We start from the raw sequence: 922746 nt of genomic DNA, 5'->3' as shown, positions 1-922746 counted from the left end.
ATCAGCCAAGAGCTCTTGTAAGTCTTCTCCGGCTGCGGGTCTTATAATGATTTCCAGTTTGCAAAGTTTGTGTTTATATTCCATGGCAACCATGTTCTGGCTGGGTGTAATGTCATTGTTTACAGCGATCATAAAGTCGGAAAGTGATAGTCCGCCCACAGTACTTTGGTCGGTCCGTATCTGGACCTGCATTGTACTTTTGTCCGGTTCAATACCTGTTTCTTGAAAAGGATAATAACTGATGAAGTTACATTCTCCGTTTCCTTTAGGATAATAAATCGTTTCTTCCGGTTCGAAGCCGGAGGTTTGGGAACATGTGAAACGCATATTGTCAATGTATCGTTTCTGATTGATAGTTGATGGTTGTGTCAATACATACAAGCCAATGGCGTCCTTTTCTTGAAATTTGTTATCAATAACACGTGTGGGGTTGCATAAAATTTGTGTAGAAAGGCGGATAGGAATTTCTCCGGGAAGGGTTGTCGATTCTTCTGAAATTTCATTTACACAGGAAGTGCTGACAAGCAGGGGCATCATTATGAATTTTATCATAAAGGATGCAATTTTCATGTTTTTCATTGTAGTATATAGTTTAATTTGTGTTTTAGTTTCATTGTTTAACTATATGTTTAAGGAGTAACAAAGCTACTATTATTAATACAATTATTACTATGAATTATGATAATATTTTGTATTTATATAATAAATGTTTCACTACTGTTCCGTTAAAGTAAATAATAGTTCTTTGAAATGATTGAAATATAGTCGATTAAGTTATATTTTGAAATAAAACGGATTTGAATTTCTATTTTTGCAGCTGTAATGATGAATCAAGATAAATACACTTTTTCTCAACTTTTCCACTTTTTTGAACAGAACTCGGTTTAACAACTACGTTCGTAAGTACGATGTCAACCGTTATGTGAAGCATTTTACTTACTGGAACCAAATAGAAAAATCGCCAAGTTAGTATTTCTAACTTGGCGACTCTCACTTTTGCTCTTCAAGAGGGCACTGAAAAGCCATCTGTTTTTTCAGTGCCCTCGGAAATTTCCGGGCAGCTTTTTATTTTTCTCCGTTCAAACGGCGGAGTATTCTTACACAAGTTTAAAACTTACGTGTGTTCAGGTTCTTGTCGACCAAAACGCCATCAATAGCTTTCAGATCAAACTTCACGGCACGTTTCGCTTTCAGCTTCAGAATAAACAGATCGTTTGTTCCTTCAAGGGCTTCTTTAGCTCCAAGGTTAACGAATGTAGGATAGAGTGCTTTTGTACCATTGGTATGGAGTCTGTCGTAAGTCAGATTTTCCATTGCTTTAAGGTTCAAAGGTTCGACACCTACAAATTCATAATCTTGCTGATTGTATGGCAACGCAAAACTCAAGGCATTTACAGAACGGAGGTTGACACCTTTTACAAGCACTTCAACCACATCACCCTTACTGTAATTTCGTTTAGCCGTACTGATCTCAATAGTACCATCCAGTTTCTCAATCGGTTCATCACTGACACCATCTTCCAATTGTGTTGCCACAACAGAAATGTCATAAGCATCGATCAAACCATTCTGGTCGATATCACCTACGCTGATATAGCCTTCATAGTCGGAATCACCTTTTCTCAGACCGGTATAGTTGGTATACGAAGTTAAATCGTTATTATCGATCTTACCGTCGTTATTGATATCACCCTGCAAACGGCTCTCTGTTCCAGGAACTTTAAATACATACAATTCTCTACCCGAACCATAATTGTTCACACCTTCCGTTACAGCCAGTTTGATATAGCGTGCAGTCGGGCGCTCAGTAAATGTAAATACTTTCACATCACCATTACGTTTCCAGTCGATTGCTCCGGCCTCAGTCCAATTCTCTTTATCCATACTGTAATATACAGTACCTTTCAGAATCGTTCCGTTACCACCGTCGGTACGTGGCAGGTATTCGAATTTATCCAACTGGTTCACAGTTCTCAAGTCGATAATCATATCATATGGCAGCGCTTTTGCTCCATACTTCGTATGCCACATATCACCCAATTCGGCAAAGTCGAATAAACGATCAATATCAAATCCTTCCTGATTCTTCGCAGTTGTTTCACCCTTGATTCCGTGAAGAGCAAATTCCAGCGGGTTCGCTTTTGTCTTAGCGCTGAATTCAGCCCAATCCGAATAGCCATCCTTGTTTACGGCACGGATCTTGAATGCGTAGTCGGTTTCAGCAGCCAGCCCGTCAAACAGCAACTCAGTATCCTTAATTGTTGTATACAACATGCCATTGAACTCTATTTCATAGAAATCGGCATTCGGCACTTTGCTCCATGTAGGTTTCAAAGTGTAAGCTTCAATATTCTCGGCAGTAATCTGAGCTGCAGGAGCAGTCAGCGAACCGGACGTAACTCTGTAATTATCGGCAGGCGCATACTGGAAGCCTTCGATATTCATCACAACCTGATTTTTAGTAATGTCAGTAGCAGCCAACTTCACAAGAAGCTGAGGATTCTTAGTGATTACCTTCTTTTCAAATTCACTGCCTTTCGTAGCAAATTTATTCAGATTAGGAGCAGCATCATAGAAGTATACATTCTCACCTTTCTGGAAATCATCCATAGAGAGCACTTCGATCAACTTCACTTTGCTTTTGCCCACCTGAGCAGAAACTTTCTTTGGTTTGGCAGTAACGTTTACCCTAAACTCAGTAGCTTTCTCTTTTACAAAACCGTCGAAATCACCCTGTGTAGGACGAATAGAAATCTTCACATTGTTTTTCGAATCAACATTTGACTCAATGAAAGTTGTGGCACCTTTACCATCCTTATATGCTTCCGATACACCGTCATCATCATATTCAACAGTCATCATGTGCTTATACGGATAGATCTCGTAGATACGAAGTCCTTTGTTGATTTCAGCAACGTTATTGTTAGGATTGGTCATCGGGATAATAGCTCCGTTCTTCACAAATACCGGAAGTTTCCAGAGAGGAGCAGCAAAGTTGTTGAGTACACAGTTACCCTGATATTTTTCTCCGGTGAAATAATCGATCCATTCTCCTTCAGGCAGATAAATACCGTCACGGATATCATTCCCTTCAGCATCTGCTTTTGTGGCTTTATAGATAGGTGCTACCAGGAAGTCGGTACCATACATAAACTGATACTGCGTGGCTGTACCCAGAGTATAAGCATTCGGATATTCCAGGAACATAGCACGAATAAGCGGCATTCCGGTTACAGCTTCTTTCGCAAAACTATAAGTATAAGGCATCAATTCCGATTTCAGTTTCAGATACCAACGGTTGATAGAAGTGGCAGGTTCGCCCAAAGCATGCGGATATTTTTCGTTCGATCCCCATCCATCCATATTCAGCTGCATCGGAGTGAAAGTTTTCCACTGGAAGTCTCTGGTGTTGACAATCATATTCTTGCCGCCGAAGATACCATCCATATCCGAAGAGATGTTAGGCTGACCTGACAGACCTGAACCGATATAAGTCGGGATGTGGAAACGGATGTACTCCCATACACCGCCTGTCTGGTCGCCCGACCAGATTCCGGCATATCGTTGTGTACCGGCCCAACCATCGAGTGAAATAATGAACGGACGGGCATCATCTCCGTAATAAGGCATAATATGACCTACGTCTGCCACACCATTCAGTCCGAAGGAATATCCCCAGCCTACCCATGCAACGTCTGTTTTCAATACACGCACACCGGCATCTCTCACTTCCTTCACAATATCTCTTTGCAGCAATGCACTCACACCTTCTTTCGGATGCAAGTCAGACTGTGTCCACAAACCGATTTCGACACCATTCTTACGAGCATAGTCGCCCAGACTTTTCAGATTCTGGATGTTTCCGTCAAGGGTTTCGGTCTGTCCGTATCCGGCACCATATCCATCGTTTGGCAGCAACCAGCCTAAAGGCATGTCATGATTCTTATAGCGATCAATCACTGCACGGGCCGAGAACTGATAATTATTCTTTTCTCCGTTCAATGATTCCTTGATTCCACCATTATCTTTCTGGCTTTCCTTATAGCGTTTTCCGTCTTCGAACAAGATTCCTTTTTCGTCTTCCTTCCAGTAGTCACGGTTATAAGCATTCAAGTGACCCTGATAAAAACCGAACTTAGGCAACAACACCGGATTACCGGTCAATTGATAAAAGTCATTCAGAATCCCTACGGCACCATCACTAACCATATAGAATACATCAAGGTAAGGAGAATCGTGCGTAAGCTTCACTTTACCTTTTTCTTCCGCACCGAAATCATATTTACCCGGTTTGAAAGTATACCACATCATGCCATAGCCGTTAGTAGACCAATAGAAAGGTGTGGGTGAAGCTACTCCACCGTCTGTCCAGCTATTTTCGTTTACAATATTAATTGCTTTTCCTTTGTGCGAAAAACGTCCGTTCTGCACACCGCCGCCATAGAAATATTCGTTGGGGTTCTCTTTCAGAGTTACAGTAACTTTTCCTTTATCAAAAAGTACCGGTTCGGCTTCTTCAAAAGCTACGGCTTTCTTTTCCAGGTCGATCACTTTCATCAAAGAAGTATTCTTATCGATTTCCACCTTGATTTTCCCCGTAGTGATAGAAAGGAGATTGCCGCCATCATTTAAGTCGAGCGTAGAGACTGTGTTTCTGGGATTATTTACCAGAATTTGTGCTTCAGGTTTCGCTTCCGGATCACGGATGATTCCTCCATCATTGTCCTGAAATACTCTGAAGATGTTCTCTCCGTAGAAATCGAATGTCATTCTCTGGTTATTAGAGAACAGTACTTCAATCGTAGTCGGATTGATTTTCTTTGCACTAACGATCTTCAAGTTTTGTTGTGTCACCTCTCTAACGATTTCGGACCGATGCATAGCCTGCATAGGCGAACCGGAAAACATCAGAGGCAAAGCGAGAGCGAAGAGCACTGCTTTTCGCTGCTTACAATTACCAATTGCGTTCTTCATGATTTTTACTATAAAATTTCAACTAAATATTACTCCATTCTGTCAATAGATTGAATACGCAAAAATAGGCAAAAGTATTCAGAAAAGGCATATTCTATGAAAATAAATACAAGTAAATACACTTGCTTCCTATAATTCAAGAAACACCTTCACACTCTATGCCCGTTTCCTCCTAATCATCAATCGAAAAACATGAGGGTGTTTTTCGATTGATGATTAGAACATAAGACTATCCGGTCAGCAAGATAAAACACTTACCTTATTACCTAATCCAACAACCGGTTCGGAATAGCGGTACGTTACTTCCCAAAACACACATTATTTATAGAGGAAATTAGCCAATCAGAATGAAAATCTTAACTTTGCAGGACAAAAATGAAATCATATATGGAAAAGCTAAAAATGGAATCTGTGAGTATCGCAGAGGACAGCCTGAATAAAATAGCCGAACTCTTCCCGAACGTAGTCACTGAATCGATGGGTAAGGACGGACAACTACATAAAGCTATCGACTTTGATAAACTGAAATTCCTCCTTACAGCCAACCAAGCAGAAATGGGAGTGGTATATGATGACGACGAACGTTACGAATTAACATGGGTGGGCAAGAAGCAGGCGATAAGAGAGGCGGCGCATCCTATCCGCAAAACATTGCGTCCCTGCCCGGAAGAGAGCAGGAATTGGGAACAGACCCAAAACCTATACATCGAGGGAGACAATCTGGACGCAATGAAACTCCTGAAAAAGAGTTATGCAGGAAAGGTAGACGTTATCTATATCGATCCGCCTTACAACACAGGTAAAGACTTTATCTTCAATGATACATTCGCTCTTTCACAGGAAGAATCCGACGAGAAACAGGGAAGATATAATGAAGAAGGACAACGATTGTTTCAGAATACGGAGGCTAACGGAAAGTTTCACTCCGATTGGTGTAGCATGATGTATGCCCGGCTGATGCTTGCCCATACCCTGTTAAATGATAATGGCATCATTTTCATTTCCATTGATGATCACGAACTGGCAAATCTGATTAAAATAGGCAATGAAGTATTCAATGCTTCTAATTTCATCGATGTATTTAATTGGGCAAAGACGGAAACTCCGGAAAATCTCTCGAAAAAAAGCAAGCAAATCATCGAATACATCGTCTGCTATCAGAAGAAGAAAAACGACATGAAATTCCAGGGTCTGAAGAAGGAGTCGGTCAGTTCAAATGGTCTGTTGAATCAACCGAATTCCGTCGGCATTCTGACTTTCCCCGCCAACAAAGTAGTTACTTCCATCCCCGACGGAGTGATCAAAGCGGGCATGTACGGAACAGATGCGTATGACGTGGAATTACTGGAAGATACCACCGTACGTGACGGACTGTTTACAGCCCCCGTCAAGCTGAAAGCCAAATTCAAATGGAGTCAGGAAAATCTGGAGAAAGAGATAAAAAAAGGAACAACCATCAAAATACCGACTCTTAAGTTAAGTCCTTCGTACGAAAAACTGGAATATGACCCGGAAGTTCCACCCAACCTGATTAATTACAAAGTAGGAGTTGAAACTAATGAGCAGGCCGGTAACTATCAGCTACAGTTCTTTGATAAGAAAGTGTTCAACTTTCCGAAACCTGTCAGTCTGATTCAATATTTATGTGAGTTTATCGACACCAAAAACAAAGATTGTATTGTGATGGACTTCTTCTCTGGTAGTGGCACTACTGCCGAAGCGGTTATGCGGATGAACATGAAACCGCGTAAAAACAAGGTGAAGTACATTCTCGTACAACTGCCGGAAGATGTGACTGAAACAATAAAAAAGGCCAAGACTCCCAGTGAAAAAGAGATCATGCAAAATGCGATCGACTTTCTCACGGAAAAGCATAAAGCATTGAACATCTGCGAACTGTCCAAAGAGCGTATTCGACGTGCCGGAGACACGATTGAGGCGGAATGCAACCAACTTAAATTAAAGAACCGCCCGGACATCGGTTTCCGTGTTTTTCGGATTGCCGACAGCAATATGAAAGACGTATATTACAGTGCAGGGGAATATTCACAAAGTGATTTGTTTTATTTCACAGACAATATCAAAGAAGACCGTACCGGACTCGATCTGCTTTATGGTTGCCTGACCAACCTGGGACTATCCCTGTCACTCCCACACAATGAAGAGGATATAAATGGATATACGGTTTATTCTGTCGACAAGACCGAATTAATGGCATGTTTTGCAGAACAGATTCCCGAAGAAGTCTTCCGTGAAATAGCCGGTAGGCAACCACGCCGGGTCGTCTTTCGGGACGCCTCATTCCGTGATAGTGCCGATCGTATCAATATAGACGAGATATTCAAAACATTATCTCCCGGTACTACGATCGAGATTCTTTAAACAGAGAAGGAAGATATAGAAATGAAATTAAAATTCAAACATCAGAAGTTTCAGGAAGACGCAGCAAAAGCGGTATGTGATGTTTTTGCCGGGCAGCCATACAAGATGCTCGACTATCAAGTAGAGACCCGGAAGAAAGACGGACAGACCAGTTACGAAAGATTTACAGGATTCCGTAACCACCCTGTCGTACCCCAACTCACAGATGAGATGGTTCTGAGACATATCCAGGATATCCAGCGTGCCCAACAAATCAAACCGTCGGAAGCGCTGGAAGGGAAATACAACCTCACCATCGAAATGGAGACGGGTGTAGGTAAAACGTATACCTACATCAAAACCATCTTCGAACTGAATAAACGCTACGGTTGGTGCAAGTTCATCATTGTCGTACCCAGTGTTGCCATCCGCGAAGGAGTCCACAAAAGCCTGGAGATTATGAAGGAACACTTTGCCTCGGATTACAGCACCCCTCTGTCTTATTTCATCTACGACTCCAAACAGTTGGGTGAATTGAACGCATTTGTCACAGACAGCAGAATCCATGTAATGATCATCAATTCACAGAAGTTCAATGCTACGAACAAAGACGCCCGCCGCATCTACATGAAACTGGATGATTTTGGCGGCAGCTGTCCTATCGATGTGATTGCGCAGATGAATCCGATACTGATTATCGACGAACCCCAGTCGGTAGAAGGAGTCAAAACAAAAGAGGGATTGAAACGATTCAATCCCCTGTTCACACTGCGTTATTCGGCTACACACCGCGAACTCTATAACCTGGTCTATCGCCTGGACGCGATGGAAGCTTACAACCTGAAACTGGTTAAGAAGATTGCCGTCAAAGGTATTTCCATCAGTGGAACAACAGCCACTGAAGGCTTCGTCTATCTGGAAGGTTTAAACCTGTATCCGGACAAAAATCCGACTGCCAATATCGGATTCGAAGTAAAAAGAACCAAAGCAGTGAATCAGGTAGTACGGGCTCTGAAAGTAAATGATGACTTGTACGCTAAATCAAACCGTCTGGAAGAATACCGGAACGACTATGTAATTACAGATATCAACGGCGTTGAAAATTCCGTCACCTTCCGGAACGGCATCAAGCTTTATGCAGGTGACGTAACGGGTAGCGTCAACGAAACTCAACTACGACGTATCCAGATACGAGAAACCATCTTATCACATATTAAGAAAGAACAGGAACTGTTTGAGAAAGACATCAAAGTTCTCTCCCTTTTCTTCATCGATGAAGTAGCCAAATACCGCCAGTATAACCCGGACGGAAAAGGAGAATATGCCGAGATTTTCGAGCAGGAATATACCGATATCATAAAGCACTTGGACCTTTCGTTATTCAATCAGCCGGAATATATCAATTATCTAAAATCGACCGTGGCATCAAAAGCTCACGAAGGGTACTTCTCCAAAGATAGAAAAGGAAAGCTGATTGACAGTAAAACCGAGCGGGGAACCAAAGAATCAACAGATGAGGAGGCATACGATTTGATTATGAAAAATAAAGAACGCCTGCTTGACCGAAAAGAGCCGATCCGCTTTATTTTTTCACATTCCGCCCTGCGGGAAGGATGGGATAACCCGAACGTCTTTCAAATCTGTACCCTGAAACAAAGTTCGGCAGAGGTACGCAAGCGTCAGGAGGTGGGACGCGGGCTGCGCCTCTGCGTAAACGGACAGGGAGATCGCATGGACGCCAACGTTTTAGGCAAAGAAGTGCATCGTGTCAACCTACTGACCGTGATAGCCAGTGAATCGTATGAATCGTTTGCCAAAGGCTTACAGACAGAAATGGCAGAAGCCATAGCCGACCGCCCACAAAAAGTAACTATCCAATTATTCAAGGACAAGACTCTCCGATTGCCTAATGGTGAAACCATCATAGCAACCGAAGATATAGCACAAAGTATCTACGACTCTTTACTTGAAAACAAGTATATCAAGAAAGGAGAACTGACGGACAAATTCTATGATGACCGTAAACAGGGAGAAGTGATTTTCGACGATGAGCTCACCGATTATAAGGCGTCTATCATGACCATCCTAACCTCTATCTATAATCCAAGAGAGATGCAGCCGGACGATGCAAGGAAATACAACATAAATCTTCGGTTGTCGAAAGATAAACTTGAAAACAGCAAACTTCAGGAATTGCTAAAGCTACTATGCAGCAAGTCAACCTACACCGTAAAGTTTGACGAAAAAGAATTGGTAGAGAAAGCAATCGGGAGCTTAAATGAAAAGTTAAGAGTACCCCAGCTCTATCTTTCTGTCATTACAGGCCAAATGGACGAAATCAAGTCTAAAGCAACTTTGGTTTCGGGAGAGGCATTTAAAGTAGATCCCAATCAGGCGCACTATGAAAAGATAGATGCCATGGCAAACGATCAAGTAAAATATGACTTGCTCGGTAAACTCACAAACGCCACAAATCTGACCCGAAAGGCAGTTGCTCAGATTCTTGCCCGGATAAAACCGAATGTATTCGCCCAATTCAGAAATAATCCCGAAGATTTTATTATTAAGGCTTCGGAACTGATTAACGAAGAAAAAGCGCGTCTGATAGTACAACATATCGAATATAGCCCAATCGACCAGTACTATGATGTATCGGTCTTTACCCAGGCAGCTGTTCAAGGATGTTTGGGCGTAAACACAATGAAAGCAGATAAACATCTGTACGACCATGTGAGATTCGACTCTCGAAATGAAAAAACATTCATGGAAAAACTGGAAGAAAATGACGAAATAGAAGCTTATGTAAAACTACCCAACAGTTTCTATATCCCTACTCCAATGGGAAAATACCATCCGGACTGGGCCATCGTCTTCAAACAAAAGTTGTCGAAGTATCCTTATTTTATAGCCGAAACCAAAGCCAGCGATTCTTCCCTGCAAGACCGGGAAATAGAAAGGGCAAAGATAGAATGTGCCAAAAAACATTTTGCGAATGTAAACGGTGGAAAGCTTAAATATGATAAAGTAAGTTCCTTCGAGGAACTTTTGAAAATTGTCGCACAAGATCCCGTTTAAATCCAATAAAATAGCATGTTTCATTCTTTCCAGACCTCCATTGCCGGCATCGAATTGCCCCACTTGTTTACTTATCCCTTCCATTACACTCCTCATCCGTTATGTGTAATGGCAGCAGGAGAAGTACAGGCTTACATAAATAAACAGACAAGATGGAAAGAAGAATTGGACAAAGGAAAAATGTTCGGCGTATTGATAGTCCGTACTTCTAACGGACAAATGGGATATCTGGCTGCTTTCTCGGGTAACTTGTGCGGAAGCAATTCACACTCTTTCTTTGTACCACCGGTATACGATTTGTTGCAACCGGATGGTTTCTTCAAGATAGAAGAAGAACAAATCTCGGCTATCAACCGCCGAATCGGACAATTGCAAAACAGTGACCGGTATGTGAAACTCCAACAAAGGCTGGCGAAAGAAACAGCCTCATCACAACAGATATTGACCGAAGCGAGAAAGACTCTGAAAACGGCAAAAGAAAAACGGGAACAGCGCCGGCAGCAGCAACCGGATGAAGATGAACAAGCTGCCATGATACGTGAAAGCCAATATCAGAAAGCAGAATTCAAACGTCTGGAAAGATATTGGAAAGAGCGAATTTCCGAAGTGAAAGCAGAACTGGAAAGTATTTCATCGCAGATTGAATCTCTCAAAGCAGAACGCAAAAACCGTTCGGCGGCATTGCAGCAAAAGCTATTCCATCAATTCAGCTTTTTGAATGCCAGAGGAGAAAGCAAGAACTTGTGTGCTATCTTCGAACAAACCATTCAGCAGATACCACCTGCCGGAGCAGGTGAATGTGCCGCACCCAAGCTATTGCAATATGCTTACCTAAATGGATTGAAGCCCATTGCCATGGCCGAATTCTGGTGGGGAGAATCACCGAAAACAGAAATCAGGCGTCACGGTTATTACTATCCGTCCTGCAAAGGAAAATGCGGGCCCATTTTACGTCACATGTTACAAGGTCTGGATGTCGAACCGGATCCTTTGGCAACAGCCCCTGCCCCGCCAAAGGAAATAGAGATTCTCTTTGAAGACGAATGGCTTCTGGTTATCCATAAACCGGAAGGACTACTCTCCGTACCTGGAAAATCGGAGGAACTGTCCGCCTACAGTCTACTCAGAGCCCGCTATCCTGAAGCTACGGGACCGATGATCGTACATCGACTGGACATGGCAACTTCAGGATTGTTGTTGGTAGCCAAAACCAAGGAAGTACATCAGCACTTACAGGCGCAGTTTGAAAGCCACAGCATTAAAAAGCAGTATACAGCACTGCTGGAAGGTATCTTACCGACTGACGAAGGAACCATCGATCTTCCCATTTGTCCGGATCTTCTTGACAGGCCCAGACAAAAAGCAGACAGAGAATCAGGCAAAAAGGCTGTCACCCGATACTGCGTAATAGATCGCAAAAACGGACGAACCCGTATCGCTTTCTTCCCGCAAACGGGACGTACACATCAGTTACGCGTTCACTCCGCCCATCCGTCAGGTCTGAATTGCCCCATCGCAGGCGATGAACTCTACGGTAAGAGAGCGGAGAGGCTTTATTTACATGCGGAACGTCTGGAATTTACCCATCCGGTGTCCGGACAAAGAATATATATTGAAAAGAAAGCTGACTTTTAACAAATAACCAATGATAGAACAACCCCACATACACGAGTATGACGAGCTTCTTCAGGTTTGGGAGGAGGCAGTTCGCACTACCCACCACTTCCTGACCGAAACGGATATACAGTTTTATAAACCTTTGATCCGGAACGAATACTTTGCCGCAGTACAACTTTATGTCATCCGTGAAGATGCGGGAACCATCGCTGCCTTCATGGGACTGAGCACCGATTGTATCGAAATGCTATTTGTCAGTCCTAAGGCCCAGGAACAAGGCTATGGCAGTGAACTGGTTGAATTCGCCATCCGTGAAAAACACATTTATAAAGTAGACGTAAATGAACAAAACACGGCAGCATTAGGATTCTATCTACATCAAGGATTTGAAGTGACAGGCCGCGACGCGTTGGACGGAACGGGAAAGCCATTTCCTGTTTTACACCTGCAAATTCCTCCCGTCCGGCTGCGAAAAGCAAGGATCCAAGATATGGGTTTGCTGCAAACAGTGTTTACACAAAGCGTACAGAACACTTGTTCTGCCGATTATAATCACCTACAGATTCAAGCATGGATCGGACGAGGAACTCAACAACGTTGGCAGGAATTATTTCAAAGTGACTTATGTTTTCTGTTAGCAGAAGATATCAGACAATCACAAATAGCCGGATTCACCTCTATCAACCCTAAAGGGTATCTGCACAGCATGTTCGTCCATCCCCAATATCAGCATCGGGGTATCGCTTCCAGTCTGTTGAGAAAAGCTGAAGAGTATGCCCGCAATTGTCGCGCTGTATCGGTTCACTCGGAAGTAAGTATCACCGCCCGGCCTTTTTTTGAAAAACACGGATATATCACCGAAAAAGAACAAACGGTCGATGTGAACGGCATAGAAATGACTAATTTCTTGATGTATAAACGAATTTAACAGAACAGACTGAGATTTTTTTATAGCTTTGCGACAGATAACTATTTAAAATCAGCTCATGTTACAATCCAAATATCTGTTTCTTTCGCTTCTTTGCCTGCTGGCACCGCTCCGGCTTCATGCACAATTCATGGATTACGGGTCGGATCCCGCCCGGTTTAAATGGAACATAGCGAAACTGCCTCACTATGATCTGGTATACCCGCAAGGAAATGATTCAATGGCCTATCGATATGCTCTCTTTCTTGAAAATGTATATCCCCACATGTCCAAGACCATTGGAAAGCCGATCAAAGCCCGTTTCCCGGTCATTCTCCATCCGGCCAGCATGCAATCCAACGGAATGGTTTCCTGGGCACCGAGACGGATGGAACTGATTACAACTCCTTCTTCGGACCTAAGTACTCAAAGCTGGGATAAACATCTGGTATTGCACGAGTCGCGCCACGTATTCCAGACCGGAAAGGTGATGCATGGTATCTTCAAACCTCTTTATTATATAATAGGTGAACAGGCAGCCGGTGTGGCCTCCTTTTTTCTTCCGGTGTGGTTTCTCGAAGGAGATGCAGTAAGCACCGAAACTGCCATGTCAAACGGCGGACGGGGACGTCTTCCGGAATTCAACATGATCTATCGTGCCCAATTATTAGCAGGCGGAAAGCCTTATACTTTCGACAAGTGGTTAATGGGATCTTACAAAAATTATACAGGAACTTATTATGCATTGGGCTACGATATGGCTTCATATGCCCGCCAGCGTTATGGAGCTGATATCTGGGATAAAAGTACCAGCCGTTATGTCCGGAATTTATTATTTGAAGGCTCTTTCAAGCATTACACAGGAAGCAGTTTCAAACGGCTTCAGCACGACACATTCGATTTCTTGCGGAAAGAATGGGAAAAACAGGATACCTGTACACTTGTGCCCGACTACCTCTCTTCTACCTCAAAAACCTACACCTCTTATCGATATCCCCAATCGATCAATGACAGTGTAATTATTGCCGTCAAATCCGGACTGAAAGATATAAACTCTCTGGTAGCCATCAGCAACGGTAAAGAAAAGCATCTGAGTTATATCGGAAGTATCAATAGTCGTCTCAACTTCCGGAACAACCGGATTTACTGGAGTGAATTGGTTCCCGGGCTCCGTTGGACGCACGAGAACTATTCCGTTCTGAAATATTATGATTTGGATAAAAAGCAGATAAAAACAATCACCCCGCGCCAACGTTATCTGGCCCCGGCTATCGACAAGTCCGGTCGGACCATTGCGGTCTCCCGCCCCACTGTAGAAGGCAAAAACCAACTTGTATTGATAAATGCAGAAAAGGGAAAAGAGCTATCCTCTTTCGACGTACCTGACAACGCATTTATCAAAGAACTCACATTCGGAGAAGGCCTTGATATTTTCTCCATAGCCGTAACCGATTCGGGAACCAGTCTGTTGGAATTCAATCCGCAGTCCGGAGAGTGGAAGGAGTTGATAAAAACCACCTCGGCCAACATCACCTCTCCTACTTGGAAAGACGGAAAACTCTTTTTTGAGTCGGGAGCCAACGGCACAAATAATATCTACTGTCTTCATCTCTCCGACAAACAGGTTTACCGGCTGACAGCCGCTCGTTTCGGTGCATTCGATCCTTCATTTTCCCGGTCAGGCAACCATCTGCTTTTTGCTGATTATCAAGCAGACGGATACCGGATTGCTGCGTTGCCGACTGACAGTTTGCTATTTGAAAAGGCCGATTTAGCCCGTCCTGCTCCGATGCCATTCGTTGAAACATTGGCTACTCAAGAACAGTTCAACCTTGATTCTACCCGTCTGGATAGCATCGATTTCACCCCCAAACGCTATCATAAAGGTACACATACTTTCAAGATACACAGCTGGGCACCTTTCTATTATGATGTGGCCGAAGCAATGAACAGCAGTGCAAGTGATTTAAGTACAATTGTCAAGCCGGGAGCAACCATTATGTCACAAAATACACTGAACACTGCCATCATGCAGGCCGGCTGGTATTATGACGAAGGCTACCATCACGGTAAACTGTCATTCACCTATCAGGGCTGGTTCCCTATAATCAATCTTGCTGCCGACTATGGTGATAAGGCTTTCAATATCGGCTGGACCAAAGATGACAAAGGTCAGGATATCACCAAAGGATATTATCCCGGACGCAATCTACTGGAAGCGGAAGCGCGAGTTTACCTCCCTTTCAACCTGACACGTAACCAACGCATACGAGGCATACAGCCTGCTTTTACTTACTATTTCACAAACAATAAGTATCAGGAGTATCATAGTGGAAAGTATCGCAACTTCCAATACATTCTCCCGGAAATCCTATTTTATGATTACAGACGAAAAGCACAACGCGACATCCTTCCCCGAAACGGTTACCAGCTTCGGCTGCAATACTTGAAAACCCCGTTCAATAAGGAGAATTTCGGTAGTCTGTACGCTGCCCGGCTGACTACCTATTGGCCGGGTATCATCAGGAATCACGGATTGATGCTACGCTTGGGTTACCAATATCAAGACCTTGACAATAAATCACTGTATCTCCCCAAACATCTGCTGGAAAAGCCTCGCGGATATCATTTCCAATATCAAACCCGCCAACAATGGGCCTTCAAAGCAGATTATGCTTTACCCCTGCTTTCGCCCGACCTGAGCATCAGTTCACTGATTTACATACGCAGGCTGCGTGCAAATCTTTTTTATGACTTGTCACGCAACCAAGCCAGTCGCAAAAGCAACTGGAGCACACAAAGCTCTTACGGAGGCGATCTTATTTTCGATTGGAATGTGCTACGTATGAGTTATCCGCTCACGACAGGCGTACGGCTGATCCAGCCGATCGACTATGGAAAATTCCAGGTAGAAGCACTGTTTTCAATCAGCTTCTAAGATTGGGAACAAGCTACTCTACCTCAAAATCTTCCGAACTGAAGTTTCCATAACGCCTGCCGGTGATAGCGGTGAACTTCAGTACACAATAGTCCGGATCTGTAACGCCAAGCGGATAGTAGAGCGTATCGCCTTCTCTCCATATCATTTCTTTAGTGGAATTATCTGTAAGCACTTCCATCTTACCTTTCAGCATAACTCCCCTAAAAAAGCGAGAGTCACAGAAGTAGACACAAGCATGCTGGTTCTTCAGGTATTGAGTGGTACGCATAGAAGAGGTATTGGTGGTAAAATAAAGAATCCGGATACCTTCGCGCTTCCGGGGCTGTAACATTGCTTTAATATTGGGGAAGCCTTCTATATCAACAGATCCGATAAATGCGATCTTTTGCTTATCAATCAGATTCCCAATCGTTTTCTCTACATCTTTCATTGTTCTAAATTTTAATAGTTTTACACTGACACAAAGGTACAGAAAGAAAAAAGAGGGTATGTGACAGAAACAAAGGCAGAAATGACACTTTTTATGGTTTATGTCCCCTCCGGTAGCCCAAAGGAGTTTCTCCCGTATACCGGCGAAAACAACGACTGAAATAAGAAACCGTTTCATAATTCAGTTCGAAAGCTATTTCGGCAACCGGCAAATCCGTGTAAGCAAGCATCCGCTTTGCTTCTTCCATCACTTTATTCTGAATATATTGCTTGGCGCTTATCTGCATAGCGGTACTCACTATTTCATTCAGATAGTTAGGAGTAATACACAGTCTTCCGGCATAATACCGCACGGTACGGTATTCACTGAACCCACGGTCGACCAACTGTACAAACTGAACAAGATACGGACTGCGGCCTTCCTTGTTTATCCCTGCATCCGATACGGTCTGCACGTAAAAACGGTCAAGCAGCATCAACGCTTCATAAAGTTGCGCTCTCAACACATGAACGTCATTCTGTCTGAACAGATCAATCTCCTCCTTAATAGATTGCAGAAGTTGCAACATACGCAGAAAAGAGCGTTCCGGCAAATGTATTTTCAACGATTCCTTCACCGGATTGAAAAAGGAAAGATGCTGCACAAACAAAGAATCTTTAAAGAAAGAAGATAAAAACTCTTCTTCAAATATCAGAGCATATCCATTCACAATCGCATTTGTATCCCAGCTACGTATCTCTCCCGGCTTGGAGAAGAACACATCTCCCACACCGCCCCGGTAGGTATGATTATCAAGAATGAAACTTCCTTCCCCTTCGGTGATAAAGGTAATGTCATAATAAGTCAGGGTATGAACAGAACTTTTAACGACATATTTCTTTATATCTTTCAGTTCTACTATATCCACCAGCAACTCACTGCCGTACTTATTCTTTAAAAAGGTATATCGAGGGATAAGTTTTTTCATAACCTTGTCTTTCAAACTATCTGAGAGCGACAAATATACAAACTGTAAATGGATAAGCTCTGTCAGTCACTCATGAAATCATTCTGTCAGCTACAACATTATTATAAATAAGGTATAATCGTTATGTAAATACCCGTAATGATAGCCGAAGTGATTACTCCTGAAATGTTTGCACCCAGTGCATCCCCCAGGATGAAAGAGTTCGGATTATCTTTACTTACCAACTTTTGGGCAACCTTTGCCGTAGTAGGCACACAACTCACGGCAGCAATACCGATCACCGGATTATAGTTTCCTTTCTTTATGAAATACATGATGTAACCACCCATGATTCCCCCGATACCCGACAATAACAAAGCAAGCATACCCAACACCAAAAGTTTCAGAATTTTCGGATCGAGCAACAAATGGGCGTCACAGAGCACACCCAACAGTAATCCCAGCATAAAGGTAGAACCATAAAGCAACGGACCACTTACAAAATCATAGATATGCTTCATGCCGGACTCGCGTACAGCTACCCCTAAGAACAGAGAAAAGAATAGTGGAGAAGCAACCGGAAACAAGAAACACAGCACAGCACACAGAATAGCAGAAAAGGCAAGTTTCACTTTCGCGTCATAATTTTTAGGAGCTTTCTTCTCCACCATCTTGATAGCACGCAGACGTTTAGGAATCAACAGCTTTACCAAATAAGGATATCCCCCGTATGTTAATCCCAAATACAGATAAGCCACCACCGTAATAGGCACAAACAAGTGTTTGGCCAAGGCAAGCGAAGTAAACAGCACCATCGGTCCATCGGCTCCGCCGACCATTGCAACAGAAGCGCTTTCCTTTAAAGACAACCCCAGACCCGAAGCGATAGGCACTGTAAGAAAAGTCCCCAACTCAGCACAAAGGGCCAGGAAAATACTGGCAAACGGTTTCTGCAACAAGAATCCGACATCGAGCAACGTACCGATTCCCATAAACACAAAGCAGGCTATCAATCCGTTACTAAACGTCAATGTATATACCGGTTGCAGAAAGTCAATCTGCATCGTATTCATCAACGCGTCCGTATCCGATAACATAGGGTCCAGAAAAAGGTTCCCCAATGCTCCGTCGGGCATAATCAGTGTTCCGCAATTAATGGCTACCATCCCCAGTCCCATCGGAATCATAACCATCGGCTCAAGTACACCCTTCCAGCCCAGATAGATGAGCAGAAATCCCAAAGCTATTAAAAACATACGGGCACTGGCCAGAAACCATCCGCTGGCCATCATTGTTCCAAATCCCTGAAACAGGGTTCCAAAGTCTATACTTTCCATACTATCAAGATTTATTTGTTTTTATTGGTTGAAGATGCTTTCTTATTGTTCTTTTTGTCATGCTGTAACATTTGTTCTTCTTTGCGAAGAAACATGGATCTTGTATCTTCCGGATAAAAATAATCCATCAGTCCGCGTTCCGGCTCACCGGGACTGACACCGTGATAGAACCCGCGATTGTCTCCGGGATGTTTGGTGATGCCCCTGCTGAAGTCTTCACGCCCGTCACTCCCGTACTCCTCGTCGCTAAGGGCACTTTCGGTTATCAAGACAGCTACTTTCTGATGAAGTTTCCGAATACGTTTCAACCGGGCAAGCTCTTCCTGATGTGAACTGTAAAAAGCCAATGAATCAGCCGCAGAAGCAATCAGCTTTATTACTCCGGCAACGAAAAAGCCAATGACGAAGGTAAGCCCCATCATGGCAAAAGTGGATAACAATAAACTAAACATAACATGGTATGATTTTAGATTGAAAAAATAAAATGCAACGAATGCCGACTGCCGGAGGGAGACAAGACACACTTCCCCGGCATTTATCGGAACAGATAAATGGGGTTACCCAATCACTTCAATACGGAAGTGTGAAACCGAAAAGCTAAATCAGGATATGCCCTAACGAGTATACATAATACCCGCTGGAATATTTAATGAAGTTATGATTGAAATCCGGATAAGCATCTCCCTTCTCCGACTGGCGGATATGAAAGGTATTAAGCAAGCGGATGGCAGTCTGTAATTTAAGTTTTAATACTTTGGATGAACCGAGTTCCCGTGAAAAAGAACCGTGGGGAAGGATGGCATCACTCACTTTCGAGTCAGCCGTCTGGTCGTTGAATAAAGAGTGGTCTCCGGCACATTGCGATATAAAGGTTGCAGTAACTCCCGCAGGAAGTTCCGCGTTCTCTTCTGCAGGGGCTGTGCAACCGGCTCCATACATTAAGAAGATACCTATCAATATGCAGAATACGTACTTTATCATAGTGACCGCAAACGTAGTAATAAATTTGAGATAAAACAGGATTCGTTGTTTAATTAACGAATATTTTATAATGATTGTTCCCGGTACAGACAGATAAATGACAAAAAAAGCGGAGAATCATCCGATTCCCCGCTTCTTATTCATATAATATAGGTGTGTTTAATTACATGGTAACCTGCTTTGCAAGCAGTTTTTGAAGTTTGCCATTCAACAGCTGGCACATTGTTCCATTTCCCATTGCTTGGTAACGTTTGATACGGTACTGCAACATCATAATTTCATTTGCATTCTTTTTCATAATTTTGGTCCTCTTTTTTTGCTCCCCACGTTTTGAAGAGCGGTTTTACATCTTGTTTTCTTTATTAACACTGCAAAGATACGAAATGTTTTCGAAAACATGTTCTAAAACATAAGAAAAGTGTGTTATTAGTTGATTTTTCTTTTTATATGGGCAGATTTGGCAAGTGCATATTACAAATATATTGCATAACTTTGCGCTTTATCAAGAAAAACGACTATGCTAAAACGGATACCACACACATACACCATCATTTCTTCTGTCATCTTGCTCTGTGCAGTGCTTTCCTGGATCATTCCCGCAGGTGAATATGTGCGCGAGACCATTGACGTCAACGGCACTTCCCGCACAGTCATTATAGACCACTCTTTCCACCGGGTAGAACAGACGCCACAGACCTGGCAAGTGTTCAGTGCTCTTCTTGAAGGCTTCGAACGGCAAGCGGGAATCATCGCCTTCTTATTAATCATGGGAGGTGCCTTTCAGATAATGAACAGCAGCCGTGCCATCGATACCGGCATCTTTTCATTCCTGAACTTTACGAAGGGGCTTGAAAAGCACAGACTGATTAAATCATTGGGGGTAAACAATGTGGTGATTTCCTTAGTCATTATTCTCTTCAGCCTCTTCGGCTCCGTATTTGGCATGAGTGAAGAAACCCTGGCCTTTGTCATTATCATCGTCCCGTTGGCCATTTCGATGGGATATGATTCCATCACGGGGCTTTGCATGGTATATGTTGCTGCCCACATAGGTTTTTCGGGTGCCGTACTGAACCCGTTTACCATTGGCATTGCACAAGGCTTGTCCGACTTACCGCTATTTTCCGGATTTGAATATCGCATGCTTTGCTGGCTGATACTGACCACGGTCCTGATAGTCTGTGTACTCAGATATGCCGCCGTCATTAAAAAGCATCCGGAGAAATCGCCCATGTATCATGCCGATGCTTATTGGCGGAAACGGGAAGAAGAAAGCAACGGAGAGATATCCCGTGTCACGACTCGTCCGGCATGGATCGTCTACATACTGTTAATCATATCCTTGTGCCTGTTTTCCATCATTTACCCAACCAGTACTTTCGCAATAGGCGAAGCGTCTGTCACCTGCTATGCAGTGCCCGTCCTGTCTGTTTTGTTTGCCGCCTTCGGCTGGCTGGGTTTACGTAAATCCAACCAGTTCTTCATACTGACCCTGCTTGCGTTCACCATTCTTTTCCTGATTACCGGTGTCATGGGACATGGCTGGTATCTGCCGGAGATCTCCGCCATCTTCCTCGCAATGGGTATTCTCTCGGGATTTGCCAACAGTGAAAAAACAGATAACATCATCGGGCAATTCATGGACGGAGCCAAAGATATGCTATCAGCTGCCATCGTGGTAGGTCTGGCAGGAGGGATCATCCAAATACTGCAAGACGGACATATCATCGACCCGATCTTACATTCTCTGGCTTCACTGATGGGAGAAACCGGAAAAATAGTATCTTTGGGGGTGATGTACCTGATACAGACACTGATCAACCTGATTATCCCGTCCGGATCGGCCAAAGCTGCATTAACCATGCCTATCATGGCACCTTTTTCCGATGTCATCGGGCTTTCACGGCAAGCTACAGTAATGGCTTATCAGTTTGGTGACGGATTTACCAACATGATCACACCTACTTCCGCCGTATTGATGGGAGCCTTGGGCATTGCCCGCATCCCCTACGAGATATGGGTGAAATGGTTCTGGAAGGTACTTCTTTTATTCATCATTCTGGGAATGGTATTGCTGATCCCCACAGTACTCTTCCCTATGAACGGATTTTAGGAAATAAAAAAAGAAATCATAATCAAATATATAAACCAACAGCATTCACTCCTCCCCTCTCTCCGGGAGAGAAAAAGGAGCGAAGCCTTATTTAACAACAAATTGTATGAAAATCCTGACCCGCTTTCTAATTATCCCGATGTTGTCGGTTGCGTTTTTTTCATGCAGTGAGTCCCACTTCCTGAAAGATGAGACTTACCGTAGCCAAGTGACGCAAGATTTTGAAAAGAAGAAGCAACAGCTCCCTAACGGAGATCTGTTCGCAGTGTTTAATGAAAAACTCACCACTCCCGAACAGGAGGCCTTGATGTTCCTCTATGCCTATATGCCCACAGGTGACGTGACGGATTATACAGGTGACTACTATCTGGAGAATGTCAGACTCTCCGATCAGGCGCGTCGCGAAATGCCTTGGGGAAAAGAGATCCCCGATGACGTATTCCGCCATTTCGTACTCCCTATCCGGGTAAACAACGAAAATCTGGACGACTCGCGCCGGGTATTTTACAATGAACTGAAAGATCGTGTGAAGAACCTGTCGCTGCACGACGCTGTGCTTGAAGTGAACCACTGGTGCCACGAAAAGGTAGTCTACACCCCAAGCGATGCCCGTACCAGTTCCCCCCTCGCTTCGGTAAAGACCGCCTATGGCCGTTGTGGTGAAGAATCGACCTTCACTGTAGCCGCTCTCCGCTCGGTAGGCATTCCGGCACGGCAGGTTTATACTCCGCGTTGGGCGCATACCGACGATAACCATGCCTGGGTAGAAGCCTGGGTAGATGGTAAATGGTATTTCTTCGGCGCCTGCGAACCGGAACCGGTACTGAACCTGGGCTGGTTTAATGCTCCTGCCAGCCGTGGCATGCTGATGCATACCAAAGTATTCGGACGCTATGCCGGACAAGAGGAAATCATGTACGAAACTCCGAACTATACGGAAATCAATGTAATCGACAACTATGCTCCGACAGCCAAAGGCTCGGTATTGGTGACAGATGCCGAAGGGCAGCCGGTATCCGATGCCACTGTAGAGTTCAAGGTGTATAATTATGCTGAATTCTACACCGTAGCCACTAAACATACGGATAAGGCAGGACGCGCATCGCTGACTGCCGGCAAGGGCGATATGCTGGTATGGGCCTCTAAAGACGGACGGTTCGGTTATTCCAAATTGTCATTCGGCAAAGATAACGAACTGAAGATCGCACTGGACAAGAACGCCGGTGAAACCTATTCACTCCCACTGGATATTGTTCCTCCGGCCGAAGGTGCCAACCTGCCCGAAGTGACTCCGGAGCAACGTACTGAAAACGATCGCCGCATGGCACAGGAAGATTCCATCCGCAACGCTTACGTAGCCACTTTCATTACCGAAGAGCAAGCCCGGACTTTTGCCAAAGAGAACAAGCTGGATGAAACCGAAACAGTGCGCCTACTGATAGCTTCCAGAGGTAACCATCAGACTCTGACAGATTTCCTTTCTGCTGCCGTAAAAGCCGATAAAGCCGGTCAGGCCATCAGCCTGCTGAAAGTAATCTCAGCCAAGGACCTGAGAGACGTTAGTCCGGAAGTACTGAACGATCATTTGAACAACTCCGGTCTGCCCGGTTCCGAGGACTTCTACAGCAACGTACTGAACCCTCGTGTGGCCAACGAAATGATCACTCCCTACAAAGCATTCTTCCAGAAAGAGATCCCGGCAACTGAAGCGGAAGCTTTCCGAAAGAATCCACAGGCTTTGGTAGAATGGTGCAGAAAAGAGATCACTATCAACAATGAACTGAACTCACAACGTATTCCGATGTCTCCAATGGGAGTATGGAAAGCCCGGGTAGCAGACGAAAAGTCCCGTAACATTTTCTTTGTATCCATGGCACGTAGTCTGGGTATCCCCGCCTGGATAGACGAAGTGACCGGAAAAATTCAATACCGGAGTTTCAATGACAACGATCTAAAGAACGGTAAAGTCTACGACGTGGATTTTGAAGCAGCACAGCAGACACAGGCACCGACCGGAACACTCGTAGCCCGCTACCAGCCTATCCCTTCGTTGAGCGATCCGAAATACTATTCACACTTCACTCTCTCGAAATTCCGCAACGGGACTTTCCAATTGCTGAACTACGATGAAGGGGACGTAGATATGGGCGGCGGAGCCACCTGGTCGAACTTGCTGAAAAATGGCGCCCGCATGGATACCGGATACTACATGATGGTAACCGGAACCCGTATGGCAAGTGGAGCAGTGTTGGCCAACATCACTTTCTTCACCATCGAAGAGGGAAAGACAACAACTGTCGATCTGGTGATGCGCGAAAGTAAGGATCAGGTGCAGGTGATCGGTAATTTCAACTCCGAATCCACCTACCTGCCGATAGGAGCCACCGAACCGCAAAGCATTCTTCAGACTTGCGGACGGGGATATTTTGTAGTTGCCGTGTTGGGAGCCGGACAAGAACCGACAAACCATGCTCTCCGGGATATTGCGGCCCTAAGCAGCGAATTCGAAAAATGGGGCTGCAAAATGGTACTGCTTTTCCCTAATGAAGAACAATATAAGAAGTTCCGCCCGACAGAATTCCCGGGACTGCCCTCGACCATCACCTATGGTATCGATGTAAACGGAGCCATCCAGAAACAAATTGCCGAATCGATGAAATTGCCTAACAGCACCATCTTGCCGATGTTTATTATCGGTGATACGTTCAACCGGATAGTTTTTGTTTCACAAGGTTATACCATCGGACTGGGCGAACAACTGATGAAAGTGATACACGGATTGTAGCAAACAGATTCCGGCAGCTTTAAGGGCTTTTCCGGAGAAACCGGCAATTCCCCCGGATGCAACCGGGAAAAGCACCGGGAGCCGGTTGCTCCGAAAACGAATGAAGTAAGCACTTGCCGGAAACAGAGACTCTGCAGAAGCAGAACAGAGGCTCTATCCGTACCAAACAAAGGCTCTGTTTATAGCAAACAGAGCCTCTATACAGAAGGGGAGAAGTTTCGGCTTCTCCCCTTTCTTATATATCATAAAACGAGGACAGACATTCAGGCGGCTGTCCCGAGCCACCATACTATCCCCCAAATATAAATGTAGCCTTTATGGACATATCCCCCGGAGAGTAACTTGTTATTCCTATTTTCCCTTCATAAAAGGAACTCTCAACCACGACCGTTACCTTCTCCGTGTTATTTAATAACAGTGACACATCTTCTTTCCCATCAGCAGACAATTCTATATCAGGAACTATTTCCTGTCCGCGATATTCCAGAACTCCATCCGGAAGATAGCGGAAACCTGCAATATCCATCGAATATATTCCATAATAAATATATACTTTAGCATTATAATCCGGATGTATTCCGGATCCGTCGTTATATTTCACAATGAAGTTCGCGGTTCGTTCGTCGGTCGGAGGTATATCCTCCCTGTCTTCATCGTGGCAACTACAGAACAACGCAAATAGTAGCAAGAAGAGAATTGGACATCTGCTCAGGTTCATGATCTTTTATAATTTATTAGTTCTCAATGCCATATCACTCCCAAAGATAAGAAAAATAATACTAAACAGATACAATCACCCGACTATTTCACCCCCGCATCCCGATCTTTAACTATTTTCCCCAGTCACTGAACTCAAAACTCAATTGTTCCCACACTCCCCGATGCTCATTTGTCTCCTCTCTCGGATTCGACACCGAAAGCCCTATCAACCGAATGGGATGTTGCTCATACTCCACCTCTTTCAGCAACTGTTTGGCAAGAGGCAGAATTCTTTCAAGGCTCGTCAGTTCCTGAGCCTGCGTCATGCTCCGTGTGATCTGGCTAAAGTCATGAAATTTGATTTTCAGCGTCAGCGTCTTTCCCCGGAAGTCCTTCCGTTGCAACCGTTCCACAAGTTCCGTAGCTACGTGATAAAGTTCTATAATCACAGCCGATTTCACATGAATATCTTTCTCCAACGTATGTTCGCAACCGATTGATTTACGTATCCATACCGCTTCTACGGGACGGAGATCGACTCCTCGTGCAAAATCGTAATAGAGCAGTCCTACTTTACCAAACTGCCGTACCAACATTTCCGACGAACAGCCACGTAGCTGAAGGCCATTGTGAATACCCAGCAAATGCATCTTCCGGGCAGTCACCGGTCCTACTCCCCAAAATGACTCGATGGGCAGACGGGCAATGAAATCGAGCGCCTGATCGGGATGGATGGTACAGAGTCCGTCGGGCTTGCGAAAATCCGAAGCAATCTTTGCCAGGAATTTATTATAAGATACACCCGCCGATGCTACCAGGTTCAACTCTTCACGGATGCGCTGTTTAATAGCCCTGGCTATATCTACCGCCAGTAAAATTCCCTGTTTATTCTCTGTCACATCCAGGAATGCCTCGTCCAACGAAAGGGGTTCAATCAAATCGGTGTATTCATGAAAGATCTCGTGTACCCGGCGGGAAACCGATTTATATATGTCCATCCGTCCGGGAACGAAAATCAGTTGCGGACATAAGCGCTTTGCCTTCTGTGACGACATAGCCGAACGCACTCCGTACCGACGCGCTTCATAGCTTGCCGCCGCCACTACTCCCCGCTCCTCGGCATGCCCGACAGCAAGCGGTTTACCACGCAATTCCGGATGGTCTCTCTGCTCCACGGAAGCATAGAAAGCATCCATATCAATATGTATAATCTTACGTTCGCCCATTTCTGCAATAATTCTACATCGCAGTTCACATTTTGAGAAGCAAAGATAAGAGTTATTCTTTCAATCCCACTGACAGGATTAGTTAATAAAATGAAGACCGGCAAGGCACTCCCCCGGCCGGTCTCCCGTTAACTTACAAATTGCTTATATACTTTGTCGGTGAATCTCCGAAACGTTTCTTAAACACGATCCTGAAATATTTCGGATCACTGAATCCCGTCATGTCGGCAACCTCGGCTACAGTATATTTCCTACTCATCAGCAAGATCAGCGCCTTGTTAAGGCGTACACTACGAACATAGTCTGCGGGTGCATGGCCGGTTATCTCCTTAATCCTATTGTAAAAGCTCGAACGGCTCATATTCACACAATCACTCAGTTCGTCAATCGTAAACCTGGAATCGGTGAGTCTCTCTTCAATCAGGCTTCTCACCAGACTGATAAATTCCTGATCACCATCCGACAACGGCACATCGGCTTCGACGTCATCCGGAGCATCAACCCCTAATGTCAAACGGATATACCTCTTGCGGATAATCTCCCGGTTGGTAATCAGACTTTCAATCTCTGCTTTTAAGAACGAAATGGCAAAAGGCATTGTCACATAAAGATCGGCGTTCCGTTGGGTCTCCTTGCTGTCTTCGCCCGGTTTCACGAGCAATATCACAGGTACATGTGCTACCCTGTCATCCGATTTAATCCGGACAGCAAGTTCTTCCCCCGAAATTCCGACAAGGGCTGAAGAGGCCAGAACAGCATCGGGATGCTGTTCACATATAGTCGTAAAGGCCGTTTCCGCATCGCAAACCGATACAACTTCGTAATCCGGCATCAGGATTCGCACAAGATAATTACGTAATTCTTTATGGGTTTCGACCAATACCAAAGAACGTCCGTTGCGTCTCTTCTCCCGATGTTTCGGTAATGGAGTTTCCATTGCCGGCAACGTTTCGTTAGCCGGTAACAGTTCGCTGTCCTTGGTCGGAAATTCAGGTACGGAAAGCAGATCGGAAAGGTCGGAAAATTTCTCCGATTGCCGGATAGCAACAGGAAAGACTAAGATAAGAACCAGTTTATGCTCTTCTTTATAAGTAAATTTGATTTTGCCTTTATGCAAACAGATTAATTTGCGTATAAATAACCAACTCATGGTCTCGGCAGAGCCTCCCGAAACCAATCCCTTATAATTTAGAATTTTTTTTTAAGAAGTCCATTATCTTCAGACTCCAGCCTCAACTCCCAGTTTTGAGTATTGCACGATGTACTCAGAAGTATTTCCCCGCCCCTGTCTATACTGTCGGTAAAAGCCATCAAAAGGTTCCGGAGGATTGCAGCCATCTTCTCCCTATCCAGACACACGGTAACAAAAGCCGGCTCGTCCACCCAACGAAGCGTAATACATTTTTCGTTTGCGTAATCACTGAAACGGTTCACCGTCTCTTTGAGAAACATGGATAACTCATGATCGGCAAGAGACAGGCACCCGGGAGAAGCCGAAATACGGCTGATGCTTTCCAGGTCGGCCAGCAGATTGTTTACACCCTTAATCTGTTGCAATACGTTATTGACAAGTTCGGAAGACGATTTTTCATAAAGATACTCCAACGGAACCTTTATCAACGTAAGCGGCATGCAGAGGTTACGGGTAGTATTCATAAACAATTGTATCTTTTCTCTTGAAAGATTCCTGTCTTGCCAGATGAACCATGAACGAACAGCTAAAGACCCCAGCGTAATAGCCAAAACTCCATAACAAAGAAAAGCGCCATTTGTCTTCCAGAGCGGTTTACGAATCACGATATTCATATTCCTCTGTGCAAACGGACGTCCGTTGCCAATGGATATTGCCCGTACGGAGAAGACATATTCACCCGGAGCAAGGTTCGAAAAACGAATTCTATTCTCCGGCGACGGATTACTCCAGTCCGTATTATCCAGTTTCCAGCTGTAAGCTATATCCTGTATTTCATCGTAGCGGACGGCAGTAGCCGTAAACGAAAAAGTGTTTTCATCATGATCCAACTGTAAGGTAGCTGTATAATTCAGTGCTTTTTCTAACGGAGTATTTTCTGTTTCTACGGTCATATCCTTATCCAGCACCCGAAGCCCGTCCAGATAAAATCCCAGGCAGGTCTTGTGTAACGAACGAGGCTCTTGTTTGTCATAATCAATTGCTCCCTGGTATGTACCCAGTATCTGCCTGCCGTCTCCAATAAAAGCTCCCGACGTAATCCGGAGTCCTTTATTGGGAAACCGCCGAAACGAATGCTGTACAGGATCAAATGAAAAGGCAAACTGATCACTGCTTCCTATCAGCCGCTTCTTGTCATCCTCCCAAACAGCGTACACATTAGTAACTCCTGAATTTTTCACAGTATCCAGCCGGGATTGCTCCGGACGGTAGACCAGCAAACCGTTTCCTTCGGTTCCAATATACAGGCAATTGCTATCGGACTGATACAAGGCATGAATGTGCAGACCGGACAAGGATTTCACTTCTACAACACCATTATCATTGGGACAATAGAGAAACAAACCTTCATCCGTCCCAATCCACAACCGATCTTTATCCTTACGGCAAAGTGCATTGACCCCGGAAATGCGGGCATACGGAACAACCTGATTATTATTCTTCTTACGGATGATGTACAAGCCGTGTACATAGTTTCCGGCACATATCTCTCCGGGACCTGTTTCGCTAAGTGCAGTATACATCTGGCAAGGAAGATCTGTAACAATCCGTTCCCATCTGCCTGTCGACGGGTGAAAACAACTGATACCACGATCCGTCGCAAACCAGACATCCCCGTCCGAATCATGTAATACCGCATTTACCCGGTTGTTCGCCAATGAATGCGTATTTCCTGCCTGAAACCTATACCACTTATAATCATCCGGAGAATCCATATCAATCATTGATACGCCTTCCGGATAATCCGCCACCCAGATATGTTTCTGATCATCCACAAACAAATCGACAATCCGGTTCGTACGAATTGAATTACCATTCTCAAAATCGGTATGTACAAAAGACCTGATTTCCGGGTTAATAATGTCCATGCGATATAATCCCTCACCGTCCGTTGCTACTAAGACATTCCGGTCGTCCAATGTTCGCAAACTACTAATCCGGCTGTTCACAGGCCTGTCCCATGTATAAATCATCCGCTCCGACTTCGTGTCCCACACCATTAACCCTTCCGAATAGTCTGCGATAATCAGTCTGCCGCTATACGGATGAAAAAGCATTTCATGTATCCGGCGACATCTCTTCCCGGACAGTTCGCCGGATTGTTTTTCTATGGAATAACCCTTCATGGTTATCTCAGACAGGCCTTCATCCGAGCCCACGAAATACTCTCCCGGAGCTACTTCTACCATACCGGAAATCTGTTTCAGATTGTGATTCACCCGATAGAAAGTATTAGTAATTCCCCGATAAGCAATCAACCGGTTTCCAGCGGAAAACCAGATATGCCCCTGACTATCTGCACAGAGAAAGCGCACTGACGCCTTATCCTGGTTCGGCAGATGGTTTCTGCACTCAAACTTATCCAATGACGGATTATACGTCCATAAATCTCCGTTTCGGGTAACCGCCCATAACCCATTCTCTTTGTCCGTAAGCAGCCGGCAACAGCCCATATAATAATCCACAGTCTGTCCTTCGGCAGACAACTTATAGTGTTTCAGCTTCGTTCCATCAAACCGGCTTATTCCGGTATGGCTCATAAACCACATATATCCCAAGGCATCTCTCCGTATCTGATGCACTTTACGAGTATTCGTTTCACTTATTTCTACAATGTGTTTGCAAACGATGGCATGGCATAACGAACCATATATCATCATCATGAAGTATAAAATATATTTCATTCTTTTTGTTTGTTATAATTAAAATGGAGTAGTTTTATTAAAAGTGGGAACCCTATAGTAAGGTAGTCATGGGGGAAAGAAAAACACTACCTTCTGCACATCACGTGAGTAGGTGACCGGATTTGTGACGCTCCTGAACGCCTTAAATCCCTCCCTGTTGTCGTAGAGGATACTAACAAAACAATAGTAATGAGATGTTCACATCGTTTATCGGTGAGCAACAGGACATCAAGAAAGGCGACTCACATGAAAAATCAATCTGATCTACATTATAACGAGACAATATTCAGTTTGTTTCCCCAATATGGTTTTTATTAAGAAAAAGATAGATTGGCAAGGGCATTTACCGGAATATGAATAAACAATAAATATGAGCAGACAATAATTTCTTTAACCATACTTGGGATTAGACCGTTTCTCACTTGTCGACTCTCTATGACGAATTGCTCAGAAGTCAAATGTAAAGTGTTTATTTTAAAAGACAAAATAAAGTACCCGGACAAATAACAGCAGTTTAAATGCCGATAGGCAGCTACCTATCAACGACTTACGTTGAGAACGTAACAAATAACCCGGACAATCCGGATATTCTTAACAAAAAATCCCCCTGAACTTACCGGTTCAGAGGGACGTTTCTGTCATAAAGTGGAGCTGGAGGGATTCGAACCCTCGTCCAAACGAGGAAATCATAAGCTTTCTACATGCTTATCTTTGCCTAAGTTTTTCGTGCAGGAGCAGAACCAAAGCCATCAATTCCTGCCTTATCCTCTAAATTTTCATCCGAAGCGCAAGGCCACTTCTGACTATCCCCGATGTAACTGCACCACTGAACCGGAATGCTTCGGAGCAACAGCTTCCGAGTGATGTCTCGTCCTGGCACCTGGTGCCTGGATTAAGCTAATCTACTATGATTCGATTAAGCAGCAAGAGCGTAATTAGTTTCGCCAGATAAAATTTTGATAACTGAGATTAAAGTGCAAATCACCGACGCACTGCATGCTTACCCACCATTTCTGCCCGCTGTCAAAACCAGTCAACCCCTTTTGAGATGAGGAAGTGGTAACCACTTATGTGGCTGCAAAGATAGGGAATATTCATCATAAAGAAAGAAAAAGAGGATGGATTTTAGATATTTTATTCATTCCGGAAAGAAACACAGAAGATTATACTAACTTTGTGTTTTCAGAATATAACAAAGGTAACCAACAAACCCTCAAAATAACATCTATTTATTATGGTCGAAAAAATCATTAGTATCTGTGCAGTCGGCATGCTTGTAGCCAGTTGTTCTCCAAAGAAGACAACCGCACAGCCGGCAGATCCAACAACAACTGACAACGAACTGACTATGCTGGTAGGAACATATACTTCCGGCGACAGTAAAGGCATTTACACTTTCCGGTTCAACGAAGAAACCGGAGAATCGGTACCACTCAGTGATACAGAAGTTGCTAACCCATCATACCTCGTTCCGTCGGACGACGGAAAATTCGTTTATTCCGTCAATGAATTCAGCAAAGACCAGGCATCTGTGAGCGCCTTTGCTTTCGATAAAACCAAAGGAACGCTTCGCTTATTGAATACTCAGAAAACAATGGGGGCCGATCCGTGCTACCTGATCACCAACGGAAAGAATGTTATCACTGCCAACTATAGCGGAGGGAGTATCACTGTCTTTCCCATCGGAAAAGACGGTTCTCTGCTACCCGCCTCCGATGTAATCGAATTTAAAGGTTCCGGACCGGATAAAGAACGACAGACAATGCCTCATCTGCACTGCGTACGTATCACTCCGGATGGCAAATATTTACTCGCCGATGACTTAGGTACCGATCAGATACATAAATTCAATCTCAATCCGAATGCCAATGCCGATAACAAAGAGAAACTCCTGACAAAGGGTAATCCGGAAGCTTTTAAGGTTGCTCCGGGTTCCGGTCCCCGACATCTGATATTCAGTCCGGACAGCAAGTTTGCTTACCTTATTAACGAAATAGGAGGGACGGTAATAGCTTTCCGGTATACCGACGGAATGCTGGATGAAATTCAAACCATTGCAGCCGATACTGTAAATGCGCAAGGCAGTGGCGATATCCACATCAGTCCGGACGGAAAATATCTCTATGCCAGCAACCGCCTGAAAGCAGACGGAATTGCCATCTTCAAAGTCGACAAGACCAATGGTACCCTGACCAAGATAGGTTATCAGTTAACGGGAATCCATCCGCGTAACTTCATCATTACCCCCAACGGCAAATATTTGCTGGTAGCGTGCCGCGACACCAATACCATTCAGATATTTGAAAGGAACCAGACTACCGGACTATTGACCGACATCAAGAAAGATATAAAAGTAGACAAACCTGTTTGCCTGAAATTTGTAGACTAACAGAACAGGAACTTTAAGGAGAAACAGACAGTTTTACCTTGAAAAGACGAAAAGGAAGACGTTTTTTATTATTTTTGCATCACTTTTATTAACCCAAAGAGATTTCACAAATATGAAAAGACACGTCTTCCTTTTGGTAACCTTGTTTACCATGGGTACCATTACGGCCCAACAGCAACCCATTATTTCCCCAAACGACTCTATTTCTTCTGTAGTCCAACGCATCACCGGAAAAGAAAACAAAGGATTCTCCGTTCACATGAACCTGCAACTCTACACCTCATGTGCTGCTTCTTTTACCGAGAATGAATTAGAGGAGGTCGCTTTCAAACTTAATCGGTTCAAATTAGAAATTGTAGGAAATATCAACCAAAAGTTCTCTTACCATTTCCGTCAGTCTTTTAATAAATACAGCAATCCCTTTGTACTGGACAACCTGTCTTCTTCCGTAGAGTATGCTTATCTGACCTATCACCTCTCCGACCGCTTTTCCATCACCGCCGGAAAACAGTTCCTCATGCTGGGTGGCTACGAATACTATGTCAACCCGATTAAAGTGCGTGAGTTCAGTGAATTTAATAATTATGTCAACTGCTTTCTGGCAGGTGTATCTGCCACCTGGAATGTAACCCCTACTCAGGAATTGAACTTCCAGATAGTAAACAACCGTAATGGTGGGGATGAAGATACCTATCTCCACGGGCTACCGGCAAATGTAGAAGCTACCAAAGTTCCCCTGATCTCAACTATCAACTGGAACAGTTACTATCTGGATAAAGCCATCCAGTTAAGATATGCCGCTTCATGGGGACAGCAGGCCAAAGGAAGAAACATCCTGTATCTCACTGCCGGAAACGTCTATGAAAAAGGGCCATGGATCGCTTATGTAGATTTGATGTACTCCCGACAGGGGATCGACAACAAAGGCATTATCAGTGCCTTACCCCACACTGACCTGGAGAATCCACAAACGGCCCAATATACCGAATACTTCACTACCATTGCCAATGTGGACTACCGTCTCCATCCCAATTGGAATGTATACTTGAAAGGTATCTACGAAACCGGTAAGATTTATAAAACAAACGGAATCTTTGAGAAAGGCACCTATCGTCGTACCTGGTGCGGGCAAGCCTGCGTAGAATACTATCCGATGCGAAACAGCGAACTATTGATCTTCCTCCATTATCAGTACAAACGGAACGAACTCCTGAAAGCTGCCCGCCGTTTAGAAGCTATAGACCCGAATACACAGCGGATTTCGCTAGGCCTGGTATATTCCATTCCGGTTTTTTAATACCGGGCAGTTCATAAAGGAAAGGCGAAAGAGTTTTATACTTAGGGGGAACTTTTTCGCTTTTCAAAGCTTTCACAATAATCCCTTTCCCCTTCTTCGTACATTGCAGATAATCCTTGCGCAAAGTGCGTTTATCCATATCAAAAATAAGACCGGGATTAAAATGTTGCCCGTTAATCCGCGTTTCGAAATGCAGATGTTCCGTAGTAGCCCGCCCGGTACGTCCGGTCAGGGCAATAGCTTTTCCCGCTTTCACAGCATCTCCGCTTTTTACCAGATTCTTCACATTATGACTGTACACCGTTTCCAACCCATTGGGATGGCGAATCACAATCACATTGCCGTATGCACCATAAGGTTTTGCCATACGTACCACTCCGTCAAAAGCAGCGCGAATCGTATCACGGGCACAAGTTTTTATATCATCCCCACTATGTCCGCCACGGGTTCCATAACCGGAAATGACTTTACCTCCCGGCAAAGGAAAAGAGTAATTCCGAGACAGGGAATTCAGATTGAGCATGATGCAATTCTCTTTAGCAAAAAGTCCCGGTGTAGCCACCCGGACATGATTAACTTCCATATCCGAGAATTTGGTTTGTGCACTGCGTTGTGCACTCGTACACAACGAAAACAGAGATAAAATCAAAAAAGTGTGTATGTTCTTCATGGACGCTTGTTATTCAAAATAGGTGATCGTTCCTCCGTCCGATCCTGCATATCTTCGCAATAAAGTCTGTATCATCCCGGCAGCCTCCTGCAATCCTTCCTTCCCATTATAACCATTAACGATGGCTAATATATGAGTCGTTTCCAGATCCATCTTTGTCCGCTCATTATCACTGGTAGGTGTTCCTATTCCTCCCACGGCATCGCGGTATACCGGAAGTCCCTCTATGTTCAGTACTCCACGGCCAATACCTTCGAAAGGCTCTTCTTTTTTGCCTATCCCCAGCTCCAGATTGGTGCCCGCTATCTTATCCGCATCAAAACCACCTATCGAATGCCCGGTCCGGAGAGAAACCAGATTGATCAAATCGACCAGAGTATCAATCTGATACAAGGCAATTCCCCGCATTAGCCTGCGACGTAATGCTTCGGCCGATGGGCGATATCTTCCGGGGTCTTTTCCACACCGTTTGTAAGCCTCACGTGTGGCAGCTATCACTGGTTGTTTTTTAATATCTTCCAACTGGGTTGTTGTAGTGAGCTTTTCTGTAAAAGATTGAATCTCCTCCCAAAGTCCTTCACAATAAGAAGTGTTTTTCACTTCAGCATATACAGCAGCTCCTGCAAAAACAGGACATGCTTCTTTTAACTCTTTCGATATAGTAATGGTATACATAATAAATCAAAATTTTGTCCATCAGCAGTTTATCATAATACCCGATAGAATACGTCCGGACTTTATGCCTAATCTTCTCGCTGAAAAGAAATCTTCATAATGGATGTAAGTACAGATATCCGCTACTTCAATCTGAACTCCCGGCACACCAAAGTCTAATAGTTGCTGCCGGTTTGCCTCCCATAAGTCAATATGGTACTTATGGGTAACCGAATGTCGGAAAGAGATACGCGACATATCAAAACCATTCAAACGAAAAGCTTCATAAACTTCGTCCCCTACTTCGAATGATTGAATAGAAATACCCGGGCCGATACATGCAATCACATCCCGTCCCTCCGTACCAAATGCCGCCCGCATTTTCTCAAGCGTGTGTCCCACGATATACCCCACAGTTCCCCGCCATCCAGCATGTACGGCTGCTACACCCCCATGTACTTTATCATATAGCAGTACCGGAATACAATCTGCCGTTGAAATACCGATACAACAACCCGGTTCACTGGTAATCAATGCATCTATCCCGTCCAGCATTTCCTGTTGACATTCTATAGAAGTCTCCAGAAAATCCTTATTAATCAGAAGCACTTTTGTTCCATGCGTCTGGAAAGGGAGGATCAGATGTTTCGGTACTTGCGGTAGCGATTGAAACAATAAAAGCTGATTCTTTTTTACTTTTTCAAATTCATCCCCCGAGTAAGGAGAACAATTAAAAGAAGCATACGCTCCCTCACTATAACCTCCATGTCGGGTCGTCACAAAATGAGAAATGTTGGGGTATGCGCCCAACAGCCCATACCCCAACATTTTCTTATCGTCGGTGAGTGAAATCATTTATCTTCCCAATCTTCTTCTTCGTATTCGTAATCCAGATCATCTTCATCACTATCGTCCTCATACTCATAGTCGAGTTCTTCATCCTCTCCCATGTCTTTGAGTTCCTGTTGCAGTCTGCTGACATCCTTCGGACGATGCACAATAGCCTCTATTTTATTGCTCTCTTTATTCAGTTCCGTCCACAGAATATCCTTCAATACTGAGATACCCAGACCGGATACGGACGAAATGAACACATGAGGGATTCCCTCAGGCAATGTCGGCTCTATTTCATCCATCAACTCCTGATCGAGCATATCACTTTTGGTGACTGCGAGTACCCGTTGCTTATCCAGCATTTCCGGATTAAACGTTTTCAGCTCGTTTAGCAGCACTTCATAATCTTTACGGATATCGTCACTATCTGCCGGTATCATAAACAGTAATAAAGAGTTACGTTCAATGTGACGTAAGAATCGTAATCCAAGCCCTTTACCCTCACTGGCTCCCTCGATAATTCCCGGAATATCTGCCATCACGAACGACTGTCCGTCACGGTAAGACACAATACCCAGGTTAGGCTCCAAAGTAGTAAACGGATAATCAGCTATTTTGGGTTTTGCCGCAGAAATAGCCGACAATAACGTAGACTTTCCGGCATTCGGAAAACCAACCAGACCTACATCTGCCAACAGCTTCAATTCAAGGATCACTGTCATTTCTTGCATCGGTTCACCCGGCTGGGCAAAACGGGGAGCCTGACGGGTAGCTGTCTTGAAATGCCAGTTTCCCAATCCGCCTCGGCCACCCTTCAGGAGAATGACTTCCTGTCCATGTTCCGTAACATCACATACATATTCTCCCGTTTCGGCATTGTAAACTACCGTACCACAGGGGACTTCAATAATCTTATCTGCGCCGTCTTTACCAAAACTGCGGTTCTTGCTCCCCGATTCTCCATGACCGGCCATAGCATGACGGTCATACCTCAGGTGAAGCAATGTCCAGTAGTTCCGGTTACCACGCAGGATAACATGGCCTCCTCTACCACCATCTCCTCCATCGGGACCACCGTTAGGAGTATATTTTTCTCGCCTCATGTGCGTAGAGCCTCTTCCACCCTTACCCGAGCGGCAGTATATCTTTACGTAATCAACAAAATTCGATTCAGCCATAATCAATAAATTTTCAATGTGATCATGTGCCGACATACCCATAATCCATGCTATCATCTTAATGAGCACATCGGCACATATATAATTATAATGTATCTACCGCTTTACAAATATCTTCGAAGATACCTTCCATGGTTCCAAGACCATTGATATGCTGGTATTTGCCTTCGCCTTTATAATATTCTTTCAACGGTGAAGTCTGTGTATTATATACAACCAGACGCTTTTTGATAGTCTCTTCATTATCATCAGCCCGACCTGATTCCTGACCACGCTTAATCAGACGAGTCATCAACTCTTCTTCCGGAACATCCAGATCCAGCATCACAGAGATATCCTGTCCACGTTCTTTCAACATCACTTTCAACGCCTCAGCTTGCGGAATAGTTCTTGGGAAACCATCAAAAATAACCCCTTTACTATCCTTAAAGCTATCGAATACGCTTGCCAGAATGTCTACCATCAATTCATCCGGAATCAACTGTCCCTGATCAATGTAGCCTTTAGCTGTTTTACCCAGCTCTGTGCCGTTTTTAATTTCTGCACGCAATACATCTCCTGTTGAAATGTGGTTAATTCCGTATTTCTCTACAATACGTTCGCTTTGTGTTCCCTTTCCTGAACCGGGAGCACCGAAAATTACAATGTTCAGCATCTTGTTAATTTATAATTCTACATTTTACCATTACTGGTATACCTATTATTTATTTTATGTTAGTCTATAACTGTATAAATATCCGGATAATTACGCCCGAAACCGTCGTAATCGAGTCCGTATCCTACAATGAAATCATTGGGAATATTCATTGCGACATATTCAATATTCAGATCCACCTTAAGCTTATCCGGCTTTACCAGCAACGAAGCAATGTGGATTTCCTGTGGCCCGCGCGTTCCCAGTGTTTCCAGCAAACGCTGCATAGTCAGTCCCGTATCTACAATATCTTCTACGATAACAACAGTACGTCCCGCTATATCTTCATTGATACCGATCACTTCTTTAATAGTACCGGTAGACGATACTCCCTGATAAGAGGCTAACTTTACAAATGAAATTTCGCAGGGAATCGTTATATGTTTCAGCAAATCGGCAGTAAACATGAACGAACCATTCAACACACTGAGGAACAAAGGGTTCTTACCTGCCAGGTCACGATTAATTTCATTCGCCACGCGAATCACTTCTTTTTGAATCTCTTGTTCCTTGATAGAAACAGTGAATAGTTTATCTTTTATCTGAATGGTATTCATAACCGGTTATTTTAAAAAAGTTGGTTGCAAAAATACGATTTTTATTCCACTCCTTACACCATCTCCTGCAAATTCTTTAAGAGAAGCGGCAGAATCCCTCCGATATGCGAGGTGAGAAAAGCCATCCGGAAGCTGAACTAATTATTTCGATGGAATTAGTATTAATCGTCATCTGTCTTTTACCTATTTTTAGGTATTTCACACTCTTTAAGTACCCTATATCTTTGCTGCTCCAAAAACAAAGATTATGATAAGAACAAAATTTGCATTACTACTAACTTTTATAGGTGCACTCCCTTTAGCAGCACAGAATGTACGGCAAGAAAAGGATACAGTTTCTTATATGAATGATGATCCTTTCAACCTTGAACAAATTGTGGTTACAGCCACCCGAACTGAAAAAAAAACAAAAAATACACCGGTTATCACTCAGGTAATCACCGCAAAACAAATAGAAGAAAGGGGAACCGGTAACATCCAGGATCTCTTGACCCAGGAAGTACCCGGACTCAATTTTCAGGAAGTCGGTTATGGAACCAGTATCGACATACAGGGCTTGGGCTCCAAACATATCCTTTTCCTGATAGACGGTGAACGCATAGCAGGAGAAAACGGTGGCAACATTGACTATTCACGAATCAATCTTTATAATATCGACCATATCGAAATAGTCAAAGGGGCCTCTTCTGCCCTTTACGGCTCACAAGCTATGGGTGGAGTCATCAATATCATTACCCGTAAAGCCCAAAAGAAGTTTGAAGCCTCCGCAGGGATACGTTATGCGGGAAGAAACCAGCAAAATTATAAAGATACCCCCAAGGACCATTCACAATACAAGTACCGGACCCATTTAGATAAACCCAATCTGAACACCAATTTATCCCTTGGATTAAACTTAGGAAAATTCACGATGAACACCGATATACTTTATAAAAGTTTCGACGGGTATCAATTATATGACAAAAAGCCGTTGGTAAAATTCTTCCCGGCCTATAACACCACAATTACCGAAGAACTCAACACAACTCCCACCAGCATATCGGGATACGAAGACGTGCAAGTAACCCATAAAATGGATTATCGTTTCAGTAAACGACTGAAGGTCCAGTTAAAGGGAAGCTATTATATGCTAAACAAGTATGATTTTCAAGCAGATAACATTTTCGAAAAATCAGAAGACTATACTTATGGGGGCACAATAGACTATACGATTTCCGATAAATCGGCTCTGGTTGCTTCTATTCATGCCGACCATTACAATCGTTATGATAAATACGAATTGAAAAGCGGGCGTCGCCTTGAATATAAAAACAATATTATTCAGCCACGCGTCGTTTACACTACCACGGCATTGGACAAACAGACCATCACGGGCGGTTTGGAATTTTACAGAGAGTCATTGTTCAGTGATAAATTCGAAACCGGTGTAAAAGAGAACAAAAGCCAATGGTATGCTACCGCTTTCCTCCAGGACGATTGGAGTATCAACAAGCAATTCTCCGTTGTGGCGGGACTGCGATGTGACTATCATGAAAAATATGGTGCCAACGTCACTCCCAAAACTTCTGTCATGTATAAAGTATTCCCATTCACAGTCCGCTTCAATTATGCACGCGGATACCGTTCACCCAGCATTAAAGAACTCTATATGAATTGGGATCACCTGGGGATGTTCTGGATATATGGCAACAGTAAACTGAAACCTGAAACCAACAATTATATATCACTTTCAGGAGAGTACGTGAATAGTTGGATCAATATCAATACCAACATCTACAGTAACTGGTTCCGAAACAAAATAGAAGGAATGTGGAGTAATGACCAAACCGAACTCCATTATACTAATGTGGGGAAAAGTCATCTGGCAGGAGTTGAAACCATGTGCAAGGTACAGATAAACAGACACATCAATGTACACGGAGCTTACAATTACCTCTACACAAGCAAAGACGCTGACGGAGTCCGGTTAAGTTCTTCCAGTCCACATTCCGGCAACATCCGTGCCGAATACAATACACGTATCCCCCGTTATGCCACAGTTGTCAATCTGTCCGGCAATATCATGGGAAAAAAGAGATTCGACGTATTGGACGAACTCGAAATAGAGGGAAAGAAAGTAGAAGCCTACTATCAGGCTAAGGTGAACCCCTATTGTCTTTGGGATCTGACGGTGTCACAATACATCATGCAGAACCTGAGAATCACGGCAGGAATAACCAACCTGTTCGATTATACCTCAGACCGGGTAACTTTCAATACCTCTACCTCACCGGGAAGAAATTATTTTATCGCATGTAATTATACACTATAAATAAATTAAACTAAAACAAGTATGAACAACAAAAGCAAATTCAGATTCGCCATTCTATTATTTGGCGTACTATCAGCATTTATCAGCACCTCCTGCTCAGGTGACAATAACGGTTCTCTGCCCGACGATCCCTCACAGGGGGGAGGTGCTTTACCGGTAAAACAGGTAAGCCTGAGCCGGAAAACAGCATATGGGAACGACTGGATTTATTATTCACTTGAAAAAGGAAAAGAAGTAAACGTCAGTGAAGAAACCCATGCCGAAAATACAGATTGGGATATCGCATTCAACCGTTACAATGTGCGTACCAACAGCGGCGCGTCCGGTAAGGGAAAAGGCGGTGCTTTACTCACGAATATCAAAGATATGGCAGCCTGTACGACAGTTCCTCAAGGAACATTCACTGTCGATGCAGCCTATACCATTACCGCTCCCGGCACCGGATTTCCTCCTCCTACCATGGAGTCTACTGCCAACGAAGTACTTTGTAAAGCAATCACTTTTGCCGGCCCCCCTCCCACTTACACGCCAAGTGATTATGTATTTATCGTCCGCACAGCCAGTGGGAAATATGCAAAACTAAAAGCCAAAAGTTTTTATGATGACGAAGGCAATAGTGGCATTTATTCCTTTGAATACGCCATTCAGCCGAATGGCAGTACCAATTTAAACTAAGTAACAATCTCTAATGAAAAATTTCTGGAAGAAATACCATAAATGGGTAGGTCTGTTCTTTAGCTTCTTTATCCTGATGTTCTGTTTCTCAGGCATTGTACTCAATCACCGTACACTTTTTTCAAAAGTTGAAGTCAACAGAAACTGGATGCCGGAAAGCTATCACTACAGAAACTGGAATAATGGAATTATAAAAGGAACATTACGCCTTCCTGATGGGAAAATTCTGGCATATGGTAATGCAGGAGTCTGGCAAACAGACTCCTGTTTCATCACCTTTACCGATTTCAACCAAGGTCTGGTTCGGGGAATCGACAATCGCAAAATAAGTAATATCATCCGCCTTGCCAATAACGATATTTGGTGTGCCGGATTATACTCTGTCTATCTCCTGGACAAAAACAAATGGCAGGAGTATCCAATATCCGGAAACGAGGAACGAATCTCAGATATAACCCAACGCGGAGATACTCTGGTTGTGCTCACACGTTCTAATCTGTATACCAGTGTGTCTCCTTACCATCAATTCAGAAAAATAGAATTAAAAGCCCCCGAAAATTATTCACCGAAAACCTCCTTATTCCGTACCATCTGGCTCCTCCATAGCGGAGAGTTGTTCGGTACACCCGGCAAACTGGTAGTTGATTTTCTGGGAGTAGTATTAATCATTCTCAGTATAACGGGAATCATATATACTTTTCTTCCCTCATTCATTCGCCGAAGACACAGAAAAAGGCTCCCTGTCAAAACACAGGCAAAAGCCTTGAAAACTTCACTGAACTGGCACAATAAATTGGGTACATGGCTGATCGTACTGACCATATTGTTATCTGTTACGGGTATGTGTCTCCGACCGCCCTTAATGATACCTTTTGTTCTGGTGAACACGAACCCCATCCCCGGAACAACTCTTGATTCAGACAATCCGTGGCATGACAAACTCCGCAGTATCCGATGGGACGCATCAAAAAATGTCTGGTTATTGTCTTCGTCAACCGGTTTCTATCTTATAAACGACTTTACACTGCCACCGGTTAAATTAAAACGAACCCCACCGGTAAGTCCTATGGGAGTTAATGTGTTTTATCCGAAAAAACCGGACGAATGGTTAATCGGCTCTTTCAGCGGACTGTTTATCTGGAATCCATCTACAGGAAGTGTTCTCGATTATTATACAGGGCACCCCCCGGCAGCAACTTACGGGAGACCGCTCGGCGGCAGTCTCGTTAACGGATTCACCGACGATTTAATCACACGGGAGGTAATCTTCGAATACGACAATGGAGCACGCAATAAAGAGAATAATTTAGCATTGCCGGCAATGCCTGTTTTTATGCAACAGCAACCCATGTCATTATGGAATTTCTGCTTAGAACTCCATGTCGGTCGCTGCTATTCACCTCTCTTAGGTGTTTTCTCGGATCTATTCGTTTTTATCTCCGGACTTCTGCTAACGTTGATTCTCGTTTCAGGATATATCGTGTATAAAAGACACCATAGACGAAGTAAAAAAATAAGGATGCATTAATTGCATCCTTATTAAAACAGTTTATAGAAACCGGAAAAGTAAGTTATAGCTTATAGAAGGGATTATCAGACATATCCTCCAACTATGAAAGGATTAATAACGACCATATCCCCAATTATCATAAATATAATAATTATCTTTTAGGTAAAAGATGCAAGTGAAAATATTTGCTCATAAAAATAATATATATTCCACTCAGCAAGATGATACAACCCAATAAATACCAATAACCATAATCCCGGCAATATAAATACCCGATGATAATTACAAATTGCGCAATCATATACACCAACGATACTGCTACGTGCGGTATTCTCAATTCATTAGCCATAATCTGATATAAGTGTTTCCGGTGCGGCAGACCAATATTTTCGTGAAGCATCAATCGATGAATGATAGTCAACACACTATCTACTCCATATACAACAAGTAATACGAGCCAACTAAAATTCTCTGTTTTGATAATTAAACTTCCGATCAGAAAAAGGATCACAAAAGCTATACCGACCGACCCAACATCACCGGCGAAGCATCTCGCTTTCTTGCGAAAATTAAAAAAATTAAAGACCAATACTGCGCAAAGCATAGTATAAATAAAGTCCGTTTCAACAAATGGAACATATACCCTATTTATATAGGCCAATGCTATCAGAATGATCAATGAGTATCCGCCTGTTATGCCATTAATACCATCCATAAAGTTGTAAGCATTAATAATCCCAGTACAAATGATCAGGGCAACAAGGATTGTCCACCAAGGCAAGCTAAACAATCCCCATTGATAAAACATCAAAGCCATTGCCGTAAAATGAAAGACTAAACGCAATCCTTGCGAAGTAGAACGAATGTCATCTATAAAACTGATAAAAGTTATCAGACTCAAAGCCAGCATAAACCATGGATATTCAAAGTGGTTTGTGAGAAAATAGGCCAACACCCCAAAATAAAAGATGATCCCTCCCCCACGCAGTGTAATCCGGGTATGTGAACTACGTTCGTTAGGCTTATCGATAATGTTACACTTATCCGCAATACGGAAATAAAAAAGTTCTGCCAGGAATAGCAGAACTAAGATGATTAGATAGTACATAAATTATTTAGTTTCCTCAAATGAACGAATGGTCTTCATCAACCCCTCTTTGGCTGTCACAGGCATTTTATCAATCCCGAGAGCGGCTTTGATCTTAGCGTTACTTACTACATAATTCTCCGTCAGTTTACGAAGTCTTTCCGTATTCAAAGGTAAATGCAGCAGAGTACCCAAGCCGGCACATCCTTCCATAAGCCCTTTGTTCATCTTCCAGATATGCGGCTTTTTTCCCATTGCTTCACACATGATGCCAATCAGTTCATTCGTTGACAGAGCTTCATCATCTCCCATATGGTAGATGCCCGTAGGTACATCCTGATTCAAAAGCCCCTCAATCACATAACAAAGGTTATCGATTGAAGTAAACGAACGGCGATTATCAAAATCGCCAAGAGGCCAAGGGATTCCCTTCTTCACTACGTTATATAATAAATTTAAATTTCCCTTGTTTCCAGGGCCATGAATCATACAGGGACGAAGGATATATACCTGTTTATTCATAGCCGTCCTCCCCTTATCTTTCCCCAACCGCAAAGACTGATCCTCATCAATAGAAGCAGTTGGAAACATAAAATGCTCTTTTATATACTCTTCCGCCTTAATCTTGCTCTCCCCATAAGGACCAACCGGGGTCGGAATCACATCTTCAGTAAGTACGTCTCCCACTACGCTATCGGCAGCAGCTTTCACCGAACTAAAGAAAATGAATTTCTTGGCAGAAGACTCCAAAAAGAAATCGAATATCTTTTGAGTCAAACCGGTATTGATATCAAAATAAGACTGAGCAGCCGATTGGTTTTTAGTATCATGGGCCTTTCCGGCAAGATGAATAATGGCATCGAACTGGGGAAGAGTTTGAAAAGGGAAAGATGTGGGTTCAATATCTCTCCAAGAAAAAGTATTAACGACTCCATCTTTAGCAGGAAAAACAATATCAAGCCCATACAAAGTATGTTTATCTTTCAAAGCCCCAATAAAATTAGAGCCTATAAAACCATGAATTCCAGAAATAAGTATATTCATTTTTTTATAAAAATCAGTTCAAACACTTTTACTAAATATTTTAATAAAAGCAAGGGATAACAAGTCCATATTCCATTCTCCTTACATGCCCTTACTATCTCTTTATTCAATAAGATATTACTCTTAATAGAAGCTGTACTCACACCTCCTGTTCTCATTTTCATAAAATCCAAAGGCAAATATTTACTTTTTAACCGATGTACATATAAAAAACGAACAAGCAATTCATAATCAGCAGCTATTTTATAATTTGTTTTATAATAGCCAAACAGGTCAAAATATTTTCTATATGTAAAAAATGTTGGATGGGCAGGCATAAATCCGAATCGAAACAAGGATGGGACAAACCTTTTAGAAGAATAATAGCGAACTGTCCTATCCAAATTATCAGGGTTTACAAAACGTACATCTCCATAAATCGCCTCTGTTTCACCAACTTCAAACGATTGAGCAACTTTCTCTAAAACATCTTCTCTATGATAAAAATCATCCGAATTAATAATCCCGACAATATCCCCGGTAGACATTCGAATCCCTTTATTCATAGCATCATAGAGTCCCTTATCTTTCTCACTTATCCATTTCAAACGACCTTGAAATAGAGGTTCATATTCTTTAATAAGTGCAACGGTTTCATCATTAGACAAACCATCCACTATTATATATTCTATATCAGTATAAGACTGCGAAAGAACAGAATGAATCGTATCACGAAGCGTCTTAGCACTATTAAAAGTGACAGTAACAAGGGATATTTTCATAATTCAGAATAACATATCTTCTTGGTAGGTAGCAATGATCATTACACTAAAAGCTATTCTTCAATAATATAAACATATTTTTCATTACTCCAGGAATACGAGAAATTATAAACAATAAATTATATCCTTTACAATCTGAAAAATACATCTTAATATACATACCCCATAAATAAAATGTATTTTCACAAAGCTCCAATATAGATATCTTTTTTCTAGAAGCAGATCCTTTACGTATTCTCACCCAGTAAATTGACGCATTAGGACTTATCGTTAAATAAGAAACCTTATTTGTTAAGGATGTTATAAATAAAGCATCTTCTCCATTATTTATTCCAGTATTAAAACATCTATCAGAGATAATATCTTTATGAATTAGTTTGCCCCATGGAACTGATAATATGGAACGAAACCTATAAAATGAATATATATGAGTATTTTCTATAATGTTATTCAAATAATTATCAAGAAAAAATTTGGGACTTTTATCGCCGATGACAGTCAAAAATGATCGTACATTACAGATTGTTATACAGGATTTACTAGCATACTTTAATAAACCAGACAGATATTCTTGGGAAATAATATCATCGTCATCAATAAAACAGATGTACTCACCTTCTGCAATACTAAGACCTACATTTCTAGCATTAGATACCCCTTTATTCATTGAATACAAAATTCTAAAATTCAATCTATCACATTTGTCTACCAAAAATGATGATATTAAAGAATAATAAGGATCATAATCACCATTTAAAACTATAATTAGCTCAAAAAGAGACTTATCTAAAGACTGATTATATATAGAATACAAACAATCATAAATATAGTTTCCCGGATTATAGGTCGGCAAAATTATACTTACAGTATATTTAGACATCTTCTTTATATTGAATCAAGTAATCGGAAAAGCTAGAATATAAATGATACTTTTTTTTATCCAGCATCAAAAGTGAGCGAACCATATATAATTTATAGAGGCGAATAAGTTTATTTATAACTTTCTTCTTAGAAAAACCAAACTTATTGCATACGTATAAATATGACCTAAACCTCATTTTCAATTCTTCAAAAGTTTCCACACGTTCATGCATTGGGTGAATATAGCCAAGATTCCGATCATACTTAATTACATATTTTTTTAAACAGTATAATCGATAATGAATATCCATCTCTTCATTATACAAGAATATATTTTCATCAAAATACCCAATTTCATCTATTATTGATTTTTTAATAAAAAAACAAGCACCATGTATACAAAAAAGGTGAGATGAATACACATTTAACCAATGATATATCTTAAAATAAAGTAATCCTTTTATGGATGGAAAAATAGATAAAAAAGACTGTTTCCTCACTAATATAGACTCATATTGAGACATTCCCAATATACCTACATTTAAATTACTAAAATGGATAATAGCTTTTTCAAAAATAGGAAAAAACAAACTAACATCAGGATTCATAATTAATATTATAGGAGCTGTGGAGGCCTTTATACCTATATTATTACCTTGACCATATCCTCCATTCTGAGGATTACTTAATAATATCACTTTATTACCATATCGTCCGCAAATATCAGAAAACATCTGCAATTGATTCTGGCTATTATTATCCACAACAATGACCTCTATACAATCTTTAATATCATTATATTTAAAGACAGAATCTAAGCATCTAAATATAACATTTTCCGAATTGTAAGTGACAATAACAATCGATATTTTTTTTTCACCCATAAAGAACCCTATATATCAATAGAAAAGAAAAAGAAGTAGAAATAAAACTTAAAATAAAGACAGTAGATACTTTCTTGATTGAACTCATACATAAAAGAGTAAACAATAAAAAAGTTACAATAAAGAAAAAATCAGTTATCCTATATATCATTGAAATAGGGGCAAGAAAAGCACCAACTAATAACCCACAGAAGTAAATATTCAGTAATTTATAATAAGTTCTACTCTTATGAATTGGCCCTATAAGAAATAAAAGTCCCAAAACCAATTGAAAAATATATTTAAAAGACAGCTTATATTCTAATTCACTAAAAACATCCTCATAAAGAGAAAATTTACTAAATATTGTTCCAGAAAGCGTGCTCATTACTGTTAGACTACCAGTCACTAAACTCTCAACAAGAAGAACATTAATACGAGAAAAAAAAATTAAAGAACAAAAAAGCCAAACGAACAAATAGGTTCTACTAGACAATCTTACATTGAAAAATGAAACTATTATAATACAAAAGAACACGACCGATGACGTATGGAAAAAATAAGATATAAACAATACAAAAGCAAGAATAGCAAGATCGACTAATGAAATAGATTTTTTTAGAACAATGGCCAAAGCTTCTAAGTAAAGCCCCATAGCCAAAGCAGCTCTTATTGTAATAGCATTATAAAATATGCCATAGTAGGAGAAATATATAATTATCGAAAATAACAAAGGAAATTTAAGATTGATATTTTCGCAAAAAGCTCTATGAATAATTTTTCTAGTTGCATCAACTACTAAAATAGAATTAAGTAAAGCTATAGAAAAAAGATAAATTATCTTATTTCCTGAAAATAGCATTTTCAAAATATGAGTTAATAATTGAAAACCAATCTCATATGTATAATACAATACACTGGAGAAATCTCCTGGAGTAACAGTTTCATAAAAATTTAAATAACCACTTGTATCTGGGGTATTTCGACCTCTTATAGCTACACAAAAACACACTAAAAAAATATATATACTAATAAATATTTTTTCTATCTTAATCAAACGAAAGAATGACAAGAAAAGAAAAATATAAGAAACAACAAATAACAAAATAAAATTCAAAATAAATAAAAGATTTAAAAGGCTATATTAATTACAATTGAAACGCCCTTTTTAATTGTCCATAAGCTCTATCCCATGTAAATTCCTGTATCATTGTATATCCATTTCCTGCTAAATGTATTCTTAAATCATCATCCTCTATTAGTCTTATTACATTCATTGCCAACGCTTCATTATCTCCAACTGGAGATAATAATGAATTTTCTTCATGTTTACATATAACAGTATATCCTCCGATATCTGTACAAGCAATAGCACAGCCACACATCATAGCCTCAGGAGGAGTCAGACAAAAACCTTCGCTATAACTTGCGCCAATAAAAATAGCAGAATTATTATATATCTTATTAAGTAGTTCTCTATTAGGCTTTTGATAATATGTAAACCAATCTGGTAAATTCTTGGGTTTATCTGGAAAACCAAATAGATTAACATGAAGTTGTGGAATCCTATCCTTTACTCTGTTTAAAGCAGCAAAAGCGACATCACATCCTTTCAATTTACTAGTATGATAAAGCATAGAAACACAATATTTATCTTTGAACTCTATATCTTTTATCAAGCAAAAACACTTAAAATCAAAACCATTGTAAATCATAATAGCTTCTTGACCAACAGCTCTAACTTTATCCAACAGCCAAGGAGCAATAACAATCTTATTCATTTTGTATTTATATGACTCCCAAAGCCTATCCTCACATACAGCCCAAGTTTCATAACCTTGAATAAAATAATATTTTTGTGCTCTATCATTCGTATATTCATTTAAATATATAGCAGTTTCAACAGCTGTTGCAACATATACATCTGCATATGGAACATTCTTCTCTTTTAACGACCAAACATATTTCAATTGCACTCGCTTATCTAAAGGAAACCATGAATATGGCTCATATTTTTTAAATACGATATTTTTAATATAAAAAGCTAAAATACACAATTTATTAAAAAATGCATGTTTCTTAAACAATACTTGTGCTGGATAAACAATTGTCACATTATATCCATCTTGAACAAAACGATTAGCATATTCATATATAACTTTATATCCTCCAATCGGTACACTCCAAGCACCTGGAAACAAAAAAACGATGTGCTCTTTTGACATAATAATTATACTTTTTTAATATAAAATAAAAATTTAATTCTCGTAATTAAACTTCAATTTTTTGTTTTATATTTCTTATTATAATCACGATTCTTTTCAAGAGAGAAGGAAATATTACAATTTTTATTAGCATTTTTTCTTTAAAAGATAAACCACAAATACTTAAATGGCTAGGAGAATTAGCTAAATAATAAAGTTGTTTTGCTTTGGGGTTAAATACACATGCTAAATTTACAGCCAATGCAATATACAAATGATAGTTTATATACCGACATAGCATTTGGATTATGTCCTTATCGTCTGGATAAGTTGACACGATCAAAGCTGACAAAAAATATGCAACATCTAAAACACTATTTGCAGAAGATAATTGTCTTATGGAAGAGGCTCCTGTTCCATGTTTACGATACTTATAACCAACATATTCACAAAATGAAACCTTGTAATTAAACAGTAACATATTCTGAACAAAAACCAAATAATCCTCATTCATTCTAATGTCGTCCCGAGAATAAATATCATGAAAAGAAAATCTTTCACGCCTGAATAGTTTAGCACACAAACTTCCATTTCCCATCACTCTAAGGAATGATAATAATAAATCTCTCACAGAACAAACATCTTCCTTCTTAAACCATTGCTCAACTATTTCTCTATCATCGTAGTATAAAAAAATATTCGATACAACTAAATCACTTCTGCAATTATCGGAAGAATCCACTAAAGCTTGTAAAGTCAAAGGTTTAATTAAATCATCGGCATCTAAGAAAAAAAGATATTCACCAGCTGCCATATTGGCTCCAGTTTCTCTTGCCCGATTTTGCCCTTGATTTGACTGACAAATCAGCTTTATACGACTATGCAAGGAAGCATATTTAATTAATATATCTTTTGTTTGATCCTCACTCCCATCATCTACAAGAATCAATTCAAAGTTTCGATATGTTTGATCCAATACCGAGTCTATGGTTTTTGCAACATAGTTTTCTGCATTATATACAGGAACAATAACGGAAATCAAAGGGCTATAAGAACACATATAAAAATAAGTATAACAAAAAACAAACAAAGCTCAGGTCAATGATTGAGATAAAAAGGCAAAAGAATTCTTTCGTAATATTTCCAATTTTTCTCCAACGATATCATAGTTTATTATTTTTATCTGTTTATTATCAATCGCGTATTTCAATTCTTCAAATCCTAAAAACAATCTATCTTCTAATCCCAAAGATTGTAATAAAGAAGATATTCTCTCAAGACCACGTCCTTGATTAGCAATAACAAAAAATGTTTTTTTAAAAAGGATTGAAAATACCATTCCATGAAAGCTATCTGTAATCACAAGATTAGCAGACATAAAGTCTATCAACCATTCTTCTATAGATGGAACCATATAATCCTTCAAATGCAAAGAATAATATTTTATAAAATCTCTAAAATGTAAACGGCTATTTACTTTTTTCAAATTCAAGCCATACTCTTTTATAAGAATATCTACACACTTCTCTTTATTTTCATCAATATCTAGAATATATGAAATAGCCTGATTTTTATGTGATGGGGTATTTTTTATCAAATTCTGATAATCAGCTGCTGTTAATAATAAAGTGGGATCAATAACTTGCTTAGCCATTACTCCAAAGTTCTTAGCACAAATATTAATGCCAGAAAACTCACGAACAGATACAGCATCGAAACGTTGTAACAAATTAGCCAAAACAGTCTTTTTTTTAACTGTACATACGAATGAATCTATGCCAAATGAGGCTGCATAAGAAATTCTTTTTGTCGATTCTCCATTAACAAAATCCAAAAAATACCGTTCAATATCCTCTCCAACATAATCAAGTCTCCAAACTTGGTCACTACCAACAATAATAACATCGAAAGAATTTATATTATTCCACTGGATTGAACTCTTTATTTCTTTTGTTAAATTAATATGCTTTCTTGTAAATTTTCTAAAATTATATTGAGAAAAAGCTAATACAATCCTCTGCCTTAGCCCTCTATTAGAAAGACCCAATCGATGATTCAAGACCTTGGCATCATGCCCCATTCTCTGTAATATCGTTTGTAGGGCATACGCCTGAAGTAAATTACCATAATTATAGCCCAAAGGCAATGTTAATATTCCTATTTTTAAAACAATAGACATATATTTATAATCAAATTACACCTTAAACTCAAATTAGTTTTTCTTACATAAATGATATAATATACTTGCTAACCGGTATTTTATATTCTTTTTCTCAAGAGACACTGATATACATTTTTGTAAGCACTCTCCTTTGTACATTTTTGAATAAAAATATTTCATGTTGCGATGTGGAGTCACTGAAGCCAGCAGACTAGAGTTTTCCTGAAGTGCGTTTTCATATTTCTCCAACTTTCTATCTTGACAGAATTCTTCAAACCACGATTTAATTTCTTCCCTATTAATAAGTACTAAACTAACTCCTTTATCATCATCAAACGTAGGCAATATTTTATCTATCCCCCAAAAATCTCCTAATGTTATATCACTGCCACTTTTTCCACTTTTGAATTGACAACTATAGCATGAAGGTCGCAAATAGAGATTAGTTAAAAAGCCACGCATAAAAATATTTTCGTCAAGTGATTCTATTATTTTATTTTCATAAAAGGTCCCATCACGTAACGAAATAAAAAAAGAAAGAGAGAAACTAAACTTTTTCCATCCCAATAGTTTAGATCTAAATGAAATATTTTTAATACAAATATCTTTCTCACATACGGATATAGGAAATGTTTTATATTTTTTTATTTCATGATACTGCTGCAACTTTATTTCCTGTAAATATTTCCTCCAAACCAAAGGACTTGGTACGCCATGACAAATAAAATCAACAGTGAGTAAATTATCATATTTTTTCCTTAAATATTTTCTTAATCCCGCTATCTGACAAGGGGTACCTGTAAACAGAACCTTTCGTTTATTATCAAGGAAAAATTTTGCTTTTTCAAAAGCTACACCTATTTTACTTTGTACATACTTAGAACCCCGAAATAAAACAAGTTCATTTTCCCTTTCAGTATAATCATGTACAACCTCCCATTGTTCATTGAAACGAGCACCAAAAACCACCCCTCCTTCTCTCAATACTTGCTCAGCTATTAATGTAAAAATGCCTCCAGAAGAACTCTGAATACGAATCCTTTCATCTTTGTTTTTTGCTGCATATACATTTAATGGCTTTTTAGATTCGTTCTGGTTAATAATTGGACAAACCCTTTCACATAGATGACAATTAATGCAAACAGCCTCATCTACCCGAGGATACCAAAATCCACATTCATCCTCTTTCATTACTATACAACGTTGAGGACAAACTTGCGAACAAGCATCACAACCACAACAGTCTTTAGCTTCCTTTATATGAATCATTTTATAGTCTATCAATTAGCCAAATTATATACTTTTTTAGTAAACTATATCCGGGGATTCGATAACAAGTATAATCTACCACTTGAGAAAAAGAGAATGAATAATGAAAATCATTTTTTAATCTTCTTTTTAGGATATTCGCTTCTTCATTTTTTTTATATTTCAAACAAGTATCAAACTGTATAAGTAAATATTTAAGATGAATATTTTTAATATATGCCTCTTGTTTTTCTTCACATAAGAAAGTCATCGATTTTAAAGTCTGAACTAAAGTATTCTCATAAGACAAAAATTTACGACAAACATCTTCATAAGATTTATATTGACTTCGGGAGTGTGATTCTTTTCGACACAAAACATTATGTAGTTTTTCTTTTATTGTTAAACAACGATAATGGTACAATAAAGGAAGCATTAATTGCCAATTCTGCCCAGCATCTTTTTCTATATATATTTCCCTGTTTATTATACATTTATCTAAAACGACTGTTTTAACCATATAACCACCAGCCAAAAAGAAATAACCATTTCTTACATATAAACAATCTTCAAATAGATCTTCATTATAATGACTCATTATTTCAAATTCCCTAATAGTTTTTAATGTTTTATCATCTAAGTAATTAGGCAAGCATCGAACCATACCTACAGAGTCATCACTTCCCATCAATAAATCTACCATTTTAGATATAACATCATTTGTAGCATAAAAATCATCACTATCGGGCCATACCAAATAATCTCCCTTTATTTTCTTTAAGGCTCTATTGACAGCCACTGACTGCCCACTATTCTCCTGATATAAATAATGAAGGGAATACCCTTTATTATTAAATTTAGGGATATAGTTCATAATCACTTCTTTTGTATTATCTATAGAACCATCATCTACAGCATACATTTCGATAAAAGGGTAATTCTGAATTAATATAGAATCCAGTAGTCTATGTAAAAATCCACCAGAATTATAACAGGGAGTAATAATACTTACTAATTTATCCATTCTATTTAAACTTTTGCAATTTCATTTTAAAAAAAGATTGTTCTGATTTAGTCATAATAAAAAAATAAGTAATCAACAAAATGGAAACAGTAGACAATACTACTACAAAAATAAGACGCAACCACCCCTCATTAATCAGAAACATAAAAAAATAGATTGGGATAAGAATTGATAAAAAGATCAAAACACATTTACATACTACATGAATAAAAAAATATTTAAAAGAGAAAGACGGAATATATAAATGTAATGTCCAAACATTAGATAATAACCCACATATCACTGCAATTACATTATAGATATAAGCAGATTCAGGAGAGCCCCCCAATTTAAATGCAATATAAGAAATAGGAATAACAAGTATATAAAATGTACCATTAATTAAACTAGGACGCTTTATTCTCCCTGTTGCATGTATGGCACTGATAACAATTACAGATATATTTGCAAATAAATTAAATAAGAGTGTATATTGACATAATACAGCACTATATAAAGGTACCTCCTTTAACCATAATGACAACACAAAGTTCATTTCCAGTAAAAGAGGAATAGTAAAAATAAGCAGAAGCATAAAAGTATACACAGATGCTTTATTAACCAAATAAATAGTACGGGAATAATCCTTTATTGCATAGCTTTTTACTATTTGGGGACGAATTGCAGCAATAACATTATTAGCCAGTCCCATAACAGCAGATTGCACCTGTGTGGCTACACCACTAGCGGCATTTAATATAGTTCCAAAAAAAATATTTAGCAATATATTTACCCCTTGGGTACGAGCAATAACACTGGCATTTCCATATAAATCCCAACTTGAAAAACTAAGCATTGGATATATTTCTTTTTTATTAAAAGAAAAACTAAAATATGCTCCCCGTAAATTACGTACGCAATAAATACTATAGATTACAAATATTAATATTGTGACAATCAATAAAAGGACTCCATAAACAATTAATTTATCAGCTGGAATAATCACCAATAAAAATACTATTAATAATTTTAGGCATACATTTAATATCTCAACATAAGCATAAATATTCATTCTTTCATTAGCCATAATCAAGGCAGTATATGGTACTTGCAGTATAGTAATAAAACTACTAAATATCGTAATCTGATATATAATATTTGCTGCGAACATCCTATCAAAAGGAATGACTAACTTTGTTTGTAAGAACCATAAGCCAACAGTTTCTCCTAAAAGTAGTACACTTAATGCAATAATAAAATGTATAGTGATAGCCGAAGAAAAAACTTTCTGCAACTTCAAATAATTACCTTTTCCTAATTCAAAAGCTAAAAAACGAGAAGTTGCACCACTCATGGATGAATTCAAGAATGAAAACATTGAAATGACTCCTGCAACAACGTTATATATACCAAAATCTTCAATTCCCAATGTTTTTAATATAACTCTTGAAGTATATAATGCGACGCCCATATTAAAAAACATACGCACATAGAGCAGCAATGTATTTTTAGCTATACGCTTATTGTCATTCTGAGTTTTCACGATTTAATATATAATATTATTGAGATTTTATCTAAATCCAAAGAGATAATTCTCTTAAATAAAGATGATTACGATCCTTCTTTGAAAGTGAAATTTCATCTTCGCCTATTCTCCATTCGATTCCTAAATCCGGATCATTCCAAGCAATAGCTCCTTCTGCTTCCGGATGATAAAAGTTATCACACTTATACTGAAAAATCACTTCTTCGCTCAGTACACTAAAGCCATGTGCAAAGCCGCGTGGAATAAAGAACTGACAGTGGTTATCTTCTGTAAGCTCTACTGATACATGTTTTCCAAATGTAGGTGACCCTTTACGAATATCAACGGCTACATCAAGAACAGCCCCCTTAATTACCCGCACTAACTTGCTCTGAGCAAAAGGAGGTTTCTGAAAATGTAAACCACGAATAACACCATAGCTCGACTTAGATTCATTATCTTGTACAAAAGTAGTTTTACAGACTTTTTCTTCGAATTCTCTCTGATTGAAAGATTCAAAGAAATACCCACGATCATCTTTGAAGAGTCGTGGTTCAAGGATCACAAGTCCTTCAATAGCTGTTTTTATTATATTCATCGGGAAGAAGTTATTTTATAGATAGTTCATCTATGACCTTCAACAGATATCGTCCATATTGATTCTTAAGCATTGGCTGTGCCAATGCTTTCATCTTTTCCGGAGAAATCCAGCCCTTTCTTAAAGCGATCCCCTCTAAACATGCAACTTTTAAACCTTGGCGTTTCTCAATAACCTCAATAAAAGTACTTGCCTCAGATAAGGAATCGTGTGTACCTGTATCAAGCCATGCAAATCCCCGACCTAATAATTGAACCTTCAATTCCTTGTCTGATAAGAACCTCTGATTGACAGTCGTTATTTCTAACTCGCCGCGAGAAGAGGGTTTAATACTCTTTGCAACCTCAACTACCTTATTAGGATAGAAATATAGTCCTACAACGGCATAATTAGATTTAGGTTTCTGAGGTTTTTCCTCTATGCTGAAAACATTCCCATTTTTATCAAATTCTGCCACACCATAGCGTTCGGGATCACTTACCCAATAGCCAAAAACGGTTGCTTTACTTTCTGATTCTGCAATACTAACAGCCTCACTTAACATTCGCGTAAATCCTTGCCCATAAAAGATATTATCACCTAAGATCAAACAGACAGAATCATCTCCTATAAATTTTTCTCCTATGATGAATGCTTGTGCTAAACCATCAGGCGAAGGCTGTTCTGCATACTCAAACTTCACTCCAAAATCAGATCCATCACCCAATAAACGTTGAAATCCAGACAAATCATCGGGAGTAGAAATAATCAAAATCTCCCGTATACCTGCCAACATCAGTACAGAAATAGGATAATAAATCATGGGTTTATCAAAGACGGGAAGTAACTGCTTACTCACTCCTTTAGTTATAGGATATAGCCGTGTCCCTGAGCCACCTGCTAAAACAATGCCTTTCATTATCAAATAAATCCCTCTATATTTTTCTTAACCTCTCCTATCAGCTCCTCATCCCCCATCTGCTCAAAGCACTCCAACAGTAACTGACATTTCAAAACAGAGGCAGGAAGTTTTTCTAAAACAGCCATTGAACGATCCAATAACTCTTGAATAACCTGTTCATTCTCTGCGGAGACATTAAACAGCATGGTATTGTAACCCTTGAACAAAGTGACAAGTATTTCTGCTTCTTCTTCGGGAGATTCCCCCTTCCGGAGAAGAAGATCGGCACACAAATTACGGAGTTCCTGGTTTAACGCAGTAAGTTCATTCACATAGACAGGAGTACCGTCCTCACCATACTCCAGAAGCTTTTTCACAACAGAGGACACAGAGTTACACAGAGAATTTTTCATTTTAAAAAGGAATGAATTATGATTCGTCGATTCTTTCTTCGGTTTTTGACTTATATAAAAGAGAATTGTATCTAATGACGTAACGGGACATTACATATATTGTTATCACCCGTTACATATATTGTTATCGCCATTACATATAATGGCATTTTCTTTACATTTATAGTTTTTATTTATCCTTTCGGACGTAACTGGCCGGAATAGTCACCATGGCGCTACCGAACATATCGATACGCACTAAAATGTGATATTTATTATTGTAACGGACCAACTCACCACGCAAGCCCTGCAAGTCACCTTTAGCTACTACTACACGAGTTCCCTGAGGAATGGTTTCACCGGTCAGAATAACTTGATCATGGGAATAATCGAGCATATAACGAAAATCAGCCATCTGCCTATCAGGAATACAAGTGGGAGCTCCGGTAGAACGATCGCGAAGGAAATCGTATACATTCAGGGTATTTCGTACGGCAAACATTTCCTGACGAGAGATGTGAACAAAAACCATACGGGGCAAGAGAAGGCGCTCACGCTCGATGCGCTTTCCTTCACGTTCGATGACACAATTTTGAACAGGGAGAAAAGTATCTACTTCCTGTAACTGAAAATAATCCCGAACTTTACGTTCCGAATTAGTTCGTGTCAATACGACATACCAATGTTTATCGTTATCTGTTGCCTCCAACGCTGCGTCCGTAAGAATAAGTTTGAATAATGAGTAGAAATGAAAATTTGTTAAAAACAGAAATTCTCAAAAAAAGGAATCTGATTCTCAACAGTTTACAAATTAAGTTTTTTAATGATTGGATATAGAAAAAGTATTCGCATCAGATTTGAGAACCATCTGATACGTTGAATTATTTTATTTGAAATATATATTCGATTCAAAAAAGAGTATTCACACGCATATATATTTTCGGTTGCAAAGGTAAAACCTTCTTTCGAGTCTCCAAAACTTTTCACAGATTATTTTCACAAAACATGGCTATACCCATGTAAATCAAAAGTATAATTCAAATCTTCATAAAGAAGGGAAGTACTATAATATATGTATTATAGAAAAATATAAAAACAAGCATTTAATTAAGTAACAAGAAGTATTAATGCTAACTTGATAAATTGACAACTTCATATTTTAAATGTAAAAGGATGATTCTACCTGAACTAAACAACAAACATATAATCATCTGATTTCCTGCAAACAGGGTATTAATAAAATGATTATAGGAAGTTAACTTTAACACAGTGTTAAAGTTAACTTCGTAACCATAGGATATTAACTTCATAAAAATACGAAGTTAATAAGTTATCGGCAAGCAATTAAACTTCTCTTCTTACCATTAACATTGTTAATACATTCAGTAGTAAGCTAACCATCGGTATCCTTTACAACTGCATCATTTTCTTATGCCCTATTATACATAATTCCTCTTTTCTGCGGCGGTACATGGCTATATTGGTAAAACCGGCATTAACAAGAATAGTCTTCAGCTGATCATCGGAATACACCACCATTCCTTCGACACGACTGGTCCATACTTCATTCGTCGGATCACTCATTTCACAACAGATAAGAAATGCTCCGCCAGGCTTCAAGACACGTGCCACTTCAGTAAAAGTATGCTGTAAGTCACTCCAGAAGTAAATGGTCTCAAAAGCGGTGACCACATTAAAACTGTGATCGGAATATGGAAGTTGATCGACACTCCCCTGCTCTACAAAACAACGTGTACCAAGTTGCCTTCTGTTTCTTTTTCGTGCAAAAGCAACACTTTCCGGTGAAATGTCTATGCCAAAAGCCTTACCTTGCGGGCAATATTTGAGGATTTGCGCCAGGTTGGCACCACCACCGCAACCTATATCAAGCACGTTCCATCCCTGATGCCACTCCATACAAGACATTCCCCAATGAGCCAACGAAGCATGTCCCTGATTCATTCCCCAGAGTATCATTCTTCCAAAGAATCCTTCGGGTTTACGGACATTCTGCAAGATTCTGTTAATAAGGCTTTTCCTTTTCATTTATTATTTGTTTTGGTTTCACAAACAAAGTTACAGATTCCATATAAACAGGCAATACCTAAAAGTAGGGAATTTATTCGATAGAAGCACAGTATGAATTTCGTTTCTATTTCATAAATATTACATAAACATTACAACATAACTCTTTCATTATCAATATCTATTAATAATAAATATTCATATATTCAGTAACAGGTCTGTAATACGAGGGACCTATTTTTGCGCCAGAAAACAACAAGCAGATGTTATGGACAATGTACAACAAGTAAAAACTAATTCACAAAAGAAACTTTCCGATTTCCTTTTCATTCTTTGGGCAGGTGGTGCTGCATTGCTCTCCTACTCACTGGTTTATGCACTAAGAAAACCTTATACGGCTGCCGGATTCGATGGACTTGAGGCATTTGGAATGGATTATAAAGTAGTGGTCACTATCGCACAGATATTAGGATACGTACTTTCCAAGTTCATTGGGATCAAACTCATTTCAGAATTGAAACGGGAAAACCGGATGAAATTCATCCTGATCTCCATTGTACTGGCAGAAGCTTCGTTGATACTGTTCGGACTACTACCTGCACCTTATAATATAGGAGCTATGTTTCTGAACGGTCTTTCATTGGGATGTATGTGGGGAATCATTTTTAGTTTTATAGAAGGACGCCGCATGACGGACATACTCGCCAGCTTGTTGGGTGTCAGTATGGTTATCAGCTCGGGAACAGCTAAGTCCGCCGGCTTGTTTGTTATGGACACTTTAAACATAAGTGAATTCTGGATGCCGACTCTGATCGGAGGTATTGCTTTACCCATACTCGCCCTATTGGGTTATTCTCTGAACCGGCTCCCACAACCCACGGCCGAAGATATCGCCATGAAATCGAAACGGGAAACACTGAACGGCAAACAGCGTTGGGATATCTTCAAGAATTTTATGCCTTTTCTCACCCTGCTCTTCATTGCCAATGTAGTATTGACAATCTTAAGGGATATCAAAGAAGACTTCCTGGTGAAGATTATCGATGTATCCCAATACTCTTCGTGGATGTTTGCTCAGGTAGACAGCGTAGTAACTATCATTATCCTTGTCATTTTCGGGTTGATGGTTTTTGTACGAAGCAACTTGAAAGCATTATCGATATTACTGGGATTGATCATCATCAGCATGGTAGTGATGACAGTGGTTTCATTTGGCTACGAACAATTGCAATTAAACGCTATTGTCTGGTTATTCATTCAGAGCCTCTGTCTTTATCTGGCTTTTCTCACTTTTCAGACCATTTTCTTCGACCGATTCATCGCATGCTTTAAAATCCGGGGTAATGTAGGTTTCTTTATTGCCATGAATGATTTTCTCGGTTATACGGGTACGGTTATCGTATTGGCTGTCAAGGAATTCTTTTCACCTGACATTAACTGGACTACTTTCTACAACCTGATGGCCGGCTATGTAGGAGTGATTTGTTTTGTCGCTTTCGTATGTTCATTTATCTATCTGCACCAACGTTATCGTAGAGAGAACTACGGAAAAACAGGCGTATTCAGAAAAAAAGAAGAAGAAAAAGAAGTTCCTGATTTCGTATATTAATTGCTATCTTTGTGGGTCAAAAAACTTAAAATAAAAGTTCACCATGAAGATTTTTCCAAGTAGCAGCATCAAAAAACTGGATGCTTACACCATAGAACATGAACCGATTGCATCGATCGACCTGATGGAACGGGCAGCGCAGGCACTGACAAAAGCCATCACTGAACGTTGGGACATCACAACTCCTGTCACGGTATTTGCGGGACCGGGTAATAACGGCGGAGATGCCCTTGCCGTGGCCCGCATGCTGGCGGAAAAGGAATATAAGGTTGAAGCCTATCTGTTCAACCCGAAAGGAGAACTGTCAGCCGACTGTCAGACCAACAAAGAATTGGTGGAAATGATGGATAATGTGAAGTTCAGTGAAGTAAGCACACAATTTGTACCTCCTACCCTGACAATGGATCATTTGGTAGTGGACGGACTTTTTGGTTCGGGACTCAATAAACCGTTAAGCGGCGGTTTCGCGGCTGTAGTGAAATATATCAATGCATCACCTGCTACAGTGGTTGCTATCGACATCCCTTCGGGATTGATGGGAGAAGAAAACACATTTAACGTAAAAGCCAATATCATCCGTGCCCATCTGACACTGAGCCTGCAATTGCCCAAACTGGCTTTTCTCTTCGCAGAGAATGCCGAATTCGTTGGTGAATGGAAATTGCTGGATATCAACCTCAGCCATGAAGCCATCGAAGAAACAGAAAGCAATTATGCCTTATTGGAAGCAGAAGAGATACATGCTTTGATCAAACCCCGCAGCCCCTTTTCACACAAAGGAAATTTCGGACACGCCTTGCTGATTGCCGGATCGTATGGTATGGCAGGGGCTTCAGTGCTGGCGGCCCGTGCCTGTATGCGTTCGGGGGTAGGATTGCTGACTGTACACGCACCCATGCGTAACAATGACATCCTACAGATTTCCGTCCCGGAAGCAATTGTCGAACTCGATGCCAGTGATTCCTGCTTTGCTTTTCCCACGGATACAGATGACTATCAGGCGGTAGGTATCGGTCCGGGAATCGGACGCTCAGAAGAAACAGAAGCCGCATTGCTCGAGCAACTCAGTGGATGCCAGACTCCTTTGGTGCTGGATGCCGATGCACTGAATATATTAGCCAACCACCGCCATGCACTGACCACGCTCCCCAAAGGCTCCATCCTGACCCCTCACCCCAAGGAGCTGGAACGTATGGTGGGCAAATGCCAGAATTCGTACGAGCGACTAATGAAAGCTTGTGAACTGGCTCGTACCGCTAAAGTACATATTATATTAAAAGGAGCTTATTCAGCAATTATCACCCCTTCGGGCAAATGTTATTTCAACTCCACAGGTAATCCGGGCATGGCGACAGCCGGAAGTGGAGATGTGTTGACGGGTGTCGTACTGGCTTTACTGACACAGGGATACCCGGCTGAAGAAGCAGCTAAAATAGGTACTTACGTACACGGTCTGGCCGGCGATTTCGCACGCAAAAAGCAGGGCGTTATCGGTATGACAGCCGGAGATATTGTCAATTATCTGCCAATGGCCTGGCGTCTGGTAAGCGAATAAAGGTTAACAACTTATGATTTTCCAAATAACTTCATTAACTTTGTTTTTTAAACCAGTTAAAATAAACCGGAAAATGAAAAAGCTAATTATACTGACAGGACTGTTACTTTCTGCCTCGGCATATGCCCAGACAGAAGTTACAGCAGGAGTTACCCGGGGAAAAGATTACGGGGTGACCTATGCACTTCCTAAAACAGCAATCGACATTGAAGTCAAAGCCAATAAAGTGACATACACTCCGGGAGAATTCAGCAAATATGCCGACCGTTATCTGCGGCTGACCGATGTGTCGGGAGAGCCTCAGGAATATTGGGAACTGGTCAGCGTCAAAGCCAAATCTGTCGGTATCCCCGATAGTGACCATACCTATTTCGTCAAACTGAAGGATAAAACAGTGGCTCCGTTGATAGAGTTGACCGAAGACGGTATTGTTAAATCGATCAATGTACCGTTAAGTCCGAAGAAGTCTGCACCTATACAACCAGCCACTACGCTGAGAAAAAAAGTAAATCCACGTGATTTTCTGACAGAAGAGATTCTGATGGCAGGTTCTACAGCTAAAATGGCTGAATTGGTCGCCAAAGAAATCTACAACATCCGCGAAAGCAAAAACGCCTTAGTACGCGGACAGGCAGACAACATGCCTAAAGACGGAGAACAACTGAAGATAATGCTTGCCAACCTGGAAGAACAGGAAGCTGCCATGACCGAAATGTTCTCAGGTACACTGAATAAAGACGAGCGGATATTTACTATCCGCCTGAATCCGGAAAAAGAGATGGATAACGAAGTGGCCTTCCGCTTTTCCAGGAAACTGGGTATAGTTGCCAATAATGACCTGGCAGGAGAACCGGTTTACATTACTCTGAAAAATCTGAAAACAGTCAATGTACCGGAAGACGATGGCAAAAAGAAAGTAGACGGCATAGCTTATAACGTACCCGGTAAGGCACAAGTGACGCTTATAGAAGGAAAAAAAGAATGGTTTAACGGTGAACTTCCCGTTACACAGTTCGGAACAATTGAATATCTGGCTCCAGCTCTTTTCAATAAAAAATCGACCGTACAAGTTACTTTCAATCCGGCTACAGGAGGATTGATTAAAGTAGATAGGGAAGAAGGAGAATAAAACTGATAAAAAAACTCCGGCTGATCTATACAGGTCAGTCGGAGTTTTTTTATTTTCTTAAATTGTGCTTTTCAAACACCGTCAGTTCGTAACCGCTAATTTCACAAATCCGTCCTTCTGCAACTGGGTGATATAGGCAGTAATACGCGATTCGTAATTTTCTTCGTGATCGAAATGCTCTGCAAGTTCTTCAATAATCTGGCGTACGGTCCGCTTCCCGTCAATTAACTCCCATACGGCAGTACCATGTTCTTCCAGCCGGACATGAATATCCGGAGACATTCCTTTGGGCAATAAAAAACGCCGCATCCATTCATATTTAAACCGGGGGAAAGCAATGGTAACGGTACCATCGCTTCCCTTTTCGGCTGTAATATTCTCACTACGGAAAGGAATTACATCCAGAAGATTTATTTTCTCTTTCGCGTCTGCCATATTCTGTTATTTCTTAATATTCGCTTCCTGCAATCCGTATCCCTTCTTCTTATCTTCAGCTTTCAGCATCAAAGCCACAATCAGTGCCAAAACACCAAAACAAGCAAAGATAGACATAGGCAAAGTATAATCATAGGTCTGTGCACCATCTACAACGGGACCTTTGCAATAAGTATTCAGTACCCATCCGATCAACAAAGGAACACCCATCAATCCCCAGTTCTGTACCCAGAAAATCAGGGCATAGGCTGTACCCAGTTGTTTCTCCGGAATAATTTTCGGAACAGAAGGCCACATGGCCGAAGGCACCAGTGAGAAGGCAATACCCAGAATTATCATAATTACAGTGGCAAACCACCATACATTAAGGATAGGAAGCGCAAACAAAGTATGTACGCCAATCAACATAACGGCACCGATAATCATCAATGTAGCTCCCTTACCGATACGGTCATAAAGAGTACCAAACAACGGAGTCAGGAAGATGGTCCCTATCGGTAGTAATCCTGGGATATTTCCAGCCAATTTAGGATCTACGTTATACTTCTGCACCATCAAGTCGGTTGCATATTTAATAAAGGGGAAGACAGCGGAATAGAACAATACACACAATAAAGCAATCAACCAGAATCCCTTATTAGTAACAATAAGCATAACATCCTTCATACGGAACGGTTCCTCCGGTTCTTCTCCCTGAGCATCTAAAGAAGCATCAAGTTTCTTATCATAAAAGGTATAGATAAAGAAGGCGATAGTACCGATGCACAGCATAATCAGACACAACAAAATAGGCATCGGAATATTGGTATGGAAACTGCCACTTTCATCCGTATAGCCAAAATAATCGGCAATAGGAACAGTAAGTACCATTGCCAAAGTAGTACCGATACGCGCGGTTGCCATCTCAAGTCCCATGGCTAAAGCCATCTCTTTGCCCTTAAACCATTTTACAATAATCTTGGAAACCGTGATACCTGCAATCTCTACACCTACACCAAAGATAGCATATCCTAAAGCAGCCAGAAAGACCTGAGTTTTGAAGCCCATAATCAAAGCGCCTTCGGGGAAAGTTGTAGAAATAGCATAATATTTCAGTCCACAACCCAGCACCATCAGTATACAGGCTCCCATTCCGGTGAAACGAACTCCCATCTTATCGAGAATGATACCACCAAAAATCAACATCAGCAGGAATACATTAAACCACCCGTAAGCGCTGGTAAAGAATCCATAATCCAAACTATCCCAAAGGAGCTCTTTTTCGAGCATGGGTTTCAAAGGAGACATTACGTCGGTAAGGAAATAGCCGCAAAGCATAGTAAAAGCGACCAGAGCGAGCACACTCCAACGAAGTGTTTTGGAGTCACTCAGTTTGTTTCTCAATTGTTCTGTCATTGTAATATTTAAACTCAGAAGTTAGTAAAAGTGTTATAGCGAACAAAGGTAACTAAATCCGCCTTGTATGCCTAACAAAAAGATACATTTTACGGCTAAAAACAAGTGAAGCTGCAAGTTTCGGTTTGAAATTGCAGCTTCACTTATCGTTTCTTAAAAAGAATCTGTTGTTAGTTTGCCGGGGTTGCCGGAGTTTCCGTTGCAGGTGCTTCAGCCGGAGCAGCAGCATCCGTCTTCGGTGCAGTAGTACCTACAGGCAGGTTATACGGGTTGGTCTGTTCTTCCTGCTGAGCCTGTTCCATGATGACATCTTGCGTTTTAGAAGAAGAAGTCGGAACAACATAAGCAGTAGCAATGCTCATCACAACCATAAATGCAGCTAAGCCCCAAGTTGCCTTTTCCAGAAAGTCTGTAGTTTTGCGTACACCCATAATCTGGTTAGATGACGAGAACCCAGAAGCAAGACCACCGCCTTTTGAGTTCTGAATCAACACAATGAAGCACATCAGTATGGCTGCAATAACCATTAAGATAACTAATAATAAGTACATTTTGTTATTTTGATTTAGCGTTAATAATCAATTTCTCTAAAAATCTGATTTGGTCTGCAAAGTAAGCATTTTTTTTTGGATATTTCAAACTTAATTTTTTAATAATTTCAAGTGCCTTGGAATATCGGTGCTGTTTGACATATATTTTGGCTAATGTTTCGGTAAAACAGCTATCATCTTCATCTTCTTCATGATGCGCCTCCCCCTCTTCTTCCACGGGAAGCGTTTCATTGTTAGCTGCGGGCTGCAGACGAATGGATGTTTCTCCCTCACTTCTCTCGATAAAGCCATCGATCAATTCATGCCCACGAAGTTTCGGAATCTCCGACTGTTCCGGAGCGGAATCTTCTTCATCTTCCTGTAACAGATAAGTAGTATAATCCGTTGAATAGTCCAGAGTCGTCTGCCCGGAAACCTCTTCAGGCACAGTGGCCAAAAAAGCATCGATCAGGGAGAGTGTACGATCCAGACCGGGCTCTTCCTCCAACACTTCTGCTTCGGAAGGCATATTCTTTTTACGGGGCTTCAAAATATACCTCTCACCTTCAATCAGATAAAACAGCTTCCGGCGATCTGCCACATATAATATGGCTTTACGAAGCTCCGCACCGAAAGAGATATCGTGTAACAGATAAAGATTTTTAAGATAGAGTAAACGCAGCGACTGGAAATAAGGATAGCGTGTGACAAGTGTCCGCAACTCGTACAAAGTATCTTTATTCAGCGTTTCAGGATGCTGAATCCATTGTTGTAAATTAGCAGAAATCATCCCAATTACCAATTTGCTACCGTTGCATTAAATATTTGATCTGTAATCTCTTTGGTCATCTCCGCAATCAGTCCGTCCTGAACAGCTGTCAGTAACTCTCTTGAGTCGTAGACACGGAAAGCCGAGAATTGCTGTTCGAAGTCCTGCTCATGGTTCGTATTATTCACAAAACGAACATTTACCGTAATCGTCAGCTTCGTTTCAGAAGAGTATCCATCGGCCGAAACAGCTTGGTTATACTGGTTGTATCCGGTGATTTCTCCATCAATCTGAAGGTCGGCATTATTATTCACCAGCTTCAGGCGAGTCTGGCGAAGGAAGATATCTTTCAGATCTTCATTGAATTTAGTACCTAACGGTGCATAAACATAGTCCGACTTTATAGGAAAGTCGGCTATAGAAATAGTCTTTACCTTATCGTAATTGATATTACCACCATTAAATTTATAAGAAACAGTACACGAGATGCCCACTACCAGCGTGACAACCAGTAGTGAGATTCGCATTATCTTTTTATTCCAATCCATATTCTTTTATTTTTCGGTAAAGGGTACGCTCAGAGATATTGAGGTCCTTTGCCGCACTTTTTCGTTTGCCATGATGTTTCTCAAGGGCTTTACGTATCATTTCTTTCTCTACCTCGTCCAGCGAAAGAGACTCTTCAACATACTCTTCGGTATCCTGTATGTCATCGTCATCGGGACAATTAGGCTTGACCGGATGGATCAGGGCAGGTACAGAAGGCGGAGGCGTCACAACAGGAGCCGGGGCATAAAACGTACCAACATTGGAAGCTACAGCTCCGCGTTCGGACATGATTTCGTGCACAAGCTTTTTCAGTTCGGTCACATCCTGCCGCATATCAAAGAGAACCTGATATAAAATTTCACGTTCACTTTCAAAACTCTTCCCGGCTTTTACACCGAACAAAGCCGGCAGTCGTTGTGTATTCTGGGCAGGCAGATAGGTCCGCAAAATAGAAGCATTGATTTCACGATTTGTCTCAATGATAGAGATCTGTTCCGTGATATTCTTCAATTGGCGCACATTACCCGGCCATGAATATGACAATAAAACCTGTTTGGCATCTTCGGTCAGTTGTATCGCAGGCATACGATATTTCTCCGCAAAATCACTTGCAAATTTGCGGAACAGCAACAGCACGTCTTCTCCACGTTCCCGCAAAGGAGGAATCTGGATGGGTACCGTATTGAGACGGTAATACAAATCCTCACGAAAACGCCCTTCAGCAATGGCTTGTGTCAGATTGACATTGGTAGCAGCCACAATACGGACATCTGTTTTCTGCACTTTGGAAGAACCTACTTTTATAAACTCTCCGCTTTCAAGCACACGAAGCAAACGCGCCTGAGTAGGCAAAGGCAACTCCCCGACTTCATCCAGAAAGATAGTCCCGCCGTCGGCCTCGCCAAAATATCCTTTCCGCTCACCAATAGCACCTGTAAAAGCCCCTTTTTCATGCCCAAATAGTTCCGAATCAATGGTCCCCTCAGGAATAGCACCACAGTTCACGGCAATATACTGGCCATGTTTACGACGGCTATACTGATGAATAATCTGAGGAAAGCTTTCCTTGCCGACACCACTCTCTCCGGTTATTAGCACGGACAAATCGGTAGGCGCTACCTGTATGGCAACATCTATCGCACGCGTCAAGGCTTCAGTGTTACCAATAATACCGAACCTTAGTTTTACTTGTTGTATTTCCGCTTTTGTCATATTCGCACTAAACTCCCTTCCTGATTAAATATCGTCATCTACTGTATCGAGCTTCAGTTTATCACTGTCGTCTCTTTTTTCGTAATATTGTTTACGCAACGGATTGGCATGTGCTGCCTTTTCACGCTGGCGGTTACGGAATACATCAATCGCTACATAAATGGCTTGCCGGAATGAATCTTCACAAGCAACCCCTTTTCCTGCAATATCATAGGCTGTGCCGTGTGCCGGAGAAGTGCGTATCACAGGCAGACCTGCCGTATAATTCACACCTTCATCCATGGCCAATGCCTTGAAAGGTGCCAGTCCCTGATCATGATACATAGCGAGCACTCCGTCAAAATGGGTAAAATTACCCGATCCCATAAAGCCGTCAGCCGGATAAGGACCATAACATAAGATTCCTTTAGCGGCCATCTCCTGGATAGCCGGAGAAATGATCTCCTGTTCTTCCGTACCGAGCAACCCGTCATCTCCGGCATGTGGATTCAGTGCCAACACTGCAATGCGAGGTGCGCCGATTCCAAAATCCTGTTTCAACGAACGGTTGAAAATGACAAGTTTCTCCTGAATCAGCTCTTTGGTTATCGAAGAAGCTATCTCCCGAACCGGAATATGGCCGGTCACCAAAGCCACACGGAAATCCTCCTTCATCAGAATCATCAGAGATTTCGAACCGTCTCCCAAACGCTCTTCAATATATTCAGTATGTCCGGGGAAAGCGAATCCTTCGGACTGAATTGTATGCTTATTAATAGGAGCTGTCACAATGACATCAATCAACCCTTCCCTGAACTCCTCTATCGCTTTTTCAAGTGCCCCTAAAGCTGCTTTACCGGCCTCCGGATCGGGTTTTGAAAACTCGACTTTCACTTCGTCATCCGTACAATTGACTACACTCAACCGATTGTGTGCAGCTTCTGCAGCAGTATTGACAATACTGAAGTTAGTAGGCAGATCGAGTGATTTACGGTGATATGCAGCCACCTTCGGCGAACCGTAAATGACCGGTGTACAAAGTTCCAACATGACGGGGTCGGCAAAAGTCTTCAAGATTACTTCGTATCCTACCCCGTTTATGTCTCCCTGAGTGATACCAATTTTTATTTTGTTATCTTCCATTTTGTTATTTGTTAGTTTTCTCCTCCTGCTCTATGCCCATCGGAATCTGCTCCTGCTTCTTCTCAGTAGGAAGTTGCAAAGTATACAGAGATGCTTCCAACATGCGCATCAGGTTACGTTTCAATTTATCTGGTGAGTAAATAAATACCTCTACAGTGACAATACGATGGTTAGCCTTGTCCAGACGAGTGTGCGAAACAAACGGACCACCCATGAAGTCACCCTTCATACGCCAAAGCCCACGTGCTTCCATTGTATAGTCGCCATGAATATCGATTGGACGAACCTCGACTGTAGTCGAGTCTGTCGACATATACATACCTTCTTTAGCTCCCGGAATATTAGCTTTCATCACAGAATCGCGTTTATGGATGAAAAACTCTTTCGTAAACGTATCCTTATCGGTATACGGATAAGAGTAGATCACAAAATTCTGATCAGCGGAAGCTGTATTCGTACCTGCCCAGAAGAAATCCTCTCCAGTCTTTGAACTGCCCAACTCAGCCGGAAGCCAGATGTCGCTATCGAACATACTGTTAACCTTCTTCGAAATGAAATCATTGTGGTTTTTCTCTAACAAGGAAATCTGGCGATTCATCTCGGCACGGGTAAAGAAGTCGATAATTGCTTGCTTGTTTTCATTCACAAACTTTTCAAATGTGGCTTCGTCCGGAGCCTGAATAGTCAGAATCATCTGGGGAGATGCATATACATCCTTGGCATACTTAAATTTAGGCTGACTATAGATGTCCTGTATATCTACGATAATAATATTACGTACCAGCTTCAGGATAGCATCGAAATTGTTCGCAGAAGTAGACATGATTCTGAACGAACGTTCCGATTGCGGAAGTCCGGGTACATCTGTATCAAGCACATTGTACAAAGCTCTACCGGCAGGACGCTCCCACACAGGATTATCAACGACCACCAGGATTTCGTAAGCACGTCCGCTGGAAGTTGGAGTAAACACACTTTTCTTGCCGCCTTTACAAGAAAACAATACTACTGCTACAAGAGCCATACTGAGGTAAAACAGGTACTTTTTCATATGCATCAATTTTAATGTTTTCACAAAACTACGAAATCACCGTATACATATAGTCTACAAAGCTGATAATTTATATTAATTCTTGTCACTCTCTTCCTGCTTGGCAGTCGATAACATACCACAGGCAGCAAAAATATCTTCTCCCCTTGAAGCGCGAATCGTAGTAAACAATCCGTGCGACGTCAGATAATCACGAAATGCCATCATAGTCTCCATATCGGCACCTTCAAGATCCACTCCGGGAATGGCATGAAAGCGAATCAGATTCATCCGGCAATCAAGCCCACGAAGTAACTTTACCAGCTCTTTGGCATAAATCAACGAATCATTGACGCCTTTAAAAACAATGTATTCAAACGAAAGTCTGCGTTGTTTACTAAAATCATAGTTTTTTAACAGATCGACCATCTCTTTTATCGAGAAGGCTCTTTCGGCAGGCATCAACTCTGAACGCTGTGAAGGAAAGGGAGAATGCAGGCTGATGGCCAGATGGCACTCGCTTTCTTCAATAAAACGCTGTAGTCCCTTCCGTAACCCCACCGACGACAAAGTTATACGTTTTGGACTCCAACCGTATCCATACGAAGCTGTCAGGATATGCAATGCTTTTAAAACTTCATCCAAGTTGTCAAGCGGTTCACCCATCCCCATCATAACGACATTGGTCAACTTGTCCCGCTCCGGCAATGCCGCGATCTGATTTAAAATCTGATTGGCAGTCAGACTTGCTGTAAATCCTTGCTTGCCCGTCATGCAAAATTTGCAGTTCATTTTACACCCCACCTGGGAAGACACACACAGTGTCGCCCGGTCTTCATCAGGAATATATACCGCTTCAACAAAATGGTTCTCTCCCACGCGATAAAGATACTTCACCGTACCATCTATGGAGTACATAGCATCCACGGGTGCGACTACTCCCAAATCGTACTCGCCTTTCAGCAATTCTCTATGCTTCAACGACAAATTAGTCATTTCGTCAATAGAAGTCACTTTTTTATCGTACAACCAGGAAGCTATCTGTTTGGCCGCAAAAGCCGGCATCCCCAAGTCTTTGGTAACAGATTGCAATTCGGTAAGAGTCATTCCTAAAAGCGGATATTTGGGCATATTTACTACAAATATTTATTTATTCATGCAAATGTAAGGAATAAAAGTTGATTTTTGAAAAGAGAAAGGACAAAAGTTAATAAGAAGAAGGAAAGAGAGAACAAAAAGAAAAGGCCATTCCACAAGGAATGACCTTTTATCTATAAAACTATTTTTAATAAAAAACGAATCTTGTTTTTAGAAGAACAGGTAACGCTTGTCTTTTACATCACCTTTCAGATAAAGATCGTTCATGAAACGGGCAGCCAGACGGGCATGCATATTTTCCAGAGTAACCTCCTCTGCCTTGGCATCGAATGTTTCATTCAACTTATCTTTGGCATATACCTGCAATACAAATACACCGCCATTACCTTTGATAGGAGCGCTCAGTTTATTAATATCGGCTACCGATGCATAAGCACCTACCAGCGGTTCGCTACTACGCAAAGCAGCTACATAGGCAGGAGCCGCAAATGTTACGTGTTTCACAGAATCGCTCACTGCATTGGCCATTGATTTATACTGATCGAAAGAAGTTGCATTGGCAGCCTTCATGTCAGCCATAATTTTTTCAGCCTTCTTATCACGAATGATTTCTGCTCTTAACTGATCCTGAACCTGAGCCAAAGGACGATAACCTTCTTCGATCACGTTAACCAAGCCGACAACCAACATACGATCGCTCTCACCACATTCATACAAACCGGAAACTTCACCGGGTTTTGCAGCAAATGTCCATTTCAGAGCTTCTTTGGTTCCTCTGATACCACCGATTCCGTGTTCCGAGCTATACAAATCATTTCTTTCAAGCAATTTATAACCTGCTTCTTCAGCATTAGCCGCCATCTTTTCTACCGTCGGATTGGCTGCGATAAACTGACTGAAGTCATTATATGCCTTATTATAAGTTTCTTTGCTGAAGTCAACTGCGCGTTTGATTACGGCAACTTTATATTTATCTTTCACAGCTTTCTTGTCAGTAACCTGCAAAATGATGTTACCCTGTCCCAATGCTACATTAGAGAGTTCGTTCACTCCCAGGTTGTTGATCGTGGTGATAAACTTCAGGTTGTCACCATCAATCTGTGCATTTTCGTAGTTAGCAGAAGAAATCCAGTTGGATTCACCTGTCTGTCCATACTTTTTAGCCAAAGCGGTGAAGTCGGCCCCACCTTTAATTGCTGTATAAATACTATCAGCCAAAACTTTTGTTTTAGCAGCATCTTCAGCATAAACCTGAATCTGACGGAACTGTACAGAATCGGCAGCAGCCACTTTAGACAAAACCTTGAAAGAGTTAATGGTATTATCACCGGCATTATAATAAGGACCATATACCTGTCCCACTGAAGCTGAATCCATCCGTGCAACTACATCTGACGGAAAAGCTCTTTTAGTATAATACAAATCAACGTAAGGATATTCAGATCCTGTCGAACGGATGAAAGTAGTATAATCACCATTAGCAGTAGCCAACTGATTTGTATAATCAGTCACTTCCTGCTGAATAGCCGCTTTATCTTCCGCACTGGCAGTCACCTGTACGTCGATATATTTGATATTGCGTGTTTCAACATATTGTTTGAACTGTTCTTTCTTCTTATTATAGAGATCTTTCAGCTCTGACTCTTTCACTGTAATGGTAGAATCAACAATTGAAGAATAAGGCACAGCAGCCAACAGTACATCCGATTGGTTCACTCTTGCATCGAAAGCATCTTGTGCTTCAACCGGGTTAGAGAAAAGAGCCTTTGTCACCAATGCCTGATATTTTTCAGCCAGACGGCTCTGAATCAGAGTTTTTTCAACGAATGACCAAAGTTTATGCATGCCTTCATAGTATTCTACATATTGAGACGGCATCTTAGTTTTGTCCATTTTAGAATAGTCAGACAAAAATTTCTTCAACATATCTTTATCGAAAGCACCCGTTTGCGGATTGCGGAACGGAGTCTGTTGCAGCAACGGATTCACACCTTCGTTGATGATAGACTGAATTTCAGCCTTTGAAACTGTAATCCCCAGCTTCTTCGCTTCTTTTTCAATCAGTTTATTGTTCACGTAGCTACGCCATACTTCGTCTTTCACCTGATTGGTTTGTTCATCGTTCAATGAACTCATTCCGCTGGAGAACTTGATGACTTCAGTATATTCTTCTACCATATTCTGGTAGTCCTGAGCAGAAAGAGTTTCTCCGTTGACTTCGCCTACATCATGCGACTGGTGTGGCTGGAGAACTTTCCAGGCATCGCCCGCAATGAAAGCAAACAAAGCCAAACCAATAACGATCACCAACAGGGGTCCTTTGGATCTAATGTTTTGTAATGTTGCCATTTTGATTAATACGATTTATTTGTTATTATTATTTTCTTCATCTTTGGTTTTAGCGCACGAAGATACAAAAAATGCTAATATGCATCTATTTATTAGCTAAAAAATTACAGTTATCGATCATTATTCCATCACTTTCAGCCGAACAAGTTCGATTTTCGTTGCTGTAACCTTAATTATTTTAAACTGATATTTACCCACGGATACCAATTCGTGCAATTTTGGGAAACTCTGATACTGATTCAAGATTAATCCTCCCACTGTCAGATAGTCATCGGACTCCGGGAGGTCCAAATCGAAAGTTTCATTTACTTTCTCTATTTCAAGACGGGCCGAGAGCACATATTCATGCTCTCCGATTTGCTTGCAGATATAGGAAGTATTGTCATGTTCATCCTCTATGTCACCAAAAATTTCTTCAACAAGATCTTCCAGACTGACAATGCCCGAAGTTCCTCCGAACTCATCCACTACTACGGCAATAGTCTTCTTTTGCTGCATAAACAGTTTCATCAGCTTATGGGCAGCCATTGTTTCGGGCACAATAGGTACCTCTTTCACATGGTCGCGCCAGTCTTTCGGGTTACGGAACATTTCCGACGAATGAATGTACCCCACGACATTGTCTATGTTTCCGTCATAAACAATTATTTTTGATATTCCGGATTCCACAAACCGGTTTTTAAGTTCCTCAAGCGAGGTATCCAATGCAACGGCTACTACTTCCGTACGGGGAACAATGCAATCTCGTATTTTAACCGTCGAAAAATCAAGAGCATTCTGAAAGATTTTCACTTCTGTATCCAGGGTCTCTTCGCTTTCGGCATTATCTATACTCGACTGGACAAAATAATCGAGGTCTACTTTTCCAAAAGCTTTTGCCGAAGCCTCCTTATTCACTTTCATCCCGAACAGGCGAAGGAAAAGATAAGAAACTCCCGACGAGAATTTGGATATCGGATAAAGAATGATATAACAGATAAAAAGAGGAAGCGCACATACGTTCAGAACCAGATTCGGATTGATCTTAAAAAGCGTTTTTGGCAAGAACTCTCCTGTTACCAGGATAATCAATGTAGAAATAACGGTCTGTATCAATACCATCACAAAATGATTGGTAATCCACCCGGCCAGCAAATTATCACCGATAATCTGTGCCATCAATATACCATAGATAACCAAAGCAATGTTATTCCCGACCAACATGGTAGAAATAAAATCATTCGGGTTCCGGAAGAAAAGCGAAAGAATACGAGACGACACTCCCCCTTTCCGATCCATTTCAAAACGAAGTTTGTCTACCGAAACAAAAGCAATCTCCATACCGGAAAAGAAGGCGGAGAATGCCATGGTTATCAACAGGTAAATAATGATACTCATAACTAATTTACAGAATCTGTTTTTGCCTTTTCAGCATCTTGGTCAACATAAAATATACCGGCAATATTGTGAACAACCGGCTTCAGAAATCGGTCATCCGACTCAAAACCATATCCGGTTATCACCTGATCGGGCTGCTCCATCTGGACAAATTTGTCGGTATATACTTTCTTGGTGGCTTCATTCCAGTATAATAATTCGGTACTGACATGATCTCCTTTCAGACTTTTAATGTCTACATTCCCAATAAGCTTCCAAAGCCGGTCACGGTCGTAATAATAAGCCGTATCTGCCTTTATACTTGCATCTACATGAAACAAGGAGTCGAACTGCTCCAAATAAATTCCTTTCTCAAAGGCCCAATACGAGGGTTTCTTCTTGTCAAAAATCAGCCACTCTTCAGTATTGACCCGATAACGCGTAACTCCGGAATCGGATATAAGAGTCGTCACCCCTCGCGTGTCCATGACAGGCAGGGAATCCCGTTCGGTAATGGCATCGGCCATTGCCTTATTTCTTCCGCCACAGGAAGAAAATAAAAGAAGCATAACAATTGCCCCGAAGACAATTGTTATGCTCAAACTTTTATTTAATAAACTGTTACTTTGTTGTCGCAACATAAATTTATCTGATCGTTGTAGTCTCTCCAATCCAGCCACCGATAGTGATGCGGTCACCAGCTTTGTAACCCAACATGAACAAGTCTTTAGCCTGCGGAGTATAAGCGGAATATCTACCGATCATTTTGTTAGCCTCTTCTGCAACACTCGGATCTACAGATTTAGCTTTCTGCAACTTATCAATAACCACAAAATAAGTACACTTATTCAATGCTGATTCATCACTCCAATTTGGACTCATTGCATACAGGTTAGCAATAAGGATATAAGGAGCACCGTAGTTTTCATTGAAACTGATTGCTTTCTGAGCATATGATCTTGCCTGAGATAACTTCTTAGCAGTAGTTAAAACACTGGCAGCAGCATAAGCTTTTTCCGCTTTCTTCGCATTATCCGTTTCCAGATTAATCGCTTCATCAAAGAACTTCACAGAAGTTTCAATATCCCCCTTCTTATAAGCTTGGTAGGCACATCCTGTAGCAGCTTCAGCTGAAGGCTCTATTTTATACACATAGAATGAAGCTTGTTGATAGGCTTCACTATCTGTACATTTCATCATCTTCATAATGTCGATAACTTTCTTTAAATAAGCCAGATCTGTCTGATTAGCTTCTACTTTGGGAGCATAGATCGCTTGCAGTGATTCACAATCGGCTGTACCGCTATTGATGAACAGAGCTACCAGATTGTCTTTGATACCAGTAAGCGCTTTCTTTGTACTCTCTTTATCAGCAGCAGCTATGGCAGCGTCCACATATTCGGATGCACTCAGGTAATCCTGAATAAACTGTTCTTTGTGGGCAGGATCTGTTTTCAGTTTATCATGTGACATTTGCAGGAAGTAGAATATAGTAGCTCCCGAAGATTCACCTTTTACAGCATCTACCGACTTTTTCAGCCACTCATAAGCCTGGTTTACATCCATTTTAGGAGCAAAGGCAATATAATCAACAGCCTTGATCCCCAAAGCTTCGTCCTCTGATGATACTTTCACACCTTTTCCCAAAAATTCCTGAGTATACTTCATACGAAGATCATGGGTATTCATCAACTCGTCAAAATACTGTTTGTATTCAGCAGAATTTCTGTCTTTGATCTGTCCCAGCAACCCTTTCAGAATTTTATAACCGTCTGTGAAGGTATAGAAACGAAGAGTCGGACAGTTCTCCAAAACAGCTTTCCACGGAGTATAGGCATCTTTAAAGTTGCCTGCTTTCACCGCTTCGTGAGAAATACTACTGTTCGAATTACAATTAGCGTCGTCCTGTGCTACCACAGTTGTTGCTCCCGCCGAAAGAAACAACACAGCCACAAGCGTTTTAATTTTCATTGTATCTAAATTTTAGTTGTTATATAATACCGTCTATTCTTTCTGTTATTTTACTTTACGTTTGAAGAACCAGCCTTCATTAAAGGTAATTCCAAGACTCAACCGCAATGTATTTTCATCTACCATACCAGCTCTCAGTCCGTGTACTTTAATGTATTGGGCTGAAACATTGATTAGCGAACGTGACCCCGGAAGCGGTAACCCCAAACCGGCTGTCACTCCATACTCACGAGAAGCTCTCTCCCCCCCTATCTTATAGTAGGGTTCCGAATAATATCCGCCAACACGATATTTAATATGTGCCAGATAACTGCGTGAAAAACGATTCGGCATATATTCGGCACCTACTGAAATTTTCATTGCATCGCAAAAGGCGTTAGGTTGATTCATATAGGTTACATCTCCCCATTTCTGCAAATTAAAATCTGCACCAATGATCAGACGTTTGTCATATTCGTAGGTGAGTCCCACTCCAAAACTGTTTGGTGTCCCATAGGTGGCCACCGTATCGATAGTGCTCACCGCAACTGTCTGGTTACTATTGGAATTGGTAAGTGTTGCCCTTTGCACATAAGCTTCATTATGCAAATCTTTTTTAGGTGAGAACACAACTCCTAAAGTAACAGCATGTTTTCTGCCAAACTGTTGTGTATACTGTGCCCCAAAATCCAATTTATAGTCGCGAACGGACAAATAATCAACATTTTGAAAAGCAAAAGCATTTTCATTATTCGGGAAAGCAATGCGTGCCGTACGTGTTATTTCACCCCAAAAGTAAGACACGTTCGCACCGACAGACAAATTTTTAAGCACTTTCACTCCAAAACCTACATAAAGCTGATGCAACCCGCCGTCTCCGGAAAATGTAGTCACATTCTGCGCATCTTCCGACGCAACGTCTTTATCTGCTTTTGCCATGCTATAGCCGACACTCGAATAAGGCAACAAACCAATACTCATGGCTATCCATTTTTGCAAACGGAACTGCATGGCGATGTAGTCAAAACTTGAATTTTTCGCATTCAGCTTTGTTCCTTCACTACTGAAGTTGGTATTTTGCATCGAAAACCCTCCGTCGAAAAGAAAAGTCAACGAATCAATCGCTGTGTAAGAAGCAGGATTTAACGGATTAATATGTGATCCATTGCGCAACCCATAAGCAATCCCTCCCATTGCTTTACTATTTGCAAATGACTGATCAGCCAACTGACCATAACCATATCGTGTATAAGGAGAGTTTGTATTATTTTGAGCGATTGCCACTCCGGGTAATAATATCGTGAGCAGAAGCGCACAAAGTGTCTGTTTATATCCTACCATTATTATAGTTTAATATTCTATTTAATCCTTTCAACACTAAAAATCTATCTGCAAAGATGACACTTTTTAATTTCGTATCAAAAGAAAAATCATCTCCGCCCGTTAAAAAAACCAAAAGTTCAGGATATTTATGCTTCATAGCCGTAATATACCCTGCAATTTCGTATTCTATCCCTTTTTTCACTCCGGAACGAATGGCTGTTTCAGTATCTTTTCCCATATCCGGCAGGCGTCCTTCCGCATTGATCAAAGGCAAACGCCCGGTGAACTGATGAAGCGCTTTGAGACGCATCCATAATCCGGGCGAAATATTTCCACCATGATATTGCCCCAAAGAGTCAATAAATTCATAAGTGATACATGTACCCGCATCAATCACCAGAATGTCTTTACCGGGAAACTGATCGTTGGCCGCTACAACAGCAGCCATCCGGTCATAGCCGAGAGTTTCAGGTGTTTCATACAGATTCGTTACCGGAAGCGGCGTATTGCAATTCAACCATAAAATGGGTACAGGGAGCTTACCCAACTGAGCCAACACACATTCGTTTAAGTCTATAACAGTGGCAACAATTGCTTTTCGAACATTATATTTGCTGCAAACTGCCTCTAAACAATCCAGAGATTGATTAGAATCGTAAACAACTTCTACCATAGAAGTTTGGTCAAAAAGCGCTACCTTGGCTACTGTATTTCCAATATCGATAATTAAGTTCACTTTCTCTCTGTTTGAGGGTGCAAAGATAAGGGATAAAATTTATTTGCATACTGAAATAAGAAATAAAAAGCATTGGGAGGCAAAGAAAAGCCCCCAAAAGACGACTTGACGAGCTATCGAAGAAACACGTTTTAAAACAGAAAACCCGCCTGAAAAAACACACGAAAAGGAAGGCAGAAAACCCAAAACCAAACATCCAGTTTTCACCATTGATTAGCAACGCCTTACGTATGTATAAAAACCCAGAAAAACCTACAATACAATACAGAACAATACAATACAGAACATAACAATAACAGAAGAAACAAGATACCGCCGCTGCCGATGCCATCCCCGGTAAACTTATCACAAAAAGATTTGTAGCCCGGCGCTCCGGCCCCGTAGCCCGGCGGTCGGATGTATGCAGCCCGGCGCTCCGCAATCTGTAGCCCGGCGCTCCGACACAAACAGCCCGGCGGTCGGGAAAAAGTGACAGATTTATTCACTTAATCGAGTATTTTATCCCGCAAAAGCAGTATCTTTGCCACATGAACTCAAAGTTGCGACATTTGCTCCTGATATTTTTTTCTTTCTTCACCATCCTGACATGGGGAACAGAGAGTCCATCCTCGCCTGATTCTGTCCGAATCAGCCTGCTGACGTGCGCTCCGGGGGAAGAAATCTATTCGTTATTCGGACATACTGCCATCCGCTATGAAGAACCGGCACGGGGTATCGATAGGGTGTACAACTACGGCCTGTTCAGTTTCAACACCCCTAACTTTACGCTACGTTTTGCACTCGGCAATGCCGACTACCGGTTGGGAGTGGAAGATTACCGTCATTTTGCCGTCGAATATGAATACTTCGGACGCAGTGTATGGCAGCAGACGCTCAATCTGACAGCCGAAGAACAACAACAGTTAATCACCCTTCTGGAAGAAAATTACCGCCCGGAAAACCGGATATACCGCTATAATTTTTTCTACGATAATTGTGCTACCCGACCACGGGACAAAGTGGAAGAGAGCCTGCAAAAAAGTGGCAGCCAACTGCTCTTCAGCAATACATATACCGAAAATAACGAGACTAAATCTTATCGAGATATTGTTCACCAATACACGAAAGGACACCCCTGGGCACAATTCGGAATCGACTTCTGCATCGGCAGCCAGGCCGACCGCCCCATCAGCGAAAGACAAATGATGTTCTCACCATTCTATCTGATGGATGCTTTTGACAAAGCGCGCATCGTTAACGCATCCGAAAACAGACCGTTAGTGACCGCCACTCAAAAAATTATCGACTGCGAACCGGACGTATCCGCACCTGCAGAAAGTGACATCTGGGATACACTTACCCCCATCCGCCTATCTCTTCTGTTTTTTATCGGCATCGGCATAGCTACGGTCTATGGCCTGCGAAAAAAGAAAAGTCTTTGGGGACTGGATATAGCAGTATTCGCCGCAGCAGGTATCGCAGGATGCATTATTGCTTTCCTTGCTCTTTTCTCCAAGCATCCCACGGTGGGGGCGAATTACTTGTTATTTGTCTTTCACCCGGGACATCTGCTCTGCCTCCCTTTCTTCATAAACGATGAACGGAAGCAGCGCAAAAGTAGGTATCATCTGCTGAATTGCATGGTTTTAACACTTTTTATAGCGTTTTTCCCTGTAATACCACAAAATTTCGACTTAGCAGTATTACCTTTGGCACTCAGTTTGCTGATACGTTCTGCAAGCAACCTTATACTGACATACAAAAAAGCTAAATGAAAGGACTATTAACCTCCATACTGACCGTACTTACTTTTACCGGGCTGCAAGCCCAGCCACTTCCCACTACTCCGAAATTAGTGGTGGGACTTACAATCGACCAGTTACGTACGGACTATCTGGAAGCTTTTTCAACTTTGTATGGCGACAAAGGCTTCAGGCGGCTTTGGAAAGAAGGACGCGTATTCCGGAATGCCGAATATACTTTCTGTGGCACAGACCGCGCATCGGCCATCGCAGCCATTTATACAGGCACCACTCCTTCGGTCAACGGAATCATCGGTAAACGCTGGATGGATGTGTCGATCCTGCGCACCGTGAGTTGTGTAGACGATCCTTCATTTATGGGTAATTACACGAATGAAAGTTCTTCTCCTTCACATCTCCTGACCTCAACAATTGCCGACGAACTCAAAATAGCTACCCGCAACGAAGGATTAGTATATGCTATCGCCCCCTTCCGTGACGCTGCCATTCTTGCAGCCGGACATGCCGGAAATGGCGCATTCTGGCTCAACAATACTACCGGAAAATGGTGCGGAACAACTTATTATAGTGAATTTCCATGGTGGGTGAGCCAATATAACGATCGGAATGCCGTAGACTTCCGCATTGCCGATATGACGTGGACTCCTGTCCACCCCATGCAAAATTACACATTCCTACCCGAATGGAGGGACGCAGCCTTTAAATATAAATTTGACGATGACCGCATCAATAAATACAAACGGCTGATTACAAGCCCTTTTATCAACGATGAAGTTAACTTGCTGACCGAGGAGCTTCTGGACAAGAGCACAATGGGAAAAGACAATACTCCCGACATGCTCTCACTCACCTATTACGCCGGCAATTATGCCCACAAGAGTGTACAGGAATGCGCTATGGAGATGCAGGACACCTACGTTCGCCTCGACCGCAGCATTGCTTCTTTACTGGATATCATCGACAAGAAAGTAGGCTTACAGAACGTTGTCTTCTTTATCACTTCCACCGGATATACCGATACTGAATCGGCAGACCGGGGACTCTACCGGGTTCCGACCGGAGAGTTCCACCTGAACCGTTGTGCGGCCCTGTTGAACATGTATCTGATGGCTACTTACGGTCAGGGACAATACGTGGAAGCCTACTACGACCAGCAAATTTATCTCAACCATAAACTGATAGAAGAAAAACAACTGGATTTGGCAGATATTCAGGAAAAAGCCGCTGAATTCCTGATCCAGTTTAGTGGGGTAAACGAGGTTTATTCGGGTAAACGCCTGTTATTGGGGGCCTGGACACCGGACATCTCAATGATACGGAATGGTTTCCACCGTAAACGCTCGGGCGATCTGTTGATCGACGTATTGCCGGGCTGGACCATCGTCAATGAAAATACATCCGACCATAAAGTGGTCCGGAAAGCACATATTCCGTCTCCGCTTATTTTTCTGGGCAGTGGCGTAAAACCGGCCGTAATCAACACGCCCGTAACCGTCGACCACATAGCTCCTACCGTAGCTCACATCCTGAGAATACGGGCCCCGAACGCATGCACTGCAACTCCGATTACCGACATCCGGTGACACTTTCCACACAAAAAACAGTGTGCAAAGCGCAAATAAATCAGCATTTTAATGTAACTTTGCGCAGTTGAATCAATTTAGTAAATAATAAACATAAATAATAGATAATGGGATTTAATGAATTTTTAAGCTCGATTTTCGGAAACAAATCCACACGAGACATGAAAGAAATTCAACCCTGGGTAGACAAGATCAAAGCCGCTTACCCAGAGGTTGCTAAGCTTGACAATGACGGCCTCCGTGCAAAAACAGAGGAACTTAAAGAATACATCCGCAACTCGGCAAGCAAAGAACGTGCTAAAGCTGACGAACTCAGAGCAGGCATCGAAAGCGTGGAACTGGAAGACCGCGAAGAAGTATTCGCTCAGATCGACAAAATTGAAAAAGAAATATTAGAGATATACGAAAAAGCACTTGACGAAGTATTGCCGGTAGCTTTCTCCATCGTGAAAGAATCTGCCAAACGTTTCTCTGAAAACGAAGAAATAGTAGTTACAGCTACAGATTTCGACCGCACCCTGGCGGCTACCAAAGACTTCGTGCGCATCGAAGGTGACAAAGCCATCTGGCAGAATCATTGGAATGCCGGTGGAAATGACACGGTATGGAACATGGTTCACTACGACGTACAGTTGTTTGGCGGTGTAGTACTGCACAAAGGGAAAATTGCCGAAATGGCGACCGGTGAAGGTAAGACTCTTGTAGCTACGCTTCCCGTATTCCTGAATGCTCTGACCGGAAACGGCGTACATGTAGTAACCGTGAACGACTATCTGGCTAAACGTGACTCCGAATGGATGGGACCGCTTTATATGTTCCACGGACTCAGCGTGGACTGCATCGACCGTCACCAACCCAACTCTGACGCACGCCGCCAGGCTTATTTGGCAGACATCACTTTCGGAACGAACAATGAATTCGGTTTCGACTATCTGCGTGATAATATGGCTATCAGCCCGAAAGACCTTGTACAGCGCCAGCACAACTATGCCATCGTCGACGAGGTGGACTCGGTATTGATTGACGATGCCCGTACTCCGTTGATTATTTCAGGTCCCGTGCCCAAAGGCGAAGACCAACTCTTTGAGCAACTCCGCCCATTGGTAGAACGCCTTGTGGAGAAACAGAAAGAGTTAGCAACTAAATACTTATCGGAGGCTAAGAGACTTATCAACTCGAATGATAAGAAAGAGGTGGAAGAAGGATTTCTCGCTCTGTTCCGCAGCCACAAAGCACTGCCTAAAAATAAGGCATTGATCAAATTCCTCAGTGAACAGGGAATCAAAGCCGGTATGCTGAAAACGGAAGAGATCTACATGGAGCAAAACAACAAACGCATGCATGAAGCAACAGATCCATTGTACTTCGTGATTGACGAAAAGTTGAACAGCGTAGATCTGACAGATAAAGGTGTAGACCTGATCACCGGTAACTCGGAAGATCCGACTTTATTCGTATTGCCGGACATAGCCGCCCAACTTTCGGAATTGGAAAACGAACATGGATTGAGCGACGAACAAAAGCTTGAAAAGAAAGATGCCTTGCTGACCAATTATGCCATCAAGTCAGAACGTGTACACACCATCAACCAGTTGCTGAAGGCATACACCATGTTCGAAAAGGATGATGAGTATGTGGTAATCGACGGACAAGTGAAGATCGTTGACGAACAAACAGGACGTATCATGGAAGGCCGCCGTTACTCAGACGGACTGCATCAGGCCATCGAAGCGAAGGAAGGTGTGAAAGTAGAAGCTGCCACACAAACTTTTGCCACCATCACTCTGCAGAACTACTTCCGTATGTATCATAAACTCTCGGGTATGACTGGTACGGCCGAAACAGAAGCCGGTGAGTTGTGGGACATTTACAAACTGGATGTAGTCGTGATTCCGACCAATCGACCGATTGCCCGCAAAGACATGAATGACCGCGTTTATAAAACAAAACGCGAAAAGTATAAAGCCGTAATCGAAGAAATAGAACAACTGGTACAGGCAGGACGACCGGTATTGGTGGGTACTACTTCGGTAGAAATCTCCGAGATGCTGAGCAAGATGCTGACCATGCGCAAGATCGAACACAACGTATTGAATGCGAAACTTCACCAGAGGGAGGCAGACATCGTTGCTAAAGCAGGTTTGAGCGGTACGGTAACCATTGCTACAAACATGGCCGGTCGTGGTACGGACATCAAGCTGAGTCCTGAAGTAAAAGCAGCAGGCGGTTTGGCAATCATCGGTACCGAACGTCACGAGTCACGTCGTGTAGACCGTCAGTTGCGCGGACGTGCAGGACGTCAGGGTGACCCGGGTTCATCTGTCTTCTTCGTTTCACTCGAGGACGACCTGATGCGCCTCTTCTCTTCCGACCGTATCGCCAGCGTGATGGATAAACTGGGATTCCAGGAAGGTGAAATGATCGAGCACAAGATGATCTCCAACTCCATTGAGCGTGCACAGAAAAAGGTAGAAGAAAACAACTTCGGTATCCGTAAACGTCTGTTGGAGTATGACGATGTAATGAATAAGCAACGTACGGTTGTTTATACCAAACGCCGCCATGCGCTGATGGGTGAACGTATCGGAATGGATATCGTTAATATGATTTGGGACCGTTGTGCCGCCGCTATCGAGAACAATGCAGACTACGAAGAATGTAAGCTGGACTTGCTCCAAACGCTCGCAATGGAGGTTCCTTTCACAGAAGAAGAGTTCCGCAACGAGAAAAAGGATAAACTGGCAGACAAAACATTCGATGTGGCAATGGCTAACTTCAAGCGCAAGACAGAACGTCTGGCACAGATAGCCAATCCGGTGATCAAGCAAGTGTACGAGAACCAAGGACATATGTACGAAAACATCCTGATTCCGATCACGGACGGAAAACGTATGTACAATATCTCTTGCAACCTGAAAGCTGCTTACGAAAGCGAATCGAAAGAAGTAGTGAAATCATTCGAAAAATCAATCTTGCTCCATGTCATCGACGAGTCTTGGAAAGAAAACTTACGTGAACTGGACGAACTGAAACATTCGGTACAGAACGCAAGTTACGAACAGAAAGATCCGCTATTGATCTATAAACTGGAATCGGTGACTTTGTTTGATAATATGGTAAACAAGATCAATAATCAGACTGTATCCATCCTGATGCGTGGTCAGATTCCTGTAGCCGAACCAACTGAAGAACAGCAAGAAGCGGCCAGACGTGTAGAAGTACGCCAGGCAGCTCCGGAACAACGTCAGGACATGAGCAAATATCGGGAACAAAAACAAGATCTGAGTGATCCGAATCAGCAGGCCGCTGCCCAGCAAGATACGCGCGAAGCCGTGAAACGTGAACCCATCCGTGCCGAAAAAACAGTAGGACGCAATGATCCCTGCCCATGTGGAAGCGGAAAAAAATATAAAAATTGTCACGGACGGAACAGTTAAGTATATAAAAAACCCGTAACTCCTTAATAAAAGCCTTGAACGGTTAAAAACTGTTCGAGGCTTTTCTATATTCAATCAAAATCGTATTTTTGTTCTTTCAGAAAATTAAAAAACAGGCTATGACAAAATATCCGTATATTCTGCTCGTATTGCTCCTTGTGTCTTTCAGTTCCTGCCAGACTGTTGAGCAACTTTCCATTGATTATATGCTCCCTGCGGAAATCAGTTTTCCTAACGAGTTGAAACGGGTGGCAATCGTAAATAATGTCAGTGCCACACCTGATAATACCTTACCTCCCAAAGAAAATAAAATAAAAGATAAAAATGAACTCAGCCGGGCAGTATCCTATCACGACGGCCAGCCCGTGCTCACTACCGAGGCACTGGCCAAAGCCATAGCTGAGCAGAATTATTTTAACGAAGTCGTTATTTGTGATTCGGCTCTGCGCGCACGGGACTTCAGACCTCGTGAATCAACTCTCAGCCAAGAAGAGGTCCGGACCTTGACACAGACTTTAGGTGTTGATTTCATCATTTCACTTGAAAACTTGCAAATGAAATCAACACGTGTTTTCAGCTATATTCCCGAATGGAACACCTATTATGGTACATTAGATACTAAAATCTATCCTACGGTGAAGATTTATCTTCCGGGACGGAAAAGCCCGATGGTAACGATCAACAGCAACGACAGCATTTTTTGGGAAGAGTACGGAAATACCGAAGCGTTTGTCCGCTCACGTCTCCCGGATGACAAACAAATGATTCGCGAATCCTCTGAGTTTGCCGGTAGCATCCCGGTAAGCAAGATACTGCCGTACTGGAAAACAGCCTATCGTTACTACTTCATCAATGGCTCGGTAGCAATGCGCGATGCAGCCGTCTATGTGAAAGAAAATGAATGGGACAAAGCATCAAAACTTTGGGAACAAGCTTTCGAAGCAACTAAAAATGACAAAAAGAAAATGCGTGCAGCTTTCAATCTGGCCCTATACCACGAAATGAAAGATAGTGTGGAAGAAGCAGAAAAATGGGCTATCAAAGCACAGGAATTTGCACGTAAAATAGATAAAATCGATTCACTGAAGAGCAGTGATATAGACTTTAGCAGAATTCCCAACTACTACCTGACCAGCCTTTATGTGAACGAATTGAAGGAAAGGGCCGAGGGATTAGGCAAACTTAAAGGCCAAATGAGTAGATTTAATGATGATTTTTAAAGAAATCATGCAAGGGTTCTTATTTTTTTTATACCTTTGAGCTAAATAAAAAGAGCTAAAAGATATGAAACTTAGTCAGCAGTCACAAGCCATTATCGAATCTGCGATTCAAAAAGCAATTAACAAATATACCTGTGGATGCGAACAGACCATCGTCACAGATATCCATATTCAACCGAACCAAAATTCCGGTGAGCTTTTCATCTATGATGATGAAGATGAAGAATTATCCAGTGTAACCATTGATGAATGGATAGCCTACGAGGGAGATGACTTTTACGAAGATGCTGAAAGAATCTTCCGCACCATGCTCTGCCGTATGAAAGAAGGTGGAAGTTTCGATAAGTTGACTATCCTTAAACCTTATTCTTTCGTATTGGTAGACGAAGATAAAGAGACGATCTCCGACCTTTTGCTTGTAGACGATGATACACTGTTAGTAAATGATGAACTTCTGAAAGGGCTGGATAAAGAACTGGACGATTTTCTGAAAAACTTATTGGAAAAATAGTTCCGCCCCCTCCTTGTGATATAACTGAAAGAGGCTATCCGAATAATTCGAATAGCCTCTTTTGGATTGGGTTCATGACAGACATATGGATAATCAATACCTTGTCACCTTGTCCAAATGCGCCTTCAGGTATTCAAAACGATTGATTAGTTCACCCAACTTCTTAGGGTACTTCTCTGCCAGATTCTCCTGCTGACCGATATCCGATTTCAGATTATAGAGTTTATAGCCATAGCCTAAACCGATAAAGTCACCGTCTTCCTTACTATAGGGATTATAATAAGGGGGAATCAGCGCCCAGTCACCCTGACGATAAGCATAATTGAACATCCCTTCGATCACTAACTCTTTACGCCCCTTTTTACTCTTACCTAAAAAAGCATCCATCGTATTCTGACTATCCACTTCATCAGGATAACTTTGTCCCAGAAGTGAAGCAAATGAAGCTAATAGATCCATCTGGCAAACAAATACATCTGATACCTGAGGCTTCACCCTGGCCGGCCAGCGAAGCATAAATGGTATACGGGTTCCCCCATCAAACATGCTTGTTTTACCCCCGCGTAAGGGCCCGGCTATTTGGTGATCACCCACCAATTCAACAGCATCATCTTTGTAGCCATCATCAAGTACCGGACCGTTGTCACTTGTCAGAATCACGATGGTATTCTCTGCCAATCCCAGTTTATCCAATTCTTTCAGAAATTGATCTACACACCAATCAGCTTCCAGAATCACGTCGCCACGAGGCCCCATACCCGACTTCCCGACAAAACGTTCGTTAGGCACACGAGGTACATGCGGTTGATGAAGTCCATAATAGAGAAAGAAAGGTTTATCCTTGTTTTCATCAACAAATTGTTTGGCTTTATCCAGAAATAATCCTGCCATTTCTTCATCTTTCCACTGTGCCGCCTTACCGCCTTTCTGGAAACCAATACGAGGCACCCCATTCACGATGGAACCTGCATGCCCCACACTGGGGTGCATACGCAACAACTCCGGATTGTCTTTACCGGTGGGTTCGCCAGGGAAATTTTTCCGATAATCCACATAAAGAGGGTCATTCGGATCCAGCCCGACCACTTTTCCATTTTCCAGAAAAACACAAGGAACACGATCATTCGTCGCTGCCTGAATGAATGAATAATCGTAACCGATCTCGGCAGCACCGGGATGTACCTCCTTATTCCAATCTACATGCCCGTCTCCCAGACCGATATGCCATTTACCGACAGAACCGGTAGTATACCCTGCCTGCTTCATCAGCTTTGGCAATGTTATCTTCTGTGGATCAATAATCAACGCGGCATTACCCGGCAAAATCTTAGCTTCGACATTGCTCCAGGGATACTTCCCGGTCATGACCGAATAACGGCTCGGAGTGGACGTAGCCGCGGTACAGAATCCCTGTGTAAACCGAATACCTTCATTGGCTATACGGTCCATGCCCGGAGTCTGTATTCGATGGGCACCATAACAACTTAAGTCTCCGTATCCCAAGTCATCGGCAACAATCAGGATAATGTTGGGCTGTTTTTCTGTTTGTTCTTGTGCAGACTGCGGCGCTCCGGCCAAAGCAGTAGCCGGCAAAGATACCCCCGCTACCACCCCTAAGGTACAGTTTAGCAATTTCATTTTTTCGTTTGTCATATTAAATTTGTTCAAGAGTAATTTCTGATGAGGTCAATGGAGCCTGAGTACAAAGATAGGCAAGAATCTTGTTCTGTCATGAAAATAATGAAATTAAATATAAAGCACATCTAAAAAAGATGCCGCCTCAACGATATTATCATTAAGACGGCATCCTGTTTCTGCCAAGAAGTTTTCTAAGGTTTCAGATTTTTCATCCGGACATGCCTTAATATATTCTGTAATTCAAAAACCCGCTCCGGATATAAAGAAGCTTCGTTCTTCCGTTCCGCCACATCATCTGCTACATGATATAATTGGGGGGTACTCAAATTACCGGTTTCTATTTTAGGTCCCCAGGTAATCATGGCAGGTCCGTCATTCGGCTCAATATACTTCCAATCTTTGGTACGGACCGACAAAGTGTGATTTGAAGCCTGCTCTATCACCCATGGACGATCGGACTGATTCTTGCCTAACCAAGTATCCAGAAAGTTAAAACTGTCAGGTGCCGCTCCTTTGGGTAGCCCTGCTCCAACCAATGAAGCCAAAGAAGCAAACCAATCAATTTGTGAAACTAAAGCATTGGAAACCTCGGCTGAAGCAGCTCCCTTCGGCCACCGGACAATAGCGGGAATACGGGTTCCACCTTCAAAAGCACTGTACTTATTACCACGTAACGGTCCTGCGGGACTATGCCCGTTCAGCAACTCCTCTGCCCGATCCTGATAGCCATCATCAACAACCGGCCCGTTATCACTGGACAGTATAATGAGGGTATTTTCTGATAATCCCAGCTTATCAAGCGTATCCATAATCTGACCTACACTCCAGTCAAACTGGACTATTGCATCTCCGCGCAATCCCATCGGATTTTTACCACGGAAGCGATCGTGCGGAAAACGAGGGACATGAACATCGTTCGTCGCAAAATACATAAAGAACGGCTCGTCCTTATGCTCACGAATGAAACCTATGGCATGTGAAGTTATCGAATCAGCAATATTCTCGTCTTTCCACAAGGCCTTGCCTCCCCCTTTCATATATCCGATACGACCAATGCCATTGACAATAGCCATATCATGTCCATGGCTTGACTTCAGATTGAACAACAACTCCGGGTGATCCTTTCCCAATGGTTCTCCTTCAATCGGTTTACGATAACTGACCTCAATCGGAGCAGAGGGATCATAATTGGCCACCTTACCATTTTCTATAAAAACACACGGAACACGATCAGCGGTTGCAGCCATTATATAGGAATAATCAAAACCGATATCTCCTAAAGCAGTCGGCAACGGAGCATTCCAATCTTGTTCCCCATCCTTATCTCCCAATCCTAAATGCCATTTGCCGATAGCAGCAGTAGCATAACCGGCGTTTTTAAACATGTCAGCCATCGTATAACGCTCGGGGCGGATAATCATCCCTGCATTGCCTGCCGCAATATCCGTGCCCGGACGACGCCAGGCATACTCTCCGGTAAGCATGGAATAACGGGATGGGGTACTTGTAGCTGCTGTAGCATGGGCATTATTAAAGCGGATCCCCTCAGCTGCCAAACGATTTACATGGGGTGTCTGCACATTCTTTGCACCGTAACATTCCAAATCACCATAGCCGAGGTCATCAGCATAGATAAACACAACATTGGGGAGCTTCCGATCGTTAACTTTTTGTTGGGCTTTCCCTCCCTTCTGACCGGTAGCAGCCATCAGGCATGCTACCGGAGAGAGACAAGCCAATAATACATATTGTCTCATTGCTTAAGCTATTAAATTAGTCGCGTAAATTAGGATTAATATTCTGTTCAGACTGTGGAATCGGCCATGTATAATCTGTCGGATTGCGGAAAGCACGTTTTCCAACATACCAACGGCACTTCCCTGTCGGATCAACCTCCTTGGTCGTTGTTGCATACTGAGTTGAATTTGGATAGGGAGCACCCCATATTTTCTGGGACAACACTTCATGTGCAATCCCCCATCGCATGATATCCCAGTAGCGAATACCTTCCATAGCCAACTCAATGCGACGTTCGTGACGCACGATCTCACGAAGTTTAGCCGGATTCACTTCGGTAATAACAGGCATCTTCACACTGGCCCGACCTCTCACTGCATTGATTGTCTCGTCCAATGTTCCCTGAGTGATCGTTTGATTATCTTCAACCAGACATTCCAGATATCCCAACAACACTTCGGCATAACGAATAATCGGAGTCAGTCCGTTTGCGCTCTGTACATCGTTTATAGGTGTCGATTCTTCAAAATATTTCCTCATCATAAAGCCGGTTCTGGAAGCCTCGCTCGTATAATCGAGCTTCTCTTTCTTGGCTGCACTATAGTCAGGACTCATCTTATACTCTGTACCCATAAAGATGGCACCATTATAGTAAATTGTATAATCCAGACGCGGATCGCGATCCTTTCCTAAATTAGACGGGTCATATCTCGGATCATCATAGCTGAAAGGAGTTCCATCCTTAAATTCATACGATTCGTATAAATCAGCAGCCGGATTGACCAGGCTCCAGCCCCCGTCTTTGGCAGAAAGTGCATGCTGCGGCAGACCGGTACCCAGATAGTTTTCCAGATACTGGATGTAGAAAATATTCTCCTTGTTCGAAGTTCCGGTAGAAGGATAAAACAGATCCTGATAGTTGGCGTTTATCGCATTATCTCCCAATTCCATAATATCGTGGAAAGCCTTTGCTCCACTTTTCCAATCTTTCTGCAACATGCAGGTACGTCCGAGAAAAGCAAGGGCCGCCTGTTTACAAGCACGTCCTGCTTCTCCCGCCGGAATGGCGGAGAAACGGGGCAAATCGGCCGCAGCTGCAGTAAATTCGGTTACACACCATTTCAGGATATCGGCTTGTGAAGTCTTTGTCACATTGTTGGCTTCTTCACCCGTCAGCACATTCTCTACCAAAGGAACATCCTTGAAGTAGCTGGCAAGATAAAAATACTGGGTTGCACGTAAAAAGCGGGCCTCAGCAATCATCCGTGTCTTTTTTGCCGATTCGGAACTATTCTGAATGCCAACAAGAAAACGATTGCAGTAACCTATTCTCTTATAAGACGTTTCCCAATATCTTTTAATAAATGCATTATCAGCCGTCAAATTACCACTTGAAATCTTGAAGAAAGGATTATTCTCCCCCCGACGGTCAAAAGCATTATCCGAAAGATGCTCCATCATAATCATTCCGTGATAGGACCACCAATCCGAAGGGTTATACTCTACGCCGTCTGTCAGGCTTCCTCTATAAAGAGAAGTCAATGCCAGTTCCGCATTCGATTCGCTATTCCAAAAAGTCTCTTCAGACAAGTCTGTCAGTGGATAGCGCTCTAAATCACAAGCTTGAAACAGTCCTGCCGCCAATGCCAATGCTACTATATATTTTAAACTCTTCATCTTACATCAAAATTTTAAGGTTAAACCAAACGTATAAGTTGACAGAATAGGATAATAACTACCGTCTGTATTAATTTCCGGATCCCAGCCTTTACGATATCCGCTGATGGAGAATGGATTATCAAGTGATATATAAAAACGAAGGTTGGAGGAACCGAACTTCTGAGTTATATGTTTGGGCAATGTATATCCTAACTGGATATTTCTCACTTTGAGATAAGAGGCATCCAGAATCCAGAAGTCAGAACCCAGCGTATTGTTGCTACCCGCATTCGACATCACCTCGAGACGGGGATACTTAGGATACCGGTTCGACTGATTATTCGTCCAGGTCTCTTCTGCCTGCCATTTCTGGATATTACCTTCCTGGAAGAAAGCATAACCGGCATAATTAGTCAACTGTCCTTTTACTTTGGCCACTCCTTGAAGCAATATATTAAAATCGAATCCTTTGTATTCGGCACCCAATCCTAAACCAAATGTATATTGAGGTATCTTCGATCCCAAATAAGCTTTATCGGCTTCATCCACCTTTCCGTCACCGGAAATATCCACATAACGCAAATCACCCGCTTTGGAGTTAGGAGCAATCTTACTCTGATCATGCCATTCTTTTACTTCTTCATCAGTCAAGAATACGCCATCCGTCTTATAACCGTAAAACATATTCATCGGATAACCCAGGAACAGATTGCTACCATTACCTATCATTCCACTCTTTTGCTCCACATCTCCTACACCCAGACTGATCACTTTATTCTTGATAATGGAAAAGTTTCCGTTAACATGATAACTAAATTCACCAACCTTATTCTGGTGCCCTATTTCAAACTCCCATCCCTTGTTTTCAAGACTTCCCGTGTTGACTTGCGAAAGTGCAAGACCGAAAATAGAAGAATAACTTGCGCTCGGTTTATACAGGATGTCTGTTGTCTTACGATAGAAATAAGCTGCATTAAACGTCAGTTTGTTCTTCCAGAAAGCAGTCTCGATACCGACATCCGTAGTACGGGTCTTTTCCCATTTTAGAGTCGGATCAACATAGGTAGTCACTGCGGCACCCTGAGTATAAACACCCCCGAATACATAGTTCATTGCTTTTCCAAGAGCATAAGTAGACTGATAAGGATAGTTACCAATATTGTTATTACCCAGAATACCGTATGATGCTTTCAGCTTCAGATTATCAATAAAGCTCAGTGACTCTGCTTCTTTGAAAAATTGCTCCTCCGATAAACGCCATCCTGCGGCAACAGATGGAAAGAAACCAAATTTATTATCTGTCGGGAAACGGGAAGAACCATCATAGCGCATCGTGGTTTCAAACAAATAGCGTTGGTCATAATTATAAGTCAAACGTCCGAAAACAGACATAATGGCCCAATCATAGCCTCCACCGGAATTGGTTTGCCCATCAGCTCCTCCGGCGTTCAGGTAGGGGACTTCATCCGATGGGAAATTCAGGCGGCTTCCTCCTACGGTTCTCTGCGATTCATCTTCCCAAGTATAACCGACTAATACAGACAAATCATTCTTGCTGAATTTCACATTGTAATCTGCCAATGCCTGAAACGTTTTATAGACCGTTTTATACATGGTATCCGACAGAGAAGAAGGACCCAACTTTTTACCGCCTGTAATCTCCATAGCCGAACGATAGTGACGGATCTGCTGACCGGTATAATTATATCCTCCGATAGCTTTCAAAGTTAAACCTTTCACCGGTGTAAACGCCAACTCTACATTAGAACGGAATTTATCAAAGTTTTCATCATAAAAAGAACCACTATCCAACCATGCCAACGGTGTACCAAGCACCTTGGGTCCTAAACCGTACGAACCATCTTCCAATTTGGTAGCCCACAATCCTGGGAAACGAAGTGCATTGCTTGAAAAAGCTTTAAATCCTGCAGAATCCATTCCACCCGGAGTAGAAGGCTCGCTTCTTTTTGAAACGACACCGCCTAAACGTGTGGTTAATGTAAGGTTTTTAGCCAATTCTGTCGTCAGATTCACTCTGCCGTTATAACGATCATAGTGATTGTGTTTCATCAATCCGTTCTGTTTTACATAGCCAAAGGAAACCATATATTGTGTTTTATCATTGCCTCCGTTCACAGTCAGTTCATGTCCGGTTTGCAGCCCTTTGTTACCCAATAATTTGTCTAGATAGTGTTCATTAGGATAATTGTACGGATCGGAGCCATCTTTATATTTCTGAATCTCTTCTGCCGTATAAACCTCCTTGCCCATTGCTTTATTGTACAGTTCGGCATACTCCCACGAATCACACATTTCAGGTAATTCAGTAGCCTGATTAAATCCGACATAACCGTTATAACTTACGGTAACCTTACCCTTTTGACCACCCTTGGTTTTCACAAGTACAACGCCGTTCGCAGCACGCGAACCGTAAATAGCAGCAGAGGAAGCATCTTTCAAGATTGAAATACTCTCAATATCAGCTGGATTCAAATCATTCAAGCTACCGGGAAGTCCGTCAACCAGCACCAAAGGATCGGGGGTTGCTCCAAAAGAACCGACACCACGTACACGAATTGTACCTTGATCTTGTCCGGGATTACCGCTCGATTGTGTAATTGTTACTCCGGATAGTTGTCCGGTCAGCATATTCGAAACGCTGGGAGCGGTTCTGGATTCAAGTTTCTTACTATCCACCGCAGCAATCGAACCAATCACGTTCACTTTCTTCTGTGAACCATATCCAACCACGACCACCTCTTCCAAAGCCCGGGTATCTTCTTTCATCGTAACACTCAATGGTTTTCCCGAAACAACTTTCAGTTCCTGAGTCTGATATCCGATATAAGAAATCTCAATCACCGCTTTCTCCGAACTCACTGATAAGGAGAACTCTCCCTCTAAATTAGTTATGATACCGTTTGTTGTCCCTTTCTCAACGACACTGGCACCAATCACCGGTTCTCCGTTCACATCCGTCACTCTTCCCGAAACTCTTACCGTTTGTTGTTGCTTCGATGTCATTTCGGTAGATAAAATAATCTTTTTATCCAAAACGGAATACTTCACATTAGTCCCTTCAAAGATTTCATCCAGCACTTTAAATATATCACTCTTGTCAACTGAAACGGAAACCATCCTTTTCAGGTTAACATGTTTGTTATTAAAGAAAAAGCCAAAGCCCGATTGCTTTTCTATTTCTTTCAGAACTTTCTCTACAGTTTGATTATGTATATCAATACTGATCTCCACCTTTTGTGCAAAAACATCTGTGGCATGCACAAAACTCATAGAGCAAATTAGGAATAGAATAAATAGTCGCATAGTTCTTGGTATTTTATTCGAGGTCAGCCAAAGCGAAGACTTTACCACCCGCAATAATTGGATGCTAAAATAATTTTGCATAATTTTGTATTGACTTAAAGTTAAAAAAATAGTTTATCTTAGCTTGTCGCTAAACAAGCTCAAAAGGTTTACTCTTTTACGTATGGAAGGATACGCCAATATCTTTCCGTACGTTTTTAGTAGTTCAGGGAGATTTGTTTTTCATAAGCATTTCTTTTAAGGGTTAATTAATAAATTTCAATTTTACTCCGTTCATCCTGAATATCAGGACTCTCCAGGTATCTCCATTGTATCTTGGACGAAATTTTAAAATATTCCAATATGCGTTCAAGCCGTTGTTCGGTGAATGTACCCGTAAACGCATTTGTTTTTAAACGTGTATTCTTTATAATGAAAGTTACATTAAAACGTTTTTCAAGCATTCTCAACGCTACTTCCAACGGCGTATTACTGAATATGATCTTGCCATCTTTCCAGGCGGTTTCCGACAAGCCAGATGTAGCATATAGCCGCACATCACCGCTTGTCGAACTATAAACAAGCTTTTGTCCGGGTTTCATAACAACTTTCTTAACCCGATAATCTCTATCATTAAAATGAAAACAAACATGTCCTTCTACCAACGTGGTCGAGACGTCCGGTTCATCTTCATAAGCCTCCACATTAAAATGGGTACCCAATACTTCTATCTTTGATGCATGTGGAGTAGAGACGAAAAACTTCTTTTTTAAATCTTTTGCTACCGCAAAATAAGCCTCTCCCCGCAACTCCACATCTCGTGTATCACCTTCAAAAAAAGTTGGATAACGTAAAGAAGATTCCGAATTCAGATAAACAACCGTACTATCTGGTAGTACCACCGAAGTTGTCATTCCCGGATTCGTCTTAATCTCAAGCATCTGACTCAAGACAGGTTTACTATTGTTCATGTATTGCACCACAAAAGCTATAAACAAAGGAATGAATAAAACAGCAGCGGTACGTTGTATCCACTCCCACCAAGTTGTTTTCTTTACAACCATTCTACTCCTAACCTTATCCAAGGCCTTCTCCGTATCCACCTTACGCATTACGTTAACTGTATCTACAGCCAGATAAAGAGTATTCATCTGATCAACCATCTTCCGGTTCTCTTCCGATTCTCCTATCCAGGCTTCCACCTGCCTGCACTCTTCTTCCGTAGCCAGTCCTTCACAATAGCGAGGTAGTAAATGGTCTATATCTTCTTGATTCATATTTATAACTCAACTCTTTTATTAATAAGACAGGTGGGAAAATAGGATTCCTAAACTTAATTCCATTTTTTTTTTAGAAAATCTTTGTTTTAATAAGAAAAGACTATCTTTGTATATAAATTCTTAGATCTATGAAGCCAAACCGGACAAGAGAAGAGATTTTATTGCTTTCCAAACTTCAACAAGGGGATAAAAAGGCTTTTAACGCCTTGTTCAGAAAATACTATCCAACGTTATGTGCATACGCCCACCGGTTTGTGGATTTGGAGGATGCGGAGGAAATTGTACAGGATGTGATGCTTTGGCTATGGGAGAATCGTGAGATATTACTTATTGAATCATCACTAAGCCAATATCTGCTAAAAATGATATATCACCGTGCATTAAACCGCATCGCGCAGAAAGAGGTAAAATATCGCGCAGATACACTATTTTATGAAAAAAATCAGGCAATGATTTACGATGTAGACTTCTATCAGATAGAAGAATTAACAAAACGGATTCACACAGCCATAGCAGCGTTACCGGAATCTTATCGAGAAGCATTTATCATGCACCGCTTCAAGGATATGAGTTACAAAGAAATTGCAGAGCTCCTTAATATATCTACTAAGACCGTAGATTATCGTATACAACAGGCACTGAAATTACTACGCAAGGAACTCAAGGAATTCTTATCATTGGCATTAATTTTTCTGGCAGCGTAGTTCGCACAGACGAAAGATAGACATTATAAAAGGAGGCAGAGTTACCGAATAAAAAGAAGGAGTTGTGTCAAAAGTCTTTTCACCACAAAGGACACAGAGTAGCAGAGATTATTCACATTGATCATCAACGACTTAAAGACACATCTGTGTTATTCTGTGTTCTCTATGGTGAGTTTCGACACCCCCTCCTTTACACATGCACTGTTTATTCTATCGTAATATCAAACTGATCATAAGAATCTGTTCTCCACGATTTATCGCAAGTCAGAGGAGAGAGAGCAAAAAGAGGAGAGAAAGTCTTGATTTTAATCGTTTTTCCATCAGGCATAAATTCCATAATTCTCAGCCACCCGTCTCCACCGTTACCAAACCATTGTCCATCTGCTGTCTGTGCATTGAACATCATTTGAGGAACATTTTTACCGGATGCATTTTTATCAATCCGGAAACTGACATTATCCTTATAATCGGCTATCTCACATTCGTGTCCACAAATCACCATACAAATATTCTTTGAAGGATAAACCAACTTGTCCCAAATAACTTGTCCATAATTGGCAGGTGTCATTTTATAATTCTCTTTTTCAATTATTTTTCCTGTCCATGCCAGATATGAATGCGTCAACAATATCACCTTATGATCCTTATAGCGAGGTGAATCCACCACTTTCTTCGCCCACTCCAAAGCTTCATCACGAGGAGCAAACTCCAGAGAAACAACTAAAATCTTACCCCAGGTATCAGTCACGAATTCATAAGCAGCATTTTCCAGTGTTGGTATGCCCTGATAGTTATTTCCTACAGCAACCAGACTTTCTCTCCAACAAGAATTTCTCTCTGAAGGAAAGTAATCAGGAAAATGACACAAACGATTTTCTGCTTTTTGATATCCATAATCATGATTGCCGGTACAAATCACATAAGGCAGCTTTCCGTCCAAGCGCTCAAATGCACGCGAGGCGGCACGCCATTGTTCTTCACTTGTCTGATTCCCGTTCACTCCATCCGGAATACGGATTTCATTCTGCTCCACCAAATCACCGGTACAAAGCACTCCTTTTATATTCAGAGACTCAATGCTATTAGCCACCCATGCTGTCTGCAACTCAAAAAGAGGTTGGTTGGCATCGAACTTTGTATAGCTCTGTGGATCGGGCAACAGAATCATTGAAAAAGAATTTTTATCGGTAAGTTTTGCACGTACCGGATAAACTTGCGCAGAAACAAATAAAGTCTGCATACAAAGAATAAAAGCTAATAAGTAGTTTTTCCTGTTCATAAGTATTACATTTAAATATTTCAAATAAAATTAAGTAGCAAAGATATAAATACTCACTGGCAATAACCCCTGTATCCTCCTAATTATTTCAGAAGAAAAGTGGCCATTACAGCTTTATGATCCGTCGGCCACACCCCTAACGGGGTTATAAATAAATCTTTGCTTCTCTCCTCTATACGTTTACTGCGGACAATCGATTTTGAAGGTCCTACCACAGATACATCCTTCAATTTCAATTTTTTGTCAGGCCTGAAATAAATAAAATCAATACGGTCCCGTTCATCAGCGTCAGGTGCCCACGACAGCTTTTCTACAGCTATACCTTCATTATCAGACGGAAAAGTAAATCCCGGATGTGTGATCGGATTAGGATATTTTGTCCGGTAGGCATCTTTAAATCCCGCATTTTCAAGGAGAACGGAACAATCCCACCGAACTACCGTCCCGTTATGATCCCACAATTTCTTCGTATTTTCGTTCCAGTCCAAATGTGAAGGTTCATTGAAATCACCGCCTAATAAAACAATATTCCCCTTTTCTTTCCGGGCATCTTCTATCACATGACGAATCGCTTCATCACGCAAAGATTCATTATTGGCTTTCTCAATCACCGCTACATCCAGTACCGGTGCATCCAACTTTTTCCATGTAACGCCACTATATCCTCTTGGCAGATAACAGGCATAATGTGTATAATCCAAATGTGCGGAATATACAACAACATCTCTTCCATTAATGCGTATGCGGGCTTTCAGTACGGAACCGGCATCATCTTCCAAGGGACAATTAGGAGCCTGTTCTTCAATTTTATATTTAGATAAAATACCTACATCCAACTTGCTGTTTTCACCATAATATCTCTTTCCACGTTCTTCCAAAGCCTGTAGTATACGCGAAATAAATTGTTTTCCATGATAGTTTCTCACTTCACTAAACATCACGATATCCGGCTCCAGACGAGCCACCTCGTCAGCTATTGCCTCAAAGCCCCCTTTCACCATGGTACCTTCCTGCCAGATATTCATTTGGAGGACTTTAACTTCGTTTCCCTTGCCATAAGCCATTACAGTAGATAGCCATAAGACTATACTTAATAAACTATATCTCAACATCATATTAATAAATGTATTAAAAACCAGAGGAGGTGCGAACAGAAAGCATTTCTCTCCATTCTGCACACACCTCTTCTAAAACTCTATTTTATTGCAAAATCCACATCAGTTTATTAACGTCATCTACTCCCCCGAATTGACGTTGCAAAGCCTCGTTCTGATGCTCCAGATTATAATCAGACTCTGATTTCGGATACATCCAGCGCATAGGCAGTCTGTCATTCATCGTATTCCGGTTGGTTGCAGGATTAATCGGTAATATCGGATACCCTGTACGACGGTAGTCATAATAAACATCATACGGATGTTGCATGAACGATGCCAGATAACGTTGTGTCAATATCTTCTCAAGGTCTCCCTCTCTCTCACCACTTAACTGTATAGCCGGTGTTTCAAGAAAAGCCGCAATCGCTTCCTGCGTCAACGGATGTCCATGATGATAGATCTCTTCATCCGGAGTATTAGCAGCTATAAACTCCATGTGAGCTCTGATTGCCTTCTTGTAATAAGTAGTTGCATCACCCGAAATCCATCCTCTCACGGCAGCTTCTGCCAGAATGAAATTCTGTTCGGCATATCCCAATCGGACAACCGGTTCTCCGGAAGGATAATCAGTATACCGCGCATTAAATCCAGAATATTGTTCTGTGGCATAAGCCTTCTCTATCTGCTCAAAAGGCAATGACGGATCAGTCCCGATATAAGCATCCCAACTGTCAGCGGTCACTCCTGCATCAAGTTTAGCCTTTGCCGGTTTGGCATAATAGAACATACGGATATCTCCGGTTGCCTTAAACTTATCAATCAGCATAGTAGAAAGCATGGCATAACCGGCGTGTTTAGTATTTGTGTTATGGAAAGGATATACAGTATTCGCTTTATCCGCATATTTCATCTGAAGATTATCATCGTTTGATTCCATTAAGCTACCCGATGCCACGATCCGGGCAAAACGTTCTTTCACATTCAAATCTACATCACTCTCTTTCTTCGAAAGATGCATCAGAACTTTCAACTGAAATGCTGTAGTCGCTTTCTTCCATTTGCTGATACTACCTCCCAGAATCGGATCACCATCAAAATCTTTAGCTGAGGAAAATAATTCGTATGCTCTTTCCAGATCACTCAAAACAAACCCCATCACTTCCTTTTGGGTATTGTATTTAGGGCGCACCAACCCTAATTCACCTTGCAAAGCCTCCTCGTAAGGAAGGTCACCCATTTCCATCGACATATAGAATATTTTGTAGGCCTTTATAAAATGCGCCAGACCATCGTATGCATTCACATTATCATCCGTAACAGATTCGACCATCTTCTGTGCATTAATCAGTGTCGTGTATCCTCCGAAACCGGAACGTCCGAACACATTATACTGGTAATCTTCCATACTTTCGCCCCATGCCATCTGTTTGGCAAGCAGATCGTCATATATAAATGATTTACTGGCACTGGACGATGTAATATCCAAAAGTAATCCGGTCGCCAGCAGTGAAGAGGTAACCTTAGTGGTTGCATCGGGATTTGTGTTGATTTCATCGAACTTATCGCAAGAAGCCAGCAAGGTAGTTACCAATAACAACGATATGTATTTATTAATTCGTTTCATATTATTCTATCTTTTAAAAATCCAATTTTACATTAAAGCCTAAATAACGGGTGGACGGAGAACTTAGGTTATCTGAGTCACTGTCGGGATCGGTAAAGCGGAACTCTTTAGTCCATACAAACAGATTTTGTCCGACAAAAGCCAGTGTCAAACCTTTCATATGCAGTTTGTTGCAAACAGACTTAGGCATCTGATAGCTCAGCGAGAGGTCACGCAGTTTGAAGAACGTCTCGTCAAATACATTCTGACGTGTCACGGTACCTATATACGGGTTAGTACTTTTCATATACGACTCGTAAGATACTTGTACGTCGTTCGGAGCAAATACTCGATCGTCATGGATAATTTTTCCGTTCGAATCGTAATCTACACTCCCGGAAACGACTTTCACTCCGGTACCTACAAAATTGGTCTTCTTATTCACCACTTCATCATATCGCCACTGATTGTCCGAATCAATATGTGCCCCCGAGTTCCACATCGCCTGATTGGTTTTCGAGTGTGCCATACCTCCTACCCGTCCGTCAAGTGTAAAGGAGAGAGTGAAATTCTTGTAAGTTATCGTATTCGTCCAGCCCCATATCCAATCAGGATATTCATAACCGATAACCGACTGGTAATCGCTCTGTTTAGGATAACCATTGTAATTGATAATATTTCCTTGAGGATCGCGTTCCCAATCGTAAATTCCGTACCAATCCCAACGTTTACCGACAGCTACCCAAGGCTTCTGTGTAGAATATACCGGGTCTATTTTGGTATAATACCAACGGTCACGTGACCAGTTGAAAGCCGACTCCCAATTCCAGTCTCTTGTTCTGATAATATCGCCTGACAGGGTCAATTCTACCCCACGACCCACATATTCTTCATCAATGTTGATCAATGTAGACGTAAATCCGGAAGAGTTGCTGATGCCGGCACTACGAGTCAGATTGTAATAGAGCTTATTATAATAAGTAAAGTCTACTTTCAGACGATTTTTAAACATATGGACTGCCGTACCGATTTCATAAGAACGTGTAGCCGAAGGTTTCACCGCAACACCACGGATAGATGTGGGATAATATGCAGCACTCTCACCATTCCACAAATCGGTAGACACACTATAAGTATTGTTAGTATCATATACTCCCAGGTCACTCTTAGTTTGTGTCCATGCACCTCTCACTTTCCAGAAATCAATAAATTTAGGCATTGGGATAAACTGCGAAAGCACAACACTGCTGGCCACAGACGGATAGAAATAAGATCGTGTCTCCGACGGCAAGGAAGATGACCAGTCATTACGTCCCGTTACATCCAGAAATAAAGTACTCTTCCACGAAACAGAAGCTTTTGCATATACACTGGTCACCAGTTTTTTAGTAATACCACTGGTTGTTTTCAACGGGTCTACAGATGATTTCAATGAGTAATATCCCGGAATTTTCAGACCATTTTGTGTTTCAGCCAAAATATTATCACTCTTCCAGTAATAAACGTTTCCACCCACGAAACCATCGACATTGAAATTACCGAATTTATGATCGGCAGACAGTATCAAGTCATTGTTTAAACTATATCCGCCTAAGCGTTGCAGACCATAATAACCCTGTTTATGCCAACCACCCACAGCACTTACAGCATTCCGCCACTCTTTTTTCTGTGAATACGAGTCCAGCCCCGAACGCAGTGATAAGTTCAACCAAGGAGTAAAATCATAATTGGCAGAAAGATATCCGTTAATCAAATCATAATCGCTTGAACGCGTAATTTCGTTCGCAATGAAATATGGATTATCATACCATTTGGTATCCATCCAGTTCTGCTGTTCATCCTGTTTAATCCAGTAATTTTTATAGTCCCGTATATCATACTCAGCCCCTGACCATACCAACAAATTATAAAGGAAACCACTTCCACCATATCCGGCTCCCATATCGTTGGGGTAGAAACGTTTGTTATAAGTCAGACCTCCGTCAAAAGAAAATTTCTTCCATTTCATATCGCCCGATACTGAGTAAGTAATCTTATTCAATTTTTGATTCGGATACTGCCCTTTGTTATATACATGGGTCAATGAAGTACGTACGCTACCATATTTACCTTTCTGGGATACACTTACATTGTTGTTTGTCACCAAACTCAATTCTTGAAAGTTCTTTAAGTTATTTCTACCTTTCGAAACCAAAGGCATATCCACCCATTCGTGAGTATACGGATCATATTGCAATGCTGTACGTCCGATGTCCAGTTTGTCTCCCCATACATATCCTCCGGTGGAATAAGTCCCCTGCGACCCGGAACTATATGAAGTTTGTACCTCCGGCTTTCTCAGATATCCGGCTGCAAACATGGTACTGCTGTTTACAGTCACATTCAATCCTTCTTCCTTACCTTTTTTAGTGGTAATCATCACTGCACCGGCACCTCCACGGGCACCATAGAGTGCCGAAGCCGTAGCTCCTTTCAGGACATCAACCGATTCGATATCATCAGCTGCTATATCATTCAATCCCACATTACCATAAGGTACACCGTCGATAACTAACAGGGGGGCAGATGCACGCAACGAGAGTGAAGGAGCTGTATTGAACTCTGTACTGTTTTTTACATTCAATCCGGCAATCTTGCCCGTTAACGAAGTAGCAACATTCACTGTTTTTACAGCAGCCAGCCGATCTCCGTCCACTTTTTGCACGGCATACCCCAGAGCCTTCTCTTCGCGCTTGATACCTAATGCCGTTACAACAACCTCATCGAGCAGTTTCGTGTTCTCGGCCAACCGAACAGTAAGTGAAGTATTATTACCCACAGGAACTTCTTTGGTGATGTACCCGATATACGAAATGATAATTGAGCTTTTAGTTCCTACAGAAAGACTAAAGTTACCGTTGACATCTGTAATCGTCCCGTTTCCGGAATCCTTTTCTTTAATATTAGCTCCGATAATGGGTAAACCGGCCTCATCAGTAACCAGTCCCTTTATCTTTTTAGTGGTCTGCTGTTGTGCAGCAGTCGTTTCCAAAATCTGTTTAGGAGACAGGATAATACTATTCTCCAATATTTTATAACCGATATCCGTACCGGCAAACAGCTGATTCAAAACTTGGCTGATCTCTTTTTGAGTACTTTTAATAGTCACACTCCGAGAGATATCCACCTGCTTATTATTATAGAAAAAGTGGTATTCCGACTGCTTCTCTATTTCATCCAGCACTTTCTGAAGACTGCTGTTGCTGACATTCAATGTCACACGTACTGACTGGCTATAACCCTTAGCCGCAAATGCCATACTGGCAAAGACAAACAACATGATCGCTGATAGTTTCATACACAAAGGTATTTTTTTCAGAAGCGAAAAGATATTCTGCCTCCCGAAAAATTGGAAGTTTAAGTAAATTGTCATAGATTTGTAGTGATTTTGATTTAAAAAATTCTATTAACCGCACAACTTGTCGCCAAACAAGCGGACGGTGGACTTTCATACAGGAAAATACGCCAATATTTTCCTGTATGTTTTTTTGTTTTAAGGTGGACGTGTTGTCATAGGTATCAGATTTTAAAAGTTTAATATTCAAATGGTCAATATAGCTCTATTTTCATTTTCTGCTGTATTGTCTGCTGTGTGTTATGTTCCAGTTCTATAAATCTATACTGTATGCCCGAAGCAAGCCTGAAGTGTTCAAGAATCAGAGGTAAGTGCTGTTCGCTGAATACTCCGGTAAATGAATTTCCATAAAGAGTAGAATCTTTTACGATAAACTCCACATGAAACCGCTTGGTAAGTATTTTCAAAGCCTCAGACAGCGGGGTATTCCTAAATACCACCTGACCGTCTTTCCAGGCCGTATAAGTTTTCACATAAGGTTTGTCGGTCCTCACTGTACGTGTTTTCGGATTATAGATAAACTCCTCATCAGGCTTCATCACAAAGGTCCGTTGCTTGTCACCCTCACCCAGAAATGACAATTTCACAGAGCCCGATACTAAGGTAGTTCTTACCACACTGTCCGTCCGATAAGCCTCTATATTGAACTCCGTACCCAAAACCTCAGTCTGAATACGGAAAGGCGTATTAACAATAAATCGCTTACTTTTATCTCTATGCACCTCAAAGTAAGCCTCTCCATCAAGTTCTACGTTACGTATATCTCCTGTGAACCTGGTAGGATGTTTAAGTGAAGATCCCGAGTTCAGCCAAACTTTAGTTCCATCCGGCAGATTCGCTTCAGCAACCATACCGGGATTTGTCCGTATCTCCACATACTCCACGGGGGAGTTTTTCAAAATCAGATAAAGGGTGGTGGCAAGCAGCGGCAAAGCTAAACAAGCAGCAATACGCTGCCCCCACACCATCCATGAAACTCTATGTTGATGTTTGTGTATTCGGTCCTTTACCTGATGGAAAGCCCCAACAGAATCTACATGCTTCATGTAGTTCAATGTATCGGCTGCCCGGTAAAGCTGAAAAATATCCCGTGCTGTCTTCGTATTCTCCTCCGAAGTAGCGATCCACTCTTCTACCTCCTTTTGTCTGTCAGCAGGAAGCTCCCCGGCAAAATAGCTTAAAAGAATTGACTCATTTATGTAATAGAATTCATCCATAATTCGTGCTTTTATAGATAAGACGAATGAAATCAGAAATCTCCTAACCTAAAAACGTATTTTTTTTGAAAAAAATATTATTTTTGCCCAAAACGAGGGTTTACATGCACAACAATACATCGCATACAACAAGCGACGAAATTCTTTTTTATCAGATACAACAGGGAAATGAAGACGCATTTGAAGCGCTGTTTCTCCGGCACTATCCCGCCTTGTGCGCTTACGCCAAGCTGTTTGTGGAACCGGACGACGGACAGGAGATTGTATCGGATGTAATGGTCTGGCTTTGGGAAAATAAAGAGATGCAGGCATTTGAAACTTCTTTGAAAAGTTACTTGTTCAAAGCTGTTAAAAATCGTTGCCTGACTCTTATCAATCGGAACGAAGTCAAACAAAGAATCGAAAAGATGATTTTCGACAATCTCCAATCACAGTATGATGATCCCGATTTCTACGTCATGCAAGAATTAACCGAGAAAATAGAAGAAGCTTTGGCACGACTCCCGGAAAATATCCGCGAAGCATTCGAGCTCAATCGTTTCCAGAATCTGACCTACAACGAAATAGCCGAACGCTTAGGAGTATCTCCCAAAACGATAGATTACCGGATTCAGCAGGCACTGAAACAACTGCGCATCGATCTGAAAGATTATCTGCCCGTCCTGCTATCCTTCCTGCTGCGTTAAAACAGCGGAGCATTCAGCAAATACTATACAGAAGTCCGGTAGGGTAAAGTAAACCAAAAAAGAGAGCCTTTACCAACCTCGGAGGTAACCCCGATCTCACCTCCCAGTTTTTCAATAATCATCCGGCTGATAGATAGTCCCAGCCCGGTACCTTGTATAAAAGGATTATATTTGACAAAACGTTCAAACACATGCTCACACTGTTCGGTAGACATGCCACAGCCTGTATCAGACACATAAAAATATAATGTTGCGGCATCTTTCAACCGATATCCCATCCGTATCTCCCCTCCGGAAGTGAACTTAATCGCATTGGTCAACAAATTAATAATGACTTGTGTCAGCCGATTCTTATCAGTATATAAAATACATTGGGGCAATTGTTCGTCAAAAGTTAGAACGAGTTCTTCCGATTTGATACGCAGTTTACCCACTTGTTCTATCTCCGACATCATTTGATTGACATCCGCACGGGTTATATGAAAATCATACATTCCGGACTCGATCTTCGACATGTCCAGAATATCGCTGATCAGTTGAAGCAGAAGATCTGTATTGGTTTCAATGATATCGGCATATTCTTTCATCTCTTCTTTATCTTCTACCTGCGAAAGCAGGTTTGAAAAACCGACAATAGCATTCAGAGGGGTACGTATTTCATGACTCATATTCGCAAGAAAAGCTGATTTTAATTGATTAGCCTCCTCCGCTTTCAGACGTGCCTCTTCCAGGCGTTGATGAGTTTTCTTAAGAATATGAATATAAAATCCAATGGCACCTGCTACCAGAAGCACAACAAATACCGTTAGTAAAATCTCCTTTTTATACTGCTCAAAGAAACTCATAGGAAGATTGACATATACAGCCCCTTCCGGATAAAGCGAAACAGGGATTTGGTAGGACTGCAAAGCCGGATAACAAAGATAAGCGGCCGGCTCACCCCCTAATGCAGACGGAATTTCGCGGGGTTGCTCTCCTTTCAACACACGTTCAATCAGTTGCAATAATGAATCTCCGAATGACTCCACCGATACATAATACCCTCCCGCAAATGTGTTATTGGATAAATCCTCAGCAGCCAGCAAAAACAGGGGAGAGTGCACAAATCGGGTAATAATCTCTTGAATATGATCAAACAAATAGTTATTGTCGTCTTGGTTATGCGATTCAAACCACGAATAATAAATCAATCCGGTGTTTTTATCATATCCGCTCAAAGTATCGAGCAGCATTTCAGTAGAAATATTTTTGGTTGACAACTGCTCCAGACTCAGCTCCGGGAAGTATCTGCCCACAGCCTGACTGACATCACCACGAACTGCCTCACTGATATATCGGTCATCGGATATAAAAGCAACTCGTTTCATCCCGGGCATCACTTGCCGCATCAGTTCGATAGTCTCTTTTACATAATACGTTTGCCCCAATGTAGTCACATTATATCCTTTGCGCCATTCTTTAGCCGGAACGGTATTGGTATCAGTCAACGGTTCGTGAGACAGCAAAACATCAAGTGTTGCCGGCAAGCGGTCCCGGGCATTAGTAATGATGACCGGCACATCTCTCCATTCATCATCAAAAAGCTCCCGACAGACAATCCATCCCGGGTCACCTATAAAAACAACCAATCGAGGAGGTATATCATGCTTTCGACGTAACTGTTCTACAATTGCAGTTGCCTCTTTACGGCTACAAAGGGCTGGTACAGACAGAGATTCAGCCGTTACGGCAACATCTTCCTTCTGCAATTCCTGATGTACATACCAATATATACTTTTTGCCCAGGGAAGATTAAAGTTAATAGAATTCAGAAACAACACATCTCCACCGGACCTGTCCTTGTGAGCCGATAGCCGACAGTTCATTCCTCCCAACAGAATCAGAAGGAAACAGAAATATCTGAATTGCATTTGTTTCATTTGTAACGGTCGATTGCTAAAATCGGTGACAAAGGTATCATTATTATTCGTATACAGAAAAAGGCACCCTATTATTTTAGAGTGCCCTTTTATATTTATCTTCTAAAAAGATCTTCTTACGCGTTTCTCAGAGATGCAATACTCTCTTTGAGCGATTTAATGATACTTTCGGCATCAGCCTGTTTCTTGCGTTCCATTTCAATAACGGCAGCCGGCGCATTACTCACGAATTTCTCATTGCTGAGTTTCTTCAAAACGCCCTGCAAGAAGCCCTCTTTATGTTTCAGTTCGGCTTCCATACGTGCTATCTCAGCTTCCACATCGATCATATTACCCAAGGGGACTGCAAACTCAGTCGTTCCGATCATGAATGAAGAAGCTCCGTCAGCTTTTACATCCACTACCTGAATAGCAGACAAGTTACACATTTTAAAGATAACAGGGTTCATTTTCTCTACCGGGTTTACTCCTACCACTTGTAACTCAAGCGGTTCTTTCATTGCAATATTCTTTTGCAAACGGATGGCACGCACACTACTGATTATCTCTTTAGCCGTTTCAAATTGTTTCAAAAACTCCTCGTTCACTTCTCCGACTTCTGCCAACGGTTCTACCATCAGACTTGCCCCCGGCTCACGCTCACGCAACTGCTGCCACAATTCTTCCGTAATAAATGGCATGAAAGGATGGAGCATAGCCAACAGACGTTCGAAAGCACTCAAAGTCATTGAATAGATAAATCCGTTTACAGGTTGTCCATAAGCAGGTTTCACGATTTCGAGCAACCATGAAGAAAATTCATCCCAGAACAGTTTATAAATCAGCATCAACGCTTCGCTCAAACGGTACTTGCTGAATAAATCGGCTACCTCAACTGCGGCAGCATCCAGTCTTTGGTCAAACCATTGTACAGCCAGGTGTGCATCCGCCGGAATATCGATTGTTCCCATTCCATTCTCCCAACCTTTCACCAGTCGGAAAGCATTCCATATTTTATTGCAGAAATTACGTCCCTGTTCGCAAAGTGCATCATCAAAAAGAATGTCGTTTCCGGCAGGAGCCGAAAGCATCATCCCCATACGTACACCATCTGCTCCGTATTTCTCTATCAACTCCAACGGATCCGGTGAGTTGCCGAGCGACTTGGACATTTTACGTCCCAATTTGTCGCGGACAATACCCGTAAAATATACATTTTTAAACGGCATTTTACCTTCATACTCATAGCCTGCCATAATCATGCGAGCCACCCAAAAGAAGATAATATCCGGACCGGTCACCAGGTCACTGGTAGGATAGTAATAGTTAATTTCTTCGTTACCCGGATTATTGATGCCATCGAACAAAGAAATAGGCCACAGCCAAGAAGAGAACCAAGTATCCAGACAATCTTCATCCTGACGAAGGTCAGCCATTGTCAGATGATCGTTGCCTGTTTTTTCTTTAGCCAGTTTCAATGCTTCTTCGTCAGTAACGGCTACTACATATCCGCCTTCCGGAAGGAAGTAAGCCGGGATGCGGTGTCCCCACCACAACTGACGACTGATACACCAGTCTTTGATGTTCTCCATCCAATGACGATAAGTATTTTTATATTTGGCAGGATAAAACTTAATCTCATCCTTCATCACCGGCTCAAGGGCAATCTGAGCCAAATGCTCCATCTTAAGGAACCACTGCATAGAGAGTTTAGGCTCTATCACTACATTGGTACGTTCAGAATAGCCGACTTTATTGGTATATGCCTCCGTCTTTTCAAGTAATCCGGCGGCTTCAAGATCTTTCTCAATCTGTTTGCGAACTTCAAAACGGTCCATACCGATATACATACCGGCAGCTTCGCTGATAGTCCCGTTATCATTGAAAATATCAATACTTGGCAAGTTATACTTCTCACCCAGCATATAGTCATTCACGTCATGTGCCGGAGTCACTTTCAGACATCCTGTACCGAATTCGATATCTACATAATCATCCTCAATCACCGGGATGACACGGCCTACCAGCGGAACAATAACCTTCTTACCTTTCAGGTGCTGATTTTTCGGGTCATTCGGATTGATACACATAGCGGTATCGCCCATAATCGTCTCCGGACGAGTAGTCGCAACAACGGCATAACTGTCTTCACCCTCTACCTTATATCTCAGATAATACAGCTTTCCATGCTCCTCTTTGTAAATCACCTCCTCGTCAGACAAAGCTGTCAATGCCTTCGGGTCCCAGTTTACCATACGCACGCCACGGTAAATAAGTCCCTTCTTGTAAAGGTCTACAAATACTTTCAGCACACTTTCGCTACGCTTTTCGTCCATAGTAAAAGCAGTACGGTCCCAGTCACAGGATGCCCCCAACTTACGGAGCTGTTTCAGGATAATCCCACCATGTTCATCTGTCCATGCCCAAGCATGCTTCAGAAACTCGTCACGAGTCAGATCAGTCTTTTTAATACCCTGTGCAGCCAACTTATTCACCACCTTTGCTTCGGTAGCGATAGAGGCATGGTCGGTTCCCGGCACCCAACAAGCATTCTTACCTTCCATACGTGCACGACGAACGAGGATATCCTGAATGGTATTATTAAGCATGTGTCCCATATGCAGCACACCGGTGACGTTAGGCGGCGGAATAACGATGGTGTAAGGTTCACGTCCATCGGGTTTCGAACTGAATAATTTATGGTCCAGCCAATACTGATACCACTTTCCCTCCACGTCAGCAGGGCTGTACTTACTTGCTAATTCCATGTTGTATATATCTATTTTATTAGTTTATTGCGAAAGATTGGCGCAAAATTAATAAAAATAAGTAGAATATAGGGACAGGAATATGTACTTTTGTTCCTCGAAAGAAAGAAGTAGCAATGAAAAGCAAAAAGCGAGTCATACGGTACTCTGTTTTAGGAACTTTAATTATCCTTGTCTGGGTCACTCAGGCGATCCCGGCAATGGGGGAAGGATATGCACACTCGGTCTATCCTGTTATCTCGTACGTCCTGTCCGGTTTTTCCAATTTCTTTCCTTTTGCTTTGGGTGACCTGTTCATAGCATTCAGTATTACAGGGATTATTCTTTATCCGGTATACGCACGCATCCGCCAAAAGTTAAGTTGGAAAACAATCCTGAGAAGGGATACGGAATATCTGGCATGGATCTATGTATGGTTTTACCTGGCATGGGGACTCAACTATTCGCAAAGAAACTTCTACGAGCGTACAGGGATACCATATATTACCTATACTCCGGAAAATTTTGACCACTTTGTAAACCAATACATCTATTTACTGAATGAATCATACGTTCCCATAACCCGGATCGACAAGGAAACCATCTGTAAAGAGGCAGTCAGCCAGTACAGTCTGATCAGTGACAGTCTCGGCGTACACCATCCTCCACACTCCATGCCACAGGTCAAAACAATGTTGTTCACTCCACTTATTTCAATGGTAGGAGTAACAGGAAGCATGGGACCGTTTTTCTGTGAGTTCACGCTGAATGGTGACTTGTTACCTCCACAATATCCGGCAACCTATACGCATGAACTGGCCCACTTATTGGGTATAACCAGTGAAGCGGAAGCCAACTTTTACGCCTATCAGGTCTGCACACGTTCTACAAATAGAGAAATCCGCTTTAGCGGTTACTTCTCTATCCTGGGACATGTGCTTGCTAATGCCCGCAGATTGATGACAGAAAATGAATACCGGGAATTATTCAGTCGGATACGTCCGGAAATCATCGAACTCGCCCGGAAGGATCAAGAGTATTGGATGGCTAAATATAGCCCGTTGATAGGTGATATTCAAGATTGGATATATGACTTATATCTGAAAGGAAACAAAATAGAAAGCGGACGGAAAAACTATTCGGAAGTCATCGGTCTGCTGATTTCATACAACGAATGGAAAAAAGAATCAAATAAAGAATAAACATGCATACAAGAGAAGAACAGATGGAAGCCTTCGGGCGCTTCCTGGATATACTCGACGAACTTCGGGTAAAATGTCCCTGGGATCGCAAACAGACCAACGAAAGTCTGCGCCCCAATACTATCGAAGAGACTTACGAATTGTGCGACGCATTGATGCGCGATGACAAAAAAGATATTTGTAAAGAGTTGGGAGATGTATTGCTGCACGTGGCCTTTTATGCAAAAATAGGCTCAGAAACCGGTGATTTCGACATGAAAGATGTTTGTGACAAACTCTGCGAAAAACTGATTTTCCGCCATCCACATGTTTTCGGAGAAGTAAAAGCCGACACAGCCGGACAAGTATCCGAAAACTGGGAACAGCTGAAACTAAAAGAAAAGGACGGAAATAAAACTGTATTAAGCGGAGTCCCTACTGCCCTACCCTCACTTATCAAAGCTTACCGGATGCAGGACAAAGCACGTAATGTAGGATTCGATTGGGAAGAAAAAGAGCAAGTCTGGGAAAAAGTCAAAGAAGAAATTGCAGAATTTCAGGTAGAAATAGCCCATATGGACAAAGATAAGGCGGAAGCCGAATTCGGTGATGTCATGTTCAGCCTCATCAACGCTGCCCGTCTCTACAAGATCAACCCGGACAATGCCTTAGAACGTACAAACCAAAAATTCATCCGCCGATTCAACTATCTGGAAGAACACACCATTAAGGAAGGCAAAAACCTGAAAGAGATGTCTCTCGCAGAAATGGATGCAATCTGGGATGAAGCCAAAAAGAAAGGACTGTAAAAAGTCCTCTCTCCTCTAAAAGGATAATACCAAAATTCCACTGCAAACTAACGGATTGCGCAGAGTATGTAATTGACGGATCAATAAATATCCCCAATTAGTGTTTATCTGTGCAATCCGTTAAGTCTGTGGTAAATTCTCCCGCTCTTGCAGGAAAGCAATTTTTCATTCTATTTTTTCTTTCCTTTGTTATCACGAACCCCTTTCAACAACTCTCGGTGAAAACGCATTTCCGCTCGCTGTATCAGATAAATTTTCTTACACGGAAGTATCTTTTTAAACTTCTCAAAATAAGTTTTATCCAGACGGTCTGAAGCAATACGGGCATCGTATACCCCTTCCAATATTTCTCCATATTGTGCGTCAGTGGTTTTATCATCTTTGCCACTACGAAGCAACTTCCAGGCCTCGTCATTCAGTTGTTTTTTCCGGTCCTGTAATTCAAAGTAAACCGGGAAGAACTTTGCTGCCTCTTCCTTAGTCAAACCGGCTTTTTCTGTTATAAATGCTCGTTGTTTGGCCCTGAATTCTTCGGGTGACAAATGTTGGTTAGGATCTCCCATGGCATTCAGTGCCGGGATACAACTACAAACTATAATCAATAGAATAATCAGTTTCTTCATTTTGCTTTATTAAATCAGTTTAGTTTACTTATTCAGCTGTAGCATCACTGAGATAGACGTACAAAGAGTAATCGTCCAGCATCGAGCGATCCAGTGCTACATCAATATATTCATCCGAAACAACTTCGGTTCCTGCATCATTTGCAGTCAGTTGATCATCCACCGTTGCCGGCTGGTGATTTGAAGAAGCCACACGGATAATCAATGCAGCTCCTATAAACATAGCCGCCATATAGAATAAAGGTTTCACCCTAGTCCACATTGTGGGTTGCTTCACTTCTTCAAAAGCAGGCTTCTCTTTTTCCGGAAGTTTACCCATCACCTCTGAAGTCAAGTTTTCAAAGTATCCCTCAGGTACTTTAAAAGAATTCTCCCTCCCCACTTTCTTCAATATGTTATCTTCTTCTTTCATACGTTCTTCTCCTCTCTTCTTCTTAGACATTATGCATATTAAAAGGTTTAATCAGCCTCCTCCAAAAACTTCTCGATTTTTTTCACGGCATGGTGATAAGAAGCTTTCAGAGCCCCCACCGAAGTGCCGAATATCTCCGACATCTCTTCATATTTCATTTCCTGATAATATTTCAGGTTGAACACCATCCGTTGCTTTTCAGGAAGGGTCAGCAATGCCTTCTGAAGCAATAACTCTGCCCGATCCCCCGAGAAGTAAGGATCGCTCTCCAGTTTCTGAGTCACGTCGGCCTCCGGATCGTCAATGGCAATTGTATTCATAGCCCGTTGTTTATTCAGGAAAGTGATACATTCGTTCAGGGCAATACGGTAAAGCCAGGTAGACAGCTTTGCCTCAGCCCGGAAATAGTCAATGTTTATCCATGCCTTAATGAAAGTATTTTGAAGAAGGTCATTGGCATCGTCATGTGAAAGTACCATCCGCCTGATCTGCCAGTATAATTGTTCGCTATACTGCGAAACGATCTGCTCAAATCCCTGCTTCTGTGTCCTCTCATCCTGAAGGAGTGCCAAAACCTCTCGTTCATTATAAGGGTTCATAGGTTCGTTTGTAATTCGTATATGTTATTTTAGACAATTCTATTCAACAAAGGTTTAATCGATCTCCCGAAATTAAAGACTTATACACAAGTTTTCTTTTGCAAGTATAGTATCCGGAAAGATAGCCGAAGCTTCTTTCAGCAAAACATTTTCATCTTCGTAGCGGGCAGAGAAATGACCGATCACTAATCGCCGTACACCAGCTTCCACAGCTATCCGGCCGGCTTGGGCGGCTGTAGTATGGTACGTTTCTTTAGCACGTGCCAGTTCCGATTCGGCAAATGTAGCCTCATGAAAAAGCAAGTCAACACCTGAGATCTGTTCCGCAATCTCCCGCCGGAAAATCGTATCCGAGCAATAGGCATACCGTCTGGGAGGATCCGAGGGGCGGGTCAAGCGCACATTAGCAATCACTTCTCCTTCCGGAGTTATGTAGTCTGCACCGTTCTTTATCCGATTCAGTTCATAGACCGGTACTTTATAGAAATCGATCATATCACGGATAATATGGTTCGGCCGGGTCTTTTCCGCAAACAAAAAGCCACAACAGGGAATACGGTGCTGGAGCGGGATGGTGGTGACTGTCATCGAACGGTCTTCATAAATCACCGACGCTTGTCTGGTGTCAAATTCATGGAAAATGACTTTATATGCCAACGTATGGCAAAAGAAATTAAGCATAGGAGCCAATAACTCCTCCAATCCTTTTGGAGAATGGATATGTAACTCTGCCGTGCGCCCCAATAACCCGAAAGTGGAAATAAGCCCCATCAATCCGAAGCAATGATCACCATGCAGATGCGAAATGAAGATATGGTTCAGCCGCGAAAATTTCAACCGCGACTTACGCAATTGCATCTGTGCCCCTTCTCCGCAATCGATCATAAAAAGTTTATCACGCAAGTTGACTACCTGCGAAGTGGCAAAATGCCGGGTAGTAGGCAATGCGGACCCACAACCCAATATATGTAATTCAAATTTTTCCATCTTTCAAACTGTATTTGCAAAGATAGACAATTAAAGTTCAGCGCAATGATTCAACATACAAAAAAATGAAGGGTATCCCATTGAATGAGATACCCTTCTATATCAATCTATGAAAGATTTGAATTACTTCTTACCTTCCAGCTGTTCTTTCAAAGCAGCCAAAGCATCGATATCACCCAAAGTAGTAGAAGCAGCCTGATTTTGGATAGCAGGAGTTTCTTCTCTCTTAGAAGATTTCTTTGCGTTAGAAGCAGCTTTCTTCTCAGCTCTTTCTTCCGCCTTGGCAACATCTTCGAAAATGCGGCTATGAGATAGGATGATTCTCTTAGCGTCTTTGTTGAACTCGATTACTTTGAATTCCAGTTTCTCGTCCATCTGAGCCTGTGAACCGTCTTCTTTAACGAGGTGTTTCGGAGTAGCGAAACCTTCAACGCCGTAAGGAAGAGCAACTACAGCACCCTTATCCAACATTTCGATGATTGTACCTTCATGTACAGAACCTACAGTAAATACTGTTTCAAATACATCCCAAGGATTTTCCTCAAGTTGTTTGTGACCAAGGCTCAGACGACGGTTTTCTTTATCGATTTCCAGTACCTGAACTTCAATATCAGCACCAATCTGAGTAAATTCTGACGGGTGTTTAACCTTCTTAGTCCAAGACAGGTCAGAGATGTGGATCAATCCGTCAACACCTTCTTCGATTTCTACGAATACACCGAAGTTAGTGAAGTTACGAACCTTAGCAGTATGTTTAGAACCTACAGGATATTTTTCTTCGATAGTTTCCCAAGGATCTTGTTTCAGTTGTTTGATACCCAAAGACATCTTACGTTCTTCACGATCCAGAGTCAGAACTACAGCTTCTACTTCGTCACCGACTTTCATGAAGTCCTGTGCAGAACGCAGGTGCTGTGACCATGACATTTCTGATACGTGGATCAGACCTTCAACACCCGGAGCGATTTCGATAAATGCACCGTAGTCAGCCATAACCACTACTTTACCTTTCACTTTGTCACCTACCTGGAGGTTCGGATCCAAAGCATCCCATGGATGCGGAGTCAGTTGTTTCAGACCCAAAGCGATACGTTTCTTCTCGTCATCAAAGTCGAGGATAACTACGTTCAACTTCTGATCCAGCTCAACCACTTCCTTCGGATCGCTTACGCGGCCCCAAGACAGGTCAGTGATGTGGATCAATCCGTCTACGCCACCGAGGTCAATAAATACACCATAAGATGTGATATTCTTAACGGTTCCTTCAAGAACTTGTCCTTTTTCAAGTTTACCGATAATTTCTTTCTTCTGTTGTTCCAGTTCAGCTTCGATAAGAGCTTTGTGAGAAACAACCACGTTTTTGAATTCCTGGTTGATTTTAACAACTTTGAATTCCATTGTTTTGCCAACGAATACATCGTAGTCGCGGATCGGTTTCACATCGATCTGAGAACCCGGCAAGAATGCTTCGATACCGAATACGTCAACAATCATACCACCCTTAGTGCGGCACTTGATGTAACCCTTGATAATTTCTTCATTTTCCAGAGCAGCATTAACGCGATCCCAAGAACGGGTAGCGCGGGCTTTTCTGTGAGACAGAACCAACTGTCCTTTTTTGTCTTCCTGGTTTTCGATGTATACTTCTACAGTGTCACCTACTTTCAGATCAGGATTGTAGCGGAATTCATTCAAAGGAATGATACCGTCTGATTTGTAACCGATGTTCACAACAACTTCACGTTTGTTCATTGCGATTACAGTTCCGTCAACAACCTCACGGTCATTTACTTTGTTAAGCGTACCGTCGTAAGCTTTTTCAAGTTCTTCGTGGCTGGCACCAGCGAAGCTCTCGCCGTTTTCATACGCATCCCAGTTGAAGTCTTCAATAGGAGCAACGTTCTTTAAGTTTTCCATTAATAATTAATTGTTTAGTAATTCTTTAATTAAATAAGACATTATATTGATTATATAAATCGGGCGCAAAGATAGAACTATTTTCTTGAATTAGAAAAGAATAGCAAAAAAAATATCAAAAAGAGCTACAATCGGTACGTCTCACATCAAGCTCTTTAAAGCCGCGATAGAATCGGATACATATCGGTTATCCGGTTCTATGGAACGCCAGTAACACAGATTGCCCAATAAACGCTTCAGATAAACCGGATCGGTGGAGCCAATATGCTCCTGATGACTGGCCAATCCTTTTGTCAGGACGTAATGCACATTCTTACGGATCTCCCTCTTTTTAGTTTTGGGAATTGTCATCTTCGTACCCGAACTAACTGATACTCCAGTGATTATCTTACGTTTATGTTCAGGCAGAAAACGGGTTTTCTTCACATTCATCGTAAACCCTTCCTCCCTGATAACCTGATCAATCCGTGACAAGACTTTATCCTTCGGCAGAAAATCTCCCGAAAAGGTCAGGTCATCGGCATACCTCGTATAGACCAGCCCGTATTCATCAGCTAACGCCATCATTTTTTTATCCATCGGATAAGCAATAATATTGCTGAGAGCCGGACTTGTAGGCGCACCCTGCGGAAGGTACCTGTTACAGCAGCAGAGTTCCGCCAGTACTTTCGCTATAGGATGTGAATATCCCATCTCCCTGAATGTCGCCCTCACTCTGGGCGAACGTATGGAAGGGAAAAAGTCATGAAGATCTACTTTCAACACATTTTTTCGTCCCAAATGAACCCGTGCATTATCGGATACAGATTTACCAGGACAGAATCCGGTAACAGCAGGATGCACATTGGCTAACAATAAAACTCGTTGGTAAATGGTCTGCTGCATAACTCGCAACTGACCTTGGGGAGCTGTAATGATCCGGACACCTCCGCTTCTCTTCTTTATATAGAACTGGGTGTATTGCCTCGGAACATAATCCAGCACCTCTCTCAACGTGTCTTCTTTGACTCCAAGTAAACTGGCACACCAACTGACAGCTCCGGCATCGAACCGCTTTGAGCCGAAAGCCACGGCTTTCCTACCAAAAATATTCTTCAGGGACGAAACAGTTTCCTTCTTCTCTTTAGCATAAGGATTCTCACCGGCATAGTTTCCGGCTTTCCATCTTTTATATCCTTCCTGGCCTTTATTTGAACGAATGATACTAAAAACCAGCCAACCGGTAACGACAATCACAATAGCTAAAAGTAGTTCCATCCTTATACCTTAATTAATATATAGAAGCAAGTTAAAAAGAGGATGAGAGTATTTACTTTTCTTTATTATGAGTATCTTAATAAAGAAATCCAGAAAGGCCCTGAATTCACGAGGCGACTGCACCTCTTTTTTGCTAAATCTTTATCTCATCCTCTTACGGGCAAAGATAAAGGTTTTCTCCTCCCCGACAAATAATAACAAGAATAAAATTAGCGGTTGAATAACTCAAACGTAAATTTACAGCCAACCTCGGTATACCTCCAGTTCTCACTTCCTACGAAAACGCCGAAATCGAAAATGTGAGTGCCGATTCCATATCCCAGTTCAATATAAGGCTGAAGATGGGGTACCGATAATATACTTGCATACAACCGTTCGTTTTGCACATAGCGTGTATACTTGATCAGATGCTTTAGAAGTAAAAAAGGAGCTTCATAGGTGAAATGCCCCCGTATGTACTTGCGTGAAGCATTGTACCAACGTCGGTCAAGAAGCTGAAATACTCCGCCAATTTCATCATTCCAACCTTCAGGAAGATTGCTACGGGTGAAATTATTAAAGTCAACAAAATACATTTCTTTCTGGTTAGTAAACATACCGAAACCAAAACGATAATAGATATTACGCATCAGTCCCAAAGGGATATGGTGTTGCAGGTCAAACTCCAGACGTTCATATTGCCCGGTGCTGCCAAACACCCCCTTGATACCCCTCTCCCAGTCTATTGAAAAAGTGGGGTATTTAGAACGCAGGTTGATCTTACGATGGCCGTTCATATAATAGTAAAGGCAAGGGGTCCACTCCAACCGGACCCGGGGAGCAAAGCTTAAATAGGTATTCCTGATTTTTCCCTGAATATCTTCGTTGGGAAGCTCCAGGCTCTTGGTCAGTGGAACCAACCTGGAAGGTTTCACGGCTTTTCGTCTATGGGTGGAAAAGCCCACACTCAATTCCAATCCATTAATAATTTCGATACTGTGCCTGAAGTTAAAGTATAAGTCATAGAAATAATCCAGATGAATCTGGTTGAAATCGAATACACTATCCGGTATGGCCTTCAGGTCATCGAGCACATCACTGCTGTAAATCCGGTTTCCGTTACCAAAGTCCACGTGGAAGGTCCCCATTTTCTCGGGTAGATAATTAAATTCGGAATTGACAGACCAATAAAACTCCTTGCGCGTAAAGTTGTAACCCAACTTAGGCACCACACGCAACAGCCGGTCGTGCTTAAAAAGCCGGTTGTACTTAAACGATTGCCTGTAAGAAAGCCCGTTACTTCCACTGTAACTCAATAAGAAAGGATTGATTATGGGCGAGCACTTCACACTTCCCAAATTAGACAGATTCAATTTATAATCACTGATCAGCACATCTCCTACCTGTCCCCAGAACACCTGGCTCTTACTCTTTGGCTTGATATTGCGCTGAATGGTGTCTTTACGCAGCGCATCTTCCTCGTACAATTTACGCTCACTTTCCGACAAGGGAATAGGCCGTAATGTTTCAAAGTAGGCACTATCCGTATGATAAGAAGCAGTCTCACATTGCAGGTTGTAAGAGTCTGAAAGATCATATTTACTTTTTCCTTTTGTCCTTGCCCTCACTTTTTCTTTCCATTCATTCTGGTTTTCTTCAAGTACGATGTCATGGTAGTTGAGTGATGCCACATAAACCCCGTTGATACGATTACCCAAGAAATTAAACTGTCCCTCGACATTGTAGCTGACAGGCAGAAATTCATCATCTTCTCCAACTCCTCCCATCTTTATCAGACAACTGAACAGCAAAAGCTCCGACCTGCCGGAAAATCGTATCTCGCGGACACTCCATACATCACTGCTCACAATCATATACCCCCCCACCAACTGGTCGCTTTTGCTTTTGGGGATAAACCGTATCTTATACTGCCGGTTATCTGTCCCACCCATAATGGAATCAATCAGATACTTATAATACTTCCGTCCATTTTTGGCCAAGGGCGAAAGCAACCGATCATAAAGCAGCGTAGACGAATAGAGGTTGATATTGAAATACTCCAGCATACCCGGCACTCCCCGGCTATTGTGTACCGTACCTACAGAGGCTTTCACTTTTTGGTCATAAATATTAGGAGCCGTAAAATGCAGGTCACTATATGTTTCCACCATATACTGGCGCACTCCTTTCTGAAGACGGAACATGGAAGGCACATACCGGAGAATAAAATTTTTGCGTTTGATGTCCATCGTACCTTTTATATAGAGGTCGGCTCGGTAGTCGGTCACCAACTTTTCATAAAACGGGGCAAAGGTCATCACATTATTTAAAATGGAATCGGCAGAAATCGGACGTTTGGTCTGAGGATCAAGAACAACGTTAGCCACTCCCTTTTGTGAAAAAGAGAGCAAGACAAGCCCAAACACCCATATCCATATCTTGTATCTCAAATAGTAATCTCCTTTATTCAAGGCAAATATAAAAAAAATCCGATTATACGACTAATAAATTAATGATTTATACGAATCCGATCTACCTTCTTAAAACAGGGTGTCATCTTAAAAAAGAGACTAATTATAGAAAATACCCCTATAAAAATAGGGGTTATCTCAGAAAAAACACATAATTTTGCGCCCAACAACCGATAAAAAAGGCACCATTATGTCAAAAATGAGATTTTTCGCATTACAAGAGCTATCTAACAGAAAGCCCTTAGAAGTTACCACTCCCTCAAACAAACTATCCGATTATTATGCCAGCCACGTATTCGACCGCAAGAAGATGCAGGAATATCTTCCCAAGGAAGCATACAAAGCAGTGGTAGACGCTACCGAAAAAGGTACACCCATCAGCCGTGAGATGGCAGACCTGATAGCCAATGGTATGAAAAGCTGGGCTAAATCGCTCAACGTGACACACTATACACACTGGTTTCAGCCACTGACGGACGGAACTGCCGAAAAGCACGATGGCTTTATCGAGTTTGGCGAAGACGGTGAAGTCATCGAACGCTTCTCCGGAAAATTACTGATCCAGCAAGAACCGGATGCTTCTTCCTTCCCCAACGGCGGAATCCGAAATACATTCGAAGCCCGCGGATATACAGCATGGGATGTATCCTCACCGGCTTTTGTGGTAGACACCACTCTTTGTATTCCGACAATCTTTATCTCCTATACGGGCGAAGCGCTCGACTACAAAACTCCGTTACTGAAAGCATTGGCCGCCGTTGACAAAGCTGCCACCGAAGTGTGCCAGCTTTTCGACAAAAACGTAACCCGCGTATTTACCAATCTGGGTTGGGAGCAGGAATATTTCCTGGTCGACACCTCTTTATATAATGCGCGTCCTGACCTTCGACTGACCGGACGTACCCTGATGGGACACTCTTCGGCTAAGGATCAGCAATTGGAAGATCATTACTTCGGCTCCATCCCTCCACGTGTCACAGCCTTTATGAAAGAGCTTGAAATAGAATGCCACAAACTGGGCATACCGGTGAAAACCCGTCACAACGAAGTAGCTCCCAACCAGTTTGAGTTGGCCCCCATTTTCGAAAACTGCAACCTGGCAAATGACCATAACCAGCTGGTGATGGATCTGATGAAGCGCATCGCACGCAAGCATCATTTCGCCGTACTCTTCCACGAAAAGCCATACAGCGGTGTCAATGGTTCGGGTAAACATAACAACTGGTCGCTTTGTACTGACACAGGTGTCAATCTCTTTGCACCGGGCAAGAACCCAAAAGGAAACATGTTGTTCCTCACCTTTCTGGTCAACGTGCTGATGATGGTTCACAAAAATCAGGACCTGTTGCGTGCTTCGATCATGAGCGCCGGAAACAGCCACCGTTTGGGAGCCAATGAAGCCCCTCCAGCCATCTTATCCATCTTCCTGGGTTCGCAACTGTCGGCTACTCTGGACGAAATTGTCCGCCAGGTGACCAATTCCAAAATGACTCCGGAAGAGAAGACTACCCTGAAACTGGGCATCGGACGTATCCCCGAAATCTTGCTCGATACTACCGACCGTAACCGCACCTCTCCATTCGCATTCACCGGAAACCGCTTTGAGTTCCGTGCCGCAGGTTCATCGGCCAACTGTGCCGCTGCCATGATTGCCATCAACGCTGCCATGGCCAACCAGTTGAACGAATTTAAAGCATCGGTAGACAAACTGATGGAAGAAGGCATTAGCAAGGATGAAGCCATCTTCCGCATCCTGAAGGAAAATATCATCGCCTCCGAACCCATCCGTTTCGAAGGGGACGGTTATTCGGAAGAGTGGAAGCAGGAAGCAGCTCGTCGCGGACTGACAAACATCTGCCACGTACCGGAAGCCCTGATGCACTACATGGACAACCAATCGAGAGCCGTACTGATCGGTGAACGCATCTTTAACGAAACCGAACTTGCCTGCCGCCTGGAAGTGGAACTTGAAAAGTACACCATGAAAGTACAGATCGAAAGTCGTGTATTGGGTGACTTGGCCATCAACCACATTGTCCCCATTGCTGTCAGCTATCAGAACCGCTTGCTGGAAAACCTTTGCAGAATGAAAGAGATCTTCCCAGCAGAAGAATACGAAATCATGAGTGCCGACCGGAAAGAGCTTATCAAAGAAATCTCGCACCGTGTGTCTGCCATCAAGGTACTGGTACGCGACATGACAGAGGCCCGCAAAGTGGCAAACCATAAAGAGAACTTTAAGGAAAAAGCATTTGCCTACGAAGAAACCGTACGTCCCTATCTGGAAAGCATACGCGATCATATTGACCACCTGGAAATGGAAATCGACGACGAAATCTGGCCGTTACCGAAGTATAGAGAACTACTATTCACAAAGTAAGCCCTATACTTTATAGAATAGGACTCTGTCAAAAGTCTTTTCACCACAGGTTACACAGATTATCACAGATTATCAATACTGATAATCAATGACTTAAAATTCACTCTGTGTTACTCTGTGGTGAGTTTCGACACACTTTCTTTTTTTATTTATAAATGTTCCACTACAAGCACTAATTCCTTCACCTTAAAACATCCCCATGTTTTACCATAAAACATCCGGATGTTTTACACAACAACATGGGGATGTTATCATCATAAACACCCGGATGTTTTAGATATAGAGATCAAAAGGTATACAAGGAACAGCCAAAGAATGCAATACAAAAGATACAGAGTTCACAGGCTTTTAATCATTTATGAATATATCTTCAAAAATATAGTTTCACTGTGCCCTCTCTACTTCTGCAATGAAAGAAATAAACCCTGCATACATCTGTGGAATCTGCGGTATTGCAATACCAACATGGCAAACTTTTCCCAAAACTATTCCGTTTTTCATTTTTTCTTTCTACATTTGTGCTTTATAACACAGTTTTGCAGCAGTCATGGTAAAGATGAATTTGTCAGAAATAAACGTTCCCGAACGTATTGCAGAGATGTGGGCTCCTCTAAACGCAGAGCAGAGAGAGTTCCTGGCCAATAATTTCACTCTTCAGAATTACAAAAAGAACGAAACAATCTATTGCGAAGGCGAATCGCCTGCCTATCTGATGTGTCTCCTTAGCGGAAAAGTTAAAATCTACAAAGACGGTGTAGGAGGCAGAAATCAGATTATCCGCATGATAAAACCTACGGAATATTTCGGTTACCGGGCTTATTTTGCCAAAGAAGACTATGTGACCGCCGCTTCCGCATTCGAACCTTCAACTATCTGCCTGATTCCCATGAGTGCCATCATGACACTGCTCGGCCAGAACAACGACCTGGCCATGTTTTTCATTCGCCAGTTGTCTGTTGACCTCGGTATTGCTGACGAAAGAACTGTGAACCTGACCCAGAAGCATATCCGCGGACGTCTGGCCGAATCGCTACTCTTCCTTAAAGAGAGTTACGGACTGGAGGAAGACGGCTCTACCCTGAGTATCTATCTGTCCCGTGAAGACCTGGCCAATCTGTCGAATATGACAACTTCCAATGCCATACGCACGTTGTCCAACTTCGCAACCGAACGCCTGATCACCATCGACGGAAGAAAAATCAAGATCATTGACGAAGAAAAGCTTAAGAAGATCAGCAAAATCGGTTAAGACGCTTCGTCACTATTTAATAACTTAACACATATTTATCAGACCATGAAAAAAGGAATTACTCTTCTTCTTTTGTCTCTACTTTTCATCGCCCCCGGATGTAAACAGTCAAAAGAAGCCATCGTGAACGAGTACAATATCGTTCCGTTGCCCAACCAAATGATTCCCCAACAGGGGCGATTTGAAATAAGTAAAAAAGTAAGAGTCATCACTACTGCTTGCACACCGGAAGTACAGACCATTGCCGACAGCCTTATCAACCGATTGAAGTTGACGTCCGGAATCACAATGAAACAGACTTTCGAAAACATAACGGACGAGCCCGTCATCCGCTTTGTCCCCCAGGACGGAATGCCCGAAGAAGGATATAAACTCTCGGTCACACCGCAGAATATCACTCTCAGCGCCTCCACCCCCAAGGGATTTTTCTATGCATTACAGACCCTTTACCAATGCTTCCTCCCGCCGTATATGGCACAGAGAAAGTAAAAAACGCAGAATGGTCAGTGCCGGCTGTCGAGATAGAAGACGCCCCGCGCTTTGCATACCGCGGTATGATGCTGGACGTATGCCGCCACTTCTCTCCAGTGGAATATGTATATAAGTTCATTGACATGCTGGCCATGCATAAAATGAATACCTTCCACTGGCACCTGACCGATGATCAGGGATGGAGAATTGAAATCAAGAAATACCCGAAACTGACCGAGATAGGCTCCAAGCGCAAAGAGACACTGATAGACTATTATTATGTGAACTATCCGCAAATATTCGACGGCAAAGAGCATGGCGGATATTATACACAGGAACAGATCAAGGACATTGTAGACTATGCTGCCAGTAAATTCATCACTGTAATCCCTGAGATCGAAATGCCGGGACATGCAATAGCTGCCATCGCTTCTTATCCGGAGCTTTCGTGTACACCGGACAGTACATGCGATGTGACGGGAACCTGGGGCGTATTCGAAGAGGTATTCTGTCCTTCGGATACCACTTTCGAGTTCCTTGAAGGAGTGATGGACGAAGTAATGGATCTCTTCCCAAGCAAATATATCCACATAGGCGGTGACGAATGTCCGAAAACGGCCTGGATCAAAAGTGAATATTGCCAGTCACTGATTAAACAACTGGGACTGAAAGACGATGTCACTCCCAACGTTATTGACGGGAAAAAGCATACCAAAGAAGAGAAATTACAGAGTTACTTCATTACCCGCATGGAGAAATACCTGAACAGCAAAGGACGCAACATCATCGGGTGGGACGAAATCCTGGAGGGCGGGTTGGCCCCGAATGCTACCGTCATGTCCTGGCGGGGAGTAGAAGGCGGAATGAATGCAGCCCAAGCCGGTCACAACGCTATTATGACTCCGAATCCATACGCTTATCTGGATCAATATCAGGAAGAACCGGAGATAGCCCCCGTTACTATCGGTGGATATAATACACTTAAAAAGACCTACAGTTATAACCCGGTACCGGACGATGCAGACGACCTGGTAAAAAAACACATCATCGGAGTACAAGGCAACATTTGGACCGAATACATGCCGAGCGACAATAACCGCGACTATCAAGCCTTCCCGCGCGCAATAGCTATTGCCGAAACCGGTTGGACACTGAACGCAAACAAAAACTGGAATGACTTCTGCCAGCGCATGGTTGAAGATTTCCGGCGAATGGACGTGAAGAATGTAAAAGCCTGCCGTAATTTCTTCGATGTGAACATAAATACTCATGTAGACGAGAGTGATACGCTAAAAGTGATACTGGAAAGCTTTTATCCCAATGCGGAAATTCATTATACAACAGATGGAAGTACTCCAACCGTAGAATCGGCCCTCTACAATCGCCCTTTCACCCTCTCGGGCGAAATTGAAGTGAAAGCAGCCGCTTTCAAAGACGGACAGATGCTGGGCAAGGTCACCGGAAAGAAACTGTACGGCAACCTGATCAGCGGAAAGAGCTTCACAGTCACTCCGGCCATTGGAGGTGCCAAAGGCGACATCTTTGGTGAAAATGACGTTCTCGGCACGGACATAAGTACCTTCGGGCTTACCAACGGTAAACGCGGCAACACCGCCTCTATGACTCCGTGGAGCGGATTCCGGATGGATGATAACTGCAAAGAGATGGTATTCATCGTCGAATTCGATGAGCCCACTACTGTCAGCAAAGTAGTCTTCGGTTCGCTATACAACCCTGCGTCAGTTATCCTCCCTCCGAGTGTTGCCACCATCGAAACCTCTTCCGACGGACAAAAATACAGCAAAGTCGCAGAAGCTTCCTTCAAACGCAACTATCCGGAAAGAGGCAGAAAGGCATTTACAGACACCTTAGCCTTCGAACCGAGAGAAGTAACCTATCTCAAAGTCACCCTTCAGAATGGCGGTACTTTGCGAAACGGCATCGACTTCGTAAAAGACCCGGGCAGCAAAGAGGTGGTTCAGGCAAACCTGTATCTGGACGAAATTGAAGTATACTAATTTGTTTTTCCATCGATTGACGATTACATAAAAATAAATAATCCCAATTATCTTCTTCTCAATGTAATCTGTTAATCGGTGGTGAAATGAAAACTACCGGAAAAAGAACTTCATCTATCCGGATAAGTGATAAATATAAAACAGAATCAAGCCTGAGATGACTCTGATACAACATATAGAATTGAACAAGACGAATTTGTAGGGTGCCATAGGGGCTTGATCTCGCAAAATCAATAAAGAAATAAGAAGTTATAAAAAAACTACCGGACGCAACCAGCTCTCTCTTATTAAGCATGGTTGCGTCCGGTATATTAATAAACAATATCTTACGACTATCAGATCAATCCCTTCTCCGACAGATAACGCTCAGCCTCAATGGCAGCCTTACAGCCGCTTCCTGCAGCAGTAATAGCCTGGCGATAGTGTGAATCGGCTACATCGCCAGCCGCAAACACTCCGGGAACCTTGGTACGGGGACTATCACCGTCAGTGATGATATATCCCACCTCATCAGTATCCAGGTAAGGTTTGAAAATGTCCGAATTAGGCTTATGACCGATGGCAAGGAAAAATCCGTCGATAGGCAGCGAATAACGTTCTTCGTCCGGTTCTTCCCAACGTTTTACGAGATTCATACCTTCTACACCGTTATCTCCAAAGAGTCCGACTACATTATGCTCGAAAAGGACTTCAATCTTATCGTGCTTCATCACACGCTCTTGCATGATCTTTGAAGCACGAAGATAGGGCTTGCGTACAACCAAATAGACTTTAGAAGCGAGTCCGGCCAGATAGATGGCTTCTTCGCAAGCGGTATCGCCACCACCCACAACAGCAACTACCTTTTTGCGATAAAAAAATCCGTCACAAGTAGCACAAGCACTGACCCCCATACCGGCATATCTCTTTTCATCATCCAAACCTAAGTATTTGGCTGTGGCACCAGTAGCGATAATCAATGAATCGGCTTCAATTACTTTTTCACCATCAATCGTGATTTTGTAAGGAGCTTGGCCAAGGTCGGAAGCAGTAGCGATTCCAAAACGGATATCGGCACCGAATCGTTCGGCCTGTGTACGAAGATCTTCCATCAATTGCGGTCCGCTGATTCCCTGAGGATAGCCCGGGAAATTTTCTACATCGGTAGTCGTGGTCAACTGTCCACCCGGTTGTATTCCTTCGTAAAGCACCGGTGACAAATTTGCACGTCCTGCATAAATAGCGGCTGTATAGCCGGCTGGTCCTGAACCTATAATAAGGCATTTAATTCTTTCTGTTTCCATATTCCTATTTTACATTCTACGATTTATAATAAACGATCGAAGTTACTCCTCTTGACCTATCGGAGATCGATCACCTCGGCATGAGGATAGAGCTTCTTATCAAACACAAACATACTGTCGGCATATTTCAATCCTGCCTGATAGCTGGTCACCGTGATTTCGCTACGGCTCTTATCACGTTGTTCCATCAGAATGAAGAGTGGCTGGTAAGTGTCTTTACTGACATAAAGCACAATTCGTGATAAATCCCGTTTCTTGTCGGTAGCAGTCAGCACCACTTCATAAATCGATTTGCCACCAAAATTCTTCAGTGTTCCAAGCTTATAGCTGAAACCATGGCGATAAATCTGCAAAAGTGCGTACGGATTAAGACTTTGCAGTTCGACTCCGGTTGGATTGCTGATATTGACCTCGTCACTACCTGCCAGATAACTCCATTGGGTCTTGCCATCAAACCACGTGGTACCATCGTCCGTTTTCAGCACGAACTTCTCTCCCCTGAGTTCAATGACTCCGGCAGATTGTCCCGCCATCCGGCCTTTATTGAACACCGTCACGTTGAATCCCGCACGAATACCCCCTGCTTTCTCAAATGTGGCTGCCGTTTTATCAAGCACAACCTTTGCCTGCATTTGTTGTTGCGCAAACACAGGCAAAGTCAGTAAAGCTATCCAAATGCTAATTATAATCTGCTTCATTGTATACACTCATTTAACGTTTGATTATTGAATATTGTTCAAACGCATTTCAAGGTCGTTCTCGTCAACACAAAGTACGTCGCGCGCCTTGCTTCCTTGCGAAGGACCCACAATGCCGGCCTTTTCAAGCTGATCCATCAAGCGTCCGGCACGGTTGTAGCCAATGGAGAATTTACGCTGTATCAACGAAGTTGACCCTTGCTGATGAATTACGATCAGGCGGGCAGCATCTTCAAACAAAGGATCGAGGCGCCCCATATCGACATCTCCCAGATCGCTTCCGCTGTCTTCACTCACATATTCGGGCAGGAAGAAAGCGGTAGGATATCCTTGTTGGCGTGAAATATATTTGGTAATTTCTTCCACTTCCGGCGTATCGATAAAAGCACACTGCACACGCACCGGATCGGCCCCTTGCAAGAAAAGCATATCACCACGCCCAATCAGTTGATTGGCTCCCGGACGGTCAAGGATGGTACGTGAGTCCATCATGGCCGACACACGGAACGCAATACGCGCCGGGAAGTTGGCTTTGATAGTACCGGTAATGATATTTGTAGTCGGACGCTGGGTTGCAATAATCATGTGGATACCTACGGCACGTGCCAACTGCGCAATACGGGCAATCGGCAACTCGATCTCCTTGCCGGCAGTCATGATCAAGTCTCCGAACTCATCGATGACTACCACAATATAAGGCATAAATTTATGCCCTTTCTCCGGATTCAGGCGGCGGTTGATGAATTTCTCATTGTACTCTTTGATATTGCGTACATGTGCCATTTTCAACAGATCGTAACGACTGTCCATCTCTACACAGACTGAGTTGAGGGTCTGCACCACCTTGGTCACATCGGTGATGATAGCATCCTCACCATCGGGAAGCTTCGCGAGAAAATGATGCTCAATAACAGAATAAATACTGAACTCTACCTTTTTAGGATCCACCAGAACGAACTTCAGTTCGGCAGGATGCTTCTTGTAGAGCAATGAAGTGATGATGGCATTCAAACCGACAGATTTACCCTGTCCGGTAGCACCTGCCACCAGCACATGAGGCATTTTGCAAAGATCTACCATGAATACCTCGTTCGTAATGGTCTTACCAAGCGCAATGGGCAAATCGTAAGTCGATTCCTGAAACTTCTTACTGCCGATGATGGACTGCCCCGAAACAATCTTAGGATTTGAATTAGGTACCTCGATACCGATTGTACCTTTTCCCGGTATAGGAGCTATAATACGGATACCCAAGGCAGAAAGGCTTAAAGCGATATCATCTTCCAACCCACGAATCTTTGAGATGCGCACTCCCTGTTCCGGAGTGATTTCGTAAAGAGTCACCGTAGGACCTACCGTAGCTTTAATCGTACTGATTTCAATACCAAAACTACGCAATGTATTAATGATACGGTCTTTATTTGCGTTCTGTTCCTCCATATTGATGGTAGGCTCACTATTTTCATAGTGCTTCATCAAATCGATAGTAGGGAAATGATAGTTTTCCAGATCCAATTTTGGATTATAGGGTTCGGTTTCCGTTCCCTGATAACTTTCGTCATCGGCAGCAGCCTCTATTTCAAACTCAGGCCCGTTATCTGCCGACTCTGCCCGAAAAGGGGGCACAGGATCAGGAGTTGTCTGTTCGAAAGTCATGGTGACATCACCATCGGTTGCCGTATTTCTGCTTTCCGTAACTATTGGAGACTCAGAAGGAGACTCGACAAGCAGATCGGATACGGTAGGAGTTTCCACCTTCTTCACCGGTACCTCCTGACGGAAAGTGCGATTAACATCGAATTCCACTTCCTGAGGTTTCGGATTATCATATTCACGGGGATCGGAATCCTGCTTCACCTCTGAATGTTCTTCTTTTTGTTTACGTTTCAGGAAACTAAGAGTGAAAAGCTTACGCAACCAGATGACTGTGCGGGCACTCATATATATAAGAAAACAAATGCCTGTCACCAAAAGAATAAGCCAAACACCGGGAATACCGACCTGCGAAATAAGCCAGTTACTGATATTATATCCATGCAATCCACCCAGATAAATGAATGAATCCTGATAATGATCCATAAAAATAAAGCCCAGGAAAACGGAAAACCAAATGAGCAACAGCGTACATCCGATGAACCACTTCCAAAGACGCACCACACGCACACGCATCAGCTTCAATCCGGCTACAGCCAGATAAACCAAAATAAAGAAAGAGGAGACACCAAAACAGTCATTGATCAGATAACTTGCCAGCTGAGCTCCCCGGGAACCTGCATAGTTTTTTACATGATTATTTACAGCAGCAAGATCCTGGGCATTCCCGCTATCAATGATACTCTGGTCGGCTGCTCCGGTGAAAAAGAAGGAGGTAAAAGCCAGCAACAGATAGACTGAAAAGATGACCAATACCAATCCGATCACAAAGTGGATTGTTTCGTTTCTGAAGAAAGCCAAGTACTTATTTGTGGAAGCCGGCTTCTGTTCTGCTTCCTTATCTGATTTCTTTTTTGCCATGTGGATGAAGAATCTTAAGCTATATGATTAATGATGCAAAAGTAGTAAAAAAAAGAATTTCATTGGACTACCCACAACTTTTTCTTACCTTTGCGTTTCAATTCAAGCTGATATGAAAAAAGAAAGCCAAGTAATATTTGATAAGAATGTGATAGAATTCGTTACGGTAGCTGCCGAGTTCTGCGCTTTTTTGGAACGTGCCGAAGGCATGAAACGTAGTATGTTTGTTGACACCACCCTGAAAATTCTTCCTTTACTTTATCTAAAAGCGTCCATGCTTCCAAAATGCGAAATGATAGGCGACGAAGCACCGGAAACATATGTGACGGAAGAAATATACGAAGTGTTGCGCATCAACCTGGCATCCGTATTGGCGGAAAAGGACGACTATCTGGAAGTATTCCTGCCCGACATGGCTTACAGCGATGAACCCATCAAAAAGAATATTTCGGAAGACCTGGCCGATATCTATCAGGATATTAAAGATTTTATCTTTGTATTTCAACTGGGATTGAACGAGACGATGAATGACTCCCTTGCCATTTGCCAGGAAAACTTCGGACTCTTGTGGGGACAAAAACTGGTAAATACCATGCGTGCCCTGCATGACGTGAAATATAGTCCGAAGGCCCGGGGAGAAGACGAAGAGGAGGATGAATACGAACCCGAAAACAATGAAGACTGTCACTGTGAAGATGACGACTGCCATTGTCACGATCATGGCTGTCATTGCCACGACGATGAATAAACGAATATGATTTTAAAAAGAACCATAAGCAAAGAAGAGGTGAAGGAGATGCCCAAAGCGGCATTCCCCGGACGGATTCATGTAATACAAACTGAAAGTGAAGCGGAAAAAGCAGTGGCTTATCTGCAATCCCAGGCAATTCTGGGCATCGACAGCGAAACCCGTCCCTCATTCACCAAAGGACATTCCCATAAAGTAGCATTGCTCCAGATTTCATCTGACGAATGTTGCTTCCTGTTCCGCCTGAACATGACCGGGCTGACCCAACCCATCATAGAGTTGCTTGAAAATCCGGAAGTGATCAAAGTAGGACTCTCGTTGAAAGACGACTTTATGATGTTGCATAAACGGGCTCCTTTCAACCAGCAGGCATGCATCGAGTTGCAAGAGTATGTCCGTCCGTTCGGCATTCAGGATAAAAGCCTGCAAAAGATATACGGTATCTTATTCAGGGAAAAAATCTCAAAATCACAACGTCTTTCCAATTGGGAAGCAGATGTACTGACGGATGCCCAAAAGCAATATGCAGCTACAGACGCATGGGCTTGCCTCAACATATACCACCTACTGCAAGACCTAAAGCGTACGGGTAATTACGAACTGGCCCCGGAAGAAGAAACCGTAGAGACGGTGAAAGCAGGTTCGGATCAATGATAAAAATAAAAACAACATAATAAATATGCATAAAGTATATCTTAAACCCGGCAAAGAAGACTCACTGAAACGGTTCCATCCCTGGATTTTCTCCGGGGCCATTGCTCACTTCGACGGCGAACCCGAAGAAGGAGAAGTAGTGGAAGTGTATACCTCAAAAAAAGAATTCATAGCTAAAGGGCATTTCCAAATCGGAAGCATTGCCATACGTGTTCTTTCCTTTAAACAAGAAGAGATCGACCATGACTTCTGGAAACGCAAGTTGGAAGTGGCTTATGACATGCGACGCAGCATCGGCATCGCTACCAACCCGACTAACAACACTTACCGCCTGGTACACGGAGAAGGCGATAACCTGCCAGGACTTGTTATCGATGTTTATGCCCGGACCGCCGTAATGCAGGCACACTCTGCCGGCATGCACGTAGACCGCATGGCCATTGCCGAAGCATTGTCCGAAGTAATGGGCAACCAGATTGAAAACATCTACTATAAATCGGAAACGACTTTGCCATTCAAAGCGGACCTTTTTCCGGAAAACGGTTTCCTCAAAGGAGGAAGTAACGACAACATCGCTCAGGAATATGGATTAAAGTTCCATGTAGACTGGCTGAAAGGACAAAAAACGGGATTCTTCGTAGACCAACGCGAAAACCGTGCTTTGTTGGAACGTTATGCCAAAGACCGTTCGGTATTAAACATGTTCTGCTACACCGGCGGATTCTCCTTTTACGCCATGCGTGGAGGTGCCAAACAGGTACATTCGGTAGACAGTTCTGCCAAGGCCATTGATTTGACTAATAAAAATGTAGAATTAAATTTCTCGGGTGATACCCGTCATGCGGCTTTTGCAGAAGATGCTTTCAAATATCTCGACCGCATGGGCGACCAATACGATTTGATCATTCTCGATCCGCCGGCATTCGCCAAGCACAAAGACGCATTGCGCAACGCCCTCCAAGGTTATCGCAAACTTAATGCCAAAGCATTTGAGAAAATCAAACCGGGCGGTATCCTGTTCACCTTCTCTTGTTCACAGGTAGTGACCAAAGATAATTTCCGTACTGCTGTATTCACAGCAGCAGCCATGTCCGGTAGAAGTGTACGCATACTGCATCAGTTGACTCAACCAGCAGATCATCCGGTAAATATCTATCATCCGGAAGGAGAATATCTCAAAGGATTGGTACTGTATGTCGAATAATCGCCTTAATAGCATAAAAGCAGAAGCTACAAAGTTAATATGAGTTAACAAATAGAAGATTTTCACCAAATCATTATGTTCTATAACATAAAACCCTTTATCTTTGCAATGTGTTTTTCATGGTATTAGATTTAAGGTTAATAAAGATTGGCTGTCTGGGATAGATAGCCTTCTTTTTTTATATACCCTTTCCTTCTTTGCATTTCCAATTTTCTTTTGCTATTTTTCCCTTTCTTCCTCCCTTTTATCCCGTGCTTTTTCCACTCTGTCAACTAAAAATATTATATTTGCAGCTGATCTGCCATATATTGGCACGACGGGAAACACATCAATAAAGTTATGAATATAAAAAATCGTTTGATTATTATGAACTTCCTGCAATTCTTTGTATGGGGGTCGTGGTTAATTTCATTAGGTGGCTATATGGAAAGAGGCCTCCATTTCGAAGGTGGACAAATCGGAGCTATCTTCGCTACAATGGGAATCGCATCTATCATCATGCCGGGAATAACCGGTATTATTGCCGATAAATGGTTCAACGCCGAACGTCTTTATGGTATTTGTCATTTATTAGGAGCCGGCTGTTTGTTTTACGCATCCACCGCTACCGACTATAATCAAATGTATTGGGCCATGTTACTCAACCTGATGGTTTACATGCCTACCCTTTCCCTTGCCAATACAGTTTCATATAACGCACTTGAACAATATAAATGTGATTTAGTAAAGGATTTCCCGCCTATCCGCGTATGGGGAACCATCGGTTTCATCTGTGCCATGTGGGCAGTAGACCTTACAGGATTCAAGAACTCCAGTGCACAACTTTATGTAGGAGCAAGTTCAGCCTTACTTTTGGGGATATATTCTTTCACGCTGCCTCCCTGTCCACCGGCGAAGAATGAAAATAAAACTTTATTGTCTTCTTTCGGACTTGATGCCCTCAGCCTGTTCAAAAGAAAAAAGATGGCTATTTTCTTCTTTTTCTCCATGCTATTGGGTGCGGCATTGCAAATTACAAATACCTATGGTGATGCATTCCTGGGTAGTTTCGCCAAAATACCCGAATTTGCAGATTCCTTTGGTGTCAAACACTCGGTAATTCTACTATCTATCTCACAAATGTCCGAGACCCTGTTTATCCTGGCCATCCCCTTCTTCTTGAGACACTTCGGAATCAAGCGTGTCATGCTGATCAGTATGTTCGCCTGGGTATTCCGATTCGGGCTGTTTGGATTCGGTGATCCGGGTGCGGGCATCTGGATGCTGATTTTATCCATGATAGTATATGGTATGGCATTTGACTTCTTCAACATTTCCGGTTCTTTATTTGTTGAATTGGAAACAAAACCTGAGACAAGGGCCAGCGCACAAGGCTTGTTCTTCATTATGACAAATGGACTTGGAGCCGTCATCGGAGGATATGCCAGCGGTGCTGTAGTGGACGCATTCTCCGTATACGAAAACGGAATGTTGGTAAGCCGAGATTGGCCGACCATCTGGTTTATATTTGCAGCATACGCACTGGCCATCGGCATTTTATTTGCCGTTGTTTTCAGATACAAACATCAACCGGGAGAACTTAAGAAAGTGAATAATTAACAATGGATAAGAAAGTAGAACTACAGGTATTGAACATTTCTAACAGTCAGGCGCAGGTGGGTGCCTATGCAATGGTACTGGGAGAAGTAGATGGCGAACGGCAGTTACCTATCATAATAGGACCAGCCGAAGCGCAAGCCACAGCCATTTGCCTGAAAGGAATAAAAGCCCCTCGCCCGCTGACACACGATTTATTTTACTCGTGTCTGAATGTTCTGGGAGCATCTTTGCTCCGGGTACTGATTTATAAAGCAAAAGAAGGTGTCTTTTATTCGTATATCTACTTTAAAAGAGACGAAGAGATTATCCGGATAGACGCACGTACTTCGGATGCGGTAGCATTGGCCGTGAGGGCAGATTGTCCCATATTTATATACGAATCTATCCTTGAACGCGAATGCATTCGGATGACAGACGGTGCTGAACGTCCTGATTCACCGGAAGAAGATGATAACTCACGTACGGAGGCAGTCAGCATCATTTCCCTTGAAGAAGCCTTAAGCAAGGCCATTCAAGAAGAGAATTATGAACTTGCCGCCCGACTGCGTGATGAGATAAACCGACATAAATAAAAGATATGCACGTATTTTATACCCCTGATATACAAACCAATGCTGAGCTTCCGGAAGAGGAGGCACAGCATTGCGTGCGTGTGCTCCGTCTGACAGCCGGAGACGAAATCACCCTGACCGACGGTAAAGGAAACTTCTATCGGGCAGAGATCAGTGCAGCAACCAATAAACGTTGCCTGGTGAATATTAAAGAAACTATTCATCAAGAGCCTTTATGGGAGGGCCATCTGCATATTGCCATGGCACCGACCAAGAATATGGACCGTAATGAATGGCTCGCTGAAAAAGCGACAGAAATAGGTTTCGATGAATTGACGTTTCTGAACTGTCGCTTTTCCGAACGAAAAGTGATCAAGACGGAACGTATCGAAAAGATATTGGTATCGGCCATCAAACAATCATTAAAGGCACGCTTGCCCCGGTTGAACGAAATGACTGACTTCAATTCGTTCATTGAAAAAGACTTCTCAGGACAAAAATTCATAGCCCACTGTTATGAAGGAGAGAAACCTCTCCTGAAGGATGTACTGAAAAAAGGAGAAGATACATTAGTATTGATCGGGCCGGAGGGCGACTTCAGCGAAGAGGAAGTGAAAAAAGCCATCGAAAAGGGATTCATCCCGATCAGTTTAGGCAAATCACGATTACGAACAGAAACGGCGGCATTAGTGGCTTGCCATACAATGAATATGTAATTTACAGAACTAAATATATAGTAATTATGGTAAAACGAATGATTTCCCGACTTTCGGTACTGGGAGTACTGATTGTTTTCATGGCAGCCTGCTCAAAGAAAGCGGAATATATCCATGTGATTCCTGCTGACGCTTCGGCTGTTGCCTCCGTCAATCTGAACACGCTTGCCGACAAAGCCGGCCTGAATGATAAAGAAAACGAAGGAATGAAACAAAAAATGATGGAAGCCCTGAAAAGCGGAATGAATGCGGCCGCCTTCCAGCAATTGGAAAAGATAATGAAGGATCCTTCCCAATCGGGTATCGATATCAAGGCCCCCGTCTTTGTGTTTACTTCCAAAACGTTCATTACCCCCGCTATGGTTGCCAAGGTTAGCAATATCGACGACTTGCGTGCTTCTCTTGACTTAATGGCCAAAGAGGGAATCTGCCAGCCGATAGCAGAAGAAGACGGATATAGTTTCACTACTCTGCAAAAAAACAGCCTGTTGGTTTTTAATGAAAACGCAGCAGTCTTGACAGAAGCCTACGGAACTTCACAAATGGATGTTGCCAAACAAACCATCTCTACTTTATTAAAACAGACGGAAGAGAACAGTATCATGAAGAACAGCGGTTTCAAAAAGATGCAAAATCAAAAAGGGGACATTAACTTCTTTGCTTCAATGGATGCTGTTCCTAAGATATACTCGCAACAAATCAGTATGGGGCTTTCTTCACAACTCGATCTAAGCGAAGTAATGGCCGTAGGCAATCTCAACTTTGAGAAAGGAAAGATAGCTCTGCAGATTGAAACTTATTCGGATAACGCCGAAACAGACGCACTGCTAAAGAAGCAGGCTCAAGCTGTGAAAAAGCTAAATACAACTTTCCTCCAGAATTTCCCGGAATCGACTCTTGCCTTTCTAAACATAGGAGTCAACGGGGCAGCATTCTATGACCTATTGCTCAACAACGAAGAATTCCGCAGAAACGTTTCACTTGCAAAAGCCGAGGAGGTGAAAAGTTTATTCGCATCTTTCGATGGTGATATCTCTATCGGTCTGATTAACGTAACCATGAACAGTGCACCCACTTTCGCTGCTTATGCCGACGCAAAGAACGGAAATGCCTTGAAAGCATTGTACGATAAAAAGAAAGAATTGAAATTAGGTAGAAATGAAGACATCATCCAACTGGGCGAAAATGAATACGTTTATAAGTCCAACACCAATAATGTGTTCTTTGGCATCCGTAACAAACAAATGTATGCCACCAATGACGAGCTCCTCTACAAGAATATCAGTAAGCCGGTAGACAAATCAATCAAAGATGCCGGATATGTATCGGATATGAAGGGCAAAAATGTGTTCTTTGTCATCAACATGGATGCCATTTTAGATCTTCCTGTCGTGAAAATGATAACCGGTTTCGGTGGCGAAGAATACCAGACTTACTATAAACTTGCTTCACAGATTTCTTATATTGAAGCATTCAGTGACAGCGAAGGTAAGACTGAAACAGCCATTCTCCTGAAAAACAAAGATGTCAACGCTTTAAAACAGATAGTAGACTTTGCCAAGCAATTTGCCGGCATGTAACCTTCAGCGTATGAACAGCATTCACTTACAGCAAACACTTCCCCAAGTGTTTGCTGACCGTAACTCGGTCATTTCGGATGTATGGCATCAAGACCTCTTTTTCCATAAAGGAAAATCTTACTTGATCGAAGCAGCATCCGGTACCGGAAAATCATCGCTATGCAGCTATATCTATGGCTACCGAAACGACTATCAAGGAATTATCAATTTCGATGAAACCAATATAAAAGCATACTCGGTGAAGCAATGGGTTGAACTCAGGAAGCATTCACTGAGTATGCTATTTCAGGATTTGCGCATTTTCACAGAGCTGACTGCCATCGAAAATATCCGGTTAAAGAATAACCTAACCGGATATAAAACCCGGAAAGAGGTATTGGCATTGTTCGAAGCACTGGGACTTTCGGACAAGTTGAATGTAAAAGCAGGAAAACTATCTTTCGGACAACAACAAAGAGTGGCGTTCATCCGGTCACTTTGTCAACCCTTCGACTTTATTTTCCTGGATGAACCCATCAGCCATCTTGACGATGACAACGCACATATCATGGAAGAGTTAGTGACGGGAGAAGCCAAGAAACAAGGGGCGGGTATCATCGTGACGTCCATCGGAAAGCATATCGAGTTAAAGTATGACAGAATATTAAAATTATGAACAACTTAGTCTGGAAGCTGCTCCGTCAGCATATCAGCATCGGTCAGTTGACCGGTTTCTTTTTTGCCAACCTTTTCGGGATGGTCATTGTGTTGCTCAGCGCACAATTCTACAAAGATGTACTTCCCATCTTTACCGAAGGGGATAGTTTCATGAAGAAAGATTATATTATTGCTACCAAGAAAATCAGTACATTAGGGACTTTCGCAGGTAAGAATAACACCTTCTCCCCCGAAGAAATCGAGGAACTGAAACAACAGTCATTCACCCGAACAGTAGGCGCTTTCACCCCTTCGCAATTTAAAGTATCCGCCGGTCTGGGAATGCAGGAAGCAGGAGTACACCTTTCTACGGAAATGTTTTTCGAAGCCGTTCCTGACGAATTCGTAGACGTCAACCTCGACAAATGGTACTTCGATGAAAATACCCATACCCTCCCCATCATCATTCCACGCAATTATCTGAACCTGTATAACTTTGGTTTTGCCCAAAGCCGAAACCTGCCTAAACTCTCGGAAGGCCTGATGAGTCTGATCCAGATGGACATCCTGATGAAGGGGAATGGACGGGTAGAGCAATACAAGGGGAATATCGTCGGCTTTTCCAACCGGTTGAACACCATTCTGGTTCCACAATCGTTCATGGATTGGGCTAACAAGAACCTCGCACCGGATCGTCAGGCAGATCCTTCACGACTGATTGTTGAAGTAAACAACCCGGCTGACGCCTCTATCGCAAAATATTTTCAGCAGAAAGGTTATGAAACGGAAGACGGGAAACTGGATGCCGGTAAAACGACTTATTTCCTGAGACTGATTGTGGGTATCGTTCTGGCTGTGGGACTATTCATCAGCTTGCTCTCTTTCTATATATTGATGCTCAGCATTTTCTTGTTACTGCAAAAAAACACCACCAAGCTGGAAAGCCTGCTTCTGATAGGATACAGCCCTTCGAAAGTGGCACTCCCCTATCAGACCCTGACAGTAGGACTTAATATTGTAGTGATGTTATTATCCATAGGAATTGTTTCGTGGACACGTGCATCTTATCTCGAAACACTAAACTCACTTTTCCCACAGATACCCTCCGGATCACTTTGGCCCACATTCACTATCGGCATATTGCTGTTCTTACTGGTATCATTCATCAATATCATTGTTTTGAAAAAGAAGATGTTATCTATATGGATGCACAACGCATAAGAGAGATTAGGACATAAAAAAAGGAGCAACGCCTTGCTCCAACCTTTGTTAACCTTAAATCTAATACTATGAAAAACACATTGCAAAGATACGCACTCTTTGGTTATCTGCAAATAATACAAGAAAAAAAGCATGTTTTATAACACCATTTAAGAGTTTAACATCTGCTTTTCACTTCCTTTTTCATATCTTTGTCCAATCATTAATAAAGTTATGACCATGCCGGACTATGATCTGATTGCCATACTTGGCCCCACCGCTTCAGGTAAAACCCCTTTTGCTGCCGCATTAGCTGCAGACTTAGATACTGAAATCATCAGTGCCGATTCACGCCAGATTTACCGGGGAATGGACCTCGGAACAGGCAAAGATCTGGAAGATTACACCATCAACGGGCAGCAAATTCCCTATCACTTGATCGATATTGCCGACCCGGGTTATAAATACAATGTTTTTGAGTATCAACGTGATTTCCTGACAGCTTACGAGACTATTAAACAAAAAGGGCGCCTTCCCGTTCTATGTGGAGGTACGGGACTGTATCTGGAATCGGTACTGAAAGGATATCGCCTGATTCCCGTCCCCGAAAATCAAGAATTGCGCACACGTCTGGCGGAAAAATCATTGGAAGAACTGACCGGCATATTAAGCCAGTATAAGACACTTCATAACTCGACAGATGTAGATACCGTTAAACGGGCAATCCGCGCCATCGAAATTGAAGAATATTACGCAAAGACGCCGATAGAAGAAAGAGAGTTTCCACAACTGAACAGCCTGATTATCGGAGTGGACATCGACCGGGAGTTACGACGGGAAAAAATCACCCGCCGGCTGAAGCAAAGGCTGGATGACGGCATGATAGAAGAGGTACGCCGCTTATTGGCACAAGGAATCCATCCGGATGATCTGATTTATTATGGGTTGGAATACAAATACCTGACTCTGCATGTTATTGGGAAAATGACGTATAAGGAAATGTTCACGGGCTTGGAAACTGCCATTCATCAGTTTGCCAAACGGCAAATGACCTGGTTTAGGGGAATGGAGCGAAGGGGCTTTACCATTCATTGGGTAAATGCTTCACTTCCGATGGAGGAAAAGATTAACTTTGTAAAGCAGAAACTCAAAGAGTTTTAGTAACTTTGGCGAAGTTCTTAACAGCCTTTGCTTTGTTCATCAACTCGTCCCGCATATGCGGGACGAGCTAAAGGACGAGGGAAAAGCTAATAAATAACCAATGTCAGACGGTTAAAGTACGGTAAGTCCGTTGTTAATAAACGAATGATCTACCGCTTAAGCAAGAAACCGGTTCGCTGACAGAGAGATTGAATTAGAAGTACGAAATAATAAATGTAAAATCCATGAGCGTAGAACCTGGGAAATGGGGTGTAATCTACAATCCCAAAGCAGGCACACGAAAAGTGCAGAAACGATGGAAAGAAATTAAAGAGTACATGGACTCTAAAGGAGTGTCATACGACTATGTGCAGTCCGAAGGTTTCGGTTCAGTAGAACGACTTGCCGGAATTTTGGCCAACAATGGTTACCGAACCATCGTAGTTGTGGGGGGAGACGGTGCACTGAATGACGCCATCAACGGCATTATGAGCTCGAATGCAGAAAAAAAAGACGAAATAGCCATTGGTATCATCCCTAACGGAATTGGAAACGACTTTGCCAGATATTGGGAACTGAACCTGGAATATAAGCAGGCAGTGGACTGGATCATTAACAACCGCCGAAAGAAAATAGATGTAGGTTACTGCAATTTTTACGATGGCGAGAAGCATCGGCGACGTTATTTCCTGAATGCCGTTAACATAGGGTTAGGGGCACGTATCGTAAAAATCACCGATCAAACCAAACGTTTCTGGGGCGTAAAGTTCCTCTCCTACCTGGCAGCTCTTTTCCTGTTGATATTCGAACGTAAGCTATATCGCTCACATCTCAAGATTAACGACGAACATATACGCGGCCGGATCATGACAGTCTGTGTAGGAAGCGCTACCGGATACGGACAAACTCCAAGCGCTGTTCCTTATAATGGCTGGTTAGATGTATCAGTCATCTACCGTCCTGAGTTCCTGCAAATAATATCCGGACTTTGGATGCTTATCCAGGGACGTATCCTGAATCATAAAGTCGTGAAGTCTTATCGCACCCGGAAAGTAAAGGTATTGCGTGCACAAAATGCCGCAGTCGACCTTGACGGACGTCTCCTGCCACGTCATTTTCCCATCGAAATAGGAATTATTCCGGAAGCAACTACATTGATTATACCCAATTGATAAAATATAAATGTTATGATAGAACAACTGAAAAACAATAAGACGGGAAACTTCTTCCTATTGGCCGGACCATGCGTTATCGAAGGTGAAGAGATGGCCATGCGAATTGCCGAAAGAATAGTAAACATCACCGATAAACTGGGAATTCCTTATGTATTCAAAGGTTCATATCGCAAAGCTAACCGCTCACGCATGGATTCATTCATGGGAATTGGTGATGAAAAGGCATTAAAGGTTCTCGAAAAAGTGCACAAAACCTTCGGAATACCTACCGTAACAGATATTCACGCTGCCGACGAAGCGGCCATGGCGGCCAGTTATGTAGATATTCTGCAAATCCCGGCCTTCTTGTGCCGACAGACGGACTTGCTGGTGGCGGCAGCTAAAACCGGAAAAACGATTAATATCAAAAAAGGACAGTTTCTCTCCCCACTCGCCATGCAATTTGCAGCCGACAAAGTGATAGAAGCCGGAAACAAGAACGTGATGCTGACTGAACGTGGAACAACATTTGGTTATCAGGACTTGGTGATTGATTACAGGGGTATACCGGAAATGCAATCTTTTGGTTATCCGGTCATTCTGGATGTAACCCACTCATTGCAACAACCTAATCAGACAAATGGAGTAACGGGAGGAATGCCGCAATTGATTGAGACGGTGGCCAAAGCCGGTATCGCTGTCGGTGTCGACGGACTTTTCATTGAAACGCACGAAAATCCCACAGTAGCCAAAAGTGACGGTGCCAATATGCTGAAGCTTGACCTATTGGAAGGATTATTGACTAAACTGGTGAAAATTAGAGAAGCGATTATGTGATTTACTTCCCGGCAATGCGACTGATAGAAAAAACAGAAACAAGATTATTCACCACAGAACGCACTGAAAGCACAGAATCTTGTATATAAAAACATCAAAAACGAGAGTGTGATCAGTGTATGCTGCGGTAGATAGAATTCAAAAACAGTATAGCAATGAAACATTTATTCCGTGGTTTACTTTTCGTTGCAGTCATCCTGTGCTGCAACTTCCAGCAGGCCTTTGCACAGCAAATGCCGCCCATCCCTATTGACAAGAATGTACGTATCGGAAAGTTAGACAATGGTCTGACTTACTATATCCGTAAGAACAATCTGCCCGCCAACCGTGCCGACTTCTACATTGCCCAGAAAGTGGGCTCTATCCAAGAAGAAGAAAACCAACGTGGATTGGCACACTTTCTGGAACATATGTGTTTCAATGGGACCACTCACTTCCCGGGTGATGCGCTGAAACAGTATCTGGAACGTATCGGAGTAAAGTTCGGTGAGAATCTGAATGCATATACTTCCATCGACGAAACGGTTTACAACATCTCCAATGTACCGGTCAACACTCCCGGAGCAGTAGATTCTTGTTTACTGATCCTCCACGACTGGAGCAATGACCTGACCCTCGATCCGAAGGAAATTGATAAAGAACGAGGTGTCATCAATGAGGAATGGCGTACCCGTATGAGTGCCATGATGCGTATGCAAGAGAAACTTCTACCGATGATGTATCCGGGCGATAAATATGCCAACAGTTTCCCCATTGGAACCATGGACGTAGTGATGAACTTCAAGCCACAAACACTGAGAGACTACTATGAAAAGTGGTACCGTCCGGACCTACAGGGAATCGTCATTGTCGGTGATATCGACGTAGATGCCGTAGAAGCCAAGATCAAAACAATGTTCGCCGATATTCCGGCACAGCCGAATGCCGCCGAACGCATCTATTATCCGGTTGCCGATAATAAAGAACCGATCATCTGTATCCTGAAAGATAAGGAACAACCTCATGTACAGGTTCTTCTTTTCAATAAGCACGAAGCAATTCCTGACAATCAGAAAGGCAATGTGGACTACCTGATACAGCAGTATGCCAAGGATCTGATCAGCAGTATGCTGAACGCACGTTTAAATGAATTGGCACAAACGGCTAACCCGCCTTATATCTATGCCGGAACGCAAGACGGCAACTTTTTCGTATCCAAAACCAAGGATGCCTTTCTCGGAGTTGTGGTCTGCAAAGAAGACAGCATAGATAATGGTATCGCCACCCTGCTGCGCGAAATAGAACGTGCCCGCCAGTTCGGCTTTACCGAAACGGAATACAACCGTGCCCGTGCAGAATACTTACGCCAATTGGAGTCGGCTTACAACGAACGGGATAAACAGAAAAATAATAAATATGTGGACGAATATGTCCGTCACTTCCTTGATAACGAACCAATACCGGGTATTGAAAACGAATATACTTTTATCAATCAGATAGCTCCAAATATTCCGGTGGCAGCAATTAACCAATTGATGAAAGGTCTTATTACGGACAATAATCAGGTAGTAGCTCTTTTCGCTCCTGAAAAAGAAGGTCTGAAACTGCCTTCCGAAGCGACCATAAACAAACTGCTGAAAGATGCAAAAGCGGAGAAACTGACTGCTTATGTAGACAAGGTATCAGACGAACCTTTGATGGCCGAAGCTCCGAAAGGGGGGAAAATTGTTTCCGAAACGAAAGATGATATCTTTGGAACAACTACTCTGACTCTATCTAACGGGGTAAAGGTAATTATAAAAAAGACCGATTTCAAAGCAGACGAAATCCGTATGAAAGGTGTCAGTCTGGGAGGCAGTTCTTTATTCCCCGATTCGGAAATCATTAATATAAGTGGTCTGGATGCTGTCGGCGCCGGTGGCTTAGGTAACTTCAGTGCGGTAGATCTTGAGAAAGTGCTTGCCGGAAAGAAAGCATCGGTCAATTACAATATCTCACTCACGACCGAAAACGTTTCAGGAAGTTGCTCTCCCAAAGATTTTGAAACGATGATGCAACTCACTTACCTCACATTCACCGCCCCGCGCAGAGACAACGATGCATTTGCATCTTATAAAAGTCGTAGTAAAGCCACGTTAAAAAATCAGGAACTGAACCCGAATGTGGCATTCAACGACTCCATTCAGGCCGGTGTTTATATGAATCATCCGAGAGCCAGACGCATAAAAGCCGATATGGTGGATCAGATGGATTACAATAAGATTCTGTCTATGTATCAGGATCGTTTTAAAGATGCAAGCGACTTCACATTCATCTTTGTCGGTAACGTAGACGTAGAAAAGATGAAACCGGTCATTGCGGAATACCTGGGTGCACTCCCTGCCATCAATCGTCAGGAGACTTTTAAAGATAACAAAATAGAAGTGCGTCAGGGTGTTTACAAGAACGAATTCACCAAGAAACAGGAAACGCCCAAAGCTTCGGTATTCGTGTTTTATAGCGGAGACTGCAAATATGATCTGAGAAACAACCTTCTGCTCGGCATGACAAGCCAGATACTTGATCTGGTTTACACAGAAAAAGTACGTGAAGACGAGGGAGGTACCTATGGAGTATACGTAGGTGGAAGGTTACAAAAATATCCCAAAGAAAAAATATTTTTGCAGATTATCTTCGATACAGCCCCCGACAAGAAAGAGAAATTGATGAAAATCATCTTTGACGAGATAACCGACATAGCGAAAACCGGTCCGTCAGAAACCAACTTGAATAAGGTGAAAGAGTACATGCTGAAAAAGCATACCGAGGACCTGAAAGAGAATAGCTACTGGTTGGGAAGTATCGACGAATACCTGTATACCGGCGTTAACCGTGTGAATGACTACGAAAAGATAGTCAACAGCATTACGGTAAATGATATTCGGAAATTCGCAGACGACCTGTTCAAACAAAAGAACGAGGTGGAAGTGACAATGGTCAGTGCGGAAAATAAATAATCAATCCTAAAAGCAAAGAGCATCAAAAAATCTTTTCCACCACAGATTTCACAGATTAGAATCACAGTCATTCAAAATCCGAGAATGAAACTCAGACAATGAAAACCGGTGTAATCTGTGGTGGTTTTGCTCTCCCCCCCTCCCTTAAACTATAACAAACTATGCTATTCAACGAATTGCGTCGACACGGCAAACTTGCTGCCAAACGGCATCCGATGTACGAAAAGAATAAAATCGGCAAATACATCATGTATGCCTCCTTTATTTTCTGGGGTGCTTACTTTATATTTATTGGCATCGGTCTGGCAAAAGCCATCAGCACAGAAGTTCCCAATATGGAAGCCTATCATATTTTGAACAGTGGACTGATATTTGCGCTTGCCCTGGACTTTGTAATACGTTTCCCCTTCCAAAAAACTCCTACACAAGAAGTAAAACCTTACCTGCTACTTCCGGTAAAACGAAGCCGTATACTCGACTTTCTGCTTCTCCGCCACGGGCTCAGCTCTTTCAATCTTATCTGGCTGTTCCTGTTCGTGCCGTTCGCAGCACTCACAGTCTTTCCTTTTTATGGAATATCAGGAGTTCTCACTTACAGCATCGGCATTTGGTTACTGATGGTTTTCAACGGATATTGGTATCTGCTTTGCCGTACGCTGATTAACGAACATATTTGGTGGGTGTTACTTCCCATCGTTGTCTACAGTGGAATTGCCATCGCTATTTTTATTCCCAAAACGGAATTTATAAGTGACTTTTTCATGAACTTGGGAGAAGGTTATATCGAAGGAAATCTACTTGCTTACCTGGGTACATTGGCAGCCACTGTTCTGATATGGTGTATCAACCGTAAAGTGATGACCGGTTTAATATACAACGAAATCAATAAAGTAGAAGACACAAAAGTAAAAACCGTATCCGAATACCGTTTCCTGGAACGTTACGGAGAGGTGGGCGAATACATGCGCCTGGAGTTGAAAATGCTCCTACGAAACAAACGCTGTAAGGCCTCACTCCGATCGGTAGCAATGCTCGTAATCATCTTCTCCATCATACTGAGTTTCAGCAGTACGTATGACCACATGAAGAGTTTTGTCCTGGTATACTCTTTCCTTGGATTCGGTATGGTGATTCTGATACAACTTATGGGATTTGAAGGAAACTATATCGACGGACTGATGACTCGCAAAGAATCTATCAAAAGCCTGTTGACAGCCAAATATTATATCTATAGCTTGGCGGAAATCATTCCGCTGATCCTGCTGATACCGGCTTTTGTGATGGGAAAAGCCAGCCTGCTGGGTGCTGTCGCACTAATCTTTCTGACAACAGGTCCCGTCTATTGCATCTTGTTCCAACTGGCGGTATACAACCATAAAACCGTACCACTCAATGAAAGCATCACAGGCAAACAAAGCACGAATAGCGGAATGCAGATGCTAATCAGTCTTGGAGTTTTCATCGTACCAACCACACTCTATGGTACGCTCCCCATGCTGCTGGGACAAACATGGGCCTACATTGTTATATTAATCATCGGATTAGGCTTCACCCTGACCTCCCCTATGTGGATAAACAATGTATATGTCCGTTTCATGCAACGCCGCTACGAAAATATGGAAGGATTCAGAGATAGTAAATAACGATTCAATATTTATCAAACAAAAAAGAATATGATTACCATACATAACCTCCGAAAAAATTTCGGTACCCAAACAGCTATCGATATCGATAGCTACACAATCAATCAAGGAGAAATGATTGGCCTGGTAGGTAACAATGGAGCCGGAAAAACAACTTTATTCCGTTTAATGCTGGATTTGCTGAAAGCTGACTCCGGAGAGGTCATTATTAATGACATCCATGTGAATCAAAGTGAAGACTGGAAAAGTTTCACCGGTGCATTTATCGATGATGGTTTTCTGATCGGCTACCTGACTCCGGAGGAGTATTTCTATTTCATCGGCAAAATGTATGGACTGAAAAAAGAGGAGGTGGATGAACGTTTGACCGCTTTCGAACGTTTTATGAACGGAGAAGTACTGGGGCAAAAGAAGTTTATCCGTAATTTTTCCGCGGGAAATAAGCAAAAAATAGGAATCATATCGGCCATGTTGCATTATCCCAAATTGATAATTTTGGATGAACCATTCAACTTTCTCGATCCGAGTTCGCAATCCGTAATCAAGCACCTGCTGAAAAAGTATAATGAAGAACATAATGCCACAGTCATCATTTCGAGCCATAATCTGAACCACACGGTAGATGTTTGTCCCCGCATCGCAGTACTTGAACACGGAATTATCATCCGTGACATTGTGAACGAGAATAATTCGGCTGAAAAAGAACTGGAAGATTACTTTAATGTAGAAGAATAAAAACGTATGAAGAGACATCTTTTTAATCTGTTGCTCCTTACTGCTTTGGTTGTCAGCCTGAGTGCTTGCCGTACTTCTGTCCCCAGACTTGATTATAAGGCACTCGCCCGCGCTTCTGTACGCCTGGGTGTGGACATCGGAATGGAAGATAATCACAAACTTTATCTGGAGGCGGCCCAGTGGATAGGTACCCCTTACCGGGGAGGTGGGGAGACGAAACGTGGTACTGACTGCTCGGGAATGACTTGCCAGATTTATAAAAAGGTGTATCACATCAAACTGCAACGAAGTACAGACGGCCAGAAGAAAGAGAGCAGCAAAGTTGCCCGGCGGAATCTTCGGGAAGGTGATCTGGTATTTTTCAGCAGCCGGAAATCGCGCAGAAAAGTGGCCCACGTGGGCATCTATCTCAAGGATGGAAAGTTTGTTCATGCCAGCACCAGCCAAGGGGTAATTGTCAGCAGCCTCAACGAGCCCTATTACCGTACCCATTGGATATCGGGAGGCAGAGTGCGCAAATAAGCTTTATTGAAATAAAAAAATCACTATCTTTGCCGAAAATTCCGCAAATGAAATACACGGTTTATTTATTCGACTTTGACTATACGTTAGCAGACTCTTCACGCGGTATCGTAACCTGCTTCAGAAGCGTGCTCGAGAGACACGGCTACACCGGTGTCACCGATGATACCATTAAACGTACCATTGGGAAAACGCTTGAAGAATCATTCAGCATCCTTACAGGAATTACTGACGCCAGTCAACTGGAAGCATTCAGACAAGAGTATGCCAAAGAGGCAGATGTATATATGAATGCAAACACCATCCTTTTCCCGGATACTCTCCCCACGCTTACGTACCTGAAAAAACAAGGGGCCCGTATCGGAATCATTTCAACCAAATACCGGTTCCGGATACTGAGTTTCCTGAAAAATCACATGCCGGATGATTGGTTTGACATTATTATCGGAGGTGAAGATGTGACACATCATAAACCCGATCCTGAAGGTTTGTTACTTGCCATTGACCGATTGAAGGCATGCCCCGAAGAAGTATTATACATCGGTGACAGTACAGTGGATGCAGGAACGGCCGCCGCTGCCGGAGTTTCTTTTGCCGGTGTTACCAGCGGTATGACCACTGCCGAAGAGTTTCAGGCTTATCCCTACGACAGAATCATCAGTTCCCTTGGTCAGCTAATTTCCGTTCCGGACGACAAAGCCGACTGTTCGCTCTGAGCAATCAACCGGATGTTATCCATTCGCCGAATAACGGTGCAAAAAGAAAGCAAACATCTGTTTTTTATAACAGAGTCCTTGTCCGTTTCCAATGCTCGGAGAGAAGAAAAAAGCCCAACGGAGGCTTAAGGGGCCGGAGAGCCGGGCTTCCGAGGTTGAAAAGCCGGGCTTTTTGCGAAAAGAAGCAGGCATTTTAGCAGAAAGAAGTAAGCATTTACCCGGAAAGAAGTAAGCATTTACCAAAAATGTCCTTGTGTTTTGAAAATATCTCCTATTGTTTTCTCCAATATCTCCTATTGTTATTCAAAATCCGGCTTGAAAGGAAAACTCCATCTTCCGGTTGGCACCCGCAGGCAGAGCTTTCTGGAATGACAGAATAACCGGGATACGATCCCATCCGCAACACTTTCACCGCCATCAAGACATCTTTTCTTTCCTCATGCATACAATCAATCAAAAATCCAAAGAAATATGTCATCAGAAAAATCCTGTAGAACGCGTTTTTTCATTCGGGCAAGCGTCCCCGTCCGAAATAAACGATTCTGAGGAGTTCCGATTATCAAAGTGACAGAATGAATAAAGTCATATTCCATTTAGTAATCAACCTTCTAACTGCCCTTGCCTGAAAGAAGAAAAAGAGTAAAATAACATACTGCACAACAAAAAAGAAAAAGAAAAACTTGTCCGAAACAAATAAAAGCAGTAATTTTGTGCCCTGATTATTCCGCACCGGGTTTGAGCAAGTGTTTTTTAAGTGATTAAAGACCACCCGACGGAGCTAACTTACATTTATTTATATAAGATGTACGCAATTGTAGAAATCAACGGTCAGCAATTTAAAGCTGAAGCTGGCCAGAAATTGTTCGTTCACCACATTCAGAATGCAGAGAATGGTGCAACTGTAGAATTTGACAAAGTTCTTTTGGTAGACAAAGACGGAAACGTTACTGTAGGTGCTCCTACTGTAGACGGTGCAAAAGTAGTCTGCCAGATTGTTTCAAGCCTGGTTAAAGGTGACAAAGTACTTGTTTTCCACAAGAAAAGAAGAAAAGGTCACAGAAAGTTGAACGGTCACCGTCAGCAGTTCACAGAGTTAACAATTACAGAAGTAGTAGCTTAATCAATTTTTAAAAGTAAGAAGAAATGGCACATAAGAAAGGTGTCGGTAGTTCTAAGAACGGCCGCGAATCACAGAGCAAAAGATTAGGCGTTAAGATATTTGGTGGCGAAGCTTGCAAAGCAGGTAACATCATCGTTCGTCAAAGAGGTACTGAATTCCACCCGGGTGAAAACATCGGTATGGGTAAGGACCACACTCTTTTCGCTTTAGTAGACGGAACTGTAAGTTTCAAAGTAGGTAGAGAAGACAGAAGATATGTTTCTATCATCCCTGCTGAAGCAACAGAAGCATAAATTTCCGGAGTTTAAAGGAAATTGTAAGAAATTGAAGAAAGAGATGCAATCGGTTGATTGCGTCTCTTTTCTTTTTTATACAAGACGTATCCTCTTATCTTATTTTTATATATCTTTGTAAACTCAAAGAAGAAAGTTCATAAATAAAGTATAGATATGCTTACCATTAAACAAATTACAGAAAACACAGATGCGGTAATCCGCGGTCTGGAAAAGAAACACTTCAAAGGGGCCAAAGAAACAATTGCCCAAGTGATTGAAGTGAATGACAAAAGACGTAATACACAAAACCAATTAGATAAAAACCTGGCAGAGGTAAATTCGCTCTCGAAAACCATCGGCCAGCTAATGAAAGAAGGAAAAAAGGAAGAAGCCGAAGCTGCGAAAACCCGTGTAGCCGAAATAAAGGAGACCAACAAAACACTACAGGCTGACATGGATCAGGCGGCCAACGACATGCTGAATCTGCTGTATACTATTCCCAATATTCCTTATGACAGCGTACCCGAGGGTGTTGGCGCCGAGGATAATGTTGTAGAAAAAATGGGAGGCATGGAAACTCAACTCCCAACAGATGCACTTCCTCACTGGGAGCTGGCTAAGAAATACGACCTGATCGATTTCGACCTGGGTGTAAAAATCACCGGTGCAGGTTTTCCGGTATACAAAGGTAAAGGTGCTCAATTGCAGCGTGCACTGATTAACTTTTTCCTGGATGAAGCACGTAAATCGGGATATACTGAAATCATGCCCCCAACGGTTGTCAATGCAGCTTCCGGTTACGGAACGGGACAACTTCCGGACAAAGAAGGACAAATGTACCACTGCGAAGTAGACGATCTTTATTTGATCCCGACAGCCGAAGTTCCGGTAACCAACATCTACCGTGACGTGATTCTGGATGAAAAACAACTTCCTATTAAAAACTGTGCTTACACACAGTGCTTCCGCCGTGAAGCCGGTTCCTACGGTAAAGATGTACGCGGCCTGAACCGTCTCCACGAATTTTCTAAAGTAGAATTGGTACGTATAGATAAGCCTGAGCACTCCCGCCAGTCACATCAGGAAATGCTGGATCACGTTGAAGGTTTGCTCCAGAAGTTAGAACTTCCTTACCGCATTCTCCGTCTTTGTGGCGGTGATATGAGTTTTACCGCCGCTCTCTGCTTTGATTTCGAAGTATACTCCGAAGCACAGAAACGCTGGCTGGAAGTCAGCTCCGTATCCAACTTCGATACTTACCAGGCTAACCGGTTGAAATGCCGTTATCGCAGCGGAGAAAAAAAGACCGAGCTTTGCCATACACTGAACGGATCAGCGCTGGCGTTACCCCGTATCGTAGCAGCCCTGCTGGAAAATCATCAGACCCCGGAGGGCATTCGGATCCCGAAAGCATTGGTTCCTTACTGCGGATTTGACATTATCGATTAAAAACAAAACAAGATAAAAGAGCAACTCCGATACAGGGGTTGCTCTTTTTTTACCTTAAAACACATTTTTACTAACCTCAAAACTCCTATTTTATGAGCTCTACTCAAAAAAACTTTGCTCTGCCGTTAGCATTTATCGGCATCATGTTCTTTGCCATCGGATTCGCATTAGGAATTAACTCCGTTCTGATTCCGGTTTTACAAGGTTCTTTAGGCATCACTTCCGCTGAATCTTATCTTATTATCGCAGCTACTTTCGTACCTTTTCTTATTTTTGGTTATCCGGCTTCGATGACTATCAAAGCTATCGGGTACAAACGTACCATGGCACTCTCATTCGCCATGTTTGCCATTGCTTTTGGTTTGTACATTCCATCTGCCAGTCAGGAAAGTTTCGCACTTTTCCTGGTAGCATCTTTCGTTAGCGGTACGGCAAATGCATTTTTACAAGCATCTGTCAATCCGTATATCACTATCCTCGGTCCATTGGACAGTGCCGCCAAACGTATCAGCATCATGGGCATCTGCAACAAGTTAGCATGGCCGATTCCTCCATTGTTCCTGGCCTTCCTGATCGGTAAGGAAGTCAGCGACATTACCGTATCAGACTTATTTACTCCGTTTTATGTAATCATCGCCGCCTTCATCTTATTAGGAATCATCTCGCTGATGGCTCCACTGCCGGAAGTAAAAGCAGCCGGCGAAGACGACAGCGAAGGTGGTGCAGAGGCTTGTCCGTATGCAGCCGGCAAAACGTCTGTATGGCAATTCCCGCATCTGCTGTTGGGATGTCTTGCACTCTTCCTCTACGTAGGTGTAGAAACGGTTTCATTGGGTACTCTTGTTGACTACGCCAACAGCCTGCATCTGGAAAACGCAGCAGCTTATGCCTGGATTGCTCCAATCGGAATTGTAATCGGATATATCTGCGGCATCATTTTCATACCTAAATACCTCAATCAGGCTACAGCATTGAAAATCTGTTCCATTCTTGCCATTGCAGGTTCTATCCTGGTAGTATTGACTCCGGCTGATATCTCGATTTACTTCATAGCATTCATAGCATTGGGATGTTCACTGATGTGGCCTGCACTTTGGCCGCTCGCCATGGCAGACTTAGGCAAATTCACCAAGGCCGGTTCTTCTTTGTTGATAATGGCTATGGCCGGCGGTGCTGTCATTCCTACCCTGTTCGGATATATCAAAGACATAGCAGGAGCACAAAATGCTTACTGGATCTGCCTCCCCTGCTTCCTCTTTATCCTCTATTATGGAATGGCGGGGTATAAAATCAGAACAAAATAAACAAATATACTCACCTTGAGGACAAAGCCATCCCTTCAAAAGGATGGCTTTTCTTTTGTTATTTACAAATTAGCAGTATCTTTGCACACTAAGAACATTCTGATAGCAATTACGTAATAAATCCAACAAATTAATTAGATAATGAACAAAATCATTAGCAAAGAACATTTCTCGGAGAAAGTATTCAAACTTGTAATTGAAGCTCCGTTGATAGCAAAATCACGCAAGGCTGGTCATTTCGTGATTGTGCGTGTCGGTGAAAAGGGAGAACGTATGCCACTGACCATTGCAGCCGCCGACCCGGAGGCAGGAACCATCACACTGGTTGTTCAGGAGGTAGGACTCTCTTCTACCCGCCTTTGCGAACTAAACGAAGGAGACTATATCACTGACGTAGTGGGCCCGCTGGGACAGGCTACGCACATTGAAAACTTCGGAACCGTTGTATGTGCCGGAGGAGGTGTGGGAGTTGCTCCGATGCTACCGATCGTACAAGCGCTTAAAGCAGCCGGCAACCGTGTGATCACTGTATTGGCCGGACGCAGCAAAGAACTGATTATTCTTGAAAAAGAAATGCGCGAAAGTTCGGATGAAGTGATCATAATGACCGATGACGGATCATATGGCCGCAAAGGTCTGGTTACAGAAGGAGTAGAGGAAGTGATCAAGCGGGAGAAAGTGGACAAATGTTTTGCTATCGGCCCGGCTATCATGATGAAATTTGTTTGTTTGCTGACGAAAAAATACGAAATTCCGACCGAAGTATCGTTGAACACAATTATGGTGGACGGTACCGGAATGTGTGGTGCTTGCCGAATCACCATCGGAGGAAAAACCAAATTCGTATGTGTAGACGGTCCGGAGTTTGACGGTCATCAGGTGGATTTCGACGAAATGTTGAAACGCATGGGCGCTTTTAAAGCCATTGAACGTGAAGAACTGCACAAGCTCGACGAATGTGAAGCAACTAAAACCATAGACGAAAACGGACGTACCGCTCCTTGGCGCGAAGAACTCCGTAAAGCAATAAAAGCAAAAGACCGTGCAAACATCGAACGCTGCAAAATGAATGAACTCGATCCGGAGTATCGTTCACACAGCCGCAAAGAAGAAGTTAACCAGGGATTAACTAAAGAACAGGCAGTCACAGAAGCACAACGTTGTCTGGATTGTGCCAATCCAGGTTGTATGACCGGTTGTCCGGTAGGTATCGATATTCCCCGTTTCATCAAGAACATCGAACGTGGAGAAATTCTTGAAGCGGCTAAGACACTGAAAGAAACCAGTGCCCTGCCTGCCGTATGTGGCCGTGTATGTCCACAAGAAAAACAATGTGAGTCAAAGTGCATCCATTTGAAAATGGGTAAAGAAGCTGTAGCCATCGGTCATCTCGAACGGTTTGCCGCCGACTACGAACGCGAAAGCGGACAAATCTCTGTTCCGGAAATTGGTGAGAAGAACGGTATCAAAGTAGCTGTCATCGGTTCAGGTCCTGCCGGACTGTCATTTGCCGGGGATATGGCCAAATACGGATATGATGTAACTGTATTCGAAGCGCTGCACGAAATCGGCGGTGTACTTAAATACGGTATTCCTGAATTCCGTCTGCCCAACAAGATTGTAGACGTTGAAATAGAGAATCTTGCCAAAATGGGGGTTACTTTCATCAAGGATTGCATCGTAGGAAAAACAATCGGTGTGGAACAATTGGAGGAAGAAGGCTTCAAAGGCATTTTTGTAGCTTCCGGTGCCGGACTCCCTAACTTCATGAATATACCGGGAGAAAATTCTATCAATATTATGTCTTCCAACGAATATCTGACTCGCGTAAACCTGATGGATGCGGCCAGTCCCGATTCCGATACTCCGGTAGCTTTCGGTAAAAACGTTGCTGTAATTGGGGGTGGCAACACCGCTATGGACTCTGTCCGTACAGCCAAACGCCTGGGAGCAGAACGTGCCATGATTATCTACCGTCGTTCGGAAGAAGAAATGCCGGCACGTCTGGAAGAGGTGAAGCATGCTAAAGAAGAAGGGATAGAATTCCTGACCCTGCACAACCCGATCGAATATCTGGCTGATGAGCAAGGACGTGTGAAACAAGTGGTTTTACAGAAAATGGAACTGGGTGAACCGGATGCTTCAGGGCGACGCAGTCCGGTGCCCATTCAAGGAGCGACAGAAACCATCGACATCGATCTTGCCATTGTCAGCGTAGGCGTGTCACCCAATCCCATTGTTCCCAGCTCTATCAAAGGTCTGGAATTGGGACGTAAAGGTACGATTACCGTTAATGACCAGATGCAATCGTCTATCCCTACCATTTATGCAGGAGGAGACATTGTACGCGGAGGGGCTACCGTAATCCTTGCCATGGGAGACGGACGCCGTGCTGCAGCAGCGATGAACGAACAGTTAAGCTCTAAATAAAGAATCGGAAATCTGCGTTGGTAAGTAATCTACGGTTCGTGATCTCACAACCAATTGCTTACCGACCGCAAATAGACTCTTTGGGCAGAAAGTAACATCAACACGGATCTACCCAATAAAAAAATCCCTGCTAATATTCTGATATTAGCAGGGATTTTTTATATTCTTCGGTTGAACGGTTTCTTACTTCACCACACTGTTTGTAGTTGGATCTGGAAAAATCACCGTTGGTTTAAATGTCTTTGCTTCCTCAAAATCCATCAACGCATACGACATAATAATCACAATGTCATCCGGTTGTACTTTCCGGGCAGCAGCACCATTCAAGCAGATTTTACCTGATCCGCGTTCACCTTTGATAATGTAGGTCTCAAAACGCTCACCGTTATTATTATCAGCGATGTATACTTTCTCACCGGCAATCATATTGGCTGCATCCAGCAAATCCTCATCAATCGTGATACTACCCATATAATTCAGATTGGCTTCCGTAACACGGGCACAATGAATTTTCGACTTCAACACTTCAATCATCATAAGGACTTCGTCTTTTTTAGTTTAAGATTCTTTGTATTTAATATTATCAATCAGTCTGACATCTCCACAGAATACTGTAATACAGCCTACTGCATAGGATGTTTGGTCCCAATTCCCAACCTTCTGCAAAGTGTTTCCATCTACTATCTCAAAATATTCCAGGCGTAATCCCGGTGCAGCAGCAATAGCATCTTCCACAAACTTTTGCGTTTCGCTCACTGTGTGAGTGGCTGCAAAGGTACGACTTTTAAATAAGGTCTGAGATATTTTTAATGCATTTTCACGTTCTTCTGCCGACAGTCGCGCATTCCGGCTGCTCAAAGCCAGCCCGTCCTCTTCACGGACAATGGGACAACCTACAATTTCAAGATCGAACTGCATCTGGCGAACCATCTCATGGATGATGGCCAACTGCTGAAAATCTTTTTCACCAAAATATGCGCGATGTGGTTTTACTGCTTCAAACAGTTTACTTACGATCTGGCATACCCCATTAAAGTGGCCCGGACGGAAAGCCCCCTCCATCACAGTATCCAGAGGAGCATAACTGAATTGGCGAGTATCCGGTTCCGGATACATTTCTTCCACCGAAGGAGCAAAAGTATAAGTCGCTCCGCAAGCCTCGAGTAATTTGCAATCGGCATCCAACGTACGGGGATACTTTACAAGGTCATTTTTATCATTAAACTGGGTAGGGTTCACAAAAACACTCACCACCGTTACTTCATTCTCGTTTACACTACGTTTTACAAGAGATGCGTGCCCTGCATGCAAAGCACCCATAGTAGGTACCAAACCTACCTTTTTACCCTGGGCTTTCAAAACCGACAGTTCAGCCTGCAAGTCCTTGATCGTATGTATTACTTTCATTTTAATTGGTTTATGATTCTTAGTCGTTTGAAAAACGGTGCAAAATAAACCATAATTTACCATATAAAGAAGAAATATCGTAAATTAATGCAAAAGATACCGAAGTAGGAACCTTAACAACCAGACGGTTTACAACTGAAAGACAAGCACTTAACAATTCATAAGGAATTATACCGCCCGAGAACTTGCTTTAATGCCCGTTTTTTTTTATATCTTTGCAGAATATTTACGAGAACGATTGTTATTATGACAAAGGCTAACAAGGTTTTATTTATTACACAAGAGATTACTCCTTACGTTTCAGAATCCGAGATGGCCAATATAGGCAGACATCTACCACAAGCTATCCAGGAAAAAGGCAGAGAAATCAGAACATTCATGCCCAAATGGGGAAATATCAACGAACGCAGAAATCAATTGCACGAAGTGATACGACTCTCCGGTATGAACCTGATTATCGATGACACCGACCATCCTCTTATCATCAAAGTAGCTTCCATCCAGTCAGCACGTATGCAGGTTTATTTTATCGACAACGATGATTACTTCCAGAACCGGCTACAAACAGCAGACGAAAACGGAGTAGAATACGATGATAACGACAGCCGGGCTATTTTTTATGCAAGAGGAGTGTTGGAAACGGTAAAGAAACTGCGTTGGTGTCCGGATGTGATTCACTGTCACGGCTGGATGACTGCTTTGGCTCCTTTATACATCAAAAAAGCGTATAAAGACGAACCTTCGTTCCGTGATGCGAAAGTGGTATTCTCCGTATACGAGGATGATTTCAAAGGTACGTTCAACCCTGATTTCGCAACTAAACTGATGCTGAAAGGCATTAATAAAAAGGATGTGGCTACTTTGAAAGAGCCGGTAGATTACGCTACACTTTGCAAATTGGCTGTTGATTACTCAGACGGAGTAGTACAGAATAGCGAACATGTAAATGAAGAAGTCATGAACTATGCCCGTCAATCGGGTAAATTGGTTCTTGACTATCAGGCTCCCGACGCTCTTGCAGACGCTTGCAACAGCTTCTACGATCAGGTGTGGGAAACTGAACAAAAATAATAAGAACCAAGATACGACGATCATGAAAGCAAAATATGTATGGGTGGCACTGATTGCCTTGACTTTCTTCGGGTGTGATGATAATACAGGTACTCTCGGACTGGGAATGCTTCCGGAAAGCGACCAAAATATCAATGGAAGATACACCACTTACGAAGTAAGTACAAATTCTATTTTATCGGGTCCTGTTTATGCAAAAACCAGCGTAGGTTATGTCGGTAAATTCACCGATAAGGAGTTCGGAGATTACGAAGCCAGTTTCCTCGCACAATTGAATAGTCCGGATGGGATTTCCTTTCCCTCGGTTTACGATCCGGAAACCAATCCCAAAGGTGTTATGGCAGGAGACTCTATCCACACTGCTGAATTGATATTGTACTATCAAAGCTATTTTGGCGATTCTATAAGCCCGTGCCGTATGACTGTGTACGAACTGGACAAAAACCTAACCCAGAATTATTATACAAACATAAACCCATTGGAATATTATAATCCGAACAACTTACTTGCGCGGAAAGCCTACACTGCGGTCGATCAATCACTCAGTGATTCCATCAGAAAAACTGAGAATTTTTATCCCAATGTCCGTCTGACTTCTGAGGAGATTACTAATTTAGGTAAAAAGATTTATCGATTAAACAGAGATCATCCTGAATATTTCAAAAGTTCGGAAGCTTTTATCAACAATGTGTTCAAAGGTATTTATGCCAAAAATGATTATGGTAACGGAACAGTTCTTTATGTTGACCAAATCAACCTGAATGTCGTGATCAGGTGTCACGAAAAAGACAGCGTAGGAAACAACCTGAAGAAAAAAGACGGTACGGATTCTCTGTACTACACAACCCGTACTTTCGCTACAACCAAGGAAGTTATTCAAGCTAACAGTTTCAGTACTTCTCAAGAAAAGTTACAAAAGTTTATTGACGAGCATCCGGACTGTACTTATCTGAAATCTCCGGCCGGCATTTTCACTCAAGCTACATTGCCGATCAATAAGATTTATGAAGAATTAAGTAATGACACCATTAATGCAGTGAAGTTGACTTTCAATAGCTATAATCAAGTAGATAATGGGCAATTCAGCATGCAAGCACCTACATATGTGCTGTTATTGCGTGAAAAAGAACGGCAAAGTTTCTTTGAGGAGAATAAACTTACAGATAATATCACTTCTTATCTGGCGGTACACAATGCAACAATTAACAGTAAACCTACAACCAATCAGTATGTGTTTACCAATCTGACTCGTCTGATCAACACTTGTGTCAACGAAAAGCTGGAGGCCAAGAAAAAAGCTGGAGCCAGTTGGAATGAAGCAGCTTGGGAAGCTGAAAACCCGGATTGGAACAAAGTAGTACTCATTCCGGTACTTGTACAGTATGACAGTTCTTCCAACAAGAACATGATCAGTATTCAGCACGATTTACAACCGGGATATGTAAAACTGGAAGGTGGACCTGGCATAAATAATAATGGTACAAAACTGAAGTTAGAAGTGACATACACCAACTTCAACGGTAAATAATAACAAGAGATTTTCATTATATAATCAGGGCGGTGTGAATAGTTTCCCTTTACACCGCCCTGATTGTTTTCTATACGCCCCCTTCCTTTTCATTAATTCTGAGATGAGACAAAAATCTAATCATCAAATGCCCCTTCTATAAGAAAAAAGGGTGGAGAATGTAAATCCTCCGCCCTCTCTATTTGAAAAGCTTTCGCTAAAGCAAACTTGCACTATATTCAGTCTTCTTTCTTTGCAGCTGTCTTCTTTGTTGCAGGTTTCTTTGCTGCTGCCTTTTTAGGAGCAGTAGCTTTGGGTTCCGCTTTTGCTTTGGTAGCTTTTGCTGCCTTTGCTTCCAGTTTATCAACCTCCTTATGCAACTCGGCAATTTCTTCTCCCTGATTCTTGATCGTTGTCAACAATGAATTCAACTCTTCATTGTCAATATCTTCAGGATAGAGAGAATTTACACGCTTAATGAAATCACCCAAAATATTCATATAGTTGGTAAACGCATCATAAGGAGAATCATAAATACCACGATTCAACCCTACACCGGTATTCTTGGTAGTCATAAAGCGGAAGTTATTGCTGGCCTGCAGATAATCCCAATCTTGCTTGATACGGCGATCATCACAGAGATGTACACGCTCGGCCACACTATATAACTTATTGAAAGCTTCACGCTGCAGGACATTACCCAACCAGCTGCTGGTATCTCTTTCTTCATCCACCCATGACATCGGATATGGTACGTCCAATTGAGAAACTGATTTCAATTTTGAAACAATCTCCGATGGGGTAGAGAAAGTAATTCCTTTTTCTTTTGCACAATACGGAAGAGCTTTCAGGAATTCCAAGATATTGGATGATAACGGCTGAGCCAGCCCCAGTGCCTTCAGTTCCATAAAGATATTGATAACTTGTTCTTCTTGCGGCAAAGCATCGATCCAACCAATATATTTATCAGCGAATAACGGATACTCGCTCCAATCGGAATTAGAGAAGCGCAGGCTGATATCATCGGACAACTTAAAATCTCTCAACAGCAGTTTCAGGCTGGGAGCCTGATTGCAATGGTATACATAATGCGGGCTCTTCCAACCCAATATGTGTTTAGCGCCTTCAGTCAGCATACCTTTGAAACCCATGCTTGCTACCGTAGCTCCTATTTCATCCGAATAGATCAGACTGGAATTGCGGAACACTTTCGGTGCTTTACCAAACATCTGTTTCATCTTGTCGCTCTGACGCATCACTTCTTCACGGAAACAGTCTTCATTGGCCAATGATGATAACCCATGGGAATATGGCTCGGCCAAAAATTCGCAGCAGCCTGTATCGTTTAATACATGTAACAAGTCAATTACAGCAGGTGCATGAATTTCGAGTTGTTCCAATGCTACTCCCGAAATAGAAAGAGCTACTTTAAAGGCCCCCCCGGAATTCTTCACCATTTCAATCAATGCATTGAGAGCCGGAATATAAGAACGTTCGGCAACCTCATTTATACCTGTCTCATTGGCATAATCATCATAATAGTAATGATCGGCACCAATGTCGAAGAAGCGGTAACGTTTCAGATGAATAATTTGATGTATCTCAAAATAAAGACAGATTGTTCTCATATCTATATTGTTTTATTGTTTTCCATAATTTTTTATAACCTCGTCGTAGATGCCGCGAACTTTGTAGCCTACATTCTCCCACTTAATTTCATCCACCTCTTTCTTACCTTCATCACGGAGATACTCGTACATAGCCGGATAGGTACAGATAGAATAGATAGCATCCGCCATAGCATGTATATCCCAGTAATCGGTCTTAATACACTTTTCCAAAATCTCGGCACAACCGGATTGTTTGGAAATGATGCTTGGCACACTACACTGCATAGCCTCTAACGGAGAGATACCAAAAGGTTCGGATACCGAAGGCATAATGTATACATCACTGGCTTTTAGTACCTCGTATACTTGTTTTCCTTTCATAAATCCCGGGAAGTGGAAACGGTCCGCAATCCCCCTTTCAGCAGCCAGACGAATCATCTGATCCATCATATCACCGCTACCGGCCATCACAAAACGTACATTCCGCGTACGCTTCAACACCATTGCAGCTGCCTCCACAAAATATTCCGGTCCTTTCTGCATCGTGATACGTCCCAAAAAAGTGACAACCTTTTCTTTCGGATTCTTATTGGGTACAATATCTTGTATCTCTTGTGATAAAGGAGAGACTGCATTATGCACTGTCGACACTTTCTTCGGGTCTTGAAAGTATTTATGAATCACTGTCTGACGAGTCAGTTCACTCACACACATGATGTGATCGGCGTGATCCATACCATTTTTTTCGATGGCATATACAGTTGGATTCACATTGCCACGACTACGGTCGAAATCGGTAGCATGTACATGAATCACCAATGGTTTACCCGATACCTGTTTTGCATGTATTCCTGCCGGATAAGTTAACCAGTCATGTGAGTGGATGATTTCAAACTCCTGCTGGCGTGCTATTACTCCTGCCACAATCGAGTAGTTATTGATTTCTTCGTGCAGGTTATCCGGATAACGCCCAGAGAACTCAATACATCCCAGATCGTTTGCATTCAGATAATTGAAATCAGCATAAATATGATCGCGCAGGTCAAAATATAACTGGGGATCCATGTACGAACCGACACGTCCTTTCACATAATCCCAATCTACATTCCTCCACACAATCGGTGTACTATTCATACCGATTATTCTCAGGAAACTTTGGTCTTCATCCCCCCAAGGTTTGGGAATACAGAACGTAATCTCCATATCCTCTTGTTGAGACATCCCTTTCGTCAAACCATAGCTGGCAGTTCCTAAACCTCCTAAGATATGCGGGGGGAACTCCCATCCAAACATTAAAACTTTCATCTTCGTCCCTCCTCCTATAAATTATATTTAGACAACAGCTTCAAGATACGCAAAATCTCTGCCACATTCATTGCAAACGATACCGCTCCTCTACCTTTGAAAGGCGGGTTTCCATCAAACAACTCAGGCAGTGAACCAACGCAATGGCTGGTCATCTCGTCTTCAAAGCCGATTAACTGGCGTTCTACAAACGAGATACCGCTCATCTTATAGATTCGCAAATAAGCCTCCATGTAGAACCCCATCAACCACGGCCAAGCCGTACCTTGATGATAAGCATAGTCTCTCTGGATCTGAGGACCCACATAATTCGGATTATATCCGCCGCTCTTCGGACTCAATGTTCGGAGTCCCTTCGGAGTAAGTAATTCCTTCGTCACAATATCGAGTACCTGTTTTTTCTGTACCCGATCAAGAGGAGAATAATCGAAGGCAACCGTAAATATCATGTTGGGACGTACGCTCCAGTCCATCATATTTCCGTCTACATAATCCAACAGATATCCATATTCATTGCGGAATACTTCCACAAACGATTTTCCAGTTACTTCAGCCTGTGCATCCAGCGAGTCGGCCAACAGTCCGTTACCACCCTCGCGAACTAAATCGGCAATAAACCGCAAAGCATTATACCACAAAGCATTTATCTCTACAATATAACCCGTGCGTGGAATAACCGGACGCCCGTTAACCGTGGAGTTCATCCATGTGATCGCCCTATCTGCACCATTGGCATAAAGCAACCCGTTTTCGTGCAGGAACAGATTATCATGTTTACGCTGACGAATAAAATCAATGATTTCTTCTAACAAAGAACCATATTTAGCACGACATTGTTCACGACTTGTCTCCTTTGCATATTGCTGCAAGGCCCATACAGCCCACAACAATACATCCGGATCATCCATCTCGTATATCTTGCAGCCAATCGGTTCACCTTTAATATAGTTGCCAATCGCTTTACGGGCTGTCTCCATCACATCTTCAAATTCATCTGTCTCGTCCACAGCAAGCGTCAATCCCGGCAAAGCCACGAACATATCGCGGGCACGGCATTTAAACCAGGGATATCCGGCCAGAATATAATGGTCATCTTCCTGCTTATTATGGAATTGATGGGCAGAATTCTTCAAACAGTGATAGAAGCTATCACGCGGCGTACGGTCGGCCACTTCCGCATCAAAAGTTTGCTTTAGTCGACGTGGAGAAATTTCTGAAATACCGGCAGAGAAAATAATACTCTCTCCTTTCTTTATATCAACTTCGAAATATCCGGGAACATAAAGGTCTTCATTGAAGTCATATCCTCTCTCTTGTTCTTTCGGATATTCAATTCCTCTATACCAATTCGGATCAAAGTGGAATTCATTCTTCTTATTCAATTGCATGAACAGTTCCGGATATCCGGGATACATACAAGTTTTAATGCCGTTCTCTACCAATTGATAGTCACGGCTCGCCTGCGAATTCTCATGTGTATATTCGCGTACACTACGGAAAGCGAGGAACGGGCGGAAGCGAAGAGTGGTAGCAGAGTGTGCATCGACCAAGGTGTAACGGATCAGGATCCGATTCTCATGATGTACAAAGATTTTTTCTTTACGAAGTATGACTCCTCCCACACGGTAAGTTGTTGCCGGAATATGTTCGCAGTCAAACTCACGGATATACTTATGCCCATTCGGACTAAAGTGATTTCCTTGATACTTATGCAATCCCAGGTTAAACTCCGCACCGTGTTGAATTACCGTTTCATCCAAAGAAGACAGCAGCACATGATTTTCATCGTCCAGATTGGGTACGGGAATCACCAGCAATCCATGATATTTGCGTGTGTTACAATCTACAATCGTTGTACAATGATAAGCTCCTGATTTATTCGTCCGGAGAATCTCCCTTGGTAAAGATTCCTCAAGATTTATCATCAGAGTCTTGTCAAAATGTAAATAACTCATAGTTGTGCATTATTTAAAGGTTAATTATTTCGGTTATCATAGTATATAATATAAGTATGATGCCCAAAAATACGAATTAAAGGTAAAAAACAAAATAAAAAGGAACTTTATTTTTTATTTTCAAGGCAAATATTCGTAGCATTGTATAAAATTTAAAGAAATATGCCAATATGAAGTCAGATGTTCGACGAATCCTGATAGCGATGGTGCTTCCTATGTTCCTAATTTTTATCCTTTATACAATAAAAGTTTTAGAGGTGGGCATGGACTGGGACTTTACCAGATTAGGAGTATACCCATTGTCAAAAAAAGGGATGTTTGGTATTTTCGCGCATCCTCTTATACATAGTGGCTTCAAACATTTACTGGCCAACACTTTACCTCTATTCTTCCTGTCATGGTGTCTTTTTTACTTTTACAGGAACATTGCACCTCTGATTTTTTTTATCATCTGGATAGGATGCGGAACCATCACGTTCCTTATCGGTAAGCCCGGTTGGCATATCGGGGCCAGCGGCATTATTTACGGTTTGGCTTTTTTTCTTTTCTTCAGCGGACTCTTACGAAAATATGTCCCCCTGATTGCGATCTCTCTTTTAGTAACCTTCCTCTATGGTGGACTGGTGTGGAATATGCTTCCTTATTTCGCACCATCGGGTACTTCGTGGGAGGGACATCTGAGTGGAGCTGTCACCGGTACCATCTGTGCCCTTGCTTTTATGAATCATGGTCCACAAAAGCCTGAACCATTCGCAAATGAAGAGGAAGAGGAGGAGGTTGCCAATGAAGCAAATGAAACCGATAACGACGAAATCAATAGCGACGAAACGGACCAAAAAGACACAGAGTGTGAAAAAGAATAGTTTTTCACCCCGGTTTCTACAACAGATTAATGGGGATACCTATTACTTCTGTAATGCAGCAATCAATAATGTGATATTGGCGGTAAACAATCTGACAGAAATAGCCAACAGAATGATACCAAAGAATTTACGAATAATATAGATGCCTCCCTTGCCCAAAAAGCGTTCCACACGTCCTGTCATACTGACAACGAAATACACCCACAACATATTCAGGATCAAAGCGATCACAATATTGATACTGGCATATTCGGCCCGCAAAGAAAGCAATGTAGTAAATGCACCGGCACCTGCCAGCAGAGGGAATACCAAAGGTACAAGCGTAGCCTCTTTTATCGGTCCCTGGTTCTTAAAGATTTCCACATCCAGAATCATCTCCAAAGACATCAGGAAGATAACAAATGCTCCCGCCACGGCAAAGGACTCAATATCAACATGGAACAGTTTCAGCATAAAGTCACCGGCATAAAAAAAGCCAATCATTAATGCAAACGAAATAACGGTCGCTTTCGTAGCATTCACATCTTTTCCCTTCTCCTTCAGATTGATGATAATAGGAATAGAACCAATAATATCAATCACAGCAAAAAGCACGATAAACGCACTGACCATCTGTTGAAAATTAAAGTTTGCAAACATGACTTCCTCCTTTTTCCCGCAAATATACTTCATTTTTATGCATCTCGCAAGAGATTGTTTTAGGTAATCACTACCATCTTTAAGAAATAATAAAAAAAACAAAAAGAAGGGGAAGATGGTTTCAGTCAACCCCTATTATCGTTACATTTGCCTTCAAATTAGAAGATTACGATATATGGAAACCATGTTCGACACCTTGTTACAACTCCCCCTGTTTCAGGGACTTTGTCATGAGGATTTCACAAATATATTAGAAAAAGTAAAACTTCATTTCACCCGTCATAAAGCAGGAGAACCGTTGATAAAAAGTGGTGAAGTATGTGACCAGTTACTTTTTTTGCTAAAAGGTAAGCTCTCTTCCGTCACCGTATCGGAAGACGAGACACTGACTGTCATAGAGTATTTCGAAGCTCCTGCCGTATTGGAACCTTACTCCATGTTTGGAATGAACACCCGGTATATATCTACCTACATTCCTCATAATGAAGAAGCACAAATGGTAAGCATCAGCAAATCATTCGTTATGGGTGAACTGTTCAAATACGATATTTTCCGCCTCAACTATATGAATATCGTCAGCAATCGTGCACAGAACCTTTACACTCGTTTGTGGGATAGAGCTCCCAAGGACATTGAAGATAAAATAATACGTTTCATATTGGCCCATATCGAAAGAATGACAGGTGAAAAACTGTTTAAAGTGAAAATGGATGATCTGGCACACATACTGGATGATACTCGCCTGAACGTATCAAAAGCCCTCAACGGATTGCAGGAATTAAATCTGCTGGAACTCCACCGGAAAGAAATCCGCATACCCGATTTAGCACTCCTGACAGAGTGGAACGAAAAACGATAAAGAGCCGGTGCCAATCCCTCTATCAGTCGTTTGGTCCCACCTTTGTCATTATCCTCACACTATCCTTGCGAACAGTTGCTCTACAGGCATTGTGCTCCGACAAACGATAAACCACGATTTGCCTGTCGAGTCTCTGAAAAACGAGTCCCGATCCTTCTAAAACCTTCTCCATCACTCTTTGGATAGGTTCTTCCGAAACACAAATACTTATTTCCTTATGAATCTCGGTGTCTATATCGCAAGCCCACGCAAAGACAAAATCACTCTTTTGCTCGATTTCATCAAAAACCCGGATGATCGGCACACGTCTCAGATTAAAAGAAAATTTCCAGTCCGGCATCTTAACATCCTCTGACGATAAAGCTGCCCCATTACAGCACATAATGAAAATAAAGCCAAACAATACTCTATATTTTATTCTCTGTTTATCAATGTTTTCAGTTCTTACTATACGTTCTCTTTTCATGCTTTGTTCCAGTTGTTATAATACTAATTTCAGGCCATTGCATCCCTTCCCGGAGGGCATAACCATGCTTCCCGGCTCTGATATGTAGTCGTGTGTGTAAGTTAGAGGAAGGATATCACTCTATCCTTTTTGTGGGGGTTGTGTGTGTGCGTGTGTCATAGTGTTCAGTGTCATTCCATAGGCTCTACCATTTTATGGGTTCTCAGATATAAAAATAGTCCGCTCTTCTTTCCTGTAATCAGTAGAATACAGCAATGATATAGTCGTCAATACATTATCAATATTATCGGATAAATAGATCTTTCCCGAACATCTCTTACCGGTCAGTTGCTTCTTGTCACCAAAGTTAAACGACAGATTATAATATCGTCCTATCCGATTCAGTACATCCACCATATTGGCATCATCCAATTCCAGATAACCTTCCTTCCAACAGGTATATCTGGAGGCACTAACTTTTCTTTTTTCACATTGCTTCCCATCGTAGAGCACTTTTTCATTTGCTTTCATGCGTATCTCAGGACCGGACTCCGGCCGAAATCCGACTATGCCGTCCACAAGTACACACGAAGGAACCGCCTCGTCTTCATAAGCCGATACATTAAATCGGGTGCCATATACCTGCACATCGAAATGTGCCGTATGCACTATGAAAGGCTTTTTGCTATCTGCGGCTACTTCGGCATACATTTCGCCTTTCAGGCTCACTTCCCTCTTCTCTCCCGAGAAATGGGTAGGAAACTTAAGAACAGAACCGGAATTCAACCAGATTTCTGTTCCGTCCTCCAGCTTCACCTTCGACCGTTTACCGTAAGGAACCACCAACTTATTGACCTCATTCTGTTCCATCCTGATCTTTTCTTGCCCGCTGTTGGGGTGGTAGACCATGGCTGATCCATCCTTACTTAAGAGCAGGTGTACATTTTGCCGGAACGAAGTTATACTGTCGCCACTTACCAGACGGATATCTTCTGATTTCAAAGGTTGCCATACAATCTCCGCTTTTTGTTCAGTAACAGGCGTTACCGGTTCCACTCTCTCATAACGATTCAAATAAGAAATGATTCCTAATGCAATAACGATGCACACGGATATACCATAATAAGCGCCCCTCCTGATGGTTCGTTTCCGTCGCAACATGCGCAGAGAAGCATGGATCCGCTGACGAAGACGCTCATGATCATCTTTCGAGAGGCGCTCCCTGTTCATCCGAACGCTCTTGAATTTTAACCACTGGAAGAATTTCTCTTCATCTTTCAAAGGATCAATATGTCTGCTATCCCGCTTCGTTTTTTCCATTCAGAATAGGTGCTTAAAGAGTTTAATAACACTATTGTCTGCATAGAACACGAACGGGCACAGGTTTCATACCCACTTTTCCCGAATAAAATTTAAATTGGTGCCTTATTTAACCAACATTAATAGAAAGCAAGAGATAGAAGAGCACTAACGTATTATTGTGCTTCAGTTTAAGTAAGGTCCGATAGAGCAGTTTACGACAAGCAGGAACACTGATTTGCATGATCTCCGCAATTTCCTCATAGGAACATTCCTGCATGTAGCGTAAATAAATAATCTCGCGTTGGCGTTCGGTCAGCACACTCAGAATTTCATCGACTTTCTGTGACACTTCCGCCTGTTCTTCCGCCGCGATCATTTCATCCTCCACGGTGATTTTGATTCTGTATGGAAGTTCATCGGTAATCTCACCGGTAAGAACCTCCGAATAGTTTCGTTTAAGTTTATAGGTGTCAATCAATTGGTTTCGCAGGGCACGCAACAAGTAAAATTTAGGATTCTGTATCTCCTGAACATCCTTCTCACGAATACATACCCTGCAAAACACGTCATGAATGGCATCCATCGCTGCCTGTTTATCAAACCCGAATCCTAAAGCATACGAAAACAAGTCGTCGACATAGTCTTTATACAGACTATCAACCGTATGTTTCGTTCTCTCTTTTTCTTCCAGGTTTTCTTTTTTGGCAGCATTGTATAAAGTTTGTAAATGATAAATTTAGCTTTTCAGAGCCTGTATGATATCTTCCAGCAGGTCATCAGTCCGTTCCAGCCCCACCGAAAGGCGAATGGTTTTCTGACTGATGTCCATATCCCGGCGCTGCTCCTCGGTAAACGAACCGTAGATTGTGCTTGCCGGATGGATAGCTAACGTTTTATTATCAAATAAGTTCGTGGCCCTACGTATGATTCTCAACCGATTTATGAAACGAAAACATATTTCACGCGATGGAAGGTCGAACGTCAACATCGCGCCCGGAAGAGAACCAAACTGCCGGGTACTTAATTCATAAAACGGATTGGTCTCCAAGCCGGTATAATTCACCGACTCAACCTCCGGCAGTTCTTGCAAACACCGTGCCAGTTTCAAACATGTTTCCGCCTGCCGGGCAAACCGGACTTCCATTGTTTCAAGCCCGAGTGTCTGCATATAAGCTACCTGGGGAGTCATGTATGCTCCGAGATTACGATGAATCTCCCTACGGAGTTTGGCGGTAAAAGCCTCCTTCCCGGTATCTGTACTCAAAGCTGCCAACTTACCGGAATGCCCCCAATCAAAGGTGCCATAGTCAATTATCAGTCCTCCAATGCAGGTAGCACCTCCCGAAATATATTTCGTACTGGACACAATCTCAATATCGACTCCGAAATCCGCCGCACGAAACACATGGAAAGGAACCGCCGTTGTATCTGCCAGCAATGGTACTCCGGCACTATGAACAATACCGGCAAGGGCTTTCAAATCGGCCACTTCCAGCTGCGGATTGGTAATAACCTCCAGAAAAAGCGCACAAGTATTTTCATCGATCTGCCTCTCCACTTCTTCAAGGCATGTCAGGTCACAGAAACGTACTTCTACCCCAAAAGCTCCTAACGTACTTTTCAGGAATGAATAGGTATTGCCGAATAAATGCGCCGAAGTCACGATATTAGCTCCTGCACTTGCCAAAGTGATCAGAGCATTGCTGATGGCAGCCATTCCGGAATTCAACGCCGTCACGCTCAGCGCACCGGTCACAGCCTGTACACGTTGCTCGAAGTACTGCACCGTAGGGTTTGTAATTCGTGAATAAGCATGTCCGGCTGTCCGTCCACAGAAAGCAGCTTCCATCTCTTCAGCAGTTTCAAATTCATAAGCAGCAGTATGATATACCGGCATGGAAAGAGAATGATGTGCATCCTCTTTCTCAAAAGGAGTATGCAGTATTTGTGTCTCGAAACTATTTTTTTTCATCCTGAAAGTCTTTTTATATAAATTCCACAAATTATGCTATTGTGTCATGCTTCTTCCCGTATGCCTGCTTTATCTGATCCAGTGCCTGCTTCAGCACACTCCGCGGACAAGCCACGTTAAGACGCATAAATCCTTCTCCCTCTTTACCAAACATTGCACCATCGTTCAGTGCCAGATGTGCATCATCAACAAAGAAACTTACTAATTCTTTCTGCGACAGTCCCAGTTCGCGACAGTCCAGGAAAATCAAGTAAGAAGCCTGGGGACGAATCATCCGTATTGCAGGGATATTCGCTTTCAGATACTCGTCCGTAAAATCAATATTTCCCTGAATGTATTCCAACACCTGATCCAACCACTCCGTTCCATTACTATAAGCAGCGGCCACTCCAAGATAAGCAAACAAATGTCCTTCACTGAACTCACTGGCCTCCATATACGTCTGGAAACGACGACGAATGTCTTCATCCTCTATGATACAGTACGAACTGGCAAGTCCTGGCATGTTGAAAGCTTTACTGGGCGACATAAACACGAGTGAATTCCGACGGGCTTTCTCCGATACCAACGCAAAAGTGGGATGCGTATATCCGGGCAATGTCAGGTCGGCATGGATTTCGTCCGAAATGACCAAAACCTGATTATCATAACAGATTTCCGCAATCTCAGCCAACTCTTCCCGGGTCCATACACGTCCTCCCGGATTATGCGGATTACTAAGGATCAGTATTTTGCATCCTTTCACATCGGTACGGAAACGTTCGAAATCGATCTGATACTGTCCATCTTCCAAAACCAACGGGCTATAGACCACTTCCCGATGATTATGTTCCGTTACCAGAAAAAACGGATGGTAGACAGGAGGCATCACCATCACCCGATCGCCCGGAGCAGTGAAACATTGCAAAGCAAAAGCCAGTCCACGCACAATTCCCGGAGTAAATGTCAGCATCTCCCGGGTAATATTCCACCCATGGCGTTTCTTCTGCCAATTGATAATGGATGTATACCAGGCTTCGCAGGCAAAAGTGTATCCCAACACTTCATGATCCAACCGGCGACGGATAGCTTCTATCACAAAAGGTGGAGTACGGAAATCCATGTCGGCCACCCACATCGGAAGCAGGTCATTTCGTCCCCAACGTTCCGGCACTGCGTCATACTTCACCGAGTCTGTCCCCCGGCGTTCTATCACTTCATCAAAGTTATACTTCATAAGGGTTCTCTTTTTAAGTTCAGCCTGCAAATGTACAATTCATCTGTTTCATAATGAAACCAAATGAGCTATTTTAGCAGACAGCAGTTAAAATTTACCATCATTGTGCTATTCAGTTACTCTATATCAGGCTTTTTCAGTACATTTGTGCTCCATTAAAGAAAAGACGTATGATAAAAGCCCTGTTTTTTGATATAGACGGGACGTTGGTTAGTTTCAACACGCACGAAATTCCTTCGTCTGCCCTCTCGGCCATAACCGAAGCCAAAGCTAAAGGAATTAAGATTTTCATTGCTACCGGACGTCCGAAAGCGATTATTAACAACCTGTCGGCCCTCCAGAAACAAAGTTTGATAGACGGTTACATCACCATGAACGGAGGATACTGCTTTGTAGGAGATGAAGTGATTTACAAACATTCCATCCCGGCAGAAGATGTCAAGACACTTGCTGCCCTTTCGGACGAGAAAGGTTTTCCCTGCATCTTTGTCGCCGAACATACCGTAGCCGTCTGCAACCCCAACGAACTGGTAAACCAAATTTTCCACGAGTTCCTGCATGTAGACATCCTACCCGTTCAGACTACTGCCGAAGCTACCCAAACCGAGATCTTCCAGATGACCCCGTTCATCACCACCGAAGACGAAAAAAACATATTGCCTTTACTCCCGCACTGTGAGTCCGGACGCTGGTTTCCGGCATTCACAGATGTTGTGGCAAAAGGTATCCGTAAGCAAAAAGGGATAGACGAAATCATCCGCCATTTCGGCATCCGCCTGGAAGAGACAATGGCATTCGGCGACGGAGGCAACGACATCAGCATGCTGCGCCATGCAGCCATCGGAGTGGCCATGGGCAATGCAAACGACGAAGTCAAAGAGGCAGCCGATTATGTGACTGCATCGGTGGACGAAGACGGCATACAAAAAGCATTAAAACATTTCGGTATCATCTGACGTGGAATTTACTATAGACACCGGCAATAAAGAATTTCAGGATGCACTGAACCTGATTCAGTACACCCGGCAATCGGTTTTCCTCACCGGAAAAGCGGGGACGGGTAAATCGACTTTCCTGAAGTATATCTGCAAGAACACCAAGAAAAAGCATATCGTACTGGCCCCCACCGGCATCGCCGCCATTAATGCCGGTGGCAGTACTTTACACAGTTTCTTCAAGCTCCCCTTCCATCCATTGCTGCCCGACGACCCCAACCTAAGCCTGCAACGGGGACGTATCCACGAATTCTTCAAGTATACCAAGCCCCATCGGAAGCTGTTGGAACAGGTAGAGTTGGTCATTATCGACGAGATATCGATGGTGCGGGCAGATATGATTGATGCCGTAGACCGCATCCTGCGAGTATACAGCCGCAACCTGCGTGACCCATTCGGCGGGAAACAGGTTTTACTGGTGGGCGATGTATTCCAGCTGGAACCGGTGATCAAAGGAGACGAACGAGAAATTATCAACCGCTTCTATCCCACTCCTTACTTTTTTTCGGCACGGGTTTTCAACGAAATAGAGTTGGTATCCATCGAATTGCAAAAGGTATACCGGCAGTCGGACGCGGTTTTTGTCAGCGTACTCGATCACATTCGCAGCGGAGCTGCCGGAGCCGCCGACCTTCAGTTGCTCAATACCCGTTATGGCGCTCCCATCGATGCCTCGGAAGAGGATATGTACATCACCCTTGCCACCCGTCGCGATACGGTGGAAACCATCAATGACCGACGGCTTGCCGAACTCCCCGGAGATCCGGTAGTATTCGAAGGCGAAATCAACGGAGATTTTCCCGAAAGCAGCCTGCCGACATCCAAGGACCTGACTTTGAAACCCGGAGCACAGATCATCTTTATCAAGAACGATTTTGAACGCCGCTGGGTAAACGGGACCATCGGTGTAGTAAGCGGAATCGATAACGACGGTATCATCTATGTCATCACCGATGACGGTAAAGAGTGCGATGTCCACCGTGAATCATGGCGAAACATTCGCTATAAGTACAATGAAGAAAAGAAAGAGATCGAAGAAGAAGAGTTAGGCACCTTCACTCAATATCCCATTCGGCTGGCATGGGCCATCACCGTACACAAAAGTCAGGGATTGACCTTCAGTCGCGTAGTTATCGACTTCACCGGCGGAGTGTTCGCCGGAGGACAGGCATACGTAGCTCTCAGCCGTTGTACCTCGCTCGAAGGCATTCAATTAAAAAAGCCTGTCAGCCGTGCCGACATCTTTGTCCGTCCCGAAATCGTAAGTTTTTCCGGAAGGTTCAATAACCGGCAAGCTATCGACAAAGCTCTGAAACAGGCACAAGCCGATGTGCAATATGCCGCAGCTGCCCGTGCTTTCGACAAAGGAGATTTCGAAGCGTGTCTTGAACAGTTTTTCTTGGCCATCCACTCCCGTTACGACATAGAAAAGCCTACCGCCCGGAGACTGATCCGCCGGAAACTGGGTGTCATCAACCTGTTGCGTGAACAGAAAAGGAAGTTACAGGAACAAATGGCCGCACAGCAAAAAAGTCTGCAAAAGTATGCGCGGGAATATCTGCTGATGGGCAACGAATGCATCACCCAGGCACATGATACCCGGGCTGCACTGGCCAATTACGACAAAGCAATCGAACTGTATCCCGAATACACCGATGCATGGATACGGAAAGGAATCACACTTTTCAACGAGAAAGAGTTCTTTGATGCCGAGAGTTGCCTGAACCGGGCAGTCAGTCTTCGTCCGACAGATTTCAAGGCACTCTACAACCGGGGCAAACTCCGTCTGAAAACAGAGAATACGGAAGGCGCCTTGGCCGATCTCGACAAAGCAACTACCTTGAAACCGGAACATCCGGGTGCACACGAACTTTTTGGAGATGCACTGCTGAAGGTGGGGAAAGAGACAGAAGCGGCCATACAATGGCGAATCGCAGAGGAATTACGAAAAAAGAAGAAATAAGATAAGTTCATTTCTTCAATGGTCTTGAAGTCGATTCACCACAGAGTAACACGGAACTTCACAGAGTTTTAATCTTTTATTATAGGTACTTAAATTTTCTGTGAGACTCCGTGTTACTCTGTGGTGAGCTTAACTTGCTCCTATCCAAACATAATCCATCATCACCTTGGACTTCTCGTCTTTTATTATTAACTTTGTTATCACTATCAACCTAACAACCAGTGCAATTATGAAAAAAGGACTCAAAATTACAGCAATCGTCATCGGTGTCATCCTGATACTGATGTTACTCCTTCCTTTTGCCTTCCGCGGCAAAATTGAAGGTATCGTAAAAACCGAAGGAAACAAAATGCTGAACGCCCGGTTCGATTTCAGTAGCCTCGACATCAGCCTGTTCCGTAATTTCCCGAAAGCTTCCGTTACCCTAAACGATTTTTGGCTGAAAGGAACAGGAGCGTTTGAAAACGACACGCTGGTGAAAGCCGGTGAAGTTACTGCCGCCATTAACCTGTTTTCGCTCTTCGGAGACAGCGGATACGATGTTTCCAAAGTATCTGTCACAGATACCTGGCTACATGCCATCGTACTTCCTGACGGCAAAGCCAACTGGGATATCATGAAACCCGATTCAGCCACCGTCAGCGAGACATCGGAGAGCAGCGAATCTTCTCCCTTCCGGATTAAACTTCAGCGCTTTGTTATCAAGAACATGAATGTGGTGTATGACGACCGACAGTCCGCCATGTATGCCGACATACACAATTTCAATGCGCTTTGCTCGGGCGACCTGGGCAGCGACCAGACTTTGCTCAATTTAGAAGCAGAGACCGAAGCCCTGACTTATAAGATGAACGGTATTCCCTTCCTCTCACAAGCCAACATCTATGCCAAAATGGATGTGGACGCTGACCTCGTACATCACAAATTCACACTGAAAAAGAATGAATTTCGCCTCAACGCCATTAAGGCAGGCATCGACGGATGGGTAGAACTGAAAGATCCTGTCATCGACATGGACCTGAAGCTCAATACCAGCGAAGTGGGCTTTAAGGAAATTCTGTCCCTGATACCAGCCATCTACTCCAAAGAATTCAAGAATCTGAAAACAGACGGAACCGCTACCCTCGAAGCCACGGCAAAAGGAGTATTGCAAGGTGATACCGTCCCCCGGTTCGATGTGCGGTTATCAGTAAAGAATGCCATGTTCCGTTATCCGTCCCTGCCGGCAGGAGTCGACCAGATCAACATTGACGCACAAGTACGTAACCCGGGAGGTAATATCGACCTGACAGAAATCAACATTCGTCCTTTCAGCTTCCGTCTGGCAAACAACCCGTTTAGCCTGACTGCCGATATAAAGACACCGGTCAGCGATCCGAACTTTACAGCCGAAGCAAAGGGAGTGCTTAATTTAGGAATGATCAAGCAAGTATACCCGTTGGACGACATGGAACTGAATGGCACCATTCGCGCGGATATGAAGATGGGCGGACGCCTTTCGTACATCGAAAAAGAGCAATATGACCGTTTCTCCGCATCGGGTACCATCGCCCTTAGCGACATGAAACTAAAAATGAAAGAGATACCTGATGTAGAAATCAGACAATCACTGTTCACTTTCACTCCGAAATATCTGCAACTCAGCGAGACCACAGTAGTTATTGGCAAGAACGACCTTACCGCCGACAGCCGGTTCGAAAATTACACGGGTTATGCTCTGAAAGGCACTACATTGAAAGGTACATTGAATGTCCGGTCGAACCATCTCAATCTGAACGACTTTATGACAGCCTCAACCGATACTACCACCCAAGCGGCACAGGCAGTTTCGCCCGATGAAGCAGCCAGCCTGATAGAGGTTCCACGCAATATCGATTTCCAGATGGATGCCAACCTGAAAGAGGTATTGTTCGACAAGATGGCCTTTACGAATATGAATGGAAAACTGGTTGTAAAAGACGGAAAAGTGGATATGAAAAACTTGTCGATGAACACCATGGGAGGCAAGGTTATTATGAACGGATATTATTCTACCGCCGACTTAAAAAAACCGGAGATGAATGCAGGGTTCCGCCTGGAGGGACTCAGCTTTGCACAAGCCTACAAAGAATTGAATATGGTACAGCAAATGGCTCCTATTTTCGAGAATCTGAAAGGAAACTTCTCCGGCAACATGCATGTGCAGACTTTGCTCGACAACCGGATGGAGCCCGTCATGGATACGATGCAAGGCAATGGCAGCCTTTCGACCAAAGACCTTAGCCTCAGCGGTGTAAAGGTCATCGACCAGATAGCCGATGCCGTGAAGAAGCCTGAACTCAAAGAAATGAAAGTGAAGGACATGACGCTGGACTTCACCATCAAGGAGGGAAGGGTGTCTACCGAACCGTTCGACATTAAGTTAGGAGACTATGTGATGAACCTTTCAGGAAGTACGGGACTTGACCAGACCATCGACTACTCGGGAAAAATCAAGCTACCGGCATCAGCGGGTGATATTGCCAAACTGACTACACTCGACCTGAAAATAGGAGGCACTTTCTCTTCGCCCAAAGTTTCACTGGATACGAAAAGCATGACCAACCAGGCAGTGGAAGCAGTCACAGATAAGGCAATCAGCGAAATAGGGAAAAAACTGGGACTGGATTCGGCAACTACGGCCAATAAAGATTCCGTGAAGGAAGAAGTAAAGGAAAAAGCCGTAGAAAAAGCACTTGATTTCTTAAAAAAGAAGATTAAATAACGAACAATTATGATACTCAAACTTTACGAGAAAAACAATAATCCCCAGGACCTGCAACGGATTGTGGACCTGCTGAATGACGGGGGACTGATTATCTATCCCACGGATACCATGTATGCCATCGGTTGCCACGGCCTGAAGGAACGTGCCATCGAGCGCATCTGCCGGATTAAGGAAATAGACCCAAAGAAAAACAATCTCTCTATCATCTGCTACGACCTGAGCAGTATCAGCGAATATGCCAAGGTAGACAATAACATCTTCAAACTGATGAAACGCAACCTGCCCGGTCCCTTCACCTTTATTCTGAACGGAACGAACCGGTTGCCTAAAATCTTCCGTAACCGGAAGGAAGTGGGTATCCGCATGCCGGACAACCACATCATCCGGGAGATCGCGCGTCTGCTGGATGCTCCGATCATGACCACTACCCTACCTCATGACGAACACGAAGACATAGAGTATATCACTGACCCGGAGCTGATAGACGAGAAGTTCGGTGACCAGGTAGATCTTGTGATCGACGGAGGAATCGGAGGAATCGAACCTTCGACCATCGTAAACTGTACTGACGGAGAGGTAACCATCGTCCGGCAAGGCAAAGGGGAACTGGAAGAATCCTGACCCGGGCAAACAATTTTCAAATACACGGTGTTAATATATAAAACCTAAACAATAGTATTTGATTATGAAGAAAGTATTATTCCTTGCATTAGTACTGGCCATTGCCACCGCATGCAGCCAAACAAAGGAGTCGTATCTGGACGGCTTCAAGCTTTTTGTCGAAAACGTACAAAAAAACGCCCAGGACTATACAAAAGCCGACTGGGAAAAAGCTGACGAGCAATTTACGAAGCTAAAAGACAGTTATAACAAATTCAGTGAGCAAATGACCTCGAACGAAAAGGACGAGATAGTAAAACTGGAATCCACTTATGCCGCCCTGAAGCTGAAGAAAATAGGCAATGACTTGAAAGAGGGTGCCAGAGACGCTTTTGAGAAAGCCAAAGACACAGCGAAGGATGCAGCAAAAGACGTGAAAGAAGGTACCCAAAAAGCTGTGAAGAAAGGCGAGAAAGCAATGGAAGGGATCAAAGACGGTCTGAAAGATTAGCCCCGCCCAACCGGGCTTCATGTATCAGACCGATAAAAAGAAGAGGATAGGCCGAAAAAACGATTGACCTATCCTCTTCTTTATTTTTATGCTTATGTATTACTTCAGCAACGATTGCGGATCGAGATGATCTGCTTCGATGTCCTTGAAGTAACGGTAAGTACCTACTTTCAGTTCGGCAGTAGCAGCATCGTCACAAACGATGATACCCTTCTCGTGCATCTGTAACGCACTGATAGTCCACATCTGAGTAATAGCACCTTCTACGGCATGATACAATGCACGTGCTTTGTTGTGGCCGTTTACGATAATCATCACCTCACGGGCAGAAAGCACAGTACCTACTCCGACTGTCAACGAAGTTTTGGGAACCTTGTTGATATCATTATCGAAGAAGCGGGAGTTAGCGATAATCGTATCCGTAGTCAGTGTCTTCTGACGAGTGCGAGAGCTCAGTGAAGACCCCGGCTCGTTGAAAGCGATGTGACCGTCGGGACCAATACCTCCCATAAACAGGTCGATACCACCATACGATTTGATCTTCTCTTCATAACGTGCACATTCAGCATCCAGATCGGCAGCATTCCCATTCAGAATGTTCGTGTTCTCCGGTTTGATGTCGATATGGCTGAAGAAGTTGTTCCACATAAAAGAATAGTAGCTTTCCGGATGTTCCTTCGGCAGTCCCACATATTCGTCCATGTTGAAAGTAACAACATTCTGGAACGATACGATTCCTTTTTTATTCAGGTCGATCAGTGCCTTATACATACCCAGAGGAGATGATCCGGTGGGGCAACCCAATACGAAAGGTTTTTCCGGAGTAGGATTGGCAGCTTTGATCTTAGCAGCAACATAATGTGCCGCCCATTGAGAAACGGACTGATAGTCCGGCTGAATGATTAGTCTCATGTTCGATTGTTTTTATCAGGTTAATAAATTAGGGGTAACTTATACTCTGTCTTTTTTTAAACGGTCGGCCATGGCACGTGCCAGATTCTCACACTGTTGATAGGTGATATCATTCATGGCCTGTTTCATCTCTACAGGGTCACCGACCAGTTCGAATTTACTTTTTTCGGCAAACTCGGCCATGCGTTTCACGGCGGCACCGGCCCATGTGAACGAACCGAAATAGCCCAGATAACGTCCTTTCAACTCACGTACCAGTATTTTGGACAAAAGCGACTCTATTTCCGGGAAAATCTGGTTGCTGTAAGTCGGGCTACCGACAATCAATCCTTTGTAACGGAAGATATCGGCAAGGATATAAGAAGGATTGCTCTTGCTGACGTTGTGCATCACGATGTTTTTAATGCCCTGGGCCGACAGTTCGGCAGCAATGGCCTCCGCCATCTGTTCGGTATTTCCATACATGCTTCCGTAAGCAATCACCACACCTTCGTCTGCATCGTAACGGCTCAGTTTATCGTAAATGCCTACCACCTTAGTGATATTTTCGGTCCATACCGGACCGTGTGTAGAGCAAATGGTCGAAATGGGAAGTCCTCCCAGTTTTTGCAAAGCTTTCTGTACGGGCGAACCGTATTTTCCGACGATATTGGAATAATAACGCACCATTTCGCCCCAATAGTGATCGATGTTCATGCGTGTATCCACAAACCCGCCATCCAGCGTACCGAAGCAGCCGAACCCATCACCGGAGAAGAGTACACCATCCGTTTCGTCAAATGTCATCATCGTTTCCGGCCAATGCACCATCGGAGTAAGGTAAAAACGCAGTTTATGACGTCCGAGAGCAAGGAAATCACCATCTTTTATCAGATATTGCTCGCCGGTCACACCATAGAAGCCTTCGATCATTCCGAAAGTCTGCTTATTGCCAACGATTACAATGTCGGGATAGTGCTGTTTAATCAATCGGATAGAACCTGAATGGTCCGGTTCCATATGATTTATAATCAAATAGTTGATAGGACGGTCGCCTATGATACTTCTAATTTTACGAAGATATACTTCGAAATAGCAAATATCCACTGTATCGATCAGTGCCACCATTTCATCATCAATCAGATAAGAGTTATATGAAACTCCATAGGGTAAAGGCCACATTCCCTCAAAGAGGTGCCTGTTACGGTCGTTAACTCCCACATAATGAACGTTTCCTTTAATTCTTGTTTTCTGTTCCATTCTATATTTTAGTTTAATTAATTACGGGGCACGAGTAACAACACCCAACGGCACTCTAAACTTGCAACTCGTAACTCGCAACTCATTCGCTTCGCAAAAATAGTTCTTTTTTTCTAAACCCAGTATGCCTTTCCCTGATAAGCACCTCTTTCTTTCATTCTTTTTTGCACGCGGGCTGTAAATTCATAATTCTTCAATCCCCAGTCGGGTGCAATCAAGAGTTCTTTAGGTGATTGTGAAACAAAACGTTCGAGTATCAGGTCGGGACGCAGATGTTCCACATAATCGATTACCAAATCGATATACTCGTCGACACTAAAGAGATGAAAATCTTCGGGATGGAGTTCAAACTCACGTGCCATTTTCGTGCCACGTATCAGCTGCAACTGATGCATCTTGAGAGTAGTCAGGGGCAAACGTGACAACTCTGCCGCCTGGGCAATGATCTCTTCGCGGCTCTCTCCCGGAAGACCGAGAATGACGTGTCCCCCGGTTAAAATACCACACGCTGCGGTCCGGTGGACAGCTTCTACCGTATCGGCATAGGTATGCCCCCGGTTAATGCGTTTGAGTGTAGCATCCCGGGTGGTTTCAATGCCATACTCCACCAAAAGGAAAGAGTGTTTATTCAGCTCTTCCAGATAATGCAGCAGAGGATCCGGCATGCAATCGGGACGTGTACCGATGACCAATCCCACTACACCATCTACGCTCAGAGCTTCTTCGTATTTCCGTTTCAGTCCTTCAAGTTCGGCATAAGTATTGGTATAAGCCTGAAAATAGGCCAGATATTTCATATCCGGATATTTATGGGCAAAGAACTGCTTCCCCTCTTCAAGTTGCCGGGTGACGGATTTCTCCGTTTTGCAGTATTCGGGATTGAATGTCTGGTTATTACAATATGTACAGCCTCCCAGCCCCTTCGTTCCGTCCCGGTTGGGACATGTAAAACCCGCATTGAGAGATATCTTCTGCACCTTGTAAGGAAAATATTTTTTCAGAAAGAAAGTAAACTCGTTGTATAAAGGCATCGGAGCCGATTCAGTCATAGAATATTATATTTTTGCAATTAGTGCAAATATAATAAATCTATTCCGGCTACCGGTCCTTTCTCCATAAGATTTTTATGAAAGGGTGTAGCCATCCGGAGGAAAGGGTGTAGCCCCGGGCACAAAAGGGTGTAGCCATCCGCTTCGTATGGCTACACCCTTCCGTTTATTCCCAGATAGGAGTTATTATAGCTCCAGCCGTTCTTTCAGCAGCTTATATCCGGAATTACTCACTTTCAGCTTGACCCCATTTTTCAGTAAGAGTTGATAGTTCTCTTTCCCGAAGAGTTCCACCCGTGATATTTGTGTCACGTTTACTATCGTAGAGCGATGTACGCGCACAAATCCGGCCGACGGCAGATGGGCATCGAAGTACTTCATCGTCTGCTCTTTGACATATTGTCCCGAAGGGGTCACTAATGTGACGTAATCGCCACATGCCTGTATGTACAGCAATTCGTCGGTACAGATCAGGTGAATATGCGTACCGTCTTTCACCGTGATGCGGTCAATGCATTCCGCCTCTTCCGGCGACGCTTTCTCTTCGCGGCATCCGGCCTGCTTCAGTTCTTCACGAAGGGCTTCTTCTCTTGAAACAGCCTCTTCTAATATCTCCTCCTGAACAGTGCTCAACGACTGTAAACGATACCACAACATCATCACTCCCCAAGCCAATGCTCCGAACAGTATGCGGAAAGGGAGCGTCTCTCCGAAAGACGCATAGACTTGTCCCAGGTTCTGTTCCATCACATATTGCACGGCAAAGCCTCCCGCCAGCCAAAAAAGCAGCGCCAGGGCGGCTATCAGCAGATCTGTTTGCAATATGGAGACGAGGCCGATGACATACCATGCCAGATAGGCCAGGAGGCAAAGCAAACCGACGGATAAAAAGCCGTCTATTGCAGCCGGAAGCGTGTCGGCCCCGGCATAGCCCCAAAGTAATGCTGTTTGTATCCCTGCTGCGGCAACGGCCAATATCAATGCCGTCATCCACCGTCGGGAAGATTCTTGTATAGGATGTATATCCATGTTTTATTTTCAACTTTTTATTTCAATACCTCCGAATGTCAAGTCGCCCCGGATGACCAATATCCGGTTCTGGTCGATCACACCTCCACCAAAACGTTTGTCTTGACATCCGCCCAGGCAGGTGTTACACCGAAACACTACTTTCCAATCGGAAGGAACATAAATTTCTATTCCACCAAATGTACAATCAATATCGAGAAACGTTTCACCTTCGGGAAGGGTCGTACGCCGCAGGTCAATAATCGTCCCGCCAAACGAATTCTGTATCGTCCCGCCTTTAAAGAATTCATCGAGCACCACTTGTCTGATACCGCTGAAGGTATTCTCCGAGTGAAGCACTCCATCCGTAGAGTTATATTGGCTGCTGGCAAAGTTTCCCCTCCGCATCCGTTCGTGCCGGGCACGTTTCGGCCTGAATAAAAAAGCGAGTCCAATAACAATCAATATAATCGGGAAAAGAGTGATATGGACTCCCGCCGGAAACCATCCCAGATGCGGGCTTATTAAATAGGCCCCGATGCCAACCAGAATCAATCCCCGCAGAATCTGACGGCGTAGCATCAGGTATACTCCCAAGAGAATCAGAAGCATTTGCCAGGACACCAATAGGTCAAACAGGGCATAAGTAATCCATCCCAGATTACGGGCCAGTAGAAGCACTCCTGCCGTTATAAAAATAAAGGCAATAAAAAACTTACCGTATCTCCGAGCGGGAGATGAAAACTCTTTCTTTTCCATATATCATTTCATTGTTAATTATTTCATTTAATCTTCGTCCACAAAGATAGGTCATTTGCCACCACCCGGAAAGGCTTTTTCGTCAATAACGGTAGCAAAACCGATGAAAGGGGGATAACTCCCGACAAATCCGGAATCATTTCTCACCGATTGCGCACGATCTGAACTGATATATTCATATATCTTTTTTTGTTAGTATTTATTATATGGCCCACCAATCGACTTCAGTCAGTTTTTCGAACACGCTCAAACACCCATGAATAAAGGGATACAGCACTGTTTGAGAGGTGGCTCGGAGGCTGGCCCACTTTCCGTGTTTCCAACGTCCGGGACGGAGCCTCCGTTTCTGCTCTCCGGAGGCTCTGTCTGTACCCGGAAGAGCCTCTGCCCGGAGCCAACAGAGGCTCTGTTTTTTTCGTTTCCGAACGCTATTTCACAGATATTTTAACCCTCTCGTTTTGAAGGCTCACCGTTTATCCTTACCTTTGCCGGCACTATAGAAACAACCTAAAAATCATCTAAAGCCAATGAAAAGAAAATTCATTTTTCTGTTTTTCTGTCTGTGTTGCCTTGCCGGCTTCGCACAAGGAGGCAAAGCGCTCGACCTGAAAGAGATCAACTCAGGCAAGTTCAGTCCCGAAAACATCTATGGTGTGGTTCCCATGCCGGACGGCGAACACTACACACAAAGAAATGCCGAAGGCACACAAATCGTGAAATATTCCTTCCGCACGGGTGAACCGGTGGAAGTGGTATTCGATGTGGCCAAAGCTCGCGAATGTCCTTTCAAGAAATTCGACAGCTATCAGTTTTCACCGGACGGATCAAAAATTCTGATTGCAACGGAAACAACCCCTATCTACCGTCACTCTTATACGGCAGTCCACTATCTGTATCCGGTGAAACGGAACGATAAAGGGGTTACTACCAACAATATCGTAGAAAAACTCTCGGACGGCGGCCCGCAGCAAGCTCCGGTATTCTCACCGGACGGCAATCTGGTGGCATTTGTCCGCGACAATAACATCTTCCTGGTGAAGCTCCTGTATGGCAACAGTGAATCGCAGGTGACGGAAGACGGCAAACTAAACAGCGTGCTGAACGGTATTCCCGATTGGGTATATGAAGAAGAGTTCGGTTTCAACCGTGCCCTGGAGTTCAATGCCGACAATACCATGCTGGCTTATGTCCGCTTCGACGAGTCGGAAGTGCCATCATACACCTTCCCGCTGTTTGCCGGCGAGGCTCCACGCAACAATGCGTTGCAGGACTACCCGGGCGAGTATACGTACAAATATCCCAAGGCAGGTTATCCCAACTCTAAGGTATCGGTACATACGTTCGACATCAAATCAAAAGTGACCCGTCAGGTAAAACTGCCGATAGACGCCGATGGTTATATCCCACGCATCCGTTTCACACAAGATCCGAACAAACTGGCCATTATGACGCTGAACCGTCATCAAAACCGCTTCGACATGTATTTTGCCGATCCCCGCAGTACAGTATGCAAGCTGGCTTTACGTGATGAATCTCCTTATTACATCAACGAGAACGTATTCGACAACATCCGGTTCTATCCGGACAATTTCAGTTTTGTAAGCGACAAGAGCGGATATCCGCACCTGTACTGGTATAGCATGAACGGCAATCTGATTAAGCAGGTGACCAGCGGCAATTATGAAGTAAAAAGCTTCATCGGATGGAATCCGGATACCAACGAGTTCTATTACACCAGCAACGAAGAGAGTCCGATGCGCCAGGCTGTATACAAGATAGACCGTAAAGGCAAGAAGGTGAAACTGAGCAATCAGCAAGGAACCAACAGCCCGATCTTCAGCAGTTCGATGAAATATTTTATGAACAAGTTTACCAGCCTCGATACTCCGATGCTGATTACACTGAATGACAATACGGGTAAAGTATTGAAAACTCTGGTGACCAATGATAAACTGAAAGAAAAGTTAGCCGGATATGCCATACCGCAAAAGGAATTCTTCACTTTCAAGACCACAGAGGGAGTAGACCTGAACGGATGGATGATGAAACCTGTGAACTTCGATCCCTCAAAACGCTATCCGGTACTGATGTTCCAGTATAGCGGTCCGGGTTCGCAACAGGTTCTGGACAAATGGGGAATCAGCTGGGAAACATACATGGCAAGTCTTGGCTACGTAGTGGCTTGTGTGGACGGTCGCGGCACAGGAGGCCGTGGAAGCGAATTCCAGAAGTGCACCTATCTGAACCTGGGCGTAAAAGAGGCAAAAGACCAAGTGGAAGCTGCCAAATATCTGGGTGGCCTGCCTTATGTGGACAAAGGACGCATCGGCATCTGGGGATGGAGCTTCGGCGGATACATGACCATCATGAGTATGAGCGAAGGTACACCGGTATTTAAAGCCGGAGTCGCTGTTGCCGCACCTACAGACTGGAAATATTACGATACTGTATATACCGAACGCTTCATGCGTACTCCGAAAGAAAATGCCGAAGGCTACAAAGCTGCCTCAGCATTCAGCCGTGCAGACAACTTGCATGGAAACCTGCTTTTGGTACACGGTATGGCAGATGACAACGTTCACTTCCAGAACTGTACCGAATATGCCGAACACCTGGTACAGCTTGGAAAACAGTTCGACATGCAGGTATATACCAACCGGAATCACGGCATTTATGGCGGAAATACCCGAAACCATCTGTATACGAGGTTAACGAACTTTTTCCTGAACAATTTATAAGAAACCGCTTCAGGAGGCTGTATCAAAAGCCTTTTCACCACGGAGTAACACAGAGTAGCACAGAGTTTTTTTACTAATCATCAACAATTTAAAGTATACTCTGGTTACTCTGTGTCCTCTGTGGTGAGCTTTGAGACAGCCTCTCTATCATTAAACAAAACAGTACTATCATATGGGAAACGATCAACGGGTACGCAAACCCGAATGGCTTAAGATCAGTATCGGAGCCAACGAACGCTATACGGAAACCAAACGTATTGTCGAATCGCACTGCCTGCACACCATTTGCAGTAGCGGGCGCTGCCCCAACATGGGCGAGTGCTGGGGAAAAGGTACGGCCACGTTCATGATTGCCGGTGACATCTGTACCCGCAGTTGCAAATTCTGTAATACCCGGACCGGGCGTCCTTTGCCTCTGGACCCTGACGAACCGTTGCACGTTGCGGAATCGGTTGCCTTGATGAAGCTCTCACATGCAGTCATCACATCGGTGGACCGCGATGATTTACCCGACCTGGGCGCCGCCCATTGGGCGCAAACAATTCGTGAAATCAAACGCCTGAATCCGGAAACGACCACCGAAGTACTGATCCCCGACTTCCAGGGACGCAAGGAACTGGTTTCCCAAGTGATAGAAGCCGGTCCGGAAATCATTTCCCACAATATGGAAACCGTAAAACGTATCAGCCCACAAGTGCGTAGTGCGGCCAATTATCACACCAGCCTGGAGGTGATCCGTCAGATAGCCGAGAGCGGTACAACAGCCAAATCGGGTATTATGGTCGGTTTGGGCGAAACTCCTGCCGAAGTGGAGGAGTTAATGGACGACTTGATTGCCGTCGGTTGCAAAATCCTCACCATCGGACAATACCTGCAACCGACCCACAAACACTATCCGGTTGTGGCATACATTACCCCGGAACAATTCGCCATCTATAAAGAAACAGGGCTCAAAAAGGGATTCGAACAAGTAGAAAGCGCACCATTAGTACGTTCATCATATCATGCGGAAAAACATATCCGATTTAATAAGAAGTAGTAAGAACATAACAGGCTCCTTGTTTGTTTTACAAGTAAACGGCAAAATAATACAATAAAAAACATATGGGTAACAAAGGAGTACTTTCTTCCGCATTTAATATGTCATTGGGCTTTATCCCTGTTATTGTTTCCATCCTTTTATGCGAATTTATAACACAGGACATATCAATCTATATCGGTACAGGTATCGGACTTATCTTTTCATACAGGTCCCTGTCCCGTAACGGGGCGCGTATACCCAATTTTATCCTTTATATCTCTACGGGAATTTTGACACTATTGACTCTGGCAAGTCTCATTCCCGGAGATTTTGTCCCGGTAGGAGCTTTGCCCCTGACACTTGAAGTCAGTATACTGATTCCAATGGTTATTCTTTTCTTACACAGGAGAAGGTTCATTAACCACTATCTGCGCCAGAGTGCCCAGTGCAACCGCCGACTGTTTGCCCAGGGAGCGGAATCGGCTGTCGTATCGGCACGGGTTGTTTTGATTCTGGGTATTCTGCACTTTGCCGTTATCAGTCTGACTATCCTGATAGCACACCCTCTCACTCCGACTTCCACGCTGGTGCTTTACCACATATTGCCGCCTGCCATATTTATCCTCAGCATTCTGTTCAACCAGATAGGCATCCGTTATTTTAATCATGTAATGGCCCATACAGAATATGTGCCCATCGTCAACACCCGTGGCGACGTCATTGGAAAAAGCCTGGCCGTAGAAGCCATCAACTACAAGAATGCTTATATCAACCCGGTAATACGCATTGCCGTCTCTACCCATGGCATGCTGTTCCTTTGCAATCGTCCGCAAAGCTGTATTCTCGACAAGTTCAAAGTGGATATACCGATGGAATGTTATCTCCGGTACGGAGAGACGTTGACCGAAGGTGCCAACCGCTTATTGAGTAATGCTTTCCCAAAAGCATCGGATCTGAAACCTACATTTACCATCTCCTATCATTTCGAAAATGCACAGACCAACCGTCTGATTTATCTGTTTATTGTCGAAATGGAAGATGATTCTATCCTCTGCGATCCACGGTTCAAAGGAGGAAAACTGTGGACTTTCCAACAGATAGAACACAACTTAGGCACTCACTTCTTCAGCGAATGCTTTGAGTTGGAATATGAACACCTGAAACAGGTTATTGGTATAAGAGAAAAATACAAGGTATCTTAGTCAGGTCGGGCACTTTTCCCTGCCACTCTTTGATGGTCTTGGTGCGGATGTACTCACCCTCACAGGTGATATTAGCTGCAATGCAAAGACGTGTTTGCGGACGGCAGTTATGCAAAATATCCTCCACCATCTTATTATTCCGATAGGGCGTTTCTATAAACAGCTGTGTCTGATGTTCGGCATATACCCGTTGTTCAAGAGCTTTAAGCTTTTTGGCACGCTCAGCCGGCTCTATAGGCAGATATCCGTGAAAGGCAAAGCTTTGTCCGTTAAATCCCGATCCCATCACAGAAAGAATGATAGACGAAGGGCCCACCAACGGCACTACCTTCAGGTTCTTACGTTGCGCAATAGCCACGACATCGGCTCCCGGATCGGCAACGGCCGGACAACCGGCTTCCGAAATCACTCCCATAGACAATCCACCGATCAACGGTTTCAGGTAACCGGAAATATCTTCAGGAGAAGTGTGCTTGTTTAAGGGATAAAAGGTGAGCGAATCGATGTCAATCTCACGATCCACCTTTTTCAGGAAACGACGGGCCGAACGGACATCTTCGACAATAAAATGCTTGATTCCCAGAATAATTTCTTTATTGTAGGGTGGTAATACAGACTCGATGGGAGTGTCGCCCAATGTAACGGGCAAAAGATAGAGAGCGGTATCCATGAACAAGGGATTTTTATAATAAGAATTTTACGGATTAAAACGAGATTCGGTGAACATACGTTCGTAATCGTTCATTTCGAGCAATTGCCGTAAGGTTGTTTTTTTATGATGTTTCATATACGAAGTGATGATTTTTGTACCAATCCAGGTACCCACCATCGAAGGCGCATTCTCGCCCAGAGTATTAGTGAAAGGAGCCGGACGGGTATATTGGCGTACCACCATCGGATCTGTTGCATGCAGATGATCTTTTTCAAGAATATATCTCCACATCTGCTGCTGGTTCTCTTTGCACCATTCTCTCTCTACATCCGAATAGCCCAATGCTTCTTCCGAAGAGGAATAATCCAACAGGTGCTGCACCACATAATTAATTTTACCGAAGTGCATCATCACATCGAGCAGTGTACGGGAGTAATCCATCGGGAAAGGATACTGGCTCATCAGATAGTACACCAGACAATCGGGTACAATCCGGTCGGGACGCATGGTGCGTCGCTGATAACCATAATAGAAACGCTTGTAAAGCGGATAATCTTCACCCATATACTTGTCAAGGCTGATGCCCAGTACGCTGTCGGACAGAACGATGGATTCATTGAATGCCGAAATTTGTGTGTATATCATGGGGATCATAATATCCGGCACTTCCTTTTGCAGTTTCCCGAAGCCTTTGGTCAACTCTTTCTCGACAGATCCCAATTCGGGATATCTGGTTTCCACATCCTCTATCAGACGGATCAGAGTGGTGTCCGAATAGAATGTTTTCAGTCGCTGGAATATATGATCGTCACTTACCTGCCCGATGGCCAGTACATCTTCAATCAGCAGTTTAGTAGGCAGAGAATATTCCAGATTCATTTTTTGTAAAGCAGAAAAGCTGTTGAAACGAACGTATTCGTCCAACAGCTTATCATATCTGACTACGGAAATCCCCTCTTCCTCCATTGGGTCTGCGACAGGCTCTGCCTTCCCCACCCGGCAGGATGCGAAAAGCAGACTTAGCAAAACAAGGAGAATATAGTTCTTCCGTATTTTCATTGCCTTAACCGTAAATGATATTACCGTTTTCGTCTTTATATTCGTCCAGACCCTTTTCGTAAGTAGCCATCGCCCGAAGACTCATACCAACACTCGAGAAACCACCATCGTGGAACAGGTTCTGCATGGTCACCTTACGGGTAAGATCAGAGAACATTACGATGCAATAATCTGCACACTCGTCGGCAGAAGCATTGCCCAACGGAGACATGCGGTTGGCAAAATCGTACAGTTTATCCATGCCCTTCACACCGGAACCGGCTGTGGTAAAGGTAGGCGACTGAGAAATCGTATTTACACGTACATTGTGCTCACGACCATAAATGTAACCAAAGCTGCGGGCAATAGATTCAAGCAATGCCTTAGCGTCAGCCATATCGTTGTATCCATAGAAAGTACGCTGTGCAGCTACATAACTCAATGCCACGATAGAACCGTATTCGGCAATTGCGTTTTGTTTCTTGGCAGCCTGGATCATTTTATGGAATGAAACAGCTGAAACATCCAGGGTAGTGTTCAACATATTATAGTCGAGATCATCGTAAGTACGTTTCTTACGAACGTTCGGTGACATACCGATAGAGTGCAATACAAAATCAATCTGACCACCGAGAACTTCCATCGAGCGTTTAAATACGTTCTCCAAATCTTCTACGTTAGTGGCATCTGCAGCAATCACTTCGCAATTCAACTTCTCAGACAAAGCAGAAACCTGTCCCATGCGGACAGCAACAGGAGTATTTGATAATGTAATAACAGCACCTTCTTCAACGGCTCTTTCGGCTACTTTCCAGGCAATAGACTGCTCGTTTAATGCACCGAAAATAATACCTCTTTTTCCTTTCAACAAATTGTAACTCATACCTTTTAATGTTAAATTAGGTTGCAAAGATATAGATTTTCTGCATAAAAGCATGAAAAGTGTGCAAAGAAAAGACCGAAACCACAAAAAATACACTAAAATAGGGTATTTATTACATATAACAGCCACTCCTGTCACTACAAAGGCCGGATTATTAAAGCAACCGTCTGTCGCCTTAAATGACGGCAGCATTCGTCGTTAATGCCGGTTGCATTTACAGAGTCTCCTGCCCTGTCCATATCAGTAGTCCATAAGAGCAGATATATTATTCACAATTGTTTATCGGGATTGAAGATCAAAGAGATCGGTCGTGGAAACAAAGAAAGAGAAGTAAATCAAGAAAAATAAAAAAATAGCAAAGTTCTGATGGTACTTTACTATAACTGCTTTTCGCCATCAATGGGTTTTCTAATATTAAGTTAATAAACCCATTTTATTCGTAACAAATAGCTACCAACGGGACAAAGATAATAATATATTTTAATAAATCACAAACAACGCTTCTATTTTTTCAAATATATCATAAAAAAACATTTCGTCTAAGATATAATAACTCACTTATTTAAAAAAACAGGTAGACCTTTGGTAATTTAATAAATTAAAGTTATAAGGACTATTACAGGCAACCGACATTCACTATAATCAACTAATATACAACAGATAGCAGTTTTAGCGTTCAACACTTATCCGCACTCCTTTTACAGTATTTCTGTTTGTCATAATCAATTAAGTACCATCAGAACTTAATAGAAACTTGAAATTAGAAACAATTGTAAACATATGTCATAAATCACAATCAATACAACAACCCTAATAAAGAAGCTTATGAAATAAAACAGAGAAAAGACTTTAGCACAGATTCCGAAGGAACCGATTCCCCGGAAAATTTAAGAAACAAACTATTCAAAATGATGTTTAACCGAACAATTTAGTGTATGACAGAAAAAACTAACCTGTTTCCGAGCCTAATCCGGCTTCGAGAAACAAATCGCCTGAAAATGGCAATCGCTGCTTCTATCATGCTATGGTGCGCAACACCGCAGCAAGCAGCAGCCAATACTTACGAAGAACACGGAATTGAAACTGTACAGCAGGCCAACACCAAAGTGAAAGGTACAGTAGTGGACGAAACCGGAGAACCGATGATCGGTGTATCCGTTAAAGTCCTGGCAAATAACACAGGTACGATTACGAACCTGCAAGGGCAATTCTCTATCGATGCCCCCAAAGGAAGCAACATCGAAATCTCGTTCATCGGCTACAAAACCGTTACAGTAAAAGTAACCGGCGCTCCTATTAACGTTACCATGAAAGAAGACTCGCAACAACTGGATGAAGTGGTCGTTGTAGGTTATGGCTCACAGAAAAAAGTCAACGTGACAGGTGCCGTAGGTATGGTCAATTCCGAAGTGCTTGAGGCACGTCCGGTACAAAATGTATCACAAGCCCTGCAAGGTGTGGTACCGGGTTTGAACCTCTCGGTCAACAACGGTGGGGGTGCACTGGATAGTGAAATGAACATTAATATTCGTGGTACAGGTACTATCGGTGACGGTTCCGGTTCATCTCCATTAATATTAATCGACGGTATCGAAGGTAGCCTGAACACGGTAAACCCCAATGACATTGAATCTGTATCAGTGCTGAAAGATGCCGCATCAGCCTCTATCTATGGTGCACGTGCGGCATTCGGCGTGGTACTGGTAAAAACAAAAAGCGGACAGTCGGGAAAAGCAAGAGTTACCTATTCCGGTAATGTACGTTTCTCGGATGCAACCAATCTGCCTGAAATGCTGGACTCTTATACTTTTGCACAATATTTCAACCGTGCGGCATTAAATCACAATGGTGGAGCAGTTTTCAGTAAAGAGCAGCTGGAACGTATCAAGGCGTACCAGGATGGTACCCTTAAATCATCGGCGACCTTTGACGAACAGTCACGTAACTGGAACTACTATACAGGTTCAAATGCCAATACAGACTGGTTTAAGGAAGTATACGAAGACTGGGTTCCTTCCATGGATCATAACATCAGCATCAGTGGTGGTACGGATAAAACCCAATATATCGTCAGTGGAAGTTTTCTCGACCAAAAAGGCCTGATACGCCATGGGAAAGATACTTTCCAACGCTATACCCTGAATGGTAGAATAACAAGCAACATCACAGACTGGTTTACATTGGGATATTCAACAAAATGGACACGCGAAGATTTTGAACGTCCAAGTTATCTGACAGGACTGTTCTTCCACAATGTGGCACGCCGCTGGCCAACTGTACCCGTATATGATGACAACGGGTACCTGACCGGACCTTCTGAATTGATTCAACTGGAAGACGGAGGTAGGCAAATTAATCAAAAAGATCTTTTCACCCAACAATTGCAACTGACCTTCGAACCAATCAAGAATTGGAAAATTTATGTAGAAGGAAGTTTGCGTGTGACTGCCAATAACCAACATTGGGAAGTACTTCCCGTCTATCAACACAATGTAGATGGCGAACCGGTAGGTATGACTTGGGATGCAGGTGTGGGCAGTTATCCGATCGGCGGTTCAAAGGTATCTGAATACGCATATAAAGAAAATTATTACTCTACTAATATCTATTCGGATTACTTCAAGCAATTGGATAATGGGCACTACTTCAAAGCAATGGTAGGTTTCAACGCCGAATTGTACAAAGACCGTAGCGTGAATGCAGACAAATCGACCTTGATTACCCCTTCTGTACCGACTATCAACACGGCAGTAGGTGAACCCAGCGTAGCAGGCGGATACAGACACACTTCAGTAGCCGGCTTCTTCGCCCGCTTGAACTGGAACTACAAAGACCGTTATATGCTGGAAGCTAACGGACGTTATGACGGTTCTTCACGCTTCATAGGTGACAAACGCTGGGGCTTCTTCCCTTCTTTCTCCGGTGGATGGAATATCGCCCGCGAAGCATTCTTCGAAGAGGCTGCCAACAAGTTGAATATCGGAACCTTAAAACTAAGAGCATCGTGGGGACAGTTGGGTAATACCAATACCAATGATGCCTGGTATCCTTTCTACCAGACTTTACCCCAGGGACAGAATTACGGTTGGTTAGTGAACGGCACACGCCAGAACTATGCCAGCAACCCGGGTATCGTGAGCAGCGAAAAGACTTGGGAAACCATCGAGACGTGGGATGTGGGTTTAGACTGGGGATTACTCAATAACCGCCTGACAGGGTCATTCGATTATTTCGTACGTTATACTTACGACATGATTGCGACTGCTCCGGAACTTCCATCAATTTTAGGTACAGGTGTTCCTAAAATCAACAATGCCGACATGAAATCGTATGGCTTTGAGTTAGAAGTAGGATGGAGAGACAGAATCAAAAACTTCTCTTACGGAGTAAAATTCGTACTCTCGGATGCACAACAGAAGATCCTGAAATATAATAATCCGGATAAAAGCCTCAGCAATCCCTACTATGAAGGACAAAAATTAGGAGAGATCTGGGGATATAAAACGATCGGCATTGCACAAAGTGATGAAGAAATGAATCAGCACCTTGCCAACGCTAAACAACCGATGGGCCAAAAATGGGCAGCAGGTGACATCATGTATGCCGACCTCGACAACAGCGGTTCGGTAGACCAAGGCAACTACAAAGTGGGAGACTCGGGCGACTGGCAGATAATCGGTAATAACACACCTCGTTTCAACTACGGTATCACAATAGATGCCGCTTGGAAAGGTTTGGATTTCCGTGCTTTTGTGCAAGGTATCGGTAAACGTGACTACTGGCTGAATGGCCCGTACTTCTGGGGATTCTCCGGAGGCGGCGAATGGGCTTCTGCCGGATTCAAAGAGCACTGGGACTTCTGGCGTCCGGAAGGCGATCCTTTAGGAGCCAACACCAACGCTTATTTTCCACGTGTCATCCGTAATACATCAAAGAACCAACAACGTCAGACACGCTACTTACAGGATGCTTCGTATTGGCGCCTGAAAAATATCCAGATCGGATATACATTGCCCAAAGTATGGACAAAGAAAGCGGGAATGGAATCAGTACGCGTCTATGTATCAGGCGATAATTTACTGACTGTATCTGATATCACCGGAGTATTCGATCCGGAAAATCTCGGAACACAATGGACTGACCCGGGTAAAGTATATCCGTTACAGAAAGTGATTGCAATTGGTTTAACCGTAAATTTCTAAAAAACGAATCATTATGAAACTAAAAAACAGAATCATACAACTATGCGTACTGACAGGGGGAGTATTACTTTTCCCTTCGTGTAATGACTTTCTGGACAGAGAACCGCTGGATCAGGTTACGCCAGAATCTTATTTTCAGAATGCAGACCACCTGGCAGCCTACAGTATCTCACAATACCAAAGCTTGTTCTCAACACATGGCGGGTTCAATGCAGGTACCGTGAATAACGACGGAGCTACCGATAACATGGTTTCAGGTGAAAGTAGCGGAAGCGGAGTCCAAAACTACTATACCAAGGATGTATGGAAAACAGAAGCAGCCAATGGCAACTGGGATTTCTCTTTCTTCCGTTATTGCAACTACTTCTTTGAGAAAGTACTTCCCAAATATGAAGCAGGCGAAATATCGGGTAACGCCGATGACGTGAAACATTACATCGGTGAAATGTATTTTATCCGTGCATGGAAATATTTCCAGAAGCTAAGATTGTACGGAGACTATCCCATTATCACTGAAGTATTGCCGGACAACGCAGAAATACTGATAGAAAAAGGAGTGCGCCAACCACGTAATAAGGTGGCACGTTTTATTCTTGAAGATCTCGACAAAGCCGCCGAATATATGCATGACCACGGCTTTGCAGGCAATAACCGCCTGAATAAGCAGTGTGCATTGTTAATCAAATCGCGTGTAGCTCTCTATGAAGCCACTTTTGAGAAGTATCATCAAGGGACAGGACGTGTACCGGGTGATGCTAACTGGCCCGGCAAACGGGTTCATCCTGACTATAAATATGATGCTAACACAGAAATAAACTTCTTTCTGGATGAAGCCATGGCAGCTGCCGAACAAGTGGCTGATGTCGTCAAACTGACCGCTAACAGCGGTGTATTCAATCCGGCAAACGATAATGATATTTCCGGCTGGAATGATTATTTCGATATGTTCTCCGCCGAAGACATGAGCGGATTCGAAGAAGTACTCTTCTGGCGCGACTACTTCTCCGGCGATTTTACCATTGCGCACGGTGCTACAGCCTATATAGCTTCAGGAGGAAATAATGGAATGCTACGTAATTATGTTCAGTCTTTCTTAATGAAAGACGGCATGCCTTGGTATGCAGCTACTGCCGCATGCCCCTTCAAAGGTGACCAACGGGTAATGGACGAAAAAGCAAACCGAGACGAACGCCTGCAGCTCTTCCTGTTCGGCGAAGAAGATATGATACCAGCTGTATCGAATGCTACAACCAATGCAATGAAGACATATCAAGAATCGGATTATCCCAGGATAATTATAGCAGAATCAGAAGTTAGAGATTTGACTGGATACCGCATTCGTAAATGTCTCTCCTACGACCAGAAACAATACGTTTCAGGACAAGCACAATCAACAACCGGTTGCGTTATCTTCCGTGCAGTTGAAGCATACTTGAATTATTTGGAAGCCTATTGTCTGAAAAATAATGGAAATATTGCAGGCAAAGCTGCCGAATACTGGAGAGCCGTACGCATTCGTGCAGGGGTTGATCCGGATTTCAATAAAACCATTGCTGCAACAGATCTGAGCAAGGAAAACGACCTGGCTAAATATAAAGGTGAAAACGAAATGATCGATGCAACACTTTACAATATCCGCCGCGAACGCCGTTGTGAGTTTATTGGTGAAGGTATGCGTATGGACGACCTGATCCGTTGGAGATCATTAGACAGATTATTAGTTGAAAGATTCATTCCCGAAGGATTCAACTTCTGGGGAAGCGACGCTTACAAACGTTATGAAGGAGAAGATGCTAAATTTGAATACATCGAAGGTCCGGATAATGCAATGGCTAATGTTTCGTCCAGAAAGTTATCCAATTATTTACGTCCATATTCGGTTGTAAAAAAGAACAACGAAATATATGACGGCTATAGTTGGGCTAAAGCACATTATCTCTACCCGGTACCTATCCGGCAAATAGAGTTGTTATCCCCGTCAGGTGATATATCTTCGTCAGTTATCTATCAGAACCCATATTGGCCTGAAGAGAGAAATGCACAAGCTGTAGAGTAGATATATCTATTAAAAAAGTATTGATTTTTAGTATAATAATAAGATGTTGCGGTAAGAGATTTATAGCAACTACATAAGGTTTAAAAAAGGAAAAAAGGGAAGGGAGGTCCGTGAGGATGTCCCTTTTCTGTTAAATCATAATCGCATTGTACGTACATCAAAAAAGGAAAGCCGCCCGAATTTCTCCGAACGGCTGTCTTTTATATATACCATCTTCAAATGGCTTATTCCCATTCAATCGTTGCAGGTGGTTTTGAACTGATATCGTAGGTTACACGGTTTACACCTTTTACCTTATTTATAATATCATTTGACACTTTACCGAGGAATTCATAAGGCAAATGCGCCCAGTCGGCTGTCATGGCATCTGTTGAAGTCACAGCACGCAAAGCTACCGCACGCTCGTATGTACGTTCGTCTCCCATTACTCCTACAGACTGAACCGGAAGCAAGATAACACCTGCCTGCCATACCTGATCGTATAATCCCCAATCGCGTAAACCTTGAATGAAAATATCGTCAGCATCCTGCAAGATACGCACCTTTTCGGGAGTAATATCACCTAAAATACGAACCGCAAGTCCCGGCCCCGGGAAAGGATGACGGGTAATCAAGTGCTCGGGCATACCTAACTCACGGCCTACACGACGAACTTCATCCTTGAATAGCAAACGAAGCGGTTCACAAAGTTTCAGGTTCATCTTTTCAGGAAGTCCACCCACATTGTGGTGACTCTTGATAACAGTACCGGTGATGGAAAGAGACTCGATACAATCCGGATAGATAGTACCCTGAGCCAACCATTTCACATCTTTCAGTTTATGTGCCTCTTCATCGAATACATCGATAAAGCCTTTACCTATAATTTTACGTTTGCGTTCGGGCTCGGTTACACCTTCCAGTTCTGAGAAGAACTTACGGCTGGCATCTACACCGATCACATTCAGTCCGAGGCATTCGTAATCATGCATTACATTCTTGAATTCGTCTTTGCGGAGCATACCGTGGTCAACGAAAATACAAGTCAGATTCTTACCGATGGCCTTGTTGAGCAGCACAGCGGCTACTGAAGAATCAACTCCTCCGCTTAAGCCTAATACTACTTTGTCATTGCCCAACTGAGCCTTCAATTCGGCAACAGTACTTTCGATGAACGATGCCGGGCTCCAGTCCTGCTTGCATCCACATACATCGACAACGAAATTACGAAGCATCTGTGTACCGTCCTCACTGTGGAAAACTTCCGGATGGAACTGTACGCCCCACACTTGTTCACCTTCCACCTGATAAGCGGCAATAGCCACTTTGTCTGTAGACGCAATCGTTTTAAAATTCTCAGGAACAGCAGTAATGGTATCACCGTGGCTCATCCATACCTGCGTACCCTCTCTCACACCTTTGAACAACACATTGTCCTTGCAGAAAGAAGTCAGGTGAGCACGTCCATACTCACGGGTACCTGCCGGTTCTACTTTGCCACCATTGGTATACGCCATAAACTGTGCACCATAGCAGATGCCCAGAATGGGGTATTTACCTCTGATTTCGCTCAAATCAACCTTGAACGCACTCTCGTCATACACGGAGAAGGGGCTTCCCGACAGAATCACTCCCTTGACAGTTTCGTCGTCTTTGGGGAACTTGTTATAGGGGACAATCTCGCAATACGTATCCAACTCGCGCACCCGGCGACCGATAAGCTGCGTGGTCTGTGAACCGAAATCAAGTATTATAATTTTCTCTTGCATATATAGATATGTTATGAATTTGGCGCAAAATTACTGCTTTTCTTTCAATAAATCACGTATTTCAGTCAACAATATCTCTTCTTTTGTAGGTGCGGGCGGTGCAGCAGGAGCAGCAGGCGCCTCAGCTTTCTTCTGGGTCAGCTTTGTAATCAGTTTAATAAATAAGAATATAGAAAAAGCGATAATAAGAAAATCGAAAGTTGCTTGCAGAAAGTTACCATAATTCAAGGTAACAGCAGCCGCAGTTTCTTTCCCATCGGCTCCGTACTGCGCAGCTTTCATTACCCATTTCAAGTCCGTAAAGTTCACTCCCCCAATGAGTAACCCCAGGGGAGGCATAATGATATCGGCTACAACCGACGAAACGATTTTGCCAAAGGCACCACCAATAATCACACCGACAGCCATATCCACCACATTCCCTTTCATGGCGAAAGCTTTAAAGTCTTGTAAAAAAGTACTTTTTCCCATCTTTTTTTATATTTAATATGAATTTAATATGCGAATATAAAAACATTTTCTTACTTTTGCACCGCATTCTAATGAAACAAATGCGAATTTAGAAAAGTATTTGAACAAATATTATAAAACCCTTAAAAGTTTAAACAAAATGATTAAAGTAGGTATTAACGGTTTTGGCCGTATCGGACGTATGGTATTCCGTGCAGCAGTTAAGAACTTTGGTAACGACATTCAGATCGTAGGTATTAACGACTTGTTGGATGCTGAATACTTGGCATACATGCTGAAATATGATTCAGTACACGGTCGTTTTGAAGGCGAAGTTGCTGTAGAAGACGGTGCTCTGATTGTAAACGGAAACAAAATCCGTCTGACTGCAGAGATGGATCCTGCTAACTTGAAATGGAACGAAGTTGATGCTGACGTTGTAGTTGAATCAACTGGTTTCTTCCTGACTGACGAAACAGCTCGCAAACATATCCAGGCTGGTGCTAAGAAAGTTATCATGTCTGCTCCTTCTAAAGACTCTACTCCTATGTTCGTATATGGTGTAAACCACACTTCATACGCTGGACAGGACATTATCTCTAACGCTTCTTGTACTACTAACTGCTTGGCTCCTATCGCTAAAGTATTGAACGACAAGTTCGGTATCGTTAAAGGTTTGATGACTACAGTTCACGCTGCTACTGCTACTCAGAAAACAGTAGACGGTCCTTCTAAGAAAGACTGGAGAGGTGGCCGTGGTATCCTGGAAAACATCATCCCGTCTTCTACAGGTGCTGCTAAAGCTGTAGGTAAAGTATTGCCGGTATTGAACGGTAAACTGACTGGTATGGCATTCCGCGTTCCGACTTCTGACGTTTCTGTAGTTGACCTGACAGTTGTTTTGGAAAAAGCTGCTACAATGGAAGAAATCAACGCTGCTATGAAGGAAGCTTCTGAAGGCGAATTGAAGGGTATCCTGGGCTACACTGAAGATGCAGTTGTTTCAACTGACTTCCGTGGTTGCGCTAACACTTCAATCTACGACTCTAAAGCAGGTATCTCTTTGGATTCTAACTTCGCTAAAGTTGTTTCTTGGTATGACAACGAATGGGGTTACTCAAACAAAGTTTGTGAAATGGCTCGCGTTATCGCTGCTAAATAATCAAGCTAAGATACAATATATGGAAAGCTGTTTCGGGAAACCGGAACAGCTTTTTTATTTTACAGCTCACCCTAAAAGACGTACGAAGACACGGAATGCTTATTTTACAGTTCTGCACTTCTCTCCGTCTCCCATAGCAAAAACTACAGTGAAACACGTTAAATAAGAAGAAAACTATACGGAAGTCTGTGATACTCTGTGGTGAAATTTGTAATTTTGTAAATGTAACATTGATATTACTTGATATGACAAATATAGCAAATGCACAAAATCCATTCTTCGAGAAATATACAACTCCGCATGGAACCGTTCCTTTTGATAAAATAAAAACAGAACATTATGAACCGGCCATTCGCGAAGGTATCAGCCGTCAGGCAGCAGAAATAGATGCCATCGTCAACAATCCGGAAACTCCCACATTTGCTAACACCATTCTGGCCTACGAACAGTCCGGAGAATTACTCGACCGGGTAACAACCGTATTCGGCAATTTACGCAGTGCCGAAACTAATGATGACTTGCAGCAGATTGCCCAGGAAATGATGCCGCTGCTAAGTGAGCACAGCAATAACATCAGCCTGAACGAGGCACTGTTTGAACGCATCAAAGCTGTATACCTGCAGAAAGATTCTTTAGGACTGACCCCGGAACAAATGAAACTTCTGGAAAATGCCTATGACGGATTCATACGTCGCGGAGCCAACCTACAAGGCGAAGCCAAAGAAAAATACCGTGAATTAACCAGAGAGCTGAGCAAACTAACGTTGGACTTCAGCGAAAACAACCTGAAAGAGACCAATAACTATCAGCTGGCACTGACAGACAAGAGCCAACTGGACGGTCTGCCTGAAAGTGCTATAGAAGCCGCAGCCGAAACAGCACGGGAAAAAGGAGTGAATGGATGGGTATTCACACTGCATGCCCCCAGTTACATCCCCTTTATGACGTATGCCGACAACCGCGATTTACGCCGCGAACTCTATATGGCCTACAATACGAAGTGTACGCACAATAATGAATATAACAACCTGGAAATTGTAAAAAGGATAGTCAATATCCATATGGAAATCGCACAATTACTGGGTTATGACAATTATGCAGAGTATACACTGAAGAAACGCATGGCCGAAACCAGCGATGCTGTATATACCCTTCTCAACCAACTGCTGGATGCTTATACTCCCACAGCACGCAAAGAATATGAAGCAGTACAGGAGTTAGCCCGCAAAGAGCAGGGAGACGATTTTGAGATAATGCCCTGGGATTGGAGCTACTACTCCAACAAGCTGAAGGATCAGCAATTCAACATCAACGAAGAGATGCTTCGTCCCTACTTCGAACTGAACAAAGTGAAAGCGGGAGTCTTCGGATTAGCCACTCGATTATACGGAATCACATTCCACAAGAACCCCGATATTCCGGTATATCATAAGGATGTGGACGCTTATGAAGTAATGGACAAAGACGGTAATTTCCTTGCTGTGCTCTATACGGATTTTCACCCGCGTGAAGGTAAACGCTCCGGTGCCTGGATGACAGAATTCAAAGGCCAATGGATAGAAAGCACAGGCGAGAACAGTCGCCCGCACGTATCGGTAGTGATGAACTTCACCAAGCCGACAGAAAGTAAACCGGCTTTGTTGACTTATGACGAAGTAGAAACTTTCCTTCACGAGTTTGGACACGCTTTGCATGGAATGTTTGCCAACTCAACTTACCAAAGCCTGAGCGGGACGAATGTTTACTGGGATTTCGTAGAACTCCCCTCACAGATTATGGAAAACTTCGGCATCGAGAAAGAGTTTCTTCATACCTTTGCCAGCCATTATCAGACAGGAGAGCCTTTGCCCGACGAATTAATCCGGAGACTGGTAGATGCCTCTAACTTTAATGTAGCGTATGCCTGCCTCCGCCAAGTCAGCTTCGGTCTGCTGGACATGGCATGGTATACCCGCAACACTCCATTCGACGGAGACGTAAAAGAGTACGAACGCCAGGCATGGTCCAAAACACAGATACTGCCTATGGTACCGGAAACTTGTATGAGCACTCAGTTCTCACACATATTTGCCGGAGGATATTCGGCCGGATACTATAGCTACAAATGGGCGGAGGTTTTGGATGCGGATGCGTTCTCTCTGTTCAAGCAAAAAGGAATCTTCAACAAAGACGTAGCTGACTCCTTCCGAAGTAACATCTTGTCGAAAGGAGGAACAGAACACCCGATGGTACTATATAAACGTTTCCGGGGACAAGAACCTACCATCGATGCATTACTTATCAGAAACGGAATAAAAAAATAGAAAGATATGAAATATAAATACTTATTATTACTACTTTTGATGCTCCCTTTTGTATGCGGATGCAATGATTCGGACGATGTGAATGGTATCTTTACCGGAAAAGTATGGAAACTGACGTACATAACCAAAAAGAATGATCATAAACCTTATGATTTCTGGGGTGACAAAGATAAATACGAGCAGTCCATCAAGAATTATATCAATAAGGAGGGTGCATACACCATCAAGTTTGAGGGAGAAAACATAGACAATGTCATCAGCGGAAAATTTAACGGAACGCTTCTGACACATACCTATACAGGAACCTGGAGCGCCAACGGTGAAAGCAATGCCTTCTCCGCCTCAGTAAAAGGTTCTGAAAGTGATCCGTTAGGATTCAGCAACAAGTTTGTCGAAGGACTCAACAGAGCTACTTCGTATAAAGGAAATTACGACAACCTTTTCATCTATTACAAGGATGAGGGAGGCAGGGACTTATGTCTTGTATTTCATGTTGATAAATAATATAGCAGCGAATGGACACAGCAAACAGAAAACAATCAGATTTAGACAAACGTTATATCCGAATGGCTGCCATCTGGTCGGAAAATTCTTATTGTCAGCGCCGTAAGGTTGGAGCGCTGATTGTCAAAGATAAGATGATTATCTCGGACGGATACAATGGGACACCATCGGGCTTTGAGAATATTTGTGAAGATGATAACAATGTGACTAAACCCTATGTCCTGCACGCCGAGGCCAACGCCATCACCAAAATAGCACGCTCCAACAACAGCAGTGACGGAGCCACGATGTATGTTACAGCTTCGCCTTGCATCGAATGTGCTAAACTCATTATACAGGCAGGCATCAAACGAGTGGTATACTCCGAGCACTACCGCCTGGAAGACGGAATAGAATTGCTGAAACGTGCAGGTATCGAAGTCGTTTTCGTCGATACAAGTGAAAAATGAAACAACATACATAAACAACTGACTACAACACAGCTCTACCCTGCAGTTTGTCGTCTGTAGCCAATAATGATTAAAGATATGAGTACAAAGAACTCTTCACGATTTACCCCTGTCATCATTGCTATCAGTGTGGTAATCGGAATTCTGATAGGTACATTTTATGCCAAGCACTTTGCCGGCAACCGGCTCGGCATTATCAACGGATCTTCAAACAAGTTGAATGCCCTGCTACGCATTGTCGACGACCAGTACGTGGACACTGTCAACATGACCGACCTCGTGGAGAAGGCAATGCCACAGATTCTGGCAGAGTTGGATCCCCACTCCACCTACATCCCGGCACAAAATCTGGAAGAAGTGACATCGGAACTGGAAGGCAGTTTCAGCGGTATCGGTATCCAGTTCACCATCCAGGACGACACCATACACGTGAACAGCGTTATTCAGGGAGGTCCTTCGGAAAAAGTAGGACTGATGGCAGGTGACCGCATCGTAATGGTGGACGACAGTTTATTCGTAGGGAAGAAAGTGACCAATGAACGTGCCATGCGCACTCTGAAAGGCCCGAAGGGTACTCAAGTGAAACTGGGCGTGAAACGTGCTACAGAGAAAGAACTTCTGAACTTCACCATCACACGTGGTGATATTCCGCAAAACACCATCGACGCAGCTTATATGCTGACAGATGACTTCGGCTATATACAAGTCAGTAAATTCGGTCGTACCACACATGTGGAACTACTGAACGCTATTGCTCTCCTGAATCATAAGAACTGCAAAGGGCTGATTATCGACTTACGTGGCAACACAGGAGGATACATGGAAGCCGCAGTGCGCATGGTCAACGAATTCCTACCCGAAGGTAAACTGATCGTATACACAGAAGGACGCAAATATCCTCGTGCCGACGAGTTTGCCAACGGAACAGGCAGCTGCCAAAAGATGCCTATCATCGTACTGATCGACGAAGGTTCGGCTTCAGCCAGCGAAATCTTTACCGGTGCTATCCAGGATAACGACCGCGGTATGGTTGTAGGACGCCGTTCGTTCGGCAAAGGTCTGGTACAGCAACCCATCGATTTCAGCGACGGCTCAGCTATCCGCCTGACCATTGCCCGCTACTATACTCCATCCGGACGCTGTATCCAACGTCCTTACCAGAATGGCAAAGACCGCAACTACGAAATGGATTGGCTGACGCGTTATGAACATGGAGAATACTTCTCGAAAGACAGTATCAAGCTCGACGAAAATCTGCGCTACTCTACAGCTCTGGGACGTCCGGTATACGGTGGTGGCGGTATCATGCCAGATGTATTCGTTCCACAAGATACAACGGGTGTTACTTCATATCTGACCGAGGTACTGAGTAAGGGACTTACCATTCAGTTCACGTTCCACTATACGGATAACAACCGCGATAAGCTGAAGAAATATGAAGATGAAGAATCATTGTTGAACTACCTGCGCCGCCAGGGACTGGTCGAACAGTTCATACGCTATGCTGACAGCAAAGGAGTCAAACGGAGAAATATTCTGATTCAGAAATCATATAAGTTACTGGAAAAGAGCATTTACGGTAATATCATCTACAATATGCTGGGAAAAGAAGCCTATATTCAATATCTCAACCAAAGCGATCAGACTGTGAAAAAGGCTGTCGAACTACTTGAGAGCGGAGAAGCATTCCCCAAGGCTCCCGTCAGCGTAGAACCTCAAAAGGAGGAAAAGAAAGATGGAAAGAAAAAAACAACTGCGCAAGTGGATAGCACAGGAGAAGAAGAAATACTCCGACTCTACGCTTAAGGCATTGTCGGAGAAGGTGCTAACCACCCTTGAAGCATACCCTGAATTCCAAAAAGGGCATACCATACTGCTCTATCACTCAATGAAGGACGAAGTACAGACTCACGCCTTCATTGAGAAATGGAGCCGGTCAAAGAAAATTATACTTCCCGTAGTGATAGGTGACGAATTGGAACTACGTGTCTACACAGGACCTCAGGATCTTGCCATAAGTTCGTATGGCATTGCCGAACCGACAGGAACACGATTCACCGATTACCGAGCGATCGATCTGGCAGTCATTCCGGGTGTCGCTTTTGATCGGCACGGACATCGTTTAGGGCGCGGCAAAGGTTATTATGACCGTTTACTCCCTCAGATCGCGGCACCCAAAGCCGGAATTTGTTTCCCGTTTCAATTGATTGAAGAAGTTCCTGCAGAAGAATTTGACTTCCGCATGGATACCGTCATAGCACAATGAAAACGAATTATCATACACATACCACTCGCTGTATGCATGCCGTAGGAAACGACGAAGACTATGTGCGCAGCGCTATCAAAGGTGGTTTTCAGGAACTGGGCTTCTCTGACCATAGTCCGTGGAAGTATCATACGGACTTTGTATCAGATATACGTATGCTGCCAGAGGAATTACCGGAATACGTAGAAAGTATCCGCGCCTTGAAAGAAAAATACCGCAACCGGATCAGTATCAGAATCGGATTGGAATGCGAATATTTTCCCGAATACACCCATTGGCTGAAAGAAATCATTAGAGAGTACCGGTTGGACTACATCCTTTTTGGGAACCATCATTACCACACCGACGAAAAGTTTCCATACTTCGGACACCACACTACCAACCGGGACATGCTCGACCTCTATAAGGAAAGCTCTATTGAAGGAATGGAGAGCGGACTATTCGCCTATCTGGCCCACCCCGACCTCTTTATGCGCTCCTATCCGGAATTCGATACACATTGTACCAGCATTAGCCGCCACATCTGCCGGGCTGCGGCACGACTGAACATCCCGTTGGAATACAATGTCGGTTATATGGCCACCAATGAAGCCCGGGGAATAATGACCTATCCCTGTCCACAGTTTTGGCACATTGCGGCCAATGAAGGATGTACAGCCATCATCGGACTGGATGCACACAACAATCTCGATTTAGAAAATCCGGTCTATTACGACCGGGCTTGCAAAGAGCTGAAAGAGTTGAAAATGCCGGTCATAGATACCATTCCATTCCTGGAATATTAAGCAAACAACGTTTCACTGAAACAGAGGCTTTATCCACTCCGGACAGAAGCTCTGTTAACCAAGAACGAAGGCTCTGTTTGTATCAAACAGAGCCTTCGTTCTTGGTAGAGATAACGGCTGTCAGCGAAAAATAATATTAGTAATCACCGTAGCACCGACTTTCTGGTTAAGATTACGAACCAGCAGTTCCCTTCCCATCATCAACTCCTGACGAAGGGCAGCAGAAGTCAAATGCACATATAATACTTGATTACGAATATATAAATCTCTTGTATACGACATTATGGTAGGTCCCAACACTGTTTCCCAAGAATCCAGCAAACGCTGTTCGTTCAGTGGAGATTCCAGACTCTCTTGACGTAGATATTTCTGAATCAGTTTGCCAATAGGCTCCGCATCATTCCGTTTCATTGGTCTTTTTCCTCCATTTCATTAATTGCCCCGTTTTCTACACGGAACATTTTATAATCACTGCCTACCTTATATAATATACGATCCAAATGCTCACGATTTGTATCCGTTATAAAAATCTGCCCGAAATTGTCACCCGCTACCAACTTCACGATTTGTTCTACGCGCGAAGCATCCAGCTTGTCGAAAATATCATCCAACAGCAACAAAGGCACCGTGCTTCCCGTACGTTTCAGAAAATCAAACTGGGCAAGCTTCAACGCTACCAGATAAGTCTTGTTCTGCCCCTGTGAACCTTCCCTTTTAATGGGAAAGTCACCCAGTAACATATTCAACTCGTCCTTATGTATCCCCCGGAGTGAATATCCCATAATCTTATCCCGTACCCGACTCTCCTTCAAGACTTCAAGCAGAGCCCCCCCCCTTGCATGTGACTCGTAAGTCAGCCCTACCTGCTCCTTATCCTGCGAGATATACGAATAGAATGACTGGAATATAGGGATAAACTCACTGATGAATGCCTCCCGCTTCCGGAACACCACCTCACCGGCCTGTGCCATCATTTCCTCCCAAACCAAAAACAATTCTTCTTCCACCGGCTGTTCACTCTTCAGCAGCGTATTTCGTTGCACCAATGCTTTATTGTAACGGATCAAAGCATCCAGATACTCTTTGTCATACTGTGAAATAACCACATCCATAAACCGGCGCCGCTCGTCACTACCACCGGCTATCAATTCAGAATCGGCCGGCGAAACCATTACCAAGGGAATAAATCCGATGTGATCCGACAAACGGGAATATTCTTTCTTATTGCGTTTGAATTGTTTTTTCGACCTGCGCTTCATTCCACAATAAATCTCCTCAGGCGTTCCGTCCATCGCCTCGTAGAACCCCTGAATCACAAAAAAGTCCTGTTCGTGACAAATATTCTGCGAATCAATCGGATTTCCGGCACTTTTACAAAAAGACAGAAAGTAGACAGCATCGAGCAGGTTGGTTTTTCCCATCCCGTTCTGTCCGAAAAAGCAGTTCAACTTAGCCGAGAAATTCAGTTCCACCTGCTCCAGATTCTTATAATTCAGTATAGATATACGCTTCAGTATCATGTATGCACATTGAGTTTGGTTACAAAAGTAGAAAGATTTTCGGGGTTTTAGGCCGTAAAACAAAAAAAGATGCCTCTAAATTTCGTTTATATATATAAAAAAACTACTTTTGCTGACCAAAATATCCAGTTGAAAAAATAACAAAAAGAATCATATAAAAATGGCAGAACAAAAGAACCACAACAACGAACTGAATGTGGAAGATGCACTGACACAGTCGGAAGCATTTCTTGTTAAAAACAAAAAAGCAATCATTGGCGCCGTTGTAGCCGTAATCGTAATCGTAGCAGGTGCAATCCTCTACAAGAATTTCTACGCAGAACCTCGTGAAGAAAAAGCACAGGCTGCTCTTTTCAAAAGCGAACAGTACTTTGAGCAAAGTGCATACGAACAAGCACTGAACGGTGATAGCATCGGTTCTATCGGTTTCCTGAAAGTAGCCGATCAATTCAGCGGAACCAAAGCAGCCAATCTGGCAAAGGCATACGCCGGTATCTGCTACCAGAATTTAGGTAAATATGAAGAAGCCATCAAAGCACTTGACGGTTTCAGTGGAGACGACCAAATGGTAGCTCCTGCCATTCAAGGTGCCATTGGTAACTGCTACGCTCAGTTAGGTCAGCTCGATAAAGCAACTTCCGCTCTTCTGAAAGCAGCAGATCATGCAGACAACAGCACACTGAGCCCTATCTTCCTGCTCCAAGCCGGAGAAATTCTGATGAAGCAAGGCAAGAACGAAGAAGCAGTAAAAGCCTTCACCAAAATTAAGGACAAATACTTCCAGTCTTATCAGGCAATGGATATCGATAAATACATTGAGCAAGCTAAACTGCTGAAAAAATAATAACGGGGTATACACCTTATTATATAGAAAGCTACCCAAACCAATCTGGGTAGCTTTTTTTCACCAACCAAAAATATATAGATTATGGCAACAGCATATCATAACTTATCTGATTACGATTTTAATTCGGTTCCGAATGCAGAAGAAATGAAATTCGGTATCGTTGTTTCCGAATGGAATGCTAACATCACCGGTGCCCTGCTGGACGGAGCTGTGAAAACTTTGAAGAAACATGGAGCCAAAGAAGAAAATATCCTGGTAAAAACAGTCCCCGGAAGTTTCGAACTTACCTTCGGCGCTAATCAGATGATGGAAAATAGCGATATAGATGCAATTATTATCATTGGTTGCGTAATTAAAGGAGATACTCCACATTTTGACTATGTTTGCATGGGAGTGACACAAGGCGTAGCGCAACTGAACGCAACTGGCGATATACCAGTTATTTACGGATTAATTACCACCAACACTATGGAGCAGGCAGAAGACAGAGCCGGCGGCAAACTGGGTAATAAAGGAGACGAATGTGCAATTACTGCAATAAAAATGATCGATTTTGTTTGGAGTTTAAATAAATAGTTGTATCTTTGCATCGCAATTGAGAAACAAACCTACTTAAGAGAAAGCAAAGGGACTCAAAAGCAAACAAAAGGGCAAATACCAGAGTGGCCAAATGGGGCAGACTGTAAATCTGCTGTCTTTCGACTTCGGTGGTTCGAATCCATCTTTGCCCACAAAAATTGCGGAAGTAGCTCAGTTGATAGAGCATTAGCCTTCCAAGCTGAGGGTCGCGGGTTTGAGCCCCGTCTTCCGCTCTAAAGAGAATCTGAGAAATTAGATTCTCTTTTTTTATATATAACCCTAACATCCTAACCACATATGAGAACTCCTTCACAAACACATGTGCTCGGACTGGCACATCCTCCCATACCCATTGTGCGCCTTGCTTTCATTGGGCTTGGCAATAGAGGTGTATTGACTTTACAGCGTTATCTGCAAATCGAAGGAATCGAAATCAAAGCACTTTGCGAAATCAGGGAAGGTAACCTAACTAAAGCGCAGAAAATTCTCCGGGAAGCAGGCTATCCCCAACCGGATGGTTATACCGGGCCGGATGGATGGAAACAAATGTGTGAACGGAATGATATTGACCTGGTGTTTATCTGTACCGATTGGCTGACACATACTCCCATGGCAGTTTATGCTATGGAACACGGTAAACACGTAGCTATCGAAGTTCCGGCAGCCATGACCGTAGAAGAATGCTGGAAGCTGGTAGATACAGCCGAGAAGACAAGGCAACACTGTATGATGCTTGAAAACTGTTGCTACGATCCATTTGCATTGACCACACTGAATATGGCACAACAGGGTGTATTCGGAGAGATAACGCACGTAGAGGGAGCATACATACATGATCTGCGCTCTATCTACTTCGCCGACGAAAGTAAAGGAGGATTTCACAATCATTGGGGAAGGAAATATAGTATAGAGCATACCGGTAACCCCTATCCTACTCACGGCTTAGGCCCCATTTGCCAGGTACTGAATATTCATCGGGGAGACCGCATGAATTATCTCGTTTCATTATCGAGTCTGCAAGCCGGCATGACGTCGTACGCCCGTAAGACATTCGGAGAAAATTCTCCCGAAGCCCATCAAAAGTATCGGTTGGGAGATATGAACACCACCTTGATTCACACAATGAAAGGCAAGAGTATCATGGTTCAGTATAATGTCGTCACTCCACGCCCGTACAGCCGCCTCCATACAATCTGTGGTACGGAAGGCTTTGCCCAGAAGTATCCCGTTCCCTGTATCGCCCTTGAGCCCGATGCAAGTGCTCCTCTCGAAAGAAAAGCGCTTGAAGATATTATGGAACGCTACAAACACCCTTTTACAGCTACTTACGGTGCAGAAGCCCATCGGAGAAATCTGCCCAATGAAATGAATTATGTCATGGATTGCCGTTTGATTCATTGCCTGCGCAACGGGCTCCCATTGGATATGGATGTATACGATGCCGCCGAATGGTCATGCATCACAGAACTAAGCGAGCAATCGGTATTAAACGGTAGTATTCCTGTAGAAATACCGGATTTTACAAGAGGAGCATGGGAAAATAATTAAAACTATATAAAAACAAGAAAAGGGACCGGTTTTAAAACCGATCCCTTTTTTTCAACCTTTAATTAAGAGATATCTGTGTTAAATTAATATCCCGGGTTCTGATCGCCAGCCAATAGCGGATTTAAGTCAATGGCTGTTTGCGGAATTGGTTTCAGACGCATACGAGAACTCCATTTCATTGTAAGTTCCGTATCACCGTCAGGAGTCATGATGGGTACATTGTTCATGTGCTCTTTCCAGTAATCGTCACTATAACGAGTCATATCATCACCACGGAAGCCTTCACCAGCCAATTCAATACGACGTTCGTTCTGAATCAGTTTTAAACCTTCTTCTTTGCTCAAACCAGAAGGAACATCCGGCATACCACAACGGTCGCGCAACTGATTTAAAGCTGCTTCTGTTGCAGCATCATACCCAGTAGTCTGTGTATGCGCTTCAGCATAAATCAATAAAATTTCAGCATAACGGATACAAGGATAATCACCGGTTGCCTGTCCATCGCCATTAGCATCATTTTCCAATGAAAGCATTTTGCGGAAGTTAAATCCGGTCTTTGATTCGTTATTACCATTCTTTATCCATTCATACACAAACTTATCGCCATAATTAGATTCATACCAACTCTTGAATGGCATCAAGATAGAAACATACATACGGCTATCACGGTTACGGAACTCCTGAATATATTTATAATTTTTCAATGTTCCATTCTTTATCTTTTCCTGACAGAAAGCGATAAACTTAGCTTCTCCTTCGGGTTTTTGATAAGCATCCAAGTCTGCCTTAATCTCGTTGTACGCTTTAGCACGTTCTTCCGGAGTAGGCAACTGCGGTACACTGTGGCCATCAACTCCCCAATAAGCATCTACCAGATTCTGTGTCGGAGTTACAGAAGACCAACCACCCAACTGATTCGGACGCATACTTGTATAACGAGTCATATCTTGATAATCCCAACTGGAAGCAGCATATTGACGAGTCATAATGTATTCGGGATTATCCGGATTAGCATTTTCTGTATGCCACAAAGCTTCATAATTAAACATACCCTTAATGAATTCGTCTTTATCGATTCCTTTTTCTTCAAAATCAATATACAAACTCATTTCTTCTGCCTCTTTCTTCTGTGCTTCCGATAAAGAAGAAATCTTGAACAAAGAGAAACCTCCCTTATCCATCACTTCTTTGGCAGTAGTTTCTGCTAAAGCGTAGTCTCCAAAATACAGAGCCGCTCTTGCTTTCAATGACAAACAAGCATATTTTGTGATACGTCCCTTTTCATTCGGATAACCACCGGTATATTTCTCAGGCAATATTGCAGCAGCCTCAGTAAGTTCTTTCATAATAAAATCACGAATCACACTTACCTCGTCACGCGGAATATTAGGCGAGTTATAATCCAGCACCTCAGTAATCAAAGGCACTTTACCGAATGTCATAGTCATGCCCAGATAAGTCCATGCACGCATTGCACGCACCTCTGCCTTGAATCTTTCTCTTAAAGATTCATCCATCTCACAATTTCCGACTTTCTGCAAAAATAAATTCTCCTTACGAATTGTCTCAAAGTTCCAGCCTTCGTCATATAGAGGGCTAAAACCATCTTGCTGGAATATCTTTGCCTTAGACTCGTGTGCATATTGGCAATATACATCATCCGAGTAAGCATCTCCGTAAATACCGATACCCGGAATTGCTGCAGAATAAATTGAGTTCAGATTATACCAAGCATCTTTTTCAGATGTCCAATATGTCTCGGCGGCAATATTAGCAGGCGGCTCCACTTCCAAGTCGCAACTACTAACACTTACACTAACTAAAGTGCAAAGGAATATACCCTTGAATAATTTATTTATAGTTTTCATCTTTTATAATCAATAATGTTAGAATGTTAGATTTACACCAAAAGCAATCGAAGACGTACCACGAGTATTAACGCCGCGTCCTGAAGCTGTTTCAGGGTCGAAATCTTCCATACGGTGGTCAGCACGAATAGTAAACGGATTCTCGGCCGCAACATAAAGCTTCAATGCCTCCAGGCTCAACTTCTGCAATACCGGCTTCTGGAAAGAATATCCGAAAGTTATATTCTTGATGCGGAAATAATCGGCATCGAACAACCAGTAGTCAGAGAAATATTGGTTATAAGTTGAATGTTTACTTGTACGGGGATAAATGCGCGGATAAGCTGCATTCGGATTAGGATTATCTACCGTCCATCTCTTCAAATGATATTTACGCGGGCTTGCATAATCCGAGAATGCCCAAGCATTTTCCATGCTGAAGTTTACTTTTGTACCGGTAACTCCCTGACCGAACATACTTAATTCAAATCCTTTATAACGGAGATTCAAATTCACACCATAAGTAATATCAGGTACATCACAACCAATATAAGTTCTATCCTTATCGGTAAGTTTACCATCACCGTCCAAGTCTACATATTTAATATCACCAGCCTGAGGTACCAAACCATCAGTGATGTAATTACCAGCATCAATATCCTCCTGAGTCAACAAACCGTCAGAACGATATCCATAGAAGGTACCGATTGCATAACCAACCTTCTTAATCCACGGACTTTCAATAATCGGGTCATTAGCTCCCAGGTTGGTAACCTTATTCCAGTTCTTACTCATGTTAAAACCAACTGTATACGCAAAGTCACCCAGAGTTTTATTATGTGTAATGCTCAGTTCCAGACCTTTATTGCTTACCGTACCAATATTTTGTGAAACCTTGAAATCAGAGCCGATACCGATTTCTTTCGGACTCGGATATGACAACAGGATATCATCTGTCTTTTTGTTATAATAATCAGCTGTAAAGCTCAACAGGCCATTGAAAATATCAAAATCCACACCGATATCAGTGATAGTAACAGTTTCCCATCCCAAAGTCGGATTGGCTGGTTTAGATTCTACGATACCCGAAACAATGACATCCTCAAAGTTATAGTTACCCCCTTGTTGATAAGAAGAGAAATAATCATATTGACCTACGTTATTGATGTTACCCAACTGTCCCCAAGATGCACGCACCTTCAAGTTATTGATCCAGTTGATATCTTGCATGAATCCTTCCTGATTAATACGCCAACCTGCAGAGAATGAAGGGAAAACGCCCCAACGATTATCCTTATGGAAACGAGAAGAAGCATCAGCACGGATGTTGGCCTCCAATAAATAACGATCCATAAATGAATAATTTACACGACCAAAGTAAGACATCAACTTGTCTTCGTTACTTCCACCTTCAGCATAAGTATCATCCGGTGCGCTTGAACCACCATTCATGTCTGTCATACCATTAGTCGGGAATTTCAGACGATATGATTTTTGTTTCTGATATTTATAATGTTCATAAGATACACCAGCCAAAACATTCACATTATGCTTTTCGTTACTCCAAACGTAATTGGCCAATGCATTATAAGTAAGGCGACTGTTTTCTTCCCAGCTGTATTCCATCTTAGAGTTGGTTACATCTGTACCATTCAGCTCAGTACCGGTCTGAAAATCCTTAATTTTATTCTTATTTGCAGTATAAGTCTTAGATTTATAATCCCAGGCTTTATAAATCATTTCACCAGTCAATACCAATCCTTTTACAGGTTTAATATCTAAGGCCAGATTTATCAAAGTATTTTCAGTCTTGCTGTTCGACCATCCTCCTTCTTCCAAACGGCGTAAAGGGTTACGTTCCATGTTTACTGTTGCAGCAGGCTTTCCACCTTCATAACTACCCCATTCACCGTTACTATGGCGAGCAACATAAGTTGACGGGATTGTCAGCAAGTGTGTATAAATAACCCCTCCCTTGTCGTTATCAGAAGTACTTTGGATATAATTGATATTAGAACGCATTGTCAACCAAGACTTAATATCCGAAGAAATGTTGGTAGTCAAGTTATAACGTTCACTTTTTGCACCAGGAGTAAATTTATCATCATACATATATCCTAATGAAGTGAAATACTTCACTTTATTACCACCACTAAAGCTTACAGAATGTTTCGTCATGACAGCTTCATCCTTCAATACTAAATCATACCAATTCGTATTCGGGTACATATCCGGATTAGAACCATCACGGAACATTTGTATCTCCTTATCAGTATAAGGAAGCGTGCTTGTATTCGGGTTTTCATTCAGAGCAGCTTCATTGCTCAAGCGTGCGTACCATTCAGAACTCAATACATCGGGTGTATAAGTTGCCATCTTCACTGCAACCGAACCATCGTAACTGATCTTCAAATCACCTTCTTTACCACCTTTTGTTTTTACCAATACAACGCCATAAGCTGCACGAGAACCGTAAATTGCAGAAGATGCCGCATCTTTCAGAAACGAAATACTTTCTATCGAATTCGGATCAAGGCTTGAAAAGAAAGAAGCATCAGCAATTGCACCGTCAATAACAAACAAAGGAGAAGAAGTTCCCAAGTTACCGCGACCACGCATATTGATTGATGGAGTAGATCCCGGACGAGATATGATGGTTACTCCCGGAACCTGTCCTTGTACAGAAGCCAATACGTCTGTATTTACACGTTCTTTCAATTCATCTGCTCCAACAGAAGATACTGCACCTGTCAGGTTGACCTTTTTCTGAGTACCATAACCAACAACTACAACTTCATCCAAAGTTTTTGTATCTTCCTTCATTATGACATTGTAATTGTTAACTCCCGGCTTAAGTACGATGGTCTGAGGTACGTAACCGATATAAGTAATCTGAAGTTCCTTACCGGCAGTATTCAAGGTAAATTCACCTTCAATGTTAGTGATAGTACCATTAGAGGTAGTACCTTTTTCTACTACAGATGCTCCGATGATGGCTTCACCCATTGCATCTTTCACGACTCCGGTAATTTTTCTCTGCTTCTGCTGTTGAACAGCCTGCACATCCTTAGCAGCTGCAGTCACAGTAGATACTACGATCTGATTATCCACGATCTTATAAGTGTATCCCGAATTCTTGAATACTTCGTTCAGTACAGTTTCGATCGGAGCATCCGACACATTGATGGATACTTTCTTGTTCAGCTTTACCTGATTGTCATTGTAGAAGAAAGTATACTCGCTTTGTTTTTCAAGTTCACGCAGTACACTCTCGATGGATACGTTTGTCTTCGTCATTGAAATCTTTAGTACTTGAGCGAAGGCACTCACAGGTACCATAGCTATCAGGCTAACTGCCAAAGCAAAAGCCAGATGCTTTTTCATTCTTTGCGGACTAAACCACCGCATGTTGCATTTTCTCATAAATACGATTAATTATTAGATTGTAATTTTGATTGATAAAGTGAGCACAGGACACTTCTAAAGCATCGCTGCACCAGGTTAACGTCATTTACGGTTTCTCTCTCATTCTTTTCTTTATTAATTTAGGTTTAAAATTTGATGTTTGGTATAAGTTCTAAACGAACTTGGGCAGAAGAGATGTAAAACCGGTTATCACCTGAATGGCTATAAATGAGGAAATTGCAGTTCTGAATATCATAAATTGGGACATAAAAAAGCCCGCTCATGTATTACCATGAACGGGCTTTAACCCTCAATAAATAATGTGTGTTAAATTAATATCCCGGATTCTGATCGTTTTTCAACAATGGATTCAAGTCAATTGCACCTTGAGGTATAGGCATAAGCATCAAACGCTCATCCCAAACTTTGTTGATCACAACATATCCGTTTGGAGCATAAGAAGGACCATTCATAGCCTTGCTGCAATAGTCGTTTCCATAGCGGCGTATATCATCAAAACGATGGCCTTCTGCCGCTAATTCAATACGCCGTTCATTACGTACAAAAGCCAGAGCTTCTTCTTTAGAAGGCATGGAAGTCGGTACATCCGGCATACCACAACGATCGCGCAGGTCATTCAATGCTTTCTGTACTTCTGTATCCCATCCGGAGTTCTGGATACGTGCTTCTGCGTATGTCAGCAATACTTCAGCATAGCGAATCACCGGATAATCTTCTTCAGCAGTCCAAGTATCATAAGGATCGAGAGTAACCATTTTACGATAAAAATATCCCGTCCATGATTCATTACCATCTTTATTTATCAGATCCGGATCCCAACGGAAATAGAATGTGCCTTTAACAGTTTCATGCCATCCTTTGAAAGGGAACATCATAGATACATATAAACGACTGTCACGATTGCGGAATTCTTTCATATAGTCGTATTTCATAATATCCGTTTGCGGAACTTTTTCAATGAATTGAGATTGGCTCATATCTTTAAAGTCTTTCCATATTTCGGCATAACGTTCTTTACGCTGTTCCATAGTGATGTCATTACGCATTGTTTTACCATCCACATCCCAGTATGCGTCAATTAAGTCCTGCATCGGTTCATAAGAACAGTATCCGTCGTATTGAGAGAATGATTTGGGTATGAAATATGTATATCTTGTCCAATCATAGTTGTTTGCATCAGCCATGTACTCACGTGTTACAATATACTCCGGATTGGCGGGAGATGCGTTACCTTTGTGCCACAATGATTCATAACTGAACATACCTTTCACGAATTTATCTTTATCGATACCTTTGGCTGCATAATCAATATAAGCATCCATTTCATTGGCTTCTTTTTGTTGCACTGTGGTGAGTGACGACACACGGAATAGAGAATGATGTCCTTCAGAAATGATTTTTCCGGCAGATGACTCTGCTTCGGCGTAATTTCCAAAATACAAGGCGGCACGTGCACGAAGGGCCAGAGCACCGGCACGAGTGATACGTCCTGTTTCATACATGTAGCTACCGTTATAACTATCAGGAAGGATTTCCGCTATTTCTGCCAATTCGTCAAGAATGAACTTCCGGACAGTTTCCACTTCGTCACGTTTAACATTCGGTGCGTCATAAGCTAAAACGTCCGTAATTACCGGAACTTTTCCGAATTTCGTGGTCAAATCAAGATAACTTAAAGCGCGGAAAAAACGTGCTTCTGCTTTCATGCGTGTTTTTAGTTCATCACTGACTGCACATTTATCTACATTAGCAATAAAGTTATTCACTACACGAACGGTACCAAAATAGTAGCTTCCATATCCATTGGCTGTGCTTATACCGTTTTGTTGTACCATTTCGAAGTTTCCTTCCCAAGGTTTGTGGCTATGTGCATTATCTGTACACAATTCATCCCAAATGTCTACACCATCCAATGTAGAATAGCAGGTATTTAAAGCATACCATGCATCTTTTTCCGTTTGCCAAAAGTTTTCTGCTGCAATGTCAGCAGGTGGAACCACATCTAAATCGCAGGCTGTTAACGCTCCTGTGAGACATAATCCCAATGCAATTTTTCTTATATTGTTTTTCATTGTGAATTCTATTTTTTAATGAATGATTTTAGAATGATATGTTTACACCAAATGCTACCGATTTGGTTCCCAGCGTATAAATCACACCACCGGCTGTTTCCGGATCAAAGTCTTCCATCTTTTTATCAGCACGTACTGTGAACAGGTTTTCTCCTGTTACATATACCTTCAATGACTGCAATCCCCAGCTCTTCACTGTGGCAGATGGTACCGTATATCCCAATGACAAAGTCTTGAAACGGAAATAGTCCGAGTCAAACAAATGATAATCACTGAAATTACGATTATAAGTTGTGTGTACACTACTTGCCGAGTAGAGACGAGGATAAGCAGCATATGGATTTGGATTCTCTTCTGTCCATCTCTTCAGATGGTATTTTCTTGGGTTATCCTGACCATGGTAGAATGGGTGAACACCATATACGTCAAATGCTACCTTAGTTCCACTGATTCCTTGTCCAAACATACTGAATTCAAAACCTTTATATTGTAGACTTAAGTTTACACCATATGTGAAGTCGGGCACATCTTTACCAAGAATAGTACGATCTTCGTCTGTGATCTCCTGTTTGTACTCGATGTCACGTTGAGGAACAAATTTAACATCACCTGCATTAGGTACTACTCCACTTAATGTGTAGTAATGCCCGGCATCAATATCAGCTTGAGTATACAGTCCGTCTGTTTTAAATCCATAGAAAGAACCGATTGATTCCCCTTTTTTCAGGATATACTTCACGATATAACTGCTGGTCTGAATAATATTGTCCGAACCGCCTAAGTTGGTAATTTTATTTTTATTGGTAGCAATGTTAGCTCCGATGCTGTAGTTAACAGCTCCAATCTTGTTACGGTGATTCAAGGCTAATTCGAAACCTGTGTTTTTCACTTTACCAATGTTTTGTGAAGGTGCAGCTGTGATACCGGTTTCTGTAGGTACATTATATCCCAACAAAATATCACTTGTGTTTTTGATATAGTAATCAGCTGTTACACCCAGAAGTCCATTGAAAATGTCGAAATCCAAACCAATATCAGTTAAAGCAACTTTTTCCCAACCGAGCGTTTCATTAGCAGGTTTGGATTCACCGATACCGATTACGGGCGAATCACTGAAATTATAATGGTTTCCACTGCTGTAATTCTGAAAATAATCATAATTTCCTACATTGTTTATATTACCAAGAGTACCATAAGAAGCTCTGATTTTCAGATTATTGATCCACTCGATGTCTTTCATGAAGCCTTCTTCATTCATTCTCCATCCAGCCGAGAATGAAGGAAAATATCCCCAACGGTGATCTTTGTGGAAACGTGAAGATGCATCTGCACGCATGTTTACTTCCAATAAATACCGATCCATCAAAGTATAGTTAACACGAGCAAAATAAGACAACATCTTATATTCTGATGAACCTGCACCATTGGTATAGCCTGCTCCCGACGTAGAGCCGGCTTCCATATCTGTTAATGCGTCAGATGGAAACTCTTCACGTGATCCTGCCAGTCTTTCATATTTATAATGCTCGTAAGATGTACCTACCAATGCTCCTACTGAATGTTTATCATTCGACCAGTCATATCTGGCTGTCGCCGTATAAAGCATTGTATTTGTACTCTGCCAGTCCATACTCATTTTATTTTTGGTTACTCCGGTTCCAACTATTTCTTCTCCGGAAAAGTAATTTATGGCATTAGGTTGTAAGGCGGTGTAACTTTTGCTCTTATATTCATATCCTTTGAATACACCTTGTCCGCTAATAATAAGCCCTTTTACCGGTTTGATATCAAAACCGAGATCGTACATGGTATTTTCACTTTTTGATTTACTCCAATCCGATTTGCTCAATGCACGGAGTGGATTGTTTGTGATGAAGCTACTTGTTGCTGATTGACCTCCGTTCACAGTTCCCCAATCACCATTTGACTGTTTTGCAACGAATGTAACCGGTACCATTGAGAAACTGGCCAATGAAGGTGCGCCACAATCACGGTCGGAATCATTGCGGATATATTTTACTCCTGCCTTTACAGTCAGCCACTTGGTGATATCTGAACTCAGATTGGTATTCAAGTTGTAACGTTGGCTATCTTGTCCGGGGATCATGTTGTCTTTATACACATAGCCCAAACCGATAAAGTAACGTATCTTATCTGTTCCACCACTGAAATCCAAGGAATGCTGAGTGGTCAGTACATTTTTGTCTAATATCAGATCATTCCAATCTGTGTTTGGATATAAGTCTGGTTTAGAACCATCTCTGAAATAGCCAATTTCTTCCTCGGTATACCCTTGGTATTTTCCACCTTTTGGATTGGAATTGTAGAGAGCCTCATTGTACAACTCTGCATATTGGGTAGAATTGACGTACTCCGGTTTGTAAGTAGGGTTACTCAAACCTACGTAACCACTGTACGAAACGTTCATTTTATCATTTTTTCCCTGTTTGGTAGTTACCAATACTACACCATAGGCCGCACGTGAACCGTAAATGGCCGATGAAGCAGCATCTTTCAGGAAAGAAATAGATTCGATACTATTTGGATCAAGGTTAGAAAAGAATGTGGCATCCGCAATTGCACCATCGATTACGTAGAGAGGTGACGAAGTTCCTAAGTTACCACGTCCACGGAAGTTAATACTTGGTGTTTGTCCGGGACGTGAAATAACGGTTACTCCAGGTACTGTACCTTGCACAGCCGACAACACGTTCGTCTGTACGCGGTCTTTGATTTCATCAGTACTAACCGAAGCTACCGAACCGGTTAAGTTTACTTTCTTTTGTGTACCATAACCTACCACTACCACTTCGTCCAGAGTCTTGGTATCTTCCTTCATTGTGATACTATAGTTGGTTACTCCCGGATGAATTTTTACGGTCTGTGGCATATAACCAATATAGGTTATTTGCAATTCATTACCTGATACTGTTAACTTGAAACCTCCTTCCATATCAGTAATTGTACCATTACTTGCCGATCCTTTTTCTACAACAGAAGCACCAATAATCGGTTCTCCGGCAGTATCTTTCACTTGTCCCGTGATACGTACACTTTTCTGTTGTTGGAGAGAGGATGTTTTAGAAGTTTCTATCTTTGCTGCCGAAACAACAATCTGATTATCTACTATTTTATAAGTATAACCGGAGTTATTAAAAATCTGATCCAATACTTTCTCAATAGGTGCATCCGTAACATCTACAGAAACTTTCTTACTGAGTTTTACCTGATTGTCATTGTAAAAGAAGGTATACCCACTTTTTTGCTCTAATTCCCGTATCATATTTTGAATAGAGACATTAGTCCTCTTCATGGATATTTTAAGAATTTGGGCATAGGTAGTGACAGGCACCATACAAACCAGACAGATTGCCAAAACAAACGCCAGTTGTTTTTTGACTTTTTGCGGGTTAAACCACCGCAGATTGCATTTTTTCATAAATACGATTAATTATTAGATTGTAATTTTGATTGATAAAGAGGGTACATGATTCTTTTTGTACCAACGTACCTCGGCTAACTAAGTTGTCATTTTTCTTTGTGCATTTCTTTCTTTTTATTTAGGTTTAAAATGATGAATTTTCCAAGTTCCGTATGAACTTGGTATAAGGGCAATTTCAAAAAGACAACTAATAATAATCGTATTACATATAGAAAGAGGCTTATCTATTTAGTTATAGATAAGCCTCACATTTTTATTAAAAATCTATTGAAGTACGTTTCGTCAAACGCTTCTAATTACTGGTAGGATTCTGTGTTAAGGTTCCGGGATAAGAATTAATAGCACTTTGTGGAATAAAATAAATAACCCGATAGTCTGTAGCAGGAATTTCAAGCATGGCATCATGTACTCCGGGATATTTGCGAGTTAATGTTTCACAATTGCGAAATACATCATAACTACGTTCTGCTTGATAGGCCAGCTCTAATTGTCTCTCTTTTTCTATTCGCGCCTTAGCGTTGGAAGCATTTAAGTCATTATAACCTCCGCCGGGTAAAGAGCGTTCACGAATGATATTCAGATCTGCTTGTGCATGAGGATAATCACCTTTTTTGGCATATGCTTCTGCGCGATTCAAGTAAACCTCGCCTAAACGAGAGATGACAGGAGAATGTAATTGAGATTCAGCTTCTCCGCTTGCAGTTCCTTCATTCGAACATTTGAGAATATAGAATTTGGGTTGCCCGCTTGAGAGTTCTATTTCATAATCAATAACACCGTGATAGATTTGACCGTCTGAATAGCTGATTGAATATTTTTCTTCACTACTGTTTATTAATGACAATGTGTAATTAGTTTCCCCCTCTTTACAAGTTACAGTGTCACCTCTTTTAGAAACGGGCAATTGTACATATGTATATCCTGTATGTATGTTGTTTTTGTTGTATACATTCTTTATGAAACGGAATACTTCAACATATTTACCATCACTATCCGTGATGTAGCTTGGTGAAATGAAATTTGCTCGTGCATCTACAATCTTTTTCTTGTCAGGACGCCAATCGTTACGTCCCTGTTCATTTAATAAATCCATGTATTTGGCACTCGCATACATTTCTCCCCAGCCTTGCTGTCCAGCATAAGAATACATTCCACCAATAGAATTCCAATAATCCGGCTTTTCTGATGCCATGATTTTTACTACAAAAATAGATTCTTTATTATTTTCCGGCATGAATGTATTATATCGCATAAAATTTTCACGGGAGAGCAACTCATATTTCAGTCCACCTTCATCAGTGGTGCTTTCAATGACTTTAGTTGCATAATCAATGGCCAACTGGGCATTTTCACTATTGGGTGCTTCATAAGTTCCACTCATAAATAAATAAATACGAGACAACATGGCCCATGCCGCTTCTTTAGATGCATATGCAGGACCTTCTCGTTTAGTTTCTCCATTTTCCATCAATCGGGCCGCTGCTTTCAGGTCATCAATAGCTTGTTCATAAGTATCTTGAACAGTCGAACGATCAGGAAGATTAAGATTATTCACATCGTCTGGCGTACCGTTTACAATAGGGACTCCCATATGTCCTTCCGGCTTGTCCCAATAAGGACGTCCGAAAGCACGTCCAAGATAAAAATACATCATACCACGGATATAGTAGCATTCACCCAGCTGATAATCAATGGTTTTGCTTTGTCCTTCATCAATCATTTTAATAATATTCGAAGCTTGTGCAATAGCTTTGTATCCGGAGTCCCAAAAGCTTTGTAGACGATAATTATCAGCATCGCGGGAATAAGAAATAAAATCGAAAAAGGCATCCGTTGATGATTTATCTTTCGCCATATTATCACCCGCATATTCCCCTAAACGATGCATAGGATCCGACCAACTTTTTAATTGTGCATAGCATCCATTTACAAGTGACTCTAATGAAGAGGTAGGATCCTGAGTTATTTGTTCGGCTGACATTGAACCATAAGGAAGTCTGTCTATGTCACAAGCGGTTAAAGTGGCAACCGCACATAGTAGAGTTATTATTTTTTTCATATAATCGTTACTTTTAGAATGTTAAATTAAGCCCAAACATAAATTTACGTACAGTTGGATAAACCGAAGGTAATGCAGTACCTATTACAGAACCATCACTGGCCGGAATTTCCGGATCTACGCCTGAGTAATTTGTAACACAGAACAGGTTCTCTCCAGTGAAGAAAATTCTCATATTATTAATATAATATTGAGGCAATTTTAGGTTGTAACCGATTGATAATGATCTCAATTTAAGATAGTCATTTTTTTCAAGATAGCGCGAGGAAGAACTGTTCGACTTACTCGTATTACTATAAGAAGCCATCGGATGTGTAGCTATATCTCCCGGTTTTTCCCAACGATTCCATCCCTTTTGAAGTTTCATTTGATTTCGATCGTTATATGCTCCGTCTGAATCATATTCCTGGCGAGAATAATTATAGATTTGCCCTCCTACAGAGTAGCCAAATACTGCATTCAGATCAATATCTTTCCAGCGGAGTACCGTACTAAATCCTCCAAAGATGTCTGGAGATGAACTTCCACATTTCACTTGATCAGCCTCAGAATAATTACTTGTTTTCTGACGTGATAAAGTTCCATCTTCATTTTCTACGGTTTTATACCACTGAGGTGCCCCATTTTCCGGATTTACACCTGCCCATTCTTTCAGATAATAAGTATCACATGGATAACCTGGCTGTAATACTCTTTTGGCTGTACCTGCAATCGATGTTCCATCTGAAATAATAATTGGCTTTTCTACAAATTGTCCCTCAGCGTTCTTTGTCTTATAGAGTTTCTTTAATTTGTTCTTATTATGTCCCAAGTTAATTTCTATATTCCAATCCCAGTCTTTCGTACGGATAATATCACCGCCAATGGACAATTCAAATCCTTGATTTTGCATTTCACCAATATTCTTCCACATACTTGTCACTCCTACTAATCCGGAAATGGGTACTGCATATAGAATGTTACTTGTGTACTTATTATACCAGTCAAAACTTGCTCTCAACCGATTATCAAAAAAAGCTACGTCAACTCCGGTGCCTGTAGTATAAGTCTTTTCCCAAGTAAGGTCTTTATTGCCCAATTGTGATATCAAGGCTCCGGATTCTTCGTTATATTTAGAAGATACTGAATAGAGATCGTATTGGGGATAAAGTGAACTTGGTCGGTTACCCACCGAGCCATAAGATATACGTAATTTCAATACATCAACCCAAGAGGCATGAAACCATTTCTCACGATTAATGTTCCATCCGGCACTGATAGAAAAGAAATTTCCATATTTTGCATTATCTCCGAAATTAGAGGCTCCATCGCGACGGAACGATAGTTGTGCCAGATATTTATTATCAAAAGCATAGTTTGCATTAAATAAAAGAGACTGTACCGCCCACTCACTAATACTACCACCAACTTTCTCCGGTTTAGCTACCACGTCCAATACTTCGAAACCGGGAATAAATCCTATTCCATACATATCTGTTGCTTTGGCCCAATAATCGTTGAATTCATAAGCAGCCAACGCATTTATTGAATGTTTACCAAACATTTTGTTAAAACGTATGATATGGTTAGAATAACGACGTACAGTGGTAGTTTGATATTCACGCATACGCCCATCTACTCCCTCTCCACTACTTGAGCGCGGATCTGTATATTCACTGTAATTATAGCCTATGTATTTATAGTTATTGACGGATGAAAAACTCAGCCAGTCAGTAATTCTAATATCAAAATCTAAATTACCCATAAATTCATAATTGGTAGAGTTCGATTTATTCCACTGCAGATCGTATAGATAATTGCTATTAGAACTGTTCACCCATCCTGTATATCTATTGGGAACCAAATTCCCTTCTTCATCAAAAGGACTATCCCATGGCAGTCTTTGGAACATGGAAGTTACATCATACTGTTTATCTTCAATATCCCGTCGCGATCCTGCCAGTGCAGGTTTTATACTCAACCATTCAAAGGGGTTATAGGTTGTTTTTAACCGGAAGTTATATCGTGTGTAATCATAGCCTTTCACTGCTCCTTCTTCATCATAGACACCGATGGAAAGGAAAGATCTGATTTTCTCATTACCTCCGGATAAAGAAACATTGTAATCTTGGGTAACTCCTGTTTGGGCAGCCAAATCAAACCAATCGAAATTACAATTTCGCAGTTCATCATTATAACGTGAAAAAGTAATCGCTTCCTGATTTGAGAATGATTTATAGTAATCATATAGCTCCGCTCCATCCATCATTTCCATATTTCCTCTCCCTAACTTACTGATACCAACTTTTGCGGAGACATTTACTGTCATCTTTTCTGCTTTACCATTTTTGGTTGTTACCAGAATAACGCCGTTGGCTCCTTGTGAACCATAAATAGCAGTAGAAGCAGCATCTTTTAGGATAGTCATTGTTTCTATATCACTTGGATTCAAAGCACCGGCATTTGAACCAACAATCACTCCATCAATAACCCATAATGGAGCAGTGGTCCCACTTAAAGTTGCTTGCCCACGAATCACGACAGCTCCTCCTGACCCGGGTTGTCCCGACCCTGGAGCTACATATACTCCCGGAACCTTTCCGTTTAACATATTTTCTACTGAAGGGGTAGTAATATCTTTTAGTTTATCGCTCTTAACTGTTTGTAGCGCACCAGTCAAGCTCTCTTTCTTTTGTGTACTATACCCAACTACCACTACTTCATCTAATGTTTTGGTATCTTCCTTCATTATTACATTATAAGAGCTTACCCCCGGTTTGAGATTAATGGTTTGAGGAATATATCCAATGTAACTAACCTGGAGTTCATTGCCTGTTACTATAAGAGAAAATTCGCCATTCACGTTAGTGATAGTCCCGTTTGAAGAAGAACCTTTTTCTATTATAGATGCTCCTATTATAGGATCCCCTGCAATATCTTTTACTACACCGGTCACTTTTTGTTGTTTTTGCTGTTGAACCGTTTGTTGCGCAGTTGTGGTGGGGATTGTATATATAACAATTTGATTCTCTACTATTCTATAAGAGTACCCGGAATTTTCAAATATTTGATTTAGAACAACTTCTATCGGAGCATCTTCTACATTTATAGAAACCTTTTTATCTAACTTCACTTGATTATCATTATAGAAAAAAGTATATTCACTTCCTTTTTCTAACTCTTGTAATACCGATTGGATAGAAGTGTTACTCTTTTTTATTGAGAATTTGAGTACTTGTGCAAATGTGCTGATAGGTATTGCACAAACTAAACTAATAGCAACAGCAATTGCTATTTGCTTTTTTACTTTTTGTGGATTAAACCACTTTTGATTGCATTTTTTCATAAATACCATAATTATTAGATTGTAATTTAAATTTAACAAATGATAGGCGTTGCCCTTTAAGAATCCCGTGCTTGATTAACATGTTTCACTGTTTTTTCCATTTTTCTTATTTGAATCTTTTTAGGGTGTAAAATCGTGTTCTACTTAAGTTCTTCGAGAACTATTGCATTTTTATTCTTTATTTATTTTTATTATAGGGTCCTGTTTACATTTTGATTATTTCATGCTTTTTTATCATTTTGTATTTTCTATCTCATCTGTATTGCTGGTTTTAGCACCCGAACCAAAGATCTGAGGAAAAAAACAGCTGTGTTGCTGTTAGAGAAAGTTATATTTGATAGGATAAAGCCTCCAATTTTGTGTATTTGCTCGATAAAACAAACGATATAGCTCTTTAATGATATGTATTAAGTGAATTAACGATGATTTATGATAGTAGAAATGTAAACGGGAAAAATTAGTAAATAGCTTCTTAAAGCAGATTTTTGAACTCTAACTTTTTAAGATGTTAACTTCGTACAAATAAAGAATTAAGGTTTTGTCAACAGGATATTAACTTCGTACAGATAGAGAATTAATTTCGTATATTCAGGAAACGAATAAGATCCTGCAATAAAATGTATTTTTACTTAAAAGGCAATTTTATATTGCATGATAATAGTATTTTTATTCAAGAAGAAATTATTATAGCATCTTTTTAAAGAAAGTCTGAGTTAGCTAAATATAAAGATCCTCTCCCTTATGTCAACCTAAAATGAATTTTACTATCTTTTTTATATTTCTATAATCATTATTATTTAAACACATCTTTTTATATTCAAATACGCTCATTTGCTATAAATCCTCTATTTTTATTTTAAAATTTGTATTGTTTCTCCCTAAAAAATTGTATGTTTGCACATCACACCGATAGATTTATGACCGAGAAAGAGCTTATTGTATCATTAAAACTGGGGGACGAAGCTGCATTTACTGCTCTATACAGAATGTATTGGCCTAAAGTTCACAACTTTTCCCGTTTATACCTATCTTCTATGGCCGAAGTAGAAGAAGTGGTACAGGAGGTCTTCGTAAAATTGTGGGAGGCACGTATCTTCTTGAAAGAGAATGAAAGCTTCAAAGGATTTTTATTTATTATAACCCGCAATATAATTTTTAATCAATTTCGTAAAAGTTTCAATGAAAATGCGTATAAAACGACTATACTCAGTAGTGCAGAAGTTGAATATGATATTGAAGATGAAATGGATGCAGCCGATCTTCAGGCCTATATAAAGAAATTAATTTCTGAACTGACGCCTCGGCAACAAGAAGTATTTCACTTAAGCCGTGAAGAGCACCTTAGCTATAAAGAAATAGCTACTCGACTGTCTATCAGTGAGAAAACTGTAGAGCGACATATTAATGAAGCCTTAAAATTTTTACGTAAAAACATCTATTTATTTATCATATTTCTTTCTCTATAATAATAAGGTATAGAGAGCTTATTTCATGATTTCCCTTTTATTTTAAAGATTTTAAATTTTCTTTGGGGGATGTTATGGTGTTGCGTGTATTTATAAATAGATAGGTAATAAGAAGGTAATAAAGATGAAACAAGCGACAAAAGGAAATAAGAATATAATAAAGAAGCTGCTGACCGATGGCCTATCGCCGGAAGAGCGAGAAAAACTTAATAACTATAAATTTGTGAATCAGGCAATTTATAGTCAATGGGAACAGACTTCTGATATGTATACCGATGTCGATAAGGAAGAACGAATGCTAACAAACGTTATGCACCAAATAAAGAAAGGAAAAAGCGGACGTTTTAGGCAAAGCCTACATCGGTATAGCTGGGTAGCATCCATAGCATTATTGCTAATTTGCGGAACATTATCTTTAATGTTATTATCCAGAAAATCAGATCCAAAAGTTTGGTATGTTCTGAATTCAGGACGCCAATCCATGGATTCAGTGAGACTGGCAGATGGTACATTGGTGATGTTGAATGCTGGAAGTCGTTTGACATATCCTAAAGAGTTTTCCGGAGAAAAGCGGGAAGTAACTCTTTCAGGACAAGCTTTTTTTAATGTTCATCCGGATAAGGGACATCCTTTTGTTGTAAAAACCAAGAATATGGATGTTACAGCTTTAGGGACAGCATTTGAGGTTTTTAGTTTTGATGGTGACGAAAGTGTAGAAACAGTATTGCTCAATGGCAAAGTTAGGGTAGAACCTAAGGATAACAAAGAGCAAATTAAAGGAGAATACATTCTTCGTCCGAATGAAAAATTGACTTGCCAAGCAAACGGTGATGTGCGTATAGATCATGTAGATGCTAATTCATATTCTGCTTGGCGTATTGGAGGACGATTGAGTTTCAAGAACGAAACATTGGCCATGATTTTACCTCGTTTAGAGAAATGGTATGGTCAAAAGATCGATTGCTCACAGAAAGTGGCTGATCATTATCGCTTTACATTCACATTGCGAAATGAACCATTGGATCTGATTCTGAATATTATGTCGCATAGTGCGCCATTAAATTATAAATTAATAAGCAATGACTACTATGTTCTCGAAGAACTTAAGTAGAACACGATTTAAGAAATAAAAAAATAGTAATAAAAGCTAAGTTCATACGGAACTTGGAAAACAGGACAAAAGATAAGATTTATACCAAGTTCGTTTAGAACTTATACCAAACATCAAATTTTAAACCTAAATTAATAAAGAAAAGAATGAGAGAGAAACCGTAAATGACGTTAACCTGGTGCAGCGATGCTTTAGAAGTGTCCTGTGCTCACTTTATCAATCAAAATTACAATCTAATAATTAATCGTATTTATGAGAAAATGCAACATGCGGTGGTTTAGTCCGCAAAGAATGAAAAAGCATCTGGCTTTTGCTTTGGCAGTTAGCCTGATAGCTATGGTACCTGTGAGTGCCTTCGCTCAAGTACTAAAGATTTCAATGACGAAGACAAACGTATCCATCGAGAGTGTACTGCGTGAACTTGAAAAACAAAGCGAGTATACTTTCTTCTACAATGACAATCAGGTAAAGCTGAACAAGAAAGTATCCATCAATGTGTCGGATGCTCCGATCGAAACTGTACTGAACGAAGTATTCAAGAATTCGGGATACACTTATAAGATCGTGGATAATCAGATCGTAGTATCTGCGACGAAAGAAGCGACAAAAGACGTACAGACAACTCAGCAACAAAAGCAGAGAAAAGTTTCGGGAGTTGTAAAAGATGCAATGGGTGAAGCCATCATTGGAGCATCAGTAGTAGAAAAAGGAGCTCCTTCTAATGGTACTATAACAGATATTAACGGACAATTCAGTCTGACAGTAGGCGGCAACGAATTACAAATTACCTATATCGGTTATATGCCTGAAACAGTATCGTTGAAGCCAGGTGTTACTTCTTACAATGTTACCATGAAAGAAGATACAAAGACCCTTGACGAGGTAGTTGTAGTAGGTTACGGCGTACAGAAAAAAGCAAATTTAACAGGTGCAGTATCATCCATTAATGCTGAAGCACTGGAATCTCGTTCTGTATCAAGTGTTTCTGCAGCAATGGCTGGAACAATGCCGGGTGTAACAGCTATCCAATCTTCCGGTGCTCCGGGATTACAAACCGGAACAATTACCGTACGTGGTAAAAACTCGGTGAATGCGGCCAATCCGTTAGTCATCGTAGACGGTGTACCGGGTAGTATGAATACCATTGACCCACAGGATATCGAAAGTTTGACAGTATTGAAAGATGCTGCTTCTGCCGCAATCTACGGTGTACAGGCTGCCAACGGTGTAATCTTGATTACAACTAAAAAAGGTAAGAAAGGACAAGATGCCAAAGTATCCTATTCGGGTAGTGTAGCATGGGCAACTCCTACAACAAAACTAAACTTCCTTGGTTCGGCAGACTATGCTATGCTGTACAATGAAGCTGTAAAAAATGAAAATCCCAATGCCGCCCTTCCGTATAGCGATGAAGATATCGAGCTTTTCCGGAATGGAACTGATCCAATCGGACACCCCAATACAGACTGGTATAAAGAGACATTTAAAAATTTTGCATTTGAACAACAACACAATTTCTCAATCAATGGTGGCTCTGAAAAAACAAATTACAGTGCATCGGTTGGTTATCTCTATCAAGGTGGTTTAACAAACGAAAATGATTATAATCGTTTCACCGGTCGTATCAACGTTGAATCAGAAATCAGCAAATGGTTTTCTGCCGGACTGAATGTATCCGGATATAGAGGAACACGTGAGGATGGAGCTGTCGGATTTGCTACACTGATGAGTGAAGTGACCCGTAACAGCCCGACACTACCGGTTTACAATGAAGATGGTACATTTAATTATAGCGGAAAAGCCAATCCGGTAGCAGAATTAGGAAGAACCGGTTTTTATCGTCAGATGGACCAGCAGTTGAATGCTATCCTACATGCAACCGTACACATCTTACCGGAATTGAGCGTTAAGGGATTATTCTCTGTACGTAATGATATTCGTAACATCGATTACTTCAAGAAACATTATTCATATGGTACCGGATCAAATATTTCTGATTCTGGTTTGAGAGAAGGATACGATAAATATTATATCTGGAACGAATATACATCTCAGTTGTTGGTGAACTATAACAAAACGTTCAAGCAACATACTATCGGTGCATTGTTTGGCTTTGAGCAGTGGGAGCAACTTTATAAATATACAGAAGCCACACGTAAGGGTGGTGGTAGCGATGAACTAACAGAGTCATTGAATACACTGGATAAATCATCTCAAACCAATTCTGACGGTGGCACGGAGTTAGCCCGTCGTTCATACTTTGGCCGTATCCAATACGATTACGCTGACAAATATTTATTTGAAGCGAATCTGCGTGCAGATGCTTCTTCACGTTTCCCGAAAGATAATCGTTGGGGTGTATTCCCTGCATTCTCTGCCGGATGGAGAATCTCAGAGGAAAACTTTATTAAAGACAATCTGAACTGGATGAGTAACTTGAAGTTACGTTTAGGTTGGGGTCGTACCGGTAACGAAGAATTGAGCGATATCTACCCTGCAGTAGCGACTTATGCTTATGGTTCTTATATGTTTGGTAATACATTGAACACAACCGCCTATGAAGCGAGATATGTAAACAGTGCACTTCAGTGGGCCACAGTTACTAATTACGAAGTTGGATTAGACGCAGGATTCTTAGATAATAAACTTGGATTTGAACTGTCTGTATACAAGAAAAAAACAGATGACATGCTATTGAAACTTCCGGTACAGGGTATTTTAGGTATGTCAGCACCAGTTCAGAATGCAGGTAGTGTAGAAAATACAGGTTTCGATTTGAACATTTTCCACAATAACCGTATCAATAAAGATTTCAGCTATGCTGTAAATTTAAATCTGGCTTATGTAAAAAACCGTATCACAAACCTTGAGGGTACTGAAGGAGAAGATCCTGACAACAATAAATTATGGCGTTTAGAAGGTTATCCCATCGGTTCATTCTATGGTTACAAAGCAATCGGTTATTTCAATACTGAAGAGGAACTGGCCAACGAACCGAAACGTACAGGAACAGAAAAATTGGGTGATATCAAATATGCTGATTTGAATGGTGATGGTAAAATTGATGCTGCGAATGACCGCACAGTGATCGGTCAAAACTTCCCGAGCTGGACAGGTGGTTTAAGCATTAACCTGTATTGGAAAGACTTCGACTTCTCTGCTCTGTTCCAAGGTGCATTCGATGTCGATAAATACTGTGAAGCCGAATCTTCATACGCATTCTATAATGGTGGTAAAGTGCTGAAAAAACACTTAGATCGATGGACTCCGGAAAATCATAATGCCAGCTATCCTCGTATCACAAAAGATTCACAAACTAACTTCGTAACTTCTTCTTTCTGGTTGGAAGACGCGTCTTATGTACGTTTGAAGAATGTGTCATTAGGCTACAATCTGCCTAAGAGTTGGCTGAACAGAATTGGCGTTAGCAGAATCAAAGTCTATGTAGCTGGTGAAAACTTACTGACATTCTGTGGCCTTGAAGACATTGACCCGGAAGAATCAAGTACACGCGGATGGTCATATACCAACGTGAAGAAAGTTTCATTAGGCCTAAAAGTTTCATTCTAAATCCCTCAATACTATAAAAATATGAAAAAGAATTACTTATATATATTTGCAACAGCCCTTATAGTAGGGTTCAGCTCTTGTAGCGACTTTCTGGATCGCTATCCTCAGGAAGAGCTTTCTGATGGTAGCTTCTGGAAAACGCCGGATGACGCAAACAAAGTAGTCTCAGACCTCTATGGCTATCTGTCTACATGGGATCAAGACAACGACATTAATTCAGACAATGCCACAATGGGTATCAAATGGGCTGCAGGTAATATTTCCAAAGGAATTTATGACCCGGCAGACCAAGGTTGGAGCGGTGATTATGCAAATGTCCGTCAGTGTAACCTGATTCTTTCAAAAATAGATGAGATTCCTGATTATCCTGAAGCAGATAAAACCAAAGCACTCGGACAGGTATATTTCTTCAGAGCGTATATTTACTTTAATCTGATCCGTTCATTCGGAGACGTTCCATACATTGATAAACCTCTGGACTTAAAAGACATGGAAGGAATCACACGTATGCCAAGAGCAGAAGTATATGAGAAAGTCATGGCTGATTTTGACAGAGCAATTGCTGCCCTTCCAACAGAATGGCCTGCTTCTGACTATGGACGAATTACTAAAGGAGCCGCTATGGCAATGAAAGCAAGAGCTGCTTTATACTACGGAAATTGGGATGTAGCTGCCAAAGAAGCCAAAAATGTAATGGATTTAGGCTTGTATGAACTTTATGATAAAGACAATACAGGCAAATATGCTGAACTTTTCTGGGAAAAAGCCGATGGTTGTGACGAATTCATACTTGTTACCCAATTTAACTACCCGGACAAAACTCACTACCTGATGGGTTGGGAATGTTTCCCTACAAAAGGTTGGGGTGGCATGAACCCCACTCAAAGTCTGGTGGACGCATTCGAAGATAGTGAAGGCGCTCCGATCAGTAAATCTAAAATATACGATTCAACAGATCCATTCAAAAACCGTGACCCACGTTTGGAGGTAGACATTTTGCACGATGGTGAGGAAATGTATGGCGTAACAATAAAAGTCGCTCCTTTGGCTTCAAGCGGTAGCACAGGCATCAACCAACATAATGATGCTACAGAAACCGGATATTATGGCCAGAAATGGCTGGACCCAAGTTTAGATCCTCAGTCTGATGGCTGGAACATGGGTAAGGACTGGGTACATATCCGTTATGCTGAAGTACTCTTAACTTATGCTGAAGCCATGAACGAACTTAAGGGGTTGGATCCGGCTGCATTTGATGCCGTCAATCAGGTAAGACGTCGTGTAGGTATGCCTGAACTTCAGAATACGGATGCCAGCAAGCCTACTTATTGTGCTACTCAGGATGATCTCCGTCAACGTATCCGTAACGAATGGCGTGTAGAATTTTGTCTGGAAGGCGGAAAACGTATGTGGGATATCCGTCGTTGGGGAATTGCCAAAGACGTATTGAATGCACCATTCGAAGGATTGAAATATAAGATTGTAGACAACCCGAATGATCCCGACAAAAAAGTAGATGGTGGAAAAATGTGTATCCTTTATCAGGGAGAACCGATTAAGTTGGTAGGAAGCAGATACTCGGACAATAACTATTTGTTCCCTGTACCGCAAAGCGAAATTGACTTGAATCCTGCTCTAACACAGAATCCGGGTTATTAATAATAGTGTTTAGACAATGGGGGCATTCCAATCAGGGAGTGCCCTCATTTCTCTTATTATCTTGCATCTATACTTATGAAGCGGTTACCATACCTACTTTTTTTACTACTTTTCATTACCTATTTCCTTTGTTACCAAGGGGTACTTTCACATGTGATTTATTATCACGAACAACACCATTTGTTCCTGTTCTCTAAAGAATACTTCTTCAAACAAATTCATACGGAAGGGTTGATCGCATATCTGAATGATTTCATCGTTCAATTCTTTTATATACCCATATTGGGGAGTGCAATATTATCCGGGATATTGGCGGGAATATATCTGTTGACGCACTATTCTTTCAAAAAAATAACAGGACAAACAGACCTGTTACAATTATCCTTGGTTCCCTCTATATGTCTTTTCATTTATACAATGCCTGTAGATCATTCATTAACACCTGTCGTGGGAGTTTTCTTGGGGCTTTTGTTACTTGCCGGAATTAATCTCTTCATAACCAAACAATGGAAATGTTTCATCCGCATTCCATGGATTAATGTTCATGGAAATAAAAAGAATATGGCAATTTCCACAATTTTTATAATCATATATGCCATTGCCACATGTTATATATTCGTACAATCATATAATATGCCGGAACGCATCATGTTGATGGCTGAGAAAAGCGTAAAAGAGAGAAATTGGGAGAACACATTGACACAAACAGAAAAATATATAAATTCAGGGAGAACCAATCAACTGATCTCCTATTTTCACAACCTGGCTTTATATCACACAGGAAAACTACCTTACCACCTATTCGATTATCCACAAAAATTAGGAGTCAAAAGTCTGTACTTCCCATGGAACAGTGACAGCCGTGAAAGCGAATATGGACATTTCATTTATGAAGACCTGGGATATATCAACGAGGCACAACGGTGGGAATTCGAATCGATGGTTGTCTGGGGAGAGACCGCTCCGCACCTGATTAACCTGGCACGGTATAACATAGCCAATAAACGTCCCAAAGTGGCACAGAGGTTTATCAACCTGCTTAAACAATCTCTTTTCTACAAGAAAGAGGCCGAAGCATTGGAGAAATGGCTACCGACAGGAAATGTTCCCGGGTTGAAAGTATCACCCGGCAAGACCTCCAACACACCTGTACGATTCGCGAATGTTATAAATATAGGACCGGAACTGCAATATCTGTGCGAACAAGACTCAACAAACCGGATGGCTTTCGAATATCTGATGGGTAACTTACTGTTGAGCAACAATGTCATACGTTTTGTGAATAACCTGAAGTTCATACATAATTTCGATTACCCTCAAATGCCACCCGCTTACGAAGAGGCACTCTATATCTATAAATTAGGAGTAGGCGAAGAAACTTTTTCAAAATCAGGTTTCACTGTAAGCGAACAAACCGAAAAACGATTCCAACAATATTATGGTTTATATAAAAACAGAGAAATGCAAAGGTTGAAATCGGAGTTTGGAAACACCTATTGGTACTATCTGAACTTCATCAGTCCCTATGGAGATAAAATCATTAAGAATTAATCTGCACTGATATGAAAACTACCTATATTCTTTTTATAATGGCTCTTGCCTGGATACTACAAGCCTGCACGGAGCAATGTCAAAGGCCGGACTTATATACAGATAGTATTCCCTGTATATACCCGGATTATACAGGAGTCACATTCCCGGTTAATATTGCTCCGCCAAATTTCATTATCAAAGAAGAAGCTGATGTTTTTCAAACAGAAATTGGTGTAGAAAAAGTGACAGATATTCTATATACCAGCAAGCAACCGGAAGTGATTATCCCATCCAAAGCCTGGAAAAAACTTCTCCAAAAGGCAGCCGGAAAGGAAATATTCATTCGCATCACCCTGCTGAAGGGAGGAAAATGGAAACGGTATGCGGATATCAAGGATACCATATCGAATGAACCGATAGATGAGTATCTGGTCTATCGGTTACTCTACCCGGGATATGAACTCTGGAACGAGATGGGAATCTATCAACGAAACCTGACTAATTATGAGGAAACTCCCATAGCGGAGAATAAAGCATTTGAAAAACAATGCATAAATTGCCATACGTTCAACCGGAACTCGCCCGAAACCATGATGATACATGTACGTGGAAAATCGGGAGGAACGCTGATATCAAAGAATGGAAAAGTAGAAAAAGTCAATACAAAACCGGAAGGGGCCAAGAATGGAGGAACCTATGCAGCATGGCATCCTACAGGGCGATATATTGCTTTCTCTATGAATGAGATACAACAGTTCTTCCATTCATCGGGACAAAAACCCATCGAGGTGTCAGACCTGGCCGCCGACTTGATGGTATATGACACGCAAAAGAAAACGTTCCTCACGGACTCCCTGATTTGTGGGGATAAATACATGGAGACATTTCCGAACTGGACACCGGACGGGAAAACGCTGTACTTCTGCCGTGGAAACGCTTATAAAGAAAAGATGCCGCTGGACAGTATTCATTATGACCTATGCCGGATTGGATTCGACCCCGAATCAGGTAAGTTCGGGAGCTTGGAGTGTGTATATAAAGCTTCGGGACAGGGGAAGAGCGTGTCTTTTCCAAGAGTTTCTCCGGATGGCAGATACCTGATGTTCACTCTATCTGATTATGGTAACTTTTCTATCTGGCATCCGGAAAGCGAGCTTTGCCTTTTAACGATAGATACCGGAGAGATACGGCTTTTAAACGAAGTAAACAGTGATGACGTGGAAAGTTTCCATACCTGGGCGTCATCCGGAAAGTGGTTCGTATTCAGCAGCAAACGACTGGACGGACTTTGGGCACGACCATTCTTCGCCAGTTTCAATCCGGAAACAGGAAAAGCGGGAAAACCGTTTTTATTGCCACAGAAAGATCCGCGTTTCTATGATACGTTTACTAAAACGTATAATTTACCGGAGCTGATTAAAGAACCGGTGCGTAACGGAAATGAACTGATAAAAGCTATACATTAATTTAACACACTTTACCCCGAAAGAGAGGGCTTTCCATTTTGCAGTAAGCCCTCTTTTTTAGAACTTTGCGACATCACTCAATAAACATTTAATTCAAAGAAAACACATGAAAAACATTTTCCTTACCTTAAGTTTGGCTATCGGATTGCTTTTACCTTGCAATCTGTATGCTCAAAGCCAATATCCGTTCCAAAACACGACATTATCTACCGAAGAAAGAGTAAATGACCTTATCGGACGTATGACCCTTGAAGAGAAAATAGATTTGCTTGCCGGATACAACGATTTCTATCTGCACCCGTGCGAACGATTGGGAATACCGGCATTCAAACTGGCTGACGGTCCGCTGGGCGTTGCCTCCTGGGGATTGTTCGGACGTGCTACCGCATTTCCATCGGCACTTTCTCTGGCTGCCTCATGGAACAAAAATCTGGCAGAAAAGACAGGAGCCATGTATGCCCAGGAATGGCGTGCGAGAGGTATTCATTTTCTTTTAGCTCCGGGAGTAAACAACTACAGAGCTTCCAAAGGAGCCCGTAATTTCGAGTATTTCGGCGAAGATCCCTACCTGACATCCGAAATGGTAGTCCCTTTTATTAAAGCGGTACAAGACGGAGGAGTAATCGCCACCATAAAACACTTCGCAGCCAACGATCAGGAGTTTGACCGCTATACAGTCAGTACGGAAGTATCCGAACGCGCGCTGCAGGAAATTTACCTTCCACCTTTTAAAGCTGCCGTACAAAAAGCAGGTGTCAAAGCCGTCATGACAGGTTACAACTTAGTGAACGGAATACATTGTACTGAAAACAAACATCTGATCGATATTTTAAAGAAGGACTGGGGTTTCAAAGGCATGTTGATGTCAGACTGGGCATGTACCTATTCCGCTGACAATGCCGCAAACTACGGTTTGGATCTTGAAATGGGCAGCAACGACTGGTTCACCCGCAAAGAACTTCTCCCACTTATTAAAGAAGGAAAGGTTACAGAGGAAGTGATCAACGATAAAGTACGCCGTATTTACGGAGCCTGCATCTCAATGGGATTTTTTGATCGGCCTCAGCAAGACACCCATATCCCGACTTTCAACCCACAAGCCAATCAAATGGCATTGAATGCCGCCTGTGAAGGTATCATCCTGTTAAAGAACGAACAAAACACATTACCCATCCGCCAACCTAAAGTAATTGCCGTGATCGGTCCTACAGCCAATCCGGCGATTGTTTCAGACAGAATATACAATGTCAACAGCATTGTGTATGGCGGAGGTGGAAGTTCTAAAGTTCACCCCTGGTATGTCGTTTCAGCATTAGAGGGTATCTGCCAGGAATTCCCGGAAGCAACTGTATATTACACCGAAGGAATATCCAACCAGTTCAAACCCCGGTTGTTCCGTAACAGTAAGTTCCGTACCAAAGATGGTAAACCCGGACTGGAAGCCAGTTATTATGCATTGTCATCTGACAGTTCTGCTATGCTCTCCGACAAAATGATCCAGCAACAGGCAGTAGCTGCCGGAAGAACAGTAAACAGCAATCAACCGGGCAACACAGCATCCGGAAACGGTAAAGATGAAAACGGACTGATCATTCGCCGTATCGACCGCACAGTAAATTACGAATGGTGGGGATACCCTTTCAACGAGAGCAAATTGGGAAGTGACTACCGGATATGTTGGGAAGGATACGTGGATGCCGAGAAGACAGACAGCCTCCGGTTCTTTGTCGATGCACAAGGAGCGTATCGCCTGTGGATAGACGGAACATTGGCATTGGACGCTTCCCAGTCTCAATCGTTCGACGTACGCAATATTGCCGTTTCAGTACGGAAAGGAGATGCCAAACACGTTCAGCTGGAATTCTGTAACCAACGCAGCACCCCGGCAGAGATCCGGATGGGATATGCTTATCAAAGCGACATTGACTTTTCTGAAGCAAAGCGACTGGCTGAGAAAGCCGATCTCGTGGTGTTCTGTGCCGGATTGGACGGAAGCATCGAACTGGAGGGGCGCGACCGACCGTTCGATTTGCCTTATGGACAAGACCTGCTAATCGAGGAATTGATTAAAGTAAACCCCAAACTGATAGTAGCCATTCATGCCGGAGGCGGAGTGAACATGACCCGGTGGATCAATCAGGTACCCGCTGTAGTACATGCCCTCTATCCCGGGCAGGAGGGTGGACACGCATTAGCCCACATTCTTTCGGGCAAAGTAAATCCGTCAGCCAAACTCCCGTTCACAATCGAAAAAAAATGGGAAGATTCGCCGGCATACGGGCACTATGATGAAACCCGAAAAGAAAAGAAGGTATATTATACAGAAGGAATCTTCACCGGTTACCGGGGATACGACGAAAAAGGTATCGAACCTCTTTTCCCATTTGGATTCGGACTCTCGTATACCACTTTTGATTATACGGACCTCAATATCCGTATTACAGATAAAAAACAGAAGAAAGTCACAGTTTCGTTTACCATAACCAATACCGGGCAGCAAGACGGATACGAAATTGCCCAACTTTATGTACATGATATACAGTCTAAAGAGCCCCGTCCACAGAAAGAATTAAAAGGCTTTGACAAAGTATATCTGAAGGCAGGAGAAAGCAAACAGGTAGAGATCGAACTGGATGAAGACGCATTCCGGTATTTCAATGCCCGACAAAACCGTTGGGTATTTGAGAAAGGAGAGTTTGAAATCCTGGTAGGTGCCTCTTCCAGAGACATCAAACTGACAGGAAAGATCAAGATATAATCTTTATCAGTTGACGGGGAAAAGCGATAACCGGCTTTCCCCGTCAGCCTGATCTCTTCTATCCTTTTTTCACCTTCTTATATTCTCTGGGAGACATACCCATTATCTGGCTAAACAGCCGTGAAAAGTAATAAGCATCTTCAATACCTACCCGATAGCATACCTGATTCACTTTCATATCCGTAAAATCGAGAAACTGACAGGCTTTCTGAATCTTGATCTGATTGAAATAACTCAATGGTGCATAGCCCGTACGTTTCAAAAATAAATTAGAGAAGTACGAAGGCGAATATCCTGTATAATCTGCCAACTCGGCTAAAGTCAGCTTCTTACCCAAATTCTCCTTCATATAATGAATGGCTGCACTAACGGGATCTTCCTCACCCATCAGGCGGTGTTCTGAAAAAGCCTCCCGATACTCCCTGAGATAACGTAAAGAACCCAGATAATGATGAAATACAGAGCTGGCATACGAAAGATTCTCCAGACTGTACCCCATTTTCAGTACCCGAAATATTTCCTCAAACAATTCTGTCCGGTAACTGATTCGCGAATGCATTCCCGGCTTTATTTCCGTGAGCCGGCAAGTTCGGTGCGTACAATAGAGTGAAGCCAGTGTTCCCCCGAAGTGAATCCAATAAATTGTCCATGGTTCTTTTTCATCGGCGCCATAGGCATGAGGGAGTCCTGCCGGAAGTATGAAGTATTGATTGGGAGCTACCGGGTGCTTCTGCCCATCCAGGCTGAACCACCCCCTACCCTCCGTACAATAGATAAATACATATTGGTCAATCGGAACATCCCGTTCCCGAAAATGATTATAAGCCTTTGGATAATAGCCTATATCGGTAATATACAGTACAGAGGTCGCAGGCTCTGTCTTCATGCGTTGTACAATGGCCGGAGGCAATACCAATGCCTGTTCGCCGAGAAAACCGTCTTTTTGTTTTGCCATACTAACAGATTCATAGATTCACGTCACAAATATACATATAAAAAAGAAAGATAGTCCATCTTTTTAGCTGGTTTCTCTATTTATTTTCACCTCCAAACCCGCTTACTTTGCATTAATCATTTAAACCATTTAATAACATGAAACAGACACAAGGCTATTTACTACTAATCTGCATCGTCTCAGCTATGGGCGGGCTGTTGTTCGGCTATGATTGGGTTGTCATCGGTGGAGCTAAAATCTTCTACGAACCTTTCTTCGGAATTGAAAATTCAGCAGTTCTACGCGGCTGGGCCATGAGCAGCGCATTGATAGGCTGCCTGGTAGGGGCTTTGCTATCGGGTGTCTGGAGTGACAAGTACGGACGTAAAAAGATGCTCATCATAGCCTCCTTCCTGTTTGCGCTTTCAGCTTTAGGTACGGGAATAGTCGATAGTTTTTCCTATTTTATCTTCTATCGCATTGTAGGAGGACTGGGTATCGGCATCGCATCCAACGTTTCCCCCGTCTATATCGCAGAAGTTTCCCCTGCCCATGTACGAGGTAAATTCGTATCACTCAACCAGCTTACCATCGTATTAGGCATTTTACTGGCGCAACTGGCAAACTGGCAGATAGGAGAATACTATACACACGGTTCCGACGTACTGAGTGACACCAGTATAGAGTGGGCCTGGCGATGGATGTTCTGGGCAGAACTGATTCCGGCAGGAATCTTCTTTCTATTATCATTCGTCATCCCTGAAAGTCCCCGCTGGCTGGCTACTGTCCATCAACAGGAGAAAGCACGGAAAACACTGATGCGCATCGGAGGAGAAACCTATGCCCGGCAGACCCTGGAAGAACTGACACAAGTAACCCGGGGGCAAGACGGAAAACAAGATTACGAATGGAAAGCTGTCTTTCGCCCGGAAATGCGCAAAGTGCTGATCATCGGCATCGTCCTGGCTATATTCCAACAATGGTGTGGCATCAATGTAATCTTCAATTATGCACATGAAATCTTTTCATCGGCCGGTTATGCCGTTTCCGATGTGTTGATGAACATTGTAGTGACCGGAATCACCAATGTGATATTTACCTTCGTAGCCATCTATACAGTGGATAAATGGGGACGTCGCACCCTGATGCTTATCGGTTCTGCCGGATTGGCACTGATTTACCTGACACTGGGAACTTGCTACTTTCTGGATGTAAGCGGTCTGCCTATGCTCCTGCTGGTAGTGCTTGCCATTGCCTGCTATGCCATGTCACTCGCTCCGGTAGTCTGGGTGGTTTTATCCGAAATTTTCCCCGTGAAAATACGAGGTATGGCCATGGCCCTCTCCACCTTCTTCCTTTGGGTAGCTTGCTTTGTACTGACCTATACCTTCCCCGTTTTGAATGAAAGTATAGGTGCCGAAGGTACTTTCTGGCTGTATGGTGGCATCTGTCTGGCCGGATTCCTGTTCATACGCCGGAAGCTGCCAGAAACCAAAGGGAAAACACTGGAAGAAATAGAAAAAGAATTAATCAAATAATCCATAAAATAAGATGAAAGAGAATGTAAAAGTATGGGAGGAAGACATCCTGCTCCCTACCTATGGCATCGGACGTCCCGAAAAGAACCCGATGTTTCTGGAAAAGCGTGTCTATCAAGGCAGCAGCGGAGTAGTATACCCGTATCCGGTCATCGAGAAGATTGAAGACACTTGTGAAGAGAAAAGCTATCATGCCGTATGGTTGGAAAATGAATACCTCAAAGTCATGATTCTGCCCGAATTAGGAGGACGCATCCAGATGGCTTTCGATAAAATAAAGCAACGGCATTTTATTTATTACAACCACGTGATAAAACCGGCTTTGGTAGGACTGACCGGTCCCTGGATTTCAGGGGGCATTGAGTTCAACTGGCCTCAACACCACCGCCCCAGCACATTCCTGCCGGTAGATTACAGCATTGAACAATGCAAAGACGGAAGTGTCATTGTATGGGTAAGCGAACGGGAACGGATGTTCGGCCAGAAAGGGACAGCCGGATTCACACTCCGCCCCGGCCGGGCCGTACTCGAGATACAGGGAAAAGTTTCTAACCCGACTCCTCTGCCACAAACTTTCCTGTGGTGGGCCAATCCGGCAGTAGCAGTCAACGCAGACTATCAGTCTGTATTCCCCTCGGATGTTAACGCCGTATTCGACCATGGAAAGCGGGATGTATCCCGTTATCCTATCGCTACCGGAACCTACTACAAGATGGACTATTCCGCCGGAGTGGATATTTCAAGATATAAAAACATCCCTGTACCGACTTCCTACATGGCAATCCGGTCCGAATACAACTTTGTGGGCGGATACGAAAACGACACCCAGGCAGGTGTTCTGCATGTTGCCAATCATCACATATCTCCAGGAAAGAAACAATGGACGTGGGGAAACGGAGATTTCGGACAAGCATGGGACCGCAATCTGACGGATGCCGACGGACCGTATATAGAGCTGATGACAGGAGTCTATACAGACAATCAACCGGATTTCAGCTGGCTGCAACCCTATGAAGAGAAGACTTTTACACAATACTTCATGCCCTACCGGGAACTGGGAGTTGTGAAAAACGCCTCTTCGGAACTCCTGATGAATCTGGAGCCCGAAGGAACAGAGAGCAGGTTAAAGCTCTTCGCTACCTCTGCCCAACAGGGATTACACATCGTAGTCCGGAAAGCAGGAAACATCTGTTTTGAACAAACCTGCGACCTCTCTCCGGAACAAGTGTTCGACAGACTGGTCCCCGTCAACGACCTTAGTGAAACAGAAGTCATCATCTACGGTACCAACGGACGGGAGAAGCTCAGTTGGAGGGCTGAACCGGAAACTATCAAAGAGGTTCCGGAAGCAGCCCGACCCGCCCTCGCACCGGAAGAAATTAAAACAAATGAGGAACTCTACCTGACCGGACTGCATCTGGAACAATACCGACATGCAACTTATTGTCCGACCGATTATTATTTGGAAGCACTCCGCCGTGACAATGAAGACGCCCGTTGTAACAATGCCATGGGACTGTGGCTTATACGCAAAGGACAGTTCGCGCAAGCAGAGCCCTACCTGCGGAAAGCGATTTCCCGACTGACCGAGAAGAATCCTAATCCGTATGATGGTGAAGCTTTCTACAACCTTGGGCTTGCGCTGAAATTCCAGGGAAAAAACGATGAAGCATACAATTCATTCTATAAATCGTGCTGGAACGCGGCATGGCAGGATGCAGGCTATTATTCACTGGCTCAAATCTCCGTTTCACGCGGCAACTGGGAAGAAGCTCTCGGAGAAATTGAAAAATCCTTATTACGCAATTGGCACAACCTGCGCGGTCGCCATCTGAAAGCAATGATCCTCCGCCATCTTGAACGTCCGGAGGAAGCTCTTGCCTGGATAGAAGACTCCCTGAAAATCGACGCATTCAACTTTGGCTGCCTGTTCGAAAAATATCTGATAACCCGGGAAGAAACCGTACTGTCCCAACTCCGACACCTGATAAAACGCGGCGCACCCGACTACGAGGCATTAGTGCTCGACTATACCTCTGCAGGACGATTTGAAGAAGCACTGGCCGTTGCCGAGTCGGCTATCGGCCAACCCATCGGCGAACAGACTCTGCTGCACTATTACAAGAGTTGGTGCCTGATTCGTTTAGGAGAAACAGACAAGGCGCGAACAGCCATCAGGCTTGCTGAAAAAGAACCGGCCGACTACTGCTTTCCCAATGCCCTGGAAGCGATAGAAGCTCTTCAGTGTGTGGCTGACTTTATGGGAGAAGCCCCGAAAGCCCTCTATTATTTGGGAAATCTTTGGTATGACAAACGCCAGTATACCCCTGCCATCGCAGCTTGGGAACGTTCTTCGCGTGAGGACGAAACATTTCCTACCGTATGGCGTAACCTGGCTCTGGCCTACTTCAACAAATTGAATCGCCCGGAAGAAGCCGTCCTCTTGCTGGAAAAAGCATTCCGCTTGGATCCGACCGACGCCCGCGTACTGATGGAACTCGATCAGCTGTATAAACGGCTGAACCGCCCGCACACAGAAAGAATGGCTTTTCTGGAACAATATATGGATATCGTAATAACTCGTGACGATTTATATCTGGAATATGTCACCCTGCTGAACCAGACCGGACAATACAGGGAAGCCATCCGCCGGATCGATCAGCGAAAATTCCATCCGTGGGAAGGCGGTGAGGGAAAAGTTCCCGCACAATATCAGATAGCCCGCCTGGAACTGGCAAAGGAACTGATCGCGCGTAAAGAATACGATGAGGCACTCATCCGGATAGAAGAGTGCTACGCATACCCACCACATCTGGGTGAAGGCAAACTCCCTGGAGCACAGGAGAATGACTTCAATTATTACAAAGCCTGCATCCTGCAACAACTGGGCAAACAGAAAGAGGCACACGACCTGTTCCTCAAAGCCAGCATGGGAGACAGCCAGCCAGCCGCTGCCATGTATTACAACGACCAAAAACCGGACAAGATCTTCTATCAAGGACTTGCATTCCGAAAACTGGGACAAGAGAAAGAGGCACGCAGCCGCTTCAACAAATTAATCACTTATGGAGAAGAACATCTCTTCGACATATTCCGGATGGATTATTTTGCCGTATCTTTACCCGACCTTCTAATCTGGGAAGACGATATGGATAAGAAGAACCGCATCCACTGTAACTATCTGATGGCTCTGGGACATCTGGGACTGGGGAATACGGCAAAAGCCGAACACTTCTTTGAAGTAGCCGCTTCGATGGATAACAATCATCAGGGGATACAGATTCACCGGAAATTAATGAATATATAAAAGAAATGAGGCCTCACCACAGATTACACAGATTAGTACAGAACATTTAATCTTACCAATCAAAAAGAAATAAACGATTAATCCGTAAAAATCCGTGTAATCTGTGGTGAATAAAACCATACAATCATGAAAAAACCAAATCAAAACACCCGACATCGAGCCATCCTGATCCTGACCGGATGCCTGCTCGCCATGGCCGTTATGGCACAATCGACAAAAAATGATGTCCTCGACCTGTCAGGTATGTGGCGCTTTCAACTGGACCCGATGGGATTCGGCAAGACTCCCGGCTCCGAGCTCTATCTGGACAAACTCTCGGAAACCATCATGCTGCCCGGATCGACGGACCAGGGTGGCAAAGGAATCAAAAACACCGCACGTTATGTAGACCGCCTGAGTCGAAAATTCGAGTATCAGGGGGCTGCCTGGTACCAACGGGAAGTAGTGATCCCCGAGGACTGGTCCGACCGTGAGATTTACCTGAAACTGGAGCGTTGTCATTGGGAAACAACTGTCTACGTAGACGATAAGGAAGTAGGTGTCATGGAGCACCTGAGTACTCCAAACACATTCGTACTGACTCCGGTGCTCAGTCCCGGCATCCATACGCTGACCATCTGCGTAAACAATACACTCAAATATCCAATGGATCAGTGGAACCACGGAACTACCGAATATACACAAACCAACTGGAATGGAATAGTCGGTGACATTTCACTGTATGCCAAAGAAAAAGCGCACATCCGCCGGATTAATGTATATCCCGATGTGACAGCAAAAGAAGTGGAAATAGCAGTACAACCCGCCCCCCTGAAGCACGGGCAAACGGGAACGCTGGAGCTATGTATCCGGGAGAAAGGGGGCAAAGTGATAGTTCGCCAGAGCATGAGTGCAGACAGCCTGCAGGCACATGCCGGCATTCGGCAAACCCTTCCGATGGGTAAACAGGTGAAACTCTGGGATGAATTTACACCTTATTTATATGAGCTTGAGGCCAGCTGGAACGTAGATGGCAAGACAGACACCCAAACCCGGACTTTCGGCATGCGGAGTGTGGAACAAGGCAAGCATCACATCCGTCTGAACGGAAGAGACATTCACTTGCGCGGAGTGCTGGACTGCGCGGTTTTCCCTCTGACCGGCTATCCGTCGACAAACGTCGATGACTGGAAGCGTATCTTCAACACCATCAAGGAATATGGAATGAACCACGTACGTTTCCACTCCTGGTGTCCGCCGGAAGCCGCATTCGAAGCGGGCGACGAAACAGGCATGTACCTCCAGGCCGAACTCCCCATGTGGATCAAAGACGTGGGCAAATATCCTGCCCGACGCGATTTCTTCGAAAAAGAGATGTATGCCATTCTCGACGCTTATGGCAATCATCCCTCTTTCATCCTGATGTGTAACGGAAACGAAAATGAAGGTGATTTTGCCGTATTGGAAGATCTGGTGAAAAAAGCACAGGCTTATGACAACCGACGTCTTTACAGCGCCTCAACCGCCCGCACACACACTCCCTCGGATCAATATTATGTGTCGCACGTCACTTCGAAAGGATGGATCACCGTATACGAAGGGAAACCCTCGACTGACTGGGATCGTTGCAAGGAGTCGGACATCGATGTTCCGGTGATTGCCCACGAAACGGGACAGCGCTGCATGTACCCCAACTTCGAAGAAATAAAGAAATATACAGGCGTAGTCGAAGCACGCAACTTTGAAGTGTTTCGCGAACGACTTGCCAGAAACGGCATGTTGCATCAAGCCGATGATTTCTTCAAAGCAACCGGAGCACACACAGTGCTGCAATATAAAGAGGTGAACGAATCGTTGCTGCGCACTCGCAATTCCGGTGGGTTCCAATTATTGGGACTGGCCGATTTCCCAGGACAGGGCAGCGCTTTTGTCGGTATCCTCGATGCCTTTTGGGAAAGTAAAGGCCTCGTATCCCCCGAAAAGTTCAGAGAATCGTGTGCCCCTACCGTGCTTCTGGCACGCCTGCCCCAACGTACTTTCAAGACCGGAGAGAATCTGAAAGCAAAGATGGAGATTTACCATTACGGCAAGAATGCCCTGAAAGACCGGAAACTGAACTGGACATTGACAGGAGAAGATGGAACCGTGTACCGTAAGGGAAGCCTGAAAGTAAAAGAAATACAACCCGCCACGGTAGATTCGCTTGGGATCATCGAATTATCTCTGAATGGTGTGGAGAGTGCCCGCAAGCTGACACTGAAGGCTGAATTGGGAAGTTGTCGCAATGAATGGGACGTATGGGTATACCCCGAACAGCCAAAAGTTGAAGAGACTAACTTTATCTACACCCGTACCTGGAATGACAAGACCAAACAGTGGCTCGACGAAGGAAAGAGCGTACTGTTGATCCCCGAAAAGTGCCAAGGACGCAAAGCACACTTCGCCAGCCACTTCTGGAATCCGATTATGTTCAACTGGAACCCGATGATCGTAGGTACACTGATCGATAACGAGCACCCTGCTTTCCGCGATTTCCCCACGGGAAGCTATGCTGACTGGCAATGGTGGGATATCCTTAACTATTCGACAGCTCTGGAACTGGACGAACTGAAAGAAATCACTCCACTGATACAAAGCATCGACTCTTATGAAACCAACCAAAAGCTGGGAATCTCGTTTGAGGCGAATGTAGGAAAAGGAAAATTGTTCGTGCTCTGCGCCGATCCTGAAAAGAAAATCGGTGAAAGGCTTGCCATGCAGCAGTTGCTCACCTCTGTCCGGAATTACGTTTCATCCGATCGTTTCAAACCGGAAAGAAGTTTGCCTGTCTATCAGTTGGACGCACTCTTCGCTCCGGCAGCCGAAGAGAAATCCGGAAATAAAGGAAGCAAAGCGATCGAACTGTTGTTGAATAAATAATACCGTCCGACAGCCGCCGGACCCGTTTATATCCGGACGAAGGTTCGCCGCATAGCCGGAGCATAGACTAAAATTTATTAAAAGAATAGCAGCCTCCCTATGGTGACTGCTATTCTCTTTGTATTCATTATAATAGCACAAGTCTGAAAGTAAATCATCGTAAACCATTCTTTTTTAATATTATGAAAATCAAACTACTATTGCTACTTTGTTGTGGTCTGTGGGGCAGTTGCAGCTCGTACGACTACTGCCCGGTCACTCCTTCGGAGAGTGACCTTGTATTCACCGGACTTGCCCGATCGTGGGACGAAGCGATGCCTCTGGGCAACGCCACCGTCGGCGCACTGGTATGGCAACGCGACTCCTCCCTGCGCCTGTCACTGGACCGGACCGATCTATGGGACTTGCGCCCGGTAGACAGCCTGTCGGGAGATAACTTCCGCTTCTCCTGGGTAAAAGAGCACATCCGCACAAAAGACTATCTGCCCGTACAGAAAAAACTGGACTGGCCTTATGACATGAACCCTGCCCCATCCAAAATCCCCGGAGCCGCAATCGAGTTTCCATTGGAAAAGATAGGCGCTCCCACCCAAGTACGACTTTATCTGAATAATGCCCTGTGCGAAGCGAACTGGGCAGACGGAACACAGATGCAGACTTTTGTTCATGCCACCGAACCGGTCGGATGGTTTGTATTCCGTAACCTGAAAACTCCGATAGAGCCGTCTATCCTTACCCCCGTATACAATAAAACGAAACCGGACGGCAGCCTCGATCCGGTTTCGGGACAGGATCTCCACCGACTGGGCTACCAGCAAGGAGAGACAGTCCGCGAAGGCAACCGGATCACCTATCACCAGAAAGGCTACGGAGACTTCTGGTATGACGTAGTAGTGTGTTGGAAACAGGAAGGAGAAACCCTGTACGGTACTTGGAGCGTCACCTCTTCCCTATCCGGCGAAAAAGCAGCCGAAAAAGCAGAAGCCGCCCTGCAACGTGGATTAAAACAGGATTATCAGGCACATCTGGAATATTGGGACAAGTACTGGGCACAATCATCCGTTACTCTGCCCGACTCCATTTTGCAAAAACAATACCAGAACGAGATGTATAAATTCGCCTCTACCACCCGCGAACACTCCTATCCCATCTCCCTGCAAGCCGTATGGACAGCCGACAACGGAAAACTCCCTCCCTGGAAAGGGGACTATCACCACGACCTCAACACACAGCTGAGCTATTGGCCCGCCTATACGGGCAATCACCTGACGGAAGGCATGGGATACCTGAACACCTTATGGAACCAGCGGGATACATACAAGCGCTACACCCGCCAGTATTTCGGAACCGAAGGTATGAACATACCGGGCGTCTGCACCCTGACAGGAGAACCGATGGGGGGATGGATACAGTACTCCATGTCGCAGACAGTGGCTGCCTGGCTGGCACAGCACTTCTATCTGCACTGGAAATATTCGGCAGACCGCACCTTCCTCAAAGAACGTGCTTACCCCTTCCTTAAAGATGTGGCAATCTACCTGGAACAAGTCTCCGAAGTCACCCCCGAAGGAGTACGCAAACTGGAATTCAGTTCAAGTCCCGAAGTATTCGACAACTCCCTGCAAGCATGGTTCAGCGACATGACCAACTACGACCTGGCAATGATGCACTTCCTCTTTAAAGCAGCCGCCGAACTGGCTCACGAACTGAATCTGACAGACGAGTCGTCCCACTGGGCAGCTTTAGAAGCCCAATTGCCGGACTACGATGTGGATGAAGAAGGTTGCCTCACCTTTGCCAAAGGATATCCTTACAATGAATCGCACCGCCACTTCTCCCATGCCATGGCCATTCACCCGATGGGACTGATAGACTGGAGCGACGGAGAAAAGTCACAACACATCATACGGGCCACCCTGAAGCGGCTCGACGAAGTGGGGCCGGACTACTGGACAGGCTATTCGTACAGTTGGCTTGCCAATATGAAAGCCCGGGCATTCGACGGCAAAGGTGCGGCACAGGCCCTGAGAACCTTTGCTGAATGTTTCTGCCTGAAAAACACCTTCCACGCCAACGGTGACCAGACCAAAAGCGGCAAATCCCGTTTCACTTACCGCCCCTTCACGCTCGAGGGTAACTTTGCTTTCGCATCGGGCATCCAGGAGATGCTGTTGCAAAGCCATACGGGCACGATACGCATCTTCCCCGCACTGCCCGAAGAGTGGAAAGATGTATCGTTCGAAGGACTGCGTGCGATGGGTGCATTCCTTGTCTCTGCACAGATGGAAGGCGGAGAAATCACCCGTGTACGTATCTATTCGGAGAAAGGCGGCATGTTGAAAATAGCCCGCCCCGGCACACTGAAACCGGATAAAAACTATACGTTGTCCGGTCCGGATATTCTCAACATAGATACTCAGGCAGGCGAATGGATTGAGTTGAAGCCCTGATACATTCTGACAAGAAGGCAGCAATGTATATTTATTATCATTTTGTATTTTCTACCCGGTGTAGCCTGCGCTATATCCGGGTAGTCTTCTTTCCGATGAATAATATCACCCTCTCCGGCGATTACATTTTTTCAGGTTATCACCCTTTCGGCTGATTTCGGATCAGGGCACTATCCTTTCTGGTCCAAACATTACATTATTTCTTGCTATGCCCCCGAACAGGAACATTCTGACACTCTAACGGCGGTAGCCTGCACCGGGCTAAAAAATAAAAAGAAAGCCGAATCAGGATAACGATTGCTCTCTTCCTCCCCAATGCCGCCTCGGTTTTAATGAAACGGAGCCTTGGTTTTAAACCAATGCCGCCTTTCTTTATTAGAAACGGAGCCTTAGTTTAAAAGCCTCAATGCATATATATAGAAGAATCCACGCCATCTACGCATACTTTTGCGGTTCATATTCATTTTATATGCAGTTCTGCTCTCCGGTTCAACTATTTCACACCGATTGCAAGTCAACAAAAAACAGGATATACTATCAGAATCATACTATTCAGAACATTCTGCTTTCAAAAGTAAAAAGCGGCTTTAAGGTTTATCATTTATTAAAATATTATAAAATTAAGCTATAACACAGAGGGTCACTCCCCAATGATGTGTATTTATAGCGTATATCAAAAAGTAAATTATTGCTCGAGCGACCAAACGAAAGAAAAGAATCTCATAACAAAGAAACAGAAGAATGAATAAAAGAGTTGCAACCCACAACACACTACACGCTGCATTATATACCCCGGAAAAACATTGCACTACCGGGTTCAAACAACTTGTAAAAGATGACATTACCAGGATTTTGCAGAAAGCAAAACCAGCCTGCTGCAGAGATGGCATCTTCCATTCAACAACGGAAGTGACCGTCTCTGCAGGCTGACAGGATTTATCCTGTTATAATAACAACCGGAATATCTATGAATTAAAGATGTAACAGAGAACGTTTTAATCGTATAAAAGATAAGAGTTGTGAAAAGTATTCTTATCTTTGCACGAGAAATGAAACACTATTATTAACAACAATTTTATTAACTAATCAAATCTTATCAAACATGTTTAAACATCTAAATGCCCTGTTTATCGGACTTGCATTGTTTGCTTGCACTTCGGGTGCAGTAGCACAAACCATCAAGCCTATCGAGACTCCAGTGCCTGTACGTCCCGCCGGACAAAAAGACGTAGTCGGACTGACTGCTCCTAAACTCGACGTGGTACGTGTCGGATTCATTGGCTTGGGTATGCGTGGACCGGGTGCAGTAGAACGCTTCACTCACATCCCCGGAACACAGATCGTAGCCCTTTGCGACCTTATCCCCGAACGCGTAGCCGGTGCACAGAAAATCCTGACCAAGGCAAGCCTGCCTGAAGCAGCTTCTTACTCCGGTAGCGAAGATGCCTGGAAAAAACTTTGCGAACGTAACGATATCGACCTCGTTTACATCGCGACTGACTGGAAACATCACGCACAGATGGCTATCTACGCCATGGAACACGGCAAGCACGTTGCCATCGAAGTTCCTTCGGCAATGACCATGGACGAAATCTGGGCGCTGATCAATACCTCTGAAAAAACTCGTAAACACTGTATGCAGCTTGAAAACTGTGTATATGACTTCTTCGAACTGACTACACTGAACATGGCTCAGCAAGGCGTATTCGGTGAAGTGCTTCACACAGAAGGTGCTTACATCCACAACCTCGAAGACTTCTGGCCATACTACTGGAACAACTGGCGTATGGATTACAATCAGAATCATCGTGGCGATGTATATGCCACTCACGGTATGGGCCCGGCTTGCCAGCTGCTCGACATTCACCGTGGTGACAAAATGAACTACCTCGTATCTATGGATACAAAGGCTGTCAACGGTCCGGCATACATCAAAAAAACAACCGGCAAAGAAGTAAAAGATTTCCAGAACGGTGACCAGACTTCTACACTGATCCGTACGGAAAAAGGTAAAACGATCCTGATTCAGCACAACGTAATGACTCCGCGTCCTTACAGCCGTATGTATCAGGTAGTAGGTGCCGACGGTTATGCAAGCAAATATCCTATCGAAGAATACTGCATGCGTCCGACTCAGATCGCTTCAAACGACGTACCTAACCACGAAAAGCTGAACGCACACGGCTCTGTACCCGCTGACGTTAAAAAAGCCCTGATGGATAAATACAAACACCCGATCCACAAAGAACTGGAAGAAACAGCTAAAAAAGTAGGTGGACACGGTGGTATGGACTACATCATGGATTACCGTCTGGTTTACTGTCTGCGCAACGGTCTTCCTTTGGATATGGACGTTTATGACCTTGCAGAATGGTGCTGCATGGCCGACCTGACCAAGCTTTCTATCGAAAACAGCTCTGCACCGGTAGCTATCCCTGACTTCACTCGTGGAGCATGGAACAAGGTGAAAGGTTACAGACACGCTTTCGCAAAATAATAAAACCTCTTTTTGACACGGGTTTCACGAGTCCTCCGGCAAGTAGTTCGCTACGCAATGCCGGCCGGTTCATGAAATCCGTGTCCGATTATAAGACTACACAACCCATCCATGAAGATGAAAATATCAAAGCCCTCTAAACAGGGAGTAATCAGAGAAACGAAAGACTACTTAATGATTGCCTTGGGAATGATCCTTTACGGCATCGGTTGGACTCTCTTCCTGCTTCCTAACGACATCACCACCGGTGGAGTACCGGGCATTGCCTCTATTGTTTATTTCGCTACCGGATTTCCGGTTCAATACACTTACTTCGCCATCAATGCTGTATTGCTGATGGTATCCCTCAAAGTGCTGGGATTTCGATTCAGTCTCAAAACCATATTCGGTGTATTCACTTTAACCTTCTTCCTGTCTATCATCCAAAAACTAACGGCGAACGTAACCTTACTACACGACCAGCCGTTCATGGCTTGTGTATTGGGTGCCTCTTTTTGCGGAAGTGGCATCGGTATTGCTTTCTCGGCCAACGGAAGTACCGGAGGAACAGATATCATTGCGGCTGTTATCAACAAATACCGCGACATCACTCTGGGAAGAGTCATGCTGATCTGTGACCTGATCATCATCTCCTCCAGCTACTTCGTATTGAAAGACTGGGAAAAGGTAGTTTACGGATATGTGACTCTTTATGTTTGCAGCTTTGTGCTGGACCAGGTGGTGAACAGTGCACGACAATCCGTACAATTCTTCATTATCTCCAACAAGTACGAAGAAATAGGCAAACGCATCAACGAATATCCACACCGGGGAGTAACCGTCATCAATGCAACCGGGTTCTATACCGGCAAAGAGCAGAAGATGATGTTCGTCCTGGCCAAGAAACGGGAATCAACCATTATCTTCCGGTTGATAAAAGACTGTGATCCGACTGCTTTTGTTTCGCAAAGCGCAGTGATCGGTGTATACGGAGAAGGCTTTGATCATATAAAAGTTAAATAAATTATCATTCTAATACCCTCGAAACATGAAATTAAGACTATCTGATACCTTAAATAGCCTTATGCTGGGTGGCCTCCTGATGGCCTCCGCTTTTGCTTCGGCCGGCAATGAACCGAAGAAGCCTTACTGGCAAGACGTACAGGTAGTAGCCGTAAATAAAGAATACCCCCGTTCTTCATTTATGACCTACGAAAACCGTGCAAACGCCTTGACCGGAAAGTTCGAAAAAAGCAAATATTATCAACTTCTGAACGGAACCTGGAAGTTCTACTTTGTAGATTCATACAAGAATCTGCCGGCTAACATCACCGACCCTTCGGTGAGCACAGCCGACTGGACAGATATAAAAGTACCGGGCAACTGGGAAGTACAGGGCCATGGCGTGGCTATCTATACCAATCACGGTTATGAATTCCAGCCCCGTAACCCACAACCTCCGACTCTACCGGAGGCCAATCCGGTAGGTGTGTACCGTCGTGACATCGATATCCCCGCCGATTGGGACGGACGTGATATTTATCTTCACCTGGCCGGTGCCAAATCGGGCGTATACGTGTACATCAACGGGCAGGAAGTGGGTTATAGCGAAGATTCCAAAAACTCTGCGGAGTTCCTGATCAACAAATTCGTGAAACCCGGCAAAAATGTACTTACTCTAAAGATTTACCGTTGGAGTACCGGGTCTTATCTGGAATGCCAGGACTTCTGGCGTATCAGCGGCATCGAACGTGATGTTTTCCTCTATTCACAACCTAAAGCCGCGTTGAAAGACTTCCGCGTGACATCCACCCTGGACGATACATACAAAGACGGTATCTTCAAACTGGGTGCAGACCTGAGAAATAACGGTTCGGCTGCCAGCAACATGGCTCTGGTATACGAATTGCTCGATGCCAAAGGTAACGTAGTAGCCACCGGAGAAAAAACTGCTGATGTAGCTGCCGGAGAAACCCGCACAGTATCTTTCGACCAGACACTCCCGGGAGTCAAAACCTGGACTTCGGAAGCTCCTAATCTTTACAAGCTGGTGATGACCGTGAAAGAAAACGGTAAAGTGAACGAAATCATTCCGTTTAACGTGGGTTTCCGCCGTATCGAAATCAAACCGATCGAGCAACTGGCGGGTAACGGAAAGCCTTATGTATGCCTCTTTATCAATGGCCAGCCGCTGAAACTAAAGGGAGTAAACATCCACGAACACAATCCGGCTACCGGTCACTATATGACCGAAGAGCTGATGCGCAAAGATTTCGAATTGATGAAACAACATAACCTGAATACGGTCCGCCTATGCCATTATCCGCAGGACCGCCGCTTCTATGAGTTATGCGACGAATACGGACTTTATGTATATGATGAAGCAAACATCGAAAGCCACGGCATGTACTACGACCTGAAAAAAGGTGGTACGTTAGGAAACAACCCCGAATGGCTGAAAGCACATATGGACCGCACGATCAACATGTTCGAACGTAACAAGAACTATCCGAGTCTGACTTTCTGGTCACTGGGTAATGAAGCCGGTAACGGTTACAACTTCTATCAGACCTACCTTTGGTTGAAGGATGCCGATAAAAACATCATGGACCGTCCGGTAAACTACGAACGTGCCCAGTGGGAATGGAACTCCGATATGTACGTTCCGCAATATCCGGGAGCACAGTGGCTCGAAGCCATGGGTAAACGGGGCAGCGACCGTCCGATAGCCCCTTCCGAATATTCACACGCAATGGGTAACTCGAACGGTAACCTCTGGGATCAATGGAAAGCAATCTATAAATATCCGAACTTGCAGGGTGGATACATCTGGGACTGGGTGGACCAGGGCATTGACGCAGTAGACGAGAACGGACGTCACTTCTGGACATACGGTGGTGACTATGGTGTAAATACGCCGAACGACGGTAACTTCTGCTGCAATGGCATCGTTAGTCCGGACCGTACACCGCATCCGGCAATGGCTGAAGTGAAGTATGTTCATCAGAACGTAGCTTTCGAACCGGTGGATCCGGCCAATGGAAAATTCCTGGTTAAAAATCGTTTCTACTTCACAAACCTGCAGAAGTATATGATCTCGTATACCATTAAAGCAAACGGAAAAACGGTGAAAGGTGGTAAAATGTCAGTCAATGTAGAGCCACAGGGAAGTAAAGAAATTACTATTCCGGTAAGCGGACTGAAATCGAAACCGGGAACCGAATACTTCATATACTTCAACGTAACTACGACTGAACCGGAGCCGTTGATTCCGGTTGGACACGAAATTGCATACGAACAGTTCCGCCTGCCGATTGAACCGGGTGAACGTACTTTCGCTACCGGTGGTCCAACTCTGAAAGTATCGGCAGAAGGCAACGAACTGAGTGCTTCCTCTTCAAAGGTAAGCTTCGTATTTGATAAGAAAACCGGCTTGGTTTCTTCATATAAAGTAGGCGGAACCGAATACTTTAAAGATGGTTTCGGACTTCAGCCTAACTTCTGGCGTGCACCGAACGATAACGACTATGGCAACGGTAACCCCAAACGCCTGCAAGTATGGAAACAATCGAGCAAAAACTTCAATGTAGTAGACGCCAGCATAGTAATGGACGGCAAAGATGCCGTATTGACCGCCAACTATCTGCTGGCTGCCGGTAACCTTTACATTGTTACATACCGCATCCATCCTTCGGGTGTAGTAAAGGCTGATTTCACTTTCACTTCTACCGATATGGAAGCTGCCAAAACCGAAGCCTCCGAGGCAACACTGATGGCTACTTTCACTCCGGGAAGCGATGCGGCGCGCAAGGCTGCTTCTAAACTGGAAGTACCCCGTATCGGTGTACGCTTCCGTCTGCCTGCAGAAATGAACCAGGTAGAATACTTCGGACGCGGACCGGAGGAAAACTATGTGGACCGTAATGCCGGTACCCTGATCGACCTCTATAAAACAACCGCCGACAATATGTACTTCCCATACGTACGTCCGCAGGAAAACGGCCATCATACCGACACCCGTTGGCTGACCCTGAATAAAAAAGGCGGTAAGGGACTGACGATCTATGCAGACAAAACAATCGGCTTCAATGCACTGCGCAATTCGGTAGAGGATTTTGACGGAGAAGAAACCGTATCACGTCCGTATCAATGGCTGAACCGTGATGCCGGTGAACTGGTTCACGATGAAAGCAAAGCCAAAGATCAGTTGCCGAGAAAGACACATATCAACGATATCTCACCGAGAAACTTCGTTGAGGTATGTGTGGATATGAAGCAGCAGGGTGTGGCCGGATATAACAGCTGGGGTGCACGTCCCGAACCGGGCTACAACATTCCGGCAAACCAGGAATACAAATGGGGATTTACAATCGTACCAAGATAAACTAACTTAAAAATAGAAACCATGAAAGATTTACTGAACATCGTATCTAAATTCAAAGTACAAGGCACTGTAAGCGAAATCAAACCACTCGGCGCCGGACTGATTAACGACACTTATAAGGTAAACACTACCGAAACAGATGCTCCCGACTATGTGTTGCAACGTATCAACCACGCCATTTTCCAGAATGTGGAAATGCTTCAGGACAACATCGCTGCTGTAACCGGACACATCCGCAAAAAACTGACGGAAGCCGGAGAAACAGATATTGACCGCAAGGTACTGACTTTCCTCCCGACAGAAGAAGGCAAAACATACTGGTTCGACGGTGACAGCTACTGGCGTGTGATGGTATTCATCCCCCGTGCCAAAACTTATGAAACAGTAAACCCGGAATATTCATATTATGCCGGAGCTGCTTTCGGTAACTTCCAGGCAATGCTGGCTGACATCCCGACAACACTGGGTGAGACTATCCCCGATTTCCATAACATGGAATTCCGCCTGAAGCAACTTCGTGAAGCTGTAGCAGCCAATGCAGCCGGACGAGTAACTGAAGTACAGTATTATCTGGACGAAATAGAGAAACGTGCAGACGAAATGTGCAAGGCCGAACGCCTGTATCGTGAAGGCAAACTGCCGAAACGCGTATGCCACTGCGATACGAAAGTGAACAATATGATGTTCGACGAAGATGGCAAAGTGCTTTGTGTAATCGACCTCGATACAGTAATGCCAAGCTTTATCTTCTCTGACTACGGTGATTTCCTGCGTACAGGAGCCAATACCGGAGACGAAGACGATAAAAACCTGGATAATGTCAACTTCAACATGGAGATATTCAAAGCATTCACCAAGGGATATCTGGAAGGAGCCGGTTCATTCCTCACTCCGATCGAGATTGAGAATCTGCCTTATGCAGCAGCTCTCTTCCCTTATATGCAATGTGTACGCTTCCTGGCAGACTACATCAACGGAGACACTTATTACAAGATTAAGTATCCCGAACATAATCTGGTTCGTACAAAAGCACAATTCAAGCTATTGCAAAGCGTAGAAGAACATACTCCCGAAATGGAGGCATACATCAAAGAGTGTCTGGGATAAACCTCCCACCTTTCCAGGTGTAAACAATTGAACGGCGGAGAAACGGTTTCAGTTTTTCCGCCGTTTCTTTTTCCATATACTCCGGAGTAGTCAGAGTAAAAGTCAACGTCTCATCCTCTTTAGAAAGCTCCGCCTTCATCAAAGTCATATCGGCTTGCAGACGGGCATCGATAAAATCGTAATCAGTAGAGTCGGAAGAAGTAAAGAAATTATCTATATGAGGCTCTGAAGGCAGAAACCCATCGGCAGGAAGTTCTTTCCAATCGGTGGTATAGAAGCGGATATGACTGTCGCATGCCGGAGCACAAACAGTAGAAACAGCACAGACCACTTTTACACTATCGTTCAGCGGTAACAGTTTCATCTGCCAACTGCTCGCATCAGACATTTTAAGAGATATATAATCGGGACTTAATTCCGTCATTTCCGACTTACCCCCGAAACGGTTGGTCACCTGGGCCTTCATCTTACTTTCGATGAAATCGATACAATCTGCACGGTTCACCGATGTCAGCAACGGACACAGTGAGTCAGGTATATTCACGAACACCGTTTTGGCCTCCTGCGCTTTGACAGCAAAGGAAGAAAAAATACCCAGAATAAATACCAGGAGGGTAAGAGTAGAATTTTTCATATCTGATAATCTTGTTTCTTTACGTTCTTATTTAGTTCCCAAATATAGGAATATCATTCCGATTAACACCAGAATAAGGTCAATCGCCTTGCTTTTTAAATTCTTTTCACGGAACATCATAGCACCGAAAAGGAAAGATACGATGACGCTTCCTCTCCGAACCATCGAGACAATCGAAATCATCGAATCTTCGTAACTCAATGCATAGAAGTAAACAAAGTCCGCAGCGCAGAGGAAAATGGAAATAAAGATGATGGCCCAGTCCCAGCGGAAGGGTGTGGACGACTTACGTTTGGGCCACCAGAGCAAGGCAAGGATAGGACACATGATGAACACCTGATAGACATTATACCACGACTGTACCACCATCGGGGGCAACTGCTTCATCAGATACTTATCATACAATCCGCTTACCGCACCTGCTACGGCTGCCAACACAATAAAAAGAATCCACTTGTTATGTTTAAAGTCAATCCCTTCTTTCTTCCCCGAACGGCTTAGCATAAAGAAAGAAACTACAGCCAGCAACACACCGATCCACTGATAGAGATTCAGACGCTCGCCAAAAACCAGCATGGCTCCCACAAGCACCATTACAGGGCGGGTTGCATTAATGGGACCTACAATCGTAATAGGCAGGTGTTTCATCCCGAAATAGCCGAGTATCCACGAAGAAAGTACGATAAAAGACTTGATAATGATAAATTTGTGTACTTCCCACCCGACGACCGGTACATCGAACATAGTACCCTCCAGCACTCCGGGGACAAATGCCGACAACAAGATGAAAGGCAGGAATATAAGACTGGAAAAGAGCGTATTGAGAAACAAGACAGGCAGAACCGCATTGTCCTTTAACGACTTCTTTTTAAACACATCATAAAAGCCCAGCAAGGTCGCTGAAAGAAAAGCAAGGAGTAACCACATAACAGAGTTTATTTAAAAAGAACTCATTCAAATATATCTTGAGGATATTCTACATTCACCAGGAAAAGCGCATTGCCGGGAGCAGAGGTTCCGGCTTTACAACGGTCTTGTTGCTCGATTATTCTACGGAAGTCATCTACCGACAACTTACCTCTGCCTACTTCCAATAAAGTACCGACGATGGCACGTACCATGTTGCGCAGGAAACGGTCGGCCTGAATGGTAAACACCCAGGTATATTCATCCTCCTGTGTCCATTCGGCATGCATAATCTTGCAGATGTTGGTCTTTACATCCGTATGCAATTTACTGAAACTGGTAAAATCCGTATAATGAAACAAGGTCAGAGCGGCCTCGTTCATCTTCTGAAAGTCGAGCGGATTGTGTATCCGGTAACGATACTGGCGATTAAAAGGATACTTTACGGTAGTGATATAATATTTATAAGTACGGGCTGTCGCATCAAACCGCGCATGTGCGTCCGGCCTTACCCGGCAAACTTTATAGACTGAAATATCCTGAGGTAAAAGACGATTCAACTTCTCGGTTACCTTATCCGTATCCAGCACCTCTCCTTCGTAATCGAAGTGAGCAACCATCAGCGAAGCATGTACCCCGGCATCTGTCCGTCCCGCCCCAATCACTTCCGTATCTCTCCGTAAAAAAGTGGCAAGTGCCTTCATCAGGCATTCCTGTATACTGATACCGTTAGGCTGAATCTGCCATCCATGATAATGGGTGCCATCATAGGCCAAATAAATAAAATATCTTTGCACGCTCATTCCGTTCACTTGGTTTTTGCGTGCAAAGATACTGCTTTAATTGATAAGTAGGGATTGATACTTATCAATAATTAATTGCTTTACTTGATCCACACATTGATTATCTCACCGATATACATCTTGTGCAAAGGTTTATCCTTCCATTCTCCTTTCAATTCCGGACTATCAAAAGCACCGGAAGCAATCGGCTGGGAGAGCATTTTTTTGCATTCTATAATCATCCATGCTTCCGAGAAAGCTTTACTGCCCGAAGGAGTAGTGAGAGGAGTCAGTCCGGCGCCTTTCACCTTATCAGTATCACCTCCACTATGGCTTCCACAATATTTCAGAGCATCCCGATAAGCTTCCGTATAAAAGCTGATAGTATATGTGTCATTCTTTTCCATCAACTGATAAGTATAACGCGTAGGATAAATGAAACAAAACGAAACCGGTTTATTATAAAGATATCCCAATCCGCCCCAACTTGCCGTCATCATGTTATATTTTTCTTCCGTACCGGCTGTAATCAGCATCCAGTCCTCAGAAAGCATCTTAATGATATTGCCCGGGATCTTATCCGCAGAGATGCGTTTGTAGCCTGCCATGGAACCGTCCGCAGCAGCCCCCGGAATTTCCCGGCTAAACTCTCCCGGAACAACTTTCGGTTCTTTGGCTATGAGGGGAACCAGCGCCTCCGTTCCTCCCAACGCCTTCGCTGCCTTTTCCGTCAGGTCATCAAACAGATCGATTGTTTTGATACGGAGTTTTCCATACTTGGCAACCACTTTTGTTTTGGCTTTATTCAGTCCCGCCTCATCTGTTATCCAGTCTTCGGCCTCCATTTCTTTATTGTCACCATGAAAATAAGAAATGTTGTACATCTCCATCTTGCAAGATCCATCCAGACAGTTCATCACCAATCGATATTTGATGGTAGCACGATCCAAAAAGAAACTGTTGGTTGCAGATAGTTGAAGATATTCTTCACCCAGACATGCAATCTGCCCTCTTTCCTTATCAAAATAGGCAACTCTGCCCTTTTGTCCTTTTGAAGGTGCAAAACGTTTCTCGGCCCACTTCAACAAGACATCATAAACTTGTTGTTTTGATAACCCGGGAGCCAGAATATGTTCTGTAAAGATGACCTTTCCATTAACAACCGGCACTGCACCAGCCAAATATTTACTATTGTCTTCCTGCGCCCAAAGAAGTATAGGGAAACAGATTAAAAGGGATAATAAAATTCTCTTCATACGTTTATAAGTATTTTACAGAGTCCCTACTTTACTCTGAAATCTTCACGTTTGTCACCCGTTCAAGCAAGAAACGGTTTTTATTCCAGTGGAAAGGCTTAAATTCTGTATTGGTTTTAATCACATTGTTGCGGAATATCAACCCGTCTACTGACTTTGCATAAAGAATCGGTGCGTCAAATGTATCGAATTCATTGTCCTCAATCACAATACCTCCGTCTTTACCACCATGAAAATACTTCTGTTGATCTTTCAAATTAGGTATTTCAGGATAAATAGAGATAATTGCATTGGTAAACTGGAACATGTTGGTAAGCGCATTGATAAAACGATTGCGGCGAATGGTAACATCACGACAAGCACCTGTCTCGAACCAGCCATTGCAATCGCCACACAATAAAATAGCCGTACCGGAGGTATGATCAAACAGATTGTCTTCTACCACTGTTTTTTTAGGAGTGCTGAACAGTGTACCGCGAGCACGGTTATTGCGAATCGTATTGCCGGCAAACAGCACTTCAGGAGTCCATGTCAGGTTTTCAATCCCAAAACCACTTTTTTCATTGATAGTCGGATCAATAGGATCTTTAAAAGTAATGCTGAACTCACGGGCTCCCGATATTTCATTTTTATCATAAGGACGAATTGCAGTAATCTGGTTTTGATTGCCAATCAACTCCATTGTTTCAGAACGTACAAACTGAACATCATCCCCCGGACATCCCCATTCGAAACCCCAGGACTGATCGTGCATATAGCGTCCTATCAACGTATGATCATCTACCCGCTTGATTACTTTCAGATAAGTTCCGTGTACATTAATGGCGTCATCCATCATTCCTTCGTACAGGCCATTCTTCGAAATAATCTTTCCCTTACATCCGGAGAAGTGAGTGGCATCTGCCTGCGTTGTGAAATAACGAGGATCATTATCGCCTTTCAGACAAACCCCGAAACCATCGAGTGTAATATCTTCGCAAAGCTGTGCCAAAAGTCCCATGCCTTCGGCATAATGCACTTTAACATTAAGCAAAGAAGTATTAATGTCATGTGACATGAAAATACCGGGAGTAGGACGTCCCCATCCACGCATGGCTACTACCGTGCCAGGCACCAGACGCGCATCTTTCCATTTCGGAGAACAGATACGGCGGGGAGCCACTTCGAAAGCTCCTTTGGTAGGACAACCGATATCACTGGTGTTGTATACGACATGTTTTGTTTTACCATCGAAAGCAATTCCCCAAGAGTATCGCATTGTCCAGCCTTCACCCAGTCCTTCAAATACAGAATCCTTACTTATACGATAATCCACCCACGATGCAGGTTCAAAAGTGATTCCTTTTTCCGGATCATTCTCTATCACTTGCACCTGAGCAATATGAGGCTGTTCAAAATCAATACTGAAGTTCTTCAGTACACAATTCTCCGAACGGAGCAAAGAAACCGGAATCATCCTTCCATAAAATACAAACTCGGAACCTTGTCCGTCAATAGTCAGGTTCTTCATATCTTCCAAGGCAATGCCCACCTTTTTGGGATTGTCCTGATCGTGATTGGATATATAATATTCGCGTACATCCGAACCGTTTTCATGGAAATTGTAGCGTCCGGCAGGAAAACGAAGTACCACTTCTTCACCATTACGGCATTCAGCTTTAATCTTAGCTATGGCCTTACGCACAACAGGTGATGCGTTTTTCTTACTATTGGCTTTCAAACCAAACTGGGAAATGTCGTAAACACGTTCTTGTGCACAAACATCCGACACGGATAAAGAGAGCAGCAGACTCAGAGTAAAGAGTAGGATTGTCTTCATAGTTTTTTCAATTTCTGTTTAATAATTAGGGTACAAATATACATTCATTTTCCGATTCTTCCATTTTTTTGTTAGTTTACCTTTGCATATAAAAACCAAAGATGTATATTTGGGGACTATATCTATAAAATGATCCATTAAACACCTATTGCCATGAGTAGTAATATTTTCCTAACCATTGCTATTGTCACGACAGGCATTTTTGCAGTACAATTCATCCTATCCGTTTTTTTTGGTGATTTCGACGCAGATACGGACATCGACACTGATATCAGCAGTGTGGTTTCCTTTAAAGGATTGACCCACTTCGGTATCGGATTCGGCTGGTATATGTATCTGCAGCACAACACCGAAATACAGACTTACCTGACTGGATTTGTCATCGGACTGATATTTGTATTTGCCGTCTGGTTTTTATATAAGAAAGCCTACCAGCTGCAACAGACCAATCACTCGGAGAGAACAGAACAATTAGTAGGAAGAGAATGTACCATTTACTTCAAACAGAACGAAAAAAAGTATACCGTACAAGTCAGCCGGGATGGTGCCATGAGAGAAATTGATGTTATCACGGAATCAGGTAAACCCTATCAAACCGGAGATAAAGCAACGATCACCTCCTACAAGGACGGAACTTTATATATCCAATAATTAAAAACTCAAAAAAGAGAACTATGACCCAAGAAATGATGATTATGGCTGCCATACTCGTGGCGGTAATCTTAATTACATTTATCGGTATCCTTTCACGCTACCGGAAATGTAAAAGTGACGAAGTATTAGTAGTATATGGTAAGACAGGCGGAGACAAAAAGTCTGCAAAACTATATCACGGTGGTGCCGCTTTCGTATGGCCTATCGTACAGGGATATGAATTCCTGTCGATGAAACCGATGCAGATAGACTGTAAACTGACAGGAGCACTTTCCGCCCAAAATATTCGTGTGGATGTACCGACTACCATTACAGTAGCTATCAGTACGGATCCCGAAGTCATGCAAAATGCTGCCGAACGTATGCTGGGGCTGACCATGGACGATAAACAAAATCTGATAACAGATGTGGTTTACGGACAGATGCGTCTGGTTATTGCCGACATGACAATTGAGGAGTTGAACTCCGACCGTGATAAATTTCTCTCTAAAGTAAAAGATAACATTGATACAGAACTCCGCAAATTCGGTTTGTACCTGATGAATATTAACATCAGCGATATTCGCGATGCTGCCAATTATATCGTCAATTTAGGAAAAGAAGCGGAAAGTAAAGCTCAAAACGAGGCACAAGCCAATATTGAAGAACAGGAAAAACTGGGTGCTATCAAGATTGCCAACCAGATTAAAGAACGTGAAACCAAAGTGGCGGAGACTCGTAAAGATCAAGATATCGCCATTGCGGAAACCAAAAAGCTGCAAGAAATCTCCGTAGCCAATGCCGATAAAGACCGTATCTCCCAGGTAGCTATCGCCAATGCGGAAAAAGAATCGCAAGTGGCTAAAGCAGAAGCAGAAAAGAATATCCGGATAGAGCAGGCCAATACCGAAAAGGAAAGCCGCATTGCAGAGTTGAACTCCGACATGGAGATCAAACAAGCTGAAGCACAAAAGAAAGCTGCCATCGGACGAAACGAAGCACAAAAAGAAATCGCGTTGTCTAACTCCGAACTGGCCGTAACCCAAGCCAATGCCGACAAACAAGCCGGTGAAGCTGCAGCCAAATCGGAAGCAGCCGTACAGACAGCTAAAGAAATCGCTCAAAAAGAAGTGGAAGAGGCAAAAGCACGAAAAGTAGAATCATCTCTGAAAGCAGAAAAAATAGTACCGGCAGAAGTTGCCCGCCAAGAAGCTATTCTGCAAGCAGAAGCCGTAGCCGAAAAAATCACCCGTGAAGCAGAAGCCCGTGCCAAAGCAACACTGGCACAGGCAGAGGCAGAGGCAAAAGCGATTCAACTGAAACTCGAAGCAGAAGCAGAAGGTAAAAAACGCTCGTTACTGGCAGAAGCAGAAGGTTTCGAAGCCATGGTGAAAGCTGCCGAATCAAACCCGGCTATTGCTATTCAATACAAGATGGTAGATCAGTGGAAAGAAATAGCAGGCGAACAGGTAAAAGCCTTCGAACATATGAACTTAGGCAATATCACTGTATTCGACGGAGGTAATGGAGGCACAAGCAATTTCTTGAACACATTGGTAAAAACTGTCGCGCCAAGTTTAGGAGTATTGGACAAACTGCCTATCGGAGAAACGGTTAAAAACATTATTCACCCGGAAGAAAAAGACAAGAAGGAGGAAAAAGAAGATAAAAAACAGTAAACAACAATGAACGATAAACGATGAACAGGCTGCGCTACTTCTGCGAGTCTTTGTTCATCGTTTATAGTTTACCGTTTATCTCGTTGTTATATGAAAACATCCTTGTTTCAGTTCATACTTTATATAACATTTATCAGCCTTGCGAACATCACGCAACACTTCAGCCAACACTAACTTTAAGGTATCGGCACTTACATCCTGAAGAGGACGTCCCTCCTCATCTTCTACTTTCTTAAACCGCTTCCAGCTTACATCGAATGTTGTTCCGTAGAAATGACATGAGTTTTTTGACGCATTGCCATTCCGGCGACGCAAACGTTTTACATCATTCTCTGTCCGAAGCACAGATGTAACAATGATCTTATTCGGATTGAGTCCTTTGGCAGTCAATGAATCTAAAAAATTCGCTCCAATCGTATCGAGTAATGCACTGGCACGCGGTACTAAATAAGGAATGGAATGAGTAAGTGAATCCACTGCATAAAATTCATTATCAGTAATGTGAACCAGTTTTCCATCCATATTTTCCGCTTCTTCACGCGAGGCTAACGGAGTAATTCCCCAAGTATGGGCCGCTTTTAGCTGCACATCATTCAAATCCCCGAATGAACGTTTATAACTTACCACTCCCTTGATGTTACGCGGTTCGTTAAGTTTAAGAGACATATCTTTCTTTTTGCAACCTGCCAGAAAAACCGGGGTAAAACATAAAAATACAGAAATAGTAAATAGATACCTGTAGTTGGATAAATCCATAATTAGCCTTTTTATAAGTTCCGAGGGCACAAATATACTGGAATTGTCTTTCTCAGGAAAGAGCATCGCAAATTAATTCGGCAAGAATCGGCAAAGTATGAGAACGATTCATTAAATTTGCAGTCCATTTCACAGCGTATGCGTGAACCTTTAAATTGATTCAATGATAGAAAAGCTGATAGTTCTTGAGGATATCGATCCAGTTATCTTTTATGGCGTAAACAACGCTAACATACAATTAATAAAAGCTTTGTATCCAAAGCTGCGCATTGTTGCCCGAGGCAATGTCATTAAAGTACTAGGCGACGAGGAAGAAATGTGCGCTTTCGAAGAAAACATCACCAAGCTTGAAAAATATTGCGCCGAATACAATTCACTGAAAGAAGAAGTCATTATCGACATTATAAAAGGGAATGCGCCGCAAGCCGAAAAAGCAGGCAATGTGATTGTATTCAGTGTCACGGGAAAACCCATTATTCCACGCAGCGAAAATCAATTGAAGCTGGTAGAAGGATTTGCCAAGAACGATATGGTATTTGCCATCGGACCTGCAGGTTCGGGCAAGACCTATACGGCCATAGCCTTAGCGGTTCGTGCACTGAAAAACAAAGAAATAAAGAAGATTATCCTCAGCCGCCCTGCGGTAGAAGCCGGTGAAAAGTTAGGTTTTCTGCCCGGAGATATGAAAGATAAAATAGACCCGTATCTGCAACCTCTTTATGATGCTTTGCAGGACATGATTCCAGCTGCCAAACTAAAGGAATACATGGAACTGAACATCATCCAGATTGCCCCATTAGCCTTTATGCGCGGACGTACGCTAAATGATGCAGTCGTAATCCTGGACGAGGCTCAGAATACTACCACGCAGCAAATTAAAATGTTCCTCACCCGTATGGGAATGAATACCAAGATGATCATCACCGGAGATATGACCCAGATAGACCTTCCGGCTTCACAAACATCGGGGTTGGTGCAGGCATTGCGCATTCTAAAAGGAGTCAAAGGAATCAGTTTTGTTGAACTGAATAAAAAAGACATAGTGCGCCATAAGCTGGTAGAACGGATTGTAGACGCTTACGAAAAGTTCGACAAAGAAAAGAAAATCGAACGGGAAAAGTTAAACGGCGAGCGGCTCACCATAAGCAAAGAACGGCAAAACGTTGGTAATTTGTAATTCATAATTATATAGAAGTATGAAAGCATTAACAAAAACAGATTTCAACTTTCCGGGACAGAAAAGCGTGTACCACGGAAAAGTACGTGATGTGTACAACATCAATGGCGAACAACTCGTAATGGTAGCTACCGACCGTATCTCGGCCTTTGATGTAGTATTACCCGAAGGCATCCCTTATAAAGGACAAATGCTGAATCAGATTGCAGCTAAATTTCTGGATGCCACAACAGACATCTGTCCGAACTGGAAAGTCGCAACCCCGGATCCAATGGTTACAGTAGGAGTGCTTTGTGAAGGTTTCCCGGTAGAAATGATCGTGCGCGGTTATCTTTGCGGAAGCGCATGGCGTGCCTACAAAAGCGGTGTACGCGAAATCTGTGGCGTAAAACTTCCTGAAGGTATGAAAGAAAACCAGAAGTTCCCCGAACCCATCGTGACTCCAACCACAAAAGCAGAAATGGGACTGCATGATGAAGACATCTCCAAAGAAGAGATTCTGGCCCAGGGATTGGCTACTCCGGAAGAATATGCTACACTTGAAAAATATACATTGGCCCTGTTCAAACGCGGAACTGCAATTGCAGCAGAACGCGGTTTGATTTTGGTAGACACCAAATATGAATTTGGTAAACACAACGGTACCATCTACCTGATGGACGAAATCCACACTCCGGACTCAAGCCGTTACTTCTATGCCGACGGTTACCAGGAACGTTTCGAAAAAGGTGAAGCCCAAAAGCAACTCTCCAAAGAATTTGTGCGTGAGTGGTTAATGGAAAACGGATTCCAGGGTAAAGAAGGACAGAAAGTTCCTGAAATGACTCCTGCCATCGTAGAAAGTATCAGCGAGCGTTATATTGAATTATTCGAAAACATCACTGGTGAGAAATTCGTTAAAGAAGATACCAGCAACATCGCTGAACGTATCGAGAAGAACGTAATGGCATTTCTAAAATAAGAAGCCCGAATCAGAAACGAATAAGATTCACCACAGGGTATACAGAGTACACAAACATGGTTTTGAAACCCAAAACCGTCCACTTTTGTAAACCCTGTGGTGAATAAAACTCTGAATGAAAAATGAACTACCCACAAGAACAAATCAAACCTTATAGCAATGACGGGAAAAAGAGCGAACAGGTAGAACAGATGTTCGACAACATTGCCCCTGCATACGACCAACTGAATCATACCCTTTCATTAGGGATTGACCGGAGTTGGCGACGAAAGGCAATCAATTGGCTCAAACCTTTCCGCCCGCAACAGATAATGGATGTGGCAACCGGTACCGGTGACTTTGCCATTCTGGCATGCCGCGAACTGCAACCCGACCAGCTGATCGGAACAGACATTTCTGAAGGAATGATGAATGTGGGACGTGAAAAAGTGAAAAAGGAAGGTCTTTCCGAAAAGATATCTTTTGCAAAGGAAGACTGTACCTCCCTCTCGTTTGCCGACAACCGTTTTGACGCTATCACTGTCGCTTTTGGTATCCGCAACTTTGAAGATTTGGATAAAGGGCTTTCCGAAATGTGCCGTGTCCTCAAACCGGGCGGGCATCTGGTAATCCTTGAGCTGACAACTCCGGATCGATTTCCGATGAAACAATTATTTTCCATTTACTCAAAAATAGTCATTCCAACCCTCGGCAAACTATTATCGAAAGACAACAGTGCTTACAGCTACCTGCCTCAAACAATCAAAGCATTTCCCCAAGGAGAGGTTATGAAAAACGTTATCTCGCAGGTTGGCTTCAGCCAGGTACAATTCCGACGGCTGACATTCGGCATCTGTACACTTTATACGGCTACGAAATAAATATTAATTTAACATCTTCCCCCTTTATGCAAAAGTATGGTTTAATTGGCTATCCACTGAAACATTCGTTTTCTATCGGCTTTTTCAATGAAAAGTTTAAGTCTGAAGGCATAGACGCCGAATATGTCAACTTTGAGATTCCTGAAATCAACGATTTTATGGAAGTGATCGAAGAAAACCCCAATCTGTGCGGACTGAACGTAACAATCCCTTATAAAGAGCAAGTCATCCCTTTCCTTGACGAGTTGGATAAAGACACTGCCCAAATAGGTGCAGTCAATGTTATTAAAATTGTTCGTGGTCCTAAAGGAAAAGTAAAACTGACAGGATATAATTCTGACATAATAGGATTCAGCCAGTCCATTCAGCCATTGTTGCAACCTTATCATAAAAAAGCATTAATCCTGGGTACAGGCGGTTCGTCCAAAGCAATCTATCATGGCCTGAAGAATCTGGGAATCGATAGTATATTCGTGTCCCGTACCCAAAAAGAAGGCATGCTGACCTACGAAGAACTGACTCCGGAAATCATGGCAGAACATACAGTGATTGTAAACTGTACACCGGTAGGTATGTATCCGAAAGTAGACTTTTGTCCTGCCATTCCCTACGAATTACTGACACCAAACCATTTATTGTACGATTTGTTATATAATCCAAACACCACTCTTTTCATGAAAAAGGGAGAGGAGCATGGGGCCGTAACCAAAAACGGTCTCGAAATGTTATTGCTGCAGGCATTTGCCGCATGGGAAATATGGAATAAATAATGAAAAAAGGAATCAAGATAAGCGTCGTTATATTATTGCTGCTGCTTACCGGATGTACGATAGGCGGAAGTTTCTTCATGCTCAACTATTCGCTCCGCCCGGAAGCGAAGATACGTGCCAAGAATGCCGATTCTTATCCTTTCATGTACGAAAACTATCCGTTTTTACGTCCTTGGGTGGATAGCCTCAATCAGGCTCATGCACTTCGGGACACTTTTGTTTTAAATCCGGAAGGCATCCGCCTGCATGCTTATTACATCGCAGCCCCGCAGCCGACCAAAAAGACAGCGGTCATTGTACATGGCTATACGGACAATGCAATCCGCATGTTCATGATAGGCTATCTATACAATCGCGACCTGCAATACAATGTGCTTTTGCCCGACCTGCAACATCAGGGAGAGAGCGGTGGACCGGCCATTCAAATGGGATGGAAAGACCGTCTGGACGTAATGCAATGGATGCACATCGCCAATGAGCTTTATGGTGACAGTACTCAAATGGTTGTACATGGCATTTCAATGGGAGGGGCCACCACAATGATGGTATCCGGCGAAGTACAGCCCTACTTCGTGAAATGTTTCGTTGAAGATTGTGGTTACACCAGTGTCTGGGATGAATTCTCGCACGAACTGAAAGCAAGTTTCCACCTTCCTTCATACCCATTAATGAATACCACCAGCCTGCTGTGCCAGAAAAAATACGGATGGAACTTCGAAGAGGCTTCATCATTGAACCAGGTTAAAAAAAGCCGCCTGCCGATGTTCTTCATTCATGGGGACAAAGATACGTACGTGCCCACATGGATGGTTTATCCTCTTTATGAAGCCAAACCGGCTCCCAAGCAGCTTTGGATTGTACCGGGAGCCGCACATGCCTTATCTTATAAAGAGAATAAGGAAGAATATACCCGGAAAGTAAAAGAATTCACAGACCGCTACATTCATTGATATGAAACAGATACTCACTTATTTACTTTTCGTGTGGATATTCCTCCCACTGAAAGCACAGGAAAAGATATACACCGTAGAGAATATCCCCAAAGTACATTTGCAGAACAAGATGCAATATGTCTGTAACCCTGCCGGCATCCTGTCACAACAGGCTTGTGACGAAATGGACTCGATGCTGTATGCTCTGGAACAAAAAACAGGTATCGAGACTGTAGTTGCCGTAGTACCTTCCATCGGAGATAAAGACTGCTTTGAGTTCTCCCATCAATTGCTGAACCAATGGGGAGTGGGCAAGAAAGGAAAAGATAACGGACTGGTCATCTTACTGGTCACCGATCAGCGATGTATACAGTTCTATACCGGCTACGGACTGGAAGGTGACCTGCCGGACGCAATCTGCAAACGCATACAAACCAAGGACATGATCCCTTATCTCAAAAAGGGAGACTGGAACCGGGGAATGGTAGCAGGAGTACAAGCAGTATGCCGGCGTCTGGATGGCTCCATGATAAATGATGATAAAGATACCGGAGAAAAGGGGATATCCGCCTCCATGCTTCTCTTTGCTATTTTAGGTTTCATTGTGGTGGCCGGAGTGGTAGGTATACTGGCTGCACGGGCAAGTACCCGTTGCCCAAAATGTGGAAAACATCAACTTCAACGGAGCGGTACGAACTTAATATCGAACCGCAGCGGAGTAAAGACCGAGGATATTATTTATACTTGCCGCAATTGCGGACACACCGTAGTCAGGCGTCAACAATCATACGATGACAATTACAGGGGACGTGGCGGAAGAGGCGGAGGTCCTTTCATCGGAGGCTTCGGAGGGGGAAGTTTCGGAGGCGGCGGAGGCGGCTTCGGTGGTGGAAGCTTCGGAGGAGGTTCGGGCGGAGGCGGAGGTGCCGGCTCACGTTTCTAAGCAACCCAATCATTCTATTAGTCATTAATCAGTAATCAAAAAGAAACAATATGAAAAAGTCAGTTATTATCCTTATTGCCGTAGTGGCAGTTATCGTCATCTGGGCCATCAGTGCCTACAACGGACTGGTATCCATGGACGAGAATGTAAGCAGCCAATGGGCTAACGTAGAGACACAGTATCAACGTCGTGCCGATCTGATTCCTAACCTGGTCAACACTGTCAAGGGATATGCCTCACATGAAAAGGAAACACTTGAAGGCGTAGTGGAAGCCCGCAGCAAAGCGACTCAAATCAAAGTAGACGCTAATGACCTCACTCCGGAAAAGTTAGCCGAGTATCAGAAGGCGCAAGGAGCAGTCACTTCTGCATTGGGCAAGTTGCTTGCCATCACCGAAAACTACCCGGACCTGAAAGCCAACCAAAACTTCCTTGAATTGCAGGCACAACTGGAAGGTACGGAAAACCGCATCAACGTTGCCCGCAAAAATTTTAATGACGCTGCGCAGGCATACAATACCTCTATCCGTCGGTTCCCGAAAAGCATCTTTGCTTCCATATTCGGTTTCGAAAAACGTACTTATTTCGAAGCAGCCGAAGGCACGGAAAAGGCACCGGAAGTAAAATTCTGATAAGTCACGCAAATCCTTTTCACCAGAAAAGATTGTCGATACACAATACCCGATGAATAAAGTGGGAAATAACCCTCAACAGGGTATATTTCCCACTTTATTCATTCATATAATCTGCTCCGCAGTCACCCTCTCTCCGTCCCGCTCTCACCTCCCCCACTCTTTTCTTAAACCTTGTTCCAAAGTACTTCAAATACAAAATGATATTATTCCGTTTAAAGTACTAAAGAACTAAAAGGAAACTCGTTTCAAACAATAATTAAAGTTCATCTCAGGTGCTACGATGTATATCTTAGCGGGCAAGATACATATCTTAGCCGCCAAGATGTCTATCTTAGCAGCTAAGATAAAGAATTTCATATGAAAAAGCTCTTTTTACTAAAGGTCCGGCAAAACTTTCACCAAAACTTTTTCGTGCTTTGGGCTTTAACTTCGCAGCGAGTGTATGTAAGTCCATTTGCCTGATCTGCACTAACAACAGATTGAAGGGCGGATTGCAAAGCACTTTTGAACTTTTCATTTCAAACTTCCAAATTAAAAACGGACTCTCTCCCTGTCGTATTACTCCATCGTTATATCCGCCAATTTGTTGGCTATAAGGAAAAAAAGCAGTACTTTTGCCGTTGTATACAAAATCCAAATAACTCATGAGTAATCAACGATACATGATGCGAGGCGTCAGCGCATCAAAAGAAGATGTGCACAATGCCATCAAGAACATCGACAAAGGAATTTTTCCACAAGCATTCTGTAAAATAATCCCTGATATTCTGGGTGGAGATCCGGAGTATTGCAATATTATGCATGCTGATGGTGCAGGAACCAAATCGAGCCTGGCCTATATGTACTGGAAAGAAACAGGGGACCTCTCCGTGTGGAAAGGGATTGCCCAGGATGCACTGATCATGAACATAGACGACTTGCTTTGTGTGGGCGCAGTCGACAATATTCTGGTATCTTCAACCATCGGACGCAATAAACTTCTTATTCCCGGAGAAGTAATTTCCGCCATCATCAACGGAACAGACGAACTGTTGGCCGAACTCCGTGAAATGGGAGTAGGTGTGTATGCCACCGGTGGTGAAACAGCCGATGTGGGTGATCTCGTCCGTACCATTATCGTAGACAGTACGGTAACCTGCCGTATGAAACGGGCAGACGTTATCAACAATGCCAATATCCGCCCGGGGGATGTTATTGTAGGCCTTGCCTCACACGGACAAGCCACTTATGAAAAAGAATACAATGGCGGTATGGGCAGCAATGGGCTGACTTCTGCCCGCCATGACGTTTTTGCCAAATATCTGGCAGAGAAATATCCCGAAAGCTATGATGCAGCAGTGCCCGAAGAACTGGTTTATTCGGGCGGACTGAAGCTGACAGACGCAGTAGAAGGTTCTCCGATCGACGCGGGAAAACTCGTCCTCTCTCCCACCCGCACTTACGCACCGGTAGTGAAAAAGTTGCTCGATGCGCTACGTCCTGAAATTCACGGAATGGTACACTGCTCGGGTGGTGCACAAACCAAAGTGCTGCATTTCGTAGGCGATGTACGCGTGGTAAAAGACAACCTCTTCCCCGTGCCCCCATTGTTCAGAACCATTCAGGAACAAAGCGGAACCGATTGGGCAGAAATGTATAAGGTATTCAACATGGGCCATCGCCTTGAAGTATACCTTTCACCCGAACACGCGGCCGAAGTTATCAAGATCAGCGAATCTTTCGGTATCCCTGCACAAATCGTGGGACGCATCGAAGAAAGCGATAAGAAAGAACTGATTATCAAGAGTGAGTTCGGAGAATTCACTTATTAAAAAACGAACAAGATCCATCACAGAGGACACAGAGAGCTTGCAGAGGCACTACACGCACTTACGAAAACCTCTGTATCTTCCGTGACGGATAAAATTCGCAGCTCATTTAACTCCTAAATTTATGGCAGACAACAATAGTATATTAGAAAAACTCGACGGTCTTGTTGCCCGTTTCGAAGAGGTGTCTACCCTTATTACCGACCCGGCAGTGATTGCCGACCAGAAACGATACGTAAAATTAACCAAAGAATACAAGGATCTGGACGATTTGATGAAAGCCCGTAAAGAGTACATGCAACTGCTGGCCAACATTGAAGAAGCTAAAGACATTCTCTCAAACGAGTCGGATACCGATATGAGAGAAATGGCCAAAGAGGAAATGGACAACAGCCAGGAACGCCTTCCGGTATTGGAAGAGGAAATCAAGCTGTTGCTGGTACCGGCCGATCCTCAGGACGGTAAAAATGCCATTCTTGAAATTCGCGGAGGTACAGGTGGAGACGAAGCCGCCATCTTTGCAGGCGACCTTTTCCGGATGTACGCCAAATTTTGTGAAACAAAAGGTTGGAAGATGGAAGTATCCAGCGCCAATGAAGGTGCTGCCGGCGGATATAAGGAAATCATTTGCAGTGTTACCGGCGATAATGTATATGGCACATTAAAATACGAATCGGGTGTACACCGTGTTCAACGCGTGCCGGCAACAGAAACCCAGGGACGCGTACATACCTCGGCAGCCTCGGTAGCTGTACTTCCCGAAGCGGAAGAGTTTGATGTAGTGATCAACGAAGGTGAAATCAAATGGGATACTTTCCGTTCGGGAGGTGCCGGCGGACAAAACGTAAACAAGGTTGAATCGGGCGTCCGCTTACGTTACATCTGGAAGAATCCCAATACGGGAGTAGCAGAGGAAATCCTGATCGAATGTACTGAAACCCGCGACCAACCTAAAAATAAAGAACGTGCTTTGGCGCGCCTTCGTACGTTTATCTACGACAAGGAACATCAGAAGTATATCGACGACATCGCATCCAAACGTAAGACAATGGTTTCGACGGGCGACCGTTCGGCCAAAATCCGTACTTATAACTATCCCCAAGGACGTATAACCGACCATCGCATCAATTATACCATCTATAACCTGGCCGCCTTCATGGACGGAGATATTCAGGAATGCATCGATAAGTTGACTGTGGCCGAAAATGCTGAACGTCTGAAAGAGAGTGAATTGTAACGAGAAGGCAACTTCAATCGTAAATCGTAAATTTGTAAATAAAGAAAGATGAACAAGCAACAATTATTTGAAAACATCAAACGTAAAAAATCATTTCTTTGCGTAGGACTCGACACAGATATTAAAAAGATACCCGATCATCTGTTGGATGATCCGGATCCCATCTTCGCTTTCAATAAAGCAATCGTTGATGCAACAGCAGACTATTGCATCGCTTATAAACCTAATCTGGCTTTCTATGAGAGCATGGGCGTAAAAGGATGGATTGCTTTCGAAAAAACTGTAAATTACATCAAAGAAAATTATCCCGACCAGTTTATCATTGCTGACGCCAAACGCGGTGATATCGGAAATACTTCAGCAATGTACGCCCGCACCTTCTTCGAAGAACTCGACATCGACTCTGTCACTGTAGCTCCTTATATGGGAGAGGACAGCGTTACTCCGTTCTTATCTTACGAAGGGAAATGGGTAATTCTGCTGGCTCTGACTTCAAACAAAGGCTCACACGACTTCCAACTGACGGAAGATGCCAACGGCGAACGCCTTTTCGAGAAAGTATTAAAAAAATCACAGAAATGGGCCAATGATGAACAGATGATGTATGTTGTGGGCGCTACTCAGGGACGCGCTTTCGAAGACATCCGTAAAATTGTCCCCAATCACTTCCTTCTGGTTCCGGGTATCGGCGCTCAGGGAGGTTCTCTTGAAGAAGTATGCAAATATGGCATGAACAGTACCTGTGGACTCATTGTGAATTCCTCCCGCGGAATTATTTATGTAGATAAGACCGAAAATTTTGCCGCTGCCGCCCGTGCCGCTGCCAAAGAAGTGCAAGAGCAAATGGCAGAACAGCTGAAAGCTATCTTATAATGCCTCACGAACGGAAGATAATCAACGATCCGGTATTCGGGTTCATCAACATACCAAAGGGGTTGCTGTACGACATCGTACGGCATCCCCTTTTGCAGCGTTTAAACCGCATCAAGCAAGTAGGGCTTTCATCCGTAGTCTATCCCGGTGCACAGCACACCCGGTTCCAGCACTCTCTGGGAGCTTTCCACCTGATGAGCGAAGCTATCACGCAACTGGCCTCCAAAGGGAACTTCATATTCGACAGTGAAGCCGAAGCCGTACAGGCAGCCATCCTTCTGCACGACATCGGCCACGGGCCTTTTTCGCATGTTCTTGAAGACACCATTGTCAAAGGAGTATCCCATGAAGAAATCTCCCTGATGCTGATGGAACGGATGAACAAGGAGCTGAACGGACAACTTAGTTTAGCCATTCAGATATTCAAAGACGAATATCCCAAACGCTTCTTGCACCAATTAGTCAGCGGACAACTGGATATGGACCGTCTGGATTACTTGCGCCGTGACAGTTTCTATACCGGAGTTTCGGAAGGCAATATAGGTTCGGCACGCATCATCAAAATGCTCGACGTAGCAGACGACCATCTGGTAGTGGAGTCCAAAGGAATCTATTCCATAGAAAACTTCCTTACAGCACGGCGACTGATGTACTGGCAGGTTTACCTGCACAAAACGTCAGTGGCCTATGAACGGATGCTGATCAGTGCCCTGTTACGTGCCAAGGAACTGGCTTCGCAAGGAGTGGAACTGTTTGCCTCGCCGGCGCTGAAATTCTTCCTGTACAACCACATCGACCCGGAAGTATTTTACAATAACCCTGACTGTCTGGAAAACTTCATTCAGTTGGACGATAATGATATCTGGACGGCTCTTAAAGTATGGAGCACCCATACGGATAAGGTTTTATCAACATTAAGCCTGGGTATGATTAATCGTAACATATTCAAGGTTGAGATATGCGCTGAACCTATCAGTGAAGAGCGAAAAAAAGAATTGACTTTGCAGATCAGCCAACAATTAGGCATCACTCTTTCCGAAGCAGACTATTTTGTCTCTACCCCCAGTATCGAAAAGAACATGTACGATTCGGCAGATGACAGCATTGATATTATTTACAAAGACGGAACAATAAAAAATATTGCAGAAGCATCGGACATGCTAAACATTTCATTGCTTTCTAAAAAGGTAAAGAAATACTATATCTGCTACTTGCGTTGGGATAGATAAGTATAAAATATTCATCAAAGAGTAAGGATATATAAAAAAAAAGTCCGTTATTTGCGTACTAATTAAATTTTAAAGTAAGATTATGGAGTTCTCGGCTAAGCAAATTGCAGCATTTATCCAAGGGGAAATTATAGGTGACGAAAACGCTACTGTACATACATTCGCAAAGATAGAAGAAGGAATACCGGGCGCTATCTCTTTCCTTTCTAATCCGAAATATACACCTTATATATATGAGACCGAAGCTAGCATTGTATTGGTGAACAAAGATTTTACTCCCGAACAAGAAGTAAAAGCAACATTAATCAAAGTAGACAATGCTTACGAGAGCCTTGCCAAACTGCTCAATCTATATGAGATGAGCAAACCCAAAAGAACCGGTATCGACCCACGTGCCTATGTAGCGGAAACCGCTAAAATAGGAAAAGACGTATATATAGCTCCTTTCGCCTGCATAGGCGACCATGCGGAAGTAGGAGATAATACGGTTATTCATCCGCATGCCACTGTAGGCGGTGGTGCCAAAATAGGCAGTAATTGTATCCTATATGCCAATGCAACAGTATATCATGATTGCCGGGTAGGAAACAATTGTATCCTGCACGCAGGATGTGTGATCGGAGCAGACGGCTTCGGTTTCGCTCCTACCCCGCAAGGATACGAAAAAATTCCTCAAATCGGTATCGTCATTCTTGAAGATAATGTAGAAGTCGGAGCCAATACCTGCATAGACCGCGCAACCATGGGAGCGACCGTGATTCATAGCGGAGTGAAATTAGATAATCTGATCCAGATAGCTCACAACGACGAAATAGGTTCGCATACCGTAATGGCTGCCCAAGTGGGTATCGCAGGTTCTACCAAGGTAGGCGAATGGTGTATGTTCGGCGGACAAGTAGGTATTGCCGGACATCTCAAAATAGGCAACCAAGTAAATCTGGGAGCTCAATCGGGTGTACCGGGGAATATAAAATCCGGTAGCCAACTTATCGGAACTCCTCCTATGGAACTAAAACAATACTTCAAAGCATCCATCGCACAAAAAAGCCTTCCGGAGATGCAGATCGAATTACGCAATCTCCGCAAAGAAATAGAAGAATTAAAACAACAATTAAATAAGTAACCAATGCTGAAACAAAAAACTCTGAAAGATAGCTTTTCACTGAGAGGAAAAGGTCTTCACACTGGACTTGACCTGACTGTTACGTTTAACCCTGCCCCAGATAACCATGGCTACAAAATACAGCGCACGGATCTGGAAGGGCAACCCATTATCGATGCCGTAGCTGATAATGTAGTTGAAACGACAAGAGGAACCGTGCTGTCAAAAAATGGAGTAAAAGTAAGCACAGTTGAACATGGAATGGCAGCCCTCTATGCTTTGGGCATCGACAACTGCCTGATCCAGGTTAACGGACCGGAATTTCCGATTCTGGACGGAAGTGCACAATATTATGTACGAGAAATAGAGAGAGTAGGAACCGAGGAGCAAAATGCTGTTAAGGATTTCTATATCATTAAATCAAAAATAGAGTTTCGTGACGAGGAGACAGGTTCATCCATCATTGTATTACCCGATGAGAATTTCAGCCTGAACGTACTGGTTTCTTACGATTCGACCATCATCCCGAACCAGTTTGCAACACTGGAGGATATGAAGAAATTCAAAGAAGAGATCGCCCCCAGCCGTACCTTTGTATTTGTACGTGAAATCGAACCTCTGTTGTCAGCCGGACTTATCAAAGGAGGCGATCTGGACAATGCCATCGTTATTTACGAACGCGAAATGTCGCAAGAGAACTATGATAAGTTAGCCGATATTATGGGTGTTCCCCATATGGATGCCAAACTACTGGGATATATCAACCATAAACCGTTGGTATGGCCCAACGAGTGTGCCCGCCATAAGTTACTGGACGTAATCGGAGACCTTGCTTTGATTGGTAAACCGATTAAAGGAAGAATCATCGCTACACGCCCGGGACATACCATCAATAACAAATTCGCACGTCAGATGCGTAAAGAAATCCGCCTGCATGAGATACAGGCACCGACCTATGACTGTAACCGAGCTCCGATTATGGACGTAAACCGTATCCGTGAGCTACTTCCTCATCGCTATCCGTTCCAGTTGGTGGATAAGGTGATCGAAATTGGTGCCAACTACATCGTAGGTGTTAAAAACGTAACCTCCAACGAGCCCTTCTTTCAGGGACATTTTCCTCAGGAACCGGTAATGCCCGGTGTATTGCAAATAGAAGCAATGGCCCAAATCGGCGGACTACTCGTTTTAAACTCAGTAGACGAACCGGAGCGTTATTCTACTTATTTCATGAAAATCGATGGAGTGAAGTTCCGTCAGAAAGTAGTACCGGGTGACACCCTGATCTTCCGCGTAGAGTTGTTGGCTCCTATCCGCCGGGGAATCTCGACGATGAAAGGCTATGCTTTCGTTGGCGAAAAAGTAGTCTGTGAATGCGAATTCATGGCACAAATAGTAAAAAACAAATAATTTATAAGCATGATAAGTCCCTTAGCGTATATTCATCCCGAAGCAAAAATCGGTGAAAACGTAGAGATTGCTCCGTTTGTTTACATTGATAGAAATGTAGTCATCGGAGATAACAATAAAATTATGGCTAATGCCAACATCCTGTACGGTTCACGTATCGGAAACGGAAATACAATCTTCCCGGGAGCCGTTATCGGAGCAATCCCCCAGGATTTGAAATTCAAGGGTGAAGAGAGCACAGCCGAAATAGGTGATAATAACCTGATTCGTGAAAATGTGACCATCAACCGGGGTACAGCTGCCAAAGGCAGAACCATTGTAGGCAATAATAACCTGCTGATGGAAGGTGTCCATGTAGCTCACGACGCATTGATCGGTAACGGCTGTATCATTGGTAATTCTACCAAAATGGCCGGTGAAATCGTTATTGACGATAATGCCATCATCAGTGCAAATGTATTGATGCACCAGTTTTGCCGGGTAGGCGGATACGTGATGATCCAGGGAGGTTGTCGTTTCAGCAAAGATATTCCCCCATACATCATAGCCGGTCGCGAACCCATCGCTTATAGTGGAATCAACATCATCGGACTCCGTCGTCGTGGTTTTTCAAATGAAGTTATTGAGAATATTCATAATGCATACCGCATCATTTACCAAAGCGGACTCAACACATCGGATGCCCTTGCAAAGGTTGAATCAGAAATACCCGCCAGTCCCGAAATAGAATATATCGTTGATTTTATTCGTAACTCGGACCGGGGAATCATCAGGTAAATAAATAGAAATCAATAAGAAAAAGGAGGATGCCCGGAAAGCATCCTCCTTTTTTGTGGAATAAACCCAGCCATCTTATTTGCAATCTTTCGGTTTTTTATTACTTTTACGCCATCAATAAAACAGTAACAACTATGATATACAGATTTACCATTATATCTGATGAGGTTGACGATTTCGTCAGAGAGATACAGATTGACCCGGAAGCTACTTTCTTCGATTTTCACGAAGCTATCTTGAAAGCAGCGGGTTACACGAATGACCAGATGACTTCTTTCTTTATCTGCGATGACGATTGGGAAAAAGAGAAAGAAATTACTCTGGAGGAAATGGACAATAATCCGGAAATGGACAGCTGGATAATGAAAGAAACCCGCCTCAACGAACTGATTGAAGACGAAAAACAAAAACTGCTCTATGTATTCGACTACATGACGGAACGTTGTTTCTTTATCGAATTATCCGAAATCATCACCGGAAAAGAAATAAAAGGTGCCAAATGTACCAAAAAGTCAGGTGAAGCTCCTAAGCAAACAGTAGATTTCGAAGAGATGGCTGCCGCAGGAGGCTCACTCGACTTAGATGAGAATTTCTATGGTGATCAGGACTTCGACATGGAAGATTTTGATGCAGAAGGATTTGATGTTAACGATGGTGCATCTGGTGGTGGAGGTTCATACGACGAAGATAAATTTTGAATAATATGCCCATGTGACAATACACCTGCCGACCACGTTATCATATTGCATAGCAGGCGACATATTGTCACATGGACACATTATCACATTACTAATCGTTATGACTGCCAAAACTTTAATCGTACTTATAGGGCCTACAGGCGTAGGAAAAACGGAGTTAAGCCTCCGTATAGCAGAACATTTCAAGACGAGTATCATTTCGTCTGATTCCCGGCAGTTATACGCCGAACTTAAGATAGGAACAGCAGCTCCAACCCCGGAGCAATTAAAACGGGTTCCACATTATTTTGTAGGTACTTTGCAACTCACCGATTATTACAGTGCCGCCCAATATGAAACGGAGGTAATGTCTCTCCTTGAACTTTTATTCAAACAGCATGATGTCGTTCTCCTCACAGGAGGTTCTATGATGTATGTAGATGCCATCTGTAAAGGTATTGACGATATACCGACCGTGGATACGGAAACCCGCGAACTTCTGCTACATAAATACGAAACAGAAGGACTGGATAATCTCTGTGCCGAACTGAAATTGCTGGACCCGGAATATTATAAAATTGTAGATTTAAAGAATCCCAAACGAGTCATTCACGCATTGGAAATCTGCTACATGACAGGAAAGACTTATACCTCCTTCCGCACCCAACAAAAAAAAGAACGTCCTTTTCATATTCTGAAAATAGGATTGACTCGGGATCGTGCCGAACTGTATGACCGTATCAACCGCCGCGTAGACCAAATGATGGAAGAAGGCTTACTGGAAGAAGCACGTTCTGTATATACCCACCGAAATCTAAACTCTTTGAATACTGTTGGTTATAAAGAGATATTCAAATATCTGGATGGAGAATGGGAACTACCTTTTGCCATTGAAAAGATAAAGCAAAACTCACGTATCTATTCACGCAAACAAATGACTTGGTTTAAGCGGGATAAAGAAATCCAATGGTTCCATCCTGAACAAGAGATAGAAATACTATCGCACCTCCACTCTCAATTAGATACTTATAAATAGCAGATATATTCTTAAAGAATAGAGAAAAGAAGCCGAATAAAAAAAGAGCAAAGCAAGTGTTATTATAAAAAAATTAATATATTTACCAACATAGATAATAATATTAATCTTTTAAAGTTAACACTATGCAAAAACGCGGTATCGCAGCTACTGCTTTGTGCGCAATCACTACAATTGAGTTTAATCTTAAAAACCAAAAGCAGGATATAATTTTAGCCAATATTGAGGCACTGGCACAAACTGAATTTGATTATAATAATGGTGCTGAAAGAAGAATAATGGACTCTTTCCAAAGTGAGCCTGTTTATCAAGTAGATGTAAACGGAAACAAAACTATAGAAACAATTTTTGTTTATACGGAAACGAGTTGTTATGGCAGCGGTATAATCGCATGCGAATATGATTTTAGTGCAGACATTAGTCAAAGACCTCTTTAATATGAAAAAAAAGATATTTTTCTCCGGCTTCCTATTGATGACAATGTTCTGTGGATGTATGACCCAGAATGAAATAACAAGCTCGATTGCAGAGTTAGAAACAGTAGAGAAATCAGTGAATGACACTCTTTTTCTACAAAATCCGCAGGTCTTCTGCCTGGAAACAAAAGACAATGCATTGATAAAACGCATTAATCGGGTAATAGAGTGGAAAAACACCTATTATATTTTAGATAAATCCATGAAGCAAGTGTTGGCTTTCAATGACAAAGGCAAACATCTATTTACCATACACCGTGTAGGAGCAGGTAAAGGAGAATATGGAAGTATACTGGATATAGCCATAGACAGGCAAAATGAAAATTTAGTATTCTTAGCCGACCCGACCTCACTGATATATTATGACTTGCAAGGGAACTTCATCAGAACTACAAAACTACCAGGACACTATCATTCAATAGCTATTGATAACGGAATGATATACTTAGAAAATGCCACACTTATTAATAATCAGTTATCCACATCATCCATCACAGTAATAGCCCCAAACGATCAAAAGACTGAATTATTAAAACCACTCCGAGAAATAGCTCCTTATTGTTTTATCGGAGGACATCAACTGGGCGGAACAGCTCCTGTTGTATTTACCAGAAAGTTTGATGATACGATCTATCAACTGGAAGACGGGAAAATAAATCCTTACTACTCCTTCAATTTTATGAATGAAAGCTTTCCGGAAGCAGCCAAAGACAAAGAATACACCTGCCGCGAACTTAATAAGTTCACATGGGACCGATATGTATATTTAATGACTAACGTGACAAACGCCCCCCAATACTTATTATTCAATACGAATCTATTCGGTATATATGTATTTGATAAAAATCAAAACAAGTTATTGAAATACAACAAGATATACAATACGGAATACCAAGCAGACTTGCACCAATACATACCGGTAGAAGGAGCCAATAACCGAGTATTCTTTACGGTTTCTCCCACGACCCTGTTCAGCCTCAAAGCTATAGTTGACAATCATCCGTCTTTCAAAAACAAAATGTCCGATAAACTATATAAATTGACAGAATCATTGGATAGTGACTCTAATCCGGTGATTTTTAGCTATCAGGTAAAATAAACCGCATCCCCAAACCCCACCGATTGAGGGTGTGTCGAAACTTTTATTCACCACACTCTCAGTCGGTGACAGCAAAAATTCTATCTTTCTTTTATTTCTCCAGACCGTCTAAATCAATCTCTACGATCACATCCGTTCCTTTGCCCGGAACAGAACTTAGAGTCAGAACTCCTTTCAGATTTTCCACACGCTCCTTTATGATAACCAGACCAATTCCCGACTTTCCGGTTTGTTGTTCAAAGCCTTTGCCATTGTCAGCTATTGTCAGCTTTATCCTGTTTCCCTCCCGAACAAGAATAATCTTAATATGAGTGGCCTGCGCATGTTTCAATGCATTGCCTGTAGCTTCCTGTACAATTCGATAAATCTCCAATGCTACTTTCTGCGATAAATGATCGAATCCCTCCTCCGGTTCAAGCACCAAAGTCAGTTCGGTCTGTCCCGATTGATTACGCTGATAGACATAATCCTGAAGAATCTCAGACAGGGAAGCATATTTAAAGACAGGCGGCATCAAATCATGTGAAATTCCCCGCACTTCGGTTTGCAAAGCTTGTAATGTATCCAAAACCTCTTCCCGACTACTCGTCCCGTCAGCAATTTTCATTTTAATGGCCAGCAACTCGTTCGAAACATTATCATGGAGTTCTTTAGCCAGACGGTTTCGCTCTACCTCCAGGCCCTCAAGATAATACTGCACTTTACGCTGTTGTGCCTCATGCACCAAGGCTTGAAATTCGCGTTCTCTCTCTTCCAGTTTTGCCTTCTGCAATTCAACCGTCAATTCCGTTTCCTGTTGTTTCAGCTTGGCAATCTGCAACATCCCCTCATGAATACGCTGACGGGAACGATAACGTATCAGCAACAGAACAATCGTAATCAGCGCCAATACAATCAAGGTAACAGAAAGAATATTAATCCACTTGTTCTTTTCATTGATGGCCGTAAGTTGCTTCACCACCCTCTCTTTTTCGTCCAGACTATATTGTGCCCGTAACTTCTGAATAGTCTTACTACTATTTTTATCAAACAACCGGGTTTCATACTTCAATGAATTGCGGGCAGCCTCCAGAGCTTTATTATAAAGTTCCTGTTTTTCGTACACTTTGGCCAATAAGGTATAGAAATCAATCAAAGAATGATAATAATCCACCTCCTGCTCTTCATTCATTTTTTTCAGTTCATGCAATCCATCCTGTAGATGTTGCTCGGCCAATTCATAATCCGCCTGATAATAGGCAATCACCCCCGAAACATAGCTAAGTGACACGTTTGCATCGATCTTCTTAGGATTCATCAGTTTTTTACCCGTTTCAAAACATTGTTCCGCTTCCTTTATCTTACCGGCCTCACTATAGACAACTGCCTGATGCAAATAATTATCGGATATAACGTAGCCCACATCATATGGATTCTCGGTTGATGTGTATACCTCAAAGGCTTCCTGATTGTATTTTGTCACAGAATCCAACAGATTCATCCGATGTTCATTTTGATATAAAGCATAAAAATACTTTGCTTTTATGGTCAATTTCAATATCTGCTGAAAAGGAAAATCCACCGGCAGATCTTTCATCGCTTCGGACAGATCATTCAACCCCTCATCATCTTGCCACATGGAATAAATAATAGAAAGATCATAATATATTTCCGTCAGAATTGCCGGCTTCACCGCATTACGATTAAAATAATCAGCAGCCTGATAATAATTTTCATGCGCTTTCTCCATCTGATTTTTATCAGAATAATAGATACCGGCAATATAATGCATCATACCGGCAATATTATTGTTTTCAAACTTCCCTTTGTTCATAAAAGCACTATCCAGATAGTTTTTAGCTTCAGCCATGTCTCCGAGCTGATTCTCAAACATCGCAACAATTGAATAAAGGCGGGTAACAACCGCTTTATCTTCCACCTCTTTGGCTTCGGGAATCAATTGCTTCAGTACGGCAATCTGATGTTCCCGCGAAAGATATGCGATATCTCCGGTCATATAATAACGTTCCATCAAAGGAATCGTTTTATCTTTCATCAGATTCATAATTGAATCATACTGTACAGTATCGTCTTGTGCATTGACGGCTACAACGTAGCAAAATAAAAATAAGAAAACAGATAGTAGTTTCTTCATAAATAAATAATAGTTAAAGTGTAATCCTCTGACATTTTCTTTTGTCACTCTGCCAACCGAAGGTTAAGCCTTGTGTTAGTCACAAAAGTACAAATAATATAGTTGGAGCAAATTAAAATCAAACATAATTTCAATAAACAGATATGCCGATGGAGCCTGCACATATCTCTTTGCAGTCCCCATCGGCATATCTGTTTAGTTGGAATTATACCAATAACAATGATTTCAGTCTTCCGGATTCAATATCACATTTACTTCCGACGACACAGCTGTTCTAACCGGTTTCATACCCAAGCACGAAATGTGAAGCATCGCACTTCTGGGAGCCGAAATAACAAAATGTCCGTAAGCGTCAGAAACGGTTCCCAAAGTAGTACCTGAAATAGATACAGATGCCCCCACTATCGGGTTATTCAAATGATCCTTGATCGTTCCTGTTACTTTTACCAGTTCATCCGAGTTCATGGTAGAAAAATAAAGTTTATTTAAATCATTCGCATTTTCTCCTTTCAACGTAATCAAAATAACACCATGTTCGGCTTTATCTCCATAGATCCTTACCGACTCTTTATCTTTCAGCACACTGATGGACTCAATCATATCCGGATTGATCGCCTCCATTTGTTCGCCGGTTATCTCTTTTCCATCCACCATTATCAACGGTTGAGGCTGAAAATCGACCCGTCGGGTTGCAAACGGAGACAATCCATTTCTTTTCAATCCATCCGAGATAGTAACTTTACTTGAAATTGATACTGTATCCAACTGTGACACTTCAATGACCACCTTCTCCAGAGCATTCTTTTTCACCGTGTCCACTGCTACCTCGATCGTTTTTTCCGGTACTTTTTTCTCCACTATCTGCTTTAAATCATTAACTTTGACGGCAGAAATCTCTTCCATCTTACCGGAGATTTCCGGACGTGCAAATGCAGTCACAGCAATGGCGGCCAAAGGAAGTACATACAAATACTTCAATCGTGCCCAGGGATTTGATTTTTCTTTTAACATCATAGTGATACGTTTTTTAAGTTTACTGTGATTAAAGCTGTTGGCCATAGAGTAGAGCCTTGTGCCAACAGCTTTCTTTATCAGTAATAACTGATATTGCTTAGCATTGACACCCTCCCTTATCACCGTTTCATCAGCCTCGTATTCATGTATATTCTGCAGTTCCTGCTTCAACAGCCAGGAAGCCGGATTAAACCATTGAAAGAAAATACAAATGTCCGCAATCAGCAAATCGACAGAATGCCGGTTACAGATATGAGCCGTTTCATGGATTAGTATTTCTCTACCGTCTTCTTCTAAATCTTTCTTAGAAATAACAATGTATTTCATCCAGCTAAAAGGAGAAATTTTGCACTGATGAACCACTAAAGTTATTCCATTTCCCATCCTTTCTTTCTTGCCCGACCTCAATAATGCCAGCAAACGGATCAGGGAATAAAGATGACGGCACACAAAAAAAAGAATACCTGATAAATAGATTATCAAAATGATCTGAATACCCGATACAGATGCCCCTTCTGCCTGTGTCACCTCAGATGCCGGCATATCTGCCATCATCAATAACTGTTCGATAGTAAGCATTGTCTGATGCATTTCCGTCTGTTGGGTAGTAGTCAACTGAATCAGAGGCAGCAGCAGTGACAGCAACAAAAGAGCCAACAGAGCAATTCGGTTAAACCGGTGGAACGTCTCCTTACTCAGCAGTAAACGATAAAACAGATAAAAACCCGCCAAACAGGCAGATGACTTCAGTATATAGACAAAAAAGACTCCCATATATTCATTATTTAAGATACGGTTCCAACTTCATTTTACTCATCATTTCCCTGCTCCACCTCCTGAATCAGTTTTTTGAGATCATCGAGTGAAATATCTTCTTCCTTCACCAGTGACGAAACGGCACTGAGATATGAATTATTGAAATATTTACTAATCACACTCTTCAACGTACGTTTACTGAAGTCGGACTCACTGACAACCGCATAATACTGGTAAGTATTGCCATAAGTATGGTGTGCCAGAAAACCTTTCTCTTCCAGTCCACGCACAATAGTAGACAATGTATTAAAATGTGGCTTCGGCTCATCATAGAATGCTAACATTTCTTTCACAAACAAAGGACCTTTCTCCCAGAAAAATCCCATAATTTCCTCTTCTTTTGCTGTTAATCCTTTCATAACTTTTCTTCTTTTGCATGCAAATAACGAAAAGATTTAGTTCAAAAACTAATTTTAGCAGTTAATTAAAACTAAAGGGTTACCCGATAAATGCGTAACTGAACCTGCATTTAAATGGAATTGATAATCAAAAGATTATATTTACCTGAATTTCGCTCCCGATGTAAAGCCATTTACCCGGGCATGTAAAAGCGTTTACCTCAGCATGTAAAGCCATTTACCGCGGCATGTAAAAGCATTTACCCCGGCTGGTAAACGGAACCGGCATTCAAGGTTACGGATGTCCACACATGGAGTTAGCGTCAAGACAACGCCTTCTTCGGATAAACCAGATTTTGACAATGCATGAGAAAAACCACACATTTGCCGGATGAACCGAAATTATCATGTACCTTTGTACCTCTGTTATAGAATTACTTGATTATGAACCTGAATACTCCGGTAGAAATTCCATCTGGATTCATCCCCATCCACCATGCACAGCGACTGCTGATAATGGGTTCCTGTTTTGCAGAAAACATCGGAACCTTACTTGCTGAAAATAAGTTCCAAGTAGATATCAATCCTTTCGGTATCCTATACAACCCATTGTCCATCTCAATGGCCTTGCGTGAAATCATTCGTAAAAGGCTGTATGAAGAATCCGACCTTTTCTCGTATCGTGAGTACTGGCACAGTCCAATGCATCACGGCTCTTTCTCCGCAGCCACTCCGGAAGAAGTTGTACGGAATATACGGGTCCGCCTGGAGCAAGCACACAAAGAAGTGAAACAACTTGACTGGCTCATGCTGACCTTCGGCACCGCATACGTATATGAACAAAAAAAGACGGGGAAGGTAGTAGCCAATTGTCACAAATTGCCTGAAAAGGATTTCGTACGCCGTCGTCTGGAGACCGATGAGATAACAGAAGACTATATCCAGTTACTGGACGAACTGATTTCACTGAATCCAAAGATCAAAATATTGTTCACAGTCAGCCCCATCCGTCACGTACGCGACGGAATGCACGCCAATCAACTCAGCAAAAGTGTATTGCTCCTTGCCATCGACCGGCTGATGCAACGTTACCCACAAGCCACTTTTTACTTCCCTTCTTACGAAATAATATTAGACGAGCTCCGGGATTACCGTTTCTACGCAGATGACATGGTACATCCGTCGTCATTGGCCGTCAATTACCTCTGGGAACGCTTCTCGGAAACATTTTTCCGTCCCGAAACGCAAGCACTGATTAAGGAGTGCGCAACCATACGGAAAGCCATTGCACATAAACCTTTCCATCCCGAGTCAGAAGAGTATAAAAGATTTTTAGGACAAATTGTGTTAAAAATAGAACGACTTAACGAAAAATACCCGTACTTAGATTTCGAAAAAGAAACAAACATGTGCCGACTGGCGCTTCGATAAATGTGCAAATATGCCAATGCTTTATTATTATGTCATATACAATTGAATCAATCGTTGAAAAAATAGGTGCACGGCGTCTGGGAAACAAGCCTGCTACCATCGACTGGCTACTGACAGACAGCCGTTCGTTATGCTTTCCGGAAGAGACCCTCTTTTTTGCCATTCCTACCAAAAGGAATAACGGCGCACGCTATATCCCTGATCTCTATGAACGGGGAGTCCGCAACTTTGTAGTAACAAGCGAGGATTTCAAGGGGCTCACCATGGATAGTGAACAGCTGAAAGTGACAATGGCTCAGGAATGCAATTTCCTTATTGTCCCCAATACTTTAAAGGCACTTCAGAAACTGTCCGAACAACATCGCGGCTCTTTCCAGATACCTGTAATCGGCATCACGGGCAGCAATGGAAAAACCATCGTCAAAGAATGGCTGCACCAACTGCTCAGTCCCGACCGGGTAATCGTACGTTCGCCACGCAGCTACAATTCACAGATCGGCGTACCGCTGTCCGTCTGGCAGATGAACGAAGAGTCCGAATTAGGTATCTTTGAAGCCGGTATTTCGGAAATGGGAGAGATGCGTCCATTACAGAATATGATCAAACCGACTATCGGTATCCTGACTAACATTGGCGGGGCACACCAGGAAAATTTCTTTTCATTGCAGGAGAAGTGCATGGAGAAACTGAGTTTGTTTAAAGACTGTGACGTCGTCATTTACAATGGTGACAACGAAATGATAAGCAATTGTGTCGGAAAGTCGATGCTGACCGCCCGTGAAATCGCATGGAGCATGAAGGACATCGAGCGTCCGCTCTACATCAGCAGGGTGGAGAAGAGAGAAGACCATACCGTCATCTCCTATCGCTATCTGGAGATGGACAATACATTCTGCATCCCCTTTATCGATGATGCTTCCATAGAGAACTCCCTGAATTGTCTGGCCGCATGCCTGTACCTGATGGTACCCGCCGACCAAATCACCGAACGTATGGCACGTCTTGAACCCGTAGCCATGCGCCTGGAAGTAAAAGACGGCAAGAACAACTGCATCCTGATCAATGACAGCTACAACTCAGATCTTGCTTCACTGGATATTGCCCTCGACTTCCTTTACCGCCGTTCACAATCAAAAGGTTTGAAACGTACTCTAATTCTCTCAGACATTCTGGAGACCGGGCAAAGCACAACAACGCTCTATCGCAAAGTAGCACAACTGGTTCATAGCCGGGGCATCGAGAAGATTATCGGCGTAGGAGCTGAAATCTCCTCGTGTGCATCGAAGTTTGATATAGAGAAATATTTCTTTCCCGACACAAAGGCACTTTTAGCATCAGATGTCATAAAGAAGCTCAAAAATGAAATCATCCTGATAAAGGGTTCCCGCAACTTCAGTTTCGACCTCGTATCGGAGGAACTGGAACTGAAAGTGCACGAAACCATCCTGGAAGTCAATCTGGGTGCAATGGTAGCCAATCTGAATCATTATCGTTCGATGCTCAAACCTGAAACCAAAATGGTATGCATGGTGAAAGCATCGGCATATGGAGCCGGTTCATACGAAATAGCCAAAACCCTTCAGGAACATCACGCCGACTATCTGGCAGTAGCAGTAGCCGACGAAGGTTCCGATCTCCGCAAAGCCGGTATCACAGCTTCCATCATTATCATGGACCCGGAACTGACAGCGTTCAAAACCATGTTCGACTATAAACTGGAACCGGAAGTATATAACTTCCACCTGCTCGACGCACTGATTAAAGCTGCAGAAAAAGAAGGCATCACCAACTTCCCGATCCACGTAAAACTGGATACGGGCATGCACCGGCTCGGATTCGAAGAAAAAGATATCCCGCAACTGATTCGCCGGCTGAAGAATCAGAATGCCGTGATACCCCGTTCGGTCTTCTCACATTTCGTGGGAAGCGATTCGCCCCAATTCGACGCATTCACCCGTCAGCAAATCGAACGATACGAACATATGTCGACTGAGCTGCAAGAAGCATTTCCACATAAGATACTGCGCCATATCTGCAATACGGCGGGTATCGAACGTTTTCCCGGAGCACAATTCGATATGGTGCGGCTGGGCATCGGATTGTATGGTATCAGCCCCATTGACAATTCAGTCATCAACAACGTAAGTACACTGAAAACAACCATTCTCCAGATACGTGATGTAGCGGAGGAAGATACGGTAGGATATAGCCGCAAAGGACATCTGGTTCGTCCTTCGCGCATCGCTGCAATCCCCATCGGATATGCTGACGGTCTGAACCGCCATCTGGGATGCGGGCACGGTTATTGCCTCGTCAATGGTAAAAAAGCTCCATATGTGGGTAATATCTGCATGGATGTATGTATGATAGATGTGACGGATATCGATTGCAGAGAAGGTGACCAAGCCGTGATTTTCGGTGACGAGCTGCCCATTACCGTTCTTTCGGATACCCTTGACACCATTCCTTACGAGGTACTGACAGGTATCTCAACCCGGGTAAAGAGAGTATATTATCAGGATTAAACTCTTCCACGGATTCCTCTGGACACCACAAGTCCCCGGAATCCGGTAATTAAAAAGGGATAAACCATCAGGGGGCGCATTGAAAGTCTTTCCACCACAGGGGATACAGAGTAGCACAGAATATTCATATTGATAATCTATGATTTAAAATTTATTCTGCGCTACTATGTGTCCTTATGGCAAGTTTTGACATAGCCCCTCTTTTCGTTTTTATCGCTTCCGTTTTCGCTTTTATGATTCCGCTCCTTCTATTTTCATCCAAAAAAATCTATCTTTGCACAAACTAATACAATGATGTTATGACAAACCTGTTATTATTGGGATTTATGCCCAGCGGCTCCGAATGGATTATCATTTTGCTGGTTATTCTCCTGCTCTTTGGCGGAAAAAAAATTCCCGAACTGATGCGAGGTCTCGGCAAAGGAGTGAAAAGTTTTAAAGAAGGCGTAAATGAAGCCAAAGAAGAGATAAACAAAGCTAAGAACGAAATAGACGAACCTTCAGATACGGAGAAGAAAGATAAATAATTCTTTTGCTCTCTCCATCTTTATCTTTGCATAATGGCAGAAAACAAAGAGCTGACTTTTTGGGACCACCTGGACGAACTGCGCCGGGTACTTTTTCGGATGATTGCCGTTTGGTTTGTACTGGCTGTGGGATACTTCATAGCCATGCCTTATCTGTTCGACTCTGTGATTCTGGCACCCTGCCATAACAATTTTATCTTTTATGACCTTCTCCGCGAAATAGGGCGTACATTCAATCTGACAGACGAATTCTTTACCCAAGACTTTAAAGTCAAATTGGTCAATATCAACCTGGCTGCCCCCTTCTTCATTCATATGTCCACTGCTTTCTGGATGTCGGTGGTCACTGCTATGCCCTATCTGTTTTTTGAAATCTGGCGTTTTATCAGTCCCGCTTTATATCCCAACGAACGAAAAGGAGTGCAAAAAGCACTTACCATCGGTACGGTTATGTTCTTTATCGGAGTCCTGCTGGGCTACTTCATGGTCTATCCTCTCACTCTACGCTTCTTATCCACTTACCAACTCAGTGCTGAAATCGAAAACCAGATTTCTCTGAATTCCTATATTGACAACTTTATGATGTTGGTATTATGTATGGGATTGGCTTTTGAACTTCCGCTATTGACATGGTTACTCTCTCTGTTAGGGTTGGTCAACAAATCGTTCCTTCGGAAATACAGGAGGCATGCCATCGTTGTAATTGTAATTGCCGCAGCTGTAATCACTCCTACCGGCGACCCTTTCACACTCAGTGTTGTCGCCATCCCGCTCTATTTGCTCTATGAAATGAGTATATTGATGATTAAAGACAAAAAAGCGGCCAGTTCATAGAGCTCTACGTTTTATTGCCAACCATCATCAGATGTTTCCATCTACATTTTTGTCCATCCGCATGAGATTCCGGGAATTATCATGTATTTTTGCTGTATGGAAAATGAAGTGAACGAATCTTTTGAGATCCTGCTTGCAGCTTGCCAGACCACAAACGACAATCTGGCAATGGCTTACAAACAGTTACGTGACCTGCTTGAACGATTGTGCCGGGCGCAAATGCAGGATGAAAGCCTTCAGATGACTGACCTCTCAGCACGCATCAGTTTCGTATCCGCACGAGCCGGCCTGACGGTTGTCGAACAAAACCGGCTGCACACTTTCCGGCTGACCTCGAATGCCATTCTTAACCGCAAGGAAGAACCGGTACGCGAAAAACTGCTGCGAGATATCAAGACACTTGCTTTCTTTATACGCAAACTTTATGAAATTGAGATTCCCAGTACGCTCTATCGCCTACTGCCTCGTACCGATGCAACTTATATCGTGGCTCCTCCGGCTAAGAAACAGGTAAAACGAATGCGTGTATGCTATCAATATGCAGACGAACAGTATCTTTATGTTATTCCGGTCGATGCGCTTGCCGATGAGTTTCTCCGGGTACGCTATAACGTTCCTCAAATCAACGAGGAATTTGCGCAGACTTGTGAAATTCTATGGCACCATGCCCAACTCAATCTGCTCGACGTAGCTATTGACGAAGCCGGCATTCTGACCCCTTCGTTCATTGTACTTGAACCGGACTATCTGATCGATATCAGTTCGTTAGCCGAATGCTTCCGCGATTACGGACATCATCCTGCCAACTATGTATTGGCACGCCTCCAGCCCATTGAGAACGCCCGTCCGCTACTTCTGGGAAACATTGCCAACCTTTTTCTTGACGAATGGATTCATGCTGAAGAGGAACCGGACTATAGAGAATGTATGCAGAAAGCTTTCCGCCGTTACCCGATTGAGCTGGCAGCCTGTGCCGACTTACGCGATAAGGAGAAAGAGCGTCAGTTCTTTGACGATTGCAAACTACACTTCGAACATATCCGGGAAGTGGTAAACGACACTTTCCATGCTCCGGGTTACGAATTGGACAAGAGGGACGCTGTGCTTGAACCTTCTTACATCTGTGAAGCACTCGGTCTGCAAGGACGACTGGATTATATGCAACGGGACATGTCGTCCTTCATCGAAATGAAATCCGGAAAAGCAGACGAATACTCTATCCGCAACAAAGTAGAACCGAAAGAAAACAATAAAGTACAGATGCTGCTTTACCAAGCAGTGCTGCAATATTCTATGGGGATGGATCATCACCGGGTAAAGGCTTACCTACTCTATACACGCTATCCCTTACTCTATCCGGCACGTCCGTCGTGGGCAATGGTACGCCGCGTCATCAATCTGCGCAACCGGATCGTATCCGATGAATACGGAATCCAGCTACGAAACAGCGTGGAATATACTGCTTTAAAACTCCAGGCCATACAGTCCGACGTACTTAATGAACGAGGATTATCCGGCCGTTTCTGGGAACAATATCTCCGCCCTTCCATCGATAACCTATCGCAGAAACTGGGTTCACTCACCTCGTTGGAACGGTCGTACTTCTTCGTACTCTATAATTTCATAACCAAGGAGTTATATACTTCCAAATCTGGAGATGTCGATTATGAAGGCCGCACCGGTGCAGCTGCCTTGTGGCTCTCCACTTTGGCAGAGAAATGCGAAGCCGGGGAAATTCTTTATGACCTGCACATCAAAGAAAACCATGCAGCGGACAAACATAAAGCACATATTCTTCTTTCACAAAAGAAGAAAGAACCTTTGTCTGAAGAGACGAAAACATCCCCGGAAAAAAACGAGCCACAAGCCCTGCCTAATTTCCGCCAGGGAGATGCCATTGTTCTCTACGAGCGTAACAGAGATGAGGATAACGCTACTAACAAAATGGTATTCAAAGGCAATATCGAATCCATCACAGAAGAAGAGATAGGTATCCGCCTGCGCTCCACTCAGCGAAACAGTTCCGTACTTCCTCCGGACAGCCTTTACGCAATCGAACACGATACCATGGATACCACTTTCCGAAGCATGTATCAGGGACTGTCAGCTTTTGCTTCAGCAACAAAGGAACGGCGTGATCTATTGTTGGGACAACGTCCGCCCGAGTTTGACTCCGGACTGGACGGACACATTCTTTCCGCCACCGATGACTTCTCCCGGGTGGCTCTGAAAGCACAGGCTGCCAAAGACTATTTCTTACTGGTAGGTCCTCCGGGAACCGGCAAAACTTCGTGTGCCCTGAAGAAAATGGTAGAAACCTTTCATAGGGAAGAACAGGCGCAAATACTTCTCCTTTCATATACTAACCGGGCTGTAGATGAAATCTGCAAAGCCCTTTCGTCTATCCACCCGAAAGTCGATTTTATCCGTGTGGGCAGCGAACTTTCATGTGATGAAGCCTATCGCGACCACTTGATTGAAAATGAACTATCACACTGCTTCCGCCGGTCCGAAGTAACCGAGCGCATCAGTCACTGCCGTATCTTTGTAGGGACAGTGGCCTCCATTTCCGGTAAGCCCGAACTCTTTCGCCTGAAAAAGTTCGATGTAGCCATCGTGGATGAAGCCACTCAAATTCTGGAGCCTCAACTGTTGGGCATCCTCTGTGCCCGCAGTGAAGATGGAGAAAATGCCATTGGCAAATTTATTCTGATCGGTGACCATAAGCAGCTACCTGCTGTCGTATTGCAAAATACCGGACAATCGGAGATTTATGATGAGGAGCTACGTGCCATCGGACTGAAAAACCTCAAAGATTCTCTCTTTGAGCGCCTCTATCGTACCGCACGTACATCATCAACCGATCTTCTCCCTTCTGTTTCCTCTTCATCACCCAAAGGACATCGCTCCTTCGATATGCTTTGCAAGCAGGGACGGATGCACCCCGAAGTAGCCCTTTTTGCCAACCGTGCTTTTTACGAAGGGCGGTTGATCCCGGTGGGACTTCCCCATCAGGTTGAAACCATAGAAGGAATGTCAAGAATAGTCTTCCTTCCTTCGGAAGCAGAACCACAAGGAGCTTCGGCAAAAGTCAACCACTCGGAAGCATGTATCACAGCCCGGCTTGCAGCAGACATTTACCGGCAATATGCCGGGACTTTTGAAAGTACACGCACCTTGGGGATCATTACCCCTTACCGAAGCCAGATCGCTTTGATTAAAAAAGAAATTGCCATGTTGGGAATCCCGGAACTGAACTCAATTCTGGTAGATACCGTAGAACGTTTTCAGGGAAGCGAACGAGATGTCATCATCTATTCATTCTGTGTAAACTACCCCTACCAACTTCGCTTCCTCTCTAATCTGACAGAAGAAAATGGAGTCCTTATAGACCGGAAACTAAATGTCGCGCTGACCCGCGCACGCAAGCAAATGTTCATTACAGGAGTGCCCCGACTGCTTGAACAGAATCCAATTTATGACAGTTTGATAAAATTAATAAAACAGCGAGAGGCATTATCTTAATTTTGCAGTCCTTAGCTTTTATTCTTTCTTTCTGAACTTCGTTAACACCTCAGTATATCGCAAACCGCTATATTTGCACTACGTTTTTTTCATAGAGATTTAGATTTAAGGTTAGAAGAATTGTGGAAGTCGTGAGACTTCCCTTTTTTTCATCTTAAAGTTTGCTTTCTTTTTGAGCTAAAGCATAAAAAGAAAGTAAACCCAAAAAGCCGCTTCGTGAGAAGAGGCTTTTTTTATATCCTATCGTCAGAAATCACCACAGAGGACACGGAGGACACAGAGTTTTAATTTCTTGCTTAGTATATTAAAGAAAATATTCTCTGTGTCCTCCGTGTCCTCTGTGGTGAATCAAATTCAAAGCAGTATAAAATTATACACTTACGGGATGAACCCTAACGCAATCATTCCTCCCATACCAGATAAGCTGAAACCAGCCAATGGTTCAGTTTATTCCCATCTACAACCTGAGCCTCAGGAATACTGACCGTAAAAGTGTGCTTGCCGGGAGTAAGCGTACCAATAATTGCCTCTTCGGGCACAACGTCCGAACCGGGACACCAATTGGAACGGGAAAGATCCGAAGAAGCCAGCGGCTCTTCCACTTCTTTCTCTGTATACCCCTTTTCACCGATATAAGATGCCAAACGTTTGATCAGCCAAACACCGGTCGCCGGATTGAAACGCCGGAAAGAAGCACAATCATCACGCCAAGGAACAAAGTTGAGCACCTCTTTCCCATCAACAGAAATAATGTTACGCTTTTGCACAAATTCGTCCCCACCGCTATGGCCACCATGTCCGGTCACTATATATTTAAGACGGATATTTTTTGCTCCTTTGGGAACTGTAAAATCAGTAGATACATCCCGACGGGCAAAAATATCAGGATAGCTCTGTCCCATATAATAAACGGTATTCATCAACGGTTCTACATGGCGTTTCGGAAGAGCGTCACAAGTAAGGCGACTTTCTTTCACGTCAATATCCGCACTTACCAGATAACCTTCAGAAGTCCAGGTATCAATATAAATACCGACATAAGCCTCTCCTTCAAGCAAAGGATAAAGATCGGTAATATCTTGTTGCCAGGTAACATTGCTTTCCCACTTAGGGATATAAACCGGACGGCGTTTGCTGCTCAGTGAATCATTGTTATTACTATAGTACCCCACACCGAATGGAGTCATAAAACGCATCAACTCTACTGTAGGCAAATAGTCTTTTCCGGAAACGATACCTACCATTTTTTCCAGCTTCAAGCTATCTACCGGAGGAAACTTCGCACCATCACGAGCGATTGTCAGCAGATTGACAGCTGATGACTTGGGCAACACAAAACAAGAACCCGACTTATCCCAGCGATCACCGTTGGAAGCAAGGGTAATCTTTAGGTTCACCGACACATTTCGTTTGTATGCAGGAAGAGTTATCTTCTTCAGGATGATACGCCCATTGACCAGATGGTATACACCTGACTCATCCGCCCCGTTATAATTATTAGGATACGTATCAGGAGAGAAACGTACATTCACATTTTCAAATACTGGAACGTGAAGGTCGCCTTTGGCAGGCAGGTTCTTATGTCCTCCCGCCCAAAGCTGAACAGAAAGGAATAGAAAAACGAATAAAGAAGTTAATCTGAAATTCATAAAGGTTTATTTTTTTAATTACTTTCAATCACTTGCCCCACTCCACGATAAAGCTTGATAGGACCATCGAGTAACACAGCAATCACAGTGATCTGTTCATCCTGCACACGTTCGGGAATATCGATATAGAGGTTTCCCGGCACCTCACTCCAATAGTTCTTGTTATAAACCTTGTATGGCAACATAGCTCCGTTGCCCACTACCCATACACGGTTCACCTTATTGACAAGCCCTTTCACCTCAATCGGGCCGTTTGGCTTATAAGGTAAGTAAAGGTAAAGAATATCGCCTGCTTTATTCAGTGTGGTATACCCTTGAAAATGCTCACATGGAATACCGGCACGCGTCTCGTAGATAGCTTCCTTATGCTTCTTCGTCCAACGTCCGAACTCTTTCAGAACAGCAATCTGTTCAGCAGGAATAGTTCCATCTTCTTTCGGTCCTATATCCAGAAGCAGATTACCACCCATGCTGAGGCAATCGACAAAAGTACGCAGCAGCATGAACGGAGTTTTATAATTGGTATCAGCATGTTGATAGCCCCACGAATCGTTCATGGTCATGCAAAGTTCCCAATATTTATCTGCAGGGCGAACCACAGGAACTCCTTGCTCGGGTGTGGCATAATCACCATATCCCTGAATACGGGAGTTTACTATAACATTCGGATTAGTGGAACGCAGCAAATTGATGATCCCTTTCGAATCCCAGGCTTCAGCGGTTTGTTCCCAGTCTCCATCGAACCAATAAAGATCGGGCTTCCAGGTTTTATTCAGTTCAGAAAGCTGTCCGAAATTGAAGTTAACAAACTTAGCCCAACGATCCGGATCGTTTTTGTAACGTACTTCCGTGCGAGTTTTATTAGGATAATCGGGATGCGACCAGTCAAGCAGCGAATAGTAAAATCCAAGTTTTAATCCTTGTTTGCGCACCTCCTTCACAAAAGGAGCAATCAGGTCACGCCCGGCAGGAGTGCTTTTCACGGTACTCAAGTCACCCACCTTCGTATCCCAAAGAGCTACACCATCATGATGCTTGGTAGTGATGACGGTGTAACGTGCACCACTTTCCTTAATCAGTTTCACCCATTCCTGAGGATTGTAGGCCGATGCCGTAAATCCTTTCTCCTGAGCCATGTACTCTTCATAAGGAAGGTAATTGTTGAAAAATGACCAGCTCTCAGATACTCCGTTCACAGCATAGATTCCCCAATGAATAAAGATTCCTAACTTGGCCTGGGAGAACCATTCCATTCTTTTCTCTTTCTGAGCAGCCGTTTCCTCAGTAGGAGTCGTTTGGGCGTTCAGCCCAAACCCTAAGAGAAACAAGGCAATAAGGGTAATGATCAATCGGTTGTTTTTCATTTTATTTTAATTATGTTTTGTCTCAATTAAGGCAAAGATAAAATTTCTATCTTGAAATACAAAATAAAAGGAAAAACATAAAAATTGAACCGCACATCCTCTGCCTATACCACAATCCGGACCGAATCCGGAATCAGCACCCTGAAGTTTTCATATATTATTTACATTTCAAGCTTCATTAAAGTCTATTTCGTATTGGAAGTACTCTAACGCATCCCAAGAAAGTAAGTCCGGTCTATTTTCAATTCAAACGTAGTTCCTATTTTTTAGTAAGACAAACCGTGTGCGAAAACAACATTTATTGTGTTCGATAACGCATTTATTCTTCCTTTTTATAAATATATCATAAAATAATCTCTGAAAGTATGAAAATAAGTAGCCAATATCATTGGATAACATCAAATAATGCGTATTTTTGGCTCCGAAACAAAACCGGAAAATTTTAAATCAAATAGTATGAATACACTCCAAAACACTGTGGGGAAAATGACAAACTACAGATGGACAATTTGCGCCATGTTATTTTTCGCGACAACAATAAACTACCTCGACCGCCAGGTGCTATCGTTGACCTGGGATGAATTTATCAAGCCCGAGTTTCATTGGGACGAATCACATTACGGCATTATAACTTCTGTGTTTTCCATTGTATATGCCATTTGTATGCTTTTTGCCGGTCGGTTTATCGACTGGATGGGTACTAAGAAAGGCTATCTCTGGGCTATCGGTGTATGGTCGGTAGGTGCCTGCATGCATGCATTTTGTGGAGTTGTGACCGAAGAGTATGTAGGTATGCATAGTGCAGCCGAACTGATAGCGGCCACAGGCGATGTAGTGGTAATACTCGCCACTATAAGCATGTATTGTTTTCTGGTTGCCCGCTGCATCCTGGCACTTGGTGAGGCGGGTAACTTTCCGGCTGCCATTAAAGTAACGGCCGAATATTTCCCGAAAAAGGATCGGGCGTATGCCACTTCCATTTTCAATGCCGGTGCCTCTATCGGCGCTCTGATTGCTCCTTTAAGCATTCCATTACTGGCCAAAGCCTGGGGATGGGAAATGGCGTTTGTTATCATCGGTGCCCTCGGTTTCATATGGATGGGGTTCTGGGTATTCATGTATACAGCTCCTTCTAAAAGCAGATTCGTAAACAAAACAGAACTCGAATATATCGAACAAGACAAACAGGAGAACGGAACAATACCCGCAAAAGAAGATAAGGAAAAGAAAGGCATGACTTTCCGGCAATGTTTTATGTATAAACAAACCTGGGCTTTTGCATTCGGCAAGTTCATGACGGATGGAGTATGGTGGTTTTTCCTCTTCTGGACACCCTCCTACCTGAGCACTCAATTTGATATAAAAACCTCCGAAGGATTGGGTCGGGCACTGATTTTCACTCTTTACGCAATTACAATGCTGTCCATCTATGGTGGAAAGATTCCCACGATTATCATTAATAAAACGGGACTAAACCCGTATGCAGCCCGCATGAGAGCTATGCTGATTTTCGCCTTCTTCCCTCTGTTGGTACTACTTGCCCAACCACTGGGAACCATCTCCCCCTGGCTTCCGGTTATCATGATCGGTATCGGAGGTGCTGCCCATCAATCCTGGTCCGCCAATATATTTTCTACTGTAGGTGATATGTTCCCCAAAAGCGCTATCGCCAGCATTACCGGTATCGGCGGCATGGCAGGTGGAGTGGGTTCTATGATTCTCCAATATTCAGCCGGTAAGCTGTTTGTACATGCAGATATAACCCAAATGGTATTTATGGGCTTCATCGGTAAACCGGCCGGGTACCTTATAATTTTCTGCATCTGTTCGGTAGCCTACCTCGTTGGATGGATTGTGATGAAGGCATTGGTTCCCAAGTATAAACCCATCATATTGGATTAAAAACAAGCACATAGCAGACTGAAATAAAGAGTTAATTCTTCCCCCCCTGTTCAGGAACGAAGAATTAACTCTTTATTTACTTTCCATGTATTTTGAAGGAGGTACACCAAACTGTTCCGTAAAGTGCTTTCTCAACGTCCGGGCATCGCTGAATCCTACCATTTCGGAGATTTCCTGAATGGAATAACGATTCTCCATAATCAATGAAGCAGCTTTACTTACCCGTATACTTCGAATCATATCGACTACAGATAACTCACTGCGCTGCTTTACCTTCCGGTACAAAGTAGGCTGGCTCATGTGAAGTTGCTCGGCCAGCATCTTGACATTAAAATTATCATCAGACAGATTCTTCTCAATCACATTAATAAGTTTCTGCATAAATTCGTCATCTGCCTCTTCATCTTCAGCCGGCTCCTGCTTCAACATCAAAGCTTTGGTATAAATCCGTTTCAAGCGTTCGCGTTGAAGAATCAGATTCTCCACTTTCGCTTTCAACACTTCCGGATTGAAAGGCTTCATCATATAGTCGTCCACCCCGCAACGAGAACCTTGCAGTACATCTGCATCTTCTGCCCTGGCTGTCAACATCAGGATAGGAATATGGGCTGTCTCTTGTCGTTCGCGTATCTCCCGGCAACAAGCAAATCCGTCTTTGACTGGCATCATCACGTCCGAAATAATTAAATCGGGAATTTCTTTTGTGGCAACTTGAATACCTTCTTCACCATCGGCAGCCTCAAGTACCGTGTATTTTGCTACAAACAAGGAACGGATATACTGACGTACATCTACATTGTCTTCAATAATCAGAAGCGTTTTTTTAGTGACCGGAACCTCCCCTTCTGTGTTTTCCTGTACGGACAAGGGTTGAAATTGCGGCTCCATTTCATGTTTATGATAATCCACCACTTCGTATAAGTCACCGATAAAATGAGATTTACCTTCCGGTATCAATAGAACAAACGTAGAACCTTTCCCAGGTTCACTATCAAGAGTGACTTGTCCATGATGCAGATCCATCGTATTTTTCACAATCCGCAATCCAATACCGACTTTGGTCGAAAAAGCCGGTGAATTATCGCCGGTGATGAAAGAATCAAAAATACGTTTTTGCAATTCATCCGGAATTCCCGCTCCCGTATCTGATACTGTTATCCGGCAAAAACCCTTTCCATCCCGCTCCATGCGGGTCAGAGAAAGCAAAACTTCTCCGTTTGGCGAAGTATATTTAAAAGCATTGGATAACAGGTTACTGACTGATGAAGTTATTTTCTCCGTATCAATCCAGAGATAAACAGGATCATCCGGGAGGTGTACATTGAACGTAACCCCATTCACTCCTGCCATTTGGCGGAATGACTCAGCTACCTCCTTTACTAATCCTACAATATCCGCCTCTGATAAACGGAGTTTCACCATTCCGGCTTCTATTTTCTGTACATAGAGTAATTGATCGACCAGCGTATGCAGGGAAGCTCCGTTTTTATACATGGTATATAGTTTGCTATATAACGGATCGGAGGCTTTAATATACTGCAACAGCTCTTGTAGAGGTGAGAGAATCAAAGTCAATGGAGTACGCAATTCATGTGCGGCACTTGTAAAAAAGTTCTCGCGCTCCATCCTGATCTGCCGCTCCTTTTCACGCTCCAGATTTACCGTCAATAGTTCATGCTCCATTCGCATCTCATGTTCCATGCGCCTCTGACGAAGTTTAACCAAACGGATCAAATAAGCCACTATTCCAACTAATAATAAGAGAATTAATAATCGGAAAGGCAATGTACGACTCCAATGTGGCAAAATATGTATCTGGAGCAAAGTCACCTTTCCATTCCTTCCGTCAGGATAGATACTTTTCACCTCAAATGTATAATCTCCCTCTGGCAAATTTGTATAAGCCGCTTTCTCTCCATCGTTAGAAACCAACCATTGCGTCTGATAAGGCAATAAGCGATAGTTATATTTCTGCTGCTCTTCAGCATAAGAAAGATTATTGAAAGTCAAAGCGAAATCACGATTCTCATTGTTTAAAGTAACCGAACCTGTATATGAAATACCTTCTTTCAACACTGTCTGCTCGTTGATTTTATCACCAATCCCAACAGAACGGTTATCTACTTCAAGTTCTGTAATAAAAACTTTATCTCCAGCAAGACGCACATCTACATTATCCGGATTAAAATAGGTAAGTGATTTATTATTGCCGAAAAATAACGTTTTATCGGCGAGCAACGCAGAGCGGTTACTACCACTAATATAATAATTATAGAAAAGATGTTGATGCCGACTGTAACGAGAAACGCCCGAATTACTTCCCAGCCAAATATGCCCTCGGTGGTCTTCGACCAGGCATCCGATGAAATTACTACACAACCCGTCGCGGGTCGTATAGTATTCTCGTATCGCATCTGTTTTTGGGGAAAGAATGGCAAAACCATCCATATAGCCCACATATACATTGCCATCGGAAGAAACCAGCAAAGAACGGACTGAACTATTTTTAATATTCGCAACCTTTTCATAGCCTATTTTTATGCTCATCTCACCTTCGGAATCGAGCTTCAGTTTACAGACTCCTATATTACTTGTGCCCAACCAGATTGCTCCATCCTTCGTTCCGACAATAGCCCGCACGTGAACCTTGGTAGAATCCTTAAAGGCCTTCTCAATTGAGATTTTCTGGGAGACCCCGGATTTAGTGTTCAGCTTCCATACTCCATTATTGGTACCTATCCATAAACATCGGTCAGCATCCATATACAATGCCCATACTGCGGCTACATTAACTCTCCCCTTGTCTTGTAAAGATCGCAGCCGAAACTGCCCGGTCGCTCCATCATAAAGAGTCAATGTCCCATCACTGTTTCCAAACCAGAGCGAACCCCTATTGTCTTTCATGGCACAAAGGACAGTATTTTTTTTCCGGACTTCAGGAGTGCCGACAGTAATGAAACTCATTCGTCGTCCCAATTGAAAAGGTTGCTCACTTTTCATAATACCTTGATGGAAAGTAGCCATCCAGACATATTTCCTGCCATCCATAACAATACCACAAACTTCATTATGCCTCTCCTGATGAAACTGGTTATAAAACTGTGACCTCAAATCAGAATACATCACTCCCCCTCCATTCGTACCTATCCAGACAATGCCATTGGGATCATAATAGGCTGATATCATTCTCGTCTCCAAACTCCGGTGAAGTTGCGAAGCTGTATTATTGTATATTTCAGTAGTCATCTTTTCCGGGTTATCTTTATCTTGTAATAATAAAGTATACCCACTCCAAGTTACAGCTAAATAACGATCGTTTTTAATAGGGACAACCCGAAAAACATCAGTATGTGAAAGACTGTTTTCTTTATTATTTTCCTGATAGGTAATTCTGTCTGCATGCCCGGAAGCAACATGATAACGTAAAATGCCCTGCCCGACAGTAGAAATCCAGACGATTCCTTTATCATATAATACAGAGGTTACATCCCAAACTTTATTTCCCCATAAAGACACCTTTTTAGACTGCTCCAAAGATTCAGGGCGAAACAAAATTAAAGTTCCCCGTCCCGTAATTAGACATAAGGTTTTCTGACTGTCAGCATAACACATTGCGTAAAAACTATCAGTAGAATCAATCAGGTCTTTATACTGTTTCTCACATTCTAATTTTATCAGAACAACCTCTCCCTTCTCATTCTTGACCTCTTTCTTTGTATATAAATATAATGTATGCCCTGAAAACGCCCAAAAAGAGTTGTTTTCTGCAGGCATGATGTGAGGGATACATATACGACTATGATCTGTTGCATGAACAACCGGTATAAATGTCTCTGTTGTCCGGTTAAAACAATATAAAATATTTCCGGCAATGACTCCTAAATATTGATCGGACATTTCTACGATCTCCTTCACATGCATATATGCCTGTGAAGGAGAGAAATTCTTTATTGACTTACCGTCATAACGGCTCAAACCATTATTAGTCCCAAACCACATAAACCCATCCCTATCTTTATAAATTGAGGAGATGGTATTATCTGCCAATCCATCTTGCATAGTTAGCAGACGAATATCTTTATCAAAAAAAGCATAACCGGAAACAATCGGGTAACTACATACAAACAGAATCAGTAAAAAGAGATTTAGCTGCTTCATCATAATATCAATTTACTGCAAATAAACAAAATAAAGACTAAACATACAAAAGAGATTTGAAAAAAACACGCCATTGAATTAAACGTGTATGCTGAATGATACAAGCGTGTCCCTCCGCAATCTGCCAATCCCAGTAAATTTGCCATGTAATTAAACCTTATGTATAACTTTAAATAAGAAACGAATGAAAAAAATTTCAATCTTATTCATGTTGCTGCTCGGCATCACTTCATTGCATGCACAGCAATTCAACATTACGGGTACTGTGATTGACAAAAAGCTCAATGAGCCAATCATCGGTGCCACTGTTCAAGTAAAAGGGACAAACAACGGAACCGTCACAAATCTGGATGGTGAGTTCGCCCTAAAAAATGTTGCAAAAGGAAGTGTATTAAACGTGTCTTATATAGGATACGTAACTCAGTCAATTTCCCTCAATGGTGCCCAAACATCTTTCAGGATTGAATTAAGTGAGGATTCAAAAACACTTGATGAAGTAGTGGTAGTCGGTTTTGGTACCCAAAAGAAAGTAAACTTAACCGGAGCCGTTGCCAGTGTAGATACCAAAGCACTGGCTTCTCGCCCGGTATCACAGGTGGGACAAGCCCTGCAAGGAGTAGTTCCGGGATTAAACCTGTCCACCCCTGATTTAGGAGGACAGTTGGGACAAACAATGAACGTAAACATCCGTGGAACAGGTACCATTGGTAAAGGATCAAGTGCCTCACCACTTATCTTGATCGACGGAATGGAAGGTAACATGAACAATCTGAATCCGGAAGACATTGAAAACATCTCTGTACTAAAAGATGCCGCTTCTTCTTCCATTTATGGATCACGTGCCGCATTCGGTGTTATCCTGATCACCACTAAAAAGGGTAAAGCGGGTAAAATGCAGGTAAACTACAACAACAGTTTCCGCTATTCCGGACCAACTAATCTTCCTAACCAAATCGATTCGTATCGCTTTGCCAATTATTTCAATGAAGCATCTATCAACCAAGGTGGTAGTGCAATATTTGATGAAGAGACCATAGACCGTATCCAGAAGTATATGGCAGGTGAAATTACAACAACTACCATAGCTAACGGCAACAATTGGCATTTCCACGAGAAAGCCAATGATAACGTAAACTGGTGGAAAAAGCATTTTCAATGGGCCTGGTCAAATGAACACAATATCAGCCTGAACGGAGGTACAGAAAAATTGCAATACTACGTTTCGGGCAGTTACCTGAATCAGGACGGTAACCTCCGTTACGGTAACGATAATTACAAACGCTATAATGCAACAGCAAAAGTAAATGCGCAAATTAATAAATACGTAGACTTCAACATAAACACCAAATTCGTTCGTTTTGATCTTGACAATCCTATTTATCTTGAAGAAGGTGGACTCCTTTATCATGATATTGCCCGCATGTGGCCTATGATGCCTTTTAAAGACCCGAACGGCTATTATATGAGGAATGGTAAACTCAGCCAATTGACTGACGGCGGACGTGCCAAAACACACAATGACAATATTTACCTTCAGGGACAATTGGTGATTCACCCTATGAAAGGTTGGAATATCTATGCAGAAGCAGGAATGCGGGTTATCAACCAAAATAAACAAACAAACCTAAACCCCATCTACGAGCACGATGTAAACGGTAACCCGTTGGCATTGGCTTTCAGCGGCAGTTATTCTCCAGGATCCTCTTTTGCACGCTCAGCCTACCAAAATAGCAATTTTTACACAACAAGTGTATATACTGATTACACATTACAAATAAAAGACCATTACTTCAAGGCATTGGTCGGAATGAATACCGAAGAATATATTTATCGCGAACTCGCAGCCCAGCGTCCTGATGTAATCAGCAGTCTTGTTCCGGAAATCAGTGCAGCGACAGGAGAAGACAAGATTAATAGTTCCAAATACAATGACTGGTCCACAGCCGGATTCTTCGGACGCCTCAACTATGCTTATAAAGACCGTTATATGGCTGAAGTAAATGTTCGTTACGACGGTTCTTCCCGCTTCTTGAGAGATCAGCGCTGGAACGTATTTCCTTCTTTCTCTTTAGGATGGAATGTAGCCCGTGAATCATTCTTTGAACCAATCAACGATATTATTGGCACACTGAAACCTCGTGTTTCATGGGGTATGTTAGGTAACCAGAACACAGACTCTTACTATCCGTTCTATCTGACACAAAGTGTAACAGCCAACGGTGGCAACTGGTTAATGGACGGCAGCAGACCAACAACAGCCGGAGTTCCCGGAATGGTCAGTAGCACACTTACATGGGAGAAAATCTATAATACCAATTTCGGTATCGATCTCGGCATGTTCAACAATCGTCTGAACATGACTTTTGAATACTTCATCCGCAGAACCAAAGATATGGTAGGACCGGCAGCCGAAGTAGGTGCTATTTTAGGAACTTCACTACCCAACACCAACAATGCTGAATTAAAAAATAAGGGATGGGAACTACAGGCTAACTGGAGAGATAATATCGGAAAAGTAAACTATAATGTAGGATTCAATCTTTCTGACAACCGTGCCAAAGTCATTTCATATCCTAACGCTTCTAAAGCTCTGTGGGATGCAAACGGCAACGCCCTTTATTACAATGGAATGACTATCGGAGAGATATGGGGATACGAAACCGAAGGTATTGCCCATACAGATGCTCAAATGACGGAATGGTTGGCTAACAATGACCAAAGTAAGATAGGTTCTGCCTGGGGAGCAGGTGATATTATGTACCGGGACCTCAATGGCGATGGCGTAGTAGACAAAGGAAATAGTACAGCAACAGATCATGGTGATTTAAAGAAAATCGGGAACAGTACTCCCCGCTTTCGTTTCGGATTGAGCTTAGGAGCTGACTGGAAAGGCTTTGATGTCCAGATGTTCTTCCAAGGTGTCATGAAACGTGATCTTTGGTTGAGCGGTCCGATGTTCTGGGGAGCAGACGGTGGCGAGTGGCAATCTGTAGGTTTCGACGAACATCTCGATTATTTCCGTCCTGAAAACACAACTTCTATATTCGGAGCAAATGTCGATTCATACTATCCCAAAGCATATCTGGGTGATAAAGGAAACAAAAACAAGCAGACTCAAACACGCTATTTGCAGAACGGTGCTTATATGCGTATGAAAAATCTGCAAATCGGATATACATTCCCCAAAGCCTGGATGAATAAAGCAAAAATTGAAAAGCTCCGTGTTTATGTCAGCGGTGAGAACTTATTTACAATTAGTGGTATCGCCGATATGTTCGACCCTGAAGCAACTGCCGGTAACGGATTCAGTAACGGAAAGACCTACCCATTGTCAAAGACTATTTCATTTGGTTTAAATATAACTCTTTAAAAAGCAAGTATAATGAAAAAGAATCTATTATATATTTTTAGTTTAGCAAGTGTTTTATGCTCTTGCAATGATTTTCTCGATAAAGAGCCATTGGATGCCGTACCTACCGACAAATATCTGTTGGCAGAAAGTGATTTGGCGGCTTATTCGGCTAATTTGTATGACCAACTTCCATCCCACACTCCGGGACAATACAGTATGGGAGTATTTGCTACTGATAACAACAGTGATAACCAAGCTGCAAGTAACCCCAACAGTTCGTTTGTAAAAGGAGAAACTCGTGTAGCTCAAAGTGGTGGCGCCTGGGATTTCGGTAAAATTCGAAATGTAAATTACTTCATCAACAAAGTACGCCCTCGCCTGGAAGCTGGCGAACTAAGTGGAATGGAAGCTAATAACATGCATTATCTGGGAGAGATGTATTTCTTCCGTGCCTACATTTATTACACCAAGTTAGTTGCTCTCGGAGACTTCCCTATCCTAAAACAATGGATTTCGGAAGACTATGAAACGGTCAGGGAAGCAAGTAAACGTCGCCCGCGTAATGAAGTGGCACGCTTCATTTTACAAGATCTGGATTCTGCTTACTATTACATGAAAACAACTGCTCCTATGAGTAACCGTCTAAACAAAGATTGTGCTGCTTTATTGAAAAGCCGTGTAGCTCTCTTCGAAGGCACTTGGGAAAAGTATCATAAAGGAACTGCCCGCGTTCCGGGAGGCCCGGGATGGCCAGGAGCAGAAAAGGATTATCTGAAGGATTTCACGATTGACATCGATTCTGAAATCAAATTCTTCTTGACAGAGGCAAAAGAAGCCGCCCAAATTGTTGCAGATAAGTATCCGTTGTTCAATGATTATCCGTCACTATTCAACAGCCAATCATTAAGCAATGCTTCGGAAGTATTACTGTGGAGAGCTTATGATGCCAGCCTGACTCCTTCTGTGAATCACTTCGTAGTAGGATATATTCAGCGTAATGGAGGAGGTAACACCGGATGGACACGCAGTATGATCCAAACTTACCTGATGGAAAACGGATTACCTATTTATGCCGGCAATTCCGGTTATCAAGGAGATAAATCTTATGAAGCAGTTGCAACCGACCGTGACCCACGTCTGACATACAATACTTTATTACCTGGTGATCTATTATCAGAAGGAGGCAGCAATATCGAATATCTGGTCAAAGGATATGGCTATTATTACCGTGCACCAATTGTACTTGGACAGAATGAAAACAAATGTCCTACCGGCTATTCTGTAAAAAAAGGACTGACAACAGATGCTGCACAAGGTCCGACTCTGCCTTCAACTACAGCATGCGTTGTATTCCGGGCTGCAGAAGCATACCTGAATTATATGGAAGCAGATTATGAACTGAATAACTCACTCGATGCCAACAGTGATAAATACTGGAAAGCCCTCCGCAGCCGCGCAGGAATGGATACCGATTATCAGAAAACAATCAATGCGACAGATTTGAGTAAGGAACTGGATTTTGCCCGCTATTCCGGTTCAGAGTTTGTATCAAACACTTTGTATAACATCCGTCGGGAACGCCGTATTGAGTTTGCAGCCGAAGGGCTTCGTCTGAACGATCTGAAACGCTGGCGCTCACTGGATATGATGCAAAATTATCATGTTGAAGGATTCGATTTGTGGAGCGAAAACTATCAACGCTACACAACTCCCAATCCGGCACCAACAGCAGACGTCACTCTCTCTGTTATTAACCTGATAGAATCAGGGAACGCCAATGCCAATGTGTCAGCAAAATCAGAAAGCCAGTACCTGCGTCCTTACCGGATTAATACAAATAACATAGCCTATAACGGCTATAACTGGAACCAGAATAAATACCTGAATCCGATAGCCTTCGACCACTTCCGTCTGACAACAGCAGAAGAAGGGTCTACAGACTATACCACCTCCACAATTTATCAAAATCCGGGATGGAAGATAGAAACCAGCAGTCTCCCCGATGGAGATTAGTTTTCAGTAGATTAGATATCCGATAACCAACAGGACCTCCTCAAAAAAGTGCGGGGAGGTCTTGTTTCTTTCACCAAAAATTGTATTTTTATAGAAAAGATGTAACTTTACAGCATTATGAAAAAGATTATCCCTCAAACACTGCTTACCTTGCCTATCTTGGCCACAGGACTACAGGCACAGGAAAAGCAAACTCCCCCCAATCTGGTCTTCATTATGGCCGATCAATATCGAGGAGACGCAATGGGATGCATAGGCAAAGAGCCTGTACAAACCCCCAGTTTAGACCAACTTGCTGCCGAAGGTATCAATTTCACCAATGCTGTCAGTAGCTATCCGGTGTCATCGCCTGCGAGAGGAATGTTGATGACCGGTATGTACCCCATCTCCAGCAAGGTAACCGGTAACTGTAATTCTGCCACAGCCCCGTACGGAGTGGAACTCCCACAAGACGCCCGGTGCTGGAGTGATGTACTTAAAGATCAGGGATACAACACCGGATATATCGGAAAGTGGCACCTGGACGCCCCTTACAAACCCTACGTAGATACTTACAACAACCGCGGAAAAGTGGCATGGAATGAATGGTGTCCGCCCGAACGTCGCCACGGTTTTGAACATTGGATAGCATACGGAACGTACGACTATCACCTTAAACCCATGTACTGGAATACAACTGCCCCACGGGACAGCTTCTACTACGTCAACCAATGGGGACCGGAATATGAAGCAGATAAAGCCATCGAGTACATCAACGAACAAAAGAACAAGAAACAGCCGTTTGCACTGGTTGTATCAATGAATCCGCCCCACACGGGATACGAACTGGTACCGGACCGATACAAAGAGATATACAAAAATCTGGATGTAGAAGCTCTCTGCAAAGACCGTCCGGATATTCCGGCAAAAGGCACGGAAATGGGAGACTACTTCCGTAACAACATCCGCAATTACTATGCCTGCATCACAGGGGTAGACGAAAATGTAGGACGCATTATCGAAGCATTGAAACAAAATCATCTGTTCGATAATACCATCGTGGTCTTCACTTCCGACCATGGCATCTGCATGGGTGCTCACGAAAATGCCGGAAAAGATATTTTCTACGAAGAATCAATGCGCATTCCGATGATCATCTCCTGGCCGGATCAAATCAAACCCCGCCGGGATGATAAACTGATGATTGCCTTTGCCGACCTATACCCTTCTCTACTTTCTATGATGGGATTTCAAAAGGAAATACCCTCTACCGTACAGACATTTGATTTGGGCAACGCAATAATAACCGGAGAACCGAAAGAGATTGTCCAGCCTTACTACTTCGTGAAATATGACAATCACGCAACCGGCTACCGCGGGCTACGTACCGACCGATATACTTACGTGGTTCATGCCACCGATGGTAAAATCGATAAAGTGATCCTTTTCGACCGTAACAACGATCCGTATGAAATGGACAACATAGCCAACCAACAACCCGAACTGATACGGAAATTCAGCCGGCAGTTGCAAGCATGGCTTACCCAAACCAATGACCCATTTGCAAATTATATAACCCCTTAACCACCATGAACAAACTTAATTACACCCTACTCTTACTCTTTTTTTCTACCTATTGTGTGGCTCAACAAAGTAACATTCCCGTGCCCAAACCTCTTCAAATGAAATGGCACGAGGCTGAAATGGGAGCTGTGTTCCACTATGACCTTCATGTATTCGACGGAATACGTTATGGACAAGGCAACAACCGTATCAACCCGATAGAAGACTACAACATCTTTAATCCGACCGAATTGAACACTGACCAGTGGGTACAAGCAGCCAAAGCCGCCGGATGCAAATTTGCCGTACTTACCGCAACCCACGAAACCGGTTTCGGGCTATGGCAAAGTGACGTAAACCCATATTGCCTCAAAGCTGTGAAATGGAGAGACGGAAAAGGAGACATTGTCCGTGATTTCGTAAACTCCTGCCGCAAATATGGATTACAACCCGGAATTTATATCGGTATCCGTTGGAACTCTCTGCTGGGTATTCATAACTTTAAAGCCGAAGGAGAAGGTGAATTCGCCCATAACCGCCAGGCCTGGTACAAACGCTTGTGCGAAAAGATGGTGACAGAACTTTGCACCCGATACGGTGACCTTTATATGATCTGGTTTGACGGTGGAGCAGATGATCCTCGGGGAGACGGTCCGGATGTAGAGCCGATAGTCAATAAATATCAGCCCAATTGCCTCTTCTACCATAACATAGACCGTGCCGACTTTCGTTGGGGAGGTTCTGAATCGGGGACAGTGGGATATCCTTGTTGGTCTACCTTCCCGGCTCCCTGCTCACATCACAAAAGGATAGAAAGCAATGTCAACCAACTTGAGTTGCTGAAGCATGGCGACAAAGACGGAAAATATTGGGTACCCGCCATGGCCGATACTCCCCTGCGAGGAGCTAACGGACGTCATGAATGGTTCTGGGAACCGGATGACGAAAATAACATTTATTCGCTGGATGTGTTGATGAATATGTACGAGAAGTCCGTCGGACGTAATGCGACCCTGATTGTCGGACTGACTCCCGATCCGACTGGCCTGATTCCCGCAGGTGACGAACAACGCCTCAAAGAGTGGGGTGAAGAAATCAACCGCCGTTTTACTTCACCTCTGGCACAGACTTCAGGACAAAAGAAGAGCCTGACTCTGAACCTGAAATCCAAGCAACCGGTCAATTACTGCATTATTCAGGAAAACATAAAAAACGGAGAACGCATCCGCCAATATAAAATCGAAGCTAAAGTAGACGGAAAATGGAAAACCGTATGTACCGGAGAATCCGTAGGGCACAAGCGGATTGAGAAATTCGATCCCATTGAAGCAACGGCATTACGGCTGACAGTGCTGCAATCCATTGCCCTGCCCGACATTACAAACTTCAGTGCTTTCTCCGTAAATTAACCACAAGAATGAAGAAACATTTCATCATGAGTTTGCTTGCTTTAGCGGGTATGGTCTTCTCCGGAACGACCATACTCGCACAAAGCACGTTTATCTATGAAAAAGGTAAATCGTTCAAAGATGTAAATGCCTGTCAGATTCCGGAACCTCTCCGGATTGACGGGACATCTGCGCCGATCATGTACACAGAAACGGTTCCCGACAATCAATCTACTCTTTGCTACAACATTCAGCTGCCTGCTTATGTACGAGGTGCATTTTTCAGCAGAGACTCCCGTCCCGGCGACTTCGAGTGGCCTAATAACACCAACCGGCTCTTGCCCTGGATGTTCGGTCGGTTGAAAGACCTTACACAGGAAAACTACCCCGGTATTCCTTCAAATGCACGTCCTTCCACTTTGGGAGACGCATTGTTACTACAACTGGCCGATGGCAATTACCTCTTCGTAAAAGCTCTGTCCGGAGATAATAGTCTCAGTTGGTTCCAGATAAACAAAGACGGTTCCCTGAACCTCTATGTATCCACACTCGGATGCGACCGCCTCTCGGGTAAAGTGCCGGTAGCATTAACTCAAAATGCCGGCAGCATTTATCAGGTACTCCGTCAGGCTTACGAAACACTGATAGCAGACCATAAAACTTCCGCACTGCAAAAGCGTACGGACAAAGAGTATTTCGAAGCACTGAATTACCTCGGATGGTGTACGTGGGAACATTATCACTACGATATTGACGAAACTAAAATACTGAATGATCTCGATGCCATCGAAGCGTCCGGCATTCCCGTACGCTACGTGCTGATCGATGACGGTCACATAGCCAACAGACAGCGCCAACTGATGAGCTTCGTTCCCGATCCGAAGCGTTTCCCTAACGGATGGAATAAAATCATGGCTCGCAAGAACAAAGACAGAATCCGCTGGATGGGATTATGGTACGCCCTTTCAGGATACTGGGCAGGAATATCTTCCGACAATGACTTCCCGGCAGATATAAAGCAAAGCCTCTACACGTTCAACGGGAGCCTGTTACCCGGCAAAAGCCCCCGGAACATCGATAATTTTTACCGGTACTACGTACGTTCGCTAAAGAACAACGGATTCGATTTTCTCAAAATAGACAATCAGGCGTTCACCTTATCTCTCTATATGGGTGGGACAGAAGTTGTCCGGCAGGCTAAAGAATGCAATCTGGCACTGGAAAGGCAGACACACGACCAACAGGTAGGGCTGATGAACTGCATGGCACAAAACACTCTCAATACTGACCATACATTGTATAGCGGAGTAACCCGCGTCAGCATCGATTACAAAAAGTATGATGAAGACATGGCTAAATCCCATCTTTTCCAATCGTACACCAATACCCTGTTGCAAGGACAGACAGTGTGGCCGGATCATGACATGTTTCATTCCAGCGACACGATCTGCGGCAGCCTGATGGCACGATCGAAAGCCATCTCCGGCGGACCGGTTTATCTTTCGGATTCACCGAAAGAATTTGTCAGTGAAAACATCTTCCCACTGATTGACAACAACGGAAAGATATTCCGTCCGGCAGCACCTGCCATACCGACTCCCGAATCAATCCTTACCAACCCGTTACAGGATGGAAAGGCATATCGGGTATTTGCTCCCACGGGAGATGAAGCAGTAAGCATCATCTGCTACAATCTGAACACTTCTTCCAAATACCGGGAAGTGACAGCCGGAATTGCCAAAGAAGATTATCTGTTACGAGAAACCCTTACCGGAAAACCGGACATGACCTCCTCCGGACGGATACTCCTGTTCGACTGGAAGGCCCGGACAGCCACCGAACTGACTTCGGCATATCCCGTGAAACTTGAGGGATTTACAGACGAGCTGTTCCATTTATGCCCCATCCGCAACGGTTGGGCCGTAATCGGCATACAAGAGAAGTATCTGTCTCCCGCAACCGTAGAGATCCTCTCCTCCACACCGGACCAACTGACTCTCAATGTACTTTGCCCCGGAACCTTAAAAGTATGGGCAGAGACTTCCGGAGGACAGGAACTAAGAAGTATCCGGATCAAAACTCCCGGAGAAATAACCCTCAAAAAGTAATACTCTAAATATATATCACGATGAATAAAAAACTAATCATTCCCTTCGCACTGGCTCCATTGGCTGCCCCTGCTCTGCAAGCACAGAGCCAACAGTCCGACGGACGCATGGACACACGTCCCAACATCATCCTTTTCATGGTGGATGACATGGGGTGGCAGGATACCTCGCTACCTTTCTGGACACAAAAAACGCACTATAATGAAGTGTACGAAACCCCTAACATGGAACGTCTTGCCAAACAAGGCGTAATGTTCACGCAGGCCTATGCCAGCAGTATCAGTTCGCCTACCCGCTGCAGCCTGATTACGGGAACGAATGCCGCCCGTCACCGGGTGACAAACTGGACCTATCCCAAAGGTCAGCAAACAGACCGTCCGAGCGATGTATTCAATGTAGCGGACTGGAACGTTAACGGTGTTTGTCAGGTCCCCAACATCGACCATACTTTCCAGGCGACCTCGCTGGCAGAAATTCTGAAAGACAATGGCTACCATACGATTCATTGCGGAAAAGCACACTTCGGCGCAGTGAATACTCCGGGAGAGAGTCCTTATCACATGGGATTTGAAGTGAACATTGCCGGACATGCAGGAGGCGGACTGGCCAGTTATCTGGGTGAAAACAATTATGGAAACCGGACGGACGGAAAGCCGAATCCTTGGTTTGCCGTTCCGGGACTGGATAAATACTGGGGAACAGACACTTTTGTAAGTGAAGCACTGACTCTGGAAGCCATAAAAGCACTGAACCACGCCAAAGAATACAATCAGCCTTTCTTCCTTTACATGGCACACTACGCCATTCATGTTCCCATCGATAAAGACAAACGTTTCTACCAAAAATACATCGACAAAGGACTGACTCCTAAAGAAGCCGCTTACGCCGCCCTGATTGAGGGTATGGACAAGAGTTTAGGCGACCTGATGGACTGGTTGGATAAAAACGGAGAAGCAGACAATACCATCGTCATCTTTATGAGTGACAACGGAGGATTGTCCAGCGAACCGGGATGGCGTGACGGCAAATTACATACGCAAAACTCTCCACTCAACAGCGGCAAAGGTTCTGCTTACGAAGGCGGTGTGCGCGAACCGATGATCGTACGTTGGCCCGGTGTAGTGAAACCGGATACCAAATGTGACAAGTATCTGATTATCGAGGATTTCTATCCTTCCATTCTTGAGATGGCACAAGTGAAGCATTACAAAACTGTTCAGCCGATTGATGGTATCAGCTTTATCCCGCTATTAAAGCAGACAGGCGACCCTTCGAAAGGACGCAGCCTGTATTGGAACTTCCCGAACCATTGGGGTAACGACGGTCCGGGTATAGGCCCGACTTGTACGGTACGTAAAGGAGACTGGAAGTTGATTTATTATTATGAAAACGGTAAGAAAGAGCTGTTCAACATTCCTCAAGATATAGGTGAAAAGAATAATCTGGCAGCCCAGCATCCGGATATCGTAAAACACCTGTCAAAAGATCTGGGTAACTATCTGCGTAAAGTCGGCGGACAACGCCCATCGTTCAAAGCCACCGGAAAACCATGCCCCTGGCCGGACGAAATCAAATAACCGCGCGAATAGACGCAACTTTATAAAAGAGGAAAACTGAAGCCCCGTAGGACCTTCAGTTTTCCTCTTTACTTATTAAACAATAGACAAAACAGCTTCCGCCTTATCCACTATAAAATCAGGACAGAACGATTCAAGCTCCGTACGGGGGCGGAATCCCCACGTGACTCCACAGGAAGTAACCCCGCTATTGATAGCCGTCTGCATATCTACTCCCGAATCGCCGATATACAATACTTCTTCTTTCGGTACATCGGCTATCTGCAGGATATCATATACCACAGTGGGATCCGGCTTTACCTTCACACCTTCACGCTGGCCAAATACGGCAACGAACCGTATCCCGGGGAAATAATGTGCAATCAGTTTCTCGGTGGCTGCCTGATATTTGTTGGAAGCCACGGCCAATTTGTGGCCTTTATTCTGCAATGCTTCCAGTAATTCCGGAATTCCCGGGTAAGGACGACTCTCGTCAGCATTATGCCGATCGTAGTGCAAAAGAAATTCTTTACGGACACGGAGCACATTCTCTTCCGTCTTCTCTCCTTCGGGCAATGCACGCTCAAACAACTTATTGATACCGTTGCCCACCATAAAGTTATAGGAAGCAACTTCGTGAGTAGGGTATCCCAAAACTTGCAAAGCATGATTCGTACTATGTGCCAGATCGGCGATGGTATTCAATAAAGTACCATCCAAATCGAATATTATCAGTTTTTTCATCTCTTTATATTTCTATGTTTACGACAAAGATACGGATAATCCAGCGCTAACTTTACTGTCATCCCACCGACAAGCTTTATAATAATTGTTAACGGGAAGACGACAGTGACAAAAAAGGGATTGAATTTTGAGGGATAAGGCTCTTATACACGTATTTATTAGTAACTATCTATTTATTCTGATGCTTTAAAAACACATCTGTATGAAACAGCCGATAAGACAACGATTAGAATCATTGGACGCTTTAAGAGGACTGGACCTCTTTTTTCTGGTGGCATTAGGCCCCTTGTTAAGAACTTTAGTCAGAGCCATAGACTCTCCCCATCTGGATGGAGTAAACTGGTGCCTGCGACACGTCGACTGGATCGGCTTTTCCCCGTGGGATTTAATCATGCCCTTATTTCTTTTCATGTCCGGAATCTCTATCCCATTCGCTCTATCCCGATTCAAAGGGGAGGCAGACAAGAGTAAACTGATCTATCGGTTATGCAAGCGAGTACTGTTACTCTGGATTTTCGGCATGATGTGCCAAGGTAACCTATTGTCTTTTGATCCCGATCATCTGTATCTGTATACAAACACTCTGCAATCCATCGCTACGGGATATATTGCTGCTGCCTTATTGTTTCTCTATACCGGCAGAAAAACTCAAATCGTTCTCTGCGTTGCATTGCTACTCATTTATTGGGCTGCCATGAAGTTCATCAGCATCGATGGCTACGGAGGTGGCAATTATACTCCCGAAGATAATCTGGCAGAATGGATCGACCGGACTGTATTGGGACGTTTCCGGGACGGAGCTTCCGTAGAAAACGGAACCATCATTTTTGCTGAAGGTTACTATTATACATGGATACTGAGCAGCCTGAATTTTATAGTCACTGTAATGACCGGATTGTTTGCCGGTTACATTGCCAAAGATGCAACAGAAGGTAAACATAAGCTTCGGTTGTACTTTGGCATCGGTGCAGGCATGGTTCTCGCAGGCTGGACATGGGGACTCGTATTTCCAGTTATCAAAACCATATGGACCAGTTCGATGGTACTGGTCAGCAGTGGTTATTGCTTCCTGCTGATGGGACTGTTTTATTACTGGATCGATTATAAACAACACCGCTCTCACCTGACGCTGCTGAAAGTATATGGAATGAACTCTATCCTCGCCTACTTGCTGGATTGCATCTTCGATTTCCGATGCATAGGAAATTCACTGTTTTATGGGCTCGAACCTTATATGGGTGCCTACTATCCTGTATTAATTTCTTTAGTCAGCATATCTATCGTATATGTCATCTTATGGCTGCTCTACCAACGCTCCATCTTTTTGAGAGTATAGAGAACTAAGGACAATAACTTCGTTGACAGGCCAACACCGCTATCATAATATTTGTTAACAGGGATACGGAATCAGTCCGGAAAACTTCTTTTTCAAAGAAAATATTTTAAGTTTGTGAAATAGCACCCCAAAGGGAAGAATATGAACTTAAAAAAAGAAAGGAGATGCCTATGGGATCAAAGAAAACTGACTTAATGCGTATTTCATATTTTGTAGTCATCGTGATACTGGTATGCCTGATAGGTAACCTCAAAGATCTTTGGCTGCAATCGTGGACCGACCTGATCATCTATCTGATAGTTCTGTTTGCCGCCGCCGAATGTTTGTTCAGTACGTTCGCACGTATCCGTGCCGCCGGAGAGCGGAAACAACCCCGTTGGCTGACTTCTGTCTCCTTGCTGATTTACGGAATCTTTTTCTTCGGAACTCTATTTTTTATCGGAGATTTCTTAATAAACAAGTTATGATAAAAAACAATCTATTCAAAGGGATGTGCCTGTTATGGCTACTGCTGGCGGCAACCCCTGTATTGCAAGCACAGGATCGTATGCAACAGGCATCCGAACTGCTCGACCGACTGATTGCAGGTAAAGGAGACAGTGTGTATGTGCATCTGGACGATAACATCCGGAAAATGCTTTCCGTTGAAATGCTGAACGGACTATTCAAGCAATTGGAACAACAAGTAGGTAAGTACCAGTCGCACGGAGAGTGGAAAAACGAACAAATAAACGGTATGACTATTTATTACTGCGACGCTAAATTCGAACGTATTCCACTACGTTTTCTCACAGCATTCAATCCGGACGGAAAGGTGAATACCATTCGTTTCGTACCTGTTCCGGCTACAAATGCCACTCCCCCGACAGCATCGGTACAAGATAAAATAAAAGAAACAGACATACAAATTTGTACGGGAAGCTTTAAGCTTCCCGGCACACTGACTCTTCCTAAAAAGGGCAAAAACCTGCCGGTAGTCATTTTAGTACATGGCTCGGGTCCCAACGACCGCGACGAAACGGTAGGAGTCAACAAACCTTTCCGGGACTTAGCGTACGGATTGGCCGAGCGCGGAATAGCCGTGATCCGTTACGATAAGCGCACCAAAGTGTATGGAGCCGATAGCGCGCCTGCGGGCAAAGAAATTACTTTCGATGAAGAATCAGTAGATGACGCCCTTTCGGCAGTAAAGCTTGCCGAATCAATACCGACTATAGATCCCGGACGAATTTACATCCTCGGACATAGTCTGGGGGGAACTCTGGCTCCCCGCATCGCCCAATGTAGCGATAAAACTCCGGCAGGAATTATTTTACTCGCAGGCGCCGCCCGTCCGCTTGAAGATCTGTTCATAAGTCAAGTAAAATATCTCGCCTCTGCACTCCCATCCACAAACGATATTCAAAAAGACATAGCTCAGTTACAAAAACAAGTGGACAATGTGAAAAAGCTGGATACAGATACGTTCGATATCACCATTCCTTTACCCATGAATCTTCCACACGCTTACTGGGCATTTGCCAATCAATATAAGCCTTTGGAAGTAGTTCGCAAACTGGCTCTCCCCATACTCGTCCTTCAAGGCGAACGTGATTACCAGGTCACCATGCATGATTTCGATTTATGGCACACCGCTCTGGCAGGGAATCCCAAGGCAATGTTTAAAACCTATCCCCGACTCAATCATTTATTCCAGGAAGGAGAAGGTAAGTCAGTCCCCCTTGAATACAGCCGTCCCGCCCCTATTCCCGCTTATGTAATGGATGACATCGCAGCTTTCATCAACCACCCCCCAAAACGATAGTTACCGGATTCCTCTGTATCACCCGCATATCACGCACATACAGTGGCTAATCAGGAATAGGGGAATGAATAATCATCTCACCATTCTTTCAGAAACAGATGATAGTAGAAACAAGGATATTTCGTTTATCCGTATAAGTACCTCTATACCTCATCCTTGCAGGACAACCCTCCAATCATTTTAAACCGGCTTCAGAGTCCCCGGTGCAACATTGCAACACAAAACCGGTGTCCGTTAGCAAAGCCTTAATATCATTGTGACTTTGACAAGTATCGTCTATAATTTCAAGCGGATAAATCAGAGTACAGAAAAACGAAGGAACGTATTATCCCTCTCGATATCAACAATTTCAAGACCTTCATTCTTTAGTAAGCAAAAGGTTTGATTTAACATTATGTTAAAACAAGTCTTTTGTCTGCAAAGAACAAGCCTTTTAAATGCAAAACACTTGTTCTATGCAAACAGGAAGAAAACATTTTTGAAACAGCATTAACAATGTTAACAAAAGAAGATACCACATTATAAACCATCCCACCATCCGCAAGTTTATCGGTCCGCCTCTCTTTCCGCCCTTACCCATTAAATTTCCAATCAAAAAGATGCTCCTTCCGCTTTCTTTTACTAAATTTGCATTTAAATTTGCCCGAATCATGAAGAATGAACCAACATATAGCTTGCTAAACACTATCAATTACCCCGAAGACCTGCGCCAACTCAGTGTAGATCAGCTGCCGGAGGTATGCGATGAATTGAGGCAAGACATCATCAAGGAACTATCGTGCAACCCGGGACACTTCGCGGCCAGCCTCGGTGTAGTGGAACTGACCGTAGCACTGCATTATGTGTACAATACTCCTTACGACCGTATTGTATGGGATGTAGGCCATCAGGCTTATGGACATAAAATACTGACCGGACGACGGGAAGCCTTCTCTACGAACCGTAAACTGGGCGGAATCCGCCCTTTTCCCTCACCCGAAGAAAGCGAATATGATACATTCACTTGCGGACATGCCTCCAACTCCATCTCGGCAGCGCTCGGCATGGCAGTGGCAGCTGAACGAAAGGGAGAACGGGACCGCCATGTAGTAGCGGTAATCGGCGATGGATCCATGAGCGGCGGACTGGCTTTCGAAGGTCTGAACAATGCTTCGTCTACCGCAAACAATCTGCTGATTATACTCAACGATAACGATATGGCCATCGACCGCAGTGTAGGTGGCATGAAACAATACTTATTTAACCTCACTACCTCGAACCGCTACAATCAGTTGCGTTTCAAGACATCACGGTTGTTGTTTAAAATGGGTCTGCTCAACGAAGAGCGACGGAAAGCCCTGATACGGCTGGGCAACAGCCTGAAGTCACTGGCAGCCCAGCAACAGAACATTTTCGAGGGAATGAATATCCGTTACTTCGGCCCTATCGACGGGCACGACGTAAAGAACATAGCCCGCATCCTGCATGACATCAAAGATATGCAGGGACCCAAAATCCTGCATCTACACACCATCAAAGGAAAAGGATTCGGTCCGGCAGAGAAACAGGCCACCATATGGCATGCTCCGGGTAAATTTGACCCTGTAACGGGAAAACGGATTGTAGCCAATACAGACGGAATGCCACCGCTTTTCCAGGATGTGTTCGGTCATACACTGGCGGAACTTGCAGAAAAGAATAAACTGATTATGGGGGTTACTCCCGCCATGCCAAGCGGTTGCTCAATGAACATACTGATGGACCGCATGCCGGACCGCGCTTTCGACGTAGGCATCGCCGAAGGACATGCCGTAACTTTCTCAGGAGGTATGGCCAAAGACGGCCTGTTACCTTTCTGCAACATCTATTCATCGTTCATGCAACGGGCATACGATAATATCATTCACGACGTAGCGATACAAAAACTGAACGTAGTGTTCTGCCTCGACCGCGCCGGACTGGTAGGTGAAGACGGACCGACACACCACGGTGTGTTCGATATGGCCTATCTGCGCCCTATACCCAACCTGACCATCTCGTCACCAATGGACGAGCACGAGTTACGCCGCCTGATGTATACCGCCCAATTGCCCGACAAAGGACCTTTCGCCATCCGCTACCCTCGTGGACGGGGTTCACTCGTAGATTGGGAATGCCCGCTGGAAGAGATTCCCGTAGGAAAAGGACGCAAACTGAAGGACGGAGATGATCTGGCGGTAATCACGATTGGTCCTATCGGCAAGTTGGCTGCCCGTGCCATCGAACGTGCCGAAGCCGAAACAGGTATTTCTGTGGCACATTATGACCTGCGTTTCCTTAAGCCGCTCGATGAAGAGTTACTGCACGAAGTAGGTAAAAAGTTCCGCCACGTCATAACAGTGGAAGACGGCATTATAAAAGGCGGTATGGGATGTGCCGTACTGGAGTTCATGGCCGACAACGGATATTATCCCGAAATCAGGCGTATTGGTGTACCGGACAAGTTTATTGAACACGGATCGGTACAGCAACTCTATCACTTGTGCGGGATGGATGAAGAAGGCATTTACAAGGCAATTACTAAAAACGAATTACGGATGGACGCTCCTGTGGAAAGGTGCATGACTGCCCATTCTTAATCTCCGAGAATACGCAATAGAACCGCAATTTGCAATCAAAATGAAGATAATTATTGCTGGTGCCGGAGCTGTAGGCACACACTTGGCTAAATTACTCTCACGCGAGAAACAGGATATTATCCTGATGGATGACGACGAAGAAAAACTAAGCACACTCAGTTCGAACTTTGACCTGATGACTGTCACGGCCTCTCCTTCATCCATCTCCGGCCTGAAAGAGGTAGGCATCAAAGAGGCAGATCTCTTTATAGCCGTCACCCCCGACGAGAGCCGGAACATGACAGCATGTATGCTTGCCACCAATCTGGGAGCCGAAAAGACAGTAGCCCGCATCGACAACTACGAGTACTTGTTGCCGAAGAACAAAGAGTTTTTCCAGAAATTGGGCGTCGACTCACTGATTTACCCGGAGATGCTGGCTGCCAAGGAGATCGTATCGTCCATGCGCATGAGTTGGGTACGCCAATGGTGGGAATTCTGCGGAGGCTCACTGATCCTGATCGGTACAAAGATGCGTGAAAAAGCTGAGATACTGGACGTTACACTGGCCGAGCTGGGTGCACCGGACATCCCCTACCACGTGGTAGCCATCAAACGAGGTACTGAAACCATCATTCCCCGGGGAGACGATACCATCAAGTTACACGATATCGTTTACTTCACCACAACCCGGAAATACATCCCTTACATCCGGAAAATAGCCGGAAAGGAAGAATATGCCGATGTACGCAACGTCATGATCATGGGTGGCAGCCGCATTGCCGTCCGTACGGCGCAGTATGTACCGGATTACATGCAAGTGAAAATCGTAGATAATGATATTAACCGTTGCAATCGCCTGACGGAATTACTGGATGACAAGACAATGATCATCAACGGAGACGGACGGGACATGGACTTGCTCATCGAAGAAGGGCTAAAGAATACGGAAGCTTTCGTAGCCTTGACCGGCAACTCGGAAACCAACATCCTGGCCTGCCTTGCCGCCAAACGCATGGGAGTGAGCAAAACTGTGGCCGAAGTCGAAAATATCGACTACATCGGTATGGCCGAAAGTCTGGATATCGGTACGGTAATCAACAAGAAAATGATTGCTGCCAGCCACATCTACCAGATGATGTTGGATGCGGACGTGTCGAACGTGAAATGCCTGACCTTTGCCAATGCGGACGTAGCGGAATTCACTGTACCCGAAAACGCAAAAATCACCAAAAACAAAGTGAAAGACCTGGGACTGCCCAAGGGGACTACCATCGGCGGCCTGATCCGCAATGGTGAAGGTGTACTGGTTACGGGCGACACCCTTATCCAGGCAGGCGACCACGTCGTCGTATTCTGCCTGAGCATGATGATCAAGAAGATAGAAAAGTACTTTAATTGATGGTATGATAAACTCCAAAATGATATACCGCATTACAGGTTTTCTCTTGCTGATAGAGACCGCCCTGTTACTCTGCTGTGCGGGCGTTTCGCTGATTTACGGTGAAGACGACCTGAACAGTTTCCTATTGTCGGCAGGATTGACCACTCTGGTCGGTATCCTCCTGCTTGCCGTCGGAAAAGGAGCTGAAAAACAACTCAACCGACGCGACGGATATGTCATTGTCAGTGTGGCATGGGTCGTATTCTCCCTCTTCGGAATGCTCCCGTTCTACCTTAGCCATTACATACCAAGCATTACCAACGCCTTCTTTGAGACAATGTCAGGATTCAGCAGTACCGGAGCCACCATTCTTGACGACATAGAGGCACTGCCCCACGGACTCCTTTTCTGGCGAAGCATGACACAATGGATAGGCGGACTGGGTATTGTCTTTTTTACCATTGCCGTACTGCCCATTTTCGGAGTGAGCGGCGTACAGCTTTTCGCAGCCGAATCGAGCGGACCAACTTACGATAAAGTGCACCCCCGTATCGGCGTGACGGCCAAATGGATATGGACGATTTATGCCGGACTGACAGCCATCGAAGTAATTCTGTTGTTATTCGGCGGCATGGGATTGTTTGACAGTATCTGCCATTCGTTCGCCACCACAGGTACAGGAGGCTATTCCACTAAACAAGACAGCATAGCTTACTACAACTCACCTTATATAGAATATGTAATAGGCATTTTTATGTTCCTGTCCGGAATCAACTTTACGCTGCTTCTATTATTATTTACCGGCAAGCTGAAGAAGGTATCCCAGAATGCCGAGCTGAAATGGTACGTCATGTCAGTGATTATCTTTACCGGATTCATCGCAGCGGTACTTTACCGTACTACTTCAATGGGCGCAGAAGAATCATTCCGTAAAGCTTTCTTCCAAGTAGCTTCGCTTCATACTTCCACCGGATTTGTAACGGCCGACTATATGCAATGGGTACCTGTACTCTGGGGAACCCTGACTGTCATTATGCTGATAGGTGCCTGTGCCGGAAGTACCACAGGTGGTATGAAATGCATCCGGATGGTGATTCTCACCAAGGTATCACGGAATGAGTTTAAACACATCGTACACCCGAATGCAGTGCTCCCGGTCCGGGTGAACAAACAGGTCATCTCCCCTTCCATACTCTCGACGGTACTGGCCTTCTCGTTTCTATATGCCGTTATCATCATCATCAGTGTACTATTGATGATGGCAATGGGAGTAGGCTTTACCGAATCCATCGGTACGGTGATTTCAAGTATCGGCAATATGGGTCCCGGACTGGGTAGCTGCGGCCCCGCTTATTCATGGAACGGACTTCCCGAACTGGCAAAATGGTTGTTGTCATTCCTCATGTTGCTGGGACGTCTCGAGCTGTTTACCGTACTGCTTTTATTCAGTTCAGATTTTTGGAAAAGGAATTAGAAACAAGAGGATAACCTCATTTGTTGTATAATATAGAACAATATATGATTTATTAAAAAACCTTTTTTGTCACATGGAGTTTGCAAAAGAGATGAAATTAAATTCTATATTTGCAACCGTTTAAGGAATAGAAATGAAACAAAGCTTAAAATATTATATACTGATAGCGCTTGCCGTGCTGCTTCATTCGGTAACGATGAAGGCGGCAAATACCTCTTATATAATAGAAGATCCGGATCAGGACGAATGTTTTATTTCACAAGCCGCTCCTGCAAACCGGAACATTCTGGAGCGATTCCATTTTTATTGTACCATCATGCCCTGCGAAATGGGTCATGCAGATATTTCTCATGTACCAACGGATAAAAGCTTTATCCGTCCCGAAACGGTCTTCCATAAATACAGAATGAGAAATAATCCCTTATCAGATCATTCAATCTATTCACATACATACAATCCGTCGGATCCACTGACCTACTATGTCTACGGATTAAGGAAAATCATTATTTAGGAAAGCTACAAGCTACGAACAGCGATGCCATTTGTGAACAGATTCACTTGTGTCCTGTAGCTATCAACCCCTTTTCAATCAGTTGTCACTCAGAGGTGTGACGATTTATTGCATCTTTCAGATTATTCAATCTAAACATACTATTGGATTATGAATTTTACATTGTTAGTTGTCGTTCTGCTGACCGCAATTGCCTTTGTCGGTGTGGTGATAGCCCTTTCAAACGCTATCTCACCACGATCGTATAATGCGCAAAAGTTCGAAGCGTATGAATGTGGTATCCCTACACGCGGTAAATCATGGATGCAGTTCCGCGTAGGTTACTACCTGTTTGCTATCCTGTTTCTGATGTTCGACGTCGAAACGGTATTCCTGTTTCCCTGGGCAGTGATTGCCCGCGATCTGGGACCCCAAGGATTAATTAGTATTCTCTTCTTTTTAGTTGTGTTGGTTCTGGGCCTTGCCTATGCCTGGAAGAAAGGAGCACTGGAATGGAAATAATGAAAAAGCCCAAAATAAAGTCTATCCCTTATGAAGACTTCATCGACAACGAATCGTTGGAAAAGATGGTCAAAGAACTCAATGAAGGCGGAGCCAACGTCTTCGTGGGAGTGCTTGACGATCTTATCAACTGGGGACGCAGCAACTCGCTGTGGCCGCTTACTTTCGCAACCAGCTGTTGCGGTATCGAATTCATGGCACTGGGTGCCGCGCGTTATGACATGGCCCGCTTCGGGTTTGAAGTAGCCCGTGCCAGCCCGCGACAGGCCGACATGATTATGGTATGCGGAACCATCACCAATAAAATGGCCCCGGTACTGAAGCGTCTGTATGATCAGATGGCAGATCCCAAATATGTGATTGCCGTAGGAGGATGTGCAGTGAGCGGCGGTCCGTTCCGCAAGTCCTATCATGTGGTAAACGGAGTAGACAAGATTCTTCCGGTCGATGTATACATTCCCGGATGTCCGCCCCGTCCCGAAGCATTCTATTACGGCATGATGCAACTACAACGCAAAGTGAAGATAGAAAAATTCTTCGGAGGAGTAAACCGGAAAGAGAAGAAACCTGAGAAGGAATAAACCCAGATGCATCACAGATTCGCATTAATCATTAAAATATGGAAGAAATAAAATACATAGAACCCGCAGCACTACACGACGAGATGCTGCGTCTGCGTAACGAAAAGCAGATGGACTTTCTCGAAAGCCTGACAGGCATGGACTGGGGAGTGGCAGAGGAAGGCGACGCACCGAACGTAACCCGGGGACTTGGAGTAGTCTACCATCTGGAATCGACCGTAACCGGCGAACGCATCGCTGTAAAAACATCCACAGATAACCGCGAAACTCCGGAAATCCCTTCCGTCAGTGACATCTGGAAAGCGGCCGACTTCAACGAACGTGAAGCATTCGACTATTATGGCATTGTATTCATCGGACATCCCGACATGAGGCGCCTTTATCTGCGTAACGACTGGGTAGGATATCCGATGCGTAAAGATAATAATCCGGAAAAGGATAACCCGTTGCGTATGGACAATGAAGAGACCTATGACACCACGCAGGAAATAGAACTGAACCCGGACGGAACTTACCAAACCCAGGAGAATGTCATCTTTGATGACCGTGAATATGTAGTCAATATCGGACCACAACACCCGGCCACCCACGGAGTAATGCGTTTCCGCGTATCGCTTGAAGGCGAAACCATCAGGAAACTCGATGCCAACTGCGGCTACATCCACCGGGGAATCGAGAAGATGAACGAAAGCCTCACCTATCCGCAAACCCTTGCACTGACCGACCGGCTCGATTATTTAGGAGCACACCAGAACCGCCATGCCCTTTGCATGTGCATCGAAAAAGCAATGGGAATCGAAGTCAGCGAACGTGTGAAGTACATCCGTACCATTATGGACGAACTTCAGCGTATCGACTCCCACCTGCTGTTCTATTCGTGCCTCGCGATGGACTTGGGAGCACTGACCGCTTTCTTCTACGGTTTCCGTGACCGTGAGATGATTCTGGACATGTTCGAAGAGACCTGTGGCGGACGTCTGATTATGAACTATAATACTATTGGTGGGGTACAAGCGGATCTACACCCGAACTTCATCCCGAGAGTGAAAAAATTCATCCCCTACATGCGTGGCATCATTCACGAATATCACGACGTATTTACCGGCAACGTCATTGCCCGGCAACGCCTGAAAGGTGTAGGCGTACTGAGCCGCGAAGATGCTATTTCCTTCGGATGCACCGGTGGTACAGGCCGTGCCAGCGGATGGGCATGCGATGTGCGCAAACGTATGCCTTATGGTGTATATGACAAAGTAGATTTTAAAGAGATCGTTTACACCGAAGGTGACTCTTTTGCCCGCTACATGGTACGTATGGATGAAATTATGGAAAGTCTGAACATCATCGAACAGTTGATAGACAACATTCCGGAAGGACCGATACAGGAGAAGATGAAACCTATCATCCGGGTGCCGGAGGGAAGTTACTACACTGCTGTCGAAGGCAGCCGAGGTGAATTCGGGGTATTCCTCGAGAGCCACGGAGACAAGACCCCCTACCGCCTGCATTACCGTTCGACGGGACTGCCGTTGGTTTCGGCTGTCGATACCATCTGCCGGGGAGCCAAGATTGCCGACCTGATCGCCATTGGCGGAACGCTGGACTATGTGGTGCCGGATATCGACAGATAAGTAAATAGTAAATCGTCTAATCGTAAATATAGCATATGTTTGACTTTAGTATAATAACAAGCTGGATACACCAGACTCTGACCTCCGTCATGCCGGAGGGGCTGGCTGTATTCATTGAATGTGTCGTAATCGGGGTGTGCATTGTGGCCCTGTATGCCATACTTGCCATTCTCCTTATTTATATGGAGCGTAAGGTATGCGGTTTCTTCCAGTGCCGTCTGGGACCGAACCGCGTAGGAAAGTGGGGAAGCATCCAGGTGCTCTGTGACGTGCTTAAGATGATGACCAAAGAAATCATCGAGCTGAAACACTCGGATAAATTCCTCTATAACCTGGCTCCGTTCATGGTGATTATCGCTTCGTTTCTCACCTTCTCCTGCCTGCCCATCAGCAAGGGGCTGGAAGTGCTGGACTTCAACGTGGGTGTATTCTTCCTGTTGGCGGCTTCGAGCATCGGTGTGGTAGGTATCCTGCTGGCCGGATGGGGCTCGAACAACAAGTTCTCACTGATCGGTGCCATGCGAAGCGGTGCACAGATCATCAGTTACGAACTGTCCGTGGGACTCAGTATCCTGACGATGGTGGTACTGATGGGTACCATGCAGTTCTCTGAAATCGTAGAGAGCCAGGCCAACGGATGGTTTATATTCAAGGGACACATCCCGGCGGTGATCGCCTTCATTATCTACCTGATAGCCGGAAACGCAGAATGTAACCGCGGCCCGTTCGACCTTCCCGAAGCGGAAAGTGAGTTGACAGCGGGCTACCATACCGAATATTCGGGTATGCACTTCGGATTCTTCTACCTGGCCGAGTACCTGAATATGTTTATCGTAGCCGCCGTAGCTGCCACTATCTTCCTCGGAGGCTGGATGCCGTTGCATATCGTCGGTCTGGACGGATTCAATGCCGTAATGGATTACATCCCGGGCTTCATCTGGTTCTTTGGCAAGGCATTCTTCGTGGTATTCCTGCTGATGTGGATCAAGTGGACTTTTCCACGTCTGCGCATTGATCAGATATTGAATCTGGAATGGAAATATTTAGTGCCCATTTCGATGGTCAATCTGGTAATCATGGTATTAATCGTAGTCTTCGGACTGCACTTCTAACCCGGAGGACTGAAAAATGAAGAATGAAGAATATACATATTTAGGTGGCCTGATGCAAGGCATCGGCTCCCTGCTGACGGGTATGAAAACCACCATCAAGGTGTATTTCCGGAAGAAAGTAACCGAACAATACCCGGAAAACCGTGCAGAACTCAAGATGTTCGACCGTTTCCGCGGTACATTGACCATGCCTCACAACGAAAACAATGAGCATCGCTGCGTAGCCTGCGGACTGTGCCAGATGGCATGTCCGAATGATACCATCAAAGTGACCAGTGAGACCGTTGAAACGGAAGAGGGTAAAAAGAAGAAAATACTGGCAAAGTATGAGTACGACCTCGGCTCGTGTATCTTCTGCCAACTATGTGTCAATGCCTGCCCGCACGACGCAATCACCTTCGACCAGGTATTTGAGCATGCCGTATTCGACCGGAGCAAGCTCATCCTGCAGCTCAATCACGAAGGCAGTAAAGTAATCGAAAAGAAAAAAGAATAAAAGAATAAAAGAATATGGGACTTACACTTGAAACAGTAGTATTCTACTTTCTGGCAGTGTTCATCATTGCCATGTCCATACTGACGGTGACTACACAACGCATCGTACGTTCGGCCACCTATCTGCTGTTTGTGCTTTTCGGCACAGCAGGCATCTACTTTCTGTTGGGGTATACTTTCCTCGGATCGGTACAGATCATGGTCTATGCCGGAGGTATTGTGGTGCTCTACGTATTCTCCATCCTGCTGACGAGTGGAGAAGGCGACTGGGCGGCTCACCTGAAACGGAGTAAATTCCTGGCGGGACTCGCCACGACCATAGTAGGCGCGGCACTGGTGCTCTTTATCACACTGACCCACAAATTCGTACCGACAAGCGATCCGGAACCGGTAGAAATCAGTATCAAGACCATCGGGCATGCACTGCTAAGCAGCGGCAAATATGGATATGTATTGCCTTTCGAAGCAGTCAGCATACTGTTGCTGGCTTGTATCGTAGGCGGATTATTAATTGCACGTAAAAGATAGAAAGATATGATGATACACATGGAATATTATCTGGTGGTTTCTACCATCATGATGTTTGCAGGAATATACGGGTTCTTCACCCGGCGCAACACACTTGCAATCCTGATCTCTGTGGAACTGATGCTGAATGCGACCGATATCAACTTTGCCGTATTCAACCGTTTCCTTTTCCCCGGAGAGCTGGAAGGATATTTCTTTGCCCTGTTCTCCATCGCCATCTCGGCTGCGGAAACAGCTATCGCCATTGCCATCATGATTAATATTTACCGCAATATACGCAGTATACAGGTAAAGAATCTCGATGAATTAAAATGGTAGGCAGAGCATACCTCCTGCAGTATAAACATAGTATAATATACAACAACAGATAGATTATGGAATATACAATTCTGATCCTTCTTCTCCCTTTCCTCTCCTTCCTGACAACAGGGATAGGAGGTAAGTGGATGAGCCACCGGACAGCGGGCACCATTGGCACGCTGGTATTGGCAGCGGTGACCGTACTTTCGTACATCACGGCCATACAATACTTTTCGGCTCCCCGCCTGGCGGACGGAACGTTCGCCACGCTCATTCCTTATAACTTCGAATGGCTTCCGTTTACGGAGACACTGACATTCAACCTGGGCATCCTGCTCGACCCTATTTCGGTAATGATGCTGATCGTGATCTCCACTGTCAGCCTGATGGTACATATCTACTCCTTCGGCTATATGAAAGGTGAACGAGGATTCCAGCGATATTACGCATTCCTATCCTTGTTCACCATGTCGATGCTCGGACTGGTAGTGGCAACCAATATCTTCCAGATGTATTTATTCTGGGAACTGGTAGGTGTATCTTCTTATCTGCTGATAGGCTTCTACTATACCCGCCCGGCAGCCATTGCCGCCAGCAAAAAGGCGTTCATCGTAACCCGCTTCGCCGACCTGGGATTCCTGATCGGTATCCTGCTATACGGATATTACGGAGGTACATTCGGCTTCACTCCCGACACAGTTTCGATGTTGAGCGGTGGCGCCAGCATGTTACCTCTGGCCCTCGGACTGATGTTTGTCGGCGGTGCCGGCAAGAGTGCCATGTTCCCGCTGCACATCTGGTTACCGGATGCCATGGAAGGTCCGACTCCTGTCAGTGCATTGATTCATGCCGCTACCATGGTGGTAGCCGGTGTCTATCTGGTGGCACGCATGTTCCCTCTCTTCATCGAATATGCACCGGACGTACTGCACCTGATCGGATGGGTGGGCGCTTTCACTGCATTTTATGCAGCCAGCGTGGCTTGCGTACAGAGTGATATCAAGCGTGTACTTGCTTTTTCCACCATCTCACAAATCGGCTTTATGATTGTGGCATTAGGTGTCTGCACCTCTTCCGACCCGCATCACGGAGGACTGGGCTATATGGCCGGCATGTTCCATCTTTTCACACATGCCATGTTCAAGGCATTGCTCTTCCTGGGTGCCGGCAGCATCATTCATGCCGTACATTCCAACGAGATGTCCGCCATGGGCGGACTCCGTAAGTACATGCCGATTACGCATATCACCTTCCTGATAGCCTGTCTTGCCATCGCGGGTATCCCTCCGTTCTCAGGTTTCTTCTCTAAAGATGAAATTCTGGCAGCTTGCTTCCAGTACAGCCCTGTGATGGGTTGGGTGATGACAATCATCGCGGCTATGACTGCCTTCTATATGTTCCGTCTCTACTACGGCATTTTCTGGGCCGGTGTAACGCCCGGACAAAAGTCGGCAAGCAATGGAGTAAGTGACGCACACACTCCACACGAGTCTCCCCTGACCATGACTGTTCCGTTAATCTTCCTGGCTGCCGTCACTTGTGTGGCCGGTTTCATTCCTTTCGGACATTTCATCAGTGCCAACGGTGAATCGTATACCATTCATCTGGAAACTTCAGTGGCCGTCACCAGCGTAGTGATTGCCGTGGGCTCCATCGTTCTGGCCACTTGCATGTACCTGCGTCCGCAACAGCCATTGGCAGATAAACTTGCCAAACGGTTCGCCGGACTGCACCGGGCAGCCTACCACCGTTTCTATATCGACGAAGTATATCAGTTCATCACGCACCGCATCATCTTCCGTTGCATCTCTACGCCGATCGCTTGGTTCGACCGCCACGTAGTAGACGGATTCTTCAACTTCATAGCTTGGGGAACCCACGCCACAAGCGACGAGATACGGGGACTGCAAAGCGGACGTGTACAGCAATACGCTTACGTATTCTTGCTTGGAGCATTGATACTGATCTTAATATTAATCTTATAAAGCACAAAAGATATGAACTTTTTATCCTTATTCGTACTCATTCCTCTGCTGATGCTTGGCGGGTTATACCTTGCCAAAGGCATTAAAGCCATCCGTGGAGTGATGGTAGCGGGAAGTACAGCGTTGCTTATCCTGAGTATTGTGCTGACGTTCCTTTATTTAGGCGAGCGCCAGGCAGGAGCCACAGCCGAAATGCTGTTCCGTGCCGACACAGTATGGTATGCTCCCCTCCACATATCCTATTCAGTAGGAGTCGACGGAATATCGGTAGCCATGCTGCTGCTTAGTGCCGTCATTGTTTTCACCGGTACCTTCGCTTCCTGGAAGCTGCAACCGCTGACCAAAGAATACTTCCTGTGGTTCACACTCCTGTCGATGGGAGTATTCGGATTCTTCATCTCCATCGATCTGTTCACCATGTTCATGTTCTACGAAATCGCGTTGATCCCGATGTATCTGCTGATCGGTGTATGGGGCTCGGGACGCAAGGAATACGCAGCCATGAAGCTGACCCTGATGTTGATGGGTGGTTCGGCTTTCTTGCTGATCGGTATTCTGGGCATCTTCTTCGGTGCCGGCGGGACGACAATGAACATCCTCGAAATAGCCCGGCTGCACAACATCCCGTTCGCACAACAGTGCATCTGGTTCCCGCTCACCTTCCTGGGATTCGGCGTACTGGGCGCACTCTTTCCTTTCCACACATGGAGCCCCGACGGTCATGCCTCGGCACCGACTGCCGTCTCCATGCTGCATGCCGGCGTACTGATGAAACTGGGAGGTTACGGATGTTTCCGCATCGCCATGTACCTGATGCCGGAAGCTGCCAACGAACTGGGCTGGATCTTCCTGATCCTGACAGGTATATCGGTTGTATACGGTGCCTTCAGCGCTTGTGTGCAAACCGACCTGAAGTATATTAATGCCTACTCGTCAGTGAGCCACTGTGGTCTGGTGCTCTTCGCTATCCTGATGATGAACCAGACAGCCGCCACCGGTGCAGTGCTCCAGATGCTCAGCCACGGGTTAATGACAGCATTGTTCTTCGCCCTCATCGGTATGATATACGGACGTACACATACCCGCGACGTACGCGAGTTGAACGGACTGATGAAAGTGATGCCGTTCCTCAGTGTCTGCTATGTAATTGCCGGACTTGCCAACCTGGGACTTCCGGGACTCAGCGGCTTCGTAGCCGAGATGACCATCTTTGTCGGTTCATTCCAGAACTTCGATGTGTTCCACCGCACACTGACCATTATCGCTTGTTCATCCATTGTCATTACTGCGGTCTATATCCTCCGGCTGGTAGGCAAGATTCTGTATGGGACTTGTACCAACAAGCATCACCTGGCACTGACAGACGCAACTTGGGATGAACGCTTCGCCGTTATCTGTCTCATTATTTGTGTTGCCGGACTGGGTATGGCTCCTTTCTGGGTAAGCCACATGATCGGCGAAAGTGTATTGCCCGTTGTTTCACACTTAATACCATAAAAAGAAGATGGATTATTCACAATTTCTATATATGAAAGAGGAGCTATCGCTGATAGCGGTTATCCTCATCCTGTTTGTGGTCGACCTGTTTACCTGCCCGGACCATAAAGGCACGGCTCCCAAACTACCTACCAGGTCGCTTACCTTGCCGGCTGTCATCCTGCTGACCATCCACACCGTAATCAACCTCTTCCCCGGAGCTCCGGCGGAGGCTTTCGGCGGAATGTATCAGTATGCACCGATGCAAACCATCATCAAAGCAGTGCTCAACGTAGGTACTCTCATCGTGATACTGATGGCCCACGAATGGCTGAAGCGTGAAGACACCAGCATCAAGCAGGGAGAGTTTTATGTCCTGACACTCTCCACCCTGTTAGGTATGTATTTCATGATCTCTGCCGGACACTTCCTGATGTTCTTCATCGGGCTGGAAATGGCGAGTATCCCTATGGCCGCACTGGTGGCATTCGACAAATACCGCCACCACTCCGCAGAAGCAGGTGCCAAGTATATCCTGACAGCTCTGTTCTCAAGTGCCTTGCTGCTGTTCGGTCTTTCGATGATTTACGGAACGTCAGGCACTCTCTACTTCGATGACCTGCCCGGGCACATTACAGGTAACATGCTTCAGGTCATGGCTTTCGTGTTCTTCTTTGCCGGCATGGGATTCAAGATCTCCCTGGTTCCCTTCCATCTCTGGACCGCCGACGTATACGAAGGTGCACCTACGGCCGTGACCTCCTATTTAAGTGTGATCTCCAAAGGATCGGCAGCTTTCGTGCTGATGACCATCCTGACGAAAGTATTTGCACCGATGACGGCACAATGGCAGGAAGTACTGTTCTGGGTAACTATTGCCTCAATCACCATTGCCAATCTCTTTGCCATCCGCCAGCAGAACCTAAAACGTTTCATGGCATTCTCAGCCATCTCTCAGGCCGGATACATCATGCTGGGTGTCATAGGTGGCAGTGCGATGGGAATGACCGCCCTGGTTTATTATGTACTGGTTTACCTGGCAGCAAACTTAGGTGTGTTTGCGGTTATCTCGATTGTGGAGCAACGTAGCAACAAGGTAGAAATAAACGACTATAACGGACTGTACCGGACAAACCCCAAACTGGCTTTCATCATGACACTTGCCCTGTTCTCACTGGCCGGTATCCCTCCGTTTGCGGGTTTCTTCTCCAAGTTCTTCATCTTCATGGCCGCATTCAACAGTGGGTTCCATTTACTGGTATTCATTGCCCTGATCAACACAGTAGTTTCACTCTACTACTACCTGCTGATCGTGAAAGCCATGTATATCAATCCCAACGAAGAACCCATCCCCGCTTTCCGCAGTGACGGTTATACCAAGTTAAGTCTCGCACTTTGTACATTGGGCATCATAGCCTTAGGTATCGCAAGCTGCATCTATCAGGGAATCGATAAGTTTGCTTAACCATATTTCACCACAGAGGACGCAGAGGACACAGAGAAGGAGATAAAGATACGTTATCCATTAGGATAATAATATCTTCGGTTTCCCTCTGCGTCCTCTGTGTCCTCTGTGGTGAAATGTCTTTTGCTATGAAAGCCCCTATTTCGGAATGGTGAACCAGAACCGGGAGCCCTTTCCCTCTTCCGAATCCACTCCTATGACTCCGCCTAACTGCTCTACGATGCTTTTGCAGATGGAAAGCCCGAGGCCGGTTCCATGAATAAAGGTGTTCAACTTGACGAAACGCTCAAAGATATGAGGCAGTTGCCCTGCGGGAATTCCAATTCCCGTATCCCGCACATAAAACTCCACGCACTCTTCTTTTTCTTCGTATCCCACGCGGATACTGCCCGATGAAGTAAACTTCAAAGCATTGTTCACGAAATTAGAGATAACCTGATGCAGGCGGTTCCGGTCACTCACCACGCTGCATTCCGACGGATGCGGATCAAAAACCAACTCAACTCCTTGTGGTACCTTGATCTGGGAACTGCGGACAATATCTTCACAAAGCATATTCACATCCGTCTCGCCATAGGTGAATTCAAATGTCCCCGCCTCTATTTTCGACAGGTCTAAAATATCAGAGATCAGCTGTAACAGCAAGTCGTTATTCTCTTGTACAATCTTAATGTATTCACGACGTTCTTCCAGATCTTCCGTATCCACCAGCAACCCCGAGAAGCCGACAATCGCATTGAGCGGTGTACGTATCTCATGACTCATATTCGCAAGAAAAGCACTCTTCAGGCGGTCCATCGTTTCAGCTTTCTCTTTAGCCTCGATAAGCATGGCTTCCGTCTCTTTCAGTTCGGTAATGTCATAGTTAATGCCGATGATCTCTATCTCCCCGTTATCCGGTTCAAACTTGGTAACCACCACATTCATGCGCACCCAGTTCCACTCATCGGCAGTGCCGGGCTTCAACACACGCATTTCGCTACGGAAATCCTTCTCCTCACCCTTCAATACCTTTTCGTAGAAATCAACGACTTTCTGCCTGTCTTCCGGATGCATCTTATCATAGACTCCCACAACCGACGACAGCGGAATATCCTCAGGCTCGCCCATATTCTTATACCACTGTTTGATGGCATAACCACGTTTGGTAAGCAAGTTCAGTTTAGCATACCCCACCTTTGCATAGTCTGATATCAGCAGGAAGAAGTTCTCAAAATCACGGATACGGTTAATGGCGTCGATACGCTCCGTATTATCGATATTAATCAATACATATCCGTTGAAGTTCCCCTGACTGTCAAACAGCTTACTGACCTTTGTATAGAGTTCAATCATCTTCTGTCTATCCGAGTGGAAATAGTCGCCTGCCCTCTCAAAAGAGTAATTCAGCCTGAAATCCACCAAATCCTCGTTCCGCACCCGTTCCCTGATTTCAAGAGGCACATTCGGGTTCTCAAAGAAGCTGACACCTATTACATCCGCTTTATCCTTCACCCCAAAGGTCTCCATGTCCCAGTTGTTCAAATCGAGCAGATAGCCATCCTTATCATAAAGCTCCACTCCGGCAGGAATATTGGCAAAGATACTCTTGAAGAGCTTTTCGCTGCGATCCAAAGCCCTATGGGCACGTACTGTCTCCGTAGAGTCCAGAAACAAGGAAACCACCTCGTCTTTCTCCGGAGAATATATGATGCAATGGGAACTGCGCTGGGAGCGATCAAAGAAGACATCCGTCTCTTTATGCACATTATCTTCAATAACGTCCACCAGATAGTCTATTGGTGCTTTCGTATCTGCATACAGTTCACTACCCAGACGCCCCACATAATCCGAAAGAGGCAATCCGATCAGTTCCGAACTCAGATCATTGGCATCGGCTATCCGGTAGTCGCAAGGTTTCCCGCCGGCATCCCGGATGATAGACATACGCACATATCCCATCGGCATGAAGCGGAACAGGTTACGCAAGAAAGAACGTTCGCGGATGGCATCATCTTTTGCTTTGCGCAGTTCGATGCAGATACTGATTATATTGGCCAAAGACGACAACCACTGGAAATCTTCATTACTCCAGTTGCGGTAATTCTCCACAAGGTCGATTCCCATATATCCCCATACATGTTCGCCCGCTATCAGCGGAGTGACCATCAGCGACTTGATGTTCTGGCGGCTGAGGATGGCATATTCGGATTTCGCATGTTTCGGAAGCTGATCCAATGAATCCAGTATCACCGGCTTACCCGATAAGGTCTGACTCGTCCACCAGGGCAAACTGTCGGTAGCGATGCGTTGCAGGCTTTCAATCTCCGCCGGCACTCCCTCTGCCACCACTTCATAGGTACAGTCCTGATAACGGTAATATTCATCATACTCAAAGATATACACCCGTCCGCCACGAAAAAGGTCGAGGATATCTTTCAATATATCCATGATACAAAGGTCCACACTGTCATCTTTCAGGAAGCGCAACAGCGAATGGGAAATGGAGTTCTGACGATACAGCAAATCGTTTACACGCTCCAGGATACGTTCTGAGGTTTCATTGGGAGCCTCTACCCGTTGTATGGTACCGAAGGAAATGATCCCCCTGCCCGGCACTTCCTCCCGATTGCCCAGGCGTGTATGCAACCAGATGATTCCCTCTTTGGAATAAATGGGAAAGGTCTGTTCATAAAACTCCCGGTGTATAGAAGCATTGAACTCCCGAACTATCTGTTCCTGATAGTCCTTCCGTACCCGTTCTCTGAAATCCATAAAAGAGATAGTATTACCTTCCAGTCCTAATAAATCACATAGATATTCTGAGCATAAATAGTGTCCGGCTGTGAAGTCAGCTTCCCACCACCCGATCTGTGCCATGGAGGCCATTCGCCGTAACCGTTCGATATCGTTATCCATAAAAGTAGTTTACAGGGGTATATGTTTGTCTGCTGTAAGTATGCAAAATTAGAAAATTATCCATTTCTATCAAGAGAATGGATTAAATATTTGCGGTAACGGTGCTCTAAGAGTATTGCAGGGGAAAGAATACACAGGAATGTAACACAGATGTTAACGAATCGTATAGTGCATGTATCACCCCCGTAACCTGAATCCCGCAACTTTGCACCGACAGAAAAACGTAGATAAAAAGACATGAAACAACGAATCGGGAGACTTCTCTCCACCCTTCTTCTCACTACATTTTCCTTGGGAATCACAGCAGGTGTCATCAAGGGAACCATCATTGACAAACAAACCAAAGAACCGCTCACGGGAGCTACCGTACAGGTTACAGGTTCCGCCACCGGTGCCGTAGCCGATTTAAACGGTAATTACACCCTTACACTGAACAACGGCACTTATACCCTCGAAGTGAAATACATAGGATATAAAACGTTCCGGATGAATGAAGTGAAGATAAAAACCGATGCGACACTGAACTTCGAACTGGAAGTGGATGCACAAACGCTGGATGCCGTCACCGTAGTGGCCCGCAAGAACCTGGAAGGTGAAAAGGCTTTGTTGCAGGAAAGACAAAAAGCAACGCTTGCCATCGAGAACATGGGAGCCAAGGAGATGACTCTCAAAGGTATATCGAACGTACAGGATGGGGTTAAAAAAATAACGGGAATCTCCATTGCCAGTGCCGGACAACTGATTGTGCGCGGACTGGGAGACCGGTACAGCACCACCACCCTGAACGGGCTGCCCATAGCTTCGCCCAATCCGGACAACAAGCTGATCCCGCTCGACCTCTTTCCGGCCTCTACCGTAAAGAACATTACGGTCAGCAAAGTATATGCCGCCGGATCTTTCGCCGACTATTCGGGTGCACATATCGACATCAGCACCAAGGAGAATACCGGAAGTGACTTTTTCTCCATCGGCTTCAACGTAGGCGGACGCTTCAACACCATCGGAAAAGATTTCTATTACAGCGACCGGAAGGGGGGACTCTTCAGTACAGGCAACCTAAAGAACAAAGACCGGATTCTGGCTATGGGTAAAAGCGAGTTCCGCGATTATGCCCGCAACAATGATCCGTTCGGTACAAACTTCGCCATCAGCAAGCACCGTTCGTTACCCGAGTTCGGCGGTAACCTCGGAGGAGGCAAGAGATGGACTCTGCCCAACGGCAACCGCCTGAGCCTGCTCGCCTCGGTAGGTATCAGCAACGAAAACCAGATTCTGAAAGATGCCTACGTCACTACCATGACGGCACAAGGCACGCATCTCGATAAGTTTAATTACGACAGCTATTCCAGCGCATTGAAAATAGCGGGACTGGGCAGCATCGGATACTCGTTCCGGCAGGCCGACCACATCAACTTTACCCTGTTTTATGCCCGCAATGCCATCAACGACTACATGGCACGCGAAGGGATCGATGCAGAAAAGAACAACATTACGTCGAGCAACAGCGTATTTCATGCGTATTCACTGCTGAACAACCAGTTGATGGGACACCATGAGCTGACCTCTCAGTGGGATGTAAACTGGAGTGCTTCCTACGGGCTGACCAACAGCGATGAACCGGACCGCCGGCAGGTTGTCTTCTTCCGCAATGAAGGAAGCGACAAGCTGAACCTCTTTAAACTGAACCAGACCACCAACCGCTATTTCGGAGAATTGCAGGAAAAGGAGATTGTAGGTGACCTGCGCACTTCGTACAAATGGGGTGACGCGAACCTCATTCGTGTGGGAGGGACTTACAAAAGCAAAAAACGCGACTTTGAAAGCGTGAACTTCTATTATGACATCAATGCCCTGAATGCCGATGTCACCAACATATACGATACCAACGGATACCTGAATCAGGAAAACATAGCCAACGGAACGATAAAAGCCAATATCGACGCACAACCCCGTTACAACTATTACGCCGGCATGGATGTATGGGCAGGGTTTGCCGAAATAGAATATTATCCGGTTGAATCTCTGCTGGTCAACGTGGGGCTGCGCTACGAGCAAGCCAAGCAATGGGTACGCTACTGGACAGACGGAGGGCAGGAGAAGAAGACGAACCTGGACAAAGGTGATTTCTTCCCGGCACTGAACCTGAAGTACACCATCGACGAAACCAACAGCCTGCGCCTCTCCGTATCACGCACCGTCACCCGGCCTTCGTTCATCGAAATGGCCCCGTTCCTCTACCAGGAGTCCTACGGAAGTGCCTACATCCGTGGTAACAACGAGCTGAAGAATGCTTATAACTACAACATAGACCTGCGCTACGATTTCTTCCCGAAACGTAACAATGGCGACATGTTCTCCGTTACCGGTTACTTCAAGAAACTGAAGTCGCCCATTGAGCAGACCCAGGAGTCTTCGGGCGGAACAGTGATCCGTTCTTTCCGCAACGCCGAAGACGGAATAGCCACGGGAGTGGAAATCGAGTTCCGCAAAGAACTGTTCAAGAATCTCCGTATCGGTGCCAACGGCTCATATATGTATACAAACGTCATCCTTCCTGAAGGCGGGGTATATACCGACTCGGAACGCGCTCTGCAGGGAGCCTCCCCGTTCCTGATCAATGCCGATATCAGCTACACTCCCCAATTAAGGGGAGAAAGCGACCTGACACTGGCACTGGTTTATAATGTGCAAGGGCCACGCATCGAGACAGTAGGTATCTACGGAACAGGCAATATCAAGCAACAGACCCTGCACACGATGGACTTCATAGCAAGCTATGCCATCAACAAGCATCTAAACCTGCGCTTACAGATGAAAGATTTGCTGAACAGTACCATCCGTTTCAAGCAGGAACTACCGGCAACGGGACAAAAGGTGGAAGTAGAATCATTCCGTCCGGGAACAAATGCGGAGATAGGAGTCTCGTACAGATTCTAAGGCTCGCCACAGGGAGAGACAGAATCACACAGAGTATTTATATTAATAATCAAACAGATAGTATAAACCATAAACAGTATGAAGATGAAAATGAATTATCTAAAACTCAACTCTTGGGCCGTAGCAGCCCTGATGGGAATGTGTTCGCTTGCAGCTTGTAGTGACGACAACAACGGCGAAGGTGGCGGAAACGGCGAAGGCGAAGAAGTGGTAGCCAACAACGGAACACTGAAAGGAAGCGTAGACGGATCAAAAACCGTGATCCTGACCAAAGGCTACAACTTCTCCCTCGACGGAGAATATATCATCAAAGCCGGTTCTACCCTGAAGATCGGTGAAGGTGTGACAATCAGCGCCAAGAGCGACGATGCCACCATCGACTACATCCTCGTGGAACAAGGGGCCAAGATCGAAGCGGTAGGTACTGCCTCTGCTCCGATTATCATGACCTCCGACACCAAAGAACCCGGAGCATGGGGCGGTATCCATATTTGCGGTAAAGCCCCGATCAATATCGGATCGACCGGTAAATCGGAAGTAGGAGACGCTACTTACGGTGGTTCCGATCCGGCAGACAACTCAGGTATCCTGAAGTACATCCGCCTGGAATACGCAGGTTATAAGTTCACCACAGAAAAAGAGTGTAACGGTTTCACCTTCTACGGTGTAGGAAACGGCACTACCCTCGAATATCTGGAAGCATACAAAGGTACGGATGACGGTTTCGAATGGTTCGGAGGTACGGTCAATGCCAAGTATCTGGTATCGGTAAGTAACAGTGACGATTCTTTCGACTGGACAGAAGGATGGAGCGGAAAAGGTCAATTCTTTGTCGCCTACCAGGAAGATCCCGCCACTTTGGGATATACATGTGACTGCCTGATCGAAGCCGACAACTATGACAAGAACATGGATGCCACTCCGATTTCATGCCCCACACTGGCTAACCTGACACTGATCGGGGCCAACAATGACGAAGGTAAAAGAGGCATCCGCCTGCGTGCCGGAACTCAGGCCAAAATCTACAATGCTCTGGTTACAGGCAAAGCCAATAACCTGACTACCGAAACAGAACAAACCGAGAAGTACTTGGTGAATGGTCCTTCGGTATTGAACTACATCGCTATCGCGGGAGATATCAAAGCCAGCGGTGACGGCGGTTACTCTTCTGCCCTGTTCACAGCCGCAGAGAATCACAATGCCATCAACCAGACTTTCAGCTTCAGCAACACCTTCATCGGAATCCAAGAAGGAGGAGCCGACCTCTCGGCAGACAGCTTCTTTGAGAAAGCGGCTTATAAAGGCGCAGTGAAAGCAGACAACGAATGGACCAAAGGTTGGACAAAGTTATAAATCACATATACACTCACAGAATGAAGAGGTAGTGTCGAAACTCTTTTCACCACAGAGTAACACAGAGCATCACAGAGTTTTTCAGTAATAATCAACAATTTAAAATTGTCTCTGTGTTACTCTGTGTCCTCTGTGGTGGATTTTGACACATTTACCTGTTTTTCAAACTATGAACAGATACAGACTAAGGATTATCGCACTGACAGCACTGGTTTGCCTGACCGGCAGTAGCTGTACGGACGACGAGAACGGCGGACAGGGTAACAACATTGTTTACGGTGAAAACATCATCGGAAACGGAGAACAGACCTTTGAGATAAAAGATCATCAATACCTGAAACGAGGCACTTACCTGATGAAAGGTTGGTGTTACGTCACATACGGCTCCACACTGACCATTGAGGCAGGCACCGTCATCAAGGGCGACAAAGAGACCCGTGCCGCCCTGATCATAGAACCGGGCGGAAAGCTGATAGCCCAAGGAACAGTGGATGCACCGATTGTATTCACTTCCGAAATGCCTGCCGGAAAGCGGAAACCGGGCGACTGGGGAGGGCTGATTCTTTGTGGCTATGCCCGGAACAACGAAAACATCATGCAGATAGAAGGAGGTCCGCGCACCACGCACGGCGGTCCGAACAACGCAGATAATTCGGGCATCCTGAGTTACGTCCGCATAGAGTTTGCGGGGTATCCGTTCAAGAAGAACCAGGAGATTAACGGAATCACTTTCGGCTCGGTAGGAAACGGTACGCAGATAGACCATCTGCAAGTATCCTATGCCAATGACGATGCTTTCGAATGGTTCGGCGGAACGGTCAATGCGGAATATCTGGTGGCCTATCATTGCTGGGACGACGACTTCGATACAGACAATGGTTACAGTGGTACGTGCAAGCATCTCTTGGGTATCCGCCATCCGCGAATAGCCGACATCACAGGTTCTCATGCCTTCGAATGCAGCAACAACGGTACAAACAGCCCGGCCACTCCCACCACAGCCGCCACCTTTGAAGATGTCACGATCTATGGTCCTGCCTCGGGAGACGCTTCATTCGTAAACCGTCCCGACTTCATCAATGGCGGCGGACTGCGACCGGAGAATGAAAGTATGTTGGGATTGTTCGGTTCGGCACTGTATCTGGGGACCAATACGTCAGTAACCTTCCGGAACTGCCGGATCAACGGATATCCGTCGGACATAGAAGGGACACCTGCCGTAATGGAAAATGTAGTGTTCAGTGAAAAGGAAGAAATCAGCTATCCGGAGTGGACAAAAGGATGGTGTAACTTTAATCCGCAGGAAACGGAGTATTGAATTCACCGGAATGAGGTGAATCAAAACCCTTTTCACCTCTGTGTTACTCTGTGTCCTCTGTGGTGAATCTCGGCACACTTCCTGCGGTTTTGACATTCTGTCAAAATGATACTTCAATCCTCTCAGATTGCTTTCTTTCGGCCCGTCATAAAGCCGCAGGACTAAAATCGCCTTCTATGGCGATCGCTGTTTTTACTTTTATCACCCGAACAGCCGATGGACGAACAAGATAACACCGTTTCTGCAAAAAGCAGGACCCATAGACGGGAATTGCCCCAAAGATCCGTTTCTTTGTCATTTCCACTTCGTTCGTTCCGGAGTAGCAACCAGGAGAATTCCACTCTCTTTTGGAGCTCCGATCGGAAACAATAAGAGTAATCCGGAAAAACATTAGGAGATATTTCAAAAAGAAGTAAGCATTTGCCCCGAAAGAAGTAAGCATTTTCGGCAAATGCTTACTTCTTTTTCCGGAAAGCCCGGCTCTATTCTCTCAACACCCCGGCTTTCGGAGCCTTCAAGCCCGGCTTTCCAGCTTCCAAAGCCCCTTTGAGGAAGGCTTCTTCTTCCGGATCTATCAAAAAAAAGAAATGCGCTGTTTGGCAAACAGCGCATTTCATATCTTTTAGAAAGCGAAATAGAATAAATTCTATCAAAACGATTGATAACTGGAGTTATCGTTTCCGGCTACTGCCATACATTCCATCTCGATCAGCCAGGTAGGGCGGCACACGGCAGCGGCAACGAACTGTATGGGTATTTGCGGAAAGCGTTCGGCAAACATAGCCCGGACAACCGGATAATCGGAAGCGTCACGAAGATAGACTATTATTTGCGCCACATCGGCAAAACCTGCCTTACCTTCTTCAAGCAACTTCTCCACATTCTCCCACATCCGCCGGGTCTGTTCCCGGACATCGCCTACATGAACCACTTCACCGCGATGATCGATACTCGCCGTACCGCTGATAAAGAGATGACAACGGTCACCATACTCTACGGAAGTCCCCCGTTCGAAAGTCACTCCATACAAGGCTGTCGGGCTGAGGTGAGACAGCGCATGCAGGTAAGTCACCTGTCCCGGCTGCAATCCTTTCACCGCATAGGCATCGAGCAGCACATGTATCTTCGGATCGGCATGCCGCCCCTCTATGCCGGTACTGGCTATATAATGGGTCGATTCGGTCAGTCCCTGCCCGACAAAGTTTTCACGGCGCGCCTTGACAATGCCCGCATAATTCACATCCACGTTCTGCACAAAGATCCAGGTACGGATGCAATCGGAAGCCAGCGTACAGCCTTTTCCGGTCAAATCGGCTTCGTAAGATTTTAACAAGGTTTTCATCTGCTGCTCCGAATTACCGCAAGGCACACCCGCACCGGCTGTCCAGTAATGCTTATAAGCGGCGTTCCGTTCGGAGGTCAGATAGACCCACAAAGCAATCTTACTTCCATCCAACGGAGGCTGTTGCACAACCGAGACAGCATACGATGGCTCTTCCTGCAAAACAGCTTGCAAAACCTCCCACTGATTGGCGGCATCACTCAGAAAGTAACGGCAAAACGCCGGCACCATTCCCCTGAGTTTTATCTTCCTGCCCAATGTCTTATGATATGCTTTGCAAATAGCCGTCAGCTGCTCTTCATAATTCCCCGCTTCCGGATCGACATGAAACATCAGATGCGCCTCCTTCGTTTCTCCCTCACCCCCAAAAAGGGAATATTCAACAGTAGTCTTTAAATACTCTATTCTATGTTTTCTGTATTCCATACTCTTACTCATCTTTTATTTCACTTTAACTCGCTCCTTCGACATCAGCCCTTTGGCTATCTCCCGCTTGTCCCATTGCACCGGAGCGGATACAAACTCAGGAACATTATACGAATAGATCAATTGGTCATAGAATGTATACGGATCTTGCTGCGGCAAAAGGAAAGGCTTGCCGATGCGTCCCTGATCATCTACGGAAGCAAGATAGAGCCGGGTATACAGTCCGCCATCCCTCCGGCTGCTGAACACAAACCAATGTGAATTGCTGCTCCAGTTGTGATAACTTTCCGTGTCGTCACTGTTCACCTCCTCCAGGTTGCGGAAGGTCCCGCTTCTCAGATCCAAAAGCCAAAGATCGGCCTCCTTATGCCAGATGGAGAAGTTTCCATAATCCGAAAGCGTAAACATCAGATACTTTCCGTCGAATGAAGGTTTGGGAAAAGAAATGCTTTTATCCAGTGTACGGGCGGAGATTAATGTATCGATCCGTTCGCCAAATGTTCCGTCTTCCGGATGGAAAGCAATACTGCACAAGCTGTATTTCACCTCTTTATACCGGGCAGGCATCTCTTTCTGCTTCGCCGAACAGAAATAAAGTGTCCGTCCGTCGGGCGAGAAGGCGGGAAATGTTTCGAATGCGGCGGTACTCAGCAGAGGAGTAGTCAGTATCCGATGTGATTGCGGATGGTAAACTACCACATCCGAAGCCTGGTCAAAAACCTCGATAGGCTTCTTCCCTCCCAGATGGAAAGTCTGGTTGGTCCGGTTCACCGAATAAGCGATGTATTCGCCCGAAGGATGCCAATAAGGATAAACACAGGCAGAAAGCTGTCCGTCAGCTTTTGTATCGAGGAACTCGCTCTCTCCACCGATGGTCATCACCGTAGCTCCGTGTCCGCCTCTGACATGCAGGCTGGACGGATCGGGGTTCGTCTGATTGAAAGCATGGCAATTGACGCAGGCGGCCGTCACCTGAGTATTCTCAAACAAAGGAGTCTGGCGAAACGTAGAAAGTTCGCGCTCATAAATACCCATCTTGCTGTATATTTCGTATCCCGGTGCAAGCAGGCGGTACACCAATCCGTAATCAATGGGAAACGGGCTGATATAGAACGGGAAAGACCGATACGCTTTCCATTCTCCGTTTTGACGGATACATACTTTCACTTCAAGGCTGTCCCCTTTATTGTTCTCCAGCAACTCGCTCCATTTTCCGGCAGGGATCTCCACAGATTCTCCGCTTGTCCGGATGGGATCTCCTTTCTTTCCGGAAATCACGACATCTACCGCCTCCGCCCTATCGGCAGTCACACGGAAGTTGAGCGGTGCAATGGTAGCGGGAATCGTTACCCCCGCATAGTCGGGCCATATCGGAGGAAGTGCATCTACCGGAACGGGCGATACCACCTTTTGCCGGCAGGAAACCACCGTTAATGATAACAGCAGGATACCTAAACACTGTTTTATCTTATTCATAATCTTTTATCTAAAATGTACATAGAACCAGTAAGTATCTCCAAACCGGGGTGCCAACGCCTCCTCAGACCGTGTAGAAGTGTAAATGCGCGCATACTCCCGCAACCGCTCTCCTGTCTCCCGGTTAATCTTCCAGGGGATTTCCTCTCCCGGCGTATGCTTCTGCATACTCCAGCCAAACAGCAGTGCCTCCTGATAACTCTTCGGTATCGAGCGGTAGCCCAGTTTCTCTCCCAAAGGATAATAGTGAACGAATCGTCCCATGTCTTTCTTCAGCAGGGTAATGCCCATCAGATATTCATAGGCCATCCGGTTCTCCGGATTTGCCTGCAACAACAATGACAACGTCATCTCCGGTTCTGCCGGATTGAAAAACAGGTCGGTTTGCGGGGTGAGTTTTCTCAGGCGTCCGTACTCGGGATGTGCATCGATCCGCGCCTCATCGTCCAGACAAGCCAGCATCTCCGTGGCCCAGTCTTTATAAAAAAGGGTATGTTGCAGGATACGCAGATATTTGCCTGCCACTTCATATCTTCCGTTTATCAGATTTGTTTCGGCAAGCCGCTTAAAACAGCGGACACTCTTCTGATAATCGGGGATGGCCTCCATCGCTTCAAAGACAAGTTGTTGGGCTGTGTTCACCATTCCCAGGTAATAATAGGGTTCGGCAGCTACCAAAGGAATTGTAAAGTCATTGACAAACGACATGAACAGCCCCTCTTTTCCACGCTGGCGATAGTGAAACATGCGGTCGGCCAATTGCCCCTTCATCCCTAAGGCAAGGTTGAGGCAGGAAACCGCCATGGGAGTATCGGGCAATTTCTTCCCGGCCAGGGCAATGATACCGTCCCAATCCTGCATACGTACGTGATAGTCGTAGGCCATTACTGCCTCTTTATTCATCGCGATGCTGCGCTTGCCAAGGAGATTCATGGCCAACAGCATCAACAGGAACTGCCCCGTAAGGGCCACAACGTAACGTCCCCGGGTAATCTTTCCGGGCAGGCGGGCTACTAACGGTGGAACCAACACGAGAGCTATCCAGGCAACCACTTGTGCTTTCGGAAAGAATAAAGGGAAACGATAACTCCCGATTCCCCACAACAAGCGGTCCATCGGATAAGGAAACAACCACCGGGAGGCCCAGATTGTGACTCCGGCAACAAGAATCGCTCCGCCTGCCGGAAGCCATAAGGAAGAGTGCTTCGTGCCGAAGCGCCAAAACTCAACCATCAAAGCCAGCGGGATGAACAACCAGGCACAACCTCCCGCCAACATATAGAGTACCGGAATGCCTGCCCAAAGGGAGATACGGCGTACGACAGGATTGGAAATACAGGTATATCCCGCAACTGCCCCCAACACCATGCAAGCGGAAAGGACTCCCGAAAGAAGATAGTTCTCGTCACAAAGAAGAATAAAGAAACACAAAGAGGGCAGCAGGGTAAGCGGATACCACAAAGAGCACTCTCCCATACGTCCGGCAATAAATGCAACCAAACGTTGCATGCCCCACAATACACCTGCTAAGACAGCGGCTCCCGCCCACGAATAATAATAAAACTGAGTGAGGAAATTACCTAAATAATCCGCCACTCCACCGGGATGGGATACCCGTTCGACAAAATACCCGGACGTGAAAAGAAACATCTGGAACTGTTCCTGATAGTGCAGATGATAAGGATAATATACTCCAAAGAAGATAAAGACACCTGCTCCCAACAGGATGGAGAGAAGCAGGTTCACTCTCTTGACGTGTTTGTTTTTCATATTCGCTAAATTGTGCCCAAAAGTACAAAAAGTTTGGAAAACAATCTAACGAAAGGGGAAACAATGCGTTTATCCGCCCAACAGCTCAATGCACATACGCCCGTTATGATAAGGGCATTTCCAGAATCCGGCTTTGTCATCATCCCGGTTGACAGTGCCGTCGGCCCGAAGGCTCCAGAACCATTCACCGTGGACATCGTCAATCAGATGTTGCCTGATGAATCGCCAACAGACCACGGAACGCTGTAAAGCTTCGCAATCACCGAAATAGCGGAACAGGTTATAGTATCCGGCTACGGTTTCGGCTTGTACCCACCAATGACGGTCGCCATCCACATGTCCCGTAGCGAGGTTCTTTTCATACACCATTCCTCCGTCGGGAGTGAAACCTTCGGATGCGGCCGCAGCGATCTTCTTCACAACAGGTTCCACTTCGGCAAGGAGTTCGGCGTCTCCCAGTACGCGGGCAGCTTCGTGCAACAGCCAGGAGGCTTCAATATCATGCCCGTACGAAATAACGGCATATTTACTTTGCCAGTCATCATCAAAAAAGAGTCGCAGATGGAATGTATCGTTGTCCAATATCTTCTGCATAAAAAGTTCTATCAGGTTACGCAACTGCCGTTTCAGCCCCTCGTCTTTCCAAACCCGGTATAAGTTGGTATAAGGCTCAAGGATGTGCAGATGGGTATTCATCGTCTTGCGTTCATTGGCATCTTTCTCGCTAAGGCGCATATCGGCTATCTCGTTCCACTCCCGGGTAAGCGCTTCACAGTAACCGTTCTTTATTCGGTCGAAGCTATGGGACTCTATGTCATAGAACAAACGGACGGCATACTCCAATGCTTCCGGATCTCCGGTGGCCCGGTGATATTCGCTCAGACCATAAATGGCAAAACCGATGGCGTAAATCTGTTTTTTGGTATCCAATGGCTCACCCCTGTAATCAAGAGACCAATAAACTCCTCCGAACTCCGGATCATAAAAACGGTCGATAAGGTAACGTTCGGCCCGGGTTGCCATCTCTTTGTATTCTTCTTTGCCCAACAGGCGGTAAGCGGCAGAGTAGGTCCACAGAATACGTGCATGCAGAATGGCTCCTTTCTCTGCCTGAGGCATCCGTTCTTCCTGTCCGGTGATACGTCCGTAAAATCCACCGTTTTCTTGATCCACCATCCGTTCCATCCAGTAGGGAAGGATGTGGGTGGTGAGTTCTTCCAGCATTTCCTGTTTAAGAATCTTGTCCATAGTATTTTGAATCATGATTGAGCAGTTTGTCTTTTCTTCTCCAATTCCGAGGTCACCTCTTTCATTCTCTTCTCCGACAGTGGGTACATGCTGATAAAGATAACAGACAGTACCGTCCCGACGGCCGGCAACCAACTGAGAAACATCTTAATTCCGTGAATGGCTTCTACACTCTGCACCTCGTTGGCACGAAATCCGAAGTAAGCCAGTAGCCAACCGGTCAATGCACTTCCTATGGCCCATCCGAACTTCTGGCTCATGGACGAAGAGGAAAAGATCAGCCCCGTAGCCCGGTTGCCTGTCTTCAGTTCGGAATAGTCGGCACAATCGGCGTACATCGACCAGAGCAAAGGGAAGATACTTCCGGCACAAATGCTGATGAGTACCTGGAAGACAAAGATCAGAGCGATATCTCCTTTTCCGAACCAGTAAAAAATGACGGAAAGTATGGTAGCCAGGCTCATGGCTCCCATATATGTATTCTTTTTGCCAATGCGGTTGCTGACCGGTGCGGCAAGAATCACCCCCACGATATTGGCAGCCTGCCCCACTGCCAGGTAAAGCCCACTCAACACAAAAGAGACCCCGAAGAGGGAGACTGTTGAATAATCCTCTTCTACCACAAAGTACTTAAAATAATAAACCGTAGCTCCGTCACGGATGGAGTTGAAGACCAGGGCCGCCACTCCGGCACCCAGCAAGATCCACCACGGGCGGTTGTGAAGCAGATCCCTCAAGTCATCTTTCAGAGAGCCCTGCACTTCCCGGATCGGTTTCACCCGTTCACGCGTCAACGCAAAACAGAGATAGAACAGAACCGCACACATCACAGCGATCACCACTACACTCAACATCCAGCCACGCTGTTCATCCTCCGCACCTCCAAACAGATTTACCATCGGCATGAACAGCAACAAAGCGATGAAACTGCCGATATAGGCAAAAGTCATGCGATAGGTGGACAACGTGTTCCGCTCTTTCGGATCGGGACTCATCACTCCCAGCAGAGAAGCATAAGGCACATTGATAGCCGAATATACCATCATCATCAAAGAATAGGTGATGTAGGCATAGACAAGTTTTCCCGTATCGCTCAGCTGCGGAGTGGTGAAGGTAAAGATACCTATCAGCGCAAAGGGGACAGCAAGATACAGCAGGTAAGGACGAAACTTGCCCCAGCGGGTCTGGGTACGGTCGGCAATCACTCCCACAATAGGGTCGAAAGCCGAATCCCACACCCGGGTAATCAGAAACATGGTTCCTACCACAGCGGCCGGCAGCCCGAACACATCGGTGTAAAAAATCATCAGATAAGAACCGAACAGTTTCCAGAACATGGATGAAGCCATATCGCCCAATCCGTAGCCGATCTTCTCTTTCAGTGTAATCATGGTGGTCATTCTATTCTTGGTTTTCTTATTTCATCAGTTTCAGGTTCCGCTCAATCAGGTTTTTGAGTACCTCCACCGAAGCCGAGGAACAAAAACCGTCCTGAGGGGTATGCAGGCAATAGTCCACCAACCGTTCGACAGTCGAGGTGGCCACGTGCATCCGGGTATCCGACGAGGCATAGTAGATAAACACTTTCCCGTCATCATCGGCTATCCAGCCATTCGAAAAGAGTACATTCGATACATCACCGACGCGCTCTTCTCCTACCGGAGCCATAAAGTAGCCGCCCGGAGAGGCTATCAGCCGGGTAGGATCTTCCAACGAAGTCATATACATATACAGCACATACCTCAGTCCGGCGGCACAATTGCGTACCCCATGAGCCAGGTGAAGCCATCCCTGAGGGGTCTTGATGGGATGCGGCCCTTCACCGTTCTTCACCTCTTTGATGGTGTGGTAATAGCGTTTGTCGATAATCTTCTCTTCACTCACCTCTGCATGAGTCATGTCGTCAATCAGTGCCCACCCGATACCTCCTCCGCTACCTGTATCTATGAATCCGTCTTGCGGACGGGTATAGAGTGCATACTTTCCATCCACAAACTCGGGATGAAGCACCACATTGCGTTGCTGGCTCTTTGTTTTCAGATCCGGCAAACGTTCCCAATTTTTCAGGTCTCTGGTGCGAGCGATACCGGCCGTGGCAGTAGCCGACGACAAGTCACCGGCAGGAGCATCATCATCATGCCGCTCGGCACAGAAGATGCCGTAAATCCAACCGTCTTCGTGGGCGGTGAGACGCATATCGTATACATTGGTTGCCGGAATCACATCTTCGGGCAAAGTCACCGGATATTCCCAGAAACGGAAATTATCAATGCCATTCGGGCTTTCGGCAACAGCAAAGAATGATTTGCGGTCGACTCCCTCTACCCTCACCAGCATCAGATATTTCCCCTCCCACTTAATGGCCCCGGCATTCAGCGTTGCATTCACGCCGATACGCTCCATCAGGAAAGGGTTGGTCTCCTCATTCAGGTCGTATCGCCAAAAGACAGGCGTATGCGCAGCGGTCAGCACAGGATAACGGTAACGCGTTATCACTCCGTTTCCTTCTTCTATCGGTTCGTTCCTGCGTGTTAACAGTGCTTCATGCCCGGAGAGCAATTTAGCAACTTTATCATTAAACAGACTCATAATGGACAGTGTTTTTATCGTTATTTATTTGATTTTCTATTTATAAAGGTCTTTCACGTCCGAGACAAACAAAGTTTTCGGCTCACGGTAGAACTTCACAAAGTCATCGGCAGACACCTGCCCGGGATAAGGAGCATAATAGTGATTCACCCGTTCACGTGCATTGCGCCATACCAGCACATAACTGATAGGGTACTTGCTGATTACCGGATAGAGTGTCTGTGTCCACCAGGTAGAATCGGGAATAGCTTCGAAACCGGTTTCGGTGATGGCGATAGGCTTATTGTGCGACTGCCCCACTTCTGTCAGGATGGCAAGTGACTTATCCAGTTGCTCCATATACTGCGTCCGGTCGAACTGGTAGGTGTCAAAGCCCACCAGGTCGATGATGTCATCTCCCGGATAACGTTCCAGATAAGCTACCGAATCCTTTGGTTCCGATCCCGGGGAATAAGCATAAAGCAAGTTCTTTACTCCTTTGGCATGCATACGTTCATACGTCATCCGCCAGAGGGCTTTGTATTGTTCAGCCGTACAAAGGTTTTGTCCCCACCAGAACCAGCTTCCGGTATGTTCGTGCCAGGGACGGAAAAGAACCGGTATCTTTGTCCCGTCTTCTGTTTCCAGAGTATTCATAAAGGCCGCAACGGCATCGAGCCAACCCACGAACTTGGTGTGATGTGTTCCACCGGGAAGTATGGAGGCAACGACCGTCGTGTCACTCACATCCCATGCGTCTTTGCCGGTCGACGGATTGTCGAGGTGCCAGCTGAAAGAAACCATTCCTCCACGCTTGTACTGGTTAATCGTTTCCTGCCGTATTTTACGGAACTGCACATGATCCAGACTTTTCTCACCTTCCAATTCTATATGCCCCAGATCGAACGACATAACCGCAGGATAGTCACCGCACACACTTTTCACGTCACTGCGCCCTTCGTCACCTTCCCAGCCCACACCGTAAAGCGGATCGTCATGGTGACCGAACATGAATCCTTGTCCGGGAATCTGCCGGAGATTATTCAATAAGTTCACCGTTTCCGCTGTACGCAGGGTATCAGCAACTGTTTCCGACCCCGTTTTCTTTCCCGAAGGAGAACAGGCACCCAATCCTGCCATCAGCAGTGCACCTGTAGCCAATATCTTTATTCTCTTAATCATAAATCGTTTATTTAGCAATGAATACTTCACAAAAGTAGGAGGGATTCCCCCCGGAAACAAGTACAATATTATCCAATACTGGTATTATCATTCAGCTCCCCTTATTGTATTTCTCTACAGCCAGATAAAAAGCCTGAATGTTATCAAAAGGTACTTCGGGCGGAGTGTCGCAACCGGTAGAGACAATAAAGTTAGCGTATCCGGCTGTACGGCTCAGAAGTTCTTCTGTCTGCGCGAAAACTTCTTCGGGAGTTAACATCCTGAATACGCCCACAGGGTCCAGATTCCCCATCACCCATACATCCGAAGGGCACTCGCGGAGAGCGGCAAGCATATCCGCTTTATTACCGAAATGATATCCTTGGGCACCGGTAGCCAGCATAGCCGGAGTACAATGTCCCGTATTACCGCAATTATGCAGGATAACCGTAAACGAATCGTCCTGCACGGCATCGATAATGCGTTTCACGTAGACAGACGAATATTGCAAGCAATCTTCGTTCGAAAGAAGCCCCGCAGCCGGTTCCGCCATAATGACCCCGGCTACCCCGGTCTCCTTAATGGCAAGACAATAGCGCAGAATGAACTCCGTACATTTTTCAAGCAATAGCCGGGCTGTTTCGGGTTCTGTATAAATAGCCATCATGATTTCCGTCATATCATACAGACGTCCTGCCAAAGAGTAAGGACCGATACATCCCGCCAGCACGGGCTTATCTATCCCTTTTGCCGCCAGGCGGTCGGCCTGCAAGTATTGAGGCACACGCCCGGATTCAAGTGAAGGAACCTGCAAGGCCTCTACATCCGCATATCCGGCAAGCAGGCGCCCGGACACGCTGGGTACTTCATTGGAAGACATACTGAGTTGTGCTCCAAAGGCTTCTGCCTCTACTGTAAGATCCATAATGGTGGTACAAGCCACCGATTGCGGAAAACATTCATTCAAGGCACGGATGGCGTGATAATGGATTTCTCCGTTCGTTACGGCATCCAGCACCCGTTTACCCAGTAACTCGATGCCCGGATGGGTCATGATGGGCATTGCCACCCGTTTCTCTGATACTAATTTATCTTTTATATATTGTGACAGTTCCATAGCATTCTATCTTTTTAGTTTATTTCTGTTTTTATAGCAATCGGCTTTGCCGCACAGTTCGCATCCATATTTCCGCTTGACCATGCGGGGACCATAAGCAAGAATACCGCTGACCGACTTAATGGGTGACATCAGGGAAGAATCACTCAACCGAATCCCACAAGGAGATTCGGGCAGGCAACTGAAAAGTAACTGTTGCTGTGTGACATGCCACCCGCAATAACCGGGACTGTAAGGATGGCTCACCCCATAGCCTAAAGCGAACATCTGTGTTTCCACCTTCCGGCACACCTCACGGACGACAGCTTCGGCAATCGCCGAACCATAGGCATCCAGAAGAAACTCCCGCAGAATGTCACCCCGGGCGCACATCTCATGCTGAAAAGCCTCAAACTCACGCCCCGCAGTGGCCACAAAGAGCGCATAGCCCGCAGCATCTTTCAGATAGGGAGTAATAACGGCTCCCGTCTTCAGGCAAATCCCATTCACTCCCACTTCGCAAGTACCGGCCGGTTCGGAATCGAACAGGATATACAGAAACCGGGGGATACAAATGCCGGCAATCTCTTCTTCGAGTGCACGGCACATTGCCCGCATCTCTGCGTCGGGCACGTAACCGGCACCCATCGAAAGACTGATGTCCTCCGGATCGAGCCTCAACGAGGTGAAAGGCAGGCATCCTTCAACGATATGGGGATTCATAAACATGTTCAGCAGGCGTTTATCAACTTTTTAGCCACGATTACGGCTGCATTGGCATTACTGGTATAGGCATCGGCACCGATAGACCTGGCAAAAGCATCGCTGACAGGCGCACCTCCCACCATCACCTTCACTTTTCCCCTCAATCCGGAGGTTTCAAGGGCATCGATTACCTCCTTCATATAGTTCATGGTAGTGGTGAGCAACGCGGACATACAAATGATGTCTGCCTTGTTCTCCAGTGCCGCAGAGATGAATTTGTCACTCGATACGTCTACTCCCAGGTTGATGACTTCAAATCCACACCCTTCAAACATGGAGGCGACCAAGTTCTTACCGATATCATGCAAATCTCCCTTGACCGTACCAATCACAATCCTGCCGATGTACGAATCGGCCTTTCCCTGCATCAGTGGTTTGAGTATATCGAGGGCACCACGCATGGCACGTGCGCTCATCAGGAGATTCGGCACAAACACCTGTCCCGATTCAAAACGTGCACCGATGGCTTCCATGGCCTTGATCATATATTCATTGATGATCTCCTGAGGTGCAACTCCTCCGGCAACCGCTTCTCTGGTAACGCTGACTGCCTGTTCCAATTTACCCGCCAAGATGGCTTCATATAATTCATTGAGGTTATTCATGGCATTTATCATTTATAAGATTAAAATGTATATATGTACTCTTTCCCAACGAACCTCTGACATAGATTCATTGCATTGATGTATCCTCATCCGGCAACAGTTGCCGGCAGATTTTCATATTGTCAATAATTATAGCCCCACAAACGGTCCTCAGCGGAAATCCTTTAAAGCATCGAACATCGCAACTACATTCTCGACGGGAACATTGGCCTGAATGTTATGGACGGCATTAAAAACAAACCCTCCGTCACGTCCCAATATCTCACACTGCTCCTTTACATGGCGACGTATCTCGTCCGGAGTACCGAAAGGCAGTATCTTCTGCGTGTCGACCCCTCCTCCCCAGAAAGTCAGCCGGCTGCCGAATTCCTCTTTCAACCTCCGGGAATCCATGTCTTTGGCATTAATCTGAACCGGATTGATAATGTCGAATCCAGCTTCGATCAGCCCGGGCAAAATGGGAATGATAGCTCCGCAAGAGTGCTTGAATATTTTCCAGGTGGTATGCTGATGTATCCAGTCGTTCATCCGCCGATAGTGCGGCAACCAAAGTTCGCGGAAGGTATCTATGGAACAAAACTGCGACTCTTGTGAACCGAAATCTGTACCACATGTCAGCACCACCTCTATTTTATCTCCGAGTGCAGCCCAAAGTTTCTCATAATTAGCAATGGCAATATCAATCTCTTTCTCAAATACCTGATGCAGATAATCCTGCCGCATGGCTGTAGACATATACCACTCCACCACACTCCGGATCCCCTTCGGCTGCTTCAGCCCCATACCGGGAACAAAAGCAACGTCTCCCAAGGCTGTGCCTCCGAAACTGGCCACGACGGCCCGGCCGGTCTGATATGCTTTATTTGTCTCCGAACGGTAATAAGCCAGATCTCCCTCCGTCAACAATCCGAACTCTTCCACATTGTCTTCCGGATTCAGCTGTTCTTCGTCAATGGGGTGCTGACGCTCGATGGCATTAATAAAATAGCATCCTTTGGGCATCACGGCACTGGGGGGATAGCTTTTATCTCCTCCGGCATACACATAAACATCTCCTTGAGCATCGGGAGTAAGATCCATCGCTTCAGGCACCAGCACCAGTTGTCCCCAAGGTGTTGTCTGTTCACGCATACGGGTTACATCCAGATCGAAAATATCTTTAGGACCTCCTATACCGATACAGTCCACCCCGATCTTTTCAGCCAGTTCCGCATCTACTTCCCCTAACATTTGAAAGGCATCCACAATCTTTACCGGCCGGGGTTCCAGCCCATAATAATTCCTCAATGCTTCTACAATGCGGCAATGAATGCCTGTAACCGCTGTTGCACCGAAATCGACCGGTACACTACCTGTATTCCGGTGATTGAGTGCACTGCGCACTTTATCTCTTGATCCGTTCATAGCATTTACATTTTAAAAGTATATTTTCGGTTTATCTCAAATTCCTGCTGACAGGCAATGTCTTCGGAAGAGCCTCCTGCCATGACTGTAAAACGTCCCGGTTCCACGGCCCATTCACCGTCCCGCATATACAGGGCCAACGACTTCTTGTCGAGAGTAAAAGTTATTTCCCGGGTCTCACCTGCTTTCAGGCGTACACGGCTGAAAGCACGCAGCTGTCTGTCAGGAGTTGTAAAGCTGCCGACTTCATCCCGCAGATAAAGCTGCACCACTTCGTCACCATCCACTGTACCCTGGTTGCGTACAGTTACCGATACATCTACCCGGCAGTGATTGCTTTCTTCACTCACCCGAACCTTCATGCCGGTATAGGAGAACATCGTATAGCTAAGGCCATAGCCAAAAGGATAACGGGGAGTACCCGCCTCTTCTATATAGCGACTGCGATTTCCCTTACGTTTCGTATTATAGTATACCGGAAGCTGTCCGACCGAACGCGGAACGGAAAGTGTGAGACGACCTGCCGGATTGTAATCGCCAAATAGCACATCTGCCACAGCATTTCCTCCCTGCATACCCGGATACCAGGCATCAAGAATTGCATCTGCTTCCTGAATGACTCCCTCCATCAATAACGGGCGCCCTTTGATCAGGACCAATACCATCGGCTTACCCAATTTGCGAACCTCTTCCAGCAATTCCAATTGTCTGCCCATAAGATGAAGTGTGGCACGGTCATATCCCTCTCCACTTTCCATATCACTGACCCGGTTTGCAGAGACCTTGGCGGCTCCTGTCTCTTCATATTCCGAAGAAAAATCCCGGGCACTCGATCCTCCTACTACCATCACCACGACATCGGCACTACGGGCAGCCTCTATGGCATCGGCAAATCCGGTACGGGAAGAATCCCGCACGGCACAACCTTTGGCATAAAGCACACGGGTGTCTTTAGAAACTTTTTGCCGGATGCCCTCCAGAACAGTCACCACAGAACCGTCTGCCTGAGGGGCTGTATAGTCACCAAGCATATTATAACCATTATCGGCATTGGGACCTATGACGGCAAGGGTACGAATATCCTTCTTCAACGGTAACAGCTTGTCTTCATTCTTAAGCAGAACGATTGACTGACGGGCAACTTCACGAGCCAGTCCGATATGCTCGGGAGAGGCGACCAGTTGTGCCGGACGCTTATCATCAACAAACGGAGCATCAAACAATCCCATGTGGAATTTGAGAAATAATATGCGGCGTACCGCCTTATCTACTGTCTCCATAGCGACATCTCCTTTTCGAACTGCGGCAACCAGTTGTTCCGCATATACATTCGTCCCCAGATCACTATCCACCCCGGCATTCACAGCTTTCACGGCTGCTTCATAGTCACTGCCTGCAACTCCGTGTTCCCGTAATCCGCCAATAGCATACAAATCGGACACGACGAAACCTTTGAATTGCCAACGGTCTTTCAAAATATCTGTCAGCAAATAGCGGCTTCCGGTACACGGATTACCGTCTATTTCATTATACGAACTCATCACCGACAATGCTCCTACCCCTACAGCTTCACGAAAAGGAGGGAAAATAGCTTCTTCCAGTTCACGTTCGCCCAGATGGGCAGTACCTCCGTTGTGTCCCCCTTCGGTCCAGCCATACGAGGCAAAATGCTTGAGAGTGGCAATTACGCTTTTACGCCCCCTTAGTGTGTCCCCTTGAAAACCGCGAACCAAAGCAGCTCCCATCACTCCATTCAGATAAGGGTCTTCTCCGTAAGTCTCTTCCACACGTGACCAACGCGGATCGCGGGCTAAATCGAGTACCGGCCCATAACCGATATGCGCTCCCTGAGCACTTGCTTCGGTTGCAATAATACGCCCCATCTGCCGGATCAGCTCCGGATTCCAGGTACTGGCCTGACCAATGGAAGTGGGAAAAACGGTTGTACCAATCGCCATATGTCCATGAGGGCATTCTTCCGCCAGGAACAACGGAATGCCCAAACGGCTATGCTCCATGACAAAAGCCTGAAGACGGTTGGAGGCGCGGGCAGCCAATGAAGGATTGAGGCCGGTATGCAGTGTGCGCTGTGTCCATGGATCGGCCCGCATAAAGCCCCAGAGTGCCCCGATATGATATTCGCTGATTTCCTTTTCCAACCGTGCAGTCAGGCGAATTTCCTCTCCCACCCGTTCGTACATCGGCCACCCCAATGAAGTAAGCATCTGGCCTACCTTTTCTTCCAGCGTCATCTGTGACAGAAGGTGCTCCACACGCTCTTCTACTGGAGCAGAGGGGTTTTCATAGGTATCCATCTGCCCGTTCTTATTCAGATCATAAAAAAGGAGCCGCGTTGCTTTATCTTTTTTCTTCCCGAACGTATCCTTGCCATGGATCGGGCATACGGGAATCACTCCCAGCAACAGAATACACAGTAATTTCATTTTCATTGTTTCTGAATTATCTGGTTAATATCATTTACCGTCTCTCTAATCATATCCACTGTCGAATCCGTTGCATAAACCGAATTCAACCCTTGTTCTTCCTGCCCGGGATCTCCCATGTAGTCATCTCCTTTTTCCCAGAAGAGGTGGCGGGGTTGTGCAAATCCACCCCATGCCCAGAAATTACATCCTTGAAAAACACCTTTCCCGGCAGCATGCTTTTTGACGATATCAAACACTTCCCTATAATAAAGGTCTCGTTGGACAGTCGGACTGTCCGAGGCAAACTTTACGCTGTCTCTCGGCAAACCGAACTCTTCAAGCACCAACGGCTTGTTTATCTTATGAGCCTCTTGAGCATGTATGTCAATATAAGAGCAAGTATTATTTATGGCCTGTCCGAGAGTGCCCGGAATATCTTTCTTATCGATCCATCCCCAATTGTTCGGCCAGATATGAATCGTGGCATAATCGATATTGGCATCGGCATGAATGGAAGTCCAAAGTGAAAGATCTCCTTCACAACCGGCCATTCCCTCCGATCCGACCGAGACCAGATGATTAGGGTCCAATGATTTAATAAGTGCCGCACAATCCGCAATCCACGCCGCAAAACTTTCCTTATTCTCCTCACCGAACGGACGGGGCTCATTTCCTATCTGCCAGGACATGATCGCAGGATCTTCACTGTATTTCTTTCCCGTGTACCGGTTGACACGATTCACGACGTGGGTGACATGATTCCGGAACAGACGGTGTGCTTTTTCAGACTTAGCGTATTGTGCCACATAACCGGAGAAAGCATCCCACCCGGCTATATTCGGCATCGGTACCTCACCGTGTCCCGCCCAATAAAGGTATTGGGAATATCCGCCCGACCACTCCCAACTATTGTTCAGGAAAAGCACAGCATACATATCCCGTTTGCCCAACTCCGATAAGAAATAATCGAGTCCGTCGAGAATAGTATCGTTATATACGCCCGCTTCTATCTGAAGCGCAGGTTCAGCTTTTGTCGGGATACCATCTTTTCCATCGGCCCCGACAAGAACACGCAGGTTATTGATTCCATGGGCTTTCAGGTGATCGAGTTCACGAAGCAGCCTTTCACGATTACCCCCCTGCCCCTGTGACCCCAATATGGCTCCATACCAGAAATTGGTCCCAATATAATAGTAAGGTTTTCCATTCACCGTCAGACGCCCGTCTGACACACGGACAAAAGGATCGGAAGAAATCCGGGGAGAAGTACATGCCCCGAACACGACCAGCAAGGTCAGTAGTATACTCGATAGGGTTTTCATAATTATCAGATGTTTTATTTATAAGATTCTTTTCACTCTGTAACTGATATTGCAAAGATAAGCGTCGTCCGCATATATACCTAATACTATCTTAGCATTCCATGATATTATTATAAGCAGGTTAAGGCCAAGTATAGAAATCGGGAATCTCATCTGCAAAAAGTATCAGGGAATCTTCCTTAAACCGGCAAAAATCGGTTGCAGCCGGATGTCCTTTATAAGGAGCAAACCCGGACCAGCTACACACATAGTTCAAAGCTACTCCTTCCGAACGCAGGATGGACAACAATTGCGTATACCACAACGAGTCACGGGTCTGTGTACCGGTCTCGGTAATAGCCGAAAGTTTTGCATGCTGCCGGGCATACTGAGTCAGTATACGTGCTTTTAAAACAACCAGAGAAGTGTCTCCTCCATCCGGACGAAAATCCCAGTAATTATCCATTCCTACCACATCTACATATTCATCTCCCGGATAGCGTTCCAGGTATTCGGCTTCGGTAGTAAAGCCACAATCAGGAGAGAAAGCATACAGAAAGTTATGTACCTGCAGAGAGTCCCTGAGGTAAGTGACCGTAAACCGATATAATTCTTTAAACTCCTCAACCCGGCAATGATTTCTGCCCCACCAGAACCAGTTGCCATCAAACTCATGCCAGGGACGGAATATAATGGGAATCAATTCTCCGTTGTCGGCTTTTGCATTGTGGGCAAAGTCGGCAATGATTTTCAGGTCAGCCTTAAATATAGCATGATGGGAACCTCCCGGTAAGATATGGCGGACCACCCGGGTGGTATCATAAAAGTTTCCACCGGTCACCGGATTGTAATAATGCCAGCAGAATGTAATCACGTTACCTCGGTTATATGCAGCATGAAACTTCTGCCGGATGTAATCCGGGTCTTTTGTTTCCCAACTACGGGGATTTGTAAAATGAAGAAAATCAAAGCTGGCCAAAGCTGGATAAGTTCCCGTCACATCGTATGCGTCACATCGGTTCGCTTCATCCCGCCAGCGTGTGGTATCCGAGTCAAACCCATCCATTTCATAATTATGTTGTCCGTAAACAACCTGTTTCCCGGTCAGTTGGCGCAAGTTATAAAACAAAGCTGCCGTCCGTTCAGTTGCGCCTGAGTCAACCAGCATCTGTCTGGTTTCTGTCAGCAAATTCCTTTGCGGGGGAACACAGGACAAGATGCAGACCACAGTAGCAATGTATATTCCAATTCTTTTCATTGATAATCTATTTGAATGATATCTGATGCCTCACTTTCACAATCCCACCGTGATACGGAAGTCAGGCGATAATAATAAGTCCCTTTTAAAGGAGTTCCGTCAAAATCGAATCCATTATCGGCAAAGGTGCATGTATTTCCAGCTACAAACGTCACAAACGTACCTGCCCCGACTGCAAAATCAGGAGTCTTAGCACGATAGATGCGATACATTTCCGCATTTTCCGTACAAGTCCAGTACATACGGTTATTATCGATTTGTTTTACCACCGGAGGTATCGGTTTATCATTCCCCTGTATTCCCGTCACCACTACCGTATGATTCCGGAACGGAGCAGAGGCCGGATAAAAGGAGATATTGTGAGAATCGGAAACAGAAATATAGTATTCTATTCCTTCTTCGGTAATCCCGGAAGCAGGCAACGTCAATGTGAAGACAGCTCTGACCCGGCGTTCAAACGGCAACTCTTTCCATACTTTATCTCCCGGTTTCCGATAGTGAAGTGTTCCGGATACAACTTCGGGCAACCGGTCTTCAACCACAGAAAACCGGATATGCAACGGAGCTCCCTTCATTACGGAAGTCACCGGAGAATTAATAACAATAGCCGGTGCTTCACGATCTGCATTTCCAGCCGGACACCGGGCAGGTATTCCCAAAGGACTCTTATGCCCTTCAACATCCACCGTGTACACCGAATAGACAGCAACTCCATGAAATATATCCCGATAGCATGTCACACCGGCTGCCAATGTATCAATCTCTTCTCCATTACGACAAACAACAAAAGCCTTTGCCGCCGGTTCTTCATTACGCCAACTGACCAATGCTCCCTCACGAGTTCCCTTGGCTGTGATATGCGAAGGTGCCTGTACCCGCTGTTGCTTACGAAGTTGATTGATTTTCGCTACATAATTCTGTTTGACAAATCTATTCTGAGTACTCATGATATTCCCGTAGGACGAAATATCCTCGATACGATACAGGAAGCTGCGCGCCCATTCATCCATCTTTCCGGGTAAATCATCCCACCGATAAGCTTCAAAACCGGCATTCAACGCAATGTGGCAAGCAGCACCCTGAATGCGCGCACGCAACCGGGAAAGACGCAACCTCTGAAGTGCATCCGGAGTAACCGCCATACAACTATCAATGGTTTTCAATTGTGCTTCAGCTAATTTTTCCGCCCCGGCTATCACATCAAAAGGTTGAAAACGAATATACAATGTATGAATACCCTTCAATCCGCTCATCGGAACCGTCAGCGTTCTCCAAGATTGCCACCCTTCCGTATTCTTTACCTCAAACCGGGCGATAACAGGGCCTTCCAGACGGTCCAGACAAACAGTGGCAACCCCACCCGAAGATGCAGAAGCGACCCGAACGGACATCCGCTCAGGACTATTACTAAAATCAACCGCAGGATACTCCAACCAGTCATCCGCCATAATATACCCTACACACTCACCACCTTCATCACAAGGGGCATTTTGGGTACCTTTCTTCTCTTTGTATCCGGTAGCTTCTATCTTTACGGTTTCTCCATTTTTCCCGATAAAAGCCATCGAACGAAGGTTCATCAACGGATAAGTATGCACCACCTGATTAAATCCGGGTGTTTCCTGACACTCGCCAAAGTCAGTGGCAAAAGGCTCGTTTTGATTGATAATACCGGTAATGGCATCGGCTGCATTTTTCCCGTAACTGGCACATGCAAAATCCCGATATACCTTCTCCGAAGAATCCAGTACTTCACGCTTATACCAAGGGGCCTTACTGATATACCACATTTTAGGAGAAATAGCGTCGGCCAATCTCCACGTCAGTGCATAAAAACCATTCATATTGGGAGAAGCATCTCCAAAGGCCCGGATGGTTTCCGAAAGATCCACATTATAAGGATAGTAATATTCAGAACTGTTAAAATCCCGTTCCAACCAGGGACATCCCCAGTATTCACGACTGCCATACACACTTCCCGGTTCGAACGCTGCCGAATAATAAGATATGGGAGCACAAATAACATCTTCGGGCAGACTATTCACTGATTCCGGGGTCAGCCCCCACCCCGATACAGCTATACGGGTAGAAGGCGACATCCGCTTCATCTCTTCATAGAATCCATCAAAAACTCTCCGCCAGCGGGCATAAAAAGCTTCATTCTTCTGCCCTTCAGACTGGAAACAAAGCAGATAATCCAGTTCCGGATATTCACAGGCAATTTCTGTAACCTGTGCCTTAATTACTTCTCTATTATCCGGCTCAGTCTGATATTCCGGCAAGAGGACATCGATATCCAATCCTAAGCCTATTTTCACACCACGCAAATGTGCATAAGCGATCACCTTGCGGAATATAGTTGCTCCTTTCTCTTTGATCTGGCTATTCGTCAGCGTTTCATTATGTAACCCATAATCAGCTCCAAAATCATAGTCATCATAAATCCCGGATGCTCCAAAAAGATATTCATTGACATCCCATCCGGGGCAACACCATCCGTGTCCGGTCTTTATGGTAGGCATCCATCCACGTGACAAATGACCTTTATACTCAAAATTATGAAACAATTCATTATGCCCGCAAAACCCGTTATAATTATGAATCATAATAAAATTCATCCGCATCCGCGCAGCCTGATCTATGATGTAACGCCAATCATCCCATGAATAAATCGTAGCCGATTGCGGAAAATTAGTCCAGGGAAGAAATCCGCGAACGGTCATTGTCGGCGTACGTTCATCCCGGATAAACGGTAACTTTGTCTGCGGCTTTTTTTTATCGGGATACACATCCCCGTTCATATAGAAACGCATTCCTAAATGATCCTCCAATAACCCATATACGCCATAAAGCAGTCCACTGGCATCCGCACCGGCAATAACCACCAGTTGCCTGCCTTTTTCCTTCACTGTCCGAATGACATACCCCTGTGCTCCGGGCACTGATGCCAGAGACAGCACTCCATTGTCTTTCCAAGAAGTCATCAACGGATGATCCAGTCTTGTAAGCACAAATTCCGTTTTCCTGTCCGGCACCTCTCCATGTCCGACAGATAATAGCCGCCCGGACAACTGATAGTAATATCGTTGAAGCTCTGCTGCCGCATATTCTTCGACCGGTGTACCCGAAGTAACCAATAAAATCTGTGCTTTGATTGTCGATGCTGTCATTGCCAGAATCAAAACAGCCAGCAGGTGATATGCCATTCGTCTCATTTCTATTTTATTTTATTTTCCAGATAAGTTTTAAGTTCATTGTATTCACGCCACACACGCTGGTTCAAAGAGCTAAGAACGCCCAGTTCTCCACGTGAATGAACCCGTTTCACATAAGTATCGAACATCTCTTTGATTGGTGCTGAAAGCAATAACCGATATGCATCCGCATATTCCTGTGAAGCATCTATTTTCTCACCTTGCGCTTCTTTCTTCTTTAAGGTAAAAGCAGGCATCATAGCCTGATCCACCTCTCCCAAGAGAAGTTCAAAACGAAACATTGCTATGAAACGTTCCAGATTATCCCGCTGCTCCCCTTTTAACTTTTTCAATAATGATTCTCCGGAAGACACCAGTTCTTTCCGTATCCGCACATTATTTTCGTCCAGCAGTCCCCATTCCGGAGTATAGGCGTAAAACTCCGGCGAAGGCACATTCCCCTGAATTTGTTTCCGATCCATTCCGGCAAGCAACGGGGTCATTTTTTTAGCCGCATCTTTTCCGAACTCCTCCGTCAGAAATCTGTCATACAACTGCTCCACACTTTCTTTGGCATCTTTATCCGAAGCAAAATGGGCAAACGTTCGGAAATTAAAACGAGGTTCCTCCGTACGCCAGTGGATAGCAACCACTCCGTCCAGATTCTGTTTAGCGGCAAGTTTCACATGTTCACGCATCATATGGACCCTTGGCTGAAAATGCCACAACTGGTGATCGCCTTCCAACCAGGGAACTGCCCATACATTACGGTTCCGGGCAATCTCTCCCAGAAACTCCGGTTGTGGACTTTTCCCCAGATCCGGATTGAGACAACTGAAAATAATATCTTTGGGCAAAGCTCTGTCCAATCCTTTCAGCAATGAAGGTAACTGATGTCCCCCTCCCCAGCCACCAAGGATCAATTTGGCATGCGAACCTTTTGATTTCAGATAATCATAAGTCAGTTTCATATATTCCAGTGCCCACACTCCGACAAAACGGGCCGATGAATCGGCCGCTTCCTCAAAGAAGCTTTCATTTTCCCGATAAGCACGGGCAAAAGGTGCATTCCGCAATGCTTTCTGAGTATCGACTCCCATAAACGAATGTTCATTCAGCCACATCCAGATGTAATCAATATCCGGATAAGCTTTCAGGATATCATCAATTGCAGCATAATGTATCTCGGCTGCTATCTGGCTTTTCGGATTCGGAATCATATTCGATTCACCCAGCCAATAGAAACAGTCTCCGGCTACATTCAAAGAAAAGTATTCGGGAGGAATCACTCCGAATTCAAATCCCATAGCCATACGAATTCCCCGTTCATGTGCCATTTTCAATACATCACGCATCAGCCCCTGGGCCTTTTCGTAATGCTCCCGGGGAGAGTACGAGGTAACCGAACCGTCATTACCGAAAGCTTCTGCCCCTGCAGGTAAGTGGAATGCTTTTCCCGTATCATAAGCAAAGTCTTTCACAGCCATCGGCAGATAGCCCCAACGTGCAGTCAGAGAATTATCAAAACAGGCTTGAGGAAGAATATTCTTATATTCTATTTTTATCATAGGTTCCACATAAGTGGCATAACGCTCACCACCCCCCGTATAATTGTGGAAACCAATGAAGTTGATACCATTTTTCTGACATTCATCCAGATAATTCCGGTAATCTGACAAGTTCCATGAAGTAGGTCCTGACAAGAAATTATGCCAGGGAAGTACCCCCCTGATATTAAATTTCTCCTGTGCCTGTATCCCCAGACAGAAGAACAAACCGATAAACAAATATTGAATTTTCCGCATTGTCATTCTTTTTTTATTCATATTGCGGAGTGAGTTAAAAAGAGGGATAGTTATAAGAAAACTGCCCCTCTTTTACCAACTCTACCCTACATCAGGCAGTCAATAAACTACCTTTCACTAAACACACCTTAATCTTTGGGAACAATACGGAAATTATCAAAGCAGATATCCGTATCTTCCGCCAACCCATTACCCATTATTTGTAACATAGAAGTATTAGGCAAATCTCCCTTCCACATATCTGCTAAATCAATCGTAACTGTTTGCCATTCACCATTTGTCTTAAAAGGTAAACTTGGAGAGAAAGGAGCCCAATCATAGTTTATTTGTTCAAAATAGAAACGAATTAATCTTTTTGTCAAAGGCACCAGTGTACATACTTCAAACTTAAACCAATAGCCTTGTGGGTTTTCCAATACTTCCTGCCAATAAGTCACATTTTTCTGCGCAATCCCTGTAAAATCATTCCATGCCCAATCATCGGCATCGTCTTTACTCAGTTTAAAATGCGAGTATTGACCGCTATAAGGTTTAGGTTCAGGACCAGACGATACATAATTCGTACCACCGCCCCAGCCATCATACGGATCAAAATCACAAAGCATATTTCCCTTTTCCATGTATTTTCCAGATACAACAATCTCACCTTCTATCGGACTAATTAACCGAATTTTGCTTCCAGGAACAGCATCTTCAGGCAACTGAAAATAGATGGTATCAGCTGTAGCTCTGGTTATCACCATTTCTTTGTCACCCAAAAATAGTTTTCCGGATTCTGGAGTAATTCCATAGATATCAAAGAAATCTCCCACAACTTTCATTGTTTCACCTGCTGGAGTAAACTCATTATACATACCATCAACTCTTAAATCCGGAATAAAGACCGAAACAGGAGTAGTTACCGTTGCTTGGTCCGACATCAGTGTTATCAAGTTATTTACTTCTCCAGGAATAGTTCTTGGAACAGAAAAAGTAATCTCTTTAGGTGTAATATATGCATTATCCAAATCGACCACAACATCATTAATCAGAAGACTATTCACTGCATTGAGCCCTGAGCCCTGCACAATAATATATTGCCCTAAATCAACTTGTTCTATGGCTTGCTCACGATCGGACACCGCAGACACCCGGGTGATAGCCAAAGGAGCATATTCCACTTCATCGTCTTTACATGATGTAAACAGCCCACAGCCCAGAATCACCCATGCTAATAAAATATATCTAAATGTTTTCATTGTATCTTCAGTTTTAAATGTTACGAATATATTCATTACCATCCCGGATTGTTGACATCAATCTTGTCATTAGAGTTTACCTCACTGGTAGGTATCGGATAAAGAAGATTCCGCTCCAAACGACGCTTAGTCACGTTATGCTCATCCATATCGATAGCATTCATCACATCCAGATAGATCCCCCAACGGAAAAGATCGTAACGGCGATCTGCTTCATAAGCCAATTCACGAGCCCGCTCTTCGAGCACAGCCGAACGGAATTCATCTTGATTCATTCCGGAAAATGGAGTAGCATTAGCACGTGTACGAATCCTGTTTATTTGTCTGTAAGCTTCAGCATCCGGACCAGCATTCAGTTCATTGACTGCCTCAGCATAAATCAACATAATATCCGGCAGGCGAAGTAACGGGAAGTGAAAATCACTTTTTTCCTGTTTACGATCCGAGACAAATGTAAATTTAGTAAGCTTTGCCAAAGTCCATCCGGGACCTTCATGATAAACTTCAGTACCGTCAAAAGCATTTCCCTGGCTATCGTAAACCTCCTTATTCTCTACTTTATCAGCATACCAACGAGGATAATAGTTATAAATGACTTTTCCATTAAATATACCATCCGATGCATATCGATGAATAACTCCGTCAACAATACGTTTATCTTGCTCTTCGAAAAGCAGATACCAGTGATCGCGCATACCATACCAGTTACCATCCATGGTACCGTCTTCTTTAAAGATACCTACATAATCCTGACAAATAGTATTTCCAAAATCTTTATCACCACTGATAGCCTGTGCCATCCAAATATGTTCTCCCTTATTACGATTACCGATAGTCCATACATCCATATAATTATCAAATAAGGTATATTCGTTTATCACCTCCCATGCTTTATCACGTGCCAACGCATAATACTTAACCGGATCAAATCCCTCATAACCAGCAACAGTTTTCGCAATATGTGTGATAGGCTGTGGTTCAAATACATTCGGATCTCCTCCTTTAACCACAATAGGTACACCTGCCATCGCACCGGAAGCCATGGTAACATATACTTTTGCCAACAAAGCCTTTGCAGCTCCGCTTGAAGCATGTCCCACCACAAAACCTGCATCATCTTTTGAATACATGCCTTCAGCTTGTTCCAGTAACTCAATGATATGTGCATATACATCCGGAACCGATGCACGAGGTTGGCTCATAGCTTCCCCTTCCGAAATAGACTTCCGGAAAATAGGTACAGGACCATAATTTCTCACCAAATTAAAATAAGCCCATGCTTTGAGGAAACAGAGTTGAGCCAAAGCATCCTGTTTACTTTCTTGACTCAGATTATTCATCGCCGAAATTTTGGATATACTCAGATTTGCACGATGAATCAATGTATAGCTACCTTGCCATAAATGGTCTATTCCCCAAAATCCCAGTGGATTACCAGCTCCCACATTACCAAATGCCCATGACGCACCCGATGCATAGTCACAATCCATATTGGTCAGATAAAGATAAGATCCTGGAGCGATAAAACTAGTGATCACTGTATTATAAGTTCCTGTTACAAGCTGTGAAGCTGCACTTTCACTGTCGCCCAACTGCTCAGGCGATACGAAATCATAGGCCTTTTCATCCAGTAAATCATTGCATGAACATGCCAATAAGACTGTCCACAACAATAAAAACGATTTAAATATTATTTTTTTCATGACTTTTCTTGATTTGAGTTAAACATCAAAATGTACATTGTAAACCAAATGAGAAAGTGCGACTGCTTGGATACGAGAATAAATCTACACCACGGCGAGAGGCATCACTTCCGAAAGAGTTTACATCCGGATCATACCAGCTATATCCCGAAATGGTAAATACATTACTAACAGAAGCAAACAGATTGATCGATTCGATTCCTTTGAATGGAGAAACCAATTTATAACCCAGATTAATATTCTTCATTCTCAGATAAGATCCATTTTCCACATAGCGATCCGATAACTTCATCGTTCTTCCATAACCTGCATATGCTTTCGGCCATTTGGCATTCTCCCGATTCTCGGGTGTCCAACGGGATTCATATATATTTTGAGGAATATTACCAATGCCACTCATAGTCACTTCAAGCAAGTTTGCATTAAAAATATCACCTCCAACACATCCCTGCAGGAAGAAACTCAAAGAGAAGTTTTTATAATTAAAATTGTGGTTCATACCAAACGTAAAGTCCGGATTCGTATCACCAATTATCTGACGATCGGCATTCGTAATACCAGCAACTCCATCAAAATCCTTATACTTCACCTCACCTACCATCGCTTTACATATAGCCTCTGACTGTTCTGCATAAAACGGATCAGCTCTCACCTCAGCTATATTATCATAAAAGCCGTCTTCCACAAATCCATAAATGGTTCCGATCGGCATTCCATTACGTTGCAAGAACACATTATCAGCCTTACTCCATCCCTGGGCGAACTGATCGCCTGGAAGACCACTGATTTTATTACGATTAAAAGAAATATTAGCATCAAAATCCCAATTGAAATTCTTCCCAGTGATTGCATAAAATTTTCCCGTAATTTCAAGACCTTTATTGGTTACGTTACCAAAATTTGTCGTCATATTTGAAAAACCTGTACTTTGGGGTATCTGTATATTCTGTAACAAATCAGATGTTTTCTTATAATACAAATCAATAGTCAGATTAATTCTATTCTGGAAGAAACCCATATCCACCCCCACATTATACTGACTGGTAGTTTCCCATTTCAAGTCCGGATTGGCCGGTCCTCTCCAAGTCAAATTGGCGAAGCCACTGGCAAGTGCACCGTTAATTGGATAATTAGCCACAGTCAGATAGTCACGGGTAGCATATGCCCCAATCGCCTGATTACCTGTCTGTCCGTAACTTGCACGGAATTTCAGATTACTAAACAAATTCAGGTCCTTAATAAACTGCTCTTCCGATGCTCTCCAGGCAATAGCACCCGAAGCAAAATTCGACCATTTGTTACCCGGTGCAAACTTACTGGAGCCATCCCGACGGAAAGAGGCAGTAAACAGATACTTATTCATCAGGTTATAGTTAGCACGTCCCAGAAAGGAGACCAAAGAAGTCATTCCACGTCCGCTGGTCGGCTTCTGAGGATTCACAGCAGCACCCATATCAAAGTCTTCTGTCAAGTCTTGCGGAAATCCGGTAGCTACCATTGCTTTGTTACCATAATCCCCTCTTTCATAAGAGAAAGCCGCAACCACATTCAGCAAATGATTCTTGTTGAAAGTCTTATTATAAGTTGCCATCGTTTCAAATACCAGATTCTTCGACCAATTATCAGCTTTCGAAGCATAGCCGTTTGTCGGATCTTTACCTTCCACCGTCTCTCTGTTATAGTACACATCACGTTCGTTTATATTATAGGAGAGACCCACATTCTGACGAACTTTTAGATCTCTATACGGAGTAATTTCTACGAAGGAAGAAGAAAAGAAGCTATTCGTTGTCAGCTCATCTTTAGCGGCACGTGTATATACATAAGGATTTGAAGAGAACCAATTCAGCTGAGCATTATTCGTTTCATCATTCAATGGAGCAGTAGCCGGATAAAACAAAGTACCACGAATAATACCGTCACTGACAGAGTTTGTCTTAGCAAGTTTATTCAATGAATTAGTAAAACTCATATTCGTGCCTATTTCAATCCATTCGTGTACTTTACGCGCCACATTCGCACGAAATGTATATCGTTTGTACCCTGAATTATGAATGATACCGCTCTGATCCAGAATATTACCGGAAATAGCATAATACCCTTTATCATTCGAACCGTTTACGCTCAGATTATACTCTTGGGAGAACGCTGTTTCAAACACTTCATCCTGCCAGTTTACACTCGGATATGCGCCATTCCGATAATCTTCCGGTCCCGGAGAATAAACCGATTCACCGGTATTCGGATCCACCATAGAAGTACCCGGATAGGGAATAAGTTCTTTAGCATTTTCGTATTCATTGAACATTTTTGTGGCTTCATTCCTATACATCGCATATGCATATCCATCCAACATATCCAATTTCTTCACTACTTTCGATATTCCGAAATTAGCACTGAAGCTGATATTGTCTTTTCCCTTCGCACCACGCTTGGTGGTAATCAACACCACTCCGTTCGCACCGCGTGATCCGTAAATAGCCGTAGCTGAAGCATCCTTCAGGATCTCAATAGACTCGATATCCGACGGATTAATCGTCGACAACGGATTGGCCGTCTGCATCATACCATCTTTACCTGTTCCGGGCATTCCACTACTGGTAAAAGGAATACCATCTACAATGTAAAGCGGTTCTGTAGAAGTTGAAAACGAGTTCGCACCACGAATCTGAATACTCACGCCTGCTCCGGGAGCACCATCATTCTGGTTGACCTGCACACCTGCAATACGCCCCTGAAGTCCCTGGTTGATACTGATCGGATTGGTTTTCATCAAGTCTTCGCTTTTGATACTGGTGACCGATCCTGTCAAGTCGCTCTTCTTCATTGTACCATAGCCTATGACTACCACCTCATCCAGCAGTTCAGTATCTTCCTTCATTGTCACATTGAGTATTTTCTGTCCGGGTTTTAAAGTAATCTCCTGTTCTTTATACCCCACACACGAGAAGACCAGTACATTCTTGCCACTCGGAACGTTTACACTGTATTTACCGTCCACATTGGCAATAGAACCGGTTCCGGCACCTTTGACCAGTACATTGGCTCCAATCAATGGAGATCCATCGTTAGCATCGGTGATTACGCCTGTAACAATGGTTTGCTGAGCCATCATATGGCTGCTCATCAAGAGCGCCATCAGAAACAACATCATGTTCTTCATACTATTACACTGATTTAAAATGATTAATTTTGTGATAATGCAAAAATAGAGTCAACCGGAAGAACAAACAAGTATGATTTTATCATTCACTTATGCAATTCAGACAAACACTCTTTATTTCTTTTCAGCCTTCAATGCATCCGTTATTCTACCATAGTTTATCTAAAAGACGAAATCGAGACTTGTTTTATCCCAATATCGGAGAACTTTCTCAAATGTAAAATTAGTGCAGTTATCATTAACAATCCAGTATTATTTTATCCGATAGTGATACAATCAGCACACCCTTACATCAGAGAACAAGTACATAAAGAAATTACCTTCAAACAATCTTTCCTTAAAAAAACACTACTACCTCAGAACCTGTAAAAAACCAACCTTATTGTGTCTTAACCTCAAAACCTTTCGTAACACCCTTTGCCAGTCCCGGTTGTCCGGAACCTATAAACAGCGTATACTTTCCGGTAAGCATCCTCCAGTTTCCATTTTCCCAGACCGACAACTCCCGGGGAGGTATATTAAATTCAACTCTCTTCTTCTCACCCGGAGCAAGTTTCACCTTTTTAAACGCTACCAATTTTTTCAACGGATATGTATAGACAGGAGTATTTTCTCTGGAAACATACACCTGGACGACTTCTTCTCCGGTCCATTTACCGGTATTGGATAATTCAACCGAACATTGCAACCTTGCGCCCGATTTCAAGGTATCACTTCCTTGTATACCATCGAACCCAAATGATGTATAACTCAACCCATGACCGAAACCATATAAAGGATCTTCCTTCATATAACGATAAGTACGCCCTTTCCACATATCAAAATCCAGGATATCCGGCAACTGATCTTCCGCCCGATAAATAGTCATAGGTAACTTACCCGATGGATTTTCGTTCCCAAACAATAAATCGGCCAGGGCTCTACCGGCTTCCTGCCCGGGGTACCAGGCCTGCATAATCGCCGGTATATGCACATCCGCCCATTCAGAAGTTAGCGGATTTCCCGAATGGAAAACCAATACGATCCTCGGGTTCACTTGATAAATAGCTTTCAGCAGTTTCTCCTGTTCTTCCGGTAAATAAATAGAAGTCATATCATGATTCTCTCTTGCCATTTTTTCATCACTTCCCAAAGCTACAAGCACCACATCCACTCCTTTTACCGCAGCCACAATAGAATCCCTGGAAGCTCCTATACCGTTCAAATAGTTGACTTTTCCTCTTTTACCCATCAAATCTTTCACCCCTTTCAAAAGTGTAACCGAATAAGGAGGCTGCCCACTATATCCACCTAAATAATTATGATCGGCAAACGGGCCTACTACAGCTACCGATTTAGTCTTCTCCTTACTTAAAGGCAACAGATTTTCATTTTTCAATAGCACAACCGACTTGACAGCCGCTTCATAAGCAAGTTCCGCAAACTTCTTGCCGGCCAATAACTTCTTATCGTAATGATTATAAGGCACAAGTTCCATCGGATCAAATTCTCCCAACTTAAACCTCGCGGTCAGCACCCGCGTTAAAGCCTGATCAATAGTAGCTTCCGAGATTAGGCCCTGTTTCACTGCCTGAACCAATTTCTCTTTATATGTAGTGCCACATTCCAAATCACACCCACTGTTGACACCCAGCGCTGCCGCTTCCTCCAACGAATTCACGACCCTATGCTGCCAATTCATCACCCCAATGGCCCCGCAATCAGAAACTACAAATCCGTCAAATCCCCACTCTTTTCTCAGCACTTCACCGAGCAGCCAACGGGAGCCACTGGGAGGCACACCGTTAAAAGCATTATAAGCCGTCATTACCGACTGCACGTCTGCCTCTTTCACGCAAGCTTCGTAAGCCGGAAAATAATATTCATACAACTGTTTCGTCGGTATTTGCGAAGAGCTGGAAAAGCGATTGTTCTCTTCGTTGTTAGCCACAAAGTGTTTGATTGTTGCGACAGTTTTCAGATAAGCCGGATGATCACCCTGTAGCCCCTTCACAAAGGCTACTCCAAGCCGTGAAGTCAGATACGGATCTTCACCATAAGTCTCTTCACTTCTTCCCCAGCGCGGATCACGAGCCATATTGATAGTAGGCGACCAGTAAGTGAGCCCCTTTCCTATTTCCAGATATTTCAGTCGCGCCTCCGTAGAAATAGCAGAAGCCACCCGCTTTACCAATACCGTATCCCAGGTAGAAGCCAGATTAATAGCCTGTGGAAAAACAGTCACTTCACCTGCACGAGCCACTCCATGGAGACATTCATTCCAATAATTATAAGCAGGAAGGTTCAGCCTGGGGATGCTATCACTTTCGCTCACGAGTTGAGATACCTTCTCTGCCAGTGTCATCTGTTGGATGAGTGTTTTCACGCGAACGGCAATCGGTTGCGACAAATCTCCGATAATCCTCTCTTTCACACCGCGGACTTCCACTTTTCCTCCTGCATTAAAAGCCGGACAATCCTCACACCCTCCATTGTCTTGAGCTCTCAACATTATACCGGCAGAAAGTAGAATCCCTATCATTACTATTTTTGTTTGCATGTCTTTCATATTCTATCTCCACTGTTTTTAGTTCATACGCTTTTCAATAATGCAAAATTATCGGGATTCCATCAAACCATCCAGTATTATTTTATCCATTCATAATACAATTATTATTTTGATAACTTATGTTGCTTTATAAATCCATTATCTTTGCACATAGTTAATCCTCAAATACTCCAGAATATGATCAATCCTATTTATTCAGCAGATAAGGCGAGATACTCCGGTGGAATGAAGTATCGCCGTTGTGGCAAAAGCGGTATACTGTTACCGGAAGTTTCCCTGGGCCTCTGGCATAACTTCGGTGATGTAGATACATTAGCCAATAGCCTTCGAATGGCTCACTTTGCATTCGACAAAGGCATCACACATTTCGACCTGGCTAATAACTACGGTCCCTCTTACGGCTCAGCCGAGGAGACGTTCGGGCTAATCATGAAGAAATCCTTTATGCCCTATCGTGATGAGCTATTCATATCCACCAAAGCCGGGCATGATATGTGGGAAGGTCCTTACGGGAACTGGGGCTCCCGAAAATATCTGATGAGCAGTCTCAACCAGAGTTTAAAACGCATGAATCTGGAATATGTAGATATTTTCTATACCCACCGTTACGATCCCGAAACCCCACTTGAAGAAACTCTTCAGGCACTCGTCGACATTGTTCGGCAAGGTAAGGCCCTCTACATCGGTATTTCCAAATACCCCAAAGAAAAAGCAGAGTTTGCCTACCGATATCTGGAAGAGCGAGACGTGCATTGTCTCCTCTATCAGGGACGATATAACCTGTTTAACCGTGAACCGGAAGCACAAGGTATCCTCCGGCAAGCCCAAGAGAACGGTACCGGCTTTATCGCCTTTTCTCCTCTGGCTCAGGGTCTGCTCACTAACCGATATCTAAATGGAATTCCTGAAGATTCAAGGATAGCCCGCGGAGGTTTCCTGAAAAAAGAACAACTGACCGATCAAGTATTAAATAAAATCAAAGCATTGAATGAAGTGGCAGGCAGTCGCGGACAAACCTTAGCCGAAATGGCATTAGCCTGGATATTGAAAGATGATCTGGTAACCTCCGTCATTATCGGCGCCAGTTCCGTCAGTCAACTGGCAGACAACCTGAAAGCGACGGAAAACTGTAAGTTCAGTCCGGACGAGCTGCAACGTATCGGGAGCATTCTTCAATAAACTCTTTTTCATCACAGATTAACAGATCACACAGATGTGTAATATTCAGATTATCAATCAGATTAATCTCTTCTCTGTGTTAATCCGTGTAATCTGTGGTGAGTTTTGAAACAGCCCCTGTCAATGACGACTTCTCTGCAATCATCTCTGCCTAAAACCCTTCAATATTCAGCAACCACTTCCACACAGGTACAACATCTATTAATATTCCAGCAATCTCTACTGTCCTTTCGTTGTCATAAGTCACTATAATGAATTTCTCCACATCAAAGCTATTTGCGATTTTTACCAAAGCCTTAGTTTCTCGCTCAAAAGTAGAGCTATCGGAAATACTAAACGAGGCTTGCACAGCCATCTTCTGCGACGGAAGATAGAAGTCCACCTCAACGTTCTTATTATAATAAGATAGTTCTTCATTACCGTACCGCTTCATCAATGCCAACGCCACGATATTTTCCAATAGCTTAGTCTCCGGATCTGCCAAAAAAACATTCAGTAGCCCGTTATCACAAAAATATCGCTTTTGAGATATCTCACGATCACTCAACGAGTCCGTAAAATTAGAGATACCAAAAACAAGATAGGCATCTTTCATATATCCAATGTAATCCGCAATCGTATTTCGGCTCACCTTAGCTCCTGCAGAACTTACGATATGCTGTAATCGACTTAAAGCTATTGGCTGCATTACACTTTCGGCCATTTTTTTAGCAAGCAAACGGATAGCATCCGCATTGCGGATCTCATTCCGGCTAATAATATCCCCTAGAAGAATCTTTAAGTATAATGAGTTTATCCAACTTCTTTTATCTCTCAAATCAAATGTTTCAGGAAATCCGCCAAAGTGAAAGTAATCATCAAAGAGCTTTGCAACTGTAATCCTCTCATCAGAATATTCCCAATTTTTAGAAAGCTTGACTCCCTTGTAGGTCAGATATTCCGAAAACGAAAATGGGTAAACCTCCTTGATGATAAATCTGCCTCCAAGTGTTGTTGCAATATCCCGACTCAACATTTTAGCATTACTTCCGGTAATGTATACTCTATATTTGGAGTCTGCTAAACGTCGGGCAAAATGTTCCCATCCTTCAATATTTTGTATTTCATCCAGGTATATCAATGGCCGTTTATTTTCGTATAATTCACGATACGACTCAAGAAGTAGATTTAGCTCCTCCATTTGAATGGAGGATATTCGCTCGTCCTCAAAATTGATGTATAAGATATCTTCAATAGTCGCTTTGCCGGATTTTATCATTGATTGAATATGTTGGAACATCAAATATGATTTTCCGGCACGACGAAGCCCTACAAAAACATAGTTGCAGACTTCCTCCAAAAAGATGGGTCTTTCTACTAATTCAGTCGTAGCAATCTCCTGTTGCTTTTCACTGATTATGGTTTTAATGATTCTCTTTTCCATGAAATCGCTCTTTATACAGAGCAAATATAAGCAATTTCCGTCAGTATACAAAGCATAAAAGCAATTTTCTTAATACGACCATGCGTCTTATATCATCCTGAGGGAGGATATCCCTCCTTAGCTAGAATCAGAACTCTTTTTCACCACAGATTAACAGATCACACAGATGTGTAATATTCAGATTATCAATCAAATTAATCTCTTCTCTGTGTTAATCCATGTAATCTGTGGTGAGTTTTGGCTCTATTATTCAACCGAAACGATCGGTCAGTTATCAGAGCAGTCCCTGCCCTCCTATCACTCCGGCAATGGCGCTTGCCACAGCTATAATCACCTTTAAAAGGATATTCCAGCTATTCTTCTTCATATATTTATCTGATTAAAGTTATTATGCAGTCGGATCATCCACAATGTCTCCATCACCATTTCCAGAGCCATTACCGCCCGAAGTGCCGATACCGCCTATCTTCTGAAACTCAACACCCTGAAGCAAAGCACGGGTAGTGCCAATAGCGGCAGGCCGGGTATATTCCGGTGTGAAGTGACAGAGAAGAGCTCCCACCTGGTTCGGATTGACATCCTCCTCTTTGTCTACTCCCCTTCCACGGCTACGCGCCTTCATCGTAAAAGTACCCAATCCTTCCAGGCGTACCGTCTTACTGTTCAATAACTCGCTGCGCATTGCCGTCATTAAGTTCCGGACCACATTATGCACATCACCCGGAGTCAATGACGACTTCTCCGCAATCATCTCTGCCAGTTGCTGGGTGGACACCGTTTTACCTATCTTCACCAGATTCAAATGCCACTTCTTGTCACCGGCCTTAGTTGCCATGGTCGATTGCACTGCTTTATAAAATAAAGTCATATTCCTAATCTCCTTTTCTTCATGTTATTACTACTGATTTTATTCACATTTCGTTGATCAACGCCACAAAGGTGAACATTTACAGGAAGATGACAAAGGAAAACAGGGCATCCGGAACCGATCCCTCAGGGAAAGTTATAAGTATCATATTATCAACAGTTTCAACGCATGTACAAAACCTAATCTACACCGGCCTTCTCTGACAGTTCCACCTGTATTAGTCCGGTTTCCCTACGCATTTGTTTTACGTATTCTGCTATCGTTTGATTTTCCATATTATACCCGTTGAGGGACAAGTATAATAAAAGACTCCCACTTTTATACCCGATATGGTATAAAAGTGGGAGCACAGTATTTATTTATACCCCAACGGGTATACTTTTACATATCTTGTCTGATCGTATCTACTACTCTCCTGATATCTTCATCCGTCAATGTCGGTCCTGAAGGCAGACAAAGGCCGATATCAAATAAGTGTTCACTCGTACCGTTTCCATAGAATGGAGCATCTACAAATACAGGCTGAAGATGCATAGGCTTCCATAACGGACGAGTCTCTATATTCTCGGCATCCAGTTTCAAACGAATGTCCTCACGAGTCTTACCGGCAACACTCGGATCAACCAGGATACAAGTTAACCAGAAATTTGAATCAAACCTCCCATCAGGGTTTTGAAGAACCGTTATACCGGGAACGTCCTTAAGCAACTCCGTATAAAGAGTATGTATAGCCCGTCTTCGGGCAACATGTTCATCGAGGACAAACATCTGCCCACGACCGATACCCGCACAAATATTACTCATCCGATAGTTGTAACCGATGTGGGTATGCTGATAATGTGGAGCGGCATCACGAGCCTGCGTAGCGTAGAACTTTGTTTGCCGGGCCTCTTCCTCCGTGCGACAAATCAGAGCCCCTCCACCGGAAGTGGTAATCATCTTATTCCCATTGAAAGAAAGCGCTGCCAGTTCGCCAAAGGTTCCACATCTCTGTCCGTTCAATTCCGAACCCAACGCCTCGGCAGCATCTTCCAGAACCGGAATCCCATAACGACCGGCAATCTCCATGATCTCGTCCATCTTGGCAGGCATACCATAAAGGTGAACCGGAATAATCGCTTTCGGAAGCTTACCCGTCTTGCGCAAACGGTCCTTTATGGCCTCCTCAAGCAATACCGGATCCATATTCCACGTATCCTTCTCACTGTCAACAAAAACAGGTTTGGCCTCCAGATAAGAAATCGGATTGGCAGAGGCGGCAAAAGTAAAACTTTGGCAGATCACTTCATCACCGGGTTTTACATCCAGAAGAATCAAGCCCAAGTGAAGTGCAGCCGTTCCAGCACTCAAGGCCACCACATGGCGGTCTTCATGTAAGTATTCGGCCAAAGATTGCTCAAAAGCATCCACGTTAGGCCCCAAAGGCACAACCCAGTTCGTATCAAAGGCCTCTTTTATAAAGTCTTGCTCACGGCCACCCATGTGAGCAAGCGAAAGCCAGATTCGCTTATTCATAACGAAATTATCTATGTTTATTGTAAGCACTCAATTTAGGGCATACCCCTTTGAAAGAACACATTACTGTGCCCTAAACTGAGTTTTGTTAATAAATTAGTTTTGAATTTAACATTGGCTTGGAGCCAAAGTGATTTTATCAGGAACCATGTTAACATAATCCCTGCATCCGTTAAAGATATTTTTGAAAAAAGTTCCGATGAAGTTCCAAATAGAACTACCATGAAGCTTTGCCGTTCCAATCACACTGCGATATGTAGCAGCCATTTCAGCACCAGCTCACTACCGTAATGAAGTGAATTGTTTCGTTGAGTAGTCAGCTTTCGAATGGTGCGCTCAGCAAGACTGTTGTCTATCGGAAGTTCCCCATCATCTAAGAAAGCAAATATCTCTTTCCAGAATCGATTCAGATAATTAAGAGCTTCAATATAATACTGACTTCTATATTCTGAATCCTTTGATAGCTCACTATCCAACACCACAGCTTTACATAATTATAAAAATTTGTTCACAGCGAAGATAGACCTTTCAATCAATAGCCAATTTTTGACTGCTTACAATTATGCGATTTCCTCACATAGTGGGGAATAAAAAGAAAAGAAAGAAGCTTATAAATCTTTTCCAAGTATTGTGTAAATAATGATTTTGATGTCATTCCAGAAGGACCAATTATCCAAATATTCTATATTGATTCTCACTTTATCAGGGAACAGTACTTCATCATTATATTTTTGAGGGTTTTCCTGTTCTGCCAGAAGTTCTTCTTCATCCCTATATTTCAGGCTGGCCGGTCCAGTGATTCCTGGTTTCAGCAGGAGCATTCTTCTATCATCACCTTCTAATTTGTCCGCATAACCGGGAACATCAGGACGTGGACCGACAAAACTCATATCACCTATCAATACATTCCATAATTCCAGCAATTCATCCAACTTATATTTCCGTAACTTGGCCCCCAAAGGGGTAATACGGTTTTCTCCTCTTACAGAAACGGAACTTCCCGAATGGCTGACAGTCATAGATCGGAATTTGTACATGGTAAACAATTTCCCGTGTCGTCCGACCCTTCTCTGCTTGAATATCACAGGACCACCGGGCATCTTGATGCGGATCAGAATACCAACTATAATCAAAATAGGAAACAAGAAAATTAGACCGAAAAACGAAGCGGTACGGTCAAAAATGGATTTTAGGAACATGTACTTATAATATCTACTGAACCTTACTTATTTCTTTGGCAGGAACACCAACCACTACAGAATTATCTGCAACAGATTTATTTACCAAACTGCATGCTCCCACAACGGCATTTCTTCCAATTACTATCCCATCATCACTACGGGCAATTATAGAAGAGTTCATACCAATATAAGCACCATCTCTTATAACCAATTTGTTATGACCTTGCTTTCGACCATGACAAGCAAAGAATACTCCATAAGAAATAATTACATCATCACCTATTTCAATCAAATCATAACACATGTCATCCAAATAACAACGCATTCCGATAAAGGTGTTTTTACCTATTTTATAACCGCACCATCTATAGCATTGTACTCTCAAATTAGAAAAAGGAATGGTAGGTATCAATACTGCTGAAAACCATTTCCTTATTGGCTTTAAAATTATTGTCAATAAAGAATAGTAACAATAGTAAGGAGGAGGTTCCTTATAAACTTTACGCCATAAGTAAGAGTAAAAGGTCTCTTTACGTATATTAGTCATCATTCAAATTCTTTTTAATACAGCATGCAACACATACCCACAAAAACAATACATCGCATATAAAACAGACAATCCCTCAATCTTTCGATATACTTTCCAGACATCCTTTGCGGCTTTCCATTTTTTTGCAGTATTGGAAGTTGAAACCAAGCGATAGCCTGCCAAAGTCTCCTTCATGCCATATGCTTTAAATCCTCGCTTCATAATCAACAGCCACAAGGCCATATCGTGGCTGCTTTTTATTAAAGGCATTCTAAAGTCACCGGTCTGTTTCCTGTCAATTATTACTGTCAGACAGCCAATTATCGTATTTCGCAAGTATTGATGATAAGTCAAAGAAGTAGGAACTCTCACAATATTCCCTATTTTTCTTCCATCCTCTTCCATCACATAATAATTAGAAAATGTAAAAGCGTAAGAATTTTCTTCCATAAAAGCCAACTGCTTCTTCAATTTATCCTCCTCCCACACATCGTCACTATCCAAAAAAGCGATATATTGCCCTTTTGCCTGTCCTATAGCAACATTCCGGGCAGCGGCTGCCCCTACATTCTTTTCTAACGGAAACAACCTGACCCTTTTGTCTATATCAACAAACTTCTGTGCTATCCTTACAGAATTATCCATTGAACAGTCATCCACTATTAATAACTCCCAGTTCGAATATGCCTGTAAAAAAACAGAATTAATACTTTCAGCAATAAACCGTGAAGCATTATACGATGGCATTATTATAGATACCAGCCCCTCTGTCATAACAATTATCCTATTTTTAAGTAAGCAATACCTCCCAATTCCGAGGCACTAAATACATTTCTTCCGTCTATCAGTACCTGCATTTCTTTCATAGCCTTCTTTGTGACTCCCCAGCTTGGCATGCGGAACTTTTTCCATTCTGTTACATGAAAAATATCATCCGCATCAATCACTGTATCATACATATTCTTCCCGTATGAGATCACACCCCAATACGTCGTTTACATTCATCCATTGCCACCGGAACGTATGCACAAATCTCACAGCCTTCTTTCAACAGACTATCAATCAACACCAATGCTGGTGCCTCTCGTATGTCATCAGCTTCAGGCTTGAAAGCAAGTCTCCAAATAGCTACCTTTTCCCTTTTATATCCCCATTAAAATAATTCTCAAATTCCTCAAATAAAATATTCTTTTGACTTTCATTCACTGCTTCCACTGCATTCAGTACCCTCATATCATATCCGTTCTTCACAGCAGTTTTTATTAAAGCCTTCACATCTTTCGGAAAGCAAGAACCACCATAAGCACAACCTAGGTATAAAAATTTACGACCTATACGGCTATCCGCACCATATTTACATTTGCCCCTACTAACTCACATAAATTAGCAATGTCATTCATGAAACTAATACGGGTAGCCAACGTTGAATTAGCTGCATATTTATCCATTTCAGCCGAGGAAATATCCATAAAATCACACCGGAATTATTCAATAGTCCATAATTATTTTCGCTACCATACAACGAACTTGGTATAATTTGCTCCTGACTCTTGGTAGAATTCCTCCAAATCCATACCATTGGTACAAAGCTCGTAAAGAGTTTGCACTTTCTTGAAATTTGTTTTGTAATTTAGCATTTTCCTTATTCTTTTAGGTTATGACGCAAAGGTACTGCACTTTTACCTATCAAAAAAAGGTGGTAAGTGGGGACATTTACGAAGCGATTGAGTTCTTATCTATCTTTCGCTTCGATAATCACTGTTCCAGACTCAAGTACTTCGAGCGAATACCATTGACCAGCAGATATCTGAATGGTATTTCTATTATTTCCTTAATTTTCGTGAAACATCTCAACCAGTTTCTGTTAAATACAAGTTCTTATTTTACCCACCCAAAACTCTTTAATTCATGAGCAAATATCTTGCTATATTCATAGGCTCCTTTCTCGTTCATGTGTGAATTATCTTGAAAATAAAGATAATTACCGCAAAACCCCTTTTCCTTAATATGTGATATAAAGGGAACACCGTATTTCGTTGCAATTCTACGAGCCTCATCATAATAACAAGATTCTAATGGTATGTACATTGGACTAACGACAAAAAGAAAGGGAATATCAAGGTCTCTACATTCTTGTACCATTTCTTCTAATAAAATAGACTTTTTCAAATCTACAACAGGCGGAGTGGTGTCTAGTTTAAAAGTTGTACCTTGTTTCATTGTTGTATGCAAAGGTGCAAATCCCTTAAGGTTGTCTCTATATGTTATATTATCCAATAGATATGCGATAGATGCAGAGTTTTCTTTATACAGATTAGACCTGAGGGTTAAACGGGTATTTTTATCTACAAACCGATCAACAATGTTTTTAACATTGGGTTCGGCATAATAAGGTTTCAAATATCTTAAATACTGCGTATAACTAATATCCATCAAGTAGTCATATCCTGGTGTTACTTCATATATAACCAGTTTTGGGTTATATCTAGAAAGAATCATCTTTAACCTTGCAGCAGCAAGAATGGACCCATTACCTTCTTCTCCGCAATTATAACAACTCATTTGAGTAGAATCTTCAATCACTGTAGGCATGTAGTGATGAATAGCACGCGATGATCCTAAAATAATTATATCATCAGTACATTCTTTCATAATATGATAGTTGTTCTGGGTACTCCCTCCTTTTGCGTTTTTTTTAAGTGTATCGAAAACGAGCCCAGAAAAAAAGTCTATGAAAACAAAAAGAAAGACAAAAGAAATTGCTTTTATAATAAACTTTTTCATTAACGTTAGAAACTTACATATATAAACTGAGAATTATCATGTACACCAAACAGCACAAAGCCTAAAGCAAGGAATAAATAAGTCGCCCATCTTATCACAACATATTCTTCTGCCTTTCTTAAAAATAATGGGCAATACTCTTGTATGAATTCAAATATTATTAAAGGAATCAAACCCAACACAAGATATGCCAGCATTACAACTCCAACCATATTAAAATCGAAATGACAAAATGAAGATAATATTTTCTTAATAAAAGCCATAGAATCAGACAATGATGGCATTCGAAAGAAAATCCATGCAAAATTAACCAGTAAGAAAGTAACAATTATTCTACAAAATCTCAATAATGTGAGATGATGCTTTATTTGTTTCAACTCTTTCTTAATTATATCACCAAACAATGCTTTTTCCATAATCTGGAATAGACCATGAAGCGCACCCCATACTATGAATGTCCAATTTGCACCATGCCAAAGTCCAGACACAAAAAAAGTAACTAAAATATTAAAATAGTTTCTTATTTTGGAACAACGACTTCCGCCTAGATTTATGTATATATGAGATGTTAGCCACCTTGTTAATGAAATATGCCATCTTCTCCAAAACTCAGTTACAGAAGCTGCCAAATAAGGCCTTTTAAAATTATTTACAATTTTAAAACCTAATAAACTAGCAACACCTACTGCCATAAACGAATAGCCAGCAAAATCCGCATATATCTGTAATGTATAAAGGATACTAGCTAACAGACAATTGATAGCAGGGAAACTATCTATTGCCGAATATACAGAATCTACGTAAATACCTGCTCTATCTGCGATTACGGATTTTATAAATAGCCCCCACAAGAGAAAAAGTAAGCCATGACGAGCTTGTATATAATCAAACTTCTGTTTCTTTTTGAATTGAGGCAAAATATCTTTTGCAGTGCTGATTGGCCCAGATGTGATTTGAGGGAAGAAACTTACAAAAAGTGCATAATCTAGGAAATTCTTTTCAATTGGAACACGCTTGTGGTAAACATCCAGCAAGTAACCAACGGCTTGGAAGGTAAAAAATGAAATGCCTACAGGTATAGCCCAGTTGAGCCCTGGTAATTCGAAGTGCAAGCCAGCAGATTCTAGTAAGGAGGTAATACTGTAATTAAGGAAATTATAATACTTATAAACCAACAATGGGAGCAAACCCAAAATAGCAAAGCACCAGCAAAGTGCCTTCTTACGCTTTGAACTATAATCATCTAAACCGTAATCCTCTTGCACAAGAACTGCCCCCCCCATATAGGTAATAGCAGTAACTCCAAACAATACTAGAGCAAACGATGGTTTCCAATTAAGGTATAGTAGATAGCTTACTAATAATAGAAAAATATTCCTTATCCGTATCAATTGAGTGGGTACCAGCCAATATAGTATGAAAATAACGAGAAATACAACAGCAAATCCGAAAGTGTTTATCAACATAATTTATTATCTTCGAGAAATTTATGGTATACAGATAATGTTTGTCTAGCGGCATTATCCCAAGAATATAGTTTTTTTAATCGTGACAAATGTTTTCGCATCTCCATTTCCGGCAAATCTTGATTAATGTATTCTTGGATCCTATGCTTTAACGATTCGGCATCATTTGTCTTGAAAAAGAAACTCTTCGCAATAGCATCATCTATATCTACTGACAATGTTTCAACAAATGATGGCAAATCTGCACAAATAACTAATTTCTCAAAATATATACTCAACAGTAATACTCCACTTTGAGATATGGCACGATATGGCAGAACAATGATATCAGCCTGTTGGATTCTCGTATGCAACACTGTTTCCTCAAGAAAATAAGGCGTCCAGTTTGCCATATTGAATGTATCTTTTCTATCTATTTCCTCCTTGTATCTTGCACTCACCTGCCCAATTAGTTCCAATTCTATTTTATCTCTGTACTCTTTACCAAGAAGATTAACCGCTTCCACCAATAAATCTGTACCTTTGTAATATGAATGCAGCCCAAACTGTAAAATTTTTATCTTGCAATTATTCCCGTCACCAATATAACTATAACCAGAATTAGGTACAAAAACGCCATGCCAGCAAACGTTTGTTTTGTTATAATCAATTCTAAATGTTGCACATAATTCTTTTCTACTTACTTCCGTATGTACAATAAATGAATCCAAATACTTTGACACGGTCATGAATCTTTTTTCATACGATTTCTTTTGAGTATTGCTTATATTGTGAGGATACAAATTATGGACTGTTAATACGAAAGACGTATTCGGACTTAATATTTTCATTATCTTTAACACATATCGCTCAACTCCACAAAATTCCAAAAATGGAAGCCATTGAAAATGTAAAATATCAGGATGTTTAACGATTACAACACTAATGACAATCAAGTAATTAACTAATCCCTCAAACAATTTCAGAAGTCGTTTGATTTTGCTTGTACTACTTTTATATTTTTTAGGTATAAGACAAGCCAAACCCTCGGAGGGAAGCAATAAACGGCAATCAAAAGGCAAGGCTTTCAAAGCATTATAAAGAGCCTCATCGTATAGAGGCACTTTACCTGACAAATCTACAATATATGCCATATTATCTAGGAGGAGCTAATTTCCTTTTTTTAAAGCTTAGAAAGAATTTATAAATATTATCTAAGCATTTCTCAATCAAATTATAAAATGTAGGATACTTCATGTCTATAGAACGAATTCCAGAATACATTCTTGATCGCATCCTTTTTACTTCCCCTCCTGTTATAATCTCATTTATAGGGGATACATATCTTACAGGATTTTGTAGAATACTTTCAATTTCAAGTGTTATAATCGGATTATCCTTTAAGCTGTAAAAAAACTCTTTTTTAAGCAAAGGGAAATCAAAAAAACGATCATATAAATAATGAAATATCTTTGCTTCACGAATGTAACAGAAACAATACCTTCCCTGACAGTTCCATTTACCATCCAGAACATGAATCGGGTTATTGAATTCTTTATTGACACAAGCTAAAGACGGCTGATCAAAATAAACGTTTCGCCCCACACCTTGTTTCCAACGTTTTAACCAAGATGCGAAGAACTCTCGATTAAATAAAGTATCTTTTACTAGCATTACTCCGCTATTAAAATACTCATCTGAATTATGCGGATTCCCACCTAATCGTCTCATCGTTTCAATATGATTTACTCGCCCAAAATCATCCTTAAAAGGCCTATTTCGCTCGTAAACAGCAGCTAAGTCATACTCGCATCTATCGATATCACTCAGATCACCAAGGATAATTGTATCCGTATCAATATATAGGAAATCACCATCTACATAGTTACGCATATTAGTTTTTAATATACGAGATTTCTCTTTATTACTCAGATTTTGGTCTAGGTCTATCACAACTGGCTCTGAAATAAGAGAAAGGAGTACTGCTCGCTTATCTTTCAGACCATAATATGTTAGATTATCCATTAAAACTGTAATATTTGTTGAGCCATTTGTACGAAGAAGTGATTGTATCGATAGAAACGTTTGTTCCCAAAAAATATCATTTTCATTGCTTACAAGCACATATAATACTTTTGTTCTCATATGATGTAATATTAAAAACCATAATGGTCATAACCACGTCCAAAAAGCCAAGTTTTATAAGGTAAGACTCTATTGGTTTCCGCAGCGAACTGATTTAGCAATAACAAAAAAAGCACAAAGCTAGCAACATAAAGCATAATTTTGAATTCTTTTCTCTTACCGAGAGACGGTATACTTTCTATTACACGTGGAAAGAAAAGCATAACCGTAGCATTCATATAGAATCCGATGCGGGATATTGCAGGAAGCCAGAAAACGCCCAAATATAGAATCAAGGCTCCCACATTTAAATTAAAATATAATTTACTTAACTCATCATCCTTTAGGTATTTTCGGAACTTAACATATACACCAATAACGGCAAGAGCCTTAAGTACATTTAAAATCGAGATTCTGCCTGTATCATAAACGCTATCCTCATAGCTTTCATAGAATAGAAAAGCATAGGATCTTAATAAAGGTTGCAAGGAAATCAATAAAATAATAAACAGACAAATAGGCAGTATATGCTTTTTCGTTAGTGTTATCTTATTTGCTAAATAATAAATAGGAATACAAACAACAGCACTTTTATGAATAGTTGCAGACAGCAGAACTATTATTATAAACCATATGTATTTTCTTTTTATTATAAGAGGCAATGTACATAGAACTACGGCTAAAGCAAAATAATTTCTGATTGTATTAAACGTTATAAAATAATATCCCCATGTCAGGAATATGTAGACACTCATAAATTTATTTGTGCTCTGTCTCCAAATAGCCAATAAGTAAAAAAAGACTGTCAAAACGGCAAAAACGATTATTACAAAGCGAGGATTGGTATCATATCTTTCCAAGAATAAAACAACCCATTGAAAACCAGGCTCCATATACGTTAGTTTACCCATTTGGATACGTTCAATATGGAGGATATAGCTATTATAGTCGCATCCACAATCGTCTCGGATAGCTGAAAAAAAAGCGAGAATTAAAAAAGATACAAAAAAACCACTTGCCCGTTTATATGATTTTTTTTTACAAGCTAATAATCTTTGTTCTCCTCTAGTTGCTATATGTAGATAAAAGCAAACTACAAACAAAAGAGCTATATAAATCATTGTTTATATTGGTATGGGGTTAGTTCCATATACATAGAACAAAGTCTTTCGGAAACATTTGACCATGAACATAAAAGACGAACTATAGGTTTATTTTTGGCTGCACAATCTTTTTTATTCTTAATGTCACTAATTACACTAGTTAAATTTCTCGTTAGCTGAGACTTCGATGTTTCCGTGTAATCTATACCATATTCTGATTTTAAGAACTTATAGGGCAACCATTCGCCAATTATAATAATATTTCCTGTGTAGAAATACTCCATAGTAGAAGATGAAAAAGAATCAGATATTTGCATATTTATATAAATATCTGAATTCATACGCAATAATGCCAATTCTTCTAAACTTAACAAACGTGTCATACAAGTATAACTGAAGTTCACAGAATCAAGTTCTTTCTCAACATCTGCCCTAACAGAATCGTCTGATGCATATGTCATAGGAAAGACAACATGTATTTTTTCTTTAACAGAATCATCAAGCATTTCTAACGCTCGAATCATCAATTCATGCTGCTGTCCTTTACGGGCATTATATCCACAGGTGATTATTATTTTGCCATCAACATTGCAACCATAAAATTTATTTCTATCTATACTTTTCCTTGTATTAACAAGTTCATCTATTTGATTAAACAACCCTATACCATAATTGCATACCTTTATCTTGGTTTTATAATCATTATAATAATTAAGGAAATCATTTTTTACATTTATAGTCTCCAGATGGATAGCATCTATTAAATCAATATATTTTCTTCTTCTTTCCTTTGTTGAATCACTCACACGATAGAAATCAGACCCCCAAAAAGAGATTACTTGCTTTATCCCAACATTTTTCCCATATACAATTAATTTATCATAAATAACATCAGAATAGAAATTATAATCTACAACATCAAAGTCCCCAAAAATAGAACCTATTGATTTAGATAGAAGATAGTATGAGTGGAACACAATTTTTTGAGCAATTGGAGAATGCATAATTAGGCGCCACCGTTCAAGATGGTTTATAACTGTTCTAAACTCAGCACTATCTAACGTGTAATAATCCCAAGTATTCTTATTTAAGGCAAAAGTTTTTATCCCCTTAAAATGCAAATTATCAACACACCCCTTAATCAATGAAGCCTGGTTCTCCGTTGGATACAATATTAAGACTTTCATCCTATCTAACATTAATCATTCGCAAATACTCAGGCCATTCACCCATATCTCTCCATGCGTGTTCGCTTACAGGGAAGCAACCGACACGACCTCCACGCGCCTTCACCTTCTCCATGAGATGGGTGATGTGGAAAAACTCGCCTTCAGGAATTTCATCAATCAATTCCGGATTGAGGATATACACACCAGTATTGATCATATAGGTCTGCTCGGGTTTCTCCTTCAGCCCTGTCATAAGGCCATTCTCTCCGGTCTCAATCACACCGTAAGGGATGCGGATGCTCTTGACTGCAGTAACTATGGTAATATCATTGTTGTTTTGCTGATGGTACTCATATACGTCACGATAGTCCTGATCAATAACTATATCACAATTGCTGACAAAGAAAGGTTTGGTAATCTTCCCCTTCAAAAGTGATACACTACCGATAGTCCCTAGAGGTTTAGTTTCCTCGAATAACTCGATGTTATACTTGTGGTCGAGTTGGTCAAGGTAGAAACGCATCATGTCGCTCTTGTAATTAACTGACATGTAGAATTGCTTGCTGCCAATACTCTCAAACTGATCCATGATTTCCTCTAGGATAGTTTTGTCTCCAATTGGAATCAGAGGCTTAGGGATTACATTAGTTATAGGTTTTAGACGTGTACCTTTGCCTCCTGCCATGATGACTACAGAAAGCTCTATCTTCTCACGATTTTCAGCGATTGTAGTTTCTGTGAAGACATCATGCCAGAACAATATATCTACAATTTCGCCATTGTCATTCAGCACAGGCATACAGTCGATGAGCTCTGCCATCATGACCTCCTTGATATGCTCTATCGAATCTTTATCAGAAGCATAGATTTTATTTCTATCCAATATGGTTGAAACAGCATCAGTAAGGGTTGAATGACGGATGATTGCACGCTGTATGTCACCAATGGTCAAGATACAATCAAACTTATCTCCGTCAAAGACGAAGACAAGTTTGGTGCGATGACCATCCATTTTTCTCAATGCAGAAATAATGGTGTCATTGACGCTTATTATTTTATTTTGAATCTTAGATGTATTATTCATGGAAATCCTCTTTCCTATTTCTTACAGTCTTACACTTGACGGAATATTAACCACACGATCGGCAAACCAGATGGTGTTCTTGAGGCCATCGTTCTCGCAATGCTCGAACATTGGCAAACGGGTCATGAGCTCCCAAATAGGACGGGTCATGACCTTGTTGTCATTGGTCTGCTGCAGGAAGTCAAGTTGTGCTTCCTTGTCCTTGAGGATCACTACGTTGAGCCAGTAGTTTGAGAAGCAGTTCTCTGGTTCGTTGAAGAACTCAATATCGTCCACATTCTTGAAGAACTCAGCGTATGCCGCTGCCACTGCACGTTTGTCGGCAATGTAAACATCAAGGTTCTCCAACTGAGCGCAACCAAGGGCTGCATTGATATTAGGCATACGGTAGTTGTAGCCGATGTGGTCGTGGCGGAACTCCCAACGATGTGGTACCTTAGCTTGAGTGGTGATGTGCTTGGCATACGCACCCAACTCCTCGTCATTGAATAGCATCATACCGCCACCACCAGTGGTGATGGTCTTGTTGCCGTTGAACGAAACTGCAGCTACCTTGCCGAATGTACCGGTGTGCTTGCCATTGTAGAGCGAACCGATAGACTCGGCTGCATCCTCCACAAGTTGAATGTGATACTCCTCGCAAACAGCTGCCAGTTCCTCTATGCGGACAGGATGTCCGAAAGTGTGCATAGGTACACAAGCCTTCACTCTGCGACCAGTGTTCTTGTTGTAACACTGGCCATTGCGAATCTCTGCATTCTTGGCAAACCACTTCTTGATAGCATCAGGCGAGAGTCCCATGGTGCTCTTATCGACATCAATGAACACTGGGTGCGCACCAATGTACGAGAGGGCGTTGCAGGTGGCAATGAAGGTAAGCGCTTGAGTGAGCACCTCATCGTCACGCTCCACGCCCGAGAGCATAAGCGCCATGTGGAGGGCATTGGTACCACTTACACAAACAACTGCACGCTTACATCCAGTGTAGCGAGCCATATCATCCTCAAAACGATCAACAAACTTGCCCACTGACGACACGAAAGTGGTGTCAATACACTCTTCGAGATACTTCTTCTCGTTACCAATGAACTTTGGAACGGCAAGGGGTGTGAATTCCTGGTTGCCGTAAAGATCTTTTATGAAGTTAATTATTTTACTATAGCCTGCCATAATGATTACATTTTCTGATCCAAATTTTTACCTTTCTCCTCGTGTTCAAAGTTAGGGATGAAGCCCTTGATTGCGGTTACGATTTCTGCCTTTGTGAAGTCGTCCTTGTGGAAGATACCCTCTAATTCAGTGAAAAACTCATTGACCTCATTCATCGGTCTGCGGGTGCTTTCGCACACCACACCAAGGCTAGTGAAGCGATCCATGTCAATCTTCTCTCCTGGTACATAGAACTCCTCGTATGCCTTCTCACCAGTGGTGTCACTCTTGAAGTAAACCACCGGATAGGTATCGGAATCGTATGGCATCTGAGCAGCAAACTTCTTTGCCTCGGCATCAGTGGTGAACTCCTTCTTGGCATAGCCTTCCTCCTCAACAAACTTGTCGCAGATGGTTGAGAAAGTCAGCATCTGTTCCTCGCCCAATTTAGGAAAAAAGATTTCTCCTGGTTTGCCTAAGATGCAAGCCAACATACAGATCTGACCGCTCTCCTCAAGCGATACAAAGTAGCGGAGAACATCGGATGGAGCAACGAGCGGCTGCTTCTTCTGGAGGCGATGTATCCAACCGTCAGGTAATGAACCGTTGGAGAAAGCCACATTGGCAAAGCGTGCGGTAGTGATCTTAAAATATTGGTTGTATGCCATCACGAGATCTTCCATAATGCGCTTGCTGGCACCCATGATGTTGACTGGATTTGCAGCCTTATCGGTTGACACACAGAAGAAGTGCTTTGGTGGATATACAGTCAACAAATCCATCAGCTTCTTTGCCTTGATATCGTTGTTCTCGATAAGCGCCTGCACAGAGTACTTATCCTTCTCGGAACGTACGTGCTTATGGGCAGAGAAGTTGGCAACGATATCAAAGCCCTTCTCATCACGGAAGATACGCTCGAAGATTGGATCGGCAAAGTTGAGAGTGTAGGTGCGGAACTCCTCAGGCACGTACATTCCGTCAATAGAACGGAGGTCGCGCGTGAGTTCGGCAAGCCCATTCTCGTTAAGGTCGATCACAACGAGCTTGGCAGGTCGGAATCGACAGATAGCACGAATGTAGCTGGAACCAATGGAACCTGCTCCACCAATGACGCATACTGACTTACCCTCAATCTCGCAGGTAAGCATCTCTCGGTTTGCCTCAATGTCATCCTCGAACATACTGTGAGGACGCATAATGACATTGTCGGCTATGAATTTGTCAAGTACAAACATTGTCTTTAACTATTTAGGAAAGAGGCAATCTTATTCACCACTTTGTATAATAGGTATTGATTATTTCTAATTAAATTTATTTGAAGCCTTGAAAAAAAACTAAAGTACACATAATTGTCAATCTCCGGGAAAAGAGTGCAACATATCTTTCTTTCATTTTTTCTCATAAGAGGATAGTACTTCAATACATGAAGTTTACCTCTCATTATTGCGTCTAAATAGCATATAGAATCAGGTTTATCTTTGAAGAATTCTGTTTGGATTTCAAATGCCTTCTTCATATCCGATACAGCTTTAATTTTTTTTTGGGCTGAATAGGAGTTAATATTTGCCGTGTTGTAATAGTATACAAAATCAGGAATATAGGTTGTTTTTTCAGAATTGTATAAAAGTCGAGGTGTAGCTACATAGTCTTCACCGTCATCCAAGCCTTCCTCAAAATATGAAAATCCTTGTTGTCTGAACAATGTCGATCTATACAATTTTCCCCACAACGCTACATGCTTCTCTATGCTTAAGCTTTTACATATGTCGTCTATTTTATCTTTCGGAAGCTCTCTAAATACCTTTTCCGGCTGAATATCTCTTGCATCATTAAAAAAGTTACCAATTACTACATCTGAATTTTCCTCAATGGCGCTTTTGATAAGGATTCCTATAGCATGAATAGGTAAATAATCGTCCGAATCAACAAATGTAATAAACTCTCCTGTTGCATTCTTTAATGCTGTTATTCTACTCGCTGCTAAACCGCCATTTTTCTCATGGTTTATTATCTTGATAAATTCCTTTTTTTCTTCATATTCTTTAATAAGTTTGTTCAAGATGACCATACTGCTATCCTTAGTACAATCATTTACAAATATATATTCAATATTTGTAAATGATTGTTCGAGCAAGGATCTTACACATCTTTCTATATATTTCTCAACTCCGTATATAGGTACTAAGATTGAAACCTTTATATTTTTAGCTTCCATCGCAAATATTGTTGTTTACAACTATTTCCTTATCTTATTTTTTATAAAATCAACTATTCCAATTCTGTCATCAAGGTATTTAATGGAATAAATCAATAACAATGAAAGAATAATGATTTGCAACAAAAAGGAAACCATGATATTTTCTTGGAATGAGACTATAATAAGTACATAAAATAGGAAAGCAACACAAATATACTGAAGCAATAACCTTGTGCCTATCCTATATTGATACCTCCTTTTAGTTGCAAATAATATCATAATGGAATACAACAGATTAGTTACATTTACACTCAATGCTAATCCGATTAGGCCTCCATAAATATAGCCAATTAAATACGATATTAGTCTTAAAAAACTACTAAGAACTCCCTCATAAAAGAAAAAAAACTTTTTATCGCCCTTAGCAAAAGAAATATGACCAATTGGATACGAAAAAATTTGCATTAATGAACCAACGCATAATAATTTAATAACACTTACTATTATGAGAAACTCATTGGTTAGGAGAATCTTAATAATTAAATTAGAAAATACTATCATTAGTGCTAATATGGGAGTTCCTAAACCAAGCAATACTTCCGACTGTTTATTTACAGTGCTAATCATTTCTTCACGATTATTACAGACTTTTGCTAATCTAGGATAATAGTCAGCATTCATTGCTGCAAAAATTAGGGATACAGACTGGGTAGTTATATTTACAGCAGCTTGAAAAAATCCGATATCCTCTACATTGCCGAATCTTGTAATTATGGTATTGATAAAATAGTTAACTCCTGTACCTATCAAAACACTAATCGTAAGTACAATCCCCATTGAGACCATATCTTTACCCTCACGTAATGACTCTTTTATACTTAATTTAGTAGAAGGTAGTTTCATACGCTGGACTGGTATTCTTACGCAAACCATACACACTAAAGAAGTAATAATAATATTGGGTACAATACCATCAACACCCCATAAATAGTATAAACCAGCTGATACGACTAATCCAAGAATTGAATTTGTAATAGAAACTATTGCTAATGTTTTTAGTTTCCTAAAGCCCTGTAATATGGCAATATAATGTTGAAACTGCAATTGAAAAAGGACATACAAAGACAAGAACCCATAATTGATTGTATAATCATAGCACTTAAAAGACAACAGACTCAAAATCGGGCTTAAAAGCAATGTAATAACAACTCCTAATCCATAGGAAAAATAGAAGCAGTTATTAATAACGGTTAATCGATGCGCAATAAGTTTTTCATCGCCAGAGGTAGCTATTGATATATTCCTTACAGAGGAGTCTTTTAATCCAAGTCCAGCAAAGTTTTGTATAAAAACCAGGGAAGATGTGTAAAGGGAGTTTATACCCATTCCCTTGGCACCTATAAGTATGGAGACTAATTTTAATCTTATTAACCCTACCAGCACCTGGATAATCTGGGTACCACCAAATATAGCAGTTCCTTTGAATATTTCTTTATACGAGGAAGCCATTATATAAACAATAATTTAGCACGGATAATTAAAATATGTATAACCAATTTCAATCCATACCCCTTAGCATACTTTATTTGAAATCTTTTAAGAGTATCTTTTATGAGTCCACAGCCCTCGTTAACAATGTTCTTATTATTTCTATTCTTGTTATCTCCTAAAAATCTTAGCATGCTATTTATCACACCTACAGTGCTTCCACACAATCTCTTGTATTCGACAGATCTTCCATAATTCTGACCAATAAAAGGAAGCAAACCTCGAACGGTATTTATCAAATATTTTTCTCTATTAAAATTTCGCGATTTCCCGACAGAGTTTGGATTATAAAGATATAAGTAATCTGCCCTACAAAAAGCAACTTTTTTGCAATTAAGGAGAAACAACCTACTATCATATTCATCAGTAAAATCTTCGAAATTTGGATCAGCAACAGAATTATTACATAATATTTGTTTTCTCATCAAAGCACCATTTATAGCAAATTCCCACTTACCTATAGTATGTGAGACAGCTTCTTTTCCATTATAGATTTTAGTGTAATCGAAATTATCTACTGGGCACTTCATGTATATTTTATCCTCTGTATCAAGATGCACCATAGTTGTACCTACAAAATCAGCATCAGTTTCATATTGCCTATTCCAAACATTTTCTACATAATTCTCTGCTATAGAATCGTCAGAATCAACAGGAATAACGAACTCACCGTCAGCCCTATAAAAACAATTGTCTCTAGATTGTTTTACCGTAGGAACGTGTTCTATAGTATATGCTTTTATTCTTGAGTCTTCATGAGCATGTTTTTCTATAATATCCCAAGAGTTGTCTATTGAGCCATTATTTACTACAACAATTTCCAGATTTGGATACTTTTGAGCTCTCGCACTCAAAATACATTTATCTATAAATTTAGCTGTGTTATAAACAGGGATTACTATTGAAATTAAAGGTTTTTCCATTATCCTATATTTAAATTGTCTTCAACCAATCCATGGTAAATTTTGTTCCTTCAGCAAAGCTTACTTCAGGAATGAAACCACAATCGTTTTTGATCTTTTCAATAGAGAATGTGTCCAATGGCATATTTGTACCTGTGAAAGGAACATCTCCAAACAATGGTGTACTTTCAGGACCACACGCCCCTACCATCTCCAGAATGAACTCTTTCAGTGGTTTTGCATCGCCAGAACCAATCATATACTCACAATATGGCTTACCTTTATCTGCTACCAGATAGAAAGCCTTGGCTACATCTGTCACATACACAAAGTCGTAATTCTGTGTAGCCGCTGTAAACTGGAGTGGTTCACCGTTAATAATTTTACGAAGAGTCGAGTTCACGAATCTTGGTGAGAACTCGCCCACACCATAGGTATTCGTAATCATAGACCACACCAATTCAATTCCGCTATTTACGGCAACAGCCTTACACATACAATGTGCAATGTGCTTACCCATGCCATAGATATAGCCCATTCCTGGTTTGCTTCCCTGTGCATGTATAGTAGCCTCAACCTCATACTCCATGATAGAACCGGCACACACAAAACGTGCACAACCTAGTTCCTTTGCAGCCTTCATGCACTCAACAGTATTGAGTGCATTCTGCATCTGGAGTTTGTAATCAAAACGAGCATCTCCAGCAGAACCTGCCCATGCGAAATGAATAAAAGTGTCATAAACACCCTTCTCGATACCATCAAGCATATCCTTGGTATCAGAAATGTCACACTGCATGTATTTGAGATTAGGATGTTCTTCCAATCTGCGTGCTGACGGACCCCTATAAAGAGCTAGAACAGTCTTACCCTCATTCAGAAAATGCTTGACAGTATAACTTCCAACAAATCCGTCAGCACCTGTGATAATTACATTTTTCATTATGCTGCGAATTTATGTGTTGACTTAATACTGTTTAATATAGCGTATGTAGCTGAAGTCTTTTTGCAGTGTATACAATTGATTATCAACGCTTTACCTTACACACGCGACATTTGTATTATCTTCTGATAACCAATGGATTGTATTCATTATACCTGTATCAAAATTTGTTTTAATATAGTTGCCAATAGCCTCAACGAGATCTGAATTATCAAACATCTCCATTGAGTACTTGATGCCATCATCAGGACGGATACCAATACCTACCTTGTCGGCAAAACCTGCAAGTTCGCCAATGCGAAAAAGATAGTCCTTCAAAATGCGAGGATTGCCAGAACCGATGTAATAGAAAGATTTCTTGGTATCGTTTACTCCAAGGCGATAAACAGCCTCAATAAGGTCATCCACATAGATGAAGTCGTATGGTTGGAGAGCAGGACCGAAGGTTGCTTCCTTACCTGCCATCAGCTCGCCAAGGGTATAGCTTACAAGGTTACCGGTCTTATTGCCAATACCATAGATGTTTGAGAACTGCATCCAAACGAAAGGCAATCCGATATTCTTGCAATAGTCCTCAACAATCAACCGACAAGCGTGCTTTGCCACACCATACATCATACCGCCAGAAGTCTTCTCTAAGTCAGGAAGGCTATAGGTTGCATTCTCTGCCACTGTACCTGCACAGAGGAGTTTCTTTACACTCATCTGCTTGCATACATTAGCACAATCAACAGCCATCTGAATGTTGACAAGCTGAACCGTCGGATCTGCCTTTTCTGCACCATTCACACCCCTCCAAGCAAGGTGGTAGAATGCGTCATACTCACCAACAGGAATCTTGTCTGCAAGGGTTGCGTCAACACCAGACTCTATCTTTGTAATGAAACCTGATTCTGGCAATCGTGGAAGTGCAAAGCTCATATCCACAGCCAAGACCTTGACACCTTTATTAATAAGTATCTTGATAAGCGAACTGCCTATAAAGCCATTGGCTCCAGTTACTATAGTACTCTTCATTTATTAAACTAGTTACACATTGAAGTTGTACTCAATCTCGTCTATTTCCTTGCGATCGCCTTCAGATGGGGCGTGTACTTCAGGTATCAAATCCATCAACATAGATGTCTGCTCTGAATCTGCTCCTGCAAATGCCATCCACAGTCCAGGTGCTACAGTGAGACGCTGGTAGTTGCCATTTGGTGTGAGAAGCACCTCCTGGAACTCGCCCTTTGTTGTACTACCTTCACGATCATCAAAGATAACGAACTTGACAGCACCACTTACTACCACAAGGTTAAGCACATACCGATTATGACGCTTCCAACCTTTGACAGCATGAGGTTTGACCTGAGTAAAGTAAGCTTCACCAAAGCCTACAAATCCTTCGTCTGTAGCTTTGAAAGCATGCCAAAGGTCACCATTTGGCACGCTTATCTGCTTCAGCGGATGTAAAGAAACACCTTCTATCATAATGCCCACTCCAAATTCTGCTTCTTTGCAGCCTCAACATACTCGTTGATCTGCTTTTCGGTAAGTGCAAACATATCCTTGTCTTTCTCTACATAGAAGGCACGATACCACTCGGCTATGAAGTTAACGCACTCCTCATAGTGGAGGGTTGAATGCCAGTGAAGGCATGCCAAAGCCTTGTCGCAATTCAGTTTCAGGAGAGTTGCCTCCTCGAATGGAACATTGCCTGTAAGCTTTACAACCTTATCCTTGTCAAGCCCCCAGAGAGTTGCCAAATCCTGAACCAGTTCGAATACAGTCTTGGTCTGTTCTGCACGAGGGCCAAAGTTGTATGGCTCTCCATTCACGCTCTTGCCTTCAGCAAGGTACTGAGCCAAAGTAAGATATCCCGAAAGTGGTTCGAGTACATGCTGCCAAGGACGAGTAGCCTTTGGCGAACGGATCTCAACGGTCTCATCCTGTGAGAATGCCTTCACGCAATCCACAATGATGCGATCCTTTGCCCAGTCGCCACCACCGATTACGTTACCTGCACGTGTCACACCAAACTTGATGTTAGGCATCTTCTTGATGAACGAATGCCAGTAGCTCTTGATGACCAGTTCGGCAGCACCTTTCGAACCCGAATAGATGTCCTTGCCACCCATGCCGTCTGTCTCGCGATAACCCCAAATCCATTCTACATTGTTGTAAGCCTTGTCAGATGTGATGAGGATGCAGGTACAATCCCAGTCGATTTTCATAATTGCCTCACAAACAGCAGCTGTACCCACGATGTTGGTGGTCATAGTATCAAAAGGTTCACGATAGGAAGTAAGTACCAGAGCCTGAGCAGCCAAGTGGATGAGGAAGTCAGGACGAACCTCCTGCACATATGCGTTGAACTCCTCCTTGTTGCGGATGTCGCCATAATGCTGATGAATCTTCTCCTCCAACTTCAGCGTCTCGAACATTGATGGGTTGGTAGGCACACTCAGTGAGTATCCAAACACATCTGCTCCCATCATGTTGAACCAAGTTGACAACCATGATCCCTTGAAACCGGTGTTACCAGCTACCAAGACCTTCTTACCATTGAAAATGTTGTTGAATGCCATATTTTGTTTCTTTTATATATACTTATTTAGCATAATCAGGAATCTCTGGGATAGTACGTTCCCACTTCTTCCAAGGTGCTTTATTCTCCGCAAGCAGCTTCTCTAACATTGACTTCTCGCGGATGTTATCCATACACTGCCAAAAACCTGTATGAACATATGACATCAACTGTCCTAGATTAGCAAGTTCTACCAAAGCGGTTTTCTCGAACACACATGAATCTCCGTCTAGCAAGTCAAAAACCTCTGGCTGGAGCACCATATAGCCTGCATTAATAGGCGCACCATCACTTGCATTCTTCTCACGGAATGCACGTACAGCCTGATCCTTGGTGATATCCAGCACACCTTTATCCTGGACCATCTTGACAGCAGTGAGGGTTGCGAGCTTACCGTGTGACTTATGGAACTCAACGAGTTTGTCAATCTCCACATCACACACGCCATCACCATAGGTCATCAAGAATGGCTCGTTGCCCACGTACTTTTGGATACGCTTAATACGTCCGCCAGTCATGGTGTTGTAGCCTGTATCGACAACAGTCACCCTCCAAGGTTCCATATTGGTTTGGTGAACGGTCATCTCGTTCTTACCATTACGGTAATCAAAGGTCACATCAGAGTTATGCAGGAAGTAGTTGGCGAACCACTCCTTGATATACTCCTGCTTGTAACCGGCGCAGATTATAAACTCAGTATGTCCGTAATAGGCATACTCCTCCATGATATGCCAGAGGATAGGCATACCACCGATCTCAATCATCGGTTTTGGTTTGAACTGAGATTCCTCAGATATGCGGGAGCCGAAGCCTCCAGCTAAAAGGACGACTTTCATATAGCGAATTAGGGTGTCCAATTTGATGTACCCACTTTCTAAACCAAAACCTCTTGAAATGCGCTTGCATAAAGGCCTTGCGATAGTATCCTTGGGGTACTCTTCAAATATCTTTGTTTTATTCGATCTTTAATTGAACTCCAAGTCAGAACAAGTTAATTAACAGTTATTTATAATATATTTAAACGATTTGTTTAAACCGAAAAGCGGGAACATCAGTTGTAAGCGCCCAAAACATGGTATACACCTTTCAAGCGAGTGCCGGTAGGCACTCGTCACTTGTCTTGGATATTAAGTTTTAAATTGTTTTCACTAATTCGTTAGACATATTGTCATGGGAAGTAGGTTGTCATTATCCGTTCGCCTCTTCCTGATCTCTGTCATATACTTGCAGAAGAATGAGCGGAAGCTGATTCTGGCCTGCTTGCAAGTTTCAATAAAGGTATTATAAACGGTCGATCGTAAAGCACCTTTCGTGCTACAGAAAAACAGGCTGTTTTTTCTCTGGATAGTCATCCTCGCGCTTATAAAGTTTGGATATCTGCTCCAAGAAGAAACGGGCCTTTTCGCAACCTTGATTATAGGCATCCTTGAACTTATTCCGAGCATGGGCAAGACAGCATAAATGCTCCACCTCCATCAGTTCGTCATCAAGATACATATAGACGTTATAACCATCGCTCTGCAAGGACTTGATTTGCGCATCGCCAAAAAATCCTTCAGCATGCTACGACCACGCCCACCCTCGTGCTTATTACCCAACTCGTCTAGGCGATCTTCATAGAAGAAAATTACAATACCCGCTTTCTTGTTCACAAGGCACCACATATAGGTCTTCTTATGACCGAAGTGGGTTTGGTAGCGACACCAGGTTTCATCAACATTCACATGATAACAGTTGAACAGAAGATACGATAATAAAGAGGCGGTGATATGAGTACCGGGGACTACCTCATCGTATAAAAGAGCCTGATTGTCACCATCGCAAGGAAGATATACCTGTTTGATACTGCCATCGGGATATTTCACTTTCAGAACCTCAAAATGATGTTCTTCAATCAGATTGACAACCGTACGGACTACTTTGGGCTTCATCACTTTCAGAATCATTGTTCTGGATGGTCATTATTAACCACACCCAGGCGTTCCTCGAGCTTCTTATTAGAACGAACCAGCTCGGCATTTTTCTTTCGAAGCTGATCTAATCCATCGGACATCAGAGCCATACGTTCAAACATTTTACTTTGCTCCTTGGAAGTAGACTTAAGCTCCGATAAATCAGCTAATACACAATTCATCTGCTCCTGCTTCTCTTCCAACTGACATAGAAGGAAGCGTACGTAACGCCTCATTTCATCGGGTTCCATATCGCCACATGGATCGGTAGAGGCAGAAGAAAGGTTCAACTCCTGCCTCTCAAGATAATCGCATTAATATTCGGGTATGTAATTCTTCTTGATCCATGCCCTTTTTTAGACATGAAAATATAAACATCGCCCTGAAGAGGATCACGGTAATAACGTGAACGGATGATCTCAGAGACACGTGGAGCCTTGCACCGCATATCGTGAAAAGTAGGAAGATAATAGAAATTCTTCAAACCAAAGTAGTCCAAATTGTTTTTACGGATATCCAGACCATCACGAGTCTGAATACCTTTGGGCTCACCCTCAGTCTTGTAGAGAAACCATAACTTTTCAAAATCACTGCTACTGTACATAAAATTATTTTTTAAATGTGCAGCAAAGGTAAAATCTAATCGGAAACAAGTCAAGACGTCATTTTTAGACGCTGCCCAAAGTGTCTATGCATTCGAACGACTAATATTATCTAGAAGATTTTAGTCTCTACGGAAAATATCACGTGTAAATACCTTCTCCTCCACATCATCCAAGCAAGCGTCGTAACGGTTGGCGATGATGGCATCACTCATCTCTTTGAATTTGGTCAAGTCGTTCACCACCGTGCTGCCAAAGAATGATGTACCATCTTCGAGCGCAGGTTCGTAGATGATGATCTGAGCCCCTTTGGCCTTGATACGTTTCATCACACCTTGTATGGAAGACTGGCGGAAATTGTCGGAGTTCGATTTCATCGTGAGACGGAACACACCCACCACGGTAGGTTGTTCCCGCTGCGCATCCCACTGGCTGGAAGCGGTGTAATAACCGGCTTTCCGCAACACCTGGTCGGCGATGAAATCCTTACGGGTGCGGTTACTCTCCACGATGGCCGACATCATGCTCTGGGGGACATCCGCATAGTTGGCGAGCAATTGTTTGGTATCTTTGGGCAGGCAGTAACCGCCATAGCCGAAACTCGGATTGTTGTAATGGATACCGATACGGGGGTCGAGTCCCACACCTTCTATGATGGACTGGGCATCCAAGCCTTTTACTTCAGCGTATGTGTCAAGTTCGTTGAAGTAGCTGACACGGAGGGCGAGATAAGTATTGGCGAAAAGTTTCACCGCTTCCGCTTCCTTGATGCCCATAAAAAGGGTCGGGATATCTTCTTTTATTGCTCCTTCTTGCAGCAAGGCTGCAAACGTTTTGGCGGCTTGCACGAGCATGGGGACATCGGTTACTGCCCGGATGGCTTGGTTCTCAGCGTCAAAACAGCTGCCGTTCATCATCTTCGGAGAGCCTACGATGATGCGGCTGGGATAGAGGTTATCGTAAAGTGCTTTGCTCTCGCGAAGGAACTCGGGAGAGAAAAGCAGGTTGAGACGTTTGGCGCCACGCTGTGCGTACTTGACGTAAAGACTGCGGCAATAGCCCACAGGGATGGTGGATTTGATCACCATCACGGCATCGGGATTAACACGGAGTACCAAGTCGATGACATCTTCTATGTGATGGGTATCGAAATAATTCTTTACCGGATCGTAGTTCGTGGGGGCGGCAATGACAACAAAGTCGGCATCCGCATAGGCGGAAGTCCCATCAAGGGTAGCCGAAAGACGTAATGGTTTCTCTGCCAGATACTGCTCAATATAATCGTCCTGAATAGGAGAAATCTTCCGGTTGATCTTATCGACCTTTTCGGGAACGACATCGACTGCCACTACTTCGTGATGCTGTGACAGCAACGTGGCAATGCTCATTCCAACGTAGCCCGTTCCGGCTACGGCTATTTTGATATCTTTAAATTCGCGCATAAGGACTGCTTATTTTTTATTCACTTTCTATTCTTCAACATACTCCCACGGATAAGGATTATCCACCACAGTCTGAAACTCGTTGATAGCCTCTTGCTGTTCAGTAGTAAATGACACTGAATCCCAAGAAGCGATAATTGCACGGGCTTCGTCGGCCAAAGGCTCGTCGAATACCTCACCATAGCAGGCAGTAAGCAGGCGGAGCTTCAATAGCGAAGCGGGAAGAGTATCGAGGATATCCCAGCAACGATCTAATATTTTCTGGATATGTTCGCGCTTTTCTCCGTGGTCGATGAACGATGCGTTGTAGCCCATCAGAAGAGCGAGACAGACAGAGGCCTGCTCTTCAACCGTAGAACCTTTGATACCGGAATTATACAATGTTGTGGTCAAGCGGTAAACTTCATTGTTACGGCGGGACAAGTCATCGCTGTAAATGGGACTCCCGTCCATGCCCAAATACATCAGGTCGTGCGCGGCACGCTGAAGGGAAGCTACTTCTTCGGAAAGAGTCATAATAAATTTGAATTATGAATTATTTGATTACTTCTATAAGATCAGGGTGAATAGTGGCCATGGCAACAGCTATGACACCTTGTATGGCAATGACCACGCGACGATCCCGGGCGCCTTTCACTTTCAGGAAAACACCTTCCTGACCCTCGAAGTCACCACCCGTGATACGGACTTTGGTTCCTTTGGACAGGTTAAGTTCGTCGGGTTGAAAATATAGGAGGTGGTCATTGTAAGTGCCGGCTACAGCGATGAAACGCTGCATTTCATTGTCGGGGATAATTATCTTCTTGCCGCTACGGGTATCGGTGATATATTGCAAATAAGCAACCATAGACTTGACGCGCTTCACTTCGGAAGGACAAGCGTGAATAAAAATCAAATTGTGAATGATAGGAACCAGGACACGGACTTTTTTTCCTTTCTTCATACTTATCTTGTATTGCATGGGGACAAAACAGCCCAAGTTCTCTTTCGCAAGCAACCGCATAGCGTCAGTCTCACGACGGTAGGTGGCACGCATAGCGAACCATATTGCAGTCTCTTTCTCCACTTCCATTATACGATTATTTCAGAAAAGGACATTCCTCTAGGGCTTTGAATTTCTTGCACACACTTGAAATTCAATCACTTGCGAGTACTTTATATAATATACGGCAAGTTTTGTACTCTCTTGCCACGGTTTCTTGCAGTTACTCATTACCTGTCTGGTAAGAAACTATAAACAAACGAATTACACTAAAAAAACGTGTTTTTAAACGTTCGTTTATTTGAACTCTATTTTTGTATTCATTTTTTCATTATCGAAACATAAAAGCAGACAGATAAAAAAGAGATTTTTATTCATAGGTATCTATCTAATAATTAATATGTTAAAATAGATACCCAAGAGTGCAAATCATTTTTTTTATTAAACATTTTGCTATTATGAAAATACCCCTTATCTTTGCGTTCAAATAAACGAACGTCTTTTGAAACAACCCTATTTTACCAAACTATCGCATTATAACCCAACAACTTACTACTCCAATAAAAATCAAACAGCACATTTTATCCTGTATTTGCAAGTTTACTAAATTTTTCGTCCATACCTTTGCCATATTTTACACAAATAAAAATCACTAAAATTAAAAAGAGTATGAACTACGAAAACAAACAACAAGAAGAAAAAAAAGGAACTCAAAAAAAACAAAACAGACAACAAGCAAACTTTTGACAATAAAAGACTTAAATCAAACAGGGGACGAAAAAAGGAGAAACCCATACAAGGGATTGTTTTGAAACACTACGAATGCTTAAAGCTACTAATCACACTCTATCAAAATGGAGCAATGGGTATAAAAAAGGAGACATCACAAATTGCGTTAGCCCGATATATAAATGACAAAAAACTATTAGGGAATATTCGAAACGGAATATTCATTCCATTGAAGCTCAGCACCATTCTAAAGGAAATAAACACCATCTGGAACGAAACATTACAAGATAAATCCATTGGCATAAAATAGACAAGAAAACACACCATGAATTATTATACTCCAACTTAATCGGCAAACACTCTACCTTCGAGCCGTAAACAATTTATAAACTTTAAAATCGTATATGTATGAAACGAAAAAAAAGGCCGGCATCACAAAGTGAAGCCATGAGACTAAAATGGAAAAGACGTATCGTATTCGAAAAAGGATACACCGAGTCGTGCGCCGAATGGATGGCGGAACGCCTGGAAGCGTTATTGGATCACATGCAATATGGACATGCGGCAGTGGCTTACCGAAAACAGAACGGGAGTTTCCAACTGGCGAAAGCAACACTGATTTATTACGAAGCGGGGTTCCATAGGGAATATGATCCCACAGAAGTAGAGGGGGCGGTTGTGTACTGGAATGTGGACGAACAGCGATGGACGACGTTTCAAGTGGAGAACTTCATGGAATGGAGACCGATCGTATAGAGTGGTCACCACGGAATTACACGGATTTTCACAGATGAATTATTTCTATTTTGAGGAATCAGGAGAAAACGTCTTTGGGGATCCAGTGTAATTTGTGGTAAATATCTTATTGAAAGTACAAACAACTAATCTAAAAAACAATATGGCGACAACATACGACGGGATCAACTATTTCCCAATAGGCGTAAATTTCATGGAAGAGAACGCAATGGAAGTGATAGAAGCAAAATACGGAATAAAGGGCCCGGCAATCGTGCTGAAGCTGCTTTGTAAAATATACAAGGAAGGATACTACATCCGTTGGGATGAAGAACAGTGCCTGATTTTCGCAAACAAAGCAGGGAGGGAAGTGCAAACAGAAGAGGTGAAGGGAATCATCAAGATTCTGTTCATCAAAGGGATACTGGACGAAAACAGTTATCGGGAAGACGGAATACTGACTTCGGAAAGCATACAAAAGGTATGGCTGGAAGCTACGAAGCGAAGGAAAAGAGAACTGTCGGAGCTCCCCTATCTGATAGTAAAACCGGAAAAGGAAAACGGAAAACCCGATGCTCCTTCTACACCACAGGAAACTCAGCAACCGGAGCTGTTCAAAGAGGAAAAAACACCTGTTAACCCGAAAAACGTAGTACATCATGTAGCCGTTGACGCAAAAAATACATGCGATTCCAGACAAAGTAAAGTAAAGGAAAGTAAAGGAGAGGAAAATAAAGAATTACCCCCCTCAGCTCCCCCCAAGGGGAAGGAGGAAGAATGGAAGGAGGATTCTGCTTCTCTTCCGATACCGGGATACGCCTTCAATACAATGACGCACAATTACTCGGGACTGATAGACACGCTAAAGAGATTGAGCGTTACCGACACCGGGGAAGTAAACTCCATACTCAAGCTGTCGGACTATGGGAGAAAGGGAACGACGGTATGGAAACTGATTGCAAACACTTGCTGGAGCGATATAGGGGCCAAAGGAAGATATCTGATAGCGGCGCTAAACAAGGCGAAAAGAAGATAGCAGGGAGTGTCAGTCCCCGATTTGTAGTTGACAAAAAAACAAGTATACAGGCTTTTATCCCAAAAGGGATTCAGTGAAACAAAGAAGTAAAGAGTGTGCTTAACAAACTAAAACACAGTGTTTTTAAAGCACAAGATTTCTCTCGCCCAAAGCTTTGTTTTAACGCAACGTTAAAGTTTGTTCTTTAAATGCAAATAGCAAGTGTTTTAAATGCAGAAGGCTTGTTATTTGCACACAAGAATAAAATAACGGAGAAATGGCGTTAACAATGTTAATTGAGGGCAAGTATTCTCACATAAGATTATACCAGTTTCTTTTTCTTCCTGTAGTTTTCACGAAACTCTTTGGGTGAACATTCTTTCTTCTTCTTGAAAATCCTATTGAAATTAGAAAGATTATTAAACCCGCATTCATAACAGATTTCAGCAATAGACATAGTAGAATCAACCAGCAGGCGGGCAGCAAACCCCAAACGAATGTCAATGATATAGTCCGAAAGATTCTTACCGGTACGCAATTTAAAGAAGCGACTGAAAGATACCGGAGTCATTCCTACCATATTGGCCAGCTGATTCAGGCGGATCTCTTCCTGATAATGGGCATTAATATATTCCTGCACCTTCTGTACGCGACGGCTATCCGAATGAATGCCGATTTTAGCAAAAGAAGAACTTGACAACGTACGAGCCTCTTCGTTGAAAAGTGACAGTTCGTAAAGGATAGTCAGGAATTTGATAACAGCATAAAACCCCTGTTTCTCGGATGCCAGGGTATCGAGAAGGGGATAAATTTTCAGGATGGCGGACATCGGAAAACAAAGACCTTTCTGAGCTTTCTCAAGCATATCACGAATGGAATCGAACTGATTCTTATTGATAAAGCTTTTAAAAAAGAGATCGGAGGAAAACTGGATCGTTATTTCACGGATCTCTTTTGAATGGCAATCGTGCTGCTCCCATACATGTTCCAGGTCTTTTCCAGTAATCAGAACCAAATCATAATCACTGATCACTTCTGCCGAATCGCCGACAATGCGACGTACTCCGGCGGCTTTCTCCGTAAAGTTCAGCTCAAACTCGGCATGGTTGTGAATGGGATAGGTAAACTCCGTTTTATACCGTTCGGCAATATAAAAACAATCCTTGTCAGACAACGGAGTGATCTCCCGGATAATGTTACTTTGTAGTGCATTCATAGCTAATATAGTATTATTAGCTACAAATATAATACACTTTTTTAATTTCTTCTACTCCACTCCCTAAAATCTTCTCCCGTAGGATTCTGGAATACACGTAATCCGAATTCCGGAATAATAGCAAGCAGATGATCGAATACATCGGCCTGGATTCCTTCGTAAGGTACCCACTCTTTCACAGCAGAAAAAAAGTAAAGTTCGACCGGAATACCTTGTTCGGTGGGCTGAAGATAGCGTACCATGCAAGTGAGATTTTTATTCACGTCGGGAAGACTTTTCAGGTAGTTCGTCAAATAGGCGCGAAACACACCAAGATTGGTCTGGCGTCGCCCATTGACCAAAATAGAGTTGTCTATGTGATGTTCTTTATTATACTCTTTCACCACCTTCTCGGTCTGCTCCACATAATCGGTCAACAATTGGATTTTCTTATATTTAGCCAGCATTTCGGGGGTACAGAATCTGACACTGTTCATATCGATATTGATAGAACGCTTCACACGCCGTCCACCGGACTCCTGCATACCCCGCCAATTCTGAAAAGAATCGCTGACCAGCAGATAGGGAGGAATGGTAGTGATGGTATTGTCCCAATTGCGCACCTTCACTGTATTGAGCGTCACTTCAATCACCGTACCGTCGGCTCCGTATTTGGGCATAGCAATCCAGTCACCTACTTTCAGCATATTATTTGCAGAAAGTTGGATGCCGGACACAAATCCCATGATACTGTCTTTAAACACCAACATCAGGATGGCAGCCGAAGCACCAAGCCCGGTGAGCAGCACCATCGGAGATTTATCTATCAATACACTGATAACAACAATTCCTCCAATGAAAAATAGTATCACTTGCGCTGTTTGCAACAAACCTTTCAATGGTCGATCACGAAACTGCTCTCGCTCACTGTATACATGATAAACAGCCGACAGAAATGCGCTGATAAAACGTAGAAAAACCGCAATGATATAAATCATGCAGATACGACGAATAAAATCGAGGGCACTTACATTTGGAATTGCCAAAGGAATCAACACATAAATAATAATGGGGGGGACAAGATGACTGAGATAAATCAGTACTTTACGGTCGAATACAATATCATCCCAGGTTGCCTTGGTCTTTTTCACTAATTTAGCAACCACTTTCAAAAGGATATGACGGCAAATAAGGTCAGCCAGAAAGGCAACACCGATAATCAGTATCAGTGTTATAATAGGACCTACTTCATTGCTGTTAAATCCCCAGGAAACGAATAAGTTATTTATCTTTTCGGTTATTTGTTCCATATAAAAACTCTTTAATATCTTCTTTCAACCATTGATAGAGGTATAAATCTTTGTATGCACTGTTTTTGCGGAGCATTACTTCCACATTCACCTGACTGTTCTGATAACAAGTCAGTTCGTTATGAAATTGTTCATTGTGTTCTGCCAACTTCTTGATTTCCTGTTCACGCTCGCGCCTTAAAGCCGTACAGACGGGAGTCAGCACTTTCATCACTACATTATCCATAATATGATGCCCTTGAACAAACAAATAAGTAGTATCAGGAAGTACTCCGAGCCTTTCAAGTTCGGCCGATAATCTGTCAATCTCTTCGAGCCCCTGCGGAAAGCGTGTAGACAATTCGGACAACTTAGCTGTAACCGAACGTCTCACCACTTCCAGAGAACGTTCCGGATGTCTCAGGCTAACATCGTGCAAGCGAACACAGCCATTAAACTCACTCATGGAAAACGTATAAGTATCATGGCGGCGATAAAACCAGACAGACCATAGGAAAAGCGGATAAACGATCCGGGAGTATCGCTTCATAAACTCGTTGAAATCAATGAGGTGACGGTCATTCAAAGTTGCCTGTACACAAACCTCATGCAGGCTGTCGGCGTAACAATGATAGTTCTCAATGGCATAGGCATAGGTCTGAAAAATATATTTGTTACGGTTAATCTTACGCGAGGTGGAGGTAGCTCCCTGCAACAGAAAGTCATAGTCGCTATCTACGCAAGCAATCAGGCTTTTCCCGAGCTCAGCGGTATTGAGGGTATTCATCAACACCATCTTCTTGCCTTTGGCCAACGATGTTGCGGAAGGAAGCATCACTTGAAAATAATGTTCTTCGTCCTCAAACTCTTCAAGCAGGGTACGCCAGAAAGCTACATCATCATAACTCTCAACATAAGCAACGATTCGGCGGCGTGCCTTTTTAGAGTACAACTTATGGGCTGCACTGAAGTAGGAAGAGGTCAGATTATCTTTAAGACTAATTGCCATAGGTCGTGTTTGGGTTAAATGCTATTTATAACTGGTTGCAATATCACTTACTTCAGTCACAGCATCGAGCCATCCCTCCATGATGACTGCAGGCGAATGAGTGGTAAGTATAATCTGTACATTCGGATTCAGTTCACGGATCATCGCAATCAATCTTTGCTGCCATTCGATGTGCAATGAAGCTTCGGGTTCGTCCATAAACAAAACGCAATGGGCATTGTCCTGTACAAGTACGGTAAGCAGGATCACCAACATCTGTTTCTCACCGGAAGAAAGCTTATAAGGAAACAGAAGTTCACCATCCTGATAAAAAGCAATATCATTGCGTTTACGGTCTATTTTTTTACGGGTATAGCTGAACAGTTCATCAACCATATCTTGAAAACGGCGCTTGGCTACTGAAAGAGTAGCTGCTTTGCCGCGCTCTTCTTCGTTATTACTACTCAGCAGATCGATCATCTTATTGCCGATATTGACCTGGTAGTCAAGGTAGCGGCGCTGTAACAGGTAAAGTTGCCAGTCGAGCTCGGATTTCACATTTTTATCTGCCATACGGGCTGTGAAGTCTCCCATAATAAGCGGACGATCGTAACTGCGGATCACGTCATACGGAATGTAAGTAGCTTCCGGATTATCAAAAAAGACACGTACCCCGTTTTTTTCATCGCTCTTTACTTCACCTGATAACTGTTCAAGATAACCGACCGATCGATTCAGGATAGTAGTTTTTCCTACTCCATTGATACCGGATAGTATATTGACATCCGGACGAAGGTCCCAGACTATGTTGAACCGGTCCCATAATCCGTTTATTTCGATTCGTTTGATATAATTGGCTGATAGTTCCATAAATGGTTGCATTTAAATTAAACAAATATAGAAAATTCAAACGATAAATTAGTTACTTTTGCATCAGTTTTCAATAAAGGTAACATTCGGTATGGAGATTGATAAGAATCTGAAAGGACATGCACTGGCATTTACGGCCAACGTGATGTGGGGATTAATGTCCCCTATCGGCAAATCGGCATTGACAGAGTTCTCGGCACTTTCGGTAACCACCTTTCGCATGGTAGGGGCGGCAGCAGCTTTCTGGATACTTTCCGCTTTCTGTAAACAAGAGCAGGTAGGACACCGTGACATGTTGAAAATTTTCTTCGCTTCTCTATTCGCCCTTGTTTTCAATCAGGGAATATTTATATTCGGCCTGTCTCTCACTTCTCCGATAGACGCATCTATCGTAACAACGACTTCACCTATCATCACCATGATTGTGGCAGCTATCTATCTGAAAGAACCGGTTACAAACAAAAAGGTATTGGGAATTTTCATTGGAGCAATGGGAGCATTGATCTTGATTTTAAGCAGTCAGGCGACAAGTGCAGGAGGAGGAAGCATCTGGGGAGACTTACTTTGTATGATCGCCCAACTCAGCTTCTCTATCTACCTGACCGTATTCAAAGGATTATCCCAACGCTATTCGGCCATCACAATTAATAAGTGGATGTTTATTTATGCATCTATATGCTATATTCCTTTTTCTTATCAGGATATAGCGGGCATCGAGTGGAACAGTATTTCGACCGCTGCCATTTATCAGGTACTTTATGTGGTACTATGCGGAAGCTTCATTGCTTACATCTGCATCATGACTGCACAAAAACTGATGCGCCCTACAGTAGTAAGTATGTATAACTATGTGCAACCCATTGTTGCTTCCATAGCGGCGATCTTAATGGGAATCGGAAGCTTCGGCTGGGAAAAAGGAGTTGCGATTGCATTGGTATTTCTTGGAGTCTACTTTGTGACTCAAAGTAAATCGAAGGCAGATTTGGAAGGTGTGTCATAACTCACCACAGATTACACAGATTTACACAAAATGATTTTAATCTACTGACAACCAATAATAATTATCTGTGTAATCTGTGGTGAATACGAATTTTGACACCTCTTCATCGTTATTTCAGATCTTCGAAATAAGTATCGAGTAAGCTCTTGGCAGCAACAAAAGAGGTGAGATTTCCCTTGAGCACCTGTTGCTCCTTTTCTTGCAACATCGATTCAATCTTGGCATTGTGATAAAAACTGTCACGTAACTGTTCATTGATGCTCTCATACATCCAGTATTTGCTTTGTTCGTTACGACGATATTCAAAATAGCCATTACCTTTCACAAAATCGATGTACTCGTACACCATATCCCATATTTCCTTTACTCCAAGATTATAGAATCCCGAATAAGTAAGTACACGCGGTGTCCATCCGGAATCCGGAGCCGGGAAAAGATGTAAAGCATTACGGAATTGCGCAGCCGCCAACTTGGCTTTGTCAATGTTATTGCCATCAGCTTTATTTATCACAATACCGTCAGCCATCTCCATAATCCCTCTTTTGATACCCTGTAGTTCATCTCCCGTACCGGCCAACTGAATCAACAGGAAAAAATCGACCATTGAATGAACTGCCGTCTCACTTTGTCCCACTCCTACCGTCTCCACAAAGATCTTATCGAACCCTGCAGCTTCACATAGAATAATCGTTTCACGAGTCTTACGGGCCACTCCTCCCAACGAACCGGCAGAGGGACTGGGACGTATAAATGATTTAGGATGTACAGAAAGCTGCTCCATACGGGTTTTATCACCCAAAATACTTCCTTTGCTGCGTTCACTACTCGGATCAATAGCCAAAACAGCTAACTTACCTCCTTTTTCAAGAACGTGTAATCCAAAGACATCAATCGAAGTACTTTTACCGGCTCCCGGCACACCACTGATACCTACACGAATCGAATTACCGGAATAAGGCAGACATTTTTCAATGACCTCCTGTGCGGTAGCCTGATGTTCGGGACGCACACTTTCCACTAAAGTTACAGCCTGACTCAGAATCGTCACATCCCCTTTGACAATGCCCTCCACAAACTCATTAACCGACAACTGGCGTTTTTTTACTTTTCGCTTCAGATAGGGATTTACAGATGACGGTTGTTCAATGCCTGCATTCACAACCAAACCTTTATATGCTTCGTTATTTTCAGGATGTTCCATGGCAGATATTAATTATGTGATTCGTTACTCGTAGCTTTTACATCGATCTCCACTTTCGGCTGTACCGGATCATTGGTGATCATCAGAATTCGCAAGTGTCTCTTCTTCTTTCCAAGATTCTTTTTCAAGACAGTCACTCTCAGGCGGGTACTTTCGCCCGGCTGCAGTATAGTTTTCTTCAAAGCAACACCTACCGCAGGATTGAATACTTGCAGTTTACTGATCTGCAAAGGAGACTTACCTGTGTTAGTGATAACAATGTCATGTCGGGCTTTGTTTTTCTTAACCAAAACCCGGCTTAAATCAATCTTGGATTCGGACAGACGAATAGCAGGAGCTAAAGCTTTATCTTGCTCGGTCATTCCTGAAAAGTCAGGAAGAAGTATTGCTGACACGGGGATTTCATTTTCCTCACTCACTTTATCACCGGCAAAGCGAGCCAGATAAACAGAAGACTGAGTCAAACCTAAATCCATCAGTTGTTTGGTATCAAGTGTCAGGGTAATGGTTCCTTTCTTACCTTTCAAAAGGACGGTAGGATTAGTTTCCATTTTCAGATAAGGCGGAAGATGCATCAATACAGGTTCGTATGGACGATCGGAAAGATTGACTACCCCCAACGTAATGACCGGTTTTTCTCCGCTGTGTACATCAGGAAAATCTATATCTGTACGGTCAATCCGGATTTGTCCGATTGCATAGGGATGGGTTTTAGTAAAATCCTTGATCTCCTGAACCACCTCTCCATCGAAGTTCAAATAAACCAAACCAGGCTGCGCATTGCTGTAAATGCCGATCGATTTATTGAAATGCCCCAACGCTTTTGCATCAAACGTAGCACTAACCGTTCCTTTTTCTCCGGGAGCAATCGGAGTTTTCGTCCAGTTAGCAACCGAACAGGCACAAGAGGTAGTAACATTAGTCAGTACCAAAGGTTTATCACCAGTATTGGTAATAGTATACTCTACAGAAACCGGACGCTTCCATTCAATCTGTCCGAAATGATGGGTCTCCTTATTAGAAGAGATACGAGGTTGAGCTACAGCCGATAAAGTAATAGTAAGTAAAGTAAATATGAAGAGTAAACTACGTTTCATTCGTTCCTATTTTATTATTGTTAGTTGTTTAAAGTACAAAAATAGGAGTTTTCGTCGAGAATCTGCCACTGATTACATATTTTTAAGCACAGGACATAGTGGCTTTACTCAAAAAAACAGGGGCTGCATCAAAACTCACCACAGAGGACACAGAGTAACACAGAGACGATTTTAGGTTGTTGATTATCAATAAAAAGACTCTATGATACTCTGTGTTACTCCGTGGTGAAAAAAATTTCGACACACCCTCCTGAAAATATTTAATTTTATTTATTGAGATATGTTACAGCGAAACGAAGCTGAGTGGGCTGCATATTCGGGTGCATAGGCACTCTGAATAGTAGCAATTCCTGTTTCGTAACTTCCTGCACGATCGACACGGTAACTATACTCTAAAACATAAGTTCCTTTATTCAAGGTATCGAAAAAGAAATCAGTTGAAGCATCTTTTACTGCTACATAACAACCGACATCACCAACATTGCGATATCCGGACAGGACTTCAATCGGTTCGAGACAGGCAGCGCGCTGGTCTTTCAACTGTATAAAATCCATCGTACGGTCAAGACGGACAGTCAGACGGACTACCACTTTATCACCAACCTTTAACTGAGTCTTACCAATAATCGGTTGCAACTGACGATTGTTATGAGCAATCGTTTCCACATATAATTTCTTATCTACATCCAGACCGCTCCCTTGGCGAACTACTTTATCAAGACTCTCTTCAAACTGTGCATATACTGCTCCCCAGGCAATACCCGGATCTCGTTTTTCAACAATAATCTCAGCGGCATCTACGGTCTTTCTGTCCGTAAAAGTCTTTTTGATATAACCTAACCCCGGAACAGTCGTCTTAGCAGGACTTATCGTTTCCAACACTTCATTGCCAAGAACAATACGGACATCTCCTTGATTATCCAGTAAATTAGTTCCATTGTAAAGCAGAGCATAAACAGCATCTGCAGTAGCTACCGGAGAATCCCATTGCTGGGTCTGTTTCTGCTTTAAAAGCCACATTTTCATTTCTTCAACAACCTGTGCATCCTCTCCCACTCGTTCAAAAGCTTCCATTACATCCACATGGGCAGGTACTTTCAGGTTATTCCAAGTATATGGACTGTCGGCTGTATCAAAAAACATACCCTGGTCATCTGTCCGAGTGAGATATTCTTTAAGGGATGCCATAAACTCCTGAGCCTCTTTCACCTTGCCTACTTTCTGCAAGATAATGGCCGACCAAGCTTTTTCGGTTACAGACTGCTGAGACAATGACGGAGCTACTCTCGAAAGGAAATAGGTATATGCTTCTTTCATGGATGCCGGCACTTTTTCGTCAGAAATAGCAACCAGATAGAGATACTTTAATGCACTTCGTGAAATTCCTTGTGATTTACTGCCGTTTTTTTCGGCTTCACGAATAGAACGATATTCCTGTAAGGCCTCTTTATGAAGATAGTTGAAAGCCGACCGTTGCATATTCAAGGCTGCGCCTTCCAATGGTTTTCCTGTAAGCAGGGCTATACGTGCATTCTGCTCCACAATAAAATCGGTAACAAAAAGACTACCGTTCATTCCTTTATACCAACTCCACGAACCATCAGGTAATTGGAGTTCCTGTAGTTTCAGTAAGGCTGCTGCATTATTATTACGGATATTATTCAAATCGAATAGAGTGGCAATGCGTTCTTTTTGTTCGCTTTCCGAGGTAGCTTCCATCACCCAGGGAGATTCGGAAAGAAGGATATTCTTCACTTCCTGATTCTTTTGCAAATTACTCAGGAAAGTTTCTTTGGTGCCTCCCCCGAGTTTCCAACTGTCAAAAATAGCTCGAATACGTGGTTGGGCATTCATTATGTAAGAGGCCATTGTGTTGGCATACCAGGAAGTAGCCCATGAAATGGCATCATCATTTCTGGGTTGCGACAACGCTGGCAATGCTTGTACGGCATACCAAGCCGGATTGGCAGTAAATTCAACGGTTAAACGCCGGTTGGTTGCAGTCTTGCTATGATGATTGAAAAGGTCTGCTAAAGAGAAAGTACGCGTTTGTTCACCACGGACAGGCATAGGCAAGGTCTCTGTCAGATTCTCTTTATTGCTGAGAACCGGAAGCAGGTGTTGTTCACCATCGCTGAAATTGCCTCCTTCGGCTATCATCCGGCACCCCAGAACTTCATATTTATCAGTAACCGTAAACAGGAAATCCACCCCGACAGTCTGTCCGGGCCCGGCATTAAATTTCTTTTGCTGGGTAGATATCACCTGATCCGTCATAGGATTGAAAAGCACAAGTTTCACTGTACCCGACATGCTTTTACCTGTGAGATTGCTAACAGAAGCAGCGATGGAAGTATGGTCTCCCACCCGGACAAACCGCGGCAGATTTGGGGTAAGCATAAACTCTTTACTGGTAACAGCAGTAGCATTTATCTGACCCGTCATCATATTCTGTGTGTGGGCATAACCACGGAAATTCCAGGTCGTAAGGCTTTGCGGCATACGGAAAGAGAAGCTGACCTCACCCTGAGCATTAGTATGAAGTTGCGGATAGAAAAAAGCTGTTTCAGCAAAGTTGGTACGTAACTCTATATCTGCAGCCCTATTCACTGCCGAATGGTCTGCCTGATTTACAGCCCCCGCGTCTTGTGAAACAGAAATCATTTCGGATTCAAAAAGAACATCGTCTGCGGCCTCGCTTTTCATTTGTTGTTTCATAGCTCCCATTCCACGCATACGAGCATAACGGGTAACCGGAGCGGCATCATTGGTTATCGACAACACCTCGGCAACAGCATATCCGACAGGAGGTAATACAAAATGATCGTAACTGAAAGAAGGTACTTTCAAACTACGCTGACGGAAACCAAAATAGAAATAGTTCGAATCTGCATAGTCCCTCCTCCAATGGGAAACAGGAACGGAAAGATGATAATATAGCTGCAGAGACTGGTCAGCTTTCCAGATTTTATCCAGTGAAGCATCGTACATGGTAGCCAACATCTCGGCCAAAACCGGTGATCCTTGTGGATTCCGGATCGTCAGCTTCCATTCCTCTTCCTGTCCGGGACGTAATTTGTCACGGAATACATCCCAGCGTATATTCAAAGTATAATCGGGCAAACGCTTTGTCAGACTTACTTCCTGTTCGTAAACTATTCCTTTACGAACAAATGCAAAAGTAATGCCCAAACCATTTCCATAAGCCTCCCGATAAGGGTACTCAAAACGGACAAGCGAATCGGACAAATGAAGAAGTTTGCTCTCCAGATGCTTGTTACCACTGAATACATCCATAAGTACATAAGCATCCTTTTCGGAAGTTCCAAAGTAGAATAGTGCAGGATGTTCTGCATCAAACCGGGTATTTACCTCATAATACCATAAAGGCATGGACACCGGTGGACGTTTATCATTCAAAGCGAAAAGGATCACAACCTTTTCCGTTTCTGATTTACGTCCCTGGGCATCCGTCACAGAAGCTACAAGTTTATAAGCACCGGAAGGTAGTGTTTTCCAGTCGGACAATAACGTCTCTTCATTGGATCTGAACGAACCTGAAAGGATTGCCTGAGCAGAAACCTTCTGATCTTTCACAGCTTTGGATTCCTCATAACCTGAAATAGAGAACAATTGGTAACTGCCTTCGACGGCAACCGGTTTACGTTCCAGATTATTTACCTGAAAAGTAGCTTTTATGGAATCGTCTTTACAGATAAGTCCGTTTATATCGGCAAATAGCAGCAAGGAAGTCTTTCCGGCCCGCAGGCTGATTTCCGAAGTCTGCGTTTCGCCCGCAACATTCATGACCGAGACCTGTACTTTATAGTCATAATAGGAAGAAGTGTCATCACCATCGTCAAGGTCGGAGCCTGAAGTATCGGGTTTCAGGTCAACAGGGAGCTCAAAATTTCCATCTGCCCCCAGACGCACGGTGTCAGAAGCCAATATGACGGGATTCACTCCCCACATCCGCCAGGAACAAAGGGAACGGGTTATGGTATAAGTAACCGGAATATCCTGTAAAGGCACACCGCTGAAAGTCTTGACATTCCCTTTCAATTCGACACGGTCCCCTAAACGATAACTTTCAGTCACCGGCTCAAATGTAATGTCAAATGTAGGACGTTTATAATCTTCCACCCTAATGGTACGGAAACCGTTTTGAGTATTCAGGCTGAAAATGCCGTTCAAACAAACGGATGGTAATACGAATTCAGCAGTAAAAGAACCGAAATCACCGGTACGCAGCTTCTTTATACCCACTTCCTGCCCATTGGCATCTGTAAGTGTCAGTGTATATTCTCGCCCGGCAAGCACATGGGCAGAATCCGGGTATTGTTCATAGGCAATTCCTTTCACATAGACAGTCTGTCCCGGACGGTAAAGAGAACGATCGGTAAGCAAAGTTACGGCAGAAACCGGCTTTGTATCATCTGTAAAGTTATAATTCCCACCCCATAAATAGATTTGCGGCATAGCCGTATCGGCTCCTTTGGCAGCCGTCAGGTATCTGTACTCTCCTGATGAAGCAAACTGTGCTTTCCCTTCAGCATTAGTGGTAGCGGTCAGAAGCTGTTTGTTCTGTCGGTCGAAGACTGAAAGCAGAACCCCCTCTATAGGCTTCCCACTCATATCATCGAGTACAGCTACCTCACTTAGCTTGGAAGGCAAAGAGCGGGTCAGCACTTTGAAGCGGGTGGAAGACAGAAACTTCGCAGAATTAGAACGAACCTCAGCATCCGGAACAATACGGAGGGCATAGAGGCCTGTTTCAGGAGCTTTCATATGAAATATAGAGTCTTGCATTTTATAGTCACCAGACGGGAAAAGGACATAATGCACCGACGAAAGCAAGCGCCCATATTTCTTTAAGAATGTTTCATCAGGTACTTCCACTGCATTGGGGCGAACCGGCAAATTGATCGCATACAACTGAACTGCGAAACTCTTCAGATTCTTAAAACTGACTTTCAAGTCGAATTCCTCACCGGGATAAACCGCTGACGGGGTCTGCACTGTAAAATCCGGGCTCAGGATATCCTGCTTCAGCTCTCTCAAGGCATTAATACGGTGATAAGCCGGATAGCGGGAAATAGCCTCATCACACAATTGCAATCCGGAAGCAGGTACACCGGCATTCACCGCCTCCTGGGCCTTAAGTAAATAAACCTCGGCACAAATGTCACGTGACTGGTTCTCAGCAATCAGTTTATTCAATGCTGCCAGATAAGGATCTTGCGTCAGCCCGATTCTACCTTCGGGAGCATGATAAGGACGAAAACCGGGATCGGTGCGCCTTTTCCACTGCAGATAATCCAAGTTAGTAAGCAACAGAGCGTCCGGATTATCGGTCCGGCGATATGAATCCATCATGTGTCGATAAATCCCTTCGATACGTGCATTTATCAGAGAATCACTGCCCAACCCGGATAAACTCTCTAATGAAGCAATGGCACGGGAAGCTAAAAGATGATACATATCATGATGATAATAATCACTTGTTACCCCCAGCTCGACAAAAGGAATGTAACTTCGGGATGAAGTATCGAGCAGTAACAAGGAATCCTGAAACGTTACGGCTGTTTCTGACATCACTTTCGTTACAAACTGATTTTTACTCCACTCCCGAATATCATTTGAGGGAGTCACTTCCTCCAAATCTGTACGGCGGTTTAGTTTCCAACGATTTTGAGAAGCATAATCGGCATACATACTGCCGATAAGCGAATGCAGAACCGCACGGTCCAGTGGCTTATCTGTAGTTTTCACCCACTGCTCTAATCCGTTCAACGACACATAGAAACTATCCGGAGTGATCTCTTCCCTGAATCTCATCTGCCAGACATAGGCTTTCAGCATTTGAGGAGAGTTCTTCTCAATTTCAGCTTTCTTATAAATTTCACCGGTCAACCGGACGATAGTCTCGGGCAGGCTTTTCTGTTGGGCCTGCTCCACTTGCTTCCATAACTTATCGTATGATTGGGCATGTGTCCATGACATCATTCCCATAGAAAGTAACACGATAATACAAATTAGTCTAATCTTCATATCTTAAAAGTTTAAGTATCAATACATAATTAACAAAGTAACAAAATAAAGTTTAAAGATTTGTTCTTTTTCTTATAAAAAAAGAGAACAGATCGGGCATATTTCCATAACCAGCATGAGCAAAATTAAGGTCTTTTAACACAAAACTGAAAACGACAAGACTTTTTCAGTTAACTTTGTAATCGCAACCATTAATCTAATCACAAACCAACACACAACATCTTATGAAAAACAGACATTACTTGAAGTATATGCTGGCGATTACCGCATTATTATTCAATGGAGAAGCAATCTACTCACAAACCCATCCGATAGAAAGTTATCTGAAAGCGGCAGGAGACCATGCAACCATTTATAATGGTGAAATAGAATTTACGTACAGTCTTGCTCAATACGAAAATCTCCCTTATTTTCAAAGTGACGAATTTACTTCCGGAGAGATCATCTTCAGAGGTAACCGGTATCCGGGTCTGGCCCTTCACCTGGATTTGTACAAAGACCAACTTTCGGCTCTGAATCCCGGTAGCCGTCATAGCATTATTATTAATAACGAAGGAATCGAACAGGTAAAACTACACAATGCTACATTCATCTACTTCCGTCCAACGCCAAATACAAATCTGGACAAAGGATTTTACGAATTACTGCACAATGGAAAAGAATTGAGACTATTGGCACGCAAAAAATATTATATTGCTCATATCAGTGCGGAAAAAATAATAAAAACCGGCAAACACCAGACTGAATATTTCACGTACAAAGCAAAATATTATCTGGAGTACAACGGAGTATATTATTCCGTCAGTAACAAAAAGACGTTTGCCAGGATCTTTCCGGAACAGCGTAAACTGATAAACCGCTATGTACGAAAACAGAAGCTAAACTTCCGTCATGATACTGACGCCTCACTGACAGCCCTTACAAACTATTGTGAAGAATTGATAGCCCCCAAACAGACACGATGAAAAAGAATATATACCTATGGATGCTGCCCCTGTTATTCTGGTGGCCGCAACAAGCAGTGGCACAACAGCCGCTCTCACTTCCTGCCGACAGTATAACCATTGATACCCTACTGGAATCAATGGAGAAAAATACATCCTACAGAATTTATACTACCATTGACACCTCCTTCAAGGTATTGGTAAGAGGAAAGACTACGCCTTTACAGCAGTTGAAAGAAGCACTGGCACCGACACCCTATAAACTATCGGTATATGGGAACATTTTATTCGTGCTGAAAGAACAGGAGCTTATCACACTATTGCCTCCCACACTGACAGGCGAACCGGAAAAAGATGAAGGTTACTATGGGGATGTATATACTTATCTGAGAGACGAACCGGAAAAAGCATCTTCAGAAAACAAAGTATATAATGTAGGAGATGTACGGATCAAACAACGCCCCCGGAAAGCAACACTCAAAGGGCAAGTGACTAACTTTAAAACCGGTGAGCCCATGATCGGTATCAATCTGATTTTAAAGGACCCATGGATAGCGACAACAACAGACGCAAAGGGTAACTTTACCCTTGAGCTTCCTACCGGACATAAGCAATTGGACATAAAAGGACTGAATGTAAAAGATACGCGACGTCAAATCATGCTTTTCAGTGACGGAACACTCAATATAGAACTGGAAGAGAGTACACATATGCTGGACGAAGTAACCATTACTTCCGGACGCATACAGAATGTAAAGAGCACACAGCTGGGAGCTGAGACTTTGCGCCCTACACAGCTGAAAAATATCCCAATGGCTTTGGGGGAAGTGGACATTCTGAAGATGGTACAAGCCTTGCCGGGAGTAAAAACAGTAGGTGAAGCTTCAAGCGGATTCAACGTACGTGGCGGAGCTACCGACCAAAACCTGATTTTACTTAATGACGGAACCATTTATAACCCCAACCACTTATTTGGCTTCTTCGCCGCTTTCAATTCGGACATGGTGAAAGAGGCCGAAATATATAAAAGCAGCATCCCCGCACAATATGGCGGACGTATCTCGTCTATTCTGGATATCACCGGCAAAGAGGCCAATAAAGAAAAGTTCACAGGTTCGGCGGGTATCGGACTGGTGACAAGCAAACTGAATCTGGAGATTCCGGTCATCAAAGACAGGACATCTGTCTTACTAAGCGGACGTACTACATATTCCGACTGGATTATGAAACAGCTTCCGGAAAAAAGCGGTTACAAAGACGGCACCGCCGGTTTTTATGACCTGGGCGCCATTGTGGCACATAAGTTCAACGATAAACACAGCCTTAATATTTACGGATATTATAGCCATGACCGCTTTGCTTTCAACTCAAACGAAAAATACGGTTACAACAACCTTAATGCCTCAGCACGATGGAGGGCTGTATTTAATGAGAGACTGGTGGGATATTTCTCGGCCGGATACGATCACTACGACTACAATAACCGGGAAACAGTCAATGCCTCAAGCGCATATAAGCTATCGTTTGACATTAATCAATATTTCGTTAAGGCAGACTTTACAAACAAACTGACCGGCAATAATACATTAAACTTTGGTTTTAAATCAATGCTGTACAATATCAATTCGGGAACTTACGAACCTGAAGGAAGTGAATCACTGGTGAAAAAGGATGCTTTGCAAAAAGATAAAGCTCTGGAAACGGCGTTCTATTTGGGTGATGAATGGGAAATCACTCCAAAACTGTCTGTCAACGCAGGAATCCGCTATTCGCTATTCAATGCGTTAGGCCCACGTTCGTATTATAAATATGAACCGGGTACGCTCCCGCACGAATCGACTATAACAGATACTATCACTGCCGGAGCAGGAAAAGTGATGAAAACCTATCACGGACCCGAATTCCGGCTATCCGCACGATACTCCTTCACGGATGATTTTTCAATTAAAGCAGGATTTAACTCGATGCGGCAATATATACATAAACTGTCGAATACTGTCATCATGTCGCCAACCGACACATGGAAACTGAGTGATGTCAACATTAAACCCCAAAAAGGTTGGCAAGCCGCGGCAGGACTTTACCTGAATTCTCCGAACGGTATCTGGGAATACTCAGTGGAAGGTTATTATAAGCGGATGTCCGATTATCTGGACTATCGCGGAGGAGCCAAACTGCTAATGAACCACCATATTGAAACTGATGTTATCAACACGCAAGGACACGCCTACGGTGTGGAACTGCAGGTAAAAAAACAGGTTGGAAAACTGAACGGTTGGATGAGTTATACCTATTCGCGTACTTTCTTGAGACAGAATGACAAACGGATCGAAAAACCGGTAAACAACGGTGACTGGTATCCTACGGAATATGATAAGCCTCATGATTTCAAGTTTGTAGGTAACTATAAATTTACGCACCGCTACAGTATGTCGATCAATGTGGACTACAGCACAGGACGTCCGACAACCATTCCTGCCGGACAATATTATGATGAGTCGACACAATCGATGCGGGCTTATTACACGGAACGAAACTCATACCGTATACCGGACTACTTTCGTACAGACATCTCTTTCAATATAGAGCCCAGCCATCACCTGACGCTACTAACGCATAGTTCTATTTCTATCGGAATATACAACGTCACCGGAAGAAAAAATGTTTATTCCATTTATTATGTGTCGGAAGAAGGTCAGATAAAGGGGTACCAGATGTCTATCTTCGGAGTGCCGATTCCTTTCATTACATATAACATAAAATTCTAACACCATGTTGAAATCAAAATATATTATCTATCTATTGCTACTCTGCCTGACAGGTTGTGTCTCCGAATTTAACGCACAACTTCCCACTTCCGACGAAGAACTGTTGGTAGTGACCGGCGACATCATTGCCAATACGGAAGTCGTATTTTCATTAAGTAAAAGTGTCCCACTGTCCGAAGAATCCCCGGAAAACTATCGAGACATTGAGGCCAAAATCATTGTAACCGGCAGTGACGGCTATCGGAGTAATCCCGGTAAGGCTATCGGAGAAGGCAAATATCAAATCAGCATCGGGGAATTACAGAACAACGTATCTTATGGAGTAGAAATAGAATATAATGGAGAGATTTATATCTCTTCTCCCTCCGAACCGATGGAAACTCCTGAAATAGACAGTGTTTCATGGATACAGCCCGTAAAAGAACAGCCACTGACCATCCGGGTATCTACACATGGTGATCCCGGAAAAGCCCAATATTACATGTGGAATTACAAAGAAGACTGGGAGATTAGAGCTAATTACATGACAACTTGTTACTTCGATCCGGAAACAAACCGCATTTACGAGGACAGCAGTTACCCTACCTTCTATTGCTGGAAAAAAGAATTATCCAGAAATATATTGATCAGTTCAACCCAATCACTGAAAGAGAACCGGATCATAAACAATAAGCTGTTTGAAGCACCGGTAAAAGGAGATAGATTTACAGTGTTATACAGTGTACTGGTACAACAACGGACACTGAGTAAAGCAGGGTATGAATATTATCTGAATGTACAACAGCAAAATGAAGACATGGGAGGAATCTTTACTCCACAACCTTCCGAAGTTCAGGGAAATCTCAGTTGTACCACTCAACCTGAGCGAAGAGCCATCGGCTATGTCGGGGTTTACAAAAACATAGTCGAAAAGAGAATCTATATTCGCCCCAATGACATAGAACGTCCTCCCCGATACACAGATTGCGAGGAACTGACGGACGATGATCTGAACGAAATGGGCTACAACACCTATCTGACAAGATATCTGGCTGGCTATCGTCCTGTTGGAACAGGTACACACATCGATAACTGGACGCTGCAAAGATGCACAGAATGTGAATATAACGGAGGAAACAAAAACAAACCTTCGTTCTGGCCCAACGATCACCAATAACTTAAAAAGAAAGGAGACAATCATGAAACGAATCTTCACACTATATTTCTTTGCATTGTTTTGTCTGATTTCACAGGCACAGGAAGAACTATACGAACGGGTGTATGTACATACGGACAAAACGTGTTATCTGGCCGGCGAAGAAGTTTGGATCAAGTTTTATACCACTGACACCCACTTCCAACCATCTTTTTTCAGCAAAGTGGGATACGTAGAAATATCAAATGCCGAACGCCCACAGGCCCAGTTAAAATTAGCACTTGACAATGGCAGTGGTTCGGGAAAAATAAAGATTCCGGCTGATGCTCCCTCAGGTATTTACGAGTTAAGCGGATATACCCAATATATGAGAAATGAAGGGGAAAAAATCTTTTTTCGAAAGCAGATTGCCATAATCAACACTTTCCGGATTGCGGAATCTGACCCGATAACATTAGCCGATTCTACGGAAACATACCCGAAAGAAGTACCGGCTATGAACGGAAACATTCGTATAAACACTTCCCGGCCGTCGTATAGTATGCGCCAACCTGTAGAATTGACCATCAATGGCCTGCCCGAAGAAGTATCCGACCTTATCGTTTCGGTAAGCCGTAATGATTCACTGGTCATACTTCCACATCACGAAAAATCTGTCTGGAGACAGCAAGTTACCAGTACGCCCGGCACATTCTCCGGTCAATGGGTACCGGAATATGAAGGACATATCATCCGCGGACAAATACAAACTCCCGAAGGAGAAACACTGAAACAGATACAGAATAAACATGTGTCAGCAGACATCGCTTTTGTAGGTAAAGATATCCGGTATGTACAAGGACAAGTAGACGTTGAAGGGAATGCACGATTCTACACAAGCAATATATTTGGAATCAATGACATAGTGGCTGCCGCATGGGGAGCTAATGGAGAATCTTACCAAATGAATATTTTATCGCCTTTCTGTGAGAATCTGCCGAAAAATCTCCCCCAACTTAAACTCTATCGAAATAAAAAACGATTATTGGAAAGAAGCATAGGCATACAGCTACAACAAGTTGTCATGCTCGATTCTCTTGACCATGGTATCCCTCTGCAATCTTGTTACGGGCTCCAACCTTATCTGAACTACAATCTGGATGAATACACAAGATTCAGCACGATGACAGAAACCTTTGTAGAATTTGTACGTAGCGTGATAATACGCAAAGTGAATGGTAAGCGCAGGCTAAAAGTACTCAAAGAGGGAGAAAAAAGATTCAATGTCGGAAATACATTAGTGTTATTGGATGGTGTTCCTATTCACGATCACGAAGATATTCTGAAGTATAACCCCAAATTGGTGAAAAAAATCGATATCTATAACAGCCGCTATGCTTTTAGCGGTGAAACATTCGAATGTATGATTTCCCTGACCACGCAAAAAGGAAACCTGCCTTCCATACAGTTAAGTGACGACTCGCAACTGACAGTATATGAATGTCCTCAATTGCCCGTTGCATTCAGCATGCCCGAGTACAAAAACGAAGTTGACAGAAAATCACGCAAACCGGATTTCCGGCATACATTATACTGGAACCCCTCCGTAAAAACAGAAAAGGGAAAAGCTACCACACTCCTTTTTTACACATCCGACCTTGAAGGAGAATTTAAAGTAGTGGTGGAAGGCTTTACGCACCAAGGAGAAGCAATCCGAGGTGAAACGAGTTTTCGTGTAGGAGAATGACCCTCGCAGTCCAATGGGTGAAGTAACTCCCCAATAAAAAAAGTGGGGAACACTTTTATTTAGTGTATCCCCACTTCATCATTTCATTTCTGCCGGCTTCTCTTAAACATCTTTCCAGCAGATGCATTACTACTTTTTTCATTGCTTCAAATACTAATAATAATTACCTTAATTAATAAACACACATCGAAAACCTAAAGGGGAGAATGCTTAAAGCGTTACATATCCCCAGATGTTAGGATTGGCATTTGCCAAATTCTTTAATAAACTTCTTACAATCTTCATAATCTTTTTACCTAAAAAAACTGTTACCTAAAAACTACGTTATCCTAATTCTTATGTTTTACAGCACAAAAATAAGGCCTAAATAGATACGTTGTACTCAAAAAGGGAAGAAAATATGTTTTAAAACATATTTCTTGATATATATCAAGAAAATCGGTTTCTATTGGCAATCATATGACAAAACCGGACATAAATAAAGTCAGAAAGGCAGGTTGCCATTGACAATTCTGCATTTGGATGACAAGTCGTCATGAAACAGGAAAACAAAAAGAGATCCTTAAAAAAGAAGAGAGGCAAACGCTTGTAACGCTTGCCCCTCATTCGTATATTCGCTGATGAACCTTTATTTAATCGGTGTCTGTTCTAATGTAGCAACCAGAAAATCATAGAATTTCTGCACAGTCGGAATCAAGGCTCTTTCATCAGGAGAGTGCGGTGAACGCAGTGTAGGGCCAAATGAAATCATATCCAGTCCAGGAATAATAGCCCCAATGATACCGCATTCCAACCCGGCATGAATAACTTTCACTTCCGGCTCTGTACCAAACTGCTTTTTATAAGATTCTTTCATTGCATGCAGAATCGGAGAATCGATGTCGGGTTGCCATCCGGAATATCCTCCCGTCATCTCCACTTTCATACCCGCCATAGAAAAGCAACATTCAAGGCTGGTAGTCAGACATTCTTTCATGCTGTCGCTGGAACTACGTGCCAGAATCTTGAAAGAAGCTTTTCCACCACCAATATTAATGATTGCCAGATTTGAAGAGGTTTCTACTGTATCGGGAATTGTAGGAATCATTCGCATCACACCATTCTGACAAGCAAAAATAGCATCGATCAGATTATCCTGAATCTCTTCAGGTACTTCTCCTGCAGGCAGTTCTACCCGCTCGGCAGTGAAGCTGATAGGAGTTTCGATTGCTTTATACTCTTCATTGAAAATATCTTCGCAATACTTCACTAAACCCAATAGTTCTTCTTCATTTTCAGCGGGGATAGTTACTACTGCATGGGCTTCACGGGGAATGGCATTCCGCATATTTCCACCTTCCCAAGTTGCCAGGCGAGCTTCATAACTTGCTACAGCTTCACGCACAAAACGTACCAGTAATTTGTTGGCATTGGCACGTCCCTGATTGATTTCCAGTCCGGAATGACCGCCACGAAGACCTTTCAAACTTACCTTAATGGCAATATCACCATCTTCCGGAGCCACTTCCTTATACTCAAGAGATGCGGTAACGTCCATACCACCGGCACAGCCGATGTAAAGTTCACCTTCGTCTTCAGAATCGAGATTAAGCAGTATTTCTCCATTCACAGTACCCGGTTTCAGACCAAAAGCACCAAACATACCTGTTTCTTCATCCTTTGTAATCAAAGCTTCCAACGGTCCGTGTTTCAGATTCTGATCTTCAAGAACAGCCATGATAGCAGCTACTCCCAAACCATTATCGGCTCCAAGTGTAGTACCTTTAGCTTTCACCCATTCACCATCTATATAAGTTTCAATCGGATCTTTCTCAAAATCGTGAACAGTATCATTGTTTTTCTGTGGTACCATATCCATATGTGCCTGAAGGATTACTCCTTTTCTATTTTCCATCCCCGGAGTGGCAGGTTTACGGATAATCACATTGCCGGCTTCATCTACAAAGGTTTCCAAGCCGAGACCTTTACCGAAATTTACCAGAAACCCGGTAATTTTTTCCATATGTCCCGACGGACGCGGAATCTGCGTCAAAGAATAGAAGTGCTTCCATACATTTTGTGGAGCTAAATCAAGAATTGTGCTCATAAATGAATTATTTATAGGTTTTAAATCAATTTCTAAAGGTCAAAGCTACTAAAAAGAATGGAAAAGAAAGAATTACCGGAAGAAATTCAAATAAAAAAAGTTCAAAAACCGGATTTACAGATTAAATATGTATAGCAATAACACACATATTGTTTTAAGTCAGCAAAGCGCATTTCCTGAAACACAATTGTTATCAGCAAATATTATTTTCGTCGGAGAAAGGAAATAGCCGCCAACCCGTAAATGCCTAATAAAACGACCAATAAGGTTTGAATGCCATGAACGATCAATGCAAATATTCCGGCATCTGTCGCATTTACCCCATAAAGCATCATCATGGTGATCACTGCAAAATGCCACGGACCGGCTCCATTCGGAGTAGGAACAATTACGGCAAATGTTCCTCCGACAAACATGACCAATGCAGCAAGAAGTCCCAGATGTGCCGTAAAAGCAAAACAATAGAAAGTGAAATAAAAATGGAGAAAATAGCTGAGCCAAATCAAAAAGCTATAAAGCAGGAAAAGCGGAAGATTTTTCACATTCCGCAGTGACATAATGCCTTCACAAACATTCAGTACAACTCCTTTCACTTTCTCGAAAAAAGAAAGGGTACGAATCAAATAATAAAATAGCACAACAACTCCTATTCCACAAAACAGAATGATATAGAACCAAACAGACGTAAGTAAATGCATCAATGAAGGAATCTTCGTACCGGTTTGTTCAAGAAAGGTGACAAATACAGGCATTTGCAACAAAACCGTGACACCGGTAATCAAAAGAATAGTCAGTGTATCTACCAGACGTTCGGTTACCACAGTACCTAAAGATTTAGCAAAGGAAACATCATCGTATTTTGCAAGTATCCCACACCGGCTCACTTCCCCTACCCGCGGCACCACCAAACTGGCTGCATACGAAATGAAAATGGCATTGACGCAATCACTTCTTCGGGGAAACGCTCCCAAAGGTTCCAGCGTCTGACGCCAACGCCAACCACGAAACACTTGTGCCGATATGCCGAAAAGAAGTGAAAAAGCCATCCACCACCAGTTTGTGCCGTGTTGCAAAACCTCCGCGGCTTTTACAAAATCGAAGTCACGATAGACCCAATATAAGATAAAGCCTCCCAAAACCAATGGTAAGATAAGTTTCAGTGCCTTTTTTATTAGTTTCTTCATCCCTAATTCTTTATTCTTCATTTAAAAGAATTACCTTTGTCTGCTGCAAAAGTAGTTATTTAGTTGATAAATGAAATTAGTAAAGCCTAAAAAGTTTCTCGGGCAACACTTCCTGAAAGACCTGAAAGTGGCACAGGACATTGCCGATACAGTAGATACATTCCCCGAACTGCCGATTCTGGAAGTTGGGCCGGGAATGGGTGTGCTCACTCAGTTCCTTGTCAAAAAAGAACGGTTGGTAAAAGTGGTGGAGGTCGATTATGAATCGGTAGCCTATCTGCGAGAAGCCTATCCGTCACTGGAAGACAACATCATCGAGGATGACTTCCTGAAAATGAACCTGCAACGTTTATTTGGCGGACATCCGTTCGCATTAACTGGAAACTATCCTTATAATATATCCAGCCAGATATTTTTCAAAATGTTGGATAACAAAGACCTGATTCCTTGCTGTACAGGAATGATCCAAAAGGAAGTAGCCGAACGCATTGCGGCCGGGCCGGGCAGTAAAACATATGGCATTCTCAGCGTTCTGATACAAGCCTGGTATCGGGTAGAGTATCTTTTCACTGTAAGCGAACATGTGTTCAACCCACCTCCAAAAGTGAAGAGTGCAGTCATACGAATGACACGTAACGAGGTACAAGACCTTGGTTGTGATCCGAAGCTATTCAAACAGGTAGTGAAAACTACTTTCAACCAGCGTCGAAAGACATTACGAAACTCCATCAAACCGATCTTGGGTAAAGATTGCCCGTTGACAGAAGACGCTCTATTCAACAAACGCCCTGAACAACTCTCGGTACAGGAGTTTATAGACCTGACAAACCGGGTGGAACAAGCGCTGAAGTCCCCGATAGAAGCAACTTCTCAAAAAGAAATTCCCAATGGGGAAGCCGGATTATCGGACTGAACAAACGTAGTATACTAAACGTGACTTCCTCGATTTACGGGAAGCAGGTAAGGATGTAATTATGAACGAAGAATACATTGACAACGTAAAAGAGCTTATCGGAGAAAAAGATGCCGATAAAGTAAAAGAGCTTCTTATCGATCTGCACCCTGCTGATATAGCGGAGTTGTGTAACGAATTGAATCCGGAAGAAGCCCGCTTCGTCTATCGATTACTTGATAATGAAACTGCCGCGGACGTACTTGTAGAAATGGACGAGGATGTTCGTAAAGAGTTTCTTGACATCCTGCCATCAGAAACCATTGCCAAACGTTTCGTTGACTATATGGATACGGACGATGCCGTAGATTTGATGCGCGAACTGGATGAAGACAAGCAGGAAGAGGTACTTTCGCACATTGAAGACATCGAACAGGCAGGAGACATTGTCGACCTGCTGAAATATGACGAAAATACCGCCGGTGGTTTGATGGGTACGGAAATGGTGACCGTCAACGAAAACTGGAGTATGCCCGAATGCCTGAAAGAAATGCGTCAACAGGCAGAAGAACTTGATGACATCTATTATGTATACGTGATAGACGATGACGAACGTCTTCGCGGAATATTTCCACTGAAAAAGATGATTACGTCACCCTCTGTATCCAAAGTAAAACATGTGATGCAGAAAGACCCTATCTCCGTACACGTAGACACACCTATCGATGAAGTGGCACAAATTATCGAAAAGTATGACTTGGTTGCTATCCCGGTTCTCGACAGCATCGGCCGGTTGGTAGGACAGATTACCGTCGACGACGTCATGGACGAGGTTCGTGAACAATCGGAGCGCGACTACCAATTGGCATCCGGTCTCTCGCAGGATGTAGAAACGGACGACAATGTACTTCGTCAGACTACAGCCCGCTTGCCCTGGCTATTAATCGGTATGATTGGCGGCATAGGTAACTCTATGATATTAGGTAATTTTGATTCTACTTTCGCCGCACATCCCGAAATGGCTCTTTACATACCGTTAATTGGCGGTACAGGTGGAAATGTGGGAACCCAGTCATCGGCACTTGTCGTACAAGGCTTGGCAAACAGTTCTCTCGATGCTAAAAACACGTTCAAGCAAGTCAGCAAAGAAGCTGTAGTTGCATTGATTAATGCCACAATCATCTCTTTACTGGTATATACCTATAATTTCATTCGTTTCGGTGCAACGGCCACTGTTACTTATTCGGTATCCATCAGCCTGTTTTCAGTAGTGATGTTTGCCTCCATCTTCGGTACTCTGGTTCCAATGACACTGGAAAAGATGAAAATAGATCCTGCTATAGCTACAGGGCCGTTTATTGCCATTACAAATGACATCATTGGTATGATGATGTACATGGGAATTACGGTGTTATTATCGTAAAAAACAGCTATAATGAAAAAAAATAAAGGAAAATAGTATGAAGTAATCATTTTATTTCATTAATTTGTGACCTAATGGATTTAAGGACAAATCCTGTTTTCCTAAAAACGAATATACAATGATGGACTCTCATGACACTAACCAACCTTTGAAACAAGGGGAATTAGAAGAAGAAAAAAAAGCAGTTGAGGTTTCTGAAGAGATTACAGAAACTCCGGCTGAAGAAACGATTGCTGAAAAATCAACCGAATCAGGTTCAAGACTGAACACTAAAGAAGAAGTGCTGTCCCGATTAAAAGAAGTTGCCCAAGATGCTGAAAATGCAAGTAAACAGGAGCTGGATGGTTTAAAGCAGACTTTCTATAAAATTCATAATGCCGAACTCGAGGCTGCGAAAAAGTTATTCGTAGAAAATGGTGGTGCCGAAGATGAATTTATTGCACAGCCTAACGGTGTAGAAGAAGAATTCAAAAGTTTAATGGCAGCCATCAAAGAGAAGAGAAGTGCTTTGGCTGCTGAGATTGAAAAACAGAAAGAAGAGAATCTTCAGGTCAAGCTGTCGATTATCGAAGAATTAAAAGAACTGGTGGAATCACCCGATGACGCCAATAAATCCTACAATGAATTTAAAAAGCTACAGCAACAGTGGAATGAAGTAAAGCTGGTACCACAGGCTAAAGTAAACGAGTTGTGGAAGAATTATCAACTGTATGTTGAGAAGTTCTACGATATACTAAAACTGAATAATGAATTCAGGGAATATGATTTCAAGAAGAATCTGGAAATCAAGACACACCTTTGTGAAGCTGCAGAGAAACTGGCCGACGAACAAGATGTAGTCTCCGCTTTCCATCAATTACAGAAACTACATCAAGAGTTCCGCGATACCGGCCCGGTTGCCAAAGAATTGCGTGACGAAATATGGAACCGCTTCAAAGCTGCCTCTACTGCTGTCAATCGTCGTCATCAGCAACATTTCGAAGCATTAAAAGAGAGCGAACAGCATAATCTGGATCAGAAAACAGTTATTTGCGAAATAGTAGAAGCAATCGAATTCGATCAACTGAAAACATTTGCTGCATGGGAAACCAAGACGCAAGAAGTAATCGCCCTGCAAAACAAATGGAAAACAATCGGTTTCGCTCCACAGAAAATGAACGTGAAAATCTTTGAGCGTTTCCGTAAAGCTTGCGACGAGTTCTTCAAGAAAAAAGGAGAATTCTTCAAGTCTCTGAAAGAGGGTATGAATGCCAATCTGGAAAAGAAAAAAGCATTATGTGAAAAGGCAGAAGCTCTGAAAGATAGTACCGACTGGAAAGAAACAGCCGAAGTCTTGACTAAACTACAAAAAGAGTGGAAAACAATCGGCCCTGTTTCTAAAAAATATTCGGATGCAGTTTGGAAACGTTTTATCACTGCATGTGATTACTTCTTTGAACAAAAGGGCAAAGCCACCTCTTCCCAACGTTCTGTAGAACAAGAAAATCTGGAAAAGAAAAAAGCAATCATAGCCCAATTAACCTCAATTGACGAAACAACAGATGCTGATGAAGCAAGCAAAGAAGTTCGTGAATTGATGAAAGAATGGAATAATATCGGGCATGTTCCTTTCAAAGAGAAAGATAAGCTTTATAAGCAATATCACGGTTTGATTGACCAGCTTTTCGACCGATTCAATATCAGTGCATCGAACAAGAAACTGAGTAATTTCAAATCTTCTATCGGTAATATTCAAAGTGGAGGTTCGCAATCTATTTATCGTGAACGCGAAAAATTGGTTCGTACGTACGAGAACATGAAAAACGAACTCCAGACCTATGAAAACAACTTGGGCTTCCTCACTACCTCTTCCAAAAAAGGAAACAGCCTTTTGACCGAAATTAACCGTAAGGTAGAAAAGCTCAAAGCTGATCTGGAATTGGTATTGCAGAAGATAAAGGTAATTGATGAATCAATCAAAGAAGAATAAAGGAAAATAATTTTTAGTTCTATGTAAAGCGAATCAGGAGGCATAAGCCGCTTTGATTCGCTTTTTTTATATACGAAAATTAGAGATAGGAAAGAATACCAACAAAGAGAGCGAAGTTTTATATAAAAACTTCGCTCTCTTTGTTGGGCTATCTGGACTCGAACCAGAAATGACAGGACCAGAATCTGTAGTGTTACCATTACACCATAGCCCAATGTCGCTTAACGATTCACATCCTTTGTTTCTCGTTTGCGGTTGCAAAGGTACAAAGTTTTTTTTAATCACAAATACTTTTCGCTCTTTTTTTGCAAAAAAATATCTAATACGCCGGATTCCAAAGAGATGCATCCCTAAAAAAAAACAAAAAATGAAATAGATTTAGCATATAACTTTCCTTGATACAATAAATCAGCGTATATTTGTAAAAAATATCACGTTTATGACAGGAAAACAAAGAATGCCCCTTCCTTGTTATAAACAGAAACTAAACATTGATTATTTAATTTCAACCTATAAATGAACGAAACGAAAGTATTAATAGAAAAGATAACCGAAGGTATACAAGAAAAAAAAGGTAAAAACATTGTCATAGCAGATCTGACAAACATTGACGACACGATATGCCAATACTTTGTAATCTGTCAGGGGAACTCCCCCAGCCAGGTCGTTGCCATCGTAGATTCCATAAAAGAATTTACCCGAAAAGGTGCCGGCACTAAACCCTCTGCCATCGATGGACAACGAAACGCAGAGTGGGTAGCTATGGACTTTTCTGACGTATTAGTACACGTATTCCTGCCGGAGGCCAGAAACTTTTATAATTTGGAGCACCTGTGGGCAGATGCCAAACTAATTACTATTCCCGACATTGATTAATCTATCAGTATGGACAATAACAGCAAGAAAACCAACAATAAAGTAAATATGCCCAAGTTCAATCTGAACTGGATGTATATGATTATCGCCCTGATGCTTTTAGGGCTGTATTTCGCTAACGGAAACAGTTCTGTTAACAAGAACATCTCTTATGATGAATTCCAACAATACGTACGTGACGGGTATGTCAGTAAAGTGATTGGCTATGATGACAACACAGTTGAAATTTATATTAAGCCACAGTACGTAGGAGCTGTATTCAAACAAGATTCTACACGTGTAGGCCGGAATCCGATGATTACCACCGAAGCTCCTTCACGCGAAAATCTGGATAACTTCCTGCAAAAGGAGAAAGAAGAAACACACTTCGACGGTTCTGTCAGCTATGATAAGAAGAAAGACTACTTCAGCGCAATACTTTGGAATGTGCTGCCTATTGTCTTTCTGATTGCCTTGTGGATATTCTTCATGCGCCGCATGGGCAGTGGTGCCAGTGGTGGAGCAGGTGGCGTATTCAATGTAGGAAAATCGAAAGCACAGCTCTTTGAGAAAGGTGGATCCATCAAAGTGACATTTAAAGATGTAGCCGGACTGGCAGAAGCCAAACAGGAAGTAGAAGAGATTGTCGAATTCCTGAAAGAACCCCAGAAATATACGGATTTGGGAGGTAAAATTCCTAAAGGCGCCTTGCTGGTAGGCCCTCCGGGAACAGGTAAAACATTGCTTGCAAAGGCTGTAGCCGGTGAAGCCAATGTACCTTTTTTCTCTTTGGCCGGTTCCGATTTCGTTGAAATGTTTGTCGGTGTAGGTGCATCCCGCGTACGCGACCTTTTCAAACAGGCTAAGGAAAAGGCTCCCTGTATTGTTTTCATCGATGAGATTGATGCCGTAGGACGTGCCCGCGGCAAGAATCCTGCGATGGGCGGCAATGACGAACGTGAGAACACGTTGAACCAGCTGCTAACTGAAATGGACGGTTTCGGCTCAAACAGCGGTGTTATTATTCTGGCAGCCACTAACCGTGTGGATGTACTCGATAAAGCATTACTCCGTGCCGGACGATTCGACCGGCAAATTCATGTAGATTTACCGGATCTCAACGAACGTAAAGAAGTATTTGGTGTGCATTTGCGCCCCATTAAGATAGACGATACAGTAGATGTAGATCTGCTTGCCCGCCAGACTCCCGGATTTTCGGGAGCTGATATTGCAAACGTATGCAACGAAGCAGCCCTGATAGCTGCACGACATGGAAAGAAATTCGTAGGCAAACAGGATTTTCTGGATGCTGTAGACCGTATCATCGGTGGACTTGAAAAGAAAACCAAAATCACCACGGAAGCCGAACGCCGCTCTATTGCTTTGCATGAAGCCGGACACGCAAGCATCTCTTGGTTATTGGAATATGCCAACCCATTGATTAAGGTAACCATCGTTCCTCGTGGACGCGCATTGGGAGCTGCATGGTATCTGCCGGAAGAAAGGCAAATTACCACCAAAGAGCAAATGCTCGATGAGATGTGTGCCACTCTGGGCGGACGCGCAGCAGAAGATCTCTTCATTGGCCGCGTATCCAGTGGAGCTGCCAATGATCTTGAACGTGTGACCAAACAGGCTTATGGCATGATCGCCTACTTGGGAATGAGTGAAAAGTTGCCGAACTTATGCTATTATAATAATGATGAGTATTCGTTCCAACGTCCGTATAGCGAAAAGACTGCCGAACTGATTGACGAAGAGGTGAAAAGAATGGTTAACGAACAATATGAACGTGCCAAACAAATCCTCTCGGAACACAAAGAGCAGCACAACGAATTGGCGCAGCTACTGATCGATAAAGAAGTAATCTTTGCCGAAGACGTAGAACGTATCTTCGGTAAACGTCCTTGGGCTTCCCGTTCGGAAGAGATCATGGCAGCCAATAGCAAACAAGAAAATACCGCCCACCCTACGGATGGAGAAGATACCGATACTCCACAAGCAACAGAGTCTCAAGAAGACAATGGGCAACAAGAACCGGCGGCATCACAAAACTAAAAATGTAACAGCACCTTGAAGAACAACTTTTTACAACGCGCCATAACAGGAATATTATTTGTAGCCATCATAGTGGGTTGTATACTGTACGATCCACTGGCTTTCGGAACACTTTTCGTTATTGTCAGTGCTTTGACCATACGTGAGTTCGGTCATCTTGTCAATCAATCGGGAGAAGTAGCCATCAACCGGACCATCACCATGCTGGGAGGAGCTTATCTGTTCCTTGCTCTCATGGGATTCTGCATCGATGCTGCCGATTCCAAAATATTCATTCCTTATCTGGTATTGCTCATTTACCTGATGGTAAGCGAATTATACCTTAAGAAAAAGAATCCGGTACTCAACTGGGCTTATTCCATGTTGAGCCAGATGTATATCGCTCTCCCTTTTGCTTTGCTGAATGTACTCGCTTTCCAGAATGATCCGGAAACAACCAGCGTTTCTTATAATCCGATATTACCGCTTTCTATATTTGTATTTCTATGGCTGAATGATACGGGCGCCTACTGCTTCGGCTCTCTGTTTGGCAAGCATCGTTTATTCGAACGTATTTCTCCGAAGAAGTCATGGGAAGGTTCTATCGGCGGCGGTATCGTAGCCATTGCCGCTTCGTTTGCATTTGCCTATTTCTTTCCGGTCATGACTTGGGCTGAGTGGGCCGGGTTGGCACTGGTCGTTGTTATTTTCGGAACTTGGGGAGATTTAACAGAGTCACTTCTGAAACGTCAATTGCAAATTAAAGATTCTGGAAGCATTTTGCCGGGACACGGTGGTATGCTCGATCGCTTCGACAGTTCGCTTATGGCCATACCGGCAGGAGTTGTCTACTTATATGCACTGACCCTGTTCTAAAATCGATAAAAAAATAATAGCCGCAAATAAAAACGGGCTACAAACGTAAAGCATCTCGCAGAATATAGCGAAACTTCCGTTTGTAGCCCGTTATTTACAACTCACCCTTTTTACATTACCTGAACTTCGTTTGAAAGCTCTATATTCTTTGCACCCTCGGGTATCGGCTGTTCTTTTACATCAAAGACTACCTCAACTTCTCCGTTTTCAACAGAATTCAGTTTCACTTTAATGCCTTTCTTACCGGTCAGATCCAACGAATTCAAATTAAAAGATACCGCACCGTTTAAACAACGCTTAGTCACATCACCATACGTATTATAACGATATTCCAAATGGATATACCCGTCATCACCATCTTTAGCCATGTTTCGCGTATCGCGAACCAGACTGAAGCGATGTTTTTCTCTGGCCGGTAAGCACTGGCGAAAAATGATGTTCAGATATCCGCCTCCAATCCACATCATATCTTTATATACAAGAACAGGGTCATTGCCTATTTCCGCTTCATTGTCGGCAGTCAGGTCCTCTATTTGTTTGGTCAGGACGTCATAGTTACACTCTACTTTTACCCCATGATCGTATCCTTCATAATTATCATAAAGAGGATTGAAATAAGTAATCACACGCTGTCCGTCTATCGGCCTATAGCCCGGAATCGCGGTCGCAGCAGGCCAAAGACTTCCCCAATGGTCGGCATTCAGTGCATAAGTATCGCCACCGACTACCCGGACTGTAGCCCAGTCTCTTGCTATATCGCCCAATGAATAACCGTCACCGTCATCACACGACTGCAATGCCGGCAGTATCAGCGTCAGCATTGCCACCCAAAGTAGTTTAACTCTTTTCATATCTATTCTTAATTTATTCCTTTTACCCTATAAATAAAAAAACCGGGCATTTACTGCACCGGTTTCTGTCCTATTATTGAATAAAAAACTATTTTTTAAGCAATTTCACCATTTCGCGTGCAGCATGCCTCGGGGCTCCTGCCGGTCCGAGCAACCGTGCCATTTCTTTATAACCATCCAACATTTTCCGTCGATAGTCTTCTTGAAACAACAAACGTTTCAGCTCGTTCCGCATATTCTCCACCGTCATCGTATCAGCCACCAATTCCCTGACTACTTCCCGTCCGGCAATCAAGTTGACCAACGAGATAAACTTCACCTTCAAGATATGTTTCCGGAGAAAAGACACCAGCTTCCCTACGGGAGTATGATAGCAAACCACTTGCGGTACGCGGAAAAGTGCCGTCTCAAGAGTGGCAGTTCCGGATGTCACCAAAGCGACATCCGCCTGTTGAAGCAAGCGGTAAGTCCGGCCAAAGATTACTTGCAGATTTGTCCCTTTTACGAATTCAGCATAGTATTCCGGAGAAATGCCGGGAGCGGCAGCCAGCACAAGCTGATAATCCGGAAAAGCCGAGGCTGCCCGGATCATATCGGGGAGATTATCCTTAATCTCCTGCTTCCGGCTTCCGGCAAGCAAAGCAATGATAGGCTTATCCGCTAACTCATTATCACTGATAAAATCGGCAAATGTTTCCGGATTTGCAGCCTTGAAAGCGGTAACTTCATCCACCGTCGGATTACCAACGTAATGAATCGGGTATTGATGCCCCTCAAAAAACTCAACCTCAAAAGGGAGAATGGAGAAAAGCTCATCTACATCTCTTCTTATATTTTTGATGCGATATTCTTTCCATGCCCAAATCTTGGGAGAAATATAGTAATAAACCGGAATCTTCGTTTTCGCATGCACAAACTTGGCAATATCGAGATTAAAGCCCGGATAATCCACCAAAATAACAACATCCGGCGCCCATGCCACGATGTCCTCCTTACATCTCTTCATGTTGGCAAAGATGGTTCGCAGATGCAGCAATACAGGAATAAAGCCCATGTAAGCCAGCTCCTTATAATGCTTCACCATCGTTCCTCCTACAGCAGCCATCATATCACCGCCAAAGAAACGGAATTCAGCCCGCGGATCCTCCTCTTTCAGTGCAGCCATCAAGTGAGAAGCATGCAAATCGCCCGAGGCTTCGCCAACAATCAGATAGTATTTCATAATTCCCAGGATTTCAATTCGTCCATAAAATGATAAGCAGTCATATCCACTACCGTCGGTGTGATGGCTACATATCCGTTGGCCAACGCCCAATGATCGTTCTTCTCGTTCTCCGGTTCGTGATCGATAAACTCTCCGGTCAGCCAATAATAATTCGTATCGTCTCTCCGTGGACAGGCCTGCCACTCTCCGCTCCAGTGCCCTTTGGCCTGTTCGCAGATTTTCACTCCCTTCAGTTCCGGAGTATTGGGAAAATTCACATTGAGGCAAGTCAGTGGCGGAAGTCCCTTCTCAAGAACCATTGCCGCTATTTTCCGCACATAAGGTCCTGCAGCATCAAAATCAGCTCCGGGGTCATGGTCACAAATAGAAAACCCGATAGAAGGAATTCCGTTAAGGCAACCTTCGATTACAACCCCCATCGTGCCGGAGTAGTGTACATTGGTAGCAGAATTGTCACCATGATTAATCCCACCGACAACCAGATCGGGTTCACGGTCAAGTATCTGATTTCGTGCCAGTTTTATACAATCGGCCGGCGTACCAGAACACTTATAAACAGTCAACCCCACATCTTTTTTCAATAACTGATAATGCACCGGCTGTGTCACCGTCAGTGCACATCCACTGCCGGAACGGGGAGCGTCAGGAGCCATTACTACGATTTCGCCCAGCGGACGAAGAAATTTAATCAGTTCACTAATACCTTTTGCCATAATACCGTCGTCATTGGAAACGAGGATCAAAGGCCTTTTATTTTCCATACAATCTTACCTTATCTATTATTTTATGTTTTCGAAATGCACAAAAGTAGCAAAAAGAACTTGTATCGACAACAGAACCAAATAGGAAAGCGAAGGTCTATTAATATTGTATTCACAGCAGATAAGAAACAAGAGTGTAAAACATCCGGATGTTCTTCACAATAACATCCGGATGTTATTAGATATAACATGGGGATCTTGTTATCAAAAACATGGGGATGTTTTATCAGCTAACTCTTAATGGAAGTCTTGAAACCATCTGATGGTTAGCCATGCAGACTACCCGTTTACAAATCTTAATCTTCTGCAAGTGAGTAAAAAAAGGAATTGATATTCAATTTTAATACGTATATTTGCGAGCTAAAAAGAGAAAAAATGCCCGTATCTCGCCTGGCAGTTATTAACAAAACAGGTGACTTATCAACAGATTAAGCAAAGTTTCTATTTTTTAGTAGGCGCTCTGAGGATTTATCACTTATTTCGCTGCCAATAAATTTAGATAATATGGGAAAAATAATTGCTTTGGCCAATCAAAAAGGTGGTGTAGGAAAAACAACGACTACGATTAACCTCGCAGCTTCGCTGGCTACGCTTGAAAAGAAAGTACTGGTTGTTGATGCAGACCCACAGGCAAATGCCTCTTCCGGATTGGGAGTCGACATCAAGCAATCCGAATGTACTATCTACGAATGCATTATCGACAGAGCCAACGTACAGGACGCTATTCATGACACTGAAATTGATTCGCTGAAAGTCATTTCATCGCACATCAATCTGGTAGGCGCCGAAATTGAAATGCTAAATCTCAAAAACCGCGAAAAGATACTGAAAGAAGTGCTGACTCCGTTAAAGGAAGAGTATGATTATATTTTGATAGACTGTTCTCCTTCGCTGGGATTGATCACAATCAACGCCCTAACGGCAGCAGACTCGGTGATTATCCCCGTACAGGCAGAATACTTTGCCCTCGAGGGAATCAGCAAACTGCTGAATACCATCAAGATTATCAAATCAAAACTGAACCCGGCACTCGAAATAGAAGGCTTCCTGCTGACGATGTACGACTCACGCCTGCGCCAAGCCAACCAGATCTATGACGAAGTGAAACGCCACTTTCAGGAACTGGTGTTCAAAACCGTCATCCAGCGCAACGTGAAGCTCAGTGAAGCACCCAGTTACGGACTGCCCACTATCTTATATGATGCAGAATCTACCGGAGCAAAAAATCACCTGGCACTGGCTAAGGAACTAATAAGCAGAAATAGTAAATAAACGAAGATATGGCAACACAAAGAAGAAATGCATTAGGCCGCGGGCTCGACGCCCTGCTCTCCATGGAGGAGGTGAAAACCGAAGGTTCTTCGTCTATTAACGAAATAGAACTGTCGAAAATCTCCGTCAACCCCAACCAGCCGCGTCGCGAATTTGATGAAACGGCACTGGAAGAGTTGGCCGATTCGATCAGGGAAATAGGAATTATCCAACCCATCACCCTGCGCAAAGTCTCGGACGACGAGTACCAGATCATTGCCGGGGAACGTCGCTACCGCGCTTCACAGAAAGCCGGACTGGATACGATTCCTGCATACATCCGCACAGCCGATGATGAAAACGTGATGGAGATGGCGCTGATAGAAAATATACAGCGCGAGGATCTTAATTCGGTAGAAATCGCACTGGCTTACCAACACTTGATAGAGCAATATGACCTGACACAGGAACGGTTAAGTGAACGTGTCGGCAAGAAACGCACAACCATTGCCAACTATCTGCGTCTGCTCAAATTGCCTGCACCGATACAAATGGCATTGCAGAACAAACAGATAGACATGGGACATGCCCGGGCATTGATCACACTGGGCGACCCGAAACTACAAGTTAAAATTTTCGAAGAAATTCTGGAACACGGATACTCTGTCCGCAAAGTAGAAGAAATAGTAAAATCACTGAGCGAAGGAGAAGCCGTGAAGAGCGGAACCAAAAAGATTACCCCGAAGCGGGCCAAACTGCCCGAGGAATTCAACATGCTGAAACAACATCTATCGGGATTCTTTAACACCAAGGTACAACTGACTTGCTCTGAAAAGGGCAAAGGGAAGATCAGTATTCCTTTTAGTAATGAAGAGGAACTGGAACGTATCATGGAAATCTTCGACTCACTGAAGAAATAAATGACGAAAAAAAGTAAAACATATCAGCTATACATTGCCCTGCTTCTCTGTTTCTTTCAGGTAGCAGGGATTGATGTGTATGCACAGGAGCCTGTAAAAACAGTCCAGGATTCCATCTCTCCGGTCCGCGAGGCTCCTAAAGCACGGGCACGCCGCCATCGTGAACCGGTAGTTTCTTCGCCGGTCGCCGACAGTGTAAAAGTGGATAAAGCGGTTATCCTCCCGCCGATAGACAGTTTGGAAAACCGGAAACCCGCCATTGTTACGGCAGACAGCCTCGAGGAAGTCAACCGGCAGAACCTGGAAAAGATAGAAACACCTGTCATTCCGTCAGTCGTAAAGACAGATAGCCTGCCGCCTCCCATCATGCCTAAAAAAATGTTCGTACCTAACCCGACGAAAGCAACCTGGTATGCCATCGTGTTTCCGGGTGGCGGACAGATATATAACCGCAAATACTGGAAACTACCTATTATATATGGTGGATTCGCCGGATGCGCCTACGCATTAAGCTGGAACGGGAAAATGTATAAGGACTATGCTCAGGCTTATATGGATATTATGGACAATAATCCAAATACGAACAGCTATCAGGATTTACTTCCGCCAAATCACAATTACACCGATACCCAGCTGAAAGATATACTCCGCAAACGGAAAGATACGTATCGCCGCTATCGTGACCTCAGTATATTCGCTGTCATCGGCGTATATCTGATTTCCGTTATCGACGCCTATGTAGACGCGGAGTTATCCAATTTCGACATATCACCCGACCTAAGCATGAGGGTGGAACCTACTATTATAAATAATAACCCGTTACAACCCGGCAGTAAGTCGGTAGGCGTGCAATGCAGCCTCAGATTTTAACCCATGAAGATTGAACAAATAAGAATGAAGAAATTAGCAAACTATTGCCCCCTGATTTTATTGTTTTTGTTTGCCACCCCAAAGGTAAACGCACAGAGTGTAGACGTAGTGATTCGCGACAACGGCAAAGAACGCCAGGAAAGCATCGAGCTTCCGAAAAGTATGACTTATCCCCTCGATAGTCTGCTCAACGACTGGAAAGCCAAAAACTACATTGACTTAGGAAAAGATTGCAGTACGGCGGAAATCAATCCGTTGTTCAGTGACTCCGTATATATCGACCGCTTATCGCGCATGCCGACCGTAATGGAGATGCCATACAACGAAATCGTACGTAAGTTCATCGATATGTATGCCGGCCGCCTGCGAAATCAGGTATCTTTTATGCTGAGTGCCTGCAACTTCTACATGCCTATCTTCGAAGAAGCTCTCGATGCGTATAATCTGCCATTGGAGCTGAAGTATTTACCTATCATCGAATCGGCTCTGAACCCGTCGGCAGTATCACGCGCAGGTGCAGGAGGTTTGTGGCAGTTCATGATAGGAACCGGCAAAATGTACGGGCTGGAATCGAACAGCCTGGTGGACGACCGTCGTGACCCGATAAAGGCAACTTGGGCAGCAGCACGCTACCTGAAAGATCTATATGATATTTATCATGACTGGAATCTTGTGATCGCAGCATACAATTGCGGACCGGGCACCATCAACAAAGCCATCCGCCGTGCAGGAGGAGAAACCGATTATTGGAGCATCTATAACTACTTGCCCAAAGAAACAAGAGGATATGTACCGGCATTTATAGCAGCCAACTATGTAATGACCTATTACTGCGATCATAATATCTGTCCGATGGAAACCGATATTCCGGAAAGTACCGATACGATTCAGGTAAACAAAAACCTTCACTTCCAACAGATTGCCGACTTGTGCAATGTTCCGATGGATCAAATCAGAAGTCTCAATCCACAATACAAAAAAGAGATAATTCCGGGTGAAAGCAAATCTTATACTTTGCGCCTTCCACAAAACGCCGTAAGTTCGTTCATCGATCGCCAGGACACTATTTACGCCCACCGTGCCGACGAATTATTCAAAAACCGGCGTACAGTAGCCATTAAAAATGACAGTCCTGCTTCCAGAAGGAAAGGTAGCTCTGCCAAAGCAGGCAATGGTACACCCACATATTATAAAATCAAAAATGGAGACACCTTGGGAGCTATTGCAGCAAAATATGGTGTACGCGTAAAAGATCTTCAAAGTTGGAACGGACTGCGGGGAACTAACATTTCCGCAGGAAAACGTTTGAAAATATACAAATAAATCCCCTTTCGCTTGCCTGATGTTTAAATTTGATTATTTTTGCAGAAAAGGAACGAAAGGACTAAATTATGGACACTGAGAACCAGAAAGAAATAGCTGAAGAGCAAATGATTGAACAAGCTTTTCAAGAATTGCTGAACGATTATCTTGCTACCAAGCACCGTAAACGTATTGAGATTATAACCAAGGCCTTTAATTTTGCCAATCAGGCACATAAAGGCATCAAACGACGCTCCGGGGAGCCTTATATCATGCACCCCATTGCCGTCGCAAAAATCGTATGCAACGAAATCGGGCTTGGTTCGACTTCCATTTGTGCTGCCCTTTTACACGATGTCGTAGAAGATACCGACTATACGGTAGAAGATATCGAAAACATTTTCGGAGCTAAAATCGCACAAATTGTCGACGGGCTAACTAAAATTTCCGGAGGTATCTTTGGTGACCGCGCTTCGGCACAGGCAGAGAACTTTAAAAAGCTCCTGCTCACCATGTCCGATGACATTCGGGTGATCTTAATCAAAATAGCCGACCGTCTGCACAACATGCGTACCCTCGGCTCTATGTTACCCAACAAACAGTATAAGATCGCAGGCGAAACATTGTATATTTATGCACCTCTTGCCAACCGCCTGGGACTGTATAAGATCAAAACAGAGCTGGAAAACCTCAGTTTCAAATATGAACATCCTGAAGAATATCAGGAAATTGAAGAAAAGCTGAACGCAACAGCGGCCGAACGTGACAAGGTATTTAATGAATTCACCGCCCCGATACGAGAGCAACTGGATAAGATGGGGCTAAAATACCGTATCCTGGCACGCGTGAAATCAATCTACTCCATCTGGAACAAAATGCAAACCAAGCATGTTCCCTTTGAAGAAATTTATGATCTGCTGGCTGTACGAATTATCTTCGAACCACGCAATATGGAGGAGGAACTGAATGATTGTTTTGACATCTATGTCTCAATCTCTAAAATCTATAAACCCCACCCCGACCGCCTGCGCGACTGGGTGAGCCACCCGAAAGCCAATGGATACCAGGCACTGCATGTCACCTTGATGGGAAACAACGGACAATGGATCGAGGTCCAGATACGTAGCGAACGGATGAACGATGTGGCCGAACAAGGATTTGCCGCCCACTGGAAATATAAAGAAGGAGGAGGCAGCGAAGATGAAGGTGAATTGGAAAAGTGGCTGCGTACTATTAAAGAAATACTCGACGATCCGCAACCGGACGCCATCGACTTCCTCGATACAATCAAATTGAATTTATTTGCTTCGGAGATTTTTGTCTTCACTCCGAAAGGAGAGCTTAAAACCATGCCACAGAACTCTACTGCGCTGGATTTTGCATTCTCCCTGCACACAGATATAGGAAGCCATTGCATCGGCGCCAAAGTCAATCATAAACTAGTGCCCCTAAGCCATAAATTACAAAGTGGAGATCAGGTGGAGATACTGACATCCAAGTCGCAACGTGTACAGCCACAATGGGAAGTATTTGCCACTACTGCAAGGGCAAGGGCAAAGATTGCAGCTATTCTGCGTAAAGAACGAAAAACCTTCCAGAAAGAAGGAGAAGAATTGTTGAACGAATTCTTTAAGAAAGAAGAGATCCGTCCGGAAGCAGCTATCATCGAGAAGTTATGCAAACTGCATAACATGAAGAATGAAGAAGAATTCCATGTAGCCATCGGCAACAAAACCATCGTATTGGGAGACGCCGACAAGAATGAACTGAAGGAGAAGCAAAGCAGTAACTGGATGAAGTATCTGACTTTCTCTTTTGGCAACAACAATAAAGACAAACAGCAGGAAGAAAAAGAACCGCAAGAAAAAGAGAAGATTAATACCAAACAGATTCTTAAACTGACGGAAGATGCCCTGCAAAAGAAATATATCATGGCCGAATGTTGTCATCCCATCCCCGGTGACGACGTACTGGGATATATGGATGAAAACGACCGCATCATCATCCATAAACGCCAATGTCCGGTAGCGGCTAAGTTAAAAAGCAGTTATGGCAACCGTATCATTGCCACAGAATGGGATACACACAAGAAACTTTCTTTCCTGGTATATATTTATGTAAAAGGCATAGATAATGTAGGATTACTGAACGAAATCACGCAGGTCATTTCACGCCAACTGAACGTTAATATCCGAAAGTTGGACATGGAGACCAATGACGGCATTTTTGAAGGAAAAGTACAGTTATATGTGCACGATGTGGAAGACGTAAAAGCCATTTGCAACAATTTGCGCAAAATTCCAAATATAAAGTCAGTGACACGTGTAGAAAACTAATGAACCATCAGCGATGAACGATAACAGGAGTGCCAACCTGCGTTCATCGTTCCTCTCCGTTCGTCGTTGAAAATCTATCAAGGGCATTCCTCATTCCAAGCAGTTCTTCTCTAATCTGCTTAAGACGATTGATAATCTCAAAGTTCCGGATTGTTGCCTCTCTATTATCTTTCAATTTTTGGCGGGCTCCGGGTAAAGTCATCCCCCGTTCCTTCACCAAGTGATAAATCAGACGGATGGTTTCTACATCCTCTTTCCGGTATTGGCGTACCCCACGGCTACCCTTTTTAGGGGCAATTTGCGGAAACTCCTTCTCCCAAAAACGAAGCAACGACTCATTGACATCGAACATCTGGGCAACTTCACTGATAGAGTAATATAATTTCAGATCCCTTTCTGTATTTTGCATAATTCTCTTTTTGTTTAGTCAAACACTTTACCGTGGTTGGCGGCTATCTGAATCATACGTTCATAATCTTCCGCACTTAAATCCATGAAGTAATAATTAACCGGATTCACCACTTGCCCCTTGACATGCACTTCGTAATGCAAATGCGGTCCGGTGCTCTTTCCGGTGCTTCCCACTCCGGCAATCACCTCACCGCGTACCACTTTTTTACCCAGTTTAGTACGAAACTCCTGCAAATGAGCATAACGGGTACGATACCCGAAGCCATGATCAATCTCAACAGTATTGCCATAACCGGTCTCCCACCCCATTTTCACCACTGTCCCGTCACCAGTGGCATACACATCCGTCCCGGGATGAGCAGAAAAGTCCATACCGGCATGAAACTTCGTCGTTCCGTAAATAGGGTCGATACGTGTACCATAGCCGGAAGCTGTCTTCCGAAGATCTTTATTAGATATCGGCTGGATGGCAGGAATACACTTTAACATCTGGTCATGATTTTTACACATCGCCACCACGTCGTCAAACGACTTGGATTGTATATAAAGTTGCTTACTCAGCACGTCCATCTTCTGAGTCGTATTAACCACCAGTTTTGAGTTGGCCATATCCATCAGTTCTTCATAACGGTTCGTACCGCCATAGCCCGCCTGACGAATGGCCGGTGAAACGGGATCGGCCATAAAAATGACCCTGTAAAGGTTATCATCACGTTGCTGAATGTCCTGAAGCACTCCCATTGCTTCGTCAAGACGACGAGAAAGAACATTATATTGTGCCAAAAGTTGGCTATTCTCTTTCCGCAACTCCTTCTCTGAAGGAGAACCGAAAATCAGTAACAATATAATGAAACTGCCGGCCCCCAGCCCCATCCCGATAAAAAGACGGCGGAGAATGCTCAATGCCCGTTGTCGGACAGTCGGATAAATCCGGTCATAAGTCTGCGTTTGCGGATTATAGATATAGTAAACTTTGCGCATCTTATAAATATTTCGCTTGTTAATACGGCAAAAATAATAAAAACAAGCTATCTTTGCACTGCTTTTTTCAGAATATTAACCTCAACAATAGATATATAGAAGTATGTTGACTGCAAAAGAAACCAGAGATTCGTTTAAGAATTTCTTCGAGTCAAAAGGACATCAGATTGTTCCTTCGGCTCCGATGGTGATTAAAGATGACCCTACCCTGATGTTTACCAATGCAGGGATGAACCAGTTTAAAGATATTATTTTGGGTAACCACCCGGCGAAATACCACAGAGTCGCGGACTCGCAAAAATGTCTTCGCGTAAGCGGAAAGCACAATGACCTTGAAGAAGTGGGACACGATACGTATCATCACACCATGTTCGAAATGCTGGGTAACTGGTCATTCGGCGATTATTTCAAGAAAGAAGCCATCAGCTGGGCATGGGAATATCTGGTAGATGTATTGAAGCTGAACCCGGAACACCTGTATGCCACGGTGTTCGAAGGAAGCCCCGAAGAAGGGCTGGAACGTGATAACGAAGCAGCTTCCATCTGGGAACAATTCCTTCCCAAAGACCATATCATCAACGGCAACAAGCATGATAACTTTTGGGAAATGGGTGATACAGGTCCCTGCGGTCCTTGCTCGGAGATCCACATCGACCTCCGCCCGGCTGAAGAACGTGCTAAGATTTCAGGACGCGATTTGGTGAACCATGATCATCCCCAGGTAATAGAAATCTGGAACCTCGTATTCATGCAATACAACCGCAAGGCCGACAGCAGCCTCGAACCGCTACCGGCAAAAGTTATCGATACCGGTATGGGATTCGAACGTCTTTGCATGGCTTTGCAAGGTAAAACATCCAATTACGACACTGACGTATTCCAGCCACTGATCAAATCAATCGCTCAAATGGCGGGAACAGAATATGGCAAGAATGAACAGAACGACATCGCTATGCGTGTGATTGCCGACCATATCCGTACTATCGCTTTCTCAATCACCGACGGACAATTGCCGTCGAATGCCAAAGCCGGTTATGTGATTCGTCGTATCCTCCGCCGTGCCGTTCGCTACGGATATACATTCCTTGGACAGAAACAAGCGTTTATGTACAAATTGCTTCCGGTTCTGATTGACAGCATGGGTGATGCTTATCCGGAACTGATTGCTCAAAAAGAGTTGATCGAAAAGGTTATCAAAGAAGAAGAAGAATCATTCCTACGCACTTTGGAAACCGGTATCCGCTTGCTCGACAAAACCATGGCGGACACAAAAGCCACCGGAAAAACAGAAATCAGTGGCAAAGACGCCTTTACGCTGTATGATACGTTTGGTTTCCCGCTCGATCTGACAGAACTGATTCTGCGTGAAAACGGCATGACAGTGAACACAGTGGAATTCGACGCCGAAATGCAACAGCAAAAACAACGTGCACGCAACGCCGCTGCCATTGAAACAGGCGACTGGATTATTTTGAAAGAAGGCACAACAGAATTCGTAGGGTATGACTATACAGAATATGAAACCTCTATTCTGCGTTATCGCCAGGTGAAACAGAAAAATCAGACTCTGTACCAAATCGTATTAGATTATACCCCGTTCTATGCAGAAAGCGGTGGTCAGGTAGGTGACACCGGTGTATTGGTAAGTGAGTTCGAAACTATTGAAGTGATCGACACTAAAAAAGAAAACAATCTCCCGATACACATAACAAAAAAACTTCCCGAACATCCGGAGGCTCCGATGATGGCTTGTGTAAACACCGACAAACGTGCAGCTTGTGCAGCCAATCACTCTGCCACTCACTTACTGGACGAAGCACTCCGTGAAGTATTGGGAGAGCATGTTGAACAGAAAGGCTCCTTGGTTACTCCGGATTCTCTGCGCTTCGACTTCTCTCACTTCCAGAAAGTAACGGACGAAGAACTCCGCAAAGTAGAGCATCTGGTAAACGCTAAGATACGTGCCAATGTTCCATTGCAGGAACATCGCAACATCCCTATCGAAGAAGCTAAAGAACTGGGGGCAATCGCCCTGTTCGGTGAGAAGTATGGTGACCACGTACGTGTTATCCAGTTCGGCTCATCCATTGAATTCTGTGGAGGTACTCACGTTGCTGCTACCGGAAACATCGGTATGGTAAAAATTATCTCTGAGAGTTCAGTAGCTGCCGGTGTACGCCGTATCGAAGCATATACCGGAGCCCGCGTAGAAGAAATGCTGGATACGATCCAGGATACTTTGAACGATTTGAAAGCTCTTTTCAACAATGCTCCCGACCTTGGCGTAGCCATTCGTAAGTATATCGATGAAAACGCAGGGCTGAAAAAACAGGTGGAAGACTTTATGAAAGAGAAAGAAGCCGCCGTCAAAGAACGCCTGCTGAAGAATGTACAAGAGATTAACGGCATTAAAGTCATTAAGTTCTGCCTGCCGATGCCTGCGGAAGTAGTGAAGAACATCGCTTTCCAACTCCGTGGCGAAATTACAGAGAACCTGTTCTTTGTAGCCGGAACAGTTGATGCCAACAAGCCAATGCTGACGGTCATGATCAGCGATAATCTGGTTGCAGGCGGATTGAAAGCAGGTAATCTGGTAAAAGAAGCTGCCAAACTGATTCAAGGTGGCGGTGGCGGTCAACCTCACTTTGCGACAGCCGGCGGTAAGAATCCGGACGGACTGAACGCTGCTGTTGAAAAGGTACTGGAACTGGCAGGTATCTAAAAAGTCCCAACTCTCCACGAGAAGGGAACCACGCTGTCCGAAAGTTTCCATATAAAGCTGGAAGTCAGATCAAACCTCATAGTCTCCCGAGTAAAGAGCCCGGTATTGTGCCGGGCTCTTTCTATTTCATTCCCCCTTCATCGGACGCAAATATCATAAACTCACTTTATCCAATGGCAAAGCATTATTTACCTACTTCATAAGTATATATCTTATATGGCTCCTGTGTATTCAATGCATACAACCGACCGTCGGGAGAGACAGTAAAATTATCATAGATTTTATCAAATAAAAATCTCTTTTTCAGTTTTCCCTCCCAATCCCATACTTGCAATTCCGGTATTGCTCCTTCACTATATATTACTTTCTCAGTAACTTCTTGATAAAAAAGAACGTAAATTGCATCATCAGTAGCCACAGTCTTGCGCCAATAAGGATACACACTTTGTTCCCTGAACTTTTCATACGTATTATGTCTGTCCGGAATATCCTGCAACCTGATTTCCTGCAACAGCTCTCCCTTTATACTATACTTCCGTATAAGATTATGATACAAATAAAAATCCAATATAACCTTCTTTCCCATTTTTCCCGCTGTAAACTTATAATCGAATTTTGCTTGCTCCATCTTCTCTAAATCCGTAGAAGGATAATCTCCAAAAGGGGTAAATTCCCCTTTAGAATATATGAAATGCTCTTTACCCGAAGCTCCGTCCGTTTTGCCGCTCATGATATAATGCCCATGATCCAATCGAACCAGCTGATTTATTGCATCCGAAACGGCTATCGGAATATTATTTAGTATACAAATGCCCCTGTTTTCAATCTTGATTTCTCGTTCTATATCAGAATCTAAGATAAAGAAACTGGAATCGGAGCTTGTAAAGTAATCAGCGCGGGGACGAATCAGCTCATTGGGGCCTCCGCCTATATACCCCGATGAAAACTCATACTTCAAGCTGTCTGACGTCCAGAAAGAAAGTGTCGGATTGTTTTTTACCTCAACCAATATCAAGTGATGATCAAAATAAAAAAGTCCGCGCGGATATAAGATATTGGTAGAATCTAAGTCAAATTCACGAAAAGAACAGAGTCCCAACTCCGCATCATTCAAACTTATTTCCTTAAAATGGGGAGAGGAGCAACCTGAACATAATATCATTGGCAATATACATGCCCAAAAACAAATATATTTCATACAATTTCTTTTTGAGGAAGAAAAAGTGTTTTTTGATGTAAATCACCTTTTTCCCAAAATTAGTTTTTCATAGTCCTGTTACTATGGTTGCAATAATAGCAAGAATAACCCGGAAAAGCAAGAATTATCTTTTTTATTCTACTCCCACTACACAGCTCTTTCATTTACCCCGCCTTCTTCTCATACAAAAAACACGTTTCGATCTTCCATCTTCCACCTTTTAGAATGCATATCGTTGATTGTGAGATGTATATATTGATGGAAGATGCGGTTTTTATACCATTTATCTTCCACCCCCATCTTCCATCTTCCACCCGCTGTTTTAGGGGAAATTTCAGTAGTAACGGTTTGGAAAACAAATGGATATGTCCAATTTCTTATCCGTTTATCTCTCTAAAAGCATTTCATTTCCCTTACTCTCTTTAGTGCAAATGGTCGGATCTTTATCTCAGCCCGGGTATGCGGGCTCATCGGCCCGGATATACGGGCTCATCAGCCCGGGCATGTGGGCTCATCAGCCCAGGTATGCGGGATGGGATAAAGAGTTGTATGATAATGGTTAATCTGCTGGATTTCTTCGGTAATAGTCGGCCGGATTCTTTCTTAAAAAAGAAACAACGAAGCACTGCTTCCGCATCGCTGTGTGCGAATGGAAGGTTTTGTGGGGGGGCAAGGGAGGAAGACGGTTGTTAAATGAAAGAGCCATGCTCCCACTATTACAATAACGGAGAAGAGTGGGCAGACTCAGCCTCATCCGAGATTCTTTATCGCCCGAAATTCTTTTGGAGAGATACCTGTATTCTTCTTAAAGAAATGTGTCAAATAGGATTGATCCGGAAAATGCAGTTGCTCAGCTATCTCTGTTACAGATAGACGGGGTTCATTCAACAGTACCTTTATTTCAGCCACCAACTGTTCATCAATAAGCTGCTTGGGTTTCTTTCCATCTAAATGCCGAACTGTAATTTTATGCAGGTAACGAGACGATATACAAAGTTTTCCGGCATAAAAAGCGACCTGATGTTCATGCATACTATATTCGCGGATCAATTGCATAAACCGGTGGCAGAGTAATTGAGTACGGCTATATTGCTTGCTGACAGCCAACTTTTCCGGAATCGTATTAAACAGCCACATGAGCAAACTTTGCAAAAAATTGTGCTCTTGTTGTCCTCTGAACTGCGGCATCGGTTCGGTAAACAACATTTGTGCCATATCCATCCACAAATTGATCTGGCGCCAAGTCTTCTGACTTCGTTCGTCAGCAGTATGACGGTAACAGGGATGTTCGTGAGTATAATTAAAGTAGGGTGTATCAATAGGTAACATGGCATTTAGAAATGCTTCTTTAGGAAACATCAACATTTTCACCTGCAAATCCTCGGAAGCTTCAAGCACTTGCAGCAGGCTACCGGTCAGGAAGATCAGTTCTGTTTGTTCATTAAATATATATTTCTGCACACCGGTAGAGACAATGGCTTCCCCCCGCGTACAAATCAGATAGATACCACACCGGAAATGATATGGAGTCGATATCAAAGAAGTCAGATCGGTCTCTTCATATCGGATCGTTTTCGTATCGGCAAGCAATTGGTCTGTTTTCATAAAAGTCTGTTTTAGGCAACAAATGTAGGTTTATTTTTTGTATTCGGACTATTTTGTTCTGAAAACAACATATTTTGTACAGATTAGCCTACGTCCGGTTCCTAACAAATGAAGTAATTTTGCGACTGTATTGATCAAAGAGAATAGCAATGACTGACAGACAGAATTCCAGACGGTTCTTATTATTATTTTTAGGTGTATTAAGTGCCTTCGGTCCTTTTATAATGGATATGTATTTGCCTACCCTGCCGGCTATGGCAGATTTTTTCCAGACTTCATCTTCCATGGTACAATTAGGACTCACAACCAGTATGATTGGTTTGGCTGCCGGACAATTAATCTTCGGTCCCCTGAGTGACAAGTACGGACGGCGTTCTCCATTACTTCTGGCTATGATTCTGTTCCTGCTCGCTACGCTGGGATGTATCTTTTCACACACCATTTCACTATTTGTGCTATCCCGATTCTTACAAGGCATTGCCGGAGCAGGTGGTGTCGTGATTTCCCGCTCCATAGCTACCGACGAGTATTCGGGACACCAACTGGCCGGTATGCTCGCCATTATCGGGGGAATAAACGGAATTGCTACAGTCGTTGCCCCCATCGGAGGAGGTATTCTGGCCCAGATAACAGGCTGGCAAGGCATCTTTATCTGCTTATTCCTTATGGGAGTGGCTCTCCTATCCGGAAGTCTGCACCTGAATGAGTCACTTCCGACAGAACACAGACAGGCTGTGAGTTGGCAAGCCCTATACCATCGTTTTTGGGAAGTCCTCCGCAACCGCCGTTATGTAGGCTACGTCCTGCAATATGGCTTTACCATGGGAATATTGTTTGCCAATATCTCTTCTGCACCATTCATCATGCAGCAACACTACGGACTCTCTCCCCTATCGTTCAGCCTCTGCTTTGGAATCAATGCGATAGCAATGGTTATCTCTTCAGCAATATCGATAAAATTGCCTACTATGGAACGGGCTTTATATATAGGAAGCCGGGGCATGTTGTTAGTATCTGCGCTGTCAATGGTGCTCTTGCCTCTGGGTTGTGATTTTTGGATCTACGAGTTATTGATCTTCGCTCTACTCTCCATGATTGGCATGACTTTTACGGCATCCAACACGTTAGCCATGGAGTGTGAGCGACGGAATGCAGGCATTGCTTCGGCACTTTTGGGAGCCACCGGGTTTGCATTCGGAGGTATCGTATCGCCCCTGGTAAGTTTAGGAGATATGATGACCTCTACCGGAATATTGTTTTTAGCAGGTTCTGTTTGTACCTATGCGTGCACGCGATATGTATTGTCACGATCCGCTCAGCCCTCCGGACTGCTATATCATTGAAAGCTTTCACATTCAAATATCTTTTCCTGACAAACGTCAAAAGGAAGTTCCAAATCCAATACGACTTACAGAAGATAAAGTCGAAGCGTAGCATAAATTACAATTCACCTATAAACAGACCTTTAACTGCCCAAACATTAGTTTAAAAGCAAAAGGTCCTTCCTTTAAAACCAATGCCCCTTCGGTTTTAAACCAATGATTCCCTTCCTTTAAACCACCTATAGGAACTCTGCACAAATCACACTTATACATTCGATCGCCCAGGGGGAAGAAGTACTTTATCTATACATATCTATTTTCAAAACACAAAGAAGAGATAACCGAAACGGAAAATGTATTGTCTACACTCAGCAGTTTAGAATAGCAGTCCTCCTACCCCGTAATAACGAGCCGAAAAACAAAAAGACGAATCAATCCACACATAAGTTCTTTCGTTTTACATTTATATTCTCTACCTTTGTACACTGAATCAATCAATTACTAAAATTCTAACCCAAGCCGCATGAAAGCATTTTTTCATTTATCATTTATTCTTTTATTCGTATTCACAGCCTGTACGTCTGCCCCCAAGCAGACAACCACTGATTACACACAATATGTAAACCCATTTATCGGAACAGACTTCACCGGTAACACATATCCCGGAGCGCAAGCACCTTTCGGCATGGTTCAGCTTAGTCCGGACAACGGACTGCCCGGCTGGGACCGCATTTCAGGATATTTCTATCCCGACAGCACAATTGCCGGGTTCAGCCATACTCATCTTTCGGGTACGGGAGCCGGAGACTTATATGACATTTCGTTTATGCCTGTCACCTTGCCCTACAAAGAAGCAGAAGCTCCGTTGGGCGTCTACTCCAAATTTTCCCATCAGGACGAAAGCGCCACGGCAGGATATTATCAGGTACTGCTGAAAGATTATGGAATCAATGTAGAATTGACAGCCACCGAACGGTGTGGCATTCAGCGTTACACTTTTCCCGAAGCGAAAGCCGCTATCTTCCTCAACCTGAAAAAGGCTATGAACTGGGACTTCACCAACGACTCTCACATAGAAGTAATAGATTCGGTGACTATTCAGGGATATCGCTTTTCCGACGGATGGGCACGAAATCAACACGTATACTTCCGCACCCGCTTCTCCAAGCCTTTTGCTGCCGTACAGATGGATACTACCGCCATTATGAAAGACGGTAAACGAATAGGTACCGCTACTGTAGCCCGTTTCGACTTTGACACGGAAGACGGTGAACAGATTCTTGTCAATACAGCACTGTCAGGCGTAAGCATGGAAGGTGCCGCCAAGAACCTGACAGCTGAAGTGCCTGAAAATGATTTTGAAAAATACCGTGAGGCTGCCCGTGACAACTGGAACAGGCAGCTCTCTAAAATAGAAATCAAAGGTGACAACAAAGACGACCGGGTAAACTTCTACACTGCGATGTACCACAGTATGCTTGCCCCCACCATCTACAGCGATGTGGACGGTGCTTACTACGGACCGGATAAAAAGATACATCAAGCAGACGGATGGGTGAACTACAGCACTTTCTCACTGTGGGATACATATCGTGCCGCACATCCTCTGTTTACGTATACCGAACCGGAACGAGTGAACGACATGGTGAAATCATTTCTTGCATTCTACGAACAGAACGGGCGTTTACCGGTCTGGAACTTTTATGGAAGTGAAACCGACATGATGATCGGTTATCATGCTGTTCCCGTAATTGTGGATGCTTATTTAAAAGGTATAGGCAATTTCGATCCCGAAAAAGCACTGGAAGCCTGTGTAGTTACCGCCAATCTGGACAACTATCGCGGAATAGGTGCTTACAAAAAACTGGGCTATGTCCCCTTCAATGAAAAAGACAGTTATAATGCCGAAAACTGGTCATTGTCTAAAACACTGGAATATGCCTACGATGATCACTGCATAGCCCGTATGGCAGAAAAACTGGGAAAGAAAGAGATTGCGGACGAATTTTATAAGCGGTCGCAGAATTATCGCAATGTGTATAACCCTGCCACCTCGTTTATGCAGCCACGTGATGACAAAGGAGAATTCCAGAAAGGCTTTGAAGCAGACGCTTATACTCCTCACATCTGTGAAAGCAACGGCTGGCAATACTTCTGGTCAGTACAACACGATGTAGACGGACTGATCAGCCTGGTCGGAGGAAAAGAACGCTTTACCCAAAAGCTGGACAGCATGTTCACCTTCCATCCCTCGGCTGATGACGAACTTCCTCTGTTCAGCACCGGAATGATCGGACAATACGCACACGGCAATGAACCCAGCCACCACGTCATCTACTTATACAATGCAGTAGGTCAGCCTTGGAAGACTCAGGAGTATGTAGCCAAAGTGATGAACGAACTTTATCAGAACACTCCTGCCGGACTTTGTGGTAATGAAGACTGCGGGCAAATGTCTGCCTGGTATGTATTCAGCGCTATGGGATTCTATCCCGTCGATCCGATAAGCGGTAAATATGAGATAGGCACTCCCCTTTTCCCGGAAATACAAATGCACCTCGGCAACGGAAAAACATTCACTGTCAAAGCTCCCGCAGTCAACAAGGAAAACATTTATATCCTGTCAACCAAGTTGAATGGGAAACCCTATGATAAGAGTTATATTACACATGAACAGATCATGAGTGGTGCAACCCTTGAATTTGAGATGGGAAAAAAGAGGTAATCTGTAGCTAAAAAGATGGACGATACATTTGACATAACCTACAAAGCACTGTTTCGCAAATACTATCCGAACCTGATATTCTACGCCACCCGCCTGGTGGGTGACGAAGAAGCAGAAGACGTGGTTCAAGACGTATTTGTGGAACTGTGGAGACGAAAAGACTCCATGGTGATAGGTGACCAAATCCAGGCCTTCCTTTACCGGGCGGTATATACCCGGGCGCTGAATGTGCTGAAACATCGCAGTATAGAGGATGGATACTGCGCCGCTGTGGAAGAAATCAACCAGAAACGGGCTGAATTCTACCAACCGGACAACAACGAAGTTATCCGGCGAATAGAAGACCGTGAATTGCGGAACGAAATCTACGAAGCCATCAATGAACTGCCGGACAAATGTAAGGAGGTATTCAAACTGAGCTACCTGCACGAAATGAAAAACAAAGAGATAGCTGACGTAATGGGAGTATCTTTACGCACGGTAGAAGCCCACATGTACAAGGCGCTGAAGTTCTTACGCAGCCGTCTTAGCCATTTATGGCTTTTATTCCTATTATTTTTTATCAAATAGATAAGTGTTTTTAAAGAATTAGTTGTTTCTATTATATAATGAAAAAGAAAAGATGAATAATCTGAGCGAAGAAATATTGATGAGATATCTGACGGGCGAATGTTCTGACGAAGATTTTGCCAGAGTAAACGCTTGGATCAAGGAATCAGATGACAATGCCCGCCGACTTTTCCGGATGGAGGAGGTATATCATCTGGGCAGACACGACAGCTTCCCGGATCAGAAAAGAACAGCCCGGGCAGAAGCACGACTATGCAAAAAGCTGGCTCAGGAGGAGGCACATAGCCGCAAGGTTATCAGAATGCACCAATGGATGCGATATGCAGCCATCATCATACTGGCTTTGATGGTCGGTGCCGGAGGTGGATATTTATATTACCAGGCTGACCCCACCCGGGATATGATAACAGCTTCATCTACGGACGGAAAAGTGAAGGAAATAGTACTGCCCGATGGCAGTAAGGTATGGCTGAATCAGTCGGCAACGCTGAGGTATCCACGAGAGTTCTCCAATACCGAAAGAGATGTATTCCTTGACGGAGAAGCCTACTTTGAGGTCACTAAAAACCGCCAATGTCCTTTCATCGTAAAAAGTGAAGCGATGCGCATCAAAGTATTGGGCACGACTTTCAACTTCAAGTGTGACAAAAGCCACAAACTGGCGGAAGCGACATTAATCGAAGGAGAAATAGAGGTTAAAGGCAACAATGAGGAAGGAATGATCATCCTTTCGCCGGGACAAAAAGCCGAACTGAATAAAACAACCCGCCGACTGGTAGTGAAGCAGGTAGATGCCAAACTGGATGCCGTATGGCACAATGACCTGATTCCGTTTGAACAAGCCGACATCTTTGCCATCACCCGGACACTGGAACGTTTTTATGATGTGAAGATCATTCTCTCACCCGATATAAAGTCAGACAAAACTTATTCGGGTGTACTGAAAAAGAAAGATAATATAGAGTCTGTACTCCAATCACTGGACAACTCTATACCAATCAGTTATAAGATCGTGGGAGATAATATTTTTATTTCTTCACGTAACAAGTAAACAACTAATTAAAATAAACATATAGTACCATGAGATTTAGAACATTCCTGGCGGGATGTTTAGGAGGCTTATTGTCTCTGAACTCCTGCACAAACTCGCCGGACATGACTGATTATGCAGCCTATGTCAACCCATTTATCGGTACCGGCGGACACGGCCACACTTTTCCGGGCGCTATCCTGCCCCATGGCATGATTTCACCCAGCCCGGACACCCGTATAGATGGGTGGGACGCTTGTTCGGGCTATTACTATGCAGACTCTACCATCAACGGATTTTCACACACCCACCTGAGCGGAACCGGTTGTTGTGACTATGGGGATGTGCTGCTGATGCCTACGGTAGGCGAACAGAAATATCTCCCAACAGGTTCACAGAGCCAGAAGATGGCTTATGCTTCCAGTTTTTCACACCAGAACGAGACTGCCGAACCGGGCTATTACTCCGTTTTCCTGGACACCTATCAGGTAAAGGCCGAACTAACTGCAACCAAACGGGCAGCCATCCACAGATACACTTTCCCGGAAAGTAGAGAAGCCGGATTCATCCTCGATTTTGACTATAGCCTGCAACGACAGACCAATAAAGAGATGGAGATAGAAGTCATCAGCCCTACCGAAATTTGTGGACGAAAGAAAACAATGTACTGGGCCTTCGACCAATACATCAACTTTTATGCAAAATTCTCAAAACCTTTCACTTACACACTGGTAACCGACTCGATGGCGCTTGACGAAGGAGGTAAATTACTGCCGACCTGCAAAGTACTGCTACACTTTAACACGGCAAAAGACGAACAAGTATTTGTAAAAGTCGGAATATCCGCCGTGGATATAGAAGGTGCACGCAAAAATGTGGAAGCAGAAATACCCGATTGGGACTTTGACGGAGTACGTAAGGAAGCACGCAAAGCATGGAACAAAACTTTGTCGAAGATAGATATCACCACGAATGACAAGGATGATAAGACCATTTTCTACACCGCACTTTATCACACTGCCGTCAGCCCAAACCTGTTTACAGATGTAGACGGACGCTATCTGGGCATGGACCTACAAGTACATCAAGGTGACACGCTTAATCCGATGTATACCATCTTCTCACTGTGGGATACTTTCCGTGCACTTCATCCGTTGATGACCATTATCGATCCGGACCTGAACAATGACTTTATACGTTCTCTGATCAAAAAGCAACAGGAAGGTGGGATTTTCCCGATGTGGGACATGGCTTCCAATTATACCGGTACAATGATTGGCTACCATGCTGTTCCTGTTATTGTAGATGCGTATATGAAAGGTGACCGCAACTTCGATATTCAGGAGGCTTATCGTGCGTGTGTACGTGCGGCTGAATATGATACGACAGGAATCAAATGTCCTGCCCTGGTGCTGCCTCACTTGATGCCGAAAGCAAAATATTATAAAAACTCGATCGGTTACGTGCCATGCGACCGCGAAAACGAATCGGTTGCCAAAGCATTGGAATATGCTTATGATGACTGGTGCATTTCAATCTTTGCCGATGCACTGAATGACTATGACACCCGGGATAAATATGCCCGCTTTGCGAAAGCTTATGAATTCTACTTCGACCCGGAAACCCGTTTTATGCGGGGACTGGACAGTAAGGGGGAATGGCGCACTCCGTTCAACCCACGTTCATCTACTCACCGCAACGACGACTATTGCGAAGGAACTGCCTGGCAGTGGACCTGGTTTGTCCCCCACGATATCGAAGGTTTGGTGAAACTGATGGGAGGTGAAGATGCCTTTGTCGGCAAACTGGATTCTCTGTTTACCGCCGACTCCTCACTGGAGGGCGAAACGATCTCTTCGGATATCAGCGGACTGATCGGCCAATATGCACATGGAAATGAACCAAGCCATCACGTGATTCACATGTACAACTACGTGAACCGCCCATGGCGAACTCAGGAATTGGTAGACAGTGTATACCGCAGTCAATATGCCAATACCGTAGACGGACTATCGGGTAATGAAGATTGCGGCCAAATGTCCGCTTGGTATGTACTGAACTCCATGGGATTCTATCAGGTATGTCCTGGTAAACCGGTTTATTCCATAGGACGCCCTGCATTTGACAAAGCTGTGGTCAATCTGCCTGATGGAAAGAAATTTATAGTAATAGCCAAGAATAACTCTAAAAAGAATAAGTATATCAAAAGCATGAAGCTGAACGGGGAACCGCTGGAAAAGCCTTTCTTCACACATGATGACATTGTGGCGGGAAGTACACTGGAAATTGAGATGACAGATCGGCGACCGCAACCCTAATCTCTCTCAGGAAGAGGGAACAGAGAGGGTGTGTCAAAACTCACCACAGAGGACACAGAGTAGCACAGAGGTGATTTAAGTTACTGATTATTAGCAAAAAGCTCTGCGATACTCTGTGTTACTCCGTGGTAAAAAGAGTTTTAACACAGCCCCATGTAATCATAGTAGATAGAAATTACATAATATTCATTTAATAAAAAAGGTCCGGGGCTATATCAAAAGCCTTTTCACCACAGGGACGCACGGAGTGTTCATATGAATCATCCATGACTTTGCGTTTGCCCTGTGTCTTCTGTGGCAAGATTTGACACGTCTCCGAGACCTCTTATTCACACCATGAAAAAAATTCTTTTGACCGCTTGCCTTGTAGCTTGCTCATTGATGGCTAAGGCCAAAGACTGGACCCAATATGTTAACCCCTTGATGGGAACACAGTCCTCTTTCGAGTTATCAACCGGGAACACCTATCCCGCCATTGCCCGCCCGTGGGGAATGAATTTCTGGACACCACAAACCGGTAAGATGGGAGACGGATGGCAATATACGTACACAGCCAACAAAATCAAGGGATTCAAACAAACCCATCAACCCAGTCCTTGGATCAACGATTACGGACAGTTCTCCATCATGCCCATAACAGGCAAACCGGAGTTTGACGAAGAAAAACGTGCCAGTTGGTTCAGTCACAAAGGCGAGGTTGCCACTCCGGCCTATTATAAAGTATACTTGGCCGAACATGATGTCGTGACCGAAATGACCCCGACGGAGCGTGCAGTCCTGTTCCGCTTCACTTTTCCCGAAAACGAGCATTCGTACGTTGTTGTAGATGCGTTCGACAAGGGTTCTTACGTAAAAGTAATTCCGGAAGAAAATAAAATCATCGGCTATACCACCCGTAACAGTGGCGGAGTACCCGAGAACTTCAAAAATTACTTTGTCATCGAGTTCGATAAGCCTTTCTCTTACAAAGGCACTTTCGCTGATAAAAAACTGGAAGAAGGCAGTCTGGAACAGAAAGCCGATCATACCGGAGCTGTCATCGGTTTCCGCACCCGGAAAGGCGAAATCGTACATGCCCGCATAGCCTCTTCGTTCATCAGTTTCGAACAAGCTACTCAGAATCTGCAAGAGTTAGGCAACGACTCCTTTGAACAACTGGTACAGAAAGGGAATGATGCCTGGAATCATGTATTGGGCAAAATAGAAGTAGAAGGCGGCAATCTGGATCAGTACCGTACATTCTACTCCTGTCTTTACCGTTCTCTCCTGTTTCCCCGTAAATTCTATGAACTGACAGCGGACGGTCAACCGATTCATTATAGTCCCTACAACGGTCAGGTGCTTCCCGGATATATGTACACCGATACCGGATTTTGGGATACATTCCGTTGCTTGTTCCCATTCCTGAACCTGATGTATCCTTCGGTAAACAAAGAGATACAGGAGGGACTCATCAACACGTACAAAGAAAGCGGCTTCTTCCCGGAATGGGCAAGTCCCGGACATAGAGGCTGCATGGTTGGCAATAATTCGGCATCAGTATTGGCAGATGCTTATCTGAAAGGAGTGAAGGTAGATGATGTGAAGACCCTGTACGAGGGATTGATTCACGGTACGAAAAACGTGCATCCGGAGGTCTCTTCTACCGGACGTCTGGGCTATCAATATTACAACAAACTGGGGTATGTCCCTTATGATGTGAAAATCAATGAGAACACCGCCCGTACATTGGAGTATGCCTATGATGACTGGTGTATCTATCAATTGGGTAAAGCATTGAACCGCCCCCAAAAAGAAATCGAACAGTTTGCCAAACGTGCCATGAATTACCGGAATGTATTCGACAAAGAAAGCAAACTGATGCGTGGCCGCAATGAAAACGGACAGTTCCAATCACCGTTCTCTCCGCTGAAATGGGGTGATGCTTTTACAGAAGGCAACAGTTGGCATTATTCCTGGTCGGTATTTCATGACCCGCAAGGCCTGATCGATCTGATGGGAGGTAAAAAGATGTTTATCACAATGCTCGATTCCGTATTTGCCGTTCCGCCGGTATTCGATGACAGTTATTACGGACAGGTGATTCATGAGATTCGTGAAATGACAGTGATGAATATGGGCAACTATGCGCATGGCAACCAACCGATACAACACATGATTTACCTGTATAACTATGCCGGACAACCTTGGAAAGCACAATACTGGCTTCGTCAGGTGATGGACCGCATGTATACTCCGGGACCTGACGGCTATTGTGGTGACGAGGACAACGGACAGACGTCTGCCTGGTACGTATTCTCCGCACTCGGATTTTATCCCGTATGTCCGGGTACAGACGAGTATGTCTTAGGAGCTCCCCTTTTTAAAAAGGCAACTCTGCATTTTGAGAACGGCAATAACCTCGTGATAGATGCACCGGATAACAGTAAAGAAAACCTGTACATTGAATCGCTCCGTATGAATGGAAAGGAATCATCACGGAACTATTTGAAGCACGACGATTTGCTGAAAGGTGGAATCCTCGAGTTCAAGATGGGATCACAGCCTAATCTCAACAGAGGTATTAGCGAAGAAGACGCTCCGTATTCATTCTCAAAAGAGAAATAAGCAACTCCACTTGTCTTAGAGGCAGTCGATCCACCTCCATTTAAATGGTGGATCGACTCAACCCAATGGGAATGCCCCTACTCATTAGGCTGAATATCCTCCTACTCATTAAACTGAGTCGCCCCATCCCATAATAAAGGGGAGAAAAGCCCCCTTCGAAAGTCCCTCCTAAATAAATCTCAAAAAAGTCAGCAACTGAAGTAAGTGTTTCTTTCGGGATACTTGTTTTATTAACATCAAGGGCACAAAAGCCACTTGATTTATATTATAAATACCATGCTTAAACCTTGTATGTTTTTAAAGTTAACTAATTAATTTAATTATAGTCAATGAAAAACAAAACTCTGTTTCAAAGACCCAAGCTGCTCAAAGCATCGCTGGTTATTCTTTTGGCTGCTGCTCCTATTCAGTGGTCATTCGCACAATTCACATTTTCGACTCCCCGCACTACATTGGGGCAAGTGATCAAGACAGTGCAATCCCAATCTAAGTATCAATTCTTTTATGACGATCAATCGTCGAACATGCCGATTGAGAATCTGGAAGTAAAGAATGTAAGTCTGGAACAACTGCTGAACGCTGCACTTAAAGGCAAAAACCTGACATACAAAATCGAAGATAACATTGTTTATCTGTCTCAGGCTGCCAAACAGCAGGATCCGGCACAAACCTCGGTCAAACGGCAGGTCAGCGGTACGGTTGTAGATGCCAACGGCGAAGCACTGATCGGTGTAAACGTATCCGTAAAAGGTACCAGCACAGGAGCCATTACCGATTTGGAAGGTAAATACACCCTGACGGTCAACGATCCGAAAGCTGAAATCGTATTCTCCTATATCGGATACAAACAACAAGTACTGCCCGCAAAGGAAAGCATCCTGAACGTAACCATGAGTGAAGATACCCAGATGATCAGTGAAGTGGTTGTGACGGCTTTAGGTATCAAACGTGAAAAGAAAATGTTGGGATACGCCGTACAGGAAATCAAAGGTGACCAACTGAACCAGACCGGAGACCCTTCGGTTACCAGTGCATTGCAAGGTAAAGTAGCCGGTCTGCAAATGAACACGGCCGGTACAGGTCTTGGCGGTTCTACCAAGATCACGATTCGTGGTAACTCTTCTCTGGCTGACAACAACCAACCACTCTGGATTGTAGACGGTGTGCCGTTTAGCGATAACAATAACTCGGATGCTACTTACTACGGCGGCGTTGACCGCGGTGGTTCTTCCGTCGATATCAACCCCGAAGACATCGAATCGATTTCTGTACTGAAAGGTCCGAATGCCGCCGCTCTTTACGGTTCACGTGCCGGTAACGGTGTTATTTTGGTTACTACTAAGAAAGGTAGCAAGAAAGACGGTTTCGGAGTGCGCTATAGCGGTAACTTCACTTGGAGTCAAGTAGCCGAAACCCTCGAGATGCAGGATCGCTATGGACAGGGACACATTGTGACCCAGGATGAGAACAAGAATCCGCTGTCTCAATATTACGCGAAATATGATCCGACAGACTCCTCAAGCTGGGGACCGGTATTGGACGGAAGCATGCAGAAAGCCTGGAACGGCGACACATATGCTTTCTCCAAATACGGAAACAAACTGAAAGATTATTTTGATACCGGCTTCGCACAGAACCACAATGTATCTGTAAGTAACGTTACAGACAAATCACATTTCCGCGCTTCTTTTGGTAGTTCAAACAACAAAGGCGTATTCCCGAACGAAAAACTGAACCGAATCAACCTTGACCTGAATGCCGGAATGGAAATGAACAAGTATCTTTCTATGGATGGAAAGATTTCACTTTCACGCACCAAAGCAGAAGACCGCCCCTATTTCGGTACATACGGAGCCATCGCTCAATTGATGGGTATTCCTAACAATATCCGTCTGGACGATCTGAAACAATACTCCACAGCCGACAATGCACACGTGAACTGGACAGGTCCTACTGCCGGTATCCGCAATCCTTATTACGTTCTGAACCAACGCCACAACTCTGACGAACGTTGGAGAGCCTTCGGTTACTATGGAATGAAAATCAACTTTACCGACTGGTTGCACCTATCCGCCAAGTATGCATTCGACTATTATCGTACCCGAATCGAAGAAACTAATGCGGGTGACGGTATCAACGGCGAAAGCAGTATCAAAGATATCACAGACGATGAAATGAACCGTGAAGAACAGAACTTCTTCGAATCGAACGCGGAAATTGTATTGATGGGTGACAAACAATTGACGGACAATTTCCGTCTGGGCTTCACTGTAGGCGGTAACTTCATGTACCAGAACTACGAGTCACTGAATGCCGGTGTACGCAATATGCTTGATAAAGGGCAGTGGATTTTCAATGCAGCCAATATGCTGAACACAGCGGGAGAAACGGGCCATGAACGTGCTACTAACTCTGTCTTCGGATCTCTGCAACTCTCCTGGAAAGAGTATCTGTCACTGGACCTGACTGCCCGCAACGACTGGTCGTCCACACTACCAAAGAAGAACAACTCTTTCTTCTATCCGTCTGCCAATTTGAGTTTCGTCGTGTCTGATTTTGTCCGTTCGCTGGACAAGACATTACCAAGCTGGTTAACTTTTGCCAAAGTACGTCTGTCGGCAGCACAAGTAGGTAAAGATACAGATCCGTATCAACTGTATAACACCTACGGATTCAAGTTCGAAAAGGGTGAACTGATCCCAAGCAAATCGAACGTGAAGATGAATGACCAACTGAAACCGGAAATCTCTTCATCCTACGAAGCAGGTCTGGATATGAAGTTCCTCAACAACCGTCTGGGATTTGACTTTACCTATTATTACAGCCGTACGAAAAACCAGATCATGAAAGTGCCTGCCGCAGCTCCTTGGAGTGGTGGGAAATGGGTAAATGCAGGTTTAATTACCAACAAAGGTTTCGAAATGATGATTTACTCGACACCGGTACAACTGAAAGACTTCTCTTTCGACTTAAATGTCAATCTGGCCAAAAACGTATCGAACGTAGAGAAACTGGCTGAAGGTGTAGATTACATCTATTTCAACGGTGACTCTAACTTCCCGATCAACGTAGGTGCACGTCCGGGTCATAAACTGGGTGAGATTTATGCTAAGACCCTTTACAAACGTGACGAACAGGGCAACATCATCATCAACAAAGAAAACGGTCTGCCTATGACTACTACTGACGCTGACGAACGCCTGGCAAAACCCATCGGAAATATCCAACCCAACTTGCTGATGTCCGTATCTCCGTCATTCACCTACAAAGGCTTTACACTATCGGCCATGTTCGATATGAAATTCGGCGGTGACATCATCTCTATTTCTGAAATGAACGCTACAGGCTCAGGTATGGCCAAACGTACCATGAATCGTGGTGAAAGCGACAACTTCATGATGATATTCCCCGGAGTATATGAAGACGGAACGCCGAATACCCAAAAGATTTCAGCTTCCAACTATTACGGTGCTTTGAACGCGGAAGACTTTATCTATGACGCTTCTTTCATCAAACTGAAAGAATTGGCTATCGGCTATACGTTCCCTAAAAGCATGTTGAAAAAGACACCGATCAACTCGCTGAATGTATCATTCGTGGCACGCAACCTGGCTTATCTGTTGAAACACACTCCGGGAACAAGTCCTGAAGGTGGTTACGATACGACCATGTTCTCACAGGCCATCGACTTTATGGCCGTACCTTATACCCGTACATTCGGATTCTCAGTTAACCTTGGTTTCTAATTTTATAAATAAAGATATAGTATGAAATTCAAAATATATAAATCACTTGCCATGTGCACCCTCCTCTTAGGACTGGCTGCATGTAATGATTTCGAAGAAATGAATACCGACCCCTATGCGCCGGTATACGATCCGGAAATAATCGGTGCCACCCCCGACGGAATCGATATTGACTACGAACTGACACCAAGCGCGCTGAAAAGCCTTCAAGGAACGGAAAGTGCCATCGGTTCAGTATTTGCCAACCTAACTTACGAAGGAGTGTATAACGACTATCAGGTTACTACCAATCTGACCCATGACATCTACGCCGCTTACTTTGCAAACAATGTCAGCGGATTCGTAACCAACTCACCTACTTACGGATATAACGACGGATGGTCCAAAAAACGTTGGGAACACTTCTACGATAATCGTACAGTAGAAGAGTACAGCCAGTTGATCAAAACATTCTGGTTCTGTGGAAAGGAACGCTATCATAACGCATTCTATATCACCCGCATCTACTACGCATTCCTAATCTCTATGCAGACAGACACTTATGGAGCCATTCCATTGGAATACTACGTAAAGGGTGCAATGCCTACAGACGAAAAAGTGAAGTATATGGATCAGAAAGATGTATATGACGTCATCTTTAAGATGCTTGACCAAGCCATCACTGCACTCCATAACACCCCATCTACCGCACAATACAGCTTGGGTGAAAACGATAAGTGCTTTGGAGGTGACAAAGACAAATGGCTTCGTTTTGCCAATACCCTTCGCTTACGATTGGCACTGCGTGTATCGAATGTAGATCCTCAACTGGCTAAAGAACAGGGTGAGAAAGCAATGACTGATCCTGCCGGATTGATGCAAAACGATGACGACAACATGAAGCAGACTCCCAAGTATTCATACATAACGGGTGGCAACGAAAACATCTACACACTTCTGTACAACTGGAGTGCCAACGTAGTGTTATCCAAAGAAATGGAAAGAGCTTACAAAGAACAATCCACCATTCTCGACCCGCGTTGCGAAATCTTGTGGTGGAGACCGACTGCCCTTGAAAATCTTAATCTAACCGAACCCAAAGAGGATATGACGAAAGATTTCAATGGTTGTGAAAATGGTGAAACTTCATTGGGAGGTAGCTATACAACCACTTATTCTCCGAGTCGCGTATTCATCAAGCAAGACCAGAAGAAACTCGACCGTAAACATTGGTGGTGCTACGCACGTGAAATTGTATGGCTGGGTTACTCCGAGAGTTTATTCCTTCGGGCAGAAGCCGCTCTCCGCGGATGGGCAGGTGCAAATGGAACAGCTGAAGAATTATATAAGGAAGGCATCGAAGCTTCCTTCAACTACTATCAGATTGGCGCTGACGAAGAAGGTCAGGAGAAGATCAACAAGTATATGGAAGGACTGAAAGGATTACAAGCTTTCAAGAGTGGTGACAGAGAAGCACAACTGGAGCAGATCATCACCCAGAAATGGATTGCCGTATATCCGAATGGCAATGAAGGGTGGGCAGAGTTCCGCCGTACAGACTATCCCCGCTACATGAAAACACCTAAAGGAGGCAACAACTCAGGGGGTGAAGTCGCAAACGGCAAGTTCATCAAACGCCTGAGATACCCGGATAGCGAAGTGTCCAACCCGAACCGTCCGAAAGATGTAGATACACAAGGAACTCGTTTATGGTGGGACGTAGCCGACACCAATGATGATGGAGGCAATTACGTTACTCCAAACAATTTCCGCTAAACAACGAGATTAATATTCATGCACTGACAATAGATTAGGTTACACAAGAGAAACAGGGAGCCCGAGATGGGTTCCCTGTTTTTATGTATACTCCTGTCACTCTATTTGTTCTTTCGGATAATTCACCAAATAGAGTGTCTTCGATGCACGTGTGAAAGCTGTATATAGCCAGCGGAAATAATCCGGCGTCAGATATTCATCCGACATATACCCCTGATCGAGAAAAACATTCTGCCACTGCCCGCCCTGTGCCTTATGGCAAGTCACTGCATAAGCATACTTTACCTGCAAAGCATTGTAATGCGGATCTGCTTTCATCTTTTTCATTCGCTCCCGCTTGACAGTAATATCCGCATAGTCCTCAAGTACGGAATAAAAAAGCCGGTCATTTTCTGTTTTGGGCAAGGCAGGGGCATCCGAATGGAGTGTATCCAGCAACAAGTTTGCTTCAATTTCAAAATCATTATAATCCGGGAATGAAAGAACCACTTCGGCAAACCGAAAACCATACAGTTCACGAGTACGTCTCACCCGGCGAACCACGGCAATCTCTCCGTTCGCTATGAAATCCATTTCTTTATACCTCTCAGTCCAGTAATAATTATTCTTCGCTATCATTAGCAAATCACCCGTATTCAGTTCATCTTCCCGGTAAAGAATCTGGGCACGTATACCTTTATTATATATATTGGCCCGCTTATTGGAACGACATACCACAATCGTCTCGTCCATGCCATCTTTTTCGTAACATCCGGTCAGGGTCTCAATCAGCTCGTCACCGGGTACTACCTTTATATCCGGAAATCCACTCACTTTTATCTTAGGCAACGAGCAACACTCCTCTTCAGCAATTAACCGGCGTATTTGAGTCGCATTCCATAATATACCAGATGCCTGTACCTGACGCACCACTTGTGTCAGATCGACCTCTGTCACATTCAGTCCGTATCCTTTCAATGCCTCTGTAACAAGTGCAGGACTTTGCTCTTCCCCTACCGGAGGCAGCTGGGCTGTATCTCCCATCAACAGCAAACGGCATCCTGCACCGGAATAAACAAACTCGACCAGATCATCCAAAAGCCGCCCCGTACCAAACATAGATCCCGACAAACCTTCATTCGAAATCATGGAAGCTTCATCTACAATATATAATGTATGGGTGGTAAGATTATCATTGATTGAAAAATTACTTACTTCATTCGAAAATGACTGCTGCCTGTATATCTTTTTATGAATGGTAAAAGCAGGATGTCCCGCGTAAGCAGAAAATACCTTAGCTGCCCTCCCCGTAGGCGCCAGCAATACTGATTTCTGTTGTAACTTATCCATCGCTTTCACCAAGGCTCCGACAAGAGAAGTCTTTCCGGTTCCTGCATATCCACGAAGCACAAAAACCGTCTCATTAGCCGTAGAAAGTAGAAACTCTGAAAGAGATTTTACAGCTATTTCTTGCTCAAAAGTTGGCTGATAAGAAAAATTTTCCTTAATTTGCCGCTCTAAATAGTTATTTATCATTTTTGTACGAGAAAAAAGTTACAAGAACTATCGTTAATTAGATTTATTTATTTTATTTTTGCGCTACGAATATAAACTAAAAAAAACATATTTATCATGAAAACAGTATTTAATATCGTACTAGGTCTATGCGTAATTGCTTTGGTTTACATTTGCTATGCCAGCATCATGGGTCCTATCAACTTCGAAAATGCTAAAAAGCACAGAGACAAAGCAGTTGTTGCCCGCTTGATCGATATTCGTAAAGCTCAGGCAGAATATCGTAATATCTACAAGCAGTACACTGCAAGCTTTGACACACTGATCGATTTCGTTAAGACACAAAAGATTCCTTTCGTATCTAAAGAAGGCGTATTGAGCGACAAGCAGCTGGAAGACGGTATGACTGAAAAGAAAGCTATGGCTATGATCAACAAGGCTAAAAAGACTAACAACTGGAAAGAAGTTGAAGCTGCCGGCTTGATGGGCTTCAAACGTGATACAATATGGGTTGCCGTAACAGATACTATCTACGATAAGTCATTCAATGCAGACTCTTTGAGATACGTTCCGTTCGGTGGCGGTGCACAGTTTGAAATGTACACCAGAAACGATACAACTAAATCAGGAGCTCCTATCTTCCTGTTCCAGGCTAATACTCCGTATGATGTATACTTGAACGGACTTGACAAGCAAGAAATCGCAAACTTGAAAGATGTTCAAACCAAACTGGGTAAATATCCAGGCTTGATGGTAGGTTCTATTGACACTCCGAACAACGGCGCAGGTAACTGGGAATAATCCGAATATGCCCGATAGAGCAATTGCAGAAACGATTGACTTTAGTAAATCGGAACAATATACATTGTCCATCCGTCTTAGTACGGATGGATTTTCTTTTTCTATCTACAATCCGATTCACGATAGTTCGCTCTCTTTCTTTGAGAAAGAGGTCGAGCCTTCATTATCTCTTACAGCCAACCTCAAAAAGGCTTTTCGTGAATTAAACTTTCTGAATCATACTTACAAACGGGTAAACATCCTGATGGCGGACAAACGTTTCACACTAATCCCCCTTGAACTGTTTGAGGATGATCAGTCCGAAATGGTATTCTACCACAACCACACTCCCAAAGAAAATGAAACAATAAAATACAATATTTTAAAAAAGAATAATGCCGTAGTCATCTTCGGTATGGACAAAAGCACTTATCAATTCTTGTCCGATCACTACCCTGAGGCAAGATTTTATTCACAGGCAGCCCCATTAGCAGAATATTTTTCAACAAAAAGCAGATTAGGCAACAGTAAAAAGATATATGCCTCTATCCGCCACAATGCCATCGACTTTTTCTGTTACGAACGCGGACATCTGCTTCTTGCCAATTCATTTGAATGTCGCAAAACAGATGACCGAATCTACTATCTCCTCTATCTTTGGAAACAACTGAATTTCGACCAGGAGCGAGACGAACTTCACCTGACAGGTGTATTTGACGATAAAGAGAAACTAACGCAGGAATTACGTAAATACATTCAACAAGTATTCATAATGAACCCTGCAAGCAATATTGACATGCAAGCCTTATTAACATGCGAGTAATCAGCGGAATATATAAAAGAAGAAGATTTGATGTGCCCAGAACATTCAAAGCACGTCCCACAACAGATTTTGCCAAAGAAAATCTGTTTAACGTTTTATCCAACTACATGGACTTCGAAGACGGCATTGTTGCCCTTGACCTCTTTGCCGGTACAGGCAGCATCAGCATTGAACTGGTGTCACGCGGTTGCGACCGTGTCATCAGTGTAGAGAAAGATGGTGCCCATCATGCTTTTATCAGTAAAATAATGAAGGAAGTGCAGACGGATAAATGCCTGCCTATACGTGGAGATGTATTCAAATTCATTAATGGCAGTCATGAGCAATTCGACTTTATTTTTGCCGACCCTCCTTATGAACTGAAAGAACTGGAAACAATCCCGGATCTGGTTTTCGAAAACAATATGTTGAAAGAAAACGGACTTTTTGTCCTGGAGCATGGCAAAAAGAATAACTTTGAGGATAATCCCCATTTCATTGAAAGAAGAGTATACGGTAGTGTAAACTTCTCTTTTTTCAGATAAACTGCAGAAGATACACTTTACAGCAAAGGAGCGAGCAAACGGACTACAGACTCCATCGCTTTCTGCCTCCAGGAACGCTTCTCCCAGTTCTTCAAGAAGATCTGGGTACTTTCCCGTTGATCCTGTAAAAAGATCTCCCGCATCTGTAGGGCAGTCTCCATATCGTACATAAAGGCATTTACTTCGAAATTGTGTTCGAAACTGCGAAAATCGAGATTGGTAGACCCCACGGTTGAAAGCATATCATCTGAAACCATCAATTTGGAATGCAGGAATCCCTTTTTATAAAAATAGACCTTGACTCCTGCCCGCAAAGCATCTGCCAGATAAGAACAGGAACCTAAGTGCGTCACTCGGTTGTCTGCATGTTCAGGCAACATCAACCTGACATCTACCCCGGCTAATGCCGCAGTCTGCATAGCAACCAGTATCTGTTCGGTAGGCAGGAAGTAAGGAGTCTGCATATAGAAATATTTCTTGGCACCGGATATGGCAACCGTCAATCCCTGCATGATTTCTTTCCAAGGGCCAATCGGTTCACTCGTTACAATCTGTACCAAAGAGTTGCCACAGGCCTCTATCTTAGGAAAATAACGTGAAGCCGTAATCAAGGTACGATCCACAAAATACCAATCCAGCAAAAAGGCAGTCTGCAGACCATGTACAGCCTTTCCTTCAAGCATTATATGCGTATCCCGCCAAATTCCCCAAGAGAAACCGCGCATATAGCGTTCGGCAAGATTCATTCCTCCTACAAATCCGATACGACCGTCTATCACTACAATCTTTCGGTGATTACGATAGTTGACCTTACTCGTAAATAGGGGAAAACGTACTTTCAGAAAACTCCGCACCTCAATTCCGGCATCACGCATCTCTTCAAAGAATCTATGAGGAACGTGCCAGCACCCTACATCATCATAAATCACACGTACCTCAACTCCCTCGCGTGCCTTCTCTATCAATACATCACGCACCAGACGCCCCACCGGATCATCTTCAAAGATATAATATTCCATATGAATATGGAATCTGGCCTTTTGCAGCTCTCGCAATAAAGCCTGAAGTTTAGAATATCCGCCGGTATAAATATCCACCCGGTTTCCTTCGAACGGAAAGGCTTGGTTCGTGTTCTGAAACAGTTGTATCAGACGGGCATATTCTTTCGGCGTTTCACAGCAGTTCTGTGCCAGATACTCTGCCATCGGCTTTTTGAGCAATCGATTGTAACTTTTCTTACCGATAATCTTCTCACGCCGCTGGCTACGCCCGAAAAAGAAATAGAAAACCAACCCTACAACCGGAAGGAACATAAGGATCAGAATCCATGCCATTGTCTTTACCGGATTACGATTGTCGAGAATCACGATGACAATCGTACCGATAATAGCCCCGAAATAAATAATATCAAAGGCAACGGTAGCTATTACGCTTGCTATGTAGTTCCAATCTATCATATTCACCCTCCGCGTATTATACAAACAACAAATGTATGGAAAATATCGGATACGGACAACAACTGTCCCGATTCAAAACGACAATCCCTCCGAACAGATGCAAAATTAAAGAGATTTTGCAATCTATCCGGAGGGAGTTATCAGGTCAGTCTTTTATTAAAAATGAGGACGTCCGCCTCCAAAACCGCCGGGACCTCTACCGGGTCCGCCAAATCCTCTACGTCCGCCGCTATTCATCATCTTTTCACGGGCCGCTTTACTACCAAAGATATTCAGGCGATAAATGAAGTGTACCATACAGTAACTATTGATACCATTATATTCGGATACCGAACGCATATCGGCTGTCAACGAACGGCTGATGTTGCTCTGCTGCCTAAGGATATCATATACTTCAAAACTGATAGTACCTGCACCTTTCAGCAACGACTGCGCAAGTTGTGCATTCCAGATCAGTTCATTACGATTCATACTCGAATCACGATAACCACGACGGCTTTGATTAGTGATGTTAGTAGCCAAGGTCATCTTCCAGGGCATCGTTATATTGGTACTTGCTCCATAAGAATATGTATAAGGTTCCTGATTATTCTCCGGACGGAGTTTATTACGTTCTGCTGTATAATTGATTGAACCATTCAACGAAAACTCGAACCAGTCATTACGATAAGAGCCTGTAACCCTCTCGCCCAACATCAAACCGGTACTTGTATTTCTATCATTGTTTTTCGTATCCTGATTGTAGAGGAACGCTACATTATTCTGATAATTGATGTTGGTAAAAGTATTAATCGTATACTTCTTGTTCCTCAAAGCTGTATTGAAACCGAACAAACCAAAAGCATTCCAGTTACCGTTAATATTTTCCGGACGCGTAATCAAACCACCGGTTTCTTCATTATAACGAGTACTATTGCTGATACTGTTCTGTGTAGCAGTAAAGCTGAAATGGGTCATAATTCCACGCTGTTTCTCTGCATTGTATGTATTGTAGAATAAACGCATCGTATGTGCAAAAGAAGGTTTCAACCCGGGATTACCCATACGGATATTCAATGGGTTTGAGTTGTCGGTTATAGGCAACAGATTCTCCATAGTAGGTTGACTGCTACGTCCCCGGTAGGTAAAGCGCAACTGACTCACCTTTGAGAAACGGAAGCGTAAATCCATATTCGGTGCAAAGTTAAACACAGTACGTGTCGTATCGATCATATAGTCTCCCTTTTTATAGGACAAAGTGGAATTCTGCGGCTGGAAAGACATACCTACATTCAACTGATACTTCTGACGAATGAAGCGTAAACCCACTGAAGCATCATGGTTATAGTAACGATATTCGGCATTCTTACTCAAGCTGTCCACTGCATGAGCTTCGTATCCGGAAGGAAGGGTCCCCCCGATAGTCCAATCGGGATAATCCAGTAAATCGAATGTAGTCTTGTCACTTTTACTGTATTTATACTGGAACTGGTAGCTGAATTGTAAGAAAGTAGCCTTTGCAATCGGTTCGCTATAAGTCACTTGTGCCGTATAGTTATAATTGTGTGTAGGAGTTGTAATATACTGATTACGATACAAGATGGAGTCACCCCCCAAATGATTCAACAATTGGTAATAACGTGTTTCGGATTGCGTATATTGGTCGTTATCATTATCACCATAACCGAAAACCCCACGGAAAGTCAGGTTACGTCCTTTATTATTCAATTTCCGGTTAACCTGCAAAGTGGCATTTCCCGACAGACTATTCCCCTTGGACAGCGAAGCACTGTTGGTAGCATTTACACGGATATCTTTCAGCGGATCATCGGAAAGATTGTCAAAATTCAGATAATCATTCGGATTTGCCACCAGATTGAAAGGATCTTCATTAAAGGTTCCCGACTCCGAAAGAGAAGCATTGTTGGTTCTTCCATAAGAAAAATTCGGGCGAAAAATAATATTTGTCAGCGTATCTGGTTTCCACTCCATACGGAAGTCGGCATTCACATTTGTCCCCTTATTCCGGTTCTTATTATTCGAATTAGAATATGAATTACCATTCTGAAGGAAGCGTTCGGAAGAGTTGATACTCGAAATATCTCCATCCTGGAAATTATAACGTACACTACCTCCCAGTTCAATCTTGTTGGTCTGAGTGGCAAAGGTAGCTCCTAACATTTTAGTGGCATTCAAGCCATTGTTGCTCCGCCAGCGCGGCCCTCCACCTCCACCGGAGAAACCCTGATCGTTTACATTGTTTGCCGAACCAATAATCGAAAACTGAGTATTATCAATAAAGCGATTCAACATCATTCGTCCGGTATAACGGTCCTTAGTACCGGCTCCCAGATCTGCATTGCCAAACCATCCTTGATTCATTCCTTTCTTCACGGTCAGGTCAAGCACCGTTTCCTCTTCGCCATCGTCAATACCCGTCACACGTGCCAAATCTGATTTTTTATCATAAGTTTTCAGCTTATCGACCATGTCTACAGGAAGATTCTTTAAACCGGTCTTTACGTCTCCACCAAAGAATTCCTTACCATCGACCATAATTTTTTTCAGTTCTTTCCCATTGATTTTGACATTACCATCATCATCTATTTCAGCACCCGGAAGCTTCTTAACCAACTCCTCCAACATAGCACCCTCAGGCGTACGATAAGCACTGGAATTATACATCAACGTATCTTCTACTACCGTCACCTGCGGAGCTTCGGCCACCACAACTGCTTCTTTAAGCATAACAGCATCGGTTGCCAATTCGATATTTCCCATCTTTTTGGCAGGAACATTAGCCGTCAACTGAACGGGGATAACTTTTGTGATGTATCCGATAAAAGATACTTTAAGCAGATATTTTCCCGGTTTCTGCTTGGATAAAGAGAAGTAGCCTTGTGCTGAAGTGGTCATACCCGCTACCTGAGCACTGTCGGGGAGAGATAATAACTGCACGGCAGCGAGTTCGACCGGTTCTTTCGTACCGGCCTCTATTACACGTCCCGATACGGTTACAATTTTGTTTTGCGCATAAGTGGATAGGGTAACTGTCAGCAGCAACACCATCCAGATCAATAGTTTCTTCATTTGCCTGTAGGTTGAATAATAACAATCGTTTGTTTGACAACCTTTAAGGCAAAAGGTTTAATTTAAACACGATTATCTTTTAAAGATTTTATCGACTTGTGCCTTTTTCATACCAAACTCAAGACAGAGCACATTGATAATGAGGAAAATAAGAAAGGAAGAAGTATCAACTGTCATGATATCTCCCGTTGCCACCCGATAAAGCATCCCCCCAAATAAAAAAAGTACTGTCAAAAAGATGGCGTTACGAGTCGCCTTGTTCCGTATAATCTCCGTTTCACGCCCTTCATTACGCGATAAAGCAAAGAGAATCATCACTGCTCCCAACATCATCAGCAGCTTGGTGCATTCCTTATAGAATAACAAGTTACTGTCTGTCACCATTCCTTGCATCACTAACAGGAACGGAATGAATAACGATACAAAAAGAATCACATATCCTAACGGACGGCAGAATACAGGTAATAATGCTTTCATTTTATCTAAAATTAATGTCACAAAGATAGCTTTTTCTCATAAACGAAACTCTATGTTTTACATTTTTAAGTGCTAAGTTTCACTATTTATCTCCGAACCCCTATCTTTGCAGTATATAAAAAAACATCGAACCATTATGAGTAAACAAGAAGTCATTCTTTGCGAGAATCTGGAAAGCAGTATAGGACGTGCCGTCGAAAACTGCCCACACGACCGCCTGTTCATTCTCACCGACGATCATACTCACCGTCTCTGTCTGTCACAACTGATGAATCTGCCGTTCCTGAAGGATGCGGTTGAAATCACTATCGGAGCCGAAGACGTTCATAAAACACTTGAAACACTGGCCTCCGTTTGGCAAGTGTTAAGTGAAAAAGGTGCTACCCGCCACTCACTCCTTATCAATCTCGGAGGTGGAATGGTGACTGACTTAGGCGGATTTGCCGCTGCCACATTCAAACGCGGCATCGCTTACATCAATATTCCCACTACCCTGCTGGCGATGGTAGACGCTTCTGTAGGCGGAAAGACCGGAATCAATTTTAACGGGTTGAAAAACGAGATAGGTGCCTTTGCACCGGCATCCAGTGTATTAATCGAAACAGAGTTCCTCCGTACACTCGATGCACACAATTTCTTTTCCGGCTATGCCGAAATGCTGAAACACGGACTGATCAGTAACACTGCTCACTGGGCGGAACTACTCGCATTCGATACAGAAAAGATGGACTATCGATACCTGAAAGAGTTGGTGGGACGTTCCGTACAAGTAAAAGAAGACATAGTAGAGCAAGACCCGTTTGAACACGGTATCCGCAAAGCGTTGAATTTGGGACATACCGTAGGACATGCTTTTGAAAGCCTGGCTCTTGCCGAGAACCGTCCGGTCCTCCACGGGTACGCCGTAGCCTGGGGAATTGTTTGCGAACTCTATCTGTCACATTTAAAAACCGGTTTTCCGAAAGACAAGATGCGTCAGACCATCCAATTCATAAAAGATAATTATGGCGCTTTCACGTTCGACTGCAAACAGTACGAACGCCTATACGGATTCATGCAGCATGATAAGAAAAACAATGCAGGTGTCATAAACTTCACGCTTCTGAAAGAAATCGGCGATATCAGTATCAACCAGACAACGGACAAAGATACTATTTTCGAAATGTTCGACTTCTACCGGGAGTGCATGGGTATGTAAAGCAGGCATCGTGACAGAGGTATCCACTTCCGATCATGAATAAATGAAGTACCACATAAGAAGCATAAGACGAATCGGCAGGTTGCGAAAATCACAACTAATACGAATGACCACCCGCCTTTACAATCCCAAGGGGTATCAGGAAATATTAGCATAATGCATTATTAACTAATCATTTAAATGGATAGTGATCTGTTCCCCAAACCTTTGTTTTAACATTGTGTTAAAACAAAGGTTTGGGGAATAAAAGACTTGTTCTCTAACGTCAAGAAACAAATCTTTTGCAAAGAAGAGTTTTATTATCTCATATTCAGATTAACAATGTTAATGGATCGTTTCACCCAAAGACTCTACTCTCTGGGCATGAAAAATGCTATAAAGGAGAAATAAATCATCCGAATATTTTGCTTATTAAAAATAAAATTCTACTTTTGCACTCGCAATTCGGGATGTAGCTCAGCCCGGTAGAGTACGCGTCTGGGGGTAATGAAATGAGCAAAGATTAAAAACATTGCAATATAATATAAGTCAAGGAGTTAAGCTAATACTTAACTCCTTATTTTTTACCTGCGAATAAAATTCGATTAAAGTTTTCGGACAAATTGGTGCAAATACATCCAAAAAGTCACTCAATATTCCTTTTGTATTTATTTGCAATGCTGGATAGAATCAGAAGGCTTCAAATTAAGAACTTCCTCAGCCTCCTCACATCCAAGGTCAGCAGCTTCTTGATAGAAACTATATGCTACTTCTAAGTCAATATCCTCACCATACAAACCTTTATGGTAAATTTCCCCTGTTAAATATAGAGCATCAGGGCTTTTTCTTTTACTTAATTCATACAAAAGACTTAATGCACTATAAATACATAATGGCTCATTTGACTTTCCACCATAACGAAATAGATTGTAAGCTTCCCATAGTGAGTCCTCATTATCGAAAAACTGCCAATCATCTATAAAAAATCCTGTAGCTTTCCACGGGTCTTGCTCTAAATTACTGTTTCCATACATGTAAAGAAACCCAAGTGTACTATAAGCTATAGGATGTCCTAATTTTCCTGCTTGCTCAAGGTAAGATATTGCTTTATTAGTGTTTTGTGGCACTTCTTTTCCTTGCAGAAACATCATTCCTAATTCAAAAGCAACATCTGAGTCTGTTTTGGCTTTCTCAATAAAACCAAATAAATCGGTTTTGACTATAGTCCCAGTAATAGTACTGGTTTTTGCGGTATTTGAATCCATATTTTATTATATTTTTAATGAATACTTATAATATTGTTATCTCGTTATTACAAGATATAAATGTCATAAGGACGCTTGTTCCGTCACGGATTAAATTACTCTTAATACTTAAATAACCTGCTCTCATGTTTTCTATATTTTTGTTATTCTGGTCGTATAACGAAGAATTTGAAACCGAGTTTATCAATTTATAGTTAATTTTACAGCAATGGAATATAAAATATCTTAAGATGTTGTTTCGGGAATAACATTGATTCTAATGGAATTGTTGTAACCCATTTGCATTTGGGATTGTTCGACAGGAGTAATGGCTAATTCTTTTAAGCTTCTATTAGAAACAAACCCATTATAACAAATAGGGTAGGACAACCATTGCCCTACCCTATCTTATACGCTCCGTTAGAAACCTCTAATTAATATATTTCCCTCTCACTTATGTACACTAAACCGAAATATGCTATCATTTACAAATATATAATCAATGACAGAAGTTCCTCTCTCTGTTATATCCGATTGGATTTTATTTAAGATAACTAAAGGTAAATCCTCCTCTTGCACCTTCGTCTTATAAAACCCCGTTCCTTTATAGTACACAACCTCCGATTTCTTTTTCTTGATAGTAATAGTATGCCTTCCACATAACATTTGATGTTTAAACTGTTTTTCAAAGAAGAACCCTGTACCTGCTTTATAATAAGTTACTCCGTTTAGTGTATAAGAGGAATTAATACGAGGATTATACTGTCTATACAAATCATTATCCAAAATCTCCGAATCTATCTGTACAGGTTTACATTCTTTTGGATTTATATACAGAAGTAGCTTATAATCCGTTGTAACCTCATCCCATAACAAGTGTGTTATCCTCTTTTGTGTACCAAAATCATAGCTGGAATCACCAACTCTATTTTCACGTATCTTATAGAACTCTATTTCATATTGTTTTATGCTATTAGTTATTTTCCAATCATCTATTGAAGCGTGTGTTGATTTTCTATTCTCCATTGAGGACAAACAACTTTCCAGCAGTTCCATATCTTTTGATTTCTTTTGAGATTCAGCTTCCTGTCGTTCTTTTTCCTGCGTCTTTAAAAGTTCTTTTTCCTTTGCTGTCAATATCTTCTTAAATAAACAGTCAAACATCACAGAACCATCTATGTTAGAGATAAAACTAATCTTCATGCCATATTCAACGTCCAATGGAAAAGAAACTACAACGAAATATTTTCCCGATTTGTTAACCCAAAATCGTTTCACATGGGACGTTTCAGATATCATTTGTACTACATTATAAGTCGCTTTGGCATTCCCTTTTGACTTCAATGTAAAGCTTACTATCTTATTTGATTTATAAGTGAGAGTTGCCGCCTCCACTGTAAAGTTCTTATTGACATTGTACCCGTCTTTATCTGTTGATTGGAAAATAAACTTTTGAGGGAATACACATTCATACTGCTCGATTACCGTCTGTCCGGAAATAAATAATGTCTGCAATAATACAATGACAATCATTAAAACCCTTTTCATAATACTGTAGATTTGCTTCCCACAGCCCCGATAGGAAAGGTTTATATAAAAGGAAAAGCGTGGGGACTGTTAGAGTTATCTGTTTTAGAGGCTCTGGTAAACCCGTGGTACAAGATAAAACGACACCCCACGCCAAACTATATATATCACTGATATATACAAGATTAGCATGAACGTTTGTATCGTCTATCCCCGTACCACATGAAATTTTACCAGAATTTCTAAAAACGGGATAAAGCTAAACGCTTCCTTTGACTAATATGTCACCGACAGGTTTTTCAACCTGTTAGTGCGACAAATGTAATCAATTTCCAGCGTTCTACAAACGTTTTTCGGGATGCCGTGGAACAAATTTACTCATTAATTGATGCTTTACAAGGCGGCATAAAAAAAAAATTACTGCAAATCTCGTTATAATTCTATCGCATTATCTTGTTTTTAATTCAAAGTCAATGGCAATATACTTTTTATTACTACTTTTGCGTTGAATATATAAGTGAAATATGAAACAGTTTACAACTACACATAAACTATTTTTAGGAAAGTCTCAGGATTTAAGTAAAATCCCAGATAGTTCAGTCCAATTAGTCGTTACTTCTCCTCCATATCCTATGATTGAAATGTGGGATGATATAATGAGTCAACAGAATCCTCAAATAAATGAGGCATTGCAAGACTATAATGGCAATTTAGCATTTGAATTAATGCACAAAGAACTGGACTTAGTATGGAATGAAGTTAAAAGAGTGCTAATTCCCGGTGGTATTGCTTGTGTCAACATAGGAGATGCGACAAGAACTCTTAATGGAAATTTTGCCTTATACCCTAATCACGCTCGCATTCTTTCATATTTCATTTCTAATGGTTTCGTCAATTTACCTAACATTATATGGAGGAAACAGACCAATGCACCAAATAAATTTATGGGCTCTGGAATGTTGCCAGCAGGTGCATATGTTACATTAGAACACGAATGGATATTAATATTCAGAAAAGGTGATAAAAGAGAATTCAAAACACCAGAAGCAAAGCTAAAACGTAGAGAAAGCTCTTTCTTCTGGGAAGAAAGAAACATATGGTTCTCTGACATATGGGACAATATTAAAGGAACAAAACAAAAGATGGATAAAACTGATAGTCGGGCAAGAAGTGCTGCTTTTCCTTTTGAAATACCATATAGATTGATAAATATGTATTCTTTACAGGGAGATACAGTATTAGACCCATTTATGGGTACCGGAACTACTTCTATAGCTGCAATTGCTACAGGAAGAAATAGTATTGGATATGAAATATATAAGGATTTATTAGACTTTTGCAAAGAAAATATTCTATCTTATTCTACGGATATGATAAATGAAGGAATATCAAATCGATTAAATCGTCATAAAGATTTTATTACAGAGAGAGCCATAAAATCAGAAATAAAACATTTTAATTCCAATCTCCAAATACCAGTAATGACATCGCAAGAAAAAGATATAGAAATTTCTTATGTCACTAATATTTCGTTAGGTAAAAATGAACTAATCAAGGCAAAATATTCAAAAATAATGCCTGTTAATCATTTTTGTGACAACAGGCATATTACTCAAGGTCAATATTCCTTATTCTAATTCAAGGTTTTACATTAACATGGGGTAAAGTTGATTTATTGGTAGGATTTTTACTATTCCAAGAATCCAATAAATTATTTCTTCTATCGCAAGTACCTTGTGCTCTTCCTTCCAATGAATTAAGAACTTCTTCAAGCTCTTGCAGAGAATCCATAATCCAATAACCAGAACTACTACTGCCAATTAGTTCTCCATTATCAATAGCCATTCTAATAAGGGCTCGAAGTTCTTCTTGATTGGGAGCTGGAGAGAATCCCATCCTAATAGCTAAGTCAGGAGCATTAATAGCATTTGACTTGCCTTTAGGAATTTGAGACATTAATTTAGTAATGTCAGCAGATGTAAATTGTGCCATATCCTATATTTTTTTTATTTCTGAAATAATCTCTTCAATATTTAAAAAAGTCTCATTTTCATCATAATAAAGATAAAACACAGGATGTTCCCATTTACTATTAGCAATACGGTTATAAGCAATCACTTCTCTTCTCATCATTTTAAAGGTTGCAGGTTTAACTTGAATTCCTGCTATAGTTTGATTGTTTTTGCTTACTATTATATCAATTCTTAGTTCTTCATCCATATATCCTGTAGCATCACAAAACTCATATTGTGATAATCGTTCAGATAGCTCCTTTTTTGCCCTATTTTCAACCAAGTCTCCTTTTAATGACTGAACTACAAACAAATCATACTCCCACTGCACACATTCTTGCAAAGAAAATTTATACTCTCCCCAATACTGAAACTGGGATTCATATAAATTCTTCCCAAAGGATTCTACGCTTCCTTTACTTTTAATTCCACATTCACATTCATTTTCGGAATGCCATTTAATTAATTCCACCAATTCATCTTTACTTTTGGGCTTATGGTATCTTATAAGCTTCATAACAGCTACACTTTTATAAGGTGCTGAAATTCCCATTTTCCCATTAAGTTCATTTAATGGACCTCCTGTGTATGCCATATTTTAAAAATTATATTCGATTACTAATTCAGATTTCTTTTTCTCATAATATATTATAGGAACATCAATGTGTTCAGACAATTCATTCATTGTTTTATATGTAATAGGTTTGATACTTACAAAACGAGAACCAATCATCCCATCTATACCTTGAGCTTCTTCTTCCGGAGTAGCCAATCTATATTCCACCTGCAATTCAGCAGAAACCTTCTTTAGAATAGCCTCTTGGAATTTTAATCCTGCATATGTCTTCACAACAACAAGCTCTTCAACCCATTCCCGAATCATCTTCTTATCAATCAAAACGATGCTCTTCTTTAGTTCTTCAACCATATTAAAGACTCGTTCAGTCGCCAAATCAATGGCATCTGGATATCGATTCAGATACCATGATTCCCACTCGTTCATACTTCCACTTCCAAACTCTTGAATAAGCTCACTCATCTGCCCTACAATACGAGGACGAGTACCTTGAGCATTTTGATTTGCCAAGTTCATTATTTGAGTAGAATATTTAGGATATTCATATCCTTTTCCCGACAATAACTCTTGAATTTCAGTATTAGGTATTTTTATTTTCATATCTGTTGTTATTTACTCATTGATTGATAACAAAGATATGGATTTTAATTCAGAATGTGATCTTTACAGACTATTTTTTTCAACATCTATAAAACAATCACTTTGTTTATAACTATTTCTATGAATCCATGATTACGATAATCCAGTCTTTTTAGTGTAACTTTCTGGTCTTCTATTGACTACATTATACAAATTCTGCTTTATTCTCTTTATTTATTACTTTGTATCACTATTATGCAAGTAGATTTAAGAGTGTTACATCCTCTTTACTTACCACCTGCATTGATTCTATCGACCGAGCATAACCGCCTTATCACATAGAATTAAGCAACCTCGTATTAGAGTGTATAAGCCATTATTGTATTCCGCCGAATACTTTTATTGTGTTTGATAAGTTTTTGGCTGTGCGCCACCAATAGACCCCTAATTTAAAAGATAAGGCTTGATAATCACCCGAAGAGTAAACTTTGGAAGTGGAGTTCACACCCTTTGATGATTACCAAGCCTTACTTTCTTAGAGAGAGGACTAACAGGCGGTATTGAATATTCGTTGTTCCTCCGCGATGCTCATCCTGTCTGCCGACTGCTCCAACAGCCAAGCAAGATATTGTTCTATTTTGTCTGTTAACTCCACCGTGAGATTAGGAAGTGTCAGATGCTGTTTTCCCCACTCCAATGCGTCTTGAATCTTTTTTTGTATCTGCCCATGCAGAACACGGTCGGCTGGCTGCGGATTTGCCCGAAGTTTAAACAGGACATGCTTCACATAATAAGACATGTTTTGGTCGGCATTTGCTATACAAATACACCACTTGGCAAAGTCTTTGGCGCTCTCAAAAATATGGTAATCCACATCCCAACAGTCATTCGGTAGTTTCACCATATCTTCATAATATCCAAACCACTCTGCAACCAGCGTCCAAAATACCTGTTTACTCCAAAGTTCCTCTGCTATTATATCCCTGCCAAACAATTTATCAAGTCCTTTCTTATAAAATGTCACTTCATACCTCAATAAATTTCTTGGCAGGTTCTCTTTTCCATATTTAGGCAGCTCACGCTTCTTCTTTGCCTCCTGTATCTTGTCATAAAACTTACAGCGTACCTCTTTATTATCCATGTATTTAGTACCACTCCATCCATTTGGTCTAAATGCTTTCATGGCATCCAACTTCTGCATATACATAATAGGAGGCTCTTTCATACTAAAGTTATGTGCAAACTCCGCAGACTCCACCACTGCCTTATACATGGGTACGCCTAAATCCTTGCTTAACTGCATAATAACTATCTTCACCTCCTTTAATGATAGGGTCTTTAGGTTATGCCCCCACAGACATTTAGGAAGACTGCCCTCGAATGACACATACGTTTCAGTGGCTATGACTTTACGTCCAAGCCATAACCCACTACCTCCTGTACCATCAGCAAAGTAGGACTGCACAACTATGCGTTTTAATACCGACTGCCAGTCGTACCCTGTTGGTAGGTCATATAGCATTAATTTGATTTTGTCATACATGACTATAAAATTTAGATGTATATAGAATGTTATACAAAATTGAGCTTATTAACTATTTACGAAGACGCGCAACAAATCCTAACTCCATGCTTTCAATGAATTCCTGCTTAGTTTCTTGCCTTTTAGCCATCATCCACGTTATTATTTCATCACGCTTAAATCTTAGTATTCGCCCACTTTCCGCACGATAACAAGGTATTTCTTTATGGCTTGTCAGTTTATAAATTGTATGTTTAGACTGCCCAATCAACTCACTACAAACATCAATACCAAACATCTCCGGATAATCTTCTATCCGTTTTAGCCGTCTATTGGTCTTCTGTTTTTCGTTTTTCCCCTCTGACGATACTACTCCCAGCATAGTACAAATTATTTCCCGTAGCGACCTTATTTGAGCCAAAACATAATATTCCCACTCGTTTCTTAAAAACTCCATGTCATTATACAACCATGCGCTTTCCACAGAATCACGATGATGTTCATTAATGAAACCGTACTTTGCTATTGCTTCATATAGGAAGTCTGCCACCAAACCTGTCTTTCCCTCTTTTTGCAAATAGACTTCCTCATTGTAGGTATCATCCAAATCTTGCCTACTCATACTCATCCCTCCTTGAGTTACAGACTTTACCTTTACTTCATAAGTAGGAATAAAATATCTGCTTTTCCACACAGTAACAACTGAATCAACCTCCTTTAATGCCTGCCGGAGCTTTCCTTTATCTCCATCAGTCAATCTTTTTATATAGGTGTATAACCAACTCTCACAGACTGCTGCTTCCCCTCTGAGCGACTTGTTAATCAAGTCACCCAAAGGCATATTGTAAGTGATGAACATAATTATAACATTTTTGCGACTTTATCTAAAACACTTGTAGAGAAACCTGCAAGATATGTAGCCGTTGTCGTAAGATTACTATGCCCCAGGGCTTGGCTTATTATCTCACGGGGAATATCATTGCCCTGTAAGGTCATAGCCATTGTGTGCCGTGCCGTATAAGTAGTCAATGTCAATGAAATACCTAAAGCCTTACCCAGCTTTTTCAAATTGGCATTGATACGTTTGTATCGGCAGCGTACATGCTCGTACAATTGCTCACCATCATACTCTTTGGTTATGATAGGAAGTAAATACTCGCCCGTTTCAGGGGTGTTTGCCTTAAACCACTCCAATTGCTCCTTTATAGCAGGAGTGACGAATATTTTTATCGGCTTTACATTTTTGGCATTTTTCGTCTTTTGTCTCTTATACACGATATGCGCTCCTGTTACCAGCATTTCAATATTGTTTATTGTTAGATTTGCCATGTCAACGAAACTCATACCAAAGCAATAGTAAGAAAAGAGGTATATCCGACGGGCACGCTCCAATACAAAATTTTGTTGAGGCGAGTTCTTTATCAACTCCAAGTCCGTTGGCAGTAAATAGCGTTTTGCCGTTTCTTCTGCCAATTTGTTTATTTCAAAACCACCCTTACCAAACGGATAGGTGTTGTTTGATGCTGCTTTTTCTTTAATGGCTTTATTAATTACAGCACGCAATGTCTTTAAAGTGTGCATACGGGTATTTCCACAGCAACCATTCTTTTCCATAGCCATATTTAAGCGATTAATGTATTTCACGTCTATTTCTGAAAACAAACGTTCTTTTGCCTTAGAGTCATATTTGCAGAACAGGTGCAAGTCACGTTCATAAACCTTTCCATTGCCGATGTGACCTGTAGCCTTTAAATCCTCCACCTGCCTCATCCAATAATCATAGATTTTTCCTTGTCTCGAAATTCCCAAAAATTCTTCTTCAAATTGGTTTAGTGTCCAATCCACTTGTGCTTTCATAAACTTATTCACCACTTCATTTTTACGTTCCTCACAACTAATCAACCAGTTGTTATACGACTCATAGTTGGGGTTCATGCGTTTATCCCTTTTAAATCGGCCTGCGTTCTTATCCCACTCATTTTCAAAGGCGGACAAATTTAAATAGATGTATTTTAGTTTGCCATTTTTGGTGATGCGTAAGCAAACGGGGTAACTTCCGTCTTTTCTTTTGTTGCTCGTGTGAATCACAATACGAAATTTTGCCATAATCTTCTTTTATTTTTTAAGTGAACAATATAGTTATCTACGAGTGCAACGTAAAAACTCAATCTGCGATTAAATTTTTGACGGCTAAAATTAACTATTTAGGATTTATTAACAATGAATACACGGAAGGTTTCTTGCAATATCCTCCCAACTCATATTAATAATCGGAAATGTAGTAGTAGAATAGACCTCCGTTTTGTATTTATCTTCGATTAAAGTTTTATTAAAGTTTTGGAGCAAAATAATCCTATTCCATACAAAAGGAGATAGGTTAAATACAAATGACTGAGACAAAACAAAAGTCTAAACGGATAAAGTCCTCTTTAGAAACAATCCAAAACAAGAGTAGAAACAGACACAATAACACACTAATAATGAACACAATACAACAACACAAGCAATTTCAGCACAACAAAAAGTATCTGATTTATTTGCTTATTTAAAATAAAGCAGTACCTTTGCATCCGCAATTCGGGATGTAGCTCAGCCCGGTAGAGTACGCGTCTGGGGGGCGTGTGGTCGCAAGTTCGAATCTTGTCATCCCGACGAATTGAATGAAATAAGGAGTTAAGAATCAAACTTAACTCCTTTTCTTTTTATCTGATAGTTTGATTCCCATTTTCACTGTTACAACACCTACACTGCAAATAGAGAAAAAGCAGAACGTTGAATATTCAATGCAATTCCCCTGATTATTTCCACATGTTACTCAGTATCTCAAGTTTTTTTCTATCTTTGCCCCAAATAAAACAGCATCCGGAAAATAAACGGGGTATGTCCACTATAAATGGATACTTCGCATAAAAACACAAAATAAAAATCGTCTTATTAACAAGAAAACTCAAACAAAAATGAAACGCATTGTTTTTTTAGATTATGTACGCGTATTCGCGTGCTTCCTCGTTATGATCGTACACGCCAGTGAAAATTTCTACGGTGCCGCCGGATCCACAGATATGGCCGGACCACAGTCTTATCTACCCAGTGAAGCAGACCGGCTATGGGTAGCTGTCTACGATGGCTTTTCACGCATGGCCGTGCCGCTGTTCATGATTGTCTCAGCCTTTCTTCTTGCGCCGATGAAAGAAGGACAGACCACATGGCAATTCTACCGCCAACGCTTCATCCGCATCGTACCACCATTTTTCATCTTCATGATACTATACAGTACCCTGCCAATGTTATGGGGGCAGCTAAATGAAGAAACCTCCTTAAAAGATCTGTCACGGATATTCCTGAACTTCCCGACACTGGCCGGACACCTGTGGTTCATGTACCCTCTGATCAGCCTTTACTTATTCATACCCATAATATCGCCATGGCTGAAAAAAGCCACGGCAAAAGAAGAACGTTTCTTCATCGGATTGTTCTTATTATCAACATGTATACCCTATCTAAACCGTTGGTGCGGTGAAGTATGGGGACAATGTTTTTGGAACGAATACCACATGTTGTGGTACTTCTCAGGTTACTTGGGCTATCTTGTACTGGCACATTACATACATGTCCATCTCACTTGGAACCGTTCCAAACGTCTCACTGTAGGAATTATTTCAATGGTCGCCGGAGCAATATTAACCATCTACTCTTTCTATGTCCAAGCCATACCCGGAGAAATTCTCCCTACACCCGAAATAGAAATAGGATGGGCTTTCTGCACAATCAACTGTGTGCTTCTCACAGCGGGTACATTCCTTCTTTTTACATGTATAAACAGTCAAAAAGCCCCACGGCTCATTACAGAAATATCGAAACTCAGCTATGGCATGTATCTTATGCACATATTCTGGCTCGGGTTATGGGCTACAGTGTTCAAACATACACTGGCACTTCCTACTGTCGCTGCCATACCATGTATCGCTGTCAGTACATTCATCTGCTGCTTCGTAACTGCAAAGATCATCTCATTCATCCCGGGCAGTAAATGGATAATAGGATAAATATCCGCTATCGGAACTGTTATAAAATGGAATATAGCAAATACCATAGGATACTGAATCAGACAACTAATAATCAGAGACATACGTTCCTCTGAATCAGATCAGATTTTTTAATGTAGAAACAAATAATAGTGAGCCCCTGTCCAGTATATTCCGGACAGGGGCTCAACTCTGAATATATAAAGATAAAAAGTATAAATGCCCCTATCGTTTAACAGCCCTCAATTCGTGCTTGATATAACGACGTATCACCCGGTATCTGGGATGCAAGGCATGGAGTGGACGAACAGAATTATGACTGATCCAGAACAGCATCAGGCAAAACAGACTGATCAGCGTAAGCCATCCGTACAGCTCTTTCATGGAAACCATCAGGGCCTGTTGTTGTAAGATGCCGGATAGTTGCCCTAAAGGGATGTGGCTTGCCTGTGGATGAACTGCATCCAGTGCACTGCCCAGCAACATCGTATTCTTCTTCATCACCACACTCAAGGCTCGCTCGAGAACGGCCGCACCGAGTGCTCCACCAAAACTGGCACTGACAAACGCCTGGACAGACACCGCTTCAAAAAAGTTCTGAAACGGCACACGTGAAAGTGCTGTAATAAAACAAATGGCAATGATCACATATCCGAAACTACGCAAAAAAAGAGGAAGCATCAAAACCTCCTTGGACAAGCCGTAGTCGATAGTAAAATAAAACATCATCAAATAACCGGTGATAGCAAGAAATGCAATGACGGTCATCGTCCGATAACACCATTTACGGCGGGAAAAGGTATAAAACGTAAAAACACTGCCTACAACCGTTCCCAATAATAACATCCAATTGAGCGAAATCACATTCAAAGAATCATAACCAAGCACAGCTTCCATATAGATATGTTCAAACAAATGCGAAGGTGCCAATAAGATATCGACGACAATGTAAAGCAGAAATGTGAGATAAACCGCTTTAAACCGCCAGGTAGCCAACGCAATGAACGGGTGACGAATGAAAGAAGCCCGCCACAGGTTCAATAACAGGACTGTTATTCCTCCCACGGTTGCCATCCGAATGTAGGCTGACTCATACCAATCGTAATGTTCGCCATACACACAGACAAAGATTATGCATAAAATCACAATCCCCCACATCAAAGCGCCCAGCCAGTCAATGCCGAAGAGTGGTAACTTTGGCATCGAACGGTAATTGCGGAACAGAATCATAGTCGCTATCATCACAAGCAGCAATAAAGCAATAATCAACCAATGCATATATTCCCATTTAATCCAGAAAGCAGTATAAACGGTTATCAGTCCTGACAGTTGAAGACAGCCCTGCACCAACAGATAGATATAACAGAAGAAGACAGAAAGATCTCTCTGAGGGGTAAGCCAAAGCTGGATGGTAGAGTTACATTCAAAGGTAGCCCACATCCTGAAAATTCCACCAAAGAAACAAACCGTCACCAATAGCGGCACACTGCGGGTATACATACATATCAGATTACACAAAATAATGGCAATACCACATGTCAGGAAAGTGGTTTTCGAAGGAAAACGGAACTTCAGACGGAACATGATGGCAAACGTCAGCGACATCCCTACCAGAGAAGCATAACCCGCCATCATAATATCTTCCTGCATCAATGCCGTCGAGCCGACCATCTCACTGACTGCGGCCAGATAGACACCTCCGGAGAACTGGAAGATGATAACAAAGAGGATTACAATCCACGGCCTCAGCTTCTCCGGTACAAAATCACGCATTGCCGGAATGGCAAAAGGAGTTATTTCATGCATACTTTAATAGTTTACCACACATTCCACATTCATTCCGGCACGCAGACGCTTCATGTCTTCGGGTTTGTTTCCGTCCGAAAACTCGATACGTACGGGAATACGCTGCTCTACCTTCACAAAATTGCCTGCAGAATTATCCTGCGGAAGAAGAGAGAAACTTGCCCCCGTTGCCTGCGAAACAGATTTTACCACCCCTTTAAACACTACTCCGGGAATAGCATCTACTTCAATATCGACCGGATAACCTTCACCAATATGGGTTGTTTGGGTTTCCTTATAATTAGCAACCACCCATTTATCGTTTTCGTCTACCAGATTGACCAATGTTTGTCCGGGCTGTACCAATACACCTTCCTGGATCTCTTTTCGTCCGGTAGTTCCGTCGCAAGGAGCCGTAATCACTGTATACGAAAGGTTTAACCTGGCTATTTCCAGAGCTGCTTCTGCCAGTTTTATACCGGCTTCGGTCTGTTCCAGGCGTTCCGTCTGCTCCTGCTTGACGAGTGCTGTCGACTTTTTCTGACGAAGTAACAGTTCGTAACGTGCTTTCGATGCTTCAAAATTTGTTTTCACCGCATCGTATTGCTGACGGGTAACGGCATCCCGTTCCAACAAGTTCTGATAACGTTTATATTCGCGTCCGGCATTATCCATACGTATTTTAGCCTCCTGAATGCTGGCATCGGATACGGAAATATTGTTCTGAATGGTATGGATGGACGAAGTCATCACGGTCTTACCCGATAAGGCATTCTGATAATCAGCCTCTGCCTGTGCCAGTCTGAAACGGAACTCGGCATCTTCTATCAAGGCCAGTGTATCACCTTTATGCACCGTCTGATACTCCGTAAAATAGATTTTCCTGATGAAACCCTGTACCCGGCAGTTGACGGGTACGATGTGTTGACGCACCTGTGCATTGTCCGTAAACTCCACGTTTCCCCAATGGATAAAACGAGAGCAGACCCAACCGAGGGCCAGAAGCAACACGATAATAACAGAGATATTAAACGCCAGTTTTTTAGTTTTCTTATTCATAACGATTGATTTTAGATAGTTCCGGAGATATACAGAAGTTTATAATAATTAAATACAATATTGATCTGTGCATTTACCAGTTGCACCTCGGCAGCAAGTTTTGAGTTACTGGCATCCAGCATATCGGTGATCAGTACCATATCATTTTTATAACGGTCACGGATAACGGCATAGTTCAGATTGGCGAGTTCCACACTTTTCCGCTGGGTATTCAGTTCCACATAAGTTTCCAGATATTTCACCTGTCCTGCATTGACGGCCAGTTCGGTTTGCTCTTTGGCATCTTCATACTGCTCTGTACTCCGCCGGATGGCAAACTTATCCCGGGCAACGGCCTTGTCAGCCTTAAACAGAGAAGAGAAATTATACTTCAACCCCACTCCTACATACCAATAGTTAAGGTTCTTATTGATGGGAGGAACTTCGATGGTAATAGGTCCATCCAGTTTGTTACCGGCAAACAGAGCAACCTTCGGGATCCGCTCCGATCGGGTAATCTTCTGCTGATGCCTGCTCATTTGCACTGCAAGCGACATCTGTTTCAATACGGGAGAGTTCGCGTAAGCGGCAGTAGTCCAGTTCTCTTTAGCTTCAACAGGCAGAGCTTTCGAAAGAATGGTAGTGTCCGGCTGTATACTGACATTTTCCGGCAGCCCCAGGCTGGTGGTCAAATTGTTATTCAGGATGGAGATTGTATTTTCAATCTGTGTACGGGTCAATTCCAGATTGGCCAACAACAACTCGTATCGGGTGATGTCGTTTTTCAGAACGACTCCTTCAGCCTCCTTCGCGTGGAGTTCCCCGATAACCTGTTTAGTCTGTTCAATATTCTTCTCATATACCTGTAACATGTTCTGTTGTTTGAACAGGTCCAGATAATACCCAATCAGCAGAAAGCGCACCTTATCGCGGCTTGTATCCAGATTCAGACGGGCCATCTCTTCCTGCAAACGGGCAATGGCAATACTATTCGTGATGGCTCCTCCCGCATATACCACTTGCGTGGCTTCTATTGCAAAATTATTGCCATAATGCGGCATTGACGCATTGGACCCATTCGAAAAATTACGGTCTGTCAGCAATGCATCTCCCAGATAGCTGAATGACAAAGAGGCCTCAATCTCGGGCAGACGGGCATTTTTAGCAACCCTCACGCCTTCGTGTGCTTCACTGATACCGGTTGCGCACGGACGCAACGATTTACTGTTCTGGTCGGCAAGCGAAAACATCTCTTCAATGGACATGGTTTGTCGTGCCGCTTCCTGAGCATACACGCTCAAGGGACATAATGACGCATAGAGCATCATTATGAACAAAGTGAATTTGTTCATACGTTGTTACTTATGAATTTTAAGAAATAATAAAATGTAAAGAGGAAAAATCAGGTAAAGGGACTTACCTAATCCGAATTTTCTCTTCCCCACTGATGGAAGAGTGCAAGTTTGGTTAGTATACCTTGAAAGGACTCAAAACGGGGCTTTCTGTGTTTCTGTTTCATTCGTCTCGTGGAACTTTATGCTCCATCCGGGGGACAAAGTTACAAAAAAACAAGATTCAGGTGGCAACGGAAGAGGTTATTTTTTTCATACAGCCTCTCCGAAAACCAAGAGAGGGAGCCAGGCACGCAGCCAAACTCCCTCTCTTTATTCAGATTAATGTCTTATTTCTTATAGACTTTCAGATTCGTAATCTTGCTATCAAACTTCCCGGCTTTCTCTAATGGGAAAACCAAAGTACGGACATAATTCATAGAATCCTTTCCGGCATTATAGTAAAGTTTCTGAGTATTCATTTCCTCTACCACCTGACCGTTGATAAGTAAACGGGTCGACTTATTATCACCACTGATACCGATGGTTGCTTTCTCACCTTTGTGGATACGGTGACTAAATGTATTCAAATAACCGTCGCGGGCAAAACCTAACATACCACGAATCGGATCGGAGAGATAGAATACGGCATCGGGCGAACGGAACAGTTCTGTACCCTTTGCTTCGTCGGCTCCGTCAATATCGAATGTCACCAGATAGTCGTATCCGATTTCGCGATGGGGTGTCTTGCTGCCCGGGGCAACAGAGGCCTGCTCGTATACCAACCCCGGTGCTGTACCGATACGCCCGAGTTGGTTCACACCCGGAGCCTCACTGATGGCATTACGTTGTTTGTCGAAGTCGGCATAAGGAACAGACGTATCTTTTCCTGTCCACATCTTCACAGCCAAAGTCTGCAAAGCCGGATAAACGCGGTGGTGAATATCTTTTGTCGAGATACCGTTGCCTACATGGTCGTTCCATACGGCAAACATACCACCCAGGACAGAAGGATCTTTCTCCGGGAAAACTGCTTTGCCGATGTGTACAGGAGTCCAGTTCTCATACAGATACTTCGTGTTCAGGTAGTCATAATAGTATCCGGCAGCCGGAACGATGTATACCAGCCCATCAGGAATACTGATCAGCTTATATCCCTGTTCGATCATATCTTTCGGATTGGCATAGCCATTGTACCAGGCACTCATGATCACATTCTCCGATTTCACCGGTGTATCACCTTTGGCATGTGTCAGCGCTCCCCATACGCAAGCCTGTTTGCCAAAACTCTCTACATAACGGATATAGTGGTCGGTGAAAGCACGGAACTTCTCTACCACATCTTTCTTTTTATTAGAATATTCGTCAGTACCGATATGCACTTTCTTTCCACGGAATACCGGTTCGTCTCCTTCCAGATACTCCTTAAAGAGACCATCCATAAACTTATAAGTTTCAGGATTGAACAAGTCGAGGTGATCCATGCCATATTCTTTGCTGCCGATCTCCGGTTTATAATGTGTAAAGGCAAGAGTATGTGCCGGAGCATCGATCTCGGGAATGATCTCTACATAAAGATTCTCGGCCAGTTTTTGCAAGTCGATAAATTCACGTTTAGTGTAATATCCGTCTTCGGCAGTCAGTCCGGGATACGTATCCGACTCCAGACGGAACGCAGCATAAGTCTTCGACCAATCATGTTCAAAGTACTGTTTAAAGCCATTATCATTCAGGTGAATCTGCAAAGTATTCATCTTGTAATAAGCCATGATCTTCACATAGTCCTGAAGGAAAGCAAGAGGAATAAACTTACGTCCGCAGTCTATCATGAAGCCACGCACGGCGTAGTCGGGAAAATCGCGCAAAGTTCCTTTCGGGAACTGGTGGTTTTCACTTTGTTCCGCAATCTGGAGCAAAGTACGGGTTCCCCAATATACGCCTATACTTTCGGGAGCAGTCAGCAAGATACGGTCGGTTACTTTTACCGTATAACCTTCTTTACCCAACTTTTTATCTGCGCGGATAGCAAGGATCACATCGCCGGCTCCGCCTTTGCCCTGTACCACTTCGGGTTTATAGCCGAACATTGTTTCACAATCATCGGCCAGCATACGGGCTATGCGCAACAGTTCCGGCTGATTGGCGGGACAGACAATCTTTGTAGCTTCGGTAGGCACAAACGCTCCTTCGGCACCTTTCCACTCTTTCAGTTCGGGAATCACAAAAGGTTTGGGATTAACAACTGCACTGATGCCGGGACAAACCAGGCATAATGCCACAAGAATCATAAAGAATCGGTTAACAAGTTTCATATCGTGTCGTTATAAAAGGGTTAATTCAACCGGACATCCGATTGCGGAACCAAAAGTAATGTAAATCTATCGATTGTACAACATTCTGTTCAAAATAAAAGAAAGTTGGCACCCCGGCAGACAAAATTACATATCCGCTGAAGTGCCAACGCGGGGTCTTTGTTTCCGCTGAAACGGTGACCTCATCACAAACAAAACAAACATCAAGCTGATGGCAAACACCAACTTGCTACAGAAGTCCTTTTCAGGGAACCTCACGGCCTCTCATCCGTAGATCTTAAATAAGTTTACCGGACAAATCGGGGAGAGTAAACCAGAAAGTCGATCCTTCTCCTACCTTTGAATCTACCCCAATTGTTCCGTGCAATCGGTCGACAATGATTTTGCAAAGGGGCAATCCGAGTCCCAGCCCCTGCACAAAGTCGTCAAGTTTCACAAAACGTTCAAATATAAGTTCCTTTTTCTCTTCGGGAATACCACATCCGGTATCCGTCACGTAAAACCAGATCCGGCCTTCCTCTTTCTTCCGATAACCTAAACGGACCGTTCCTTTCAACGTGAACTTTATGGCGTTACACAGCAAATGCTCCAATATCTGTATCAACCGGCCCCGGTCTGTGTAAATATGCGCCCCAAGTTGCTCTCCGTCCCAAGCCAGGACGAGGCTACGTGATTCCGCCTTGGGCCTGTATATCTGTTCAATCTCCTCCATCAACGGGTCAAGGAGAACATCCGAACCGGCCATATCCATCACACCCGACTCAATGTTAGAGAGGTCGATCACATCGTTCATCAGCCGCAAAAGATGTTCCGTATTGCTTTGTATCAAGCCGATATATTCCTGCTGCTCCTTCTCATCGTCCACAATGGAAAGAAGGGATGCAAAACCGACAATCGCATTCAAGGGGGTACGTATCTCGTGGTTCATGTTGGCAATCAATGCCGACTTCAGCCGGTTTGCTTCTTCCGCCCTTTCCTTGGCGGCTGTCAGCTCTTCTTCCAAGGCCTTCCGTTTGGAAATCGACATCAGCGAACCTTCTACCGTCAACAACTTGCCATTCCCGTCGTACTTACCGGGGATGGCATGCATCTCCAACCACTCCAACACCAGTCCTTCTTTCTTTTTGGCCCAGAAACGAAGTTCGATAACTACTTTCTTGACTTTGCCATTCAGCAATTCGCGACAGGCCCTGACCACACGGAAGCGATCTTCCTTGTATATGCCCTCGTAAACACGCGTAATAGAAACCGGGAACAAGTCATTATGAATAATCTCCCACCCTTCGGGATCGTCCGACGGACGGGCATCAAACCAGACCATACGTTCCGCCAGTTCCCATTTCCATGGGAAAACCTCTGCAACCCCAAGTGTCATCAGCAGCTTGCGGTTCACTTCATTCAGCATCTGCTGAGTCCGCAACAGTTCGGTTTGTTCTTTTTGTTTCATTTATGCGTTATTTATTGATACATACGATATTCTGTGAGTGTCATCCCGGTATGCTTCCTGAAAAAACGTCCCAATGACGACTGATTCGCAAAATTTGTCTTGATGGATATCTCCTGTATATTCATGGTAGAGTTCTTCAACATGGCTTTGATCTCTAAAATGGTATACTCTACAATCCAGTCTTTCGCCGTCTTTCCGCTTGCTTCTTTTATCACCATCGACAGATATTTGGAGGTGATACACAATTTGTCGGCATAAAAGGCGACATCTTTATGTTCTCTGTAATGCTGCATTATCAAACAAAAAAAATCATGCGCCAACTTGCTCTTACCCAAGTCCGACTCTCCCTTTGCCAGATGAGATTTGCCATAATAATCATTGTAGATATCCAGATAAAAAATCCTTAATAATAGAAGCACGGACTCTCTCCTGAAAAAGTGGGTAGGATCTTTGGCCCGTTCTGAAAGCGATTCATAAAAACGCTTGAACCGTCCGGCCTCTTCTCCGGTCAGTTCGTACCAGTAATGGCTCCTCATATAAACATAGAAAAGAGGAGAAAAGCGACTGAACCCACTCAACGTATCATCAAAGAGTGCACGGGAGAGCACGACTATATCACAAAGAAAATCACTGCTCAACTCGGTTATCGAAACCAATTGCCCGGGCAGAATAACTGCCAGCTCGTTCTTCGTAAGAATGTGGATATTGTCAAAGATACAAACCTTGGCGGTCCCTCTCAAACATAAAATAATCATTCCGGCTTCAGTGTAGGAAGGAGCAGAAGTCACACGAATGTGCTTCATATTCTCACAAACCATAAGTTCATCCCCCAATAAAGTCGTGGCATAACTATCTGTTATCAATTTCTCACTATCCCTGTTTGGCATCAGAATTCTTTCATTGTTGATACAAAAGTAAAATAACTATGCTAACCCCGTTACCGCACAAGACTTTTGGTATCATAATACGGAAATATGGGGGCTCTTCTTGACATTTTTTTATAAACAAAATGTCTATAAGCCTATAAACAACCTATTCCGCATCTGTTTGTTCGCCCTGTTAATGTATATTGGATTCCGTTCATATCTTTAATATTTTAAGAAAGGGATAGGGACGGAAAAGAATAGATTTCCTATTTTTGCAACCAAATATAACTATAGCAACAAAGATCATGCGTTATCTACTCTCAGCGCCTTCGCACATAAAGGCCACCATCCAGCTTCCGGCGTCAAAAAGTATCAGCAACCGTGCGCTTATCATCCATGCACTGTCGAAGGGCAATGACGTGCTTTCGAACTTGTCCGACTGTGACGACACGAAGGTCATGGTCAAGGCTCTGACAGAGGGCGGGGAAGTAATCGACATCCTTGCCGCCGGAACGGCCATGCGCTTCCTGACAGCCTATCTGAGCAGTACGCCGGGCACTCACATCATCACCGGGACGGAACGGATGCAGCAGCGTCCCATACAGATATTGGTGAACGCCTTACGGGAACTGGGAGCCAATATCGAATATACCCGCAACGAGGGTTTCCCGCCCCTGCGGATTGAAGGGGCACCGCTGGCCGGCAACGAAATTACACTGAAGGGCAACGTGAGTTCACAATACATTTCGGCCTTGCTGATGATCGGGCCGATCCTGAAAAACGGTTTGCAGCTCCGGCTGACGGGTGAGGTCGTCTCGCGCCCGTATATCAACCTGACCCTGCAACTGATGAAGGACTTCGGTGCATCGGCCCGGTGGACGTCGGACCAAAGCATCTCGGTCGAGCCACAGCCTTACCGCTGCGTCCCGTTTACTGTAGAGAGCGACTGGAGCGCAGCCTCTTACTGGTATCAGATGGCTGTCTTGTCTTCCGAAGCGGATATTGAACTGACCGGACTGTTCCGCCACAGCTATCAGGGGGACAGCCGGGGAGCGGAGGTATTTGCCCGGCTGGGAATAGAAACCGAATATACGGAAGAAGGCATACGGCTGAGGAAAAACGGCAGCTGTGTCAAACGGCTGGATGAAGATTTCGTCGACATCCCGGATCTGGCGCAGACGTTTGTCGTGACTTGTGCATTACTGGATGTCCCTTTCCGGTTCACCGGGTTGCAAAGCCTCAAAATCAAAGAGACAGACCGCATCGAAGCTCTTAAAGCGGAAATGAAGAAACTGGGGTATGTGTTACACGACGAGGACGACAGCATTCTGTACTGGAACGGCGAACGCATAGAGCCGCAGGCATGTCCCGTCATAAAGACGTACGAAGATCACCGCATGGCCATGGCTTTTGCCCCGGCAGCGATTCATTATCCGACAATACAGATCGATGAGCCGCAGGTCGTATCCAAGTCATATCCCGGATATTGGGACGATTTGCGCAAAGCCGGTTTTGTGATCGAGGCGCATGCCACAGAAACAAGCAGCAAACAGTAAGGTTTAGATTATCTTATAAAAACAGATCATCCAATCCCGTTTCTCCTACCCTCCGGACGGCAGACACAGAAAGCTGAATACGGAGACGTCTCCAGCCCCATCACAGAACACCTCCCAAGGTCGATTCCGGGAAAAAGCAAACCCTGCCTCCGCAAAGTTCCGACTTCGGGAGGCAGGGTGCAATAACTTTAAGAATAATCAACATCAGGAGCTGCAGAGCGGTTTCCTTTGCAGCCGGACCGATGTTCATCATCTCAACGGCTCCATCCGGAAGGAATAGCTGTAGACCGTATCTTTCCGTATCTCATAATGGGGACGGGGTCCGGGTCCGCAACTGGCGTTGCCCAATCCCCGCTGAATGCAGTCCAGATTGAGAACAACCTCCGCACGGCGAATGTCCGGCAAATCGTGCCCATACTTCACTTGCCACAGATCTTTGTCCGTATAGTGCTGGGCACTGAAGTCAACCGTATCCGTTGCGGTGATTTTGAGTCCTTTGCCCCGGTCGTCGGTCAGTGACAACCAACGGGTATCCGTGCGTCCGCCCATTGTCTGCGCACGCGCATAATGTTCCGCCATATCCGTGACAGTCGTTTGGTAACGCCCGACATAGGCGGCATTCTTCCGGTCACGGTAATTCTCCATTGGGCCGCGGCCATACCACTCGACTTGTTCCAACGAGGGGTTGAGGAACATCTGCAAAGCCAGACGGGGAAGGTCAAAGTTACTACTTGTTGTAAAGTCGGCTGCCACATCGACCACACCATTACTGTAAACCTGATATCTGACGGTATAAGGAACGGTTACTTTCCCTACTTTCACTTCTATTTCCGAAAGGATGGATGCCGACTTTCCGTCCTCTGCCATCTTCCAGTCAAAACCACGCAGCGCGATCACCGGCTGAATCCATTCACGAGGATCATTGTTAATAGAACGATACCAGTTCAGTGACGGTCCTTGCTGCCGATGTATCAGGTTCTGCCCGTCATATCGGAGAGCAATCATCATGCCGGTCTTCGAATCAAACGACACTTCGGTTCCCGGAGCACGGAAACGGATATACTGCCGCTCTTCTATGACCTGCAAAGGCTCTGAAGGTTCCGACATTTCGGATTTGCGTTTCTTCTCCTTCAGCAAGAACTGCTCCGTTGCCACTACATGTCCGGCTTTAGCCCATACGCAGTCACTTTTCAGTTTCACTTCCAGGTTAATGTGATAATCGGCATCTTCTGTCAAGTGGCGGAGGAAAGGGATATGAATCGTGCGGTGCTCGCCCGGCTTGCCGTCAGGCAACCCGAACTCCTCTTCTGCCACAGGCACCCCGTCTTTGAGGATGACATAACGCAGGTTGAAATGACGCATATTCAGGAATGAATAATGATTGCGCAACCCCACATTGTTCTCTCCCACTTCTTCAAAAGTCATATATTGGTATACCTTTTTCACTTCCCATAACTTAGGAGTTACCCTACGGTCGGGTGTCACCAGTCCGTTACAACAAAAGTCATTGTCGTTGGGACGATCACCGAAGCTGCCCCCGAAATAATAACGGTCCGGCGCTTCTCCGGGTTTGTTGATGCCCTGGTCCACCCAGTCCCAGATGCAACCTCCGATCATGCGTTTAGACTGATTGGCAATGTAGTCCCAATATTCTTCCAGGTTACCGACGGCATTTCCCATGGCATGTGCATACTCACATAGAAAGAAAGGTTTATTGCGCGGCTCGTTGTCCTGAGCTATCATACTTTCGATGGATGGATACATCCGTGAGTCCATATCGGCAACGTCATTCATTCCTTCATAATGGATGAACCGTGCGTCAATCTCTTTGGCAGCCTGATAAGCAGCCTCGAAATTGGGTCCTCCGCCCGATTCATTCCCCATCGACCAGAAGATAACGGAAGGATGATTCTTATCCCGTTCCACCATACGTACCACCCGGTCGACAAAGGCTTCTTTCCAACTTTCCCGCTTGGTCAGCATCATGTTGCCATGACATTCCAGATCGGCTTCGTCCATCACGTAAAGTCCATAGTGGTCAAACAGAGCATACATCTTCGGATCATTCGGATAATGACTGGTACGAATGGTGTTCAGGTTGAAACGCTTAAAGAGAAGAATATCCTCTATCATGCTTTCTACAGGCACCGCTTTACCGAAACGGGGATGAATGTCGTGACGATTGGCACCCTTGAACAACACCAATGCATCATTGATATACACTTTATTGTCACGTATTTCAATTTTGCGGAAACCATATTGTTGGGTAGTTGCCTCGAGCACCTTGCCGGAAGCATCCAGCAATTCCAGATTCACAGTATACAGATAAGGTGTTTCGGCGCTCCAGAGTTGGGGATCACGAATACTTGCTTTTGCAGGCAGACAGATCTCTTTTCCGGCAGCCAGATTACCGACCGCAGTTGTAAACGTACGCAAAGTTTTGCCATCGGCATCCAGCAGCCCTATGCGTACGGAGGCATTCACAGCAGACTTGCCATAGTTCTTCACGTCTGCTTTGACACATAAGTCGGCCTTGTCGAAACGGTCACTGATGACAGAAGTAAGATGCACGTCGCGCAGGCGAAGTTTCGGAGTCGCCACCAGATAGACATCCCGGTGGATACCGCTCAGGCGGAACATATCCTGGTCCTCCAGATAACTGCCGTCACTCCAACGATACACTTCGACCGCCAATATGTTTTTACCCGGCTTCACATACTGTGTGATGTTGAACTCGGCATCATTGTTGGCACCCTGGCTATACCCGACTTTCTTACCATTGATCCACAGATACATAGCACTGTACACTCCATCGAAGTGGATAAACACTTCTTTATTCTTCCAGTCGGCCGGCAGAGAGAATTCCCTCCGATAGGAACCTACCGCATTAGGCTCTTTCTCTACCGTATATCCTCTCTGTCCCTGTATAAAGGGTGGATTGTTGCGTATCGGATAGGTGATATTGGTATAGATGGGGGTACCGTATCCCAGCATCTCCCAATTGGAAGGAACCGGAATCTCTTTCCACGCAGACACGTCATAGCCCGGTTTATAGAAATCCACCGGACGTTCGGAAGGTTGCTTTACCCAATGAAACTTCCAGTCACCATTGAGCAACAGATAACGGGAAGAGTGATTGCGTATCCAAGGACGGGTGTACGAAGGATCGCCCTTCATCTCTTCCGTATCGGCAAAGGGGACAAACGTGGAACGCCCTTCTTCTTTGTTAACGGCAAATATCCGTTCATTCTCCCAGTCATTATCACTCCGGGTTTTAAAAGCCTCAGCCACCACTTTCAGATTCGATTTCACGATTTTCCATTGCTGGCTTATTTTCTGCGCATCTGGTTTGAGCTGGTAAACCGGCTCGGCCACAAGGCCGGCATCCGGGAAGCCCAGATTATAACCACTCGCTACACTGGTGAACAAATAATTCCCATTGGGTAAAGCCGTGATACGCCATTGCTGATTGGGATTTTCTTTATTTGGGTCCCATTGGATAACCGGACACTCCTTGCTCCCATTGCCGCTATTGTCGATTCCCAGTTCAGTGAGCGGACTGACAATGGAATAGCAGCCGTTACCGCAAGGAATCAGATTCCAGACCTGCGACTCTTTATGGGGTTCCTTTTTAGAAATAAATATCTTACCACCTAAATCCAGACTCTCCTGATTGTCCAGGACAAGCCCGTTCTGGGTATGGATCTCGTAGCTTTGCTTCGGATCGAACTCCTGGGCACGAACCATTCCTACTGTCGACCACAGAGCAACGCTTACCAGAAACAGATGTTTAAAATTTAGCATACTATTGATATTAAGAAAAGGCAGGGAAGAAAACCAAGGGCTGTATCCGCCAACAAAACGTATGTCTGCCTGTGTGATACAGCCCAAACCTATATTCAACCCAACTACCTATTGTTTTTACTGAAATAAAGCCGATTGTTTGTACACTCCGAATGTATGGATAGCAGGACAAGCAAATCCGTCGAGGATACGAAGGCGCACTTGTCTGGCCTTCACCGGTTCGAAACGCACGATCCATTTATACCCCACCGTCTGCTTATCGGTTGCTTCCGGTATCGGGGTCCAGTTACGGCCATCATTGGAGTACTCCACACTCCACTTCGTCGTGCGGTGTCCCAGTTCTATCACTTCCTGAATCATCAGGCAGTCAAACTCCGTCTGCCGGGGAAGGGTGAAAACGATGTCTGAGGTCTTGGCTCCGTCCCTTCCGGCAAAATAAGTTTCCTTATTGTTGTCCGTCAGGAATTCCGGACGGAATTTACCTCCGCGTCCGTTCGTTGCTTTCACCTTGGCCTTAGCCAGCAGATTGTTCCCGAAGGTTTCGTCCAGCCCCTGCTTCAGCAATGCAGCATGAAGTGAATCGGTGGGGTGAATCAGTCCGCGGCGATCAGGTGGGAAGTTGAGCAACAGCACGCTGTTATGCCCTACAGAGGTACAATAGATGTCCCAAAGCTCTTTGACACTCTTCACACGGCTGTCTTCTTCGGCATGATAAAACCAACTGGGACGAATGGATACATCAGTCTCGGCCGGGATATAAGCGTCGCCGCCTTTTACTCCCTCGTTCAGTCCTTCGTAATTTTTCCACTCATCTTTGATGCAGACAGAGTCGGTAGTCGCCCAGCAAGGATCACCGGCTTTACCCGATTCGTTCCCCATCCAGCGCACATCTGCAAAAGGATACGAGTTCTTGGTTCCGAAAATGACACAGTCCGGCTGCTTCTCGCGCACAATCTTATACCAATGCGTATAGACGGGAGTGGTCAGCTCGTCTGCTCCGGCACCGTCCCACCAGGTTTCCCAGACTTTTCCATAGTCACCCATCAGTTCTTCCAACTGGTGACCATAATACTGCTTGTACTTCTCCGTAGTATAAAGCGGAGAAAGATGCTCATGCCGGTCGTGCGGTCCCAAATAGATTCCTGCTTTGATGCCATACTCTTCGCAGGCATCTACAAATTCACGTACAACGTCTCCCTTTCCGTTTTTCCAGGCGGAGTTCTTCACACCATAGTCCGTATATTTACTGGGCCAAAGGCAGAAGCCGTCGGCATGTTTGGCAGTGATGATGGCACTGGGAATGCCCGCCGACCGGAGGGTACGCATCCACTGTCCGCAATCGAGAGCCGTAGGGTTGAAGATAGCTGCCGGAGCACGTCCGTCACCTTCGTTTACATACTCCTCAAATGTGTTGATTCCGAAATGGAAGAAAGCGATCATCTCACGGTTGTACCACTCCACCTGGCGTGCACTGGGGGTTAGTCCGTAAGGTTCCGGAGCCTTCTGTGCCGATACGGGTACCGCCACGGCAGCGATTCCCGCTGCTAAAAATAAATTTCTTAAATTCATGTATTCGTCTGTTTTAGATGTTCGTTATCAAAATAAATTAAGTTCGCTGACCGTCACATGCGGTCCGCCGTTCACGGCCGTAATGGTCACCTTCAGATAGCGTCCGTCTACGGCATCGGGCAAGAAGGACCGGAACTCACCCTGTGCCGGGATATCTTTAAACTTGGCGGCGACTGTCCAGGTAGCGTTGTCTTCGCTCACTTCCACGGTCACCTCTTTCGGACCGTCATAGCCCTCTTCGCGTGCCTGGCAGGCAAATCCCTGAATATGGGTGGTTTTCTTCAGATCAATGACAATCCAGTGAGGCGGTTGGGGGTGCTGGTTGCTCCAGTCGGTTCCCCAGAAAGTATTCAGATCGCCATCCAGACAAGCCTCTTTCAGCCCGCTGTGCCCCCAGTCTCCTTCTTTCGGTTCTTCGGACGAAGCGCTCAGGGCTTCCCATCCGGTGCGGTCGAGCAACTCCATATTGCTGGCATCCATCGATCCTCTGAAGATGAAGTAGATGGTCTGGCAACAGTCATCGGCAACAGCTCCCTCTACCGAAGTAATGCTCACGGGCAACAGATACTCTTTAAATGCCTCGATATTACCTTTCGCATGGACTGTGATTACGGCTTCTTCGGACTTCGATGTCCCGGCTTTGACCAGTACTTCTCCGGTCAGGTCATACGCAGCTTCAGGCAGCAGTTCATACTCGGTTCCGTTCTTCGTATTGTATTCGTTCACTTTGTCCGGATCGGCTTGCAGGTGCACCACAGCATCATTGGGTAACCCATACTCCGTCAGTTGCGGATAAGTTTCAGGAGTAACGGCAACGTTGAAGGTCTGTACATAAGGCTCGTCTTCAATGTAAAAATTGGCTTTCACGGCAGTTCCCGCGTCCGGAATATAAATGGTCAGGTCACTGTCATTGTCACTGCATCCCACTGTGCAGCAGAATCCGGCAGCCAGAATGGCTGCCTTCAATATATTCTGTTTCATGATTCGTTTCGTTTTAAGTAGTTATTCCCAGCCGGGATTATTGGGTAACAGGTTCGGATTCATCGTTGTCTCGTCGATAGGCAACGGATGAAGATAGAGCTTATCGTCCCATTTACGGGTCGATCTGTCCGGATAAACAATCAACAGATTGTCCTCAGTCAGCTCCCGGGAAAAAGAATCGTACTGCTCTTTCAGCTTGTCCGATACTTTCATTCCGAGCATACTCTTGGGTGCTTCCAGCAACTTACCCGCTTTCCAACGTACAATATCATCCCAACGGAAACCCTCGCCGATCAGCTCGACCGCACGTTCGCGGCGGATCTCGTAAAGCAATGGAGAAAGTTCATAACCATAATCCGGCCAGTTCGGGTCGGTAAAGCCGACATTCACTTTCAGGTGCGGCATCTCTACACGATCTCTGAGTTCGTTGATGGTCAGGTCCAATACATCTTGAGTACATTCACCCAGTTCGGCCTTTGCTTCGGCATAGTTCAGCAACACTTCGGCATAACGGAAAATAAACACATCCAGTGTAGACTGTCCGATGTTCCACTGTTCCGGATCCGTCGAGTGATACTTCATTACATAATATCCGGTGGTACAATATTTGGTATCTATGACCGGAAGAGCATTAAACTGGCGGGTGCCGTCACTCAGCACCTTGAAAGGAAGCTCCGGATTATCAATAGTCTGGCGCAAACGCGGATCGCGCTGCATCAGTTCGTCCATCGGCATATCTGCCTCTTCGTATTCCGGACTGACAGCAGTGGGCAGACCGTCGGCACACAGGTATTGCTCAAACATGGCACGGCTCAAACCTGTATACGACTCTTCCATCTGGCGGGTATTGTTGTGCATCAACAGCTTGGTAATATAAACCCTCGGCATGATGCACTCACTATTGGAAGATAAATCTTCCTGTACAAACAGGTTATAATAGTCCAGAGTGGGGTTGTCGGTCTTATAAATCGCGTAGCCGCCTTCTTCAATCACTTGTTCCGCAGCCTCGGCAGCTTCACGGTATAACTCTTCATAATCGCCCAACCCATGATATTTGCGGAAAGACGCCTCGTACAGGCAAGCTCTCGATTTGAAAGCCAGCGCGGCATACTTGTGCATGTTACCGATCTTCGTTTCATTGGGTTTGGGAAGGTGTTCGATGGCAAAATCGAGATCTTCCAGGATGTGTGTAAACACGACTTTCCGCGAATCGCGCCCCTTATACAGTTGCTCGGAGTCCATCTGCAATTCTGTTTCATACCAAGGTACATCGCCGAAACGCTTCACTTTGTATACATACTCCCAGGCACGGAAGAAACGAACCACAGCCACCGAACGGTTTATCTGTTCCTCGTCACCTTGCACGCGTTTGTAGCGGTCCATAAAATAGTTGCAGGAACGGATATTTCCCCAGTCTCCGCTTCCCCATCCGCCACCGGAAGTAGGAATCGTTTCAAGGTTGAAAATCCAGGTCTTCGGTTTCTCGTTCACGTAACAGTCCGATTCGTCATCGGCACCGGGGCCTTGCGCTCCCGGCAGGATTCCGTAAAAGCCATTGGCATAAAGTTCGAGGTCCTGCACACTTGTCCAGAATTTAGGGTCGGAGAGAGAATCCTCAGGATACAGGTCCAGCAGGTCAGAGCAAGAGGTGAACATAAAAGTACATGCCACTGACGCCATCAGTAATATCTTATTCTTTTTCATAATTGTTATCGTATTAGAGGGTAATGTTTAATCCGAATGAAACAGACTTGGTCAGCGGATAGGTGCTGAGGCTCACTGTTTCGGGGTCGTATATGTCAAACAAGTGATCGAACGTCAGCAGGTTTTGTCCGCTTACGTAGAAACGTACATGGTCTATCTTCCACTTGCCCAGCAGTGCTTTCGGCAGCGAATATCCCAATGTAATGGACTTCAGGCGCAGATAAGCGGCATTCTGAAGGTAGCGGGTCTGCGTTTCGCGGTTACCGGTCACGTTGTCATAAGTAGAGCGGGGGAAGTAAGCATTGCGGTTATCTTCCGTCCATGAATCGAGTGCATGCTTGAAAGGTACGTGCCACTCGTTGCCGAAGCCCCAGAACTGGTTACCTCCCAACACTACATCCTTTTTACCGATACCCTGGAAGAATACATCAAAGTCAAAATCACGCCATTGCAATCCACCCTTAATACCATAGCTGTAACGCGGTTCACTGTTACCGATTATCCTTTGGTCACCCGGATCATCAAGCGTATTCTTTCCTTTATTTATCTTGCCGTCACCGTTCAGGTCTTTGTACTTCACATCGCCCGGATACCAACCACCGCCGTAGATTTCCGACTGGTCGGCATGGGCATTTACTTCTTCTTGTGACTGGAAAATACCTTCGGTAACCAGCCCCCAGATTTCGCCCCACTTCTTGCCAACATAGTGGGTTGAAAGCAGATTCTGCGGATTGTTGAACTTCGTGATCTCTGCCTGATAATCGGACAGTACGAAGCTTACATCATAAGAGAAATCCTTGTTTACGCGGTCTCTCCATCCCATTGAAAGTTCCCATCCGGTTGTTCTCAGATCGGCCGTATTGGCTTGCGGCGCGCCTGTACCCAGCACTGCGGGAAGGGGTGTACCGTTAGTCACCATATCGAGTGTCTTCCGCATGTACCAGTCGAAGGTTCCGTAAAGACGGTTGTTCAGCAATGCCCAGTCCACACCTAAGTCTATCTGGCGCACGGTTTCCCATGTCAGGTACGGACTGACGATGCCGCCGGGACTCACACTGGCTATTTTCTTTCCGTCTACCAGATATCCCATCTCGCCATTGGTACCCATTGTGGCTATATAAGGATAGTCGCCGCCAACCGACTGATTACCCAACGAACCATAAGAAGCTCTGAGCTTGAGTTCGTCCACAATCTTCTTGGCCGGTTCGAAGAAAGCTTCGTTCGAGATTCTCCAAGCTGCCGAAACGGACGGGAAGAATACGAACCGCTTGTCTTTAGGGAATTTGGAGGAACCGTCATAACGTCCGTTCAACTCCAAAAGATAACGTTCGGCATAATTGTAGTTGATGCGGGCAAAATATCCCATAGTAGCCCAGGAGTGCTGGCCGCTTCCATTGTACTTCTCTCCGTAGGCCTGTCCCAGACCGGGGAGGTCATTACTGATAAGGTTTTCACGCTCGGCATTGAACCAGCGGTAACTTTTGGTTTCATAATTATATCCCAGCAACAGTTTTATGTTGTGTTTGCCCAAGGACTTGGTGTAGTCGGTATAGGCATTAAACGTCTGATAATAGTTATCGTCGGTAGTAAACTTCACACGGCTCGGAGTGGTATGCGGAAATACGGTTACGATATCCGGATTGGCGGTATGTTCCAATATCTCCTTGCCATGCTGTTTCTTTGAGAGGATATACATGTTATAGGTATAATCCACATTGATGGTCCAGTCTTTCAGGGGAGTGATTTTCAGACCTCCGGTCAGCCAAAGGTCGTTCTCTTTGTTCTTACGCTCGCCGGAGATGGACTGAGTGGCTACCATATTGGTCCAACTGCCCTGTCCGGAAAAGTTTCCGTCCGGATGGTAAACCGGCATCATCGGACGAAGGTCGGCACCGTAGAAAGCACTGTTGATCTGTGCCGTCTCGTCACTGTTATTGCTTCCGTAGGGAGCATCCCGGAAAGTATTGTTATAGACTGTTTTTAACCGAACCTGCAACCAATTGGTGATGTCCGAAGTCAGATTCAGGTTGACATTGAAACGGCGGTACTTGTCGTCGTAATGTTTCAGCGTTCCTCCCTGATCGAGGAATCCTACCGATCCATAATAGGTGGTCTTGCCCGATCCTCCGTTGAGTGACAGCGTGTATTGCTGCATCAAAGTATGATCCTTGATGGTTTCGTCTATCCAGTCGGTGTTACCGCAATACAGATACTTGTTGGGATTGGACGGGTCGATGAATACCGGCAGATTATGCTTCGGGTCGGTATAATAAGCATAGATATGATCCATGTAGTTCTTATCATAATAGTCGCCTCCGCCGGAGTTACGATTGGTCAGATTATGGAAATTGGCAAATGTCCACGAATCCATGTACTCCGGTTTGCGTGTGGGGGAATTGACCGACCAGTTGGACGAGAACGAGATCTTTGCTTTCTCGTCTTTACCCTTCTTTGTCGTAATCAGCACTACGCCATAGGCTGCCTGTGTTCCGTAGATAGAGGCGGAAGCCGCATCTTTCAATACCGAAACACTTTCCACATCGGCCGGGTTAATCATATTGGGATCCATCTGCACACCGTCGACCAACACCAAGGGGCCGGAAGAGTTGATGGAGGTAGTACCACGGACATTGAATCCGTATCCTTTGCCCGGTGCACCGTTATCGGCAGAAATATTCAGGTTACCGATCATACCCTGCAATCCCTGGCTGAGGTTCGTGATAGGACGGCTTTCGAGTGTCTCCGCCGAAACACTGGCTACGGCTCCGGTCAGATTCGCTTTCTTTTGCGTGCCATAACCCACCACCACTACTTCGTCCAGTGTTTTGGTATCTTCTTTGAGGGTGATCTCCAGATGGGTCTTTCCGGTAACGGTTACAACCTGTGTTTCCATCCCGATAAAGGAGATTTCAAACTGTTCACCCTGATCTGCGTCAATCGAGAAGTTACCTTCGATGTCGGTAATAGTTCCCCGACCGGGAGCACCTTTGATCTGCACAGAAGCTCCGGGCAGGGGGAAACCTGTGTCATCGAGAACACGGCCGGTTATTTTCTGTTTCTGTTGTGCTGCCTGCACCACTTCGGCAGGTTCTGCATTGTAGTTTTGAGAAGCAAGGCAAGGTTGAAGTCCCATACCCGAAAGAAGGACAAACATCCCCGAGGCCCTTACGGCTCTTTCTACTAATTTTCGTTTTCTCATAATAATAACAAGTTAAAATTAACATTAGGAATCAAGCAAGGCGTTGCTGACTCTTTTTATTTAAAGACGAAAGCAAATGTATCTCTATGGTCTTAAGAGAGGGATTAAATAAGGGTTAACGAAGCAATTAACCTCGTGTATTTCTTGTTAACCCCGCGCCACAGTGCTCCAGACACAGAATCCTCTAAGTTAAAATATGCACAAAGGTAGCATAAAGAGACACCAAGCTATCAGAAAGACAGTAAAAAGCCTTTTTCACTGACTGTACCCTTTACAGAAAAGGAGCAACCGGAAGAAACATGCAGGCAAAACCGGGCAAATGGAGGTGAAAAGCCGGGCTTTTTCTCCTCGATAGCCTTGATTGGGAGTGAAAAGAGCCGGGCTTTTCCGAAAAAGAAGTAAGCATTTGGTCGAAAAGAAGTAAGCATTCCCGGAAAATGCTTACTTCTTTTTCAAATATCTCTATATGTTTTGGTCGATAACATATATTGTTACGGAGACAGAGGGTCTACGGGAACTATTTTACTTCTGGTTGGATGACTGGGAGAAGGCTTCACGAAGTATCGAAAGGACAGGTATTCCACCATTAAGCGGACAGGCGGTACGGGAGGGCATCGCTTACGTTTCTCTACTGATTGAAAACAGGCAGAATTACTGCCGGAAAGATAAACAGATAAACGAAATGGCGGCGTTTTTTCGCCCCCGCCTTGTCCAATGGCCGAAATAACGAAAACTGGGAGGCTTTCGTTAGCATTTTGACAAATTGGCAACGGGACAATACTTAAACTTTGATGTCGGCGAAAGCAATGCTGTATTCCTCGTTCATCATCCGCTTATAATCCTTTGTAAACGCGGCATAACGCCTGATGGCCTCTTCCGGATTATTCTGTTTCCGAAGGGCGCAAACCGTGTAGGCAAGTGCCATATCCGACAAAGGATCGGCTATGAAAAGGATGTTACAAAGACGGATGACGATACTGAACCGGGCATCTTTGTAAGCAAGTTCCAGCTGTTCGGGCAGCAGAGAATGAATCAGAGATTCCACCTTCTGTTTATAATAATCGAAGAGATCGGATTCGACAGTAGATATGAACTTGCCCCGCAGAAGTATTTCCAACCATTCGGCACGGATGGCACCGGGACTCTCCTTCTTTTTCTTTTCGGGAGAAGTAAGAGCAATCAGACGGATATAATCGCAATAGAACTCTTCGCCAAACACCAGGCAGAAGTATCCGTTGCGGAATACAAGCTCGATACCGTCTACATCCTGCAATATCTTTCTCAGATGATTCATGGCTACTCCCTTCAGGTTCTTCACGTTACTATCGGGTTTGTCCGGCCAGAATATCTTATTCATATCCGATGAAAGCACCCCTCTCTTCCCCACACTGTTCAACAGAATATATAAAAAGAGAACACGCAGCTTAGGACTGAGCATATAAGTTATATCACGCCCGGCATTGTCGAGTATGGTAAACATACCAAAAAGAAAAATCGCATTCTTATCGGGCGGCAATACAGCCGGCAACTCATCCCACTCAGAAGGTTCTTTTCCAAGTTCGGATTCCTCGATCTCAGGCAGCTCCATAACCGAAAGTTTCGGGGCACTCTGCCCTCTTTCGGGAAGAACCCCGGCAGATGTTTCCTCCGGGGATGCCGCATTCCGTTTCCGCCTGTAACGTACGATTCCCCATACACAGGCCATCAAGAGCAATACCCCGCCAACGATTCCCCCGGTCAGCCTGTTGTTCAGAGTGGTCCGCATCCGGCTGTAATATTCCACATCGGCCAGAGTCACCGGCGGAGCAGCCAGAGAATAGAGGCGGGTAGTCACCTGACCGTGCTTCTCGAACTCCTGAACAGAGCAGTAGAACTCGCCGAGTTCTTCATTGAAATAAAGATTGGCATTGGTGGCAATCTCTTCCGAAACAATGGGAATGCTGTCTCCCACCACTTCACACTCTCCGTCACGGACGGACAAACGGTATAGTTGCAAAGTGGAATTGGGCAGATATTCCGGATACCCCAACAGGAACAGGTATTTTTCATCGGCAGAGAGTATCATATTGCGTGGGACCACCCGGTTGACCGCCGGTGCTTTCACTTCCCAGAGTTTCCGTACCGAACGGGTGTCCATATCCACCCGGTACAGATCGTACAGATAGTTGCGTCCCACATTCTGATCACCGGCTTCATTGCCCATGCCTCCATAAAGGTAAACCCGTTTGTAATCGCGGCTGACGGCCATACCGGAAAAATAGCGGGGAGTTACCCGGTCGCCCGAGAAAGTCAGTGTATCCCAGCGGCAAGTTTTCAGGTCGTATGCAAGAAACGTATTGCTATACCTGCGGCTTCCGTAACCGCCAAACAGAAAGAATTTCTTTTCGGCCGGATGAAAGAATCCGCTATGATGATGGAGTTGCTGACAAAGATAATCGGTACTGGCGGAACGCCACTCGTTGGTGGAAAGATCAAGTGCCGCCACCATGGCATCACCGTGCGAGTCGGCTACTTCGTAGGTATACAGTTCGCGGGAAGCCTCATCCAGGAAGTTCATACCCAGACGAAGCTGAACCGGCAAAGGATTCTTATAAGGCACCTGTGACAATTCGTGGGTATAGAGGTTGAACGTAGACAGAGAGTCCTGATTAAAGAAAAGAATCTCCTGATGTGTTTTGTCAAAGTTCAGACCGGAGGGTGTGGAAGAGTAATCCGTAAAAAGCTCTTTCCAATAGTAGGACTGATTGATAAGCCACATGGGGTTGGTAACCCGTCCCACAACATGTCCCCGGCTGTCGTGTACATCTTCTCCGCTACTCTCGTTCAAAGGGAATATCATGATCTCTTCTCCGTCGGTAAGCGACAGGTTACGGATGGCATACGAAGCCACGTCCAGAATGTATTCACATTTACCGAAATAAATATGCGGAGAGAAGCCGCCTTTCTCCAATCCCAGATTAGAGATCTCTTTGCTTTGGCTGCCAACGGTTATCCGGGCCTGGTCTTTGTGTATGTCCAGCGCAATGGAGACGGGCAACCAACGATGGTCATAATCTTCTTTATTCAGTTCAAAAGTACAAAAGATACGTTTGCCGTCTTCGTTAAAAGAAAAAGAACAGCGGTCACCGGGTTTATGAAGATAGGTGAAGCTATAGGTCTTTCCGGCATCCCGGTCTTCCAGATAAAGGATATAACCGGGACTCTCCACATTCCGTACCAGATAGTCAAAAGAGATGCAGAAGGTGTTGGTAAAGGTACGCTGATGTTCCTCGCGCAGGACAGAATAAGTGGCACGCTCACTGATCCGCTTCTCATTTCCATAGAAAAGAAGTCCCTGCGGGAAACAATCGGCTATACAAAGCCATATCATTCCGATAGCAAACAAACATCTCAACCTTCTCATATACTGTTCTTCGATAAATGCGTCATCCGTTCCATAGTGCAACAAAAATACGAAAAATAATAGAAATGGCAAACGTATACCGGGATTAGTGCCCCCGGGAGTAAGAGTAAGGCAGATCCGTCTTCAGGGTGCCACGGCGGAGATCGGGCACACTATCCATGGATAATACCAGTTCTCCTCCGGAAATAAGTTCACGGTGAGTCAGGAAATTACGGGTAAACTCGCTGCCATTGAGCAAGGCTTTTCCGATATAGCAGTTTGCGGGACTGTTTCCCTCTGCCTTCACAATGAAATTTTTTCCATGGGGCAAGTGTAACGTCAGTTTAGGGAAAAGCGGACTCCCCATCGCATATTCCGGCACACCGGGACAAACAGGATAGAATCCCATGGCCGAGAAGACATACCAGGCAGAAGTCTGTCCGTTATCCTCATCACCACAGTAGCCTTTGCTGCCGGAGTTATAGAGTTTCCCCATCACTTCTCGAACATGTTGCTGGGTCTTCCAGGGCCTGCCGATATAATCGTATAAATAGATGGCATGTTGCACCGGCTGGTTGCCATGTGCATATTGTCCCATATCAAGGGCTACCATCTCGGCTATCTCGTGGATAACAAAACCATAGGTGCCGTAATTGTAGGTGTTGGGAGCTGTAAACATGGAATCGAGACGGGCTGCCATCGATGCGTGCCCTCCCATCAGTTGCGACAGCCCTTCGGGATCGTGAAGAACGCTCCAGGTCCAGTGCCAGGAACTTCCTTCTGTGAAGGGACCTCCCCATTCTGTTGCATCAAAGCGGTCCCTCCACCGCCCTTGGGCATCTTTCGCCCACATAAAGCCATGTTCGGGATAATAAAGATTCCGGTAATTCAAGGACTTGCGATAATAACTGTCGGCAATCTCCTTCTTCCCGATGGAAGCGGCAAAGCGCGCTACACACCAGTCGGCATACGCATATTCAAGGGTTTTAGCGGTAGCCTCATGCACTTCGGGATAAGGAACATAGCCTAAACGATCATAATATTCAAATCCGTCACGGCCCACCGAACTGATCTCCGGATGCACGGCCCCAGTCTGATGGATCATCGCTTCAAGAGCTTTCTCCGGATTAATGGTACGAATCCCTTTTGCCCAAGCGTCTGTCAACAAAGAGATGGAGTTATTGCCAATCATACATCCACGGTGGCCGGGACTTGCCCACTCGGGCATAAAGCCACTTTCATCGTAAGCATTGAGAATGGACTGGGTAACCCTTTCGGAAACCTCCGGATATAATAAGGTGAACAAGGGATGGACTGCACGGAACGTATCCCAAAAGCCATTGTCGGTATACATGTAGCCATCGTGTATTTTTCCGTTATAAGGACTGTAATAAACCGGTTTCCCCTGAGCATCGAACTCATAGAACTCACGGGGGAAGAGCAATGTCCGGTAAAGACAGGAATAGAAGGTGCGTAGCTGCTCTTCACTGCCGCCTTCCGCTTCAATTCGTCCCAGATAGCTGTTCCACTGTTTTCGTGCTTCTTCCTTCACCTGGGCAAGGCTCTTTCCTCCCACTTCCCGGCTGAAGTTGATAAGTGCCTGTGAGGGACTTATAAAAGAAGATGCCGTACGGACGGTCAGCCTTTCCCCCGCCGGAACGTTAAACTTGAGGTAAGCACAGGTATAATCACCCTCTACCGTCTGTTGGTGATGCATCAGCGTATCCCCGTCGTATACTCCTTCTTCTGTAATGGGATGGCTGAACTCTATCCGGAAATAGTTGGCAAAATTATCGGGTACTCCGCCATTATGATTACGTGCCACACCGGTTACACACCGATTCTCCTTGTCAATCGCCAGAGCACTTCCACCATCATAAGCATCTACCACAATATATTGGTCGGACTTCTCCGGGAAAGAAACTTCAAATACCGCTCCGCGCGAAGTCGCGGAAAGTTCCGTCCGGGTACCATCCGCAAACGTGACACCATAACTATAAGGAGTCGCTTTCTCCTGAGTGTGTGAGAAAGGCACGGCCCGTTCTTTATGATTCAGCTTCAGTTCGCCGGACAACGGCATGATAGAGAAAGTTCCGTAATCGTTTATCCACGGACTGGGTTGGTGGGTCTGGCGGAATCCCCGTATCAGGCTGTCGGTGTACATATACATCCAGCCACTTCGATTCTCCCCGGTTTGCGGACTCCAGAAATTCATTCCCCAGGGAACTGCTACGGCAGGATAGGTGTTCCCATGCGAAAAGGCATAAGTAGACTCTGTCCCCATCAGGGGATTTACATAATCGACAGGGCTGAAAGGTACTTTTTGTTGTGTACACGAAGCCAGCAAAAGGGCTGCACTAACGATAAGGGTAATCGAAATATTCTTCCTCATAGCTCAGAAATTGAATTTTAAACAGGGTAAAGGCTTATTTACCCTTTGCATTTAATTTATGCTGCGAAGCTAATGAGGAAGGGTTAGAAGGAGGGTTAATTCCCGGTTAACCCTCCAGAGAAAAGTCATTAACCGGGATTATTTTCTTCTTACAACCTGCAAATTGGATTGCCGTGCATAACCGATCCGGAAATTCAGGGGCTTGGGATCGCCCAACTGATAGGCATCTCGCAACTCCGGCTGAGAATATTGCGAGAAAGCTGAGATAGGTTTATAAAAGGTACCGTACAAAGTAACCGTCCACATCTCCGGGTCGAAACAGGACAACGGGATGGAAGAGTCGTCTTGTATTACGGCAGATGATTTCCTGAGAATCGTTTCACGTATACGGGAAAAAGAAGGCTCATGCATCAGGTACGAAGCCGACTTGACGAATGTTGCGGTAGCCTCCGTATCAAAACGGTCCATAAATGCCTGTAAAGGCTTATTGGCTTGCAACCCCTCGTTACTGATATCGGTACAGAAATAATAAAGAGTCTGTAACCGGGAAGTGCCCGGACGGAAAAAACAAACTTCCATTCCCGTACAATCTCCATTCCGGATGGTATCTCCTTTCCCGACTTCAATAAGATCTCCGGCTTCTGATAACCGGACCTCCTTAATACTGACTATCTTCCTGTTTCCCCTGGCCATCAACAACGAATAGATGGGAACTACCCCGTCAATGGTATCATTGGCCAACTCTTTGTCCATATCATTAAAAAAACTCAGGTTGAGTACATCCGACACAGCGTTTTGATACAAACGGTAGGTTTCGGCAGAAGGGTGTTTCACCTTCGGCGCACTACCGGCGGGTTCCAATCCGATCAGCACATAAGTATCCATTTCTGGAAAGAATGCATTGGCAAACAGAAAGTCAGGCCCCCCAAACGGATAGAACAGTGTATGGCAACGGGCGTTGATATCTTCCAGTTCCGTCTGTGAGAAAGCTACCACGCGGGGAGCCGTCTGCTGAAAAACGTTCCATATCTGATCCATGTAACGGGCATGGTTCTTCCATTCTTTCGTCTGGGTCAGGGCATAAAGCTTCCCGCTTTCTTTATCAACCGGCAAGCCGGCAAGCACACAAGACGCGTCATTCAAGACTTTATCGGGAATCAACTTCACTGAGTCATTGGACGCAATAGCCGTTCTGGAAGTTTTTTTACCTGTATTGCCGGAAGGAGCCGTTCCTTGGCAACAAGTAAGCAAACACCCCAACATAAAAGAGAGTAATCCGATTCTTACACAATTAGTTAGTTTAGTTTTCATTTCATTCTTAATAATCCTTTTCGTTTGCCAGATTCCAGACATTAAGGAAAGAGGCTTTAGATATTTCAACCACTTTATCCCAATTCAGGCGGTCGGCATGATCGGAAGGTTGATGGTAATCGGGATGTCCATCCGTATGATACCAGATGATGGGAATACCGACTTTGGCAAACGATCCGTTGTCACTTCCTCCCACCGGTTTGTCCCAAGGACGATAATTGGGTTCCAACTGTAAACCGTACTTTTTAATGTCTTCCTTCAACCAGCGGCCGAAAGAAGGATTGGCCTCAGTATAGAAATAAACCACATGCTTAGGTTGTTGGGGATTATTGTTACGACCAATCATATCAAAATTCAGATATCCTTTTATCTGCTTGATGAACGGACACTCCTGCACAAAGTATTTCGATCCGAGGAGTCCCTTCTCCTCTCCGTCCCAAAAGGCAAAGATCACATTCCGTTCCGGCTGCTGGCCACTTGCCACAAAAGCCTTGGCTATTTGCAGTACGGCCGATACTCCGGAAGCGTTATCATCGGCACCATTGTAAATCTGGTCGCCGTCCAGGGCAGGATCAATACCCAAATGGTCAAAATGCGCACCGACAATCACATACTCATCCGTCTTCTTTCCGGGAATCATACCCAATACATTATTCATTGACAGTTTCTGATGTACCACTTGTTTCAGTTTGGCTATCGAGTCCGGATGCACTTCCAGACGTCCCTTCTGCTGGCGTTCCTTGCGATAAGCATCGAACGGCTGATAGTAGCTTTCACCCAACGGGCGGACTCCCATCTCTTTCAGTAGGGAAACGATGTACCGGGCAGCCACACGCGAACCGTGGAATCCGGCTTCACGTCCCTGTAATTCATCATCGGCCAAAAAGCCGATATAAGCCTCGGCAGCCTGACGGTTAATACTTTTCAGCCCCTTTTCGACCGGGGTCTGGGCACACAAAGTAGTGGCGACACACCACATAAAGACAGTAATCAGGTGTTTTCTTTTCATGATCGGGATGTTTCTGTTTTAGTTCATTTAGCACATTGCAAGGACAAATATACGGAATAATACAAATTAATAAGTACCTTTGCGAAAATTTGATTCGTAATTATGTGGATACTTATAGTTGGTCTGGTGTTGCTCGCCATCGTGGCAATGATTGCCGGGTATATCCGCAACAAAAGGCTGCAAAAGAAAATAGATAACGGGGAACTGGACAGCTTCCCGGAAGTAAAGGAAGTCGACGTAGAGTGTTGCGGACAGCATGAAGTTTGTGAACGGGACAGTTTGCTGGCTGCCGTCAGTAAGCAAATAGAGTATTACGACGACGAAGAACTGGATACATTTATCGGCAGGGCCCCCGAAGAATATACACCGGAAGAAGCTGATAAATTCCGTGATGTCTTTTATACCATGCAAGACACCGATGTAGCCGGATGGGTACGCAGCCTGCAACTGAGAGGAATCAGCCTTCCCGATGAAATAAAAGATGAAGTCTTTCTGGTAGTAGGCGAACGGAGGATACATCCTTAACCCGCCCGTCTGCCTCACGTTCCTAACAGCTGAACCGTATGGATTTACTACAATATACCTTTTTTCAACACGCTCTCCTGGGAAGTCTTCTGGCAAGCATTGCCTGTGGCATTATCGGTACGTATATCGTCACTCGCCGCCTGGTATTTATCAGCGGAGGTATCACCCATGCCTCATTCGGCGGCATTGGACTGGGACTGTATACCGGCCTCTCTCCCATTCTTTCGGCAGCCGTCTTTTCCGTCTTATCGGCTTTCGGAGTAGAGTGGCTCAGCAAACGAAAAGACATGCGTGAAGATTCGGCCATTGCCATGTTCTGGACACTGGGTATGGCATTGGGAATCATGTTTAGTTTTCTGTCCCCGGGTTTCGCTCCCGATCTTTCGGCCTACCTGTTTGGCAATATCCTCACCATTACACAGACCGACTTGCTGATGCTGGGTATTCTTGCCATCCTGCTAATCCTGTTCTTCACCTTGTTCATCCACCCGATTATATACATCGCTTTCGACCGTGAGTTTGCCCGTTCACAAGGAATCCCGGTAGTAGTATTGGAATATATCCTGATGATGTTCATCGCCCTTACCATCGTTTCCTGTCTGCGCATGGTGGGGATTGTACTGGCTATTTCGTTGCTGACCATCCCACAGATGACGGCCAATCTGTTTACCAACAAGTTTAAACGCATCATCTGGCTGTCGATTGCCATCGGTTACCTGAGTTGCCTGGGAGGTCTGCTGATCTCTTACCGCCTGAATGTGCCTTCGGGAGCATCCATCATTTTCTTCTCTATTCTTATCTACATTGCATGTAAAATAGGAAAGAGCCTTTTCAGAAAGAAACAATAAAAACAACATATAAGTATGGAAATCAAGATTCAATCACTGGAACAGATTCACGAAGCTGCCCGCGAGTTCATCTCTGCCATAGGCGATAACACAGTCTTTGCACTCTATGGAAAGATGGGGGCAGGTAAAACGACTTTCGTCAAGGCACTTTGCGAAGAGCTTGGAGTGTCGGATGTTATCACTTCCCCAACTTTTGCCATTGTTAACGAATACCGTTCGGACGAAGGCGGAGAACTGATTTATCACTTCGACTTCTATCGGATCAAAAAGTTGAGCGAAGTATATGACATGGGGTATGAAGATTACTTCTACAGTGGTGCACTTTGTTTCATCGAATGGCCGGAACTGGTAGAAGAACTGTTGCCGGGAGACGCCGTAAAGGTTACCATCGAGGAACTTGAGGATGGAACAAGAAAAATAGTGATTAACGACTAATCATCCGAGCAATGGCCCCTCAATATTTTGTTCAGGGAATATTTGCCATCGCAGGGCTTACCGCCCTGCTGGCATCTATACTCAACTGGAACTGGTTTTTCACTGCCCAAAATGCACAACTGATTGTACGGAATGTAGGCAGAAAACGCGCCCGGCTGTTTTACGGACTGCTGGGAATCATCATGATAGGTATGGCTGTCTTCTTCTTCCTCAATACGCAACCTGTATCAGAGTAACTGACGGGATTTCATTTCCAGATATTTGTTGATCACATCAATTGACAGTTTATCAGGAGTTGTAAGCAGCGAATAAATGCCATGCTGCTTCAAAGTAGACACAATCAGTCGCTTCTCAAACGCAAACTTCTCTGCGATAACATGTTGGTAATACCCTTCGGTTGTCTCCGGTTTCCCGGCAATATATTCTTTCAGGTCGGCATCCTCAAAGAATACAACCAACACCCTGTGCTGTCTGGCCAGTTGTTGCAGGTAAACCAGTTGCCGGTTCAGGCTGGTCATGTTACTGAAATTGGTATAGAGCATCAGAAAGCTACGTTTATTCACATGCTTCCCTAAATGCACACAAAGGGCGGAAAAGTCCGTTTCACCAAACGTTGTTTCCTGTTTATAGAGATTCTCAAGAAGAGCCTGCATTTGTCCGACTTGCTTGGAAGCAGGGACGAACGTATCAAAATGCTCGTTGAACGTCACCAACCCGGCTTTATCGTCTTTTCGCATGGCTACATACGAAAGCACCAAAGAGGCGTTGATGGCATAGTCCAGCAACGTCATACCACGAAAAGCCTGCTGCATCACACGCCCTTTATCAATCACGCTGTATATCTGCTGACTGCGCTCGTCCTGATAAACATTGACCATCAACTGATGGCGGCGTGCACTGGCCTTCCAGTTTATAGTACGGTAATCATCTCCTTTTACGTATTCTTTGATCTGTTCGAATTCCGTCTGATGTCCTGCCCGACGAATACGCTTGATGCCTAATTCGGTCAGATTATCACTTATCGCCAGCAATTCATATTGATGAAGCATCAGGTAAGAAGGGTATACTTTGACGGTTTCGGACTTACCACACGTAAACCTTCGGGATATTAATCCGATCCGGGTGGTTGAGAAGACACGAATAGATCCGAAACCGTATTCTCCCCTATGGGTCGGACGTAGTTGATATGTCACTGTCTTCCCTTCGTTAGGCTGAAGAGACAGTTCAAAATGAACGTCTCTCTGTTGAAATATGACGGGCACTTCATCGATCACTACCAGATTCACGGGATAGGGATAACGGCTTTCGATACGTAAACTGACATCATTATCATCTCCGTTAGAGAAACGCCCGGCGCATTGACGGAAGGCCCGGATACCGTTGGTACGATACAACAGATACCCGTCGAAGGCCAGGGCGAGCAATAGCGCAACCAACCCTAACTGCCCGATGATGAACATAGAGCCGAACAGATATCCGCCACCTAACAACAGGATGACGACAAGGACGAATATGTAAAAACGTTTGGTCAGGAACATAATTATTTAGGTACTTCCACTTTATCAATCAAGCGCTGGGTTACCTTGACTGGCGAATATCCTTCCATTTCGGCTTCTGCCGTCAGAATCAGGCGATGCTGCAAAACGTAGGGAGCCACAAACTTAATGTCTTCCGGAGTCACAAAATCACGCCCCTGCAAAAGTGCATAAGCTTTGGCAGACTGCAACATAGCTACTGAAGCACGGGGAGAGGCTCCCAAATAAACAGCTTTACTGGTACGGGTCTGTTGGGCAATCAAAGCAATGTACTGAAGCAGAGTCTGATCCACGAATACCTTTCCCATCAGCCGGCGAAGAGAAAGCAGCTCCTCACTGGTAATCACCGGCTTTATCTCCTCTAATTTCACCAATGCAGCATTGGTATGGTGGCGTTCCAGAATGCTGACTTCTTCTTCAAGCGACGGATAATCCATGGTAATCTTCATCAGGAAACGGTCAAGCTGGGCCTCGGGTAACTTATAGGTTCCTTCCTGCTCCACAGGATTCTGTGTAGCCAGAATGGTATAAAGTTCTCCCATCCGGTAAGTCGTTCCGTCAATGCTGGCTTGACGTTCTTCCATTACTTCAAAAAGGGCAGACTGGGTTTTGGCAGGAGCACGATTGATTTCATCTACTAATATAACATTAGCAAAGACAGGTCCCCGATGAAAATCAAATTCATTGGTTTTCATATTGAAGACGGTCGTACCCAGAACATCACTCGGCATCAGGTCGGGAGTAAACTGTACACGGCTGAAATCAGCATCTATCAGGCGCGCAGTAAGACGGGCAAGTAAGGTCTTGGCTACTCCCGGCACTCCTTCTATCAAAACGTGACCGTTAGCAAGAATAGCCGTCAACACCAGGTCGACAGTACGTTCCTGCCCCACAATAACGGAAGCAATCTGACTTTTCAGTTCCTGTATCTTCTCTGAAAAAAGAGTCAAATCGGTACGCGGAGCTTCTTCTCCATGCATATCATTCATATTTTCTTCCATATTCTTTTTATTTATCAAATTCATATTTCTTTTCTTTCCAGCTATTTTTCCTCCGCCAAAGGATCAAGATCGAGGCTTTTCTATCTCATTCATTCCATCAATCAGGTCTTTCATCAATGTCTCTCCGGCCTCCTGTTCCCCACGTACCACAGGACGAAGTTTACGGAAAAGATTTCGGACTTTCACCTCTTCATTTCCCGTCTTCCGCGCAATCCGGCTGCACAAGACATCATCATTACCGTCATCTTCTACATCCACCTGTATGTTCCGCCGCAAGCTCTCGGCAAAATAAGTGAACTTTTTACGTACAAGATCTGCATGATTCTTTTTTTGATAATAAAGTATGCCAATCAACTCCGTAAACTCAAGGTTACGGTTGGCCGGCTCACGAATCACCGGAATGGCCCTTTGCCTCCTACGGGCAGTAAACACCATGAACAGCACCAATACCGACATTGTCAGATAGAGTGCCCACTTCAGAGGACGTTGGGAAAGAAAGTAGCGGAAAGGAGATTCTTCAATCTGCGCACCGGCACCATAAGCCTCGGTACGAATTACGGGCAACCCTTTCAGATGTGAAAGCAAACGGAAAAGATAGGCTGCATTATCGCCATCGAGCATCCCATAGTTAGTGAACAGCAAAGGCGTAGTGACCAAGACAATCTCTCCCCTCCCGAACGGACGGCTGATAGCCACAGGCGGAAAGCAATCCGGTAAACTGTCATTGAACATCTGCATGGAATCGATCCGGCTCGTAGCCAACGGCAGAGACAACGAATCATACTTCGTGAAATAAATACCGCATAAATGCGGATAAAAACGGAAAGTACGCTTATCGTATACCGCCGAATCACCGATCCAGAACACACTGTCACGTTCCAACAGATCGGCTGCATATTCTTTTAACCGCCTCGGATTGAAATAAGCATACGAATTATTGAATCCCAATGTATCAGCCAGTAACGGACTAAAAGAGGAACTGGCTATCAATATCTTGTTTCCCCTACGGGCCAGATCGAGTAAAGCACTGACATCCGCCTTCACCAAATCCAGATGCTGAGTAACGACAAGAATACTTTTCCGGGGGCTGCTGTCAGCAGCAAACTGATAGAATGTCCTGCGCGAAAGTGAATATCCATCCGGAAGCGAAGACTTTAAAACATCATCAAATACAGCCCCTCCCAATGGCTGGTGATCATGTTGCCCGAAAGTCGGGTTCCAGACAAATTTCTTCGGCAGGTGATACTCAACCACAAACATGATCAGCAAAAAGAGAACTATCCCAATGATAAACCAGCGGCTACCTCTCATTCGATACCTCCTTTCCATATCTCGGTTTGCAAGGACAACAATTCCTCAAACAGTGGCTCGGATGCAGCAAAATTGCCATAACGCACCCTCAGGAAACCATTTGTCAAACGCCTGAAAGAGCTGCGAAGTGCTTCCTGTTTTACCTCATAAATATATTCTGTAGGAGTTTTATAGGGCTGCCAGTCTATCCGCCCCTCATCACTCAATAGTTTCAAGGTTTGCAAATAAAGCAAACGAATGGATTCCCGGTAATCTTTACGTTCCATGGCACGCTTTATCTCAGAGTCAAAATCAACCCCGTAAATAGTATCTTCATGGACACTGTAGTTCACAGGCCCCCTGCGTGAACGCATAAAAAGCTCGGGACGTTTTTTATAAACAAACCAAAGGATCAACAACAAGATCAGAATGGCAATGACAACCAGAATAATACCGGAATACTCCTCCGCAAAACGACTTCCGAAAATGGCGCGCAGTAACTTAGAAAGCTGCATACTGAGCCAGCCGAAGACATCAATCTCAGGTGTTATCAGTTCCCGGTTGTAGTCATAAGCCGGATTGGACTGCCAAAAGGCAACTCTTACGGTATCACAGACCAGAGTATCAGCTTGCAAAGTCATCCAAAGAGTTTAATCAAAGTTGCTCAAATTTATCTATCTCGCTTTCTACCGAAATACTGTCTACCACTTCACTGGCATGCCCATATTGATATACTATACCAATTAAAGAAAATATCATAGAAAGATAGGCTCCAAAAGTTTGGATAATGGCCAGCAGATAGACCATAAAACTATATCCGGCGGAAATAGTTAACTCATTCTGTGTATCGCTCAACATAAAGAAGTATTTCACAATAGTAGCAATGTACCACGGAGTCGTAGTAACGCCCTGCAATACACTGGAGATCAATCCCATGACTAAGGAAACGCCAAAAACACCTCCCCATGTGGCAAACCCCAGACGGAAAGTTTTCTGGAAAGCAGCAAAGATGCCGATCTCCTCAAATAAGTAAATTGGAGTAAACAAGGCCAAAGGCACTGCACAGGCAATCAGCAGCGGAATAGTAAGCAAAAGTGTAAATGGAGAAGCTGCAACCAGAATCCCTATAACAATACTCACTGCTATAATCAGAACTATATAAAACAGTACCATAACCAGCAGACGTTTTATATTCTTGAACAGAAAAGGCTTCAGATCGGCAAAAGTGACACCTGCCAAACGTTCTTCACGCTGATTATAAATCTGCATCAATCCGTAAACAATGGAAGTCAGTAAAATAGATCCTACCAAATAACAAAGAAACATCAATCCGTAATTGACCCAAAATTGTGCACCTATCGCTTCCAGAGGATTGGCTCCGGTCTCTTTGGCAGCTGCAAAGCCCATTGTTCCCCCCATGATTCCATTCATGCTGATAGCCTGAATCAGACATAATGGCAGAATCAAATAGGTACTGAACTTCAACATCGGCTTCCAGTTCTCTTTTATAAAGTCCATGGTGGCATTGAGTTTGTCACCAAAAGGACGCTTCACATATAAAGCAATTTTAGGTTTTTGTGATTCCATGATTTTTTCTATTTGGTAAATAAATATAGTAATAGATAATAAATGCCAGTGATAAAAGAATAATGCTCAACCGCAGAAAGTCAGGCAATTCAGTATGGCGTGTGATAAACCCCTCAATGAATCCGGCCATAACAAAGACAGGAACCGTACCCACTATAATCTTTAGTCCTTTCTTGGCTCCGCGCATAAAAGACTCTTTGCGGGAGTAAGTCCCGGGAAACAGCCATCCGTTTCCCAATGCCAATCCCGCGGCACCGGCTACGATAATAGCCCAGATTTCCAAAGTTCCATGCAGCCAGACAGCAAGCATCGATTCTCCCAACAGGCCATGCTTAAAAAAGAAGGTCTGAAAGGCCCCGAGCATTACTCCGTTATTAAAAAGTAACCATCCTGTCCCAAAGCTGGTGAGCAACCCCATTGCAAAGACATTGAAAGAAACCATGATATTATTCAAAGTAATGCCCAAAAACATAGGAACTTCATCCGAACCGTTGTATACAGCCATCGGTTCACCACGCGCTATGTTATCGAGCGTCATATCCACATAACCATTCCCCAGAATCAGACGGACGAAGTTATCATCATTCGCTGCTGAAACAATACCCACCAATACACTGGCCAAAAAGATCAGAGCCGAAATCAACAGCTCTTTACGAGCATGGTACATCGTTTGTGGAACCTCTTGTGTCCAGAAAGTAAAAATACGGGTCCATTTCTCCTTCTTATTGCGATAAAGCACATTATGGAGGGCCGAAGCCAGGTTATTCAGATAAATAGTAATGCGGGAAGACGGATAATGAGTTTGCGCAAATGCCAGATCGGCAGTAAGTTCCGTATAAGCATCGGCAAGACGGTCGGGAGTCAGTTTATCTGCCTGCTCCACCACCTTCTCTGTCTCTTTCCATTTTTCAATGTTCCGACGTATAAACGTTACCTCTTTCATTTAACTCGTTGAATTCCGGATAAGTTTTGTCCGAAACCGGAAGCAAAAGTAAGAGAATTATGATATATTTGCAACCGAAACCAAAAAATGTTTAACCAGAAATGGCAGAATCGACTATCATCACAGGACAATTCGTACGCATCAGTCAGGTACCCGCCAGCCTTGGCGAACGGATATTGGCTCGTATCATCGATTATTTCCTGCTGTTTATCTACATTCTTGCCACTTCTTATGTATTGGGGAAACTCAATATACACGCTTTTTCCGGAAGTACTTTTTTCTTGTTGTTCCTGTTTATCTATCTGCCCGTACTATGTTACTCGTTACTTTGCGAAGTTTTTAACCAAGGACAAAGTATCGGAAAAAAGGTCATGAATATCCGTGTGGTAAAAGCAGACGGTACGACACCCAGCCTGAGTGCATATCTGCTAAGGTGGTTGCTCTATGGGATAGACGTAACTATTACCGGAGGATTGGGGGTACTGGTCATACTATTAACCAAAAACAGCCAACGTTTGGGCGATCTTGCGGCAGGAACAATGGTAATTAAAGAGAAAAATTACCGCAAAATACAAGTAAGCCTTGATGAGTTCGATTATCTGACCAAAGGATATCACCCCAGTTTTCCATTAGCCGCCGATCTGTCCTTGGAGCAAATAAATGTGATCAGTAAGGCGTTAGAACTGCATCATAAGGACCGGGCAAGGCATATCTCACAACTGGCACCCAAAGTTCGTGCACTGCTTTCTGTAGACCAAACAGACGTAAATGATGAAAAGTTTCTTCAAACCGTTGTAAGAGACTACCAATACTATGCGTTAGAAGAAATTTAGTAGATCTTATTTCGTAAAAACAGAGTAAGCCGGACTTTTATTCATCCTATTTTCAGGCAGATATCCGGACTCCTATACACATCCGATACTTCCGAGGGCCGAAAAACAAAATGTATTTTTAGCAGGAGGAGAGGAATCAAGACAAAGTAAACTATCATACATATATGCAACAAAAGAGCGTGCAGAAGTGTTTCTGCACGCTCTTTATCTTTTGGTTTACGAAGACTGGCTTATTCCACCTGTCCCAGAGAATTTCCGTATTCCATTTCTCCCTGCACCACAAACAAGATTTCTTCCGGGTCGTATTCACCCACTTCATCTTTCTTGGCTTCTTGCACGATATATTCCACTACCTGCTCCAGATCGATGTCTACATAACCGTCAGCATCGGGCTGAGCATCAAGGATTCCGCTTTCAGAGTAATACTCATCGATCAGATCGAGGAAATAATATAACTCGTCTTCTGAGAATTTATCCTTCAACTCCTGAGGCAAATAGTTCCGGATGAACTCGATGGTCTTTTCATCATCGGCATCACTTAACAAAAAATCGTCTTCCAGTCCCATAAACAAATATTTTTAATGAAAGTATATTATAATAATTTCTCAACTTTCTCTACGAATGCAGGTTTAGCTACGGCACCGACTTGTTTATCCACTAATGCTCCGTCTTTGAAGAAAAGAACCGTAGGAATGTTACGAATACCGAATTCTGCAGGAAGATCAGAGTTTTCATCTACATCACACTTACCCATAATCACTCTTCCTTCATATTCTTTAGCTAACTCGTCGATGATAGGACCTACCATCTTACAAGGCCCGCACCAGGGAGCCCAAAAGTCAATAACAACCGGTGTTCCTTTTGCAAGGATTTCCTTAAAGTTGTTGTCAGTAATCTCTAAAGCCATTTCTTTAATTATTAATTGTTAGTTATTAAGTATCCATCACTGTTATGGGGCAAAGATAATCAATTTATATGAAACGCAAGTTCGGGACGTTCCTTTAAATAGGAAATTAATTCTCTACCTACCGAAAGTTTAACGGGACGAGAAATCAAGTCTACATACATCTTTCCATCCGTATCTGTTACCTTAAAATAAAGTTCTGTATTTCCTGGAGACTCTTTCGTCAAAGTGGCAAGTTCCGTAACCAAGTTCGAATTAAGTTCGGCAAGCGGAATCAGAATTGTAATCTTCTCTACCAGTTGTTCCTTGACGTCGGGCAGCAATTCCATCGAAGTAATCTTAATATCAAGTTCATCGGGACGCCATTGTTTAGGCTGGCAACGAGCTTTGATAAACAGAAAAGTCCCTTCACCTAAATAGCCTTGAAAAGTAACCCAATCGTTTCCGAAGAAAGGTATCTCGGCAGAACCGGAGTAATCTTCTATTTTGGCTATGCCATAAGGATTACCATTCTTACTTATACCTCGACGCACGCTGGTAACAATACCTCCCATCGTTATTTCTCTTCCTGCCAAAGCAGCTTTATCATCAAGTTCGATCATACGGGTATTGCATACATGTTCCAACACAATGGCATATTCATCAAGCGGATGAGCCGACAAGTAGATACCGACCAATTCTCTTTCTTTATTTAACCTCTCCAAATCATTCCAACGTTCTGCCGGAAGAATTTCGGGAGTCGCTATGTCAATCACATTGTCTCCTCCGAATAATGAATTAACGGCAGCAGCTTTATCCGCCTGATAACGGTTACCATAACGCATCAATGTTTCAAGAAAAGTTTCGCCTTTGGCATTCACCGCAAAATACTGTTCACGTTTCAGCTCAGGAAAACTATCGAATCCGCCCGCAAGAGCCAGACACTCCATGTTCTTCTTATTACAAGCATTCAAATTGACACGCTGAACGAAGTCGAAAATACCTTTAAAAGGACCATTTTCCCTTCGTTCCTCCATGATGCTTTGCACAGCAGCTTCACCGACTCCCTTTACAGCCCCCAGCCCGAAGCGGATATTTCCATTCCGGTTTGCCGTAAACTTCAGGTTACTTTCGTTCACATCCGGACCAAGCGTCTGCACTCCCATTGCTTTGCACTCGTCCATCAGTTTGGTGATATCAGTAATATTCGACAAACTTCGGCTCATGACAGCTGCCATATATTCAGCCGGATAGTTAGCCTTCAGGTATGCTGTCTGGTATGCAACCCAGGAATAACAGGTAGCATGTGATTTATTGAACGCATACGAAGCAAACTTCTCCCAGTCCGCCCAGATTTTCTCAAGTACCTTCGGATCATGCCCGTTTTTCCTTCCACCTTCAACAAACTTAGGTTTCATGTGATCCAGCTTATCACGCAGTTTCTTACCCATCGCTTTACGGAGGGCATCCGACTCCCCACGGGTAAAATCGGCTAAAAGACGTGACAGAAGCATGACCTGTTCCTGATAAACCGTAATTCCATACGTATCCTTCAAATATTTTTCCATGACAGGAATATCATATTCAATAGGCTTACGTCCATGTTTACGGTCGATAAAGTCAGGAATATAGTCCATTGGACCCGGACGATAAAGGGCATTCATCGCGATCAGATCCTCAAAAGTAGACGGCTGCAACTCACGTAAGTATTTCTGCATACCGGCAGATTCAAACTGGAATGTACCGATAGTCCGTCCATCACTATAAAGTTTATAAGTTGCAGGATCCTCAATTGAAATAGAATCAATATCCAGTTCCATGCCTTTACTCAGACGGATGTTTTCGACGGCTTCTTTGATAATAGACAAAGTCTTCAGCCCCAGAAAGTCCATCTTAATCAGTCCGGTATCTTCAATCACCGAACCTTCATATTGGGTAACCAGCATCTTCTCGCCGGTCTCCTTATCATCTGCCGTACTGACCGGCACCCAGTCCGTAATATCATCACGGCAAATAATGGTACCACAGGCATGTACACCGGTTCCCCGCACGTTTCCCTCAAGCATTTTGGCATATTTCATCGTATCCCTTACCAATGGATCAGGTGACGCTTCGGCAGCCTGCAATTCGGGCACATATTCTATAGCATTCTTTAAGTTCAGTTTTTTATCAGGAATTTTATCAGGAACCAGTTTGGCCAAACGATCCGATTCGGCAAGCGGAAGCTTTTGTACACGTGCAACATCTTTGATAGCCAGCTTTGTTGCCATAGTACCATATGTAATGATATGTGCTACCTTCTCCTGCCCATACTTCTCCGTCACCCAACGAAGCACTTCGCCACGACCATCGTCATCGAAGTCAATATCAATATCCGGCAATGAAATACGGTCGGGATTCAGAAAACGCTCAAACAGCAAATCGTATTTAATAGGGTCTATTTTGGTGATCTGCAAACAATAGGCCACGGCTGACCCAGCAGCCGAACCACGTCCCGGTCCAATGGATACCCCCATATTACGTCCGGCAGCAATGAAGTCCTGCACAATGAGGAAGTAGCCCGGAAAACCCATCGTCTTCATAATATGTAACTCAAAGACCAAGCGTTCCTTTACTTCCGGTGACAACGGATCGCCATAAAACTTCTTGGCTCCGTCGAAAGTCAACTTCTTCAGGTAATCGGCCTCCAGCTTGATACGATACAGTTTATCATATCCTCCCAAACGTTTTATTTTATCTTTAGCTGCTTCTTCACTCAACACCACGTTGCCATTTTCGTCTTGGGTGAATTCATCAAAAAGATCCTTTTCCGTATATTTTTGCCGATACCCTTCTTCCGTTCCGAAATCCTCCGGAATAGCAAAAGTAGGCATAATCGGTGCATGATCGATCGAATAATATTCTACCTTATCCAGAATTTCTAAAGTATTACTTAATGCTTCAGGCACGTCGGCAAAGAGTTCGTTCATCTCTGCTTTCGTTTTCATCCATTCCTGCTTAGTGTAATACATCCGGTTGGGATCATCAAGGTCTTTTCCCGTACTCAGACAGATTAGCCGGTCATGGGCTTCAGCATGCTCTTCGTTGACAAAATGAACGTCATTTGTACAAATCAACTTGACATTATACTTTTTGGCGTATTCTATCAAATGCTTATTCACATTCACCTGCAATGGATATGCTTCATGATTAGCTTTCGGCACCGTTGCTTTATGACGCTGCATTTCCAGATAATAATCGTCCCCAAACAGATTCTTATACCATTGAATAGCTTCCTCTGCCTCCGCCAACAATCCCTGAGTTATCTTTTTGGGAACTTCACCACCCAAACATGCCGAACAGATAATCAAGCCCTCATGATATTTCTCCAATTCATTCCTGTCTGTACGGGGGCGCATATAATAGCCTTTGGTCCATGCACGTGAAACCAATTTGATCAGGTTATGATACCCCTTCTCGTTTTTGGCGAGCACAATCAGGTGGTACCCGCTTTGATCGGGTTTTCCTTCCTTTTTATCCATAGTCCGGCGGGCCACGTACATTTCGCAACCGATAATGGGCTTGAACAACCGCCCCTCCGCCTCCACTATTTTAGCTTTACAATCAGCAATCTCAGCCTCTTTATCCGCACAGTCCACTTCACCGGCCTCAATGGCTGCAATCCGTTTCTTCAGGTCCTTGATTTCTCCTTTCGGACCCCCGTTTTTCTTATTCACATAGTTCGTAAACTCTTTGATGGCGAACATGTTTCCATGGTCCGTAACGGCAATACCTTTCATTCCATCCTTTATGGCCTTATCGACAAGCGCACTGACACTGGCTTGGCCATCCAGAAGAGAATATTGCGTATGGACGTGTAAATGAACGAAATCCTGCATAGTTATAGGTTGATAATTTGAAGCCATAAAATTACAATGTCTGTAGCTACTAACAAAGATAAACTCCAAAAAGTTATCAACATAAGTCATTTCTATCTGCAAATGCTTGCTGGATTTTTAAAATAAGTATACTTTTGCGGATAATTATCATTAAATAGCGCAAATGGGTCGACTTAAAAAATTAAAAAAGATAAGAATTCACCGTGAAGGAACACATATTTTATGGGGTAGCTTTTTTCTGCTACTAATTATAAATGCAGCCCTTTACTGGGGAATTGATTGTAAAATACCATTCTACCTGATGGCTTTGGTCAGTGTTATAGTCTATCTGTTGATGGTTAACTTTTTCCGTTGCCCGATCCGCCTGTTCGGACAAGATACTGAAAGGATCGTAGTTGCACCGGCCGATGGGAAAATCGTAGTTATTGAAGAGGTAGACGAACATGAATACTTTCATGACCGCCGGATCATGGTATCCATTTTCATGAGCATTCTAAACGTACATGCCAATTGGTACCCGGTGGATGGAGTCGTCAAAAAAGTCTCTCACGAAAACGGCAAGTTCATGAAAGCATGGCTTCCGAAAGCCAGCACAGAGAACGAGCGTTCAATGGTTGTTATTGAAACTCCCGAGGGTGTAGAGGTCATGGCACGGCAAATAGCCGGTGCAATGGCACGCCGCATCGTAACATATGCCGAGCCGGGTGAGGAATGTTATATTGACGAACATCTGGGCTTTATTAAATTTGGTTCCCGTGTAGATGTATATCTGCCATTGGGCACTGAGATTTGTGTTAGTATGGGACAATTGACAACCGGTAACCAAACCGTTATCGCCAAATTAAAATAAAAAACGAACAATGGCAAATGCTATTATCCGCCATATACCCAACACAGTGACCTGCCTGAATCTATTTTCAGGATGCATTGCTTGTGTTATGGCCTTTGAAGCCAAATACGAATTGGCTGTCACTTTTATCATCTTGAGTGCTGTCTTCGATTTTTTCGATGGTATGTTGGCACGTTTGCTTCATGCCTACTCTCCTATTGGTAAAGAATTGGACTCTTTGGCCGATGATGTCAGCTTCGGCGTAGCTCCGGCTATACTTGTTTTTTCATTCATGAAAGAACCCGGACTTATGTATCCCGACTTTCTGGCAGGCGTAAAAGAGTATATTCCTTATCTGGCTTTTCTTATTTCGATATTCTCAGCTCTCCGTTTGGCCAACTTTAATGTAGACGAACGCCAAACGAGTTCCTTTATCGGTCTTCCTGTCCCTGCCAACGCTTTATATTGGGGTGCACTTATTGTAGGAGGCAAAGAATTCTTACTTGCTCACTGCAATGTTATATACCTTATTATAATGGTAATGCTTTTTTCATGGTTGTTGGTAGCTGAGATCCCCATGTTCTCCCTGAAATTTAAAAATCTTTCTTGGAAAGACAATAAGATTAGTTTCATATTCCTGATAGTCTGCATTCCACTGTTGCTGTTCTTGGGTATCAGCGGATTCTCAGCGGTTATTGTATGGTATATCATTCTTTCACTTTTAACAAGAAAAAATAAATAAACAATCCTTCTGGCACGTTTGTTGTACTACAAATTTTAAACAATGCATAAAACAAATAGCCTATGTTTCACATTTTAGGATTTTTATTCATTATCGTTATCGCCGTTATCATTATCGGACTGGCCCTTGTAGGAAGTGTGTTAAGAGCCATCTTCGGACTGGGGAAACGCTCATCTGCCTCCGGTTCCGGAAGCCAGAATTCGACACACAGTAATTCGGGGCAAAGATACTATCGTCCGACACAAGCTAACGATAAAGAGGAAATCATTACTGAAACCGGAGCTAACAAGCACAAAAAACTTTTTGATGACAATGAAGGAGAATATGTGGATTATGAAGAGATAAAAGATTGATAATATAAAAATTCACCTTCTTTTAGACGCAAAAAAATCTTTCATCAGATTGGCACATTCATCGGCGAGTATCCCTTTGACAACTACAGTTTTGGGATGAAGGGACTTTGGAGCATATCTCTGGTACCCCCTTTTTTCGTCTTCAGCACCAAAAACCAATTTACCAGTTTGTGCCCAGGCAATAGCACCGGCACACATCACACAAGGTTCTACAGTAACATACAACGTACATTCATTCAGATATTTTCCTCCAAGGACATTGGCTGCCGCAGTAATAGCCTGCATTTCGGCATGGGCTGTCACGTCATTCAATGTTTCAGTCAGATTGTGTGCACGAGCAATGATCCGCTCTTTACATACGACAACTGCTCCCACTGGGACTTCTCCACGTTCGCCGGCCTTAGCAGCCTCAACCAGAGCTTGTTTCATAAAATAAGAATCGTCCAACATAATCTTAACGCCGCATATCGTGTTCACCAAAAAGAGTCGGATAATCCTCCTCCATATTTTTATGTATAAACATGAGAATCGTTTCACGAAGCCAACGCGATTTATTCGTTATCTTATACTTATCCAGATAACGATCTACAATCTGCTGCTCATCTTCGCTTAGCAATATACTCATCCTGCGTTCCCGTTTAGGTTCGTCAAGAGTTGCCTTATTACACTTTTTATCTCTCTTTCTCATATTCTTTGCAAATTTACTTTTACTTCTGTAATTTCAAAGAAGAAAAAGAGTAAATTTGCAAAAAATAGTATGCTAAAATTATATGGCAGAACATAATCTGTTAGGAAAGGCCGGAGAGGATGCTGCTGTTCAATATCTGGAGCAGCACGAATATACCATTCGTCATCGGAATTGGCGTAAAGGACATCTGGAACTGGACATTGTGGCAGCCAAAAACGGTGAACTGATAATTGTGGAAGTAAAGACACGTACCGACACGGACTTTGCATTACCTCAGGATGCTGTTACTCCACAGAAAATCAGGCGAACCGTAATCGCAGCCGATACATATATTAAGCTTTTCCAAATAGACGCATCTGTAAGATTTGATATTATTACTGTCGTAGGTAAAGTAGGAAATTTCAGAATTGAACATATAAAAGAGGCGTTTTACCCGCCATTATTTTAAATAGTATGAATATAGAATCAGCCAGAGAATACTGCCTTCAGAAAAAAGCAGTCACCGAATGCCTCCCATTCGATGAATACTCACTTGTACTGAAAGTGATGGATAAAATGTTCGCACTAATCGATTTGGAAGGAGCCAATATGATTGCTTTGAAATGTAATCCTGATTATGCCATCGAACTACGTGAACATTATTCAGCCATCGAAGGTGCTTATCATTTCAACAAAAAATATTGGAATCAGATTTTCTTTGACCGGGATGCCGACGATAAATTGATAAAACAGCTGATTGACCATTCTTACGAAGAAGTATTGAAGAAATTCACTAAAAAACTACGTGCCGAATATGATGCCCTTCCCTGAGTCTTTTCCTGTACCTTTGATTTATATCGAAGAGACAGACTCCACCAATCATTATTTAAACGATCTGTGCAATAAGCAAGATGTCAGTGAACTAACCACAGTAGTAGCTAACTACCAAACCTTGGGCAGAGGACAGCGAGGAAACAGTTGGGAATCGGAGAAAGGTAAGAATCTAATGTTTAGCTTCGTACTTTATCCCATTTCTTTAGAAGTCCGCAAACAATTTCTCCTATCTCAAATCATCTCTTTATCCATTAAGGAAGAACTCGACACATACGTTAAAGATATCTCTATTAAATGGCCGAACGATATCTACTGGAAAGAAAGAAAAATCTGCGGAATATTGATTGAAAATGATTTGATGGGAGTACATATCAGCCAAAGCATTGCAGGGATTGGCGTCAATATTAACCAGGAAGAGTTTTTCAGCTCCGCCCCCAATCCTGTATCACTTAAACAAATCACCGGCCAAACTTACGAACTCTCCGGAATATTGGCAGGAGTTATGCAACGAATCATGGAATATTACAGCCTGCTTCAAAAAGGGGAGCACACTTACATAACCCACCGGTATCAGAAGGCGCTTTTCCGAAAAGAAGGTATGCATAAGTATTCCGATGCGAACGGAGAGTTTATAGCCAGAACCATAGAAGTTGAAGCCGACGGTCATCTTGTTTTGCAAGACGATACAGGCAAAATACGCCGATACGTATTTAAAGAGGTACAGCACATTTTATAATACTTCTTCTTTTTTAGTTTAAAACATTACCTTTGCAATATTGTTTTAAATATAAAAACATTTAATTTATGAAAATCAGATGCCTACTGTTAATATCCATATTAACACTACTGTTTGTCAGTTGTGAAGACTCCAATACCGAAAATAATTCAAAACTGGAGTTGTCGGAGTCGTTTTTTCAAGATATTGACAGCGATGGAGTTACTCTAACCGTAAATATCACCAGTAGCGATTCGTGGGTAGCAGCAAGTTCTTCAACCTGGTGCAAGCTCGTACCCAATAAGGGAGCAAGCAATCAGCCACTCGGCATTGTTGTAGAAGCTAACCTTGAAACGGCTGAAAGAAGTGCAACGATTGCGGTAACTTCCAGTGGAATAAAAAAGGTCATAACCGTCACACAATTGGCAGCTGGACATTCAACCGATCCCGAAGCGTACCACTATGAACTTCCCATAATCTTCCACGTGCTATATAAGAATAGTTCAGACCCCAAACAGTACATTAGTCCAAACCGTTTAACTGACATATTAAAAACGGTCAACAAACTATATAAAGATAAGACCCAAAGTGTAGATATGAACCTAACCTTTACACTGGCATCTACAGATCCCAATGGGAAAACATTAACTTCTCCGGGAATAGAATATATACAATGGAAAGACGACTACCCCATTGACTGTGATAAATTCATGGAAGATGACACAACAAAAGGTGGAGTGGGATATGTAAATTATCTATGGGACCCCAACCGATACATTAACGTGATGATTTATAACTTTACAAATGACCCGCAGTCAAATACTACCACCTTAGGAATCTCTCATTTGGCATTCACAACTACAGGCAGCAACTCTCTGGAGGGGCTTAATGAAACAAAATATTCTTACTTGGAATTAAAGAATCTGAGTTTTCCGTATTGTGTCTCCATTAATAGTCTCTTCATTGACCAGCAATCTACTTCCACAGCCTACAACACTACTGACATTACAGTGACACTGGCGCATGAGTTGGGTCATTATTTAGGACTACACCACGTTTTTTCAGAAGATCCGGAAAGTAGTTGTAAAGATACAGACTATTGCAAGGATACACCCAGTTATGATAAGGATGCTTATGATATGACATATCAGTGGGCAATGGCAGGTAACATACCTGAGAAAGAGCTTTTTGCTTATCTTGTCAAACGCGAAAGTTGTGACGGTGCCCAGTTCATCTCCCATAACATTATGGATTACTCCGTCAGTTACTCCGACCAATTCACACAAGACCAATGCAACCGCATTCGTCATGTATTGACATATAGTCCGCTGATACCCGGACCTAAAAAAGAGCAAGCAAATACCCGAGCAGCTATCGGAGAAGTTCTTAAACTACCTATACGCACAATCAAATAATAGAAAAAGAGGTGAACAGATAGTTATCTGTTCACCTCTTTTTCTATCAACTGTATCTTATCAAGCGTCTTCCTTGCTTCTGTCGAAGGAAACCGGCTCACAACTTTCAGCAGATACTCTCTTGCTTTTCCGTATCCGTTACTCATCACCCGGCTTAAACCATCACGATAACGGGCATACTGCATACGTGTCGGAGCAGCTATCTTCTTATATTCATTCTCTATCCGTTGCTTCTCACGTTCCGCTTTCAAATATAAGTAGTTACCTATAAAAATATTGGCAGCAAGGTTATCAGCATCCAGCATCAACACTTTCTGATAAGTCTTCAAAGCCTCTGCTTCCTTACCCCGGCAAACTTCCATTTCGGCACAAGAGACAAGACAGTTTACATCGTTCGGTGATTTTTGCAGCAATTCTTTATAAAACAGATACGCCTTATCATAGCTGCGTGACTTCTTATAGAATGAAGCCAGCTCATTAGCAAACTTCGAGGCTACATCTGTATTCTTATCCACCCCGGTCCAGTAAAACATCTCGGCCTTTTCCACATTCGTATTCACGGCCTGACGGAACAGACTAATAGCTTGTTCCCACTGTTTATTATCAATGGCGGCTGATACTCTCTGCAGCATTTCTCCTGCCGATTGTGCTGAAAGCGCAAACGGAAGCGAAAACAACATGGAAAGAAATAAAGTCAGAGCTTTCATCTTATTCATACTTATTTAGTTAGGTTCCTACAAAGATAGAAATTATTCCGACTCACCGGTCGCTAAAAACCAATTAAATAACGTTATTGTTCTCTTCATTTTCAGATTCACCTTTTTTCGTGTAACTTTGCCCGTCCATGGATAAAATCTTTCATCTCAGCAGTGGTAACAGACGGATTCTGCAAATAGCCGTCCCTTCCATCATCTCCAATATAACCGTTCCGCTATTGGGGCTGATCGATGTTACTATTGTAGGTCATCTGGGGTCAGCAGCCTACATTGGTGCCATTGCCGTGGGAGGTATGCTGTTTAATATCATTTACTGGATATTCGGTTTTCTGCGGATGGGTACCAGTGGAATGACTTCTCAGGCATACGGCAAGCGCGATCTTGACGAAGTGACCCGACTCCTATTACGGTCGGTCGGTGTAGGACTGTTCATTGCTCTCTGCCTGATGCTTCTGCAATATCCCATACTAAAAGCGGCATTTACTTTTATCCAAACCTCCGATGAAGTGAAACGCCTTGCTACACTTTATTTCTATATCTGCATTTGGGGTGCTCCCGCCATGTTAGGGCTTTATGGCTTTGCCGGATGGTTTATCGGTATGCAAAACTCCCGTTTCCCGATGTACATCGCCATCACTCAAAATATAGTCAACATCGCAGCCAGCCTATGCTTTGTCTATCTGTTGGGTATGAAAGTAGAAGGCGTTGCGCTGGGTACTCTGATTGCCCAATATGCAGGTTTTTTCATGGCATTCCTGTTATGGCACCGATATTATGGGCAACTGCGAAAACGCATCCAGTGGAAAGGCCTGCTGCAAAGACAGGCCATGTATCGTTTCTTCCAGGTAAATCGTGATATCTTTCTACGTACTTTATGCCTGGTGGCGGTAACGATGTATTTTACCTCTGCCGGAGCAGCACAGGGAGAAGTTGTCCTGGCCGTAAACACACTACTTATGCAACTTTTTACTCTGTTCTCATATATCATGGATGGTTTTGCTTACGCAGGCGAAGCATTGGCAGGACGCTATATAGGCGCCGATAACCGAACGGAACTTCACCGCACTGTCCGCAGATTATTTGCCTGGGGTACCGGTCTTTCAATCGCTTTCACCCTACTTTATGGCATAGGAGGACAATCATTTCTCGGCTTACTCACCAACGAAGCGTCTGTTATCAATGAAGCAGAAACCTATTTCTATTGGGTATTGGCTATTCCTCTTGCCGGATTCTCGGCATTCCTTTGGGACGGCATCTTCATTGGTGCGACTGCAACACGCCAAATGCTCTATTCCATGTTTATAGCTTCGGCCAGTTTCTTCATTATCTATTACACATTTCATAACTCAATGGGTAACCACGCTTTATGGATGGCATTTATCGTCTATCTCTCTTCACGGGGATTCATACAAGCACTGCTCGCCAGAAAGATAATGCAACAAAAATAACTCTCAAAAGAATCTCGCTTTAAAACTATTCGTTTATCTTTGCAAAAAAAGAAATCATTAACAACCAACTCGTATGGCAAAATACAAAAGAATCCTGTTGAAGCTCAGCGGTGAGAGCCTGATGGGAGAAAAGCAATATGGCATCGATGAAAAACGATTGGCCGAATATGCCGCACAAATCAAAGAGATTCACGAACAAGGCGTACAAATAGGTATCGTCATCGGTGGTGGCAACATCTTCCGCGGACTGAGCGGAGCCAATAAAGGTTTCGATCGGGTGAAAGGCGACCAAATGGGAATGCTGGCCACTGTTATCAACAGCCTTGCACTCAGCTCGGCATTGGTTGCTGCCGGGGTGAAAGCACGCGTACTGACCGCAGTACGTATGGAACCCATCGGTGAGTTTTACAGCAAATGGAAAGCCATCGAATGTATGGAAAACGGCGAAATCGTGATCATGTCGGCAGGAACAGGAAATCCATTCTTCACTACCGATACCGGCTCTTCCCTCCGCGGCATTGAGATAGAAGCAGACGTAATGCTGAAAGGCACCCGTGTAGACGGTATCTACACTGCTGACCCGGAAAAAGACCCGACTGCTACAAAATTCGACACCATCACTTACGACGAAGTGTTGAAACGCGGATTGAAAGTGATGGATCTCACAGCTACATGTATGTGCAAGGAAAACAATCTGCCCATCGTGGTATTCGATATGGATACGGTAGGTAACCTGAAAAAAGTAATCACAGGAGAAGAGATTGGCACATTGGTACACAATTAGTCAATTCTCTAATCTGAAGAAATACGAATGGGTTAATAAGTGGACAGGATACGTTCAGTTATTAACCCATTCTTCACTTATTCTTATAGGGATAGTTGCAGATAACCAAAAAATAATCTACTTTTGTTTTCAAAATTAATCAAAGTGCCAATTTTATAAAGACTTAATAAGATGGTAGACGTAAAAACGATTATCGAAGAATCACAAGAGAAGATGGATATGGCAGTGATGTATCTGGAAGAAGCACTGGCACACATCCGCGCCGGAAAAGCAAGCACACGCCTGCTGGATGGTATCCGTGTAGACTCTTACGGAAGCATGGTGCCCATCAGCAACGTAGCTGCCGTAACCACTCCCGATGCACGCAGCATCACAATTAAACCTTGGGATAAAAGCATGTTCCGGGTTATTGAAAAAGCCATTATCGACTCCGATCTCGGTATCATGCCGGAGAATAACGGTGAAATTATCCGCATCGGCATCCCCCCTCTTACCGAGGAACGCCGTAAACAACTTGCCAAACAGTGTAAAGCTGAAGGCGAGACAGCTAAAGTAAGTATCCGCAACGCGCGCCGCGACGGTATAGATGCACTGAAAAAAGCTGTAAAAGACGGTTTGGCTGAAGATGAACAAAAGAATGCAGAAGCTAAACTGCAGAAGGTTCATGATAAGTACATCGCCAAGATTGAAGAAATGCTGGCTGAAAAGGACAAAGAAATTATGACCGTATAATTCTAAATTACAAGTTACGAGCTACGAGTGCAGTGCACAAGCACAGCCTCTCCAATCTTTCTTATAGCTCGTAACTTGTAATTTGCAGTTTATAAAACATGAAGGGATTAGTAATAAAGAATACAGGTAGCTGGTATCAGGTGAAAACCGATGACGGGCAGTTGGTTGAATGCAAAATCAAAGGTAATTTTCGGCTGAAAGGCATACGGAGTACAAATCCCGTTGCCGTAGGTGACCGTGTACAAATCATACTCAACCAGGAAGGAACGGCCTTTATCAATGAGATAGAAGACCGGAAAAATTACATCATCCGCCGTTCATCGAACCTCTCCAAACAATCGCATATTCTTGCAGCCAACCTCGACCAATGTATGCTGGTGGTGACTATTAACTATCCCGAAACTTCAACCACCTTCATCGACCGTTTTTTGGCGTCGGCAGAAGCCTACCGTGTACCGGTGAAGATTCTTTTCAACAAAGTGGATGCTTATGATGAAGACGAACTGCATTATCTGGACAGCCTCATCACCCTCTATACCCAAATAGGTTACCCTTGTTTTAAAATATCCGCACTGACCGGTGAAGGAGTCGATGCCATACGCGAGGAACTGAAAGGCCGGGTAACTCTCTTTTCCGGACATTCGGGAGTGGGCAAGTCAACCCTCATCAATGCCCTTGTCCCGGGACTGGAAGTCAAGACCGCAGAGATATCAGCTTATCACAACAAAGGAATGCACACCACCACTTTCTCCGAAATGTTCCCCGTCCCCGGCAACGGATATATCATCGACACACCCGGTATCAAAGGTTTCGGCACTTTTGATATGGAAGAGGAAGAGATAGGCCATTACTTCCCCGAAATATTCAAGACTTCGGCAGACTGCAAATATGGAAACTGCACACACCGTCAAGAACCCGGTTGTGCTGTTCGGAAAGCGGTAGAAGAGCACTACATCAGCGAATCACGCTATACTTCCTATCTGAGTATGCTTGAGGATAAGGAGGAAGGAAAATACCGTGCGGCATACTGAATCTCTGCTATTTTTCAGAGAATATTCTTTATTCTATTTTAATGCTTCACTTGGCAAAGCAACTGCTTCTCCTACAAAAAATACGTTTCGATCTTCCATCTTCCACCTTTTTCCACTTACTCCATTAATAATCAATGCAATGACATGGTGGAAGATCGCATTTTCAGCCTGTTTATCTTCCACCCGCATCTTCCATCTTCCACCCGTTAACTTGAGCGCCATCCAATCGTTAAGACACTGATAAGCAACACTAAGGAACGTATTTATTAACTGAATACATTGTTTAGAGCATTGTGCTTTCCTTTACTGTTTAGTCGAAAATGATCCGTTCTTCATCCCATCCCCGCTACCCGGGCTCATGAGCCCGTATACTCGGGCTTATAAGCCCGCATACCAAGGCCCATGAGCCCGCATACCAGGGCCGGAATAAACAAACAGAGATTCATTATAATAATTTTGGATACAAACCTTTAAGACCAAAAACAAATACCGTTGGTTAGTTCGTAATCCGCGAAGAAGAAAAGAACCGTCGCACTTTATCAGGAGGATGATTCGATGACTGTTACAATAAGTCCTCACCCTTTTACTGAAAGGATATTGGGGCTTTCATATACTGAAAACATAATCAATAAGACACCTTAACACAAAAAATAAATCTATATTTTAATTTCCCGATTAAACCTTTTCCCACCCTCTTAGTCTAACCTTAGAACGGACATATACTAATACTAAGACATGGATAAAAAGGTTAAATGGGGCATCATCACATTGATTGGTGCCGGACTGATAGGCTGGGGTATCTACTCTCAGCTTCCTAAAGCAAATGAAGAGTTGGCAGCAGCCGACAAAGTGATGGCTGGCAAGCAGATCAACAAAAGAGTTCTGAATGTAAATGCCAAGATCATAAAGCCACAATTGCTGACAGATCAGATTCAAATTAGCGGCAGCTTGATGCCTGATGAAGAAGTGGATCTTTCTTTCGAGACTTCGGGAAAGATCGTTGAAATCAACTTTGACGAAGGCAGTGCCGTAAAAAAAGGACAGCTATTGGCGAAAGTAAACGACCGTCAGTTGCAGGCTCAGTTGCAACGCCTCGTAGCTCAGTTAAAGCTTGCCGAAGATCGTGTATTCCGTCAGAACGCTCTGCTTGAACGGGACGCTGTCAGTAAAGAAGCCTACGAACAAGTAAAAACGGAACTGGCTACCCTCAATGCGGACATCGACCTGGTGAAAGCTAACATTGCCATGACCGAACTTCGCGCTCCTTTTGACGGAGTAATCGGGCTCCGGCAAGTCAGTGTCGGTTCATATGCCTCACCAACCACTATCGTAGCCAAACTGACGAAAATTATTCCTTTGAAAATAGAATTTTCCGTACCAGAACGTTATGCAAGCCAGGTAAAGAAAGGCACCAACCTCAACTTCGAACTGGAAGGTAAATTAAGTTCTTTCCCGGCAAAAGTATACGCAACCGAGTCAAGAATCGACCAGTCTACCCGTACGCTGACCGTTCGTGCCCTATATGCCAACAGTAACGGCGCACTGCTCCCGGGACGCTACGCCAGCATTCAGCTGAAAAAAGAAGAAATCCCAAATGCCATTGCCATCCCATCCGAAGCGATTGTACCGGAAATGGGTAAGGATAAAGTATTCCTCTATAAATCGGGCAAGGCTGAACCGGTAGAAATAACCGCAGGCATTCGTACCGAAGCTGAAGTGCAGGTGATAAAAGGTTTGCAGATGGGTGATACCATCATCACTTCGGGAACCCTTCAACTCCGTACAGGATTACCTGTCACACTGGATAATATCAATTAACTCCCGACCGCCTTATGAATATATCCGAATTAAGCATACGACGGCCGGTACTCTCAACGGTATTGACCATCATCATTTTACTCTTTGGACTGATCGGGTACAACTACCTGGGTGTCCGGGAGTATCCGTCTGTAGATAATCCTATAATCTCAGTATCCTGCTCCTATCCGGGTGCTAATGCCGATGTAATCGAGAATCAGATTACCGAACCCCTGGAACAGAACATCAATGGTATTCCGGGTATCCGTTCGTTGTCCAGCGTCAGCCAGCAGGGACAAAGCCGTATCACGGTAGAGTTCGAGCTGTCCGTCGATCTGGAAACAGCAGCCAATGACGTACGCGACAAAGTATCCCGTGCCCAGCGCTACCTGCCGCGCGACTGTGACCCTCCTACTGTTTCGAAGGCAGATGCCGATGCTACTCCTATCCTGATGGTAGCTCTGCAAAGTGACAAACGCTCCTTGCTGGAACTCAGTGAAATTGCCGACCTGACCGTAAAAGAGCAATTACAAACCATCTCCGACGTAAGTAGCGTTTCCATTTGGGGAGAAAAGCGCTACTCCATGCGCTTATGGCTCGATCCTATCAAGATGTCGGGTTATGGGATCACCCCTATCGACGTAAAGAATGCAGTAGACAAAGAAAATGTCGAACTTCCTTCGGGCAGTATCGAAGGAAATACGACAGAGCTCACCATCCGTACCTTGGGATTGATGCACACCGCAGAAGAATTCAATAACCTGATCATCAAAGAAGAGAACGACCGTATTATCCGTTTCAGTGACATAGGCCGCGCCGAACTGGGGCCGGCCGATATCAAAAGTTATATGAAGATGAACGGAGTACCGATGGTAGGTATCGTCGTAATCCCACAACCCGGTGCCAATCATATCAAGATAGCCGACGCAGTGTACGAACGCATGGAGAAGATGCAGAAAGACCTTCCCGAAGACGTGAAGTATTCTTACGGATTCGATAACACCAAGTTTATCCGTGCATCCATCTATGAGGTAAAAGAGACGGTTTATGTAGCCTTCATCCTGGTTATCATCATTATTTTCCTTTTCCTGCGCGACTGGCGGGTGACGCTGGTTCCCTGTATCGTAATCCCGGTATCACTGATCGGTGCCTTCTTCGTCATGTATCTGGCGGACTTCTCCATCAATGTACTCTCCATGCTGGCGGTCGTGTTGGCGGTAGGTCTGGTGGTAGACGACGCTATTGTGATGACCGAAAACATCTATGTACGCATAGAGAAAGGTATGCCTCCGAAAGAAGCCGGCATCGAAGGAGCAAAAGAGATTTTCTTTGCCGTCATCTCCACCACCATTACGCTGGTAGCCGTGTTCTTCCCCATCGTCTTTATGGAGGGTATGACAGGACGTCTGTTCCGTGAATTCAGTATTGTAGTTTCCGGATCGGTGATTATCTCTTCATTCGCAGCCCTGACCTTTACTCCGATGCTTGCCACCAAACTGTTGGTAAAACGGGAAAAACAAAACTGGTTCTATATGAAAACAGAACCCTTCTTCGAAGGAATGAACCGTCTGTACAGTCGTTCACTGGCTGCTTTCCTCAACAAGCGCTGGATTTCCTTACCTTTTGTAGCCATCACAATCGGTATCATCGCTTTCTTATGGAACCACATTCCTGCAGAAATGGCTCCGCTGGAAGACCGCTCACAAATAAGTATCAACACCCGTGGTGCTGAAGGTGTGACATACGAGTACATTCGTGACTATACGGAAGACATAAACGATCTGGTAGACTCGATCGTACCGGATGCAGAGTCGGTAACAGCCCGTGTATCGAGTGGTAGCGGTAATGTACGCATCACGCTGAAAGATATGAAGGATCGTGACTATACACAGATGGACATTGCCGAAAAGCTATCGGCGGCAGTACAGAAAAAGACGATGGCGCGCTCGTTCGTCCAGCAATCGTCTTCTTTTGGCGGACGGCGTGGCGGCATGCCCGTACAATATGTGTTGCAGGCTACCAATATCGAGAAACTACAGGAAGTACTGCCTAAGTTCATGGCCAAGGTATACGAAAATCCGGTATTCCAGATGGCGGACGTAGACCTGAAATTCAGCAAACCGGAGGCACGTATCAATATCAACCGCGATAAAGCCAGTATAATGGGGGTAAGTACCCGCAACATTGCCCAAACCCTGCAATACGGATTGAGCGGACAGCGTATGGGATACTTCTATATGAACGGTAAGCAATATGAAATCTTAGGAGAAATCAACCGTCAACAACGCAATACGCCTGCCAACCTGAAAGCAATCTACATCCGCAGTGACAAAGGAGACATGGTACAGCTTGACAATCTGATCGAGTTGACTGACGGCATCGCACCTCCCAAGCTGTATCGTTACAACCGTTTCGTGTCGGCTACTGTTTCCGCCGGACTGGCGGAAGGCAAGACCATCGGACAGGGACTGGACGAGATGGACAAGATAGCCAAAGAGACTTTGGACGACACGTTCCGTACGGCACTGACCGGTGATTCGAAGGAGTACCGTGAAAGTTCTTCAAGCCTGATGTTTGCCTTTATCCTGGCCATTGTGCTGATTTACCTGATCCTGGCGGCACAGTTCGAAAGTTTCAAGGATCCGCTGATCATCATGCTGACTGTACCTCTGGCCATCGCCGGTGCACTGGTATTCATGTACTTCGGCGGTATCACGATGAACATCTTCAGTCAGATCGGCATTATTATGCTGATCGGTCTGGTAGCCAAGAACGGTATCCTGATCGTGGAGTTTGCCAATCAAAAACAGGAAACAGGTGAAGACAAACTGACAGCTATCAAGGATGCGGCATTGCAGCGTCTGCGTCCCATCCTAATGACAAGTGCTTCTACCATCTTAGGATTGATCCCGCTGGCGTTCGCCTCAGGTGAAGGTTGTAACCAGCGCATTGCAATGGGTACGGCTGTTGTGGGAGGTATGTTGGTATCTACCTTGCTGACTATGTACATCGTACCCGCTATTTACAGTTATATTTCGACGAACCGAAGTAATAAATTAAAGAGAGAATGAAACAGATTGCCCTATTTATCATAGCATTGTGCTGCACCCCTTTGGGTCTGCAAGCACAACAGCCACAAATTTATACTCTAAAATCCTGTCTGGAGTACGGCCTCCAGAATAATTATTCCTTGCAAATAGTCCGTAACGAAGAGCAAGTAAGCAAAAATAACGCTACGCCGGGTAATGCCGGCTACCTGCCTACCCTCGACCTAACGGCCGGTTATACAGGAACTGTGGACAATACCAACACCAAGGTCCGGGCTACCGGGGAGTCGGTAAAAGAAAACGGTGTCTTCGACCAGACCGTTAACGTGGGGCTGAACCTGAACTGGACTATCTTCGACGGCTTCAACATCACTGCCAATTATCAAAAGCTGAAAGAGTTGGAACGACAGGGAGAAACCAATACCCGTATTGCCATCGAAGACCTGATAGCTAACCTTGCAGCCGAATACTACAATTACGTTCAACAGAAAATCCGCCTTCAGAACTTCCGCTACGCCGTATCCTTGTCAAAAGAACGCCTGCGAATCGTGGAAGAACGTTATCACATCGGTAACTTCTCCCGCCTGGACTATCAACAGGCCAAAGTAGACTTCAATGCTGACAGTGCCAAATATATGAAGCAACAGGAATTGCTGCATACGTCGCGCATCCAGCTGAACGAACTGATGGCCAATGAAGATGTGGACCAGCCGATTGTGATAGAAGACAGTATCATTAAAGTTAACGCAGGACTCCGGTTCGAAGAATTATGGAACGCCACTCTACTGACCAACGCTTCATTGCTGAAAGCCGAACAGAACAATACACTCGCCATGCTGGACTATAAAAAGGTAAACTCTCGTAACTACCCATACCTCAAAATGAATACCGGATATGGCTATACTTTTAATAAATACGACATTGCCTCCAATAGCCAAAGAGGCAATCTGGGCGCCAACTTCGGGGTAACAATCGGATTCAATATCTTCGACGGAAACCGCCGTCGCGAAAAGAACAACGCACGTATCGCCATCAAAAACGCCCGTCTGCAACGGGAGCAGCTGGAACAAGGACTGAAAGCGGACCTTAGCAATCTGTGGCAAGCCTACCAGAATAATCTGCAAATGCTGAAACTGGAACGGCAAAACCTGGTGGCTGCCAAAGAGAATCACGAGATAGCCATGGAACGATATATGTTAGGAAACCTTTCGGGTATCGAAATGCGTGAAGCACAGAAGAGTCTGCTGGATGCGGAAGAGCGAATTCTGTCTGCCGAATATGACACTAAGTTATGCGAAATCTCCCTGCTACAGATCAGTGGGAAAATAACAAAATATCTGGACTAAACGTACACTTAGCCCTTCTCCTTACAACATTCGGGGGTGTGTCAAAACTTACCACAGAGGGAAAGACTTTTGACACACCCCCGCCTTTTAAACCGACGGAACTGTTTGTTTTAATACAAAAGAAGCCTTGTATCGCCCGTTCAGATTGCTTATCTTTGCAGCCAATCCAATCACAAGAGTACGGCGGGCAAACCAAGCGATATTTCCCACGACTCTTTGTGTACCACGTACAACTAAGTAAAAAAAGAAACAGAAAGATGGGATTATTCATAAAGAAACCCTTTGAAGCCCTGTTGGCAGAGGCCAATGCGTCAGGAAGTAAATCATTGAAACGAGTATTAGGTCCCTGGAGTCTGGTAGCACTGGGTGTCGGTGTCATTATCGGAGCAGGACTCTTCTCAATCACCGGAACCGTAGCAGCAGGCTATACAGGACCGGCCATTACACTTTCATTTGCCATTGCCGCACTGGGATGCTGTTTTGCAGGACTCTGCTATGCGGAATTTGCTTCCATGATTCCGGTTGCCGGAAGTGCCTATACCTACTCATATGCCACCATGGGTGAACTGATTGCCTGGATCATCGGTTGGGACCTTGTCCTTGAATATACAGTAGCGGCTACCACTGTCAGTATCAGTTGGAGCAGATACCTCGTGGTCTTCCTTGAAGGGCTCAACATACATCTTCCGCAAGCACTAACCGCCTGCCCGTGGGATGGAGGAATCGTCAATATCCCTGCATTCCTGATCGTGGTACTGATGAGTATCTTCCTGATTCGCGGTACGGAAGGCAGTTCCATCTTTAACGGTATCGTAGTATTCCTCAAAGTATCGGTGATCGCTATTTTTGTCGTATTGGGCTGGAAATATATCAATGCGGATAACTATACTCCATACATTCCCGCCAATACAGGCACACTTGGAGAGTATGGGATTTCGGGTGTCTTACGCGGGGCAGCTATTGTCTTTTTTGCTTTTTTAGGATTCGATGCCGTCAGTACGGCCGCCCAGGAAACAAAGAACCCGAAACGAAATATGCCGATCGGTATCCTGGTATCACTCCTTGTTTGTACTGTGCTCTATATGTTGTTTGCCCACGTAATGACGGGAGTTGCCCACTACACCGAGTTTAGCGGACAGCAGGGCATTGCACCGGTAGCTATTGCCATCGAACACATGGGGCACACCGATGCGGCAGGCATCATCCATCCGGACTATCCCTGGTTGAACCGTGCTATCGTTCTTGCCATCCTGTTCGGTTACTGTTCTGTAATTATGGTCACTTTATTGGGACAAAGCCGCGTCTTCCTGAGTATGAGCCATGACGGACTGCTCCCTCCATTCTTCTCGCACATCAATGAAAAGTTTCGCACACCGGCACGCAGCAATCTCCTGTTTATGCTGATAGTAGGTTTATTGGCTGCATTCGTCCCGGCACGCCTTGCAGGAGAGATGACCAGCATCGGCACACTGATGGCTTTCACACTGGTATGTGCCGCCGTATTGGTAGTACGAAAGACCATGCCGGATATCCCCCGTTCTTTTAAAACTCCGTTTGTGCCACTCGTCCCGATTTTAGGAATACTCACCTGCCTGTGCATGATGCTTTTCCTTCCCGCCGATACTTGGATACGTCTGGTATTGTGGATGCTCATCGGGTTGGATATTTACGTTGGCTATGGTATGAAGCACAGCAAACTGGAACAAGGCGTGAAAAACCGCCGGGGACAATCGGCACTGAACATGATCGGTATCGCACTGTCTGTGCTTTGTGTCATCACCGGGCTATGGCACCAGCAGACGGTGGGTTGGGACGAAAGTAAAGTATTGCTGATAATCTCGTTTGTTTTCGCATTTACGCATTGTGCATATTATATGATGCGTATCTGGAAAGGGACAGCGAAGCAAAAATAGTCTAAAAACGAGTTCACCACAGATTACACAGATTATCTACGTAATAAATAATCTGTGTAATCTGTGGTGAACTTTGCGATATACTATTCCACCGCTTGCATCACCCGCTTCGCTGTTTCAATGCAATCTCCTTCAGCCTCCGCCGAATAGGGATTAGTGGCTTTGGTCCAAGGTTCTTCCACTGCATAGAAATCAATTTTCTCCGGGGTTTTACCTTCCAGTTTCTGAGAGAGAGAATCGAAATAAAGCTTCCAACGCATATAATAGAAATCCTTCAGTAATCCGTTCCACTCTTTGTGAGCATAGTCTCGGAGGCCACCGTAATCGGCTGCATTCCGATTGCCCCAGGTCGTAATCTGCACACGGGCATTCCACTCATACAAAGCCTTCTCTGCGGATGTACCACCCAACGCCCGCGCCTCTTCAATCCACTTTCCTACGCGAAACTCCGGGCGGGTACCCAACAACTGATCCTGCAACAGAATCAGGTTCAGGAACTTCTGAGAAGCCATTCCGAAGAGTTCTTTATCACCACTCCGGTAAGCAGCGGTAACCGCCTTCTGCATCAGCCTGCCCTTCTCTGCGAGTGCCTGCCGAACGATATCCACCAGATCGTACTCAAAATTATTGTTTCCTTTATAACGATCGGCCACAGATACCATCAGGCGTGCAGCCTCAATCACATCTTGCGGACGGTAGTAATCTTTCATTTCCGACCAGCTGGACACCTGGTACACATCTTCCGCCGGACGTGCACAGAATACGGATTCGTGTGTACCTTGCTGCGTCAGGTTCTTCGGTGAGTTATAAATGGAGTTCGCCAGTTTGGTCCAGGCAGCCTGTACCACCGGATCATCTGCACCGTAACGTGCTTTCACATACTCCTTCAACCATTCCTCTTTCGTAAACCGCTCTGCACGCCAAGGCAGTTCCATCACCAGTTCGTACATCACAGGATTATTCTCTATCCCCTCAGGGGTCATCCCCACACCTTTAAGTGTAGAACCTGCGTGCGGATCGGCTTTAGCGAGATAAAAATTATCGATCACATTATCCATCTTTCCGTGCAGTCCGACATTACCACCGTAGTTCAGCAACATACAGTATACCCAGTCATGCTGTCCATATCCGTTTTTGCGATACCATTCGGAAGTAGAATCTCCCCACTGCGGACGGCATTCACTGGTCAGGTCGAGTATCAGCAAGTCACCGGCCCCCAGATTCTCAATCATCTTCGGACGTGGATTTGCCTGCCATGCCTGCGCCACCCAAACCGCTTTCGGATTGGCCTTCTTCATGGCTTTCATCACAGCCTTACCTGCCGCATCGAGATCCACGCCTGCCGTATTGCCTCCTTCATGGAAGGGGTCCATGGAGTAAAAGTCAGCTTTCCCGTATAGTTTCTCAAGCTCTTTATAGTAGAGAGAAGAGATTTCCTCAAAACGCGGGTCGCTTGGTTGCAGGAATGCCGGACGGCGATAGCCACACCATGTTCCCGGATCGGATACGTTCAATCCGAGTTTCTCTTTCGCATTATGGGGCACCATGCCGCAATAACCCGGAAGGACCGGTTCGATGCCGTATTCACGCATACGCTTCAGGATTTTCTTCTGTAAAGCAATCTGCTGTGTATACCAGCTATCCGGATTAGGTCCGCCCCAGCCTTCAAGGTTATTCATCAGCCACCAGGCAAAAAAGCCCGGACCGGATATGAACTCATTTATTTCGGTTTTGGTATATCCCAACTTATCAAGCACGTTATACCACACAGCCTCTGCCCCGGTCACAGCCAAAGGGATATTGATGCCGTGCAAAGCCATCCAGTCTATTTCTTTCTCCCATCGGTCCCAATCCCAGAAAGCCATGGAATAAGAAAAAGTACAATAGTTCAAATCATAACGGTAAGGCAGGGTCGTTTCTCTCCGTTCTTTTTTTGTCACCGGAGGAAGCACAGCCGGCAGTTTTGCCTGCATTCCGTTCCAGGAAAGGTGGATACCGGCATAATACTTCAGATACCAATTCAACCCGGTAGCGATGCTCACGTAATTGTTTCCACGGATAACGACTTTATCACCCTTCTGATCGAGTTCAAAAAAGTCGGTACCGGACTTCACTTGCTCGATAATAAACTTCTTCGAAGCTCCTTTGTCTATGCGCTCCAACAAGCCGGTCACCGGAGAAGCCATTGTCAAAGAAGTAACACAAAGTAAGATTGTTAATAGTATTGATTTACGATTCATAAATAATATGCTTTAATTACTGTTTTATCCCATAATCCATTTCGCCTTCTTGCCCAGCACACGATAGACAGCCCACACAATCAGCCACGAAACACCAAATGCCATGACAGACGCCACCGGTATCTGAATGCCCAGAGGCACACCCAACGTACGTACCAACAGTACGGAAGGACCGGTAAAGAAATAGTGTATCATATAGATACCAAAACCACACAAGGTGAGATTGGCAAGCGCTTTCTTGATTCCCTCCGAACGGAAATTTACTTTTTTGCAAAGCATAAACACCGGGATGGTCATCATCACTACATTCAGCGAACAGTAAGTGAAGAAGAGCTCAAGCATCTCGTCACTGTATTCCGGCAAAGCCGTGATGTAACGGAAGCCAAAGAAGGTAACGGCATATCCTATCACAAACATTGGCAGACCGATTGCCAGAATCTTACCCAACTTCCAGTCAAGGTTACGCAGATAGTGTCCTAATAACAGATAGCCATTGAAACCGGCAAAGTAATAAAACATGCCGAACGCATTCCATGAACAGGTTCCCCAAAGATATTGCGCTACAAACTGATTGTAGTACGGCAATAACAGAGTGACAGCCCATGCACCGAGAAACCACAGCTTCGCCTTATCCGATGCTTTCTCCACCCAGGCAGAGAAGACGGGAAGATAAAGATATAAACCGATCAACAGGTAAATATACCACATGTGTACATCTACAATGGAGAAATTAAAAGGAATCTGAGCAATGTAATCCAAAGAGATGGACAGCGACTGGCGCATCACTTCCTCCCCCGAGTAAGGGAAAAAGTCGAGAATAATTTCGGGCTTGATGCCCAACAGACCGGTAATCCAGGGAAAAAGGTTGTAGATGACCGACCAGATGAGGAATGGCCATAAAACACGGGGGATACGTTTCTTATAAAAGACAGAGACTTCGCCGCGCACCGGCAGAAGCAGGGCTCCGGTAATCATCACGAACAGCGGTACGCAAGGACGAAGCAATGCTCCGTAGATGGCACCCCAAAGTTTGATTTCGTCAATATTAGGGGCAGTGCCCGGATAAAAGTTGAAAGGGTCCGTGCAGTGGCAACAGACAACGGTAAACATGGCAACGAAACGGACAACGTCCAGCCAGACAATGTGTTGAGGATTTTTCTGTAGTTCCATCGGGGAATTGTTTTTACTGATAATGATTAAGGTGTTTATAATAAGAAAGGCATCTGTATAACACAGCATACAGACGCCTCTCACTCGAGTTAACATGATAAATAACCAATATTAATGACCACTCACCATATTCTTATTTGTTGCTGCAAGAGCCGCAACGGGGTTTAATTTGCTTGAAGAAGTCGTTGCCCTTGTCATCTACAAGAATAAATGCGGGGAAGTCTTCTACTTCGATCTTCCAGATAGCCTCCATACCCAATTCCGGATATTCCACACATTCGATGCTCTTGATATTGTTCTGGGCGAGGATAGCAGCCGGGCCACCGATTGAACCGAGGTAGAAGCCGCCATGTTTCTGGCAAGCATCAGTCACCTGCTGGCTACGGTTACCTTTTGCCAACATCACCATACTGCCTCCATGTTCCTGGAACAGGTTCACATAAGAGTCCATACGTCCGGCAGTAGTCGGTCCCATAGAACCGCAAGCCATACCGGCAGGAGTTTTGGCCGGACCGGCGTAGTAAATCGGATGATCTTTGATGTACTGAGGCAGATCTTCACCACGATCCAGACGTTCTTTCAGTTTGGCATGAGCGATGTCGCGACCTACGATAATCGTACCGTTCAGTGACAGGCGTGTAGCCACCGGATATTTAGTCAGCTCCTTCAGGATATCTGCCATCGGCTGGTTCAGGTTGATCTTTACAACATCACCTTCGCCTGCGTTACGCAATTCTGCCGGAATCAGGCTACCCGGATTAGAATCGAGTTTCTCGATCCAGATACCGTCTTTATTGATCTTACATTTGATGTTACGGTCGGCAGAACAAGACACTCCCAAGCCCACCGGACAAGACGCACCGTGACGGGGCAGACGGATGATGCGTACATCGTGTGCCAGATACTTACCGCCGAACTGCGCACCCAAACCTATCTTTTGAGCTTCTGCAAGTACTTCTTTTTCCAGTTCTACATCGCGGAATGCACGACCATATTCGTTACCGGTAGTAGGCAACTCGTCATAATAGTGAGTAGAAGCCAGCTTCACGGTCAACAGGTTCTTCTCTGCCGAAGTACCTCCGATTACGAATGCAATATGATAAGGAGGACAAGCCGCCGTACCCAGTGTCTTCATCTTTTCAACCAGGAACGGAACCAGAGTACCCGGATTCAAGATCGCTTTTGTCTCCTGATACAGATATGTTTTGTTGGCAGAACCACCACCTTTGGTCACACACAGGAATTTGTACTCCATGCCTTCCGTAGCCTCGATATCGATCTGGGCAGGCAAGTTACACTTCGTGTTCACTTCGTCATACATATTGAGCGGAGCGTTCTGTGAGTAACGCAGGTTTTCTTCCGTATAGGTTTTATAAACACCCAGTGAAAGAGCTTCTTCATCGCAATAGCCGGTCCAGACCTGCTGTCCTTTTTCACCATGAATGATGGCCGTACCGGTATCCTGACAGAAAGGAAGCACGCCTTTGGCAGCCACTTCAGCGTTGCGCAGGAAAGTCAATGCCACGTACTTGTCGTTATCACTTGCTTCCGGATCGCTCAGAATCTTTGCCACCTGCTCGTTGTGTGAGCGGCGAAGCATGAAAGATACGTCACGGAAAGCGGTATTGGCCATAGCTGTCAGACCTTCTTTCTGTACCTTCAGCACAGGTGTTCCTTCGAACTCGCTTACTGACACATAGTCTTTGGTAAGCAGATAATACTCGGTTTTATCTTCCCCATGTTCTAACATAGGTTGATACTTAAACGGAGGTGTTGCCATATCTCTTTATTTTATTACGTAATGTTAGTTAGTGAGGCAAAGGTAAGAATAGTTTTCCAAAGTATGAATAAAGTGGTGAATTTTGTCAAGAGCGGATTTACTTATTATTAACGTTCGGAGAGCGTTTCTACGAAGAAGAAGAGACCGCTCCGGAAGAAAGGCTCATTTCTGTGGAATGCAACCGTCTGTCCGGGCAAATGCAACCGTCTGTTTGGGCCGAAGCAAGGCTCTTCACATCACGGAGCAACGGTCTCGAGGGCATGGAGAGCCGGGGAAAGAGCAGAAAAGCCCCCGGCTCCGGGACACCGGGAGATAAGGGTACAAAAAAAGAGGAAGCTTTGCGGGCTTCCTCTTCTACTGCATTCTAATTTGAATATAAGTAATGAATCTGTTGACAAAGATACAACATCGGACAGGCAAAGTCAAGCATTCCGGGAATTATTTTAATCGTTTTCACGATACAGGGAATAGGCAGCCTGCAATATCTTGTTCTTCAAAAGCGGTGAATAATCCGGATGGGCGTCCAGGAAACGCACCACTTCTTCATAAGCCGGGCGGCTGAGATGATTGCCCAACAAGGCCGAGGCCCAGTTTTTCGGAAAGAAAATATCTCCTGTGCGTTGTACTTCCTCCAGCACCTCGAGTCCCGGACGGATGTATTTCACCGATTGCTCCTCGCGCAACGGATGGTTCAGATAACGTATCACGGCAGCCGTCCAAGGCTCTATCCGCCGGTTTTCCGCTACAAGCAGGCTGTTGAACAAAGTATCGAGCCGTGCGGTATCGGATACGACCGCCCGTGAAATAAAATCGAACTGGCGCAGACGGTCCGGATCATCAATCCGTGCCCGTTGTGTACGTAATATCTGTTCACTTTCGGCAGGCAGGCGGATGGCAAGTTCGTAAGCCAAAGTTGTGTAATCCTGTTGGTTCAACCGTTTGTCCGATTGCTCCTGCCACAAGGCATAAAGTTCCTTCACCATAGGTTGTGAAGTCGCATTCTGCATAAAATAACGCAGCAACTGCACCCGGCACGAAGGCAACGGATGATTCCGGCTGATGGCGTAGACCCGCGCCTCAACCTCTGCTATCTGTGCCGGAGCTACCCGCCGCATGGCACCCGCCAAATAACCACTCACCGTAGACGCCACCAGAGCGTTCTTTTCTGCAGGAAGCCCTGCCAACAGGCTGTTTGTCCAGTCGTCCGCCGAAATATGTTTAGCCAAGTAATTCTCATAAAGTGTCATCAAGAGTGATTGGCGTGCCGTATCGTCTTTTACCTCCCACCAATGTGCCAACAGCCACTTCAAAGCAGATTCGTCGGGAACGAACAAGCCATAACCTCTGCCATCGGTATTGGGCAACACCAACGAAGGTACAAAAGGAAGCTGTATCCGAACCAAAGTATCCGTCATATTCACCCGCCACACCGAATCGCGCTCTCCGCAAAGAGTGACGGCAAAACGCTGCGGCCAAAGCAAACCACGGTTATAAGGATCACTCTGACGGACCTCCAATTCTTGTCCATCGATCCGGAAGTTCAGCGTAGGCATTCCTTTCCGGTTCACCCACACATCACTGAAGGTTGCCAAATCTTCGGACGCCTTGCCGTCTAAAATGCGAATCAGATCGTCCCAAGTGGCATTAGCGTACGAATAGGTTTTCAGATACTCCTGTATACCACTCCGGAAGTTGGCTTCACCCATCCTGTCAACCAGTTTCTCCATCATCACGGGAGCCTTGTTATAGATGATCTGCCCATAGATCAGCCCGGCATTACGCAGATTATCAAGTGGCTGCCGGATGGCATTTGTCCCCAAAGTACGGTCCTCGGTAAGAGAAGCGGCATTAAAAGTCTTGAGCTTATTCAGGGTATGATTGATCTCCGGAAACAAGGGTTCGACAATCCGGGCAGCAAAATAATTGGCAAAAACTTCCTTGGTCCATACATCGTCAAACCAATCCATCGTTACAAGATCGCCAAACCACATGTGAGAGGTCTCGTGCGCAATCAATTCCGCCCGGTTCAACTCCTCGTCCGGAGTGGGATGTTCGCTCAGGAAAATCCCGTTATCATTATATAAGGTAGCTCCTGTATGTTCCATTCCGCCAAACTGAAAACCGGGAAGAACGATGAAATCATATTTGGCAAACGGATATGCGATCCCTGTATACTCTTCAAGCCAGTGAAGTGATGCCATGACTTGTCTGAAAACAATATCCAACTGTGCTATTTTCTTAGGGTCGGTCTCACGATAATAGGCGGCGATGGTACGCCCGTCCTGAGTATACTCCTGTCGCTCCAATTTTCCGGCCACAAACGAAAAGAGATAAGTACTGAGTGGTTCGGTCGGTGCAAAACAAACGGTTTTACGGTCACCGGCTACTGTTTCACTCCGGACGTATGTGTTGGAAACAGCTTTCCAGTCGGCCGGAACCTCAAGCTTTAAAGTAAACTCGGCTTTTAGGTTGGGCTGCTCAAAGCAAGGGAAGACGGTACGGGCACGGTCGGGAACGAGCAACGTATAGAGGTATTCATCGTTCCTGTTCAGCGACTGATTGCCGGCAATGAAACGAATCTGTATGTCATTCGCCCCTTTCGCTGTCAGCGAAGCAGGCAGAATAATGTGTTCGTTCTCAAAGCGCACATCACTTACCGGTTTTCCATTGGCAATGACTTCTTTAATTTTTCCACGCTCCTCACGAAAATCAATCAGGACTTCCTGAGCGGCAGCAAGGTCGAAGCGCAAGGTGATATCACCGTCAATAGGTGTCTCCTTCTGCCGTGGAATGCTGAAACTGAGTTCATACTTCAAATTCTTAATCTCGGCTTTACGATGATCGGCAAGCTCTTTAGAAACACCGGCATCATAAAAACGAGGGTTCTTCTCTGCTGTCCGGCAACATCCGGTCAGCAGGAAGAACCCGATCATTCCAAATAAAATGTGTATTTTCATAGCAAATATATTGTAGCTCGTAATTCCGTCACGCCAGTTGCCCGATACGGTTAATCAGCTCCTCACCCAGAGCAGTCTTATCATCAATGTGTTGCAGCACGGCAGTGACAAACGGATTACTCTCAAAATCGCCACGTACCTGACCGAAATCCAGCTTCATTTCATCGCGTGAGCCGTCGGCACCAAAGCCCGTCATAGACGAAAGTGAGAATTCCTTGCGTGCGTCATCATACACCATGCGGTCCAGTCCGACCACTGCTTCACGCCAAGCACGGACGATAGCGATAACATCTTTTGCTGTAATGGTTTCGGGGTTCAGACCATAAAATTCCTGTATCTTATGGTAAGCCCACGTCCATTCGTAAGTATAATAGTTATCGTGCATCTCGGCAAAACGGGCATTCATACTCTTCAAACGATCGATCTCACCACTTTCGATACCGGTAATCAGTTTTTCCACTTCACTTTTCGGAGCAATCAAACCGGCAATATCCACCCACTCGCCTACTCCGATTTCGGTATCCGGTTTCAGACGCCGGCGTATCTCTTCATTATCTTTGAAGTTAATCCCCTCAAGACGCTTAATGATGGAATTACCAAGAAACTTATGGATAGCTATTTCGTAATAGCGTATGCCGCTATTCAGCGAAGAGTTCTTGATTTTTGCACTTTGGTAAGAATAGATCTCCGATGTCTCGCCGGACACCCGCTTCAGCTCTTTCAGTATAGAGCGCCCCTTGAACATCTTCTGGATAGTATATGGACTCAGAAGGTTGTAGTTTATATAGTCCAGGCGGTTCGGGTCCGTACGTTTGTCACGCTTCGGCCACTTCTGGGCATCGCGGATAGTCCCGACACTGCGCAGATTGACTCCCGGCACCAGATAAGTCGTATTCTGCTGCTCGATCAGGTAAGAGAAAGGCAGGTTCGAGGTATCGGCATGATTCACATGACGCCCCATCACCAATGAAAAAGCCCCTACACGCGCCGGCCATAAAATGTATGAATCGGAAGTAGTCTTAGCTCCTCTTTCCAACGTCCCCTGATGAATCGGTCCCAGTTTATACATATGATTACTCTGGTTCGACCCCGAGCCGGCATTCATAAACGAAAACATACCGGCTATCAGCAAGGTAGACTTATGATGGGTTACGGTATACGGACCGGCAAAGATGGCACATGCTTCACCGTTCTCTCCCTGGCAATTACTGAAAAACAGGGAATCGGAAGCAGAGTAGTTGTGTCCCAACTGACAGGCTTGCCCAACGAAGCAACGGGTCAGCATAGCTCCATCGTCCACATAAGAACCGGAGGAAATAATAAAGTCATCGCAAATGACACCATGCCCGATATGTACCGGAGCGGCTTCATTGCTGTTGATACTTCCGTTGTAAAGACGGCAGGTTCCGCAAATCCGGCAATGATCGCCAATACGCACATTCTTGATAGAACCGGTATTGAGAATCATCACATGGCTGCCGATGGTCCCCATCGCAGAAGCATGCTTGTTGGAGTAATAGTCAGTGATCGCCTTCATCCGGCTGATCAGTTCCGGACGGTGCCGGTAAAGAGCCAGAATATAAGCTTGATGAGCAGATAGTTTATCATTGATCAACACTTCGCGACCTCCCGTTTCGTTCAGCACAGCGGCCTCTACTCCATTACCGAACTGAGTCAGACCATCCACCAGAATAATATCTACATTCTCAATGAAAGTGTCGTTTCCTATCTCGTAGTTGGCAATGTAATTCTGGATATTCTCAATGCAACAGTTGTCGCCCACAATTACATTGTGCAAGGTGACATGCCTCAGCCCGGAATGTTTCCTGATTCCTCCCGGCAAGATAAAGTCCGAGTGGAAAACGCCCAGTTTCACCTCTCCCGAGAAACGGGTGTGATGCACAAATTCGGTTGTGAACTCTTCAGCGACCGCAACATGGTTCCAGTCATCAGCCAGACACGACTGGCTCTTCAACTGAAGAATTTCATCTTCAGTCAGTCTACGGTAAGTCTTTCCCATAATCCTCTTATTACAAACTACAAGTTACTCTTCGTCGTCGTAGGTCTGATAGAGAAAGTCGTTATAGGGATACTTCTGCACGTGCAATTCTTTCACTCGCTGATAAACCACACTCTTCAGTTCGTCTATATTGATTTTCTCACGGGCGGAGATGAACAGACAGTTATCTTCCATCTTAGCCATCCATGTTTTCATCAGTTCTTCGAGTGTCAAGTTCTCCTTTGTTTTGGGGGTAAGGTCGTCCGGCGCCTTTTCTACATAGGTATAGGCGTCTATCTTATTGAATATTAAAATCATTGGTTTTCCACCTCCACCGATGTCGGCCAGTGTTTTATTCACCACCTCTATCTGCTCTTCAAATCCGGGATGCGAAATGTCCACAACATGAACCAGCAGATCGGCCTCACGTACTTCGTCGAGGGTAGACTTAAAGGAATCCACCAGGTCAGTAGGTAACTTACGGATGAACCCGACCGTATCGGAAAGCAAGAAAGGCAAATTATCGATAATCACCTTGCGTACCGTCGTATCGAGTGTGGCAAACAACTTGTTTTCAGCAAAGACTTCACTCTTCGCCAACAGATTCATCATGGTCGATTTGCCCACATTGGTGTAACCTACCAAAGCTACACGGATCATGCGTCCACGGTTCTTACGTTGGGTAGACTTCTGCTTATCTATTTCGGCGAGACGCTCCTTAAGCAGTGACATACGGTTAAGGATGATACGGCGGTCCATCTCCAACTGAGTTTCACCCGGACCACGAAGACCTACCGAACCTCCTTTACCACTTCCGGAACCACCACCCTGACGTTCAAGGTGAGTCCAGAGACGTTGCAGACGGGGCAACATGTATTTATATTGCGCCAATTCTACCTGAGTCTTGGCATTAGCCGTCTGGGCACGCATGGCAAATATATCAAGAATCAGTGAAGTACGGTCCAGTATCTTCACTTGCAGTTCAGCTTCGATGTTACGTATCTGCTTGGCCGAGAGTTCGTCATCAAAGATGACCATTCCCACTTCCCGGTCCTCTTCAGCCTCTGTTCTTATATATTCTTTAATTTCTTCCAGTTTTCCTTTTCCCACATAAGTCACCGAGTTAGCCGTCGGCAACTTCTGCGTAAACCTTTTCACCACTTCCGCCCCGGCTGTCTCAGCCAGGAATGCCAGCTCGTCCAGATATTCATTGGTCTTGCGTTCATCCTGTGTCTGAGTGATGAGACCTACCAGAACAGCAGTTTCGACTTTGGCTTCGGATATTACAAATTCTTTCATTCTACTTTATACCTTATTATAATATGGCGACAAATATAGCTATTTTCGTAACATACTAAAAGAAAAAATCGCCCAAGTGTTTCTACCTGAGCGATTCTTTATTATTTATTGACTATTTATTTATTAATATCTTTATTCAGCAGCAACTCAACCTGAGGTATCGGCCAAGTATATTTTTCATCGGACGGACCCACATTAATTGTTTCATTCGCACCCACCTTAATGAAACGTTCCCCACGTCTCATAATATCAATACCACGGATACCCTCGCCTATAAACTCAAGGCGTTTCTCGTTGTAAATAGCTTCTTTCAGTGCATCACCCGTTAAGTTATCGATCTTCAACGGATCCGTAGCTGCATCTACCGAACGTCCTCTGACTTGTTTCAACAGGCTTTTGGCAGTAGCTTCACCTCCGGCCTTGTTGGCATAACATTCGGCAAGGTCGAGCAAAGTTTCGGCATAGCGGAAAATGGGCACCCACTGCAATTTAGTTTTTGCATCCGTAAACTTCAACAACAAGTCTTTCTCCCCTTTAAAGGCGATAATACGCTTGTCGGTAGCCAACGAATAATCAGGCTTTGACATAATTCCGCTTTTCGTATCAATCAACATGATCTTACCATCATAATAATATTCTGCCAACGACTGCTGTGTATTCGGGATGTTGGTATCAGCCATCGGCAAAGAGAAGATGCTCTCCTGACTGAAATACGGGGCCTTATAAATCAATGTTACGTCTTCCGGCAAACTATATCCGGTCACTAACTCTCCGGCTGCAATGGCTTTGTCCCATTCGTTCATTGCCATATAAACTCTCATCTTAAGCATGTTGGCAGCGGCCTGAGTAGCATGTGTAACTCCTGCATAGGTATTCACTTCGGTATCCAATGCCGAAATGTTTTCCAGATCAGACAGAATGTGGTCATAAATCTGCTTTACTGTAGAGCGAGGCATATTGTTATTTTCGGTTCCGGCCTCGGCAGTAAGACGCAACGGAACAGATTTTGCATCGGGATTTACAGAATATGGAGTCGGATACAAATTATTCAGATAATAGTATGCCAAAGCTCTGACAAACTTAGCTTCCTGCACATAGCGGTCATAATTTTCACCGGCAACTTCTTTGGCACCTTCAAGAGACTGGAGGAAAGTATTTACTTTATTGATGGCCAGATAAGCGTATGTCCAGGTGTCAGCATTCTCGGCATCCGTAATGCCCACATTCATATTATAGGTATTGAACAAAGTCACCAAGTTGTTGGAGATATTGATAACATCATCTCCCCTATTGTCAAACACCATATAGGACTTACCTCCCATCAAAGACTTAGTCCCTGTGTTCTTGATTGCAGCATACAAGCCGTTCAGAGTAGCCTCTATTCGGGTAGGGCTTGTGAAAATATCGTTCTCGTTTACATATAATGGAGGCTCCTGATCGAGGAAGCTGCTGCTGCAACTACCTAAAAAGAGAGAAGCGCATAATGTCGAAAATATAATTATCTTTTTCATTGTAGTTTCTTTTATCTGTTAATATAAAACCATATTAGAATGTCAGGTTCACACCGATTGTATACGTGCGTGCCTGAGGCAAAGTATTCTTATCCGTACCACCGGCTAAAGTAGCACTTTCTACATTGGTAAGTGTTTCGGGATCCATGCCGCTGTATCCTGTAATCACAAACAGATTCTGAGCCTGAACATAGAGACGGAGCGCAGAGATTCCTACCGCTTTCGACCAGTTCTTTGTATTGAACGTATAGCCCAGTGACACATTCTTCAGACGCAAATAATCTCCTCTTTCCACTAAGTCGCTGATAGGCAATGCCGAACCATTAGAATAATTATCACCGTATATCGGCATAGGATACTCTGCATGGGTACGTTCCGGAGTCCAATACTTATTATAAACGTCTTTAGAGTTATTCCAGTAACGCATATCACTCACACTGGCTTTGGTTCCGTTATAAATCTTATTACCTCCCGAGAATTGGAAGAACAAAGAAAGATCGAAACCTTTATATTTAAAGTTATTGGTCCACCCACCGTACCAGGTAGGAAGTGTATTTCCACAATCAACAGGTTCAAATTCACCGGCATATTCTGTTCCGTCTTCATAGAACCACCCCCCTTTTTCAAACATCAGTAAGGTTCTGTCACCTTCCGGAGTGATAAACACTCTACGACCCGATTTGGGATCTACTCCGGCAGTCGGGTACAGATACAGACGTCCGATAGACTTTCCGGGTACTGTGATATTCGTAATTTCTAAACCGCCATTATCTCCTTTAAGAATATTCTCCACGCCATCAGCCAGTGAAATAACCTTATTCTTGTTAGTAGTGATGTTAAAGCTCGTTTCCCAAGTAAAATCACTGTTTTTTATCACATCGGCAGAAACGGTCAATTCAATACCGCTGTTCCTCATCTTTCCGGCATTAGTGGTAATTATATTGCCCGGGATACCTTTAGAAGGTGATTGGGGCACATCCAGAATCAAGTCGGAAGACTTCGTATAATAGTAGTCAAAGTCTACATTGATCCTATTCAGCAATCGGGCATTGAAGCCAATGCTATATTTCTCCGAAGACTCCCATTTCAAGTTCGGGTCAGCAATCTGAGCCAAACCATATGTACCATTTATACCATAATTATAACTTGAATAAAATGACTTTGAAGCATAATCGTAAATATCGGTGTTACCAACCACACCATAGCTTCCCTTTATTTTCAAGTCATCAACCACGTTGCGTAAAGGCTGGAAGAAAGCTTCTTCAGAGACACGCCATGCAGCAGAAACTCCTCCGAAGTTACCCCAACGATTCTTCTCACTCAAAGCAGAATAACCATCGCGACGGTAGTTAAGAGACACGATGTATTTAGAAGCGTAATCATAGTTGATACGTCCGAAATAAGAGACCATGGTATTGTTGGACAAGCTACCACCGGCAGTTGCCGAACCAAAAGGTCCCTGAAATACAATGAATTTATCATCCTGTAAATCTTTACGCTGTGCAGTCCAACGAGAGTTATTTCTCTCGGATGCCTCCGTACCGGCTAACAAATTAAAATTATTCTGTCCCAAAGAAAAGCTATAAGTTGCCGTATTTGTCCAGGTCCATCTGTTATTTTTGGTGTTATAAGCATTTGCCAGACCTTTACTGTTCACACCATCTCCATGCAATGGAGACCAGAAACGCTGTTCCTCGATACGGGCATAATCCACACCATATTGGGTTTTCAATGACAATCCCTTAACCGGAGTTGCCTCTGCATAAAATACACCAATGAAACGGGTTACATCAGAACTCAAACCATTGCCTAAAGATAAAATAGCCGCCGGATTAGAAAAAGTACTAAACACAGTATTTCCTCCATAACCCAGACCTTGAGCTAAATAATAAGGAGTACCATCTTCATTGTACATCGGTAAATTAGGGGCATTGATCAATGCCAGACGCGGGAACCCTCCAACGGCAAAGTTAGAACCTCTACGGGCAGCATCTACATAAGAAGTTGTCCCGGTTGTTACGTTGGTGTTCATTCCTACTTTTAACCAGTCAGTAGCCTGTACGTTAATGTTAGCCTTCACCCCTAAACGGTCATACTTGTCGCCTTTTACAATCCCCTCCTGAGTTGTATAGTTACCAGACAAATAATACCGCACTTTATCCGATCCGCCACTTACGGCAACAGAATGACTTTGTGACAATCCGTTCTGGAATGCAGCATCTTTCCAATCTGTATCTACATAGTTGCCATTGGCATCTTTCATCATATTGAATGCTTTGTTACCATAAGGAGAAACATAACCGGCAGTCAGTGACAATTCATCCGTCCCATAACGGTTCTTTACAGCCAAATTCTTAAAGTCCACGTATTCCTGAGCATTCATCATTTCATAAAAATCTGTCGCATTTGAGAAACCCACAAAACCATCATAGCTCACTTTGACTTTACCACTTTGACCTTGTTTAGTAGTAATCAAAATAACCCCATTCGCAGCACGCGAACCATACAATGCAGCCGCAGCCGCATCTTTCAAAACATCCATAGACACAATATCAGCAGGATTAATATCGGCCAATGCATTGGCATTAGCCAAATAAGAAAGGTTACCCGATTCAATGGGCACACCATCGACTACATATAAAGGAGAAGTTCCGGAAGTGATTGAGTTCACACCACGCACTCTCACAATCGGAGCCTGTCCTACACCGGCCGACGGAGTAGTGATACTGACACCCGATGCACGCCCTTGAAGCATCTGATCAAAACTTACACTCGGTACATCTTTCAAAGCATCTGCCTTTACAGAAGACACAGATGCAGTCACAGTACGTGCACTTTGTGTTCCATAAGCTACTACTACCACTTCATCAAGTGCCTTAGAGTCAGTCTTTAATATCACTTTGATTATCGGTGCAATTGCTACCTCAGCAGTCTGCATACCGATATACGAAATCTGCAAAGTCTTTGCAGAACTGCAGTGTTTGCTAAAACGCTTATAATGTGCATATTACACAATGATATTGAACTTAGTAAAAAGAAAAAAAGATTTATTAAAACGCTTATTATCAAAATGCTACAAATCTTCTATTTTATTGAGAAGCTCAAAATGAAACACTTCATATATCTTACAATAATCAGATAACACATTGATTATCAGCATGAATAAGATTCTGCATTCTATTTCCTATTCTACTACATTTTTCCTTTGTACTAATTGACTATTTGCTTTATATAGATATTTTATTCACCTATCAATAGTCGAAATTTAGAGTAGTGTCACATTCACAGATCGCATATAAGATAAATATTTTTTAATGTGTCTTTCATTTGTATCTTGAAATAAACGACATTTTTTCTTTGAAAAACAGTTTGAGTTACTTTTGGCTAATATACAACAAATGTCATAATGAAACTCAATAGGAAGTTCCATTATTGTGAAATAAAAAAGGCCACTCCCTTTAAAGAAAGCAGCCTTTTAATTACATGATTAATCCACTATTAATATCCGGGATTTTGTTGAGCTCTCAAGTTTGGATTTACATTTGTTTCATCAACAGGAATCGGGAGTATAGCTCTAAAGTAAGTTCGGTCAAAGCTTTGCGATTCTTTAATTAGTGAATAATGATACCCCTTATCTGCTTCATCTTTATAGCGAACGATTGTTTCATTATTGCGTAATGCATCGAAGTAACGTTGACCTTCACCAATCATTTCTTTTCTTCTTTCAAGAATGATTCTTTCTACTGTAGCATCTGCTTCCGAAACAGCCTTAGCTTCCGGATTCGCTCTCAGAATAATTTCATTCAGGTATTTAGCAGCTTTATCCTGGTGTCCCCCAAGCTTAGCCGCCGCTTCTGCAGCGCTCAAATATACTTCCGAAAGACGAAGTAAAGGCAGATTATTTAAACGCATTTCACCTACGTCGTCCTTATCAGCCGGGAATTTATTAATGAAGATTTTTGCATCGCCATATTCTTCTTTAAGATCTTTATCATACTGAGCCGGCAATACCATACCTATACGAACATCTTTAGGATCCTGACTCAGCATAGCCATAAAGTTTTTTGTTACTATTGCATCCGCATATCCGTTCTCGTTCAGCAAATAAGCAATGCCATTACGGTCAGTCCAGTCATCATTACTTGCATTTATAACTTCGAAAATCATTTCGTTCGTATGTGCTCCATTGTTTTTATACCATGCATCTACATATTCTTCATTAGTCCAAAGTTTATATGGAGAGTTGGTTATAATATCTTCAGCAACTTTAAGTGCATTCTCGTTATCACCTTTAGTCAGATAGACTCTGGTAAGCAAGGCTTTTGCTGCCCATTCATTGATATATCCCTGAGTCTTGTCTTTAGCAAGATATCCAGAATTAATAGCGTCAGTCAAGTCTCTGATGACTTGCGTATAAACTTCTGCTACTGTATTTCTGGAAGGCAAATCATTTCGTTCCAAAGGTTTCAAGATAACCGGGACACCCAAAGAAGCTCCGTTATCGGCTGTATAAGGCATACCATAGATTCTCACTAAGTCAAAATGAACCAATGCCCTGACAACTAATGCTTCTGAATATATTTTACCTATTTGTGCTTCTGTTGCGTCAGTCACCTTTTTTTCGTTAATTGCTTGAATCAGACGATTGGCACGGCGAACTACATTATAAGGTATATTCCACATATTAGGAGCATCATCCACAGTATAGCGCATCTCATAGCATGACGACGAACGCATACCCTGAGTTCTGGCTTGCATATCCTCAGCACGGACATCTCCATAATAAAACATACGGGCACCGTAATAGCTGGTGCTATTAGAGTTTCCCTGAATACCATCATACATACCTGTACGTGCAGTCAGAGCATCATTATAGTTTGTAATTGCATCTTCTGATGGAATTCCGTCAGCAGGTTTTCTATCCAGCCAATCATTCCCGCAGGAAGACAAACTTAGGATAGTAGCAACCAGTGTTATTGATTTATATATCTTTTTCATAAATTCTTTTTTCATAAATTGTTTCTACTTGATTAAAAACCGATTTCAATACCAAATGTAACAGTTCGAAGAGCCGGAGTCTCGAATGTACACAATCCGTCAACCGGAACTTCCGGGTCAACATACAAACTCTTTTTCTTCCAAGTTAGCAGGTTGTTTCCTGAAACATAAGCTCTTAATTTACTGATACCTGCTTTAGACGACCAGTTTTGCGGTAAAGTGAATCCCAAAGTCATATTCTTCACACGTAAATGATCTGTAGACATCAGCCAACGCGAAGAGGCTTTATTAGTGTTACCGTATGCAAATTGTGGCAATTTGGCATTATCACCTGTTTTCTGCCAGGTATCTTCCATCTTGTAATAAGCAGGAACATTACCCACATAATTATAAGTACCTCCATTGGATTGTAGCCAGGTAGCATAATCATAAGCATGTCCGCCCAAAGAGTAAGTCAGGGTTAAATTGAAATCAATAAACTTCCAACTGATATAATTGGTCAAACCACCTTGTACTTTAGGTTCGATAGAACCGATAATCGTTTTATTAGCAGCAGCAGAATTTGTTGTTGTTTCACGGCTACCATCTTCACCGTTTATATAATACAGTTCTTTACCTGTTTGAGGATCAACACCTGCATATTCATAGGCATAGATAGAATAATATGGTTCACCCACACGGTGGATAGAAACCCCATCAATGATTTCCTGTTGTTCGCCATCCAACTTGGTCAGCTTATTCTTATTATGTCCTAAGTTCAAGGAAGTAGTCCAGAAAAGGTCCTTGTTCTGGATGTTGGTAGACTTCAATTCCAATTCAAAACCACGATTTCTCATTGAGCCAACATTCACAAGCATATTAGCAGTACCCGCACTATTGATTACACCGACTGCAGCAGAAATCGGTTTATCCATTAAGAGATCTTTTGTCTCACGGTTATACCACTCAGCAGAAATAGTCAACCTATTGAGTAGTGTAAGGTCAATACCGATATTTGTGGCATAATTCTTTTCCCATTTCAGATTCGGATTATAGAAACGAGCTTCTGACGAACCACCATTTCCATTATAATTATATCCAAATTCATATACCCCCATATATCCGTAATAGTCTTTGGGCTGTGTACCATTTACACCGTAAGAAGCACGGATCTTAGCATCAGTAATAACATTGGATAATGATTCCATAAATGCTTCTTGTGAAAGTCTCCATGAACCTGATACAGACCAGAAATTGCCCCAACGACTATCTCTTGATAAACGAGAACTTCCATCACGACGGAAACTACCACTTACATAATATCTTCCGGCATAATCATAATTCAAACGTCCTAAATAGGAAGTCATTCGATAACTATTAATGTTACTGGCACCTCTTGAAACACCTGCATTTGTAATCTCCGGTAAGTAGGATGGATAAGTATTACCATTAGTATAGGTATAATCGTATTTGTAATCCTCCGTTTCAAATCCCAACAGTACATCGATATTATGGTGTTCTGCAAATGTCTTGTTGTAAGTTAACTGAGTTTGAGTATTCAACTTGCTTCTGTTCATCATATAGCGTTGAAACACCCCTTTTGAAGAACGACCATCATTGGAACGAGGATCCCACCATACACGATTGTTTGTCTGGTTAAAATCATAACCCAAAGTTTCTTTTATATTCAAATTATCCCAGATATTCCATGTTGCAGCCAATGTATTCAAAGTACGCACAATTGTACTACGATCATAATTATACGTTGCAGTCTGAAGAGGATTGGCACCATTCAAAGCAGGGAAACTCGTACTAAATGTACCATCTTCATTATATGGGAATGTAGAGGGAGAAGCTGTCATAGCCAGACACATGATGGGGCTTGAGAAACTAGTCCCTTCCGAGTTTACTTTTTGATTTGAATTTGTAAACATCGTACTTGCCTCAATTGTAACGCGGTCTGCCGTATGACTCATATTTGCACGTCCGGTGATACGCTCGTATCCAGACTGTAGTGTAATACCTTCCTGTTTGGTGTATCCAAAAGAGGTATAGAATTTAGTCCGCTCATTTCCTCCTTGAGCATTTACTTCATAATTTTGGTGAGAACCGTTTCTGAAAAGAATATCTTCCCAATCAGTATATCCGCTCCAAGGTTTTGCAGCATATTTATCAATATTATTATCTGCATAGTTCGTGGCATAAGCTTCATCCTTTCCAGAATTTAAAGCATAGTTTTTAAGACCCATATATAGGATATCGCGTCTATCTTCACCATTCAGAATGGGACGATAATCAATAGCTTTGTTGGAGAATCCCCAGTCTGCCCTCACATTGAGTTTCAATTTTCCTGAAGCTCCCTTTTTAGTAGTAATTACAATAACACCGTTTGCTGCGCGTGAACCGTAAAGTGAGGCAGCCGCTGCATCTTTAATTACCGTCATCGATTCGATATCATTACTGTTGATGGTGGACAATAAGCTATTACCTGACTGAGAATAAGTGAATTGACTTGCGTCACCAGTCATTACAGGTACTCCATCAATGACGTATAACGGATCATTGCCGGCATTAATTGACCCCATTCCACGAATACGTACAGATTCAACAGCACCCGGTTGTCCGGAAGTAGACGTAATCTGTACACCGGCAACAGAACCGGCTAATTTATCTTGTACACTTAAAGAAGGAACATCCTGAAGTTTCTCCGTCGTAATACTTGATGCCGCTCCCGTAAAAGATGATTTTTTAAATGTACCATATCCTGTTACAACGACTTCGTCCAACACTTCCGTATCAGGTTTTAGCGTAATCTTCATAACAGGCTTAATCGCCACCTCAACAGTTTGCATACCAATATACGAAATCTGCAAAGTCTTTGCAGAACTATAATTGTATTATAAACTGTTTATTATCAGTATTTTATAAAATACACAGAGAACTTGTGCTTATACGACAATATCAATGGATATATGTTTGAATATCAAATACATATGATAACAATACTAACAATAAAAGTTGAATGATTCCTATATCGATCTCCCACTATTGTACACGTAATCCGCTTATTGTAAGTGAAATATAGATTAAAAAGTATACGATTGAAAAAAGAATGTTATACTCAATAGTTCCAAACGAAAAAAAAAGTCATAAAGCAGTCTATTATTATTTTACATAAACGGTTTAGAAATGAAAAAGGATAATTACTAATTTGATATTTATATAAAAACAGAGAATGCCAACCTAAATTTCCTTATAATAGGATTAATAAACTTATATATTTAATAAACAGCCAATTAAACCGTTCACATTTTGCATGTAGGAAGTTAGTTTTAACATGATGTTAAAACTAACTTCCTACATGCAAAGAATTAGTGATTTTCAATCAGAAAACAAGTTCTTTATAGAAGCGGTACTTGCGAACTGTGATTCGTGTTAACAATGTTAATAGCCAATATATCTACGTAAGGCACAAATCTCTGTTACATGTAAGATACTTTGCGATTATTTTTAGACTTTTCTAAGTCTCGTACAATAGTTATGTCCATTATATTAGTATAAACTTGAGTTGTCTTCACGCTTTTATGTCCCAATAGCTTTTGTACAGTAGTAATATTGACTCCACTGTATATTAATAATGTAGCATTGGTATGGCGAGCGGTATGGAACGAAATACGTTTATTCAACCCTGATAATTTTGCTATGATCAATAATTCCTTATTCACATTTGAATTATCTCTAAGCTTAAAAAAATCAGCAAGATTATCCTGATATTTATTCAAGACTTCTATTCCTTTTCCCTCAAATAAAAGATAAAGCGGAAGGCGTACTTCCGTATTCGTTTTCACAGATTTATAAATAAGCCAGGTTTCCTGATGCATTTTCACTATGTTTTCAGGGGATAAGTTGGTGAAGTCAGAATATCGTAATCCTGCATAACAACAAAAGAGGAAAGCATCTTTTGTCTTTTCCAGTTTCATAAACCGACCATCCAATTCCAAACTTTCAATCTTTCCTAATTCTTCTGGAGAAAGGTGAGTATGGCTGTTTTCGATACTTTTAATTTTATATTTTCTAAAGGCATATTTCTGTATCTCCATATATTCTTTATTTATGGCTACATTGATATGTCTTTTCAAATGTTTCATGTGCTTCGCAATGGTATTGGTGTGATACCCTTTTTGCTGGAGGTAATGATCAAATGAGGATATAAATTCAAATGTCAGATCTGAGAATGACACATCTTTCTTATAGCCTCTCAATAACTCCAAAGTTGATAAATGGTTACGTTTGGTACTCTCCTTCAATGAAGATTTGGCTATTTCGTTGCGGAAGAACGCAATAAACGAAGTTCCATCATCCTGACTTTCCATTGAATTTTTTAGTGAATCCAATGAAATTTGTTTTCCCTGTTGCCACAATCCCAGTTCTTTCTTCTCTATTTCTGCCATGAACTCATAGAGCATGTGATTGATAGCATCCGCATTAGGGTGGTTTTTAACCATCCTTTTCTTGAAATCCCATTGGTCAGGACTCAAGTAAACCTTGGTAGAAAAATATTTCTTCTTCCTATTTAAGTAAGCCTCAACCTGTACCAACGCCATCCCTTTTTTGTTCAGGCTCTTTTTTCTATTATACACTAAACTGTAAATAATTTTATCCATTTCCTTTATTTTTAATTAATACTATGGACAAATAAGACGTGCATAGACTCAATATTAGAATTGAATAAGATTTAATATCTGCTAAAACCTGCTATTTTTTATATAGAAATAACTAATTTGTATTTTTAAAAAGTGGCTAATTTATATTTATAAAAACTTCCTTAACAGAAAAACGAGCACTATTTTTGCTCATATTAAGCCTTGAATATACAAAAATGGACCAAAATACATATTATTAGCACCTGCAACATGTTAGCAATACAAACCTCGTTTACGTTTTTTAAGGCGTATTTCTATGTTATTAGACATAAAATTGCGCATTTAGATAACGATTTGTTATATTTGCAAGGTTTTTTTATAGAAATAATTGTTCGTTTCATATTTCTTAATATATTTGCATTTTGTTAGAGTAAAGAAACAATTAATGTAAAGTTAAACTTTAAGAGAGAATTTATGAAAAGAAAATTAATGCTGTTATTGACTTGCCTTTTTATAGGTATAGGTCTAGTAACCGCCCAAACTCAGAAGGTAACAGGTGTTGTTATTTCTGAAGAAGATGGGCAACCAGTTGTTGGAGCCTCTGTATTAGCTAAGGGCACCACTGTAGGTGTTATTACTGATCTAAATGGTAAATTTACGTTATCTGGTATACCAAGTTCTGCAAAGACTTTGCAGATTTCGTATATCGGTATGCAGACTGCTGAGGTAGCAATTGCACCGATAATCAAAGTGATATTAAAGACTGATGCTAAGGCACTTGACGAAGTCGTAGTAACAGCAATGGGTATCTCAAAAGAGAAAAAAGCGTTAGGGTATGCCGTACAGGATGTGAAAGGAGATAAGCTGACTCAAGCATCAAGTAGTAACCTTTCCAGCGCTTTACAAGGTAAAGTTTCAGGAGTAGAGATCTCACCGTCATCAGGTATGCCGGGTGCCTCTTCCAAAATGACTATTCGCGGATCACGCTCGTTTACAGGAGATAACACTCCCCTGTATGTTGTGGATGGTATGCCTATCTCATCATCTACAGACTTGGATACTTTCAACTCTGTTACAGGCTCTGACTATGCAAACCGTGCGGTAGATATCGACCCGAATGACATTGAAAGCATCAACATCCTGAAAGGTCAAGCTGCTTCTGCTCTGTATGGTATGCGCGCATCAAATGGTGTGGTAGTAATCACTACCAAGAGCGGTAAAGGTGCACGTAAAGGTAAACCGGAAGTTACCATCAACACTGGTTTATCATTCGATAAGGTTTCTACTATGCCGGATTTCCAAAAAGAATTCGCACAAGGATTTAATGGTGCTTTTAGCCCATCAGATTCTCGTTCTTGGGGCCCTTTGATCTCAGAACTGGCTAACGATCCCAAATATGGTGGTAATACGGATAATACCTATACTCAGAAATACGGTAAACATCAGGGGCAATACTATGTAGACCAGCGTGCCAAAGCAGGACTGGACCCATGGGCCACTCCTCGTGCATATGACAATGCTAAAGATTTCTTTAATACAGGTGTAACGTGGAACAGCAGTGCAAACGTGGCACAAAGCCTCGATAAAGGAAGTTACTCTTTGTCTTTAGGAAGTACTACTGCAAACGGTATTGTACCTTCTACAGGTATGGATCGTTATAATGCAAAACTAACTGCACAAGCTCAATTGAACAAGAATTGGTCTACCGGTTTCAATGGAAACTTCGTTTATTCTAAAATCAAAAAGCAAACCGGTGCCAACAATGGTATCCTGGCAACTGTATATGGTGCACCGTCCAGCTACGATTTAGCCGGTATCCCATCACACATTGATGGAGATCCTTATACACAAAACACGTATCGTTCGACAGGCGGTTTCGATGGTGCTTATTGGGCCGTTGAAAATAACTCTTTTAAAGAACGTACTCAACGTTTTTTTGGAAATGCATTTGCTAAATATTCTACTGATTTCGGTACAGAAAATCATAAACTGGATGTAAAATACCAGTTAGGTACCGATGCTTATACCACTAACTATACCGATACATGGGGATATGGACACTCCAACGGAACAGGTAGCATTGAAGAGCAGAGCGTTACAAACAATGAAATAAATTCATTGTTAACTGTTACTTATGACTGGAAAATCACTCCGGAACTTGACTTAAATGTATTATATGGTAATGAATTAGTCGATAATTCTTCAAAATACAAATACAACCTCGGAAATAACTTCAATTTCCCAGGATGGAACCATATAGCTAACGCATCAATCTATTCGTCTACAGGAACCTACCATCGCGAGCGTACCGTTGGTAACTTCGGTAACATTTCATTAGCATATCGTAGTATGTTGTATTTGAATGCTACTGTTCGTAATGATATTGTTTCATCCATGCCACGCAATAACCGTTCATTCACTTACCCTTCCGTTTCTCTTGGTTTCATCTTTACCGAATTGGAAGCACTGAAGAATGATGTTCTGACTTATGGTAAAATTCGCGCTTCTTATGCAGAAGTAGGGCAGGCAGGTACTTACTATCCTTCTTACTATAAAACTCCGGTCTATGGTGGCGGATTCTCTTCAGGAACTCCTATCCAGTATCCTATTGGATCGATCAGCTCATATATTCCATATTACAAAATTTATGATCCTAACCTGAAACCTCAGAACACCAAATCATACGAAATCGGTGCAGACTTCAGTTTCTGGAACGGTTTAGTTTCATTGAACTATACATATTCACGCCAGAATGTAAAGGATCAGATATTCGAGGTGCCTTTGGCTACTTCTACCGGATATAGCGAATTGATCACAAATGGTGGATCGGTACATACAAACTCACACGAAATCACTTTGAGTGTAAATCCGATCCAAACTAAGAACTTCAACTGGGATTTTGCATTTAATTTCTCTAAAATCGACAACTATGTCGATAAATTAGCTCCGGGTGTATCAAGCATCATGTTAGGAGGTTTTGTTGATCCGCAAGTACGTCTGAGTGCCGGTGATAAATTCCCGGTTATCTATGGTACAAGCTATCAAAGAAACGAGGAAGGCCAGATTGTTGTAGATGAAAACGGTATGCCGACATTAGGTGAAAACAGAGTGTTGGGAAGTGTATCTCCTGACTTCAGACTGGGCTTCAATACTACTTTTGAATTTTATAAGTTCCGCCTCTCTGCAGTACTTGACTGGAAGCAAGGTGGATGTATGTATGCCGGTACTGTGTCAACACTCGACTATTATGGTGTAACCCAGAAATCAGCAGACTATCGTAAAGCTGATTACTTCTACTTCAATAAACCGGCTGTAAAACAGTTGGCAGATGGTTCTTACGCACCTAATGACATCAAAATCAGCGGTGAGAACGCTTATAATTACTTCGACAGATTGAGTACGATCTCTGAAGCCGGAGTATACGGTTCTTCATTCCTGAAATTACGCGAAATCGCTTTAAGTTATCCGGTACTGGATAAGTCATACTTAGGCGTAACAGTAAACGTCTTTGCACGTAACTTATTGCTTTGGTCAGAAATGGATAATGGTATTGACCCTGAATCATCACAGGGAAATAACAACATGGCTGGTGCTTTCGAACGCTTCTCGCTCCCGGGAACATCAAGCTATGGTTTTGGTATTACAGTTAAATTCTAAAAAGGACAAAAATGAAATCAATATTTAATTTATCAAAAGGCATATTGTCTGTGGCATTGATTTCCGTTGCATTTGCTTCCTGTTCGGAAGATACAATGGATCGTATTAATGAAGACAAAGACCACACAACCAGTGTACCTGCCAAATTCATCTTGGCTGACGTAATCACTGCAACTGCATTTAGCAATATCGGAGGCGACTTTAATACATATTATTCTACCTACGTAGAGCATATGGTTGGAGTAGACAATCAATTGGCAAATGCGGAAAAGCGTAACGGAGAGCCTTCGGCATCTTCTACTTTTAACAATGTATGGGGTAATTTATACTCTACACTGAAGAATGCACGTATCGCAATTAACATAAGCTCAAATGAGGTTTCAGCCAATTATACAACCAAAGGTATTGCCGAAGTATTGGCCGCAATCAATGCAGGACTGATCGCAGACTCATTCGGTGACACTCCTTTCAGCCAGGCTGCCCTTCCGGAATTAGTCAATGGACAACCCCAGTTTATGACTCCGGAATTAGATAAGCAAGAAGCTATTTATACTACCATTATGGAATATTTGGATGCAGCAATCACTGATCTTCCCAAAGGTGACAAAAGCGATGAAATTGGTGAGTATGACTTCATATATAAAGGTGACGGAGAAGCATGGTTAAAACTAGCATACGGCTTGAAAGCTCGTTATACAATGCGTCTGTTAGCTCGTTCTTCTTCAAAAGAAGCTGATTTACAAAAAATTTTAGAGTACATAGAGAAATCATATACATCTATTCAGGATCAAGCTGCTTTCTCTATTTATAGTGCAACAAACTTAAACCCGTTATTTGACTTCCAGTGGAGCCGTGACGGATTGGCTGCAAGTAAAAGCTACGCTGATAAACTAATAGAACGTAAGGATCCGAGATTACGCCGTATCTTTTGCATTGGACAAGGTAAGGTAACTGGAGAAGAAAAAGCTGTGTCCATCCAAGTAACCGGTGCAGATGACCCAAGATTCCTTATGGCCGATAACGGTACGGCAGAGTCTGTTAAATATGAATATAATACTCCTATATTCGTATATTCGCAAACATGTCCAACCTTATTAATGAGCTATCATGAATTACTTTTCCTGAAAGCTGAAGCATTGGCTCGCTTGAATAAGACCAATGATGCGGCAGATGCTCTGAAAGATGCTATTGTTGCAGCCATTGCAAATGCAGAAACAGGTGTAACAGCTGCACTTAACGCTCCTACAGTAAAAAGTTACGGAGGCGTTAAAGAGACTACCAAAGCTATCACAACTGCTGAAGCAGAAGAGTATTTCACCAACAACGTAAAACCATTATTCGATGCCAATCCTGTAAAAGAGGTAATGGTACAGAAATATATTGCATTCCTTGGAGCCTTCGGTGAGACAACAGAATGCTATAATGATGTACGCCGCCTCAAAGCAATGGGTGAGGAATATATCAAACTGGACAACCCTTACAAGTTCCCACTTCGCGCACCTTACGGAGCAGATGATGTAAGTGCAAATCCGAACGTAGAATCTGCATTCGGAAACGGCCAGTATGTATATACCGATCCGGTTTGGTGGGCCGGCGGTAGCCGCTAATCAGCATAATGCTTTCTAAAGTATTTATCAAACAATAAAGAGAATGCCCGGATTTACATATAAAACGTATCCGGGCATTCTTCTTTTTCTGAACGAATCAGTATCTGATTTATAGCAACCCTTCTTTCAAGATACCTACCAATATCGGATGCAATCCACTAACAAAACATTCAACAGCAATCACCATCAAAATAAGTCCCATCAAACGCATCATCACGTTATTTCCGGTCTCCCCCAACACTTTAACTAATCGGGTAGACGCACGCAGAATCAAGAAGGTAATAAAATAGATCAAAGCAATAATGCCAATTAACGTTCCTTTCATTTCAATAGTATGGGCATCCTCCATCAAAACAATGGCATTAGCTATCGCCCCCGGACCACAAAGCATAGGTATGGCAAGTGGAGTGATCGAAATATCGTCAGCATAGGTTTTAATCTCTTCATCTTTCAATTTCATCGGAGTGTACCGTGCCTGCAACATATCAAAGCCTATCTTGAAAATAATCACTCCACCTGCAATACGAAATCCGTTGGTCGAAATACCGAAGAATTTAAAAAGGAATTGCCCTGCAAAAACAAATACCATTAAAGTGATAAACGAGACGAAAGTGGCACGGCGAACAACCGCTTGCCGCTCTTTATCAGTCATACCATGAGTCATGGTCAGAAAAACGGGCATTGTACCCAACGGATTAGTCAACGTAAAGAAAGAAGTGAAACAGAGTAAAGCAAAAGGCAAGAGAGTGTCCATAGTTGTATTTTTATGCGTTCTATATTGAACGCAAAAATACAATATATCTATAAATGTTACAACAGTTCCACCAACTCTTTCAAATCAGTCATTGAATAAGTAGGACGGAAAGGAAAATCAGTGCGTCCGGACACATTATAATAAGCCTGATGCATTCCCACTCCATGAGCACCAACAATATCAGCTTCCCAACTATCCCCAATCATTAATGATTCACGTAGTTCCGATTGTGTAGCCGACAAAGCAAAATGAAAAATTTCCGGCCAAGGCTTCATCACTCCCAGATCTTCCGAAAGAATTATTTTATCAAAATATGTATCAATGCCTGCCGAACGCATTTTACAGGATTGCAATTCCCTGAAACCATTTGAAAGAATATACAAATTATATTTAGGTGCCAAATACGAAAGTACCTCTTCCGCATACGGCATTAGCCTCCTTTTAGTAGGAACTATCAAAAAGAAATCGTCAGAATAACGTTTTGCAAGCATTTCATCGTCAACGCCAACAGCTTTCAAAGGATATAAAAAACGCTGTCGATTCAACTCTTCTTTAGTCACCTCCCCGTTTCCATATTCTACCCACAACTCCACATTCCTCTTTTGGTAAAGAGAATAAAAATGGGAAAACGAATCGAAATACCTTCCCAATCCATATTTATCGTAAACTTCTTCAAACGTATCATACGCATTTTGGGAAAAGGCCCAGAGAGTATCATCTAAATCAAAAAACAGGTTTCTATATTTCATATTAATATATCAGGTACATTTCAAAAAAGAGAGCACGGATTACATACTGTGTAGTCCGTGCCCTTATCAGTTACGTTTGTTTTATACTACTTATTTGACCTGGATTACCAGATATTTAGATACACTCCAGAATTCTTTCGGATTCGTGATCTTCAAAGTCAGCTGACCTTTATCATCTTTAACCAGCTCGTAAGATTTAGCCGGATGAGTAGTGAGCAAATCAGCACGTTTAGAATATAATTTAATCTCTTTAGTAGTACGGATATCGATCTGAGTAAAATAATCCTTGTTGAAATCCGCACTCTTCAGCACATCCCCTTTTTCAAGAATCTTCTGAGATTTAAGTTCCGATTTAGTACCAAACACAAACCATGCACTATTGATGGCCTTATCCTGTTCTGCTACGGTCTTTGCCTTGGCTTCATTTTCAGCAGCCAATGACTCTTTATCGGCAGTCAGTCCGGTTACTGCAGCATCCAACTCCTGAATACGGATATTCTTAGAAGCTAATTCAGCCTGAAGTTCTTCGATACGCTGAGTTTTAGCAACCAACTCCTGAGTCAAAGATTCAACGGCTTTTTTCAATTGTGCCGAATTATTCTTACTATTCTTCAGCATAGCCTGCAACTTAGCGATCTGTGCCTTGTTTTCTTCCATCTGTTTCGTGATGAATTCAATATCAGATGCTATTTGTTGTTTTGCGGTTGCAGAATTCTCAGAGATAGTGCCACGGGTCAAGTCAACACGGCTTTCAGCTGCGTTTATTCTACGAAATCCTTCCTGAACTTCGTTGAAAGTACCCATCATTTCGTCCAATTCGGCATTGCGCTGGGTCAACTCCATCAAAAGAGAATCATTTTCTGCCTTCAGGTCCTTACTTCCACCACCCAGGCCGTTACACGAAGCCAACATAGCTGCGCATACTAATAAAACTACTAACTTTTTCATACGATTACGTTTTACGTTTTTAAATGAAGTTATTATTAATCGTCTATTCCTGCAAGTACAATCACAATCTCTCCCCGGGGTTCGGTAACGGTAAAGTGTTCTATCAATTCACTCAAAGTCCCGCGAACCGTTTCCTCATGAATCTTTGAAATTTCACGGGACACAGATACCTGACGTCCGGAACCGAAATATTCGGCAAACTGTGTCAATGTTTTCAGCAAACGATGTGGGGATTCATAAAACACCATTGTTCTGTGTTCATCCACCAACGATTTCAATTTTGTCATACGCCCCTTTTTCTGAGGGAGAAAACCTTCGAAACAAAACTTTTCGTTAGGCAATCCCGATGCTACCAACGCCGGAACAAAAGCTGTCGCTCCGGGCAGGCATTGTACTTCGATACCATTGCGCACACATTCACGAACTACCAGAAAACCCGGATCAGAAATTCCCGGTGTTCCGGCATCCGAAATCAAAGCAATGGTTTCTCCTGCCTTTATTCTATTAACAACACTCTCCACCGTTTTATGTTCATTAAACTTATGGTGGGATTGCATCACGTTTTTAATCTCAAAATGTTTCAGCAAGATTCCGGAAGTACGGGTATCCTCCGCCAGAATCAAGTCGACCTCCTTCAGGACTTTAATAGCCCTAAATGTCATGTCCTCCAAATTCCCGACCGGCGTCGGTACCACATATAGTTTTCCCATATCCTAATAATCGCGTTTTATATAAAGTACTTTTTGAGAAGTTCCACTAAATCAGCTTTAGCTTCATTTTCCTCTTCCACCTTTATTTTAGAAGATAAGAAAACAAGAGCCGCATCCAGTGAATGCATCTCCCCAATCTGTTGCAACACATGATTCATTTGCTCCATGCTTCCCCCAAACAGTTCACGGGAAAAGCGAAACGAATCATTCAGACTGATTGAACGGCGTAAATCTCCAGCTGTTTTAATCCGCTCGGCCAAAATAGGTGTAGAAGCCGTATTGGTTTCAATCTTCATAGATACTTCAGCCGATTGTGCCGGTTCTACGGTCACTTCAGGCAATTCCAATTGTTCAGATTCCGGCATCTCCGGAGCCTCCGGAACTATTACAGGCTCTTCATCTTTCTCCGGGTTACCCACAACTATTTCTTCTTCTTCTTCTTCTTCTGCTTCTTCTTCTGCTGCTGCTGCAGACACAGGTTCCGGCATTGGATTTATAATCCGGTCAGGAAGTTCGTTTTCCGGTAGTGCTCCCCGATCCAACTGTTCCAGTAAGATGTCCAACCGGCCACGCATTTGCACAATATTTCTCTTTGCCACTTCACGCAAAGCAGAATCCGGTTTACGCGAAACGGCCTCCATCAGGCATTTAAGTTCCTGAATATCCAATTCTATATCGTTCAACAATGCTTGCATATCTACATCTGAATTTCTTCTTGAATGACTTCGCAAATGTAGAAATAAATAATGAAAAAACACCGAGAAGCCAATAAAACTATTACTTTTGCAACCAATTATAACATACATCAGCATGGTATTATTTTCAGAAGATCATATACAAGAGACGAGAAGAAGAGGAAGAATTGAAGTAATTTGCGGTTCCATGTTTTCAGGAAAAACCGAAGAACTGATCCGTCGCATGAAGCGGGCCAAGTTTGCCCGCCAACGCGTAGAGATATTCAAACCTGCCATTGACACACGCTATTCTGAGGGGGACGTTGTTTCACATGACAGTAATACCATTTCCTCCACTCCCATCGACTCTTCAGCCAGCATACTGCTTTTCACATCCGAAATTGATGTGGTAGGCATTGACGAGGCACAGTTCTTCGACAGTGGTTTAATAGATGTATGCAATCAATTGGCAAACAACGGAGTACGTGTCATCATAGCCGGATTGGACATGGACTTCAAAGGCATACCGTTTGGTCCGATGCCGGCTTTGTGTGCCATTGCCGACGAAGTATCCAAGGTACATGCCATTTGTGTAAAATGTGGACAATTAGCCTCTTTTTCACACCGTACGGTGAAAAACGACAAACAGGTGCTATTGGGTGAAACAGCCGAATACGAACCTTTATGTCGGGAGTGTTACCAGAAAGCCCTGCAAGAGGACAAAGAAAAATCATAATGACCTCACGGTAGCAAAGCCCGGACATTTCCGGTGAGGTCGCACATCAAACGTCAGATTATTATGGAAAGGAAAAAGATTACATTTGATAGTTTCATACGTGGTTCCATCTGCTGTGCGCTCATTGTGGGATTACTGATACTTTTTAAAAGGCTCAGCGGCGTACTGCTACCTTTTTTTGTGGCATGGCTTATCGCTTATATGATTTATCCGCTCGTCAAATTTTTCCAGTATAAATTACGCTTTAAAAGCAGGATCATTTCTATTTTCTGCGCATTGTTCAGCATTACCATAGTAGGAATTGCCATTTTTTACCTTTTAGTGCCCCCAATGCTTGCCGAAATAGGACGAATGAACGATCTGTTGGTTACTTATCTGACTAATGGTGCTTATCGTTCCGGAACAGTGCCTCCTACTCTTTCGGAATTTATCCACAGACATATCGACCTTCAGGCACTGAACCGAATCTTAAGTGAAGAAAATATAATGAATACCATTAAAGAGACTGTTCCTAAACTTTGGGCACTCGTTGCGGAATCTATTAATATTCTGTTTAGCGTATTCGCTTCATTCATCATTTTATTATATGTGGTATTCATCTTGCTCGACTATGAATCCATCGCAGAAGGATGGCTTCACCTATTACCAGGCAAATACCGTACCTTTGCATCCAATCTGGTCAATGACATACAGGATGGAATGAATCGCTATTTCCGCGGCCAGGCACTTGTTGCCTTCTGTGTCGGCATCTTGTTCAGCATTGGGTTCCTGATCATCGACTTTCCGATGGCTATTGCCTTGGGACTTTTCATCGGTGCCCTCAATATGGTTCCATATCTGCAGATTATCGGTTTCTTGCCTACCGTCATATTAGCAATCCTAAAAGCTGCTGATACCGGTGAGAATTTCTGGGTAATCCTGGCAGGTGCCCTCGTTGTTTTTATTGTTGTTCAAGCCATCCAAGATGGTTTCCTTGTCCCAAGAATCATGGGAAAGATCACAGGGCTCAACCCTGCCATCATTCTTTTATCTCTTTCCATCTGGGGATCCTTGCTCGGGATGTTAGGTATGATCATAGCACTCCCGCTCACCACCCTAATGCTCTCCTATTATCAACGTTTCATCATCAACAAAGAGAGAATAAAATACGACACACATGAAACATCTGATAATCAGAAGATAGAAGGAGATGACGAAAAATAAATAAAACTTTTTTCACCCAAAAGCTTGCAGATATAAAAAAAGTCACTACCTTTGCACCCGCAATCAGGAAATAACTGATACGCAAATAAGGATTGATTCGCTAGCTCAGCAGGTAGAGCACAACACTTTTAATGTTGGGGTCCTGGGTTCGAGCCCCAGGCGGATCACATAAGAACAAAGCCAAACGGCGACAAAAAAGAGACAAGTCCTACAATATCAACGTATTGTAGGACTTTTTTTTATGTTTTAGTCTTGCCTGAAAGACAAAAAAGGGGCACGAAAAGACACACTTTAGTATCCAAATCGTACCCCCTTCCCCAAAAAACGATTAGGGGGTACGATTGTCGGAAAATGGCTTACTTTTGACGTGATTTGTCTATACTCTATTTATCTCATTTACAGTGATTAAAATTAGTTTTGCAATCTAAAAAAGTGAGATTATGAAAAATGAAAAGAGTACATTCAGCGTATTGTTTTACCTGAAAAAAGACAAGATGAAAAAGAATGGTTTAGTACCCATTCATGCCCGTATCACAATCAACGGCAAACAGACCCAATTCAATACCAAGTTAGAAGTCCTTGAAACTAACTGGAAATCCGGCAGAGCCATAGGTAAATCAATGGAGATACAAAGGCTTAACTCCATGCTGGACGACATTAAGGCAAATATCCGTTCCCACTTCCACAACCAATTAATGCGGGATAGCTATGTTACCCCCGAAAGCGTGAAAAATGCTCTTTTGGGAAAAGAGGAAGAAGCCAATACCATCATTTCTTTTTTCACCCAGCACAACGACCAGTACAAGAAAAAGGTCGCAGCAGGTGAAGCGACCCCCAAAACGTACAGCCGATATGAACTGACAAAGTTACGCCTGATAGAATACATGAAAGATGAATATCGTGTATCAGACTTACCGATACGTCAAATTAATAAGGTATTTATTGAGAACTTCTATCTATATATAATAAAGAACCACGATTGTTCACCCAATACGGCAATGAAGTTTATCCAACGTTTCCGTACAGTGGTAAACTTTGCACAAGCTACCGGATTAATTACTGCTGACCCGTTCGCTCATTACAAACTTAAATTCGAGTATATCGAAAGAGGGTATCTTGACAAGGACGAAATAAGCAGGTTATGCAACAAAGAATTTGCTTCAAAGAGATTGGAACAGGTACGGGATATTTTTATTTTTAGCTGTTATACCGGACTTTCATACGTGGATATATGCGAATTAACCCGCAGCGACATCCGTATGGCATTCGATGATAATTTGTGGATTATAAAGAAACGTCACAAGACAAAAGTAACATCAAACATCCGTTTACTGGATATTCCGAAAGCTATCCTGAACAAATACGAGGGAAAACTTAAAAACGGTCAATTGCTACCTGTTATCAGCAATCAAAAAATGAATGATTATTTGAAAGAAATTGCTACGGTATGCGGTATTGACAAGAACGTCACATTTCACCTTGCAAGGCACACTTTTGCAACGACCATTACTTTAGCAAATGGTGTACCCATCGAAAGTGTATCTAAGATGTTGGGACACACCGACATTCGCACTACTCAAATCTATGCTAAAGTTATAGATGCGAAATTAAGTAACGATATGGAATTACTGGCACAGAAAATTAATACGAAAAAGGTAACTGCTGCCATATAAAAGATTAGGAACTGGTCACGATTTGTGAGCAGTTCTAAAGATAACTTATCACTTAACAACTTAAAATATTGAATTATGGATTTACAAATCATTCAAAACAAGATTTATGAAATTAGGGGTTGCAGGGTTATGCTCGATAGCGACCTTGCGGCACTTTATCAGGTGGAAACAAAAGCGTTAAAACAGGCTGTTAAACGTAATATAGAACGTTTCCCCGAAGATTTTATGTTTGAACTGACAAAGGAAGAAGTCGAATGTTTAAGGTCACAAATTGTGACCTTAAAGAATAATCCGGATGAAATGGAAGAAGAAACCAGTTCAAAACGTGGTAAGCATACTAAATATTTGCCCTATGTTTTCACGCAAGAGGGAGTAGCCGCCCTGTCCGGTGTACTGCGCAGCCCTATTGCTATACAGGTGAATATTTCTATCATGCGGGCATTTGTAGCCTTGCGTCAAATGATTACAGGTTATCAGGAACTCCTAAAGCGCATTGAAGAACTGGAAGAAAGTACGGATGCACAATTCAGCGAGGTTTACCAAGCACTGACCCAGTTACTAAGCAAACCCGAACCAAAACCACGCAAACCGATAGGATATAGAACCTATGACGAATAACTGTTTAAGGTATTCGGTTGTCTAAGGGGTGTCACCAGTGATACCTCTTTTTTAGTTCCCTAAAGTAATGTATCTCAATCACAAATTTTAGCAAAGTTACAGCCCGGCGGGGACAAATACCAAATCCGAGCCGTTCCGGTTTTCTAAAAAATCTCCACACCTACGGGTTGTATTTTTTGAAAAGATTTGGTTGAAGTCCCCGCCAAACTGTGGGTGTCCGGCAAAATTTCTTATTGTTTAATTTAAAATTCAAGCGTTATGAAAACAATCGAATTTACCATGCCGGAAATCACTATCTCTTATAAGGACAATGTAAAAGCATCCGAAAGAATAAAAATTCTCTCTTCTGAAACTTCTTATTCCTACCTGAAACCGTTCTATGTAGAATGTATGGAACACCACGAAGAAAGTTATGCAATGTTCCTTAATCGGGCAAATAAGGCTTTAGGCGTTTCCCTTATCTCTAAAGGCGGTATGGCTGAAACAGTAATGGACGTGAAAATCATCCTGCAAACCGCCTTAAAAGTCCATGCTTCGGGCATAATTCTCTCACATAACCACCCATCGGGCAACCTACGTCCGAGTGAACCGGACAAACAAATTACCTCAAAAATAAAAGAAGCCTGCAAGGTCTTGGATTTACACCTGTTAGACCATATCATCCTGACAGAAGAAAGCTATTACAGTTTTGCAGACGAGGGGCTTATCTAAGCCCTTTTTTTGTTACTGGCAACAAAAACACAATATCCTACTTTTAAAATAAAACCATTTTTCCAGTTTCTCTTATTGTAAATCTTCCTCTTAGGCAGTCCCCAATCGGAGCAGTCATTATCGTATCACATAGGCAAAGGTATTTCCGTGTTCTTAACGTCTTTGCAAGGTCAAGCCCTAAAGGGTTTAAACAAAAATCTTCCTGTTGTACTTCGTCCAAAGAGTATTTTTCTTTAAAATCTTGCAAAGCCTAAACACTACCCTTTAAAGCCTATATGAAACGAAAACGACCGCCCCGACCGGAAACGCATAAAAAAAAAGTCAGATTTACGAGAAACAGGAAAAAAGGTTATGAAACTCAACTCCCTTACCTCTCAAATCCGCATAAATTTTAAAAGACACAGAATTATGGAAGCAGTAACATTATCAGAAGCAAGAGTTTATGTAGGTACTTACAACAAGTATAACAACGGTTCACTTTTCGGCAAATGGTTAGACCTGTCCGACTATTCGGATAAGGACGAGTTTTTAGAAGCGTGCCGGAAACTGCACAAGGACGACCAAGACCCGGAATTTATGTTTCAGGATTACGAGAATATCCCGGAAGCCCTGATTTCCGAAAGTTGGCTTTCTGAAAAGTTCTTTGAGCTTCGGGATGCCATCGAGAAACTAAGTGAAACCCAGCAGGAAGCGTTTTTCGTATGGTGCGACCACCACAACAGCGATATAAGCGAAGAAGATGCGGACGACCTTATTTCTTCCTTTGAGGACGAATATCAGGGAGAATATAAAGACGAGGAAGATTACGCCTATGAAATCGTAGAGCAATGTTACGACCTGCCGGAGTTCGCAAAGACCTACTTTGACTATTCAGCTTTTGCCCGTGATTTATTTATAACTGATTACTGGATGGATAACGGTTTTGTTTTCCGTTGCGCCTGATTACTAACCGGGTGGAGCAATCCACCCGCAACACGCTAAGACAATGAAAGTATATAATAAGATAGCGACTTTTTTACGATGGTTCATACTTGCTTTTATCATCTATCAGGCAGCCACCAGCACCGCCGGAATGTGGATAGCCCTAATCATAGGCTTTTTTATTATCCGGTTCGTTCTCCGGCTGTTTATCTCCGCCGTTTACCTGTTTTGTATGGCGATTATTTTCATTGTGTTGCTCTCATTTTTGATTATCTGATAACTCATTATAAATTATAACGATATGGAAACTTTAAACAAAAACGGGGTAAGCATTACCCAAATACCGGGAGAAGAAAAATATGTGAAATGCTGTTTAGGCGCATTCAGGGGACAGATTTATTTCCAGTATGATTATCGCCATACAGATATGGAACTGTTCAGCACAGTGGCTAAAACGCTTGACGAATGTCGCAAACAGCGGGATGAATGGATAGCGAAAAAAGAAAAGAAACAATAACAATATAAATAAGTACATTTATGAAAACGACAGAAGTAAATAAAAAGATTATCGGCAGACGTTGCAAGTGCATATTTACCGGATTGTTGGTAACGGGTGTTATCGAGGACACCACAGAGGATAAATACACGGTCAGCGTGAAAGTACGTTTTGACACGCCGCACCAGTGGGGTAATGAACTTTATTCTTATGACTGGTCTTTCGGACGGAAAGCAGATGATTTCGGTTCATTGAAGTATTTGGAACTACTACCCGACAAAACAACATTCGATGCAATGATAGTTACTTTCAGCAAACCCATCGACACGCTGAACGGCATTTTTGAGGACGTGAAAGCATGGGGTGTCTGTTCCCTGAAAGGGTGGATAGATAGCTATGAAAGCACCCGTTTTACGCCCATAGACGTAGATAAGGCAGTTATAACGAGCGAATATAACATGGAATGTGTCAAAGAGTGGTTGGAACATAATACACCTGTAAAGAACATTATAATCGGTTAATAAAGAACGGCGGCAAATGCCGCCGCTACTTTCTTTCTGTGAGCTGAAGCGGACAAAGAAAGATAGCAAAGAAACCTGTTTCCATTCCCTATAAAAAAGATAACCCGCCGGGAAATACCCGCCGGATTATCTACCATAACATTACGCATAACGTATCATTCCAATTCTTCGCCCCATAGTTCTTTATCGGTTGGAGCGTGTTTCATTTCATACCAGCACCAGCAACCAGCCAGCAGGTAAAAAGCAGCCAAAGCCACAAGGAATTTATCTATCATACGGATAAAATACATGAAACTCAATATCATTCTTCATGGAACAGAAAGATAACTTTCAGAATGCACACCATTTCTTCATCTTCGGAATCAAATTTCCAAGTCCGCTTTTTTACAACCATTTCCGTATCATAGTCGAAATAATTCAATGCCGGAGAATCATCTTCTTCATCCGCCCACTTGAAAACCTGATTGGACGGTGTTTTCCTTAATGCTACCCGGTCAGATGGTGAAATGCTTTCTTTATCCACTATCACAATATCACCGACTGCCGGAACTGCATCCGTTTTCCATGTGGTACTTACAAAAAATGAAATACCGTTTATATCCAATTCTATTTTAACCATGTTCTTTTTGTCTTTAATTGTTTTCTTCTTCCTTACTGTTGTCATTGTTAAATGAAAACGTAAGTTGTTCCAATTGCCCGAAGCTATCCTGAAAATACACATCTACCGTCTGTTGGTCGGTTGATGTAGAGGTATAGTAAAGCCGGAATGTTTCGCCCGGAAGCGGGTACAGGTCATTCGGCAGTAGAACCGTCCCATCGGACATTTTCAGCGTTCCCGCCCCGTCCGGCTGGAAATAACGGATGAAATACTTTGTTTCCTCATACCGCCCGTCCCGGTGAAGCTGACACCTGATTTCGGCGGTTTCACCCACCTTTAATTTCTTCGGTACAGGCATCGTTTCGATACTGAACGGGTAAGACTGCTGTATATCCACGCTGTCATTACACGCACTCACTAATAACAAGGCGGCCATTACATAGCAGCCTATCAAAATACGGCTTAAAATCTTTCTCATATACATTATATATAATAGGTTAGTTTATCACATTATTATCTTTAGACCGATACCGAACTGTGTATGGAACTTTCCAACGGAAGAACCGAACAGGCATCTTTCTCGTGCGTTAATCAGGAACACCACCCGGTCGGTAATATAACTTTCCAGTTCCAGCGTCAGCGCACCGCCATAGACAAAACCGTCCTTATCCGTCAGCATCGAGCCATCGGGCAGCAGCTTGTCACCCCAGTTGCTTGTTTCGTATCCGGCAAGGGCAGACAATCCGAGCGAAAGGAAAAAGGTTTTCTTCCGGTCGGAAAGGAAGTTCATATAGTAACCGCCCTCACCTGTGAACTGGCTTACGGGTATCTGTAAATCCTTATAGGGGTAATGCTTTTCGAAGTATTCCCCGCCGATAACCCACCTGTTCCCATTTTTGGTATAGGTAGAGAGAGCCGCCCCGAAGTAATAAGCGAAATCGCTTTTACTGTTCCAGTGAACACCGTCCGCCATGCCGCCCGTAACCTGCAAACCTTTCATTCCTGGCAGACATCTTTGTGCGTGTGCCTGGTTAAAAGTCAGGCACAGCGCAAAAAGGGATATAATACAGCATATCCTTTTCATGTTCATTTGATTTTAAGTTCGTTAATCACTTTTGCCGCCACGACATCCGAGTTTTCCACCCGGATAGTTTGGTGTCTGCCCCCGTTCTTTTCCACCAGTTCAATAACCAAGACCTTATCATCCGGTATGGTGAATTGCGGGACGGTGTACACGGTGCGAACGGTACTCTTGCCGCCGATAACCAGTATCTCGTTATAGCTCCGTACCGGGTCAATCACCGTTTCCTGAATTGCCGTTCTTTTGGCTACTTTCTTATCCACAATCTTGAAACGGATAAAATCGGTATCAAACGGCACGTTTGAACTGTTCTTTACCTGTGTGTGGAAGTAAAAAAGCCCGTTATGCGAATAAATGCCCTTTACCAAGAACTGCACCCCGAAACGCTTGCATCCCAAATGCTTTATTTCCCTGTCATTGTTCTTGTAGATGGACTGCATAATCAGCTTTACCAAAAGCGGGCTTTCGTTACCCAATTCACGGAAATAGATATTCATCCGGGTATGGCTGAAATCCGTTGTGTCCTCATTCTCCAAGAAATCTTTCATTTCGATGTTCAGCATTTCCGGTTCGTGTGCGTATTTAGCATTGAAAGAATAAAAACTGCCATCCTCACAGATAACAGAAAAGTTTGTTTCACCGGGAAAGCCCTCTGTCGTAGCTTTCACACGAACAACATTTTCCGCCCCGTCCGCTTTTCCGGCAATAATGTAGTTACTGCCTAAGTCCACGTACTTCACGGCAGACGGGAAAATGATGTGTACCGTTTTGGCGAATGTCACCTGTACGCCGTAAGGTGTCACCATTTGGCGGTAAGGCAATTTTTTAGTAATGCCCTGATACAAATCGTTACTTTGTGCTTTCACTGAAACCACGCCCAAAAGCAGGGCAAACATGATAATTAACTTTTTCATTTGGATTGAAATTTTTGTAGTTGATAATTGATACATAGTTATTGTTGTTTGGCGTAAAGCATCACCTGATAGTTCGCTTTCAGGTGTACTTTTACCGTTCTGAACTTCTTAGCGAGGTATTGCGAACCGCCCTGCATTAAGCCCCTTGTTATATCCATTGCGACCTGCTGCCCGGCACTTTGCGCAAAGGAAATGCTCGTTCCCAGCCCGGCGCCGATATTCGCCATCGCTTCTTTTGCCGCTTCCTGTTCCAGTGACGAGGGAACGGAAAGCCCCTTCTGCCCGTCACTGTCGTAAACGGCAAGTTCCACCGGAATAATGTTACCCGCATATTCAAGCGAGGACACCAGTATGTCGAGCCGTTCACCCTGAACTTTGGCACTTCCCGATACAAGGCTGTTTTTCGGGACAATCACATTACCCGCTTGCAGGGGTTCTAACAGCCGGAGTTTAACCGTTTGTCCGTCCATAAGTGTTTGGTCATTATGCACACACGCCCGGATAGTGTTCTTTCCCATCGAATAACCACTGCCGACCGCCGTATTAAACCCGTAATTGCGTGGCTTGCTGTATTCGGCGATAAATTCGGCATTGCTCATAGGCTGCTGCAATCCTGAAACCGTCCTGTCCGATACCGCTTTTACAGGTGCGGCATTTTCTTTTTCCTGAATGGGTGCGGTAGGTATCACTTGCGCTACTTGTTCCTGCTGTCCGCCGTTCATATACTTTGCCGCCAGTTCGTAAGACTTTTCCATAAGAGCCACCTGTTCATCCATGCTGCCCGCACCGTTTTCTTTCGCATCGAGCCGGGCAGTGAGTTCTTCCACCTTACGTTTCAGTTCTTCCTTTTCCTTGTCCTCTTTCGGCGTTTCGTAGAAACTGCCTAATTGACGGTTCATGTCCCGGTAAGCTGCCGCTGAAGACTGGATAGAGGAACGCTTATTATTCGGCGCACCCGCCCCGAAATCTATCACGGCGTTTTTCGGCTTTCCTGCCGGAGCATCATCTATCAGGGGCAAATCTTCCCCCTTTCCGTTTTCCTCTCCGAGCGAAAAGGCAAAATCCTGTAAGGAGCGCATCTTGTCCGCCTGTTTGTTCTCCATCTGTTCCTGTTCGTAGGCGGTCTTTTTATCGCTGATTATCCCGTCCCCTTTGGGCTGCGGAATATCGGCGTTAAATCCGCCCACGCTTTCCACCGTTGCTTCGTCCTTTTCGGACGGTGCAAAAATCAGGTACATAGCCCCCAAGAAAACCAGTCCCATAAGCGGGTAAACCAGCATCTTCTTTCGTTGCTGTATCTGTTGCGGGGTAAGTTCCTTTTTCTCTTTTTCTTCTTTCTTCCTGTCCGTTTCCGGTGCGGGAACTTCATTCTTCACTTCTTTTTCTTCCATTGTCTAACTGATTAAAAATATTCGTACTGTCTTTACTTTGAAGTTGTAACTGCCTGATATGTTCTATCCGTATGGTTTCGCCATCCTCTTTGCCTATCCGGTAAATGGATAATACCGTAAAGTAGATGGATAACCCGCCGAAGAACAGGAGCATAAGCAGGATTACCGCCAGCCTTGTTTCCGGTGTCATGCGCCCGCACAGGTGGCGAAGTTTTTCATCCGCCCAGTCCTGTACATGGGTAACAGCCTGATTCACCGGAGAGAGTATTTTCCGTATCATGGCTTACCGCTTTATGGTGTTCAAGTCCTTGTTTTCCGTTATCTCGAAACTTTCCATCATAAAACCGTGCGGGTTATTATCACTTCTTACAGCGTTCAATAACCGGCAACGGGTGACAAGGCTTCTTTCGGTCACGCTGCTTTCACGGATAATCATTTGCCGGGCATAGGTAGCCACCGCATACGGGTACACATCGAAATTGCATGAAACGCTGTCTATCCGTATCGTTTGGCTGATATTGCCCGATATGATACGGTTGTAATACCCTTTTTCCGAGAGGTCACGGTAATAGTTAAATGCGCTCTTATCGGCAAGGAACAGCGACCGTTTGATATTGCTTTCGATAGCATTCTTATCGGGTGAGAGCGTGAAAAAGAGTTCGTGGAAACGTTTCACGTGTTCCCTTGCTTCAACCGGACGGTTTTGCGAGAGGTCTTGCGAAAGCGCAAGCATCAACGATTTGCCACCGTCCAGCACATAAATCTTCTGCCGTTGCGCTTCGGCAAACGTGTAGGAGTTCCAAACGGCATAACCTGTTATCAGGGTACACATCACGACAAACACAATACCGAAAAGCCGTATCTGTTTGAAACTGGTTTCAATGTTCTTTAAACTTTTAAATTCCATCTTGATTTTTAATTATTGATTACCTTTGATTAGTTTACCGCCGACCCTGCCGCCAGCGTTTCCGGTTGCTGCCCCGGCTACCGCACCGACACCGCTACCCGCTTTGTTAGCCGCACTGTTTATATTCCGGCTCATGTTACCCATTCCACCCGCCTGAATAATCCAGTTCGATACGGTGGGGATGGTGAAGTAACCGACAATGCCGATTATCATAAAAATTATGTACACGCTATTGCTGCTGTCCGGTATGAAATTAGGGTCTGATAGCTCTTGAATATCCTTTTGCAGCATAAGCACCTGTATTCGGGCAAGAATGGAACTGAACAGGTCGGAAACGGGCAACCACAGGTAAACGGAAATGTACCTTGTTATCCATTGGGTCAGTGTCGCCTGAAAGCCATCATACACGCTGATGGCAAAGGCTATCGGACCCAGTATGGCAAGGACAATCAAGAAAAAGGTTCGGATAGTGTCTATCACAAGGGCTGCCGCCTGAAAGAGCAGTTCCAAAAGTTCCCTGAACCAGTCCCGGACGGATTGCTTGATATTATGTGCCGCCCTATCCATATACATGCCGCCCATCGTGGCTATGTCTTTGGCAGACCACCCCAGTTCATCTATCTGCTTGTCAAACGCTTCATCCGAAACAAGATAAGCCGTTTCCGGATTGCGTACCATCGCTTCATATTCCAGCTTGTCCTTTTGTTCCCGGTAAGCGTTCATATCGAAAGTTTGCGTTTCGAGCATATTGTTACAGCCCTTGACTACTGGCGACATCACGCTGTTAATCGTACCCAGTACGAATGTGGGAAAGAACATAATACAGAAGCCAATCACAAAAGGACGGAGCAAAGGGTAAACGTCTATCGGTTCGGCACTGGCGAGCGACTGCCATACTTTGGCAGCCACATAGAACAATGCGCCCAGTCCCGCTATTCCTTTGGCTACCCCCGCCATGTTCCCGCATAACGGCATCATGTCCGTGTACAGACTTCGTAAAATCTGATGCAGGTTATCAAATTCGATTGCTAATAACATACTTGTCTGTTTTTAGAGGTTACCAGTAACGTTCATCCGCCGAGCCGTAAAGAGCCATTACCCGGTCGGTGTCCTTTTTCTTTTTCGCCCGCAGGTAGGAAACGGAAATATTCTTGCGGGTATAGTAACTTACCAAATCCCGGTAGTTCCTGATGGCGTTATACGTCCGGTCGATTACGTCCATCCGTTCCTTGTCCGACATGGAAAGCCCGTTGATGTTCACCACGCTTTTCATTTCTTCCAGTACATCGGAACTTTCCTGCAACAGTTGGGTATAGCCGTAAGCAATCGCCGAAAGTTCGTCCGGTGTATAGTTTTCATCCGAAAGCATCTTCTGAAAACTGTTCACGTATATATCGGAAATCTCCCCGATAAGCAGGATGGACTTTTGTACTTTCCGGGCATCTTTGACAAGGTTATGCACTGATTTTAAGGCATCGTAATATTCTTTACCTTGTTGGTAAATCTTTACCGTTTCCTGAAAATTCTTTATCATATTCTGTGCGGTGGATGATGTCTGTACGATGTTCTTTGACGCATTGATAATCCCTTGCGCCAAATTACCGGGGTCACTCACCACCCACTGTGCACTTACCTTTCCAGCAAACAGGCTGCATACTACGAGCAGCATTATAATCTTTGTTCTCATACGCTTATTTCTTTATTGGTTGTTTACTCCGTTTGTATTCTCCACCGGGTGAAAGTAGAATCCGGTCGTTCTCTTTGTCGTAGGTCAGCAAGACGGAAAGCCCCGTTTCGATGAACAGGTTTCCGTCCTGTTCTGAAATCTGATAGGTTTCCGTTTGGACAGTCCCCCGGTAGGTCTTTCGATAGGTCGTTACCCGGTAATGCCCGTTTTCTTCAAAAAGGGTAAATGCCGGACGATTTTTTACACTTTTCCAGTCGCCACGCATCGCCCTAAGACGGTCGGCGTTCGTTTCCTTACAGGAAGAAAACCCCAGTAACAAGGTGCATAGCAGCACCGGAAACAAGAATTTTAAATGTTTCATACTGATTGATTTTTAAATTGTTGATTGATTATTTTTCAGGATTGCGCTTGCTTTCGGCAAGCCGTTTGATAGCCAGTTCGAGGTTGCCGCCCAACTTTTCAGACAAGGCGAAAAGTTCCATCTTTTCCGTTTCTTCCGTTGTGAACGTGTAATATTCTTCCAAACTCACTTCTGTGGCATATACGGCGGATTGTGTACCGCCCAAGCCTATCCAAACTTCCTTATATTTCCGGTTGGGATGGTTGGCAAGGTTGATGGAAAGCACCTGTGAACGTTCCTTGTCGGTCAGTCCCAAAAGGTTCTGTATGCTATCGAATTTATTAAGGTACTTCCGTTGGTCGAGCAGTATCTTACAATCAGAATTGTTTATAATACTCTCTTTTACAATGGGTGAGGAAATAATATCTTCGACCTCTTGGGTAACAACAATCGCTTCGCCGAAATACTTTCTAACCGTTTTGTAAAGGTATTTTATGTAATCCGCCATATTCGCCGATGCAATCGCTTTCCACGCTTCTTCTATCAATATTAATTTCCTGATACCCTTTAGTTTACGCATTTTGGAAATAAATACTTCCATGATGATAATCGTAGTAATCGGGAACAGGATTTTGTGGTCTTTGATATTATCCAACTCAAAGACAATGAAGCGTTTATGCAGTAAATCAAGCTCTTTGTCGGAGTTCAACAGGTAGTCGTATTCGCCCCCTTTGTAGTAAGGCTCTAATACATTCAGGAAGTTATCTATATCAAAATCCTTTTCCCGGACGTTCTTTTCTTGCAGGTGCGCCCGGTAGTCATTCCTCACATATTCATAGAACGTATTAAAGCAGGGAGTAATCGAACTGTCCTTAGTAATCAGTTCGATATAGGAACTTACAGCGTTTGACAAAGCCACTTCTTCCGCCCGTGTGGGTGCTTCATCGTCTCTTTTCCACAGGGTCAGGATAAGCGTTTTGATACTCTCTTTCTTTTCAATATCAAATACCCCATCTTCCACATAGAAAGGATTGAACGCTATCGGCTTTTCGGTGGTATAGGTAAAATATATCCCATCTTCCCCGTGCGTTTTTCGGTTAATCATTTCACACAGCCCCAAGTAACTATTTCCGGTATCGACCAACAGCACGTGTGCATTTTGTTCATAATACTGGCGTACCATGTGATTGGTAAAGAATGACTTGCCGCTACCACTCGGCCCAAGTATGAACTTGTTACGGTTGGTAATAATACCCCGCTTCATGGGTAAATCTGAAATATCAATGTGCAACGGCTTTCCTGTGACCCTATCCACCATCTTGATACCAAAGGGAGAAAGTGAACTTTTGTAGTTCGTTTCTTCGGTGAACAGGCAAAGAGCCTGTTCGATGAATGTATAGAAACTTTCTTCCGCCGGAAAGTCCGCCTGATTGCCGGGTATTCCCGCCCAAAACAGGGTCGGCGTGTCGGTGGTGTTATGGCGTGGCTTGCATTCCATAAGTGCGAGCTGTGACCCCACATCATTTTTAATGTGCTTTAATTCGTCCCGGTCGTCACTCCACGCCATGATATTGCAATGGCATCGCACGGAAATAAGCCCCTGTGAATGGGCTTCGTTCAAATATTCCTCTATCCAAGCCTTGTTTATCTGATTGGCACGGCTGTATTTGGAAAGGGAGTGCATATTGCGAGCCATCTTTTCAAACTGTTTCAAGTTCTCCGTATGGTCGTCAATGAAGATATACTGGTTATAAATATGGTTACAGGAGAGCAGCACACCCACCGGGGAAGCAAACGACAAACGGCAATCGCTCCGGTCAGTGGATAGCTTTTCATAACGGGTATCTGTGCCTACTTTTCCCGGCATATCTTCTGCATCCGACAGGGTATGCAGGCAAAGAATATCATCGCCAATCTTCATTTCGTCAGCACCCAGTGAAATATCTTTCAGTGTGGTGGTGTCGGTCTGTGAGAGTGAAAAGTATTTCTCCACGATACCCGCCGTTTTCCTTGTCCCGGTTATCTCGTCCGAAGTCAGACGGGTAAGGGTAATGAAACCGCTATCGTTCATAATGCTTTCAAACTGCCCCACCGCTTCGAGGAACTTTGTAACCGTTTCCTTATCCTTTATCTCTTTGGGGACAAGGAAGCCCCGGCAAAGAGTGGAAAAATTGCTCTGCATCCGGCTGCGTTCCTTTGTCGTTTTCGTCAGGAACAAATAGCAGGTATGGTTCAAGAACGGTCGTTCATTGAAATGGCGTTCAAAGGAACGGGAAAGGAAACTCAAATCATCCTTTTGGATGTCAGGTGCATAGTTCTCTTTGATGAACCAGTCCTGTTTGTGTACGATGCTATAATCGGGCAGCACCTTTACCGCCTTGTTCCAAGCGGAATGTATTGCTTCGTATTCGGCTGCCGTGACGGTGAACAGTTCGGGCAGTTCCACCCGGAACGCCACCGTTATGTCGGCATCTTTGGAAACGATGCACCCGTTTTCCACCGTGAACAGTGGAAACTTGTTTTCCAGCGTGGTAGCTTTCAATATATTTCTCATTTCGATGCTTGTTTCTGATTTTTAGTGAATAATCGGGATATGGCTTTTCGGTTGATAATATGGAAAGGGTGGCTTTTGCGTGCGGACAATTTCATCAACCCGTGTGTCCCGTACTTTTCGTTTAACCGGAATGCGAACCATACCAGCAGCGTTGCCGAAGTAACGCCGAAGATGATGCACACCCACTGGTTGATACCTACCATGTACATGATGATGAAAAGCACGAACAGGGCTAACAGCCCGCCCGCAAAAATGAAAAGATATTGACTTTTCAACCGCAGGCTAAGCACCCGGCGCCTTGCCGTATTTCTACGGTAGGTTTCCAAGAACTCGCCTCCGAACCGGACTTACAGGTCTCCCTGTATCCGGCTCTCCACTAACATATTCAGTCTAATTTTCCATCATGGATTTTATTGTGACAGGGAATACATACTGCCAATGTTTTTCTCTGACGTCCAATCATTTGGATTTCCCAAGGCTTCTTACCTTGCAGGTCTTTGAGGCGTTTGACATGATGTACTTCAATATTACCCTCTGCGCCACACAACTCACATTTTCCGGCTTGTAGCCTTTGAATAAGGCTTGAAACCGTGGTATTGAAAATTGTGTTGGCTACAACATCACAACTCGCATCCATTGCGGTTATTTTGCGCTTGAAGCTGCCGTTGAAAAAGACTCTCGTTTTCTTCCTGCCTTTCTTGTCCTCATAGGTCACAGCAAAGTCCTTGTTTATGCGGTACTTCGCAATGATTTTGCGGGCTGTCGTGCTGTACTTTCGTGCAAAAGTCTTATACATACTATATTGCATGATGTACTTGAAAGAATTGAGATGTGAACTGTTATTAGCTATTGAGAAATAGTTTGCAAAACCTCGGATTTCTCTGTTGTAGGCATCCAGTATTTCAAGGTCATCCAAATGAATCAATTTCGTCCGGCTTGTAGATTTCCATCTTGCTTTGCCCTCGAATTGTTGAATCATCATTGCTTCGTAGTAAAGAAGTTTATCCCGCATTGTGGACATAGGAACTTCTAAAACAACCTTTTTACCGTAAGCCTTAATAAGAACTCCCGACTTCTGCCCCCTTAACGCCTTATCCGAAAATGGTCGGACATAGATTTCATAGCCGAGGAATTTAGCCTTTTTATTGCCGTGTGTGATTAAAGTCTTTTCTTCAGAAAGCGATAATTTCAGCCTTTCGTAGAGGAAATTCTTAATATCCTCCTTAATGGCTTCGCAGTCCGTTTTACAACCTATCACTCCGATAATAAAATCATCAGCGTACCTTACGTACTTAATTCGTCTATATCCCTCGTCCATTTCATCGACAGAGGGTAAGTGCATTCTGTTTCTCTGATGTTGCTTTATAGCATCAATCAGTTCCCTCCGAGTTTCTTTGTCCTCGGTTTGCTTCAACTTTGTGCCGAGCCACCACATCTTTCCGGAATGTCGTTTGTACTCAAGGTTCATTGCCCGTTTTTCACCTTTATCGAATTTTTCGGCATACTCTTTCATGTACTTGTCCAACTTGTCAAGGTAGATATTAGCCAGTATCGGGCTAATAATTCCACCTTGAGGTGTTCCGCTGTACGTTTTGTGAAAAGTCCAATCTTCGATATAACCAGCTTTGAGAAACTTCCACATTAGCCTGATAAAGCGGTCATCTGCAATGCGTTCTCTTAAGATTCCGATTAAAACATCATGGCTGATGTTATCGAAAAATCCCTCGATGTCGCCCTCGATAAACCACTTGGCAGCAGTGAAATTTTTCTGTACCTGTATTAATGCGGTGTGGCAACTGCGTTTGGGTCGAAAGCCGTGCGAGGTGTTTTCAAAACTCCCCTCATAAATTGCTCCCAACATCATTCGTAGTACCTCTTGCACCAATTTGTCGTTGAATGACGGAATGCCGAGCGGTCGCATTTTTCCATTTTTCTTGGGTATATACGTCCTTCTCGCCGGTTTTGGTTGATACGTTTCGTTTTTAAGCGCATCAATCAAATTTTCAATTCGTTTCAGACTCATACCGTCAATAGTCTGACTGTCTGAACCCTTTGTCATGTTTCCCTGCCTACCTTGTATGTTATGGTAAGCTAACAAAAACATATCCGAATTGAATAGAACCCTGTAGAGCCGTTCAAACTTGTAGTCCGAAACTTTGCTGTGCTCTGACAGACTGTTTAATACTCTTTCTGGATTTCTCATAATGTCTCTCACATTTTCCGTTAATTGTATTAATAAATGTTAGCTGCCACCCTTCGCCATGTACGAGGCTTTCCCTCGCTCGGACTACTACGGTGGCTCCGTTACCATACCGGATTTTCATAGGTCTCAAACCTAATAGCCTTTCGGCGTTCCGGGTTAGGTAATCCACGTTTAATTCTATGGCAACATAGCTTTGATAGATTGTCGGATACGACTTTCGTCCGTTACTGCTTATGGCAGTTGTGCTGTAACCTGTTCTGCACTCAACCCTCAAAGGTCGAATCAAGCGTGTTACAGTATGGCGTTTATAGTTACCTTCCGCCATCGTTTCGAGTTGTACCACTTGGACTATCGTTTAATCAATCCAGATTTTATCCTCATATCTATCTTTCATCTCTTGATTCAGTCGCATACTTGGTAACTGTATGACTTATCAATTATATCGGCATGCTACACTCCCCGTCTGGTTTTCCTTTCGGATAAGCCGATTGATGATAGGCTATCGAACACTCGCCTAACGTCTTGCTATTGACGCATTTGCCAAAGAACCATTACGTGCGCAGCTTTAAATTCAACTGGCTTGCCTATTCCCCTGTTAATCGGATAGTCTGCCATAGCCCATTTCTTTAGAGGAAGAATGAACGTAGGATGGTGGCAGCCACAATCAGGAAGATACATGCACCGAACCACGAAGCCGCCGTTTTACTGGTGTCAGGGTCGCCACTGCTGAACTTTCCATACACTTTCACGCCGCCAATCAAGCCGACCACCGCACCGATAGCGTAAATTAACTTTGTCGCCGGGTCGAAATAACTGGTTACCATGTTGGTAGCTTCGGTAATACCCGCCATGCCGTTACCCTGTGCAAAAGCGGAGGATGCAACCAAAAGAACGGCTGCCGAAAAGAGAACTTTCTTTTTCATTATAAATACATTGATTTTTTAATTGCCGGACGGTTGGATAGTCCGCCCGGCGGAGTGATTAATAATTGATTTTTTGTGGTTGCGGGGAATGTTCCCCGTGTTCGGAAAAGTTTGTTTTTAACCGTAATCTCTTTGTTTCATCATCTTACTTATTTAAAGTTTACTATTAAAGAAAATCGTTCATGTCGAAGGCTGCCATTTCATCATTTCCGGCAGCCGGAACAGTGGCGGGTACGGGTATCTCATGCTTTTGTAAAAGTTCCGCCACCCGTGACCTGCCCCCGTTAATCTGTTCTACCAGCGAATAAAACAGGTTTGTTTCCGTCCGGCAGATAGTCTGTACCGCTTGCCGTTCTTCCATTTCGGGTGCTTGTTTCACCTGAATGACCTGTACCATTTGACCCAGTTCCCCCAGCGTGATACCCTGTGCCATTTCAGGCTCACCGTCACCCATGTAACAGGCGATTTCTTCCGCTTCAATTTCATCCGGCGAAACGTCCGTTTCTTCCGCATCTTCTGTTTCAAACTCCATCTCAAACTCGGTTTCAATCGCTTGCGGGGTATCGGCGTTTTTTTCATCTGCCAGCTCGTTATCAAGCGTTTTCGTTACCGTTTCCTCGCTTTGCGGGACAAATATAGAAGCATTATCAACCCCTTTTGAAAGGTGTCCTAAAATGTCCCCGTTTGTCCTCATTTGTCCCATCCGGTAACGGCTTGCACCTACAAGAGAATCACCGTTTCCTGTTTTCACAGTCGGTTTGCTTTCCGGTTGTTCCGGCTGCTTTTTCCTACCCCTAAACCATGTTCCCAAGCTATCCCGGTATCGCCATAAGAGAACGGCGTAATACAGGAGCGTTCCGATAATAAACCACTTCAACATATCAGAACGGCTTTTCAAATTTGCTTTCGTACAGTTCGTTTATCTCGTCCTGAAACTGGTCGAAATGCCGGAGCAGGATGTTTTCTACATAGCTGCTGACGGTTGCCTTGCGTCCGCCAATAACGGTTACTATCTTCATCAGCTTTTCGTGTGTGGCACGGCTGACATATAACGGCTGGCGGTCGGTCAAGTCCACCCGCATGAAGTAGGTTTCCCGGTAGTCACCCGGAGCGTTCTTTTTCCGGCGTGCAGGTTCTTTCAATGCCTTTTCTTCCTTTGGCTCTGCCTTGATTTCCGGTTTATCTGCCGTTTCCACTGCACCCGTTTTATCATCCGGTTTATCCGGTGTTTCTATTTCCGTTTTCACCGTCACCGATGGCGTTTCCTGTTTCTTCACGGGCAAGCCCTGTGAAATAATCTCTTTCATAAAATCCTCGTCAATTTGCGGTTTCCCGCCGCTTTGCTTTGCCATATCGTTACAGTTTTATAAGGTATGCGATTTCGGTTATCAGTTCTTCCATGTTGCTGCCCTTTACCAGCCGTTTGTCCGCCGGGAACAGTGTAGAACGGAACACGGTTTTACGCTGTGCGTCCAGTTCCTTTTTGAATCGTTTCGTGTCCGGGATAAATACTTTCATAAGGGGTAGTTCCAATTCCCCGATAGTCTGTTCATACAGGGTGTAGAGGTCTGTCTTTTCCCGTCCATCTACCATGTTCCAAAACAGGTGCAGCCCTTTCAGTCGGCACGCTTCATTCTTTACCAGCAGTTTATGGATAGCCACTGCAAACGAAAGGCTGCTTTCCAATACCACCCGGTCGGCGGCTATGGGGGTGAAAATATAATCCACCCCTGAAAGGGAATTGATAACACCCTCGCTATTTACCGTTCCGGGCAGGTCGAAAAAGACCACATCATAGTCCATCCCGGCAGACGCAAGATATTCATCCGCCGTTTTTATCGCTTCGTCCGGTGAACTGCAAAGGACAGGGTACGCTTTCTTTCCCAGTGCTTTGAACTGGCTGAAAGCAAGCCGTTTGTAATACTCATCACTGTTCACCTGTTCGGCATCCCGTTTGCGCATGGCGGAAATGGAATGTTGCGGGTAATCGCAATCCACGACTGCCACGTTATACCCTTTGAGATAATACAGGTAACTTGCCACCAAGACGGTGAACGTTGTTTTGCCGACCCCGCCCTTTTGGGTGGAGAAAGCCACATACAAGGTTTCTTTCTTCATTGTAATAATTCTTTTTTGTGATATATCTTTATTTCATTCCATCCGTACAGATTGACGGATGGTTTTCTTTCGTTCCATGTTGAAACTCCGAAAGAGAGAATGACTTCTTTTTTTCTTTCCTTGTTTCTTGCTACCTTTCTACAAAGACAGCTTGCTTTCTTTGCAGACAGTTTGCTTTCCCGATTGAATGACTGTTTTCTTTCAATCATTCCATCTGGTTTTCTTTCCTGCTTTCTTGAAAGGTTGCAATCTTGAAATCTTGTTTTCAAGATTACAAAACCGCTTTCTTTCCGTCCGTTTTCCGTTACGTATTTCCATCCGTCCATATTGCTTTCTTTCTTAAATTCGGGACAAATAAACACAGAAAAGTAGTCCCTTTTGAAAGGTGTCCTCAAATGTCCCTGTTTGTCCTCATTTGTCCTATAACCCACTATTTCACAGCATTTTTAATACCCGTTACTTTGCAACCGAAAGGTATCGGTCAGGCTAACCAAGCCCCCGGTGTCGGGAGCGTTCCAATATCCGCTAACTCCAATCCGTCCGTAGGCGGATTTTTATTTGCACTGGCAAATAGCAAGGTGTGTTCTGCGCTGCTTAAAATTCTTTCAGCAGCTTTGAACGCCTTGCCCGGACGAAGCCGGGATAGGGTCACTCCGAAGTCGTAACCCTTAAAAAAATGTAGCATGAAACAGAAAAATGAAAATGCGCCCCGTCCGGGTGGCGCAGGACGAAAGCCCAAAGCAGACCCGGCAGTGTTCAGGTACTCTATCAGCTTCAATGCGATAGACCACGCCCGCTTTTTGGCATTGTTCGACCAATCCGGTATGCGCACGAAAGCGCATTTTATCACCGCCCGCATCTTCGGCGAACCGTTCAAAGTGATTAAAATAGACAAGGCGGCAGTAGAATATTATACCCGGCTGACCGCTTTATATTCCCAATACAGGGGTATCGCCGTGAATTACAATCAGGTGGTAAAGGCTCTCAATACCAATTTTTCAGAGAAGAAAGCACTCGCGTTTCTCTATAAACTGGAAAAGGCAACGATGGAACTTGCCGACCTGAACCGCCAAATTATTGAACTGACCCGTGAGTTTGAAACAAGATGGTTGCAAAGATAAGTGTAGGCAGTTCCCTGTTCGGTGCGCTTTCCTACAACCAAAACAAGGTCGATGAAGAGCAGGGAAAGGTACTTTTAAGCAACCGGATGTTCGAGAGCGAGGATGGGAATTTCAGCATCCGGCGATGTATGGAATGTTTCGATATGCACCTGCCCGCAGACTTGAAAACGGAAAAACCGATTATCCATATCTCCCTGAACCCGCACCCGGACGATGTGCTTTCCGACAGCCAGCTTGCGGATATTGCCAAAGAGTATATGGATAAGCTGGGGTATGGCAATCAACCGTATATGGTTTACAAGCACGAAGATATAGCAAGACACCATATACATATCGTTTCCATCCGGGTAGATGATACGGGCAAAAAGATAAACGACAAGTTCGAGCATATCCGCAGCAAACAAATCACCCGTGAACTGGAACAGAAGTACGGGCTGCATCCGGCAGAGAAGAAACAGGCAACCGAACGCCCCGAACTTAAAAAGGTGGACTACCGGGCAGGGGACGTAAAGCACCAGTTATCCAATACGGTGAAAGCCCTTGTCGGCAGTTACCGTTTCCAAAGTTTCACGGAGTACAAAGCCCTGCTATCTATATATAATGTACAGGCGGAAGAAGTGAAAGGGGAAGTGAACGGTAAACCTTATAACGGTATTGTCTATTCGGTAACCAATGACACAGGAGAAAAGCAGGGAAACCCGTTAAAATCTTCCTCTTTGGGAAAGTCGGTAGGTTACGAAGCCATCCAACGACACATCAAGAAATCCGCAAAGGACATTCAAGACAAAAACCTGAAAGAGCGCACCCGCCGGACAGTCGGCGCAGTGATGAAATCCGCCCGTAATCGTAAGGAACTGGAACAAGAACTGAAAAAGAAAGGTATAGATGTACTTTTCCGGCAGAACGATACAGGCAGGATATACGGTGTAACATTCATCGACCATGAAAGCCGTACCGTCCTGAACGGTTCACGGTTGGGAAAAGACTTTTCCGCCAATGTGTTCAACGACCTGTTTACTGGCTCCCGCACTCTTACTACGGGAAACAGCAAAGCGGAAATGCAGGAACATACGCAAGGGAATAACCCGACCGGGCATCTTTCAGAGGGGACGGGTAAAACCGTTGCCGGACTGTTCGGTTTGTTATCTGGTGGGAATGATACACCGCCCAATAACAGCCAAGTTCCGTCACCCAAGAAGAAAAAGAAGAAGAAACAAAAACGTATTTAGTAATCCTAAAAATTCAATTATGCAGAACGAAGATGATTTAAGAGGACTGGCAAAAGTCATGGACTTTATGCGGGCAATCAGTATTTTATTTGTAGTGATAAACATTTACTGGTTTTGTTACCAGTCGTTCCGGGAGTGGGGTATCAATATCGGGGTAGTCGATAAAATCCTGCTGAACTTCCAGCGTACCGCCGGGCTGTTCTCCAATATCCTGTACACCAAACTTTTTTCGGTGGTGTTCCTTGCGCTTTCCTGTTTAGGTACAAAAGGAGTGAAAGAGGAAAAAATCACATGGAATAAGATTTATGTGTTCCTGACAATCGGTTTTATCCTGTTTTTCCTGAATTGGTGGCTGTTGGTTATGCCGTTGCCACTGGCGGCAAACACGGCATTGTATATCTTTACCATGACAGCCGGGTATCTTTCCCTGTTGGCTGCCGGAGTATGGATTTCCCGCCTGTTGAAAAATAACCTGATGGATGACGTGTTTAATACCGAGAATGAAAGTTTTGCACAGGAAACACGCTTGATAGAAAACGAGTATTCCATCAACCTGCCGACACGGTTCTACTACAAAAAGAAATGGAATGACGGATGGATAAACGTTGTAAACCCGTTCAGGGCAAGCATGGTTTTAGGTACACCCGGTTCGGGAAAATCGTATGCGATAGTCAATAATTACATAAAACAGCAAATCGAAAAAGGCTTTGCTGTTTATATTTATGACTACAAATTTCCTGACCTTTCAGAGATAGCTTACAATCACTTAATCAGCCATTTAGACGGGTATAAGGTGGAGCCTAAATTCTACATGATTAACTTTGACGACCCACGTAAAAGCCACCGATGCAACCCGATAAATCCGGCGTTTATGACGGACATATCAGACGCATACGAAGCCAGTTATACAATCATGTTAAATTTGAACCGCAGTTGGATAACCAAGCAGGGAGATTTCTTTGTGGAAAGCCCGATTATCCTGCTCGCTTCTATAATATGGTTTTTGAAAATCTATCAGGGTGGCAAGTATTGTACATTTCCGCACGCCATTGAATTTCTGAACAAGAAATATGCCGATACGTTCACAATTTTAACCAGTTATCCCGAACTGGAAAACTACCTTTCACCGTTCATGGACGCATGGGAATCGAATGCGCAAGACCAGTTGCAGGGGCAGCTTGCAAGTGCTAAAATCCCGCTTTCAAGGATGATTTCACCCGCCCTATATTGGGTAATGACAGGTGATGATTTTTCACTGGATATAAACAACCCGGAAGAACCTAAGATATTGGTAGTAGGCAACAATCCCGACCGCCAAAATATCTATTCCTGTGCTTTGGGACTGTATAATTCCCGTATCGTGAAACTGATAAACAAGAAGCACCAACTCAAAAGTTCCGTGATAATTGACGAGTTGCCGACAGTATATCTTCGGGGACTGGATAACCTGATAGCAACGGCACGAAGCAACAAGGTTGCGGTCTGTTTGGGCTTTCAGGATTTCAGCCAGTTACGCCGGGATTATGGGGACAAGGAAAGCAAAGTAATTGAAAATACAGTGGGTAATATCTTTTCCGGTCAGGTGGTTTCTGAAACGGCAAAAACGCTTTCAGACCGTTTCGGAAAGGTACTGCAAAAACGGCAAAGCATGACTATTAACCGGAATGACAAATCAACCTCTATCAGCACGCAGATGGATAGCCTGATACCACCCAGTAAAATATCCAATCTCACACAGGGTATGTTTGTGGGTGCGGTCAGCGACAATTTCGATGAACGGATAGAGCAGAAAATATTCCATGCTGAAATTGTGGTGGATAACGAGAAAGTGAAGCGGGAAACATCCAGTTACAAGAAACTGCCCCAAATTATAGATTTTAGGGACGAAAACGGGAACGACCGGATGCAGGAAGAAATACAGGCAAATTACAACCGGGTCAAGCAGGAAGTCCAACAGATTGTCACGGACGAAATGGAACGGATAAAGAACGACCCTGATTTACAACATTTGATTAAAGATGTTGAAGAATAAGCATTTGCCTTTCTTTAAGAATAGTATTATTTGTACTTTTGGAGAAATTATAAATTTACTAATTATGGATGAAAGAAATTATGTTTTATGCCAAGATATAAAAGATAGAATATCTAAAAAGTTTATAGAGAATGGATGGATAACAGTTAGTGATATTGGAATACATTCTGCATTAGTAACAGATGAAAATGTATTAGAAGTATTGGGTAACTATTGTTGGGATTTACCGCGAGGGGATGGAATGCCGGGTGTTTCTGTAAGGTATGTAAATAAAAAGCCTATTGTGAATTATGATAGATTGGGACACAATAAATGTGAACCTTTTGTTTTTTATAGGGATGGTTATGGTACACATCCATCTTATATTGAACTATCCGAAGAATTTAGATTGTATCATAATTTGCATGAAAAATACATTTCAGAAGAAGAAAAGAACTATGTTGTTATGAATAATGGTTCAGAAGAGGTCGTAGCAAAACTATCTAAAATATCATTATACATCAAAGCTAAATATGTAAAGGATTATCTTGCGATAAGAAAAATTAATCTATTAATATTCTTTGATATAGAAAATTACGGTTCTTCAACGTATTCAGAACTCAATATTATTCCTGTTAATAATCAAATAATAAAGGAAGATAATTATATATATAATTATACGAATATGTTTGAGTATTTTAATGAAGAAAAAAAATCTTGTGGTTGGATAATGGGGAAATGTGTTTTACGCTACGAACAAAAGACGGACTATGACCCTTTTGAACGTGATAATAATCAATATTTAGATTATATAATTGGATATGATGATAATGGAGAAGAATTACTACATACTTGCAATAAGGATTTTCTATCAAATTACTTCGTTCAAAAAGAAAATGAACCGTTAGAACTAACGCCTGTATTTTTTTCTAAAGATGTATTAAATAAGTATTATAACAACCCCAATAAATACACAGTTAGTGATGGTCTTATTACTTGTGATGGTTCATGGAGTTTAAAGGTTGATAATAATTGTAAAGAGTATGTTGTTGTAATGTTAGTTGATTTAGGAACATTAGATTATAAGGAACAATCCTATTGGAAAGGGTTTAATATAGCTCCACCCCATAAAGGATGCTTAAGTTATACAGCTTATCAACGATGGATTAATGGAGTTTGGTGTAATCCCATAAGCCCTGATTTTGTATTTAAGCAGAAGTATAAATCTTTTAATAAGAAATGGCATGAAATATACGGTTGGTATTTGTTTCTACCTCTAATAAATGAAGATGAACATAGATTTAAAACATTACATTGCTTGACTACTTTAGATAACGAGCAGGATTTTGACGAGCAAATTTTATCTTTAGTAAAATTATTTATAGACTCTCTAAATCAGGAAGAATTAATAAAAAATGTCTGTATTGAGAAAAAAGAAGTAGTAGATTTTCTAAAAAGAAAGAAGTTTGATAGTTTGAAAGATGTTAAAGCTGGTATAGATAAATTTGAGCTATTTATTTTGTCCCAAAAATATCCAATTCCTGATATGTTTAACTTTTTAAGGAAATTGCAGGATTTACGCTCTCGTGATGTTGCTCATAGAAAAAGCTCTAATAAAAGTAATCGAAAAAGTATAGTTGATTTTTTTAATTTAGAAACTAAGCCTAAACAACAAATACTTGATGATATTTTTAAAGATGTAATAGAGACTATTTCAACATTAGAAGATTTGTTTATAAATGAAAACCCTAAAAATATAATACCGAAAAAATAGTTTTTTTTGTGCCATAATAAAAAGCAATCTCATTGAGGTTGCTTTTTTTATATACTTCTGTGTAGACTAATGAAGCCAAACGAGGACAAATGAAGCCACCCGTTCCCAAATCCTTAAATAGACTCTATTTCATCCTTACTTTTACTTCCGAAATTTTTATTTACTCACTAAAATTCAAAAAGTTATGGATGTAAACACAGCCAACCAGTCCACCACTGACGAACAGATGATGGATATTCTTCTTGTACTGGATAAGGAGAAAAAGACAATCAGCGCAGTGAAAGGCGTGGATGAAAACGGGGAACTCCAAACCGTACCGCCGGAAAACAACAGCGAACTTCTGAAATTCGACCGTCACGGCGATTTCTTTTCCAACTTCTTTTCCAACATGATGAACCAGTTGAAGAACCCGACCCGCTTCAACTTCTTTAAAATCCCCAAGATTGAACTTCCCAAGATTACACCGATAATCAGGGACAACTTCGACCATCCGACCGCCAAGAATGAAGCGGAGATAGAACGTTACCGGGTAACACCCGAAACGCTGAAACAGGGGGTGAAGAATGAACAACCGAACCAAACACAACAGCAACCGCAGCAGGAAGCAACGGCACAAGCACCGCAGCAACCTGACAAAAGCAAGTATGTTATCGACCCTGACAAGGTGGACTGGGAAGCCCTGAAAAACTTCGGGCTTTCCAAAGAACAGCTTGAAAAGGCAAAGGCTTTAGAACCCATGCTAAGGGGGTACAAGTCACCCGGTGCGTTCTCCATCGTAGGAAACTACAATTCCGCCATTATGAAACTGGACGCACGCCTGTCTTTCCGGCATGATAAGGACGGGAATGTGGTTTTGGCGATACACGGCATCCGCCAAAAGCCGGAACTTGAACGCCCGTTCTTCGGGCATGAATTTTCCAAAGAGGATAAAGCCAATCTTCTTGAAACGGGCAATATGGGACGGATAGTGAACCTGAAAAACTATATCACGGGAGAAATGATACCTTCTTTCGTCAGCGTGGATAAGGTGACAAACGAGCTGGTTTCCATGCGTGCAAGCAGCGTCCAAATCCCCGATGAAATAAAGGGTGTCAAACTTAGTAAGGAACAGCAGCAAACCTTACGGGAGGGAAAGGGTGTATTCCTTGAAAACATGATTTCCAACCGTAAAAATCCTTTTTCCGCAACCGTTCAGGTCAATGCCGACAAGAAAAGTTTGGAATTTATCTATCCCAATGCCAAACAGTCACAGGAGCAACGGCAGAAACAGGAACAGCCGAACAACCTTGTCACCAGTGACGGTGTAACCATCCCCAAGAGCATTTCAGGAATAGAACTGACACGCCAGCAACAGCAGGATTTAGTCGATGACAAGACCATCTTTGTTGCCGGGCTGAAAGACAAGAGAGGGGTCGAATACGATGCTTATATTCAGGTGAACCATGACAAGAAGAAACTCGGCTTTTACAGCGACAATCCCAGTTTTGACCGTTCCGCCGTGAAAGAGATTACTCCGGCAAGCAAGAACCGCACACAGGTAGCAGTCAATTCGGAGGGCAAGACCAACGAAGCCACCAAGAAAGTGAAAGAACCTTTGAAAAAGGGTCAGGACAAGCCCACTGAAAAACAGAAAACCAAGCAGGATAAAAAGGAGAAGCAGGAGCAGACGGACAAACCCAAACAAAGCAGGGGACGCAAAAGATGATAGCGGTATTAATCCTTATCCCGGTTATCGGTTTCGTCCTGTTTCTCATTGCCTGTTACAAAACGAACTGGAAAGCCATAGACGAGCAGAACCGACAATTTTATGTAGATGGCTATCACATCTATTATGACCGGAAAATCCTAAGACAAAAAGAAGTGGAACAATTAAAATCGAAATTAGAATGATTGCAGTAATCGGAGAAAAACCAAGTGTGGCAAGGGACATTGCCCGCATTTTAGGAGCGAGTGAAAAACAGGATGGCTACCTTTCAGGTAACGGGTATCTCGTTACCTGGGCGTTCGGCCATCTTGTAGGATTGGCAATGCCGGAAGCCTACGGCATACAGAGTTTCCGCCGGGAAAGCCTGCCCATCATCCCGGAGAGTTTTCAACTTACACCCCGGCAAGTGAAAGCGGATAAGGGGTACAAGGCTGACCCCGGAGCGTTGAAACAGCTAAAGGTAATCAAAGAGGTATTCAGCCAGTCGGACAAGATAATAGTCGCTACGGATGCAGGAAGAGAGGGGGAACTTATCTTCCGCTACATCTACCAGTATATCGGATGCAACAAGCCCTTTGTCCGCTTATGGATAAGCAGCCTTACGGACAAGGCAATCCGTGAGGGACTGCAAAACCTGAAAGCCGGTAGCCTGTATGATAACCTTTTCCTTTCGGCACAGGCACGCAGCGAAGCGGATTATTTAATTGGCATAAATGGTACACAGGCTTTAAGCGTGGCAGCCGGACAAGGAATATTCTCTTTGGGACGGGTACAGTCGCCCACGTTGGCTATGATATGCACCCGCTTTTTGGAAAACAAGAACTTTGTCCCGCAAAAGTATTGGCAACTGAAATTACAGTCGGCAAAAGACAATATCTCTTTTTCTGCCCTATCCGTAGAAAAATACGATGCACAGCAGACCGCCATCGACACACTGCAAAGGATAAAGGAAGCGGAAACGGTACGGGTGAAAACCGTAGAACGTAAGGAAGTGAACCAAGAACCGCCGTTGCTCTATGATTTAACCACGCTGCAAAAGGAAGCGAATACAAAATTGAATTTCTCCGCAGACAAGACATTATCCATCGCACAAAAATTATACGAGGGTAAACTTATCAGCTACCCCCGAACCGGAAGCCGTTATATATCACAGGACGTGTTCGAGGAAATCCCGGAACGTCTTGTTAATTTGGAACAGTACGCCCGCTTTTCCGTGTATGCCGCAGGGATGAAAGGCAAAGCCTTAAATTCCCGTTCTGTGAACGATGGCAGGGTAACAGACCACCACGCTTTGATAGTAACGGAAAATCTGCCCGGCAAGATGGAAACGGACGAACAGGCAATCTATGAACTGATAGCCGGACGGATGTTGGAAGCCTTTTCTGAAAAATGCGTCAAAGACGTTACCAGTGTAACGCTGGAATGTGCAGGGTCGCTTTTCACGGTCAAAGGGTCTGTAACCAAATCTGCCGGATGGCGTGCCGTATTCGGCGAAAAAGAGGACGGGGAAGATAACGCCACTTTGCCTGTGATGCAGGACGGTAACAGTCTGCCGCTTTCCGGTATTGAACTGTTGGAGAAGCAGACCAAGCCCAAGCCGTTACACACGGAAAGCAGCTTGCTTTCTTCGATGGAAACGGCGGGTAAGGAACTGGAAAACGCAGAACTAAAAGCAAGCATGAAAGATACGGGTATCGGCACGCCCGCAACACGGGCAGCCATTATCGAAACGCTGTTTTCCCGCCAGTATATCGTCCGGGAGAAAAAGAACCTTGTCCCGACCGAGAAAGGGCTTGCTGTTTACAATATCATCCGGGACAAGAAAATAGCGGACGTGGAAATGACGGGTATGTGGGAAAATACGCTTGCCAAAATAGAAAGCGGGGAAATGACCCCCGACACGTTCCGCAAAGGTATCGAGGTGTACACAAGGCAAATCACGGCTGAACTTTTGGACGTTCAGCTTTCTTTTGCTTCGGGTAGTGGTTGCATTTGCCCGAAATGTAAAACAGGACGTATCTTGTTTTATCCGAAAGTCGCCAAGTGTTCCAATGTGGACTGTTCCGTTACCATCTTCCGCAACAAGAGCGACAAGCAGCTAACGGACAAACAGATTACCGAACTGGTGACGACCGGGAAAACCGGGCTAATTAAAGGCTTTAAAAGCAAGAATGGTAAAGTCTTTGACGCTTCACTCGCTTTTGACGAACAGTTTAATGTTACTTTCGTGTTTCCTGAAAAGAAAGGCAAGCCGAAGAAATAAGCTGGAAATAGCTATATTTGCCACAGAAAGTTTCATTATAGATAGATTTATAATTGAAATTTTTGTGGTTGAAGCACCCGGAGGGATACCGGGTGCTTTTTAATTACTCTCCTTTATATTGGTAGGTCAGGCAAACTACCTGATTGTCTATCACCCGATGTCCGGTCAGTTCCCACTTCGACCCGAAAGTCTTTCCTATGAACTTGATACCGTCCCCCAACATGACAGGGACAATATACAGCGTTATTTCGTCCAGCAGGGACGCTTCAATCAGCGAGGTTATAAACTTACCGCCGCCAATGACCTGAAGATCCGTTTCCGAACTTGATTTAAGTTCATTGATAGCCCGTAAAGGCACATCGGTAAGAAAGGTAACATTATCTTTACGAGTAACATTGGTGTCGTAATGGGACACTACAAAAGTCTTTTTACTTTTATACGGCCATCCGCCCCAATTCCTGAAAATCATATTATAAGTATTCACCCCAGCAATAAAAACAGAGGGTATTTCATAGGCTGCCGAAATCTCTTTCTTTATATTTCCGGGCATCCAGTTTAAATCTCCATCTTTTCGGGCTACAAATCCATCAAGAGAGATTACAATACAGGTTTTCAAATGTTTCATAAGTTGGTATCTAACAGTTCATATTTGCAAACTGTTCGCCAGTACATCCAAAAAAGAAGCGTGAACCCACGCTATCCCGACACAGAGGCACTGGTATACCTAAAAGACAAGATAGGCAAGTCCACGCCGTATGCACATACAGCATGAAACATTGCGCTTTGGGTCTTGTCTTTTTTGAAAATTACCAGTTTTCTGTGTCAAGACGTTCTGCGAACGTTATGTTATATATAAAAGTGAAGTTCTTTAACTTCAACTATTATCGTCTAATATGAAACTGTTGCAAATATACAGAAAGTCCCGGATATTCCCGAATCGGAAAAAGAAAATCCTGCCTTATCTCACGACAAAACAGGATTGAAAGCCATTAGAAAAGAAAAAATTAATCGGTTTTCTCCCGAATTAACTTGTGTACATCCGTTGCACGGTAATAACATCTGCCATCCAGCATAAGGAAAGGGAGTATTCCCTTTTTCCGGTAACGGGTCAGTGTTCGGGGAGCTACTTTCAGAAGCAGGCACAAGTCCTGATTATCCAGTAGTTCTTCCCCGTCCAAACAATTACGTCCGTTTATCACTCGGTCTATCTTCTTATCCTGCATATCGAACCTATCCATAATACGTTCCATCCATGCGGTAAAATCGTCTTTGTCTATATACATAAGGCTATCTGATTAAATTGAACCAATCATAAAATAACTTTGGTTGGACGGGTCTTTGATGATAATATCCTTTTCTCGCATGAAGCGGATATAGCTTTTTGCGGTGCGTTCTTTCACGTCCAAAATCTGCTGTATCTGTTCGCACAAGTCTATGTAGGTGATGTGTTCCTGTCTGCCGAACACGTCACGGGCAACCCCGACCAATTCCTTTTCTTTGCGTTTCTCTTTTTCCTCACGGGTCTTTTCACCCCTGTAAAGGTGCATTCCGGCTGCTTTGTCCCACGAAAAGAGCATTAAAGGAACATCCAGCGGGCTGCCATCCCTTACTTTCAGGGCTTTTACCACAGACATAGCCGGGTCTTCGTCTTTCTCTATCGAAAGGATAGCAGCCGCTTTGCGTTGCAGTTCCGAGCCTAAATGCCCCCGGAGCTTTAAGCCATTGGGAATAAAATGCAGCACGCAAATGATGCAGGTTTTATATATTCCTGCCAGTCGATACAATTCATCTATGATTGCCACGCTTTCCGCTTCGTCATTGGCACACCGCACAAGGTCAGCAATACCGTCTATCACCACTAACTGAATGCCATCGTACTGGTAATAATATCTATCCATGCTCTGAACAATGGCGTGAAGTCTTTCTTTACGAGACATACCCGTAAGGCAGAAAGCCTTAAATTCATCAGGCTTGTCTGTTTGTTTCGCCCTTTTTATCAAGTTAGTTACATTCTTGAACAGTTGTACTTCCGATTGTTCCGTATCATAAAGCAGGACGGCTTTATGTTTGGTATTTTCGCTTACATTGATACCCAGCGTATCAACCTGAACATTTGCTGGGCGGATTGAACCCGCCACAAGTGCAGCCACATAATTACTTTTCCCTGTTCCCTCTCCGCCTGTGATGCAACACAAGTTCCCCTGTGTTCCCAGTGGAACGTCACCCGCCGAAATAATTTCCTGCGCTTTTGCCGGAGGATTATTAAAATCAATCTCACACGATTTAAGCATAGTCATTGTTTCATTATAGATTGTATCTAAGAAGTCGATAAATAGCTTGATAAAGTTTTCCCGGCTGTTGCCTGCCCGGAAATAATCGGAAATATCCTTTTCCGTTTTAGTTCCCTGTAAAGGCAGTAACAACCGTTTCACCCCGTATTCACAGAGTTGTTTCTCATGCTTCTTTGCGCTTTCTGTTCCGGTCGCATCCATATCATAAAGCAATATGATATGTTTAAACCGGAACGTAAGTTTATAGATGATATTCGGCGGGACGGTTACCGTTTCACTGTTGAAACAAATCGCATGAAATCCCTTTGCAGCCAGTGAAAGGACGTCTTTTTCTCCACCTGTTATAAACAGGGTGTCGCCTTTGCTGGGTAGTTGTTCCAGTCCGAAACAATAATTCTCGCCGATGTTACCGCCATACAGGAAACGTGTTCTTGAAAACGGTCTGTACAGTTTGATAAAGCGTTTGCTTTTATACCCATAAATGGGTTCTTCCTTAGTGGAAGTATAGGAAAACGGATTACCCTCTGAATTTTTACTTTGGAACTGGACGACCGAACAGACTTTATACTGTTCCAGTATTTCAGGGGTTATGCCGTACTGTTGCCAGTATTCCAGTTCGGAAGCGGTAAATTTCCTCTCCTTAAATGTGTACGGTCTGCCAGTACATTCTACTGGAACAGGCACAGGCTTTTCCTGTTCTTTAAATGGTTGGGGTAGAGGTATCGGATTACCCTCTGAAATCCCCAACGACAAATCCCGGTCAATAATCTGCAAAATCTTGATGAAGTCACCTGAATTGTTACAATCCAACCCTTTGAGCCTGCCCACGAAAAAGAAACAGTCACCGGAATAACTGTCATTCCCGAAATCTTTCAATTTATAGGTATTGCTCCGGCGGTCGAAATAGATGTTACAGGACGCTTTGCTGTCCTCATACAACGGATTAAGGAAGTTACGACCTACCCGCCATGTACCAGAAATGTAGTGTTTGAACACGTTCAGACCGTTATTTGTCCTTTCTAAGATTTCGTCTTTCCTTAACATATAGCTTGTGGTTGGTTATCAGGTTACGCATACATTCGTCATTGCTCTTTATCAAACGGCTTTCCAGCAGCCGCTTAATCTCTCCGATTTTATAGAAATTGCGTCCCCTGATGGTAGAGTAAGCAATTTCTCCTTTGGAGCGGAGCCGTTGCAGGGTACGGTCACTTATTTTCAGGAAAGTACATACTTCGTAACTATCCACCCAAATATCATCTTCATTCTCCTTACAGTCGTCCTGACGAGAAAATACATAATTGGCAATCACATTAATCTTTGCCATCAATTCCTTAAAGGCTTTTGTTTCTACGGTTATTACATCCATAATTATACTATAATTGTTTGGATGCAAAGGTGCAGGCTTTTCATAACCTAAACTTACAACCTATTTCCAAGTTGGAAGATTTATTTTTTGAGGTAAAATATAGGAAAACAGGGATAATAATAGGCTTTTGGATAGAATTATACCTTTAAAAACAGGAGATACAAAAACAACCAAGTTGGTATGAACTTGGTTGTTTTTGTTTAAAGGTTATCATCTTCATCCATCTTTTTAAGCAGGCTTTTTATTAAGCTGTTTAGAAAAGAAGTCCGGTCTTTTTTTCGGTCTTTCATGGTTATGTAAGTTCGGTAATAGTCGCCTAAGTCGATTTGAAACGATGCTTCCATAAAAGTCATAATTTCTTTTATATCCGTTTGTCCGTTATTCAGGACACCTGCCGCATAGATAGCGTAGCCTAATTCTACGGCGGCTATTTTTGTTGCAGTCCACCGAAAAGGGTGTTCCGGTAAGAAAGACCGACTTTTTGCGATGATTACTTGCTTATCAACCCCATGTAGCTTTTTATTCAGATAAATACAAAGCATGTCATTCGCTAATATTTGTGCTGCTTTGTGGTCGTAACAAGTGGAAAATTCCGGGTCACGGTCATAAGGTACACAATTCGGACACAGCTTAAAATCAATATGCCCCCGTACAAAATAATGATTGTCTAAGTGGGTCGCTTTAGAACGGTAATATTGGTAAAAATCCAAATTACTTTCAAAATAGGAAGTCAATTCATCCAATCTGTCGTTATAATACTTTTTTAAGACTTCAATACTTCCATGTGGTTTTCGCATTTCGGTATTGTAAATCTCTGTAAAGTATAATAATCTACTCAATACTTCCGGTTTGATGTGTTTGAAGAAATAAATTTCTTCTTCCTTGCTACTGAAAGGATGATTGACAATATATGTCCTCAAATCTTCGAGTGACCGTTGCAGGAACTCTACGACATCGAGAACTGCCTCTATTGAAATATTCCAGTTATCAACATCTATTTTTTCATAGATAGCACAGTCTATGTTTCTTATAAATTCTTCAAAATCGATTTCATTGTTCATGTTATAACGGTTGTCTTAATGCCGAAAAATGTATCTTTATTCTGACTTTTGTAAAAGGCAGAATGCCGGAAATGTTAGAAACAAACATTTCCAGCACCAAGCCTTTTTGCGATAAAGTTAGATTAGGACTTTTGTCCTATTATTATTTTGTAGCCGGAAACCAGCTTCGTGTATTATTGGCAATCCTTACTAACATCAACATTACCGGAACTTCAACCAGCACACCAACTACCGTAGCCAATGCAGCCCCGGATTGTAAACCAAAAAGAGAAATAGCCACAGCAACCGCCAATTCAAAGAAATTACTTGCCCCAATCATTCCGGCAGGTGCAGCAACATCATGGGGTAATTTCCACCATTTTGCCCACCCGTAAGCAACGAAGAATATCAGAACCGTTTGCAATACAAGCGGAACTGCAATCAATAAGATATGCAGGGGATTGTTCAATATCGTTTCTCCCTGAAATGAAAACAGGATAATAAGCGTTAAGAGCAGTCCACCTACCGTATAATTATCAAATTTCTTAATAAATACGTTATTGAAATAGTCCACTCCTTTGCGACGAATAACCATTATACGGGTAATAACCCCGGCAGCAAGTGGTATCACAACAAATAATACTACGGATAACAACAGGGTGTCCCACGGAATAGATACGCCGCCAACCCCTAAAAGGAAAGCTACAATAGGCGCAAATGCTACTAATATGATTAAATCGTTTACCGCAACCTGTACCAGCGTGTAAGCGGCATCGCCTTTCGTTAAGTAACTCCACACAAATACCATCGCCGTGCAGGGTGCAGCCCCCAATAATACCGCCCCGGCTAAATATTCTTCGGCTAACCCGGCAGGTATAAAGGCTTTGAAAACCACATAGAAGAATAAATAAGCTATTCCGAACATGGTAAACGGTTTTATCAGCCAATTTGTAACGCACGTAACTATTATTCCTTTCGGACGCCTGCCTACATTCTTAACGCTTTGAAAATCCACTTTTAGCATCATCGGATAAATCATCAACCAAATCAGGATAGCCACAGGTATAGACACATTGGCATATTCAAATTTGCTTAATGTTTGCGGAATTGCCGGAAGCCATTGTCCCACAGCAATTCCAATAATGATGCACAAGGCAACCCAGATAGTCAGGTATTTTTCAAAAAATCCAATTCCTTGTTTCTTTTCCATAACAACAACTATTTAGCTTAATTGTGGTTTTAATTCGTTCAGGTAGAAGTCATAGAAACGGGCTTTTATTTCATCCCGTACCCGATGAAATTCACTGTTTATAAACTCCGGCGTTCCGGTTGCTTCTGATGGGTCGTCAAATCCTATATGCAGTCTGTTTCTTACTTTACCCGTAAACATCGGGCAGCTTTCGTTTGCCCCACCGCAGACCGTAATAACATAGTCCCATTCCTGCCCTGTATATAGGTTTACACTTATAGGGGTATGGTGGGTTAAATCTATACCCATTTCATCCATAACCTTTACCGCCATCGGATTGACCTTTTCAGCAGGTTTTGTTCCTGCTGAAAAGACATTCAGTTTATTGTCAAATGATTGCAAAAAGGCATGTGCCATTTGACTGCGACAGCTATTCCCTGTACAAAGAATTAAAATCTTCATGTTTTTAATTATTTTTCCAAGCTATCAGGGCAGCATTTCCCTTTGACAATTCTTCTACTTTCTTAATCCAAATCAATTCATTTTGCGCCTTTGCCCGCAAGAAAGAATTTTCGGTGTCAGTTAATGACAGGCAAGCATTTACAACCCACCATTTATTATTAATCCCGGCACGTTGTAAATCCATTTGCAAACGTTCGGCTTCAAATACGGGTGTTGCTTCGGGCAGGGTCACAATAACGACTTCCGTTTCCTGCTGATTTCTTAAACGTGGTAACAGTTTTCTTACCGAAGCGGGAGTATCGCCATGTGTACGTTGCACTTCTTTATGGTAACTTTCCGTTGCATCCAGCAATAACAAAGTGTGTCCGGTAGGTGCGGTATCAATTACAACGACTTCATTTTCCGCTTTATCGACAATTTCAGCGAAAGCCCGGAATACTGCGATTTCCTGCGTACACGGTGAACGTAAATCTTCCTCTATATATTCCATATCTTCGGCAGTCATTGTTTCCGCTGCTTTACTGCGAACCTCGTTTTTATAGGCTTCCAAAACTTCCGCTTCATCAATACGGCTTACTGTAATGCCCGCCTGAACAGCAAGGTTATAATTCAGATGGTTTGCCGGGTCGGTGGTGGTAAGATGTACCTTTGCGCCCAGTTTTGTTAATTTCAGGGCTATTTCAGTGGCTAAAGTGGTTTTTCCCACGCCGCCTTTTCCCATAGTAAAAACAACCCTTTTCCCTGACTGATAAAGGTCGTTTACCAGTTCATCTAACCCTTTGGCATCGGTAATCCGCTGATAATTCGCATCATTTGTTAAATTATCATCGTGAAGCATCCGGCGGATATTCGCAATATTAGATAAATTGTATGACCGTAAAGGAACATAATAAGACGGATATGCCAGCAGTTCCGCAGGGGTCTGTTTCAGGGCGTTTTGCTGTCTGTCATATATTTGTTTCGATACGCTGTCGGCTTCATCTAATTGCAGCAAAAGCCCGTTAATTACCAATAGCTGGTTTTTAATTCCCAGTAATTGCAATTCGTGTGAAGAACGTGCGGCTTCTTTTAATGGTGCGATTTCGGGACGACTAACCAACACTAAGCGGGTTGCGTTTGCATCCGAAAGTGTTTCAACAGCTTGCTTATAGATGCCTTTTCGTTCTTCTAAACCGGATAATTGACCTAAGCAAGATGCACCGTGCGTACTCTCACTAATAAATGTACTCCACGCTGATGGCAGTTGTAACATTCGTAACGTGTGTCCCGTAGGGGCTGTATCAAAGATGATATGGTCGTATTCCTTTGCTTTATTGGCATCCGTGATAAAATCGGAGAACTGGTTAAAAGCCGCAATTTCTACCGTGCAAGAGCCTGAAAGTTGTTCTTCCATATTCTGAATAACACTTTCGGGCAGTTGTCCCCGAAAAGGAGCGATAACGCTTTCCCTGTATTCGGCTGCGGCTTGTTCCGGGTCGAGATTAACGACTGTTAAGCCGGGGACTTCTTGAATATCCGTGCCGTGTCCGTTCAGTGTTTGATTAAACACGTCTTGCAAGTTGGAAGCCGGGTCTGTACTGATAAGAAGTATTTTCTTTCCATTATCTGCCAAACCTACCGCAGTAGCACAGGCAATAGAAGTTTTTCCTACACCGCCCTTTCCGGTAAAGAAAAGGTATTTCGTCAAATCTATATCTGATAAATTGAATGTTTTCATTTTTATATAATTAGCTGGTGAATACTCATTTTACTGGCATAAAATCCAAATTGATACCTGTCCATTCACTCATTTGTTTGGTGGTAGGATAGGTTTGTGAAACAGCGATTTCTCCGTCCACTAAAGTAATTGGCAAAGCATCCGCCCCATGTTTTTGCAGATACTCATTTACCGTTTTATTACTTACGTACACTTGCGGTTCGTCACGTAAATTGTGGCGGGTAACGATGATACCCTGTTTTTTCAATGTTTCAATAACCACTGCAATACGCATTAATTCCGGGTCGATATTTGTCCCACAAAGACCCGTAGGGCAACACATTGCCGGGTCGAAAATTTCTATCTTTTTCATACTGTTTTTATTTAAAATGATACTCTATGTTTATTTATAGATAAAAGACTACTGCATAATAAATTCCTACCGCAATAAAGAGGATGGCAACTATTTTACGAAACCATTTCTCGAATATTTGCATCCGGTTATAAAACTTACCCAGTCCGGCAACACTGTACGCTAAAATCCATGCAACAAGGATTACGGGCAATCCCGTAGCAATGGCGTAAATTACAGGTAAGAGATACCCGCCCGTTTCTGCTGCTGACAAGGGCATAAGCATACCGAAATAAAATACTCCACTGGTAGGACAAAAAGCAAGGGCGAATAAAATCCCCAATAGCATAGCCTCCCAACCGCCTTTAGTCCTCTTTTTCAAACTTTCACCGCCGATATTGATTTTCGGCAAATTGAGTTTTATTATATCGAGCATAAATATTCCAATGATGATTAACGCCGGAGCAATCAGCATTTCCCCGTATTTGCTTACAGCTTTTTGAACCATAAACATACTTGCCCCCTCACGGAGAATAGGAATAAGGATAAAGCCAAGAACTGTATAGCTTACTATTCTGCCGAAAGTATAAAGCAATCCGTTTATAAATATTCGGTGATGGTTTTCTATATCCTTGCTAATAAATCCTATTGCCGTTATGTTGGTCGCTAACGGGCACGGGCTGACTGCCGTTAAAATCCCCAATATAAAAGCTGTAATAGCAGGAATAGAACTGTTATCTAATAGCGATTGAAGAAAATCCATCTTACAACTGTTTTAACAATTCGTCAATCTTGCTTTTAATTCCCTCTTTAAACTTGTCCGGTGCATTTTTCGCATTGGAAAAACTAAACTCGGTCATGTTGTTTACATTCTCTTTGCCGTCTTTCCAGCCGTTTACGAACAAAGACGACCATGTAACTTCGTACTTGTCTGCAATCGCTTCATTTTCTTTCTTTGAAATATCTATCACCTTGTAGATAATTTTACCGTCTGCTTTTTCTTTGGAATAAAGGCTATCCAAAAGGGCTACTGTATTTGCTTCTATCGCCCGGCAAGTGATACACCGTTGCGCTCCATGAAAATAAAGAACTTCTATGCGGTTAGACTGTATTTCTTCCGCTTGGTTTTCTCCGGTCTTTTTCTTTGAACCATTACCACAGGAAACTAAGACCAGCATTGCAATCAGTAGATAAAATAATTTTCTCATAGTTCATTTTTATTTTGTTATTAACTCTTTCACTTCTGCAAGAGATAACTTTTTTCCGGCTGATACGACTTTCTCGTCAATCACCAAAGCCGGAAGCCCTAAAATGTTATACTCCATGATTTTCAATAAATCTTCCTCTTTGATAAGGGTTGCATCGCAACCTAATTCTGAAATAGCTTGTTTGGTGGTTTCGTACAAGGCTTTACAGCTTGAACACCCAGTTCCTAATACTTTAATTTCCATTATCATTTTACTTTAAAGTTAATATAATAATCGTAATTCGTAGAACTACGAACATTAATTCCAAAAAAAAGGTACTGCTATTCACAGCACGATGTACCTTTACATTTGCAATCCCCTAAAAAAGCTGCAAACAATTTTCGGGCAAGTTCCCAATTCTCACGGTTTATACAATACCGGACTTTTGGCGTTTCTATTTCTCCCTGAATTAACCCTGCTTCTTTCAGTTCTTTCAAATGCTGCGAAACGGTTGCTTTAGCGATAGGCAGTTCTTCGTGAATATCACCGAAGAAGCAACTATCTTGTTTTGCCAAAAAAGCAAGAATAGCCATTCGTGCCGGATGCCCCATTGCTTTGGCAAAACGAGCAATCTGTTCCTGCTCTGCTGTGTACTGTTTCTCTTTCACTTCAATTCTCCTTTCTTATTTGTTGTTCGCAAAACTACGAACAATATTTTTAATAGCCAAATTTTACGGCATATTTTTTTCGGATAGGTGCAAGGTGCAAGTATATATCTATATATATAGCTTGCACCTTGCACCTAAGTTGAAATATTAATAATCAAACACTTGCATAATTCAAAACGAATGCGTACTTTTGAACCCAAGATAAATGGAGACAGACATCTGCCAAAAGCAGACAGAAACGCATAAAAAAGTCAGTGTCCAAATCGTACCCCCTTAAAAGGGTAAAGATAGATAAAATATTGATATTTAGGACTGTGAACCGGATGGGTTAAAGACCCAGGCGGATCACGGAAACAACAAGAAAAATCAAGCAAATCCCTGATAATCAGACATTATCAGGGATTTCTTTTTTCTGGCAGGTAGCAGAAAACAGCCGTTTCAAGCATATTATCGGTGGATAAATCGTGGGACTAAAATTTAGTTCAAAAAAGTCCCACGAATTTGCATATTTCTCACTGATTCATAGTCTTTTGCATAGAATTACTTTGGAAGAGAATACATAGTTTTGTAACTTTAAAAACGATGTAAAAATGGCTCGAAAATCATTTTCTGTATTGTTCTTCATCAAGAAAGGCAAATTATTAAAGAACGGAGAAGCACCCGTGTGCATGAGAATCACCGTAAACGGCTGTATGGTAGATATTTCTATCAAAAGAAGCTGTCCCGTAAACCTATGGAATCAGGCAAAAGAGAATTCAAAAGGCAAAGACCGTATGTCGGTGGAACTGAACCACTACTTAGAAATTACACGTTCACACGTACACCAAATTTATAGAGAACTGGAAACTTCCGGCAAAGTTATTACTGTTGATCTTGTGAGAAAGTTGTTTTATGGTGTGGACGAAGATAACAAAACGCTATTGCAGGTATTCAGAGAGCATAACGAACAAAGCCGTAAGTTGATCGGCAAAGACTTTGTAAGTAAGACCGTTCAACGGTATGAAACCACTACCCGATATTTGGAGGAATTCATTAAGAAAGAATATCAGCTATCGGATATTACTCTAAACAACTTGGAAGCTAATTTTATTTCTAAGTTCGATGCTTTTTTGAAGATTGAAAAAGGTTGTGCGCAGAACTCTGCTATCACCCGATTGAAGAATTTGAAGAAGATTATCCGCATTGCTTTAGAAAACGACTGGATAAAGAAAGATCCGTTTGCTTATTACCGCTTCAAACTGGAAGAAACCGATCCTGAATTTCTGACAATGGACGAGATTAAAATCATTCTCGCTAAAGAGTTCACAATTAAACGAGTAGAACAGGTACGTGACGTTTTTGTCTTTTGCATTTTTACTGGCTTGGCGTTCAGCGATGTGAAAGATTTATCACCCGAACACTTGGTAAAAGACAACAAAGGGGAACTTTGGATAAGGAAGAACCGCCAAAAGACCAAAATCATGTGTAACATTCCTGTGTTACCTGTGGCAGCTTCCATACTTGATAAATATAAGGACGTGGCAGAGTGTACCGGAAAACTATTGCCTGTATTGAGCAATCAGCGCATGAACAGTTATTTGAAGGAGATTGCCGATGTGTGCGGAATTCATAAAAATCTTAGCACACATACCGCCCGTCATAGCTATGCCACAAGCATTTGCCTTGCAAATGGCGTGAGTATGGAGAATGTTGCTAAGATGTTAGGTCATGTAGATACAAGCGTAACAAAACACTATGCAAGGGTATTGGATCAGAATATTTTCAAGGATATGCAAAAAGTAAATAGCTGCCTGTCGGAATTGGCTATATAATAGAGGCAGTAGCCAATATAGAAAAAGGATTGGGAAGAATGAATTTCATTTTCTCAATCCTTTTCTTTTATAGTAAGTTTTCCAGAACTCAATATGAAGCATTGACAAAGGTAAGTTCCGTATTTAGCCTGTTCAAGTCCGAGCCTTCGGTTTAGATGAAAATCTTCCTCTCACTATGTTCGAGCGTATTTTCATCTAAAGACTTGCACAGACTAAATACTTCACTGGAAAAGTCAATGATTCAAATTAAATTCCGAAAAACAATGTTTTTGGGCTTGGCAGGTTACTCTTTCCAACTTTCAAAATAGTGCTTTTGGAGCAGTTTATCAATATCACTCTGACGGTAGATGATTTTACCTTTTATCAGGATAAAGGGGATTAGACCTGTATCTCTCCACTCTTGCAGGGTTCGCAAACTGACATTCAGTTTCTTGGAAACTTCATTATTAGAAAGAAAGCGTTCCCCATTCAGGTAGGGCTTGTAATGCTTGACTATAGATTCAATACTGTTCAGCATCGAATCAAGCGAGGAAATAAACTCTTTAACTTGCGGGGTATCTTTATTTATTAGTTCCATGATTGAAAGATTGTTTTATTGAAATATTGATTTCAAGATAGCTGGCTGGTTACGCAGATAGTCACCCAAAGATGAAATGTTAAGTACATCTTTTGCCGGATCATAATCTACATAGAGCCGTTTGGATGCAGTGGCAATAAAATACTGGCTACCATCTCGCTGTATCTCATAAGTAGCGGGTGAAGCCTGTTTTGTGGTTTCCGATACATATATAATAGAGAGAACATACTCTTTATCATTCCGGTAGATGATAACCGTAGGATTCAGATTAACGCTTTCCCATGTGCCGACAATAGAAAACAGGTTGAAGGACGGGTAATCTTCTTTAGTTCTATTCATAAGGCATGGTTTGTTTGGATGATTGATTCTGTATTTCACTGTCCGCAATAATTCTTTCAATATCGGAAGACTTATAATAAATCTTGCTGCCGATTTGAGAATAAGCCAGCCGTCCACTACTTCGGTAATATTGCAGTGTTCGCTTGCTAAAGCCTAACAACAGACACACTTCCTGACTATCCAGCCAGTTTTCTACTTTCTGGGTATGAGTGCTGCACAAACTTTCTATTCGTTTGGCAAACTCAGTGAACCGTTCGCAGACATACGAAAAGGTTCTCTTTTCAATGGTTACTACTTCCATACTTTCTCTTTTAAATGGTTTATAAAACGTGTTGATTCTATTTTCATCGGCAAATGAAAGAAGAATCAAGAAACGTTTTAAAAACTGTCTGGAAGTGGTGAGATTTGACTATTGCTGGCTTCTTATTGAAATAAGAAAACAGATAAATAGTATATATGTTATCGTTGAAATATATTAGATTAAGAATAGATACGCATCATATTGTCTTATTACTTTTTCTGAAACTTGAAGGACTACAGCCTTTGTTTTTTCTAAAGAATTTACTCAAATGGCTTTCATCGGTAAATCCTAGTTCTTCGGCAATCTCATTTATTCTCATTTGACTATGTAACAATCTGCTTTCGACCAATTTTAGTTTATAGCTTAATATGTATTGCTGCATTGTTTCGTTGGTGTGTTTTTTTATATAACGTCCCAAGTAACTTTCAGATATACCAAAATGCTGACTGATTTCTTTTGCTCTAATTTTACCTGTTTGATAGATATTTGCTTGGATATATTGAAGAATATCGAGAGACTTATCATCTGAACATTCATCGACTTGTTGAGGTAAAAACATAGCTATATTTCTTGCCACAACAATAATTATAGTATTTATCAACTGCGTGATAATCTCTTTACTATAAAGATTCCTATTTACATACTCCCGAATAATTGCTTCAATCATTGGTTTCACTAATAACTTATCCACCTTATTTCTAAGAATGCAGCCCGGTTGATGATTTGCATGTTGCAAAATAAATTCTAATCTCTGGATATTCTCTGAACCAAATATGGCTGAATGTATATAGATGTCATTAAACTTGATGTTAATGAATTTTGTAGTTGTGTGAATCTCAAAGGAATGAGAATCATTTGGAGTTATCAAGAACAAGTGTCCATCATGATATGGGAACATACTATTGTTAATCCATTGAATACCTGTTCCTGTTAAGATGTAGACTAGTTCAAAAAAAGTATGCTCATGCTCAGTTAATAACGATTCACTATGCTCGTTAAAGCTGATCTCAAATGGTTGATGAAGATTTTCTTTTTTCATACCTCAAATATAACACATAAAGCGGAATTATACCAATATGGCGAAAATATATACCTATATTTAGAACAAAATAGGTATAACTTTGCCATAAATCAAAATTAGATTACTTATGAACTTTTTAGAACTATCAAAACAACGTTATTCAGCAAGAAACTAAGTATTTTTAAAAGATGTACAAAGATAACGCAATCATGTTAAAAATCAAACAGTTATAAAACATATTTTTAGCAGGGAGGCAAAAGGAAAGCAAAAAAAAGCAGGTTTGGAAAGGAGTTAGGTTACCAAATCGTAACTTCGCCAAATATGCTATAAAAAGAAATGTAATATATTATATTTCAGTCTATTGCTTATTTTTGCATAGTATCAGATAACTCAACAGAAAGTAAATTTGTAACTAAAAAGAGTTGAGTTATGCAAAGCACATTCAAAGTATTGTTCTACACCAAGAACCAGTCAGTAAAAAATGGTAAGGCCCCGGTAATGGGACGTATCACAGTCAATGGAACCCAAGCGGGTTTCAGCAGTAAAAGAACAGTGTCCCTTTCCTTATGGGACGTAAAAGCCAACCGTGCGAAAGGCAAATCTGAGGAGGCACGCATGCTGAATCAAGAACTTGACAACATCAAGGCGCAGATAACAAAGCACTATCAGTACATCTGCGACCATGACAGTTTTGTTACGGCCAAGAAAGTATATAACCGCTATGCAGGTTTCCCAGAGGAATGCCATACTCTTATGGTGCTCTTCAGAGAACAGCTTGAATCGTATAAAGAAAAGATAGGTAAAGGAAAGGCGGAAAGTACTTACCGTGGATTGATTGCCGACTACAAAAGCCTTTTGCTTTTCATGAAAACCAAAAAGAACATCGAGGATATAGCTATTGACGAGCTTGAAAAGTCGTTCATTGAGGATTATTACACATGGATGCTCGGCACGGCAGGTAATGCGAATGCCACTGCTTTCAACCGTGTCAATACCCTGAAATGGCTGATGTACATCGCACAGGAAAAAGGTTGGTTAAGAGTTCATCCTTTCACATCCTTCGAATGCAAGCCGGAATACAAGAAAAGGTCTTTTCTTACTGAAGAGGAATTGCAGAGAATCATCCACGTGGATCTGAGATACAAACGCCAGCGTGCCATGCGGGACATGTTTCTCTTCATGTGTTTCACCGGTCTTGCATATGCCGACCTCAAAGCCATTACTTACAACAACATCCATACCGATTCCGACGGAGGCACATGGCTGATGGGCAACCGTATAAAAACCGGAGTGGCCTATGTCGTGAAGTTATTACCCATAGCCGTTGAGCTTATTGAGAAATACAGGGGTGTGGACGAGAAGAAGGATTCCCCCGATTATGTTTTCCCCGTAGGTGAATACAACACGATGCTCCTCAGCCTCAGAATCATCGGCAAGAAGTGCGATTGCCATACCGAAGTCACCCCGCATATCGGACGTCATACATTCGCAGTTCTGGCCATTCTCAAAGGGATGCCGTTGGAAACCCTGCAAAAGGTGTTAGGTCACAACTCCATCCTTTCCACACAGGTATATGCCGAGCTTATCAATCCGAAAGTGAGCGAAGATACCGACAAGCTTTGCGAGAAGATAGGCCATGTTTACAAACTGGCCGTCTAATACCGACCAAAAGGAATGCCCCTTCAGCCGGTAGGCCGGAGGGACATTCCTTTTGTCTTTTCTTTATTTCCTGAACCTTCGGAAATCCCGATAGTTCTTTTTTAACACCTCATACAGTCCACTTTCGGGATAAAGAATCTTTCCACCGATGGTAGTATAGGACACCATGTTCTCGTCACGCAAGGTTTGTAGCGTCCGCCGTGAGATGTGCAGCCTCTCGCACACGTCATCTCCTGTCAGGTAATGCTCATACGCAATTGTGGGACGTATCCTTGCCATGGCTTCCTCAGCCGCCTTACCCGCTCTCCTTATCCATCCGGTCAAATCCTTGAACTCTTCCGAATCCTTTGTGATAATGTCCGCCATAGCCTATTTCCTTTTTATAAGTCCTTCACTCAATATCTCCTGAATATCCGTTTCCCGATAGAAGAATTTCCCGCCTATGTTTGAATAAGGGATAAGGCCGTTATCCCTGTATTTTTGCAGGCATCTCTTCGATATTTTCAAAGCCAGACATACCTCTTGCACATCCAATCATTTATCCGGTGCAGGTGGGGCAACCTTTTTACGGAAGTCTTCCAACTGTACTGCCAGTAGGCTGAACTGTTTCCTCATTTCCAGATACGCACTCGTTTCAATAATAGTCAGTTCCATACATGATGTTTTTAGTTTATACATTTTAATGTTTTCTCCGGCAAAATAAGGCATACTCTCCAGTAAAAGCAAATGTGTGGAATCAAAGTCGGATTTTGTCGTGCATTGTCGCAACGGTAAAGTAAATGGCATGAAGAAAAGCTTGCCCCCTCCATGCTTCCACTTTTTTTACTGAAGCTGAAGAAACTGTTTACTAGATACCACAAGTAGATGGTGCGTGCTTTCATCCCTTTTATACAGCCCGGGAAGAAAAGTGTATTCTCATCCGTTGCCATAGCAGACATACGCTAATTCTTATTGTCTGTTGAAACGGGGAAGTTACCCGGACTGTCCGGTGATGCAACCAACGGTCTGCCCCATCTTTCAATAATCCCATAATTTGATTCTCTTTGCATAACTTAATACCTGTAAAGAAAATACATCATCTGACAACCCACAATAAAAAGGAAATCCGAGTCGGGCTTTGGCGTCCGTTGGCATATGACTTTTAAATTAACCGTTTCTCTAGCATCCGGTTATAACTTAGACGCAAGGAATCAATAAATGGAGTAGTGTCTGTACAACGGTCAAATACTTTTCCCCGTTTGGTATATAGTGCATTTATTTTTAGATGAAACATGTCCTCAAAAGCCCGAATTACACTTATCACAGTCCGTTTGTCACCATTTCTCGAACTTATTGCACCGGCAGCCATCAACGCAGCCACCAGTTCAACCAAATCACTGTCTGTACCGTTCCAAGTCAACATGACAACAGATTTATTTTCTGCATCTTTTATTATTTCAGATTTCAATTCGGGGATAATATTCCCATATCTGAATAACTCTTTAACCATTTCTATCTCTGCATCGAGAAGAGATAATGCTTTACCGATAAACACATCGTACAAAACATTCCTTTTCCCAAACATTTGCTCCGATGCAATTTGCATAGAAACCAATTCTATTTTGGTATAATTCAAGCGACGTAACTTCAATATTTGGTTCTCATTTTGTGGAAGTTCTCCAAGCAGAGTTACAAAATTATCATAAGCGGCAGGCAATTTTTCCACCGCTTGTACCATACCTTCCAAGTAGGAGGAAAATAGGTTGAAAAGGAGTGCACTTGTTAATGTTTTCATCACATCACATTTTAGGTTTTACAAATCATCATCTCCGCGCTAAATCATCATACTCATATTAAGTGCAAGTATTATACCATTAAACATATTATATTTAAATGCTTATAATCAAAGGTATAATAACAATAAAAAAAGTATTTGTGCAATATAAAATTGTGGAATGTATATAATTCGTCCGAAAATCGGACAATTCCTACATTAGTCTATATTTCTTCAATTTAAGATAAAGTGTACTCCGACTTATTCCCAATAGCCTTGCTGTTGCTGTGCGGTTATTATTTGTTGCCTCTAATGCTTTCACAATATTATTCCGTTCTGTTCGTTCATTTTTCAGTGTATATTCTTTTAGTCGCTCGTTTGAAAGAAGTCCTATATCTTCTGCCGTTATCCAGTCATCTTTTGCAAGCAAAACAGCTCGTTTAACTATTGCTCTCAATTCTCGTATATTCCCTGGCCATGAATATGCTTTGAACTTTTTTTGTGCTTCCAGATCAAATCCTTTCACACTCTTATCTAATTCTTGGTTAGCTATATCCAACATAAATTCAGCCAATGGTACAATATCATTCAAACATTCAGCTAAAAGAGGTACTTGTACAGGAAACTCATTTAACCTATGAAATAGATCTTCTCGAAATTTTCCTTCTATTATTGCTTTTTCTAAGTTCTCATTCGTTGCTGCTATCAACCGTATATCAGCTTCTATTTCTTTTTGGCTGCCTATAGGACGATAATGCTTTTCCTGCAATGCACGTAGCAATAGCATCTGTACATCCATGTTTAGGTTACCAATTTCATCTAAGAACAATGTCCCATGACTAGCTCGGGCAAACATGCCCCCTTTGTTTTCTATTGCACCTGTAAAAGCTCCCTTTACATATCCAAATAGTTCTGATGCGGCAAGTTCTTTCGGTAATGTTCCACAATCTACAGCAATGAACGGTGCATCCGAACGTTTGCTGAGTGCATGAATATGTGAGGCTACCCATTCTTTTCCAGTACCAGATGCTCCTCGTATTAATACGGTCATATCTACTGGAGCTACTAATCGAATATGATATTGTAGTTTTAAAAATAAAGGACTTTGCCCCATATAAAATTCCTGCTTCATTTTAGTATTTCTTTTTTTGCGTCCTAACACATCATTGATAATACTAAGTACTTTTTCTGTTTGAATTGGCTTTTGAAAATAATTTTCGGCTCCTTTCTTTATAGCATCCACTATCTCTTGTATATCAATATGCTCTGCCATAATAAAGAATGGAATATAATACCCTTCTATTTTCATCCATTCCAACAGTTGTATGCCGTGGCTTTTTTCAATTTTAGAATTTGAGAATACCATATGTACTTCATTCTTGCATAAAAAAGATTTTGCTGCATCCATTGATAATACATAATAAGCACCTATATTATTATTCTTTAACCAACTCACAACAGTATAAGCATATGCTCGGTTATCTTCAACCACTAATACGACTCCCATCTCTGTCTTTTCTATTTAATATATGGTTTTACTTATAAAATCCATTATTTATATAGAAATAATATGCTCTTTCCCTTTATCTGTCATATATCCCATAAGCATGGATTTAATAACGAAATTAGAAAGACCAGGAGTCTTTTCTTTTTGAGGGTAAATAACACCATTTTTAATATTTTCCAACCGAATACTCAAAAATGCAGAGAATAGAAACGTATCGCAATCCTTTACACATAATCCCAAATGAATACATTCCAATAATATCTCATTGAATTTAATTCTAAGTATTGAAATATAATGATCTAACTTTTTATTGCATGAAGGGAATCTCTTTAAATCTTTGAAGAAAGATGGATGAAAAGAACTTAAATAGCGAATGGAGTGTAAATACAGTTTGGACATAAATTTTAATGGAGAATTCATTTTATACTCCAATCTATCCACTGTTTCCAGTTCCTTTTTCATTTCATATTCTATACATGCAACAATAAATTCCTCTTTACTTGGAAATTGTTCGTATAATGTACGTTTGGACATGTGTAAAAACTCTGCGACATCATCCATACGGGTTGCTCTGATTCCTTGATGGCGGAATAATGACACCGCAGCATCAAATATATACTCCTTATTCATATACTTATATTTTATTTAAATTTCATTTCTATTTTACTATACTTTCTTTTAACAGAATGGAGGGTTGTATGCCAAAATACGCCTTAAAACTACGGGAGAAATGTGAGAAACTTTCAAATCCTAAATCCAATAGAAATTCTGACGGCTTGATTTTCTTTTCTTTAATGAGTACATAAGCTTCTTCCAGTCGCTTTGTCAACAACCATTTTCCGGGTGTCGTACCAAACACTTTTAAGAAGTCTCTGCGGAATGTAGATAAGCTACGTCCGGAAGCCTGCGCCAGTTGTTCCAATGGCAGGTTATCCTGATAGTGACACTCCATGAAATCTTTCAGATTAATTCTCTGTAGGCTGTTCATACGAGAAAACCAATTATGTAATCCTGGACGGAGATAGGTCAGGACATTTATGCACTCCTGTATCTTGAGATAAGTCAATGGTTGGTTAGCCCGGAAATTATTATCAACACCGGCTTTAATGCCTGATATCAGACCCTGAAGGAGTACATGATTGGCTACTGTCATTACATTTATATCTTCATTTTCCACTTCTTTTTCTGCATCTGTCATAGCCGGAGACGCGGCACGTAACAGATATTCTGTTACAGCCTCTTCCGATATGCGGATATGTACTACTTGCATGGAACTCTCCGTGTGAAATGAAATATGTTCGTTACGTGCCAATATCCAGCCGAATCCTTTGCTCAGCGAGTGATTAATCCCCGACACACACATTGTTCCTTCTCCCGAATAGACATATGAGAATAAGAAATCATCAAATTGGAATTTCATAGGCTGCCCTTTGGTGAAACTCATTTTATACATAATGGGATAGTCTGGAATCATTTTATTTTTCATTTGTGAATCTCCTTTATTGTTTGGTTACCTTTAAAGTGATATGCGAGGTTGCAATATGATTGCAAAACCATGTACCGATACAACAAGCAACGATGATAATGCCGGTTGTATAGAGCATATTTCCCAATCCGGTTAATGGAGAAAGCACTCCACCGAACAGGAACATCAAAAATCCAAGTAATGCAGATGCATTTCCAGAGTTCTTTCTCTCCAAATCAAGAGCAAGTGTTGTAGAACTTGGCAATATTATTCCCAAGAAGAGCATAAAAACAAACAGTGATAATTCCACCGGCCACACGGAAGTGGAGAAAAATAAAGCTGCGGCTACAAACAAACTCATTATCCCGAATCCAATAGAACCTACACGTAATGCACCGGTTGCGTCATGAAATAATGAAACCATCAGACTGCCCAGCATTATGGCTATCGCATTGGTGCCGAAACACAGGCTGTACGCCAGCGGGGACATGTTAAAATGCTCCTGAAAAATAAAGGGAGAAGCAGCAATATATGTAAACATCACTCCCATAGCGAACGCTTGCACCAATACATAGCGCATAAACTGGGCATTTTGAAACACAGGTATATAGTTCCGAAATGTGGCAAACACACCGCAATGTTGTTGCTGCTCGTTATTCAAGGACTCTTTAAAAAAGGCCAATGCCATAATCAATAATATGCCTATCAATACCAATATCCAAAAAATACCTTTCCAGTCAGTCACTTCCAATAAAACACCCCCCAATACGGGGGCACAAACCGGGGCAATGCCTTGCACGGAGCTAAGCATGGAAAAAAAGCGGGTAAGCTCTCTCCCTTCGTAGAGATCCGTGGCGATGGATTTGGAAATAACCACTCCACCGGCTCCAGACAATCCTTGTAACAATCGGAAGAAGATAAATACATATATATCCGAAGCGTATAAACAACCTATTGTGGATATACAAAACAGGACAAGGGAGGCCATTAATGGTTTTTTACGTCCGTACTTGTCACTCAATGGCCCGATAACCAACTGCCCGACGGCCAGTCCAACCATACTAAAAGTCAGGCTAAGCTGTACGAGCGATGCCGTGGTATCAAAATATCCGGCCAGCACCGGAAGGGCAGGCAGGTAAAAGTCGGTCACAAACGGACCGAAAGCTGAAACAATCCCGATAACAACCAGGATATACAGTTTTGAGTTTAAGGTTTCTTTCATCATAACTTATTTATACTTTTATTTTCTGCTGCAAAGTTCATAACATTCTGTCACATCCTTTTGTCCATTTCCATGTCTGGATTGTCCGGATAGTAACCAAATATTGATTAGAGAAATCTATTTTAGTCTGACTTTCTCCTGCAAACGGCTTTGAATCTGAGAGACAAATTTGTTATTGTCCATTTCGTGATATTTGCAAGCAGATAAACAATAATCCGTAAAATCCTTTTATATTTGTATGAACTTACTTATATTATACTCGATGCCAATTAATAAAGATATGACAAACAAGTTTGGAATATGTCCTTCCACCGGACATTTATCCGTATTATTTCCGGAAAAGGAAGCGGAACGTACTCCCTCAAATAAGATTTTTCTCGCTATAGTCTTACAAGGTGGAGCCATGATTGAAATTGACGGAAAGAACCATTTGATACATACCGGGACATTGATATATCTGTATCCAAACCATCTGGTCAGACAAATATCCCATACAGAAGATTTGCTACTTGAATATCTTTGGTTCGAGTTTGAATTCCTCTCGGATTTTCCTTTATTACTAAAGGCGGATATTTCAGAATATGTAGGAAAAAACCCTTGCTTACAGCTAAAAGATAAAGAGAGGCAACTGGTGAAGAAATACTATGGCCTGATAACTGAACGTTATCAGGAAAGCAATGAGTACATTGCCATTACCAAAGGATTGCTGTTTTCCTTTATTCTTGAAATCAGCAGGCTATATTCCGGTAAAAATGTGTCGGTATCGAATACACGACAAGACGAATTGACAGATCATTTCTTTTTTCTACTCCATCAGCATTACAGGGAAGAACGGTCTGTTTCATTTTACGCCGATAAATTATATATATCGGACAAGTATCTGATGCGTGTACTGAAGAAATCCACCGGACAGACTTTTCATTTTTGGGTAATTGAGTTCATTATGCGTGAAGCCAAGCTGTTATTACGTTCAACGACCATCAGTATTACCGAAATATCGGAAAAACTGAATTACCCGAACCCTTCATTCTTCTCCCGCGTATTCCACCAGTATGTGGGAATGACTCCAAAAGAGTTCAGGAATCAGTGACCCTGAAATATTCTATCGTCATAGACTTCTAAAGGCAAATGGCTTTGACATTTACAGACAAGAACTAATTGTCCGAAATGATGACTTTTGCTACCGTAAACAATTAAATATTTGATAATATATGGTAGCAAAATGTTTTAAAAGAATCTTGCTCCTTCTTTTTATAACAGGAGCGATACAGGCCAATGCCCAGGAGAAAAAGAAAAGTGAATTGCAACAATGGAAAGATTCCGTTGAGAATGCACGTTTAATAGCCAGACAGGAACGGCACCTGATGGATTCAGTTGTCCATATAAAGGCTGAAAATGCTTTGCAGAGGAAAGAGTTTGTACTGGAAAGTGACGAACTGACACTAAAGCATGGTAAACATGGATATGTAAATTCTACCACCAACTTCATTGCCTTGCATGATGGAAAAGCGACCGTACAAATCTCACCGTTCCAGTCAGGCGGTGGTCCTAACGGGGTGGGTGGTATCACAGTGGAAGGCACTCCGACCGGATTGAAAATAGAAACAGACAAGAAAGGTATCACCCGCCTTTCCATGAATGTCACCGGAAATGGTATATCGGCACAAGTTACAGTGACACTCAGTCCTTCGGACAACCGTGCCACAGCAACGATTATCCCTAATTTCAATTCTCTCAATGTTACATTGGACGGGCAACTGGTTCCGTTCAAGGAAAGTTCCGTATTTAAAGGAACAACTTTCTGATCATTAAACAAACTAACCAAGAAAAGTATGACAGCTAAATTGTACATAGGAGTATTCATGCTCCTGGCAGGAACCCTATACTCCTGCCAAAAAGATGAAGAAGTGAATAAACTGGATGCTGACTATCACGTAATGACTGATTATGATCCGGAAACGGATTTCAGCCAGTTTCAGTCATATTACCTGGCAGACAGTGTTCTGTTCATCGGAAAAGATGAGAAACCGCAGTATCTCGACAGTCTGCAAGCCGGACCAATCCTAAACGCCTGTCACCATAACATGCAAGAACGGGGTTACAGTCGTGCGGCAAGCAAGGAAAACGCCGACTTGGGATTACAAATGACATATATTGCCAGTACCTACCATTTTGTGGGATACACCGCTTCACCTTATTGGTGGTGGGGATTTTCCGGTTATTGGAGTCCTTTTTATTGGGGTAATTGGGGATACTGGTATTATCCGTATCCGGTCAGCTTCAGTGTCAGCACAGGTGCACTGCTGACGGATATGTTGAATCTGAAGACCGAGCAAGGCGCAGACAAGCGCTTGCCTGTTGTATGGCAAAGTTATCAGACCGGTCTGTTACATAACTCCGATGTCCTCAATATAACATTGGCGGCACGTGGAATAGAACAGTCTTTTAAACAATCGGAATATATTACTAACCATTCAAATTAAGGAGATAATATCATGGATGCTAAAAGAATAAGAAAAAACACAACTGGATTATTGATGTCATTGGTACTGGCCTTCTGCCTGATGCCACATGTTGCCAAATCCCAAATAAATCCGAGAGCTTACTATCAAATCGGCTGGCAGTTTGACTTTCCTGTCAATTCCGGATTCACCGACAAAATGAATGACCTGGGACTTTACCTGGATGCCGGTTATTACCTGACCCCAAACATTTCGTTGGGAGGTTTCATTAACCTGAATACACGAAGCGAGTATGTCCCCCGGCAGACATTTACCGAAGGTACTACTTCCGTAAATACTGATCAGGTACGTTCTTCCATCCAAATTCCATTCGGAGTATCACTGCGCTATCGCTTTGCATGGAGATCACGCTGGCAACCATATATCGGTGCCAAATTAGGTGTAAATTACCTTGATGCCGAATCTGTTCAACAGTTGTATTTCTATAATGACAAGTCGTGGGGTATCTATGCCTCTCCGGAAGTAGGTGTCAATGTGTTTCCATTCAGACACAAATATGTGGGAATCAATCTTGCAGCTTATTACAGTTATGCGGATAATCGGGGCAAGATATTCTATCATGATATGGATGGTATGAACAACTGGGGTATCCGTGTGGGATTTACATTCTGAATATATGGACCGTTCACTTATACATAGACTCATTTTTGCCGCCTACATATCAGCAGTGCTGGCATTATGTTTTGCCGATTCAAATCTGGATACTGTTACCGGAAGTTACATTAATTATATCAATACTTCCGTAACAGTTTGTTCGGGATTTGGAAATGACAAAATCGTGCATCTGCTGATGTTTTTTCCATTTCCCATATTGGCAATACGCGCATTTGGGAGAAATAAGAAAAGCCTGCCGCAGTATATGGTATCTATTTTGGTCACATTACTTGCGGGCATACTGACCGGAGGAGTGATAGAACTGCTACAAGGGGTTTTTGGCTACAGAAGTTGTGGCATAAAAGACTTTTGTGCCGATTGTTTAGGTACATTACTCGGTGCAGCATTGACTTTGCAATTATTTGTTCTCAACAAGATCAAAAGACAAACAGTTTTGTTTTGACTGGCTTCCTTCATCGGATAAAGGAAGGATATTCCAAATCTTTTAACTCAGACGGCATCTTCCGAATCCTACCGGGTGGAAGATGCCATTTATTTTGCAGGAAAATTACCAAAAAGTCCTTTCAAGATATAGTATAAGGCAGGTAATACATTTCTTCAGTAAGTACATTTTCAATAGGTTTCATAAAAATATGGCTACTACACACAAGATATACTGTTTGTTTAATTCATTGTATAGCGTTCAGATATGTTTATATATCTTTAGTCCAACCAAGTTTACCTTCAGTTCATTTGTTGTTGCCTATTTCTCATTAATCCTTCAGTATCTCTATAAGTATTCTTAAAATGGACAATAAAAAGTTCCCGATTGTATATTATAGATACAACCGGGAGTGAGGAGAATTTATGAAACGGGGTTAGATAATAAAGAGTACGAAGGCAAGAATATTACCCCTTGTTTTCTCCTATATGTATATCCGCCACTTCCTCTGGCAGCAATTCGCCAATAAAAGCAAATGTGCTTCCTTCATATTCCGCAACAGCTTTATTGTTTTTCTTGTTCAGTTTTATTTTGAAATCTTTAGGAGTACCATCCAGCAGTGTTGACAACATGCATGTTACATTACCACGTTTGTCAGTTTCTACATTGCAGGAGAGAATATCCATCTTCATTGTTATGCCCGATATGGGGGTACTGTCACCTTTTTCAGCAGGAGGAGCTATTTGCAGCAATCCTTTATTCCCTTTTACGGCAAGGAAATTTGCTGCCGAATCAAGTTCAGCTGTTGCTCTTGTTTTAACCGAAGCCATATCATGAGCCTGAAGTACAAAGTCACACCGGTTCAATGCTTCGACTGCACCCTGATGAGCAATCTCTTTACTTACAGGTTTCTTTACCTCGGTCGTATCTGTCTTTACTTTGACCGTATCATTTTCCACTGTTTGAGCCTGTGCCATGAACATTGTGCCAGACAATGCGATAATAGCTAAAATCAAATTCTTTTTCATATTCTTTTTCTTTTAAATTGAACACTGCAAAGATGAAGGATTTGAAGCGGAATTATTTGTCCTGTAAGTTCAATCTTATTTGATTTATAAGTTCATGTTTCTATTTTCCGGCTGACTTTCTCAGGCAAACCTACTTGAACTTATCAGACCAATCCTTCCCAAGTTTTTAGTCCACTTTTGCACCAACGTTTTTGAGAGCTTAAATGAGAAGGCGATTACATTATTAATAATAGAACATTTATGAATAAGAAACTTTCAATTTTAACAGTATGTACTTTCGGAGTATTTGGTAGTATGTCTGCACAGCATCAACCCCAACTGGGGAAATCTCCTATAAATGAAATTATTTCCGCCATGACCATTGACGAAAAGGTTGCTCTGTTGGTTGGCTTCGGCGATGAAGATACACCCGACAGTATTCCTTCCGCTACCATAGGCTTTACCAAAAAGATCGTACCGGGAGCGGCAGGAATCACCCATGCCATCCCCCGTTTAGGCATCCCGTCCGTCGTGTTGGCTGACGGGCCGGCTGGACTTCGGATTGACCCGAAACGACCGGGGACAGACAGTACTTTCTACTGCACGCATTTCCCCGTAGCCACGTCGCTCGCTTCCACATGGAATGCACCATTGGTAAAGTCAGTAGGAAATGCCATAGGTAACGAAACCCTCGAATATGGTGTGGACATCCTGCTGGCTCCTGCCACCAATATCATGCGCAACCCGCTCTGCGGACGTAACTTCGAATATTATTCCGAGGACCCGATACTTGCTGGAAAACTCACCTCTGCCATGATTCAGGGGATTCAGCAAAATGGTGTGGGCACTTCAATCAAACACTTTGCCCTGAATAATCAAGAGACAAACAGAACGGGGAACAATGTTCTTGTCTCCCCCTATGTCATGCACGAACTTTACTTGAAACCTTTCGAGATAGCCATACGTGAATCCACTCCGTGGACAGTAATGAGTTCCTATAATAAGGTGAACGGTGAATATGCCTCAGAAAACAGTCTATTGCTCGATTCCATTCTTCGCCGGCAATGGGGATACAAAGGTCTGGTCATGACAGACTGGTTTGGTGGACAGGATGCCGTAAAACAGACGGTTGCAGGAAATGACCTGCTGATGCCCGGTTTGAAAAAACAGCGTAAAGTTCTTAAAGATGCAGTTGAAAATGGGAAACTCTCTACCCATATTCTTGACAGGAACGTACAACGAATACTGGAACTGATTGTCAAAACACCCCGTTTTCAACAATATGACTATACGAACGCAGTTGATTTGGGGGCAAATGCCCGCACCAGCCGTATGGCAGCCGCAGAGGGGATGGTGTTGTTGAAAAATGACAACCTGACACTCCCTTTGGATAAATCCCAAACAGGCCGTATAGCCTTGTTCGGTATCTCTTCTTATGATTTCATACCCGGTGGTACAGGCAGCGGAGATGTCAACCGTGCCTACACAATTTCTCTGGCAGAAGGTTTGAAACAGGCGGGGTTCCAGTGGGATGAAAAACTGGCCGAACTATATGATACATATATCAAGAAAGAAACCGATGCCCTTCCTGAAAGGCAATTTGACGATCCGGTGCAGCGTATTGCGGAAATGGAACTTTCCGATACGCTTATTCAGGCACAAGCCTCTTGCCAGGACATGGCGGTTGTAACTATCGGACGTATTTCCGGAGAATTTCATGACCGTAACCTCACTGATGATTTTTTACTCTCGCAGACAGAACAGAAACTGATTGAGAATGTATGTACCGCTTTTCATCAGAAAGGGAAAAAAGTAACAGTAATTCTTAATACCTGCGGCGTATTAGAGACATCCTCATGGAAGGAACAGCCGGATGCCATACTTGTAGCCTGGCTTGCCGGGCAAGAAGGCGGGAATGCCGTAGCCGACATACTGACCGGGACTGTTACCCCATCAGGAAAATTACCCATGACATGGCCCGTCAATTATGAGGATGTTCCGTCAGCTTCCAATTTTCCGCTTGCAGGACACAAGGAAAGCATAGACAGTACCCGTTATGAAGAGGGATTGTTTGTTGGTTACCGCTACTATGACACTTTTGGCAAACCTGTGTCTTACCCATTTGGATACGGTTTGTCTTACACGACATTTGACTATGGCAATCTAAGCATTGAAAAGAAAGAGGACGTTGTTGAAATATCCTGCCGAATAATCAACTCCGGAAACAAGGCCGGTAAAGAGGTGGTCCAGGTGTACGTGTCTTTTCCTGATAAAAACGAGAACTACCCGACAAAAGAACTGAAAGGATTTGCCAAAACACAAATATTGCAGCCGGGAGAAACAGAGACCGTGACCGTCCATATTCCGCTGTCTTATTTAAAACGATATGATGAAACAGCCGGCTGTTGGAAACTTCCACAAGGCACATTCCGGTTCTTTGTCAATAGTTCTGTTGAAGACTGCCGGCTGACAGGAAAATATAATCTTTAATTGCTCCATTAACTAACATTGTCAGATAATGAAAATAAAATCAACATTCAGATTTACAGCAATGATATTTCCGGCTATGAGTATTCTATTGCTGAGTGCATGTGGTGGGAAACAGGAAACAACCAGCTCTTCCACCCAATACGAAACAATGACAATCGGTCGTACCTCACAAAGACTTGACAGCCGTTATTCGGCTACGCTACGTGGAAAGCAGGATGTGGAGATCCGTCCGCAGGTATCAGGTACCATTACCGAACTTTGTGTGGAAGAAGGTGCTACAGTGCATCAGGGACAAACTATTTGTATCATAGACCAGGTACCCTATCAGGCTGCTCTGGAAACCGCTGAAGCGAACGTGAAAGTGGCCGAGGCGAATGTGGCAACCGCCCGTATGACTTCGGAGAGCAAGACGAACCTGTTTCATAAGAATATCATCTCTTATCTGGAGAGACAAACCGCAGCCAATACGCTGCACGGTAATGAGGCCGCACTGGCACTAGCACGGGCTGAACTGAAGAATGCACAAAACAATCTTTCCTATACTGTTGTGAAGAGTCCGGTAGATGGAAAAATCGGTATGATTCCCTATAAAGTGGGGGCATTGGTCAATCCTTCCATTGTCACACCGTTGACTTCCGTATCGGACAATTCCGAAATATACGCTTACTTTTCCATGACAGAGCGGGAGATTCTGAATCTTTCAAGGCAGTCGGGGTCATTGGAAAAAGCCATTGAGCAAATGCCGGAAGTGGAACTGATACTCAGTGACGGCAGCAAATATGCCTACAAGGGAAAGATAGATGCCGTAAGCAGCATGATAGACAGTTCCACCGGTGCCATCAGTTTACGTGCCACTTTCAGGAATGAGGAGCACGTCATTCCGAGCGGTGGTAGCGGAACGCTCATTTTTCCGTATGACATGACAGACTGTATCGTTATTCCCCAAGCTGCCACTTACGAGGTACAAGATAAAGTATATGTGTATAAGGTGGTAGATGGAAAGACCGTAGAGACCCTGATTGCCATCTTCCCGATAGACGACGGACAGAACTATATAGTCAGCGACGGTTTGCAGGAAGGCGATATCATTGTGACCGAAGGAGTGGGAACGTTAAAGGAAGGTGCGGAGATCAGCGTTTCCACACAGGTGTCTAACCCTTGAAAATATCTGAATTATGAATGTACAAAGATTTATAGACCGTCCCATACTGTCCATCGTCATCTCCGCCACCATTCTGCTGATAGGTTTTATCGGGCTTTCATCCTTACCGGTAGAGCAATATCCGGATATAGCTCCGCCTACGGTTATGGTATCCGCTTCCTATACCGGTGCCAGTGCGGAGACTATTCAGAAATCGGTCATTGTACCTTTGGAAGAAAGTATCAACGGTGTGGAGAATATGACCTATATGACTTCCGAAGCCACCAATACGGGAGATGCCACGATTAATGTCTATTTCGAACAAGGTACAGACCCTGATATGGCTGCTGTCAATGTGCAGAACCGCGTGAGCAAAGCTACCGGTCTGCTTCCATCGGAAGTGACACAGATTGGAGTTACAACTATCAAACGACAAAACAGTCTGTTAAAGATTTTCGGGTTGTACAGTGAAGACGACAAATATGACCAGACATTCCTGAACAATTACATGAAAATCAATATACAACCTGCATTATTGCGTATTGCCGGAATCAGTGAGATTGTGAACATGGGTGCCGATTACTCCATGCGCATCTGGCTCAACCCCGAAGTGATGGCGCAATACAAACTGATACCTTCCGACATTGAAAAAGTGTTGGGAGAACAGAACTTGGAGGCTGCAACTGGTTCGTTGGGGGAAAATTCCAAAAACGTACACCAGTATACAATGAAATACAAAGGGCGGCTCGAAAAACCCGAAGAGTTTGGAAGTATGGTTATCCGGTCGTTACCCAACGGAGAGGTTCTCCGTTTGAAAGATGTGGCAACCATTGAGCTGGGTGCACAGAACTATGTTATCAACGGACAGATAGACGGGCATCCGGCAGCCACTTGCATGATATTTCAGACGGCAGGTTCCAATGCCAATGAAGTAGTGGGTGATATAAACGATTATCTCGAAACCATAGAGAAGGAACTTCCAAAAGGTGTCAAAATTGCCCATCTGATGAGTACAAAGGATTTTTTGGATGCAAGTATCCATGAAATCATCAAGACGCTGATAGAGGCTATCATATTGGTCGTACTCATTACATATGTTTTTTTACAAAACCTACGCTCTACACTAATTTCATCGGTAGCTATCATTATCTCTCTGGTGGGTACGTTTGCTTTTCTCGCCATAGCTGGATTCAGCATCAATCTGTTGACTCTTTTTGCCCTCGTACTGGCTATTGGCGTAGTCGTGGATGATGCCATTATTGTGGTAGAGGCTGTCCAGGCAAAATTTGACATCGGTTATAAATCTTCCTATTTGGCCTCTGTAGATGCCATGCGTGAAATTACATCGGCAATTCTTACCTGTACACTGGTATTTATGGCGGTATTCATTCCCGTAGCGTTTATGGGCGGAACGAGTGGTACATTCTATACACAATTCGGTGTGACTATGGCGGTGGCGGTGGGTATTTCGGCTGTCAATGCATTGACACTTAGTCCGGCATTGTGTTCGCTCATTATGCGCCCCAAGTCAGACGGAAAAGTCAGAAAAGGGTTCTCCGAACGGTTCCGTATGGCATTCGAGACTTCGTTCGGCCATCTGCAAGCGAGATATAAGACCGGTATCATGTTTTTTATCAAGCACCGCTGGCTGAGTTGGGCGTCACTGGGAAGTTTTGTCATATTGCTGACTGTGTTGATGAATACGACCAAAACCGGACTTGTTCCACAAGAAGATGTAGGCACCGCTTATATCGATGTGATTACTGCACCAGGAAACTCTATCGAAGAAACCGGACGTGTCATGGACAAGATAGAAGAACAGATAAATGATCTTCCCCAAATAGAACATTATTCCAAGATAGCCGGCTCAGGTATGACTTCGGGCAAGGGTTCGTCATACGGTATGTTTATTCTCAAACTGCGGCATTGGGATGAACGTCCGGGAGAAGAGAACAGCGTGGAGACTTTAACAAATACCATTTACCAACGAATCGGAGACATAAATGATGCGCAGGCATTGGTTTTTACTCCACCGATGATTCCGGGATACGGACAAAGTAGCGGATTCGAATGTTATATACAAGACAAGAAAGGCGGTTCACTGAACGATTTATATGAGGTATGCCAAAAATTTATAACAGAACTGCGTAAACGTCCGGAAGTGGCGGCGGCACAGACCGCTTTCAATATCAACTTCCCTCAATATCTGGTGGATGTGGATGCGGCGAAATGTAAGAAGACGGGAGTTTCTCCCAATGATGTGCTGGATGCTATGGGTGGTTATTACGGTGGTTCTTATGCTTCCAACTTCAACCGGTTCACGAAGCTCTATCGGGTTATGATACAGGCTGATCCAAAGTATCGCTTAAATAAGGAATCGTTGAAGAACATATTTGTCCGGACAGAAAATGGTGATATGGCTCCGCTCAATCAGTTTGTGACTTTAACAAAGGTATATGGAGCTGAATCTGTTGCCCGTTTTAATCTGTTCAGTAGTATATCAGTGAACGGTTCAGCCGCAGACGGGTATTCTTCGGGCGATGCCATCAAAGCCATTCGGGAAGTGGCAGCAGAGGTTCTTCCGTCAGGATATGGGTATGATTTTGGTGGCATCACCCGCGAGGAAGCCGGAACGGGAAATAACACCATCATTGTCTTCTCCATCTGTATTGTGTTGATTTATTTAGTTCTTTGCGGATTATATGAAAGCCTATTTGTACCATTTGCCGTTATTCTTTCTGTTCCGTTCGGATTGGCGGGCAGCTTTATCTTTGCCCGAATCATGGGATTGGAAAACAACATCTATTTGCAAACCGGATTGATTATGTTGATTGGACTGTTATCCAAAACAGCCATCCTTCTGACGGAATACGCAACCGAACGAAGACGGCTGGGATTAAGTCTCACTTGGTCGGCACTGACGGCGGCTATGGTACGTTTACGTCCTATTCTTATGACTGTCTTTTCCATGATATTCGGCCTGTTGCCTCTGATGTTTGCGACGGGTGTCGGTGCCAAAGGAAACAGTTCTTTGGGTTCTGGAGTTGTGGGAGGTATGATTATCGGAACACTGGCGTTACTGTTTGTTGTTCCGGTATTCTTCATCGCCTTCCAATGGATAGAGGAAAAGGTCATGGGCAGAAAGCCTAAGGAAATACAAGCAATGCATCAGAAAAATTAAATATATAAAAGTATGAAATATAAAATTGCCATTTATTTGTTGGCGGCCTGTTCCTTAAGCAGTTGCCACATTTATAAATCATATGAACGTCCTGAACTGCCAACTGACAGTTTGTACCGTAAACCGGATATTCCGCAAGTGGACACACTCAACTTCGGCAACCTTTCTTGGCGTGAGGTATTCACTGACCCCAAATTGCAGAGTCTGATTGAAAAGGGACTGACAAACAATACAGACTTACGGATAGCCCGCTTACGCATCAAAGAGGCAGAAGCAACATTACTGTCTTCCAAACTTGCTTATTTGCCGGGAATCAGCCTGGCTCCACAAGGGACTGTTTCAAGTTTTGACAAACAAGCGGTTACCAGATCCTATCAACTTCCCGTTACCGCAAGCTGGGAAATAGATATTTTCGGCGGATTACTCAATGCCAAACGCAAAGCAAAAGCGGCACTTGAACAGAGTGAGGCATACAGACAAGCCGTGCAAACCCAACTGATAGCTTCCATCGCCAATAGTTATTACACTTTGCTGATGCTTGACAAACAGTTGGCTATAAGCGAGGTGACAGCGGAGAACTGGAGAGAAAGCGTCAAGACCATGCGTGAGATGAAAGAGGCGGGTATGACGAACGAGGCTGCCGTTACTCAGAGTGAGGCCAACTATAGGTCGGTAGAAGCCGATATTCCTGATTTGAAACGTCAGATTAGGGAAATAGAAAACGCATTGTCAGTCGTGTTGGGGGATAATCCCCAACATATAGACCGGAACAAATTGGAGAACATTCCGCTACCTACACGCTTTTCATCGGGCGTTCCTCTTCAATTACTCTCTAATAGACCTGATGTGAAACAGGCAGAAATGTCATTGGCGATGGCTTATTATGGAACTAATGCCGCACGTTCGGCATTTTACCCGGGCATTACGATAAACGGAATTGCCGGATGGACAAACAACGTGGGCGAAAGTATTCTTAATCCAGGCAAATTTCTGCTTTCCGCTATCGGTTCATTAGTCCAACCTCTATTTAATAAAGGTAAAAATATTGCCAACCTTAAAATTGCTAAAGCACAACAGGAAGAAGCGTTACTTTCTTTCAAACAAAGTCTGCTCAATGCTGGAGCGGAAGTGAGTGATGCACTCTATATGTTCCAATCTGCCGGAGAAAAGGGAGTACAAAGAGAAATTCAAGTCAGTTCTTTGGAAAAATCTGTTGATTCCACCACGGAATTATTCTTACTTGGAACTTCCACTTATCTCGAAGTATTGACGGCACAGCAAAGTTTGTTTAGTGCACAGCTTCTACAAGTCAGTGACCGGTTTGAACAGTTACAAACAGTGATTAATCTTTATCATGCTTTAGGAGGAGGATGGAAAGATGATACATCGAAGGATGCTAATCCATAATAAATAAAAGAATACATATGAAAGTCTTAAGATTAAACATTATCTATACGAATCAAAAAATGTATAATGTAAACGTTACAAATATAATATTACCAGGAAAAGATGGCCCGTTTGCAATTACTTCCAACCATAATTATGTCGTGGCCACTCTTTCAAGTGGTGAAATAAGATACATTTCAGAAAATGGTGAAGAAAAAAAAATAAGTATAAAAGGTGGTTTTGTGGAATTAAAAGATAAGATTATCTCTGTATGTGTTGATTTGTAAGGTATGAATAATATAATCATTTTGACATAATTTTTCCGCTCAACGAGTACATCCTTTTATTCAAGCAATTATTCTATTATGATTTCATATAGAATAGTTGCTTTTTATATCATTGATTCTTTTACAAATAAAAAGATTACATTTTAAGCATCTATATATTTAAATAATTAGAGTTGATATATTTTTTGCGATAATCATCATAAAAGCCATTGAATACAGCCCGCCCCGAATCCTGCCGCATTTCAATTCTCTTTTTCCCATATAACGATTTTCCCGTTTTTATTTATCCCGTCAGTGGCTCCACCTTGCGTTGTTCAGGGTGCGAAGCTACGGACGGGTCCCCTAAAAATCTGCAAGCCCGCTTCGCGCCCTGCGGGTTTTGACGAAAATTTTTCAATCCGTCCAGCCGGGCGGTTGAAAATTTTTCACCAAAAGCCTTGCATATTTTCTCCCCGTCCGTATCCGCCCCCTGAAACGAGCAAGGTGAAGCCACCGACAAGGCATAAAAAAAAAGTCAATGTTATGAAAAAGAGAATTGAAATACGGCAGGATTGGAAACGAGGCTTCGGCTCCGCTCCAACCGGCATTAAAAATTAGGTGAAGTGGTCGCTGGTCGGCTTCGTGGTCTATGTGGCAGTGCGTTTCGTGTGTGCCTTTCTTGGTGGTGTGGCGATTGGTTTGGGTGGTTGGTTGCCCATGTTGGCAGTTTTGGCGGTGGTGGTTTTCCTCATCCGTGCCGTGTGGCGCATCCTTTCCCTTTGCGTGACCGCTCTTCTCATCCTTGTTCTTTGCGTGATACTCTGACAGAATATTAATCATTTTAAAATTAAATCATTATGACTAAAGTGTATTTATTAGGAGCTAACAGAAGTTACGAAAGAAGCGTTCAGGCCGTTTCAGTCAATCAAGTGGTAGTATTGGAAGGCTACAGCTATGTCGTGTATGAAGTAACCCGTGACAAGTGGGGAATAACCTATCATCTTGTCAATTTGCGGACATACGAGTTTCACACTTCCGACCTTATCCGCCCGTTGTCGGAGAAATTCGGGATAGGCATCTATTACGATGATGCGAACCCCAAGTTCTTGGATCCGTTGGAAACAGCCGCTTTACTCACCAAGGCAAAAGAGAAGAAAGCCAAAGAAGAAAAGAAAGCGAAGGAAGCAAGGGAGGAATACGGACGTATCGCCAAAATCGGTGCGGAGCGTTTGCGCCCCCTTGTCCCGACGGATGCAAAGGCGGTCATTATCGGCACGCTACGGGTAAGCGAGTGCGACAGCTATACGGACTATTACGACTACAGTATAGCAAGAACCGTCATTTTAGGCTTTTCCAAGCATACACGCAACCTCTTTTCGGAAATGCGCAAGCATGCCGCCAATTTCGAGGGAACGGCCTACTTAGCGGAATATAACGCAGATTACGAACACCGTGAAAATTACAGCATGGGGGACGGCATGTATTTGGGCAAACACAAGTACAGCGGCTGGACGGTTGAGAAAGAGCCTATCTGTGACCTTGAAAAGTTCATAGAACGGTATGCGCATACCGCAGGGGATGAAGCCAACCTTTGCATGAAAGCACCGCAGAGGGAAAACGAAGCGCAACAGCCGACAGCAACCGCAGACCTTTCAGCCCTCAGTCTTGAAATCGTGGAATACAGCGAGAAGGCGATTGCCGTATTCGGTGACACCAAGCCGATAAAGGACGTTCTGAAAGGCTTGAACGGTCTGTTCCGTGCGAACCTCACCTATAAGGGCGAAAGGCGTGCAGGGTGGATATATTCCAAGAAGCAGGAGCAGAAAGTAAGGGAAGCACTCGCCACGTGCATCCGCGTATGACAGCATGAACGGCAGGGCGGAACAATCCGCCCGCCTATCAAACGGCAATTCAATTAATTATCAACATTCAAAAACTTATCATTATGAAGACGAACAAGAAAGTACAGAAGAACAGCGTACAGAAATCAGAGAAAGAAAATGCAGTAAAGGTGACCGCTTTGGCAATCATCCCGAAGCCGATGACGCTACTCACACCGCAGGACGTGCCCACGGCTACGGAAGAAGCACCGCAACAGGCCACGTTCAAGACACCGCTTGCAACGGCCACAGCCGAGACAGACCTTGACATTGCCACCGTACACCCAAGCAGGGACAACCACCGCAAGACGTTCAATGACGCATCATTGCAGGAACTTGCGGAAAGCATTCGGGAAGTGGGAGTCTTGCAGGCCATTGCGGTACGCCCACGCACTGAGGGCGGTTATGAAATCATTTACGGCGAACGCCGTTACCGTGCCTCACTGCTTGCAGGAGCAAAGACCATAAAGGCAGCCGTATATAATAATGTAACGGACGATGAAGCGGAAGACATGTCGTTAAGCGAGAATTTGCAGCGTGAGCAGGTACGCCCCACCGAAGAAGCGAGAGCCTTCAAGCGGTTGCTTGAAAAGGGACGGTATGATATTTATTCTTTGGCGGGACGTTTCGGACGAAGCGAGAAGTATATCTATACCCGATTGAAACTGAACGAACTCTATGCGCCTATCGGTGAATTGTTGGATAATGAAACAATCACTATCAGCGTAGCCGAGGAAATAAGCACCTATGAACCCGATATCCAAAAGGACGTTTACGAGAAGCACCTCAAAGAGGGTAACGGTGAGGACTGGACGGGATATACACTGAATCTCTTCAAAAGGTACTTTGAGAAATACTATACCACCGACCTTGAGCAATACAAGTTCGACAAGACGGAATGCAAGGCATGCGTACACAACGCAGCCAATTACAATCTCTTTGCCGAACATAACGGATGCGGACACTGTACCAACCGCAAGTGTCTGGAAGCCAAGAATGCCGCCCATGTGGCAAAAGAGACGGAGAAACTTTTGAAATCCGATCCGAAATTGGTTGTCGCACGCCCTTACTACGGAAGCCGTAACGATATGGCACTACAGAAATTGGACAAGAAAGGGCATGAAATCAAGGAACTTGACTACAACGTATCGGCAAGGGAATTCCCCAAAGCACCCGAAGCACCGAAGAAAGAGCAGTTCACCCAAACGAAAGAGTACGAACAGGCGGTGCAGACATTTGAGCGCAGAAACGAGGAATACGCCCGAAAGGTGGAGGAACTTGGCCGCATGAAGGAGGAAGGCAGGATAAAGACCTATGTAAGGGTAGGACAGACAGAACCCGAACTCTGTTACGTGGAGATAAACAGGAAGGAAACCGCCCCCGTCACTATCGGGACATTGCAGGAAAGGGACAAGCGTTTCAAACAGCTTTCCATCGAAAAGACCGTTGCCGACACGAAGAAGATTGTCCGTGAGAACGACTATCCCGAAAGCCCGTTCACGCAGTACGAGGACGGTATGGTTTATTTCGCCATGCTTGCCCAACTTCAAAGGAGACATTTCCCGCTTTTCGGCATCAAGGACCAGCCTTTCGCATTGGACGAGAAACAGCGGATGAAAATCGTTGCCCAATTGACGGACGCACAAAAGACGGTAATCAAACGGGACTTCATCAGCCACTTCCTTTGTGAGAACGGCTACGGAGACAACAACGCATCCAAGCTGTTGAGGGACTTCGCAAACATGCACTTCCCCGACCGGTACGGACTTGCCAGAGCCACCCACGAGGAGGAATATCAGAAACGGCATGAACGTTTGGAGGAAAGGATAAAGGAAATGAAGAAAGCGGAAAAGAAAGCAGCCAAGAAAGCGGAAAAGCAGACGGACTGCCACGTACCTAATAACGAGAAAGCCGCTTGAATAAGAACCGGGGGGGGAGGGAAAATTCCCTTTCCCCCCTCTTTTTCCAATACAATATCCTCAAACATTATGGACAAAGAAGATATTTTATGCATAATCAAAGAATGTGCATGTTCTCTTGCAGAGAAGGAACTGATAGACAAATACGGGAAACTGCCCGAACAACTCATGACCCAAAACGGGACATACTGTATCAAGTATCAAGATGAATTCAACAAGCAATACGACAAATACGAAAGTCTGCTTGTCCGATTGTCGGGAAAGAATGTCAATGAACTGTTTCCCTGATAAGAATGACCATGTGCCGGAAACAACATCCGGCGCATCTTTTTCACCGCCCCCAAGGGAACAGAGGGCAGGGCCGGATGACCCCACCCACACCGCCACCGTAAAACCTTTTAAAATACCGGTATATGAAGTATATAAGAACAGCCCCTAATGTGGAGTATTCCACCGACAGGGATTTTTTCCTTGAGAATCAGATTGTCTGCATTGTAGGCAGGGAGGGTACGAAGTTTTGCAGTCTGATAGAGAACCGTCTGTTCATGCGTTCCCAAAGCCGCCATATCAGCAAGCGGATGCAGATGCATATCATGTGTGAAATCCACGAAGACATCTGCCGCCTTCACTATGGCGGCGAGCCGGTGGAATGACCTGCCACACTCCACACCTGAATACTCTCTCTTAAAAAATCAGATAATTCTTATAGTATTTTTCCACTAATACGATAATAAAAGATTTATTGATAACCAGATGAATAGCCGTTTATTTTTTCAGTTATCCGTTCTGTTGTCTGTTTATCCGGTTAGCTATATAGCTATCTATCTATTCAGCTACATAGCTAAATAGCTATGTAGCTATGTGCATATTCAAACGGCAGCCCACATATCCATATAATCATATATCCATTCGGCCGGATATTTGCCTGCTTATTCGGGTAGCTATCTTAATAATTGCCTGAACAGCAATTCAAATACCAGACCATTTACTTATTCAAACGGATAATTGAATAACTGTCCGGCTATAAATAAGCCTTAAAAGAGTATCCATAAAGTATTCCCTGATTTCAAAGTCATTCATTGGCGGGTGTTGGCGGGAACCGCCATAATGTGCGGATAGAAAAAACTCCCTACCTTTGTCGCCGGGAGAACGCAGCCCGTTCTCGGCAGAGAACGTAAGACAATCCTTCAGACCTTTAATCCGGCACAGCCGGATTTTAATATGCGTCAGCATACAGCGAGGTGTACTTTCAGCGGTTGAAAATATTTCTACCCACTGAAAGTCTCGCCCGAAAGGTCTTTCGGAGGCAAAGGTTCTCCCAAGTCGAACCTTTTAAAATTTTCATGTTATGAAAGATGAAACAAGAATCCGTAACGCCGCAGGGCGCAAGGTGCTGGCAGACCCGCGTACGCACCGCTACTACCTTTGTCTCAATGACAGTGAGAACGAGAAGTTTCTCACTATGTTCGAACAGTCCGGCATGAAGAACAAGGCCGAATTTATCTTCGCCCGTATCTTCGGTTGAGAGTTCAAGGTGGTGAAAATTAACAAGGAAGCGCAGGAATACTATGCCCAGCTCACCGCTTTCTATCAGCAGTTCCGCCGTATCGGGAATAACTATAACCAATGTGTAAAGGTCATTTATACCATTTATGGAGAAAAGAAATCGCTTGCGTTTCTCTACAAACTTGCCGAAGAAACCCGTAAACTGGAAGAAGTATGCAGGCAGGTTATCGAACTGACAAAGCGGTACGAAAAGGAGTATCTTACTAAAAAGGGATAACATCATGGTACCGAATACATAAAGGAAAATTGGCATCGTGACATTGTCCCCGACCAGCTACAACAAGCAAGACATGTACCGTCCATGAAAATTATAATGCCGGCAAAGGATACCCAAGAAATATCGTAACGCTTCCCCCATGGCACATTGCGGTCCCCCTGGAAGCTGCGCAAGCTTCACTTCCGCAGTTTGCCGCAAAGATCCATAAAAAAAAGACAAAGACACGGACGGCACCTGGATAAATCCAGACTGCCGTTTGTGCCCTTGTCTTATAGACTATAATACAAATATTAATATCTTTATTTGACTTCTAATGGAAGTCCCAATTTATCAAATAATATTTGATTACGCTTTCTTGCATCATTTTTTACTTTTTCGAAAGACATTACTTCTATATATCCATTGTATCTTCTGGATTTAAATGTATAATAGCCTTGTCCATCAGGAGTTTTATAGAAATCTCTTCTCTCTAAAATCTTTACCAATGTTGGGGTTAAATCACTTATTATATAAATATAGAAAGGAGTATCTTTTGTTATAATAATAGTTCTACCTTTACGGTTAGTAATTTTGCCTCCTAATAAGTCCTCCACATAACGTTCGACTTGGTCAATAGGATTTTTTGCTTCATCATTATCTATATAATTATTTCTTTCAGGCTTTTTAAATTCGATTATAGTAATTGCATTATAAGGAGCTTCCTTTTCTGTCGCAAAAGCAAAAGCATTAGAGAATATCAACATATCCGGTCTGTCATCAGGATTTTCTGAAACTTCTATATTTTCCATGGCATTGAAAGTTTTATCAGATGCTAAATATGTATGATATGACAATTTTTCGTCAATCATCCACAAATTCTGTTTGTTATATGGGATAATATCAGAGGTAGTCCGAATAGGAAAAAAAAGACTATGAACAAGATCTTCATTGGCATATTTATCATGATCTCCTTCTTTACTAATTAGAAAATCTAATAAATCAATAACTGATTTTCTATGGATTATATACCTGGCTAATTCCGATTGACCAATATCATTGAGTTCTGTTAGATATCCTTCGTATAGTTTATGATACTCATCCAAATTTGTAATGTCTTTTTTCTTTTCAATCAGTTCAATTCCTTGTTTTTTAACTTCTGTTTTCCATTCTGATTCTATCTTATATAACTCTATATCTAAGCTTTGTTTAGACAAACCAGCTTGCAGTTTCTTAATATTCTCAGTTTTTCTATTTAATACAGCTCTATATTGAGGTAATTCAGCCTCTATCACTGTACGATATGTTTCTACTTTCAAAGTTCTGACCTCATTTATATAATCTGAAATCAGGTTTTCAATCGTTTTTATTGCATGGCGTCGTATTTTCGATAAAGAAATTTCTGTAGAATCAAAGATTTCATCACTATCTTCATCTTCCGCTTCATTTATTGGAAAGTCAAAGTTCGTTCTTTCATTATTTACAGAGTTATCTAATAAATCACTAACAATAAAGGCAGCATAATAAAAAGGTTCAGTGCCATTATCCGATATCGGTTTTTTACCTAATTCAATAATTTTTTTCCCTAACCACTCTTCTATTACACTTCTATTGTGGGCACAAAAGTGTAACCTATGGCTTTTTGAAGAGTTTGATTCTGACAAATAAACTTTAAAAACATCATCTCCTATTACAAATTCATCGTCTTGAACTTTGTTTCTAAATGAACCGGCATATCTATTGTTTAGGTCTATCTGATCATTATTTTGATTTCGAATAACGATATGTGGCATTTGATTAGTTATAAAATATAACTGAAAATGGGTAATAATGGCATCTGCTATTTCAATTATTTTTTTTGTAGTATTTCTCTGGAACTCCAATGCAAAGTCATGTAAAGTACATATTGTTTGATATCTGTGAATAGTCGCATCGGTTTCCTGGTAATTTTCAAACCCTTGTTTTGTGTTTTTAAGAGATAATCCTCTCTGTTTGAATATTCCATTTTCAGAGAAGGTACTAACAATTTCCAACCACTTAAATGCTTTCAGACAAACAAAACGTCCCACCCCCTTTCCGCCAATTTCTAATTTGTGATCAGAATCAGCTTCTGTAAAGGAAATTAAATTATCTTCATTAAGTCCAATTCCATTATCTTCCACAATAATGTCTTTTATTGGATAATCGTCATTATCAGGAATAGAAGCTAAAGTCTCAGGCTGTCCATTTCTTATTAAAGTAATTAGAATCTTTCCACTTTCATCGTCACCCAGCAAATGTGCCTTTCTACGTTCAAAAATAGAATGTATAGAATTACTTATCAATTCAAACAGAGGCATCAATCCCTGTTTTCGGGATAAACTTGTGTTCCTAATTTTATTAGCGATATTACTTTTAGCTATTATTTTTTCATTATTCATGGCATAATCTGTTGAACGATAGTTTATTTATTGCAAATCTACAAAAACTTTTTTAGGATATTACAATTCATAAGTTAGAATACGCATAATCATTTTTTAGTTTATAACAAAGAAAAGGCTATAAAATAGGCTGACATTCAGTGAAATACCTAATTATTAACCATGTAATTTTACTTCTATATATCGTCCTCAAATGAAATCCTCTATCTACCTATTTAACGTGAGTTCGAAATAAAATCAAAAAATAGCAAGCTGTCCGTCATTGACAAAATTTACGTCAATGGCGGGCTTCTTTTCAAAAAAGCAGTATGCCGCGATAGCCGACAAGGAGTTGGCTATAAAGTTACTGAATGAACTATGTCTTGAGTGTTCAATCTGTGCGATGTTCTTCAGTTCGTCATTGACCGTTTCAATCAAGGCTTTTTTTCTTAGCAAAATCTTGTCGGCAATACTCATCAGTGAGTTCCTCATATTATTTTTAACTTTAGTAACAAGCTGTATGCCATTAAGGAAAAGGTTTTCAAACAGAGCCTGATCTATATATCCCTTGTCTGCACATAGTTTTCCTTTGATGTTTTCCAGAAACTTACCCTGTTTCAACGGTTCCCGGTCATCCACGTTTCCAGGCGTGAACATGAAATTGAGGATCTCTCCTTTGTCATTGATTATCAGATGCAGCTTGAATCCGAAGAACCATCCCATAGAACATCTTCCACGCTCGGCAAGCCCTTCAAATGTCTTATGAATCAAGATTCTTTGGTTACGACATACACATAAGGGAGTGGAATCAACGAAACTGATGCCGGTACAAGTTCCCAGCAGTACTTTTTTGATGAATATGGTCATGGGAAGCAATACTTCCTTCTCCAGTTCCACAAAACGGTTATAAGAAACCTGACGAGGAAAAAGGTGTTTCAGATGTTTACAGACATACTCCTTGTAGTAATGCTTGAAACAACGGAAACCACCGGAGTGAAACAGGATTAGAATAACCATAATCTCTGCATCACTCATACAGTTGGGTTTGTTACGATGCATGGTCTTCTTATCCTTAATCATATATTTTTCCTGTTGCAATGTAAATTCCTTGCAAAAATCATCGGCCATACAATAAATCTCTGTAACTTTAGACTCTGGAAACATAGTGGTAATCGTTTAAATGTTATAATTCAGCACTATAAATTTAATACTTTTATCGCTATGTTTCTAATTATAAGTGAAATATATTTATTCTTATTTCGAACTCACGTTATTTATTCTCTTGCTGTCAATCTAATCCTTTAGATTAATTATATCCATGATTGAGTAATGCCTTGTGCCGTTTTCCTCTTCCGCAAAGCGCAGATGTCCGTTCAGATGCTGTTTCTCTATTACAGCTGGTTTAAGTCCTATCAATTCACATACCTCATCCGGCAACATGGACAATTCTATACTGTTGTCCTCACAGATATTTTGCAACATGACCAGCATGTTGAGGAACCTTTTGTAACTTCTCACGAGCGCAGCCAACGAACTGCTTTCAATATTGAGTATCTTTCTCATAATCTTTTATTTTTAGAGTGTTCTTCCTTTTCCTGTAACATGGCACACAGTGCGTCCGAGCCGCGGTAGTAAATCTTTCCTTTGTCGCGGTGAAAGAGTAACGCACCGTCATTACGACGCTTTAAAAGTGTCCTGTCGAACATCTTGGTCAGCAGGCGGACTTCTTTGAATCCAGAATCTTACTGTCCGGCAGGTTTTCGAAACTGGGTGAGAGCAGTTTCTCAATCCTGTTCACTCTGGCAAAGATAGTGCCCAACAGATGGGTAACTCTGGCATCCAGTACGACTTTTCTGTTATTCATATTGACCTTGTTTTTATCGTTTATGGTGCAATATTACAGAGTTGTTGTGAGGTCATTGATTCTCAACCGTTGAGCAACCGACAAAGGGGTACAAAAATAGTCAGAGGGCAATTCTGGTTATTCCAATGGGAAGAGAGTTATGCGCAAATATTGTCTAAGATATTAATAACCAATATTATATGTGAAATATATCTGAATAAATTTGGTTATATTACAACTATTCACTATATTTGTACATAGTTATTTGAAATTATGCAAAGCAATGTAACTGAAAGCAAGACTTTTGCTACCAAATCGTTACCTGCATCTTTAAATATTTCTATAAAATAATACAAATCAAGAAGTTACATCAAAACTCTTTGTTTCTATAGGCGAAACTACTCTTCTGATATGATTGAGCAAGCAAAACTCGACTACATTTTAGAATGTGCCCGTTTTGCTCCTTCTGCTGTAAACTATCAACCTTGGCACTTTTTTGTCGTAAAAAGTAATAAACCCAAACTACTGATTCAACAATCTTATCCACGTGAATGGTTTACCGAAGCTCCACTCTATATTGTAGTTTGTGCTGACAATTCAATTTCTTGGGTGAGAAAATCAGACAATAAGAACCATGCAGATATTGATGCAGCAATAGCGACTGAACATATTTGTTTAGCCGCAGCAGAACAAGGATTAGGTAGCTGCTGGGTATGTAATTTCGATCCTGATATGCTAAAGGATAATCTTCATTTATCTCCCAATATGTACCCTGTGGCAATTATTTCATTAGGTTATGTAAAACAACCACCTGAAAAATCATCTAAACGAAAAGATATAACCGAAATAGTTTCAATCTTATAAACGTAACAATTATGAAAACAGAAATGGAAAAATGTCTGGCTGGTGAATGGTATGATTGTCATAACCAAGTTTTCTTGGATTTAAAGCCCCGAACACATAAGTTATTGATGAAATATAATTCATTACCTTATGAGAATAAAGAAGAAAAAAACAGCTTGCTAAAAAAGATGCTAGGTAGTATCGGAATGAAAGTTTCGGTTGCCAGTCCATTTATTTGTGATTATGGCTGCAATATACATATAGGAGATAATGTCACTGTAAATACCGGTTGTACCTTTGTGGATTGTAATAAAATCACTATCGGAAGTAATGTTCTTATTGCCCCTAATGTTCAGCTTTATACAGCAACTCACCCTATTGATTTAGATGAACGGCTAGCGCCTGTTGAAACAGAAGATGGAATAAAACGAGTTCGCCGCACTTACGCTTTGCCTATTACAATTGAGGATGGATGCTGGATTGGTGGAGGTGTAATAATCCTTCCCGGAATAACAATTGGGTACGGTAGTGTAATTGGAGCAGGTAGTGTTGTTACAAAAGATATTCCGGCAAATAGTTTAGCCATTGGAAATCCATGTAAAGTGATACGTCAAATCAATCAAACTAAGAAACTATGATAAAATTGGTCGCTTTTGATTTGGATGGTACAATTGCCGATACAATCCCAATGTGTATCGAAGCCTTTAAGCAGGCAGTATCTCCCTATGCATCAAAAATATTGTCAGAAGATGATATTGTGAAAACATTCGGACTTAATGAAGAGGGAATGATTAAAGAGGTCGTTTCAGAAGATTGGGAAAAAGCTCTGATTGATTTTTATGTGAAATACAAAGAAATGCACACAGTCTACATTCAACCATTTGCGGGGATAAGAGAATTGATAACAGAATTGAAGAAGAACTCAATTATTGTATCTTTAATAACAGGTAAAGGTCAAAGGAGTTGTGATATTACGCTTCACCATTTTGAAATGGAAGCTCTTTTTGATAGTATTTCAATCGGATCGCCAGATAGAAACACAAAAGCGGAATCAATGACGGAACTAATATCAAAATATAATACCCAACCAGCAGAAATGGTATATGTTGGAGATGAATTTTCCGATATTACCGCTTGTAGTAAAGTTGGAATACAATGCTTATCTGCTGCATGGATAGCCTCACTCTCAAAAATGAAGAAATTAGAAAAGGAAAATCAAGGATATGTGTTTAGTTCTATCAAATCACTTCATTCTTTTCTAAAGAAAGAAGCTCATTTAGTTTAGATTCATATTCGTAGATTGATTTTAGTATTTTCTGGCATAATGGATATTTATTGGTAATATAAAAGCATGAAATCAGACGTTAAGTCTTTCTATATAATACTTACCATTAAAATTATGCTTATGAATGTATTGTTAAACATGAGGATGTTCGGACTATTCTCTGAAACCTCACAAGAAGTAACTAATAATGAAATGCAAGAAGCCTATGGCGAATTTGTTGAACAGATTAGAACTATAAGTAATGGAAATGATTATTCAACTACTTATCGAATTCTTGCAGCTACCCGTATCGAGATAGCTTTACTTGAAACAATACCTCTTTACGGGCAGGGGGAAAAATGCGCTTAAAAAGCTGTTCATACAAAAGGTACAGGCTACTATTACCGCAGAAATGGAACTGCTGAATCTAAAAATTCAGTACCCCAGCCAATTTCAAAATAGAATAAGCAGCCTTCCACCTTCACCACTCTATTTGACCGACAATACCAATCTAGTTGAAATCATGGAGTTGATTAGTGGACTATTCCTATCACAAAGAGTAGTAACCCATGCCGGAACAAAATCACCATTAACAGAAATTGGGAGAGCATTTGAACACCTCTTTAATATCAAATTAGGAGATGTTCACAAGAAACACGAAAGCGTCATAAAGCGCAAGCCATCTAAAGTAACTGAATTTTTAGATACACTTCGCAAAGCTATTGCCGAAGAAAGTAAAAAGAAAGGCTATCTATAAATCAAGAACTTACCAACAATTGTTAGGGGAGTAGATATACTACACCCCTAACTTATTTGCATCCATTTACCGTACTTTGCTTCATCAATCGATTGAAAATAATAATGTTGAACTAAAAAATGAAGCAAAATGTATATAGACAATGAAAACTTTGAGAAGTGGATGGAAAAGCTATCTAAAAAGCTCACCGTAATCGGACAAGATTTGAAATCTCTTATCAATACTGATACAGTACTAGATGATAATGAGAAGATTCTTGATAATCAGGATTTAGCTTTTCTCCTGGAAGTATCTTTCCGAACTCTTCAACGCTATAGAGTAAATAATCAACTTCCTTATTTCACTATCGGAAGGAAAACCTATTATCGGGCTGTAGATATTCGAGCTTTTGTTCGTGAACGTGCCGATTCCCAAACCTACAAACGGTTTGCAAAAGACAATCAGTTGACAAATCAGCCCTGATAGCAAAATGCAGTAGAAGGAAGAAGCCTGTGTGCGGGCTATTTCTTTGTGTTGTCACCTCGATTTAACAGAAACTGCTTCACCTATCGGTTCAGCCCGTTTCACTAAATCGAGCAAGAGGGAACTGGACAAGTCCTGTTCTTCCCTCTTGCCCTGCGGGGCAAAGCCTTCGGCTTTAGCGTGTTACAAGAACACGTTGTAATGACACCAGTAATAAGCATTTTCTTTTCAACACTTATTATCAGGCATTTATCTATTCATATTTCTATAAAAAAGTAATTATCATGCTAAATAACAGTCGAAAAACGATTTTCACTACCATTTCCATAGACAAGGAAACGGCAGCTTTGGTAGAGAAGATATGCAAACGCTATTCACTGAAAAAGAGCGAAGTTGTAAAGTTGGCATTCGGGTATATTGAAAAGGCACATATCAACCCTTCCGAAGCACCTGAATCCGTAAAATCGGAACTGGCGAAAATAAATAAGAGGCAGGATGATATTATCCGCTTCATCCGACACTACGAGGAAGAGCAACTGAATCCCATGATACGGGCAACTAATTCTATCGCTTTGCGCTTCGATGCTATCGGCAAAACTTTGGAAACTCTTATACTCTCCCAACTGGAAGCTAACCAGAAGAGACAAACAGCTGTACTGAAAAAATTGAGTGAACAGTTCTGCAATCATGCCGATGTAATCAATCAGCAGGGCAAACAACTTTCGACACTCTATCAGATACATCAACGGAACTATAAGAAGCTACTCCACCTGATACAACTATATTCTGAACTCTCCGCTTGTGGTGTGATGGATAGCAAACGGAAAGAAAACCTAAAAGTAGAGATTACAAACCTGATAAATACATAGGCTTATGCACATAGATTTTGCTCCACCCTCAAAAAGGACATACAGCAATACAGGAAGTAGCCGACAACTGGCAAGTTACATGGAACATGAAGATTTGGAGCGTATAGAAAAGGGAATCTATACCGATGGATTTTTTAATCTGACGAAGGATAATATCTATAAATCGGTTTTGATAAAGGAAATAGACAGTAATATCGGGCAACTGCTGAAAACAGATGCTAAATTTTACGCTATCCATGTCAACCCATCGGAAAGTGAGCTTTGGGCAATGGGTAACACCGAACAGGAACAAGCCGAAGCGATGAAACGCTATATTCGTGAGGTATTTATCCCTGAATATGCCAAGAACTTCAACAAAGGACTATCAGCATCGGATATAAAGTTCTATGGCAAGATTCATTTTGACCGTAGTTGTTCTGATAATAAACTAAATATTCACTGTCATTTGATTGTGAGCCGAAAAGACCAAGCCAATAAAAAAAAGCTATCACCACTTACCAATCATAAGAATACCAAGAACGGGATAATCAAAGGAGGTTTTGACCGTGTGAACCTGTTCCAACAAGCGGAACAGGGCTTTGATAAACTCTTTGGTTACGACCGCCAACATTACGAATCGTTTAACTACCACAACACAATGAAAAACGATTCTATCTCTTCACAACTTGAATTACAGACGCAAACTTTTACTGGTGAAAAGAAAAAAGATATATTCCAATCCACTGAAAAAGAAAACAATATTTGTTGCAATCTTGATAGCAAGATGGAAAACAAACATTCTAACAATCAACAAAACAACAATGGCGGTGATTCCTTGTTATCTATCTTTTCATTGGGAGTAGACTTTACATTGAGTTCTACATTAGAAGAGCAAATGCCTAAACCCAAAAAGAGAAAACAGAGAAAGCCCAAACGGTAAAAGTATCTGTTCAAATTTTAAAAGTATTATAAGGAGAGATACTATATTTTGCATACATAAAATCTCAAATCCAGCGAGAAAGCGGAAAACTTTCTCTATATTTGCATATAATTGAAATAGAATTAACTTACGTTTATGATTAATAGTCAAAATATACCCCATTTAATCAAATATATGGGAGCCAAAAGAGAAATATTGGAATATGTAACAGAATCAATTCAAAATCTAAATGTGAATTCCGAATGGCTATGTGACTTATTTTCAGGAACATCTATAATTTCCGCATCTTTAAAAGACGAATATAATATACATGCAAACGATATACAGCAATACTCAGCCATATTTAGTAATACGTATTTGCTAAATCTAAATCGTTTAATTCCGCCTCTACAAATACAGGAGATTGAGAAACGTGTTTGTTTTTTAGTCGCAGAGTTCAAAGAACGATATCCTCAATTAGAATTTAATTATACCCAAATCACCAACTATAAAGAGTTACAGCAACTTGAGAAAGCTCAACAAGAACTGATTAGTTTTGATTTTGGAATAGGTTTTAACCTATTCACAAAATATTATTCTGGTACATATTGGTCATTTGAACAATGTGTATGGATAGATTCTATTAGAGCAATAGCAGAAGATTATATTGGTACACCTTCGTATTATGCAATATTATCATCCTTAATCTTTTCAATGTCTTATGCATCACAAAGTACAGGTCATTTTGCGCAATATCGAGATGTTACTGAATCTAATATGAATGATATTTTAATATATCGTCATAAAAATATATGGAATTTGTTTTCTAAAAAATTTGAAGAGTTAATTTCCACATTAAATATAGAAACTAATTTTGAATATAAAGTAACATCACTAGACTATATGGATTGTCTTCGAGTAATAGAAAAAAATTCTATCGTTTATGCAGACCCACCATATAGCACGGTTCATTACTCAAGGTTTTATCATGCTATAGAAACTTTAGTCCGATATGACCACCCCATTATAAAGTATAAAGGTCGGTATAGGGATGATCGGCATCAATCCCCTTTTGATAAGAAGAAAGAGGTGAGAAATGCTTTCAAATTATTATTTGAAGGGGTTAAAAATAGGGAATCCCATTTAGTCCTAAGCTACAGCAATAATGGAATGATTAGTCAAGAAGAAATATTAAACATTGGGAGTTCAGTCTTGGGAAAAGGATATAAATGCGATTTACAATCAAGGGAATATATTCACAGCAAAATGGGACGCTCTGATGAAAACCAATTAGATGTGAATGAGCTTATTATATCTTATAAAAAAGTATAATCATGGATTCTATTCAGATAGATTTTACAGAACTAAGGACATCATGGACTAAATATGATATAGTCCAAGCATTAGATGTTATATATAGTGTTGATACTATACAGAAATATAAGAATAAGGAAGCAAAAATTAATGAAAGAATTTTGCGTTCATTTCTTGGTATCAACTCTCTAGATGATCCAATTCCTGATTATTGGATTGAAATTCAAAAATATCCAATAGAAAAGAAAATATTTTCATTACTAGCTCTGATCTTTACTCATGGAGGGGTTGTAAAAGACTTTGCAACTAAGTATTCAAAAGATAACATGAAAGGTGTCTTTTATATTGATTCTAAAGACAAACAGCTTACTAATATTCGCAGTGCTTTAGTGGTTGCAGAAGCAACAGAACCGACAAATAGGAGAAAAAATGAAGTACCTTATGACTTCTCCGTTGCATATTATAATCCTAAAGTTGGAAAATTATTTAAAAAAGTATTATTAGAAAGGTTTTCTAGATTTACAAACAAAGAACTCTCGAATGATGAGTTTTATAGTATATGTGAGAAAAATGAATTTCATAAAGCTTTAAGTTTAACTTTTGATCAATTCAAAACATGGCTTGAAGGATATAGCTTTAATGCGTGCTATGTTAAAGAATTACATATCAGGAATTTTCTATCAATAAAAGAGCCAGTAGATATTGACCTAGAAAAATCAAAAGAAATATATTTTCTTGGAGAAAATGGTGACGGAAAGTCACTTATAATAATGGCAATATATCTTGCTTTTAACGGAAATTATATCAAATATAAAACTGAAAAGCGGGATACAGGAATTGCATCCGATATATTGGATAATAATAGCGATCTATATGGTATTGATGAGTGGGGGCATCAATATAATATTTCTAATGCAATATATCTTGATAATCTTTATGCTTATGGTACACATCGCGGAAGATATAATGCTGATCCTTCTGAAAAATATGGTTTCATGTCATTATTCAATAATGATCTTACACTAAATAGCCCAGAGCAATGGCTGAAAAATCTAAAATTGGAAGAGGAACAAGCTGAAGAAAATAAGCTAAAAATAAAAGTTGCAACTAAACAATTAGAAGACATTCTATTTAATTTACTCGAAAGAAACGTTAAAACTCACATTGAAGGGAGTAAGGTTTTTTTTGAGGAAAAAGGATGTTTCCTAGGTATAGATCAATTATCAGAAGGATATAGGAGTATCATTATTTTTGTCTGTGATTTGTTGTATCGTTTATATAAAAATAATAGCGACGATATATTCAAAACGAAAGGTGTTGTTTTAGTCGATGAAATAGATCAACATTTGCATTTAAAATGGCAAAGAATAATTGTTAGTAAGTTACGAAATATATTTCCAAATATACAGTTCATATTTACGACGCACAGCCCTACAATTATTCAAGGTGCATCAGACGATTCTATTATATTTAGAACATATAGAGTGAACGGCATAACAAAAGTGAGTGAACCCTATTATAGAAAGGACTTAGATCATCTCATGATGAATACTTTAGTAACTTCTTCTCTGTTTGGATTGGAAGATTCCAGATTAGACACAGATGATAATAATTCCGATACTAACGACACTTATTTATTGTATAAAATAAACAAGAAACTTATTTCAAAGTTACAAGAACAAAAAGAAAAAGGTAAGAATTTTATTAGTGAGAACGAAATTGACTCTTTGATAGATAGCATTTTAGAAGAATATCAAAATGAAGAAGATCAATAAAGACTTAGCAGTAATACCACCATCACTAGTTATTGGTGATGATAAGTTAACACACCAAAGGAGATTAGAACTAATAGCAAAGAAACATTATATTAATGAAGCACCTTACAATGATCGATATAAAACTGATGATATTAGAGATAGATTAGTGCTTATATATAACAACAAATGTGCTTTTTGCGAACAAAAGGTTGAACAATATCATATTGAACATTTTAGACCTAAGCAAATTTACTACTGGTTAGCATATAGTTGGGATAATCTTTTATTAGCGTGCCACTATTGCAATAATTATAAAGGCATAAACTTCGCAATAAAAGGAAAGCGAGCTAAATGCCCTAGTACAAAAAATTTAAAAAGCATCAATACTATATCATCCAACAAATATAATCTTCAAGAGCAACCAAAGTTAATAAATCCAGAGCAATCAGATCCAAGTCCTTACTTGATATTTGAAAGAGATGGGAAAATAACTTCTGATAACGAAGATTATAAATATACAATAGAAACATGTAGAATAGACCGTAAATATTTAAATGATAGTAGAAAAAAAATTATTGATAAATTTAAGAGAGAAATAATTTCAGAGCTTGTTCATAATTCAACTCCAGAAGAACAAAAGCAGGCTATAAATATATTGGTCAGACGTTTTGTTAATGAAGCCAATGATAATGATAATGAATTTTTGGCTTTTCGTAATTTTGCAATTGGACACAATTGGTTAAATGATGTAGTAAAAGAGGCTATTACTACTTTATAATAATTATAATGCCTATATGCTCTCGAAATTTGATAAATCAACAAATATGTTTATCTTTGCACCTAGTATTCTCCATGAGCAAACTACCGCAAAAGCACGTAGCAAATCAGTGGGTTAAATCATGGGATATGCTTGAAACTAAAAATATAAAGTTTTAAATATCAGCGTGGTAACTCTGTCAAGAGAATCCCAGGCGGATCACTCAAACAGCCTCAGAATCAATTCTGAGGCTGTTTGATTAATACCCCTCTCCCAGTTATCAACAAGTTCCTTATTCACACCTGTTCATAAAACCTGCTTACTACAAAACAAACCACAGATAGCCAGATAATTATCCTGTTAATAACTTCGTTCAAAAGCTGTTCAATAAGAAAAATAAAAGGGATTCTCTCTGTATACTCTGTAGTGAAAAGGAAGCTAAGAAGCAAGTTCTTAAATAAGATACTACCCGTTCCAAAGTGCTAAAGCATTAAATGAGAAACAGAGAAAGAAAGTAATTTAAGTTCATCTTAGCAGCCGAGATGTGCATCTTGACAGCCAAGATCTATATCTTAGCGGCTAAGATGTAAATCTCAGCTGCTAAGATGAAGAAAGTCAGATGAAGAAAGCTACTTTCCAAAGGGATGAAAAGAACTTTAGTCGAAGTGCTTCTGGATTTAGTATCTAACTTCGCTATGAGTGTATTTAAAGCCATTGACAAGTTTCCACCAACAACGAATCCAAAAAGATGTCTCAAAGCAGGCAACGACTCTCTATGAAGTTGTTCACAAAGCCTATTTAAAAAGAGATACCACCTATATATCAACAATTTATCCTGTTAATAACTTTATAGAAAATTCTCAGGATCAAAGAAAAGCAAAGTGGATATCGGCACAAAAATACGATCTATTCCGATAATCAGCAGATTATCTTTCGTACTTTTGCCCCTTCAGCGGTTAATGCATAGGTGAAATGCAGGGCAAGATGTATAAACAGAAACGATTAATAATTTATGAAGGAGAATGTTTACGATAAAGAATCCTTCTTTGAGAAATATGGCGAGATGCTACGCTCAAAAGAAGGGTTGAAAGGTGCGGGAGAATGGCCGACACTGGAAAAGATATTACCTGATTTTGAAGGGAAACGGACACTTGATTTGGGATGTGGCTATGGATGGCACTGCATGTATGCAGCTTCTAAAGGAGCAAGCCATGTGGTTGGTATTGATTTGTCTGAGAAAATGCTACAAGAGGCTGAAAAAAAGAAGGAGTCCGACAAAATAGAATATCACCGGATAGGGATAGAAGACTATGATTATCCGTCGAATCGCTTTGATGTAGTTGTCAGTTCACTGGCTTTACACTACATTGAAAATTTAGAAGAGATATTCCGAAAGGTGTACCGTACATTAGCCCAAGGAGGAACATTCGTGTTTACAATGGAACATCCGATATTTACGGCACATGGAACCGAAGATTGGTTTTACAACACAGCAGGAACCGCACAGCACTGGCCGGTAGATCATTATTTCACTGAAGGATACCGGGAAACCTCTTTCTTGGGAGAAACGGTAGTGAAATTCCATCATACTTTAACTTCCATATTGCAGGGACTATTGCAGGCCGGATTTACCATAACCAATGTGATAGAGCCTCAACCGACTAAAGAGATGCTGCAAAAGATCAAGGATATGGAAGAAGAATTGAGACGGCCTATGATGCTGGCTGTTTCTGCCGTCAAAGTCTGAACAAGCAAAGGGAGCAAAACCTGCGCAAACTTTCATAGACCAGACTTCATATACGGATTTATCCCAATGATATTATCGTGTAAATCTGCTGATAAAGGAAGTTTTTCTCAAACGCTTTTACCATTTATTCCGTCGGACGACAATCCCGTCGTTACCTCAGGAGGCGCCCAAACGGCTGCACCTGTATTCCAGAGGGGTCAGTCCGAACTTCCGTTTGAAGGCCGTAGAGAAATGGGCATGATATTCATAACCGACACATGCCCCGATCTCTTGTATCGTCTTACTGCTATCCAGCAGATAACGACAGGCCATCTCCATACGATAATCAAAGATATGGCCGAACACGGTGGTACCAAATACCGTTTTGAAACCTCGTTTTAAAGTACATTCGTTGGTACCTACCCGCAATGCCAACCGATGAAGCGAAGGGGGATTGAGATACTCCTGCTCAATAATGGCCTTGGCATGATGCATCTTATCACACTCTATCCCGACAGAACACGAACAATGAAGACACTCCTCTCCTCCCCGCCGTGCGAGAAAAAGCGAAAGAATTTCCCTAATCTTGGCATCCACATACATAAGTGCCATATTCCCATTCAGCTGTGAAAGCTTAATATCACTCAACGCTTTATAAATACCGGTACAAAAAGGGCGATTTGTCCGATATGCCCTGTAGAGTCTATCACAAAAAATAGTTTCGATATCTTCATTACCAAACAGATCGGGATATTGTCCGGCAAGTTCACGGATATAATCGTTGGAAAGCATAATCTCCATCATGTGAAACGGCGTATGCTTAGGGAAACAGACGCATGAGTCTATCCCATCACATTGCAGGAGATTGGCATCTCCTTTGTTCCACTCCTCACTCCGGGTAATAGGGTCATAAAAGCAAGTGACGTGTCCGGCTAAGGCGGCACAAAACCAAACAGCATGATATTCATCGGCCTGTGCATACATCTCAATGGACTCCTCACATGATATATGATGTTCCATAATCGAAAAAAACGGAGTACATATTTCTTCGAATGTCGCTTTCAGATACCCATTGTCAATCCGATAACTATTTCTTTCTGTCCGGCTCTCTCCCGCCAGATTCTGTACGGGCCATTCCAGCATCATTTCATGCAAATCATGTTTCATTAACCGAGTTGCCATCATTATTCCTTTAAGTTAAAGTCAAGTTCCTTTTCGCGTAAGCAGTAAAAGCCGGTAAGGCTCTACTTTTGTCTCCAATTGGAGAGTAGATACAAAATTACAATAAGCCACCTATCGGCACAATCCCCATTAATAGGTAATTCTCCACGAATAATAAACAACAACCGGAAATATAAAAGCAGAAACTAAACATGAAAGTAAATTTATCAGGAGTTCCCGAAACTCTGTTTATAACCTTGCGAATAAGGGCTATAGAGACAGTAAAACCCAACGGCGCTATCAAAGACCCTTATGCCATAGATATACTCCACCGAATCGAACTGGCAAGTTCTTCGAAAGACAAAGTTTCGGAAGGTTCGCAGGTGGGCACAATTGCCCGTACCCTCGTATTGGACGAAATCATCCTCGACTTCCTGTCGAAACACCCTAAGGGAGCTACCGTCGTAAATCTGGGATGCGGACTGGATGCACGCTGCAAAAGACTTCCATTGCAAAATTGCCTTTGGTTAGACATCGACGTAGAAGAATCCATCGGGTTACGAAAACTTTTCTTCAAGGAAACGGATAATTATAAAATGATCGCCCGGTCGATGTTCGATGATTCATGGATGAACTCTGTTCCCAGAGGTCTTCCTCTGCTGATCATATCGGAAGGAGTGATGATGTACTTCAAAGAAGAAGATATCAGAGAGTTAATTTACCGGATCGGACAACGCTTCCATCATGCGGAAATGGCATTCGACGTAATTAATACATGGACAGCCCGGAACTACAAATGGCATCCGGACGTAAAGAAGTATAACGCACCATTCCGATGGGGAACAGACAACGTATATGATATGGAAGACTGGTATCCGGGACTACACGTGATTAAGGAATACCTATATATGGACCGCTTAAAAAAACGATGGCCTCTGTTCTTCAAAGTGATGCTCCCACTATTCCCATCTTTACGGAAATCATCCCGGATAGTACATATGAAGTTCCAACAACAATCATCTAAATAAGGAGAACAGGATATGAGAAATAAAATCTGTGTTTTCATCATCACTCTGCTCTCACTGTGCAGCGGCCTCCCGGCCCAAACACAACCGGGCAAACTGAGCGGAGTCATCATCGACACCAATGACGAGGAAATACTCCCGGGTGCCAACATATATATAGAAGCACTGAAGAAAGGCGTCTCGGCGGATAAAAACGGGGAGTTCCTCATCGAAGCTCCTGCGGGACGTTATTCGGTCACTTTTTCATTTATGGGATATCACACCCGGAAAGAGGAAATAACGATTCCGAATACCAAAGGTAAAAAGCTGGTTATCCGCCTGGAACCGGAAGCTCAGTCACTGGGTGAAGTTGTCATCACAGCCAAAAGTGAAGCCCGCCAACTGCGCGAGCAGGCCATGCCTATGTCGGTAATCAGCATGCAACAACTACAGGGAACGGTCAGTAATGTGCAAGATGTCCTGTCGAAAACCGTAGGTGTAACCATCCGTAACACAGGAGGTGTAGGCAGTGCGTCCCGGGTATCGGTACGCGGTCTGGAGGGGAAACGAATCGGTTTCTTCATTGACGGAAGCCCGATGAATGATAATTCGGACTTCATCGACATTAATGACATACCCGTGGAGATGATCGACCGAATTGAAATCTACAAAGGAGTGGTACCCGCAAGGTTTGGCGGATCGTCCGTAGGCGGAGCTGTAAACATTGTCATCAGGGAGTATCCGCCCAAGTACCTCGATGCCAGCTACAGCATCGAAAGTTTCAATACCCACAAGCTTTCACTGGTAACCAAACGGAATATTGCTTCTAAAGGACTGGAATTCGGAGGCGGGGGATTCTATACCTATTCTGACAACAACTATAAGATGGAATCTCCCTTCGAAGAGGGGCTTGTCATTAAACGCAACCACGATAAATTTAAAAAGTTAGCTGTTGCAGGTAGTCTGAAAGCACGTAAATGGTGGTTCGACCTGATTGAGTTTGAACCTGTCTTTATGCACACTTTCAAAGAAATCCAAGGAATCGAATATAATATTGAAAAAGCCCACACTTACTCTGACGCTTTCCTCTTTGCCAACAAGTTGGAGAAAGAAAACTTTCTTGTCGAGGGGCTCGATATGGAATCGAATCTGGCCTATGCTTATACGGTATTTCATATGGTGGATACCGCCGCATATCGGTACAATTGGGACGGTACCACTTACCCCGCCGTATCCGAATATGGAGGGGAAATAGGCAAATGGGCTTCAAACGCCAGAAACGAGAAACATACAATCACCCACAAGTTACACCTGAACTACGTTATCAACAACAACCATTCTGTTAACTTCAACTCACTGTTCAGTTATGCCTCCGGACATCCTAAGGATGACCTGAAGGACAAAGTTGTCGGTTATAAAACCAACTTCAAAAGTACGATGATGAGTTGGATTGCCGGAATAGGATACGATTTCCGCACGAACAATGATATTTTCCTGAACTCACTTAACGTGAAGTATTATACATACGGCATGAATACTCACATGAGCAGCATTATGTCATCGGAAGCAGAAAAAGTAGACATGCTGAAACGGGATTTCGGTATCAGCAATGCCCTCCGTTACAGATTCACTCCGGACTTCATGGGTAAGTTTTCGGTTGGATATGACGTACGCCTGCCTGCCGAAAGTGAACTTTTGGGCGATGGATATGCAGTCGCTCCTTCCGGAAATCTGCTCCCGGAACGGAACACAAGCATCAATCTGGGGTTCCTGTTCGACCGTACCAGAAAGTCTGCCAGTAATCTTCAACTGGAGTTGAACACTTTTTATGGGTATCTCGAGAATATGATACGGTTTACCGGAGGTTATCTGCAATCGCAATACCAGAATTTCGGGAAAATGCGCACTTTGGGAGCAGAAGTAGAGGTGAAAGCGGACCTTACCCACTGGCTTTACGGCTACTGCAACATGACCTACCAGGATTTGCGGGATGTACGAAAGTTCGAACCGAACACTCATGTCCCCAACCCGACCAAAGGTAGCCGGATGCCTAACATCCCCTATCTTCTGGCAAACGCCGGACTGGAATTTCATAAAGAAAATCTATTCGGAAGCAAAATGCAGAATACCCGCATCTTTACGGACGGTTCTTTCGTTGAAGAGTATTTCTACGACTTTGAACAAAGCCGGTTCCAAGAGCGAAGAATACCACGCACCTTCTCTGCCAACGTCGGAATAGAGCATAGCTTCATGAACGGACGGTTCATCATCACAGCACGGATAAACAATCTGACTAATGCCCGGATGATGTCCGAATTCAACCGTCCTCTACCCGGACGCAATTGGGGAGTAAGGCTGAGATATGTATTGAAATGAAACAAGATTATTTATTAAAAAACCAAGAGAACTATGAAGATTAGAAATCTGACACTGGCACTTGCCGGTGCTGCACTTGTATTTTCGGCATGCGAAAAGGATCCTGACCCTAAAGTCCCGGCCGACAATGCTAACATCGCCCTGGCAACTATTCTGCCCAACCCCGATGGTATGACGGGAGCCGCTTACCTGCAGCTGATCCGTGATGAATTTCCGCAGAACACCAACAATAACAACGGAATTCCCATTCCCTACGGAGGAGCATATCCGATTATTGAAGGAAACGACATCTTTGTATTCCCGGGATACATGGGTGACAGTAAAAACGAACTGGTGAAATACACAAGAGTCAACGGCCGGTTATCAAAGACAGGAACAATGAAATTGCCTCCCAACTCTTCGGCCACCAATATTGTTTTCGCTTCTGCTGAAAAAGCCTACCTATCTATGGCAGGACTGGGCAGGATCGCTATTTTCAACCCTATCACCATGGTCCAGAAGGGAGAGATCGATCTGTCTTCTCTCGGAGTGTCCGACAATAATCCGGACCCCTCTGCCATGTTGTTGCGCGACGGACTTTTATACGTAGGCCTCAGCCAGATGGTGGGCGGATGGGTTCCTCCACAGGACCGTCCATACAGCGACATTGCCATTATAGACACTCAAACGGATAAACTACTGAAAATGATTACAGACAAAACCAGTGGTATCTCCATGCCTACCCGTCCGATTGACCGCTATTCAATCTTCATGGATGAAAAAAAGGATATCTATATTTCGTGTGTCGGTGCCTTTGGCATGGTCAAAGGTCATAATGCCGGAATATTGCGTATCAAGGCAGGAGAGACTGAGTTCGACCCAACGTATCGCTGGACCATTACGGGAGCTGACATCAGCGGAGAAGAAAAAACTGCGGGATTTATCTCTGCCATCCGGTATGTAAACAATGGAAAAGCATATGCTTATATCAATATGCCCGGTTACTACAAGCCCGGAGAACAAGGACATACCGCCATCGCCGATCTCGCTGTAGAAATAAACCTATACGACCGGTCCATGAAAAAGATCAAGGGACTCGACCTTTCCAATGGTTTCGGAGTCATGCTTGCCCTCTACAAAGGAACTGTGCTGATAGGTAACTCTTCGACTAAAGCGAAAGGTATCTACTCTCTGGACATACAGACAGGTGAGGTGTCTAAAGAACCCATATTGACCACAGTAGGTAATCCGATATTATGCCACTATTTTGATAAATAAAGACCGATGCCTTTCATGGTTCTAATAAACAAGGGCTCTTCTTGCAGAATAAACAGAGTTACCGTATCTTTGCAGCCGTTTAAAAAAGAATGATTATGGAACTTCCAGAAGACCCGATGATGTTGTTCAGCGTCATCAACATGAAACTCCGCGATTGTTACAAATCGCTCGATGAACTATGTGACGATATGAATGTCAATAAAGAAACACTGATTGGCAAACTGGGATCGGCCGGATTTGAATACAATGCCGAACAGAATAAATTTTGGTAAAACAGGCATCCCCCTGCTTTAATTCCCGTAACCTTGTAATTCTTATGTCCGGTGGATAATAAATGCTTCGGATAGTAGATCGGAATACAAGACGGGGAAAACATAATTCACCACAGAGTTCCACAGAACGAGCTTAATCTATCGATAGCTAAGATATTTATTTGTGTAAATCCTGTGTAACCTGTGGTGAATACGAGTTTCGATACACCTCTTTTTATATCTCTATTCTCAACCCAATAATTGATTCTTATTTATTGGTAAAACGGAACCAGTTAAAGTCGGCATATCCGTCTTCACCGGCTTTATTTCTGGTAAAATTAAATAAAGCAAAGCGATTGGCTGTCCAGACCAGCCCAAGCCCCATATTAAGATCATTACCTATCGGAATGAATGTTTTCCCATCAAGGCTATAATAGAAAGTAGCACGGAAGTTCACATCCATCACACGGGCACGTACCCACAATTTATTTCCCGTAAAGTTGTCGATGACCTCAATATTCTTACCGTCATTACACATCACGATTCTTTTTATACCCTCCGACTGTTCCACACCGACATAGGCATAAGGAAACTCGAAAATTCCAAATCCTGCCACATTTCCATCCTTTAGTCCGGACACGTCGATTTCGACCGTTGCCTCGGACGAAGGCCCCTGCACACGCTGTGTCAATGTATTACGAGCTGTTTTCAATGAGTCGGCATATGAAGCTTTCAGCCTCATGTAGCCTTTCCGTTCCTTCAAGGACCATCGGGTATTGTCCGGATTATGATTCCACTGCCATTGCAGCCCGAGTACGGGAGTATTAAATTCGTCCGTTGTAGCAGGAGAAGCAAACGGATATGCTTTACCTACTTCCGGTTTCGGATACGTAATGGCATCTTTACCATTTCGCCCCAACATGGGCCATCCGTCTACCCACTCTACAGGAACCAGATGGGGAACACGTCCGATGGGCCCTCTGTCCTGCATAATGATAAACCACCAATCACCATTCTTAAGCTGTACCATCCCTCCCTGATGCAAACCGTTGGGAGGATAAGAGCTACAATCATTCATAATTAATTTATGTTCGTAAGGACCATAGATATTGTCGGAACGCAAACAAATCTGCCAGCCTTCGGTTCCGCCTGCCGGGCAAGTGATATAATACTTCCCGTTTATCTTATAGACGTGTGCACCTTCCATACCATATCCTCCTCCAAACTCGTGAGCGTTCTTGAACCTCTTTTCCCAGATTTTCACTTTTTCTCCTTTCACAGATTTGGCATCCGCATTCAGCTCCGTGACATAAAGCGTACCCTGTCCGTGGACGACATAAACTTTTCCGTCATCATCAAACAGTAATCCGGGATCGTACAGATATTCAGGAAAGATTGTACGCTCCCAAGGACCTTTCACATCATCGGCAATACAGATTGAGAAGTGTCCGGGACCTTCCCCCTCCCATGAAGGGGTGCAGAAGCCCACATAAAACTTACCATTGTGATGACGAATGGTAGCCGCCCACGATCCCCGAAGATAACGGTCACCCCCTTTTAAATCATAGCAGGGATGCTCATCATAACGCTCTACCGCATATCCGGCCATCTCCCAGTTTACAAGATCCTTTGAGGTAGCAATAGGGCAACCGGGAACATAGTGCATACTGGTAGAAACAAAATAAAAATCATCCCCTACTCGAATGACATCGGGATCAGGCCAGTCTCCCCACATTATAGGATTTGTAAATGTCCCGTTTCCATTATCCGGGTTCCACACCGAAGTTTGTGCACCGACACTGCAAAAAGGCAGCACCAATGCGATCATAATATAAAAAACTCTTTTCATCTTTGTACTTTTTTTATTGGATACATTCAGCATCTTCAACATAAGGAGCCACTTCTGCCCCAAACAAACGGGCACCTTTATTTTCAGATTGGCGCAATCCCAACACTATCACATTCTTTTCACCGGGACGTAGCCAGCATTCCGGAAGATAGAACTCCCGTTGCGGGCCCTCCTCCCAATAGCGTCCGATGTTATGTCCGTTCAGCCACATATAACCGGTACCCGTAGCATTTACTATCAACTTCCAAGGTATCCGGACAGAAGGATCATTCCGGGGCATATCAAACTCAAGACGATACCAGGTAAGCAATGCATCCCGTCCGACACCGGCTTCAAGAGTTTCTGTAATCCTTCCTTTACGGACTAAAGGATAATCTGCAGGAAGCTCTGCTACCGACCAGCCCTCCGTACTATCCGGTTCTCTGTTCCAGCCCTGACAGATTCCTCCCAGATCGGCAGAGACCTCCCAGTTTATTTTTTTAATCACTTCGAATTCCTGTTTCAGGCGGACAGCCTTAAGGAGGCCTCCTGCCCCACTCTGGTTACTCACCACAATAGCTATCTCATTGTCGCCAGGTTTGACGAATGGAGCAACATTCACTACATAAGGCTTATCCCATTCTTCGTGCGTACCCACTTCCTTACCATTCACCCACAAAGTTCCGGCATCATCGATACAGCCAAATTCCAGAACAGTCATTCCTTCCCGAATCATCTCCGGTGTCCACCTAAGGTGTGTACGATAAACTGCACTTCCGGCCTTCTCCTGCAAAATCCAGGCAGCAGGCCATTCCGGCTTTTCAAGTCCGGCTATCTGCAAAGTGGCCAGATTGTCAATGGTCCGTTGATCGAGCCGTATTCTTTCCCAGCCCGTTTCTTCGGCAAGCAAGGCAGACAGCGGTTCCTCTTTATCAATGGTTCTTACTTCCCATTCCTCTACCGGCAAAATTCCCGTCTGTTTACGACCGAAACCGGCTTGCCGGAGTCCGCTCAACTCTTCCATCGGACGGTAACCATGAGCATGTCCCCGGTTTTCGTAGATAGCAACCACTTCGTTCATTCCTTTATGCAACAATCCTGAAACGATAAAGGTGTTATCCAATTCGTCTCTCGACACCCGCTCGGCAAACTTTCCGTTCACTTGTACGTAAACCGGGTCACCAGTGAAAAGCTCGAACACCAACGAACCGTAAAGATCTACTTCCTTTTGAGTGAGGTTCACCCGGCTGCGATACATAGAATAACGGCAATCGTTCACACCCAATTCGGGAAGCGATACACCTTTGCGCAAAGGCTTCCAGTCACCACGAAAATCTTCGTCTTTTCGCCATACTTTCGTTACTGATATGGCGGCAGGAAGTGCAACCGGACGTGCCGGCAATACCTGTTCACGGGGATACCATTCGGTCGAAGTGCCTCCGGGAGAAAGTACCAGTAACTTACTGTCAAGCGCCCCCAACCGACAATCTATCCGCATCGGCTTTCCTTCTATAGTCAAGCTGACTATCTGACGGAATTCTTGCTTTTTATCACGGTTCAGTAAGAAAATAAATAAAGTTCCGTCCGTAGCCCGGCGTACCCCCATCGTCAGATTATCATTTCCTTTCATCTCAAACGGTACAGACTTGCTTCTGACAAGCCGGCTTCCAAATTTACCGACCACCTCACCGATTCCTTTCACAGCAGCATATTTCTCTCCAACGCCTCCGGTTTCTTTCAAAGGAGCTCCATAATCGTAAGTGGTAGTCATACGTCGTGCTCCCCAGCCGTCAAAATGTGTCCCACCGAAAAACATATAGTAATTCAACCCGGTAGAACCTCCTGCCATTGCCATCAATGCCATTCCCCGGGCATGCCGTCCGTCCAGATAGCTATCTTCGCTCAAGCGTCCGCCAACCGTAGAGAACCACCCTCCCTGCAACTCACACACAAAGGCAGGAGCATTGGGCTGTTCTGCTTTCAGATTTTCAATACGTGACTTGGCTTCATGCATATTCCACCATACATATTGATTATCCATATCGAATAACTGACTGATCACCGGATCGTGCGAGCCGCGAACTTCGGGAGTTACGCAAGTGAAAAGGGGAACATCGATACCATTCCGGATACAAGCATCTGACAGTACACGCAGAAATTCTTCTTTCTTCTCAGATTCCATATCAAAATAGATATATTCATTTTCAAGCTGCACCATAATGATTCCTTTCTCTCCGGGTTTCTTATGTGTAAGCTGTTCATCACAAAATACCCGGCAAACAGCATTGTACCAGTGTTCAGACCATTTCATATGTTCGGGATGGTTGCTCCGGAGCCAGAAACTGGTGTCATAACTGTCCGGGCAATATTTAGCCAACCAACGGGGATATGCCCCTCCCGCCCATTCGGCACAGATAAAAGGGCCAGGACGGACAATGGTATAAAATCCGAACTCCTCGTGTGCCATACGCAGCCATGCTTTCAGATCATCAAAGTCAAATTGTGAATAATCATCTACATTCTTAGGCATATTCCGTTCGTGCCAATTCCAGGGCACATAAGTTTCCACTGTATTAAACCCTGCTTCTTTGATCTTCCTGAAACGGTCACGCCACAACTCTTGCGGACAACGAAAATAGTGGAATGCAGCACTGAGTATAAAAATATCTTTCCCTTCGATTGTAAAGCAATCTTTGTCGTATCTCACCCGGTCGGGATGGAAAAACTGTTTCTCGGGCAACTTCTGAGCCGTTGCTGAGGAACACACTATCATCCCCAATAGGACACATAATAACCAATTCTTAGACGGTTGTTTCATCTGATTTTCAATAAAATTTAAGTTTAAAACGATATTTCATATTATCTCCAAACCATTGCGGATAATTCGTCCCCCATAGAGTATTCAATAAACAGAAATGGATACCGGCATCGGGGTCTGCAACCTTATTGTCGAATGACAATAAATCACGATTATTAAACGCCACCAAAGGAGCATCCAAAGACTCAAGACTCAATTTTCCCTTTCCACTGGAAAAGAGAACGTCTCCCGTCACTCCGTGTATCTGCCTCGCTCCGTTATAAACAACATCTTCCACATCGACACGCTCTCCCATCTTATCAACATAAACTTTCGAATCACAGGCTTTTGGAAAGAACGAAAACCAAACAGCTTCCGGAACACGATTCTTCGGTTTATCAAACCAATTGATCTCCACCTTGATATCAGGTGAGTCATACGGGAATACATATATTATTTCAACATACTCCGGTGCACCATAAACAGGTTCATTCAATTGCTGGCGAATCCGGACAGTGGTCTGTCCGACCTCCTTTTTTATCCGGATATCCGATGCCTTATAATTCCATATCCCATGGGTAACAGACAGTTTATCGAGCCCGGGCTTTCCATAATCCGCCAACATCCATCCTTCCGGATTCTTTGGACAATACCTATCAATAAAATGTGCAAAATCGGCTCCGGAATAACGTTGATAGGCAAAGTCCCCCCAGCCCTGCGTATCATCTACCCAAACAATGCCCTTTTGTTTATCTTCCAGATAGCATAGTGTACCATTCTCCTGATTGAAAGCAAACCGAAAAAATGGGGTATTTATCTTTGCTTTTGAACGGTAGGAACGGAAATCAGTATCTTGATTTTTCACCGGAACCAGTTTCATGAGAGCTTGCATCGCTTCGTATTGCAAGGCCGGAGTGAGTTTGGATATAGCCTGATAAATATATTCTCTCTTTTCACTCCAGGAGCGTTCGGAATACCGGGCTTCTTCACTGTCCAGAAAGGAAGGGTAAAGATCGAACTGATATTTATCAAAATTCCTCAAATACCACTTTACATCCACTCCCCATGTATGCTCAGCCATTAACAGCAAAGGAATACAAAACTGTGTATCCATTTCACTATTAACCTTTAGCTTACCATCCTGTATCCATTGATTACGTAAACGCATTAACTGACGGAACTGAGCCACTTTCATAGGATCACTGCCAATACCATATATCCACGTATCTCCCCACTCTTGAGTAACGACCGGCAGACTGTTCTCAACTTTACTCAATTCAAGAGCTACTTCATTCAACGAAGACGGTATGATCCGGGCTGACGGATATTTTTGCTTTAAGCCGGCATAGATTCGCTTAATCTCTTTCAAGGAATGTGGTCCATGATTGTCATGAGTGAAACAAAAAACCGCAGCAGTTTTTGTTCCGGGCAGATGCACCGGTTTGCCATAGTCTGATTGATAGATTACATTAATGGCATCGCCTTTAGCATTCTTCCAGCGAAATATCTCCGGAAATCGTGCCACAGCTGCACCCGGATTTGTCCCTACATGCAACAACTGAATCCCATTCCGCTTTAAGACAGAAATAGCCCCCCTCGTGACACCGGGTACATCCGTTATTTTTGCAGCAATCGTTTTCCGACCAAAAAGCAGATCCAGTTTTTTCGAAATATTCAATGCTGCGGACAGCATGGCACTATCACACAATTCAACCTGCATTGTGAAAGGCATTGCGTGCCAGGTAAAGTCTCCCCGGCCAATAGCTTCCTTCATTCGTTGTCCATTTTTATTTGAAGCCCTTTCCAAATAATTCCAGATAAGCCACGACCCACAAGTCCAGGGATAATCAATCTGTGACAACGAATCTTTCATAATTTCTTCTGACAGATTTAAAACTGCCGGAATGAAATTATAGGTATAGGTGTCAATCACTTTAGAGCCCCAATCAGTAAATCCTACATCTAAATGGGTCTTGAATATTACGTACACCTTTTGTATATCCGCATCCTTTACCGGTTCTTTCTCAGCACACAAACATTGTAGCGAAGCAAACCATCCTAAAAGAATATATAAACAAAAATTTTTCATGGTAGTAGTCTCTTTTTATATTCCAATTATCAATTTACTTATAGATTGTGACTTCAGCCAGTCCGGCTGCTCCTTCCGAACTTTTCTCAATGGTGATACGCATATATTTTAGTTCCTTACCGATCTGCACCGGCTTAAAATCCCACCCCGTACACTCACGTTCATACAGAAGTTCCCAATTTTTTCCGTCGATAGAGGTTTCCACTTTATGTGTATAAGTGGAACTATCCTTCTGAAACCGGATACGGCTTGCAAACACTTTCTCGGATTTATCCAGTTCAAGCGTTACTACTTGAGGCTGAGTTTCATTGTCAGCAATCCACCACGAAAAATCGTCTCCATCTGTAATGCATGCGGCTGTATAACGTTTCTGTTCCGAAGTGGCTTCAACCCGCACTATTTTCAACGGAGTTTTTGTACGAATTATATTTTCCCAAGCAGTTGCCTTCACAACTGCTCCTTCCTCTTCATTTCCGATATAGGAAGCATGTTGTCCCTCAGGCACATACGCTCCGTTATATCTTCGGGTCGTAATCTCCCGGCTATCTCCCTTAAGCCCATCAGCCGAAACCGAAACATGAATTTTACCCGGACGACAAGTAGTCCGTATCAGTGTGTATCCGATTCCACCCTCTACTTGCTGAGGATTAACCCCGATACGCTCTATACCATCCCCTATCAGACTCCCTTCGCCGGATACGGATATATATATCCTGACATCTGAAGTATTAACGGGAGTTCCATACGAATCACAGATCTTAAAATAGACAGGAATCATATCCGAACCATCCGCTATGGGTTGTATTCCATCTTCTTTCAACCAGATTTCAATCTGCCGGGGTTGTCCGGGAGTACGCACACTGTGAGTTGCAACCACCTTTCCGTCTACCAGTCCTTCAGCAACTAATTCACCGGCTTCATAGGTTCCGGCATCGAAGACATAACAGGGACTTCCCCCTTTCTCCACAATAGGATGATAAAACGAAGTACGCTCTATGCGCGTCTGTTTACCTATCAGTTGATGATTACGAAACAACCGGACTTCATCACAATTGGAAAATACGGTAATCTCTTTCACGGATGAGACATAACGCGGAGCTGTATTCTGTGACGCGATAAATACCATCGGTCCGTCATATAATCCGGGTTGGGATATATCCTTATCACGCATACTCTGCATCATATAATAACTGAATTTGGGATATCTATTCATATCGACCATTCCACAAAACATAGTTTCCTGCTCTGCTCCACGTGCATAATCATTATAACTCCACAAAAAATGTCCCCCCATCCGTGGATTTGCGTCAAGCATGCACCAGTCAAAGTATCCATGTCCGTTAAGCTGCTGAAAACGTCCCCGGCACTGCTTCAATTGTTCCTCTTCATTCTCCATTAGGCTCACACGAGGTTTTTCTCCTACGCCGTCACCCCACTCACGACAGAACAGTGGTTTCACCGCAATCTGGTCTTCCGGATAATTACTCATCACATCCCCATCTTTCGGGAAACGGGATACCTGTTTATAAAATACATCAAAATAATCAACCCGGTCCGTATGTCCGAAGTAGTCACCGGCAGTATACATTTGGTCGCCGGGATATTCGGTATGTGCAATGGCATGTAATTCCCGGGCCACTTCCGCCGGATAACGGCTCTCATTCAAAGCTGTTTCCCAAAGAATTACCGAAGGATGATTGCGATCCCGACGAATCATCTTTTTCCCGACTTCATAGAGACGGGAAATAAATACAGAATCTTTATTAAAATACTGCCAACCGGGAATACATTCCACAACCAATAACCCATATTTATCACAAGCAGCCAAGAAAGCAGGATCTTGTGGATAGTGAGCTGCCCTGACGGCATTACAGCCCCCGCGTTTCAAATCGATCACATCTCTTTCTTGCATGGAGTTGGAAGCGGCATCTCCAATATAGGCAAATGCCTGATGACGATTTGCTCCACGCAAATAAAGCGGTTCACCGTTTATGAAAAATCCCCCGTCACGGGTGTAAGCAATCGTACGTATACCAACTGCCTCAGCGCAATGATCTGTCACTTTATCATTTTCAATAACCGTACTTTCTAATTGATACAGATCGGGAGTATATGGATGCCACAGAAAAGGATTGTCTATCTTTAAATCTTGCTCGATATGAAGAGCCTCACCGGCCAACAAACGAAAAGAGTCTTGTTGGCAAGCTACCACTTTACCGTTTTTATCAATCATCCGGGTACGAAGCTGCGCCTTCCGGAGATATTGACCTTCATTTCTGATATGTGTTTTTACATGAGCAACAGCTCTCTCTTTTTCAACTATCGGATATGTGACGAAAACTCCGCCACCGGCAACTTCATCCTCTTCTAATGCATGAGTGATGTGAAGCGGATCGGCAATAATCATTTCCACATCCCGATAAATACCACTGTAATAATAAAAATCCATTCCTCCCTGTGGCTTACCGGGAGGTGTAAGCGGATCATACTCTGCTGAAACTCTGACAGCCAACAAATTATCTTGATTCCAATTAAGATAGGAAGTGAGATCTGCCACAAAACCAATATATCCACCTCGATGAGTATATACTTTTTGCCCGTTCAGAAATACCTCACAGGCGTTCATCACTCCTTCGAACGAGATACTGATCCTTTTATCTTTGTATTGTGACGGTACCTTGAAAGTGCGTCTGTACCAACCTATTCCATCATAGATAATATCCCCGCCACAATGTTTCTTCTCTAATTGCATAATATGAGGAAGGGTAGCGGCTATCCAGCTGGAATCATCTAAATCAGGATATTCACCATTTACAATATCCCCGCGGTGAAAGGCCCAACCAAGATTCATGTTCAGCGAAATTCTTGTCTCCACTTCCCCCGCATAAAGCAGAGAAAGTGGAAACAGAATAGCTAAACAAGAAAAAATAATCCTATAATACAATCTTTTCATCTTCACAAAAAACTTTAATCATTTGTAATCCTTTCGCTTCAAACTCAATAGGACCCGGACAATAAGTTATCTTACTCTTACGTCTTTTACCCCAGTAGTCCTCCTTTAACGACACAGGTAGTCCGCCCATTTTGTCAAAAGCTTGATTTGAAATAATTGCATATCTCAACTGTCCAACAGTAGGAATAACCCGTTTTTTTTCTTTCTCCCAACTTTCGGGAACATCTATTTGTAAGTACCAGCCATCCTCACATTTCCTTATCCCAACCAGATGTTGAGTGGTATCTACTGCACACATAGTCTCATGAATGGATGGTATAGCCCCTGACCAAAACACGTTATCCTTCATTTGCACTGGCAAACGACACTGATCATAAGGAGTCAAATCTGTCCGCATGAAAATATTGTTGAAATAGGACACGTTGCCGCAAGGACAATCATGAAATCCGATAATAGATGTACCATGCGGCTCTAAATAAGGGGGCTCACGCTTATCAACGCTATCAGTAGGCCAAATCTCCCAGGCAATCAAGTTATTGACGAACGCAACTCCCTGCGAAAGTCTAATCTGCGCCAGTTCCGGAGATAAAAACAAGTTATGATCTATCAGTATGGGACCATGATTCACTTCCAAAGAAAGATCTTGTGTCTGGTTGTCATGTAACAGATTACCTTTTATCCGGGTTCCCTGTGCCATCCAATCAAGCCAAATTCCTCCTTCTGTCCGATAGATATGATTCCCGCTTATCATTACATCCACTGCAGCATGCAATTTTATTCCGGCTAATTCGTATCCCCAAAAAGTTTCCTGTAACCCGATATCATGTATGACATTCGTTTCTATTCTACTAAAAACAGCTCCAAGACTTCCGGCTATTCCAGCTTGACCACAATAGGAAATATGGTTATTCCTCACCAAATGGTTACCAATCCGCTTTTCATCCCAACCATTTTCAAGTGCCCGTTGGGTAGTTTGTATATAGCCTTCAACAGATTCGGATTTATTATCCCATTCATCTCCATATTTTCCCAGTGTAATGCCGACACACTTGGAATGGCTTATCGTATTATTTTCTATTATCCACCCCTTACTCCAATGTGTACCCACCAATCCTATCTGTTCAGCAGTCGGCGGTACCCATGGAGTAGCGGCATGGCTCATGCGAAATCCGCGCACAACAATATAATTGACGAATGGCTTTTCCGGATAGAACACAGCTTGCCGAACATTTATTTCGGTCAATTCTTCATTCGGGTCTTTCTGACCGAAATTAGCCCACAAATAAGTTGTGTCTTTAGTAACTTTACAAAACCACAGGGCACTATCTGTCTTGTTTAATAATACATTTTCCAGTCGTGGAGCTTCCGTAAGCGCCCGATCATTCAAATAAACTTCTCCGGTATGTGCCCATTTACCTTTTTCAAGCCAGTCTCCTTTCAAAGTATCAGCATAGGGATTGAACGCAGCGAATATATTATTCGAGATTGCTACACTCCAGGTAGTATTACTCAGCCTTTTCCAGTTTTTAATTCTCTCCGAACCTTTGATTTCCACATACTCTCCTCCGGCAGCCTGATAAATAATAGGTTTATCCGCTGTTTCCCCTCCAACGGGGGGATTCACCCATTCCCGATAGACCCCCTCATGAACAGTAATGACATCTCCCGGCCGCGCAATATTGGCAGCAGCCTGTATGGTCTTTAAAGGCCGGGCTTCCTCTCCTCCATAAGAATCATTACCACGCGAAGAAGACACATGAATTTCCCTACCCGACGGGCATGATTCAACACAATTCGAGTAAACATCTGTAGTAACAAAGAGTGCAAACAATAATATTGCACTCTTTGTATATAAGTATTCAAGGTTCCCCATCCAAATCAATAATTGGGATTCTGTACAATTGCCGGAGTGGCATCGATCACTGTCTGCGGAATAGGCCACAGATAATGCTTTGCCGGATCAAATTTCCGGTTCTCAACAAAAATCCGTTCATTTGTCAATGAAAGGGCACCGGTTACAGGATCGACCGTTCCAAGTAAACAACCGTATACCTTACCGTTCAACACTTGTTCACCGATTTTCCAACGGCAAATATCGAACCACCGAAGTCCTTCCATAGCAAGTTCCACACGTCTTTCTCTTCTGAGTAATTCGCGCAACTTCTCCTGACCGGTATATCGGGTTCTGTCTACAACCGGCATTTTAGCACGGGTACGTATGTCGTCCAAAATATCGTAAACGGAATTATCAATCTGATTCAGCTCTATTTTACATTCGGCATACATCAACAGCACTTCTGCATAACGCATGACAATGGCATTCATGCCACAATCCCACATATCCGCATAATCAGACAAATCGTCCACATATTTACGAACCAAATATCCTGTTTTAGAACGTCCGTAGGGAGCATAATAATCTCCATTCGGATCTTTCACATCAATTGGGTCGTAACGTTTTCCTTCGTATAGATTTCCCGGAGCTAATATGGTAACAGCCAAACGAGGGTCTCTGTGCAAGTAAGGTTCTTTCGGATCATATACCTCAGACTCTTCGATCGTTTTTCCATCTTCACACTCAAAAGCATCTACCAGTGATTGAGTAGGATTGATAGAACACCATCCACCCACACTGGCCGGAGGCAATACTCCTAAAACCCAGTTACCATACAAGCTTTCTACATATTGTATATCCAGAATAACTTCCGAATTATTTTCATTCGCAATCTTAAACAAACCTTTATAATCGGGAAACAGTTCGTAGCCCAATCCCATTACTTCGCTACAAGTAACCATACAATCATCATACTGGTGTTCGAACAGTTCCAGACGGGCTTTCAGTGTCAAAACTGCGCCACGAGTAATACGTCCGACATCACTTCCGGAGTAAGATTCGGGAAGTTGCGGAGCGATCTCTTTCAGTTCATTCAAGATAAACTCAACCACTTTCGCTTTCTCGGTACGTGGTAAATTGGCATTTTTAATTTCAAGTACGGAAGTTACCAACGGCACATCACCATAATGTGTCACTTTCTGAAAATAATCCCACGCACGCAGAAAACGTACTTCGGCTGTCAAGCGTTTGCGTAAATCTTCATTCATTTCGGGGCGGTGGATATTCTCCAGGAAATTATTATAGCGAACCATGTTCCCATATCCCATATAACTATAACCCGGATCGGTAGGGGTCGCTGTTCCTGCGGCCTGTACCGCCCAGCCTTCCCAAGTAAAAGGATTATAAGCATTATCCGACGCACAGTCGGCATAAATCACTTCATCCATAGAAAACCAACCATTATAACATCCTGTAGCTGCGGCCATGGCATCTTTTTCAGTTCTCCAAAAGGCTTCGTTTGAGGGTTTGTCCAAAGGATTCCGATCCAGAAAATCGGTACTACATGCCGAGAACAAAGCGGCAAATAACAAACTATATATTATCTTTTTCATACGTATTATCTATCAGAAAGTTATGTTTAAACCAAATGTATTTGTTTTGACTTGAGGATAAGAGCTTCCTCCTTCGGGTGATTCCGGATCGAAACCTTTATCAAATTTGGTAAAGGTAAGCAGATTCTGCCCGCTATAATAAACTCTGATTCGTGAAATTCCCATTATATTACACCACTCTTTTGGAAGTGTATATCCCAACTGGAAGTTCTTCAAACGTAAATATGAAGAGTTGACAATCCAGAAAGAAGAGGGATTATAGATACTGTTGTTCTGGCGATAAGAAGAGAATGCTCTCGGGAATTTTCCATTCGGATTGGTTTCGGCATCCCAACAGTCACGGTACATATAAGACGGCTTACCTTTTGCTCCGATCATTTCGCCCACTACACCGGGGCCTGCAAGATACCCTTGCACATCAGCAGCTCCCTGGAACAGGAAAGTAGCATCAAACCCTTTCCATTCAGCAAACAGATTCAACCCGAAAGTCCACTTAGGCATTGTATTACCGATATAAACACGATCCTCTCCGTCAATTTTTCCATCATTATTGATATCGCGGTATTTGATGTCACCGGGTGCAGTTTCGGTACCGGGTATCGTAGCACTATTGGCAACCTCTTCTTCTGTTTTGAAAAGTCCTTCCGCAATGTATCCTCCGATAGAATTGATGGCATAACCTTCCTGATTAAAATACTTACCGCTCCAGATGCGTGCTCCGCCATTCTTCAGGTCAAGTACTTCATTCTTGTTATATGCAGCATTAGCCGACACCTGGAAGTTCCAGCCATGAGTATTCAGTTTATAGCCTGCAGTCATTTCAAAACCGGTATTTTTTACTTTACCTGCATTCTGGTAAGGAGCATTCAGACCGTACAAGGTGCTCACTGGCAATTTCATCAGAATGTCATAAGTCAGTTTACGGTATCCTTCAATAGACAAAGTATACTGATTGCCCAAGAATCCCATATCGAGTCCGAAGTTCAATGTTTCTGTGGTCTCCCAAACAAGGTTACGGTTAGCACCATCTACCGGAGCCACTCCCTGTACAACTGTTCCACCGAAGGAATAATTGGCTTGATCAAGTACAGATTGATAAGAATAGTAAGAAATAGCCTGATTGCCCAGAACGCCCCAACCTCCACGCAGCTTCAGATCGGACAGTACATTGCGGGTTCCTTCCATAAACGGTTCATTGATGATTCGCCATGCCCCCGAGAAAGAGGGGAACACACCCCAACGGGAGTCTTTAAAGATGCGTGAAGTTCCGTCACGACGGATATTTGCCTCTACCAAATAGCGATTGTCATAGTCGTAAGTCAGACGCCCGAAGAATGAACGCAATGCGTATTCATTGGCTGAGCCATTGGCTGTCTGTCCATCAGGTGAACCGGCATTCAATTCCCAAAGATCATTGTTCAAGAAATTTTTCCGGTATCCCTTAGTCCAGTCCTCACGGTAATATTCCTGTTCGTATCCCGCCAGTGCACCTACAGTATGTTTTCCAAACGTATTGTTATAACTGACCAGTGTCTGTAAATTCAGTTTCAGCCCATTCTTACGTTCATCAGTCTGACTGTTAGGTCCCTGATATTTTGTAGGCTCTCCTGTTTTCCAGTTATAATACTGGATATCCTTAATAAACTTCTCGTCGGAGATCGATTTATATTCATAACCCACGATTTCCTGAATCTTCAATCCCTTGACCGGTTCATAGCTCACATTTCCGATGGCTCTGGTGATGTGTTGCTTGGTAGTACGCAAGTTGCCTTCCTCGATAAAAGCCAACGGGTTACCGTCATTGGCATATCCATAATATCCGTTTGAATATTTATAAGGAATAAAAGGGGCGATCTGGTTGATTTGTGAAAAGATATTAGACATCTCACCGGTAAAACCACTCACAGGTTCCTGTGCCTCACCATACGTGAAAGAAAGGTTCATCCCTGCTGTAAACTTTCCCATCTTGGCATTCATATTACCCCGTACCGAATAGCGATCGTATTTAGCAATATCGATAATACCGTCCTGTCCCAGATAACCGGCAGAGAACATATAAGTCATCTTATCCGTACCTCCCGAAATCTCGGCACGGTGGCTGTGTTGCAAACCGGTTTTGTAGAATAGCCCCTGCCAATCCGTATCGGGATAGTTGTCAGGATCTGAACCGTTTCTGAACTTTTCAATCTCTTCGTCCGTATAAATAGGTTTCTTACCTTCATTAACCATGGCTTTATTGTACAGCTTTGCGTATTCCCATGAATGAAGATATTCGGGAAGAGCTGTAGGTTTCTGCCAGCCCACATAGCCATCATAACGTAGAGTAGGTGCTTTATCACCTCCCTTTTTAGTAGTAATCAGGATAACTCCATTTGCCGCACGTGAACCGTAAATAGCTGCTGAAGAGGCATCTTTCAGTACTGAGATATTCTCGATATCGCTGGGATCTACCTCATTGATACTGGATACGGGTAAACCATCCACAACATACATCGGATTAGAGTTATTTAAAGTCCCGACACCACGCACACGAATGGTTGTATTGTCACTTCCCGGCTGTCCGGTTCCGGAAATGACAGTCACACCGGGCAATAACCCTTGGATGGCATTCGATACGTTAGTCACCGGACGGTTTTGCAATGATTTGGAATCGACAGCAGCAACTGCTCCCGTCAGATTCACTTTCTTCTGAACACCGTATCCCACAACTACCACCTCTTCCAGGGTTTTGGTATCCTCCTTCAGAATGATGTTAAACGTATCCTTCCCTTTTGTCGAAACATCTTGTTGCAGATAGCCGATGTAACTGACAGTCAAAGAAGCATTCTCCGGAACTTCCAGCGTAAACTCCCCATCCAGATTTGTTATCACCCCATTGGTGCCTGCTCCTTTTTCAACAACATTGGCTCCGATGACAGGTTCCCCCATAGCGTCCTTCACCACTCCAGATACCTTCTTCTTCCGGGAACCGGGTTGTTGGTCCGTTTTCTTTTCAATAAAATAAATCTTATTATTTCTTACCTCAAAAGTAACTTTCGTTCCTGCCAATAGTTTTGTCAACGCATCCTCCAGAGTGGCATCTTTCAACTGAATGGATACTTTACGGTTTACGTTGATCAATTGATCGCTGAACACCAGCCCTAACCCTGTCTGGCTTTTTATAGAAGACAGTACCTTCTCTACCCTCTCATTATTAAAATTTAAAGAAACTTTTTGTGACCATGCCGAAACAGTAAAGCCAAATAAAAGAACTCCTAAGAGCAACAGCATTTTCGTTCTGGTTCTTGTTTTCATTTCATACAGTATTAAATTAATTATTTTTATAATTTATAAAAAGGCCTTTCTATATAGGCTAACACACCATCCCAAAGAAGGTATGAGTGTCATTTTCATTTTTCTGCAAAAAATGGTGCAGAGAAATGATAAGTCTTGCCTTCACGTAGCTGTAATCGTGTTCTCCGATCCCCATAAACTACTTCATAGGATTCGTTTTGCCGTGCATGCAGGACGGCTTCCACCAGCTGTCCGGATTTCCACGTAATATCCAATGTGTGTCCACCATACACCTGTATCCCTTTTATGCAGCCATCGGCATATTCATGAGGCCAAGCCGGCAGTAGTTCTATTTTCCCCTTTTCCGTATAAACCAGCATTTCCATCAAAAGACGCGGAAAACTCAAAACCGCATCCAGATTGTAAACCTGATGCTCGGGATCATGCGAGGTAACCAGTCCGTCATATAAATAATGGCGGCGGCAAAAGCGGTCCAGATTGGTCTTCACTTTCTCTATATCTCCCAACCGTACAGCCTGTAGTGCCACATGGATTAGTCCATGAGCCGAACCGGTATCGAAGGCAAAACGCTTGTCCAAAGCTACACTTGCCGCTTTAATAAGACGGGAATCTCCTTTTGACTTACCCAACCGGGAACCGGGAAACACCGGATATAAGTGTGAAAGATGTCTGTGGTTATACACATCCGGATAATGGGGATCAATCCATTCGGCCAATGCCCCATCGTTATTTATCCGATAAGCCGGCAAGCGTTGCAGATAATGACTCCACCGTTCCAGTTCTTTCTTATCCACACGGAACTTATGCCCCATCTCCAGAAGCAGGCCAAACACTTCTCTGGCAATGGCAACATCCATCGTAGCATCTTTGCTCAGCCAGGTATCAGTTCCGGGAGATGCGTTTTCCGGTGAAACACTCGGACAGATATGATAAAGGCTGTCACAGCCCATAATAAGATAATCTTCATAAAAACCGGCCATCTCCCGATAGAGGGGGAATACGTGTTCTTTTAGGAAGGTCTCGTTACCGGTCAGCATAGCATACTCGTAGAATGGCCGTATATTCCAACCGGCCCCACCTGCCCAGAACATCCAGGGGAAAGATCTTCCGAAATGGGTCAGATATCCGTTTTCCGGATCATTGTAATGGGCTACAAGAAAGCCCCGGCATCCCAAGTAGTTTTTCGCATTCAGTCTCCAACCCGGCAATAGATTTTCGACATATCCAATATAAGACTCCGCACATTCATGCAAGTTGCCCATAGATGCTGCCGAAATAGCTAAATTAATATTTGAATCCCAAACAAATCCGCCAATCCATCCGGGTTTCCAGCCTCCTCCCCAAATTCCTTGTAAGGGAGGCGGATATTTGCCGGACGAAGAAATCAATAGATAACGGCCCATTGCGTGGATCTGCTCTAAAAACAAAGGAGTAACCCCACATTCGTGAATCGTCGAAAGCATTTTCTCAGTCGGAACGGTCTTCCAGTCGGACGAACATCCCAGATCTAACTGCATGCGGCGGAACATTTCCCCATGTATCCGGCTATGAGGTTTCAGCAACTTACCATAATCAAGCGGCAAACCCGACAGTTCTTTTTGTACGGACGAACGCACGGATAAACGGGCCTCCTTCAGAGGAGTGATCCTAATGAGCACCAACACCTCTTCAGCGTCCGTTATCCGTAAAGAATCTCCTTCAGCCGTCATACTTCCTCCCTTAACCGTCACACGGGCTAACCCTTCATAGCCACCGACATCATATTTATAGCCGGCACGATAGGATAACCAACCCGACACGGCTTCTGCTTTCACCGATGAGAAAGCACTGTCCAAGTTATGATCAAAGTGCATACCTTCACGCCCAGGAGTCTCTTTCAGACTCAGCACCAGATTCATCTTATTACCCTCATCGGCTTTCAAGCGGACCACATTCACATTATGCTCCCTGGACGAGAACACAGATTCCGTCACCTTCCCGTTTTCGTACCAGGAAGTGAGCACTTCTCCAGTCTCCAGGTCGAGCTGCCTTCTATACTGCTTTTCGGTTTGTAAAGGTATACCCGTATGCCGGATACACAGGTCGAAAGCTGGATGAGGAATCAAAGGCCAACGTTGGCGGGCTCCCATGGCAACCAACTGGCAATCAGCTTCGCTCGTCATCAACGCATCCGCGGCATCACTTTTTCCTGATTCCATCAGACTTCGTACTTGCGGGAGCAAAGAAGCGGTGCAAGGAACCGCCACTTTATTGCGGTCCCATCCCCTTATAAATAATTCTTCGTGGACACAGATAATCCTTTCTTCTCCCGGCTGTCCCATCACCATTGTTCCATGACTTCCATTACCGGTAACGAATGCATCCTGCCAGGATGCAGCAGGTTTTTCGGACCAAACTACCCATCGTCCGGACGAATTTAGAAAAGATGGATGGCTCTTAATCCCATGAGTAAAGGAAAACGGGAGACAGGCCATCAACAAAGTAAACAAATACTTCATATAAACACATAATCATTGTGATATCTTTATGTACAGACATCTGGTTCATATTCAAAATAAATATTCCGAAAGGCCTTTTTAGTACACATAAGCTAACACCTCACCCGAAAGAAAGTATGAGTCTTCTGTTTCAGAGTACATCTAAAAAAATAGATGCAGTCCCTTTTGTCTGGTCTGCATCTATCTATATGGGAATGATGAAATCCATCTATTCTTTCTTCAAGACTTCGAACACCCCGTCTTCTGTTTGTGAGAAACGTATCCATGAAACCGCCTCCAAATCACGCAATACATCATCAACGTTCACTTTGCTGGTAGACAGAGTAAACCTGTTATTCAATAAAGTAGAATCACGCACAATGAAATGAACATCATACTGCCGTTCCATCACTTTTATGATCTCTTTCAGCGGAGTGAGATAAAAGTTCAGGCTATTGGAACGCCAGGAAGAGATCTGGTTCATATCTTCCGGTTCGGATATCTGGCAACGTCCGGACTTTCTGTTATATTCCGCACTTTGACCGGGTACAAGAGGATACTCCTTATGCTTCGAATCCTTTAGCAGAACTCCGCCCTCTTCCAGTGTCACCCATACATTCTGCTCTGCAGGATATGCCTTCACATTAAATTTGGTTCCGGTCACCTTCACCTCGATTCCCTTCAAATCGACAATAAACGGACGGTTCTTTTCTTTGGCTACCACAAAATAGCCTTCTCCCCACAGCTCAACACTACGATTGAACAGCCCAAATTGTTTGGGATATCGCAAACGAGTATCCGAGTTCAACTGTACGACCGTACCATCCTGCAAAACGACCTGCATCTGTTCACCGCAAGGAACCTTCAGTTCAGCATACTCCGTAGCAGAGAATACACCGGTTCTGTCGGCCAGAAACCAAAGCGACAAACTGAGAAAAAGGAAAGGGATCAACACGGCCGCCGCTATCAGTCCGCGACGATAAGATATTGTTTTTTTCTGTGGTTTGATCTCTCCCATAAAGCGTTGCCGCATCCGTTCTTCCGGCACCGGATGGTCCAGCCAATCCAAGGCCTGCTCTTCCGTCAACCGCAAAGATTCATTTTCCAGCCGTTCCGACAGATAGCGGCTACCTTCCTCTGTAGCAAACCATTCCGCCACCTTTCCGGCCTCCTCTGCAGAAGCTTCATTATTGAGCACCTTATCTATAATCGCATCATCTATTTTCATTTCTACTTTTCTTTATCTACTAATAAAAACACTTCACCAACTTAAAAGTATGAGTTGACACTCACCCTAAAAAATGAATCCACAATACATGAAGTAGTACAATCAACGATTCTATTTCCGCACGAAGTATCTTAATGGCCTGGGTATAATGTGATTTTACGGTAGGAACCGTAATGTGCATCTCGTCCGCTATTTCCTGATTGGAAAGCCCTTTCTCTATTTTCAAACGGCATATTCTTTGCTTTTGAGGGGGGAGTTTGCCGATAGCGGCCCGGAGATGCTCCCTGAAGTCTTTATCCTCAAAATCTTTCAGGAAACCATCATCGGCTTCTTCGTCTTTCTGGGCCATTTCATAGTGTTTCTCGAAAACAAGATTACGATGTCGTAATTCATTCAGTATGTAGTTCTTTAAAATAGTAAATAATAAACTCCGGATTCCGGACTGAAAGTCAAACCTTTCCCGCTGTTCCCACAGTTTCATAAAGGTATATTGTACGGCATCTTCGGCTTCTTCACCGGATTTGAAATACCGATAGGCCAATGCATACAACAAGCGATTGTACTGCCGGAAAACAGTAACGAAAGCATGCTCGCTACCTTTACGGAGTTCTGCATACAGTTTCTGGTCAAAGTCTAAGAACTGATTCATTATCGAATATTCCCCACTTAAAGATTTAAGGCAAAATACAGAGACCGCAAAGATAAGAAAAAACAGATTGAACCTTATCCTCTTTCAGAATGTTTTATCTGTAGAAATTTAAAACAACAACGGTTATGGAAAAATATCTTATTCACAGTAATGAGCTTCACCTGATCGATCAAGAAAGAATCCACCAGGCAGTAGAACAGATGGTAGAGTCATTGGATATGGCAGCCGGATCTACATTCAGTTTCGATCTTTACAAAGTGGTGGAAACCTATTTCAAGGATTTGGATAAGCGGAGAGAGATAAACCATCTGTTAGGCATCACAGACAACACGTATGATCCGACAGAAGATTTTGGAGTGTGTTAATCGGTTAAATATAAATCTTGAAAAAGGGTGGTTACCTCCGACGAAGTAGCCACCCTTTTTGTATGAGTTATCAGTTGGGTGCCTGATGAACTGTGAGTTGAGGGAAGGGGAAGTTAATGCCTTGTTCGTTGAATGTAGCATAAATCGCCTTGTTAATATCGAAATATACTCCCCAATAATCGGCACTGTTCACCCAGACACGGGCCACCACGTTCACACTGCTCGCATCCAGGGCATGAAGAGCTATAAAGGGAGCAGGATCATCCAGGATACGCTTATCGGCAGCCAGCACCTCACGTACCACCTTCTCAACCTTATTATAATCTTCACCATAATCCACACCAACAATCCACTCTACCCGCCGGGTTGTCTGATTGCTGTAATTAGTCACGACCCCACTGCTCAGTGCACCGTTCGGAACATAAATCAATTTATTGTCGGCAGTGGTCAGGATGGTGTGGAAGATCTGGATTTCCTTGACAGTACCGGAAACGTTCTGTGCATCTATCCAGTCGCCCACCTTATAAGGCTTGAACAGCAGGATGACCAGTCCGCCGGCAAAGTTCTGCAGATTACCCGAAAGAGCCATACCGACAGCCACACCGGCAGAAGCCAGCAGAGCGGCGAACGAAGTGGTTTCCACTCCTAATGCACCTACCACGGAAACAATCAGCAATACGGTGAGAAGGATATTAACGAGGCTCCTTACAAAAGTTTTGATACTGATATCGACATTTCTCTTATCCATAAGACGCCTTACAAGTCGGTTCAGCATCCGGATCAGAAAACGTCCGACCAGAAAGACAATCACAGCCTTCAGGATGTGACCTCCGGCCTGTATACCCGAATCGATCAACTGCTGGGTAACCAGAGCCAGTTTATCCAGCCCATCGGCCTGTGCAATGGCCTGATCGAGCTTATCGGCCGCCACCTGCAGAGAGTCTGCCACTTGTTGCGTGGCTTGAAAGAATAGTAGCATAATAGTACAATTTTAAAAGTTTTTCATTTAATAACAGCAGACAAAGCTACAATGTTTTTATCAAATAGCGAAGTGTTTCTTGCTTAACACGCCCAAAAAGCGTAAATTTGCCACCGATTCACTGAGTAGGGGTGCCTTAACATGACGGGCTGAGAACATACCCTTTGACCTGATCCGGGTAATGCCGGCGTAGAGAAAAATAAATTAGCAACATGAAAAAGATGATTTTTGCCGGCTGCCTGATAGCCGGAGCAAGCGTCTTCGCGCAAGCGGGCGAGACAGACAGCTTGAAAGTAGTAAACCTGCAAGAGGTGCAGGTAGTATCCACACGTGCCACTTCGAAGACTCCCGTAGCATTTACCAACGTGTCGAAAGAGGAACTCAAAAAGCAGAACTTCGGGCAAGATATCCCGTATCTGCTCAGTATGACACCTTCGGCACTGACCACCAGTGATGCCGGAGCAGGCATCGGCTATACCACCCTGCGTGTGCGCGGAACGGACGGGACACGTATCAACATCACCGCCAACGGCATTCCGATGAACGATGCCGAAAGCCATACGCTTTTCTGGGTGAACATGCCCGACTTTGCCTCATCGGTGAAGGATATACAGGTGCAACGCGGCGCGGGAACTTCGACCAACGGTGCCGGTGCTTTCGGTGCCAGCGTGAATATGCAGACGGAGGGGATTTCGATGAAGCCGTATGCCGAACTGAATGCTTCGTACGGAACCTTCAATGCGCACAAAGAAACGGTAAAATTCGGTACCGGACTGTTGAACGACCATTGGGCCTTCGATGCCCGCCTGTCCAACATCGGTACGGACGGATACATCGACCGGGCTTCGGTAGACCTTTATTCTTTTTATGCACAGGGGGGATATTTCGCCGACAACACTTCGGTGAAGTTCATCACTTTCGGCGGAAAAGAGAAAACGTATCATGCCTGGAATTATGCCAGCAAGGAAGAAATGGAGAAGTACGGACGACGTTTCAACTCGTGCGGCATGTACACGGATGATGACGGCAACATCCGTTTCTACAAAGACCAGACAGACAACTATCTGCAAATGAACTACCAGCTCTTACTGAACCACACTTTCTCGCCGGAATGGAACCTGAACGCAGCACTCCATTATACGAAAGGAGACGGATATTATCAGGAGTATAAGGAGGACCGGACACTGAAGGAGTATCGCCTGCCACCTTTCATGCACGATGGCAAAGAGGTGGACAAGAGCGACCTGATCCGTCAGAAGAAGATGGACAACCACTTCGGTGGCGGCGTGTTCTCGGTAAATTACCAGAACGGAAAGCTGAACGCTTCACTGGGAGGTGCGCTGAACCATTATGACGGATGGCACTTCGGACGGGTGATCTGGGTGAAAAACTACATCGGCGAACTGCTCCCCGACCACGAATACTACCGGAATAAAGCGAAGAAGACGGACGGCAACCTCTATCTGAAAGCCAACTATAACCTGGTGGCGGGGCTCAATGCATACGCCGACCTGCAATACCGCTACATCAACTATAAGATAAACGGCGACAACGATAAGTTTGACTACAACGCGGACGCCCTGCAAAAACTGGCGGTAAACGATCACTTCAACTTTTTCAACCCGAAAGCCGGGCTGAACTGGGACATAGACGCCAACAACCGGGTTTACGCATCGTTCTCCATCGCCCAGAAGGAACCGACACGGAACAACTATACCGACGGCAACGCGGACGAGTATCCAAAGGCGGAAAAACTGCTCGACTATGAGTTGGGATATACCTACCGGAACACTTGGCTGAGCGCCGGAGCCAACTTCTACTATATGGACTACAAAGACCAGTTGGTACTGACCGGAGAGCTGAACGAGATAGGCGAGGCTATGGCGCGCAACGTGCCCGACAGTTACCGGATGGGAGTGGAACTGATGCTGGGTGTGAAGCCCTGCCAATGGTTCCAGTGGGACATCAATGGTACACTGAGCAAAAACCAGGTGAAAAACTTCACCGAAAAGCTGTATGAAGACGAATGGAAGAATCCGATCGAGGTCAGCCACGGAAATACACCGATTGCCTTCTCGCCGGACCTGATCCTGAACAACCGCTTCTCGTTCAGCTATCGGGGATTCGAGGCCGCCTTGCAATCACAATACGTCAGCAAGCAGTACATGAGCAATGCCAGACAGGCTGACCAGACGCTGGACGCCTATTTCGTGAGCAACCTCAACCTGGCTTATACCTTCAAGCTCCCTCACGTAAAGTCGGTTACGGCAGGATTCACCATCTACAACCTCTTCAATGCCGAGTACGAAAACAACGGATATGCAGGCAGCGGTTATAAGATAGTAAAAGGAGAGGTAGAGCGCTACAACTATGCCGGCTACGCCGCACAGGCCGGAACGAATGTAATGGGTAACATTTCCATCCGCTTTTAAGCCATGAACTACCTCGAAATCACAGGTACCCTGATCGGGCTGATTTATCTCTGGCTGGAATACCGTGCCAGCATTTACCTCTGGATTGCGGGCATCATCATGCCTGCCATCTACATCTTCGTCTACTACCGGGCGGGACTGTATGCCGACTTCGGAATCAACATCTACTATCTGCTGGCGGCCGTTTACGGATGGATTGTCTGGATGCGGGGTGCCGGCCGGGAGTCGAAAGCCGAACTCCCCATCACACATACTCCGCCGGAAAGGTATCTTCCGCTGACCGCGGTATTCTTAGCAGCCTTCCTCGGCATTGCCTGGATACTGATCCGGTTCACGGACAGCAACGTACCCTGGCTCGATTCGTTTACCACGGCACTGAGCATCATCGGCATGTGGATGCTGGCGCGCAAATACGTAGAACAATGGTGGGCATGGATACTGGTCGACGTGGTATGCTGCGGACTCTACATCTACAAAGAGCTTTATTTCACATCCGCCCTTTACGGACTTTACTCAATAATTGCTATCTTTGGCTACTTTAAATGGAAACAAATGATGCACTATGAAAGTAAATGATATCGATATGGATGCCGTGATACTGGGCAACGGCGAATATCCAACCCACTCCATGCCCGAAACCATGCTGATCATGGCTCCCTATGTGGTATGCTGTGACGGATCGGCCGATGAACACATCCGCCGGGGATTCATCCCGAATGCCATCATCGGTGACGGGGACTCCCTCTCGGCGGAGAATAAAGACCGTTTCAGGGAAATATTCCATCAGATAGACGACCAGGAGACGAACGATCAGACCAAAGCGGTCCATTTCCTGCTGGACCAAGGCAAGAAGGTGATCATCCTTGTAGGCGCAACCGGCAAACGGGAAGACCATACATTGGGAAACATCAGCCTGCTGGTGGATTATATGAAGGTGGGAGCACAGGTGACGATGCTGACCGATCATGGCATGTTCGTTCCCGCATCGGGACGGAACACTTTCAAATCACGCCCCGGACAACAGGTCTCTGTCTTTAACTTCGGTGCCACCGGACTCAGAGGAGAGGGATTGGTATACCCGCTCAGCGACTTCGACAACTGGTGGCAAGGGACACTGAACGAGGCGACAGGTGACGAATTCACGATCCATGCGGAGGGAGACTACCTGGTTTATCTGAATTACTGAGAGGTTTCTCCTTCGTTTCCGCCACCTCGACCAGATAGACACTGATGCATATCATGCCGATGGCAATGGTCTGCGCCCAGCTGAAGCGGTCCTGCCCGACCAACAGGGAAACGATGGTGGCCACCATCAGAATCAGATAACCATAAATGGCGACTACGGTAGTCTTCAGATATTTCAGTCCTATGGGCACCAGCAGATAACTGACGACCGTAGGGAAAATCAGGACGAACAGGAGAACGGACAACGGAAACCAATGCACCGGTCCGGAAAATACCGGTGCGTGAAAACCGGTGATGGCAGAGACCAGAATGCTCGAAAAGGCTGCTCCGGCAAAGGTATACTTCAGCACCGTAAACATTCCGACCGATTTCAGGATACGGTTGCTCGCCACCAGATAGATGGCATAGGCAATCGAACTCAACAGGCACAGCACGTTCCCCGTCAGGGCGTCCGAAGCCAAGTCGTCACTCTTTTGTGCCAGGATACAGAGGATGGCCCCGCCGAGTCCGAGGGAGATGCCGGCAACCTTCAGGACGCTGATTTTCTCTTTGAAGAAGACAACGGCGATGACAAACACCCAAATGGGCTGGAGACTGGTGAAAATGGAACTGGAGACGGGGGTCGTCTTACTCAGCCCCACCAGATAGAGAAACATAAAACCGTAAATGCCCAACGCACCAAGGAGGAAAAGGTAGATCTTTTCTTTGCGGGTAGAAGTCTCGGGCTTGACAAACATTCCGATGATCCAGAAAGCAACGGCGGCAAACACGCACCGGAGGGCCACTCCCGAAAGAGGGCTGACCCACACGGGAAGCAGGTATTTCAACGCATTCATATTCAATCCGCTAAAGGTTTTGGACACCACCATGCTCAGATTGGCCTCCACTTTTTTATTCTTCATCATACACGAGGGGTTAGGTTTTATTGGGGTACAACAAAAGAGGCAGCGGAAAGTTCGGGAAAAGGCCCGGAGCGGGAAGCGGATTCCAGTTATTTAGTTTTATACAAGAACCGACTTTCACCCGCATGTGGAACGAAAAAAAACCGCGTGCGCGCGGAAGCGAATCCGGGGGAAAAGCCGGCGGCGGGGGAAAAAGCATATTTCACCACCGAGGGCACAGAGCGGCACAGAGTATTCACGTCAATAATCCATGACCTAAATCGTCTGCGTCACCCTGTGCCCTCATGTGTCACCCTGTACCCTTAGGGGTGAGTTTCTACCTGCCCAGCAGGTAGCTCTTGAAATCGGCAAACTCCTTCGTCATCGGCAAGCTTTGCTTCTCACCTTTCATAAATGCCCGGAGTTTGGCAGGTATCTCGACCTCAGTACCGATGATGGCCTCAACCGTCTGCAAGAATTTTGCCGGATGGGCCGTCTCCAGGAAGACACCTGTCTCACCCGGCTGCAAGCCCTCTTCCAAGGCACGGAAGCCGCATGCACCGTGGGGATCAAGCAGATAGCCGGTCTCCTGCCATACGGTTTTCACAGTCTCACGGATCTGCCCGTCGGTATACGTCGCACCGGAAATCTCGGCTGCGACAGCCGCATGCGAGTCACCATACAGATCGAGTACACGGGCAAAGTTACTCGGATCGCCCACATCCATCGCATTGGCAATGGTAGCAACCGACGGACGAGGATTGTACTGCCCCGTCTGCAAGTATTGATAGAAAATGTCATTCCTGTTATTGGCAGCGATAAAACGCCGGATGGGCAACCCCATCTTCTTACCGAACAAGCCTGCCGTAATGTTTCCGAAGTTTCCGCTCGGCACGCAGATGACGGCATTCGCTGCCCGCCCCGCCCGTTTCAACTGTGCGTAAGCGTAGAAGTAATAGAAAGCCTGCGGCAGGAAACGGGCCACATTGATGGAGTTGGCCGAAGTCAGCAACAACCGCTCGTTCAGTTCACTATCCATAAAGGCCGCTTTCACCAGCGCCTGACAGTCGTCGAAAGTGCCGTCCACTTCGAGTGCCGTGATGTTCTGCCCCAGCGTAGTGAACTGTTTTTCTTGTATCTCACTCACCTTTCCCTTCGGATAGAGCACATACACATGGATGCCTTCCACTCCCAGAAAGCCATTGGCCACGGCACTGCCCGTATCTCCGGAGGTAGCCACCAGCACATTCACCTGCTTCCTGCCTTCCTTGCGGATAAAGTAGCTCAGCAAACGGGCCATAAACCGTCCGCCCACATCCTTAAAGGCAAGCGTGGGACCGTGGAAAAGCTCCAGTGAGTAGATGTTGTCCTTAACCTGTACCAGCGGAACATCAAAGTTCAATGTGTCATAAACGATCTCTTTCAATATTTCCGCCGGGACATCTTCGCCAAAAAAGGCATCCGCCACCCGATATGCGATCTCCTGAAAAGAAAGGCTGTCTATCTCGTCGTAAAACTCCTGCGGCAAACGCCGGATGGTCATGGGCATAAATAAGCCCTTATCGGAAGCAAGCCCTTTTACCACTGCTTCTTCAAGTGAAGCAAGCGGTGCCTGCTTGTTTGTGCTATAATATTTCATAGATACTTTTATAATGATTATGCGCTAAATGTTTCATTTCCGTTTCACCACAGATTACACAGATTTTCGCAGATTAATAATATAGATCGTTGATATTTAAGATTAAAAGTTCTGTGTTAATCCGTGTAATCTGTGGTGAACCGTATTCGCTAATGATTCATAAACTCTTTAATAAACTCATCCTCCTTCATCAGTCCGTAGCTGCCCTCCACGGCTGCTATCTCGTCGAAGGTCTGTACGCTGTCCGGTTCGATGCCCGGATACCAGATGAAGAACGGTACCGGTTCATTGGTATGCGTGCGCAGCTCGCAAGGAGTGGGATGGTCGGGCAATACGGCGATGGCCACCGGTTCGTCCCAATCCTTCACCGCCTCGTAGACAGGGCCTACGGCACGGCTGTCCAGGTTCTCGATGGTCCGCAACTTCAGTGCCACGTCACCTTCGTGCCCGGCTTCGTCACTGGCTTCGATGTGCAGATAGACAAAGTCATCCGTCCTCAAGGCTTCCAATGCGGCGGCCACCTTATTCTCATAGTTGGTGTCGTACAGTCCCGTCGCCCCTTCCACCGCGATGCGGCGCAGTCCGGCATAATATCCGATACCGTTGATCAGATCGACAGCCGAGATTACGGCTCCCCTCTTCACTTGCGGAAATGTATCGGACAGACGTTCCATCTGCGGACGATAACCCGAACTCCACGGCCAGATACTGTTGGCAGGGTCCTTGCCTTCGGCCATCCGCTTCAGGTTCAGCGGATGATCCTTCAGCAGTTCCTGCGACTTCAGGATCAGTTCGTTGAGCAAGCCGGCTGTCTCTTCGGCCTCCGGCACCAGCGGTTTCACCATCAGCGGACGGAAAGGCTTTAAAGGCACATCGTGCGGCGGAGTGCAGTCCAACTGCTTGTTCCCCCCTTTCACCACCAGCAAATGGCGGTATTGCACACCGGTATGGAACCGCACCCGGTCGTCACCTAACTTCTCCTGAAGATATTGAATCAACACATCCGCCTCTTCCGTGGTGATATGCCCGGCCGAATGGTTCTTCAGGATATCCCCTTCCGTACAAATCAGGTTGCAACGCATCGCCATCTCGCCCGGCTGCAGATCTACACCGATACTGGCGGCCTCAAGCGGCCCGCGCCCTTCGTATACCTGCGGAAGATTGTATCCCAAAACCGACATGTTGGCTACTTCACTTCCCGGATGAAACCCGTCGGCTACGGTCACCAACCGTCCGACCCGTCCCATGCGGGCCAGTTTATCCATATAAGGCGTTTTTGCATATTGCAGGAGCGTCTTGCCTCCCAACGATTTCACAGGCCAGTCGGCCATTCCATCGCCTAACAGGATGATGTGTTTCATAAGCTTCTTTTTATACGTTTGCAATACTCATGATGTCGGCAAACACACCGGCGGCTGTCACTCCGGCACCCGCACCGTATCCCTGAATCATCATCGGGTATTCCTTATAGCGCTCGGTAGTCAGCAGGATGATGTTGTTGCTGCCCTCCAGTCCGTAGAAAGGATGGTTGCGGTCCACTTCCTGCAAGCCTACGGATGCCTTACCGTTTTCCAGCTTGGCAACGAAACGCCAATGTTTATTCTCGCTTTCGAGCACCTTGCGGCGGGCTTCGAAGTCAGCATCCAGACTGGGTACCTTCTTCCAGAAGTCTTCCAGAGAACCTTCGAAAAAGTCGTTCGGCACAAACAGGTTCTTTTCAACCTCTTCCTGCTCCAGCTTATATCCGGCTTCGCGGGCCAGGATCACCAGTTTACGGATCACATCCTTGCCACTAAGGTCGATACGCGGATCAGGTTCGGAGTAGCGTTCCTCCTGCGCCATCTTGATGGTACGGCTGAAAGGCACATCGGCACTGATCTTATTGAAGATATAGTTCAGTGTGCCCGAAAGGACGGCTTCGATTTTCAGGATCTTGTCACCGCTATGTATCAAGTCATTGATGGTATTGATAATCGGAAGTCCGGCACCCACGTTGGTTTCAAACAGATATTTCACACCACGCTGACGGGCTATCAGCTTCAGTTCGCGGTAGTTCTCGTAAGCCGACGAAGCAGCGATCTTATTGGCCGCCACCACAGAGATGTTGTGTTGCAAGAAGTCCTTATACAAAGATGCAATGTCCGGACTGGCCGTACAATCCACAAATACCGAGTTGAATATGTTCATGCCGATAATCTCTTCGCGGATAGTGTCCAGCGAACTGTCGGTTCCTTTCTCTTTCAACTCCTCACGATAGTTGCCCAAGTCGAATCCGGCACGGCTGAACATCGCTTTCGTCGCATCGATGATACCCACCACATGCAGTTTCAGCCCATTCTCCATCATCAGTTTCTTCTGTTGCTGGCGTATCTGTTCGACAAGGCTTCCACCCACCGTACCCACACCGCAGATAAAGAGGTTGAGCACCTGGTATTCCGAGAGGAAGAAAGAGTCGTGGATCACGTTCAGCGATTTACGCAGTGATTTTGAATCGACCACAAACGATATATTGGTTTCGGACGCTCCCTGCGCACAGGCAATCACATTGATGCCATTCCGTCCCAGCGTGCCGAACAGCTTTCCGGCAATACCCGGTGTATGTTTCATATTCTCACCTACGATAGCCACGGTAGCCAGGTTCTTTTCTGCCTGGATAGGCGAGATCTCACCCATCTCGATCTCTTTGGCAAACTCTTCGTTCAGCACCTCACAAGCCAGATCGGCATCGGCATTACGCACACCGATAGAGGTACTGTTCTCTGAGGAAGCCTGCGAAACGAGGAACACACTGATGCCGTTCTTTGCCAACGCCTTAAAGATGCGGTAGTTTACACCGATCACCCCCACCATACCCAAACCTTGCACCGTAATCAGGCTCGTGTCGTTGATAGACGAAATACCTTTGATGGCCTTGCTCTTCGTATGGTCTACATGCTGCTTGATCACCGTTCCCTGCCCATCCGGATTGAATGTGTTTTTAATCAGAATCGGTATATTCTTGTGACACACCGGATAGATGGTAGGCGGATAAACCACTTTTGCACCGAAGTTACAGAGCTCCGTCGCTTCAACATAGGTCAGCTCACTGATGGTGTAGGCCGTACTGATCACCCGCGGATCGGCAGTCATAAAGCCATCCACATCTGTCCATATCTCCAGGCTATCGGCACCGAGGGCTGCGGCAATAACGGCGGCAGTATAGTCGGAGCCACCGCGTCCCAGATTGGTCACGTCTCCCGAAACCTTATCAGAAGAAATAAATCCCGGTACGAGTGATACCTGTGGAATCTCTTTGAAAGCCTCCCGCACCAACCGATTGGTCAGTTCCGTATCCAGTGTATGCTTATTGTGTTTCTTTTCTGTCTTGATAAAAGTGCGTGAATCGAACCACACAGCCCCCTGAATCAGCCGTGACGCAATCAGTGAAGACAGGCGTTCACCATAGCTGACAATGGTATCGGATGTTTTCGGAGAAAGGTCTTTAATCAGATAAATGCCCTGAAAAATATCTTTCAGTTCATCAAGCAATTCATTCACCTGATAGTGCAACAAAGTTTGAGTTTCTCCGGCAGGAATCACTCCCTTTACCATTTCTTCGTGACGGCGTACTATTTCCCGATATGCCCCTTCGTAAGCTGCATCGCCCGTGGCGGCCATTCGGGAAGTACTAATCAACTGGTCAGTGATCCCGCCCAATGCGGACACTACAACGATTACCGGCTCACCGGCAGACTCTACGATTTTCTTTACGCTTAAAATGCTGTTCACGGAACCTACGGACGTTCCGCCGAATTTCATTACTTTCATGCAGATACTTATTTAATGGAATGCTTTGTACGCTCCTTAAGGCATACAAAACCACTTTTGTTGATACAAATAATAAAATATAAAATTGAGTTTTGCTTACTTCCTGTAAGCGTGAATCACGTAGATACACATCATACTATATATTAACCCCTAAGGGTCATCCCCATTGTCCCCTGTGTCCCGATCATCAGGATACACATCGATGTGACTGTATGTGGATAGTAATGCATCATTGTCTCTGTTTCTACTTTTGATTTTGATAAGATGTTGCAAAAATAAGAATAATTTCATTCAATCTATCACTTTTTGCGATTATTTTGCGATAAAAATACAGATAAGCTCCGAAAGAGGATAAAAAATGTAGAATAGCAAGCTCCATGCCGTCCTCTTTCCATCTTACCGGGAACCGCTTCCTTCTTTCTATCGCCTCCTGTTTATGGCAAATTCCATAAAAGAAAAAAGTTAAACCGGACTTATGATGAAATAAAGAATCAATATTATTGCCTTTTATAAATTATTGATTATTTTTGCACTCAGTTTAAAGAGCGTTGATGTATCTTTTAAACTAAACATATTTAAGTAGTTAGAAGCGTTTACCATATTATTCTTGTCAAAGGAAATCGCCAATTTCAGAGGAGTATAAGAATAATAGGCAACAAAACGCTCATGCTCAATGTATATCCTTCAATAGTATATAGTTGGGCGTGGGCTGTTGTCTTTATTATCTATACTCAGGCGTTTGGCGATGCCTCTTTGACAGATAACAGCAACAGTTCCCACGCTTTTTTTATTTACTCAAACGCCGGTTCGGGGAATGACGGGCAGCGATATACAATGATGAAAGAAACCGTATGGACAGCGTTATTTTGGTGCATTCTCTGCACATCATGTTCCTCAAGCAAACGAGTAGCTTATTTACAGCAGTTAGGTACGGAGCAGAACAATGTTCCTGTAGAGTTCAATGCCCGTATCATGCCGAAAGATTTGCTTACGATTTCCATTAGCTGCTCCGAACCGGAAGCGGCCCTCCCTTTCAATTTAATAGTACCCACATCACAAAACGAGCTTAATACCACCAACTCGACGAGCCAACCGATCCTGCAAAACTATCTGGTGAACAGTGAGGGAAGGATTACCTTACCCGTACTTGGAGAGTTAAAGGTAGAGAGAATGACAACCCAGGAGATTTCGGATATGATCGCCGAGAAGCTGAAACGCTATCTGAAAGAACAGCCCATTGTTACGGTGCGCCTGGTGAATTATAAAATCTCCGTAATCGGAGAAGTAAACCATCCCGGCATATATACGGTAAACAATGAACAGGTGAATCTTCTTGAAGCAATAGCAATGGCAGGTGACCTTACCATCTATGGCAAACGGAACAACGTACGCATCATCCGCAAAGAAAACAACCGGCAACGATTAATCACCGTCAACCTCAATGATGTAAACGTCATCCACTCTTCCGATTTTTATCTGCACCAGAACGACATTGTATATGTGGAACCCAATAAAGCCAAAACACAGGGAGCCAATATCGGTTCTTCCACCAATCTGCTGATTTCTATTACATCTATATTAATATCAATGGCCGGACTGATTGTGACCATATTAAGATAACAAAACAAATTACGCCCCATGGAAAACGAACAGAAACAACAAGAACAGGAAATAGACTTAATCGAACTATTCTATAAAATCATAGTACACTGGAGGTGGTTCCTGATAGCAATCGCTGTCGCACTGACAGGCGCATATATCTATGTACACATCACCACACCGGTATACCAGGCTTCAGCCTCGGTAGTGATCAAAGATTCTGAAGGAAGCGACAAAGCAATCAACGATCTGTTTAATCAAGTATCTCCGTCCAATATGGCGGCAACAAATACTCAGATAGAAGACGAACTGGAAATATTGCGTTCAAGATCCATATTATTGCAAGTCATCAACGAACTGAATATGCACACGAGCTATAGAATAAAGGAAGGACTCGGATATACGGAGACCACCACCCCTCCCATCAGCGTGACGTTGGAGAAAGCCGCAATGGATACTTTACAGGAGGCACTGCTGATACAAATAGAGAAAATGGGCGATCATTATGAAGCGCGGAGTGCCCTGCATGACATTTGCCTGACAGAATCTTTCACCACCTTTCCCGCAACCATAAAGACTCTGGCAGGATTATGTACCTTGGAGTTACTTCCCAATAGAACTTTCGACCGGACCGTCAAGGTAAATATCTGCCGGCCGACAGACGCAGTAAACCATTACTTGCAAAAGCTGACCGTTGCCACAACTTCGAAAAAGACATCCATCATCAGCCTCACTTTCAAGGATACAGATAAGAAGCGGGCAGAAGCATTTCTTATCAAACTAATAGAAGTCTACAACCGCGATGCCATGAACGACAAGAATAAGGTAACAGGAAATACATTGATCTTTCTGGAGGAAAGGCTGGACAGCATCAGCCGTGAATTGGGATTTGTAGAAAAACATCTGGAACAGTATAAAGAAAAGGAAAGACTGATCGATCTTAAAACGAACATGGATCTCGACTTGAACACCAACAACGAATACGAAAAGAAACTGCTGGAAGTGGAAACCCAATTGAACATGACCACCTACATCTACGATTATCTGAAAGATGAACAGTATCACTTCTCCCTATTGCCGGTAAATACCGGGATTTCGGACATGGAATTGATGCGTCTGATTAACGAATACAATAAGGAACTACTGGAACGTGAACGCCTGTTGAATACCATGAAGCCGGACAATCCTACCATCGTAAACCAAAATATAAACATCACGGCTTTGCGAAAAAACATCTTGTCATCTGTCACAGGAGTCAAAGAGGGACTCGAGATTGCCCGCAAGGATATCATACGCAAGACGAACTATTTCAATTCACGTATTGGCAACATGCCCAAACAGGAGAGAGAGTTCAATAACATAGACCGCCAACAGCAGATCAAGGCTAACCTGTATCTGATGCTATTGGAACGGCGCGAACAGGCCACCATCTCTTTGGCGGCAACCATAAATAAAGCAAGGGTGATCGACGCACCGTTAACCGCCGATGCTCCCATTGCGCCCAAGAGTCCGATGATTTATGCAGGAAGTTTGTTTATGGCTTGCATCATGACCATAGCACTGATTCTATTCAAAGACATGTTCCGTACCAAGATTTCATCAATATCCGAGGTAGAAGCCATACAACTTCCCATAGTAGGGACGATTCCCCTCGATAAAGAACAAATCGGTGTGACCGAAGGCAAGAACGGGCTTATGGAAGAGTCTTTCCGCCGACTGCGAAGCAACCTGCGTTTCTTGACGGAAAAAGGAGACGAGAAGTGCATACTCATTACCTCGTCCACCAGCGGAGAGGGCAAGAGCTTCATCAGTATCAACTTAGCCCTTTCCTTTGCTTTTCTCGGATGCCGGGTACTCATTGTCGGTTTAGACATCAGACGCCCCCGGTTAGCAGAGCATTTTCATATTCAGAACCGGCAAGGAATAACGAATTTCCTTGCCGGAAACGAGGTAAAACCGGAAAGTATCATTTATCCATCGGGAGTGCACGAACTGTTATCCGTGGTCCCATCGGGTCCTGTCCCTCCCAATCCGGCAGAACTCTTGGAAAGGGAAAGACTGAAGGATGCCTTTACTTACTTCCGGAAGCACTTCGACTATATCATTGTAGACTCAGCACCTACCGGCTTAGCCAGTGATACGCTGAGCTTAAGCAAAGTGACGGATTTCACACTATACGTTTGTCGCATAAATTATACCTACAAGAGTGTATTGCCTGAGATTGTGAATACGGAACGTACAGGACGGTTAAACCACATTTCACTGATTGTAAACGGTGGTAATCTGTCAGAGAAGAAATACGGATACGGTTACGGATATGGATATGGACATACCCATTAAACGTATCATCAATAATACCAACTTTTCATTTCATCTTTTCAAAAGAGAATGCTGTTACGACGGCAGACGTAAACTCTGCACAAACGGCATTCTCTTAAAACCACCCTCTCTTTTTCTTTTTCAGGACATCATCTCCTGAAGCATAAATGTCCCGGTACGTTTTGTGTTCTTTTATCATCCGGTATACAATACCCCAATCGAGCAGTCCTCCCACATTACGGTCGTCAATAAAGAGATCGGCTTTCAGTTTCCTGGAGAATCCGTCATCCTGAAGTTTTTGTTCGGGGTACTCCTTGTTAACGGCATAAAACTCCACCCCTCTTTCTTTGCACCATGCCACGGCCTCGTCCAGTAGTTTGCCTTCGCGCACACTCCATAAAATAAGTCTGTGGTGCTCTTGTTGCAACAGCTTCAAGGTTTCCACCGCAAAAGGAATTTCATTACCAATGCCGGGATAGCGGTCCGTCACTATCGTTCCGTCAAAATCAACTGCAATCGTCATAGTGTCATGCTTTTATAATTATCCAAACAAAGATAATATTTACCAATCGAATTTACTCAAAACCTACAGAATAAAATAACAGCACCCAGTATCCAAACAGATCCGCCGGCAATAAAAGAAGCAATTATCTTTTTGTCAAAACGATATTCCTAAGAGCTCAGAATCCATTATTCCGGGCACAGGATAAAGAATGGTTCAAAAAACACCGTCATTTCGTTTAAGACACAATCAGATTGATACTGAAACGCGTTTTTCTCAAACAAGAAGAAAGTAAAGAATCCTTTTCTGCCCGATTCAGACGGATATAGTTACCAAATACCATCTTTTCAACAGCTTCAGCCCAATCAAGATCCATAACCAACCAGCGCTACAAGAAGTACAATCTCTCCCCGGCAGAGGCTCTCTTTTCAGGAAACGAAGCCTCTGCCGGCAGGAAGTTGACACTCTACTTGCACGAAGTTAACATTGTGCCGTCACGAAGTTAACATCCTGCCGCTATGAAATTAGCATCTTACCGCAACGAAGTTAATAACCTGAAGCCCTAAAACCGAATAAACTAACGACGGAAATGCGGAATATGCAGTTATTTGGGAATATTTATTCAAGTTCCATTTCCGAAATGCAATCTTATCGCACAAAGCTTGTCAGCGAAGCCGGCCAATAGGCGACATTGAGTCAGCAATCCGTTCATTTCGCTGACAATCGGCCAGATGCTTTATCCAAAAGAATAACGGCTTCCCGGCATTCAAAAGTCAAAAGCTATATTCTGTTTGGCAGAAAAAGACGAAATGCGTAACTTTGAGACCTATTTATCAAGAGATCAATGGCAAAAGAGAAAACCGTTTATGTATGCAGTAACTGCGGACAGGAATCACCCAAATGGGTGGGCAAGTGTCCTTCGTGTGGCGAGTGGAATACTTATGTAGAAGAAATCGTACGCAAGGAGGTTCCGAATAAACGTCCGGTATCGGGCATCGAATCGCCTAAAGCCAAACCTGTCACCCTGAACGAGATCGAAGCGGACGAGGAACCCCGCATCGACATGCACGACGAGGAGTTGAACCGGGTACTGGGCGGCGGACTGGTGCCAGGATCACTGGTGCTGATCGGTGGCGAACCGGGTATCGGAAAATCGACCCTGGTACTTCAAACCGTGCTCCACATGCCCGAACGCAGGATACTCTACATCTCCGGAGAAGAGAGTGCAAGGCAACTGAAGCTCCGCGCAGACCGACTGACACAAACGTCGAGCGACTGCCTGATTGTGTGCGAAACGTCGTTGGAGCAGATCTATGTGCACATTAAGAATACACGTCCGGACCTGGTAATCATCGACTCCATACAGACCCTGTCCACCGAAAGCATCGAGTCTTCGCCGGGAAGTATCGCGCAAGTGCGGGAGTGCTCGGCCTCCATTCTCCGTTTTGCCAAAGAGACGCATACTCCGGTATTACTGATCGGGCATATCAACAAAGAAGGCAGCATTGCCGGTCCGAAGGTACTGGAACACATCGTAGACACCGTGCTCCAGTTTGAGGGGGACCAGCATTATATGTACCGCATCCTGCGCAGCATCAAGAACCGCTTTGGCAGTACGGCCGAACTGGGTATTTACGAGATGCGGCAAGATGGTCTTCGCCAGGTCAGCAACCCATCGGAGCTGTTGCTGTCGCAAGATCACGAAGGCATGAGCGGGGTAGCCATCGCATCTGCCATCGAAGGAGTCAGGCCGTTCCTGATAGAAACACAGGCACTTGTCAGTTCTGCCGTTTACGGCAATCCGCAACGTTCGGCAACCGGATTCGATATCCGCCGCATGAACATGCTGCTGGCTGTGCTTGAGAAACGTGTCGGCTTCAAGTTAGCACAGAAAGATGTCTTTCTAAATATTGCCGGGGGGCTGAAGGTGAACGACCCTGCCATCGACCTGGCTGTTATCAGTGCCATCCTTTCATCCAATATGGATGCCGCCATCGAACCGGAAGTCTGTATGGCAGGTGAAATCGGGTTGTCCGGTGAAATCCGTCCGGTAAACCGAATCGAACAACGTATCGGTGAAGCCGAGAAGCTTGGATTCAAACGGTTTATCCTGCCTAAGTATAATATGCAGGGAATCGACATGAAGAAGCTGAAGATAGAACTGGTGCCGGTGAGAAAGGTGGAAGAGGCGTTCCGGGGACTCTTCGGATGAGTTCACCACAGATTACACGGATTAACACAGATTATCAAGATGGAGAATATAAACGAACTATCATATAAAATCATAGGATGTGCCTATGAAGTTCACAAGACTTTAGGAGTGGGACTTTTAGAAAGTACCTATGAAGCATGCCTATGTTACGAGTTCGATAAAGCAGGTATAAAATATGAAAGACAGAAAGAACTACCTGTTTATTACAAAGAAATGAAATTAGATAACGGGTATCGCATGGATATACTGGTAGAGAGGCAGATTGTTCTTGAGCTTAAATCCGTAGAAGCCTTACTCCCCATTCATACGGCTCAAATAATGACCTATTTAAAATTGTCCAAACACCATTTAGGACTATTAATCAACTTCAATATAACAAACCTTCAAAACGGAATTAAACGGTATGTTATTTAAAATAACAATCTGTGTTAATCCGTGTAATCTGTGGTGAACCTATGATACAAGAATACCAACTACGAATCCTCCCTGAAATTGCCGCCAACGAGCAGCAACTCAAGACATACCTTTCTCAGGAGAAAGGGCTGAACCTGCGTGATGTAACCTCTCTCCGCATACTGAAACGGAGCATAGACGCCCGGCAACGCACCATCTTCGTCAACCTGAAAGTGCGGGTATACCTCAATGAAATGCCGACGGATGATGAATACGAACGTACTATATATAATAAGGTGGAAGACAAGCCACAGGTAATTGTTGTGGGCGCCGGACCCGGCGGATTGTTTGCCGCACTGCGACTGATAGAACTGGGGCTGCGTCCCGTCGTCGTAGAGCGTGGCAAAGATGTACGCGAGCGCAAGAAGGACCTGGCACAAATCAGCCGGGAGCACCGGGTAGACCCGGAGTCGAACTATAGTTTCGGTGAAGGGGGAGCAGGCGCTTACTCGGACGGGAAACTATATACCCGGAGCAAAAAGCGGGGAAACGTGGACAAGATACTGAACGTATTTTGCCAGCACGGGGCTTCCACCGCCATCCTGGTGGACGCCCATCCGCACATCGGTACGGATAAACTGCCACGGGTGATAGAGAACATGCGTCATACGATTATCGAATGTGGCGGTGAGGTGCACTTCGAAACCCGGATGGACGCACTGATCATCGAGAAGGGGGAGGTGAAAGGCATTGAAACCCAGACGGGCAAGACATTCCTCGGACCTGTCATTCTGGCGACAGGGCACTCGGCACGGGATGTATACCGATGGCTGGCGGCCAACAAGGTGCCCATCGAGGCGAAAGGCATTGCCGTCGGGGTACGCCTGGAACATCCGGCAGGACTGATAGACCAGATCCAATACCACAACCGGAACGGGAGAGGGAAATACCTGCCGGCAGCCGAATACAGTTTCGTCACACAGGTGGAAGGCCGGGGGGTATACAGCTTCTGCATGTGTCCGGGAGGATTTATCGTACCTGCCGCCAGCGGGCCGGAGCAGGTGGTGGTCAATGGAATGTCGCCCTCCAACCGTGGCTCCCGGTGGAGCAACTCGGGCATGGTGGTGGAGATACAGCCGGAAGACATCATGAACGACGAACGGTTAACGACGAACGATGAAGCAGAAGGGAGCCATCCCGAACTGGCGGTGCTGCGCTTTCAGGAAGAGCTGGAGCGCCAGTGCTGGCTGCAAGGAGGCAGACGACAGACGGCTCCCGCCCAGCGCATGGCAGACTTCACACGCAGGAAGCTGAGTTACGACTTACCGGAATCGTCGTACAGCCCGGGGCTTATCTCTTCTCCGCTGCACTTCTGGATGCCGGAGTTCATCACCGGCCGGCTGTCACAGGGTTTCCAGCAGTTCGGACGCAGCAGCCACGGATTCCTCACCAACGAGGCGGTGATGATAGGCGTAGAGACACGGACTTCATCGCCGGTACGCATCGTGCGGGACAAGGATACATTGCAGCACATCACCCTGCGCGGACTCTTCCCGTGCGGTGAGGGGGCCGGTTATGCGGGGGGCATCGTCTCGGCAGGAATCGATGGAGAACGATGCGCAGAAGCAGTAGCACAATTTATGAATCAATAGGACTTATGATGAATCACCAACCCGAAATAGCCATCGTAGAGGCGAACACCCTCACCAGCCTGGGACTGAAAACAATCCTGGAGAGGATGATCCCCATGGCAGTCATCCGCACGTTTCCCGGTTTCGGCGAACTGATGGACGACACGCCGGACATGTACGCTCATTACTTTATCTCCGCACAGATATATGTGGAGCATAATGCTTTCTTCCTCCCCCGGAAACGGAAAACCATCGTACTGGCGGGAGACAGTCACCAATTCCAGCTTTCGGGCGTCCCGATACTCAACATCTACCAGACGGAAGAGGGGTTGGTGAAGGATATCCTGAAACTCCACCAGCACGCGCACCACGACGGTTATCCGGTGAAGGACATGCCTCCTGCCCCGCCTGCCGCCACCGGACACGAGCTTTCGGCACGCGAGATCGAGGTGCTGGTGCTGATCACCAAAGGGCTGATCAACAAAGAAATCGCCGACAAGCTGAATATCAGCCTGACTACGGTGATCACACACCGGAAGAACATCACCGAGAAGTTAGGCATCAAGTCGGTCTCCGGACTGACCATCTACGCGGTGATGAACGGATACGTGGAGGCGGACAGGATATAAACCGGGAATTCACCACAGAGGACACAGAGGGCACAGAGGATATTTTGAGTTATCGATTGCGCTGTGGGCGCTGTCCGCCTTGTCCGCTCTGTGTACCCTATATACACTACCCTATATTTCACTATATACCTTACTCTGCGCCCTCTGTGTCCTCTGTGGTGAATCCGATATATCCTAATAAATGAGGATTGCCGTTTAACATTTTTTGCTGCATCTTTGCAAACGAATCAATGAAAAGATACAGTAAATGAAGAAAAACAGCATTCTTATTGCTCTTGCCCTCTTTTCGGCCAGCGGAACATGGGCCGGGGAGCTGCCGAAGGACACACTGAAGGTGATAGACGTAGAAGAAATCGTAGTCATCGCCGCTCCGAAAGAAAACCGCAAACTACGGGAACTGCCGACCGCAGTCACCATGCTCTCGCAGCAGGATATGCAGGCCAACCAGGTAAATTCCATCAAAAGCCTGACTGCCCTTGTGCCGAATATCTTCATACCGGACTATGGTTCCAAGCTGACTTCCGCCATCTATATCCGCGGAATCGGCTCACGCATCAACACGCCTTCCGTGGGGTTGTATGTGGACAACGTACCTTATATCGACAAATCGGCGTTCGACTTCAACTACGCCGACATCGAACGCATCGACGTGCTGCGCGGTCCTCAGGGGACCCTCTACGGGCGCAACACCATGGGCGGACTGATCAAGGTGCACACAAAATCGCCTTTCAGCTATCAGGGCACCGACCTCCGTCTGGGTGCCGGAAGTTACAACAATTACAACGCTTCGGTGACCCACTACCATCGTGTATCGGATCAATTCGCTTTTTCAACGGGCGGATTCTACGAATACGGCGGCGGATTTTTCAAGAATACCTACCTTAACAAAAGAATAGACAAGAGTCAGGCAGCAGGCGGACGGTTCCGCGGCATTTACCTGCCCGGCGAGAACCTGAAGCTGGACCTGAACATCAGCTACGAGTACAGCCACGAAGGGGGATATCCGTACTTCTACACAGGAAGAGTGGACCCGGCGGAAAGAGAGGACGATCCGCGAAAAGAACGAATCGGCAAGATCTCGTACAACGACGAGAGCACCTACCGCCGCGGGCTGCTGAATGCGGGAGTCAACATAGAGTACCAGGCGCAGAAGTTCATCCTGAGCGCCGTAACCGGATTCCAGAACCTGAACGACCGCATGTTTCTCGACCAGGACTTCACGGAGAAGAACCTGTTCAACCTGATTCAGAAACAGAAGTTGAACACCCTCTCGGAGGAAGTGATGCTGAAATCGAAACCGGGAAGCAACTGGCAATGGACTACGGGCGCCTTCGGTTTCTATCAGTGGCTGAACACGGACGGACCGGTGATATTTAAAGAAGACGGGGTAAAAGAAGTGATAGAGGGAGGCGCCAACAAGGCCTTCGCCAACTTAGGCCCCAAAGCCCCCCGGATGGCGCTGACGGTGAACAACCCGACACTCCGCGTCAGCGGCAACTTTGACACTCCGATACTGAGCGGAGCGATCTACCACCAGTCTACATTCAACAACCTCTTCACCGAAGGGCTCTCCTTTACCGCCGGCCTGCGACTGGACTATGAAAAGATATCGATGACGTACAACTCCGTCAGCGACCCGATGGACTTTGATTTCAGCATCAGCATGCCACCCATGCTGAACCTGAAGGACCAGCACATGAAGGCTCCGGCATCCTTCAAAGGCAAGCTGAAGAACGATTACCTGCAATTGCTCCCCAAATTCGCCCTGCAATATGAATGGCAGAAAGGGAACAGCGTCTATGCCACGGTTTCACGCGGCTATCGTTCGGGAGGATACAACGTGCAGATGTTCTCCGACCTGGTGCAGAGCGAACTGAAGAACTCGATGAAAACCGCCATGATGGAAAGCGACGTGTTCAAGAAATACGCCGGGATGATCGGCCAGATGATGCCCGAAGAGAAGATCGACGTGAAGGCATCGACCACGTATAAGCCCGAATACTCGTGGAACTACGAAGCGGGCGCGCACCTCACCCTGTGGGAAGGCCGTCTCTGGGCCGACCTCGCCGCCTATTATATGGATACGCGCGACCAGCAGATAGCGCAGTTTGCCGAAAGCGGACTGGGACGCATCACCATCAATGCCGGCAAGAGCCGAAGTTATGGCGCCGAAGTCGCCCTGCGCAGCAGCCTGACAGACGCGCTCAGCCTGAACGCTAACTACGGATATACGTATGCCACGTTCACCGATTACGTCGTCCGCCAGAAAACGGAGGACGGCAGCCTGCAAGAAAAAGAGAACTATAACGGCAACTACGTGCCTTTCGTCCCCAAACACACGCTCAACGTAGGCGCGCAATACATCTTCCGCATCGCTCCCCGCCACTGGCTGGACCGGGTACAGGTGAACTTGAACTACAACGGTGTCGGACGGATCTACTGGACGGAGCAGAACAACGTCAGCCAGTCGTTCTACGGAACCCTGAACGGACGTGTCAGCCTGGAGAAGGGAAACGGACAGATCGGATTCTGGGTACGCAACATACTGGATAAGGAATATGCCGCGTTCTATTTCGAATCAATGGGCAACGGATTCATGCAAAAAGGCCGTCCGGTGCACTTCGGAGTAGACGTGCGCTGCCGGTTCTGACGCCGAAGCCTGCACCTCCGGAAGGACGCCCGAAGGGGGCGGAAACAACGGTGCACCGTTCTTGAGGAAACGGTGCACCGTTTGTTTAAGAGCGGTGCACCGTTTTTCCGACGGCGGTGCACCGTAATTTTGGCTGCGGTGCACCGTAGTTTTCACTGTTCTCACCACAGAGGACACAGAGGAGTTTTTCTCTCTCTCTTTTCTCTGTCCTCCACCCTCCAAGGGCGAGCGGAATTAAAACTCTGCGTCCTCTGTGTCCTCTGTGGTGAGAAGATCTTATTCGTTGATCGCCCCGCAATGCGGGCATACCCCCTTCTCCCGGAGTTTCTGCCCACAGTTTCCGCAGCGGTATTTATAGCCGGAATTCCTACGCACCTTCTTCACAAAAAGCCAGATGAAGCAAGCTAAAAACAGGTAACCGATATAAATGTGCGTGGTCAGGATGAAGAAGAAGTAGCAGAAGATGCAGCAAGACATCAGCCCCAGCAAATAGAAAACGGCGGCGGCAGGAGTGAGCTGGCGGAACAAATCGTCGAGCACGGCCAGCGTGACGACAATAAACAACCAGATGCTCAGCAGAAAAACCGAAAGGATGAAAGGCACCTTGAACGGCGAAAGGGTGGGATTAAAGTAGAAATGCTCCCAGGTATCGGGGACAAACACCTGCATCGTCTCGTAAACCGTAGCACTGAACGCCATCAGCAGACAGAGGAAAAGGGGATAGACGCTGTCGATATCATTGAAGTAAACCATCTGCAACTGCTTCTTCATGAAAGCACGGAGCAGGTAGGCCCCGACAAAGAGGGCGAAAATGATGACGAAATACGAAGCGTGAGTATTGCTGAAAAGGTGGATAAACTGCGAAATACTATCGGTGGGCACGAAGGAGCGCACCAGATCACGGTTGCGCACCCACCCCTGGACGTCCTGCGAGTGGGCCAGCTTCACCCATACGCTGTCCACGCTGTCCTGCGGATGAATGGAGAACTCTGCCACGACCACCCGGTCACCCTTGTTCAGACTGACATAGGCATCCTTCACCGGAAGATATTCCAACCGGACGGAGTCGTCCAGCACCTCCAGATTCGTGTTCCAGGTATAATGGTACCGGAAAAGATAAGCTAAAGAGTCCTTTGTTTTCTCCCCCAGCCCCTCGGCAGTGAGATCGGGCGGTGAATAATGGCAGGCCGCCAGCAGGAAAAAGCCTATCACAGCATAACACAGACGCGCGCAGAGCCCCTTCATTTTCATAAGGCACTCACTTTCATCTGGCAGTTCCGGCAGTCAAATTCCAGGCGGAAGCGTTTGCCGTCCGTCGATACCAGATAATAAGGTTCACGATACGGAGAGCGTTCCCGTTGATGAACCGGACACCAGCCCATGCTGTAGCGCAGGCAATGTTTGCAGAACATCAGCACCGCCTTCTCCACAGGCGTCTGTTCAAAAGCAGGAGCAATGCTTGCCACGCCATGCCCGGCATAAAAAGAGGCAGCCCGCGCATTCATCACATTTCCCAGATAGGTCAACGTCGTCTGCGGAAAAGCATGAGTCGTAGGCCTAAGCACCGCCAGCTCTCTCCGGTAGTTGATACGGCGGGCGGCAATCAGTTTCTCAATCGCCTGCCGGCGGAAATCGGCCAATACCGAAGCAGGCAGAAACCAGTTCTCCGTGAAGTCGATGTCGACGCGTTCCGCTTCGAAAGGAGTATTCCCCAACTTAGCCAGCTGCGTCTTCAGGTTCTCTTCCTGTGGCGTACGCGCCGGCTCTTTCGCACGCGGCAGCGACAGGGTCACACGGTTATCATCCTCATCCGTCAGCGTCAGGGCGAATCCGAAGGCAGTGTCCGCCAGCCGGATGGCCACGGCCATCTTGCGTTCGGACGACCGGCGGGCGAGTATCTTCTCAAACTCCTGGTCGAAGTTACGGTACAACACCGTTCGGGGCTTGATGCGGGGCATCTCCTGCGGATAGAGCTTATTGCCCTCCACACGGTTGATGCGGAAACCTTGCAGTTTGCCTTGCTCGTCAATGTAGCAAACACCGTCACCGTTATTGAACGACTTCAATCCCGCCACGGTCAGATAATTCCCCCTGGCCTCTTTCATCGTCCCCATCTCCTCTCCTAACGACTTGGGGGTGTCGAACGAAAAAACATCCCTGGTGCGCCCGTGCAGGAAATAATGCGTAAAACCACGGCTGAAACTCTTGTCCAGCTGAGGCTTGAAAGCGTAACGGCAACTGCCGGAAGAAGCACGCACATACTCCTTGCGGCGGGCAAGGATGGCATCCAGCTTCTGGCGGTAGGCGGCCGTCACGTTCTTTACATACGAAACGTCCTTCAACCGGCCTTCTATCTTGAAAGAAGAGGCACCGGCATCGAGCAGAGCCTCCAACTCCTCACTTTGGTTGAGATCCTTGAGTGAAAGAAGATGTTTGTCCTTCGCAATCACCCGGTCGTTCGAATCGACCAGGCTGAACGGCAAACGACAGAACTGGGCACACTCACCCCGGTTGGCACTACGCCCGAAACAAGCCTGGCTGACGTAGCACTGCCCGCTATAACTTACACAGAGCGCTCCGTGCACAAAGATTTCCAGAGGCACGTCGGGACAAGCCTCGTGTATCTTGCCGATCTCCCGCAACGAAAGTTCACGCGCCAACACCACTTGGCGGAAGCCCGCATCGGCCAGAAATCTCACTTTCTCAGCCGTACGGTTATCCATCTGCGTGCTCGCATGCAACGGAATGGGCGGCAGCTCCAGACCGGCGATTCCCATATCCTGCACAATAAGCGCATCCACTCCGACACGGTACAGGGCCCGGATCATCTCCTCCGTCTCCTTCAGTTCTTCATCTTTCAGGATCGTATTGACCGTAACATAAATCCGCACATTATACAAATGGGCATACTCCACCAAAGCGGCTATGTCCTCCAATGAATTGACCGCTGCCGCACGGGCACCGAACTTCGGCGCACCGATATATACGGCATCCGCCCCATGATCAATGGCAGCCATGCCGCATTCCAGGTTTTTGGCCGGAGCCAGCAATTCTATCTTACGTTGTTTTATCATCTGATATCTTCAATATTATAAGGAGTCTCCTGATAGACGAAATAGTTCAGCCAGTTGGAGAACAACAAGTTGGCATGTCCGCGCCAACGTACCAGCGGCCCCTTGTCCGGATCATCATCTACATAATAATTGCGAGGAACCTCGATAGGCAGACCTTTCGACACATCCCGGCGGTATTCCGTATCCAGTGTCAACGGCGAATATTCCGAGTGCCCTGTCACAAAGAACTCACGCCCACCGCGAGCCACCACCATATACACTCCCGAATCGTCCGACTCCGAAAGCAATGTCAGTTCAGGCACCTTTAGTATATCTTCTTTCCGCACTTCCGTATGCCGGCTATGGGGAACATAAAATTCATCATCGAACCCGCGGAAGATGGGATGCAACGGAAGCAACGTGCGATGTTTGAAAATGCCGAACATCTTCTTGTCCAGTGCATACTTGGGCACACCGTAATGATGGTACAGACCGGCCTGCGCGGCCCAGCATATATAGAGCGTAGAGGTGACATGGGTACGTGCCCAGTCAAATATCTCCGTTATTTCGTTCCAATAATTCACCTCCTCGAAATCCATCTGCTCTACCGGCGCACCGGTAATGATCATACCGTCGTACTTATCGTCCCTCATCTTGTCGAAGTCAGTATAAAATGTCTTCATGTGTTCTATCGGCGTGTTCTTCGAAGTGTGGCTCTTTATCTTCATAAAAGATATCTCCACCTGAAGCGGAGTGTTCGAGAGCAGACGCACCAAGTCTGTTTCTGTCGTAATCTTCAACGGCATCAGGTTGAGGATGACAATGCGTAGCGGGCGGATGTCCTGTTGTGTTGCGCGGGAGTTATCTATCACAAAGATATTCTCCTCTTTCAATAGTTCTATCGCAGGAAGCTTATCGGGTAAATTTAAAGGCATAATTGCATACGTATTTAATAATCAATGCAAAAATAGTGTTTTCCTTATTTAGAAGATATACAAATTAAAACATTTTAATCAAAATCGATACCAACTAATGATTAAAAACTCTATTTTTGTACCTACAAATTAGTACTAATAATTAAAATATCAAACAAAATGGCTTACGTAATTAGTGATGATTGTATTGCTTGCGGAACTTGTATTGACGAGTGTCCGGTTGGCGCTATCTCTGAAGGTGATATTTATTCAATTGATCCTGAACAGTGTACAGACTGTGGTACTTGCGCAGATGTATGTCCTTCTGAAGCAATTCACCCAGCTGAATAATACAATCCCCCAAAACAAGATAAAGGCTGCTTTCCTGATGGAAAGCGGCCTTTATTGATTTTTACCCCTACCCGGGTATTGAAACCGGATACTCTTAAAAATAAAGAAGGATGCATCTTTTCACCGATACATCCTTCTCCTTTATCTGATTGGCAGAGTCTTATTTCAGCTTAGCCAATGCTTCTTTGATGCGACGGATCGCTTCAACTATATTTTCATCGCTGGTGGCATAGCTCATACGGATGCATTCCGGAGCACCGAACGAAGTACCGCCTACGCAAGCTACATGAGCATCCTCAAGCAGATACATCGCCAGATCATCCGAATTCTCAATCTTACGATCCCCAACAGATTTGCCAAAGAAAGAACTGCATTTAGGGAACAGGTAGAAAGCGCCTTCCGGCACATTCACCTCAAATCCCGGAACTTCTTTCGCCAACTTCACAATCAGGTTACGACGACGTTCGAAAGCCTTACGCATCTCTTCCACCGGAGCCTGAGAACCTGTATAAGCAGCCTCAGCAGCCTTCTGAGAAACTGAGCAAGGACCCGAAGTATACTGTCCCTGAAGTTTATTGCAGGCTTTCACAATCCATTCCGGACCGGCAATGAAACCAATTCTCCATCCGGTCATCGCATATGCTTTTGACACACCGTTTACAATCACCGTACGTTCTTTCATCTCGGGGAACTGAGCGATACTCTGGTGTTTTCCGATATAATTGATGTGCTCATAAATCTCGTCGGCAATGACGATAACCTGCGGATACTTAGCCAATACGGCTGCCAGACCGGCCAACTCTTCTTTGCTGTAGACAGAACCGGTCGGATTAGACGGTGAGCAGAGAATCAAAGCTTTGGTCTTCGGAGTGATGGCAGCTTCCAGTTGGGCAGGAGTGATTTTGAAATCCTGTTCGATACCGGCAGTAACAATCACTGGAGTACCTTCGGCCAGTTTCACCATTTCCGGATAGCTTACCCAGTAAGGAGCAGGCACAATCACCTCATCACCCGGATTTACCAACACCATGATGGTGTTACATACAGATTGTTTTGCACCATTTGCACAAGAAATCTGAGCGGCTGTATATTCCAGACCGTTTTCTTTCTTCAGTTTCTCTACGATTGCATTGCGCAAAGCCGGGTAGCCCGGAACCGGAGAGTAGCGAGAGAAGTTGTCATCTACCGCTTTCTTGGCAGCTTCTTTGATGTGATCGGGAGTATTGAAGTCGGGTTCTCCCACACTGAGGTTAATTACATCAACACCCTGAGCTTTCAGCTCAGCGCTTTTTTGCGACATAGCAAGAGTCGCCGAAGGCGACAAGCTGTTCAAACGGTCTGATAGTTGGTTCATTTCGTATCTATTTTATTGTTGTTGAGTGAATTTGATTGCAAAATAAACTATAATATTTGATATATGAAAGCAAATAGACAGTTTACTTATTAAAATGAAGCGTATGCCCCATCCGCTCTTTCTTTGTCTTCAGATAACGTACATTATAAGGATTCGGCTTAACCTCTATTCCCACGTTCTCGGTAATCTCTAACCCATAGGCTTCCAGACCAATACGTTTCACCGGATTATTCGTCATCAACTTCATCTTTTTCACTCCGATCTCACGCAAAATCTGCGCACCGACCCCATAATCACGTTCGTCGGCATCAAAACCCAAATGGAGATTGGCATCTACCGTATCATATCCTTCTTCCTGGAGTTTATAAGCGGCAATCTTGTTCATCAAACCGATACCACGACCTTCCTGATTCATATAGACAATTACCCCTTTTCCGGCAGCTTCGATCATCTGCATAGCTTTATGAAGCTGCTCACCACATTCACAACGGCATGAACCGAAAATATCACCAGTCATACACGAAGAGTGCACACGTACCAGAATCGGTTCGTCTTTGTCCCACGTTCCTTTTATTAATGCAATGTGCTCCATCCCGTTCGATTTCTGACGGAAAGGTATCAGACGGAAATGTCCGAACTGCGTAGGCATATCCACTTCCACTCCTCTATCAACAATCGACTCCATCTGAAGACGGTATGCGATCAGGTCTTTGATGGAGATTATTTTCAATCCGAAACGACGGGCCACTTCCACCAATTGGGGCAGACGAGCCATGGTTCCGTCTTCATTGATGATTTCAATCAAAGCGGCAGCAGGATACAAACCGGCAAGTTTAGCCAAATCGACACTCGCCTCGGTATGTCCAGCGCGACGAAGGACTCCACGCGAACGGGCACGCAGAGGATTGACATGCCCCGGACGTCCCAAATCGGAAGGTTTTGTCTTCGGATCGGCCAAAGCACGGATAGTCATAGCACGGTCGTGCATGGAAACCCCCGTCGTGCATCCCTCAAGTAAATCAACAGTAACCGTAAAGGGAGTCTCGTAAATTGAAGTATTGGATGACACCTGCATATCCAGTTCCAACTCGGCACAGCGTTCTTCCGTGATAGGAGCACAAAGTACGCCACGACCATGAGTCAGCATGAAATTCACTTTTTCCGGAGTAATCTTTTCGGCAGCGATAATGAAATCACCTTCGTTTTCACGATCTTCATCATCTACCACAATTACGAAATTACCCTCTTTGAAGTCGGCTATCGCCTCTTCGATGGTATTCAGTCTTATTGGTTCCATACTCTTATATCTTAATTTTTGTTATTAATATCCTTTATTGTAAGTTCTACGTCCCGGTTCAATGCAATTATCCGTTCCATATCCTTATTCAGGCGTATACGGAAAGCCCAGATACGGAAATAGAAAAATAAACCGATAGGCATCAAAATTCCAATTGCCATATTAAGCCAATAATTATGGAACGGACGCACATGTGCGTTTACAGGGATAATCGGATATTTCTCCAGCTTCTGAAGCAATATCAACGAACGGGTATTGGACATCTCATCTACCAATGACTCCATGCGGTTGTTAATCTCAATGATCTCCTGATCCTGACCGGCAGTCATCCACAAACTAAAATAATTAGGAGCTTTAGACAACCGGTTCTTTTCCATATAGTTTTTACACTCCTCCGAAAGTGCATCCAGATCAGAGGGAAGGCGCCGATAATCCGGATCATGAATAATCACCTCCTTCTTTGACAGATGGCGGACACTGCGCACACCGAATACTCGCTTAAACCAAGCAATATAAACATCAGTATTCAATACCACAGAATCTTTATTCGATTTATAAGTCAGGAAATATCCCAGCGGAGCCAGAATGGCGGAACTCATCCACATCCCCATCCATACAATCCACTTCCCGTCGCGAGCCATTTTATAGCCTGTATTATCAATAATATAATAAATGATAAAGGTAAACACGGAAACAATAACCGGCATACCCAATCCACCTTTGCGGATAATGCCTCCCAAAGGTGCGCCAATAAAGAAAAATAAGAGACAGGAAAGAGAAATTGTGATTTTCCGATGCCATTCTATTTTATGTCTTCGTATGCTAAGATCATTCTGAGCCATTGTAAAGCTCTTAAACCCCCAATCACTCGACAGATTCTCCGTACGGCCAACGGCTGAAGCTATGATCTTCTGCTTATTCATCAAGGTAGCAACTTTAAACAGACTATCCACATTGTAATCGCCAATGCGCGCTTCCTCCATCTTCAGGGTATCTTCCTTGGTCAGTCCGGCCGCAGTGCGATACGGCCCCTTACTTGCTTCAATGTAATACTGCCTGCCGATACTATCGGCCAATACAGTCATCGAGTCGATGGAAGCCTGTATTTTTATCATATCTTTGGTGGTAGACTGATTGCTCATAATACTGGCATCAGCCATATTAAAGTCCGAATCGAACTGAATGATCGTATGTTTCTCCCGGAAAGATTCCCGGCGATAAGGAACATTCTTCGAACTCATGCTCTGTGCCTTCAGATTCTCAAACATCTCACCGCTATACAGATGTAGATAAAGATGCTGCTTATCGGCTGTCATCTCCAGACGTCCCGAATCGGCTACAATAATACGTGCATTATCAAAGTTATTGGAGAAATCATAAATAATCACATCGTAGAGCATGCCCGTCTTACGGTCTTTTCTTTGCACTTTCAAATTATAACCATCAATTTCATCATAAAAAACTCCTTCGGGAATATCTACCTCAGGAGATTTCTGCTTCATCGAAATGAGCAAAGTGCCCAACTTGGCTTGTGCCCGCGGCCCTATGACATTTTGGAAATAGAAGGATACACAACAAATGGCGAAGACAAGGACAATGAGCGGACGCATAATTTTAAGCAGCGAAATGCCTGCTGCCTTCATGGCGAGCAATTCAAAACGCTCGCCAAAATTACCAAACGTAATTAAAGAAGCCAACAACACTGCCAAAGGCAGAGACATCGGTACCAGACTCAACGCAGAATAAAAGAAGAATTGAGCCAGTACACTCATTTCTAACCCTTTTCCCACCAATTCGTCTACATACTTCCACAAAAACTGCATCATGAAGATGAAGAGGCAGATGAAAAATGTACCGACAAAGAGTAATAAAAAACTCTTTATTATAAAAATATCTAATCTTTTTATGCGTAGCATCTTAATAGTTTCATGCAATTAAGATACAAAATTAGCACAAAAAAAGGAGTGCAAAAAATTTTTGGTTGAAAGTTAACTAAAAACCGCATGTTCTACGTAACTTACTCACTTGGGAATCCCACAATTCCTTCAAATCATCAACCTCTTCCGGATCAGAAAAGTCACTAATTTCAAGCACATAATCGCCCGTCAATTCATTATTACTCATTTTTATTTCAAAATACTCCCTTTCATTTTCGTCATCAAGCCAATGGAAACGAATAAACGAATAGGCCCGAATGGCAACAATAGTTGCCTGACGCTGTTCGGTTTTACCCCAACAAAAAGTCACTGTTTTATCATCTGATACTACTTTGTCTGCAAACCAGTCCTCCAAACCGGTAGGTGTGCTTATTGCTGACCAAAGAATATTTTTAGAAGTCGCATTCAGAAGATATTCCAAATGTATTTTCTCCTTTTTCATAGCTTTATTATTGATTGTGTGTGCCAAGATAAATACTTTTTTCTAAATACAAGGCATAATTAATTCACTTTCTTCATTACATCTCTTCTTTCAGAGTCAGAAATAGCCTGTTCATCATACTTTCAGAGATGTTTTTTTTAAGTTAAACACAAAAAAGATAGAAAATGTTTTGGAGATTTAAAAAAAGGCTCTATCTTTGCACCCGCAATCGAGAAACAATGGCGGGATAGCTCAGCTGGTTAGAGCGCATGATTCATAATCATGAGGTCCCCGGTTCAATCCCGGGTCCCGCTACCAAAAGAAAATTAGCGTTTAGGAGGCTTCCACTCTTGGGCGCTTTTTTATTGCACGACACGCTGCTCCCCTCATACATTCCACTCAGTTATCAACAAGGTTATTAACAGGTATCCACTAAAGTTATCAACAGGATAACAAAATAAGCTTCAATTGATTACAAGTTTACATTCATTCTATTAACCATTACTTCAAACAGGCTATCAACAAGGGAAAATGATAATGTTTCAACTATGTAAGTCTATTTACTGAAATGAGGTAAATACAGGAAGTCTGAACAAACAATCTTATCGAAAGGTTCAACCACCTACTTTTTTTATCAAAGCACATATACTTATTAAAATAGCAAATATCCCCGCTAAACCTTATAGGAGAAAATTGGGGAGTAAAAGTTCTGACACTACTCCATAAGATTAAAAATCAAGTAATTATAAGCATTAGTTACATTCCTGCAAAAGGCTTGTTTTAACAGTACGTTAAAACAAGCCTTTTGATAATAAAGAAGAAGTCTTTTGTGCACAAAAGACTTCTTCTCTGCAAATAGAAAAAAAACGTTCTGAAAAAGGCATTAACAATGTTAATAGAAAAGGGCTACGCTCCTATCTATTTTCAGATCCCGGCAAGCCGTATGCTCCAATCGAGATTCACAGAAACGTAACCTTTTGGGGCTTGAGAAGTTATTTTAAGTTCAAATTACTCCTTACCGATGTGATTGCTGCATTAACTGGTGTAACGGACTTTTGAGTGCAATAATCAAACTCTGCAGATTTGTCGCCGGTAAATGATTTCCATTTTAGTTTTAATTTGACTGTTTTACCATTTGTATCCGGCAGACCATCCAGTTTAAAAGCGACCAGACCATCTCCCATCGTACCATATGTGTCTCCGTACGCATGATGACGGAATTCTACCTCATAAGGATTCTCCGGATTCTGGCTTAACAATAAATTTACGAAATGGGCTTTATGATAGTCTCCCCACGTTGTTCTGAAACGTAGAGTCAAATAACCATCTTCTGCAATAGTCACCCAATCATTCACAATTTCGACTGGATCCGTGCCATATACAACATCATTTTCCGTCCCCAGATCAGGTGCAATCGATTTGGTCAGAATACTATCTATCCAGTTCACCTGTATGGCCTTATCATATTTTCCACCTGATTCATCCAATTCATCATAATTCACCAATGCCCTTACTTCTTTCTCGCCAAAAGGAGAAGAGGTCATATTAGTAGGCAACAATGTCGTACTATCATTCAACTGTAAAAAGCATGAACCATCAGTCGCGTTTTTCACTGTTACAAGAGCATTAGGAAATCCTCCTACATAATAGTACTTATCATTGTCATCCAGACAAGACTGTAAACCGGCAGAACAAACAACCGCCATCGCAATTATAACTCCTTTATTCAAGAATGAACAGACTTTCATAATAGATTTCATTTTCATTAGACATTCAAAATAGGTTCTCTCTATTTATAGAAATAAAACAATTCCGAAAAGCCTGCATCCAAGAATGTTAATTAAAAATAATATCAATGGCAAAGAGTACTTTCAGGTCCCAAATATGATCTTTTGAGACCGCCCATATCAATTACTATTTTTTGATGACAAGTTCATCACTTACATCATTAAGATAAGTATTCCTATGGGTAAGCCAAAGTTTCTCATAAAAACAGTTTCTTCAAAAAACATCCCCTATATTCATAAAACGAAACATATCACACATCTCGTTTTATGAATACAGGGGATCAATGAAAGTTATCGAATAATTAATAACCGGATTGCCCAAAGGCCCAATCACAGTATCCTTTGGGTAAAGAGCGGGATTTGCCACCAAAAGTCACAGAGAACGGTTGTTTTAAGTTACAATGCAGATTCACGATTTGTTTTTCGTCTGCCTTTACTGTCAGTGTATTACCTTTTCCGGATACACGACAATTATATCCAACCACCTCACCATTTGGACGTTCTATCACAAAAGCATTAGTCAGTACCGTCTCACCAATACACTTAAACAGTTCGTGCACATCATTATCCTGAGTATTGACTGTCTGCCAATCGCTGATCATGTTTACATATTGTTCGCCAATAACAAACTTACGGGTATCATATAATTTGGGATGCGGATTGCCAAAACTAAGATCTGAAAAGTTCAATTTTGTATCAGCACTGCATGCCTGCTCTACTTCAAGGTGTGGATCAACAACAAAAGCCCAACGCAACTGTCCAGTCTTATAATCAATCAAATTAGCAAAAGCCCCCATTGCATTAAATGTCTGTTCCAACCATTTTTCGTCACCTGTCAACAAATAGGCATAATAGGTAGCATATGCACGCCATCCGCTCCAACCATGTGGCGAATTAAACATATTCGGTAACATTTGCACATCGTATTGCGCTTCCCAATAACGCATAGTACCTTGCCGGCGACGTCCATCAGGAACACGAAGCTGAGTCAGACAATCGTGACTATTAAGAATCTTCAGCATTGCATCAGTATAATATTTACGTGTTTCAGCATCTTTTTCAAGAACCCCCATCATACCGATCTGTAAAGCCGAACAAGAAATCATTCCATCCTCAAATGTCAGCTCTCCTTCTGTCTGGAAATCACCTTGTGATGCAACCAATTGGTCGATTGCCTTTTTGGCAGATAAAAAATGACGTTCGGCACAATCTTTCCAAAACGGATCTTGCTCACCCTGTTTACGTTCAAGAACGGCAAGTTCTAAAACACTTTTAGCAATATAAATAACACTGGTATAGACTGTTCCGTGATTATAATAGGCTCCGTCATCACGCTGAGAAGTCCGAATCATCCAGTCAGCCAATTTCGATGCTTTCTTCAGATCCTCCAAATTTCCCTGTGCCTCATACTTATCTGCCAACATCCCAATTGTAGTGGAAGTATTTTGAATACGAGTTTTAAAATACAATGGCTCCACTTTTTCCGGATCATGCAATTTATTGTAGAGCTGATCAAAATAATCACTCAATTGTTTATCCAATGTTTTATCCGGAAAATAACGGGCGGCCAGAAAGGCCGAATAGAACCCATACCAACTTTCGGCATGTGATGTGGGTTTCTGATGATAACGGGCTACATTCTCACGTGCCTTTTTCATCACCCACTGCCAAGGATGATGCACCGTCCATACTGCTTCGGCAACCTTATTGCCCGAACGGACGGAAAGAGTATAAAGTCCTGCATCTCCCAGTTTAACCTTTCCTATCCAACGTTTACCCTCCGCTTTAGTCAGTACAACAGGTAACTCTGCCCCCGCATCATTAGTTACTTTTACCTCTGGAGTATCCGCTGTAAGCATGAATGACGCTTCCTCATGCGCAGCATAAGAGGTCTGACGAATATCAATCAAAGGAATATCTGCAGCTTGTGTTATAGCATATTCCAAATTATCCAGCTTCCCCACATTGATGAACAGGAAGGTCCACTCTTTACTTTCGCCTTGTTTCAACTCATACAAATCTTGCGGATGACGAGCCGGTAAAGGTAAGGCATTCAACAAGTCAAGATTTAGCGATTCAATGCGATGCCCCATGAACCAAAACGGTGCCGGATCCTGATATCCCAAATTATAGTCCACACTCCAAGATGCTACAGGCTGTTGTGACACAAGTCCCAATGTATGTCCGGAAGGAGTCTGCAGATACCCGTAAAAATGAGTCTTTTCATTTCTCATCAAAGTTGGAAAATATTTACCGAACCAATCCGGATATTTGTCCATATATGTATCGATACCTAACTTAAGCCCTGCCTTCTGAGGTTGAAAAGGAACTGGTGACTCGTTAGTCAACTTCACCCTCAATGCAGGTTGCCCATGAACTTTTGTATAGGAAATGCAGCAAAGCACCCCGTCTATTTCGCTGCGATAGGAAGCATATCCATCCGGAATCCAAGGCGCACGTATCTCTTTTCCCTCGCGTTTAGCATAGAAAGAGGGGCCGGCATGATCGCCCTTACGGAAAAAAGGTACTGTATCATTTCGTTGTTTATTTTTAAATATTAGTTGTTCCGCACATCCGGTTTCAGAAATTCTCCATTCCCAACCAGGGTGTTTCAAAACAATTTGTGCCGGAGTCATTGGACTGAAAATCAACATTCCGGATAATAAAACGGCTAAACGTATTCCTTTAAAAAGCATAATCTGTTTTTTCTATTCTAATTGTGAAAAAACGGATCCCGGCAATTTAAAGAATCATAAGATGCCCCATGACAAATTGCGGAATCCGTTTTGAATAAATTTATAATAATCTCTTAATAAGCATTAGTACCCCTCATTCTGAATAACCTGTCCACTACTTTCGGTAATGACACTCTGCGGCAACGGCATCAGGTTCATATACTCTTTTGCAGTAGTAGATCCCTTATACTTGATAGCATAATCAATATACAATCCATAACGAATCAGATCACTACGACGGCAGCCCTCACCCCATAATTCATGCCCACGTTCTTTAAGAACAGCTCCAAGAAAATCGTCCAGTGAGGTAAAATCACTCAACTGATAAGCAGTCAATCCTGCACGTGTATGTACATCATTCAGACGGTCCACAGCTTCCTGAGTAACCGCATTATTACTACGTGCCAATGCCTCAGCCATCAGAGTCAATACATCGGCATAACGGTAAACAACAACATCTACTTCACTGCTTTCACTGGTTTGTGTCGGATCTTCTCCATACTTGATGGGCAATGCACCTTTATCCAGATACTCGCCCGGATTAGTTTCATTGTATGTCACCCCATCTGTTCCTACATATTCACTACAAATAACTTCCAGACGCTTGTCCTTAGGATCGAAACTGTGGTAAAACTGCCATGGCATACGATAGCCATTCCATTTTTGGATATTGGGATTAGTTGTAGGATAATTACTTGGCAACACATGTGCATGCCACATTTGCTCATTTACCCCTCTGGTTTCAATACATGAAAAGATCATTTCATCATTGCCTTCATTCTCTAAAGTAAAGATGTCCTTATAATTAGCAACCAACGAATACCCACATTTCATAACTTCTCTTCCACATTCCACAGCTTTGCCCCATTCTTTTTCATGCATATAAAGTTTCATCAACACTGTATATGCCAGTCCTTTGGTAAATCGTCCGAAGTTCTCATCAGACTTGCTATATTTAGCAGGAAGTACTTCAGCTGCCGCTTTCAAATCATCTTCAATCAACTTCACTGTTTCCTCTTTTGAAGAACGAGGTACAATGACCTTCTGGGTAGGATTCTGTAAAACTTCTAATGAAGGAATCTGAATAGGGCCATACAAGTCGTAAAGAATATATGCTAACCAGCCACGTCCACAACGTGTTTCGGCAACTAAACGTGTTTTTTCCTCTTCTTTCATATCAATACCAGAAATACGGTCTAATGTCAATGTCATCTTTCCGATATGATTCGCCCACGTACCATAAAAAGAAGTAGGGATATCAGAGGTAGCAGTGAAATTCAACTGTAATACAGCCGGCCACCATGAATCTCCCCATTTACAATCCAATAGGTCGGTAGACATATCTGTATTGGAGGCCAGACCACCTTTAGCGCATTGAAATAATCCGCCATATCCATCTGCACGGAACGGACCGTAAGCTGCTGCAATAACCAGTGCATCTGCATCATCTGCATTAGTTGGAAATATAGTTGTATTAATAGAGTCGTATGATTCGGATTCCAGGTTAATGCAAGAATCCAATAAACCAATCACTGCGATAAACAGGGAAAATATATAAATTATCTTTTTCATATCATTCTTTATTTTTTATTGCTTAGAAAGTAATATCCAGACCAATACTAAAACTGCGCACATTAGGATATGCCCAATAAGAATCATCCGTTTCCACATCCAAACCATCATACGGAGTAATAGTAAACAAGTTGTTTACATCAGCGTAGATACGTACATTGGAAATCAGCTTCTTTGCCGATTTAACAGGCAATGTATATCCCAATGTAATATTACGGCAGCGAATAAACCAGCTCTTTTCCAGAAAATAGTCTCCATATCCATAATTACTCATATATTGAAAATAACCCGGCATCTTACCCGATGTATTATCATGTGACCACACATCTTTAGCCGAAGTCGGCATGTTATAGCCACGATATAAGTTATTCACTCCAGTCATTGTACCTGAACCAACAATCCAATAATCTTTATAAGAACCACTCTTTAATAAATCCAGCTGCCCATAGAAGTAAACATTCAGATCGAAATTCTTATAACGGAAAGTATTATTCAATCCCAACAAATACCCCGGATCACTGCAACCTTTAAATACAGCATCCGCATAATCAATCTTTCCATCCGGCTTTCCAGTCCTCAATGGAATGCCATGTTTATCGGTTTTATAAGTTCCGTCTGCATTGTATGCATATCCATCAATATCTTTTAATTTCACCTGTCCCGGTAGGGCTCCCGGCATCCAGGATACTTCCTCTCCCGGCTGAATCAACCCGTCAGACAGATACATATAGTATCCCCTCAACGGAGCATTATACATATCGTATGGGTTCGGGCTCCAGCTCTCGTCACGTTCTTTCCATTTATCACGATAGAATGAGAAGGTGAAATCGGTATTCCAGCTAAAATCTTTTGTATCAAAGTTCTTTGTATTGACTGTCAGTTCAAATCCTTGGCTTTGTGTTTTACCAATATTGGCCGCAATTGAACCTACTTCATTATATGAAAGCACACTGCGGGAACTAAGCAAATCAGAAACTACCTTATGAAAGTATTCTGCCGTTACATTAAAACGGTTGTTTAAGAAGCCCAGATCCAATCCTACATTCCACTCGGTCGTCGTCTCCCATTTTAAATCCGGATTACCGATCTGACTGACATAAACTCCTGTATATTCTTTATTACCGAAAACTTTATTATATCCAGTACCATAATAAGTGACTGATTTATCTCCAATATTCGAGTTACCTGTTTGTCCGTAACTTAACCTTAACTTACCGTTAGATAGCACTTTATCCAAATTCAAAGACCGGGCAAAATTTTCCTCCGTAAATCTCCAACCCAAAGCGACAGAAGGGAAATATCCCCAGCGGTTATTTTTTGCAAAGTTAGAGGCACCATCAGCACGAAGAGTGGCAGTCAGCAAATAACGATCTTTATAGGTATAATTTACACGACCGAAGAAAGAAGCCATTTCGCTTTTAGAAGCGGAAGAACCAACCCATGGTTTCTCATAAGTACCTGCACCCAGATTATTAAACAGAAAAGCATCCGTCAAAAACCCCTGGTTACCGGCATTCAGATATTTGCTGGTGAAACGCTGGAAAGAATATCCAACCAAAGCATTCAAATTATGGTTACCAAAACGCTTTGCATAATTGGCTGTCAGTTCCAGCAAATAATCAGATCTGTCATATTGCCCGATATCTGCACGTCCATCTGCCTTTTCTCCATAAAGAGTTGTTTTGGGCATATAGACTTCACGACGCTGGTAGTTGCGGTCAATGCCGAAGCTCGCTTTTAATGTGAGTTCATTAATAGGTTTAATTTCAACAAACGGAGTAGCCAACAAACGTTCTTTAGTCGTTTGGTCACTAATCTCAAGTAATGAAACAGGGTTTGGAATATAAGCAGCTTGTTGATTCAAACTGTAATCACCATTTTCATCTTTGACCGAAAGTAGAGGACTAAACTGAGCTGCCGACACTAAAATACTGGCATATTCATTTTGCCCCGCTCCCAACGGAACATTGTCCAAGGTATTACGGCTCACAGTCAGGTTGATACCGACTTTTGCATATTTACTAAGTTTCTGATCCAAATTAACACGCCCGGTATAACGCGACATACCATTATTCTTCACAATACCCTTCTGATTAAAAAAGTTACCCGAAATCAGATATTTGGTATATTCTGTACCTCCATTGATAGAAATATTATGCTGTGTCTGAAAACCGGTACGCGTAATGTGATCATACCAATCCGTATCGTTCACCGGATTCGCAATCTCCGCATCCGAATATTTTGGACTATATGCACTGGCGACATCCGATTCACTCTTACCGCCATAAATACCAACTTTATTGTCATACATCCATTTTTCCTTGAACCAGCGGTTAGACTGAATCATAAAATCCTGTGCATCCAACATTTCATATTGGGTAGCCATGGTCTGTACAGTAGCCGATCCTGAATAGGTAACTTTGGGTTTCCCCTCTTTTCCCCGTTTAGTCGTAATAATAATAACACCACTGCCTGCGCGCGCACCATAGATGGCAGTAGAACTGGCATCTTTCAATACTTCAATTGATTCTATATCATTGGGATTAATAGAGGCCAAGATATTATCAGTTGTACCATTATCGCTGTTATAACCGACACTGACATTTCCCGCATTACTTACAGGAAATCCATCCACAATAATTAACGGATCATTACCTGCACCGGTCGAAGCAGCTCCACGAATACGAAATGTTGTACCCCCACCCGGCTGGGCACTAACTGTGTTTACTTGCAATCCAGCAGCCTTACCTGCCAATGCATGACTTACCGTAGAGATTGTACTTAAGGGAGTATCATCCATCTTCACTGATGCTACAGCTCCGGTCAGGTCCTTTTTCTTCATAGTACCATAACCTACGACAACAACTTCATCTAAAGTTTTAGTATCTTCCTTCAGCGAGATAGTTAATTGATTCCGGTTTTTTACAGCTATATCCTGCTGTACATATCCAATATATGTAACCTGTAATACTGCGTTATCCGGCACTTCTAACTCAAAATCTCCATTGAGATTGGTAATTACTCCTGTTGTCGTACCTTTTACTAATACATTTGCTCCGATAATCGCCTCGCCACTGGCATCTTTTACAACTCCTTTCACTTTCTTTACCTTTGAAGCAGGCTTTTGCTCCACCGGCACAATAACGATGTAGTTGCCGTTCTTTTTGTATGTATAACCCGTATCTTTCAGGATGGTTGCCAATATCTCCAAGACTTCAGTTTCTTTCTGGTTTAACGAAACCTTACGGGAGACGTTCAGGTGTGAATCATTATAAGCGATTTTATACTTCGAAGATGCTTCGATCTTCTCAAACGCTTGTTTCAATGATACTGTTCCATCCCGAAACGTAACTTTCTGGGCATGTACTTGCAGAGAACCCGCCAACATCAAACCAAGGCAAAAGGTTGCCACTCGGATTGACCGATTTTTGTTCATAATATTATTTTTTTTAGTTAAACAATAGCCGTCCTTTGGCGACTTTTACAATAGGACAGTCTGTTATTTAACTACACCCAACGACAAAAAGTTAACAAAAGCTAATATTTAAAATCTTATTCGATATAAATATCTTTCCCCTCTATCTGATATTCAAGTCCCGGAATCATTTCTTTGATCAGCATCATTACATTTTCTATCGACTCATTAGGATAAAAATGAATAGTCAGATTATTGGATTGATAAATAGAAGTCTGTAAATGTACCTGAACCGAATAGGCGCGTTCTAAGGTCTGCATCACTTCTTTAAACGGACTACTACTAAAATACAAACCTCCATCTCTCCAGTCAGAATAATCAGAAGCTTTTACCCGTTTTCGCTCTATATGTCCAGTAGACGGGATATAAACGATTTGATCATCAGGCTCCAGTAAATAGGATGAATTGGAACGATTCAGCAACATACGAATGGATCCTTCTTCCAAAGTTGTCACGACCTTATCGATATTAGGATAAGCATTTATATTGAACTCCGTACCAAGTACACTGATTGAAATAGAGTTCGTTTTCACAATGAAAGGACATTCTTTATTTTTCGTTACTGAGAAATAACCTTCACCGGCCAGATAAACTTCACGTTCATCTCCAATGAACGAAGATGGATAAACCAACAGAGAACCGGAATTGAGCCAAACTTTCGATTGATCGGGTAAGATAATTTGTTCCCTCTTCCCATTATTAACATAGTATTGGATGAAGGTCACATTACTGAGTTCATTCTTGATAGTAAGAGTTTCTGTATATAAATAAGCAGAACCGAATAAAAGCAATAGAGGGATGATGATAGATGCAGCAACCCAAGTCCACCGGGGAATACGGAAACGCGGAGAGTCCGCTTCCAACTTCACAGAGCTTCCTCCAATCTGTTGTTCCAGCTTCTCAAACGCTCTTAATGTTTCGTGTTCATCCCCTTCCGGGAAACCGATCTGTTCCCAAATACCAGACAAAGCCTCCTCTTTCTCTTGCTTGCTGTTTGTGTCGGTTAATCGTTTATACACTCTCCCCGCCACCTCTTCCGATGCCGGATGATGGAAAAAGTAAGTGATTATATTTTTTAAATAACTCATTCTATTAGTAATTTATAATAGGACGTATAAATCCGAGTTTATCCCTAACCGTATTAACATAAATAGAGAAAAATAAAGAGTAACAAAGCATTTTTCAGTTCTTTCAATGCCAGGTTAAGATGGTTCTCAACTGTTTTTTTACTTATCTGCAACTTTTCCGCTATTTCTGCATTGGTAAGCCCAGCCTCCCGGTTTAACCGGAAAATCGTTTGCCGTTGAGGAGGCATGTTCTCTACCACCATATCAATCAATAATTGCAAATCTTTGGCAACTAACTCTTCGTAAGGTGTAGTATCCGTAGACTCTTCCACTGAATCAGCCCTTTGATCATCCTGACGATTCTGCCTGGAACGCAAATAATTGAAAGTTGTATTTTTAGTCAAAACATACAGATAAGTACCAAAGACTTCCACTTCACGAAATCGTTCCCGATGGGTCCACAGCTTAAGAAAAACCTCTTGTGCCAAATCTTCCGTTTCACTCTCTGATTTAACCAATCCCATAATAAAAGAGCGCACCTTTGGATAATAACGCACAAACAATGTCTTAAACGCTATATGGTTTCCTTGTGAGAATTGGACGACCAGCAATTTTTCATCTGCGATTTCAGAATGCATTATTATACCTCGCTTAAAAGATTAACTTAGACAAGTATCAGATTATATATCAATACGCTGACAAAAATAACAAAAAAAGCTTAATATAAAGATGTTATAAGTTGTTTTTTCCGGAAAATGCCCTACAGAGCCACAAGTTCACCTCTGTCATTTACAATCATCATCAAGCCTTCAGTCTCATCACGAAGCAGCTCCCCTTACCCAATTCGCTCTGCACGGTCAACGTACCTCCATGTGCTTCTACAAAGTCTTTTGAGATAGACAATCCTAAACCACTCCCCTGCACCTTGGTGCCCGGCACACGGAAATAACGATCAAAAATACTTTGGTGATATCGCGGATCAATACCCTTCCCAAAGTCCTGGACATAGAGTTCGATATACTCTTCTTCACGCCGTGCACCAATCACCACCCGTCCATTCTCTTTAGAATAGCGGATTGCATTGCTCAAAAGATTAGTAAGCACCCAAGCTATCTTTTCACTATCCACAAATAACTTAGGTATCTTCTCTTCAGGGTACTCCACTTCTATCTGTATATTGAATTTATCGGCCTGTACCTGATTGGCCTTAATGGCATATTCAATCAGTTCGATAGGTTTTGTAATTTTCGGCATCATCTGAAGTTTACCGGCTTCCACCTGAGTCATATTCAGTAATTCTCCGGTAATATCAAGCAAACGTTGGCTGTTATCCTTTATATTCTTTGACAGCTGTTCTTGTTCTCCATTCAGAACTCCTACCCTCTTGTCCTCCAATAGCTGAAGGCTCATCATAATGGCAGAAATGGGGGTCTTCAGTTCGTGAGAAATAGTGGAAATGAAGGTTGTTTTTGCCGAATCGAGTTCCTTAAATTCTGTGATATTTTTCAGCAAAATGACGTCTCCCAAATTACGGGCTTCTCCTTTTTCTGCCTCTGCATTCTCAATCGGGATATAAGAAGCCTGGAAATAACTTTCTTTATTATCCGCATAGATTTTCAAGGGTTCATTCTTTTCGCCGGGAGTCACCAGTTCACGTATCAGTCTGCGCAGCAGATCATTCTTCAAAGAAAGTTCCTCAGCCGAGTGTCTAATCACATTCTCACGCTTCATATTGAGCACATTCAGTGCTTCATTATTAATAAAAAGAATTTCCCGTTCGGTATTCAGCCCGATAATCGGTTCATGGATACTATTGACTACAGCCTCAAGAAATTTTTTTGCAGAAAGAATATCAGCTAACGTACTGTCACGATATTCTGTCAGTTTCTCTGCCATACGATTAAAACTATCGGAAACCTCCCTGAATTCTTCATACCCCTTCATATCCAATCTCTTTTCATAATTATGATTGGCTATTTCCAGAATTCCACGAGTCAGTTCCTTTACCGGTCTATTAATGGAGCGGGGTAGCCAAATAAGCAGAACCAACCCCGTCAAGATACAAATACCACCCGTTATGGAAATCCATAAAAGAGCACGTTCCAGAGCAGGCATAGCAACCGGACTGTCGGGTTCCGTAGCCGTCAAAATCTGAAGATTAACCACTGAAAGTGTTACCAGTAAAATGATCATTCCGGCCAATATTCCAATGCCGAAAAGTAATTTGGTTTTTATATTCATAATCGATAATGAGACTAAATCATTTTTTATGCAAGTATAATCAAATCTACGTTCGCTTGTGCCAGATTATTTAAAAATCTGCGATATTTCAATATTCCGCACACAGCGCCGGGCAATCGGAGGAAAGGGGATCCCATACAAACAGTGGATATTTGTTTTTCTTTGCAAACCTGTACAATGCTCTGCAATACATCTCTCGACTGCACCTGAACCACTTCTCCCCCCAACTCAGTCACCAGTTTAAAATGATTCAGCAAATGACGCTGACTGGCCAGATCGATACGCTCCATGCTCTCTTTGGGAGTCTGTACATAGAGTGCTACAAACGAGGTGTTGTACCGGGTAGCCAAACGGGCTGCTTTCCGTATAATACGCCGGGGAGCCTTTTCCTGACTACTGATGCAAGCCATAAATTTTTCATGACGAACCCCAAGGCCAATGCTCATCACAACTTCATTTTCCACTTTCTTCTCTACTCGCAATGCGACCTCTTTCAAGGCCAATTCACGGAGTTGCAAAATGTTTTCAGTCTTAAAAAAGTTATTGAGTGCGGTCTGAATCTTCTCCGCTTTATATATCTTCCCCGCTTTAAGCCTGGTAATCAGTTCTTCGGCTGTGAGGTCAATATTCACGACCTCGTCAGCCTCTTGAAGTACGCTATCGGGGATACGTTCCCGAACTTCAATGCCTGCTATATCCTGCACTTCTTCGTTTACACTCTCAATGTGCTGGATATTGACTGCCGAAATCACATTAATGCCTTCATCGAGCAATGTCATCACATCCTGCCAACGTTTCTCATTTAGACTTCCTTCCACATTAGTATGTGCCAGCTCGTCCACTATCACAATTTCGGGATGAATACGGATAATCGCCTCCAAGTCCATCTCCTCAAGCTCTTTCCCTTTATAAAACAGTTTCCTACGCGGAATAACCGGCAAGCCTTCCAATACGGCCTCCGTTCCGGCACGCCCGTGTGTCTCAATATATCCTATCCGGACATCTACTCCACTATCAATCAAATCATGTGCTTCCTGAAGCATCCGGTAAGACTTGCCTACACCGGCAATCATACCGATGTAAACCTTGAACTTACCACGACGTGATCTCTTTATCAAATCGAGGAAATGCTGTACACTCTCTTCTCTATCCATATTTATTCATTTTTTATACTGCATAACCCGTAACAGTATCACTACTGCTACGGGCCGGCTAACAACTTCATGAGTTTTTAAGTTATATCTGATTTCACGGTTTTAAAGTGATACCAAACACCAAATGTGCATCTTCCATACGAGGATTCCAAACAGCCTGTGCAAATATAGGCAAAGCAAACGTATCATTGAATCTGATCCGGGTAGTTCCTTTCAAAGCAACATTGGTCACAGCAAATCCATCACAATTGTACTGAGGAGCCGCATAAGGGACAATACCGCAAGTTGCGTTCAGATCTACCATCTTTACACAGAAAGGATAATTAAACTCGACATAAGACGAGTAATTCTGTTTGCCTTCCGCATTCTTATCTTGTCCGGCAAACATGGTATACCATGCTATAGATAAAGGGAACTTTTCAGACTGGACGGCATAAGTAAGTCCTGCTTCAAAATGGTGAGCGGTTTCATGACTTTTAAAATTAAAGTATTTACGCGCTCCCTGTCCTGCCCACCATAAATCTGCAACTGAAAAAGTCAATCCGGAATTACCTAAAGTATAGGCAGCAGTCAAATCTATCTCTTTGGCAGCAGCTCCGGCCGAAGCGGAAGTCCCGTCAAAATCTGTAGATCCCCATGCCGTCAGCGAAAAGCCTCCGGCACTGAAACCCAGAGTCGGCTGAATACTGACCCCTGTCTGATACATTCCACGCCAAATGTAAGAGCTTACCAGATCGCCCTGAACATTGAACTGTTGAGCATTTGCATTTATGCCTCCCCAAAAACACATAGCCACAAGTGCCAGTGATGTTAAAATCGTGTTTTTATTTATAATATTTCTCATATTCATTTCCTGTTTACTTTTGTCTCTTCAAGAGCTATATTCAATTTTAATACATTTACTTTCTCGGTTCCGAATACCCCTAACAATGGTTTTTCCACTGCCTTATCTACAATCCTTCTGACTTCCTCTACATCCATTCCTCGTGCTTGAGCGACCCTTTTTACCTGCACATAAGCACTCTGAGGAGTGATATCGGGGTCCAGTCCCGAACCACTGGCCGTCACCATTTCGGCAGGCACATCTTTACGGGACAAGTATGGATGGTGAACCAGAAAAGTGTCGATACGGGATTTCACTTCTGCCAGATATTCCGGATTGGTAGGCCCTTTATTACTACCAGATGAACTGGTTGCATCATAACCGTCACCTGCACATGAAGGGCGTCCCCAAAAGTAAATATCCTCCGTAAATTTTTGTCCGACATTGGCGGCGCCGACCACTTTACCGTTCAATGTCACCACCTCCGCATTACCCTGATTGGGACCGGCTACCCGAGCAAACAACCATAACACGAGAATATAGAACACTGAGAAGAATACACAAAACACAAGCGTTATCTTGATAGATTTTAATAATGTTTTCATTGTTTGAATATTTAGAAGAATAAACTGACTACCAAATCGATTAACTTGATTCCGACAAAAGGAACTATCACCCCTCCTAACCCATAAATCAGCAGGTTACGACGAAGTAGTGCCGATGCTCCGATCGGTTTATACTGTACTCCTTTCAAAGCCAATGGAATTAAGATCGGAATAATAATAGCATTGAAGATAACAGCCGAAAGGATCGCACTTTCCGGACTGTGCAGATTCATGACATTAAGTGCACCGAGTTCTGGAATAGCCACCATAAACAGGGCAGGCACAATAGCAAAGTATTTGGCCACATCGTTTGCAATAGAGAAAGTTGTTAACGTACCGCGAGTCATCAGCAGTTGCTTTCCGATTTCCACAATCTCTATCAACTTCGTCGGATCGTTATCAAGGTCGACCATATTACCGGCTTCCTTGGCCGCCTGGGTACCACTGTTCATTGCCACACCGACATTAGCCTGTGCCAGCGCAGGAGCATCATTCGTTCCGTCGCCCATCATAGCCACCAACTTACCTGACTGTTGTTCCTTACGGATATATTCCATCTTATCTTCGGGTTTCGCCTCGGCGATGAAATCATCTACTCCTGCCTTCTCTGCAATATATTTAGCGGTCAGGGGATTGTCACCGGTCACCATCACCGTTTTCACTCCCATCTTTCTCAAGCGCTCAAAACGCTCTTGAATTCCCGGTTTGATGATATCCTGCAACTCAATAACCCCTGTTACCTTCTGGTCGACACACACTACCAGCGGTGTACCGCCATTACCCGAAATTTCAGCTATCACTTCTTCTATTTCTTTCGGAAATTTATTTCCTGCAGCCTCCGTTATTTTACGGATTGCATCGAAAGCCCCTTTACGGATTTGTGTACCATCGGACAAATCAACCCCCGAACATTTGGTTTCGGCAGTGAACTGAATCATGCGTGCACCGGTCGTATTAAGACTCCGCATGCGTACCCCCGATTCACGTCCTAACTCTACGATGGACTTACCTTCAGGCGTTTCATCCGAGAGGGAAGCCAGCAGACAGGTCGTAATAAACTCACGCGGACCGACTCCCGGTGCCGAATGGAATTTTGTCGCTCTACGATTACCAATCGTAATGGTACCCGTTTTATCTAACAGCAGAGTATCAATGTCACCTGCCGTCTCAACAGCCTTACCCGATTTCGTAATCACATTGGCACGCAGTGCACGATCCATACCGGCAATACCGATTGCAGAAAGCAGTCCCCCGATAGTAGTCGGAATCAAACAGACAAACAGAGAAAGAATAGCTGCGATCGAGATGGCCGTTCCAGGATGCTCAAGACTGGTATAATCAGCAAACGGAATCAGAGTGACGCAAACGATGACAAACACAAGTGTAAAACCGGCCAACAGAATGGTCAAAGCTATCTCGTTCGGTGTCTTTTGTCGGCTGGCACCTTCTACCAAAGCAATCATTTTGTCGAGAAAACTTTCACCGGGCTGTTGTGTCACCAATACCTTGATGTGATCCGAAAGCACTTTAGTTCCACCGGTCACCGAACTCTTATCTCCACCTGCTTCACGAATCACAGGAGCAGATTCACCGGTAATGGCACTTTCATCAATCGAAGCCAATCCTTCGATAATCTCTCCATCGGCAGGAATCGTATCGCCTGCCTCACACACAAAAACATCTCCCTTTTTCAGCATTGAACTGCTCACCGTCTGAATCTTGTCACCCATCACCAGTCTGGCAGGAGTTTCCTCACGCGTCTTACGCAGGCTATCCGCTTGTGCTTTGCCACGGGCTTCGGCTATCGCTTCGGCAAAGTTGGCAAACAACAAAGTGATAAACAAAATCAGGAATACACACAAATTATATCCGAAAGCACCATACTCCGAAGTGAACAGAGAGAACACCGTCACCACCAACATAATAAGGGTAACTATCTCTACTGTAAACATGATCGGATTCTTTACCATCATTCGCGGATTTAACTTCACAAACGATTGCTTGATACTTTCCATTACTTGCTCCTTTTGAAACATAGAAGCTGACATTTTATTTTTCATAACTATATTATCCTGCTATTCTTATAAACTTAAATGTTCGGCAATCGTACTTAATGCATGCACAGGGAAGAAAGACAAGGCTGCAACGATAAAGATAACAGCGAAAGTCATCATGGCAAAAGTCGCAGTATCCGTTTTCAATGTACCGGCACTTTCGGGAATAAACTTTTTCTGTGCCAAAAGTCCCGCAATGGCTACCTGACCGATAATTGGAATAAAACGGCTCAGGATAAGCACAATCCCACATGTCCAGTTCCAAAAGTAAGTATTATCACCCAACCCCTCAAAACCGGAACCATTGTTGGCTGCCGAAGAGGTATATTCATAGAGTTGTTCGCTGAGCCCGTGGAAACCGAGGTTATTCAACCAGCCTCCTTCACTCTCTACAAAATCGGGATGATGTGTATAAACGTAACTTGAAATGGCAGTAAACACAAGGATAACAAACGGATGGAGCAAAGCAACGAGAGTTGCAATCTTCATCTCCCGGGCTTCTACCTTCTTTCCCAGAAACTCAGGTGTACGTCCCACCATCAAGCCACTGATAAACACGGCCATAATAATGAAAGTATAATAATTCATCCATCCGACACCGACACCACCAAACCAAGTGTTAATCTGCATATTCAGCATTTCGACCATTCCACTGAGCGGCATAGTCGAATCGTGCATGCCATTGACTGATCCGTTAGAGGTAACCGTTGTAGTAACACTCCACAATGCTGTGGCTCCGGCCCCAAGCCTTACCTCCTTGCCTTCCATCGCACCATGATCCTGAGCAACTCCCATCTCATCGATACGTGGATTACCTCCCATTTCCTGCTGAACATTAATGAAAACTCCGGCCAGATAAGCAAACAGCATCACTCCAAAGATGCTATATCCCAACTTTCTGCGATTGGTATAGAAGCCCAAAGCCAACGCCATTGCCATCGGAATGATCAAGATTGACCAGCATTCAACCATATTAGTCAGATAAGTAGGGTTCTCCAGCGGATGTGAAGAATTAACCCCGAAGTAACCGCCACCATTGGTTCCCAGTTGTTTAATAGGGATAATTGCAGCCGCAGGTCCTTGCGATACCATCTGCTCCTGTCCCTCCAGGGTAGTCACCTTCATCTTACCATCAAATCCCATCGGTGTTCCCTGCAAAATCAGGACGAAACCGACAATCAACGAAAGAGGTAATAAAATACGTGTACAGCTTATTACCAGGAAATGCCAGAAGTTACCTATTGTTCTGGTGGATTTGGCAGCCATACTTTTCATGATACCGGCCATAGCGGCCATCCCTGTAGCAGCAGTGATAAATTGGAACAGCATAATAACGAACAGCTGGGTAAAATAAGTCAATCCGCTCTCACCACTATAATGTTGCAAATTGCAGTTTACCATGAAACTGATGCAGGTATTGAATGCTTGATCGGGTGTCTGAGGTCCGTTACCATCGGGATTGAGTGGCAGCCAACCTTGTGATACCAGCAGTACCATTCCCCATACAAACCAGAAGGCATTCAAAATCAACAAGGCTTTGAGAAACTGTTTCCAGTTCATCTCCTCTTGCGGATTTATACCGCATATCTTATAAATCACTCGCTCTACAGGAGCCATAAAGTCCGACCAAGTCTTCTCTCCCTTATAAACCCGGGCTATGTAACGTCCCAACGGATAAGCTAAGACCACCATTAGGACGATTTGCACCGCCACTCCTAAAATTTCTGTATTCATTGCTTTACTTCCAATTAAAACTTCTCAGGCCGAATGAGCACATACGCCAAATAGCCGAAAAGTGTAATACTTATTACAAATAGTGTTGTGTACATAAACTTAATTCTCCTCTCTCTTTAAATTGTTTCAAACCAATCGACACATTTCCAAAACAGCCAGAAGCAGACGATGCCGCTCAACAGGCAGAAAATAAATGAAACTGTTATTCCCATGTTCTTTACCTTTTAATTAGAATGTTTATATTTCTGTTTTACCTGAAACAATTAATGCCAAATGTGTGCCAAAAATGAAGAGAGTTAGCATAATCAACTAACATACAGACAGATAAAACAAATAGGGTATCCTCGTCAGTGCAAGGATACCCTATCATTTTGAAAAGGTATGTTTTATTTTGAAAGGGAGAAAAGCATAAACCCGGGCAAGCAAGTATATTCCTGTCCGCTCAACTGCCAAGTTTATATTCTTCTATTTTCCGATATAAGGTAGTTAATCCGATTTTCAGCAAACGTGCCGCTTCAGTCTTATTCCCTTTGGTATGCTCCAATACCCTGGCAATATGCCTGCGTTCCATGGCTGAAAGTTCAAAGCTGCCCGGCATTCCTTCATCAGACTTTTCATAATGGCTGTTCTGTATTTCAAGCGGAAGGTCGTCTACATCCAGACAATCACCCTCACAGACAATCAGACTTCGTTCGATGGCATTACGCAATTCGCGGATATTGCCTTTCCACGGTTGTTGACATAAAGCCTCAAGATAAGCAGGCGTAATAGTACCCACCGGATGTGAAAGCTTCTCCGAGAAAGAACGGACAAACGATTCAGCCAGAATCTTAATATCCCCCGTACGTTCACGCAAAGGCGGAAGATGTACCTGAAATACAGAAAGGCGATAGAACAAGTCCTCACGGAAGCGTCCGGCTGCTATCTCAGCAGGTAAATCCCGATTCGTAGCAGCAATGATGCGTACATTGATGCGGGTAGGCTTCGTATCTCCTATCTTGATATATTCACCGGTTTCGAGGATGCGCAATAGTTTGGCCTGCAATTCAAAAGCCATCTCACCAATCTCATCCAAAAAGATTGTTCCATTGTTGGCTTCCTCAAAAAGCCCCTTCTTATCTTTCAACGCACCGGTAAACGAACCCGCCTTATGCCCAAACATTTCACTCTCCAGCAACTCTTTACTGAATGAAGAGCAATTGACCGCTACAAAATTCTGCTGCGACCGCTTGCTGTTATAATGTATCGACTGGGCAAAGACCTCCTTTCCGGTCCCTGTTTCACCTGTCAGCAACACAGGGACATCAGTCACTGATACTTTACGTGCCAGTGACACCGCTTCTTTCAGTGCCTTCGATTCGCCAAGTATAGTGTCAAACGAATACATCAGTCCGACTTTTTTCTCAAGCTTATCCAAACGGATATTCATTCGCACTTTCTCTACAGCACGACTAATGAGAGGAATGATCTTATTATTATCATCTCCTTTTGTAATGTAATCGAAAGCTCCGTTCTTAATGGCCTGCACACCGTCGGGTATGTTACCATGAGCCGTCAGCAGGATGATTTCTACTCCGGGTGCTTTTTTCTTTATTTCCGTCACCAGGTCTACCCCGTTTCCATCCGGAAGAAATACGTCACACAAAGCCACGTCGGGCATTTGAAGTTCCAATTGTCTGAGCGCTGCCTTGCAATCGCCGGCCTGGCACACTTCATAACCTTCAAGTTCCATCATACGGGCCAGCAGACCACGAATCTGAACTTCGTCATCTATAATCAGAATTTTACTCATGTCTGATAAGTTAAAATGTGAACGGTAAAAAACAGGGTGTGCAAATATAATGGTTTTCTACTACAATGCAAATGATCGGACTGTGGAAAAAAACAACCTTCAATGCACGGCTCTTTCATTTAACAACCGTCTTCCTCTCATACAAAAAACGCGTTTCGATCTTCCATCTTCCACCTTTTAGAGTGCATATAGTTGATTGTGAGATGTATAGATTGGTGGAAGATGCGGTTTTTATGCCATTTATCTTCCACCCCTATCTTCCATCTTCCACCCGCTGTTTTAGGGGATATTTCAGCAGTAAAGGTTTGGAAAACAAATGGATATATCCAATTTCTTATCCGTTAATCTCTCTAAAAGCATTTCATTTCACTTACTCTCTTTAGTGCAAATGGTCGGATCTTTATCTCAGCCCGGGCATGCGGGCTCATCGGCCCGGGCATGCGGGCTCACCGGCCCAGGTATGCGGGCTCATCAGCCCGGGTATGCGGGCCGGGATAAAGAGTTGTATGACAATGGTTAATCTACTACACTTCTCCGGTAATAGCCGGCCGGATTCTTTCTTAAAAAAGAAACAACGAAGCGCTGCTTCCGCATCGCTGTGTGCGAATGGAAGGTTTTGTGGGGGGGGGACAAGGGAGGAAGGCGGTTATTAAATGAAAGAGCCGTGCCTTCAATGGCATATACTTTGATCTTTCATTCATGACATAGTCCCTGAAAATTCGTCTAATCTGCCTTACAAATAGTACAGCAGCGCTTTCAATGGGCAAGATACAGCCGGAACAGGTACTTATATTCCCTCCCATTTTGATAAAAACAACCTAAAATGGAAAGGGGTAACGAACAAAGAAAATATATCGTATAACTCAAAAACAAAAAAATGAAGATCTACAAATTCGGTAATATTCCCACTGGTTCAATCCGGGGAATGCAGGAAATGCTCCAACTGGTCAACGACAGTACACCCAAAATAATCGTTCTATCTGCCCCTACAGAAACTACGGAGCATCTAACGAAAATAGCAGCACATCTTTTCAGCAGAGATACAGAACGGGCGCATGACGAAATAAGCAAACTGGAATTCAGATTCATTGATTTCGCTAACGAACTATTCAACGACGAGTCGATCAAACAACAAGCTGTTGACTCCATCATCGACCGCTTCCGTACCTTATGGAACTTTACCCGGCAACGTTTTACATCGGTCGATGAAAAAGACATATTGTCGCAAGGAGAATTCATAAGCAGCATGCTGTCAAGCCTTTATTTGAAAGAACGGGGAATCAATAATCTATTGCTTAACAGTCTTGACTTTATGCGATTGACTCCGGAAGGAGAACCTGACTTGGAATACATCAATAAAAAACTGCACACATCCATGGAAGACAACAAACACATCAACGTGTTTCTTACCCAAGGACACCTCTGCCGGAATGCTTATGGCGAAACCTGTTTTCTCAAGCCGGGTGGAGACGATGCTTCTGCCACATTAATCGGAGCTGCCCTACGGGCCGAAGAAATACGGCTATGGATAGGTGGTAATGGCATACACAGTTGTGATCCGCATTTCGTGAAACATCCGGCTATGGTTACACAACTCAGTTTCGACGAAGCCGAACGATTCGCCCATTGCGGAGGAACGGGATTCGATCCCTGCTGCATTTTCCCGGCAAGAGAAAACAATATACCGATACGCCTGTTCTGTTCAATGGATCCCACGGAAAAGGGTACTCTGATTTCACACATACAGAGCGGAGAAAGTATAAAAACCATTACTGCCAGAGACGGTATTTGTTACATCAGATTCCAGTCGAACCGGACATTGCGTCCCTACTTGTTCATCAGCAAGATATTCGATGTTTTTGCAAAATACCACACTCCCCTGTGCCTTTTTACTTCGTCCGGCTCGGATGTATCCGTCGCCATCAACGATAAAGAACATCTACCAAATATCCTGCATGAGCTTTCGCGATACGCAACTACGGTAGTAAAGGACCGTATGTGCATCCTGTCGGTCATTGGAAACATACAATGGCAATATACCGGATTGGAGACCCGAATCCTAAACGCTCTGACAGCCATCCCGATTCGGATGATTTCTTATGGTAGTAATAATAACGACGTTTCTCTTGTTATCAAAGCAGAAGATAAGAAAGAGGCATTGCAACTACTGAACGATACCTTGTTTAAGCCTTCAGCTACAATGGTCTCTCATACATGTGCCCCGACATTAAACCGCAGTAAGTGGAACAACACGGACAAACCATCTTTTCTTCTAAAGAAAAGTTGACTAATATAGGGATATTGAGAATACGAATATCCTCATGTCTGTCCACAGATAATAACGGGATAAAAGAGCCGTCTTTCAAATCAACCATATCTCAGTAAGATAAGAGAGCGGATGCCGGATAATTTCCTGTACATCCCATGAACCTTTTGAAGCCTATAAACGTTTATTTCCAAAGGAAACTATTTTAAAACGAAAACATATTCAAATGAAGATCATTATTATTGGAGGCGTAGCGGGAGGAGCTACTACTGCGGCTCGCATCAGACGTTCGGATGAAACAGCAGAAATCATCTTACTGGAAAAAGGAAAATATATATCTTATGCCAACTGCGGACTACCCTATTATATAGGTGACGTTATTGAAGACCGCGAGAAGTTATTCGTGCAGACTCCTGAGGCTTTCGGAGTACGTTTCAGAGTGGATGTACGTACCGAAAATGAAGTTATTTTTATAGATCGGAAAAAAAAGACAGTGACCGTCCGCCTTAAGAGTGAAGACACTTACGAGGAGAGTTATGACAAACTGTTAATATCCACCGGTGCATCTCCTGTACGCCCACCATTACCGGGCATTGACTCAAGCGGTATCTTTACTTTGCGGAATGTAGCAGACACCGACCGCATTAAAGCATACGTCAACAGTCGGCCTCCCCGCCGGGCTGTCGTGATCGGAGCCGGATTCATCGGACTGGAAATGGCAGAAAACCTGCATGCATTAGGAGCACAAGTATCTATTGTCGAGATGGGCAACCAGGTGATGGCACCTATTGACTTTTCAATGGCGGCACTGGTTCATCAACATTTGATGGAGAAAGGTGTAAACTTATATCTGGAACAGGCTGTGGCTTCGTTCGAACAAGCAGGCAAAGAGGTGAAAGTGATCTTCAAAAACGGACAGTCTATTCCGGCGGATATTGTGATCCTCTCCATCGGTGTACGTCCGGAAACTACACTGGCACGGGCTGCCGGGCTTACAATCGGCGAAGCGGGTGGCATCGCAGTGAACGACAATTTGCAGACTTCCGATGAATCAATTTATGCCATCGGTGATGCCATTGAATTCCGCCATCCCATTACGGGCAAACCCTGGCTGAACTATCTTGCCGGACCAGCTAATCGTCAGGGACGTATCGTTGCCGACAATCTGCTGGGAGCGAAAATCTCTTATGAAGGAGCCATCGGTACATCCATCGCAAAAGTATTTGACATGACGGTAGCCTCTACCGGCCTTCCCGGCAAGCGGCTGAGACAAGCGGGCATCTCATACGCTTCTTCAACAACACATCCGGCTTCACATGCAGGATACTATCCGAACGCTATGCCGATGAGTATCAAGATAACTTTCGATCCTCAAACAGGCAAGTTGTATGGCGGGCAAATTGTGGGATACGATGGTGTGGACAAGCGAATCGACGAACTCTCACTCGTCATCAAGCACGGGGGAACGATCTATGACCTGATGAAAGTGGAACAGGCATATGCCCCTCCTTTCTCTTCGGCAAAAGATCCTGTGGCTATTGCCGGTTATGTAGCCGAAAACATCATCCTTGGCAAAGTGAAACCCATATACTGGCGTGACCTGAGAGACATCGAACTGAAAAACGTATTCTTGCTGGACGTGCGTACACCGGATGAATTCGCACTGGGTTCGCTGCCGGGAGCGGTCAATATCCCGTTGGATGAAATACGCGACCGTATGGACGAAATACCTTCTGAGAAACCCGTTTATACTTTCTGTGCCGTAGGGTTGAGAGGGTATCTCGCTTACCGTATCCTGATTCAGCATGGTTTCAAAGATGTATATAATCTTTGCGGCGGACTGAAAACATACCGTGCAGCTACTGCTCCTATCATCCTGCACGAAGATGAAGCAACGGAAAACATGTCTATTACTCAAGAAAGTCAGGTAAAGCAGCCTGCCTCTGCTGAAAAGATGCAGGCTGCACCCGTTGCAATGTCTAAAATCATCCGAGTGGATGCCTGCGGATTACAATGTCCGGGCCCAATCTTGAAAATGAAGAAAACAATGGATACACTCGCCCCGGGAGAACGAGTGGAAATTGTAGCTACAGACCCGGGATTCTCACGAGATGCCGCAGCATGGTGCAACTCGACCGGAAATAATTTCATCTCAAAAGAGAGTGCAGACGGGAAGTCGGTAGTAATTATTGAAAAAGGAGAGCCCAAAGCCTGTAGTCTCACTACAACGTGTGACAGCAAAGGAAAAACGTTGATTATGTTCAGCGACGATCTGGATAAGGCGCTTGCTACTTTCATCCTGGCCAACGGTGCGGCTGCGACCGGACAGAAAGTGACTATCTTCTTTACCTTCTGGGGACTGAATGTGATTAAGAAACTTCATAAACACAAGGTAGAGAAAGACGCTTTCGGCAAGATGTTCGGAATGATGTTACCATCGAGTTCACTGAAACTGAAGCTGTCGAAAATGAATATGGGAGGCATGGGCGGAAAGATGATGCGATACATCATGCACCGCAAGGGCATCGACTCACTGGAATCCCTGCGGCAACAGGCATTGGAAAACGGTGTGGAATTCATAGCCTGCCAGATGTCGATGGATGTCATGGGAGTGAAACGTGAAGAACTGCTCGACGAAGTTACGGTAGGTGGAGTAGCCACTTACATGGAGCGTGCCGATAATGCTAACATCAATTTGTTTATTTAATAAAGAAGTATGAATACAATATGTAAAATGCGCGATATCTACAAAGCTCTCTCTGTATTCGAAACAGCATTTGAGGAGATGTATGCAATATCGCTTAACGAAGCAATGGTGCTATGTGCGTTGCGCGAAGCCGGAAAAGAGATTACATCGACCGCCATATCCGAACGAACGGAAATGGCTCCGTCGCATACCTCGAAAGTCATCCGTGCGGTAGAAGATAAAGGACTCATCCGACGTGCATTGGGTGAGGTAGACAAACGTCAAATGTATTTCAGCCTGACAGAAGCGGGAAAGAAGCGTTTAGACGAGCTGGACCTGGACAAAGTAGAGGTGCCGGAGATATTGAAACCGTTGATGTAAGTTTGTAACATCAGAGATCACCACAGATTACACTGATTATCTGTATGGGCAATAATCCAGTTGTTTTTCATCTGTATAAACTTGTGTAATCTGTGGTGAAAACGCCCCTGTAACTTTTCTATTCATTTACAGAAGGGTAAGAATGGAATCACTCTTCCAACCATTCTTTTATCAACTCGATAGCCTCCTCTTTCTCTTTTTGAGGTAAAGTGCCGATACGGGCCAAATGGCTTCCGTCTGGTTGCACAAAGACATGAATATTCTTTTTTCCTTTCAGCCAAGTGACACCTGCTGCCGTCCATGGATCATTCTGCCCATAGATAAAGATCATCCTCGGATCATTTTTCTTTAGGAAATGAATTATTTTCCGGCTCAGAGTCTTATCAAACTTCATATTGCCGAGTTCTTCAGGAAGCATCAAACGCTTCAAGTAATCTTTACTGGTTTTAATGGTAAGATATTTTTTGAATGGACGGATATCATACCCATAATACCCCAACTCGCGGGCAGCTTGGACAAAGAAGGAAGTATTGGCACCCTCTTCCTCAAAATAAGACGGTTCGCTAATTGCAAGCAAATGTTTAAAGAGTTCGTCATCCGAGGCCGTAATTGCAGGAATCTGATCGACCGGGGTCCCCCATTGCCAGATAGAAAACGAATATTCGAGTACTGAATAATCATAAATCTCTTCTACAGGAACGCGGAATTTATATTTCTTTCCGGCACAATACTTCTCAAAACGAGGTAGCAAAGTAGGTTTACGCTTCAACACTTCCAACTGAAAATTTTCAATTTTCTCACGAGCCTCAGGAGTAGATACCATCTTTAAAAATGGTTCGTGACGCCCGTCTTCGACTCCATAGCAGAGTGGAGCCACATACGGAACAGAGATATCCACATCTTCGGGAAAGAAAGTCCGATAAAGCATCGCTGTCTGTCCTCCCTTACTGATGCCGGTAGCAATCCACTTACCGGGATAGATGGAGCGGAAAGCCTCGCGCACGGCATGTAAATCTTCAGCAGAGTTCTCGGCTGTCAGATATTGCCAATCTTTAGGAGTAGGAGTCGATTCGAGGAAATAGCGATACTCCACAAATATCATATTGGTATTAAATAGTTTTGATAGCTCTTCCCGGTAATTGATTCCCAAAGCATAAGAAGCGCCATAACCTTCGGTAACCATCACAGTAGGACGATCGAATCCGACATGGGAAACAATAACACGCTGACTGAAAGAGCCCTTCTCTGGATGATGATGATCTAACGGCTGGGTGAAATAAGCCACATATTTCTCAACAAACTCTGTAGATTCCAAGGGTTGGGTCTTGGTGATTTCGGTAATCTTACCCAACTTATCCAATAAAGTTGTTTGGGCGGATAGAGACAAAGATGTAGCAAGCAAAACGAGCCAAAGAGAAAATGTCTGGCAGATGCGTAGGTTCTTCATATTTATTTCGGTTTTAATTTTGTACAAAGATAGATCTTTCACCAAAGGCTCCAAGTAATCATACTGCATTTTAACATTATTCTTTGCGAACCTTTTAACAAGAGTCTTGTTATTTTCTGCAAACGCCTTAAGGTACCAGGGCAAGATTTTTTTTAATAACCTAAACATTATAAAGATATGAAGAGATTAATTCCCATCTTATTGGCGGTCTTTGCATTCGCAGCTTGCGAAAAAGACCCTGACATGGACAAATTGGACAATGACTATTTGGTTTATACCAACTACGACAAGAAAGCTGACTTTAAACAGTTCAGCACGTACTACATCCCTGACAGCGTTCTCGTAATAGGAGATAAAAAAGATCCGGAATACTGGAAAGGTGAAGCAGCAGCAGCCATTATCAATGCATACAAAGATAACCTGAACAGCAAAGGTTTTGCTTATACTGACAATAAAGATGCTGCCGATCTGGGCGTGCAGATTAGTTACGTTCAGAGTACTTATTACTTTACCGACTACGGACAACCCGAATGGTGGTGGAACTATCCCGGCTATTGGGATGCACCTTACTGGGGTAACTGGGGCGGTTGGTACTATCCGTATGTTGTGAACTATAGCATTACAACCAACTCATTCCTGACTGAAATCATGAACCTGAAGGCCCCCGAAGGTGATAATCAGAAACTTCCGGTTCTGTGGAGCAGCTTCCTGAGCGGTCCTGCAAGCTATTCCGGCAAAGTGAACCAGACTCTGGTTGTTCGCGCAATCAATCAGTCGTTTGCACAGTCACCTTATCTCACTAACAAATAATTTAATTAAGAACCGTTATGAAAACAATGAAATATATTTCTCTTAGAGTACTGGCCATAGCGGCCCTTGCTCTGGCCTTTGCCATGCCGGCCAAGGCACAGTTATCAGATAATGGATACGCTAACGTGGACTGGCAGTTCAACGTGCCATTGAAAAATCACTTTGCCGATAAAGCCAGTGGATGGGGTATGAACTTCGAAGGCGGTTATTTTGTAACCCCTAACCTCGGACTGGGTCTCTTTATGAACTATAGCAGCAATCACGAATACTTCCCACGCGCAACTTTCCCTGTGGGCGAAGGAACCGTGAATACTGACCAGCAGCATACCATCTTCCAGTTACCTTTTGGTGCCGCCGCACGCTATCAGTTGAATCGTGGGGGAGCATGGCAGCCTTACTTTGGTGTCAAACTGGGTGCCAACTATGCGAAAGTACGTTCTAACTACAATATGTTCGAAACCCGCGACAATACTTGGGGATTTTACGTATCACCGGAACTCGGTCTGAACGTTTACCCTTGGGCATATGGCCCGGGCCTGCACATCGCTGTTTATTACAGCTATGCTACCAACAAAGCCAACGTGTTGACTTACAATGTAGACAAACTGAACAACTTCGGATTCAGGGTAGGTCTTGCTTTCTAAAAAGAGCAGAGGTACCTGACTATATATACATAAAGGGGCTGTTATATCACATAACAGCCCCTTCCTTTTAAAGCAATACATGCTTGCCTTTCATTTTGACAACTTTATCAATCACTATTTATCGAAATAAAGGCCAATTAGGATCTTCTGTATGAGCTTCTTTCATAATTGTCTTCAGCTCATCCGCTTTCTTGGGGAACAGGTTCAGCACGTTGTGTTTCTCTGACGGATCCGAAGCTAAATTATACAATTCGTAGTAGGGTTTGTTTCCACGTATATTCATATGAACGAGTTTCCAATCGCCTTTGCGGACAGCCTGGCGTCCGTTCATCTCAAGAAATTCAAAATAAAGATATTCGTGCTCTTTCTGCCCTTTGCTGTTTTGCAACAAAGGAAGTATGCTGACACCATCCATATTCCGAGTATCCACTTTCGGATCCAATACTTCCCTGAAAGTAGGCATCAAATCCCAGAATGAACACATGAAATCGGTTTCCGTATTTGGCTGTACACGTCCAGGCCACGATATAATCATAGGTACACGAATACCACCTTCATATACATCACGTTTGTATCCGCGCCAGATACCATTACTGTTAAAGAAATCCGGATCGGCACCGCCCTCCATGTGAGGACCATTATCACTTGAGAAAATAATAATGGTATTATCGTATACTCCCATATCTTTAAGTTTCTGTACAATCTGCCCTACGTATACATCCAACCGGTAAACCATTGCAGCAAAAGTAGCATGCGGATAGAACTGGGTACAATATCCCCCTTTACGAAAACCGGGACTGCCGGGCTCTGCTCCACGATAGGGTTTTTCCGGGTATTTCCCCCTGAACTTCTTGATAATACTATCTTCCGGTACTATCAGTTCGGCATGCGGGATAATAGTAGGATACCACATAAAGAACGGTTTATCTTTATCCTTAGCTGCTTCATCCAGGAAAGCCAATGCTTTAGAATGAATCAGATCCTGCGAATAAGTTCCCTTTCCGTATTGCACGTTTAAATTGTTATCCGGCAAATCGACACGTTTATCATTATCCCACAAATGGTCGGGATAATAACTATGGGCGAGCAACTGGCAGTTATATCCGTAAAATTGATCGATTCCCTGTTTGTTAGGATCACCCGCCGAACCGATGTAGCCAAGCCCCCATTTGCCAAAGGCACCTGTACGATAACCTGCATTACGAAAATCATTAAAGATGGTCTGTGAGTTTTCCGGTAATGGGAATTGTCCTTCCGGAGCAAGCTCTTTGTTCCCGCGAATAGCTGTGTGCCCGCTATGGGTTCCGGTTATCAGGCACGAACGCGAGGGAGCACTAACCGTTGTTCCCGAGTAACATTGGGTGAAACGCATGCCATTCTGTGCCAATCGGTCGATATTAGGGGTTTCGAACTTCTCTTGCCCATAGCAACCCAAATCTCCGTACCCCAGGTCATCAGCCAGTATAAAAACAACGTTAGGGCGGGTTTGCCCCTGTGCTTTCTTTTTCTGTGCCAACGTTTGTTGTGTAGAAACCATCCCTACGAGCAATGCACTTCCGAGTAATAATTTCTGATTCATGATATGTATTTAAAGTTTTCAAAACAGAAGGAAGAGGGCGCTACTAAAGCCAGTTTCGCCACTCTTCTTCTCTCATTGTTTAATTTAAAAGAACGGATAAAGATCTTTCTATTCCCAGCCCGGGTTTTGAGTCAGATTAGGATTAAGCGCTATTTCTTCCAACGGGACTTGATAGAGATAATATTTTTCAAGCCAGCCTTTTCCTTCTTTCAACGGATCGTTGAACAAATAGATATAACCTTCGGTCATAGATCCATTTGCCCCATCCGATGTTCCGGTCATTTCGTTAAGCAGTGTCAGTGAGCTGAGTTCGCTCTTCGAAATCCACATACCTTTCTGCTGCATATTCACAAACCAAGGAGCCATTCTCCAACGACGTACATCGTAGAAACCGAATCCTTCTCCCATCAGTTCAATAATACGTTCACGACGGATCTCCCACAATACCGGATCAACGAGAATTCCATTATCATTTCCCTTCGGATAATATTTTCCACGATTCGGATCAAAATTAGCATCAATCTGCGCCACTACCATATCGGCCACACCGGCACGTTTACGCAATTTATTGATTGTCTCGTCAGCAATTGTCTGTGTGAACTGGTTGGTCTCAAACATAGCCTCGGCATAGTTCAGCAAAACCTCTTCAATTTTAAAGACAGGTTTATCGGCAGTGTTCACTTGGGCATTGTTATAATTTTCTTCCCAGTTATCCCAGTTTTTCCATACATAATATCCCGAACGGCAAGCAACATAAGCATGTGGTCCATATTTCTTTCCTTCAATCGTATATTGTGCGCCTCCCTGCAAATTCGGAACGCGGCGTACCAATGAAGCACTCCAGTTCTGTCCCGGTAAACGTTTCATACCGATACCCGGATTGCTACACGACTCATTCGCTCCCATGATGTCGATATATTCACGGTCGGCGGGATCACTGGTATAAGACCATGTAGCATAATCTCCCTTACCGTCTTTCACTTTATAAGGAGGCATGATGGTATGATACATACGCGGGTCACGGTTGCGGAAAGTAGAATAAATATCTTTGTCTCCCTTATACAAATCTGAGTGAGAAATAGTTTTTCCATCTTTACACAAATACAGGTCCACTGTTCCCTGATGCATTTCTATGTCGTGCGAAGAAGTATGTTCATAATAGCACGAGTGTCCCGGTTTTATTGTTTCCAGCCACTGCTGATACAGAATAACGCCTTGTACCTTACTCAGATCCTCTGTGGTCCACATCTCACCATATCCGGCTGCCGGTTGTCCGTCAGTTCCATAATATAATGTCGGATAGTCTGCCATCAACAGTTTGGATACACGGATACACTCAGTGAAATACTTATCATAACTTCCCAGTTCATGATATTTACGCCAGGTAGCTTCACGCAGCGTGAAACGTGAAAGAGCTGCACGCACACAGTCGCGATTGATGGTATTCGAACCGTCTTTTTTCTCGTAAACCGATGCATCACCGATATTCTCTTCAGCCCATTGTAAACGCTCCAGCACTTTATCGGCTACTTCAAAGCGTGGCATACGGGTACCATAAGCCTCTTCTGAGGTTTCATCCAGTGGTTTATCAATCCAAGGCACATCACCGAAACGATCGATAAGCTCCATATACCAGAATGAATGAAAGAAATATCCGACGGCTTTCCAGTGATTCTTTTCAGCTTCCGTCATATCAGAAGCATCCACATGTGAAAGCATCAGGTTAATACGGCGGATAAAGGTGGAAAAATTCCATCCATTACCTGATGTAGCATTAGTCACCGTTTGGAACGCATATTTATTCTGGCTGCTGGCTCCGCGCTGATTCAGATATCCGGCATACACATCACCCAAGTAATGAGAATTACGCCCGATTGCAGTGGTAGAAGTAGCAATGTTCGTATTAGAAAACATTTCATAACATGGCCACATAAAGGCCTTAAAATTGTCATAAGATTTGAAGGCATTTTCTTCCGTCAGGCTGGTTACAGGATATTTCTCCAGGAAACTATCGTTGCATCCCGACAGCATCATCCCCGCGAAAAGGGTTAAAAACAATAATATCTTTTTCATATTCGTGTATCAGATTAGAGTTTATAATGTGACATTTATACCGAATGAAACCGTGCGGAATGCCGGATAGTTCCATTCTATTCTTTCCGGGTCGATACCCGAAGGCAGAGAGGTGAAAGTAGCTACGTTTTCAACACTGACAAACGCTTTCATTTGTGACAGGAAGATCTGAGACAGCCACTTTTTGGGCAGGTTATAGGACAGAGTAATGTTCTTGATACGGAGGTAAGAAGCATCGGACAAATATTTGTCGCTTTGACGAAGATTTGATCCTGAATTACCACGGTTACCATACAGACGGGGATACTTAGCATTCGGATTAACTGCTGTCCAGTCACCGTTATCCGGGTCTTTCGGCTTCCAATAGTCATCCAGCCCATCGAATAGAGGAATAAAGTTATCACCGTTCATCGGGAAAGTCAGAACATTCGAGATCCAGTAATCACGTTTTCCGGTTCCCTGCAAAATAACATTCAGGTCGAAACCGGCATAGTTGGCTCCCAGATTAATACCATACTGATAACGCGGAGTCGTATTACCAATCACTTTGCGGTCACCCGGATTATCGAATGTGTTGTCACCGCTTGTAATAACATTAGTAGAACTTTCATCATCACGAAGATTTTTGAATTTCACATCACCCGGGCGGACGTTATAACCATTAATCGAAGTTATGCCTTCCTTCAGTTTCCAGGACGAAGTATCTTCAAAATCATCTACTGTATAATAGCCGTCTGCTACATAACCCCATATTTCACCCATCACCTGTCCGGGATAGAAACTGCTTAACAGTTTAGTGGCCGCATTGTCATCGTATTTGGTAATTTTCGACTTATAATCAGAGAGGTTAAAACCAAGACGATATCCTACTTTACCGATCTGGTCGCGCCAGTTCAGGCTCAGTTCCCAACCTCGGGTACGCATATCGGCCGTATTTTGGTAAGGAGCACTGGCACCTACAACAGCAGGCAACTGTACGCCCGGAGCAAGCATACCGTTAGTATTACGCTGATACCATTCAAATACACCATTCAGGCGATTATTGAATAGATTCACGTCCAGTCCGACATTGACCGTACCTACTTTTTCCCAGGTAAAATTCTGGCTTACCAATGCAGGCAACGAGCTGATAGAGGTAACATACGTATTATCGATAATCCAGGAGGTAGACTTATTGCTGACACTCATGGTCGGAGTGAATGTATATGGATTCACATTCTGGTTACCAATAACACCATATGATGCACGGACTTTCAACCCATCCAACCAGTTACGTGTAGACTCCATAAACTTCTCCTGTGCTATCTGCCAGCCGGCTGACACTGAAGGGAAGAAGCCAAAACGGGAACTCTTCGGGAATTTGGAAGAACCGTCATAGCGCCCGTTTACTTCCAGCAAATATTTGTCCTGATAGTTATAGTTAACCCTGAAAAAGCCACCACGTACAGCATACTCACTATATGAGTCAGTAGTCTTGATGGTTCCGGTTCCGGAGCCCATTGCCGGCACATCAATCACAGCTTGATTGTATGAGTAGGCATCCAAAGTCTCTTGATAGCTCGATTCCTGATTGAATCCGGCCATTACTTTAAAATTATGACTGCCAAAGTTCTTACTATACGTAGCATACACGTTGATAGCATTATAATTCGTATGCTGTTTGTATTTTCTCAGATAATCGTCTACAAAAGATTTAGAGCTTCCTCCCTGGATAGTGGTATAATCATACTGCCCTGTATACCAATGATAATCATAAATGTTTTTATCGAACGTATACTCAAATACTGCTTCCAGCCCTTTAAGCGGTTTCAGAATGGATTTCAAGAAGATACGTGGATTATCATTATTGTTGTTTACCGGGTTCGACAGTAAAATCTGATTCCGCGGGGTAAACAAAGGAAGGTCTTCGTTTGCCAAAGTATTAACCGATGCTGGCAAATCTCCTTCGGGATAGTATGAAATCAAACGGGTGTTATACACACCACCCATTCCACCAGGTGAAGTTTGCAAACTGTGAGCATAGCTCATTGTCACTTCCTGAGTAAACCAATTAGTCACATCGGCCGAAATAAAGGTGTTGATGTTCATACGCTCAAACTTATCACGATCGGATATCAACACACCATCGTTTGAAGTATATCCTCCCGAAATACGATAACGGAGCTTGTCCGTACCTCCGGAGGCCGAAATATTATGGGTCATCTGGAAGCTGGTCTCCATAAAGTTTTTATAGAGGTCTTTCTCATTCAGATAATAAGGTACACCGGATTCATCCATATAGATACCATCACCTACCGTATTGAAAGCAGACGGATTTTTCTGGTATTCACTGAGATACTCCATCCATTTACTGACACTTGGCGAACCGAGCGACCAATAAGCATCCGAATATCCGCAATCCAGATAAGCTTGCAGATAATCCATCAACGGAGCTTGCTTAGGCAGGTTGACAGCTGTTCCGAAAGCAAAGTTATTATTGTAATTCAATGAGAATTTAGCGGCACCTTTGGGACGTTTGGTTGTGACAACAATTACACCACCGGCAGCACGTGCACCATAGATTGCCGCAGAAGCAGCATCTTTCAATACACTGATTGACTCGATATCTTCCGGATTGACCATGTCAAGATCACCTTCCACATTATCGATCAGTACCAGTGGCTTAATGGTATTACCATATGAACCGTCCGAGTTCTTGACGCCGACAGAATAGGCACCACGAATCTGGAAAGATTTACTTGTTCCGGGAGCATTACCTCCGTTAGAAACAAACAATCCCGGGACAGCTCCCTGAAGAGCATCGGATGCATTCAAGATAGGACGGTCACCTAATACCTCATCCATTTTGACTGAAGATACGGCACCGGTCAGATTCGCTTTCTTCTGAGAGCCATAGCCTACCACTACCACTTCTTCCAGTGCTTGGGTATCATCCATCAATATTACTTTGAGTGAGCTCTGATTGGTTATCTTAATATTTTGCGTTATGTATCCTATATACGAAATACTGATTACGGCATTGCCCGAAACAGAAAGAGAGAATTTACCATTAATATCGGTAATTGTACCATTGGAAGCATTACCCTTTTCCAAGACAGTAGCACCAATGACCGGTTCACCGGCAGCATCGGTTACAGTACCGGTAATCTTCCTTGCTTGCTGAATGGCAGCAACAGACTGGTTCTCATAAGTCTCTAAAGACGTAGCGAACACATGGTTCGGAGAGAGTAGGCCGGCAGAAATGCCAAGTCCTATCAGAACTTAAAACAATATGTAATCATCCATTTTCATTTTATATTACTTTTTGATTCATATTGGGGAAACATTCACTCCAACAGGGGACTTCTTTTATATTATTTTTTAGTATTGTTTATTGTATTTATAAAAAATAGAGTTAACTTTGTCTGCGAAAGTTAAATCTAATACAGGTAGAAAAATAGGATTAGGATAGTAAACAAACATATATTTAACCGATTCCAAACAGATCCTATATTGCTATCTCAAAACCAATTAAATATTAATACTTATGAGAAAATGTTCCCCAATTTCCCCTAACTCCTTTCGGAAAGTTCTGATAGAACTTAGAAGAGAATGCTCTTTTTACTATTGATTTTAATACTTTTCTCTATCCCACACCCATCTCAGGCTAAATTATTTACATTAAAAGAATGCCATTCACATTTGTCAGAAGCTATCACGGTGGAGTTATAGTACTAAATAAAAATATCAAAGCACAAAACATCATGAATCATAAAGCATTATAAATCAAATCTCAGCGAGGTACATCCTCACCAAGAGTTGACTTATAACACGCTGGCATATGTAATGATTAATTCTACTTCATCGCCTCATAAATGGTTTCCTGAATTTTTTCCCGTATTGCCATTTTAGATAATTTGTTAACCCAAGCATCGGGATAGGTACGATTGCTCAGAAACACATAAACCAAACCATTATCCGGATCTACCCAAGCACAGGTTCCTGTAAATCCGGTATGCCCATATACAGAAGCAGGAGCAGAAACAGCACACGGACTTTTACTTTCATTCACCACATCCGGCTTATCAAAGCCCAGACCACGGCGGCTGATTTTAGATTTATCGGTAGTGAACAAAGCACAAGTCTCTTTACTTAAATAACGTCGTCCATCCAGCTCACCACCATTAAGTAACATCTGATAGACCTTGCCAACCTCACGAGCTGTAGAAAAAAGTCCGGCGTTTCCTGAAATACCTCCCTGAAATGCGGCCGACTCATCGTGTACAAAACCTTGCAAAGTGGTCTTACGGAGGAAACGGTCTACAGCAGAAGGTACAATCTCTTTCTTTTCGAAGTAGCGCAATGGCAAATATGCAGTACGCTCCAGCCCCATCGGTTTGTAGAATTCCTGCCACAGATATTCATCCAATGGTTTACCACTTAACTCTTCTGCAAGCATCTGCAACAAGATAAATCCGATATCACTGTAACGGTAGTTCTTATCCTTTAACGGTACTTCTGCAATTTTTCTCTGCATCTCTTCCCTGAACGACTGATTCAACCATAGACTATCGCAAACCTGAAGGATACAGTCTCCGCTTTTCGTCTCGGCTGCCATCCCTTTATTGAACCGGAACCTCGGATTTCCCCAAGTACGAGCACCTAACCGTACCGTATGCAACGCATCCTTTGACTGCTTGAACAACGAACCTTTATAACTTTTCTTATCAATAGCTTCCTGATAGAAGACTAATCCGGAAGGTAACCCCGATTGGTGCAAGAGTAGTTCACGAATGGTCAGATTCTCCTTATTCGTCTTACGCAAGAAAGGCAGATAATCAGACACTTTATCAGTCAGATTAAAGCACCCTTTATCATAGAGCTTCATTACAGCCAACAATGTACCTGTTGTTTTTGACAGTGAAGCCAGATCATAAAGATCGGTCGGTTTCACTTTTTCACTATGCTTATCTGTATGGTGCCCGAAACATCGGTCATATAAAGCCTTACCATCCTTCATTACCAGTATCTGGCAACCGGGATAAGCTCCTTCTTTAATACCTTCCAAAGCAATTGAATCGATGCGACTTAGCACTTCCGATTTCAGACCATATTCTTCGGGTACAAAATGGAAAGGCGTATGCGGCGTGATCGTCACTCCCGAACCGGCAGAAAACAATCCACCCACACTGGCAGACAGCCTTCCGTCTGCTGTCGCTTTGCCAAAAAGTATATCAGCCACACGTTCCTGAACATCATCATGAGGAGCATGAGCCAGTACCACAGCCTCAGCCGCCGATACAGCCCGCTGGATCTGCAACATGGATTTAGCCGGAGTATAGAACACATAAATTGCAGGAGCTTCCGGAGCAAACCGGGCAAAAAATGATTGGTAAGGAGCAAGGCGTTGCTCGGTAACAGTAACAATAACGCGGCGATAAGCAGCAAGAGAATCACGCAGTTTCTGCTGTTCGACCTCCGGCAAATCTTTACGCAATTGAAAACGCGTAAATGGAATATACTTCTTTATTTCGCGGTCAAAAGGTTCTGTTTTCCCGCCATCACCGACATTCAATATAGCTACCTCTTTCAGGTCGGGATGCAGAGGCAATACGCCTCCTTTATTATTCAACACTGTAATTGCAGCCAGATTTAGCCTGCGAATCAAATCACGTGTTTGAGGCGTATTAATACGAGACCCCAACCCCGATAGTCTCACAAAAGGTTTATCCTTTAGACCTAAAATGTATTTATAAGTGAGTATTTTCCGACATTTTGCATCAATTTCCTCTTCCGGAAGTTCTCCTTTTTCCACCGCTGCCAATACAGCATCTATCTCTTCCTTTAGCCTGCGGGGAGCCAATACCATATCATTTCCGGCTTTCAAGGCTTGCAGACAGACACTCTGATTACCGGAAACCCCTTTCATAGCAAGCGCATCCGTAAAAATAAGTCCCTTAAAAGCCAATTCCTCGGTCAGCAAACCATAAACCACATTGCGCGATAAAGATGAGGGCAATCCACCGATTGGTTCGATTACAGGAACCTGTAAGTGCCCCACCATCATACCACTGACTCCGGCACGGATAGCCTCTTTAAACGGATATAGTTCTACACTGTCCAGACGTTCACGTGTAAAAGGCAATACGGGCAATGCTTTGTGTGAATCCACGTCCGTATCACCATGTCCCGGGAAATGCTTGCAAACCGAAAGGACTTTTCCACTCTCCAGCCCCGAAGCATAAGCAATTACCTTGTCGGCTACCTGCATCGGATCTTCACCGAACGAACGGGTGTTGATAACCGGATTATCCGGATTGATATTTACGTCAGCCACCGGAGCAAAATTCACCTGTACTCCCAGTTCACGACACTGGCGAGCCATTTCCCGTCCATACTCATAGATCAGCCGATTATCCTGAATACATCCTAATACCATATTTCTCGGAAAAACAGGAGTACCGCGTAAACGCATGGAAAGTCCCCACTCACCATCGAAGGTTATCAGCAACGGACAGCGTGCCATCCGTTGCGCTTCGTTGGTCAGTGTAGCTTGATTCTGTATCTTTCCACCGGAAAAGAGTAATCCACCGACTTTATAGGTATGAACGGCATCACGCAACAACTGCATATTCCGTTTGGTCTGCACAGGTGCAATGGTATAAATGAACAATTGGCCAACCTTTTCTTTCAAACTCATCCGCTTGTAAACAGAATCGACCCAGTGACGGCATTTTTCGTCCTGAGAGGCCTGATAAAGCAATAAAGGTTCTATAGGAGCAGATACACCGGGAGGAGCATGAAAGTTCTCACCAATAGGAGTATCTTTTAAAGTAGGAGTTTTCGCCCCTACCACAAAAAACGCTGATACGACTAAACCAGCAAATAAATATCTTCTTTTCATTCTATATTGTAAAAAGCCATTAGCTATTCTGTTGTATATAATGACTGATAAATCACTTCCTGTATCCCTTGCCTAATCTTCATGCTATTCAACTTTCCATTCCAGGAATCGGGACAGAGACGGTTACTCAGAAAGATATAAACCAAGTCATTTTCCGGATCCACCCAAGCACAAGTACCGGTAAATCCAGTATGTCCGTAAACAGAGGCCGGTGCCGAAGGTGCACAGGCATTTGCTTTCGGATCATTCAAGTTAGGCTTGTCATATCCTAATCCACGATGGCTGACAGCAGATTTTCCCATAGTAAATGCACGGCAGGTTTCCGATCTGAGATAACGCTTCCCGTCCAGTTCGCCTTCATTGAGAATCATCTGATAGATCTTTCCAAGTTCGCAGGCTGTCGAAAATAATCCGGCATTGCCACTCACGCCTCCCATAAAGGCAGCCGCTTCATCATGCACATATCCGCAAAGGTTCTGCCGACGCAAATAATCATTGGTAGCAGTCGGCATTACTTCTGTTTTCTTATAACAGTTTAACGGTTGGAACAACGTACGTTCTAACCCCATAGGTCGATAAAACTCAGCAGCCAAATAAGCATCGAGCGTTTGACCGGTTATGGATTCTACCACCTGCTGTAACAGAATAAAGCCGATATCACTATACACAAAACGTTTACGATCCAGTTCCGACTGAACAATACTCTTCATCATTGCGGCTTTAAACTTTCTGTGCAGCCACATTCCATCGGCTATTTTCAACGTATGTTCCGGCGTTTTTGTTGCAGAGACGAGCCCTCTCCTGAACTTGAAATCCGAACAGGCATAAGTATATTCCCCCATACGGGTATGATGCCATTCATCCACAAACCCTTGTGTAAAAGGACCGGTTACTGAATATTCATCGATTGCGTTGCGATAAAAACGGATATAGGGAACCAAGCCGGATTCATGCAACAATAACTCCCGAATGGTAATATTCTTTTTGTTCGTATTCCGTAAAGCAGGCAAATATTTAGAAGCAGGATCAGTCAATTTCAACTGTCCCTGATCATAAAGTTTCATCACAGCCAATAGTGTAGCGCTTGTCTTGGTCAAAGAGGCAAGGTCAAAAAGATCGGTCGGACGTACCGGGGTACTATCCGTATCGGAATGAATGCCGAAGCATTTATCATAAACAGGCTGTCCATGTCGCAATACCAGTACCAGACACCCGGGAAATGCTTTGGCAGCCAATCCGGCAGATACTACAGAGTCTATACGATGAAGCCGGTACGATTTCAATCCATAATCTTCAGGAGCCGTACCGGCAGTCATGCCGGGCACTATATCTACACCTGAACCGGCAGCAAACGTCTCTCCGATACGCATAGACAAACGCCCTGTCGCCGAAGCTTTACCCAATACCACATCCGCTACATAACGTTGCAAATCCGCTTCATCGGAATGTGCCAGTACAACAGCAGCCGAACGGGCAACAGCCTCTTCAAGTGTCACCAGGGTCCGGTACGAAGTAAAGAAAGCATAAACCACAGGAGCCTGGAGATTGAGGTCTGTAAAGAACGGACGATATTCTTCCGCTTCTTTATCTTTTATCGTCATACTCACAATGACCCTCCGATGTTTTCCAAGTTCTTTTGCTATCCGTTTGCGTTCTTCCTCTCCCGTATCTTTATCCATTCGGAATGTTTTCAATGACAGTCTGGTGCGTAACTCTTCAATGAACAAAGCATCACTACCTTCACCACCTACCGTCAATACAGCTATTTCATCTTTAGTAACAAGAGGTAGAATCCGGAAATAGTTCCCCAGTACGGTCACTGCTGACGTGCGGAGTTTTGTCAGTAAAGCCCGTGCCTCAGGAGTGTTGATACGATCACTCAACCCATCTACTGAAATCACAGGACGCTTATTTAATCCCAAACGGTACTTATAAGTTAAGATCCTGCGGCATTTTGCATTTACTTCTTCCATACTGAGCCGTCCTTCCTTAATGGCTTGCAGAACATCCTGCTGTGCTTTCTCTATATTTTGTTGCACCAATACCATATCATTGCCCGCCTTCAGAGCCTTCACCGTCACATCCGGTTCGCTTGCTACTCCTTTCATGGCAAGCGCATCAGTAAAGACCAAGCCATTGAATCCCAGCTCTCCTCGCAGCACATCTGTCACAATGCTACGCGACAATGAAGAAGGAGTTATACGATCAGGTTCCAGAGCCGGAACCTGCAAATGCCCTACCATAATACCACCTAAACCAGCCCGAATGGCCTCTTTAAAAGGATATAGTTCCACACTGTCCAGACGTGCCCGATTGTAATAGACCGCAGGCAGCGCCTTGTGAGAATCTACGTCCGTATCACCATGTCCGGGAAAATGTTTGGAAACAGACAAGATACCACCACTCTCCAATCCACGCCCATAAGCTATCACTTTCTCAGCCACCGCTTCCGGGTTTTCACCAAACGAACGCACATGGATCACCGGATTATCAGGATTGGTATTGACATCCGCATCCGGAGCAAAATTAACATGTACACCCATCTCCCGGAATTCACGTGCCACTTCCTGACCGTAGGCCTCAATCAGTGCATTATCACTGATGCAACCCAATGCCGCATTACGCGGAAACACAGGCGTATTCTCCAATCGCATAGATAGTCCCCACTCACCATCAAAAGTGATCATTAACGGAATTTTCGACCGGCTTTGTGCCCGGTTGGTCAATTTCGCCTGACCTTCTACCGTTCCTTCGGAATACAGGAAAGCACCCACTTTCAACTTACGGGTCAGTTTATCCACTAATTTTTCAGTATCTTTATCTGTCCGTGGAGCCAGGGTATAAACAAATAATTGCCCGACCTTATCCTTCAGTTTCATGCGGGAGAGCGTTTGCTCTACCCATTCATTGCAATGTACATCTTCCTGTACAGGTAAGAGTCCTGCTGTTTGCTGAGCCCAAAGAGCACCCGCACCCAGCAGCAACGCAGCGGTTAGCAGTTGTTTTAGCATAGTTTGTTTGGGGGTATTTCAAAAGGGAAAATCCCTCTTATTTCTTATTTTCAAGTGTCAAGTCCATCTGTCCTACATAGATCCCGCTCTTACCGGTATGCATCAATGATACATTTTTGCCATCCATATTAAGAAGAGTCTTCGGTCCTTTCATAAAGGTATGCGAGTGCCCTCCGAGAACAACATCTATATTACGGGTTTTAGGAATCAACCGGTTTTCATCATATTGCACACCCAAGTGAGAAAGACAAACAACCACATCACAACCCTCTTTTTCTTTCAAGACAGCAGCCACTTCATTTGCCGTAGCTACAGGATCATTATAAACGACTCCCACACATTTATTGGCCTGAACCATGCCTTCAAGTTGGCAGCCCAATCCCAAAACACCAATCTTAACTCCGTCTCTCTCGATGATTACATATGGTTTCACCAAGTCTTTAAGCACTGTGGCACTCACATCGTAGTTGGCACATACCACCGGAAAGTCGGCCATCCGGAACAAACGTGCCATATTATCCAGATCGAAATCAAATTCATGGTTGCCAATAGTCATGGCATCATATTTCATTTCGTTCATCATCTTCACTTCTACCTCACCCTGAAACATATTATAATAAGGGGTCCCCTGTGATATGTCTCCGCAGTCGAACAATAACATATCAGGATGTTCCTTACGGAACTCTTTCACAAATGTAGCGCGACGTACAAATCCTCCCTTATCATAATTCCGGTCACCTTCCTGATTGATAGGTTCCAAACGGCTATGCACATCACTGGTCTGCAACAGGATCAGTTTTTTATCCTGTTGGGCAAATGCTGAAAAAGAAAAAAAGAAAATGAAAAAGAAAGCCAGAAAATTCTTTTCCATAAAACTAAGAATATATTTATTATTGGTTGGGGATATCATAATTCACTGAATTTTATCATTTTACATTCTATTATACCTTTACTTCACGGTGATTCTACCATCCAGTGCCGAAGTTATCTTCTTTCCGGCAGCTGTTTGTTGTCTCACATAGTCAAGAAAGAGTCCGCGTAATGTTGCTCCTTCCGGACATACACGTTTCTCCGCTTGCAAGAAAGCTTCCATGCTTCCGTTACCGTCAGCCAGATAATCAATGGTCGCCACCGTATAAAGTTTGTTGTCATCAATCGGCCGGCCGCCCACTGTAGCGTTCAGTAATTTTCCATCCTTAGTGATTTCCATCCGGATACCACTCACTCCTTCTCCCTTCAGCGAAGCAATACTTGTGAGCAATGCTTTCAGGTGTGTTCCCTTCATCGTCATTACGCAAAGTGAATTTTCGAATGGCAATATCTCATATACCGTTCCCACCGTAATATCCCCGGCAGGCAAAATATTACGCAATCCGCCCATATTCACCAATCCCATGTCAGCCGGCTTATCCTGTACTTTCACCGCAGCCTGGCGCAATACTTCCGCAACAAGATTGGAAAGCAGACTTTCGGGATGACCTTTGTCCATCTTCTGCTCGCTGGTGCCGATTACCTCATACATCATGTTGTCTATCTTCTCTTTGTAAGGCTTTAATATTGCCACGGCATCTGCATCGGGATGAGCATCCCATTTAGCGTCAATGTCAATCATCCTTCCTTCTACCTTGGCAACCCGATAATCGGCTTTTGCCATTTCGTGCGTCGACTGGCAAGAAGTAAATGTCAGCAACCCCGCCAGAATTACTCCTGAAATAATCTTTGCGTAATTTTGTTTCATATCCTTAAGTACTTAATAATGCTACAAATATACAAAAACATTTGGCTATCCGGCAAATAATTCGTTACTTTGCACCGCTTTCGCGCAATCGCTGTCAGGAGAGAGTTGCCTGGTATGTTGCGTTGTAACGATAAAACAATTTAATAATAAACAACAATGGATTTAATTAAAATTGCAGAAGAAGCATTCGCTACCGGAAAACAGCACCCGAGCTTCAAAGCAGGCGACACTGTAACAGTAGCATATCGTATTATCGAAGGTAACAAAGAACGTGTACAGTTGTACCGTGGTGTTGTTATCAAAATTGCAGGTCACGGAGAAAAGAAACGTTTTACTGTACGTAAAATGTCAGGAACTGTAGGCGTAGAAAGAATTTTCCCAATCGAATCACCGGCTATCGACAGCATCGAAGTGAACAAGGTTGGTAAAGTACGTCGCGCTAAACTGTACTACCTGCGTGCTCTTACTGGTAAGAAAGCAAGAATCAAAGAAAAAAGAGTTAACGGCTAATCAGCCTTACTTTTCGATTCGAAATAAAAAAGAGGGAATCTTCTGGCAAGATTTCCTCTTTTTTATTTCGTAACACAATTATCATTCCTACCTTTCGCGGCACAAGCACTTATACAGTATAATCACCGAAAAGCTTCCGATAGTCTTCATGTGTGGAAATCCAAAAGAAACAAATAGCCCCCCCTTACAGCATTGGAAGATGATAAAAAAGGAATCCGGCAAAAAGATGCTAAATCTTATAAAATGGAATCATTATACTCTCTTTTCAATCGATTTGCTAACCACCCCTTTCTTAAACAAAGAGCTTCTGTAGATCTTTCTTGCATAAAAAAGAATAAAAAAAGAGTATTCATGCAGAACTTGATCACTTTGAGAGTATATATACGGAAAAAGACGAAAGAGATTATTAATTTCTTCCAAGTCTTTTGTTAATAACGTCCGAGTCTTTTATTAATAAAGTCGAAACAAATCATTAACTTCTTCCAAAGAGGTTATTAATAGTCTAAAATCAAAGTCATTTTTCACTTATTAGCTCCGGTTGGAGTGAGGTATCCCAAGTACCATTTCGAAGTTAGACTACAAGATTCGCTATCATACAAAACAGAATAAAAGAACTTTTCTTTCTTCCGGCGAGGATTAAGCTCAATAAGACATCTTTTTGACCTGTCGGGAGTCTGCTAAAATTCATTTTTCCCACCGGTTCCCAACAAAGATCGGAATATGCCCGCCCTGAACCGATAGAAAATACAAAATGACATTTCTGACAAAACGATATTGGAGTACATCCCGAAGTTCCTGCCCACACAGACAAAAAAACTCCGGAATTGCTTCCGGAGCTTTCAGCTAAATAATCACTTTCATTCGCTCTCAGTCTCTCAGGTCTTTCAACTCCCAAGCCAATGCACTGGCACCCAATACGGCAGCATCGGAGTCTTTCAACTCAGAAACGAGCAATTTTGTTTTGCCTTTGTAAATGTTCAGAAGATTATTTTCCATGGCTTTTGTAATCGGCTTCATGATATAGTCGCCCGATTTTGCCAAACCACCGAACAAGATAATAGCTTCGGGACTTGAGAAAGCAATAGCGTCAGCCAATGCCTCACCCAGAATATTACCTGTAAATTCGAAAATCTCCTGAGCCAGCTTATCTCCCTGTACGGCAGCATCGTATACATCTTTCGATACAATGCTCTCTGCCGGGATATTGCGCAACAAGCTGGCATCGGTACGTGCAGCGAGGAATTCGCGTGCAGTGCGTGCCACACCTGTAGCCGAACAGTATGTTTCCAGACATCCTTTACGTCCGCAACCACAGATACGTCCGTCACGACGAACGATCACGTGACCGAGTTCTCCGGCAAAGCCGTCATGTCCGTAAACCACTTGTCCGTTGATAACAATACCACTACCGACACCTGTTCCCAGAGTAATCATGATAAAATCTTTCATACCGCGAGCAGCCCCGTAAGTCATTTCACCCACAGCGGCAGCATTAGCATCGTTTGTCAAGGCTGTCGGAATGCCCAGACGTTCCTCGAACATAGAAGCTAACGGCAATACACCTTTCCAAGGCAGGTTAGGAGCAAACTCAATGGTTCCGGTATAATAGTTTCCATTAGGAGCGCCAATGCCGATACCCTTTATTTTATCCACCCCGCCATTTGCAATGATCAACGGCAGAAGATTTTTGCATACTTCATCTGCATATTCTTCTACTGTAGGATATACCTGAGTTTTCACTGCACCGCTTGCTATAATAGTTCCGCGCGCGTCAACAATTCCAAAGACAGTGTTTGTTCCGCCAATGTCAATACCCACTACGTAGGGTTTCTCCATGCTTGAATTCATGATACTCTTATTTAAAGGGTTAGTTAATATTAAATGTTTATTGCACACAAATTACGTAAAGAAGATTGAGTCTACAAAATCTTTTTTTAAAAAAGTTCACTTCGTTTGCAACTTTTCGTATCAACCGTGCGTCTAATAGAACAAATCATAAGAAAATTGAAACTAAATAGATGAAACTGTGATACACTTAAAAGACATTAACAAAACCTACAACAACGGAGCCCCCCTCCACGTACTCAAGGGCATCAATCTCGATATCGAGCGGGGTGAATTCGTTTCCATTATGGGAGCATCAGGTTCCGGCAAATCTACTTTACTTAATATATTAGGTATACTGGATAATTACGATGACGGAGAGTATTACCTCAACAATGTGTTGATTAAAAACCTGAGCGAAACTAAATCCGCGGAGTACCGCAACCGGATGATCGGTTTCATCTTCCAGTCGTTTAACCTGATTTCATTCAAAAACGCAGTAGAAAACGTTGCACTACCTCTATTTTACCAAGGAGTAAGCCGGAAAAAGCGGAACGCAATGGCTATGGAATACCTCGACAAACTGGGGCTCAAGGACTGGGCACACCACATGCCCAACGAAATGAGCGGCGGTCAGAAACAGCGTGTAGCCATCGCCCGTGCCCTGATTACACAGCCTCAGATTATTCTGGCTGACGAACCTACCGGTGCACTGGACAGCAAAACTTCAGTAGAAGTCATGCAAATCCTGAAAGACCTGCACAAGACCGGAATGACCATTGTCGTAGTAACCCACGAAAGCGGAGTTGCCAACCAGACGGACAAGATTATTCACATCAAAGACGGTATTATCGAACGGATTGAAGAGAACCAGAATCATGATGCCTCACCATTCGGCAAGGATGGATATATGAAATAAAAACAAATACAAATATGATTGACATTTGGCAAGAAATATATGGCACCATCAAACGGAACAAACTTCGTACGTTCCTGACCGGATTTGCCGTAGCATGGGGAATTTTCATGCTGATAGTGCTATTGGGAGCCGGTAACGGGCTGATCCATGCTTTTGAAAAGTCATCCTCCGCACGAGCACTGAACTCCATCAAAATCTATCCGGGATGGACCGGAAAGCCCTACGACGGACTGAAAGAGGGACGACGCATTCAACTGGATAACAAAGACTTGAATTCTACCATGGAACATTTCAGTGACAACATCATCAGCGTAGGTGCCAGTCAATGGCAGAGCAATGTGAATCTGAGTTACGGACAGGAGTACGTTAACCTTTCATTGGAAGGGGTATATCCGAACTTTACAGAAGTGGAATCCGTAAAATCGACAGAGGGACGGTTCATTAATGATATCGACCTCAAAGAACGGCGAAAAGTAATTGTACTACATACCAAAACGGCTGAGATCCTTTTCGGAAAAAGCCGAACAGAGCCTATCGGAAAATTCGTAAATGCCGGTGGAGTTTCTTATCAGGTAGTAGGACTTTACACCGATCCGGGTGACCAGGGAAGCAGTGAAGCATATATTCCCTTCTCAACCCTACAGGTGATTTACAATAAAGGCGATAAACTAAACAACCTGACTTTCACGACCAAAGGGCTCACCACGATGGAATCGAATGAGGCATTTGAAGCAGCCTATCGTAAAGTGATGGGTGCCAAACATCGTTTCGATCCTTCGGACAACAGTGCACTATGGATATGGAACCGCTTTACCAACTATCTGCAATCTCAGAATGCCATGGGTATCCTGCGCACGGCCATCTGGGTGATCGGTGTCTTTACACTGCTGAGTGGCATTGTGGGTGTATCAAATATCATGCTGATCACAGTGAAAGAGAGAACACGCGAATTTGGGATCCGCAAGGCATTGGGTGCCAAGCCATTCTCCATCCTGTGGCTGATTATCGTAGAGAGTGTAACCATTACGACCCTCTTTGGATATATCGGCATGGTAGCGGGAATCGCAGCTACCGAATGGATGAATAAGGTGGCCGGAGAACAAACCGTAGATGTGGGAATGTTCTCGGAGACGGTATTCCTGAATCCGACGGTAGATATCAGTATTGCCATACAGGCCACATTAACCCTGGTAATCGCAGGCACATTGGCAGGATTCTTCCCGGCCAAAAAAGCAGTAAGTATCAGACCTATTGAAGCACTTAGAGCAGATTGATTATGAGAGTAGATATAGACACGTGTGAGGAAATCCTCGTCACGATAACAAGAAACAAAACACGAAGCCTGCTGACGGCTTTCGGAGTATTCTGGGGTATCTTCATGTTGATAGCCCTGATGGGGGGCGGACAAGGGATGCAGGACATGATGCAAGCCGAATTCGAAGGATTTGCCACCAACTCGGGATTCATGGGCTCCCAGAAAACAGGGGAAGCTTACAAAGGATTCCGTAAAGGGCGCTACTGGGATATCGAGAACTCGGATGTAGAACAAATCCGTGAGAAAGTAAAAGATATCGATGTTATTACCCCATCGATAGCCCGCTGGGGCTCGACGGCCATTTTCGGAGAAAAAAAGTATGATTGCAGCGTAAAGGGGCTCTATCCGGACTACGCCAAGATTGAAAATCAGGATATGGCTTACGGAAGATTCATTAATGATGTGGACGTACGCGAAGGACGCAAAGTCTGCGTGATCGGCAAACGCGTTTACGAAAGCCTTTTCAACCCGGGCGAAGATCCTTGTGGAAAGTATGTACGGGTAGACGGAATCTATTACCAGGTGATCGGTATGTGTGTATCCGAAGGAAACATAAATATTCAGGGACGGGCTTCGGAAGCTGTTGTATTACCTTTTAGTACCATGCAACAAGCCTACAATATGGGAAAACGTATCGATGTGATATGCTATACCGTGAAACCCGGGAAAAAAGTAAGCGATCTGGAACCGGAAATAGAAAGCATCCTGAAAGAAGCACATTATATAGCACCGGACGATAAGCAGGCAGTCATGAAGCTGAATGCGGAAGCCATGTTCTCGATGATGGATAATTTGTTTACCGGTATCCATGTACTGATCTGGATGGTGGGCCTGGGTACTTTGCTGGCCGGCGCCATCGGTGTATCGAACATCATGATGGTAACGGTAAAGGAACGAACCACGGAAATAGGTATACGACGTGCCATCGGTGCCCGTCCGAAAGATATCTTGCAACAGATCTTATCGGAAAGTATGGTACTGACTACCATAGCAGGCATGGCCGGCATCTCTTTTGGAGTATTGATCCTGCAATTGATGGAAATAGGCGTTAACTCCGGTAAAGACCATTATTCTCACTTCCAGGTCTCCTTTGGCATGGCTATCGGAACGTGCCTGTTACTGGTGACACTGGGATTACTGGCCGGGCTGGCACCGGCTTACAGGGCAATGGCCATCCGTCCGATAGAGGCTATCAGAGATGAATAAAGTACAGCCTCTCCCCCCACAAAAAGCAGAAAAGAGACACAGTCAAGTATAGAAAATAACAATTCAAAATATAAAACAAGATGAAAAAGTATCTGAAAATCACATTACTGGTAGTGGTAGCCGCCATCTTCATTGGGACATTCATATTCCTGTACCAGAAGTCGAAACCCCAAACAACTGTATATGAAACTGTCACCCCGGAAGTTGCCGACCTGGAAAAGACTACAGTGGCCACCGGTAAAGTAGAACCACGAGATGAAGTACTTATTAAACCACAAATATCCGGTATCATATCCGAGGTATATAAGGAGGCCGGACAAACCATCAGACAAGGTGAAGTGATCGCAAAAGTGAAAGTTATTCCGGAACTGGGCCAGTTAAACTCAGCCGAAAGCCGTGTGCGCGTAGCAGAAATCAGTGCAGCTCAGGCAGAAACCGACTTCGGACGTATCAAGAAGCTTTATAATGACAAACTAATCAGCAAAGAGGAGTTCGAGAAGAGTGAAGTGGATATAAAGAAGGCACGCGAAGAATTGCAGACAGCAAAAGATGCATTGGAAATCATCAAAGAGGGGATCACCAAAAACAGTGCATCGTTCAGTAGCACACTGATCCGTTCGACCATCGACGGACTGATTCTGGATGTACCCATCAAAGTAGGTAACTCCGTTATTATGAGTAATACGTTCAATGACGGTACGACTATCGCCACGGTAGCTAACATGAATGACCTGATTTTCAAAGGTAAAATAGACGAAACAGAGGTTGGACGTATCCATGAAGGTATGCCGGTGAAACTGACGATCGGTGCTTTGCAGAATCTTACATTTGATGCCGAACTGGAATACATTTCTCCGAAAGGTGTGGAAGAAAACGGAGCCAATCAGTTTGAGATTAAAGCGGCCGTTCACGCACCGGATTCAGTACAGATCCGTTCCGGATATTCTGCCAACGCAGAAATCGTGCTGCAACGTGCACAGAAAGTTTTGGCAGTTCCCGAGGGCGTAATCGAATTCAGCGGTGACAGCACGTTCGTATGGGTAATGACCGATAGCATTCCCGAACAGAAGTTCGAACGTCGCCAAATCAAAACCGGTATGAGCGATGGTATCAAACTGGAAATCAAAGAGGGTCTGACCGGAAAAGAAAAAGTGAGAGCTTCGGAAAAGAAAAGTAAATAAGCCTTTATATATAAAAGAGGTATAAAGAAAATACGAATCACCAACAACGCATAATATGGGAAACAAAATATTAATTAATTTACTGATACTGACCGGACTGTCCACTTACGCTGCACAGGCACAGGAAGGATGGACTCTACGTCAGTGTATCGATTATGCCATTGAGCATAACATCAGTGTGCAGCAAACAGCAAATTCAGCCGAACAAAGCAAGGTGGATGTAAACACAGCCAAATGGGCACGCCTGCCCAACCTCAGCGGTAGCGCTTCGCAAAACTGGAGCTGGGGGCGCACGGCATCACCCGTAGACAATACCTACAACGACATTAACAGCGGTAGCAGCAGCTTTAGCCTGGGTACGAATATTCCCTTATTCACCGGTCTGGAACTACCCAATCAGTACGAGCTTACGAAGCTCAACCTGAAAGCTGCAATAGAAGACTTGAATAAAGCGAAAGAGGATCTGGCCATCAATGTCACTTCTGCTTATCTGCAAGTACTCTTTAATCTGGAACTAAGTAAAGTGGCCCAGAGCCAGGTAGGCCTCAGTAAAGAGCAACTGAACCGTATCACCCGCTTGCATGAAGTAGGAAAAGCCTCTCCTGCCGAGGTTGCTGAAGCCAAAGCACGTGTTGCACAAGACGAAATGAGCGCTGTGCAGGCAGATAACAATTACCGGTTGGCCTTGCTCGACCTAAGCCAATTGCTTGAACTGCCAACTCCGGAGAACTTCGCATTGGCTGCCCCGGATACTGAGTTGGAGTTTTCTCCACTTACTTCACCGGACGATATTTATAATCAGGCCATGTTATACAAGCCCGGTATCAAAGCAGCCCAATACCGCCTTGAAGGTAGTGAGAAAAACATCCGTATAGCTAAAAGCAGCTACTATCCTCAGTTGTCCTTCTCAGCCGGATTAGGTACGAATTTCTATACAGTAAATGGTAGTGCCGGCTCAAGTTTTGGTAATCAAATGAAGAACAACCTGAATAAATATGCCGGATTCAGTTTGAATATACCTATATTCAATCGTCTGGCTACCCGCAACCGTGTACGTACGGCACGCCTGCAACAGACCAATCTGGCACTGCAATTGGACAACAGCAAGAAAGCACTGTACAAAGAAATCCAACAAGCATGGTACAATGCTGTAGCCGCCGAAAGCAAGTTTAAGTCAAGCGAATCAGCCGTAGAGGCCAACCGGGAATCTTTCCGTCTAATGAGTGAGAAATTCGATAATGGAAAAGCAACTTCGGTTGAATACAATGAATCTAAGCTGAATCTCACCAAAGCATTGTCCGACCAGATTCAAGCCAAATATGATTATCTGTTCCGTACAAAGATACTGGACTTCTATAAAGGACAGCCCATTGATTAAGAAAAGAAGTTATTATTATTGTAAGTGATAGGGGGATGTGTCATTATTCACCACAGAGTAACACAGAGTTCCATAGAGAGAGCTTAATCTATTGATAGCTAATGATATTTATCTGTGCAAACCTGTGTAGTCTTTGGTGAATATAAGTTTCGACACACCCCCCTATCTTTTTTACCCTGTTGCCCGCACAAAATAAAGGGCGAAATTCACATTCCACCCTTTATCAATCAAAATTACAATCTAAGAGTAAGTTACACCACGACCGGACAACTCACCCGTTTATCCCTGTACAAGTAATGTGCCAAGCATACAACTATCTAATTATCAGCATATATATAAAACAAAGAGATGTTCAGCAACGGACATATCACTTCCATTAGCGGACATTTTATATCAGAAAAAAGGAAAACACACACCTTTTAATCCTCTTTTGCTTTTTTTTTTCATACCTTGCAGCGCATTTAGATAATACAGAAAAATACCCAGGTACGGAATATTAGGATGGACGACTTAAATATCAACAGTTTTAATGCTCTCTATACTCTCTACTACAGAAAGTCTTTCTTGTTTGCCAGATCGTATGTACACGACGAACAGGCAGCAGAAGACATCGCTGCCGAAGCCCTGATAAAGCTATGGGAGAAGCTGAAATCTGATATTATAAATTCTCCCCAGGCTATGTTACTCACTATCCTGAAGAACAAATCACTGGATTACCTGCGTCTGGAACAGAACAAACTGAACGCGATGTCCGAATTGAGCGAACTTTGTGTCCGTGAACTGGACATTCGTGTATCCAGTCTGGAGGCTTGCGACCCATCGGAGATTTTTTCTGCCGAAGTTAACAAAATTATTCAGGCTACTTTACGCTCACTTCCGGAACAGACCCGCCTGGTATTTGAGAAAAGCCGTTTCGAGAACAAGATGAATAAGGAAATAGCTGAAGAACTGCACATTACAGTTAAAGGAGTGGAATATCACATATCGAAAGCACTCAAAGAATTTCGAGTTTCACTCAAAGATTATCTACCTCTTTTTTACTTCTTTTTCTATTTTCACTAAAAAAAATGAAGAAACTGATTAGGGTTACATTCATTTCTATCGTCTTATATATGTAACGGATCGAAAAACGTTCATCAAGAACTCTTAATAAATTATGAATCAAGAGATACTCAACAGATATCTTGCAGGAGATGCCAGTACGGAAGAAAAACAGATGGTAGCGCAATGGTTGGATGCCGACCCACAACACATGCGCGAATATCTGGCCTTGAGAAAGTTGTACGACATCACTCTCTGGCAGGAAAAACAGGCAACAGTCATAGAGGGAAAGAAACGGTTTACACTCCCCTTCATCCGGGAGATCATTAAAATTGCCGCTATCTTCCTCATAGCAGTTACCTCTGTTTATTTCCTGGCGCCGGAAAGAGGGAAACAGACCCCGGATCTGAGAGCCATACATGTTCCTTCGGGACAACGGGCAGAACTGACACTGGGCGACGGAACACGAGTATGCCTGAATTCAAATTCGACACTCACATTCCCCGACCGGTTTGACCGGAAAGAGCGCAGGGTGACATTGGATGGTGAAGGGTACTTTCAGGTAGCAAGAAACGAAAAAAAGCCCTTTATCGTGCAAGCCAAAGAATATGAAGTAAGGGTACTGGGTACGGAATTTAATGTGATGATGTATAAAGACCAGGATTTCTTTGAAACGGTGCTCCTAAAAGGTTCGGTTGAGGTGAGCGAGACCACTACCGGTAAGAAAGTAAGACTGCAACCCAACGAACGTCTGTTCGGCAAAGCCGGTCAGCTCCGGAAAGAGAGTATCAGCGAATGGAACCGGGCATTGTGGATGCAAGGAATCCTCTATTTCGACAACACACGTATGGATGAAATCATCCGCCAGTTAGGTCTATATTACGATGTAAAATTCGTCTTGGAAAAAGAGTCACTGGCGAATGTACGGTTTACCGGAAAGTTCCGTATCAGAGATGGTGTGGAACATGTGCTGAAAGTACTTCAATTGAAATGTAAATTCACCTATAAACGCGACGAAGAACATAATACCATTACTATAAACTAAAAACCAAGTATTAACTTTAAATTAAAAACCGGAACAAATGAAAACATAAGAACAAAAAGAGCCGAAAGTGGTGGCACACTTCCGGCTCCGGGTTAACAATACCCCAGTCTGCGAAAACTTAGTGAGTATTAATTAACACAGTGTACAAATGTATGAAAAACACTCTGATAAAAACAAGTAAAATCGTAAATAAATCAATTTCACATACTATGAAAATGATAGTTTTATTCCTTTTCGTTTTCATTTCAGGAGTATTCGCCAACAATGCGAACTCTCAGGAAACAAAGGTATCTATCTCGAAAAACAACAAACCAATCCGGGAAGTCCTGAGCGAAATAGAACGCCAGACCGACTATCTGTTCGTATACTCCGAGAAAGAAGTCGATGTCAATCAGCACACAACCGTAAACGTAAAACAGCAACGGGTAGCCGAGGTGCTCTCTTCTCTATTCCGTAACACCAATGTAGGCTATGCCATGGAGGGCCATAACATCATGTTGATGGCAAAAACAAACCAGACAGACGCTTCCCTGCAAAAGCGTATCATCACAGGAGTGGTGAAAGACATCAAAGGAGAAACCATCATCGGTGCCAATATTATGATAAAAGGTACCGCTACAGGCGTGAGTACCAACATTGACGGTGAATTCTCCATCGAAGCGGCAGTTGGTGACGAACTGGTGGTTTCCTTCATCGGTTATCTGACTCAAACGGTTAAAGTAGGCTCTCAGAAGACATTGAACATCAAGTTACTGGAAGACAGTAAGACGCTGGAAGAGGTTGTCGTGGTGGGCTATACCGTGCAAACAAAATCGGCCGTAACCGGCTCAGTGGCTGTTGTGAAAGCCGATAAACTGAAGGACGTAAACACACTGGAAGTGGGAAACATGCTTCAAGGAAAGGTTTCGGGTGTATATGTCTCCGGTTCATCCGGCGAGCCGGGACAGGCCAGCAAAATCCGCATCCGCGGTAAAGGCACGCTGAACTCGTCAGTCTCCCCGCTTTGGGTAGTCGACGGTGTGATCGTAGGTGAAGATCCGGGACTGAACCCGAATGAAATAGACAACATCAGCGTATTGAAAGACGGCTCGGCTACGGCATTATACGGTTCGCGTGCTGCCAACGGGGTCATTGTAGTTACGACTAAAAGAGGTGAATACGATGCCAACAAATATAGCATTTCGGTGAATGCCGGTGTATCGCTGCTCTCGACCGGACGTCTTGAAATGATGAATTCACAGGAGCTTTACGACTACCAGAAGTCCTGGAACAATCAGTCATGGTTCACGGAAGAACTGCTGAAACACAACACGGACTGGTTTAAAGAAGCTTCCAAACCGGGATTATATACCAACGCAAACATTACCTATACCGGAAGCAGCGGCCGCATGCGTTCGTTCGTCATGGCAGACTATTATCGCGAAGAGGGTGCCATCAAGGACTTTACACTGGACCGCTTCACTTTCCGCTCCAACAACGATGTGAAGTTTACAGACCGCTTCACGATGTCAACCAAGATTTCGGGTTCGTTGTCACGCACAGACAGCCAACAGCGCAGTGTGTACAACACCTACCTCTATCTGCCCTGGGATTATCCGTACAATGAAGACGGCTCCATCCGCTCGGGACAAGAGCAGGACTGGAGAGGGCGTGACGGGATCAACGACATGTATGACCTGCAATGGAACTGGGGCCGTTCAAAGAAGCTGACGGTTGACGGGACCATCAATTTCAATTACCAGATTACGGATTGGTTGCGCTTCGAATCGAACAACTACATCCGTTACATCAGTAACCGCTCCGAAAGCTATACGGACAAGCGTTCGCGTTCGGGACAATCGGACAAAGGCTCTCTGTCAAACTCCAATTCGTTACTGACCAAGCAGTTCACCAACCAGATGATACGTTTTGAAAAGTCATTCGGCAAACACAAGGTAAACGCATTAGGAGCTTACGAATACACCCGCCACTTTTATGAATCGACTTCTGCCGAAGGAAGAGGCATCCAGCCGGGCAGAGAGATTCTGGATGTAACGACCGGAATCAAATCCATCGGTGGATACAAAGATGCCATCGCCACTCAATCGGCCTTGTTCAACGCTAACTATGATTATGACAACCGCTACATGGGACAAGTGTCTTATCGTATGGACGAATCGTCTTGTTTCGGTAAAAACAACCGCATGGGGCACTTCTTCACAGTCAGTGGTGGCTGGAATATCCAGAACGAGGTTTTCTTCGAGTCTCTCCGTGAATCCATCGACCAACTGAAAGTGAGAGTGAGTTACGGTTCTTTGGGAAACACTCCCGGAGCATACTATGGTCATTATCCGCTCTATTCTTCAATGATGTACAATGATGAAGTTGCCTATTTCCCCTCACAAATGGGAAATGCCGACCTGTCATGGGAAAAGTGTTACACTACCAACATCGGTATTGACGCACGGTTCTTCGACCGTTTCGGGGTTACCATCGACCTGTACAACAAAAACACCTCGGACTTATTGTACTACGCCCCGCTGCCCAATATATCGGGTTATACGGGACAATACAAAAATGTAGGTGCCATCAATAACAAGGGTATCGAGATCAGCCTCAACGCAGATGTCATCCGTACGTCCAAATTCCAATGGACCAGCGATTTCAACATCGGATTCAACCGGAACCGGGTAACCGAACTTTATGGAGGTAAACCGGAACTGAAGGGTCTGAAACGTCTGGAAGAGGGACGGGATATGGACGAATGGTACCTGAGAGAATGGGCCGGCGTAGATCCTGCCAACGGTTCTCCGCTGTGGTATACCACCGACGAAAACGGCAACCGTGTCACCACCGACTCTTATAATAAAGCCGACCGCGTATACTGTGGTTCTGCCGCACCGAAGTTCACCGGCGGATGGATGAACTCGTTCACTTACAAAGGCTTTACGCTGACTGCCAACTTCGACTTTGTATATGGCAACCTGCTCTACAACCAATCCCGTGAATTGCTTGACTCCGACGGTGCCTATGCCGACTACAACTCTATGAAGTTGAAAAGCGGATGGAAACGCTGGGAAAAGGAAGGAGACATCGCCACGCATCCGAAAGCCATCAACGGCGGTAATAAGAACTCCAACAAATCGTCTTCACGCTATCTGGAGAAAGGCAACTACTTCAGCCTGCGCAACCTGTCACTGGGATATTCCATACCGGAAAAGCTATGCGGAAAACTGGGATTGCAACGGGTCAACGTCTCTTGCAGTGCCGACAACCTGTTCACGTTTACTCCGTTCTCGGGTGTATCTCCGCAACTGTCGGACAGCAGCACGGACGGCTATGCAGGTACCATCTATCCGTTGAGCAGAAGAATCGTGTTCGGTCTTAATGTTTCATTCTAAAAAATCACGTCATATTATGAAAATCAAACATATCGTATCTTGCTTATTCGTTTCTCTGATCGGGTTCTCGGCCTGCTCCATAGAGGAACTCCCCTATAACCAGCTGACGGAAGACGAACTGGACGGCAGCTATGAATCGTTGTTGTCTGCCACCCGCGGCAACTATGCCGTATTCAAAAAAACCGCTTTCCACCAGGGATGGCACTATGCAGGCGAACTGGCCAGTGACAACGTGTCATTGAGCGGTGTATCGTCGGATGCCTTAATGTACATCTACAACTATCAGCGCATCACGGACAACTACCACATGTCCAACATGTGGGGATGGGCCTACCGCTCCATCATCAACTCGAACAAGATACTTGAGAAGGCACAAGAGGGGGAAAGCAAAGAGATGGATCAGCTGATCGGTGAAAACTACTTCCTCAGAGGATGGCTGCAATTTGTACTGGTCAACGTCTTCGGACGCCCTTACAACCAATCGCCGGAAACCAACCTGGGGATTCCCCTGAAACTGACGGCGGACGTAAACGACTATCCGATGCGCTCTACCGTGAAGGAATCTTACGAACAGATCCTGAAAGACCTGAAGAAAGCGGAAGCCCTGTTGAACTCGGAATCGAATATCTACGCCGGCCCCAGTGCCGCCAAAGCGCTACTGTCACGTGTCTACCTGTATATGGGCAACAATAAACTGGCTGCCGAATATGCAACGGAGGTGATAGAAAGCTCGGGACGCACACTATTGGAAGGAGAAACGTATGCCACAGCCAATGTACTGGTGCCCGAGGACAATCCGGAAATCATCTTCGCCATCCGTTGCACCAAAGATAAAGACGACTACGGCTGGAACTCCATCGGAGGCTTTTATGCCAACATCGACGGTGTGGGTTGGGGAGAGTTGTACGCTTCCGAACCACTCCGGGATGCGTATGCCGAATATCCGGAAGATCTGCGCTCACGCTACATCGTTCCACAATATCTGAAAGACGATGATACGGGCGAATATCGCAAAGAGTTTATCTACATCGAATCTTCCGAAGAAGACGGAGTGCCCAGAAAGTACTACCGCTGGAATGAAATCGTGGAAGAAAACGGAAACTATCGCATCAAAGACGCTTATCTGTCGAAGTACGAATACAAAGACACACTGGCCATGAAGCAGGATGCCGGAGGCTATTACGTGGAATCGAGACTGAAACAGGGTAAGGATAACCCCAATCCGGGCACGTACGAAAAGCATTACGTAACCATCCAGAACCTGATGGCAAAACGCAACGACTACCCGAAGTACTATGTATACAAATGCTCCAAGCAGGAGAACCAGCCTCAACTGTGGTCGCCAACCGTTCTCCGCCTGGGCGAGATGTACCTGAACCGTGCGGAAGCGTATGCAAAAGAACCGGCACTGGGCGATGCTTTGGCAGACCTGAACGTGATCCGTACCCGTGCACACATCCCGGCACTCACGGCAAAAGAGATGAAACCGGGCAAAACCCTGCTGGAATACGTGTTGGAAGAACGTCGCAAAGAGCTGGCCTTCGAAGGTCATCGCCGTTTCGACATCTTCCGCAACGGACTGACGATGAACCGCAGTTATCCGGGTACTCACGACCGTGGCGCCGCAACCTCGGTTCGCCTGACCATTTCTGCCGATGATCCGGCAGCAATCGAGTTCATCCCGCAACGTGAGATCGACTCGTATCCGGGAGTACTGGAACAGAATCCATAAAAGGAGAATCTTATGAGGGACCCTCGTCCGAGTATACGAGGGTCCTTCGTCCGAGTATGCGAAGCACCTTCGTCCGAGTATACGAAGCACCCTCGTCCGGGTATACGAAGCACCCTCGTCCGGGTATGCGAGGGTCCCTCGTATGAAATGAAAATACAGCCTGAACAGTTCAATTAACGAAAATAAAAACGACATGAGAAACATCCAACGAACCATTCTCCGGATAGCCGGGCTACTCTTCTGCCTGCCGTCCTTCTGTTCAAATCCGGTAGTTATAGGCAACAGCCGGTTCACGTTCATCACCGACCATCTGGTGCGTATGGAGTACGCACAGCAGGGACAGTTCCTGAATGACTCTACACTCTTCGCTGTCGACCGCACTCCCAGATGTACCGACGTAAAAGTGGAGAGAAAAGAGGGCAACCGCTACGTAATGACCACCCCCGTCCTGCGCATCGAGTACTACAACGACGGATTCCCCTTCGGGCAAACCAACCTGTTTGTCTACTTCAGAAACGGAGACGCACCCAAAGAGACGCGTTGGTACATAGCCAGCCGCCAAAGCCGGAACCTGCTGGGACCGGTGACCACGCTCGACGATGTAGACGGCCCCATCGACCGACAGGAAGGATTATTGAGCCGCGATGGATGGTACCTGATTAACGACACCGGTAAAGAAATCCTGAAAAACGGATGGGTCACCGAACGCGACCGCAGCCATGTACAGGATTTGTATCTGTTTGTTTACGGCAATGACTATAAGGCAGCCCTGAAATCGCTTCAGGCAGTCAGCGGTCCGTCACCGATGACCCGCAAATATGTACACGGTTCCTGGTATTGCCGCTGGTGGAATTATACGGACGAAGACTACCGTCAACTGGTACGTGAATATCGCGAACACGACTTCCCACTCGACATCATGGTGTTCGACATGGGATGGCATACGCAAAACGCCAAAGTGGGAACCGGACATGCCGGCACACGCGGCTGGACGGGTTACAGCTGGAACCGGAAACTGATTCCGGAACCGGAGAAGCTGATAAGCGACTTCAAAGACGACCATATTTACGTGGTACTGAACGAACATCCGCACGACGGTATCCGCCCGCACGAGGACAGCTACAAAGCATTCATACGTGACCTGGGAGCAGATACGCTGAAAACCGGCGTACCCTTGTTTGACGCAGGCGACCGCAATTATATGAATGCCTTCATGAAACATGCCCATCAGGAAAGCGACTCCATGGGTGTAGCATTCTGGTGGCTCGACTGGCAACAAGATTATCTGTATCCGCTGGTACGGGGTACAAACATGAAACACCTTCCCTGGCTGAATCACATTTATTATAACTACTCGGCCGGTAACCGCCTCCGCGGCGCAGGATTCAGCCGTTGGGCAGGTTGGGGAGACCATCGCCATCCGATCCAGTTCTCCGGAGATGCCGTGGGCAACTGGGACTTGCTCCGCTTTGAGGTCGACCTGACGACTACCAGCGGCAATGCGGGCTGTTTCTTCTGGGCACACGATCTCGGTGGATTCTATGACGGAACCGATCCGGAACTCTATACCCGCTGGACACAATTCGGACTGCTGAACTCTTCACTCCGCATCCACTCGGTATATGACAAAAAACTCGACCGCCGCCCCTGGCTTTGGGGGACAGAGGCAGAAAAGGCCATGCACAGGATTTATCACCTGCGCTCGCAGCTGATGCCCTACATTTACTCCTCCGTCCGCCAGTGCCATACGGATATGTTGCCGCTCAACCGGGGAATGTACATCGAATATCCGGAAGAAGAAAAAGCCTATCAATATCCGGGACAATTCCTGTTCGGAGATCTCTTACTGGGTGCCCCCATCACTACAAAGGGCAAAGGAGAGAAGAAAACAGCCACACAAGAAGTCTGGCTGCCGGGCGGAACAAGCTGGTATAACTTCTTCACCGGCGAGAAACAAGAGGGTGGACAAGTCATAAAGACAGAAAGCCCACTGGACGAATTCCCCTTGTTTATCAAAGGAGGCCATCCGCTGCCGATGCAGCCATATACGGAAAGAATGTGCTCCACCCCGCTCACCGAACTGACCGTGCGTTGCTATCCGGGAGAAGAGGGAGCGGACAACACTTACACCCTGTACGAGGATGACGGACTGACGCAGGATTATCTGGCCGGCAAGTATGCCACCACCCGCCTCAACTATCAGAAGACCGGAGAACAAACAATCATCACCGTGTCGCCGGCAGAAGGAACCTATGAAGGGCAGCCCCGGAAACGTGCTTACCGGATTGAACTGCCGGGAGTCACGACACAAGCCCGCATACAGGTGAACGGTAAAAAGGTAAGAGCCACTCCGGATAAGGAATTAAACGGAATTGTAGTGCAAGTCAAGGTTACGGACATCCGTAAACCGGTTGTAATCAAGATACAATAATAACACGAGGATGTGCCGGGAACCCGTCAGGCTGTGGCAGGCTCCCGGCACACCCTCTATATCCGATTACTGCATTCCGGCAAGTTCTCTCTTCACAATCCAGTATCCGACCCTGGACTCCGAAATACCCGGCTTCACTTTATGGTTACATACCAGTTCGTCATCTGTTATGGCAGATTCCAGGTAATAAAAGCAACAAGAATCGTCTCCATCCAGCCTCCGGGCCAGTTCTATGATATGCGTGGATATCAGGAAACGGCTGTGCACCTTCCCCCTGAGCACTTCGGTCACGGCTACCGATGCTTCAAAAGCATCCCGTGCATTGGTCCCCCTGAACAATTCGTCGAACAGCACAAAACAATGGTTACCTTCATTAATCTGTTGCAACACCTCTTTCACCCGGAGTACTTCCGCATAAAAATGACTGCGCCCATCCCTTAACGAATCCGGAAGATTGATAGAAGTAAAGATACCATCAAACACCGGACAGACCATAGAAGAAGCAGGCACCGGAAATCCGGCATGAGCCAGCCATACGGCGGACGCTATCGCTTTCAAGGTCGTGGATTTACCGGCCATATTTGATCCTGTAAAGATACAGATATTCCCATGCTCCATATCCCAGTCGTTCTTCACCGCATCTTTCACCTGAGGATGGTAAAAGTCACGAAGCACAAATTTGCCATCGGTCGTAAACGTAGGAAAACACCATCCTTTCGCAACAGCCGTACGGTGCATGGTACGGATGGCATCCAATTGATATACAATCGAAAGAAGATCAGCAATGGTATGGTTGCGCCGATAGCGGAAAATATAATCCAGTCGGTCGGTCCGGTAAAAACCGTCCTCCTGTCCGCAGGATTCTACCATTTTGCCCAACTCCGTAGCCTGATAAGTCTCCAGGACAGTAGCTACCATGCTGCGGATTAACCGGGGAGAAAGTTCGGTCACATGATCCGCAAAAATCTTCAGTTCCAGCAAGACGTTTTCAAGCAACTTTGTTCCTCTCTGAATGATATAGCGTTCGGGAGTACTTCTGAACAACCTGAAAGCACGTGATAAAACAGATTCCAGATAAGTAACCCTTGTCGGACGGTCTCCCTGACTAAGATAAAACTCTATAAAATCCAGCTCTTCCCGACAAATACGTATTTCGGGGAAGTCCGGACACCGGATTGCCTCCTGCCTTTCATGCAGCATCTGCCAATCGGATATGGGATGGGTTGCCCAATCTTCCAGACACCTCTTTCCTCCGTCACTTTCCGTCATGTCAAAGAGAGAGAAAAGAGTTTTCTCGCCATACGTACTCTCCATCACTCCTAAGTCATTGAGAGTCTGTCTATCTGTTCGTAGTTGTTTCACGGTATCTCATATGATCGATTTCTCAAAGATAGAATATTTTTCCGGAAAGAGCATCATCCATCCTCCCGGAATTGTATAACTTTGCAGCCGATAAATCCGTAGTTTACATATCATAATGGGAAAATATCGTACGAAAGGGAGCATCGCTCTCATCATTACAGGAAGTGTCCTGATCCTTGTTCTGACAGGTTTATATTGGGGACGCAACGGAATTCTCTGCCGAATGGTTGGCAAGCGGATACTGCGCACCGAACAAAAATACGGATTATCCATCCGCTACGATGCCTTGCGAATGAAAGGGCTGAACGAAATCGAGCTGAGCAATCTTTCCGTAGTCCCTGACAAGCGGGACACCCTCCTCACCCTGCATGCCCTGAACATGCGCCTCAGCTTCTGGAAACTGCTACGCGGAAAGATCGAAGTACGCAACGTAACCGCCGACCGGCTGAAAGTTTCATTCATCAAAGCAGACAGCACAGCAAATTATGACTTCCTCTTCCTGAAAAAGGAACAGGAGGTACCGGCCGGTTCGGCACAAGCCGACTATGCCCACAGAGTGAACAGGATACTGAACCTGCTCTATGGTTTCTTACCCGAAAACGGAACACTGCGTCAAGTCGACGTCAGCGAACGGAAAGACCGTAACTTCGTAGCCATCCGCATCCCGCAATTAAGCATACGGCAAAACCATTTCAACTCCGATATCGAAGTACAGGAAGATTCGGTAAGACAACACTGGACCACCTGTGGAGAAGTAAACCGAAGCCACCACACGCTAAAAGCCGAACTTTATGCACAGCATAAGGAGAAAATCGCCCTCCCCTATCTCAAACGCCGTTTCGGTGCGGACATTCGCTTGGATACCCTTACCTATAGCCTGACTGAATCGGAAGGAAACAGCGGTCAGATTATACTGACAGGACAAGCAGCAGTCAACGGACTTGAAGTGTATCACAAAGCTCTTTCCCCTCAAACAGTCAATCTGGACCGCGGACAAATATCCTACCGGGTTCTTGTGGGTAAAGAGTTCGCCGAACTGGACAGCACAACCTTGGTGCAATTCAACCAGATGCAGCTTCATCCTTATCTGAAAGCTGAGAAGAGAGAACACCAATGGCACTTCACAGCAGCTTTAAACAAGTCCTGGTTTCCGGCAAACGAACTCTTCGGCTCGCTCCCCAAAGGATTATTCAGCAATCTGGAAGGGATAAAGACGGACGGCGAACTGTCCTATCATTTCTTGCTGGATGTGGACTTTGCCCTACCGGACAGCCTGAAGCTGGAATCGGAATTAAAGGAGAGAAACTTCCGCATTGTGAAATACGGAGCCACAGACCTTGGTAAAATGTCGGAAGAGTTTATCTATACGGCTTACGAAAACGGACAGCCGGTACGCACTTTCCCTATAGGCCCCTCTTGGGAACATTTCACGCCACTGGACAGCATCTCCCCACTATTGCAAATGTCTGTGATGCAAAGTGAAGACGGAGCTTTCTACTATCACCGGGGCTTTCTTCCCGATGCCATGCGTGAAGCATTGATACAAGACCTGAAAGTGAAACGTTTTGCCCGTGGGGGAAGTACCATCACCATGCAGCTGGTAAAAAACGTATTCCTGAACCGGAACAAAAACATCGCCCGGAAACTGGAAGAAGCCCTGATCGTCTGGCTGATAGAAACGGAACGTCTCACTTCCAAAGACAGGATGTACGAAGTATATCTGAACATAGTGGAATGGGGGCCGCTTGTCTACGGAGCACAGGAGGCTGCTGCCTACTACTTTAAAAAACGCCCGTCTCAACTGACAGCCGAGGAGTCCATCTTCCTGGCATCCATCATTCCGAAGCCCAAGCATTTCCGAAATTCGTTCACCGGTGACATGAAACTGAAAGAAAACCTGGAAGGCTATTATCGATTGATAGCCGAACGACTGGCAAAAAAAGGAGTTATCAGCGAAGCGGCGGCGGACAGTATCCGCCCGGAGATAAATGTGACCGGCGAAGCAAGGAAAGACTTGGAGAGAGACAGCATACAGTAATTTATCAGATACCAAAAGCAGAATAGGGGGGAAACTCACCACAGAGGACACAGAGGACACAGAGTGAATTTTAAGTCATTGATTAGTAAAGTTGTTAATCTGTGATAATCTATGTGGTGAAAAGGCTTTTGACACATCCCCATCCTAACTGATTTATCTGCTAAGAGAGCATTTACCGACACAGAACCGTTCTTTTTTTGTTAAGTCCCCCTATACAAAGGGTATTCAGCAAACAATTCCACCGCAAAAAGTGTTTCATTGTACATTTTTTAGCCGTTTGCTATGGCAATTCAGAAATTATCACCATCTTTGTGGTGAACTACAACATTCTCTCGCTTGGAGAGCAAGACATAGAAAGCATTCTTTGTCTAACTTTAGCTACGGGCATAATTTATTTATGTCCGCAGCTTCTGGATAAAAGACGGCTCTGCCCCCGTGTCTGATACCGTAATGGGTCAGCATATATGCTTTTCTTGCTCTGCAATGGAATGATGTAGTTCAGCGGGTCAGCAGGGCCGTTCATTTTTCCCTGCCCGATATACGTTTGAGCTATGGGCAAACAATCTACTATCAAAATCTTGTCTTTCCACCGGCGCAGAACCAACGCAAACGGTTGGTATCGGTTGGATTTTATTTTTCAGCGAGGTAAAAAGATTCTGCATTATACACTCTCTACGCGGGATTATGAATATTCAGAGTGTTTCTGTTCACCTTCCCATATCGAACGTGCAGACATGATTGTCTTTGTAGCCGAACTTCTTTTAGAAATTCATAAAGTGAAATATTCGTGCCTGAAACGTACACCAAGCCAGGCGTATGCCACTTCCAAATATATATCCCGGATCAATCAAATATGCAAAAAGAACCATTATCACAAAACGCCTGTCATTATAGACGGGCTATAGTACTTTGATCTTTCATAATAAATTCTCTTTTATAATTGACTTTAAATCTAAATCCGACTCACCAAACCAGTTAACTCGTCGAACCGCTGCCACTCTACCCCCCGGAGGACAGCGGTTCTTTTTCTTTCATTTAACCAGTTCACATGAATCGTTTCTCTATTCTATTTCATATTTAATCATCTAATTATCAATATTTAATCATTCATGTCGGTATCTTTATCTCGTCCCGTATACCCGGAACCGGATGCAGATTGCACCATTTCCGGTTAAACAACAAGGGAAAACGAAATGCTTTAAGAGGTGTATTTGCTTAAGAAAGGCGTATCTTTCGGCTGATGACCAGCATTTTACGCCTTACTTTTGCCTTAAAACAGTAGGTGGAAGATGGAAGATACGGGTGGAAGATAAAGGGCTGAAAAATGCGATCTTCCACCCGGATATTTCTTTGATTATTAGAGTGATAAACGCAAAAAGGTGGAAGATGGAAGATCGAAATGCAGACAAATAAGATTCGTCGAACTGACGTTATTTATCCCGGCTCCCTCTTTCCGACGAGCGGGAAGAAGAACTACGGCTACTGCCTGAAGCAGAATTTCCACTGCTGCGTCTGCTTGAAGAAGAACGCTCAGAGACTGAACTTCGGGTGCCATTATTACTCTTCACCCTCTCCTGGCTCCGGCTACTACTGCGTCTGCTATCCGTACGTTCAGGAGTCACCCTATTAGGAGTTGCTGAACTCCTCGGAGTCACCCTGTTTTTATCTCGTGAGGCAGAACTTTCCCTCCGCACATCATTCCTCCGCACATCATCTCTCCGTGCCGAATTAGGACGTATAGTTACCGTACCGAAATCGGAACGACGGTGCGTGTTATAATTCCGGTGATCTCTTATGCTGTGGGAACCGGAATAGAAATCATGCCGGTAACGTCCGCGATAATAGCTGTTATGATAGTGCGTACGATAGTGTCCGCCGCAATAACTGCTATAGTGGTAAGGCTTTCCGAAATAGAAGTGGTTATGGTTTGTATACCGGATATAGACCCGGAAGCTCCAGCCTCCGCCATTGGCGTAAATCGGGCGATAGAAATAATCCACCCCTATAAAACGCCGATACTGTGAAGCAGTCAGCACCCATCGTAAGTCATCGTTACGAATATCCAACGTGCGATAGTATTTATCGAGCGCCCACTCTTCTCCCCGCATCACATCGTCCATCAGATAACGGATGGAGTAAACAAAATCATAATTGATTTCGTATACATCATTATATTGTCCCGTACTCAGGTTCAATTCATAGGCCATCTTGTCGGTAAGGAAACGAGTCTCCTTACGAATGCGGCTATTGCTCATGGCAGCCATGCTCACACTACTTACAGCAGTGATTCCGATGGCCAGAAAGAATATCAGTACTCGTTTCTTCATATCTCAAGTCTATTTAGTTCTATTATAATTCTTCACAAAATCCTTCACAGTACTCCGATTCGACAGGAAGTCCAGTTCATCTACTGCTATGGAGAAGTTATCTTTATCCACTACACTCGGGTAAAGTATCTTCAGCACCTTAGTGCGGTCATCATCAAAGCTATAAAGTTTTATCAGTCTACGGCATTGCTCTGAAGTAAACCCGGTAGAACTCGCTGCTTTTTCGATAAAGTCCGTCCTGTCCGAGTCGAATGTTTTACTCTTTGCATCATTCAGGAAGCGGGCAAATTCGTCATTTCTCATTGCCCTGTAGCTATAGGAATGCCCCACTTCCGAAGCGGAAACTGTACCGCCAATACCTAAAGAGAAAGATGGAGCGGGAGGAACAGTGGGTGCACCGTCCTTGAACGAATCCAGCCCTACGACACGGTTGTCTATAAAGTTAACGCAAATCACCGAAGGCCCTGCTTTGGAAAGGTACCCGCGATATTCCCACTCTTCCATGCCACCATCAAAGCGTCTGTAGTTCGGTTCTCCAAGAATGGTTTTCACCTCTTGTTGCGTCATTCCTTTCTGAATCCCCATCAGTTGGCTGTTCCTGAAATCTGCCAACAGGCTGGCACAACTACTCATGACAACGAGCAAGAGTAGTATTGCTGAAACATGTATCTTTTTCATAATTTATATAGGTTTTAGTTACGTTGACTATGGTATTTTCTCACAAATTCGTTCATCTTATTCTTATCGGACTGAAAAGTCAGACTCTCAATAACCAGATAAAAATTCGGTTTATCAACAATCCGCGGATACATGGCCTGCATCAGCTTTATTTTTTCACTGTCGAAACTGAACAACTTAACCAACTGGAGGCATTGATCGGAAGTAAAGCCGGTAGAGACAAGGGTAGTCTCGATCAGTTTATTGCGGTCAGAATCGAAAGGCTTATCTTTCACTGTTCTCAGAAAGCGGTCGAACTCTGCACGGTTCATCACCACATCATATCCGTATCCGGGACGCCCCTCTCTACCTACCCGGATATCCCGTATGTTCATACCGGGATTTGACACCCATTCCTGAAACAACAAATCTCCTTTTACACTCTGTCCGGTGCGCGGGATATAGCGCGCGGCATATACCTCTATGCGGTGTCTGCCCGAATAGTTGGCTATGAAGCAAGTCTCTGTCGGCGTGCATATCTGTTCGCCATCCATAAAGACAAGAATCGCCTCACCTGCACTCTGGATATTTATTCCGCTGATTCTTCCGGCTTGTGCCATAAATGCAGCGAACAAGAAACAAAGGGTTATGATTACTTTTCGCATATCGTTTAGTTTTTATTGTTTTTAATATCACAAAAATAGGATGAGGAAACTCCCCACCCTAATGATTCTGTCTATTCATACGTAGGGTTTTCCCTATTCAGTTTAGGGACGAACCAACTCGATTCCGTCTTCGTGGAGCAGGATCAGACGTTTCTTATATAAGTCGCCAACGGCTTTCTTGAATGTCTTCTTACTGACGCCGAAAACATCGTAAATCTCTTCGGCGGGGCTCTTGTCATTCAATCCGATCCGTCCGCCGTGGTCTGCAATATAGCGGTAAAGTGTTTTTGAGAAATCATCAACTTTCTCAAAACCCGGTTTCTGGAGAATCAGGTCTATCTTGCCGTCTTCGCGTACCTGCTTAATATATGCTTTCAGCGTATCGCCCGTATGTAAGGTCTGAAAGATCTCACTATCATACAGCAAACCACTGTACATATTCTCAATGATCGCCTTAAACCCAAGATCCGTCTTCTGCCAGATAAGTATGTTCACCTCTTCGCCCGGCTGATAAGGAGCTTTCTCTTTGGACAAATAGCGGTCTACCTTGGCTGAAGCTACGATGCGGAAACTTTCATCGTCAATGTAGGCATGAATGACGTATTTATTCCCTACCTGCATCTTCATCTTCTGCTCACTGAAAGGGACAAACAGGTCCTTCATCAGTCCCCAATTGAGGAAAGCTCCGAACTGATTGACCCAGGATACCTCCAGACAAGCAAACTCGCCTACTTGTACCAAAGGTGTCAATGTAGTGGCTATTAACCGTTCTTCATTATCCAGATAAAGGAAGACGTTCAACCAGTCTCCCACCTTACAATCTTCGGGCACATAACGGGTAGGCAGCAGAATTTCGCCTTCTTCTCCGCCATCCAGATACATACCGAAATCTACCTGCTTGACTACCTCAAGCTGGTTGAATTTTCCTAATTCAATACTCATAATCTTCATTCAGTTTGTGACAAAGATAAATAAAAAACAGACGTAAGAATAATAAGCCGTCGAAAAACATATCGCTGCATCTGTTTGTTATCATCCGCAGACGATAACTTTTCATTATAGCGCAAAACTTTTTTCGATAAACAACCTGCGTTTAAACGAGTTATCTTTGCACCGGAAACAAGAAACAAAGCAATTGTCGAATTAAAAAAAGATATAAATTATGGAATTCTTAACCAACGAAAAACTTACGATCGTAGGAGCTGCCGGAATGATTGGCTCTAACATGGCACAGACTGCCCTGATGATGAAACTGACTCCGAACATTTGTCTGTATGATCCTTATGCACCCGCTTTGGAAGGTGTAGCCGAGGAGCTGTACCACTGTGCGTTCGAAGGCGTAAACCTGACTTACACTTCAGATATCAAAGAAGCTTTATCAGGTGCGAAGTACATTGTGTCATCCGGTGGTGCCGCCCGTAAAGCAGGCATGACCCGTGAAGACTTGTTGAAAGGTAACGCAGAAATCGCAGCCCAGTTTGGTAAAGATATCCGCCAGTATTGCCCGGATGTGAAACATGTGGTCGTAGTGTTCAATCCTGCCGATATCACCGGACTGATTGTATTGCTCTATGCCGGCTTGAAACCGTCACAGGTATCCACACTGGCCGCTCTGGACAGCACCCGCCTGCAAAACGAACTGGTGAAGTACCTCCATATCCCCGCATCCGAAATTGTAAACTGCCGTACATATGGCGGCCACGGAGAACAGATGGCCGTATTTGCTTCTACCACTAAAGTACAAGGTGAAGCGCTGACCAAGATCATCGATACTCCACGCATGCCTATGCAGGATTGGGAAGATCTGAAAGTACGCGTTATTCAAGGTGGAAAACACATCATTGATCTGCGCGGACGCTCTTCATTCCAAAGCCCGGCTTATCTGTCTATCGAAATGATCGCGGCAGCCATGGGCGGACAACCTTTCCGCTGGCCGGCAGGCACTTATGTATCTGACAAGAAGTTCGACCACATCCTGATGGCAATGGAAACTTCCATCACCAAAGAAGGCGTTAGCTATAAAGAAGTACAAGGTACTCCTGAAGAACAGAAAGAAATGGAAGAGAGCTACGCTCACTTATGCAAACTGCGTGATGAAGTGATAGCTATGGGTATCCTTCCGGAAATCAATAAATGGCACGAGCTGAACAAGCATATAAATTGATGACATCATACAAAGTTTAATTAGTTGGAATACTGCCTGTCTGCCATATGCGGATGGGCAGTATTTTTAGTTTTATCCGGAAAACATCGACTTGGGCGACCGCCTCAGTAACACTGATAACCAGCAGATTATATTTACCTGAATTTCCCCTTTCTATGTAAAACCATTTACCCCGGCATGTAAAAGCATTTACCTCGGTATGTAAAGCCATTTACCCCGGTACGTAAAAGCATTTACCCCGGTATGTAAACGGAACCGGCATTCGACGTGACAGATGCCCTCCCATAGGGTACGCACTCCAATGACGCATTCTCCGAATAGAGCTATTTCCCTTTCTCTATATCAACTCCCGTCCCTGCGGGACAGAGAGCTGAAAAGCCTTACTTTTGTTTACTGTCATCGGCCGCCTCCAACTGCTTGTAATATTCTTCTTTCTCTTTATTCTTCTTCTGAATCAGACTGGTGACATAAACAGTAAAAATCGGGAACATCATCATACCCAGTGCAGCCAGCAGCACCGAGAGTACACGTCCCGTCACGGTGACGGCAATGATGTTGGAACCAACCGTAGTCACATCCATAAATGCCCACCAGAGCGCATCTCCGTAACCGGTCACCAGCGGGTTGACTTTATGCTCAAGCACAAAGAAAGCCAGACTGGAAAAATAGACAGTGGCAAGCAGCATAGTCAAATAAGAGACAAACAGACCGGAAGCCTTATTATAAGTGAGCCAACCTACCACAATGGCCATCGCATACCCACCCCGTACTAAGGGAACGAAACGAATCATATAAGTCACTTCGGGAGAGAAAGTCCATCCCATATACGATATAATATTCTGGTAGGGTATCGCCACCAGCAGGAAAATGAAGTGTGTACTGAGATAGTGCCATTTGTTTTTCGAAAGAAACAATTCGAGAATAAAGTCGAACAGGAACAAGACACAAATCCACAACTGGACTTTCATATATACCGACTGAGTATAAAAAGGGATGCCCTTGAATGTATCAATCGAAATACTGATGACCAGAAAAAGAGAAAGCAGCAGGATGATGACATGCAGAATGCCGTAGATCCCTTTCTTCCGTAAAGAAAAATCAGAAAGAGCCATTTTCATAAGCACTGATATTTTATGGGTTATTTTTAATTATGCAAAAGGAACAAGAGTCATACACGATTTGTTTGATATCGAATCAAGATCAGGAGGAAAACCGGTTTTCTCACTCTTGGCCGATGTTAATTAACCAAGTTTGACGTTAGTAAACTGAAACATCTTACGTTAAACGTTGTTATAGACACTGACTTAAAAATATTTTTCACTTAAAACCTTAACTTATGGCAAATATTAAACAAGCAGTGAAACTGGGGGTATTCACCCTGGCGATCATGAACGTAACGGCAGTAGTATCCCTACGTGGACTTCCTGCCGAGGCCGTATATGGAATGAGTTCGGCCTTCTATTATCTTTTCGCAGCTATCGTATTCCTTATTCCGACATCACTCGTTGCGGCGGAATTGGCTGCCATGTTCCAAGACAAACAAGGTGGTGTGTTCCGTTGGGTAGGCGAAGCATACGGAAAAAAATTAGGATTCCTTGCCATCTGGGTACAATGGATTGAAAGTACGATCTGGTATCCGACTGTATTGACATTCGGTGCCGTATCCATCGCTTTCATCGGAACAAATGACGCACATGACATGACACTGGCCAGCAATAAATACTACACACTGGCCGTTGTGCTTATCATCTACTGGCTGGCTACCTTCATCTCACTGAAAGGTATGGGATGGGTAGGTAAAGTAGCTAAAGTAGGTGGTATGGTCGGAACAATTATTCCGGCTGCCCTGCTGATTATTCTGGGTATTGCCTACCTGGCATCCGGAGGTCATTCCAACCTCGACTTCCACAGCAGTTTCTTCCCCGACCTGACCAACTTTGATAACGTGGTGTTAGCAGCCAGTATCTTCCTCTTTTATGCCGGTATGGAAATGGGCGGTATCCATGTAAAGGATATGGAAAACCCGTCAAAAAACTATCCGAAAGCTGTATTTATCGGTGCATTTATCACCGTAATCATTTTCGTATTGGGTACATTCTCACTGGGTATCATTATTCCGGCCAAGGACATCAGCTTGACACAGAGCTTACTTGTAGGTTTCGACAATTACTTCAGATATATCCATGCCTCCTGGTTATCACCAATCATCGCCATCGCCCTTGCATTCGGTGTGTTGGCAGGTGTATTGACATGGGTTGCCGGTCCGTCAAAAGGTATCTTTGCCGTAGGTAAGGCCGGTTATATGCCTCCGTTCTTCCAGAAGACCAACAAACTGGGTGTACAGAAAAACATTCTGTTCGTTCAGGGTGGTGCTGTTACCGTATTGAGCCTTTTGTTTGTGGTTATGCCTTCCGTACAGAGTTTCTATCAGATTTTGTCACAGTTGACAGTTATTCTTTATCTGGTGATGTACTTGCTTATGTTCTCCGGCGCCATCTATCTGCGCTATAACATGAAGAAGGCCAACCGCCCGTTCCGTATCGGTAAGAAGGGTAATGGTTTAATGTGGATTGTAGGCGGCCTGGGCTTCCTTGGCTCATTGCTGGCATTCATCCTCAGCTTCATTCCGCCCAGCCAGATCTCTACCGGCAGCAACACTGTATGGTTCTCAGTATTGATCATCGGCGCACTGGTTGTAGTCATTGCTCCGTTCATCATCTACGCAGCAAAGAAACCATCATGGGCCGACCCCAACAGTACTTTTGAACCCTTCCACTGGGAAGCACAAGCCAAACCGCAAGCAGCTCCCGTTACTGCAACAGTATCCGGCCCGGCTGTAAGCGGTGCTAACACTTCCACCAGCACTACTTCTGCACCGTCAGCAGGTTCTGCTCCTTCTGATAAGGACACTCCGCAAAAGTAAAGTTAAAAGGAAATATCTATCTACCTGAATGAAAGAGGTTGTATCCGGAGATTTAATCTAAATTCTACCGGATACAACCTCTTATTTCTTTGGAGAAACCATTCAGGATGTCAAAGGAAGAGTAAACCTTTATTTTACTGAAAATGACTACATTTAAAAAAACCTTTCCTCCTAATAATACAGATGGCAAGTTATGTCCCCAATTAACGCCCTGTCCTATGTATAGAAACGTATCAATTAATGTCATTTTCATCAGAAATGTATATTATATCCATCTTAAAATCCGGAAGAGAAAGATGCTCTTCACCTCGTTTGAGCAAATATTTTATATTTTCTTTGCCAAACTATTGCAGTATTAAAAATTATACCTATCTTTGCACCCGCAATCACAAAGGTGCCATAGCTCAGTTGGTAGAGCAAAGGACTGAAAATCCTTGTGTCCCCGGTTCGATTCCTGGTGGCACCACTTTGCAGATAGCGGAATGTAGCGCAGTTGGTAGCGCACTACGTTCGGGACGTAGGGGTCGGGCGTTCGAGTCGCCTCATTCCGACATTCGCATAGACAAGCCGTTCAAATTGAGCGGCTTGTCTGTTTTTTTAGAGGAATAATTGAATTATATTAAAAACAACAGTTTTCCTAATCTTCCTTTCCATACAACTATCCACCTCCCAATCAGTTCTGATTCCATAGAAATATATCTTCACCTTATTTATATATCGCTTCTAATCAGAATTCAGCAATTCATAAAAACTACATAACCATTCAAGCATAGATATATTCATGCTACTATTTCTGCATATTTCCACAACATATGCTATGTTTATGTATAAAAAGAGTAAAAAAACAGCCTTTTATGCATACTATTTCCAAATTATTGCATACTTTTGCGCCATTCTTAGAATAATTATACAAGATGAAGAAGAAAGCAAACCGGTTAGATGCCATAAAAATGATTATCTCCAGTAAAGAAGTAGGTTCACAAGAAGAACTCTTGCAAGAATTAGGACAGGAAGGATTCGAACTGACACAAGCCACTCTTTCACGTGACCTGAAACAACTGAAAGTAGCCAAAGCTGCCAGCATGAATGGCAAATATGTATATGTATTGCCCAATGACATCATGTACAAACGGGTTGGCGACCAAAGTGCCAGTGAAATGTTAATGAATAACGGATTCATCTCCCTTCAGTTCTCCGGAAATATTGCAGTAATCAAAACCCGCCCCGGATACGCGAGCAGCATGGCTTACGACATTGATAACCGTGAGTCGGATACCATTCTGGGAACGATTGCCGGAGACGATACCATCATGCTGGTGCTGCGCGAAGGAGTGACTCCCACTGCCGTACGAAGTTTCTTGTCTCTCATTATTCCGAATATCAACTAACTAACAACAATTATACTCTACACTAAATCAAAAATGGACACTCAACAAATAGATGTTATGGTAGCCGACGCCTCGCATGAGGTTTACGTTGACACTATTTTGGAAACAATCAGAAACGCAGCAAAAGTACGCGGAACCGGAATAGCAGAACGTACACATGAGTACGTAGCCACCAAAATGAAAGAAGGAAAAGCAATCATAGCCCTCAGTGGAGATGTGTTTGCCGGATTTACTTATATTGAATCATGGGGAAACAAACAATACGTTGCTACATCGGGATTGATTGTACATCCCGACTTCCGGGGATTAGGATTGGCCAAACGTATCAAACAGGCCTCTTTTCAGTTGGCTCGTCTACGATGGCCGAGAGCTAAAATATTCAGTTTGACCAGTGGTGCGGCCGTGATGAAAATGAACACGGAACTGGGATATGTACCGGTCACATTTAATGAACTGACCGATGACGAAGCTTTCTGGAAAGGATGTGAAGGTTGCACTAACCATGAAATCCTGGTGGCAAAGAATCGTAAATTCTGTATTTGCACCGCCATGCTATATGATCCGGCAGATCCGCATAACATTAAAAAGGAACAAGAAAGAAATAACATTTAAAAAATACAGCACTATGGAACAGAAAAAGAAAGTAGTGGTTGCATTCAGCGGAGGTCTCGATACCTCGTTCACTGTAATGTACCTGGCTAAGGAAAAAGGATATGAAGTGTACGCTGCATGCGCCAATACAGGCGGTTTCAGCGAAGAACAACTGAAGCAAAACGAAGAGAATGCCTACAAACTGGGTGCTGTGAAATATGTCACCCTCGATGTCACTCAAGAATACTACGAAAAGAGTTTGAAATACATGATATTCGGCAACGTACTGCGTAATGGCACTTACCCGATTTCTGTTAGCTCCGAACGCATCTTCCAGGCACTGGCCATTGCACGTTATGCCAAGGAGATTGGTGCAGAAGCCATTGCACATGGTTCTACCGGAGCAGGAAACGACCAGATTCGCTTTGACATGACTTTCCTTGTCATGACTCCAGGTGTAGAAATCATTACGCTGACTCGTGATATGGCCCTAAGTCGTCAGGAGGAAATCGATTACCTGAACAAAAATGGTTTCGAAGCCGACTTTACGAAGCTGAAATACTCTTATAACGTCGGATTATGGGGTACTTCCATCTGCGGAGGAGAAATTCTGGACAGCGCACAGGGATTGCCCGAAACAGCTTATCTGAAACAAGTCACCAAAGAAGGTAGCGAACTACTGCGCCTTGAATTTAAAAACGGTGAGCTTCATGCTGTAAACGGTGAAGTCTTTGAAGACAAGATTGCAGCCATCCAGAAGGTGGAAGAAATAGGTGCAGCTTACGGTATTGGTCGTGATATGCACGTAGGAGATACCATCATCGGTATTAAGGGACGTGTTGGATTTGAAGCAGCTGCCCCGATGCTTATCATCGGCGCACACCGGTTCCTCGAAAAATATACGCTGAGCAAATGGCAACAATATTGGAAAGACCAAGTAGCCAACTGGTATGGCATGTTCCTTCACGAAAGCCAGTATCTGGAACCGGTAATGCGTGATATTGAAGCAATGCTACAGGAATCTCAGCGCAATGTAAACGGTACTGCAATCCTTGAACTCCGCCCCTTGTCATTCTCTACCGTTGGTGTAGAGTCACAAGACGATCTGGTAAAAACCAAATTTGGTGAATATGGAGAAATGCAAAAGGGTTGGACAGCCGAAGACGCTAAAGGCTTCATCAAAGTAACTTCTACCCCGCTACGTGTTTACTATGCTAACCATAAAGACGAAGAAGTATGATAAAAGCAGGAATAATTGGCGGAGCAGGATACACGGCAGGCGAACTTATCCGCCTGCTTATCAACCATCCCGAAACCGAAATCATATTCGTTAACAGTACCAGTAATGCCGGAAACAAAATTACCGATGTGCATGAAGGACTTTACGGAGAGTGCGATCTGGTCTTTACCGACGAACTCCCGTTAGAAGACATCGATGTGCTTTTCTTCTGTACCGCCCATGGAGATACAAAGAAATTTATAGAAAGTCACAACATTCCGGAGGATCTGAAAATCATTGATTTATCAATGGACTACCGCATTGCTTCACCGGATCATGACTTTATTTATGGCCTGCCGGAATTAAATCGCCGTGCAACCTGCACAGCAAAACATGTAGCCAATCCGGGATGCTTTGCTACTTGTATCCAATTAGGATTACTTCCATTGGCAAAACATCTGATGCTAAACGGAGATGTAATGGTAAACGCTATTACAGGAAGCACAGGAGCAGGAGTAAAACCTGGAGCCACCAGTCATTTCAGTTGGCGAAACAATAATATGAGCGTGTACAAAGCTTTTGAACACCAACACGTTCCCGAAATCAGGCAATCACTGAAACAATTACAGAATAGTTTTGATTCAGAAATTGACTTCATCCCTTACCGGGGTGATTTTCCCCGCGGTATTTTTGCTACTTTAGTCGTAAAAACAAAGGTAGCATTAGAGGAAATTGTACGCATGTATGAGGAATATTATTCCAAAGACTCGTTTGTACACATCGTAGACAAAAACATAGACCTGAAACAGGTAGTAAATACCAATAAATGTCTGATTCACCTGGAAAAACACGGTGATAAACTATTGATCATTTCTTGTATTGACAATCTGTTGAAAGGTGCATCCGGGCAGGCAGTCCATAACATGAACCTGATGTTTAATCTGGAGGAGACGGTAGGCCTGCGCCTTAAACCCTCTGCATTCTAAAAAGCAATGAACCTATTTGACGTATATCCCCTTTTTGATATAAACATAGTAAAAGGAAAAGGTTGTCACGTTTGGGATGAAAACGGCACGGAATATCTGGATCTCTACGGAGGACATGCTGTCATCTCGATCGGACATGCTCACCCGCATTATGTTGACATGATTAGCAAGCAAGTGGCAACACTGGGCTTCTATTCAAATTCTGTAATCAACAAGTTACAGCAACAGGTAGCCGAACGTCTTGGAAAACTATCCGGATATGAAGATTACTCCCTATTCCTGATCAACAGTGGTGCCGAAGCAAATGAAAATGCACTGAAATTGGCCTCGTTCCATAACGGACGGACCAAAGTAATATCTTTCGGCAAAGCTTTTCACGGGCGTACTTCGCTGGCGGTAGAAGCTACAGATAATCCTAAGATTATAGCTCCGATCAATGCCAACGGGCATATAACCTACCTTCCGCTAAACGATACGGAGGCGATGAAAGCCGAACTGGCAAAAGGAGATGTTTGTGCTGTCATTATTGAAGGCATACAAGGAGTAGGCGGTATCAAAATACCAACAACCGAATTCCTGCAGGAACTTCGTAAAGCCTGCACTGACAACGGCACAATCCTGATCTTGGACGAGATACAAAGCGGTTACGGACGTAGTGGCAAATTCTTTGCCCACCAGTATGCCGGAATCAAACCTGACATAATCACTGTTGCCAAAGGTATTGGAAACGGATTTCCCATGGCAGGAGTACTGATCAGCCCGATATTCACACCGGTATATGGCATGCTCGGGACTACTTTTGGTGGCAATCATCTGGCTTGCTCCGCTGCACTGGCGGTGATGGATGTCATTGAACAGGAAAAGTTGGTAGAAAATGCAGCCGACATCGGTACCTATCTGTTAGAAGAATTGAAAAAATTCAGAGAAATCAAAGAAGTTCGCGGATGCGGACTTATGATCGGAATGGAGTTCGACCAACCGGTAAAGGAAATCCGCAACCGCCTGATTCACGAACAAAAAGTATTTACCGGTGCCAGTGGTACGAATGTAATCCGTTTGCTACCTCCTCTCTGCCTCAGCAAGGCAGAAGCCGATGAATTCCTTGTCCGGCTAAGAAAAGTACTCGGTTAATAATCAGCATCCTTATAAGGAAAGTGAAAAAGTGAAAATACCTGCCACGTTTGCTCGTATTTTCACTTTTTACTTATACCTTTGTCAGAAACAGACTAAATAATTATAAAATATGAAAGTAGCTATCATTGGTGCAGGAAATATGGGAGGCTCCATTGCCTGCGGACTGGCAAAAGGCAAGCTGATCTCGGCTTCCGATATTATAGTGTCCAACCCCAGTGCCGGAAAACTGGAAGCGTTGAAAAAAGAATTCCCTTCTATCACTACCACTCGCAATAATGCAGAAGCTGCTATCGGTGCTGATATTGTGATTTTGACCGTGAAACCCTGGCTAATCAGAAGTGTGCTCCGCGAAATGAAACTAAAAAGCAAACAGATTCTCGTTTCCGTTGCAGCCGGAATCAGCTTCGAACAATTGGCGCATGATGTCGTTGAACCAGAGATGCCCATGTTCCGTATTGTCCCCAATACAGCTATCAGCGAACTACAAAGTATGACACTGATAGCTTCACGAAATGCCGGACACGATCTGGAAACACTGATGGTCAACCTCTTCAGTGAGATGGGGATGGCTATGATTTTGCCTGAGGACAAGCTGGAAGCAGCTACTGCTCTAACCTCTTGTGGCATTGCTTATGTACTGAAATATATTCAGGCTGCTATGCAAGCAGGTATTGAAATGGGAATCCGCCCGTCGGATGCCATGGATATGATTGCGCAATCTGTAAAAGGGGCTGCCGAACTGATACTGAACAACGATACCCATCCGAGTGTAGAGATTGACAAAGTGACTACTCCCGGTGGAATTACAATCAAAGGTATCAATGAGTTAGAGCATAATGGATTTACCTCTGCCATTATTAAAGCAATGAAAGCATCAAGATAGTGATTATCTAATTTTAATCACAAAAAACAAAAACATTAATCACTAAACACTAAATTTATATGGACGACCAAATTAAACAAATAGCAGAACGTCTGCGTGGACTACGTGACGTACTTGAACTGACAGCTGAAGACATCGCCCGTGATTGTGAGATTTCAGCGGAAGAATATCGTCTTGCAGAAACCGGAGATTACGACATCTCAGTAAGTATGCTGCAAAAAATCGCACGTAAATACGGCATAGCTCTTGATGCTCTGATGTTCGGAGAAGAGCCTAAGATGAGCAGCTATTTCCTGACCCGTGCAGGTAAAGGAACCAGTATAGAACGTACAAAGGCGTATAAATACCAATCATTAGCGGCGGGCTTTATGAACCGAAACGCCGACCCGTTTATCGTAACTGTCGAACCAAAACCGGACAACGAACCGATACACTATAATAGCCATGGCGGCCAGGAGTTCAACTTGGTACTTGAAGGTCGCATGATGATCAGCATAGATGGAAAAGACCTGATACTAAACGAAGGAGACAGCTTGTACTTCAACTCAAAACTGCCCCATGGAATGAAAGCACTGGATGGAAAAACAGTGCGCTTTCTGGCAGTAATCATGTAATTATTTAAATGAAGAAAATGATAGATAGATTTTTATCGCAAACTTCCTTCAGTTCACAGGAAGATTTTGTCAAGAACTTAAAGATAAATGTTCCGGAAAACTTCAACTTCGGATACGATATAGTAGATGCCTGGGCTGCTGAACAGCCAGACAAACCGGCTTTGTTATGGACCAATGACAAAGGTGAACAACGCCAGTTCTCTTTTGCGGATATAAAACAATATACAGATCAGACAGCATCCTACTTTCAAAGTCTGGGCATCGGACATGGTGATATGGTCATGCTGATATTGAAACGACGTTACGAATTTTGGTTCAGCATCATCGCTTTGCATAAGCTGGGAGCCGTTGTTATCCCTGCCACCCACCTGCTAACCAAGAAAGACATTGTATATCGCTGCAATGCAGCCGATATAAAGATGATCGTAGCAGCCGGAGAAGAGGTTATTACTAAACATATCATAGATGCCATGCCGGACTCTCCTACAGTGAAACATTTGGTAAGTGTTGGCCCTGAAATAGCAGAAGGATTCGAAGATTTTCATCAAGGCATTAAAGATGCAGCCCCTTTCGCTAAACCGGAACATCCCAACTCCAACGATGATATCTCTTTGATGTACTTCACCAGCGGAACGACCGGTGAGCCCAAAATGGTTGCACATGATTTCACCTATCCGTTGGGACATATTGTCACCGGTAGTTTCTGGCACAATCTGAAAGAGAACAGCCTTCATCTCACCATCGCTGATACAGGTTGGGGAAAAGCTGTATGGGGAAAGCTGTACGGACAATGGATAGCCGGAGCTAATGTTTTCGTCTACGACCACGAGAAGTTTACTCCAGCCGACATATTGGAGAAAATACAAAACTACCATGTTACTTCACTTTGTGCCCCTCCCACAATCTTCCGTTTTCTGATTCACGAAGATCTGACCAAATACGATCTTTCTTCCTTGGAATATTGCACGATTGCCGGTGAAGCATTAAATCCGGCAGTATTCGATACATTTAAGAAACTGACAGGCATCAAACTGATGGAAGGGTTCGGCCAAACGGAAACAACACTAACAGTTGCCACCTTCCCCTGGATGGAACCGAAACCGGGAAGCATGGGAGTCCCTAACCCCCAATATGATGTTGACCTGATAGACTATGAAGGCCGTTCGGTAGAGGCTGGCGAACAAGGACAGATTGTTATTCGGACTACTAACGGTAAACCGTTGGGACTGTTCAAAGAGTATTATCGCGACGCTGCGCGTACACACGAAGCATGGCATGACGGCATCTATTATACAGGTGATGTGGCCTGGAAAGATGAAGACGGCTATCTTTGGTTTGTAGGGCGTGCCGATGACGTAATAAAAAGCTCCGGTTACCGTATCGGACCGTTTGAAGTAGAAAGTGCGCTGATGACCCACCCTGCTGTAGTGGAGTGTGCCATCACTGGTGTACCCGATGAAATTCGAGGGCAAGTGGTAAAAGCAACTATTGTGCTGGCAAAAGATTATAAAGAACGTGCAGGTGAAGAATTGATAAAAGAACTCCAGAACCATGTGAAAAAAGTAACGGCTCCTTATAAGTATCCACGTGTCATTGAATTTGTAGATGAATTACCCAAAACTATCAGTGGCAAAATCCGGCGGGTGGAAATCCGTAAGAATGATGAGAAATAGCCCAATTATACAAAATTCGTACATAAAATATTGATCAAACCAACAAATCAGCAAACGTTTGCAACATAAGTGCTATAATATGAACTAAAATTGCTCTTCTGAAAGAAAACAACCTGCTATATTTGCAACATATTCATTTAATAACTAAAAAGCAAATGGTAGTAAGTAGAAAGATTTCTCAGGTTGAAGTATTCGCTGGTAGCCCATGGGAAGTGGCAAGTGTGAGAACCCTTCTAAAGGCTGCATCTATCGAAGTGGTGATGAAGGACAAAGGAATAGATTGCATACTGCTTTCTGTCCCCTGTGAATATTACACTGCAGCAATGCGGGTTATCAGCAACAGAATAGCTTCATAGGTTTGTTAGATTAGGTTTGATTAGGGACAAAAGCCGGAATGATTCGTGTTACATTCCGGCTTTTTATTTTCAACGCTTCTTATGATTATTATCACATCTTCTAAATAAAAACAATTTTCTCCAAGCATGAAAAAGATAATCATTGCATCCGACTCGTTTAAGGGTTCCCTATCATCCGCTGAGGTAGCTGTATCTTGTGAAAAAGGTATTCGAAAAGTATTTCCGAAATGTGAAATCATAAAACTCCCTATAGCGGACGGCGGAGAAGGAACAATTGAAGCACTGGTCAGTGCAACAAATGGACGGATACATTCGTGTCACGTGCACGATCCATTAATGCGGTTAATAGAAGCCCGGTATGGCGTTTTGGGAGATGGAGAAACTGCTGTCATCGAAATGGCAGCCGCGAGTGGACTGACATTGATTGAACCCCATCTGAGAAATCCGATGAAAACAACCACTTATGGTACAGGCGAATTAATACAGGATGCTTTGGAACACGGTTGCAGGAAATTTCTGATAGGAATCGGAGGTAGTGCCACCAATGATGCAGGCACGGGAATGTTGCAGGCATTAGGCATGAAGTTCCGGGATATAGCCGGGAATTTATTAGGGTATGGAGGAGAAATACTTCAAAAGATAGAGATGATTGATAGCAACGATTTCCCGGAAGATAAACTGGCAAAGTGTACATTCACCATCGCATGCGATGTAAACAACCCATTTTCCGGACCACAAGGGGCCGCATTTATTTTTGCTCCCCAAAAAGGAGCCGATGCAAAACAAATACGCATATTAGACACAGGACTGAAGCATTTCGCACAGTTGATTGCCCAAACCCTATATAAGGATATTGATGCTATCCCTGGAGCAGGAGCAGCCGGAGGCATGGGTGGCGGTTTTATGGCCTTCTTCAACGCTCGGTTATCCCGGGGAATTGATACTGTATTGGATGCTCTCCATTTTAATGAAAAACTACAAGGAGCCGATCTTGTGATTACAGGCGAAGGGAAAATGGATGCCCAAACTATAATGGGAAAAGCCCCTATGGGAGTTCTCAAAGCAGCCCAACGAAAAAATATTCCTGTAATTGGTATTGCCGGATGTGTGGATGAAACCGAATTGCTGAATAATGCAGGTTTTCTGGCTGTATATCCTATTGTAGAAGGTCCGGTTTCTCAAGAGCAAGCTATGGAAAAATCAAGGACCTGCAGCAACATAGAGAGAACTGTCCATCAATGCATGCGAATGTTATCCTTATTGCATAACTAAACGGCATATAGATAACATCTCCATGAATAAAGTAAAAGCTCCATAAGTTCATTACTTATGGAGCTTTTTAGGATGCAACTATAGTACTCGAAGCGGGACTTGAACCCGCACAGCCGCAATGGCCAAAGGATTTTAAGTCCTTCGTGTCTACCATTCCACCATTCGAGCATCCTTTCAAAGAGAGCGGAAAACGAGACTCGAACTCGCGACCCTAACCTTGGCAAGGTTATGCTCTACCAACTGAGCTATTTCCGCGTTTTTTCAACGGGTGCAAAGATAAGTAGTTTCCTGCTTTCTGCCAAACTTTTTCCAAAGAAAAAATTCTCAAAGAAACGGAAAACTATTTTTATCATAAAAGCTATGTAAAGATAGAAGTTATCTTCACATAGCAATAATCTATCAAACACGCCCTAACAAGGTCTTTTCAGCCTGTTCCATGCTGTAGAAATTAAAGCCTTCCACTACATTTTGCATCAAAGCGGATATCTCATCATTACAAAGATTACCAATACTCCCTTCATGAGTATGATGCACCTTCTTATTATGCGAGAAGTTACCAGCTTCAATATCCAAGCCTACTTTTTTATAAGCATCCCGAAAAGGCATACCTTCACGTGCAAGGCGATTCACTTCTTCTACACTAAAGATAAAAAGATATTTATCATCATCAAGAATATGTTCATTCACCTTAATTTCATTCATGATGTATGTAGTCATCTGCAAGCAATCTTTCAGTTCTTGAAAAGCCGGCAAGAAAACCTCCTTGATAATTTGCAGATCACGAAAATATCCAGAAGGCAGGTTATTGGCAATCATCATAATTTGCTGTGGGAGAGATTGCAACTTATTACATTTAGCTCGTGTTAATTCAAACACATCCGGATTCTTCTTATGCGGCATGATACTGGAACCGGTAGTACATTCATCCGGCAGTTTCACAAAACCAAAATTCTGGCTATTGAACATACAGGCATCGAAAGCCAATTTTGAAATGGTTCCTGCAATTGTTGCCAGTGCAAAAGCGACGTTACGCTCCATCTTGCCACGTCCCATTTGAGCATAAACTACATTATAGTTCAAAGAGTCAAAACCAAGCAACTGGGTAGTCATCGTACGATTCAAAGGAAATGAAGAACCATATCCCGCAGCCGATCCCAAAGGATTACGGTTACACATCCTAAATGCAGCTTGCAAAAAGAGCATATCGTCCACCAAACTTTCGGCATATGCCCCGAACCAAAGGCCAAATGACGAGGGCATCGCAATCTGCAAATGAGTATACCCGGGCATTAATACATCTTTATATTGTTCACTCTGACGAATTAAAACGTGAAAGAGTTGCTCCACCGCCTCTGCCACTTCTTTTATCTGTGTGCGGGTAAAAAGCTTTAAGTCAAGTAATACCTGGTCATTACGTGAACGACCACTATGAATTTTCTTACCCACATCTCCCAACCGACGAGTCAACATCAACTCCACCTGAGAGTGAACGTCCTCAACTCCTCCTTCTATTACAAACTCACCTTTCTCGGCAGAAACATAAATATCTTTCAATTCGGCTAACAATAAAGATAATTCATCTTTTGTCAATAAACCTATGCTCTCAAGCATAGTGATATGTGCCATTGAACCAAGTACATCATGTTTAGCAAGATAAAGATCCATCTCACGGTCACGACCAACGGTAAAGCGTTCTATATCCTTGTTTACCTCAACAGATTTCTCCCAAAGTTTCTGTGCCATATTCTTTAATATTGTATCATGGATAACATATCAGCCATCTTCTCCAGTCCTTCCTGTAAAGGCTTCTGTACCATTGCTTTCATAAATGGATTAATATCCAACCCAATGGTTATTTTAAGTTTACATTCTTCATCGGCTGAAGATACAATCTGAATCCACATATTAAAAGGCAGAGGAGAATTAATCGTCTCAAATTTAATACACTTACAGGGCTCACGTTCAATAATCTTAAGGGTTAGCTGTCCCACCGGATCTACATTGAAACTAAGTGTATCCGTATCAAAACTCATATCTTTCACTTTGTCTTGTGGTAAACGGTCCTTTATGGATTCCAGGTTACTAAGGTCCGCAAGTTTATCGTACACACGTTCCTGGCTATAAGGTATTACCTTGACACTACTCTCAAATTTAGTCATCTTATTCTATCTTACTTATAAAGAAAAAAGAAGAACAATCCGAACAAACTCTGTCCGAATGGCCCTTCTTTCTATATTTTAATCATCAAAAAAATCAGTCTTATTTTCCGGTTTCCCAATGAGCTGGATCCTTGCGCCATTCGTTTAACGTTGCAATATCTTCTTCTTCAATGTAACCGGTACGCAATGCAACATCCAACACTGCTTCATAATTAGTCAACGTTACCAAAGGTACTTTAGCATCTTTAAAAGCCTGTTCGGCAACCGGGAATCCGTAAGTATAGGCAGCTACCATACCAATTACTTCACAACCATCCCGACGGATAGCCTCTACGGCTTTCAAACTACTTCCACCGGTAGAGATTAAATCTTCTACTACAACGACTTTCATACCCGGACGAAGTTCGCCTTCGATAAGATTCTCCAAGCCATGGTCTTTAGGGGTAGAACGGACATACACGAACGGAAGATTCAATGCATCAGCTACCAAAGCACCTTGAGGAATAGCACCTGTTGCAACTCCGGCAATGGCATCTACCTGTCCGAAACGTTCCAGAATCAGACGTGTAATTTCGAACTTAACAAAACTACGAAGAGAAGGATAAGAAAGGGTTTTACGGTTGTCGCAGTAAAACGGTGATTTCCATCCGGAAGCCCATGTAAACGGATTTGCCGGTTGAAGCTTAATAGCTTTAATCTTCAACAACTTCTCGGCGAATAATCTCTCTAAATTTTTCATAACTAAACTAACTATGATAATTACAGGATGCAAAAATACGGAAATGGAACGAGACTAAAAAGAAGAAGCCGTATTATTTTTTTGTTATTTGTCACTTACTCTTCTTCCACTTGCACACAACGGCGGATATCATCCATTTCAAATCCTCTGCTCATAGCAAAACGGATCAACTTCCCATTCAACTCGAATTCATCTTTAGCGTGTATACTTTTACGTTTAGCAGCCATCAAATCTCCCAAAATAGCAAGATACTCTTCCTGATCAATGTCATTCAGGTATTTATAAGACACTTCACGAGATATCTTTTTCATGTAAAGTGCTTGAGCAATCTTCATTTTACCCCATTTGGCAAAACGAAACTTATCATTGACAAATGCCCTACAGTAACGTTCTTCATCTATAAACTTCTCAACCACAAGCCGATCAATAATCCGATTGACCGCTTCATAAGGCAAGCCCCACTTCTGTAGTTTTTCACTCACTTCAGCTTTACAATGCTCGGCTGCAGAGCAATAGCCAGCCATGCGGTTTAACGCATCTTCTTCTGTTATTATATTCATCGTTTAGCAGTTACAATTCGATCATTACCCGATATGTCTTTTATCAAACGAAGGTCTCTATATCCCTTTCCGCCAAGCATTTGCAAAACTTCTTCACCATACGCCCGATTTATCTCAAAATAGAGTTTACCATGCAGACTTAGCATCTCTCTCCCCAAAGAGGCAATACGCCGGTAAAATAATAAAGGATCATTATCCGGAACAAACAGAGCCAGACCGGGCTCCCAATCCAAGACGTTAGGTTCCATTTCATTTTTTTCGCTCTCTGTCACATAAGGAGGGTTACTTACAATAATATCATATCGTCTGTCTCCAGAAAACTCCGTAGAAAAGACATCCACTTTCTCAAAATTCACTTTAGTTTTCAGTTCCTGATTGTTTTGCCTGGCAATGGCAAGTGCATTTTCCGACACATCCCACGCCGTAACCTCCGCTCCAGGAATATGCTTAGACAAACTTATAGCAATACACCCACTTCCGGTTCCTATATCAAGCAGACGGACACCTGTAGCAGACTCTTTTACTATTAAATCCACCAGTTCTTCAGTTTCGGGACGAGGGATCAGGACTCCCGGAGCTACCCGGAACATGGATCCGTAGAAATTTGCCCTTCCCTGAATATACTGAATTGGCTCGTTTTTCTTCAACCGTTCAACAATGCTTTCTAAATCACGCTGTTCGTTTGCAGATAAAATTATATCTTTGCCCAAATAATAGTCAATAGCATCCTGCCCCAGCAGATCACAACAAATCATTTTTGTGAGGCTCCTGAGTTCTCCCGGTGGATAAATATGGTGTAAAGACTGGCGGATATAAGTGGTGACGCAGTTCATTCTCATTATTTTGGGGTGCAAAAATACAAATAATATAGCTATAAGCCTAAAAGATGGAAGAAGAAAAATACATGAGACGTTGCATCCAATTGGCAAGAAACGGTCTTTGCAACGTATCTCCCAACCCAATGGTGGGGGCCGTCATCGTATGTGATGAACAAATCATCGGCGAAGGTTATCATGTCCGTTGTGGAGAAGCCCATGCCGAAGTCAACGCTATCCGTTCTGTTAAAGACTCCTCTTTACTGAAACGCAGTACTATATACGTAAGCCTTGAGCCTTGTTCCCATCATGGAAAGACACCTCCCTGTGCTGACCTAATCATAGAAAAGCAAATTCCCAAAATCGTAATCGGTTGCCAGGACCCATTTTCCAAAGTTGCGGGTAAAGGCATCCAAAAATTACGGAATGCCGGACGTGAGGTCATAGTGGGAGTCCTGGAAAAGGAGTGCCGCGAACTTATACGGAAATTCATCACCTTCCACACCCTTCATCGCCCTTATATTGTTTTAAAATGGGCAGAATCGGCTGATGGCTTCATCGACTTAGAGCGTACAGAAGGACATCCTGTGCTATTATCCACTCCCCTCACTTCCATGTTGGTACATAAAAAAAGAGCAGAATCGGATGCTATCATGGTAGGTACCCGAACAGCATTATTAGACGATCCGGCATTAACTGTACGTCACTGGTACGGGCATAACCCGGCACGCATAGCTCTGGACCGTAATCATTCGCTTCCTCAGACTTCACACCTTTTGGATGGCAGTGTGCCTACACTCATTTTTACGGAATGCCACCGCCCCGGTAAAAAGAATCTGGAATATATCCCCTTGGACTATCAAACAGATATTCTGCCACAAATACTGGCAACCCTCTATCAGCGTAATCTACAATCCTTGATGGTCGAAGGAGGCAAGATATTGCTGGAATCATTTATCTGCTCCGGAATATGGGATGAAATTATTATAGAAAGAAGCGACAAACGGCTTTATTCCGGTGTTAAAGCACCTGAAATAAGCGATAAAATTAGTTATTCAGAAGAAAAACATTTCGCTACAACCTTCAGGCATTACTTAAAGAGAAATACCTAAATTCGCAGCATTCAGGGAGTTTTATATCGACAAAATCGAGCAGATTATCTATAATTTTATATAAAACTTCCCTTCAATGTTCAATATAGAGAAAAATGTTCCTATTTTTGCAACTTGTAAATAAACACAATCTTTCAAATGAGAATAAAGTTTTTATCAGTAATTGTAAGTTTCTTCCTTGTATCGTTTGCCGTTACTTCGTGCCTTGACACTGAAGAAATTGAATACAGCCCGGATGCTACCATACATGCATTTGCACTTGATACCGTACATGGGGTAAACTATAAATTTACAATAGATCAATTTGGGCCTGACGGAGTTGGACTTATTTATAACCAGGATTCACTGCCTGTGGGCTCCGATACAATTATTGACCGTATTCTTATAAAGACATTGACCACAGCGTCCGGAATAATCACGGCTAAAAACGCAGAGGGTCAAGACACCTTGTTTAATTACTCTGACTCTATTGACTTCAGGGGCACTATGGAAAAGCCCATGAGAATAAAGGTATGGGCCGCGGATATGCAATATACCAAAGAGTACACCATTTCAGTGCGCGTACACCGACAGGATCCGGACTCCATGAACTGGACTAAAATGACAGATAACTTCGCTAACTACAGCGGGTATCAGAAGTCCGTAATTCTGGGTGAAGACATTCTTGTGTATACAGCAAACACTACTGCCTACAAATCATCAGGAGACGTAATCAACAAAGGAAGAAGTTGGACACAGGTATCTGTTACCGGTCTTCCGGAAAACATAAAACTCTCTTCCCTCATTGCCTTTGGTGAAAAATTGTATGCCACAAACGGTGAGAAAGTATATGTTTCTTCAGATGGGGCATCATGGAGTCTTGCAACCGATTTGAATAAAAACGGTAAAGTAGAGATGCTGATCGCTCCTTTCCCCAAGAATGAGGGCAATCTGCTGGATATCTCCGGAATTGCCGGTATTATTAATAATGGTAGTCAATCTACATTTGCGATAAGCAATCCTGAAGCAACCACATGGAATATCAGTTCAGAAGAAGTCGGATCTGACTTCCCGCTGGATAATTTGTCAGCAACTTCTTATCTCAATGCTACAGGAATACAGACGATAGCCGTAATGGGCAATAATCGCAATGCAAGCGATACAACTTCGGTGGCCTGGAGTTCACAGGACGGTTTACTTTGGATTCCTTTAAAAACGTCATCGACCACTGCCTATTGTCCGAAGCTCGACAAACCGTCTTTCTTCTATTATGGCAACGCTTTCTGGGCATTCGGAGGAAAGTTCGAAACGATCTACACATCGGAAGCAGGACTTGCCTGGTATAAAGCCGATAAGAAAATCTTCTTACCGACTGAATTCAAAGACAGAGGGAACAACTACTCTACTGTAGTGGACAAAGATAACTTTATCTGGGTAATATGGAGTAACGGCGATGCCAACGAAGTATGGCGTGGACGACTTAATAAATTTGGTTTTGCCAGACAGAACAAATAATTAAAGAAATGTCCTATAAAGAACAAATAGATTTAAACCGGATACCTAAGCATGTAGCCATTATCATGGACGGTAACGGACGATGGGCCAAACAACGCGGACGCGAACGTAGTTTTGGACATCAGGCCGGAGCCGAAACTGTGCATATCATCACTGAAGAGGCAGCCAGGTTAGGAGTCAAATTCCTTACCTTATATACCTTTTCAACCGAAAACTGGAACCGGCCATCGGACGAAGTCGCTGCATTGATGAGCCTCCTATTCGACTCTATCGAAGAGGAAACATTTATGAAAAACAATATAAGTTTCCGTATCATCGGAGACATCAACAAACTACCCGAAAATGTACGGAAGCGCTTGAATGCCTGTGTCGAACGTACTTCCAAAAACACAGGAATGTGTCTGGTACTTGCCCTCAGTTATTCTGCCAGATGGGAAATAACCGAGGCCGCACGGCAGATTGCCACATTGGTTCAGAAAGGAGAAATGACTCCTGAAGAAATTACTTCGGAAAGCATCCAGACGCATCTGACAACCAATTTCATGCCCGATCCGGACCTCTTAATCCGTACAGGCGGAGAGATTCGTTTAAGCAACTATCTACTTTGGCAATGTGCTTATTCGGAGCTTTATTTTTGTGAAACCTTCTGGCCAGACTTTAAGGAAGAAGAATTGCACAAGGCTATCTGTGACTACCAGAGACGCGAACGCAGATTCGGAAAGACCAGCGAACAAATCAGTTAACTCAAAACTTAATTATAACATAAATGCATTATCGTATTTCCTTCATATTCGTAACGTTTATCAGCCTGTTTTGCTTTGCATTGCCGGGCGTAGCACAAGATGCTAACACTGACGAATCAAAACCCGTTATCATGTATTCCGGGACACCGAAAAAATATGAAATAGCCGACATCAAGGTCGAAGGTGTCAAGAACTACGAAGATTATGTTCTTATCGGACTGTCCGGACTTTCTGTAGGACAAACTATTACCGTACCGGGTGATGAGATCACGGGGGCAATCAAACGCTACTGGCGTCACGGTCTGTTCTCCAACGTATCAATCACAGCCGAAAAGGTAGAAGGCAATAAAATCTGGCTGAAGATCAGTCTGACTCAACGTCCGCGCATTTCAGACATACGTTATCACGGTGTGAAAAAGTCGGAGCGTGAAGACCTACAGACCAAACTGGGTATGATAAAAGGCAGTCAAATCACCCCGAATCTGGTGGACCGTGCAAAGGTTTTAAGTAAACGCTATTTCGACGATAAAGGATTTAAGAATGCAGAAATAACCATCACTCAAAGAGATGATCCTGCAAATGAAAATCAAGTATTGGTCGACATAGATATCGATAAGAAAGAAAAGGTAAAAGTCCATGCCATTACTTTTGCCGGTAACCATGCTATCAAAACATCGAAGCTGAAACGTGTGATGAAGAAAACAAACGAAAAGGGAAAACTGCTGAACTTGTTCCGCACCAAGAAGTTTGTTAATGAGAAGTATGAAGAGGACAAGCAACTGATTATTGATAAGTACAACGAACTGGGTTATCGCGATGCACGTATCGTGAAAGACAGCGTATCCAAATTTGACGATAAAACGGTAGATGTATACATTGAATTGGAGGAAGGCGATAAATACTACCTTCGCAACGTAACATGGGTGGGTAACACTCTTTATCCCTCAGAACAACTGAACTTTATGCTCCGCATGAAGAAAGGAGATGTATACAACCAGAAATTGCTGAATGAACGTTTGTCAACCGATGAAGACGCTATCGGTAACCTCTATTACAACAATGGTTATCTGTTCTACACGTTAGATCCGGTAGAAGTGAATATCGACAACGACTCTATCGACTTGGAGATGAGAATCTACGAAGGCCGGCAAGCCAGCATCAATAAGATCAAGATCAATGGTAATGACCGTTTGTACGAAAACGTTGTTCGCCGTGAACTCCGTACCCGCCCGGGCGAGTTGTTCAGCCGTGAGGACCTGATGCGTTCTATGCGTGAGATCCAACAAATGGGACACTTTGACCCGGAAAACATCAAACCGGATATTCAGCCGGACCAAGTGAACGGAACGGTAGATATTGCCTATGATCTGGTATCCAAAGCAAATGACCAGGTAGAGTTCTCTGCCGGTTGGGGACAGACGGGTGTTATCGGTAAATTAAGTTTGAAATTTACAAACTTCTCTTTGGCAAACCTATTGCACCCGGGAGAAAACTATCGTGGTATCCTGCCTCAGGGCGACGGACAGACACTGACCATCAGTGGACAGACCAATGCACAATACTATCAGCAGTATAGCATTTCGTTCTTTGATCCCTGGTTCGGAGGTAAACGTCCGAATTCATTCTCCCTGTCGGCATTCTTCTCAGTTCAGACTGATATCAGCAGCCGTTACTATAACTCAAGCTACTATAACAATTACTACAACAGTTATTACAGCGGCTTAGGCGGTTACGGTATGTACAATTATGGTAACTATAACAACTACGAAAACTATTATGACCCTGACAAGTCAATCAAAATGTGGGGTCTGTCAGCAGGTTGGGGAAAACGCTTGAACTGGCCAGATGACTACTTCCAGCTTTCAGCCGAGCTTTCTTATCAAAGATATATCTTGAAAGACTGGCAGTACTTCCCGGTAACTAACGGTAAATGTAACGACTTAAGCATCGGCTTGACATTGGCCCGTGCTTCTTACGATAACCCGATTTATCCGCGTAGTGGTTCAGACTTCTCTCTGTCTGTACAGTTCACACCGCCTTACTCACTGTTCGACGGAGTAGACTACAGTAAATATAACGAGTACAACCAGAACGATATGAACAAAATGCACAAATGGGTAGAATACCATAAGTGGAAGTTCAAAGCAAAAACATATATTCCGTTGCTGAACCCGACAACCGTGAAAAAGACTCCGGTGCTGATGACACGTGTGGAATTCGGTATATTGGGCCACTACAACAAATATAAGAAATCTCCGTTCGGTACATTTGACGTCGGTGGTGACGGTATGACCGGATATTCAAGCTATGCAACCGAGAGTGTCGCCCTTCGTGGTTACGAAAACAGTTCGTTAACTCCGTACCGTGGACAGGAAGGATATGCCTACACTCGTATCGGATTTGAATTAAGATATCCGCTGATGCTGGAAACAAGTACCAATATTTATGCGTTAACATTCCTGGAAGCCGGTAATGCATGGCATGATGTGAAGAACTTCAATCCGTTCGACCTGAAACGTTCGGCCGGTGTAGGTGTCCGCATCTTCCTCCCGATGATCGGTATGATGGGTATCGACTGGGCATACGGTTTCGACAAAGTACTTGGCGACAAGAGCGCAGGCGGAAGCAGATTCCACTTCGTATTGGGTCAGGAATTCTAATTGTTTCATTAAAAACTAAGCGTTATGAAAAAGTCTGTTCTATTTATCATCTTGCTGTTTGCCGTAGGTATGACAGCTCAAGCACAAAAGTTTGCTCTGATCGATATGGAGTATATCCTGAAGAACATTCCGGCTTACGAACGTGCCAACGAACAATTGAACCAAGCCACCAAACAATGGCAGGGTGAAGTCGAAGTATTGGCAAAGGAAGCACAAACCATGTTTAAAGAATATCAAGCTGCATCTGCAAAGCTGACGGCTGCGCAGAAAACTCAAAAAGAAGATGCCATCGTAGAAAAAGAAAAGGCTGCCTCAGAGTTGAAACGGAAGTACTTTGGTCCCGAAGGCGAGCTTTTTAAGAAGAGAGAAGAACTGATGAAGCCCATTCAGGATGAAATATACAATGCAGTAAAAGTAGTAGCCGAAGAAAACGGCTACGCTGTAGTAGTGGACAGAGCCTCAGCTTCGAGCATTATTTTTGCCACTCCGCGCATTGATGTGAGCAATGAAGTGCTGGCGAAATTAGGATATTCAAATTAATTTCATACATTTGCAGCCGATAACTAAAAAGTAATCATTCAAATAAATAATAGAACTATGCTTAAAAAAATTGCACTTTTAATGATGCTGGTACTCCCGATGGGCGTATTCGCACAAAATCTTAAATTCGGTCACATCAATGCAATGGAAATTGTTTCGGCTATGCCGGAATACACCAAAGCACAATCTGAATTGCAGGCATTGAACAAACAACTCGGACAGGACCTTCAGAGAACTCAAGAAGAATTCAACAAAAAATATCAGGAGTTCATGCAGCAGAAAGACTCTCTTCCTACTGTGATTGCAGAAAGAAGACAAAAAGAGTTGGAAGACATGATGCAGAGACAAGAACAATTCCAGGCTAAGGCGCAACAGGATATGGAGAAAGCCAATAACGACCTGATGGCTCCGGTATACAAGAAGCTGGACGATGCTATCAAAGCAGTAGGCGCAGCAGAAGGTGTTATCTACATTTTCGACATGGCACGTACTCCGATACCTTACGTTAACGAAAATCAGAGCATTAACCTGACTCCGAAAGTAAAGACCCAATTGGGCATTAAATAAGAGTCGGAAGCTATAAAGTTACGAGCTACAAGCTACAAGTACTATGCGGAAAATACGCTACGACTTGTCACTTGTAGCTCGTAACATTTTAACCCATCTCCGTTATGAAACAATCCCTTTCCCAGAAACCCGGTCCTATCGGAGTATTCGACTCCGGATATGGCGGACTGACCATCCTGAGTAAAATCCGGGAGGCTCTTCCGGATTATGACTATATCTACCTGGGCGACAACGCCCGTACCCCTTACGGTACCCGTTCTTTTGAAATCGTATATGAATTTACCCTGCAGGCGGTTAACAAACTGTTTGAGATGGGTTGCCACTTAGTGATACTTGCCTGCAATACAGCTTCGGCCAAGGCATTAAGAACCATACAAATGAACAACCTTCCGGATATCGATCCCAGCCGAAGAGTCCTGGGAGTCATTCGTCCAACGGTAGAGTGCATCGGCAGCATAACCCAAACCCGCCATGTCGGAGTACTGGCCACAGCCGGCACCATCAAATCGGAATCGTATCCGCTCGAAATACATAAACTCTTTCCGGACATAAAAGTAAGTGGAGAAGCTTGCCCAATGTGGGTACCTCTGGTCGAAAACAACGAAGCCAATGGTGAGGGAACCGACTTTTTCATCCGTAAATACATCAACAACCTGCTTGCCAAAGACGGACAGATAGACACTATCATTTTGGGATGTACCCACTACCCGCTGCTGCTGCCCAAGATACAACAGTTCGTGCCCCAAAGTATGAAAGTGGTTGCACAGGGAGAATATGTAGCCGCCAGCCTGAAAGATTACCTCTACAGGCACCCCGAAATGGACCGGAAATGCACTCGGGGAGGCAGTTGCAGCTTTTGTACCACAGAAGCCGAAGATAAATTTATTGAATCGGCCTCAACATTCCTCAACCAAGACATTACGGTACAACGGATATCTTTGGAATAATCTATATGTAAAACAACATTATCCAGGTTCTTTTTGTTATATTTGTAGGAGATAACCACATAATATCCCTACCATTATGAAAGAAGATAAAGACACCCGCTTAGTAGAAGTCTTCACCGGTTCGCCTTGGGAAGCAGAGTTTACCAAAGGATTACTTGAAAGCAATGGAATAGAATCCATTCTGAAGGACGGAGGCGGCCTTGCGGCTCTGGCACCTTACTACATCGGACAGGAAATAGCCGTCCTCGTCAATGAAGACGACTACGAGCAGGCTATGGAAATAGTGAGAAACCGGGAAAAGGCGAACGAATAAATCACCAAACATTTTTTCTCCTCCCACGCAGACATGTCCGTCAGGCATACCCACGTGGGAGAGGTATGTACTACCGGCACCTAATCCCTCTCTTTAGGCACCCGGATGATAAGACCTTTCATTTAATGTACCCCTTAGGTTACATTTCGACAAAAATCCATATATTTGTGCTTTCAAATCGTTAGCATAATGAAAAAGGAGTTTACACGAATAGCTGTAAAGGTGGGAAGTAACGTACTTACCCGGCAAGACGGAACGCTGGACGTCACCCGGATGTCTGCCCTAACCGACCAGATAGCTGCCCTGCATAAAGCCGGAATGGAAATCATTCTTATCTCTTCGGGGGCTGTCGCCTCAGGACGAAGTGAAATACGCACCCTCAGGAAACTCGACAGCGTTGACCAACGCCAGTTATTTTCTGCTGTAGGACAAGCCAAACTCATCAACCGATATTACGAATTGTTCCGTGATCACGGCATCGCCGTAGGCCAGGTACTCACCACCAAAGAGAATTTCGGTACCCGCCGGCATTACCTCAACCAGAAAAATTGCATGACGGTAATGCTCGAGAACGGAGTCATCCCCATTGTCAACGAAAACGATACCATCTCCGTCACCGAACTGATGTTCACGGACAACGACGAATTATCGGGACTCATCGCCTCAATGATGGATGCGCAGGCTCTTATCATCCTAAGCAATATTGACGGCATATACAACGGTTCTCCTGCCGATCCGGCTTCATCCGTGATACGGGAAATAGGGCAAGGGAAAGACCTGACAAACTATATCCAGACCAGCAAATCGAGTTTTGGGAGGGGCGGTATGCTGACTAAAACCAACATTGCCCGCAAAGTGGCAGACGAAGGTATTACCGTAATCATTGCCAACGGCAAACGTGACAATATACTCATCAACCTGACGGAACATCCGGAAGAAACCATTTGCACCCGTTTCATCCCCGCCCCACAGCCGGTGTCGAGCATCAAGAAATGGATAGCCCACAGCGAAGGTTTCGCCAAAGGAGAGATACACATCAATGAACAAGCCTCCGAAGTTTTGAACTCGGACAAGGCAGTCAGCATCCTTCCCATCGGAATCACCCGCATCGAAGGGGAGTTTGAGAAAGATGACATCGTGCGGATCATCGATAACCGGGGCGTTCCCATAGGTGTGGGCAAAGCCAACTGTGACTCGACACAAGCACGGGACGCCATCGGAAAGCATGGAAAAAAAGCAGTGGTCCATTATGACTATCTGTACATCGAATAAACGAATTGCGTATGAACCTGAATGATACATTTGCTGCCGTACAAGCAGCCAGCCGTCGTTTAGCATTATTGCCCGACGAACAAATAAACCGGATATTGAACGCCGTAGCGGATGCTGCTTTGGCACAAACGCCGTATATCCTTTCCGAAAACCGGAAAGACCTGGATCGGATGTCACCCGACAATCCGAAATACGACCGGCTGAAACTGACCGAAGAACGGTTGAAAGGAATTTCCTCCGACATACGGAACGTAGCGACACTCCCCTCACCGCTGGGCAGGATCCTGAAAGAAAGCATCCGGCCCAACGGAATGAAGCTGACAAAAGTAAGTGTGCCCTTCGGAGTTATCGGTATCATCTACGAAGCACGTCCTAACGTCAGTTTCGATGTCTTTTCGCTTTGCCTGAAAAGTGGTAACGCCTGTATTTTAAAAGGCGGTAGCGATGCCGACTTTTCGAATCGCGCCATCGTAGAAGTGATACATAATGTGCTCCGGCTGTTTGATGCAGACACCCACACCGTCGAGTTGCTGCCGGCTGACCGCGAAGCGACCAACGAACTTTTGCATGCCGCCGGATATGTAGATCTGCTTATTCCCCGCGGTAGCAGCAGCCTGATCAACTTCGTGCGGCAGAATGCCACCATACCGGTGATAGAAACAGGTGCAGGCATCTGCCATACATATTTTGACGAATACGGAGACACTACTAAGGGAGCAGCCATCATTCACAACGCCAAAACACGCCGTGTCAGCGTCTGCAACGCACTCGATTGTGTGATCATTCATAAGAGCAGATTGTCCGACCTGCCTGCGCTATGCGAGAAGCTCAAAGCAAGCAATGTGATTATCTACGCTGATCCGTTGGCTTATCAGGCACTTGAAGGACATTATCCTGCCAAAGGATTGAAACCGGCTACACCCGAAAGTTTCGGGACAGAGTTCCTGGACTATAAAATGGCGATCAAGACAGTCTGTAGTTTTGAAGACGCACTCGGACATATTCAAGAGTACAGTTCCCGCCACAGCGAGAGCATCGTCACTGAAAGTCGGGAACGCGCCGCCCTTTTTACCCGGATGGTAGATGCAGCATGTGTATATACCAATGTATCTACGGCGTTTACCGACGGAGCACAATTTGGGTTGGGAGCAGAGATCGGCATCAGTACACAGAAGTTGCACGCCCGTGGCCCGATGGGACTGGAAGAGATCACTTCCTACAAATGGATCATTGAAGGTGACGGACAAACGCGCCGATGATCTTTATTCAGGCGAAATCCGCAAAATAACCGGTTCAAAACTTGACTTTGCCCCCGGATTATGCTATCTTTGTAAATACAATCATACATTACATTCTATTTAGAATGCGATAAAAGGGAGAGGCCGCTGCCTCCCCCTTTCTTTTTTTCAAAGGCTGCATTTCCGAAAGACAGAGCCGGTGTTTCCCCTCAACAGAGCCGGTATTCCGTGCCGGAAGAGCCGGTGTTCCGGCCCGAAGACGGTTGCTTCCGGAGCCGGAGACGGCATCTTCACCTTATTATCGCGGTTACATCCGGCATAACTCCTCCGCGCAAAATCCGAAAAGTATAAATAGTTTAATCCGGCAAGGCCTCACGTTAAAGAAGTGTAAACTTGCTCTTGACAAAACAAAGGGCAAATATGCAAATTATTAATAATACGAAAACAAAACGCTTTGCTATTCCTTATAAAAAATATTATATTTGTAAATGAACCCCTAACCCATCCCATTATGAAGCAAACAGCCCATATATACTTGTTCTCCCTCCTCTTCCTTTTCTGCGCATGCAACAGAGAAAACAAAACAAATCCGCTACAGCCCGAAACGGTTGCTGTAGCAGATTCACTGGAACAAACACCTCCCGAAGAGAAGCCCAAGGCTATCTCGGCAGAGCAGATAGAGATTGTGAAAGACCTGCTCTACGACAAATATACCCTTGAAGATACTTACCCATACAAAGATACCACCCGCAGTTTCCAGTGGGATAAGATCAAAGAACGTCTGGCTCTGCTCGAAAATATCCAGCAAGAGCCCTCTCGATGGGGTATCCTGCAAAACTATAAGAATCGGAACGGTGAAGCCCCATTGGTGCGCCACTACAAACGGAATGCTTACAAACGCATTGCCGACACCCTGGGCATAGAGCGTTACCAGTCCGTTCCGCTCTATCTGCTCACCGATACACTGGTACCCGAACGTTATGGAGAAGACGGTTCGCTGGTACGTTTTCTGGCAGACGGAGAAAAGTTCGTCAAGGTATCTCCCATCTACATAGGCGAAGAGTGGTATGTACCCAAGAAATACGTCAAAGTACTCCCAGATACGACCCGTTTCACCAAAGCAATCATGATAGACCGGAGAGACCAGAACATAGCAACACTGGAACAAACCGGCGAGGCCCGATGGGCTGTACGCAGCATGAACCCCGCCACCACCGGACGACACCGCCCGCCGTATGCACAGGAAACCCCGTTAGGCATCTTCGTATTGCAGGAGAAAAAAGCACGTATGATATTCCTCAAAGACGGTTCTACCGCTACCGGAGGCTTTGCACCTTACGCAAGCCGGTTCTCGGACGGAGGATACATTCACGGAGTCCCGGTAAACGAGCCACGCAAAGCACTCATCGAGTACAGTCCGTCACTGGGCACCACCCCCCGTTCGCACATGTGTGTACGGAATGCCACCTCACATTCGAAGTTTATTTTCGACTGGGCACCTGTAAATGAGACAATTATTTTTGTTTTGGAATAGAAATCCGTATCTTTGCGCCGTTATTTTTCTCTGTTTCCTATGCAAAAAGTATTTCTATTTCTCCTGTTGTTTCTTCTTCCTTTGGCAGAAACACCCAGCCGTGTACCGGTCAGTGAACCTGTATCCGTTGCCTCCACTCCCGAAACGGACGAAGTGGATCAACTGTTCGACGATATGCACCTGGATGGTATCGTAAGCTATACAGCCTTCCGTCAGGCAGTCACCGGCTACCGGAAAATCGAGCAGAAAAGCAAGTCTATCATGACGCTGATAGACTTTTCTAAACCATCTACCCAGAAGCGCCTCTATGTGCTCGATATGAAGAATAAGAAATTGCTTTATACCTCTGTCGTATCACATGGCAGAAACAGCGGAGAGAACTATGCAACTTCTTTCTCCAATAAAAACGGTTCATACAAAAGTTCACTTGGCTTTTACCTGACAGAAAATACATATCAGGGGCGCAACGGCTACTCTCTGGTACTGAACGGACTGGAAAAAGGAATTAATGACCAAGCCAAACAACGTGCCATCGTGATGCACGGCGCCGCTTATGCCAACCCTAACATAGCCGCTTCTGCCGGCCGCCTGGGACGAAGCCTGGGTTGTCCTGCCCTGCCGCAGGCACTTGCCAAACCGATAATCGACACGATTAAAAAGGGCAGTGTGCTCTTTATCTATGCCAATAATAAGGATTATCTGGCCAACAGCACTTTCCTGTCCCCACGGCAAACGGAGTATCTTTCATGGGCACAGTCTGCCAATTGAAAATTTTATCATACCTTTGCGGAAAGGTATATTCATTCTAACAAAGACAATTATGAAGAAATTTACTTGCGTACAAGACATCGGCGACCTGAAATCAGCCCTGGCCGAATCATTCGAGATCAAGAAAGACCGGTTTAAATATGTAGAACTGGGACGTAATAAAACCCTGTTGATGATCTTCTTTAACTCCAGCCTCCGCACCCGCCTCAGCACTCAGAAAGCTGCGCTTAACCTGGGTATGAACGTAATTGTGCTGGACATCAACCAGGGAGCCTGGAAGCTGGAAACGGAACGTGGCGTCATCATGGACGGCGACAAACCAGAGCATCTGTTGGAAGCCATTCCGGTCATGGGATGTTATTGCGACATTATCGGTGTACGTTCGTTTGCCCGCTTCGAGAACCGCGAGTACGACTATAACGAAGTAATCATCAATCAGTTTATACAACATTCCGGACGCCCGGTATTCTCCATGGAAGCGGCCACCCGCCATCCGTTGCAGAGCTTTGCCGATCTTATCACCATCGAAGAATATAAAAAGACTGCCCGTCCGAAAGTAGTAATGACCTGGGCACCGCATCCGCGTCCATTGCCACAGGCGGTCCCCAACTCGTTTGCCGAATGGATGAATGCCACTGACTATGAATTTGTCATCACCCACCCTGAAGGTTATGAACTCGACCCGGAGTTTGTAGGAAACGCACGGGTAGAATATGACCAGATGAAAGCATTCGAAGGAGCCGACTTTATATATGCCAAGAACTGGGCAGCCTACACAGGTGACAACTACGGACAGATTTTGAGTACAGACCGCAACTGGACCGTAGGCGAACGCCAAATGGCCGTAACCAACAACGCCTACTTCATGCATTGCCTTCCGGTAAGACGGAACATGATTGTGACGGACGATGTTATCGAGAGCCCGCAATCCATTGTGATCCCAGAAGCTGCAAACCGCGAAATATCAGCAACAGTAGTATTGAAAAGACTGTTGGAAAATCTATAATAACAATGAACGATCAACGATGAACAGGGTTGCACATGATTGCTGTTCATCGTTGATCGTTATTTCTCTACTTTCTCTCCCGCTTCCTGCCAGGCATTAAATCCCTTATCCAGTTCGTAAACTTTATAACCTTTCTCACTGAGGATGACAGCCGCTTTCTTGCTGCGCTTACCACTACGGCAATACAAAGCTACCGGCTTATCTTTCTGAAGCGTAGAGTCTGCCATAGCGGCAAACGAATCATCAAGCACATTGATATTGATAGTCCCCGGGATATGGCCTTCAGAGTACTCGGCCATTGTACGGACATCCAACCGCTGTACGCTCTCGTCCTGAATCAGTGAAGCAAACTCCTTTACCGGCACTGTCTTGAAATCCCCTTTCGACTGCTGGCAAGAAAAGAGAGATGACAATAAAAACCATATTCCCATAAGCATTGAATTCATTTTCGACATATAATTTAGTAATTGTTTGATTCTATAACGACGTGAGTTCAACAGGATTTAATCGTTTGATTATTTGATAAATAACAATAATACCCGCAAAGTTATAATGCTTAATTATAACATTTTCAAGTCTCTTATCGCTATGTTTGCTGAAAACAAAGTTATTGAAATATTCTGTTTAACAAATGATTTCTGTTAGTTTTTTGATACCCTGTTGAAAAATATAACATAAATTCTGAAACACTTCTCAAAAGCAGAAATATCACCAAAATCCAAGAATGCCGTAGGTGATTCAATTCTCATTATGTTTCATACCTTAGATTACAGACGTTTGGAACATTATTATCAGCAATATGTATACACACATTTGACTCACCTGTTTCTCCATCTGATTTCCTATGATCATTATCGAAAACAAAGGACATATAATCAAAAACTCCTCAAAAAGTTGTTTATTAACTGAATACAATTGATTACCCTACTCAACAGCAACACACCGGAGAACACCTATGAGCATTCACGACAGAATATTGCTCAAGAAAAAATCTATCACCGAAACTATCAATGATGAACTAAAGAACATCGTCCAAATAGGGCATTCCAAACATAAGCTTTTCAAATCTTGTTGTAAATCTACTGAGCAGCATTGCTGCATATTGTTTCTTTCCCCAAAGTTGATTGTCAACATCGAAAGAGATGTCAATAATTCGATTACCATATTTTAACAATACCCATTGTGTTTACATCAAGTTATCCCATAATAATCAAGAAGTTAGGAAACAATATTTAATTAAAGCCCAATATATTATATTACAATTTTACAACTCAGAAATTATTCCTCAAACAAGTTCCTAGAAATATCGTTTTTTCATTGTTTTCAGATAAATATCTGTATAATTAGGGAATTTTTTTTTCAGGTATAAAAAGATGTTGGACCTTTCCATTTATCAGCAAAAAATAACATACATACATGGAGCCTTCTATTTTTAATCCACTTTTTTTCTTACCAAGATTTATTGTCCCTTCCTCACTAAATTTCATTTTAGGATTAAAATCAGAAGTTAAAAACCATACACATTGCCCCATATCAGTAGGCTCAAAGGACTCTTTTATCTTATTTAAAGCATACTCAACACAAATGCCACATGATTGAGCAGAATAATAGCAGACAAATACTGTATCTAAATGAATCCAAGGCAAATCTAACTCTAAACCATTATTCATACTGGCCTCATAAATATTATCCTCAATATACATTCTCTCTATTCCAAAGTCAGGATTATCTTCTTCTTTTGGTTTCTGAGTAATATTTGCGCACATAAATAATATTATAACTGTTATTATTAAAATCGAAAAAGCCATCAAAAGGCCAGAAAACAAAATCACTTTTATTCTCATTTCTGTCATTTAAATGTATATTTAATTATTATTGGATTATCGTCAAAAGTTACAGTTTCAAATTTCAATCGGTCTCTACTATTAAGTACATCTGGATTCAATGCAAAATTTAGTTCCCGAGGGCTTACATAAAAGTAGAGATAATTATTATCCATTAAAAACGGGAAACAGTCACACCCCTCCTTCAAAGAATTAAATGTGAGACAGGTCCCTTCTTTTTTATTTAATATCAAATGGTAATATCTCTTCTTCAGTCTAAAACGAGTTATATAATAATCAGAATTCTCACCATAAGCTAAAAAACATGTTGCATAATGGCTACTTACGTTACGACTATGATTAACATAAAATTCGATCGACTCCTCTTTAAGAGTCGAAATATCAAAATTATATTCCATAAAATTCCATTGAAATCTAGGTTTCAGAGTTCCATCTTCACAAATGGTAAATACATCGCCATTATAAGCTTGCACAAAGCAAACAGTATCATTATGCATATAAAATGGACTATAAGAATGATGATAAGGGGTATTAGTAAAAATAAAACTTGGTACATCATAATTCTCAGAAGTTATTTTTTTCTCTTTTATATCATAAAGCATAATCTTATTACCTTCTTTTGTGTTACTAAAGAAAACATATTTGTCGGGAGATAAATTTGCAAAATAGTTAATAGAATGTACTGTTTTGGGTAAATTTACACGCTGCTTAAAAAATTCCCCAGAATGATCATAAATATTAATATATCCCATAGCAGACATTAATTCCAAATTTTGGTTATAAGGATTAAAACTGAAATCATATAATAAAGTATACTCTTCTGGAGCAGAGCCTAATTTATTAATCTTATCTAAATATTTGCCACAAGAGTCAAATTTAAAGATTGTATTTTGAGTGTAATCTAAAACATAATAATTTCCATCATTCACTAAAATTTTTCTTAGAGGATAGCCTAATGCAGACTCCTCAGTCATCTCTAAAGGAATTATTTCCACCTTAGAAAAAATATCATAGATAGAAACTACATTATTTTTATCTATATTTACTGTCTTTATGCCCTTTACATCTCTTGGAGTGATTGTAGACGAACGCCTACATGCTGCAAGTCCCATTGCTATAATAATAAAAACAAGTATATTTTTCATAATTTAAGCCTCAGAGAAATAAATATTAAAACAATTTGAGTAAAAAGCTATAATACATTAGCACATTGTATATTAACACTTTTTACTCAAATTCATAGTTTCTGCTCTCAAAAGTTATACATAACCCTCAAAATCATTTTATATCGATACGTTTAGATCCCCCCTATTATTGTACAAAAATTCACCAAGTTAACATACCAAGAACTACAATAGTCGCTTTGATATCCAGTAAAAGTACAAAAGAAGTAACAAGTACCATATAATCCCTCTTGATATCCCATTTTGAAACAAGTACCAGAACTACCTCCACTACAAGTTACTTCAACAGGGCCAATAACCTCAGCATAAGATAGCTGTTCCACGCCAACCAAAGAAAACAAATCGGAATTCACATTCTGAGTTCTTGATATAGAGACTCCCAATGTGATAACCATAATAAATAACAAAACACTCCCCAATAAAATGTTCTTTTTCATAAGCTTCTTTTTTAAGATTAATCAAATATCGTTTAATGGTCACAATATACACATAAATAAACTAATAAAATATTATATAAAATAATATTTTATTAGTTTTAATAAATTCTCAAGACATGGTGAAATGAGAACACAAAATAAGAATAATATCTAAAGTCGTTTAATAACAAAAACGCTTTCCAATATCACTTAAATATACTCCACCCAATACAATCATACACATCTCTACAGAATTAAATAATAAATTCAAAACACAACTTTTTAGTAATTAATGATTAGTGACTGGGTACGTACTCAAACTGATAGGTCTTCACCTTCCCGTCATACGTATGCAAGCTGAAATAAATCATTGCCGGTTCGGCAGCACTTGCCGCATACCGGCCCAACGGTACCGAGACATAAGCCCGCTTGGTATAGGCTTCCATATCTCCTCCATTATCATGATAGAGCATCAAACGGACAGTTAACCGCCCTGTTACGGCATCCCTCACAACGGACTCTTCAATGAAATGGAACCTGTGTTTCTCACTTTGTGCTTTGATGGAGAGGGTCATATTCAGAAAATCACGCCCCATCCAGATACTCAGCACATCAACCGGGTCCAGTTTCAAACCATTTCCGAACTCCGCAGCGGGTACCGGGGCAGGAGATACAGTATTGGCCAATGCATAAATCCGCACCTCCTTCTGCCCACCGGCGGACGAGATTACTTCATAATTACTCACCACGCGGCTACTTCCATTCGGGAATAATTCCGTCCGGGTGCGGTCTTCTGCCACCACCAGACGCTCTCCCTTATCCGTTACCAATGTTTGCAAAGTACCGTCTGCTCCCGCCTCAGCGGTCAGAAACTCCAGTTTCACAGGAGGGTAAGAGACTCCCTCTTCTTCATTACAGGAGATCAGGAAAGCAGAGAGCAATACAAGTCGGGCGATATGCAGCACCCATATTCTCATTGACGTGCAGCTAAGTAATTCACAAGCGGATTAGCATACATCAGCAACAACTTTTCACGCAAGAATGGAATATCCTTATCGGGTATCTCAATCTTTCCAAGCTGTTTCTCCATATAGGCTTCGAAACGTTGTTTGTCGGCCAATGTATAATGGGACTCAAAATCATTTTTGCCGGTCAGCAAGTCATGAGCCACATAATTGCCCGGGTAGAGTCGATAATTGCCATGAATGCGTTCGTCGATCCATGTAGAGATGCGTGTAAACAACTCAGGCTTAGGCAAAGAACGATCCACTGTCGAAAGCAAATCATTGAGGCAGGCCCCGGTCTGGAAGTGTACCTTACCTTTATAACCAAACAGACCGGTCTGCATATTTTTCAGATCGTCTTCCATGGTCTTCTTATACCCCTCTATATCACGTTTCAACTGGAACTCCTGTGCTTTCAGGTAATCGCAAGGATCATATTCGTAAGAAATAGCAAGAGGAGCAATATTCATCTCCATCAGACGATCCACTACATCACCCTCTCCACCCATCGCAAGCATCTTGAGCACACTGTCCTGAGTGCGGTCATTGGAGTCCTTGGCACGTCCTTCACGCTGTGCAATCCAGATGGACTGGTTCTTTTGACCAATCGTATAGTGCATATAACGGGACATACGTGCCGATGATTCAAGCATTTGCCGCATAGTCAGTGCGCGCTGTACGATAAATGATTTATTGACCCGGACAAACTTTTTGATCCACGGATAAATCAGCAGGTTATCACCAATGGCAATTTCCACCGTATCCATCCCCTGGTCGACTAACAGTACCGACAAGAAGCCGGAATCGAGGATTATATCCCGGTGATTCGAAATGTATGTGTATGCCTTACTCTTGTCCGGAATAGCCGTATGATCTAATGAGATACCATCAGTACACTCCCCCGCCAGTTTCCACAGCAGACCGTAACAGAAGGTCTTCTGAAATTCCAGTTTCGTTTTGCAGGCACGCATCTTTTGTGCCAACATCTCAAAGGGAACATCCGGTATCACCCCGGCAACCACTTTCTGAAAAGCCGGATCGGCAATCAGTTCTTCGAAAACTCCGGGGAGCTCTTCGTCGTTGTAAGGACGGATTTCATCAAACTCGGTTGTATTCATAGCTTTCATTCTTTGTATAAGCTACGAGAGCCACGCTATCTTATACCACACCAAACTTGCGGTTTGTGCAGCCTGTAGCCCATTGCTCACAGCTTACAGTTAAAATTTATTCTCAATAATATCAGTCATTACATCTTTTATATCCATTCCGGCAGCACGCACCTGTTGGGGAATGAAGCTGGTAGCGGTCATACCCGGTGTGGTATTCACCTCCAGAAGATTAATCTTTTCACCTTCCGTAATGATATAGTCTACGCGGATAATGCCCGAACATCCCAATATATCATAGATAGCCGAAGTCAATGCCTGTACCCGTTTGGTCAGTTCTTCCGATACACGTGCCGGAGTGATTTCGTCTACTTGTCCGTTGTACTTCGCATCGTAATCGAAAAACTCATTATGCGTCACTACCTCAGTCAACGGGAAAACGACCGATTTTTCTTTCGTCTTATAACAACCGCAAGTCAATTCTGTTCCGGCCATAAAAGCTTCTATCATTACCTCTTCCGCTTCGCCGAAAGCTTTAGCGATGGCTGGCTGAATTTGTTCGCGCGTTTTTACCTTTGTCACTCCAAAACTGGACCCCCCTAAATTGGGTTTGATGAAGCAAGGCAGACCGATCTTCTCTATCACATCCTCATCGGAAACAGTCTGTCCCTGACGCAACAACAATGATTCGGAGATACGTACGCCAAATGCCTTGAGATACTGGTTGCAGACAAACTTATCGTAAGTGATGGCAGCAGCCAATACACCACAACACGAATACGGAATGCGCATCATGTCGAAATACCCCTGCAAACGTCCGTCTTCACCCGGCGTCCCATGAATGGTGATATAGGCAAAGTCGAATACAACCTTCTCCGCCCCATTCATAAAACTAAAGTCGTTTCTGTCTACCGGCGTTTTACTTCCGTCCGGCAACTGCACTTCCCAGCGACGGCCTTCCATTTCTACGATGTACAAATTATACTTCTCCTTATCAATGAAGGAGTAAATGCCCTGTGCACTACGCAGGGAAACTACGATTTCGGAGGTATCGCCTCCTGCCACGATGGCAATGTTGCGTTTCATTCTAAATCTCTGTTGCTAATATAGCCTCGCCACTTCTCTATCAACCGGGTCATATCATCCGGCAACTCCGAAGTGAAATGCATCTCTTCACCAGTGACGGGATGCACAAACCCCAGCGTCATGGCGTGCAAGGCCTGCCGCGGACAAGTGTCGAAGCAATTGTTTACAAATTGTTTGTATTTACTAAAGTGAGTTCCCTTCAGGATTTCGTGACCGCCATACCGTTCGTCATTAAAGAGTACGTGACCGATATGCTTCATGTGTACGCGTATCTGGTGCGTACGCCCTGTTTCAAGAATACATTCCACCAGAGTGACATATCCCAGACGCTCAAGTACCCGGTAATGGGTGACAGCATGTTTTCCTTGAGCCGGGTCGGGCATAACGGCCATTTGCATCCGGTCTTTCGGATTACGGGCGATACTCCCCACGATGGTACCTTCGTCCTGATCGACAATTCCCCATACGAGTGCACGGTATCTGCGTTTGGTAGTCTTATTGAAAAACTGAATGCCCAGATTGGTTTTGGCATCCGGAGTTTTAGCAATGACCAGTAACCCCGAAGTATCTTTATCGATGCGATGTACCAATCCCACATGAGGGTCGTTAGCATCATAGTCCGGATTATCTTTCAGATGCCAGGCGATGGCATTGACCAATGTACCATGATAGTTTCCGTGTCCGGGGTGCACAACCAGCCCGGCAGGCTTGTTCACCACCATCAGGTATTTGTCTTCGTAGACAATATTCAAGGGAATGTCTTCAGGAATAATCTCATTATCGTAGCGGGGACGATCCATCATCACCGTAATCACATCCAGCGGTTTCACCTTATAGCTACTCTTCACGGGCTTGCCGTTAGCCATGACAAAACCGTCTTCAGCAGCCTTCTGTATGCGATTGCGCGAAGCATTGACGATGCGTTCAAACAAATATTTATCTACCCGGACCATCGCCTGCCCTTTGTCCACTACCACACGGAAATGCTCGTAGAGCTGGTTCTCGTCACCTACAGGTTCTATATCATCCAATTCGTCCTGTTCAAGTTCGTCAGGCAATTCTTCTATCATGCGTTTTTTCTACGTATACGTTTCTTACATTAAAACCAGGAATCGTCTTCAGTCCCGGAATCATCAGCAGAAATGGCAGCATTTTCTACCATATCGACCGAATCGGCTCCGGCAGATTGTACCCCGTCACCCACCATCAGAGTCAAAGTAGCACCGATAGGAGCTTTATCTCCAATCTGCAACTGGTGTCCCTGATAAATGACACCATATACCCAGTCCTTCTCTCCGCTCACCATCCGGTTCTCGGTCAGCTTAAAACCAGCAGCCATTAACTTTGCCTGTGCCTGACGCACGGAGCTGTTATCGGCCACATCGGGCACTACGCACAAAGGAGTACTGAGTGTATTTATTGTGAGGTAGATCGTTCGTCCTTCTTTCACTTTCTGCCCGACCGACGGATTAAGATCAAGAATGATGCCGGACGGTTTGTTCTTTACATAATTGGAATCGGACACAACATAAGTCAGTCCCTGATCCCGGAACATCTTTTCAGCCTCGCTTACAGACATCCCTTTTACGTCGGGCACCACTACAGCTTGGCCATGGCGTGTGTATATATCCAATCCTTTAAGTGCGCCGAACACAATGAGCACAGCCACCACAACCATGGCTATGATGTTTACCCAGAAGAATCTATTGGCTTTGAAAGAAAAAAATTCTTTTATCGTCATAATTATAAGCTGTTAATCCGGACAAAGATACTATTTTCGCTACACAGTATCACAGAGTTTCACTGAGTTTTTGATAAAAGCTTATTAAAACAAAAAGAAGCAAAGGAATCTTCCTTCACTTCTTCTTATTCGTTTGCTATGGCTAATACTTATGCCTTCACTCCGTTGTATTCGTCAGAAACAGTCAGTTTCTTACGACCTTTAGCGCGACGCGCAGCCAATACTCTACGACCGTTAGCTGTAGCCATTCTCTCACGGAAACCGTGTTTGTTTTTTCTCTTTCTGTTAGAGGGTTGAAATGTTCTTTTCATTACTGTATCTTGTTTTATGTTATTATTTCTACGGATTCGGGCTGCAAAAATAGGCACTTTTTTTAAATAAACCAAGAGTTAAGTCATTTTTAGTCAAAACATTTTGTGTTTTTTGCCGATTTAGATTACTTTTGCACCCGAAAAGGTTCGAAGATAACTCAATAACAATCTATAAAATAAAGAATATCAAGTATGATTAATGCTCAAGACATCAAGAACGGAACTTGTATCCGCATGGATGGCAAACTGTATTTCTGTATCGAATTCCTCCACGTTAAACCTGGAAAAGGTAACACTTTCATGCGTACTAAACTGAAAGATGTGGTAAGCGGATACGTTCTCGAACGTCGCTTCAACATCGGTGAAAAGTTGGAAGATGTACGTGTAGAACGTCGTCCCTACCAGTTCTTATATAAAGAAGGTGAAGACTATATCTTTATGAATCAGGAAACTTTCGACCAACACCCGATTGCCCACGACTTGATCAACGGTGTAGACTTCCTGTTGGAAGGTGCCGTTCTGGAAGTAGTATCTGATGCTTCTACTGAAACCGTACTTTACGCTGATATGCCTATCAAAGTTCAGATGAAGGTTACTTATACAGAACCGGGCATGAAAGGGGATACAGCTACTAACACATTGAAACCGGCTACTGTAGAATCAGGTGCAACCGTTCGTGTTCCGCTATTTATCAACGAAGGCGAAACAATCGAAATCGATACTCGTGACGGCTCTTATGTAGGTCGTGTAAAAGCATAAACAGGTTAACTGCCGAAAAAAATGTGGTTTCTATCCCTTACGGGAATAGGGGCCGCATTTTTTTATTACCATCCATGACGGTTATCGAAAAATAATGGCATATATTTGCAAGTCAACAACCGATTATCATTAAACCTATGCGATACTCCGTTATTATCCCCGTTTACAATCGTCCCGATGAAGTGGACGAATTATTGCAAAGCCTCACTACCCAACATTTCAAGGATTTCGAAGTCATAGTGGTAGAAGACGGATCATCTGTCCCTTGCGAAGCGATAGTAAATAAATATCAAGGGAAACTGGACATACATTATTACGCCAAACCAAACTCCGGCCCGGGACAGACCCGTAATTACGGGGCCGAACGCAGCGGAGGGGACTACCTTATCATATTAGATTCGGACTGTATCCTTCCCGAAGGATACTTCGATGCAGTGGAACAGGAACTTTCTGCCACCCCGGCCGATGCCTTTGGCGGACCGGACCGGGCACATAGTTCTTTCACTGATATACAGAAAGCGATCAATTATTCGATGACTTCTTTCTTCACTACCGGAGGCATACGCGGGGGTAAAAAGAAAATGGATAAGTTCTATCCGCGAAGTTTCAATATGGGTGTCCGCCGTGAAGTCTATCAGGCATTGGGAGGTTTCTCTAATATGCGCTTCGGCGAAGACATCGATTTCAGCATTCGCATTTTCAAAGGAGGATACCGATGCCGTCTCTTTCCCGGTGCCTGGGTATACCACAAACGGCGCACAGATTTTAAGAAGTTCTTCAAGCAAGTACACAACTCCGGCATTGCGCGTATCAACCTCTATAAAAAATATCCCGAATCGCTGAAAGTCGTCCACCTGCTACCGGCTGCATTCACATTAGGAGTTACACTTCTGCTATTATGTACTCCCTTCTGCCTGTTCAGTCTTGTCCCGATTCTGCTTTATACATTGCTGGTCTGTCTGGATTCTGCGCTGCAAAACAAAAGTTTACGCATCGGCATCTATTCCATCGCTGCCTCTTTCATCCAACTTATCGGATACGGAACGGGATTCTGGCGTGCCTGGTGGGAACGCTGTGTATTGGGAAGAAACGAGTTTGAGGCTTTCCGCAAGAACTTCTATAAATAAAAAAAACTGTCTTTCAGTTGTTGATATAAAAAGAATACAAACACTCTCTATCCGACTTATGAAAAACAAACAAAAACTAAACATCAACCAGTGGTCCAAAGCCGATAGGCCACGCGAAAAAATGATGGCAAAAGGTGCCGAAGCATTGAGCGACGCCGAGCTATTGGGCATCTTGATAGGTTCGGGCAATACGGAAGAGAGTGCCGTTGAACTGACGAGAAGGATACTTGCCTCTTGCGACAATAACCTGAATGAACTGGGAAAATGGGAAGTACGGGACTTTTCCTCGTTCAAGGGCATGGGACCCGCCAAAAGTCTTACTATCATGGCAGCTCTTGAACTGGGGAAAAGGCGCAAACTACAGGAGAGCAAAGAGCGTGAACAAGTCAGATGCTCAGAGGACATTTACAGGCTGTTCCACCCATTAATGTGCGACCTACCACAAGAGGAGTTCTGGATCCTACTTTTGAATCAGGCATGCAAAGTAATCAGCAAATTACGTATCAGTACAGGGGGGATTGACGGAACATACGCCGATGTACGTACCATCTTGCGGGAAGCCCTGATAGGACGTGCCACACAGATAGCTCTGATTCACAATCATCCGTCGGGCAATGCAAAACCAAGCCAGGAAGACAAACGCCTGACGGCAGCTATACAAAAAGCGTCGCAAACAATGAATATTACCCTGACGGATCATATCATTGTCTGCGACGGTTGTTTTTATAGTTTTGCTGACGAAGGGCTTATCTGATTCGTCTCCGGCAACTGACTCCGGAAAATTAAAGCTGTGTTTCTCCCTCGATGTAATTCTCAAGAAACAGGTTCTCACCATCAAACACCGCATAGGAGAAATAATTGATCCAGTCGCCCAGAATAAGTATACGTGCGGTAGCACTTAACATCAAGTCAAGTTCAATGTGACGGTGACCGTAGATGAAGAAGTTTATATCGGGATGATTTTTCAGATACTCCTTTGTGTAAAGCACCAAGAACTCCTTATCTTCACCCATATAATCAGGCTCTTTCCCCCCTTCACGTTTCAATCGGCTATGTTTGGCCCAATTCAGTCCTAAATCCATACTCCAACGGGGATGAATGGCGGAAAATAAAGTCTGCAACGTACGACTATGGAACATCGTGCGCAGTAACTTAAACTTTTTGTCCGGATCGCCCAGTCCGTCACCATGCGCCAAATAGAACTCTTTCCCATAGATTTCCGTAGTCACCGGCTCACGGTGAATCGTCACCCCACACTCCCTGGTCAGGTAATCGCCACACCAAAGATCATGGTTGCCCGTAAAGAAATGCACCTCTACTCCCATATCAGTCAGTTCAGAGAGTTTTCCTAAAAAACGGGTATAACCTTTGGGCACCACCAAACGGAACTCATACCAAAAGTCGAACATGTCACCCAGCAGATATACCGCGGCAGCTTTATGTTTAATGCTGTCGAGAAAATTGACCAGGCGCCGCTCCTGTGTACGTCCGTGCTCTATGGCACGTGAACCCAAGTGGGCATCAGAAAGGAAATATACGTTCTTCATACTGTAAGAATGGATCGTTTAAGAATAGAAGTAAAACAGTAACGATTATAAAAAGCCCAGTTCCAGTTTAGCCTCTTCACTCATCATATCTTTGTCCCACTCCGGCTCAAAAACCAGATTGATAGTGGCGGAATTCACTCCCTCAATTGACTCTACTTTCTGCCGCACATCTTCCATAATGAAATCTGCCGCAGGACAATTAGGAGCGGTCAGGGTCATATCGATAGAGACCTCTCCCTCTTCGGCGACGTCTATCTTGTAGATCAGTCCCAGATCGTATACGTTTACCGGTATCTCGGGATCGAATACGGTTTTGAGCATATCTACTATCTTTTCTTCTATTTCAAACTTAGTCATTTCTATATTTCTTTGAAAGTTTACAAGACAAAGCTAAAGAAATTCTTTGAAAGATAGAGAATATTGAGGATAAATTAACGTCAACGAGGCAAGTTCATTACAAAACACACAGAGTACACAGAGTTTATTAATACGTATATCAACAAATCCTCTGTATACTCTGCGTGCTCTATGGTGAACTTATCTGCCGTTTACTTATATCCGCCCGCTTTTGCAATGCGTCTCGGAATCTCTGTATTATCCATTTTACCGATGAACAGATCAGAACCGGCACCGATAGCAAACACCGGCACATATCCTGCAGAATGCCCACCGCTGGTCCAGCCTACCATAGCGATCTGATCCATCACCTCTTTGGCTTTGGCTGCCATCGGTTCAGTCTTGGCATACATACTCTCGGCAAATTCTACTTTATTTTTCACGAATGACTTTTCATATTCGTCACGCAGTTTCTTTTCCTGCTCCCACGAGATAGGAAGTACAGACCAGAAGCCCATCTGTTCGGACAACAGATTTTTAACGTCTTCCCAAGCCACATGGTTGTTCTTAGCTTTGCGCAAATCACTGATCTTCTTAGACAATTCTTCAGCAGATGCCTTCTGGTTTTCAAGTGCTTTAAGATTCAGAGCGTATCTTCCGGTTCCCAATGCCATACCACCTGTCTCATGATCGGCAGTTACTACAATCAGGGTTTCTTTCGGGTGTTTTTTGTAGAATTCATAAGCAACTTTGATCGCATTATCCATATCGGCTACTTCGTGGAACACTGTAGCAGCATCATTTCCATGGCATGCCCAGTCTATCTTACCACCTTCTACCATCAGGAAGAAACCTTTATTTTTTCCTTTGGTCAGAAAATCAATCGCGCTTTCCGTTATCTGTGTGAGGGTTAAGTCACCTTCTTTACTGTCGATAGCATAAGGCAAAGAACCCGCATCGGCACCTTCCTCCTGAATCAAAATCATCTTACCGGCTGTGGCAGCTTTAGCCTTATAATCGTTATATCCACGGGCAATGGTGTAACCGGCTTCTTCAAACATCGGGAAAACGCTCGGAGCTTCTTTTTTGTCGTAAGTAGTAGTCGGTTTCAGGAAACCGGCACCGGCATAAAAGTCAAAACCGGCTTTAGGAAGATCGGTAGCTATTTCATAATACATATTACGATCCGGCTGGTGTGCATAGAAAGCAGCAGGAGTAGCATGATCGACGCTTACACTGGTAGTAACCCCAACCTTCTTGCCGGCTTTCTTAGCTTTCTCGGCAACAGTCTGTAAGGGATTCTTCTGATCATCCATGCCAATAGCACCATTATAGGTCTTTTCACCGGTTGAAAGGGCTGTCCCGGCAGCAGAAGAATCTGTCACAGAGTTGGTAGCAGAAAAAGTAGTAGCCATCGTTCCGACGGGAAACCGGGTGAAAAGCAAAGGCTCCACACCAATGCGCCCTTTCTGGATTTCGGCACGGTACATCTCCGTACCATTTACTTGGTTCACACCCATTCCATCACCAATGAAATAGAAAACATATTTTGCCTGAGCATTCGCAATAACTGCCACACAGACAAAAAGAAAGAAATAAAAAAGTCGTTTCATTCTTGTATCATTTAAGTTTATTTGAGTTAGTGATAGCAAAGATAAAACTTTTAAAATGAAGAAAAGGAGAAAGGGATATGAATATTCTGTTAAATAGCTCGTCCCCGGCTGCTTAGCGCTCAAAAACGGATTGCCTCCCTCCACACCCAAACTATATAAAAAGCCGGAGTACAGAGAATAAATCTCCGCCTCCGGCCTTTCCTCTATATTACTTATCAACCTTTATTTATCCAGGATAGCCATTGTATCAGACGCAATCAGCAATTCTTCGTCTGTAGGGATCACCACTACCTTCACTCTTGAGTCATCAGCTGAGATAATGGCCTCTTCGCCACGAACCTTATTCTTTTCAGCGTCGAGTTTCACGCCCAGAAATTCCAGTCCTTCACAAACACCGGCACGGCAAGTTGCCTGATTTTCACCGACACCACCTGTGAACAGGATAACGTCTACGCCTCCTAAAGCAGCAGCATATGCACCAATATATTTCTTAATGCGGTAGAAATACATCTGTTCTGTCAAGATAGCCTGAGGATCACCTTTTGCAACGGCAGCCTCCAAGTCACGCATATCACTTGAACCGTTCATCATACCAGCCACACCGCTTTTCTTATTCAACAGGTTGGAAATGCCTGTAGTTGTCAAGCCTTCCTTATCCATAATGAATGTTACAGCTCCGGCATCGATATCACCAGAACGGGTACCCATCATCAAACCTTCCAACGGTGTCAATCCCATAGAGGTATCGATACATTTGCCATCTTTGATAGCGGCGATCGAACCACCATTTCCGATATGGCAAGTAATCAGTTTCAGTCCTTCCGGTTTAATCCCCAGATATTCGCACACGCGCTGTGAAACGTAACGATGGGAAGTTCCGTGGAAACCATAACGACGTACACCGTACTTTTTGTACAATTCATAAGGAATAGCATACAGGTATGCATATTCCGGCATGGTTTGGTGGAATGCAGTGTCGAATACACCGATTTGCGGAACATTCGGCAGAATAGCCGTAATGGCATCAACTCCTTTCAGGTTAGCAGGATTGTGGAGGGGAGCCAGATCGTTGCAGGCAGCGAAAGCTTCAAGCACTTCTTTAGTCAGTAATACTGATTTACTGAAGCGTTCACCCCCGTGTACCATACGATGACCTACGGCATTGATCTCTTCAAGTGATTTGATAGCGCCATATTCCGGGCTTACCAAGGTATTCAGGATGAACTCTACCCCTACAGTATGTTCCGGAATATCCTTCTCAAGGATTTTCTTCTCACCGTTGGGCAAAGTCAGTTTCAGGAATGAATCTTTCAAACCGATTTTTTCGATTCCTCCCTGGGCAATCACTTCTTTGCTGTCCATATCGAACAGCTTGTATTTGATAGATGAACTACCACAGTTCAACACTAAAACTTTCATATCTGATTTTCGATTTAATTATTTACCATTCTTTGCAGCAATCGCCTGATTGGCTGTGATTGCAATCATTCTGTATACGTCTTCAATAGAACATCCGCGTGAAAGATCGTTTACCGGGCGGGCAATACCCTGAAGAATCGGACCTACAGCATCGGCATGTCCCAAACGCTGCACCAGTTTATAAGAAATATTACCAACTTCCAGACTCGGCACAATCAGCACATTTGCCTCACCGGCAACCGGAGAACCGGGAGCCTTGCTCGCACCTACCGAAGGAACCAGAGCGGCATCCGCCTGCATTTCACCATCGATATTCAAATCGGGTGCCATCTCTTTAGCTAATTTCAATGCCTCTACCACCTTGTCCACATTTTCATGCTTTGCCGAACCTTTAGTAGAGAAACTAAGCATTGCTACTTTCGGATCAGCTATTCCTGCTACCGCCTGAGCAGTACGCGCTGTACAAACGGCAATCTGTGCCAGTTGTGAAGCGTCCGGAACCGGAGTTACAGCAACATCCCCCATCACCAGCAGACCATTCTGACCGCATTCCGGTGCATGTGTCAACAGCAGCATAGCACCCGACACACATGTAATCCCCGGAGATGTCTTTATAATCTGGAGAGCCGGACGAAGCACATCTCCCGTAGTATTACGGGCACCCGCCAATTGTCCGTCAGCGTCACCACTTTTAATGATCAGACAGCCCAGATACAACGGATCGAGTACCAATTTACGGGCTTCTTCGATAGTCATACCTTTTTTCTTACGGAGTTCGCACAACAATTGCGCATATTCTTCTTTCTTCGGATGATTCTCAGGATCAATAATAGTGGCCCTGTTGATATTTCCGAGTCCCCATTTGGCAGCGGCAGCATTAATTTCTTCCGGATTACCCAAAAGAATCAAATCTGCAACTTCATCTGTCAAAATCTGATTGGCAGCTTTCAAGGTACGTTCCTCTGTACCTTCGGGAAGGACAATGCGCTGGCGATTAGCTTGCGCACGCGCAACGATAGAGTTAATTAAATTAAGCATAGATATTTAATATTGTATATAAATTCAGTAGGGTGTGTTATTTCACGCCGCAAAAGTACACAATATTGCAATATCAACATTGCAATTCGGGGTATTTTTTACCCCGAACCTGCAATTATTATAATATTTAACACTAACGGATTATTTCCGGAGCTACACTCTTGAAACGATCCATACACATTCCTATCGGTGCACCGATATAAGTAGGATCACAAATAAGATATTTTTTACCATCCAGCAAGATGTAGTCACCCGAGATTTCTTCGTTGAACCGGACAGCCGAAGCGATATGGTTCGGATAGTCGAGCAGCACAGCGTCCAATCCCATCAAGTCTTTCACCAGATTGGAGAACAAGATGGCACGGTCCTCACAGTCACAAGCCGGATAATAAAAGTTCTCATCCATGAAGAAAGGCTTTTCATAGCCAAATTGTTCACCATCTGTCTGATATTGAAATGAATTCTGTACAAAATCAATCAGAATGTTCGCAGCATCCTTCTCTGATTTTCCCTTTATAGCTGTCTGCAAAGACGGATAAAGGGCACTCTTCAACTCTTTGCTCATGGGTGTTTTATAGTAGACAGCAACTTCACATTGCGGATAATCTTTATAAAAGTCCATCAGGTTCTTATTGACAACCGCATTGATTTGAAGAAGAGATTTTTCCGAAGGAGACACTGTTTTACCTAACTCTTGCATACCGAACTGTGGCACAGCGTTCAAATCCATACACACCAGATTCTTGGCATTGGCAAAATCCTGACTGTAGGTATAAACAGCCATCGAACCGCCCTTATCTGCTTCAAACACATAGTACTTGACGCCCTTGAAAGTAATATACGGAACACCGAATATAGTTCCTGCCGGAGCCACCAACAACTTCAGCTTATCGTTTATTTTAGACAGACGCACCTTATATCCACATTTATTGAGAATAAACATCTGTAAAAAAGCAACATCATCTTTCCGGACAGCACCACACATTTGTACCCCTAACTGTTTAATGAACAGCAAGAATGCCCAGTCGTTCATCCGATGCTCATTCTTCAAACGGACGCAATCGTTAATCAATTGTTCGTGATCGGCTTTACACAACCGGCTCCAAGCAGCCGCAACTTTACTCTCGCTTGTCCCCCCCAGTACAAAGTCTTCAATAATATCCGTAGCCACCTCAAACTGAGTACCATAGAACTCAATCACATTGCGACGGGCCGAACTTCCGGGCAGCGGAACCGGGATATCAACTTTCACAGGAGTATAAGGTTTACCCGGTACATAGACACCGGGTGCCGGCTTATCTGCTACCGCAGGCAGATCCGGCTTTTTAACTTCCACATTTACTTTATCCCCTACTCCCGGTTTATCGGACACAGGTATTTTGGGAGCCGCCGGCTTAATCTCTACCGGAGCAGGGACAGGTTTCTTTTTATCGAAAAGTGTCGGTTTCACCGGTTCCGGTCGTGTCGGCATTGAATCCCCCACAGAGGCATTATACTTTTGCCACGCTTCCTTCAGAAATGTGGCAAACTCTTCGTCTGCTTTATTTTTAAAGTCTTTATATTCTTTCTGCTGTTTCTTTTGGAAATTATCAAACTCCTTCTGATAGTTCACATCCTGTGCCATAGCAACGGATGGAACCAGAAAGAGTGACGCAAAAACGAAAGAAAAGTAATATTTCGTTTTCATCATAATAAGTGATTAATGATTAACGGTCAGTAGTTCGGGAACCACTATTTTATAAGTACCATATCATAAAAAGCACAACGCTGAACTGCCGGAATAGAGTACACCCACTCTAATACATTCTGATAAGTGACCTCTTTAGTAAACGGAATATCCTCTTTAGTTGCCACCATCATCATATTTATCTTCTCGCTCTCCTTGTTATGCTGTTTCTCCATACGATAGTCCACAGCATTACTGAAAGGAATCGAATATTCTTTGCCGGCTTTCAACAACGTATTGGGTTCGTAACTATTAGGATAAAGCAAAGCTCCCCCATTACTGTCGAACCAGAAAAACTTCAAGTATGAATCCGTACCATGTACAGTCAACTTACAGTGAAACACATCCCCCTCACGATAGAGTGTCTCCACCCCTTTCACTTCGAGAGCATACGAACTGTCCGGTTTATCCTCTTTCTGCACTTCGGCATCGATGGTTACTACCTTATACAAGCTGCGTGTATCTGTGTCCCAAACCTCTTCTACCTTTTTATTAGTAATATTCACCATTCCTCCGATAGCAAGCACATTCATTTGCGAATAAGCTTCGTGAAGCTCCTGTCCGTCTTCCTGGGTAATCTGCCCAAAAACAGACCACACATTCTCCATCACGCCCGCCTTTTGCAAAGCAGCTTTCTTTGCTTCCATAAAAGCACGCTCTTCCGCCTGCTTCAATGTGATGTCATCGCTGACCTGCCAACGCCCTTGTACACCTTTCACTTTTACGGGTTTCTGGGCATAAAGAGCGCTGGCAGCGGTCAATAAAAGTACAGCTAAAATTCCTAATAGCCTGTTTACGTTCATTCAGTTTGCCTTTTTATATTAAAACTCACTGAGCAAGTTTATCCAGTTCTTTAGCCAGTTCCGGTGATTTTTTAGCCAATTCTTCGCTAAGCGCTTTGACAGCAACTTTGTTTGCCGCCTCCAGACTGTAACCAATGGTAACCATTACCTCAACATTTTTATTTGGCAATGTCCTGTACACTTCCACCAAAGGAATAGTGCGCCCCAACGTTCCGCTGATAATACTTTTTCCGGCAGCTACAGCACTCGACAGGCTGGCCGCTTCTTCCTGTCCCATATCGTCATTGGCAACTTTCGATTCAATCAGTTGAGTCACCTTTGTCTGAACCTGTCCGGCAATGTCAATCTTAGCAGTATTGGTTGCCTGCATAGCCGCAGCCGACTGATTTCCACCAATCACTCTTGCAGTTGCTATATACCAATATGGATTGCCATTCATATCGATTTCCATCTGTTTTTCCCATGAATTTTCCAGCTGTTTGTCCAACGGCAATTTTCCAACCGGAGTCTTGAAGCCTTCTTTTGCCAGTGCTTTCGCCTCTTTGCGGGCTTCTTTAATCGCTTTTTTCTGCAAATCTTTGTTGATTACTTTTTCGTCCTTTTGAATTGCTTTATAAGCCTTACCTGTCGCTTTTTCTTGTGCAAATGCATTTAAAGAAATCATCATTGCCAGTGTTGCAAAAACACTGATTAATAAACTCTTTTTCATGTCAATTCTGTTTTTAGTAGTTAATATTCGTTATGTATATTCGTTTTTCATTTTGCAAAAATAGATAAAGTAATCCATTTCGTTTACTTTTTCTTGTTTTTTTTGTAGTTGTCCACTGTTAAAAAAGAATCTTCGTACCATATTAGTTGATACCCTAACTCTATTTTTCATAACTTTGCAACGTTTTCAAAATTCAATAGGTAATAGTATGATACGTCAGTGTGCCATTTTATTTGGCTGTTTGGCTTTGGGTGAATTGATTGTTTATCTCACGGGGATTAAGCTCCCGTCCAGCATCATCGGGATGTTGCTGCTCACCCTTTTTTTAAAATTAGGTTGGATCAAATTGCATTGGGTGCAAGGAATGTCCGACTTTCTGGTTGCTAATCTTGGTTTCTTCTTCATCCCCCCGGGAGTGGCCCTGATGTTGTATTTCGACATCATTGCGGCGCAATTCTGGCCGATTGTGATAGCTACCTTAGTCAGTACCCTGCTGGTGCTTGTCATCACCGGATGGGTTCATCAATTAACACGTAAACTCAAATGAACTATTTAGAAAATGAATTTTTCCTGTTGGCAATCACTTTTGGGATTTACTTCTTTGCCAAGCTTTTACAGAAAAAGACAGGAATTCTGTTGCTAAATCCGATCCTGTTGACTATTGCAGTCATTATTATCTTCCTCAAAATAACAAACATCTCTTTTGAGACTTACAATCAGGGTGGACATCTGATTGAATTTTGGCTGAAACCGGCAGTCGTAGCACTTGGAGTTCCTTTATATCTGCAACTTGAAACCATAAAAAAACAGCTGCTTCCCATCATTCTGTCCCAATTGGCCGGCTGTATCGTCGGTGTGATATCAGTAGTATTGATAGCCAAGTTAATGGGAGCCTCGCAGGAAGTAATTCTGTCACTTGCTCCTAAATCGGTAACCACTCCGATTGCTATGGAAGTCACTAAAACATTGGGGGGAATTCCGTCACTGACAGCAGCTGTAGTAGTATGTGTAGGTCTGCTGGGTGCTGTATTAGGTTTCAAGACCATGAAAATCATGCACGTAGGTAGTCCTATAGCTCAAGGACTCTCCATGGGTACGGCCGCACATGCCGTCGGCACCTCAACGGCTATGGACATCAGTAGCAAATACGGAGCTTATGCAAGTCTTGGCTTAACGCTCAACGGTATATTTACCGCATTGTTGACTCCAACTATTTTACGAATGTTAGGCATTCTCTAACAAAATCGTTTTATCTTTGTTATATATAAACAGTTAATTAGGAAACAAAAACTTTATGATCGCATTCAAAGATATAACGATCCAGGATAAGGATACCATCACAGCTTACACGATGAATAGTTGTCGCCGCAACTGCGACCTATCTTTTTCAAACTTATGCAGCTGGCGGTTCTTGTATCACACCAAGTTTGCCATAGTCGACAATTTTCTGGTTTTCAAATTTTGGGCCGGTGATGAACTGGCTTATATGATGCCTGTCGGTGAAGGAAACCTCGAAAAGGTATTGAACGAACTGGTTGAGGATGCCCGGCAGGAGGGCGAACCTTTTTGTATGCTGGGTGTCTGTTCGTGTATGCGCGAAGACCTTGAGGCTATCATGCCCGGTCAGTTTGGATTCACGGTTGACCGTGATTATGCCGACTACATTTATTTGCGCAGCGATCTCGCAACACTGAAGGGAAAAAAATTCCAGTCAAAGCGGAATCACATCAACAAATTTCGCAACACATACCCTGATTACGAATACACTCCGATCACCAAAGACAGAATTCAGGAGTGTCTGGAACTGGAAGCAAAATGGTGCAAAGCCAATGACTGTGACCAGCAGGAGGGAACCGGAAACGAGCGCCGTGCTTTGCTCTATGCCCTCAACCATTTCGAAGAGTTAGGATTAACGGGAGGTATCCTGCATGTCAATGGTCAGATTGTAGCTTTTACTTTCGGCATGCCGATCAATAAAGAAACCTTCGGTGTACATGTGGAAAAAGCAGATACGAATATTGATGGAGCTTATGCCATGATCAATTACGAATTTGCCAACCACATCCCCGAACAATATATTTACATCAACCGTGAAGAAGATTTGGGAATAGAAGGGTTGCGTAAAGCTAAGCTCTCATATCACCCGGAAACGATTCTGGAGAAATATATGGCTTGTTTGAAAGAACAACCTGTAGAAATGATAAAATGGTAGCATACTGATGATAAGAGAACAGGTAAAATCATTATGGAAATTGTGTTTCGATGATAGCGAAGCATTCATCGAACTCTACTTCCGGCTTCGTTATAACAACGAAGTCAACTTAGCCATCCAAAGTGGCGAAGAAGTGATTGCTGCGCTCCAAATGCTCCCTTATCCCATGACGTTTTGTGGTCAAACCGTGCCTACTTCATACATATCCGGCGCATGCACTCATCCCGACTATCGAAGCAAAGGAGTGATGCGCGAACTACTGTCACAAAGTTTTGCACGTATGCTCCGCAACGGTGTCCTGTTTAGTACGCTTATTCCCGCTGAACCCTGGTTGTTCGGTTATTATGCAAAAGCAGGTTATGCCCGGGTTTTCCGCATCTCTCACCAATCCTTCTCTCTTTCAGAATTACCTGCCGATTCGGAAACGGGCAGCATTGAGGAAGTTACAGAATACCAAGAAGATGTTTATCAATATTTGAACGGCAAATTATCAGAACGTACCTGTTGTTTACAACATACGTCCACTGATTTCAAAGTAGTTCTTGCCGATCTTGCCTTGACACAAAATACCGCTCTCGTAGCCCGAAAGGACAATCGAATAACGGGTATAGCTGTTGTCTATAAACACGATAATACCTCGTATATCAACGAGTTATTTGCTGACAATGAAGCTGTCCGGGCACAATTGCTCTGCCGGGCCGGGCTAAGGAATGGCACCGACCGGATCATTCTTCAACTTCCTCCTGTAGCCTCCCTGCCCAACGAAACATTAGGAATGGCACGTGTCATTGATGCCCGGACAGTTCTTCAGCTCTACGCAGCCAGTCATCCGGAAATAGAAATGAACATTGAACTGACCGATGAACAATTGTCAGCCAATAACGGATATTATTATCTTTGCAATGGAAAGTGCATGACCAGTGAGGTCCGCTTACCGGGAGCACACACCCGAATGACCATCGGTGAACTATCAGAAAAAATACTGTGCGAGATGCAACCGTATATGAGTCTGATGATGAACTAAACCTTTCAGTCCTAAGGAATATAGCTAATAAAACATCAATTATCTCATATTTCCTTTTCCGGAAACAACCTCCTCATACACCATCGCACACCCGACTTTTATAAATCAAACGTAAAAGTTTGCCTTCCATTTTTATAGATAAAAACCTGTTCTTCCCGTCCTTTGGTACAGTTTCTCAACCACAATAAGGCATTCTGTGGAACTAAAAATTCAATTTTTCTTTCCGTCGCCACTTTCCTGCCTAATGACTTCCATCCATTGATTCCGTCTTGATAGAATAACTCATAATTATCCCCGGGCCAAATGTAATTATCATCGTTACGCGGAGAGAAAACAATTCTTTCAATCGGCATACTTTCTCCCAGATCATAGGCCAGATAAGAAGATGTATCACGTGCCTGAAAATAAGTCAATATATTGCCATCTGTAACATACTCTAATTTTGCAATCGGTTCTATACTGTTTATCCTCCTCAACCGAATCTTCTCCTGACACAGTGAATCCTTAAATAGTGCCAGTTCCGCCAACTCCATTCTTTTCCCTGCCGGAGCAACATACCGCACATACCTATGCTTCTTTCTTGAAGGCGGAGTTAATATGCAATAATTAGTGGTAAGCGTATCCTCAAATTGCCATAACAGATCTGCATGTATAAATGACAAATCACTGGCAGCTTCAATCTTTGCCCCTATAACTGCTCGATAAGCCCATTCCGCAATTGTCTTTTGCTGAGGCATTTTCCGCCTTAATATAGCTTCCTTCATCAAATCGATATTGGGTTTCAGCAAAACAAACTCACCTCCCCTTTTAGATATGAACGGATATCCCGCCGGATAAAGTTTTCCTCCATCTCCCTGATAAAGAGTCTGATAAATCACATCGGGTTCTATATCCCGGAAAGTAACCTTACCCGCATTACCAAGTGCCATATCTACAGGAATCCATCCGCCGGGACTGAATATCCCTAAGTAGATGTATTGCTCTCCAGGTATTTGTATCGGTATTGTCGTATCATTGCTTCCAAAATATTCAGATGTCACATCTTTCACAAATCTATTTCTAAACACAGGATACAACCGTTTATTGCCCGAAATCCCGGAGATTTTCTCAGGTTGTACGCCCAAACAATAGCGATACACCTTCCCCTTTTTCCTTCCGTCATGCCGTAAGGTATCACGTGACGCTTCAAACTCATTAAATCCGAATTGAAGAAAAGTTCCTGTTGTGTCACGCAACATCGTCCAACAATGATAATGTTGATAATCGGGTGAATAAACAAAATAGTCGGTCGCAACAGGAATTCCACAAGCACGCATAGCATATATTGTCAGGTCGCATGCTTCACGACAATAACCAATCCGATTATGATAAAGAAAAACAGCATCCAAGTGAGGTATCCGAAAATCAGTATTGTAGATGTAATACAGCTTTCTCAGTTTCCCGTCAATGATCTTAGAAGCTTCAATAACATCATCCCCCTTATAAAGAGAATCGAGTAGAGTTCCATAATCTTCATAATACAATTTACGCCAATCCGATAAAGGTTCATCGGCTATTCTGTAAGGTAATATCAGTTCGCAAAAATCATCGAACGGCAAATTTCTATTCCAAGGATATTTCCTCCAAACTTCAAAAGCCAGGTCTATATTATCTATCAAATATTCCGCTGTTATCACTTGGGCGTCATATATCTTGGAGAGAGAGTCAAAGGAAATTCTGTTCCATTTATTCTTCTCCCTTTTAGATATAGGACGCCCTTCACAAACCCCAACTAATAAATGGTGAATAGAATCAAGTTCATTTCCTTCATAAGAATACCATCCCGGCATATTACGAATTAAAAAACGAGCTGCCTCCAATTTTTCCGGATCGGTTCTATAATGTTCTAATACCTTTTCAAGCTCCACGCAATTATCGCCGGCAAATTCCAAAGCATATTCCAACCGCCTATCTTTCTCCGATTGACAAGCTGCCAAAGTTAAAACTAACAGGATAAACAGTATATATTTCATAGTTAAAACAAATGCTTATTTTCTATTCAGACTTATTCTTTCTAAGATATTCATGTTTTAGGATTGAATTTGACATCGGAGGCAATCCTATTATTTTAGTTGATGAATTCATAAGCCTGTGTTAGGAACCAAGAAATCATCCAGGTCTAAATAAAGCACGTCATCTATTTGGGGATTTGTCACATATAATCTATTTCGGATAGGATCTATCCACATCTGCCCAATGCTATAATCCGTCTCTATTTTTTGTACCAGATTCCCATCCCAATCATATACATGAATGATATTCATGTGTGGAGTCTCAAAACGTTCCCAACGCTCTTTTCCCCAATATACTGCATATATGTAATTGTCATCCGCCTGAACCCTTGTAAAATACGACTTTATTTTTTCATCACTTTTAAAAACAGAAAAGTCCGGTTCACCTTCCAAGCGATAGCCGCTCACATGACCTGTTTCAAGATCCAGAATATTCAATTGCGCAAGATGAACCATAGCTTGCACCACTTTAGTTCCATCCGGTTTAATGGCATCATTCGAGTAGAAAAAAGACTCCGGCAGAATGGAAGCTTCATCGTTCCTTATCGACTTCTTATAGCTTGAAAAGCTCTTCAGCAACTTATTCGTGTCAAGTGTCCGTTTTTGATAAACGGGCAAAGTAGCTTCTTTATCATTAAGCGGGAACGACTGTAACTCTGTAATTAATGTATTTTCATCCTTCAGAAACATCAAATAGTATGGAGCACCTCCATTCTCCTCTCTCCAGGGATAGGAGATTTGCTTATCCATAACAGTGGTGTCCCGCTTGATCGACTGAGTTATATTCCAGATAAATAGCTTCTCTTCATTAGGAGCGAACAGTAGAGTTTTCAGATCCCCTTTTTCTTTAAAGAAATGAAAAATCGGACCCAAAGCGGCAACTTCCCCAGGACCACTTCCTCTATAACAAAAAGTGCCTATTTCTTTTCCGGTGTCTATATTAAATATATTATAAAAGCGATCCGGTAATTTAGGATTCATAAAAAACATCAGTGAGTCGTATGTGGATAGCCATCCAAAATTCGCTCCATCCAATGGAAGTATTTTCAATGTAGCTTTCTTCGTGTCTTTGATACTATCTTCAATCGTTTGAATTTTACCATTGAAGTATGCGGTGTCATCATTTTCATGACAACTAACGCAAATATTCAATATTAGTGCAAGACTAAATATCACTTTAATGATATGCATATTTTTAATTTAGTTTATATTGTGATTATTATTTGAAACAAAATAAATCAGTAGCTCTTCCAACTGTTTTTTTATCTCAAAAATAGATGTGATTTTCTCGTGCCTCTATTTGAACGAAATTTATAGGGAAGCAAGAAACCAATATCTACTTTTGAGATAATTATCTAACTAAAGATCAACTTTATTTAGTACACCGATCCTGCTTATTATCATCATACCACCCAGACTCCATTGAAGATGGACATGGATAGATTGTATTTTTATCAGTTTTACTATCGCAAAAATATTTATAACCTCTTTTTGTACTCCAAGTATCTTCCAAATAACAATAGCCGGCATTAGTTCCTTCGCCATCAGCCAATGCTTCTACATTTGCCATAGCTACATCTGACAACTGGATTGCTTTTTGTGTTTTATACACATTATAACCAGTAAACGACAGAACCATCACTGCGACGAACGCAATCGTAATTTTCATTCTTGTTTTCATTTTATTTTCTTACTTTAGTTGATTATCTTTTTATTTATTCCGCTTATCATTTCCACGGAAAAGCAACCCAATTGCCTTCTAAAGCAAACTTTTTCCATAGGCTAACGTTCTCCATAATTTTTAAGATTAACTATTAGTTTTCTTTATCAACTGCATTACCCCGAATCTTCAAACGTATTGGAGAGGTGGAAGTATTACAATATACAGTAATGGTCTTCTCAAAATGTTCGGGATGCTCTGCATGGTAAGTAACCTGAATATCGGCAGATTTCCCCGAAGACACAGGCTCCTTGCTATAAGCAAGATGTACACCCACACGAAGTATTTATGTCCTCGATAATCAGAAGATGATTGCCAAGATTCCGCAAACTAAAAGTAGCGGTCTGGGGAGTTTTCCAATCAAAATCGCCCATTTCATCGATAAAAGTCGGATAAAGGAATCAGCCCTTCGTCAATCAATGTCTATACACATACATCAATACATGAGACTGCACTATCCAGAAGAGAGAATCAAGTTTAGCATTCTATTTAGAAAGCGTTTGAATTCTTCTTCCGGTATCTCTTTATTGATTTTTAAGTTTAACCTTTTCATTGATTCCCATCTTGGTTCTATTTCGCTAACTTACTAACAGACAATCATACCTTCTCATACCCCTAATACTCATCTTAATCTCAAAAGACTAAGTATCGCAGTTTGCTCATTTATCTCCTGTTGCTGATAAGCGGACGGAAATGCATCATCCGGAAATTCATCCGTATAAACTGTGACAAATGTATTAGGGATATTAGATGAAACCGGACGTCCCATTTCCGAATATCCCGGAATATCCATCTTTGTCAAATTTCCTTGCTCTATCCGTCCATCCTTCTTAAAATAGACAGACCACATCCCTTTATTGGGTGAATTAAAAGACCAAAGAGAGAAAACAAGATTCTTCCCATCCACCGTGAAAAGACTGTATGTACACTCCTCTTTCGTCTCGTACAATTCCCGGTCCGAGCAGTAAAAATCCGCCAACATAGGCAAATTAGACTTCTGCCTCATGGTTCTTACCACTGTATCATTCACAGCATCATATTGATAATAGCTTCCATCCACCGGATTATAAATTTTTATGGTTCCATCCTCTTGAGCACACAGTGTATTCCAAGCAGAATGCACATAAGGAATCCCCTTTTCATATTCTAACAAATTCTTCACTCTTCTCCCTTTCTGATCCAGAATCCAAAGTCCCTTACAATTCTCATCTTCAGAAGGACGATGGCAGAGAAAACGGCCATCCGGCAACTCAACAACATCATTGAAAACAAGAGAATAAGGGAAGCTCAACGAATGACGAAATTCTCCATCAAAACCGTAAGAATAAATAGTCCGTTTACTCATATCACAGACATAAACACAATCTTTTCCTACGAAAAAAGAGTCCATCTCTCTATACTCTCCCGGTCCCTCACCCCGCTGACCAATCGTATTCAAAAAAGTACCATTCTTATCAAACCGGAATGCCATTTCTTGCTTTCTATCCGAAATGTAATAACAAGAATCTTTTGAAATTACATTATCGACCATACCCCAAAAATAAGGAGAAGGTAATTGCAGCCTGACAGACTCAATGGTGTCCACCAATACAGACATCGGCAGATATGGATTAGAGACAGACAGATCAATTACTATATCTCTCTCTTCCAAAGATGTTTCTCGATGACAGGCTATCGCACTTCCAACGAGTAATAATCCCAATAAAAATTGATTCAGTTTCTTCATAAATATTGTTTTAAAAAAACTGATCAAAAGTTGAAAAGGCAACCATATATTAATTTATAAACACCTTTATGAAAAATAATTATTATACTATCCAACTTCTGATCAGCCTCACAATAATCTCTTAACAACGAGCTAATCCTTTAGCACATCCACTATATTGACTACTACATTTTTCACAACAGGGAATTTTTGTTGTACCAAACATTCCCGGTAACCAATAATCTCTAGAACTCAGATAATAATAAGGTTCCAGAGTCGTATCAATATTTCCATGATCACTATTTCCTTCATTCTGAGCCAATGACTCAATATTTTGTAATACTAAAGTTGATACGTTTTTATCCTCTTTGTTCGCTTGAACATGATAAATACCACACAGCGAAAAAACGCTTAAACATATCACAAATAATAACTTTACTTTCATAATACACTTTTATTTATCGTTAAACAAATAGTTAGTTCTCACTAACTCCATATATTCTTTATTTATCTTTTGATTAACAGTTGGATCTCCAATATAAATAATCCTATTGTTAGAATCCAACAACCAAACATGAGAATCATTATCTGATATTTTATTCATACTTCTAAATGTGTTATTAGTATCAATAAATACTGGAGTCATAAATTGATGAGATCTCAACATCACGTAGACATCATGCTGATAAATAGGCTCTAACACAAAAACAAAACCAACTTTAAAAGATGTGATAGAATCTACTTGTTGAATCAATTCTTGCCATTTAGCCACATCAAACTTACAACTTATACATTGTTCTTTTCCAATTACAAGAACAATCTTATATGGAAAAGAGCTATAGTCATATACCACTGAGTCTCTCCCAAATAACAAAAAATCACTTTCCGAAGGTAAACTTATTTTTTTGCCGTGCCAGCCTTTTACATATTCCATATCTTTCTTTGATTTACTTGTACAAGCGTGCAAAGAAAGCAATAAAAACAACAACGGTATAAAGAAAAAAATATTATAACCCTTCATAGTAATAAATAAAAAGAAATGAAAAAAAGATCGATAATAAGCACTCCAATAATTTCCCGCTTATCATTTCCACGGAAAAGCAATCCAATTGCCTTCTAAATCAAACTTTTTCCATAGGCTAACGTTCTCCATAATTTTTTAAGGTTAACTATTAGTTTTCTTTATCAACTGCATTACCCCGAATCTTCAAACGTATTGGAGAGGTGGGAGTATTACAATATACAGTAATGGTCTTCTCAAAATGTTCGGGATGTTCTGCACGGTAAGTAACCTGAATATCGGCAGACTTCCCCAGAGACACAGGCTCCTTGCTGTAAGCAACAGATGTACAGCCACACGAAGCATTTATGTCCTCGATAATCAGAAGATGATTGCCAAGATTCCGCAAACTAAAAGTAGCGGTTCGGGGAGTTTTCCAATCAAAATCGCCCATTTCATCGAGGTTTTTATCCAAAACCACTTTTGTTTGAGAAGAGGTAGCGACTCCGGTTTGCTGTCCGGTAATAATTTGCAAATAAAGGTCACGCACCTTTTTATTATGGACAGGATTACCAATCGCAATCACCCTGTTCTGACTATCCAAAAGGAAAGTTTGAAAGTTCACATCCGAAGGAAAATGATTCAAAGCATCAAAACCTCCCTTTTCATCGATAAAAACCGGATAAAGGAATCGATCTCTTTTCAATAGAAAAGAGATTTCATTTTTGTTTTTCGGATGGAAAGCAAAGAGAAAAGATACCTTTCCATTGGCCATTGTGTCGACCATAGAAATGAAATATTTCCATGTAGGAAGTTGCAATTTACAACTGGTGCAGCCCACCGAATCCACGTAAGTCATTATGGTATATTCATTTTGGGGAAATGAATAACCGGCACTGTCCTTTCCCAAAACATTGAATGTCATATCAGCGGGATAGACAATCGTTCTACCTTCCCATTCGTGGATCAAACGGGATATTTGCTGCTCTTTGGTCTCTTTACAAGAGCAAAAAAGCAAGAACAACACAATAAACCAATAATTATGGATAGCTCTCATTATGAGAATCTTAATCTAAACTATTATACATGTAATAGCCTTCTACCTTTGCATAAGCAATGGGACATTCGATTGAACCTATTCCATAGCAAATATAGTTGAAACCTTCTTCACCCTGGGCCAGAGCTTCCATATTTTCCAGCATCAAGGAGTTAGAAATTTCCTTGACATGAGTACTCTTCCAATAGCTAACAACAGCGATGGAAAACAAAACCAATACAACAGATGTAACTTTTAGCTTTTTCATATTTTTATGCAGATATAAAATTATACTGCAAAGGTACGCTTATCCCACACAAGCACTGCAATAAAAACACTGAGAAAAAAGCTGAGAACGCTGATATTTCACTATCAAGTGGCTTTAGGGACCAATCGATACCCCATTTTTCCTTTTGTTTCTATCAAAACAGGTACATGAAAAGTTTCCAGTTCTTTTCGTAAATCACTAATAATCCTGTTCTTTTTATCGCTTGTGGGAATATCTCCTAAAGCGATCCATAAAGCCTTTTTTATCTGCTCATTTGTCAATTCATAATCAGGTGATTCCAAAAATAATTTCAACAAATCAGAGAGTTGAGAACGCAATTTATAAACAGTCTCTGCTTTCGACAGGCTTTGGGAGGAATAGCAAAATCCGACATCGCCCAAAAGCCAAACTCCCTCCTCCAGATTCTGGATAAAAGGAATCTTCTTCCGGATAAAAAAACATAAATACAAATTCTGCAATTTACAGTTCACCTTTTGATATACGCATCCATACAAAAGTAAAACGATCAGGCTCAAATGGATTATAATAACTTTATGATTCCAATTAGCACCCCCAAACGCATCGGATATGGTAGAAGTAAAAAAAGCATTTATCCGCACTTCTTTTTTCACTCCTACATGAAGGCACATCAAAGTATCGGCAAAAGTGCTTAAAGTAGAGCAAGATGAAGAATCTGTTCTATTCTTTCCATACGTCATAACTTGGAGAGCCGTTTTACCCTTTACCCCAATGAGATTTAAGACATTTCTCCAATATATATCTAAAGAATCAGCATTAAGAGGACAACGATCTTTTAAAATAGTTTGTTTTATCATACTCTCAGTAGAAAAGTCCAAAGAATCACAATGCATCTCTTGAAGCCCCTCACAATCTTTAACCCAAATTTTCCTACCAACCGCTCGCCCTTTTGAAGAAGTAAAAAAAGGAATCTCAGAATGCGACAACCGATGTTCCAATTCGTTATCAACGGCTATCAAAAGCGCATTTTTTGCTTTCTCGCGAGTAATCATGTCACCGTCCTGATAAAGATTAACAACCAATGAAACAATCAACAGAACTAAAACAATTACAAAAAAACAGCTATGATACTGAGAGGTTTTCATATTGTACTATTAAGATAACGAACAACAAAAATACTCTTTATTAACAAAAGTTCCAAGCAAATCATAAATTATAACTTCTCAATACCTTTCCCCCTGCACAAATAAGGAAGAGACCAACTTGATTTCCCCCATATCATAAACCTTTATGAACAAGATAATTACCATTTTTCATACGATCTTTACTCCGGCCCGCATACGTGGGCTCATGGGCCCGCATACCGGGGCTCATCGGCCCACGTACCCGGGCTCATGGGCACAGACATGCGGGCCCGGATAAGATTCAGACCATTTTCGCTAAAGATACTAAGGAAAACAAAATGCTTTTATAGGTATAAACAGAAAAAACAGCCCACCCATCATGCTATATATAAATAGATTACGCTTATTTCCTTTACTAAAATGAAGGGTGGAAGATGGAAGATAGGGGTGGAAGATAAAAGCCCTTAAAAACAGCATCTTCCACCCGCTAAGAGTCTGTTTATCAGAACCAAAATTCTTAAAAGGTGGAAGATGGAAGATCGAAATGCATTTTTTGTATGAGAGCGTGATATTTAGCTTTCCTTTGTCAGCAGACTTTCAAGTTCTTCAGCACTCTGGCGAAGATAGAACTGTCCGCGCCATGCTACAGAAATTGCTCCGGTTTCTTCGGAAACGATAATGGCTAAAGCATCCGAGACTTGAGATATGCCCATTGCTGCCCGATGACGGAGTCCCAGTTCTTTGGGTATATCCAAATTATGTGACACAGGAAGAATACATCCGGCAGCTTTGATACGCTTCTTACTGATTACCATTGCACCGTCATGCAAAGGACTGTTCTTAAAGAAAATGTTCTCTATCAGGCGCTGGTTGATATTGGCATCGATAATCTCACCGGTACGAATGACATCGTCAAGAGGGACATTACGTTCCATCACGATCAAGGCCCCCACCTTCTGCTTTCCCATACTGATACAGGCCATCACGATGGGCATGATATCATCATGCTGAAGTTTTTCTTTTTTATTTCCGGTAAGGAAACGTACCAAGGCACTGGCATGTTGATGCGAACCGAGCGTGAGAAGGAAACGCCTGATCTCATCCTGAAACAAAACGATCAGTGCCAATACTCCCACGCTTACCAACTTATCGAAAATAGAACCGAGGAGTTTCATCTCGAGCACTTGCGAAACAACCAGCCAGATAAGGATAAACACCAAAATACCGGTAAACACATTGATAGATCCGGAGGCTTTCATCAGCTTGTATGTATAGTAAAGCAGGAAAGCCACCAACAGGATATCAATAAAATCTTTTATGCCAAATTCAAAAAACACGGATTAAAATATTAAGAGTTAAATATTCGGATATCAGGAATGAAACGATACGCTTTTCAGTTTTTCAATCAACCGGACCGCCTCCACTGCTTCACGTACATCATGGACACGTAGTATATCGGCTCCCTTCATCAATGCCACCGTATCGAGCACAGTCGTCCCGTTGAGTGCCTCTTGCGGAGTAGCTCCGAACAAGCGATAAATCATCGATTTGCGCGAGACTCCTACCAACAAAGGCAATTCGAAGATACCGAACTCCTCCAGATGTGCCATCAGTTCGTAATTATGCTCCAGTGTTTTGCCAAAACCGAAACCGGGATCAAGAATAATATCTTTCATCCCCAAATCACGCAACTGCCGGACTTTCCGTGCAAAATACATAAAAACCTCTTTCAACAAGTTTTCATAGTGGGGTTCCTTCTGCATGTTCTGGGGAGTGCCCTGCATATGCATCATGATGTAGGGAACGTTCAGACGGGCTACGGTTGGGAACATCTGCTCGTCCATCTCACCCGCCGAAATATCGTTGATAATGGCGGCTCCATACTCCTCGACACACTGCCGCGCCACTTCGGCACGGAATGTATCCACGGAAATAATAGCATCCGGGTGATTACGGTTCAATATTTCCAGCCCGGTACGCAGCCTTTGCATCTCTTCTTCCGGTGAGATATGCTCGGCATTGGGACGTGACGAATAAGCACCGATATCAATAATTGATGCACCTTCATCCAATATCTGACATGCACGCGCAGCGATCTCGGCTTCAGTCCGGCTACGGCTGCCTGCATAAAAAGAATCGGGCGTGACGTTGAGTATTCCCATGACCTGCGGAGTGGAAAGATCGAGTAAACGTCCGTTTACATTCAGACTTTTGAGAATCGTTGAATCCATTTTCTGTTTTTACAGTTGATTGTCGCAAAGATAAAGAAAAATAAATGTCCCTATGCTATCTGCACACTAAAAATAAAGTTATCTTTGCAGGTATCAAGACTACTGAAACAATGTTTATCAAATTATGCCGTCACATCATATTACCTATACTGGTTTTGTTCTGCTTTCAATATCAGACAAGAGCTGAACACACGCTTACAAAGACGGACAGCGTTTTGCGTAGCTACTTCTTAAAATGTAAGGCAGAAATCAACAGTCCGGCTTTCCTGCAAATAAACGATACCCTTGCCCGCCTGTCAAAACAGAAAAAGGACAGACACATGGAAGCTGTTGCCGCTTCGCTGAAGCTGGACTATTATTATTATAAAAATGATCTCGACAGCATTCTGATTGAAGTAGAGAACGTGAAAAAGATAAGCAAACAGAACGGGCAGTTGAAATACTTCTATTTTGCCTGGGGAAGCCGGCTGATTACTTATTACATAAAGCAACATCAAACCAGTACGGCCATTTATGAGGCGCAAAAAATGCTCCGGTCGGCCGAAGCTGATAATTTCATCCCCGGAATCGTACAGTGTTATCGGGCATTGGGAACCATTTATATGACTCAGTCGAATCCCAAACTGGCATATGAGAATTTCAAAAAACAAATAGAGCTTATCGAGCAAAACGGAATAGAAGACATTAACCTGCCTACCCAATACGCATCGCTTGCCCAGTGTGCCCTTGAATTGCACCAACCTGAGGATGCCAAAAAAGCGCTGGACGAAGGAAGCAAAAAGATAAAAAGTGCCTATCAGAATTTTACAATAAACAAGGCTTACATTCTGTACTACATCGAAACGAAAGAATACGATAAAGCGAAGAAAATACTTCGGAAGATGGAACAACTATTCGAAGAAGACAAAACACTCACCATCTACAGAAACGGATTATACTATGTACAGACTGAGTATTACCTGGCTACCGGAGAATATAATAAAGCGCTCGAAGTGATCGACCGGATCAAAGCCGACTCTCTCTTTTCAAACAAATACTTGAACTACAGCATCACTCAAAAAGAAGGAAATATTTACTGGGCAATGAACGATAGAGCACGGGCGGCCCAATTTTACCGGGACTACATCCTGGCTACAGATTCGATACGCACCCAGGAAATACAGAACTCTACCAGTGAGTTCTACGCCATCCTGGAGGTAGAACAGTTACAGAAAGAAAAAAGCGATTTGCTGCTTCACATGCAAGAGGAAAAGCTACAGACTATTTATACAATCCTGATCTCACTCGTTGTCGTCCTGTTAGTAGTAGCAATGATGTTCTGCCGCATTTCTAAACTGAATCAGAAATTAAAGAAGTCGGAAGCAATTGTGGTACAACAGAACAAGGAATTGACAGAAAACGGTGAGGAGCTGCGCAAAGCCAAAGAACGTGCGGAAACTGCAAGCCAGATGAAAACAACATTCATCCAAAGTATGTCACACGAAATACGTACGCCGTTGAATGCGATTGTAGGATTCTCGCAAGTACTGAGTGCTTACTTTAAAAACGAAGATGAAACAAAAGAGTATGCCTCTATCATAGAGACAAGCAGCACTAACTTATTGCGGCTTGTGAGTGACGTACTCGACATTTCGTATCTTGATCAGTCGGAAGAATTGCCATACAATAAACCCGACGACATCAACAATTGCTGCCAGACAAGTATCGAGCGGTCAAGAGATTCTGTGAAACCGGGGGTCAGCCTTTACTTTGAACCACAATGCAGACAGCTCACCATATTGACTAATCCGACAAGAGTAGCGCAAGTACTGACCCATTTGCTACACAACGCAGCTAAATTTACGGATAGAGGAAGCATTATTCTGGCCTACACTATAGCGGAAAGTCCAAGCCGGATCATATACACCGTTACCGATACGGGAAAAGGCATTCCTGCAGAACAACAGGAATATGTATTCGAGCGTTTTGCCAAACTGAACGACTTTTCTCAAGGTACCGGACTGGGACTCCCGATATGCCGTATTATCGCAGAAAAGTTAGGTGGCAGCCTCATCATAGATAAGGAATATACAGGAGGATGCCGTTTTATCTTCACCCTTCCTTTGATCCGGGCCAATGTGTGAAAAGAAAAAGGTTGCCCCTCAGGCGGAAACCGCCCTCGGAGCAACCTAAACAAAAAAACGGTAAAGCGTTACCGCTACTACTCAACAATGGTTACTCTTGCACCATTGAATACATTCAACCCCAACTTGTTCATGATGTATTTAATGGCCAACTGTGCTTTCACAGAGTTGCCCGAACCATCCAAAGGAGGTGCAAAGGCAGAAATACCGAATACGCCCGGCAATACCCCCATCACACCACCACCTACACCGGTCTTGGCAGGAATACCGGAAGTATACATCCAGTCACCCGAATGTTCGTAGAAACCTACGGTGGCAATCATAGAAGTGATTTTAGGAGTCAGTTCGGCATCGAACACCTGCTTCTTGGTAACAGGATTCACACCACCATTGGCAACCGTACCGGCAGCCACCGACAACATCTGTGCAGTAACTCCCAAAGAGCACTGACGGGTATAGAGGTCGAGCGACATATTCGGATCATCATAGATGCGGTTATAATTCTTCAGCAGCCAGGCAATAGAACGGTTGTTGAAGTTGGTAGCTGTTTCCGACTTATAGAGTTCTTCAATCAGCTGTGGAGCAGAGCCGCAAAGATCGGTAATATTCTGTACAATCGCATCCCACTTCTTATCGGAATTACCAACCGGCGTCACCATGGAACAAGCAGAGATGGCTCCGGCATTGACCAACGGAGTAGACGGATGATCATTTTCCAATAAGATGGCGATGATAGAGTTGAAAGGCAGTCCGGTAGCATCCGCTCCAATCATTTCCAACACCTTCTGCGCCCCGTATTGACGGAGAATCAGAATGGCTGTATGTACTTTAGATACGGATTCGATACCGAAACGATAGTCAAAATCCCCTACGGTAATAGTTTGACCATTCAGCAAACAGACACTGATACCAAAAAGGTTCTTGTCAATATTAGCAAGATAGGGAATATAATCGGCATTCTTACCACCGGTATTACCCTTGACTTGCTCATAAGCCTGTTGTACTACCTCTTTTATTTGGGAAATAGATATTTTTTTGTCCATACCAATAATGTTATTTATTTCTTAGCAACTTGCGGTTTACCGGTATGATTAAACACTTTGGTTTCTACCGGCAGATTCTTTTCCTGGGCGATACGGGTGGTTGTCGGGTATTCCAGTTTTTCAAGTTCGGTAATAGCATTCTTGATATCTCCCAACAGCATATCGGCCATGTCCCGGCTGAATCCCTGACGAACTACCACACGCATAACCACATAATTCTCCAGTTTAGAAGGCAGTGTATATGCCGGAACCATCCAGCCGTGCTGAGCCAGTTTATCCTGCAAATCATAAAGAGTCCATTTGGCGTTCTTTGCATATTCCGGTTTCATGTACCAGATAAACAACGGGTTCACTACATCTTCAGAGTAGTTGACAAACGGAGCCATCTTAGCGATCTGGCTGTGGATATATTTAGCTATTTGCAGAGAGTTATACTGTACTTCCTTGTAACCCTGGAATCCTAAACGGATAAATTGATAATACTGTCCCAGAATCTGAGCAGCCGGACGTGAGAAGTTCAAACCTACCTGAGTAATGTTAGCTCCTAAATAGTTTACGCTGAAAGCCATTTCTTCGGGCAGATATTCTTTACCTTTCCAGACAACCCAACCTAAACCCGGATATACAAGACCGAACTTATGACCGGATACACTGATAGAGAGTACCCATTTCAGGCGGAAGTCCCACTTGGTTTCCGGATACAGGAACGGAAGGATAAAGCCACCGCTGGCGGCGTCTACGTGAATAGGAATGTCATAACCGGTCTTGGCGTTATAAGCATCGAGGGCTTTGTCAAGCGCTTCAACGTCGTCATTCAGGCCTGTCCATGTAACACCCTGGATAGGAACTACACAAATTGTATTTTCATCACACATCTTCAAGGCTTCTTCCGGATCGAGTGTGGTCTTGTCCAATGTCAGAGGAACCTGACGCATCTCAATTTGCCATAACTGCGCAAATTTCTCCCAAACTACCTGAAAGCCGGTTGAAATCACAAAGTTTGGTTTGTCAAACGGTTTGCCCTGTGCCTGACGTTTTTTACGCCAACGCAGCCAAGCTGCAACACCACCCAACATACAGGCTTCTGAAGAACCGATAGCCAGCGCACCTGTCTTCCAGGTATCTTTCTCCGGAGAATTCCACAAGTTGGCTACAATGTTGATACATTTACCATTCATTACGGCAATACGCGGGTATTCTGTCTCGTCAATATAGTTGATATTGATAGCTTCATTCATCAGCTTCGTTGCATAGTCATCCATATAAGTAGTCACGAATGTAGCAAGATTCAAACGGGGCTGAGTTTGAGCAAAAGTTTCGTCCTTCACCATCTGGTAGGCGATTTCCGGAGTCGTAGGTCCATCAGGTATTTTCTCCACCGGAGAGGGTTGCAACATTTTGTTTGAACCAAATACATCGGTTTTAGCATCACCTTTTCTGAAATTTAAATCTTCCATAATTACTCTTATTTTTAATTAGGTTTAGGCGATGGGGATTTTCCCCGTCGAATTTCCCACAACAACATCGAAAGGATATGAAAGTTCTTCGGTTTTACATTATTTGGCGTTTATTAAACACACTTTCTGCTGCTTAGATGCCGAACATTCTGACGAATCGTTTGTTCTTCACACACCTAAACTTTATAATACCTATACAACTATGCGTATTCAAACTGGTCAAGGGACTATACCCCTTATCACCCTTATCGGCATCTGGTCTATCTCGGCCCTGAATGCCCTACCCGGTCTGGCGGTTTCTCCTATTTTGGGGAAGCTATCCGTCATCTTTCCACACTCCACCGAACTGGACATACAGATGCTTTCGTCTCTGCCCTCACTACTGATTATCCCATTTATCCTTCTGGCGGGCAAACTGACCGAACGGGTCAATTTCATACATCTATTACAAGCCGGGCTTGCCATCTTTGCCTTAAGCGGAATACTTTATCTACTTTCGGGACAAATGTGGCAACTGATTGCTGTAAGTGCTTTACTGGGAGTAGGATCGGGGCTGATCGTTCCGTTGTCCACCGGCCTGATCTCAAAATACTTCACCGGTTCATATCGTGTGAAACAGTTCGGATTAAGTTCCGCCATTACGAATATAACCCTTGTGATAGCTACGGTGGTCACCGGATATCTGGCTGAAGTCAACTGGCATCTGCCATTTGTGGTCTACCTGTTGCCGATTGTCTCACTTATCCTGTCAGTATATCTGCAACGCAGCATGGCAAGCGAAGGAAGCACCTCACTTACCAATGATAAAGATACGGCAAGCCAAGAGGAGGATGTAGATACGGGAAACAGTAAATACGGCATTCATATCCGCCATCTTGCAGGAATCATGTCTGTTTACGGGCTTGCCACTTTCCTGGTACTGGTAGTCAGTTTCAACCTGCCGTTCCTGATGGAAGAATATCATTTCACCAGTGGTAACTCCGGCATTATGATCTCACTCTTTTTTCTGGCCATCATGGCTCCCGGCTTCTTTTTAAGTCGCATCGTTGGTACACTGAAGGAGAAAACTAAATTCTACAGCTTCCTCAGTATCGGCATCGGGCTGGCACTGATCTGGATCTCACCCAAGGAATGGATGATAGCTCCGGGATGTATCTTGGTAGGATTGGGATACGGAGTCATTCAACCTGTTGTCTACAATCAGACAACCCACACGGCAATCCCCCGCAAAGTGACATTGGCATTGGCATTTGTGATGGCGATGAATTACCTCGCCATCCTGTTGTGCCCTTTCATTATCGATTTCTTCCAGTCGACCGTGTTTCATATCAAATCCCAACAGTTTGCTTTTGTATTCAATTTATGTATCAGCATTGTGATGCTCGTCATTTCTTATACCAAACGAAATTCGTTCCTGTTTAATGATAATCTGAAATAGAAAATGTAATTTTGCAGCAACAACAGAAGAGGGTGTTACTAAAGTCTGTGATGAGCTTTTGCAACACCCTCCGTAAAAACGGATTATTATGAAACTTTCTGCTCTCTACCAGATATTCCTGGATTGTGCCGTAGTGACCACCGACAGCCGTAACTGCCCTGAAGGTTCACTGTTTATTGCCTTGAAAGGCGAATCGTTCAACGGAAATGCTTTTGCCGCCCAGGCTTTGAAGGACGGTTGTGCCTATGCTGTGGTGGATGAAGCGGAATATGCTCCGGAAGATAATAAACACATCATACTTGTGGACAACTGTCTGCAAACCCTGCAACAACTTGCCAATTACCATCGCCGGCAGTTGGGTACGAAGGTGATCGGTATCACCGGAACCAACGGTAAGACGACGACTAAAGAATTGATTTCTGCTGTTCTGGCGAAAGCCCACAATGTGCTTTACACGGAAGGTAACCTGAACAACCACATTGGTGTACCGATGACCTTGCTTCGCCTAAAGGCGGAACACGACCTGGCAGTGATCGAGATGGGGGCTAACCATCCGGGAGAGATTAAGTTTCTGGTACATATTGCTGAACCGGATTATGGAATCATCACCAACGTGGGTAAGGCCCATTTAGAGGGTTTCGGTTCATTCGAAGGAGTGATTCGGACAAAAGGGGAATTATATGACTACCTCCGTGAGAAGGATGATTCTACCGTATTCATCCACCATGATAATGTTTATCTGATGGACATCTCACGGGGGCTGAACCTGATTCCTTACGGAAGTGAAAATTCGCTGTACGTCAACGGCCACGTAACCGGTAATTCTCCTTACCTGACTTTCGAATGGAAAGCAGGCAAAGATGGAAATTTACATCAGGTACAAACACAACTTATCGGTGAATATAACTTTCCGAATGCACTGGCTGCCGTCACGATCGGACGATTCTTTGGAGTAGAATCCTCAAAGATAGATGAAGCTTTGGCCGGATATACTCCCCGCAACAACCGTTCGCAACTAAAAAAGACCGCGGATAATACACTGATTATAGATGCTTACAATGCCAATCCGACCAGTATGATGGCCGCTCTGCAGAACTTCCGTAACATGACTGTGGAACGGAAAATGCTGATATTAGGTGATATGCGCGAGTTAGGAGCAGAAAGCGCAGCCGAACACCATAAAATCGTAGAATACCTGCAAGAGTGTTCGTTTGAAAAAGTCCTGCTGGTAGGAGAATTATTTGCATCAACCAATCCTCCCTATCCTACATATGCTAACGCACAGGAATTAATAAAGGACTTGCAAACGGAAAAACCCCAAGGCTACACCATCCTGATTAAAGGCTCAAATGGCATTAAGCTAAGTACGGTCGTAGAGTTCCTATAATAAGTTACTTTGGATCTACCATCCGTGGACGAACCACAAAATACCCTATCAGACTGGCCAATACCGCTCCTGTGGTATTGGCGGCAAAGTCCAACCAATCTCCTCCGCGATAAGTAGTGCAATATTCCTGTAGCAATTCTACACATCCACTGAATAATACAGGACAAACGAAAGCTCCTACCCATGCATGCCATATCGGGGTATGATCTCTACGGTGTGCCCGCAAAAACTCCAGCCACAACATACCGGACATGCCGAAGTACATACAAATATGAACAATCTTATCGATATTAGGAATTTTACTGATCTCCGTTGAAGGAGGTTTAAAGAACGATAAATAGATGACCGCAAGAATAATAAAGAGCGATACGGGATATTTCTTAATATAAGATAGCATACCTAAATAAATTACAGATGAGTCGCAAATATAAGGAACATTTTCTATATTTGCACGTTTAAAACAATAAAATCTATCGAATTGTAAGATAACATACGCTTTCTATGACAAAAAAAGACAGAGGTAATTTTGGTAGTAAATTAGGTGTGATATTAGCTTCTGCAGGTTCAGCTGTCGGGCTGGGTAATATATGGAGATTCCCTTATGAAACAGGTAATCATGGAGGAGCAGCTTTTATCCTTATTTACCTGGGATGTATCCTTCTACTGGGGTTACCTATTATGATAGCCGAATTCTTAATCGGACGACACTCACAAGCCAACACCGCCCGTGCCTACCAGATACTGGCTCCGGGCACTCAATGGCGTTGGGTAGGGCGAATGGGAGTTTTGGCAGGATTCCTTATTCTTGGCTATTACTCCGTAGTAGCAGGATGGACATTAGAGTATATATTTGAGGCTGTCAGCAATAGTTTTGCAGGTAAAACTCCGGCAGAGTTCATCTCTTCTTTCCAAAGCTTCTCCAGCAATCCCTGGCGTCCGGCCTTGTGGCTCACTCTGTTTTTACTCGCTACCCACTTCATCATTGTAAAAGGAGTGGAGAAGGGTATCGAAAAGTCATCCAAAATTATGATGCCGACCCTTTTCATCATTATTCTTGTATTGGTGGGATGTTCCGTCACTTTACCCGGAGCAAGCAGAGGCATCGAATTTCTACTGAAACCGGATTTCAGCAAAGTGGACGGTAACGTGTTTCTGGGAGCTATGGGACAGGCATTCTTTTCGCTTAGTCTGGGCATGGGATGTCTATGTACCTATGCTTCTTATTTCAGCAAAGACACCAACCTAACCCGGACTGCTTTCAGTGTAGGCATTATCGATACATTTGTAGCTGTACTGGCGGGATTTATCATCTTCCCTGCGGCTTTCTCGGTAGGCATCCAGCCGGATGCAGGTCCAAGCTTGATCTTCATCACCCTGCCCAATGTATTCCAACAGGCTTTCAGTGGAATACCTGTCCTGGCATACATCTTTTCGGTGATGTTTTACGTATTGTTGGCATTGGCGGCCCTTACTTCTACCATCTCGTTGCATGAAGTAGTAACGGCCTACTTACACGAAGAATTCAACTTTACCCGGGGAAAAGCGGCCCGGTTGGTGACTGCCGGTTGTATTCTGCTGGGGATACTCTGTTCACTCTCTTTGGGAGTTACCAAAGATTTCACCATATTCGGATTAGGCATGTTTGACTTATTTGACTTCGTGACCGCCAAACTGATGTTGCCGTTAGGAGGATTGCTTATCTCCATCTTTACCGGATGGTATCTGGACAAGAAGCTTGTCTGGTCGGAAATAACCAATAATGGTACACTGAAAGTACCTATCTATAAACTGATTATCTTTATTCTGAAATATGTAGCCCCGATTGCCATTTCAGTAATCTTCATCAATGAACTGGGGCTGCTGAAATAAAAATGTGGAAAGACTTCTTTTACTTTACACGTACAGAACGGCAAGGTATCCTGATACTTGCCGTTTTGTGTATACTGGTATTCATTGGCGGATGGTTGATACCCGACAAAGAGAATACCGCCACGAACGATACTGAGAAATTCAAAAAGGAATATGCAGAGTTCATGGCCTCCATACAAGAGAAAAAAGAAAGAGGATATACACACAACAGCCACTTCCGGCGCCGACGGGAAATAGTTCTGACACCTTTCGATCCTAACACAATAGATTCTACAGGATTTCTCAACTTAGGGATTCCTGCATGGATGGCAAAGAATATACTCAGATACAGAAATAAAGGAGGAAAATTCCGCCGGGTAGAAGACTTCCGGAAAGTATATGGATTGACACAAGAACAATACGCCACTCTCCAGCCTTATATCCGTATAGCTCCGATCATAGAACAAAAAGATACATTTCACCTCTACATCCGGAAAGCGGAGAAGGATACACTGAAAGACTTTAAATACGAGGCCGGAACAGTAGTCGAACTGAACCAGGCAGATACTACAGAATTGAAAAAGATTCCCGGCATCGGTAGTGGGATTGCGCGTATGATAACAGGATATCGCAAACGATTAGGTGGATTCTACGATATAGCCCAGTTGGAAGAGATACATCTCGATGTGGATAAACTCCGTCCCTGGCTCTGTGTGACAGCCGGAACGACTCAACGAATAAACCTCAACAAAGCCGGCATTGAACGACTCAGAGCTCATCCCTATATCAACTTTTATCAAGCCAAAGTAATCGTAGAATACAGAAAGAAAAAAAGAACATTGAAGAGCCTGAAACAATTATCCCTTTACGAAGAATTCACGACTCAGGATCTGGAACGGATCAGTCATTACGTCTGTTTTGAATAATCAGATGATCTTTCCATCCACCATATGAATCGTACGGTCGGTGATTTTTGCTAATGTTTCGTCATGTGTCACAATCACAAAGGTTTGTCCAAACCGGTTTCTCAGATCAAAAAAGAGTTGATGCAATTCTTCCTTGTTATGGGTGTCCAGACTTCCCGAAGGTTCATCGGCCAGAATAACCGCCGGCTGATTGATCAATGCACGAGCTACAGCTACCCGTTGTTTTTCTCCGCCCGAGAGTTCATTAGGCTTATGTGATGCACGCTCCGTCAATCCCATAAAATCAAGTATCTCCATGGCATGTATAGAAGCTTCTTTGGTAGACACACCCGCAATAAATGCAGGGATCATCACATTTTCCAATGCCGTGAACTCAGGCAGTAATTGATGGAACTGGAACACAAAGCCAATGTGTGTGTTCCGGAAAGCAGAAAGTTCCTTCTCCTTCATCTTGCTTACGTTCGTACCATCAACATTTATCGTACCTGTATCCGGACTATCCAAAGTCCCCATAATCTGAAGCAGTGTGGTCTTTCCGGCTCCGCTGGGACCTACGATACTTACTATCTCTCCTTTGGCTATCTCCAGATCTATCCCCTTCAACACCTGCAACGAACCGAAACTCTTGGTTATACCTTCTAAATGAATCATAATCTTACAATCTTTTTATAACGTACTCTGCCAGATAACAGCCAAACACAGCCGGCATATAACTCACTGTTCCACAAGTCGATTTCTTATTTCTCTCGTCCTCCGTCAGCAATACTGCTTTCGGATCGGCTTGTTCCGTACTAAAGACGACGGGCAACTTACGTTTCACTCCCATCTTTTGCAGACGTTTGCGGACAGCTTTGCTAAGACCGCAATGATACGTATCCCAAAGATCGGCAAAACGCACCTGAGTGATATCACTTTTCGCTCCGGCACCCATACTCGATACTATCTTTATACGGCGCTGAAGAGCGTGATAAATCAAGTAACACTTCGGACTGATGGTATCAATGGCATCAACTATAAAATCGTATTTTGAGGCATCCAGCAACTCCGGTATATTTTCGTCTTTCAGATAAACAGGCAATACGTTCAACTCTATCTCCGGATTAATATCCCTGAATCTTACTTCCAGCACCTTTGCTTTCTCCATACCCAAGGTGGCATGCGTAGCCGGTAGCTGGCGGTTGATATTAGTAGGTTGCACAGTATCGGCATCCACTATCGTCATTCGGCCTACACCTGCACGGCAAATCATTTCGGCCGCATAAGCGCCTACTCCACCTAACCCAACAACCAACACATGTGATTTTCTTAAACGTTCCGTTTTCTCTTCTCCTAAAAGAAGTTTAGTTCTCTGCTGCCAGTTTTCCATCAATTCTTTTTTAACCATTTATAGAACCATTTACCTACCTTATCGTAATGCTGAGATTCGTTGTACCCCCGTGGATCAGAAAAAGAAACTATCTCCTGAGGCTCGCCAAACTGATCGGGATACAGGATGATCAAGCTGTTGTTAGAAAAATATTTGCTAAGCTGGTTGGGTAACCGCTCAAACGCAGGATCATACGAAATAGATCCGCGCCGCGCACTGATAATCACTAACAAATGATCAAAATTCACTTGCCCGGTCAGCAAAAGCAGGTCGTCCCATTCATCCAGTCTGGAAAATTCGGTGGGAGTACTTCCATACTTCTTCTTCACTAACTGCTGTAACCGCATCAGGGTCTGCTCATTGGCAAAGAAATGTACCCGACAACCCAACAGACTTCCCATACGGCAGAAATGTTCCACCCATTTAGAGAACCCGGTCTCGTATTCAGCTTTTGGGGGTACGGCAATAATGATCCGCCGAAGTGTATTGACCGGCATAAGGAACTTGGCAATAATCACTTCCCGGTGAGTACCTTTCAGCAAACTCTCAGCCAGATTACCAAAGAATGAATCGACAATATTTGCCTTACGGTGCAGACCGATTACTACGTCCGTCGCATCATACTCTTTAATGGTATGGATAATGCCTGAAGCAATATTAAGGTCGTAACGACTCACCATATTAACCGAAACATCGGCAGCGGCAGCAATCATTGCTGCTTTTTCCAGATTCCGTTTACCCTGTAACTCCTTATTTTCCGAGTTGTTATTATCATTAATTACGTTGAGTGCAATCAGTTCTTTCTTCTGTTTGGTATCTCTGATAACCAATGCGAGGTTAATCAGCTCTTCAATAGTATCCGGATTCGCTACCGGAATCAGGATTTGTTCCTGTTCTGTTCTCTCCTTGTTATCTTCGAACTGCATCTCTTCATGCAAAGCGAAACGTCGTGCAGAGCGTTCGGTCACAAGTGAGCTGATTACGCATGTAAAGAGAATCATCACCACCGTACCGTTCAGCACATCGTCATTCAGCAAACGTTCTCCATTCTCCATTATAATGCCATGCCCTATCAGTACTGCTGCCAGAGTAGCAGCCGCCTGCGCATTGCTCAAACCGAACATCATGCTCCGCTCATTGGGCTGCATACGATAAATCTTCTGTGTAATCCAGGCAGCGAGCCATTTACTCAAAGTAGCGAATACGGTCATCACTACCGCAACCTTTAAAGCTTCGCCTCCGGCAAACAAAGTGCGGACATCGATAATCATCCCCACACCAATAAGAAAATAGGGAATAAACAAAGCGTTTCCGACAAATTCCAAACGATTCATCAAAGGAGAGACATGCGGAATGAGACGATTCAGTACCAACCCTGCAAGGAAAGCCCCCAAAATGCCCTCCATGCCAACAAACTCCATCAAGCCGCTACCCAAAAACACCATTGCAAGTACAAAAACAAATTGCATCACGCTATCATCGTACTTACGGAAAAACCAACGGCCGATACGCGGAAAAAAGAATACGATCAAAAAACTCAGGAATGCAACCTTTGCCACCAGCAGAATCCAGAACATGCCGTCGACAGTCCCTTTATACATACCTCCAATGACAGCCAGAATAATCAAAGCCAAGGTAACGGTTACGGCTGTCCCTCCAATCGTTATATTTACACTTCTTAGCTTAGATAGGCCATAACGACTGATAATGGGATAGGCAATCAATGTATGGGAAGCATACATGCTGGCCAAGAGCACAGCTGTGGTAAATCCATATCCCAACAACTCCATACTGCTCCATACGCCCAATGCCATCGGAATAATAAATGTAAACCATCCAAAGACCAGCCCTTTGGTCCGGTTCTTCTTAAAATCTTCCATGTCCATCTCTAACCCGGCCAGAAACATGATATAGTAGAGTCCCACTTTCCCAAACAGCTCAAAACTACTATCCCGTTCGAGAACATTGAAACCATATTCACCAATAACTACCCCGGCCAGAATCATACCAATGATATGGGGGATATGCAAGCGTCCCAGTATCATCGGCGCAAATAGAATAATGATCAGAACCAAGAAAAACACCCATGTAGGGTCTGTTATCGGAAGTTGTAAACTGAGATCAAACCAGTGCATATATCGGGATTTTTGTATTTAACTGCAAAATAACAAAAAAGTTATCACACCGCCAATTCATTAGGAAAGAGATTTTCAATGAGAAATCTTCTCCCTAAAATGCTTATTATATTGCAAAATGTTATAATTTTGCAGCCAAATCCTTACGATTGATTTAAATTGTAGAGGATGAGTATTCACATAAAACAAAAGAAAAAGATGAAAGTAGCTATTGTTGGCGTAAGCGGAGCCGTAGGACAAGAGTTCCTGCGCGTGCTCGATGAGAGAAATTTCCCGTTGGACGAGTTAGTTTTGTTCGGCTCTAAACGTAGTGCCGGGACCAAATATACTTTCCGCGGTAAACAGATCGAGGTCAAACTTCTGCAACACAACGATGACTTTAAAGGGGTGGACATTGCTTTCACTTCGGCCGGTGCAGGCACATCTAAGGAATTCGAGAAAACCATTACCCAATATGGTGCGGTAATGATCGATAATTCCAGCGCTTTCCGTATGGATACAGATGTACCTTTGGTGGTGCCCGAAGTGAATGCAGCCGATGCTAAAGATCGTCCGCGCGGCGTGATCGCTAACCCGAATTGCACAACCATCCAGATGGTTGTCGCACTGAAAGCCATCGAAGAGCTTTCTCATATAAAAACCGTGCATGTATCTACTTATCAGGCAGCCAGTGGTGCCGGCGCAGCCGCTATGGACGAACTTTATGAACAGTATCGCCAGGTTTTGGCCAATGAACCTGTCACTGTTGAGAAGTTTGCATACCAACTGGCTTTCAATCTGATTCCTCAGATTGACGTATTTACAGAAAACGGATATACAAAAGAAGAAATGAAGATGTTTAACGAAACCCGAAAAATCATGCATTCTGACGTAAAGGTTAGTGCTACTTGCGTACGTGTTCCGGCACTTCGTGCACATTCCGAAAGCATCTGGGTAGAAACAGAACGTCCTATTTCCGTAGAAGAGGCTCGTGAAGCTTTTGCCAAAGGCGAAGGATTGGTACTTCAGGACAATCCGGCAGAAAAAGACTATCCGATGCCGCTGTTCCTGGCAGGCAAAGACCCTGTTTACGTTGGCCGTATCCGCAAAGACTTGACCAATGACTGCGGACTGACTTTCTGGATTGTAGGTGACCAGATTAAGAAAGGTGCCGCACTGAACGCTGTTCAGATTGCCGAATACCTGATTAAAGAAGGAAATATCGGATAAGCCAAAATATTCATATCAAAAAAGGGGAAGCAATTGCTTCCCCTTTTTATTTACTTATTCTCCCAACCGGGAGTTTGACTCAATTTATAGCCTTGATCGGCATACTGATCGATTTGTGCTTTGCCCACAGGAGCCAAATAACATTCATCGCCAAACACATCACGGGCTACCGCCTTCAGCGGAACAAAGAAGCCAACCATATCGTCAGCATTACTACCATCATAAGTAACCACGGTACCGTCCATCTTGCGAACCTGATAAGCGGTATACTTTCCGTCTTTACCCTGTTCCAGATATGAAGGAAGTTCTTCTTTCAGGTTAATCCACAATCCTAACATTGTATCCGGGTATTTATTATTATCCATATAGTCGAGTTTCTTCCAACGTCTGATATCGGCCAAACGAGTATGCTCGTATACAAATTCCATACGACGTTCACGACGGATCTCCCAAATCAAAGCAGGCACATCGGCATCACGATCGGGTGCAAAAGCTTCAGTGATATCGGCAAGTTTCATCGGAGCTGTTTTCTGTACCCCTTTAGCAATAGCCTCAGCGTCGAGATCTCTATTACGAATCGCATTGATTGAAATATCAATATCACCTTGTGTGACTGCCGCTTCTCCCATGATTGCCAACTCTGCTTTAGCTTCTATCCAGTTCAAAAGCACTTCGGAATAACGCATAACAGGAGCATCGTTGGTGTTGGTCATGCTTCCGTACTGAGGTGGTATAGTTGCAGCATTCCAGTATGTTGGCCCGGTGCGGTCGATAAATTTGCAAGCGTATAAAAGCGTACTGGCCTGTACTCTCGGTTCATCCCAGAAGGTAGCTTCAAAACGGGGATCACGGGTTTTAACCATGTGTTTGATATCCAGTTTCGCGGCATCAGGCACTGCTGATGCTTCATACGGTTTACCATCATTACATAAGAATGACTTAGCCAATGCCAGATTAGGAGACGGGGACTGCCCCTCGTAACCATTCGAATAAGAAGCCACATGATGTGTCGCATTCGCAGCATCATAGTGCCTGTACATCAACATCTCTTTGTGTCCCTTCAAGTCCTGAGAACCGAACAGGCTTCTGAAATCTCCGGAAATCGCATATTTCCCGGTACCAATCACATAATCACCCGCTTCCTTGGCAAATTCCAGATATTTTTTTGCCAATGCCTGATCTAAATTATGATATTTCTGCCAAGTGCCTTCATACAACATAATCCGGGTAATAAAGCCGGCTGCTATGTCTTTATTCAAATACATCGCACCGTCTGACAAACGAAGATTCTCAAAAGCAAACTTCAAATCATCATAAACTTTCTCCATGACTTCAGCTCTCGGCGTCCTGTCTTTATACATTTGAGCTGCGTCTGTCTCCACAAAAACCTTATCAAAATAGGGGACGTCTCCAAAAGACCAGACCAAACGATGATATTCGAATGCCCGGAAGAAGCGGGCAACCCCCATCCAGTGATTGTATGCTTCTTCTGTCAGATTTACTTTGCCATACATATCAAGTCTGTCGATCATCGTATTAATTTTACGTACCCATGCAAAATTCCAAGTTGCACTTCCATACTTAGTCAACCAAAGGTCGCTACCGGTAGACAAGCTGCTCGATCCCCTGCTGGACGGAACGGCATTTTCCATCACAGACTGCTTCCCTGCCCATGCGTTATCATCCGAGAAATAATATCCACGCAACGGAGCATAATCCACTCCCCATGTATTGTTATAGCCAACAAAGTAATTAGGATAACATTCATTGGCATACAGACGGAAATCTGTTTCGCTTCGCCAATAGTTCGTATCAACCGGTTTCGTCAACTGAGGACGGTCTAACACATCATCGCAACTGGTGAAACTCAGTGCGGCAAGTGAAAGTAAAGTAAATATATATTTTTTCATATTGTTCTTTATTTTAGAAATTCAACTGAATACCAACGGACAAGCTCTTAAAAGTAGGAGTTCCGACACCGGTACGACCCGAATTATAATTATCTGTATTAAACATCGAAAATCCTTGTACCTCTTCCGGATCGATAGGCAGACCATTCAAATTATCCCAAGTCACAAAGTTCTCTAAAGACATATAGATACGCGCTTTCTGCATCCGCACTTTTCGTAGGATATCGGCAGGTATGGAGTAACCTATCGTGATATTTTTCATTCTCAAATAAGACATATCGAGAAGGTAACGCGACTGAGTTACCATATTCAAAGAGTTATTGGAACCGGCTAAATTGTAAGGACGCGGATAAAAAGCATCAGTACGGTCTTCCCGCCAATAATTTCCGGCAATAGCCTGAGGCATGGCACCATCCGAAGAGTTATATCCGGCAATGGCAAGAAAACCATTACCCCAAACTTCGCGTTTACCAACACCTTGGAAGAATACAGAAAAATCAAACCCCTTATAGTCGGCTCCCAAACGGAAACCATATTCATAGCGCGGAGTGGAATTACCGATTACTTTACGGTCACCCGGATCATCGACTGTTCCACTTCCGGAATCGATCAATCCGTCGCCATTCAAATCAGCAAATTTTACGTCACCCGGACCAAAAACAAAGTTGCCACTCTGCAAAAAGTCCTGATAAACAGGATTATCCCCTTTCAGTTTATTCACTTTTTTAGCACCTTTAGTTCCCTGAGCAACCTCTTTACCATTCAAAGCCCAAGTTGTTACAATCTGATCTCCATTATATACGAAATCATCTTTCTGATATAGACGTTCCGTCTGATATCCCCAGATCTCTCCATACTTTTTACCAACATACCAATCACTAACGACCCGGGTATCACTATATTTTGTAATCTCTGTTTCAGCATCAGACAGGGTAGCCATCGCATTTATACCTAATCCGTTAGAAAAACGGTGATTGTAATCAAGTGCGATTTCCCATCCTCTGGTTCTCAAAGAACCAAAATTTCCTTTCGGGGCTCCGGTACCAAACGCCAAAGTAACACCGGCACCCGGGACAATCATATTTTTTGTATCACGTTGATACCAGTCAACAGTTAAACCGAGTTCGCCATCCAGAAAACGTGCATCCAAGCCAACATCGACAGTCTGAATGTCCTGCCAAGTGATGTTACTTGCCACTGCACTGGGTGTACTTACATAAACCAGCTTATTTCCACTCTCGTCCAGCCAATTCAGTTGACCGGTAGACATGGTGGGGATATATAAAGAATTGGATACAGTCTGGTCACCGATAATACCCCACGACCCTCTGAATTTCAATGATGTGACAGCAGGTTTCATCCACTGCATGAAAGCTTCTTCACTTGCACGCCATCCGGCTGAAAAAGATGGGAACCATCGCCATTGCAAGTTATCCGGAAATTTGGAAGTTGCATCATAACGGAGATTAGCCTCCAATAAGTATCTATCCTTTAAAGCGTAATTGATACGTCCGAAGAACCCGAGTTGACCCTCCCAATCGTATCCTCCACTTGCCTCTTGTAAACCTACAGCGAGGTCAAACTGTGGATTGGTAATATCAGATAAGTCACCTTTCCGCGACCAGTTGTATTCTTCATCATAAGTCACCCGGTTCATGCCGACCAAGAACTTAAACGCATTATTCTTATCCACTTTCCAGTCATATGTAGTAGAAATATTCCAAGTGTCCTGGTTCGTTGTCTCAGAACGTCGATACATATGGTCGGGATTCGCTCCATGAGCCGTATACTCTGTCATACCTAATTTATAGGCAGGCATTGCTCCCGGAGTTCCGGCAGCAACTGTTTCACCGGCTTCATTGACATAAATACGATTACCACTGGCATCATTTTTAGCTACTGCTCCACCCCATGAATTAAGAGCTGTATAGCGGGTACCAGGAGTTTTAAGTACATATTCATTGGCAGCATGTGTATAGTCAATATCCAACTTCCAGTTTTTCATAATATTGACCGTAGCCCCTACGTTTACATTTATATAGTTGTATGCACGTGATGCCGTATTGGCTTGAGCTACTTCCGAATGCGGGCTGCGGATAATATTTCCTTCATCATCATACCCCATCGGCATGTTCGGTCCCCAGCGGTATAAATACAACCAAGGATCAGCAGTAGTAGAGGAGGTAGCATAGGCGTATCTCTTTTCACGTTTAGAATACATGGCTCCAGCTCTCACTGTGACATATTTATTAATATCGGTACTGATTCTCAAAGAACCATTATAGCGCTTAAAATCATCATCTTTCGCCGGTTTCATCAGTCCTGTTTGATCCAGATAACCGAAGCCAATATTATAAGTCGTACGTCCGCTTTTACCATTAACCGAGAGATTATGAGTCATTGAGGGAGTCCACTCTTTAATCATATAATCATATGGATCGAAAGTTCTCAAACCAATCTTACGGTTATTAGCGTCTACATACCAGTCACGACCATACACGTAAGGATCATTAGGACCTAACTTGCCACCATACTTTTGGTCCCACTCTTTGGCTTTGACAAGACCCTCTTCAGTAATCTGAACAAATGCACCGGCTACGGTTCCTCCCACACGTTTAAAAGCTTCGACCGAATACTCCAAGGCATCAATGCCTCCCATCTCCATTTTCTTGGAAATATTCTGCCAAGAAAAGTTTCCGGAGTAGCTCACATTTATACTTTCCTGCTTAGCTCCTTTTTTAGTAGTAATCAATACAACACCAAACGCAGCTTTTGCACCATAAATAGAAGATGCTGCCGCATCTTTCAAAACTGAAATAGATTCAATATCGTCCGGATTGACCATCTGAATACTTGGAATCTCAACATTGTCCATTAAAATAAGCGGAGCGGAACCTCCGTTAATAGACCCAATCTGGCCACGGATCTTCATGGTAGGATCCGAACCAATTTCTCCACTCGGGATTACAACAGAAAGTCCTGGTGTCGTTCCTTGCAAGCCACGTCCAACATCCGCAATCGGACGGCTACTTAGTGTTTTATTCACATCTACTGAAGCCACTGCACCTGTCAGGTTCTCTTTCTTTTGAGTGCCATAACCTACAACGACAACTTCATCCAAAAGCTCACTGTCTTCTGTCAAAATGATTTTCATTGTTCTTGTAGCTTTCACTTCATGTGGCTTATAGCCCACAAATGTGACTTTCAAGACAGCCCCGGGTTTAACATTTAAACTGAATTTGCCATTAATATCTGTAATAGTACCATTTGTTGTCCCTTTCTCTGAAACACTGGCACCAATAACAGGCTCTCCGTTTGCATCAGTCACTACACCACTAATAGCTTGCGACTGTAATTGTTCTGTCACTTCATAAGCACTGCCGGAAGCAGTTGAAGCAGCCACCGCATTACCACTGCCTATAAACAAAGCAGTTATTGCCACGGCCGTAAGGAGCTTGCTGTTTGCTAGTCCTCGTTTCTTGCGATCTTCATTCATAAAAGATAGATGATTAAATTGTTTGTTAATCGATTGATTTCTCAAAATGCAGGTAAGGTAAAATTAGGAAGTGGGAATCATCCCACCACAAGAGGTTGTTTATTCATCATAGGCTTCTTGTCATTTAAAGGTTTTAATTTTTATATTATCTCTATTATTGACTGAGTTAAAGTTCCATTAGAACTTTGGTTTTCGCCAGTTTAATTAATGTCAATTAGCTTTATGGTTCTTTTAAGAGATAAATTGTCCATTATTAACAAAGGTTCAAAACCCTTCCGAGTTTCATCATAGCAAAGATATATATTATTTTAATATCAAGAACAAATATTTATTATATTTTAGATTTATATCTATATATTCACATAGAGAGTGATATGACTTTAAGAGTTTTGGCTCATACTGACAGATAAAAATGCGGTATTTAAGAGTTCGAAACTATTATTTAGATATAGCTGTGTATTTTTAAGGTTCTTCAATGTTCATTGAATGAAATTCAATTAAGCCATTCATTGGAGTTTCTTCTATAACGTCAATCTCCACTCCAAATTCTCTGGCTACTTTACGCAAAGTATCTGAATACGCATAGGCAAGTGATCCTACAAACCGAATGGGATAATTCATATAATCGTATTGGCACACGCTACGGTTAAAGAAGCTTCGCAGATTATTGGTTAACAAATTATATACGTATTCATTGTCCATATAATCTCCTAAAAAATATGCAATCGTACCTAAAAAACGGTTAGGGAAAGGTAAATTATATACAGATTCCATCACATCATTGGCAGATATGCGAAATTTTTCATGGAATTCACTCGCCAATTCTTTGGGAGCTAATCCTTTAAGAAGATCAGCTAAAAATAGTTTTCCGAGAACAGCTCCACTGCCTTCGTCACCGAGAATATATCCTGCAGCTTTCACATTTTTGACAACGATTTTACCATCGTAAAAACATGAGTTCGATCCGGTACCTAAAATACAGGCAATTCCAGATTCACATTTGAATAGTCCTCGAGCCGCTGCCAACAAGTCACTTTCAACTTGGATAGGAGTTTTAAACTGTGCTACTAAGGAAGCACCTAAAATGTTTTTCTTTTCATATGAACTACATCCGGCACCATAATAATATACTTGGTCCAGTTTCTTTTTGAAGAAAGACTCCGGTAATCCCAGTCTGACACTTCTGCTAATTTCTCTTCTGGTCTGAAAGAAAGGGTTTAACCCCTCGGTAAACACACGTTGTACGAGATGATTGTCTTCAACCAATGCCCACTCTGTTCTTGTAGAACCACTTTCCGCAATAAGTTTCATTTCGCAGTTTTTTTTGATTTGGATACAAATATATAACATTTTTTGTAATTTAATTTATTTTGATCGGAAAGTTTTTCTATAACGCAATAACCACCCCAAAACTTTATTTATAGTTGGTAGAAAAATCCATGTGTTTTTTCTGCATATGCCGAATATTTGAGATCGTCAAAAACAATATTATTTAATATACTCTTTTATCCATAACCTAATATCCGAGAATCTTTTATATATATAATAATGTGATGATTATCTATATGCAATAGAAGTCATCAGTTCATTAAAAGACACTTTGATTTAACATAACATTGATGTTATGACTTATTTTAAAACTATCAATATCAAAAAACAGGTTGCCAGATACTTACAGGACCTGTGTTGGATTGGACGCATATTATTAGTGCCAATTAGAAGATTCACTACCCAGAACAGATGCAGATATATAAGTACACTAATTTTCATATAAGTTCTAATGGAACTTATCAGGAAGTTGGCATAAAGAACATTGCCTCATATCCTCAAGCAAACAGTAAATGACTAAACCAACAGTTCTTATACCCGTACAGAAGCTTTCCTTAAAGCAAATACTATCAAAGGATTAACTTCAAATGCCAACTATATATTTAACCTCAATAATACAGCCATTAAACCAGTAGATTGCCGACAGTGTATTGAAATTCCCAGGGAGAAAAAAATAAATACTTCTTCCCCCAACAGAAGTCAATGAAGATACAGAGTAGATCAGAACTCAGTACGTGACAATTCTCATGAACTAAATGCCCCAATGAAAGAAATATATCCGGCTATGTGAATACATTTTATGAACAACTCTTAGGATATGATAATGGCACAGGCTGCGGAGAATTATACTTTAAGACATTATCAATTGCGTAAAATCCGCAATTAGGCCTCAACATCCCCGGTTGGTAATCAGGGATACTCAGCAAAATACAAAGCCCATTCTATTCCTATAACGATTTGAACCATAGAAATAGGAAGAGTTTTATATTTTACCTTATAGCTTCAGACAAAGATTCAATTTGCAAATTATTGATTATAATATAAAATATATCTGAATATATGTTTTTGATATTAAAATAAAGACTATCTTTGCTACAAAGAAATTCCTGCTAATACTATTTTTATGAAAAAGATCCTACTTATACTCACTTTATTATGCAGTACTCTCTTTTGTCAGGCACAAAAGAAGGAGGTAATTGTAGGTGCCGAGCAAACCAATGAATACTTTCCTATCCTGAAAAATAAGCGAATAGCTATTTTTTCCAATCATACCGGAATGATAGGAAACAAGCATCTTCTGGATGTTTTGCTGGAAAACAAGTTCAATGTAGTCGCTATTTTCTCTCCCGAACATGGTTTCCGAGGGAATGCCGATGCCGGTGAGCATGTATCCAGTACAGTAGATTCAAAAACAGGAGTTCCCATTCTTTCTCTCTACGATGGAAAATCCAAGAAACCCAGTGAGAGTTCCATACGAAAGTTCGACATATTGATTGTAGACATACAAGATGTAGGGCTGCGCTTCTACACTTATTACATATCCATGGTACGGCTGATGGATGCCTGTTCTGAATACAACCGCAAGGTTCTTATCTTGGATCGCCCCAATCCGAACGGGCATTATGTCGATGGACCGATATTGGATATGAAATATAAATCAGGAGTAGGCGGATTACCTATTCCCATTGTACATGGAATGACACTGGGTGAGTTAGCCCTGATGGTCAACGGTGAGGGTTGGTTGCCCTCCTCACGGACTTGTGATGTGACAGTCATTCCTTGTAAGAACTACACTCACCAGACGATGTATCGCCTGCCCATTCCTCCTTCACCTAACCTGCCGAATATGAAAGCGATCTACCTATATCCTTCTACCTGCTTCTTTGAAGCGACCCCGGTAAGTCTGGGACGTGGGACCAGTTTACCTTTCCAAGTTTACGGACATCCTAATATGACCGGATATAACTACAGTTTTACTCCTCGGAGTGTCCCAGGAGCAAAGAACCCACCACAACTCAATAAATTGTGTCATGGAGTAAATCTAAGCAATCTCAGCGACGAAGATATATGGAAAAAAGGAGTAAACCTAACCTACATAATCGATGCCTATCGTAATCTAAATATGGGGGACCATTTCTTCAGACCATTTTTTGAGTTGCTGATCGGTACGGACTATGTACGTAAAATGATAGAAGAGGGCAAAAATGCCGACGAAATAAAAGCAAGATGGAAAGAGGATGTCGAGAAATTCAAAGTACAGCGAAAGCCTTATCTACTCTATCCAGACAATTGATTAACTCTTAACCGGAAATATTATATTCATTAATCTGAAAAGCATGACACCTATAGCGGTATTAATCACTATTGCTGCTTATTTCCTGATATTGTTTACCATTTCATACATTGCAGGAAGAAAAGCTGATAACGAAGGATTCTTTGTGGGTAACCGCAAATCGGCTTGGTATGTGGTAGCCTTTGCCATGATTGGTTCCAGCATATCCGGAGTCACCTTTGTATCGGTTCCCGGCATGGTTGGAGTCAGTAATTTCTCATATTTGCAAATGGTACTTGGTTTTGTAACCGGACAAATCGTTATAGCCTTTATTTTGATACCCTTGTTCTACCGGATGAATTTGGTATCCATTTATGAGTACTTGGAGAGCCGTTTCGGAACCTCTTCTTATAAGACAGGAGCATGGTTTTTCTTCATCTCCAAAATGCTGGGAGCAGCTGTACGGTTATTCCTCGTATGCCTCACATTACAATTTCTGGTTTTCGGACCTTTTCACATGCCTTTCATCCTGAATGTCATTCTCACAGTAACATTGGTCTGGCTCTACACATTCCGTGGAGGAGTGAAATCATTGATTTGGACTGATTCACTGAAAACATTCTGTCTGGTAGTATCCGTCGTATTATGTATTTACTACATTGCCACTGATCTGCGGCTCAGTTTCACAGAGATGATTTCCAGTATCTCCGACAGTTCCCTGTCACGTATGTTCTTTTTTGACGACGTAAATGACAAACGTTACTTCTTCAAGCAGTTTCTTGCCGGTGTGTTTACAATGATAGCCATGACAGGACTCGACCAAGATATGATGCAACGTAACCTAAGCTGCAAAAACTTCAAAGACTCACAAAAGAATATGATTACCAGCGGCATCTCCCAATTTTTCATCATCCTCTTATTTCTGATGCTGGGAGTACTGCTCTACATCTTCACGTCACGCCAGGGCATCACAAATCCGGCAAAAAGTGACGAGCTTTTCCCTATGATCGCTACAGGTGGATATTTTCCAGCCATTGTGGGCATCTTGTTCATCATTGGGTTGATTTCAGCAGCTTATTCCGCAGCAGGATCAGCCCTGACAGCACTGACTACCTCGTTCACCGTAGACATACTGGGAAGCAAAGGGAAAACAGAAAAGACTGTACAAAAGATACGTAAACGAGTACATATCGGCATGGCGGTCGTGATGGGAATTGTCATCTTCGTATTCAATCTACTGAATAATACCAGCGTTATTGATGCTGTCTACATCCTTGCCAGCTATACATATGGCCCTATTTTAGGCCTGTTCGCCTTTGGCATTTTTACTAAAAAACAAGTACGTGACCGATATATCCCCCTGGTAGCCATCCTCTCACCCATCCTCTGTTTCATTTTGCAAAAGAACTCGGAGACCTGGTTCAATGGTTATCAATTCAGTTACGAACTACTGATATTTAATGCTTTGTTCACTTTTATAGGACTATGCCTCCTGATTAAGAAAACCAATTAACTTAACACCACAATGAAACCAATTCGCACTTCCCTGATTCTGCTGCTTGCAGCCGGCTTATTCCCACAAGCCGCAGCAGCGCAAGACCTGCCCAAAGACCTACGGTCCCAAGTAGGTGAGCTCCTGAATGAAACTGCCCGGAAAGAAGTTTCTATCGGGAAAATCCTTATCGATTCTATCAGTATGGAAAAAAACGAACTGATATTTTTCGCTAACATGAACTGTTCATACATTCCTTTCCGCGAAAACAACGTAGCCGAAATCTATCAGAGCGTAAAAGCGCTGCTCCCCCCAGAGTTGAGCAAACGGAAATTACAGATCCGGACAGACCACCATGCCATCGAAGAACTGATCCCCCTGGCACTTCGAAGTAAAAAGGGCAAGATGAAAACTCTGACATTCAGCCACAAAGTAGACAACCCCCTGATTACCCGGTTATCTGCTCCGTATGCCCCCACAAACGGATTACAGAACCGGCACATCGCTTTATGGCAAAGTCACGGCTTTTATTACGAACCGAAGCTAACCCGTTGGGAGTGGCAGCGTGCACGTATTTTTCAGACCGTAGAAGATCTCTACACTCAAAGCTATGTACTCCCTTTCCTTGTTCCGATGTTAGAAAATGCCGGAGCGACTGTCCTTCTTCCTCGTGAAAGAGACTGGCAGACAACTGAAATTATTGTCGACAACGATGGATGCAGAGACGGACACTCAGTTTATACAGAACAAAACGGCAGTAAGGCATGGAGCAACGGAGCCAAAACAGGATTCGCCCACCTGAGGGCAACGTACAAAGACTTTGAGAATCCCTTTTGCGAAGGCAGTTACCGCCAGACAGAAACGATTAAGAAAGGAACTGCAAGCATTGCCGAATGGATCCCCGAAATTCCCCGGTCAGGCCGATATGCTGTTTATGTCTCCTATAAAACGGTGGACAACAGTACAGACGATGCCCTATACACCGTCTATCACCAAGGCGGCACATCACAGTTCAAAGTAAACCAGCAGATGGGAGGAGGAACCTGGATCTACTTAGGCACTTTTAGTTTCAGTGCAGGCAAAACCGATCATAAAGTCGTCCTCAGCAACCAATCCTCCAAAGCGGGCCGTCTGGTGACAGCCGATGCTGTAAAAATAGGCGGTGGTTATGGAAACATCGCCCGCAGTATCTCTGAAGAAGGAGGTGTAGATTATCCCTATGAGATCAGTAACTACCCTCGTTTCTGCGAAGCAGCACGCTACTGGATGCAATGGGCAGGCATACCGGATAGCGTTTACTCAGACAGTCGCGGTAAGAACGATTATACCGATGACTATAAATCACGTGGAATTTGGGTGAACTATCTCGCCGGAGGTTCGGCTGCCAACCCCACTGAAAAAGGACTGAATATTCCTATAGACATGGCTTTCGCCTTCCATTCAGATGCCGGCACCACCTATGGTGACACCATTATCGGCACATTAGGTATTTTCCAAACCTCTGCCTATGACGGGATATATGCAAATGGCACTTCACGGTATGCCTCCCGGGACTTGTGCGACCTGATACAGTCCAACATCGTGAAAGACATCCGCACTTTGCATGAACCGGAATGGACCCGCCGCGGAATGTGGAACCAGTCCTATTATGAGGCCCGTGTGCCACGAGTACCAACCATGTTGCTTGAGCTCCTGTCTCACCAGAACTTCGCCGACATGCGTTACGGACTGGATCCTCGTTTTCGTTTCACCGTCAGCCGTGCCATCTACAAAGGAATGCTGCAATTCCTCTGTTCCCAATATAAAATGGATTATGTGGTACAGCCTTTGCCCGTCGATTCTATAAGCCTGCGCTTCATAGAGGGCAACCGGATAATGCTTTCATGGCAACCGGTAGACGATCCGCTGGAACCTACCGCAAAAGCAGACCAATACATCGTATATACCCGCATTGGAGAAGGAGACTTTGATAATGGCGTGATCGTAGACACTCCGGATTACCAGACAAACATCCCTTCAGGCGTAGTTTGCAGTTTCAAAGTAACCGCCCTCAACAAGGGAGGTGAAAGTTTCCCGTCCGAAATTCTTTCTATCGGGAAAGCCCTCAACGAAAAGGGAACAGTACTGGTAGTGAACGGGTTTAGCCGAGTCAGTGGTCCGGCAGACTTTACGGCAGATGCAGACACCCTGGCCGGATTCCTTGACGAACTGGACCACGGAGTACCTTACCAGACAGACATCAGCTATATTGGTCCGATGAAAGAGTTTCGTCGACAGATCCCATGGATGGACGACGACGCCTCCGGATTCGGCGACAGCTATGGTACGCACGAGACAATGGTAATTGCCGGAAACTCATTCGACTATCCGGCTGTACATGGAGAGGCGATTCTGAAAGCAGGATATTCATTTGTATCGTGTGGTCTCACTCCCTGCTCTTCACTCAAGAAGAAAAACGGGAGAGATAGTATCGCCAACCAGACGGATGCTGCGTCAGGGGGCATTCCTGTCCTGCGGATGAACGACTACAAATACGTAGACCTGATTTTGGGTAAACAATGTCAGAGCAAGATGGGACGGGAAGGAGTAAAACCATTGGAGTTTAAGACTTTTAGCGAAGAAATGCAGAATGCCATCTCAGATTATTGCCGGACAGGGGGTAATTTCTTCGTATCGGGAGCCTATGTAGCATCGGACCTATGGGATAATCGTTTAGCGAAAGCGGACGAAAAAGACAAGAAGTTCGCGATGGAAGTATTGAAATACAAATGGCGCACAGGACAAGCCGCCCGTAACGGAAAAGTGAAAGGCGTTGCTTCCCCATTCCCTGCAATCAAGGGAAATTACACATACCATCAGGAGTTGAATCCGGAATCGTATGTCGTAGAGTCGCCCGATGCCATCGAACCGGCCGTCCGGGGAGCATTCACCGTATTGCGATATTCGGAAAACAACCTGAGTGCCGGTATAGCCTATAAAGGAGATTATAAGACCTGTGTATTGGGATTCCCGTTCGAATCGGTACGTACCCCCGAAGAGAGAGAACAGTTAATGAAAGCCATACTGGCTTTCTTTGAACAATGATAACACAGGTGGAGTAACTGCACGTATAGGGTGCATACCCTCATCAAGGCAGCAACCGTTCCACTGACAAGAAACTGAAAAGTGTAGTAATAATAAATAAAATCATCATCTATGAATAGAAGGCTTTCTATATTCGTAATCATTTTGTTTTTCCTGTTGCCTGCCGCCGTGCAGGCACAGGCAACAGGTTCTTTCCGCTTTGCACAACTGACGGACATACACCTCAGTCCCAACAACCCGAAACCGGCAGAAGATTTGAAGCGTTCTGTCGAACAGATTAACACCACGCCGGGAATAGACTTTGTATTAGTCACCGGAGACCTCACCGAAGAAGGTGACCGTGCCACCATGTTGCTTGTAAAGTCCATACTCGACCAGTTGAAGGTGAAATACTATGTCATACTGGGTAATCACGAAACCAAATGGAGCGACTCCGGATGCACCGCGTTCAGCGATATTTTCGGAGGAGAGCGATTTGAATTTGAACACAAAGGCTTCCTGTTCCTTGGATTCAATTCCGGTCCGCTAATGCGCATGGCCTACGGGCATGTAGTGCCGCAAGACATCACATGGATGAAACAGGAAATGAACAAAGCAGGGAAAGACAAGCCTGTGATTCTGGTCACCCACTACCCCATGCTGGATGGAGATGTTGACAACTGGTATGATGTCACCGATGCCGTGCGTCCCTACAATATCCGCACCTTTATCGGAGGGCACTATCACCGTAACCGTCTCCTCTCGTACGACGGGATTCCGGGCATTCTCACCCGCTCGAACCTGCGGGACAAAGATGGCATAGGCGGTTATGGCATATTTGATGTCACTCCGGATTCTATTATCACTTACGAACAGCGTATCGGTGAACCGATGAAACGGTGGGCTGCCTTGTCACTCACTAAACCTTATTACGACCGTTCCGGAAAAGCAGTGAAATATCCCAGTTTCGCGGTGAACGAAGAATATCCACAAGTGAAAGCAGACTGGTTAGTGCAGACCGGAGCCGGTATTTACTGCTCACCTGCTGTCTGGAAAGACAAAGTCTATGTCGGTGACGACTTGGGTTTTCTGACCTGCTATACCTTGAAAAGCGGACAGAAATTGTGGAATTTCCAATCCGGGAAACGTATTGTAGGCACTCCCGATGTAGCCGACGGAGTCGTCGTCTTTGGCTCTGCCGACCATAACATTTACGGTCTGGATGCCCGAACCGGTAAAGAACGTTGGCGGGTGACCGCAGGAGAACCGGTATTGGGAGCCGTAACCATTGAAAAAGGAGTTGCCTATATCGGTGCCAGCGACTCCACCTTCCGTGCCATCCACATCAAAAGCGGAAAGGTGTTGTGGAGCTATGCCGGCATCAAGGGCTATGTTGAGACAAAACCTCTGATAGAAGGAAACAAAGTCATATTCGGTGCATGGGACAATACGCTCTATGCCCTTGACAAGACTAACGGCAAGGAACTCTGGAAATGGACCGGAGGACTCACCCGCATGCACTTCTCACCCGCTGCCGTATGGCCGGTAGCTGCACACGGAAAAGTATTCATCACCGACCCGCAACGTGCCATGACTGCCATCAACCTGGAGACAGGAGAAACTGTATGGCGTACCTTCCAGTCGATGGTACGCGAAACCATCGGATTATCCGCCGACAAAAAAAGGATCTATAGCAAAACAATGAATGACAGCGTAGTCTGTTACTCCACCATCGGAGACGTCCCGAAAAAGCTCTGGGCCTCTAATGTCGGTTTCGGCTATGAACATGCCCCATCCATGCAGATGGAAAAAGACGGCGTAGTGTTCAGTAGTACCAAAGAAGGACTTATCTTTGCACTGGAAGCAAGCACCGGGCAGGTACTGTGGAAACATAAGATCGGTAATTCACTGATTAATACCGTGATTCCCGTCAGTCGCCACCAGGTACTGTTTACAGCTACCGGCGGCGAAGTGGGAAGACTCAACTGTTCTCCCCTCCCGCAATGAGGAGAATAGAGAGGTTCATCCGGTAAATGCGTAGTTTAATAAATGACTCTATTTATCAACGCGTTACATTTACCGGCTTTTTCGAACGGATGTAAAAGCATTTACCCCGGCGTGTAAAACCTTTTACCCCGGCATGTAAAGCTCTTTACCCCGGTATGTAAATGGAGTGAGCATGCGGAGTGAATGGAGTGATCGTGAAAAGAAACCAACGCTTTATTCCGGTTATCGGAATTACGCATCTATCGGATGAATGAAAAAGAGACTACCTGCCTTAGTGACAGGCCGGAAGACAATAAAGAGAGAAAAAAATGAAATAATAACAATAATAATCGGCAGTATCCCTCCTCCCCTCCAATGTAGGAGAGATTGTGGGAGAGGCCGTCAATCGCTTATGGAATCAACAATCAATTGCTTCATCCCCTATGCGGGAGTGGCACAAGCAGAAAAAACAGTTCAAGGATTACAGGCTACAGATTTAGTGAAGAAAATCTACCTCCTCGCCACCTCTCCCGACATCGATCCACTGCCGGGATGCGAACTGCTCTATGTGGACAAACTCACTGACAGTGCTGCCATGTACGCCATTGCTGAGCGTTCCGATGCAGACTATGCATTACTCTATACCAAACATACCACACTCGAGTTGGGCATGTTCGCACTCGAACGGATGATTCATATCGCCAAAGACTCGGGAGCCGGCATGGTATATGCCGACCACTATCAGGTGACGGAAGGTAAGCAGAGCAATGCCCCTGTCATCGACTATCAGTTCGGAAGCCTCCGTGACGATTTTGACTTCGGCTCTGTACTCCTATTCAAGGCCTCAGCCCTGAAAGAGACTGTCAAGAGGATGAAAACCAGTTACGACTTCGCCGGTCTCTATGACCTGCGCCTCAAACTATCGCAGAAATATCCGCTGGTACACATCAACGAATATCTCTATTCGGAAATAGAGAATGATACCCGCAAGAGTGGTGAAAAAATATTCGATTATGTAGACCCGAAAAATCGTGAACGGCAGATCGAAATGGAAGCAACTTGCACCGAACACCTGAAAGAGATAGGCGGTTATCTGAAACCGGAGTTTGAAAAGATAGAGTTCAGTGCCGATAACTTTGAATACGAAGCTTCCGTGATAATCCCGGTACGTAACCGCATCCGCACCATACGCGATGCCATCCGTTCGGTGCTCAGCCAAAAAACAGAATTCAAGTTCAATCTGATCGTTATCGACAATCATTCTACCGACGGCACTACCGAAGCCATCGACGAATATAAAGAGGATGACCGCCTGATTCACCTCATTCCCGAGCGTAACGATCTGGGTATCGGCGGTTGCTGGAACCTGGGCGTGTACCATCCCCTGTGCGGCAAGTTTGCCGTGCAACTGGACAGTGACGATGTATATGCTCACGAGAGAGCGCTGCAACTGATGGTCAATGCCTTCTACGAACAGAACTGTGCCATGGTAGTAGGCACCTACATGATGACAGACTTCGATATGAACATGATTCCGCCGGGCGTCATTGACCATAAAGAGTGGACCCCGGAAAACGGACGCAACAATGCGCTCCGTATTAATGGTCTGGGTGCTCCCCGTGCATTCTATACACCGATGCTCCGCGAAGTGAAAGTGCCCAATACCAGCTATGGTGAAGATTACGCATTGGGACTGAATTTCTCACGCCGCTACCAGATCGGCCGTATATACGAAGTTGTCTACCTCTGCCGCCGATGGGACGATAACTCGGACGCCTCACTCGACATTGTGAAGATGAATGGACACAACCTTTACAAAGATCGCATCCGTACCTGGGAATTGCAGGCACGGATCGCATTAAACAAAAAACAAAGATGAACAAGGAATTACAAAACCTGCTGAATGAGCAGCTCACCTCGTGGGAAATGGCGCAAAAGAATTACGATGCGTTGAAGCGTGTACGTGTAAAAGAGGTAGAAGTGAATGGCTGTCTTTACAAAGTGCAGTTCAACCCGGCACGCATTGTTTCATCGGCAGCCAAAGTAGACAGCAAGTCGATTCAGGAACGTAAGTGTTTCCTGTGTCCGGCCCATCTTCCGCCAATGCAAAAGGGGATTCCTTTCGGAAACCATTATCAGATATTGGTCAATCCGTTTCCCATATTCCCCAGGCACCTGACAGTTCCCGAACTACAGCACGTCGATCAGCGCATCTTGTACCGTTTTGCTGATATGCTCGATCTGGCTGATTGTGCGGAAGATTATATTGTCTTCTACAACGGCCCCCAATGTGGCGCATCAGCCCCCGATCATATGCATTTTCAGGCCGGTAGCAAAGGCTTCCTTCCCATCGAACAAGAATGGAAGGAGAAAAGGGCAGAGAAAATAATTACCAATGAAGCTGCCACTCTATGGGCACTGGACGACTCTCCCCGTACAACACTCTTAATTGAATCGGAAAGTAAAGAGGCAGCCGTCACACTGTTCAACGCCGTATACGGAGCCATGAATCTCAAATCCGGCGAAGAGGAGCCGATGATGAATGTATTGGCATGGAAAGAACGAGGCAAACAGATTGTCTGTATCTTTCCCCGCGCCAGACACCGCCCTGCATGTTATATGGCCCAAGGGGATACCAATATACTGATCAGCCCGGCTTCAGTAGATATGGGTGGCGTTTTCATCACCCCATTGGAGAAGGACTTTGAGAAAATCACAGCAAATGATATTGCCGACATTCTCAGTGAGGTATGCTTGAAACCGGCAGACTTCCGTGCATTGATAGAACGCATAAAACAACGATCATGAAAGAACCTAAAGTACAGGTCGGCATTTTGTCCGAACCTCAAATCGAATTCATACTGCTGAACTCTTACCATATCAAAGGAAAAGAGATTGCCGGCAGACAGGTCGTGACCTATGTTGACGGACAAATCCGCTGGCAAGGACACCTTTATGACGAATTGCTGTTTGAACCCATGCACGAAGAAAGTGATGCTTTCGAATTACTGAATGTCACCATCGGCATTAACTTCCATTGGGAACGGAAAGAAGACCAACGCTTTATGGGAGCATTGAAAATCATTGTCGAGAACGAAAAACTGACAGGGATCAATGTAATTCATGTGGAAGACTACCTGACCAGTGTCATCTCATCGGAGATGAGTGCAACGGCAAGCCTCGAACTGCTGAAGGCCCATGCAGTGATCTCAAGAAGCTGGTTATTGGCCCAAATTCATAAGAACAAAGCAATTACGGCATCTCAAAGCCTCTATTCAGCTTTCACACAGACCGGCCAGGAGCTTATCAGATGGTACGACCGTGAAGATCACACCCACTTCGACGTTTGCGCCGACGACCATTGCCAGCGCTACCAAGGCATCACCCGTGCCTCAACCGAAATGGTGAGGCAAGCCATCGCTGCCACCCGCGGACAAGTACTTATGTGGAAAGGAAACATTTGTGACGCCCGTTTCTCAAAATGTTGCGGCGGTGCTTTCGAAGAGTTCCAATATTGTTGGGAAGGTATCAAGCATCCGTATCTTTCCAAGCAAAGAGACAGCAAAACAGGATCCGGACTGCCCGATCTACGGGTAGAGTCCGAAGCCGACCAATGGATTCGAACCTCACCCGAAGCTTTCTGTAACACAAAAGACAAGAAAATATTGTCTCAGGTTTTAAATAACTACGATCAGGAGACCACCGACTTCTATCGTTGGAAAATAGAGTATAAACAAGACGAACTTTCCGAGCTTATCCTGAAACGTTCGGGCATTGATTATGGACAGATACTCGACCTGATTCCGGTGGAACGGGGAACCTCCGGACGGCTTGTCAAGTTAAAAATCAGAGGGAGCAAACGGACCATGACTATCGGTAAGGAACTGGAAATACGCCGTACACTCTCTACATCTCACCTTTACAGCTCCGCTTTCGTCATCGACAAGGCAGATATCGTGGATGACGTACCGGGACGGTTTATCCTCACCGGTGCCGGATGGGGGCACGGAGTAGGACTTTGCCAAATAGGAGCAGCCGTCATGGGCGAACAAGGTTACCCATACGATACTATTTTATTGCATTACTACATCGGTGCAACGATAGATAAACTTTATTAAACACACACTCTTATCATGAAAAACAAGACCATATCACCATGGGCATGGATTCCGACCCTGTACTTTGCACAAGGATTACCTTATGTAGCCGTAATGACTATTTCGGTAATTATGTACAAGAATCTGGGTATCTCCAACACGGATATTGCACTCTACACCTCCTGGCTCTATCTGCCCTGGGTCATCAAACCCTTTTGGAGCCCGTTTGTCGACTTATTGAAAACCAAGCGCTGGTGGGTAATCAGCATGCAGTTGCTGGTTGGTGCCGGACTGGCAGGAATCGCTTTCACCATACCCATGCCAAATTTTTTCCAGACCACCCTTGCCATCTTCTGGCTGGTGGCCTTCAGTTCGGCTACGCATGACATTGCTGCCGACGGATTTTATATGCTGGCACTGAACGTACAAGACCAGGCACTTTATGTAGGGATACGCAGTACTTTCTATCGCATTGCCACAATTGCCGGACAAGGTTTGTTGGTGATGCTTGCCGGCGGCCTGGAAATATGGACAGGCAGTATTAAATACGGATGGAGCATCACCTTCTTTATCCTTGCAGGACTGTTCCTTGCTTTTTGCCTCTACCACAAATGCGTATTACCGAAACCTGACAGTGACAAAGCAGTAGTAGGTGAGAACAGCGCAAGCGCCATTTTCAATGGATTCATAGAAACCTTTGCCTCTTTTTTCCGCAAAAAACAGGCTGGAGTAGCCATCCTCTTTATGCTATTCTATCGCTTCCCTGAAGCACAGTTAGTGAAGCTCATCAACCCATTCTTGCTCGATCCTGTCGAGAAAGGCGGATTAGGACTGACTACCGCCGAAGTAGGATTGGTTTACGGAACCATCGGCATCATCGGACTGACATTAGGAGGCATCGTCGGCGGTATTTGTGCAGCCAAAGGAGGACTGCAAAAATGGTTGTGGCCAATGGCATGGAGCCTGTCGCTGACCTGCCTCACCTTTGTATATCTGGGTTACTTCCAGCCACAGAACTTTGTGATCATCAACCTGTGCGTATTTATCGAACAGTTTGGTTACGGGTTCGGATTCACAGCCTATATGCTTTACTTGATTTACTACTCTGACGGAGAACATAAGACGGCGCACTATGCCATCTGCACTGCTTTCATGGCATTAGGCATGATGCTGCCGGGCATGGCCGCCGGCTGGTTACAGGAACTGATCGGATACGAAAACTTCTTTATCTGGGTAATGGCTTGTTGTGCCGCCACAATTGCCGTATGTGCCTTCATCAAGATAGACCCCGATTATGGGAAGAAAAAAGAGAATATTGCCGAGGAGAAGAAATAAAGTTACTCCAGGCATTGGTAGGATAACTAAAAAAAGATAAGATTATGACACATAAAAGAAGTATATTGAGACTTTTGCTCATTCTTTTTATCCTTGTTTCCAATACTCCCCTTTCCCAAGGGATGGAACCAGGTGTAAAACCTCCGGGAATCCGTATCAAAACAGGTATTGAAGTCCTAAAAGAACAAAACTTCAAATGTCTTGAAGGAAAACGTGTAGGACTGATCACCAACCCGACCGGTGTAGACAATCAGTTGCGGTCCACTATCGACATTCTTCATGAAGCGCCCAATGTCAACTTAGTGGCTCTGTACGGACCGGAGCATGGTGTACGGGGTGATGTGCATGCCGGCGACAAAGTGGATAACACGAACGACCCCACTACCGGACTACCCGTTTATTCACTCTATGGCAAAACGCGTAAACCGAGCCCTGAAATGCTAAAAGACATTGATGTATTGGTATATGACATACAGGACATCGGCTGCCGCTCGTTCACCTATATCAGCACCATGGGAGTGGCTATGGAAGCTGCCGCCGAAAATGGTAAAGAGTTTATTGTCCTTGACCGCCCCAATCCGATAGGCGGATTAAAAATAGAAGGGAATCTCGTAGAAGATGGATACATATCTTTTGTCAGCCAATTTAAAATTCCGTACCTTTACGGACTTACTTGTGGCGAGCTTGCACTGATGCTCAATGGAGAACAAATGTTGGGCAGGCCATGCAACCTGCATGTTGTGAAAATGAAGGGGTGGAAGCGAAAAATGGATTATGTACAGACAGGACTCCAATGGATTCCTTCGTCCCCACACATCCCGCATCCGCATTCCGCTTTCTTCTATCCCGTTTCGGGGATACTCGGCGAACTGGGCTATATGTCGATTGGTGTGGGTTATACCATTCCGTTCCAAATGTTTGCCGCTCCTTGGATAGAGGCAGACAGATTGGCTGATAACCTGAACCGTCTGAACCTGCCGGGAGTGATATTCCGTCCGATGCACCTCAAACCCTTCTATTCGGTAGGCAAAGGGGAACATCTGCAAGGCGTACAAGTACATATTGTGGACTTTAATAAAGCTGCACTAAGCGAGATACAGTTTTACGTGATGCAGGAGATAGCTGTACTCTATCCGGGCCGGGCCGTATTCGACCATGCCGATAAAGGACGTTTCCGTATGTTCGATCTCGTCAGCGGCTCCAAAGAAGTACGCGAACGTTTCAGTCAGCGCAACCGCTGGGAAGACGTCCGCGATTATTGGTACAAAGACGTTGACGACTTCCGCCGGCTGTCGAAGAAGTATTATTTGTATAAATAAAAACTGGGACCGAGGAGTGCCCGACAAACAAAGAAACAATGAAAACGGAAAGAAACTATGACGAATTCCTGCGAGACATCAGCCGATTTATCCCACAGGATAGAATATTTACCGACGAGCTCCATCGCCTGGCATGGGGGACAGATGCGGGTTTCTACCGACTGATTCCTCTAATTGTAGTTAACTCGATCGACGACGATGAAGTATTCGAAATGATCTATCTGGCCGACAGATATAATATACCGGTAACTTTCCGCGCTGCCGGAACCAGTCTTTCGGGACAGTCCATCAGTGACTCTGTTTTGATTATAGCCGGCAAAGGCTGGGATCACTACGAACTCTCACCCGATCACGAACAGATTTACCTGGAGCCCGGTATCATCGGACAACGGGTAAACGAGATCCTCGCACCTTACGGACGTAAATTTGCTCCCGATCCGGCTTCCATAAAAAGCGCCATGGTAGGTGGAATCGTAATGAACAATGCTTCGGGCATGAACTGCGGAACACATGCCAACAGTGATAAGATGCTGCTGTCGGTACGTATCATACTCCCTGACGGCTATTATCTTAATACCGCCAGCCAGGAATCCCGAGAAAACTTTGAAGAAGATCATCCCGATTTCCTCCGCCGCATCTGCGAGCTACGTGACCAAGTACGTAGCAACAAAGAACTGAGTGCACGTATCCGTTATAAATACTCAATCAAGAACGTAACAGGGTTGAATATTCTTCCCTTCCTCGTATACGATGATCCGTTCGATATTATTGCCCACCTGATGGTAGGCTCGGAGGGCACATTAGCTTTCCTTTCCGGTGTGACTATGAAAACGGAATACGACTATCCGCACAAGGCAAGCGCCATGCTCTATTTCAGCGACATCAAAGAAGCATGCCGTGCAGTGGTAGCCATGAAAAAACTCGTCAACACAGATGGGGAGTGGATTGTAAAAGGTGCGGAACTGCTCGACTGGAAATCCCTGGCTTCTGTGAATGATCCGACGGGAGAAGGGCTAACAGCCGTATTGACCGAAACCAAAGCACGCACACAGGAAGAGCTCAACCACAACATCACTGTCATCGAAGATACATTAAAGGCATTTAAAACCTACATCCCGGTCCACTTTACCGACCGTCCCGAGGAATATTCCAAATATTGGGCAATCCGTTCGGGCATTTTCCCCTCTGTAGGAGGAACCCGTCCTCCGGGAACAACCTGTCTGATTGAGGATGTGGCCTTCCACATTGAAGACCTCCCCGAGGCGACAGCCGAACTGCAACAGCTCATTGCCCGGCACGGATACGATGACGCCTGCATTTACGGTCATGCGTTAGAAGGCAATTACCACTTCATTATCAACCAGTCATTCAGTAATGAAGTTGAAATAAAACGGTATGAAGCCCTGATGAACGACATAAAAGAACTGGTAGTGGACAAATATGACGGCTCATTAAAGGCAGAACACGGCACAGGACGAAACATGGCTCCGTTCGTAAAGCAGGAATGGGGAGAAGAAGCTTTCGCTATCATGAAGGCGGTAAAACAACTCTTTGACCCCAAAGGATTATTTAATCCGGGTGTTATCTTCAACGACGACCCTCAATGCCATATCAAACATTTCAAGCCTCTCTCACCATTGGCAATAGGAGAAGGCTCCGAAGTGACACACCAGATAGACCGGTGTATCGAATGCGGATTCTGCGAAGTGAACTGTCTCTCGTGCGGATTCACGCTCTCCTCACGCCAGCGCATTGTCATACAGAGGGAAATCTCACGCCTGAAAAAAAGCGGAGAAAATCCGCAGTTACTGGAGACACTGTCCAAGTTATACCGGTATCCGGGTAATCAGACCTGTGCCGGTGACGGCCTGTGTGCCACGTCTTGTCCGATGGGTATCAATACCGGTGACCTGACCCACCTCCTGCGTCAGGCAGAGCTACCGTCCAACAGCACCGGTTATAAGGTGGGAAAATTTGCCGCCAATCATTTCGCAGGAATAAAAAATGCTCTGCGACCGGTACTGTCACTTGCCAATACGACACACAGCCTGCTGGGAACTTCCAGGATGACTTCCATTACTCGAAAGATGCACAACGTATGGGGACTTCCGCAATGGACACCGGCCATGCCTATGAGCTATAAGATACACAAGAAGGACAACAACAAGGCACCGGATGCAAAGAACAAGGTGGTCTACTTCCCCAGTTGCATCAACCAAACTATGGGATTGGCAAAAAATTCTCCCGTAGAGCAACCTTTGGTTAACAAAATGCTCTCTCTGCTTCAGAAAGCGGGATACGAAGTCATCTTCCCGCCCAAGATGGAGAAACTCTGTTGCGGAACCATTTGGGAAAGCAAAGGTATGCTGGATATAGCCGACAGCAAATCGGCTGAACTGGAAGCCGCCTTATGGGAGGCCAGCGAACAGGGACGGTATCCGGTACTTTGCGACCAGAGCCCTTGTCTGCACCGTATGCGTGCCACTATCCAAAAGATGAAGCTATACGAACCGGCTGAATTTATCTATACGTTCCTGCGGGATAAACTGGAATTCACTCCCACAAACCGTCCCGTAGCCGTACACATCACATGTTCCATGCGTAAAATGGGATTGTCGAATACACTGATTTCACTGGCCGGACTATGTTCAACGCAAGTGCTTGTTCCGGAAGAGGTGGGTTGTTGCGGCTTTGCCGGAGATAAAGGATTCACCCGGCCGGAACTCAACACTTATGCTTTACGCAAACTGCGTCCGCAACTGGAGAAAGCAGGAATCAGTATCGGCTATTCAAACAGCCGCACCTGTGAAATCGGTTTAGCCACTAACACCGGCATCCCCTATGTATCGATTGCCTATCTGGTGGATCAGTGCACTCGTCCACGTGAAACAAAAGAATAACTTAACACTTAAATAAGAATGCAATGAATCAAACAGCCAACAAACGTCTACTTGCCCTCGATGTGTTGCGGGGTATCACTATCGCAGGAATGATTATGGTCAACAATCCCGGCAGCTGGAGCTACGTATATGCTCCTCTCGGTCATGCGGCATGGATCGGCCTGACTCCGACCGACCTGGTCTTTCCTTTCTTCATGTTCATCATGGGTATTTCCACCTATATATCATTAAGAAAGTATAACTTCGAATTCAGTCATTCTGCAGCCTTGAAAATACTTAAAAGAACCATTGTGATCTTTGCCATCGGTTTGGGAATCGCATGGTTCTCCATGTTTTGCCACACTTGGAATTCACTATCCGGCGAAGATATTCCATTCTTCTCCCGTCTGGGGGAATCAGTCTGGACTTTCGGTCACATTCGCATCCTGGGTGTCATGCAGCGATTGGCCCTCTGCTACGGCGCAACGGCTATCATCGCTTTAATCATGAAGCATAAATACATCCCATACCTGATAGCCGCCTTGCTAATCGGTTACTTCATCATCCTGATCACCGGAAACGGATTTGAATACAACAGTACCAACATCCTGGCGGTGGTGGACCGTGCCGTATTGGGCGAGGCACATATGTACAAAGACAACGGCATCGATCCGGAAGGTGTATTAAGCACCATACCTTCGATAGCCCATGTGCTGATAGGCTTCTGCGTAGGCAAACTGCTGATGGAAGTAAAAGACATCAATGAAAAAATAGAACGCCTGTTCCTGGTTGGCACTATCCTCACCTTTGCGGGTTTCCTGCTCAGCTACGGCTGTCCAATCAGCAAGAAGATCTGGTCACCGACATTCGCGATTGTCACTTGCGGACTGGCATCCAGTTTCCTGGCACTCCTCGTATGGATTATCGACGTAAAAGGTTATACACGATGGAGCCGGTTCTTCGAATCGTTCGGAGTCAACCCACTATTCATCTACGTGACCGGAGCCGTTCTCTCTATTCTGTTGGGCAACATACTGATACCTTATGACGGTCATACCATCAGCCTTCACGGATTTGTGTATAAGATCATCCTCCAACCCCTGCTCGGCGATTATCCCGGTTCTTTAGCATTCGCCATCTTATTCGTAGGGCTGAACTGGTGTATCGGATACATCCTGTATAAGAAAAAAATATATATAAAGATATGATACTAATAGCAGACAGTGGTTCTACTAAGACCGATTGGTGTGTAGTAGAGCATGGACAGTTAGTCCAGCAGATTTTTACGAAAGGCACTAACCCTTTCTTTCAGTCTGAAGAGGAAATCAGTAATGAAATAGCAACCGCCCTGATTCCTCAATTAAAGACAAACAAGTTCGAGACTGTTCACTTCTATGGAGCCGGTTGCGCTTTCCCCGACAAAATAGAAACGGTGCGCAAAGCCATAGCTGCGCATCTGCAAGTAAGCGGAGAGATTGAGGTCAGTACGGACATGCTTGCTGCCGCCAGGGGACTGTGTGGCCATCAACCGGGCATCGCCTGCATCATGGGCACAGGATCGAACTCTTGTTATTATGACGGTAAAAACATAGTCAGCAATGTATCGCCATTAGGATTTATTCTGGGTGACGAAGGCAGTGGAGCGGTTTTGGGTAAGCTGCTGGTAGGCGATATCCTTAAGAATCAAATGACTCCGGGACTTAAAGAAAAGTTCCTGGAACAATACAACCTGACGCCTGCCGAAATTATCGACCGGGTATATCGCCAACCGTTTCCAAATCGTTTCCTGGCAAGTTTCTCTCCATTCCTGGTCGAACACCTCGATGAACCGGCCATACGCGAACTGGTTCTGAACAGCTTTAAAAAGTTCCTGAAACGCAATGTAATGCAATACGACTACCAGCATGCCCGGGTCCATTTCATCGGTTCAGTAGC

709 protein-coding genes, 10 tRNA genes, 1 other RNA gene, 14 pseudogenes and 1 riboswitch (2 of these 735 only partly in view) are annotated in these 922746 nt (G+C 43.5%); of the genes and pseudogenes, 338 read left to right on the top strand and 396 right to left on the bottom strand.

Features of this window, described 5'->3' with window-relative positions:
- Window positions 1-579, bottom strand: partial view of a fimbrillin family protein gene (locus R3O62_RS10025; protein ID WP_317472903.1) — the start only. It extends 1311 nt beyond the left edge of the window; 579 of the gene's 1890 nt are visible here — the first part of the coding sequence; it begins with the start codon at window positions 577-579; its stop codon lies off the left edge, out of view.
- Window positions 580-868: 289 nt separating this feature from the next.
- On the opposite strand from R3O62_RS10025, the gene R3O62_RS10020 reads away from it, so the two are divergent.
- The gene (locus R3O62_RS10020; RefSeq protein ID WP_157195908.1) at window positions 869-970 is read left to right on the top strand and encodes a DUF4372 domain-containing protein; all 102 of its coding nucleotides are present in this window, start codon (window positions 869-871) and stop codon (window positions 968-970) included.
- 137 nt (window positions 971-1107) lie between these two features.
- On the opposite strand, the gene R3O62_RS10015 is transcribed toward R3O62_RS10020, so the two are convergent.
- A complete protein-coding gene (locus R3O62_RS10015; protein WP_317472904.1) occupies window positions 1108-4974 on the bottom strand; it encodes a TIM-barrel domain-containing protein in 3867 nt (1288 codons plus the stop codon).
- 387 nt (window positions 4975-5361) lie between these two features.
- On the opposite strand from R3O62_RS10015, the gene R3O62_RS10010 reads away from it, so the two are divergent.
- Genes R3O62_RS10010 through R3O62_RS09990 form a run of 5 tightly spaced genes read left to right on the top strand, consistent with a single transcriptional unit; the run spans window position 5362 to window position 15872 of the window.
- Entirely contained in the window at window positions 5362-7356 is a 1995-nt protein-coding gene (locus R3O62_RS10010) for a site-specific DNA-methyltransferase (RefSeq protein ID WP_317472905.1), read from the top strand.
- A 21-nt stretch (window positions 7357-7377) separates the two neighbouring features.
- Window positions 7378-10410, top strand: coding sequence for a type III restriction-modification system endonuclease (locus R3O62_RS10005; protein WP_317472906.1), 3033 nt, complete (start codon window positions 7378-7380; stop codon window positions 10408-10410).
- Between the two features lie 15 nt (window positions 10411-10425).
- Complete coding sequence (locus R3O62_RS10000) at window positions 10426-12045, top strand: RluA family pseudouridine synthase (protein WP_005775893.1); 1620 nt, start codon at window positions 10426-10428, stop codon at window positions 12043-12045.
- 10 nt (window positions 12046-12055) lie between these two features.
- Complete coding sequence (locus R3O62_RS09995) at window positions 12056-12955, top strand: GNAT family N-acetyltransferase (RefSeq protein ID WP_005775892.1); 900 nt, start codon at window positions 12056-12058, stop codon at window positions 12953-12955.
- Window positions 12956-13013: 58 nt separating this feature from the next.
- Window positions 13014-15872: a TolB family protein gene (locus R3O62_RS09990; RefSeq protein ID WP_227560217.1), complete on the top strand. Its 2859-nt coding sequence runs from the start codon at window positions 13014-13016 to the stop codon at window positions 15870-15872.
- A 13-nt stretch (window positions 15873-15885) separates the two neighbouring features.
- Here R3O62_RS09990 and R3O62_RS09985 read toward each other — a convergent pair whose 3' ends face one another.
- From R3O62_RS09985 to R3O62_RS09960, 6 genes are all read right to left on the bottom strand, one after another.
- The gene (locus R3O62_RS09985; RefSeq protein WP_032542348.1) at window positions 15886-16305 is read right to left on the bottom strand and encodes a pyridoxamine 5'-phosphate oxidase family protein; all 420 of its coding nucleotides are present in this window, start codon (window positions 16303-16305) and stop codon (window positions 15886-15888) included.
- Between the two features lie 91 nt (window positions 16306-16396).
- Window positions 16397-17272 carry an AraC family transcriptional regulator gene (locus R3O62_RS09980; protein WP_005818741.1) on the bottom strand — a complete coding sequence of 292 codons (876 nt, stop codon included), beginning with the start codon at window positions 17270-17272 and terminating at the stop codon, window positions 16397-16399.
- 101 nt (window positions 17273-17373) lie between these two features.
- Window positions 17374-18588 carry a sodium ion-translocating decarboxylase subunit beta gene (locus R3O62_RS09975; RefSeq protein ID WP_005775879.1) on the bottom strand — a complete coding sequence of 405 codons (1215 nt, stop codon included), beginning with the start codon at window positions 18586-18588 and terminating at the stop codon, window positions 17374-17376.
- 11 nt (window positions 18589-18599) lie between these two features.
- Window positions 18600-19040: a LapA family protein gene (locus tag R3O62_RS09970; protein WP_032529855.1), complete on the bottom strand. Its 441-nt coding sequence runs from the start codon at window positions 19038-19040 to the stop codon at window positions 18600-18602.
- Between the two features lie 145 nt (window positions 19041-19185).
- Window positions 19186-19569 (bottom strand): hypothetical protein, encoded by a 384-nt coding sequence (locus R3O62_RS09965; protein ID WP_005818739.1) that lies wholly within the window; start codon window positions 19567-19569, stop codon window positions 19186-19188.
- A 163-nt stretch (window positions 19570-19732) separates the two neighbouring features.
- The gene (locus tag R3O62_RS09960) at window positions 19733-19867 is read right to left on the bottom strand and encodes a hypothetical protein (RefSeq protein WP_005775876.1); all 135 of its coding nucleotides are present in this window, start codon (window positions 19865-19867) and stop codon (window positions 19733-19735) included.
- Window positions 19868-20086: 219 nt separating this feature from the next.
- On the opposite strand from R3O62_RS09960, the gene R3O62_RS09955 reads away from it, so the two are divergent.
- Window positions 20087-21682, top strand: a complete 1596-nt coding sequence (locus R3O62_RS09955; protein WP_005809879.1) for a YfcC family protein — start codon at window positions 20087-20089, stop codon at window positions 21680-21682.
- A 106-nt stretch (window positions 21683-21788) separates the two neighbouring features.
- Window positions 21789-24467: a transglutaminase domain-containing protein gene (locus R3O62_RS09950; protein ID WP_317472907.1), complete on the top strand. Its 2679-nt coding sequence runs from the start codon at window positions 21789-21791 to the stop codon at window positions 24465-24467.
- Between the two features lie 289 nt (window positions 24468-24756).
- On the opposite strand, the gene R3O62_RS09945 is transcribed toward R3O62_RS09950, so the two are convergent.
- The 5 genes from R3O62_RS09945 to ssrA all read right to left on the bottom strand — a co-directional run bounded on the left by R3O62_RS09945 (window position 24757) and on the right by ssrA (window position 31309).
- Window positions 24757-25185 (bottom strand): hypothetical protein, encoded by a 429-nt coding sequence (locus tag R3O62_RS09945; RefSeq protein ID WP_317472908.1) that lies wholly within the window; start codon window positions 25183-25185, stop codon window positions 24757-24759.
- A gap of 112 nt (window positions 25186-25297) precedes the next feature.
- A complete protein-coding gene (dinB, locus tag R3O62_RS09940) occupies window positions 25298-26392 on the bottom strand; it encodes a DNA polymerase IV (protein WP_005809884.1) in 1095 nt (364 codons plus the stop codon).
- A gap of 133 nt (window positions 26393-26525) precedes the next feature.
- On the bottom strand, window positions 26526-27542 hold the full coding sequence (locus tag R3O62_RS09935) for a helix-turn-helix domain-containing protein (protein WP_032541482.1): 1017 nt from the start codon (window positions 27540-27542) through the stop codon (window positions 26526-26528).
- A 38-nt stretch (window positions 27543-27580) separates the two neighbouring features.
- Window positions 27581-30268: a sensor histidine kinase gene (locus R3O62_RS09930; RefSeq protein WP_269110314.1), complete on the bottom strand. Its 2688-nt coding sequence runs from the start codon at window positions 30266-30268 to the stop codon at window positions 27581-27583.
- A gap of 643 nt (window positions 30269-30911) precedes the next feature.
- Window positions 30912-31309, bottom strand: a transfer-messenger RNA (tmRNA) gene (gene ssrA / locus R3O62_RS09925).
- A 193-nt stretch (window positions 31310-31502) separates the two neighbouring features.
- Here ssrA and R3O62_RS09920 point away from each other — a divergent pair.
- Together R3O62_RS09920 and R3O62_RS09915 are read left to right on the top strand one after the other, a co-directional pair.
- Window positions 31503-32657: a lactonase family protein gene (locus R3O62_RS09920; RefSeq protein WP_234069652.1), complete on the top strand. Its 1155-nt coding sequence runs from the start codon at window positions 31503-31505 to the stop codon at window positions 32655-32657.
- Between the two features lie 112 nt (window positions 32658-32769).
- Complete coding sequence (locus R3O62_RS09915) at window positions 32770-33954, top strand: OprO/OprP family phosphate-selective porin (protein ID WP_269110315.1); 1185 nt, start codon at window positions 32770-32772, stop codon at window positions 33952-33954.
- Here the strand turns inward: R3O62_RS09915 and R3O62_RS09910 are convergent.
- The 6 genes from R3O62_RS09910 to hpt all read right to left on the bottom strand — a co-directional run bounded on the left by R3O62_RS09910 (window position 33893) and on the right by hpt (window position 38541).
- On the bottom strand, window positions 33893-34624 hold the full coding sequence (locus R3O62_RS09910; RefSeq protein ID WP_005818730.1) for a M23 family metallopeptidase: 732 nt from the start codon (window positions 34622-34624) through the stop codon (window positions 33893-33895). The two genes, R3O62_RS09915 and R3O62_RS09910, sit on opposite strands and share 62 nt — an antisense overlap.
- A gap of 9 nt (window positions 34625-34633) precedes the next feature.
- Window positions 34634-35299, bottom strand: coding sequence for a B3/4 domain-containing protein (locus R3O62_RS09905; RefSeq protein ID WP_005809897.1), 666 nt, complete (start codon window positions 35297-35299; stop codon window positions 34634-34636).
- 21 nt (window positions 35300-35320) lie between these two features.
- Window positions 35321-36133: a peptidoglycan editing factor PgeF gene (gene pgeF, locus R3O62_RS09900; protein WP_005775860.1), complete on the bottom strand. Its 813-nt coding sequence runs from the start codon at window positions 36131-36133 to the stop codon at window positions 35321-35323.
- Window positions 36130-37290, bottom strand: coding sequence for a GTPase ObgE (obgE, locus tag R3O62_RS09895; RefSeq protein ID WP_032529872.1), 1161 nt, complete (start codon window positions 37288-37290; stop codon window positions 36130-36132). The genes pgeF and obgE overlap by 4 nt, the downstream gene beginning before the upstream one ends.
- 85 nt (window positions 37291-37375) lie before the next feature.
- Complete coding sequence (locus R3O62_RS09890) at window positions 37376-37945, bottom strand: adenylate kinase (protein ID WP_005809902.1); 570 nt, start codon at window positions 37943-37945, stop codon at window positions 37376-37378.
- A 59-nt stretch (window positions 37946-38004) separates the two neighbouring features.
- Window positions 38005-38541, bottom strand: coding sequence for a hypoxanthine phosphoribosyltransferase (gene hpt, locus R3O62_RS09885; RefSeq protein ID WP_005809904.1), 537 nt, complete (start codon window positions 38539-38541; stop codon window positions 38005-38007).
- 247 nt (window positions 38542-38788) lie between these two features.
- Between hpt and R3O62_RS09880 the strand changes: the two genes are divergently transcribed.
- The 3 genes from R3O62_RS09880 to R3O62_RS09870 are packed head-to-tail and all read left to right on the top strand — an operon-like array spanning window position 38789 to window position 43055.
- On the top strand, window positions 38789-40852 hold the full coding sequence (locus R3O62_RS09880; protein WP_269110316.1) for a TonB-dependent receptor plug domain-containing protein: 2064 nt from the start codon (window positions 38789-38791) through the stop codon (window positions 40850-40852).
- 21 nt (window positions 40853-40873) lie between these two features.
- Window positions 40874-41527, top strand: a complete 654-nt coding sequence (locus R3O62_RS09875) for an HmuY family protein (protein ID WP_022011805.1) — start codon at window positions 40874-40876, stop codon at window positions 41525-41527.
- Window positions 41528-41540: 13 nt separating this feature from the next.
- Window positions 41541-43055 (top strand): PepSY domain-containing protein, encoded by a 1515-nt coding sequence (locus R3O62_RS09870; protein ID WP_269110317.1) that lies wholly within the window; start codon window positions 41541-41543, stop codon window positions 43053-43055.
- A 133-nt stretch (window positions 43056-43188) separates the two neighbouring features.
- Here the strand turns inward: R3O62_RS09870 and R3O62_RS09865 are convergent, their stop codons facing one another.
- The 17 genes from R3O62_RS09865 to R3O62_RS09785 all read right to left on the bottom strand — a co-directional run bounded on the left by R3O62_RS09865 (window position 43189) and on the right by R3O62_RS09785 (window position 59710).
- A complete protein-coding gene (locus R3O62_RS09865; protein WP_269110318.1) occupies window positions 43189-44145 on the bottom strand; it encodes an MraY family glycosyltransferase in 957 nt (318 codons plus the stop codon).
- A 3-nt stretch (window positions 44146-44148) separates the two neighbouring features.
- Window positions 44149-45168 carry an NAD-dependent epimerase/dehydratase family protein gene (locus tag R3O62_RS09860; RefSeq protein ID WP_234069659.1) on the bottom strand — a complete coding sequence of 340 codons (1020 nt, stop codon included), beginning with the start codon at window positions 45166-45168 and terminating at the stop codon, window positions 44149-44151.
- Window positions 45165-45929, bottom strand: coding sequence for a glycosyltransferase family 2 protein (locus R3O62_RS09855; protein ID WP_269110320.1), 765 nt, complete (start codon window positions 45927-45929; stop codon window positions 45165-45167). Before R3O62_RS09855 ends, R3O62_RS09860 begins: the two co-directional genes overlap by 4 nt.
- 46 nt (window positions 45930-45975) lie before the next feature.
- Entirely contained in the window at window positions 45976-46809 is an 834-nt protein-coding gene (locus tag R3O62_RS09850) for a glycosyltransferase family A protein (protein WP_234069662.1), read from the bottom strand.
- On the bottom strand, window positions 46802-47674 hold the full coding sequence (locus R3O62_RS09845) for a glycosyltransferase family 2 protein (protein ID WP_234069664.1): 873 nt from the start codon (window positions 47672-47674) through the stop codon (window positions 46802-46804). The genes R3O62_RS09850 and R3O62_RS09845 overlap by 8 nt, the downstream gene beginning before the upstream one ends.
- Complete coding sequence (locus tag R3O62_RS09840) at window positions 47667-48710, bottom strand: EpsG family protein (RefSeq protein ID WP_186993162.1); 1044 nt, start codon at window positions 48708-48710, stop codon at window positions 47667-47669. The genes R3O62_RS09845 and R3O62_RS09840 overlap by 8 nt, the downstream gene beginning before the upstream one ends.
- Before the next feature lie 91 nt (window positions 48711-48801).
- Entirely contained in the window at window positions 48802-49878 is a 1077-nt protein-coding gene (locus R3O62_RS09835) for a glycosyltransferase family 4 protein (RefSeq protein WP_186993163.1), read from the bottom strand.
- A gap of 46 nt (window positions 49879-49924) precedes the next feature.
- Complete coding sequence (locus tag R3O62_RS09830; protein ID WP_234231383.1) at window positions 49925-50917, bottom strand: glycosyltransferase family 2 protein; 993 nt, start codon at window positions 50915-50917, stop codon at window positions 49925-49927.
- Between the two features lie 33 nt (window positions 50918-50950).
- The gene (locus R3O62_RS09825; RefSeq protein ID WP_269110322.1) at window positions 50951-52036 is read right to left on the bottom strand and encodes a polysaccharide pyruvyl transferase family protein; all 1086 of its coding nucleotides are present in this window, start codon (window positions 52034-52036) and stop codon (window positions 50951-50953) included.
- Window positions 52037-52069: 33 nt separating this feature from the next.
- Entirely contained in the window at window positions 52070-53287 is a 1218-nt protein-coding gene (locus tag R3O62_RS09820; protein ID WP_186993166.1) for a Coenzyme F420 hydrogenase/dehydrogenase, beta subunit C-terminal domain, read from the bottom strand.
- Window position 53288: 1 nt separating this feature from the next.
- A complete protein-coding gene (locus tag R3O62_RS09815; protein ID WP_317472909.1) occupies window positions 53289-54290 on the bottom strand; it encodes a glycosyltransferase family A protein in 1002 nt (333 codons plus the stop codon).
- Window position 54291: 1 nt separating this feature from the next.
- Window positions 54292-55812 carry a polysaccharide biosynthesis protein gene (locus R3O62_RS09810; RefSeq protein ID WP_186993168.1) on the bottom strand — a complete coding sequence of 507 codons (1521 nt, stop codon included), beginning with the start codon at window positions 55810-55812 and terminating at the stop codon, window positions 54292-54294.
- A 31-nt stretch (window positions 55813-55843) separates the two neighbouring features.
- On the bottom strand, window positions 55844-56392 hold the full coding sequence (gene rfbC, locus R3O62_RS09805) for a dTDP-4-dehydrorhamnose 3,5-epimerase (protein WP_234069671.1): 549 nt from the start codon (window positions 56390-56392) through the stop codon (window positions 55844-55846).
- Between the two features lie 10 nt (window positions 56393-56402).
- Window positions 56403-57290 carry a glucose-1-phosphate thymidylyltransferase RfbA gene (gene rfbA / locus R3O62_RS09800; RefSeq protein WP_186993170.1) on the bottom strand — a complete coding sequence of 296 codons (888 nt, stop codon included), beginning with the start codon at window positions 57288-57290 and terminating at the stop codon, window positions 56403-56405.
- 2 nt (window positions 57291-57292) lie between these two features.
- Window positions 57293-57685 (bottom strand): UpxZ family transcription anti-terminator antagonist, encoded by a 393-nt coding sequence (locus R3O62_RS09795; protein ID WP_186993171.1) that lies wholly within the window; start codon window positions 57683-57685, stop codon window positions 57293-57295.
- A 169-nt stretch (window positions 57686-57854) separates the two neighbouring features.
- Complete coding sequence (gene upcY, locus R3O62_RS09790) at window positions 57855-58373, bottom strand: capsular polysaccharide transcription antiterminator UpcY (RefSeq protein ID WP_269110323.1); 519 nt, start codon at window positions 58371-58373, stop codon at window positions 57855-57857.
- A gap of 701 nt (window positions 58374-59074) precedes the next feature.
- Complete coding sequence (locus tag R3O62_RS09785; protein WP_005809936.1) at window positions 59075-59710, bottom strand: class I SAM-dependent methyltransferase; 636 nt, start codon at window positions 59708-59710, stop codon at window positions 59075-59077.
- A 247-nt stretch (window positions 59711-59957) separates the two neighbouring features.
- Between R3O62_RS09785 and R3O62_RS09780 the strand changes: the two genes are divergently transcribed.
- The 3 genes from R3O62_RS09780 to R3O62_RS09770 all read left to right on the top strand — a co-directional run bounded on the left by R3O62_RS09780 (window position 59958) and on the right by R3O62_RS09770 (window position 63982).
- A complete protein-coding gene (locus tag R3O62_RS09780) occupies window positions 59958-61298 on the top strand; it encodes a DUF5690 family protein (protein WP_317472910.1) in 1341 nt (446 codons plus the stop codon).
- A 43-nt stretch (window positions 61299-61341) separates the two neighbouring features.
- On the top strand, window positions 61342-62853 hold the full coding sequence (locus R3O62_RS09775; protein ID WP_032539640.1) for a bifunctional ADP-dependent NAD(P)H-hydrate dehydratase/NAD(P)H-hydrate epimerase: 1512 nt from the start codon (window positions 61342-61344) through the stop codon (window positions 62851-62853).
- Between the two features lie 73 nt (window positions 62854-62926).
- On the top strand, window positions 62927-63982 hold the full coding sequence (locus tag R3O62_RS09770; RefSeq protein WP_005775831.1) for a DUF4831 family protein: 1056 nt from the start codon (window positions 62927-62929) through the stop codon (window positions 63980-63982).
- A gap of 81 nt (window positions 63983-64063) precedes the next feature.
- On the opposite strand, the gene R3O62_RS09765 is transcribed toward R3O62_RS09770, so the two are convergent.
- The 15 genes from R3O62_RS09765 to R3O62_RS09695 all read right to left on the bottom strand — a co-directional run bounded on the left by R3O62_RS09765 (window position 64064) and on the right by R3O62_RS09695 (window position 79836).
- Window positions 64064-64417, bottom strand: a complete 354-nt coding sequence (locus tag R3O62_RS09765) for a PqqD family protein (RefSeq protein WP_005809943.1) — start codon at window positions 64415-64417, stop codon at window positions 64064-64066.
- A 6-nt stretch (window positions 64418-64423) separates the two neighbouring features.
- A complete protein-coding gene (locus R3O62_RS09760; RefSeq protein WP_005775829.1) occupies window positions 64424-65812 on the bottom strand; it encodes an MFS transporter in 1389 nt (462 codons plus the stop codon).
- Window positions 65813-65982: 170 nt separating this feature from the next.
- Complete coding sequence (gene secG / locus R3O62_RS09755; protein WP_005775827.1) at window positions 65983-66363, bottom strand: preprotein translocase subunit SecG; 381 nt, start codon at window positions 66361-66363, stop codon at window positions 65983-65985.
- Between the two features lie 4 nt (window positions 66364-66367).
- Window positions 66368-67132, bottom strand: coding sequence for a tetratricopeptide repeat protein (locus R3O62_RS09750; RefSeq protein ID WP_217737054.1), 765 nt, complete (start codon window positions 67130-67132; stop codon window positions 66368-66370).
- Between the two features lie 5 nt (window positions 67133-67137).
- Window positions 67138-67659, bottom strand: a complete 522-nt coding sequence (gene lptE, locus R3O62_RS09745) for an LptE family protein (RefSeq protein WP_005775825.1) — start codon at window positions 67657-67659, stop codon at window positions 67138-67140.
- Window positions 67646-68872, bottom strand: coding sequence for a sigma-54 interaction domain-containing protein (locus tag R3O62_RS09740; protein WP_005775824.1), 1227 nt, complete (start codon window positions 68870-68872; stop codon window positions 67646-67648). The genes lptE and R3O62_RS09740 overlap by 14 nt, the downstream gene beginning before the upstream one ends.
- Before the next feature lie 24 nt (window positions 68873-68896).
- On the bottom strand, window positions 68897-69994 hold the full coding sequence (pdxA, locus tag R3O62_RS09735; RefSeq protein WP_005775823.1) for a 4-hydroxythreonine-4-phosphate dehydrogenase PdxA: 1098 nt from the start codon (window positions 69992-69994) through the stop codon (window positions 68897-68899).
- 4 nt (window positions 69995-69998) lie between these two features.
- Entirely contained in the window at window positions 69999-71045 is a 1047-nt protein-coding gene (locus tag R3O62_RS09730) for a DUF4837 family protein (protein WP_005775822.1), read from the bottom strand.
- 75 nt (window positions 71046-71120) lie between these two features.
- Window positions 71121-72155: a 23S rRNA (adenine(2503)-C(2))-methyltransferase RlmN gene (rlmN, locus tag R3O62_RS09725; protein ID WP_032539643.1), complete on the bottom strand. Its 1035-nt coding sequence runs from the start codon at window positions 72153-72155 to the stop codon at window positions 71121-71123.
- Between the two features lie 177 nt (window positions 72156-72332).
- Window positions 72333-74471 (bottom strand): peptidylprolyl isomerase, encoded by a 2139-nt coding sequence (locus R3O62_RS09720; protein WP_005775820.1) that lies wholly within the window; start codon window positions 74469-74471, stop codon window positions 72333-72335.
- A gap of 120 nt (window positions 74472-74591) precedes the next feature.
- Window positions 74592-75848 (bottom strand): hemolysin family protein, encoded by a 1257-nt coding sequence (locus R3O62_RS09715; protein WP_005809954.1) that lies wholly within the window; start codon window positions 75846-75848, stop codon window positions 74592-74594.
- Window positions 75849-75850: 2 nt separating this feature from the next.
- On the bottom strand, window positions 75851-76468 hold the full coding sequence (gene lptC, locus R3O62_RS09710) for an LPS export ABC transporter periplasmic protein LptC (RefSeq protein ID WP_005809955.1): 618 nt from the start codon (window positions 76466-76468) through the stop codon (window positions 75851-75853).
- A 4-nt stretch (window positions 76469-76472) separates the two neighbouring features.
- Window positions 76473-77798 (bottom strand): hypothetical protein, encoded by a 1326-nt coding sequence (locus tag R3O62_RS09705; protein WP_005775816.1) that lies wholly within the window; start codon window positions 77796-77798, stop codon window positions 76473-76475.
- Between the two features lie 45 nt (window positions 77799-77843).
- The gene (locus R3O62_RS09700) at window positions 77844-79118 is read right to left on the bottom strand and encodes a hypothetical protein (protein WP_005775815.1); all 1275 of its coding nucleotides are present in this window, start codon (window positions 79116-79118) and stop codon (window positions 77844-77846) included.
- Window positions 79105-79836 carry a type III pantothenate kinase gene (locus R3O62_RS09695; protein WP_005775814.1) on the bottom strand — a complete coding sequence of 244 codons (732 nt, stop codon included), beginning with the start codon at window positions 79834-79836 and terminating at the stop codon, window positions 79105-79107. Before R3O62_RS09695 ends, R3O62_RS09700 begins: the two co-directional genes overlap by 14 nt.
- A gap of 527 nt (window positions 79837-80363) precedes the next feature.
- Here R3O62_RS09695 and R3O62_RS09690 point away from each other — a divergent pair.
- The 5 genes from R3O62_RS09690 (at window position 80364) to R3O62_RS09670 (ending at window position 88329) form a co-directional block, all read left to right on the top strand.
- A complete protein-coding gene (locus R3O62_RS09690) occupies window positions 80364-81590 on the top strand; it encodes a DUF4105 domain-containing protein (protein WP_269110325.1) in 1227 nt (408 codons plus the stop codon).
- Window positions 81587-83161 (top strand): alkaline phosphatase family protein, encoded by a 1575-nt coding sequence (locus tag R3O62_RS09685; protein WP_005775810.1) that lies wholly within the window; start codon window positions 81587-81589, stop codon window positions 83159-83161. Before R3O62_RS09690 ends, R3O62_RS09685 begins: the two co-directional genes overlap by 4 nt.
- 107 nt (window positions 83162-83268) lie before the next feature.
- Complete coding sequence (gene secA, locus R3O62_RS09680; RefSeq protein ID WP_005775809.1) at window positions 83269-86598, top strand: preprotein translocase subunit SecA; 3330 nt, start codon at window positions 83269-83271, stop codon at window positions 86596-86598.
- Window positions 86599-86717: 119 nt separating this feature from the next.
- Window positions 86718-87818, top strand: a complete 1101-nt coding sequence (locus R3O62_RS09675; protein ID WP_269110326.1) for a DUF6340 family protein — start codon at window positions 86718-86720, stop codon at window positions 87816-87818.
- 64 nt (window positions 87819-87882) lie between these two features.
- Complete coding sequence (locus R3O62_RS09670) at window positions 87883-88329, top strand: hypothetical protein (RefSeq protein WP_269110327.1); 447 nt, start codon at window positions 87883-87885, stop codon at window positions 88327-88329.
- A 93-nt stretch (window positions 88330-88422) separates the two neighbouring features.
- Here the strand turns inward: R3O62_RS09670 and R3O62_RS09665 are convergent, their stop codons facing one another.
- The 5 genes from R3O62_RS09665 to R3O62_RS09645 all read right to left on the bottom strand — a co-directional run bounded on the left by R3O62_RS09665 (window position 88423) and on the right by R3O62_RS09645 (window position 97943).
- Complete coding sequence (locus tag R3O62_RS09665; protein WP_269110328.1) at window positions 88423-89982, bottom strand: sulfatase family protein; 1560 nt, start codon at window positions 89980-89982, stop codon at window positions 88423-88425.
- Between the two features lie 176 nt (window positions 89983-90158).
- Window positions 90159-91724, bottom strand: a complete 1566-nt coding sequence (locus R3O62_RS09660; RefSeq protein ID WP_005809968.1) for a sulfatase family protein — start codon at window positions 91722-91724, stop codon at window positions 90159-90161.
- Between the two features lie 16 nt (window positions 91725-91740).
- Complete coding sequence (locus tag R3O62_RS09655; RefSeq protein WP_269110329.1) at window positions 91741-93381, bottom strand: RagB/SusD family nutrient uptake outer membrane protein; 1641 nt, start codon at window positions 93379-93381, stop codon at window positions 91741-91743.
- Between the two features lie 6 nt (window positions 93382-93387).
- Complete coding sequence (locus R3O62_RS09650) at window positions 93388-96768, bottom strand: TonB-dependent receptor (RefSeq protein WP_005818675.1); 3381 nt, start codon at window positions 96766-96768, stop codon at window positions 93388-93390.
- 167 nt (window positions 96769-96935) lie between these two features.
- On the bottom strand, window positions 96936-97943 hold the full coding sequence (locus tag R3O62_RS09645; protein ID WP_005809974.1) for a FecR family protein: 1008 nt from the start codon (window positions 97941-97943) through the stop codon (window positions 96936-96938).
- A 131-nt stretch (window positions 97944-98074) separates the two neighbouring features.
- Between R3O62_RS09645 and R3O62_RS09640 the strand changes: the two genes are divergently transcribed.
- A complete protein-coding gene (locus R3O62_RS09640) occupies window positions 98075-98650 on the top strand; it encodes an RNA polymerase sigma-70 factor (RefSeq protein ID WP_005775800.1) in 576 nt (191 codons plus the stop codon).
- Window positions 98651-98855: 205 nt separating this feature from the next.
- Here R3O62_RS09640 and R3O62_RS09635 read toward each other — a convergent pair whose 3' ends face one another.
- The 5 genes from R3O62_RS09635 to R3O62_RS09615 all read right to left on the bottom strand — a co-directional run bounded on the left by R3O62_RS09635 (window position 98856) and on the right by R3O62_RS09615 (window position 107240).
- Window positions 98856-99929, bottom strand: a complete 1074-nt coding sequence (locus tag R3O62_RS09635; RefSeq protein WP_032539648.1) for a metallophosphoesterase — start codon at window positions 99927-99929, stop codon at window positions 98856-98858.
- 83 nt (window positions 99930-100012) lie between these two features.
- On the bottom strand, window positions 100013-101041 hold the full coding sequence (locus R3O62_RS09630) for an endonuclease/exonuclease/phosphatase family protein (protein WP_032531830.1): 1029 nt from the start codon (window positions 101039-101041) through the stop codon (window positions 100013-100015).
- Between the two features lie 88 nt (window positions 101042-101129).
- Window positions 101130-102650 carry a SusD/RagB family nutrient-binding outer membrane lipoprotein gene (locus R3O62_RS09625; RefSeq protein ID WP_005809982.1) on the bottom strand — a complete coding sequence of 507 codons (1521 nt, stop codon included), beginning with the start codon at window positions 102648-102650 and terminating at the stop codon, window positions 101130-101132.
- A 13-nt stretch (window positions 102651-102663) separates the two neighbouring features.
- The gene (locus tag R3O62_RS09620; protein ID WP_032539649.1) at window positions 102664-105966 is read right to left on the bottom strand and encodes a SusC/RagA family TonB-linked outer membrane protein; all 3303 of its coding nucleotides are present in this window, start codon (window positions 105964-105966) and stop codon (window positions 102664-102666) included.
- 251 nt (window positions 105967-106217) lie between these two features.
- Complete coding sequence (locus R3O62_RS09615) at window positions 106218-107240, bottom strand: FecR family protein (RefSeq protein WP_032539650.1); 1023 nt, start codon at window positions 107238-107240, stop codon at window positions 106218-106220.
- A gap of 104 nt (window positions 107241-107344) precedes the next feature.
- On the opposite strand from R3O62_RS09615, the gene R3O62_RS09610 reads away from it, so the two are divergent.
- Entirely contained in the window at window positions 107345-107926 is a 582-nt protein-coding gene (locus R3O62_RS09610; protein ID WP_032539651.1) for an RNA polymerase sigma-70 factor, read from the top strand.
- Window positions 107927-107949: 23 nt separating this feature from the next.
- On the opposite strand, the gene R3O62_RS09605 is transcribed toward R3O62_RS09610, so the two are convergent.
- Together R3O62_RS09605 and R3O62_RS09600 are read right to left on the bottom strand one after the other, a co-directional pair.
- Window positions 107950-109845 (bottom strand): sensor histidine kinase, encoded by a 1896-nt coding sequence (locus tag R3O62_RS09605; protein ID WP_032539652.1) that lies wholly within the window; start codon window positions 109843-109845, stop codon window positions 107950-107952.
- A 116-nt stretch (window positions 109846-109961) separates the two neighbouring features.
- Entirely contained in the window at window positions 109962-112592 is a 2631-nt protein-coding gene (locus R3O62_RS09600) for a valine--tRNA ligase (RefSeq protein WP_032531809.1), read from the bottom strand.
- 116 nt (window positions 112593-112708) lie between these two features.
- On the opposite strand from R3O62_RS09600, the gene R3O62_RS09595 reads away from it, so the two are divergent.
- Together R3O62_RS09595 and mazG are read left to right on the top strand one after the other, a co-directional pair.
- Complete coding sequence (locus R3O62_RS09595; protein WP_317472911.1) at window positions 112709-113773, top strand: DUF3810 domain-containing protein; 1065 nt, start codon at window positions 112709-112711, stop codon at window positions 113771-113773.
- A 2-nt stretch (window positions 113774-113775) separates the two neighbouring features.
- Window positions 113776-114561, top strand: coding sequence for a nucleoside triphosphate pyrophosphohydrolase (mazG, locus tag R3O62_RS09590; protein WP_005775787.1), 786 nt, complete (start codon window positions 113776-113778; stop codon window positions 114559-114561).
- A gap of 170 nt (window positions 114562-114731) precedes the next feature.
- Here the strand turns inward: mazG and R3O62_RS09585 are convergent, their stop codons facing one another.
- The 7 genes from R3O62_RS09585 to R3O62_RS09555 all read right to left on the bottom strand — a co-directional run bounded on the left by R3O62_RS09585 (window position 114732) and on the right by R3O62_RS09555 (window position 122785).
- A complete protein-coding gene (locus R3O62_RS09585) occupies window positions 114732-115184 on the bottom strand; it encodes a hypothetical protein (RefSeq protein WP_005775786.1) in 453 nt (150 codons plus the stop codon).
- 28 nt (window positions 115185-115212) lie between these two features.
- Window positions 115213-115626, bottom strand: a complete 414-nt coding sequence (locus R3O62_RS09580; protein WP_005810006.1) for a hypothetical protein — start codon at window positions 115624-115626, stop codon at window positions 115213-115215.
- 17 nt (window positions 115627-115643) lie between these two features.
- Window positions 115644-116195 carry an RNA polymerase sigma factor gene (locus tag R3O62_RS09575; protein WP_005810008.1) on the bottom strand — a complete coding sequence of 184 codons (552 nt, stop codon included), beginning with the start codon at window positions 116193-116195 and terminating at the stop codon, window positions 115644-115646.
- Window positions 116196-116267: 72 nt separating this feature from the next.
- Complete coding sequence (locus R3O62_RS09570) at window positions 116268-117182, bottom strand: ribonuclease Z (RefSeq protein ID WP_032539653.1); 915 nt, start codon at window positions 117180-117182, stop codon at window positions 116268-116270.
- Between the two features lie 123 nt (window positions 117183-117305).
- Entirely contained in the window at window positions 117306-119099 is a 1794-nt protein-coding gene (gene rpsA, locus R3O62_RS09565; RefSeq protein WP_005775782.1) for a 30S ribosomal protein S1, read from the bottom strand.
- A 141-nt stretch (window positions 119100-119240) separates the two neighbouring features.
- Window positions 119241-120356, bottom strand: coding sequence for a retron St85 family RNA-directed DNA polymerase (locus R3O62_RS09560; RefSeq protein WP_317472912.1), 1116 nt, complete (start codon window positions 120354-120356; stop codon window positions 119241-119243).
- 209 nt (window positions 120357-120565) lie between these two features.
- Window positions 120566-122785, bottom strand: coding sequence for a DUF5686 family protein (locus tag R3O62_RS09555; protein WP_234212022.1), 2220 nt, complete (start codon window positions 122783-122785; stop codon window positions 120566-120568).
- Between the two features lie 211 nt (window positions 122786-122996).
- Between R3O62_RS09555 and R3O62_RS09550 the strand changes: the two genes are divergently transcribed.
- The 3 genes and pseudogenes from R3O62_RS09550 to R3O62_RS09540 all read left to right on the top strand — a co-directional run bounded on the left by R3O62_RS09550 (window position 122997) and on the right by R3O62_RS09540 (window position 128924).
- Window positions 122997-125186: a glutamine synthetase III gene (locus R3O62_RS09550; RefSeq protein WP_005775778.1), complete on the top strand. Its 2190-nt coding sequence runs from the start codon at window positions 122997-122999 to the stop codon at window positions 125184-125186.
- A gap of 547 nt (window positions 125187-125733) precedes the next feature.
- The gene (locus tag R3O62_RS09545) at window positions 125734-126435 is read left to right on the top strand and encodes a Crp/Fnr family transcriptional regulator (protein ID WP_317472913.1); all 702 of its coding nucleotides are present in this window, start codon (window positions 125734-125736) and stop codon (window positions 126433-126435) included.
- Window positions 126436-126480: 45 nt separating this feature from the next.
- Window positions 126481-128924 (top strand): annotated as a pseudogene (locus tag R3O62_RS09540) (beta-N-acetylhexosaminidase).
- 335 nt (window positions 128925-129259) lie between these two features.
- Here the strand turns inward: R3O62_RS09540 and trxB are convergent.
- The 4 genes and pseudogenes from trxB to R3O62_RS09520 form a co-directional block, all read right to left on the bottom strand.
- Entirely contained in the window at window positions 129260-130207 is a 948-nt protein-coding gene (gene trxB / locus R3O62_RS09535) for a thioredoxin-disulfide reductase (protein WP_005775774.1), read from the bottom strand.
- Window positions 130208-130263: 56 nt separating this feature from the next.
- Window positions 130264-130905 (bottom strand): LolA-like putative outer membrane lipoprotein chaperone, encoded by a 642-nt coding sequence (locus tag R3O62_RS09530; RefSeq protein ID WP_005810020.1) that lies wholly within the window; start codon window positions 130903-130905, stop codon window positions 130264-130266.
- 24 nt (window positions 130906-130929) lie between these two features.
- A pseudogene (locus tag R3O62_RS09525) lies at window positions 130930-132567 on the bottom strand (DNA translocase FtsK); the annotation flags it as partial.
- A gap of 119 nt (window positions 132568-132686) precedes the next feature.
- Window positions 132687-133419: pseudogene (locus R3O62_RS09520) on the bottom strand (DNA translocase FtsK 4TM domain-containing protein); the annotation flags it as partial.
- A gap of 112 nt (window positions 133420-133531) precedes the next feature.
- Here R3O62_RS09520 and R3O62_RS09515 point away from each other — a divergent pair.
- The 22 genes from R3O62_RS09515 (at window position 133532) to R3O62_RS09410 (ending at window position 158607) form a co-directional block, all read left to right on the top strand.
- Window positions 133532-134167 carry a DUF5063 domain-containing protein gene (locus tag R3O62_RS09515; RefSeq protein WP_005818653.1) on the top strand — a complete coding sequence of 212 codons (636 nt, stop codon included), beginning with the start codon at window positions 133532-133534 and terminating at the stop codon, window positions 134165-134167.
- 6 nt (window positions 134168-134173) lie between these two features.
- Window positions 134174-134821, top strand: coding sequence for a 3'-5' exonuclease (locus tag R3O62_RS09510; RefSeq protein ID WP_005775769.1), 648 nt, complete (start codon window positions 134174-134176; stop codon window positions 134819-134821).
- Window positions 134822-134846: 25 nt separating this feature from the next.
- Complete coding sequence (locus tag R3O62_RS09505; RefSeq protein WP_032531806.1) at window positions 134847-136025, top strand: class I SAM-dependent rRNA methyltransferase; 1179 nt, start codon at window positions 134847-134849, stop codon at window positions 136023-136025.
- A 339-nt stretch (window positions 136026-136364) separates the two neighbouring features.
- On the top strand, window positions 136365-137624 hold the full coding sequence (locus R3O62_RS09500) for a nucleoside permease (RefSeq protein ID WP_005775766.1): 1260 nt from the start codon (window positions 136365-136367) through the stop codon (window positions 137622-137624).
- Between the two features lie 2 nt (window positions 137625-137626).
- Window positions 137627-138196: a bifunctional nuclease family protein gene (locus R3O62_RS09495; protein WP_005775764.1), complete on the top strand. Its 570-nt coding sequence runs from the start codon at window positions 137627-137629 to the stop codon at window positions 138194-138196.
- A 5-nt stretch (window positions 138197-138201) separates the two neighbouring features.
- Window positions 138202-138891, top strand: a complete 690-nt coding sequence (locus R3O62_RS09490; RefSeq protein ID WP_005775763.1) for a 16S rRNA (uracil(1498)-N(3))-methyltransferase — start codon at window positions 138202-138204, stop codon at window positions 138889-138891.
- Window positions 138892-138917: 26 nt separating this feature from the next.
- Window positions 138918-140471 (top strand): DUF4836 family protein, encoded by a 1554-nt coding sequence (locus R3O62_RS09485; RefSeq protein ID WP_005775762.1) that lies wholly within the window; start codon window positions 138918-138920, stop codon window positions 140469-140471.
- Between the two features lie 10 nt (window positions 140472-140481).
- Window positions 140482-141126 (top strand): ATP-binding cassette domain-containing protein, encoded by a 645-nt coding sequence (locus R3O62_RS09480; protein ID WP_032535681.1) that lies wholly within the window; start codon window positions 140482-140484, stop codon window positions 141124-141126.
- Window positions 141123-142328 carry a hypothetical protein gene (locus R3O62_RS09475; RefSeq protein ID WP_005810035.1) on the top strand — a complete coding sequence of 402 codons (1206 nt, stop codon included), beginning with the start codon at window positions 141123-141125 and terminating at the stop codon, window positions 142326-142328. Before R3O62_RS09480 ends, R3O62_RS09475 begins: the two co-directional genes overlap by 4 nt.
- A 219-nt stretch (window positions 142329-142547) precedes the next feature.
- Complete coding sequence (gene miaA, locus R3O62_RS09470) at window positions 142548-143468, top strand: tRNA (adenosine(37)-N6)-dimethylallyltransferase MiaA (RefSeq protein WP_005775759.1); 921 nt, start codon at window positions 142548-142550, stop codon at window positions 143466-143468.
- A 224-nt stretch (window positions 143469-143692) separates the two neighbouring features.
- Window positions 143693-144619: a diacylglycerol/lipid kinase family protein gene (locus R3O62_RS09465; RefSeq protein WP_005810037.1), complete on the top strand. Its 927-nt coding sequence runs from the start codon at window positions 143693-143695 to the stop codon at window positions 144617-144619.
- A gap of 15 nt (window positions 144620-144634) precedes the next feature.
- Window positions 144635-145438, top strand: a complete 804-nt coding sequence (gene kdsA, locus R3O62_RS09460) for a 3-deoxy-8-phosphooctulonate synthase (protein WP_005775756.1) — start codon at window positions 144635-144637, stop codon at window positions 145436-145438.
- A gap of 155 nt (window positions 145439-145593) precedes the next feature.
- Window positions 145594-148413 carry a M16 family metallopeptidase gene (locus tag R3O62_RS09455; RefSeq protein ID WP_005810040.1) on the top strand — a complete coding sequence of 940 codons (2820 nt, stop codon included), beginning with the start codon at window positions 145594-145596 and terminating at the stop codon, window positions 148411-148413.
- A gap of 161 nt (window positions 148414-148574) precedes the next feature.
- The gene (locus tag R3O62_RS09450) at window positions 148575-150056 is read left to right on the top strand and encodes a DUF5687 family protein (RefSeq protein WP_005818637.1); all 1482 of its coding nucleotides are present in this window, start codon (window positions 148575-148577) and stop codon (window positions 150054-150056) included.
- 30 nt (window positions 150057-150086) lie between these two features.
- The gene (locus R3O62_RS09445) at window positions 150087-150791 is read left to right on the top strand and encodes an ABC transporter ATP-binding protein (protein ID WP_005818635.1); all 705 of its coding nucleotides are present in this window, start codon (window positions 150087-150089) and stop codon (window positions 150789-150791) included.
- Between the two features lie 6 nt (window positions 150792-150797).
- The gene (locus R3O62_RS09440; protein ID WP_005810046.1) at window positions 150798-151313 is read left to right on the top strand and encodes a C40 family peptidase; all 516 of its coding nucleotides are present in this window, start codon (window positions 150798-150800) and stop codon (window positions 151311-151313) included.
- A 47-nt stretch (window positions 151314-151360) separates the two neighbouring features.
- The gene (locus R3O62_RS09435; protein WP_032538142.1) at window positions 151361-152029 is read left to right on the top strand and encodes an HAD family hydrolase; all 669 of its coding nucleotides are present in this window, start codon (window positions 151361-151363) and stop codon (window positions 152027-152029) included.
- 802 nt (window positions 152030-152831) lie between these two features.
- A complete protein-coding gene (gene rplU / locus R3O62_RS09430; RefSeq protein ID WP_005775748.1) occupies window positions 152832-153149 on the top strand; it encodes a 50S ribosomal protein L21 in 318 nt (105 codons plus the stop codon).
- A 23-nt stretch (window positions 153150-153172) separates the two neighbouring features.
- Window positions 153173-153442 (top strand): 50S ribosomal protein L27, encoded by a 270-nt coding sequence (gene rpmA, locus R3O62_RS09425; protein ID WP_005775747.1) that lies wholly within the window; start codon window positions 153173-153175, stop codon window positions 153440-153442.
- A gap of 156 nt (window positions 153443-153598) precedes the next feature.
- Entirely contained in the window at window positions 153599-154873 is a 1275-nt protein-coding gene (gene serS / locus R3O62_RS09420; RefSeq protein WP_005775744.1) for a serine--tRNA ligase, read from the top strand.
- A gap of 92 nt (window positions 154874-154965) precedes the next feature.
- A complete protein-coding gene (gluP, locus tag R3O62_RS09415) occupies window positions 154966-156177 on the top strand; it encodes a glucose/galactose MFS transporter (protein ID WP_005775743.1) in 1212 nt (403 codons plus the stop codon).
- A 141-nt stretch (window positions 156178-156318) separates the two neighbouring features.
- On the top strand, window positions 156319-158607 hold the full coding sequence (locus R3O62_RS09410) for a bifunctional dihydroorotate dehydrogenase B NAD binding subunit/NADPH-dependent glutamate synthase (RefSeq protein ID WP_317472914.1): 2289 nt from the start codon (window positions 156319-156321) through the stop codon (window positions 158605-158607).
- A 183-nt stretch (window positions 158608-158790) separates the two neighbouring features.
- On the opposite strand, the gene panD is transcribed toward R3O62_RS09410, so the two are convergent.
- On the bottom strand, window positions 158791-159144 hold the full coding sequence (panD, locus tag R3O62_RS09405) for an aspartate 1-decarboxylase (RefSeq protein ID WP_005775741.1): 354 nt from the start codon (window positions 159142-159144) through the stop codon (window positions 158791-158793).
- 21 nt (window positions 159145-159165) lie between these two features.
- The gene (gene panC / locus R3O62_RS09400; RefSeq protein ID WP_032539658.1) at window positions 159166-160014 is read right to left on the bottom strand and encodes a pantoate--beta-alanine ligase; all 849 of its coding nucleotides are present in this window, start codon (window positions 160012-160014) and stop codon (window positions 159166-159168) included.
- A 246-nt stretch (window positions 160015-160260) separates the two neighbouring features.
- Here panC and R3O62_RS09395 point away from each other — a divergent pair, with 246 nt between their 5' ends.
- Together R3O62_RS09395 and R3O62_RS09390 are read left to right on the top strand one after the other, a co-directional pair.
- Complete coding sequence (locus R3O62_RS09395; protein ID WP_317472915.1) at window positions 160261-161085, top strand: glycogen/starch synthase; 825 nt, start codon at window positions 160261-160263, stop codon at window positions 161083-161085.
- Between the two features lie 22 nt (window positions 161086-161107).
- Window positions 161108-162613 (top strand): DUF4270 domain-containing protein, encoded by a 1506-nt coding sequence (locus R3O62_RS09390; protein WP_317472916.1) that lies wholly within the window; start codon window positions 161108-161110, stop codon window positions 162611-162613.
- Between the two features lie 218 nt (window positions 162614-162831).
- Here the strand turns inward: R3O62_RS09390 and R3O62_RS09385 are convergent, their stop codons facing one another.
- Genes R3O62_RS09385 through R3O62_RS09375 form a run of 3 tightly spaced genes read right to left on the bottom strand, consistent with a single transcriptional unit; the run spans window position 162832 to window position 167462 of the window.
- A complete protein-coding gene (locus R3O62_RS09385) occupies window positions 162832-164220 on the bottom strand; it encodes a glycoside hydrolase family 57 protein (RefSeq protein ID WP_022012383.1) in 1389 nt (462 codons plus the stop codon).
- 12 nt (window positions 164221-164232) lie between these two features.
- Window positions 164233-165507, bottom strand: coding sequence for a glycosyltransferase family 4 protein (locus R3O62_RS09380; protein ID WP_005775735.1), 1275 nt, complete (start codon window positions 165505-165507; stop codon window positions 164233-164235).
- Window positions 165508-165521: 14 nt separating this feature from the next.
- Window positions 165522-167462 (bottom strand): glycogen debranching enzyme N-terminal domain-containing protein, encoded by a 1941-nt coding sequence (locus tag R3O62_RS09375; protein WP_220654202.1) that lies wholly within the window; start codon window positions 167460-167462, stop codon window positions 165522-165524.
- A 170-nt stretch (window positions 167463-167632) separates the two neighbouring features.
- Here R3O62_RS09375 and R3O62_RS09370 point away from each other — a divergent pair, with 170 nt between their 5' ends.
- Complete coding sequence (locus tag R3O62_RS09370) at window positions 167633-168325, top strand: rhomboid family intramembrane serine protease (RefSeq protein WP_234070177.1); 693 nt, start codon at window positions 167633-167635, stop codon at window positions 168323-168325.
- Between the two features lie 42 nt (window positions 168326-168367).
- Here R3O62_RS09370 and R3O62_RS09365 read toward each other — a convergent pair whose 3' ends face one another.
- Complete coding sequence (locus R3O62_RS09365) at window positions 168368-168964, bottom strand: MarC family protein (RefSeq protein WP_005775732.1); 597 nt, start codon at window positions 168962-168964, stop codon at window positions 168368-168370.
- A 115-nt stretch (window positions 168965-169079) separates the two neighbouring features.
- Between R3O62_RS09365 and R3O62_RS09360 the strand changes: the two genes are divergently transcribed.
- Entirely contained in the window at window positions 169080-169823 is a 744-nt protein-coding gene (locus R3O62_RS09360) for a Crp/Fnr family transcriptional regulator (protein ID WP_317472917.1), read from the top strand.
- Between the two features lie 22 nt (window positions 169824-169845).
- On the opposite strand, the gene R3O62_RS09355 is transcribed toward R3O62_RS09360, so the two are convergent.
- From R3O62_RS09355 to R3O62_RS09335, 5 genes are all read right to left on the bottom strand, one after another.
- Window positions 169846-170289: an STN domain-containing protein gene (locus R3O62_RS09355; RefSeq protein WP_122296610.1), complete on the bottom strand. Its 444-nt coding sequence runs from the start codon at window positions 170287-170289 to the stop codon at window positions 169846-169848.
- Between the two features lie 192 nt (window positions 170290-170481).
- Window positions 170482-171588: a FecR family protein gene (locus R3O62_RS09350; RefSeq protein WP_032531795.1), complete on the bottom strand. Its 1107-nt coding sequence runs from the start codon at window positions 171586-171588 to the stop codon at window positions 170482-170484.
- A 109-nt stretch (window positions 171589-171697) separates the two neighbouring features.
- Window positions 171698-172306, bottom strand: a complete 609-nt coding sequence (locus tag R3O62_RS09345) for a sigma-70 family RNA polymerase sigma factor (protein WP_317472922.1) — start codon at window positions 172304-172306, stop codon at window positions 171698-171700.
- Complete coding sequence (locus R3O62_RS09340; RefSeq protein WP_022012381.1) at window positions 172307-173542, bottom strand: PLP-dependent transferase; 1236 nt, start codon at window positions 173540-173542, stop codon at window positions 172307-172309.
- Window positions 173543-173573: 31 nt separating this feature from the next.
- Entirely contained in the window at window positions 173574-174758 is a 1185-nt protein-coding gene (locus R3O62_RS09335) for a MalY/PatB family protein (protein ID WP_317472918.1), read from the bottom strand.
- A gap of 170 nt (window positions 174759-174928) precedes the next feature.
- Between R3O62_RS09335 and R3O62_RS09330 the strand changes: the two genes are divergently transcribed.
- The 5 genes from R3O62_RS09330 (at window position 174929) to R3O62_RS09310 (ending at window position 181573) form a co-directional block, all read left to right on the top strand.
- Window positions 174929-175714 (top strand): Cof-type HAD-IIB family hydrolase, encoded by a 786-nt coding sequence (locus tag R3O62_RS09330; RefSeq protein ID WP_005775725.1) that lies wholly within the window; start codon window positions 174929-174931, stop codon window positions 175712-175714.
- Window position 175715: 1 nt separating this feature from the next.
- Window positions 175716-177716 (top strand): AAA family ATPase, encoded by a 2001-nt coding sequence (locus tag R3O62_RS09325; RefSeq protein ID WP_005775724.1) that lies wholly within the window; start codon window positions 175716-175718, stop codon window positions 177714-177716.
- Between the two features lie 229 nt (window positions 177717-177945).
- Window positions 177946-180459: an AsmA-like C-terminal region-containing protein gene (locus R3O62_RS09320; RefSeq protein ID WP_317472919.1), complete on the top strand. Its 2514-nt coding sequence runs from the start codon at window positions 177946-177948 to the stop codon at window positions 180457-180459.
- 9 nt (window positions 180460-180468) lie between these two features.
- Complete coding sequence (locus R3O62_RS09315) at window positions 180469-181083, top strand: L-threonylcarbamoyladenylate synthase (protein WP_223127434.1); 615 nt, start codon at window positions 180469-180471, stop codon at window positions 181081-181083.
- Between the two features lie 64 nt (window positions 181084-181147).
- Window positions 181148-181573: a DUF6565 domain-containing protein gene (locus R3O62_RS09310; RefSeq protein ID WP_317472920.1), complete on the top strand. Its 426-nt coding sequence runs from the start codon at window positions 181148-181150 to the stop codon at window positions 181571-181573.
- A 99-nt stretch (window positions 181574-181672) separates the two neighbouring features.
- On the opposite strand, the gene nagB is transcribed toward R3O62_RS09310, so the two are convergent.
- From nagB to R3O62_RS09285, 5 genes are all read right to left on the bottom strand, one after another.
- Window positions 181673-182485 (bottom strand): glucosamine-6-phosphate deaminase, encoded by an 813-nt coding sequence (nagB, locus tag R3O62_RS09305; RefSeq protein WP_005775719.1) that lies wholly within the window; start codon window positions 182483-182485, stop codon window positions 181673-181675.
- A 39-nt stretch (window positions 182486-182524) separates the two neighbouring features.
- Complete coding sequence (locus R3O62_RS09300) at window positions 182525-183724, bottom strand: FprA family A-type flavoprotein (protein WP_005775718.1); 1200 nt, start codon at window positions 183722-183724, stop codon at window positions 182525-182527.
- Between the two features lie 113 nt (window positions 183725-183837).
- A complete protein-coding gene (locus tag R3O62_RS09295) occupies window positions 183838-184773 on the bottom strand; it encodes a TIGR01212 family radical SAM protein (RefSeq protein WP_250710231.1) in 936 nt (311 codons plus the stop codon).
- A gap of 186 nt (window positions 184774-184959) precedes the next feature.
- Window positions 184960-185802 carry a LytR/AlgR family response regulator transcription factor gene (locus R3O62_RS09290; protein WP_005810096.1) on the bottom strand — a complete coding sequence of 281 codons (843 nt, stop codon included), beginning with the start codon at window positions 185800-185802 and terminating at the stop codon, window positions 184960-184962.
- Window positions 185803-185811: 9 nt separating this feature from the next.
- Window positions 185812-186540, bottom strand: coding sequence for a LiaF transmembrane domain-containing protein (locus R3O62_RS09285; RefSeq protein ID WP_005810098.1), 729 nt, complete (start codon window positions 186538-186540; stop codon window positions 185812-185814).
- Between the two features lie 527 nt (window positions 186541-187067).
- On the opposite strand from R3O62_RS09285, the gene R3O62_RS09280 reads away from it, so the two are divergent.
- From R3O62_RS09280 to R3O62_RS09270, 3 genes are all read left to right on the top strand, one after another.
- Complete coding sequence (locus tag R3O62_RS09280; RefSeq protein ID WP_005810100.1) at window positions 187068-189278, top strand: S9 family peptidase; 2211 nt, start codon at window positions 187068-187070, stop codon at window positions 189276-189278.
- Between the two features lie 172 nt (window positions 189279-189450).
- Window positions 189451-190317 (top strand): lipoyl synthase, encoded by an 867-nt coding sequence (gene lipA, locus R3O62_RS09275; protein WP_122142890.1) that lies wholly within the window; start codon window positions 189451-189453, stop codon window positions 190315-190317.
- 65 nt (window positions 190318-190382) lie between these two features.
- Entirely contained in the window at window positions 190383-191501 is a 1119-nt protein-coding gene (locus tag R3O62_RS09270) for a hypothetical protein (RefSeq protein WP_005810104.1), read from the top strand.
- Here the strand turns inward: R3O62_RS09270 and R3O62_RS09265 are convergent.
- Genes R3O62_RS09265 through R3O62_RS09255 form a run of 3 tightly spaced genes read right to left on the bottom strand, consistent with a single transcriptional unit; the run spans window position 191467 to window position 194074 of the window.
- Window positions 191467-192171 carry an SAM-dependent methyltransferase gene (locus R3O62_RS09265; protein ID WP_005810106.1) on the bottom strand — a complete coding sequence of 235 codons (705 nt, stop codon included), beginning with the start codon at window positions 192169-192171 and terminating at the stop codon, window positions 191467-191469. The genes R3O62_RS09270 and R3O62_RS09265 overlap by 35 nt on opposite strands.
- Window positions 192172-192198: 27 nt before the next feature.
- On the bottom strand, window positions 192199-193212 hold the full coding sequence (gene gldB, locus R3O62_RS09260; RefSeq protein WP_005810107.1) for a gliding motility lipoprotein GldB: 1014 nt from the start codon (window positions 193210-193212) through the stop codon (window positions 192199-192201).
- A gap of 4 nt (window positions 193213-193216) precedes the next feature.
- Window positions 193217-194074 carry an enoyl-ACP reductase FabI gene (locus tag R3O62_RS09255; RefSeq protein WP_005775707.1) on the bottom strand — a complete coding sequence of 286 codons (858 nt, stop codon included), beginning with the start codon at window positions 194072-194074 and terminating at the stop codon, window positions 193217-193219.
- Between the two features lie 935 nt (window positions 194075-195009).
- Here R3O62_RS09255 and R3O62_RS09250 point away from each other — a divergent pair.
- Entirely contained in the window at window positions 195010-198276 is a 3267-nt protein-coding gene (locus tag R3O62_RS09250) for a SusC/RagA family TonB-linked outer membrane protein (RefSeq protein WP_032531786.1), read from the top strand.
- Window positions 198277-198289: 13 nt separating this feature from the next.
- The gene (locus R3O62_RS09245; RefSeq protein WP_032531785.1) at window positions 198290-200332 is read left to right on the top strand and encodes a RagB/SusD family nutrient uptake outer membrane protein; all 2043 of its coding nucleotides are present in this window, start codon (window positions 198290-198292) and stop codon (window positions 200330-200332) included.
- Window positions 200333-200556: 224 nt separating this feature from the next.
- Here R3O62_RS09245 and guaA read toward each other — a convergent pair whose 3' ends face one another.
- Window positions 200557-202080, bottom strand: a complete 1524-nt coding sequence (guaA, locus tag R3O62_RS09240) for a glutamine-hydrolyzing GMP synthase (protein WP_005775702.1) — start codon at window positions 202078-202080, stop codon at window positions 200557-200559.
- Between the two features lie 30 nt (window positions 202081-202110).
- Entirely contained in the window at window positions 202111-202551 is a 441-nt protein-coding gene (mscL, locus tag R3O62_RS09235; RefSeq protein WP_005775701.1) for a large-conductance mechanosensitive channel protein MscL, read from the bottom strand.
- A gap of 139 nt (window positions 202552-202690) precedes the next feature.
- Here mscL and gap point away from each other — a divergent pair, with 139 nt between their 5' ends.
- The 7 genes from gap to R3O62_RS09200 all read left to right on the top strand — a co-directional run bounded on the left by gap (window position 202691) and on the right by R3O62_RS09200 (window position 209999).
- Window positions 202691-203692, top strand: a complete 1002-nt coding sequence (gene gap, locus R3O62_RS09230) for a type I glyceraldehyde-3-phosphate dehydrogenase (RefSeq protein WP_005775699.1) — start codon at window positions 202691-202693, stop codon at window positions 203690-203692.
- Between the two features lie 245 nt (window positions 203693-203937).
- Entirely contained in the window at window positions 203938-205995 is a 2058-nt protein-coding gene (locus R3O62_RS09225; RefSeq protein WP_317472921.1) for a M3 family metallopeptidase, read from the top strand.
- A gap of 6 nt (window positions 205996-206001) precedes the next feature.
- Window positions 206002-206499: a DUF4847 domain-containing protein gene (locus R3O62_RS09220; protein WP_005775696.1), complete on the top strand. Its 498-nt coding sequence runs from the start codon at window positions 206002-206004 to the stop codon at window positions 206497-206499.
- A gap of 11 nt (window positions 206500-206510) precedes the next feature.
- Window positions 206511-206948 carry a dCMP deaminase family protein gene (locus tag R3O62_RS09215; RefSeq protein WP_005775695.1) on the top strand — a complete coding sequence of 146 codons (438 nt, stop codon included), beginning with the start codon at window positions 206511-206513 and terminating at the stop codon, window positions 206946-206948.
- A gap of 78 nt (window positions 206949-207026) precedes the next feature.
- Entirely contained in the window at window positions 207027-208754 is a 1728-nt protein-coding gene (locus tag R3O62_RS09210; RefSeq protein ID WP_005810117.1) for a S41 family peptidase, read from the top strand.
- Window positions 208684-209214 (top strand): 5-formyltetrahydrofolate cyclo-ligase, encoded by a 531-nt coding sequence (locus tag R3O62_RS09205; RefSeq protein ID WP_032535650.1) that lies wholly within the window; start codon window positions 208684-208686, stop codon window positions 209212-209214. Before R3O62_RS09210 ends, R3O62_RS09205 begins: the two co-directional genes overlap by 71 nt.
- Window positions 209211-209999: a histidinol-phosphatase gene (locus R3O62_RS09200; RefSeq protein ID WP_005810120.1), complete on the top strand. Its 789-nt coding sequence runs from the start codon at window positions 209211-209213 to the stop codon at window positions 209997-209999. The genes R3O62_RS09205 and R3O62_RS09200 overlap by 4 nt, the downstream gene beginning before the upstream one ends.
- A gap of 120 nt (window positions 210000-210119) precedes the next feature.
- On the opposite strand, the gene R3O62_RS09195 is transcribed toward R3O62_RS09200, so the two are convergent.
- Both R3O62_RS09195 and recF read right to left on the bottom strand, forming a co-directional pair.
- Window positions 210120-210410 (bottom strand): DciA family protein, encoded by a 291-nt coding sequence (locus tag R3O62_RS09195; protein WP_005775689.1) that lies wholly within the window; start codon window positions 210408-210410, stop codon window positions 210120-210122.
- A complete protein-coding gene (gene recF / locus R3O62_RS09190; RefSeq protein WP_032539676.1) occupies window positions 210407-211519 on the bottom strand; it encodes a DNA replication/repair protein RecF in 1113 nt (370 codons plus the stop codon). The genes R3O62_RS09195 and recF overlap by 4 nt, the downstream gene beginning before the upstream one ends.
- Before the next feature lie 160 nt (window positions 211520-211679).
- On the opposite strand from recF, the gene R3O62_RS09185 reads away from it, so the two are divergent.
- The 5 genes from R3O62_RS09185 to R3O62_RS09165 all read left to right on the top strand — a co-directional run bounded on the left by R3O62_RS09185 (window position 211680) and on the right by R3O62_RS09165 (window position 214493).
- Entirely contained in the window at window positions 211680-212363 is a 684-nt protein-coding gene (locus tag R3O62_RS09185) for a tetratricopeptide repeat protein (RefSeq protein ID WP_005785232.1), read from the top strand.
- 84 nt (window positions 212364-212447) lie between these two features.
- Window positions 212448-212942, top strand: a complete 495-nt coding sequence (gene ribH, locus R3O62_RS09180) for a 6,7-dimethyl-8-ribityllumazine synthase (protein WP_005785230.1) — start codon at window positions 212448-212450, stop codon at window positions 212940-212942.
- 72 nt (window positions 212943-213014) lie between these two features.
- Window positions 213015-213097, top strand: a tRNA-Tyr gene (locus tag R3O62_RS09175).
- Between the two features lie 8 nt (window positions 213098-213105).
- Window positions 213106-213178: transfer RNA gene (locus R3O62_RS09170), tRNA-Gly, on the top strand.
- Between the two features lie 64 nt (window positions 213179-213242).
- Window positions 213243-214493, top strand: a complete 1251-nt coding sequence (locus R3O62_RS09165; RefSeq protein WP_032531781.1) for a Gfo/Idh/MocA family protein — start codon at window positions 213243-213245, stop codon at window positions 214491-214493.
- Between the two features lie 83 nt (window positions 214494-214576).
- Here R3O62_RS09165 and R3O62_RS09160 read toward each other — a convergent pair whose 3' ends face one another.
- The 6 genes from R3O62_RS09160 to R3O62_RS09135 all read right to left on the bottom strand — a co-directional run bounded on the left by R3O62_RS09160 (window position 214577) and on the right by R3O62_RS09135 (window position 230664).
- Window positions 214577-216361 (bottom strand): RagB/SusD family nutrient uptake outer membrane protein, encoded by a 1785-nt coding sequence (locus R3O62_RS09160; protein ID WP_032531780.1) that lies wholly within the window; start codon window positions 216359-216361, stop codon window positions 214577-214579.
- An 18-nt stretch (window positions 216362-216379) separates the two neighbouring features.
- On the bottom strand, window positions 216380-219763 hold the full coding sequence (locus R3O62_RS09155) for a TonB-dependent receptor (RefSeq protein ID WP_005818559.1): 3384 nt from the start codon (window positions 219761-219763) through the stop codon (window positions 216380-216382).
- Between the two features lie 314 nt (window positions 219764-220077).
- Complete coding sequence (locus tag R3O62_RS09150; RefSeq protein WP_317473080.1) at window positions 220078-221838, bottom strand: RagB/SusD family nutrient uptake outer membrane protein; 1761 nt, start codon at window positions 221836-221838, stop codon at window positions 220078-220080.
- A gap of 28 nt (window positions 221839-221866) precedes the next feature.
- Window positions 221867-225277 carry a TonB-dependent receptor gene (locus R3O62_RS09145; protein WP_317473081.1) on the bottom strand — a complete coding sequence of 1137 codons (3411 nt, stop codon included), beginning with the start codon at window positions 225275-225277 and terminating at the stop codon, window positions 221867-221869.
- 295 nt (window positions 225278-225572) lie between these two features.
- Window positions 225573-227339 carry a RagB/SusD family nutrient uptake outer membrane protein gene (locus R3O62_RS09140; protein WP_005810134.1) on the bottom strand — a complete coding sequence of 589 codons (1767 nt, stop codon included), beginning with the start codon at window positions 227337-227339 and terminating at the stop codon, window positions 225573-225575.
- Between the two features lie 13 nt (window positions 227340-227352).
- Window positions 227353-230664, bottom strand: a complete 3312-nt coding sequence (locus tag R3O62_RS09135; RefSeq protein WP_223127423.1) for a TonB-dependent receptor — start codon at window positions 230662-230664, stop codon at window positions 227353-227355.
- 890 nt (window positions 230665-231554) lie between these two features.
- On the opposite strand from R3O62_RS09135, the gene R3O62_RS09130 reads away from it, so the two are divergent.
- The 7 genes from R3O62_RS09130 (at window position 231555) to R3O62_RS09100 (ending at window position 244227) form a co-directional block, all read left to right on the top strand.
- The gene (locus tag R3O62_RS09130; protein ID WP_005810129.1) at window positions 231555-232130 is read left to right on the top strand and encodes an RNA polymerase sigma-70 factor; all 576 of its coding nucleotides are present in this window, start codon (window positions 231555-231557) and stop codon (window positions 232128-232130) included.
- Window positions 232131-232254: 124 nt separating this feature from the next.
- On the top strand, window positions 232255-233241 hold the full coding sequence (locus tag R3O62_RS09125; RefSeq protein WP_005775675.1) for a FecR family protein: 987 nt from the start codon (window positions 232255-232257) through the stop codon (window positions 233239-233241).
- A gap of 252 nt (window positions 233242-233493) precedes the next feature.
- On the top strand, window positions 233494-236811 hold the full coding sequence (locus R3O62_RS09120) for a TonB-dependent receptor (RefSeq protein WP_122200364.1): 3318 nt from the start codon (window positions 233494-233496) through the stop codon (window positions 236809-236811).
- 21 nt (window positions 236812-236832) lie between these two features.
- Complete coding sequence (locus R3O62_RS09115) at window positions 236833-238470, top strand: RagB/SusD family nutrient uptake outer membrane protein (RefSeq protein WP_005810142.1); 1638 nt, start codon at window positions 236833-236835, stop codon at window positions 238468-238470.
- 75 nt (window positions 238471-238545) lie between these two features.
- Window positions 238546-240021: a DUF6057 family protein gene (locus R3O62_RS09110; protein WP_022011927.1), complete on the top strand. Its 1476-nt coding sequence runs from the start codon at window positions 238546-238548 to the stop codon at window positions 240019-240021.
- A gap of 11 nt (window positions 240022-240032) precedes the next feature.
- A complete protein-coding gene (locus R3O62_RS09105) occupies window positions 240033-241469 on the top strand; it encodes a TolB family protein (protein ID WP_269110090.1) in 1437 nt (478 codons plus the stop codon).
- Window positions 241470-241575: 106 nt separating this feature from the next.
- Window positions 241576-244227, top strand: a complete 2652-nt coding sequence (locus R3O62_RS09100) for a beta-glucosidase (protein WP_250710154.1) — start codon at window positions 241576-241578, stop codon at window positions 244225-244227.
- A gap of 58 nt (window positions 244228-244285) precedes the next feature.
- On the opposite strand, the gene R3O62_RS09095 is transcribed toward R3O62_RS09100, so the two are convergent.
- Window positions 244286-245182 carry an AraC family transcriptional regulator gene (locus R3O62_RS09095; protein WP_005775668.1) on the bottom strand — a complete coding sequence of 299 codons (897 nt, stop codon included), beginning with the start codon at window positions 245180-245182 and terminating at the stop codon, window positions 244286-244288.
- Between the two features lie 137 nt (window positions 245183-245319).
- Between R3O62_RS09095 and R3O62_RS09090 the strand changes: the two genes are divergently transcribed.
- From R3O62_RS09090 to R3O62_RS09055, 8 genes are all read left to right on the top strand, one after another.
- Window positions 245320-246699: a sugar porter family MFS transporter gene (locus R3O62_RS09090; protein WP_005810153.1), complete on the top strand. Its 1380-nt coding sequence runs from the start codon at window positions 245320-245322 to the stop codon at window positions 246697-246699.
- A 13-nt stretch (window positions 246700-246712) separates the two neighbouring features.
- Window positions 246713-250006: a DUF5107 domain-containing protein gene (locus tag R3O62_RS09085; protein ID WP_317472963.1), complete on the top strand. Its 3294-nt coding sequence runs from the start codon at window positions 246713-246715 to the stop codon at window positions 250004-250006.
- A 126-nt stretch (window positions 250007-250132) separates the two neighbouring features.
- Window positions 250133-252904: a glycoside hydrolase family 2 protein gene (locus tag R3O62_RS09080; RefSeq protein WP_317472964.1), complete on the top strand. Its 2772-nt coding sequence runs from the start codon at window positions 250133-250135 to the stop codon at window positions 252902-252904.
- A 182-nt stretch (window positions 252905-253086) separates the two neighbouring features.
- Window positions 253087-255354 (top strand): glycosyl hydrolase family 95 catalytic domain-containing protein, encoded by a 2268-nt coding sequence (locus R3O62_RS09075; RefSeq protein ID WP_032540855.1) that lies wholly within the window; start codon window positions 253087-253089, stop codon window positions 255352-255354.
- 1102 nt (window positions 255355-256456) lie between these two features.
- On the top strand, window positions 256457-257851 hold the full coding sequence (locus R3O62_RS09070; protein WP_005775661.1) for a Gfo/Idh/MocA family protein: 1395 nt from the start codon (window positions 256457-256459) through the stop codon (window positions 257849-257851).
- 111 nt (window positions 257852-257962) lie between these two features.
- The gene (locus R3O62_RS09065; RefSeq protein ID WP_032531179.1) at window positions 257963-258853 is read left to right on the top strand and encodes a YitT family protein; all 891 of its coding nucleotides are present in this window, start codon (window positions 257963-257965) and stop codon (window positions 258851-258853) included.
- A gap of 25 nt (window positions 258854-258878) precedes the next feature.
- A complete protein-coding gene (locus R3O62_RS09060; protein WP_394854561.1) occupies window positions 258879-262214 on the top strand; it encodes a glycoside hydrolase family 2 TIM barrel-domain containing protein in 3336 nt (1111 codons plus the stop codon).
- Window positions 262215-262235: 21 nt separating this feature from the next.
- Complete coding sequence (locus R3O62_RS09055; protein WP_005810171.1) at window positions 262236-263321, top strand: phosphotransferase enzyme family protein; 1086 nt, start codon at window positions 262236-262238, stop codon at window positions 263319-263321.
- On the opposite strand, the gene R3O62_RS09050 is transcribed toward R3O62_RS09055, so the two are convergent.
- The 5 genes from R3O62_RS09050 to glaB form a co-directional block, all read right to left on the bottom strand.
- The gene (locus tag R3O62_RS09050; RefSeq protein ID WP_250703160.1) at window positions 263302-263955 is read right to left on the bottom strand and encodes a DUF3256 family protein; all 654 of its coding nucleotides are present in this window, start codon (window positions 263953-263955) and stop codon (window positions 263302-263304) included. The genes R3O62_RS09055 and R3O62_RS09050 overlap by 20 nt on opposite strands.
- 27 nt (window positions 263956-263982) lie before the next feature.
- Window positions 263983-264882: a DMT family transporter gene (locus R3O62_RS09045; protein WP_005775654.1), complete on the bottom strand. Its 900-nt coding sequence runs from the start codon at window positions 264880-264882 to the stop codon at window positions 263983-263985.
- A 23-nt stretch (window positions 264883-264905) separates the two neighbouring features.
- The gene (truA, locus tag R3O62_RS09040; RefSeq protein ID WP_250726348.1) at window positions 264906-265664 is read right to left on the bottom strand and encodes a tRNA pseudouridine(38-40) synthase TruA; all 759 of its coding nucleotides are present in this window, start codon (window positions 265662-265664) and stop codon (window positions 264906-264908) included.
- An 80-nt stretch (window positions 265665-265744) separates the two neighbouring features.
- Window positions 265745-266899, bottom strand: a complete 1155-nt coding sequence (locus tag R3O62_RS09035) for a DUF4468 domain-containing protein (RefSeq protein ID WP_317472965.1) — start codon at window positions 266897-266899, stop codon at window positions 265745-265747.
- Between the two features lie 31 nt (window positions 266900-266930).
- Window positions 266931-268718 carry an alpha-1,3-galactosidase gene (glaB, locus tag R3O62_RS09030; RefSeq protein WP_193684272.1) on the bottom strand — a complete coding sequence of 596 codons (1788 nt, stop codon included), beginning with the start codon at window positions 268716-268718 and terminating at the stop codon, window positions 266931-266933.
- A gap of 153 nt (window positions 268719-268871) precedes the next feature.
- On the opposite strand from glaB, the gene R3O62_RS09025 reads away from it, so the two are divergent.
- Window positions 268872-269369, top strand: a complete 498-nt coding sequence (locus R3O62_RS09025; RefSeq protein WP_005775649.1) for a hypothetical protein — start codon at window positions 268872-268874, stop codon at window positions 269367-269369.
- Window positions 269370-269392: 23 nt separating this feature from the next.
- On the top strand, window positions 269393-271030 hold the full coding sequence (locus R3O62_RS09020) for a flotillin family protein (protein WP_005810181.1): 1638 nt from the start codon (window positions 269393-269395) through the stop codon (window positions 271028-271030).
- 75 nt (window positions 271031-271105) lie between these two features.
- On the opposite strand, the gene R3O62_RS09015 is transcribed toward R3O62_RS09020, so the two are convergent.
- Window positions 271106-271786: a DUF5715 family protein gene (locus tag R3O62_RS09015; protein WP_005810183.1), complete on the bottom strand. Its 681-nt coding sequence runs from the start codon at window positions 271784-271786 to the stop codon at window positions 271106-271108.
- Window positions 271787-271949: 163 nt separating this feature from the next.
- Between R3O62_RS09015 and R3O62_RS09010 the strand changes: the two genes are divergently transcribed.
- The 7 genes from R3O62_RS09010 (at window position 271950) to R3O62_RS08980 (ending at window position 278061) form a co-directional block, all read left to right on the top strand.
- Window positions 271950-272963: a PhoH family protein gene (locus R3O62_RS09010; protein ID WP_005810185.1), complete on the top strand. Its 1014-nt coding sequence runs from the start codon at window positions 271950-271952 to the stop codon at window positions 272961-272963.
- Between the two features lie 19 nt (window positions 272964-272982).
- Window positions 272983-273924, top strand: coding sequence for a phosphoribosylaminoimidazolesuccinocarboxamide synthase (locus tag R3O62_RS09005; protein WP_186993119.1), 942 nt, complete (start codon window positions 272983-272985; stop codon window positions 273922-273924).
- 122 nt (window positions 273925-274046) lie between these two features.
- Window positions 274047-274784, top strand: coding sequence for a bifunctional demethylmenaquinone methyltransferase/2-methoxy-6-polyprenyl-1,4-benzoquinol methylase UbiE (ubiE, locus tag R3O62_RS09000; protein WP_005775644.1), 738 nt, complete (start codon window positions 274047-274049; stop codon window positions 274782-274784).
- A gap of 26 nt (window positions 274785-274810) precedes the next feature.
- On the top strand, window positions 274811-275554 hold the full coding sequence (locus tag R3O62_RS08995; protein ID WP_005775642.1) for a shikimate dehydrogenase family protein: 744 nt from the start codon (window positions 274811-274813) through the stop codon (window positions 275552-275554).
- Complete coding sequence (locus R3O62_RS08990) at window positions 275554-276504, top strand: alpha/beta hydrolase (RefSeq protein WP_005810187.1); 951 nt, start codon at window positions 275554-275556, stop codon at window positions 276502-276504. The genes R3O62_RS08995 and R3O62_RS08990 overlap by 1 nt, the downstream gene beginning before the upstream one ends.
- 1 nt (window position 276505) lies before the next feature.
- Window positions 276506-277429 carry a TPM domain-containing protein gene (locus R3O62_RS08985; protein WP_022011941.1) on the top strand — a complete coding sequence of 308 codons (924 nt, stop codon included), beginning with the start codon at window positions 276506-276508 and terminating at the stop codon, window positions 277427-277429.
- 50 nt (window positions 277430-277479) lie between these two features.
- On the top strand, window positions 277480-278061 hold the full coding sequence (locus R3O62_RS08980) for a LemA family protein (RefSeq protein WP_005775638.1): 582 nt from the start codon (window positions 277480-277482) through the stop codon (window positions 278059-278061).
- A 334-nt stretch (window positions 278062-278395) separates the two neighbouring features.
- Here R3O62_RS08980 and R3O62_RS08975 read toward each other — a convergent pair whose 3' ends face one another.
- The gene (locus tag R3O62_RS08975) at window positions 278396-278710 is read right to left on the bottom strand and encodes a hypothetical protein (protein WP_032537334.1); all 315 of its coding nucleotides are present in this window, start codon (window positions 278708-278710) and stop codon (window positions 278396-278398) included.
- Between R3O62_RS08975 and R3O62_RS08970 the strand changes: the two genes are divergently transcribed.
- The 11 genes from R3O62_RS08970 (at window position 278709) to R3O62_RS08920 (ending at window position 289788) form a co-directional block, all read left to right on the top strand.
- Window positions 278709-279875 (top strand): AIR synthase related protein, encoded by a 1167-nt coding sequence (locus R3O62_RS08970; protein ID WP_005775636.1) that lies wholly within the window; start codon window positions 278709-278711, stop codon window positions 279873-279875. The two genes, R3O62_RS08975 and R3O62_RS08970, sit on opposite strands and share 2 nt — an antisense overlap.
- Before the next feature lie 121 nt (window positions 279876-279996).
- Window positions 279997-281109, top strand: coding sequence for a peptide chain release factor 1 (gene prfA / locus R3O62_RS08965; protein WP_005775635.1), 1113 nt, complete (start codon window positions 279997-279999; stop codon window positions 281107-281109).
- A 48-nt stretch (window positions 281110-281157) separates the two neighbouring features.
- Window positions 281158-281982 (top strand): orotidine-5'-phosphate decarboxylase, encoded by an 825-nt coding sequence (gene pyrF, locus R3O62_RS08960; RefSeq protein ID WP_005775634.1) that lies wholly within the window; start codon window positions 281158-281160, stop codon window positions 281980-281982.
- Window positions 281982-283211, top strand: coding sequence for an HD domain-containing protein (locus R3O62_RS08955; protein ID WP_005775632.1), 1230 nt, complete (start codon window positions 281982-281984; stop codon window positions 283209-283211). The genes pyrF and R3O62_RS08955 overlap by 1 nt, the downstream gene beginning before the upstream one ends.
- Before the next feature lie 82 nt (window positions 283212-283293).
- Complete coding sequence (lpxD, locus tag R3O62_RS08950; protein WP_005775631.1) at window positions 283294-284334, top strand: UDP-3-O-(3-hydroxymyristoyl)glucosamine N-acyltransferase; 1041 nt, start codon at window positions 283294-283296, stop codon at window positions 284332-284334.
- 3 nt (window positions 284335-284337) lie between these two features.
- Window positions 284338-285723: a bifunctional UDP-3-O-[3-hydroxymyristoyl] N-acetylglucosamine deacetylase/3-hydroxyacyl-ACP dehydratase gene (locus tag R3O62_RS08945; protein ID WP_022011943.1), complete on the top strand. Its 1386-nt coding sequence runs from the start codon at window positions 284338-284340 to the stop codon at window positions 285721-285723.
- Window positions 285724-285732: 9 nt separating this feature from the next.
- Window positions 285733-286500, top strand: a complete 768-nt coding sequence (lpxA, locus tag R3O62_RS08940; protein WP_005775629.1) for an acyl-ACP--UDP-N-acetylglucosamine O-acyltransferase — start codon at window positions 285733-285735, stop codon at window positions 286498-286500.
- A gap of 134 nt (window positions 286501-286634) precedes the next feature.
- Window positions 286635-287198: an IS1096 element passenger TnpR family protein gene (locus R3O62_RS08935; RefSeq protein ID WP_005775628.1), complete on the top strand. Its 564-nt coding sequence runs from the start codon at window positions 286635-286637 to the stop codon at window positions 287196-287198.
- A gap of 100 nt (window positions 287199-287298) precedes the next feature.
- Window positions 287299-288213, top strand: a complete 915-nt coding sequence (gene miaA, locus R3O62_RS08930; RefSeq protein ID WP_032531172.1) for a tRNA (adenosine(37)-N6)-dimethylallyltransferase MiaA — start codon at window positions 287299-287301, stop codon at window positions 288211-288213.
- 125 nt (window positions 288214-288338) lie between these two features.
- Window positions 288339-288650, top strand: a complete 312-nt coding sequence (locus R3O62_RS08925; RefSeq protein ID WP_005775625.1) for a hypothetical protein — start codon at window positions 288339-288341, stop codon at window positions 288648-288650.
- Window positions 288613-289788, top strand: coding sequence for a 6-bladed beta-propeller (locus tag R3O62_RS08920; RefSeq protein WP_269110084.1), 1176 nt, complete (start codon window positions 288613-288615; stop codon window positions 289786-289788). The genes R3O62_RS08925 and R3O62_RS08920 overlap by 38 nt, the downstream gene beginning before the upstream one ends.
- Window positions 289789-289879: 91 nt before the next feature.
- Here the strand turns inward: R3O62_RS08920 and R3O62_RS08915 are convergent, their stop codons facing one another.
- The 3 genes from R3O62_RS08915 to R3O62_RS08905 form a co-directional block, all read right to left on the bottom strand.
- On the bottom strand, window positions 289880-291922 hold the full coding sequence (locus tag R3O62_RS08915) for a tetratricopeptide repeat-containing sensor histidine kinase (RefSeq protein WP_005810203.1): 2043 nt from the start codon (window positions 291920-291922) through the stop codon (window positions 289880-289882).
- A gap of 225 nt (window positions 291923-292147) precedes the next feature.
- Window positions 292148-293710, bottom strand: coding sequence for a M56 family metallopeptidase (locus tag R3O62_RS08910; protein WP_165016884.1), 1563 nt, complete (start codon window positions 293708-293710; stop codon window positions 292148-292150).
- Between the two features lie 35 nt (window positions 293711-293745).
- Complete coding sequence (locus R3O62_RS08905; protein ID WP_005775621.1) at window positions 293746-294111, bottom strand: BlaI/MecI/CopY family transcriptional regulator; 366 nt, start codon at window positions 294109-294111, stop codon at window positions 293746-293748.
- A 423-nt stretch (window positions 294112-294534) separates the two neighbouring features.
- On the opposite strand from R3O62_RS08905, the gene R3O62_RS08900 reads away from it, so the two are divergent.
- The 5 genes from R3O62_RS08900 (at window position 294535) to R3O62_RS08880 (ending at window position 302932) form a co-directional block, all read left to right on the top strand.
- A complete protein-coding gene (locus R3O62_RS08900; RefSeq protein ID WP_005818485.1) occupies window positions 294535-295521 on the top strand; it encodes a GSCFA domain-containing protein in 987 nt (328 codons plus the stop codon).
- 29 nt (window positions 295522-295550) lie between these two features.
- Complete coding sequence (locus R3O62_RS08895; RefSeq protein WP_032538145.1) at window positions 295551-298046, top strand: bifunctional UDP-N-acetylmuramoyl-tripeptide:D-alanyl-D-alanine ligase/alanine racemase; 2496 nt, start codon at window positions 295551-295553, stop codon at window positions 298044-298046.
- 299 nt (window positions 298047-298345) lie between these two features.
- Window positions 298346-298573: a Sec-independent protein translocase subunit TatA/TatB gene (locus tag R3O62_RS08890; protein WP_005775616.1), complete on the top strand. Its 228-nt coding sequence runs from the start codon at window positions 298346-298348 to the stop codon at window positions 298571-298573.
- 33 nt (window positions 298574-298606) lie between these two features.
- Window positions 298607-299407, top strand: a complete 801-nt coding sequence (gene tatC / locus R3O62_RS08885) for a twin-arginine translocase subunit TatC (protein WP_005775615.1) — start codon at window positions 298607-298609, stop codon at window positions 299405-299407.
- A gap of 81 nt (window positions 299408-299488) precedes the next feature.
- Window positions 299489-302932: an AAA domain-containing protein gene (locus R3O62_RS08880; protein ID WP_269110083.1), complete on the top strand. Its 3444-nt coding sequence runs from the start codon at window positions 299489-299491 to the stop codon at window positions 302930-302932.
- A 401-nt stretch (window positions 302933-303333) separates the two neighbouring features.
- Here the strand turns inward: R3O62_RS08880 and R3O62_RS08875 are convergent, their stop codons facing one another.
- Window positions 303334-304581, bottom strand: coding sequence for a PNGase F N-terminal domain-containing protein (locus R3O62_RS08875; RefSeq protein WP_005810225.1), 1248 nt, complete (start codon window positions 304579-304581; stop codon window positions 303334-303336).
- A gap of 14 nt (window positions 304582-304595) precedes the next feature.
- On the bottom strand, window positions 304596-305945 hold the full coding sequence (locus R3O62_RS08870) for an alpha-L-fucosidase (protein WP_175636831.1): 1350 nt from the start codon (window positions 305943-305945) through the stop codon (window positions 304596-304598).
- A gap of 456 nt (window positions 305946-306401) precedes the next feature.
- Between R3O62_RS08870 and R3O62_RS08865 the strand changes: the two genes are divergently transcribed.
- Window positions 306402-307847 carry an MFS transporter gene (locus R3O62_RS08865; protein WP_317472966.1) on the top strand — a complete coding sequence of 482 codons (1446 nt, stop codon included), beginning with the start codon at window positions 306402-306404 and terminating at the stop codon, window positions 307845-307847.
- A gap of 72 nt (window positions 307848-307919) precedes the next feature.
- Here the strand turns inward: R3O62_RS08865 and R3O62_RS08860 are convergent, their stop codons facing one another.
- Entirely contained in the window at window positions 307920-312005 is a 4086-nt protein-coding gene (locus R3O62_RS08860; RefSeq protein WP_269110095.1) for a hybrid sensor histidine kinase/response regulator transcription factor, read from the bottom strand.
- 184 nt (window positions 312006-312189) lie between these two features.
- Here R3O62_RS08860 and R3O62_RS08855 point away from each other — a divergent pair, with 184 nt between their 5' ends.
- The 6 genes from R3O62_RS08855 (at window position 312190) to R3O62_RS08830 (ending at window position 323985) form a co-directional block, all read left to right on the top strand.
- Entirely contained in the window at window positions 312190-315375 is a 3186-nt protein-coding gene (locus R3O62_RS08855) for a SusC/RagA family TonB-linked outer membrane protein (protein WP_005810229.1), read from the top strand.
- 12 nt (window positions 315376-315387) lie between these two features.
- Complete coding sequence (locus tag R3O62_RS08850; protein ID WP_269110082.1) at window positions 315388-317370, top strand: RagB/SusD family nutrient uptake outer membrane protein; 1983 nt, start codon at window positions 315388-315390, stop codon at window positions 317368-317370.
- 117 nt (window positions 317371-317487) lie between these two features.
- Window positions 317488-318933, top strand: a complete 1446-nt coding sequence (locus tag R3O62_RS08845) for a sulfatase family protein (RefSeq protein ID WP_005810232.1) — start codon at window positions 317488-317490, stop codon at window positions 318931-318933.
- Window positions 318934-318938: 5 nt separating this feature from the next.
- Window positions 318939-320321 (top strand): alpha-L-fucosidase, encoded by a 1383-nt coding sequence (locus R3O62_RS08840; RefSeq protein ID WP_005775603.1) that lies wholly within the window; start codon window positions 318939-318941, stop codon window positions 320319-320321.
- A gap of 8 nt (window positions 320322-320329) precedes the next feature.
- Window positions 320330-322408: a Sip1-related alpha-galactosidase gene (locus tag R3O62_RS08835; protein ID WP_032543492.1), complete on the top strand. Its 2079-nt coding sequence runs from the start codon at window positions 320330-320332 to the stop codon at window positions 322406-322408.
- A 20-nt stretch (window positions 322409-322428) separates the two neighbouring features.
- Window positions 322429-323985 (top strand): sulfatase, encoded by a 1557-nt coding sequence (locus tag R3O62_RS08830; protein WP_005775601.1) that lies wholly within the window; start codon window positions 322429-322431, stop codon window positions 323983-323985.
- Between the two features lie 75 nt (window positions 323986-324060).
- Here the strand turns inward: R3O62_RS08830 and R3O62_RS08825 are convergent, their stop codons facing one another.
- Entirely contained in the window at window positions 324061-324708 is a 648-nt protein-coding gene (locus R3O62_RS08825) for an HAD family hydrolase (protein WP_005775598.1), read from the bottom strand.
- A 202-nt stretch (window positions 324709-324910) separates the two neighbouring features.
- Here R3O62_RS08825 and R3O62_RS08820 point away from each other — a divergent pair, with 202 nt between their 5' ends.
- The 17 genes from R3O62_RS08820 (at window position 324911) to R3O62_RS08740 (ending at window position 343867) form a co-directional block, all read left to right on the top strand.
- Window positions 324911-326044: an acyltransferase family protein gene (locus R3O62_RS08820; RefSeq protein WP_022011963.1), complete on the top strand. Its 1134-nt coding sequence runs from the start codon at window positions 324911-324913 to the stop codon at window positions 326042-326044.
- Window positions 326045-326214: 170 nt separating this feature from the next.
- Complete coding sequence (locus tag R3O62_RS08815; RefSeq protein ID WP_032531193.1) at window positions 326215-326511, top strand: hypothetical protein; 297 nt, start codon at window positions 326215-326217, stop codon at window positions 326509-326511.
- The gene (locus R3O62_RS08810; RefSeq protein WP_269110080.1) at window positions 326508-327848 is read left to right on the top strand and encodes an alpha/beta fold hydrolase; all 1341 of its coding nucleotides are present in this window, start codon (window positions 326508-326510) and stop codon (window positions 327846-327848) included. The genes R3O62_RS08815 and R3O62_RS08810 overlap by 4 nt, the downstream gene beginning before the upstream one ends.
- A 650-nt stretch (window positions 327849-328498) precedes the next feature.
- A complete protein-coding gene (gene dxs / locus R3O62_RS08805) occupies window positions 328499-330445 on the top strand; it encodes a 1-deoxy-D-xylulose-5-phosphate synthase (protein ID WP_269110079.1) in 1947 nt (648 codons plus the stop codon).
- Between the two features lie 40 nt (window positions 330446-330485).
- A complete protein-coding gene (trkA, locus tag R3O62_RS08800; protein ID WP_005775589.1) occupies window positions 330486-331826 on the top strand; it encodes a Trk system potassium transporter TrkA in 1341 nt (446 codons plus the stop codon).
- Window positions 331827-331830: 4 nt separating this feature from the next.
- A complete protein-coding gene (locus R3O62_RS08795; RefSeq protein ID WP_005775588.1) occupies window positions 331831-333282 on the top strand; it encodes a TrkH family potassium uptake protein in 1452 nt (483 codons plus the stop codon).
- 133 nt (window positions 333283-333415) lie between these two features.
- Complete coding sequence (locus tag R3O62_RS08790; RefSeq protein ID WP_005775587.1) at window positions 333416-333793, top strand: hypothetical protein; 378 nt, start codon at window positions 333416-333418, stop codon at window positions 333791-333793.
- Window positions 333794-333943: 150 nt separating this feature from the next.
- Window positions 333944-334294 (top strand): NADH-quinone oxidoreductase subunit A, encoded by a 351-nt coding sequence (locus tag R3O62_RS08785; RefSeq protein ID WP_005775585.1) that lies wholly within the window; start codon window positions 333944-333946, stop codon window positions 334292-334294.
- Window positions 334285-334875, top strand: a complete 591-nt coding sequence (locus R3O62_RS08780) for an NADH-quinone oxidoreductase subunit B (protein WP_032531159.1) — start codon at window positions 334285-334287, stop codon at window positions 334873-334875. Before R3O62_RS08785 ends, R3O62_RS08780 begins: the two co-directional genes overlap by 10 nt.
- A gap of 38 nt (window positions 334876-334913) precedes the next feature.
- Window positions 334914-336506 carry an NADH-quinone oxidoreductase subunit D gene (locus tag R3O62_RS08775; RefSeq protein WP_032543496.1) on the top strand — a complete coding sequence of 531 codons (1593 nt, stop codon included), beginning with the start codon at window positions 334914-334916 and terminating at the stop codon, window positions 336504-336506.
- Window positions 336507-336541: 35 nt separating this feature from the next.
- Window positions 336542-337618 (top strand): NADH-quinone oxidoreductase subunit NuoH, encoded by a 1077-nt coding sequence (nuoH, locus tag R3O62_RS08770; protein WP_005775582.1) that lies wholly within the window; start codon window positions 336542-336544, stop codon window positions 337616-337618.
- Window positions 337619-337634: 16 nt separating this feature from the next.
- Entirely contained in the window at window positions 337635-338114 is a 480-nt protein-coding gene (locus R3O62_RS08765) for a NuoI/complex I 23 kDa subunit family protein (RefSeq protein WP_005775581.1), read from the top strand.
- Window positions 338115-338128: 14 nt separating this feature from the next.
- The gene (locus tag R3O62_RS08760; RefSeq protein WP_317472967.1) at window positions 338129-338641 is read left to right on the top strand and encodes an NADH-quinone oxidoreductase subunit J; all 513 of its coding nucleotides are present in this window, start codon (window positions 338129-338131) and stop codon (window positions 338639-338641) included.
- Window positions 338642-338650: 9 nt separating this feature from the next.
- Window positions 338651-338959 carry an NADH-quinone oxidoreductase subunit NuoK gene (gene nuoK, locus R3O62_RS08755; protein WP_005775579.1) on the top strand — a complete coding sequence of 103 codons (309 nt, stop codon included), beginning with the start codon at window positions 338651-338653 and terminating at the stop codon, window positions 338957-338959.
- A gap of 56 nt (window positions 338960-339015) precedes the next feature.
- Window positions 339016-340926, top strand: a complete 1911-nt coding sequence (gene nuoL, locus R3O62_RS08750; RefSeq protein WP_005810248.1) for an NADH-quinone oxidoreductase subunit L — start codon at window positions 339016-339018, stop codon at window positions 340924-340926.
- A 12-nt stretch (window positions 340927-340938) separates the two neighbouring features.
- Window positions 340939-342423: a complex I subunit 4 family protein gene (locus R3O62_RS08745; RefSeq protein ID WP_005810250.1), complete on the top strand. Its 1485-nt coding sequence runs from the start codon at window positions 340939-340941 to the stop codon at window positions 342421-342423.
- Window positions 342424-342430: 7 nt separating this feature from the next.
- Complete coding sequence (locus R3O62_RS08740; protein WP_005810251.1) at window positions 342431-343867, top strand: NADH-quinone oxidoreductase subunit N; 1437 nt, start codon at window positions 342431-342433, stop codon at window positions 343865-343867.
- A 138-nt stretch (window positions 343868-344005) separates the two neighbouring features.
- Here the strand turns inward: R3O62_RS08740 and R3O62_RS08735 are convergent, their stop codons facing one another.
- Window positions 344006-346765 carry an ATP-binding protein gene (locus R3O62_RS08735; RefSeq protein ID WP_005810253.1) on the bottom strand — a complete coding sequence of 920 codons (2760 nt, stop codon included), beginning with the start codon at window positions 346763-346765 and terminating at the stop codon, window positions 344006-344008.
- Between the two features lie 237 nt (window positions 346766-347002).
- Here R3O62_RS08735 and R3O62_RS08730 point away from each other — a divergent pair, with 237 nt between their 5' ends.
- The 3 genes from R3O62_RS08730 (at window position 347003) to R3O62_RS08720 (ending at window position 352373) form a co-directional block, all read left to right on the top strand.
- A complete protein-coding gene (locus R3O62_RS08730; protein ID WP_317472968.1) occupies window positions 347003-349702 on the top strand; it encodes a TonB-dependent receptor in 2700 nt (899 codons plus the stop codon).
- A gap of 78 nt (window positions 349703-349780) precedes the next feature.
- The gene (locus R3O62_RS08725; RefSeq protein WP_005818445.1) at window positions 349781-351055 is read left to right on the top strand and encodes a hypothetical protein; all 1275 of its coding nucleotides are present in this window, start codon (window positions 349781-349783) and stop codon (window positions 351053-351055) included.
- Between the two features lie 169 nt (window positions 351056-351224).
- Complete coding sequence (locus tag R3O62_RS08720; RefSeq protein ID WP_005818443.1) at window positions 351225-352373, top strand: hypothetical protein; 1149 nt, start codon at window positions 351225-351227, stop codon at window positions 352371-352373.
- A 482-nt stretch (window positions 352374-352855) separates the two neighbouring features.
- On the opposite strand, the gene R3O62_RS08715 is transcribed toward R3O62_RS08720, so the two are convergent.
- The 21 genes from R3O62_RS08715 to R3O62_RS08615 form a co-directional block, all read right to left on the bottom strand.
- Window positions 352856-352990: a hypothetical protein gene (locus tag R3O62_RS08715; RefSeq protein WP_005775568.1), complete on the bottom strand. Its 135-nt coding sequence runs from the start codon at window positions 352988-352990 to the stop codon at window positions 352856-352858.
- Window positions 352991-353022: 32 nt separating this feature from the next.
- A complete protein-coding gene (locus tag R3O62_RS08710; protein WP_269111813.1) occupies window positions 353023-354153 on the bottom strand; it encodes a Rid family hydrolase in 1131 nt (376 codons plus the stop codon).
- Window positions 354154-354156: 3 nt separating this feature from the next.
- Window positions 354157-355617, bottom strand: a complete 1461-nt coding sequence (locus R3O62_RS08705; protein ID WP_269111814.1) for a TolB family protein — start codon at window positions 355615-355617, stop codon at window positions 354157-354159.
- 6 nt (window positions 355618-355623) lie between these two features.
- On the bottom strand, window positions 355624-357387 hold the full coding sequence (locus R3O62_RS08700; RefSeq protein ID WP_317472969.1) for a DUF6057 family protein: 1764 nt from the start codon (window positions 357385-357387) through the stop codon (window positions 355624-355626).
- A 69-nt stretch (window positions 357388-357456) separates the two neighbouring features.
- Window positions 357457-358635 (bottom strand): AGE family epimerase/isomerase, encoded by a 1179-nt coding sequence (locus R3O62_RS08695; protein WP_032540861.1) that lies wholly within the window; start codon window positions 358633-358635, stop codon window positions 357457-357459.
- Window positions 358636-358646: 11 nt separating this feature from the next.
- A complete protein-coding gene (locus tag R3O62_RS08690) occupies window positions 358647-360026 on the bottom strand; it encodes an MFS transporter (protein ID WP_032531190.1) in 1380 nt (459 codons plus the stop codon).
- A 25-nt stretch (window positions 360027-360051) separates the two neighbouring features.
- Window positions 360052-361224 (bottom strand): 4-O-beta-D-mannosyl-D-glucose phosphorylase, encoded by a 1173-nt coding sequence (locus R3O62_RS08685; RefSeq protein ID WP_005810271.1) that lies wholly within the window; start codon window positions 361222-361224, stop codon window positions 360052-360054.
- A gap of 36 nt (window positions 361225-361260) precedes the next feature.
- Window positions 361261-362385, bottom strand: coding sequence for a glycoside hydrolase family 26 protein (locus tag R3O62_RS08680; RefSeq protein WP_044300141.1), 1125 nt, complete (start codon window positions 362383-362385; stop codon window positions 361261-361263).
- Window positions 362386-362476: 91 nt separating this feature from the next.
- Window positions 362477-363481 carry a uroporphyrinogen decarboxylase family protein gene (locus tag R3O62_RS08675; RefSeq protein WP_317472970.1) on the bottom strand — a complete coding sequence of 335 codons (1005 nt, stop codon included), beginning with the start codon at window positions 363479-363481 and terminating at the stop codon, window positions 362477-362479.
- A 6-nt stretch (window positions 363482-363487) separates the two neighbouring features.
- Complete coding sequence (locus R3O62_RS08670; RefSeq protein WP_165016930.1) at window positions 363488-364189, bottom strand: vitamin B12 dependent-methionine synthase activation domain-containing protein; 702 nt, start codon at window positions 364187-364189, stop codon at window positions 363488-363490.
- A gap of 2 nt (window positions 364190-364191) precedes the next feature.
- On the bottom strand, window positions 364192-364830 hold the full coding sequence (locus tag R3O62_RS08665) for a corrinoid protein (protein ID WP_032540860.1): 639 nt from the start codon (window positions 364828-364830) through the stop codon (window positions 364192-364194).
- 150 nt (window positions 364831-364980) lie between these two features.
- A complete protein-coding gene (locus R3O62_RS08660) occupies window positions 364981-366234 on the bottom strand; it encodes a uroporphyrinogen decarboxylase family protein (protein ID WP_005818432.1) in 1254 nt (417 codons plus the stop codon).
- Window positions 366235-366239: 5 nt separating this feature from the next.
- Window positions 366240-368684 (bottom strand): glycoside hydrolase family 3 N-terminal domain-containing protein, encoded by a 2445-nt coding sequence (locus R3O62_RS08655; RefSeq protein ID WP_317472971.1) that lies wholly within the window; start codon window positions 368682-368684, stop codon window positions 366240-366242.
- Window positions 368681-369982, bottom strand: coding sequence for a beta-galactosidase (locus R3O62_RS08650; RefSeq protein ID WP_317472972.1), 1302 nt, complete (start codon window positions 369980-369982; stop codon window positions 368681-368683). The genes R3O62_RS08655 and R3O62_RS08650 overlap by 4 nt, the downstream gene beginning before the upstream one ends.
- A 121-nt stretch (window positions 369983-370103) precedes the next feature.
- On the bottom strand, window positions 370104-371219 hold the full coding sequence (locus R3O62_RS08645) for a glycoside hydrolase family 26 protein (protein ID WP_022011981.1): 1116 nt from the start codon (window positions 371217-371219) through the stop codon (window positions 370104-370106).
- Window positions 371216-374434 (bottom strand): carbohydrate-binding protein, encoded by a 3219-nt coding sequence (locus R3O62_RS08640; protein ID WP_317472973.1) that lies wholly within the window; start codon window positions 374432-374434, stop codon window positions 371216-371218. The genes R3O62_RS08645 and R3O62_RS08640 overlap by 4 nt, the downstream gene beginning before the upstream one ends.
- Window positions 374435-374436: 2 nt before the next feature.
- Complete coding sequence (locus R3O62_RS08635; RefSeq protein WP_217737234.1) at window positions 374437-376218, bottom strand: hypothetical protein; 1782 nt, start codon at window positions 376216-376218, stop codon at window positions 374437-374439.
- Window positions 376219-376346: 128 nt separating this feature from the next.
- Window positions 376347-377456 (bottom strand): glycan-binding surface protein, encoded by a 1110-nt coding sequence (locus R3O62_RS08630; protein ID WP_032540859.1) that lies wholly within the window; start codon window positions 377454-377456, stop codon window positions 376347-376349.
- A 35-nt stretch (window positions 377457-377491) separates the two neighbouring features.
- On the bottom strand, window positions 377492-379159 hold the full coding sequence (locus R3O62_RS08625; RefSeq protein ID WP_269110070.1) for a RagB/SusD family nutrient uptake outer membrane protein: 1668 nt from the start codon (window positions 379157-379159) through the stop codon (window positions 377492-377494).
- A gap of 25 nt (window positions 379160-379184) precedes the next feature.
- Window positions 379185-382322: a SusC/RagA family TonB-linked outer membrane protein gene (locus R3O62_RS08620; RefSeq protein ID WP_032540818.1), complete on the bottom strand. Its 3138-nt coding sequence runs from the start codon at window positions 382320-382322 to the stop codon at window positions 379185-379187.
- Window positions 382323-382701: 379 nt separating this feature from the next.
- Window positions 382702-384870, bottom strand: a complete 2169-nt coding sequence (locus tag R3O62_RS08615; protein WP_032540817.1) for a glycoside hydrolase family 3 C-terminal domain-containing protein — start codon at window positions 384868-384870, stop codon at window positions 382702-382704.
- Window positions 384871-385047: 177 nt separating this feature from the next.
- Between R3O62_RS08615 and R3O62_RS08610 the strand changes: the two genes are divergently transcribed.
- Window positions 385048-386049: an aldo/keto reductase gene (locus R3O62_RS08610; protein WP_032537188.1), complete on the top strand. Its 1002-nt coding sequence runs from the start codon at window positions 385048-385050 to the stop codon at window positions 386047-386049.
- Window positions 386050-386200: 151 nt separating this feature from the next.
- On the opposite strand, the gene R3O62_RS08605 is transcribed toward R3O62_RS08610, so the two are convergent.
- The 34 genes and pseudogenes from R3O62_RS08605 to upgY all read right to left on the bottom strand — a co-directional run bounded on the left by R3O62_RS08605 (window position 386201) and on the right by upgY (window position 415647).
- Window positions 386201-387472 (bottom strand): ATP-binding protein, encoded by a 1272-nt coding sequence (locus R3O62_RS08605; protein WP_005775543.1) that lies wholly within the window; start codon window positions 387470-387472, stop codon window positions 386201-386203.
- 274 nt (window positions 387473-387746) lie between these two features.
- Window positions 387747-387839, bottom strand: coding sequence for a smalltalk protein (locus R3O62_RS08600; RefSeq protein ID WP_005784981.1), 93 nt, complete (start codon window positions 387837-387839; stop codon window positions 387747-387749).
- A gap of 21 nt (window positions 387840-387860) precedes the next feature.
- Window positions 387861-388340 (bottom strand): HU family DNA-binding protein, encoded by a 480-nt coding sequence (locus tag R3O62_RS08595; RefSeq protein ID WP_250711233.1) that lies wholly within the window; start codon window positions 388338-388340, stop codon window positions 387861-387863.
- Between the two features lie 179 nt (window positions 388341-388519).
- Window positions 388520-388615, bottom strand: a complete 96-nt coding sequence (locus tag R3O62_RS08590) for a helix-turn-helix domain-containing protein (RefSeq protein ID WP_367627277.1) — start codon at window positions 388613-388615, stop codon at window positions 388520-388522.
- A gap of 106 nt (window positions 388616-388721) precedes the next feature.
- A complete protein-coding gene (locus R3O62_RS08585; protein WP_250710128.1) occupies window positions 388722-389855 on the bottom strand; it encodes a DegT/DnrJ/EryC1/StrS family aminotransferase in 1134 nt (377 codons plus the stop codon).
- A gap of 108 nt (window positions 389856-389963) precedes the next feature.
- A pseudogene (locus R3O62_RS08580) lies at window positions 389964-390334 on the bottom strand (IS66 family transposase); the annotation flags it as partial.
- Window positions 390335-390463: 129 nt separating this feature from the next.
- Window positions 390464-391054, bottom strand: coding sequence for a sugar transferase (locus R3O62_RS08575; protein WP_005784973.1), 591 nt, complete (start codon window positions 391052-391054; stop codon window positions 390464-390466).
- Between the two features lie 13 nt (window positions 391055-391067).
- Entirely contained in the window at window positions 391068-391586 is a 519-nt protein-coding gene (locus tag R3O62_RS08570) for an acyltransferase (protein ID WP_014298267.1), read from the bottom strand.
- Window positions 391587-392339, bottom strand: a complete 753-nt coding sequence (locus tag R3O62_RS08565) for a glycosyltransferase family 2 protein (protein ID WP_005784969.1) — start codon at window positions 392337-392339, stop codon at window positions 391587-391589.
- Between the two features lie 5 nt (window positions 392340-392344).
- Window positions 392345-393049: pseudogene (locus R3O62_RS08560) on the bottom strand (UDP binding domain-containing protein); the annotation flags it as partial.
- Between the two features lie 394 nt (window positions 393050-393443).
- Window positions 393444-394349 carry a hypothetical protein gene (locus tag R3O62_RS08555; protein WP_250710127.1) on the bottom strand — a complete coding sequence of 302 codons (906 nt, stop codon included), beginning with the start codon at window positions 394347-394349 and terminating at the stop codon, window positions 393444-393446.
- A gap of 5 nt (window positions 394350-394354) precedes the next feature.
- Window positions 394355-395815, bottom strand: coding sequence for an MBOAT family O-acyltransferase (locus R3O62_RS08550; protein WP_250710126.1), 1461 nt, complete (start codon window positions 395813-395815; stop codon window positions 394355-394357).
- A complete protein-coding gene (locus R3O62_RS08545) occupies window positions 395809-396948 on the bottom strand; it encodes a glycosyltransferase (protein WP_220654254.1) in 1140 nt (379 codons plus the stop codon). The genes R3O62_RS08550 and R3O62_RS08545 overlap by 7 nt, the downstream gene beginning before the upstream one ends.
- 1 nt (window position 396949) lies before the next feature.
- Window positions 396950-397939, bottom strand: a complete 990-nt coding sequence (locus R3O62_RS08540) for a glycosyltransferase (protein WP_250710125.1) — start codon at window positions 397937-397939, stop codon at window positions 396950-396952.
- A gap of 11 nt (window positions 397940-397950) precedes the next feature.
- Window positions 397951-399039, bottom strand: coding sequence for an EpsG family protein (locus R3O62_RS08535; RefSeq protein ID WP_269110068.1), 1089 nt, complete (start codon window positions 399037-399039; stop codon window positions 397951-397953).
- Window positions 399036-400208 carry a glycosyltransferase gene (locus tag R3O62_RS08530; protein ID WP_115472200.1) on the bottom strand — a complete coding sequence of 391 codons (1173 nt, stop codon included), beginning with the start codon at window positions 400206-400208 and terminating at the stop codon, window positions 399036-399038. The genes R3O62_RS08535 and R3O62_RS08530 overlap by 4 nt, the downstream gene beginning before the upstream one ends.
- A 1-nt stretch (window position 400209) precedes the next feature.
- Entirely contained in the window at window positions 400210-401274 is a 1065-nt protein-coding gene (locus R3O62_RS08525) for a sugar phosphate nucleotidyltransferase (protein WP_235331942.1), read from the bottom strand.
- 21 nt (window positions 401275-401295) lie between these two features.
- Entirely contained in the window at window positions 401296-402444 is a 1149-nt protein-coding gene (locus R3O62_RS08520; protein ID WP_235331941.1) for a LegC family aminotransferase, read from the bottom strand.
- 5 nt (window positions 402445-402449) lie between these two features.
- Entirely contained in the window at window positions 402450-403658 is a 1209-nt protein-coding gene (locus tag R3O62_RS08515) for a polysaccharide biosynthesis protein (RefSeq protein ID WP_005784941.1), read from the bottom strand.
- A gap of 5 nt (window positions 403659-403663) precedes the next feature.
- Window positions 403664-404638: a glycosyltransferase family 2 protein gene (locus R3O62_RS08510; protein WP_220654260.1), complete on the bottom strand. Its 975-nt coding sequence runs from the start codon at window positions 404636-404638 to the stop codon at window positions 403664-403666.
- A gap of 21 nt (window positions 404639-404659) precedes the next feature.
- The gene (locus R3O62_RS08505) at window positions 404660-406129 is read right to left on the bottom strand and encodes an oligosaccharide flippase family protein (RefSeq protein WP_220654261.1); all 1470 of its coding nucleotides are present in this window, start codon (window positions 406127-406129) and stop codon (window positions 404660-404662) included.
- Window positions 406129-407091: a glycosyltransferase family 2 protein gene (locus tag R3O62_RS08500; RefSeq protein ID WP_220654262.1), complete on the bottom strand. Its 963-nt coding sequence runs from the start codon at window positions 407089-407091 to the stop codon at window positions 406129-406131. Before R3O62_RS08500 ends, R3O62_RS08505 begins: the two co-directional genes overlap by 1 nt.
- Before the next feature lie 10 nt (window positions 407092-407101).
- Window positions 407102-408013, bottom strand: a complete 912-nt coding sequence (locus tag R3O62_RS08495) for an NAD-dependent epimerase/dehydratase family protein (RefSeq protein WP_220654263.1) — start codon at window positions 408011-408013, stop codon at window positions 407102-407104.
- A 93-nt stretch (window positions 408014-408106) separates the two neighbouring features.
- Complete coding sequence (locus tag R3O62_RS08490; protein ID WP_269110067.1) at window positions 408107-409030, bottom strand: NAD-dependent epimerase/dehydratase family protein; 924 nt, start codon at window positions 409028-409030, stop codon at window positions 408107-408109.
- A 12-nt stretch (window positions 409031-409042) separates the two neighbouring features.
- Window positions 409043-409483: a hypothetical protein gene (locus R3O62_RS08485; RefSeq protein WP_005784925.1), complete on the bottom strand. Its 441-nt coding sequence runs from the start codon at window positions 409481-409483 to the stop codon at window positions 409043-409045.
- Window positions 409480-410580 (bottom strand): CDP-glucose 4,6-dehydratase, encoded by a 1101-nt coding sequence (gene rfbG / locus R3O62_RS08480; protein WP_220654265.1) that lies wholly within the window; start codon window positions 410578-410580, stop codon window positions 409480-409482. Before rfbG ends, R3O62_RS08485 begins: the two co-directional genes overlap by 4 nt.
- Window positions 410581-410602: 22 nt before the next feature.
- Window positions 410603-411415: a glucose-1-phosphate cytidylyltransferase gene (rfbF, locus tag R3O62_RS08475; protein ID WP_220654266.1), complete on the bottom strand. Its 813-nt coding sequence runs from the start codon at window positions 411413-411415 to the stop codon at window positions 410603-410605.
- A gap of 478 nt (window positions 411416-411893) precedes the next feature.
- Entirely contained in the window at window positions 411894-412076 is a 183-nt protein-coding gene (locus tag R3O62_RS08470) for an IS66 family transposase (protein WP_269110066.1), read from the bottom strand.
- Window positions 412055-412525, bottom strand: a complete 471-nt coding sequence (locus tag R3O62_RS08465; RefSeq protein WP_269110064.1) for a hypothetical protein — start codon at window positions 412523-412525, stop codon at window positions 412055-412057. Before R3O62_RS08465 ends, R3O62_RS08470 begins: the two co-directional genes overlap by 22 nt.
- Entirely contained in the window at window positions 412522-412782 is a 261-nt protein-coding gene (locus R3O62_RS08460; RefSeq protein WP_317472946.1) for a hypothetical protein, read from the bottom strand. The genes R3O62_RS08465 and R3O62_RS08460 overlap by 4 nt, the downstream gene beginning before the upstream one ends.
- Window positions 412783-412817: 35 nt before the next feature.
- The gene (locus R3O62_RS08455) at window positions 412818-413135 is read right to left on the bottom strand and encodes a transposase (protein ID WP_235331807.1); all 318 of its coding nucleotides are present in this window, start codon (window positions 413133-413135) and stop codon (window positions 412818-412820) included.
- A gap of 120 nt (window positions 413136-413255) precedes the next feature.
- Window positions 413256-414575, bottom strand: coding sequence for a UDP binding domain-containing protein (locus R3O62_RS08450; RefSeq protein WP_235331808.1), 1320 nt, complete (start codon window positions 414573-414575; stop codon window positions 413256-413258).
- A gap of 27 nt (window positions 414576-414602) precedes the next feature.
- Window positions 414603-415091 (bottom strand): UpxZ family transcription anti-terminator antagonist, encoded by a 489-nt coding sequence (locus R3O62_RS08445; protein ID WP_235331809.1) that lies wholly within the window; start codon window positions 415089-415091, stop codon window positions 414603-414605.
- A gap of 19 nt (window positions 415092-415110) precedes the next feature.
- Window positions 415111-415647 (bottom strand): capsular polysaccharide transcription antiterminator UpgY, encoded by a 537-nt coding sequence (gene upgY / locus R3O62_RS08440; RefSeq protein ID WP_250710117.1) that lies wholly within the window; start codon window positions 415645-415647, stop codon window positions 415111-415113.
- Between the two features lie 1047 nt (window positions 415648-416694).
- Here upgY and R3O62_RS08435 point away from each other — a divergent pair.
- Window positions 416695-417042, top strand: a complete 348-nt coding sequence (locus R3O62_RS08435) for an SH3 beta-barrel fold-containing protein (protein ID WP_188520815.1) — start codon at window positions 416695-416697, stop codon at window positions 417040-417042.
- A 142-nt stretch (window positions 417043-417184) separates the two neighbouring features.
- Window positions 417185-418057: a DUF4373 domain-containing protein gene (locus R3O62_RS08430; RefSeq protein WP_269110061.1), complete on the top strand. Its 873-nt coding sequence runs from the start codon at window positions 417185-417187 to the stop codon at window positions 418055-418057.
- Window positions 418058-418358: 301 nt separating this feature from the next.
- Here the strand turns inward: R3O62_RS08430 and R3O62_RS08425 are convergent, their stop codons facing one another.
- From R3O62_RS08425 to R3O62_RS08410, 4 genes are read right to left on the bottom strand one after another with little or no spacing between them, the layout of a single operon-like run.
- On the bottom strand, window positions 418359-419252 hold the full coding sequence (locus R3O62_RS08425) for an AraC family transcriptional regulator (RefSeq protein WP_022012232.1): 894 nt from the start codon (window positions 419250-419252) through the stop codon (window positions 418359-418361).
- A 41-nt stretch (window positions 419253-419293) separates the two neighbouring features.
- Window positions 419294-420541 carry a mechanosensitive ion channel family protein gene (locus tag R3O62_RS08420; RefSeq protein ID WP_032531459.1) on the bottom strand — a complete coding sequence of 416 codons (1248 nt, stop codon included), beginning with the start codon at window positions 420539-420541 and terminating at the stop codon, window positions 419294-419296.
- The gene (locus tag R3O62_RS08415) at window positions 420513-421529 is read right to left on the bottom strand and encodes a DUF4435 domain-containing protein (protein ID WP_005810390.1); all 1017 of its coding nucleotides are present in this window, start codon (window positions 421527-421529) and stop codon (window positions 420513-420515) included. Before R3O62_RS08415 ends, R3O62_RS08420 begins: the two co-directional genes overlap by 29 nt.
- A gap of 21 nt (window positions 421530-421550) precedes the next feature.
- Window positions 421551-422378: an AAA family ATPase gene (locus R3O62_RS08410; protein WP_005810392.1), complete on the bottom strand. Its 828-nt coding sequence runs from the start codon at window positions 422376-422378 to the stop codon at window positions 421551-421553.
- Window positions 422379-422469: 91 nt separating this feature from the next.
- Between R3O62_RS08410 and R3O62_RS08405 the strand changes: the two genes are divergently transcribed.
- Complete coding sequence (locus R3O62_RS08405; protein ID WP_005775500.1) at window positions 422470-423378, top strand: DMT family transporter; 909 nt, start codon at window positions 422470-422472, stop codon at window positions 423376-423378.
- A 109-nt stretch (window positions 423379-423487) separates the two neighbouring features.
- On the opposite strand, the gene meaB is transcribed toward R3O62_RS08405, so the two are convergent.
- From meaB to R3O62_RS08390, 3 genes are all read right to left on the bottom strand, one after another.
- Window positions 423488-424579 (bottom strand): methylmalonyl Co-A mutase-associated GTPase MeaB, encoded by a 1092-nt coding sequence (meaB, locus tag R3O62_RS08400; protein WP_032539570.1) that lies wholly within the window; start codon window positions 424577-424579, stop codon window positions 423488-423490.
- A gap of 8 nt (window positions 424580-424587) precedes the next feature.
- Window positions 424588-425676, bottom strand: a complete 1089-nt coding sequence (locus R3O62_RS08395) for a DUF1573 domain-containing protein (RefSeq protein ID WP_022012231.1) — start codon at window positions 425674-425676, stop codon at window positions 424588-424590.
- A 270-nt stretch (window positions 425677-425946) separates the two neighbouring features.
- On the bottom strand, window positions 425947-431727 hold the full coding sequence (locus R3O62_RS08390) for an alpha-2-macroglobulin family protein (protein WP_317472947.1): 5781 nt from the start codon (window positions 431725-431727) through the stop codon (window positions 425947-425949).
- A gap of 224 nt (window positions 431728-431951) precedes the next feature.
- Between R3O62_RS08390 and R3O62_RS08385 the strand changes: the two genes are divergently transcribed.
- Genes R3O62_RS08385 through R3O62_RS08370 form a run of 4 tightly spaced genes read left to right on the top strand, consistent with a single transcriptional unit; the run spans window position 431952 to window position 438300 of the window.
- Window positions 431952-432692 (top strand): hypothetical protein, encoded by a 741-nt coding sequence (locus tag R3O62_RS08385; RefSeq protein WP_005818350.1) that lies wholly within the window; start codon window positions 431952-431954, stop codon window positions 432690-432692.
- A complete protein-coding gene (locus R3O62_RS08380) occupies window positions 432689-435439 on the top strand; it encodes a TonB-dependent receptor (RefSeq protein WP_317472948.1) in 2751 nt (916 codons plus the stop codon). Before R3O62_RS08385 ends, R3O62_RS08380 begins: the two co-directional genes overlap by 4 nt.
- A gap of 4 nt (window positions 435440-435443) precedes the next feature.
- The gene (locus tag R3O62_RS08375) at window positions 435444-436595 is read left to right on the top strand and encodes a DUF4249 domain-containing protein (RefSeq protein WP_032539575.1); all 1152 of its coding nucleotides are present in this window, start codon (window positions 435444-435446) and stop codon (window positions 436593-436595) included.
- Window positions 436596-436617: 22 nt separating this feature from the next.
- A complete protein-coding gene (locus R3O62_RS08370; RefSeq protein WP_269110058.1) occupies window positions 436618-438300 on the top strand; it encodes a hypothetical protein in 1683 nt (560 codons plus the stop codon).
- A gap of 628 nt (window positions 438301-438928) precedes the next feature.
- Here the strand turns inward: R3O62_RS08370 and R3O62_RS08365 are convergent.
- Complete coding sequence (locus tag R3O62_RS08365; RefSeq protein ID WP_005810418.1) at window positions 438929-440386, bottom strand: aminoacyl-histidine dipeptidase; 1458 nt, start codon at window positions 440384-440386, stop codon at window positions 438929-438931.
- Window positions 440387-440589: 203 nt separating this feature from the next.
- Window positions 440590-441591 carry a lysylphosphatidylglycerol synthase transmembrane domain-containing protein gene (locus R3O62_RS08360; RefSeq protein WP_005810420.1) on the bottom strand — a complete coding sequence of 334 codons (1002 nt, stop codon included), beginning with the start codon at window positions 441589-441591 and terminating at the stop codon, window positions 440590-440592.
- 49 nt (window positions 441592-441640) lie between these two features.
- Between R3O62_RS08360 and rsmA the strand changes: the two genes are divergently transcribed.
- From rsmA to R3O62_RS08345, 3 genes are all read left to right on the top strand, one after another.
- Entirely contained in the window at window positions 441641-442483 is an 843-nt protein-coding gene (rsmA, locus tag R3O62_RS08355) for a 16S rRNA (adenine(1518)-N(6)/adenine(1519)-N(6))-dimethyltransferase RsmA (protein ID WP_022012224.1), read from the top strand.
- A gap of 61 nt (window positions 442484-442544) precedes the next feature.
- The gene (gene mgtE / locus R3O62_RS08350) at window positions 442545-443885 is read left to right on the top strand and encodes a magnesium transporter (protein WP_005775486.1); all 1341 of its coding nucleotides are present in this window, start codon (window positions 442545-442547) and stop codon (window positions 443883-443885) included.
- A gap of 118 nt (window positions 443886-444003) precedes the next feature.
- Window positions 444004-445854, top strand: coding sequence for a DUF349 domain-containing protein (locus R3O62_RS08345; RefSeq protein WP_005818339.1), 1851 nt, complete (start codon window positions 444004-444006; stop codon window positions 445852-445854).
- A 143-nt stretch (window positions 445855-445997) separates the two neighbouring features.
- Here the strand turns inward: R3O62_RS08345 and R3O62_RS08340 are convergent.
- Window positions 445998-446068, bottom strand: a tRNA-Gln gene (locus tag R3O62_RS08340).
- Between the two features lie 302 nt (window positions 446069-446370).
- On the opposite strand from R3O62_RS08340, the gene rsfS reads away from it, so the two are divergent.
- Genes rsfS through R3O62_RS08325 form a run of 3 tightly spaced genes read left to right on the top strand, consistent with a single transcriptional unit; the run spans window position 446371 to window position 449622 of the window.
- On the top strand, window positions 446371-446730 hold the full coding sequence (rsfS, locus tag R3O62_RS08335; RefSeq protein ID WP_005775484.1) for a ribosome silencing factor: 360 nt from the start codon (window positions 446371-446373) through the stop codon (window positions 446728-446730).
- 48 nt (window positions 446731-446778) lie between these two features.
- Window positions 446779-448767: an ATP-dependent zinc metalloprotease FtsH gene (gene ftsH, locus R3O62_RS08330; protein WP_122296810.1), complete on the top strand. Its 1989-nt coding sequence runs from the start codon at window positions 446779-446781 to the stop codon at window positions 448765-448767.
- A 15-nt stretch (window positions 448768-448782) separates the two neighbouring features.
- Window positions 448783-449622 carry a phosphatidate cytidylyltransferase gene (locus R3O62_RS08325; protein ID WP_005775482.1) on the top strand — a complete coding sequence of 280 codons (840 nt, stop codon included), beginning with the start codon at window positions 448783-448785 and terminating at the stop codon, window positions 449620-449622.
- Window positions 449623-449732: 110 nt separating this feature from the next.
- Here R3O62_RS08325 and R3O62_RS08320 read toward each other — a convergent pair whose 3' ends face one another.
- From R3O62_RS08320 to surE, 3 genes are all read right to left on the bottom strand, one after another.
- Complete coding sequence (locus tag R3O62_RS08320) at window positions 449733-450473, bottom strand: NigD-like protein (protein WP_250714280.1); 741 nt, start codon at window positions 450471-450473, stop codon at window positions 449733-449735.
- An 88-nt stretch (window positions 450474-450561) separates the two neighbouring features.
- On the bottom strand, window positions 450562-451695 hold the full coding sequence (lpxB, locus tag R3O62_RS08315; RefSeq protein ID WP_250714279.1) for a lipid-A-disaccharide synthase: 1134 nt from the start codon (window positions 451693-451695) through the stop codon (window positions 450562-450564).
- Window positions 451692-452459: a 5'/3'-nucleotidase SurE gene (gene surE, locus R3O62_RS08310; RefSeq protein WP_317472949.1), complete on the bottom strand. Its 768-nt coding sequence runs from the start codon at window positions 452457-452459 to the stop codon at window positions 451692-451694. The genes lpxB and surE overlap by 4 nt, the downstream gene beginning before the upstream one ends.
- Before the next feature lie 504 nt (window positions 452460-452963).
- Between surE and R3O62_RS08305 the strand changes: the two genes are divergently transcribed.
- The 5 genes from R3O62_RS08305 to R3O62_RS08285 all read left to right on the top strand — a co-directional run bounded on the left by R3O62_RS08305 (window position 452964) and on the right by R3O62_RS08285 (window position 459138).
- Window positions 452964-453731 (top strand): ParA family protein, encoded by a 768-nt coding sequence (locus R3O62_RS08305; RefSeq protein ID WP_005784850.1) that lies wholly within the window; start codon window positions 452964-452966, stop codon window positions 453729-453731.
- Between the two features lie 8 nt (window positions 453732-453739).
- On the top strand, window positions 453740-454630 hold the full coding sequence (locus tag R3O62_RS08300; protein WP_005775476.1) for a ParB/RepB/Spo0J family partition protein: 891 nt from the start codon (window positions 453740-453742) through the stop codon (window positions 454628-454630).
- Window positions 454631-455500, top strand: coding sequence for a DUF5683 domain-containing protein (locus tag R3O62_RS08295; protein ID WP_032537221.1), 870 nt, complete (start codon window positions 454631-454633; stop codon window positions 455498-455500). It abuts the gene before it with no gap.
- A 24-nt stretch (window positions 455501-455524) separates the two neighbouring features.
- Entirely contained in the window at window positions 455525-456823 is a 1299-nt protein-coding gene (locus tag R3O62_RS08290; RefSeq protein ID WP_032537329.1) for a lytic transglycosylase domain-containing protein, read from the top strand.
- A gap of 68 nt (window positions 456824-456891) precedes the next feature.
- Window positions 456892-459138 carry a RelA/SpoT family protein gene (locus R3O62_RS08285; protein ID WP_005775472.1) on the top strand — a complete coding sequence of 749 codons (2247 nt, stop codon included), beginning with the start codon at window positions 456892-456894 and terminating at the stop codon, window positions 459136-459138.
- Window positions 459139-459181: 43 nt separating this feature from the next.
- Here the strand turns inward: R3O62_RS08285 and R3O62_RS08280 are convergent, their stop codons facing one another.
- Both R3O62_RS08280 and R3O62_RS08275 read right to left on the bottom strand, forming a co-directional pair.
- Window positions 459182-459547 carry a MerR family transcriptional regulator gene (locus R3O62_RS08280; RefSeq protein WP_005775470.1) on the bottom strand — a complete coding sequence of 122 codons (366 nt, stop codon included), beginning with the start codon at window positions 459545-459547 and terminating at the stop codon, window positions 459182-459184.
- Between the two features lie 14 nt (window positions 459548-459561).
- Window positions 459562-460530: a M23 family metallopeptidase gene (locus R3O62_RS08275; protein WP_005775469.1), complete on the bottom strand. Its 969-nt coding sequence runs from the start codon at window positions 460528-460530 to the stop codon at window positions 459562-459564.
- Window positions 460531-460633: 103 nt separating this feature from the next.
- Here R3O62_RS08275 and alaS point away from each other — a divergent pair, with 103 nt between their 5' ends.
- Entirely contained in the window at window positions 460634-463252 is a 2619-nt protein-coding gene (alaS, locus tag R3O62_RS08270; protein ID WP_005775468.1) for an alanine--tRNA ligase, read from the top strand.
- Between the two features lie 184 nt (window positions 463253-463436).
- Here alaS and R3O62_RS08265 read toward each other — a convergent pair whose 3' ends face one another.
- Complete coding sequence (locus R3O62_RS08265) at window positions 463437-464450, bottom strand: BF3164 family lipoprotein (RefSeq protein WP_317472950.1); 1014 nt, start codon at window positions 464448-464450, stop codon at window positions 463437-463439.
- 750 nt (window positions 464451-465200) lie between these two features.
- On the bottom strand, window positions 465201-466055 hold the full coding sequence (locus R3O62_RS08260) for a helix-turn-helix domain-containing protein (protein WP_005810447.1): 855 nt from the start codon (window positions 466053-466055) through the stop codon (window positions 465201-465203).
- A gap of 149 nt (window positions 466056-466204) precedes the next feature.
- Between R3O62_RS08260 and R3O62_RS08255 the strand changes: the two genes are divergently transcribed.
- From R3O62_RS08255 to R3O62_RS08220, 8 genes are all read left to right on the top strand, one after another.
- Window positions 466205-467398, top strand: a complete 1194-nt coding sequence (locus R3O62_RS08255) for a multidrug effflux MFS transporter (RefSeq protein WP_235331189.1) — start codon at window positions 466205-466207, stop codon at window positions 467396-467398.
- A gap of 502 nt (window positions 467399-467900) precedes the next feature.
- Window positions 467901-470102, top strand: a complete 2202-nt coding sequence (locus R3O62_RS08250) for a GH92 family glycosyl hydrolase (RefSeq protein WP_005810451.1) — start codon at window positions 467901-467903, stop codon at window positions 470100-470102.
- A 15-nt stretch (window positions 470103-470117) separates the two neighbouring features.
- A complete protein-coding gene (locus R3O62_RS08245; protein WP_005775460.1) occupies window positions 470118-470672 on the top strand; it encodes an RNA polymerase sigma-70 factor in 555 nt (184 codons plus the stop codon).
- 52 nt (window positions 470673-470724) lie between these two features.
- Window positions 470725-471723 (top strand): FecR family protein, encoded by a 999-nt coding sequence (locus R3O62_RS08240; protein ID WP_122200383.1) that lies wholly within the window; start codon window positions 470725-470727, stop codon window positions 471721-471723.
- 29 nt (window positions 471724-471752) lie between these two features.
- A complete protein-coding gene (locus R3O62_RS08235) occupies window positions 471753-474020 on the top strand; it encodes a GH92 family glycosyl hydrolase (protein ID WP_165017456.1) in 2268 nt (755 codons plus the stop codon).
- 336 nt (window positions 474021-474356) lie between these two features.
- The gene (locus R3O62_RS08230; RefSeq protein WP_005775457.1) at window positions 474357-476627 is read left to right on the top strand and encodes a GH92 family glycosyl hydrolase; all 2271 of its coding nucleotides are present in this window, start codon (window positions 474357-474359) and stop codon (window positions 476625-476627) included.
- Window positions 476628-476956: 329 nt separating this feature from the next.
- The gene (locus R3O62_RS08225; protein WP_044302121.1) at window positions 476957-480373 is read left to right on the top strand and encodes a SusC/RagA family TonB-linked outer membrane protein; all 3417 of its coding nucleotides are present in this window, start codon (window positions 476957-476959) and stop codon (window positions 480371-480373) included.
- A gap of 21 nt (window positions 480374-480394) precedes the next feature.
- Complete coding sequence (locus tag R3O62_RS08220; protein WP_005810464.1) at window positions 480395-482128, top strand: SusD/RagB family nutrient-binding outer membrane lipoprotein; 1734 nt, start codon at window positions 480395-480397, stop codon at window positions 482126-482128.
- A gap of 96 nt (window positions 482129-482224) precedes the next feature.
- Here the strand turns inward: R3O62_RS08220 and R3O62_RS08215 are convergent, their stop codons facing one another.
- Window positions 482225-483643, bottom strand: coding sequence for an ATP-dependent DNA helicase (locus R3O62_RS08215; protein ID WP_317472951.1), 1419 nt, complete (start codon window positions 483641-483643; stop codon window positions 482225-482227).
- A gap of 96 nt (window positions 483644-483739) precedes the next feature.
- On the opposite strand from R3O62_RS08215, the gene R3O62_RS08210 reads away from it, so the two are divergent.
- From R3O62_RS08210 to R3O62_RS08200, 3 genes are read left to right on the top strand one after another with little or no spacing between them, the layout of a single operon-like run.
- On the top strand, window positions 483740-484423 hold the full coding sequence (locus R3O62_RS08210) for a hypothetical protein (protein WP_005810469.1): 684 nt from the start codon (window positions 483740-483742) through the stop codon (window positions 484421-484423).
- 7 nt (window positions 484424-484430) lie between these two features.
- Window positions 484431-485225, top strand: coding sequence for a DUF3822 family protein (locus tag R3O62_RS08205; protein ID WP_005810471.1), 795 nt, complete (start codon window positions 484431-484433; stop codon window positions 485223-485225).
- Window positions 485216-485749 (top strand): RsmD family RNA methyltransferase, encoded by a 534-nt coding sequence (locus tag R3O62_RS08200; protein WP_032529912.1) that lies wholly within the window; start codon window positions 485216-485218, stop codon window positions 485747-485749. The genes R3O62_RS08205 and R3O62_RS08200 overlap by 10 nt, the downstream gene beginning before the upstream one ends.
- A 17-nt stretch (window positions 485750-485766) precedes the next feature.
- Here R3O62_RS08200 and cls read toward each other — a convergent pair whose 3' ends face one another.
- The 3 genes from cls to R3O62_RS08185 all read right to left on the bottom strand — a co-directional run bounded on the left by cls (window position 485767) and on the right by R3O62_RS08185 (window position 490752).
- The gene (cls, locus tag R3O62_RS08195) at window positions 485767-487206 is read right to left on the bottom strand and encodes a cardiolipin synthase (protein ID WP_005810475.1); all 1440 of its coding nucleotides are present in this window, start codon (window positions 487204-487206) and stop codon (window positions 485767-485769) included.
- 156 nt (window positions 487207-487362) lie between these two features.
- Window positions 487363-490275 carry a TonB-dependent receptor gene (locus R3O62_RS08190; protein ID WP_032529910.1) on the bottom strand — a complete coding sequence of 971 codons (2913 nt, stop codon included), beginning with the start codon at window positions 490273-490275 and terminating at the stop codon, window positions 487363-487365.
- A 72-nt stretch (window positions 490276-490347) separates the two neighbouring features.
- Window positions 490348-490752 carry a hypothetical protein gene (locus tag R3O62_RS08185; protein WP_005810481.1) on the bottom strand — a complete coding sequence of 135 codons (405 nt, stop codon included), beginning with the start codon at window positions 490750-490752 and terminating at the stop codon, window positions 490348-490350.
- A gap of 136 nt (window positions 490753-490888) precedes the next feature.
- On the opposite strand from R3O62_RS08185, the gene aroB reads away from it, so the two are divergent.
- Entirely contained in the window at window positions 490889-491950 is a 1062-nt protein-coding gene (gene aroB, locus R3O62_RS08180) for a 3-dehydroquinate synthase (RefSeq protein WP_005775446.1), read from the top strand.
- A 647-nt stretch (window positions 491951-492597) separates the two neighbouring features.
- Here the strand turns inward: aroB and R3O62_RS08175 are convergent.
- A complete protein-coding gene (locus R3O62_RS08175; RefSeq protein WP_269111831.1) occupies window positions 492598-493194 on the bottom strand; it encodes a tetratricopeptide repeat protein in 597 nt (198 codons plus the stop codon).
- Window positions 493195-493623: 429 nt separating this feature from the next.
- Window positions 493624-494721: a hypothetical protein gene (locus tag R3O62_RS08170; protein WP_269111832.1), complete on the bottom strand. Its 1098-nt coding sequence runs from the start codon at window positions 494719-494721 to the stop codon at window positions 493624-493626.
- A 503-nt stretch (window positions 494722-495224) separates the two neighbouring features.
- Between R3O62_RS08170 and R3O62_RS08165 the strand changes: the two genes are divergently transcribed.
- Window positions 495225-496337: a DNA-methyltransferase gene (locus R3O62_RS08165; protein ID WP_269111833.1), complete on the top strand. Its 1113-nt coding sequence runs from the start codon at window positions 495225-495227 to the stop codon at window positions 496335-496337.
- Between the two features lies 1 nt (window position 496338).
- Here the strand turns inward: R3O62_RS08165 and R3O62_RS08160 are convergent, their stop codons facing one another.
- The 6 genes from R3O62_RS08160 to R3O62_RS08135 form a co-directional block, all read right to left on the bottom strand.
- A complete protein-coding gene (locus R3O62_RS08160; RefSeq protein WP_269111834.1) occupies window positions 496339-496692 on the bottom strand; it encodes a hypothetical protein in 354 nt (117 codons plus the stop codon).
- A gap of 3 nt (window positions 496693-496695) precedes the next feature.
- Window positions 496696-497307: an MjaI family restriction endonuclease gene (locus tag R3O62_RS08155; RefSeq protein WP_269111835.1), complete on the bottom strand. Its 612-nt coding sequence runs from the start codon at window positions 497305-497307 to the stop codon at window positions 496696-496698.
- A 3-nt stretch (window positions 497308-497310) separates the two neighbouring features.
- Window positions 497311-497889, bottom strand: coding sequence for an MjaI family restriction endonuclease (locus R3O62_RS08150; protein WP_223127828.1), 579 nt, complete (start codon window positions 497887-497889; stop codon window positions 497311-497313).
- A 526-nt stretch (window positions 497890-498415) separates the two neighbouring features.
- On the bottom strand, window positions 498416-499411 hold the full coding sequence (locus tag R3O62_RS08145) for a phage/plasmid replication domain-containing protein (protein WP_269111837.1): 996 nt from the start codon (window positions 499409-499411) through the stop codon (window positions 498416-498418).
- Between the two features lie 52 nt (window positions 499412-499463).
- Window positions 499464-500249, bottom strand: coding sequence for a helix-turn-helix transcriptional regulator (locus R3O62_RS08140; protein ID WP_269111839.1), 786 nt, complete (start codon window positions 500247-500249; stop codon window positions 499464-499466).
- Window positions 500250-500251: 2 nt separating this feature from the next.
- Window positions 500252-501496, bottom strand: a complete 1245-nt coding sequence (locus R3O62_RS08135; RefSeq protein WP_317472952.1) for a site-specific integrase — start codon at window positions 501494-501496, stop codon at window positions 500252-500254.
- Between the two features lie 472 nt (window positions 501497-501968).
- Between R3O62_RS08135 and R3O62_RS08130 the strand changes: the two genes are divergently transcribed.
- Together R3O62_RS08130 and R3O62_RS08125 are read left to right on the top strand one after the other, a co-directional pair.
- Window positions 501969-502042, top strand: a tRNA-Pro gene (locus tag R3O62_RS08130).
- A 305-nt stretch (window positions 502043-502347) separates the two neighbouring features.
- Window positions 502348-503436 (top strand): acyltransferase, encoded by a 1089-nt coding sequence (locus R3O62_RS08125; protein WP_005775445.1) that lies wholly within the window; start codon window positions 502348-502350, stop codon window positions 503434-503436.
- Between the two features lie 204 nt (window positions 503437-503640).
- On the opposite strand, the gene R3O62_RS08120 is transcribed toward R3O62_RS08125, so the two are convergent.
- The 6 genes from R3O62_RS08120 to R3O62_RS08095 form a co-directional block, all read right to left on the bottom strand.
- Window positions 503641-505221 carry a hypothetical protein gene (locus R3O62_RS08120; RefSeq protein WP_193683249.1) on the bottom strand — a complete coding sequence of 527 codons (1581 nt, stop codon included), beginning with the start codon at window positions 505219-505221 and terminating at the stop codon, window positions 503641-503643.
- A gap of 3 nt (window positions 505222-505224) precedes the next feature.
- Entirely contained in the window at window positions 505225-506259 is a 1035-nt protein-coding gene (locus R3O62_RS08115) for an HlyD family secretion protein (RefSeq protein WP_005810496.1), read from the bottom strand.
- A gap of 11 nt (window positions 506260-506270) precedes the next feature.
- A complete protein-coding gene (locus R3O62_RS08110) occupies window positions 506271-507590 on the bottom strand; it encodes a TolC family protein (RefSeq protein ID WP_317472953.1) in 1320 nt (439 codons plus the stop codon).
- A gap of 329 nt (window positions 507591-507919) precedes the next feature.
- Window positions 507920-509881: a family 20 glycosylhydrolase gene (locus R3O62_RS08105; RefSeq protein ID WP_005810500.1), complete on the bottom strand. Its 1962-nt coding sequence runs from the start codon at window positions 509879-509881 to the stop codon at window positions 507920-507922.
- A 277-nt stretch (window positions 509882-510158) separates the two neighbouring features.
- The gene (locus R3O62_RS08100; protein ID WP_005810502.1) at window positions 510159-511328 is read right to left on the bottom strand and encodes a sensor histidine kinase; all 1170 of its coding nucleotides are present in this window, start codon (window positions 511326-511328) and stop codon (window positions 510159-510161) included.
- 11 nt (window positions 511329-511339) lie between these two features.
- A complete protein-coding gene (locus R3O62_RS08095; protein ID WP_005810504.1) occupies window positions 511340-512215 on the bottom strand; it encodes a helix-turn-helix domain-containing protein in 876 nt (291 codons plus the stop codon).
- 284 nt (window positions 512216-512499) lie between these two features.
- Between R3O62_RS08095 and aroA the strand changes: the two genes are divergently transcribed.
- The gene (gene aroA, locus R3O62_RS08090) at window positions 512500-513750 is read left to right on the top strand and encodes a 3-phosphoshikimate 1-carboxyvinyltransferase (protein ID WP_317472954.1); all 1251 of its coding nucleotides are present in this window, start codon (window positions 512500-512502) and stop codon (window positions 513748-513750) included.
- Window positions 513751-513999: 249 nt separating this feature from the next.
- Here the strand turns inward: aroA and R3O62_RS08085 are convergent, their stop codons facing one another.
- The 5 genes from R3O62_RS08085 to R3O62_RS08065 are packed head-to-tail and all read right to left on the bottom strand — an operon-like array spanning window position 514000 to window position 525007.
- Entirely contained in the window at window positions 514000-517653 is a 3654-nt protein-coding gene (locus R3O62_RS08085; RefSeq protein ID WP_317472955.1) for a glycoside hydrolase family 2 TIM barrel-domain containing protein, read from the bottom strand.
- A gap of 18 nt (window positions 517654-517671) precedes the next feature.
- Window positions 517672-519123, bottom strand: coding sequence for an alpha-L-fucosidase (locus tag R3O62_RS08080; RefSeq protein WP_250705190.1), 1452 nt, complete (start codon window positions 519121-519123; stop codon window positions 517672-517674).
- Window positions 519124-519150: 27 nt separating this feature from the next.
- Window positions 519151-520104 (bottom strand): discoidin domain-containing protein, encoded by a 954-nt coding sequence (locus R3O62_RS08075; RefSeq protein WP_005810514.1) that lies wholly within the window; start codon window positions 520102-520104, stop codon window positions 519151-519153.
- Between the two features lie 21 nt (window positions 520105-520125).
- Window positions 520126-521808, bottom strand: a complete 1683-nt coding sequence (locus R3O62_RS08070) for a RagB/SusD family nutrient uptake outer membrane protein (protein ID WP_005775431.1) — start codon at window positions 521806-521808, stop codon at window positions 520126-520128.
- 13 nt (window positions 521809-521821) lie between these two features.
- The gene (locus R3O62_RS08065; protein ID WP_005775430.1) at window positions 521822-525007 is read right to left on the bottom strand and encodes a SusC/RagA family TonB-linked outer membrane protein; all 3186 of its coding nucleotides are present in this window, start codon (window positions 525005-525007) and stop codon (window positions 521822-521824) included.
- Between the two features lie 466 nt (window positions 525008-525473).
- On the opposite strand from R3O62_RS08065, the gene R3O62_RS08060 reads away from it, so the two are divergent.
- Entirely contained in the window at window positions 525474-525734 is a 261-nt protein-coding gene (locus R3O62_RS08060; protein WP_032529903.1) for a hypothetical protein, read from the top strand.
- 54 nt (window positions 525735-525788) lie between these two features.
- Here R3O62_RS08060 and R3O62_RS08055 read toward each other — a convergent pair whose 3' ends face one another.
- The 4 genes from R3O62_RS08055 to R3O62_RS08040 all read right to left on the bottom strand — a co-directional run bounded on the left by R3O62_RS08055 (window position 525789) and on the right by R3O62_RS08040 (window position 533101).
- On the bottom strand, window positions 525789-528455 hold the full coding sequence (locus tag R3O62_RS08055) for a Kelch repeat-containing protein (RefSeq protein ID WP_032538202.1): 2667 nt from the start codon (window positions 528453-528455) through the stop codon (window positions 525789-525791).
- 40 nt (window positions 528456-528495) lie between these two features.
- Window positions 528496-530781 carry a GH92 family glycosyl hydrolase gene (locus R3O62_RS08050; RefSeq protein ID WP_005810519.1) on the bottom strand — a complete coding sequence of 762 codons (2286 nt, stop codon included), beginning with the start codon at window positions 530779-530781 and terminating at the stop codon, window positions 528496-528498.
- A gap of 138 nt (window positions 530782-530919) precedes the next feature.
- Window positions 530920-532092 (bottom strand): hypothetical protein, encoded by a 1173-nt coding sequence (locus R3O62_RS08045; protein ID WP_032536928.1) that lies wholly within the window; start codon window positions 532090-532092, stop codon window positions 530920-530922.
- A gap of 7 nt (window positions 532093-532099) precedes the next feature.
- Window positions 532100-533101, bottom strand: a complete 1002-nt coding sequence (locus R3O62_RS08040; RefSeq protein ID WP_005775424.1) for a M28 family metallopeptidase — start codon at window positions 533099-533101, stop codon at window positions 532100-532102.
- Window positions 533102-533203: 102 nt separating this feature from the next.
- Between R3O62_RS08040 and R3O62_RS08035 the strand changes: the two genes are divergently transcribed.
- The 4 genes from R3O62_RS08035 to R3O62_RS08020 are packed head-to-tail and all read left to right on the top strand — an operon-like array spanning window position 533204 to window position 535145.
- Complete coding sequence (locus R3O62_RS08035; RefSeq protein ID WP_005775423.1) at window positions 533204-533626, top strand: hypothetical protein; 423 nt, start codon at window positions 533204-533206, stop codon at window positions 533624-533626.
- Window positions 533627-533664: 38 nt separating this feature from the next.
- Window positions 533665-534474, top strand: coding sequence for a metal ABC transporter permease (locus R3O62_RS08030; RefSeq protein ID WP_005810522.1), 810 nt, complete (start codon window positions 533665-533667; stop codon window positions 534472-534474).
- A 15-nt stretch (window positions 534475-534489) separates the two neighbouring features.
- Window positions 534490-534909, top strand: a complete 420-nt coding sequence (gene tsaE / locus R3O62_RS08025; RefSeq protein WP_317472956.1) for a tRNA (adenosine(37)-N6)-threonylcarbamoyltransferase complex ATPase subunit type 1 TsaE — start codon at window positions 534490-534492, stop codon at window positions 534907-534909.
- Window positions 534910-534920: 11 nt separating this feature from the next.
- A complete protein-coding gene (locus R3O62_RS08020) occupies window positions 534921-535145 on the top strand; it encodes an immunity 17 family protein (RefSeq protein ID WP_005775420.1) in 225 nt (74 codons plus the stop codon).
- Here R3O62_RS08020 and R3O62_RS08015 read toward each other — a convergent pair.
- From R3O62_RS08015 to R3O62_RS07990, 6 genes are all read right to left on the bottom strand, one after another.
- Window positions 535137-536447 carry a DUF58 domain-containing protein gene (locus tag R3O62_RS08015; protein WP_032529901.1) on the bottom strand — a complete coding sequence of 437 codons (1311 nt, stop codon included), beginning with the start codon at window positions 536445-536447 and terminating at the stop codon, window positions 535137-535139. The genes R3O62_RS08020 and R3O62_RS08015 overlap by 9 nt on opposite strands.
- Before the next feature lie 2 nt (window positions 536448-536449).
- The gene (locus R3O62_RS08010; RefSeq protein ID WP_032529920.1) at window positions 536450-537445 is read right to left on the bottom strand and encodes an AAA family ATPase; all 996 of its coding nucleotides are present in this window, start codon (window positions 537443-537445) and stop codon (window positions 536450-536452) included.
- 63 nt (window positions 537446-537508) lie between these two features.
- Window positions 537509-538756, bottom strand: coding sequence for a DUF4350 domain-containing protein (locus tag R3O62_RS08005; protein ID WP_317472962.1), 1248 nt, complete (start codon window positions 538754-538756; stop codon window positions 537509-537511).
- Window positions 538753-539376: a DUF4129 domain-containing protein gene (locus tag R3O62_RS08000; protein ID WP_195341394.1), complete on the bottom strand. Its 624-nt coding sequence runs from the start codon at window positions 539374-539376 to the stop codon at window positions 538753-538755. Before R3O62_RS08000 ends, R3O62_RS08005 begins: the two co-directional genes overlap by 4 nt.
- Before the next feature lie 13 nt (window positions 539377-539389).
- The gene (locus R3O62_RS07995; RefSeq protein ID WP_005775414.1) at window positions 539390-540322 is read right to left on the bottom strand and encodes a hypothetical protein; all 933 of its coding nucleotides are present in this window, start codon (window positions 540320-540322) and stop codon (window positions 539390-539392) included.
- Complete coding sequence (locus R3O62_RS07990) at window positions 540303-541265, bottom strand: stage II sporulation protein M (RefSeq protein WP_032529899.1); 963 nt, start codon at window positions 541263-541265, stop codon at window positions 540303-540305. The genes R3O62_RS07995 and R3O62_RS07990 overlap by 20 nt, the downstream gene beginning before the upstream one ends.
- A gap of 101 nt (window positions 541266-541366) precedes the next feature.
- Here R3O62_RS07990 and R3O62_RS07985 point away from each other — a divergent pair, with 101 nt between their 5' ends.
- Window positions 541367-542098, top strand: coding sequence for an RDD family protein (locus tag R3O62_RS07985; protein WP_005775397.1), 732 nt, complete (start codon window positions 541367-541369; stop codon window positions 542096-542098).
- Between the two features lie 230 nt (window positions 542099-542328).
- Here R3O62_RS07985 and R3O62_RS07980 read toward each other — a convergent pair whose 3' ends face one another.
- The 3 genes from R3O62_RS07980 to dnaE are packed head-to-tail and all read right to left on the bottom strand — an operon-like array spanning window position 542329 to window position 546859.
- A complete protein-coding gene (locus R3O62_RS07980) occupies window positions 542329-542664 on the bottom strand; it encodes a hypothetical protein (RefSeq protein WP_005810535.1) in 336 nt (111 codons plus the stop codon).
- A gap of 26 nt (window positions 542665-542690) precedes the next feature.
- Window positions 542691-543005: a thioredoxin gene (trxA, locus tag R3O62_RS07975; protein ID WP_005775395.1), complete on the bottom strand. Its 315-nt coding sequence runs from the start codon at window positions 543003-543005 to the stop codon at window positions 542691-542693.
- A 59-nt stretch (window positions 543006-543064) separates the two neighbouring features.
- Window positions 543065-546859, bottom strand: a complete 3795-nt coding sequence (gene dnaE, locus R3O62_RS07970; RefSeq protein ID WP_032530229.1) for a DNA polymerase III subunit alpha — start codon at window positions 546857-546859, stop codon at window positions 543065-543067.
- A gap of 163 nt (window positions 546860-547022) precedes the next feature.
- Here dnaE and R3O62_RS07965 point away from each other — a divergent pair, with 163 nt between their 5' ends.
- From R3O62_RS07965 to R3O62_RS07955, 3 genes are all read left to right on the top strand, one after another.
- Window positions 547023-547709 (top strand): phosphatidylserine decarboxylase family protein, encoded by a 687-nt coding sequence (locus R3O62_RS07965; RefSeq protein WP_005823436.1) that lies wholly within the window; start codon window positions 547023-547025, stop codon window positions 547707-547709.
- Between the two features lie 10 nt (window positions 547710-547719).
- A complete protein-coding gene (gene pssA / locus R3O62_RS07960) occupies window positions 547720-548430 on the top strand; it encodes a CDP-diacylglycerol--serine O-phosphatidyltransferase (RefSeq protein WP_005823437.1) in 711 nt (236 codons plus the stop codon).
- 62 nt (window positions 548431-548492) lie between these two features.
- Window positions 548493-548783 carry a DUF4834 family protein gene (locus R3O62_RS07955; RefSeq protein ID WP_005823438.1) on the top strand — a complete coding sequence of 97 codons (291 nt, stop codon included), beginning with the start codon at window positions 548493-548495 and terminating at the stop codon, window positions 548781-548783.
- 12 nt (window positions 548784-548795) lie between these two features.
- Here R3O62_RS07955 and R3O62_RS07950 read toward each other — a convergent pair whose 3' ends face one another.
- The gene (locus tag R3O62_RS07950) at window positions 548796-549233 is read right to left on the bottom strand and encodes a nucleoside deaminase (protein WP_005810542.1); all 438 of its coding nucleotides are present in this window, start codon (window positions 549231-549233) and stop codon (window positions 548796-548798) included.
- Between the two features lie 4 nt (window positions 549234-549237).
- Window positions 549238-549471: a hypothetical protein gene (locus R3O62_RS07945; RefSeq protein ID WP_005775389.1), complete on the bottom strand. Its 234-nt coding sequence runs from the start codon at window positions 549469-549471 to the stop codon at window positions 549238-549240.
- A gap of 82 nt (window positions 549472-549553) precedes the next feature.
- Here R3O62_RS07945 and R3O62_RS07940 point away from each other — a divergent pair, with 82 nt between their 5' ends.
- The 4 genes from R3O62_RS07940 (at window position 549554) to R3O62_RS07925 (ending at window position 552414) form a co-directional block, all read left to right on the top strand.
- Window positions 549554-549919, top strand: a complete 366-nt coding sequence (locus R3O62_RS07940) for a YraN family protein (RefSeq protein ID WP_005810543.1) — start codon at window positions 549554-549556, stop codon at window positions 549917-549919.
- A 5-nt stretch (window positions 549920-549924) separates the two neighbouring features.
- Entirely contained in the window at window positions 549925-550281 is a 357-nt protein-coding gene (locus R3O62_RS07935; protein ID WP_005775387.1) for an MmcQ/YjbR family DNA-binding protein, read from the top strand.
- Window positions 550265-551020, top strand: coding sequence for a biotin--[acetyl-CoA-carboxylase] ligase (locus R3O62_RS07930; protein WP_269110047.1), 756 nt, complete (start codon window positions 550265-550267; stop codon window positions 551018-551020). Before R3O62_RS07935 ends, R3O62_RS07930 begins: the two co-directional genes overlap by 17 nt.
- Before the next feature lie 68 nt (window positions 551021-551088).
- Window positions 551089-552414: a zinc-dependent metalloproteinase lipoprotein gene (locus R3O62_RS07925; RefSeq protein ID WP_269110046.1), complete on the top strand. Its 1326-nt coding sequence runs from the start codon at window positions 551089-551091 to the stop codon at window positions 552412-552414.
- Between the two features lie 23 nt (window positions 552415-552437).
- Here the strand turns inward: R3O62_RS07925 and R3O62_RS07920 are convergent, their stop codons facing one another.
- Complete coding sequence (locus R3O62_RS07920) at window positions 552438-553121, bottom strand: tetratricopeptide repeat protein (RefSeq protein ID WP_032536931.1); 684 nt, start codon at window positions 553119-553121, stop codon at window positions 552438-552440.
- Window positions 553122-553258: 137 nt separating this feature from the next.
- Here R3O62_RS07920 and R3O62_RS07915 point away from each other — a divergent pair, with 137 nt between their 5' ends.
- The 4 genes from R3O62_RS07915 to rsgA all read left to right on the top strand — a co-directional run bounded on the left by R3O62_RS07915 (window position 553259) and on the right by rsgA (window position 557125).
- Complete coding sequence (locus R3O62_RS07915) at window positions 553259-554578, top strand: MATE family efflux transporter (protein WP_005775382.1); 1320 nt, start codon at window positions 553259-553261, stop codon at window positions 554576-554578.
- Window positions 554579-554651: 73 nt separating this feature from the next.
- A complete protein-coding gene (gene pyrH, locus R3O62_RS07910) occupies window positions 554652-555362 on the top strand; it encodes a UMP kinase (RefSeq protein WP_005775381.1) in 711 nt (236 codons plus the stop codon).
- A 171-nt stretch (window positions 555363-555533) separates the two neighbouring features.
- A complete protein-coding gene (frr, locus tag R3O62_RS07905) occupies window positions 555534-556094 on the top strand; it encodes a ribosome recycling factor (protein ID WP_005775374.1) in 561 nt (186 codons plus the stop codon).
- 98 nt (window positions 556095-556192) lie between these two features.
- Window positions 556193-557125: a ribosome small subunit-dependent GTPase A gene (rsgA, locus tag R3O62_RS07900; protein WP_005775373.1), complete on the top strand. Its 933-nt coding sequence runs from the start codon at window positions 556193-556195 to the stop codon at window positions 557123-557125.
- A 33-nt stretch (window positions 557126-557158) separates the two neighbouring features.
- Here rsgA and R3O62_RS07895 read toward each other — a convergent pair whose 3' ends face one another.
- Window positions 557159-557347: a hypothetical protein gene (locus R3O62_RS07895; protein ID WP_032530235.1), complete on the bottom strand. Its 189-nt coding sequence runs from the start codon at window positions 557345-557347 to the stop codon at window positions 557159-557161.
- A 513-nt stretch (window positions 557348-557860) separates the two neighbouring features.
- Here R3O62_RS07895 and R3O62_RS07890 point away from each other — a divergent pair.
- The 4 genes from R3O62_RS07890 to R3O62_RS07875 all read left to right on the top strand — a co-directional run bounded on the left by R3O62_RS07890 (window position 557861) and on the right by R3O62_RS07875 (window position 565228).
- Window positions 557861-558943, top strand: coding sequence for an efflux RND transporter periplasmic adaptor subunit (locus R3O62_RS07890; RefSeq protein WP_005775369.1), 1083 nt, complete (start codon window positions 557861-557863; stop codon window positions 558941-558943).
- A 14-nt stretch (window positions 558944-558957) separates the two neighbouring features.
- Window positions 558958-561993: an efflux RND transporter permease subunit gene (locus R3O62_RS07885; RefSeq protein ID WP_005775368.1), complete on the top strand. Its 3036-nt coding sequence runs from the start codon at window positions 558958-558960 to the stop codon at window positions 561991-561993.
- Window positions 561990-563315: a TolC family protein gene (locus R3O62_RS07880; protein ID WP_022011044.1), complete on the top strand. Its 1326-nt coding sequence runs from the start codon at window positions 561990-561992 to the stop codon at window positions 563313-563315. Before R3O62_RS07885 ends, R3O62_RS07880 begins: the two co-directional genes overlap by 4 nt.
- A gap of 257 nt (window positions 563316-563572) precedes the next feature.
- On the top strand, window positions 563573-565228 hold the full coding sequence (locus R3O62_RS07875; protein WP_005775365.1) for an amino acid permease: 1656 nt from the start codon (window positions 563573-563575) through the stop codon (window positions 565226-565228).
- Window positions 565229-565311: 83 nt separating this feature from the next.
- Here R3O62_RS07875 and R3O62_RS07870 read toward each other — a convergent pair whose 3' ends face one another.
- The 11 genes and pseudogenes from R3O62_RS07870 to R3O62_RS07820 all read right to left on the bottom strand — a co-directional run bounded on the left by R3O62_RS07870 (window position 565312) and on the right by R3O62_RS07820 (window position 587825).
- A complete protein-coding gene (locus R3O62_RS07870; RefSeq protein WP_032539607.1) occupies window positions 565312-567468 on the bottom strand; it encodes an alpha-N-acetylglucosaminidase in 2157 nt (718 codons plus the stop codon).
- A gap of 24 nt (window positions 567469-567492) precedes the next feature.
- On the bottom strand, window positions 567493-568638 hold the full coding sequence (locus tag R3O62_RS07865; protein ID WP_044302152.1) for an acyltransferase: 1146 nt from the start codon (window positions 568636-568638) through the stop codon (window positions 567493-567495).
- 133 nt (window positions 568639-568771) lie between these two features.
- Window positions 568772-570418: a fumarate hydratase gene (locus R3O62_RS07860; protein WP_317472957.1), complete on the bottom strand. Its 1647-nt coding sequence runs from the start codon at window positions 570416-570418 to the stop codon at window positions 568772-568774.
- Between the two features lie 443 nt (window positions 570419-570861).
- The gene (locus tag R3O62_RS07855) at window positions 570862-573375 is read right to left on the bottom strand and encodes a M1 family aminopeptidase (RefSeq protein ID WP_317472958.1); all 2514 of its coding nucleotides are present in this window, start codon (window positions 573373-573375) and stop codon (window positions 570862-570864) included.
- 28 nt (window positions 573376-573403) lie between these two features.
- Window positions 573404-575395, bottom strand: coding sequence for a DUF4954 family protein (locus R3O62_RS07850; RefSeq protein ID WP_317472959.1), 1992 nt, complete (start codon window positions 575393-575395; stop codon window positions 573404-573406).
- Window positions 575396-575419: 24 nt separating this feature from the next.
- Window positions 575420-576673, bottom strand: coding sequence for a GTPase HflX (gene hflX, locus R3O62_RS07845; RefSeq protein WP_005775357.1), 1254 nt, complete (start codon window positions 576671-576673; stop codon window positions 575420-575422).
- Between the two features lie 116 nt (window positions 576674-576789).
- Complete coding sequence (locus R3O62_RS07840) at window positions 576790-578184, bottom strand: RagB/SusD family nutrient uptake outer membrane protein (RefSeq protein ID WP_005823280.1); 1395 nt, start codon at window positions 578182-578184, stop codon at window positions 576790-576792.
- A 34-nt stretch (window positions 578185-578218) separates the two neighbouring features.
- Window positions 578219-581155, bottom strand: a pseudogene (locus R3O62_RS07835) (SusC/RagA family TonB-linked outer membrane protein); the annotation flags it as partial.
- A gap of 527 nt (window positions 581156-581682) precedes the next feature.
- Window positions 581683-583182, bottom strand: a complete 1500-nt coding sequence (locus R3O62_RS07830; RefSeq protein WP_220575789.1) for a RagB/SusD family nutrient uptake outer membrane protein — start codon at window positions 583180-583182, stop codon at window positions 581683-581685.
- 32 nt (window positions 583183-583214) lie between these two features.
- Window positions 583215-586049: pseudogene (locus R3O62_RS07825) on the bottom strand (SusC/RagA family TonB-linked outer membrane protein); the annotation flags it as partial.
- A gap of 594 nt (window positions 586050-586643) precedes the next feature.
- Entirely contained in the window at window positions 586644-587825 is a 1182-nt protein-coding gene (locus R3O62_RS07820; protein WP_005783269.1) for a Tsr0667 family tyrosine-type DNA invertase, read from the bottom strand.
- Window positions 587826-588278: 453 nt separating this feature from the next.
- Here R3O62_RS07820 and R3O62_RS07815 point away from each other — a divergent pair, with 453 nt between their 5' ends.
- Window positions 588279-591461, top strand: coding sequence for a SusC/RagA family TonB-linked outer membrane protein (locus tag R3O62_RS07815; protein WP_250704091.1), 3183 nt, complete (start codon window positions 588279-588281; stop codon window positions 591459-591461).
- An 11-nt stretch (window positions 591462-591472) separates the two neighbouring features.
- On the top strand, window positions 591473-593068 hold the full coding sequence (locus tag R3O62_RS07810) for a SusD/RagB family nutrient-binding outer membrane lipoprotein (protein ID WP_005810596.1): 1596 nt from the start codon (window positions 591473-591475) through the stop codon (window positions 593066-593068).
- A 109-nt stretch (window positions 593069-593177) separates the two neighbouring features.
- Here R3O62_RS07810 and R3O62_RS07805 read toward each other — a convergent pair whose 3' ends face one another.
- The 5 genes from R3O62_RS07805 to R3O62_RS07785 form a co-directional block, all read right to left on the bottom strand.
- Entirely contained in the window at window positions 593178-593822 is a 645-nt protein-coding gene (locus tag R3O62_RS07805; protein ID WP_005778522.1) for a MarC family protein, read from the bottom strand.
- Window positions 593823-593878: 56 nt separating this feature from the next.
- On the bottom strand, window positions 593879-594571 hold the full coding sequence (locus tag R3O62_RS07800) for a YjjG family noncanonical pyrimidine nucleotidase (RefSeq protein WP_317472960.1): 693 nt from the start codon (window positions 594569-594571) through the stop codon (window positions 593879-593881).
- Between the two features lie 90 nt (window positions 594572-594661).
- Window positions 594662-595519: a hypothetical protein gene (locus R3O62_RS07795; protein WP_005810598.1), complete on the bottom strand. Its 858-nt coding sequence runs from the start codon at window positions 595517-595519 to the stop codon at window positions 594662-594664.
- A 35-nt stretch (window positions 595520-595554) separates the two neighbouring features.
- The gene (gene rsmI / locus R3O62_RS07790; RefSeq protein WP_005778527.1) at window positions 595555-596229 is read right to left on the bottom strand and encodes a 16S rRNA (cytidine(1402)-2'-O)-methyltransferase; all 675 of its coding nucleotides are present in this window, start codon (window positions 596227-596229) and stop codon (window positions 595555-595557) included.
- Between the two features lie 17 nt (window positions 596230-596246).
- Entirely contained in the window at window positions 596247-597035 is a 789-nt protein-coding gene (locus tag R3O62_RS07785; protein ID WP_317472961.1) for a hypothetical protein, read from the bottom strand.
- Window positions 597036-597039: 4 nt separating this feature from the next.
- Between R3O62_RS07785 and R3O62_RS07780 the strand changes: the two genes are divergently transcribed.
- The 10 genes from R3O62_RS07780 (at window position 597040) to R3O62_RS07735 (ending at window position 603782) form a co-directional block, all read left to right on the top strand.
- Window positions 597040-597639, top strand: a complete 600-nt coding sequence (locus R3O62_RS07780; RefSeq protein ID WP_005778531.1) for a thymidine kinase — start codon at window positions 597040-597042, stop codon at window positions 597637-597639.
- A gap of 63 nt (window positions 597640-597702) precedes the next feature.
- Entirely contained in the window at window positions 597703-598842 is a 1140-nt protein-coding gene (locus R3O62_RS07775; protein ID WP_005823256.1) for an AI-2E family transporter, read from the top strand.
- A gap of 94 nt (window positions 598843-598936) precedes the next feature.
- A tRNA-Lys gene (locus R3O62_RS07770) sits at window positions 598937-599009 on the top strand.
- Window positions 599010-599282: 273 nt separating this feature from the next.
- Window positions 599283-600515 carry a site-specific integrase gene (locus R3O62_RS07765; RefSeq protein ID WP_117596360.1) on the top strand — a complete coding sequence of 411 codons (1233 nt, stop codon included), beginning with the start codon at window positions 599283-599285 and terminating at the stop codon, window positions 600513-600515.
- Between the two features lie 75 nt (window positions 600516-600590).
- Entirely contained in the window at window positions 600591-601133 is a 543-nt protein-coding gene (locus tag R3O62_RS07760) for an ORF6N domain-containing protein (RefSeq protein WP_317473072.1), read from the top strand.
- 258 nt (window positions 601134-601391) lie between these two features.
- The gene (locus tag R3O62_RS07755) at window positions 601392-601844 is read left to right on the top strand and encodes a JAB domain-containing protein (protein ID WP_235334342.1); all 453 of its coding nucleotides are present in this window, start codon (window positions 601392-601394) and stop codon (window positions 601842-601844) included.
- A gap of 408 nt (window positions 601845-602252) precedes the next feature.
- Window positions 602253-602786, top strand: coding sequence for an antirestriction protein ArdA (locus tag R3O62_RS07750; protein WP_317473071.1), 534 nt, complete (start codon window positions 602253-602255; stop codon window positions 602784-602786).
- 43 nt (window positions 602787-602829) lie between these two features.
- The gene (locus R3O62_RS07745) at window positions 602830-603042 is read left to right on the top strand and encodes a hypothetical protein (protein ID WP_087338105.1); all 213 of its coding nucleotides are present in this window, start codon (window positions 602830-602832) and stop codon (window positions 603040-603042) included.
- Window positions 603043-603066: 24 nt separating this feature from the next.
- On the top strand, window positions 603067-603282 hold the full coding sequence (locus tag R3O62_RS07740) for a DUF3873 domain-containing protein (protein WP_028897889.1): 216 nt from the start codon (window positions 603067-603069) through the stop codon (window positions 603280-603282).
- Between the two features lie 20 nt (window positions 603283-603302).
- A complete protein-coding gene (locus tag R3O62_RS07735; protein ID WP_317473070.1) occupies window positions 603303-603782 on the top strand; it encodes a DUF7258 domain-containing protein in 480 nt (159 codons plus the stop codon).
- Between the two features lie 155 nt (window positions 603783-603937).
- Here R3O62_RS07735 and R3O62_RS07730 read toward each other — a convergent pair whose 3' ends face one another.
- From R3O62_RS07730 to R3O62_RS07635, 20 genes are all read right to left on the bottom strand, one after another.
- On the bottom strand, window positions 603938-604087 hold the full coding sequence (locus R3O62_RS07730; protein WP_196245876.1) for a hypothetical protein: 150 nt from the start codon (window positions 604085-604087) through the stop codon (window positions 603938-603940).
- A complete protein-coding gene (locus tag R3O62_RS07725) occupies window positions 604084-604401 on the bottom strand; it encodes a hypothetical protein (protein WP_317473069.1) in 318 nt (105 codons plus the stop codon). Before R3O62_RS07725 ends, R3O62_RS07730 begins: the two co-directional genes overlap by 4 nt.
- A gap of 13 nt (window positions 604402-604414) precedes the next feature.
- On the bottom strand, window positions 604415-604864 hold the full coding sequence (locus R3O62_RS07720; protein ID WP_317473068.1) for a DUF3872 domain-containing protein: 450 nt from the start codon (window positions 604862-604864) through the stop codon (window positions 604415-604417).
- 21 nt (window positions 604865-604885) lie between these two features.
- Entirely contained in the window at window positions 604886-605464 is a 579-nt protein-coding gene (locus tag R3O62_RS07715) for a conjugal transfer protein TraO (RefSeq protein ID WP_317473067.1), read from the bottom strand.
- Between the two features lie 2 nt (window positions 605465-605466).
- The gene (gene traN / locus R3O62_RS07710; RefSeq protein ID WP_217788713.1) at window positions 605467-606375 is read right to left on the bottom strand and encodes a conjugative transposon protein TraN; all 909 of its coding nucleotides are present in this window, start codon (window positions 606373-606375) and stop codon (window positions 605467-605469) included.
- Window positions 606376-606413: 38 nt separating this feature from the next.
- The gene (gene traM / locus R3O62_RS07705; protein WP_317473066.1) at window positions 606414-607766 is read right to left on the bottom strand and encodes a conjugative transposon protein TraM; all 1353 of its coding nucleotides are present in this window, start codon (window positions 607764-607766) and stop codon (window positions 606414-606416) included.
- Window positions 607741-608046, bottom strand: coding sequence for a TraL conjugative transposon family protein (locus R3O62_RS07700; RefSeq protein ID WP_317473065.1), 306 nt, complete (start codon window positions 608044-608046; stop codon window positions 607741-607743). Before R3O62_RS07700 ends, traM begins: the two co-directional genes overlap by 26 nt.
- A 3-nt stretch (window positions 608047-608049) precedes the next feature.
- Window positions 608050-608673: a conjugative transposon protein TraK gene (traK, locus tag R3O62_RS07695; RefSeq protein ID WP_005926197.1), complete on the bottom strand. Its 624-nt coding sequence runs from the start codon at window positions 608671-608673 to the stop codon at window positions 608050-608052.
- A gap of 12 nt (window positions 608674-608685) precedes the next feature.
- A complete protein-coding gene (gene traJ, locus R3O62_RS07690) occupies window positions 608686-609711 on the bottom strand; it encodes a conjugative transposon protein TraJ (RefSeq protein WP_028897895.1) in 1026 nt (341 codons plus the stop codon).
- Window positions 609712-609730: 19 nt separating this feature from the next.
- The gene (locus tag R3O62_RS07685) at window positions 609731-610360 is read right to left on the bottom strand and encodes a DUF4141 domain-containing protein (RefSeq protein WP_005926203.1); all 630 of its coding nucleotides are present in this window, start codon (window positions 610358-610360) and stop codon (window positions 609731-609733) included.
- Window positions 610361-610364: 4 nt separating this feature from the next.
- Window positions 610365-610721 carry a DUF3876 domain-containing protein gene (locus R3O62_RS07680; RefSeq protein WP_028897896.1) on the bottom strand — a complete coding sequence of 119 codons (357 nt, stop codon included), beginning with the start codon at window positions 610719-610721 and terminating at the stop codon, window positions 610365-610367.
- Window positions 610722-610749: 28 nt separating this feature from the next.
- Window positions 610750-613254, bottom strand: a complete 2505-nt coding sequence (locus R3O62_RS07675; protein WP_317473064.1) for a TraG family conjugative transposon ATPase — start codon at window positions 613252-613254, stop codon at window positions 610750-610752.
- Window positions 613251-613580 carry a DUF4133 domain-containing protein gene (locus R3O62_RS07670; RefSeq protein WP_317473063.1) on the bottom strand — a complete coding sequence of 110 codons (330 nt, stop codon included), beginning with the start codon at window positions 613578-613580 and terminating at the stop codon, window positions 613251-613253. The genes R3O62_RS07675 and R3O62_RS07670 overlap by 4 nt, the downstream gene beginning before the upstream one ends.
- A 59-nt stretch (window positions 613581-613639) precedes the next feature.
- Complete coding sequence (locus R3O62_RS07665; RefSeq protein ID WP_317473062.1) at window positions 613640-615457, bottom strand: reverse transcriptase/maturase family protein; 1818 nt, start codon at window positions 615455-615457, stop codon at window positions 613640-613642.
- Between the two features lie 626 nt (window positions 615458-616083).
- Window positions 616084-616380 (bottom strand): DUF4134 domain-containing protein, encoded by a 297-nt coding sequence (locus R3O62_RS07660; protein ID WP_317473061.1) that lies wholly within the window; start codon window positions 616378-616380, stop codon window positions 616084-616086.
- A gap of 166 nt (window positions 616381-616546) precedes the next feature.
- Window positions 616547-617260 carry a hypothetical protein gene (locus R3O62_RS07655; protein WP_317473060.1) on the bottom strand — a complete coding sequence of 238 codons (714 nt, stop codon included), beginning with the start codon at window positions 617258-617260 and terminating at the stop codon, window positions 616547-616549.
- 1 nt (window position 617261) lies between these two features.
- A complete protein-coding gene (locus R3O62_RS07650) occupies window positions 617262-617732 on the bottom strand; it encodes a DUF3408 domain-containing protein (protein WP_317473059.1) in 471 nt (156 codons plus the stop codon).
- A 4-nt stretch (window positions 617733-617736) separates the two neighbouring features.
- The gene (locus R3O62_RS07645) at window positions 617737-618498 is read right to left on the bottom strand and encodes a ParA family protein (protein WP_028897900.1); all 762 of its coding nucleotides are present in this window, start codon (window positions 618496-618498) and stop codon (window positions 617737-617739) included.
- The gene (locus R3O62_RS07640; RefSeq protein WP_317473058.1) at window positions 618495-618824 is read right to left on the bottom strand and encodes a hypothetical protein; all 330 of its coding nucleotides are present in this window, start codon (window positions 618822-618824) and stop codon (window positions 618495-618497) included. The genes R3O62_RS07645 and R3O62_RS07640 overlap by 4 nt, the downstream gene beginning before the upstream one ends.
- A 155-nt stretch (window positions 618825-618979) precedes the next feature.
- Window positions 618980-619183 (bottom strand): hypothetical protein, encoded by a 204-nt coding sequence (locus R3O62_RS07635; protein WP_317473057.1) that lies wholly within the window; start codon window positions 619181-619183, stop codon window positions 618980-618982.
- Here R3O62_RS07635 and mobA (R3O62_RS07630) point away from each other — a divergent pair.
- The 7 genes from mobA (R3O62_RS07630) to R3O62_RS07600 all read left to right on the top strand — a co-directional run bounded on the left by mobA (R3O62_RS07630) (window position 619182) and on the right by R3O62_RS07600 (window position 628601).
- Window positions 619182-619619 carry a conjugal transfer protein MobA gene (mobA, locus tag R3O62_RS07630; protein WP_005926230.1) on the top strand — a complete coding sequence of 146 codons (438 nt, stop codon included), beginning with the start codon at window positions 619182-619184 and terminating at the stop codon, window positions 619617-619619. The genes R3O62_RS07635 and mobA (R3O62_RS07630) overlap by 2 nt on opposite strands.
- Window positions 619604-620848 (top strand): conjugal transfer protein MobB, encoded by a 1245-nt coding sequence (mobB, locus tag R3O62_RS07625; protein WP_413958306.1) that lies wholly within the window; start codon window positions 619604-619606, stop codon window positions 620846-620848. The genes mobA (R3O62_RS07630) and mobB overlap by 16 nt, the downstream gene beginning before the upstream one ends.
- A 19-nt stretch (window positions 620849-620867) precedes the next feature.
- Window positions 620868-622880 carry a conjugal transfer protein MobC gene (mobC, locus tag R3O62_RS07620; RefSeq protein ID WP_317472378.1) on the top strand — a complete coding sequence of 671 codons (2013 nt, stop codon included), beginning with the start codon at window positions 620868-620870 and terminating at the stop codon, window positions 622878-622880.
- Between the two features lie 64 nt (window positions 622881-622944).
- Window positions 622945-624633 carry a hypothetical protein gene (locus tag R3O62_RS07615; protein ID WP_028897904.1) on the top strand — a complete coding sequence of 563 codons (1689 nt, stop codon included), beginning with the start codon at window positions 622945-622947 and terminating at the stop codon, window positions 624631-624633.
- Between the two features lie 184 nt (window positions 624634-624817).
- Complete coding sequence (locus R3O62_RS07610; protein ID WP_317472379.1) at window positions 624818-626338, top strand: DUF3945 domain-containing protein; 1521 nt, start codon at window positions 624818-624820, stop codon at window positions 626336-626338.
- A complete protein-coding gene (locus tag R3O62_RS07605; RefSeq protein WP_317472380.1) occupies window positions 626335-626523 on the top strand; it encodes a hypothetical protein in 189 nt (62 codons plus the stop codon). The genes R3O62_RS07610 and R3O62_RS07605 overlap by 4 nt, the downstream gene beginning before the upstream one ends.
- Window positions 626520-628601: a DNA topoisomerase 3 gene (locus R3O62_RS07600; RefSeq protein ID WP_317472381.1), complete on the top strand. Its 2082-nt coding sequence runs from the start codon at window positions 626520-626522 to the stop codon at window positions 628599-628601. The genes R3O62_RS07605 and R3O62_RS07600 overlap by 4 nt, the downstream gene beginning before the upstream one ends.
- 103 nt (window positions 628602-628704) lie before the next feature.
- On the opposite strand, the gene R3O62_RS07595 is transcribed toward R3O62_RS07600, so the two are convergent.
- The 13 genes from R3O62_RS07595 to R3O62_RS07535 form a co-directional block, all read right to left on the bottom strand.
- Complete coding sequence (locus tag R3O62_RS07595) at window positions 628705-629226, bottom strand: dihydrofolate reductase family protein (protein ID WP_317472382.1); 522 nt, start codon at window positions 629224-629226, stop codon at window positions 628705-628707.
- Window positions 629227-629605: 379 nt separating this feature from the next.
- A complete protein-coding gene (locus R3O62_RS07590) occupies window positions 629606-629884 on the bottom strand; it encodes a helix-turn-helix domain-containing protein (RefSeq protein ID WP_007483899.1) in 279 nt (92 codons plus the stop codon).
- A 12-nt stretch (window positions 629885-629896) separates the two neighbouring features.
- A complete protein-coding gene (locus R3O62_RS07585; protein ID WP_317472383.1) occupies window positions 629897-631936 on the bottom strand; it encodes a bifunctional DNA primase/helicase in 2040 nt (679 codons plus the stop codon).
- Window positions 631899-632258 carry a helix-turn-helix domain-containing protein gene (locus R3O62_RS07580; RefSeq protein ID WP_028897910.1) on the bottom strand — a complete coding sequence of 120 codons (360 nt, stop codon included), beginning with the start codon at window positions 632256-632258 and terminating at the stop codon, window positions 631899-631901. The genes R3O62_RS07585 and R3O62_RS07580 overlap by 38 nt, the downstream gene beginning before the upstream one ends.
- 200 nt (window positions 632259-632458) lie before the next feature.
- Window positions 632459-633319: an RteC domain-containing protein gene (locus tag R3O62_RS07575; protein WP_028897911.1), complete on the bottom strand. Its 861-nt coding sequence runs from the start codon at window positions 633317-633319 to the stop codon at window positions 632459-632461.
- A 142-nt stretch (window positions 633320-633461) separates the two neighbouring features.
- The gene (gene arsB / locus R3O62_RS07570) at window positions 633462-634508 is read right to left on the bottom strand and encodes an ACR3 family arsenite efflux transporter (protein ID WP_317472384.1); all 1047 of its coding nucleotides are present in this window, start codon (window positions 634506-634508) and stop codon (window positions 633462-633464) included.
- Between the two features lie 12 nt (window positions 634509-634520).
- Window positions 634521-634949: an arsenate reductase ArsC gene (locus R3O62_RS07565; RefSeq protein WP_122333754.1), complete on the bottom strand. Its 429-nt coding sequence runs from the start codon at window positions 634947-634949 to the stop codon at window positions 634521-634523.
- Window positions 634950-634953: 4 nt separating this feature from the next.
- Complete coding sequence (gene arsA, locus R3O62_RS07560) at window positions 634954-636666, bottom strand: arsenical pump-driving ATPase (protein ID WP_005800953.1); 1713 nt, start codon at window positions 636664-636666, stop codon at window positions 634954-634956.
- 25 nt (window positions 636667-636691) lie between these two features.
- Entirely contained in the window at window positions 636692-637018 is a 327-nt protein-coding gene (arsD, locus tag R3O62_RS07555; protein WP_005800952.1) for an arsenite efflux transporter metallochaperone ArsD, read from the bottom strand.
- Between the two features lie 34 nt (window positions 637019-637052).
- Window positions 637053-637760, bottom strand: a complete 708-nt coding sequence (locus R3O62_RS07550; protein ID WP_317472385.1) for an aromatic aminobenezylarsenical efflux permease ArsG family transporter — start codon at window positions 637758-637760, stop codon at window positions 637053-637055.
- Window position 637761: 1 nt separating this feature from the next.
- Window positions 637762-638205 carry a nitrophenyl compound nitroreductase subunit ArsF family protein gene (locus R3O62_RS07545; RefSeq protein WP_149917206.1) on the bottom strand — a complete coding sequence of 148 codons (444 nt, stop codon included), beginning with the start codon at window positions 638203-638205 and terminating at the stop codon, window positions 637762-637764.
- A gap of 9 nt (window positions 638206-638214) precedes the next feature.
- Window positions 638215-638448, bottom strand: coding sequence for a thioredoxin family protein (locus R3O62_RS07540; protein WP_005800948.1), 234 nt, complete (start codon window positions 638446-638448; stop codon window positions 638215-638217).
- Between the two features lie 77 nt (window positions 638449-638525).
- Window positions 638526-638852, bottom strand: a complete 327-nt coding sequence (locus R3O62_RS07535) for an ArsR/SmtB family transcription factor (RefSeq protein WP_028897916.1) — start codon at window positions 638850-638852, stop codon at window positions 638526-638528.
- Window positions 638853-639442: 590 nt separating this feature from the next.
- Here R3O62_RS07535 and R3O62_RS07530 point away from each other — a divergent pair.
- The gene (locus R3O62_RS07530; protein ID WP_317472386.1) at window positions 639443-640663 is read left to right on the top strand and encodes a site-specific integrase; all 1221 of its coding nucleotides are present in this window, start codon (window positions 639443-639445) and stop codon (window positions 640661-640663) included.
- A 283-nt stretch (window positions 640664-640946) separates the two neighbouring features.
- Here the strand turns inward: R3O62_RS07530 and R3O62_RS07525 are convergent, their stop codons facing one another.
- From R3O62_RS07525 to R3O62_RS07510, 4 genes are all read right to left on the bottom strand, one after another.
- On the bottom strand, window positions 640947-641240 hold the full coding sequence (locus R3O62_RS07525; RefSeq protein WP_317472387.1) for a helix-turn-helix domain-containing protein: 294 nt from the start codon (window positions 641238-641240) through the stop codon (window positions 640947-640949).
- A 15-nt stretch (window positions 641241-641255) separates the two neighbouring features.
- A complete protein-coding gene (locus tag R3O62_RS07520; protein ID WP_032539615.1) occupies window positions 641256-641579 on the bottom strand; it encodes a DUF3876 domain-containing protein in 324 nt (107 codons plus the stop codon).
- Window positions 641572-641880: a helix-turn-helix domain-containing protein gene (locus R3O62_RS07515; RefSeq protein WP_032539616.1), complete on the bottom strand. Its 309-nt coding sequence runs from the start codon at window positions 641878-641880 to the stop codon at window positions 641572-641574. The genes R3O62_RS07520 and R3O62_RS07515 overlap by 8 nt, the downstream gene beginning before the upstream one ends.
- A gap of 196 nt (window positions 641881-642076) precedes the next feature.
- On the bottom strand, window positions 642077-642919 hold the full coding sequence (locus R3O62_RS07510) for a helix-turn-helix domain-containing protein (RefSeq protein WP_032539617.1): 843 nt from the start codon (window positions 642917-642919) through the stop codon (window positions 642077-642079).
- A gap of 411 nt (window positions 642920-643330) precedes the next feature.
- Here R3O62_RS07510 and R3O62_RS07505 point away from each other — a divergent pair, with 411 nt between their 5' ends.
- Window positions 643331-644560 (top strand): site-specific integrase, encoded by a 1230-nt coding sequence (locus tag R3O62_RS07505; protein WP_317472388.1) that lies wholly within the window; start codon window positions 643331-643333, stop codon window positions 644558-644560.
- Window positions 644561-644623: 63 nt separating this feature from the next.
- Here the strand turns inward: R3O62_RS07505 and R3O62_RS07500 are convergent, their stop codons facing one another.
- From R3O62_RS07500 to R3O62_RS07470, 7 genes are all read right to left on the bottom strand, one after another.
- Window positions 644624-644926, bottom strand: a complete 303-nt coding sequence (locus tag R3O62_RS07500; RefSeq protein ID WP_317472389.1) for a helix-turn-helix domain-containing protein — start codon at window positions 644924-644926, stop codon at window positions 644624-644626.
- A gap of 3 nt (window positions 644927-644929) precedes the next feature.
- A complete protein-coding gene (locus R3O62_RS07495; protein WP_317472390.1) occupies window positions 644930-645094 on the bottom strand; it encodes a helix-turn-helix domain-containing protein in 165 nt (54 codons plus the stop codon).
- Window positions 645095-645701: 607 nt separating this feature from the next.
- Window positions 645702-646334: an RteC domain-containing protein gene (locus R3O62_RS07490; protein ID WP_317472391.1), complete on the bottom strand. Its 633-nt coding sequence runs from the start codon at window positions 646332-646334 to the stop codon at window positions 645702-645704.
- Window positions 646335-646527: 193 nt separating this feature from the next.
- Complete coding sequence (locus tag R3O62_RS07485; RefSeq protein WP_317472393.1) at window positions 646528-647820, bottom strand: sigma-54 dependent transcriptional regulator; 1293 nt, start codon at window positions 647818-647820, stop codon at window positions 646528-646530.
- A 48-nt stretch (window positions 647821-647868) separates the two neighbouring features.
- Window positions 647869-648450 (bottom strand): TetR/AcrR family transcriptional regulator, encoded by a 582-nt coding sequence (locus R3O62_RS07480; RefSeq protein ID WP_250710260.1) that lies wholly within the window; start codon window positions 648448-648450, stop codon window positions 647869-647871.
- A gap of 28 nt (window positions 648451-648478) precedes the next feature.
- On the bottom strand, window positions 648479-649306 hold the full coding sequence (locus tag R3O62_RS07475) for an AraC family transcriptional regulator (RefSeq protein ID WP_317472394.1): 828 nt from the start codon (window positions 649304-649306) through the stop codon (window positions 648479-648481).
- 13 nt (window positions 649307-649319) lie between these two features.
- Window positions 649320-650510: a multidrug effflux MFS transporter gene (locus R3O62_RS07470; RefSeq protein ID WP_250710258.1), complete on the bottom strand. Its 1191-nt coding sequence runs from the start codon at window positions 650508-650510 to the stop codon at window positions 649320-649322.
- 235 nt (window positions 650511-650745) lie between these two features.
- Here R3O62_RS07470 and R3O62_RS07465 point away from each other — a divergent pair, with 235 nt between their 5' ends.
- From R3O62_RS07465 to R3O62_RS07445, 5 genes are all read left to right on the top strand, one after another.
- Window positions 650746-651597 carry an AraC family transcriptional regulator gene (locus tag R3O62_RS07465; protein WP_250710257.1) on the top strand — a complete coding sequence of 284 codons (852 nt, stop codon included), beginning with the start codon at window positions 650746-650748 and terminating at the stop codon, window positions 651595-651597.
- Between the two features lie 121 nt (window positions 651598-651718).
- Window positions 651719-652312 carry a DUF4251 domain-containing protein gene (locus tag R3O62_RS07460; RefSeq protein WP_317472396.1) on the top strand — a complete coding sequence of 198 codons (594 nt, stop codon included), beginning with the start codon at window positions 651719-651721 and terminating at the stop codon, window positions 652310-652312.
- 27 nt (window positions 652313-652339) lie between these two features.
- Window positions 652340-652990, top strand: a complete 651-nt coding sequence (locus R3O62_RS07455; protein WP_317472397.1) for a DUF4136 domain-containing protein — start codon at window positions 652340-652342, stop codon at window positions 652988-652990.
- Window positions 652991-653002: 12 nt separating this feature from the next.
- Complete coding sequence (locus R3O62_RS07450; protein ID WP_217773575.1) at window positions 653003-653641, top strand: porin family protein; 639 nt, start codon at window positions 653003-653005, stop codon at window positions 653639-653641.
- Window positions 653642-653645: 4 nt separating this feature from the next.
- Complete coding sequence (locus R3O62_RS07445; protein ID WP_317472398.1) at window positions 653646-654086, top strand: VanZ family protein; 441 nt, start codon at window positions 653646-653648, stop codon at window positions 654084-654086.
- Between the two features lie 446 nt (window positions 654087-654532).
- Here the strand turns inward: R3O62_RS07445 and R3O62_RS07440 are convergent, their stop codons facing one another.
- Window positions 654533-655093 (bottom strand): DUF4251 domain-containing protein, encoded by a 561-nt coding sequence (locus tag R3O62_RS07440; RefSeq protein ID WP_217773577.1) that lies wholly within the window; start codon window positions 655091-655093, stop codon window positions 654533-654535.
- A gap of 240 nt (window positions 655094-655333) precedes the next feature.
- On the opposite strand from R3O62_RS07440, the gene R3O62_RS07435 reads away from it, so the two are divergent.
- The 11 genes and pseudogenes from R3O62_RS07435 to mobA (R3O62_RS07385) all read left to right on the top strand — a co-directional run bounded on the left by R3O62_RS07435 (window position 655334) and on the right by mobA (R3O62_RS07385) (window position 669118).
- Window positions 655334-657562 carry a beta-glucosidase gene (locus R3O62_RS07435; protein ID WP_317472399.1) on the top strand — a complete coding sequence of 743 codons (2229 nt, stop codon included), beginning with the start codon at window positions 655334-655336 and terminating at the stop codon, window positions 657560-657562.
- Window positions 657563-657590: 28 nt separating this feature from the next.
- Window positions 657591-658724, top strand: coding sequence for an efflux RND transporter periplasmic adaptor subunit (locus R3O62_RS07430; RefSeq protein ID WP_317472400.1), 1134 nt, complete (start codon window positions 657591-657593; stop codon window positions 658722-658724).
- 13 nt (window positions 658725-658737) lie between these two features.
- Window positions 658738-661884 carry an efflux RND transporter permease subunit gene (locus R3O62_RS07425; protein ID WP_317472401.1) on the top strand — a complete coding sequence of 1049 codons (3147 nt, stop codon included), beginning with the start codon at window positions 658738-658740 and terminating at the stop codon, window positions 661882-661884.
- A gap of 12 nt (window positions 661885-661896) precedes the next feature.
- Entirely contained in the window at window positions 661897-663291 is a 1395-nt protein-coding gene (locus R3O62_RS07420; protein WP_317472402.1) for a TolC family protein, read from the top strand.
- Between the two features lie 17 nt (window positions 663292-663308).
- Window positions 663309-663557 carry a hypothetical protein gene (locus tag R3O62_RS07415; RefSeq protein ID WP_317472403.1) on the top strand — a complete coding sequence of 83 codons (249 nt, stop codon included), beginning with the start codon at window positions 663309-663311 and terminating at the stop codon, window positions 663555-663557.
- 522 nt (window positions 663558-664079) lie between these two features.
- Window positions 664080-664361 (top strand): annotated as a pseudogene (locus R3O62_RS07410) (hypothetical protein).
- A gap of 32 nt (window positions 664362-664393) precedes the next feature.
- Complete coding sequence (locus R3O62_RS07405) at window positions 664394-665398, top strand: fusion protein (RefSeq protein WP_317472404.1); 1005 nt, start codon at window positions 664394-664396, stop codon at window positions 665396-665398.
- Window positions 665399-665481: 83 nt separating this feature from the next.
- Window positions 665482-667335, top strand: a complete 1854-nt coding sequence (locus R3O62_RS07400; RefSeq protein WP_317472405.1) for a ParB/RepB/Spo0J family partition protein — start codon at window positions 665482-665484, stop codon at window positions 667333-667335.
- Between the two features lie 69 nt (window positions 667336-667404).
- A complete protein-coding gene (locus tag R3O62_RS07395) occupies window positions 667405-667623 on the top strand; it encodes a hypothetical protein (RefSeq protein WP_250710245.1) in 219 nt (72 codons plus the stop codon).
- Window positions 667624-667748: 125 nt separating this feature from the next.
- Window positions 667749-667988, top strand: a complete 240-nt coding sequence (locus R3O62_RS07390; RefSeq protein WP_250710244.1) for a hypothetical protein — start codon at window positions 667749-667751, stop codon at window positions 667986-667988.
- 695 nt (window positions 667989-668683) lie between these two features.
- Window positions 668684-669118, top strand: a pseudogene (mobA, locus tag R3O62_RS07385) (conjugal transfer protein MobA).
- A 299-nt stretch (window positions 669119-669417) separates the two neighbouring features.
- On the opposite strand, the gene R3O62_RS07380 reads toward mobA (R3O62_RS07385), so the two are convergent.
- The 4 genes and pseudogenes from R3O62_RS07380 to R3O62_RS07365 all read right to left on the bottom strand — a co-directional run bounded on the left by R3O62_RS07380 (window position 669418) and on the right by R3O62_RS07365 (window position 673357).
- Window positions 669418-671514, bottom strand: coding sequence for a hypothetical protein (locus R3O62_RS07380; RefSeq protein ID WP_317472407.1), 2097 nt, complete (start codon window positions 671512-671514; stop codon window positions 669418-669420).
- Window positions 671515-671751: 237 nt separating this feature from the next.
- Window positions 671752-672657, bottom strand: a complete 906-nt coding sequence (locus R3O62_RS07375) for an IS982 family transposase (RefSeq protein ID WP_317472408.1) — start codon at window positions 672655-672657, stop codon at window positions 671752-671754.
- Window positions 672658-672786: 129 nt separating this feature from the next.
- A complete protein-coding gene (locus R3O62_RS07370) occupies window positions 672787-673056 on the bottom strand; it encodes a hypothetical protein (RefSeq protein ID WP_317472409.1) in 270 nt (89 codons plus the stop codon).
- Window positions 673053-673357: pseudogene (locus tag R3O62_RS07365) on the bottom strand (DNA-binding protein). Before R3O62_RS07365 ends, R3O62_RS07370 begins: the two are co-directional and overlap by 4 nt.
- 348 nt (window positions 673358-673705) lie before the next feature.
- Between R3O62_RS07365 and R3O62_RS07360 the strand changes: the two are divergent.
- The 12 genes from R3O62_RS07360 to R3O62_RS07305 all read left to right on the top strand — a co-directional run bounded on the left by R3O62_RS07360 (window position 673706) and on the right by R3O62_RS07305 (window position 684004).
- A complete protein-coding gene (locus R3O62_RS07360; protein WP_317472469.1) occupies window positions 673706-674200 on the top strand; it encodes a nitroreductase family protein in 495 nt (164 codons plus the stop codon).
- A gap of 11 nt (window positions 674201-674211) precedes the next feature.
- Window positions 674212-674817, top strand: coding sequence for a sugar O-acetyltransferase (locus R3O62_RS07355; RefSeq protein WP_032539619.1), 606 nt, complete (start codon window positions 674212-674214; stop codon window positions 674815-674817).
- Window positions 674814-675464: an HAD family hydrolase gene (locus R3O62_RS07350; protein ID WP_032539620.1), complete on the top strand. Its 651-nt coding sequence runs from the start codon at window positions 674814-674816 to the stop codon at window positions 675462-675464. Before R3O62_RS07355 ends, R3O62_RS07350 begins: the two co-directional genes overlap by 4 nt.
- 66 nt (window positions 675465-675530) lie before the next feature.
- On the top strand, window positions 675531-675812 hold the full coding sequence (locus R3O62_RS07345) for a hypothetical protein (RefSeq protein ID WP_032540261.1): 282 nt from the start codon (window positions 675531-675533) through the stop codon (window positions 675810-675812).
- A complete protein-coding gene (locus R3O62_RS07340) occupies window positions 675769-676200 on the top strand; it encodes an RteC domain-containing protein (protein WP_080715581.1) in 432 nt (143 codons plus the stop codon). The genes R3O62_RS07345 and R3O62_RS07340 overlap by 44 nt, the downstream gene beginning before the upstream one ends.
- A gap of 129 nt (window positions 676201-676329) precedes the next feature.
- The gene (locus R3O62_RS07335; RefSeq protein ID WP_317472410.1) at window positions 676330-676662 is read left to right on the top strand and encodes a helix-turn-helix domain-containing protein; all 333 of its coding nucleotides are present in this window, start codon (window positions 676330-676332) and stop codon (window positions 676660-676662) included.
- Between the two features lie 284 nt (window positions 676663-676946).
- A complete protein-coding gene (locus tag R3O62_RS07330; RefSeq protein ID WP_032540263.1) occupies window positions 676947-677531 on the top strand; it encodes a BfmA/BtgA family mobilization protein in 585 nt (194 codons plus the stop codon).
- Between the two features lie 4 nt (window positions 677532-677535).
- Window positions 677536-678450 carry a DUF5712 family protein gene (locus tag R3O62_RS07325; RefSeq protein ID WP_032540264.1) on the top strand — a complete coding sequence of 305 codons (915 nt, stop codon included), beginning with the start codon at window positions 677536-677538 and terminating at the stop codon, window positions 678448-678450.
- Window positions 678451-678585: 135 nt separating this feature from the next.
- Window positions 678586-679761 carry a DNA adenine methylase gene (locus R3O62_RS07320; RefSeq protein WP_032540265.1) on the top strand — a complete coding sequence of 392 codons (1176 nt, stop codon included), beginning with the start codon at window positions 678586-678588 and terminating at the stop codon, window positions 679759-679761.
- 2 nt (window positions 679762-679763) lie between these two features.
- Complete coding sequence (locus tag R3O62_RS07315; RefSeq protein ID WP_137570002.1) at window positions 679764-681518, top strand: AAA family ATPase; 1755 nt, start codon at window positions 679764-679766, stop codon at window positions 681516-681518.
- Entirely contained in the window at window positions 681502-682278 is a 777-nt protein-coding gene (locus R3O62_RS07310) for a retron system putative HNH endonuclease (RefSeq protein WP_032540267.1), read from the top strand. Before R3O62_RS07315 ends, R3O62_RS07310 begins: the two co-directional genes overlap by 17 nt.
- Window positions 682279-683269: 991 nt before the next feature.
- Window positions 683270-684004, top strand: coding sequence for a class I SAM-dependent methyltransferase (locus R3O62_RS07305; protein ID WP_005810607.1), 735 nt, complete (start codon window positions 683270-683272; stop codon window positions 684002-684004).
- Window positions 684005-684160: 156 nt separating this feature from the next.
- On the opposite strand, the gene R3O62_RS07300 is transcribed toward R3O62_RS07305, so the two are convergent.
- Entirely contained in the window at window positions 684161-685168 is a 1008-nt protein-coding gene (locus tag R3O62_RS07300; RefSeq protein WP_032540268.1) for a helix-turn-helix transcriptional regulator, read from the bottom strand.
- Window positions 685169-685356: 188 nt separating this feature from the next.
- On the opposite strand from R3O62_RS07300, the gene R3O62_RS07295 reads away from it, so the two are divergent.
- The 4 genes from R3O62_RS07295 (at window position 685357) to R3O62_RS07280 (ending at window position 690053) form a co-directional block, all read left to right on the top strand.
- Window positions 685357-686172, top strand: coding sequence for a class I SAM-dependent methyltransferase (locus R3O62_RS07295; RefSeq protein WP_032540269.1), 816 nt, complete (start codon window positions 685357-685359; stop codon window positions 686170-686172).
- A gap of 12 nt (window positions 686173-686184) precedes the next feature.
- On the top strand, window positions 686185-688524 hold the full coding sequence (locus tag R3O62_RS07290) for a TonB-dependent receptor (protein ID WP_317472411.1): 2340 nt from the start codon (window positions 686185-686187) through the stop codon (window positions 688522-688524).
- Between the two features lie 33 nt (window positions 688525-688557).
- A complete protein-coding gene (locus tag R3O62_RS07285; RefSeq protein WP_317472412.1) occupies window positions 688558-689781 on the top strand; it encodes a hypothetical protein in 1224 nt (407 codons plus the stop codon).
- Between the two features lie 95 nt (window positions 689782-689876).
- Window positions 689877-690053, top strand: coding sequence for a DUF4250 domain-containing protein (locus R3O62_RS07280; RefSeq protein ID WP_005778593.1), 177 nt, complete (start codon window positions 689877-689879; stop codon window positions 690051-690053).
- 247 nt (window positions 690054-690300) lie between these two features.
- On the opposite strand, the gene R3O62_RS07275 is transcribed toward R3O62_RS07280, so the two are convergent.
- The 10 genes from R3O62_RS07275 to R3O62_RS07230 all read right to left on the bottom strand — a co-directional run bounded on the left by R3O62_RS07275 (window position 690301) and on the right by R3O62_RS07230 (window position 710794).
- Complete coding sequence (locus R3O62_RS07275; protein ID WP_193683225.1) at window positions 690301-691881, bottom strand: glycoside hydrolase 43 family protein; 1581 nt, start codon at window positions 691879-691881, stop codon at window positions 690301-690303.
- A 13-nt stretch (window positions 691882-691894) separates the two neighbouring features.
- The gene (locus R3O62_RS07270) at window positions 691895-694678 is read right to left on the bottom strand and encodes a beta-galactosidase (RefSeq protein WP_413958305.1); all 2784 of its coding nucleotides are present in this window, start codon (window positions 694676-694678) and stop codon (window positions 691895-691897) included.
- A gap of 7 nt (window positions 694679-694685) precedes the next feature.
- On the bottom strand, window positions 694686-696746 hold the full coding sequence (locus R3O62_RS07265; RefSeq protein WP_317472413.1) for a DUF5054 domain-containing protein: 2061 nt from the start codon (window positions 696744-696746) through the stop codon (window positions 694686-694688).
- Window positions 696747-696780: 34 nt separating this feature from the next.
- Window positions 696781-699699 (bottom strand): glycoside hydrolase family 2 TIM barrel-domain containing protein, encoded by a 2919-nt coding sequence (locus R3O62_RS07260; protein ID WP_032540274.1) that lies wholly within the window; start codon window positions 699697-699699, stop codon window positions 696781-696783.
- Complete coding sequence (locus R3O62_RS07255; RefSeq protein ID WP_317472414.1) at window positions 699680-701572, bottom strand: right-handed parallel beta-helix repeat-containing protein; 1893 nt, start codon at window positions 701570-701572, stop codon at window positions 699680-699682. Before R3O62_RS07255 ends, R3O62_RS07260 begins: the two co-directional genes overlap by 20 nt.
- A 5-nt stretch (window positions 701573-701577) precedes the next feature.
- Window positions 701578-703146 (bottom strand): RagB/SusD family nutrient uptake outer membrane protein, encoded by a 1569-nt coding sequence (locus R3O62_RS07250; protein WP_269110204.1) that lies wholly within the window; start codon window positions 703144-703146, stop codon window positions 701578-701580.
- Window positions 703147-703158: 12 nt separating this feature from the next.
- On the bottom strand, window positions 703159-706440 hold the full coding sequence (locus R3O62_RS07245; protein ID WP_269110203.1) for a TonB-dependent receptor: 3282 nt from the start codon (window positions 706438-706440) through the stop codon (window positions 703159-703161).
- Window positions 706441-706535: 95 nt separating this feature from the next.
- Window positions 706536-708938, bottom strand: a complete 2403-nt coding sequence (locus tag R3O62_RS07240) for a glycosyl hydrolase family 95 catalytic domain-containing protein (protein ID WP_317472415.1) — start codon at window positions 708936-708938, stop codon at window positions 706536-706538.
- Between the two features lie 208 nt (window positions 708939-709146).
- Window positions 709147-710145 carry a FecR family protein gene (locus R3O62_RS07235; protein ID WP_005778608.1) on the bottom strand — a complete coding sequence of 333 codons (999 nt, stop codon included), beginning with the start codon at window positions 710143-710145 and terminating at the stop codon, window positions 709147-709149.
- 61 nt (window positions 710146-710206) lie between these two features.
- Window positions 710207-710794: an RNA polymerase sigma-70 factor gene (locus R3O62_RS07230; RefSeq protein WP_005778610.1), complete on the bottom strand. Its 588-nt coding sequence runs from the start codon at window positions 710792-710794 to the stop codon at window positions 710207-710209.
- 125 nt (window positions 710795-710919) lie between these two features.
- On the opposite strand from R3O62_RS07230, the gene R3O62_RS07225 reads away from it, so the two are divergent.
- Complete coding sequence (locus R3O62_RS07225) at window positions 710920-711159, top strand: hypothetical protein (RefSeq protein ID WP_005778611.1); 240 nt, start codon at window positions 710920-710922, stop codon at window positions 711157-711159.
- Window positions 711160-711229: 70 nt separating this feature from the next.
- Here the strand turns inward: R3O62_RS07225 and R3O62_RS07220 are convergent, their stop codons facing one another.
- Window positions 711230-712138, bottom strand: coding sequence for a mechanosensitive ion channel family protein (locus R3O62_RS07220; RefSeq protein ID WP_032536852.1), 909 nt, complete (start codon window positions 712136-712138; stop codon window positions 711230-711232).
- Between the two features lie 117 nt (window positions 712139-712255).
- Window positions 712256-712352, top strand: a riboswitch (TPP riboswitch).
- On the opposite strand from R3O62_RS07220, the gene R3O62_RS07215 reads away from it, so the two are divergent.
- The 3 genes from R3O62_RS07215 (at window position 712351) to R3O62_RS07205 (ending at window position 715756) form a co-directional block, all read left to right on the top strand.
- Complete coding sequence (locus tag R3O62_RS07215) at window positions 712351-714570, top strand: TonB-dependent receptor (RefSeq protein WP_317472416.1); 2220 nt, start codon at window positions 712351-712353, stop codon at window positions 714568-714570. Its footprint overlaps the riboswitch before it by 2 nt.
- A gap of 3 nt (window positions 714571-714573) precedes the next feature.
- Entirely contained in the window at window positions 714574-715146 is a 573-nt protein-coding gene (gene pnuC / locus R3O62_RS07210; RefSeq protein ID WP_005778616.1) for a nicotinamide riboside transporter PnuC, read from the top strand.
- Window positions 715133-715756: a thiamine diphosphokinase gene (locus R3O62_RS07205; RefSeq protein WP_005810634.1), complete on the top strand. Its 624-nt coding sequence runs from the start codon at window positions 715133-715135 to the stop codon at window positions 715754-715756. Before pnuC ends, R3O62_RS07205 begins: the two co-directional genes overlap by 14 nt.
- Here R3O62_RS07205 and R3O62_RS07200 read toward each other — a convergent pair.
- The 4 genes from R3O62_RS07200 to thrA all read right to left on the bottom strand — a co-directional run bounded on the left by R3O62_RS07200 (window position 715710) and on the right by thrA (window position 722082).
- The gene (locus R3O62_RS07200; protein WP_032531769.1) at window positions 715710-716657 is read right to left on the bottom strand and encodes a DMT family transporter; all 948 of its coding nucleotides are present in this window, start codon (window positions 716655-716657) and stop codon (window positions 715710-715712) included. The genes R3O62_RS07205 and R3O62_RS07200 overlap by 47 nt on opposite strands.
- 316 nt (window positions 716658-716973) lie before the next feature.
- Entirely contained in the window at window positions 716974-718275 is a 1302-nt protein-coding gene (gene thrC / locus R3O62_RS07195) for a threonine synthase (RefSeq protein ID WP_032540279.1), read from the bottom strand.
- A 149-nt stretch (window positions 718276-718424) separates the two neighbouring features.
- Window positions 718425-719636 (bottom strand): cofactor-independent phosphoglycerate mutase, encoded by a 1212-nt coding sequence (locus R3O62_RS07190; protein ID WP_032543352.1) that lies wholly within the window; start codon window positions 719634-719636, stop codon window positions 718425-718427.
- A 10-nt stretch (window positions 719637-719646) separates the two neighbouring features.
- Window positions 719647-722082 (bottom strand): bifunctional aspartate kinase/homoserine dehydrogenase I, encoded by a 2436-nt coding sequence (thrA, locus tag R3O62_RS07185; protein WP_005778625.1) that lies wholly within the window; start codon window positions 722080-722082, stop codon window positions 719647-719649.
- 666 nt (window positions 722083-722748) lie between these two features.
- On the opposite strand from thrA, the gene R3O62_RS07180 reads away from it, so the two are divergent.
- Together R3O62_RS07180 and R3O62_RS07175 are read left to right on the top strand one after the other, a co-directional pair.
- Window positions 722749-723702 carry a polysaccharide biosynthesis/export family protein gene (locus R3O62_RS07180; RefSeq protein WP_250710565.1) on the top strand — a complete coding sequence of 318 codons (954 nt, stop codon included), beginning with the start codon at window positions 722749-722751 and terminating at the stop codon, window positions 723700-723702.
- Window positions 723703-723720: 18 nt separating this feature from the next.
- Entirely contained in the window at window positions 723721-726021 is a 2301-nt protein-coding gene (locus R3O62_RS07175; protein WP_317472417.1) for a GumC family protein, read from the top strand.
- 94 nt (window positions 726022-726115) lie between these two features.
- Here the strand turns inward: R3O62_RS07175 and R3O62_RS07170 are convergent, their stop codons facing one another.
- A complete protein-coding gene (locus R3O62_RS07170; RefSeq protein ID WP_005778632.1) occupies window positions 726116-726523 on the bottom strand; it encodes a BT0820 family HAD-type phosphatase in 408 nt (135 codons plus the stop codon).
- 823 nt (window positions 726524-727346) lie between these two features.
- On the opposite strand from R3O62_RS07170, the gene radA reads away from it, so the two are divergent.
- The 5 genes from radA (at window position 727347) to R3O62_RS07145 (ending at window position 734017) form a co-directional block, all read left to right on the top strand.
- Window positions 727347-728714 carry a DNA repair protein RadA gene (gene radA, locus R3O62_RS07165; protein WP_269110200.1) on the top strand — a complete coding sequence of 456 codons (1368 nt, stop codon included), beginning with the start codon at window positions 727347-727349 and terminating at the stop codon, window positions 728712-728714.
- 39 nt (window positions 728715-728753) lie between these two features.
- Window positions 728754-729128, top strand: coding sequence for a GxxExxY protein (locus R3O62_RS07160; RefSeq protein ID WP_317472418.1), 375 nt, complete (start codon window positions 728754-728756; stop codon window positions 729126-729128).
- 41 nt (window positions 729129-729169) lie between these two features.
- Window positions 729170-730759 (top strand): NAD(P)/FAD-dependent oxidoreductase, encoded by a 1590-nt coding sequence (locus tag R3O62_RS07155; protein WP_032531729.1) that lies wholly within the window; start codon window positions 729170-729172, stop codon window positions 730757-730759.
- Between the two features lie 8 nt (window positions 730760-730767).
- Window positions 730768-731367 (top strand): response regulator transcription factor, encoded by a 600-nt coding sequence (locus tag R3O62_RS07150; RefSeq protein WP_032531771.1) that lies wholly within the window; start codon window positions 730768-730770, stop codon window positions 731365-731367.
- Window positions 731368-731614: 247 nt separating this feature from the next.
- Window positions 731615-734017, top strand: a complete 2403-nt coding sequence (locus R3O62_RS07145) for a TonB-dependent receptor (RefSeq protein WP_032536846.1) — start codon at window positions 731615-731617, stop codon at window positions 734015-734017.
- A 276-nt stretch (window positions 734018-734293) separates the two neighbouring features.
- Here R3O62_RS07145 and R3O62_RS07140 read toward each other — a convergent pair whose 3' ends face one another.
- The 3 genes from R3O62_RS07140 to metA are packed head-to-tail and all read right to left on the bottom strand — an operon-like array spanning window position 734294 to window position 738005.
- Window positions 734294-735268 (bottom strand): zinc ribbon domain-containing protein, encoded by a 975-nt coding sequence (locus R3O62_RS07140; RefSeq protein WP_022011547.1) that lies wholly within the window; start codon window positions 735266-735268, stop codon window positions 734294-734296.
- On the bottom strand, window positions 735265-737091 hold the full coding sequence (locus R3O62_RS07135; protein WP_005810657.1) for a peptidase U32 family protein: 1827 nt from the start codon (window positions 737089-737091) through the stop codon (window positions 735265-735267). Before R3O62_RS07135 ends, R3O62_RS07140 begins: the two co-directional genes overlap by 4 nt.
- Complete coding sequence (metA, locus tag R3O62_RS07130; RefSeq protein ID WP_005810659.1) at window positions 737088-738005, bottom strand: homoserine O-acetyltransferase MetA; 918 nt, start codon at window positions 738003-738005, stop codon at window positions 737088-737090. Before metA ends, R3O62_RS07135 begins: the two co-directional genes overlap by 4 nt.
- 159 nt (window positions 738006-738164) lie before the next feature.
- Here metA and R3O62_RS07125 point away from each other — a divergent pair, with 159 nt between their 5' ends.
- Window positions 738165-738335, top strand: a complete 171-nt coding sequence (locus tag R3O62_RS07125; RefSeq protein ID WP_005810660.1) for a DUF362 domain-containing protein — start codon at window positions 738165-738167, stop codon at window positions 738333-738335.
- Window positions 738336-738495: 160 nt separating this feature from the next.
- Here R3O62_RS07125 and R3O62_RS07120 read toward each other — a convergent pair whose 3' ends face one another.
- From R3O62_RS07120 to R3O62_RS07105, 4 genes are all read right to left on the bottom strand, one after another.
- The gene (locus R3O62_RS07120; RefSeq protein WP_005823072.1) at window positions 738496-739689 is read right to left on the bottom strand and encodes a pyridoxal phosphate-dependent aminotransferase; all 1194 of its coding nucleotides are present in this window, start codon (window positions 739687-739689) and stop codon (window positions 738496-738498) included.
- An 82-nt stretch (window positions 739690-739771) separates the two neighbouring features.
- The gene (locus tag R3O62_RS07115; protein ID WP_005778652.1) at window positions 739772-740986 is read right to left on the bottom strand and encodes a bifunctional 3,4-dihydroxy-2-butanone-4-phosphate synthase/GTP cyclohydrolase II; all 1215 of its coding nucleotides are present in this window, start codon (window positions 740984-740986) and stop codon (window positions 739772-739774) included.
- Window positions 740987-740997: 11 nt separating this feature from the next.
- Window positions 740998-742902 (bottom strand): LptF/LptG family permease, encoded by a 1905-nt coding sequence (locus tag R3O62_RS07110; RefSeq protein ID WP_250717113.1) that lies wholly within the window; start codon window positions 742900-742902, stop codon window positions 740998-741000.
- A gap of 76 nt (window positions 742903-742978) precedes the next feature.
- Entirely contained in the window at window positions 742979-743365 is a 387-nt protein-coding gene (locus R3O62_RS07105; RefSeq protein WP_005778656.1) for an START-like domain-containing protein, read from the bottom strand.
- Between the two features lie 220 nt (window positions 743366-743585).
- Here R3O62_RS07105 and R3O62_RS07100 point away from each other — a divergent pair.
- A tRNA-Met gene (locus R3O62_RS07100) sits at window positions 743586-743662 on the top strand.
- Window positions 743663-744336: 674 nt separating this feature from the next.
- On the opposite strand, the gene R3O62_RS07095 is transcribed toward R3O62_RS07100, so the two are convergent.
- The 15 genes and pseudogenes from R3O62_RS07095 to R3O62_RS07025 form a co-directional block, all read right to left on the bottom strand.
- Complete coding sequence (locus R3O62_RS07095; protein ID WP_005810665.1) at window positions 744337-745092, bottom strand: NigD-like protein; 756 nt, start codon at window positions 745090-745092, stop codon at window positions 744337-744339.
- Window positions 745093-745196: 104 nt separating this feature from the next.
- Window positions 745197-745277: pseudogene (locus R3O62_RS07090) on the bottom strand (hypothetical protein); the annotation flags it as partial.
- Between the two features lie 156 nt (window positions 745278-745433).
- The gene (locus tag R3O62_RS07085) at window positions 745434-747827 is read right to left on the bottom strand and encodes a hypothetical protein (protein WP_317472419.1); all 2394 of its coding nucleotides are present in this window, start codon (window positions 747825-747827) and stop codon (window positions 745434-745436) included.
- A 123-nt stretch (window positions 747828-747950) separates the two neighbouring features.
- A complete protein-coding gene (locus R3O62_RS07080) occupies window positions 747951-749438 on the bottom strand; it encodes a RagB/SusD family nutrient uptake outer membrane protein (protein ID WP_022011485.1) in 1488 nt (495 codons plus the stop codon).
- Window positions 749439-749460: 22 nt separating this feature from the next.
- Window positions 749461-752874 carry a TonB-dependent receptor gene (locus R3O62_RS07075; RefSeq protein ID WP_165016373.1) on the bottom strand — a complete coding sequence of 1138 codons (3414 nt, stop codon included), beginning with the start codon at window positions 752872-752874 and terminating at the stop codon, window positions 749461-749463.
- 116 nt (window positions 752875-752990) lie between these two features.
- On the bottom strand, window positions 752991-754001 hold the full coding sequence (locus R3O62_RS07070) for a FecR family protein (RefSeq protein WP_005810675.1): 1011 nt from the start codon (window positions 753999-754001) through the stop codon (window positions 752991-752993).
- Between the two features lie 53 nt (window positions 754002-754054).
- Window positions 754055-754618, bottom strand: coding sequence for an RNA polymerase sigma-70 factor (locus tag R3O62_RS07065; protein ID WP_022011483.1), 564 nt, complete (start codon window positions 754616-754618; stop codon window positions 754055-754057).
- A 163-nt stretch (window positions 754619-754781) separates the two neighbouring features.
- Window positions 754782-756221: a sensor histidine kinase gene (locus R3O62_RS07060; RefSeq protein ID WP_005810680.1), complete on the bottom strand. Its 1440-nt coding sequence runs from the start codon at window positions 756219-756221 to the stop codon at window positions 754782-754784.
- Window positions 756222-756247: 26 nt separating this feature from the next.
- Window positions 756248-757375 (bottom strand): sensor protein KdpD, encoded by a 1128-nt coding sequence (locus R3O62_RS07055; protein WP_005778793.1) that lies wholly within the window; start codon window positions 757373-757375, stop codon window positions 756248-756250.
- A 94-nt stretch (window positions 757376-757469) separates the two neighbouring features.
- On the bottom strand, window positions 757470-758219 hold the full coding sequence (locus R3O62_RS07050) for a hypothetical protein (RefSeq protein ID WP_005823055.1): 750 nt from the start codon (window positions 758217-758219) through the stop codon (window positions 757470-757472).
- Window positions 758220-758221: 2 nt separating this feature from the next.
- A complete protein-coding gene (locus R3O62_RS07045) occupies window positions 758222-758803 on the bottom strand; it encodes a K(+)-transporting ATPase subunit C (RefSeq protein ID WP_005778797.1) in 582 nt (193 codons plus the stop codon).
- 11 nt (window positions 758804-758814) lie between these two features.
- Window positions 758815-760863: a potassium-transporting ATPase subunit KdpB gene (gene kdpB / locus R3O62_RS07040; RefSeq protein WP_044302192.1), complete on the bottom strand. Its 2049-nt coding sequence runs from the start codon at window positions 760861-760863 to the stop codon at window positions 758815-758817.
- Between the two features lie 21 nt (window positions 760864-760884).
- Window positions 760885-762591 (bottom strand): potassium-transporting ATPase subunit KdpA, encoded by a 1707-nt coding sequence (gene kdpA, locus R3O62_RS07035; protein ID WP_005823051.1) that lies wholly within the window; start codon window positions 762589-762591, stop codon window positions 760885-760887.
- 14 nt (window positions 762592-762605) lie between these two features.
- Window positions 762606-762686, bottom strand: coding sequence for a K(+)-transporting ATPase subunit F (gene kdpF / locus R3O62_RS07030; protein ID WP_080546244.1), 81 nt, complete (start codon window positions 762684-762686; stop codon window positions 762606-762608).
- A 347-nt stretch (window positions 762687-763033) separates the two neighbouring features.
- Window positions 763034-764383: a sigma-54-dependent transcriptional regulator gene (locus R3O62_RS07025; RefSeq protein ID WP_005810686.1), complete on the bottom strand. Its 1350-nt coding sequence runs from the start codon at window positions 764381-764383 to the stop codon at window positions 763034-763036.
- 877 nt (window positions 764384-765260) lie between these two features.
- Between R3O62_RS07025 and R3O62_RS07020 the strand changes: the two genes are divergently transcribed.
- The 4 genes and pseudogenes from R3O62_RS07020 to R3O62_RS07005 all read left to right on the top strand — a co-directional run bounded on the left by R3O62_RS07020 (window position 765261) and on the right by R3O62_RS07005 (window position 769716).
- Window positions 765261-766670 carry an ACT domain-containing protein gene (locus tag R3O62_RS07020; RefSeq protein ID WP_032531739.1) on the top strand — a complete coding sequence of 470 codons (1410 nt, stop codon included), beginning with the start codon at window positions 765261-765263 and terminating at the stop codon, window positions 766668-766670.
- A gap of 205 nt (window positions 766671-766875) precedes the next feature.
- Window positions 766876-768547 (top strand): annotated as a pseudogene (locus tag R3O62_RS07015) (FAD-dependent oxidoreductase); the annotation flags it as partial.
- A gap of 80 nt (window positions 768548-768627) precedes the next feature.
- Window positions 768628-769356, top strand: a pseudogene (locus R3O62_RS07010) (DsrE/DsrF/DrsH-like family protein); the annotation flags it as partial.
- 9 nt (window positions 769357-769365) lie between these two features.
- Window positions 769366-769716 (top strand): MarR family winged helix-turn-helix transcriptional regulator, encoded by a 351-nt coding sequence (locus R3O62_RS07005; protein WP_005778808.1) that lies wholly within the window; start codon window positions 769366-769368, stop codon window positions 769714-769716.
- 148 nt (window positions 769717-769864) lie between these two features.
- On the opposite strand, the gene R3O62_RS07000 is transcribed toward R3O62_RS07005, so the two are convergent.
- Entirely contained in the window at window positions 769865-771163 is a 1299-nt protein-coding gene (locus tag R3O62_RS07000) for a S28 family serine protease (RefSeq protein ID WP_269095665.1), read from the bottom strand.
- 177 nt (window positions 771164-771340) lie between these two features.
- On the opposite strand from R3O62_RS07000, the gene R3O62_RS06995 reads away from it, so the two are divergent.
- A complete protein-coding gene (locus tag R3O62_RS06995) occupies window positions 771341-771973 on the top strand; it encodes a DUF4136 domain-containing protein (RefSeq protein ID WP_005778812.1) in 633 nt (210 codons plus the stop codon).
- A 17-nt stretch (window positions 771974-771990) separates the two neighbouring features.
- Complete coding sequence (locus R3O62_RS06990) at window positions 771991-772617, top strand: porin family protein (RefSeq protein WP_005778814.1); 627 nt, start codon at window positions 771991-771993, stop codon at window positions 772615-772617.
- 118 nt (window positions 772618-772735) lie between these two features.
- Here R3O62_RS06990 and R3O62_RS06985 read toward each other — a convergent pair whose 3' ends face one another.
- From R3O62_RS06985 to R3O62_RS06955, 7 genes are all read right to left on the bottom strand, one after another.
- Window positions 772736-774196 (bottom strand): arylsulfatase, encoded by a 1461-nt coding sequence (locus R3O62_RS06985; protein ID WP_220575744.1) that lies wholly within the window; start codon window positions 774194-774196, stop codon window positions 772736-772738.
- Window positions 774197-774304: 108 nt separating this feature from the next.
- Window positions 774305-776269, bottom strand: coding sequence for a RagB/SusD family nutrient uptake outer membrane protein (locus R3O62_RS06980; RefSeq protein ID WP_005810692.1), 1965 nt, complete (start codon window positions 776267-776269; stop codon window positions 774305-774307).
- A gap of 21 nt (window positions 776270-776290) precedes the next feature.
- Window positions 776291-779482, bottom strand: coding sequence for a SusC/RagA family TonB-linked outer membrane protein (locus R3O62_RS06975; protein WP_044302200.1), 3192 nt, complete (start codon window positions 779480-779482; stop codon window positions 776291-776293).
- A 622-nt stretch (window positions 779483-780104) separates the two neighbouring features.
- Window positions 780105-783152 carry a glycoside hydrolase family 3 N-terminal domain-containing protein gene (locus R3O62_RS06970; protein ID WP_032531742.1) on the bottom strand — a complete coding sequence of 1016 codons (3048 nt, stop codon included), beginning with the start codon at window positions 783150-783152 and terminating at the stop codon, window positions 780105-780107.
- Between the two features lie 23 nt (window positions 783153-783175).
- On the bottom strand, window positions 783176-786163 hold the full coding sequence (locus R3O62_RS06965; RefSeq protein WP_317472420.1) for a glycoside hydrolase family 3 N-terminal domain-containing protein: 2988 nt from the start codon (window positions 786161-786163) through the stop codon (window positions 783176-783178).
- Window positions 786164-786200: 37 nt separating this feature from the next.
- Complete coding sequence (locus tag R3O62_RS06960) at window positions 786201-787073, bottom strand: bifunctional metallophosphatase/5'-nucleotidase (protein WP_032541599.1); 873 nt, start codon at window positions 787071-787073, stop codon at window positions 786201-786203.
- 39 nt (window positions 787074-787112) lie between these two features.
- Window positions 787113-787901 (bottom strand): 5'-nucleotidase C-terminal domain-containing protein, encoded by a 789-nt coding sequence (locus tag R3O62_RS06955; RefSeq protein WP_032536151.1) that lies wholly within the window; start codon window positions 787899-787901, stop codon window positions 787113-787115.
- A gap of 156 nt (window positions 787902-788057) precedes the next feature.
- Between R3O62_RS06955 and rplS the strand changes: the two genes are divergently transcribed.
- A complete protein-coding gene (gene rplS, locus R3O62_RS06950; RefSeq protein ID WP_005778830.1) occupies window positions 788058-788411 on the top strand; it encodes a 50S ribosomal protein L19 in 354 nt (117 codons plus the stop codon).
- 867 nt (window positions 788412-789278) lie between these two features.
- On the opposite strand, the gene R3O62_RS06945 is transcribed toward rplS, so the two are convergent.
- Window positions 789279-790259, bottom strand: coding sequence for an ROK family protein (locus tag R3O62_RS06945; protein WP_005810700.1), 981 nt, complete (start codon window positions 790257-790259; stop codon window positions 789279-789281).
- Between the two features lie 178 nt (window positions 790260-790437).
- Between R3O62_RS06945 and R3O62_RS06940 the strand changes: the two genes are divergently transcribed.
- From R3O62_RS06940 to R3O62_RS06895, 10 genes are all read left to right on the top strand, one after another.
- Window positions 790438-791154, top strand: a complete 717-nt coding sequence (locus tag R3O62_RS06940; RefSeq protein WP_005778836.1) for an ABC transporter ATP-binding protein — start codon at window positions 790438-790440, stop codon at window positions 791152-791154.
- A 14-nt stretch (window positions 791155-791168) separates the two neighbouring features.
- Window positions 791169-792428 (top strand): ABC transporter permease, encoded by a 1260-nt coding sequence (locus tag R3O62_RS06935; RefSeq protein WP_269110191.1) that lies wholly within the window; start codon window positions 791169-791171, stop codon window positions 792426-792428.
- A 2-nt stretch (window positions 792429-792430) separates the two neighbouring features.
- Window positions 792431-793675, top strand: a complete 1245-nt coding sequence (locus R3O62_RS06930; protein WP_005778840.1) for an ABC transporter permease — start codon at window positions 792431-792433, stop codon at window positions 793673-793675.
- Window positions 793676-793755: 80 nt separating this feature from the next.
- On the top strand, window positions 793756-794856 hold the full coding sequence (locus R3O62_RS06925) for an efflux RND transporter periplasmic adaptor subunit (protein WP_005810704.1): 1101 nt from the start codon (window positions 793756-793758) through the stop codon (window positions 794854-794856).
- A gap of 55 nt (window positions 794857-794911) precedes the next feature.
- A complete protein-coding gene (locus R3O62_RS06920) occupies window positions 794912-796234 on the top strand; it encodes a TolC family protein (RefSeq protein ID WP_005778845.1) in 1323 nt (440 codons plus the stop codon).
- Window positions 796235-796735: 501 nt separating this feature from the next.
- Window positions 796736-797296, top strand: coding sequence for an RNA polymerase sigma-70 factor (locus R3O62_RS06915; RefSeq protein WP_269110189.1), 561 nt, complete (start codon window positions 796736-796738; stop codon window positions 797294-797296).
- Between the two features lie 94 nt (window positions 797297-797390).
- Window positions 797391-798320: a FecR family protein gene (locus R3O62_RS06910; RefSeq protein ID WP_269110188.1), complete on the top strand. Its 930-nt coding sequence runs from the start codon at window positions 797391-797393 to the stop codon at window positions 798318-798320.
- A 209-nt stretch (window positions 798321-798529) separates the two neighbouring features.
- Window positions 798530-801700, top strand: coding sequence for a TonB-dependent receptor (locus R3O62_RS06905; RefSeq protein WP_032531749.1), 3171 nt, complete (start codon window positions 798530-798532; stop codon window positions 801698-801700).
- A 16-nt stretch (window positions 801701-801716) separates the two neighbouring features.
- Entirely contained in the window at window positions 801717-803432 is a 1716-nt protein-coding gene (locus tag R3O62_RS06900) for a RagB/SusD family nutrient uptake outer membrane protein (RefSeq protein WP_165016393.1), read from the top strand.
- A gap of 193 nt (window positions 803433-803625) precedes the next feature.
- A complete protein-coding gene (locus R3O62_RS06895) occupies window positions 803626-805863 on the top strand; it encodes a glycoside hydrolase family 31 protein (protein ID WP_032542914.1) in 2238 nt (745 codons plus the stop codon).
- A 66-nt stretch (window positions 805864-805929) separates the two neighbouring features.
- On the opposite strand, the gene R3O62_RS06890 is transcribed toward R3O62_RS06895, so the two are convergent.
- On the bottom strand, window positions 805930-807177 hold the full coding sequence (locus R3O62_RS06890) for a MutS family DNA mismatch repair protein (RefSeq protein WP_234190944.1): 1248 nt from the start codon (window positions 807175-807177) through the stop codon (window positions 805930-805932).
- 163 nt (window positions 807178-807340) lie between these two features.
- On the opposite strand from R3O62_RS06890, the gene R3O62_RS06885 reads away from it, so the two are divergent.
- Window positions 807341-809263 (top strand): biosynthetic peptidoglycan transglycosylase, encoded by a 1923-nt coding sequence (locus R3O62_RS06885; protein ID WP_044302217.1) that lies wholly within the window; start codon window positions 807341-807343, stop codon window positions 809261-809263.
- A gap of 551 nt (window positions 809264-809814) precedes the next feature.
- Complete coding sequence (locus R3O62_RS06880) at window positions 809815-810168, top strand: hypothetical protein (protein WP_032531754.1); 354 nt, start codon at window positions 809815-809817, stop codon at window positions 810166-810168.
- A gap of 525 nt (window positions 810169-810693) precedes the next feature.
- Here R3O62_RS06880 and R3O62_RS06875 read toward each other — a convergent pair.
- The 4 genes from R3O62_RS06875 to R3O62_RS06860 form a co-directional block, all read right to left on the bottom strand.
- Window positions 810694-811590, bottom strand: a complete 897-nt coding sequence (locus tag R3O62_RS06875) for a hypothetical protein (RefSeq protein WP_005810716.1) — start codon at window positions 811588-811590, stop codon at window positions 810694-810696.
- 9 nt (window positions 811591-811599) lie between these two features.
- Complete coding sequence (locus R3O62_RS06870) at window positions 811600-812268, bottom strand: DUF4476 domain-containing protein (RefSeq protein ID WP_005810718.1); 669 nt, start codon at window positions 812266-812268, stop codon at window positions 811600-811602.
- Window positions 812269-812282: 14 nt separating this feature from the next.
- Window positions 812283-812912, bottom strand: coding sequence for a DUF4476 domain-containing protein (locus R3O62_RS06865; protein ID WP_005778861.1), 630 nt, complete (start codon window positions 812910-812912; stop codon window positions 812283-812285).
- A 102-nt stretch (window positions 812913-813014) separates the two neighbouring features.
- A complete protein-coding gene (locus R3O62_RS06860; protein ID WP_005778864.1) occupies window positions 813015-813854 on the bottom strand; it encodes a CvfB family protein in 840 nt (279 codons plus the stop codon).
- Between the two features lie 220 nt (window positions 813855-814074).
- Between R3O62_RS06860 and R3O62_RS06855 the strand changes: the two genes are divergently transcribed.
- Window positions 814075-815076 (top strand): malate dehydrogenase, encoded by a 1002-nt coding sequence (locus tag R3O62_RS06855; protein ID WP_005778865.1) that lies wholly within the window; start codon window positions 814075-814077, stop codon window positions 815074-815076.
- A gap of 380 nt (window positions 815077-815456) precedes the next feature.
- Here the strand turns inward: R3O62_RS06855 and R3O62_RS06850 are convergent, their stop codons facing one another.
- Window positions 815457-816194 (bottom strand): potassium channel family protein, encoded by a 738-nt coding sequence (locus tag R3O62_RS06850; RefSeq protein WP_005810725.1) that lies wholly within the window; start codon window positions 816192-816194, stop codon window positions 815457-815459.
- Window positions 816195-816412: 218 nt separating this feature from the next.
- Here R3O62_RS06850 and gadC point away from each other — a divergent pair, with 218 nt between their 5' ends.
- From gadC to R3O62_RS06785, 13 genes are all read left to right on the top strand, one after another.
- Window positions 816413-817999 carry a putative glutamine/gamma-aminobutyrate antiporter GadC gene (gadC, locus tag R3O62_RS06845; RefSeq protein ID WP_022011454.1) on the top strand — a complete coding sequence of 529 codons (1587 nt, stop codon included), beginning with the start codon at window positions 816413-816415 and terminating at the stop codon, window positions 817997-817999.
- Window positions 818000-818392: 393 nt separating this feature from the next.
- Window positions 818393-818465, top strand: a tRNA-Phe gene (locus tag R3O62_RS06840).
- A 12-nt stretch (window positions 818466-818477) separates the two neighbouring features.
- Window positions 818478-818550: transfer RNA gene (locus tag R3O62_RS06835), tRNA-Pro, on the top strand.
- 363 nt (window positions 818551-818913) lie between these two features.
- Window positions 818914-819387: an arginine repressor gene (locus R3O62_RS06830; RefSeq protein ID WP_005778877.1), complete on the top strand. Its 474-nt coding sequence runs from the start codon at window positions 818914-818916 to the stop codon at window positions 819385-819387.
- 33 nt (window positions 819388-819420) lie between these two features.
- A complete protein-coding gene (locus R3O62_RS06825; RefSeq protein ID WP_005778879.1) occupies window positions 819421-819999 on the top strand; it encodes a GNAT family N-acetyltransferase in 579 nt (192 codons plus the stop codon).
- Between the two features lie 13 nt (window positions 820000-820012).
- Complete coding sequence (locus R3O62_RS06820; protein WP_005778881.1) at window positions 820013-821218, top strand: argininosuccinate synthase; 1206 nt, start codon at window positions 820013-820015, stop codon at window positions 821216-821218.
- A complete protein-coding gene (gene argC / locus R3O62_RS06815; protein ID WP_005778883.1) occupies window positions 821215-822183 on the top strand; it encodes an N-acetyl-gamma-glutamyl-phosphate reductase in 969 nt (322 codons plus the stop codon). Before R3O62_RS06820 ends, argC begins: the two co-directional genes overlap by 4 nt.
- A gap of 6 nt (window positions 822184-822189) precedes the next feature.
- The gene (locus R3O62_RS06810; protein WP_005778885.1) at window positions 822190-823314 is read left to right on the top strand and encodes an aspartate aminotransferase family protein; all 1125 of its coding nucleotides are present in this window, start codon (window positions 822190-822192) and stop codon (window positions 823312-823314) included.
- A 112-nt stretch (window positions 823315-823426) separates the two neighbouring features.
- The gene (gene proC, locus R3O62_RS06805) at window positions 823427-824200 is read left to right on the top strand and encodes a pyrroline-5-carboxylate reductase (RefSeq protein ID WP_005810731.1); all 774 of its coding nucleotides are present in this window, start codon (window positions 823427-823429) and stop codon (window positions 824198-824200) included.
- A 59-nt stretch (window positions 824201-824259) separates the two neighbouring features.
- A complete protein-coding gene (locus R3O62_RS06800) occupies window positions 824260-824814 on the top strand; it encodes a helix-turn-helix domain-containing protein (protein ID WP_005778890.1) in 555 nt (184 codons plus the stop codon).
- A gap of 17 nt (window positions 824815-824831) precedes the next feature.
- On the top strand, window positions 824832-826487 hold the full coding sequence (locus R3O62_RS06795; RefSeq protein ID WP_032531776.1) for an AMP-binding protein: 1656 nt from the start codon (window positions 824832-824834) through the stop codon (window positions 826485-826487).
- A gap of 155 nt (window positions 826488-826642) precedes the next feature.
- The gene (locus tag R3O62_RS06790; protein WP_005778894.1) at window positions 826643-826843 is read left to right on the top strand and encodes a DUF2007-related protein; all 201 of its coding nucleotides are present in this window, start codon (window positions 826643-826645) and stop codon (window positions 826841-826843) included.
- Window positions 826844-826969: 126 nt separating this feature from the next.
- Window positions 826970-828115 carry a glycerate kinase gene (locus tag R3O62_RS06785; RefSeq protein ID WP_032531759.1) on the top strand — a complete coding sequence of 382 codons (1146 nt, stop codon included), beginning with the start codon at window positions 826970-826972 and terminating at the stop codon, window positions 828113-828115.
- A gap of 84 nt (window positions 828116-828199) precedes the next feature.
- Here R3O62_RS06785 and R3O62_RS06780 read toward each other — a convergent pair.
- The 7 genes from R3O62_RS06780 to prmC form a co-directional block, all read right to left on the bottom strand.
- Window positions 828200-828283: transfer RNA gene (locus R3O62_RS06780), tRNA-Leu, on the bottom strand.
- Window positions 828284-828297: 14 nt separating this feature from the next.
- A tRNA-Gly gene (locus tag R3O62_RS06775) sits at window positions 828298-828370 on the bottom strand.
- Between the two features lie 144 nt (window positions 828371-828514).
- Complete coding sequence (argH, locus tag R3O62_RS06770; RefSeq protein WP_317472421.1) at window positions 828515-829858, bottom strand: argininosuccinate lyase; 1344 nt, start codon at window positions 829856-829858, stop codon at window positions 828515-828517.
- A gap of 5 nt (window positions 829859-829863) precedes the next feature.
- Window positions 829864-830274: an SRPBCC family protein gene (locus tag R3O62_RS06765; RefSeq protein WP_005778931.1), complete on the bottom strand. Its 411-nt coding sequence runs from the start codon at window positions 830272-830274 to the stop codon at window positions 829864-829866.
- A gap of 100 nt (window positions 830275-830374) precedes the next feature.
- Window positions 830375-831013, bottom strand: coding sequence for an orotate phosphoribosyltransferase (gene pyrE, locus R3O62_RS06760; RefSeq protein ID WP_005810767.1), 639 nt, complete (start codon window positions 831011-831013; stop codon window positions 830375-830377).
- A gap of 95 nt (window positions 831014-831108) precedes the next feature.
- Window positions 831109-831573, bottom strand: coding sequence for a regulatory protein RecX (locus R3O62_RS06755; protein ID WP_005778936.1), 465 nt, complete (start codon window positions 831571-831573; stop codon window positions 831109-831111).
- The gene (prmC, locus tag R3O62_RS06750; protein WP_022011450.1) at window positions 831570-832406 is read right to left on the bottom strand and encodes a peptide chain release factor N(5)-glutamine methyltransferase; all 837 of its coding nucleotides are present in this window, start codon (window positions 832404-832406) and stop codon (window positions 831570-831572) included. Before prmC ends, R3O62_RS06755 begins: the two co-directional genes overlap by 4 nt.
- Before the next feature lie 53 nt (window positions 832407-832459).
- On the opposite strand from prmC, the gene ribD reads away from it, so the two are divergent.
- The 13 genes from ribD (at window position 832460) to R3O62_RS06685 (ending at window position 846582) form a co-directional block, all read left to right on the top strand.
- Entirely contained in the window at window positions 832460-833500 is a 1041-nt protein-coding gene (gene ribD / locus R3O62_RS06745) for a bifunctional diaminohydroxyphosphoribosylaminopyrimidine deaminase/5-amino-6-(5-phosphoribosylamino)uracil reductase RibD (protein WP_032535394.1), read from the top strand.
- A 138-nt stretch (window positions 833501-833638) separates the two neighbouring features.
- The gene (locus tag R3O62_RS06740; protein WP_269110183.1) at window positions 833639-834994 is read left to right on the top strand and encodes a DUF6242 domain-containing protein; all 1356 of its coding nucleotides are present in this window, start codon (window positions 833639-833641) and stop codon (window positions 834992-834994) included.
- Window positions 834995-835002: 8 nt separating this feature from the next.
- Window positions 835003-835737 (top strand): isoprenyl transferase, encoded by a 735-nt coding sequence (locus R3O62_RS06735; RefSeq protein WP_005778944.1) that lies wholly within the window; start codon window positions 835003-835005, stop codon window positions 835735-835737.
- 23 nt (window positions 835738-835760) lie between these two features.
- Window positions 835761-838397, top strand: a complete 2637-nt coding sequence (gene bamA / locus R3O62_RS06730; RefSeq protein ID WP_032531764.1) for an outer membrane protein assembly factor BamA — start codon at window positions 835761-835763, stop codon at window positions 838395-838397.
- 24 nt (window positions 838398-838421) lie between these two features.
- Window positions 838422-838937 carry an OmpH family outer membrane protein gene (locus tag R3O62_RS06725; protein ID WP_005778948.1) on the top strand — a complete coding sequence of 172 codons (516 nt, stop codon included), beginning with the start codon at window positions 838422-838424 and terminating at the stop codon, window positions 838935-838937.
- Window positions 838938-838994: 57 nt separating this feature from the next.
- Window positions 838995-839504, top strand: coding sequence for an OmpH family outer membrane protein (locus R3O62_RS06720; RefSeq protein ID WP_005810775.1), 510 nt, complete (start codon window positions 838995-838997; stop codon window positions 839502-839504).
- A gap of 104 nt (window positions 839505-839608) precedes the next feature.
- Window positions 839609-840451, top strand: coding sequence for a glutamate racemase (murI, locus tag R3O62_RS06715; protein ID WP_122296859.1), 843 nt, complete (start codon window positions 839609-839611; stop codon window positions 840449-840451).
- Between the two features lie 76 nt (window positions 840452-840527).
- The gene (locus R3O62_RS06710; RefSeq protein ID WP_005778954.1) at window positions 840528-840764 is read left to right on the top strand and encodes a DUF2007-related protein; all 237 of its coding nucleotides are present in this window, start codon (window positions 840528-840530) and stop codon (window positions 840762-840764) included.
- 189 nt (window positions 840765-840953) lie between these two features.
- Window positions 840954-842036, top strand: a complete 1083-nt coding sequence (gene proB / locus R3O62_RS06705; RefSeq protein ID WP_005778957.1) for a glutamate 5-kinase — start codon at window positions 840954-840956, stop codon at window positions 842034-842036.
- An 11-nt stretch (window positions 842037-842047) separates the two neighbouring features.
- Entirely contained in the window at window positions 842048-843295 is a 1248-nt protein-coding gene (locus R3O62_RS06700) for a glutamate-5-semialdehyde dehydrogenase (RefSeq protein ID WP_195316642.1), read from the top strand.
- A 490-nt stretch (window positions 843296-843785) separates the two neighbouring features.
- Window positions 843786-844808 carry a L,D-transpeptidase gene (locus R3O62_RS06695; protein ID WP_175636585.1) on the top strand — a complete coding sequence of 341 codons (1023 nt, stop codon included), beginning with the start codon at window positions 843786-843788 and terminating at the stop codon, window positions 844806-844808.
- A 39-nt stretch (window positions 844809-844847) separates the two neighbouring features.
- Window positions 844848-845576 carry a murein L,D-transpeptidase catalytic domain family protein gene (locus R3O62_RS06690; protein WP_032535396.1) on the top strand — a complete coding sequence of 243 codons (729 nt, stop codon included), beginning with the start codon at window positions 844848-844850 and terminating at the stop codon, window positions 845574-845576.
- Between the two features lie 52 nt (window positions 845577-845628).
- Window positions 845629-846582: an acetylornithine carbamoyltransferase gene (locus R3O62_RS06685; protein ID WP_032540311.1), complete on the top strand. Its 954-nt coding sequence runs from the start codon at window positions 845629-845631 to the stop codon at window positions 846580-846582.
- Window positions 846583-846641: 59 nt separating this feature from the next.
- Here R3O62_RS06685 and R3O62_RS06680 read toward each other — a convergent pair whose 3' ends face one another.
- Complete coding sequence (locus R3O62_RS06680; protein ID WP_032531766.1) at window positions 846642-847037, bottom strand: rhodanese-like domain-containing protein; 396 nt, start codon at window positions 847035-847037, stop codon at window positions 846642-846644.
- 500 nt (window positions 847038-847537) lie between these two features.
- Here R3O62_RS06680 and R3O62_RS06675 point away from each other — a divergent pair, with 500 nt between their 5' ends.
- Window positions 847538-847753 carry a transposase gene (locus R3O62_RS06675; protein ID WP_080594398.1) on the top strand — a complete coding sequence of 72 codons (216 nt, stop codon included), beginning with the start codon at window positions 847538-847540 and terminating at the stop codon, window positions 847751-847753.
- Window positions 847754-847925: 172 nt separating this feature from the next.
- On the opposite strand, the gene R3O62_RS06670 is transcribed toward R3O62_RS06675, so the two are convergent.
- The 9 genes from R3O62_RS06670 to rpmH all read right to left on the bottom strand — a co-directional run bounded on the left by R3O62_RS06670 (window position 847926) and on the right by rpmH (window position 855274).
- The gene (locus R3O62_RS06670) at window positions 847926-848435 is read right to left on the bottom strand and encodes a hypothetical protein (RefSeq protein WP_269110181.1); all 510 of its coding nucleotides are present in this window, start codon (window positions 848433-848435) and stop codon (window positions 847926-847928) included.
- On the bottom strand, window positions 848432-849571 hold the full coding sequence (locus R3O62_RS06665) for a 6-bladed beta-propeller (RefSeq protein WP_005810790.1): 1140 nt from the start codon (window positions 849569-849571) through the stop codon (window positions 848432-848434). Before R3O62_RS06665 ends, R3O62_RS06670 begins: the two co-directional genes overlap by 4 nt.
- A 152-nt stretch (window positions 849572-849723) precedes the next feature.
- Window positions 849724-850047, bottom strand: a complete 324-nt coding sequence (locus tag R3O62_RS06660) for a hypothetical protein (RefSeq protein WP_005810792.1) — start codon at window positions 850045-850047, stop codon at window positions 849724-849726.
- A gap of 275 nt (window positions 850048-850322) precedes the next feature.
- Entirely contained in the window at window positions 850323-851003 is a 681-nt protein-coding gene (locus R3O62_RS06655) for a NigD-like protein (protein ID WP_269096169.1), read from the bottom strand.
- A complete protein-coding gene (locus R3O62_RS06650) occupies window positions 851000-852148 on the bottom strand; it encodes a 1-acyl-sn-glycerol-3-phosphate acyltransferase (protein ID WP_005778973.1) in 1149 nt (382 codons plus the stop codon). The genes R3O62_RS06655 and R3O62_RS06650 overlap by 4 nt, the downstream gene beginning before the upstream one ends.
- 99 nt (window positions 852149-852247) lie before the next feature.
- A complete protein-coding gene (locus R3O62_RS06645; RefSeq protein WP_005778975.1) occupies window positions 852248-853222 on the bottom strand; it encodes a D-alanine--D-alanine ligase in 975 nt (324 codons plus the stop codon).
- Window positions 853219-854292, bottom strand: a complete 1074-nt coding sequence (locus R3O62_RS06640; protein ID WP_005810796.1) for an RluA family pseudouridine synthase — start codon at window positions 854290-854292, stop codon at window positions 853219-853221. Before R3O62_RS06640 ends, R3O62_RS06645 begins: the two co-directional genes overlap by 4 nt.
- 29 nt (window positions 854293-854321) lie before the next feature.
- Window positions 854322-854963, bottom strand: coding sequence for a PASTA domain-containing protein (locus tag R3O62_RS06635; protein ID WP_250703126.1), 642 nt, complete (start codon window positions 854961-854963; stop codon window positions 854322-854324).
- A 149-nt stretch (window positions 854964-855112) separates the two neighbouring features.
- The gene (gene rpmH, locus R3O62_RS06630; protein WP_004292199.1) at window positions 855113-855274 is read right to left on the bottom strand and encodes a 50S ribosomal protein L34; all 162 of its coding nucleotides are present in this window, start codon (window positions 855272-855274) and stop codon (window positions 855113-855115) included.
- A 192-nt stretch (window positions 855275-855466) separates the two neighbouring features.
- Between rpmH and efp the strand changes: the two genes are divergently transcribed.
- The 3 genes from efp (at window position 855467) to radC (ending at window position 857914) form a co-directional block, all read left to right on the top strand.
- Entirely contained in the window at window positions 855467-856033 is a 567-nt protein-coding gene (gene efp / locus R3O62_RS06625) for an elongation factor P (RefSeq protein WP_005778982.1), read from the top strand.
- A 137-nt stretch (window positions 856034-856170) separates the two neighbouring features.
- Window positions 856171-857160, top strand: a complete 990-nt coding sequence (locus R3O62_RS06620; protein WP_032542900.1) for a glycosyltransferase — start codon at window positions 856171-856173, stop codon at window positions 857158-857160.
- A 58-nt stretch (window positions 857161-857218) separates the two neighbouring features.
- Complete coding sequence (gene radC / locus R3O62_RS06615; RefSeq protein ID WP_032531360.1) at window positions 857219-857914, top strand: RadC family protein; 696 nt, start codon at window positions 857219-857221, stop codon at window positions 857912-857914.
- A 28-nt stretch (window positions 857915-857942) separates the two neighbouring features.
- Here radC and R3O62_RS06610 read toward each other — a convergent pair whose 3' ends face one another.
- The 8 genes from R3O62_RS06610 to R3O62_RS06575 form a co-directional block, all read right to left on the bottom strand.
- The gene (locus R3O62_RS06610; RefSeq protein ID WP_005810803.1) at window positions 857943-858707 is read right to left on the bottom strand and encodes a UDP-2,3-diacylglucosamine diphosphatase; all 765 of its coding nucleotides are present in this window, start codon (window positions 858705-858707) and stop codon (window positions 857943-857945) included.
- Window positions 858708-858752: 45 nt separating this feature from the next.
- Entirely contained in the window at window positions 858753-859064 is a 312-nt protein-coding gene (locus tag R3O62_RS06605; protein ID WP_005778989.1) for a metal-sulfur cluster assembly factor, read from the bottom strand.
- Between the two features lie 191 nt (window positions 859065-859255).
- Complete coding sequence (locus R3O62_RS06600) at window positions 859256-860656, bottom strand: alkaline phosphatase (protein ID WP_005778990.1); 1401 nt, start codon at window positions 860654-860656, stop codon at window positions 859256-859258.
- A 222-nt stretch (window positions 860657-860878) separates the two neighbouring features.
- Window positions 860879-862075, bottom strand: coding sequence for an acetate kinase (locus R3O62_RS06595; protein ID WP_005810807.1), 1197 nt, complete (start codon window positions 862073-862075; stop codon window positions 860879-860881).
- A gap of 18 nt (window positions 862076-862093) precedes the next feature.
- Window positions 862094-863113, bottom strand: coding sequence for a phosphate acetyltransferase (gene pta, locus R3O62_RS06590; protein ID WP_005810809.1), 1020 nt, complete (start codon window positions 863111-863113; stop codon window positions 862094-862096).
- Window positions 863114-863246: 133 nt separating this feature from the next.
- Entirely contained in the window at window positions 863247-864800 is a 1554-nt protein-coding gene (locus R3O62_RS06585) for a hypothetical protein (protein ID WP_250703130.1), read from the bottom strand.
- A 44-nt stretch (window positions 864801-864844) separates the two neighbouring features.
- The gene (locus R3O62_RS06580; RefSeq protein WP_005778994.1) at window positions 864845-865642 is read right to left on the bottom strand and encodes a DUF4384 domain-containing protein; all 798 of its coding nucleotides are present in this window, start codon (window positions 865640-865642) and stop codon (window positions 864845-864847) included.
- A gap of 25 nt (window positions 865643-865667) precedes the next feature.
- A complete protein-coding gene (locus tag R3O62_RS06575) occupies window positions 865668-866351 on the bottom strand; it encodes a hypothetical protein (protein ID WP_005778995.1) in 684 nt (227 codons plus the stop codon).
- A 208-nt stretch (window positions 866352-866559) separates the two neighbouring features.
- On the opposite strand from R3O62_RS06575, the gene R3O62_RS06570 reads away from it, so the two are divergent.
- The 4 genes from R3O62_RS06570 to eis are packed head-to-tail and all read left to right on the top strand — an operon-like array spanning window position 866560 to window position 869587.
- Entirely contained in the window at window positions 866560-866898 is a 339-nt protein-coding gene (locus tag R3O62_RS06570; protein ID WP_005784314.1) for a CidA/LrgA family protein, read from the top strand.
- On the top strand, window positions 866895-867590 hold the full coding sequence (locus tag R3O62_RS06565; protein ID WP_005778997.1) for an LrgB family protein: 696 nt from the start codon (window positions 866895-866897) through the stop codon (window positions 867588-867590). The genes R3O62_RS06570 and R3O62_RS06565 overlap by 4 nt, the downstream gene beginning before the upstream one ends.
- Window positions 867591-867645: 55 nt before the next feature.
- Window positions 867646-868563, top strand: a complete 918-nt coding sequence (locus tag R3O62_RS06560) for a DUF2156 domain-containing protein (protein WP_005778998.1) — start codon at window positions 867646-867648, stop codon at window positions 868561-868563.
- 7 nt (window positions 868564-868570) lie between these two features.
- Complete coding sequence (gene eis, locus R3O62_RS06555; RefSeq protein WP_269110180.1) at window positions 868571-869587, top strand: GNAT family N-acetyltransferase; 1017 nt, start codon at window positions 868571-868573, stop codon at window positions 869585-869587.
- A gap of 98 nt (window positions 869588-869685) precedes the next feature.
- On the opposite strand, the gene R3O62_RS06550 is transcribed toward eis, so the two are convergent.
- From R3O62_RS06550 to folP, 12 genes and pseudogenes are all read right to left on the bottom strand, one after another.
- Entirely contained in the window at window positions 869686-871599 is a 1914-nt protein-coding gene (locus tag R3O62_RS06550; RefSeq protein ID WP_269110179.1) for a discoidin domain-containing protein, read from the bottom strand.
- A 108-nt stretch (window positions 871600-871707) separates the two neighbouring features.
- A complete protein-coding gene (locus tag R3O62_RS06545) occupies window positions 871708-872829 on the bottom strand; it encodes a BF3164 family lipoprotein (RefSeq protein WP_101604190.1) in 1122 nt (373 codons plus the stop codon).
- A gap of 181 nt (window positions 872830-873010) precedes the next feature.
- Window positions 873011-873319: an NVEALA domain-containing protein gene (locus R3O62_RS06540; RefSeq protein ID WP_010992033.1), complete on the bottom strand. Its 309-nt coding sequence runs from the start codon at window positions 873317-873319 to the stop codon at window positions 873011-873013.
- A 133-nt stretch (window positions 873320-873452) separates the two neighbouring features.
- Window positions 873453-873741, bottom strand: a pseudogene (locus R3O62_RS06535) (DUF1573 domain-containing protein); the annotation flags it as partial.
- A 239-nt stretch (window positions 873742-873980) separates the two neighbouring features.
- On the bottom strand, window positions 873981-875084 hold the full coding sequence (locus R3O62_RS06530; RefSeq protein WP_269110178.1) for a 6-bladed beta-propeller: 1104 nt from the start codon (window positions 875082-875084) through the stop codon (window positions 873981-873983).
- A gap of 121 nt (window positions 875085-875205) precedes the next feature.
- The gene (locus tag R3O62_RS06525; protein WP_217738246.1) at window positions 875206-875508 is read right to left on the bottom strand and encodes an NVEALA domain-containing protein; all 303 of its coding nucleotides are present in this window, start codon (window positions 875506-875508) and stop codon (window positions 875206-875208) included.
- 9 nt (window positions 875509-875517) lie between these two features.
- Window positions 875518-875997 carry a hypothetical protein gene (locus R3O62_RS06520; RefSeq protein WP_005810848.1) on the bottom strand — a complete coding sequence of 160 codons (480 nt, stop codon included), beginning with the start codon at window positions 875995-875997 and terminating at the stop codon, window positions 875518-875520.
- 238 nt (window positions 875998-876235) lie between these two features.
- Complete coding sequence (locus tag R3O62_RS06515; RefSeq protein ID WP_234164685.1) at window positions 876236-877120, bottom strand: DUF1573 domain-containing protein; 885 nt, start codon at window positions 877118-877120, stop codon at window positions 876236-876238.
- A 10-nt stretch (window positions 877121-877130) separates the two neighbouring features.
- Window positions 877131-877367 carry an NVEALA domain-containing protein gene (locus R3O62_RS06510; RefSeq protein WP_234164684.1) on the bottom strand — a complete coding sequence of 79 codons (237 nt, stop codon included), beginning with the start codon at window positions 877365-877367 and terminating at the stop codon, window positions 877131-877133.
- Between the two features lie 104 nt (window positions 877368-877471).
- Window positions 877472-878491, bottom strand: a complete 1020-nt coding sequence (locus tag R3O62_RS06505; protein ID WP_234164683.1) for a winged helix-turn-helix domain-containing protein — start codon at window positions 878489-878491, stop codon at window positions 877472-877474.
- Window positions 878492-879042: 551 nt separating this feature from the next.
- Window positions 879043-879807, bottom strand: a complete 765-nt coding sequence (cdaA, locus tag R3O62_RS06500) for a diadenylate cyclase CdaA (RefSeq protein WP_005779023.1) — start codon at window positions 879805-879807, stop codon at window positions 879043-879045.
- Between the two features lie 33 nt (window positions 879808-879840).
- The gene (gene folP / locus R3O62_RS06495) at window positions 879841-880701 is read right to left on the bottom strand and encodes a dihydropteroate synthase (RefSeq protein WP_022011016.1); all 861 of its coding nucleotides are present in this window, start codon (window positions 880699-880701) and stop codon (window positions 879841-879843) included.
- A gap of 110 nt (window positions 880702-880811) precedes the next feature.
- Between folP and R3O62_RS06490 the strand changes: the two genes are divergently transcribed.
- Entirely contained in the window at window positions 880812-882824 is a 2013-nt protein-coding gene (locus tag R3O62_RS06490; protein ID WP_032531131.1) for a tetratricopeptide repeat-containing sensor histidine kinase, read from the top strand.
- A gap of 77 nt (window positions 882825-882901) precedes the next feature.
- On the opposite strand, the gene glsA is transcribed toward R3O62_RS06490, so the two are convergent.
- The gene (gene glsA / locus R3O62_RS06485; RefSeq protein ID WP_005811878.1) at window positions 882902-883867 is read right to left on the bottom strand and encodes a glutaminase A; all 966 of its coding nucleotides are present in this window, start codon (window positions 883865-883867) and stop codon (window positions 882902-882904) included.
- A 14-nt stretch (window positions 883868-883881) separates the two neighbouring features.
- Window positions 883882-885324 (bottom strand): glutamate decarboxylase, encoded by a 1443-nt coding sequence (locus R3O62_RS06480; protein ID WP_005779031.1) that lies wholly within the window; start codon window positions 885322-885324, stop codon window positions 883882-883884.
- Between the two features lie 202 nt (window positions 885325-885526).
- On the opposite strand from R3O62_RS06480, the gene R3O62_RS06475 reads away from it, so the two are divergent.
- Window positions 885527-886762, top strand: coding sequence for an MFS transporter (locus tag R3O62_RS06475; RefSeq protein WP_005779036.1), 1236 nt, complete (start codon window positions 885527-885529; stop codon window positions 886760-886762).
- An 88-nt stretch (window positions 886763-886850) separates the two neighbouring features.
- Window positions 886851-888149 (top strand): UDP-N-acetylmuramoyl-tripeptide--D-alanyl-D-alanine ligase, encoded by a 1299-nt coding sequence (locus R3O62_RS06470; RefSeq protein ID WP_005822912.1) that lies wholly within the window; start codon window positions 886851-886853, stop codon window positions 888147-888149.
- Between the two features lie 4 nt (window positions 888150-888153).
- On the opposite strand, the gene R3O62_RS06465 is transcribed toward R3O62_RS06470, so the two are convergent.
- Window positions 888154-888546, bottom strand: coding sequence for a VanZ family protein (locus R3O62_RS06465; RefSeq protein WP_005779039.1), 393 nt, complete (start codon window positions 888544-888546; stop codon window positions 888154-888156).
- Window positions 888547-888650: 104 nt separating this feature from the next.
- Between R3O62_RS06465 and R3O62_RS06460 the strand changes: the two genes are divergently transcribed.
- Window positions 888651-890018, top strand: a complete 1368-nt coding sequence (locus R3O62_RS06460; protein WP_005811883.1) for a sodium-dependent transporter — start codon at window positions 888651-888653, stop codon at window positions 890016-890018.
- A gap of 2 nt (window positions 890019-890020) precedes the next feature.
- A complete protein-coding gene (locus R3O62_RS06455) occupies window positions 890021-890923 on the top strand; it encodes a ComEA family DNA-binding protein (RefSeq protein WP_234212450.1) in 903 nt (300 codons plus the stop codon).
- Here R3O62_RS06455 and R3O62_RS06450 read toward each other — a convergent pair whose 3' ends face one another.
- Genes R3O62_RS06450 through R3O62_RS06440 form a run of 3 tightly spaced genes read right to left on the bottom strand, consistent with a single transcriptional unit; the run spans window position 890924 to window position 894424 of the window.
- Complete coding sequence (locus tag R3O62_RS06450; protein ID WP_005779045.1) at window positions 890924-891574, bottom strand: ABC transporter ATP-binding protein; 651 nt, start codon at window positions 891572-891574, stop codon at window positions 890924-890926.
- A gap of 4 nt (window positions 891575-891578) precedes the next feature.
- Window positions 891579-892307, bottom strand: a complete 729-nt coding sequence (locus tag R3O62_RS06445) for a tRNA threonylcarbamoyladenosine dehydratase (RefSeq protein ID WP_005811888.1) — start codon at window positions 892305-892307, stop codon at window positions 891579-891581.
- Window positions 892289-894424, bottom strand: a complete 2136-nt coding sequence (locus R3O62_RS06440; protein WP_005811889.1) for a cation:proton antiporter — start codon at window positions 894422-894424, stop codon at window positions 892289-892291. The genes R3O62_RS06445 and R3O62_RS06440 overlap by 19 nt, the downstream gene beginning before the upstream one ends.
- A 198-nt stretch (window positions 894425-894622) precedes the next feature.
- Here R3O62_RS06440 and R3O62_RS06435 point away from each other — a divergent pair, with 198 nt between their 5' ends.
- Window positions 894623-895633, top strand: coding sequence for an aspartate-semialdehyde dehydrogenase (locus tag R3O62_RS06435; protein WP_032531107.1), 1011 nt, complete (start codon window positions 894623-894625; stop codon window positions 895631-895633).
- 50 nt (window positions 895634-895683) lie between these two features.
- Here the strand turns inward: R3O62_RS06435 and R3O62_RS06430 are convergent, their stop codons facing one another.
- From R3O62_RS06430 to R3O62_RS06420, 3 genes are all read right to left on the bottom strand, one after another.
- Window positions 895684-897543, bottom strand: coding sequence for a RagB/SusD family nutrient uptake outer membrane protein (locus tag R3O62_RS06430; protein WP_005811892.1), 1860 nt, complete (start codon window positions 897541-897543; stop codon window positions 895684-895686).
- Between the two features lie 13 nt (window positions 897544-897556).
- Window positions 897557-901039, bottom strand: coding sequence for a SusC/RagA family TonB-linked outer membrane protein (locus R3O62_RS06425; RefSeq protein ID WP_269110175.1), 3483 nt, complete (start codon window positions 901037-901039; stop codon window positions 897557-897559).
- 462 nt (window positions 901040-901501) lie between these two features.
- Complete coding sequence (locus tag R3O62_RS06420; RefSeq protein ID WP_005783329.1) at window positions 901502-902350, bottom strand: hypothetical protein; 849 nt, start codon at window positions 902348-902350, stop codon at window positions 901502-901504.
- A gap of 1141 nt (window positions 902351-903491) precedes the next feature.
- On the opposite strand from R3O62_RS06420, the gene R3O62_RS06415 reads away from it, so the two are divergent.
- The 12 genes from R3O62_RS06415 to R3O62_RS06360 form a co-directional block, all read left to right on the top strand.
- Window positions 903492-904661, top strand: coding sequence for an exo-beta-N-acetylmuramidase NamZ family protein (locus tag R3O62_RS06415; protein WP_005811900.1), 1170 nt, complete (start codon window positions 903492-903494; stop codon window positions 904659-904661).
- Between the two features lie 43 nt (window positions 904662-904704).
- Window positions 904705-906153, top strand: a complete 1449-nt coding sequence (locus R3O62_RS06410) for a sodium:solute symporter (RefSeq protein ID WP_269110173.1) — start codon at window positions 904705-904707, stop codon at window positions 906151-906153.
- A 12-nt stretch (window positions 906154-906165) separates the two neighbouring features.
- The gene (locus R3O62_RS06405; RefSeq protein ID WP_269110172.1) at window positions 906166-909216 is read left to right on the top strand and encodes a xanthan lyase; all 3051 of its coding nucleotides are present in this window, start codon (window positions 906166-906168) and stop codon (window positions 909214-909216) included.
- Window positions 909217-909327: 111 nt separating this feature from the next.
- Window positions 909328-911202 (top strand): PQQ-binding-like beta-propeller repeat protein, encoded by a 1875-nt coding sequence (locus R3O62_RS06400; RefSeq protein WP_032540329.1) that lies wholly within the window; start codon window positions 909328-909330, stop codon window positions 911200-911202.
- A gap of 391 nt (window positions 911203-911593) precedes the next feature.
- A complete protein-coding gene (locus R3O62_RS06395) occupies window positions 911594-913060 on the top strand; it encodes a glycosyltransferase family 2 protein (protein ID WP_005811909.1) in 1467 nt (488 codons plus the stop codon).
- Entirely contained in the window at window positions 913057-913989 is a 933-nt protein-coding gene (locus R3O62_RS06390) for a DUF4922 domain-containing protein (RefSeq protein ID WP_317472423.1), read from the top strand. The genes R3O62_RS06395 and R3O62_RS06390 overlap by 4 nt, the downstream gene beginning before the upstream one ends.
- On the top strand, window positions 913986-915299 hold the full coding sequence (locus R3O62_RS06385; RefSeq protein ID WP_220575755.1) for a SpoIID/LytB domain-containing protein: 1314 nt from the start codon (window positions 913986-913988) through the stop codon (window positions 915297-915299). The genes R3O62_RS06390 and R3O62_RS06385 overlap by 4 nt, the downstream gene beginning before the upstream one ends.
- 15 nt (window positions 915300-915314) lie before the next feature.
- Entirely contained in the window at window positions 915315-916613 is a 1299-nt protein-coding gene (locus R3O62_RS06380) for an MFS transporter (RefSeq protein ID WP_005779073.1), read from the top strand.
- Window positions 916614-916657: 44 nt separating this feature from the next.
- Window positions 916658-917932, top strand: coding sequence for an exo-beta-N-acetylmuramidase NamZ family protein (locus tag R3O62_RS06375; protein WP_032540332.1), 1275 nt, complete (start codon window positions 916658-916660; stop codon window positions 917930-917932).
- 38 nt (window positions 917933-917970) lie between these two features.
- The gene (locus R3O62_RS06370) at window positions 917971-920832 is read left to right on the top strand and encodes an FAD-binding and (Fe-S)-binding domain-containing protein (protein ID WP_317472424.1); all 2862 of its coding nucleotides are present in this window, start codon (window positions 917971-917973) and stop codon (window positions 920830-920832) included.
- Window positions 920833-920855: 23 nt separating this feature from the next.
- Window positions 920856-922019, top strand: coding sequence for an acyltransferase family protein (locus R3O62_RS06365; protein WP_005779079.1), 1164 nt, complete (start codon window positions 920856-920858; stop codon window positions 922017-922019).
- Window positions 922016-922746 carry the 5' portion of a BadF/BadG/BcrA/BcrD ATPase family protein gene (locus R3O62_RS06360; protein WP_005779081.1) on the top strand. The gene runs 106 nt beyond the window's last position, so 731 of the gene's 837 nt are visible here — the first part of the coding sequence; it begins with the start codon at window positions 922016-922018; its stop codon lies beyond the right edge, outside the window. The genes R3O62_RS06365 and R3O62_RS06360 overlap by 4 nt, the downstream gene beginning before the upstream one ends.

Origin of the sequence: Bacteroides hominis, assembly GCF_033042785.2 — a bacterium.
Lineage (GTDB): Bacteria > Bacteroidota > Bacteroidia > Bacteroidales > Bacteroidaceae > Bacteroides > Bacteroides hominis.
This window is presented reverse-complemented; position numbering and strand designations above follow the sequence as displayed.

Excerpts from the sequence above, each read along its gene's own strand:
- R3O62_RS10015 (WP_317472904.1), bottom strand. The coding sequence starts at position 4,974 with ATGAAGAACGCAATTGGTAATTGTAAGCAGCGAAAAGCAGTGCTCTTC.
- R3O62_RS10010 (WP_317472905.1), top strand. The coding sequence starts at position 5,362 with ATGGAAAAGCTAAAAATGGAATCTGTGAGTATCGCAGAGGACAGCCTG.
- R3O62_RS10005 (WP_317472906.1), top strand. The coding sequence starts at position 7,378 with ATGAAATTAAAATTCAAACATCAGAAGTTTCAGGAAGACGCAGCAAAA.
- R3O62_RS10000 (WP_005775893.1), top strand. The coding sequence starts at position 10,426 with ATGTTTCATTCTTTCCAGACCTCCATTGCCGGCATCGAATTGCCCCAC.
- R3O62_RS09995 (WP_005775892.1), top strand. The coding sequence starts at position 12,056 with ATGATAGAACAACCCCACATACACGAGTATGACGAGCTTCTTCAGGTT.
- R3O62_RS09990 (WP_227560217.1), top strand. The coding sequence starts at position 13,014 with ATGTTACAATCCAAATATCTGTTTCTTTCGCTTCTTTGCCTGCTGGCA.
- R3O62_RS09985 (WP_032542348.1), bottom strand. The coding sequence starts at position 16,305 with ATGAAAGATGTAGAGAAAACGATTGGGAATCTGATTGATAAGCAAAAG.
- R3O62_RS09980 (WP_005818741.1), bottom strand. The coding sequence starts at position 17,272 with ATGAAAAAACTTATCCCTCGATATACCTTTTTAAAGAATAAGTACGGC.
- R3O62_RS09975 (WP_005775879.1), bottom strand. The coding sequence starts at position 18,588 with ATGGAAAGTATAGACTTTGGAACCCTGTTTCAGGGATTTGGAACAATG.
- R3O62_RS09970 (WP_032529855.1), bottom strand. The coding sequence starts at position 19,040 with ATGTTTAGTTTATTGTTATCCACTTTTGCCATGATGGGGCTTACCTTC.
- R3O62_RS09965 (WP_005818739.1), bottom strand. The coding sequence starts at position 19,569 with ATGATAAAGTACGTATTCTGCATATTGATAGGTATCTTCTTAATGTAT.
- R3O62_RS09960 (WP_005775876.1), bottom strand. The coding sequence starts at position 19,867 with ATGAAAAAGAATGCAAATGAAATTATGATGTTGCAGTACCGTATCAAA.
- R3O62_RS09955 (WP_005809879.1), top strand. The coding sequence starts at position 20,087 with ATGCTAAAACGGATACCACACACATACACCATCATTTCTTCTGTCATC.
- R3O62_RS09950 (WP_317472907.1), top strand. The coding sequence starts at position 21,789 with ATGAAAATCCTGACCCGCTTTCTAATTATCCCGATGTTGTCGGTTGCG.
- R3O62_RS09945 (WP_317472908.1), bottom strand. The coding sequence starts at position 25,185 with ATGAACCTGAGCAGATGTCCAATTCTCTTCTTGCTACTATTTGCGTTG.
- dinB (WP_005809884.1), bottom strand. The coding sequence starts at position 26,392 with ATGGGCGAACGTAAGATTATACATATTGATATGGATGCTTTCTATGCT.
- R3O62_RS09935 (WP_032541482.1), bottom strand. The coding sequence starts at position 27,542 with ATGAGTTGGTTATTTATACGCAAATTAATCTGTTTGCATAAAGGCAAA.
- R3O62_RS09930 (WP_269110314.1), bottom strand. The coding sequence starts at position 30,268 with ATGAAATATATTTTATACTTCATGATGATGATATATGGTTCGTTATGC.
- R3O62_RS09920 (WP_234069652.1), top strand. The coding sequence starts at position 31,503 with ATGGTCGAAAAAATCATTAGTATCTGTGCAGTCGGCATGCTTGTAGCC.
- R3O62_RS09915 (WP_269110315.1), top strand. The coding sequence starts at position 32,770 with ATGAAAAGACACGTCTTCCTTTTGGTAACCTTGTTTACCATGGGTACC.
- R3O62_RS09910 (WP_005818730.1), bottom strand. The coding sequence starts at position 34,624 with ATGAAGAACATACACACTTTTTTGATTTTATCTCTGTTTTCGTTGTGT.
- R3O62_RS09905 (WP_005809897.1), bottom strand. The coding sequence starts at position 35,299 with ATGTATACCATTACTATATCGAAAGAGTTAAAAGAAGCATGTCCTGTT.
- pgeF (WP_005775860.1), bottom strand. The coding sequence starts at position 36,133 with ATGATTTCACTCACCGACGATAAGAAAATGTTGGGGTATGGGCTGTTG.
- obgE (WP_032529872.1), bottom strand. The coding sequence starts at position 37,290 with ATGGCTGAATCGAATTTTGTTGATTACGTAAAGATATACTGCCGCTCG.
- R3O62_RS09890 (WP_005809902.1), bottom strand. The coding sequence starts at position 37,945 with ATGCTGAACATTGTAATTTTCGGTGCTCCCGGTTCAGGAAAGGGAACA.
- hpt (WP_005809904.1), bottom strand. The coding sequence starts at position 38,541 with ATGAATACCATTCAGATAAAAGATAAACTATTCACTGTTTCTATCAAG.
- R3O62_RS09880 (WP_269110316.1), top strand. The coding sequence starts at position 38,789 with ATGATAAGAACAAAATTTGCATTACTACTAACTTTTATAGGTGCACTC.
- R3O62_RS09875 (WP_022011805.1), top strand. The coding sequence starts at position 40,874 with ATGAACAACAAAAGCAAATTCAGATTCGCCATTCTATTATTTGGCGTA.
- R3O62_RS09870 (WP_269110317.1), top strand. The coding sequence starts at position 41,541 with ATGAAAAATTTCTGGAAGAAATACCATAAATGGGTAGGTCTGTTCTTT.
- R3O62_RS09865 (WP_269110318.1), bottom strand. The coding sequence starts at position 44,145 with ATGTACTATCTAATCATCTTAGTTCTGCTATTCCTGGCAGAACTTTTT.
- R3O62_RS09860 (WP_234069659.1), bottom strand. The coding sequence starts at position 45,168 with ATGAATATACTTATTTCTGGAATTCATGGTTTTATAGGCTCTAATTTT.
- R3O62_RS09855 (WP_269110320.1), bottom strand. The coding sequence starts at position 45,929 with ATGAAAATATCCCTTGTTACTGTCACTTTTAATAGTGCTAAGACGCTT.
- R3O62_RS09850 (WP_234069662.1), bottom strand. The coding sequence starts at position 46,809 with ATGTCTAAATATACTGTAAGTATAATTTTGCCGACCTATAATCCGGGA.
- R3O62_RS09845 (WP_234069664.1), bottom strand. The coding sequence starts at position 47,674 with ATGGGTGAAAAAAAAATATCGATTGTTATTGTCACTTACAATTCGGAA.
- R3O62_RS09835 (WP_186993163.1), bottom strand. The coding sequence starts at position 49,878 with ATGTCAAAAGAGCACATCGTTTTTTTGTTTCCAGGTGCTTGGAGTGTA.
- R3O62_RS09830 (WP_234231383.1), bottom strand. The coding sequence starts at position 50,917 with ATGTGTTCTTATAGCCCTTTGATTTCCGTTATTGTTCCTGTATATAAT.
- R3O62_RS09825 (WP_269110322.1), bottom strand. The coding sequence starts at position 52,036 with ATGTCTATTGTTTTAAAAATAGGAATATTAACATTGCCTTTGGGCTAT.
- R3O62_RS09820 (WP_186993166.1), bottom strand. The coding sequence starts at position 53,287 with ATGATTCATATAAAGGAAGCTAAAGACTGTTGTGGTTGTGATGCTTGT.
- R3O62_RS09815 (WP_317472909.1), bottom strand. The coding sequence starts at position 54,290 with ATGGATAAATTAGTAAGTATTATTACTCCCTGTTATAATTCTGGTGGA.
- rfbC (WP_234069671.1), bottom strand. The coding sequence starts at position 56,392 with ATGAATATAATAAAAACAGCTATTGAAGGACTTGTGATCCTTGAACCA.
- rfbA (WP_186993170.1), bottom strand. The coding sequence starts at position 57,290 with ATGAAAGGCATTGTTTTAGCAGGTGGCTCAGGGACACGGCTATATCCT.
- R3O62_RS09795 (WP_186993171.1), bottom strand. The coding sequence starts at position 57,685 with ATGAAAAATTCTCTGTGTAACTCTGTGTCCTCTGTTGTGAAAAAGCTT.
- R3O62_RS09785 (WP_005809936.1), bottom strand. The coding sequence starts at position 59,710 with ATGAAAAGGAAAAGCCTTATTAACAGAATCTTGCAGAATGTCCGTAAA.
- R3O62_RS09780 (WP_317472910.1), top strand. The coding sequence starts at position 59,958 with ATGGACAATGTACAACAAGTAAAAACTAATTCACAAAAGAAACTTTCC.
- R3O62_RS09775 (WP_032539640.1), top strand. The coding sequence starts at position 61,342 with ATGAAGATTTTTCCAAGTAGCAGCATCAAAAAACTGGATGCTTACACC.
- R3O62_RS09770 (WP_005775831.1), top strand. The coding sequence starts at position 62,927 with ATGAAAAAGCTAATTATACTGACAGGACTGTTACTTTCTGCCTCGGCA.
- R3O62_RS09765 (WP_005809943.1), bottom strand. The coding sequence starts at position 64,417 with ATGGCAGACGCGAAAGAGAAAATAAATCTTCTGGATGTAATTCCTTTC.
- R3O62_RS09760 (WP_005775829.1), bottom strand. The coding sequence starts at position 65,812 with ATGACAGAACAATTGAGAAACAAACTGAGTGACTCCAAAACACTTCGT.
- secG (WP_005775827.1), bottom strand. The coding sequence starts at position 66,363 with ATGTACTTATTATTAGTTATCTTAATGGTTATTGCAGCCATACTGATG.
- R3O62_RS09750 (WP_217737054.1), bottom strand. The coding sequence starts at position 67,132 with ATGATTTCTGCTAATTTACAACAATGGATTCAGCATCCTGAAACGCTG.
- lptE (WP_005775825.1), bottom strand. The coding sequence starts at position 67,659 with ATGGATTGGAATAAAAAGATAATGCGAATCTCACTACTGGTTGTCACG.
- R3O62_RS09740 (WP_005775824.1), bottom strand. The coding sequence starts at position 68,872 with ATGACAAAAGCGGAAATACAACAAGTAAAACTAAGGTTCGGTATTATT.
- pdxA (WP_005775823.1), bottom strand. The coding sequence starts at position 69,994 with ATGGAAGATAACAAAATAAAAATTGGTATCACTCAGGGAGACATAAAC.
- R3O62_RS09730 (WP_005775822.1), bottom strand. The coding sequence starts at position 71,045 with ATGAAAAAGTACCTGTTTTACCTCAGTATGGCTCTTGTAGCAGTAGTA.
- rlmN (WP_032539643.1), bottom strand. The coding sequence starts at position 72,155 with ATGCCCAAATATCCGCTTTTAGGAATGACTCTTACCGAATTGCAATCT.
- R3O62_RS09720 (WP_005775820.1), bottom strand. The coding sequence starts at position 74,471 with ATGGCAACATTACAAAACATTAGATCCAAAGGACCCCTGTTGGTGATC.
- R3O62_RS09715 (WP_005809954.1), bottom strand. The coding sequence starts at position 75,848 with ATGAGTATCATTATTTACCTGTTGATAACCATGGCATTCTCCGCCTTC.
- lptC (WP_005809955.1), bottom strand. The coding sequence starts at position 76,468 with ATGTTGCGACAACAAAGTAACAGTTTATTAAATAAAAGTTTGAGCATA.
- R3O62_RS09705 (WP_005775816.1), bottom strand. The coding sequence starts at position 77,798 with ATGAAAATTAAAACGCTTGTGGCTGTGTTGTTTCTTTCGGCGGGAGCA.
- R3O62_RS09700 (WP_005775815.1), bottom strand. The coding sequence starts at position 79,118 with ATGGTAGGATATAAACAGACACTTTGTGCGCTTCTGCTCACGATATTA.
- R3O62_RS09690 (WP_269110325.1), top strand. The coding sequence starts at position 80,364 with ATGAACTCAAAGTTGCGACATTTGCTCCTGATATTTTTTTCTTTCTTC.
- R3O62_RS09685 (WP_005775810.1), top strand. The coding sequence starts at position 81,587 with ATGAAAGGACTATTAACCTCCATACTGACCGTACTTACTTTTACCGGG.
- secA (WP_005775809.1), top strand. The coding sequence starts at position 83,269 with ATGGGATTTAATGAATTTTTAAGCTCGATTTTCGGAAACAAATCCACA.
- R3O62_RS09675 (WP_269110326.1), top strand. The coding sequence starts at position 86,718 with ATGACAAAATATCCGTATATTCTGCTCGTATTGCTCCTTGTGTCTTTC.
- R3O62_RS09670 (WP_269110327.1), top strand. The coding sequence starts at position 87,883 with ATGAAACTTAGTCAGCAGTCACAAGCCATTATCGAATCTGCGATTCAA.
- R3O62_RS09665 (WP_269110328.1), bottom strand. The coding sequence starts at position 89,982 with ATGACAAACGAAAAAATGAAATTGCTAAACTGTACCTTAGGGGTGGTA.
- R3O62_RS09660 (WP_005809968.1), bottom strand. The coding sequence starts at position 91,724 with ATGAGACAATATGTATTATTGGCTTGTCTCTCTCCGGTAGCATGCCTG.
- R3O62_RS09655 (WP_269110329.1), bottom strand. The coding sequence starts at position 93,381 with ATGAAGAGTTTAAAATATATAGTAGCATTGGCATTGGCGGCAGGACTG.
- R3O62_RS09650 (WP_005818675.1), bottom strand. The coding sequence starts at position 96,768 with ATGCAAAATTATTTTAGCATCCAATTATTGCGGGTGGTAAAGTCTTCG.
- R3O62_RS09645 (WP_005809974.1), bottom strand. The coding sequence starts at position 97,943 with ATGAATCAAGAAGATATAGACCATTTACTACCTCGCTATTGTGAAGGA.
- R3O62_RS09640 (WP_005775800.1), top strand. The coding sequence starts at position 98,075 with ATGAAGCCAAACCGGACAAGAGAAGAGATTTTATTGCTTTCCAAACTT.
- R3O62_RS09635 (WP_032539648.1), bottom strand. The coding sequence starts at position 99,929 with ATGAACAGGAAAAACTACTTATTAGCTTTTATTCTTTGTATGCAGACT.
- R3O62_RS09630 (WP_032531830.1), bottom strand. The coding sequence starts at position 101,041 with ATGTTGAGATATAGTTTATTAAGTATAGTCTTATGGCTATCTACTGTA.
- R3O62_RS09625 (WP_005809982.1), bottom strand. The coding sequence starts at position 102,650 with ATGAAACGAATTAATAAATACATATCGTTGTTATTGGTAACTACCTTG.
- R3O62_RS09620 (WP_032539649.1), bottom strand. The coding sequence starts at position 105,966 with ATGAAACTATCAGCGATCATGTTGTTTGTCTTTGCCAGTATGGCATTT.
- R3O62_RS09615 (WP_032539650.1), bottom strand. The coding sequence starts at position 107,240 with ATGGATGAATTCTATTACATAAATGAGTCAATTCTTTTAAGCTATTTT.
- R3O62_RS09610 (WP_032539651.1), top strand. The coding sequence starts at position 107,345 with ATGCACAACAATACATCGCATACAACAAGCGACGAAATTCTTTTTTAT.
- R3O62_RS09605 (WP_032539652.1), bottom strand. The coding sequence starts at position 109,845 with ATGAAACAAATGCAATTCAGATATTTCTGTTTCCTTCTGATTCTGTTG.
- R3O62_RS09600 (WP_032531809.1), bottom strand. The coding sequence starts at position 112,592 with ATGGAATTAGCAAGTAAGTACAGCCCTGCTGACGTGGAGGGAAAGTGG.
- R3O62_RS09595 (WP_317472911.1), top strand. The coding sequence starts at position 112,709 with ATGAAAAGCAAAAAGCGAGTCATACGGTACTCTGTTTTAGGAACTTTA.
- mazG (WP_005775787.1), top strand. The coding sequence starts at position 113,776 with ATGCATACAAGAGAAGAACAGATGGAAGCCTTCGGGCGCTTCCTGGAT.
- R3O62_RS09585 (WP_005775786.1), bottom strand. The coding sequence starts at position 115,184 with ATGAAGAAACTGATTATTCTATTGATTATAGTTTGTAGTTGTATCCCG.
- R3O62_RS09580 (WP_005810006.1), bottom strand. The coding sequence starts at position 115,626 with ATGTCTAAGAAGAAGAGAGGAGAAGAACGTATGAAAGAAGAAGATAAC.
- R3O62_RS09575 (WP_005810008.1), bottom strand. The coding sequence starts at position 116,195 with ATGAACCCTTATAATGAACGAGAGGTTTTGGCACTCCTTCAGGATGAG.
- R3O62_RS09570 (WP_032539653.1), bottom strand. The coding sequence starts at position 117,182 with ATGGAAAAATTTGAATTACATATATTGGGTTGTGGGTCCGCATTGCCT.
- rpsA (WP_005775782.1), bottom strand. The coding sequence starts at position 119,099 with ATGGAAAACTTAAAGAACGTTGCTCCTATTGAAGACTTCAACTGGGAT.
- R3O62_RS09560 (WP_317472912.1), bottom strand. The coding sequence starts at position 120,356 with ATGGAACTACTTTTAGCTATTGTGATTGTCGTTACCGGTTGGCTGGTT.
- R3O62_RS09550 (WP_005775778.1), top strand. The coding sequence starts at position 122,997 with ATGTCAAAAATGAGATTTTTCGCATTACAAGAGCTATCTAACAGAAAG.
- R3O62_RS09545 (WP_317472913.1), top strand. The coding sequence starts at position 125,734 with ATGGTAAAGATGAATTTGTCAGAAATAAACGTTCCCGAACGTATTGCA.
- trxB (WP_005775774.1), bottom strand. The coding sequence starts at position 130,207 with ATGGAAACAGAAAGAATTAAATGCCTTATTATAGGTTCAGGACCAGCC.
- R3O62_RS09530 (WP_005810020.1), bottom strand. The coding sequence starts at position 130,905 with ATGAAGCAGATTATAATTAGCATTTGGATAGCTTTACTGACTTTGCCT.
- R3O62_RS09515 (WP_005818653.1), top strand. The coding sequence starts at position 133,532 with ATGAAAAAAGAAAGCCAAGTAATATTTGATAAGAATGTGATAGAATTC.
- R3O62_RS09510 (WP_005775769.1), top strand. The coding sequence starts at position 134,174 with ATGATTTTAAAAAGAACCATAAGCAAAGAAGAGGTGAAGGAGATGCCC.
- R3O62_RS09505 (WP_032531806.1), top strand. The coding sequence starts at position 134,847 with ATGCATAAAGTATATCTTAAACCCGGCAAAGAAGACTCACTGAAACGG.
- R3O62_RS09500 (WP_005775766.1), top strand. The coding sequence starts at position 136,365 with ATGAATATAAAAAATCGTTTGATTATTATGAACTTCCTGCAATTCTTT.
- R3O62_RS09495 (WP_005775764.1), top strand. The coding sequence starts at position 137,627 with ATGGATAAGAAAGTAGAACTACAGGTATTGAACATTTCTAACAGTCAG.
- R3O62_RS09490 (WP_005775763.1), top strand. The coding sequence starts at position 138,202 with ATGCACGTATTTTATACCCCTGATATACAAACCAATGCTGAGCTTCCG.
- R3O62_RS09485 (WP_005775762.1), top strand. The coding sequence starts at position 138,918 with ATGGTAAAACGAATGATTTCCCGACTTTCGGTACTGGGAGTACTGATT.
- R3O62_RS09480 (WP_032535681.1), top strand. The coding sequence starts at position 140,482 with ATGAACAGCATTCACTTACAGCAAACACTTCCCCAAGTGTTTGCTGAC.
- R3O62_RS09475 (WP_005810035.1), top strand. The coding sequence starts at position 141,123 with ATGAACAACTTAGTCTGGAAGCTGCTCCGTCAGCATATCAGCATCGGT.
- miaA (WP_005775759.1), top strand. The coding sequence starts at position 142,548 with ATGCCGGACTATGATCTGATTGCCATACTTGGCCCCACCGCTTCAGGT.
- R3O62_RS09465 (WP_005810037.1), top strand. The coding sequence starts at position 143,693 with ATGAGCGTAGAACCTGGGAAATGGGGTGTAATCTACAATCCCAAAGCA.
- kdsA (WP_005775756.1), top strand. The coding sequence starts at position 144,635 with ATGATAGAACAACTGAAAAACAATAAGACGGGAAACTTCTTCCTATTG.
- R3O62_RS09455 (WP_005810040.1), top strand. The coding sequence starts at position 145,594 with ATGAAACATTTATTCCGTGGTTTACTTTTCGTTGCAGTCATCCTGTGC.
- R3O62_RS09450 (WP_005818637.1), top strand. The coding sequence starts at position 148,575 with ATGCTATTCAACGAATTGCGTCGACACGGCAAACTTGCTGCCAAACGG.
- R3O62_RS09445 (WP_005818635.1), top strand. The coding sequence starts at position 150,087 with ATGATTACCATACATAACCTCCGAAAAAATTTCGGTACCCAAACAGCT.
- R3O62_RS09440 (WP_005810046.1), top strand. The coding sequence starts at position 150,798 with ATGAAGAGACATCTTTTTAATCTGTTGCTCCTTACTGCTTTGGTTGTC.
- R3O62_RS09435 (WP_032538142.1), top strand. The coding sequence starts at position 151,361 with ATGAAATACACGGTTTATTTATTCGACTTTGACTATACGTTAGCAGAC.
- rplU (WP_005775748.1), top strand. The coding sequence starts at position 152,832 with ATGTACGCAATTGTAGAAATCAACGGTCAGCAATTTAAAGCTGAAGCT.
- rpmA (WP_005775747.1), top strand. The coding sequence starts at position 153,173 with ATGGCACATAAGAAAGGTGTCGGTAGTTCTAAGAACGGCCGCGAATCA.
- serS (WP_005775744.1), top strand. The coding sequence starts at position 153,599 with ATGCTTACCATTAAACAAATTACAGAAAACACAGATGCGGTAATCCGC.
- gluP (WP_005775743.1), top strand. The coding sequence starts at position 154,966 with ATGAGCTCTACTCAAAAAAACTTTGCTCTGCCGTTAGCATTTATCGGC.
- R3O62_RS09410 (WP_317472914.1), top strand. The coding sequence starts at position 156,319 with ATGAACAAAATCATTAGCAAAGAACATTTCTCGGAGAAAGTATTCAAA.
- panD (WP_005775741.1), bottom strand. The coding sequence starts at position 159,144 with ATGATGATTGAAGTGTTGAAGTCGAAAATTCATTGTGCCCGTGTTACG.
- panC (WP_032539658.1), bottom strand. The coding sequence starts at position 160,014 with ATGAAAGTAATACATACGATCAAGGACTTGCAGGCTGAACTGTCGGTT.
- R3O62_RS09395 (WP_317472915.1), top strand. The coding sequence starts at position 160,261 with ATGACAAAGGCTAACAAGGTTTTATTTATTACACAAGAGATTACTCCT.
- R3O62_RS09390 (WP_317472916.1), top strand. The coding sequence starts at position 161,108 with ATGAAAGCAAAATATGTATGGGTGGCACTGATTGCCTTGACTTTCTTC.
- R3O62_RS09385 (WP_022012383.1), bottom strand. The coding sequence starts at position 164,220 with ATGAGAACAATCTGTCTTTATTTTGAGATACATCAAATTATTCATCTG.
- R3O62_RS09380 (WP_005775735.1), bottom strand. The coding sequence starts at position 165,507 with ATGAAAGTTTTAATGTTTGGATGGGAGTTCCCCCCGCATATCTTAGGA.
- R3O62_RS09375 (WP_220654202.1), bottom strand. The coding sequence starts at position 167,462 with ATGAGTTATTTACATTTTGACAAGACTCTGATGATAAATCTTGAGGAA.
- R3O62_RS09370 (WP_234070177.1), top strand. The coding sequence starts at position 167,633 with ATGAAGTCAGATGTTCGACGAATCCTGATAGCGATGGTGCTTCCTATG.
- R3O62_RS09365 (WP_005775732.1), bottom strand. The coding sequence starts at position 168,964 with ATGTTTGCAAACTTTAATTTTCAACAGATGGTCAGTGCGTTTATCGTG.
- R3O62_RS09360 (WP_317472917.1), top strand. The coding sequence starts at position 169,080 with ATGGTTTCAGTCAACCCCTATTATCGTTACATTTGCCTTCAAATTAGA.
- R3O62_RS09355 (WP_122296610.1), bottom strand. The coding sequence starts at position 170,289 with ATGAAAAGAGAACGTATAGTAAGAACTGAAAACATTGATAAACAGAGA.
- R3O62_RS09350 (WP_032531795.1), bottom strand. The coding sequence starts at position 171,588 with ATGGAAAAAACGAAGCGGGATAGCAGACATATTGATCCTTTGAAAGAT.
- R3O62_RS09340 (WP_022012381.1), bottom strand. The coding sequence starts at position 173,542 with ATGAAAAAAAATAGTTTCGAGACACAAATACTGCATACTCCTTTTGAG.
- R3O62_RS09335 (WP_317472918.1), bottom strand. The coding sequence starts at position 174,758 with ATGAAGTATAACTTTGATGAAGTGATAGAACGCCGGGGGACAGACTCG.
- R3O62_RS09330 (WP_005775725.1), top strand. The coding sequence starts at position 174,929 with ATGATAAAAGCCCTGTTTTTTGATATAGACGGGACGTTGGTTAGTTTC.
- R3O62_RS09320 (WP_317472919.1), top strand. The coding sequence starts at position 177,946 with ATGAAAAAAGGACTCAAAATTACAGCAATCGTCATCGGTGTCATCCTG.
- R3O62_RS09315 (WP_223127434.1), top strand. The coding sequence starts at position 180,469 with ATGATACTCAAACTTTACGAGAAAAACAATAATCCCCAGGACCTGCAA.
- R3O62_RS09310 (WP_317472920.1), top strand. The coding sequence starts at position 181,148 with ATGAAGAAAGTATTATTCCTTGCATTAGTACTGGCCATTGCCACCGCA.
- nagB (WP_005775719.1), bottom strand. The coding sequence starts at position 182,485 with ATGAGACTAATCATTCAGCCGGACTATCAGTCCGTTTCTCAATGGGCG.
- R3O62_RS09300 (WP_005775718.1), bottom strand. The coding sequence starts at position 183,724 with ATGGAACAGAAAACAAGAATTAAAGGAAACGTTCATTATGTGGGAGTT.
- R3O62_RS09295 (WP_250710231.1), bottom strand. The coding sequence starts at position 184,773 with ATGACTGAATCGGCTCCGATGCCTTTATACAACGAGTTTACTTTCTTT.
- R3O62_RS09290 (WP_005810096.1), bottom strand. The coding sequence starts at position 185,802 with ATGGATATACATCCTATACAAGAATCTTCCCGACGGTGGATGACGGCA.
- R3O62_RS09285 (WP_005810098.1), bottom strand. The coding sequence starts at position 186,540 with ATGGAAAAGAAAGAGTTTTCATCTCCCGCTCGGAGATACGGTAAGTTT.
- R3O62_RS09280 (WP_005810100.1), top strand. The coding sequence starts at position 187,068 with ATGAAAAGAAAATTCATTTTTCTGTTTTTCTGTCTGTGTTGCCTTGCC.
- lipA (WP_122142890.1), top strand. The coding sequence starts at position 189,451 with ATGGGAAACGATCAACGGGTACGCAAACCCGAATGGCTTAAGATCAGT.
- R3O62_RS09270 (WP_005810104.1), top strand. The coding sequence starts at position 190,383 with ATGGGTAACAAAGGAGTACTTTCTTCCGCATTTAATATGTCATTGGGC.
- R3O62_RS09265 (WP_005810106.1), bottom strand. The coding sequence starts at position 192,171 with ATGGATACCGCTCTCTATCTTTTGCCCGTTACATTGGGCGACACTCCC.
- gldB (WP_005810107.1), bottom strand. The coding sequence starts at position 193,212 with ATGAAAATACGGAAGAACTATATTCTCCTTGTTTTGCTAAGTCTGCTT.
- R3O62_RS09255 (WP_005775707.1), bottom strand. The coding sequence starts at position 194,074 with ATGAGTTACAATTTGTTGAAAGGAAAAAGAGGTATTATTTTCGGTGCA.
- R3O62_RS09250 (WP_032531786.1), top strand. The coding sequence starts at position 195,010 with ATGACAGAAAAAACTAACCTGTTTCCGAGCCTAATCCGGCTTCGAGAA.
- R3O62_RS09245 (WP_032531785.1), top strand. The coding sequence starts at position 198,290 with ATGAAACTAAAAAACAGAATCATACAACTATGCGTACTGACAGGGGGA.
- guaA (WP_005775702.1), bottom strand. The coding sequence starts at position 202,080 with ATGCAAGAGAAAATTATAATACTTGATTTCGGTTCACAGACCACGCAG.
- mscL (WP_005775701.1), bottom strand. The coding sequence starts at position 202,551 with ATGGGAAAAAGTACTTTTTTACAAGACTTTAAAGCTTTCGCCATGAAA.
- gap (WP_005775699.1), top strand. The coding sequence starts at position 202,691 with ATGATTAAAGTAGGTATTAACGGTTTTGGCCGTATCGGACGTATGGTA.
- R3O62_RS09225 (WP_317472921.1), top strand. The coding sequence starts at position 203,938 with ATGACAAATATAGCAAATGCACAAAATCCATTCTTCGAGAAATATACA.
- R3O62_RS09220 (WP_005775696.1), top strand. The coding sequence starts at position 206,002 with ATGAAATATAAATACTTATTATTACTACTTTTGATGCTCCCTTTTGTA.
- R3O62_RS09215 (WP_005775695.1), top strand. The coding sequence starts at position 206,511 with ATGGACACAGCAAACAGAAAACAATCAGATTTAGACAAACGTTATATC.
- R3O62_RS09210 (WP_005810117.1), top strand. The coding sequence starts at position 207,027 with ATGAGTACAAAGAACTCTTCACGATTTACCCCTGTCATCATTGCTATC.
- R3O62_RS09205 (WP_032535650.1), top strand. The coding sequence starts at position 208,684 with ATGGAAAGAAAAAAACAACTGCGCAAGTGGATAGCACAGGAGAAGAAG.
- R3O62_RS09200 (WP_005810120.1), top strand. The coding sequence starts at position 209,211 with ATGAAAACGAATTATCATACACATACCACTCGCTGTATGCATGCCGTA.
- R3O62_RS09195 (WP_005775689.1), bottom strand. The coding sequence starts at position 210,410 with ATGAAACGGAATGATGCGGAGCCTATTGGCAAACTGATTCAGAAATAT.
- recF (WP_032539676.1), bottom strand. The coding sequence starts at position 211,519 with ATGATACTGAAGCGTATATCTATACTGAATTATAAGAATCTGGAGCAG.
- R3O62_RS09185 (WP_005785232.1), top strand. The coding sequence starts at position 211,680 with ATGGCAGAACAAAAGAACCACAACAACGAACTGAATGTGGAAGATGCA.
- ribH (WP_005785230.1), top strand. The coding sequence starts at position 212,448 with ATGGCAACAGCATATCATAACTTATCTGATTACGATTTTAATTCGGTT.
- R3O62_RS09165 (WP_032531781.1), top strand. The coding sequence starts at position 213,243 with ATGAGAACTCCTTCACAAACACATGTGCTCGGACTGGCACATCCTCCC.
- R3O62_RS09160 (WP_032531780.1), bottom strand. The coding sequence starts at position 216,361 with ATGAAAACTATAAATAAATTATTCAAGGGTATATTCCTTTGCACTTTA.
- R3O62_RS09155 (WP_005818559.1), bottom strand. The coding sequence starts at position 219,763 with ATGAGAAAATGCAACATGCGGTGGTTTAGTCCGCAAAGAATGAAAAAG.
- R3O62_RS09150 (WP_317473080.1), bottom strand. The coding sequence starts at position 221,838 with ATGAAAAACAATATAAGAAAAATTGCATTGGGATTATGTCTCACAGGA.
- R3O62_RS09145 (WP_317473081.1), bottom strand. The coding sequence starts at position 225,277 with ATGAAAAAATGCAATCTGCGGTGGTTTAACCCGCAAAAAGTCAAAAAA.
- R3O62_RS09140 (WP_005810134.1), bottom strand. The coding sequence starts at position 227,339 with ATGAAAAAAATAATAACTCTACTATGTGCGGTTGCCACTTTAACCGCT.
- R3O62_RS09135 (WP_223127423.1), bottom strand. The coding sequence starts at position 230,664 with ATGAAAAAATGCAATCAAAAGTGGTTTAATCCACAAAAAGTAAAAAAG.
- R3O62_RS09130 (WP_005810129.1), top strand. The coding sequence starts at position 231,555 with ATGTTTGCACATCACACCGATAGATTTATGACCGAGAAAGAGCTTATT.
- R3O62_RS09125 (WP_005775675.1), top strand. The coding sequence starts at position 232,255 with ATGAAACAAGCGACAAAAGGAAATAAGAATATAATAAAGAAGCTGCTG.
- R3O62_RS09120 (WP_122200364.1), top strand. The coding sequence starts at position 233,494 with ATGAGAAAATGCAACATGCGGTGGTTTAGTCCGCAAAGAATGAAAAAG.
- R3O62_RS09115 (WP_005810142.1), top strand. The coding sequence starts at position 236,833 with ATGAAAAAGAATTACTTATATATATTTGCAACAGCCCTTATAGTAGGG.
- R3O62_RS09110 (WP_022011927.1), top strand. The coding sequence starts at position 238,546 with ATGAAGCGGTTACCATACCTACTTTTTTTACTACTTTTCATTACCTAT.
- R3O62_RS09105 (WP_269110090.1), top strand. The coding sequence starts at position 240,033 with ATGAAAACTACCTATATTCTTTTTATAATGGCTCTTGCCTGGATACTA.
- R3O62_RS09100 (WP_250710154.1), top strand. The coding sequence starts at position 241,576 with ATGAAAAACATTTTCCTTACCTTAAGTTTGGCTATCGGATTGCTTTTA.
- R3O62_RS09095 (WP_005775668.1), bottom strand. The coding sequence starts at position 245,182 with ATGGCAAAACAAAAAGACGGTTTTCTCGGCGAACAGGCATTGGTATTG.
- R3O62_RS09090 (WP_005810153.1), top strand. The coding sequence starts at position 245,320 with ATGAAACAGACACAAGGCTATTTACTACTAATCTGCATCGTCTCAGCT.
- R3O62_RS09085 (WP_317472963.1), top strand. The coding sequence starts at position 246,713 with ATGAAAGAGAATGTAAAAGTATGGGAGGAAGACATCCTGCTCCCTACC.
- R3O62_RS09080 (WP_317472964.1), top strand. The coding sequence starts at position 250,133 with ATGAAAAAACCAAATCAAAACACCCGACATCGAGCCATCCTGATCCTG.
- R3O62_RS09075 (WP_032540855.1), top strand. The coding sequence starts at position 253,087 with ATGAAAATCAAACTACTATTGCTACTTTGTTGTGGTCTGTGGGGCAGT.
- R3O62_RS09070 (WP_005775661.1), top strand. The coding sequence starts at position 256,457 with ATGTTTAAACATCTAAATGCCCTGTTTATCGGACTTGCATTGTTTGCT.
- R3O62_RS09065 (WP_032531179.1), top strand. The coding sequence starts at position 257,963 with ATGAAGATGAAAATATCAAAGCCCTCTAAACAGGGAGTAATCAGAGAA.
- R3O62_RS09060 (WP_394854561.1), top strand. The coding sequence starts at position 258,879 with ATGAAATTAAGACTATCTGATACCTTAAATAGCCTTATGCTGGGTGGC.
- R3O62_RS09055 (WP_005810171.1), top strand. The coding sequence starts at position 262,236 with ATGAAAGATTTACTGAACATCGTATCTAAATTCAAAGTACAAGGCACT.
- R3O62_RS09050 (WP_250703160.1), bottom strand. The coding sequence starts at position 263,955 with ATGAAAAATTCTACTCTTACCCTCCTGGTATTTATTCTGGGTATTTTT.
- R3O62_RS09045 (WP_005775654.1), bottom strand. The coding sequence starts at position 264,882 with ATGTGGTTACTCCTTGCTTTTCTTTCAGCGACCTTGCTGGGCTTTTAT.
- truA (WP_250726348.1), bottom strand. The coding sequence starts at position 265,664 with ATGAGCGTGCAAAGATATTTTATTTATTTGGCCTATGATGGCACCCAT.
- R3O62_RS09035 (WP_317472965.1), bottom strand. The coding sequence starts at position 266,899 with ATGAAGAGAATTTTATTATCCCTTTTAATCTGTTTCCCTATACTTCTT.
- glaB (WP_193684272.1), bottom strand. The coding sequence starts at position 268,718 with ATGAAGACAATCCTACTCTTTACTCTGAGTCTGCTGCTCTCTTTATCC.
- R3O62_RS09025 (WP_005775649.1), top strand. The coding sequence starts at position 268,872 with ATGAGTAGTAATATTTTCCTAACCATTGCTATTGTCACGACAGGCATT.
- R3O62_RS09020 (WP_005810181.1), top strand. The coding sequence starts at position 269,393 with ATGACCCAAGAAATGATGATTATGGCTGCCATACTCGTGGCGGTAATC.
- R3O62_RS09015 (WP_005810183.1), bottom strand. The coding sequence starts at position 271,786 with ATGGATTTATCCAACTACAGGTATCTATTTACTATTTCTGTATTTTTA.
- R3O62_RS09010 (WP_005810185.1), top strand. The coding sequence starts at position 271,950 with ATGATAGAAAAGCTGATAGTTCTTGAGGATATCGATCCAGTTATCTTT.
- R3O62_RS09005 (WP_186993119.1), top strand. The coding sequence starts at position 272,983 with ATGAAAGCATTAACAAAAACAGATTTCAACTTTCCGGGACAGAAAAGC.
- ubiE (WP_005775644.1), top strand. The coding sequence starts at position 274,047 with ATGAACTACCCACAAGAACAAATCAAACCTTATAGCAATGACGGGAAA.
- R3O62_RS08995 (WP_005775642.1), top strand. The coding sequence starts at position 274,811 with ATGCAAAAGTATGGTTTAATTGGCTATCCACTGAAACATTCGTTTTCT.
- R3O62_RS08990 (WP_005810187.1), top strand. The coding sequence starts at position 275,554 with ATGAAAAAAGGAATCAAGATAAGCGTCGTTATATTATTGCTGCTGCTT.
- R3O62_RS08985 (WP_022011941.1), top strand. The coding sequence starts at position 276,506 with ATGAAACAGATACTCACTTATTTACTTTTCGTGTGGATATTCCTCCCA.
- R3O62_RS08980 (WP_005775638.1), top strand. The coding sequence starts at position 277,480 with ATGAAAAAGTCAGTTATTATCCTTATTGCCGTAGTGGCAGTTATCGTC.
- R3O62_RS08970 (WP_005775636.1), top strand. The coding sequence starts at position 278,709 with ATGAGTAATCAACGATACATGATGCGAGGCGTCAGCGCATCAAAAGAA.
- R3O62_RS08975 (WP_032537334.1), bottom strand. The coding sequence starts at position 278,710 with ATGAGTTATTTGGATTTTGTATACAACGGCAAAAGTACTGCTTTTTTT.
- prfA (WP_005775635.1), top strand. The coding sequence starts at position 279,997 with ATGGCAGACAACAATAGTATATTAGAAAAACTCGACGGTCTTGTTGCC.
- pyrF (WP_005775634.1), top strand. The coding sequence starts at position 281,158 with ATGAACAAGCAACAATTATTTGAAAACATCAAACGTAAAAAATCATTT.
- R3O62_RS08955 (WP_005775632.1), top strand. The coding sequence starts at position 281,982 with ATGCCTCACGAACGGAAGATAATCAACGATCCGGTATTCGGGTTCATC.
- lpxD (WP_005775631.1), top strand. The coding sequence starts at position 283,294 with ATGGAGTTCTCGGCTAAGCAAATTGCAGCATTTATCCAAGGGGAAATT.
- R3O62_RS08945 (WP_022011943.1), top strand. The coding sequence starts at position 284,338 with ATGCTGAAACAAAAAACTCTGAAAGATAGCTTTTCACTGAGAGGAAAA.
- lpxA (WP_005775629.1), top strand. The coding sequence starts at position 285,733 with ATGATAAGTCCCTTAGCGTATATTCATCCCGAAGCAAAAATCGGTGAA.
- R3O62_RS08935 (WP_005775628.1), top strand. The coding sequence starts at position 286,635 with ATGATATACAGATTTACCATTATATCTGATGAGGTTGACGATTTCGTC.
- miaA (WP_032531172.1), top strand. The coding sequence starts at position 287,299 with ATGACTGCCAAAACTTTAATCGTACTTATAGGGCCTACAGGCGTAGGA.
- R3O62_RS08925 (WP_005775625.1), top strand. The coding sequence starts at position 288,339 with ATGCAAAAACGCGGTATCGCAGCTACTGCTTTGTGCGCAATCACTACA.
- R3O62_RS08920 (WP_269110084.1), top strand. The coding sequence starts at position 288,613 with ATGATTTTAGTGCAGACATTAGTCAAAGACCTCTTTAATATGAAAAAA.
- R3O62_RS08915 (WP_005810203.1), bottom strand. The coding sequence starts at position 291,922 with ATGAAGAAACTACTATCTGTTTTCTTATTTTTATTTTGCTACGTTGTA.
- R3O62_RS08910 (WP_165016884.1), bottom strand. The coding sequence starts at position 293,710 with ATGGGAGTCTTTTTTGTCTATATACTGAAGTCATCTGCCTGTTTGGCG.
- R3O62_RS08905 (WP_005775621.1), bottom strand. The coding sequence starts at position 294,111 with ATGAAAGGATTAACAGCAAAAGAAGAGGAAATTATGGGATTTTTCTGG.
- R3O62_RS08900 (WP_005818485.1), top strand. The coding sequence starts at position 294,535 with ATGAACCTGAATACTCCGGTAGAAATTCCATCTGGATTCATCCCCATC.
- R3O62_RS08895 (WP_032538145.1), top strand. The coding sequence starts at position 295,551 with ATGTCATATACAATTGAATCAATCGTTGAAAAAATAGGTGCACGGCGT.
- R3O62_RS08890 (WP_005775616.1), top strand. The coding sequence starts at position 298,346 with ATGACAAACCTGTTATTATTGGGATTTATGCCCAGCGGCTCCGAATGG.
- tatC (WP_005775615.1), top strand. The coding sequence starts at position 298,607 with ATGGCAGAAAACAAAGAGCTGACTTTTTGGGACCACCTGGACGAACTG.
- R3O62_RS08880 (WP_269110083.1), top strand. The coding sequence starts at position 299,489 with ATGTATTTTTGCTGTATGGAAAATGAAGTGAACGAATCTTTTGAGATC.
- R3O62_RS08875 (WP_005810225.1), bottom strand. The coding sequence starts at position 304,581 with ATGAATTTCAGATTAACTTCTTTATTCGTTTTTCTATTCCTTTCTGTT.
- R3O62_RS08870 (WP_175636831.1), bottom strand. The coding sequence starts at position 305,945 with ATGAAAAACAACCGATTGATCATTACCCTTATTGCCTTGTTTCTCTTA.
- R3O62_RS08865 (WP_317472966.1), top strand. The coding sequence starts at position 306,402 with ATGAATACACTCCAAAACACTGTGGGGAAAATGACAAACTACAGATGG.
- R3O62_RS08860 (WP_269110095.1), bottom strand. The coding sequence starts at position 312,005 with ATGAAGCAGCTAAATCTCTTTTTACTGATTCTGTTTGTATGTAGTTAC.
- R3O62_RS08855 (WP_005810229.1), top strand. The coding sequence starts at position 312,190 with ATGAAAAAAATTTCAATCTTATTCATGTTGCTGCTCGGCATCACTTCA.
- R3O62_RS08850 (WP_269110082.1), top strand. The coding sequence starts at position 315,388 with ATGAAAAAGAATCTATTATATATTTTTAGTTTAGCAAGTGTTTTATGC.
- R3O62_RS08845 (WP_005810232.1), top strand. The coding sequence starts at position 317,488 with ATGAAAAAGATTATCCCTCAAACACTGCTTACCTTGCCTATCTTGGCC.
- R3O62_RS08840 (WP_005775603.1), top strand. The coding sequence starts at position 318,939 with ATGAACAAACTTAATTACACCCTACTCTTACTCTTTTTTTCTACCTAT.
- R3O62_RS08835 (WP_032543492.1), top strand. The coding sequence starts at position 320,330 with ATGAAGAAACATTTCATCATGAGTTTGCTTGCTTTAGCGGGTATGGTC.
- R3O62_RS08830 (WP_005775601.1), top strand. The coding sequence starts at position 322,429 with ATGAATAAAAAACTAATCATTCCCTTCGCACTGGCTCCATTGGCTGCC.
- R3O62_RS08825 (WP_005775598.1), bottom strand. The coding sequence starts at position 324,708 with ATGAAAAAACTGATAATATTCGATTTGGATGGTACTTTATTGAATACC.
- R3O62_RS08820 (WP_022011963.1), top strand. The coding sequence starts at position 324,911 with ATGAAACAGCCGATAAGACAACGATTAGAATCATTGGACGCTTTAAGA.
- R3O62_RS08815 (WP_032531193.1), top strand. The coding sequence starts at position 326,215 with ATGGGATCAAAGAAAACTGACTTAATGCGTATTTCATATTTTGTAGTC.
- R3O62_RS08810 (WP_269110080.1), top strand. The coding sequence starts at position 326,508 with ATGATAAAAAACAATCTATTCAAAGGGATGTGCCTGTTATGGCTACTG.
- dxs (WP_269110079.1), top strand. The coding sequence starts at position 328,499 with ATGAAGAATGAACCAACATATAGCTTGCTAAACACTATCAATTACCCC.
- trkA (WP_005775589.1), top strand. The coding sequence starts at position 330,486 with ATGAAGATAATTATTGCTGGTGCCGGAGCTGTAGGCACACACTTGGCT.
- R3O62_RS08795 (WP_005775588.1), top strand. The coding sequence starts at position 331,831 with ATGATAAACTCCAAAATGATATACCGCATTACAGGTTTTCTCTTGCTG.
- R3O62_RS08790 (WP_005775587.1), top strand. The coding sequence starts at position 333,416 with ATGAAACAAAGCTTAAAATATTATATACTGATAGCGCTTGCCGTGCTG.
- R3O62_RS08785 (WP_005775585.1), top strand. The coding sequence starts at position 333,944 with ATGAATTTTACATTGTTAGTTGTCGTTCTGCTGACCGCAATTGCCTTT.
- R3O62_RS08780 (WP_032531159.1), top strand. The coding sequence starts at position 334,285 with ATGGAAATAATGAAAAAGCCCAAAATAAAGTCTATCCCTTATGAAGAC.
- R3O62_RS08775 (WP_032543496.1), top strand. The coding sequence starts at position 334,914 with ATGGAAGAAATAAAATACATAGAACCCGCAGCACTACACGACGAGATG.
- nuoH (WP_005775582.1), top strand. The coding sequence starts at position 336,542 with ATGTTTGACTTTAGTATAATAACAAGCTGGATACACCAGACTCTGACC.
- R3O62_RS08765 (WP_005775581.1), top strand. The coding sequence starts at position 337,635 with ATGAAGAATGAAGAATATACATATTTAGGTGGCCTGATGCAAGGCATC.
- R3O62_RS08760 (WP_317472967.1), top strand. The coding sequence starts at position 338,129 with ATGGGACTTACACTTGAAACAGTAGTATTCTACTTTCTGGCAGTGTTC.
- nuoK (WP_005775579.1), top strand. The coding sequence starts at position 338,651 with ATGATACACATGGAATATTATCTGGTGGTTTCTACCATCATGATGTTT.
- nuoL (WP_005810248.1), top strand. The coding sequence starts at position 339,016 with ATGGAATATACAATTCTGATCCTTCTTCTCCCTTTCCTCTCCTTCCTG.
- R3O62_RS08745 (WP_005810250.1), top strand. The coding sequence starts at position 340,939 with ATGAACTTTTTATCCTTATTCGTACTCATTCCTCTGCTGATGCTTGGC.
- R3O62_RS08740 (WP_005810251.1), top strand. The coding sequence starts at position 342,431 with ATGGATTATTCACAATTTCTATATATGAAAGAGGAGCTATCGCTGATA.
- R3O62_RS08735 (WP_005810253.1), bottom strand. The coding sequence starts at position 346,765 with ATGGATAACGATATCGAACGGTTACGGCGAATGGCCTCCATGGCACAG.
- R3O62_RS08730 (WP_317472968.1), top strand. The coding sequence starts at position 347,003 with ATGAAACAACGAATCGGGAGACTTCTCTCCACCCTTCTTCTCACTACA.
- R3O62_RS08725 (WP_005818445.1), top strand. The coding sequence starts at position 349,781 with ATGAAGATGAAAATGAATTATCTAAAACTCAACTCTTGGGCCGTAGCA.
- R3O62_RS08720 (WP_005818443.1), top strand. The coding sequence starts at position 351,225 with ATGAACAGATACAGACTAAGGATTATCGCACTGACAGCACTGGTTTGC.
- R3O62_RS08715 (WP_005775568.1), bottom strand. The coding sequence starts at position 352,990 with ATGAAATGCGCTGTTTGCCAAACAGCGCATTTCTTTTTTTTGATAGAT.
- R3O62_RS08710 (WP_269111813.1), bottom strand. The coding sequence starts at position 354,153 with ATGAGTAAGAGTATGGAATACAGAAAACATAGAATAGAGTATTTAAAG.
- R3O62_RS08705 (WP_269111814.1), bottom strand. The coding sequence starts at position 355,617 with ATGAATAAGATAAAACAGTGTTTAGGTATCCTGCTGTTATCATTAACG.
- R3O62_RS08700 (WP_317472969.1), bottom strand. The coding sequence starts at position 357,387 with ATGAAAAACAAACACGTCAAGAGAGTGAACCTGCTTCTCTCCATCCTG.
- R3O62_RS08695 (WP_032540861.1), bottom strand. The coding sequence starts at position 358,635 with ATGGACAAGATTCTTAAACAGGAAATGCTGGAAGAACTCACCACCCAC.
- R3O62_RS08690 (WP_032531190.1), bottom strand. The coding sequence starts at position 360,026 with ATGATTACACTGAAAGAGAAGATCGGCTACGGATTGGGCGATATGGCT.
- R3O62_RS08685 (WP_005810271.1), bottom strand. The coding sequence starts at position 361,224 with ATGAGTCTGTTTAATGATAAAGTTGCTAAATTGCTCTCCGGGCATGAA.
- R3O62_RS08680 (WP_044300141.1), bottom strand. The coding sequence starts at position 362,385 with ATGATTAAGAGAATAAAGATATTGGCTACAGGTGCACTGCTGATGGCA.
- R3O62_RS08675 (WP_317472970.1), bottom strand. The coding sequence starts at position 363,481 with ATGGAACTGTCACAATATATAAAAGATAAATTAGTATCAGAGAAACGG.
- R3O62_RS08670 (WP_165016930.1), bottom strand. The coding sequence starts at position 364,189 with ATGTTTATGAATCCCCATATCGTTGAAGGATGCCTGCCTTTCACCTCG.
- R3O62_RS08665 (WP_032540860.1), bottom strand. The coding sequence starts at position 364,830 with ATGAATAACCTCAATGAATTATATGAAGCCATCTTGGCGGGTAAATTG.
- R3O62_RS08660 (WP_005818432.1), bottom strand. The coding sequence starts at position 366,234 with ATGAACGGATCAAGAGATAAAGTGCGCAGTGCACTCAATCACCGGAAT.
- R3O62_RS08655 (WP_317472971.1), bottom strand. The coding sequence starts at position 368,684 with ATGAAAATGAAATTACTGTGTATTCTGTTGCTGGGAGTGATTCCCGTA.
- R3O62_RS08650 (WP_317472972.1), bottom strand. The coding sequence starts at position 369,982 with ATGAAAACCCTATCGAGTATACTACTGACCTTGCTGGTCGTGTTCGGG.
- R3O62_RS08645 (WP_022011981.1), bottom strand. The coding sequence starts at position 371,219 with ATGAAAAGAATTGGAATATACATTGCTACTGTGGTCTGCATCTTGTCC.
- R3O62_RS08640 (WP_317472973.1), bottom strand. The coding sequence starts at position 374,434 with ATGAGACGAATGGCATATCACCTGCTGGCTGTTTTGATTCTGGCAATG.
- R3O62_RS08635 (WP_217737234.1), bottom strand. The coding sequence starts at position 376,218 with ATGCGGAAAATTCAATATTTGTTTATCGGTTTGTTCTTCTGTCTGGGG.
- R3O62_RS08630 (WP_032540859.1), bottom strand. The coding sequence starts at position 377,456 with ATGAAAACATTTAGATATATTTTATTAGCATGGGTGATTCTGGGCTGT.
- R3O62_RS08625 (WP_269110070.1), bottom strand. The coding sequence starts at position 379,159 with ATGAAAAAAATAATATTTAAATCGTTTTTATTGTTGTGGACAGTCTTA.
- R3O62_RS08620 (WP_032540818.1), bottom strand. The coding sequence starts at position 382,322 with ATGAAGAACATGATGTTGTTTCTGATGGCGCTCTTGATGAGCAGCCAT.
- R3O62_RS08615 (WP_032540817.1), bottom strand. The coding sequence starts at position 384,870 with ATGAAAGACATGCAAACAAAAATAGTAATGATAGGGATTCTACTTTCT.
- R3O62_RS08610 (WP_032537188.1), top strand. The coding sequence starts at position 385,048 with ATGATCAATCCTATTTATTCAGCAGATAAGGCGAGATACTCCGGTGGA.
- R3O62_RS08605 (WP_005775543.1), bottom strand. The coding sequence starts at position 387,472 with ATGGAAAAGAGAATCATTAAAACCATAATCAGTGAAAAGCAACAGGAG.
- R3O62_RS08600 (WP_005784981.1), bottom strand. The coding sequence starts at position 387,839 with ATGAAGAAGAATAGCTGGAATATCCTTTTAAAGGTGATTATAGCTGTG.
- R3O62_RS08595 (WP_250711233.1), bottom strand. The coding sequence starts at position 388,340 with ATGACTTTATTTTATAAAGCAGTGCAATCGACCATGGCAACTAAGGCC.
- R3O62_RS08590 (WP_367627277.1), bottom strand. The coding sequence starts at position 388,615 with ATGGAAAATCAAACGATAGCAGAATACGTAAAACAAATGCGTAGGGAA.
- R3O62_RS08585 (WP_250710128.1), bottom strand. The coding sequence starts at position 389,855 with ATGAATAAGCGAATCTGGCTTTCGCTTGCTCACATGGGTGGCCGTGAG.
- R3O62_RS08575 (WP_005784973.1), bottom strand. The coding sequence starts at position 391,054 with ATGTTCCTAAAATCCATTTTTGACCGTACCGCTTCGTTTTTCGGTCTA.
- R3O62_RS08570 (WP_014298267.1), bottom strand. The coding sequence starts at position 391,586 with ATGATGACTAATATACGTAAAGAGACCTTTTACTCTTACTTATGGCGT.
- R3O62_RS08565 (WP_005784969.1), bottom strand. The coding sequence starts at position 392,339 with ATGACAGAGGGGCTGGTATCTATAATAATGCCATCGTATAATGCTTCA.
- R3O62_RS08555 (WP_250710127.1), bottom strand. The coding sequence starts at position 394,349 with ATGAAAAAGTTTATTATAAAAGCAATTTCTTTTGTCTTTCTTTTTGTT.
- R3O62_RS08550 (WP_250710126.1), bottom strand. The coding sequence starts at position 395,815 with ATGTTGATAAACACTTTCGGATTTGCTGTTGTATTTCTCGTTATTTTC.
- R3O62_RS08545 (WP_220654254.1), bottom strand. The coding sequence starts at position 396,948 with ATGGCATATATTGTAGATTTGTCAGGTAAAGTGCCTCTATACGATGAG.
- R3O62_RS08540 (WP_250710125.1), bottom strand. The coding sequence starts at position 397,939 with ATGAGAACAAAAGTATTATATGTGCTTGTAAGCAATGAAAATGATATT.
- R3O62_RS08535 (WP_269110068.1), bottom strand. The coding sequence starts at position 399,039 with ATGATTTATATAGCTCTTTTGTTTGTAGTTTGCTTTTATCTACATATA.
- R3O62_RS08530 (WP_115472200.1), bottom strand. The coding sequence starts at position 400,208 with ATGAAAGTCTTAATATTGTATCCAACGGAGAACCAGGCTTCATTGATT.
- R3O62_RS08525 (WP_235331942.1), bottom strand. The coding sequence starts at position 401,274 with ATGAATAATACATCTAAGATTCAAAATAAAATAATAAGCGTCAATGAC.
- R3O62_RS08520 (WP_235331941.1), bottom strand. The coding sequence starts at position 402,444 with ATGGCAGGCTATAGTAAAATAATTAACTTCATAAAAGATCTTTACGGC.
- R3O62_RS08515 (WP_005784941.1), bottom strand. The coding sequence starts at position 403,658 with ATGTTTGTACTTGACAAATTCATAGCCGACAATGTCATTATGCGTCCT.
- R3O62_RS08510 (WP_220654260.1), bottom strand. The coding sequence starts at position 404,638 with ATGGAAGCTAAAAATATAAAGGTTTCAATCTTAGTACCTATATACGGA.
- R3O62_RS08505 (WP_220654261.1), bottom strand. The coding sequence starts at position 406,129 with ATGGCTTCCTCGTATAAAGAAATATTCAAAGGAACTGCTATATTTGGT.
- R3O62_RS08500 (WP_220654262.1), bottom strand. The coding sequence starts at position 407,091 with ATGGAAAAACCTTTAATTTCAATAGTAATCCCTGTTTATAACACAGCT.
- R3O62_RS08495 (WP_220654263.1), bottom strand. The coding sequence starts at position 408,013 with ATGAAAAATGTAATTATCACAGGTGCTGACGGATTTGTTGGAAGTTAT.
- R3O62_RS08490 (WP_269110067.1), bottom strand. The coding sequence starts at position 409,030 with ATGAAGAGTACTATAGTAACTGGAGCCAATGGCTTTATAGGCAGTTCG.
- R3O62_RS08485 (WP_005784925.1), bottom strand. The coding sequence starts at position 409,483 with ATGATAGAAGGTGTTTCTTTACATCCGCTGAAGCAGATAAGCGTGCCA.
- rfbG (WP_220654265.1), bottom strand. The coding sequence starts at position 410,580 with ATGGCATTCAACAACATTTTCAATGGTAAGAAGGTCTTGGTAGCTGGT.
- rfbF (WP_220654266.1), bottom strand. The coding sequence starts at position 411,415 with ATGAAAGTCGTCCTTTTAGCTGGAGGCTTCGGCTCCCGCATATCTGAG.
- R3O62_RS08470 (WP_269110066.1), bottom strand. The coding sequence starts at position 412,076 with ATGTATCTTGATGACGAACTGATGGAGGTGGAGCATTTATGCTGTCTT.
- R3O62_RS08465 (WP_269110064.1), bottom strand. The coding sequence starts at position 412,525 with ATGATTCTGAAAGTGATGAAGCCCAAAGTAGTCCGTACGGTTGTCAAT.
- R3O62_RS08460 (WP_317472946.1), bottom strand. The coding sequence starts at position 412,782 with ATGGAACCCGATGAAATGAGGCGTTACGTACGCTTCCTTCTATGTCAG.
- R3O62_RS08455 (WP_235331807.1), bottom strand. The coding sequence starts at position 413,135 with ATGTACAGTAGCAGTGATTTTGAAAAGTTATGGTTTCTCTACAAGACT.
- R3O62_RS08450 (WP_235331808.1), bottom strand. The coding sequence starts at position 414,575 with ATGCGCGAATTTAAAGATATCAAAATAGCCGTAGCCGGAACGGGCTAC.
- R3O62_RS08445 (WP_235331809.1), bottom strand. The coding sequence starts at position 415,091 with ATGACTCTTTCCGAAGAAGTAGCTTCCCTTCAGCGTGCCGCGCACGAC.
- upgY (WP_250710117.1), bottom strand. The coding sequence starts at position 415,647 with ATGGAAGTGGAGAAAGAGACTGCAATATGGTTCGCTATGCGTGCCACC.
- R3O62_RS08435 (WP_188520815.1), top strand. The coding sequence starts at position 416,695 with ATGAAACGAAAAAAAAGGCCGGCATCACAAAGTGAAGCCATGAGACTA.
- R3O62_RS08430 (WP_269110061.1), top strand. The coding sequence starts at position 417,185 with ATGGCGACAACATACGACGGGATCAACTATTTCCCAATAGGCGTAAAT.
- R3O62_RS08425 (WP_022012232.1), bottom strand. The coding sequence starts at position 419,252 with ATGAATGCACTACAAAGTAACATTATCCGGGAGATCACTCCGTTGTCT.
- R3O62_RS08420 (WP_032531459.1), bottom strand. The coding sequence starts at position 420,541 with ATGGAACAAATAACCGAAAAGATAAATAACTTATTCGTTTCCTGGGGA.
- R3O62_RS08415 (WP_005810390.1), bottom strand. The coding sequence starts at position 421,529 with ATGGCAATTAGTCTTAAAGATAATCTGACCTCTTCCTACTTCAGTGCA.
- R3O62_RS08410 (WP_005810392.1), bottom strand. The coding sequence starts at position 422,378 with ATGGAACTATCAGCCAATTATATCAAACGAATCGAAATAAACGGATTA.
- R3O62_RS08405 (WP_005775500.1), top strand. The coding sequence starts at position 422,470 with ATGGAGATTGATAAGAATCTGAAAGGACATGCACTGGCATTTACGGCC.
- meaB (WP_032539570.1), bottom strand. The coding sequence starts at position 424,579 with ATGGAACATCCTGAAAATAACGAAGCATATAAAGGTTTGGTTGTGAAT.
- R3O62_RS08395 (WP_022012231.1), bottom strand. The coding sequence starts at position 425,676 with ATGAAACGTAGTTTACTCTTCATATTTACTTTACTTACTATTACTTTA.
- R3O62_RS08390 (WP_317472947.1), bottom strand. The coding sequence starts at position 431,727 with ATGAAGATTAGACTAATTTGTATTATCGTGTTACTTTCTATGGGAATG.
- R3O62_RS08385 (WP_005818350.1), top strand. The coding sequence starts at position 431,952 with ATGAAAAACAGACATTACTTGAAGTATATGCTGGCGATTACCGCATTA.
- R3O62_RS08380 (WP_317472948.1), top strand. The coding sequence starts at position 432,689 with ATGAAAAAGAATATATACCTATGGATGCTGCCCCTGTTATTCTGGTGG.
- R3O62_RS08375 (WP_032539575.1), top strand. The coding sequence starts at position 435,444 with ATGTTGAAATCAAAATATATTATCTATCTATTGCTACTCTGCCTGACA.
- R3O62_RS08370 (WP_269110058.1), top strand. The coding sequence starts at position 436,618 with ATGAAACGAATCTTCACACTATATTTCTTTGCATTGTTTTGTCTGATT.
- R3O62_RS08365 (WP_005810418.1), bottom strand. The coding sequence starts at position 440,386 with ATGAGCACAATTCTTGATTTAGCTCCACAAAATGTATGGAAGCACTTC.
- R3O62_RS08360 (WP_005810420.1), bottom strand. The coding sequence starts at position 441,591 with ATGAAGAATAAAGAATTAGGGATGAAGAAACTAATAAAAAAGGCACTG.
- rsmA (WP_022012224.1), top strand. The coding sequence starts at position 441,641 with ATGAAATTAGTAAAGCCTAAAAAGTTTCTCGGGCAACACTTCCTGAAA.
- mgtE (WP_005775486.1), top strand. The coding sequence starts at position 442,545 with ATGAACGAAGAATACATTGACAACGTAAAAGAGCTTATCGGAGAAAAA.
- R3O62_RS08345 (WP_005818339.1), top strand. The coding sequence starts at position 444,004 with ATGATGGACTCTCATGACACTAACCAACCTTTGAAACAAGGGGAATTA.
- rsfS (WP_005775484.1), top strand. The coding sequence starts at position 446,371 with ATGAACGAAACGAAAGTATTAATAGAAAAGATAACCGAAGGTATACAA.
- ftsH (WP_122296810.1), top strand. The coding sequence starts at position 446,779 with ATGCCCAAGTTCAATCTGAACTGGATGTATATGATTATCGCCCTGATG.
- R3O62_RS08320 (WP_250714280.1), bottom strand. The coding sequence starts at position 450,473 with ATGAAAAGAGTTAAACTACTTTGGGTGGCAATGCTGACGCTGATACTG.
- lpxB (WP_250714279.1), bottom strand. The coding sequence starts at position 451,695 with ATGAAATACTATCTGATTGTTGGCGAAGCCTCGGGCGATTTGCATGCT.
- surE (WP_317472949.1), bottom strand. The coding sequence starts at position 452,459 with ATGGAAAATAAAAGGCCTTTGATCCTCGTTTCCAATGACGACGGTATT.
- R3O62_RS08305 (WP_005784850.1), top strand. The coding sequence starts at position 452,964 with ATGGGAAAAATAATTGCTTTGGCCAATCAAAAAGGTGGTGTAGGAAAA.
- R3O62_RS08300 (WP_005775476.1), top strand. The coding sequence starts at position 453,740 with ATGGCAACACAAAGAAGAAATGCATTAGGCCGCGGGCTCGACGCCCTG.
- R3O62_RS08295 (WP_032537221.1), top strand. The coding sequence starts at position 454,631 with ATGACGAAAAAAAGTAAAACATATCAGCTATACATTGCCCTGCTTCTC.
- R3O62_RS08290 (WP_032537329.1), top strand. The coding sequence starts at position 455,525 with ATGAAGAAATTAGCAAACTATTGCCCCCTGATTTTATTGTTTTTGTTT.
- R3O62_RS08285 (WP_005775472.1), top strand. The coding sequence starts at position 456,892 with ATGGACACTGAGAACCAGAAAGAAATAGCTGAAGAGCAAATGATTGAA.
- R3O62_RS08280 (WP_005775470.1), bottom strand. The coding sequence starts at position 459,547 with ATGCAAAATACAGAAAGGGATCTGAAATTATATTACTCTATCAGTGAA.
- R3O62_RS08275 (WP_005775469.1), bottom strand. The coding sequence starts at position 460,530 with ATGCGCAAAGTTTACTATATCTATAATCCGCAAACGCAGACTTATGAC.
- alaS (WP_005775468.1), top strand. The coding sequence starts at position 460,634 with ATGTTGACTGCAAAAGAAACCAGAGATTCGTTTAAGAATTTCTTCGAG.
- R3O62_RS08265 (WP_317472950.1), bottom strand. The coding sequence starts at position 464,450 with ATGAAATATATTTGTTTTTGGGCATGTATATTGCCAATGATATTATGT.
- R3O62_RS08260 (WP_005810447.1), bottom strand. The coding sequence starts at position 466,055 with ATGAAAACAGACCAATTGCTTGCCGATACGAAAACGATCCGATATGAA.
- R3O62_RS08255 (WP_235331189.1), top strand. The coding sequence starts at position 466,205 with ATGACTGACAGACAGAATTCCAGACGGTTCTTATTATTATTTTTAGGT.
- R3O62_RS08250 (WP_005810451.1), top strand. The coding sequence starts at position 467,901 with ATGAAAGCATTTTTTCATTTATCATTTATTCTTTTATTCGTATTCACA.
- R3O62_RS08245 (WP_005775460.1), top strand. The coding sequence starts at position 470,118 with ATGGACGATACATTTGACATAACCTACAAAGCACTGTTTCGCAAATAC.
- R3O62_RS08240 (WP_122200383.1), top strand. The coding sequence starts at position 470,725 with ATGAATAATCTGAGCGAAGAAATATTGATGAGATATCTGACGGGCGAA.
- R3O62_RS08235 (WP_165017456.1), top strand. The coding sequence starts at position 471,753 with ATGAGATTTAGAACATTCCTGGCGGGATGTTTAGGAGGCTTATTGTCT.
- R3O62_RS08230 (WP_005775457.1), top strand. The coding sequence starts at position 474,357 with ATGAAAAAAATTCTTTTGACCGCTTGCCTTGTAGCTTGCTCATTGATG.
- R3O62_RS08225 (WP_044302121.1), top strand. The coding sequence starts at position 476,957 with ATGAAAAACAAAACTCTGTTTCAAAGACCCAAGCTGCTCAAAGCATCG.
- R3O62_RS08220 (WP_005810464.1), top strand. The coding sequence starts at position 480,395 with ATGAAATTCAAAATATATAAATCACTTGCCATGTGCACCCTCCTCTTA.
- R3O62_RS08215 (WP_317472951.1), bottom strand. The coding sequence starts at position 483,643 with ATGATAAATAACTATTTAGAGCGGCAAATTAAGGAAAATTTTTCTTAT.
- R3O62_RS08210 (WP_005810469.1), top strand. The coding sequence starts at position 483,740 with ATGAAAACAGTATTTAATATCGTACTAGGTCTATGCGTAATTGCTTTG.
- R3O62_RS08205 (WP_005810471.1), top strand. The coding sequence starts at position 484,431 with ATGCCCGATAGAGCAATTGCAGAAACGATTGACTTTAGTAAATCGGAA.
- R3O62_RS08200 (WP_032529912.1), top strand. The coding sequence starts at position 485,216 with ATGCGAGTAATCAGCGGAATATATAAAAGAAGAAGATTTGATGTGCCC.
- cls (WP_005810475.1), bottom strand. The coding sequence starts at position 487,206 with ATGATAGATTGGAACTACATAGCAAGCGTAATAGCTACCGTTGCCTTT.
- R3O62_RS08190 (WP_032529910.1), bottom strand. The coding sequence starts at position 490,275 with ATGAAGAAACTATTGATCTGGATGGTGTTGCTGCTGACAGTTACCCTA.
- R3O62_RS08185 (WP_005810481.1), bottom strand. The coding sequence starts at position 490,752 with ATGAAAGCATTATTACCTGTATTCTGCCGTCCGTTAGGATATGTGATT.
- aroB (WP_005775446.1), top strand. The coding sequence starts at position 490,889 with ATGAGTAAACAAGAAGTCATTCTTTGCGAGAATCTGGAAAGCAGTATA.
- R3O62_RS08175 (WP_269111831.1), bottom strand. The coding sequence starts at position 493,194 with ATGGATTCAAATACCGCAAAAACCAGTACTATTACTGGGACTATAGTC.
- R3O62_RS08170 (WP_269111832.1), bottom strand. The coding sequence starts at position 494,721 with ATGAAAAGGGTTTTAATGATTGTCATTGTATTATTGCAGACATTATTT.
- R3O62_RS08165 (WP_269111833.1), top strand. The coding sequence starts at position 495,225 with ATGAAACAGTTTACAACTACACATAAACTATTTTTAGGAAAGTCTCAG.
- R3O62_RS08160 (WP_269111834.1), bottom strand. The coding sequence starts at position 496,692 with ATGGCACAATTTACATCTGCTGACATTACTAAATTAATGTCTCAAATT.
- R3O62_RS08155 (WP_269111835.1), bottom strand. The coding sequence starts at position 497,307 with ATGGCATACACAGGAGGTCCATTAAATGAACTTAATGGGAAAATGGGA.
- R3O62_RS08150 (WP_223127828.1), bottom strand. The coding sequence starts at position 497,889 with ATGAAAATAAAAATACCTAATACTGAAATTCAAGAGTTATTGTCGGGA.
- R3O62_RS08145 (WP_269111837.1), bottom strand. The coding sequence starts at position 499,411 with ATGTATGACAAAATCAAATTAATGCTATATGACCTACCAACAGGGTAC.
- R3O62_RS08140 (WP_269111839.1), bottom strand. The coding sequence starts at position 500,249 with ATGTTCATCACTTACAATATGCCTTTGGGTGACTTGATTAACAAGTCG.
- R3O62_RS08135 (WP_317472952.1), bottom strand. The coding sequence starts at position 501,496 with ATGGCAAAATTTCGTATTGTGATTCACACGAGCAACAAAAGAAAAGAC.
- R3O62_RS08125 (WP_005775445.1), top strand. The coding sequence starts at position 502,348 with ATGAAACGCATTGTTTTTTTAGATTATGTACGCGTATTCGCGTGCTTC.
- R3O62_RS08120 (WP_193683249.1), bottom strand. The coding sequence starts at position 505,221 with ATGCATGAAATAACTCCTTTTGCCATTCCGGCAATGCGTGATTTTGTA.
- R3O62_RS08115 (WP_005810496.1), bottom strand. The coding sequence starts at position 506,259 with ATGAATAAGAAAACTAAAAAACTGGCGTTTAATATCTCTGTTATTATC.
- R3O62_RS08110 (WP_317472953.1), bottom strand. The coding sequence starts at position 507,590 with ATGAACAAATTCACTTTGTTCATAATGATGCTCTATGCGTCATTATGT.
- R3O62_RS08105 (WP_005810500.1), bottom strand. The coding sequence starts at position 509,881 with ATGAAACTTGTTAACCGATTCTTTATGATTCTTGTGGCATTATGCCTG.
- R3O62_RS08100 (WP_005810502.1), bottom strand. The coding sequence starts at position 511,328 with ATGAAACAAAAAGAACAAACCGAACTGTTGCGGACTCAGCAGATGCTG.
- R3O62_RS08095 (WP_005810504.1), bottom strand. The coding sequence starts at position 512,215 with ATGCCAAACAGGGATAGTGAGAAATTGATAACAGATAGTTATGCCACG.
- aroA (WP_317472954.1), top strand. The coding sequence starts at position 512,500 with ATGCGTTATCTACTCTCAGCGCCTTCGCACATAAAGGCCACCATCCAG.
- R3O62_RS08080 (WP_250705190.1), bottom strand. The coding sequence starts at position 519,123 with ATGAATTTAAGAAATTTATTTTTAGCAGCGGGAATCGCTGCCGTGGCG.
- R3O62_RS08075 (WP_005810514.1), bottom strand. The coding sequence starts at position 520,104 with ATGAAACAGAATATATTGAAGGCAGCCATTCTGGCTGCCGGATTCTGC.
- R3O62_RS08070 (WP_005775431.1), bottom strand. The coding sequence starts at position 521,808 with ATGAAAAAGAATAAGATATTACTGATGGCGTCAGTGGCATGTACTTTT.
- R3O62_RS08065 (WP_005775430.1), bottom strand. The coding sequence starts at position 525,007 with ATGAGAAAACGAAAATTAGTAGAAAGAGCCGTAAGGGCCTCGGGGATG.
- R3O62_RS08060 (WP_032529903.1), top strand. The coding sequence starts at position 525,474 with ATGTTTTGGTCGATAACATATATTGTTACGGAGACAGAGGGTCTACGG.
- R3O62_RS08050 (WP_005810519.1), bottom strand. The coding sequence starts at position 530,781 with ATGAGGAAGAATATTTCGATTACCCTTATCGTTAGTGCAGCCCTTTTG.
- R3O62_RS08045 (WP_032536928.1), bottom strand. The coding sequence starts at position 532,092 with ATGAAAACTAAACTAACTAATTGTGTAAGAATCGGATTACTCTCTTTT.
- R3O62_RS08040 (WP_005775424.1), bottom strand. The coding sequence starts at position 533,101 with ATGAAAAGAAAACACCTGATTACTGTCTTTATGTGGTGTGTCGCCACT.
- R3O62_RS08035 (WP_005775423.1), top strand. The coding sequence starts at position 533,204 with ATGTGGATACTTATAGTTGGTCTGGTGTTGCTCGCCATCGTGGCAATG.
- R3O62_RS08030 (WP_005810522.1), top strand. The coding sequence starts at position 533,665 with ATGGATTTACTACAATATACCTTTTTTCAACACGCTCTCCTGGGAAGT.
- tsaE (WP_317472956.1), top strand. The coding sequence starts at position 534,490 with ATGGAAATCAAGATTCAATCACTGGAACAGATTCACGAAGCTGCCCGC.
- R3O62_RS08020 (WP_005775420.1), top strand. The coding sequence starts at position 534,921 with ATGGCCCCTCAATATTTTGTTCAGGGAATATTTGCCATCGCAGGGCTT.
- R3O62_RS08015 (WP_032529901.1), bottom strand. The coding sequence starts at position 536,447 with ATGTTCCTGACCAAACGTTTTTACATATTCGTCCTTGTCGTCATCCTG.
- R3O62_RS08010 (WP_032529920.1), bottom strand. The coding sequence starts at position 537,445 with ATGGAAGAAAATATGAATGATATGCATGGAGAAGAAGCTCCGCGTACC.
- R3O62_RS08005 (WP_317472962.1), bottom strand. The coding sequence starts at position 538,756 with ATGAGAGGTAGCCGCTGGTTTATCATTGGGATAGTTCTCTTTTTGCTG.
- R3O62_RS08000 (WP_195341394.1), bottom strand. The coding sequence starts at position 539,376 with ATGACTTTGCAAGCTGATACTCTGGTCTGTGATACCGTAAGAGTTGCC.
- R3O62_RS07995 (WP_005775414.1), bottom strand. The coding sequence starts at position 540,322 with ATGGAATCACAAAAACCTAAAATTGCTTTATATGTGAAGCGTCCTTTT.
- R3O62_RS07990 (WP_032529899.1), bottom strand. The coding sequence starts at position 541,265 with ATGAAAGAGGTAACGTTTATACGTCGGAACATTGAAAAATGGAAAGAG.
- R3O62_RS07985 (WP_005775397.1), top strand. The coding sequence starts at position 541,367 with ATGGCAGAATCGACTATCATCACAGGACAATTCGTACGCATCAGTCAG.
- R3O62_RS07980 (WP_005810535.1), bottom strand. The coding sequence starts at position 542,664 with ATGGGACTGGAAGACGATTTTTTGTTAAGTGATGCCGATGATGAAAAG.
- trxA (WP_005775395.1), bottom strand. The coding sequence starts at position 543,005 with ATGGCTTTAGAGATTACTGACAACAACTTTAAGGAAATCCTTGCAAAA.
- dnaE (WP_032530229.1), bottom strand. The coding sequence starts at position 546,859 with ATGCAGGATTTCGTTCATTTACACGTCCATACGCAATATTCTCTTCTG.
- R3O62_RS07965 (WP_005823436.1), top strand. The coding sequence starts at position 547,023 with ATGGGTCGACTTAAAAAATTAAAAAAGATAAGAATTCACCGTGAAGGA.
- pssA (WP_005823437.1), top strand. The coding sequence starts at position 547,720 with ATGGCAAATGCTATTATCCGCCATATACCCAACACAGTGACCTGCCTG.
- R3O62_RS07955 (WP_005823438.1), top strand. The coding sequence starts at position 548,493 with ATGTTTCACATTTTAGGATTTTTATTCATTATCGTTATCGCCGTTATC.
- R3O62_RS07950 (WP_005810542.1), bottom strand. The coding sequence starts at position 549,233 with ATGTTGGACGATTCTTATTTTATGAAACAAGCTCTGGTTGAGGCTGCT.
- R3O62_RS07945 (WP_005775389.1), bottom strand. The coding sequence starts at position 549,471 with ATGAGAAAGAGAGATAAAAAGTGTAATAAGGCAACTCTTGACGAACCT.
- R3O62_RS07940 (WP_005810543.1), top strand. The coding sequence starts at position 549,554 with ATGGCAGAACATAATCTGTTAGGAAAGGCCGGAGAGGATGCTGCTGTT.
- R3O62_RS07935 (WP_005775387.1), top strand. The coding sequence starts at position 549,925 with ATGAATATAGAATCAGCCAGAGAATACTGCCTTCAGAAAAAAGCAGTC.
- R3O62_RS07930 (WP_269110047.1), top strand. The coding sequence starts at position 550,265 with ATGATGCCCTTCCCTGAGTCTTTTCCTGTACCTTTGATTTATATCGAA.
- R3O62_RS07925 (WP_269110046.1), top strand. The coding sequence starts at position 551,089 with ATGAAAATCAGATGCCTACTGTTAATATCCATATTAACACTACTGTTT.
- R3O62_RS07920 (WP_032536931.1), bottom strand. The coding sequence starts at position 553,121 with ATGAAAGCTCTGACTTTATTTCTTTCCATGTTGTTTTCGCTTCCGTTT.
- R3O62_RS07915 (WP_005775382.1), top strand. The coding sequence starts at position 553,259 with ATGGATAAAATCTTTCATCTCAGCAGTGGTAACAGACGGATTCTGCAA.
- pyrH (WP_005775381.1), top strand. The coding sequence starts at position 554,652 with ATGGCAAAATACAAAAGAATCCTGTTGAAGCTCAGCGGTGAGAGCCTG.
- frr (WP_005775374.1), top strand. The coding sequence starts at position 555,534 with ATGGTAGACGTAAAAACGATTATCGAAGAATCACAAGAGAAGATGGAT.
- rsgA (WP_005775373.1), top strand. The coding sequence starts at position 556,193 with ATGAAGGGATTAGTAATAAAGAATACAGGTAGCTGGTATCAGGTGAAA.
- R3O62_RS07895 (WP_032530235.1), bottom strand. The coding sequence starts at position 557,347 with ATGGCGCTCAAGTTAACGGGTGGAAGATGGAAGATGCGGGTGGAAGAT.
- R3O62_RS07890 (WP_005775369.1), top strand. The coding sequence starts at position 557,861 with ATGGATAAAAAGGTTAAATGGGGCATCATCACATTGATTGGTGCCGGA.
- R3O62_RS07885 (WP_005775368.1), top strand. The coding sequence starts at position 558,958 with ATGAATATATCCGAATTAAGCATACGACGGCCGGTACTCTCAACGGTA.
- R3O62_RS07880 (WP_022011044.1), top strand. The coding sequence starts at position 561,990 with ATGAAACAGATTGCCCTATTTATCATAGCATTGTGCTGCACCCCTTTG.
- R3O62_RS07875 (WP_005775365.1), top strand. The coding sequence starts at position 563,573 with ATGGGATTATTCATAAAGAAACCCTTTGAAGCCCTGTTGGCAGAGGCC.
- R3O62_RS07870 (WP_032539607.1), bottom strand. The coding sequence starts at position 567,468 with ATGAATCGTAAATCAATACTATTAACAATCTTACTTTGTGTTACTTCT.
- R3O62_RS07865 (WP_044302152.1), bottom strand. The coding sequence starts at position 568,638 with ATGGAACTACAGAAAAATCCTCAACACATTGTCTGGCTGGACGTTGTC.
- R3O62_RS07860 (WP_317472957.1), bottom strand. The coding sequence starts at position 570,418 with ATGGCAACACCTCCGTTTAAGTATCAACCTATGTTAGAACATGGGGAA.
- R3O62_RS07855 (WP_317472958.1), bottom strand. The coding sequence starts at position 573,375 with ATGAAAATACACATTTTATTTGGAATGATCGGGTTCTTCCTGCTGACC.
- R3O62_RS07850 (WP_317472959.1), bottom strand. The coding sequence starts at position 575,395 with ATGGGAAAGACTTACCGTAGACTGACTGAAGATGAAATTCTTCAGTTG.
- hflX (WP_005775357.1), bottom strand. The coding sequence starts at position 576,673 with ATGAAAGAATTTGTAATATCCGAAGCCAAAGTCGAAACTGCTGTTCTG.
- R3O62_RS07840 (WP_005823280.1), bottom strand. The coding sequence starts at position 578,184 with ATGAAAAAGATAATTATATTTTCGACATTATGCGCTTCTCTCTTTTTA.
- R3O62_RS07830 (WP_220575789.1), bottom strand. The coding sequence starts at position 583,182 with ATGAAAAAGATATATAAATCAATAACACTGGTTGCTACTATCCTAAGT.
- R3O62_RS07820 (WP_005783269.1), bottom strand. The coding sequence starts at position 587,825 with ATGGATAAAATTATTTACAGTTTAGTGTATAATAGAAAAAAGAGCCTG.
- R3O62_RS07815 (WP_250704091.1), top strand. The coding sequence starts at position 588,279 with ATGAAAAGAAAATTAATGCTGTTATTGACTTGCCTTTTTATAGGTATA.
- R3O62_RS07810 (WP_005810596.1), top strand. The coding sequence starts at position 591,473 with ATGAAATCAATATTTAATTTATCAAAAGGCATATTGTCTGTGGCATTG.
- R3O62_RS07805 (WP_005778522.1), bottom strand. The coding sequence starts at position 593,822 with ATGGACACTCTCTTGCCTTTTGCTTTACTCTGTTTCACTTCTTTCTTT.
- R3O62_RS07800 (WP_317472960.1), bottom strand. The coding sequence starts at position 594,571 with ATGAAATATAGAAACCTGTTTTTTGATTTAGATGATACTCTCTGGGCC.
- R3O62_RS07795 (WP_005810598.1), bottom strand. The coding sequence starts at position 595,519 with ATGAAAAAGTTAGTAGTTTTATTAGTATGCGCAGCTATGTTGGCTTCG.
- rsmI (WP_005778527.1), bottom strand. The coding sequence starts at position 596,229 with ATGGGAAAACTATATGTGGTACCGACGCCGGTCGGGAATTTGGAGGAC.
- R3O62_RS07785 (WP_317472961.1), bottom strand. The coding sequence starts at position 597,035 with ATGTATGTTATAATTGGTTGCAAAAGTAATAGTTTTATTGGCTTCTCG.
- R3O62_RS07780 (WP_005778531.1), top strand. The coding sequence starts at position 597,040 with ATGGTATTATTTTCAGAAGATCATATACAAGAGACGAGAAGAAGAGGA.
- R3O62_RS07775 (WP_005823256.1), top strand. The coding sequence starts at position 597,703 with ATGGAAAGGAAAAAGATTACATTTGATAGTTTCATACGTGGTTCCATC.
- R3O62_RS07765 (WP_117596360.1), top strand. The coding sequence starts at position 599,283 with ATGAAAAATGAAAAGAGTACATTCAGCGTATTGTTTTACCTGAAAAAA.
- R3O62_RS07760 (WP_317473072.1), top strand. The coding sequence starts at position 600,591 with ATGGATTTACAAATCATTCAAAACAAGATTTATGAAATTAGGGGTTGC.
- R3O62_RS07755 (WP_235334342.1), top strand. The coding sequence starts at position 601,392 with ATGAAAACAATCGAATTTACCATGCCGGAAATCACTATCTCTTATAAG.
- R3O62_RS07750 (WP_317473071.1), top strand. The coding sequence starts at position 602,253 with ATGGAAGCAGTAACATTATCAGAAGCAAGAGTTTATGTAGGTACTTAC.
- R3O62_RS07745 (WP_087338105.1), top strand. The coding sequence starts at position 602,830 with ATGAAAGTATATAATAAGATAGCGACTTTTTTACGATGGTTCATACTT.
- R3O62_RS07740 (WP_028897889.1), top strand. The coding sequence starts at position 603,067 with ATGGAAACTTTAAACAAAAACGGGGTAAGCATTACCCAAATACCGGGA.
- R3O62_RS07735 (WP_317473070.1), top strand. The coding sequence starts at position 603,303 with ATGAAAACGACAGAAGTAAATAAAAAGATTATCGGCAGACGTTGCAAG.
- R3O62_RS07730 (WP_196245876.1), bottom strand. The coding sequence starts at position 604,087 with ATGATATTGAGTTTCATGTATTTTATCCGTATGATAGATAAATTCCTT.
- R3O62_RS07725 (WP_317473069.1), bottom strand. The coding sequence starts at position 604,401 with ATGGTTAAAATAGAATTGGATATAAACGGTATTTCATTTTTTGTAAGT.
- R3O62_RS07720 (WP_317473068.1), bottom strand. The coding sequence starts at position 604,864 with ATGTATATGAGAAAGATTTTAAGCCGTATTTTGATAGGCTGCTATGTA.
- R3O62_RS07715 (WP_317473067.1), bottom strand. The coding sequence starts at position 605,464 with ATGAAAAGGATATGCTGTATTATATCCCTTTTTGCGCTGTGCCTGACT.
- traN (WP_217788713.1), bottom strand. The coding sequence starts at position 606,375 with ATGAAAAAGTTAATTATCATGTTTGCCCTGCTTTTGGGCGTGGTTTCA.
- traM (WP_317473066.1), bottom strand. The coding sequence starts at position 607,766 with ATGGAAGAAAAAGAAGTGAAGAATGAAGTTCCCGCACCGGAAACGGAC.
- R3O62_RS07700 (WP_317473065.1), bottom strand. The coding sequence starts at position 608,046 with ATGATACGGAAAATACTCTCTCCGGTGAATCAGGCTGTTACCCATGTA.
- traK (WP_005926197.1), bottom strand. The coding sequence starts at position 608,673 with ATGGAATTTAAAAGTTTAAAGAACATTGAAACCAGTTTCAAACAGATA.
- traJ (WP_028897895.1), bottom strand. The coding sequence starts at position 609,711 with ATGTTATTAGCAATCGAATTTGATAACCTGCATCAGATTTTACGAAGT.
- R3O62_RS07685 (WP_005926203.1), bottom strand. The coding sequence starts at position 610,360 with ATGAGAACAAAGATTATAATGCTGCTCGTAGTATGCAGCCTGTTTGCT.
- R3O62_RS07680 (WP_028897896.1), bottom strand. The coding sequence starts at position 610,721 with ATGAAACATTTAAAATTCTTGTTTCCGGTGCTGCTATGCACCTTGTTA.
- R3O62_RS07675 (WP_317473064.1), bottom strand. The coding sequence starts at position 613,254 with ATGAGAAATATATTGAAAGCTACCACGCTGGAAAACAAGTTTCCACTG.
- R3O62_RS07665 (WP_317473062.1), bottom strand. The coding sequence starts at position 615,457 with ATGAGAAATCCAGAAAGAGTATTAAACAGTCTGTCAGAGCACAGCAAA.
- R3O62_RS07660 (WP_317473061.1), bottom strand. The coding sequence starts at position 616,380 with ATGAAAAAGAAAGTTCTCTTTTCGGCAGCCGTTCTTTTGGTTGCATCC.
- R3O62_RS07655 (WP_317473060.1), bottom strand. The coding sequence starts at position 617,260 with ATGTTGAAGTGGTTTATTATCGGAACGCTCCTGTATTACGCCGTTCTC.
- R3O62_RS07650 (WP_317473059.1), bottom strand. The coding sequence starts at position 617,732 with ATGGCAAAGCAAAGCGGCGGGAAACCGCAAATTGACGAGGATTTTATG.
- R3O62_RS07645 (WP_028897900.1), bottom strand. The coding sequence starts at position 618,498 with ATGAAGAAAGAAACCTTGTATGTGGCTTTCTCCACCCAAAAGGGCGGG.
- R3O62_RS07640 (WP_317473058.1), bottom strand. The coding sequence starts at position 618,824 with ATGGACGGATGGAAATACGTAACGGAAAACGGACGGAAAGAAAGCGGT.
- mobA (WP_005926230.1), top strand. The coding sequence starts at position 619,182 with ATGAAACAGAAAAATGAAAATGCGCCCCGTCCGGGTGGCGCAGGACGA.
- R3O62_RS07635 (WP_317473057.1), bottom strand. The coding sequence starts at position 619,183 with ATGCTACATTTTTTTAAGGGTTACGACTTCGGAGTGACCCTATCCCGG.
- mobB (WP_413958306.1), top strand. The coding sequence starts at position 619,604 with ATGGTTGCAAAGATAAGTGTAGGCAGTTCCCTGTTCGGTGCGCTTTCC.
- mobC (WP_317472378.1), top strand. The coding sequence starts at position 620,868 with ATGCAGAACGAAGATGATTTAAGAGGACTGGCAAAAGTCATGGACTTT.
- R3O62_RS07615 (WP_028897904.1), top strand. The coding sequence starts at position 622,945 with ATGGATGAAAGAAATTATGTTTTATGCCAAGATATAAAAGATAGAATA.
- R3O62_RS07610 (WP_317472379.1), top strand. The coding sequence starts at position 624,818 with ATGGATGTAAACACAGCCAACCAGTCCACCACTGACGAACAGATGATG.
- R3O62_RS07605 (WP_317472380.1), top strand. The coding sequence starts at position 626,335 with ATGATAGCGGTATTAATCCTTATCCCGGTTATCGGTTTCGTCCTGTTT.
- R3O62_RS07600 (WP_317472381.1), top strand. The coding sequence starts at position 626,520 with ATGATTGCAGTAATCGGAGAAAAACCAAGTGTGGCAAGGGACATTGCC.
- R3O62_RS07595 (WP_317472382.1), bottom strand. The coding sequence starts at position 629,226 with ATGAAACATTTGAAAACCTGTATTGTAATCTCTCTTGATGGATTTGTA.
- R3O62_RS07590 (WP_007483899.1), bottom strand. The coding sequence starts at position 629,884 with ATGTATATAGACAAAGACGATTTTACCGCATGGATGGAACGTATTATG.
- R3O62_RS07585 (WP_317472383.1), bottom strand. The coding sequence starts at position 631,936 with ATGTTAAGGAAAGACGAAATCTTAGAAAGGACAAATAACGGTCTGAAC.
- R3O62_RS07580 (WP_028897910.1), bottom strand. The coding sequence starts at position 632,258 with ATGGATGTAATAACCGTAGAAACAAAAGCCTTTAAGGAATTGATGGCA.
- R3O62_RS07575 (WP_028897911.1), bottom strand. The coding sequence starts at position 633,319 with ATGAACAATGAAATCGATTTTGAAGAATTTATAAGAAACATAGACTGT.
- arsB (WP_317472384.1), bottom strand. The coding sequence starts at position 634,508 with ATGGAAAAGAAACAAGGAATTGGATTTTTTGAAAAATACCTGACTATC.
- R3O62_RS07565 (WP_122333754.1), bottom strand. The coding sequence starts at position 634,949 with ATGAAGATTTTAATTCTTTGTACAGGGAATAGCTGTCGCAGTCAAATG.
- arsA (WP_005800953.1), bottom strand. The coding sequence starts at position 636,666 with ATGAAAACATTCAATTTATCAGATATAGATTTGACGAAATACCTTTTC.
- arsD (WP_005800952.1), bottom strand. The coding sequence starts at position 637,018 with ATGAAAAAGATAGAAATTTTCGACCCGGCAATGTGTTGCCCTACGGGT.
- R3O62_RS07550 (WP_317472385.1), bottom strand. The coding sequence starts at position 637,760 with ATGGATTTTCTTCAATCGCTATTAGATAACAGTTCTATTCCTGCTATT.
- R3O62_RS07545 (WP_149917206.1), bottom strand. The coding sequence starts at position 638,205 with ATGAGAAAATTATTTTATCTACTGATTGCAATGCTGGTCTTAGTTTCC.
- R3O62_RS07540 (WP_005800948.1), bottom strand. The coding sequence starts at position 638,448 with ATGGAAATTAAAGTATTAGGAACTGGGTGTTCAAGCTGTAAAGCCTTG.
- R3O62_RS07530 (WP_317472386.1), top strand. The coding sequence starts at position 639,443 with ATGGCTCGAAAATCATTTTCTGTATTGTTCTTCATCAAGAAAGGCAAA.
- R3O62_RS07525 (WP_317472387.1), bottom strand. The coding sequence starts at position 641,240 with ATGGAACTAATAAATAAAGATACCCCGCAAGTTAAAGAGTTTATTTCC.
- R3O62_RS07520 (WP_032539615.1), bottom strand. The coding sequence starts at position 641,579 with ATGAATAGAACTAAAGAAGATTACCCGTCCTTCAACCTGTTTTCTATT.
- R3O62_RS07515 (WP_032539616.1), bottom strand. The coding sequence starts at position 641,880 with ATGGAAGTAGTAACCATTGAAAAGAGAACCTTTTCGTATGTCTGCGAA.
- R3O62_RS07510 (WP_032539617.1), bottom strand. The coding sequence starts at position 642,919 with ATGAAAAAAGAAAATCTTCATCAACCATTTGAGATCAGCTTTAACGAG.
- R3O62_RS07505 (WP_317472388.1), top strand. The coding sequence starts at position 643,331 with ATGCAAAGCACATTCAAAGTATTGTTCTACACCAAGAACCAGTCAGTA.
- R3O62_RS07500 (WP_317472389.1), bottom strand. The coding sequence starts at position 644,926 with ATGGCGGACATTATCACAAAGGATTCGGAAGAGTTCAAGGATTTGACC.
- R3O62_RS07490 (WP_317472391.1), bottom strand. The coding sequence starts at position 646,334 with ATGAAAACATTAACAAGTGCACTCCTTTTCAACCTATTTTCCTCCTAC.
- R3O62_RS07485 (WP_317472393.1), bottom strand. The coding sequence starts at position 647,820 with ATGGGAGTCGTATTAGTGGTTGAAGATAACCGAGCATATGCTTATACT.
- R3O62_RS07480 (WP_250710260.1), bottom strand. The coding sequence starts at position 648,450 with ATGAATAAGGAGTATATATTTGATGCTGCGGTGTCATTATTCCGCCAT.
- R3O62_RS07475 (WP_317472394.1), bottom strand. The coding sequence starts at position 649,306 with ATGAAAAATAAAATGATTCCAGACTATCCCATTATGTATAAAATGAGT.
- R3O62_RS07470 (WP_250710258.1), bottom strand. The coding sequence starts at position 650,510 with ATGATGAAAGAAACCTTAAACTCAAAACTGTATATCCTGGTTGTTATC.
- R3O62_RS07465 (WP_250710257.1), top strand. The coding sequence starts at position 650,746 with ATGAACTTACTTATATTATACTCGATGCCAATTAATAAAGATATGACA.
- R3O62_RS07460 (WP_317472396.1), top strand. The coding sequence starts at position 651,719 with ATGGTAGCAAAATGTTTTAAAAGAATCTTGCTCCTTCTTTTTATAACA.
- R3O62_RS07455 (WP_317472397.1), top strand. The coding sequence starts at position 652,340 with ATGACAGCTAAATTGTACATAGGAGTATTCATGCTCCTGGCAGGAACC.
- R3O62_RS07450 (WP_217773575.1), top strand. The coding sequence starts at position 653,003 with ATGGATGCTAAAAGAATAAGAAAAAACACAACTGGATTATTGATGTCA.
- R3O62_RS07445 (WP_317472398.1), top strand. The coding sequence starts at position 653,646 with ATGGACCGTTCACTTATACATAGACTCATTTTTGCCGCCTACATATCA.
- R3O62_RS07440 (WP_217773577.1), bottom strand. The coding sequence starts at position 655,093 with ATGAAAAAGAATTTGATTTTAGCTATTATCGCATTGTCTGGCACAATG.
- R3O62_RS07435 (WP_317472399.1), top strand. The coding sequence starts at position 655,334 with ATGAATAAGAAACTTTCAATTTTAACAGTATGTACTTTCGGAGTATTT.
- R3O62_RS07430 (WP_317472400.1), top strand. The coding sequence starts at position 657,591 with ATGAAAATAAAATCAACATTCAGATTTACAGCAATGATATTTCCGGCT.
- R3O62_RS07425 (WP_317472401.1), top strand. The coding sequence starts at position 658,738 with ATGAATGTACAAAGATTTATAGACCGTCCCATACTGTCCATCGTCATC.
- R3O62_RS07420 (WP_317472402.1), top strand. The coding sequence starts at position 661,897 with ATGAAATATAAAATTGCCATTTATTTGTTGGCGGCCTGTTCCTTAAGC.
- R3O62_RS07415 (WP_317472403.1), top strand. The coding sequence starts at position 663,309 with ATGAAAGTCTTAAGATTAAACATTATCTATACGAATCAAAAAATGTAT.
- R3O62_RS07405 (WP_317472404.1), top strand. The coding sequence starts at position 664,394 with ATGACTAAAGTGTATTTATTAGGAGCTAACAGAAGTTACGAAAGAAGC.
- R3O62_RS07400 (WP_317472405.1), top strand. The coding sequence starts at position 665,482 with ATGAAGACGAACAAGAAAGTACAGAAGAACAGCGTACAGAAATCAGAG.
- R3O62_RS07395 (WP_250710245.1), top strand. The coding sequence starts at position 667,405 with ATGGACAAAGAAGATATTTTATGCATAATCAAAGAATGTGCATGTTCT.
- R3O62_RS07390 (WP_250710244.1), top strand. The coding sequence starts at position 667,749 with ATGAAGTATATAAGAACAGCCCCTAATGTGGAGTATTCCACCGACAGG.
- R3O62_RS07380 (WP_317472407.1), bottom strand. The coding sequence starts at position 671,514 with ATGAATAATGAAAAAATAATAGCTAAAAGTAATATCGCTAATAAAATT.
- R3O62_RS07375 (WP_317472408.1), bottom strand. The coding sequence starts at position 672,657 with ATGTTTCCAGAGTCTAAAGTTACAGAGATTTATTGTATGGCCGATGAT.
- R3O62_RS07370 (WP_317472409.1), bottom strand. The coding sequence starts at position 673,056 with ATGAGAAAGATACTCAATATTGAAAGCAGTTCGTTGGCTGCGCTCGTG.
- R3O62_RS07355 (WP_032539619.1), top strand. The coding sequence starts at position 674,212 with ATGAAAACAGAAATGGAAAAATGTCTGGCTGGTGAATGGTATGATTGT.
- R3O62_RS07350 (WP_032539620.1), top strand. The coding sequence starts at position 674,814 with ATGATAAAATTGGTCGCTTTTGATTTGGATGGTACAATTGCCGATACA.
- R3O62_RS07345 (WP_032540261.1), top strand. The coding sequence starts at position 675,531 with ATGAAATCAGACGTTAAGTCTTTCTATATAATACTTACCATTAAAATT.
- R3O62_RS07335 (WP_317472410.1), top strand. The coding sequence starts at position 676,330 with ATGTATATAGACAATGAAAACTTTGAGAAGTGGATGGAAAAGCTATCT.
- R3O62_RS07330 (WP_032540263.1), top strand. The coding sequence starts at position 676,947 with ATGCTAAATAACAGTCGAAAAACGATTTTCACTACCATTTCCATAGAC.
- R3O62_RS07325 (WP_032540264.1), top strand. The coding sequence starts at position 677,536 with ATGCACATAGATTTTGCTCCACCCTCAAAAAGGACATACAGCAATACA.
- R3O62_RS07320 (WP_032540265.1), top strand. The coding sequence starts at position 678,586 with ATGATTAATAGTCAAAATATACCCCATTTAATCAAATATATGGGAGCC.
- R3O62_RS07315 (WP_137570002.1), top strand. The coding sequence starts at position 679,764 with ATGGATTCTATTCAGATAGATTTTACAGAACTAAGGACATCATGGACT.
- R3O62_RS07310 (WP_032540267.1), top strand. The coding sequence starts at position 681,502 with ATGAAGAAGATCAATAAAGACTTAGCAGTAATACCACCATCACTAGTT.
- R3O62_RS07305 (WP_005810607.1), top strand. The coding sequence starts at position 683,270 with ATGAAGGAGAATGTTTACGATAAAGAATCCTTCTTTGAGAAATATGGC.
- R3O62_RS07300 (WP_032540268.1), bottom strand. The coding sequence starts at position 685,168 with ATGATGGCAACTCGGTTAATGAAACATGATTTGCATGAAATGATGCTG.
- R3O62_RS07295 (WP_032540269.1), top strand. The coding sequence starts at position 685,357 with ATGAAAGTAAATTTATCAGGAGTTCCCGAAACTCTGTTTATAACCTTG.
- R3O62_RS07290 (WP_317472411.1), top strand. The coding sequence starts at position 686,185 with ATGAGAAATAAAATCTGTGTTTTCATCATCACTCTGCTCTCACTGTGC.
- R3O62_RS07285 (WP_317472412.1), top strand. The coding sequence starts at position 688,558 with ATGAAGATTAGAAATCTGACACTGGCACTTGCCGGTGCTGCACTTGTA.
- R3O62_RS07280 (WP_005778593.1), top strand. The coding sequence starts at position 689,877 with ATGGAACTTCCAGAAGACCCGATGATGTTGTTCAGCGTCATCAACATG.
- R3O62_RS07275 (WP_193683225.1), bottom strand. The coding sequence starts at position 691,881 with ATGAAAAGAGTTTTTTATATTATGATCGCATTGGTGCTGCCTTTTTGC.
- R3O62_RS07270 (WP_413958305.1), bottom strand. The coding sequence starts at position 694,678 with ATGAAACAACCGTCTAAGAATTGGTTATTATGTGTCCTATTGGGGATG.
- R3O62_RS07265 (WP_317472413.1), bottom strand. The coding sequence starts at position 696,746 with ATGAAAAATTTTTGTTTATATATTCTTTTAGGATGGTTTGCTTCGCTA.
- R3O62_RS07260 (WP_032540274.1), bottom strand. The coding sequence starts at position 699,699 with ATGAAAAGATTGTATTATAGGATTATTTTTTCTTGTTTAGCTATTCTG.
- R3O62_RS07255 (WP_317472414.1), bottom strand. The coding sequence starts at position 701,572 with ATGGGGAACCTTGAATACTTATATACAAAGAGTGCAATATTATTGTTT.
- R3O62_RS07250 (WP_269110204.1), bottom strand. The coding sequence starts at position 703,146 with ATGAAAAAGATAATATATAGTTTGTTATTTGCCGCTTTGTTCTCGGCA.
- R3O62_RS07245 (WP_269110203.1), bottom strand. The coding sequence starts at position 706,440 with ATGAAAACAAGAACCAGAACGAAAATGCTGTTGCTCTTAGGAGTTCTT.
- R3O62_RS07240 (WP_317472415.1), bottom strand. The coding sequence starts at position 708,938 with ATGAAGTATTTGTTTACTTTGTTGATGGCCTGTCTCCCGTTTTCCTTT.
- R3O62_RS07235 (WP_005778608.1), bottom strand. The coding sequence starts at position 710,145 with ATGAAAATAGATGATGCGATTATAGATAAGGTGCTCAATAATGAAGCT.
- R3O62_RS07230 (WP_005778610.1), bottom strand. The coding sequence starts at position 710,794 with ATGAATCAGTTCTTAGACTTTGACCAGAAACTGTATGCAGAACTCCGT.
- R3O62_RS07225 (WP_005778611.1), top strand. The coding sequence starts at position 710,920 with ATGGAAAAATATCTTATTCACAGTAATGAGCTTCACCTGATCGATCAA.
- R3O62_RS07220 (WP_032536852.1), bottom strand. The coding sequence starts at position 712,138 with ATGCTACTATTCTTTCAAGCCACGCAACAAGTGGCAGACTCTCTGCAG.
- R3O62_RS07215 (WP_317472416.1), top strand. The coding sequence starts at position 712,351 with ATGAAAAAGATGATTTTTGCCGGCTGCCTGATAGCCGGAGCAAGCGTC.
- pnuC (WP_005778616.1), top strand. The coding sequence starts at position 714,574 with ATGAACTACCTCGAAATCACAGGTACCCTGATCGGGCTGATTTATCTC.
- R3O62_RS07205 (WP_005810634.1), top strand. The coding sequence starts at position 715,133 with ATGAAAGTAAATGATATCGATATGGATGCCGTGATACTGGGCAACGGC.
- R3O62_RS07200 (WP_032531769.1), bottom strand. The coding sequence starts at position 716,657 with ATGAAGAATAAAAAAGTGGAGGCCAATCTGAGCATGGTGGTGTCCAAA.
- thrC (WP_032540279.1), bottom strand. The coding sequence starts at position 718,275 with ATGAAATATTATAGCACAAACAAGCAGGCACCGCTTGCTTCACTTGAA.
- R3O62_RS07190 (WP_032543352.1), bottom strand. The coding sequence starts at position 719,636 with ATGAAACACATCATCCTGTTAGGCGATGGAATGGCCGACTGGCCTGTG.
- thrA (WP_005778625.1), bottom strand. The coding sequence starts at position 722,082 with ATGAAAGTAATGAAATTCGGCGGAACGTCCGTAGGTTCCGTGAACAGC.
- R3O62_RS07180 (WP_250710565.1), top strand. The coding sequence starts at position 722,749 with ATGCTCAATGTATATCCTTCAATAGTATATAGTTGGGCGTGGGCTGTT.
- R3O62_RS07175 (WP_317472417.1), top strand. The coding sequence starts at position 723,721 with ATGGAAAACGAACAGAAACAACAAGAACAGGAAATAGACTTAATCGAA.
- R3O62_RS07170 (WP_005778632.1), bottom strand. The coding sequence starts at position 726,523 with ATGACGATTGCAGTTGATTTTGACGGAACGATAGTGACGGACCGCTAT.
- radA (WP_269110200.1), top strand. The coding sequence starts at position 727,347 with ATGGCAAAAGAGAAAACCGTTTATGTATGCAGTAACTGCGGACAGGAA.
- R3O62_RS07160 (WP_317472418.1), top strand. The coding sequence starts at position 728,754 with ATGGAGAATATAAACGAACTATCATATAAAATCATAGGATGTGCCTAT.
- R3O62_RS07155 (WP_032531729.1), top strand. The coding sequence starts at position 729,170 with ATGATACAAGAATACCAACTACGAATCCTCCCTGAAATTGCCGCCAAC.
- R3O62_RS07150 (WP_032531771.1), top strand. The coding sequence starts at position 730,768 with ATGAATCACCAACCCGAAATAGCCATCGTAGAGGCGAACACCCTCACC.
- R3O62_RS07145 (WP_032536846.1), top strand. The coding sequence starts at position 731,615 with ATGAAGAAAAACAGCATTCTTATTGCTCTTGCCCTCTTTTCGGCCAGC.
- R3O62_RS07140 (WP_022011547.1), bottom strand. The coding sequence starts at position 735,268 with ATGAAAATGAAGGGGCTCTGCGCGCGTCTGTGTTATGCTGTGATAGGC.
- R3O62_RS07135 (WP_005810657.1), bottom strand. The coding sequence starts at position 737,091 with ATGATAAAACAACGTAAGATAGAATTGCTGGCTCCGGCCAAAAACCTG.
- metA (WP_005810659.1), bottom strand. The coding sequence starts at position 738,005 with ATGCCTTTAAATTTACCCGATAAGCTTCCTGCGATAGAACTATTGAAA.
- R3O62_RS07125 (WP_005810660.1), top strand. The coding sequence starts at position 738,165 with ATGGCTTACGTAATTAGTGATGATTGTATTGCTTGCGGAACTTGTATT.
- R3O62_RS07120 (WP_005823072.1), bottom strand. The coding sequence starts at position 739,689 with ATGAACCAACTATCAGACCGTTTGAACAGCTTGTCGCCTTCGGCGACT.
- R3O62_RS07115 (WP_005778652.1), bottom strand. The coding sequence starts at position 740,986 with ATGGAACCAATAAGACTGAATACCATCGAAGAGGCGATAGCCGACTTC.
- R3O62_RS07110 (WP_250717113.1), bottom strand. The coding sequence starts at position 742,902 with ATGCTACGCATAAAAAGATTAGATATTTTTATAATAAAGAGTTTTTTA.
- R3O62_RS07105 (WP_005778656.1), bottom strand. The coding sequence starts at position 743,365 with ATGAAAAAGGAGAAAATACATTTGGAATATCTTCTGAATGCGACTTCT.
- R3O62_RS07095 (WP_005810665.1), bottom strand. The coding sequence starts at position 745,092 with ATGAAAGTCTGTTCATTCTTGAATAAAGGAGTTATAATTGCGATGGCG.
- R3O62_RS07085 (WP_317472419.1), bottom strand. The coding sequence starts at position 747,827 with ATGCTTTTTAAAGGAATACGTTTAGCCGTTTTATTATCCGGAATGTTG.
- R3O62_RS07080 (WP_022011485.1), bottom strand. The coding sequence starts at position 749,438 with ATGAAAAAGATAATTTATATATTTTCCCTGTTTATCGCAGTGATTGGT.
- R3O62_RS07075 (WP_165016373.1), bottom strand. The coding sequence starts at position 752,874 with ATGAACAAAAATCGGTCAATCCGAGTGGCAACCTTTTGCCTTGGTTTG.
- R3O62_RS07070 (WP_005810675.1), bottom strand. The coding sequence starts at position 754,001 with ATGAGTTATTTAAAAAATATAATCACTTACTTTTTCCATCATCCGGCA.
- R3O62_RS07065 (WP_022011483.1), bottom strand. The coding sequence starts at position 754,618 with ATGCATTCTGAAATCGCAGATGAAAAATTGCTGGTCGTCCAATTCTCA.
- R3O62_RS07060 (WP_005810680.1), bottom strand. The coding sequence starts at position 756,221 with ATGAATATAAAAACCAAATTACTTTTCGGCATTGGAATATTGGCCGGA.
- R3O62_RS07055 (WP_005778793.1), bottom strand. The coding sequence starts at position 757,375 with ATGGATAGAGAAGAGAGTGTACAGCATTTCCTCGATTTGATAAAGAGA.
- R3O62_RS07050 (WP_005823055.1), bottom strand. The coding sequence starts at position 758,219 with ATGAGAAATATTATAAATAAAAACACGATTTTAACATCACTGGCACTT.
- R3O62_RS07045 (WP_005778797.1), bottom strand. The coding sequence starts at position 758,803 with ATGAAAACATTATTAAAATCTATCAAGATAACGCTTGTGTTTTGTGTA.
- kdpB (WP_044302192.1), bottom strand. The coding sequence starts at position 760,863 with ATGAAAAATAAAATGTCAGCTTCTATGTTTCAAAAGGAGCAAGTAATG.
- kdpA (WP_005823051.1), bottom strand. The coding sequence starts at position 762,591 with ATGAATACAGAAATTTTAGGAGTGGCGGTGCAAATCGTCCTAATGGTG.
- kdpF (WP_080546244.1), bottom strand. The coding sequence starts at position 762,686 with ATGTACACAACACTATTTGTAATAAGTATTACACTTTTCGGCTATTTG.
- R3O62_RS07025 (WP_005810686.1), bottom strand. The coding sequence starts at position 764,383 with ATGAGTAAAATTCTGATTATAGATGACGAAGTTCAGATTCGTGGTCTG.
- R3O62_RS07020 (WP_032531739.1), top strand. The coding sequence starts at position 765,261 with ATGAAGATCTACAAATTCGGTAATATTCCCACTGGTTCAATCCGGGGA.
- R3O62_RS07005 (WP_005778808.1), top strand. The coding sequence starts at position 769,366 with ATGAATACAATATGTAAAATGCGCGATATCTACAAAGCTCTCTCTGTA.
- R3O62_RS07000 (WP_269095665.1), bottom strand. The coding sequence starts at position 771,163 with ATGAAGAACCTACGCATCTGCCAGACATTTTCTCTTTGGCTCGTTTTG.
- R3O62_RS06995 (WP_005778812.1), top strand. The coding sequence starts at position 771,341 with ATGAAGAGATTAATTCCCATCTTATTGGCGGTCTTTGCATTCGCAGCT.
- R3O62_RS06990 (WP_005778814.1), top strand. The coding sequence starts at position 771,991 with ATGAAAACAATGAAATATATTTCTCTTAGAGTACTGGCCATAGCGGCC.
- R3O62_RS06985 (WP_220575744.1), bottom strand. The coding sequence starts at position 774,196 with ATGAATCAGAAATTATTACTCGGAAGTGCATTGCTCGTAGGGATGGTT.
- R3O62_RS06980 (WP_005810692.1), bottom strand. The coding sequence starts at position 776,269 with ATGAAAAAGATATTATTGTTTTTAACCCTTTTCGCGGGGATGATGCTG.
- R3O62_RS06970 (WP_032531742.1), bottom strand. The coding sequence starts at position 783,152 with ATGAAAAGAAGATATTTATTTGCTGGTTTAGTCGTATCAGCGTTTTTT.
- R3O62_RS06965 (WP_317472420.1), bottom strand. The coding sequence starts at position 786,163 with ATGCTAAAACAACTGCTAACCGCTGCGTTGCTGCTGGGTGCGGGTGCT.
- R3O62_RS06960 (WP_032541599.1), bottom strand. The coding sequence starts at position 787,073 with ATGATATCCCCAACCAATAATAAATATATTCTTAGTTTTATGGAAAAG.
- R3O62_RS06955 (WP_032536151.1), bottom strand. The coding sequence starts at position 787,901 with ATGAAACAAAATTACGCAAAGATTATTTCAGGAGTAATTCTGGCGGGG.
- rplS (WP_005778830.1), top strand. The coding sequence starts at position 788,058 with ATGGATTTAATTAAAATTGCAGAAGAAGCATTCGCTACCGGAAAACAG.
- R3O62_RS06945 (WP_005810700.1), bottom strand. The coding sequence starts at position 790,259 with ATGAATTCAAGCATGGAGAAACCCTACGTAGTGGGTATTGACATTGGC.
- R3O62_RS06935 (WP_269110191.1), top strand. The coding sequence starts at position 791,169 with ATGATTGACATTTGGCAAGAAATATATGGCACCATCAAACGGAACAAA.
- R3O62_RS06930 (WP_005778840.1), top strand. The coding sequence starts at position 792,431 with ATGAGAGTAGATATAGACACGTGTGAGGAAATCCTCGTCACGATAACA.
- R3O62_RS06925 (WP_005810704.1), top strand. The coding sequence starts at position 793,756 with ATGAAAAAGTATCTGAAAATCACATTACTGGTAGTGGTAGCCGCCATC.
- R3O62_RS06920 (WP_005778845.1), top strand. The coding sequence starts at position 794,912 with ATGGGAAACAAAATATTAATTAATTTACTGATACTGACCGGACTGTCC.
- R3O62_RS06915 (WP_269110189.1), top strand. The coding sequence starts at position 796,736 with ATGGACGACTTAAATATCAACAGTTTTAATGCTCTCTATACTCTCTAC.
- R3O62_RS06910 (WP_269110188.1), top strand. The coding sequence starts at position 797,391 with ATGAATCAAGAGATACTCAACAGATATCTTGCAGGAGATGCCAGTACG.
- R3O62_RS06905 (WP_032531749.1), top strand. The coding sequence starts at position 798,530 with ATGAAAATGATAGTTTTATTCCTTTTCGTTTTCATTTCAGGAGTATTC.
- R3O62_RS06900 (WP_165016393.1), top strand. The coding sequence starts at position 801,717 with ATGAAAATCAAACATATCGTATCTTGCTTATTCGTTTCTCTGATCGGG.
- R3O62_RS06895 (WP_032542914.1), top strand. The coding sequence starts at position 803,626 with ATGAGAAACATCCAACGAACCATTCTCCGGATAGCCGGGCTACTCTTC.
- R3O62_RS06890 (WP_234190944.1), bottom strand. The coding sequence starts at position 807,177 with ATGGAGAGTACGTATGGCGAGAAAACTCTTTTCTCTCTCTTTGACATG.
- R3O62_RS06885 (WP_044302217.1), top strand. The coding sequence starts at position 807,341 with ATGGGAAAATATCGTACGAAAGGGAGCATCGCTCTCATCATTACAGGA.
- R3O62_RS06880 (WP_032531754.1), top strand. The coding sequence starts at position 809,815 with ATGGGCAAACAATCTACTATCAAAATCTTGTCTTTCCACCGGCGCAGA.
- R3O62_RS06875 (WP_005810716.1), bottom strand. The coding sequence starts at position 811,590 with ATGAAGAAACGAGTACTGATATTCTTTCTGGCCATCGGAATCACTGCT.
- R3O62_RS06870 (WP_005810718.1), bottom strand. The coding sequence starts at position 812,268 with ATGAAAAAGATACATGTTTCAGCAATACTACTCTTGCTCGTTGTCATG.
- R3O62_RS06865 (WP_005778861.1), bottom strand. The coding sequence starts at position 812,912 with ATGCGAAAAGTAATCATAACCCTTTGTTTCTTGTTCGCTGCATTTATG.
- R3O62_RS06860 (WP_005778864.1), bottom strand. The coding sequence starts at position 813,854 with ATGAGTATTGAATTAGGAAAATTCAACCAGCTTGAGGTAGTCAAGCAG.
- R3O62_RS06855 (WP_005778865.1), top strand. The coding sequence starts at position 814,075 with ATGGAATTCTTAACCAACGAAAAACTTACGATCGTAGGAGCTGCCGGA.
- R3O62_RS06850 (WP_005810725.1), bottom strand. The coding sequence starts at position 816,194 with ATGAAAATGGCTCTTTCTGATTTTTCTTTACGGAAGAAAGGGATCTAC.
- gadC (WP_022011454.1), top strand. The coding sequence starts at position 816,413 with ATGGCAAATATTAAACAAGCAGTGAAACTGGGGGTATTCACCCTGGCG.
- R3O62_RS06830 (WP_005778877.1), top strand. The coding sequence starts at position 818,914 with ATGAAGAAGAAAGCAAACCGGTTAGATGCCATAAAAATGATTATCTCC.
- R3O62_RS06825 (WP_005778879.1), top strand. The coding sequence starts at position 819,421 with ATGGACACTCAACAAATAGATGTTATGGTAGCCGACGCCTCGCATGAG.
- R3O62_RS06820 (WP_005778881.1), top strand. The coding sequence starts at position 820,013 with ATGGAACAGAAAAAGAAAGTAGTGGTTGCATTCAGCGGAGGTCTCGAT.
- argC (WP_005778883.1), top strand. The coding sequence starts at position 821,215 with ATGATAAAAGCAGGAATAATTGGCGGAGCAGGATACACGGCAGGCGAA.
- R3O62_RS06810 (WP_005778885.1), top strand. The coding sequence starts at position 822,190 with ATGAACCTATTTGACGTATATCCCCTTTTTGATATAAACATAGTAAAA.
- proC (WP_005810731.1), top strand. The coding sequence starts at position 823,427 with ATGAAAGTAGCTATCATTGGTGCAGGAAATATGGGAGGCTCCATTGCC.
- R3O62_RS06800 (WP_005778890.1), top strand. The coding sequence starts at position 824,260 with ATGGACGACCAAATTAAACAAATAGCAGAACGTCTGCGTGGACTACGT.
- R3O62_RS06795 (WP_032531776.1), top strand. The coding sequence starts at position 824,832 with ATGATAGATAGATTTTTATCGCAAACTTCCTTCAGTTCACAGGAAGAT.
- R3O62_RS06790 (WP_005778894.1), top strand. The coding sequence starts at position 826,643 with ATGGTAGTAAGTAGAAAGATTTCTCAGGTTGAAGTATTCGCTGGTAGC.
- R3O62_RS06785 (WP_032531759.1), top strand. The coding sequence starts at position 826,970 with ATGAAAAAGATAATCATTGCATCCGACTCGTTTAAGGGTTCCCTATCA.
- argH (WP_317472421.1), bottom strand. The coding sequence starts at position 829,858 with ATGGCACAGAAACTTTGGGAGAAATCTGTTGAGGTAAACAAGGATATA.
- R3O62_RS06765 (WP_005778931.1), bottom strand. The coding sequence starts at position 830,274 with ATGACTAAATTTGAGAGTAGTGTCAAGGTAATACCTTATAGCCAGGAA.
- pyrE (WP_005810767.1), bottom strand. The coding sequence starts at position 831,013 with ATGAAAAATTTAGAGAGATTATTCGCCGAGAAGTTGTTGAAGATTAAA.
- R3O62_RS06755 (WP_005778936.1), bottom strand. The coding sequence starts at position 831,573 with ATGAATATAATAACAGAAGAAGATGCGTTAAACCGCATGGCTGGCTAT.
- prmC (WP_022011450.1), bottom strand. The coding sequence starts at position 832,406 with ATGAACTGCGTCACCACTTATATCCGCCAGTCTTTACACCATATTTAT.
- ribD (WP_032535394.1), top strand. The coding sequence starts at position 832,460 with ATGGAAGAAGAAAAATACATGAGACGTTGCATCCAATTGGCAAGAAAC.
- R3O62_RS06740 (WP_269110183.1), top strand. The coding sequence starts at position 833,639 with ATGAGAATAAAGTTTTTATCAGTAATTGTAAGTTTCTTCCTTGTATCG.
- R3O62_RS06735 (WP_005778944.1), top strand. The coding sequence starts at position 835,003 with ATGTCCTATAAAGAACAAATAGATTTAAACCGGATACCTAAGCATGTA.
- bamA (WP_032531764.1), top strand. The coding sequence starts at position 835,761 with ATGCATTATCGTATTTCCTTCATATTCGTAACGTTTATCAGCCTGTTT.
- R3O62_RS06725 (WP_005778948.1), top strand. The coding sequence starts at position 838,422 with ATGAAAAAGTCTGTTCTATTTATCATCTTGCTGTTTGCCGTAGGTATG.
- R3O62_RS06720 (WP_005810775.1), top strand. The coding sequence starts at position 838,995 with ATGCTTAAAAAAATTGCACTTTTAATGATGCTGGTACTCCCGATGGGC.
- murI (WP_122296859.1), top strand. The coding sequence starts at position 839,609 with ATGAAACAATCCCTTTCCCAGAAACCCGGTCCTATCGGAGTATTCGAC.
- R3O62_RS06710 (WP_005778954.1), top strand. The coding sequence starts at position 840,528 with ATGAAAGAAGATAAAGACACCCGCTTAGTAGAAGTCTTCACCGGTTCG.
- proB (WP_005778957.1), top strand. The coding sequence starts at position 840,954 with ATGAAAAAGGAGTTTACACGAATAGCTGTAAAGGTGGGAAGTAACGTA.
- R3O62_RS06700 (WP_195316642.1), top strand. The coding sequence starts at position 842,048 with ATGAACCTGAATGATACATTTGCTGCCGTACAAGCAGCCAGCCGTCGT.
- R3O62_RS06695 (WP_175636585.1), top strand. The coding sequence starts at position 843,786 with ATGAAGCAAACAGCCCATATATACTTGTTCTCCCTCCTCTTCCTTTTC.
- R3O62_RS06690 (WP_032535396.1), top strand. The coding sequence starts at position 844,848 with ATGCAAAAAGTATTTCTATTTCTCCTGTTGTTTCTTCTTCCTTTGGCA.
- R3O62_RS06685 (WP_032540311.1), top strand. The coding sequence starts at position 845,629 with ATGAAGAAATTTACTTGCGTACAAGACATCGGCGACCTGAAATCAGCC.
- R3O62_RS06680 (WP_032531766.1), bottom strand. The coding sequence starts at position 847,037 with ATGTCGAAAATGAATTCAATGCTTATGGGAATATGGTTTTTATTGTCA.
- R3O62_RS06675 (WP_080594398.1), top strand. The coding sequence starts at position 847,538 with ATGAGCATTCACGACAGAATATTGCTCAAGAAAAAATCTATCACCGAA.
- R3O62_RS06670 (WP_269110181.1), bottom strand. The coding sequence starts at position 848,435 with ATGACAGAAATGAGAATAAAAGTGATTTTGTTTTCTGGCCTTTTGATG.
- R3O62_RS06665 (WP_005810790.1), bottom strand. The coding sequence starts at position 849,571 with ATGAAAAATATACTTGTTTTTATTATTATAGCAATGGGACTTGCAGCA.
- R3O62_RS06660 (WP_005810792.1), bottom strand. The coding sequence starts at position 850,047 with ATGAAAAAGAACATTTTATTGGGGAGTGTTTTGTTATTTATTATGGTT.
- R3O62_RS06655 (WP_269096169.1), bottom strand. The coding sequence starts at position 851,003 with ATGAGAATATGGGTGCTGCATATCGCCCGACTTGTATTGCTCTCTGCT.
- R3O62_RS06650 (WP_005778973.1), bottom strand. The coding sequence starts at position 852,148 with ATGAATACAACCGAGTTTGATGAAATCCGTCCTTACAACGACGAAGAG.
- R3O62_RS06645 (WP_005778975.1), bottom strand. The coding sequence starts at position 853,222 with ATGAAACGCAACATTGCCATCGTGGCAGGAGGCGATACCTCCGAAATC.
- R3O62_RS06640 (WP_005810796.1), bottom strand. The coding sequence starts at position 854,292 with ATGATAGAAGAATTGCCTGACGAACTTGAACAGGACGAATTGGATGAT.
- R3O62_RS06635 (WP_250703126.1), bottom strand. The coding sequence starts at position 854,963 with ATGACGATAAAAGAATTTTTTTCTTTCAAAGCCAATAGATTCTTCTGG.
- rpmH (WP_004292199.1), bottom strand. The coding sequence starts at position 855,274 with ATGAAAAGAACATTTCAACCCTCTAACAGAAAGAGAAAAAACAAACAC.
- efp (WP_005778982.1), top strand. The coding sequence starts at position 855,467 with ATGATTAATGCTCAAGACATCAAGAACGGAACTTGTATCCGCATGGAT.
- R3O62_RS06620 (WP_032542900.1), top strand. The coding sequence starts at position 856,171 with ATGCGATACTCCGTTATTATCCCCGTTTACAATCGTCCCGATGAAGTG.
- radC (WP_032531360.1), top strand. The coding sequence starts at position 857,219 with ATGAAAAACAAACAAAAACTAAACATCAACCAGTGGTCCAAAGCCGAT.
- R3O62_RS06610 (WP_005810803.1), bottom strand. The coding sequence starts at position 858,707 with ATGAAGAACGTATATTTCCTTTCTGATGCCCACTTGGGTTCACGTGCC.
- R3O62_RS06605 (WP_005778989.1), bottom strand. The coding sequence starts at position 859,064 with ATGACTAAGTTTGAAATAGAAGAAAAGATAGTAGATATGCTCAAAACC.
- R3O62_RS06600 (WP_005778990.1), bottom strand. The coding sequence starts at position 860,656 with ATGAAACGACTTTTTTATTTCTTTCTTTTTGTCTGTGTGGCAGTTATT.
- R3O62_RS06595 (WP_005810807.1), bottom strand. The coding sequence starts at position 862,075 with ATGAAAGTTTTAGTGTTGAACTGTGGTAGTTCATCTATCAAATACAAG.
- pta (WP_005810809.1), bottom strand. The coding sequence starts at position 863,113 with ATGCTTAATTTAATTAACTCTATCGTTGCGCGTGCGCAAGCTAATCGC.
- R3O62_RS06585 (WP_250703130.1), bottom strand. The coding sequence starts at position 864,800 with ATGAAAACGAAATATTACTTTTCTTTCGTTTTTGCGTCACTCTTTCTG.
- R3O62_RS06580 (WP_005778994.1), bottom strand. The coding sequence starts at position 865,642 with ATGAACGTAAACAGGCTATTAGGAATTTTAGCTGTACTTTTATTGACC.
- R3O62_RS06575 (WP_005778995.1), bottom strand. The coding sequence starts at position 866,351 with ATGAAAAAGAGTTTATTAATCAGTGTTTTTGCAACACTGGCAATGATG.
- R3O62_RS06570 (WP_005784314.1), top strand. The coding sequence starts at position 866,560 with ATGATACGTCAGTGTGCCATTTTATTTGGCTGTTTGGCTTTGGGTGAA.
- R3O62_RS06565 (WP_005778997.1), top strand. The coding sequence starts at position 866,895 with ATGAACTATTTAGAAAATGAATTTTTCCTGTTGGCAATCACTTTTGGG.
- R3O62_RS06560 (WP_005778998.1), top strand. The coding sequence starts at position 867,646 with ATGATCGCATTCAAAGATATAACGATCCAGGATAAGGATACCATCACA.
- eis (WP_269110180.1), top strand. The coding sequence starts at position 868,571 with ATGATAAGAGAACAGGTAAAATCATTATGGAAATTGTGTTTCGATGAT.
- R3O62_RS06550 (WP_269110179.1), bottom strand. The coding sequence starts at position 871,599 with ATGAAATATATACTGTTTATCCTGTTAGTTTTAACTTTGGCAGCTTGT.
- R3O62_RS06545 (WP_101604190.1), bottom strand. The coding sequence starts at position 872,829 with ATGCATATCATTAAAGTGATATTTAGTCTTGCACTAATATTGAATATT.
- R3O62_RS06540 (WP_010992033.1), bottom strand. The coding sequence starts at position 873,319 with ATGAAAACAAGAATGAAAATTACGATTGCGTTCGTCGCAGTGATGGTT.
- R3O62_RS06530 (WP_269110178.1), bottom strand. The coding sequence starts at position 875,084 with ATGAAGAAACTGAATCAATTTTTATTGGGATTATTACTCGTTGGAAGT.
- R3O62_RS06525 (WP_217738246.1), bottom strand. The coding sequence starts at position 875,508 with ATGAAAGTAAAGTTATTATTTGTGATATGTTTAAGCGTTTTTTCGCTG.
- R3O62_RS06520 (WP_005810848.1), bottom strand. The coding sequence starts at position 875,997 with ATGGAATATGTAAAAGGCTGGCACGGCAAAAAAATAAGTTTACCTTCG.
- R3O62_RS06515 (WP_234164685.1), bottom strand. The coding sequence starts at position 877,120 with ATGAGAGCTATCCATAATTATTGGTTTATTGTGTTGTTCTTGCTTTTT.
- R3O62_RS06510 (WP_234164684.1), bottom strand. The coding sequence starts at position 877,367 with ATGAAAAAGCTAAAAGTTACATCTGTTGTATTGGTTTTGTTTTCCATC.
- R3O62_RS06505 (WP_234164683.1), bottom strand. The coding sequence starts at position 878,491 with ATGAAAACCTCTCAGTATCATAGCTGTTTTTTTGTAATTGTTTTAGTT.
- folP (WP_022011016.1), bottom strand. The coding sequence starts at position 880,701 with ATGGATTCAACGATTCTCAAAAGTCTGAATGTAAACGGACGTTTACTC.
- R3O62_RS06490 (WP_032531131.1), top strand. The coding sequence starts at position 880,812 with ATGTTTATCAAATTATGCCGTCACATCATATTACCTATACTGGTTTTG.
- glsA (WP_005811878.1), bottom strand. The coding sequence starts at position 883,867 with ATGGACAAAAAAATATCTATTTCCCAAATAAAAGAGGTAGTACAACAG.
- R3O62_RS06480 (WP_005779031.1), bottom strand. The coding sequence starts at position 885,324 with ATGGAAGATTTAAATTTCAGAAAAGGTGATGCTAAAACCGATGTATTT.
- R3O62_RS06475 (WP_005779036.1), top strand. The coding sequence starts at position 885,527 with ATGCGTATTCAAACTGGTCAAGGGACTATACCCCTTATCACCCTTATC.
- R3O62_RS06470 (WP_005822912.1), top strand. The coding sequence starts at position 886,851 with ATGAAACTTTCTGCTCTCTACCAGATATTCCTGGATTGTGCCGTAGTG.
- R3O62_RS06465 (WP_005779039.1), bottom strand. The coding sequence starts at position 888,546 with ATGCTATCTTATATTAAGAAATATCCCGTATCGCTCTTTATTATTCTT.
- R3O62_RS06460 (WP_005811883.1), top strand. The coding sequence starts at position 888,651 with ATGACAAAAAAAGACAGAGGTAATTTTGGTAGTAAATTAGGTGTGATA.
- R3O62_RS06455 (WP_234212450.1), top strand. The coding sequence starts at position 890,021 with ATGTGGAAAGACTTCTTTTACTTTACACGTACAGAACGGCAAGGTATC.
- R3O62_RS06450 (WP_005779045.1), bottom strand. The coding sequence starts at position 891,574 with ATGATTCATTTAGAAGGTATAACCAAGAGTTTCGGTTCGTTGCAGGTG.
- R3O62_RS06445 (WP_005811888.1), bottom strand. The coding sequence starts at position 892,307 with ATGGTTAAAAAAGAATTGATGGAAAACTGGCAGCAGAGAACTAAACTT.
- R3O62_RS06440 (WP_005811889.1), bottom strand. The coding sequence starts at position 894,424 with ATGCACTGGTTTGATCTCAGTTTACAACTTCCGATAACAGACCCTACA.
- R3O62_RS06435 (WP_032531107.1), top strand. The coding sequence starts at position 894,623 with ATGAAAGTAGCTATTGTTGGCGTAAGCGGAGCCGTAGGACAAGAGTTC.
- R3O62_RS06430 (WP_005811892.1), bottom strand. The coding sequence starts at position 897,543 with ATGAAAAAATATATATTTACTTTACTTTCACTTGCCGCACTGAGTTTC.
- R3O62_RS06425 (WP_269110175.1), bottom strand. The coding sequence starts at position 901,039 with ATGAATGAAGATCGCAAGAAACGAGGACTAGCAAACAGCAAGCTCCTT.
- R3O62_RS06420 (WP_005783329.1), bottom strand. The coding sequence starts at position 902,350 with ATGAAACTTATTGCGGAAAGTGGTTCTACAAGAACAGAGTGGGCATTG.
- R3O62_RS06415 (WP_005811900.1), top strand. The coding sequence starts at position 903,492 with ATGAAAAAGATCCTACTTATACTCACTTTATTATGCAGTACTCTCTTT.
- R3O62_RS06410 (WP_269110173.1), top strand. The coding sequence starts at position 904,705 with ATGACACCTATAGCGGTATTAATCACTATTGCTGCTTATTTCCTGATA.
- R3O62_RS06405 (WP_269110172.1), top strand. The coding sequence starts at position 906,166 with ATGAAACCAATTCGCACTTCCCTGATTCTGCTGCTTGCAGCCGGCTTA.
- R3O62_RS06400 (WP_032540329.1), top strand. The coding sequence starts at position 909,328 with ATGAATAGAAGGCTTTCTATATTCGTAATCATTTTGTTTTTCCTGTTG.
- R3O62_RS06395 (WP_005811909.1), top strand. The coding sequence starts at position 911,594 with ATGGAATCAACAATCAATTGCTTCATCCCCTATGCGGGAGTGGCACAA.
- R3O62_RS06390 (WP_317472423.1), top strand. The coding sequence starts at position 913,057 with ATGAACAAGGAATTACAAAACCTGCTGAATGAGCAGCTCACCTCGTGG.
- R3O62_RS06385 (WP_220575755.1), top strand. The coding sequence starts at position 913,986 with ATGAAAGAACCTAAAGTACAGGTCGGCATTTTGTCCGAACCTCAAATC.
- R3O62_RS06380 (WP_005779073.1), top strand. The coding sequence starts at position 915,315 with ATGAAAAACAAGACCATATCACCATGGGCATGGATTCCGACCCTGTAC.
- R3O62_RS06375 (WP_032540332.1), top strand. The coding sequence starts at position 916,658 with ATGACACATAAAAGAAGTATATTGAGACTTTTGCTCATTCTTTTTATC.
- R3O62_RS06370 (WP_317472424.1), top strand. The coding sequence starts at position 917,971 with ATGAAAACGGAAAGAAACTATGACGAATTCCTGCGAGACATCAGCCGA.
- R3O62_RS06365 (WP_005779079.1), top strand. The coding sequence starts at position 920,856 with ATGAATCAAACAGCCAACAAACGTCTACTTGCCCTCGATGTGTTGCGG.